At 39.7% G+C, this 922,746-nt stretch carries 844 protein-coding genes, 13 tRNA genes, 10 pseudogenes, 2 riboswitches and 2 other annotated features (2 of these 871 running past the window's edge); of the genes and pseudogenes, 476 read left to right on the plus strand and 391 right to left on the minus strand.

Translation table 11 applies throughout. The features are described from left to right. The 10 genes from M1E86_RS06760 to M1E86_RS06805 form a co-directional block, all read left to right on the plus strand. Positions 1 to 222: the 3' portion of a hypothetical protein gene (locus M1E86_RS06760; RefSeq protein ID WP_426099310.1), read on the plus strand. The gene continues 135 nt to the left of window position 1, outside the view; the window shows 222 of its 357 coding nt (coding positions 136–357); its start codon lies off the left edge, out of view; the stop codon is at positions 220 to 222. A gap of 178 nt (positions 223 to 400) precedes the next feature. Next, positions 401 to 2,695: a phage tail tape measure protein gene (locus tag M1E86_RS06765; RefSeq protein ID WP_426099311.1), complete on the plus strand. Its 2,295-nt coding sequence runs from the start codon at positions 401 to 403 to the stop codon at positions 2,693 to 2,695. Next, positions 2,692 to 4,116 (plus strand): DNA circularization protein, encoded by a 1,425-nt coding sequence (locus M1E86_RS06770; RefSeq protein WP_426099312.1) that lies wholly within the window; start codon positions 2,692 to 2,694, stop codon positions 4,114 to 4,116. The genes M1E86_RS06765 and M1E86_RS06770 overlap by 4 nt, the downstream gene beginning before the upstream one ends. Continuing rightward, on the plus strand, positions 4,100 to 5,341 hold the full coding sequence (locus tag M1E86_RS06775; protein WP_426099313.1) for a phage baseplate assembly protein: 1,242 nt from the start codon (positions 4,100 to 4,102) through the stop codon (positions 5,339 to 5,341). The genes M1E86_RS06770 and M1E86_RS06775 overlap by 17 nt, the downstream gene beginning before the upstream one ends. 3 nt (positions 5,342 to 5,344) lie before the next feature. Continuing rightward, a complete protein-coding gene (locus M1E86_RS06780) occupies positions 5,345 to 5,998 on the plus strand; it encodes a phage baseplate assembly protein V (RefSeq protein WP_426099443.1) in 654 nt (217 codons plus the stop codon). A 69-nt stretch (positions 5,999 to 6,067) separates the two neighbouring features. After that, positions 6,068 to 6,418, plus strand: a complete 351-nt coding sequence (locus tag M1E86_RS06785; protein ID WP_102140726.1) for a phage GP46 family protein — start codon at positions 6,068 to 6,070, stop codon at positions 6,416 to 6,418. Then, positions 6,415 to 7,479, plus strand: coding sequence for a baseplate J/gp47 family protein (locus M1E86_RS06790; RefSeq protein ID WP_426099445.1), 1,065 nt, complete (start codon positions 6,415 to 6,417; stop codon positions 7,477 to 7,479). The genes M1E86_RS06785 and M1E86_RS06790 overlap by 4 nt, the downstream gene beginning before the upstream one ends. Next, positions 7,476 to 8,039, plus strand: coding sequence for a YmfQ family protein (locus tag M1E86_RS06795; RefSeq protein WP_426099314.1), 564 nt, complete (start codon positions 7,476 to 7,478; stop codon positions 8,037 to 8,039). Before M1E86_RS06790 ends, M1E86_RS06795 begins: the two co-directional genes overlap by 4 nt. A gap of 1 nt (position 8,040) precedes the next feature. Continuing rightward, positions 8,041 to 9,399 (plus strand): hypothetical protein, encoded by a 1,359-nt coding sequence (locus tag M1E86_RS06800; RefSeq protein ID WP_426099315.1) that lies wholly within the window; start codon positions 8,041 to 8,043, stop codon positions 9,397 to 9,399. Positions 9,400 to 9,401: 2 nt separating this feature from the next. Continuing rightward, positions 9,402 to 9,848 carry a tail fiber assembly protein gene (locus M1E86_RS06805; protein WP_426099316.1) on the plus strand — a complete coding sequence of 149 codons (447 nt, stop codon included), beginning with the start codon at positions 9,402 to 9,404 and terminating at the stop codon, positions 9,846 to 9,848. A 141-nt stretch (positions 9,849 to 9,989) separates the two neighbouring features. Here M1E86_RS06805 and tssM read toward each other — a convergent pair whose 3' ends face one another. From tssM to tssB, 14 genes are read right to left on the minus strand one after another with little or no spacing between them, the layout of a single operon-like run. Then, positions 9,990 to 11,762, minus strand: a complete 1,773-nt coding sequence (gene tssM / locus M1E86_RS06810) for a type VI secretion system membrane subunit TssM (protein ID WP_426099317.1) — start codon at positions 11,760 to 11,762, stop codon at positions 9,990 to 9,992. Then, complete coding sequence (tssA, locus tag M1E86_RS06815) at positions 11,762 to 13,210, minus strand: type VI secretion system protein TssA (protein WP_213914122.1); 1,449 nt, start codon at positions 13,208 to 13,210, stop codon at positions 11,762 to 11,764. Before tssA ends, tssM begins: the two co-directional genes overlap by 1 nt. 5 nt (positions 13,211 to 13,215) lie before the next feature. Further along, positions 13,216 to 13,866, minus strand: coding sequence for a type VI secretion system-associated protein VasI (gene vasI, locus M1E86_RS06820; protein WP_213914121.1), 651 nt, complete (start codon positions 13,864 to 13,866; stop codon positions 13,216 to 13,218). A gap of 1 nt (position 13,867) precedes the next feature. Continuing rightward, complete coding sequence (locus M1E86_RS06825; protein ID WP_125890738.1) at positions 13,868 to 14,656, minus strand: helix-turn-helix domain-containing protein; 789 nt, start codon at positions 14,654 to 14,656, stop codon at positions 13,868 to 13,870. Beyond that, a complete protein-coding gene (gene tssH, locus M1E86_RS06830; RefSeq protein WP_426099318.1) occupies positions 14,653 to 17,274 on the minus strand; it encodes a type VI secretion system ATPase TssH in 2,622 nt (873 codons plus the stop codon). Before tssH ends, M1E86_RS06825 begins: the two co-directional genes overlap by 4 nt. A gap of 8 nt (positions 17,275 to 17,282) precedes the next feature. After that, a complete protein-coding gene (icmH, locus tag M1E86_RS06835) occupies positions 17,283 to 18,038 on the minus strand; it encodes a type IVB secretion system protein IcmH/DotU (RefSeq protein ID WP_125890740.1) in 756 nt (251 codons plus the stop codon). Beyond that, the gene (tssK, locus tag M1E86_RS06840) at positions 18,031 to 19,389 is read right to left on the minus strand and encodes a type VI secretion system baseplate subunit TssK (RefSeq protein WP_185746842.1); all 1,359 of its coding nucleotides are present in this window, start codon (positions 19,387 to 19,389) and stop codon (positions 18,031 to 18,033) included. The genes icmH and tssK overlap by 8 nt, the downstream gene beginning before the upstream one ends. Before the next feature lies 1 nt (position 19,390). Continuing rightward, positions 19,391 to 19,942, minus strand: a complete 552-nt coding sequence (tssJ, locus tag M1E86_RS06845) for a type VI secretion system lipoprotein TssJ (protein ID WP_125890742.1) — start codon at positions 19,940 to 19,942, stop codon at positions 19,391 to 19,393. A gap of 1 nt (position 19,943) precedes the next feature. After that, positions 19,944 to 21,209: a type VI secretion system-associated FHA domain protein TagH gene (gene tagH / locus M1E86_RS06850; RefSeq protein WP_213914120.1), complete on the minus strand. Its 1,266-nt coding sequence runs from the start codon at positions 21,207 to 21,209 to the stop codon at positions 19,944 to 19,946. 5 nt (positions 21,210 to 21,214) lie between these two features. Then, the gene (gene tssG, locus M1E86_RS06855; protein ID WP_213914119.1) at positions 21,215 to 22,252 is read right to left on the minus strand and encodes a type VI secretion system baseplate subunit TssG; all 1,038 of its coding nucleotides are present in this window, start codon (positions 22,250 to 22,252) and stop codon (positions 21,215 to 21,217) included. Beyond that, a complete protein-coding gene (tssF, locus tag M1E86_RS06860; protein ID WP_213914118.1) occupies positions 22,216 to 23,991 on the minus strand; it encodes a type VI secretion system baseplate subunit TssF in 1,776 nt (591 codons plus the stop codon). The genes tssG and tssF overlap by 37 nt, the downstream gene beginning before the upstream one ends. Before the next feature lie 7 nt (positions 23,992 to 23,998). Further along, positions 23,999 to 24,439, minus strand: coding sequence for a type VI secretion system baseplate subunit TssE (tssE, locus tag M1E86_RS06865; protein ID WP_426099447.1), 441 nt, complete (start codon positions 24,437 to 24,439; stop codon positions 23,999 to 24,001). After that, complete coding sequence (gene tssC / locus M1E86_RS06870) at positions 24,436 to 25,914, minus strand: type VI secretion system contractile sheath large subunit (protein ID WP_096864201.1); 1,479 nt, start codon at positions 25,912 to 25,914, stop codon at positions 24,436 to 24,438. Before tssC ends, tssE begins: the two co-directional genes overlap by 4 nt. A gap of 20 nt (positions 25,915 to 25,934) precedes the next feature. Further along, positions 25,935 to 26,435: a type VI secretion system contractile sheath small subunit gene (gene tssB, locus M1E86_RS06875; RefSeq protein WP_125890746.1), complete on the minus strand. Its 501-nt coding sequence runs from the start codon at positions 26,433 to 26,435 to the stop codon at positions 25,935 to 25,937. 1,106 nt (positions 26,436 to 27,541) lie between these two features. Here tssB and M1E86_RS06880 point away from each other — a divergent pair. From M1E86_RS06880 to M1E86_RS06900, 5 genes are all read left to right on the plus strand, one after another. Further along, positions 27,542 to 28,825, plus strand: a complete 1,284-nt coding sequence (locus M1E86_RS06880) for a hypothetical protein (protein ID WP_213914117.1) — start codon at positions 27,542 to 27,544, stop codon at positions 28,823 to 28,825. Positions 28,826 to 29,325: 500 nt separating this feature from the next. Continuing rightward, positions 29,326 to 30,009: a hypothetical protein gene (locus tag M1E86_RS06885; RefSeq protein ID WP_213914116.1), complete on the plus strand. Its 684-nt coding sequence runs from the start codon at positions 29,326 to 29,328 to the stop codon at positions 30,007 to 30,009. Positions 30,010 to 30,215: 206 nt separating this feature from the next. After that, entirely contained in the window at positions 30,216 to 30,491 is a 276-nt protein-coding gene (locus tag M1E86_RS06890) for a GNAT family N-acetyltransferase (protein ID WP_213914128.1), read from the plus strand. Positions 30,492 to 30,523: 32 nt separating this feature from the next. Further along, positions 30,524 to 31,417, plus strand: a complete 894-nt coding sequence (locus M1E86_RS06895) for a pirin family protein (protein ID WP_213914115.1) — start codon at positions 30,524 to 30,526, stop codon at positions 31,415 to 31,417. Between the two features lie 65 nt (positions 31,418 to 31,482). After that, positions 31,483 to 31,911, plus strand: a complete 429-nt coding sequence (locus M1E86_RS06900; RefSeq protein WP_213914114.1) for a TOBE domain-containing protein — start codon at positions 31,483 to 31,485, stop codon at positions 31,909 to 31,911. 50 nt (positions 31,912 to 31,961) lie between these two features. Here the strand turns inward: M1E86_RS06900 and M1E86_RS06905 are convergent, their stop codons facing one another. Continuing rightward, a complete protein-coding gene (locus tag M1E86_RS06905) occupies positions 31,962 to 32,237 on the minus strand; it encodes a helix-turn-helix domain-containing protein (protein WP_426099319.1) in 276 nt (91 codons plus the stop codon). Here M1E86_RS06905 and M1E86_RS06910 point away from each other — a divergent pair. From M1E86_RS06910 to fdnI, 4 genes are all read left to right on the plus strand, one after another. Then, positions 32,148 to 32,471: a YnfA family protein gene (locus M1E86_RS06910; RefSeq protein ID WP_213914112.1), complete on the plus strand. Its 324-nt coding sequence runs from the start codon at positions 32,148 to 32,150 to the stop codon at positions 32,469 to 32,471. The two genes, M1E86_RS06905 and M1E86_RS06910, sit on opposite strands and share 90 nt — an antisense overlap. Before the next feature lie 369 nt (positions 32,472 to 32,840). Continuing rightward, positions 32,841 to 35,888, plus strand: coding sequence for a formate dehydrogenase-N subunit alpha (gene fdnG / locus M1E86_RS06915; RefSeq protein ID WP_426099320.1), 3,048 nt, complete (start codon positions 32,841 to 32,843; stop codon positions 35,886 to 35,888). 10 nt (positions 35,889 to 35,898) lie between these two features. Further along, complete coding sequence (fdxH, locus tag M1E86_RS06920; RefSeq protein WP_213914110.1) at positions 35,899 to 36,786, plus strand: formate dehydrogenase subunit beta; 888 nt, start codon at positions 35,899 to 35,901, stop codon at positions 36,784 to 36,786. Next, the gene (gene fdnI, locus M1E86_RS06925) at positions 36,779 to 37,435 is read left to right on the plus strand and encodes a formate dehydrogenase-N subunit gamma (RefSeq protein WP_125890756.1); all 657 of its coding nucleotides are present in this window, start codon (positions 36,779 to 36,781) and stop codon (positions 37,433 to 37,435) included. The genes fdxH and fdnI overlap by 8 nt, the downstream gene beginning before the upstream one ends. Before the next feature lie 104 nt (positions 37,436 to 37,539). Here the strand turns inward: fdnI and M1E86_RS06930 are convergent, their stop codons facing one another. Both M1E86_RS06930 and M1E86_RS06935 read right to left on the minus strand, forming a co-directional pair. Then, positions 37,540 to 38,088 carry a GNAT family N-acetyltransferase gene (locus tag M1E86_RS06930; RefSeq protein WP_213914109.1) on the minus strand — a complete coding sequence of 183 codons (549 nt, stop codon included), beginning with the start codon at positions 38,086 to 38,088 and terminating at the stop codon, positions 37,540 to 37,542. A 2-nt stretch (positions 38,089 to 38,090) separates the two neighbouring features. Next, positions 38,091 to 38,531 carry a GNAT family N-acetyltransferase gene (locus M1E86_RS06935; RefSeq protein WP_213914108.1) on the minus strand — a complete coding sequence of 147 codons (441 nt, stop codon included), beginning with the start codon at positions 38,529 to 38,531 and terminating at the stop codon, positions 38,091 to 38,093. Positions 38,532 to 38,751: 220 nt separating this feature from the next. Here M1E86_RS06935 and agp point away from each other — a divergent pair, with 220 nt between their 5' ends. Together agp and M1E86_RS06945 are read left to right on the plus strand one after the other, a co-directional pair. Next, positions 38,752 to 40,005, plus strand: a complete 1,254-nt coding sequence (gene agp / locus M1E86_RS06940; RefSeq protein WP_125890759.1) for a bifunctional glucose-1-phosphatase/inositol phosphatase — start codon at positions 38,752 to 38,754, stop codon at positions 40,003 to 40,005. Between the two features lie 108 nt (positions 40,006 to 40,113). Then, a complete protein-coding gene (locus M1E86_RS06945) occupies positions 40,114 to 40,578 on the plus strand; it encodes a GNAT family N-acetyltransferase (RefSeq protein WP_125890760.1) in 465 nt (154 codons plus the stop codon). 206 nt (positions 40,579 to 40,784) lie between these two features. Here the strand turns inward: M1E86_RS06945 and M1E86_RS06950 are convergent, their stop codons facing one another. The 10 genes from M1E86_RS06950 to ttrS all read right to left on the minus strand — a co-directional run bounded on the left by M1E86_RS06950 (position 40,785) and on the right by ttrS (position 52,897). Beyond that, positions 40,785 to 41,222 (minus strand): universal stress protein, encoded by a 438-nt coding sequence (locus M1E86_RS06950; protein WP_125890761.1) that lies wholly within the window; start codon positions 41,220 to 41,222, stop codon positions 40,785 to 40,787. 199 nt (positions 41,223 to 41,421) lie between these two features. Beyond that, positions 41,422 to 41,991 carry a tetratricopeptide repeat protein gene (locus tag M1E86_RS06955; protein WP_125890762.1) on the minus strand — a complete coding sequence of 190 codons (570 nt, stop codon included), beginning with the start codon at positions 41,989 to 41,991 and terminating at the stop codon, positions 41,422 to 41,424. A gap of 549 nt (positions 41,992 to 42,540) precedes the next feature. Further along, a complete protein-coding gene (locus tag M1E86_RS06960; RefSeq protein WP_004255881.1) occupies positions 42,541 to 42,948 on the minus strand; it encodes an acyl-CoA thioesterase in 408 nt (135 codons plus the stop codon). A 484-nt stretch (positions 42,949 to 43,432) separates the two neighbouring features. After that, entirely contained in the window at positions 43,433 to 44,851 is a 1,419-nt protein-coding gene (locus M1E86_RS06965) for an NAD(P)/FAD-dependent oxidoreductase (RefSeq protein ID WP_125890763.1), read from the minus strand. A gap of 270 nt (positions 44,852 to 45,121) precedes the next feature. Continuing rightward, the gene (locus M1E86_RS06970) at positions 45,122 to 45,910 is read right to left on the minus strand and encodes a PhzF family phenazine biosynthesis protein (RefSeq protein ID WP_213914107.1); all 789 of its coding nucleotides are present in this window, start codon (positions 45,908 to 45,910) and stop codon (positions 45,122 to 45,124) included. Between the two features lie 155 nt (positions 45,911 to 46,065). Beyond that, positions 46,066 to 47,595 carry a peptide MFS transporter gene (locus M1E86_RS06975; protein ID WP_213914106.1) on the minus strand — a complete coding sequence of 510 codons (1,530 nt, stop codon included), beginning with the start codon at positions 47,593 to 47,595 and terminating at the stop codon, positions 46,066 to 46,068. Between the two features lie 383 nt (positions 47,596 to 47,978). Next, the gene (gene mdtG, locus M1E86_RS06980; RefSeq protein WP_125890766.1) at positions 47,979 to 49,205 is read right to left on the minus strand and encodes a multidrug efflux MFS transporter MdtG; all 1,227 of its coding nucleotides are present in this window, start codon (positions 49,203 to 49,205) and stop codon (positions 47,979 to 47,981) included. Between the two features lie 209 nt (positions 49,206 to 49,414). Further along, positions 49,415 to 50,359 carry a Kdo(2)-lipid IV(A) acyltransferase gene (locus M1E86_RS06985; RefSeq protein WP_125890767.1) on the minus strand — a complete coding sequence of 315 codons (945 nt, stop codon included), beginning with the start codon at positions 50,357 to 50,359 and terminating at the stop codon, positions 49,415 to 49,417. 57 nt (positions 50,360 to 50,416) lie between these two features. Next, on the minus strand, positions 50,417 to 51,013 hold the full coding sequence (gene ttrR, locus M1E86_RS06990) for a tetrathionate respiration response regulator TtrR (RefSeq protein ID WP_125890768.1): 597 nt from the start codon (positions 51,011 to 51,013) through the stop codon (positions 50,417 to 50,419). 126 nt (positions 51,014 to 51,139) lie between these two features. Next, positions 51,140 to 52,897: a tetrathionate respiration histidine kinase TtrS gene (gene ttrS / locus M1E86_RS06995; protein ID WP_213914105.1), complete on the minus strand. Its 1,758-nt coding sequence runs from the start codon at positions 52,895 to 52,897 to the stop codon at positions 51,140 to 51,142. Positions 52,898 to 53,151: 254 nt separating this feature from the next. On the opposite strand from ttrS, the gene ttrB reads away from it, so the two are divergent. Genes ttrB through ttrA form a run of 3 tightly spaced genes read left to right on the plus strand, consistent with a single transcriptional unit; the run spans position 53,152 to position 57,984 of the window. After that, positions 53,152 to 53,889: a tetrathionate reductase subunit TtrB gene (gene ttrB, locus M1E86_RS07000; RefSeq protein ID WP_036957869.1), complete on the plus strand. Its 738-nt coding sequence runs from the start codon at positions 53,152 to 53,154 to the stop codon at positions 53,887 to 53,889. Further along, positions 53,871 to 54,917 carry a tetrathionate reductase subunit TtrC gene (gene ttrC, locus M1E86_RS07005; protein WP_413776249.1) on the plus strand — a complete coding sequence of 349 codons (1,047 nt, stop codon included), beginning with the start codon at positions 53,871 to 53,873 and terminating at the stop codon, positions 54,915 to 54,917. Before ttrB ends, ttrC begins: the two co-directional genes overlap by 19 nt. Continuing rightward, the gene (ttrA, locus tag M1E86_RS07010; RefSeq protein ID WP_213914104.1) at positions 54,910 to 57,984 is read left to right on the plus strand and encodes a tetrathionate reductase subunit TtrA; all 3,075 of its coding nucleotides are present in this window, start codon (positions 54,910 to 54,912) and stop codon (positions 57,982 to 57,984) included. Before ttrC ends, ttrA begins: the two co-directional genes overlap by 8 nt. 186 nt (positions 57,985 to 58,170) lie before the next feature. Here ttrA and M1E86_RS07015 read toward each other — a convergent pair whose 3' ends face one another. From M1E86_RS07015 to M1E86_RS07025, 3 genes are read right to left on the minus strand one after another with little or no spacing between them, the layout of a single operon-like run. Continuing rightward, complete coding sequence (locus tag M1E86_RS07015) at positions 58,171 to 58,446, minus strand: hypothetical protein (RefSeq protein WP_426099321.1); 276 nt, start codon at positions 58,444 to 58,446, stop codon at positions 58,171 to 58,173. Next, positions 58,392 to 59,177, minus strand: coding sequence for a nickel/cobalt transporter (locus M1E86_RS07020; protein WP_426099322.1), 786 nt, complete (start codon positions 59,175 to 59,177; stop codon positions 58,392 to 58,394). Before M1E86_RS07020 ends, M1E86_RS07015 begins: the two co-directional genes overlap by 55 nt. Next, positions 59,168 to 59,803, minus strand: coding sequence for a DUF1007 family protein (locus tag M1E86_RS07025; RefSeq protein ID WP_213914103.1), 636 nt, complete (start codon positions 59,801 to 59,803; stop codon positions 59,168 to 59,170). The genes M1E86_RS07020 and M1E86_RS07025 overlap by 10 nt, the downstream gene beginning before the upstream one ends. A 261-nt stretch (positions 59,804 to 60,064) precedes the next feature. Here M1E86_RS07025 and M1E86_RS07030 point away from each other — a divergent pair, with 261 nt between their 5' ends. Together M1E86_RS07030 and M1E86_RS07035 are read left to right on the plus strand one after the other, a co-directional pair. Continuing rightward, entirely contained in the window at positions 60,065 to 61,111 is a 1,047-nt protein-coding gene (locus M1E86_RS07030; RefSeq protein ID WP_213914102.1) for a rhodanese-related sulfurtransferase, read from the plus strand. Positions 61,112 to 61,435: 324 nt separating this feature from the next. After that, on the plus strand, positions 61,436 to 61,894 hold the full coding sequence (locus M1E86_RS07035) for an Hsp20 family protein (protein WP_125890774.1): 459 nt from the start codon (positions 61,436 to 61,438) through the stop codon (positions 61,892 to 61,894). Between the two features lie 143 nt (positions 61,895 to 62,037). On the opposite strand, the gene M1E86_RS07040 is transcribed toward M1E86_RS07035, so the two are convergent. The 8 genes from M1E86_RS07040 to M1E86_RS07075 all read right to left on the minus strand — a co-directional run bounded on the left by M1E86_RS07040 (position 62,038) and on the right by M1E86_RS07075 (position 68,154). Beyond that, positions 62,038 to 62,631 (minus strand): LuxR C-terminal-related transcriptional regulator, encoded by a 594-nt coding sequence (locus M1E86_RS07040; RefSeq protein ID WP_213914100.1) that lies wholly within the window; start codon positions 62,629 to 62,631, stop codon positions 62,038 to 62,040. Positions 62,632 to 62,839: 208 nt separating this feature from the next. Next, positions 62,840 to 63,094 carry a biofilm formation regulator BssS gene (gene bssS / locus M1E86_RS07045; protein ID WP_004909784.1) on the minus strand — a complete coding sequence of 85 codons (255 nt, stop codon included), beginning with the start codon at positions 63,092 to 63,094 and terminating at the stop codon, positions 62,840 to 62,842. A 219-nt stretch (positions 63,095 to 63,313) separates the two neighbouring features. Continuing rightward, on the minus strand, positions 63,314 to 64,363 hold the full coding sequence (gene pyrC / locus M1E86_RS07050; RefSeq protein WP_213914099.1) for a dihydroorotase: 1,050 nt from the start codon (positions 64,361 to 64,363) through the stop codon (positions 63,314 to 63,316). Between the two features lie 211 nt (positions 64,364 to 64,574). Beyond that, positions 64,575 to 64,650 (minus strand) — tRNA-Asn (locus tag M1E86_RS07055). Between the two features lie 260 nt (positions 64,651 to 64,910). Beyond that, positions 64,911 to 65,354 (minus strand): universal stress protein, encoded by a 444-nt coding sequence (locus M1E86_RS07060; RefSeq protein WP_213914098.1) that lies wholly within the window; start codon positions 65,352 to 65,354, stop codon positions 64,911 to 64,913. Positions 65,355 to 65,375: 21 nt separating this feature from the next. Then, entirely contained in the window at positions 65,376 to 65,531 is a 156-nt protein-coding gene (locus tag M1E86_RS07065) for a siderophore-interacting protein (protein WP_248468136.1), read from the minus strand. Beyond that, complete coding sequence (locus M1E86_RS07070) at positions 65,531 to 66,589, minus strand: HlyD family secretion protein (protein WP_213914097.1); 1,059 nt, start codon at positions 66,587 to 66,589, stop codon at positions 65,531 to 65,533. The genes M1E86_RS07065 and M1E86_RS07070 overlap by 1 nt, the downstream gene beginning before the upstream one ends. Positions 66,590 to 66,612: 23 nt before the next feature. Beyond that, a complete protein-coding gene (locus M1E86_RS07075) occupies positions 66,613 to 68,154 on the minus strand; it encodes an MFS transporter (RefSeq protein WP_213914096.1) in 1,542 nt (513 codons plus the stop codon). A 153-nt stretch (positions 68,155 to 68,307) separates the two neighbouring features. Here M1E86_RS07075 and M1E86_RS07080 point away from each other — a divergent pair, with 153 nt between their 5' ends. Further along, positions 68,308 to 69,210 (plus strand): LysR family transcriptional regulator, encoded by a 903-nt coding sequence (locus M1E86_RS07080; protein WP_125890780.1) that lies wholly within the window; start codon positions 68,308 to 68,310, stop codon positions 69,208 to 69,210. A 111-nt stretch (positions 69,211 to 69,321) separates the two neighbouring features. Here M1E86_RS07080 and M1E86_RS07085 read toward each other — a convergent pair. The 3 genes from M1E86_RS07085 to M1E86_RS07095 form a co-directional block, all read right to left on the minus strand. Continuing rightward, positions 69,322 to 69,397, minus strand: a tRNA-Asn gene (locus M1E86_RS07085). 236 nt (positions 69,398 to 69,633) lie between these two features. After that, positions 69,634 to 69,709 (minus strand) — tRNA-Asn (locus M1E86_RS07090). A 135-nt stretch (positions 69,710 to 69,844) separates the two neighbouring features. Continuing rightward, entirely contained in the window at positions 69,845 to 70,348 is a 504-nt protein-coding gene (locus M1E86_RS07095) for a YlaC family protein (protein WP_213914095.1), read from the minus strand. A 478-nt stretch (positions 70,349 to 70,826) separates the two neighbouring features. Between M1E86_RS07095 and cspE (M1E86_RS07100) the strand changes: the two genes are divergently transcribed. The 4 genes from cspE (M1E86_RS07100) (at position 70,827) to mgtA (ending at position 75,272) form a co-directional block, all read left to right on the plus strand. Then, positions 70,827 to 71,039 carry a transcription antiterminator/RNA stability regulator CspE gene (cspE, locus tag M1E86_RS07100; RefSeq protein WP_004909801.1) on the plus strand — a complete coding sequence of 71 codons (213 nt, stop codon included), beginning with the start codon at positions 70,827 to 70,829 and terminating at the stop codon, positions 71,037 to 71,039. Positions 71,040 to 71,141: 102 nt separating this feature from the next. After that, the gene (dsrB, locus tag M1E86_RS07105) at positions 71,142 to 71,333 is read left to right on the plus strand and encodes a protein DsrB (RefSeq protein ID WP_004255792.1); all 192 of its coding nucleotides are present in this window, start codon (positions 71,142 to 71,144) and stop codon (positions 71,331 to 71,333) included. 393 nt (positions 71,334 to 71,726) lie between these two features. After that, the gene (locus M1E86_RS07110; RefSeq protein ID WP_042847948.1) at positions 71,727 to 72,425 is read left to right on the plus strand and encodes an MgtC family protein; all 699 of its coding nucleotides are present in this window, start codon (positions 71,727 to 71,729) and stop codon (positions 72,423 to 72,425) included. A 144-nt stretch (positions 72,426 to 72,569) separates the two neighbouring features. Then, on the plus strand, positions 72,570 to 75,272 hold the full coding sequence (gene mgtA, locus M1E86_RS07115; protein ID WP_426099323.1) for a magnesium-translocating P-type ATPase: 2,703 nt from the start codon (positions 72,570 to 72,572) through the stop codon (positions 75,270 to 75,272). A 162-nt stretch (positions 75,273 to 75,434) separates the two neighbouring features. Here mgtA and M1E86_RS07120 read toward each other — a convergent pair whose 3' ends face one another. Continuing rightward, positions 75,435 to 75,746 (minus strand): DUF5339 domain-containing protein, encoded by a 312-nt coding sequence (locus M1E86_RS07120; protein WP_125890783.1) that lies wholly within the window; start codon positions 75,744 to 75,746, stop codon positions 75,435 to 75,437. 1,057 nt (positions 75,747 to 76,803) lie between these two features. On the opposite strand from M1E86_RS07120, the gene fliZ reads away from it, so the two are divergent. After that, a complete protein-coding gene (gene fliZ, locus M1E86_RS07125) occupies positions 76,804 to 77,322 on the plus strand; it encodes a flagella biosynthesis regulatory protein FliZ (RefSeq protein WP_125890784.1) in 519 nt (172 codons plus the stop codon). A 169-nt stretch (positions 77,323 to 77,491) separates the two neighbouring features. Here fliZ and putA read toward each other — a convergent pair whose 3' ends face one another. Further along, a complete protein-coding gene (gene putA / locus M1E86_RS07130; protein ID WP_426099324.1) occupies positions 77,492 to 81,475 on the minus strand; it encodes a trifunctional transcriptional regulator/proline dehydrogenase/L-glutamate gamma-semialdehyde dehydrogenase in 3,984 nt (1,327 codons plus the stop codon). A 499-nt stretch (positions 81,476 to 81,974) separates the two neighbouring features. On the opposite strand from putA, the gene putP reads away from it, so the two are divergent. After that, positions 81,975 to 83,459 carry a sodium/proline symporter PutP gene (putP, locus tag M1E86_RS07135; protein ID WP_125890786.1) on the plus strand — a complete coding sequence of 495 codons (1,485 nt, stop codon included), beginning with the start codon at positions 81,975 to 81,977 and terminating at the stop codon, positions 83,457 to 83,459. 69 nt (positions 83,460 to 83,528) lie between these two features. On the opposite strand, the gene cycA is transcribed toward putP, so the two are convergent. Continuing rightward, a complete protein-coding gene (gene cycA / locus M1E86_RS07140) occupies positions 83,529 to 84,929 on the minus strand; it encodes a D-serine/D-alanine/glycine transporter (protein ID WP_125890787.1) in 1,401 nt (466 codons plus the stop codon). Positions 84,930 to 85,184: 255 nt separating this feature from the next. Between cycA and M1E86_RS07145 the strand changes: the two genes are divergently transcribed. Continuing rightward, a tRNA-Lys gene (locus M1E86_RS07145) sits at positions 85,185 to 85,260 on the plus strand. A 354-nt stretch (positions 85,261 to 85,614) separates the two neighbouring features. Here M1E86_RS07145 and M1E86_RS07150 read toward each other — a convergent pair. From M1E86_RS07150 to M1E86_RS07160, 3 genes are all read right to left on the minus strand, one after another. After that, positions 85,615 to 85,884, minus strand: coding sequence for a hypothetical protein (locus M1E86_RS07150; RefSeq protein ID WP_125890788.1), 270 nt, complete (start codon positions 85,882 to 85,884; stop codon positions 85,615 to 85,617). A 147-nt stretch (positions 85,885 to 86,031) separates the two neighbouring features. Continuing rightward, entirely contained in the window at positions 86,032 to 87,027 is a 996-nt protein-coding gene (locus M1E86_RS07155) for an acetyltransferase (RefSeq protein WP_213914093.1), read from the minus strand. A gap of 523 nt (positions 87,028 to 87,550) precedes the next feature. Then, on the minus strand, positions 87,551 to 87,997 hold the full coding sequence (locus tag M1E86_RS07160; protein ID WP_213914092.1) for a hypothetical protein: 447 nt from the start codon (positions 87,995 to 87,997) through the stop codon (positions 87,551 to 87,553). A 1,647-nt stretch (positions 87,998 to 89,644) separates the two neighbouring features. On the opposite strand from M1E86_RS07160, the gene flhD reads away from it, so the two are divergent. The 13 genes from flhD (at position 89,645) to M1E86_RS07225 (ending at position 102,194) form a co-directional block, all read left to right on the plus strand. Then, positions 89,645 to 89,995, plus strand: coding sequence for a flagellar transcriptional regulator FlhD (gene flhD / locus M1E86_RS07165; protein WP_004909823.1), 351 nt, complete (start codon positions 89,645 to 89,647; stop codon positions 89,993 to 89,995). Beyond that, positions 89,992 to 90,582: a flagellar transcriptional regulator FlhC gene (gene flhC, locus M1E86_RS07170; RefSeq protein WP_102139579.1), complete on the plus strand. Its 591-nt coding sequence runs from the start codon at positions 89,992 to 89,994 to the stop codon at positions 90,580 to 90,582. Before flhD ends, flhC begins: the two co-directional genes overlap by 4 nt. Before the next feature lie 96 nt (positions 90,583 to 90,678). Then, a complete protein-coding gene (motA, locus tag M1E86_RS07175; protein WP_213914091.1) occupies positions 90,679 to 91,566 on the plus strand; it encodes a flagellar motor stator protein MotA in 888 nt (295 codons plus the stop codon). A 7-nt stretch (positions 91,567 to 91,573) separates the two neighbouring features. After that, complete coding sequence (motB, locus tag M1E86_RS07180) at positions 91,574 to 92,491, plus strand: flagellar motor protein MotB (RefSeq protein WP_213914090.1); 918 nt, start codon at positions 91,574 to 91,576, stop codon at positions 92,489 to 92,491. Positions 92,492 to 92,594: 103 nt separating this feature from the next. Further along, positions 92,595 to 94,679 (plus strand): chemotaxis protein CheA, encoded by a 2,085-nt coding sequence (gene cheA / locus M1E86_RS07185; RefSeq protein ID WP_213914089.1) that lies wholly within the window; start codon positions 92,595 to 92,597, stop codon positions 94,677 to 94,679. A 16-nt stretch (positions 94,680 to 94,695) separates the two neighbouring features. Then, complete coding sequence (gene cheW / locus M1E86_RS07190) at positions 94,696 to 95,193, plus strand: chemotaxis protein CheW (protein ID WP_004909833.1); 498 nt, start codon at positions 94,696 to 94,698, stop codon at positions 95,191 to 95,193. A gap of 104 nt (positions 95,194 to 95,297) precedes the next feature. Continuing rightward, positions 95,298 to 96,983 carry a methyl-accepting chemotaxis protein gene (locus M1E86_RS07195; protein ID WP_125890794.1) on the plus strand — a complete coding sequence of 562 codons (1,686 nt, stop codon included), beginning with the start codon at positions 95,298 to 95,300 and terminating at the stop codon, positions 96,981 to 96,983. Positions 96,984 to 97,099: 116 nt separating this feature from the next. After that, positions 97,100 to 98,668 (plus strand): methyl-accepting chemotaxis protein, encoded by a 1,569-nt coding sequence (locus tag M1E86_RS07200; protein ID WP_125890795.1) that lies wholly within the window; start codon positions 97,100 to 97,102, stop codon positions 98,666 to 98,668. 132 nt (positions 98,669 to 98,800) lie between these two features. Beyond that, positions 98,801 to 99,637, plus strand: coding sequence for a CheR family methyltransferase (locus tag M1E86_RS07205; RefSeq protein WP_213914088.1), 837 nt, complete (start codon positions 98,801 to 98,803; stop codon positions 99,635 to 99,637). Further along, on the plus strand, positions 99,637 to 100,704 hold the full coding sequence (locus tag M1E86_RS07210; RefSeq protein WP_213914087.1) for a protein-glutamate methylesterase/protein-glutamine glutaminase: 1,068 nt from the start codon (positions 99,637 to 99,639) through the stop codon (positions 100,702 to 100,704). Before M1E86_RS07205 ends, M1E86_RS07210 begins: the two co-directional genes overlap by 1 nt. 41 nt (positions 100,705 to 100,745) lie before the next feature. Beyond that, entirely contained in the window at positions 100,746 to 101,138 is a 393-nt protein-coding gene (gene cheY, locus M1E86_RS07215; RefSeq protein ID WP_034782834.1) for a chemotaxis response regulator CheY, read from the plus strand. Positions 101,139 to 101,162: 24 nt separating this feature from the next. Then, positions 101,163 to 101,801: a protein phosphatase CheZ gene (locus M1E86_RS07220; protein ID WP_213914086.1), complete on the plus strand. Its 639-nt coding sequence runs from the start codon at positions 101,163 to 101,165 to the stop codon at positions 101,799 to 101,801. Between the two features lie 87 nt (positions 101,802 to 101,888). Further along, positions 101,889 to 102,194, plus strand: coding sequence for a helix-turn-helix transcriptional regulator (locus M1E86_RS07225; RefSeq protein WP_125890798.1), 306 nt, complete (start codon positions 101,889 to 101,891; stop codon positions 102,192 to 102,194). A 51-nt stretch (positions 102,195 to 102,245) separates the two neighbouring features. On the opposite strand, the gene M1E86_RS07230 is transcribed toward M1E86_RS07225, so the two are convergent. From M1E86_RS07230 to M1E86_RS07240, 3 genes are read right to left on the minus strand one after another with little or no spacing between them, the layout of a single operon-like run. Continuing rightward, on the minus strand, positions 102,246 to 102,803 hold the full coding sequence (locus M1E86_RS07230) for a hypothetical protein (protein ID WP_213914085.1): 558 nt from the start codon (positions 102,801 to 102,803) through the stop codon (positions 102,246 to 102,248). A 15-nt stretch (positions 102,804 to 102,818) separates the two neighbouring features. After that, positions 102,819 to 103,127: a CcdB family protein gene (locus M1E86_RS07235; protein ID WP_213914084.1), complete on the minus strand. Its 309-nt coding sequence runs from the start codon at positions 103,125 to 103,127 to the stop codon at positions 102,819 to 102,821. Further along, positions 103,127 to 103,366: a type II toxin-antitoxin system CcdA family antitoxin gene (locus tag M1E86_RS07240; protein ID WP_213914083.1), complete on the minus strand. Its 240-nt coding sequence runs from the start codon at positions 103,364 to 103,366 to the stop codon at positions 103,127 to 103,129. Before M1E86_RS07240 ends, M1E86_RS07235 begins: the two co-directional genes overlap by 1 nt. A 263-nt stretch (positions 103,367 to 103,629) precedes the next feature. Between M1E86_RS07240 and flhB the strand changes: the two genes are divergently transcribed. From flhB to M1E86_RS07255, 3 genes are all read left to right on the plus strand, one after another. After that, the gene (gene flhB, locus M1E86_RS07245) at positions 103,630 to 104,781 is read left to right on the plus strand and encodes a flagellar biosynthesis protein FlhB (RefSeq protein WP_213914082.1); all 1,152 of its coding nucleotides are present in this window, start codon (positions 103,630 to 103,632) and stop codon (positions 104,779 to 104,781) included. Beyond that, positions 104,774 to 106,873 (plus strand): flagellar biosynthesis protein FlhA, encoded by a 2,100-nt coding sequence (gene flhA, locus M1E86_RS07250; RefSeq protein WP_426099325.1) that lies wholly within the window; start codon positions 104,774 to 104,776, stop codon positions 106,871 to 106,873. Before flhB ends, flhA begins: the two co-directional genes overlap by 8 nt. A gap of 192 nt (positions 106,874 to 107,065) precedes the next feature. Beyond that, a complete protein-coding gene (locus M1E86_RS07255; protein ID WP_125890804.1) occupies positions 107,066 to 107,386 on the plus strand; it encodes a helix-turn-helix domain-containing protein in 321 nt (106 codons plus the stop codon). Between the two features lie 44 nt (positions 107,387 to 107,430). On the opposite strand, the gene M1E86_RS07260 is transcribed toward M1E86_RS07255, so the two are convergent. From M1E86_RS07260 to flgA, 3 genes are all read right to left on the minus strand, one after another. After that, complete coding sequence (locus M1E86_RS07260) at positions 107,431 to 107,871, minus strand: flagella synthesis protein FlgN (RefSeq protein WP_102139593.1); 441 nt, start codon at positions 107,869 to 107,871, stop codon at positions 107,431 to 107,433. 9 nt (positions 107,872 to 107,880) lie between these two features. Continuing rightward, complete coding sequence (gene flgM / locus M1E86_RS07265; protein WP_213914080.1) at positions 107,881 to 108,183, minus strand: flagellar biosynthesis anti-sigma factor FlgM; 303 nt, start codon at positions 108,181 to 108,183, stop codon at positions 107,881 to 107,883. 440 nt (positions 108,184 to 108,623) lie between these two features. Then, positions 108,624 to 109,262: a flagellar basal body P-ring formation chaperone FlgA gene (gene flgA, locus M1E86_RS07270; RefSeq protein WP_213914125.1), complete on the minus strand. Its 639-nt coding sequence runs from the start codon at positions 109,260 to 109,262 to the stop codon at positions 108,624 to 108,626. A gap of 238 nt (positions 109,263 to 109,500) precedes the next feature. On the opposite strand from flgA, the gene flgB reads away from it, so the two are divergent. The 12 genes from flgB (at position 109,501) to cui (ending at position 120,498) form a co-directional block, all read left to right on the plus strand. Next, a complete protein-coding gene (flgB, locus tag M1E86_RS07275) occupies positions 109,501 to 109,914 on the plus strand; it encodes a flagellar basal body rod protein FlgB (RefSeq protein ID WP_125890807.1) in 414 nt (137 codons plus the stop codon). Positions 109,915 to 109,919: 5 nt separating this feature from the next. Then, the gene (gene flgC / locus M1E86_RS07280) at positions 109,920 to 110,324 is read left to right on the plus strand and encodes a flagellar basal body rod protein FlgC (RefSeq protein ID WP_213914079.1); all 405 of its coding nucleotides are present in this window, start codon (positions 109,920 to 109,922) and stop codon (positions 110,322 to 110,324) included. A 12-nt stretch (positions 110,325 to 110,336) separates the two neighbouring features. After that, positions 110,337 to 111,194, plus strand: coding sequence for a flagellar hook assembly protein FlgD (locus M1E86_RS07285; RefSeq protein ID WP_125890808.1), 858 nt, complete (start codon positions 110,337 to 110,339; stop codon positions 111,192 to 111,194). A gap of 27 nt (positions 111,195 to 111,221) precedes the next feature. After that, positions 111,222 to 112,481, plus strand: a complete 1,260-nt coding sequence (gene flgE / locus M1E86_RS07290) for a flagellar hook protein FlgE (protein ID WP_102139597.1) — start codon at positions 111,222 to 111,224, stop codon at positions 112,479 to 112,481. Positions 112,482 to 112,496: 15 nt separating this feature from the next. Continuing rightward, positions 112,497 to 113,252, plus strand: coding sequence for a flagellar basal body rod protein FlgF (locus M1E86_RS07295; protein ID WP_125890809.1), 756 nt, complete (start codon positions 112,497 to 112,499; stop codon positions 113,250 to 113,252). 18 nt (positions 113,253 to 113,270) lie between these two features. Then, positions 113,271 to 114,053 (plus strand): flagellar basal-body rod protein FlgG, encoded by a 783-nt coding sequence (gene flgG / locus M1E86_RS07300; RefSeq protein ID WP_166266893.1) that lies wholly within the window; start codon positions 113,271 to 113,273, stop codon positions 114,051 to 114,053. A gap of 59 nt (positions 114,054 to 114,112) precedes the next feature. Next, positions 114,113 to 114,895, plus strand: a complete 783-nt coding sequence (locus M1E86_RS07305; protein ID WP_413776171.1) for a flagellar basal body L-ring protein FlgH — start codon at positions 114,113 to 114,115, stop codon at positions 114,893 to 114,895. 35 nt (positions 114,896 to 114,930) lie between these two features. Beyond that, positions 114,931 to 116,034 carry a flagellar basal body P-ring protein FlgI gene (locus M1E86_RS07310; RefSeq protein ID WP_102139600.1) on the plus strand — a complete coding sequence of 368 codons (1,104 nt, stop codon included), beginning with the start codon at positions 114,931 to 114,933 and terminating at the stop codon, positions 116,032 to 116,034. Further along, entirely contained in the window at positions 116,034 to 117,014 is a 981-nt protein-coding gene (flgJ, locus tag M1E86_RS07315) for a flagellar assembly peptidoglycan hydrolase FlgJ (protein WP_213914077.1), read from the plus strand. Before M1E86_RS07310 ends, flgJ begins: the two co-directional genes overlap by 1 nt. Positions 117,015 to 117,155: 141 nt before the next feature. Continuing rightward, complete coding sequence (gene flgK, locus M1E86_RS07320; RefSeq protein WP_213914076.1) at positions 117,156 to 118,799, plus strand: flagellar hook-associated protein FlgK; 1,644 nt, start codon at positions 117,156 to 117,158, stop codon at positions 118,797 to 118,799. A gap of 28 nt (positions 118,800 to 118,827) precedes the next feature. Beyond that, on the plus strand, positions 118,828 to 119,763 hold the full coding sequence (gene flgL, locus M1E86_RS07325; RefSeq protein WP_125890814.1) for a flagellar hook-associated protein FlgL: 936 nt from the start codon (positions 118,828 to 118,830) through the stop codon (positions 119,761 to 119,763). Positions 119,764 to 119,964: 201 nt separating this feature from the next. Beyond that, the gene (gene cui, locus M1E86_RS07330) at positions 119,965 to 120,498 is read left to right on the plus strand and encodes a colicin immunity protein Cui (protein WP_004255638.1); all 534 of its coding nucleotides are present in this window, start codon (positions 119,965 to 119,967) and stop codon (positions 120,496 to 120,498) included. Positions 120,499 to 120,524: 26 nt separating this feature from the next. Here cui and M1E86_RS07335 read toward each other — a convergent pair whose 3' ends face one another. The 14 genes from M1E86_RS07335 to fliF form a co-directional block, all read right to left on the minus strand. Then, on the minus strand, positions 120,525 to 121,850 hold the full coding sequence (locus M1E86_RS07335; protein ID WP_213914075.1) for a colicin-like pore-forming protein: 1,326 nt from the start codon (positions 121,848 to 121,850) through the stop codon (positions 120,525 to 120,527). 463 nt (positions 121,851 to 122,313) lie between these two features. Continuing rightward, positions 122,314 to 123,093, minus strand: coding sequence for a flagellar biosynthetic protein FliR (gene fliR / locus M1E86_RS07340; protein ID WP_125890816.1), 780 nt, complete (start codon positions 123,091 to 123,093; stop codon positions 122,314 to 122,316). A 2-nt stretch (positions 123,094 to 123,095) separates the two neighbouring features. Continuing rightward, positions 123,096 to 123,365 carry a flagellar biosynthesis protein FliQ gene (gene fliQ / locus M1E86_RS07345; protein ID WP_125890817.1) on the minus strand — a complete coding sequence of 90 codons (270 nt, stop codon included), beginning with the start codon at positions 123,363 to 123,365 and terminating at the stop codon, positions 123,096 to 123,098. Between the two features lie 22 nt (positions 123,366 to 123,387). Continuing rightward, entirely contained in the window at positions 123,388 to 124,131 is a 744-nt protein-coding gene (gene fliP / locus M1E86_RS07350; protein ID WP_213914074.1) for a flagellar type III secretion system pore protein FliP, read from the minus strand. Between the two features lie 12 nt (positions 124,132 to 124,143). Next, positions 124,144 to 124,602 carry a flagellar biosynthetic protein FliO gene (gene fliO / locus M1E86_RS07355; RefSeq protein WP_213914073.1) on the minus strand — a complete coding sequence of 153 codons (459 nt, stop codon included), beginning with the start codon at positions 124,600 to 124,602 and terminating at the stop codon, positions 124,144 to 124,146. Between the two features lie 22 nt (positions 124,603 to 124,624). After that, the gene (fliN, locus tag M1E86_RS07360) at positions 124,625 to 125,041 is read right to left on the minus strand and encodes a flagellar motor switch protein FliN (protein WP_213914072.1); all 417 of its coding nucleotides are present in this window, start codon (positions 125,039 to 125,041) and stop codon (positions 124,625 to 124,627) included. After that, the gene (gene fliM, locus M1E86_RS07365) at positions 125,034 to 126,041 is read right to left on the minus strand and encodes a flagellar motor switch protein FliM (RefSeq protein WP_195698506.1); all 1,008 of its coding nucleotides are present in this window, start codon (positions 126,039 to 126,041) and stop codon (positions 125,034 to 125,036) included. The genes fliN and fliM overlap by 8 nt, the downstream gene beginning before the upstream one ends. A gap of 5 nt (positions 126,042 to 126,046) precedes the next feature. Then, on the minus strand, positions 126,047 to 126,526 hold the full coding sequence (gene fliL / locus M1E86_RS07370) for a flagellar basal body-associated protein FliL (RefSeq protein WP_125890820.1): 480 nt from the start codon (positions 126,524 to 126,526) through the stop codon (positions 126,047 to 126,049). 162 nt (positions 126,527 to 126,688) lie between these two features. Beyond that, positions 126,689 to 128,056: a flagellar hook-length control protein FliK gene (locus M1E86_RS07375; RefSeq protein ID WP_213914071.1), complete on the minus strand. Its 1,368-nt coding sequence runs from the start codon at positions 128,054 to 128,056 to the stop codon at positions 126,689 to 126,691. After that, a complete protein-coding gene (fliJ, locus tag M1E86_RS07380; protein WP_102139621.1) occupies positions 128,057 to 128,500 on the minus strand; it encodes a flagellar export protein FliJ in 444 nt (147 codons plus the stop codon). It lies immediately after the preceding gene. Positions 128,501 to 128,511: 11 nt separating this feature from the next. Continuing rightward, entirely contained in the window at positions 128,512 to 129,876 is a 1,365-nt protein-coding gene (gene fliI, locus M1E86_RS07385; protein ID WP_213914070.1) for a flagellar protein export ATPase FliI, read from the minus strand. Further along, entirely contained in the window at positions 129,873 to 130,601 is a 729-nt protein-coding gene (fliH, locus tag M1E86_RS07390) for a flagellar assembly protein FliH (RefSeq protein WP_213914069.1), read from the minus strand. The genes fliI and fliH overlap by 4 nt, the downstream gene beginning before the upstream one ends. After that, the gene (fliG, locus tag M1E86_RS07395; protein WP_004255600.1) at positions 130,594 to 131,586 is read right to left on the minus strand and encodes a flagellar motor switch protein FliG; all 993 of its coding nucleotides are present in this window, start codon (positions 131,584 to 131,586) and stop codon (positions 130,594 to 130,596) included. The genes fliH and fliG overlap by 8 nt, the downstream gene beginning before the upstream one ends. Further along, positions 131,583 to 133,268 carry a flagellar basal-body MS-ring/collar protein FliF gene (fliF, locus tag M1E86_RS07400; RefSeq protein WP_213914068.1) on the minus strand — a complete coding sequence of 562 codons (1,686 nt, stop codon included), beginning with the start codon at positions 133,266 to 133,268 and terminating at the stop codon, positions 131,583 to 131,585. The genes fliG and fliF overlap by 4 nt, the downstream gene beginning before the upstream one ends. A 246-nt stretch (positions 133,269 to 133,514) precedes the next feature. On the opposite strand from fliF, the gene fliE reads away from it, so the two are divergent. The 3 genes from fliE (at position 133,515) to cspE (M1E86_RS07415) (ending at position 134,999) form a co-directional block, all read left to right on the plus strand. Next, on the plus strand, positions 133,515 to 133,826 hold the full coding sequence (gene fliE / locus M1E86_RS07405) for a flagellar hook-basal body complex protein FliE (protein ID WP_102139625.1): 312 nt from the start codon (positions 133,515 to 133,517) through the stop codon (positions 133,824 to 133,826). 455 nt (positions 133,827 to 134,281) lie between these two features. Beyond that, positions 134,282 to 134,494, plus strand: a complete 213-nt coding sequence (locus M1E86_RS07410; protein WP_125890825.1) for an AAA family ATPase — start codon at positions 134,282 to 134,284, stop codon at positions 134,492 to 134,494. A 292-nt stretch (positions 134,495 to 134,786) separates the two neighbouring features. After that, a complete protein-coding gene (gene cspE / locus M1E86_RS07415) occupies positions 134,787 to 134,999 on the plus strand; it encodes a transcription antiterminator/RNA stability regulator CspE (RefSeq protein ID WP_102139626.1) in 213 nt (70 codons plus the stop codon). A gap of 201 nt (positions 135,000 to 135,200) precedes the next feature. On the opposite strand, the gene M1E86_RS07420 is transcribed toward cspE (M1E86_RS07415), so the two are convergent. Then, complete coding sequence (locus M1E86_RS07420; RefSeq protein WP_125890826.1) at positions 135,201 to 135,332, minus strand: entericidin A/B family lipoprotein; 132 nt, start codon at positions 135,330 to 135,332, stop codon at positions 135,201 to 135,203. 554 nt (positions 135,333 to 135,886) lie between these two features. After that, a complete protein-coding gene (locus tag M1E86_RS07425) occupies positions 135,887 to 136,354 on the minus strand; it encodes a DUF1097 domain-containing protein (RefSeq protein ID WP_213913338.1) in 468 nt (155 codons plus the stop codon). Positions 136,355 to 136,840: 486 nt separating this feature from the next. On the opposite strand from M1E86_RS07425, the gene M1E86_RS07430 reads away from it, so the two are divergent. Continuing rightward, positions 136,841 to 137,341 carry a hypothetical protein gene (locus M1E86_RS07430; RefSeq protein WP_213913337.1) on the plus strand — a complete coding sequence of 167 codons (501 nt, stop codon included), beginning with the start codon at positions 136,841 to 136,843 and terminating at the stop codon, positions 137,339 to 137,341. A gap of 135 nt (positions 137,342 to 137,476) precedes the next feature. Here the strand turns inward: M1E86_RS07430 and M1E86_RS07435 are convergent, their stop codons facing one another. Beyond that, a complete protein-coding gene (locus M1E86_RS07435) occupies positions 137,477 to 138,382 on the minus strand; it encodes a YadA C-terminal domain-containing protein (RefSeq protein WP_426099326.1) in 906 nt (301 codons plus the stop codon). Between the two features lie 732 nt (positions 138,383 to 139,114). Between M1E86_RS07435 and def the strand changes: the two genes are divergently transcribed. Beyond that, on the plus strand, positions 139,115 to 139,624 hold the full coding sequence (gene def, locus M1E86_RS07440) for a peptide deformylase (RefSeq protein WP_102139319.1): 510 nt from the start codon (positions 139,115 to 139,117) through the stop codon (positions 139,622 to 139,624). A 53-nt stretch (positions 139,625 to 139,677) separates the two neighbouring features. Here the strand turns inward: def and fliT are convergent, their stop codons facing one another. The 3 genes from fliT to fliD are packed head-to-tail and all read right to left on the minus strand — an operon-like array spanning position 139,678 to position 141,916. Beyond that, positions 139,678 to 140,067: a flagellar protein FliT gene (fliT, locus tag M1E86_RS07445; protein ID WP_102139318.1), complete on the minus strand. Its 390-nt coding sequence runs from the start codon at positions 140,065 to 140,067 to the stop codon at positions 139,678 to 139,680. Beyond that, positions 140,057 to 140,455 carry a flagellar export chaperone FliS gene (gene fliS, locus M1E86_RS07450; RefSeq protein ID WP_004909969.1) on the minus strand — a complete coding sequence of 133 codons (399 nt, stop codon included), beginning with the start codon at positions 140,453 to 140,455 and terminating at the stop codon, positions 140,057 to 140,059. Before fliS ends, fliT begins: the two co-directional genes overlap by 11 nt. Positions 140,456 to 140,473: 18 nt before the next feature. Further along, complete coding sequence (gene fliD, locus M1E86_RS07455) at positions 140,474 to 141,916, minus strand: flagellar filament capping protein FliD (RefSeq protein WP_213913336.1); 1,443 nt, start codon at positions 141,914 to 141,916, stop codon at positions 140,474 to 140,476. Between the two features lie 505 nt (positions 141,917 to 142,421). Here fliD and M1E86_RS07460 point away from each other — a divergent pair. Next, positions 142,422 to 143,549, plus strand: coding sequence for a FliC/FljB family flagellin (locus tag M1E86_RS07460; protein ID WP_213913335.1), 1,128 nt, complete (start codon positions 142,422 to 142,424; stop codon positions 143,547 to 143,549). Positions 143,550 to 143,774: 225 nt separating this feature from the next. On the opposite strand, the gene M1E86_RS07465 is transcribed toward M1E86_RS07460, so the two are convergent. After that, complete coding sequence (locus M1E86_RS07465; RefSeq protein ID WP_213913334.1) at positions 143,775 to 144,107, minus strand: GNAT family N-acetyltransferase; 333 nt, start codon at positions 144,105 to 144,107, stop codon at positions 143,775 to 143,777. Positions 144,108 to 144,119: 12 nt separating this feature from the next. Here M1E86_RS07465 and M1E86_RS07470 point away from each other — a divergent pair, with 12 nt between their 5' ends. Next, positions 144,120 to 144,656 carry an ROK family protein gene (locus M1E86_RS07470; protein WP_426099327.1) on the plus strand — a complete coding sequence of 179 codons (537 nt, stop codon included), beginning with the start codon at positions 144,120 to 144,122 and terminating at the stop codon, positions 144,654 to 144,656. 77 nt (positions 144,657 to 144,733) lie between these two features. On the opposite strand, the gene M1E86_RS07475 is transcribed toward M1E86_RS07470, so the two are convergent. Together M1E86_RS07475 and M1E86_RS07480 are read right to left on the minus strand one after the other, a co-directional pair. Then, positions 144,734 to 145,468 carry an MFS transporter gene (locus M1E86_RS07475; RefSeq protein WP_426099328.1) on the minus strand — a complete coding sequence of 245 codons (735 nt, stop codon included), beginning with the start codon at positions 145,466 to 145,468 and terminating at the stop codon, positions 144,734 to 144,736. A gap of 94 nt (positions 145,469 to 145,562) precedes the next feature. Then, the gene (locus M1E86_RS07480; RefSeq protein ID WP_426099329.1) at positions 145,563 to 145,901 is read right to left on the minus strand and encodes a hypothetical protein; all 339 of its coding nucleotides are present in this window, start codon (positions 145,899 to 145,901) and stop codon (positions 145,563 to 145,565) included. A gap of 618 nt (positions 145,902 to 146,519) precedes the next feature. On the opposite strand from M1E86_RS07480, the gene M1E86_RS07485 reads away from it, so the two are divergent. Beyond that, positions 146,520 to 147,233 (plus strand): RNA polymerase sigma factor FliA, encoded by a 714-nt coding sequence (locus tag M1E86_RS07485; RefSeq protein WP_213913331.1) that lies wholly within the window; start codon positions 146,520 to 146,522, stop codon positions 147,231 to 147,233. 337 nt (positions 147,234 to 147,570) lie between these two features. On the opposite strand, the gene M1E86_RS07490 is transcribed toward M1E86_RS07485, so the two are convergent. Next, positions 147,571 to 148,020 (minus strand): GNAT family N-acetyltransferase, encoded by a 450-nt coding sequence (locus tag M1E86_RS07490; RefSeq protein WP_426099330.1) that lies wholly within the window; start codon positions 148,018 to 148,020, stop codon positions 147,571 to 147,573. Positions 148,021 to 148,228: 208 nt separating this feature from the next. On the opposite strand from M1E86_RS07490, the gene cbpA reads away from it, so the two are divergent. The 6 genes from cbpA (at position 148,229) to M1E86_RS07520 (ending at position 151,295) form a co-directional block, all read left to right on the plus strand. Beyond that, positions 148,229 to 149,167, plus strand: coding sequence for a curved DNA-binding protein (cbpA, locus tag M1E86_RS07495; RefSeq protein WP_125890840.1), 939 nt, complete (start codon positions 148,229 to 148,231; stop codon positions 149,165 to 149,167). Further along, a complete protein-coding gene (locus tag M1E86_RS07500) occupies positions 149,167 to 149,460 on the plus strand; it encodes a chaperone modulator CbpM (protein WP_213913329.1) in 294 nt (97 codons plus the stop codon). The genes cbpA and M1E86_RS07500 overlap by 1 nt, the downstream gene beginning before the upstream one ends. A gap of 90 nt (positions 149,461 to 149,550) precedes the next feature. Further along, positions 149,551 to 149,853 (plus strand): hypothetical protein, encoded by a 303-nt coding sequence (locus M1E86_RS07505; RefSeq protein ID WP_413776177.1) that lies wholly within the window; start codon positions 149,551 to 149,553, stop codon positions 149,851 to 149,853. Between the two features lie 10 nt (positions 149,854 to 149,863). Then, positions 149,864 to 150,370 (plus strand): contact-dependent growth inhibition system immunity protein, encoded by a 507-nt coding sequence (locus M1E86_RS07510; RefSeq protein WP_125890844.1) that lies wholly within the window; start codon positions 149,864 to 149,866, stop codon positions 150,368 to 150,370. Further along, entirely contained in the window at positions 150,349 to 150,783 is a 435-nt protein-coding gene (locus tag M1E86_RS07515; protein WP_213913328.1) for a hypothetical protein, read from the plus strand. The genes M1E86_RS07510 and M1E86_RS07515 overlap by 22 nt, the downstream gene beginning before the upstream one ends. 8 nt (positions 150,784 to 150,791) lie before the next feature. Then, entirely contained in the window at positions 150,792 to 151,295 is a 504-nt protein-coding gene (locus M1E86_RS07520; RefSeq protein WP_213913327.1) for a contact-dependent growth inhibition system immunity protein, read from the plus strand. 298 nt (positions 151,296 to 151,593) lie between these two features. Here M1E86_RS07520 and M1E86_RS07525 read toward each other — a convergent pair whose 3' ends face one another. Next, positions 151,594 to 152,211 carry a bifunctional 4-hydroxy-2-oxoglutarate aldolase/2-dehydro-3-deoxy-phosphogluconate aldolase gene (locus M1E86_RS07525; RefSeq protein WP_213913326.1) on the minus strand — a complete coding sequence of 206 codons (618 nt, stop codon included), beginning with the start codon at positions 152,209 to 152,211 and terminating at the stop codon, positions 151,594 to 151,596. 12 nt (positions 152,212 to 152,223) lie between these two features. Beyond that, the gene (locus M1E86_RS07530) at positions 152,224 to 153,183 is read right to left on the minus strand and encodes a sugar kinase (protein ID WP_213913325.1); all 960 of its coding nucleotides are present in this window, start codon (positions 153,181 to 153,183) and stop codon (positions 152,224 to 152,226) included. A 203-nt stretch (positions 153,184 to 153,386) separates the two neighbouring features. On the opposite strand from M1E86_RS07530, the gene kdgR reads away from it, so the two are divergent. After that, positions 153,387 to 154,169, plus strand: coding sequence for a DNA-binding transcriptional regulator KdgR (gene kdgR / locus M1E86_RS07535; RefSeq protein WP_125890849.1), 783 nt, complete (start codon positions 153,387 to 153,389; stop codon positions 154,167 to 154,169). A 174-nt stretch (positions 154,170 to 154,343) separates the two neighbouring features. Further along, positions 154,344 to 154,703, plus strand: a complete 360-nt coding sequence (locus M1E86_RS07540) for a hypothetical protein (RefSeq protein WP_248468223.1) — start codon at positions 154,344 to 154,346, stop codon at positions 154,701 to 154,703. Positions 154,704 to 154,755: 52 nt separating this feature from the next. Here the strand turns inward: M1E86_RS07540 and M1E86_RS07545 are convergent, their stop codons facing one another. Then, on the minus strand, positions 154,756 to 156,798 hold the full coding sequence (locus tag M1E86_RS07545; protein ID WP_004255510.1) for a choline transporter: 2,043 nt from the start codon (positions 156,796 to 156,798) through the stop codon (positions 154,756 to 154,758). 209 nt (positions 156,799 to 157,007) lie between these two features. Between M1E86_RS07545 and betI the strand changes: the two genes are divergently transcribed. The 3 genes from betI to betA are packed head-to-tail and all read left to right on the plus strand — an operon-like array spanning position 157,008 to position 160,830. Further along, the gene (gene betI, locus M1E86_RS07550; RefSeq protein WP_213913323.1) at positions 157,008 to 157,610 is read left to right on the plus strand and encodes a transcriptional regulator BetI; all 603 of its coding nucleotides are present in this window, start codon (positions 157,008 to 157,010) and stop codon (positions 157,608 to 157,610) included. A gap of 22 nt (positions 157,611 to 157,632) precedes the next feature. After that, on the plus strand, positions 157,633 to 159,111 hold the full coding sequence (gene betB / locus M1E86_RS07555) for a betaine-aldehyde dehydrogenase (protein ID WP_213913322.1): 1,479 nt from the start codon (positions 157,633 to 157,635) through the stop codon (positions 159,109 to 159,111). A gap of 39 nt (positions 159,112 to 159,150) precedes the next feature. Further along, complete coding sequence (gene betA / locus M1E86_RS07560) at positions 159,151 to 160,830, plus strand: choline dehydrogenase (RefSeq protein WP_213913321.1); 1,680 nt, start codon at positions 159,151 to 159,153, stop codon at positions 160,828 to 160,830. A 262-nt stretch (positions 160,831 to 161,092) separates the two neighbouring features. Here the strand turns inward: betA and cutA are convergent, their stop codons facing one another. After that, positions 161,093 to 161,440: a divalent-cation tolerance protein CutA gene (gene cutA / locus M1E86_RS07565; RefSeq protein ID WP_125890855.1), complete on the minus strand. Its 348-nt coding sequence runs from the start codon at positions 161,438 to 161,440 to the stop codon at positions 161,093 to 161,095. 639 nt (positions 161,441 to 162,079) lie between these two features. Between cutA and M1E86_RS07570 the strand changes: the two genes are divergently transcribed. The 3 genes from M1E86_RS07570 (at position 162,080) to M1E86_RS07580 (ending at position 165,614) form a co-directional block, all read left to right on the plus strand. Further along, positions 162,080 to 163,552 (plus strand): anion permease, encoded by a 1,473-nt coding sequence (locus M1E86_RS07570; protein ID WP_102139301.1) that lies wholly within the window; start codon positions 162,080 to 162,082, stop codon positions 163,550 to 163,552. 638 nt (positions 163,553 to 164,190) lie between these two features. Then, entirely contained in the window at positions 164,191 to 165,063 is an 873-nt protein-coding gene (locus tag M1E86_RS07575; RefSeq protein ID WP_125890857.1) for a DMT family transporter, read from the plus strand. A gap of 230 nt (positions 165,064 to 165,293) precedes the next feature. Beyond that, positions 165,294 to 165,614, plus strand: a complete 321-nt coding sequence (locus M1E86_RS07580) for a hypothetical protein (RefSeq protein WP_213913320.1) — start codon at positions 165,294 to 165,296, stop codon at positions 165,612 to 165,614. A gap of 53 nt (positions 165,615 to 165,667) precedes the next feature. Here M1E86_RS07580 and M1E86_RS07585 read toward each other — a convergent pair whose 3' ends face one another. After that, on the minus strand, positions 165,668 to 166,759 hold the full coding sequence (locus M1E86_RS07585) for an NADH:flavin oxidoreductase/NADH oxidase (RefSeq protein ID WP_125890859.1): 1,092 nt from the start codon (positions 166,757 to 166,759) through the stop codon (positions 165,668 to 165,670). A 541-nt stretch (positions 166,760 to 167,300) separates the two neighbouring features. Here M1E86_RS07585 and M1E86_RS07590 point away from each other — a divergent pair. The 3 genes and pseudogenes from M1E86_RS07590 to M1E86_RS07600 all read left to right on the plus strand — a co-directional run bounded on the left by M1E86_RS07590 (position 167,301) and on the right by M1E86_RS07600 (position 170,991). Continuing rightward, a pseudogene (locus M1E86_RS07590) lies at positions 167,301 to 168,625 on the plus strand (CitMHS family transporter). Between the two features lie 519 nt (positions 168,626 to 169,144). Further along, a complete protein-coding gene (locus M1E86_RS07595) occupies positions 169,145 to 169,855 on the plus strand; it encodes an RNA ligase family protein (RefSeq protein ID WP_125891097.1) in 711 nt (236 codons plus the stop codon). Further along, positions 169,852 to 170,991 carry an AAA family ATPase gene (locus tag M1E86_RS07600; protein WP_213913319.1) on the plus strand — a complete coding sequence of 380 codons (1,140 nt, stop codon included), beginning with the start codon at positions 169,852 to 169,854 and terminating at the stop codon, positions 170,989 to 170,991. Before M1E86_RS07595 ends, M1E86_RS07600 begins: the two co-directional genes overlap by 4 nt. A 38-nt stretch (positions 170,992 to 171,029) precedes the next feature. Here M1E86_RS07600 and M1E86_RS07605 read toward each other — a convergent pair whose 3' ends face one another. The 8 genes from M1E86_RS07605 to citC all read right to left on the minus strand — a co-directional run bounded on the left by M1E86_RS07605 (position 171,030) and on the right by citC (position 179,162). After that, positions 171,030 to 172,088, minus strand: coding sequence for a 4-oxalomesaconate tautomerase (locus tag M1E86_RS07605; RefSeq protein WP_213913318.1), 1,059 nt, complete (start codon positions 172,086 to 172,088; stop codon positions 171,030 to 171,032). Between the two features lie 168 nt (positions 172,089 to 172,256). Beyond that, positions 172,257 to 173,690 carry an anion permease gene (locus tag M1E86_RS07610; RefSeq protein WP_125890862.1) on the minus strand — a complete coding sequence of 478 codons (1,434 nt, stop codon included), beginning with the start codon at positions 173,688 to 173,690 and terminating at the stop codon, positions 172,257 to 172,259. 249 nt (positions 173,691 to 173,939) lie between these two features. Continuing rightward, positions 173,940 to 174,830, minus strand: coding sequence for a triphosphoribosyl-dephospho-CoA synthase CitG (citG, locus tag M1E86_RS07615; RefSeq protein ID WP_213913317.1), 891 nt, complete (start codon positions 174,828 to 174,830; stop codon positions 173,940 to 173,942). Continuing rightward, positions 174,817 to 175,356, minus strand: a complete 540-nt coding sequence (gene citX / locus M1E86_RS07620) for a citrate lyase holo-[acyl-carrier protein] synthase (RefSeq protein WP_125890864.1) — start codon at positions 175,354 to 175,356, stop codon at positions 174,817 to 174,819. The genes citG and citX overlap by 14 nt, the downstream gene beginning before the upstream one ends. A gap of 3 nt (positions 175,357 to 175,359) precedes the next feature. After that, entirely contained in the window at positions 175,360 to 176,886 is a 1,527-nt protein-coding gene (gene citF, locus M1E86_RS07625) for a citrate lyase subunit alpha (protein ID WP_213913316.1), read from the minus strand. A gap of 10 nt (positions 176,887 to 176,896) precedes the next feature. Then, complete coding sequence (citE, locus tag M1E86_RS07630; RefSeq protein ID WP_102139288.1) at positions 176,897 to 177,793, minus strand: citrate (pro-3S)-lyase subunit beta; 897 nt, start codon at positions 177,791 to 177,793, stop codon at positions 176,897 to 176,899. Further along, positions 177,793 to 178,089: a citrate lyase acyl carrier protein gene (gene citD, locus M1E86_RS07635; RefSeq protein ID WP_004255457.1), complete on the minus strand. Its 297-nt coding sequence runs from the start codon at positions 178,087 to 178,089 to the stop codon at positions 177,793 to 177,795. Before citD ends, citE begins: the two co-directional genes overlap by 1 nt. Then, positions 178,086 to 179,162, minus strand: coding sequence for a [citrate (pro-3S)-lyase] ligase (gene citC / locus M1E86_RS07640; protein ID WP_213913315.1), 1,077 nt, complete (start codon positions 179,160 to 179,162; stop codon positions 178,086 to 178,088). Before citC ends, citD begins: the two co-directional genes overlap by 4 nt. A 368-nt stretch (positions 179,163 to 179,530) precedes the next feature. On the opposite strand from citC, the gene dpiB reads away from it, so the two are divergent. Then, a complete protein-coding gene (gene dpiB / locus M1E86_RS07645) occupies positions 179,531 to 181,159 on the plus strand; it encodes a sensor histidine kinase DpiB (protein WP_213913314.1) in 1,629 nt (542 codons plus the stop codon). A 1-nt stretch (position 181,160) separates the two neighbouring features. Further along, positions 181,161 to 181,841, plus strand: a complete 681-nt coding sequence (gene dpiA / locus M1E86_RS07650; RefSeq protein WP_125890870.1) for a two-component response regulator DpiA — start codon at positions 181,161 to 181,163, stop codon at positions 181,839 to 181,841. Positions 181,842 to 181,954: 113 nt separating this feature from the next. Here the strand turns inward: dpiA and M1E86_RS07655 are convergent, their stop codons facing one another. Further along, the gene (locus M1E86_RS07655; protein ID WP_213913313.1) at positions 181,955 to 182,983 is read right to left on the minus strand and encodes an SEL1-like repeat protein; all 1,029 of its coding nucleotides are present in this window, start codon (positions 182,981 to 182,983) and stop codon (positions 181,955 to 181,957) included. A gap of 948 nt (positions 182,984 to 183,931) precedes the next feature. On the opposite strand from M1E86_RS07655, the gene dtpA reads away from it, so the two are divergent. Then, positions 183,932 to 185,398 (plus strand): dipeptide/tripeptide permease DtpA, encoded by a 1,467-nt coding sequence (gene dtpA / locus M1E86_RS07660; RefSeq protein WP_213913312.1) that lies wholly within the window; start codon positions 183,932 to 183,934, stop codon positions 185,396 to 185,398. A 74-nt stretch (positions 185,399 to 185,472) separates the two neighbouring features. Here the strand turns inward: dtpA and glpX are convergent, their stop codons facing one another. Continuing rightward, on the minus strand, positions 185,473 to 186,450 hold the full coding sequence (gene glpX, locus M1E86_RS07665; protein WP_185746858.1) for a class II fructose-bisphosphatase: 978 nt from the start codon (positions 186,448 to 186,450) through the stop codon (positions 185,473 to 185,475). A 161-nt stretch (positions 186,451 to 186,611) separates the two neighbouring features. Beyond that, positions 186,612 to 187,535, minus strand: a complete 924-nt coding sequence (locus M1E86_RS07670) for an AEC family transporter (RefSeq protein WP_213913311.1) — start codon at positions 187,533 to 187,535, stop codon at positions 186,612 to 186,614. Positions 187,536 to 188,128: 593 nt separating this feature from the next. Here M1E86_RS07670 and M1E86_RS07675 point away from each other — a divergent pair. The 17 genes from M1E86_RS07675 to fabV all read left to right on the plus strand — a co-directional run bounded on the left by M1E86_RS07675 (position 188,129) and on the right by fabV (position 203,648). Further along, positions 188,129 to 190,957, plus strand: coding sequence for a DUF2339 domain-containing protein (locus M1E86_RS07675; RefSeq protein WP_213913310.1), 2,829 nt, complete (start codon positions 188,129 to 188,131; stop codon positions 190,955 to 190,957). Further along, positions 190,954 to 192,438 (plus strand): DUF3999 family protein, encoded by a 1,485-nt coding sequence (locus M1E86_RS07680; protein WP_213913309.1) that lies wholly within the window; start codon positions 190,954 to 190,956, stop codon positions 192,436 to 192,438. Before M1E86_RS07675 ends, M1E86_RS07680 begins: the two co-directional genes overlap by 4 nt. A 167-nt stretch (positions 192,439 to 192,605) precedes the next feature. Continuing rightward, on the plus strand, positions 192,606 to 192,866 hold the full coding sequence (locus M1E86_RS07685) for a hypothetical protein (RefSeq protein ID WP_125890877.1): 261 nt from the start codon (positions 192,606 to 192,608) through the stop codon (positions 192,864 to 192,866). Positions 192,867 to 192,945: 79 nt separating this feature from the next. Continuing rightward, positions 192,946 to 193,359 carry a GFA family protein gene (locus tag M1E86_RS07690; RefSeq protein WP_213913308.1) on the plus strand — a complete coding sequence of 138 codons (414 nt, stop codon included), beginning with the start codon at positions 192,946 to 192,948 and terminating at the stop codon, positions 193,357 to 193,359. Positions 193,360 to 193,546: 187 nt separating this feature from the next. Then, positions 193,547 to 193,954 carry a phosphate-starvation-inducible protein PsiE gene (gene psiE / locus M1E86_RS07695; RefSeq protein ID WP_172412229.1) on the plus strand — a complete coding sequence of 136 codons (408 nt, stop codon included), beginning with the start codon at positions 193,547 to 193,549 and terminating at the stop codon, positions 193,952 to 193,954. A 294-nt stretch (positions 193,955 to 194,248) separates the two neighbouring features. Continuing rightward, entirely contained in the window at positions 194,249 to 195,802 is a 1,554-nt protein-coding gene (locus tag M1E86_RS07700; RefSeq protein ID WP_213913307.1) for an AbgT family transporter, read from the plus strand. 71 nt (positions 195,803 to 195,873) lie between these two features. Further along, positions 195,874 to 197,106 (plus strand): peptidase T, encoded by a 1,233-nt coding sequence (gene pepT / locus M1E86_RS07705; RefSeq protein WP_213913306.1) that lies wholly within the window; start codon positions 195,874 to 195,876, stop codon positions 197,104 to 197,106. 196 nt (positions 197,107 to 197,302) lie between these two features. Continuing rightward, positions 197,303 to 197,989 (plus strand): LuxR C-terminal-related transcriptional regulator, encoded by a 687-nt coding sequence (locus M1E86_RS07710; protein ID WP_140170668.1) that lies wholly within the window; start codon positions 197,303 to 197,305, stop codon positions 197,987 to 197,989. Further along, positions 197,956 to 199,788 (plus strand): excinuclease ABC subunit UvrC, encoded by a 1,833-nt coding sequence (gene uvrC / locus M1E86_RS07715; RefSeq protein ID WP_140170667.1) that lies wholly within the window; start codon positions 197,956 to 197,958, stop codon positions 199,786 to 199,788. The genes M1E86_RS07710 and uvrC overlap by 34 nt, the downstream gene beginning before the upstream one ends. 57 nt (positions 199,789 to 199,845) lie before the next feature. Beyond that, the gene (gene pgsA, locus M1E86_RS07720) at positions 199,846 to 200,394 is read left to right on the plus strand and encodes a CDP-diacylglycerol--glycerol-3-phosphate 3-phosphatidyltransferase (protein ID WP_125890883.1); all 549 of its coding nucleotides are present in this window, start codon (positions 199,846 to 199,848) and stop codon (positions 200,392 to 200,394) included. 165 nt (positions 200,395 to 200,559) lie between these two features. After that, positions 200,560 to 200,635, plus strand: a tRNA-Gly gene (locus M1E86_RS07725). Between the two features lie 23 nt (positions 200,636 to 200,658). Then, a tRNA-Cys gene (locus tag M1E86_RS07730) sits at positions 200,659 to 200,732 on the plus strand. A 6-nt stretch (positions 200,733 to 200,738) separates the two neighbouring features. Continuing rightward, positions 200,739 to 200,825, plus strand: a tRNA-Leu gene (locus M1E86_RS07735). 120 nt (positions 200,826 to 200,945) lie between these two features. Then, a tRNA-Leu gene (locus M1E86_RS07740) sits at positions 200,946 to 201,032 on the plus strand. A gap of 267 nt (positions 201,033 to 201,299) precedes the next feature. After that, positions 201,300 to 201,455: an MbeCy gene (locus M1E86_RS07745; RefSeq protein WP_125890884.1), complete on the plus strand. Its 156-nt coding sequence runs from the start codon at positions 201,300 to 201,302 to the stop codon at positions 201,453 to 201,455. A gap of 114 nt (positions 201,456 to 201,569) precedes the next feature. After that, a complete protein-coding gene (locus tag M1E86_RS07750) occupies positions 201,570 to 202,130 on the plus strand; it encodes a hypothetical protein (protein ID WP_140170666.1) in 561 nt (186 codons plus the stop codon). Positions 202,131 to 202,448: 318 nt separating this feature from the next. Next, positions 202,449 to 203,648: an enoyl-ACP reductase FabV gene (gene fabV / locus M1E86_RS07755; RefSeq protein WP_125890886.1), complete on the plus strand. Its 1,200-nt coding sequence runs from the start codon at positions 202,449 to 202,451 to the stop codon at positions 203,646 to 203,648. A gap of 101 nt (positions 203,649 to 203,749) precedes the next feature. Here fabV and M1E86_RS07760 read toward each other — a convergent pair whose 3' ends face one another. Next, the gene (locus M1E86_RS07760) at positions 203,750 to 204,307 is read right to left on the minus strand and encodes a toxin-antitoxin system YwqK family antitoxin (RefSeq protein WP_125890887.1); all 558 of its coding nucleotides are present in this window, start codon (positions 204,305 to 204,307) and stop codon (positions 203,750 to 203,752) included. A gap of 221 nt (positions 204,308 to 204,528) precedes the next feature. Here M1E86_RS07760 and M1E86_RS07765 point away from each other — a divergent pair, with 221 nt between their 5' ends. Together M1E86_RS07765 and M1E86_RS07770 are read left to right on the plus strand one after the other, a co-directional pair. Next, positions 204,529 to 205,734: a nicotinamide mononucleotide deamidase-related protein YfaY gene (locus M1E86_RS07765; RefSeq protein ID WP_213913305.1), complete on the plus strand. Its 1,206-nt coding sequence runs from the start codon at positions 204,529 to 204,531 to the stop codon at positions 205,732 to 205,734. Between the two features lie 6 nt (positions 205,735 to 205,740). After that, on the plus strand, positions 205,741 to 206,514 hold the full coding sequence (locus M1E86_RS07770) for a nucleotidyltransferase domain-containing protein (protein WP_319861800.1): 774 nt from the start codon (positions 205,741 to 205,743) through the stop codon (positions 206,512 to 206,514). A 5-nt stretch (positions 206,515 to 206,519) separates the two neighbouring features. On the opposite strand, the gene M1E86_RS07775 is transcribed toward M1E86_RS07770, so the two are convergent. Further along, complete coding sequence (locus tag M1E86_RS07775; protein ID WP_213913303.1) at positions 206,520 to 206,951, minus strand: hypothetical protein; 432 nt, start codon at positions 206,949 to 206,951, stop codon at positions 206,520 to 206,522. A gap of 137 nt (positions 206,952 to 207,088) precedes the next feature. Further along, complete coding sequence (locus M1E86_RS07780) at positions 207,089 to 207,514, minus strand: universal stress protein (protein WP_213913302.1); 426 nt, start codon at positions 207,512 to 207,514, stop codon at positions 207,089 to 207,091. A gap of 326 nt (positions 207,515 to 207,840) precedes the next feature. Between M1E86_RS07780 and M1E86_RS07785 the strand changes: the two genes are divergently transcribed. Next, positions 207,841 to 208,047 (plus strand): ParD-like family protein, encoded by a 207-nt coding sequence (locus tag M1E86_RS07785; protein WP_004910200.1) that lies wholly within the window; start codon positions 207,841 to 207,843, stop codon positions 208,045 to 208,047. Then, positions 208,040 to 208,810 (plus strand): type I methionyl aminopeptidase, encoded by a 771-nt coding sequence (gene map, locus M1E86_RS07790; RefSeq protein WP_213913301.1) that lies wholly within the window; start codon positions 208,040 to 208,042, stop codon positions 208,808 to 208,810. Before M1E86_RS07785 ends, map begins: the two co-directional genes overlap by 8 nt. A gap of 66 nt (positions 208,811 to 208,876) precedes the next feature. Here the strand turns inward: map and M1E86_RS07795 are convergent, their stop codons facing one another. Continuing rightward, on the minus strand, positions 208,877 to 209,266 hold the full coding sequence (locus tag M1E86_RS07795; protein ID WP_213913300.1) for a carboxymuconolactone decarboxylase family protein: 390 nt from the start codon (positions 209,264 to 209,266) through the stop codon (positions 208,877 to 208,879). Positions 209,267 to 209,313: 47 nt separating this feature from the next. On the opposite strand from M1E86_RS07795, the gene M1E86_RS07800 reads away from it, so the two are divergent. Together M1E86_RS07800 and M1E86_RS07805 are read left to right on the plus strand one after the other, a co-directional pair. Beyond that, entirely contained in the window at positions 209,314 to 209,958 is a 645-nt protein-coding gene (locus M1E86_RS07800; protein WP_336432236.1) for a PLP-dependent aminotransferase family protein, read from the plus strand. Between the two features lie 320 nt (positions 209,959 to 210,278). Next, positions 210,279 to 211,562, plus strand: coding sequence for a dicarboxylate/amino acid:cation symporter (locus tag M1E86_RS07805; protein WP_125890895.1), 1,284 nt, complete (start codon positions 210,279 to 210,281; stop codon positions 211,560 to 211,562). An 86-nt stretch (positions 211,563 to 211,648) separates the two neighbouring features. Here the strand turns inward: M1E86_RS07805 and M1E86_RS07810 are convergent, their stop codons facing one another. After that, positions 211,649 to 212,533, minus strand: coding sequence for a LysR substrate-binding domain-containing protein (locus M1E86_RS07810; protein ID WP_125890896.1), 885 nt, complete (start codon positions 212,531 to 212,533; stop codon positions 211,649 to 211,651). 121 nt (positions 212,534 to 212,654) lie between these two features. On the opposite strand from M1E86_RS07810, the gene M1E86_RS07815 reads away from it, so the two are divergent. Together M1E86_RS07815 and M1E86_RS07820 are read left to right on the plus strand one after the other, a co-directional pair. Continuing rightward, positions 212,655 to 213,383 (plus strand): aspartate/glutamate racemase family protein, encoded by a 729-nt coding sequence (locus M1E86_RS07815; RefSeq protein ID WP_125890897.1) that lies wholly within the window; start codon positions 212,655 to 212,657, stop codon positions 213,381 to 213,383. Between the two features lie 265 nt (positions 213,384 to 213,648). After that, the gene (locus tag M1E86_RS07820; RefSeq protein ID WP_004263460.1) at positions 213,649 to 214,593 is read left to right on the plus strand and encodes an SPFH domain-containing protein; all 945 of its coding nucleotides are present in this window, start codon (positions 213,649 to 213,651) and stop codon (positions 214,591 to 214,593) included. A 162-nt stretch (positions 214,594 to 214,755) separates the two neighbouring features. Here M1E86_RS07820 and M1E86_RS07825 read toward each other — a convergent pair whose 3' ends face one another. Next, positions 214,756 to 215,499 carry an ankyrin repeat domain-containing protein gene (locus tag M1E86_RS07825; RefSeq protein WP_213913297.1) on the minus strand — a complete coding sequence of 248 codons (744 nt, stop codon included), beginning with the start codon at positions 215,497 to 215,499 and terminating at the stop codon, positions 214,756 to 214,758. Between the two features lie 138 nt (positions 215,500 to 215,637). On the opposite strand from M1E86_RS07825, the pseudogene M1E86_RS07830 reads away from it, so the two are divergent. Next, positions 215,638 to 216,228, plus strand: a pseudogene (locus M1E86_RS07830) (hypothetical protein); the annotation flags it as partial. A gap of 52 nt (positions 216,229 to 216,280) precedes the next feature. On the opposite strand, the gene M1E86_RS07835 reads toward M1E86_RS07830, so the two are convergent. The 3 genes from M1E86_RS07835 to M1E86_RS07845 are packed head-to-tail and all read right to left on the minus strand — an operon-like array spanning position 216,281 to position 218,305. After that, a complete protein-coding gene (locus M1E86_RS07835; protein ID WP_036958647.1) occupies positions 216,281 to 217,537 on the minus strand; it encodes a PTS ascorbate transporter subunit IIC in 1,257 nt (418 codons plus the stop codon). An 11-nt stretch (positions 217,538 to 217,548) separates the two neighbouring features. Continuing rightward, entirely contained in the window at positions 217,549 to 217,836 is a 288-nt protein-coding gene (locus M1E86_RS07840; RefSeq protein WP_004910231.1) for a PTS sugar transporter subunit IIB, read from the minus strand. Positions 217,837 to 217,858: 22 nt separating this feature from the next. After that, positions 217,859 to 218,305, minus strand: coding sequence for a PTS sugar transporter subunit IIA (locus M1E86_RS07845; RefSeq protein ID WP_213913296.1), 447 nt, complete (start codon positions 218,303 to 218,305; stop codon positions 217,859 to 217,861). A 359-nt stretch (positions 218,306 to 218,664) separates the two neighbouring features. Here M1E86_RS07845 and M1E86_RS07850 point away from each other — a divergent pair, with 359 nt between their 5' ends. Then, on the plus strand, positions 218,665 to 219,699 hold the full coding sequence (locus tag M1E86_RS07850; protein WP_125890899.1) for a LacI family DNA-binding transcriptional regulator: 1,035 nt from the start codon (positions 218,665 to 218,667) through the stop codon (positions 219,697 to 219,699). Positions 219,700 to 219,954: 255 nt separating this feature from the next. After that, a complete protein-coding gene (locus tag M1E86_RS07855) occupies positions 219,955 to 220,791 on the plus strand; it encodes an endonuclease/exonuclease/phosphatase family protein (RefSeq protein WP_426099331.1) in 837 nt (278 codons plus the stop codon). 127 nt (positions 220,792 to 220,918) lie between these two features. Here the strand turns inward: M1E86_RS07855 and M1E86_RS07860 are convergent, their stop codons facing one another. Next, entirely contained in the window at positions 220,919 to 221,206 is a 288-nt protein-coding gene (locus tag M1E86_RS07860) for a hypothetical protein (RefSeq protein ID WP_125890901.1), read from the minus strand. A 1,054-nt stretch (positions 221,207 to 222,260) separates the two neighbouring features. Between M1E86_RS07860 and M1E86_RS07865 the strand changes: the two genes are divergently transcribed. Continuing rightward, on the plus strand, positions 222,261 to 222,650 hold the full coding sequence (locus M1E86_RS07865; RefSeq protein WP_213913294.1) for a hypothetical protein: 390 nt from the start codon (positions 222,261 to 222,263) through the stop codon (positions 222,648 to 222,650). Between the two features lie 124 nt (positions 222,651 to 222,774). On the opposite strand, the gene M1E86_RS07870 is transcribed toward M1E86_RS07865, so the two are convergent. Both M1E86_RS07870 and M1E86_RS07875 read right to left on the minus strand, forming a co-directional pair. After that, positions 222,775 to 224,382 (minus strand): FGGY-family carbohydrate kinase, encoded by a 1,608-nt coding sequence (locus tag M1E86_RS07870; protein WP_319861819.1) that lies wholly within the window; start codon positions 224,380 to 224,382, stop codon positions 222,775 to 222,777. Positions 224,383 to 224,447: 65 nt separating this feature from the next. Next, positions 224,448 to 225,176, minus strand: a complete 729-nt coding sequence (locus M1E86_RS07875; protein ID WP_213913292.1) for an SDR family oxidoreductase — start codon at positions 225,174 to 225,176, stop codon at positions 224,448 to 224,450. Positions 225,177 to 225,409: 233 nt separating this feature from the next. On the opposite strand from M1E86_RS07875, the gene M1E86_RS07880 reads away from it, so the two are divergent. Then, entirely contained in the window at positions 225,410 to 226,444 is a 1,035-nt protein-coding gene (locus M1E86_RS07880) for a LacI family DNA-binding transcriptional regulator (protein WP_213913291.1), read from the plus strand. A gap of 51 nt (positions 226,445 to 226,495) precedes the next feature. Here M1E86_RS07880 and fetB read toward each other — a convergent pair whose 3' ends face one another. Next, positions 226,496 to 227,272, minus strand: coding sequence for an iron efflux ABC transporter permease subunit FetB (fetB, locus tag M1E86_RS07885; RefSeq protein ID WP_125890906.1), 777 nt, complete (start codon positions 227,270 to 227,272; stop codon positions 226,496 to 226,498). A gap of 9 nt (positions 227,273 to 227,281) precedes the next feature. Continuing rightward, entirely contained in the window at positions 227,282 to 227,935 is a 654-nt protein-coding gene (fetA, locus tag M1E86_RS07890; RefSeq protein WP_125890907.1) for an iron efflux ABC transporter ATP-binding subunit FetA, read from the minus strand. Positions 227,936 to 228,404: 469 nt separating this feature from the next. Between fetA and M1E86_RS07895 the strand changes: the two genes are divergently transcribed. After that, positions 228,405 to 229,166, plus strand: coding sequence for an SDR family oxidoreductase (locus tag M1E86_RS07895; protein ID WP_213913290.1), 762 nt, complete (start codon positions 228,405 to 228,407; stop codon positions 229,164 to 229,166). Between the two features lie 152 nt (positions 229,167 to 229,318). Here the strand turns inward: M1E86_RS07895 and tkt are convergent, their stop codons facing one another. Continuing rightward, entirely contained in the window at positions 229,319 to 231,328 is a 2,010-nt protein-coding gene (gene tkt / locus M1E86_RS07900) for a transketolase (RefSeq protein WP_125890909.1), read from the minus strand. Positions 231,329 to 231,364: 36 nt separating this feature from the next. Continuing rightward, entirely contained in the window at positions 231,365 to 231,817 is a 453-nt protein-coding gene (gene rpiB, locus M1E86_RS07905) for a ribose 5-phosphate isomerase B (RefSeq protein ID WP_004263541.1), read from the minus strand. Between the two features lie 323 nt (positions 231,818 to 232,140). Here rpiB and M1E86_RS07910 point away from each other — a divergent pair, with 323 nt between their 5' ends. The 6 genes from M1E86_RS07910 to crcB all read left to right on the plus strand — a co-directional run bounded on the left by M1E86_RS07910 (position 232,141) and on the right by crcB (position 238,404). Beyond that, positions 232,141 to 233,253, plus strand: a complete 1,113-nt coding sequence (locus M1E86_RS07910) for an MDR/zinc-dependent alcohol dehydrogenase-like family protein (RefSeq protein WP_004910265.1) — start codon at positions 232,141 to 232,143, stop codon at positions 233,251 to 233,253. 129 nt (positions 233,254 to 233,382) lie between these two features. Beyond that, positions 233,383 to 234,654, plus strand: a complete 1,272-nt coding sequence (locus tag M1E86_RS07915) for an MFS transporter (RefSeq protein ID WP_125890910.1) — start codon at positions 233,383 to 233,385, stop codon at positions 234,652 to 234,654. Between the two features lie 11 nt (positions 234,655 to 234,665). After that, on the plus strand, positions 234,666 to 235,667 hold the full coding sequence (locus tag M1E86_RS07920; protein ID WP_213913289.1) for a dihydroxyacetone kinase subunit DhaK: 1,002 nt from the start codon (positions 234,666 to 234,668) through the stop codon (positions 235,665 to 235,667). Positions 235,668 to 235,677: 10 nt separating this feature from the next. Then, complete coding sequence (gene dhaL / locus M1E86_RS07925) at positions 235,678 to 236,331, plus strand: dihydroxyacetone kinase subunit DhaL (protein ID WP_213913288.1); 654 nt, start codon at positions 235,678 to 235,680, stop codon at positions 236,329 to 236,331. Between the two features lie 158 nt (positions 236,332 to 236,489). Beyond that, complete coding sequence (locus M1E86_RS07930) at positions 236,490 to 237,452, plus strand: sugar-binding transcriptional regulator (protein WP_125890912.1); 963 nt, start codon at positions 236,490 to 236,492, stop codon at positions 237,450 to 237,452. A 391-nt stretch (positions 237,453 to 237,843) separates the two neighbouring features. Next, positions 237,844 to 237,913: riboswitch (Fluoride riboswitch) on the plus strand. Between the two features lie 110 nt (positions 237,914 to 238,023). Then, positions 238,024 to 238,404 (plus strand): fluoride efflux transporter CrcB, encoded by a 381-nt coding sequence (crcB, locus tag M1E86_RS07935; RefSeq protein WP_213913287.1) that lies wholly within the window; start codon positions 238,024 to 238,026, stop codon positions 238,402 to 238,404. Here crcB and M1E86_RS07940 read toward each other — a convergent pair. Next, positions 238,390 to 239,352 (minus strand): sugar-binding transcriptional regulator, encoded by a 963-nt coding sequence (locus M1E86_RS07940; RefSeq protein ID WP_213913286.1) that lies wholly within the window; start codon positions 239,350 to 239,352, stop codon positions 238,390 to 238,392. The two genes, crcB and M1E86_RS07940, sit on opposite strands and share 15 nt — an antisense overlap. 177 nt (positions 239,353 to 239,529) lie before the next feature. Here M1E86_RS07940 and dalD point away from each other — a divergent pair, with 177 nt between their 5' ends. The 6 genes from dalD to M1E86_RS07970 all read left to right on the plus strand — a co-directional run bounded on the left by dalD (position 239,530) and on the right by M1E86_RS07970 (position 248,120). Next, positions 239,530 to 240,918, plus strand: a complete 1,389-nt coding sequence (gene dalD, locus M1E86_RS07945) for a D-arabinitol 4-dehydrogenase (RefSeq protein ID WP_213913285.1) — start codon at positions 239,530 to 239,532, stop codon at positions 240,916 to 240,918. 11 nt (positions 240,919 to 240,929) lie between these two features. After that, positions 240,930 to 242,399 (plus strand): xylulokinase, encoded by a 1,470-nt coding sequence (gene xylB / locus M1E86_RS07950; protein ID WP_213913284.1) that lies wholly within the window; start codon positions 240,930 to 240,932, stop codon positions 242,397 to 242,399. Between the two features lie 90 nt (positions 242,400 to 242,489). After that, positions 242,490 to 243,779 carry an MFS transporter gene (locus tag M1E86_RS07955; RefSeq protein ID WP_213913283.1) on the plus strand — a complete coding sequence of 430 codons (1,290 nt, stop codon included), beginning with the start codon at positions 242,490 to 242,492 and terminating at the stop codon, positions 243,777 to 243,779. 638 nt (positions 243,780 to 244,417) lie between these two features. Beyond that, the gene (locus M1E86_RS07960) at positions 244,418 to 245,641 is read left to right on the plus strand and encodes a hypothetical protein (RefSeq protein ID WP_125890919.1); all 1,224 of its coding nucleotides are present in this window, start codon (positions 244,418 to 244,420) and stop codon (positions 245,639 to 245,641) included. 6 nt (positions 245,642 to 245,647) lie between these two features. Then, a complete protein-coding gene (locus M1E86_RS07965; protein WP_213913282.1) occupies positions 245,648 to 246,883 on the plus strand; it encodes a Zn-dependent hydrolase in 1,236 nt (411 codons plus the stop codon). 52 nt (positions 246,884 to 246,935) lie between these two features. Then, a complete protein-coding gene (locus tag M1E86_RS07970) occupies positions 246,936 to 248,120 on the plus strand; it encodes an amidohydrolase (RefSeq protein ID WP_213913281.1) in 1,185 nt (394 codons plus the stop codon). A 130-nt stretch (positions 248,121 to 248,250) separates the two neighbouring features. On the opposite strand, the gene M1E86_RS07975 is transcribed toward M1E86_RS07970, so the two are convergent. Beyond that, positions 248,251 to 248,424 carry a DUF2526 family protein gene (locus M1E86_RS07975; protein ID WP_125890922.1) on the minus strand — a complete coding sequence of 58 codons (174 nt, stop codon included), beginning with the start codon at positions 248,422 to 248,424 and terminating at the stop codon, positions 248,251 to 248,253. A 67-nt stretch (positions 248,425 to 248,491) separates the two neighbouring features. Continuing rightward, positions 248,492 to 249,052 (minus strand): helix-turn-helix domain-containing protein, encoded by a 561-nt coding sequence (locus M1E86_RS07980; RefSeq protein ID WP_144140111.1) that lies wholly within the window; start codon positions 249,050 to 249,052, stop codon positions 248,492 to 248,494. Positions 249,053 to 249,133: 81 nt separating this feature from the next. Here M1E86_RS07980 and M1E86_RS07985 point away from each other — a divergent pair, with 81 nt between their 5' ends. Together M1E86_RS07985 and M1E86_RS07990 are read left to right on the plus strand one after the other, a co-directional pair. Further along, positions 249,134 to 249,799 (plus strand): AzlC family ABC transporter permease, encoded by a 666-nt coding sequence (locus M1E86_RS07985; RefSeq protein ID WP_125890924.1) that lies wholly within the window; start codon positions 249,134 to 249,136, stop codon positions 249,797 to 249,799. A 3-nt stretch (positions 249,800 to 249,802) separates the two neighbouring features. Further along, complete coding sequence (locus M1E86_RS07990) at positions 249,803 to 250,120, plus strand: AzlD domain-containing protein (RefSeq protein ID WP_410480058.1); 318 nt, start codon at positions 249,803 to 249,805, stop codon at positions 250,118 to 250,120. A gap of 176 nt (positions 250,121 to 250,296) precedes the next feature. Here M1E86_RS07990 and M1E86_RS07995 read toward each other — a convergent pair whose 3' ends face one another. After that, a complete protein-coding gene (locus tag M1E86_RS07995; protein ID WP_004263611.1) occupies positions 250,297 to 250,485 on the minus strand; it encodes a YegP family protein in 189 nt (62 codons plus the stop codon). Positions 250,486 to 250,787: 302 nt separating this feature from the next. Beyond that, the gene (locus tag M1E86_RS08000; RefSeq protein ID WP_426099332.1) at positions 250,788 to 251,183 is read right to left on the minus strand and encodes a hypothetical protein; all 396 of its coding nucleotides are present in this window, start codon (positions 251,181 to 251,183) and stop codon (positions 250,788 to 250,790) included. Between the two features lie 178 nt (positions 251,184 to 251,361). Between M1E86_RS08000 and M1E86_RS08005 the strand changes: the two genes are divergently transcribed. After that, on the plus strand, positions 251,362 to 252,366 hold the full coding sequence (locus M1E86_RS08005; RefSeq protein WP_125890926.1) for a luciferase-like monooxygenase: 1,005 nt from the start codon (positions 251,362 to 251,364) through the stop codon (positions 252,364 to 252,366). A gap of 93 nt (positions 252,367 to 252,459) precedes the next feature. On the opposite strand, the gene M1E86_RS08010 is transcribed toward M1E86_RS08005, so the two are convergent. From M1E86_RS08010 to hxpB, 4 genes are all read right to left on the minus strand, one after another. After that, on the minus strand, positions 252,460 to 252,849 hold the full coding sequence (locus M1E86_RS08010; RefSeq protein ID WP_102139226.1) for a YkgJ family cysteine cluster protein: 390 nt from the start codon (positions 252,847 to 252,849) through the stop codon (positions 252,460 to 252,462). 248 nt (positions 252,850 to 253,097) lie between these two features. Next, positions 253,098 to 254,489 (minus strand): cation:dicarboxylate symporter family transporter, encoded by a 1,392-nt coding sequence (locus tag M1E86_RS08015; RefSeq protein WP_213913280.1) that lies wholly within the window; start codon positions 254,487 to 254,489, stop codon positions 253,098 to 253,100. Between the two features lie 181 nt (positions 254,490 to 254,670). After that, positions 254,671 to 255,246, minus strand: coding sequence for a metal-dependent hydrolase (locus M1E86_RS08020; protein ID WP_125890928.1), 576 nt, complete (start codon positions 255,244 to 255,246; stop codon positions 254,671 to 254,673). Positions 255,247 to 255,438: 192 nt separating this feature from the next. Further along, positions 255,439 to 256,104: a hexitol phosphatase HxpB gene (gene hxpB / locus M1E86_RS08025; RefSeq protein WP_004263628.1), complete on the minus strand. Its 666-nt coding sequence runs from the start codon at positions 256,102 to 256,104 to the stop codon at positions 255,439 to 255,441. Between the two features lie 294 nt (positions 256,105 to 256,398). Between hxpB and M1E86_RS08030 the strand changes: the two genes are divergently transcribed. Continuing rightward, positions 256,399 to 256,938, plus strand: coding sequence for a YniB family protein (locus M1E86_RS08030; RefSeq protein ID WP_213913279.1), 540 nt, complete (start codon positions 256,399 to 256,401; stop codon positions 256,936 to 256,938). A 283-nt stretch (positions 256,939 to 257,221) separates the two neighbouring features. Here the strand turns inward: M1E86_RS08030 and M1E86_RS08035 are convergent, their stop codons facing one another. Further along, on the minus strand, positions 257,222 to 258,091 hold the full coding sequence (locus M1E86_RS08035; protein WP_213913278.1) for a fructosamine kinase family protein: 870 nt from the start codon (positions 258,089 to 258,091) through the stop codon (positions 257,222 to 257,224). 256 nt (positions 258,092 to 258,347) lie between these two features. Here M1E86_RS08035 and M1E86_RS08040 point away from each other — a divergent pair, with 256 nt between their 5' ends. From M1E86_RS08040 to M1E86_RS08055, 4 genes are read left to right on the plus strand one after another with little or no spacing between them, the layout of a single operon-like run. After that, positions 258,348 to 260,186, plus strand: coding sequence for an AAA family ATPase (locus M1E86_RS08040; protein WP_426099333.1), 1,839 nt, complete (start codon positions 258,348 to 258,350; stop codon positions 260,184 to 260,186). A gap of 4 nt (positions 260,187 to 260,190) precedes the next feature. Further along, entirely contained in the window at positions 260,191 to 260,820 is a 630-nt protein-coding gene (locus M1E86_RS08045) for a 4Fe-4S single cluster domain-containing protein (protein ID WP_285315466.1), read from the plus strand. A 16-nt stretch (positions 260,821 to 260,836) separates the two neighbouring features. After that, positions 260,837 to 267,145, plus strand: coding sequence for a protein kinase domain-containing protein (locus M1E86_RS08050; RefSeq protein ID WP_426099334.1), 6,309 nt, complete (start codon positions 260,837 to 260,839; stop codon positions 267,143 to 267,145). Then, positions 267,142 to 268,494 carry a hypothetical protein gene (locus M1E86_RS08055; RefSeq protein WP_319861811.1) on the plus strand — a complete coding sequence of 451 codons (1,353 nt, stop codon included), beginning with the start codon at positions 267,142 to 267,144 and terminating at the stop codon, positions 268,492 to 268,494. The genes M1E86_RS08050 and M1E86_RS08055 overlap by 4 nt, the downstream gene beginning before the upstream one ends. 101 nt (positions 268,495 to 268,595) lie before the next feature. Here the strand turns inward: M1E86_RS08055 and M1E86_RS08060 are convergent, their stop codons facing one another. The 4 genes from M1E86_RS08060 to M1E86_RS08075 are packed head-to-tail and all read right to left on the minus strand — an operon-like array spanning position 268,596 to position 272,145. Next, positions 268,596 to 269,462 carry a metal ABC transporter permease gene (locus M1E86_RS08060; RefSeq protein ID WP_125890935.1) on the minus strand — a complete coding sequence of 289 codons (867 nt, stop codon included), beginning with the start codon at positions 269,460 to 269,462 and terminating at the stop codon, positions 268,596 to 268,598. After that, positions 269,455 to 270,345: a metal ABC transporter permease gene (locus M1E86_RS08065; protein WP_125890936.1), complete on the minus strand. Its 891-nt coding sequence runs from the start codon at positions 270,343 to 270,345 to the stop codon at positions 269,455 to 269,457. The genes M1E86_RS08060 and M1E86_RS08065 overlap by 8 nt, the downstream gene beginning before the upstream one ends. Next, on the minus strand, positions 270,342 to 271,232 hold the full coding sequence (locus tag M1E86_RS08070; protein WP_102139218.1) for a manganese/iron ABC transporter ATP-binding protein: 891 nt from the start codon (positions 271,230 to 271,232) through the stop codon (positions 270,342 to 270,344). The genes M1E86_RS08065 and M1E86_RS08070 overlap by 4 nt, the downstream gene beginning before the upstream one ends. A 1-nt stretch (position 271,233) precedes the next feature. Further along, entirely contained in the window at positions 271,234 to 272,145 is a 912-nt protein-coding gene (locus tag M1E86_RS08075) for a metal ABC transporter substrate-binding protein (RefSeq protein ID WP_125890937.1), read from the minus strand. A gap of 283 nt (positions 272,146 to 272,428) precedes the next feature. On the opposite strand from M1E86_RS08075, the gene M1E86_RS08080 reads away from it, so the two are divergent. Beyond that, positions 272,429 to 273,082, plus strand: coding sequence for a transglycosylase SLT domain-containing protein (locus M1E86_RS08080; RefSeq protein ID WP_213913273.1), 654 nt, complete (start codon positions 272,429 to 272,431; stop codon positions 273,080 to 273,082). On the opposite strand, the gene M1E86_RS08085 is transcribed toward M1E86_RS08080, so the two are convergent. Beyond that, positions 273,076 to 273,780 carry a MarC family NAAT transporter gene (locus tag M1E86_RS08085; protein WP_125890939.1) on the minus strand — a complete coding sequence of 235 codons (705 nt, stop codon included), beginning with the start codon at positions 273,778 to 273,780 and terminating at the stop codon, positions 273,076 to 273,078. The two genes, M1E86_RS08080 and M1E86_RS08085, sit on opposite strands and share 7 nt — an antisense overlap. A 459-nt stretch (positions 273,781 to 274,239) precedes the next feature. Between M1E86_RS08085 and fos the strand changes: the two genes are divergently transcribed. The 12 genes from fos (at position 274,240) to ihfA (ending at position 284,230) form a co-directional block, all read left to right on the plus strand. Beyond that, positions 274,240 to 274,653: a fosfomycin resistance glutathione transferase gene (gene fos / locus M1E86_RS08090; protein ID WP_213913272.1), complete on the plus strand. Its 414-nt coding sequence runs from the start codon at positions 274,240 to 274,242 to the stop codon at positions 274,651 to 274,653. A 103-nt stretch (positions 274,654 to 274,756) separates the two neighbouring features. Continuing rightward, positions 274,757 to 275,155, plus strand: coding sequence for a hypothetical protein (locus M1E86_RS08095; RefSeq protein ID WP_125890941.1), 399 nt, complete (start codon positions 274,757 to 274,759; stop codon positions 275,153 to 275,155). Positions 275,156 to 275,258: 103 nt separating this feature from the next. Then, the gene (locus tag M1E86_RS08100; protein ID WP_213913271.1) at positions 275,259 to 275,708 is read left to right on the plus strand and encodes a methyltransferase family protein; all 450 of its coding nucleotides are present in this window, start codon (positions 275,259 to 275,261) and stop codon (positions 275,706 to 275,708) included. A 360-nt stretch (positions 275,709 to 276,068) separates the two neighbouring features. Further along, a complete protein-coding gene (thrS, locus tag M1E86_RS08105; RefSeq protein WP_125890943.1) occupies positions 276,069 to 277,997 on the plus strand; it encodes a threonine--tRNA ligase in 1,929 nt (642 codons plus the stop codon). 3 nt (positions 277,998 to 278,000) lie between these two features. Continuing rightward, positions 278,001 to 278,540 (plus strand): translation initiation factor IF-3, encoded by a 540-nt coding sequence (infC, locus tag M1E86_RS08110; protein ID WP_071524538.1) that lies wholly within the window; start codon positions 278,001 to 278,003, stop codon positions 278,538 to 278,540. A gap of 426 nt (positions 278,541 to 278,966) precedes the next feature. Next, positions 278,967 to 279,506 (plus strand): translation initiation factor IF-3, encoded by a 540-nt coding sequence (gene infC / locus M1E86_RS08115; protein WP_125890944.1) that lies wholly within the window; start codon positions 278,967 to 278,969, stop codon positions 279,504 to 279,506. Between the two features lie 95 nt (positions 279,507 to 279,601). Further along, entirely contained in the window at positions 279,602 to 279,799 is a 198-nt protein-coding gene (gene rpmI / locus M1E86_RS08120) for a 50S ribosomal protein L35 (protein WP_004263702.1), read from the plus strand. A 45-nt stretch (positions 279,800 to 279,844) separates the two neighbouring features. Beyond that, positions 279,845 to 280,201: a 50S ribosomal protein L20 gene (gene rplT / locus M1E86_RS08125; RefSeq protein ID WP_004263714.1), complete on the plus strand. Its 357-nt coding sequence runs from the start codon at positions 279,845 to 279,847 to the stop codon at positions 280,199 to 280,201. An 89-nt stretch (positions 280,202 to 280,290) separates the two neighbouring features. After that, positions 280,291 to 280,420, plus strand: a sequence feature (Phe leader region). Beyond that, complete coding sequence (pheM, locus tag M1E86_RS08130; protein ID WP_136134757.1) at positions 280,297 to 280,341, plus strand: pheST operon leader peptide PheM; 45 nt, start codon at positions 280,297 to 280,299, stop codon at positions 280,339 to 280,341. Its footprint overlaps the feature before it by 45 nt. A gap of 123 nt (positions 280,421 to 280,543) precedes the next feature. Then, positions 280,544 to 281,527 carry a phenylalanine--tRNA ligase subunit alpha gene (pheS, locus tag M1E86_RS08135; protein ID WP_102139209.1) on the plus strand — a complete coding sequence of 328 codons (984 nt, stop codon included), beginning with the start codon at positions 280,544 to 280,546 and terminating at the stop codon, positions 281,525 to 281,527. A gap of 14 nt (positions 281,528 to 281,541) precedes the next feature. After that, a complete protein-coding gene (gene pheT / locus M1E86_RS08140) occupies positions 281,542 to 283,929 on the plus strand; it encodes a phenylalanine--tRNA ligase subunit beta (protein ID WP_125890945.1) in 2,388 nt (795 codons plus the stop codon). 4 nt (positions 283,930 to 283,933) lie between these two features. Further along, positions 283,934 to 284,230 (plus strand): integration host factor subunit alpha, encoded by a 297-nt coding sequence (ihfA, locus tag M1E86_RS08145; RefSeq protein ID WP_004263721.1) that lies wholly within the window; start codon positions 283,934 to 283,936, stop codon positions 284,228 to 284,230. 77 nt (positions 284,231 to 284,307) lie between these two features. Here the strand turns inward: ihfA and M1E86_RS08150 are convergent, their stop codons facing one another. Further along, the gene (locus M1E86_RS08150; RefSeq protein ID WP_213913270.1) at positions 284,308 to 285,246 is read right to left on the minus strand and encodes a RhoGAP domain-containing protein; all 939 of its coding nucleotides are present in this window, start codon (positions 285,244 to 285,246) and stop codon (positions 284,308 to 284,310) included. Between the two features lie 115 nt (positions 285,247 to 285,361). Between M1E86_RS08150 and btuC the strand changes: the two genes are divergently transcribed. The 11 genes from btuC to M1E86_RS08205 all read left to right on the plus strand — a co-directional run bounded on the left by btuC (position 285,362) and on the right by M1E86_RS08205 (position 296,342). Further along, positions 285,362 to 286,363: a vitamin B12 ABC transporter permease BtuC gene (gene btuC, locus M1E86_RS08155; RefSeq protein WP_213913269.1), complete on the plus strand. Its 1,002-nt coding sequence runs from the start codon at positions 285,362 to 285,364 to the stop codon at positions 286,361 to 286,363. A 5-nt stretch (positions 286,364 to 286,368) separates the two neighbouring features. Continuing rightward, positions 286,369 to 287,142: an ATP-binding cassette domain-containing protein gene (locus M1E86_RS08160; RefSeq protein WP_213913268.1), complete on the plus strand. Its 774-nt coding sequence runs from the start codon at positions 286,369 to 286,371 to the stop codon at positions 287,140 to 287,142. A 119-nt stretch (positions 287,143 to 287,261) separates the two neighbouring features. After that, positions 287,262 to 288,407 (plus strand): UDP-4-amino-4-deoxy-L-arabinose aminotransferase, encoded by a 1,146-nt coding sequence (gene arnB, locus M1E86_RS08165; RefSeq protein WP_213913267.1) that lies wholly within the window; start codon positions 287,262 to 287,264, stop codon positions 288,405 to 288,407. Continuing rightward, positions 288,407 to 289,399 carry an undecaprenyl-phosphate 4-deoxy-4-formamido-L-arabinose transferase gene (arnC, locus tag M1E86_RS08170; RefSeq protein WP_125890950.1) on the plus strand — a complete coding sequence of 331 codons (993 nt, stop codon included), beginning with the start codon at positions 288,407 to 288,409 and terminating at the stop codon, positions 289,397 to 289,399. Before arnB ends, arnC begins: the two co-directional genes overlap by 1 nt. Next, complete coding sequence (arnA, locus tag M1E86_RS08175; RefSeq protein WP_213913266.1) at positions 289,399 to 291,384, plus strand: bifunctional UDP-4-amino-4-deoxy-L-arabinose formyltransferase/UDP-glucuronic acid oxidase ArnA; 1,986 nt, start codon at positions 289,399 to 289,401, stop codon at positions 291,382 to 291,384. The genes arnC and arnA overlap by 1 nt, the downstream gene beginning before the upstream one ends. Next, a complete protein-coding gene (gene arnD / locus M1E86_RS08180; RefSeq protein ID WP_125890952.1) occupies positions 291,384 to 292,277 on the plus strand; it encodes a 4-deoxy-4-formamido-L-arabinose-phosphoundecaprenol deformylase in 894 nt (297 codons plus the stop codon). Before arnA ends, arnD begins: the two co-directional genes overlap by 1 nt. Positions 292,278 to 292,284: 7 nt before the next feature. Continuing rightward, a complete protein-coding gene (gene arnT, locus M1E86_RS08185; RefSeq protein ID WP_213913265.1) occupies positions 292,285 to 293,943 on the plus strand; it encodes a lipid IV(A) 4-amino-4-deoxy-L-arabinosyltransferase in 1,659 nt (552 codons plus the stop codon). After that, complete coding sequence (gene arnE / locus M1E86_RS08190) at positions 293,940 to 294,287, plus strand: 4-amino-4-deoxy-L-arabinose-phosphoundecaprenol flippase subunit ArnE (protein WP_213913264.1); 348 nt, start codon at positions 293,940 to 293,942, stop codon at positions 294,285 to 294,287. Before arnT ends, arnE begins: the two co-directional genes overlap by 4 nt. Then, entirely contained in the window at positions 294,284 to 294,691 is a 408-nt protein-coding gene (arnF, locus tag M1E86_RS08195) for a 4-amino-4-deoxy-L-arabinose-phosphoundecaprenol flippase subunit ArnF (RefSeq protein WP_125890955.1), read from the plus strand. The genes arnE and arnF overlap by 4 nt, the downstream gene beginning before the upstream one ends. Before the next feature lie 82 nt (positions 294,692 to 294,773). Then, positions 294,774 to 295,262: a C40 family peptidase gene (locus M1E86_RS08200; RefSeq protein WP_125890956.1), complete on the plus strand. Its 489-nt coding sequence runs from the start codon at positions 294,774 to 294,776 to the stop codon at positions 295,260 to 295,262. Positions 295,263 to 295,325: 63 nt separating this feature from the next. Continuing rightward, entirely contained in the window at positions 295,326 to 296,342 is a 1,017-nt protein-coding gene (locus M1E86_RS08205; protein ID WP_426099335.1) for a lipoate--protein ligase A, read from the plus strand. Between the two features lie 78 nt (positions 296,343 to 296,420). On the opposite strand, the gene M1E86_RS08210 is transcribed toward M1E86_RS08205, so the two are convergent. From M1E86_RS08210 to ppsR, 5 genes are all read right to left on the minus strand, one after another. After that, complete coding sequence (locus tag M1E86_RS08210) at positions 296,421 to 296,792, minus strand: helix-turn-helix domain-containing protein (protein WP_125890958.1); 372 nt, start codon at positions 296,790 to 296,792, stop codon at positions 296,421 to 296,423. 545 nt (positions 296,793 to 297,337) lie between these two features. Next, positions 297,338 to 298,390: a hemin-degrading factor gene (locus tag M1E86_RS08215; protein ID WP_213913262.1), complete on the minus strand. Its 1,053-nt coding sequence runs from the start codon at positions 298,388 to 298,390 to the stop codon at positions 297,338 to 297,340. 121 nt (positions 298,391 to 298,511) lie between these two features. Further along, positions 298,512 to 300,668, minus strand: coding sequence for a TonB-dependent receptor domain-containing protein (locus M1E86_RS08220; protein WP_213913261.1), 2,157 nt, complete (start codon positions 300,666 to 300,668; stop codon positions 298,512 to 298,514). Between the two features lie 371 nt (positions 300,669 to 301,039). Further along, a complete protein-coding gene (locus M1E86_RS08225; protein ID WP_248468331.1) occupies positions 301,040 to 302,089 on the minus strand; it encodes a 3-deoxy-7-phosphoheptulonate synthase in 1,050 nt (349 codons plus the stop codon). A gap of 123 nt (positions 302,090 to 302,212) precedes the next feature. Continuing rightward, complete coding sequence (ppsR, locus tag M1E86_RS08230; RefSeq protein WP_413776180.1) at positions 302,213 to 303,073, minus strand: posphoenolpyruvate synthetase regulatory kinase/phosphorylase PpsR; 861 nt, start codon at positions 303,071 to 303,073, stop codon at positions 302,213 to 302,215. A 265-nt stretch (positions 303,074 to 303,338) separates the two neighbouring features. Between ppsR and ppsA the strand changes: the two genes are divergently transcribed. Then, positions 303,339 to 305,717 (plus strand): phosphoenolpyruvate synthase, encoded by a 2,379-nt coding sequence (ppsA, locus tag M1E86_RS08235; RefSeq protein WP_213913259.1) that lies wholly within the window; start codon positions 303,339 to 303,341, stop codon positions 305,715 to 305,717. Between the two features lie 710 nt (positions 305,718 to 306,427). Here ppsA and ydiK read toward each other — a convergent pair. Then, complete coding sequence (gene ydiK, locus M1E86_RS08240; RefSeq protein WP_125890964.1) at positions 306,428 to 307,543, minus strand: AI-2E family transporter YdiK; 1,116 nt, start codon at positions 307,541 to 307,543, stop codon at positions 306,428 to 306,430. A gap of 255 nt (positions 307,544 to 307,798) precedes the next feature. Here ydiK and ydiJ point away from each other — a divergent pair, with 255 nt between their 5' ends. From ydiJ to M1E86_RS08285, 9 genes are all read left to right on the plus strand, one after another. After that, positions 307,799 to 310,852, plus strand: coding sequence for a D-2-hydroxyglutarate dehydrogenase YdiJ (gene ydiJ, locus M1E86_RS08245; protein ID WP_213913258.1), 3,054 nt, complete (start codon positions 307,799 to 307,801; stop codon positions 310,850 to 310,852). Then, positions 310,852 to 311,268: a 1,4-dihydroxy-2-naphthoyl-CoA hydrolase gene (gene menI / locus M1E86_RS08250; protein ID WP_094961759.1), complete on the plus strand. Its 417-nt coding sequence runs from the start codon at positions 310,852 to 310,854 to the stop codon at positions 311,266 to 311,268. Before ydiJ ends, menI begins: the two co-directional genes overlap by 1 nt. 408 nt (positions 311,269 to 311,676) lie before the next feature. Beyond that, entirely contained in the window at positions 311,677 to 312,045 is a 369-nt protein-coding gene (gene sufA / locus M1E86_RS08255) for a Fe-S cluster assembly scaffold SufA (protein ID WP_102139709.1), read from the plus strand. Between the two features lie 16 nt (positions 312,046 to 312,061). Further along, on the plus strand, positions 312,062 to 313,561 hold the full coding sequence (gene sufB, locus M1E86_RS08260) for a Fe-S cluster assembly protein SufB (RefSeq protein ID WP_213913257.1): 1,500 nt from the start codon (positions 312,062 to 312,064) through the stop codon (positions 313,559 to 313,561). Between the two features lie 45 nt (positions 313,562 to 313,606). Further along, complete coding sequence (gene sufC / locus M1E86_RS08265; protein ID WP_004263776.1) at positions 313,607 to 314,353, plus strand: Fe-S cluster assembly ATPase SufC; 747 nt, start codon at positions 313,607 to 313,609, stop codon at positions 314,351 to 314,353. After that, the gene (gene sufD, locus M1E86_RS08270) at positions 314,328 to 315,635 is read left to right on the plus strand and encodes a Fe-S cluster assembly protein SufD (RefSeq protein WP_213913256.1); all 1,308 of its coding nucleotides are present in this window, start codon (positions 314,328 to 314,330) and stop codon (positions 315,633 to 315,635) included. The genes sufC and sufD overlap by 26 nt, the downstream gene beginning before the upstream one ends. 5 nt (positions 315,636 to 315,640) lie before the next feature. Continuing rightward, positions 315,641 to 316,879 carry a cysteine desulfurase SufS gene (gene sufS / locus M1E86_RS08275; RefSeq protein ID WP_213913255.1) on the plus strand — a complete coding sequence of 413 codons (1,239 nt, stop codon included), beginning with the start codon at positions 315,641 to 315,643 and terminating at the stop codon, positions 316,877 to 316,879. Between the two features lie 33 nt (positions 316,880 to 316,912). Then, a complete protein-coding gene (gene sufE, locus M1E86_RS08280; RefSeq protein ID WP_125890970.1) occupies positions 316,913 to 317,329 on the plus strand; it encodes a cysteine desulfuration protein SufE in 417 nt (138 codons plus the stop codon). Between the two features lie 254 nt (positions 317,330 to 317,583). Beyond that, a complete protein-coding gene (locus M1E86_RS08285; RefSeq protein WP_213913254.1) occupies positions 317,584 to 318,648 on the plus strand; it encodes a L,D-transpeptidase family protein in 1,065 nt (354 codons plus the stop codon). A gap of 96 nt (positions 318,649 to 318,744) precedes the next feature. On the opposite strand, the gene M1E86_RS08290 is transcribed toward M1E86_RS08285, so the two are convergent. The 6 genes from M1E86_RS08290 to M1E86_RS08315 form a co-directional block, all read right to left on the minus strand. Then, positions 318,745 to 318,981: a major outer membrane lipoprotein gene (locus M1E86_RS08290; protein WP_004263789.1), complete on the minus strand. Its 237-nt coding sequence runs from the start codon at positions 318,979 to 318,981 to the stop codon at positions 318,745 to 318,747. A gap of 412 nt (positions 318,982 to 319,393) precedes the next feature. Further along, a complete protein-coding gene (gene pykF / locus M1E86_RS08295; protein WP_125890972.1) occupies positions 319,394 to 320,806 on the minus strand; it encodes a pyruvate kinase PykF in 1,413 nt (470 codons plus the stop codon). Positions 320,807 to 321,225: 419 nt separating this feature from the next. Further along, positions 321,226 to 321,302, minus strand: a tRNA-Val gene (locus tag M1E86_RS08300). 31 nt (positions 321,303 to 321,333) lie between these two features. Further along, positions 321,334 to 321,410: transfer RNA gene (locus M1E86_RS08305), tRNA-Val, on the minus strand. Positions 321,411 to 321,440: 30 nt separating this feature from the next. After that, positions 321,441 to 321,517 (minus strand) — tRNA-Val (locus tag M1E86_RS08310). Between the two features lie 158 nt (positions 321,518 to 321,675). Further along, the gene (locus M1E86_RS08315) at positions 321,676 to 323,049 is read right to left on the minus strand and encodes an MATE family efflux transporter (RefSeq protein WP_213913253.1); all 1,374 of its coding nucleotides are present in this window, start codon (positions 323,047 to 323,049) and stop codon (positions 321,676 to 321,678) included. 275 nt (positions 323,050 to 323,324) lie between these two features. On the opposite strand from M1E86_RS08315, the gene M1E86_RS08320 reads away from it, so the two are divergent. After that, positions 323,325 to 323,990 (plus strand): riboflavin synthase subunit alpha, encoded by a 666-nt coding sequence (locus tag M1E86_RS08320; protein ID WP_125890974.1) that lies wholly within the window; start codon positions 323,325 to 323,327, stop codon positions 323,988 to 323,990. A gap of 213 nt (positions 323,991 to 324,203) precedes the next feature. On the opposite strand, the gene M1E86_RS08325 is transcribed toward M1E86_RS08320, so the two are convergent. The 3 genes from M1E86_RS08325 to punC form a co-directional block, all read right to left on the minus strand. Continuing rightward, a complete protein-coding gene (locus tag M1E86_RS08325) occupies positions 324,204 to 324,476 on the minus strand; it encodes a putative quinol monooxygenase (RefSeq protein ID WP_102139700.1) in 273 nt (90 codons plus the stop codon). A gap of 24 nt (positions 324,477 to 324,500) precedes the next feature. Then, entirely contained in the window at positions 324,501 to 325,259 is a 759-nt protein-coding gene (locus M1E86_RS08330; protein ID WP_349490923.1) for a helix-turn-helix transcriptional regulator, read from the minus strand. A gap of 308 nt (positions 325,260 to 325,567) precedes the next feature. Further along, entirely contained in the window at positions 325,568 to 326,794 is a 1,227-nt protein-coding gene (punC, locus tag M1E86_RS08335; RefSeq protein ID WP_213913251.1) for a purine nucleoside transporter PunC, read from the minus strand. 122 nt (positions 326,795 to 326,916) lie between these two features. Between punC and punR the strand changes: the two genes are divergently transcribed. After that, complete coding sequence (punR, locus tag M1E86_RS08340; protein ID WP_213913250.1) at positions 326,917 to 327,822, plus strand: DNA-binding transcriptional activator PunR; 906 nt, start codon at positions 326,917 to 326,919, stop codon at positions 327,820 to 327,822. A 9-nt stretch (positions 327,823 to 327,831) separates the two neighbouring features. On the opposite strand, the gene purR is transcribed toward punR, so the two are convergent. Together purR and sodB are read right to left on the minus strand one after the other, a co-directional pair. Next, positions 327,832 to 328,857, minus strand: a complete 1,026-nt coding sequence (gene purR / locus M1E86_RS08345; RefSeq protein ID WP_125890977.1) for an HTH-type transcriptional repressor PurR — start codon at positions 328,855 to 328,857, stop codon at positions 327,832 to 327,834. A 441-nt stretch (positions 328,858 to 329,298) separates the two neighbouring features. Beyond that, the gene (gene sodB, locus M1E86_RS08350; protein ID WP_213913249.1) at positions 329,299 to 329,877 is read right to left on the minus strand and encodes a superoxide dismutase [Fe]; all 579 of its coding nucleotides are present in this window, start codon (positions 329,875 to 329,877) and stop codon (positions 329,299 to 329,301) included. Positions 329,878 to 330,357: 480 nt separating this feature from the next. On the opposite strand from sodB, the gene M1E86_RS08355 reads away from it, so the two are divergent. Then, positions 330,358 to 330,705, plus strand: coding sequence for a Grx4 family monothiol glutaredoxin (locus M1E86_RS08355; RefSeq protein ID WP_102139695.1), 348 nt, complete (start codon positions 330,358 to 330,360; stop codon positions 330,703 to 330,705). A 100-nt stretch (positions 330,706 to 330,805) separates the two neighbouring features. Here the strand turns inward: M1E86_RS08355 and rnt are convergent, their stop codons facing one another. Together rnt and gloA are read right to left on the minus strand one after the other, a co-directional pair. Next, the gene (rnt, locus tag M1E86_RS08360) at positions 330,806 to 331,450 is read right to left on the minus strand and encodes a ribonuclease T (protein ID WP_125890978.1); all 645 of its coding nucleotides are present in this window, start codon (positions 331,448 to 331,450) and stop codon (positions 330,806 to 330,808) included. A 127-nt stretch (positions 331,451 to 331,577) separates the two neighbouring features. After that, positions 331,578 to 331,985 carry a lactoylglutathione lyase gene (gloA, locus tag M1E86_RS08365; protein ID WP_125890979.1) on the minus strand — a complete coding sequence of 136 codons (408 nt, stop codon included), beginning with the start codon at positions 331,983 to 331,985 and terminating at the stop codon, positions 331,578 to 331,580. Positions 331,986 to 332,152: 167 nt separating this feature from the next. On the opposite strand from gloA, the gene M1E86_RS08370 reads away from it, so the two are divergent. Both M1E86_RS08370 and slyA read left to right on the plus strand, forming a co-directional pair. After that, on the plus strand, positions 332,153 to 332,392 hold the full coding sequence (locus tag M1E86_RS08370) for a DUF1289 domain-containing protein (protein ID WP_125890980.1): 240 nt from the start codon (positions 332,153 to 332,155) through the stop codon (positions 332,390 to 332,392). 530 nt (positions 332,393 to 332,922) lie between these two features. Next, the gene (slyA, locus tag M1E86_RS08375; RefSeq protein WP_094961765.1) at positions 332,923 to 333,357 is read left to right on the plus strand and encodes a transcriptional regulator SlyA; all 435 of its coding nucleotides are present in this window, start codon (positions 332,923 to 332,925) and stop codon (positions 333,355 to 333,357) included. 455 nt (positions 333,358 to 333,812) lie between these two features. On the opposite strand, the gene M1E86_RS08380 is transcribed toward slyA, so the two are convergent. Further along, positions 333,813 to 334,280 (minus strand): glycine zipper 2TM domain-containing protein, encoded by a 468-nt coding sequence (locus M1E86_RS08380; protein WP_036958672.1) that lies wholly within the window; start codon positions 334,278 to 334,280, stop codon positions 333,813 to 333,815. A 532-nt stretch (positions 334,281 to 334,812) separates the two neighbouring features. Between M1E86_RS08380 and anmK the strand changes: the two genes are divergently transcribed. The 4 genes from anmK (at position 334,813) to pdxY (ending at position 339,145) form a co-directional block, all read left to right on the plus strand. Next, positions 334,813 to 335,934, plus strand: coding sequence for an anhydro-N-acetylmuramic acid kinase (gene anmK, locus M1E86_RS08385; RefSeq protein WP_185746849.1), 1,122 nt, complete (start codon positions 334,813 to 334,815; stop codon positions 335,932 to 335,934). A gap of 20 nt (positions 335,935 to 335,954) precedes the next feature. Further along, positions 335,955 to 336,608 (plus strand): pyridoxamine 5'-phosphate oxidase, encoded by a 654-nt coding sequence (gene pdxH, locus M1E86_RS08390; protein ID WP_125890981.1) that lies wholly within the window; start codon positions 335,955 to 335,957, stop codon positions 336,606 to 336,608. Positions 336,609 to 336,769: 161 nt separating this feature from the next. Next, complete coding sequence (tyrS, locus tag M1E86_RS08395; protein WP_102139691.1) at positions 336,770 to 338,044, plus strand: tyrosine--tRNA ligase; 1,275 nt, start codon at positions 336,770 to 336,772, stop codon at positions 338,042 to 338,044. 237 nt (positions 338,045 to 338,281) lie between these two features. Further along, positions 338,282 to 339,145 carry a pyridoxal kinase PdxY gene (gene pdxY / locus M1E86_RS08400; RefSeq protein WP_213913248.1) on the plus strand — a complete coding sequence of 288 codons (864 nt, stop codon included), beginning with the start codon at positions 338,282 to 338,284 and terminating at the stop codon, positions 339,143 to 339,145. A gap of 54 nt (positions 339,146 to 339,199) precedes the next feature. Here the strand turns inward: pdxY and gstA are convergent, their stop codons facing one another. After that, positions 339,200 to 339,805, minus strand: coding sequence for a glutathione transferase GstA (gene gstA / locus M1E86_RS08405; protein ID WP_125891104.1), 606 nt, complete (start codon positions 339,803 to 339,805; stop codon positions 339,200 to 339,202). A 304-nt stretch (positions 339,806 to 340,109) separates the two neighbouring features. Between gstA and M1E86_RS08410 the strand changes: the two genes are divergently transcribed. Next, a complete protein-coding gene (locus M1E86_RS08410; RefSeq protein WP_125890983.1) occupies positions 340,110 to 340,976 on the plus strand; it encodes a DUF817 domain-containing protein in 867 nt (288 codons plus the stop codon). Here the strand turns inward: M1E86_RS08410 and M1E86_RS08415 are convergent. After that, entirely contained in the window at positions 340,973 to 341,998 is a 1,026-nt protein-coding gene (locus M1E86_RS08415) for a LacI family DNA-binding transcriptional regulator (RefSeq protein WP_248468338.1), read from the minus strand. The two genes, M1E86_RS08410 and M1E86_RS08415, sit on opposite strands and share 4 nt — an antisense overlap. Positions 341,999 to 342,118: 120 nt before the next feature. On the opposite strand from M1E86_RS08415, the gene iolE reads away from it, so the two are divergent. From iolE to M1E86_RS08430, 3 genes and pseudogenes are all read left to right on the plus strand, one after another. Continuing rightward, positions 342,119 to 343,039, plus strand: a complete 921-nt coding sequence (gene iolE, locus M1E86_RS08420) for a myo-inosose-2 dehydratase (RefSeq protein WP_125890985.1) — start codon at positions 342,119 to 342,121, stop codon at positions 343,037 to 343,039. Between the two features lie 9 nt (positions 343,040 to 343,048). Beyond that, positions 343,049 to 344,218 (plus strand): Gfo/Idh/MocA family protein, encoded by a 1,170-nt coding sequence (locus M1E86_RS08425; protein WP_125890986.1) that lies wholly within the window; start codon positions 343,049 to 343,051, stop codon positions 344,216 to 344,218. Positions 344,219 to 344,320: 102 nt separating this feature from the next. Then, positions 344,321 to 344,503, plus strand: a pseudogene (locus M1E86_RS08430) (KR domain-containing protein); the annotation flags it as partial. Positions 344,504 to 344,662: 159 nt separating this feature from the next. On the opposite strand, the gene sapF reads toward M1E86_RS08430, so the two are convergent. From sapF to pspF, 7 genes are all read right to left on the minus strand, one after another. Next, positions 344,663 to 345,466, minus strand: a complete 804-nt coding sequence (gene sapF / locus M1E86_RS08435) for a putrescine export ABC transporter ATP-binding protein SapF (RefSeq protein ID WP_004263864.1) — start codon at positions 345,464 to 345,466, stop codon at positions 344,663 to 344,665. After that, positions 345,467 to 346,462 carry a putrescine export ABC transporter ATP-binding protein SapD gene (gene sapD / locus M1E86_RS08440; protein ID WP_125890987.1) on the minus strand — a complete coding sequence of 332 codons (996 nt, stop codon included), beginning with the start codon at positions 346,460 to 346,462 and terminating at the stop codon, positions 345,467 to 345,469. Beyond that, positions 346,462 to 347,352, minus strand: coding sequence for a putrescine export ABC transporter permease SapC (gene sapC / locus M1E86_RS08445; protein ID WP_213913246.1), 891 nt, complete (start codon positions 347,350 to 347,352; stop codon positions 346,462 to 346,464). The genes sapD and sapC overlap by 1 nt, the downstream gene beginning before the upstream one ends. Continuing rightward, positions 347,339 to 348,304 carry a putrescine export ABC transporter permease SapB gene (gene sapB / locus M1E86_RS08450; RefSeq protein WP_213913245.1) on the minus strand — a complete coding sequence of 322 codons (966 nt, stop codon included), beginning with the start codon at positions 348,302 to 348,304 and terminating at the stop codon, positions 347,339 to 347,341. The genes sapC and sapB overlap by 14 nt, the downstream gene beginning before the upstream one ends. After that, positions 348,301 to 349,986, minus strand: a complete 1,686-nt coding sequence (sapA, locus tag M1E86_RS08455; RefSeq protein ID WP_125890990.1) for an ABC transporter substrate-binding protein SapA — start codon at positions 349,984 to 349,986, stop codon at positions 348,301 to 348,303. Before sapA ends, sapB begins: the two co-directional genes overlap by 4 nt. Before the next feature lie 379 nt (positions 349,987 to 350,365). Next, complete coding sequence (locus tag M1E86_RS08460) at positions 350,366 to 350,971, minus strand: hypothetical protein (RefSeq protein ID WP_213913244.1); 606 nt, start codon at positions 350,969 to 350,971, stop codon at positions 350,366 to 350,368. Positions 350,972 to 351,461: 490 nt separating this feature from the next. After that, entirely contained in the window at positions 351,462 to 352,478 is a 1,017-nt protein-coding gene (gene pspF / locus M1E86_RS08465) for a phage shock protein operon transcriptional activator (RefSeq protein ID WP_125890992.1), read from the minus strand. Positions 352,479 to 352,756: 278 nt separating this feature from the next. On the opposite strand from pspF, the gene pspA reads away from it, so the two are divergent. From pspA to M1E86_RS08500, 7 genes are all read left to right on the plus strand, one after another. After that, the gene (gene pspA / locus M1E86_RS08470; RefSeq protein WP_004263893.1) at positions 352,757 to 353,422 is read left to right on the plus strand and encodes a phage shock protein PspA; all 666 of its coding nucleotides are present in this window, start codon (positions 352,757 to 352,759) and stop codon (positions 353,420 to 353,422) included. Between the two features lie 80 nt (positions 353,423 to 353,502). Further along, on the plus strand, positions 353,503 to 353,733 hold the full coding sequence (pspB, locus tag M1E86_RS08475; RefSeq protein ID WP_004263897.1) for an envelope stress response membrane protein PspB: 231 nt from the start codon (positions 353,503 to 353,505) through the stop codon (positions 353,731 to 353,733). Then, the gene (gene pspC, locus M1E86_RS08480) at positions 353,733 to 354,089 is read left to right on the plus strand and encodes an envelope stress response membrane protein PspC (protein ID WP_004263899.1); all 357 of its coding nucleotides are present in this window, start codon (positions 353,733 to 353,735) and stop codon (positions 354,087 to 354,089) included. The genes pspB and pspC overlap by 1 nt, the downstream gene beginning before the upstream one ends. Positions 354,090 to 354,433: 344 nt before the next feature. Continuing rightward, positions 354,434 to 355,831 (plus strand): YcjX family protein, encoded by a 1,398-nt coding sequence (locus M1E86_RS08485; RefSeq protein WP_213913243.1) that lies wholly within the window; start codon positions 354,434 to 354,436, stop codon positions 355,829 to 355,831. Then, positions 355,828 to 356,883 carry a YcjF family protein gene (locus tag M1E86_RS08490; protein WP_125890996.1) on the plus strand — a complete coding sequence of 352 codons (1,056 nt, stop codon included), beginning with the start codon at positions 355,828 to 355,830 and terminating at the stop codon, positions 356,881 to 356,883. Before M1E86_RS08485 ends, M1E86_RS08490 begins: the two co-directional genes overlap by 4 nt. Positions 356,884 to 357,122: 239 nt before the next feature. Continuing rightward, complete coding sequence (gene tyrR, locus M1E86_RS08495) at positions 357,123 to 358,682, plus strand: transcriptional regulator TyrR (RefSeq protein ID WP_125890997.1); 1,560 nt, start codon at positions 357,123 to 357,125, stop codon at positions 358,680 to 358,682. 323 nt (positions 358,683 to 359,005) lie between these two features. Beyond that, complete coding sequence (locus M1E86_RS08500; protein ID WP_102139676.1) at positions 359,006 to 359,380, plus strand: ATP-binding protein; 375 nt, start codon at positions 359,006 to 359,008, stop codon at positions 359,378 to 359,380. 78 nt (positions 359,381 to 359,458) lie between these two features. Here the strand turns inward: M1E86_RS08500 and tpx are convergent, their stop codons facing one another. Next, the gene (tpx, locus tag M1E86_RS08505; RefSeq protein ID WP_125890998.1) at positions 359,459 to 359,962 is read right to left on the minus strand and encodes a thiol peroxidase; all 504 of its coding nucleotides are present in this window, start codon (positions 359,960 to 359,962) and stop codon (positions 359,459 to 359,461) included. 722 nt (positions 359,963 to 360,684) lie between these two features. Here tpx and M1E86_RS08510 point away from each other — a divergent pair. Then, positions 360,685 to 362,307 carry an ABC transporter substrate-binding protein gene (locus M1E86_RS08510; RefSeq protein ID WP_213913242.1) on the plus strand — a complete coding sequence of 541 codons (1,623 nt, stop codon included), beginning with the start codon at positions 360,685 to 360,687 and terminating at the stop codon, positions 362,305 to 362,307. A gap of 340 nt (positions 362,308 to 362,647) precedes the next feature. Then, a complete protein-coding gene (zntB, locus tag M1E86_RS08515) occupies positions 362,648 to 363,631 on the plus strand; it encodes a zinc transporter ZntB (protein WP_102139674.1) in 984 nt (327 codons plus the stop codon). A 258-nt stretch (positions 363,632 to 363,889) separates the two neighbouring features. Here the strand turns inward: zntB and ttcA are convergent, their stop codons facing one another. Continuing rightward, positions 363,890 to 364,804, minus strand: coding sequence for a tRNA 2-thiocytidine(32) synthetase TtcA (ttcA, locus tag M1E86_RS08520; RefSeq protein ID WP_125891001.1), 915 nt, complete (start codon positions 364,802 to 364,804; stop codon positions 363,890 to 363,892). 1,427 nt (positions 364,805 to 366,231) lie between these two features. On the opposite strand from ttcA, the gene M1E86_RS08525 reads away from it, so the two are divergent. The 3 genes from M1E86_RS08525 (at position 366,232) to M1E86_RS08535 (ending at position 368,829) form a co-directional block, all read left to right on the plus strand. Beyond that, positions 366,232 to 367,419 carry a NupC/NupG family nucleoside CNT transporter gene (locus M1E86_RS08525; protein ID WP_248468342.1) on the plus strand — a complete coding sequence of 396 codons (1,188 nt, stop codon included), beginning with the start codon at positions 366,232 to 366,234 and terminating at the stop codon, positions 367,417 to 367,419. 21 nt (positions 367,420 to 367,440) lie between these two features. Continuing rightward, positions 367,441 to 368,364, plus strand: a complete 924-nt coding sequence (locus M1E86_RS08530) for a nucleoside hydrolase (protein ID WP_125891003.1) — start codon at positions 367,441 to 367,443, stop codon at positions 368,362 to 368,364. A gap of 324 nt (positions 368,365 to 368,688) precedes the next feature. Next, a complete protein-coding gene (locus M1E86_RS08535) occupies positions 368,689 to 368,829 on the plus strand; it encodes a hypothetical protein (protein WP_213913240.1) in 141 nt (46 codons plus the stop codon). A gap of 90 nt (positions 368,830 to 368,919) precedes the next feature. Here M1E86_RS08535 and M1E86_RS08540 read toward each other — a convergent pair whose 3' ends face one another. From M1E86_RS08540 to M1E86_RS08560, 5 genes are all read right to left on the minus strand, one after another. After that, positions 368,920 to 369,315 (minus strand): CatA-like O-acetyltransferase, encoded by a 396-nt coding sequence (locus M1E86_RS08540; RefSeq protein ID WP_213913239.1) that lies wholly within the window; start codon positions 369,313 to 369,315, stop codon positions 368,920 to 368,922. A gap of 36 nt (positions 369,316 to 369,351) precedes the next feature. Beyond that, positions 369,352 to 370,562, minus strand: a protein-coding gene (locus M1E86_RS08545; protein ID WP_423811116.1) for an IS3 family transposase whose coding sequence is annotated in 2 segments (ribosomal slippage) — positions 369,352 to 370,220 and positions 370,220 to 370,562 — 1,212 coding nt in all. Because the reading frame shifts where the segments join, the coding sequence is not laid out codon by codon here. A gap of 50 nt (positions 370,563 to 370,612) precedes the next feature. After that, the gene (locus M1E86_RS08550; protein ID WP_426099336.1) at positions 370,613 to 370,858 is read right to left on the minus strand and encodes a CatA-like O-acetyltransferase; all 246 of its coding nucleotides are present in this window, start codon (positions 370,856 to 370,858) and stop codon (positions 370,613 to 370,615) included. A 191-nt stretch (positions 370,859 to 371,049) separates the two neighbouring features. Further along, positions 371,050 to 371,292, minus strand: coding sequence for a helix-turn-helix domain-containing protein (locus M1E86_RS08555; RefSeq protein ID WP_125891005.1), 243 nt, complete (start codon positions 371,290 to 371,292; stop codon positions 371,050 to 371,052). A 333-nt stretch (positions 371,293 to 371,625) separates the two neighbouring features. Next, positions 371,626 to 372,321, minus strand: a complete 696-nt coding sequence (locus M1E86_RS08560) for an aspartate/glutamate racemase family protein (RefSeq protein WP_213912826.1) — start codon at positions 372,319 to 372,321, stop codon at positions 371,626 to 371,628. A gap of 354 nt (positions 372,322 to 372,675) precedes the next feature. On the opposite strand from M1E86_RS08560, the gene M1E86_RS08565 reads away from it, so the two are divergent. The 7 genes and pseudogenes from M1E86_RS08565 to M1E86_RS08595 all read left to right on the plus strand — a co-directional run bounded on the left by M1E86_RS08565 (position 372,676) and on the right by M1E86_RS08595 (position 376,799). After that, entirely contained in the window at positions 372,676 to 373,017 is a 342-nt protein-coding gene (locus M1E86_RS08565; protein ID WP_185746851.1) for a hypothetical protein, read from the plus strand. A gap of 239 nt (positions 373,018 to 373,256) precedes the next feature. Next, positions 373,257 to 373,445 carry a stationary-phase-induced ribosome-associated protein gene (sra, locus tag M1E86_RS08570; protein ID WP_125891007.1) on the plus strand — a complete coding sequence of 63 codons (189 nt, stop codon included), beginning with the start codon at positions 373,257 to 373,259 and terminating at the stop codon, positions 373,443 to 373,445. 220 nt (positions 373,446 to 373,665) lie between these two features. Further along, positions 373,666 to 374,445, plus strand: coding sequence for a YaeF family permuted papain-like enzyme (locus tag M1E86_RS08575; protein ID WP_213912825.1), 780 nt, complete (start codon positions 373,666 to 373,668; stop codon positions 374,443 to 374,445). 380 nt (positions 374,446 to 374,825) lie between these two features. Then, positions 374,826 to 375,188, plus strand: a pseudogene (locus tag M1E86_RS08580) (glyoxalase); the annotation flags it as partial. Between the two features lie 114 nt (positions 375,189 to 375,302). After that, the gene (locus tag M1E86_RS08585; protein WP_004910510.1) at positions 375,303 to 375,731 is read left to right on the plus strand and encodes a universal stress protein; all 429 of its coding nucleotides are present in this window, start codon (positions 375,303 to 375,305) and stop codon (positions 375,729 to 375,731) included. 125 nt (positions 375,732 to 375,856) lie between these two features. Then, positions 375,857 to 376,192, plus strand: a complete 336-nt coding sequence (locus M1E86_RS08590; RefSeq protein WP_125891009.1) for a hypothetical protein — start codon at positions 375,857 to 375,859, stop codon at positions 376,190 to 376,192. Between the two features lie 169 nt (positions 376,193 to 376,361). Then, a complete protein-coding gene (locus M1E86_RS08595; protein ID WP_102139662.1) occupies positions 376,362 to 376,799 on the plus strand; it encodes a universal stress protein in 438 nt (145 codons plus the stop codon). A 58-nt stretch (positions 376,800 to 376,857) separates the two neighbouring features. Here M1E86_RS08595 and M1E86_RS08600 read toward each other — a convergent pair whose 3' ends face one another. Beyond that, the gene (locus M1E86_RS08600) at positions 376,858 to 377,151 is read right to left on the minus strand and encodes a DUF5339 family protein (RefSeq protein WP_213912823.1); all 294 of its coding nucleotides are present in this window, start codon (positions 377,149 to 377,151) and stop codon (positions 376,858 to 376,860) included. 243 nt (positions 377,152 to 377,394) lie between these two features. Between M1E86_RS08600 and M1E86_RS08605 the strand changes: the two genes are divergently transcribed. After that, entirely contained in the window at positions 377,395 to 377,796 is a 402-nt protein-coding gene (locus M1E86_RS08605) for a hypothetical protein (protein ID WP_229597572.1), read from the plus strand. Here M1E86_RS08605 and M1E86_RS08610 read toward each other — a convergent pair. Then, on the minus strand, positions 377,793 to 378,434 hold the full coding sequence (locus M1E86_RS08610; RefSeq protein ID WP_125891011.1) for a TetR/AcrR family transcriptional regulator: 642 nt from the start codon (positions 378,432 to 378,434) through the stop codon (positions 377,793 to 377,795). The genes M1E86_RS08605 and M1E86_RS08610 overlap by 4 nt on opposite strands. A gap of 200 nt (positions 378,435 to 378,634) precedes the next feature. Between M1E86_RS08610 and M1E86_RS08615 the strand changes: the two genes are divergently transcribed. From M1E86_RS08615 to phoH, 4 genes are all read left to right on the plus strand, one after another. Continuing rightward, positions 378,635 to 379,447 carry a threonine/serine ThrE exporter family protein gene (locus M1E86_RS08615; protein WP_125891012.1) on the plus strand — a complete coding sequence of 271 codons (813 nt, stop codon included), beginning with the start codon at positions 378,635 to 378,637 and terminating at the stop codon, positions 379,445 to 379,447. Further along, entirely contained in the window at positions 379,438 to 379,908 is a 471-nt protein-coding gene (locus M1E86_RS08620) for a threonine/serine exporter (RefSeq protein ID WP_125891013.1), read from the plus strand. Before M1E86_RS08615 ends, M1E86_RS08620 begins: the two co-directional genes overlap by 10 nt. A gap of 305 nt (positions 379,909 to 380,213) precedes the next feature. Beyond that, on the plus strand, positions 380,214 to 381,158 hold the full coding sequence (locus tag M1E86_RS08625; protein ID WP_248468440.1) for an endonuclease: 945 nt from the start codon (positions 380,214 to 380,216) through the stop codon (positions 381,156 to 381,158). Between the two features lie 492 nt (positions 381,159 to 381,650). Then, positions 381,651 to 382,436 (plus strand): phosphate starvation-inducible protein PhoH, encoded by a 786-nt coding sequence (gene phoH, locus M1E86_RS08630; RefSeq protein ID WP_125891015.1) that lies wholly within the window; start codon positions 381,651 to 381,653, stop codon positions 382,434 to 382,436. 73 nt (positions 382,437 to 382,509) lie between these two features. Here the strand turns inward: phoH and zinT are convergent, their stop codons facing one another. The 5 genes from zinT to M1E86_RS08655 form a co-directional block, all read right to left on the minus strand. Further along, complete coding sequence (zinT, locus tag M1E86_RS08635; protein WP_213912850.1) at positions 382,510 to 383,154, minus strand: metal-binding protein ZinT; 645 nt, start codon at positions 383,152 to 383,154, stop codon at positions 382,510 to 382,512. 220 nt (positions 383,155 to 383,374) lie between these two features. Next, positions 383,375 to 384,214: a siderophore-interacting protein gene (locus tag M1E86_RS08640; RefSeq protein ID WP_213912821.1), complete on the minus strand. Its 840-nt coding sequence runs from the start codon at positions 384,212 to 384,214 to the stop codon at positions 383,375 to 383,377. A 213-nt stretch (positions 384,215 to 384,427) separates the two neighbouring features. Next, positions 384,428 to 384,559, minus strand: a complete 132-nt coding sequence (locus M1E86_RS08645) for a DUF2474 domain-containing protein (protein WP_248468350.1) — start codon at positions 384,557 to 384,559, stop codon at positions 384,428 to 384,430. A gap of 4 nt (positions 384,560 to 384,563) precedes the next feature. Next, on the minus strand, positions 384,564 to 385,574 hold the full coding sequence (cydB, locus tag M1E86_RS08650) for a cytochrome d ubiquinol oxidase subunit II (RefSeq protein ID WP_213912820.1): 1,011 nt from the start codon (positions 385,572 to 385,574) through the stop codon (positions 384,564 to 384,566). After that, complete coding sequence (locus M1E86_RS08655; RefSeq protein ID WP_213912819.1) at positions 385,564 to 386,901, minus strand: cytochrome ubiquinol oxidase subunit I; 1,338 nt, start codon at positions 386,899 to 386,901, stop codon at positions 385,564 to 385,566. The genes cydB and M1E86_RS08655 overlap by 11 nt, the downstream gene beginning before the upstream one ends. A gap of 248 nt (positions 386,902 to 387,149) precedes the next feature. Between M1E86_RS08655 and M1E86_RS08660 the strand changes: the two genes are divergently transcribed. After that, positions 387,150 to 388,574, plus strand: a complete 1,425-nt coding sequence (locus tag M1E86_RS08660; RefSeq protein WP_125891020.1) for a PLP-dependent aminotransferase family protein — start codon at positions 387,150 to 387,152, stop codon at positions 388,572 to 388,574. A 95-nt stretch (positions 388,575 to 388,669) separates the two neighbouring features. Continuing rightward, a complete protein-coding gene (locus M1E86_RS08665; protein WP_213912818.1) occupies positions 388,670 to 389,236 on the plus strand; it encodes a HutD/Ves family protein in 567 nt (188 codons plus the stop codon). Here M1E86_RS08665 and M1E86_RS08670 read toward each other — a convergent pair. Continuing rightward, positions 389,233 to 389,844 carry a LysE family translocator gene (locus M1E86_RS08670; RefSeq protein WP_213912817.1) on the minus strand — a complete coding sequence of 204 codons (612 nt, stop codon included), beginning with the start codon at positions 389,842 to 389,844 and terminating at the stop codon, positions 389,233 to 389,235. The two genes, M1E86_RS08665 and M1E86_RS08670, sit on opposite strands and share 4 nt — an antisense overlap. Positions 389,845 to 390,004: 160 nt before the next feature. On the opposite strand from M1E86_RS08670, the gene M1E86_RS08675 reads away from it, so the two are divergent. The 9 genes and pseudogenes from M1E86_RS08675 (at position 390,005) to M1E86_RS08715 (ending at position 401,716) form a co-directional block, all read left to right on the plus strand. Next, positions 390,005 to 390,478, plus strand: a complete 474-nt coding sequence (locus M1E86_RS08675; RefSeq protein WP_213912816.1) for an Lrp/AsnC family transcriptional regulator — start codon at positions 390,005 to 390,007, stop codon at positions 390,476 to 390,478. Between the two features lie 580 nt (positions 390,479 to 391,058). Further along, positions 391,059 to 392,423: a radical SAM protein gene (locus M1E86_RS08680; protein ID WP_213912815.1), complete on the plus strand. Its 1,365-nt coding sequence runs from the start codon at positions 391,059 to 391,061 to the stop codon at positions 392,421 to 392,423. Continuing rightward, entirely contained in the window at positions 392,413 to 393,102 is a 690-nt protein-coding gene (locus tag M1E86_RS08685; protein WP_125891025.1) for a TorD/DmsD family molecular chaperone, read from the plus strand. The genes M1E86_RS08680 and M1E86_RS08685 overlap by 11 nt, the downstream gene beginning before the upstream one ends. Positions 393,103 to 393,131: 29 nt before the next feature. Continuing rightward, a complete protein-coding gene (locus M1E86_RS08690) occupies positions 393,132 to 395,714 on the plus strand; it encodes a molybdopterin-dependent oxidoreductase (protein WP_125891026.1) in 2,583 nt (860 codons plus the stop codon). A gap of 13 nt (positions 395,715 to 395,727) precedes the next feature. After that, on the plus strand, positions 395,728 to 396,270 hold the full coding sequence (locus tag M1E86_RS08695; protein ID WP_125891027.1) for a DMSO/selenate family reductase complex B subunit: 543 nt from the start codon (positions 395,728 to 395,730) through the stop codon (positions 396,268 to 396,270). Between the two features lie 11 nt (positions 396,271 to 396,281). Next, positions 396,282 to 397,136 (plus strand): dimethyl sulfoxide reductase anchor subunit family protein, encoded by an 855-nt coding sequence (locus tag M1E86_RS08700; protein WP_125891028.1) that lies wholly within the window; start codon positions 396,282 to 396,284, stop codon positions 397,134 to 397,136. A gap of 234 nt (positions 397,137 to 397,370) precedes the next feature. Then, positions 397,371 to 399,494 carry a TonB-dependent receptor family protein gene (locus M1E86_RS08705; protein ID WP_213912814.1) on the plus strand — a complete coding sequence of 708 codons (2,124 nt, stop codon included), beginning with the start codon at positions 397,371 to 397,373 and terminating at the stop codon, positions 399,492 to 399,494. Positions 399,495 to 399,518: 24 nt separating this feature from the next. Next, a pseudogene (locus tag M1E86_RS08710) lies at positions 399,519 to 400,658 on the plus strand (ABC transporter substrate-binding protein). 77 nt (positions 400,659 to 400,735) lie between these two features. Further along, the gene (locus tag M1E86_RS08715) at positions 400,736 to 401,716 is read left to right on the plus strand and encodes a Gfo/Idh/MocA family protein (protein ID WP_213912813.1); all 981 of its coding nucleotides are present in this window, start codon (positions 400,736 to 400,738) and stop codon (positions 401,714 to 401,716) included. 38 nt (positions 401,717 to 401,754) lie between these two features. On the opposite strand, the gene M1E86_RS08720 is transcribed toward M1E86_RS08715, so the two are convergent. After that, entirely contained in the window at positions 401,755 to 403,404 is a 1,650-nt protein-coding gene (locus M1E86_RS08720; protein WP_213912848.1) for an alpha-keto acid decarboxylase family protein, read from the minus strand. 124 nt (positions 403,405 to 403,528) lie between these two features. Between M1E86_RS08720 and M1E86_RS08725 the strand changes: the two genes are divergently transcribed. After that, positions 403,529 to 404,422, plus strand: coding sequence for a LysR family transcriptional regulator (locus M1E86_RS08725; RefSeq protein ID WP_213912812.1), 894 nt, complete (start codon positions 403,529 to 403,531; stop codon positions 404,420 to 404,422). 69 nt (positions 404,423 to 404,491) lie between these two features. Here M1E86_RS08725 and M1E86_RS08730 read toward each other — a convergent pair whose 3' ends face one another. After that, positions 404,492 to 405,700, minus strand: coding sequence for a calcium:proton antiporter (locus M1E86_RS08730; protein ID WP_213912811.1), 1,209 nt, complete (start codon positions 405,698 to 405,700; stop codon positions 404,492 to 404,494). 363 nt (positions 405,701 to 406,063) lie between these two features. Between M1E86_RS08730 and M1E86_RS08735 the strand changes: the two genes are divergently transcribed. Continuing rightward, complete coding sequence (locus tag M1E86_RS08735; RefSeq protein WP_213912810.1) at positions 406,064 to 407,677, plus strand: GMC family oxidoreductase; 1,614 nt, start codon at positions 406,064 to 406,066, stop codon at positions 407,675 to 407,677. A 217-nt stretch (positions 407,678 to 407,894) separates the two neighbouring features. On the opposite strand, the gene M1E86_RS08740 is transcribed toward M1E86_RS08735, so the two are convergent. From M1E86_RS08740 to pth, 10 genes are all read right to left on the minus strand, one after another. Further along, a complete protein-coding gene (locus tag M1E86_RS08740; protein WP_248468358.1) occupies positions 407,895 to 408,332 on the minus strand; it encodes a fimbrial protein in 438 nt (145 codons plus the stop codon). Between the two features lie 155 nt (positions 408,333 to 408,487). Then, on the minus strand, positions 408,488 to 409,387 hold the full coding sequence (locus M1E86_RS08745) for a hypothetical protein (RefSeq protein WP_426099337.1): 900 nt from the start codon (positions 409,385 to 409,387) through the stop codon (positions 408,488 to 408,490). A gap of 50 nt (positions 409,388 to 409,437) precedes the next feature. Then, positions 409,438 to 410,061, minus strand: coding sequence for a fimbrial protein (locus tag M1E86_RS08750; RefSeq protein WP_213912808.1), 624 nt, complete (start codon positions 410,059 to 410,061; stop codon positions 409,438 to 409,440). A 45-nt stretch (positions 410,062 to 410,106) separates the two neighbouring features. Continuing rightward, positions 410,107 to 410,838: a fimbria/pilus periplasmic chaperone gene (locus M1E86_RS08755; protein WP_426099338.1), complete on the minus strand. Its 732-nt coding sequence runs from the start codon at positions 410,836 to 410,838 to the stop codon at positions 410,107 to 410,109. Positions 410,839 to 410,908: 70 nt separating this feature from the next. Then, positions 410,909 to 413,410: an outer membrane usher protein gene (locus M1E86_RS08760; protein ID WP_213912807.1), complete on the minus strand. Its 2,502-nt coding sequence runs from the start codon at positions 413,408 to 413,410 to the stop codon at positions 410,909 to 410,911. A gap of 38 nt (positions 413,411 to 413,448) precedes the next feature. Then, on the minus strand, positions 413,449 to 413,880 hold the full coding sequence (locus M1E86_RS08765) for a fimbrial protein (RefSeq protein ID WP_248468362.1): 432 nt from the start codon (positions 413,878 to 413,880) through the stop codon (positions 413,449 to 413,451). A gap of 171 nt (positions 413,881 to 414,051) precedes the next feature. Further along, the gene (locus M1E86_RS08770; RefSeq protein ID WP_125891041.1) at positions 414,052 to 414,585 is read right to left on the minus strand and encodes a fimbrial protein; all 534 of its coding nucleotides are present in this window, start codon (positions 414,583 to 414,585) and stop codon (positions 414,052 to 414,054) included. A 76-nt stretch (positions 414,586 to 414,661) separates the two neighbouring features. Then, positions 414,662 to 415,000: a helix-turn-helix domain-containing protein gene (locus M1E86_RS08775; protein ID WP_125891042.1), complete on the minus strand. Its 339-nt coding sequence runs from the start codon at positions 414,998 to 415,000 to the stop codon at positions 414,662 to 414,664. A gap of 930 nt (positions 415,001 to 415,930) precedes the next feature. After that, positions 415,931 to 417,022 carry a redox-regulated ATPase YchF gene (gene ychF / locus M1E86_RS08780; protein WP_213912806.1) on the minus strand — a complete coding sequence of 364 codons (1,092 nt, stop codon included), beginning with the start codon at positions 417,020 to 417,022 and terminating at the stop codon, positions 415,931 to 415,933. A 102-nt stretch (positions 417,023 to 417,124) separates the two neighbouring features. Further along, positions 417,125 to 417,715, minus strand: a complete 591-nt coding sequence (pth, locus tag M1E86_RS08785) for an aminoacyl-tRNA hydrolase (RefSeq protein WP_125891044.1) — start codon at positions 417,713 to 417,715, stop codon at positions 417,125 to 417,127. Between the two features lie 299 nt (positions 417,716 to 418,014). On the opposite strand from pth, the gene ychH reads away from it, so the two are divergent. Continuing rightward, positions 418,015 to 418,287 (plus strand): stress-induced protein YchH, encoded by a 273-nt coding sequence (gene ychH / locus M1E86_RS08790; protein WP_213912805.1) that lies wholly within the window; start codon positions 418,015 to 418,017, stop codon positions 418,285 to 418,287. Between the two features lie 291 nt (positions 418,288 to 418,578). Here the strand turns inward: ychH and prs are convergent, their stop codons facing one another. The 4 genes from prs to M1E86_RS08810 form a co-directional block, all read right to left on the minus strand. After that, the gene (prs, locus tag M1E86_RS08795) at positions 418,579 to 419,526 is read right to left on the minus strand and encodes a ribose-phosphate diphosphokinase (RefSeq protein ID WP_004910604.1); all 948 of its coding nucleotides are present in this window, start codon (positions 419,524 to 419,526) and stop codon (positions 418,579 to 418,581) included. A 56-nt stretch (positions 419,527 to 419,582) separates the two neighbouring features. Further along, the gene (ispE, locus tag M1E86_RS08800; RefSeq protein WP_213912804.1) at positions 419,583 to 420,458 is read right to left on the minus strand and encodes a 4-(cytidine 5'-diphospho)-2-C-methyl-D-erythritol kinase; all 876 of its coding nucleotides are present in this window, start codon (positions 420,456 to 420,458) and stop codon (positions 419,583 to 419,585) included. Then, a complete protein-coding gene (gene lolB / locus M1E86_RS08805) occupies positions 420,455 to 421,111 on the minus strand; it encodes a lipoprotein insertase outer membrane protein LolB (RefSeq protein ID WP_413776203.1) in 657 nt (218 codons plus the stop codon). Before lolB ends, ispE begins: the two co-directional genes overlap by 4 nt. 68 nt (positions 421,112 to 421,179) lie before the next feature. Next, on the minus strand, positions 421,180 to 421,533 hold the full coding sequence (locus tag M1E86_RS08810) for a hypothetical protein (RefSeq protein ID WP_319862340.1): 354 nt from the start codon (positions 421,531 to 421,533) through the stop codon (positions 421,180 to 421,182). Between the two features lie 202 nt (positions 421,534 to 421,735). Here M1E86_RS08810 and hemA point away from each other — a divergent pair, with 202 nt between their 5' ends. Genes hemA through M1E86_RS08845 form a run of 7 tightly spaced genes read left to right on the plus strand, consistent with a single transcriptional unit; the run spans position 421,736 to position 428,348 of the window. Then, the gene (hemA, locus tag M1E86_RS08815) at positions 421,736 to 422,998 is read left to right on the plus strand and encodes a glutamyl-tRNA reductase (protein WP_125891048.1); all 1,263 of its coding nucleotides are present in this window, start codon (positions 421,736 to 421,738) and stop codon (positions 422,996 to 422,998) included. Positions 422,999 to 423,029: 31 nt separating this feature from the next. Further along, complete coding sequence (gene prfA / locus M1E86_RS08820) at positions 423,030 to 424,112, plus strand: peptide chain release factor 1 (RefSeq protein ID WP_125891049.1); 1,083 nt, start codon at positions 423,030 to 423,032, stop codon at positions 424,110 to 424,112. Continuing rightward, positions 424,112 to 424,945 (plus strand): peptide chain release factor N(5)-glutamine methyltransferase, encoded by an 834-nt coding sequence (gene prmC / locus M1E86_RS08825; RefSeq protein WP_213912803.1) that lies wholly within the window; start codon positions 424,112 to 424,114, stop codon positions 424,943 to 424,945. Before prfA ends, prmC begins: the two co-directional genes overlap by 1 nt. 22 nt (positions 424,946 to 424,967) lie before the next feature. After that, the gene (sirB1, locus tag M1E86_RS08830) at positions 424,968 to 425,777 is read left to right on the plus strand and encodes an invasion regulator SirB1 (RefSeq protein WP_125891051.1); all 810 of its coding nucleotides are present in this window, start codon (positions 424,968 to 424,970) and stop codon (positions 425,775 to 425,777) included. Positions 425,778 to 425,823: 46 nt separating this feature from the next. Further along, entirely contained in the window at positions 425,824 to 426,678 is an 855-nt protein-coding gene (gene kdsA / locus M1E86_RS08835) for a 3-deoxy-8-phosphooctulonate synthase (RefSeq protein ID WP_004255137.1), read from the plus strand. 12 nt (positions 426,679 to 426,690) lie between these two features. Further along, positions 426,691 to 427,593 carry a TIGR01212 family radical SAM protein gene (locus tag M1E86_RS08840; protein WP_125891052.1) on the plus strand — a complete coding sequence of 301 codons (903 nt, stop codon included), beginning with the start codon at positions 426,691 to 426,693 and terminating at the stop codon, positions 427,591 to 427,593. Between the two features lie 20 nt (positions 427,594 to 427,613). Further along, positions 427,614 to 428,348, plus strand: coding sequence for a tetratricopeptide repeat protein (locus M1E86_RS08845; protein ID WP_125891053.1), 735 nt, complete (start codon positions 427,614 to 427,616; stop codon positions 428,346 to 428,348). Between the two features lie 50 nt (positions 428,349 to 428,398). Here M1E86_RS08845 and dauA read toward each other — a convergent pair whose 3' ends face one another. Together dauA and M1E86_RS08855 are read right to left on the minus strand one after the other, a co-directional pair. Beyond that, the gene (gene dauA / locus M1E86_RS08850) at positions 428,399 to 430,129 is read right to left on the minus strand and encodes a C4-dicarboxylic acid transporter DauA (RefSeq protein ID WP_213912802.1); all 1,731 of its coding nucleotides are present in this window, start codon (positions 430,127 to 430,129) and stop codon (positions 428,399 to 428,401) included. Positions 430,130 to 430,515: 386 nt separating this feature from the next. Continuing rightward, positions 430,516 to 431,319 (minus strand): helix-turn-helix domain-containing protein, encoded by an 804-nt coding sequence (locus M1E86_RS08855; protein ID WP_213912801.1) that lies wholly within the window; start codon positions 431,317 to 431,319, stop codon positions 430,516 to 430,518. A gap of 153 nt (positions 431,320 to 431,472) precedes the next feature. Here M1E86_RS08855 and M1E86_RS08860 point away from each other — a divergent pair, with 153 nt between their 5' ends. The 5 genes from M1E86_RS08860 (at position 431,473) to M1E86_RS08880 (ending at position 437,664) form a co-directional block, all read left to right on the plus strand. Beyond that, the gene (locus M1E86_RS08860) at positions 431,473 to 432,423 is read left to right on the plus strand and encodes a 4-hydroxyproline epimerase (protein ID WP_125891056.1); all 951 of its coding nucleotides are present in this window, start codon (positions 431,473 to 431,475) and stop codon (positions 432,421 to 432,423) included. Positions 432,424 to 432,432: 9 nt separating this feature from the next. Further along, positions 432,433 to 433,680 (plus strand): NAD(P)/FAD-dependent oxidoreductase, encoded by a 1,248-nt coding sequence (locus M1E86_RS08865; RefSeq protein WP_125891057.1) that lies wholly within the window; start codon positions 432,433 to 432,435, stop codon positions 433,678 to 433,680. A 17-nt stretch (positions 433,681 to 433,697) separates the two neighbouring features. Then, positions 433,698 to 434,564: a 4-hydroxy-tetrahydrodipicolinate synthase gene (dapA, locus tag M1E86_RS08870; RefSeq protein WP_213912800.1), complete on the plus strand. Its 867-nt coding sequence runs from the start codon at positions 433,698 to 433,700 to the stop codon at positions 434,562 to 434,564. An 8-nt stretch (positions 434,565 to 434,572) separates the two neighbouring features. After that, positions 434,573 to 436,057: an aldehyde dehydrogenase gene (locus M1E86_RS08875; protein ID WP_213912799.1), complete on the plus strand. Its 1,485-nt coding sequence runs from the start codon at positions 434,573 to 434,575 to the stop codon at positions 436,055 to 436,057. A gap of 86 nt (positions 436,058 to 436,143) precedes the next feature. Further along, a complete protein-coding gene (locus M1E86_RS08880; protein ID WP_426099339.1) occupies positions 436,144 to 437,664 on the plus strand; it encodes an alanine/glycine:cation symporter family protein in 1,521 nt (506 codons plus the stop codon). A gap of 8 nt (positions 437,665 to 437,672) precedes the next feature. Here M1E86_RS08880 and M1E86_RS08885 read toward each other — a convergent pair. After that, positions 437,673 to 437,760, minus strand: a tRNA-Ser gene (locus M1E86_RS08885). Between the two features lie 338 nt (positions 437,761 to 438,098). On the opposite strand from M1E86_RS08885, the gene ghrA reads away from it, so the two are divergent. Continuing rightward, positions 438,099 to 439,040 carry a glyoxylate/hydroxypyruvate reductase GhrA gene (ghrA, locus tag M1E86_RS08890; RefSeq protein WP_213912798.1) on the plus strand — a complete coding sequence of 314 codons (942 nt, stop codon included), beginning with the start codon at positions 438,099 to 438,101 and terminating at the stop codon, positions 439,038 to 439,040. Positions 439,041 to 439,176: 136 nt separating this feature from the next. Continuing rightward, the gene (locus M1E86_RS08895; protein ID WP_213912797.1) at positions 439,177 to 439,728 is read left to right on the plus strand and encodes a TorD/DmsD family molecular chaperone; all 552 of its coding nucleotides are present in this window, start codon (positions 439,177 to 439,179) and stop codon (positions 439,726 to 439,728) included. A gap of 153 nt (positions 439,729 to 439,881) precedes the next feature. On the opposite strand, the gene M1E86_RS08900 is transcribed toward M1E86_RS08895, so the two are convergent. Together M1E86_RS08900 and mdtH are read right to left on the minus strand one after the other, a co-directional pair. Continuing rightward, a complete protein-coding gene (locus M1E86_RS08900) occupies positions 439,882 to 440,442 on the minus strand; it encodes a lipoprotein (protein WP_213912796.1) in 561 nt (186 codons plus the stop codon). 38 nt (positions 440,443 to 440,480) lie between these two features. Further along, positions 440,481 to 441,686: a multidrug efflux MFS transporter MdtH gene (gene mdtH / locus M1E86_RS08905; protein ID WP_213912795.1), complete on the minus strand. Its 1,206-nt coding sequence runs from the start codon at positions 441,684 to 441,686 to the stop codon at positions 440,481 to 440,483. A gap of 323 nt (positions 441,687 to 442,009) precedes the next feature. Between mdtH and rimJ the strand changes: the two genes are divergently transcribed. From rimJ to M1E86_RS08920, 3 genes are all read left to right on the plus strand, one after another. Then, on the plus strand, positions 442,010 to 442,597 hold the full coding sequence (gene rimJ / locus M1E86_RS08910) for a ribosomal protein S5-alanine N-acetyltransferase (protein WP_213912794.1): 588 nt from the start codon (positions 442,010 to 442,012) through the stop codon (positions 442,595 to 442,597). 83 nt (positions 442,598 to 442,680) lie between these two features. Continuing rightward, positions 442,681 to 444,219, plus strand: a complete 1,539-nt coding sequence (gene murJ / locus M1E86_RS08915) for a murein biosynthesis integral membrane protein MurJ (RefSeq protein ID WP_195698639.1) — start codon at positions 442,681 to 442,683, stop codon at positions 444,217 to 444,219. A gap of 176 nt (positions 444,220 to 444,395) precedes the next feature. Continuing rightward, positions 444,396 to 444,881, plus strand: coding sequence for a hypothetical protein (locus M1E86_RS08920; protein ID WP_319862323.1), 486 nt, complete (start codon positions 444,396 to 444,398; stop codon positions 444,879 to 444,881). Positions 444,882 to 444,900: 19 nt separating this feature from the next. Here the strand turns inward: M1E86_RS08920 and argS are convergent, their stop codons facing one another. Then, positions 444,901 to 446,631: an arginine--tRNA ligase gene (gene argS, locus M1E86_RS08925; protein ID WP_125891067.1), complete on the minus strand. Its 1,731-nt coding sequence runs from the start codon at positions 446,629 to 446,631 to the stop codon at positions 444,901 to 444,903. A gap of 168 nt (positions 446,632 to 446,799) precedes the next feature. On the opposite strand from argS, the gene M1E86_RS08930 reads away from it, so the two are divergent. From M1E86_RS08930 to M1E86_RS08950, 5 genes are all read left to right on the plus strand, one after another. Further along, on the plus strand, positions 446,800 to 447,354 hold the full coding sequence (locus M1E86_RS08930; RefSeq protein WP_125891068.1) for a VOC family protein: 555 nt from the start codon (positions 446,800 to 446,802) through the stop codon (positions 447,352 to 447,354). A 181-nt stretch (positions 447,355 to 447,535) separates the two neighbouring features. Then, entirely contained in the window at positions 447,536 to 448,297 is a 762-nt protein-coding gene (cutC, locus tag M1E86_RS08935; RefSeq protein ID WP_125891069.1) for a copper homeostasis protein CutC, read from the plus strand. Positions 448,298 to 448,587: 290 nt separating this feature from the next. Beyond that, a complete protein-coding gene (locus M1E86_RS08940) occupies positions 448,588 to 451,011 on the plus strand; it encodes a DMSO/selenate family reductase complex A subunit (protein WP_426099340.1) in 2,424 nt (807 codons plus the stop codon). Between the two features lie 10 nt (positions 451,012 to 451,021). Further along, positions 451,022 to 451,639, plus strand: a complete 618-nt coding sequence (locus tag M1E86_RS08945; RefSeq protein ID WP_125891071.1) for a DMSO/selenate family reductase complex B subunit — start codon at positions 451,022 to 451,024, stop codon at positions 451,637 to 451,639. Between the two features lies 1 nt (position 451,640). Continuing rightward, the gene (locus M1E86_RS08950) at positions 451,641 to 452,417 is read left to right on the plus strand and encodes a dimethyl sulfoxide reductase anchor subunit family protein (RefSeq protein WP_213912792.1); all 777 of its coding nucleotides are present in this window, start codon (positions 451,641 to 451,643) and stop codon (positions 452,415 to 452,417) included. 61 nt (positions 452,418 to 452,478) lie between these two features. Here the strand turns inward: M1E86_RS08950 and cmoB are convergent, their stop codons facing one another. The 5 genes from cmoB to M1E86_RS08975 all read right to left on the minus strand — a co-directional run bounded on the left by cmoB (position 452,479) and on the right by M1E86_RS08975 (position 455,718). Further along, positions 452,479 to 453,450: a tRNA 5-methoxyuridine(34)/uridine 5-oxyacetic acid(34) synthase CmoB gene (cmoB, locus tag M1E86_RS08955; protein ID WP_213912791.1), complete on the minus strand. Its 972-nt coding sequence runs from the start codon at positions 453,448 to 453,450 to the stop codon at positions 452,479 to 452,481. 2 nt (positions 453,451 to 453,452) lie between these two features. Continuing rightward, on the minus strand, positions 453,453 to 454,202 hold the full coding sequence (cmoA, locus tag M1E86_RS08960; RefSeq protein ID WP_125891074.1) for a carboxy-S-adenosyl-L-methionine synthase CmoA: 750 nt from the start codon (positions 454,200 to 454,202) through the stop codon (positions 453,453 to 453,455). Positions 454,203 to 454,333: 131 nt separating this feature from the next. Next, positions 454,334 to 454,732: an MAPEG family protein gene (locus M1E86_RS08965; protein ID WP_125891075.1), complete on the minus strand. Its 399-nt coding sequence runs from the start codon at positions 454,730 to 454,732 to the stop codon at positions 454,334 to 454,336. Between the two features lie 149 nt (positions 454,733 to 454,881). Beyond that, positions 454,882 to 455,286 carry an NUDIX hydrolase gene (locus M1E86_RS08970; protein ID WP_213912790.1) on the minus strand — a complete coding sequence of 135 codons (405 nt, stop codon included), beginning with the start codon at positions 455,284 to 455,286 and terminating at the stop codon, positions 454,882 to 454,884. Positions 455,287 to 455,394: 108 nt separating this feature from the next. Then, a complete protein-coding gene (locus tag M1E86_RS08975; RefSeq protein WP_125891077.1) occupies positions 455,395 to 455,718 on the minus strand; it encodes a DUF4377 domain-containing protein in 324 nt (107 codons plus the stop codon). 509 nt (positions 455,719 to 456,227) lie between these two features. Between M1E86_RS08975 and aspS the strand changes: the two genes are divergently transcribed. The 6 genes from aspS (at position 456,228) to ruvB (ending at position 461,785) form a co-directional block, all read left to right on the plus strand. After that, a complete protein-coding gene (gene aspS / locus M1E86_RS08980; protein ID WP_213912789.1) occupies positions 456,228 to 457,997 on the plus strand; it encodes an aspartate--tRNA ligase in 1,770 nt (589 codons plus the stop codon). 5 nt (positions 457,998 to 458,002) lie between these two features. Continuing rightward, positions 458,003 to 458,434: a dihydroneopterin triphosphate diphosphatase gene (nudB, locus tag M1E86_RS08985; RefSeq protein WP_125891079.1), complete on the plus strand. Its 432-nt coding sequence runs from the start codon at positions 458,003 to 458,005 to the stop codon at positions 458,432 to 458,434. A gap of 30 nt (positions 458,435 to 458,464) precedes the next feature. Beyond that, positions 458,465 to 459,208 carry a YebC/PmpR family DNA-binding transcriptional regulator gene (locus M1E86_RS08990; RefSeq protein WP_213912788.1) on the plus strand — a complete coding sequence of 248 codons (744 nt, stop codon included), beginning with the start codon at positions 458,465 to 458,467 and terminating at the stop codon, positions 459,206 to 459,208. Positions 459,209 to 459,476: 268 nt separating this feature from the next. Then, a complete protein-coding gene (ruvC, locus tag M1E86_RS08995) occupies positions 459,477 to 459,998 on the plus strand; it encodes a crossover junction endodeoxyribonuclease RuvC (RefSeq protein WP_125891081.1) in 522 nt (173 codons plus the stop codon). A gap of 142 nt (positions 459,999 to 460,140) precedes the next feature. Continuing rightward, complete coding sequence (gene ruvA, locus M1E86_RS09000; protein ID WP_102140268.1) at positions 460,141 to 460,758, plus strand: Holliday junction branch migration protein RuvA; 618 nt, start codon at positions 460,141 to 460,143, stop codon at positions 460,756 to 460,758. A gap of 16 nt (positions 460,759 to 460,774) precedes the next feature. After that, complete coding sequence (ruvB, locus tag M1E86_RS09005; RefSeq protein WP_125891082.1) at positions 460,775 to 461,785, plus strand: Holliday junction branch migration DNA helicase RuvB; 1,011 nt, start codon at positions 460,775 to 460,777, stop codon at positions 461,783 to 461,785. Positions 461,786 to 461,886: 101 nt separating this feature from the next. Here ruvB and znuB read toward each other — a convergent pair whose 3' ends face one another. Then, a complete protein-coding gene (gene znuB, locus M1E86_RS09010; protein WP_213912787.1) occupies positions 461,887 to 462,672 on the minus strand; it encodes a zinc ABC transporter permease subunit ZnuB in 786 nt (261 codons plus the stop codon). Further along, a complete protein-coding gene (znuC, locus tag M1E86_RS09015; RefSeq protein WP_004910688.1) occupies positions 462,665 to 463,432 on the minus strand; it encodes a zinc ABC transporter ATP-binding protein ZnuC in 768 nt (255 codons plus the stop codon). Before znuC ends, znuB begins: the two co-directional genes overlap by 8 nt. Positions 463,433 to 463,508: 76 nt before the next feature. On the opposite strand from znuC, the gene znuA reads away from it, so the two are divergent. The 9 genes from znuA (at position 463,509) to M1E86_RS09060 (ending at position 473,743) form a co-directional block, all read left to right on the plus strand. Further along, a complete protein-coding gene (gene znuA / locus M1E86_RS09020; RefSeq protein ID WP_125891084.1) occupies positions 463,509 to 464,468 on the plus strand; it encodes a zinc ABC transporter substrate-binding protein ZnuA in 960 nt (319 codons plus the stop codon). A 20-nt stretch (positions 464,469 to 464,488) separates the two neighbouring features. Next, complete coding sequence (mepM, locus tag M1E86_RS09025; RefSeq protein ID WP_125891085.1) at positions 464,489 to 465,829, plus strand: murein DD-endopeptidase MepM; 1,341 nt, start codon at positions 464,489 to 464,491, stop codon at positions 465,827 to 465,829. 115 nt (positions 465,830 to 465,944) lie between these two features. Beyond that, positions 465,945 to 466,919 carry a lauroyl-Kdo(2)-lipid IV(A) myristoyltransferase gene (lpxM, locus tag M1E86_RS09030; protein WP_125891086.1) on the plus strand — a complete coding sequence of 325 codons (975 nt, stop codon included), beginning with the start codon at positions 465,945 to 465,947 and terminating at the stop codon, positions 466,917 to 466,919. A 441-nt stretch (positions 466,920 to 467,360) separates the two neighbouring features. Further along, complete coding sequence (locus M1E86_RS09035) at positions 467,361 to 468,218, plus strand: LysR family transcriptional regulator (RefSeq protein WP_213912786.1); 858 nt, start codon at positions 467,361 to 467,363, stop codon at positions 468,216 to 468,218. Between the two features lie 171 nt (positions 468,219 to 468,389). Continuing rightward, positions 468,390 to 468,911, plus strand: coding sequence for a fimbrial protein (locus tag M1E86_RS09040; RefSeq protein WP_125891088.1), 522 nt, complete (start codon positions 468,390 to 468,392; stop codon positions 468,909 to 468,911). A gap of 57 nt (positions 468,912 to 468,968) precedes the next feature. After that, positions 468,969 to 469,640, plus strand: coding sequence for a fimbrial biogenesis chaperone (locus tag M1E86_RS09045; RefSeq protein ID WP_213912785.1), 672 nt, complete (start codon positions 468,969 to 468,971; stop codon positions 469,638 to 469,640). Position 469,641: 1 nt separating this feature from the next. Further along, a complete protein-coding gene (locus M1E86_RS09050) occupies positions 469,642 to 472,128 on the plus strand; it encodes a fimbria/pilus outer membrane usher protein (RefSeq protein ID WP_213912784.1) in 2,487 nt (828 codons plus the stop codon). A gap of 8 nt (positions 472,129 to 472,136) precedes the next feature. Further along, entirely contained in the window at positions 472,137 to 473,159 is a 1,023-nt protein-coding gene (locus M1E86_RS09055; protein WP_213912783.1) for a fimbrial protein, read from the plus strand. Positions 473,160 to 473,314: 155 nt separating this feature from the next. After that, positions 473,315 to 473,743: a hypothetical protein gene (locus M1E86_RS09060; protein ID WP_125894853.1), complete on the plus strand. Its 429-nt coding sequence runs from the start codon at positions 473,315 to 473,317 to the stop codon at positions 473,741 to 473,743. Positions 473,744 to 473,795: 52 nt separating this feature from the next. Here the strand turns inward: M1E86_RS09060 and pyk are convergent, their stop codons facing one another. Both pyk and M1E86_RS09070 read right to left on the minus strand, forming a co-directional pair. Then, positions 473,796 to 475,238: a pyruvate kinase gene (pyk, locus tag M1E86_RS09065; protein ID WP_213912782.1), complete on the minus strand. Its 1,443-nt coding sequence runs from the start codon at positions 475,236 to 475,238 to the stop codon at positions 473,796 to 473,798. 199 nt (positions 475,239 to 475,437) lie between these two features. After that, entirely contained in the window at positions 475,438 to 476,283 is an 846-nt protein-coding gene (locus tag M1E86_RS09070) for a MurR/RpiR family transcriptional regulator (protein WP_213912781.1), read from the minus strand. A gap of 472 nt (positions 476,284 to 476,755) precedes the next feature. Here M1E86_RS09070 and zwf point away from each other — a divergent pair, with 472 nt between their 5' ends. Beyond that, positions 476,756 to 478,231: a glucose-6-phosphate dehydrogenase gene (gene zwf / locus M1E86_RS09075; RefSeq protein ID WP_125894847.1), complete on the plus strand. Its 1,476-nt coding sequence runs from the start codon at positions 476,756 to 476,758 to the stop codon at positions 478,229 to 478,231. A 103-nt stretch (positions 478,232 to 478,334) separates the two neighbouring features. Here the strand turns inward: zwf and pdxK are convergent, their stop codons facing one another. Continuing rightward, positions 478,335 to 479,183: a pyridoxine/pyridoxal/pyridoxamine kinase gene (pdxK, locus tag M1E86_RS09080; RefSeq protein WP_125894845.1), complete on the minus strand. Its 849-nt coding sequence runs from the start codon at positions 479,181 to 479,183 to the stop codon at positions 478,335 to 478,337. Between the two features lie 634 nt (positions 479,184 to 479,817). Here pdxK and mdtJ point away from each other — a divergent pair. Together mdtJ and mdtI are read left to right on the plus strand one after the other, a co-directional pair. After that, on the plus strand, positions 479,818 to 480,246 hold the full coding sequence (gene mdtJ, locus M1E86_RS09085) for a multidrug/spermidine efflux SMR transporter subunit MdtJ (protein ID WP_125894843.1): 429 nt from the start codon (positions 479,818 to 479,820) through the stop codon (positions 480,244 to 480,246). Between the two features lies 1 nt (position 480,247). After that, entirely contained in the window at positions 480,248 to 480,580 is a 333-nt protein-coding gene (mdtI, locus tag M1E86_RS09090) for a multidrug/spermidine efflux SMR transporter subunit MdtI (protein WP_125894841.1), read from the plus strand. A gap of 536 nt (positions 480,581 to 481,116) precedes the next feature. On the opposite strand, the gene M1E86_RS09095 is transcribed toward mdtI, so the two are convergent. Continuing rightward, the gene (locus tag M1E86_RS09095) at positions 481,117 to 481,464 is read right to left on the minus strand and encodes a RidA family protein (protein WP_110591678.1); all 348 of its coding nucleotides are present in this window, start codon (positions 481,462 to 481,464) and stop codon (positions 481,117 to 481,119) included. A gap of 151 nt (positions 481,465 to 481,615) precedes the next feature. On the opposite strand from M1E86_RS09095, the gene M1E86_RS09100 reads away from it, so the two are divergent. From M1E86_RS09100 to M1E86_RS09140, 9 genes are all read left to right on the plus strand, one after another. Continuing rightward, positions 481,616 to 483,541 carry an ATP-dependent DNA helicase gene (locus tag M1E86_RS09100; RefSeq protein WP_213912780.1) on the plus strand — a complete coding sequence of 642 codons (1,926 nt, stop codon included), beginning with the start codon at positions 481,616 to 481,618 and terminating at the stop codon, positions 483,539 to 483,541. Between the two features lie 94 nt (positions 483,542 to 483,635). Further along, positions 483,636 to 484,337: a tRNA (adenosine(37)-N6)-threonylcarbamoyltransferase complex dimerization subunit type 1 TsaB gene (gene tsaB / locus M1E86_RS09105; protein ID WP_213912779.1), complete on the plus strand. Its 702-nt coding sequence runs from the start codon at positions 483,636 to 483,638 to the stop codon at positions 484,335 to 484,337. Positions 484,338 to 484,571: 234 nt separating this feature from the next. After that, a complete protein-coding gene (locus M1E86_RS09110; protein ID WP_426099349.1) occupies positions 484,572 to 485,168 on the plus strand; it encodes a Slp family lipoprotein in 597 nt (198 codons plus the stop codon). A gap of 430 nt (positions 485,169 to 485,598) precedes the next feature. Further along, a complete protein-coding gene (gene fadD, locus M1E86_RS09115; protein ID WP_125894832.1) occupies positions 485,599 to 487,287 on the plus strand; it encodes a long-chain-fatty-acid--CoA ligase FadD in 1,689 nt (562 codons plus the stop codon). Positions 487,288 to 487,372: 85 nt separating this feature from the next. Further along, positions 487,373 to 488,494, plus strand: a complete 1,122-nt coding sequence (gene rnd, locus M1E86_RS09120) for a ribonuclease D (RefSeq protein ID WP_213912846.1) — start codon at positions 487,373 to 487,375, stop codon at positions 488,492 to 488,494. Positions 488,495 to 488,921: 427 nt separating this feature from the next. Then, positions 488,922 to 489,665, plus strand: a complete 744-nt coding sequence (locus M1E86_RS09125) for a Slam-dependent surface lipoprotein (protein WP_213912778.1) — start codon at positions 488,922 to 488,924, stop codon at positions 489,663 to 489,665. 87 nt (positions 489,666 to 489,752) lie between these two features. Next, positions 489,753 to 491,165, plus strand: coding sequence for a surface lipoprotein assembly modifier (locus M1E86_RS09130; protein WP_213912777.1), 1,413 nt, complete (start codon positions 489,753 to 489,755; stop codon positions 491,163 to 491,165). An 18-nt stretch (positions 491,166 to 491,183) separates the two neighbouring features. Next, positions 491,184 to 494,183: a TonB-dependent receptor domain-containing protein gene (locus M1E86_RS09135; RefSeq protein ID WP_213912776.1), complete on the plus strand. Its 3,000-nt coding sequence runs from the start codon at positions 491,184 to 491,186 to the stop codon at positions 494,181 to 494,183. A 65-nt stretch (positions 494,184 to 494,248) separates the two neighbouring features. Next, a complete protein-coding gene (locus M1E86_RS09140; protein WP_213912775.1) occupies positions 494,249 to 495,013 on the plus strand; it encodes a TonB family protein in 765 nt (254 codons plus the stop codon). Between the two features lie 87 nt (positions 495,014 to 495,100). Here the strand turns inward: M1E86_RS09140 and minE are convergent, their stop codons facing one another. Genes minE through minC form a run of 3 tightly spaced genes read right to left on the minus strand, consistent with a single transcriptional unit; the run spans position 495,101 to position 496,929 of the window. Then, positions 495,101 to 495,385: a cell division topological specificity factor MinE gene (gene minE, locus M1E86_RS09145; protein ID WP_125894820.1), complete on the minus strand. Its 285-nt coding sequence runs from the start codon at positions 495,383 to 495,385 to the stop codon at positions 495,101 to 495,103. Between the two features lie 3 nt (positions 495,386 to 495,388). After that, entirely contained in the window at positions 495,389 to 496,204 is an 816-nt protein-coding gene (gene minD / locus M1E86_RS09150) for a septum site-determining protein MinD (RefSeq protein WP_125894818.1), read from the minus strand. Positions 496,205 to 496,227: 23 nt separating this feature from the next. Further along, the gene (minC, locus tag M1E86_RS09155) at positions 496,228 to 496,929 is read right to left on the minus strand and encodes a septum site-determining protein MinC (RefSeq protein WP_125894816.1); all 702 of its coding nucleotides are present in this window, start codon (positions 496,927 to 496,929) and stop codon (positions 496,228 to 496,230) included. Positions 496,930 to 497,058: 129 nt separating this feature from the next. Here minC and M1E86_RS09160 point away from each other — a divergent pair, with 129 nt between their 5' ends. From M1E86_RS09160 to M1E86_RS09205, 10 genes are all read left to right on the plus strand, one after another. Next, complete coding sequence (locus M1E86_RS09160) at positions 497,059 to 497,328, plus strand: YcgL domain-containing protein (protein ID WP_102140656.1); 270 nt, start codon at positions 497,059 to 497,061, stop codon at positions 497,326 to 497,328. A gap of 48 nt (positions 497,329 to 497,376) precedes the next feature. Then, entirely contained in the window at positions 497,377 to 498,465 is a 1,089-nt protein-coding gene (locus M1E86_RS09165; RefSeq protein ID WP_248468382.1) for a lytic murein transglycosylase, read from the plus strand. A 19-nt stretch (positions 498,466 to 498,484) separates the two neighbouring features. Beyond that, on the plus strand, positions 498,485 to 499,141 hold the full coding sequence (locus tag M1E86_RS09170) for a fumarylacetoacetate hydrolase family protein (protein ID WP_213912773.1): 657 nt from the start codon (positions 498,485 to 498,487) through the stop codon (positions 499,139 to 499,141). Positions 499,142 to 499,161: 20 nt separating this feature from the next. After that, positions 499,162 to 499,605 carry a YcgN family cysteine cluster protein gene (locus M1E86_RS09175; RefSeq protein ID WP_102140653.1) on the plus strand — a complete coding sequence of 148 codons (444 nt, stop codon included), beginning with the start codon at positions 499,162 to 499,164 and terminating at the stop codon, positions 499,603 to 499,605. A gap of 473 nt (positions 499,606 to 500,078) precedes the next feature. Continuing rightward, positions 500,079 to 500,288, plus strand: a complete 210-nt coding sequence (locus M1E86_RS09180) for a hypothetical protein (protein WP_102140652.1) — start codon at positions 500,079 to 500,081, stop codon at positions 500,286 to 500,288. A gap of 190 nt (positions 500,289 to 500,478) precedes the next feature. After that, positions 500,479 to 500,712 carry a putative hemolysin gene (locus M1E86_RS09185; protein WP_213912772.1) on the plus strand — a complete coding sequence of 78 codons (234 nt, stop codon included), beginning with the start codon at positions 500,479 to 500,481 and terminating at the stop codon, positions 500,710 to 500,712. A gap of 1,600 nt (positions 500,713 to 502,312) precedes the next feature. Then, on the plus strand, positions 502,313 to 502,933 hold the full coding sequence (locus M1E86_RS09190) for a fimbrial protein (protein ID WP_213912771.1): 621 nt from the start codon (positions 502,313 to 502,315) through the stop codon (positions 502,931 to 502,933). Positions 502,934 to 503,052: 119 nt separating this feature from the next. Further along, positions 503,053 to 503,754 (plus strand): fimbrial biogenesis chaperone, encoded by a 702-nt coding sequence (locus tag M1E86_RS09195; RefSeq protein WP_213912770.1) that lies wholly within the window; start codon positions 503,053 to 503,055, stop codon positions 503,752 to 503,754. Positions 503,755 to 503,763: 9 nt separating this feature from the next. After that, positions 503,764 to 506,247: a fimbria/pilus outer membrane usher protein gene (locus M1E86_RS09200; protein ID WP_285315558.1), complete on the plus strand. Its 2,484-nt coding sequence runs from the start codon at positions 503,764 to 503,766 to the stop codon at positions 506,245 to 506,247. Then, entirely contained in the window at positions 506,238 to 507,233 is a 996-nt protein-coding gene (locus tag M1E86_RS09205; protein ID WP_213912769.1) for a fimbrial protein, read from the plus strand. Before M1E86_RS09200 ends, M1E86_RS09205 begins: the two co-directional genes overlap by 10 nt. A gap of 187 nt (positions 507,234 to 507,420) precedes the next feature. Here M1E86_RS09205 and M1E86_RS09210 read toward each other — a convergent pair whose 3' ends face one another. Continuing rightward, the gene (locus tag M1E86_RS09210; protein WP_213912768.1) at positions 507,421 to 507,732 is read right to left on the minus strand and encodes a helix-turn-helix domain-containing protein; all 312 of its coding nucleotides are present in this window, start codon (positions 507,730 to 507,732) and stop codon (positions 507,421 to 507,423) included. Positions 507,733 to 508,630: 898 nt separating this feature from the next. Between M1E86_RS09210 and grxB the strand changes: the two genes are divergently transcribed. Further along, the gene (grxB, locus tag M1E86_RS09215; protein WP_213912767.1) at positions 508,631 to 509,269 is read left to right on the plus strand and encodes a glutaredoxin 2; all 639 of its coding nucleotides are present in this window, start codon (positions 508,631 to 508,633) and stop codon (positions 509,267 to 509,269) included. Positions 509,270 to 509,339: 70 nt separating this feature from the next. On the opposite strand, the gene M1E86_RS09220 is transcribed toward grxB, so the two are convergent. Together M1E86_RS09220 and M1E86_RS09225 are read right to left on the minus strand one after the other, a co-directional pair. Further along, positions 509,340 to 509,777: an META domain-containing protein gene (locus M1E86_RS09220; RefSeq protein ID WP_213912766.1), complete on the minus strand. Its 438-nt coding sequence runs from the start codon at positions 509,775 to 509,777 to the stop codon at positions 509,340 to 509,342. 14 nt (positions 509,778 to 509,791) lie between these two features. Further along, on the minus strand, positions 509,792 to 510,790 hold the full coding sequence (locus tag M1E86_RS09225; protein ID WP_125894861.1) for a 2-hydroxyacid dehydrogenase: 999 nt from the start codon (positions 510,788 to 510,790) through the stop codon (positions 509,792 to 509,794). A 234-nt stretch (positions 510,791 to 511,024) separates the two neighbouring features. On the opposite strand from M1E86_RS09225, the gene M1E86_RS09230 reads away from it, so the two are divergent. Genes M1E86_RS09230 through M1E86_RS09240 form a run of 3 tightly spaced genes read left to right on the plus strand, consistent with a single transcriptional unit; the run spans position 511,025 to position 514,172 of the window. Next, positions 511,025 to 513,622: a YdbH family protein gene (locus tag M1E86_RS09230; RefSeq protein ID WP_426099358.1), complete on the plus strand. Its 2,598-nt coding sequence runs from the start codon at positions 511,025 to 511,027 to the stop codon at positions 513,620 to 513,622. Positions 513,623 to 513,633: 11 nt separating this feature from the next. Further along, positions 513,634 to 513,846, plus strand: a complete 213-nt coding sequence (locus M1E86_RS09235) for a YnbE family lipoprotein (protein WP_102140371.1) — start codon at positions 513,634 to 513,636, stop codon at positions 513,844 to 513,846. After that, a complete protein-coding gene (locus M1E86_RS09240; protein ID WP_426099360.1) occupies positions 513,843 to 514,172 on the plus strand; it encodes a YdbL family protein in 330 nt (109 codons plus the stop codon). Before M1E86_RS09235 ends, M1E86_RS09240 begins: the two co-directional genes overlap by 4 nt. 80 nt (positions 514,173 to 514,252) lie before the next feature. On the opposite strand, the gene M1E86_RS09245 is transcribed toward M1E86_RS09240, so the two are convergent. After that, positions 514,253 to 514,852 (minus strand): FMN-dependent NADH-azoreductase, encoded by a 600-nt coding sequence (locus M1E86_RS09245; protein ID WP_125894794.1) that lies wholly within the window; start codon positions 514,850 to 514,852, stop codon positions 514,253 to 514,255. A gap of 214 nt (positions 514,853 to 515,066) precedes the next feature. Here M1E86_RS09245 and hrpA point away from each other — a divergent pair, with 214 nt between their 5' ends. Further along, positions 515,067 to 518,966: an ATP-dependent RNA helicase HrpA gene (gene hrpA, locus M1E86_RS09250; protein WP_213912765.1), complete on the plus strand. Its 3,900-nt coding sequence runs from the start codon at positions 515,067 to 515,069 to the stop codon at positions 518,964 to 518,966. 277 nt (positions 518,967 to 519,243) lie between these two features. Here hrpA and M1E86_RS09255 read toward each other — a convergent pair whose 3' ends face one another. Both M1E86_RS09255 and ydgH read right to left on the minus strand, forming a co-directional pair. After that, complete coding sequence (locus M1E86_RS09255) at positions 519,244 to 520,584, minus strand: basic amino acid/polyamine antiporter (protein WP_413776210.1); 1,341 nt, start codon at positions 520,582 to 520,584, stop codon at positions 519,244 to 519,246. A gap of 352 nt (positions 520,585 to 520,936) precedes the next feature. Then, positions 520,937 to 521,887, minus strand: coding sequence for a DUF1471 family protein YdgH (ydgH, locus tag M1E86_RS09260; protein WP_125894788.1), 951 nt, complete (start codon positions 521,885 to 521,887; stop codon positions 520,937 to 520,939). 385 nt (positions 521,888 to 522,272) lie between these two features. Between ydgH and pntA the strand changes: the two genes are divergently transcribed. Both pntA and pntB read left to right on the plus strand, forming a co-directional pair. Then, a complete protein-coding gene (pntA, locus tag M1E86_RS09265; RefSeq protein ID WP_125894786.1) occupies positions 522,273 to 523,802 on the plus strand; it encodes a Re/Si-specific NAD(P)(+) transhydrogenase subunit alpha in 1,530 nt (509 codons plus the stop codon). A 13-nt stretch (positions 523,803 to 523,815) separates the two neighbouring features. Further along, a complete protein-coding gene (pntB, locus tag M1E86_RS09270) occupies positions 523,816 to 525,204 on the plus strand; it encodes a Re/Si-specific NAD(P)(+) transhydrogenase subunit beta (RefSeq protein WP_213912844.1) in 1,389 nt (462 codons plus the stop codon). Positions 525,205 to 525,335: 131 nt separating this feature from the next. On the opposite strand, the gene M1E86_RS09275 is transcribed toward pntB, so the two are convergent. Beyond that, the gene (locus tag M1E86_RS09275; protein WP_248468390.1) at positions 525,336 to 526,532 is read right to left on the minus strand and encodes an MFS transporter; all 1,197 of its coding nucleotides are present in this window, start codon (positions 526,530 to 526,532) and stop codon (positions 525,336 to 525,338) included. Positions 526,533 to 526,701: 169 nt separating this feature from the next. On the opposite strand from M1E86_RS09275, the gene M1E86_RS09280 reads away from it, so the two are divergent. Next, the gene (locus M1E86_RS09280) at positions 526,702 to 527,325 is read left to right on the plus strand and encodes a TetR/AcrR family transcriptional regulator (RefSeq protein WP_004254827.1); all 624 of its coding nucleotides are present in this window, start codon (positions 526,702 to 526,704) and stop codon (positions 527,323 to 527,325) included. Between the two features lie 70 nt (positions 527,326 to 527,395). On the opposite strand, the gene uspE is transcribed toward M1E86_RS09280, so the two are convergent. Next, positions 527,396 to 528,343 carry a universal stress protein UspE gene (gene uspE / locus M1E86_RS09285; protein WP_125894780.1) on the minus strand — a complete coding sequence of 316 codons (948 nt, stop codon included), beginning with the start codon at positions 528,341 to 528,343 and terminating at the stop codon, positions 527,396 to 527,398. Positions 528,344 to 528,468: 125 nt separating this feature from the next. Then, positions 528,469 to 529,224 carry an FNR family transcription factor gene (locus M1E86_RS09290; protein WP_068443675.1) on the minus strand — a complete coding sequence of 252 codons (756 nt, stop codon included), beginning with the start codon at positions 529,222 to 529,224 and terminating at the stop codon, positions 528,469 to 528,471. Between the two features lie 364 nt (positions 529,225 to 529,588). Between M1E86_RS09290 and M1E86_RS09295 the strand changes: the two genes are divergently transcribed. From M1E86_RS09295 to M1E86_RS09315, 5 genes are all read left to right on the plus strand, one after another. Next, positions 529,589 to 530,599, plus strand: coding sequence for an NAD(P)H-quinone oxidoreductase (locus tag M1E86_RS09295; RefSeq protein ID WP_213912762.1), 1,011 nt, complete (start codon positions 529,589 to 529,591; stop codon positions 530,597 to 530,599). 402 nt (positions 530,600 to 531,001) lie between these two features. Continuing rightward, positions 531,002 to 532,942 carry a pyridoxal phosphate-dependent decarboxylase family protein gene (locus tag M1E86_RS09300; protein ID WP_213912843.1) on the plus strand — a complete coding sequence of 647 codons (1,941 nt, stop codon included), beginning with the start codon at positions 531,002 to 531,004 and terminating at the stop codon, positions 532,940 to 532,942. A 20-nt stretch (positions 532,943 to 532,962) separates the two neighbouring features. Further along, entirely contained in the window at positions 532,963 to 534,171 is a 1,209-nt protein-coding gene (tyrP, locus tag M1E86_RS09305; protein WP_125894384.1) for a tyrosine transporter TyrP, read from the plus strand. Positions 534,172 to 534,441: 270 nt separating this feature from the next. Then, positions 534,442 to 534,984 (plus strand): PadR family transcriptional regulator, encoded by a 543-nt coding sequence (locus M1E86_RS09310; RefSeq protein ID WP_213912761.1) that lies wholly within the window; start codon positions 534,442 to 534,444, stop codon positions 534,982 to 534,984. 1 nt (position 534,985) lies between these two features. Next, on the plus strand, positions 534,986 to 535,189 hold the full coding sequence (locus tag M1E86_RS09315; RefSeq protein ID WP_125894388.1) for a DEAD/DEAH box helicase: 204 nt from the start codon (positions 534,986 to 534,988) through the stop codon (positions 535,187 to 535,189). Between the two features lie 225 nt (positions 535,190 to 535,414). Here M1E86_RS09315 and M1E86_RS09320 read toward each other — a convergent pair whose 3' ends face one another. Then, positions 535,415 to 537,160 (minus strand): ABC-F family ATP-binding cassette domain-containing protein, encoded by a 1,746-nt coding sequence (locus M1E86_RS09320; protein ID WP_213912760.1) that lies wholly within the window; start codon positions 537,158 to 537,160, stop codon positions 535,415 to 535,417. Between the two features lie 435 nt (positions 537,161 to 537,595). On the opposite strand from M1E86_RS09320, the gene M1E86_RS09325 reads away from it, so the two are divergent. After that, positions 537,596 to 538,072, plus strand: coding sequence for a GNAT family N-acetyltransferase (locus tag M1E86_RS09325; protein ID WP_213912759.1), 477 nt, complete (start codon positions 537,596 to 537,598; stop codon positions 538,070 to 538,072). Positions 538,073 to 538,119: 47 nt separating this feature from the next. Here M1E86_RS09325 and M1E86_RS09330 read toward each other — a convergent pair whose 3' ends face one another. After that, positions 538,120 to 538,818 (minus strand): mandelate racemase/muconate lactonizing enzyme family protein, encoded by a 699-nt coding sequence (locus M1E86_RS09330; protein WP_426099367.1) that lies wholly within the window; start codon positions 538,816 to 538,818, stop codon positions 538,120 to 538,122. A gap of 54 nt (positions 538,819 to 538,872) precedes the next feature. After that, positions 538,873 to 539,217, minus strand: coding sequence for a hypothetical protein (locus M1E86_RS09335; protein WP_426099369.1), 345 nt, complete (start codon positions 539,215 to 539,217; stop codon positions 538,873 to 538,875). A 638-nt stretch (positions 539,218 to 539,855) separates the two neighbouring features. Here M1E86_RS09335 and M1E86_RS09340 point away from each other — a divergent pair. From M1E86_RS09340 to yajD, 8 genes are all read left to right on the plus strand, one after another. Then, positions 539,856 to 540,926 (plus strand): HlyD family secretion protein, encoded by a 1,071-nt coding sequence (locus M1E86_RS09340; RefSeq protein WP_213912757.1) that lies wholly within the window; start codon positions 539,856 to 539,858, stop codon positions 540,924 to 540,926. Next, positions 540,923 to 543,679 (plus strand): ribosome-associated ATPase/putative transporter RbbA, encoded by a 2,757-nt coding sequence (gene rbbA, locus M1E86_RS09345; RefSeq protein WP_125894398.1) that lies wholly within the window; start codon positions 540,923 to 540,925, stop codon positions 543,677 to 543,679. The genes M1E86_RS09340 and rbbA overlap by 4 nt, the downstream gene beginning before the upstream one ends. A gap of 5 nt (positions 543,680 to 543,684) precedes the next feature. Continuing rightward, the gene (locus M1E86_RS09350; protein WP_185746949.1) at positions 543,685 to 544,809 is read left to right on the plus strand and encodes an ABC transporter permease; all 1,125 of its coding nucleotides are present in this window, start codon (positions 543,685 to 543,687) and stop codon (positions 544,807 to 544,809) included. Positions 544,810 to 545,010: 201 nt separating this feature from the next. After that, on the plus strand, positions 545,011 to 545,574 hold the full coding sequence (gene ahpC, locus M1E86_RS09355) for an alkyl hydroperoxide reductase subunit C (RefSeq protein WP_004910793.1): 564 nt from the start codon (positions 545,011 to 545,013) through the stop codon (positions 545,572 to 545,574). A gap of 118 nt (positions 545,575 to 545,692) precedes the next feature. After that, positions 545,693 to 547,267 carry an alkyl hydroperoxide reductase subunit F gene (ahpF, locus tag M1E86_RS09360; protein WP_213912756.1) on the plus strand — a complete coding sequence of 525 codons (1,575 nt, stop codon included), beginning with the start codon at positions 545,693 to 545,695 and terminating at the stop codon, positions 547,265 to 547,267. Positions 547,268 to 547,759: 492 nt separating this feature from the next. Continuing rightward, a complete protein-coding gene (locus M1E86_RS09365; RefSeq protein ID WP_213912755.1) occupies positions 547,760 to 548,737 on the plus strand; it encodes a DUF1852 domain-containing protein in 978 nt (325 codons plus the stop codon). Between the two features lie 29 nt (positions 548,738 to 548,766). After that, a complete protein-coding gene (locus M1E86_RS09370; protein ID WP_125894465.1) occupies positions 548,767 to 549,798 on the plus strand; it encodes a methionine synthase in 1,032 nt (343 codons plus the stop codon). Positions 549,799 to 549,970: 172 nt separating this feature from the next. Beyond that, complete coding sequence (yajD, locus tag M1E86_RS09375; protein WP_102140678.1) at positions 549,971 to 550,318, plus strand: HNH nuclease YajD; 348 nt, start codon at positions 549,971 to 549,973, stop codon at positions 550,316 to 550,318. An 82-nt stretch (positions 550,319 to 550,400) separates the two neighbouring features. On the opposite strand, the gene M1E86_RS09380 is transcribed toward yajD, so the two are convergent. Both M1E86_RS09380 and M1E86_RS09385 read right to left on the minus strand, forming a co-directional pair. Continuing rightward, a complete protein-coding gene (locus M1E86_RS09380; RefSeq protein ID WP_125894467.1) occupies positions 550,401 to 550,982 on the minus strand; it encodes a YebB family permuted papain-like enzyme in 582 nt (193 codons plus the stop codon). Positions 550,983 to 551,075: 93 nt separating this feature from the next. Beyond that, positions 551,076 to 552,563, minus strand: coding sequence for a PLP-dependent aminotransferase family protein (locus M1E86_RS09385; protein WP_426099374.1), 1,488 nt, complete (start codon positions 552,561 to 552,563; stop codon positions 551,076 to 551,078). A gap of 103 nt (positions 552,564 to 552,666) precedes the next feature. On the opposite strand from M1E86_RS09385, the gene M1E86_RS09390 reads away from it, so the two are divergent. Beyond that, positions 552,667 to 553,125: a GNAT family N-acetyltransferase gene (locus M1E86_RS09390; protein ID WP_125894471.1), complete on the plus strand. Its 459-nt coding sequence runs from the start codon at positions 552,667 to 552,669 to the stop codon at positions 553,123 to 553,125. Positions 553,126 to 553,223: 98 nt separating this feature from the next. On the opposite strand, the gene M1E86_RS09395 is transcribed toward M1E86_RS09390, so the two are convergent. From M1E86_RS09395 to M1E86_RS09410, 4 genes are all read right to left on the minus strand, one after another. Next, positions 553,224 to 553,772 carry an NADAR family protein gene (locus tag M1E86_RS09395; RefSeq protein WP_213912753.1) on the minus strand — a complete coding sequence of 183 codons (549 nt, stop codon included), beginning with the start codon at positions 553,770 to 553,772 and terminating at the stop codon, positions 553,224 to 553,226. A 99-nt stretch (positions 553,773 to 553,871) separates the two neighbouring features. Further along, the gene (locus tag M1E86_RS09400) at positions 553,872 to 554,594 is read right to left on the minus strand and encodes an amino acid ABC transporter ATP-binding protein (RefSeq protein ID WP_102140355.1); all 723 of its coding nucleotides are present in this window, start codon (positions 554,592 to 554,594) and stop codon (positions 553,872 to 553,874) included. Next, positions 554,581 to 555,345 (minus strand): amino acid ABC transporter permease, encoded by a 765-nt coding sequence (locus tag M1E86_RS09405; RefSeq protein WP_102140354.1) that lies wholly within the window; start codon positions 555,343 to 555,345, stop codon positions 554,581 to 554,583. Before M1E86_RS09405 ends, M1E86_RS09400 begins: the two co-directional genes overlap by 14 nt. Positions 555,346 to 555,410: 65 nt before the next feature. Then, a complete protein-coding gene (locus M1E86_RS09410; protein ID WP_125894476.1) occupies positions 555,411 to 556,178 on the minus strand; it encodes a basic amino acid ABC transporter substrate-binding protein in 768 nt (255 codons plus the stop codon). A gap of 286 nt (positions 556,179 to 556,464) precedes the next feature. On the opposite strand from M1E86_RS09410, the gene M1E86_RS09415 reads away from it, so the two are divergent. From M1E86_RS09415 to M1E86_RS09440, 6 genes are all read left to right on the plus strand, one after another. Further along, positions 556,465 to 557,373: an AEC family transporter gene (locus M1E86_RS09415; protein WP_213912752.1), complete on the plus strand. Its 909-nt coding sequence runs from the start codon at positions 556,465 to 556,467 to the stop codon at positions 557,371 to 557,373. Between the two features lie 125 nt (positions 557,374 to 557,498). Continuing rightward, positions 557,499 to 558,959 (plus strand): AMP nucleosidase, encoded by a 1,461-nt coding sequence (locus M1E86_RS09420; RefSeq protein ID WP_413776207.1) that lies wholly within the window; start codon positions 557,499 to 557,501, stop codon positions 558,957 to 558,959. Next, positions 558,940 to 559,503 carry a GNAT family N-acetyltransferase gene (locus tag M1E86_RS09425; RefSeq protein ID WP_213912750.1) on the plus strand — a complete coding sequence of 188 codons (564 nt, stop codon included), beginning with the start codon at positions 558,940 to 558,942 and terminating at the stop codon, positions 559,501 to 559,503. Before M1E86_RS09420 ends, M1E86_RS09425 begins: the two co-directional genes overlap by 20 nt. A gap of 30 nt (positions 559,504 to 559,533) precedes the next feature. Beyond that, positions 559,534 to 559,956 (plus strand): helix-turn-helix domain-containing protein, encoded by a 423-nt coding sequence (locus M1E86_RS09430; RefSeq protein ID WP_213912749.1) that lies wholly within the window; start codon positions 559,534 to 559,536, stop codon positions 559,954 to 559,956. Between the two features lie 104 nt (positions 559,957 to 560,060). Beyond that, complete coding sequence (gene accA / locus M1E86_RS09435) at positions 560,061 to 561,020, plus strand: acetyl-CoA carboxylase carboxyl transferase subunit alpha (RefSeq protein WP_213912748.1); 960 nt, start codon at positions 560,061 to 560,063, stop codon at positions 561,018 to 561,020. A gap of 41 nt (positions 561,021 to 561,061) precedes the next feature. Then, the gene (locus M1E86_RS09440) at positions 561,062 to 561,952 is read left to right on the plus strand and encodes a LysR family transcriptional regulator (RefSeq protein WP_213912747.1); all 891 of its coding nucleotides are present in this window, start codon (positions 561,062 to 561,064) and stop codon (positions 561,950 to 561,952) included. Here the strand turns inward: M1E86_RS09440 and M1E86_RS09445 are convergent, their stop codons facing one another. The 5 genes from M1E86_RS09445 to M1E86_RS09465 form a co-directional block, all read right to left on the minus strand. Continuing rightward, on the minus strand, positions 561,953 to 562,411 hold the full coding sequence (locus M1E86_RS09445) for an RES family NAD+ phosphorylase (RefSeq protein ID WP_213912746.1): 459 nt from the start codon (positions 562,409 to 562,411) through the stop codon (positions 561,953 to 561,955). It abuts the gene before it with no gap. Further along, positions 562,408 to 562,869: a type II RES/Xre toxin-antitoxin system antitoxin gene (parS, locus tag M1E86_RS09450; protein ID WP_213912745.1), complete on the minus strand. Its 462-nt coding sequence runs from the start codon at positions 562,867 to 562,869 to the stop codon at positions 562,408 to 562,410. Before parS ends, M1E86_RS09445 begins: the two co-directional genes overlap by 4 nt. Before the next feature lie 86 nt (positions 562,870 to 562,955). Then, positions 562,956 to 563,423, minus strand: coding sequence for a DUF1456 family protein (locus M1E86_RS09455; RefSeq protein ID WP_125894493.1), 468 nt, complete (start codon positions 563,421 to 563,423; stop codon positions 562,956 to 562,958). 187 nt (positions 563,424 to 563,610) lie between these two features. Continuing rightward, entirely contained in the window at positions 563,611 to 563,925 is a 315-nt protein-coding gene (locus M1E86_RS09460; RefSeq protein ID WP_125894496.1) for an AzlD domain-containing protein, read from the minus strand. After that, the gene (locus M1E86_RS09465) at positions 563,922 to 564,623 is read right to left on the minus strand and encodes an AzlC family ABC transporter permease (RefSeq protein WP_213912744.1); all 702 of its coding nucleotides are present in this window, start codon (positions 564,621 to 564,623) and stop codon (positions 563,922 to 563,924) included. Before M1E86_RS09465 ends, M1E86_RS09460 begins: the two co-directional genes overlap by 4 nt. 464 nt (positions 564,624 to 565,087) lie before the next feature. Between M1E86_RS09465 and leuE the strand changes: the two genes are divergently transcribed. Both leuE and M1E86_RS09475 read left to right on the plus strand, forming a co-directional pair. Then, positions 565,088 to 565,729 (plus strand): leucine efflux protein LeuE, encoded by a 642-nt coding sequence (gene leuE, locus M1E86_RS09470; RefSeq protein WP_213912743.1) that lies wholly within the window; start codon positions 565,088 to 565,090, stop codon positions 565,727 to 565,729. A gap of 278 nt (positions 565,730 to 566,007) precedes the next feature. Further along, entirely contained in the window at positions 566,008 to 566,481 is a 474-nt protein-coding gene (locus tag M1E86_RS09475; RefSeq protein WP_213912742.1) for an NUDIX hydrolase, read from the plus strand. Positions 566,482 to 566,504: 23 nt separating this feature from the next. Here M1E86_RS09475 and M1E86_RS09480 read toward each other — a convergent pair whose 3' ends face one another. Continuing rightward, positions 566,505 to 567,119: a LysE family translocator gene (locus M1E86_RS09480; RefSeq protein WP_213912741.1), complete on the minus strand. Its 615-nt coding sequence runs from the start codon at positions 567,117 to 567,119 to the stop codon at positions 566,505 to 566,507. 153 nt (positions 567,120 to 567,272) lie between these two features. Between M1E86_RS09480 and M1E86_RS09485 the strand changes: the two genes are divergently transcribed. Together M1E86_RS09485 and ddlA are read left to right on the plus strand one after the other, a co-directional pair. Then, positions 567,273 to 568,157 carry a LysR substrate-binding domain-containing protein gene (locus M1E86_RS09485; RefSeq protein WP_248466533.1) on the plus strand — a complete coding sequence of 295 codons (885 nt, stop codon included), beginning with the start codon at positions 567,273 to 567,275 and terminating at the stop codon, positions 568,155 to 568,157. A gap of 133 nt (positions 568,158 to 568,290) precedes the next feature. Next, positions 568,291 to 569,394: a D-alanine--D-alanine ligase gene (gene ddlA / locus M1E86_RS09490; protein ID WP_102140335.1), complete on the plus strand. Its 1,104-nt coding sequence runs from the start codon at positions 568,291 to 568,293 to the stop codon at positions 569,392 to 569,394. A gap of 52 nt (positions 569,395 to 569,446) precedes the next feature. On the opposite strand, the gene M1E86_RS09495 is transcribed toward ddlA, so the two are convergent. The 3 genes from M1E86_RS09495 to M1E86_RS09505 all read right to left on the minus strand — a co-directional run bounded on the left by M1E86_RS09495 (position 569,447) and on the right by M1E86_RS09505 (position 571,283). Continuing rightward, positions 569,447 to 569,995 (minus strand): adenylate kinase, encoded by a 549-nt coding sequence (locus M1E86_RS09495; RefSeq protein ID WP_213912739.1) that lies wholly within the window; start codon positions 569,993 to 569,995, stop codon positions 569,447 to 569,449. 118 nt (positions 569,996 to 570,113) lie between these two features. Then, the gene (locus M1E86_RS09500) at positions 570,114 to 570,887 is read right to left on the minus strand and encodes a GNAT family N-acetyltransferase (protein WP_125894699.1); all 774 of its coding nucleotides are present in this window, start codon (positions 570,885 to 570,887) and stop codon (positions 570,114 to 570,116) included. Between the two features lie 3 nt (positions 570,888 to 570,890). Continuing rightward, positions 570,891 to 571,283 (minus strand): hypothetical protein, encoded by a 393-nt coding sequence (locus tag M1E86_RS09505; protein ID WP_319862241.1) that lies wholly within the window; start codon positions 571,281 to 571,283, stop codon positions 570,891 to 570,893. 126 nt (positions 571,284 to 571,409) lie between these two features. Between M1E86_RS09505 and M1E86_RS09510 the strand changes: the two genes are divergently transcribed. Continuing rightward, complete coding sequence (locus M1E86_RS09510; protein WP_213912738.1) at positions 571,410 to 572,330, plus strand: alpha/beta hydrolase family protein; 921 nt, start codon at positions 571,410 to 571,412, stop codon at positions 572,328 to 572,330. An 85-nt stretch (positions 572,331 to 572,415) separates the two neighbouring features. On the opposite strand, the gene M1E86_RS09515 is transcribed toward M1E86_RS09510, so the two are convergent. Beyond that, a complete protein-coding gene (locus M1E86_RS09515) occupies positions 572,416 to 573,192 on the minus strand; it encodes a GNAT family N-acetyltransferase (RefSeq protein WP_213912737.1) in 777 nt (258 codons plus the stop codon). A 184-nt stretch (positions 573,193 to 573,376) separates the two neighbouring features. Here M1E86_RS09515 and yqfB point away from each other — a divergent pair, with 184 nt between their 5' ends. Continuing rightward, positions 573,377 to 573,706, plus strand: coding sequence for a N(4)-acetylcytidine aminohydrolase (gene yqfB, locus M1E86_RS09520; RefSeq protein ID WP_213912736.1), 330 nt, complete (start codon positions 573,377 to 573,379; stop codon positions 573,704 to 573,706). 190 nt (positions 573,707 to 573,896) lie between these two features. Here yqfB and M1E86_RS09525 read toward each other — a convergent pair whose 3' ends face one another. From M1E86_RS09525 to M1E86_RS09540, 4 genes are all read right to left on the minus strand, one after another. Further along, the gene (locus M1E86_RS09525) at positions 573,897 to 574,700 is read right to left on the minus strand and encodes an NmrA family NAD(P)-binding protein (RefSeq protein ID WP_213912735.1); all 804 of its coding nucleotides are present in this window, start codon (positions 574,698 to 574,700) and stop codon (positions 573,897 to 573,899) included. Between the two features lie 253 nt (positions 574,701 to 574,953). Further along, a complete protein-coding gene (locus M1E86_RS09530; RefSeq protein ID WP_213912734.1) occupies positions 574,954 to 575,943 on the minus strand; it encodes a D-cysteine desulfhydrase in 990 nt (329 codons plus the stop codon). Positions 575,944 to 575,958: 15 nt separating this feature from the next. Then, a complete protein-coding gene (locus tag M1E86_RS09535; RefSeq protein WP_213912733.1) occupies positions 575,959 to 577,386 on the minus strand; it encodes a Na+/H+ antiporter NhaC family protein in 1,428 nt (475 codons plus the stop codon). 175 nt (positions 577,387 to 577,561) lie between these two features. Beyond that, positions 577,562 to 578,104, minus strand: coding sequence for a GNAT family N-acetyltransferase (locus M1E86_RS09540; RefSeq protein ID WP_213912732.1), 543 nt, complete (start codon positions 578,102 to 578,104; stop codon positions 577,562 to 577,564). A 153-nt stretch (positions 578,105 to 578,257) separates the two neighbouring features. On the opposite strand from M1E86_RS09540, the gene M1E86_RS09545 reads away from it, so the two are divergent. Both M1E86_RS09545 and ada read left to right on the plus strand, forming a co-directional pair. Then, positions 578,258 to 579,118 carry a helix-turn-helix domain-containing protein gene (locus M1E86_RS09545; protein ID WP_213912731.1) on the plus strand — a complete coding sequence of 287 codons (861 nt, stop codon included), beginning with the start codon at positions 578,258 to 578,260 and terminating at the stop codon, positions 579,116 to 579,118. Between the two features lie 170 nt (positions 579,119 to 579,288). Further along, complete coding sequence (gene ada, locus M1E86_RS09550) at positions 579,289 to 580,365, plus strand: bifunctional DNA-binding transcriptional regulator/O6-methylguanine-DNA methyltransferase Ada (protein ID WP_248466542.1); 1,077 nt, start codon at positions 579,289 to 579,291, stop codon at positions 580,363 to 580,365. 121 nt (positions 580,366 to 580,486) lie between these two features. On the opposite strand, the gene M1E86_RS09555 is transcribed toward ada, so the two are convergent. Then, on the minus strand, positions 580,487 to 581,731 hold the full coding sequence (locus M1E86_RS09555) for an MFS transporter (protein ID WP_213912729.1): 1,245 nt from the start codon (positions 581,729 to 581,731) through the stop codon (positions 580,487 to 580,489). A 537-nt stretch (positions 581,732 to 582,268) separates the two neighbouring features. On the opposite strand from M1E86_RS09555, the gene M1E86_RS09560 reads away from it, so the two are divergent. Continuing rightward, positions 582,269 to 583,423, plus strand: a complete 1,155-nt coding sequence (locus M1E86_RS09560) for an MFS transporter (RefSeq protein ID WP_213912728.1) — start codon at positions 582,269 to 582,271, stop codon at positions 583,421 to 583,423. A 43-nt stretch (positions 583,424 to 583,466) separates the two neighbouring features. Here the strand turns inward: M1E86_RS09560 and ydeE are convergent, their stop codons facing one another. After that, complete coding sequence (gene ydeE / locus M1E86_RS09565) at positions 583,467 to 584,657, minus strand: efflux MFS transporter YdeE (protein ID WP_426099391.1); 1,191 nt, start codon at positions 584,655 to 584,657, stop codon at positions 583,467 to 583,469. Positions 584,658 to 584,942: 285 nt separating this feature from the next. Then, positions 584,943 to 586,100, minus strand: coding sequence for an iron-containing alcohol dehydrogenase (locus M1E86_RS09570; RefSeq protein ID WP_213912727.1), 1,158 nt, complete (start codon positions 586,098 to 586,100; stop codon positions 584,943 to 584,945). A 242-nt stretch (positions 586,101 to 586,342) separates the two neighbouring features. Here M1E86_RS09570 and M1E86_RS09575 point away from each other — a divergent pair, with 242 nt between their 5' ends. Together M1E86_RS09575 and M1E86_RS09580 are read left to right on the plus strand one after the other, a co-directional pair. Next, positions 586,343 to 593,662 carry a C80 family cysteine peptidase gene (locus M1E86_RS09575; protein ID WP_319862234.1) on the plus strand — a complete coding sequence of 2,440 codons (7,320 nt, stop codon included), beginning with the start codon at positions 586,343 to 586,345 and terminating at the stop codon, positions 593,660 to 593,662. A 195-nt stretch (positions 593,663 to 593,857) separates the two neighbouring features. Next, positions 593,858 to 594,742: a DUF362 domain-containing protein gene (locus M1E86_RS09580; protein WP_213912725.1), complete on the plus strand. Its 885-nt coding sequence runs from the start codon at positions 593,858 to 593,860 to the stop codon at positions 594,740 to 594,742. A gap of 41 nt (positions 594,743 to 594,783) precedes the next feature. Here M1E86_RS09580 and M1E86_RS09585 read toward each other — a convergent pair whose 3' ends face one another. Both M1E86_RS09585 and M1E86_RS09590 read right to left on the minus strand, forming a co-directional pair. Further along, on the minus strand, positions 594,784 to 595,188 hold the full coding sequence (locus tag M1E86_RS09585; protein WP_426099394.1) for an alpha/beta fold hydrolase: 405 nt from the start codon (positions 595,186 to 595,188) through the stop codon (positions 594,784 to 594,786). Continuing rightward, entirely contained in the window at positions 595,172 to 595,666 is a 495-nt protein-coding gene (locus M1E86_RS09590; protein ID WP_426099396.1) for an alpha/beta fold hydrolase, read from the minus strand. The genes M1E86_RS09585 and M1E86_RS09590 overlap by 17 nt, the downstream gene beginning before the upstream one ends. A 243-nt stretch (positions 595,667 to 595,909) precedes the next feature. On the opposite strand from M1E86_RS09590, the gene M1E86_RS09595 reads away from it, so the two are divergent. Beyond that, positions 595,910 to 596,446, plus strand: coding sequence for a metallophosphoesterase family protein (locus M1E86_RS09595; protein ID WP_102138544.1), 537 nt, complete (start codon positions 595,910 to 595,912; stop codon positions 596,444 to 596,446). Here M1E86_RS09595 and M1E86_RS09600 read toward each other — a convergent pair. The 3 genes from M1E86_RS09600 to M1E86_RS09610 form a co-directional block, all read right to left on the minus strand. Continuing rightward, positions 596,443 to 597,072, minus strand: coding sequence for a helix-turn-helix transcriptional regulator (locus tag M1E86_RS09600; RefSeq protein ID WP_102138545.1), 630 nt, complete (start codon positions 597,070 to 597,072; stop codon positions 596,443 to 596,445). The two genes, M1E86_RS09595 and M1E86_RS09600, sit on opposite strands and share 4 nt — an antisense overlap. Positions 597,073 to 597,202: 130 nt before the next feature. After that, positions 597,203 to 598,168, minus strand: coding sequence for a threo-3-hydroxy-L-aspartate ammonia-lyase (locus tag M1E86_RS09605; protein ID WP_125894729.1), 966 nt, complete (start codon positions 598,166 to 598,168; stop codon positions 597,203 to 597,205). 27 nt (positions 598,169 to 598,195) lie between these two features. Beyond that, positions 598,196 to 598,600: a Rid family hydrolase gene (locus M1E86_RS09610; protein ID WP_213912723.1), complete on the minus strand. Its 405-nt coding sequence runs from the start codon at positions 598,598 to 598,600 to the stop codon at positions 598,196 to 598,198. A 356-nt stretch (positions 598,601 to 598,956) separates the two neighbouring features. Here M1E86_RS09610 and M1E86_RS09615 point away from each other — a divergent pair, with 356 nt between their 5' ends. From M1E86_RS09615 to M1E86_RS09635, 5 genes are all read left to right on the plus strand, one after another. Beyond that, positions 598,957 to 602,691: a DUF4132 domain-containing protein gene (locus tag M1E86_RS09615; protein ID WP_426099400.1), complete on the plus strand. Its 3,735-nt coding sequence runs from the start codon at positions 598,957 to 598,959 to the stop codon at positions 602,689 to 602,691. 24 nt (positions 602,692 to 602,715) lie between these two features. Next, positions 602,716 to 603,825 (plus strand): ATP-binding protein, encoded by a 1,110-nt coding sequence (locus M1E86_RS09620; RefSeq protein ID WP_248466547.1) that lies wholly within the window; start codon positions 602,716 to 602,718, stop codon positions 603,823 to 603,825. 105 nt (positions 603,826 to 603,930) lie between these two features. After that, positions 603,931 to 606,477 (plus strand): DUF5682 family protein, encoded by a 2,547-nt coding sequence (locus tag M1E86_RS09625; RefSeq protein ID WP_213912720.1) that lies wholly within the window; start codon positions 603,931 to 603,933, stop codon positions 606,475 to 606,477. Then, positions 606,477 to 607,631 carry a VWA domain-containing protein gene (locus M1E86_RS09630; protein WP_213912719.1) on the plus strand — a complete coding sequence of 385 codons (1,155 nt, stop codon included), beginning with the start codon at positions 606,477 to 606,479 and terminating at the stop codon, positions 607,629 to 607,631. The genes M1E86_RS09625 and M1E86_RS09630 overlap by 1 nt, the downstream gene beginning before the upstream one ends. Continuing rightward, positions 607,628 to 609,676 carry an SWIM zinc finger domain-containing protein gene (locus tag M1E86_RS09635; protein ID WP_213912718.1) on the plus strand — a complete coding sequence of 683 codons (2,049 nt, stop codon included), beginning with the start codon at positions 607,628 to 607,630 and terminating at the stop codon, positions 609,674 to 609,676. Before M1E86_RS09630 ends, M1E86_RS09635 begins: the two co-directional genes overlap by 4 nt. Positions 609,677 to 609,722: 46 nt before the next feature. Here the strand turns inward: M1E86_RS09635 and M1E86_RS09640 are convergent, their stop codons facing one another. Continuing rightward, complete coding sequence (locus M1E86_RS09640) at positions 609,723 to 610,217, minus strand: MarR family winged helix-turn-helix transcriptional regulator (RefSeq protein ID WP_213912717.1); 495 nt, start codon at positions 610,215 to 610,217, stop codon at positions 609,723 to 609,725. A gap of 84 nt (positions 610,218 to 610,301) precedes the next feature. Here M1E86_RS09640 and M1E86_RS09645 point away from each other — a divergent pair, with 84 nt between their 5' ends. The 4 genes from M1E86_RS09645 (at position 610,302) to M1E86_RS09660 (ending at position 614,003) form a co-directional block, all read left to right on the plus strand. Then, entirely contained in the window at positions 610,302 to 611,174 is an 873-nt protein-coding gene (locus M1E86_RS09645; protein ID WP_213912716.1) for an EamA family transporter, read from the plus strand. A 116-nt stretch (positions 611,175 to 611,290) separates the two neighbouring features. Then, on the plus strand, positions 611,291 to 611,926 hold the full coding sequence (gene alkB / locus M1E86_RS09650) for a DNA oxidative demethylase AlkB (protein WP_213912715.1): 636 nt from the start codon (positions 611,291 to 611,293) through the stop codon (positions 611,924 to 611,926). Positions 611,927 to 612,119: 193 nt separating this feature from the next. Next, positions 612,120 to 613,145: a threonine aldolase family protein gene (locus M1E86_RS09655; protein WP_426099405.1), complete on the plus strand. Its 1,026-nt coding sequence runs from the start codon at positions 612,120 to 612,122 to the stop codon at positions 613,143 to 613,145. 102 nt (positions 613,146 to 613,247) lie between these two features. Then, entirely contained in the window at positions 613,248 to 614,003 is a 756-nt protein-coding gene (locus tag M1E86_RS09660) for a DUF4184 family protein (RefSeq protein WP_213912713.1), read from the plus strand. On the opposite strand, the gene M1E86_RS09665 is transcribed toward M1E86_RS09660, so the two are convergent. After that, positions 614,000 to 614,587: a TetR/AcrR family transcriptional regulator gene (locus M1E86_RS09665; protein ID WP_195698711.1), complete on the minus strand. Its 588-nt coding sequence runs from the start codon at positions 614,585 to 614,587 to the stop codon at positions 614,000 to 614,002. The genes M1E86_RS09660 and M1E86_RS09665 overlap by 4 nt on opposite strands. Positions 614,588 to 614,698: 111 nt before the next feature. Here M1E86_RS09665 and M1E86_RS09670 point away from each other — a divergent pair, with 111 nt between their 5' ends. From M1E86_RS09670 to M1E86_RS09685, 4 genes are all read left to right on the plus strand, one after another. Continuing rightward, complete coding sequence (locus M1E86_RS09670; RefSeq protein WP_213912712.1) at positions 614,699 to 615,916, plus strand: MFS transporter; 1,218 nt, start codon at positions 614,699 to 614,701, stop codon at positions 615,914 to 615,916. A gap of 64 nt (positions 615,917 to 615,980) precedes the next feature. Beyond that, a complete protein-coding gene (locus tag M1E86_RS09675; protein ID WP_213912711.1) occupies positions 615,981 to 616,472 on the plus strand; it encodes a GNAT family N-acetyltransferase in 492 nt (163 codons plus the stop codon). Positions 616,473 to 616,607: 135 nt separating this feature from the next. After that, entirely contained in the window at positions 616,608 to 617,072 is a 465-nt protein-coding gene (locus tag M1E86_RS09680) for a YaiI/YqxD family protein (protein WP_102138560.1), read from the plus strand. Between the two features lie 106 nt (positions 617,073 to 617,178). Beyond that, entirely contained in the window at positions 617,179 to 617,832 is a 654-nt protein-coding gene (locus M1E86_RS09685) for a LysE family transporter (RefSeq protein ID WP_213912841.1), read from the plus strand. An 84-nt stretch (positions 617,833 to 617,916) separates the two neighbouring features. Here the strand turns inward: M1E86_RS09685 and mnmH are convergent, their stop codons facing one another. Continuing rightward, positions 617,917 to 619,005 carry a tRNA 2-selenouridine(34) synthase MnmH gene (mnmH, locus tag M1E86_RS09690; RefSeq protein ID WP_213912710.1) on the minus strand — a complete coding sequence of 363 codons (1,089 nt, stop codon included), beginning with the start codon at positions 619,003 to 619,005 and terminating at the stop codon, positions 617,917 to 617,919. Positions 619,006 to 619,161: 156 nt separating this feature from the next. Between mnmH and M1E86_RS09695 the strand changes: the two genes are divergently transcribed. Beyond that, positions 619,162 to 619,425: a DUF3811 domain-containing protein gene (locus M1E86_RS09695; RefSeq protein ID WP_125894759.1), complete on the plus strand. Its 264-nt coding sequence runs from the start codon at positions 619,162 to 619,164 to the stop codon at positions 619,423 to 619,425. Positions 619,426 to 619,507: 82 nt separating this feature from the next. Then, a complete protein-coding gene (locus tag M1E86_RS09700) occupies positions 619,508 to 620,041 on the plus strand; it encodes a beta/gamma crystallin-related protein (protein WP_125894761.1) in 534 nt (177 codons plus the stop codon). Between the two features lie 24 nt (positions 620,042 to 620,065). Here the strand turns inward: M1E86_RS09700 and M1E86_RS09705 are convergent, their stop codons facing one another. After that, positions 620,066 to 620,794 carry a GntR family transcriptional regulator gene (locus tag M1E86_RS09705; protein WP_102138565.1) on the minus strand — a complete coding sequence of 243 codons (729 nt, stop codon included), beginning with the start codon at positions 620,792 to 620,794 and terminating at the stop codon, positions 620,066 to 620,068. A gap of 259 nt (positions 620,795 to 621,053) precedes the next feature. On the opposite strand from M1E86_RS09705, the gene M1E86_RS09710 reads away from it, so the two are divergent. The 3 genes from M1E86_RS09710 to M1E86_RS09720 all read left to right on the plus strand — a co-directional run bounded on the left by M1E86_RS09710 (position 621,054) and on the right by M1E86_RS09720 (position 623,945). Further along, entirely contained in the window at positions 621,054 to 622,214 is a 1,161-nt protein-coding gene (locus M1E86_RS09710; RefSeq protein ID WP_213912709.1) for a mandelate racemase/muconate lactonizing enzyme family protein, read from the plus strand. A gap of 64 nt (positions 622,215 to 622,278) precedes the next feature. Continuing rightward, entirely contained in the window at positions 622,279 to 623,577 is a 1,299-nt protein-coding gene (locus M1E86_RS09715) for an MFS transporter (RefSeq protein WP_213912708.1), read from the plus strand. A gap of 38 nt (positions 623,578 to 623,615) precedes the next feature. Next, positions 623,616 to 623,945: a cupin domain-containing protein gene (locus M1E86_RS09720; protein WP_213912707.1), complete on the plus strand. Its 330-nt coding sequence runs from the start codon at positions 623,616 to 623,618 to the stop codon at positions 623,943 to 623,945. 274 nt (positions 623,946 to 624,219) lie between these two features. On the opposite strand, the gene M1E86_RS09725 is transcribed toward M1E86_RS09720, so the two are convergent. Beyond that, the gene (locus M1E86_RS09725) at positions 624,220 to 624,450 is read right to left on the minus strand and encodes a hypothetical protein (RefSeq protein WP_319862449.1); all 231 of its coding nucleotides are present in this window, start codon (positions 624,448 to 624,450) and stop codon (positions 624,220 to 624,222) included. 323 nt (positions 624,451 to 624,773) lie between these two features. Here M1E86_RS09725 and M1E86_RS09730 point away from each other — a divergent pair, with 323 nt between their 5' ends. From M1E86_RS09730 to M1E86_RS09745, 4 genes are all read left to right on the plus strand, one after another. Further along, positions 624,774 to 626,396, plus strand: a complete 1,623-nt coding sequence (locus tag M1E86_RS09730; protein ID WP_213912706.1) for a mucoidy inhibitor MuiA family protein — start codon at positions 624,774 to 624,776, stop codon at positions 626,394 to 626,396. 75 nt (positions 626,397 to 626,471) lie between these two features. Beyond that, positions 626,472 to 627,221: a bifunctional NADP-dependent 3-hydroxy acid dehydrogenase/3-hydroxypropionate dehydrogenase YdfG gene (gene ydfG / locus M1E86_RS09735; RefSeq protein ID WP_213912705.1), complete on the plus strand. Its 750-nt coding sequence runs from the start codon at positions 626,472 to 626,474 to the stop codon at positions 627,219 to 627,221. Between the two features lie 81 nt (positions 627,222 to 627,302). Next, positions 627,303 to 627,674 (plus strand): DUF1283 family protein, encoded by a 372-nt coding sequence (locus M1E86_RS09740; RefSeq protein WP_125893208.1) that lies wholly within the window; start codon positions 627,303 to 627,305, stop codon positions 627,672 to 627,674. Between the two features lie 45 nt (positions 627,675 to 627,719). Beyond that, positions 627,720 to 627,953 carry a DUF1161 domain-containing protein gene (locus M1E86_RS09745; protein WP_125893206.1) on the plus strand — a complete coding sequence of 78 codons (234 nt, stop codon included), beginning with the start codon at positions 627,720 to 627,722 and terminating at the stop codon, positions 627,951 to 627,953. A 69-nt stretch (positions 627,954 to 628,022) separates the two neighbouring features. Here the strand turns inward: M1E86_RS09745 and bioD are convergent, their stop codons facing one another. From bioD to M1E86_RS09760, 3 genes are all read right to left on the minus strand, one after another. Further along, entirely contained in the window at positions 628,023 to 628,697 is a 675-nt protein-coding gene (gene bioD, locus M1E86_RS09750; protein ID WP_125893205.1) for a dethiobiotin synthase, read from the minus strand. Positions 628,698 to 628,839: 142 nt separating this feature from the next. Next, positions 628,840 to 630,051, minus strand: coding sequence for an ROK family protein (locus M1E86_RS09755; RefSeq protein ID WP_213912704.1), 1,212 nt, complete (start codon positions 630,049 to 630,051; stop codon positions 628,840 to 628,842). Between the two features lie 91 nt (positions 630,052 to 630,142). Then, a complete protein-coding gene (locus M1E86_RS09760) occupies positions 630,143 to 631,054 on the minus strand; it encodes a LysR family transcriptional regulator (protein ID WP_125893201.1) in 912 nt (303 codons plus the stop codon). A 124-nt stretch (positions 631,055 to 631,178) separates the two neighbouring features. Here M1E86_RS09760 and M1E86_RS09765 point away from each other — a divergent pair, with 124 nt between their 5' ends. The 3 genes from M1E86_RS09765 (at position 631,179) to tus (ending at position 634,153) form a co-directional block, all read left to right on the plus strand. Further along, positions 631,179 to 632,450, plus strand: a complete 1,272-nt coding sequence (locus M1E86_RS09765) for an MFS transporter (protein WP_213912703.1) — start codon at positions 631,179 to 631,181, stop codon at positions 632,448 to 632,450. 84 nt (positions 632,451 to 632,534) lie between these two features. Continuing rightward, a complete protein-coding gene (locus tag M1E86_RS09770; RefSeq protein ID WP_213912702.1) occupies positions 632,535 to 633,098 on the plus strand; it encodes a lytic polysaccharide monooxygenase in 564 nt (187 codons plus the stop codon). Positions 633,099 to 633,235: 137 nt separating this feature from the next. Further along, entirely contained in the window at positions 633,236 to 634,153 is a 918-nt protein-coding gene (gene tus / locus M1E86_RS09775) for a DNA replication terminus site-binding protein (protein ID WP_213912701.1), read from the plus strand. 55 nt (positions 634,154 to 634,208) lie between these two features. Here tus and fumC read toward each other — a convergent pair whose 3' ends face one another. Further along, positions 634,209 to 635,606, minus strand: a complete 1,398-nt coding sequence (fumC, locus tag M1E86_RS09780; RefSeq protein ID WP_125893193.1) for a class II fumarate hydratase — start codon at positions 635,604 to 635,606, stop codon at positions 634,209 to 634,211. A gap of 179 nt (positions 635,607 to 635,785) precedes the next feature. Here fumC and manA point away from each other — a divergent pair, with 179 nt between their 5' ends. The 3 genes from manA (at position 635,786) to add (ending at position 639,906) form a co-directional block, all read left to right on the plus strand. Next, on the plus strand, positions 635,786 to 636,961 hold the full coding sequence (manA, locus tag M1E86_RS09785; RefSeq protein ID WP_213912840.1) for a mannose-6-phosphate isomerase: 1,176 nt from the start codon (positions 635,786 to 635,788) through the stop codon (positions 636,959 to 636,961). A gap of 106 nt (positions 636,962 to 637,067) precedes the next feature. Then, on the plus strand, positions 637,068 to 638,711 hold the full coding sequence (locus M1E86_RS09790) for a YdgA family protein (RefSeq protein ID WP_213912700.1): 1,644 nt from the start codon (positions 637,068 to 637,070) through the stop codon (positions 638,709 to 638,711). A 193-nt stretch (positions 638,712 to 638,904) separates the two neighbouring features. Then, entirely contained in the window at positions 638,905 to 639,906 is a 1,002-nt protein-coding gene (gene add, locus M1E86_RS09795) for an adenosine deaminase (protein ID WP_213912699.1), read from the plus strand. Positions 639,907 to 640,151: 245 nt separating this feature from the next. On the opposite strand, the gene M1E86_RS09800 is transcribed toward add, so the two are convergent. Next, the gene (locus M1E86_RS09800; protein ID WP_213912698.1) at positions 640,152 to 641,129 is read right to left on the minus strand and encodes a bile acid:sodium symporter family protein; all 978 of its coding nucleotides are present in this window, start codon (positions 641,127 to 641,129) and stop codon (positions 640,152 to 640,154) included. A 59-nt stretch (positions 641,130 to 641,188) separates the two neighbouring features. Then, complete coding sequence (locus tag M1E86_RS09805) at positions 641,189 to 642,232, minus strand: oxidoreductase (RefSeq protein WP_213912697.1); 1,044 nt, start codon at positions 642,230 to 642,232, stop codon at positions 641,189 to 641,191. A 128-nt stretch (positions 642,233 to 642,360) separates the two neighbouring features. On the opposite strand from M1E86_RS09805, the gene M1E86_RS09810 reads away from it, so the two are divergent. The 12 genes from M1E86_RS09810 (at position 642,361) to nadS (ending at position 653,028) form a co-directional block, all read left to right on the plus strand. Then, on the plus strand, positions 642,361 to 642,801 hold the full coding sequence (locus M1E86_RS09810) for a DUF2569 domain-containing protein (RefSeq protein WP_125893183.1): 441 nt from the start codon (positions 642,361 to 642,363) through the stop codon (positions 642,799 to 642,801). A gap of 84 nt (positions 642,802 to 642,885) precedes the next feature. Continuing rightward, the gene (rsxA, locus tag M1E86_RS09815; protein WP_004910983.1) at positions 642,886 to 643,467 is read left to right on the plus strand and encodes an electron transport complex subunit RsxA; all 582 of its coding nucleotides are present in this window, start codon (positions 642,886 to 642,888) and stop codon (positions 643,465 to 643,467) included. Continuing rightward, positions 643,467 to 644,081: an electron transport complex subunit RsxB gene (rsxB, locus tag M1E86_RS09820; RefSeq protein ID WP_213912696.1), complete on the plus strand. Its 615-nt coding sequence runs from the start codon at positions 643,467 to 643,469 to the stop codon at positions 644,079 to 644,081. Before rsxA ends, rsxB begins: the two co-directional genes overlap by 1 nt. Further along, positions 644,074 to 646,647 (plus strand): electron transport complex subunit RsxC, encoded by a 2,574-nt coding sequence (gene rsxC, locus M1E86_RS09825; protein WP_426099075.1) that lies wholly within the window; start codon positions 644,074 to 644,076, stop codon positions 646,645 to 646,647. The genes rsxB and rsxC overlap by 8 nt, the downstream gene beginning before the upstream one ends. An 11-nt stretch (positions 646,648 to 646,658) precedes the next feature. Next, the gene (gene rsxD / locus M1E86_RS09830) at positions 646,659 to 647,744 is read left to right on the plus strand and encodes an electron transport complex subunit RsxD (protein WP_125893177.1); all 1,086 of its coding nucleotides are present in this window, start codon (positions 646,659 to 646,661) and stop codon (positions 647,742 to 647,744) included. 10 nt (positions 647,745 to 647,754) lie between these two features. Beyond that, positions 647,755 to 648,384, plus strand: a complete 630-nt coding sequence (rsxG, locus tag M1E86_RS09835) for an electron transport complex subunit RsxG (protein ID WP_125893175.1) — start codon at positions 647,755 to 647,757, stop codon at positions 648,382 to 648,384. After that, entirely contained in the window at positions 648,384 to 649,100 is a 717-nt protein-coding gene (locus M1E86_RS09840; RefSeq protein ID WP_125893173.1) for an electron transport complex subunit E, read from the plus strand. The genes rsxG and M1E86_RS09840 overlap by 1 nt, the downstream gene beginning before the upstream one ends. Before the next feature lie 19 nt (positions 649,101 to 649,119). Further along, on the plus strand, positions 649,120 to 649,761 hold the full coding sequence (nth, locus tag M1E86_RS09845; RefSeq protein ID WP_125893171.1) for an endonuclease III: 642 nt from the start codon (positions 649,120 to 649,122) through the stop codon (positions 649,759 to 649,761). A 138-nt stretch (positions 649,762 to 649,899) separates the two neighbouring features. After that, positions 649,900 to 651,843, plus strand: coding sequence for an exoribonuclease II (locus M1E86_RS09850; protein ID WP_213912694.1), 1,944 nt, complete (start codon positions 649,900 to 649,902; stop codon positions 651,841 to 651,843). A 202-nt stretch (positions 651,844 to 652,045) separates the two neighbouring features. After that, positions 652,046 to 652,264: an osmotically-inducible lipoprotein OsmB gene (osmB, locus tag M1E86_RS09855; RefSeq protein WP_213912693.1), complete on the plus strand. Its 219-nt coding sequence runs from the start codon at positions 652,046 to 652,048 to the stop codon at positions 652,262 to 652,264. 145 nt (positions 652,265 to 652,409) lie between these two features. Continuing rightward, on the plus strand, positions 652,410 to 652,742 hold the full coding sequence (locus M1E86_RS09860) for a type II toxin-antitoxin system RelE/ParE family toxin (protein ID WP_102138728.1): 333 nt from the start codon (positions 652,410 to 652,412) through the stop codon (positions 652,740 to 652,742). A gap of 1 nt (position 652,743) precedes the next feature. After that, positions 652,744 to 653,028: a NadS family protein gene (gene nadS / locus M1E86_RS09865; protein WP_125893165.1), complete on the plus strand. Its 285-nt coding sequence runs from the start codon at positions 652,744 to 652,746 to the stop codon at positions 653,026 to 653,028. A gap of 66 nt (positions 653,029 to 653,094) precedes the next feature. Here the strand turns inward: nadS and yciH are convergent, their stop codons facing one another. From yciH to M1E86_RS09890, 5 genes are all read right to left on the minus strand, one after another. Further along, positions 653,095 to 653,421, minus strand: coding sequence for a stress response translation initiation inhibitor YciH (gene yciH, locus M1E86_RS09870; RefSeq protein ID WP_213912692.1), 327 nt, complete (start codon positions 653,419 to 653,421; stop codon positions 653,095 to 653,097). Next, complete coding sequence (gene pyrF / locus M1E86_RS09875) at positions 653,418 to 654,143, minus strand: orotidine-5'-phosphate decarboxylase (protein WP_125893161.1); 726 nt, start codon at positions 654,141 to 654,143, stop codon at positions 653,418 to 653,420. The genes yciH and pyrF overlap by 4 nt, the downstream gene beginning before the upstream one ends. Positions 654,144 to 654,188: 45 nt before the next feature. After that, on the minus strand, positions 654,189 to 655,361 hold the full coding sequence (gene lapB, locus M1E86_RS09880) for a lipopolysaccharide assembly protein LapB (protein WP_125893159.1): 1,173 nt from the start codon (positions 655,359 to 655,361) through the stop codon (positions 654,189 to 654,191). A 6-nt stretch (positions 655,362 to 655,367) separates the two neighbouring features. Continuing rightward, complete coding sequence (locus M1E86_RS09885) at positions 655,368 to 655,685, minus strand: LapA family protein (RefSeq protein ID WP_125893157.1); 318 nt, start codon at positions 655,683 to 655,685, stop codon at positions 655,368 to 655,370. A gap of 145 nt (positions 655,686 to 655,830) precedes the next feature. Then, positions 655,831 to 656,553 (minus strand): phosphatase PAP2 family protein, encoded by a 723-nt coding sequence (locus tag M1E86_RS09890; protein WP_213912691.1) that lies wholly within the window; start codon positions 656,551 to 656,553, stop codon positions 655,831 to 655,833. 213 nt (positions 656,554 to 656,766) lie between these two features. Between M1E86_RS09890 and ribA the strand changes: the two genes are divergently transcribed. Together ribA and hemB are read left to right on the plus strand one after the other, a co-directional pair. Further along, positions 656,767 to 657,363, plus strand: coding sequence for a GTP cyclohydrolase II (ribA, locus tag M1E86_RS09895; protein WP_102138729.1), 597 nt, complete (start codon positions 656,767 to 656,769; stop codon positions 657,361 to 657,363). A 190-nt stretch (positions 657,364 to 657,553) separates the two neighbouring features. Beyond that, a complete protein-coding gene (hemB, locus tag M1E86_RS09900; RefSeq protein WP_213912690.1) occupies positions 657,554 to 658,531 on the plus strand; it encodes a porphobilinogen synthase in 978 nt (325 codons plus the stop codon). 110 nt (positions 658,532 to 658,641) lie between these two features. Here the strand turns inward: hemB and M1E86_RS09905 are convergent, their stop codons facing one another. The 3 genes and pseudogenes from M1E86_RS09905 to cysB form a co-directional block, all read right to left on the minus strand. Then, positions 658,642 to 659,085 (minus strand): hypothetical protein, encoded by a 444-nt coding sequence (locus M1E86_RS09905; RefSeq protein ID WP_213912689.1) that lies wholly within the window; start codon positions 659,083 to 659,085, stop codon positions 658,642 to 658,644. Between the two features lie 296 nt (positions 659,086 to 659,381). Next, positions 659,382 to 662,056, minus strand: a pseudogene (gene acnA, locus M1E86_RS09910) (aconitate hydratase AcnA). Between the two features lie 292 nt (positions 662,057 to 662,348). Continuing rightward, positions 662,349 to 663,323, minus strand: a complete 975-nt coding sequence (gene cysB, locus M1E86_RS09915; RefSeq protein ID WP_125893147.1) for an HTH-type transcriptional regulator CysB — start codon at positions 663,321 to 663,323, stop codon at positions 662,349 to 662,351. 316 nt (positions 663,324 to 663,639) lie between these two features. Between cysB and M1E86_RS09920 the strand changes: the two genes are divergently transcribed. Continuing rightward, positions 663,640 to 665,673: a M13 family metallopeptidase gene (locus M1E86_RS09920; protein ID WP_125893145.1), complete on the plus strand. Its 2,034-nt coding sequence runs from the start codon at positions 663,640 to 663,642 to the stop codon at positions 665,671 to 665,673. Between the two features lie 320 nt (positions 665,674 to 665,993). Here M1E86_RS09920 and sodC read toward each other — a convergent pair whose 3' ends face one another. From sodC to topA, 4 genes are all read right to left on the minus strand, one after another. Beyond that, positions 665,994 to 666,518 carry a superoxide dismutase family protein gene (gene sodC / locus M1E86_RS09925; protein WP_213912687.1) on the minus strand — a complete coding sequence of 175 codons (525 nt, stop codon included), beginning with the start codon at positions 666,516 to 666,518 and terminating at the stop codon, positions 665,994 to 665,996. A 220-nt stretch (positions 666,519 to 666,738) separates the two neighbouring features. Continuing rightward, entirely contained in the window at positions 666,739 to 667,221 is a 483-nt protein-coding gene (locus M1E86_RS09930; RefSeq protein WP_413776230.1) for a type II toxin-antitoxin system death-on-curing family toxin, read from the minus strand. Positions 667,222 to 667,226: 5 nt separating this feature from the next. Beyond that, a complete protein-coding gene (locus M1E86_RS09935) occupies positions 667,227 to 667,406 on the minus strand; it encodes a hypothetical protein (protein WP_198641116.1) in 180 nt (59 codons plus the stop codon). Between the two features lie 176 nt (positions 667,407 to 667,582). Then, positions 667,583 to 670,189, minus strand: a complete 2,607-nt coding sequence (gene topA, locus M1E86_RS09940) for a type I DNA topoisomerase (protein ID WP_125893141.1) — start codon at positions 670,187 to 670,189, stop codon at positions 667,583 to 667,585. Positions 670,190 to 670,479: 290 nt separating this feature from the next. Between topA and M1E86_RS09945 the strand changes: the two genes are divergently transcribed. Beyond that, positions 670,480 to 670,737 carry a DUF2498 family protein gene (locus M1E86_RS09945; protein ID WP_102138622.1) on the plus strand — a complete coding sequence of 86 codons (258 nt, stop codon included), beginning with the start codon at positions 670,480 to 670,482 and terminating at the stop codon, positions 670,735 to 670,737. Between the two features lie 96 nt (positions 670,738 to 670,833). On the opposite strand, the gene sohB is transcribed toward M1E86_RS09945, so the two are convergent. Further along, complete coding sequence (gene sohB / locus M1E86_RS09950; protein ID WP_125893139.1) at positions 670,834 to 671,880, minus strand: protease SohB; 1,047 nt, start codon at positions 671,878 to 671,880, stop codon at positions 670,834 to 670,836. Positions 671,881 to 672,058: 178 nt separating this feature from the next. Between sohB and M1E86_RS09955 the strand changes: the two genes are divergently transcribed. From M1E86_RS09955 to M1E86_RS09965, 3 genes are all read left to right on the plus strand, one after another. Next, on the plus strand, positions 672,059 to 672,823 hold the full coding sequence (locus tag M1E86_RS09955; RefSeq protein WP_125893137.1) for a YciK family oxidoreductase: 765 nt from the start codon (positions 672,059 to 672,061) through the stop codon (positions 672,821 to 672,823). A gap of 6 nt (positions 672,824 to 672,829) precedes the next feature. Beyond that, the gene (gene cobO, locus M1E86_RS09960) at positions 672,830 to 673,420 is read left to right on the plus strand and encodes a cob(I)yrinic acid a,c-diamide adenosyltransferase (protein WP_213912685.1); all 591 of its coding nucleotides are present in this window, start codon (positions 672,830 to 672,832) and stop codon (positions 673,418 to 673,420) included. A gap of 546 nt (positions 673,421 to 673,966) precedes the next feature. Next, on the plus strand, positions 673,967 to 676,114 hold the full coding sequence (locus M1E86_RS09965; protein ID WP_213912684.1) for a filamentous hemagglutinin N-terminal domain-containing protein: 2,148 nt from the start codon (positions 673,967 to 673,969) through the stop codon (positions 676,112 to 676,114). A 60-nt stretch (positions 676,115 to 676,174) separates the two neighbouring features. Here M1E86_RS09965 and aphA read toward each other — a convergent pair whose 3' ends face one another. The 4 genes from aphA to rnm all read right to left on the minus strand — a co-directional run bounded on the left by aphA (position 676,175) and on the right by rnm (position 680,048). Continuing rightward, a complete protein-coding gene (gene aphA, locus M1E86_RS09970) occupies positions 676,175 to 676,888 on the minus strand; it encodes an acid phosphatase AphA (protein ID WP_213912683.1) in 714 nt (237 codons plus the stop codon). Positions 676,889 to 677,287: 399 nt separating this feature from the next. Continuing rightward, positions 677,288 to 678,205, minus strand: a complete 918-nt coding sequence (gene rluB / locus M1E86_RS09975; protein WP_185746927.1) for a 23S rRNA pseudouridine(2605) synthase RluB — start codon at positions 678,203 to 678,205, stop codon at positions 677,288 to 677,290. Positions 678,206 to 678,405: 200 nt separating this feature from the next. Continuing rightward, complete coding sequence (locus M1E86_RS09980; RefSeq protein WP_125893127.1) at positions 678,406 to 679,026, minus strand: L-threonylcarbamoyladenylate synthase; 621 nt, start codon at positions 679,024 to 679,026, stop codon at positions 678,406 to 678,408. 149 nt (positions 679,027 to 679,175) lie between these two features. Continuing rightward, the gene (gene rnm / locus M1E86_RS09985) at positions 679,176 to 680,048 is read right to left on the minus strand and encodes an RNase RNM (RefSeq protein WP_213912838.1); all 873 of its coding nucleotides are present in this window, start codon (positions 680,046 to 680,048) and stop codon (positions 679,176 to 679,178) included. A gap of 162 nt (positions 680,049 to 680,210) precedes the next feature. Continuing rightward, positions 680,211 to 680,312, plus strand: a sequence feature (Trp leader region). A 26-nt stretch (positions 680,313 to 680,338) separates the two neighbouring features. Here rnm and M1E86_RS09990 point away from each other — a divergent pair. The 8 genes from M1E86_RS09990 (at position 680,339) to M1E86_RS10025 (ending at position 691,855) form a co-directional block, all read left to right on the plus strand. Further along, positions 680,339 to 681,913 (plus strand): anthranilate synthase component 1, encoded by a 1,575-nt coding sequence (locus M1E86_RS09990; protein WP_213912682.1) that lies wholly within the window; start codon positions 680,339 to 680,341, stop codon positions 681,911 to 681,913. Next, positions 681,913 to 682,524 carry a glutamine amidotransferase-related protein gene (locus M1E86_RS09995; protein ID WP_125893123.1) on the plus strand — a complete coding sequence of 204 codons (612 nt, stop codon included), beginning with the start codon at positions 681,913 to 681,915 and terminating at the stop codon, positions 682,522 to 682,524. The genes M1E86_RS09990 and M1E86_RS09995 overlap by 1 nt, the downstream gene beginning before the upstream one ends. 21 nt (positions 682,525 to 682,545) lie before the next feature. Next, entirely contained in the window at positions 682,546 to 683,547 is a 1,002-nt protein-coding gene (trpD, locus tag M1E86_RS10000) for an anthranilate phosphoribosyltransferase (RefSeq protein ID WP_125893121.1), read from the plus strand. Position 683,548: 1 nt separating this feature from the next. Next, positions 683,549 to 684,925 (plus strand): bifunctional indole-3-glycerol-phosphate synthase TrpC/phosphoribosylanthranilate isomerase TrpF, encoded by a 1,377-nt coding sequence (trpCF, locus tag M1E86_RS10005; RefSeq protein WP_213912681.1) that lies wholly within the window; start codon positions 683,549 to 683,551, stop codon positions 684,923 to 684,925. Positions 684,926 to 684,987: 62 nt separating this feature from the next. Continuing rightward, positions 684,988 to 686,178 (plus strand): tryptophan synthase subunit beta, encoded by a 1,191-nt coding sequence (trpB, locus tag M1E86_RS10010; RefSeq protein ID WP_213912680.1) that lies wholly within the window; start codon positions 684,988 to 684,990, stop codon positions 686,176 to 686,178. After that, entirely contained in the window at positions 686,178 to 686,984 is an 807-nt protein-coding gene (gene trpA, locus M1E86_RS10015) for a tryptophan synthase subunit alpha (RefSeq protein WP_125893115.1), read from the plus strand. Before trpB ends, trpA begins: the two co-directional genes overlap by 1 nt. Positions 686,985 to 687,482: 498 nt before the next feature. After that, positions 687,483 to 689,636: a filamentous hemagglutinin N-terminal domain-containing protein gene (locus tag M1E86_RS10020; RefSeq protein ID WP_213912679.1), complete on the plus strand. Its 2,154-nt coding sequence runs from the start codon at positions 687,483 to 687,485 to the stop codon at positions 689,634 to 689,636. A 536-nt stretch (positions 689,637 to 690,172) separates the two neighbouring features. Further along, complete coding sequence (locus M1E86_RS10025) at positions 690,173 to 691,855, plus strand: ShlB/FhaC/HecB family hemolysin secretion/activation protein (RefSeq protein ID WP_213912678.1); 1,683 nt, start codon at positions 690,173 to 690,175, stop codon at positions 691,853 to 691,855. Between the two features lie 346 nt (positions 691,856 to 692,201). Here the strand turns inward: M1E86_RS10025 and ompW are convergent, their stop codons facing one another. Next, positions 692,202 to 692,852 carry an outer membrane protein OmpW gene (ompW, locus tag M1E86_RS10030; protein ID WP_213912677.1) on the minus strand — a complete coding sequence of 217 codons (651 nt, stop codon included), beginning with the start codon at positions 692,850 to 692,852 and terminating at the stop codon, positions 692,202 to 692,204. 403 nt (positions 692,853 to 693,255) lie between these two features. Between ompW and M1E86_RS10035 the strand changes: the two genes are divergently transcribed. Beyond that, complete coding sequence (locus M1E86_RS10035) at positions 693,256 to 694,008, plus strand: YciC family protein (RefSeq protein ID WP_125893107.1); 753 nt, start codon at positions 693,256 to 693,258, stop codon at positions 694,006 to 694,008. 54 nt (positions 694,009 to 694,062) lie between these two features. On the opposite strand, the gene M1E86_RS10040 is transcribed toward M1E86_RS10035, so the two are convergent. Continuing rightward, a complete protein-coding gene (locus M1E86_RS10040) occupies positions 694,063 to 695,865 on the minus strand; it encodes a SulP family inorganic anion transporter (RefSeq protein ID WP_426099076.1) in 1,803 nt (600 codons plus the stop codon). Between the two features lie 225 nt (positions 695,866 to 696,090). Here M1E86_RS10040 and M1E86_RS10045 point away from each other — a divergent pair, with 225 nt between their 5' ends. Then, complete coding sequence (locus M1E86_RS10045) at positions 696,091 to 696,648, plus strand: septation protein A (RefSeq protein WP_125893103.1); 558 nt, start codon at positions 696,091 to 696,093, stop codon at positions 696,646 to 696,648. A gap of 57 nt (positions 696,649 to 696,705) precedes the next feature. On the opposite strand, the gene M1E86_RS10050 is transcribed toward M1E86_RS10045, so the two are convergent. Continuing rightward, positions 696,706 to 696,903, minus strand: a complete 198-nt coding sequence (locus tag M1E86_RS10050) for a YqaE/Pmp3 family membrane protein (RefSeq protein WP_004911118.1) — start codon at positions 696,901 to 696,903, stop codon at positions 696,706 to 696,708. Positions 696,904 to 697,196: 293 nt separating this feature from the next. On the opposite strand from M1E86_RS10050, the gene yciA reads away from it, so the two are divergent. Then, positions 697,197 to 697,631, plus strand: coding sequence for an acyl-CoA thioester hydrolase YciA (gene yciA, locus M1E86_RS10055; RefSeq protein ID WP_125893101.1), 435 nt, complete (start codon positions 697,197 to 697,199; stop codon positions 697,629 to 697,631). A gap of 82 nt (positions 697,632 to 697,713) precedes the next feature. Here yciA and M1E86_RS10060 read toward each other — a convergent pair whose 3' ends face one another. Continuing rightward, entirely contained in the window at positions 697,714 to 698,439 is a 726-nt protein-coding gene (locus tag M1E86_RS10060) for a TonB family protein (protein WP_125893099.1), read from the minus strand. Between the two features lie 126 nt (positions 698,440 to 698,565). After that, the gene (locus tag M1E86_RS10065; RefSeq protein ID WP_004254127.1) at positions 698,566 to 698,739 is read right to left on the minus strand and encodes a YciY family protein; all 174 of its coding nucleotides are present in this window, start codon (positions 698,737 to 698,739) and stop codon (positions 698,566 to 698,568) included. Positions 698,740 to 699,028: 289 nt separating this feature from the next. On the opposite strand from M1E86_RS10065, the gene cls reads away from it, so the two are divergent. Together cls and M1E86_RS10075 are read left to right on the plus strand one after the other, a co-directional pair. Continuing rightward, entirely contained in the window at positions 699,029 to 700,489 is a 1,461-nt protein-coding gene (cls, locus tag M1E86_RS10070; protein ID WP_213912675.1) for a cardiolipin synthase, read from the plus strand. Between the two features lie 22 nt (positions 700,490 to 700,511). Beyond that, on the plus strand, positions 700,512 to 700,844 hold the full coding sequence (locus tag M1E86_RS10075; protein ID WP_125893095.1) for an HI1450 family dsDNA-mimic protein: 333 nt from the start codon (positions 700,512 to 700,514) through the stop codon (positions 700,842 to 700,844). Between the two features lie 76 nt (positions 700,845 to 700,920). Here M1E86_RS10075 and oppF read toward each other — a convergent pair whose 3' ends face one another. The 7 genes from oppF to M1E86_RS10110 form a co-directional block, all read right to left on the minus strand. Next, positions 700,921 to 701,922: a murein tripeptide/oligopeptide ABC transporter ATP binding protein OppF gene (gene oppF / locus M1E86_RS10080; protein ID WP_004254119.1), complete on the minus strand. Its 1,002-nt coding sequence runs from the start codon at positions 701,920 to 701,922 to the stop codon at positions 700,921 to 700,923. Further along, complete coding sequence (locus tag M1E86_RS10085) at positions 701,919 to 702,908, minus strand: ABC transporter ATP-binding protein (RefSeq protein ID WP_125893092.1); 990 nt, start codon at positions 702,906 to 702,908, stop codon at positions 701,919 to 701,921. The genes oppF and M1E86_RS10085 overlap by 4 nt, the downstream gene beginning before the upstream one ends. A 10-nt stretch (positions 702,909 to 702,918) precedes the next feature. Beyond that, a complete protein-coding gene (gene oppC / locus M1E86_RS10090; RefSeq protein WP_426099077.1) occupies positions 702,919 to 703,827 on the minus strand; it encodes an oligopeptide ABC transporter permease OppC in 909 nt (302 codons plus the stop codon). A 14-nt stretch (positions 703,828 to 703,841) separates the two neighbouring features. Further along, positions 703,842 to 704,762 (minus strand): oligopeptide ABC transporter permease OppB, encoded by a 921-nt coding sequence (gene oppB / locus M1E86_RS10095; RefSeq protein WP_102138645.1) that lies wholly within the window; start codon positions 704,760 to 704,762, stop codon positions 703,842 to 703,844. Positions 704,763 to 704,834: 72 nt separating this feature from the next. Further along, positions 704,835 to 706,475 carry an oligopeptide ABC transporter substrate-binding protein OppA gene (oppA, locus tag M1E86_RS10100; protein WP_125893087.1) on the minus strand — a complete coding sequence of 547 codons (1,641 nt, stop codon included), beginning with the start codon at positions 706,473 to 706,475 and terminating at the stop codon, positions 704,835 to 704,837. A 93-nt stretch (positions 706,476 to 706,568) separates the two neighbouring features. Continuing rightward, a complete protein-coding gene (locus tag M1E86_RS10105; RefSeq protein ID WP_285315660.1) occupies positions 706,569 to 708,170 on the minus strand; it encodes an ABC transporter substrate-binding protein in 1,602 nt (533 codons plus the stop codon). 529 nt (positions 708,171 to 708,699) lie between these two features. After that, positions 708,700 to 709,344 (minus strand): YchE family NAAT transporter, encoded by a 645-nt coding sequence (locus M1E86_RS10110; protein WP_004254112.1) that lies wholly within the window; start codon positions 709,342 to 709,344, stop codon positions 708,700 to 708,702. A gap of 484 nt (positions 709,345 to 709,828) precedes the next feature. On the opposite strand from M1E86_RS10110, the gene adhE reads away from it, so the two are divergent. Next, positions 709,829 to 712,534: a bifunctional acetaldehyde-CoA/alcohol dehydrogenase gene (gene adhE / locus M1E86_RS10115; RefSeq protein ID WP_213912673.1), complete on the plus strand. Its 2,706-nt coding sequence runs from the start codon at positions 709,829 to 709,831 to the stop codon at positions 712,532 to 712,534. A 199-nt stretch (positions 712,535 to 712,733) separates the two neighbouring features. Here adhE and M1E86_RS10120 read toward each other — a convergent pair whose 3' ends face one another. Next, positions 712,734 to 713,363, minus strand: coding sequence for a thymidine kinase (locus M1E86_RS10120; RefSeq protein WP_213912672.1), 630 nt, complete (start codon positions 713,361 to 713,363; stop codon positions 712,734 to 712,736). A gap of 531 nt (positions 713,364 to 713,894) precedes the next feature. Here M1E86_RS10120 and hns point away from each other — a divergent pair. Next, a complete protein-coding gene (gene hns / locus M1E86_RS10125) occupies positions 713,895 to 714,305 on the plus strand; it encodes a histone-like nucleoid-structuring protein H-NS (protein ID WP_125893077.1) in 411 nt (136 codons plus the stop codon). A 461-nt stretch (positions 714,306 to 714,766) separates the two neighbouring features. Here the strand turns inward: hns and galU are convergent, their stop codons facing one another. Beyond that, a complete protein-coding gene (gene galU, locus M1E86_RS10130) occupies positions 714,767 to 715,687 on the minus strand; it encodes a UTP--glucose-1-phosphate uridylyltransferase GalU (protein WP_125893074.1) in 921 nt (306 codons plus the stop codon). Between the two features lie 159 nt (positions 715,688 to 715,846). Next, positions 715,847 to 716,857, minus strand: coding sequence for a two-component system response regulator RssB (rssB, locus tag M1E86_RS10135; RefSeq protein ID WP_125893072.1), 1,011 nt, complete (start codon positions 716,855 to 716,857; stop codon positions 715,847 to 715,849). A 125-nt stretch (positions 716,858 to 716,982) separates the two neighbouring features. Between rssB and M1E86_RS10140 the strand changes: the two genes are divergently transcribed. The 3 genes from M1E86_RS10140 (at position 716,983) to M1E86_RS10150 (ending at position 718,654) form a co-directional block, all read left to right on the plus strand. Then, entirely contained in the window at positions 716,983 to 717,462 is a 480-nt protein-coding gene (locus tag M1E86_RS10140) for a YchJ family protein (RefSeq protein WP_125893070.1), read from the plus strand. 99 nt (positions 717,463 to 717,561) lie between these two features. Beyond that, on the plus strand, positions 717,562 to 718,410 hold the full coding sequence (gene purU / locus M1E86_RS10145) for a formyltetrahydrofolate deformylase (protein ID WP_102138653.1): 849 nt from the start codon (positions 717,562 to 717,564) through the stop codon (positions 718,408 to 718,410). 159 nt (positions 718,411 to 718,569) lie between these two features. Continuing rightward, positions 718,570 to 718,654, plus strand: a tRNA-Tyr gene (locus tag M1E86_RS10150). On the opposite strand, the gene M1E86_RS10155 is transcribed toward M1E86_RS10150, so the two are convergent. Beyond that, positions 718,655 to 719,530, minus strand: a complete 876-nt coding sequence (locus M1E86_RS10155; RefSeq protein WP_426099078.1) for a LysR family transcriptional regulator — start codon at positions 719,528 to 719,530, stop codon at positions 718,655 to 718,657. A 558-nt stretch (positions 719,531 to 720,088) separates the two neighbouring features. On the opposite strand from M1E86_RS10155, the gene xthA reads away from it, so the two are divergent. Continuing rightward, on the plus strand, positions 720,089 to 720,901 hold the full coding sequence (gene xthA, locus M1E86_RS10160) for an exodeoxyribonuclease III (RefSeq protein ID WP_213912671.1): 813 nt from the start codon (positions 720,089 to 720,091) through the stop codon (positions 720,899 to 720,901). Between the two features lie 65 nt (positions 720,902 to 720,966). Here the strand turns inward: xthA and M1E86_RS10165 are convergent, their stop codons facing one another. The 3 genes from M1E86_RS10165 to M1E86_RS10175 are packed head-to-tail and all read right to left on the minus strand — an operon-like array spanning position 720,967 to position 724,502. Further along, on the minus strand, positions 720,967 to 722,892 hold the full coding sequence (locus M1E86_RS10165) for a DNA topoisomerase III (RefSeq protein WP_213912670.1): 1,926 nt from the start codon (positions 722,890 to 722,892) through the stop codon (positions 720,967 to 720,969). Positions 722,893 to 722,895: 3 nt separating this feature from the next. Beyond that, positions 722,896 to 723,939, minus strand: a complete 1,044-nt coding sequence (gene selD, locus M1E86_RS10170; protein ID WP_213912669.1) for a selenide, water dikinase SelD — start codon at positions 723,937 to 723,939, stop codon at positions 722,896 to 722,898. Positions 723,940 to 723,950: 11 nt separating this feature from the next. Beyond that, positions 723,951 to 724,502, minus strand: a complete 552-nt coding sequence (locus M1E86_RS10175; protein WP_213912668.1) for an NAD(P)H nitroreductase — start codon at positions 724,500 to 724,502, stop codon at positions 723,951 to 723,953. A gap of 470 nt (positions 724,503 to 724,972) precedes the next feature. On the opposite strand from M1E86_RS10175, the gene sppA reads away from it, so the two are divergent. The 3 genes from sppA (at position 724,973) to pncA (ending at position 728,665) form a co-directional block, all read left to right on the plus strand. Continuing rightward, positions 724,973 to 726,829 (plus strand): signal peptide peptidase SppA, encoded by a 1,857-nt coding sequence (sppA, locus tag M1E86_RS10180; RefSeq protein ID WP_213912667.1) that lies wholly within the window; start codon positions 724,973 to 724,975, stop codon positions 726,827 to 726,829. 167 nt (positions 726,830 to 726,996) lie between these two features. Continuing rightward, complete coding sequence (gene ansA, locus M1E86_RS10185) at positions 726,997 to 728,016, plus strand: asparaginase (RefSeq protein WP_125893055.1); 1,020 nt, start codon at positions 726,997 to 726,999, stop codon at positions 728,014 to 728,016. A gap of 22 nt (positions 728,017 to 728,038) precedes the next feature. Next, complete coding sequence (pncA, locus tag M1E86_RS10190) at positions 728,039 to 728,665, plus strand: bifunctional nicotinamidase/pyrazinamidase (protein ID WP_213912666.1); 627 nt, start codon at positions 728,039 to 728,041, stop codon at positions 728,663 to 728,665. 139 nt (positions 728,666 to 728,804) lie between these two features. On the opposite strand, the gene M1E86_RS10195 is transcribed toward pncA, so the two are convergent. Together M1E86_RS10195 and msrB are read right to left on the minus strand one after the other, a co-directional pair. Further along, positions 728,805 to 729,110, minus strand: coding sequence for a YeaC family protein (locus tag M1E86_RS10195; protein ID WP_125893051.1), 306 nt, complete (start codon positions 729,108 to 729,110; stop codon positions 728,805 to 728,807). A 114-nt stretch (positions 729,111 to 729,224) separates the two neighbouring features. Continuing rightward, positions 729,225 to 729,638 (minus strand): peptide-methionine (R)-S-oxide reductase MsrB, encoded by a 414-nt coding sequence (msrB, locus tag M1E86_RS10200; protein ID WP_125893049.1) that lies wholly within the window; start codon positions 729,636 to 729,638, stop codon positions 729,225 to 729,227. Between the two features lie 355 nt (positions 729,639 to 729,993). Between msrB and gapA the strand changes: the two genes are divergently transcribed. Together gapA and M1E86_RS10210 are read left to right on the plus strand one after the other, a co-directional pair. Continuing rightward, positions 729,994 to 730,989, plus strand: a complete 996-nt coding sequence (gapA, locus tag M1E86_RS10205; RefSeq protein WP_004911198.1) for a glyceraldehyde-3-phosphate dehydrogenase — start codon at positions 729,994 to 729,996, stop codon at positions 730,987 to 730,989. Positions 730,990 to 731,272: 283 nt separating this feature from the next. Then, complete coding sequence (locus M1E86_RS10210; protein WP_125893047.1) at positions 731,273 to 732,154, plus strand: D-hexose-6-phosphate mutarotase; 882 nt, start codon at positions 731,273 to 731,275, stop codon at positions 732,152 to 732,154. Between the two features lie 115 nt (positions 732,155 to 732,269). Here M1E86_RS10210 and M1E86_RS10215 read toward each other — a convergent pair whose 3' ends face one another. From M1E86_RS10215 to fadR, 4 genes are all read right to left on the minus strand, one after another. After that, positions 732,270 to 733,022, minus strand: coding sequence for a MipA/OmpV family protein (locus M1E86_RS10215; protein ID WP_125893045.1), 753 nt, complete (start codon positions 733,020 to 733,022; stop codon positions 732,270 to 732,272). Between the two features lie 136 nt (positions 733,023 to 733,158). Continuing rightward, positions 733,159 to 734,238, minus strand: a complete 1,080-nt coding sequence (gene alr / locus M1E86_RS10220; protein WP_213912665.1) for an alanine racemase — start codon at positions 734,236 to 734,238, stop codon at positions 733,159 to 733,161. A gap of 61 nt (positions 734,239 to 734,299) precedes the next feature. Further along, positions 734,300 to 735,601 carry a D-amino acid dehydrogenase gene (locus tag M1E86_RS10225; RefSeq protein WP_213912664.1) on the minus strand — a complete coding sequence of 434 codons (1,302 nt, stop codon included), beginning with the start codon at positions 735,599 to 735,601 and terminating at the stop codon, positions 734,300 to 734,302. Between the two features lie 460 nt (positions 735,602 to 736,061). After that, positions 736,062 to 736,778: a fatty acid metabolism transcriptional regulator FadR gene (gene fadR, locus M1E86_RS10230; protein ID WP_125893216.1), complete on the minus strand. Its 717-nt coding sequence runs from the start codon at positions 736,776 to 736,778 to the stop codon at positions 736,062 to 736,064. A 221-nt stretch (positions 736,779 to 736,999) separates the two neighbouring features. Here fadR and nhaB point away from each other — a divergent pair, with 221 nt between their 5' ends. Then, positions 737,000 to 738,550 (plus strand): sodium/proton antiporter NhaB, encoded by a 1,551-nt coding sequence (gene nhaB, locus M1E86_RS10235; RefSeq protein ID WP_125893038.1) that lies wholly within the window; start codon positions 737,000 to 737,002, stop codon positions 738,548 to 738,550. 152 nt (positions 738,551 to 738,702) lie between these two features. Beyond that, entirely contained in the window at positions 738,703 to 739,218 is a 516-nt protein-coding gene (gene dsbB, locus M1E86_RS10240; RefSeq protein ID WP_125893036.1) for a disulfide bond formation protein DsbB, read from the plus strand. Between the two features lie 58 nt (positions 739,219 to 739,276). On the opposite strand, the gene M1E86_RS10245 is transcribed toward dsbB, so the two are convergent. The 4 genes from M1E86_RS10245 to M1E86_RS10260 form a co-directional block, all read right to left on the minus strand. Further along, entirely contained in the window at positions 739,277 to 741,559 is a 2,283-nt protein-coding gene (locus M1E86_RS10245) for an FdhF/YdeP family oxidoreductase (protein ID WP_125893034.1), read from the minus strand. A gap of 285 nt (positions 741,560 to 741,844) precedes the next feature. Further along, positions 741,845 to 742,132 (minus strand): DUF333 domain-containing protein, encoded by a 288-nt coding sequence (locus M1E86_RS10250; RefSeq protein WP_319862399.1) that lies wholly within the window; start codon positions 742,130 to 742,132, stop codon positions 741,845 to 741,847. Positions 742,133 to 742,190: 58 nt separating this feature from the next. Continuing rightward, a complete protein-coding gene (locus tag M1E86_RS10255; protein ID WP_125893030.1) occupies positions 742,191 to 742,523 on the minus strand; it encodes a DMT family transporter in 333 nt (110 codons plus the stop codon). Positions 742,524 to 742,632: 109 nt separating this feature from the next. After that, complete coding sequence (locus M1E86_RS10260) at positions 742,633 to 743,832, minus strand: sugar transporter (protein ID WP_125893028.1); 1,200 nt, start codon at positions 743,830 to 743,832, stop codon at positions 742,633 to 742,635. 368 nt (positions 743,833 to 744,200) lie between these two features. Between M1E86_RS10260 and M1E86_RS10265 the strand changes: the two genes are divergently transcribed. Further along, positions 744,201 to 744,422, plus strand: a complete 222-nt coding sequence (locus M1E86_RS10265; RefSeq protein ID WP_125893026.1) for a DUF2594 family protein — start codon at positions 744,201 to 744,203, stop codon at positions 744,420 to 744,422. 176 nt (positions 744,423 to 744,598) lie between these two features. On the opposite strand, the gene M1E86_RS10270 is transcribed toward M1E86_RS10265, so the two are convergent. From M1E86_RS10270 to M1E86_RS10300, 7 genes are all read right to left on the minus strand, one after another. Next, a complete protein-coding gene (locus M1E86_RS10270) occupies positions 744,599 to 744,877 on the minus strand; it encodes a hypothetical protein (RefSeq protein ID WP_213912662.1) in 279 nt (92 codons plus the stop codon). Positions 744,878 to 745,076: 199 nt separating this feature from the next. Beyond that, positions 745,077 to 746,459, minus strand: a complete 1,383-nt coding sequence (locus tag M1E86_RS10275; RefSeq protein ID WP_125893022.1) for an alanine/glycine:cation symporter family protein — start codon at positions 746,457 to 746,459, stop codon at positions 745,077 to 745,079. Positions 746,460 to 746,804: 345 nt separating this feature from the next. Then, the gene (gene htpX / locus M1E86_RS10280) at positions 746,805 to 747,686 is read right to left on the minus strand and encodes a protease HtpX (RefSeq protein WP_125893020.1); all 882 of its coding nucleotides are present in this window, start codon (positions 747,684 to 747,686) and stop codon (positions 746,805 to 746,807) included. Positions 747,687 to 748,090: 404 nt separating this feature from the next. Continuing rightward, positions 748,091 to 748,786 (minus strand): cell envelope biogenesis protein TolA, encoded by a 696-nt coding sequence (locus M1E86_RS10285; protein ID WP_426099079.1) that lies wholly within the window; start codon positions 748,784 to 748,786, stop codon positions 748,091 to 748,093. A gap of 284 nt (positions 748,787 to 749,070) precedes the next feature. Then, positions 749,071 to 751,113, minus strand: coding sequence for a carboxy terminal-processing peptidase (prc, locus tag M1E86_RS10290; protein WP_125893016.1), 2,043 nt, complete (start codon positions 751,111 to 751,113; stop codon positions 749,071 to 749,073). Between the two features lie 19 nt (positions 751,114 to 751,132). Next, the gene (gene proQ / locus M1E86_RS10295) at positions 751,133 to 751,822 is read right to left on the minus strand and encodes an RNA chaperone ProQ (protein ID WP_125893014.1); all 690 of its coding nucleotides are present in this window, start codon (positions 751,820 to 751,822) and stop codon (positions 751,133 to 751,135) included. A 110-nt stretch (positions 751,823 to 751,932) separates the two neighbouring features. Next, positions 751,933 to 752,415 (minus strand): GAF domain-containing protein, encoded by a 483-nt coding sequence (locus M1E86_RS10300; RefSeq protein ID WP_213912660.1) that lies wholly within the window; start codon positions 752,413 to 752,415, stop codon positions 751,933 to 751,935. Positions 752,416 to 752,547: 132 nt separating this feature from the next. On the opposite strand from M1E86_RS10300, the gene yebS reads away from it, so the two are divergent. The 3 genes from yebS (at position 752,548) to M1E86_RS10315 (ending at position 756,470) form a co-directional block, all read left to right on the plus strand. Further along, positions 752,548 to 753,774: a PqiA/YebS family transporter subunit gene (yebS, locus tag M1E86_RS10305; RefSeq protein ID WP_213912659.1), complete on the plus strand. Its 1,227-nt coding sequence runs from the start codon at positions 752,548 to 752,550 to the stop codon at positions 753,772 to 753,774. Further along, the gene (locus M1E86_RS10310; protein WP_213912658.1) at positions 753,749 to 756,088 is read left to right on the plus strand and encodes an MlaD family protein; all 2,340 of its coding nucleotides are present in this window, start codon (positions 753,749 to 753,751) and stop codon (positions 756,086 to 756,088) included. Before yebS ends, M1E86_RS10310 begins: the two co-directional genes overlap by 26 nt. 148 nt (positions 756,089 to 756,236) lie before the next feature. Further along, on the plus strand, positions 756,237 to 756,470 hold the full coding sequence (locus tag M1E86_RS10315; RefSeq protein WP_102138682.1) for a DUF1480 family protein: 234 nt from the start codon (positions 756,237 to 756,239) through the stop codon (positions 756,468 to 756,470). Positions 756,471 to 756,891: 421 nt separating this feature from the next. On the opposite strand, the gene M1E86_RS10320 is transcribed toward M1E86_RS10315, so the two are convergent. The 4 genes from M1E86_RS10320 to ftnA form a co-directional block, all read right to left on the minus strand. Continuing rightward, complete coding sequence (locus tag M1E86_RS10320) at positions 756,892 to 757,239, minus strand: DUF2511 domain-containing protein (RefSeq protein ID WP_125893006.1); 348 nt, start codon at positions 757,237 to 757,239, stop codon at positions 756,892 to 756,894. Between the two features lie 64 nt (positions 757,240 to 757,303). Further along, positions 757,304 to 758,200 (minus strand): copper homeostasis membrane protein CopD, encoded by an 897-nt coding sequence (gene copD, locus M1E86_RS10325; protein WP_213912657.1) that lies wholly within the window; start codon positions 758,198 to 758,200, stop codon positions 757,304 to 757,306. Between the two features lies 1 nt (position 758,201). Further along, a complete protein-coding gene (copC, locus tag M1E86_RS10330) occupies positions 758,202 to 758,588 on the minus strand; it encodes a copper homeostasis periplasmic binding protein CopC (RefSeq protein ID WP_125893002.1) in 387 nt (128 codons plus the stop codon). 234 nt (positions 758,589 to 758,822) lie between these two features. After that, positions 758,823 to 759,326 (minus strand): non-heme ferritin, encoded by a 504-nt coding sequence (gene ftnA, locus M1E86_RS10335; RefSeq protein ID WP_102138686.1) that lies wholly within the window; start codon positions 759,324 to 759,326, stop codon positions 758,823 to 758,825. Positions 759,327 to 759,615: 289 nt separating this feature from the next. Here ftnA and M1E86_RS10340 point away from each other — a divergent pair, with 289 nt between their 5' ends. Further along, entirely contained in the window at positions 759,616 to 759,846 is a 231-nt protein-coding gene (locus M1E86_RS10340; RefSeq protein ID WP_004253885.1) for a DNA polymerase III subunit theta, read from the plus strand. A gap of 76 nt (positions 759,847 to 759,922) precedes the next feature. Here M1E86_RS10340 and yebF read toward each other — a convergent pair whose 3' ends face one another. Both yebF and M1E86_RS10350 read right to left on the minus strand, forming a co-directional pair. Then, positions 759,923 to 760,288, minus strand: a complete 366-nt coding sequence (gene yebF / locus M1E86_RS10345) for a protein YebF (protein WP_213912656.1) — start codon at positions 760,286 to 760,288, stop codon at positions 759,923 to 759,925. A 180-nt stretch (positions 760,289 to 760,468) separates the two neighbouring features. Further along, a complete protein-coding gene (locus M1E86_RS10350; protein WP_213912655.1) occupies positions 760,469 to 760,648 on the minus strand; it encodes a YoaH family protein in 180 nt (59 codons plus the stop codon). A 124-nt stretch (positions 760,649 to 760,772) separates the two neighbouring features. On the opposite strand from M1E86_RS10350, the gene pabB reads away from it, so the two are divergent. From pabB to mntP, 8 genes are all read left to right on the plus strand, one after another. Then, positions 760,773 to 762,143 carry an aminodeoxychorismate synthase component 1 gene (pabB, locus tag M1E86_RS10355; RefSeq protein WP_213912654.1) on the plus strand — a complete coding sequence of 457 codons (1,371 nt, stop codon included), beginning with the start codon at positions 760,773 to 760,775 and terminating at the stop codon, positions 762,141 to 762,143. After that, positions 762,136 to 762,696: a CoA pyrophosphatase gene (locus tag M1E86_RS10360; protein ID WP_213912653.1), complete on the plus strand. Its 561-nt coding sequence runs from the start codon at positions 762,136 to 762,138 to the stop codon at positions 762,694 to 762,696. The genes pabB and M1E86_RS10360 overlap by 8 nt, the downstream gene beginning before the upstream one ends. Positions 762,697 to 762,976: 280 nt before the next feature. Beyond that, on the plus strand, positions 762,977 to 764,341 hold the full coding sequence (locus M1E86_RS10365) for an L-serine ammonia-lyase (protein ID WP_125892995.1): 1,365 nt from the start codon (positions 762,977 to 762,979) through the stop codon (positions 764,339 to 764,341). A 681-nt stretch (positions 764,342 to 765,022) separates the two neighbouring features. Further along, positions 765,023 to 765,991 (plus strand): PTS mannose transporter subunit IIAB, encoded by a 969-nt coding sequence (manX, locus tag M1E86_RS10370; RefSeq protein WP_213912652.1) that lies wholly within the window; start codon positions 765,023 to 765,025, stop codon positions 765,989 to 765,991. 68 nt (positions 765,992 to 766,059) lie between these two features. Beyond that, positions 766,060 to 766,863 carry a PTS mannose/fructose/sorbose transporter subunit IIC gene (locus tag M1E86_RS10375; RefSeq protein WP_004253851.1) on the plus strand — a complete coding sequence of 268 codons (804 nt, stop codon included), beginning with the start codon at positions 766,060 to 766,062 and terminating at the stop codon, positions 766,861 to 766,863. 12 nt (positions 766,864 to 766,875) lie between these two features. Beyond that, on the plus strand, positions 766,876 to 767,727 hold the full coding sequence (locus tag M1E86_RS10380) for a PTS mannose transporter subunit IID (RefSeq protein WP_102138691.1): 852 nt from the start codon (positions 766,876 to 766,878) through the stop codon (positions 767,725 to 767,727). A gap of 89 nt (positions 767,728 to 767,816) precedes the next feature. Then, positions 767,817 to 768,275, plus strand: coding sequence for a DUF986 family protein (locus tag M1E86_RS10385; protein ID WP_125892993.1), 459 nt, complete (start codon positions 767,817 to 767,819; stop codon positions 768,273 to 768,275). A 151-nt stretch (positions 768,276 to 768,426) separates the two neighbouring features. Next, a riboswitch (yybP-ykoY riboswitch) is annotated at positions 768,427 to 768,569 on the plus strand. A 46-nt stretch (positions 768,570 to 768,615) separates the two neighbouring features. Continuing rightward, a complete protein-coding gene (gene mntP, locus M1E86_RS10390; RefSeq protein WP_125892992.1) occupies positions 768,616 to 769,197 on the plus strand; it encodes a manganese efflux pump MntP in 582 nt (193 codons plus the stop codon). A gap of 32 nt (positions 769,198 to 769,229) precedes the next feature. Here mntP and rlmA read toward each other — a convergent pair whose 3' ends face one another. Beyond that, entirely contained in the window at positions 769,230 to 770,054 is an 825-nt protein-coding gene (gene rlmA / locus M1E86_RS10395) for a 23S rRNA (guanine(745)-N(1))-methyltransferase (RefSeq protein ID WP_125892990.1), read from the minus strand. Between the two features lie 108 nt (positions 770,055 to 770,162). Then, complete coding sequence (locus M1E86_RS10400) at positions 770,163 to 770,363, minus strand: acid-shock protein (RefSeq protein ID WP_125892988.1); 201 nt, start codon at positions 770,361 to 770,363, stop codon at positions 770,163 to 770,165. A 363-nt stretch (positions 770,364 to 770,726) separates the two neighbouring features. Between M1E86_RS10400 and M1E86_RS10405 the strand changes: the two genes are divergently transcribed. Beyond that, a complete protein-coding gene (locus M1E86_RS10405) occupies positions 770,727 to 771,197 on the plus strand; it encodes a GNAT family N-acetyltransferase (protein WP_213912651.1) in 471 nt (156 codons plus the stop codon). Between the two features lie 112 nt (positions 771,198 to 771,309). Here M1E86_RS10405 and M1E86_RS10410 read toward each other — a convergent pair whose 3' ends face one another. Both M1E86_RS10410 and alr (M1E86_RS10415) read right to left on the minus strand, forming a co-directional pair. Beyond that, positions 771,310 to 772,047 carry a phosphatase gene (locus M1E86_RS10410; protein ID WP_004253839.1) on the minus strand — a complete coding sequence of 246 codons (738 nt, stop codon included), beginning with the start codon at positions 772,045 to 772,047 and terminating at the stop codon, positions 771,310 to 771,312. A gap of 218 nt (positions 772,048 to 772,265) precedes the next feature. Next, a complete protein-coding gene (gene alr / locus M1E86_RS10415) occupies positions 772,266 to 773,495 on the minus strand; it encodes an alanine racemase (protein ID WP_426099080.1) in 1,230 nt (409 codons plus the stop codon). Between the two features lie 376 nt (positions 773,496 to 773,871). On the opposite strand from alr (M1E86_RS10415), the gene M1E86_RS10420 reads away from it, so the two are divergent. Next, positions 773,872 to 774,966 carry a porin gene (locus M1E86_RS10420; protein ID WP_213912649.1) on the plus strand — a complete coding sequence of 365 codons (1,095 nt, stop codon included), beginning with the start codon at positions 773,872 to 773,874 and terminating at the stop codon, positions 774,964 to 774,966. A gap of 652 nt (positions 774,967 to 775,618) precedes the next feature. Then, a complete protein-coding gene (locus M1E86_RS10425) occupies positions 775,619 to 776,101 on the plus strand; it encodes a glutathione peroxidase (RefSeq protein WP_213912648.1) in 483 nt (160 codons plus the stop codon). A 791-nt stretch (positions 776,102 to 776,892) separates the two neighbouring features. Here the strand turns inward: M1E86_RS10425 and M1E86_RS10430 are convergent. Continuing rightward, the gene (locus M1E86_RS10430) at positions 776,893 to 777,213 is read right to left on the minus strand and encodes a hypothetical protein (protein WP_213912647.1); all 321 of its coding nucleotides are present in this window, start codon (positions 777,211 to 777,213) and stop codon (positions 776,893 to 776,895) included. A gap of 294 nt (positions 777,214 to 777,507) precedes the next feature. Between M1E86_RS10430 and M1E86_RS10435 the strand changes: the two genes are divergently transcribed. Continuing rightward, positions 777,508 to 778,671, plus strand: coding sequence for a hypothetical protein (locus tag M1E86_RS10435; protein WP_213912646.1), 1,164 nt, complete (start codon positions 777,508 to 777,510; stop codon positions 778,669 to 778,671). A 131-nt stretch (positions 778,672 to 778,802) separates the two neighbouring features. Here M1E86_RS10435 and M1E86_RS10440 read toward each other — a convergent pair whose 3' ends face one another. After that, positions 778,803 to 779,645: a hypothetical protein gene (locus M1E86_RS10440; RefSeq protein ID WP_213912645.1), complete on the minus strand. Its 843-nt coding sequence runs from the start codon at positions 779,643 to 779,645 to the stop codon at positions 778,803 to 778,805. A gap of 129 nt (positions 779,646 to 779,774) precedes the next feature. Further along, positions 779,775 to 780,281 carry a hypothetical protein gene (locus M1E86_RS10445; protein WP_213912644.1) on the minus strand — a complete coding sequence of 169 codons (507 nt, stop codon included), beginning with the start codon at positions 780,279 to 780,281 and terminating at the stop codon, positions 779,775 to 779,777. Between the two features lie 617 nt (positions 780,282 to 780,898). Here M1E86_RS10445 and M1E86_RS10450 point away from each other — a divergent pair. Next, complete coding sequence (locus M1E86_RS10450) at positions 780,899 to 781,642, plus strand: hypothetical protein (RefSeq protein ID WP_213912643.1); 744 nt, start codon at positions 780,899 to 780,901, stop codon at positions 781,640 to 781,642. A 289-nt stretch (positions 781,643 to 781,931) separates the two neighbouring features. Here M1E86_RS10450 and M1E86_RS10455 read toward each other — a convergent pair whose 3' ends face one another. The 9 genes from M1E86_RS10455 to M1E86_RS10495 all read right to left on the minus strand — a co-directional run bounded on the left by M1E86_RS10455 (position 781,932) and on the right by M1E86_RS10495 (position 787,804). Continuing rightward, positions 781,932 to 782,162 carry a type I toxin-antitoxin system ptaRNA1 family toxin gene (locus M1E86_RS10455; RefSeq protein WP_213912642.1) on the minus strand — a complete coding sequence of 77 codons (231 nt, stop codon included), beginning with the start codon at positions 782,160 to 782,162 and terminating at the stop codon, positions 781,932 to 781,934. A 75-nt stretch (positions 782,163 to 782,237) separates the two neighbouring features. Next, the gene (locus tag M1E86_RS10460) at positions 782,238 to 782,495 is read right to left on the minus strand and encodes a hypothetical protein (protein WP_213912641.1); all 258 of its coding nucleotides are present in this window, start codon (positions 782,493 to 782,495) and stop codon (positions 782,238 to 782,240) included. A gap of 12 nt (positions 782,496 to 782,507) precedes the next feature. Further along, positions 782,508 to 783,866 (minus strand): P-type conjugative transfer protein TrbL, encoded by a 1,359-nt coding sequence (gene trbL, locus M1E86_RS10465; RefSeq protein ID WP_213912640.1) that lies wholly within the window; start codon positions 783,864 to 783,866, stop codon positions 782,508 to 782,510. Positions 783,867 to 783,877: 11 nt separating this feature from the next. Then, positions 783,878 to 784,114, minus strand: coding sequence for an entry exclusion lipoprotein TrbK (gene trbK / locus M1E86_RS10470; RefSeq protein WP_213912639.1), 237 nt, complete (start codon positions 784,112 to 784,114; stop codon positions 783,878 to 783,880). Positions 784,115 to 784,124: 10 nt separating this feature from the next. Next, positions 784,125 to 784,904 carry a P-type conjugative transfer protein TrbJ gene (trbJ, locus tag M1E86_RS10475; RefSeq protein ID WP_213912638.1) on the minus strand — a complete coding sequence of 260 codons (780 nt, stop codon included), beginning with the start codon at positions 784,902 to 784,904 and terminating at the stop codon, positions 784,125 to 784,127. A gap of 105 nt (positions 784,905 to 785,009) precedes the next feature. Further along, complete coding sequence (traJ, locus tag M1E86_RS10480; RefSeq protein ID WP_213912637.1) at positions 785,010 to 785,372, minus strand: conjugal transfer transcriptional regulator TraJ; 363 nt, start codon at positions 785,370 to 785,372, stop codon at positions 785,010 to 785,012. A 575-nt stretch (positions 785,373 to 785,947) separates the two neighbouring features. Next, a complete protein-coding gene (locus tag M1E86_RS10485) occupies positions 785,948 to 786,736 on the minus strand; it encodes an ABC transporter ATPase (RefSeq protein ID WP_426099081.1) in 789 nt (262 codons plus the stop codon). After that, positions 786,717 to 787,568, minus strand: a complete 852-nt coding sequence (locus M1E86_RS10490; RefSeq protein WP_213912636.1) for a helicase RepA family protein — start codon at positions 787,566 to 787,568, stop codon at positions 786,717 to 786,719. Before M1E86_RS10490 ends, M1E86_RS10485 begins: the two co-directional genes overlap by 20 nt. Further along, on the minus strand, positions 787,553 to 787,804 hold the full coding sequence (locus tag M1E86_RS10495; RefSeq protein WP_195569291.1) for a helix-turn-helix transcriptional regulator: 252 nt from the start codon (positions 787,802 to 787,804) through the stop codon (positions 787,553 to 787,555). The genes M1E86_RS10490 and M1E86_RS10495 overlap by 16 nt, the downstream gene beginning before the upstream one ends. Before the next feature lie 93 nt (positions 787,805 to 787,897). Here M1E86_RS10495 and M1E86_RS10500 point away from each other — a divergent pair, with 93 nt between their 5' ends. Together M1E86_RS10500 and M1E86_RS10505 are read left to right on the plus strand one after the other, a co-directional pair. Further along, positions 787,898 to 789,070 (plus strand): hypothetical protein, encoded by a 1,173-nt coding sequence (locus tag M1E86_RS10500; RefSeq protein WP_213912635.1) that lies wholly within the window; start codon positions 787,898 to 787,900, stop codon positions 789,068 to 789,070. 29 nt (positions 789,071 to 789,099) lie between these two features. After that, positions 789,100 to 790,461: a hypothetical protein gene (locus M1E86_RS10505; RefSeq protein WP_213912634.1), complete on the plus strand. Its 1,362-nt coding sequence runs from the start codon at positions 789,100 to 789,102 to the stop codon at positions 790,459 to 790,461. Positions 790,462 to 790,548: 87 nt separating this feature from the next. Here the strand turns inward: M1E86_RS10505 and M1E86_RS10510 are convergent, their stop codons facing one another. From M1E86_RS10510 to guaB, 3 genes are all read right to left on the minus strand, one after another. Next, positions 790,549 to 791,736 carry a tyrosine-type recombinase/integrase gene (locus M1E86_RS10510; protein ID WP_213912633.1) on the minus strand — a complete coding sequence of 396 codons (1,188 nt, stop codon included), beginning with the start codon at positions 791,734 to 791,736 and terminating at the stop codon, positions 790,549 to 790,551. A 310-nt stretch (positions 791,737 to 792,046) separates the two neighbouring features. Further along, the gene (guaA, locus tag M1E86_RS10515) at positions 792,047 to 793,624 is read right to left on the minus strand and encodes a glutamine-hydrolyzing GMP synthase (RefSeq protein ID WP_125891117.1); all 1,578 of its coding nucleotides are present in this window, start codon (positions 793,622 to 793,624) and stop codon (positions 792,047 to 792,049) included. A gap of 85 nt (positions 793,625 to 793,709) precedes the next feature. After that, positions 793,710 to 795,176 carry an IMP dehydrogenase gene (guaB, locus tag M1E86_RS10520; protein WP_125891118.1) on the minus strand — a complete coding sequence of 489 codons (1,467 nt, stop codon included), beginning with the start codon at positions 795,174 to 795,176 and terminating at the stop codon, positions 793,710 to 793,712. Positions 795,177 to 795,347: 171 nt separating this feature from the next. Between guaB and xseA the strand changes: the two genes are divergently transcribed. Continuing rightward, positions 795,348 to 796,715 (plus strand): exodeoxyribonuclease VII large subunit, encoded by a 1,368-nt coding sequence (xseA, locus tag M1E86_RS10525; protein WP_213912632.1) that lies wholly within the window; start codon positions 795,348 to 795,350, stop codon positions 796,713 to 796,715. A 62-nt stretch (positions 796,716 to 796,777) separates the two neighbouring features. Here the strand turns inward: xseA and M1E86_RS10530 are convergent, their stop codons facing one another. The 5 genes and pseudogenes from M1E86_RS10530 to maeB form a co-directional block, all read right to left on the minus strand. Then, on the minus strand, positions 796,778 to 799,036 hold the full coding sequence (locus M1E86_RS10530) for a TonB-dependent receptor domain-containing protein (RefSeq protein ID WP_125891120.1): 2,259 nt from the start codon (positions 799,034 to 799,036) through the stop codon (positions 796,778 to 796,780). Positions 799,037 to 799,176: 140 nt separating this feature from the next. Beyond that, positions 799,177 to 801,305: pseudogene (locus M1E86_RS10535) on the minus strand (S9 family peptidase). Positions 801,306 to 801,317: 12 nt separating this feature from the next. Continuing rightward, entirely contained in the window at positions 801,318 to 802,121 is an 804-nt protein-coding gene (locus M1E86_RS10540) for an energy transducer TonB family protein (protein ID WP_213912630.1), read from the minus strand. Positions 802,122 to 802,266: 145 nt separating this feature from the next. Continuing rightward, positions 802,267 to 803,133 carry a ChaN family lipoprotein gene (locus M1E86_RS10545; RefSeq protein WP_213912629.1) on the minus strand — a complete coding sequence of 289 codons (867 nt, stop codon included), beginning with the start codon at positions 803,131 to 803,133 and terminating at the stop codon, positions 802,267 to 802,269. A 118-nt stretch (positions 803,134 to 803,251) separates the two neighbouring features. Continuing rightward, positions 803,252 to 805,531, minus strand: a complete 2,280-nt coding sequence (gene maeB, locus M1E86_RS10550; RefSeq protein ID WP_213912628.1) for an NADP-dependent malic enzyme — start codon at positions 805,529 to 805,531, stop codon at positions 803,252 to 803,254. A gap of 523 nt (positions 805,532 to 806,054) precedes the next feature. On the opposite strand from maeB, the gene M1E86_RS10555 reads away from it, so the two are divergent. From M1E86_RS10555 to M1E86_RS10570, 4 genes are all read left to right on the plus strand, one after another. Next, a complete protein-coding gene (locus tag M1E86_RS10555; protein WP_125891124.1) occupies positions 806,055 to 806,675 on the plus strand; it encodes a LuxR C-terminal-related transcriptional regulator in 621 nt (206 codons plus the stop codon). A 145-nt stretch (positions 806,676 to 806,820) separates the two neighbouring features. After that, positions 806,821 to 807,192, plus strand: coding sequence for an ArsC family reductase (locus M1E86_RS10560; protein ID WP_248466600.1), 372 nt, complete (start codon positions 806,821 to 806,823; stop codon positions 807,190 to 807,192). A 13-nt stretch (positions 807,193 to 807,205) separates the two neighbouring features. Beyond that, positions 807,206 to 808,336 (plus strand): succinyl-diaminopimelate desuccinylase, encoded by a 1,131-nt coding sequence (gene dapE / locus M1E86_RS10565; protein ID WP_213912835.1) that lies wholly within the window; start codon positions 807,206 to 807,208, stop codon positions 808,334 to 808,336. Then, a complete protein-coding gene (locus M1E86_RS10570) occupies positions 808,333 to 809,001 on the plus strand; it encodes a M15 family metallopeptidase (RefSeq protein ID WP_213912627.1) in 669 nt (222 codons plus the stop codon). The genes dapE and M1E86_RS10570 overlap by 4 nt, the downstream gene beginning before the upstream one ends. A 54-nt stretch (positions 809,002 to 809,055) precedes the next feature. On the opposite strand, the gene M1E86_RS10575 is transcribed toward M1E86_RS10570, so the two are convergent. After that, positions 809,056 to 809,448 (minus strand): DUF454 family protein, encoded by a 393-nt coding sequence (locus tag M1E86_RS10575; RefSeq protein ID WP_102139840.1) that lies wholly within the window; start codon positions 809,446 to 809,448, stop codon positions 809,056 to 809,058. A gap of 470 nt (positions 809,449 to 809,918) precedes the next feature. Between M1E86_RS10575 and M1E86_RS10580 the strand changes: the two genes are divergently transcribed. Continuing rightward, complete coding sequence (locus M1E86_RS10580) at positions 809,919 to 810,110, plus strand: YpfN family protein (RefSeq protein ID WP_125891127.1); 192 nt, start codon at positions 809,919 to 809,921, stop codon at positions 810,108 to 810,110. Here the strand turns inward: M1E86_RS10580 and M1E86_RS10585 are convergent. Continuing rightward, positions 810,091 to 812,115 (minus strand): tRNA(Met) cytidine acetyltransferase TmcA, encoded by a 2,025-nt coding sequence (locus tag M1E86_RS10585; protein WP_426099082.1) that lies wholly within the window; start codon positions 812,113 to 812,115, stop codon positions 810,091 to 810,093. The two genes, M1E86_RS10580 and M1E86_RS10585, sit on opposite strands and share 20 nt — an antisense overlap. A 4-nt stretch (positions 812,116 to 812,119) precedes the next feature. Beyond that, a complete protein-coding gene (locus tag M1E86_RS10590; protein ID WP_125891128.1) occupies positions 812,120 to 812,572 on the minus strand; it encodes a DUF441 domain-containing protein in 453 nt (150 codons plus the stop codon). A 577-nt stretch (positions 812,573 to 813,149) separates the two neighbouring features. On the opposite strand from M1E86_RS10590, the gene M1E86_RS10595 reads away from it, so the two are divergent. The 5 genes and pseudogenes from M1E86_RS10595 to M1E86_RS10615 form a co-directional block, all read left to right on the plus strand. Further along, positions 813,150 to 813,575 carry a PPC domain-containing DNA-binding protein gene (locus M1E86_RS10595; RefSeq protein ID WP_213912626.1) on the plus strand — a complete coding sequence of 142 codons (426 nt, stop codon included), beginning with the start codon at positions 813,150 to 813,152 and terminating at the stop codon, positions 813,573 to 813,575. A 36-nt stretch (positions 813,576 to 813,611) separates the two neighbouring features. Then, positions 813,612 to 814,193: an ECF transporter S component gene (locus M1E86_RS10600; RefSeq protein WP_213912625.1), complete on the plus strand. Its 582-nt coding sequence runs from the start codon at positions 813,612 to 813,614 to the stop codon at positions 814,191 to 814,193. Further along, on the plus strand, positions 814,194 to 814,898 hold the full coding sequence (locus tag M1E86_RS10605) for an energy-coupling factor transporter transmembrane component T (RefSeq protein WP_213912624.1): 705 nt from the start codon (positions 814,194 to 814,196) through the stop codon (positions 814,896 to 814,898). It begins immediately after the preceding gene. Then, the gene (locus tag M1E86_RS10610; RefSeq protein WP_213912623.1) at positions 814,889 to 815,752 is read left to right on the plus strand and encodes an ATP-binding cassette domain-containing protein; all 864 of its coding nucleotides are present in this window, start codon (positions 814,889 to 814,891) and stop codon (positions 815,750 to 815,752) included. Before M1E86_RS10605 ends, M1E86_RS10610 begins: the two co-directional genes overlap by 10 nt. Next, positions 815,739 to 816,419 (plus strand): annotated as a pseudogene (locus tag M1E86_RS10615) (energy-coupling factor ABC transporter ATP-binding protein); the annotation flags it as partial. The gene M1E86_RS10610 and the pseudogene M1E86_RS10615, both read left to right, overlap by 14 nt. 192 nt (positions 816,420 to 816,611) lie before the next feature. Here M1E86_RS10615 and purC read toward each other — a convergent pair. The 3 genes from purC to dapA (M1E86_RS10630) form a co-directional block, all read right to left on the minus strand. Next, positions 816,612 to 817,325 (minus strand): phosphoribosylaminoimidazolesuccinocarboxamide synthase, encoded by a 714-nt coding sequence (purC, locus tag M1E86_RS10620; RefSeq protein WP_102139833.1) that lies wholly within the window; start codon positions 817,323 to 817,325, stop codon positions 816,612 to 816,614. Between the two features lie 521 nt (positions 817,326 to 817,846). Then, positions 817,847 to 818,902, minus strand: coding sequence for an outer membrane protein assembly factor BamC (gene bamC, locus M1E86_RS10625; protein ID WP_125891133.1), 1,056 nt, complete (start codon positions 818,900 to 818,902; stop codon positions 817,847 to 817,849). 16 nt (positions 818,903 to 818,918) lie between these two features. Next, positions 818,919 to 819,827 (minus strand): 4-hydroxy-tetrahydrodipicolinate synthase, encoded by a 909-nt coding sequence (gene dapA / locus M1E86_RS10630; RefSeq protein WP_125891134.1) that lies wholly within the window; start codon positions 819,825 to 819,827, stop codon positions 818,919 to 818,921. Positions 819,828 to 820,113: 286 nt separating this feature from the next. Between dapA (M1E86_RS10630) and M1E86_RS10635 the strand changes: the two genes are divergently transcribed. Together M1E86_RS10635 and bcp are read left to right on the plus strand one after the other, a co-directional pair. Next, entirely contained in the window at positions 820,114 to 820,671 is a 558-nt protein-coding gene (locus M1E86_RS10635) for a glycine cleavage system transcriptional repressor (protein WP_102139830.1), read from the plus strand. Positions 820,672 to 820,685: 14 nt separating this feature from the next. Next, entirely contained in the window at positions 820,686 to 821,156 is a 471-nt protein-coding gene (bcp, locus tag M1E86_RS10640) for a thioredoxin-dependent thiol peroxidase (protein ID WP_004253548.1), read from the plus strand. A gap of 47 nt (positions 821,157 to 821,203) precedes the next feature. Here bcp and M1E86_RS10645 read toward each other — a convergent pair whose 3' ends face one another. Further along, on the minus strand, positions 821,204 to 822,268 hold the full coding sequence (locus M1E86_RS10645) for an AI-2E family transporter (protein WP_426099083.1): 1,065 nt from the start codon (positions 822,266 to 822,268) through the stop codon (positions 821,204 to 821,206). Positions 822,269 to 822,463: 195 nt separating this feature from the next. Between M1E86_RS10645 and M1E86_RS10650 the strand changes: the two genes are divergently transcribed. Both M1E86_RS10650 and arsC read left to right on the plus strand, forming a co-directional pair. After that, positions 822,464 to 823,927, plus strand: coding sequence for a beta-barrel assembly-enhancing protease (locus M1E86_RS10650; RefSeq protein WP_213912620.1), 1,464 nt, complete (start codon positions 822,464 to 822,466; stop codon positions 823,925 to 823,927). A gap of 11 nt (positions 823,928 to 823,938) precedes the next feature. Further along, positions 823,939 to 824,295, plus strand: coding sequence for an arsenate reductase (glutaredoxin) (arsC, locus tag M1E86_RS10655; RefSeq protein ID WP_125891137.1), 357 nt, complete (start codon positions 823,939 to 823,941; stop codon positions 824,293 to 824,295). Positions 824,296 to 824,338: 43 nt separating this feature from the next. Here the strand turns inward: arsC and hda are convergent, their stop codons facing one another. From hda to upp, 3 genes are all read right to left on the minus strand, one after another. Then, positions 824,339 to 825,040, minus strand: coding sequence for a DnaA inactivator Hda (gene hda / locus M1E86_RS10660; RefSeq protein WP_036957653.1), 702 nt, complete (start codon positions 825,038 to 825,040; stop codon positions 824,339 to 824,341). Between the two features lie 127 nt (positions 825,041 to 825,167). Further along, positions 825,168 to 826,463, minus strand: a complete 1,296-nt coding sequence (uraA, locus tag M1E86_RS10665) for a uracil permease (protein WP_004253542.1) — start codon at positions 826,461 to 826,463, stop codon at positions 825,168 to 825,170. 98 nt (positions 826,464 to 826,561) lie between these two features. Beyond that, positions 826,562 to 827,188 (minus strand): uracil phosphoribosyltransferase, encoded by a 627-nt coding sequence (gene upp / locus M1E86_RS10670; RefSeq protein ID WP_004253541.1) that lies wholly within the window; start codon positions 827,186 to 827,188, stop codon positions 826,562 to 826,564. 353 nt (positions 827,189 to 827,541) lie between these two features. Here upp and purM point away from each other — a divergent pair, with 353 nt between their 5' ends. The 14 genes and pseudogenes from purM (at position 827,542) to yegS (ending at position 849,968) form a co-directional block, all read left to right on the plus strand. Then, on the plus strand, positions 827,542 to 828,582 hold the full coding sequence (gene purM, locus M1E86_RS10675; RefSeq protein WP_426099084.1) for a phosphoribosylformylglycinamidine cyclo-ligase: 1,041 nt from the start codon (positions 827,542 to 827,544) through the stop codon (positions 828,580 to 828,582). Then, on the plus strand, positions 828,582 to 829,220 hold the full coding sequence (gene purN / locus M1E86_RS10680; protein WP_213912618.1) for a phosphoribosylglycinamide formyltransferase: 639 nt from the start codon (positions 828,582 to 828,584) through the stop codon (positions 829,218 to 829,220). The genes purM and purN overlap by 1 nt, the downstream gene beginning before the upstream one ends. 235 nt (positions 829,221 to 829,455) lie before the next feature. Continuing rightward, positions 829,456 to 830,043, plus strand: a complete 588-nt coding sequence (gene speG, locus M1E86_RS10685) for a spermidine N1-acetyltransferase (protein ID WP_125891140.1) — start codon at positions 829,456 to 829,458, stop codon at positions 830,041 to 830,043. Between the two features lie 54 nt (positions 830,044 to 830,097). After that, complete coding sequence (gene ppk1 / locus M1E86_RS10690; protein ID WP_125891141.1) at positions 830,098 to 832,167, plus strand: polyphosphate kinase 1; 2,070 nt, start codon at positions 830,098 to 830,100, stop codon at positions 832,165 to 832,167. A gap of 4 nt (positions 832,168 to 832,171) precedes the next feature. Further along, complete coding sequence (locus M1E86_RS10695) at positions 832,172 to 833,701, plus strand: exopolyphosphatase (protein ID WP_213912617.1); 1,530 nt, start codon at positions 832,172 to 832,174, stop codon at positions 833,699 to 833,701. A 360-nt stretch (positions 833,702 to 834,061) separates the two neighbouring features. Continuing rightward, positions 834,062 to 835,348: pseudogene (gene mgtE / locus M1E86_RS10700) on the plus strand (magnesium transporter); the annotation flags it as partial. A 585-nt stretch (positions 835,349 to 835,933) separates the two neighbouring features. Beyond that, positions 835,934 to 837,286, plus strand: coding sequence for an MFS transporter (locus M1E86_RS10705; protein ID WP_319863236.1), 1,353 nt, complete (start codon positions 835,934 to 835,936; stop codon positions 837,284 to 837,286). 250 nt (positions 837,287 to 837,536) lie between these two features. Continuing rightward, on the plus strand, positions 837,537 to 838,781 hold the full coding sequence (locus M1E86_RS10710; protein ID WP_213912615.1) for an MdtA/MuxA family multidrug efflux RND transporter periplasmic adaptor subunit: 1,245 nt from the start codon (positions 837,537 to 837,539) through the stop codon (positions 838,779 to 838,781). Then, a complete protein-coding gene (locus M1E86_RS10715; RefSeq protein WP_213912614.1) occupies positions 838,781 to 841,903 on the plus strand; it encodes an MdtB/MuxB family multidrug efflux RND transporter permease subunit in 3,123 nt (1,040 codons plus the stop codon). The genes M1E86_RS10710 and M1E86_RS10715 overlap by 1 nt, the downstream gene beginning before the upstream one ends. Then, a complete protein-coding gene (gene mdtC / locus M1E86_RS10720) occupies positions 841,903 to 845,004 on the plus strand; it encodes a multidrug efflux RND transporter permease subunit MdtC (RefSeq protein ID WP_213912613.1) in 3,102 nt (1,033 codons plus the stop codon). Before M1E86_RS10715 ends, mdtC begins: the two co-directional genes overlap by 1 nt. Then, positions 844,994 to 846,382, plus strand: coding sequence for a two-component system sensor histidine kinase BaeS (baeS, locus tag M1E86_RS10725; protein WP_213912612.1), 1,389 nt, complete (start codon positions 844,994 to 844,996; stop codon positions 846,380 to 846,382). The genes mdtC and baeS overlap by 11 nt, the downstream gene beginning before the upstream one ends. Continuing rightward, a complete protein-coding gene (gene baeR / locus M1E86_RS10730; protein WP_213912611.1) occupies positions 846,379 to 847,092 on the plus strand; it encodes a two-component system response regulator BaeR in 714 nt (237 codons plus the stop codon). The genes baeS and baeR overlap by 4 nt, the downstream gene beginning before the upstream one ends. A 128-nt stretch (positions 847,093 to 847,220) precedes the next feature. Then, on the plus strand, positions 847,221 to 848,606 hold the full coding sequence (gene yegQ / locus M1E86_RS10735; protein ID WP_426099085.1) for a tRNA 5-hydroxyuridine modification protein YegQ: 1,386 nt from the start codon (positions 847,221 to 847,223) through the stop codon (positions 848,604 to 848,606). Between the two features lie 462 nt (positions 848,607 to 849,068). Beyond that, positions 849,069 to 849,968, plus strand: a complete 900-nt coding sequence (gene yegS, locus M1E86_RS10740) for a lipid kinase YegS (RefSeq protein WP_213912609.1) — start codon at positions 849,069 to 849,071, stop codon at positions 849,966 to 849,968. 46 nt (positions 849,969 to 850,014) lie between these two features. Here yegS and thiD read toward each other — a convergent pair whose 3' ends face one another. The 3 genes from thiD to M1E86_RS10755 all read right to left on the minus strand — a co-directional run bounded on the left by thiD (position 850,015) and on the right by M1E86_RS10755 (position 853,398). Next, complete coding sequence (thiD, locus tag M1E86_RS10745; protein ID WP_213912608.1) at positions 850,015 to 850,812, minus strand: bifunctional hydroxymethylpyrimidine kinase/phosphomethylpyrimidine kinase; 798 nt, start codon at positions 850,810 to 850,812, stop codon at positions 850,015 to 850,017. Positions 850,813 to 851,003: 191 nt separating this feature from the next. Next, positions 851,004 to 851,870, minus strand: a complete 867-nt coding sequence (locus tag M1E86_RS10750; RefSeq protein ID WP_426099086.1) for a YjjW family glycine radical enzyme activase — start codon at positions 851,868 to 851,870, stop codon at positions 851,004 to 851,006. Continuing rightward, positions 851,842 to 853,398, minus strand: coding sequence for a YjjI family glycine radical enzyme (locus M1E86_RS10755; protein WP_213912606.1), 1,557 nt, complete (start codon positions 853,396 to 853,398; stop codon positions 851,842 to 851,844). The genes M1E86_RS10750 and M1E86_RS10755 overlap by 29 nt, the downstream gene beginning before the upstream one ends. A 663-nt stretch (positions 853,399 to 854,061) precedes the next feature. Between M1E86_RS10755 and pagP the strand changes: the two genes are divergently transcribed. After that, positions 854,062 to 854,637, plus strand: a complete 576-nt coding sequence (pagP, locus tag M1E86_RS10760) for a lipid IV(A) palmitoyltransferase PagP (RefSeq protein ID WP_125891155.1) — start codon at positions 854,062 to 854,064, stop codon at positions 854,635 to 854,637. 107 nt (positions 854,638 to 854,744) lie between these two features. On the opposite strand, the gene M1E86_RS10765 is transcribed toward pagP, so the two are convergent. Further along, positions 854,745 to 856,109, minus strand: a complete 1,365-nt coding sequence (locus M1E86_RS10765) for an amino acid permease (protein ID WP_213912605.1) — start codon at positions 856,107 to 856,109, stop codon at positions 854,745 to 854,747. A 227-nt stretch (positions 856,110 to 856,336) separates the two neighbouring features. Then, positions 856,337 to 856,483, minus strand: a complete 147-nt coding sequence (gene mgrB / locus M1E86_RS10770) for a PhoP/PhoQ regulator MgrB (RefSeq protein ID WP_248466613.1) — start codon at positions 856,481 to 856,483, stop codon at positions 856,337 to 856,339. 332 nt (positions 856,484 to 856,815) lie between these two features. On the opposite strand from mgrB, the gene M1E86_RS10775 reads away from it, so the two are divergent. Both M1E86_RS10775 and yidA read left to right on the plus strand, forming a co-directional pair. Further along, a complete protein-coding gene (locus M1E86_RS10775) occupies positions 856,816 to 857,199 on the plus strand; it encodes a helix-turn-helix domain-containing protein (protein WP_125891158.1) in 384 nt (127 codons plus the stop codon). A 225-nt stretch (positions 857,200 to 857,424) separates the two neighbouring features. After that, positions 857,425 to 858,237, plus strand: coding sequence for a sugar-phosphatase (gene yidA / locus M1E86_RS10780; RefSeq protein ID WP_426099087.1), 813 nt, complete (start codon positions 857,425 to 857,427; stop codon positions 858,235 to 858,237). 64 nt (positions 858,238 to 858,301) lie between these two features. Here the strand turns inward: yidA and yddG are convergent, their stop codons facing one another. Together yddG and M1E86_RS10790 are read right to left on the minus strand one after the other, a co-directional pair. Next, the gene (gene yddG / locus M1E86_RS10785) at positions 858,302 to 859,201 is read right to left on the minus strand and encodes an aromatic amino acid DMT transporter YddG (protein WP_282561351.1); all 900 of its coding nucleotides are present in this window, start codon (positions 859,199 to 859,201) and stop codon (positions 858,302 to 858,304) included. A gap of 186 nt (positions 859,202 to 859,387) precedes the next feature. Continuing rightward, complete coding sequence (locus tag M1E86_RS10790; protein WP_125891161.1) at positions 859,388 to 860,848, minus strand: alanine/glycine:cation symporter family protein; 1,461 nt, start codon at positions 860,846 to 860,848, stop codon at positions 859,388 to 859,390. A 573-nt stretch (positions 860,849 to 861,421) separates the two neighbouring features. On the opposite strand from M1E86_RS10790, the gene M1E86_RS10795 reads away from it, so the two are divergent. Both M1E86_RS10795 and M1E86_RS10800 read left to right on the plus strand, forming a co-directional pair. After that, the gene (locus M1E86_RS10795; RefSeq protein ID WP_125891162.1) at positions 861,422 to 861,670 is read left to right on the plus strand and encodes a DinI-like family protein; all 249 of its coding nucleotides are present in this window, start codon (positions 861,422 to 861,424) and stop codon (positions 861,668 to 861,670) included. 382 nt (positions 861,671 to 862,052) lie between these two features. Then, positions 862,053 to 862,424, plus strand: coding sequence for a hypothetical protein (locus M1E86_RS10800; RefSeq protein WP_125891163.1), 372 nt, complete (start codon positions 862,053 to 862,055; stop codon positions 862,422 to 862,424). A gap of 52 nt (positions 862,425 to 862,476) precedes the next feature. Here M1E86_RS10800 and M1E86_RS10805 read toward each other — a convergent pair whose 3' ends face one another. Further along, the gene (locus M1E86_RS10805; protein ID WP_125891164.1) at positions 862,477 to 862,854 is read right to left on the minus strand and encodes a hypothetical protein; all 378 of its coding nucleotides are present in this window, start codon (positions 862,852 to 862,854) and stop codon (positions 862,477 to 862,479) included. Positions 862,855 to 863,138: 284 nt separating this feature from the next. On the opposite strand from M1E86_RS10805, the gene M1E86_RS10810 reads away from it, so the two are divergent. From M1E86_RS10810 to M1E86_RS10820, 3 genes are all read left to right on the plus strand, one after another. Next, positions 863,139 to 863,360: a HEAT repeat domain-containing protein gene (locus tag M1E86_RS10810; protein ID WP_213912603.1), complete on the plus strand. Its 222-nt coding sequence runs from the start codon at positions 863,139 to 863,141 to the stop codon at positions 863,358 to 863,360. Positions 863,361 to 863,527: 167 nt separating this feature from the next. After that, complete coding sequence (locus M1E86_RS10815; RefSeq protein ID WP_125891166.1) at positions 863,528 to 863,866, plus strand: hypothetical protein; 339 nt, start codon at positions 863,528 to 863,530, stop codon at positions 863,864 to 863,866. Positions 863,867 to 864,120: 254 nt separating this feature from the next. Further along, positions 864,121 to 865,272 carry a pyridoxal phosphate-dependent aminotransferase gene (locus M1E86_RS10820; protein ID WP_248466615.1) on the plus strand — a complete coding sequence of 384 codons (1,152 nt, stop codon included), beginning with the start codon at positions 864,121 to 864,123 and terminating at the stop codon, positions 865,270 to 865,272. A gap of 42 nt (positions 865,273 to 865,314) precedes the next feature. Here the strand turns inward: M1E86_RS10820 and M1E86_RS10825 are convergent, their stop codons facing one another. Further along, positions 865,315 to 865,659: a DMT family protein gene (locus M1E86_RS10825; protein WP_125891168.1), complete on the minus strand. Its 345-nt coding sequence runs from the start codon at positions 865,657 to 865,659 to the stop codon at positions 865,315 to 865,317. Between the two features lie 135 nt (positions 865,660 to 865,794). Between M1E86_RS10825 and M1E86_RS10830 the strand changes: the two genes are divergently transcribed. After that, a complete protein-coding gene (locus tag M1E86_RS10830; RefSeq protein WP_213912601.1) occupies positions 865,795 to 866,286 on the plus strand; it encodes an N-acetyltransferase in 492 nt (163 codons plus the stop codon). Positions 866,287 to 866,370: 84 nt separating this feature from the next. Next, positions 866,371 to 867,153 carry a class I SAM-dependent methyltransferase gene (locus tag M1E86_RS10835; RefSeq protein ID WP_125891170.1) on the plus strand — a complete coding sequence of 261 codons (783 nt, stop codon included), beginning with the start codon at positions 866,371 to 866,373 and terminating at the stop codon, positions 867,151 to 867,153. Between the two features lie 47 nt (positions 867,154 to 867,200). Here the strand turns inward: M1E86_RS10835 and M1E86_RS10840 are convergent, their stop codons facing one another. Both M1E86_RS10840 and M1E86_RS10845 read right to left on the minus strand, forming a co-directional pair. Next, a complete protein-coding gene (locus M1E86_RS10840) occupies positions 867,201 to 867,539 on the minus strand; it encodes a hypothetical protein (protein ID WP_248466618.1) in 339 nt (112 codons plus the stop codon). Positions 867,540 to 867,751: 212 nt separating this feature from the next. Further along, positions 867,752 to 868,090 carry a GlpM family protein gene (locus tag M1E86_RS10845; RefSeq protein ID WP_125891172.1) on the minus strand — a complete coding sequence of 113 codons (339 nt, stop codon included), beginning with the start codon at positions 868,088 to 868,090 and terminating at the stop codon, positions 867,752 to 867,754. A 355-nt stretch (positions 868,091 to 868,445) separates the two neighbouring features. Here M1E86_RS10845 and M1E86_RS10850 point away from each other — a divergent pair, with 355 nt between their 5' ends. Together M1E86_RS10850 and M1E86_RS10855 are read left to right on the plus strand one after the other, a co-directional pair. Further along, positions 868,446 to 870,113 (plus strand): methyl-accepting chemotaxis protein, encoded by a 1,668-nt coding sequence (locus tag M1E86_RS10850; protein WP_213912600.1) that lies wholly within the window; start codon positions 868,446 to 868,448, stop codon positions 870,111 to 870,113. Positions 870,114 to 870,294: 181 nt separating this feature from the next. Next, positions 870,295 to 870,426: pseudogene (locus M1E86_RS10855) on the plus strand (MBL fold metallo-hydrolase); the annotation flags it as partial. Between the two features lie 72 nt (positions 870,427 to 870,498). Here M1E86_RS10855 and M1E86_RS10860 read toward each other — a convergent pair. Further along, entirely contained in the window at positions 870,499 to 870,903 is a 405-nt protein-coding gene (locus M1E86_RS10860) for a nuclear transport factor 2 family protein (protein ID WP_248466621.1), read from the minus strand. 740 nt (positions 870,904 to 871,643) lie between these two features. Here M1E86_RS10860 and M1E86_RS10865 point away from each other — a divergent pair. After that, the gene (locus M1E86_RS10865; RefSeq protein WP_213912599.1) at positions 871,644 to 872,531 is read left to right on the plus strand and encodes a PhzF family phenazine biosynthesis protein; all 888 of its coding nucleotides are present in this window, start codon (positions 871,644 to 871,646) and stop codon (positions 872,529 to 872,531) included. Between the two features lie 140 nt (positions 872,532 to 872,671). Here M1E86_RS10865 and M1E86_RS10870 read toward each other — a convergent pair whose 3' ends face one another. Continuing rightward, positions 872,672 to 873,028, minus strand: coding sequence for an MmcQ/YjbR family DNA-binding protein (locus tag M1E86_RS10870; RefSeq protein WP_213912598.1), 357 nt, complete (start codon positions 873,026 to 873,028; stop codon positions 872,672 to 872,674). A gap of 271 nt (positions 873,029 to 873,299) precedes the next feature. Continuing rightward, positions 873,300 to 874,553: an NADP-dependent isocitrate dehydrogenase gene (gene icd / locus M1E86_RS10875; RefSeq protein WP_004253371.1), complete on the minus strand. Its 1,254-nt coding sequence runs from the start codon at positions 874,551 to 874,553 to the stop codon at positions 873,300 to 873,302. A gap of 532 nt (positions 874,554 to 875,085) precedes the next feature. On the opposite strand from icd, the gene rluE reads away from it, so the two are divergent. The 9 genes from rluE to M1E86_RS10920 all read left to right on the plus strand — a co-directional run bounded on the left by rluE (position 875,086) and on the right by M1E86_RS10920 (position 884,123). After that, the gene (gene rluE / locus M1E86_RS10880; RefSeq protein ID WP_213912597.1) at positions 875,086 to 875,736 is read left to right on the plus strand and encodes a 23S rRNA pseudouridine(2457) synthase RluE; all 651 of its coding nucleotides are present in this window, start codon (positions 875,086 to 875,088) and stop codon (positions 875,734 to 875,736) included. Beyond that, a complete protein-coding gene (locus M1E86_RS10885; RefSeq protein ID WP_125891176.1) occupies positions 875,729 to 876,178 on the plus strand; it encodes an NUDIX hydrolase in 450 nt (149 codons plus the stop codon). Before rluE ends, M1E86_RS10885 begins: the two co-directional genes overlap by 8 nt. 139 nt (positions 876,179 to 876,317) lie before the next feature. Next, positions 876,318 to 877,421, plus strand: a complete 1,104-nt coding sequence (gene mnmA, locus M1E86_RS10890; protein ID WP_426099461.1) for a tRNA 2-thiouridine(34) synthase MnmA — start codon at positions 876,318 to 876,320, stop codon at positions 877,419 to 877,421. Positions 877,422 to 877,423: 2 nt separating this feature from the next. After that, positions 877,424 to 878,050 carry a high frequency lysogenization protein HflD gene (gene hflD / locus M1E86_RS10895; protein WP_125891177.1) on the plus strand — a complete coding sequence of 209 codons (627 nt, stop codon included), beginning with the start codon at positions 877,424 to 877,426 and terminating at the stop codon, positions 878,048 to 878,050. 17 nt (positions 878,051 to 878,067) lie between these two features. Next, positions 878,068 to 879,438, plus strand: a complete 1,371-nt coding sequence (purB, locus tag M1E86_RS10900; RefSeq protein ID WP_125891178.1) for an adenylosuccinate lyase — start codon at positions 878,068 to 878,070, stop codon at positions 879,436 to 879,438. A 250-nt stretch (positions 879,439 to 879,688) separates the two neighbouring features. Then, positions 879,689 to 880,363 carry a two-component system response regulator PhoP gene (gene phoP / locus M1E86_RS10905; RefSeq protein WP_213912596.1) on the plus strand — a complete coding sequence of 225 codons (675 nt, stop codon included), beginning with the start codon at positions 879,689 to 879,691 and terminating at the stop codon, positions 880,361 to 880,363. 1 nt (position 880,364) lies between these two features. Further along, entirely contained in the window at positions 880,365 to 881,822 is a 1,458-nt protein-coding gene (gene phoQ, locus M1E86_RS10910) for a two-component system sensor histidine kinase PhoQ (protein ID WP_185746866.1), read from the plus strand. A gap of 245 nt (positions 881,823 to 882,067) precedes the next feature. Continuing rightward, the gene (locus M1E86_RS10915; RefSeq protein ID WP_125891181.1) at positions 882,068 to 883,192 is read left to right on the plus strand and encodes a cupin domain-containing protein; all 1,125 of its coding nucleotides are present in this window, start codon (positions 882,068 to 882,070) and stop codon (positions 883,190 to 883,192) included. A gap of 331 nt (positions 883,193 to 883,523) precedes the next feature. Further along, positions 883,524 to 884,123, plus strand: a complete 600-nt coding sequence (locus tag M1E86_RS10920; protein ID WP_125891182.1) for a LysE family translocator — start codon at positions 883,524 to 883,526, stop codon at positions 884,121 to 884,123. A 48-nt stretch (positions 884,124 to 884,171) separates the two neighbouring features. On the opposite strand, the gene pepT (M1E86_RS10925) is transcribed toward M1E86_RS10920, so the two are convergent. Further along, entirely contained in the window at positions 884,172 to 885,407 is a 1,236-nt protein-coding gene (gene pepT / locus M1E86_RS10925; RefSeq protein ID WP_125891183.1) for a peptidase T, read from the minus strand. Between the two features lie 379 nt (positions 885,408 to 885,786). Between pepT (M1E86_RS10925) and M1E86_RS10930 the strand changes: the two genes are divergently transcribed. Continuing rightward, positions 885,787 to 886,497, plus strand: a complete 711-nt coding sequence (locus M1E86_RS10930; RefSeq protein WP_213912595.1) for an SDR family oxidoreductase — start codon at positions 885,787 to 885,789, stop codon at positions 886,495 to 886,497. Positions 886,498 to 886,547: 50 nt separating this feature from the next. On the opposite strand, the gene cobB is transcribed toward M1E86_RS10930, so the two are convergent. Next, on the minus strand, positions 886,548 to 887,381 hold the full coding sequence (gene cobB, locus M1E86_RS10935; RefSeq protein WP_213912832.1) for a Sir2 family NAD+-dependent deacetylase: 834 nt from the start codon (positions 887,379 to 887,381) through the stop codon (positions 886,548 to 886,550). 421 nt (positions 887,382 to 887,802) lie between these two features. On the opposite strand from cobB, the gene M1E86_RS10940 reads away from it, so the two are divergent. Then, positions 887,803 to 888,291 carry a TIGR00645 family protein gene (locus M1E86_RS10940; RefSeq protein ID WP_125891185.1) on the plus strand — a complete coding sequence of 163 codons (489 nt, stop codon included), beginning with the start codon at positions 887,803 to 887,805 and terminating at the stop codon, positions 888,289 to 888,291. Positions 888,292 to 888,431: 140 nt separating this feature from the next. Continuing rightward, on the plus strand, positions 888,432 to 889,004 hold the full coding sequence (locus tag M1E86_RS10945; RefSeq protein WP_213912594.1) for a CYTH domain-containing protein: 573 nt from the start codon (positions 888,432 to 888,434) through the stop codon (positions 889,002 to 889,004). A gap of 40 nt (positions 889,005 to 889,044) precedes the next feature. Here the strand turns inward: M1E86_RS10945 and lolE are convergent, their stop codons facing one another. The 3 genes from lolE to lolC are packed head-to-tail and all read right to left on the minus strand — an operon-like array spanning position 889,045 to position 892,188. Further along, positions 889,045 to 890,292 carry a lipoprotein-releasing ABC transporter permease subunit LolE gene (lolE, locus tag M1E86_RS10950; protein WP_213912593.1) on the minus strand — a complete coding sequence of 416 codons (1,248 nt, stop codon included), beginning with the start codon at positions 890,290 to 890,292 and terminating at the stop codon, positions 889,045 to 889,047. Next, entirely contained in the window at positions 890,292 to 890,993 is a 702-nt protein-coding gene (gene lolD, locus M1E86_RS10955) for a lipoprotein-releasing ABC transporter ATP-binding protein LolD (RefSeq protein ID WP_125891188.1), read from the minus strand. The genes lolE and lolD overlap by 1 nt, the downstream gene beginning before the upstream one ends. Further along, entirely contained in the window at positions 890,986 to 892,188 is a 1,203-nt protein-coding gene (gene lolC, locus M1E86_RS10960) for a lipoprotein-releasing ABC transporter permease subunit LolC (RefSeq protein WP_213912592.1), read from the minus strand. Before lolC ends, lolD begins: the two co-directional genes overlap by 8 nt. Before the next feature lie 276 nt (positions 892,189 to 892,464). Here lolC and mfd point away from each other — a divergent pair, with 276 nt between their 5' ends. Further along, positions 892,465 to 895,908, plus strand: coding sequence for a transcription-repair coupling factor (mfd, locus tag M1E86_RS10965; RefSeq protein WP_426099088.1), 3,444 nt, complete (start codon positions 892,465 to 892,467; stop codon positions 895,906 to 895,908). Between the two features lie 70 nt (positions 895,909 to 895,978). On the opposite strand, the gene umoD is transcribed toward mfd, so the two are convergent. The 22 genes from umoD to yceD form a co-directional block, all read right to left on the minus strand. Next, positions 895,979 to 896,575: a UmoD family flagellar biogenesis regulator gene (gene umoD / locus M1E86_RS10970; RefSeq protein ID WP_125891191.1), complete on the minus strand. Its 597-nt coding sequence runs from the start codon at positions 896,573 to 896,575 to the stop codon at positions 895,979 to 895,981. Positions 896,576 to 897,158: 583 nt separating this feature from the next. Further along, entirely contained in the window at positions 897,159 to 898,463 is a 1,305-nt protein-coding gene (locus tag M1E86_RS10975; RefSeq protein ID WP_125891192.1) for an NAD(P)/FAD-dependent oxidoreductase, read from the minus strand. A 410-nt stretch (positions 898,464 to 898,873) separates the two neighbouring features. Then, the gene (locus M1E86_RS10980) at positions 898,874 to 900,493 is read right to left on the minus strand and encodes a bifunctional metallophosphatase/5'-nucleotidase (RefSeq protein ID WP_213912590.1); all 1,620 of its coding nucleotides are present in this window, start codon (positions 900,491 to 900,493) and stop codon (positions 898,874 to 898,876) included. Positions 900,494 to 900,526: 33 nt separating this feature from the next. After that, positions 900,527 to 901,879 (minus strand): OprD family outer membrane porin, encoded by a 1,353-nt coding sequence (locus M1E86_RS10985; RefSeq protein WP_125891194.1) that lies wholly within the window; start codon positions 901,877 to 901,879, stop codon positions 900,527 to 900,529. 1,390 nt (positions 901,880 to 903,269) lie between these two features. Then, the gene (gene nagZ / locus M1E86_RS10990) at positions 903,270 to 904,289 is read right to left on the minus strand and encodes a beta-N-acetylhexosaminidase (RefSeq protein ID WP_213912589.1); all 1,020 of its coding nucleotides are present in this window, start codon (positions 904,287 to 904,289) and stop codon (positions 903,270 to 903,272) included. Positions 904,290 to 904,353: 64 nt separating this feature from the next. Continuing rightward, positions 904,354 to 905,226, minus strand: coding sequence for a phosphotransferase (locus M1E86_RS10995; RefSeq protein WP_213912588.1), 873 nt, complete (start codon positions 905,224 to 905,226; stop codon positions 904,354 to 904,356). Next, the gene (gene lpoB, locus M1E86_RS11000; protein ID WP_213912587.1) at positions 905,219 to 905,797 is read right to left on the minus strand and encodes a penicillin-binding protein activator LpoB; all 579 of its coding nucleotides are present in this window, start codon (positions 905,795 to 905,797) and stop codon (positions 905,219 to 905,221) included. Before lpoB ends, M1E86_RS10995 begins: the two co-directional genes overlap by 8 nt. 2 nt (positions 905,798 to 905,799) lie before the next feature. Further along, the gene (locus tag M1E86_RS11005; protein ID WP_125891198.1) at positions 905,800 to 906,192 is read right to left on the minus strand and encodes a YcfL family protein; all 393 of its coding nucleotides are present in this window, start codon (positions 906,190 to 906,192) and stop codon (positions 905,800 to 905,802) included. 27 nt (positions 906,193 to 906,219) lie between these two features. Continuing rightward, on the minus strand, positions 906,220 to 906,570 hold the full coding sequence (gene hinT / locus M1E86_RS11010; protein ID WP_004911802.1) for a purine nucleoside phosphoramidase: 351 nt from the start codon (positions 906,568 to 906,570) through the stop codon (positions 906,220 to 906,222). Between the two features lie 40 nt (positions 906,571 to 906,610). Then, positions 906,611 to 907,402, minus strand: a complete 792-nt coding sequence (locus M1E86_RS11015) for a metal-dependent hydrolase (protein ID WP_125891199.1) — start codon at positions 907,400 to 907,402, stop codon at positions 906,611 to 906,613. 12 nt (positions 907,403 to 907,414) lie between these two features. Next, a complete protein-coding gene (holB, locus tag M1E86_RS11020; protein ID WP_213912586.1) occupies positions 907,415 to 908,407 on the minus strand; it encodes a DNA polymerase III subunit delta' in 993 nt (330 codons plus the stop codon). Between the two features lie 21 nt (positions 908,408 to 908,428). Then, positions 908,429 to 909,061, minus strand: a complete 633-nt coding sequence (gene tmk, locus M1E86_RS11025) for a dTMP kinase (protein ID WP_125891201.1) — start codon at positions 909,059 to 909,061, stop codon at positions 908,429 to 908,431. Positions 909,062 to 909,066: 5 nt separating this feature from the next. Beyond that, positions 909,067 to 910,089, minus strand: coding sequence for an endolytic transglycosylase MltG (mltG, locus tag M1E86_RS11030; RefSeq protein WP_213912585.1), 1,023 nt, complete (start codon positions 910,087 to 910,089; stop codon positions 909,067 to 909,069). A 52-nt stretch (positions 910,090 to 910,141) separates the two neighbouring features. Then, positions 910,142 to 910,972 carry an aminodeoxychorismate lyase gene (gene pabC, locus M1E86_RS11035; RefSeq protein WP_125891203.1) on the minus strand — a complete coding sequence of 277 codons (831 nt, stop codon included), beginning with the start codon at positions 910,970 to 910,972 and terminating at the stop codon, positions 910,142 to 910,144. A gap of 151 nt (positions 910,973 to 911,123) precedes the next feature. Then, the gene (fabF, locus tag M1E86_RS11040; protein WP_213912584.1) at positions 911,124 to 912,374 is read right to left on the minus strand and encodes a beta-ketoacyl-ACP synthase II; all 1,251 of its coding nucleotides are present in this window, start codon (positions 912,372 to 912,374) and stop codon (positions 911,124 to 911,126) included. 78 nt (positions 912,375 to 912,452) lie between these two features. Continuing rightward, positions 912,453 to 912,689 carry an acyl carrier protein gene (gene acpP / locus M1E86_RS11045; RefSeq protein WP_004253236.1) on the minus strand — a complete coding sequence of 79 codons (237 nt, stop codon included), beginning with the start codon at positions 912,687 to 912,689 and terminating at the stop codon, positions 912,453 to 912,455. A gap of 155 nt (positions 912,690 to 912,844) precedes the next feature. Then, positions 912,845 to 913,579 (minus strand): 3-oxoacyl-ACP reductase FabG, encoded by a 735-nt coding sequence (gene fabG, locus M1E86_RS11050; protein ID WP_102137722.1) that lies wholly within the window; start codon positions 913,577 to 913,579, stop codon positions 912,845 to 912,847. A gap of 7 nt (positions 913,580 to 913,586) precedes the next feature. Then, positions 913,587 to 914,519 (minus strand): ACP S-malonyltransferase, encoded by a 933-nt coding sequence (fabD, locus tag M1E86_RS11055; RefSeq protein WP_125891205.1) that lies wholly within the window; start codon positions 914,517 to 914,519, stop codon positions 913,587 to 913,589. A gap of 18 nt (positions 914,520 to 914,537) precedes the next feature. Beyond that, entirely contained in the window at positions 914,538 to 915,488 is a 951-nt protein-coding gene (locus tag M1E86_RS11060; protein ID WP_125891392.1) for a beta-ketoacyl-ACP synthase III, read from the minus strand. Between the two features lie 9 nt (positions 915,489 to 915,497). Beyond that, a complete protein-coding gene (plsX, locus tag M1E86_RS11065) occupies positions 915,498 to 916,538 on the minus strand; it encodes a phosphate acyltransferase PlsX (protein ID WP_125891206.1) in 1,041 nt (346 codons plus the stop codon). Between the two features lie 12 nt (positions 916,539 to 916,550). After that, the gene (gene rpmF, locus M1E86_RS11070) at positions 916,551 to 916,721 is read right to left on the minus strand and encodes a 50S ribosomal protein L32 (protein ID WP_004253223.1); all 171 of its coding nucleotides are present in this window, start codon (positions 916,719 to 916,721) and stop codon (positions 916,551 to 916,553) included. 12 nt (positions 916,722 to 916,733) lie between these two features. After that, positions 916,734 to 917,258: a 23S rRNA accumulation protein YceD gene (gene yceD / locus M1E86_RS11075; protein WP_125891207.1), complete on the minus strand. Its 525-nt coding sequence runs from the start codon at positions 917,256 to 917,258 to the stop codon at positions 916,734 to 916,736. Positions 917,259 to 917,401: 143 nt separating this feature from the next. Here yceD and M1E86_RS11080 point away from each other — a divergent pair, with 143 nt between their 5' ends. Further along, positions 917,402 to 917,989, plus strand: coding sequence for a Maf family protein (locus tag M1E86_RS11080; protein WP_125891208.1), 588 nt, complete (start codon positions 917,402 to 917,404; stop codon positions 917,987 to 917,989). 55 nt (positions 917,990 to 918,044) lie between these two features. On the opposite strand, the gene rluC is transcribed toward M1E86_RS11080, so the two are convergent. After that, positions 918,045 to 919,004, minus strand: coding sequence for a 23S rRNA pseudouridine(955/2504/2580) synthase RluC (rluC, locus tag M1E86_RS11085; RefSeq protein WP_213912583.1), 960 nt, complete (start codon positions 919,002 to 919,004; stop codon positions 918,045 to 918,047). Positions 919,005 to 919,546: 542 nt separating this feature from the next. On the opposite strand from rluC, the gene rne reads away from it, so the two are divergent. Beyond that, positions 919,547 to 922,746 carry the 5' portion of a ribonuclease E gene (rne, locus tag M1E86_RS11090; RefSeq protein WP_426099089.1) on the plus strand. It continues 34 nt past the right edge of the window, so the window shows 3,200 of its 3,234 coding nt (coding positions 1–3,200); its start codon is at positions 919,547 to 919,549; the stop codon falls past the right edge of the window.

Raw genomic sequence — 922,746 nt, forward strand, 5'->3', positions numbered from 1 at the left:
TCAACAGAAACCAAAGGCGCTGACCTCTATTATCGCATGGCACTTACTAAACGTGCGCTCACCCAACTGGGTGATATCTCGTTGGAGGATATTACCACGGATTTCCTACTGGATAACCTCACTAGTATGGATTATGACGTGATTGACAGTGCGATTGATGACGCAAAAAAAAAGCGGCGAGCCGAGAACAACGACGAGACAGCTTCCGAACCGTCGTCTTAGCTCTAGGTAAGTACGGTTTCACTGAGCAACAATGCCTTTCTATGAGCCGTCCTGCCTTGGACGGCTATCTCAATGCCTTAAATCGCCTGCATGGCGGTAAGTCAACATCGACAAAATCGAAAACGACCCGTGTCAAGTCCCGCCGTCAACGTAAGCAAAAATCCAAACGAGGTTAATCATGGCGAAAGAATTTAAGTTATCAATGGTGCTGTCTGCGCGTGATGCGGCATCCAAAGTGATCACAAAATTGATGCGTGATAGCACCAAAGAGAGCCAGAACGCTGAAAAAGCGCAAGAAAAACTCGGTAAGCGCCAACGTACCACCGCCGAAGAAGGCATACGCCAAAATCGGGCATTAGGGGAAGAAGTCAGGCGTCAAAACCGTGCCCGTGAAACGTTAGGGATTAGAGCTGAACGCGCCATACAACGCGAAATTCAACAAACAGTCGCAGCTTATAACCGCCTAGCCCGTAGTGGCACACTCTCCATTGATGAGCAATCCCGTGCTTATTCACGTATGCGACAACGTGTAGGCGAGTTAAAAACTGAAATGCAAGGTATGAATAAACTGGCTCGCTTATCTGATATTGGTGGTAGCTTGACTCAAATCGGTGGAGCGATGATTGCGGGGGGTATGGCTTATGCTGAGCCAGTTAAACAGCAGATGAGTTATGAGCAACGATTAGCCTATATGAGTAATACTGCATTCAGTGATCGTGATGAATTCGGCAGGCTAGAGGGCATGAAAACACTTGATACACTTATAAGAAAATCCGTTGCAGAAGGCGGAGGTTCAATTGATGAAGCTGCTGAGGTATTAAGTAAATTACTATCAGAAGGGATTTTTACTGATAAAGAAATCAATGGCCTTCTCCCTTTAATTCAGAAATACAGCACTGCATCAGGTGTTCGAAGTTTAGATTTAGCCGCCGTTTCTGCCGCATTAAAAAAGAACTTTGGTATTAGTGACCCAAAAGATATTAAAACTGCTTTAGATATGGCGCTTAAAGGTGGCCAAGAAGGTGCTTTTGAATTACCTGATATGGCTAAATGGTTAGCACAGCAACTATCGGCTGCAAATAGTGTAGGTATGAATGGACTCGATGACTTTGCATCAATTGTCGCTGCTAACCAAGCCGTAGTTTCAACAGCTGGTACAAATGACCAAGCAGGTAATAACTTAATGAACTTTCTGCTCAAATTAAATAGTCGAGAATTAGGCACTGCGGCTGAGAGAATTAAAGTAGATGGTTATGGTATTGACCTGTCAGGAACACTTATTAATGCGAGAGAAAAAGGTATTGATCCAATTGATGCTTTTATTGGTCTTACTGACAAAATAGCTGCTAATAATCCCAAATATAAAGCACTGCAAGATAAATTAAATAAAACAGATCAGAATGACCCTGAGCACCAAAGGACATTAGCTGCAATGGCTAAAATAGCTGAAGGTTCCGCTATTGGTCAATTAATAGGAGATCAGGGCACACTGATGGCTGTTATCGGCTTAAAAGGCCAAAGTGAGTATAGAAATGAAGTAAAACAAAAAGTATTAGAACAAAAAAATAAAGGCGAAGGTCAAGGTGAAGGTGATATTCAATTTGCGGTAATCTCTGCGGGTAATCAATTTAAAACAGATCAAGCTGGCAATGCTAAACAATTTGCAGAAATGGATTCAGCCAAACCAATATCTGATGCACTTGGTACATTAGCGGATAAGTTTACTGATTTTAGCAAAGAATTTCCTACCTTAACGACCGCAGCTATGGGGGCTAAAACGGCTATTGAAGCCATGACGCAAGCCGCTGTTGCTTTTGCTGCATTGAAGTTTCTATTTGGTGGTGGGTCTGGATTAGGTAGCATTCTAGGTGGTAAAGGCGCACCTAAGCCGGGCATGTTCAACCCTATCGGTGGTGCGGGAACTGGTGGGCTTCCTGTGCATGTGACTAACTGGAAAGATAGCGGTTTTAACAATAATCTCTTTGATAAAAATTTACTGGGTAAGTTTGGCTTTTACTCTGAAATACTGAGTTACATGCTAAATGAAAATAACTCAAAAGATAACCTTGAATCGCTTGAGGCTAAGCGAAGAAAAGAATTCACTGATGAAGGTTTAGAGGGTTCTAAATATCCTTATTTGCCTGCGGGTATCGATATTTGGTTACAAAAACGTGACCAACGTTTAGAAGATAATCCTATCAAAGTTAGCCCATACTTAACGGGGGAATCCGCGTCACCTTTTATTAAGAATGAGCGAGCCATCGATAAAGATGTGATCACCTTTGACGCCCTTGAAAAATCTGGCGTGCTTCAACCTTTACTCGATTTAACACAAGCCCTCAAAAACCCACCGCCACCCCCCGTGATTGAAGTACGCAGCGTGGTTGAACTCGACGGCCAGCAAGTGGCTGAGTCGGTCAACCGTGTTAATGGTCAAGATGCAGGTCGCACCACGGGAGGCATGTTCCCATGAGTTGGCAAACCGATTTACAAAATGCCTCATTTCGTGGGGTGACCTTTGATGTGTACAACACCAAAGACAGCATATCCCGTGAGGTTGCAACCCATGAATACCCCTTTATTGATGGTGGCGATGTCATGGATTTGGGGCGCAAACCCCGTAATTTTCGCATCAGTGCCGTATTTTGGGGTGACAATTATAAACGTGATATGGATAACCTCATTGCGGTGCTCGATGAGCCAGGCAAAGGCGAGTTAATTCATCCTGTCCACGGCTCTATTCCGCAGGCTCAATGCATTGAGTACAGCATCGGTCATGAGGCTGAAAATGTGGATAGCTGTAGCTTAGAGTTGGTTTTCCTCGAAGGGAACACTGGCACACAACTCGCACAAGCGCACCCTGAGCAGCTTGGTGATGATATCTTTGACAAAATCAATCAGCTCTCAGAGCGCATGAGTGACCTGTTTGAACAGGTTATGGCTCCCGTGAATAAAGGTGTTCGGTATCTTGCAAAAGGTAAAGCGGCATTATCAGGCATGATGAATACATTAATTATCATGCGCGGTGATTTTAATGGCGCATTCAGTGACGGTGTGAATTATCTTAGTTATCCGCGTGCTTTTATCAATGATTTGCAATCAGTTTTAGATGTTCGCACCAGTGCCGTAGGCGATTTGCTTAATTTAAAATTCCCTGGTGTGATTAATACAACGCAATCCAATGGCTATAAAGGCTACAGTTCGCCGTTTATGACCTCAAATACTCCCCAAAATGGCTATCTTCCCAATGCTTCACAAACCGTCAACGTGGAGCAAGGGGTAAATGCGACCACGTTATTATCGGCGTGGAGTGATAGCGTTGCGGTAGTTGATGAGTTAGTCAGTTTACCTGTTGCATTAGTGCAAGAAGAACGCGCGGTCACCGTCCCCATGCCAAGCAATGCGCAGCCTGCTGATGTGCAGGATTTGGTAGTACTGTATCAAGTTATGGCTGTAGCTGAAATTGCGGCCATTACCACACAAGTGCTTGCAGACCCTGTCCAACCTAATCAAATGTCACCCGCCGATATTGAGCTGATGGTCAATGAAGTGAGGATGTTAGCATTGCAGGCTATCATCACATTACGCACGGATTACCAACCTCGTACACAATCGGTCAGCTCTGATGCCGAGCCTATCGGTTTATTATGGCAAGGCGTCGTATCATCCCTCAAAGAAGTCGCACTAGGCGTACAAACCTTGGGACTTCGTGTTATTGAAAAACGCCCACCATTGACCCGTAAGACCCTCACTGCGCCTGCTAACTTTCATTTACTCGCACACACCTGGTATGGCGATTATCGTCGCGCTACCGAACTGCACCGTTTAAATCCACAGGTTCGTAATCCAAACTTCCTACAAGTCGGAGATATCATCAATGCCTACGCCCGATAATACCGAGTTAAAAGATAAAATTACCCTGTTAATCGGGGGCACATCACACAGTGATTGGCAAACCTACCGCATTGACAGTGATTTTTTAAAAGCGGCCGATGCCTGGCAATTATCCCTTGGGTTACCCGAGGGGAATTTTCCTGCGGATGCGGTAAGAGGTGCACCCGTTAAAGTGAAAATTAATGATGATGTGGTGCTGTCGGGTCGTGTTGATGCTGTAGTGCGTGATGTTTCCCGTCGTGGTGTGACGTTAAGCCTATCGGGTCGTGATGATTCCGCGATTTTAGTCGATTGTGCAGCCCCTATTTTTAGTGCTCGTCAGTTAAGTCTTGATGAGGTGATTGCTAGCATTGTGCGGCCATTAGGAATTAAAAAAATCCGTATTCAAGCCGATGGTGTCACCCGTAATGACCGCGTGCATATTGAGCCTGGTGAGCGCGCGTGGGACTCACTCATGAAAGCAGCGGCAGGTCGAGGTTTACACCCGTGGTTCGATCCAGATGGAACGTTAGTCATAGGTGGGCCTGATTATAATCAACCACCTGTTGCAGACCTCATCATGCGCCGTGATGGACAAGGTAATAACCTGATATCACTGTCAGATAGCCGCAATATTCAAGGCTGTTTTTCAGAGTTAATGGTATTGGCTCAAAGCCACGCAACCACCACAAGCAATAAAAAATTACCGATTAGGCCTGTTGATGTGAGTCGGTCTGCTCCCCAAGCCTTTTCTGTCAATATTGATGATTCAGACGATACCGATGATACGGCGGCCGTTTCGAGTACATCGGGTCAACACAGTCTGAAAATAAAAGTGACCGACCCAACTGTACCGTATTATCGCCCGCAAATACTAACCTCGGGCGATGTTGATAACCAAGAGCAGCTCCAGTACCGTGCCAAAAAAGCCATGGCCGATGCTCGCTTATCGGGTCTTGATATTGTGGCGGAGGTGTATGGTCATCGAACTCCGAATGGTGAGTTATGGACACCAGGGCAACGCGTACACATTCAAAGTGAGTTACACGATATTGATGATATCTTTTTTTTAATGGGTCGCACGTTTATTGGGGGGCGTCCAGGCGGTGCAGTAACGCAGTTGCGATTTAAAGAAGATGCGGTTTGGATCCCCGACGCTTTCCCGAAACAGAAAAAAGGTAAAAAAGGCAGTAAAAAGAAAGGGAAAGACCAAATTAGACCTGTTGATGTTAGTGGAGGTCAATAAATGATGTGGATCCAAATTAATCAACGTATTAACCAAGCCTTAAACGGTATTCGAATGGCGTTTAGGGCGGTATTAAATGCCACGGATAGTGAAGGTAAAGTCCAAACCATGCAAGGTGAAGGTTTATCGGGTGAATCATTACAAGGTCAAGAAATCTTTCAACATTATGGTTTTACTTCTCGCCCTCTACCAGGCACAGAAGCCATTATACTGCCATTAGGTGGTCGTTCCTCTCATGGTATTGTCATTGCTACTGAACATGGCGCTTATCGCCTTGCGGGGCTGGAATCGGGCGAAGTGGCCTTGTATACCGACGAGGGGGCTAAAATTGTGTTAAAACGAGGACGCATTATTGATGTTGAATGTGACCTTTATCGGGTTAATTGCAAGCAGTATGAAGTCAATGCGGAAGATAAAGCCGATTTTAACACCCCCATGGTCACCACCAGTGAGCAGCTTACCGCTATGCAACAAATCACGGGCAATGGCGGTATGGCAATTAAAGGTGGCAAAGGGGCTAACTTTGAGGGTAATATCACGCAAACCTCAGGCAACTATCAAACCGATGGTGATGTTCAAGCAGGTGATATTTCTCTGACAGGCCATAGACATCCAAACGGCAATAATGGTGCCGATACGGGTAAATCAAAACCCTAGCTCCCCTCATATAAAGTGCTGAACCTCTTCACACACTAATCATTTACCCATGCTGCGATACTGCGCAGCATGGACAGAGCACTCGATACATCAACTGGCGATTACGCTGGAACCCGAACCAATACCCTCTCTAATGCCGTTTACTTGCGTCTAATGACCCCACTCGGCAGTTGGTGGGCTGACCGTTCTTTAGGTTCACGATTGCACGAATTAACGCGTGAAAAAGATGTTTCTCGCGTGTATGTGCTCGCTCGTCAATATGCCGAACAAGCATTGCAGCCCTTACTTGATGATGGCCGTGCGCTTTCGATTCAGGTGACCGTCCATCGTGATGGCCTAAAACGGGCAGTATTGTGGATTGAGATCATCGATGCGGGTAACCAAACACAAAACTTTAAACATACCGTGAGGATTGCCTGATGTTTATTACGCCTACATTTGAGCAAATCCGCGATACCTTACTCAATGACCTCAAAAATCAGCTCCCTGATGCGGATATCGGCACGGATAGCGATTATTTTGTGCGTGCCTCTTCCGTTGCCAGTGTTGCTGAGGGAATTTACCAGCACCAAAGCTGGATTGTGCGCCAAATCTTTCCTGATACGGCAGATAGCGACTATTTAGAGCTTCACGCACGGATACGTAATTTAACCCGTAAACCTGCAACAACCGCAAAAGGGATCGCCGTGGTCACAGGCTCAAAAGGCGCGGTATTGCCTGCGGGGAGTCAAATTCGAGGCGATAATGTTTCTTGTTTTACAACCGCAGAAGTCACTTTATCTGAAAATGCTCAGGCCACCGTCACTATCCAAGCCAGCCAATCAGGCACGATAAGCAATTTAACCAAGCCCACCACGGGCGAACTGGTCAATGCACCGATGGGCGTTAACAGTTTAGTGGCAATTAATCAGCTTTCAGGTGGTACAGATATTGAGTCTGACGCAAGTCTATTAGCGCGTTTACTTGATATTATTCGACGTCCACCCGCAGGAGGCAATAAATACGACTATCGCCGTTGGGCACTAGAGGTGACTGGTGTGACGAATGCGTTTGTTTATCCGTTGCGTCGTGGTTTGGGAACAGTGGATATTGCGATCACTTCTGCCGACGGTCTACCTTCTCGTGACATTATTGAAGCTGCTCAAGCGCATATTGATGATGTTCGACCCGTCACGGCCAAAAATTCTTATGTACTCGCACCGACACTACGAAACGTTGACTTTGAGGTTGAAGTCACCCTCGAAGGTATCAGCTTAGAAGCTGCAATTGCGCAAGTTGAAAACGAAATTCAAGCCGTAATGAGCCGTATTGCCCCAAGTCAGCGTTTAATTCGTAGTGAAGTCGAAACGGCTATTTCATTAATACCCGGCATTACTGACCGTGTCATTATCAAGCCTGCGGGTAATGTGATCGCCTTGGTCGATGAGACGCACCTTGAATGGCTACGACCAGGCAATATTGTGGTGAGGTTACCGCAATGAAATCGTTATTAAAGCAGCTCTTACCCCCTGTTAGTTATTCTCTGGATGCGCCTCGACTGGATGCCGAACTCAACGCTGAAGCAAAACGTTTTAATCTCTCTCTAGAAAGTGCTGACCGTGCCCGAAATGGTGTTACGCCATACTTTGCTGAAAGCCTGCTTCCTGATTGGGAGCGGGTTTTAGACTTAACGCCCGATGCAAAATTAAGCTATCAGCAGCGCCTTGAGTTGGTTCTCATCAAACTCGCTGAAACAGGCGGTCTATCCATCCCTTATTTTGTTCAACTGGCGAAAAAGCTCGGTTATGACATTACCATTGATGAGTTAGAACCCTTTCAGGCTGGTGTAAGCCGTGCAGGTGATAGGTTAACTCATCCTGGTATTTTATGGGTATGGGTCGTCAATATTTTCGGTTCAAAAGCGCAATTTTATCGCTTTCGCGCAGGTGGCTCCATTGCAGGTGAGCGCCTTTCATTTTGGGCGGATTCAGTCATTGAAACGGTATTTAATGACTTAAAACCCGCGCATACATTCTGTTATTTTACTTATCAGGAGTCTTGATATGCAGGACTTAATGCCACCCATTAATACCCCAGACAGTGCCTTTCATGATGGTGACCCTACCACGGGACAATTAGGTACGATTGTCACCGCACTCTGGCTCAATAATGTCCAGTCAGCCACGCGTGATGTTCAGTTAGAAATAAAAAACGTACTGGCTAAAGCAGGTATTCAACCCGATCCTAAAAAGACTAATCAGCTCGCAGAAGCAATCAGTCAAATTATTGGTAGTGGTAATTATGCCTCGACGGCTTATGTTGATAATGGCCTTAATAAAAAATTCGACAAGGCGAACATTTCAGGCCAGAAAGGCAACGATAACGACAAAGTCCCTAGCCTGAATTTGTTTACGACTGAGATTGGTAAACTTGCCGCACTTGGGTACAGCTATTCAAAAATTGAATCAGACGGCAGATATCAACCTAAAGGGAATTACGCCCCTGCGGGTGACTATGCAACAAATAAAGCATTAACCGAGGGGTTAAGTGGGAAATTTGATAAAAATGATGTTGCCCAAAACGCTGGCTCATCATTAACGAAAACGATGAGTCAAAATGAGATCACAAATGAATTAAGAAATCATGGCATCGGCGGAGTATTGAAAGAAATTGTTTCCGAGAACGAAAGTGGGAGTTATTTATCCCGCGCTGGAAGTAGCGATAATCCCGACAGCGCAAACGGATTTGCGATATTCAATCTTGCTGCGTCTGTTCACTACAAAACACAACTTGCTATTTCATATAACACGAGTGTTCCTACTGCATATATCAGAACGATTCATGGTGATAAAAAAAACAAATGGGAGCAAATAGCAGCAATAGAAGCAATAGAAGCACTTAAAGTTGAGATAGATAAAAAGCAGGATAAAGGAGATTTTTTATTAAAAAATAAGCCGACTGCCAATGAATCTATGCGCATTGATTCTATTGATTATCCAATGCTGACATTTAGACAAACAGAATCTGGTGATGATTTTGATATATTTACGACACCGACCAGAAATGCTGTCGTAATCAGATTTAGACCAAAAAGCGGGGGGGAAAAGCGCGTTACGTTTCCATTTTCTGAAATTGACAATTCAGTCGAAATTTCGAGCCATAAAACAAAAAAAATATACACAGGAGGAGAAGCGTCGGTAGGACAAGTCTTTAGTTTTGGTGAAAATGCGATCGGGAAAAAAGTCATTGTCTTTCATGATGGATTTGCAAAAGTACAAGCGCTTGTTACACATGAAACATATAAAGCATATGCAACGACAGGCGCTGGTTCATCAATAGCAGTAGAAGTGAGACAAAATAGTGTTGTGTATTCGCACAATACTGGTGGTGGTAAAGTAACAGAAATTTGGCTTGTGGGGTGAAAATGCACGCATATAACAAAAAAACACTATCAATTGATTTTGATATTGAAGAATTAGACAAAAGTTGTCACATCGTTGTAGATGATGAGATTATCGACGAATTATTAATACGTCAACAGAGCGGGGACGCCCTCGTTTTAGATAAAGATGACAATCTTATATTTGTACGTTGGACTACTGATAAGTATAAAACATGGAACCCCAAAAAGAATGCTTTTGTTTATGTGAAAAATTATCATGAGTTAGCGCTAATAGACGCAAATAGCGAAAAAGCTCAGAGATTAGGATCGGCAGAGCAAAATATCTTAATGCTTGAGCGCAAAGTGCGCTTAGGAATGGCAACAGATGAAGAAATTGAACTTCTTAGGCAGTGGGAAATTTACAGCGTCAAATTATCTGATATTGACACTTCATTCGCACCAGATATCGATTGGCCACAAAAACCATAATATCCACGGCAAGCCGTAAGGCTTGCCAAGTTTTTAATGTTGTTTATTTCTATCAATTCTGCACAGTGCAAAACCTAGCAATTATATATCTATCTTTTAATGCACAATTGCTCGCCAATTAGTGCAAATTATTTCGCCGCGCTACATTTCGAGTTTATCTTCACTGCCCTTATCTGCATTATTAAGCTCAATTAAAAGCCCTGACATAATTGCAGGTAAGAAACGCTCGGTCAGTAATTGCAGATAAACTTGCTCAACTTGTGGGCCGACTTTTTGGCCTTGATACAGTCCCATATCAGAAAATAGCACATTTTTATCGCGGTGGTTCCCATAGGCAAGCGTCGCTTCACGTAATGGGTTGAGGACAGGAAGTTGTAAGCTACCATCAGTATCTTTTTGGACGTTATTATCTATCGTTCTGAATGCTTTAACCTCATTAAGCACACTCTCACCGGCGCGGTAGTTTTTATCATAATAGTGGTTCCAACCACTCCAAAGTGCAATTAAACCAGCAAAACTGGCCAGTGTTGTGACTAAGAGGCGAGAACGGTGCTTTTTGACCCAATATTGATTTTCAGCGGCTAAATTCGGCTCACTGAAGAGGACTTGATCAAATAAATTATGTGTAAAATAAGGGTGGCTATCATTGATTGGCCAAGTTGTTAGAGGGGCTGTTGGTAAATGGTATTGCACGGATGCCGTTTGGCTAAAGACATCGTCTATTTGGCCAATCTGCAATGCAGAGGTGAGATAAACGCCCCTTAAACAAATGTTATGTTGCTCGTTATTAATCAACAGTGCATTAATTAATGTTATAACGTGGCTCTGTAACCCTTCTATTTGACGTACAAAGCTGAATAAATCACTACGTTGGTTACCTTCTGCTCGTTGTAGCATCATTTCTGGTAGTGCGCTATTCATTTGGCTAACCCACTGTAACCAGAAATGCGTTAAACCCGTCTTCCAATCTTTTTGAGATTTAAGATCGAAAGAAACCCCCAGTACTTGGTTACGTTGTTGCGCATCCAATGACTGGTACATTGAATCGAAACCACGTAATAAATCTAGCTTCGTTAATACGATATATAATGGTAGTTGACTATTAAAAGTCATTCTAATTTCTTCAATACGCATTTGCAGGTCAGCAATTAATTGGCTATTTTGTTCTTTCGTATTGGTGAGTAGAGATAAGGTATCTACCGTTAAAATAATCCCGTTCATGGGTTGTCTTGAACGATTAGTCTTTATCCAATTAAGTAACTCTTCCCACAACCGATGATAGAGCTGAGGTTTTTCATGATGTTCATTTGGTTGAGTCAATAGTTTGCCGTTAGGAACGAAAAGAATGGCATTATCCGTCAACAAGCACTCAATATTTAAAGGCAGCTTTTGTTCATTAACGATATTGTCACTTGGCGCGATATCCAATGGATTTAGCGCGTTTTTTAATAAGCTATGTTTTCCGCTTTGGTTTGCACCTAAAACAAAATACCAAGGGCGTAAATAAACGGCCTTAGTATGGCCATTTAGGTGGCGCGTAAATTGAGATTTCCAATAGTCTAAATAACGATTTTGGAAGTCTATATCCTGCCTAACGGGATCAACAACGGTTAACTCAACATCGAGTTTTAAGGCTTCAAGTTTTTTTACTCGACGCCATGTAACTAAACCTATCCAACTGACAACAAGCAAAATAATAATTAACGTAGCAAGCCAGCGTGAGGTGAGTGTACTAAATGGCTTTGAGTCTTGATAAGTGAATGTCGGCCCCCACCACCAAATCCACACAATGACGAGAGCAGGGAGTAACGCTAATAAAAATAGGAAAAAGGAGGCAATTTTTGGCCTATCAGCAAAAAACAGTTTTTTTACCGAATTGGTTATGTTTGAAATGGAGAAAAACGGTAATTTCATTATTGTAGATCCCTATCCATAGTCATTGTTGTTTCTTGTGTTTTGTCTGTTTTTTGAACGAGTTGTCTTACGAGGCTGGGTTCCCAATCCTCGAGTGAAATGTGTAAAGTAGCGGTATAAAGTTGCTGATATAAGTGGGCCGCCATATAGCCCATTCCTGAGAGCTCGAATAGTTGCGCTGACAATAATTGCCCATAAAATTTATCTCTAGGCTCTATTGCAGTGACAAGGCTTGACTCAATGAGTTTCAATGCGGCTTCAAGCCCTTGTTGTTCATAGCACAGTAAAACATCTTGCTGTAATAATGTGGTATTTGAATGAGATAATTGGCCACTCTCTGTTTGGCGACAATCTTCTAACCATTCTTTCACACTGTCGGGGACGAAAGGGCTCATATCAGAAAAATGCAAATTGACGAGATTTGGAAGGCGAGCTAAAAAAAGACGTAACTCTTCTGCGATACCATCCGCGACTTCTGAATAACCCAGTTTAGCTGCTGCTTGTGCTGCAAGCATGTGGCCTTCTAGCCAATAAGGCGATAGTGATAAGCTTTGCTCTATATTATTTAATAGGGAGTTTGATGGTTGAGAAAGTTGGGCTCTGTAATCCATTATGCGATCCATCGAAACCGGCGCTAATGGGGTTTTACCTTGACGATCGGCTTGAGGCAGCATTGTAATGGAATGCCAGATAGCATAGCGTCGTAAGCGATAACCAATTGAACTTTCAGGTATTTGCAAACAAATAATCTCTGAAATTTGGAGTAGCGTTTGCTTCCATTGTCTTTCGTCATGCTGATTTATATTGATTGCTGGCATGACAAGGCTATTTGCTGGTGGTTGTACAGCTTCTGTAATAGGTCTTGCGGCTTCTTTTGGCGCTGAAGCTAACACGATGGGCTGTTCGCTTTCTTCAATTCGTTGATAACCTCGACTCAATGCATCAACTTGTTCAGAAAGTTCGGGGCTCTGTTCATGCCAAAATTGAGCTAAATAGGCAAAAGATCCCAGAATATCATCACGCATTTTGCTATTAGCAGAACGGCAAAAAATATCGTTCACTGATTCGAAGCGTTTTAGAATTTGGTTAGCTAGACGTACCTTGAGCTTAATATTCGTTGGATAGCAGACATGCCAATACTGGCGCGTAAAATCAGAAAGGATCTGCGCTGCTAAAACTAACTCTTTAGGTTCACCAGCATGCTGTAAGGTACGTAATAAGTGAACGATTAAGCGGAAATCTTTTGTCTGTGTTTCAAGCAACCGCAAACACCGACGTTGAATTTCTTTAACATCTAATTGGCTGTGACTAAGAGAGCCGAATTTTATCATTTCACTATCGATATACTCCCAGTCGGGGTCACTATCGTTCACAGCACGACACACCAGCTGCTCATCAAGATGGGCAAGCAACTGTTCTTTCCAAGAATAAGGGGTATTGTTTGTCATTATTTTTACCAGTGGCAAGCGGCTCTTAATGGTTTAATTTCTTGGGACATCCCTGAAATATTGAACGTTAGTTTTTCGTTATTCGTTAATTTTAAGGTCAATTTTTCGCCATTTAATAAACGCTTGATTTCATCTATGCCAGGTAAACCACGGCTTGATTCCAATACATAGCCATTTTCACGTAAAAACCATTCTGCAGTGAATTGCGTTCTATCGGTTGAGACCATGACACTGCCTGCATCTTGTTTATTGGGTAAAATAATTTGCATACGGGTAATGTTGTCGATGCAACTCAACATGAGAACAGGACGAGGAGGCTGAAAACCAATGGCTGGAATGGTCATAATGACGGGGTAATCACCATCTTCAGGTATTGAGACTAAGAAACCCGCACTATTTTCGACACGTTTCATTTCGTGTTCATAAGCTTGGCGCCAAGTTTTTCCCATTTGAGCGATATTAGGTGAAGTATTGGCCGCAGGCGTAGAGGACAGCGCTATTTTGTCATAGCAATCTAAGCGAATAAGCTGAGAAGATTCTAGACGACACTGGGTGAGTTCTTCAGCGATCTTCTGGCTGACATTGCTTTCAGCCTTTCCAGACAAAGTGAAGAAAACTGGCATCAAAGAGCAAAAAAAGAGTTTCAGTATTTTCATTTTATACTCCGTACTTCTTCAATTTATATATCAGCGCACGCTTAGATATGTTGAGGTGTTCTGCCATTGCGTTGATATCTCCCTTTAGCTCTCGCCGCTTGTTTAATAAAATTTCTTTTTCATAGCCCTCTACGGCAGCTTCTAAGTCGTTAATATTATTTGGATTATTTGTTGTTGGTTCCATGCTTGTGATTGATGCCGTTAATATGTTTAAGGCCTCATTGAGGCTGACTTCCTTTTCCTTCTGCAACTGATTGAGATATTGCAAGTGAGAAATTTTTTGTTGCGTATTTGCCAATTCAAGAATGCGTTTTAATTGCTGATGAAAGAGCTCACAATAAATAGGGAAAATGCCCTGTTCGAAATTTTCCAACTCTTTTGCTTGCCCTAAAAGAATAATGGCGCCGCATGGTTTATGGTTCAGATCATGCAGTGGTAAGCTATACAGCCCAGTATTGACTGGAAGTTGCGAAATAAAATCACGTAATGACGCGTTATTAATGTAGCTACCTTGCTGTAAATTCTTCCAAAATGTGGGTTCCCCCTTTAATACAAGTTGTATTAAAGGGTGATCGGCATCAGTAATATCAGTGTCTAAAAAATGGCTTTGAACTTGGAGTGAGTGGTCAATGTTCCAGCTTTCTAATCTATTTTCGGTTTTATTGACCAATGAAATAATTAGCCCGCTGAATGCGCTGCGCGAAAAACTATATGTCAAAAATTGAACGGCTAGCGCTTCTATGTCATGGCACTCAAGAAGAGCAAGGGCATTTTTTAGTCTTGCTTTCATTTTTCTTTGTTAACCTCCGCAATAAATTCACCATTTTCCGTTGTTAAACGAATATGGGAGATGGTTTCATTACGGGCACTGAACTGAAGAAGTAACAAAGAAAGAGGCGGCAATAAAGCACCATCAATAATTGATTCTAAGATACGTGCGCCATTTTCCGCGCGAGAAGCTCGACGTAAAATTTCACTAGGGACGTTTTCTTCTAACTGAATTTTTGCATTAAAACGTTGTTTCAATAAGAGCATAAGACGCATCAGCTTACTATCAACAATTTGTCGTAAAATAGCAGTCGAAAGAGGTAAATAAGGGACAACTTCCATGCGGGCCAGTAGCGCGGGTTTAAAAAATGTGGTGAGCTCAGGATAAAGTGCATCTTGCAGCTCATCTGGCTTGTCCGCATAAGCGCTAATCACATGGTCACCTAAATTAGATGTTAGGAAGAATGCGATATTTTTGCAGTCAATAACTCGTCCTTCACCATCCGCTATCTCGCCTTTATCAAATGCTTGATAAAACAAGTTTAGAACGTCTGGATGCGCTTTCTCGACTTCATCAAGTAGAACAACAGAATAAGGTTTTTGACGAATAGCTTCTGTTAATATTCCGCCCTCACCATAGCCGACATAACCAGGAGGTGAACCGATGAGACGAGATACAGTGTGTTTCTCTTGAAACTCAGACATATTGATGGTCGTTAGGTATTGGGTCCCACCAAACATTAATTGGGCAATTTGGATCACGGTTTCTGTTTTACCGACACCACTTGGCCCCGCCAATAAAAATGCACCTAAAGGGCGACCTGGTCGGCGTAAATCAGCGCGTGCCGTTAACAAATGTTTGTGTAAGCACTGTATTGCTAATGATTGCCCTTTAATACTTTCTTCTAAGTAGGTGGGAAGATCGGTAACAATAGATAAAGCATCTTGTGATAATCGATTTAGTGGCACACCAGTCCATTCTGCGATGACAGCTGCAATTTGCTTTTTATCGACGTGTGGCGAAACGAGTAAGTGTGTTTCATGGAGTTGAGCAAGTTGCTGGTCTAATGTTTGCAATTCCTGTTTCAGTTCATCTGAATGACGAGCCTCTTCGGACTGGAGCTCGGTATTTTCATCGTCTAATAATGTCGAACGCAAAGTTATAATTTGTGAAACAAGCGCTTGTTGTTGTTCCCATGCTTGTTGTATATCGGAAGCTTTTTGCTCAATCGCATTTGCTTTTGATGCTAATTCCTCAAGGCGCTCTGAGTGATTATCCAAGCCAAGATGATGTTCTCTTTTTAATATCACTGTCTCCATCTCTATTTGCTGGAGATCTGTTTTTAATGAAGAGAGCATTTTTGGTGGTGAAGATAAATTGATCGCTGCTCTTGCACACGCGGTATCTAATACATCAATGGCTTTATCGGGTAATTGGCGTCCTGAAATATAACGTTCACTCAGTTCAGCACTGGCTCTAAGAGCCTCATCATCAATAAAAACATGATGTGCTTTTTCATAAATAGAACGTAAACCACGCATAATGATAATTGCGTCCGCAGATGTTGGCTCTTTGACTTGAACTAACTGAAAACGGCGAGCTAATGCAGCATCTTTTTCGAAATATTTTTTATATTCGCTCCAAGTGGTTGCGGCGATTGTTCTCAATTCACCACGCGCTAACGCTGGCTTTAATAAATTAGAAACATCGAGGCCACCTTGTTGGTTACCAGCCCCAATTAATGTGTGTGCTTCATCGATGAATAGAATTATGGGATGAGGAGATTGAGAGACTTCTTGCATGATGCCTTTAAAACGTTTCTCAAATTCGCCTTTAACCGCTGCACCGGCTTGTAATGCACCTAAATCTAAGGTTAGAAGTTCACACCCTATTAATTTTTCAGGGATTTCACCGGCGATAATACGTAATGCGAGGCCTTCAATAAGCGCGCTTTTTCCGACTCCAGGTTCCCCAACAACAACAGGGTTATTTTTTCGGCGACGGCAAAGGATATCAATCATAAGGTCGATTTCATGATCGCGACATAAAACAGGGTCAAGTTCATTATTTCGAGCTTGTTCGGTCATGTTTTGCGTAAATTTTGCTAACAATGAGTCCGACGCGATTTTGCCGTTATTTTGAGGTGCTTGTTCGTCAAAAGGTGATTCAGCAGACCCTTCTGTCCACTTATCAAAACTGAGTTTTAGTTGCTCCCGGTTTACTTGCGAAAGCATGTCTGCAACAGGCTTTGGGAGGTAACGCAATGGCATTTGTAATAATGTCAGAAAGAGAACGCCTGAGCGAAGTTCACTGTGGTTGAATTCCGTCGATGCAAGTAACCAACTGTCTTTCATCCACTCCACTAATAATGGGGAGAAACTCGGGTAGCTCTGTGTTATGGCTTGATGAGGTGGAATTTGAATATCTAATAATTCAGACAACTTATTAATATCCAAAGTACTCTTCTGGCTGATTAGGCGAATGTCAGTTAATGGTGTCTCAATGAGTTTCTGAAGAAACTGAGCAATCGTAATTTCAGGCTGTTGATGACTTACACAGTAGGCTGCTGCGCTTTCTAACGCATGCTTAGCAATCGGGTGTAATCGGTTTACAAGTGTTGAGAGATTAATTTGGATCATAGTGCGCCCTAGCCGAGTAAAGTATTAAGTTGTTCCACAATACTGAGTGTTTGGTAATTCAGTTGGGATGAATATATTTGATAAATAATGAACGCAAATATTGCAGTACCAATGATGATGTAACGCATACCTAACCGTTTACCTAAACGGTAGCGGCTCTGCTTGTTATCGCCTTTCTCAAAGAGAACAACTGGTTTCGGATCACCTTTAAGTTGTTGTATTTGTTTCTGTAAGCGTCTAAGTAAATGATTAAATTCATCATTCTGACCCGCAGATACTTTGTAACGACCGCGGTATCCAAGACAGAGACAAAGGTAGATAAACTCAATGAGGTCGAGGTAACGTTTGGGTTCACCTAGTAATCTTTCAATTAAAATAAAGACCTTTTCCCCCCCCCAAGACTCATTATGAAAGTGAACAAGTAGTGACTGTTTTACCCAGCCATTTTCTTGATCCCAGCCCAATCCAAGAGCTGTTTCATCAATGAAAGTGCACAAGACATAGCGGAACGAAACAATGGCCCCAGGCTCGTAACCTTGTATTTGTAATTGTTGTTCAATCGAAGTGATGTCCATGACCACTTGCTGGTAAAGTTTTTCTGAAAGTGGTGTTTCAGACATCGCTTTCATTCGTAAAACCATACCTAAAAGAGGTGTTGCAGCATCAATCATTGGATTAATGTTGTTACCCCGCAGTGGGATTTGGTAATTTTTTTGCGAAATACCACTATCAACATCATGATTAAGCAAAACATTATCAGTCATAGAGTGCTCCATCTCTTATTGCCCACAACTGAATATCTAAATCAGGGAAATTCCCAGAGACGTGGAATGCGATGTTGCCATCCTGTTGGATCCCTTTCCATTCATTACCTTGTTGATCAAAATGGAAGTAGTTATACCCGGAATGATAAGGTAATTGTCGTGGGGCGGTTGAAAGGGGAGATAAAGGAACCCCCGGTATTTGAACACTGACCAAGCTACGAATGTTATTTACCGTTGTTACTTTAGTTTGTTGTGGGAACTGTTTGCGTAATTGTTCCTGAGGCATCTGCGACTTAACTGCAATAATAAATTCAGCTTTTTGGAGCAGTTGTTTGTCATGAATAGTGGCCACTCGAATACCGTGTTCTTGGATCTGTAACGGAATAGGAATTGCTCGAGGCGTCAAGACAACACTCAATGCTTCACGGATATTTTTTATTAATGGGAGAAAGCTATTTGTTAAATCAAAGTGTTTATATTTTGCAATGGTATCGGGTAAGCGTGACGAATTCGTGAATGTTTGTAGCTCACCACAAAGTTCTAATAAGTCCCGAAAGAGTTTTTCAGGATGAATAACCGGTTCTTGCGCATAGTGCGAATAAAGAGGATAGCTACGGTTGAGTACTTGTAGCATCATAAATTCAGCGACATCCGCAACACCTTGCTGGCCAGGGGCGCCAATTCGGGAGGCAATTTGCTTACCCCGTTCATACAAAGTACCTTCAATCTCAGTGAGAAATTCATTTAGTAATAGCGATGCTCGAATATTCAAAAGGCTTGGAATATAATCGTCATCAAGCGTTATGCTTCCGTTGGCATTACGCTCTCTAATGCGGCATATAGGCAGTGCCACGTAGGCATCTAAGCCACTTTTACCTTGTTTAAGGATGGGGTTTAGTTGTGCAACATGGATAGTGCTTAAATCGCCATTTTCTGTATGTAAATCACGAACATTTTCTATACATTCGCTATAACGTGAAAGTAAACGACTCCCATTATGCTCGTTTGATATTTCGTTGACGTTTCCATTAGTCAAAGGAAAGGCGAGATAAATAATATTACTATCACTGTCGGTAATATTTTGTATATCAATTGGTTGAGGTGACAAGTCTTGGTTAGGAAAAGAAAAAATGGTACCGTCAGGCATAACACCAGATGCTTCCTTAATACCAATACGGCCTAAAGAATATAAATCGTTACTTAAAGATAAGTGACTGAATCCCCAAAAATGAGAAATAAAATTTTTGAGAATACTTTCTGTAACGTAATCTTGATGACGTTGTTGTTGCTGGAAATGCTGAGGTTTGATAAATAGCCCTTCACGCCAAATTACTCTATTTTTAGTCGACATATTAATCATCCTCTTCTTGTCTAAATTCGATTTCGTTTTCTCTAATGTGAGCTAAAATAAAGTAATGGCGTCCCTTACCTCGGGCTTTGACTATTTTTTTCCATTCGGCATTATCAGGGTCTGAATAATAGGCAATAATGCCGATATAACGATTAGATGCCTGCAGCGTCATCGTCGGGAAGGGCTTATATTGGCCAGGCAAGATAGTGTAATCTTGGTGATCAATATAATTTTTCTTCAGCACTTTCTCTAAGTCCCCATCTTTAGCTTCTATCTGGTCATGATCTAAAGAACCAAATAAAGAATCTTCATTAAGATAAACAATTTGGATATTTATCGGTGCAGCTTCACCTTCCTGATTAGGGTTAATATAGGGCTCGGCGAGGATGGTTAAAGCAACCGTGGATGGCTGATCTTTTGGATAGCCAACGGGAATAGACGGGTCTAATAGAATTTGCCCCACTTTTGACGCTGTCTGTAGCGATTTACTACACCCACTCAAAATGAAAAATGAGGCAAATAGCAATAACACTGAAAAAGTCCTAAGCTGCATTTTAAGCTTCCTCTATCCCTTTTCTTAATGCTCGGTCATAAGCATGGGAATAAACTTCATAGAATAATTTTTCAAAACCCTGTTGCCGAGATGAAGAAAGCTCTTTGTAGTAGTTGCTGTACATTTCCCATGCCCAGCCATCAGTCATTGGCGTATTATCTGAAGCACGTCGATATTGGGAAAAACGGTTTAATAAATGTTCTGGAGAAAAAGCCGCAAGCATTGTTGCTAAAGCAGTCGATATCGCTTCTTGATTTGCATGGTAATGCAACTGCATATTGTGCAAACTTTCAGTGACGGCGGAAGGTGCTGAAAGGTGAACAGGGCTACGTTCATCTGTAAACATCAATTTCATCGTATCTTCATAACTACTGTTTAGACGTAGCGGATTATCTTCAATAGGGCGGAGTTGCTTATCTTGTAAACTCTCCTGCTGTTGCTGCAAAGCGAGTAAACCTTCAACAGCAGCTTTCATTGTTTTACCGAGCTCGATGAGAAAGTCATTAGCTTGTTGAGAGCTAGCTAAATTAAGATGGACACCTAAACCATGCATGAGAGGGTTAACGGCCACATGATCAATATCGGTCATGTGTTCATCTTCGAAAGGTGTAATTTTGGGTAAATCAATAAATTCTTGTACCATGGTATTCTCTTGATTATCAGATATCGCAAGGGTAGGTGAATAAGAGAGTGGGCTACTCAATAAAGAAGGTTCAGAGACGACGGATTGACTCTTAGAAATTAAACTGAGATTTTCATTTTCTAGCGCTTGTAAGGGATCCGCCGTGAAAGCACCTTGAACAGTTGGAACAAATGGGGATTCTTTGTTTTCATTATTGACCGTATCAATATCAAATAATGAATCTAAAGGATTATGATCTTTTGCAACAATCGATTGAGGTGTTGCTACCATCATATTTTGTACTGGCTGCCCAGTTAAACTAATATTGGTTGTAATAACCAGTTTGCCCACTCTGATTTGGTCTCCTTGGGCAAGTTTCACGGCATCAAGATGTATAGGAATAATTGCGTGATTAATGTAAACAGAGTCTGAGTTTACTTTTAAGCAAAAATGCTGATCTTTCCAGAAAACAGTAAACTGACAGGCAGAGATAGCACCATCAGCATCTTGAATTTTCCAGTCACATTGATTGCCACTACCAATTAGGCCACCATGTTGAGTCAAGGTTGCGCTCGGAAGATAACCACTTTCTAGCTGTTCACTATTCGTTATACTAAATGAAATTATTGGCTGATGTTTATCCATGTCTTTTATTCCAATACCGTAATGGTGATATTTGGTTTTTTAGCGGGTTTACCTAAAAAGCTTTGCCAGCCTAATTGGTTGTGATTTTTTTTACCTAAACAGAAACCTTCAGCTTGATTCTCTGCGATACTAAGACGTAAATCCCAAGCTAATTGCTCATGAAAAATGTATGAAACGAAGGCAACGAGAGGAGCGAAATCACTACCATTAGGTAAAAAACGCATATAACGTTCTATAGTTAATCCACTGATTTCTATAGTGCATTTTCCATTGCAATCATCTATGTGAGACCCAAGACTAAAATTTTCACCTAATAACATTCGAGGTTGAGATTTTTGCCCAGGTTGATGAGAAATAATGCCTAACTTATTTTGCTGTGATTCCGGGATAGGGACACGACGGGTTTCCCACTCAATAACATCTACATTTTCTAAGTCAAAACAATGAGATATTAGGCTACTAATGACATCTGCTGAACGGCTGGGGCTCGCTAAAAGGCCAGCATAAGCGAGCATTTTGCTGTGATTGATTTTAATCCGTCCACGGTTAGCCCCATTCCCTAATCCTACGAGAGAAAACATATACTGGGAAAATGAATCTTGGCCTTCATTTTCAAAACAAATGTAATAGCGGTATTTTCGCCAGATACGATAGAGCAGAGAGAGCAATCGATGATTAAAGATATTTAAAAAATCAGAGATCCCTGGGATTTGCTGCGCATCTTCCCAAGCAAATTCATCAAGGTAATAGCCAGGAAGTGGCGACTGGCTTCCTTGCAGCCCGAGAAAAGCAACCTCCAGCTCATACTGATGAGTGGCATTCTTTTCAAAAGACACGATATCTCTCGTTGGAAATGCGACATTAGAGTGTGATTTAAAGTGAATAATATCGCTATTATCACGAGTGATATCCATGTCTTGATGAATCATTTTGTTTAATAATTCAACAAGTTGATAAAAATTATACTCTGTAACCGATGAGCCAGCTTGTTCCAGCCAGCGATCGATTATTTCAGTATGTGCTGGTTGATTTGTGCTGGCCACTGATAAATTTCCTTATTATCAAGGTTAAGAACTTCTAATTCATGAAACATATTAATGCTGGTATACAGCCTAAAAAATTGAGCAATAACAGTACAAAATAAGAATAAGCTTCCTTCAGAAAGAAACGCGTTCTGACGTACGACTAAGGTTGTTTTTAATCCACGAACTGGCAGTCCTTTGTAGATACGTTCGATATGCTCTGAATGTAAATCAACTAATGCATCCAAACGTTTTTGGGATTGCCTTGCGGTCTGCTTGTCATAAACTGAAGGTAAATCATAAAGTTGCAATATTTTTTTTAATGAATCTAGATTCAATAAAGATTGATAGTTTAGGGATAAATTCGTCAGCTCAGACCAATACAGCGTTTTATCAAGTAGGGGATATAAGGGAACTGTTGGCTTGAATAAGTTTTTAGCTGATAAAGCCCCATAAGGTATGAATGAATTATCTAAGTCAATTGATCGCGTGGATAATTGGGAGGCGATATAGCGATTAGTACAATTGAGTGAAATCGAAACCGTTTCGTCACATTGCTGTAATTGGTGTTCGTGTTGACGAACAAAAGAAAGCCGATGGGCATAGCCATAGGTACGCTCTTTTTGGGTTACCTTTAAACGATAATATCCATCATTTTGCTCGTGATGGTTCTGATGATAAAAGCTTTCAAATGGGGTATAGGTGACCGGGTAAGCTTTACCTTCAGATGGATAGCGTAATCCATAAACTTCATTAATGGAAAAAATATCAAAACAGTGGGCGTATTGGTAATTAGGACTTAATACATATTCCTCATCTTTTCCTGTGAGATTGATTGCTTCACTGTCAGCACGGAATAAATTCACGATGGGAGTACAATTCAGTTTAATACTATCGTTATGAAGAATAACCCCATCGGGGATTTCTTTATCAAAGTTAATAACAAGTTTGAATTGCTTGGTTTGGATAGCTAAGGGAATGTCATCCATTCCTTGAATATCCAAAAATAGAAAGGCTTCAGGAAAACAGAAAAACTCTTGTAAGATGCGGTAACCATCATAACTATTTTTTGGATAAGGGAGTAATGCATCCTGTTTTTGAAAACCAACAGGTTTCACTGCAAACTGGTTAAGTGGTAATACATGCTCATCTGTGATTAGTGAGGCATTCTGTATATGCTGGCTTAATAAAAAATAAAGCTGATTTGTTGTAAATGGAGAACCATTTAAATAAAAACATAATTTATTTAAACCAATGTTTGCGAGAGGTTGTATTTCATTCAACTCAAATGTTATTTCAATGGCGGTTGTTCTTTGTAAGGTTTGCGTAATTTTCGCTGGTATTAACCAGAGGTCACGACTTTGGCTAAATCGACATTGAAATAAAGTTTCTTGGTTGGTATTTTCATTTTGTACATAAATAGGTGTTGCATTAAAGAATTGGCCCGCTGAAATTTTTATCGCATGTTGGCATTCTGCATAATTAGGTTGGTATTCAACAATTGTCATGCTAGGTACAGGACGTGCGTAATTAGGCCATAGCATATTTGCTAAGCTATTCGTTAATTCAGGAAATTGCCTATCTATTTGTTGCCGTAAATTACCTGATAAATACGATAGCCCGTCGATAATACGGGCACTATCAGGATCTTGAATTTTATTAGATAACAAATTGACAAGTTGCGGCTTTTCTTGCGCAACTTCTTCTGCTAAATCATTTAAGTATTCTGATTCATTCGTAAAATAGTTTTTTGATGACATAAGAGTGCTACTTTAACTGGTATCTACGATTGCTATCCAAATACATATTGAATTCAATAAGCTGCTTTTGGTCATCTAAATCAATACAAGCATTAATACTGAATTGTAAAGATAAACTATCTGCATCATTTTCAATGAATTGCACATCAACACTTGTGATCCTAGGTTCATAAGTGAGGATGCAACTTGCAATGCTATTCTCTAATTCGGCCTTAAAATCAACCGCAGATTGAGTCGCATCATTTAAATCAGGTATCCCTAAACATGGTGAGCCTTGGCAACCATTCGGCCGACTATTCAGGACATAATTTAAATTTTGTTTAATTGATTCAATGAGTGTATTTGTACGTGAACGAGAGGAAAAACTCGCATTTTTCCTCTTAATTCGATCGAATAAGCTGGCTCCGCTGTTAGGGGACCAGCCGTGATTAAATGAGATCTCCGCTATTCTTTATCGAGGCGGCCAACAAGTGATAGTTCAAAGTTTGCACCCATATATTTAAAGTGAGGGCGAACTTGAATTGCGACTTGATACCAACCCGGATCACCTTCAACATCAAGCACTTTAATTTCAGCTGAACGAAGAGGGCGCTTACTACGAACATCTGCTGGTGGGTTTTCTTGGTCCGCTACATATTGTTTAAGCCAGATATTCAGTTCACGTTCAAGATCTTGTCGCTCTTTCCATGAGCCAATTTGCTCACGTTGTAGCACTTTAATGTAATGAGCTAATCGGTTGATAATAAACATGTATGGCAGCTGGGTTCCTAACTTATAGTTAGTTTCTGCCATTTTACCCTCAGGGGTATTTGGGAAGGTTTTGGCTTTTTGAACTGAGTTTGCAGAGAAGAAAGCCGCGTTATCACTTCCTTTACGCATTGTTAGGGTAATAAAACCTTCTTCTGCCAGTTCAAATTCTCGACGATCAGTAACTAAAACTTCAGTTGGTATTTTAGTTTGTAATTCACCCATCGCTTCAAAAATGTGTACAGGGAGGTCATTGACGGTACCGCCACTTTGTGGGCCAATAATATTTGGGCACCAACGGTATTGTGCGAAACTATCATTGATGCAGCTTGCGAGTAAGAATGCGGTATTACCCCATAAGTAGTGCTCATGGTCTTGTTTAACATTTTCGGAATAGTTAAACATTTTCACTGGGTTTTCTGTTGGGGAGTAAGGTAAGCGTAATAAGAAACGTGGTGCCGTCAATCCTAAGTAACGCGAATCCTCTGCTTCTCTCAGAGAACGCCACTTCGTATGAGCAGGGCCTTCGAAAACAGATTTAAGGTCTTTAATTGCCGGTAATTCAGCATAACTGTTAATGCCGAAGAAATTAGGGGAAACAGATGATAAGAATGGTGCATGTGCCATCGCTCCGACAGTGCTGACATATTGCATTAACTTCATATCAGGCGCGGTGTTGTTAAATGCATAGTTCCCAACAATTGCTGCGACGGGCTCACCACCAAATTGCCCATAACCAGAAGAATAAACGTGCTGATAAAAACCAGACTGAACGATTTCAGGAGAGAACTCAAAGTCTTCTAATAACTCTTCTTTTGTTGCATGAAGAATATTGATTTTGATGTTTTCTCTAAAATCAGTACGGTCAACAAGTAACTTCAGGGAGCGCCATGATGCTTCAATTTCTTGAAATTTAGGTGCGTGAATAATTTCATCAACTTGGGCGCTTAGTTTGTTATCAAGTTCAACCAGCATTTTATCAATTAATAATCTATTGATTTGTTGATCTTCTGATTCATTAGCGAAAAGATTACTGATGAAAGCGGCAACGCCTTGCTTTGCAATATCATACGCTTCAGTCTCAGGTGACATACGTGACTGAGCCATGATTTCATCTAGAAGAGAGCCGTTAGATGCTGGGGCTTGTTGGCCTAGAGCTTCAGTATTTAGTGACATGAAATAATCCTCTATAAACATTATTTTTGATTAGCGGCAATATCGAGTTCTTTTAGAAGTTGTTCGCGTGTTTCTTTGTTCTCAAGTAATTCTTGAAGACGCTTTCTAAAAGCAGGGACATTGCCTAGAGGACCTTTTAATGCAACTAAAGCTTCTCGTAATTCAAGAAGTTTATTTAATTCTGGCACTTGGCGAGCAATACTATCGGGTGAAAAATCTTGTAGTGATTTCACATCAAGATTGACATTAAGCTCAGAATCATTAGTATTTTCAAGGGTATTACGGACGTTGATATTTAAATTAATACCCGCACTTTCCATAACTGAATTGAAATTGTTTTGATTAATTGAAATTGCTTTTCGTTCTTCTATGGGGGTCTCTTCAGTTTTACCTGTCATATCTCCCACAATCAGCATATTTAAGGGAAGTTCAACTTCAGCCTGAGCTCCACCTGTATTAGGTGTATATTTGATATTAATTCTTTCTTTAGGGGCAACACTACCGAGATTTTTCTTACTCATTTAAGTGAATCTCCTTGTATGAGTATACGATAACTTCTTCATTCCATAAATTTAAATGCCTAAATTAATAATAAATTTAGGGCATACATTTCCCTACACAGAATGAATTCTGTGTTAAGATTTTTTTTCCCAGTAAGGTGTTTAAACTGCCAATTTGTATATTTTATTTTTTTTCAGCTTTTTATGATATACAAATTTAACTTAGGATCAACAAGTAAATTGTTATCTAAATATAATTTAGTGATGTTGATTTTATAAATTCACTCTATTTGTATTTATTTTTGGTATTTATTGCTGTCGCTAATCATTTAATGTGTGCCTGCAGTTTATATGACTATTATTTGTATTCTTACAGTATTGGCTATAAGTATTTTTAACATCACAATGTATGTGAATCAATGGAATAAGTATAAAAAGTCTGTGATGCGGAATTAATATGCTTACAATGTGTTACATATTTACACATTTGTGTTGAGTGATTTAATATTATTACCTATTTAATGTTACTCAATAAAAACTGGATTTATCTTATTGCAGGTTTATATGACATTCATTAGGTCTTTTATCTAAAAACTCCTACATTGATAGAGAGGGGAAATCTTATTTTTTTCTAAATAACTCGATTTGGTCCGATGGAGGAATAGTGGGTGAAATTGATTCTGCAAACTCAATTCTTTATTATAAGTGGGTCATTTATTACTTGCCATTCAACGAAAAGTGTTTCACCAACTTCCCAAGAGTCAGGAACAAATGAGTAACATTCTCTAGCATACCAAAAGCAATGAGGATATTTACAGTAAACCATTGCATATGAGTACCATTTACATTATTTACACCATAAAATCTACCTCGTTGGTGGAGTGGACAATGCCACGATTCTAGCTTTATGACAGAATTTAGCGATAAGGATTGTAATTTTTAGAGTTTATATTATCTTTAAAATATCTAAGCTTTCAGTGTCTAATTTTAAATTAACCCACATTGGGAGTAATACATTGTTACATTTATAGTGTGAGTTTAACACTCATATATAGAGTAATGAGGTATGATCCTAATTGAATTTACATAAGGTATAGATGGGCCACCATGTAAAATAATGATAATACTTGATAGAGAATGAGTGTCTTGTATTTTTAGAAAAACGTATTCTGGGCGTAAGCATCATTATGAAAATAGAACAACCAAATTTAATGTGTTACCAACGAGTAGCTAGACGGTTAACCGCTATCCTATTGTTTGGAATATCTTTATCAGCAGGGGCTGCAGATAAATTAACAGTAAGAGCCGGCCAAACTGGCTATTTAGGCGAAATATACCCATCAGTAAGGGTGTTTGATAATAATTCGCATCCGATAGAATCTACCGCTCCAACAGATCCAAATGTTAATTATCCTATGCTGCCGAAAGTGAATGACTATATAAAATTTATGACTACAAATGGTGGTTCTTTCGCTGAACATAATTCAGGGTATGGAATTAGATTAGTCAATGAGAACGATAGCTCTCGAATTATTGTATTGCTATTTAATGGCACAGTAACTGCAAGATTTAAAGGGTATTATGGTAGTGATGTAACAAAATCTGCAGTCTTAAAAGAATCGAAACAAGTATCAGGAAATCTTGTACCAACTGGTATTTTGACGTGGGCTCTTGAAAGTGGTGGTGTAGATAGACCAAACTATTTTTATCCAAACGCTAAACGAAATGATGGCCTTACCCAAGTGAGCATTTCAAGTCTCTCTGCTTATGCAAGTTCCGTTTCTGGCGGCAATGCCACGGTAGTTAAAGGTAGGTACTCTTTATTACCTGGTGAGTCTATTGCTTTTGGACATAAAGGTGAATTATATAGAAGTAATTCAGGATGGTTTTTTTTATACCCTTTCTTTTTAGATAACGAAAGTTTAAGTGTTGAGGCATTAGACTCTTGTACTGTAGCGCCTGTTACCACAACTAATATTATTTTTAGTAATCAAATGGCAGGCCGGAAACAGAACCAATTACTTGAAACTAGGCCTGCAAGTATAAATGTTAATTGTATAACGGCTGGTAAACTTTTGATGGTTGTTTCCGCTAATCAGCAACTACATGGGCAAAGTAGTGCTGGAAATACTTCAGATACAAATTTGGCTGGGATGGCTTTGGATTCACTTAGTGGAAATACGGCTGATTCAACAGAAAGACCATATATTGTAACCTCAAGAACTATATCCTCCTCAGATATTTGCAGAAATGGAAATAATGATGCTATTCCCTATTATGACCGTGTTAAGTTAGGGACTATGTCAAATAGTAGTGCTAAAGAAACATTATATTTCAACCTTTGTCATAATGGAAATATCAAAGCAGGAAGATATCAAGGAAGCATTGATGTTTCATTTTTCTTAGAGTAATCACTTTACTTTCAATTTAAATGGAAATATCCGCTTCGGCGGATTTTTTAAAATTATTTCCGAACTGTTATTTTAATAAGCCATGAATATATTTTATTGTTTTAAGGCTAATTATTAATCATCAAATTACGATGACTTCATGGGAAATTGTTCTAATTCGCGTAGCTCTTCTTCGAGTGGCTTTCTTTGATTAAAATGTTGATGTACATTAAAAACAATCGCTTATATCATCAATATATCATAAGGTGGGTTATTCATCTGTAAAGTAATTATTTTTTGTATTTATAACTATTAACGCTTCGTTTATAACATTTTATTAATTTAAATATGAATAAGACGGAATAGTTACAGTATTTTTTAGTATTCAATATAAGTAGAGAAAAATTCAAACGGAGTGATGAACCAAAGGTTTGATGTGTATCAGAGGATATAAATAGTAACTTGTTGTAACTGTTTTATAAATATATTATTTAGCATCTTAACTCCATGGATTTATCAAGATGAATAAATTATTAATTCCTGCTTTTTGTATTGCTTCTTTATCTGGATGTGCGGTAACTGAGTATAACTATGTTCCTGACTCACAAAAAATCAGTGAACCTAAAATAGGCCAGGTCAATCATATTACTGTAGGGCAACCCTTAGTAAGAGAAGGCAATATTAGTAAAATAGATGGAATTAAAGTACTAAACCCAGTACAGATAGATTTGGCTTACAAAATTATCCCCGGTGTATTCAAGAAAGTGGGTTCAAGTGATAAAGGCGATTTTTATATGCCAGACCAAATCGTTGATTCTGGCTCGGTCGTCGTTGAGGTTTTAGGGCAACCGTGGAATTCACTGTTAATTAAAAAAGGGTCTGGTCCTAATGAAATCTGTATCGTGACAGATGTGAATGTCGCTGTTTGTAGTGATAAAGCACAAGTCGAACAGGTAAAACTAAATAATTCGGATGGTAATTCATTTGAACAAGCCTTAATTTTCAATGGGATAAATGACAAGATTGTCGATGTGAGTTATCAGAAAATAGGTTCAAATATTGAGAATCAAGGGTTTGGAGATAACATTCAGTATAATCTTAAACATAGCGATATTATTTCCTATAGAAACGTGAAATTAAAAGTCATTGATAGTTCAGAAAATTCATTAACCTATACGGTGATAAGTAATTTTTCTGACAATTAATGTGTATTATATTAATGAGTTAGTTGAAAAAACAGCGTTAGACTAAATTAGCCTCTAGTTAAGCGCTGTCGCAGCATATTTTCTCACTTTATTCTTATTCTAACTTCAAAATATTTGGATCACATCGGCAATTGAAGAATATTGTCTTTTCAGCATACCTCACATACTCTAAATCAAATGGATTTAACATAGAGGCGTTATTTATGATGAATATCCAATCCGATCACAATAGCTTTTTTATTTTATCTGATGACAAGCAAACGCGCCTTGCCGAGATAACTTTTGTTTATACTGGTGATGACTTAGTGATTATTGATCATACAGTGGTTGATGAAAGCTTAAAAGGACAGGGAATTGCAAAGCGATTAGTTGCTAAGGTTGTTGAGCGAATGAGAGAAGAAGGGCGAAAAATTATCCCATTATGTCCTTTTGCAAAAGCAATATTCGATAGAACACCTGAATACAGTGATATCCGCCAATAATATTTGTTAGTTACTGATGAGATGAGGTAAGCATGAGTATTCAACATGATGATAAAATACCTGATTTACAGTTAATTACAGCACGTTCAAAAGATGTTGGGGGGCTTCCTGTTGCACGAGTTTTACCCACAAGAGAACGGAGATTAATCGGTGCTTGGTGTTTTCTTGACCATGCGGGGCCTACAGTTTTTAAAGGTGATTCAGAGGGGATGAAGGTATCACCTCACCCTCATACGGCTTTACAAACATTCACTTGGATGATTGAAGGTGAAGTATTACACCGGGACAGCCTTGGCTATGAACAGGTTATTCGACCAGGGCAGGTCAATTTAATGACTGCGGGTTATGGGATCAGCCATTCTGAAGATACCCATGGAGAAAGTCGCCAGTTACATGCGGTACAATTGTGGATTGCTTTACCTGAAGCAGTTAAAGATATTGCCCCCCGTTTTGACCACTATCCTACGTTGCCACGTTGGTCTGAAGGCGAAACACACTTCAATTTACTCGTTGGGGAATATGGAACTTATAAAGCACCAACCTTAACATTTTCTCCGTTGATTGGACTCGATATTCTTGCGAAGAAAACCGCGCGACAAATTTTGACGTTACGCTCTGAATTTGAACATGGTATTTTTGTGGTAAGTGGCGGTGTTGTTATTGAAGGGCAACAAGTTAATAGTAATGAATTAGTTTATTTAGGCAAAAATATAACTGAAATTTCTGTAGAACTCGCCACAGATAGCCATATTCTATTACTGGGTGGCGAGCCTTTAAATGAATCAGTGCTGATGTGGTGGAATTTTATTGGTCGAACTAAAGCTGATATTCAAGCCGCAGTTGAGGAATGGAACCAAGGAAGTTCTCGTTTTGGGGATGTTTTTAATGATAGGCGCGAGCCAACACCTGCTCCAATTATGCCATAATCAGTTTAAGTTACTAAAAAATAATCTTATTGAAGTCGTATTCTATTAGGTATAGGAGATGTTTAATGGCTATTTCTGCAAGAAACCAACTTTCAGGTGTTGTTGAGTCTATTGTCATGGGCTCAGTAAATGATGAAATTATACTCGATTTAGGTAATGGTGAAAGTATTGCGGCAGTGATTACTAAAAACAGTACCCAACAACTGGGTTTAGAAAAAGGTAAACTGGCAACGGCAGTAATAAAAGCACCTTGGGTTGTACTTGTTTCTAATGCTGAAGAGTATAATTTCTCAGCTCGTAATCAATTTGATGGCGTGATTGAGTCCATTGAAAAAGGTAGCGTTAATTCTGTGGTAAATTTAAAAACCAACGCAGGAACTTTATTATCTGCAGTGGTAACAAATAATAGTACCGTAGAGTTGGGATTAAATGTTAAAAGTAAAGTGACAGCCATTATTAAAGCTTCTAGTGTTATTTTGGCAACTAAGAAGTAGTCAAAATTGTTGAAAGGCTGTTATGGCAGCCTTTTGTAATTCACTTTCAGTCAGTTAATCTTTTCTAGGTTAATAATTTTAATTTTTTTACCTTTAAGCTCAATAAGCTTACCTTCAACTAGTTTTATTAATGTGCGGTTTAGTTGCCTGACAGACACACCAAGCATAGCGGCTATTAAATCGCGATTTTCCAATTTAAAGGTGAAATTTATGGGCTTTATCTTGAGTGGTTTTTTATGTCGATAAAAATTATTGGTTTGTTTTTTATCACAGCGTTGGCTGAAATCGCAGGTTGTTACTTTCCTTATCTTTGGATGAAAAAACAAGGTGGGTCTTGGTTATTAATTCCTGCAGCCTTAAGTTTAATGCTGTTTGTTTGGTTGCTGACATTACACCCAGAAGCGAGCGGACGAATTTATGCAACTTATGGCGGGATATATATTGTCACTGCATTAATTTGGCTGAAAGTGGTTGATGGTGTCTCTCTTACCGTGACTGACTGGGTTGGTGCACTTGTTGTACTTCTAGGGGCAGGGATCATTATTAACGGTTGGAAATAGAAGAAACGTTATATTGTCACCTTAAAGAATGGATTATTTATTTTAAGGTGACTTTAATATTATTCCGTTATATTAATTTTATTAAACAAAGGATAAATCCATATTTGTATTTCAAATTAAATTTGAGATTTGTTTTTTTGAAAAATGTTAATTAAAATGTAATTTAACTAAAATGTTTTCAAATGTAACATTTGATCCAAGTCAATTTAACAATAAATACTCTATTGGTAGTAATTTTAATTGATGTTTAACTACTCAGTTAATATTAATTAAACTTTTATTTTCACTTTCATTGATTTTAGGCAATATCTAATCATATTAGGCTGCTATTCTCTCATCGATTTATACAAAAAATATAAAGAGGTAGCAATGAACGTTAGTCGCAGAAAGTTTTTTAAAATCTGCGCTGGCGGGATGGCAGGTACAACTGTAGCTGCGTTAGGTTTTATGCCTGGAATGGCAATAGCTAATGTACGTGAATATAAATTACTTCGCTCTAAAGAGACGCGTAATACTTGTACTTACTGTTCTGTCGGTTGTGGATTACTAATATATAGCATGGGCGATGGCGCCATGAATGCTAAATCCGCGATATTCCATGTCGAAGGTGACTCAGACCACCCGGTAAACCGTGGTGCTTTATGCCCTAAAGGGGCCGGCCTACTCGACTATATCCAAAGCGAAAATCGTTTACGTTATCCAGAATATAGAGCGCCAGGCTCTGATAAATGGGAACGCATTAGTTGGAATGATGCTTTCACACGCATTGCACGCTTAATGAAAGATGACCGTGATGCGAATTTCGTTGAAAAGAATGCGGAAGGAACAACTGTAAACCGTTGGTTATCAACAGGGATGCTTTGTGCATCAGCTGCCAGTAATGAAACGGGAATGTTGACGCAAAAATTCGCCAGATCGCTAGGAATGCTAGCGGTTGATAACCAAGCGCGTGTCTGACACGGACCAACGGTAGCAAGTCTTGCTCCAACATTTGGTCGCGGTGCGATGACCAACCACTGGGTTGATATCAAAAATGCCGATGTTGTCGTCGTTATGGGCGGTAATGCTGCGGAAGCACACCCTGTTGGGTTCCGCTGGGCAATTGAAGCGAAAAATAACAATGATGCCACACTGATTGTCATAGACCCGCGTTTTACGCGTACTGCATCAGTTGCTGACCATTATGTACCGATCCGTTCAGGAACCGATATTACCTTCTTATCGGGTGTTTTACTGTATCTGATTGAAAACCAAAAAATCAATGCGGAATATGTTCAGAACTATACCAATGCCTCGTTGATTGTTAGAGATGATTTTGACTTTAACGATGGCTTATTCAGTGGTTATGACGCTGATAAGCGTAGTTACGACAAAACCAGCTGGAACTATAAGTTCGATGAAAATGGTCACGCATTACGTGATGACACATTACAAGACCCGCGTTGTGTGTGGAATTTGCTTCACAAACACGTATCACGCTATACGCCTGATATCGTTGAGCAAATTTGTGGAACGCCAAAAGCCGATTTCTTGAAAGTTTGTGAAATTTTAGCCACAACAAGTGCGGCAGATAAAGCTGGGACTTTCCTGTATGCATTAGGTTGGACACAACATACTGTTGGCGCACAAAATATTCGCACTATGGCCATGATCCAGTTACTGCTTGGTAACATGGGGGTTGCAGGTGGCGGTGTGAACGCATTGCGCGGGCACTCGAACATCCAAGGCTTAACCGATTTAGGGTTACTATCAACCAGTTTACCGGGTTACTTGACGCTGCCTTCTGAAAAGCATCAAGACATTGATAGTTACTTGACTGCGAATACACCAAAAGCGACATTGCCGAATCAGGTGAATTTCTGGAGTAATTACCCTAAATTCTTCGTGAGTTTGATGAAGTCTTTTTATGGTGATTCAGCGCAAGCAGAAAACCAATGGGGTTATGACTGGTTACCTAAATGGGACCAAGCTTATGATGTGATGAAGTATTTTGACATGATGAGCAAAAACCAAGTGACTGGCTATATCTGTCAAGGGTTTAACCCAGTGGCTTCATTCCCTGATAAGAATAAAGTGGTTAGCTGCCTCAGTAAACTGAAATACCTGATTGTTGTAGACCCATTAGTCACTGAAACGGCTAATTTCTGGCAAAATCACGGTGAGATGAATGACGTTGATACGGCTTCGATTCAAACCGAAGTGTTCCGTTTACCATCGACCTGTTTTGCGGAAGAAGATGGCTCGATAGCAAACTCAGGTCGTTGGTTACAATGGCACTGGCAAGCCGCGGATGCCCCAGGCGAAGCACGTAATGATGGCCAAATCTTGACCGGGATTCTGTATAAGATCCGTGAATTGTATGAGAAAGAAGGTGGTCAAGGTCAAGATCCTCTGATGCAAATGAAATGGAATTATAAACAACAATTCCATCCTGAATCAGAAGAAGTGGCGAAAGAAAACAATGGTGTTGCACTGGTTGATCTCTATGATGCCGACGGTAACTTACAAGCGAAAAAAGGTGAATTACTCAGCTCATTTGCTTTATTGCGTGCCGATGGTTCAACCGCCTCTTCTTGCTGGATTTATACCGGTAGCTGGACTGAGAAAGGCAACCAGATGGCAAATCGTGATAATAGCGACCCATCCGGTATCGGTAACACATTGGGCTGGGCATGGGCATGGCCTCTGAACCGCCGTGTGATTTATAACCGTGCGTCTTGTGATACCCAAGGTAAACCGTGGAATAAAGACCGCGTGCTTATCGAGTGGAATGGTAAAAAATGGGTCGGTAATGATATTCCTGACTTTAATGCGTCTGCTCCTGAAGTAGGAACAGGGCCATTCATCATGCAGCCAGAAGGTTTAGGTCGTTTATTTGCTATCGATAAGATGGCTGAAGGGCCATTCCCTGAGCATTATGAGCCATTTGAAACGCCACTTGGCACTAACCCGTTGCACCCGAATGTGGTTTCTAACCCAGCGGCGCGAATTTTTGATGAAGACAAGAAACGTCTTGGCGACCACAAAGATTTCCCTTATGTAGGAACCACGTACCGCTTAACAGAGCATTTCCACACATGGACGAAGCATGCTCGCTTGAACGCGATTGCTCAACCAGAGCAATTTGTTGAAATCAGCGAAACACTAGCGAAAGCCAAAGGAATTGCGTTAGGCGATAAGGTCAAAGTCAGCAGTAAACGAGGGTTTATCAAAGCAGTTGCGGTTGTCACTCCTCGATTACAAACGCTGATGGTGGATGGGAAACCAATTGAAACTGTTGGACTACCGATTCACTGGGCCTTTGAAGGCGCGACTCAAAAAGGGTTTATCACCAATACGTTAACGCCGTCTGTCGGCGATGCTAACTCTCAGACACCTGAGTATAAGGCATTCTTAGTTAACATTGAGAAGGCGTAAGGGAGGGAACATGTCCATGCAATCTCAAGACATTATTAAACGTTCCGCGACCAATAGTATTACGCCTCCGCCACAAGTGCGTGATGATAAACTTGAAGTCTGTAAGCTCATCGATGTGTCATCCTGTATCGGCTGTAAAGCTTGTCAGGTGGCATGTTCTGAGTGGAATGATATCCGTGACGAAGTTGGCCACTGCGTTGGGGTTTATGATAACCCTACGGATTTAAGTGCAAAATCGTGGACGGTGATGCGTTTTAGCGAAACAACTGAAATGGGCAAGCTAGAATGGCTGATCCGTAAAGATGGCTGTATGCACTGTACCGATCCTGGGTGCTTGAAATCTTGCCCATCAGCAGGAGCAATCATTCAGTACGCAAATGGTATTGTGGATTTCCAATCAGAGCACTGTATTGGTTGTGGCTATTGTATCGCAGGTTGTCCATTCAACATTCCTCGATTAAACCCGAAAGATAATCGAGTGTACAAGTGTACCTTGTGTGTTGATAGGGTGAGTGTTGGTCAAGAGCCGGCTTGTGTGAAAACCTGTCCAACGGGCGCTATCCGTTTTGGTACGAAAAAAGAGATGTTGGAATACGGTGCAGAGCGCGTAACAAAATTACAAAATCGGGGTTATGCGCAAGCGGGAATTTATGATCCTGAAGGTGTGGGTGGTACGCATGTTGTTTATGTGCTTCACCATGCTGACAAACCTGAACTGTATCATGGCCTGCCTAAAGACCCACAAATTGATACACCAATCAATCTGTGGCAGGGCATCTTGAAACCACTTTCTGTCGTTGGATTTATCGCGACCTTTGCAGGGTTGATTTTCCACTATGTGGGAATTGGTCCAAACAAAGAAGTGAGTGATGAAGAGGAGAAAGATGACCATGAGTAAGAAAAGCAAAATGATTGTGCGGACTAAGTTTATTGACCGCGCATGTCACTGGACAGTTGTCATCAGCTTCTTCTTGGTTGCTTTGTCGGGGATCGCGTTATTTTTCCCAACATTGAAATGGTTGACGGAAACCTTTGGTACGCCACAAATGGGACGGATTTTACATCCTTTCTTTGGTGTGTTGATTTTCGTCGTGCTGATGTTTATGTTTGTGCGCTTTGTAAAACACAATATTCCAGATAAGAAAGACTTACCTTGGATTAAAAATATTGTTGAAGTACTCAAAGGTAATGAACATGAAGTGGCAGATGTCGGTAAATATAACGCCGGTCAAAAAATGATGTTCTGGAGTATCATGAGCCTAATTTTTGTGCTCTTGGTCACGGGGATTATTATTTGGCGCCCTTATTTTGCGCATTTATTCCCAATGTGGATGGTGCGTTGGGGGCTGTTGATCCATGCTGTTGCTGCGATTGTCTTGATCCATGCCATTTTAATTCATATGTACATGGCATTTTGGGTTAAAGGCTCAATTAACGGAATGATCGAAGGGAAAGTTAGTCGCCGTTGGGCGAGAAAACATCACCCTCGTTGGTACCGTGATGTTGAAGCGAAAGAAGCCAAAGCCGAAGCTGAAAGTAAAAAATAATTTATTTTTAGGTTAACGAAACCGCTGTTGTGTGACTAAGCATGGCAGCGGTTTTTTTATTGGGGGAAATAAGCTTGAATTGTGAGCAATTTCATTGTGGCAAACTAACGGTTGTCAGCCGTTAATCGATATAGCACGTGTTCTTGCAACCAGTGGCCATCAGGGAGTGCTGGGTGATAAAAGTTATTGGGGAGTTTTATCATTCCAAGTCTTTTCATAACAGACTCTGATGGTGAATTGACCACCGCGGTGAACGCAACGATCTCTTCTAGTTTTAGTTGGTCAAATGCAAACTTAATTGCTGCATGGGCTCCTTCCGTCGCATAGCCTTGATGCCAATATTCCGGCAACAAGCGCCAACTTAATTCGACACAAGGGGAAAAAGGTAAATTAGCGGCGGGAATATTCAAACCGATAAACCCAATGAATTGTTGGTTGGATTTTAATTCTACAGCCCATAGTCCCCATCCCCCTTGTTGAGCGAATTTATCTATGATGGTTTCCATAAACTGTGCATTTTGCTGTTCGTTTAGCACTGAAGGAAAGTAGCGCATGACATCGGGGTGGCTATTCATTTGGTAAAGTGGCTGTTTATCTTCTTCTTGCCACCCACGTAGTCGTAAACGTTCTGTTTCTAATTTAATGATTTTCATAGTTATTGTTTATTAAGGCGCATGTGGAGAATAGGGAACGGATTACCTTCACCATCGAGTTCAGAACGTGCGTATTGTGTAAAACCCATGTGCTGATAGAAGCCGATGGCTTGAGGGTTTTGTTCATTAACGTCCAGTTCAGTAATGCCTAACATGTCAATGGCATATTGAAGGAGTTTTTTCCCAGTACCTTGGCCTCTATTTTCTTGAGAAATAAACAACATTTCGAGGCGGTGTTTATCACAGCCTAGAAAACCGGTCATGTTTCCTGTGTTATCGAATGCGACAAAAACAGCTAAATGTGGTAAATAAAGCTGTTTGATAGCAACTTTCAGCTCTGCAATTTTTTCTTCAGTTAAAAAATGGTGGGTTGCTCTAACTGAAGACTCCCAAACACGAATAATATCATCATCGTGTGCACGTGTAGCACTTTGGACTATCATTATATTATCTCCATGTATTAACTGGAAATCCTAGCTTTTGTTTTTTTTATGTCAATCGCTTATTTTAAATTTACGTTAAGGTTGTTTTTGAGATATTTATCGCAGAAAAAAAAGCTAACTACTTCATTATTAGACTAGCTACGGCGTAATTTTTTCGCCAATTATTGAATATAGCGATAAAAGTACTTTTCTTTGTTAATTTAATCGTAGGGGTATCTTAATGAAATATAAATTATTAACTCTTTGTTTATCTACGGCACTATTAACACCAATTGCACCTGTATTCGCGAATACAGGCAGCGGATCAGATATGATTTTGGACCAAGTTTTAGTCCTTAGCCGCCATAATTTACGTACTCCTATCGTAAATACCGGTATTCTTACTGAAGTGACTGATAAAAAATGGCCAGCTTGGGATGCACAAAGTGGCTATCTCACAACGAAAGGCGGCGCACTTGAAGTCTATATGGGGCATTATTTTAGAGAATGGATCGATCAAAATAAATTACTTGCAGATGAACTGTGCCCAACGAGTAATGAAGATGTGTACCTTTATACGAATAGTCTACAAAGAACGATAGCAACCGCCCAATTTTTTGCAGCAGGTGCATTTCCTGGGTGCAAGGTGAGTATTCATCATCAGCCTGAAATTGGCAAAATGGATCCTGTTTTTAACCCCATTATTACGAATGACTCCCCTGAATTTAAGCAAAAGGCACTCGCGGAGATGGAGCAATATTTTAACGGGTTATCGCTTACAGCGGGTTATGATGAATTGGATGCGGTTCTGAATATTAAAGACTCCCAAAAATGTAAAACAGATAAACTGTGTAATTTAAACAGCCAAAAAAATAGTTTTATTATTGAAGCAGAAAAAGAACCGGGCGTCAGTGGCCCATTAAAAATTGCAAATTCAGCTGTAGACGCTATTGATCTGCAATATTATGAAGGTTTTCCGGCTAATGATGTGGCTTGGGGACTGGTGAATACCCCTGAAAAATGGAAAAAACTGAATACGTTAAAAAATGCTTACCAAGAAACGTTGTTTACACCAAAAATTATTGCTAAGAATGTGGCTCATCCAATACTGAATTATATTGATAAAGGCTTTGTTTCTGTCGATAAAGGAGAAACTGCAAAATTTATATTCTTAGTCGGCCATGATTCGAATATTGCGTCATTGATGTCAGCAATGGATTTTAAGCCATATCAATTACCAGAGCAGTATGAGCATACCCCGATTGGGGGGAAATTAGTATTCCAACGCTGGACGGATAAGCAAGCTAATAAAGATTTCATGAAAGTAGAATATGTTTACCAAACCTCTGATCAGCTTAGGGATAACGCGTATTTATCATTACAAACACCTCCTAAGCATGTCACATTAGAACTAAAAGGGTGCCCAATAGATAAAAGTGGCTATTGTTCTTGGGAAGATTTCCAGAAAGTCATGGCGACAGCCTTAGAACAGTAATCACGCTATATTGATGCCCTACTCACTTGAGTGGGGCACCATTTTTTGGGAAGATAGCCACATTATATATTTGGTTTATTAACATCTTATGTGGACAAATTAGTCACTATGCCTATTCAATTTCTTCAACTAAAGCAAATTGCTATCGCAGATCTTATCGCATTAAATACGCATCCAGCTGTGCTTGAACATATGCCATTAGGTAGCTGTCTTTTTGATGAGCAAGCCTGTCATGAGTGGGTTGCAGGAAAAGAGCAGCATTGGGAGCAACATGGCTATGGCGTATGGGCCATTATGATTGATGGTCAGTTTGCAGGCTGGGGAGGGTTACAAAATGAAGCGGGTGACGCGGATTTAGCGTTAGTTTTACATCCCAAGTTTTGGGGAAAGGGAAAATACATTGTTGATAATATCATTCATAAAGCTTTTACATCACTGAAGGTTGAGTCCGTTACAATTCACTTACCGCTAACGCGTAAGAGAATATCAGCGATTTTGCGTTATGGTTTTATTGAAGAGGCTATTGTTGATTTTGACGGTATTCCTTTTAAGCGTTTTAGATTAAGCCATTGAACCCGTTTTGTTGCATAAAAAAACCCTGCTAAAAAACAGGGCGTGAAAATCACGAAAATGTTTATGAGCCTTTAATTTACCCTAAATCAGCGGGCAAATAGCCTTATAAAGTGTATGTCTTTGCTGTTTTTTGTAACAATCATTAAGACTAAACCTTTTATTTGTAAAATACGTTGGTTTAGCTGAAAATGTCGCTTTAATCCTGATTATCTAACCACTAATACGCTAGTTTTCGCATAGCGAACTACTGAAGCGGCATTCGAACCAAGTAAATAGGTTGACATACTTGGGCGGCGTGAACCGAGTAAAATAATATCAGCGTTAATATCTTCTGCTGTCGCGAGAATTTCGTCTCTAACTGAACCGACGGTTGCTTTTGCCTTGATCTTATCTGCAGGGATATCAAATAATTTAATTTTTTCTTTTAACTCGGCAAGAATAATTTCAGCTTGTTTTTCGTCATCAGGGAAGTCCCCTGGTAGGATAGTGCCACCGTAGCGTAAATAATTTGAAATTGGTGCGGTTACAGCAAGAAAGTGTACTGTTGCATCATTCAATTTTTGTAGCGAATTAACATGAGGCACTAATAAGTTAGTGAGAGCATCTTCGGTTACATCGATAGGAACTAAAATTGTCTTGTACATAATATCTCCCTTTTTCTTTTATATTATAAGTTTAGAACAATATCATACATTGTGAATTTGATTATTAATAGTAATGGATTTATTGCTCAAAGGGTGTGAGCAAGTAGCCGTAATAAGATTTTTCATCAAAAAAAGAGAGAGGCCTGATGCCATTACAATGAATAATATCAGGCAAAATGCAGGGAATATTAGGATAGGTTTATTTTTTCACGCAAGCTTCTTTTAAGCCAGCTTTGCAGGCTTGAGCTAAATATTCGGCCGCTGATTTCTCATTTATTTCAACGCCTTCACCACTTTCTAGCATCTTACCGACTTGGTATTGTGCTGGTGGGAATTTTTTATCGGCTGATTTTTTGAACCATTCAAACGCAATAATATAATTTTGTTTTACACCAATACCTTGATAGTAAAATTGCCCCATATAGTTTTGGGCTTCAACATTGCCTTTATTCGCTGATTTTTCGAATAAGTCCATGGCCGTTTCAAGGTTGGCTTCAACACCATTACCATTTAAATACATATCACCTAAAAACAACTGAGCATCAGAGTTGCCCTTATTCGACGCCATTGTTAGCCATTTTTTTGCTTTACCATAGTCCTGTTTAAGCTCATTTCCAAGATAATAGCCAATCCCTAACATGACTTGTGCTTTTATGTCCCCTTTTTGTGCCTCTTGCTCGATACGTTTGATAGCTTCTTTGGGAACTGCAGCGACACTTAGGTTAATTGAAAAGGCACATAAAATAATAAATGAGAGAATTCTAAGCATGATTTGATATCTTATATTAGCGTTATTTATTTCTGTTATTAATACGATGTCTCAATGAGATTTATTGTCAACAAAGTAAAGCATATTATATAAAGAAAATTCACATCAAAATGCGTAATATAAAACAAGCGATATACTATGTGTCTTTACGCATTTTTAGGGTAATTAGTAACTACCCATACTCTACGATTTTAATTGAAAAATATCAATATATAATAAAAAATACAATATATTTTAGTATGAAGTTTAATGTCTTTTAGTAATGTTATGTATCTGTTGTTACAAGATATTAATAAAAAATGATTGAAAGTCGTATGAGCAGACAAAAGTATAAGTGGATGAAATATTAATTGATAAGTTGGGTTTTAGACGATTATTTTTAAAAGCATTTAATATTAATAAATTATCGACATAAAACACATTTAAGGTGAAGAAAGTAAATAAAATAAGGCGTGACACATATTCTATTAGATAGGTGTGAATTGGAACTTACCGAATACACACCTTAACAAGATGATAAAAAACGACCTGTTGATGGTTTAAAAAAGCTTATGACTCAAATAATGGCGTCGGTTTACCGTTATCATCAATGGCGACAAAATTAAATTGGCCATGTATCACTTCTTCACGACCATCAGAATACATATCCTCTAAAAAAATGGATACATTAACCGTTAAACTGGTTCTTCCGACTCGAATGACTTTACCTACCAACTCAACAATCGTGCCTGAAGGGATTGGATGGGTGAAATTAATTTTTTCAGTTGATACGGTCACTAAACGCTTACGGCTAAAACGCGTTGCGGTAATAAATGAAACCTCATCCATCCAAGCTAGGGCTGTACCACCGAACAGGGTACTATGATGGTTAGTTGTCGTTGGAAATACGACTTTAGAGACGCGAGAAATGGATTGCTCTATTTTTTGTGCGATGACATCGTCAGCGATGGAACTCATGGTCTACCTTACAAGTGTTACTTAGTATGTTAGTAATTGTTAAAAGCAATAATGTTAGAGGCTAAGTGTAATACTCCTTTCAAATTAATTCAGCAATAAATGTGACGTGAATCGTTCCAGTTGGAAAAGTTTTTTAGATATCCGTATTTAGTCAAGTGGAGGGAGATTACAGCTTGAGAATTAGACTATGAATCTTTTATTTCCCAGCAATAGCAATAAAAGCAGAGTTAGTTATCTAAATATTCGGCACTTATGCGAATTGTTTTTGCATTGTTACCAGCAATCATGTCCTTTAATTGCTTTACGGTATAACTTTTTCAGCGGAAACCATAGTACTTAATAGTGAAATAGCAATTGCCAATAGTCATTTGCTCATAACTACTTAATTTGATTTAAGTTTCGAATGATGAAAAATAAAGCCACTATAAGTAATAAAAAACCCTTCAATATGAAGGGTTTTTGTGGGTAAATATTTCAAGCCAATTTAGCTGAATCTGTACAGGCTAAATGGTTTAACATTCAATGATGGCTCTTTACCCAGTAACAAGTCAGCGGTAAGTTCAGAAGAAACTGGGCTTTCAGTCATTCCCCAACCTGTCGCGGTATTAATGACAAGACCCGGATATTCATTAACTTGAGAAATAATTGGATGCTCATCTGGTGCGATGGCCATTGCACCACTCCATTGGTCTATGAGTTTAGAATCCTTAAATGCAGGGAATTCAGTTTTTAGTTTCTCAAATGATGCATTCAACTCAGGTAAATCAGGCAGTGCCGTCATATTTCGGTGTTTTTCGAATGGTGAAATTTCGTCCAATTTCCAGCTGGTTGGTTCAGTAAATGAATTAATTAACTGCTCATTTAATGAAATATGCACAGGGAAATCAGGCATAGACAGCAATGGAATGTATTTATAACCATAAACGAAGGAATCTTTAACAACAGGGGCAACAATTACACGTGGAGATGTTGCGTAGGTGCCGTCAGCTTGTTCACGGAAGAAAATATTGCCAGGTAAGGCAACGTTACCCCCCGGTGCAGTCGGTGACCCAGTGATCAGTTGTTGAGATTGATAAGCGGGTAGTGTTGGGACATCAACACCTAAGTTTTGCATAAACAGCCTTGACCATACGCCACCAGCGACAACAACACGCGAAGTCTTAATAGCCCCTTTCTCGGTGACGACATCAGAAATGACACCTGCTTGGGTTTCTAAGCCTCTAGCTGCACAATTAGTATAAATTTTTATACCTAATTTTTTCGCGTAATCAGCCATGACAAAGGTTGCAATTTCAGCATCTAAGCTACCAGAGTCTTCTTCAAAACCAGCGATAGTCCATTTAGATTGTGCACCATTCAAACGTTGATTGAGCTCAGCACCTTCGATAATACGTGTTTTGAACGGAATATCTGAACCGACGTTTTTACTGCGAGTATCAATCCACTCTCTAACATTGACAAGATCTTCTTCATCGAATGGCACTTCAACGCGGCCTTGAGTACGATAGCTGGTATCTGCACCGACTTTCGCGTTCATCTCTCTCCAACGCTGTTTCCCTAAGTGGTGTAGTAAGAAAGTTTCATCTGGCATTTTATACGTGATAACTTGGCCGTAGAAGCGGGATGATTGTTCGCCTGCGATATTACCTTTTTCAACAATAACAACATCTAAACCGCGTCCAACTAGTTCAATTGCGGTCATGATCCCCAAAATTCCAGCACCAATAACAACGACGTCAGCTTGTTGCGGTAGAGAACCTTCAGTTCCTTCCACAAAACCATGTCGCGGTTTGCCAGGCACGAAACGGCCTTCACGCGTTAACATTGGAGTTAAAATTCCGGCCCCTGCGGCAACGGCAACAACACCACCACCAATCAAAAATTTTCTTCTAGTAATAGCCATCTTATTAAGTTCCTTATATCGAATGAGTTTCTAACAATTGACCAAAGCTTCAATTAGAAATATTTATAATTGTAATTATATCTTTAATAATAATTATAATTGTAAACCAAATTGCTTTGAAATTAAAATATTTAATGAAATGTTAAATATTTTTTTGGGGATATAAAATAGGCGCCACTATTTTCAAGAAAAATAATAGCGCTAGTAGTATTTAGATAGAGGAGGAGGCAGAGAAAAAAATGATTTTTTATACTAATTTGATTCGTAAGGTTAAATGTGGATTTCACCTGTTAGAAATAAGACGGCTTTACCTGTTAACTTTATTCGTTCACCGGCCAGCTCACATTGAACTACCCCTCCGCGTGATGAAATTTGTTGGCCAACTAACTGCAATTTATTCAGCCGGTCTGCCCAAATTGGTGCGATAGCACAATGTGAGGTACCTGTTACAGGGTCTTCATCTACCCCTTTTGCAGGAGCAAAATAGCGAGAAACAAAGTCACAATCGCCATTAGCACTTTCTGCTGTAATTGCTAATCCAGGCAGAGAAAGCTGCGAAAGTTTTAACATGTCCGGCTGACAGTCTTGAACGTGCTGTGCACTTTCAAGAAAACACAGGTAACGGTCTTTCGCTATCCAAAGCTCTTTGATTTTAACGCCAAGGATGTCGGCGAGTTGCGGGTACTGGTTTGGGTCGCTTTGTACGGATCCTAGTATTGGGAAATCAAGAGTAAATCCTGGGCCATTTTGCGTCACAACCAGCTCACCAGATAGAGAGTTAAATATTAAAGGATGAATATCTTGTTGGCGCACATGATTTAACACAAAGGCTGCGGCAAGTGTTGCATGACCACACAGTTTTACTTCAACTTTAGGGGTGAACCATCGGATATGACGGCCGACTAAAAATGCGGTTTCTGATAAATTCACTTCTGCGGCAATGGCAATGAGCTGTTCATCTGGTAGCCAGTTATCGAGTAATACAACCGCTGCAGGATTACCGCGAAAAAGGGTATCAGTGAAGGCATCAACATAGTAAATAGGGGCGGATAGGCTCATTGAATGATTTCCTAAAGTTATTATGGGACGGTGAGAGAGCAGTATAGCGCCTATTCTATGAAATATAATAAGCAAATTATTAGGGGGATAATGATGCAGGGGAGGTCCGGTAGCGAGTGAACTGCTACCGGATAGAGGTCAATTAATGACCGTTATTAAGCACTTGCTTCATTTTTATCTGCATTTTTAAGCATTTTTCTAACAGGGATAATCAATGCTGCCAATACAATAGCGCAGATAACCAGCGCAATAGAGACGTGAGAGAAAAGCTCAGGCATGGAATCTAATTGGTCTTTACGGATGTTCCCACCCATGATGCCCGCTGCAAGGTTACCCAATGCGCTCGCACAGAACCATAAGCCCATCACTTGGCCGCGCATTTTTTGTGGCGCAAGTAAGGTCATTGTTGCTAACCCGATAGGGCTTAAGCACAGCTCCCCTAATGTCAGTAGCAAAATACTGCCCACTAGCCAAAACGGAGATACGCCACTTTGCGTTGCCAATACTTGATTTGCGGCAACCATCATGATGGCAAAGCCACCCGCAGCAAATAAAATACCGATGACGAACTTGGTCATACTGCTCGGGTTCATATTACGTTTAGCCAGCGAAGGCCAGAACCAGCTAAATACTGGCGCTAACAATATAATGAACAGCGCATTGATTGATTGGAACCAAATGGTTGGGATTTCAAAACTACCCATTTGACGGTCAGTATAGTCACGAGCAAAGATATTAAATGAAGTGGGCTTTTGCTCAAAGGCTGACCAGAAAAAGGCGGCTGCAACCAGTAAAATTAAGCAAGCTAGTAATCGAGAACGTTCACTGCTGGTTAAGCCACCAAGGAAGAACATAAATAAGAAATAGATGCCCACACAGGTCGAGATAACATAAGCAGAGCTTTTCGCGATTATTGAGGCATTAAATGGGATCGTACCATTATCAATCAAGACAACCAGTATGGCTAATAACACCATGGCAAAGGTCACCCATTTCCCCACGTTTTTGCGCTCAACTGTTGGACGGTTCCAAGTGGAATCAAGGCCAACTTCTTTATCATAGCGACGCATTTGAGGAATGGCGTAAAAACGGAAGATTAACAGCGCAATTAACATGCCTAAGCCACCAAGGCCAAAACCTAAATGCCAACCATATTTTTCATGAAGCGGACCAATAATTAACGGGGCAATAAATGACCCCATGTTAATTCCCATATAGAACAGAGAGAAACCGCCATCACGACGTGTATCTTCTTTCTTATACAGGGTTCCTACCATCACGGTAATACAGGTTTTAAATAGCCCTGTACCCAATACGATGAGTAATAATCCAACGAAAAAGAAAGTATTTGATAAAAACGCAGACATTGCGATAGACAAATGCCCAAAAGCAATGATTAATGAGCCATACCAAACAGCGCGACGTTGGCCTAACCAGTTATCGGCTAACCAACCGCCGGGTAATGAGGTGATATAAACCCCGCCCGCAAAAATACCAACAATAGCGGAAGCTTGCTCAATAGGTAATTCCATCCCGCCTTGTAATAATGCCGCACTCATAAATAGGATAAGTAACGGCCTAACTCCGTAAAAAGAGAAACGTTCCCACATTTCTGTGAGGAAAAGTGAACTCAATGGGTATGGATGCCCAAAAAAAGTTTTTGTTTTAGTCGCAGAATTATTCATCTGTGAACTCCCATAAATACTCTCTTGAGAGGTTGTGCATGATATAAAACACCAAGCCGTGCGCTCGAGTGTCAATTGTTATTGATATGTTAACATGAATATGTGAAACATATTTTTAACATACATTATTATAGAATCACCCATATACAGAATGAATTTATTGTAAAAGGTGTATTTTTAAGGTGAAAAGTCGATATCACTCTCATTTCTCACGATAAGCTAGGGGAAGATACAGGATTTTAGTTGACAATAAAAGAAAGAATTTTGAATCGATTAAGTTGTTTTAAATCAACTAATTATACTTATGATATTTGGATTTTAGGCAAGGTGAGACAATAAAGCCTATAAACCATCAGGTTTTTGTATAAAAAATAGCAAGACGTTTATTGGTCGGTAGGGGTGGCTCGCAATCCATCAGATTGACGCCGGATGACTAGCCACGAATAGATTAAGTTGAAGAGAACTAATGCTGCAGTGAAAAAGAATACGGCCCTAAAGCCATAAGTTGCGGCGACAAAAGAACCCATTAATGGTCCTGTCACGTTTCCAACGTCTCGTAATGCTTGGTTATAGCTGAAAATACGTCCGGTTACTTGGTGGGAAATATTATAGATAATTAACGTTTGCACTGCCGGTAATAAGGCCGCATTTAGGGCTCCAAGCATAAACCGGAGAAAGCCTAACTCCCAATAGCTACTGACTAGCCCCATTGGAAATAACACAAAAATAGACGCGCCGAGAACGGCAAGTAACACTTTTTCAGGGCCTATTCGGTCACTGAGTTTACCTAACATGGGCGCACTGATTAAAGCTGCCACACCAGGAATGGAGGCTATCACACCACTGATAAATGCTAAGTTTTCGAGGGAAACGGATAAGTCACGTACATAAAGCGTGATGACAGGGTTGATTGAGCCCATTGCAGCTTGAATAATCATGGTGGTAAAAAAGAGGCTGATGACTAAATTTTTATTACGTAAAGAGGCAAAAACTTGTTTGCTCGTTAATGCATCTTTGCGCGAAACCGGTGTAAAGCGTTCTCTGACATAAAAAAGTGTGACAAAAAAGCAGATAAACAGCACTGTTGCGGTAATAAAAAAGACGGGGCGTAAGCCATATTGGTCAGCAAGAAAACCGCCAATGAGTGGGCCAATAAGAGCGCCACTGACCGCACCAGTTGCAAGAACCCCCATAGCCCAACCACTTTTTTTCACGGGAACTTGAGTGGCAATCAGCGCGTTAGCATTAGGAACAAAACCACCCAATAAACCTAATATGGCTCTTAAGGCTAATAATTGCCAAATATTCTGCGCAAAGCCAATTAACACCATGACAATCGCCATACCTAGCGCGGATCTCAATAGCATTAATTTTCGACCCTTGCGATCGGATAATCGTCCCCAAAAAGGAGCGGCAATAGCAGAAAATAAGAAAGTGATACTAAAAACGGCGCCAGTCCATAAATTTAGAGAAGCATGGTCTTTGACGCCAAGTTCTTCAATATAGAGAGGGAGAAAAGGCATGATCAGGCTAAAGGCGGCGCCTGTTAAAAAACAGCCAAACCACACGACGTATAGGTTACGTTTCCAATACTCTGTTTTTCCCGTCATAATTTTCTCGTTATATTCAGTTCTACAGCAGTGTTGGCTTCATTCAGCTCTCCAAGTCCCATGTTTATGTATGCTTCTCGGGATATCTTCATTTTGCCGCCTAGCTGTAGACCCGATTATTTAGGGAAAACAGTATGAAAAACAGCAAGAAAAGCATCATAAAAAACAGTTGAAAAATCACGCCATAATTTATCTGATTACGTTAATAATTAATGATGGATTTTGTCTAAATCCCCGTATAGCGAAGGCTCGCCGTCAGGACGTGTTTTAAAACGACGATGTAGCCACATATATTGTTCTGGTGCTCTGAGGATCTCTTTTTCGATAATTTGGTTCATCATGGTTGCTGTAGCCACATTATCTTCAATTGGGAAATCATCAATGGCAGGTTGAATGATTAATTCATAACCTTTACCGTTAGGCAAGCGCCTTGGGGTAAAGGGCACCACTAAAGGAGAAGCAAGACGCAAAATAATTTGTGAACCATTGGTCGTAGCCGCATTTTCTACAGCAAATAACGGTGCAAATGTACTATTGCGAGGGCCGTAGTCATGATCTGGGGCATACCACAAAATTTCCCCATTTTTTAAGTCGCGCACCATGCCTTTCATGTCTTTGCGATCCAACATATATTTGTTGGAGCGTAACCGCCCACGGGTTTGTAGCCAATCAAGCAGGTCATTATCATTGGCGCGATATACACCGATCCCCGGGTTTAACATGCCAAAGGCACGCGCACCAATTTCCAAGGTCAAAAAGTGAACGCCGAGGGCAATAATGCCTCTACCTGTTTGTCGGGCAGCAGCCGCATTTTCTTCCCCAATGACGTTGACCCAACGACGAACGCGCCAATCAGGCCAAAACCAAGCCATGCCCGTTTCAAATAAGCCCATCCCAACAGATTCAAAGTTTTTGTCGACACAGCGTTGCCGCTCTTGCTCGCTCATGTCTGGAAAACATAATTGCAAATTGCGCTCTGCGACTTTCACTCGCTTTTTCAAAAAGCGCTTGGAAAATAACCCTAAACGCGTTCCCATCCAATAAATGACAGGATAAGGCAATAATACAAGAAGATATAATACGCCAATGCCTAGCCAAGTTAGCCAGTAACGAGGGTGGAGAAACCGTTTTTGAAATTTTGGAGCTAGTATCATTGTTATCCGAATATATTAGTCATAAATTAATAAAAGGCATGCTTAAACTATATCAAATTATTCGTTTAAAGCGTTAATTGCCTGCATGGTGCTCATTAACTCAGCTAAGTTACGAACTGCCATTTTTTCCATGACTCGGGACCGATGAACTTCAACAGTACGCACAGAAACACAGGCCGCCTCAGCAATTTCACGGTTAATTAAGCCTTGCAACACATAACCACAGATATCTTTTTCGCGAGGAGTGAGTGTTTCATAGCGCTGCTGAATTAAATACCTTTCAGTGGCTTTGGTGGTTTGTGATTGAGCTTGTTTTAATGTTTTGGCAAGCAGATGGCTATCTATAGGTTTTTGTAGAAAATCGACAGCACCGAGTTTCACTTGTTCCACCGCCATTGGGATATCGCCATGGCCAGACAAAAATATCACGGCTAATGTGCTTTGCTGCTCTCTAAGGTATTGGTGAACTTGCCGGCCATCTAACTTTGGCATTCGCATATCCAATAACACCACCCCCTCTTGGTGTAGTGCTGCATTTTGGATAAATATTTCACTATCATTCCAAACAGTGACGCTATAGCCCAATGTTTCAAGTAAGAATTGGCAGGCATCCGTTACATCGGGGTCATCATCCACGAGATGGATCACTGGCATACATATACCTCGTCGTGTAGAGGGTGACAAAATAGGGTGCTTTATATGATGAGCATTGATTATCGTAATGAAGCCATTGTCACATATAGTTAATATGAATGTTATCAATTACGTGGCAAAACATGCTTAATCCTCGATTTTATTGTGATAATTGAAAATAAGAGTCACCATTAAGCCACGCAACCCATCATCACTCAGGTTGTTTTCGATACGAATATCCCCACCTTGGCTTTGGATCAAACGCTGGCAGATCACCAAACCCAACCCTAAACCTTCTTTTTTAGTCGTAGCAAATGGCGTGATACCTTGCTCTAATTGCTCGGAAGGCATTCCTCCCGCATTATCCTGCAGAACAAGTAAAAAATGCTGCTGTGAAAAATGAAACTCAAAACGCAGTAGGGTTGCGCCTGCCTGTAAACTGTTACTGATTAAATTGGAAAGCAATTGCTCAAGTAATGTGTCTGGCAACATCAGGGTGATGTCAGGGGTTTCAGGTAAAATTAACCTCGAATTGGGGTAGTGCTGGTCTGCGCGCAATAATTGCCAAATATGGTTAATAGCCTGTTTAACTGATTGTGGGCTTAATGCGACTGCGGGGTCATGGCCCGGTTTACCCGCCCAGAGACGTAAGTTACGAATAATGTCGGCCCCACGTTGAGCTTGGTCGTCGATTTTAGTTAATGCGCTAATTAATGGATGGCTTTCAGACTCTTTAGTCAGGCGTAGAATACACCCTTGGGCATAATGGCGGATTGCAGACAGCGGTTGGTTCAATTCATGGGCAAATCCAGAAGCCATTTCCCCCAAAATATTTAACCGCTGCGCCTTTTGTAAATTAGCTTCTTGCTCTCGTAAGCGGTCATGTGCTTCTTCTAATTGGCGGCTGCGGCGCCTGACCAAAAAGGCAATCCAAACATGGTTAATACCCAGTAAAACGAAAAATAAGGCGACAAGGCTGATAGTGATTTGGTTTTGAATCGTCCAACTGACGATATCCTGCCAAATCTGGCGCTGTTGTGGATGTTGGTTAACGTCTCTGAGCAAGGTTTCGACTTGAGTCACCGATGCTGGAGCTCCCCAACGCATAGCAGCGTTATCTGTTGATAATAATGTTTTGGTCACTTTGTCGACCAAATTGTCTGGAACTTCGCTTAAGGCGGCAAAAGACCAATTTGGATACAGTTCTGTGCTAGTTAAACAAGAGAGAGAGCTTGGATGTTGAATTAATGGGCGAAATTGTGTTTTATCAATCAACCCTTCGCTATGCATGTTTTCTAATAAACAGACAGGAACTATAGCAGCGGATAATGAATCATCACGCAGAGCGTATAATAATGCATCTGCAGGGAAGCCTAAAAATTGCATTTTAAAGTCTTTGGCTGCGTCGTATCCCATATCCCTTAACACTTTGTAACCTAACAAATAGCCACCAAAAGCATCAGGTGAAATTGCTCCGACTTTTTTGCCTATTAGGTTTTTAACGTCTGAAATATCACTATCTTTACGAACTAATATTAAGCTGCCAATAACATTACGCGTTGTGCTGTTGGGCTCCACGTCTGAGCGAAGGGAGAGCAACCAACGTAAATGATAGCGGTTATCTAACTGAATAAATTGGGCAGGGTTCGTCAGCAAAAAATCAATCTTACGATTGGAAATTGCCTCTTTCATCTCATCTAAATTGAGGGGCTGTAATGTAAAACGCTCCCCAGGAATTGATTCATTGAGTGTATCAATCAAAGGCTGCCAATGAGATTGAGTAGAGCTTGGGCCGCGTAAGGCTAATACCCCAATAGTCCATTGGGCCGAAATTGCCGGCAAAGACCACGCCAGTAGCATGATTAACAGTATGTGATACAACGGCCTAGACGATTTTTTTAACATATTTGAGTTATTCGTTGCGTTAGATCAATTTAGCTACGGGTATGTGGTAAACCACAATAGGGCAGTGGCTCCACTCTTCTTACAATGGCACTACAAGTTCTATCAAGGTAACCCAACGGGTTTAAAGAGAAATAACAATTTCAATGGTTATCTTAACGAGACTGTACCCATTGTCAATAACGCATGTAATACAAATAACATATTGATTAATAACTTTTATTTTCGCATTAGCAATGTCAATACTGGAGCCAATTATGGATCTGAGTAAACGAAAATTTCTACAACAAATTGGAGCCGTAACTGCAGGGGCATCATTAATTCCCATTGCAGAAGCAGGGCTCAATTTTTCCCCAACACGCCGAGAAGGCAACCCAGAAAAACGTTATGGAATGTTGATTGATTTGCGCCGCTGTATCGGTTGTCAGTCATGCACAGTAAGCTGCTCGGTTGAAAACCAAACGCCACAAGGTCAATTTAGAACGACAGTGAATCAATATCAAGTCGCAGTGAAAGGCGAAGAAGGGTTCACTAATGTGTTGTTACCCCGTTTATGTAACCACTGTGATAACCCGCCTTGTGTTCCGGTGTGTCCAGTTCAAGCGACTTTCCAGCGGGAGGACGGCATTGTTGTCGTTGATAACGAACGCTGTGTTGGCTGTGCTTATTGTGTGCAAGCCTGTCCATACGATGCGCGTTTTATCAACCACTCTACCCAAACTGCGGATAAATGCACATTCTGCGCTCACCGCTTAGAAGTGGGCTTATTGCCAGCTTGTGTTGAATCCTGTGTGGGTGGCGCACGTATTATTGGGGATTTAAAAGACCCTAACAGTACAATTCGTAAAATGCTGACGGAGCACGAGGCTGAAATCAAAGTACTCAAACCGGAAAGTGGCACCTTACCACAAGTTTTCTATATTGGTTTAGATGATGCATTCGTTCAGCCGCTGCAAGGCAAAGGGCAGCCCGCATTATGGCAGGAGGTGTTCTGATGAATGGCCAAGTGACTTATATTTCAGAAATTATGGCTCAGCCACAAGAGTTCTTCTGGCTTCCTTGGGCGGTACAATATTTCTTCTTCATTGGAATTGCGTCTTGTGCGGTACTGTACGCTTGCTATCTTCATTGGAGAAACAGACCTGAAAACAGCCGCTTAGAGATGATTGCTGTATTTATTGCTATCACGATGGGTATCACTGCACCGTTAGCATTAACCGCAGATTTACATCAAACCGCAAGGGTATGGCATTTCTACGCACATCCAACAATATGGTCTTGGATGTGGTGGGGTTCTGTGTTGCTACCATTATTCACCACATTTATTGGTTTATATTTTGTTGCATTAGTGGTGAAACTGATTTGGAAAAAAGAATTCAAAGCAACGCGTTGGGTTGCCTTGCTAGCCGCACTTTCAGCCATCGGCCTATTGTTATATACCGGCCGTGAAGCTTCAGTGTTAAATGCCCGTCCAATTTGGTATAGCTGGTGGATCCCAGTATTGATGTTCCTGAGTGCTCTGCAAGTCTTACCTGCTTTGATTAGTCTAGGTGCACGCCGTGAACCTCAATATCAAAACCGCTTAGCTCGCTTCCAAGTGGTGACATTATTGCTATTCGCTGTGTGTTTTGCGCTATGGCTCTCAGGTGATACCACCTCAGGTATTGCTGTACGCCAACAGTTAGATACTGCAAGCCCTGGGTGGTGGATGCTGATGGGCGTTTGTGCATTGTGGGTAATCACTTTTGCGATGTCCGTCAGTAATTTAAAAGTGACTCGCTCCATCCCATATATCACTGTTTTAGCCTTAGTTTCAATGGCTTTTGCTTGGACGTTACGTTGGATTTTCCTGATGGAAGTTCAGGCGGTTCCAAAATATAACATTATCGCCAACCCATACCATTTCCCATTGGGAACTGACGGACTACTAGCTATCGTCGGTACATTCGGTTTATGGATTGCGTTAACAATTATTGTTCGTGAAGGTGTTCGCTGGTTTGCGAGGAGAGTGCAACATGGCTAAATTCTCAAGACGTCAATGGCTTAAAGGTGGTTTGGTTGTCGGTGGTATCGCATTATTTGGTGCAAGCTACCGTGATGTTGCCAAACGTGCAGTCGATGGTCTGGTTAATGGTACGTCAGGTAAAGTCACTCTTGATCGCATCAATGGTAACTCGTTACGCCCTGAAGGACAGGCACTGAAAGGTTGGCAAGAAAACCCAGAACAAGTGGTTGCGATGACCCAGTGTTTTGGTTGTTGGACTCAGTGTGGTATTCGTGCTCGCGTCGATACAGCAAAAAATGAAGTGTTGCGTATCGCGGGGAACCCTTATCACCCACTTTCTCATGAAGAGCACTTTCCTTATGGTATGCCGCTGAAAACCGCATTTAATAAAATGAGCGGGGAGTCAGGCCTTGAGCACCGCTCTACTGCCTGTGCTCGCGGTGCGACGTTAATGGAAGGCTTAACAAGCCCATTGCGTATTCTTGAGCCGATGAAACGTGTGGGTAAACGTGGAGAAGGTAAATGGGAGCGCATCAGCTTTGAACAATTAATTAAAGAAGTGGTTGAAGGGGGCGATTTATTTGGTGAGGGGCATGTGGATGGCTTACGGGCAATTCGTGACTTAGAAACGCCTTTAGACCCATCTCAACCTAAATTGGGGCCAAAAGCGAACCAATTATTAGTGACCAACGCAGGTGATGACGGCCGTGATGGTTTTATCCGCCGCTTTGCCCAAAATGCTTTCGGTAGTAAAAACTTCGGTGCCCACGGTTCTTATTGTGGACTGGCTTACCGTGCGGGTTCCGGTGCATTAATGGATGATTTAGACAAAAATGCCCACGTTAAACCCGATTGGGATAATGTTCGTTTCGCGCTATTCCTCGGCACATCGCCTGCGCAATCAGGTAACCCATTTAAGCGCCAAGGCCGACAGTTAGCGACAGCGCGTTTGCGCGATTCATTTAATTATGTGGTGGTTTCACCTGCATTACCATTAACAACGACTTTAGCGAATGACCACGGTCACTGGGTCCCCGTACAACCGGGCACTGATGCCGCGCTAGTGATGGGGATGATCCGTTGGATCATCGAAAACGAACGTTACAATGCAAAATACCTCAGCGTGCCAAGTGAAAAATCCATGGAAGCAGCGGGGGAGAAAAGCTGGACTAACTCAACCCATTTAGTGATTACGGATGATAACCATCCATTAGCTGGCAAATTGTTAATTTCTTCTTATATCACAGGGGAAGGTGACAATGAGAAAGCCTATTTAGTGCAAGATGCTGCGGGTGAGTTAAAACTGGCGGATGAAGCCCCTACAGCTGAGCTGTTTGTGACACGCCAAGTGACCTTGCACGATGGCAGTGAAGTGACCGTAAAATCCAGCTTCCAGTGTTTAAAAGAAGCGGCAAACCGTATGACGTTGGAAGAGTACAGCCAGCGTTGCCATGTTCCAGTAAAAACTATTGAATCACTCGGTAAAGCATTAACTTCTTACGATAGAAAAGCTGCGGTTATCTCCCATGGCGGTATGATGGGCGGTAATGGTTTCTACACCGCATGGTCAGTTATCATGCTTAACGCCTTGATTGGTAACTTAAACTTAAAAGGCGGTGTCTCTGTTGGTGGCGGTAAATTCAACGGGGAAAACGATGGACCACGTTATAAAATTGCCAGCTATAAAGGTAAAGTGAAACCTAAAGGTGTGGTGTTATCGCGCAGTAATGAAGTGTATGAAAAGTCCGATGAATTCAAAGCGCGCCAAGCAGCAGGAGAAAACCCATATCCAGCGAAAGCGCCTTGGTACCCGTTTGCTAAAGGTCAACTGACCGAGCAACTAGCATCTGCCTTGATGGGATACCCCTACGCACTGAAAGCGTGGATCACCAATATGACTAACCCTGTATACGGTATTGCTGGTATTCGTCAGGTGATGGAAGAAAAACTGAAAGACCCAAAACATTTACCGTTGATTATTGGTATTGATGCCTTTATGAATGAAACCACGGCATTAGCCGATTATATTGTGCCAGATACCCATAACTTCGAGAGTTGGGGGTTCAGCGCACCTTGGTCTGGTGTGCAGGTTAAAGCCAGTACGGCACGTTGGCCAATTGTGGAGTCACGTACAGCGAAAACTGCGGATGGCCAGCCAGTTTCGATGGAAAGTTTCTGTATCGCTGTAGCGAAAGAACTTAATTTACCCGGCTTTGGCGATAACGTGATTGAGGACATGGATGGCAACATGCATTCACTCAATACAGCGGAAGACTATTACTTAAGAGTGGCTGCCAATATGGCATGGTTAGGGGAAAAACCAGTCCCTGAAGCCGCAACAGAAGATATCCAAATCAGTGGCGTGGAGCGCATTTTACCGGCTATTACGCGGACTTTAAAACCGGAAGAAGTGCGTCGTGTTGCCTATATTTTCACACGCGGTGGCCGTTTTGCACCTTATGAAAAAGCATGGGATGGCGATGCAACAGGCCCTCAGTGGAAAAAAGGCCTACAAATATGGAACCCAACGGTGGCCGTTAATCGCCATGCCATAACCGGTGAACGTTATAGCGGTTGCCCGACGTATTACCCGCCTCGTATGGCGAATGGGGATGATGTGAATGCGGTATTCCCAGAAAAAGAGTGGCCGCTGAAACTGATGTCATTTAAATCCCACGTCATGAGCAGCTCAACGACTGTTATTGAACGTTTACGCCATGTGAAACCGACCAATCTAGTTGCTATCCACCCTGATGATGCAGCGAGAATGGGGGTAAAACATGGAGATTGGATCCGCATCACCACACCGGGTGGCCATGCTGAAGCCCAAGTGAGCGTGCTTGATGGCGTAATGCCGGGTGTGCTAGCAATTGAGCATGGCTATGGGCACACAGAGATGGGGGCGAAGCAGCATTACCTTGATGGCCAGCCAATGCCAATGAATGCGGCAAATGGCTCAGGAATTAACTTAAACGACCTTGGGTTCGCTGACCCGACACGTGAAGTTGCAAACACGTGGTTAGATTGGGTTTCGGGGGCATCGGTACGCCAAGGCTTACCAGCTCGTATTGAGTTAATTGGTTAAATGAAGTAGTAAGGATGGTGAGTGATGAGGACCTGCATAGCTTCATCATTAGCCATCTGGTAGTTGGCAATAAAATTGGACGTTGTAATAAGTAGTAAGCAGTTGACATTGCGCATAAAACGGTGTGTTACTGCACCGTTACTTCGGCAAATGCCTGGGAGGGGGAGCCCTCCCTTTTTTAATGGTTTACCGCAACAGTGGGGAAACCGATTGTTCTAAGCCAATACTTTGTAGCATCAGAACCCCCATCAAAACGAATAAAATACCCGCCAAAATTTTTAGTGTGATTGCCCAATAAGGGGAAAGAGACTTTCCTTTTAAGCGTGATACGCGAACCGCATTATCACGCATTAAATGAACAAAAAGAGCAATTAAACAAATAGTTAATGCTGTCCCCATTGCCATCGCTAAGGCTGCGATAACTCCCCATGCATATACTTCAATGACATAAGAAAACAGCAAAACAAGATTTCTCCAGAGCAAGGACGGATCCCCATCGATAGGATAATCAATAACTTGCTTTTAAAACTAGATTGTAATTGATGGGATTGGATAACGTGCTGATGACCACAGTCACAGTTGTGCGAGACATTATGGGGCTGAGTTTTAATTATTGCCTTACTTGCTGAATTCAATGGCTGAATGCTTTTTATTGTGAGTGATGCCAAATGATTTGATTTGCGTATTAGCCAGACACGACGTATAGCGGAGATGCATAAATAGCTACCCAGCAAAATGACAAATAGATAACTGGTTTGCTCTGCATATAAACTGGCTTGGTTGAGATGCTTAGTAGAGAGTTGGAATAGGATCAGGACTAAGGAAACTAAAGTGATCGCAACAAGTCCTTGTAAGAGCGAAGCTAATAAACTAATGATAACACTCTGTTTTAAATGAGTCGCTTGGGTGGCAATATAAGTAGTGATAATTAATTTGCCATGTCCCGGGCCAAGTGCATGTAAAAAACCATACGCAAAACTAGCAACCACCAGTAACCCGCCTGCATACCATGGGCGAGAGGTGGTTTCTTGTAATAGGTAAGATAGCCCTTGGTTTAACTGTTTTTGCCAAGCTAGGCTAAGTTGTAACCATGAGCCCCAGTGGGTGTATAGCTGCCAAGCGGCATAGGTAATAAGCCCCATAAACAGCGCAGTAATTATTAGTCTTTGCGTACGTAAAGGCATTATGGACATTGAATATCAACCCGTTGTGCAAATTGTTTGCCAAGTGCCAAATCTTCTTCTGGGCTATCATTTTTGTCTAAAGAGAAAGCGTAGGCGCGCATTGAGTCGGTGACATTTGCTTCTTGTAGTTCCATCTGGCAATTTGCGGCAATATCCAAAGGCAGGTGAATTTGCTGTTTATTTGGGTAAGTCATGCTGACGTAGAACGTTGGGTCGTAAGTTTGAATTTCTACATGGGAACCTGCAATAGGCAAGGGCTGCATAAAGGAAGCGCTAAAGAAAAAAACTAAAGAAAAGCCTTCTTTTTCTAAATGATAGCTATCAGGAATACGTTTAAAGCTGACTTTCTTTCCTTGATAATAAAAGTCAGTGAAATAATCCTGCATCAACACATTCGCCATAATAATAGCTTCTTGCTGTTTCCAACGCGGGTCATCCGGTTTGATGCCTTTTAATTCATATGCGATATCCGCTGATGTCATTGGGTCCATTTTCCAAACATAGCTAATCCCTGAATATTTATCTTGTTTACTTTCAAGGGAAATTTGCATCTCAATAAAACTATGAGGGTGTGCCGCTGCGTGTGGAGCAACGATAAACAGAAATAAAAAATAAAAAGGAAAAAATCGCATCATTCAGTCAGCTAAATTGTTTTATCAAAAAAATGTTATAACATAACGAAGTGAAAACTAAAAAGAAAAATATCCGCTAATGATTGAAAATGGTATCTAAACGATTGGTTAATATTTCCATCACAATAACCCTGCAAATAAAGGGTTTTTTATTAACAAAATAACAGCGATAATATTTAATAATGGCCAAGTGTGGACACTTCGTGGACACCATTCGATTTTTAGCTTTAGAAATTAACTCGTTACAAAGGAAAAGAGAACACCATGCCAGTGTTACACAACCAAGTTTCAAATAAAATTTTAAAAGAGCGTATGTTGGCTGAAACGGAGCCCCGTACCACAATCTCTTTTTATAAGTATTTTAATATTCAAGACCCAAACGCATTTCGTAATCAATGGTATCAACAATTTAAAGCATTAAGCGTTTTTGGACGTGTTTATATTGCGAAAGAGGGTATTAACGCGCAAATCAGTGTGCCTGAATCTAATGTGGACGCATTGCGCGAACTAATCTATGCAACAGATCCTGCATTAGAAAACCTACGTTTAAATATTGCCATTGATGATGACGGTAAATCGTTCTGGGTGCTGCGCATGAAGGTCCGTGAACGTGTGGTGGCTGACGGTATTGATGACGAAACATTTAACCCTGCAAATACGGGGCAATATCTAAAAGCTCATGAAGTGAATGAGATGATTGATGACCCAAATACTGTTTTCGTTGATATGCGAAATCATTATGAGTATGAAGTCGGGCGTTTTGATAATGCCATTGAAATACCGTCAGATACGTTTAGAGAGCAACTGCCAATGGCGGTTGAAATGCTGCAAGAACAAAAAGACAAAAACGTTGTAATGTATTGTACTGGTGGGATCCGTTGTGAAAAAGCCAGTGCCTATATGCTGCATAACGGCTTCAAAAATGTCTATCATGTCGAAGGTGGGATTATTGAATACGCACGTAAGGCGAAAGAACAAGGCCTACCTTTACGGTTCAAAGGGAAAAACTTTGTTTTTGACAACCGCATGGGGGAGCGCATTACAGAGGACACATTAGCACAATGTCACCAATGTGGGGCACCTTGTGATGCACATACAAATTGCCGTAACGATGGTTGCCATTTGCTGTTTATCCAATGTCCTAATTGCGCAGAAAAGTATGAAGGTTGCTGCAGTCTATCTTGCACAGAAGAAATGAAACTTCCAGAGCAAGAACAACGCGCACGTCGTGCAGGCCGCGAAGTCAGCAATAAAATCTTTAATAAATCACGGCACCGCTTATCTGATGGGTTATTAAATAAAGATAACTAATTATTAATATTCCCGATAATGAGACAACTCTGCAATTAAGGGCGGGGTAGATCAAGATAATGAATTGAAATAAACAGTTATTTTATTCGATGTCATCATGTTACTTATACCCCCATGTATTTCGTATGAAATTCATGGGTTTTTTTATGGTTTACAACAAATTACGCATTTTTGTAAAGAAGTGTAAAACAGGGCTTGAAATACGAATTATCGGCACTATATAAGAATTGCACCAAGAGAAAGCATTATCCCATACTAGGTTTATAATTAATGGTGCAGAGTCGTATATGTTTAGCTTGATATTAAAATACTGAAGGAGAAATTATGTCTAACATTAGATCTTTTTCATTATTCCCAACATTATCCGATAGCCTACTTTCTAACAGATTTGACCAAATGGATCGCTTGTTTAGCCAACTAACAGGTAACAGGCCGTTAACTTCAGAACATCCATACAATTTAAAACAAATAAATGAAACAAGCTATCAATTAACTGTAAGTGTTCCAGGTTATAAGGAAGAGGATTTAAATGTATCCTTAAAAGGTGGGAAATTGTATATTCAAGGTGAGCAATCAGCGGAATTAGTTGATGATTCTGAGAAATGGATCCATCAAGGAATAACGCAAAATAAGTTTTCACTTGAATTTAACCTTGGTAAAAATGTGAAGATTAAAAGCGCTGGATTAACTAGTGGATTACTAACTCTGGATATTGAATACGAAATTCCAGAAGAAGAGAAACCTCAAGTAATAGCTATTGAAAATAAAGATATAAAATCATAGTGTTATAAATTTAAACCATCAGCGATTGAAGTTAGTTCATAAAGTTGAATGCCGTTACTGAACGGTTAGTAAGGCCTGATTTCGCTTTTAAAGCGGAGTCAGGCCTTTTAACGTTTGTTTAGTCGATTTAAATTAGATTGTTTTTAATATAAATATTTAAATACATTATATATAAAAAATAACTCAATTCTATTTTTGACGAAAACTTTAGAAGCAATATGCCTTTTTTGTGAATAAACAGTACTGTTACTGATCCCTAACTTTCGAGAAATAATATGATTAGGGGTCTCATTCATCCAGTTATTAATAATTTTTTGTTCTTTAATTGTAAAAATGGATGATTCTATATTATTAGCAAGCTTGGTGATTTTTTCGATTTGCTCATGGTCTCGGATAACTTTATCAAGTGTTTGAGTAATAATGCTTTTTGATAGGATGAAATAATTATCCTTTAATAGTAATGGGTTGTTTGTTTGTGGGTAAGGGGCATTTATATAAATATAGAACCGTGTATTATTCGCATTGTTTAATAACTTCTGTAGGACAGGGCAGTAATTAGAGTAATTACAATAGTATGTTAGATTCACCAATATAATACTTGGTAATTGTGTATTTATAAAACCTATGGCTTCCTTTATACATCCTGTGCTAATAAATTCGAGCTTTTTATTTTTGGATAAGTATTCTGTAATGCCAAGACGTGTATAATAACATTCATCAATAACTAATATTCGCATTGGAACATCCTTGTTCGAGAAGATATCTTACAATAAATTGGAATTGATAGATAAGTCAACCAAGGATTAATAAAAATAATAAATAGTGTTCTTATTTGCAATTGCAAATTATTAATCAATTGATTAGGTAATTATATAAGGATATATAATTACCTTCATGAATATATAAATAAATGGATATTAGTAACACTAATATCCATTTATTTCCCTAGTGTGTTTTAAAACCAAGCTCGACATATTCTCCTGACTCGATTTTATCTACGCCAGCTTGCAGAATATGAATGAGTTGTTTCGCCACATCAGTTGTTAGCCACATGGTTTTATCCACAATAGCGTCGCCTGTGTGTTTATCTTGTTCAGGGAGGTAGTGCAAACGCAACATCATAGCGTCGTAATCATCGACAGTGCTGATGTCCCAGCCAACTACTGGGTGGGTTTGAATGACATCATTTTTTTTATTCATATAAACCTCCTAATCAAACATCGTGATAAATAATAAATATCTATAACTGACTAAGAGCAATGATCTCGTGATGAGTCCACTTTAGTATAAGGAGACTTCGCTAATAAGAAAGCAAATAAAACATTTTTTTTGCTTATATAGCAGAAAATGCATAAAACAGATAACAAGGGTTGAAAAAACAGAATGGGAAGCATCTTGAACTTCCCATTGGCGTGTTCACTACTGACCTAGAGAGATTGTCCAGCGAGCATCTTCCCCGGCTAAGAAAGGAACTAACTTATCATTACAGCAGTCAATAGATTCACAAATGATATTTTGTTCTTTAGTTAGCGTGATGGTGCCTTCATTCACAGGTAAATTATAGAATTTAGGACCATTTAATGAACAAAAAGCTTCGAAATGGGCCAAAGCCCCAAGCTCTTCAAAAACACTTGCGTAAGCCGCTAATGCCGTGGGGGCGTTAAAGACCCCTGCACAACCGCAGGAGGACTCTTTACGTGACTGTATGTGCGGTGCAGTATCGGTACCAAGAAAGAAACGGCCACACCCCGAAGCAACAGCTGTGCGTAGTGCTTCTTGGTGCACGTTACGTTTCAAAATAGGCAAACAAAATAAATGCGGTCTGATGCCACCAACTAACATGTGGTTACGATTAAACATTAAATGTTGAGGTGTTAAAGTTGCAGCTGTAAATTCATTGGCTTCTTGGACATATTGAGCCGCTTCTTTGGTTGTTATGTGTTCAAGAACAATTTTCAATTTTGGAAACTGTGCCCGTAGTGGCAACATAACTTGTTCAATAAACAATGCTTCTCGGTCAAAGATATCGATATGGCTTGCAGTGATTTCACCATGAATAAGCAGTGGCATTCCTGCCTCTTCCATTGCCGCTAATACCGGGTAAATTTTTTTAATATCGGATACGCCATGGCTAGAATTAGTTGTTGCATTAGCCGGGTAGAGCTTACAGGCGGTAAACACGCCTTCGTTAAAGCCACGAATGACTTCAGTAGGATTTGTGCTATCCGTAAGGTAGCAGGTCATTAAAGGGGTAAATTGGTGCCCCTTAGGAACCGCGTTTAGAATGCGCTCCCGGTATGCTTTTGCGGCTTCAATCGTTGTGATTGGCGGAACTAAATTCGGCATGACAATTGCACGGCCAAAAAATTCACTGGTATAGGGAACGACCGTTTTTAACATATCATCATCGCGAAAATGAACATGCCAATCATCAGGGCGGCGGATCGTTAGGGTAGTTACAGTTGTCATTAAACCGGCTCCATAAGGGAAGAGTGAATGATGAGCGAGTGCTCAAGCCGGAATAGAATGATAAAGGTAAAGTGAAAAAATAGCTATGAGAAATCGCGATTATAGCGTATTTGAGAGGCTGATCGCGCAAATGGCGTAAATAGGTTATTTATTCAGGTCGTTAATAGCAAAAAACCTGCTTAAGTTTCCTTAAGCAGGTTTCTCTAAATTTTGGCTCCTCCAGCTGGACTCGAACCAGCGACATACGGATTAACAGTCCGCCGTTCTACCGACTGAACTATGGAGGAACTCCTTGGTACGCAGAGGATATTAGCTTTCTCTTATTGTATTGTCAAAGGAGAATAACGAAAAAAACGTTTGTTTGCCTGTTATCTGCACGAACTGTCGTAAGTTTGATCGAAAATAGGCTGGTGGTGATAAATCAAAGCGATATATTAACGAAAAGCGTGCCATAAATCTGTGTTGATGGGCTGTATATTATTGTGATTTTAGTGGCTAACCGCAGCTAACCACTGGGTAATAGCTGGATATCATTTACCGGAAATATCTACAGTGGAATGACGAGAACGGGTTGGGTGATATCGTCGAGTAAACTACGAGTCACCGAGGTATTAAGCCAGCGTCCAAGTGAAGAAATATGACGATGAGAAATAATTAATAACTCGCAATTATACTTTTCCATTTTTTTTGGGATGGTATTGATCGGTGTACCCGCCGCGAGTAGCCCTTCGGCTTTAAACCCCATGTTGTTTAAGGCGGCTGTGACTTCTTTTACCTGTTTTTCTGCCAAAGCTTCTTCTTTTTGCGCGGCAGGGTATTCATTCCACTCATCACTCTCTTTAGTTAATCCAGTACGACTTAGTGCAAAGGAATTATCAATAACAGTTAATACAATGACATTGCTGACACAGCCAGCCATACGTTGCATAAAGCTAAGGGCATTACTGCTATTTTCAAAGCTGTCGACCGCTAACAATACATTATTAATCATGATTATTTCCTAATAAGCGACCTAAATAGCGCTCTTAAAGTTAGATTCCCCTTTCTTCCAATACCCTTTGGCAAACAGTGAGGTTTTGGGGATCATTCGTTCATTGATAAATTTAAAACAACCCACCATTCGGTGGGCAAAGTCGCTGAGTTTTGTGTGGAGCCCAGTTTTGTTCATCAGTGGCTCCCATCCCGTGTATTAATGGTGACATCTGCGGACATGCCCACTCGCAGCGCATTCATCATCGCAGCATGGTCGGTGTTGTTATCAAAAATAATCTTTACAGGTATGCGCTGTACAATTTTAGTAAAATTACCTGTCGCATTTTCCGGAGCTATGGGGGAGAAACTCACACCAGACGCCGGCGCAATACTATCGACATAACCTTTCAATATTTGCCCTGGGAAGGTATCGATACTGATATCAACGACTTGGCCGTGAGTAATATTTTCCAATTGAGTTTCTTGATAATTCGCGATGATGTAGAGCTTGTTTTGGGGAACAATGGCCATTAAAGCATCACCTGGCTTGACAAACTCACCGACACGCAAACTTTTTTTACCAATGACACCACTAATAGGTGCAGTAATACGGGTATAGGAGAGGTTAAGCTCGGCCATCGCTTTTTTAGCTTGGGCCAACGTCAACTCAGCATTGCTATCGGCCTGTTTTGCTTCTAAAATTTGTAACATATTTTGGGCGGCTTTTAATGATGCTTCGGCTTGTGCAACACTTGCCGTCATTGTTTGCACGCGTGTCGTTGCTTGTTGCGCAGCTTGTTGTGAACCAGCACCGGTATTGGCCATTTTGTGGTAGCGAATTTTTTCTTGGTGCGCAAATTGCAGTTCAGCTTTAGCAGATTGTAGTTGGGCTTCTGCGGCAGCGATCAAGGCTTGCTGACGAGTTAAATTGGCTTTTGCGTCATCTTGACGTGCGCGAGCAGATTGCTCTTGTGCAGCGGCTTGAGAAAGTGCAACAGTGAATTCTCTAGGGTCAATGACGGCTAATAATTCACCTTCTTTGACCCATTGGTTATCTTGTACAAGGACTTCGGTCACTACGCCTGAAATTTGTGGTGAAATACGTGAGATATCTGCACGGATATAAGCATCATTGGTATTTTGAGCGTTTTTTTTAATCGCGAACTTATTAATTAATAACCCTCCCATCAAAACAGCAATAGCGGTGATAGCCAGAGCGACATTTTTATTAATTTTTAATTTGATCTTACTCATTCTAATTTCCTGATAATCAATAACTAAACAGCGGCAACAGACCGCGGTGGGTAAATACGAGTTGGCATCACTAAAATCAGCCCGGTTAATAACAGTGCTAAACCAGAAACCAGCAAATACAGGTCAGAGCTAGCTAAAACATGTCCTTGGCTTGAGGCGAGTTTAGTGAGCTCGCCAATAGAGTTTGTAGCAGTATCGCGATAAGTACTGCCGTAGCTGTCAGCAATCACGCCCGAATGGAAATCGCCACGCTGGCGGCTAAACAGGGCGATTGCTCCCCCAGCAGCCGTTGCTGCAAACCCTTTAACGGCATTAAACCAAGCCGCAGCAAAGGGGCCATCAGTAGGTAATAATCCACCAGTTGCCATCATCAATAGCGGAATGACGGCCATGGGTTGGGCTACGGCTTGTAAGAGGGAAATCAATCTAAAATTATCGCCATTCCAATCAGGGGTTAGCTGCGATGCGAGAACACAAGCGGTCGCCATCAAAAGCAAACTCATGGCGAGCACCCAACGGCAATCAACTTTTGGGGTATTACAAATAATGGCAACGATAGGGAGCGTAATGAGCTGTGGGAGTGATACCCATAGCATCATGTCTGAGGTTTGTTCTAAGCGATACCCTTGAATAGCCGATAAATAGCCAGAGGTAATATTCACCAAAGAAACCATAATCAATAATACACCACCAAGGGTGATTAATGAGAATGACAAGTTTCGTTTGCCAAGTAATTGTAAATTGAAAAAGGGTAATGGGTGATACCACTCGTTTATCAAAAACAGGGCTAATAGGCCAAGGCCACCAATTAATAAAACATAAATTAATGATGAATTTAACCAATCAAGGCGCTCTCCTTGGGAAATCCCTACGGTGAGCATGGCAAGTGCACTTCCGCCCAGAAGTAAACCTCGCCAGTTAAACTGTTTGAGTCGTTCTAAACGTAAAGGGTCTTGTGGCAAACCAAAGCCAATACAGATGGTGGCTATCGCCATGAGTGGTAAATTCCAATAAAAATATCCACTCCACCCCCAGTGAAAGGCAAAAGCGGCTGCAGTGACACCAAAAGTCGCACTCCACGCAGAAACCCAACCATAAGCCCCTAAACCTAAAACTTTAATAAGTGGAGGCATAAAACGCAGCACTACCGTCATTAACATCGGGGGGAGAGCACCGCCAGCAAAGCCCTGTAAACTACGTATTGTCAATAGAAGGGCATAATGGTTTCCAAGCCATGGTGTAATTAACCCACCAATCAGATAAATAGAACACATAACAAGTGCGACACGACGTAGTGAGAACGTCGGCCAAAAGCAAGGTGTAAATCCCGAGCCAATTACAAAACCGGTTACATAACAAGTGATTAGCCAACTTCCAGTATCGATATTTAATGCCATTGCGCCCTGAATATCGCCTAGAGCGAATTTACTGGCGTTTTCTCCCACGCCACTCGCCATTACCGCTAAAAAAACACCAAATAGCCCCATCCATGTGCGACCACTGATCTCGTTCGCGCTGGCTATCCATTTGTTTTTTTTGGGTTGTGTGATAGACGCATCAACCATTTCAAACTCCTGCTATTTAAAAATTTGTTCTGTCATTTTTCAGCAGTAGTATCTAAACTTTATTTAATTGTTTAAAATGAAATGATGTAATTAAACTATTGCATAAAACGCAATCCACTAATAAGGAGGACTGCTAAGGGGCGAGGAGGGTAAATGCCACAAAAAATTGATTTCAATTTGATTTATGCGTTGAATTTATTGTTGGAAGAGGGAAGTGTAGGAGGAGCAGCCGAAAAAATGAACCTGAGCGCTCCTGCCATGAGCCGAATTTTAGGGAGAATTCGTGAGCAATTTAATGACCCGATCCTAGTCAGGGCGGGGCGTAAATTAGTACCCACGCCGAGAGCATTAGAACTAAAAGAACAACTTAGCCATATTATTGCTCAAGCGGAAGCGCTAATAGATCCTGACGAGTTATTCAATCCAAAAACATTAGAAAGAACATTTGTTATTCGTGCGAATGATATTTTCATTGGTGCTTTAGGTGGCGGGTTATTAGAAAAACTGAGGGAGCTGGCACCACAAAGCCGTTTAGTTTTTATTGCAGAAAGTGATACAGAAGATGATTCTTTGCGTAGTGGTAAGGTAGACTTGGTTATCGGTTCTTCTCGAGATTGGCACCCTGAAATTAAAGCTCAGAGCTTATTTACTAGCACTTTTCAGGCGTTAGTTCGCCCTGGGCATCCGATTATCGGGCAGGTGACGCCTGAAAGTTTAACCCATTACCCGCATATTAGCGTATCACGGAGAGGGCGAACGTTAGGGCCAATTGATGACGCATTACGGGATCTTCAATTACAGCGTAATGTTGTATTAACCTTACCTAGCTTTCATTCAGCCATGATGCTAACAATGAATTCTGATTATATTTTGCCGCTTCCTCGTCATGTGCTACAAGGGGTCAAGAGTGTGAATTTGCCATTAGTTGAAATTGAACTTCCTTTAGAGTTGGAATCGATATTTATTGTGCAGGCATGGCATCCAAGATTGGATCGGGACCCTGCGCATCAATGGTTACGCCAGACGATCAAACAGTTTTTTTTAGAGAAAGAATAGGCATTTATTTTATGGTGGGAACACTTGTATTTGCCGTAAATAAAGTAATGCTAAGAAGAGTAACTTTCAGCTAGAGAGCAAAAAGCCCGCATTAAGCGGGCTTTTAAAATTTGGCTCCTCCAGCTGGACTTGAACCAGCGACATACGGATTAACAGTCCGCCGTTCTACCGACTGAACTATGGAGGAATTGCTTTGTTCCTGAGAACGAGGCGCATATTACCCATCCTGTTCACTGTTGTAAAGTATAAAAATGAAAAAAATAGCCAAGTGAGTGTTAAGTAATCGATTTGGTGATTATCTATCCTAATGCATGACATATGGATTAGGGAGGGGGATTATTCACAGTAGAGATGAATGATACATTAGTGAGAGATATATCAAGCAGATAGCAAAAAGCCCGCATTAAGCGGGCTTTTAAAATTTGGCTCCTCCAGCTGGACTTGAACCAGCGACATACGGATTAACAGTCCGCCGTTCTACCGACTGAACTATGGAGGAATTACTTGTTCCTGAGAACGAGGCGAATATTAACGATATCATCTCAGGCTGTCAATCATAAAAACAGAAAAAACATCTAACTGCTCACTCACTGCACATTATGATGAAGTTTTGCTCTAGTTAATTGATATTGAATTAATTTTGAGCCGCAAGTGCGCCTGGTAATTGCGTAGAAACTTCAGGATAAGCGACGTGATAGATGTCATAAAATGAAATCATCCCCTTTAAAGCAATTAAACGCGATATTTCTTGTTTGATAGCTGGGCTTACATCTTGTGAATCAATAATTTTGCTTATTGCGTTATCAGAAACGGGCTCAGTGACAAACCATTCTCCGTTATAACAGACACGTAAATCTAAGACGCCAATATCTTCAAAGTGATAAACAGGTTTGATGTCAAAAAGTAGTACACTTGCTAATACAATAAAAAGAATGGTGATACCTAGAGCCCAATAAGGGCCAAAATAAGGGGCATACCAAAGAATTATGGCCAGGGGGACATAAGCCGCAACCATGCCAATACATAAATAAGGGTGGTTGGCGAGAAATTGGCTATTAAAATAAGGTTTCCCATCACGGTTTTCGCGTTTATTGATGGTAGCCAAATCTTCAACGAGTATTTGTTTGATAATATCCATGTGTATAACTCTCTGTCAGATATCTATACTAGGAGGGTATCACGAGCAATTAAGATTGTTATATATCAGTTAAAAAAAATATTTACACAGATTGTCATTGTATCAGATAGTTCTCACTGACATTTGGTGGCGGCTGCTTTTTTAGATTAAAGTTTTCTTTAAACTATCAACTAAATGCAACGATTTTGTTAACGTTATAGTCGATAAAAGTGATGTAATCGAAAAAACGGCATATTTTTCAGGTTTGCTCGTATAAAATAGTTGCTATTATCTTTAAGTCATGAGTTAATGAGTGTCGGCCTGTTTAGCAGTCCTATTTGATGTATGATTACTGAGTTAGTGTGTTCTAAAGAAGAAAGTTATCACAGATAGCCTTTGACCGTGACGCTGCATCTTGGTGTTTCCCTGATTAAATAGTTGACTCTGGCCCGTATATGCCAAAAGGCAAGTTTTTTTGATGTTATATAGGAAAAGTCAAATGTCCGACAAAATGAAAGGTCAAGTTAAGTGGTTCAACGAGTCTAAAGGCTTCGGTTTCATCACTCCAGCTGATGGTAGCAAAGACGTTTTCGTCCACTTCTCTGCCATTCAGGGCAATGGTTTCAAAACTCTGGCTGAAGGTCAGCAAGTTGAATTCACCATTGAAAACGGTGCAAAAGGCCCAGCAGCTGCTAACGTAACTGCTATCTAAGCTAATTGCTTAACTGATTTTCTAAAGCCCGTCATTTTTAATGACGGGCTTTTTCGTATGCGTTACATTTATGGTTAATATATTTTGTTGGAAAAGAATGTTATGAATATTAATGACCGTGTTTATGTAAAAACAGACGGAGAAGAGCGTCGAGAAGGAACTATTTTACTTATTGAACCCTTCAATGAAGGGGTAATGTATTTAATTGCATTACCTGATTACCCTGAAGGTATTTGGTTCTTTAATGAAAAAGAAGGCGATGAAGGGATTTTTGTTACGCCAATTGAAAGATAAGTTCAATTTAATGGGCACTTTGTCCTTTACTTAATAATTTTCCCCACTTATACTCCTTCCATCTTTTATTTAGGAGATTATTACTTGGACAGTCAGAGTTGGAATAAAAACTTAATTTAATGGCAAGCCAGTAATCGTCTTTTCTTTTCACTGCTTGCCACAACGGCGGGCGGTGTCTGATGTTTCCTCATCATACTACTCCCTTATAATTGTATTTCACTAGATAGCGTATTATAGCTGTATTGAGTGTGTATTATGTTGGTCTATATTTATTCTCTATTTCCTCCTGGCAATAGCTAATGGTTTTTGAGTAATTATTTTACTCAAAATATGGCTATATGCTTTTTATTAAGCATATAAATCATTATCCAAGTTATTTTTGGAGGGATTATCATGCTTTTTTCCCCTGATATTTTAAATTTACTGTCTGCTATGTGTTTTGGTGCATTAATTGGTGCTGAGCGCCAATGGCGTCAACGAATGGCGGGATTGAGAACGAATGCACTGGTTGCAACTGGAGCGGCGGTATTTATTTTAAGTTCTGTAACGACATCGCCAGATAGCCCCGGGCGTATTGCTGCTCAAGTGGTGTCTGGAATTGGCTTCCTTGGGGCGGGTGTGATTATGCGTGAAGGCATGAATATCCGAGGGTTAAACACTGCGGCGACGCTTTGGTGTTCTGCAGGGATCGGTGTTTTATGTGGATTAGGGCAATACTCTTTGGCATTGATGGCGACATTATTAATTTTATGCGCCAATATTTTGTTAAGAGAAGCGGCTTCACGAATTAATAAACAACCTCAACAGCAAGCGCTCGATGTCGAACAACGTTATAAAATTCGTGTCATGTGCCATCAAACGGATGAAATCTTAGTAAGAACACTTATTTTACAAGCAATTAACGGATTGCATATTCGATTGCGATCGTTAAGCAGCGCAGACACATTGAAACCTGAACAGCTGGAAGTGTGTGCTGAGTTTCTTGCGACACCTGCCGAACAGAAAGAAATTGAAGCATTGGTATGCAGAATAAGCCTTGAGCAAAGTGTTAGTGCTATCAATTGGAAAGTGGCATCAGAGCTACCGGCCTGATGACTTTAAATTAACACACTATAGGAGCTGAAATGGACGACCACCCTCCGTCATGGAGATGTAAATTGGAGCTATCCTACTGATAATAATTTTATTTCAGTTGGATAGCGTAAAAATCACGAGTGTTGTATTCGAGACAACGTTATGACTGAAATAAGAGAACCGCGCAAAAGCGTCAAAGCAGCTGTTCGCCAAAAATTTATTGTTGGCGAACAAGCGAGTAAAAATATTGAGCAAGTGCTCAACGAATATCAAACAAATTTATTAGGCTTACCAGAGAATGAGGTGATGGATCGCTTAGTGACTGAAGGCGAAAATGAAGTTGCTCATGAAAAAGCCCCTCCAGCATGGAAACAATTGATCTCTTCCTTTAAAAATCCATTCATATTCGTACTGATTATATTAGCCATTGTGAGCTTTTTTACGGATTATGTTATTCCCAAACGTCAAGATGAAGAAACAGATTTAACCGGGGTGATTATTATCGTCACGATGGTTTTACTGAGTGGATTTTTACGTTTTTGGCAAGAGTATCGTACCAATAAAGCCGCAGAAGCCTTGAAATCTTTAGTTCGTACGACAGCGACTGTATTTCGTCGCGACAATAAAACGGGGCGCTCAGTTCGAAAAGAGGTACCGATTAAATGCTTAGTACCTGGGGATATAGTGTTGTTATCCGCAGGGGATATGGTTCCTGCTGATTTAAAGTTAGTCGAATCAAGAGATTTATTTATTAGCCAAGCGATTCTAACGGGGGAGTCCATACCAGTTGAAAAATATGACACATTGGGTGATGTTTCAGCTAAAAGTTTAGAACCTGTATCGCCAACAGAAAATGAGTTGTTAGAAATTTCAAATATCTGCTTAATGGGAACTAATGTTACCAGTGGTACAGCCCGTGGAATTGTAGTCGCAACAGGCGGAAAAACCTATTTAGGCTCACTGGCCAAATCGATTGTGGGAAGCCGTGCGCAAACATCGTTTGATCGTGGTGTGAATAGTGTCAGTTGGTTATTGATCCGTTTTATGTTGGTCATGGTACCAATTGTCTTACTTATCAATGGGTTTACTAAAGGAGATTGGTTCGAAGCGACATTATTCTCACTGGCTGTTGCTGTGGGGTTAACGCCCGAAATGTTACCGATGATTGTAAGCTCAAACTTAGCCAAAGGGGCAATCGCCATGTCGAAACACAAGGTGATTGTCAAAAGATTAAATGCGATACAAAACTTTGGTGCAATGGATGTGCTGTGTACGGATAAAACGGGAACTTTAACGCAAGATCGTATTATTTTAGAACATTATTTAGACAGTAATGGGCTGAAAAATAGTAAAATTTTGCAACTGGCTTGGCTAAATAGCTTCCATCAAAGTGGCGCTAAAAACATGATGGATCAGGCAATTATTCGCCGTGGTAGAGGTAACAGTGAAGTTGAGCAGCTAAAAGGATTTCAAAAAATTGATGAATTACCCTTTGATTTTATTCGACGCAAATTGTCAGTAACTGTGAGAACACCGGAGGGTGAAGCCCTACTTATTTGTAAGGGAGCGGCTGAGGAAATGTTAGCTGTTTGCCAAAGTTACCAACAAGATGGTGAACTTCATTTACTGGATGACCAAGCAAGAACAAAAATTACCGAGCTAGTGAGTGACTATAACAGACAGGGATTTCGTGTATTGTTACTCGCTACTCGTTATTTGAATAAAGCGGAAGCCAGCTTACCGCTTTCGGCTCAAGCTGAGCATCAGTTAGAATTGCAAGGCATTTTAACTTTTCTTGACCCCGCAAAAGAAAGTGCAATTTCAGCTATTGCTGCACTACGTGAAAACGGTGTGACGGTTAAGGTGTTGACGGGGGATAATGCGATTATTACTGAAAAAATTTGTCATGATGTTGGTTTAAATATCAGTGAAATCATGACCGGCTTAGAGGTTGAAGAACTGACAGACGAAGAGTTGAGCCAAAAAGTTGAACAGGTTTCCGTTTTCTGTAAATTAACACCCTTGCAAAAGTCCCGTATTTTAAAACGGTTACAAGCTAATGGACATACGGTTGGTTTTCTTGGTGATGGGATCAATGATGCGCCTGCGTTACGTGATGCTGATGTGGGAATTTCAGTTGATACAGGGACGGATATTGCTAAGGAGTCTGCGGATATTATCTTACTTGAAAAAGATTTGATGGTATTAGAGCAGGGGGTGATTAAAGGACGAGAGACATTCGGTAATATTATTAAATACTTAAATATGACCGCGAGCTCTAACTTCGGTAACGTATTTTCTGTATTAATTGCGAGTGCATTTATTCCCTTCCTACCGATGCTAGCTATTCATTTGCTCGTTCAAAACTTGCTGTATGATATTTCCCAGCTTGCATTGCCATGGGATAAAATGGACAAAGAGTTTTTAAAACGCCCCCGCAAGTGGGATGCAAAGAATATCGGCCGTTTTATGATTTGGATTGGGCCAACATCATCTATCTTTGATATTACGACTTTTGCACTAATGTGGTACGTGTTCCAAGCGAATAGTGTTGCTCATGAAGCGTTGTTCCAATCGGGTTGGTTTGTTGAAGGGTTACTTTCACAGACGCTAGTTGTTCATATGTTAAGAACACAAAAAATACCGTTTATACAAAGTACTGCCGCACTACCTGTTATGCTAACAACGGGGTTAATTATGGCTCTTGGACTATATATTCCATTTTCTTCATTTGGTGAAATGATAGGATTACAACCGTTACCAATAGAATATTTCCCATGGTTAGCGCTCACATTAGTAAGCTATTGTGTTGTCGCTCAGTTGATGAAGCAATTTTATATCAAACGTTTTGGAACTTGGTTATAAAATAGCGTTAAAGGGGGGGAGGTCCAATAACCTCTTATCTGTTTTGTTAGGTATCTAGTGTGGGTTATTTATTATTTACTGTAACTCATTAATATTCAAAAGATAAAAAGAGCCATAATGACAATGGCTCTTTTTGATTTTACAGAATAAAAAGAATAGGGCTTATTGCAGGCCTAAAGCAGTTTTCATCTGTTTCATTGCATCAATACCTTGTTGGCAAGCTTTATCTTGCTGATCTTTAGGTAGTGCAGCAACTTGTTTTTTACCTTCTTCCAACTGGCCTTTCATTGCATCTAACTGCGTTTTTGCTTGCGGATTTTCCGAAGCTTTAGCAATTAAGCTATCAACTTCAGCAAAGTAAGCATTACAAGTTTCAGTTGCACCAGCAACTTCGCCTTTTTTCTCTTCTTCTGAACAAGCAGTGATCGTCAGTGCCAATAACCCCATACCACAAGCTAAAATCAACTTTTTCATAATCAACCTTATTAAAATTATTTATATAGCGAATTGAGTATATAAGAGATGTTTTTAATATCAAACGTGACAAATCCTAAAATAATATTTTAGCTAATCGATTAAATTTCAATTTAATAGGGCTATCATGTTTTATTTTTAGATGTTTTCATTACATAATTTCATTTCTTTATATTAAAACCTTTTTTATCATGTGGTTATGATGCAGTCTTGACGACTCTACCTATATTTAGAGTGATTACTGGATAATGTAATCGAGGTTAGAGAGAAGACAGTTAAAGGCTAGCTTGTAGAATGAGGACAAGTGGAGTTACGGTTTCTTAATTTAATAAACATATTTTTTGGCAATAATTATGTTTCAACTATCACGGTAGAATTATATTTAATGCGTGAAATTACTTAAGCAAGCTACCTATATAAATTCTTTTAATATCGATATAACATTTTCTTATATTAAATTAAATCCATTACAAAAACGTTTATTTGTAACAAAATGTTTACGGTCGAATGATGCGTTTTCACTATGAAATATTTACAGAATTAATAGCTGTTCATTTAAGATGCAATTATAGATGTGAAAGGTGAGCTACTTCACAAATTTAAGAATAAAACCTTTGTATTAGTATAAGTTTGATTTTTAAATCAAATTTTCTTTGTACGCAGATGAAATTATCAGGTAAAGTCTTTGTTTTTAAGCGAACTAACATATCAATAGCGCTTAAGTAATAGTTAATGATAGGTGTACAGAGTTAACGACAACTCAGTTAATTTTGTTGACGCTAACCCAAATTCGTACCAAAATTGACTCATCATAGAAATTCGCCAAAGAGCGAAAGACGGGTTAGAATGCGTTTAATAAAGGGCAATAACTTTTCTTACTATACATTTATAGGGTGATTAGTTCTCCAAAGGTAAAGTAAGAATATATGATATGGCTTAGCTATATCGCGATGCAACATAGCAGATATTATATTAATGCTATGGGCATACAATGTATGTAGCCTGATTTATCTGGTTACACTTTTATATTTAGACTTACACACAGGGCTTTACCATTATGTCTGCTTCTATTGTAAAGAAACGGCCTCTGAGTCGTTACATCAAAGATTTTAAACACAGCCAAACTCATTGTGCACATTGTCACAAGACTCTTGATCGCATCTCTTTAGTTTTCAACGATGACATCTTAAATAAAGAAGCTATCGCTGATATGACTGAATTGGTTGATGAGGGCACTTGGGGGGAGCTACAAGATAAATTTACTGCACTTTGTCGTTTTTGTAGTGAAATTTATTGCAATAGTAATACTGATTATTTTGATATTATGTCATTTAAACAGTATTTATTCTTACAGACTGAGATGAGCCATAGCACAGTTCGTGAATATGTTGTTCGCTTACGCCGTTTAGATGAGCTGTTATCCTCATCTAATTTTTCTATGAAAGAATTTACTGCGAGTAAAGTTCAAGATGAATTAAGTGAGAAAATGACAGATTCTGCGTTCAGTAATTACAATATTGCATTACGTAAATATGAGCAGTATTTATTCTGGGAATCAGAAAAACGCAATAATTAGAATAACATATTGAAAATAAGCGTCGCTATTTTCATTGTTATTTTTAAGTAATGGTGTCCTTATGGGCACCTTTTATGTTTTTAGCGCTTAGATAAGTGTATTTTTAAACAAATCGATTGTGATGTATGGCCTGACCATCGTAAATAACGAGGTCAGGCCATTTTGTTTATTATCCAATAGTCATTAAGCTAGCATTACCGCCAGCTGCAGCAGTATTGATACTCAATGAACGTTCATGGAGTAAGCGTTCGGTCAGCAAGTTAGTTTCACCGCGTTCAAAGCCTTGTACTGAAATAATTGGCCCTTTACGTTGTGCAACCACTGCGCAAACCTCTTTTAGCTGATCGCTGTCACCATGATAAATAACCCCTTCGATTGGTTCTTTAGTTTCTATCCAATTTTTAGTGAGCGATATGGTTTTTCTCACTTTTTCAGGCAGTGATTTAAATAGCTTTTGATGGAGTTCGCTATCTGGCCATAACACCTGGCAACCTGCAGAAAGTACAGCGGTTAGCTGGGTTAAGCAATCTTGTTCATTATCGCTAAGGCATAAAATCAAACCACGCGGGCGCAAGGTATAGGTATTTCTTTCTCCTGTTGGGCCCGGTAATACACGGGTGGTTCCTGTTTGACTATGGCGTGTAAATAGTTCAATCGCTGAAGGCGAAATAATCGAGTTTTGTTTTTCAGACCATTGTGTCAGTGCTTCAAATGGCTCAAGTAAAACAGTTCTAGCACTGGCATCCATGGGGAAATGGCTATCTTGTCGTTCTAGGGTATTTGAAACTGCGTTATCTGGGCGTTCGCTTAATAAACGATAGAGGTATAATGGCCCACCTGCTTTAGGGCCAGTTCCAGATAAACCTTCACCACCAAAAGGTTGTACGCCAACAACTGCACCAACCATATTGCGGTTTACGTAAAGATTGCCAACTTTCGCTTTTGAAACGACTTGGTTGATAGTTTCATCGATACGAGTGTGAACACCCAGTGTCAGTCCATAACCGGCTGCATTAATTTGTTCAACAAGTGCTTCTAGCTCATCTCGTTTAAAACGTACAACGTGGAGAACAGGGCCAAAGATCTCTTTTTTCAGCTCACTAACATCATCAAGTTCTATTAATGTCGGCTTAACATAGGTTCCTTCTTGTTGCTCTTGCTGATCATCATGATTCTCAAATGCAGCTTGGAAGACTGATTTCCCTTTACTGCGCATTTTTTGAATATGTTGATCGATATTCTCTTTTGCTTCACGGTCAATCACAGGGCCTATATCGGTTGATAAATGCTCTGGGTTCCCCATACGGCACTCTTCCATTGCGCCTTTTAACATGCGAATAGTTCTATCTGCGACATCTTCTTGGATACATAAAATACGCAGGGCTGAACAACGCTGGCCCGCACTATCAAACGCAGACGCCACAACATCAGTAACAACCTGTTCTGTTAGCGCGGACGAATCAACGATCATGGCATTTAATCCGCCTGTTTCTGCAATCAGCGGGGTAGGCCGGCCTTGTGCATCTAAGCGCCCAGCAATATTACGTTGAAGTAACCCTGCGACTTCTGTTGACCCTGTAAACATGACCCCGCGAACACGAGCGTCGCCAACGAGTTGGGCGCCAATGGTTTCTCCTTTACCTGGTAAAAATTGCAGTACATCGCGTGGAATACCCGCTTGATGCAAAATAGATACCGCGATAGCGCCGATTAATGGTGTTTGTTCAGCGGGTTTCGCGAGTACGGTGTTACCTGCTGCGAGAGCCGCCGCAATTTGGCCTGAAAATATTGCTAACGGGAAGTTCCATGGACTAATACAGACCACAGGCCCTAAAGGACGGTGAGTGTTATTATCAAAATCATTTTTGACTTGGGTTGCATAGTAGTTAAGAAAATCTACCGCTTCCCTAACCTCTGCAATCGCATTGTTGTAAGTTTTACCCGCCTCACGCACTAAAATATCTAACAGCGGTTGTAGCTGCTGTTCCATGAGATCAGCCGCTCGTAATAAGATAGCCGCTCGCTCAGAAGGCGGGGTTGCGAACCAGATAGTACCTGCATCGTTAGCGGTATTTAATGCGTGCTCAGCTTCTTGCTCTGTAGTTTCACGAACGTAGCCGACAATATCTTTGTGGCAGGCAGGGTTAATAATTGGTGTAGCTTCAGGTAACGTTTGCGAAGCTTGGAAATCACCCCCTAACAGTGGTTCTGCGGTTTTTTGCTGCATAGCCGCGCTCAGAAGGGCACTTGATAACGAAGCCAATCGATGTTCGTTTGATAGGTCAAGCCCCATTGAATTCACACGTTCTTGGCCGTACAGATCACGTGGTAATGGAATTTTTGGGTGTGGTAAGCCAATTTGCCCTTCAGTTTTAGACAGTTCTAAAACATCTTTAACTGGGTCGACAACTAATTCATCGAGAGGAATAGTAGCATCAGCGATACGGTTTACAAATGAAGTATTTGCGCCATTTTCTAATAATCGACGCACCAAATAGGCTAATAAAGTTTCGTGTGTACCAACAGGTGCATAAATACGACAAGGGCGGTTTAGTTTGCCATCGGCAACTTTACCAACAACTTGCTCATAAAGTGGCTCACCCATTCCATGTAGACATTGGAACTCGTACTGGCCAGGGTAGTAGTTTTTACCTGCAATTTGGTAGATGGCAGAGAGGGTGTGTGCGTTGTGTGTTGCAAATTGCGGGTAAATTAAATTGGGAACCGACAAGAGTTTTCGTGCGCAGGCAATATAAGATACGTCAGTATACACTTTACGCGTATAAACTGGGTAACCTTCTAGCCCATCCATTTGAGCGCGCTTGATTTCACTGTCCCAATAAGCACCTTTTACCAAGCGGATCATTAAGCGGCGTTGGCTTCGTTCAGCTAAATTTATAATTGAATCAATCACAAATGGGCAGCGTTTTTGGTAGGCTTGGATAACAAAGCCTATCCCATTCCAACCCGCAAGCTGTGGTTCGAAGCAGAGTTTTTCTAGCAAATCTAAAGAGATTTCTAAGCGGTCGGCTTCTTCTGCGTCAATGTTAATCCCTACATCGTATTGATGTGCTTGTAATACAAGGGATAACAGGCGTGGGTAAAGCTCTTCCATCACGCGAGAGTATTGTGCACGGCTATAACGTGGATGCAATGCAGATAACTTGATTGAAATCCCCGGGCCTTCATAAATACCGCGGCCATTTGATGCTTTGCCAATAGCATGGATAGCCTGCTGGTAAGACACCATGTAATCTTGCGCATCTTTTTCCGTTAATGCGGCTTCCCCTAGCATATCGTAAGAATATCGGAAGCCTTTATCTTCGAGTTTGCGTGCGTTAGCGAGTGCTTGGGAGATTGTTTCGCCAGTGACGAATTGCTCTCCCATAAGGCGCATCGCCATATCAACACCTTTGCGCACGAGGGGCTCACCACTTTTACTAATGATGCGATTAAGTGAGGTTGATAGCTTTGCTTCATTATGTGTAGAAACTAATTTGCCCGTAAACAGCAATCCCCAAGTTGCGGCATTGACAAACATTGAGCTGCTTTGGCCAAGGTGTGATTGCCAATTCCCATTGCTAATTTTGTCACGGATAAGTGCATCTCGCGTTGCCTTATCAGGAATGCGCAATAAGGCCTCTGCGAGACACATTAGTGCGACACCTTCTTGAGATGAAAGTGAAAATTCTTGGAGTAGCCCTTGAACTAAGCCTGAACGGCCGATGCCATTTTTTTGATTACGTAGTTTTTCAGCGATTGAATACGCTAATTTATGAGCGGCTTCAGCTTGTTCTGTCGGGAGTTGTGCTTGTTGCAATAACATTGGGACAGCTTGTGTTTCAGGAATTCGATAGGCAGAAGTAATTGCAGAGCGTTTTACAGATTGTGGTAAAATGTGCTCTGCGAAATCTAAGAATGGTTGATAGTTAGATTCAACGGTGGTGTCTTCATCAGAAGTTTGATTTTCTTTTACATCGATACCTGGTGCGAGCTCTGGAAAGGCTTGGCCATTATCGAGTTGTTCTAGGTAATTATAAATAGCTTGTTTGATAAGCCAGTGTGATGTGCGGTCAAGACGCTGAGCGGCATTTTTAATGCGTTCCCGAGTTGCTTCATCAAGTCTCACACCCATAGTTGTAGTGCTACTCATCTTAATTCCTCTAGGTCACGAGTCATTTTAATCAAAAAGTTACACCACATTATCTTAATGTTGCAACTTTGTGCAACATTGTTACGTGTGGTTTCTGAAGGAAATGTGAAACATATCGAGTTTTTTAAGTTTTATTATTTTTAATTAAATTGATATTTATTAATTTATCATATTTTACATGTGGTTATGCTTATTTTGTTTCAGGGGCGTAGTTAAACGCTCGATTGTTAATTTAAGTTTAAATTTTAACATTTGTGATATGGATTCTATTTATGCAATAAAAAATAGTTAATTTCTTGTTAATTTAATACGAGTCTGTCTAGGATGGGATAGCTAAGATGTTAAATTAGTGCAACACAAATAATCACAACCTATTTTGGTGTTTGCGTAGATAAATTAAATATGTGCAATAAAGTGCAACACCATGAAGTTACAAGTTATCAGCGGAAACTTATAAAGATAACTCACAATTTTAAAGCTACTCAATGGAGAAAACAGGATGACTGTAAGCACTCCGATGATCATTATGTTCGTCGTATATATTACTGGCATGTTATTAATTGGCTATATGGCCTATCGCTCAACGAAAAACTTTGACGATTACATTTTAGGTGGGCGAAGTTTAGGTAGCGTCGTAACCGCATTGTCCGCTGGAGCCTCGGATATGAGCGGTTGGTTGCTCATGGGGTTACCGGGTGCGATTTTTTTAGCCGGGATTTCTGAAAGTTGGATTGCTATCGGTTTGAGTCTCGGGGCATACCTTAACTGGTTATTTGTCGCAGGGCGTTTACGTGTCCAAACAGAAAAAAATAATAATGCACTAACATTGCCTGATTATTTTACGAGCCGTTTTGAAGATAATAGTAAGATTTTACGTATTATTTCTGCTGTTGTTATTCTAGTTTTCTTTACGATTTATTGTGCGTCAGGTGTGGTCGCAGGTGGCTTATTATTTGAAAGCACATTTAACATGAGTTATGAAAAGGCAATGTGGTTAGGGGCACTCGCGACTATTGCTTATACTTTTTTAGGTGGCTTTTTAGCGGTGAGTTGGACTGATACAGTGCAAGCTTCATTAATGATCTTTGCATTGATCCTAACACCTATTGTTGTGATCCTTTCTTTAGGGGGAATAGATACCTCTATTGAAGTGGTTAAAGCTAAAAACCCCGAATATCTTGATATGTTTAAAGACATGAATATCATCGCAATTCTGTCATTATTAGGTTGGGGATTAGGCTATTTTGGGCAACCTCACATTTTAGCGCGTTTTATGGCTGCGGACTCTGCTCGTACTATTCGTTCTGCTCGACGTATTAGTATGACATGGATGGTGTTATGCCTAGGTGGAACGATTGCGGTTGGTTTTTTTGGAATCGCTTATTTTGAAAATAATCCGGCTTTAGCGGGAGCGGTCATGCAAAATAATGAGCGCATATTCATGGAGTTAACAGGTATTTTGTTTAATCCATGGGTCGCTGGCATTTTATTATCAGCCATATTAGCCGCAGTAATGAGTACGTTAAGTTGTCAATTATTAGTTTGTGCAAGTGCGTTAACGGAAGATTTATACAAGCCCTTTATCCGTAAGAGTGCAAGCCAAAAAGAGTTAGTGTGGGTAGGGCGCTTTATGGTGTTGTTGGTTGCTGCAATTGCCATTTATATTGCGCGTGATCCAAATAACAAAGTTTTGGCCTTAGTAAGTAATGCGTGGGCGGGTTTCGGTGCAGCATTTGGCCCTGTTGTTTTAATTTCTGTAATGTGGAAACGCATGACCCGTACGGGGGCACTTGCAGGAATGCTAGTTGGCGCGGTGACAGTGCTAGTTTGGATGAAATACAAATGGTTTGACTTGTACGAAATCATCCCCGGTTTCTTATTAGCAACAATCGCTATTGTTGTTGTGAGTTTAATGACTAAAGCACCAAGTGCAGCCGCTCAAGCTCGTTTTGATGAAGCTGAGGCCGAATATAAAGCTAGTTAACCTAGTGGGTTTATAAAATTTTAAAGGCCGAGTAACAGCATTGTTATTCGGCCTTTTTACGCGGAGTCATTAATGGTTTTTTCTACGCTTGGCGAATTGATAACCAATAAATAGTAAAATAAACCAGACGGGAGTTGCAATTAAGGCTTGTCTTGTGTCGTGCTGAAACGCCAATAACACGACCATAAAAGCGAAAAAGGCGAGGCTAAACCATGACATCACAATTCCAGCAGGCATTTTGTAATGAGATGCTTTGTGCATTTCAGGGCGTTTTTTACGGAAATTTAAGTAGCTATATAAAATCATGCTCCAAATAAACATAAAGAGAATAGCAGACACGGTGGTGACTAGCGTGAATGCATGCATGATATCAGGAATAAAATAGATTAGGACAATACCAAAACTGAGGCAGATACAGGTAAAAATTAACCCAGTAGCAGGTACTGCTTTTTTCGATAATTGGCTGAATTGTTTTGGTGCATCACCTTCTTTTGAAAGCCCAAATAGCATTCTGCTGGTGGAAAACACACCACTATTTGCAGAAGATGCCGCAGAAGTTAGCACCACAAAGTTAACAATACTTGCCGCTGCCGGTAGGCTTATCAAGACAAACATTTCTACAAATGGGCTTTTATCGGCCAATATGGTTCGCCAAGGAGTGACAGCCATGATGACTATTAAAGATAAGACATAAAATGCAATAATCCGGATAGGGATCGCGTTGATAGCTTTTGGCAACGATTTTTCTGGATCGCGTGTTTCTGCTGCTGCCGTACCCACCAATTCAATTCCCACAAACGCAAAAATAGCAATTTGGAAGCCAGCAAAGAAACCACTGATCCCCATCGGGAACATTCCTCCATCGCTCCAAATGTTACTTAAAGATGCAGTATGGCCAGTAGGGGATTGGAAATTCATGGCGATTAATGTGCCGCCTACAGCAATGAGAGCCACAATGGCAACAATTTTTATCATGGCGAACCAAAATTCGAGCTCACCAAAAAGCCTAACAGAAACGAGGTTAAGCGTTAATAGAGTGACAACGCAGATAAACGAGGTTACCCATTCAGGAAAATCAGGGAACCAAAAGCTCACATAGGCTGTAATGGCAATGATATCGGCAATACCGGTGATAACCCAGCAGAACCAGTATGTCCAACCGACAAAAAAGCCTGCCCATGGGCCGATAAGGTCAGAAGAAAAATCACTGAATGATTTGTAGTTCAGATTAGAAAGTAGCAGTTCACCCATTGCGCGCATCACGAAAAATAGCACAAAGCCAATTATCATATATACAAAGATAATCGATGGGCCTGCGAGTGAAATGGTTTTGCCAGAACCCATAAATAAGCCAGTGCCGATTGCGCCACCAATCGCAATAAGTTGTATATGGCGGTTACTAAGGCTACGTTTTAGCTGATTACGATCAGTATTGGGTTGTGTTGATAGTGAATTCGCATTTTCTTCCATACTAAAGATGTCCGTAATGGTTTGTGATAATTAGCCACAGTCTTTTTTTTAATTTTGTGGTTATGTTTGCGTGAAATATTGTGACACAAATCTCAATTAGAGTAAGGAAAAGTTATCTTGTTAGAAACGAAGTGATGTTTATTCAAACGATATTTTTCTTAAAATTTACATTAATAACTTAAAATTAACTTAGGTAATAAAAATAGCAGAATCATATTGACTGTAGCAATTGTTAGGCGTTAAATAATTTGTATCGGGTTGTTAGCTCAGTTGGCAGAGTAGGTGACTCTTAATCACTCGGTCGTGGGTTCGATCCCCACACAACCCACCAGGTTTTCAAAGAGTTATGTGTTAGTTGAGTTACTTATCCGTACTATTTGGGACGTGACCATTAAATACTGCATCAATTTGTTTAGCATGTTCGCTAAGTAATCTGGTACTAAGAATGCATATCGCAGAACCATCTCAATACTTCTCTAATCGCCCCTTTCTTGCATAGCTGATAGAGGCAAGGGAAATTCTAGAATAAATAAGGGCACATAGAAGTGAAAATGGCAAATCCACAGATAAGTGGCTATGTGTTGCAACAAGGAATGAGTATAAAGAAGAATACGAAGTTGGAATAAAAAGATACTCTAGTGGGTTTTTTATTGCCTGAGCTGTCGTTGCCCAGGCAATAAGTTACTTATTCTATTTCCTTATTCTGTTCATATAATTTAGCGCCCTTTGCTCGCAGTTCCCCATCGACAATTTCGATAGAATCAGCTTCTACGATAATCTTTCCCTGTGACCCTTTGTCTGATTGTGTTCCGTTTAACTTAATAGTGACTTCAGGGGCACTAATAACACCATCTTTTACCTGTACAGATTCTGATGAGGTTTGTATAGAGTTGGCCATAGCGAACGTAGATAGTGTGATTGAGATTACCGCTAAAGGTGCAATATATTTGCGCATAAAACACTCCATTGTGATGAATTCAATGGGATACTATCAAATGAATATTAAATGGGTTACAAGTTTTGTAAAGGTTCTGTTCACATTATCTATGCCAATAATATATTTGACATTTAAGAGGATGTCATTACATCCTTCATGAATTTATTATTTCAATTTATTAGAGCGAAATACTGGTTCAATAAACCAATGAATAATTGAATTTGACGCTAATAAAAGTGCGAGAATAATTGTGACTAAAGTTGATATCACCATGAGAGTGAAGTTAAGCTCTATGCCTAAATGATTTAAAATTTGTAATATAACAAAGCAGATAATAGGGTGAATTAAATAAACACCTAAGGCATTATTTGATATTTTTTCATATCTACGAGTTGATAATGCAAAGTAAATAATACCCAACCCTAATATTAGACTTGCTGTGAAATTGAAAATATAGATAAAAAAGGAGTCGGCTAATAAGTGAGGGGTAATTGTGTTAAATATGGATTCAAAAAAAACATCTCGATAATTAAGGAACAAAACAGTTAAGATAGTTATGGTGAAAATAGATATAATAGGCGCCTTTCTTAACGAAGATATATTTTCATTATTAATAAAATAAGCTGTGACAAAAAAAGGAAAATATAAAAAAACCGAGAAAAACGCAGAGAGGGTCATGAGATAACTCTTTGTTATATAGGATATTAATAGGGATATCGCTAAAATTATTGATAACTTGAATTTGTTTGATTTAAAGCTCTCTGGTAATAATAAAAAAACAGCTTGCCATATAGGTGTTGCTAAAAAGAACCAAACTCCGTACTGAGGGGAAAGTAAGAATGCTTTTAACGTTAACTCACCAGTAAAGTAGAGTGGGAGCATATCGATTGTTTGAAACGTAAAATAAATGATAAAAGCTGGAAGAAGGTGAGATAGTAATTCTTTCCATGTTGTGTTTTTTGTTATAAATGCGACTATAAATACAAACATAGGAATTAATGTTAGGTCAAAAACATTAATAAGCAATGAATATTTGCTTTTATCAACTAAATTTAAATAAAAATTAAAAACAATTAATGAGCTTAACATTAATTTTAATGTAGGCCAGTATGGTTGGTCGTTGTTTTTTATATTTGAGATTAGGTGTTTTTCTTTTTTCATATATATACCCCATATAAAACGTATCGATTGTACCTCATTGAGGCTTTAAATTAAAACAAATTATTCTAGGGATTATAAAATAGTTAAAGGCCAATCAAATATTGATTAGTCTTTTTACGTTAATATTTAATTCATAGTAAGGAATTAGTTAGTTTAGGGGCAGTATAAAGTTATCTCTCAACTTTTTTGGGCTTAATAGCAGGATAAAATGACAGGCTATTAGAGCGCGGAAGTAAAGAAGTGAGTGGCTATTTGAAGGGAGAGTTGCTTTTGGTTGGGAACGTAAAATTTGATTAGGTTTTGAGCAGTTAAAAAGAGGCGGTTTGAAATAGGGGCTATTATTTTATAAGGAACTGAATATACAAGAATTATTTTAACTGCAGAGTTTGAGATGTTAGGAGCTAAATTTAACTCAAGCCTCTGCTATTACATTAGCACTTATTAGTATATCGAATAAATCAGTAAAGGGATCCTGGTTTTTTCCATGATATTTTCATTATATTGACCTTGAATTGTGGCTAACTTAGCTGTTATCAAGCAATTTTTGCGTCATAGTAATTGAAGCTTCGACGCCTAATAAGTATAAGGCTTGCTCTAAAAGGTCAATTTTAGATGCGTAATGAATATCCAGTAAACGTTCTATTTGTTGTGCATTGATATTCAACCTGCGAGCAAGATCGGCACGTTGTATTGCGGAGTTGAGAATGGCGTTATGCAAAGCAATTTTTAAGCAGCAGATTATCGGTAAATAAACAGTAAAGGTTGCATCACTTTTTGTTGGCGCAGCCAGTGGGATTGGTTTCCTGAGTTCAATATATTCTGCAAACGAGCCTAGTAAAATTTCTTGGGCCTCTAACTCAACATCTTCTTTACAATAGCTAACACCCTGTAAGTCAGGAAAATCGCTAAAATTGATTTCATATATATTTTCTTCCCCAATAAACTCAACGGATGCTTGATAAGTGAACATGTTTTTCCTTCAAATTATATTCCAGACTGTTAAGTGTTGCATTGGTGCATGAGGAAAACAAGTTTGTCACTTCACTTACCTAGTCATTCGTTCTTTTATTTTTGTATCTATTGGCTTGGATATTGCTCAGTAGTTGTCATTAGAATGATTAATGTGATCTCATTGTCATAAATATACGAATGTAACAATCGTTTTATTCGGAAATTATTAGGAAATAAAGAAAACAAGAGTGAGGGAGATCACATATTGGAAAGAATTTTCACCATGAAAATGGGGGATAAGATAGCTTCTTTTGTAAACAAGTTACTCACTGAATTATTTTAACGAAAAGTAATTTATTTTTTAATTCCTCATTATTCCACTAAGTGATTTCACTTAAGTTTTATTGCTATTTAGGGGCTTTTGTTAAAATAAAAGTATATAGTAATCAATAGTTACTATAACTTTAGTTAATTAATTTTAGGAGGGAGACGTGAAAACGGCTAAAAACGATAAAAATGAAGACAGGCAATAATACCTTTAGTACTTTTATTTTTAGTACCGTTCAAATATTTTAAAAGTGATATAAAAACCGAAAGAAAGCGGAATGTTCTTAATTGAAACCTTGATTTTTTGCTCTTGACATAAATGTGATAGATTGGCGTAGGTTGATCTTTTTATTAAAAAAAATGAAATTTCAGTTATTTTATATAAAAAAGAAAATATTAATTAATCAAAAAAATCACTTTAATGAACTAATAACAAAATAATTACTTAAGATACTAAATAAACAAAATACGCTAACAGAATTATTTCAACTAAATAGATTTTTATTATTGGTTAATGATGTAACTTTTATAAATTTTATTAATAATGCCATGTTGTGGTATTGAAATCATTGTTTAATGATTCTAATGAAAGTTGAGAGGGGATAATTCATATGTATGACAATATAATGAGTATTTTTATGATAACTACGATTGAATAATTTTGAATGATGGTAGAAGTATAGATTAAACTTATTGAAAATTAATGATTAAGTTTTATTCCAATAATGCCGATAACACCTTAATGCACTTATGTGCAACTTAGTTTCTTAATACTAAAAATTGATTTGGATCAATATTTTGTTTTTGATGTTGTGATTGGTTCTTTTTGCTTAGTTATCACATCTAAAGAGTTGTTAGTTTGATTAAAATCCTACCATTTTGCTTAGGGTGACTGAAAATGTTGTTGATATTTAGGATAAGGTGATAGAAGATAAAGAGATAATGAAGATTATTTAATGAATTAATGGGTAATCATCTCATTGGTACAAAAAGAAACATAAGTACCTTGAATAGTTAATTTAGTGGTGCATAATAATTGGCGACTAATAATGACATCAGCAATTTCTGATTCTTATGGAAATCGATAATTTTTTGGTCACCCCTTATTTTGTTGTAGGTATTCAGGAAATATATTTAATTTAGGTTTGGAAGTTAGTGTATCTATACTCCAATTTGGGTATTTTTGAATGGATGACATGGGAAAATAATGGAATTTCATTTACCCAATTTAATTACTTTTTAAATTTAATAATTTGATTACACAATACTTTCAAATTCATATTTGTTCTTTTTGCACACAGATCGCACAGATGTTGATAATATTCGGAAAGGAAAAAAAATGAGCTCGACGACAGATTTTCTGAAGCATATATACGATATTAACCTCTCATATTTGCTATTAGCCCAAAAACTCATCTCTCAAGAGAAAGCCTCTGCGATGTTTCGTCTCGGTATCTCTGATGCAATGGCAACGACTTTAGCAGATCTTACACTTCCTCAATTAGTCAAATTAGCAGAGACAAACCAGCTAATCTGCCAGTTTAGATTTGATAATAGTGACACAATTGAAAAGCTAACCCGTGATTCAAGAGTCGATGAATTACAACAAATTCATACAGGTATTTTACTTTCGACCCGATTATTGCAAACGCATAATGAGGGCGACACCGAAATAGCGAGAAAAAGATGAGTACCTCAGCTGAAAAAAGTATAGTCCAAGAAGCGAATGATATTCGCCTAGCTATGGAATTGATCTCTTTAGGCGCTCGCCTTCAAATGTTAGAAAGTGAAACTCAAATCAGTCGTGGTCGTTTAGTTCGTTTATATAAAGAGCTAAGAGGTTGCCCTCCACCAAAAGGGATGCTGCCTTTCTCCACAGATTGGTTTATGACGTGGGAACAGAATATTCATTCATCCATGTTCTATAATGCTTATCAATTTTTACTTAAAAGTGGCCAATGTCGCGGTGTTGATGCCATATTACGAGCATATAGATTATATCTTGAACAGTGTATTCCAGAACCCGGAGAAGAGCCTTTATTGGCGTTAACACGCGCTTGGACGTTGGTCCGCTTTGTGGAAAGCGGTATGTTACAAAGTTCGCAATGTAGTTGTTGCCATGGCTCGTTTATTACTTACGCACATATTCCCGAAAATAGCTTTACTTGCAGTTTATGCCAACCGCCATCACGAGCAATAAAAAAACGTAAACTTTCCGAACATCTAGCCGATATTACGGTATATCGACAGGATGGCATTACTAAAGCGGTAATGTAATTGGATTGATTTGGTTAACAGGCAAAGGTTTTGCCTGTCACTCCTAATATTCCCTTTGACTGCCATCTGTTAACCAACGGAGTGAAAGGGAATATTGTGTTAATACTCATCGGGTATATCATTGTTACAGTTGCGGTTATTGGCGGATACTTAATGGTCGGTGGCCATTTAGGTGCGCTTTATCAACCCGCTGAATTTGTCATTATTTTAGGTGCAGGATTAGGTGCCTTTGTTGTTGGTAACAGTGGCAAATCCATCGTCGCCTTGTGTAAAGTATTACCAAAACTCTTCCGTCGTTCCTCTTACAATAAAGCAATGTCAATGGACTTAATGGCGTTGTTATTTCAATTACTGAATAAGTCACGTCAACAAGGTCTGCTTGCTCTTGAAAAAGACATTGATAATCCAAGTGAAAGTGACATTTTTTCTCAATATCCCCGTATTTTAAAAGACGAATCCACCATGATGTTTATCGTGGATTACTTACGTCTGATGGTAAGTAGTAACTTACAAAGCCATGAAATTGAAGCCTTAATGGATGAAGAGTTAGAAACTTTTCGTCAAGAAAATGAAGTGCCTGCTTCAGGCTTAAATATGGTCGGTGACTCTATGCCTGCTTTTGGGATCGTTGCGGCTGTACTGGGGGTGGTTAATGCTTTGGGCTCAGCGGATCGCCCTGCGGGTGAGTTGGGGGCTTTAATTGCTCATGCAATGGTAGGGACATTTCTAGGTATTTTAGTGGCTTATGGTTTTATTTTACCTTTAGCTGCATTGATTAGGCTGCGCAGTAGTGAACAGTTGAAAATGATGGAATGCATTAAAGTCACTTTCCTCTCTGCATTGCAAGGCTACGCTCCTCAAATAGCGGTTGAATTTGGCCGTAAGGTGTTATTCAGCGCAGATAGGCCTTCATTTGTTGAACTCGAAGATAAAGTTCGGGAAGTGAAAGTAGGTGCTCGCTCACAAGAAACAACAGAGGAGTAACTAACGGATGGCAGCCAATACACCTCATGTTATTCGAGTTAAAAAGCGCAGTTCGCATCAGCAAAACGGGCATGGTGGTTCATGGAAAATCGCTTATGCCGATTTTATGACAGCGATGATGGCGTTTTTTTTAGTAATGTGGCTGATCTCAATTTCAAGTCCTCAAGAATTAACACAAATTGCTGAATATTTCCGCACCCCCTTAAGCACAGCTATCAACCCGGGAAGTAAAAGTGGGGATGCCACAAATCCGATCCCTGGTGGGGGTAAAGACCCTATTTTTCGTGATGGGGATGTGATGCCAGAGCCCAATAATATCATTGATGGTAATGCAAACTATCGTTTTGAAAAATTAAAAGAATCTCTTGAGCAGGCTATTTTAAAAGACCCGCGTTTGAACGAATTAAAGCCCCACTTACTGATTGATATGATTAATGATGGGCTACGTATACAAATTGTTGATAGTGAAAATCGACCGATGTTTAAAGTGGGTTCGGCAACGGTTGAACCCTATATGCGCGATATTTTGCGCGCAATAGCGCCACTTCTTAATGATGTACCAAACCGTATTAGTGTCTCAGGGCATACCGATGATTTGGCGTATGCCAATGGGGCTAATTATAGCAACTGGGAATTATCATCTGACCGGGCAAATGCTTCACGCCGCGAGTTGATCCGCGGTGGAATGGATGAAAACAAAGTCTTACGCGTGGTAGGAATGGCTTCAGCGATTCATTTAGATAAAGAAAATGGTTTTGCTCCGATTAACCGTCGGATAAGCATTATCGTGTTAAATGATGAAGAAACAAAACAGATCCTCCGTGAATACGATGGCGCGAAGCCGATCAATGATGTGCTCAATAAACCGCAAAAGCCCATGCCAGAAACGGCCGTGGGTGTTGTCGCTGCGGTGAAAATACCGTGATGAATGGCTGTTATTTGAATTTATTAGATAACTTGTTTAGTTGTCTGCCGGGTTGCTCGGCAGTCAGCGTTAAGTGAAACGTAAGCGAAATTGGATAAAAACCATGGATATTACCGAGTTTTATCAAACATTTTTCGATGAAGCTGATGAGTTGCTCAGGGATATGGAACAACATTTACTTGATCTTGATCCTTTTGACCCGGATAGCGAGCAACTCAATGCCATCTTCCGCAGTGCCCACTCAATAAAAGGAGGGGCTGCAACCTTTGGTTTCACTCAGTTGCAGAATACGACTCATACATTGGAAAACCTTTTAGATAAGGCGCGTCATGATGAGTTAACGCTCACTCCTGACATCATTGATGTTTTCCTCGATGCAAAAGATGTCATGGCGTCACAGTTAGATGCCTATAAAAATGATTCTTTACCAGATGAAGACACTTTCAAACGTATTTGTGAGGTACTTAGCCGAGTCGAAAATAGAGCAGAGGAGGTTGCTGATACAGGTACTGCGCTAGTTGAAACTAAAGTTGAAGATGCGGTTGTTGAAAACGCACCCGCGGAGCAAAGTGAATATTCACACTACTTTATGATCTCGTTAAATCAGCTCAAAGAAAATGAAGTTGATTTACTGGCGGATGAACTCAGTTTATTTGGGCATTTATATCATACTGAAAAAACAGCAAATAGTTTGCAAGCATGGGTAGGCACTAATACGGGTATTGATGATATTAGTGGAGTGTTATGTTTTGTGGTGGATGAATCGCAAATTAACCATGAAGCGGTTTCCTTTGCCGATTGCCGCGCTTTTTCGAAAGAAGAAACGTTATTCAATGGCGACAAAGTTGAAACAAGTGCAATTGAAACCGAGGTAAGTGATACCGCAGGATCGCAAGATACGCCGCAAACCTCGGTAAAACCTGTTATACCGGTGCCTGCTACCCCGGCTAAAAAAACGGCAATCGCTAAACCGAAAGGGGATTCGAGCAGTATTCGCGTGGCTGTAGAGAAAGTTGACCAGTTGATCAACTTAGTGGGTGAGTTGGTGATTATCCAGTCCATGCTGACCCAACATAGTCAACATGTCGATCAAAACGAATACAGTGATTTGTTAAGCTCAATCGTGCAGTTAGAGCGTAATTCACGGGCCTTGCAAGAATCCGTTATGTCAATTCGCATGATGCCAATGGACTACGTGTTTAGTCGTTTCCCGCGCATGGTACGCGATATTGCTTCCAAGTTAGGTAAAAAAATCGAACTGAAAGTCGAAGGAAGCTCAACTGAGTTAGATAAGAGTTTGATTGAGCGCATCGTCGACCCCCTGAATCACCTTGTTCGTAATAGCCTCGACCATGGGATTGAAAAGCCTGAAGTTCGTGTGGCAAATGGTAAGCCAGAGGCTGGCACATTGACCTTAGCGGCCGCACACCAAAGTGGCAATATTTGCATTGAAGTTCGTGATGACGGTGCAGGGTTAAATCGTGAACGTATTTTGGCGAAAGCGAAATCACAAGGCATGAATGTGCATGATGGTATGAGCAATGATGAAGTTGCGATGCTGATTATGGCTCCGGGTTTTTCAACCGCAGAGGTCGTAACGGATGTTTCGGGGCGTGGTGTTGGAATGGATGTGGTTAAACGAAATATCCAAGACATGGGCGGCCGTATTCAAATCGGTTTTACCGAAGGTAAAGGCACTATTATCCGCATCTTATTACCGCTCACTTTAGCCATTTTGGATGGTATGTCTGTGAAAGTCGCGGAGGACGTCTTCATCGTTCCATTGAGTGCCATTATTAGCACCTTGCAACCTCGCCAAGAGGATATTTATCGCTTAGCTGGCGAGGAAAAAATGCTGCTTGTGCGCGGTGAATATTTACCACTTGTTGAATTACACCAAGTATTTTCCATCGAAGAAGCCGAGCGAAATCTAGATAACAGTATTGTGCTGATTATTCAAAATGCAGGTCACCGTTTTGCGTTGTTAGTCGATAAATTAGTTGGGCAACAACAAGTCGTCGTAAAAAATATTGAAAGTAATTATCGCAAGATCCCGGGGATTTCAGCAGCAACGATTATGGGCGATGGTTCTGTTGCATTGATTTTAGATGTGGCTGAGCTACAAAAAATGAATAACAGCATTTTGATTAAAAAGAAACAGCAGGTTTCTCAACCTGTCGTGCACTAAATAGAGGCCATACACCATGTCTATGTTAGATGATGATTTAAATAAACACGAAGAAGAAAAAAACGGCGAAGGCTACCTCATTTTCACTTTAGGTGAAGAAGAGTACGGCATTGAAATCTTGAAAGTGCAGGAAATACGTGGTTACGAGCAAGTGACCCGTATTGCGAACACCCCTGATTTTATCAAAGGTGTAACTAATTTGCGTGGAGTCATCATCCCGATTATTGATTTACGGGTGAAGTTTTCCCATGAAAACGTGGTGTATAACGATAACACCGTGGTTATTGTGGTGAATTTAAAAGATCGTGTCGTCGGAATTGTCGTCGATGGCGTCTCAGATGTGCTGGTTTTGAATGAAGAACAAATTGCGCCACCGCCTGATTTTGCAGTGACATTATCGACTCAGTATTTGACAGGGCTCGGAACATTAAATGACCGTATGTTGATTTTAGTTGATATCGAAAAATTATTAACTAGCGATGAAATGGCGCTGATTGACAGCATGGCTGAGTAACGCTCAGCCCCAATAATTGTTCAAATAATAATAAGTCATTAACTAAAGTTTTTGGTTGGATGACCGATATCCAAAATACAACAAAATTATGTTAGTAAAACGTCATGTACAGTCGAATTAAAATCGTATCGGGACTTTTGTCCGTCATTTTTATCTTTATTTTGCTGCAACTGGTATCCAGTGGGTTGATGTTTACCAAACTGGGCGATAACAGCGACAGCATCAGTTACTTGAATTCATTACAACGCCAAAGACAAGTATTAACAGAAAGCTGGGTCAATTTGTTACAAGCTCGAGCTAACTTAAACCGCTCTATCAATGCCTATTTACTTGAAGGTCGTAAAATTCAAGATGATGCAACGACAGAAGAGTTGATTAAAGCCGCTAAACGTAACTTTAAAGCCGCTGATGATGCTTATGCCCGCTATAACAAGCTGATGCAAAGTTCAGATTATGATAAAGCCAAATTTGAAAAACTGTTTAGCACCTATGAAACCTATCGTGATGCGCTAATCAAGTTAAGTGAATTTGCGGAAAAAGGTGATCTTGAAGGTTTTTACGCACACAGAACGTCAGGCCACCAAGTAAAATTTGAAGAGCAATTTAATGCGTATTTTGCCGATATCTCTGCTGATTTCCAGGCCGAAGTCGTCAATGCAGATAATAACTATCGCCAATCATTATATATGTTGGTGACGTTATCTATCTTACTCGCCTTAATTGGTTTCTTCAGTTATCGCTATGTACGTAAAGGTATTATTGAGCCACTCAATATCTTAATTGAACGTATTACAGTTTTTGCGTCAGGCGATTTAACACCGAACGTAACCACAAATGCCAACAATGAAATCGGTGAGTTGGCCAATGGTGTTCAACATATGCAGCAGGAACTGATTAATACCGTTCGTGGTGTGCTAGATGGTAGCGAAACTATTTACCAAGGTACAACTGAAATTGCTGCAGGTAACAATGACTTGTCGGCACGAACTGAGCAACAAGTCGCTTGCTTAGAAGAAACCTCCGCCAGTATGAGTGAGTTGACTGCAACCGTAAAACAAAATACCGAATACGCTCATCAAGCCAGTGAATTTGCAAACCAAGCTTCAGTGATAGCGAAAGAAGGCGGCAAAGTGGTATCGAATGTCGTCAGTACCATGCTAAATATTGCGGATAGCTCACAGAAAATCTCTGATATCACCGCAGTTATCGATAGCATCGCTTTCCAAACTAATATCTTAGCGCTCAATGCGGCTGTCGAAGCGGCACGGGCTGGTGAGCATGGACGTGGCTTTGCTGTAGTGGCCGATGAAGTGCGTAATTTGGCGCAACGCAGTGCTGATGCCGCGAAAGAGATTAAAACGTTAATTGAAGATTCAGTGTCAAGAACAGGGACAGGTGCTCGCCAAGCAGAAGATGCAGGTGAAACGATGACCAAGATTGTCGAGTCTGTCACACGAGTGACTGACATTATGACGCACATTGCGACCGCATCTGATGAGCAAAGCAAAGGGATTGCACAAGTCAGTATCGCTGTTGCAGAAATGGACAAAGTGACACAGCAAAATGCGTCGTTGGTTGAACAATCTGCGGTGGCGGCCAATGTCTTGGAAGAACAAGTGGCGAAATTGTCGCAACTGATCTCTATCTTCCGTTTACCACCATTAAAACAAAGTGAAATACGCAATATTCAGCCGGCAGCAAGAACGGTTTCAAATATCGTGAAAACACCGGATCTGACAAAACTGTCATCGAAAGAACATAAAGATGATGACAATTGGGAAACTTTCTAAGGATTAAGCTCAGTTTTTCGCTGCAAAGCCTCGGTTTTGCAGCGTTTCTGTGCATTAGAAAACAAGGCAATGTTTCAGAGGTTCAGTTCTCTTAGCTGGCACAAGTGGGGATTTCTATGTTTGGTAAAAATATCCGAATTTCGGTGAGTTTGTATCTACTTCTCATTTTATTTTGTGGGATGCAGATTGTGTCTAGCGGGGTTTCTGTTGGGATTGTAGTAAGTGAATTAAAATCTTTAGAGCGTATTGATTTGGGGTCTGATAAGCGAGCAATGCTTGAGGAAACCAGTAAACACTTAATGCAAGCACGCAATAGCCTAACGCAAATTGCTTTGCTGCATAAAGTGGGTGGTAACGAACCATTAATTGAAGAAACGAGAGTAACTTTTGATAAGTTACTCGAAGAAGCTGAGAAAGATTACACTACGTTTAAAAATCAGCCTCTTTTGAGTGAGAAAGAAAATCTTGCGGCACTTGAGACTCGGTATCAAGCATTTGTATTGACACTCAAAGCCTTAAAAGCGCATTTAGATAACAATGACATTGCTGCCTATATTGAACTTCCTGCCCAAGAAAACCAGGACCAGTTAGAGCAAGTTGTTGAGGAATACCTTGAATTACTGAATGCGGAAAACGATGAATCTCTTGCAGCAGCCAGAATGTATAACACGTTTGCGTGGAGCTCATTCGCTTCAGTGATCGTCATCATCATCGCTGTTATTACATTTGCGCACTATTGGATGAAACGTAAAGTCATTAACCCACTGAAAAGTATGGGAGAGCACTTTGCATTAGTGGCTGACGGTAAACTCAATCAGAAAATTGAAGTAACGACTGGTGATGAAATCGGTGAGGTATTTGGCAAGCTAAAGGATATGCAGGAGTCTTTAGTGACTTCAGTAACAGCATTGCGCTCGAATACTGATCAAATGTATACAGGGATCCGTGAGATTGCTTTAGGAAATAATAACTTATCATCGCGTACTGAACAACAAGCTGCATCGCTCGAAGAAACTGCAGCCAGTATGGAAGAGCTGACAGCAACTGTTAAGCAGAATGCGGATAACGCACGCCAAGCGAGTGAACTGGCGGTGAGTGCATCAAAAACCGCAACGAAAGGTGGGGAGATCACGGAAGACGTGATTGACACCATGACCTCGATTTCCAATAGCTCACAAAAAATTAGCGCCATTATTAGTGTGATTGATGGCATCGCCTTCCAAACCAATATCTTAGCATTGAATGCTGCCGTTGAAGCCGCTCGAGCGGGTGAACAAGGGCGTGGTTTTTCTGTGGTTGCCGGTGAGGTCAGGGCATTGGCGCAGCGCAGCGCGGAAGCAGCAAAAGAAATTAAAACATTGATTGATGAATCTGTTGGCAGAGTGAGCCAAGGTTCCCAACTGGTTAATGAAGCAGGCGCGACCATGAGTGAATTGGTTGCAGCCGTTAACCAAGTTACGGAATTAATGGGGAATATTGCCTCTGCTTCCAATGAGCAAAGCCGTGGTATTGAGCAAGTCGCCACAGCAGTAAGCCAAATGGATTTAGTGACACAACAAAATGCGGCATTAGTGGAACAATCGACCAGCGCGACAGCGGCACTAGAAGACCAAGCGAACAACTTAGTCGACACCGTTGCATTCTTTGAATTACCCGAAAGCCATTTAAATCGCAATCGGCGTTAAGTGTAGTGAAAATTCGTTTTTGAATTTTCGGTGGATAAACGTAATTAATTGTTTTTTTTAGGTTATCTACCCTAAAAGGCAGCCAAATAACTGGCTGCCTCTGGGTTTTTATTGAATAGGACGACAAGTACGATGCTTTTTGTACCACAGGTAGAACCACTGACTGATGATGAGTTTGGTCGGGTTTGTCGATTTATTCATAAAAAATCAGGCATTGTCCTCACCATGAATAAAAAAAATATGGTCTATAACCGGCTATTGAAGCGGTTACGTGATTGTAATATCGACAATTTTTCAGATTATTTACGGATGTTAGAGCGAGAGCCTCACCATGCAGAATGGCAAGCTTTCGTGAATGCTTTGACGACAAATTTAACGGCATTTTTTCGTGAGCCTCATCATTTTGTGACGTTAGCCGAGTTTGTTCGTACACGTAAAAATAGCGCCATTAATATTTGGTGTGCCGCATCTTCAACAGGAGAAGAGCCATATTCGATAGCAATGACACTGAGCGATGTTCTTGGGCCAAATGCAATTAATGCCAAAGTGATTGCCAGTGACATTGACACGGAAGTGCTAGAAAAAGCGAAACAAGGTGTGTATCGCATAGAAGAGCTGAAGTCTTTAACGGCATTACAAAGACAACGTTATTTTATGAAAGGCGTTGGCGAGTTTGATGGCTATGCGCGAGTCAAGCCGGCATTGCGCCAAATGATTGAATTTCGTTATTTAAATTTGAGTGATCGTGATTGGCAAATGCAGCACCGATTTGACGTGATTTTTTGTCGTAATGTCATGATTTATTTTGATAAAGAAATGCAAATCAAAATGTTAGAGCGCTTTGCCACATTGCTTAAGCCAGATGGTTTGTTATTTATTGGGCACTCCGAAAATTTATCACAGCTATCGCAAAGTTTCGTTATTAAAGGGCAAACCGTCTACAGCTTACAAGCTGCGAGGAGGGGGTAATGAAAAAAATTAAAGTGCTATGTGTGGATGACTCAGCACTGATGCGCCAATTAATGCGTGAAATTATTAATAGTCATGAAGACATGGTGGTGGTCGATACTGCACCAGACCCTTATGTCGCACGTGACTTAATTAAACAGTATGAACCGGATGTGATCACGTTAGATGTGGAAATGCCACGAATGGATGGTATTGATTTCTTAGAAAAATTAATGCGTTTACATCCAATGCCAGTGGTAATGGTTTCAACATTAACGTCGAAGGGTTCAGAGGTGACGTTAAAAGCATTGGAATTAGGTGCTGTAGATTTTGTTACAAAACCCCAAATTGGTATTCGTGAAACCATGATGAGTTATCGCGATATTATTGGTGAAAAAATCCGTGCGGCAGCTATGTCTAAAATTACGCAACGGAGCCGTTTTGCTCGTCCAGAAAAAAAGATCAATGAGCCTGTTTCCCAAGCCAAAGCGCTCTCTCCCTATGTTTGCAATAGTCGCGTGATTGCGGTGGGGGCATCGACGGGCGGAACGGAGGCGATACGTCAATTTTTGGAAATGTTACCTCATGAATGCCCTCCAGTGGTGATTACTCAGCATATGCCTGCGGGTTTTACCCGTTCTTTTGCGGATCGCTTAAATAAACTCTGTGTACTGACTGTAAAAGAAGCCGAACACAACGAGTTATTACAAAAAGGCTATGCCTATATTGCACCAGGCGATTCGCATATGTTGATTGCCGATAAAGGCAAGGGATTTCAAGTTATTTTACAGCAAAGCGAACCTGTTAACCGGCATCGTCCTTCTGTTGATGTGTTGTTCGATTCAGTAGCTCAATGTGTTGGGCGAAAATGTATTGGCATCTTATTGACAGGGATGGGGATGGATGGTGCGAAAGGACTACTAAATTTACGTCAGCAAGGGGCAATCACTTACGCACAAAACGAAAGTAGCTGCGTGGTGTTTGGTATGCCTCGTGCGGCGATTGAAATGGGGGCTGCGGATGAAGTGCAAGATATCCTCAAAATTGCCCCAAGTGTTTTAGCAAGACTTTCTTCTGTCACGGTTTAAGCCGAGGCAGGAACTCACAATTGTATTTTGAAGGAGTGGTTATGGCCGCTAAAGATCTCAGTTTTTTGGTTGTCGATGATTTTTCTACAATGCGACGTATCGTCCGTAACTTATTAAAAGAGCTCGGATTTAACAAAATAGAAGAAGCGGAAGATGGTGTTGATGCATTAGAGAAAATCCGTACAGGCAACATTGATTTTGTTGTTGCTGACTGGAATATGCCAAACATGGATGGCCTTGAATTGCTTAAAACTATTCGTGGTGATGATGCTTTGAAGCATATCCCCGTACTCATGGTGACAGCGGAAGCGAAAAAAGAAAATATTATTGCTGCAGCGCAAGCGGGGGCAAGTGGTTATGTCGTTAAGCCCTTCACTGCCGCTATTCTAGAAGAAAAATTGAATAAAGTATTCGAAAAAATGGGTTTGCAATAACAGGGCGTGCCAAAGGAGAGTTTCATGACTGAACAAGTGGGTATGGAAGGTATTCGCAATGGTAATGATGATTTAAAACAAGTCATTACGCGCATTGGTACGCTAATGAGAACCCTGCGTGAGAGTATGCGCGAATTGGGCTTAGAAAAAAGCGTTCAACAAGCCGTGGCCAGTATTCCAGATGGAAAAGACAGACTGCGTTATATCGCACAAATGACAGCGCAAGCAGCAGAAAAAACCTTAAATGGCATTGATGTCATCAAACCACTGCAAGTGGACATGAATAAAAATGCGCAGGTGCTGCAGCAACAATGGCAAGAAACCGTTGGTGATACGGTTCCAGCGCAATTGCGTGAGTCAACAGAAGCCTTTTTAGGACAAGTGATCCAAGACAGCGAAACGACTAAAGCAGAGCTGTTGGAGATCATGATGGCGCAAGATTTCCAAGATTTAACAGGGCAAGTCATCAAAAAAATGATGGAAGTGGTTGAAGAAGCAGAGAAACAACTGCTTGCACTGTTAATGGAAAACACGCCACCTGAAATGCGTGCGAAAACGCAAAACGAAGGTTTGCTCAATGGTCCGCAAATCAATAAAGAAGGCGTTAATGTGATGGCATCACAGTCTCAGGTTGATGATTTACTTGATGAGCTGGGCTTCTAATTGCCAACAAGTTTTCTAATTAAACTACTCTAATTACATAGGGTTAGGGTAGTTTTCTTGTATTTGAGCGACAAGGAGAAAATTGCAATGATCAATAACGATTTAATTTCAACTTTGGTGATGAAAGAACAAGCTGAAATAGTTCAAGAAAATGATGGGGATAGCGATGAATGTTATTCTGAGTTACAAGTGAGGCAAGCGTTAATCAACCAGCTCAAAAAAGCGCGTTTAGCCAATAATTTAACTCAAATGCAAATCGCAGAAAGAATGCAAACGCAAAAGCAAAATGTGTCACGTTTGGAAAAAGCGCAGTTCGACCCGAAATTAGGCACGTTATTAAAATATGCAGAGGCGGTGGGGATGCGGATTACCTTAGATTTTCCACCCAAATAATCGACTCGTCATACTTCAACTTGCAGTGTTGTTGACCTGTGCTCATTCGCACTAATCATGTTGATAGACTGCGATGATCTTACTGCCAAGTATTTGTGCAAATAGCTCAATAAAATCATCGCGGATATCCCAGTGATGAAAACTAAAACCTAAATTGCCGAATGCCCATTGTGGATCAAATTGCCATGCATTAAGTGGACCATGAAAATCGCAACCAAAACAAGCGAGGTTTTCTGGTTTTCCTTCATACCAATCAGACACCGCATCGCTCCATGCATGACTCTGTTCGCTTTGTTCACTAGCACATTGTGGGCAGTAAATACCGAGACCATTTCCCCCTGCATGGAACACAGTGCGTTCGGTAACGATAGATAAATAGTTTTTCAAGGTATCTTCAGGTAACTGAGTCGGCACGATCTCATCATTAATGACATATAAAATGGGTTCTTTGTGAGCGGGGGTAGGACGATAAATGACTTCGCCATATTCAACGCCTTGGAAATGTGGGTCAATGATGCCTTGTTCTTTTAGCCAGTCAAGCATGCGCTGGGCATGTTTGGGGGCATCTTCTAAGGAAATATCTGGGGCAACAAGGTGGCAAATATCCATAATAACCCTTTATCGTTAAAAGCCATTAATAAGTAAGTCGATTGCGTGTTTAATGGTGTCTCGTTGGTGAGTCAAATCAACGACTTCTTTTCCTAATAATGAAAGAGGAACACAAGCCATTTGATGCGTCATTAAAATAAAAAACTGCCCGTTGATAACGAGTTGTGGGTTTAAGCGGGCGGGTAATGGTTTTTTAACTAGCCTGCTATCGAATAACGGGATGACTAAGCGAGTATTTAGTATATCAATAATATTACTTTGAATATCCAGTAAATATGGGTATTTGATAGCATCATCTCGATTTTGATAGAGGCAATATTGCATTAAAAATCCTTGTATTTATCTGAGAGTAATCCATATTCTTCATTGATCCTATTTAACTCATTAAAGCCGTCAATATTTTCATTTTTCCATTTTTGTGCTTCGAGGCGTTTTAATTCAGCTTGTAAAGCACAAGCTAGTACCGCAGAAAAATTGAGTTTGGCTTTCCTAGCTTGTTCATAGAGTTCAGGTGTTATAGTGACACTGACGGTTTTTTTCATTCTTTGAGCCGTTGTACCCATGGTATTTCCTTAATTACACGTGTTCGGGTATGTGTAATTTAGCATGCTTATTGCTCATATAGGGATTTTATTCTTTATTAATGCTAAATATAGGATTATCTTCAGTGGGAGTTCATATCTGCGAAACCCTTCGCAAAATTGCCGCTTTATTGCTCAATAGGCAAATAACCCCCTTGAACTGCGTCTATTTTCCACCATTGATTTTTTTACACTCTGTCATGCTATAGCGATAACTCGTATTTTCATTAAATTTTGGAACCGCGGTGTCCGACGAGAGTGATGTAGAAAAAACCGAAGAGCCCACCCCCCATAAAAAGCAAAAAGCCAAAGATGATGGGCAAATCGTTCGTTCAAAAGAATTAAGCTCGCTAATGATGATGTTAGCAGGCGTGAGCTTGCTGTGGCTCAGTGGGGGGCATCTGGCGGCTCAGTTACGTCAAATCGCACGACAAGGTTTTATATTTGATGGCCATTACTTGCAAAATACAGGTTTGATGCTCAGTTACTTAGGGCGCGTTGTGAGTGAGGCGCTATTTGCGTTATTACCCGTGATTGGCGGGTTAGCGTTAGTGGGTATTTCTGCGTCATCGTTAGTGGGAGGACTCGTTTTTAATAGCAAGTTGATTAAATTTGATTTGAAAAAATTAAATCCAATCAAAGGGTTAAAACGTATTTTTTCGATGAATGCGTTATCTGAGTTGTTTAAAGCGATTTTAAAATCGTTGTTTGTGGGGTTAGGGGCATTTATTTTTCTTTGGCAAAGTTGGCCCTCATTACTGCATTTAGTGATGGAATCACCTATTACCGCGCTGAGTAATGCGTTGCAGAAAGTGATTTTTGCTGGATATTTAATTGTGTTTTTGCTTATCCCTATGGTGGCTTTTGATGTTTTCTATCAGTTTCGCTCCCATTTGAAAAAATTGCGCATGAGTCGCCAAGAAATCAAAGATGAATTCAAGCAGCAAGAGGGTGATCCGCAGATTAAGGCCAAAATTCGCCAACAACAGCGTGCGATTGCGCGTAACCGAATGATGGCGGATGTCCCAAGTGCGGATGTCATCGTCACTAACCCAACGCACTATGCAGTAGCCCTTAAATATGATGACAAAAAAATGGGGGCACCAAAAGTATTAGCGAAAGGTGCAGGTGTATTAGCACTGCGCATCAAAGAAATTGGTGAAGAGCACCGAATATTACAGCTAGAAGCCCCACCGCTTGCTCGTGCGCTATATCGCCACGCGGAGATAGGGCAAAGCATTCCTGTTGCATTGTATGCAGCGGTTGCAGAAGTTTTAGCATGGGTTTACCAACTGCGTCGTTGGCGTCGCGAAGGTGGGCTCAGACCAAAAAAACCGAAAAATTTACCAGTGCCACCGACGCTGGACTTTGCTGGAGATAACAATCGCGATGGCTAATTTGGCTACCTTATTAAAATTGCCGAAAAACTTACAGGGAACGCAGTGGCAAATACTGGCCGGGCCGGTTCTTATTTTATTGATTTTGTCGATGATGGTATTGCCATTACCGGCATTTTTATTGGATTTACTGTTTACCTTTAATATTGCACTTTCCATTATGGTGTTATTAGTGGCGATGTTTACCAAGCGTACATTGGATTTTGCCGCTTTTCCAACCATATTACTATTTGCAACTTTATTGCGACTCTCTTTGAATATCGCCTCTACCCGGATCATCCTAATGGAAGGCCATACAGGCCCAGATGCTGCAGGGCGCGTGGTTGAAGCGTTCGGCCATTTTTTGGTCGGGGGAAATTTTGCCATTGGTATCGTGGTATTTATCATCTTAATATTGATTAACTTTATGGTTATCACAAAAGGGGCGGGACGTATTGCTGAAGTGGGCGCTCGCTTTGTGTTAGATGGTATGCCGGGTAAACAGATGGCCATCGATGCCGACTTGAACGCAGGTATCATTACGGATGATGAGGCGAAAAAACGCCGTGCGGAAGTGACTCAAGAAGCGGATTTTTATGGCTCAATGGACGGTGCGAGTAAGTTTGTCCGCGGGGATGCTATTGCGGGGATCATGATTATGGTGATCAACGTAGTGGGTGGGCTGATTGTTGGTGTTGCTCAACACAATATGTCTTTGGGGGATGCGACAAGCACGTACACCTTGCTGACTATTGGTGATGGGCTTGTGGCGCAAATACCTGCTTTGATTATCTCAACGGCGGCGGGTGTTATTGTTACGCGAGTGGCAACGGATGAAGATGTGGGTGAGCAGATGGTCACCCAGCTATTCAATAACCCTCGCGTGATGTGGTTGAGTGCGGGCGTTCTTGGTTTAATCGGTTTGATCCCGGGCATGCCTAACTTTGTCTTTTTACTGTTCACCGCAGCATTGGCTGCCCTTGGTTGGTATTTAGTGCGTAAATCGCAACAACCGGAAAGCAGCGCTGGGGATAATAGCCAATCGCAGCATTTCCAAGAAGCCAATAAAGTGGTTGAAGCCACGTGGGATGACGTGCAATTAGAAGACTTACTGGCGATGGAAGTGGGGTATCGATTGATCCCATTAGTGGATAATGACCAGCAAGGTGAATTATTAGGGCGACTACGTGGTTTACGTAAGAAATTTGCTCAAGAAGTGGGGTACTTACCACCGGTGGTGCATATCTGCGATAACTTAGCACTTTCCCCATGTGAATACCGAATTCTGATTAAGGGTGCGGAAGTTGGACGTGGTGAAGCACAACCAGGGCGCAGTCTGGCTATTGACCCTGGCAATGCCGCGGGGACGCTACAGGGGGATATCACTAAAGAGCCCGCGTTTGGTTTACCCGCTATTTGGATTGATGATGATTTACGTGAACAAGCACAAATCCAAGGGTATACGGTGGTATCAGCGAGTACTGCGGTGGCCACTCACTTTAATCAAATTTTACTGCAAAACTCCAGCACCTTATTTGGCCGCCAAGAAGCACAAATGCTGTATGACCGTGTGAAAAAAGAGATGCCAAAACTGGCAGATGACCTGATCCCAGATACGATTTCGTTAACGATTTTGCACCGTGTACTGCAAAATCTATTAATGGAAGATGTGGTGATCCGCGATATGCGCACCATCATTGAAACCTTGGCAGAAATGGCCGGGGAAAACGGCGAAAACAAAGATACCGATTATTTAACATCCCAAGTGCGCATTGCATTGGGCCGAGCAATCACACAGCAGTGGTTTGGTCATGCAGAAGAAATTCAAGTAATTGGTTTAGAGGCTAGCCTTGAGCAGATCTTATTGCAAGCCGCGAAGAACGGCGGTGGGTTAGAGCCGAATTTGGCACAGTTTATTCAAACTCAAGCGGAGCAAGCCGTGGCACATCAGGAGGCGATGGGGGCACCAACGGTATTATTAGTCAACCATGGTTTCCGTTTGATTTTATCGCGTTTCTTGCGTCGCAGCCTGCCGCAGCTGGTGGTCATGTCGAATTTAGAAATGACGGACCATCGTAAGATAAGAATGACTTCGATGATAAGCGGAAGCTAATTTTTATACTTATCGTGAGTGACTAAATATAATTTTTAGAAGAGGAAAGTTCTCGCTATTAAGTGACAACTTTTCTCTTTTTTTATTCCAAGACTTTGCTTAATTAGGGTATTCTTTTCCCTTAACTATGGTAATTTTTACCATAGTAAAAATTATGGTGGACTGATGCTAACCTGTTGGTGGGGATTCATTATGAGTAATAAAATAAATGAGTTACTGAAATTTGCTCAAGAAATGGAAGCAATTGGTGCTGCTGATGATACTGCGGCTCGCCGTATCGAAGCGCGGATAAAAGCACAAGAGCTCAAGAAAAAATTCACTAATCCTAAGCCTATGACAGGAGCGGATATTAAACGTATTCGTGAGCAAAATAATATTTCTCAGTCTTCTCTCGCTTTGATATTAAATATGACTAAGGAAAGTGTTTCCAAATGGGAAAGAGGGGAGATTAAACCAAATGGTGCAGCATTAAGGCTACTCACATTGATTGATGAAAAGGTGTTTATTATCTAGTAAATAAAAGGGCGGTTTTTAAGTTTACAAAGGCAATATCCACCTTAAATCGAAATTTTCTTACCTAATGCAGGGCTTTTTGACTCTAAACCATCCGCACCATAAGTGGATTGGTTATTATGTTTTTTCACAAAATTGAGGCGCTGAGCGTTGAGCTCAATATGCAACTGTAGCATTTGGTGATTACGATAATTCAGCTCTTTTAGCTCAGTTGTTAAGCTTTTAATGGCTTCCCATACACCTGCTAGTGCATCATTGCCTTCATAAGGTGCACTGATCTCAGATTGTGCTTCTAACGCTAGGCGGTTTGTTTCACCATGGCCGATCGCAGCAACTAAAAACCGCTTTTGTTCAGTGGTTTCTTGAAAAGGCGAAGGCGGCACACGGTGATAACCTAGTAATAGCTCTTCATTTTTCATCACTATTTGTAATGATTGCAAATGGGCGAGTTGTTGCTCAAGTAATATCAGTAATTCGTCAGTCATAGTGGTTATTTATTTCATTGATAACATGCATTCATGAGCATCGCGCAAAATGCCATCAGCAATTTTTTCAGCATCCATTGTTAGGGTGCCATCTTTGATTGCTTGTTTAATTTGTTCAACTTTAGCACTATTAATATCACTTGCCTGTGGTTGCAATAATTTTTTCTGTAGCTCACTAGGAGCAAAAGAACTTTCTTTAACGACTTCATTGGTGGACACTTTTTTGTCCCGTACCGGAGCTGCTGTGTCTTGTGGGTCGCGGTTTGTCACCTGAGTCAGCGCAGAAATTGCAGATGTTTGCTCAATAGCCATAATGTGTTTTCCTATTTCCGATTTTTTTCATATGTGAGTTATCGGCTTATATTGATGAATCTTTAGTGTCTATAGTGTTACAAAATATTGCATCATTCACCAGCTATACTCGTCATACTTCAATTTGCAGCGTTGTTGACTGCGTTCAGCTCGCCGAATCACATACTCATGTATGCTCATCGGTCTCTCTTCACTTGTCGCCTAGCTGCAACTCGAATTATTTAGAGTATATACTCGTTATACTTCAATTTGCGGCGTTGTTGACTGTATTCAGCTCGCCGAATCACATGCTCATGTATGCTCATCGGTCTCTCTTCACTTGTCGCCTAGCTGCAACTCGAATTATTTAGAGTATATACTCGTTATACTTCAATCTGCAGCGTTGTTGACTGTGTTCAGCTCGCCGAATCATAGACTTATGTATGTTCATCGGCCAATCTTTATTTTAATGCCACTTGAACACTGCCATTTTCGAGCGCTTCCCCATTCACCACTTGCCCATTTAATAAGCGCACTCGGGTATTTTGGCCAGCCGTGGCATTATTGATCGCACGACCCTCATATTTCACTGAAAAATTATCACCATTGGCGAACACAAATACCGTTTGTCCCGCTTTTATTGCCCATGGCTGCCGCGTCATTGATTTTGTGAATGTTTGTCCGGCAGGAATATTACGCAAGGCAATCGCTCCGCGAAGTGCGATTTTATCGGTGCTCGCACCTGCAGGTAGCTTATGTAATAAGCCCTTTTTGGTTCCGATATCAACAAACTGTATGGATTCCCCTCTAGTTATATTACGTGTGGCCACGTAATACTGGCCTGTCACATTCACCGTTAGCTGAATAAACTGTTTTTTCTTGCCACATTGTACGGGGAGGGAAACATTTCCCATATTGCGTCCACCAATCGGTGGGTTGATTTGAGGGTGCTCACAAGTCGGCCAACGCTCAATTGGGGTTTTAATTTCTATTGAAATGTGCGTTTTCTTGCCATGAATTTGGTGAAAATAATGGTTAATATCTTGGGGTAACGACGCTTGAGAAAGCGCTGGAGTAAGCCCTAACAAACTGATTGCCATATATAATGGCATTTTTTTAGCATAATACATCCCGTTGTATTCCCCCCAACAAACAAACTTTTTCACGATTGCAGTTTACGCAGCTCCGTAATAATGAATGAGCCAAATAGGTCAATTATTTTGCCTTTATCTCGCCATTAGATTTTTTAGTAGGCCGCTAAGATATGCGGGTCGAATTTTAATTTTTACTCGCGAACGCCCAAATCCAAGGATCGCGTTATTTCCAGTGAGGCCCACTATGATTGATAAATTAAATGCCACGTTTGCTTTCCAGCAACAGGCTTTGTCAATACGCGAAGCAAGGCAGACCGTATTAGCTTCAAACATTGCTAATGCCGACACTCCCGGCTACCAAGCACGTGATATTGACTTTAATCGTCAACTTCAACAAGCCATGGATAAAGGTGTGGTAGGGGGAAAAGGTGTGACGCTCGCGGTGACTTCAAAAGGGCATATTGAAGGGCGGGGGATCAAAACGCCCAATATTGACCTGAAATATCGCGTGCCTTACCAAACCTCAATGGATGGTAATACGGTAGATATGGATATTGAACGCAGCCAATTCGCAGATAACACCCTGAAATATCAGGCCGACCTTACATTCATCAATAGCCGCGTCAAAAGTATGCTGGCTGTCTTACAGCAAGGGTAACCTTCATGGCTTTACTGAGTATTTTTGATATCTCTGCATCGGCATTGACCGCGCAATCTCAACGCTTGAATGTCAGTGCGAGCAATATGGCAAACGCAGAAAGTATTGCAGGGCCAGATGGCCAGCCATATCGTGCAAAACAAGTTGTTTTTCAAATGGCACCGCAAGGGCGCCACGAAGTGGGGGGCGTGCGTGTGAGTGAACTGATCGAAGACCCAACGCCATCCCGAATGGAATATAAGCCGGGTCACCCGTCAGCGAATGAAAAAGGCTATGTGCAAATGCCAAATGTCGACATGGTTGGTGAAATGATCAATACCATTTCAGCCTCCCGTAGCTATCAAGCTAACTTAGAAGTGATGAATACAGCAAAAACCTTGCTGCAAAAGACACTCACAATAGGCCAGTAAGGGAGCGTTTTCATGGGAATTGCAGCCACAATGTACGACTCTTTGGATAATACGACAGCCGGTCCTGAGCCAGCTGCGAGCAATGTGCCAAAGAAAAGTCAAAGTGACGATATGCGCGACACTTTTTTAAAAATGATTGTCACGCAGATGCAAAACCAAGACCCAACAAAACCAATGGAAAACACGGATTTAACCAGTCAATTGGCACAAATTGCCACGCTTGAAAGCATGAATAAACTCAGCGATAGCGTGAGTGGCATTTCTCAACAAATTGGTTCAGGTCAGTCATTACAAGCCACTCAGCTTGTCGGAAAAGGAGTGCTTATTCCGCGCAATGAAATCATTTTAGCGCCTCTCAAGAAAGAGAGTACCGGCGAAGACAGCTCGGTCACTAAGCCATCAAACCCGCTTCCAGACGAAGGCATCAGCCCAAATAGTCCTTCAACGTTTGGGCTTAGCAACAAAGATGCGATTGACGGTGAAGAGGGCGCTGAAGCGCCGCAATCTGAATATATTTCCTCGCCGTTTGGTTTCTTTTTACCGAAATTGGCGGACAACGTTGAAATTACTATTCGCGATAAGAACCGAATGGTTGTGCGAACCATTACCTATGATACGGAAGTTAAACCCGATATCTATGATATGGCGTGGGATGGTCGTGATAACAACGGCAACTTGGTCACGGATACAACAGGAAAATATTACTTTGATGTGAAAGCCGTCAGTTCGGGGGCTGAAATCGAAGTGACCAAACTGGGGTATACCCGTGTTAACGGTGTGACCCCAGGCTCTGACGCACCATTACTTGATGTTGGCATTGGGCAAAGTGTCCCGCTGAGCAGCATTTTCAAGGTTTATCCATCTTCTTAATTTACCCCCAATACTCATGGAGAAAATATGTCTTTTTCACAAGCAGTCAGTGGCTTAAATGCAGCCTCAGCGGGGCTTGATTCAATTGGTAATAATATTGCCAACTCCGCAACAAATGGTTTTAAAGGCGCGACGACCTCATTTGCCGATATGTTTGCAGGTTCAGGCGTTGGCTTAGGTGTCAACGTGGCCGCAGTGACCCAAAATTTTAAAGATGGCCCAATCACGCGCACGGATAGAGCGACAGACGTTGCCATCTCAGGTAATGGTTTTTTCCGTGTGCAAGACCAAAACGGTGACACTTACTACAGTCGTGATGGCCAATTCTTACGCGATAAAAGCGGTAATTTAGTCAATAACCAAGGGATGGTAGTCACAGGTTACCCCGCGAGTGTTGATGAAAAAGGCAATGTTACCATTCAAAGTGGTGGTGTTCCTGCTGGTTTGAATATTCCAACGGATATGATGGATGCAAAAGCGTCGGAATTAGCGAAATTAACCATTAACCTGAACTCAGAAGATAAAATCAAAGATAAACCTTTCGATGTAAACAATCCCGATGATTCAGCAACTTACAATTTCAGCACGACTATGACGGCGTATGATAGCCAAGGTAACACGCATGAAATCTCCGTGTACTTTGTAAAAAGTGCGGATAATGAATGGAAAGTGTATGCCAAAGATGCGAATGACAAAGTTGCAACGCAATTAATCAATACTGAGGATGTAGACGATACCGTTGTTGTTCATAATAAATTAATTTTTGATGGTAACGGGCGTTTGTCAGCACCGACAGATGCCACTTTTGATTTTAATTATAAAGGGCTAAATGGCGCAAATGATGGTGTTCTTCGCGTTGACCTAAACAAAACTCGCCAACAAAAAGTCAGTGAATCTTCCGTTAGTGCCATTGATGTGAATGGCTATCCAGCCGGTGAATACACCACCTTTAAAATTGAAGATAACGGTTTAATTACCGCTAACTATTCTAACCAACAAAAACGCGTGGTTGGCCAAGTGGCATTATCCGCTTTCGCAAACCCAAATGGTCTGGTATCCCAAGGTGGCAACGTTTGGGCCTCTTCTAATGCGTCAGGTAACCCGATGGACGGCGTTCCGGGTGTCGGCCAGTTCGGTAAATTAACCAGCGGTGCGTTGGAGTCTTCTAACGTGGATATGAGCCAAGAGTTAATTAGCATGATTGTGATGCAGCGTAATTACCAATCAAACGCGCAAACCATCAAAACACAAGATCAGATGTTACAGACGCTGGTTAACTTACGATAAAACAAGAGGGTGGCCATGGATCACGTCATTTATACCGCGATGGGAGGAGCGCGTCATGCGCTGGAAAACCAAGCGATTGTTTCAAATAACATTGCCAATGTGTCAACTGCGGGCTTTAAAGCACAATTGTCCGCAATGCGTGCAGTCCCCGTGAATGGTGACAGTGAGCAAACCAGAACGCTGGTGGTCGCTACTACCCCCGGTGCGGATATGAGCCAAGGGCCACTCAATTATACGGGTAAGCAAACCGATGTTGCGTTAAATGATAAGCATTTTTTGGCTGTTGAGTTAGCCGATGGCACAGAAGCTTATACCCGTAACGGTAATATTCAAGTGTCTAGTGAAGGTGAACTTGTCATTGGCGAGCGTCGCTTACAAGGTGATGGCGGGCCAATTAACGTTCCGCCAAATGCAGAATTAACCATTGGTGCAGACGGGACAGTTACTGCGCTGTTAGCCACTGACCCGCCAACGATGTTAGGGCAAATCGGGCGTTTGAAAGTGGTTGAGGCACAGCCTCAAGACTTGATCCGAGGCGAGGACGGTTTGTTTCATTTATCACCACAAGGGCAAGCGGCAAATGGCAATGTTTTGCCGCAAAGTGAACGAGGAATTGTCACTGCGGGGGTGATTGAAGGCAGTAATGTCAACGCCGCAGAAGCGATGGTTTCCATGATTGCCAATGCAAGGCACTTTGAAATGCAAATGAAAGTTGTCCGAAGTGCTGATGAAAATGCACAACGGGCGAACCAACTGCTCGCTGTTAGCTAAATACAGTAAGGAATTATTATGATCCGCTCATTATGGATTGCTAAAACAGGGCTTGATGCTCAACAAACTAACCTTGATGTTATTTCGAATAACTTAGCCAACGTTAGTACCAATGGTTTCAAGCGCCAACGCGCTGTTTTTGAAGATTTAATGTACCAAAATATTCGCCAACCGGGTGCCATGAGTTCAGAACAAACTTCGTTACCATCGGGTTTGCAAATGGGAACGGGGTCACGCCCGGTTGCCACAATGCGTATTCATGCACAAGGCGCATTAAATAAAACCGGAACAACGACAGATATCGCGATTAAAGGCCAAGGTTTTATCCATGTGCAAATGCCGGATGGTACGGATGCCTATACGCGAGATGGGGCATTACAACGTAATCAAGATGGCCAATTAGTGACATCCAGTGGTTACCAAATTGTCCCAGCGATTATGATCCCCGATAACGCTAACAGTTTGACCATTGCGCGTGACGGCACGGTATCTGTCACTGTGTATGGAGATACTCAACCGCAGCAAGTTGGCCAAATTACATTAACCACCTTCATTAATGATGCTGGTTTAGAAAGTATGGGTGAAAACCTGTATATGGAAACCGCCAGTTCGGGTGCACCAAATGAAAGTGCACCGGGTACCAATGGCGCCGGTTTACTTTATCAACATATGTTAGAAACCTCTAACGTCAATGTGGCCGAAGAGTTGGTCAACATGATCCAAACTCAACGTGCTTATGAAATCAACAGTAAGGCGGTATCCGCTTCTGACCAAATGTTGCAGCGCTTAACGCAATTGTAATTGGTAAAAATAACTCATTGCGATAGTGATGAGTTATCTGTGAGAGGGATCTCTTCGTGATGATAAAACGTACACAGCAGCAAAAGAGTAACATGATGATTGAAAGCGGCACGATTTCTCAACAGCAAAAAGCAGCGTTGTTAACGCGTTTCATAACGCCTAAACAGGCAGGGTTACTTACCATTTTGGTCTTAGTTACCAGCGGTTGTGCACAAATCAAATCGCGTCCATTAGTGGACACCCAAACCACGGCAATTCCAACAGCACCAACAGCCCCTGCACCGAATGGCTCGATATTTCAAAGCGCTCAACCCGCTTACTATGGTTATCAACCATTGTTTGAAGACAGGCGCCCTCGTAATGTTGGCGATATTTTAACCATCAACTTACAAGAAAACGTGAGTGCGAGCAAAAACTCCTCTGCGAATGCGAATCGTAGTGGAAAAACAGGTTTCTTAGCCGCGATATTACCAGGTTTTATGCAAGGGTGGATTGGCGGTAAAAACACAGAATTAGATATTAAAGGTAACAGTGATTTTAGTGGCAAAGGCGGTGCCAATGCCAATAACACCTTTAAAGGGACGATCACTGTCACTGTAGACCAATTATTGGCGAACGGTAACTTACATGTGGTTGGTGAGAAACGTATTGCGATAAACCAAGGCACGGAGTCGATTCGTTTTTCAGGAGTGGTTAACCCCCGCACTATCGGTTCAGACAATCATGTGAGTTCGACACAAGTCGCAGATGCACGTATTGAATATGTGGGTGACGGCTATATTAACGAATCGCAAAACATGGGATGGCTACAACGCTTTTTCTTAAATGTTTCCCCTTATTAATTAAACATTAGCGAGAAAACAGCCGAGATAATTCAATGAAAAACAACGTATTAATTTTGCTATCACTATTTTTTTGCTTCGCTTTCTCAGCGCACAGTGAGCGTATTAAAGATTTAACTACCGTTCAAGGCGTGCGGGATAACGCCTTGATTGGCTATGGTTTAGTTGTGGGTTTAGATGGGACTGGTGACCAAACCATGCAAACGCCGTTTACGACACAAAGTTTGAATAACATGCTGTCGCAAATGGGGATCACCGTGCCACCGGGTACCAATATGCAATTGAAAAATGTGGCTGCCGTTATGGTCACTGCGAAATTGCCTCCGTTCGCACGTACAGGTCAATCCGTGGATATTGTTGTTTCCTCCATGGGTAACGCGAAAAGCTTACGTGGTGGCACGTTGTTGATGACACCGCTCAAAGGGGTTGATGGGCAAATTTATGCGATGGCTCAGGGGAACATTTTAGTGGGTGGTGCAGGTGCCAGTGGCGGCGGTAGCAGCATTAAAGTCAATCAACTCAATGGTGGCCGTATTACTGGTGGAGCCACTATCGAACGTGAATTACCGAGCAGTTTCGGGCAAAGTGGGGCAATTAACCTGCAATTAAACGAAGATAGCTTCACATTGGCACAAGATATTGCGGATGCAATTAACCGTATGGGCGGTATGGGAACCGCGTCTGCGTTAGATTCAAGAACGGTACAACTACTGGTGCCAGCTAATAACCGTGATCAGGTGCGTTTTTTAGCCCGGGTACAGGAACTGAATGTACGTGCGCCAGTGGCTGAAGCGAAAGTGATCCTCAATTCACGCACCGGCTCTGTGGTGATTAACCGCAGTGTCACACTAGATAGCTGTGCTGTTGCACACGGTAGTCTAGCCGTCACGGTAGAGAGACAAACTCAAGTGAGCCAGCCGGATACCCCATTTGCGGGTGGGCAAACCGTGGTGACTCGTAACACCAGTGTCGGAGTACAAGATAGGGGCGGAGCATTGCAAAAAGTCAACGCCAGCGTGCAACTTAACCAAGTCATTCAAGCGCTGAATACACTCGGTGCAACACCGAACGACCTGATGTCGATACTGCAAGCGATGGAAAGTGCAGGCTGTTTACGCGCGAAACTGGAGATCATCTAATGAGTAACATGCAGCTATTGCAAGGTGCCGCATTTGATTTACAGTCGCTGGGGCAGTTAAAAGGTGAACTGAATAAAAATTCGGCGCAAGGGCTGCGCCACGTCACGCAGCAACTTGAGGCAACATTCGTTCAATTGATGTTGAAAAGTATGCGTGACGCACTCCCACAAGATGGTTTATTTTCCAGCGACCAAACGCGCATGCTTACCAGTATGTATGACCAGCAAATCGCCCAAGATCTGTCGCAAAAAGGCTTAGGTTTTGGGGAAATGATGTACCAGCAGCTTACGCGAGACCAGCACTCCTCGAGTGAGCCAGCATCCAGCGGTCTTCTGCCTTTAGATGAGAAAACAGCGCAATCATTACCGCCATTTAATATGGAACAAATGATGCGCCACTTTGCCCCAATGGGCGATGCGCTATCGGCGCCATTCCAAAAAATCAAAGCCTTATCGCTAAATAGCAGTAATTTTATTAGCCGCTTAATTGAACCCGCAAAAGCGGCAAGCCAAAAAAGTGGTATTTCACATTTTCTGGTATTGGCACAAGCGGCATTAGAAAGTGGATGGGGGCAGCGCGAAATTCTGAAATCAGATGGAAAAACCAGCCATAACCTATTTGGGATAAAAGCGGGAAAAAACTGGCAAGGGCCTGTCACGAATATTATGACAACAGAAGTGATTAACGGCAAAACCATCAAAATGCGTGATGATTTTCGCGTTTATGGCTCTTATGAAGAGGCGATTGCCGATTATATCAACCTATTGACCGAAAACCCGCGTTATAAAGATGTCAAAAAAGCACCGACACCAGAGATTGCCGCGCGTCGTTTACATCAAGCTGGATATGCCACAGACCCCGGTTACTCGGACAAGCTTATCACCTTGATTAATCAAATACGCGGCCATCAACCGACAAGTAGCCTCTCGACGTCAAGGGCGGTTCAGGCTTACACCATCGATTTGAACGATATTTTCTAAAAATACGGAATTATTGCGAGTTTGGGCTAAATAAATACGCTGAATTTCCGATAACCAAATATGCTCTAAATACTTTGCGTTGCTATCGCTTTTATTGTGTCAGCCAATGGGGGCGATGAGCATCCAGAACAGGAAAAGCTTATGCTGAACAATGTAATGAATAATGCGCTCAGTGGTGTGAACGCTGCACAAGGCGGGTTAAGTGTGATTTCTAACAACTTAGCCAACGCAGGTGTGGGTTACTATCATCGCCAAAGTGCTGTTTTCGGGGAGAATCCCGGTACGATGACACCTAATGGCTATTTTGGTAACGGCACTTATTTCAGCCATGTTCGTCGTGAGTTTGATGAATTTGTCAATGCGCAGTACAGCCAATCCCGCGCGCGTAGCGGCGACTATGAGGCGTACGTTAAGAACTGTAATAAAGTTGATGATTTGCTTACTAATGATATTGAAGATATCTCGAGTAACATTGGCAGCTTTTTCACCGCGTTAGATGCGGCCAGCAGTGATGCCAGTGATAAGACGTTGGTTGATGTTTTTTTAGGCAACTCAAATGCATTATTGAGCCAGTTTAAAGAAGCAGATCGTCGTTTGCAGGAAATGGAACGGGATACAAATCATCAGATAGAAAATAAAGTAAAAGACATCAATATCTACGCTGAAAAAATTGCCGGCTTAAACCAGCAAATTTCACGGATCCGTTCAGTAAGTGGTTCAGAGCCAAACGATTTATTAGACGTGCGTGACCGTTTAGTCAATGAAATTAACTCATTAATTGGAGTGAAGGTTATTGAGCAAAACGGTAACTATAATGTGACCTTTGCCAATGGGTTACCACTAGTCACGGGGGAGAAAGCTAATCGTCTGGAAGCGGTTCCGTCTTCTAAAGATGATAGCCGTTTTAGTATTGGCTTTGTTGGAGCTAATGGCCAAGTCCGCGAAATTCCTGACGAATCATTTCGTGGTGGGGAACTCAGTGGTATTTTGCGTTCTCGCCAAGAAGTCATGGACCCGGCTTATCAAAAACTCAATAAGTTAGCATTAGTTTTCGCGACTAAATTCAATGAAGTACATAGCAAAGGTTATGATGCGAACGGCAACACGGGCAAAGACTTCTTTGAAATTGGTAAAGGAACTGTCGTTAGCAACACCCATAATAGTGGCAAAGCGGACTTTGATCTCAGTTATAGCGATGTGTCTAAAGTCACAGGCAATAACTACGAGATGCGTTTTGACGGCAGTGAGTGGAATGTCACACGTTTACCAGAAGGTACCAAAGTACCTGTGGATTCAAATACGGCAGGCACACTGAAATTTGATGGTTTAGAAATCAAAATCAGCAATAGCACTGGTATGTCAAAAGGTGATTCATTTCTGGTGAAGCCAGTGAGTGGTGTGATCAACGGTATGCAGGCTTTGGTGAGCAATGCATCCGATTTTGCAGCCGCGGGAAGTAAAGACAGCGGCCCTGGTGATAATGAAAACATTAAACAACTGGTGAAATTGCAAGATGAAAAACTCATTGATGGTAGCTCCACATTTTCTGATTTCTATGCAACGTTAGTTAATGATGTGGGCAGCAAAACCAAACAAGCGCAAATTGATTCTGAAACACAGAACAAAATGACAGAAAGCTTCTATGAACAAGAGCAAGCTATCTCTGGCGTGAATATGAATGAAGAAAGTATTCAGATGCAGAAAATCCAACAGTTTTTCAATGCCAATGCGCAAGTGTTAAAAACGGTGGATGATTTATTTAACGCATTGATGCGTGCATTCTAAATATTAGCGATAGAATAAGGATTTAGCGATGCGTTTAAGTACCAATATGATTTACCACCAACGCTTGCAAGACATGAATAGCGCGCAAGCGCGTTGGATGGACGCCGGAAGCCAATTAGCGTCTGGTAAACGTGTAAGCAAGCCTTCTGATGACCCGCAAGCCTCTTCGCAAGCGGTGCGGATTAACCAATCAGAGAACCGAAATCAACAGTATGTGGCGAGCCGTGGATTTGCTAAAACAGGAATGACCCTGCAGATGAGTATTTTGACTCAGATGACAGATGTGACCACGCAAATCGATACCACCATTATTCAGGCATCAAACCAAGGTAGTTTAAGCGATAAAGACCGTAATACCTTGGCAGAACAACTCACGGGTTTGAAAGAGCAGTTAGTGGCGTTGGGTAACTCGACAGATGGCAATGGCCGCTATATTTTCGCGGGTTTTAAATCAGATAAACCACCATTTGAAATCGATGCTAACGGCGAAGTGCTTTATCACGGTGGCGACAAAGCGATTATGCAGAATGTGGCGAGTGACCGTGAGATGACGACTTATTTCACTGGCGCGCAAGTGTTTGATACGGACAGTAAAGGTGTTGTGAATATTTTCAAATCACTGAATACGGGTATTGAGTCACTGAAAAAACCACTGCAAGGCGCACCACAAGCAGATTTAGACCAAGCGCAATCTGAGTTGGGTGAAGCGAACCGTGCCATTAAATCCGCATTAGATCAAATTTCCAACATTGAAGCTAAGCAAGGTTTACAATTACAAGAAATTGATAAATTGAATTTTTTAGCTGACACGCGCTCGATTCAAAACGCAGCCCGTAAAAGTGAGTTGTTAGAAACAAATTGGACTGGCACCACCACAGATTATTATAAAGAAAAAGCGATGTTTGAAGCTTCACAAAGTATTTTCAAAGACTTAAATAGCATGTCGCTTTTCGGCAGCCGTTAATTATTTAATATTATTTTTACTCACCGCGCTTTGGAGTCATTCAAGCGCGGTTTTTTTGAGCTTTAAAAATGCGATGTTAGACAATATGTTATAGATTTGATGTGAAAAATTTGAATTAATGTTTTATTACGCAATAAACTTTAATAATTAAATGATAATATGTATTATTCTCATTTGAGTGTTTTGTGATATAGGAGATTTATGCGAGTTTTTAAGGTAAATACTAAATGGGTTTTCACTATTATTGTTTTATTAGGAGCTATTCCTTTAGCTGCAATATGGCTAAATGTGTTCTCAAATTCTACTGTAACTAATATTAATAACTGGTTGGGTGAGTTACCTGTAATTTACTCAGATAAATTCCCAAATGAAAGCTACATGTCAGCATTATATTGTAAAATAACTCCTTTAATTTCTGTGTTATATTACATACTTATGTGGAACTCTATAGAAATAAAAAAAGAACACTTTAAGTTATACAATGATGGAATTCTCACGCTAATTTTTGGTTATTTAAGTTCTATTTTTATTATCGGTATAATGACATATATAAATTATTTCTTAGATTATAATATATCATCTGGAAATAGAAAATTAAGTTCAATCTCTGCATTCGAATTTACTTCTTTCATTTATTATTATGCGATTTTTATTTCTATATTCATTGTTACTTGTTTGGCCATAAATGCATTTATATTTTTACCTGTAAAATATAAATTAAAAAGATGGGGATAAAATTTCCCCTTTCTTTCTTCTAGAATTTAGTTAGCCAAGGGAATAAGCTCTTTGTTGACCGCATCAGCAAAGTTAGCATCAATAAAAGATGTAACCACACTTGTTAGTACAATAGTAGCTACAGAAATGGCTGTTGCTGAAAGAGTAAATGGTAATAATAAGCTTAAACTTCCAGCGGTAAATGCTAATACAATTGGTGTTGCTACTCCAGCTAAAGCCATAGCTTCAACTTCTAAAAGTAAAGGTTTCCAGTCACCAGTTTCAAAACCTTCTTCAACTTTGTTTTTTATTTTATCAAATTTTAAAAATTTATCAGCAATTTTAAAGGTAGTTCCTAATTTATATAAGTTTTCAGATAATTTTTTTCCGTCAACTGCCTTAATCGCTTGAGTTATGGCGGGGAGATCTTTTTTATGGATGTTAAGATAAGGATTGCTGAGTGATTTTCCTAGAATTCTTAATGCATCATTTGTGTTTTTTATTTTTTTACCTTTAAATGTATTTAATTCATTAAGGATTTTATTAGATGTAGACTTATATTTATCACCAAAAAACTTAGATGCTTTTTCACCTACATCTGTCATTATTTCTGATGCAGATTTAATTGCCTCATTTGTTTGTAATTTTTCAATCTCATTTTTAACTTTACTCTGAATTTTTTTTAAGTCATTATCAGCTTGACTTCTAGCTATAGCTTCATTAATAAGGGTATCTAATGCTGAATAACTTTCAAGATCTTGAGGCATCTTCTTGTAAAACTCTTTAGAAGCATCATTGAAGTTGCCTTTTTTAATTGCCTCTATCATTTTTGGGTAGTTTTTAATGTTTTTAGTGCCACCTAAAGTATTTAAGTACGTTAAAACCGTAGCCGTTTTAGGGTTTATTTTACTAAATATTGTACTTTTAATACCCCTGTCAATGTATTGAACCCTCCCATTCGCCACTCTTCTATGTAATAGATCAAATAGGTTCATATACTTTGAGAACATTTCATTTCTAATTTTTTTAGTAGGAATAATACCATTCTTATGAAGGGTATTAGCGAGTTGGTTTTCTACTTTATTACGGTATTCATCATAAACTCTAACGAATGGAACACCAACACTCATACTTTTTACCATTGCCTTCTTTACATCTTGCTCATTGGGGCTTTTTAATAATTCCTCGCATAGTTTTCTGAAATAAATACATTTCGGCTCACCACATACAGGGCAGATCATGTCAGGTTTCATGCAATATACATTAGCAGCATCACTTAACGAAATATTACCATGTGCTGTGGGAGCGATTCCATCGTATATCAAATTATCACGGAAACTACTATGTGGGGTAACTACCATTACATCATTCATCTGATTTCCTCTTTATGAAAATATAAATAAATTACAATATTTAAATACATTCATTAAAGGAATGAAACAATACACAAAATATAATGACATTTATTAAAAAATTATATTTTTAAATAAATAATTTTTTATTTTGTTTATTAAAATATTAATGAGAAGTCAATGATGTGAGAGAATGGCTATTGTGACATGTTCAGAGCGACACTGGCATATAAATTTACTTGCGAAAATAAATTAATTTTATACCTAAATTTTAGTTAGGTTTAGTATTGGGTATTTACTGAGACTGTCATTAGATAGTTTAGAAATGTATCAAATAATAGGTGATATTTACAACTATACTAGTTGCTTTTAATATAGACTACAAATAGGAAATTAAATCAGTTTTTCTTGGGCTACTTTAATTATCAAATTCGAAAAATTACTTTGATAATAAATTAATCATTAATTGATTAATTATCTATTCTCAAACAAACAAATTAAACATCAACGATAACTGTTCGAAAGCTTGGTGGATAAGTCGTTCGGTATAGCGGGGAAGGATCGAAATAATCACCCCTAACATACTGATACCAATGGTTAAGGTGAGGGGGAAACCCACTACAAACACCGACAATTGCGGTGTCATGCGGTTTAGAATACCTAGGGCAAGGTTAAGAATGAGAAATAGTGTAATGAACGGCAGTGCTAACATTAACCCATTAATAAATATAGTATTAGCGAATTGAACAAATACCCAAAAACCATCACGATTTAATGGGGCAGTTTGAATTGGGATAAGCTCAAATGAATTGACTACAATATAAATAAGCCACAAGTGCCCATCGAAAGCGAGAAATAATAAAATAGTGATGACGTTAAATATGCGGCCTAAAATCGGCATGTTGGGCCCACCTGTCGGGTCAAAAAAGGTGGCGAAGGATAACCCCATTTGTAAACCAATCACCTCCCCCGCATGGCGCACAGCAGCAAACGCCATTTGCATTGTTAAGCCCATCGCAATACCAATCACCATTTGCTGCACAATAACCCATAACCCCATGGCAGAAAATAAGGGAATATTCACAACAGGAAGTTGGGGGGAAACAATCAAGACGACAAAAAAGGCTAATGCGACGCGAACTTTGGTAATTGCCTGTTTTTCATTAAAAAAGGGCGCTGTACCAAGCAGCGCCAAAAGGCGTATGAAAGGGTAGAAACCTTGGCTTAGCCACAATGTGAGCGTTTCACTGGTAATGGTTAGCATTGTTAGCCAATAATAAACGGTAAGTTGCTCAACAACGAGCGCATATAGTCGATGAGCAAATTCAGCATCCAGGGCCCTGCAATAATGATCACAGAAATGACCGACAAAATTTTAGGAATAAAAGACAATGTCATTTCATTCACTTGCGTGGCGGCTTGCAGTAAGCTGATAATTAAACCCGCGGCTAAAGCGGCTAATAATAAAGGAGCCGCTAGCATCAGTGCGATTTTCATCGCCTCTGTTCCCATCGCCATCACTGATTCAGGTGTCATGACTACTCCAAGTAAAATAAACCTAATTAAAAAAGCTTTGCGATAATGAGCCAAGCAATAATTGCCAGCCATCGACTAATACAAACAGCATTAATTTGAATGGCAATGAAACTGTTGCAGGGGGAACCATCATCATCCCTAATGCCATTAAGACACTAGCCACCACTAAGTCGATGATTAAAAATGGAATAAAAATGGTAAAGCCAATTTGGAATGCGGTTTTGAGTTCGCTGGTAATAAAAGCTGGCACTAAAATACGTAAAGGAACATCTTTCGCTTCTTGAATCTCACCCACTTTCGCTATTCTTGCAAACAGGGCTAAGTCAGATTCCCGTGTTTGTCCTAACATGAAGGTTCTTAATGGTGCGGTTCCTTTCTCTAAAGCCGTTTCGAGGCTAATTTTGTCTTCGCTAAACGGTTGGTAGGCTTCGCGGTAAACTTGGTCAGCAACGGGGGACATCACAAAAAAGGTTAAAAATAGCGCCAAGCCTAGCAAGACTTGATTGGGCGGTGCGGAGGGCGTTCCGAGTGCGTTACGCAATAAACCTAAAACAATAATGATGCGGGTAAAACTGGTCATCATTAACAATAAGGCGGGAATAAAGCCTAATAAAGTTAAAAATAACAGTGTTTGAACAGGTAAAGACCAAGTTTGCCCTCCATCAGCAAGGGAATGGCTGATGATCGCTGGCAGCGCCGCAGAGGCGGAATTTGGCAATAAAAACAAGAGGGCAGTAATCGTAAATAGAGATTTAAAAGATAACATGAGCGTTTCCGATTACTTATGCATAGGTGTCACTGAAGCTGAGAATCTTGCAGCCTCTTGTTTTTTCTTTAATAAAGACTGAAATGTGAGCGGTTCAACTGGCAATACCGTTGTGTTCTCAGGTTCTGGTGAGTACTGGTGTAAGAGGCTGATATTGTGTGCGGTGACACCTAATACCAAACACGCATTGTTCACCTCGACAACCACAACTCGCTCTTTATTACCTAATGAGCAGCTACTTTTGACGTTTATGATTTGCGCTTTACCCATTTTCTTTGGCGAAAATCCTAATTTTTTCACCAACCAAGCACCGGCTAATATCAATAAAATGATCCCCCCCAAAGTGCCCGATATCTGCGTTAAGCTATTATTGTGGTCAATAGCCGGTGCATTAGGTTCACTGGGGGAAATGGTTGTTGATAAAAAAGGCACAGATGTTGGTGCCTGCTCAGCTTGATTGGATATTGCCATTATTAGCGACTCATGTTGTTATTTAACGACTTAAACGGCGCATACGTTCGGAAGGCGTAATGATGTCAGTAATACGAATACCGTAATTATCTGAAACCACGACCACTTCACCTTGTGCGATTAAATAGCCATTGATTAAAATATCCAATGGTTCACCCGCTAAGCCATCCAGAGACACCACAGAACCTTGGGATAAGCTCAGTAATTTTTTTATGGTCATTTTAGTGCGACCCAGCTCCACTGAAAGGCGCACTGGGATGTCCATGATCATATCGATATCGGACAATTGGTTTATTGGGTTTTGTCCATCAAAGTTATCAAAAGCCTGTGCACCAGCTGAGGCGGATTCCGCTTTTTTTTGCTGTTCCAGCGCTTCAGCCCATAGGTCTTCACTGTCGTGATTGGTTGATGCATCAGGAGAATTCTTCGCCTCACTCATTGGTACTTTCCTCATCTAGAGTGTTTAATACAGGGTTAATCAAATGTTCTACACGCAATGCATACTGGCCATTTTGAGTTCCGTATTGACTGGTTAATACGGGAACACCATCAACATTAACGATGAGACGGTCAGGCTTCTCAATTGGGAGCACATCCCCTTTTTGCAGTTGCAGTAAACGAGAAATTCGCATTGGAATGTCAACAAAGTTGGCGACCAATTCAAGTTCAGAGCGTTTCACTTGGGTAACAAGGTTGGTTACCCAAGTTTCGTTTTCTTGGTGACCTTGTTCCATTGGTGGGTTAATTAAGCGCTCACGCAATGGCTCAATCATGGCGATCGGAATACAAATACTGAATTCACCAACGGTATTGCCTATCTCTACTAAAAACGGTGTGGTGACCACGATGTCATTTGGGGACGTCGTGATATTGGTGAATTTGACTTGGATTTCAGAACGCACATATTCCACTTCAATATCGGCAATCGGTTTCCATGCATCGCGATAAGCCCCTAAGGCCAGTTTCAACATGCGATTGATAATGCGTTGCTCAGTATTGGTGAATTCTTTACCTTCTTGGCGCACCGGAAAACGGCCATCTCCACCAAACAGGTTGTCGACAGCGATATAAACTAACGCAGGCTCAAAGGTAAACAATGCTGTGCCCCGTAATGGCGGCATATGAATTAAGTTCAAGTTAGTCGGGACAGGTAAATTACGTGCAAATTCGTGATAAGGTTCGATTTTAATCCCACCCACCGTAATATCTGGGCTGCGACGTAACATATTGAACAAACCCATACGGAATTGGCGAGCAAAACGTTCATTAATGATTTCGAGAGACTGCATTCGTTCCCGAATAACTCGGCGTTGAGTATTCGGGTCGTAAGGGCGAACATTATCTTTCCCTTGCGTCTCTGGTACAGGCGTACTGCTTGATGGCGCATCGTCATTAAGCAGCGCATCAATTTCGGCCTGAGATAAAATATTATCGCTCATGAATATTACCGCAGAATAAAAGTAGTGAATAACACATCAGAAATATCCTGATCGGTATCCCCCGGGATCAGGGTAGGGGTGAGGGTTTGCTTAATATCTTTCATTAACTGCAACTTACCTTCATGTGTCTCGATATTTTTTGCTTTTTGCTCCGAAAGCAGCAGTAACAACCGGCTACGGACTTCAGGGAGATATTCATGAAGCTGTTTACGCGATTTTTCATTCGCGAGTCGTAAAGTCACATGGATATAGAGCACGCGATCAGGCGCATCAGCAGCACCAGTTAAATTGACGGTAAATGGCTCTAATTCCATAAAAATAGGTTGTGGCATATTCGGACGCTTTTCTTCCTCACTATCCGTTTGTGCACCTTGTTGTGTCGTCCACCAGGTATAACCCCCAAACCCTGCGCCAGCAAGGGCTAGAAGGGCAAATAGAATAATCAACCCTTTGTTGGAACTGTTTGATTTTTTGCTCGACGACATTTAGCTGAATTCCTGTTTCTTGGGTGCTAAACCCAGATGGGTTTTTACGTTATGATCTCTAGCATTATGGCTTGGTTGCCAAGAGTTAAAGGAGTGAAAAACGAAACAAAAAGGCGGTAACTCGGCGCTTTAGCTAGGAAATTACCGCAATTTGTTTGTTTTTTATGCAAAAGTATTAATGCCACCTTGTCGTAATGCTGTAGTTATTGGTGAAACAGTTGCATTTGCTTCGCTAATACCAACAGCTCCCATGGATGGATGTGTTGCTTGAATTTGTCCATCTGGTTGGTGGGTACCTTGTTGCGGATTATCTGACTGATGGTTCAAATTATCTTGACCGACAGAGCCCTGAGCAAGGTGGATGCCGCTTTCTTGTAGTGCGCTACGCAAAACTGGCATCATGGATTCCATAACGGCTCGCACATGACTGTGCGGGGAGACAAAATGCATCACGGCTTGGTTATCTTCGATACGTAAATGCACATTGAGTGAGCCTAATTCTTCTGGATGCAAACGAATTTGTGCCTGAGATACCCCTTGGCGAGAGAAAAACAGCATATGTTGGCTTAATTGCTGCTGCCACGCTTCGCTGCCTAATTGACTGGCTAAATGCATAGTTGGTGTTGCCGTGGGCGCATTCATTGCAGCGGCCTGTGTGGTCGTTGCCGTTGGCATCATACTAACTGGCATCGTTGTTGTGTGCTGTGAAGATGCGGTGGTAAACGCGCCCGTTTCAGTTTGTAGCGTAAATGCACCTTTTGCGGTCTGGTTTAGGGCATCGCTTGATACGTTTTGTAGGTTCAATATGGGCTCTTTATCACTCACTTTTTTATTCAATGGCATAAAATCCGCAGTTAAATTTTTGCCACGTATTTCGCGTTGGTTATCAAGGGGAAAATGAGATTGGTCACGACGCTCTTCTTTTTCATTCTTAATAAATACCCAAAGTTCCGGGCTGTCTTCTTCGCCTGCTAACTGTAGCTGTGAACCTTCAAGGTGTTTGCCATCATCGTCATTAATGATGCCATTGGTATTATCCGTTAAATGCTGCATTTTTTGAGTAAACGCGCCTAAAACTGGATGGGATTCAGTTTTGATTGCCGTATTCGCCACCGTTTGCACTTGGCCAGTTAATGACTGTTTTAAGTTATTTAGCCACGCTTGCTCGTTGGCATCTTTGCCTGTCAATAACTCAGTATTAAGTGCAGTTTGCACGCTATCGGCACGCAGGCTACGGCTAAAATTCAGTTGTTCAATTGTGTTTTCAGCATTTTTTTGCCCAACTTGGGTTTGTTCAACCGTTTCTTTACTCGCTATTGCCAGTTTGTTGTCAACAATGTCTTTGTTAAGCGCTTCTTCATTGACTGGTTGATTGGCGACATGTTGTTTTTCAATCGGTTGCTGGTTATCAAGCATGGCTTGGAAGGGAAGCGCAGGGGCTTGATTTTCATCAGCGCGCGATTCATTTTGTTGGGTATTACTGTTTTTAGTTGATGACGCAGTTGGCACATTCAGGGCATTGATATCCATTTATTGAGGTCTCCGTAAAGTCGCTCGCTGAGCAAACTCGTCCATTTGTTTTTGTTCTAAGCGGTTTTGACGTTGGTATTCAGTATGTTCAGCACGTTGAATTAATGTGTCGAACGCATTGACACGCTGTTGTTTTTCTTGCCAATGACGATTAGCTTCACTAACGCGTTGTTCCCATAAATTTAGCTGCTGTTGCTGTTGTTCGATGGTCAGCTCCAATGTGACCAAAAATTGTTGATAATTCTGCCACTTATCCGATTCCATACCCGTATGTAAAGTTTGGTTGAGCTTTTGACGATACTCGGATTGGTAGTTTTCCAACATATTCAGTTGCTGCGCCATTTGTGTATGGGTTTGGCGCACTTGGGCTAACACCTTAGCCGCTTCTTCTGAGGCTTCGACGGCTAAGGTGAGTAATGTTGTTAAGGCATTATTTTTGGCCATTTATCCCCTCGTTATTCGTTGGGAACCACTTGAGTGAGCTGATCACATGCGGTTTGATAGTCACATCGTTCATCAATATCCTGCTGCAAAAACGTCGACATCCGCGGATAATACTGAATTGCCGTATCTAACATAGGGTCACTGCCCATGGCATATGCGCCTACGTTAATTAAGTCTCGGTTACGTTGGTAACTGGAGGTTAACTGTTTGAAACGTTGTATTTTTCGGTAATGCTCTTTAGGAATGAGTTCAGTCATTGCTCGGCTGATGGATGCCTCGATATCAATCGCAGGGTAGTGCCCTGACTCTGCCAAGGAACGTGAAAGGACAATATGCCCATCCAAAATCGCCCGAGCTGAGTCGGCGATCGGGTCTTGTTGGTCATCTCCCTCAGTTAAAACGGTATAGAAGGCTGTAATTGACCCACCATTTTTCCCATTCCCCGCACGCTCAACTAAAGCAGGTAATTTGGCAAAAACAGAAGGTGGATAGCCTTTGGTTGCAGGGGGCTCGCCTACGGCTAACGCAATTTCACGTTGCGCCATGCTGTAGCGGGTGAGTGAGTCCATAATCAGCAACACACTTAAGCCTTTATCGCGAAAATACTCTGCGATACGCGTGGCATAAGAGGCGCCTTGCATGCGTAATAGAGGGGACACATCGGCGGGTGCCGCAACGACAACAGCACGTTTTAAGCCATCAGGTCCTAAAATATTTTCAATGAAATCTTTAACTTCACGACCACGTTCACCGATCAACCCAACGACGATAATATCGGCTTGCGTAAAGCGCGCCATCATGCCGAGTAATACACTTTTACCTACACCAGAGCCAGCGAATAGACCCATACGTTGGCCTCGGCCAACCGTCAATAACGCATTGATTGCCCGAACACCGACATCCAATACACTGCTAATAGGCGTTCGTTCCAATGGGTTTATGGGGGGGGTAATTAAAGGGGCGCGTGTTTTTACCTCTAATGGGCCTTTCCCGTCTAATGGGTTGCCTTGGGCATCAAGCACTCTGCCTAATAATTCATTACCAATGGGTAGTAAGCGGCTGGTTTGCCCGTCATCTCCGGTTGATTGCGCATAAACACGCGCACCAGGAGCGATCCCTTCGAGGTCAGCTAATGGCATCAGTAGCATTCTTGGGCCGTTAAAACCGACGACTTCACAGACCACCTCGTCTGAGCCGCCATTAATTGAGCGCTCAATAAAGCAAGTTGCCCCTAAAGGCATTTTAATGCCTTCGGCTTCCATCACTAAGCCGGTGATTTTTGTGAGGCGGCCATAACGGCGCACCATCGGGATCCCTTTCATCCGTGACTCTAAATCGTCCAACGAGGCAATCCAGCGTCCCAATCGTGCAGTCATGAAAAGCTCTCCGGTGCATATAAACGGCACAACTCTTGCCAGCGTGTCGCCACAGTCATATCGATTTCACCGTCTTCTGCGACGACTCGGCAACCACCGAGATGCAATTTAGGATCTGCCACTAAGCGCCAACCATTTAAGTTGAGCAGGGAACCGAGATGCTGTTCAATCAATTCAAAATGATTTGGGTTGACGTGCAGTTCAGGCTGCCCTGCAAAAATTGGTTTTTGCTGCAGTAAATGGCTGATTTCTTCCAGCAAAGCGGTGCCATCACAAACGGTAGATTGCCCTAAGACTTGCTTCGCTGCGGTTAAAGCTATCTGCAGCAGCTTTGTGGTCACCACCGTATCAAAGGTATCAAGTGAATAATTAAATTCAGACAGCAATTTTTGCCATGTTTCAATCACGGGTTGTTGCATAGCGAGCGCTTGCTCACGCCCTTGTTCTTCTCCAGCTCGCAAGCCTTGCTCAAAGCCTGCTTGGTAACCTTCTTGCTGGCCTTTTTCATGCCCTTGTTGGAAACCAGTGCGCTGAGCATCTTCTTTAATGTTATCGAGCAAGTTAATTTGCTCTAACACTTCTTTCGGCTCAAGGCACGGGACTTTTGGCGCATCAGGCTCAGGGACATCGCTTAGTACAGGGATACCTGAGTTGAGGTCCCATTGATTAAGCTCACGCAGTTGCCAAGGCTGCCATTGGTCATTTGGAATTGTTGACTTAGACATAGACATCGTCTCCACCACCTATAGCGATTTCGCCTTTTTCGACTAAACGGCGAACGATAAGCAAAATAGCTTTTTGTTCGTTTTCCACTTGGGACATACGCACAGGAGAGCGCGATTCCAAATCGTCGCGCACGATTTCTGCAGCACGAGCGGCCATATTGTTGAGGAAGTGGTCGCGCAGAGCTTGGTTGCTGCCTTTCAGGGCAATAACCAGTGAGTCTGTCGAAACATCCTGCAAAATACGTTGAATGCTGCGGTTGTCCACCTCGATAAGGTTTTCGAATAGGAACATTTCGTCAATAATGCGTTGAGCCAGTTCACCATCGTAATCACGCATTGCATCGATAACGCTTTCTTCTTGCTGGCTTTTCATCAAGTTGATGATTTCTGCCGCAGTTCTCACGCCACCCATTTTGCTGCGTTTGAGGTTTTGGCCATCCAGTAAGTTGTTCAATACCTCGGTTAATTCCGCTAATGCAGCAGGTTGAACCCCCCCAAAGGTGGCGATACGTAACATAATATCGTTGCGTTGGCGCTCTTCGAATAATTCGAGGACATCCGCTGCAAGGTTGCGTTTTAAGTGAACCAAAATGGTGGCGATAATTTGTGGATGTTCATCACGGATAATATCGGCAACGGTTTGGGGTTCCATATAGTTGAGGCTTTCGATACCTGACGTGGTTTCTTGTTTTTCAAAGATATCTTCCAGCAAGCTTGCGGCGCGTTCTTCACCGAGCGCTTTCACCAACACAGAACGCAGATAATCGTTGGTGTTGATATTCAATGCAGCAAACTGGATAGCGGACTCTTCGAATTCCGTTAACACTTCCGCCAGTTCGTTATTCGAGATTTGGCGCATGTTTGATACCGCCATACTCAATTGCTGAACTTCTTTTGGATTCAGGTGTTTAAATACTTCTGCGGCCTGATCTTCACCGAGTGTCATTAACATTACGGCGCTTTTTTCTGTTCCACTTAAACTCATTGGGATTTTCCTAACCACTGACGGATGACCATTGCCACGATTTGTGGGTCTTTTTCTGCCATTTCACGTATACGCTGGCTCTGAATTTCAGCACTAACACGTTGACGAGTGAGGCGGCGACGCGTCTGTTCATCCATATCTTCATCAATGACTTCATCAACCACTAGCGGAGTTTTCAGTTGATTTGCAACGAAAACTTCGGCTTCAGCTTGTGCTTGCTGTGTTTTACGATATTTAACCCATTGTGGTTTGATACCGAAACGCCACATAAACCAAGCAATAATGGCAATGAGCAGTATTTTTCCGTAATCCAAAAGCTGAGCAATAAATTGTGGGCTTTCAAGTAACGAAGGCATTTCTTCAACTGGGGTTTCATTGGTAAACAATGAATTCGTAATGTTGAGAGAATCCCCACGTGCAGTGGAAAAGCCCATTGCTTCGCGTGTTAATGCTTCAATTTGTTGCAGCATCTCTGGCGGCAATGGCTTCATTTCTGGACCATTTTCACCATCTTGGGAATGGTAATTGACAATAACTGCGACCGAGAGCCTATCGACGACACCAATTTGCCGTTGGGTATGACTAATTTTGCGATCGACTTCGTAATTTGTGGTTTCATCGCTTTGTGAGTTCGAAACGCTATTACGATTATTTGCCGTTTGAGCGCCATCTTTATTGTCTTTATTGGTTTCAATTGGTGCATTTGGCGCACTAACGGGTTGATTGGAAAGCGCACCGGGCACTCCACCTGTTCCGCCATTGTTATTTTGCATACTTTGGCTGTTTTGGCGGGAACGAATAGCGGCGCTGTCTGGTGTTTGGTTGGGCTTATATTCCTCTGAAGTTTGCTCAACTTTCGAGAAATCCATTTGTGCGGTGACTTGGGCATGAATATTGGCACGACCGACTAACGGAGACAGAATATCTTCGATGCGCTGTTTGAGATGGGATTCCATCTCTTTGGTCATTTTAATTTGTGCGCTGTTTGCCGATTGCTGGCTATTATCGTTATTGGTGAGTAAGCGACCCGCTTGGTCAACAATAATGACATTACTGGCGGTTAGGCCTGTTACGCTACTCGATACCATATGGACAATGGCGCTGATTTGTCCCTCATCAAGCATTCTTCCCGGTAATAAACCGACCGTCACCGAAGCGGTTGGTAGCTTTTGCTCTCGCACAAATAAGGTCGGTTTAGGAATGGCTAAATGCACCCGAGCACTTTGTACTGGGCTTAGTGATTCAATAGTTCGAGAGAGTTCACCCTCTAATGCGCGTTGGTAGTTGATTTGCTCACTAAATTGGCTGATACCAAATTGTTCTTTATCTAATAATTCAAAACCGGTATTGCCGCCTTTGGGTAAACCTGATTGAGCGAGTTTTAAACGTAATTCATGCACTTTATCTGCAGGAACTAAAATAGCGCTACCATTATCAGCAATTTGATAAGGCACATTCATCTGAGTTAACTGGCCAACAATATCGCCACCATCTTTAGCACTTAAATTGCTAAGAAGCACACGGTAGTCAGGGCTGCGTAACCAGAGGAGAAGGGCGACAATAATTGAAACAGCCGCAGCCGCCGCAATCATTAACGGTATTTTAGGATCAGCTTTAATCCTTTCAACTATAGAGGCAAAACCCTTTTTGGCCTCCCCCGTGTCTTTAGATGCGGCACTCATAAATATTCCCTGCTTGGCAGACTACTAGACGGATGAAAATACTTTTGGTGAAACAATGTTATTTCCCTCTTCGTAACGTCACTTTTTCACTTTGCTATTATTTCTTGTTTTTGAGGGTTCTAATGACGGAATCAGCCTATAAAATTGGTGTTATTTATCGGCTTCAAGTTAAAAAGGGTGTGATAGGGTAAACTGGCCAATATAGGTTAGTGAAAAATTCACAGTAATTAATGAGAAGAGAATCGAATGACAGTTCAAGCGATTGAAGGGGTTATTTCACAATTAAATGTCGTGGCAACCCAAGCCACTAACCCAATTAAACCAGCAATTGAGCCTGTTGGATTTGCGGATCACCTGGTTGCTTCGGTAAATCAAATTAATAAAACGCGTAATGATTCAGCGAAGCAAGTTGAAAACTTTACGTTAGGAAAGCAAGATATTTCCTTGAATGACGTGATGGTTGATATGCAAAAAGCGAGTTTAAGTCTGCAAATGGGAATTCAGGTGCGTAATAAGCTGGTGGCAGCGTATCAAGAAATTATGTCTATGCCAGTGTGATTTAGCTATCAGTTTGAATATGATAAATTGATTGCCTTACTATTACTCTTTTGGGGAAGTGGTGGGGCATTTTTATTGCCAATAATAATTGGTTCGCATATTGTAATTAGGTACTAAAGTATAGGAAGAACAGTATGAAACAAATTATTGATAAGTGTTTTGTTATGGTTTCATTCGTGATTGTTGGGTTATCATTTGTATTTGCTGGCGGAATTCCGTTTGATCCAACTGAGAAAAATAGTCAATCATAACTATAATGGATTACAAAATTTGCAAGCTGCGTGATGCGGCTTTTTTGTTATCTTAAATCCTACTTTATATATTGTTATGGGTCATTAGCACTCATTTTACCAACGAAATATCGAAATAATAATTTAGAAAGCTGGAAAGTGCTGGTATGATTGGTAGGTATTTATACCTATTATTTTATGCGAACAAAAACACAAGCAATCATTATGAAACTAATTACCGCACTATTTTCTCTTTTCTTAATTACAGGCTGTACATTCACACCTTCTTTTGAACCTAATAAATCAACATGGCCTAAACCGCATAAAGATATCCGCTCATCGGAACAAATAAAAGCCGATAGAGAAGCGGTTCATGAACAACAGCGAGCCGTAATGAGAGGTGAAAGACCGGACTATGGTGTTTTTGATAGGTACTAAACCTGAAAGTGTGCAATTTTCAAACTTTAAAAGGTTCAGATAAACAGCAAGTTATTTGTTTAGTGAACTGACGTTAAAATAAAATTTGCCATTTAATTATAAGTGTGGCTTAATGTGCTCACTGGTTTGGATGTACAGGCCTATTTATGTTAGTCAGTTTTAAGATGTTCACCATTAAGCGTTATCTCAGATACCTCTTCATTGCGAATTCCTTCTAATTAATTCCCATAAGTACCACAAGAACGAACCGCAACATGCCTTATGGCAATTTTAAAATATTAAAGGAAATTCTATGTCTAATACAATGACTGGTTCAGTTAAATGGTTTAACGATGATAAAGGTTTTGGCTTCATTACACCTGCAGATGGTAGCAAAGATGTATTTGTTCATTTCTCTGCAATCCAAAGCGAAAGCTTCAAAACTTTAGCAGAAGGCCAACAAGTTACATTCACCATTGAAAATGGTGCGAAAGGCCCTGCAGCAGCTAACGTTATCGTTAAATAACGATAAATTAAAAGCTAAGCATTCAAAACCTCGCCAAGTGCGGGGTTTTTTCGTTTTGTTGTGTGCACTTTTCAATAAGTATTAAATTAATATCACTTATAATGGATATCTATATATCAAACAGTGAAACTGTCACCGTTTGATATACATGTAATTTTTACTAGAGAGGTGTTCATGTTTAAGGATGTTGACTATTAAGGGTCATTCAGCTGCTTTTTGTATGGCTTCGCCACCCGCTTCTATGTCTTCACCAACCCCTTTAGTGGTATTACACGCACTTAAAGAGAATACAACCGCTAATGAACAGGCTAAAAAACAAATTTTTTTAATCATATCTTCTTCCTTTCGTTATGTTCAATTACAGGCCATAAGATATTTATTGTTCAAGTATAGCAGATGGATCAGAATGCAATTTTAACTTCACGTAATTTTATGATTTGATAATGCAAATTTTACCAGGCTATCATCCTATTTTATCTCAATTTCCAGTTTTATAATCCAGTGATTCAGTTATTAAAAGTGAATCACATTAATTTTTTTAAAAAATAGGGTTTGTCTATTTTTGATAACAGAAGGATGCAGAAAAATCCGAATTACACTTTGCAATTGTATTAATGAATGTTGATAAGGTCGATATTTGACCAGTTATATAAGCTTGGTTAATGTAAAATGAAGCTTAATCTCAGAGGATTATCATTTTATTAACAATATTATCATTATTATATTTGTAAATATAAGTAAAGGTACTTAAGGTCCCTATCTGGTTAATTATTAGTTAAATCAAAATGTTATATCTTGCTGTTGAAGAAATTTAATGTAATATCGAATTCGTTTGAAATTCCCTTGGTTTCATTGATTTATTTAAACCGCCATATTGGCGGTTTTTTTTAGCCTTTATTTGATGAGAATTTTTCAAATAACCAAAGTCCACTCCTCTTCATTGCAAAACCAAATAACACCCCGATAAGCAATGATTGAATGGTTACCAACCAAGCACCTTCAGCAGCAAAAATAGTACAGGTACCGACAAACGTACCGGGTATATAAGAAAGCCACTGTTTTTTCGCTTGTATGCACATCAAAAAGGCAACTATACCGGTAACAAAGTACCCTACAAAGTGAGGTAATTGTTGCAGGTAGCCACCGCTATGAAGGATCACTAACCCCCAGAATACGCCGCTACTGACAGTTAATGCGGTAATACCTAAGCCTTTAAGCCCATCTTTAGGGTAAGCAAAATACGCGGTACAGCCTAAAAAGCCGGCCCAGCCGATTAAGCCTAAGCTATCAGCAACCCAAGCCCATATTCCAGAGAGAATGGCGGTTGTTAAAGAAAGACAAAATAGTAATTTCACAATATATACTTTACGTTATGGTTATTTATTAATAATGCCGCTAATGAATGATTATCTGCAGTTCACTTATCAGTGACAAAAACCATCAGTGACAAAATCGAACAGCTACAAAATCAATTCATCATAGAGCGGAGTTGTAACGATTCAGCTATGTTATTATTCAAGGGCCATCTAGGGGTTTTAGGTATTACTAGAGGGGTAACTGATTAATAATATGGTGGTTATCTGTCATTGTCGTGACACTGGGGCTGTATAAAGCAGAGCATTGTATAGAGCCAGCGGAAATCTGGCAATGACTATACGCTGATTTATATGTTTTAACTTTATCTTATTGATAATGATTAATTATATGTGAATTTCGTGTTAAGCAAATCACTTGAAATTTAAAAATCATTTTGTGAGTGAGTTACTGGTTGATGGTTTTTTTACTTTAATTTAACCACGTCCCCCTGTAGCATAAAGTAAATTGGCGAGTGAGGTGAGAGTATGAAATGGATGATAGCTGGGGCTGCTGCGCTGTTGTTAGTCGGGTGTGATGATGCATCGACTGCGCCATTTGGCTTAAACTGGGGTCAAAGTATGGATAGCATCAGCTTTATTAAGGCGGGGGATTGCCAAGTCAGCGGTAGTAAAACGGTTTGCACTTTTGGGCAACAAAAGCCGTTTAATGATTGGAGCTATGAAAACCAACTCACTTTTGATGGCGGTGCACTCATTCAAGTCGCAACCACACTGGTTGGAGTCGAAGATTATGCTTCACCCAAACCCGATTTTGCTAACTTTCAACAAAAGCTAGAAAACGAAATGGGCTATTTGACAAAACTGGGCTTTAACTCGCAAATTGCCAGTGAAGTTCTCACCCAATGCCAGTCTGAAACCAGCTGTAATAAAGTGAGTGAGTCATCGAACACGCGTATTGGTATGTCTAACCTTTGGGTTACTATTAACTCAACACCAATCGCGATTGTGACTTATCAGCAAAATTAATTTTAACTCAGAGCGAGTTAATTTAGATATAGGCCAATTAGGGCGATTAAAAATAGTACCAATATATCATTGGTACTATAGGTTAATGTTATATAAATAATTTATAAGGTTATATGAAAAATAGGCGTTAGAGAGTTACCAACCGAAGGCCACACCCGCTCCGATAACGGCAGCATCTGAATTGTTCCAAGAAACATAACTGCGTAAGTTGATATTTTCTTTTAATTGATATTGAGCGCCAGCAGCAATTGCTGAGCCATTTTTGTAATTCCCCACGCCAACCCCAGCACTAAAGCGGGTATTTGTTGCGTAAGGGATATTGCTCATTGCAGCAACGGATGCAATACCCGCATTGGCTTCTTGGGCACGCTTATCTATTTTGCTCTCAAGCTGGCTGACCCCATGGTCAAATTTATTTTCTAACTTTGTGAATTTAACTTCGTTCACTTTTTGTGTTTTTGCTGCATCACTTTTTAGAGTCTTGATTGATGACGTATTTCCAATGACTTTTTTATCAAGATTCTGAATATTGGTATTCAATTGTTCAGTGACTTGGTCGGCTGCATTTACACCAATTAATGCGCCTTGCACATATAATTCGACCTCTTTTAATTTTGAGTCAAATACATGATGTTTTTTTTCTCGGTCTTTGTTTATTGATGTAACTTGGTCATTAATTAAAACCGTGTTGCTTTGTATTTTATCAGCGTTAATATTGTAATAATCAAATATAGAATCATCTATGGTGTCTCGTAATTTTGCTAACTCATTTCGTATATTCGCAGTTTCTGATTTAAGTCTGTTGTTATTATTTTTCTTTAAGTTATTAAATTTTGAATCCATCTGGTTTATTTGGCTATCAATATTATTGATTCTTTCATTAATATCAATAATGTTTATAGTGTTATTTTTGATGTTATAGGCATTGATATCACTTAATGTTGGTGCGGGCTTTGAAAATGAAGTGTTGGCTGCTGCATTATAAGACAAACCGCTTAGTAATATAGTCACTAAGTGACGAGCTAATGCTTTCTTTTCCATGTGTTAATTTCCGTATTATTTAAATTATTATCTAAAGAAGAGTGAAGAGGGGATTTGTTTTCTCAACTTATTTATAATAGGGGCATTTCTTTGGCAGGTAAAATCGATTTTTTAAATTATATTTATTCGGGATATTCGTGTTTGATTGGAATAAATACAGTGCTATCTATTTTTTATATGGAATATAGGATTATTTATTTGAATGAATTATAAAATGCAATACTTATTATTTTTTATATATTAATTTAATTGAAAATAATCTCAATGTGGCCTAAATATAATTCGATGATAAAACTGTAAAATACAAAAAAGTAAAATAGTAAAGCGAACAAGTAAAGAAATGCCATCAGAGGGGGGAGCCCAAAATGGCAGGAAGTCGACAAAAGAGCGCTCTTTTTTCTATTTTAGATGTTTTTTTCCAAATAACGTGTTATTTTTCTGTAAAATTTTATATGTCTGGTGTTGCATCAGCAGATAGGTTAAGTAGGCTGGCGCTAATCTATTGATATTTAAAATAAAATTATCTATCTGGTTAATAATGCCACTTTTTGCATGTTGTTGATGAAATAGAAAGACGATAATATTTTGTCTGTTCGCCATACTTCACTGGCAGGGCTGTGACGGCAGTTAACGGCGTTAAAACCGTGGTTATTGCATGTCGTCACTGTAGTTTAAAGTATTTTGAATTATTGATATTTGAATAAAAGCAATCGAATTTATAGGGTTTAAATTATGGCAGTAAGAGAAATTATTGAAATTCCAGATGAACGACTGCGCATTAAATGCAGCCCAGTGACAGATTTCGCTGCAGTACAAACCTTAATCGACGATTTGTTAGATACCATGTACAGCACCGATAACGGCATTGGCCTCGCTGCTACGCAAATTGCTGAAACTAAATCCATTATGGTGATTGATATTTCAGAAAACCGTGATGAGCCGATGGTATTTGTTAACCCTGAGATTGTCGAAAGTGAAGGGGAAACTAGCTACCAAGAAGGGTGCTTGTCAGTACCGGAGATCTACGCGGATGTAGAGCGTTTCCTGCGCGTTAAAGTGAAAGCGTTCGATAGACACGGTAAAGCGTTTGAAGTGGATAGCGACGAGTTCTTAGCGATTGTCATGCAACATGAAATCGACCACCTACACGGTAAAGTGTTCCTCGATCACTTATCACCGCTAAAACGTAATATGCTGTTGAAAAAACTGAAAAAGCAACAACGCTTAAAACAGCAACAGTAGGCTGTGATCCGAAAGGGAAGAGGGTGTCAGGTTTGTTGGCCTGACACTTAAATTCATTCCATGGGGCGAACGACTAACGGGGTGTCTGGCTCATCAAATTGGCCATAGCTATTATTGAGTACCCGTTTTTGGTCTAATTGCTTAATTTCTTTGCTTAAAAAGTTTAAATGCTGTTGTAAATATTCTTTAGTAACACGTTCATTTTCGATAATTTTATGCAGTAACTGAATAAACTCTTCAGTGATGGGCTGCTGTTGTTCGAACGCTTGCGTTAACTCGGTGAGGTTTTCCACCGCAAGGACATATTCTGTCTCTCGGGAGACCAACGTCTCCCATTCCCCGGATTGCGCTAAGGCAACTAAATTTTCACTTAATACTAAGACATTACGGTATATTTCTTGTAAATCGATAGGATTTTTATTGTCCACCTGATTATCTTTCATCCACATTTGCACCGATTTGTTGCCACGCAGAGGCGATATCGGAGAGTAACTGGTAAACTTCTTGGACATAAGCCACGTTGTTTTCGAGGTTGGCGCGAAGTAACTGCATTGTCATGTACTCATACAAACTTGCCAAGTTTTCTGCAAGTTCGCCGCCAGCTTCATAATTTAACGACTGCTTTAACCCTGTGTCAATGATGTCGATAGCTTTTGAGATTTCTTTACCTTTTTCCGCCACCTTACCCTGCTGCATAAAAATTTCCCCGCGTTTTAGGGCACTTAGCGCCCCTTTAAACAGGATTTGGATCAGTTGGTATGGGGTCGCGTTGGTGATTTCACTCTCCAAATCGACCTGCTGATAGGCTTGCTGTGCGTGTCGTTGATACATATTTTTAACCTAAAAGTATTAGCCTAATAATCGGCCTAATGAATTACTGGTGCTATTCAGTGACGTCATCATTTTATCGAGGTTTTGGAATTGACGACGGTACATGTCCATGGTGTTTTCGATTTGTTTATTGGTCTGCTCAATACGTTTGTCTAAGCTTTTCTTTTTCTTTTGGATGCCATCGGTGGCGTTGTGCAGCGTGCCTTCTTTGCTGTCCAAGGTGTCTTTCAAGTAGTTAAAGTTTTCAGTACCAAAACCGGTTTCTTTACCGTCACCAGCAAAAAACACTTTGACGCTCGATGGGTTTTCTTTGAGAACTTTATCCAGCACTTTATTATCAATTTCTAAGGTGCCATCCAGTTTTTGCTTAATCCCCATTTTACTCAGAGTGTCAATGTCCCCACTTGCTTGAGGAGCCCGAACTTGGGTACGTAAGGTGCTCTGGATCATGCGTAAAGTGGAATCACCAATCAGTGGACCATTGGTTTTATCTGGCGCGGTGCCTTTTTCCGTTGGCGTGTATTTGGTGAGTTCTTTGGCTAATGTTTGGAATTCGTTATAGGCATCCACCCACGCTTTAATTTTACCTTTGGCGGGTTCGATATCTTCAGAAACGATCAGGTGGTCAGCTTTACCGTCTTCGCTTTCTTTTTTCAGCGTTAAGGTTAAACCGGGAAACAGGTCTTTGGCTTCATTGGTTTGTGACTCTAATTTGAAACCATCGATTTCCAGTAAGGCGGTTTGTGGGGCTACTTTTTGCACCATACCATTATCTGCATCGGTATTTAAGGTAACCACACCTTTATCATCAATAACTGACTCAACATTTAGTATCTTAGCTAGCTCATCATCGCCTTCCACATTGATGCTAATACGGTTTTCACTACCTTCTTTTTTAGAAGTGACGACAAGGTGGTAAATATTGTCTTTGTCTTTAATGACCGATGCAGAAACGCCTTTATCGGTTTTATTGATGGCATCCGCAATTTCTATCAATGAAGTGTGCTCGTTATCCAATTTGATAACGATTTTATCTTTATCTTCTTTTTGTGATGGTTGCGTGATGGTAATCGTTCGCTCAGGTGCACCATTGCCCAGCAATTCTTTATTGCTATTGTTAGGTGTGCCTTTGGTGGCGATAGTTTGTGCTTTTGCTAACTGAGTGACTAACACATCATGTACACCCGCTACCGCTTTACCATCGGTTTTCACGTCAAAGGCTTTGTATTCGCCATTCACTTTGGTGGTACTGATATCGCCGTATTTTTTTAAGTCTTCAGCCGCTTTTTTGAGTTTTTCTAAGGACGACTGCATTTTGCCAAAGGCGCTAATTTGTGCGTCATAACTGGCTTTTTGGGTGGTTAATGGCTCTAAACGACGGCGCTCCATTGCTTCTAATTGGTCCATTTGTACGTTTAAATCTAAGTTTGACCCGATACCGAGTGTGGATATGCCTGCCATGTTTTCTCCTACGCTATTCTCGTCATCCTTCAAGCTGCAGGGGTGTTGACTTCGTTCAGCTAGCCGAATCACATACTTGTGTATGCTCATCGGTCTATCTTCACTTGTCGCCTACCTGCAACCCGAATGATTTAGAGTCTATGCCTGTGTTATTAACTCTGAAATAAAATTTATTTACAGTCTTATCGGCAAAACGGAGCAAAATTTTAGACTATTCTGAAAAAGAGTGATGGCGAGAGCTGATAAGAGAAAAGTAGGTAATTATCCCTATTGAAATTAAATAATAAGAAAATTAATAAAAATAAATGCGTGTGTTAAAAATGAAAGGGTTAAAAATAATGGTATTAAAAGCGGGCTGTAAAGCCTTTTCCAACCTGACAGATAAAAATTTTCATTAAAAAGCCTAAAGGGGACTTTTTTGTAGCCGATAACCTAGTTGCTGACGAAATTCATCAAGTTAAGCATTTTGGCTTAACGCATTAATTTGAATAATAAGGATCACATCATGGCACAAGTTATCAACACTAACATTTTGTCTCTGACCACTCAGAACAACTTAAACCGTTCACAAGGCGTATTAGGTTCTGCAATTGAGCGTTTATCTTCAGGTTCACGTATTAACAGTGCAAAGGACGACGCAGCGGGCCAAGCAATTGCTAACCGTTTCACTGCAAACGTGAAAGGTTTAACTCAAGCTTCACGTAATGCTAACGACGGTATCTCTATCGCGCAAACGGCTGAAGGTGCAGTTAACGAAATCAACGATAACTTACAACGCGTTCGTGAATTAACGGTTCAAGCTAAAAACAGCACTAACTCTAATAGCGATATCGCTTCTATCCAAGCTGAAGTGACTGACCGTTTAGCTGAAATTAAACGTATTTCTGAACAAACTCAATTTAATGGCATTAAAGTATTGGAAGAAGGCAAAGAAATGAGCTTTCAAGTTGGTGCTAATGATAATGAAACTATCTCATTAAAAATGGATAAAATGGGATTAAAAGAACTGGGAGTTGAAGATTTTAAAGTTCCAACACCAGCAACTGCTGACACTGTATTACAAACAGGTACTAAACTGGCTGACGACGCTGCTGCAAAAACAGCGCTGAACATTACAGATGCAAAAACAACCGTTAAAATTGGTAATGATAAAGCAGGAACACCAAAACCATTAGAAATTTATGAGACTAAAGACGGTTCTTTAGTTGCTAAAGACAGTAGCGGTAAATACTATAGTGTTAAACAAGATAAAGTAACAGGCCAAGGTGCAGGTAATGATGAAACAGTAATCACTCTGAACATGGATGAAGAAATTACCGGTAATGTTGGTACTCAAGCACAAATCGATGCATTGCCAAAAGATGAATCATTAAAAACTTTAGATGCTGCATTAACTAAAATTGATACTTACCGTTCTAAACTGGGTGCGTTCCAAAACCGCATGCAGTCTACCATCAACAACTTGAACAACTCTGTTAACAACCTGAGCGCAGCACGTAGCCGTATTGAAGATGCTGACTTCGCGACAGAAGTTTCTAACATGAGCCGTGGTCAAATCCTGCAACAAGCAGGTACTGCAGTGTTAGCACAAGCTAACCAAGTTCCACAAGGTGTTCTGAGCCTGTTACGTTAATTCGTGATTGGTGAGTTATAAAGGCCAACATCGCTGGCCTTAGACTACCGACAAAGCCCTAATTTATTCGTTAGGGTTTTGTTTTTAATAAGGTAAGTATAAATAATAAGCTAACCGGTAGGTTAAAAGAACCTTCTTGTGAATGATCATTTAAGGTGGTTTTTGTCATTTAGGGAATATACCAAGTTGGTCGTTAACTAAGTCAAACACTAAAGCTAATATCTGCTAATTAGTGCTAAATTTTTTCGTCATACCTTCCGATTTCGGCCCTACAGATTGGTACCCCATTTTTTGATAAAACTCAGGCTTATCCGCAATCATAGACACGTAAGAACCTTCTAAGACGGCCGAATTTAAATAATCTTCAATATGCTCCATAACTACTCGTCCTAGCCCTTTCCCTTGCCAATTAGGGTCAACCGCAATATCCACAATTTCGAAATTACAGGCTCCATCCCCAACGACTCGCCCCATCGCAATTAAAGTCTCACCATCTCGAATTGAAACCGCAAATAAACTATTTGGTAAACCGATTTTCGCCGCAGAGAGTGATTTCATCGATAACCCGGCTTGGGAACTGGATGTGGCGGTGGCTATGTCGTACATGGCAAACTACTCAATGGTATAAATGCATGTGCAAGTGAGTGGGGGCATAATCCTTTACCGAGTTACTCACTAGACGTTGATGGCGAAAGTACGACTTGCTACTGCGGTAGAATAAACTGTATTGAATCGTTTATTTCAGGAACCGGTCTTGAAAGACAGTATTTATCAAGAACAGGAGAACACTTAACATCACATGAGATAATAGAGTTAATGAGAGGGAATGATCCTGACTCGCTAATGACTTGGGATTTATATAAAAATCAATTACACCGATGCCTAGCATCCATTGTTAACATGTTAGACCCCGAAACTATTGTACTGGGAGGCGGTCTGTCAAACGTGCCTGAAATAATGTTGCACATTAACCAATGTGTTGGTCAATATGTATTCGGTGGTGTTTGCAATACCCATTTCGTTACTGCTAAGCACGGGGACTCAAGTGGAATTAGAGGCGCTGCATGGATGGGACGCCAACTATATAAGCAAAAAAGAGCACGTTAGATATTAAGAGTGCTAAAACTAATATTGCATCTGAAGACGTCACAGCCCAAAAGCAATTAAAGGGCTGTCATATAATCTCAGCTACACTCCATATGAGCTTTGGCACAGGCGTAAATTAATATATTTGATATCAGAATAAAAATAATAATAACCAGAGGGGTGTTAACCAGAAAACCAGACTCATAAGCATAGGGTAGGGCAATTCCACCAAAGATATCCCCTGTCAAAAATGCGGTTTGTATTAAACCAAAAATATGCTCGGCATTTCCTTTGCGTGCAATCTCCATCTCAACCAGATTAATTAATAGTGAGCAAACGGTTCTAAACATATACATGGCAATAGCCGAGATGGCGAAAACAATCGGGGAGCTAAATTTTATTGACCAAAACATACCATAGAGCATCAGCATGCATAAAACAGAAAAAACGAGTAATGAGATAGGTTTATCTTTGTCAGAAAAAATAAACATAAAAAGGTTCTTGAGTACTAGCCCGGTGATCACACCTAATGATAGCACTAGGCCAACATTTGTATCTGAAAAGTGCATGTTTTTTAAATACACCGGAATAATGGGTAAGATCAGTGCCCAACTGGCGCCACTGATAATAAATGCAATAAATAAAATTAAATCTGCTTTACTGAGAAAAGGGAAAAATGAAGTGTTTTTTTGGGAGCCTTTTTTTACTAATGGTTTCTCAGTTTTTGGTATTTTTAATGAAGGAATGGCTACAATGGCGATTAATACCATGACCCCGCTAATCAATAAGGCGGAACGATATGGGGTTTGATCGATAATTGATAAAATCGTCACTAGCCCTCCTGCAATAAAAGCCCCAAGGCTTTGTGCAATTGTGCTTAAATTATCGGTGTGTAGCAGGACTTTATTTTGTTCCTGTTTATCAATATTAAAAAATCAGTGATTTAAGTGCAATAGCGATAATACTTGCCCCCATTCCCGCTATCAAACCTGACGTGACAGCGATAGCCATGCCTGTGGGATAGGCTCTAAGAACAAGGCCGCCTCCATATAGAAAAAAGCCCACCATTAACCCATGCTTAGTGCCAATTTGGGACAGTCCTTTGGCATAAAGTAGTGAGCAGGCCCCCGCAATTGCCATCATTACGTACGAAATTGAAAATAACGTTAATTGCGCCTGCTGTTCCCAATAGATGGGCTGCAATGTTTTGGATATCCACATTGGGAAAAGATAGAAAAAATAAAAGAAATATATTTTGTATATCATTTTTCTTCTTAATTATTTAAGTTTAAATTAAAAGATAATAACCTCAAAATATCTATGTGCTATTTTACTTCTTAATTAAACTAATATGCTATTACATTAGTGAATGTAAAAATACATTATATAATTTAAATCTGTCAAATAATAAGTTGTTTACCTTGTTAGTTCGAATTAACTTAATGTTTAATTAATATTAATTGTATTTAATAATGATATTATTTATATATAATCCATTAATCTGATTATTTTCATTGCCATTATTTCCCATATCTAGTGCTATGTTTACTTTGGTTATCATGCTTAGTGTTAAGCTAGCTTGCTGCTTACCGATAACTTTACTTGCTTTAAGAAGGCTAATTTAGTCAATAACAAAGTCTAAAGCCCAAATCTGCAATTTAATGACAAAATCACATCTCAACAAAACAACTACTCCCACTTGTATCACCAGTAAAATTCCCTAAAAATTGTGTTAAAACAATCGTTAACATTGCAATCATTCAAATTTTACCTATTTAGGATAAGGCAAATAAAGCTATATTTAGTGCCTTACTCTACGGATTGAATTCAAAACCAACACAGATAATGAATACCTTTTATAGAGCTTGAAGGGTGATTCAGGTTGTGAGTGATTTGTATACTGCCGAAGGTGTGATTAATAAAAATAGCCTATGGGAGCGTTATTACCCTCTAATACGCCATGAAGCCCTGAAACTGCAAGTCAGACTACCCGCCAGTGTTGATATCGACGACTTAATTCAAGCGGGGGGCATCGGTTTACTGCATGCATTGGAACGTTTCGATGTCACCCAAGGGGCGTCATTTGCCACTTATGCAGTGCAAAGAATTCGGGGTTCGATGCTAGATGAACTGCGTAGCCGTGACTGGGTGCCGCGCAGTGTGCGTCGCCAAGCACGAGAAATGACTAAAGCCATTGGCGTGCTGGAGCAATCGTTAGGCCGCAGTGCCACTGAACCGGAAATTGCTAAAGCGCTGGATATCGACCTTGCGGAGTATCGCCAAGCATTACTGGACACCAACAATAGCCAACTGTTTTCTTATGATGAGTGGCATGAAATTCATGGGGAAAGCTGTGAGCCGCAAATGGATGAGGACGATGGTGGTAACCCGTTGAGTCTGTTGCTAGATTCCAGTTTGCGTGACCAAATTGCGGCGGCAATCAATCAGTTGCCAGAACGCGAAAAAATGGTGCTGACGCTGTATTACCAAGAAGAGCTAAATCTGAAGGAGATTGGGGCGGTGCTGGAGGTTGGGGAGTCGAGGGTGAGTCAGCTTCATAGTCAGGCTGTAAAACGCCTCCGCGGCAAATTGAAGTGATGCTCGTCATACTTCGCATTGTGGGGGTGTCGACTGCGCTCGGCTACTCGGGTCACATACTTATGTATGCTCCCCGAGATATCCTCTCTGGTCTTCTACCCACAATACGAATTATTTAGAGCATCAGCATCGAGGGATTTTTAATAAAACCTAAATTGAAACTGTTTTTTAGATATTTCCAGTGTTTTTCATACTGATGTATGCTATTAGGGCTAAACTAGCTTGCCGCCTAGCTGTAGCACGAATTATTTAGAGCATACGCATAGGGGTATTTTAAAGCTCATTTAAATTTTTTTTTTCTACTATATTTCTACGCTTTTAACGATGTTACTTTCTATTATTCATCCAGCTCTGCCGATCTAGCCAAATAATTCCCTGCCGTGGTGTGCCAAGCTCTTGGGGATTGGGTGAAGCCCAGTTTTAAATATTCGGTGAGGTTGCTGTCGGTGGCGAAAAATAAAATCTGGCAGTCGGCGGGGAGTTCTTCAGCGACGAGGCGCATTAATTGGCGGTCGATGCCGTGTTTTTGATACTGAGTATCAACGGCCAGTTCGCAGATATAACAACAAGAACTAAAATCCGTTACCGTGCGGACAAAACCGACCACCTGTTCCTCATCCCATGTACTAACCAATAAATCTGCGTTATTTAGCATTGCATCCAATTGAGTAAGATTATCGGTTGGCACCATTTCCTTAAATGGAGACTGGCGAATTAACCGAATAAAATCCTCGATAGAGATGGCAAAATTGACTTTATAGTTCAGGCGATTGGCGAGAGTATCCATAGAGTTCCCCTATTAATCAAACGACACTCTTATAGGTTTAGCTTGAAATAGCGTAATTTTCCTGTTTTTGTGTAACTTTATCATGGCCTAGCTATTCCAATTAATGCGTAAATGTCCTAAGTTAAATTCAAGGTAATCGTGATGTTTAGCCCAACTGGGTAAATACCATAAGAATTCTATTCAACAGATAAGTGAACGAGATATTACTATGGAACTAAAGGATTATTACAGCATTATGGGTGTCAAGCGCACCGATGATTTAAAAACCATTAAGACCGCGTATCGCCGTTTAGCGCGAAAATATCACCCCGATGTCAGTAAAGAGCCGAATGCTGAAGCGCGATTTAAAGAAATTGCAGAGGCGTGGGCGGTACTCAGCGACAAAGAAAAACGCGCAGAATACGATGAAATGTGGGAGCACAGAAATGACCCCTATTTTAACCAAGCCAATCAAAGCCAACAAAGCCACACATATTCTCAGCAAGGGTTTGATGCAGGTGGTTTTGATGACATTTTTTCATCGATGTTTTCCCAACGTGCACGGGGTGGCACAAGGCAGGCACGCAGCCGTCGCGGGCAGGATTTAGAGGTTGAACTAGCTGTTTTCCTTGAAGAAACCCAAGAACCCCATAAACGTACCATTAGTTATAACTTACCGGTCTATAACGCATTTGGTTTTATCGAAAATGAAATTCCCAAAACACTTAATGTGACTATCCCCGCAGGGGTGATTGATGGGCAACGTATTCGCTTAAAAGGGCAAGGCACTGCGGGGGAGAATGGCGGTGAAAATGGCGATCTATGGATAACCATCCGCATTGCACCGCATCCATTATTCGATATTAAGGGCCATGATCTTGAAGTGGTTGTACCATTAGCCCCTTGGGAAGCCGCTCTAGGGACAAAAGTCACCATTCCAACATTAAAAGACCCGATTGTGATCACCGTTCCTGCTAATAGCCAAGCTGGCCAAAAATTACGCCTTAAAGGTAAAGGGCTGAAACATAAAGGTACAGCAGGGGATCTGTACGCGATTATAAAAATCGTGATGCCGAATAGCAGTAATGCAGAAGCGGATGCACTGTGGCGGAAATTGGCGGAGACTCAACAGAGTTTTGACCCACGTAAAAATTGGGGAGGTAAATAATGGAACAGTTCACATCATTAACCGTTATTGATTTTTGCGTTCATACTGGCATTGCTGAAGATGAATTACAGGAAATCGTCGGCCTTGGGATAATTCAACCCATTGAAACGACTAATGAGTGGTTGTTTGATGACCAAGCGGTGGTCATTATGAGAAGAGCCGTGCGTCTTTACCATGAATTAGAAATTGACTGGCCGGGCATCGCAATGGCAATGAGCCTATTGGATCAAAATGAAATGCTCCGACGCGAAAATGAGATGTTGCGTTTACAGTTAAAACGTTTTATTGGTTAGTTAGCCAATAATTTAATTATTCATCACCACAAGCCTTAATAAGTAAATTAGGTTTGTGGTGGTTATTTATGAGAATGCTATTATTTTCTAATATTTGACTATCTTACAAAAAATAAAGAAGCGATAAGTGTAAAAACATTAGATACGGGAGCTAAAACATATCAAAACCCAGTTAAGATCAGTTCAAAAATCAACGGATATATAAATGATGTGGTTAATTTCAAAGGAATAAACAGCATTAAATTTAAGCTTGAAAAGTCAAGTGTAAAAAATAAAACGATAGAGTTAGCTATACCGTGTAAAACTACTCCAGCGCAATGGATTGAAATTAATAAATCAATAATTTACGCTAATGATAAAAACATAAAACTTAATATAACGGTTGTTAAGTAAGGAACAATATATGCTTGATTATGATTCTGGGGATAATGTATCAATCCGAGTTAACGAACGATTTTATTTTATATTTGTTCTTTCGGGATATCATTTTTTTGTTAGAGATAATGAGACGCCCGTTTATTGTTTGGAAAAAGATACTACTGAAGAAAAGTTAGGTGAAATGTTAAAGTTAGCATTAAGTCAGTGTCGAATTATAGATCCGTATGAAAATTCTGATTTTTTTGATAGAAAGAGGATTGATGAAGACTATAAAGAGTGGGTTGGTGATGTGTTAATTAAATGTAAGTTTAAAAGTATAAAATCACTTTTTTTAAATATGATGTCATGCAGTATTAAACGAATTAATGGTAACATTATATTGCAACCTAGTTTGCATAAAAAACTAAAAGATTGGACGAGAGATGGATATAGTGATGATGATGATATTATTTTACCGGATACAGTAACAAACGCAGAATTAGGTAAAGCCATAAAAGAAGTGCTTTCTCGTTGCCGAAGTATGGTCAAGTAAAATGTCTAGGCTGCAGTGAAGGCGTTTACAAGCAAGGCTATCCATTTGAAGATTATATTGGTAAATCTAGAAAACTAGCGGATAGTGAAAGGTTACCTGCGGGGACGGAAACATTTGACTATTTTATAAAAAATAAAGAAGCGATAAGTGTAAAAATATTAGATACGGGAGCTAAAATATATCAAAACCCAGTTAAGGTCAGTTCAAAAATCAACGGATATATAAATGATGTGGTTAATTTTAAAGGGATAGACCAATCAAGGCTCACACTGCTAAATTCAGATATCAAACTAAGGACTATAGAAATAGCAATCCCAAGTAAAACAACTTCAGATCAATGGGTGGAAATTAATAAATCCATAGCTTATTCTATAGAGAATAATATTAATATGAAAATTACAATAGTAAAATAGGGGGGGAGATGGAAAACTATGACTCTGGAAATAATATATCCATTCGAGTAAATGATTTGTTTTATTTTATTATGGTTTTGTCAGGGTATCATTTATTTGTAGTAGATGATACGGTTCCTATAGTATCAGTTAATAAAAAAGTCACAAATAGTGAGCTAGGTAAATTATCTAAAGTTGCTCTAAAAAAATGTAGAGTTATAGATCCTCATGTAGATAACTTTTTTTTTAATAGAGATCGCCTTGCAGAGTGTGAAAAAAAATGGCTCAGTGAAAACTTACCTTCTCTTGGTTTCAAAAATAAAAAAATTTTTTATCAATCAATGATGTTATGCAATATTAGAGAGAAAAATGGTTTTTTAACATTAAGGCCAACACTCCATAAAAAACTAGAAACATGGACGGGGAATGGGTTTACTGAGGATGACTATATTGTTTTGCCGGATAGTGTTTCTGATGAAGAACTCGGTGAAGCCATAAAGGAAGCTATATCTCGTTGCCGAAGTGTTATTTGAATTTTATCTTATTAGATAGTTAATAATATTTTTAATGTGGTATATAAGTAGTATTAATAAAATTAACTTTACTGGTTTTATTCTGTTAAAATAAAATGTATTCGGTTTAATTTAATTTTTATTTATTTGTAAATTATTTAAGTAAATTTATAATTTAAATTATTAGTAAATTGTATTATATTCTTTGACTAATTTGATAAAGCTAATAATTAAACAATATTTTAATGAACACGAACAACAAAAAAACCCTTACCATCCAGTAAGGGCGCAATAACAACAACGAGATTTTTATTATTAATTAAATAGCCGCTGCTTTGGCAATGAGTTTGCCGAGCTCTTGCCAGTTTTCACTGTCAATAAGGTCATTCGGCACCATCCATGAACCGCCGCACACTAATACAGAAGGTAATGCGGTGTATTCTTTAATGTTTTTCACACCGATCCCGCCAGTTGGCATAAATTTAACCGGGTAAACGGCGCTGAGTGCTTTGAGCATGGCAACTCCGCCAGAGGCTTCGGCTGGGAAGAATTTCAATGTGGTGAGGTTAAATTCAAGGGCTTGCTCCACTAAGCTTGGGTTATTCACCCCAGGAATGATAATTACGTTCTTTTGTTGGCAATAAGCCACAATTTTCGGGTTAAAGCCTGGGCTGACGATAAAATCCACACCCGCTTCAATGGCTTGGTCAACTTGCGCAGTGGTTAATACCGTACCTGCGGCAATCAGTAATTCAGGGTAGGCCGCGCGCATATTTTTAATCGCTTGTATCGCTGCAGGGGTGCGGAAGGTGACCTCTGCACATGGCAGGCCATTTTCCACTAAGGCTTTTGCCAATGGAGCACCATGTTCTGCATTATTAATGGTGATCACAGGAACAACATTGAGTTTCTTAATTCTTTCAACTAATTGATTCATGGTTAAAGCCTCTTAACATTTTACTAAAGCAGTGGTTGGCATGGCCTCGGATGGAATAATCGCTCCCCGGTGTTGGATGACGGTTCCAGCCAGTAAATGACCTGATTTTGCCGCTTCGCATGGGTTGCCACCTAAAATACGGCAAGCAAGGTAGCCGGCACTAAAGGAATCCCCTGCGGCAGTGGTATCAACAACATGGCTTATTTTATTCGCAGGGACTTCAATACGTTCGTTATCAATAACGACGAAGCAAGCCTTAGCACCGCGCTTGATCACGATTTCATTCACGCCATATTGTTGGGTACGTGCAATTGCATCATTTTCATGAATGTCGCCATAAAGTAACTGTTCGTCATCAAAGGTCAAAAAAGCGATGTCGGTTAAAGTGAGAATTTGCTGATAAGCCTGTTGAGCGGCTTGTTTGGAAGACCAAAGTGCGGGGCGATAGTTATTATCGAAGACAATTTTGGCACCATGCTGTTTAGCTTGCTGCAACATTTCAAATAACAACTGGCGTGAAGCATCAGGCAAAATGGCTAAGCTGATGCCACTTAAATAGATAAATTGTTGTGAATTAAGTACTTGCTGTGTGTGGGCTTTGCTATTGCTATCAAGACAGACGGCATCAAGCCAAAATTTTGCCGCGGCATTATCTCGCCAATAGAAAAAGCGACGTTCGCCATCAGCGGAGGTTTCGATTAAATACATCCCAGGCAAATGTTTATCCGAAATAAAGACTTCGTCAGTATTGATGCCTTCTTGTTGCCAACTGCTTAGCATTTGCTGGCTGAATGGGTCCTTTCCTAAACCGGTGATGTAACGGGTTGTCACGCCATGGTCTTTGGTCAAACGAGACAGGTATAGTGCGGTATTGAGTGTATCTCCACCAAAGGTTTGCTTATATAGCTCCCCTGACTTTTGCAATTCAACCATGCATTCGCCAATAACGGCAACTTGCGGATGTGTATTCATTTTCACCACCTGCGTGATTACGACTTAATAAACTATTGCGGACTTAATGATGCTATTAAAACCCATTTCAAATAGAACTTCAATAAAAATGAAACGCTGTTTTAAAAATATTAAATCACCGTTCTTGTTTTTATCATGATAGCCACTTATGCTATCCGCTAGGGTGTAATGTCGATATCAATTTATAGGATGATGGAAAAGTAATGGATAAAACGACTCAAACGGATGCCGTTTCAGCGGTAGTTAAGGTATTCAGCATTCTTAGTGCCCTTGGTGAGCAAAAAGAGATCGGCGTGTCTGAGCTTTCGCAGCGCTTATTAATGTCAAAAGCCACCACATTTCGTTTTCTGCAAACGATGAAACAGTTAGGTTATGTGGATCAAGAAGGTGAAGCGGATAAATATTCCCTAACATTGAAATTATTCGAGTTGGGAGCGAAGTCCCTTGAGTATGTGGATTTAATTGAAATTGCAGATACAGAAATGCGCCGTATTGGCCAATTGACCCATGAAGCCGTACATTTAGGGGCTTTAGATGAAGATGCTATTATTTATATCCATAAAATCGACTCGAGTTATAATTTACGCATGTATTCACGGGTTGGGCGTCGTAACCCATTGTATTGCACCGCAATCGGTAAGATTTTACTCGCTTGGCAAGATGAAGGATCCATTCGTTTAGCATTGAAAAACGAAACTTTTAGCCAAAAAACGGCAACAACGATTTTAACGTTAGAAGACCTGCTGGTGGAATTAGCCACCGTTCGTGAATGCCATTATGCGCAAGACCGAGAAGAGCAAGAACTAGGCCTGCGCTGTATTGCTGTGCCAGTATATGACCGGTTAGGTCATGTGGTTGCAGGGTTATCTATTTCGTTCCCAACCATTCGTTTTGATGAGCAGCGTATTGATGAATACGTCCAATTACTGAAAACAGCGGGGCGCAATATTTCAGAGAAAATGGGTTATCACCAATATCCATTATAGGGGGATATAACAGAATTAAGCCATTTTCAATAATGTATCAATCAATTGATTTAATAACCCAGGTAAATTATTTATTTGAATATTAAGATTTTATAAATTTCACCTATTATTATTCAACACCATGTGTTGCTGCTGACATATAATATTTGCTTATGGACACAGCAGGAAATAGATATGTTTAAAAAGGTTATTGTTGTTATTTTTCTTTGTTTCACTTCTTATGGCTTTGCCAACGATTTTACATTTAAAGAAAAGTCACCCGCTGATCGCGAGTTTAATCAAGACTACCAAGGAATTAAAAAATTACAGACACAACAAAAGTTTGTCTTTGATCCCAAAAAGAAACTTCCACAAGAAGAACAAAGTTATCAAGCTTTGTTAGAACAGCGAAATGCAGATGAAAATGCGTTTTCAAAACATTTTAATGTGTGTGATGTTAACCCGACGGGAGCGGGGTGCCCTCATTCAATGGCTTGGATGAATGACCGCCAGAAAATGAAGAAAATGCTAGAGCAAGCGGGCCGCCCTTATTGATAAGTTGTTCATTTGTTGACTCTAAGGGAGCATCGCTCCCTTAGAGTTCAAGCTAGACAGATTCAGGGAATGTTAAGGTTGCCCCGGGGGCTTCACGGCTTAAATGAATGAAATTCATATGTTTTTCATATTGGTCTAGAATATCGCTAATCACTTGTTCTTTGGTGTAATCCATTAAATCATTCCCTTGTGAGCCTTCCCATAAGAAGGTTTCTAAGCGGTAATAATGGGATTTCCCTGAACGTGCGCGATAGGTAAAACCGGGAACTGAATAGCGCTGTGGCCACACTTGGTAAATAAAGCTTTGTTCTTCGCCTAGGTCGACCGTTAATTCTAAATGGTCTAATCGCTCATCAGCAATGGGTGGCAAGGTGTTAAATTCCACTTTTGCTCCCCTTAAACTGAGCTCTTTTGCCACTTCTTGCATGGCAGGAATGCAGACCAAATCAAGCATCCGCTGGGTATAAGTCGTTCCCGGGAAATTCATCACTCGTCCCAAACGCTGTTTCCAATTGAGTGTTCCGTTGCCATATAGTGGTGCAGGGGCATTGGTATTTAGCGAACTAACGCGTCTAAAGTCCTCAACTTTTAATGACTTATATAGCCCAGCCATAATAAAGAAGATAACAAAACTAAAGGGCAAGCCCATGATCACCGTCGTATTTTGTAACGCAGCGACGCCATCCGTCATTAACATCCCTAAGGTAAGTAAGCCAATTGCGACAGACCAGAAAATTCGCAACCAATTAGGGGCGTCATTGTTAATATCACTGAGTTTTGAGGTGAAATTGCCTAATACTAATGAACCGGAGTCAGCAGAGGTGACATAGAACAACAGCCCAGTAATGGTTGCAACAGAAGCGGTTAGGCCAAAGCCGGGGTAAAGTTCAAGCAGTGAATAGAAGCCTTTTTCGGGGGCGTCGAGGACGGTTTTTGCAAGTTCACTATTGCCGTGAATGATTTCATATAATGCACTATTACCAAAAATAGATAGCCATAATAGTGTGAAAACAAATGGAATAATTAATGTGCCAATCACAAACTGTCGAATCGTTCGTCCGCGCGAAATACGAGCAAGGAATAACCCAACAAATGGTGACCATGCTACCCACCATGCCCAGAAAAACAGCGTCCAGCTATTCATCCAATCCGTTGGGCGGTCAAAGGCAAAGCTGTTGAGGGTCATACCCATAAAGCGGTTAATATAGTCCCCCACATTCAGCACTAAGGCATTGAGTAGGAACTCAGTATCGCCGACAAATAAGATAAATAAAATCAAACCAAATGCTAAAAGCACATTGAGCTCGGATAACACCCTAATACCTTTATTTACCCCAGATGTGGCGGAAATTACAGCCATAATCACCGATAGCAGGATCAACCCACTTTGCACGGGGAGCCCTTGAGGTAAGTCGAATAAGACTTTGAGACCATAATTCAGCTGAACAACCCCGATCCCCAATGTTGTTGCGATACCGAAAATCGTCCCTAATACCGCAGCAATATCCACAGTATGGCCAATTGGGCCGTCAATCCGCTTGCCAAATATTGGATAAAGTGCGGAGCGAATGGTCAGCGGCAAGTTATAACGATAACTGAAATAACCCAGTGCAATTCCCATTAAGGCATACATAGACCAGCCCGTTAGGCCATAGTGGAACAGTGTCCACACCATCGCCTGACGAGCTGCTTCTAAGGTTTCGCCTTCGCCCGTTGGCGGCAGCATATATTGGGTGACCGGCTCAGCGACGGAGAAAAACATTAAATCGATACCAATTCCTGCGGCAAATAGCATCGCAGACCAACTGAGCACGCTAAATTCAGGTTTAGATTGCTCTGGGCCGAGTTTGATATTACCAAAGCGTGAGGTTGCAACGAAAATGACAAAAACAATATAAAGCGTTGCTGCTAACAGATAATACCAACCAAAGGTTTTAGATACCCAGCCAAGGGCGGCAACGATCCACTGATTTGCTGTTTCGGTCATCAAGATGGTGAAAAAAGAAAACGCCAGAATAAGACCGGCGGAAGTAAAAAAAACCACAGAGTTCAGTTTATCCTTCTGCTTATTTTTTGGACTATTTTGAGTTGTCATTGGACATTCCACATTTTTATTTATTTAACAGGTTAAAATTACTTTCTAAGCTAATTTATTGATTTATCAGCAAAGATTTGGTTTTTGTTATCTTCTCTCTTATGTTAATTGTGAATGGATTGTTGTAAACAATAGTTAATATTGATTGAACATTCAATCAAAAAAACGTTTAATACAAGGGATCAATGTATTTTTTAGGTTCAAATACTATGCCGAAGATAGGAATGCAGTCGATACGTAAACAACAGTTAATTCAAGCCACATTGGCTGTGATTAATGAAGTTGGAATGCAGGATGCCAGTTTTGTGTTAATTGCCCGTAAAGCCGGGGTTTCTACAGGAATTATTAGTCATTATTTTCGTGATAAAAATGGCTTGCTTGAAGCCGCTATGCGCCATATTCAATACCAACTAGGGTTTGCGGTGGCAATACGTTTACGGATGTTGACCGGAGCGGAGCCAAAACGACGAATTCAGGCAATTGTTGAAGGCAACTTCGACCCAACGCAAACCAGTGAGGCCGCGATGAAAACGTGGCTAGCCTTTTGGGCTAGTAGTATGCATCAACCGAATTTAAATCGTTTACAGCAGGTTAATGACCGGCGCTTGTATTCAAATTTAAGCTATGAGTTTGGGCGGGTATTAAACAAAGCGGATGCGCGGATGGCCGCGAAGGGGCTGGCGGCGTTAATTGATGGCTTATGGTTACGTAGTGCTTTGAGTAATGAGCAATTTCCTGTTAAGGATGCACTCAAAATCACTAACGAATATATCGATATGCAACTACAACGTGCTGAGGTTTTAGAAACTTAATAACCAATTCAGAGGAGATAATATGCAACATCCACCGATACATAAGCTTTATATTCATGGTGGTTATGTCGACAGTTCACAACCTGAATGCGGGCAATTTCCTGCAATCAACCCTGCAAATGGCGAAACTATCGCAAATCTGCAATCTGCGACCCTTGAAGATATCCAATGGGCGGTAGAAAGTGCCAAACAAGGCCAAGAAGTCTGGGCGGCAATGACCGCGATAGAACGCTCACGTATTTTACGCCGTGCGGTGGATATTTTACGGGAACGTAACGACGAGCTGGCCTACCTCGAAACCCTTGATACGGGCAAACCACTTTCTGAAACGCGTTATGTAGATATCGTCACAGGGGCTGATGTCCTTGAATACTATGCAGGTTTAATCCCTATGCTGGAAGGACAACAGATCCCTCTGCGTGACAGCTCGTTTGCTTATACCCGTCGTGAACCGCTGGGGGTTGTCGCTGGAATTGGCGCATGGAATTACCCTATCCAAATCGCATTATGGAAGTCAGCACCTGCTCTGGCTGCAGGTAATGCGATGGTGTTCAAACCCAGTGAGGTCACGTCGTTAACTGCATTAAAGTTAGCTGAAATTTATACTGAAGCGGGGGTGCCTGCTGGGGTGTTTAACGTGGTGACAGGCCAAGGCGGTGAAGTGGGGCAATGGTTAACGGAGCACCCTGATATTGCCAAAGTTTCATTCACTGGGGGGATCGCAACGGGTAAAAAAGTGATGGCGAATGCGTCGGCCTCTTCTTTAAAAGAGGTGACGATGGAACTAGGCGGCAAATCACCTCTAATTATTTTTGATGATGCAGATTTAGATAAAGCTGCAGATATCGCCATGATGGCGAACTTTTATAGTTCCGGCCAAGTGTGTACCAATGGAACACGGGTTTTTGTGCCAGAATCGCTTAAATCACAGTTTGAAGACAAGATCACGGAACGTGTGGCGCGCATTAAAATAGGTTCTCCCATTGACGATAATACTAACTTTGGGCCATTAGTCAGTTTCGCACATATGGAAAATGTGTTGCGTTATATTGAGTTAGGCAAACAACAAGGTGCGAAATTATTGTGCGGAGGTGAACGTTTGATGGATGGCGATTTCGCTCAGGGAGCGTATGTTGCACCAACGGTATTCACTGATTGCCACGATGAGATGCAAATCACACAGGAAGAAATTTTTGGTCCTGTCATGAGTATTTTAAGTTACCAATCTGAAGATGAAGTGATTACCCGTGCAAACAATAGTGTATATGGGCTTGCTGCAGGGGTTGTGACACAGGATCTCACGCGTGCGCATCGTGTTATCCATCAATTAGAGGCTGGGATTTGCTGGATTAATACATGGGGTGAATCACCCGCTCAAATGCCAGTAGGGGGGTATAAGCATTCCGGCGTTGGTCGTGAAAATGGCGTAATAACACTGCAAAATTATACACAAGTGAAATCCATTCAAGTGGAACTGGGGGAATTTGCATCCGTTTTTTAATCACATCATTTTAATTTGACTGAAACAGAGGAGATAACAATGGTCTACGACTATATTATTATCGGTGCTGGTTCAGCCGGTAACGTTCTTGCTACCCGCCTGACAGAAGATCCAGATGTTACTGTGCTGCTCCTTGAAGCAGGAGGACCGGACTACCGGTTCGACTTTCGCACACAAATGCCAGCGGCATTAGCCTACCCATTACAGGGGCGACGTTATAATTGGGCTTATGAAACTGATCCTGAACCACATATGAATAACCGACGAATGGAATGTGGTAGAGGGAAGGGGCTCGGAGGCTCATCATTAATTAATGGGATGTGTTATATCCGAGGGAATGCTCTAGACTTTGACGGCTGGGCTGAGGCGCCTGGCTTAGAAGACTGGCGTTACCTCGATTGCTTACCTTATTTTAGAAAAGCAGAAACGCGTGATATTGGCCCGAATGATTACCATGGTGGAGATGGCCCAGTCAGTGTGACAACACCGAAGAATGGCAATAATGTGCTATTTCATGCGATGGTGGAAGCGGGTGTACAAGCTGGGTATCCACAAACTGATGATTTAAATGGGATCCAACAAGAGGGTTTTGGCCCGATGGATCGCACGGTCACTCCTCAAGGGCGACGAGCAAGTACAGCAAGAGGATATTTGGACCAAGCGAAAAAGCGCCATAACCTGACCATTCGTACCCATGCCACTACGGATACCATTGAGTTTGAAGGGAAAAAAGCGGCGGGTGTGAAGTATTATCAAGGTAATAGCACTACGCCAACGGTGGTAAAGGCGCGTAAAGAGGTTCTGTTATGCGCAGGTGCGATTGCATCTCCACAAATTTTGCAGCGCTCTGGGGTTGGGCCTGAAGATGTGCTGACAGAGTTTAATATTCCAGCCGTGCACGTTTTACCCGGTGTAGGGCAAAACTTGCAAGACCACCTTGAAATGTATTTGCAATATGAATGCAAACAACCAGTTTCATTATATCCAGCCTTAAAATGGATAAACCAACCCAAAATAGGCGCTGAATGGCTATTTAAAGGGACTGGAATTGGCGCAAGCAACCAATTTGAAGCGGGTGGGTTTATTCGTACCAGTGAAAAATTTGCTTGGCCAAATATTCAATTCCACTTTTTGCCTGTGGCGATTAACTATAACGGTAGTAATGCCGTTAATCAGCATGGTTTTCAAGCCCATGTAGGCTCAATGCGTTCGCCTAGCCGAGGGCGCGTTCGTTTGAAATCTTTAGACCCAAGGCAGCATCCGAGTATTTTATTTAACTACATGTCATCGGAACAGGATTGGGAAGAGTTTCGTGCTGCTATTCGTATTACCCGTGAAATTATGGCTCAGCCAGCACTTGACCCATATCGTGGGAAAGAAATTAGCCCTGGTAAACAGATTAGTACGGATGACGAGCTAGATGCATTTGTCCGCGAGAGAGCTGAAACTGCTTTTCATCCATGTGGTACATGCAAGATGGGGCACGATGAGATGGCAGTGGTTGATGGTGCAGGACGCGTTCATGGAATTGAAAATTTACGAGTTATCGACGCATCAATTATGCCGCTGATTATTACGGGTAATTTAAATGCAACGACTATCATGATCGCGGAGAAAATCGCCGATAAAATTCGAAACCGACCTCCGTTGCCCACAAGCGATGCTGAATATTATGTCGCTGGTGATAGGCCGGTAAGAAATCAGCCATTAAGAGGCTAACTTTATGCACTAAGGCTTTACGTACAAAGTGATTGATATTTATATCAGTCGCTTTTTTTGTTAGCTAGACAGAATATGTATTGGTGAATTTTAGGCAAAAAAAACCTCCAAATATAAAGGAGGGAAAATAAATATAAAGCGAGCTTATTTATATAGCATTAATTTTCGGTAAACCATAGCCGACCAGTTAAATTTATTTATACAAAACGATTCTAGCTCACAATTTATAACGTTATTGTTATTAAATTCAGATTAATACCTATTATTTAACGGAGCTAATCAGCCATCGTAAGTAATTATCTTCCACTTGACTTGGGTCTAAGCGAATGAGTTCTGGAGTTTCATATGGGTGTATTTCTTTTATTGCCTTAAACAAATTGAGTTGATTTCCTTGGGTCGTTTTGATCAAAAGCAAAATCTCCTTATCTTGCGTGATATTATCATGCCATAGATAAACTGATGTTATTTCAGGAAGTAGAGAAACGCATGCAGCTAAACGATTGGCTAGTAAATGTTGGGTAATTTTAATTGCGTTTTCATGGCTATTCGTCGTGCATAACACAATACATGGGCTTTTTGCATTTGTGGTATAAATTTCATTAGTGGACATTTCATTTCCTTCTTAGTCATATTTGGATGTGTTTTGTTGCTCATATTTAGATTAGGAATAAAAATTTTATTGAAAAAAGCATAATCACTATAAGTGTTTTTTAGCATGATTAGATTAGATAATAAGTAATGATAATTAAGGATGAAGCATCGTTCCAATGGTGGCCTGTGTGTTTTTTGCTCAGAAACTGCCATTGTTATAATTTTTTATATATTCAATATAATTTAGAGTATTTCTTGATTTTATTTTATTAATTCGATTCAGCAAGCATAAATTGAGGGCAAACTATAAAAATAATTGAAATTTTAGTATATTAAGAAACAAATTAGATTATGAGATAAATGTGAGTGCATGTGCTGCTAGCCGAGTAATAGAACAAATAATAAGCCCAACTTTATTTTTACCCTTATTCATTTAAGGGTAGGCTTACCTTTTTATGCAAAAAATATGAAAGATTAATTACTGAAATAATATATTACGTCCCGTTACAAAATAACGTGAATTTGTATTATAAAAGAATCTACGTACTGATAAATATCAAGGTTTTTTAGCTATATATTGTTAACCTAAAGATAAAATTAGAATATATAACTGAAATTACTCTGTATTTCCATCTTTAAACGTGTATGGATAAACCTTATGAATAAACTAACACCTTTAAAACCTGTTCCAACATTAATCGCAGTTGCAATAACATTAATTATTTGGTTTTTAATTCCTGTTCCTGAAGGTGTTAATCCAAATGCGTGGCATCTTTTAGCATTATTTGTAGGCACAATCGCTGCTATTATTGGTAAGGCTTTACCAATAGGCGGAGTTTCTATTGTCGCAATTTCATTAGTTGCAGTTACTGGAGTCACTAATCCTGAATCAACTAAAGGGGCAATTGCGGATGCATTAAGTGGTTTTTCTAATGACTTAATTTGGTTAATTGGTATTTCTATCATGGTTTCCATGAGCTTGAACAAAACAGGTTTAGGGGCAAGGATAGGGTATTATGTCATTTCTTTATTTGGTAAAAAAACATTGGGTATTGCTTATTCATTGGCAATAGCAGAAACAATATTGGCTCCTGTGACACCAAGTAATACCGCTCGAGGTGGGGGAATTATTCACCCAATTATGCGTTCTATCGCTGATAGTTTTGGGTCTAAGGCGGATGATGGTACTGCTGGGAAAATCGGTCGTTATTTGGCTTTGGTCAATTACAATATTAACCCGATTACGTCTGCAATGTTTATTACGGCAACAGCCCCAAACCCACTGATAGTCAGCCTGATTGTCAGTGAGTTAGGGCAAAAAGGGGAGCTAACTTGGGGAATGTGGGCTATTGCCGCATTTGTACCAGCCATTATCTCTTTGATTTTAATGCCATTGGTCATTTATTTGATGTACAAGCCTGAAATCACCTCTACGCCGGATGCGCCTAATTTTGCCAAAGAACGTTTACAACAATTAGGGCCAGTTTCATTACCTGAAAAATTAACATTAGCTGTTTTTGGGTTGCTATTACTGATGTGGGCAGGTGTACCAGCAATGATCTTTGGGCCTGCATACAGTGTGAATGCAACAACAGCAGCATTTATTGGTTTAAGTATTTTATTAGCAACAGGTGTCATCAATTGGGATGATGTCTTAAAAAATAAAGGGGCTTGGGATACGGTAGTTTGGTTCTCTGCTTTAGTGATGATGGCATCTTTCTTAGGAAAATTAGGCTTAATTAAATGGATGTCAGTTTCAGTCGAGGGAGCCATTGCGAGTATGGGAATTAGCTGGGTATGGGGGATGTTGATCCTTGTTCTTATCTATGTTTATTCCCACTATTTCTTTGCCAGTACAACAGCGCATATTACCGCAATGTACGCTGCATTTTTAGCCGCGGGATTATCTCTCGGTGCACCACCAATGTTGTTAGCATTAACGCTTGCTTTCTCATCATCATTAATGATGTCACTCACTCATTATGGAACAGGTACCGCACCAATTATCTTTGGTTCTGGCTATGCCACATTAGGCGAGTGGTGGAAAACCGGTTTTGTTATGAGTGTCGTTAACTTAGCCATCTGGTTCTTTATTGGTAGCGTTTGGTGGAAGTTCTTAGGTTACTGGTAATTAGCTAAATTAGTGATTAAAGATATTTAATAGAAATCGGGCTATTAGCTCGATTTCTTCGTTTAAAACCCCATGCTATAAATAAGTGGCTATTGTAACAACCAAACCACTAATTATCGAAATCAGCATCACTTTTCCCCAACTGAAGACTGACGACGATTTTAATGCGTGTTGCCATAACAAACTTATTTCATCCGCATGCGCATATTTTCTCTTATTGATCGCAATCTTAATTTTTTTGATTGTATCGTTATCTATCGGTAATGTTTTTTGAATAACCATACTATGACCTTCCCTTAAGCTGAAGATGTAAATTCAATCAGTAAGACTGGTAGTTGTTTGTTTACTTTAATTATCTCAGGTCATATAAAAAGAAAAATTGATGGGCTTGCATGCAAACTTCCTCATTTATCGTATTTGAAATGAGACTTAATCTATTTAGTAAGAAAAAAGCCAGCTTGGAAGAAAAATTACCGTTATTAAGAGGAAATAACGCTTAATTTAAGGTCATATTTATCATTTTTTAACGAGATATTATTATTTGGAACGTTCGGAGTTAAAGGCTATAAATGGGATTGGTTTACATGAAAAAGTAGGTATGATGTAGTAGAGGGTCATTTAATTCGTTCGAGGAACACATGTATTCACAAAGAAAGGCAGAGTTTTTCTTGGTGCTTACCACGATAATTGCGGCTTGGGGATGGGTGTTTTCCCGAGAAGCAGTGCAGGGAATGCCAATATTTGCCTTTCTTGGTAGCCGTTTTTTATTCGCTGCTATCATTTTAGCCCCTTTTTGTGGGGGCGAGAAAAATAGAATAGCGGTAAAGCAATTACCCAAAATATTAATGACTGGCGGTTGGATGTCATTAAATATGGTGCTTTGGATCCACGCAGTTGCGATAACAGACTCAATTGGCGAAGGGGCCTTTATCATGAGTCTGGCGATGTTATTTGTTCCTCTAGTTGCATGGGTAATTTTAAAAAATAAACCTGTGCGTTATTTCTGGGAGGCTCTCCCTGTCGCTGTTCTGGGGCTGGCATGTTTAACACTATTCAAGGCTCAACTTGAGTTTAAGGCAAGCCAACTATGGTTTCTTGGCGCTGCAATTGTTCAGGCTATCTATTTTTGTTATACCAGTTTATATACTCGAACAATTCCTCTGTTGCCGTTAACGACCATTCAACTTGCTTGTACTGGAGTGACAGGGTTAGTTTTGTCACTCTTTTTGGAAGAATGGCCAAGTAGCATCACAGTACCCACTATAATGTGGTTTATTGCTAGTGTGGTGATAGCAACGAGTTTGCGGTTTGTATTACAGCTGATTGGTCAAAAAAATACCACAGCAGGAAATGCGGCAATTATTATGATCCTTGAACCTGTTATGACTGTATTTGTAGCGGCTATTTGGTACAGTGAAAGAATGCCTTTTATCCAAATTGTTGGCTGTGTGCTAATTTTATCATCATTATTCTATTATCGATGGCGTTGTTCTAATTCATTGCCCAGGTGAAATACACATAATAAAATATGGGACAAGACAGATTTTTTATAAGAAAACAGCTATGATTAATATGAATAGTCAGTGATAGGGATGTTAATCTTAATAAGAGCGTCTTATTTGGTGAATTAAGATTAATGGTATTGAAAACATAAACAAGATATCCAAAATAGCGTGAACTAGGAATAATAGAGGTTTATTATTATCATCTTAGTTAAAGCTAAATAGGAAATGGGCATAAAATGAAAAAATTAGCATTAATATTAGGTATGGCAGGAGCAATGGTTGTGTTGTCTGCATGTTCTGATGAAAAGTCAGAAATTGCTGAATATAAAGAGAATTTTGTGAATACCTGTGTGGTTGCATCAGGAAACCCGCAAGGTGAAACGGCAAATGCAGTCAGTGCAATTTGTGGTTGCGCCTACGATAAAACAATTGAAAAATATGGTTTAGCTGAGTTTAAACGTATGGATGCGGAAATAGAAAAATCAGGTACTGCAGAGCCTGAATTCCAAAAAACCATGATTGAATTTGTGCAACAGTGTTCGACTAGCGCGCGTTAATAATTTATGACTCGCAGCTATTATCAATTAACAATAGCTGCGAGTTTATTACTTTACTTAAATAAGTGCTTAAATTGATGTGGGGCACAGCGCCGGTATTGTGGCGCAACGTCTATTTGTTCATTCAATTCACTCGCAGCTCGCCAAGGCCATCGCGGCTCAAATAAGATCCCCCTACCAATAGCGACAAAATCAGCTTGATGGGTTGCAAGTATCGCTTCGGCTTGCAACGGCTCTGTAATCAGACCTACAGCAATCACGGGCATCATACTTTGTTCATGGATCGCTTGTGCTAATGGTACTTGGTAATTCGGGCTTAATGGAATTTGTTGTTTCGATGAAAGCCCGCCGGAAGAAACATGAATATAATCGCAACCTAAATCTTCTAACCGTTCAGTAAGTTCGATAGATTCAGGAACATCCCAGCCATTATCAATCCAGTCAGTAGCAGAGATTCGCACACCCACAGCGATATTGGGATTAATCGCTTCTCGGATTTCATGGAATATATTGACCAGAAAACGGCTTCGATTCTCAAAATTACCGCCATATTCATCTTGTCGCAAGTTTGATATTGGTGATAAGAATTCATGCAGTAAATATCCGTGAGCAGCATGGATCTCAATAACGTCAAAACCGGCTTTTTCAGCACGAATGGCGGCGTCAATAAATTGCTGTTTGACCTGTAAAATTTCATCAATCGTTAATGCATGTGGGATTGCGTTCTCACCAAAAGCGATTGCTGATGGTGCAACAGTTTGCCAACCATTGGGTTGTGTAGGCTGGATACTGTTACCCCCTAACCAAGGTAACTCGGTTGATGCCTTTCTACCTGCGTGAGCGATTTGTACCCCGAAACGCGCATCTGAAAAATGTCTGATATCGTTGAGCATTTTCTGCATGGCGACCATTTGTTCGTCATTCCATAAGCCTAAGTCTTTGTAGGTAATACGCCCTTCAGGAACAACAGCACTGGCTTCTACAATCACTAAGGAGGCCCCTGATAAAGCAAGGTTCATATAGTGGGCGTTATGCCAAGCGGTTGGCATGCCATTTTCTGCGGAATATTGGCACATCGGGGGAACAATGATTCTATTTTTCAACGAAACTTGGCTTATTGATGCAGGTGAAAAAAGGCGACTCATTGGAACATTCCTTATTAGCAAACTTAAATTATTTTAATATTATACTGAGTTTGCCAAAGTTTTTTTGTGAGATGGTGTGGTATTACGGGGCAAATTTTATTTTTACAGCGGATTGGTAATAGAAAATCAAGCGAATTTTTGAATATTTGACCAAAATCATAAAAAGTATATTTCCCTAGTAACATGATGAAAAAGGAGGGAGAAAATATAAAAAAATAAGAGAAAAAATAAAATATTATAATAATCATTGATTTTTGATTGTTATAATTCTGTAACTTATAAATAAAATAATAACTCCCACGCCAGAGTGGTGTTAATGCTTGTTTATGGTTTTAATGGTTCTAATAGAGAATAAAACTATTTTTTTATTTTAAATGATAATTTAAATAATGATTAATACATTGTTTGTGAAGCAAAAATATAAAATATTCCTTGCGGTTATATTAAATGGTTTATATAAGAAATATGCTTATTAAGCTAATGCGAGCCAAGCTGAAATTTGTGTTCACCTGAAAAATATAATTCTAAGAAGGAAGTTGATGTGCTGACAATTATTGGTATTTTAATCATTATATCGATAGTAACATTATTGATGATGGGGAAAGTTAGCCCAATTATCGCAATGTCTTGTATTCCCTTTATTGGTGCTTTATTTGCTGGTTATTCGGTTGCTGAAATTTCAGTATTCTTTGAAAGTGGGATTAATAAAGTTTCAAAAGTCGCAGCGATGTTTTTATTTGCGATTTTATTTTTTAGCTTAATGAAAGACCTGCATATTTTTGATCCGTTGATCCGTTGATCCGTTTAATGGTTAAAATGACGCGTGGGAATATTATTGTTGTTTGTATTATGACAACGTTAATTGCAGGAGTTGTCCATTTAGATGGTTCAGGCGCTGCGACATTTTTAATTATCATTCCTGCATTATTACCTTTATACCGTCAACTGGGGATGAGCCCATATCTCATGTTGCTGCTGATGTGTGCCAGCATGGGGGTCATGAATATGGTGCCTTGGGGCGGGCCGTTAGGCCGTGCTTCGGCTGTCACTGGCATTGATGCTTCGACCTTATGGCAACATTTGATCCCAGTACAACTCATTGGTATGGGGGGAGCAGTGGTATTTGCTACGTTAATGGGATTTCGTGAGAAAAGACGTATTGCCGCAGCGAGTTTGAAAGGAACAACACCATATGAAATGGATTCTTTGTTACCTGTTAGTGATGACACTGCCGATATAACCGAAACGGTACAAAAACCTAAGAAACCACTTATCAATGGTGGGTTAATTGTCGCCTCTGTTGTCTGTTTAGCATTTGGTTTATTATCTGCACCTTATGTTTTTATGATCGCACTTTCCATTGCCTTGATGGTTAACTTCCCTAACCCTAGGGACCAAATGAAAATTTTGGCAGCCCATGCGCCACAAGCATTGGGAATGGTTGCCATTATCTTAGCGGCAGGAGCATTTTTAGGTATTTTATCTGAAGGTGGCATGCTTGAGTCAATTGCAACAGACTTAACCGCTATTTTACCAACAGAATGGGTTTCTAAAGTCCATATTTTTGTCGGTATTTTAGGCGTGCCGATGGATATTTTTACCAGTACCGATGCTTACTATTTTGCCTTACTACCAATAATTCAACAAATTGCCGCCACAGTTGGTGTTGACCCATCTTCCGTTGTTTATGCGATGGCGATAGGTAACAACGCAGGGACTTTCGTGAGCCCATTCTCTCCAGCAGCATGGTTAGCAATGGGATTAGCTGGAATTGATATGGGGCGCCACTTACGTTATTCGTTTGGTTGGATTTGGTTGTTTAGTTTCTTTTTGTTAGCAGTTGGTTCAGTTATCGGTCTTTACTAGGTTTTTTTGTTCTTAACTACTTGAGAACATTGAAAGATGTTCTCAAGTATTATCCAAAGATGATTATTATTTTTTCATCTTTATAACTATTTATGATAGATTAATATCCAACCTTAACGAAAGGTGTTCCGTAGCTCCTATCTCTATTGATTACCTTTCCTACATAAAGTTTACGCACTGAGTCTTCAGCTTTACGTCCGATAAATTCCCACCTATCACTATCACGTTTAATATTGTCTCGAGTAAAATTAGGCTTATTTGGGCTTCTAGATTAATAGGGAGTAGGTGATTTTTGTGTGTAGAGCTAAATTAGGAATAAATTGATAGTCTTCTTCTTGACAATTAGACTAAAATTCAACTGTTTTCCTTCAATTTCGCTAATTTTGACCCTTAGCTAAGTAAAAATGAGGCCGTTACTCGGAATAGATATGTAATACCTACACTTGATTTCTCAACAATTAAAGACGCAAATCTAGCAAAAAGATTTGTGGTTATTTCTATTTCTTTAGAGAAAGCATGATGAATATGCAATCAAGAAAGTATGGTAGAACGTATCACTATCCGTTCTCCCCAGGTACGACGAGTGATGATCGCATCAATAGCGATTGGTGGTCGCACATCCAAAATATAGACAAACTGGTTCATACAGAAAAACTGGATGGTGAAAATAATTGTTTAAACCGTCACGGGGTTTTTGCTCGCTCTCATGGAGCACCAACCCAATCAGCATGGAGCCAGCAAATTCGCCAACGTTGGCAGCTGATTAAAGATGATTTAGGGGATATTGAACTATTCGGTGAGAATCTTTACGCAATACATTCCATTGAATATCAACATATTGAAGATTACTTCTATGTATTTGCGGTGAGGCAGGGGGAGTATTGGCTCAGTTGGGAAGAGGTGCAATTTTATGCAGCTCTATTTGATTTTCCAACCGTCCCTCAATTAGATTTATCACTCAGTAAACACATGAACAAGCAAGAATATGCAAGTTCATTAATTACTGCTGCATCATTAGATAGCCAATTTATTGCGTGTGATACTCATACAGGGGAAGCCTGTAGCATGGAAGGTATTGTGAGCCGCGATAGCCAAGGTTTTCATGTGGATGATTTTATGGCGCATGTTTTCAAATATGTGCGTAAAAACCATGTTAAAACGGATATCCACTGGAAGCGGCATTGGCAGAGAGCCAAGCTGGCCTTTGAATTACAAGGAGAACAGCCATGAGTTGGCAATTAACCCAATGTCGTGACTGGACACAGCTTGAAAAACAGTTCGATTTTGTGCGTGATATGCAGTATGTGCCGCAAGACCGTTTGCACCATGCGGAAGGTAACGTGGCTATTCACACCCAAATGGTGTTAGCGGCTTTAGAAGGTTTGTCTGAATATCAACAGCTTCCTGAGCTTAAACAACAAATCGTTTGGGCGGCAGCCTTGCTGCATGACGTCGAAAAACGCAGTACGACAAAAGAAGATGAAGAGGGGCGGATCCATTCACCTGGACATGCCAAAAAAGGTGAGTTATCTGTACGAAATATATTATTTCGACAAATAGAAACGCCCTTTGCTATTCGTGAACAAATTGCGGCTTTAGTTCGATTCCATGGCTTACCGCTTTGGTTAATGGAAAAGCCAGATCCTGAGCGCACGTTATTTGCCGCATCTTTGCGGGTTGAAATGTCTTTATTATGTCTGTTAGCGAAAGCGGATGCGATGGGCCGTGCGTGTGAAGATAAAGCGGAACTTTTGGTCAGAATCGAGCTATTTGAACTATTCTGTCGTGAGCAGGGTTGTTGGGACCAACCTAAATCATTTGCGTCACCAGCTGGGCGCTTCCAGTATTTTCATCATCAAAAGGGCACTACGGATTACCAGCCTTTTGAAGAAAATGGAAGTGAAGTGATAATGTTATGTGGCTTGCCGGGGATGGGAAAAGACCATTTTATCAAACGGTTTTACCCACAAACGGCAGTTGTGTGTTTAGATGATATTCGCCGAGAACATAAAATCAACCCAGCAGATAAAAATGCACAAGGGTGGGTCGCTCAGCAAGCGAAAGAGCAAGCAAAACGATTGTTACGCACGAAAACCCACTTTATTTGGAATGCGACGTCATTGAGTGCCTCTTTACGGGGAACTATGATCAGCTTATTTGAACGCTATCAAGCCAAAATCCATTTAGTTTACTTGGAAGTGCCATTTAAACAGTGGCGGCAACAAAATCAACAACGTCAATATGCGGTACCGGAGCAAGTTATGGAGAAAATGGCAGGGAAGTTAGAATTGCCGACGCCAGATGAAGCTCATCAAGTTTCCTATTATATTGATGGTAATTTTGAGCCGTTACTTGCCGAAAAATAAAATTCATCACCTGCCTCTAGATAAGAGGCAGGCTAATATTAGTTTGAAGGAACGTATACGTTGCCTTCAAACAGTTTTCTTGCTGTTCGAATAATTGAAGCTTGAAGCCCTTCCGGTGAGTTGCCTTGTTGACTTAATGATACCTCAAATTTACCACTTAAATGCTCAATAGAAATGTTGCTCATATCAACAGACTGAATGTATTGCTGAGTAATACTGTCCGGGATCATAGTGCTTGTGGCAATGGCGATAGCACCAGTGACGGCAAGTGCGCCATGGCATTTATGCGGCATAAAATAGCGGACATTAATTGTTCCACCGTGAATGGCAGGTGAAATCAATATGGGTTTAGGAATGACTTTTTTACTTACATCACCAAGCCCCATCATTGCCCCTGCTTTTATACGAATAGCCTCTAGCTTTTGCATAAACTCGGCATCGGACTCCAGTTGTTCCGCAGTTTCATAACCTGTTTTGTTGAGTTGAGGGGCATCAATTAACACCACAGGCGTCGCCATATCAATGCAGCTGACATCAATATCTTCAATAGTATCAATTCCATGGCCTGTAGGGAGCAATTTCCCTGTTTTTGTTCCACAAGCATTTAAGAATGTCAGTGCTACAGGCGCTGCACGACCAGGTACGCTAGCAATTTCGGTATTTCCCTCATAAGTTACATGGCCATCAGGGGTTTGTACCCTAGAGTTGATGAAAGTATTCGTATTGACATTGCGGATCCTGACGGTGGTTGTCTCACCAGAGACCGGCACCAATCCTTTTTCAATAGCAAAAGAACCCACTGCACAAAGAATATTTCCGCAATTCGGTGCGGTATCAACAAGACGTTCAGTAATAGAAACCTGAGCAAATAGGTAATCAATATCGGCATCAGGGTGGGGGGAAGGGCTAATAATAGCGACTTTACTGGTCTGTGGGCTGCCTCCACCAATGCCATCAATTTGCAAAGCATGGCCAGAACCCATAATAGCGAGGATCAGTTCATCACGTTGTTGAATATCAGTTGGAAGGTCATCAGCTAATAGAAAAACGCCTTTTGAAGTTCCGCCACGCATTAGTGTGCAAGGGATTTTTTTCATCTGTTTACCCATCATATTTCGCGCTGTAGCTGTGTTTGCTACACTCAGCCCCTCAAGTCACATACTGAAGTATGCATCCTTGGGATGTCTTTGTTTTGCCGCCTTGTTTTGTTGTTAAATAGGGCACAATCATGATTGTGCCCATCGTGTCGGTTTATTGACGAAGAATTAAATTAATCCAGTACTGATTAAAATTTCCCACCAACCTAAACCGATAGTCATGTGAACGAATAAGCTAATGAAGGCAACTAACCCACCGATGATCCACCAAGAACGGATATCGTTATAACCTGCACCGAATACGATAGGTGCTGCCGCGCCGCCATAGTGAGTCACGCTGCCGCCGTAGGCATTCGAGAACAACAATCCCAGTGCGAGTAACATCGGAGGAGCCCCAGCAACCATACCCACAGTGGCAAATACTGGAACCATGGCTGCAACGTAGGCACCACCGGAGGCGAATAAGTAGCGAATGGCAACACTGATAAACATGATGACAAAGAACGCTAACATTGCTTGATCACCGAAGGAAAGGTATTGGCTCATGGTATCGGCGAGCCACTTGAAGAAACCGGCTTTTGTGAGTACGCCTGACATGCTGATAATACCACCGTACCAAATCAGGGTATTCCAACCGCCTTTATTCTTCAGCACGTCATCCCAAGTTACAACACCAAGGATCAGGGTCAATGCCATAACTGCAATCGCGACGCTAGAGGCGCTGACGCCGATAAGGTCAGAGAAAATCCAGCCGCACAGCGCGATAACAAAGACAATCCCCAGCAACTTTTCACGCATAGTCATTGGGCCTAAATCTTCAAGGCCTTTGGCTGCGATCTCTTTATTGTTCACCTTTTTCAACTCAGGTGGATACAGTTTGTAGATCATTAATGGCGTCAAAATCAGCATAATTAAACCTGGCACGGAGGCTGCAAGTGCCCATCCGCCCCAACTTAAATGGATGCCCATAATGTCACTCATCATGGCAAGGGCGAGTGCATTCGGCGCCATTGCAGTTAAGAACATATAGCTGGTGGTTTTGGTCACCATATAGACGTTGACGAGGAGGTAGTGGCCTGCTTTACGTGGGCTTTTTTCTGGATCAGATCCTAAAGCAACGGCCACACTATTGATGATTGGGAAAACAATTCCCCCAGCACGCGCGGTATTCGATGGGGTTGCAGGCGCGATAATTAAATCAAGGATTGCGGTCACATAACCGAGCCCTAATGTTGTACCGCCTAACTTGCCAATCAAAATATAAGAAAGACGTTTACCTAAACCAGTAATAACAAAGGCAGCACTCAGAGTAAATGCAGCAAATACAAGCCATGTCGTACCGGATGCATATCCGCTTAAAACTTCACTTGCTTTGACATCTTTAGTCCCTGTTACCCCAATAATTACCGCACTCGCAGCAATAGTGGCTAATAGAATAACAGGCTCTGAATAGGGTTTAAGTACCAATCCAACAATAGCGGCAAGGTAAAGACCAAATAGCAACCATGCAATATGTGGTAGCCCCGCAGGTGTTGGTATTAAAGCAATAATAATTGGAATGGCTATTAAAACTAATAGCTTCCATATTTTTTCTTTTTGCATAAGCCAATTTCCTTGATTAAATCAATATTAAATTTATTTAATATTAAATTGAATGAACTTTAATATTAGGAATTTGTTAAAGTGACAATGTTTTTAATATGGCTGTATCTTGAATGAATATAATGAATCTTATTTTCATTACTCATTCACTCTAAGGTATATAATTTATTTAAATAATTAATTGGTTTTTATTTGGTTAATTCGTTTTAATTTTTTAAATTATCCCTGTGTTAATTAATATTAAAATAGTTACTTTATGTTAATTAAAGACTGGTTGGGTAATCGGGCAAAAAACCAAGTCAAAATTAATAAATCCGCACTTCCTCCTGGACTCATGTTTAGTTGAATACATTCACTGTCGAATTGTTTAACCTTAACTAAATCATCATCGGTATTAATACCTGAGATTAATAGCTGTTTTGCGCGTAGCTTTACCCATGTTAATCCTTTGACGCCACCGCGATTGACAATGTTTGTATCGTCATTCAGGCTCATGAGGAGAATTAAAGTATCAAGCAGGGCGATATCCGCGAGTTTGCCCTTGGTGAGTTGCTGCAAATAATAGGGAAGTGAATGTTTGATTACTAACGAATAACCGCCTTCCGCTTCACCTCTTGCGCCTGTTAACCCATGTTCCTGATATAAGCGGCGGCCAGCGGTAGGGTTTTCGGTTTTTTGTTTAAGTTCATTGGTAATTCCCTTACACATACTGGCAACCAACAAGCTCACACTTTCAGGTGAAACAAATTGTTGTTGTGCAATCAAACGGCCTATTACGGTTAAAACTAAACCCAAGGAAAAGATACTGCCTTTATGGGTATTAACCCCTTTAGTCGCACGGAACATCGACTTTTCGCAATCTATGCCGATAGGGCGAATGAGGGGTAATAGTTGTTCGATAGGACAATCTTTATATTGGGCACCTGCCTGTAAAAACCGAGGAAAATGTATTGCGATGGCATTGGCACTTAAATGAAAGTCAGTAAGGGCCATATCTTTATGGGCACCAGTATTGTGTCTGTCGACTAACCCAGGCTTAGGAGTTAAATTCACTTCGGCTAACATCGCATGCCATGCTAATTGGCTGTAATAGCTAGCTAATTTCTCATTTATATGGCTGAGCTGTTTAGTAGGTTGCATTCGCTAGCGCCTCAATACGATTAAGTATCTCAACCAATGAATGTGTTCGCTGACGAGCACAAATTTTCGCTTCATTTTCACAAATTAAGCATTGCCTTGGTGGTAAATTTAACTGGGAGCGCGAATATTGCTGCCCATTCGCATCAAATACATCAAAATCCCATAATCGACCAGCAGGAGACGACTCTTCTAGGTAAATTAACGCTTTTTTAATCTCGATAGCATCGCCATCAACAGCGACCAAACACTCTGGTCCAGTTTTTAACGCCCACGATTGTTGTGATAAAAACACCCACTGCCCGCATGAAGCAATTTGTTTAAGCGCATTTAGGCCCTGATTAAACACATGTCTAACAAGAGAGTTGTCTTTGACAGCTCCAGGAAAAACGACAGTAAATGAAATCAAGGTTACCTGATGGAGACCAATCCATGCTTGTTGACGAGCCAGACGGGCATCTCGGCTATCCAACAGTTCAGGTAAAGAAATTTCAAATTGCTCTTGAGTATCAGGCAGTGGGCAAAACATAGTTTACTCCTTCACTTGATGAACAACATCAATGACTGAGCCATCACGATAACGCACAACAGCAACGACTTTATCTGTAAATTCAATTGGGTTAGGCGTTCCAGTGAGTAATTGTGCTCGTTCTCTTAACCAGCTCATTGAAACGGTTTTGATACCTTGGTTTTCAAGTTGCTGTTTTAATTCAGGACGAGCAGGGTTAACGGTGATCCCATGGTCAGTGACCAAAATATCTACACTTGACCCCGGCGTTACACAAGTGAGCACCTCGTCCACTAAAGTTGGAATGCGTCCACGCACCAGAGGAGCAACAATGATAGACAGTTTAGAGGCAACGGCAGTATCGCTATGGCCACCAGAAGCACCACGAATAACCCCATCAGAACCCGTTAACACATTGACATTAAAGCGTGTATCGATTTCTAGTGCACTCAGCACAACCACATCAAGCATATCAACAGAGGCACCTTTTGAGTCAAAACAAGCGTATTGATTTGCACTGATTTCAATGTGATTTGGGTTGCGAGCGAGCGACTCAGCCGCTGCTTTATCGAAGCTTTGAACGTCTAATAATTTGCGAATTAAGCCTTTTTCATGCAAGTCGACAATGGTTGATGTAATGCCACCTAAAGCAAATCCCGCAGTAATATTATGGCGTCTCATTTTATCTTCAAGGAAACGAGTCACGGCAAGAGAAGCACCACCCGTGCCGGTTTGTAGTGAAAAACCCTCTTTGAAGTAGCCCGACTTTTCGATCACATCAGCGGCAGTACGTGCGATCAGAAGTTCACGAGGGTTTGATGTCATGCGAGTCGCATCTGCCCCGATTTTATCTGCATCACCCACGCGTTTAACTTTGACGATATAATCGACTTCATCTTGTTTAATACTGGAAGGGTTATGAGGGTAATCTAATACTTCTTCAGTCAGCATCACCACTTTTTTTGCGGTTTCAGCATCAATTTTGGCGTAACCTAACGAACCACAGCAGGCTGTTCCTGTATATCCGTTTGCATTACCGTATTCATCACATGATGGGACGCCAATAAAGGCCACATCAATAACGAGTTCACCATTATGAATTAGATTGGCTCTTCCTCCATGTGAATGGATTTGTACAGGTTCTTCTAATTCACCCCGTGAAATAGCTTCAGCGAGTGGACCCCGGATACCTGAAGTATAAATTTTACGAATAACGCCATGACGAATATGATCAACAAGAGGTGAGTGGCAAGCACTTAATGAACTGGATGCAAGTGTTAAGTTGCGAAAGCCCATTTCTGCAATAACTTGCATCACCATGTTGACGGTAAGATCGCCGCCACGGAAGGCGTGATGGAAAGAAATTGTCATGCCGTCTTTAAGGCCAGAACGACGAATAGCGACTTGTAAATCATCACACAATTTGCGGTTTCTCGGTTTTTGCACTTGCTGCTGCACTTTACCGATATCTTTGAATTCACGTAGTACATCATCAGTACTTGGTTGTAAGTAGGCTGATACGCGAGCCTGGCGCTGAGTATTATTTGTCATTTTTATTGCCTCACTCTTCCCTAATTCCTGATAATGCTGCTCGTGATAACACGAGACGAGCTCTGTCAATAACTGGGCCATCGACCATTTTTCCGTTCAATGAAACTACGCCTTTACCTTCAAGGGCTGCGGCATCAGCGGCTTCTACAACACGCTGCGCATGGTCGACTTCTTTTTGAGTTGGTGCATATAAATTATGAAGTAACTCAATCTGTCTTGGGTTAATTAATGATTTGCCATCAAAGCCGAGTTGTTTAATGTGAGCGGCTTCGCGTAGGAAACCTTCTTCATTATTCGCATCAGAATAAACGGTATCAAATGCTTGAATACCGGCTGAACGAGCGGCTTGTAAAATGGCGCACCGAGCATAGAGGAGTTCTACGCCGTCTGGAGACCGCTCGGTGCGCAAATTGCGGACATAGTCCTCGGCACCTAATGCGATGCCTATAAGTCTTGGTGATGAATGAGCAATATTCACTGCTTGAGTGATACCCATTGGTGATTCGATAGCCGCTAACAACCCTGTACTACCTTCTTCACGGCCACAACTTTTTTCTATACGTAAGATTTCACTTTCAATATCAATCACATCTTGCGCAGTATCTGTTTTAGGAAGACGGACGACTTTCGCACCACCACGAACAACGGCTTCAAGGTCAGCAACACCAAAGGCGGAATCTAATGCATTGACCCGTACAATGGTTTCAATATCTTGATAAAGTGGATGCTGCAATGCATGGTAAACTAAGCGACGAGCAGTATCTTTTTCGCGCAGAGTGACTGAGTCTTCAAGGTCGAACATCAAAGCGTCGGCTTTATAAATAAAGGAATTACTCAACATCGCTGCATTGGAACCGGGAACAAACAGCATACTTCTGCGTGTACGTGATTTTTGTTCTGGAGTCATTATTTATCCTCCCAAGGCAGGTAATCGATATCACAGGCGCGAGCCAATAAAGCTTCTAAACGGGCTTTAAGTACACATTCCAGCGCACCTTTATCATCTACAATGATTTGTGCCCCTTGAATATCATGCTGCTGGATCACTTCTTGAACGATTTTTGCGATAGCATCTCCAAACTGTTTTTCAACGCTACTGGTAATTTGTATTGAGACCTCTTGAGTGTCTTCTAGCGGCTCTATGCGAACCATGACATCACTTGATTCAAGTGTGCCAGCTACTGCTGCGTGCTTTATCTTCATATTTCACCTATGGCTAATTCAGAACTTTCGGTGTGGCTTTGAGCTGATGCGATTTGGTTGGCAACCATTTCTTGCAAATATTGATAGGTTGCCTCAGGCACAATAGGCTTAATTGCCACAAGATCTTTTTTAGCGAGCAATCGTCTCACTTGTGAGGCAGAAACTGCCGTTCCATTGATGATTGTTCGCGGAAATTCAACGAGTTCTATAGGTGGAAAATTCATAGCATCGGTTTTTAACCAAAAGCGCATGTCTTGGTTATATTGGTTGGTGACTTGGCAAAAAGGTTCCGAGCCTACGAATCGATGGGTTATCCCCAGAGCAGGGGCGATATATTGGCGAAATATCTTAATGTCTATTTCGGTGTAACAGTTATTGGCAACCGTTTTGTCTTTAATAAAGTAGCAAGGAAACGTCGCTCGAGAAATAATATACTCGGAGCCTTTATGAATAGTGAGGTTTTCTATTCCTTTTGTCCCTGCTTCGATTAAATTTAATCTCACTTTATAAGGGAAACGCGATGTATCTTCTTTGACAACAAATAGGTGTAGCCAGTCACAGGCCTTCGCGGCTTGCTCGATTAAATAGCGATGACCAAGGGTGAAGGGATTGGCATTCATGACGATTGCACCGATCTTTTTGCCTTCTTTACGTTGTGCTTTTAAACTTTCGATATAACGCTTTAGATAACAACAACTGTTTTCCATCAACACCATAATATCAGGAACGGTGGCAATAGTATGAAAACCACATTGTTGAAATAAGCTTTCATTTTGGAATTTGGTATAAATAAACAAATGCGTTGTATTATTTTCGTAAGCAAGATTAACCAGTTCTGTTGCTAATTTTAATGCTAGGCCTTCACCTCGAGCATCATCGCTGATAGCAACGCATTTAATAACATTTTTTGCTAAGCCACCACACGCAATTAATTTTTCATTGCGAGAAATCGTAATGAAAACGTCAATGCTTGAATCAAGCTCTAAGTCGTTTTCCTTTAAAAACTGAGTTATTTCAGCAAGTTTCCTGTTCTCATGACGTTTTACTTGGTTAAACGTTATGTTTTCGAACATAATAGTATCCTGCATCTCTTTTAGAGATGTTTTTAAAATGTTGCTAATGTTAAAGTTAATTAAATAAATTCTCTTTTGTTATTCTTATAATAATAAATAGATTTTCTTATTTAATTACCCTCTTTGATATTTATATTAAAGGTACTGTGTTTAATATATTTGACCTATTTCATGTTTCTCAAATGAGATTGTATTTGTTTAATGGTTTTAAAGTTTTTAATTATTTGATAAGTTTTTTATTGCTTGGTTTTAATGTGTTTAATTATTAATATGTGTATTATACCTTTGGCTTGAATCCGATTTATCGGTTATCCTACTATTTCTGAGTTAACAAAATTTTTACTTTTCAGCCAGTAACGAGATATAACATGAAAAAAGAATATGCACTCTCTTCATTGAAAAAAGTAAATTCAGTTTCATTTTCAGTACGAGTATTTTTTCTGTTATTGATAGTTTCTGTTTTTTTAACTCTCGGGTTGGGTAAGTACTTTACAGATACAGCTGAAAATCGATTAATTGCGAACATTCAATCATTGGCGATGAGCCAAGCAAAGTTAATTGCTTCTATTGATGGTGTTGTGCAATCAGTAAAGAATAGAGATATTCCTAGGCTGAAAGTTATTGCCGATAAACTAAACCAAGATTCTAACTACGATTATGTGGTTATTGGTGATGAAAAATCAATTCGCCTATATCACCCAAATAGCCAAAAAATTGGTTTTCAAATGCAATGGAACAAGCCAGGAGCTTTAGAGAAAGGGGAAAGCTATTTCATTAATGGTGAAGGCTCAATGGGAAATGCGGTTAGAGCAAAGACACCTATTTTTGATGAGCAAGGCAAAGTGATTGGCGTTGTGTCCATTGGCTACCTATCCAACAAAATAGATACATCACTCAGTGAGTTGTTTGTACAGACAGGCGCTACTTTTTTGGGAATACTGGTTATATTGCTCTTCTTATCGTGGGCATTTTCACGTTTAATTCAAAAGCAAATGTTGGGTATGGAGCCTGAAGAAATAACCCAATTAGTTTTAGTGCAAAAAGGGATATTTGACGCTGTTTTTGAAGGTATTATTGCAGTAAATACTCAAGGGCAAATAATTAATATTAATTCTAACGCTCGGAAAATGTTATCTCTAAGTAAGCCATTGGGCCAGTTAACGGGAAGCTTTGTGTCGGAGCATATTTCGCCAACTGATTTTTTTATGACCGATATTGAAACGACCAAGCATGACGTAATCTGTGAGTTTAATGGCCTAAATGTGATTGCAAGCCGTGTGGCGATTCGTGATGAAGAACATCTTGTGGGAGCGGTTATTAGCTTCCGTAGCCAAAATGATATTGAATCGCTAAACTCACAGTTGACTCAAGTTCGTCAATATATAGAGAGTTTACGGACTTTACGACACGAACACCTTAATTGGATGTCAACACTTAGTGGATTATTGCAAATGAAAGAATATGACCAAGCATTGGCACTGATTAAAGGCGAATCAGAATCTCAGCAGCAATTAATTGATACACTTCGTGGGCAGTTTTTTGATAAGCAAGTTGCGGGTTTATTATTTGGTAAGTACCACCGAGCCAAAGAATTAGGGTTAAAATTAAAATTTACTGAGGGTAGTCAGTTACATGAACTGCCTGATTCCTTAAATGGTACTGAATTTTGTGCCATATTGGGTAATCTACTCGATAATGCGTTTGAAGCAAGCTTGAAAAATAATCAGGGTAATAAACAAGTGGAATTATACCTTTCTGACGAAGGAAAGGAGATTGTTATTGAAGTTGCGGATCAGGGGTGTGGTTTCCCGTCAGAAATTCAAAGTAAATGGTTCGAGCGCGGTGTGACAACCAAAACAGATGTAACTGATGACCATGGTATTGGGCTCTATCTTGTTGCGTCTTATGTTAAACGCTGTAATGGTGCGGTTCTTATTGAAGAAAATCAACCGCATGGTACAGTATTTTCAATATTTATTCCGAAAGTGAAGATATAAAATGATTAAGATAAAAATCCTCATTGTGGAAGATGAGTTGCTGCTTGCCGAAATGCACAGTGAATATATAAAAGCCTATCCTGCATGTGACAAAGTTTGGCTTGCAGGTAATCTTGCCGAAGCAAGAAAAATGGTTGAATACATGAAACCAGACCTGATCTTGCTAGATAATTATCTACCTGATGGAAAAGGCATTGATTTGGTTCACGAATTAATACAAGAAAGAAATAATGCAGACATCGTATTTACTACAGCTGCAAGTGATATGGATACCGTCTCTGAAGCGATCCGTTTAGGCGTTTTTGATTATTTGGTGAAGCCGATTGCCTACGAGCGCTTAGGACAAACATTAGATAGATATATTCAACGTAAATCTGTTGTACAGGAAAATAGCAAAACGAATCAAAGTAAAATTGATGATATGTTTAATACTTATGCACGTGGGGAATCTAAGGAAGAACTTCCAACAGGTATTGATATTATTACACTTGAAAAAATACTCGCGTTGTTTACTGAACCTGATGTGCAATATACGGCGGAAAGTATTGCTGAAACAATCAAACTTAGTCGCACTACAGCAAGACGTTATTTGGAATATTGTTTAGCGAAAGATAAAATTGAAGCCGAAATTGAGTATGGTAAAGTTGGCCGACCGCAACGGATTTACCGTGCCAAGTTGTGAGCGATTGAATTAATAGTATATGTCGACAGACACCCTGCATTGGTTATAAACAATGCAGATTTTCTTTATCTTACTTATATCAGTGCTACAACAGTAAGTTGGAAAAATAGCGTTTATTGTTGCTGATTTTCTAAAATTAACACTTTCTTTTCAGCTCTCTCATGGCCTTTGGCCGCTGCGAGCTGGTACCAACGTAGGGCTTTTTTATTGTCAGGTTCAACACCCATGCCATATTGATAGCAAGCCCCGGCGGCATATTGTGCATCGACACTGTTTTGCTGTGCGGCTTTTATAAACCAATGACAGGCTTTCGCTTGGTCAGCCCTGATACCATCGCCGCGCGCATAGATAAGCGCGACATTAAATTGAGCCGACACTTCACCTTGTTCAGCCGCTTGGGTTAGCCACTTTATGGCGGATTGGATATCTTTTTTAGTGCCCTGTCCAGTTAAGTACAACATACCTAAGCTATTCTGGGCGGGAGAAAACCCTAATTCTGCGGCGCGGGTAAAATATTGAAAGGCGAGAGGGTAGTTTATTTTATCATACATGCCTACTGCAGCTTGATAGCCTAATAGATAGAGTGCTTGAGGGTGGTTTTTCTCAGCGAGAGTAAGGTATATTGTTTGTGCCTTTTGCGAGTCTTTTGTGACGGCTTTTCCCTCTTCATACCAATAGGCTAGAGTGAGCATCGCAGGTTGGAAATGTTGTTCAGCCGCTTTTTTTAGCCATTGCTCAGCTTCTTCTGGGTTTTTCTCTAATAAATTATCAAGGCCGTGTAGGGTGTATTCGGCCATATTCATCTGGCCAATAGGGTCGCCATTTTCGGCAGCGGTTTTCATCCAATACAACATTTGTTTTTCATCGAGCGTAACACCAGTTCCTTGCTGGTACATCAAACCAAGGTTAATTTGAGCTTTTGTAAACCCTTGATCAGCAGAGAGAAGGTACCAGTGTAACGCTTGGTCAAATTGATGATGCGACTGATAAAACATGCCTAAGTTAAATTGAGCTTCAGCTTGCCCTTGTTCTGCAAGTGTGATTAACGCTTTTTCATTGATGAGTGGCGTGGCCTCTTCTGCGAAAGCCTGGGGGAGAAATACGTTAATAAAGATAAAAAATAATAAAAATATTTTTTTCACATGACATCCTTTCGACTGAGCGCTCAATGGCTAAGTTATCTTGTTAGGTAAGTTCCTGCAACGATAGATAGATATTTTATATTAATTCTACTAAATCAAATGGTTAATTATTGCTATTAGCACATTGGGCAAAAGACATAAAAATTTTTAAAAAAAAGAGGAACTTTTCCTGTTATAACCACTCTTATTAATATCTATATACTGTTTGCTTGCGTAAACATTCATATATTTACCCTCATCATTCATTTCTTTACACGAAGTAATGTAATAATGCACCTACGTAGTGATAGTTTGAATTTAGCAAAAGATCCTTGAGTAGAATGCATTATGCCCAGTTTGTTACTGGGCTTTTTTTTATCCAAAATTCCCGTTTGAATGCTTCTTCAGCGACATCTTCTAACGTCTTTCCTACCAATAAAAGTAAAAAATAGAATTACCTTGAAATGGATATTTTTAGCTTTCCATAACCTATACAGCAATAAATCATAGTGTGATGAATAGCGGCATTATAATTTCAATACAGTACAATATTCTTAACATTTAACGAACAAATGATTAATTAGTAATCGATGATAATTTGGTGGTTTTGTAAAAAATTGAAGTAAATCACGATTAAATTTAATTGATGTAGTAATTAATACTAGCTAATTCTTTAATTTTGGTGCATAAATAACGTATATGGCTTAATTGATTATTGGGTTCTTTGCGGGTTATCTGCCAGTTAATGTTGAATAAATAATCAAATATGCTTTAACTCATTGAATTTATGTTTGAGATCCATAAACAAGTCTACACACAGTTTTGTTTGTTTTGAGGTCAGGGAATGATACTCCTCCTACCAAAAGTGAATCTTTTCAACTTTGAATTCTTGAGACCATAACAATGCGAGAGCGCATAGAGCGTTCCGTGGTTTTTTTGCATATGTACAGGTTGTACTAGAGGTAACTTGTGTCCACAACAAATAACAAAGAGGAAGTTAGTCTTAACGCGTTTAAGCAACCTCGCTCATTCTATCTTATTTTTTCTATCGAACTCTGGGAGCGTTTTGGTTACTACGGTCTTCAAGGGATCCTTCCAATATACCTAAGCCAAGTGCTGGGTATGTCAGAAAAAGAATCAATTACACTTTTCTCAGCGTTCGCAGCATTAGTTTATGGCTTTGTTGCCGTAGGCGGCTGGTTAGGGGATAAAGTCCTCGGAACAAAACGAGTCATTGTTCTTGGAACAATCACTCTGATTGCAGGGTACGCATTTGTTGCTTTCTCAGGGCACGATGTGTCGATGGTCTATGTCGGCTTGGCAACCATTGCGGTGGGTAATGGTTTATTTAAAGCGAACCCATCATCACTTTTATCGACCTGTTATGAAAAAGATGACCCACGGTTAGATGGTGCATTTACTATGTACTACATGGCCGTGAATATTGGTTCATTTTTCTCAATGATTGCAACGCCATGGTTAGCGAAACATTATGGTTGGGATGTTGCGTTCTCTCTTAGTGTTGTGGGCCTGATTATCACATTGATTAACTTCTATATGTGTAAGAAATGGGTTTCTCAACATGGCTCAAAGCCTGACTTTGCTCCTGTCGTTATTTCAAGGTTAGTTGCTACCGTTGCGGGTGTTATTGCATTAATTGCGATTTCTACATGGTTATTGCATAACCTTGGCATCGCACGTGCAGCCTTAGCGATTATTTCTTTAGGTATTTTAGTTATCTTTATCAAAGAAACATTAGCGCTGAAAGGTACGGCTCGCCGTCGCATGATTGTTGCTTTGATTCTAATGCTTGAAGCGATAGTATTCTTCGTTCTTTATAGCCAAATGCCAACCTCACTAAACTTCTTTGCATTACATAACGTAGAGCATGAGGTTTTTGGCTTTTCTATTGAACCCGCACAATACCAAGCTCTGAACCCATTATGGATTATGATTGGAAGCCCAATTTTAGCTGCAATTTATAATAAAATGGGTGATAACTTACCAATGCCACATAAGTTTGCGATTGGTATGTTGCTATGTTCCGCTGCATTCTTAGTTTTACCTCTAGGCGCTAAATTTGCAAATGAAGCAGGGATTGTTTCCGTTGAATGGCTGGTTATTTGTTACGGTTTCCAAAGTATTGGTGAACTGATGATCTCTGGCCTTGGACTTGCGATGGTGGCTCAGTTAGTTCCGCAACGTTTAATGGGCTTCATTATGGGGGCATGGTTCCTAACCAACTCAGCAGCTGCATTTATTGCGGGATATGTCGCCTCAATGGCAGCGGCACCTGAAGGTGAACTGACCAGTAAAATCGAATCTTTGGCCGTGTACAGTGATGTATTCTTGAAGATTGGTGTAGTGACCGGTGTGATTGCAATTTTGATGGTTTTAACCGCGCCGATGTTAAATCGTATGACACTTGAGCGTTAATTTTTATCTTAAGTTGCAGTAATCAAAAGGGCTAATAAGCCCTTTTGATATCGGTGACATACAGTATTGGTGTATTAATTAAAATAGCGATTATTAATCAGTTTTAGCGAGCGGTCACGGCCGTTAACTAAAATGGTATTCGAAATACGGCTGTACGCATCTATTGATACGCCATCCATCAAGATGGTTGGTGTGATAGCGGTGGCGGCAAAGATGACATCAGAAGTACTGACCATCTGGTCTAAAGATAAAACCTCACCAATTTCTAACCCCATTTGCTGACAACGCAAAACTTCTTGTACCGCGAGTTGTTTGTTTTCTTCGCTATCTCCTTTTGCTTTATCTCGAGAAACGAGTCTTGCTTGCATGTCACCACCTAAAGCGCGCGCGATGGCTGCACTAATAATGCCTTCAGGGGCACCACCAGTTCCATACATCATATCAATTGGGTGCTCAGGGAGGATAGTGAGTAATGAGGCGAGTACATCGCCATCAGGGATGGTAATCACATTTGCACCGAAATTGCGGATAGTCTTAATAATATGTTGATGGCGAGGTTTATCAAGTACCGCGATTGACAGACTTGAGATTGGTTTATTCAATGCAGAGGAAAGAAATTCTAAATTTTTCTCTAGGGGATTAGCAAGGTGAACAGCCCCTTTCGCTGCGGCGCTAACAACAAGTTTTTCCATATACATATCAGGTGCTTGAAGTAGAGTTCCTGTTGGTGCTGCCGCAAGTACGGCAATAGCATTTTTTTCATTGCAAGCGACCATGCGAGTTCCATCGATAGGATCTACAGCAATATCTAGTCCAACAGAACCAGATTGTTTGCCAACTTGTTCACCAATATATAGCATGGGAGCATCGTCAATTTCACCTTCACCAATGACAATTTTACCATGGAAATCAATTTCATTTAGGCGATTTCTCATCGCTTCTACCGCGGCTTTATCTGCCGCATTTTTATCTTGTTTACCCACCCAATCGAAGGCAGCGACTGCAGCGACCTCGGTAACGGAAGCGATAGCAGAGGCTAACTCATCACTAATTTTCATTTTTTGTTTGTGTCCCAGATGTATAAAAGAAAAGTATTTATACTATGATACGTTTTTTGTGATCTATCTGGCAAATAATGGGTGATTAAATCGACAGGAAATTTGATGTTAGAATCGAATGGTAGCCTAAACATCGGCTACCATTAATTTGAAAATTAAAGCATTTCGACGATAGTAATACCGGCGATAATCGAAATTAAGGCAGCTAATGTACTTAATAACACGGTTCCTGCTGAGGTTTCAGTATAGGCTTGGTTGCTAATGGCCAATGCGGGAACTGCGGTTGCGGTGGGTAATACGCCAATAATAAATGCCGCTTTCAGTAAATCATCTTGTAAACCTAAAGCGAGTCCAGTTCCTAAAATTAGGGCTGCTTGAACAAAGTTTTTAATAAAAACGTTAAATATAATTTCCTTACTAATTGTCAGTTTGATCCCAGAAAGGAGCAATCCAAGGAAGAATAGGGCGACTCCACCTGCTGTTTTTCCTAATTCATTGACTGAATTTTGTAATATCTCCGGTAATTTAACGCCCAAAATAGCCAGTATTGCCCCTAGAATAGGAAGAAAAACTAAGGGTTGGGCAATGGCTTTACCAACAGATTTTAAGATACTGTTTCCTTGTTGTGACCCGCTGATCATTAAGAGAGTAAATGGAATAATAATAACGGTATAAATGAGGTTACCTAACACCATCGCTATTAAGCCTGATGAGCCTACAGTTGCGAGCAATACAGGTGGCCCACAGTAAGCCATATCAGGAAAAGAGACCGATAAGGCTTGCATGGCTGCATCTTTTTTATTATGGCGAAAAATAAATTTACCAAAAATAAAGCCAATCACGTATGTTGCGATTAATCCTACGGCCAATGCTAATAAATAGTCAATATTGAGCAATACGGAGGGTGGGGCTTGTGCTGCAGCAAGAAATAATGCAAACGGTAATGCTATTTTAACCACAAAGTCAGCAAAGGCTTGGGAATACTCTCGTTTGATGAACCCATATTTCCCTGATAGCCAACCAACGGCTAACCCAAGAACAATGGGCCCTAAAGCAGCAAGTATAATGTGAGTGAGCATTCAAAATTCTCCCGATAATATGCGGTAAGCCTTGTTTCATAAAAAAGTCAATGAAATGACAGTTAACATTTTCCCTTGTGGTTAATCTCATTCTAATTAAAACATTTATATTTTTATCAACGTGTAATAAAGAAAATAATTAATATTATTTTAAATGGATACAGTCATTAAAGGACTAATAAATATTAGTGTAATGTATTGAAGATAAAAGTATTATATAGATAGCATAATAAAAATAATTGTACTAATAAAATTTTCATTATTAATTCGTTGTGTGTCTGAAAATGAATATCGGAAAATAGACAATCAATCCATTATCTATTTTTTTGAATTAAACTATCATTAAATGATGATTAAGGGTTTTCTTAGTTACTAAAATACCGAATGGGAGTATTACTAAGTCATAAAAAAGAGGGAAAGGTGCCGCTTACTTTTTGTTCGTAGTATAGCTAATAGTAGAGTGTAATGAATTATTTTGTAACAGTTTATTACATTTAGTTGGCAAGGAGATCAATGCTATCTACACTAGCAGAAAGCGTGCTCTTTATTTTCCAGATTCTAAATTGTGAATTTTATTATGAGGAAACCTATTTGTGGATACTTGGATACTAGTAGGACTCGTATTCGTTTTTCTGCTAGTGCTAGCTCCGATACTTGCTATCATTGCCATCAATCGAACTGGTCGGTTGCAGTACCAAATTTCGCTGTTAAATCAGAAGGTTTCCTCATTAGAAACTCGACTTTCTAACTCTAAACCCTCACAAAGTGTATCTGTTGATGGTGTAACGGCTCCCCAACCAAGCTTCGATGATAAGCAAAGTGCCTCCTCGATGAGTCATATTGTTTATCAGAAGGCTGAAAAAGAGCCTGTTTTATCTGACCATGTTTTATCTAGTAATGTGAGCTCGGTTCCTATTACGGAACAAACTCTTCATAAAGACCCTCTCGATTGCTCCCTAACTAATGAAAACATCAATCCAAATAGGTTTGATAACTCGGCAGCATCGCAAGTAGATCCAAATCGGTTTAATCATAATAAACGTGAAGAAAATCAAAATAATCAAAACACGGCGAGTCATGATAAATCAATATTTAGCCATTTCTTTAGCTGGCTAATGAAAGGAAACCCTGTTGCGAAAATAGGTATTCTGCTGTTATTCCTAGGTGTAGCCTATTTACTGAATTACAGCGTGCAAAATGACATTGTTTCCCCGCAAATGCGTTTGATTTTTAGCGCAGTAGGGTGCTTAGGCTTACTTGGAGTAGGTTGGTGGTTACGGAATAAAAAGGCATTATTTGGGTTGATTTTACAAGGGGGGGCAATAGGCTGCTTGTATATCACTATTTTTGCTGCCTTTAAATTATATACGATGGTGCCATATGGAATGGCATTTGCCTTTATGTTGCTTATTTGTGCTGCAAGTATTGCTTTGGCATTATTGCAGCGAACAATTAGCTTAGCGGTTTTGGCATCAATAGGCGGGTATTTAGCACCTGTATTACTATCTACTGGTGGTGGAAGCCATGTTGTTTTATTTTCTTATTACTTGATGCTATCAATCGGTATTTTAGTTATTAGTGTGTGGCAGGCTTGGCGCCCTTTAAATTTAGTCGGTATGGTGATGACTTATGGCATTGCCGTTTTATGGGGGGTAGATAATTACCAGCCAGACTATTATTTATCCTGCCAACTCTTTATTATTGCTAATTTAGTCGTATTTAATGCTTTAACTCAACTATTTTCACTACGTTTTGAACATAGCAAGCAACTTATCGTTGATAATACGCTTTTGTTTGTTCCGCCTTTTATCAGTATTGCTCTTCAATTCTTTATTTCACAAGGGGAAGGTTTGCTGCCGGCCTTTATTTCTCTGATGATAGGCTTGCTATATCTGGTTACGGGTTTACAAGTGCATAAACGCTATAAATCTGCTGGCAAGAATATGGCATTAGCAAATATTATTATTGGTGCTGGATTTATCACGTTAGCTATTCCACTGGCATTAACATTTGAGTGGACCTCGATTATTTGGTCATTAGAAGGCCTGTTAATTCTTTGGTTTGGTTTACAGCAAAACCAGAAAAAAATGGCGACGATAGGCTCTTTATTGATAGTTATTAGCGCAATGACTTTATTAAGTGATTATCCTTATCTATATTGGAGTCGCAGTAGTACTTATATGGTTCCAGTACTATTAGTCGCATGCTTTATGGCGGGAGGGCTTTTCCATACACGTCGTAAAGAAGATGGTAACTTTACTTTATTTAGTTACGGTTTCTTAATTATTGGTTTGGTGACTTGGTTCTGCTGGCTACCTTTATTCACCGACATTTTGTCATGGAGTCGTGAATCTGAAGGCTTTATTATTTTAGTCTTGGTTGTTATTTCTGTTTGGCTTTGGCGTTTATACGCTATCCATATTAATTGGGTACCGTTATTACTATGCCAGTCTATCTTGTGGATTGCGGGGTATTATTATCTTAGCCTAGATTTCTTTAACGACCAAAACCCGATGGGGCGTGGTGAAGGTTCTCTTATATGGCCAGTTGTTTTGGGCAGTTCTGTTTTATTTGTTATTCATGCATATAAGCTTCGCGATCCCTGGATGCAAAGATGTCTCCATAGCGCTAATTTATGGTTAATTCTTGCGTTTATTGGTACTCAAGTAAATTGGTTCGTTTCTATTTTACCTTGGGGAATGCATGAAGTCGGGTATTTTATGTATATCATGGCCATAACGCTAACCATTATTGTTCTGTATTGGCTACAAAAAAATAGAATGCCACCGATGAAACGCAATGGACTGATTTATTGGTATTCGATGCTTCCTGTTGCTGTCGGACTAATTATATTGTCTGGCTATGCTAATTTAGAAGATGGCAAACTGACGTTTTGGAATTACATACCTTTAATCAATCCATTAGATGAAGCTGGGTTATTTAGCATTGCTGCTCTAGTTTTAATACGTAGAGGGTTCATACAAAAAATACGTAAAGTGACAGTCGTTAATTTCTGGGTTCTGCGTAGTTTATTCGTAGTCATAATTGCACTTTCTGCTTATTGGTTTAATGGCATTTTAATTCGTGCAACAGCAGATTTTGCCGCACTGAGCTGGAATTATGAAACCCTCTATGATTCGCGCTTAGTACAAACTGTACTTTCTATCAGTTGGGCACTGGCTGCATTAGCCTGCATTATTATTGCCACTATCAAGAAAAATCGTATTTGGTGGTTTATGGGGGCAGGTATTTTTGCGTGTGTTATTGCCAAGTTATTCTTAATTGATATTTATGGGCAAGGTGGTATTTCTCGTGCAATTTCCTTTATTGGTGTTGCATTGTTAATTTTAATTGTTGGGTATTTTTCGCCATTACCACCAAAAGAAGCAAAAGGGAAAGTCGAACAGGAGATACAACCATGAGTTTAATAAAAAATACAAGACTAGGTAAGTTTATTACTGTCCTCTCTTTATCATTGTTTTCTAGTTATATGAATGCAGAGACAGTGGAAGAGACGACACCTTATAGTTTTTATCAAGGCTCAGAAATAAATGTGCTTGATACATCGACCCCTTTTTATTGGTTAGAGCTTCCCGTCAATGCGTATATTAATTCAGCGTACCCTAAAACGTTGCAAGATGTTCGAGTTTTTAATGGCACTGGTAATGAAATGCCTTCCGTATTATTTTCTGATACTGAAAAATCCGTCTCTAATGAAAAAATAGTTTTTACACCACAACGTTTAGTGACCCAAGTTGACAGCGTTAATTCCGATGATGATGTGCGTAGAGAAAGGCAACATCTACTCGTCGAATCTATCCCTGGTAAAGTGAATAGAATTGAGTTGCCTAGTATGCAAGCGAAAGATAACGTTGCTTATCAGGCTTATTTATTAACGAAAAATCAAAACCAAACTAAAGATGCACCCGTTAAGAGCCTGACATTAAACTGGGCTAAAAGTGAGAAAGAGTGGCAGGCAAAGGTATCTATTTTTGCTAGCGATGATAAAGAAAATTGGTTAAATGTAGCATCGAACCAGCCAATTATGAATTTAAAATTAAATTCTGAAACTATTGCAAGTAACAATATTGAATTATTGAATGGTAATTCAAAAGCATTAAATGCGCCGTATCTTATGGCTGTAATTGTAAGTGCTCCAGATATTGTTATACCCGATTTATTAAAAGTAGATGCCAATTCTAGCATATTTAATTCAACTGACCGCCAAGAACTATTTCATTTTGAGATGACAAACGATGGCGTTTCAAAAGATCATATAATCTATCAGTTACCTAGAGCACTGCCGTTAAGTGAATTACAAATACAGTTGCAACAACCAAACCGCGTGATCCCCTTAAAAATCGAGTATTCATCTGATCGCGGTGAAAGTTGGAAATTACTCACTAATATTGTAGCCTATAATCAAACAATAAATGGTGATTTAGTCAGTAATCCAAGCACTGCACTTTATGGCGAAATGGTAGGGAAAGTAAAAATTTCTGCTCTCAAAGGCAGTTGGGAGGATCAACCGCCAAGGTTAACGGGAAAACGAGATGCTTATAACCTTATTTTTAATTTACAAGGTCCCGCGCCGTATTTACTTGTTTGGGGAAATAAACAAGCAAGTTTTGATAAATTAACTACAAGTCAGCTTGTAGGTAAACCAGATAACATTGATGAATTAATGACGAATTACCCCCAGTTATTTCTTGATAACACGATCATTGAGTTGGGAGGGGTAGATAGATTAACTTCAGTAGAAGAAGCTGATGATAATTTTAACTGGTTGACAATGACGTTATGGATACTGTTATTTATTGGTATCTTAGCATTAATCTATTTTTGCTGGTATTTACTAAAAGAAGTCAATTCTTCAGATAAAGCTAATCATGAAGAGTTATAACTAGACATTTTTATTAACCAAATAGGGAATTGTACTCTATTTGGTTCCAAATTACGTTTTTGACAATTCTGACATCTCTTTACTCAAGCATGAGCACACTTACCTTTAGTCTGTTTTTTCTGACAAGGATTTGCGCTAAAACAGTCATAACGAAATAGGAGATAATGATGGAAAGAACATTACTGGCTCGTATATTTATTATGATTGTTATTTTGACCGGCTTTTCAATAACAGCCCAAGCTGCAAGTAATACAGTATTAACAGAAATTGTAGCACATAATCAAGTGAGATATGAGTATGTATTACAAAATACAAACCAAAGTGAAGCAGACATAGAGTTTGAACGAGAAACAAAAGAACGTGATAGTTCCCAATTGCGTAGTATTATTAATGATAAACGTTTTACTGGTCGGCAGTTTAGAATATAGACAAATAAATAATAACTAAATTTTTACTATATACACTAATGTTGATTATTAAGTGAACGTTCTAAATAAAGGAAATTCTATGCATCAAGGCGAATGTTTATGTGGTTCAGTAAAAATCACAACAGCAAAAGATATTAGTCATGTCAGTGTATGCCATTGTGGAATGTGTCAAAAATGGAATGGCGGCCCAGGCTTTAGTGTTGATTGTGGTAACGATTTAATGGTAGAGGGACAAGACTCGGTGACAATCTTTGCATCATCCCAATGGGGCGAGCGTGCATTTTGTAATAATTGCGGTTCACACCTTTTTTACCATTTACTTTCACCTTCAACATACTATGCATCAGCAGCTTTATTTGAAGAGAATAAAGATGCGCAATTGAGTATGCAAATTTACATAGATAGTAAGCCCCAATATTATAATTTTGTAGAAAAAACGTCCATGCTGACAGAGAAAGACATTATGGAAATGATGTCCCCGTCATCGGATTAAAATTTCTAATTATTACTTTAATAGTAAGCGGTAAGGGGGGGGGGAGTAGTAGCCACCTAAACTGTATTTTTTTGGTGCTATTGGTTAAATTAATTTCTTGTTTGTCATGCGAGTAATTTAAATTTGTTTTACAATTAAGAAAATGACTAGGTTTAAACGTTGTTCAGAAGGATAACAAATGAATAGTATGAAAGGAATGCGTCATGCGAGTAATATTGCGTGGGTACTACAATGGATACTAAATATTGGCTTGATCTCACTCGCTGCTGTACTTGTATTCTTTTTAGCTAAAGAAACGGTAACAATGGCTTCATTAATGTTTGGTAGCTCAAAAGGGGCAACGGCCTATGAATTATTAGAAGGCATTGTCATTTATTTTCTGTATTTTGAGTTTATCGCCTTGATTATAAAGTATTTTATGTCAGGGTATCACTTCCCATTAAGATATTTCATCTATATAGGTATTACAGCAATAATTCGTTTAATTATTGTTGACCATAGTGATCCAATGACAACGCTTTTGCATGCAGGGGCAATTTTAGTATTAGTTGTTGCACTTTATATTGCAAACACTGAAAAATTAAAGCGTGAATAACATACATTAGTATAATTTACTAGCATACAAAAAATGTGTAATTATTATTCCTTTTTTTGTATGCGTAACCTCCTAGTAAAACACTTAAGTAATATATTCTGTATCTAAATCTATAAATTAATAAAATTTAAGATATGGTATATGTGGCAATTAAAATTAACATAAAAATTTCTAATATTTTATTTTGAAACTGGTTTATCCTGTTAAAACTAATCGCAAAAGTATTTTACTTTTATATATAGGTTATTTACTGTTATAACGTTTCTATTCTAATAACATAAGTAGCTTGTAAATATGACAACTAAAACACTCCCCAAGAAGAAAGGGTTCTTAAACCGTGTTGAGCGCATTGGTAATGTTATGCCTGATGTGACTATGCTGTTTGTTTATGCCCTGATTATATGTTGGTTTTTATCTTATCTACTTTCTTTTGTAGATTTTAGTTATTACCATCCTATTTCAAAAGATAAAATCGCTATAGTTAATATGTTTCAGTATGAGGAAATAATATTATTTATTACTGCGGCAGTTAAAAACTTCATTAATTTCCCTCCTCTTGGTATAACGATAGTGGCAACATTAGGTATTGGTATTGCTGAAAGCAGTGGTTTTATTAATACCGCATTGAAAAAAATGCTGTCGTTTATTTCACCTAGAATGCTAACGCCTACAGTGGTATTTGTGGGGATCGTTTCTCATATTGCTTCGGATTCTGCCTATGTCATTTTAATGCCAGTTGCAGCGATGATGTTTTATGCAAGTGGTCGTCACCCGTTAGCTGGAATTGCTGCTGCATTTGCAGGTTTAGCGGGGGGATTTACTGCAAGTTATACACCTTCAATTATTGACCCAATAATGCAAAGTTTTACGCAAGATGCTGCGCAAATGCTAGCACCAGGTTATAGCGTAAATGTTTTATGTAACTATTTCTTTAGTTTGGGCGGTACATTTGGCGTTATCTTCACTTGTTGGTTTATCACTGAAAAAATTGTTGAGCCATGGTTAAATAAAAACTGTCCGATCAGTGTAAACGACGTTGATACTGATTCTGAAAAAGATTTAGGTAAAATCACGGTTGCTGAAAATCGTGCATTTCGAATTGCAGGTTTAGTGCTAATTGCTTTAGGTATCGGATTATTTGCATTGTTATGGCCAGAAAATTCGCCATTACGTGGGCCTGACGGTAGCTTAACTAGCCCGAAAGCACCTATTATGCAAATCGTTGTGCCTTTACTATTTATTTTCTTTGCTTTACCAGGCATTGTTTATGGCTACATGACGAAATCTTTTACATCAACAAAAGATGTTGTTAAAGCAATGGAAAATATTACTAAATCACTTATCCCATTTATTGTTTTTGCTTTTTTTGCTGCCCAATTTTTATATTCATTTCAACATTCTAATTTAGGCACATTATTAGCGCTTTCAGGGGCTGAACTATTACGTACACTCGATATGCCATCTGGAATGACTGTTTTTGGCGTAATTATATTAACGGCTATTTTAAATATTATGATTACTTCAGCGACATCAAAATGGGCCATTATGGCACCTGTATTGGTACCGATGCTAATGGCTGTAGGAATTTCACCTGAATTAACCCAAGCGGCATTTCGTGTTAGTGATTCAGCAATGAACGTGAGCACACCGATGTTTCCGTTTTATCCGTTAATTCTAATGTATTGTCAAAAATATTATAAAAATGCAGGAATAGGAACATTGTGCTCAATGATGATCCCATTCACTATTGGGTTATTAATTATTTTGACTTCAACATTATATTTATTCTGGGCTTTTGATATCCCAATTGGTTTCGATAGCGGTTACACGTGGCATCCTGCACAATAAGTAGAGCCTATACCCTATCTATTTATTAAATTAATAGATAGGGTAAATATAGTCAATGCAAGGAATATAAAATGAACGAATTAGGTAAACAATTAGAGCAGCGTTTTTACCGCTATCTCGCTATTGAAAGCCAAAGTGACGCAGCAAGCACGATTGTTCCAAGTACAGAGGGACAACGTGAGCTAGCAAAATTACTAGCGCAAGAGCTTGAAAGCTATGGTCTTAAGGATGTTTATATTGATGACCATGCCATCTTATATGCAATGCGACCAGGAAATAAACCTTCCGCACCCAAAATAGGTTTTGTCACTCATCTAGATACGGTCGATGTTGGTTTATCTCCCATCATTAAGCCTCAAACCTTGAAGTACGAAGGTAATGATTTATGTTTAAATGAAAAAGAAAATATTTGGTTTAAGGCAGCAGAGCATCCAGAAGCCGCACCTTATGTGGGTGATGATATTATTTTTAGTGATGGTACTAGCGTACTGGGCGCTGATAATAAAGCCGCTGTAACGGTTGTGATGGAATTAATGAATAAGCTGCAACATGCCGATTTTGATTGTGGCGATATCTACGTTGCGTTTGTACCGGATGAAGAAATTGGCCTGCGCGGCTCTAAAATTATGGATTTATCCCGTTTTAACGTTGATTTTGCTTATACGATTGATTGCTGTGCACTTGGTGAAGTTGTGTATGAAACGTTTAATGCTGCTTCTATTGAAGTTTCAATTAAAGGTATTACCGCACATCCTATGTCAGCTAAGAATGTATTGTTGAATCCTATTCGTGTAGCTCATGATTTTATTGGTTGCTTTGATCGTTTTGATACCCCAGAACATACAGAGCATCGCGAAGGCTATTTTTATGTGACAGATTTAATCGCAAACCCAGATAACGCTAAAATTAAAATGGCGATCCGTGATTTTGACCGCCATAGTTTTGCAGCACGAAAACGTTTTATAGAACAATCGATTGATTTAATAAAAGCTCGTCATCCGCGAGCAAAAATTGAATGTAATATTGTTGATGTGTATAGCAATATTAGCGATTCATTAGGGGATGACCGTACAGCGATCGATTTAATTTTTGATGCATTGAAAATTCAAGAGGTTGAACCTAAAGTAATTCCGATGCGTGGCGGTACGGATGGTTCTGCTCTGTCGGCAAGAGGCGTTTTAACCCCCAATTATTTTACGGGTGCACTGAACTTCCACTCATGTTTTGAGTTTCTACCAATACGCTCTTTTGAGAAAAGTTATTTAGTCTCAGAAACTATTTGTCGTTTAGTTGGAAAAAAATAATCTATCATTTTATTTTTAATATAAAGACCACCCGATAAGGTGGTCTTTAATTATTAATAACAATGAATCATTCTTTTAAATTATAATTTAATGTTATTTTTAATGAAACAAAGATAAATAAAAAAGTGTATATAAATTTTTTATTTATTCATTTATTATTTTTGCAATTAATTTTAAAGTCCAATAGGTGAATTAATTGATTAATATAATAATAATTGATGATAATAAAATTGCAATTCGTGGTTTTGAGGCATTTTTTTCACGTCACATACGCTATAAAGTTGTTGCTTCTTTTCCATCAGTAGAGCATGTGGTTACATGGAATCGATGCCAAAAAGCAAATATGATTTTAATCAGTAGTGATAGTTTTCGTTATGACTCACTAAAAACCATACAAACACTTCGCCGAACTCAACCGGATGTCGGGATCATTATTTACAATGTCAGAAATAATCCTTCGTTTTTTTTAAAAGCGTTAGATATCGGTATTTTCGGTTTACTTAGCATCAATGTGACAGAAGAGGACATCATTGAAGCTATCCAAATAGTGAGTGCTAAGCGGCGGATAATATCTCCAGATATTGCCCAAGATCTTGCTCTTCAGCGGTTAACTTGTAGTAATCAACAAGATTTATATGATTTATTATCGGGACGTGAGTTAGAAATTATGTTGATGATCACTCAGGGAATGCCTATCAAACAGGTGGCAGAGTCACTTTCCTTAAGCCCTAAAACAGTCAATACCTATCGATATCGAATGTTTAGTAAACTTAATATCTGTAGTGATGTAGAATTAACTCATATAGCCATCAGTTATGGTTTAATTACAGCAAAACAGGGTTTATTCGCGTGTCAGAACAGTTCGAACCAAAAGCTTTCTTAAAAACAGTGACTAATCAACCTGGTGTATACCGCATGTATGACGCTGGGGAAACGGTTATTTATGTAGGAAAAGCAAAGGATCTCAAAAAGCGCTTATCAAGTTATTTTCGTGAAAATGTGGGGAGCCGCAAAACAGAGCAGTTGGTTAAGCAAATCGCCTCTATTGATGTGACGGTGACTCATACTGAAACAGAAGCGCTATTACTTGAACACAACTATATTAAGTTGTACCAACCACGTTATAACGTATTGTTACGCGACGATAAATCGTATCCTTATCTATTTTTAAGCAGTGAAGCACACCCTAGAATTTCGATGCATCGAGGGGCTAAACATGCGAAAGGTGAGTACTTTGGCCCCTTCCCAAGCTCTTATGCGGTGAGGGAAACATTAGCATTAATGCAGAAGTTATTTCCGATACGTCAATGTGAAGATAGCATGTATCGAAATCGCTCAAGGCCTTGTTTACAATATCAAATTGGCCGTTGCTTAGGCCCCTGTGTTAACGGTTTAGTTTCTGATGAAGACTATAATCAACAAGTTGAATATGTTCGTTTATTTTTAACTGGAAAAGACAAACAAGTTTTAGCTGGTTTAGTTGAACGTATGGAAAAGGCGAGTTTAGAGCTACGTTTTGAAGATGCAGCCCGCTTTAGAGATCAAATTCAAGCAGTCAGGGCAGTTACCGAGGAGCAATATGTATCGGGTGACAGCGATGATCTGGACGTTATTGGTGTTTCTTTTGAATCGGGCCTTGCTTGTGTGCATGTACTTTTCATTCGCCAAGGAAAAGTACTTGGAAGTCGCAGTTATTTCCCCAAAATTCCAACAGATACACAGCTTGAGGAAGTGGTTCAAACCTTTTTAGGTCAGTTTTATTTGCAAGGAAGTGAAAATAGAACGTTACCTGGCGAAATATTATTAGATTTTGCATTAACAGAAAAAGAATTATTAGCTGAGTCTCTTTCTGAGGTCGCTGGGCGTAAAATTAATATTCAAAGTCAGCCTCGTGGTGTGAGAGCTCGTTACTTAAAATTAGCGAGAACGAATGCATCAATTGCACTTTCAACTAAATTAGCACAACACTCGACAGTACAACAGCGCATGGAAGCACTTGCTAAAGTGGTTCATTTAGAAAATATCAACCGTATGGAGTGTTTTGATATTTCACATACGATGGGGGAGCAAACCGTCGCTTCTTGTGTTGTATTTGATAAATCGGGTCCAGTTAAATCTGAATATCGTCGTTATAACATTACTGGTATCACTCCTGGTGATGATTACGCAGCTATGCACCAAGTTTTAACGCGTCGATATGGTAAACATATTGATGAAAGCAAAGTTCCTGACATTATCTTTATCGATGGAGGAAAAGGCCAATTAGGGCAGGCAACGGATGTATTTAATTCACTTGACGTTGATTGGGATAAAAAACACCCATTGTTAATTGGTGTTGCTAAAGGTAGTGACCGGAAAGCGGGGCTTGAAACGTTATTTTTAAAGCCTGAAGGAGAAGGTTTTTCATTGCCCCCTGATTCGCCAGCTTTGCATGTAATACAGCACATCCGAGATGAGTCGCATAATCATGCGATTACGGGACATCGACAACGACGAGCAAAAGTCAAAAGTACGAGTGCATTAGAGTCAATTGAGGGGGTTGGCCCGAAACGTCGGCAGATGTTGCTAAAATATATGGGCGGGTTACAACCTTTACGTAATGCAAGTATAGAAGAAATCGCAAAGGTGCCCTCGATCTCATACGCCCTTGCAGAAAAGATTTATAATGCATTGAAACAGTGAGTGTCTTAGGGCAACATATTCATAATATCCAACTTGGTCAAAAAGTTAGTGAGCGTGATGAAATTAAACATACCAACGTGGTTGACATTATTTCGCGTCATCCTAATACCGTTTTTTGTATTAGCCTTTTATCTCCCTACCGCTTGGGGGCCGTTTGCATGTGCGCTTATTTTTGTTATTGCAGCGGTAACTGATTGGTTTGATGGGTTTTTAGCAAGGTTGTGGAAGCAAACTACAAAGTTTGGTGCTTTTTTAGATCCTGTTGCTGATAAAGTTATGGTCGCAACAGCGCTAGTGTTAGTCACAGAAAGTTATGATGTTTGGTATGTAACGTTACCTGCAGCAACTATGATTGCACGTGAAATCATTATTTCGTCTTTACGTGAATGGATGGCAGAGATAGGTAAACGCAGCAGTGTGGCGGTTTCTTGGATTGGTAAATTTAAAACAACGGCTCAAATGATGTCATTAGTCGGTTTATTGTGGCGTCCAACACCATTAATTGAAAACCTTTCAATTGCACTAATGTATGTTGCGGCTATCTTAACATTTTGGTCAATGTTCCAATATTTAAAGGCAGCATGGGGCGATTTGAGCGAAGCGTGATCGAAATGATTGAAAAAACAGCGAACGATCCAATTATTTCAATATTTGTATTGACTCGATAGGTGAAATCAGTAGAATGCAACGCATCGAACGGCAACATGGTTTACGAAAATAAATAAGTAAATCAGCCAGTTTGAAAGCATAAGCTGAAAAGTGAAGCTTAATGCGGGAATAGCTCAGTTGGTAGAGCACGACCTTGCCAAGGTCGGGGTCGCGAGTTCGAGTCTCGTTTCCCGCTCCAAATTTCGAAAGAAATTCGGACAAGGCGCGTTAGCAAAGCGGTTATGCACCGGATTGCAAATCCGTGTAGCTCGGTTCGACTCCGGGACGCGCCTCCAAATTTAGCCCAGGTGGTGAAATCGGTAGACACAAGGGATTTAAAATCCCTCGGCCTTTAGGCTGTGCGGGTTCAAGTCCCGCCCTGGGCACCAATTTGAAGTAATTAAACGCTATTAAGTGTTTAAGTTTGCTAATCAAAGTGTATTTTATAGAATGCATGGGTTAGCTGGGTAAGTTAATAATTTGCCCAAATTTTAGAGAAAGACAATTTAGCCCAGGTGGTGAAATCGGTAGACACAAGGGATTTAAAATCCCTCGGCCTTTAGGCTGTGCGGGTTCAAGTCCCGCCCTGGGCACCATCTAAATTTCCAATCAGCTATGATTTGAAATTAGCAATTAGCCACCTAAAGGTGGTTTTTTTGTGTCTAATTTCCTTAAAGTGTTTTGTATCCGCTCAATTAATGTCAATTCCTAGTAGTATTTCTTATTTTTATTCAATGGCTTATTAAAAAGCAAAACGTTTTTTTATTATGTCAATTAACGCGTAATTCGTGTAAAAAACCGTAAGTCAGACCGTTCCGTTAGTGTTTTATGTCACTATTCTGGTTCTTGAAGAGGAACGGGCTATGTCTAACATGAAAACTGAAGTTGTAGTTGTACGATTAACTAAACATGAACGAGCATTATTAGATACAGTAAAAACAAAACCTTTATTGGCTGACTGGTTGAAGGAAATTGCTATGGCAGAGGTTAAGCAACAGGAAAATAAAAAGAGTAGTTAATTATGCAGAAATCAATCGAGTCATTTAATGTGATGATAGAAAAGTTAATTTTTTGATTAATTATTCGTTTTTGATAGTATCAAATTAGATGACTTAATTGGAATTTGAGAAGTGATGATAAAAGGACTTTTGTTTACGTTAATACTCGTACTTGTGTCTGGTTGTACAACGAAAAAACTGGATGCCCCTTATGGTTTTAGGTGGGGGCAAACCCCCGAACAGATACGTAAATTGCATTTAAAAGAATTACAATGTACTGAATTCCAAGAGGGAGGTGCATTATGTTCATCAACGGACTCCCCTCAAATAGCAAATAAGCTGTTTTTATTGATGTTTTCCCGGGAAAAAAATACGTTAATGCTAGTTTCTTCCCAAGGAAAAGTGAGTCGAGACCAATCAGTCATTTTGGCTGAGTATGATGCAATTAACCAGAAAATGTTTGAAGTTTATGGTTTACCAAAGCAAACAATCGAACGCTATAAACGGGATGTTTATTTCTTAGATAAGATATCGGATGACGAAACAACGCCATTTAAGCGAGTCTATGAAAAAGATGGCATGCAGATTATGGTCGGTATTGTTAGTAATGCCCATTTTCGCAAAATTCACGATAGAAAAGACATTGTTTACTCAGTGATGGTTATCCATAATTTAATACCAACTAAGCCACAATAAGCAGCTATTAAGCTGCTTTACACTCGTTAATGCTATTTGTTCTTTCATTTGGCAATGCGTTTTCATCTATTGTTTTGTCTCTAGATGCGCTCTTGGCTTTGTTAGGCAATCAGCCCAGAGGAAAAATAATTAACTTGAATCGATAATTAGATTCATGACGACGTGTTATTGAAGCTATTAATGATTTTAAATGAGCAATTAATGGGAAAATCATCAATAAACTGGTCTGTTCTCCTTATTTATTGTCACACTGTCTTAAGTAAATGGATAATATCAGGTATATTAGAGCCTGATTGTTAGCTACCAAGAAAAAATACTATGATTATCAAACCTAAAATTCGTGGTTTTATCTGCACTACAGCTCACCCAGCAGGCTGTGAAGCCAATGTGCGTGAGCAAATTGCCTACGTGAAATCACGTGGCGAACTGAAAAATGGCCCTAAGAAAGTTTTAGTTATTGGTGCATCCACCGGTTACGGTCTTGCCTCTCGTATCAATGCTGCATTTGGCAGTGGTGCGGCTACCATCGGTGTATTTTTTGAAAAGCCAGGCAGTGAAGGTAAAACAGGCTCTGCGGGTTGGTACAATTCTGCAGGTTTTGACAAGGCAGCAAAAGAAGAAGGCCTGTATGCAAAAAGCATTAATGGTGATGCTTTTTCTGATGAATGTCGTCAAACCGTTATTGATTTAATTAAACAAGATTTAGGCCAAATTGATTTAGTTGTTTATTCACTGGCCTCTCCAGTGCGTAAAATGCCTGAAACTGGCGAAATTGTACGCTCGGCCTTGAAACCTATTGGCGAGCCGTATAAATCTGTTGCGTTGGATACCAACAAAGATGTGCTGATTGAAGCTGTTGTTGAACCCGCAAACGAACAAGAAATTGCAGATACAGTAAAAGTCATGGGCGGCCAAGACTGGGAGCTGTGGATGAACGCATTAGATGAAGCCGGTGTTTTAGCCGATAATGCACAATCTGTAGCTTATTCTTATATTGGTACGGACTTAACATGGCCAATTTATTGGCATGGTACATTAGGTAAAGCGAAAGAAGATTTGGACCGTGCGGCTTATGCAATCAACCAAAAATTGCAAGCTAAGGGTGGAGCCGCTTATGTTGCGGTATTAAAATCCGTCGTAACTCAAGCCTCTTCTGCAATTCCGGTGATGCCTTTATATATCTCTATTGTATTTAAAATTATGAAAGAGAAAGGGATCCATGAAGGTTGTATTGAACAAATTCAGCGCTTATTTGCCACTAAATTATTCAATGGCTCAGTACCAGATACTGATGAAAAACATCGTCTACGCTTAGATGATTGGGAATTGCGTGATGACGTACAAAATACGTGTCGTGAAATTTGGCAGCAGCTGAATGATAATAACATCAATGAGCTAACGGATTACCAAGGTTATAAAGCTGAGTTTCTCCGTTTGTTTGGCTTCGGCTTAAATGGTGTCGATTATGATGCAGATCTCAGCGGTGAAGTAAATTTTGAAGTGAAAGAGCTGATTTAGTCATATTAAGCACGATTTTAAATTTCTTAGAGACCCGCTATTTGCGGGTTTCTATTTTTAACTATCTTTGTAAATCACATGTTTTTGTCTTGTTAGCTGAATTATTGTAATACGATAATTTCACCATCACGGATCACGGCTTTAGAAATAACAGTTCCATTTTCATCAAATTCGGTGACTGTGCCAACGAGATCGCCATTTTTAAATGTACCAGTAATGTTTGGTTTATTACTCGGAGTGTCGTGATAAATTTTAAATGGTCCCGATAGTTTACCTTGTAGCGCAGTGAATTCGGTATCGATACGGCCACTTTCATGGTAGTTACGGATAGTTCCATTTACATTACAATTTTTAAGTTGAATTTGGGATTCAGGCTTGCCATTTTCATAGTAGGTCTTGATATATTTATCAAAGCATCCTTTAGATACCCATGTTTTAAATTTTGGCTGACCATTATCGAACTCAGTCTCAAATGCTCCTTCAGAAAGGCCTTTCGGAGCCTCTATGGTCGGAAACTCTATCTTTTTTAATTCACTTAACTCCCCAAATTTCGAATCTGAGTTTGAATTGGAATTTGTTAAGCTTCCAAGTTGACATCCAGAAACAAATAAAACTAAAGAAAGTAATGCAATAGATTTAATTGGTTTTAGCTTGAACATGTAGCACCTATTATTGCTGTAAAAAAAATAATGGATTCAATTGCATATAAAACTATAGCCTTTTTATGACTGTATATTGTGAGAATCATCCTAAACTACTTATTTTAATAAGCTATAAACGATTTTTAGGGCGTGGTAAGTGAATAAATATTGATGTTAGTCATCTTGATAATAAGGTAGTTTAGTAAGTTAATGCGATTTGTATAATCAGGGAGTCATGAATGTTAGTTGTTGAAATGTTGAGTACCGGTGATGAAGTTTTGCACGGACAAATAATTGATACAAATGCAGCTTGGTTGGCAGACTGTTTTTTTCAACAAGGTCTCTCTTTGAGTAAGCGAACCACTGTTGGCGATAATTTAGAAAGCTTAGTCGCTACTTTTCTTGAACGTAGTTTGTCTGCAGATGTTCTGATAGTAAATGGCGGACTTGGGCCAACGAGTGATGATTTAAGTGCTTTGGCTGCGGCTAAAGCTGCGGGAGTTCCATTAGTTGAGCATTTGCAGTGGATTGAAGTTATGGAGCGTTATTTTATTGCTAGAGGGCGAGTTATGCCTGAAACAAATCGCAAACAAGCACTACTTCCCGCCAATGCTGAATTAATTGATAACCCTGTAGGGACGGCTTGTGGCTTTTCCTTAGTTTTGAATGATTGTCTGATTTTTTTTACTCCAGGGGTTCCTTCTGAGTTCAAAGTCATGGTAAATGACCAAATTTTGCCTAGGTTACGTGCACGTTTTACTTTGCCAGAGCCGCCAATTTGTTTACGCCTAACGAGTTTTGGCCGCAGCGAAAGTAGTCTTGCGAAGCAATTTGATAGCTTACCTTTACCTGAAAATTGTGTTTTAGGTTACCGTTCTTCAATGCCTATTATTGAATTAAAATTAACAGGCCCTGCGTCACAAAAAGAGTTGATGGAGAGGGGGTGGCAACTCGTGAAGCAAGGAGTAGGGGATAATTTGATATTTGAAGGTACTGAAGGTTTAGCTCAAAAAATTGGAAAATCCCTAAAAGAAAAGAAATTACACGTAGTCGTTAGTGAACAATTTAGTGCAGGGTTGTTAAGTTGGACATTAAATTCTACAGGAATAGTCATGTCTTCCAGCCAAATCCTATCACTTGATGCGGGACAAACATTAGAAACCCTTGTGCAAAGAGCTCAAAAAATAGCGGCTAATCATCCGTTATCTATTGCTTTAGTCGTTGGTGAATATCATGAGCAATATTTAAACGTTGTATTATCAACACCAGATAAGTGTTATGCGCAAAGAATTCACTATTTACCAAACAACCATTCACAGAAAGAAAAGCAAGAAGTCAGTGTAATGTTAATATTAGATATGCTGTCTCGTTGGTTAAATGGTCGAGAGGTTATTGGCTATTACGAATGGTTAGTACAAACTGAAACACTTATCCTTGAGAGTTAGCAGGTTATGAAGTTAAACGATTATGAGTATATTCCTGTTCTTGAAGAGAAACCGTTTCAATCGGAATTTAAGTTAATAATAACAGAATCTATTAATTGGCTTAGGTGCATATTAAAAGAAAAACTCCATAGCGTTTATGTGTATGGCAGTGTGGCAAAAGGCTGTGCAAAGCCACAACAATCAGATTTAGACCTGTGTATTATACTGTGTGATGGTCTTACTCAATTAGAGGCTACCAAACTTAATGAATTACAAATTCAATTAATGATTAAGCACACCGAAGTCAGCAAAATTGATTTTGATATTGGTATCATTACGGATGTGATGAGTGAGGCTAATTTATATAGTTGGGGGTATTGGATTAAGCATCACTGCCGTTGCATTTATGGGGATGATTTAGCAACATGTTTTAACCAATTTACCCCTTCACGAGCAATAGCCGAAGCCGTTAATGGTGATTTTGTTGATGTGCTTAATGCTTATATCGACCAAATCAATAATTGTAATGATGATGCTGAGTTAAAGTTATTATATCGGGCGGCATCGAGAAAGCTCATTCGTTCGACTGATATTTTACGTTGGAAAAATGATAATGACTGGCCAGATACATTATCTGAATATGCACAAAAATTCGTTCAACGTTATCCAGAACGAAAAAATGAAATAAATTATTTTTTATGTCAAAGTTTACAGCCTTTTGTTGATGTGCAATTCTTGGAACATTTAGTCCAGTTTATCTGCTGGTTGGATGTTGAACATTCTAATATTATTAATAAATGAGCCAATTATGGCTCATCGGGTTGTAGTGTATCAATGATATAATTAATACTTGAAATTCCGCTCTTGCAAGCTTTGTCTTTTAAAACAGTCGGCGTTTTATCAATGGCCATTTTTACTGAAGATAACTGTTCGGTGTAGGTTTGCGCTCCAATAATCTCTGGATTATTATGTAAGTATTCAATAACTCCATCGACTTTTTGATAAAACTGGTCACATGAGTCGCCATCCATTTTTAAAGTTTTTAGCTCATTAAGAGAATTTGGAATAAGCTGTTTCGTTTGCTGCTGTATTTGCTCGACATACTTCCCTGACTTTACTTGCTCAACTATAGTCATTACCTGGTTTTTCATGTTAAAAAATGAGGTAATAGCGATAATTAAAGCGACAGCTAGAATAATATTGATGCTAATACTGATCCAAAGTAAGTATTTTTTCATTACATTCCTTGAGTGAAAAATAAATCTGTAATATCAATATATAGTCTAATTACGTGATTAACACTTATATATAAGATTAACACGAAAAAAAAGGTAACCGAACAATAGGCTACCTAGATTATCATAATTGATAACGCCTATCGCACAGTCAAAACAGAAATTTTTGAATTTTGAATAACCATTGATGCTGTCGAACCTAAAAAGTATGTGGACATGCCAGGGCGCTTTGAGCCAATAACGATTAAATCTGCAGAAATTTCTTCAGCAACACGTAAAATTTCATCTCTTGGTGTTCCCATTAAAACTTGTGCGCTGTACTTATCACTTGAAAGATTAAATTCTTTAATAATCTCCGCGAGTTGCCTTGTAACGTTATCTTGTTCACTATCCGCTTTTTCAGCAAAACCAAATCCCATTGTGGTATAGAAAGGGATAGTAGGGATAATTGCTAAAAAATGAATATGTGCTTTTTCATATTCTGCAAGGTATTGAATATGAGTCATAACTAAATGTGATAAGCTTTTTTCTGTTATATCAATAGGAACTAAAATTTTATTATACATGTTTTTCTCCAGCTTTTATTTATTGAGTTCATGTAGTAATCGGGTCGTTAGTTTATAAAGAGTAGGGTTGTTAAATCAGTAGATGGCTGAGTCAATCAAAATAATGTTAACTGACACATAGGAATTACACGCCTCGGGTTTCATCATAGCGGATCAACAACATAAATACTTTGACAGCGGATTTAACTTAAGAAACTTAATGGTGATATCTATAGGCTGCTTTTCATGCGCTTTGTGCTATGCAAAACTTGAGTGCTTTGAATCATCTTCTTCCTGTTATATGATCTATACATGGTTTGTATACATATCATATTGTTGAGGTTGCTTTGGGGATCGTAAAAATTTCAGATGAACTGCATGATTATCTACGCCATGCGAGCCAGGTTATGTCCCGTTCGATTAATTCACAGGCAGAATTTTGGATTAAAATTGGTATGCAAGCTGAACTAAACCCGAATAAGACATTTACTATGTTAATCAATGAAATGTTAGAGAAAGAGTCAATTGAATTAAAAGGAAAGGTTCATGAATAATATTACAATTAAAACAGCAGAAGAAATTGAACTAATGCGTGAGTCTGGACGACTTTTAGCTAGTGTTTTTAAGATGTTGGATTCATTTATTGTACCGGGTATTTCTACAATGGAGATTAATGATAAAGTTGAAAACTATATCATTAATGAATTACAAGCAAGGCCTGCGAGTAAAGGCCAATATGGCTACCAATATGTTTTGAATACATCGTTGAATGAAGTCGTTTGCCATGGTGTTCCAAAAACAGATGAAATTTTAAAAGTAAAAGACATCATTAATGTTGACATTACGCTAGAGAAAAATGGTTTTATTGCTGATTCAAGTAAAATGTATGTGATGCCTGAAGCTTCACCACTGGCACGTAAATTGGTCAAAGATACTTATGCTGCTATGTGGGAAGGCATAAAGCAAGTTAAACCAGGCGCAACGCTAGGTGATATTGGTTCTGCTATTCAACATTATGCGGAATCTAAAGGTTATAGTGTTGTGCGCGAATATTGTGGGCATGGTATTGGCCGTGAAATGCATGAAGATCCGCAAGTTCTTCATTATGGAGTACGAGGGAAAGGGGTTGAATTAAAAGAAGGGATGACATTTACGATAGAGCCAATGATTAACCAAGGTGGGATGAAAATAAAAACAAAGAAAGATGGCTGGACGGTCGTAACGAGAGATAAAAAATTATCAGCTCAATCCGAACATACGGTATTAGTCACTAAAGATGGATACGAAGTTTTAACATTACGTGATGAAGAAAAATAGCGTTAAAAATAGACTTTATAAGCTTGTTACCATAAAGGTAACAGGCTTTTTTTAGATTAATTTTTACTATTGTCTCAATGCTATTGCTATACGGTTAAAGGCACTCATTAAACCAATAGCGATAGTTAAATCAGAAATTTGTTCATCAGAAAAATGGTGTTTTAATTCATTAAAGAGAGCATCTGATGTACCACTGGTAGCTATATTAACGACAGCTTCGGTCCAAGCTAATGTAGCGCGCTCTAATGAATTAAAATGATGACTAACCTGCCAGCCAGCGAGAGTATCAATTTTTTTGTTACTGACACCATTTGAACGTAATGAGCTTGCATGCATATCTAGACAAAATGCACAGCCATTGATTTGTGAAACTCTTAAATAAACAAGCTCTATTAGTTCTTTGCCTAACCCGCTTTTATCCAATGCATTTTTGCAATCAATAAGCCCCCAGCGCAAATTTTGCGCTGGTTACACCGAGACATCAAAGCCCAACAAATGCTGTTTTGTCATTAGAAAGAAGGTTGTCATTACTTGAGTGGGCGCATAAACAAGGTAGCTGGATTATTGAAGATGACTATGATGGTGAATTTCATTATCAAGGAAGACCTTTGCCCGCATTAAAGAGCTTAGATAGCCAAGAACGTGTTGTTTATTGTGGCACATTTAGTAAAACATTATTTCCTGCCTTACGTCTCTCTTATATTGTGGTTCCACCATCTGCGATTGAGCGCTTTAAGTCTACTGCGAATATTTTAGGTAATCAATGCTCAGTATGGCAACAGCAAGCCACTAGCCAGTTTATTAATGATGGGCATTTTTTACGACATTTACGAAAGATGCGTAATTTATATCGTCAACGGAAATATTTTCTTATAGAAGCCATTTCGGAGGTACTGCCTAATATATTTGAAATTCAACCTCAAAGTGGAGGAATGCATATTTTAGTTAAGTTGGTCAATGGTAAATCTGCTGGAGACTATGTGAAGTTGGCAAACGAATATGGGCTAAAAATAGAGTCTTTGAATGAATGGTCGATAAAGAATAAGGTATCACCATTTTTATTATTGGGATTCACCAATATCAAAAGTAAATTAGAGGCCGTAAGCCTTTGTGATCAGTTAAGGATAATTGATAGTAAACTTTTCTAATTTAATTATAGTGCTAATTATTTTTTGTCAGTTGAATTTTATAAGTATTGATGATTTATAATTAAATAAATTAGAAGTTTAAAAAACATTGTAATTTATAAAAAATACACATGGACTAAAATCAGTTATATTTAAGATAAATAATGATATCTTATTGTATTTAAATGAAATCAATAGCTATGCATTTTTTGCATGGCTTTTCGCCCATTTGCATTTCTCTTTAAGTTAAAAAAATGTAACTATCGGCTTCAGGCTCAAGAGTCGCATCCAATAAAGGGTTATAGTTTATTTCTATAACGATAAATAAAATAGGGGTACGAATGAACAGACATAAACTTATGAAACAAATAATGATAGCTATAGTTTTAGGTATCATATTAGGTTGGGGTTGTCATAATTATGCTGCATCAGTAGAGGAAGCAAAAGATATTGCATCTTATATGAATATAATTACTGATGTTTTTTTACGTCTAATTAAGATGATCATAGCACCATTAGTATTTGCGACAATAGTTTCAGGAATTGTCTCCATGGGTGGTTCCTCATCTGTGGGTAGTATTACTATAAAAGCCATGGTTTGGTTTATTTCAGCAGCAGTAATTTCATTATTAATAGGGATGGTTTTTGTTAATGTATTCCAACTAGGCGTTGGGTTAAATTTAACTGTTCCAGCAGTTGCTGTGGATAGTGGTTTAAATACATCTGGATTTACATTAAAAGCATTTATTACACATATTTTCCCGAAAAGTTTTACAGAAGCGATGGCAAATAATGAGATTCTACAAATATTAGTTTTCTCGATTTTCTTTGGCTCAGCTCTCGCATATATTTGCAAAGATAAAAAAAGTCCGATCGTCACATTAATCGAAGATTTATCACGTATTATGTTCCGTATTACTGACTATGTGATGAGTTTCGCGCCAATTGCAGTATTCGCCGCAATAGCCTCAGCAGTCACCGTTGAAGGTTTAGGGTTGCTTTATGATTATGGCAAACTTATAGGGCTTTTTTATGTAGCATTAGCGGTATTATGGGCGGTGTTATTCTTTGCTGGTTATGTTTTCTTAGGAAAATCTGTATTCAATTTAGGGAAACTTATTCGAGAACCTGTTGCACTCGCATTTGCGACTGCAAGTAGTGAGTCTGCATATCCAAAAACAATGGAAGCTTTGAATCAGTATGGTGTACCTAAAAAGGTGACCAGTTTTGTATTACCTCTGGGATACTCATTTAACCTTGATGGCTCAATGATGTATCAGTCTTTTGCCGTGTTATTTATTGCGAATGCTTACGGAATTGACCTGAGTATTACAGAACAAATTCTTATTCTTTTAACCTTAATGGTAACGAGTAAAGGGATGGCGGGCGTGGCTCGTGCTTCGATTGTTGTTGTTGCGGCAACGTTACCGATGTTTAGTTTGCCTGAAGCAGGTATATTATTATTACTTGCAATTGACCAATTCCTAGATATGGGAAGAACGGCAACAAATGTCGTTGGAAATAGTATTTCTACGGCCGTAATCTCACGTTTAGAAGAAAGAAAAGGGCGGGTTAATTTAGAGTCAGAAGTTGAACTAAATGATAATGTATCATCTACACTATAGTCGCATATACTATAGTTATTAATGTTAAACATACCCCTTCTTATAAAAATAGTTATAGAAGGGGTTTTTATTCAATATGAAACGCACTAAGTTGTTTGATTACGCATAAATTGCCAAAAGCGTTCTGACGATATATTTAGTCGAGCTTCAGTACGGTAAATATAAACTCCCATATTTATTGATAATTTAGGGTCGAGTATGGCCAGTTCATTTTTTTTAATTTCATTTCTAATTGAGTAATCAGGCAACCAGCCAACACCACTGCCATTTAATACCATACGTTTTAATACATCACTCATTGATGAAACAAATGAGAGCTCAAAGGGGAGGTTAGCTGATTTATTCATTAACTGATTAACTTGCCTTCCCATATAACTTTCATCAGTGTATTTCATTAAGGGCAGTATTGAGCCATCAAGAGTATAAATTGGTTTCTTCTCTTTATCACATAGAGAGACTAAGTGTAATTGACTATCTAATATTTTTGCATGTAAGAATGGTGATGACATCAGCTCTTCATTATAAAATGATAAAATAAAATCGCTTTGGCCTTCTTTTAGCTTATGAACAGCCTCATCGACATTTATTGATTCAACAAAGAAAATTTTGTCGATATTTTTAGAGAACTGAGATATAAAATCAGGAAGTAAAAATACAGAAAGTGAATGAGCTGCCGAAATATTTACCCTCTGTTTGTCATTATCAACTCCTTTAATTCTATTTATTTGGAAGTAAATATCATCAAGTAAATTTCTTGCATAAACAATAAAGCTTTTTCCCTGCGGTGTGAGTTGTAGTGGGTTAGTATTTCTATCGAATATTTCAAAACCAACTGAAGACTCAATGGACTGAATTCTTCGACTAAAAGATGATTGAGATATATTTCTTTTTTCTGCCGCCAATGTAAAACTACGGCACTCTTCTAGTACAACAATATCGTGCAACCATTTAATTTCAAGATTACTGATCATTGCGTCCTCTAATGATTATAATTATTAATTTTGCTATGCAAATTTAGCATAACTTATAGAAACTCTGCAATTACGAAAGGAAAACATTATGTCATGATATCATCAATTTGAAGGAGGTATTATGAAAAAAATATTAGGTATGTTAGGGGGAATGGGGCCCAGCGCAACTGCAGATGCTTTTTCAAAACTCATTAGTCATACAGATGCAAAAAATGACCAAGAACATATACCTGTTATTATTGCGTCAATACCTGATATTCCAGATAGAACGGAAAATATTATTTATAACGGCCCATCGCCACTGCCTGCAATGATAGCATCCCTTAAAATACTGGAGAGTGCGGGAGTGTCTTGTATTATTATGCCCTGTAATACAGCACATTTTTGGTATGAAGATTTAATCAAAGAAACACAGGTTCATTTTATTAGTATTATAAATGCTGCATGTAATAAAATTTTTAAAGATAATGTGAAAGAAGTCGCTTTATTAGCGACGACAGCGACTATTCAGACAAGATTATATCAAAATAAACTGAGTTTACATGGAGTTGAATGTATTGAGCCTGATGAAATAAATCAATATAAAATAATGCAAAGTATTATTGCATATAAATCAGGTGATTTTAATAAATCAAAAGAGCTTATTTATCCATATATAAATAAATTAAGGTCAATAGGTGTTAATAAATTTGTTATGGGCTGTACGGAAATCCCGTTAATATTAGAAGAATTATCTAGAGATTACCCCGAGCAATTTATAGATGCAACAGAAGCATTAATAAATGAAGCCATTGATTGGTATAGTTATAGTGATGAGATTAAAGAGGCTGGGGCTAATCAGTTAAGTTAATTAGATGGTTTAATCGGGCCTGCACTAGGGAATTTAATAATTATTAAAACTAATACTCATTACATAATGAAAGTATAAGCATATGTAAAAATTACATGTGTATTTTTTACGTATGCATTAGGTAAGTGAAAAGCGATGCTAATTTGAACGTTTTCAGTTATTGAGCAGTTAAAATTTAGGAATATTAGACTTGTAGTTAGAAAATAAGTAGTGACAATAGACGGCTTATTATAATGACTAACTACTGTTTGATAGGGATTAACTCATGCAATTTAAATCAATGATTAAATTGGTTGTCGGTGCTGCATTACTTCTCGTTATTGGCCTCGTTGGTATTAACTCATACACCATTGTACAGGATGGCTCGGTTAAGGTGGGGACATTTTTAGGAAAAGTCGACCCAGTTGCTTATGATGCAGGTTTACATTTTCCAATTAATCCGTTTACAACATTTGATACGTATTCAACAAAAGATATTCGAGTATCTCTAAAAGAGTTAAGAGTACCTTCGCAAGATAAATTAAAATCTATTGTTGATATTACGGTAATGCTTCAGTTTGATGGTGCGAAAGCGCCTGTATTACGTATTAATGGGGGAACAGAAAGCGAAGCTTTGGATAAATATGTACGTCAAAAACTGATCTCAACGATTTTAGAATTTGGTAAAGATGTTGCTAATGCTCAAGATCTTTATACTGCGGATACACAGAGAAAATTACAAGAATCTATTCGTGATGCTATTCAAGGGTATGCTTCCCCTTATGGCTATACAATAAAAGAAATTATGATCCAAGATATTACTTTGCCTGAAGTTGTACAAGAGCAAGTAGTTAATACTAAAATGCGTCAAGAGCAAATTAACCAAGCAAAAGCTGAGGCTGAAAAAGAACGTGAATTAGCTCAGAAAAAGGTTGTTATTGCTGAAGCGGAAAGAGAGTCTGCTGAACAACAAGCCATCGCTAGAGAGCGTAACGCACAAGCAAGTTCATTTGCTATGCGCCAAGAAGCTGATGCAAAATTGTATGCTGCACAGAAGGAAGCTGAAGCGAATGCGATATTGCAACGTACTATTACCCGTGAAATGATCAATTGGAAACAGTTAGAAATTGAACAAATCAAAGCCCATAAATATAAAGGTGAGGTACCTAATATTGTTGTTGGTGCAGACTACGATGGTAAAATGATTATGGATATGCGTAATAGCCAGTAATTTTAATGAATAAGAATAACTGCATTTAAAATCAGTTTTATTAATCTTTAAGTGAAAATATAAAGTTTAGCACTTTTATTCGCTGTTTAAATAGCCTGATTTCGATATCGAACTGGGATCAGGCTATTTAATTTAAGAGGGTACAGCCAATGTTCACATAAATTAATTACAAGATGGTTTACCGGTACGATGATTTAGTGCGCCATTATCAATAAGTAATTTTTGCATTTCTGGAAGATTGTTCTTACATGCATAAGTTAATGCACTTTGGTCATAAGAAAACATGGTTACATCATCAGTCGTTGTGCTTCGGTTAATATCTGCTCCTTGCGATAATAAATATTTAACTGTTTCCATTCTATTATTACTTGCGGCTATCATGACTAATGTTTCACCATCACTTTCAATTTGTTGATTATTCAAATCTACTTCATCTTTCATCAGTTGATGGACTTTTTTTACAACATTGACATTATTACCAAGTACTGCTGATTTCAGCACGTTATATACGTCACCCGTATCGGTTGCCCAAAGATTCGCATTTTGCGAGATAAGATAATCAACCATTGCTTCATCGCCAATAAAGGCAGCCCATCCCAGAGCCGTTTGGTCTAAGCTACCGGTGTCTTTGGCTTCGATATCTTGCCCTTTAGCGACCATCTGTTTTACTTTATCTAAATCTCCCTGTTTTACGGCATCAAACCATTCGGCATTGGCACCTTCACTAGGGCTTTCATAGAAAACTCTCCAAGGTAAGCGTTCTTTATTCGCGAGTTCGAGCATAGTCGTGTAATCTGTTTTAAAATGCCTATATTCTGGAGGGTTATTATTATTAACGACTTGGGCTTGAGATACTGCCCCAAAAGTAATTAATGAAAAAGCAAATATAACTTTTTTAATATTCATATTGAAACCTTATTAATATTTAGTTATGTATCAGTATTGAAAAATAAATGGTATAAAGCAATAAAAATCATGTTTATTCTATTTTATATGGTTATTCTGATTTGTATTATGCTTATTGATAGAGGTTATGTTATCAATTTAATTAATGGTTATAACAACCGCCAGCAAACAGAAGAAAATGAAGCTATTGCTATTGGTACAGCATACCAGCGAGCACAGCTATTGAGTACAGATGATAGAAGTAAAGCCTCACAGCTTATTCAACAATATTGGAAGCTCGGATTGAGTTTTTTAAGTCGGGTATCAGTGACGAAAATAACCAATGGTTGATGACTTCTTTGGAGAAGCAAAGCCAGTTGTGGGGAAATAGCGGTAAAAGAAGCAAGTCAAACACCAAACCCAATTGTGGCTTCTGTATTAAGTGCATTTAGTGGCCTTTATCTTTCTCAGCAAAAGACGATGGCAAGTTGGCGACACCAAATTCCAAATGCCACTTGGTTTTTACTGATCTTTTTTGCTATCTGTTCAAATACTCTTAATGGCTACAATATACGCGGAACAAAAGGGAAAAATGGCTTGATACTCATATTGCCGTCATTAACCACGTTGGCGCTATTTATGATTGCTGAAATTGATGTTCCTGGTGAAGGTATGATCCACGTGACACCGGATGATTTGATTTTATTACAGGAATTCTTATTTAGGGATGGTGTTTGGTTGGGAAAGTAGTGTAGCTGTAAAAAAACTCCCCGCTAGCAAATTTGCCATGGGGAGTTCTGTTTTAGCGGACGATAATGCCTAATAAAATTCCGATTGCGCCAAAGTCAGCGTCACTGAATGTAGTATTAGCAATACCAATATCCCCAAGAACAGGTAACAGGAATACGGGTAGGAAGGTAATCAATAGTCCTTGAGCGAATGCACCCAAGATAGCGCCACGACGACCGCCTGTTGCGTTACCAAACACACCCGCAGCTGCACCTACGAAGAAATGGGGGACAACGCCTGGAATAATAACCGTCATATTTAATGCATATAGAACGAACATTCCCAAAACACCCGCAGCAAAACTACTTAAAAATCCGACTAATACTGCGTTTGGTGCATATGGGAAGACCACTGGGCAGTCTAAAGCAGGTTTTGCGTTAGGGACTAATTTGTCAGAAATACCTTTAAATGCAGGGACGATTTCTGCAATAACCATACGCACACCTTGCAGAATAATGTATACGCCCGCAGCAAATGTAATAGATTGCATTAATGAGAACATGAACCAATTCTTACCACCACTGACTTCACGAACGAAGTCACCGCCTGCAAACAAGCATGTGATGATAAAAATAATGAACATGGTGAAAGAGATAGCGACAGGTGTATCTCTTAGAAATAGCAGGCTCTTCGGGACATTCATGTCTTCTGTTGAATGTTCTTTATTACCGAATTTGCTGCCGATGAAGCCCGCTAGGACATACGAAATTGTTGAAAAATGGCCAATCGCAACATCATCTGAACCCGTCACTTTTTTCATGTAAGGGTGGGCAATGGCAGGGAAAAACACCATACAAAAACCAACAATCAGTGAGCCAACAGTCACTAACAGTGTACCTTCCATTCCTGCAGTAGCTAAGATAACCGCAATCATCATGGACATGAATAAAGTATGATGACCTGTGAGGAAAATAAATTTCCATGGGGTTAAACGAGCAATCAAAATATTGATTAGCATCGCAAAAAACATAATCATTGCCATTTCACGGCCGAAGCTTTTTTGTGCAATAGAAACAATAGCTTCGTTATTTGGTACCACACCATTAATACCAAAAGCATGTTGGAAAATAGCTGAAAAATCACCTAACGAGCTGACAACTAATCCCGCACCAGCACCTAAGATCACAAAACCCATGATGGTTTTGATGGTGCCTTTAATACATTCAGTTACTGGTTTTTTCTGCGCGATCAAACCAATAAGTGCGATTAAACCCACAAGAATGGCTGGCTCAGATAAAACATCCTGCATCAGAAAACGAAAAAATGACATAGTGCCTCCGCTTACATTGCACCAAGTTTTTGTAAAGCAACAGTCAGGCGTTCTTTCATTGCTACTTTATCAATCATATTTTCGAGAGCAACGATTTCGCCACCAACTTGTTGTGCAACTAATTGTTCTGCAATATCGCTTGTCCCAACAAAGATGTCACTCACAGTGCCTTTTGCTGATCCTAAATCGACATGGTCAACATCAGCGCTAACTTGTAAATCTTTCAAGATATTTTTGATGCTCATTTCCATCATCAGACTGGTACCTAAACCATTCCCACAAACAACAGTAATTTTCATAATGTTTACCTTAATATTGAGTTTATTCGTATTTAGCGATGATTTTTAGAATGTCATCGACGTTTTCTGATTGCATGATGTTATCTACATCTTCTTGGTTATCAAATAGTTCAGCTAATTTTGCGATAGCACCAATATGGCTATTGCTATCAGTTGCTGCCAATACAATTAACAACCGGATTGGGTCATTGCCTTCGGAACCAAATTCAACACCTTGCTTGATAACGGTTAGTCCAAGAGATAATTGGTTTACTCCGTCTTCTGGGCGCGCGTGAGGCATGGCAATACCGGGGCCTAATACATAATAAGGGCCGATTTTTTCGTGTGATTGAATTATTGCATCAATATATCTCGGTTCGATGAATTTATTATTAATTAATGGATTACAGGCGATTTTTATCGCTTCTTGCCAATCACTGGCACTGTCAACAACTTGAATGACGCTAGGGGCCAGTAATGTCGTTAGCATTGGGTTGCTCCTGGTAGAGTGAAATTATTATCTTTGTAATGGTTGAATGAATAGTAGTGCTCTATGGTAGCGCTATCTAGTTGAATCTTTCATTTTCGTGATAGCGCTATCATTTTGAGAAAATATAGCGAACAAATATGAAATGAGTACACTTGTCGGCTGATTAACAAATTCAACCTGTGGTAAGTTAATTGAGTTGGCGTTTTTTACTGTTTTTTAGATCTAATATAATGATATTGGCTATCTTTTAGTGTATTTAATTGAAAAAACGATAAAAAGTAAAAATACAGGGACAATGGTTACCAAAGATCCGCGTATCTTAGGGTTAATAATCAGCTTAGGCTAAGTAAAAGTATTACATGCAAAAATTACGAAAAAGAAAAAATACAGGGCGAGTCACATTGCAGGATGTCGCAAAATACGCAGGTGTTGGATCCATGACGGTATCTAGGGCTTTGCGTACACCTGAATTAGTATCTGATAAGCTACGAGAAAAAATTAATGCTGCAGTTGAAGAGCTTGGTTATATACCTAATTCTGCGGCAGGTATTTTAGCTTCAGGTCAAAGCCGTACAGTTGCTGTTTTAATTCCGTCTTTGCGTGATCATGCTAGTTCAGTTTTTCTGCAATCTTTACAGGAAGCTCTGAACAAAAATAGTTATCAAGTTGTTATTGGTAGTCATGATTACCAGCAGAAAAAAGAGTCTGAAGTCTTATCGACACTGTTGCAGAGCACCCCGGCTGCCTTGATCATTTTTGGGGCGATAAATTCAGAAAATGTGCTTAATTATCTAAAAAATTTAGATATTCCAGTTGTCAGTGTTGCAGGGGAGTCCAATCATCCAGTCACGTTGAACATCAAAAGCAATGTTGGAGATGCTGTCAGCTTTTTAACCAACTATATGTTACAAAAAGGATATAAGAAGATAGGCTATATTGGTGCTCAAATGGACAGCAAAATGCAAAGTCAGCAACTCAGTGGCTGGAACCGAGCGATGCTGACGTATAACCAAAGTGCAGACCAAAGTATTACAACTCCGTATGTGGCAACGATGGATTTTGGTCGTCAGGCAATTAGTGAGATGTTGACCCGTCAACCAGAACTCGAAGCTGTGATTTGTAGCCATGAAATGATTGCACTTGGTGTCATTTTTGAGTGCCAGAGGCGTTTAATTCAGATACCTAAAATGTTAGCGATTGCTTGCGTCGAAGGTTCTTCTAATTGTGATCATATCCATCCATCACTGACTTCAGTACGGATTGATTACAGTAAAATGGCTCGAGAGACAGCGAAAAGATTACAAAAATGGCTTGCTGATGCCGATTGTGATTTTATCGAACGTAAAGAAGGTGTTGTTTTCCCTTATAAATTTGAAGCAAGACAAAGTGCATAAAATTTAATTTTTATATTGGTCACATTTTTTTTGAATATTTTGCTTATCTTTAGCGCCTAATGGTGTGGTAACTCACTACTTTGATGGTTAAAAATGGTTTTTTTTTCTCTCAAAATAAGATTGTCGGTTTGGTCACTATATCTTTTTTATTCTCTGTTAATGTATGAAAACTGCAAGTTGATGAATTCAGGTTAGCTAGAATTTCATTTGATACTTGCATTATTTTGTCATATTGGACATTAACAGGGGAAAATAATGAAATTACTGAAAATAGCTATTTCTGGCGCAATTTTAGTTTCTTGTGGTGCAATGGCAACGATGACGGGTTCTGAAATTCTGAAGGTGCAGGACGGGGGAACACCGAATAAAGTTTATATTTCAGACAAACCTACCATTAAAGTAGCCACTTATAACATTGGTAAAAATGAGTTGGCATCAGATGTCAGTAATTTTGATGGACTGAATACAGCGATTGCAAAAATAGATGCAGATGTGATTGTTTTAACTGAAGTTGATAACAAAACAACCCGCAGTAAAAAAGTTCACCAGCTAGAAGAAATAGCTAAAGCCAATAAGATGGATTTTGTTTTTGGTAAGGCTTTGGATTTTGATGGGGGGCAATATGGTGTCGGAATTTTATCGAAATATAAAATCGATAAATCTAAAGTGATTAATTTACCCTCTGGTGATGCAGAGCAACGTGTTGTATTAATATCTCAGATATCAAAACCAGGCTTCGATACGCCAATTATTGTAATGGGTACACACCTTGATTGGCAGAAAGATCCAACCATTCGCATTGGGCAGGTTCGTCATATTTTAGATGCGAGTATTGGGGATACGGATACGGGATTTGATAATATTGCAGCCTCAATAAAAATATTAGCGGGAGATTTTAATTCAACAGCTAATGAACAGCCTATCCAAGAAATTCGTTATATGTGGAACCCAGTTGAGTTAAAAGGTGTTGATTATCGTAGTTGGCCAGCTGTGAACCCAGCCATTGATATTGACCATATTTTTACATTTAAAGGCCAAGTTTGGGATGTGAAAAAAATGGAAATTCCAACGGATAGTAAAGAGTTTCAATGATCTAATGTTAGTGACCACCTACCTATAATTGCGGAATTAGAGCTACAAGAGCAATAAACACTTAACAGAAAAATTTTTGATAAAAGGCCTCATTTAGTTTGAAGGCCTTTCCAACTGTAATGATAAGTTAATTGGCTAGTATTTTTTTCCTTTCAATATAGCGTTTTTCAGCTATGCCTAAATAATACTCAACTGTTGAATATATTTTTTGGTGCTGTTCAGTCAATTGTTGTGATGTATCTAATGTCGCACTCATTTGCTGTTTAAAAACGGTAAGAAAACTTTGTATGCTATCGAAATGACCGACGATATTAGTATAGTAAAATTGGTATACATAAGATTCCTGAGAGTGGCTTAACTCGGTGTTATTTTTGATGTTATTAGTTGCAAGTAATAGTAATTGAATATTTGTCATGGTTTACCCTTTTCTTTGGGAAGCAATGCTACATGAGATGGAAAAATTATTTTGTCAAATTTAGTCGGATAATTTTATATATTGGCTAAAAGAAGTAATTTTCCCTAGGAATAATCCGTAATTTGCATTGGTTGGATATATCGAAAATTGGATAAAAGTAGGTATATAGAGAAATCTAATGACAAATTACTATATAGATATTGTTAAATATTCTAATGTTTTTTGTGTTAGGTGACTGTCGTTAACCTTTTTTTATCAAAAAACAAACATTCTGTTAATTAAATTGGATTTAATTTTAATCTTATTAATCAAGTGATTGCGGTTTATTGTGCTTAAGTTAAAACTGTGATTTGGTTAATTTTCTCTAAAAAAAGAGACACAAGATAATCGCACGTTAAAAGGGAGAGGGGAGATATAATATAAATCAATGTTTTTTATATTGAATTGAATTTTAAGTATTTTCTTGTTTGGTTGAGTTGAAGTAGTCGAATGAGGAATTATTTTAAAATAAGGAATATATTATTAATTAATTTAAATTTACGCCTAAATTGAGTTAAAACGTGCATCAAATGAGTTAAATAATATTTAGACATGATTATTATTAAATTGAATTGTTTTATTACATGTTTTTGTTTTTTTTTGTTAAGTTATGATGAACAATTAAATCTTATTATTGTTTTCGGTTTTTAGTGGAAAAAAATTTTTTAGTTTAAAAATTAAAATTGAAACAGTTAATGTTTTAAGTACTATTTATATTCTTGGTTTAATATTGACATGTTTACTCACTCAGTGAGTGAAATGAAGGGTAAATAAGGATGACTATATAAATTTAATTGTATTTTTTCTCTGTTAGTGGTGGTTATTGGTTATGGTAATTAGAGATAAATAAGCTGTCTTATAAGGTATTCTTATATAGATAGGGCTAGCAATTATTAAAATAATTATTATTTACTTACAACCAACCAAGGGTAATTACTTAGGTCTATTTTTGGGCTGGACTATTAGGTCATTTTGGTCAATTGGTATGTTATTGAGTAAATGAGAGCTTAAGAATATGAATATCATAAAGTTGCTCACAATTTTGTTGTTAACCGGGGGTTCTTTTATTTTAGGCGTAACATTGAACTACGCCCCTACACCTGATCTTGTGAAATTGGCAAAGAGTAGTGTTGAAGACTATTTATCTTACCCAGAATCTGCTGCATTTAAAAATGTGAAATATAATTTTATTCGCCAAACTACGGATAAAGGGGATTTAGGTTATGTATGTGGCGAAGTGTTTCGAATTAAGAATGCAAGGTTAGAAGGCTATAAAAAATTTATAGTGAAAGCATACAGTGATAAACAAGGAAAGGTTTCCTTGTCTATTCCAATGGTTGAAGGTGATTACGATTTGGTACCAAAGGAAATGGTCGATTCGCTATGGACAAGATATTGTTTCTAAAAGTGAGTTATAACACAGGTTTTTCTATTAAATAAAACTCGATAAGCAAAACGAATTCTAATAAAGAAAGCCGATTTACGGCTTTCTTTAGTTTAAATATTACCTGAGTCTTGTATCAACGTGATTAACCTTTTAATTCTCTAGCACATTGCTGCAAATGCAAGAAAGAGGCGAATCTTGTATCATGGCGACTTTTATAAGCTTTATTGGCTTGGTAGGTTAAGTCAATCGCACTAAATTGGTCCATGGCTTGCGCGACATCCGCACAGGCTTTCCCTGCAACTGCACCAAGGATAGCAGAGCCAAGCAATACGGGCTCACTGGCTTGTGTTGAAATCACTGGGACGCCACACGCATCAGCAAGTAGCTGGCGGATTAATGGGTGTTGGCCTGCACCGCCACTGATAGCAATATTGTCAATCTCAGCGCCAGATTTTGCCTGTGCTTCAATGATTTGTCGTAATCCATAGCCGATCCCACACACACCAGCAACATAGAAAGAAAGTAAATTTTCTAGGCTGTTATCCATGGTTAAACCAGCGATGACGGCTCTGGCATGAGGGTCAGCAAAAGGTGCTCGATTCCCTAAAAACTCAGGAACCACGTGTATTTTTTCAGCTAGTTCAACAGACTGTGATGGTGAAGATGCTTTTTCTAATACTAAATCCGCTAACATAACAGGCAAAGGTTTACCTTGTTCTTTTGCCGTGAGTTCTGCTTGTGCTGAAGCGGGGTGCAAAGAAAGTAGCTGGTCAATTGCAGCGCCAGCCGCACTTTGTCCACCTTCATTTAGCCACATGCCGGGTACCATTGCACTAAAGTAAGGCCCCCATACCCCCGGTATAAAGATGGGCTCTTTGGTGGTTGTCATTGTGCATGAAGACGTACCAAATACATATGCTATATTGGCGGTTGCATCGCCATTAACGCCAACAGTACCAATACCACCAGCGTGAGCATCTATCATACCAGCGGCGACAGGAGTTCCTGCTAGTAAGCCCATTTGTTGGGCCGCGGCTTCAGTTAAGCCTTCACCACACGGCGTTCCAGGTTCCACAATAAGTTGACCAATACGTGCGAAATTTTCATCTGCTAATTCAGATAAGCCAATCTGTTGAAAGTAGCTCGCATCCCAACGTTTTTCATGGGCAAGATATGTCCACTTGCAGGTGACAGTGCAAGTTGAACGAGCTAAAGAATCAGTTGATTTCCATGTCAAAAAATCGGCTAAATCAAAAAATTGCCATGCATTATCATAGGATTGACGTAAATTTTCTTTTAGCCATAGAATTTTAGGCGTTTCCATTTCAGGCGAAATTTTACCGCCAACATAGTTTAAAACAGGGTGTTTTAATTGATTAATCCGTTCTGCTTGTTCAGTTGCACGGTGATCCATCCACACAATAATATTGCGTTCAGGATCATTTGATGGGCTAATCGTAATCGGCTGTTTATCTGCTCCAATGACAACCAGTGAGCAGGTTGCATCAAAGCCAATACCCGCCACTTGTTGTGGTTGTGCTTTTGATAATGCCATCGCTTGTTTGACACTATAACAAACCGCTTCCCAAATTTCGTTACTTGATTGCTCTGCAAAATTGGCGTTATCACGAAACAATGTAATATCACGCTTGGCAGACGCTAACATCTTGCCAGACATATCAAAGACACCTGCGCGAGCACTGCCTGTGCCGACATCGATACCAATAACGACTTTATCGTTATTTTTTATTTGTGCATGTGAATTATTCATTTTTCCTCCAAGGTGCTAACTGCAATGAATTGCGAGATGACAAGTTAGAGATCAACACTGTTCGGTACAATAACAAGGTCACGAATAGTGACATTGCGTGGGCGGGTTAACATAAATAATACCGCTTCAGCGACTTCAATCGGTTGCATTAAGCTACCATTTGCTAAGGCTTCTTCCATTTTTTCTTTCGGCCAATCATCAAGTAATGCAGTAACCACTGGGCCGGGTAATACTGCACCAACACGGACACCATGTTCCGAAACCTGACGGCGTGTGGAATGGACGAAGGCTTGGACAGCAAATTTTGATGCGGTGTAAATCGGTTCCCAGATCACAGGGACAACACCCGCAATTGAGCTGGTGAATAATACATCACCGGATTTTTGGGCAATAAAATGAGGTAACACCGTGCGAACACAGCGGAAAGCGGCATTAATGTTTAAATTTAAGACATTATCCCACACATCAGGGTCACCCTCAGCAACAGGGCCACCAATATAGGCACCGGCATTAGCATGGAAAATATCTAAACGGCCAGCTTTTTGTAAGATGGCATCTAACATGCCATCAACTTGTTCTGGTTTCATTAAGTCGACAACTAACGGGATCGCGTTTTCACCTAATTCTTCAACAAGCTGGTTTAATCGCTCTTCTGCACGGTCAATTAAAACGACTTTTGCACCTGCTTTGATGAGTGTGCGGGCACATTCAAGACCGATACCGGAAGCAGCTCCGGTAATTGCTGCGACTTTGTTCTCAATAGAAATGGCCATAATTTACTCCAATCGGATATTTTAGCGAAATGTAAGAATAAAAAGCGCCTGAAATTAATGAAACAGCAATGAGTCACAGGGATGGATAGGTGGCTACATGGGATGGTTGATAGTCTTTATTTTGCAGTATATCAACTCATGTGTCATCAATTTCAATGTTGCTCAATCGATGTAGCAGTATTGCGACTTTTCGACTTTGGTGTCAAGCTAGTAAAAAATGGAGATGAGAATCTGTGACAAAGATCAGACAAAATAAGAAAACAACGATCTATGACCTTGCTGAATTAGCCGGGGTTTCAGCGAGTGCAGTGAGTGCAATACTTAATGGTAATTGGCAAAAAAGGCGAATTAGCGCACAGCTTGCTGAAAAAGTGATCCGCATCGCCGAAGAACAAAATTATGCGGTCAATAAGCAAGCCAGCTTGTTGCGCAGTAATAAATCGAAAATAATCGGCATGTTAGTCCCGAAATATGACAACCGCTACTTTGGCTCTATTGTCGAACATTTTGAAGAAATGGCGCGTGAAAGAGGCTTGTTCCCAATCATTACCTGCACGCGACGTGACCCTGAGTTAGAAATAGAAGCGGCGCGCGCAATGATCTCTTATCAAGTGGATTGGTTGATTTCAACGGGTGCAACCAATCCAGATAAAATCACCGAACTTTGCCAAGCTTCGGGGGTTTCAACCTTGAATTTAGACTTACCAGGCTCGTTGGCGCCTTCGGTTATTTCAGACAACTATATTGGTGCAAAAAATTTAACTCAACGCATTTTAGACAAAAATACGTCTCAATTATCAACAAATGAAGCCTTAATTTTTATTGGTGGTCGTGAACATGACCATAACACGCGTGAACGTATTCGTGGGTTTATTGATGCGCATAATGAAAAAGGTATTACAGTTCCACAAGAAAATATTTTGGCCTGTGGTTATGCACCAGAAAAGGCGGAAAGAGCGCTTTCACGGTTTTTCGAACAGAATAATGATGACCCACAGAGAATAGTGAAATGCGGTTTATTTATTAATTCAACCATTTCATTAGAAGGGGTTATTAATTGGTTAGGTAAAAAAGGCTACATTGGCGCTCATCAACCACATTTAGGCTGTTTTGACTGGGATCCCTTTGTTGCACTTTTAGGTAATGATATCGAAATGGTCAAACAAGATGTGCCAACGATGCTAAACCATATTTTTAAGTTGATAGAGAATGAAAATAACCAAGCACAGTTAATCGAAGTATTACCTGTCGGCGTGGCTAAAGAGTGATATTGAGTGAGAGCCGCTTATCGTTGTTGACTGATAAGCGGCGAAAGGTCATTATTTATTCAGTGTTGTAACCAATAATTGGTGGCGTTGGTTATAGAATTTTGTATAGGTCATATAACCTGCTAATATGGTTGAAAGGCTTGCCGTGCCTAACAGCATAAAAGTCACCATAATCTGGTATTTAACGGCTTGTAATGGGTCGACTCCAGCAAAAATTAAGCCAGACATCATCCCCGGAAGGCTAACAATTCCCACTGTTTTTGCAGAATCCACCGTTGGGATCAACGATGCACGAATACTGTCACGGATAATAGCGGCGGAAGCAACTTTTGGGGTTGCCCCCAAACTTAACATTTCTTGAATCTGTTGTTGCTGGCTTGAAAACCGTTGACCGAGGTTATTAAAGCATAATCCTACTGCAATCATGGCATTACCTGCGATCATACCTGTAATAGGAATGACCTGCATAGGCGTAAACGCGATGGCATTGGTTAATATCAGAATTAACAATGTAAGAAATGTACCAGAGGTAATGGCAATTAATGCAGTAACATAAATTTTATCAATATATTTACTTCTTTTCTTAGCGTTCCACGCGGCATTGACGCAAATAAACATCACCAATGCAATCGTGAGCAATTCGTGATCCACTCTAAATATGTATGTTAGAATATAGCCTGCGATCAATAGTTGAATAATCGCGCGGCACGTACTCCAGATAATATCTTTTTCAAGGGACAGTTTTTCTTTATGGCTAATAAAAATAGCCACTAGGACTAACAGGATAGAAAAGGTTAATGATTCATTGGAAATAGTTGGTTGGTGCACAGTGATATCCTATGATTCGTTATGATGAACAGGAAGGGTAATAATTTCATTAGTATGAGCAATTTCATCTTGATCATGGGTTACCCATAACACGCCTATTTTTTTATCTATCGCTAAATGATGAATAAATTCATTCACGATAATTTTGTTTTCTTCATCTAGGGCACTGGTGATTTCATCTAATAGTAAGACTTGCGGAAGAAATTGTAAGTTCCTAATAAGAGAAACACGCTGTTTTTCTCCCCCAGAAAGTTCATTAATTCCTTTTTCTAAAATAGAAGCATGTAGAGAAAACTGCTGCAAATCACTGATAACTTTGTCTTTGTTAAATGACAATTTTCTGATTTTATACGGAAAAACGAGGTTGTCATACACAGTCTGCCCAAACAAAGCAGGCGTTTGGGTACAGTATGAAACCAGCTGACGATACGTTTCTGGGAGGATGGTATTGATATCTTTCCCTTGAAACTTGATGGTTCCTTGAGTTGGTGAAATTAACGAGGCGATTATTTTTAATAAGGTGCTTTTACCACAGCCGGAAGGCCCCGTAATCAGTTTAAAGTCGCCTGCTTGTAAGTTAATCTGCACATTATCAAGAATTAATTTTTGCTCAATGCGATAGCCAATGTTATTAAGTTGTAAGAGCAAGTTACTTTCTTCCATATTATCAATAACCTATAAATTAAGTGTGCAGTATTTAGTGCAAATGAGATTCATTTTAACATCTTACTCGATAACTCAGTGCTGATGTTGTTTAATATCAATTTAGATATAACTACTAATATTATGCGCCAATTAGTAGGAAAATTATAGGGGAAGAAAAATACACTTTTAACGAGATATTAGAACGTAAATGCGTTTTTAGACGAATTTTTACAGGTAAAATAAAATACAAATATTCATTCGAATTATTATTTTGAACATATGTACATTTAGAATTTAGTAAATTATTTAATTTGAGAGATATCTCTTTTTTTTTAGCTGAATAATATAGAATTTAACCAGTGATACTATTATATTAATAATACCAAATAATTTAATCTGCGCTTAATATTTTGTTGTCTCCCTAAGACAACCTTATATTTATTTCATCAGTATACCAAATATTACATCATGATATTAAGGAATTAAAATGAAAAAATTTAGTGGCTATAGCACCAACTTTTCACTTGATGGTAAGGTTGCATTAATTACAGGGGGGGCTGCTGGTATTGGCTTAGCGATTGCTCAACTGTATGTTGAAAAAGGGGCTAAAGTCGCCTTAATCGACAAGTCAGATAAAGTGATAGAAATTGCGGAAAAACTAAAGAATTCAATTGGTATTCAATGTGATATTACGAACTCTTCAGCCGTTTCTCAGATGGTGGAGAATGTGATTGAACATTATGGTGCGTTAGATATTGTCGTCAATAGTGCAGGGATAGTCGCGCTTGCTCCCGCTGAAAACTTAAGTGAATCAGATTGGGATTTAACGATGAATGTGAATTTAAAAGGGACTTTTTTAGTCTGTCAGGCCGCAGGTAATGCAATGATTAATAATGGAAAAGGGAAGATTATTAATATGGCTTCTCAAGCGGGGGTGATTGCCTTAGACCAACATGCCGCCTATTGTGCCAGTAAAGCAGCGATTATTGGTTTAACCCAAGTATTAGCACTTGAGTGGAGCCCAAAAGGTATACAAACCAACGCTATTTCACCAACGATTGTCATGACGGATCTGGGTAAAAAAGCGTGGGAAGGTAAAAAAGGTGATGAAATGAAAGGAAAAATTCCTGCTAGGCGTTTTGCGGAACCATCTGAAATTGCCGCCTGTGCGTTATTTTTGGCCAGTGACGCATCTGACATGATCACAGGGCATAATTTAGTGATTGATGGTGGTTATAGTATTCAATAAGGATATTAAATTAATAATAAATAAAGCGAATATGAGTGCTATTTGCTTTATTTTTATTTTAAATAAAAATAAGCCAAATAACATAGTCACTATTTGGCTTGTAATAGAAAATTACAAAGTAGGATAACAGATATTAATTATTGCTAGGTCAATTAACCATTAGGTTTTAATAATGAGTGTGACATAGTAATAAGCTTTTCTACGGTGAAACCAAAATGCTCAAATAATTCATTTGCAGGGGCTGACTCCCCAAAGCTATTCATTCCCATAACTAATCCATCAATTCCTACATATTTACGCCAGTAATCACTAATACTGGCTTCGATAGCAATACGATGGCGAATGTGATTTGGTAACACGCGCTGCTGGTACTCTAAAGGTTGTTGGTCAAAGGTATCTGTTGATGGCATCGAAATGACATTCACATGAAAACCTTGTTCAGTCAGTAGCTTCCATGCTTCAACCGCTAATGTGATTTCAGAGCCAGTGGCAATTAAGAGTAATTCAGGGGTTTCACTACTACTGCGCAAAATATATCCACCACGTGCGATATTGGCGAGCTGTTCCGGTGTTCGCGAATGCTGTACTAGGTTTTGACGGGATAACACAAGTGCGGTTGGGTTCTGTTGATGAATGATAGCCTGCTTCCAAGCCACGGCGGTTTCTACTTGGCAACAAGGGCGCCATACTGACAAATTAGGTGTTGCACGTAGTGACACAAGTTGCTCAACAGGTTGATGTGTTGGGCCATCTTCACCTAAGCCAATTGAATCATGGGTATAAATAAGCACTTGCGGTAATTTCATTAATGCGGCCATTCTCACGGCATTTTGTGCATATTCCGAGAACATCAAAAAGGTCGCTGTGTAAGGGCGAAAACCGCCATGTAATGCAATGCCATTGGCAATGGCGGTCATACCAAACTCTCTGACACCATAGTGAATATAGTTCCCTGTAGGTTGTTCATTAATCGGTAGTGACCCAGACCAGCAGGTCAGGTTGCTTGGGGCTAAGTCTGCGGAACCACCGATTAATTCAGGTAAAACAGGGCCAATAATATTTAACGTGTTTTGTGAGGCTTTACGTGTCGCTATCGTTGCAGGGTTATCATTTAATTGTTGAATAAAGTTATCAATGATATCCGTAAATTTTTCAGGAAGTTGATTAGATAGCCGCAGAGTTAGTTGCTCGGCGAGTTCAGGATATTGTTTGGCGTATTCTCGTAATGCTTGTTCCCAACGTAATTGCTGTTCAGCACCACGCTCTAAGGCATTCCAAGGTTGATATATTTCGTCAGGGATCACAAAAGGAGGGTATTCCCAACCGAGTTGTTGGCGAGTCAGTGCGATTTCATTTTGCCCGAGAGGAGCTCCATGAGAATCTGCCGTACCAGCTTTATTGGGGGATCCGTAACCAATCGTGGTTCTGCAGATAATAAGTGTGGGCTTCGCGGTTTGTTGGCGAGCTTGTTCAATAGCCGCTTTAATCGCAGGGCGCGAATGCCCATCAATGGATCTAATTACATGCCAGCCATAGGCTTCAAAACGCTTTGCGGTATTATCGGTAAACCAGCCTTCCACATCTCCATCAATAGAAATGCGGTTGTCATCATAAAACGCAATGAGCTTATTGAGTTTTAACGTTCCCGCTAATGAGCACACTTCATGGGAGATCCCTTCCATTAAACAGCCATCACCTAAAAAAGTGTAGGTATAGTGGTCGACGACAGGGAACCCCGAGCGGTTAAATGTAGAGGCTAGCGTCTTTTCTGCTATTGCCATGCCAACCGCATTGGCAATGCCTTGGCCTAGAGGGCCTGTCGTGGTTTCGACTCCGGGGGTATAGCCTAATTCGGGGTGCCCCGGTGTTTTGGAATGGAGCTGTCGGAACTGTTTTAAATCATCGATAGATAAATTATAGCCTGTTAAATGAAGCAAGCTATAGAGCAGCATTGACGCATGGCCGTTTGACAAGACAAAGCGGTCACGGTTAGGCCAGTGCGGATCTGCAGGGTTGTGCTGTAAATAATCTCGCCAAAGAACTTCAGCAATATCGGCCATTCCCATAGGGGCGCCTGGGTGGCCTGAATTGGCTTGTTGTACCGCATCTATTGAAAGAAATCGAATGGCATTGGCTAATTTATTTTGTGGTTGAGTGGACATTACAAAGCTCCCAAAGTAAAAGCGCCTAACGTAAAACTAACGTTCCCCATTTTCATACTCACTGATCCGAGCTACTTTTGGTGCCGAACGTCCTCCTTCATAATGGGAAGCCAGCCATGTGTCGACAATGGTTTTAGCCAGTTCAGGGCCAATCACACGAGCACCAAAGGTAATTATTTGCGCGTCATTACTTTTCTGAGCCCGCTCAGCGGAGTATGTGTCATGGCACAGTGCTGCTCGAATGCCTGTGACTTTATTGGCAACTATGGACATACCAATTCCGGTACCACAAATTAAAATACCGCGCTGGTGCTTGCCTTGTACGATAGCAGTTGCAACCGCATGGGCAACATCAGGGTACATTTCGTCTGCAACCCCAGTGTTTAAACAGTAATCAGTCACTTCAATGTTTAGTTCTGCTAAGTGAGCTTTAATCAAATCTTTCATTTCAAATGCAGCGTCATCCGCGCCAATAGCAATAGATAGCATGATAGAGATCCTTATTGTTGAACAAAAGTTCATAAACCAATCAAATGTACTATTTAGAAAATAGGATCTTATGAACAAATAATCAATAGTTGAACATATGTTTTTATTTTTATGATGATGAATTCTGTGATCTACAGCTTCAAATTTAATTTTTTTTGCAGAAAAGGTAAAAAATAGTCGTTTTAAGGCGATTTTATGAGAATTTTTGCACTGAATCACACTTTGACACTCTCACTATGGGCAAGGATGAAGAAAAGAAGGTATGGTTAATTTGTATCTTCATTGAACTTATGTTCATTTTACAAACCGCCGAGGATAGAACTATGTGTGAACACTGTGATTCAAAAGCAACGATGAGCGCGGGCATTCCAGAAAAAATGAAAGCCGTGGTTGCTTATGCACCAAAAGACTACCGTTTAGAAACAGTCGATGTCCCTAAAATTAGTGAAGAAGAGATTTTGGTTCGCGTAGAAGCTTGTGGTATCTGCGCGGGTGATGTGAAGGCTTTTGAAGGTGCCCCTAGTTTTTGGGGAGATGCGGAACAACCCGCTTATATTAAAGCACCAATGATCCCAGGTCATGAGTTTATTGGTCATGTTGTAGGTTTTGGCTCAAAAGTTGAAGGTTTCGCATTAGGTGACCGTGTTATTTCTGAGCAAATCGTACCTTGTTGGGAATGCCGCTTCTGTAAACGCGGTGAATACTGGATGTGTGAAAAACATGACTTGTATGGCTTCCAAAACAACGTTAATGGCGGCATGGCGCAATATATGAAATTTACCAAAGAAGCTATCAACTACCATGTGCCTGTTGAGATGCCAATCGAAGATGCCATTTTGATTGAACCTTACGCCTGCTCTTTACATGCCGTGCAGCGTGCGAATGTCAAATTGGGTGATGTTGTCGTGCTTTCGGGTGCGGGAACATTAGGCCTCGGTATGATTGGGGCTATTAAAAAATCCGGTGCTGGTAAGTTAGTCGTTCTGGATTTATTCGATAAACGCCTTGAATTAGCAAAAGAATTTGGTGCTGATATCGTATTAAACCCTAAACGTGATGATGTAGACAAAATTGTCAAAGAGATGACTGAAGGTTATGGCTGTGACATTTACATTGAAGCGACAGGGGCGCCTAAATCGGTAGAGCAAGGCCTTAAGATGATCCGTAAATTAGGTACTTTTGTTGAGTTTTCTGTATTTAAAGACCCAGTGACCGTGGACTGGAGCATCATCAGTGACCGTAAAGAACTGGATTTATTAGGTTCTCACCTTGGCCCATATTGCTACCCATTAGTGATTGAAGGCATTGGTAATGGCGATTTCCCAACCAAGGGGGTTGTGACGGATATTTTACCTTTAGATAAATTTGCGGAAGGTTTTTCGATGATGGCGAAAGGCGACCCGCACATTAAAGTGGTTCTCGACCCGAACCTGTAGAGCTGTCGTGGGTTGAAAAAAAGACGAATTTAAAAATATAACGATAAAAATTGGACCTGAATAAATGTCACCCTACCAAGGCTTGTTATTCAGGTCCTAACCCAGCGAACAAGCACTGAGGTCAACAATATGATAATCAATAAACTGTCTAAAGTAACGGGGTTTTCACCAAAGTTACTACTTGGCTATTTTGGCGTTCTGATCTTTATGATGGGAGAAGGCCTAGAACAAGGCTGGCTGTCACCTTTTATAATTAGCCGTGGAATGAGTATTGAAGAATCATCATTACTATTTAGTGTGTATGGTTTTTTTGCCGCTGTCGCCGCGTGGTTGTCCGGTGTGTTGGCTGAAATTTATACCGCCCGTCGTGTGATGATTTTTGGTTTTGTGATGTTTGTCATTGGCTCGATTATTTTCTTGTCTGTTGGCTTACCGAGTAACAGCCTGTCTATCATGATCCCAACCTATGCGCTGCGTGGTTTTGGTTATCCAATGTTTGCCTACGGCTTCTTAGTTTGGGTGGCCTATGAGGCGCCAATTAAAAAACTGGGCTCTGCAGTCGGGATCTTCTGGTTTGTTTATAGTGGCGGACTCGGTGTTTTAGGTGTGATGTATTCAAGTTATGCGTTGCCAGTTTTAGGTGAAATGGCAACGTTATGGAGTGGACTGATTTTTGTCACTATCGGGGCATTTATTGCTATCGCACTTAACCGCAACAAAGCGGGAGATACACAAGATGCACCGAAAGAAAAAGTCTCGCTCAGCTATGTATTTAAAGGGATCACCATCGCGTTTGAAAACCCAAAAATTGGTTTAGGCGGCATTGTTCGTACCATTAATACTTCAGCAGCGTATGGTTTTGTGATCTTCATGCCAATGTTTCTTGCTGACTTTGGATTTTCTCGTACAGAGTGGTTACATATCTACGCGGCACTTTGGACAGTGAACATCGCTTTTAATCTGATCTTTGGTGTAGTCAGCGACCGTATCGGTTGGCGCAACATTGTGATTTGGTTTGGTTGCGTAGGCTGTATGGTTTGTACCTTAATGTTTTACTATGTGCCTTATTATTTTGGGCACAGCTATACCCTGATGATGATAGCTGCTGGCTTATTTGGCGCATGCCTCGCAGGATACGTACCGCTTTCAGCCATCATGCCGAGTTTAGCGCCTGAAAATAAAGGCGCGGCGATGTCAGTTCTTAATTTAGGAGCCGGTTTAAGTACCTTTGTTGGCCCTGCATTAGTTGGGCTCTTTATTAGTAGCGTAGGTGCACTTGGCGTAATTTGGATCTTCTCGGGGCTCTATCTATTTAGTGCGATATTGATGAAATTTATTACTGTGCCGGAAGAATTACTTGAACAGTCGGCAAAGATGCAGCTAACACCAGAAAATAAGTAAATGAGGGAATTATGAATAGAATCATTAATGAACCTGATCTCGTTGTTGAAGATGCAATTCAAGGGTATTTGAAAGCGCACCCTGAATATTTTGCACAAACTGATAACGCGCGCGTTCTAAAATACCCAAAAGCACCAATACAAGGGAAAGTGGGCATTGTCACTGGTGGTGGTTCAGGTCATGAACCTGCGTTTTTAGGCTACGTGGGCGAGAATATGCTAGATGCGGTGGCCATTGGGGAAATTTTTTCCTCACCCACTGCGGGCGCTTTTTTAGACGCGTTTAAAGCAGCCGATAGCGGTGCGGGTGTTGCCTGTCTATATGGTAACTATGCGGGTGATAACATGAACGTCAAGATGGCGATGAAAAAGGCAGAAAAAGCGGGGATGCAAGTCAAAACCGTGGTTGCTACCGACGACGTTGCTTCAGCACCTGCGAGTGAAAAAGAAAAGCGCCGTGGTGTTGCGGGTGAAATTCTTATGTGGAAAGTGGGCTCTGCCGCAGCAAGCAAAGGCTATGATTTAGACGGTGTGATTAATGTAGCGCAAAAAGCGATTAATAACTGCCACTCTATTGGTGTTGGGTTAACGTCTTGCACTATTCCAGCTGTGGGTCATCCAAATTTCCATATTGAAGATGGGATGATGGAACTAGGCATTGGCCACCATGGCGAGCCAGGCATTGAAATCATGCCAATTCAATCTGCCGCGCAAATGGCACAAACCATGTTAGCGCCAATTTTAGATGATATGCAGGCAAAACAAGGTGATGAAGTGGTCGTCTTGGTTTCAGGGCTAGGTGCGACACCGGTTATGGAGCTATACATCTATTATGCAGAGGTTGAAAAACAACTCAGTGAGAAAGGTGTACGGATTGTTCGTAACTATGTTGGTAACTATTTTACCTCACTAGAAATGATGGGGGTCACGCTGACATTAATGAAAGTGGATGATGAATTGAAAACATTGATGGATGTCCCTGCATATTCATTGGGTTTAACACAGGTTAAATAAGGAGACAATTATGCAAGTTATTTCAACGGGCAACGGCAAGGAAATTACCCTTGATTTAGTGAACATTATTGTTTCTAACCGTGAATACCTCAGTGAAATTGATGGCGCAATAGGGGATGGAGACCACGGCATCAATATGGCAAAAGGTTTTAATTTATGTGCGAAAGCAATCGCAGACCGTGAATTATCTCTCAGTGAAGGCTTTGAAGAGATTTCTGATGCTTTGATGGAAGGTATTGGCGGCTCAATGGGACCACTTTATGGCAGTTTCTTTATGGGAATGTCAGACAGCATTTCAGGGAAAAATACGCTATCACAACAAGATTTCCTCGATATGCTGAAAAATGGTTTATCTGAGCTGCAAGACATCAGCAGTGCGACAGTGGGTGATAAGTGCTTGATGGATACATTGATCCCCGCAGTTAATGCTTTTGAAGAGGCGACAAAAGCAGGGGGAAACTTTAAACAAGCGCTTGATGCGATGCAGGCCGCTGCTATTGCAGGTCGTGATTCCACTGTAGATTTAGTGGCTAAAATTGGTCGTGCAAGCCGCCTTGGTGAACGTTCAAGAGGGGTATTAGATGCGGGGGCCACTTCTTGTTGTTTATTATTATGTCAATTAGCGCAGAGTATTGAAAAACAGGATGCATTAGCTAATGCATAATTGTTTTATATAATTCTTTCGTGGATATATAGTCAAATATCATTGCTATATATCCACTCTCTTTTATAACTCACTTATTAATTGCCACTAGAAACGCTATACTAAAACCTTATCACCCTTGTTGCGATTAACACCAATAAAGAGGAAATCACTATCTTATGGATAGATCACAAACATCTTCCGAAATCGAGCTACTGACTGAAATTGCGATAGCTTATTATCGTGATGAAATTACTCAGGAAGAGATCGCCAATAAGTTTGGTATATCGCGAATTAAGGTAGGGCGCTTACTCAAGCGGGCAAAGGAAGAAGGTATTGTAGAGATCAATGTTCGCTATCATCCTATTTTTAGCACTCAGTTAGAACAACAGTTACTTTCTCGCTTCCCGATTTCCCGTGCATTGATTGCCCTCGACCATCCCGACGAAGAAGAGCAACGTTACCAAGTCGGCACTCTCGTCGCTAACTATTTATCAACAACGTTACGAGACAATATGATAGTCACGGTCGGCCAAGGTCGCAATGTTGCGGTAGTAGCTGATAGCGGTGGGGCCGTCCCTGAAAAAGATTGCCGTTTTATTTGTGGGATAGGCGGAACCCATCGCCCAGGTGATTCCATTAATGCGGATCATATCAGTCGTCGTTTAGCTAAAAAGTTTGGCGGAACTAGCGAAACCCTATACGCCCCAGCTTATGTTGAAAATAACGAATTAAAGCAAGCGTTTATGAAAAATGGCACCATTAAGGAAACCTTAGATCGTGCCCGTAAAGCGGATATTGCTTTAATTGGTATTGGCGATATGAATGAAGATAGCTATATGGTCAAACTAGGCTGGTTTACACCACGTGAAATCGTTGATGCGAGCTTGAACCAAGGGGTGATTGGCGATATCGCGGGATATGATTTTTTCAATGCACAAGGGCAACATGTAGATACAGTGATGAATGACCGAGTGATTGGTCTAAGCATTGATGAACTCAGAAAAATCCCCTGTGTAATCGCAATTGCATCAGAGTCATCAAAAGCAATGGCGATTATGGGAGCGCTACGTACGGGGGCGATTGATATTATTGCGACGAGTGCGAGTAATGTGCGGACGATTTTAAAGATGTCCCAATAGCTCGTCATACTTCAAGCTGTCGCGTTGTTGACTACGCTCATTCGTATTAGTCACATACTTGTGTATGCTCCTAATGACTCATTCACTTGTCGCCTAGCGACAACTTGAATTATTTAGAGCTATTATTTTGTCATACTTCAAGCTGTCGCGTTGTTGACTACGCTCATTCGCATTAGTCACATACTTGTGTATGCTCCTAATGACTCATTCACTTGTCGCCTAGCGACAACTTGAATTATTTAGAGCTATTATTTTGTCATACTTCAAGCTGTCGCGTTGTTGACGACACTCACTTATTCGTTTTCTGCTTAGTTATGACTCCTAACTATTTAGGGTATCTATCATAAATTAGGTTTGCATCACCTAATTAGTTGCCTTATTATTTTTATGTAAACCTTTGGGAGATGGCATTCCTCCTCATATGAAACCGCCCGCAGAGGGCTGATGATGCCTACGTTAACCTTTTCATTGAATAGGGTACGTAGGTATTATGTGCCCTGGATTTTGGGCATAAATGCGGCAATAGGAAACTTTCCTTTCATTTATCCCACCAATATTAAAGGAAGTTTCTATGTACGCCTCTTTATTTGCAATCGCGATTGGTTCTGTTCTTGGTGGATGGCTAAGATGGTTTGTTAGCCTAAGACTTAATCATCTTTACTCAAATATTCCTCTAGGTACCGTCGCAGTCAATTTGGTTGGCGGCTTTGTCATTGGGTTTGCCATTTCGTATTTTGCCAATGCAAATATTAGCCCCGCTTATAAATTATTCATTGTAACTGGTTTTTGTGGCGCATTTACCACCTTTTCGACCTTTTCACTTGAAGTCTTGGTATTGATCCAAGAAGGTAAATTGGGTTTTGCCATTAGTACCATCGCCATCCATGTGATTGGCGCCCTGATCTTTACCTTGCTTGGAATGTTATGCCATCACTGGTTAGCACAGGGGTGATTTATTAGCTAATAAATGATGTGCAGTGGCTTCATCGGTCACTAAACCTGTTACCCAACCACCATTCATAACAGCTTGAATTGCTTTCGTTTTGTGCGTGCCACCCGCAAATGCGATCACCGGTTTATTCGGGGAACGGAAAAGTGGAACACTGGTGTGTGTGGCATCTAACGCGGTAGAAAGCCGTTCACCGTTAGCTTGGATAAAATGCCCCAGTAACTCCGCGGTCACCCCTTTTTCTAACAACATTTCCATTTGTTCATCCGTGACGAAACCTTCAGAATTGAGTGGGCATCCTTTACCGACTTCGCCAATGCCAATAAAAGTGATGTCCGCATTCAGTGCTTTTTCGGTAACTTCTTTATACACGCGATGTTGGCACCACATTGCTTTATCTTCTGGGCTATCGGCGTACAGTGGCGCAGGTAGAATATAGTGCCGGCACTGTAATTTTTCTGCAAAGCGCAATGGGATATCATAGCGAGTTGCTGAGCTATCACGAGCAATCGCACCAATTAGTGAAACACATTGGTGCTGGGCGGTTTCTAGGTAAGGAAGGGCATCAATAATACTGCGTAATGTTCTACCTGAACCAATACCTATAACTTGGGGTTTATCGGGTTCGATTAATTGTTCCATCAGTTCAGCACCGGCCACTGAAATCATGTCGAGCGTGGCTTCTGTATCAAGTTGACCTGACGGGACAACAAAGCAATGTGTTAGGTGATACTTTTGCTGGATTTGATTAGCGAGTCTTAAACACTCCGTAATCGGGTGTGTGATTTGCACCTGAACCATACCTTGCTCTTTTGCTAGTGAGATAAGGCGCTGGGCGACTTGTCTTGATAGCCCAAGTTCATGCGCAATTTCTTGTTGTGTTTTACCTGCCACAAAATATAGCCATGCCGCACGCGCAGCTTGTTCCATTTTTTTTAATTCTTTCTGCATGGACGTTCTCCTGCTGGTTTCGCTTATTGTAATTCTGGGCAATTGTTTATTAAAAGGGCAAAAGTCAATAGTGTGAGCGTTATCGCAGTAATTGTGATCAGATTGAAACTAAAATATAACAAACGGGCATATGCCCAATAAAATAGCAATTATTTAATTTTAGGTTAAGGAGTCACAATGTTAAAGCAGAAATCAGTGTGGATGCACATCGGTGCTGGGTCATTTCATCGTGCTCACCAAGCGTGGTATTTGCACCGCTTGATCCAACAAGGGGATGATAGTTGGTCAATTGCCTTAGGGAATATTCGCAATGATACGAATTCATTGCTTGATAACTTAACCAAGCAAAATGGGGAATATACCCTTGAAACTGTTTCACCTGAAGGTGAGCGCCATTATGAAAAAATCACTTCAGTGCGTAAAGTATTGCATTGGGATGAGAATTTAAGCCAGTTAGTCGAACAAGGCCGTGATAAAGCAACACGCGTGATAGCCTTCACGGTCACGGAGGCGGGCTATTATTTAACCCCACAGCATGAATTAGATGCAGAACAGCCAGATGTTAAAGCAGACTTAACGGGCAAAATGAGCACCATATATGGTGCGTTAACGCATATTTTACGTGCACGTTTAGCTGCGCATGGTGAACCCGTAACCTTATTAAACTGTGATAATTTACGCCATAACGGTGAGCGTTTCAGACATGGCTTTTTATCTTTCTTACAGCTAAAAGGTGAAAGTGAGTTATATCAGTGGGTGAAAGAACATACCCGTTCACCGAACACTATGGTGGATAGGATCACCCCTCGGCCAACATCAGATGTGGCTGAGCGTGTTAAACAACAAACGGGTTGGGATGATAAAGCTCCTGTTATGGGGGAAGCATTCATTCAGTGGGTGATTGAAGATGACTTTATTAATGGGCGCCCTGCATTAGAAAATGTCGATGTAGAAATGGTTGAATCCGTTTTACCGTGGGAAGAAGCAAAAATTCGTATTCTGAATGCGAGCCACAGTTGCATTGCTTGGGCTGGAACCTTAATTGGTTTGAGCTTTATTGATGAAAGTACCCGCCAATCCGCTATCAAACAAATGGCATGGAATTATGTCACATATGACGTGATACCGTCATTGTCACCGAGCCCTCTCGATTTAGAACAATACCGCGATGTGGTACTCGCACGCTTTAGTAACCCTTATATTCAGGATACTAACCAGCGTGTTGCCGCTGATGGTTTATCAAAAATTCCCGGTTTTATCACGCCAACACTGCAAGAATGTTATCAGCGCCAGCAGACTCCGGCTGCGACGGCTGTGCTGCCCGCTTTATTCTTCGTGTTTTTACAGCGCTGGGCTCGTGGTGAATTACCGTATGAATATCAGGATGGCGTGTTAGATGTGCCGCTATATCAAAAAATGATGAATAGCAGTGACGCATTGTCACAATTTGTCTCAAGTGACATGCTGTTCGGCCCACTGGCTCATTCATCGGGATTCCACAAATTGATGAGTAACACCGTTGAAAAAGTTGAAAACTGGCTCAAGTCACCTGAACAACCTCTGTAAGGAGAAAGGCGATGTACCTCGGAATAGACCTAGGCACTTCAGAACTGAAGGCCGTTTTAATTGATGCTCAGGGTGAAATTGTTGCCTCAAGCCATATGGCATTAACCGTACAAAGGCCACATTCTCAGTGGGCCGAGCAATCGCCAGATAGCTGGTGGGAAGCCACCAACGCAGTTGCGGCTACGTTGCGACAAAAAGCCCCAGAAGCATGGGCGGCGGTAAAAGCAATTGGCTTATCAGGCCAAATGCATGGTGCGGTACTGCTTGATGAGCAAAATCAAGTGCTGCGTGATTGTATCTTATGGAATGACACCCGCAGTGCGAAAGAATGCGAATGGCTGATGGAGAATTACCCCGAGTTTCTAACCATTGGCGCTAATTTGGTGATGCCAGGTTTCACAGCGCCCAAATTATTGTGGGTTGCACGTCATGAGCCTGAAATATTCAAGCAGGTTGCTAAGGTATTGCTTCCTAAAGATTATCTGCGTTGGAAAATGACGGGGTTATTTACCAGTGACATGTCCGATGCCTCAGGTACATTATGGCTAGATGTGGCTAAGCGTGATTGGTCTGATGAACTATTGGCTGCAACTAATCTAACTCGTGAACAAATGCCTTCTTTAGTTGAAGGTGCTGAAAAAAGCGGTGTGTTACGGGCGGATTTAGCTTCCCAATGGGGGCTTAGCGCCGATGTAATTATCGCGGGTGGAGGCGGTGATAATGCGGCTTCTGCTGTTGGTGTTGGTGCGGTTAATGACGGTGATGCTCTAATTTCCTTGGGCACCTCTGGCGTCATTTTTGTGGTTAATAATCAGCTACAAGCCGCACCACACCAAGGCGTCCATGCTTTTGCCCATGCATTGCCAAATCGTTGGCACCAAATGAGTGTGATGTTAAGTGCTGCCAACTGTTTGCGTTGGCTTTGCCAGCTTCTTTCCACAACGGAAAATCAGCTAATGGATGAAGTGGGGCAATTGACCGATGACCAGAAAAAGCAAGCTCCGGTATTTCTGCCTTACCTCTCAGGGGAACGAACGCCCCATAATGACCCTTATGCTATGGGCTCATTTTTTGCGTTGAGAAATGAAACAACTCGGGCCCAGCTTGGTTATGCAGTGATTGAAGGAGTAACCTTTGCTCTGGCAGATGGCATGCAAGTACTTAAACAAACGGGGACGCAAGTAAGCCGCTGTAGTTTAACAGGAGGCGGTGCGCGCAGCCCAGTTTGGGCGCAGCTGATTGCGGATGTTATCGATATACCGATTGTGACCCACCCAGCGAGTTCATCAGGGGCTTTAGGTGCGGCTCGTCTGGCATGGCTGGCGGATGGCGGCAATACAGAAATGGTGTGCCAAAAACCAGAAGTGTTGAATACCTATTTACCACAAAAACAGTACCAAACTTGGTTAAATCAACGGCTCGATGCTTTCCGCTTATTATATCAACAGCAAAAACAAGCAAGAGAATTATTGCCTCAGTAGGCAATTGTGGCGGTGTTTCCCTACACATCACCGCCACAGTTATCTCTTCGCGATTGATTAAAATAACAAAATTAGAATGAGGAAACTGCAATGGAACAGAAGCAGTATTGGCTTGGTCTACCTAAGCATTTGTTCTGGGGTTTTATTGCCATCGCTATTTTTATGAGTGGTGATGGCTTTGAAATGGCTTTTTTATCGAAACATATCACTGATTTAGGGTTTACACCGGCACAATCAGCGATGGTATTTACTGTCTATGGCTTAATGGCAGCCGTTGCCGCATGGGCATCTGGCGTCGTAGCTGAAATTATCACCCCCCTAAAAGCCATGATGATCGGGTTTATTCTCTGGATTGTCATGCATGCCTTATTTATGGCATTTGGCTTAGGCATGAAAAGCTACGGTATGATGTTGTTATTCTATGGGATCCGTGGGCTAGCTTATCCCTTGTTTATCTATTCATTTATGATGATGTTAGTGCAAGTCATCCCTCGAGCGCATCTTGCTGCTGCCACGGGGTGGTTCTGGGCGATGTATTCTGTCGGAATTGGCGTGATTGGGAGCTATTTACCCAGTTTTTCAATTCCAATGATAGGGGAGACAGGAACATTATGGATGGCCATTGGTTGGGTCGCTATTGGTGGTGCAATTGCATATTTTAGCCTACGCAATGTTCCAGTTGACCGCTCTAAAGTCAATTTACCGATGAAAGATAAAATGGCCGAATTATCGCGGGCTGCCACCATTTTATTTACCAACAAAAACATCTTTATGGCGAGTTTAATCCGTATTATCAATACAATCTCATTGTTTGGTTTTGCGATTATTATGCCATTACTGTTTGTTGACCGTTTAGGGTTTACCATTTCTGAATGGTTACAGATTTGGGCTGTTTTCTTCTTTGTGACTATTTTTACGAATATTTTTTGGGGAATTGTTGGTGAACATATTGGGTGGGTTCGTCAGGTCAGGTGGTTTGGTTGCCTAGGTATGGCAATATCTAGCCTGATGTTCTATTACTTACCGGTTTATTTTGGTCATAATTTTGCCATCGCATTAATACCCGCCATTTTATTAGGTATTTTTGTGGCTGCATTTGTTCCAATGACGGCGGTTTTCCCGAGTATTGAGCCACACCATAAAGGTGCTGCAGTCTCAATTTACAACCTTTCAGCAGGGTTAAGTAATTTTGCCGCACCCGCAATAGCCAGTTTAGTATTACCTTTCTTTGATATTGTGGGTGTTGTTTGGGCATATACAGGTTTGTATCTCTTTGCAGGAATACTGACATTTTTTATTAAAGTGCCACAACCTGGATTTGAAAATAATCGCAAAATAAAATCAGTGAAGTCGATGACAGAACAACAAACCAGTCATTAATTTACTTTATCTAATATTTATCAAGTCCTGTAGATAGTGAATATCTATGGGGCTTTTCTTTATTTAAAGAAACGCTATTGTCGTGACAAAGTAAATTGCAGATGAAGGGATATCGTCCTTTACAACAGCAATATAAAGAGAAACGGTTTAAAAAGAAAATAAAGTAGAATATTTCCTATAAATAGAAATATGATTCATATTTATAAGGTGATTTTTTATCTTGTTGCGATTTTTATTGAAAATACAGCCCTAGACAATAGAATATAATTTCATAGACTAAAAAATAATCTATAGTTGATTCGTTTATCAAAAGAAATTTAAATGACATAAAATATTAGATTACAAACCTGCATTTAGAGAATGTTAAGGCACTTACCCATTTCGATGTTATATCTGACTATTAAATTCACTGTATACCTTTATTCCAAGCAATTTAAATCCTGTTTGACTCTCTATACATCTGAATTTTCGGTGTTATGATGAATTTTGTTGCAATTTTGTATGTTTGCAGCGAAATACTCTCTACATTGGTGTTTTGTTGTGCCAAATAAAATTTATAATCTAATCCTAATTAAAATTAATAGTTTTCAATACCAAAAAATAATCTAATAAAAAAAGATAAGTGCGGGGAAAAAGTTATGTCACAGATGTTAGCTCTGTTTCTGATAGTGGGAATATTATATATCGGGGATGCTATAGCCGTTAGAACTAAGGCTTGGATCCCCTCCGTATTTGTATGCGCAGTGCTCTTTCTTTTAGGTTATTGGACTATTTTCCCGAAAGATATTGTAAGTATTGCCGGTATTCCTCAAGTAGTTGCGGTGACCTTGATGTATTTGTTAATTACAAATATGGGAACCTTATTATCGCTAAAAGAATTGTTGCGCCAATGGAAAACCATTCTTATCTCCTTAGCTGGGATTTTAGGTATCATTTTCTTAACCTTTATTATTGGGGTTGCCTTATTTGATTTAAACACGGTATTAGTTGCAGTTCCTCCGCTAGTTGGCGGTATTGTTTCTTCGTTAATTATGTCAAAAGGTGCAGCTGAGGCAGGTTTGGTTGACCTTTCGGTTTTCGCAATCTTAATTTACGTTATGCAGGGATTTGCTGGCTATCCATTAACAGCCATAATGTTAAAAAAAGAAGGACGCCGGGTTCTAGAGAAATATCGAAGTGGCCAATGGCAGGAAACTTTATCAGTTGATGGCGCCAAAGAGGTTGAAGTGAAAACGGTGGTATCTGAAGATGAAATGCCACGTATGTTTAAAAAAATTCCTAATCACTATAACACCAGCTATTTTAAATTCTTGCGCTTAGCGGCGGTAGGGTATTTGGCTTATTTGGCGTCGTCCTTTGCTGCTCCTTATGTGAGTATTAGCCCATTTGTATTGTGTTTATTATTTGGTGTTATTGCCTCTTCATTAGGTTTCTTAGAAAGACAGCCGCTACAAAAAGCCAATGGCTTTGGGTTCGCAATTATGGCTTTAATGTTGTTTATCTTTGATACATTAAACCATGCGACCCCGGATATGTTATTACGCCTAGTTTATCCGATGGTGGTGTTAATTTGTGCTGCGGTTATTGGGATGTACCTTGCATCATGGGTCGTTGGTAAAATATTAGGTGTTACCAAAGAAATGGCGTTTGCCGTTGCGCTAACGGCATTATATGGTTTCCCAGCAGATTACATTATTACGAATGAAGCAATAAATGCATTAACGAAAGACGAAAAAGAACGCCAGGTATTAACTAGCCATATGTTAGGGCCGATGCTAGTTGGTGGCTTTATTTCTGTGACCATGGTGTCTGTCGTGCTAGCCGGTATCATGGTGGCTTATATTGTTCCAATTGCAGGGTAAAAAATAATGGAAACAAGTACTTCAAGAATTCAGCGCCATTTAGAACAGTTGGCAGAATACACCGCAACTCCGGGTCAGGGTACTACGCGGATGAGCTACAGCGAACAAGATAAACAAGCTCGTGCTTATCTCAAACAAGAAATGGCTGCGCTAGGCTTGCAAGTCCGTGAAGATGCGATTGGCAATATCTATGGGCGTTTAGAAGGCCTGCAAGCTGATTTACCTGCGGTTATTGTGGGCTCTCATTTCGACTCAGTTCCTCATGGAGGGGCATTCGATGGCCCCGCGGGGATTGTTACGGGTTTGGATGTTGTCGCGCGCATTCGCGAGCAAAACTTAACACCAAAGTATCCCTTAGAAGTGATCGCATTAGTTGAAGAAGAAGGTACCAGTTTTGGCCGCGGTTTGATGGCGTCGAGTGTAATAACAGGGCTGATAGGCACAAAAGAATTATACCAATTGAAAGATAGTCAGGGCGTGAGTGCCGCGAAACGTATGGCTGATGCAGGGTTCAATGCAGACAATGCATCCCAAGCGGTGCTTGACCCTAAAAAGGTTAAAGCATTTTTAGAGCTACATATCGAACAAGGTCCAGTATTAGAACAGGTCAATGAAGATGTAGGGATCGTAGAAACCATCGTTGGTATCAGTCAGTTAGAAATTAAACTGACAGGTAAAGCTGGCCATGCAGGTACTACGCCAATGAATATGCGAGCCGATGCATTAGTGTGTGCGAGCCAAATTATCAGCCAAATTCCTAAACTCGCGAAAGCGGCGGGCGATAATACCGTTGCGACAGTGGGGCGTTTAGCGGTATTACCGAATGGGGCGAATGTTATCCCAAGCGAAGTCACCTTTAGCGTCGATATCCGTTCTAAAAATGATGTCGCGTTACGTAAAGTAATTGAGCAAGTAATTGAGTTAACAGAACAAATAAGTGATTCGTTAGCTATTTCAAGCGATATTGTTCAGCCGTTATATGTTCAGCCAACGGAGCTCAATAGCGATATTCATCAACTGATGCGACAGCATGCCAGCGACCAAAACTTACGTTTTCGTTCAATGGTCAGTGGTGCAGGGCATGACACAATGATTTTTGCGGGTATAACTCAAACAGGGTTGATATTTGTGCCAAGCCGTAATGGGTTAAGCCATCATCCTGATGAATGGACGGATTATGCACAAATTGCACGCGGGGCAGATGTGATGTTTGCTACTGTTAAATCATTAATAGAATGTTAATAAATTAGCTAGATAAAGTATCTGGCTGTGTAATAGGGTAAAAGGTAGAAAAATGATCAACAAAATAATTACAGCCGCAATCAAAAAACACACACCTGAAATGATTGCTTTTCGTCGTGATCTACACGCTCACCCTGAACTACCGTTTGAAGAAATACGCACGACAAAACGTATTGCTGAAGAATTAGACAAAATTGGAATAGAGTATCGATTAACTGAGCCTACAGGTGTCATTGCTGAAATTAAAGGCGGTAAGCCAGGTAAAACGGTTGCTCTACGTGCAGATATCGATGCTTTACCCGTTTTAGAGTTAAATGATTCATTAGAATATAAATCAACAATTGAAGGAAAAATGCATGCTTGTGGCCATGATGCTCACACCGCAATGCTATTAACCGCAGCCAAAGCGCTATATGAGGTGCGTGAAGAATTAGCGGGTAATGTACGTTTAATTTTCCAACCTGCTGAAGAGATTGCTCAAGGCGCATTAGCTATGATCAAGCAAGGTGCAATCGAAAATGTCGATAACGTTTTTGGCATGCATATTTGGACAACCACACCATCTGGAAAAGTGTCTTGCAATGTGGGTGGGTCTTTCGCATCCGCGGACTTACTGAAAGTCACTTTTAAAGGACGGGGTGGCCATGGTTCAATGCCAGAGGCCACCATTGACGCTGCGGTTGTTGCGTCTGCATTTGTTATGAATTTACAAGCGATAGTTTCCCGAGAAACGTCTTCTTTAGACTCAGCGGTGGTCACGATAGGTAAAATGGATGTCGGGACTCGCTTTAATGTCATCGCTGAAAATGCGGTGTTAGATGGCACGGTACGTTGTTTTGATATTGAAACTCGTAACCGCATCGAAGCGGCTATCCGTCGTTATGCGGAACACACGGCGGCTATTTATGGGGCGACGGCACACGTTGATTATATCTATGGGACATTACCAGTTATCAATGAAGAGCGGAGCGCGTTACTGGCTCAATCCGTGATTTCGCAAGCTTTTGGTGAGCAAGCGCTGATTAATGAAAGACCGACACCGGGCGGTGAAGATTTCAGCTTCTACATTGAAAATATCCCAGGATGCTTTGCTCTACTAGGCACAGGAAATGCCGAAAAGGACACTCAATGGGCACATCATCATGGCTGCTTTAATATTGATGAAGACACGATGGCGACAGGTGCTGAGCTTCATGCTCAGTATGCATGGAGCTATTTACAGCAACAGGAGTTTTAATTGAGCCTGTTAATGCTATTAGGGTTAGTTGTTTTACCAATACCAGGATTACCACTAACCCTACTGCCGATTTATTTTGGTTATTAAGATAAGTTAAGAGCGCGAATAGCGGCGAGTTGTGTAGCCGCTATTAATTATGATGAATAAAAATAGCGTCTCTTAAACGTTGTTGTTGTTCAAATCGTTGTTCTTGGTTGATTTGTGGATCATGGGATAGCTGCATTAGCATTTCATTCATATTATGAACTGAGTTTTCATCAATCAATCGATTTACTTTTTCAACAATTTCATCATAGTAGGACATCACACAGGCTCCAATTAATATTCACTACAGCTATCATAACGCAAAATCTATTGGGGTAGATAGGCGGTTAATTCTGTTTATCGATCACCATAACCGCCATCGTATTCGGTTCTAAGGCTCGCATTATATGGGGCTCATCCCCAGGGTAGTGAATATAGTCGCCAACCTGTAACTCAACAGGGTTATCCAGTGGGCCGACTAATGCTCTGCCGGACATAATAATGATGTGCTCGCTGACGCCATGCATATGAGGTTCTGAAATACGATCGCGGCCGGGCTGGGCCACCACAGTATAAATATCACGTCGCGAATCTGCGGGAGCTGATGAGAGCAAAAAGGCCAAATAATTTGCGTGCTCAGCACTAACAGGTATTGCCTCCCCATGGCGGATCACCGTGACAGCTTCTTGTTTTTCTTCAATTAATCGCGCGAAAGGAATATCCAACGCCACACAAAGTGCCCATAAGGTTTCAATACTTGGGTTACCACTACCCGATTCCAATTGAGAAAGTGTCGATTTAGCGATACCTGCTTTGCGAGATAGTTCTGATAGGGATAGCCCGCTTTTTTGTCTTTCACGAACAAGGGCTTTCGAAATCAACTCAATGGGAGGAGAAGGTAGATTCAATTTTCATTTCCTATTTAGATTGCACTTTACACTACATGTCGACATAATGAACGAATGCATTATATATCGAACGATCTAGGAATGCTAACGTCAATAAGCTCAACATTAAATCATAGCACAGTGAAAAACATAGCTCTTGTCTGTTTTGCTGACTTAATTGTCGGCATTTCTTATGGCGCATTGGCGCTTTCACAAGGATTTGACTGGTGGGTACCACTCACTTTATCTATTTTGGTGCTCGCAGGGGCGTCTGAGTTTTTGTTTATCGGTGTTATTTTTGCAGGAGGTAGCCCGCTTTCGGCTGCACTTGCAGGGTTATTAGTGAATTCACGACATATTCCTTTTAGTTTTGCGACCAGTGATTTAACGGGTAAGGGAGCAAAGTCATTACTGGGCTTTCACATCATGAATGATGAGAGCGTTGTATTTGGTTTAGCTCAAGAAACTGAATCAGAAAAACGTGCGGCTTTTTGGTTGTGTGGAATAGGTATTTTACTGTGTTGGCCAATAGGTGTCGTAATAGGTGAGGTATTGGGTAGCTTTATCAGTGATACACACATATATGGGATGGATGCGATGTTTCCTGCGATTATTTTAGCGCTTTCCTTGCCTGCACTCTCAGATAAACGCCTGCGGTTAACTGCAATAATTGGTGCGGTCATCGCGGTTGCAACTACACCGATATTGCCTGCAGGGATCCCTGTATTACTCGCACTATTGAGCTTGGTTATTTATATAAGGAAATAAATGATGACAAATAACCCATGGTTAATTATTAGCGGTATCTTACTGCTGGCGGTTGGTACTTATTTAATGCGAGCATCAGGGGCTTTGCTGCGCGGTCGAGTAGTCCTTTCGGAGAATAGCAAAGTATTATTTTCAGCAGCAGCTATTGTTATTTTATTCTCGGTTGCGGCCACATCTACGTTATTTTCCGGTGATGAAGTTTCTGATTGGCCTAAAATTGTAGGGGTGTTAGTGGCAGGGATACTGACATGGTTTAAAAAGCCATTTATTATCATTGTCTTGTCAGCTGCGATTGTGACTGCGTTACTTAGGTTAATTTGAGACTAACTTGAGGTTAATCAGAGCTATTTAACCTGAAGAAAGGTTACTATGAACAATGGACTGAACCGCCGCTAATTTGAATCGTGCTGATTTATGTAAGCTTTATAACTAACAGATAAAATAGCCAACAGATAAAAAAAGTAGCCCCGACTTGAAAGGAGTGGGGCCACTGAAATTTACTCAGTTAGATCTTTTATTGTTTCAGAAGAGCCATTTTTTTGGACAGAGGCAATCCCTTTAAGCGCAGATTGCTTCGATGCATACATTTCACTTTTAGCAATCACTTCGTGATTCGCTGCTTTTAAAACGAAATAGTAAGGCTGAGCAACGTCTTTAGTGGATTTTTTTAATTCAAAATACCCCATGATAAGCTCCTGATTTTCTATTGAAAGGATGTTAAACAAAGTGTTAATAAGTCGCAGTTATTAACAATCTGCTTGAATTAAGATTAGTCGCTATTAGGTGTTATTACTAGGGGAAAGGGTTCAATTCAGATAAACTTTTTTCTAAAAAAAAGCCCCTGTGATACAGAGGCAATCGTAGGATATATAGAACTCTTTATTATTTAACTAAAATATCGGTTTTTACTCTCTACAGCTATCTGGTTGTACTTATTGATATAAAAGGTTTTGCCGATAACTTAATTAATATTCATTAATATTAACTATTAATTTGCTGCTGGCGCGCTAATCGGTTTCGGTGTTGGCATCGTATTCATTGGTTTAAATTCAGGGACTTCCGTCACGGTAACTTTGACAATATAGCGTTTGCCATCTTCAATTTTTGGGGTATTATTGGCCAGTTTTTTTGCAGTTTCATTTGGTGTCGTCGTTTGTTCTGCAACGCTATATATTATGTTGTGGTGGTTACCCATGTGTTGACGAGGCATTTTCTGGTTAACGCCATTTGCTGCCGCGGTAAAACCCACGGTTAATAATGCTAATGCTAATAAACCGGTATTTAATTTTTTCATTTCAATTTCCTCTGTATTGTTGATGAGTAAATCATTCACCAATTCATTTTGCCCCGCAATCGCTTTTACCTCCCCTGACGGAAGCTCCATAATTACTGCACTTTTTATTCAAGCTTGTTCCATAATTTTTATAAAACAGTGGGTTAGTAGACGATAATTTACATTTTTAGACCACTTGTGCTAATGCAAATTTCAGTGCTGGAGACATCAAGGAGGATCGTCTAGGATGATAAGTTAGGTTCGTAAAACTCTTACAAAGTGAGTGTGTATGTCAGATAAAAAAATTCCCCTTTCTTTACTCGATCTTGCGCCAATTATTGAGGGTTCCACAGCGAAAGAGGCCTTTGCTCATTCCCTTGACATCGCCCAACTCGCAGAAAAACTGGGTTATCACCGCTATTGGTTAGCGGAACACCACAATATGACGGGGATCGCCAGCGCCGCTACGTCGGTATTGATTGGCTACCTTGCCGCGAATACGCAATCACTACGACTCGGTTCTGGTGGCGTGATGTTGCCGAACCATTCACCGTTGGTGATTGCAGAGCAATTTGGCACATTAAATACACTTTACCCTGAGCGTATCGATTTAGGCATAGGACGTGCACCAGGAAGTGATCAACGAACGATGCAAGCGTTACGCCGCCATATGAATACGGATATCGATAATTTTCCTCAAGATGTGGCTCAAATTGTCAATTGGTTTGATGCAACTAACCCAGATCCAGCCGTGCGTCCCGTTCCGGGATTTGGTGAAAAAATCCCCGTTTGGTTATTGGGTTCAAGCTTATACAGTGCAAGGCTAGCCGCGCAAATGGGACTGCCATTTGCCTTTGCTTCCCATTTTGCCCCTGATTTATTGTTGCAGGCGCTGGATGTTTATCGTGCTAATTTCCAGCCATCGCAGAGACTCTCTAAGCCGTATGCGATGGTGTGCATCAACATCATTGCCGCGGACACTCAACGTGAAGCGGAGTTTTTATTTACCTCGATGCAGCAAGCGTTTGTCATGTTACGTCGTGGCCAGCCTTCTCAATTGCCTGCACCAGTCGAGAGTATGGAAAATATCTGGTCGCCTGCCGAGGAATTTGGTGTTCAACAAGCACTAGGTATGTCATTGGTAGGGGATAAAACTAAAGTACGCCATGGGCTAGAAACGATATTGCGACAAACTCAAGCCGATGAAATTATGGTCAATGGCCAAATTTTTGATCATCAAGCTCGTTTACACTCTTTTGAGTTGGCAATGCAGGTCATGAACGAAATTATGTAATGTATATAGTGGAATGCTTAACACCAATGCAAGGACGCATTTTCAGGCTGGGTTTAAAAAAAGATAACCCAGAAAAATCTGGGTCATTGACGGCTAGCAAGCTATTTGTGGTTGATGAGGCTCTAAAGGAGGTAAACCATGAGCTGCACGTGCTCTATCGCAGGCCTCATTGTAAATACCATCCTGCCAAGATTGTTCGAACTCACGACACGGTGTGGGTCTTTGTGCATAAATCGAACAAGAGACACACTCACCAATAGTGCCTTCTAAGGCCTTACAGCGAGTATTTTGTTTTTGATTAGTCCCCTGCATACAACTCATAAAGGGGGTGACCTGCTCGGTTAAATGTTGGGGCACAATACCGCCTCCACTTTCAGCTTCAGCCCAATAAAAAGAGACGCGAAAATAGGCACAACACGCACCGCAGCTGACACAAGGGTTATCTGAAGGATCAGTTTTTAGGATATGGACATTATTAGTCATATTAAAAAACCATAAATGATTGTTGATAAATCCCCATAGGAAATGGGGGGACGCAACACAAGCAGGAAGCTCAAGAAAACGTTGCTCAAATTTTATTATCTTACGTAATCCCAGATTATTGCAATAGAATTCAGCACAAAAAACTGGGTTTTTTGATATTATCCAAGGTAAATAAAATCAAAATAGTTATAACAACGATAAAAAAACCTGCCGAAGCAGGTTTTCTGATATAGATAACAGTTTAATTATTAAACATGTTTTAAATCTGCATCATCATTTTGATTGAATATTGCTTTATCTGTTTCACCCATCAACTGGCTGGTCACTGTCCCTGCTGTCATTGAACCACTGACATTCAATGCAGTACGGCCCATATCAATTAACGGTTCAACTGAAATTAATAGGGCAACTAATGTGACAGGTAAACCCATCGCTGGAAGTACAATTAACGCTGCAAAAGTTGCACCGCCACCGACACCGGCAACACCCGCTGAACTGATAGTAACGATACCAACGAGTGTTGCTATCCAGAGTGGGTCGAATGGGTTAATGCCCATTGTTGGTGCGACCATCACGGCTAACATTGCAGGATAGATACCCGCACAACCATTTTGCCCAATTGTTGCACCAAAGGATGCAGAGAAACTAGCAATCGATTCAGGGATACCAAAACGACGTGTTTGTGTTTCAATATTCAGTGGAATACTTGCAGCACTTGAACGGCTAGTGAATGCAAAGGTTAAAACAGGGCCTGCTTTTTTAAAGAACTTAATCGGGTTCAAGCCTGTTGTCGCAACTAAAATGCCATGTACAACAAACATAATGCCTAACGCAACATAGGACGCAATAACAAAAGTTCCTAGGTTGATGATGTCATGTAAGTTTGAACTTGCTACGACTTTAATCATCAGCGCCATCACACCATACGGCGTTAAACGCATGACTAAACGAACTAATTTCATTGCCCAAGCCTGCATAACATCAATCGCTGCTAAGGCTTTTTCACCACGTTCTTTATCGTCTTTAAACAATTGTAGTGCGGCAACACCCAGGAAGGCGGCAAAAATAACGACACTAATAATTGATGTTGGGTTTGCACCCGTTAAATCCGCAAATGGATTTTTGGGAATAAACGATAAAATTAGTTGAGGTACGGTTAAGTCGGAAACTTTCCCAATATAGTTGCTTTCTATTGCAGATAAACGTGCTGTTTCGGATTGACCTTGAACTAAGCCTTCTGCAGTTAAACCGAATACATTGGCAATTAAAATACCTACTAACGCTGCAATAGCAGTGGTAAATAACAAGGTGCCAATTGTTAAAAAGCTTATTTTACCCAGCGAAGACGCTTTATGTAGTCTTGCCACTGCACTTAGTATTGAAGCAAACACCAATGGCATAATCACCATTTGTAATAGCTGCACATAACCATTTCCGACAATATTAAACCACAGAATGGAGTCTTTTACCGTTTGGTGGCCACTGCCATATACGAGGTGCAGTACTACCCCATAGGCAACACCGAAAACCAGGCCAACTAACACTTTCTTAGATAGGCTCCAGCCTTTAGCCTCTAGTTTTGCTAACAGTATTAGTAGTGCTACAAAACCGAGCACATTAATAATTAAAGGAATATTCATTCCGAACTCCAAATCATATTTTTATAAGGTATGTTACTTGCCCTTTAGTCCTTATTGGTTATAAGGATTTAGTTGCTTCAAACAACTGGTTATATGTTATCAGCTGATAAAACACATTTCTTATACCAAAAAGTAATAAGATAGTATTATTCATACTTACATTATATTACAAAACTATAATTTATGTGGGGAGATATATATCTATTTGATTATGAATATATTTTATAATCACATCAATATGACTATAAAAATCGAATTGATAACCTGCAGGTAACAGGCAGGCACAAACAGTCAAAACAATGGCAACAAAGCGTTCTCCACGTTGGCTATTTTTACCGCGGATCATGGGAAAACAAAAACGCTGGGGGAGTGGCCATAGTAATGGTACTCCAGAAGGAGTGAGCATATCGGCGACGAGATGACTGATATAGCCCAATAAAAAGGCTTGAATAATATCATTTGGGATTGCCCATTCAGCAGGTAGCCATTGATAACAAGAAATCATCAAGAGAAACCATGCAACTAGGCTATGAGTAAACCCTCGGTGCCCACACAACTTGGAAATGGGTAATGAAAAAATTCGCAGTAGTCGTCCAGGAATTGAAGAAGGGTGGTCAATATCGGGCAATAATGCGCCTAATAAGACGCCTGGAACCATGTGCAGCCAATCACCATGAGCAATCTCTGGGGTGATTTGAAGTTTATGAGCCATTATCAAAGAGGCGACGGAAAAAAGCAGATGCCCTTCAGCTGTCATGGTGGATAAAATACCATCTGTTTATCTATACAGTTGATTGGCAGTATAAAGTGTTTGAAAAGAATATGATAGTAGTAGAAAGGTAAAAAAACTCTTATTTATTAGCAGATAAGGGAAGAATTTTATAATTTTACATAATTCCCCTACCTAAGTTAGATAGGGGAGAACACTTATTAAGCACACAAAGTATTTTTAACGTAAATGTTCAGCTTTTAAGTCATTCAGTGAGGCCAATTTGATATCCGCTAAACCAAAGCGCGGGTCATTAAAATGTTTGCTATCAGGTACTACAATTGAACGCATTCTGGCGGCCTTTGCAGAAATCATACCGTTAAATGAATCTTCTAATGAAACGCAATTGACGGGTTTAGTCGATAACTCAGCTGCGGCTTTAAGATAAACTTCAGGATGAGGTTTACTCAAAGGTAAATCAGACGCAGAAATAACCGCAGAGAAATAGTCACGAATATCCAGAAGGTTTAATACTTTTTCCAACATATACAAAGGAGAGGCGGAAGCCAGCGCAATTTTTAAATCCATTGAACGGCAAAGTTCCATGGCATGCTGCACTCCGGGTAGAATAGGGCGAGTTTCTTCAACTAAGCCAACAACACGGTCAATGATACGTTGTGTGGCTTCTTCTTGGCTGCATCCTTGCCAAGGGGAGGCGTGGTACCAAAGCTCCACCACATGGTCAATACGTAAACCTAAAGTATCAGGCAGGGTATCTGCAATTGAAACGTCGACACCCAATTGTGAAAAAATCTCAAGTTCAGCCTGTGCCCAAAAAGGTTCCGAGTCGATCAGTAAACCATCCATATCAAAAATGACTGATTGGATGGGAAGATTATGGTACATGTCAAAACTCCATTCATGTCGTATCTATTAACGAAGGCGCAATGATATCAGTAAACTGACCTCAAGCGTATGACTTGAGTGAGTATTAAAACAATATTGAAGGATATTCGGACTGCATGAAGTAGAAATATCATGATAATGGATAACCACACTATTTTGATTAGTCTGAAAGTCTAAACATTGTTATCAATTATGAATTGAAATTTGGAGGCAATGAATATTTTCAGCTATGATTAGCCTTGAGAAATCATTGTAAAAACTTATCAAAAATAATAACGCTGAGGAAAAGCAGTAATGAATTACCATAATGCCAATTATGTCGCAGTCGGCAAACGTATTCTGGGTTGGGTTGTTTTTCTGTTAGCATTAATTTCGACATTGGTGTCTTTAATTAAATTGGCTGGCATGAAGGGGCTCGCAGGTGAAGGGGTCAATGCGGTCGCTAATGATTTTATTAAATTAATGGCGGAAATGACCCGTCAAACTACACCATTCCTAAATTTCTTTTGGAATAATTCACCAGTACCTCAAGTCGCTAATGGGTTTTCCGGTAGCAATATCAGCTTTATCATCATTTTTATTTTTATTTTTGTTGGGTTAGCATTAAGTGCATCAGGTTTGCGAATGTACCGACAAATTAAGTTTATTCGTGAAAGCTTAGAAGATCACGTGATTATAGAAAAAGCAAAAGGCATAGATATTTCGAAAGAAGAGCTTGAAGCAAAGGTGACTATTCCACGACACACGATTTTCACTCAATTTTTTCTTCTTTATTTTTGGCCAATTGTATTGGGGGTAGGGTTGTATTTTCTTTTGCGCTTCCTTAATTGGTAATTTTCGTCATACTTCGAACTGTAGCTGTGTTGGCTTCTTTCGGCTATTTGGGTCACATACTTGTGTATGCTCCCCAAACTATCCTCACTTGCCGCCTTGCCACAGCTCGAATTATTTAGAAAATTCATTATTTGTCGTACGCCATACTATGAGGGTGTTGGCTTCTTTCGGCTATTTGGGTCACATATTTGTGTATGCTCCCCAAACTATCCTCACTTGCCGCCTTGCCACAGCTCGAATTATTTAGAAAATTAATTATTCGTTATACATAACGCTAAAAAATTTATTTTTCACTCAGTAGGTTATCAATAATCGTGCGTGCTTGCTGGTAGCTTTGTTCGTTACCAAAGATATGGGCTTGGTTAAGTAAATAGTAAAGTTGGTATATTGGTTGTCTATTTAAAAAACCATTGGGCAGTGGCCAAACACTTTGGTAGCCATCAATAATTTGGATCGGAAGATCTTGATATAATGGCAACATCGCAATATCACACTCCCTATCACCCCAATAACATGCGGGGTCATACAGTACCCCTTCAAGATTTTGAGTGATAGCACAGTTAGCCGGCCATAAATCACCATGTAATAAAGAGGGCTGTGGTTGATGCCCAGCAAGTTTGTCTTTAACAATATCGACAATTTGCTGAATATCAGCAAATACCATTCCTTTTTCAGAGGCGAGTTGTAATTGTAAGCCAATACGCTTTTCTGCAAAAAATGAATTCCAACGCTTTTCCCAGCCATTAGGTTGTACAATTGTGCTTAGCATAGTATCAAAATCAAACCCATAACTAGGCTGTTCTTCCCATTGATGTAAACGCGCTAATTGTTGACCAAAATGCCATGCATTAGTGTTATCGAAAGGTTTGAGAGGGAAATATTCGAGCAGAAGAAAACTGTGGTGCTTATTGCTGCCAACGCCGTAAACCTTAGGAACGGTTATTGTTTGGCTTTTAGCGAGCATTTCAAGTTGTTCAGCCTCTTGTTTAAATAAAGGCAAAAACTCACGCCGGTTTTGTTTAATAAACACGGTGTGTTCGCCATAGTCAATTCTTAACGTATGGTGAATATCACCACCAGACAGAATGACTTTGTTACGTAGCTCCGCCTCTCCTAAGTGTTCACTTAATAAACGACACATTGCTTGCCACATGACTCACCTCGCTCTGCTTTGGTCTTCATTAATATAATACTATAGCGACAGTTTAGGAATTAACAGTGATAATTGTTTAAAAAGAAGAAGCTATCACGAAATTATAGAACAATTATTAGGTGAATAAATATTAATCTAGCCTATGTTCAGCCAAATGAGAATGTTCAGATAATTTAGCCTGAGCTCAAGATCTTGACGCCATTTGCGAGCGATTTCAGGTAAACTGCAAAAAATACTTTCATACTTAAGGAGTGCTATGAACACGGATTTTCAAAAACCGCGCTGGTTAAGAGACTTACTGCGATTTATTCCGCTGAAAAGCCAGTTTGTTCTATTTGGCAATGTTCGAGACCTACAAGCCAGCGAAATTGCACCCACTATAGTGACACCGCTGCCATTTAACCAAGCACTCTTTAATCACTTATTTCAGGCAGGATATGCCTATGTGATTACCTACACGCCACTTATTGGCTTCCAATGCGTGGCAAACCCCAAAGAAAATCCGCAAGCGAGTGCTACATTGATGCAAAACTTAGGTTTGCATATGGCTGATGATAAAGCCGCTGGTGGTATTGATATGCTAAATCATTTGCTGGAAAAATTTATTAACTACAAGCAGCAGCCAATTGCATTATGTATTGATTTCGCCTCTTGCTTGATTTCCCATCGCGATAACCTAACTCCAGCTGAGCACAGCTTATTTACACGGGCTCTGATGGTTTCTCATCAAGCTAAAACGCGACCTGCAGGGGAAAATAACCAACCGTTTTACAATTCTATTTTTTGGATTGTGGAGAAAGAGACTGACTTGCCGGATTGGTTTTTAGTCAATAACCCTCGAATAAGAGTCATTCCTGTGGCGAAGCCTGATAACCAAATTCGTCGGGTGCTCACGCCGATGCTGCTAGCTTCTTTGACTGATATTAATGGCATAGAGCAGGCAGATAAAGACAGCTTATTTAATGACTTTATTGATGAGACAGAAGGACTCTTATTACTGGACTTAACGGCGATAGTGCAGCTAGCGCGGATTGAAAATGTCCCTGTGACGCGAATTAGTGATGCAGTAAGACGTTATAAAGTGGGAATAACGGAAGATCCGTGGAAAAAAATCGATAAACAGAAAATACATGACGCGCCACAGATAATTTCTCGCCGAGTTAAAGGCCAACAACATGCCGTCACCCATTTATTGGATATCATTAAACGTGCCATGACGGGAGTGGGGGGGCATAAAGGAGGCCGACCTCGGGGCGTTTTATTTTTAGCGGGACCAACGGGGGTAGGAAAAACAGAACTGGCGAAAACAGTGACTCAATTGCTATTTGGTGATGAAAGTGCCTACATCCGTTTTGATATGTCTGAATTTAGCGCTGAACATGCAGACCAACGCTTAATTGGTGCTCCTCCTGGTTATGTCGGGTATGACTCTGGTGGTGAATTGACGAATGCCATTCGTGAGAAGCCATTTAGCGTGGTGCTGTTTGATGAGATAGAAAAAGCGCATCCGCATTTAATGGATAAATTTCTACAAATTATTGATGATGGCGTGTTGACATCAGGCCGTGGAGATCGTGTCTATTTCTCGGAATCTTTAATTATTTTCACGTCAAATCTCGGTATTTATCGTTTAGATGCGAATGGTGAGAGAGTAGCGAATGTGCAACCCAGTGAGCCTTTTGAAACGGTGACACGCAATGTGAAAAGTGAGATCGAACGTCATTTTAAATTAGTACTAAATAGGCCTGAGTTACTCAATCGAATTGGGGAAAATATTATTGTTTTTGATTTTATTCGCCCCGATGTGGCACAACAAATATTTGAGCAAATGGTGGACAATATTCTTTCTGGTTTGGAAAAACAATCGCTGACGGTCACCATTTCCCCACAAGCAAAAGAAACGCTAAAACAGCATTGTTTAGCCGATTTATCGAATGGGGGGCGAGGAATACGCAACCAATTGGAAAGCTACCTAATTAACCCGTTATCTCGTGCTATTTTTGACCAAGATTTACAACCTAATTCGGCCTATCAAATCGTCGAAATTACCACAGGTGAAACCACCCAAATCACTTTAGCTGTGATGGGTAATTGATGTGATGAATATTAGTATTTCACGAATTCATTTTCCAATTATGGCTCTAGGCCCCGGAAAACGTATTGGTATCTGGTTTCAAGGCTGCTCATTACGCTGTAAAGGCTGCCTTTCTCCTGATACATGGCAAGTGAAAGACAATAACATCACGGTAGAACAATTACTGGAACAAATCACTGAGTGGCTACCATTGGCGGATGGCATCACGATTTCAGGGGGAGAGCCGTTTGAGCAGCCGGAAGCGTTATTTTCATTAGTCAGAGGGCTCAAACAGCGAACGGATGCGGATATTTTGGTTTATAGCGGTTATCAATGGGAACACATCGAAGAGAGTGTTTCACAAATGTCGCCCTATATTGATGCGTTAATCAGTGAGCCCTTCAAAGTGGCGCTCCCGCAAACCCAAATGCTTAAAGGTAGTGATAATCAACAATTACATATGCTGACGCCATTAGGTAGGACGCGGTTTATAGCATATCAGCGTGCGACGACACCCGAGGATAAAGTATTGGATTTAGCGTTTGACGAAACTGGGCGGCTATTTTTGGCTGGTGTTCCTGAGCGTGACGATATGTTGCGCCTGCGTACTCTGATTGAACAGCAAGACCAGTCTTTGCAACAACTAAAAAAATAACTAATTGGATGAATGGATGACCATGATACGTTTTTGCCCTCACTGCCAAACAGAGCGACCGTTAACTGAGATTTTTTGTGCTGGGCAAATTAAAACACCGCAAGGAGATAATCAGCTTTGTGGCTGGGATTTAACCCTTGAACCCATTCATGAGTCTGGTTGGCGTCCTATTGATGTACCCAATAGCTCGGTTGAGCGTCCACAACTCCATATCGATGAAAACAATCAGAATAACCAAATTATTGAGCAAAGAGTTTGTGTGAACGGGCATCCAATGGGCGAGGGGGATTTCATCTGCCTCGAATGTGGGGAAGATGCCGCTGTCGAACTTAGAAATACTGAGGAACCATCTCAAACACGGATAGGCAATTGGCGACTTGAGCGACGTATTAACCAAACTGATAGTCCAAGGGAACGTTACTTAGTTACACATATTGAAAGTGAAAAAAGTGGCGTACTAACCTTATATCAAAAAGGTGAAGAACCTGATCCCACTATTTACCAAGTACTTCAACTGATCCCAACAGACCACGTGCCTGAGTTTTATGAAACGGGTCGCTGGGAAAACCGTGCTTGGCATGTGACAGAATTACTGGAAGGTGGCTCACTCAACCAATTTATTCAGCAAGGGGATTTTTGGCAACCTCATGAAATTCCAAAATTAGTTGAGGAAATGGGGCAAGCGATAGCGGCATTTACCGAGCATGGTTTGCGCCATCGTAATCTGTGTCCCGCTAATTTATTGATCCGCAGCCGTGAGCCTTTAGATATCGTGGTTATTGAATATGGCTCTGCGAGTTTGTCTGAATTTGACCTTGATATCGTAACACCTTTGGATATTTCCCGTTATAGCGCACCAGAAACTTTAGCTGGTGGTGTGAGTGCTGCATCAGACTGGTGGAGTCTCGGGGTTATTCTATTAGAGCAACTAACCCGAGGGCAGTGTTTCGCCCAAATTCATGATAATGCATTTTTAATCCAAGTCATGACCAATGGTGTTGATTTACCTGATGATTTAGATCCCAACTTACAACTATTATTACGTGGATTACTGTGTCGGGATCGTTTTTTACGTTGGCAATGGCCGCAGGTGTCTGCGTGGTTGGAGGGGAAAGCCGTCCAAGCCCCACAAACCGCGATAGCAGGCTCGCCAGCTCAATACCATCAAATCCAATTTGCAGGTCAGCAATTTTCTCAGCCAGATACTTTTGCCATGGCTGCTGGTGAACAAGCGCATTGGGATGATGCAGTCCAATTTTTGTTACGCGGGGAGTTAACATCATGGCTCGCAAAATTTGATAATAGTCAGGAGCAGCTCAAGCAACTTCAGGGCTTTTTAGACAGTGAAAAATCGCTAGATGAGTCTGAGCAGAGTGAAATAAATCAAGATATTAAGCTCACTCTAGCCTTAAAAATCCTCAACCCGAATATGCCATTTATTTATCGTGGTGAAATTATTACGCCTGCATGGTTATTAGAACAACCTGAACTTGCCTATGCACTCATCAGCGAGCCATTAAATCAACACATTCAGCATATCGACCCACAACATTGGCTCGTACAGCTCTACCATCGCCAATGTTTAGTACGCCAACGCGCTGAACAATTGAATATATTACTCAATGAAGAAAGCCTGAAACTGTATTTGTTGATCACGTCAATAAGCCAGCTCGCTGCGCGTTGGGAATTGCTGCATAGCCAGTTTCCTGACTCTCATAACGAAAGTCTACAAGCCTTATTAGATAGACAAAATCGACAAGAAATTGATTATATTTTATTGCTAAGTGCCGATCTTGGGCAGTTTATTGCTTTGAGCACGTTAGTCGAGCAAGCCTTTGAATTAGCGGAACAAAATGATATCCACAGTTTTGATAAAGCAATAGCCAAAAACCAACTTTTGTTACCAAGAGGGGAGCTATACCAGCTCATTAACCTCCGAGTCAGTGATTTTAAACGTATTGGGCTTCCTGAACTCGATAGTTGGGTGGATAACTTTTTATTAACGCGTCGCTTGCCGTTAGAAAAAATACTCGTTTTGCTCGCTATTCCATTCGAACATTGGCAAGTCCCCGAGTCACAAAAATATGTTCTTGAAGTTCTAAGGTTTTTTACACAAAAGCTCACGTCAGTGACACAACGTGGAAACCTAGTGCGCATGCGTTTAACGCAAAATACTGGGCGAGTCGATTTAATGGAATGCGATAGCCCGGTTCGCCGTGTGAATATGCTACTCGAACATTTATTGAACCGTAAAAAAAGTGCGGTTACCATTGATAGTGATTTGCTATTACAACATCAAGGTGTTAATAACCGGTTACGGATCCTACACTCAGATACGCAGTTATATCAACGGGATACAGGTATTGATGGCATGTATCTTGGTTTCCCATTCTTATTATTGCACACACAGCCGAACCAAATTAAGCCACGAATAGCGCCTTTGTTTTTATGGCCGGTTTCGTTGCGTACTTCTTTAGCTCAAAATAGCCCCATTCAGCTTAGTTTTGATCAGGAACGGGGGGCAATACGCTTAAATCCAGCACTAGCAAGCTTTGCGGGTATACCTTCAGTGACTGAATGGCAAACAGTATTAGATAATTTATTATCTAAAGCGGGTTTAACCATTGAAGATATGATGGAAACACTTTCGTCTTTATTGCCGATACAAGGTACGGAACTGACGCCACTACCGTCGATCACTGCTCCAATTGCAGAGAATAGTGCACAAATCTGTTGTTCAGCGGTACTCTTCCATACCTCGTTTATTGGCCAGGCGATGAGTAGCGATTTACAGCAAATTGCTGGGCTACCGATTTCTCAAACAGCCTTAGCGACAATGCTAAAAGTCACGCCGCTCGACAACATAAATGGAATACAGTCAGATAATTTACTTAACCAGTATGCGTTGTCATTGGCCGATCCATCACAAGAACAAGTTGTTCAAGCTGCACAAACTAACACGGGGCTGTTGATTGAAGGGCCGCCAGGAACAGGGAAAAGTCAAACGATCGTGAGTTTGATTGCGGATGCAATAGGACGTCAGCAAACCGTTTTAGTGGTATGTCAAAAACCTGCGGCACTAGAGGTAGTCTATAAGCGTTTGATTGCGAATGGATTAGGAGATAGAGCGCTATATATCAGCCAAAGTCAAAGAGGGCGTGACACTATTTTGGCAGTGAGGGAGCAAATTGAGCAACTTTGGGAACAAGGAAAAAGCCAGCTCAGTGAGCGTGATTGGCTAGGAGAAAGAACTCATCTTGTTAATCGCGTTCAACTTTTTGAACGAAAATTAGACAGTTATTTTCACTCACTGAATAATATCGACGAAAAGTTTCAAGTATCTTATAAACAAGTATTAATCCAATTGATTGAACTTGAAAAGCTTCCTCATTTTGATATTGATGAACAGAAAATTAAGCCATTATTAGCACAACTTGATAGTCATACGATTGAGCAACTAACGGATGACTTGAAGTTACATACATATACATGGTGGCAATTGGATTATGAAAATAATGCACTAAACGCCTTAGCGCAGTTTACGGCAGACGATCCTCAATATTTATTGTTTAATCAATCTATTACTACATTGATTGAGACTGAAAAGCAGCGTGATGAAACCTACCAAACAGAATATCAGCAAATTACGTTGACTCAATTATCGACTCATGAGCAATGGTTAACACAGTATGAAACACAATTTAACCAACTAACGACTGAACAATGGCAGGCACTCTCCCGTTGGCTACCACTCTTTAGTGGTGAAGCGGGAAATTCCATTATTCGCCAACTTCAGCAGTTGTATGAGCGTTTATTATCGATTAGTGAAGAGAATACAGACCCGTTATTATTCCCCGTACTTAGGGAGATTGATAATCAGCATCTTGCCCAATTATCTCGGGCATTGATGGAAACAATACAAGGGTCATGGTTGCGTTTCTTGAACCCGTATTACTACCGTCGGCAAAACCAATTAAAGTCATTTATGGCAAGCAGCGGCTTAGCATCTACGACTGAAAAACAGACGTCAGTGCATAACACCATCGCCGCTGAGCAACAATGGCGTTTGCTTGCACAGGAATTACAGCCGCTATATCAACAGCTTGGTCTTGAACTTCAGTTGGGTCACCAATGGCGTAGTACATTGCAACCGCTAGTCATGCAACTAAAACAAGTCGCGGACATGGCTGAGCGCCTTACTCAGTACCCTGAACCTATGCATTTTATAGACGCGATTATTCAGCAACAAAAAACAGGATTTACTCATCAATGCTATGAAGTCAGGGCGGCCATAGCAAAATTACGCGCAGGAACGGAAAGCTTAAACCAGCTGAGTGAGCTAGGTAGCGTATTTTCATCAGAAACAGTTGAACGGTTTAAAATGGCCATAGTAAACGGCGAGTCATATACCGCTGAACTGGTGAAAATCGAGGAACAAAAAGAAAATTTATTACGTTACCAAACATTTAGGTCGGATACTCAACACTTTTCGCCGCAGCATTGGGGACTCCTTGAGCTATTAAAACCGGTAATTAAGTCGCTTATTGCCAATGACAACTTCACAACGCAATGGCGAGAACAACTAGTCCAAACTGTTAACTATTACTTCTGTCTATTCACTAAAGCGCAGTTAGTGGCAACATTGCCTGCATTAAGCACCAACCACGACCAGCTGATGTCGGATCTGGCCGAATTAGAGAATGCCCAAAGACAATTACAACAATTCAATAAATTGGCATTGACGGCGAATATAGATATCAAAATGTTAGGAAACCGTCGTGAATGGGAAGAAATTACTCGTTTAGCAGGGCCAAGAGCTCGACGTTTGAGGGAGTTTATACAAGAAGGTCGAGAGATTGGATTAATGCAACTACGCCCCGTTTGGCTGATGACACCCGATGTGGCGAGCCAAGTACTTCCACTTGAAAGCGCTATGTTTGACAGTGTTATCTATGACGAAGCCTCACAGATGCCAATTGAATTTGCATTATCGACCTTATTTAGAGCTAAGCAGGCTATTGTTAGTGGCGATGAAAAGCAAATGCCGCCTTCAAAATTTTTCACAGGTAAGCTAATTGAAGACGACATTGATGACGAAGAGGATGACCAACAAGAATTGGCGGGAGAGCAATGGGATTATCGGCAAATCAGTGATTGTCCTGATTTATTGCATTTAGCGCGAACCGTATTACCTATTCATACACTGGATATTCATTACCGTTCTGCCTACCGAGAACTAATCAATTTCTCCAATTTCGCCTTTTATGAAAATAGGCTCAATATTCCAGCGCACTTTTCAGCCAAAATGGTTAGTGAAATTAAGCCATTACAGCTTATTCCAGTTAATGGTACTTATGTTAACCAAAGCAATGAAGCGGAAGCTATCGCCATCGTAGAACATTTGGCCTCAATGTGGCAGCGGCCTTTCGAGCAACGCCCTTCGGTGGGGGTAGTTACATTTAACCAAAAGCAAGCTACATTAATTAACCAAATAATTCAATTACGTGCAGCACAGGATGAAGACTTTCTTCAAGCCTATGCGAAGGAAACCAAACGCACTCATAATGACGAAGATATGTCATTTTTTGTGAAAAATGTGGAAAATGTGCAAGGTGATGAACGAGATGTGATTTTATTTTCTACCACATTTGGTCGCAATACACAGGGGACATTCAGACGTAACTTCGGGGTATTAGGGCAAACCGGTGGAGAACGGCGTTTAAATGTTGCTATTACTCGTGCTCGTCAGCAAGTCGTGATTATGTCATCGATGCCAATAGATGAAATTTCTGATTTATTAGCCACTTACCGCAAACCAGAAATCCCACGGGATTATTTACAAGGCTATCTGGCTTATGCATTAAATGCATGTAACCCATTAATGCAAAAAGAAAACGAAAAACTTCTCCACCGCATGTGCCATACGCGGTCTGCAGTTGATAGCGAAACGCTCCCGAAAAATGCGTTTGTCGATTCGGTCATGGACTTTATTCGACAAAGTGGCTGGCAGGTAACCACCGCAAGCCAAAATGGGGTATTCCATTTTGATGGTGTTGTTGAGGATCAAACCAGTGGTCGTTTGCTCATCGGTATTGAATGCGACATACCATCACATCCATTATTGAAAACAGCCCGTTCTAGGGAACTGTGGCGTAGCGCTGTTTTGACGCGAGTGGTACCCGCGCGTTTTCGAGTTTCTCTTATCGAGTGGTATCAAAATCGTGATTTGGCACAGCAACGGCTGCATGGCGCCATTTCTCAGGCTTTATTAACCTCAACCTCCTCTCAAATAGAGAGCTTAGACCAGCAAGAAGGTGCGTTATGAGTTCATCGGTTCATCGTATAACTGTTAGGGAAATGAATGAAATTCAGTGCCGGCGTCAGCTTGTGGTCGTTAAACGCCGATTTAAACAGTGGCAAATATTGGCAAACAATAGCCAATATCATCAGCCGCGTATTGCACAAATCACACAAGCTTATCAGCAGCTAATGGAAAATGCTGCTCAGCTTGCCACATTGTCATCACGCAATTTAAGCTTATTGAATAACCAATTGGTTGAGTTTACTGGGACACTGAATAACGAAGTACAGGAAGTTCGTGAGCAACAACTTGAAAAACAAGCGTTATTAGCCCGGACAAAAAAACACAGAGAACATAATTTGGCTGAGTTAATCACATTGGTTCGTGAAAAACTGCCAAATGAAGTTGAACTACTTGCACAATTAGTTTCGGCAAGTGAACAGGATGAAAATCAATCGAATAAACTGATTTTTAAAGCACTCGCTTTATTGAGTCCGCAATCAGCGGCATTAACGCCAACAGCTGTGACATTATTGAATCAACTAAAAGCACAATCTGAAGGCGTAAAACAATTCTGGCAATCAGGCTTACCTCAAACACCGTTTGCTAAGCAATGTGAACAGATCCTATTGATGATTGAAAAACTGAAATTGATGGCCTCAATTGATGATGCTCAACGTGCTGAACAACAACTGGCTGAGCTTCGGGAGCTTAAAGAAGGTACCCAGCGTCACTTACGAGCCGATTCATTGATCATGACATTGGCGGAGCAATTAAAGTTAAGTCAGCAACGTGTCGAACTTATCGATAAAATTGAACAACTTTGTGATGAGTTGGCTATTTTTGCGAGTGATGAAAATGAAGCCATGATTTCGAATGCGTTAACAAGTATGCAATCAAGCTCGCTAGAAACGTTAACTGCATGGATAGATAAGCTCGGTAGTGCCGTAAGTGTTGCAGAGCAACAAATTGTTGCCACTGCACAAAGGAAAACGGTATTAGATGGGTTAGGGAAACTCGGTTATCAAGTTCAAGATACGGATGTTAAAGCATGGCTGGAGGATGGCAAAGTGGTTGTCACACATCCTGCTACGCCGGGATATGGGCTTGAATTAGGCGGGAAACAAGCGCGTTTTCAAGCGCGTACAGTGGCTTTTTCTGCAGGGCGCGATAATTCACGTGATCAGGATGTTGATGCAATTTGGTGCAATCAACACCAACAATTACAAGATATTATTGCTCAAACAGATGCGGAACTTGTTGTTGAACAGGCACTACCTGCGGGAAGTGGGGAAATGAAAGTGTATGAAACTCAATCTGAAGAGCAACGTCGCAATATTGCTATAAACCAACCCAAAACACGCAGTAAGTAAATATGGCTAAAAAAGTTTAGTCACATTTTAGGAAATTATTTAAAATAAAAAGCTGAATTCGTTAGGCGCGAATTCAGCTTTTTTGTGATATCTGCCATTTATTAGGCGGTATGCATACTTTGTGGGTTAGTTTGTCCTTTTTTACGGGCTAATACGATTTTGCTATACAGTAATGCAATCACAAAATACACAGCCTGAGTAACAACGATAGTTGGCCCAGTTGTCGCATTGATGTGGAAACTCAAAATAGTGCCTATGACGCTGGATGTCACTGAAGCGATGATGGCGACTACCAGCATTTTACCGAAGCTCCGGCATAGGACAAATGCAATAATTCCCGGTGAGATCAGCATGGCAATAACTAAAATGATCCCAACCGCTTGCAGTGAAGCGACAATGGTTAATGCAAGTAAAGACAGTAAACCATAATGTATCAGCTTGACGGGTAGGCCAATCACTCGGGCTTGGTTAGGGTCAAAACAATACAGCATAAAATCTTTGCGTTTCAGTAAGATAATCGCAATGGTGACGCCTGCAAATAACAAGATTTGTTTAAATTCGCTATCCGTGATCCCTAAAATATCACCAAAAAGAATATGTGTTAGGTGCTGTTCTGTATCTATTTTAGCGAACATCACTAAACCGACAGCAAACATCCCGGAAAACACAATCCCCATGACGGTATCTTCTTTTATCCGACTATTTTCTTTTAAATATCCCGTTGCGACAGCGCAGAATAAGCCAGAGGCGAACGCACCAATAGCCAAGGGAATACCCAATAAAGAGGCAATGATGATCCCAGGTAACACGGCGTGGGAAATTGCATCCCCCATGAGTGACCAACCTTTTAATACTAAAAAGCACGATAAGATGGCACACACGGTTCCGCTAACAATTGCGGTTATCAATGCTTTTTGCATAAACGGAAATGCAAATGGAGCCATCAATAAGTCAATGAAATCACTCATGAGATGCTCCTTGTTGGTGTGATTGGTGTAGTTGAGCGACTTCCTTTTTGGCTTTACGTTTTGAGGCAAGAATACCGTGCTTAGGTGCAAAGAAAAATGCCAGCAGGAAAATAATAGTCTGTAGGGTGACAATTAACCCACCGGTAGCACCATTAAGGAAATAACTGATATAAGCGCCAACAGCACTGGTTACGGTACCAATCGTGACTGAAATAATGAGTAAGCGTTTAAATTGGTCGGTTAATAAATAAGCGGTTGCACCTGGTGTAACAACCATCGCAATAACAAGGATTGCCCCAACAGTTTGTAAGGCAGCGACGGTACAAGCACTTAATAAGGTAAAGAAAATAATTTTTAGGCGTAATGGATTCAAGCCAATGGACCGCGCGTGGCTTTCATCAAAAAAAACGGCTAATAAATCTTTCCATAAGCACAACAGAACAATAAATGAAACGCCGATAATAATTTCTACTTGTAACACGTCAGAATCCGCAATACCTAAAATATTACCAAAAATAATACTTTGCACATTGACGGATGTTGGGTTCAATGAAACGATCAACAAACCTGCCGCAAAAAAAGTAGAAAAGATAAAGCCAATAACAGCATCTTCACGTAAACGAGTTAGATGCTTTATTAATGTCATGGCAAGTGCTGCAAGGATCCCGGTAAAAAAGGCGCCTGCCGCATAGGGTAAACCTAAAGCATAAGCACCAGCCACTCCAGGGACAACGGAGTGGGAGAGCGCATCTCCCATTAATGACCAGCCTTTTAACATCAAATACGCTGATAAAAACGCACAGACAGCACCAACAATGGCGCTGACCCAAATGGCTTTTATCATAAAATCATATTCAAAGGGCTGTAATAACATCTCAATCATTCGGAACCCTTAGCTTGGTTTTTTCGAACAGGCGCATCATGGTCATGACCATAGAATACAGCTGCTCTTTCATCATCGGTAATGACGGTGACAGAGCGTGGGTCATCATCATCATGAAGCTCTTGACCTGACAGGTTAATATGACGCAGCACACCACCAAACGCATTTTGTAGATTACGCTGTGTAAACGTGGTTTCGGTTGGGCCACTGGCTAACACTGTGCGATTGATTAAAATTACGTGGTCGCAAAACTCAGGCACACTGCCCAAGTTATGTGTTGAAACGAGGATAAGGTGGCCTTCGTCACGCAAACTACGCAGCAGGTCAATAATGGCGTTTTCAGTTTTAACATCAACCCCCGTAAAGGGTTCATCAAGGAGTAAAACTTTGCCTTCTTGTGCAAGTGCTCGTGCTAAAAAAACCCGTTTTTTCTGACCGCCTGAGAGCTCGCCTATTTGGCGATGCTCAAGTCCTGCAAGATCAACCCGTTCTAATGCCATTTTGACAGCGTCTTTATCGGCTTGTTTAGGGATGCGAAAAAAACCCATCTTGCCATATCGGCCCATCATCACAACATCTGAAACGAGAACAGGAAAGTTCCAGTCTACTTCTTCTGTTTGTGGGACATACGCAATCACGTTTTCTTTCAGAGCCGTTTTTATCGGCTGGTCATTTAATGTCACACTGCCAGAAGATGGGGTGACAAGCCCCATAATGGTTTTAAATAGCGTGGACTTTCCACTTCCATTTACGCCAACTAAGGCACAAATAGAGCCACCAGAGATTGTAAAGCTTGCGTCATAGATGGCGGTGTGACCATTGTTATATGTCACTGTCGCATCATCGACGATAAGATTCGGGTGTTCGAATTGACTTGAGTGATTCATATTACTGTGAAAATCCTTTCGCTATCGTGTCTACAGTCGTATTTAAAAGGTCTATATAGGTTGGTACCGGGCCATCGGCCGCTGACAATGAGTCAACATATAATACGCCACCGTATTTTGCCCCTGTTTCTTTGCTGACTTGGCGAGCAGGCTTATCAGAGATTGTACTTTCACTAAATACAACAGGAATGTTGTATTTACGGACGGTATCAATCACCTTTTTTACTTGTTGAGGAGAGCCTTGCTCTTCCGCATTGATTGGCCATAAATAGACTTCTTTAAAGCCATAATCTTTTGTTAAATAGCTAAATGCGCCTTCACTTGAAACTAACCAACGTTCATTTTCTGGAATGCGGTTTAAGCGCTCACGTAAAGGGGCATCAAGCTCAGCAATTTGCTGCGCATATTTTTTCGCATTAGCATTATAGGTTTCTGCATTTTCAGGATCATATTTGACTAATGCTTGACGAATATTCTCAATATAAATCTTAGCATTGGCAGGTGACATCCATGCATGTGGGTTCGGGTTATCTTTATACTCACCTTCACGAATTGGCATTGGCTCAATACCTTCGGTGACTACGACAGCAGGGACATTTTTAAAGTTTTCAAAGAAACGTTTGAACCAAACTTCCAGGTTCATCCCATTCCATAAAATTAAATCAGCGTCATAGGCTTTCATAATATCTTTAGGCGTCGGTTGATAACCGTGAATCTCAGCCCCTGGTTTCGTTATAGACTCGACAATTGCCGCATCTCCAGCTACATTTTGAGCGATATCTTGGATAATAGTAAAAGTGGTGACGACCTTAAATTTTTTAGCAAAAGCTGGCTGGCTAAAAAAGATGACTGCTATCAAAGCAAACATACTGGTTAGTAAAGGTGCAGATAATCGAGATACGTTCTTCTTCATAAAAGTTGACCCTGACATTATTAGTTTAGCGTTTTTTAACATAGAGTTGTTAAGGTTTATAACAATTATATTTTATATCTCAATTGATAATGATAATCAATATCAATTGAGGAAAATAAACATAAAAATTGTGGAATAGCATTATTTATCATTATAGGCTTCTAAGTCCCATGGCTATTTGTATGACTAAAACACGTCCTGAAGTAAAAGTTAAGTAAAAATTATTTTATTTTTCTTGGGATTAGTTATTCTGCCATCGGCTTTCATCGCAGAGGATTCGACAGTGAAAAAAATAATTGGCGGTACTTTTGTGCTACTGCTACTTGCAGGTTGTTCAAGCGAGCCAGATAGGCCTGTAACAAAACAGCGGATGTTAGAGCCTACAGGGCCAATAACAGCACAAAATACGGCATTCCCAAGAACGCCTTTTGATGAGTTTATTCGTGAGTCTGCGGCTCGTTATAGTGTTGATGAAGCTTTAATTAGAGCGATTATTGAGGTCGAATCCAACTTTAGGCCTGAAGTTGTCAGTAAATCCAATGCAATAGGTTTGATGCAGATTAAAGCTTCGACAGCGGGGCGTGACGCATACCGTTATCAGGGGAAGTCGGGAGAGCCGAGTTCTCGTGACCTAAAAGATCCACAAAAAAATATTGATATTGGTACAACTTATATTCGTATTTTAAGGGAACAACACCTTGCTGGAATAAGCCACCCTCAGACATTATATTATGCAACGGTTGTCGCATATGTGAACGGGGCGGGGGCATTATTAAGAACATTTGATAACGATAAAGGCCGTGCAATTGCGATGATTAACAGCTTATCACCGGAAGAATTTTATCAGCATGTACAAACAAAGCACCCTGCACCGCAAGCCCCGCGCTATTTGTGGAAAGTTAAAAATGCTTACAATGCATTAGCGATGTCTTATTGATATTCTTTCATTAAATGTGGGAGCTGCGCGACAATTTCAACAATACCGTTGATAACAAATTGCACTCCCATACAGATTAATAAGAACCCCATTACCCGAGCGATCGCATCAATACCACTATTACCTAACCATCTCATAATTGAAGTTGCACCTTTTAAACCAATCCAAACGATAAGACTAGCAATAAAAAAGGTGATCACGGGGGCGATTTTTAAAACCCATGGAGCAAAGCTCACATTACCTTGTAATGATGCTGTGGAGCTGATGATCATGGCGATAGTACCAGGGCCGGCAGTACTTGGCATTGCGAGGGGAACAAAGGCAATACTAGGGGATTCTTGGCGCTTTTTGGGAACATTTGGGTCATCAAGGGTATTAGTCGTCGGGTCTTCCCCAACATCACTACTAGGAAACAGCATACCAAAGCCAATAAATGCCACAATTAATCCACCTGCAATTCTAAGCCCCGGTATTGATATTCCGAATGTATTCATGACTAATTGGCCCGCGTAAAAAGCGATAGTCATAATTGCGAATACATAAATAGAAGCGAGTAATGATTGATGGTCACGCTGTTCTTTTGTCATATTAGCAGAAATGCTTAACATGACCGCAATAGCAGTTAAAGGGTTGGCTAGAGGAAGTAGTAGCACAAGACCAATACCAACGGCTTGAAATAACTCAAAAAAATTTGTCATGGAAGTTCGATTCCAGCTCCTGATTAATGAAAATAAAGCGCCTTATCTCAAATGATAGCAAAATTTCTTATAGATCTGTAGGTTAGCATTTATATCTAGTGAGACACTTTATGGAGGTAGGTGGTTACGATACTGAAGAATAAGGATTGATATCATTTATTAGCTTATAGATAATTGAAGTTGTTCACATTAACTGTGGATAACAAGGGCTTTCATCTGTGAATAACTTATATTATCTATTAAATAACAATGGGATATGGTGTTGTGGTAAAAGTATTCAATTTTTACAGGCAAAAAAAAACCTTTTTATAGGGGATAAAAAGGTTAAGGGCATTTAGTAACAGGTTGTCTTTAAGTTGATATGGGATTTATTATATCTGCTGCAATGTTATTTACTGATAATTTATGTAAATTCATTAAAAGAATTCAATGTAACAGACGACCAAAGAGTAAAAAAATATGTTAAACGGAATCAACCATTTAACTTTAGCTGTAACTAATTTAGATAAAAGTATTGGTTTTTATCAATCACTACTTGGTATGACGTTACATGCGAGTTGGAAAAAGGGCGCCTATATCTCCTGTGGCGATTTATGGTTATGTTTATCATTAGATACAACTCGCCAATTTTCGTCCCCAGAAAAAACGGATTACACACACTATGCCTTTAACGTTGATGCGAAAGACTTTCTTATCGTTGTTGATAGGCTAATGCAAGCGAATGTTATTGTCTGGAAAGAAAATAAAAGTGAAGGAAATTCTTTTTATTTTCTTGATCCTGATGGCCACAAATTAGAATTACATGTAGGCGGTTTATTGCAACGCTTAAAGAGTTGCCAAGAAAAACCGTATGAGGAAATGAAATTTTATTAAAAAGAGTTATGGATTTCTTTACAAAGGATTTTTAGTTTTAAAAATAGCTTTACGCAGAGTTGTATATCCTATTTTCAGTTAATTTTGAATAATAGGAAAAAAAATGAAAAAACTCATAGCAACATTAGCTGGGGCGTTTATGCTATTAGTTTTGGCATTTGCCATGTTACTAATCATTTTTCCTCAGCAGTGGAAACAAAGTATTTATCCAAGTTTATCTCAAGTATTGCCTGCATCGCTCAGTACTGTCTTGCCGCAAGGTTTAGCAAGTAATAATATTTGTGATAGCTTGGAAGATAATTTGCAAAGTTTTGCTGACTACTTAAAAGTTAATCAAGACGTTGTAGATATTAAAGGCATGAATAGCTTAGATGAACAGTTAGCGAATATTCAAGCTCGAATCGATGCAATGCCAAGTGATGTGCGGAATTTAGTTTGCCAACAGGAATATAGTAAGTTAGAAGGCTTAAAAAGTGTCTTTTCATTAGGTCCCACTAACTAATTATTTTTGCTATTAATATTACTCCTCTACATATTCTTCCACTCAAATTTATCTATTCAATTATGATATGCTAATAGCAACATTTTGGCTTGCAGGTAACATAATGAATATATTTAAATTGCCATTATTGAATTGGTTAGTTGCTAATGGGATAGCGGTTTATTTTCTTTTTAGACAAGGGCTTTTAGACTGGACGTTTTCTGGTTGGATGGGAATTTTAGGTATCTTAGTGGCGCTTGAAAGTGTAAGTTGGGTTGTGGCGAGTCTTTATTATTTTTATAAACATAAAACATCACCAAATCCTACTGTAAAGGCAACGCATTTAGTGACTAATGGGCCCTATCGATTTTCACGTAATCCAATGTATTTAGCTTTTACATCAATGAGCTTAGCTTTAGCTTTTTTCTCGCACTCTCCTTATTTTTTGGTAGCAGGTTTGGTCTTTTGGTTAATTACCGATCTGTACACTATTCCCCAAGAAGAACGCTTTTTAGCGGAAAGATTCACTGAAGAGTGGGAGCGTTATCGCAAGCAGACACGATGTTGGCTATAATTACTGAAGAATTCATTGTATCCAGTGGATCGCATTGGTATTCACTTTCTTTCGCAAAAAAAGAGAAACTATTTCCTGTATTAGATAGCTTATTTGCCATTTAATCGGGAAGGTATTGATTTTTCATATGAAGAATAACAATTAGCGGCTTTACGCTATCGCCATAAAATAGGTCTGTGTTATCATTAGTAATTGAGTTACTCACGATGTGGGGAAATAGGGCGCTTAAGTTGTCTATATTTGTGTACATATCTCGCATAGTGAAGTGAGAAATCGTTAGTAACGTATTGATTTATAACTTTGGAATAATCAAGCAAGTGATCTGGCGTGTGGGTCACCACTGCTGATAAGGATTTTTTAATGCCTGTTATTACTCTTCCTGATGGAAGTCAGCGTCAGTTTGAGCATCCCGTTTCAGTGATGGATGTTGCTCGTGACATCGGAGCGGGTTTAGCTAAAGCCTGTATCGCGGGTCGAATTAATGGTGAACGTGTTGATGCATGTGAAATAATTGAACATGATGCAAACGTGTCCATTATTACGAGCAAGGATGAAGACGGACTCGAAATTATTCGTCACTCTTGTGCTCACCTGTTAGGCCATGCCATCAAGCAATTATGGCCAAATACGAAAATGGCGATTGGGCCTACTATCGACAATGGTTTTTACTATGATGTCGATTTAGACCACATGCTGACGCAGGAAGACTTGGAAAAGCTTGAAAAGCGTATGCTTGAGCTTGCCAAAACAGATTATGAAGTGGTGAAAAAACGTGTTTCTTGGAGTGAAGCTCGTGAAACTTTCGTTGCCCGTGGCGAAGACTATAAAGTTGAAATTTTAGATCAAAACATTAGTCAAGATGACCGCCCTGGTTTATATCATCACGAAGAGTATGTTGATATGTGTCGCGGTCCACACGTACCAAACATGCGTTTTTGCCACCATTTTAAATTACAGAAAGTGGCTGGCGCATACTGGCGTGGTAACAGCGATAACAAAATGCTGCAACGTATTTACGGCACCGCATGGGCTGATAAAAAACAATTAGCAGCCTATTTGTTGCGTTTAGAGGAAGCTGCTAAGCGTGACCACCGTAAAATTGGCAAACAATTAGATTTATACCATATGCAAGAAGAAGCGCCGGGTATGGCGTTCTGGCATAATGACGGTTGGACAATTTTCCGTGAACTGGAAACCTTTGTACGCACTAAACTGAAAGCCTATAATTATCAGGAAGTGAAAGGGCCATTTATGATGGACCGCGTCTTATGGGAAAAAACAGGTCACTGGGATAACTATAAAGATGCCATGTTCACGACGTCATCTGAAAACCGTGAATATTGTGTCAAACCAATGAACTGCCCAGGTCACGTACAGATTTTCAACCAAGGTTTGAAATCGTATCGTGACTTACCATTGCGCATGGCAGAATTTGGTAGCTGTCACCGTAATGAGCCATCAGGTGCGCTGCATGGTTTAATGCGTGTGCGTGGCTTTACTCAAGATGATGCACATATCTTCTGTACTGAAGAACAAATCTTAAGTGAAGTAACTAGTTGTATTGAAATGATTTATGATGTTTATGCAACTTTCGGTTTTGAAAAAATTGTTGTAAAACTATCAACCCGCCCTGAAAAACGTATCGGCACTGACGAAATGTGGGACAGAGCGGAAGAAGACTTAGCGAATGCCCTGAAATCAAAAGGTATTGAGTTTGAATACCAGCCAGGCGAAGGTGCATTTTATGGTCCGAAAATCGAGTTCACGCTGTATGACTGCCTTGACCGTGCATGGCAATGTGGTACTGTCCAGTTAGACTTCTTCTTGCCGGGCCGTTTAACAGCGTCTTATGTAGGTGAAAATAACGAACGCATCGTTCCTGTAATGATCCACCGTGCAGTGCTAGGTTCACTAGAACGCTTCATTGGTATCTTAACAGAAGAGTATGCAGGCTTTTTCCCAACATGGTTAGCACCACAACAAGTGGTCGTAATGAACATTACTGATGGTCAAGCAGACTATGTTCAAGAATTAGTTAGCAAGCTGCAAAGTGTTGGCATTCGTGCGAAAGCGGACTTACGTAACGAGAAAATCGGCTTTAAGATCCGTGAACACACGCTGCGTCGCGTCCCTTACATGTTAGTATGTGGTGATAAAGAAGTTGAATCAGGCAAAGTTGCTGTACGTACCCGTCGTGGTAAAGACTTAGGTAGCCTTGATGTCAACGAATTCATGACAAAACTGCTCGAAGAGATCCGCAGTCGTCAACTCAATCAGATGGAGGAATAAGGTATTAAAGGCGGAAAAAAACTCCCTACAGCGCGTCCAAATCGTATTAACGATGAAATTCGTGCAACAGAAATCCGTGTCACTGGTTTAGACGGTGAACAACTTGGCGTAATGAGTGTGCGTGAAGCCCTCTTTAAAGCAGAAGAAGCTGGTGTCGATTTAGTCGAAATCAGCCCAAATGCCGAGCCGCCAGTTTGTCGTATCATGGACTACGGTAAATATCTTTATGAGAAGAGTAAATCTCAAAAAGAACAAAAGAAAAAACAAAAAGTTGTTCAAGTGAAGGAAATTAAATTCCGTCCAGGAACAGACGAAGGAGACTACCAAGTTAAACTACGTAGTTTAATTCGCTTTTTGGAAGATGGTGACAAAGCTAAAGTAACACTGCGTTTTCGTGGTCGCGAAATGGCTCACCAACAGATTGGCTTAGAAGTGCTTAACCGCATCAAAACCGATCTGGATGAACTGGCATCAGTTGAATCATTCCCATCAAGGATTGAAGGACGCCAGATGATCATGGTATTGGCACCAAAGAAAAAATAATTAAGCCAGTCTGGTTATAGCGAAGTCTTGCTAGAGTCTAGCAGCGCTCATTTGGGCGCTGCTTCTCTGTTTTATTCGTAATGAAAAATATTATTATCGATGAAAACAATGCCATCTCAGCTAAGACAATCGGCATATTTGGCATCTTGTTATTTGTTTCATTAATGAATGGAAATAATCGTGCCAAAGTGATAGTTGGCTTCAAAAGCCAAGTTTTCAAATAGTTCAGTACGATTTATTGCAAGATTTACTTGAGTAATCCAGCAAGAAGCATTAAAATCCGCGGTCGAATCACTTTGTCAGCGCATAGCGCATAAAGACAAACAAAGAATATCGTACACGCGTCAAGTCAAGTAGTAACTATTGAGTGACGAGTGTATTTGCTTGAGAGAAGCAAATCTCTTTATCCAATTGGAGGAATGAAGTATTAAAGGCGGAAAAAGAATCCCAACAACACGTCCAAATCGTATCAATGATGAAATTCGTGTTCCAGAGGTCCGTTTAACAGGTTTAGACGGTGAACAGTTAGGCATCATGAGCGCACGCGAAGCGCTTGAAAAAGCTGAAGAAGCAGGTGTAGACCTAGTAGAAATCAGCCCAAATGCTGAACCGCCAGTTTGTCGTATCATGGATTACGGCAAATTCCTTTATGAGAAGAGCAAATCTCAAAAAGAGCAAAAAAAGAAACAAAAAGTTGTTCAGGTGAAGGAAATTAAATTCCGCCCTGGTACAGATGAAGGTGATTATCAGGTCAAACTACGCAACCTGATTCGCTTTCTGGAAGATGGTGATAAAGCTAAAGTTACACTGCGTTTTCGTGGTCGTGAAATGGCTCACCAGCAGATTGGTCTGGAAATGCTTAACCGCATCAAAGCTGATCTGGAAGAGCTGGCATCCGTGGAGTCTTTCCCTTCAAGAATTGAAGGGCGTCAGATGATCATGGTGCTGGCACCGAAGAAGAAATAGTTAGGCCTGCAAGTAATATTCGTTTATAGCAATATAGATGTTATTCGCCTAATTAATTCGTAGTTAATCACAATGCGAAGTTGGAAATAAAAGAAATGCCAAAGATTAAAACTGTACGTGGCGCAGCAAAGCGCTTTAAAAAAACTGCAGGCGGTGGCTTTAAGCGTAAGCATGCAAACCTTCGTCATATCCTGACTAAAAAGTCAACTAAGCGTAAACGCCATTTACGTCCGAAAGGAATGGTATCTAAGGGCGATCTGGGTCTGGTAGTAGCCTGCCTGCCTTACGCATAAGTAAACAATTTAGTTAATTAAGATAAAAGACGATAGGAGATAGCTATGGCTCGCGCAAAACGTGGTGTAATCGCACGTGCACGTCACAAAAAAATTCTGAAGCAGGCGAAAGGTTACTATGGTGCACGTTCACGTGTTTACCGCGTAGCGTTTCAGGCGGTAATCAAAGCTGGTCAATACGCTTACCGTGACCGCCGTCAACGTAAACGTCAGTTCCGTCAACTGTGGATCGCACGTATCAACGCTGCGGCTCGTCAGAATGGCCTGTCTTACAGCCGTTTCATCAATGGCTTGAAAAAAGCTTCAATTGAAATCGACCGTAAGATTTTAGCAGACATCGCAGTTTTCGATAAAGCAGCATTCACTGCTTTAGTAGAAAAAGCGAAAGGCGCTTTAGCTTAATTGTTTGCTTGAAAAGAGGAGGGTAACTTCCTCTTTTCATTTATAGTGATTTGTGTTAATACTTTAGATACAGTCAGTTATTGAGAGTTCGCTACATGCATTCTGTTATTTTTCGTTTCTTTTTTTACTTTAGCACCTGAATCTCGGGGGCTTGTGCGCGTAAATAGAAAGAAGAAATGAAAGATTACGCTAAAGCCTCCTTAGGGAGGCTTTTCTGTTTCTAGTTTTAGGTTAAGTACAGTAAAATCAGTTAAGTATTCATTCATTACCAAATGGAATGTGAAGCTTAATATATATAGTGAATAACTAGCAAAAAGACCAATTGGTCATAAAGGGGAAACAATGCCACATCTCGCTGAGTTGGTTGCACAGGCAAAAGCAGCCATTGAACAGGCCCAAGATGTTGCTACGTTGGAATCAGTGCGTGTTGAATATTTAGGCAAGAGCGGCCATTTCACACTACAGATGAAAACGTTGCGTGAACTGCCTGCTGAGGAACGTCCAGCAGCAGGGGCTGTGATAAATGAAGCTAAAGTACAGGTTCAAGATGCTCTGAACGCCCGTAAGGACGCGATGCAAGCTGAAATCCTTAATGCGCGTCTGGTATCAGAGAAAATTGACGTATCATTACCAGGGCGTCGTATGGAAAATGGTGGGTTACACCCGGTGACCCGTACAATTCAGCGAATTGAAGAGTTTTTTGGCGAATTAGGTTTCTCTGTTGAAACAGGCCCAGAAATCGAAGATGACTATCATAACTTTGATGCGCTAAATATCCCTGCTCACCACCCTGCGCGTGCAGACCACGATACTTTTTGGTTTGATGCAAAACGCTTACTGCGTACGCAAACATCAGGTGTGCAAATTCGTACAATGAATGGCCAACAGCCACCGATTCGTATCATTGCCCCCGGTCGTGTATATCGTAATGATTATGACCAAACGCATACACCTATGTTCCATCAAACAGAAGGCCTGATTGTTGATAAAGATATTAGCTTTACCAATCTAAAAGGCACACTGCATGATTTCTTGAATAACTTTTTTGAAGAGGAAGTTCAAGTACGCTTCCGTCCATCCTATTTCCCATTCACCGAACCTTCAGCGGAAGTTGATGTGATGGGTAAAAATGGCAAATGGCTGGAAGTATTAGGCTGCGGAATGGTGCATCCAAATGTATTACGCAATGTAGGTATTGACCCTGAAGTTTACTCTGGATTTGCATTTGGTATGGGAATGGAACGTCTAACAATGCTACGTTACGGTGTTTCTGACCTGCGTGCATTCTTCGAAAATGATCTTCGTTTCCTCAAACAGTTTAAATAAGGCGGGTCTATCTCATGAAATTCAGTGAACTATGGTTACGCGAATGGGTAAACCCGGCGATCAGTAGTGAAGCTTTATCCGACCAAATCACGATGGCGGGTTTGGAAGTTGACGGTGTAGATGCAGTTGCAGGCCAATTTCACGGCGTTGTTGTTGGTGAAGTGGTTGAGTGTGGCCAGCACCCAAATGCAGACAAACTGCGCGTTACAAAAGTTAACGTAGGCGGTGAGCGTTTATTAGATATCGTCTGTGGTGCACCAAACTGCCGTCAAGGCCTAAAAGTTGCTGTTGCAACCGTGGGTGCAGTATTACCGGGCGATTTTAAAATTAAAGCGGCAAAATTGCGTGGCGAACCTTCTGAAGGCATGCTGTGTTCTTATTCTGAGCTGGGTATTTCTGATGACCACAGCGGAATTATTGAATTGCCACTAGATGCCACTATCGGTACCGATATTCGTGAATATCTAAAGCTTGATGATAATGCAATTGAAATCAGCATTACACCGAACCGTGCAGATTGCTTGAGTATTCTTGGGGTTGCACGTGATGTCGCTGTTATTAACAAATTAGCGCTAAATGAGCCGGTTATTAACGCCGTGACCGCAACGACAAAAGATACATTCCCAATTCGAGTCGAAGCACCAAATGCCTGCCCACGTTTCTTAGGTCGAGTGATCAAAAATATTGATGTGTCAGCGCCAACGCCAATGTGGATGAAAGAAAAGTTGCGCCGTGGTGGCGTCCGTTCTATTGACGCGGTTGTGGATATCACCAACTACGTCTTATTGGAACTGGGTCAGCCTCAACACGCTTATGACTTAGACCGTTTAGATGGCGCTATTGTTGCTCGTATGGCAAAAGAAGGGGAGAAACTGGTTCTCCTTGATGGCAGTGAAGCAACGTTAAAATCAGACACATTAGTGATTGCTGATGAATCAAAAGCATTGGGGATTGCAGGTATTTTTGGCGGTGAACACTCAGGTGTTAATACGGAAACCAAAAATATTTTATTAGAGTGTGCATTCTTCGACCCATTATCAATCACTGGCCGCGCACGTAATTACGGTTTGCACACAGATGCATCTCACCGTTTTGAGCGTGGTGTTGACCCTCAATTACAGTTTAAAGCGATTGAACGTGCTACTGCGCTAATTGTTGAGATTTGTGGTGGTGAAGTCGGTGAAATTATTGATGTAACCAGTGAACAGCATTTACCAAAAGCCGCAAATATTAAACTGACCCGCAATAAATTAGACCGTTTGATTGGTCACTTTATTGATGATGAGTTAGTGACTGATATTTTGACGCGTTTGGGGTGCAAAGTCACAGCATCTGCAAACACATGGGATGTTGTTGCTCCAAGCTGGCGCTTCGATATGCAAATCGAAGAAGATTTAGTGGAAGAAGTCGCTCGTGTTTATGGTTATAACAGCATTCCTGATGTGCCATTACGTGCTGATTTGACCATGACTAATCACAAAGAAGCTAACTTACCTTTAAAACGTATTAAAGCAATGTTAGTTGACCGTGGCTATCAAGAAGTCATCACTTACAGTTTTGTAGACCCTAAAGTGCAAGCTTTACTGCACCCACAACAAGACGCGTTGATTTTACCTAACCCGATTTCGGTTGATATGTCAGCGATGCGTTTATCATTGTTGACTGGTTTATTAGGAACGGTTGTCTATAATCAGAATCGTCAACAAAATAGAATTCGTTTATTTGAGACGGGTCTGCGCTTTACTCCTGATAATCAAGCAGAATATGGGATCCGTCAGGAACCAATGCTTGCAGGGGTGATTACAGGCAATAGATTTGAAGAACATTGGTCATTAGATAAACAAGTTGTTGACTTCTTTGACTTAAAAGGTGATCTTGAAGCTGTTTTTGAATTGACTGGGAAACTAAATCAAATTACATTTAAATCTGAGGCACATCCTGCATTGCATCCAGGTCAAAGTGCTGGGATTTATCTGGAAAATGAACACATTGGCTTTATTGGTGTGGTTCACCCAGAATTAGAACGCAAACTCGATTTAAATGGTCGTACGGTGGTGTTTGAGGTTCGTAGTGATGCGATAGCACAACGTGTCATCCCTGAAGCTAAGGCGATTTCGCGCTATCCATCGAACCGCCGTGACATCGCTGTTGTCGTGCCAGAAGATGTGGCTGCTGCTGAAGTTTTAGCAGAGTGTAAAAAAGTTGGCATAAATCATATAGTTGGCATAAACTTATTTGATGTGTACTGTGGTGAAGGAATAGCAGACGGCTATAAGAGCCTTGCTATCAGTCTTGTCTTCCAAGATACCCAACGTACCATGGAAGAAGAAGAGATCACTGCTACCGTTGATCTGTGTATTGCTGCGTTAAAACAGCGATTCCAAGCCTCCTTGAGGGACTAAACCTATGGCGCTTACTAAAGCTGAAATGTCAGAAAATTTGTTTGAAAAACTGGGTGTTAGCAAACGTGATGCTAAAGACCTTGTCGAAACTTTCTTTGAAGAGGTTCGCCTTTCCTTAGAAAATGGTGAGCAAGTAAAATTATCTGGATTCGGTAACTTTGATTTACGTGATAAAAATCAACGTCCCGGACGTAACCCAAAAACTGGGGAAGATATTCCAATTACTGCACGCCGTGTTGTTACTTTCCGCCCAGGCCAAAAATTAAAAAGCCGTGTAGAAAAAGCAACACCGAAAGAGTAATTATATCGTTTGATATGAAAAAAGACCGCCTAGGCGGTCTTTTGTTTTTGGAAACTGTGATAGTGGTTGAGAGTTGATTAGACATCATAGGATTGCAATTTTAAATCGTGATTAATTAGAGCTTCTATGTAAATTTGTGCGTCACTATTTAATTTAATCTGAGAAGCAAAAGGTAGGCCTGAGCTAGTGACTAAACTTGGTGCAAAGCAAGTTGCTAAGTTGTAAGCATCCATTTTATTTGTTTGCTGATTTTTTGTGATTTCAGCGAATAGAGGAATGACTAATTGTAGTGTTAACGGTGTTTTTTCAAGAGATAAAAATGTATGTTGAGCATTTTTATCTAGTTCTTTCAGTAGCTCTCTTTTGTCTTGATTGATTGAGTTTTGAGCGAAAATTTCCTTTAATAACGCAGATTTTTGTTGTACTACATCGGCTAATTTATGAATGGATTTTGGAGAGGTTTCTAATGAATGAATATTTTTTTCTATTAGATTAGCAGCAATCTTTTTGTAAGCTGAAGTAAGAATTTTAATATCAACAATATCTTTGTTTAAAAGATATTCTTTAAGTGGCTTGCCTGCGAGTAGGTGTGAGACTAATTTATCACGCTCAAGCGCATTTGCTGATGTGCGAAAAAGACCAATTGTTTCCCTGTAATTTGGGTGAGTTAAAATGGCGCTACCCAGTTTATTAAGCTGAAGATAATTCATTTTTTCATCGCCAGTGAGTTCTTTACAGTAATCGATAGCCTTTATGTTTTCTTGCTCTATCTTTTTCGCAGCTAATTTGTCTTTTTCACAAATTGGTGAGGTTGGGGGCATTTCAGTAGAGAAGGTGGGATAGTGTTTGACCGTATTTGATTGAAACTTGCGTAAGATATAGTTTTTTATACTAGACAGAACATTAATTTTTCTAATTGAATTTATAAATCCTTTCTTCTTCTCACTAGAGGGGCGCATATTTTCGTGAGGATTTGTTATCAGTGATGATTTGAGTGCATTGTTTCTAGCTTTCATAGGTTTCCATAGAGATTATGTTAAAATTAAAAATTAATTTAAATCTATGGTGATAATATATCTTGCATAAAAAACGGTAATTTTCTAACTCAATAATAAATAAGTAAATATATATATGACTTATTCTTTGCTTGGATTACAAAAACAACAAAATAAATCAGACATACGTTTAATCGTATTTTTGTTTTTCTCCCTTTTTATCATTGCAATATTGTCGCTCAGTGCAGGGGAGATTTGGTATTGGCCTAGCCAATGGATGGATGATCCCGCGCAGTTGTTTGTCTGGCAAATTCGTTTTCCGCGCCTGTTAGCCGTGATAATCGTCGGTGCTTCACTGGCAGTCACAGGCGCTATCATGCAAGCCTTATTTGAGAACCCATTGGCAGAACCAGGACTCTTGGGAGTAAGCAATGGTGCGGGTGTAGCTGTGGTATTTACGGTATTGCTATCTTCAGGCGTGACGCATTATTGGTTAATAAGTGGTAGTGCGATTATAGGAGCCTTACTATTTACATCCATATTGCTCTATTTTGCTCGTCGTAAGAATTTGAATAACTCCAGTTTATTGCTTGTCGGTGTTGCACTCGGTGTGATTAGTGGTGCCTGTATGACATGGATGGTGTATATGAGCAGTAATCTTGATTTGCGGCAATTATTATATTGGATGATGGGAAGTTTTAGTGGGATTGGTTGGCGCCAAATTGGTCTGGTTATTGGTTGTTTACCGTTTTTAATTTGGGCGCTTTTTCAAGGGAATATACTAAATTATCTTTCATTGGGAACGGTACAAGCTTACCAATTAGGCATTTCAATTCATAAATGGCGCGTTATATTAATTATTATTAGTGGTGTATTAATTGGTCTGAGTGTAGCGATAGCGGGGGCAATAAGCTTTATTGGTTTGGTAATTCCTCATATATTGAGATTAAGCGGCTTAACAGATAATCGTGTATTATTGGTTGGTTCTGCGGTGGCAGGGGCGTTAGGGTTATTAACTGCAGATTTATTGTCTCGGTTATTAATCGCCAATGCTGAAGTTCCTATTGGTGTTATTACGGCAACGCTAGGGGCTCCGATATTTATTTTCTTATTAATTCGTCATCAACAGTGGCGGTAGATGTGATGGATAATAAACTGATTATTGATATTAAGAATATTACCATCGATACACGACTCGTTAATGTTTCCGCTCAAGTACTGGCTGGGCAACAAATTCATATATTGGGTGCTAATGGTGCGGGGAAAAGCACATTATTAAGTGCAATAAGTGGCTATTTACCCATGGATGGCGATATTTTAATAGATGGGAAAAGTATACGGCAGTATCGTATTGCTCAATTGAGCAAACAGCGAGCTTACCTTCCACAATGGGTTAACGAACCCCCTATACTTAAAGTTTTTCAATATATTGGCCTGTTTTCGCCTAAAACAATATTTTCTGCAGGTATCTTTGAGCACTTATGTACAGACTTTCAACTTACATCATTATTGGGTCAGTCTATTAGCCAACTTTCGGGTGGAGAATGGCAGAGAGTTCGAATTATAGCTGCATTTTTGCAAGTCTGGGACAATCAACAATGCGAAGGAAAGTTTATATTATTGGATGAGCCAACCAATAATTTAGATATTATTCAGCAAGCAATGCTTGATAAATGGATTAAATATTTTTGTGATTGCTTAGGAACCGTTATAATGAGTGGTCATGACCTTAGTCATTCGTATAAAAATGCATCTTGTATTTGGATGATGAAACAAGGGCAGTTAGTTGCAGTAGGGAAACCTGAGTGCATCATGACAGAAAAAAATTTATCTGACATATTTATGTCTGAAATTAAGTTAGCAAACAGCACATCCCACCGAGTATGGCAGGTGATAAATTCAGCCGATGTGCAATAAGTTGTTTGTATCACACATTTTTGCATGATAATACCGCAATGTTTGCAGGTGTTGAGGTTCGGTTAAAGTATAATTAACTAGAATATTCTATTCACAACGAAAACTAGGCTATAAACAATATGAGCAATTTCTTACCATTTTCAAAACCAGCAATTGGTGATGAAGAGGTCAAAGCAGTAGAAAACGTTCTGCGTTCAGGCTGGATAACAACAGGCCCACAGAATCATCAACTAGAAGACGATTTTTGTCAGCGCTATGGCTGCAAGCATGCAATTGCATTGTCATCAGCAACTGCAGGTATGCATGTTGTATTAATGGCATTGGGTATTGGTCCTGGTGATGAAGTTATTACGCCTTCTCAAACATGGGTGTCAACAATCAATATGATTGAGTTGCTTGGGGCAACCCCTGTCATGATTGACGTTGATCGTGACACACTGATGATCCAACCTAATGCCGTAGAAAAAGCGTTAACAGAAAAAACAAAGGCCATTATCCCAGTACATTATGCAGGGGCGCCTTGTGATTTAGACGCGTTACGCTTAATTGCTCAAAAAGCGGGTGTGGCTTTAATCGAAGACGCTGCGCATGCCGTTGGTACACGATATAAAAACGAGTGGATTGGTGAAAAGGGAACGTCTATTTTTTCTTTTCATGCCATCAAAAATGTGACCTGTGCGGAAGGTGGGCTAGTTGCCACAGACGACGATGAGCTCGCTCAGCGTGTACGCACGCTTAAATTTCACGGCTTAGGCGTTGATGCGTTTGATAGGCAAATGCAAGGCCGTAAGCCTCAAGCAGAGGTTGTTGAACCCGGTTTTAAATATAATTTATCGGATATTCATGCCGCAATAGCCGTGGTGCAGTTATCACGAGTAGAGCAATTGAATCAGCGTCGTGCAGAGCTTACAGCTCGTTATCGTGAGCTGCTAAAAAATTCCCCTTTACAAATGTTGAGTGTCCCTAGTTACTCACATTTACATGCGAATCACTTATTTATGGTGCGTGTTGATAAAGCCGAATGTGGTATTGATCGCGATACATTCATGGAAAAATTGAAAGAGCATGATATTGGAACAGGGTTGCACTTTCGCGCAGCACATACTCAAAAATATTATCGTGAAAAATACCCTGAATTAGTTTTACCTGAATCAACATGGAATAGCGCCACATTGTGTTCGTTACCTTTATTTCCCGATATGACTGATGCAGATGTTGAGCGGGTTGTTAAAGCTGTAGAAGCAGTTCTTTTGGAGTCAAAATAGTGTCACACGCAGATGAATTTGATGAGATTAAAAAAGTCTCAGTAGTAATCCCTGTCTATAATGAAGAGCAGAGCTTACCGCAATTGCTAGAACGTACTATCAAGTCATGTAAACAATTAACTCAATCCTACGAATTAATTCTAGTTGATGATGGTAGTAGCGATCGTTCAGCGAAAATGCTGACAGAAGCAGCGGAAAACCCCGATAACCACGTTATTGCAATTATTTTAAACCGTAACTATGGTCAACATTCTGCAATTATGGCTGGCTTTAACCAAGCTGATGGCGACTTAGTGATTACTTTGGATGCAGATTTACAAAACCCACCAGAGGAAATCCCTCGTTTAGTCCAAACTGCAATGCAAGGTTATGATGTCGTTGGTACGCGCCGTGCGAATCGCCAAGACTCTTGGTTTCGCAAAACAGCCTCTAAAATGATTAATGCGATGATCACGAAAGCAACAGGGCGTTCAATGGGCGATTACGGTTGTATGCTACGTGCATACCGCCGTCATATCATTCAAGCTATGTTGCAGTGCCATGAAAGAAGCACATTTATTCCTATTCTAGCGAATACATTTGCACGTAGAACCATTGAAATTGATGTAGCGCATGCAGAACGTGAGTTTGGTGATTCTAAATACAGCTTTATGAAGCTGATTAATTTAATGTATGACTTATTAACTTGCCTAACTACGGCACCACTGCGTTTATTGAGTGTTGTCGGAAGTATTATCGCGATTGGCGGTTTTTTATTAGCGGTATTGTTAATGGCGTTGCGTTTAATTTTGGGCGCAGAGTGGGCAGCAGATGGCGTATTCACTCTGTTTGCAGTACTCTTTATGTTTATTGGTGCGCAATTTGTTGCCATGGGGCTTCTGGGCGAATACATCGGTAGGATCTACAATGATGTGCGCGCGAGACCCCGTTATTTTATTCAAAAAGTCGTTGGAGCAGATGCGAAATCCGACAAAAATCAGGAAGAAGACTAATGAAAGCTATTGTTTTTGCCTATCATGATATTGGCTGCGTAGGGCTAAAAGCGCTTGAAAAAGCAGGTTTTGATATCCAAGCTGTGTTTACACACACTGATGACCCAAATGAAAACCACTTTTACTCCTCAGTTGCGCGTTTAAGTGCTGACATGGAACTTCCTGTTTTTGCGCCTGAAAACGTTAATCACCCATTGTGGATTGAGCGCATTCGCGAAATGAAACCGGATGTCATTTTCTCTTTCTACTATCGTGATATGTTAAGTGAAGAGTTGTTAGCAATCGCGCCTAAAGGTGCGTTTAATCTCCATGGCTCATTACTCCCTAAATATCGTGGTCGTGCACCTATCAATTGGGCATTATTAAAAGGTGAAAGCGAAACAGGTGTAACCTTACATAAAATGGTCGCTAAACCAGACGCTGGCGATATCATTGCTCAAGAAAAAGTGGCTATTACCGATACAGACACTAGCCTGACTTTACATGCAAAAGTCCGTGAAGCAGCGGAAGTTTTATTGGATAAAACACTGCCATTAATCGAAGCAGGTAGTTACAAAGCCGTTGCGCAAGATGAAAACCAAGCAACGTACTTTGGTCGTCGTACCGCTGAAGATGGCTTGATTAACTGGAACAACAGCGCAAAAGAAGTTAACTGCTTGATTCGTGCAGTGACTGAACCTTATCCAGGTGCGTTCACTTATTTAGGCGCACGTAAAATGGTTATCTGGCGCGCACGCATTTTAGATGATAACCAAGGTAAGCCCGCTGGTACGGTGTTGTCGAGTGACCCACTGCGTATCGCTTGTGGTCAAGGTGCTATCGAAGTCATTAGCGGCCAAAGTGAGACAGGTTTATATATGCAAGGCAGCCGTCTTGCTAACGAAATGGGTATCGTGACTGATGTCCGCGTTGGTGCAAAACCAACAGCACAAGTTAAGCGTCGCACACGTGTTCTTATTTTAGGTGTCAATGGCTTTATTGGTAACCATTTAACGGAACGCCTGTTAAAAGATGGCAACTACGATATCTATGGTATGGATATCGGCTCTTCTGCGATCGAGCGTTTTATTGGTAACCCTTGTTTTCACTTTATTGAAGGTGATGTTAGCATTCACACAGAATGGATTGAGTACCACATCAAAAAATGTGACGTTATTCTGCCTCTGGTTGCGATTGCGACGCCAATTGAATATACCCGTAATCCACTACGCGTTTTCGAATTAGACTTTGAAGAAAACTTGAAAGTTGTACGTTACTGCGTGAAATATAACAAACGCATTATCTTCCCATCGACCTCTGAAGTTTATGGTATGTGTGATGATAAAGAGTTTGATGAAGACGAGTCACGTTTAATTGTTGGTCCAATCAATAAACAACGTTGGATTTACTCAGTTTCTAAACAATTACTTGACCGAGTGATTTGGGCATACGGTGCGAAAGAAGGGTTGAAATTCACCTTATTCCGTCCATTCAACTGGATGGGACCTCGCTTAGATAGCTTGAATTCTGCACGTATTGGTAGCTCACGTGCTATTACTCAGTTAATTCTAAATTTAGTTGAAGGTTCGCCAATTAAACTGGTTGATGGCGGTGCACAAAAACGTTGTTTTACAGATATTAAAGACGGTATCGAAGCATTGTTCCGTATCATCGAAAATAAAGATGGTAAATGTGATGGCCAAATCATCAATATCGGTAACCCAACAAATGAAGCGAGTATTCGTGAATTAGCAGAAATGTTGTTGGAAAGCTTCGAAAAACACCCACAACGTGGAAAATTCCCTCCATTTGCGGGCTTCCGTGAAATCGAAAGCAGCAGCTATTATGGCCAAGGGTATCAAGATGTTGAACACCGTAAACCAAGTGTTGAAAATGCACGCCGTTTACTGGACTGGGTTCCAACTATCGATATGAAAGATACCATTGAAGAAACGTTAGACTTCTTCTTACAAGGTGCCGTTGAAGAGTTAGGTAATAAAGACTAATGAAAAAAGTTGGCTTGAGAATTGATGTGGATACCTACCAAGGTACTTTAAAAGGGGTTCCACAGTTACTCAAAGTGCTCAAAGAGCACAATATTCAGGCCAGCTTTTTCTTCAGTGTAGGGCCCGATAACATGGGGCGCCATTTATGGCGCCTTTTGCGTCCTAAATTTCTGTGGAAAATGCTTAGGTCTAATGCAGCATCCCTTTATGGGTTAGATATCTTATTAGCGGGCACAGCATGGCCGGGTAAAAAAATTGCTAAAGATTTAGGCTACTTGATGAAACAAACCTTGGATGCCGGCCATGAAGTTGGCTTACATGCATGGGATCACCAAGGTTGGCAGGCTAAGGTTGCTAAATGGACTAAACCACAACTGACCGAGCAAGTTAAGTTAGGGGTTGATGCTCTAGAGCAAGCCATTGGGCATCGTGTGACGTGTTCAGCTGTTGCGGGCTGGCGAGGTGATGAGCGCGTGCTAGAAGTTAAACAGATGTTTAACTTTGACTACAACAGTGATTGTCGTGGCAAATATCCATTTAGGCCAATTTTAGCCGATGGCTCACTTGGGACAGTGCAAATCCCTGTTACACTGCCAACTTACGATGAAGTTGTGGGAACAGTCGTAAGTGATGAAGCATTTAATGATTTTATTCTTCAAGCAATTAAAGAAGATCAAGGCGTTCCAGTTTATACTATTCACACAGAAGTGGAGGGAATGTCTAAATCGGAACAATTTTCACAATTATTGGAACGAATTACACAAGAAGAAATCCAATTCTGTACATTAAGTGAATTACTGCCAGACGATTTAAATTCATTGCCAAAAGGGCGTGTGGTGAGGGCACCATTCCCTGGACGTGAAGGCTGGTTAGGCTGCCAAGAAGAGGAATAAGCAACCTATGTTGAATAACCGAGCGAGCAAAGTAGGAGCCTCTCTGCTGGCTCTTTTTTTTATCTTAACCTATTTATTGCCGTTGAATAGCCGTTTACTTTGGCAACCGGATGAAACTCGATATGCGGAAATTAGCCGTGAAATGTTACAGCGTGGAGATTGGATTGTTCCTTACATGCTGGATGTGCGTTATTTTGAAAAGCCGGTAGCCGGTTACTGGATAAACAATATTAGCCAAATGATCTTTGGTGAAACTAACTTTGCTGTTCGTTTCGGTTCGGTTTTTTGTATTCTTCTTAGTGCATTACTTGTCTATCGTATGGCAAAAATGATGTGGCGTAATAACCACGTTGCTTATGTTGCAAGCCTCATTTATATCTCGATGTTCTTGGTGTTCTCCATCGGGACCTACAGTGTTCTCGACCCAATGTTGTCCTTATGGATAGCAGCAAGTATGTTTTGTTGCTTGTGGGCAATGAAGTCGAGGGAAGTCAAATCTAAATTAGCGGCATGGCTTTGCCTTGGGCTGGCATGTGGCATGGCCTTTATGACTAAAGGCTTCTTAGCCCTCGCTATTCCAGTGATTGTCATGCTTCCTGTCACAATTTACCAAAAGCGGTTCCTTGAATTACTTAAGTATGGGCCGCTCGCAATCGTTTCTGCGGTTATTATCAGTTTGCCATGGGCATTAGCCGTTGCAAAACAAGAGCCTGATTATTGGCATTATTTCTTTTGGATTGAACACATTAAGCGTTTCACGGCAGATGACGCTCAGCATATAGCACCGTTTTGGTATTATATTCCGATTATCATTCTTGGTGCTATTCCATGGGCTGGGTTGCTACCGGGTGCGCTAATGAAAGGCTGGAAAGAACGAAAGTCTAGCCCCGATATGTTTTTCTTACTGTGTTGGTTTGTTGTTCCGGTTATCTTTTTCAGTATTTCTCGTGGCAAGTTACCTACATATATGTTGCCGTTTATGGCGCCACTTGCATTGCTTATGGCGAAATACGGGGTTGATTGCGTTCGTAATGGCAAAATGAAGGCATTGAAAGCCAACGGGATTATTAATATTGTATTAGGGATCGCGGCAGTTATCGCGGTTATTGTCATTAGTACGGTGATCAAAAAGCCATTGTACGAACCAGATGAATGGTCAAAAATGGTGTTGGGCGTTGTTGCATTTTCTATCTGGGCGATTATTGGTTATCTATGTACGGTATTAAATGCAAAATACTGGTTATGGGCAGCCTCATGTTCTTTAGCCGTCAGCTTATGTATTGGTAGTGCTTTGCCAAACAACACCATCGATTCTAAATTGCCTCAAAACTTTATTCATCAAAATCATGACTTACTAATGAATAGTAAATACTTGATGGCAAGTAATGTTGGGGTTGCCGCCGGACTTGCGTGGGAGACGCAGAATTCCAATATCTATTTATACAATAGCAGCGGGGAGCTCAGTTATGGTTTGGAATACCCAGATAGCCAACATCGCTTAATTAAGCCAGATCAGTTTGCACAGTGGTTAGAAAAAGCACGCAAAGAAGGGCAGGTAACTGTTGTCTTTTTATTAGGCCGTAAAGAAGGCTTACCTGACATTCCTAAGCCAGATGAAGTTATTAAAAATTCACGTATGGCGATAGTGGTTTACCATCAACAATGATCGTACAACTACTGCTGCTATTGCTTGTGAGTGTTTTGACCTGTGTTGGGCAAGTTGCTCAAAAGCAAGCTGTCGTCAATTGGCAGAGTAAGAAAACCAATAAAACCGCATCAGCCCTTCGGTGGCTGGTGCTGGCGGTTTTCATGCTAGGGCTTGGCATGTTGTTTTGGCTGAAATTATTGGAAACCATGCCGCTGAGTATTGCTTATCCAATGCTAAGTATTAATTTTGTATTAATTACTCTTATTGGGCAGTTTGTGTATAAAGAGCAAACAGGGCTTAATCACTGGTTAGGGGTTGCGGCCATTATGTTTGGTATTTTGCTAATGAGTATCAGCGTATGAATAAGGGCTATTTATGGGTGATTGGCAGCGCGTTATTAGTCACAGTCGCTCAACTGAGCTTAAAAGCAGGGGTAGTTGAACTTCCTTCATTCACACTTGGCTGGCATTGGCTACAATTTGATTGGTTACTGGCTAACATTGCTAGTTTAAGCATTATTTTTTTAGGGTTAGTGTGCTATGCGTTATCGATGCTATGTTGGCTATTCGCATTAAAACACATAGCATTGAATAAAGCTTATCCGCTTATTAGTCTAAGCTATGTTTTCGTTTATTTATTAGCGGTTTTTTTACCTTGGTTTAATGAACCTGCGACAGGGCTAAAGGCCATTGGAATTGGTTTTATTTTATTAGGGGTATGGCTAATTAGTCGGCCCAATAAATCATCAAGTGATAGAACGGAATAATTTCTTAGTTGCTTATATTATCGTCTTCACGCACTATAATATAAGCAAGTTATCGCAATAAGATAGACGAAGAAGGTGCTTTATGGTTATAAAAATACAACACCTCCCACTATTATTGTGTTTGGTTTTAATTGGGTGTTCATCGACACCAGTTAAAAGAACGCCACCACCACCGTTAAAAACACAGTTGTCAGATCCCATCATGACAATAGCGCAATTAAAAGACCAGCTAGAGCAGTGGTATGGTACGCCTTATCATTATGGCGGAATGAATCAAAATGGTGTGGATTGTTCCGGTTTTGTCTATCGCACATTTAACGACCGTTTTGCCATTCAGTTACCTCGAACAACAGTAGATCAAACTCAATTAGGCACACGGATTGATAAATCTGATTTGATGCCAGGGGATTTGGTGTTTTTTAAAACAGGTTCAGGGGAGAATGGATTGCATGTGGGGATTTACGATACCGATAATACATTCATTCACGCATCAACGAGTAAAGGGGTGATCCGTTCATCAATGGATAACGTTTATTGGCGAAAAGTGTTTTGGCAAGCAAGACGTATCTAAATTCACTATTTTATTCAGTGATTATGCTATCTTAAGGGCAAGTTTTGTTTTAAGGATAGCTTAATGTCAACAGTACGTTTACTCATCTCTGGATCCTACGACCCTTGGTTTAACCTTGCGGTTGAAGAAACTATTTTTCGACAAATGCCAACTGACCAACGTGTTATGTTTCTCTGGCGAAATGCTGACACGGTGGTTATCGGGCGTGCGCAGAATCCGTGGAAAGAATGTAACACCCGAAGGATGGAAGAAGATAATGTTCGTTTAGCTCGGCGTAGTAGTGGTGGTGGCGCTGTTTTTCATGACTTAGGTAATACCTGTTTTACGTTTATGGCAGGAAAGCCGGAATATGATAAAACGGTGTCTACACAAATTATTGTTGATGGGCTGGCGCTTGTCGGTATTAACGCAGAAATATCAGGTCGTAATGATTTAGTCTTAGAGACTGAAAGTGGCCTGCGAAAAATTTCGGGGTCTGCATACCGAGAAACGAAAGATAGAGGTTTTCATCATGGAACCTTACTGATTAATGCAGATTTAGGTCGCTTAGCAAATTATCTGAATCCAGATCCTAAAAAATTACAGGCCAAAGGGATCACTTCTGTACGTTCTCGTGTGGCGAATTTATCTGAGCTTGTCCCTCATATTTCTCATGAAATTGTTTGCGAAGGAATAATTAAGAGCTTTTTTAATTACTTCGGTGAAACGGTCGAAGCAGAGTATATCTCCCCTGAAAAACTACCTGACTTACCAAATTTTGCAGAAACCTTTGCTAAACAAAGTAGTTGGGAGTGGAATTTTGGACAAGCACCCGCTTTCTCCCATTATTCAGATACCCGTTTTCCTTGGGGAGGAGTCGAGTTTCATTTCGATATCGAAAAAGGTGTGATAAATCGCTGTCAGTTTTTTACGGATAGCTTAGACCCATCTCCTTTGGAGTGGTTAAGTGAGCAATTGGCGGGTAAAGCATATCAAACAGAAACGATACGCGCTTTGAGCAAAGAGATGGCCGTGAAATGGCCGCAATTGCAAGGACAGTTGGCCGATTTAGAAAACTGGTTAGTCCATGAGTTAAGTTAAAAAAAGAGCCGATATAATCGGCTCAGACATAGACTATAAAATTGCAAATAATTAATAGGAAAGGACGTTCGAAAATAATTAGTTATGACAGTTACAGGTCATAAAGCTTTTGCATTCAGGTAACTCACCTGATTGGCGAAATTTTGCAGGGGTTGTATCAAAGTGTTTCTTAAAGATACGGGTAAATGTCGCCTGTGAACTGAAGCCATATTGCAATGCGATATCAAGAATTGGTAAGTTACCTTCACGTAATGATTTAGCTGCTTCTAATAAACGACGTTTACGGACGTATTCGCCAAGCGTGCAACCTTTCATTTCTTTGAAAACACGCTGTAAATGCCATTTTGAATAACCGCTTTTATCGGCAATTGTGTCGATTTTGATGCCTTCATTGCGCTGCAACTGGCTTTCAAGCCATTTAACAATATCGTTGACTACACTTTCTGACATATTTACCTCCTACTCAAGTAGGCTATTGTTCATTAATAACTAATAATAACTCACGAAATTAGGGTCTATTCTTCCTGTTTTTCCGATATATCGATAGGCTAAACGTGCGGTTTTTTAATGAGAATAGCTATCACTACAATAGATGTTGAAAAAATTAACATTTTAAACATACATCATTGTATGTTTAAAATTCTTTAAATTCAAGTGATTGTATTTTGTTTGTTCTTTTTTCAGGTAATGGGAAGGCACTGTGTTCATTATGTTCAAAATAATTGTCCAAGCTATTCGAAATTATTAACCAAGTAAACAATTGAAAAAATATTGTTTCTTTTATAATCGTTTTTTTATAACAATAGACAGGAAATCCCGAGGTAAATTATTCTGGTGGATAATCGCCATAACTGGCAATTTTTTAGGAGGGATCACTCATGTAAGTGAATTAAAGGGTTCTATGGTAAATTTCATCTCTAGCTTAATCCCCATTTGGGGTTGGAAGGTATTCAGAAAATTACCATTAGAAGCCCATTTATCTATTTATTATTCTTTTATTTTATGCGAGATATAGAAAGAATTTGTTTGCTCCATTCTATTTGTTCTGGTGTGCCTTCTATGCGCTGGCCATACATTTGAATAATTTGGTTACCTTGGGTATCAAAGACCTCAAGGCTTGTTACAAAGCCATCTTTAGTTGGCTTGCGTGTGACCCAGCACTCAGAAATGCCACTTTCAATGAGATGAAGTTTAAAGTTTGTACTTGAAATATTTAACCAATCAGTTTGAGAGCTTTCAACAGAGAGTGATGATAGTTCATTTATTTTTCCTGTAAATATTTGAACGCATCCACGATTTCCTACAAAGAGCATCACTTCATTTTGTGCTTGGTATGCAAGGGAAAGCAGATCAGATAAGGCCGTTGAAGGTACTTGCCATGCTAATTCTTGGCTAACAGCGCGAAAAACTTGCTGACGACTTAGATTGTGTTTCTTTAATATGCCAAAAAACTGATGAACATTTGTCATATCACGCCATTGCTGTTCTAATTGAGAGGCGAGTTCTTCGCTGATTTTCTGTTCTGAAAATGGTGAAATGGTTTTAGGTTCTATAGGCGGATTCTCTGATGTGCTGTAGCGTTCTATCAAGGCTTGCCAAGCCGCTATATCAGTGTTGTCGGTGGAAAAAACCTTGTGTAAAGAATCTCCATATTTATCGAAAAATTGAATGCTGTGGCGAGTTCCCTCTGACGTTTTTTCAGAGAGTGCAAAAATTGAACTCCATTGTGCAAAGAACATACGTAAGTCTAATGCTTTAGGGTTTAGAAATAGCCCACCGTGATTGCTAAATTTCGGGTTATTATATGCACCTGTTTGAATACTAACAGCGTACTGATTACGAGTGATCCCTATAGCTTTCCCTATTGTGGTTAAATCTTGTAGGATATCAACAGGTTTACTGACCAATCGTTGAACATTATCTTTGCCGACACGACAATGAATTAATTGGGCTTCTGATACGCCAAGTAAGGCCGCTATTTCTTGGGCGTGCTTATGAGTGTACGTTTTTTTAGCTTGTAGGTAATCATGATAGAGGTCTGAATTCACAAGTTTTTCCTTAATAAAATGACAAAACACAGTGATGAGTTATCAACTGACAACCGATTTATTTCTATACTGCCGATAAATTCAATAAAATCAGTTGATAACATGGTTTTTTACTACTTAACTACCAGTTGTAATTTATGTTGATATAAAAGTTTCGGCCTTCCTGAGGAACTCCCATAGAAGAGACATATTGCTTATCAAATGCATTTTTCATTGTAAGAGTCGAACTTAATCCTTTTATGAATTGATCTGCTTGGTAATTTACATAGAAATCATGAATGCTATAGCCTGCATGCTGAATGACTTCTTTATGATAACGATCTAAACCTTGGCTTGATTTGTGATGCCACTTTTTATATTTATCATTACCTTGAAGTTGAGTTTTTGCAGAGAATTCCCCAATCCAGCCTAGAGTAAAGCCAGTACTAGCAACCGGTATATTTAACCGAGTCGTTAGTGTTTCAGGGCGTATAGACGAAAGAGAATAATGAGAGCTGTCTTCTCTACCTGTGGTTTTATTGTGATTGATATTTAATTCAAACCATGGTGTTCTGTAGCTTATAAAGCTATCGATGCCATAAATGGATGCGCTGGGAATATTGATATAATAAAGTTCATCGGGGAACCATTGGCCATACCTTGGCGTATAGAGGCCTTCAAGGGCAATATGGTTTTTAGATTTGGTCTTAAAGTAGGTTGAACCAAATTGAAGGTCGCTATTATCAATAAGTACCCCATCAAAACTGAATTTTACGCCTGTTTCGAGGGTTTTATTCGTTTCTGGACGTAAATCAGGCGATGGGCGAAAGTTTGAGCGAGTGCCAAAAAAAGGTATAGTGAAATGGTTTGAATTATTATAAAGCTCAGACATACGTGGAGTACGGTATGCCTCAGCGTATGATGAAAAAATATTGAGCCAATGGGTTGGAGTAATACTAACAGCCATACGGGATGACAAGTTGGTATGTTTACTTTCAGGGAAATTATCCCTCGATGCGCGGTATTGTGTAAAGCGCGTTCCAATTGATAAAGTTAACGGTAATTGATGCAATGTCATGTCATTAACCAACCAGCCTGACATGTTGTCGAGTTCTGCTGGTGGATAACTTATTGCGTACTGATTTGACGTTTGCTTTTGCTGATAATATTCGAAACCACTTTGAATATGATGATTTACCCAGTTATGCATAGGTAAAGTGAAGCTATTAGTAAATTTAGTCCCATAGGTATATTGATTTCGCGCTTCAGAACCATACTCTTTTGGTTTTTTCTTGATCTTAACTGTATCAGTTTGATCTAAATATAAATCTGTATAATAAATATCCCACTGAGCTTGCCAATTTATCTCATTTTTGGGTGTAAAAAATTGGCTAATGGCAATATCTCGCTGATGGCTTTGCCTTTCATGCGGTGTATTTGGATATCTATTTTTTTCTGTGGGTTTAGCGGGTTGTTTTACCCCTAAACTATTGTTGCGATATTCTTTTAATTGTAACGTCAAATAATATGAAGGGTGGGCAAGCCAGCTGCTTTTGAGCATCCAGTTATTTAGCTGTTCAGTATTATCAACGTTTTCAAATTCGGGTGAGCCGAGTAGGTACTTTTTACGTTGACTGTAGCTGAATAGGGTATCCGTTGATTCAGTTCTGCCCAACAGTGTTGCACCTGCATAGTAACCGTGGTTATTACGGTTAATACCGCTGAATACCTGACCGCCGAATTTTTGCCCAGGTTTTAATATATCAGCTGCAGTTATTGTTTTGAATGAGACAACCCCAGCCAATGCACCGCCGCCATGATGTACAGATGATGCACCTTTATGGATAAATATTTTTTTTATTAAGGTGGGGTCAATAAATGTAGCTTCATATAGGCCTGAATAAAAGTCCTGAGTGATGTTATCAACAGTAACTTTCACGCCTCGTGAATCATAACCTCGCATTTGAATGCCTTGGCCATAAGTGCTATTGGAACCAGAAACAAAGACCCCAGCTTGGCCTTTTAGTAAATCTAAGGCGGATGTTGCAGATTGATATTCAGGTGATTTTGCATCAATGACATCGACTTGTTCTGCTACAGCGATATTTTCTAAACTAAGAGGGGAGCTAGAAACATGAATAATGTCCCGAGTATCCGTTTTTGACATTGTATTTGTAGGTGATGAATTTTCAGCCAAAACTGTGTTACTAAACCCAGTCATGACGACAGTAGCAGCAAGCGCGGAGAATGATATTTTGTGTTCTTGATGGGCTGATGTAGAGATCGATTTAAACAACATAGGAAATCCTTTCCTTTGGTTTCAGAATTTGCTGGCTGCCTGGATAAATTATCTGGGTGGCATGCAATAAGTATTTACGTAACGTATTTGTTTATTTGAACTATTTGGTTCTGTAATGTTGTAGCGAATAGCAGGGGCTAGGCTACTGGTGATCTAACGGATAAATTCGTTCGTAGTGAGAATTATTATCGTTAGTGAGTGGTGGGTCAAGATATTTCTGGATTAAAATATCGTTATCTTGTAATTAACTGAATTATTATATCGTATTGGTTATATTTGAATGATAATTATATTTTTTTGAATATAAAAAGCCCTTTAGTGTATATTTTACTAAAGGGCTTATCGTAAGAAATAAGTTGGAATTATGGGGGTTATTTAAAACGAGACTCAACAGCTTGAGCAAGAATTTCAATAAGTTGTTCGGTATCTTCCCAGCCAAGGCATGGATCGGTAATCGATTGACCATAAACTAGCGGTTGGTCAGAAACCACTTTTTGTGTACCTTCAATTAAGAAGCTTTCTGCCATCACTCCACTGATAGCGGTCGAGCCATCTTTTATTTGTTCCGCAATATCTCGTGCAACTTCGAGTTGGCGACGATGAATTTTTTGGCAATTACCATGACTGAAATCGACCACTAAATGCTCTGGCAATTCAAACTTACGTAGTTTGTCGCAAGCTGCGGCTAAGTCACCGGCAGTGTAATTCGGCTGTTTGCCGCCACGCATAATAATATGCCCATGCGGGTTACCACTGGTTTGGTAAATGGTCATTTGCCCGTTTTTATCCGGTGATAAAAACATATGCTGTGCTTTTGCCGCTCTTATCGCATCAATAGCAATATTTATATTACCGTCAGTCCCATTTTTGAATCCAACCGGGCAAGACAGTGCGGATGCCATTTCACGGTGGATTTGGCTCTCTGTTGTACGGGCTCCAATAGCTCCCCAACTAATGAGGTCTGCAATATATTGTCCAGTAACCATATCAAGAAATTCGGTTGCTGTAGCTAGCCCTAATTGATTAACTTCAATCAGTAACTTACGTGCTAAGCGGATGCCTGTATTGACTTGGCAAGAGTTGTCGAGGTTAGGATCAGAAATTAACCCTTTCCAACCAACCACAGTACGTGGTTTTTCAAAGTAAGTTCGCATGACAATTTCTAAACGGTCTTGATGGCGTTCTCTTAATACATTTAATTTTTTCGCGTATTCAATCGCGGCATCAATGTCATGAATCGAACAAGGGCCGACAATGACAAGTAGACGAGGATCTTTACCAGATAGAATTTGTTCAATTCTTTTACGTGACGTTGTCACGTTATCAGCCACTTTTTGGGAAATGGGAAACTCATCAGCGAGAGTTTGTGGGGTAATTAAGCTATCCACTCTCGCAGTACGTAATTCATCAGTTTTGTGCATTTTCTTTCTCAAAGAACTTTAATAGGCATATGCCCTATAAGTGATTAAGATCACAATAAACGAATGTGGCTTAATTTCAACCTCCAACTTAGCAGGAATGAATATTTTTTTTATTTGTATTCATTAAAATATTCGTCTTTGTAAGCCCATGGTATCAATCACTTTTGCAGAAATTTCTTCAACAGAATAGTTCGTCGTGTTTAAGTAATTGATTTTATTTTGTCGAAATAAAGCTTCAACTTCCGCTATCTCAATACGACATTGCCTGATGGAGGCATAACGGCTATTTTCACGGCGCTCTTCACGAATGGCTGCTAACCGTTCAGGGCTGATCGTTAAACCGAATAACTTATGAGTATATGGGCGCAACGCGGCAGGTAACTGTAAGTTATCCATATCATCAGCCGTAAACGGGTAATTTGCGGCTTGGATCCCAAATTGCATCGCTAAATAGAGGCTTGTCGGCGTTTTACCGCAACGTGAAACACCAATAAGTATCACTTGGGCTTGGTCTAAATTACGTAAAGAAATCCCATCGTCATGAGCTAGTGTGTATTCAATAGCAGCTATTCGTGCATCATATTGATTCATATTCTGCATAGACAAACCATGAGTTCGGTTGAGTTTTGGCTCAGGTTCTAGGCCAACTTCCTTTTGAATTGGCGCGACTAAACTTTGGACGATATCTTGGCAAAACCCAGCACTTTGGGTGATGATTTGCTTTACTTCAGGGGAGATAATCGAATAGAACACTAAAGGGCGTAGCTGGGTTTCTTGGAAAATAACATCAATTTTTTGTTTAATTTCCTGTGCGCGGGTTTCGCTCGTCACAAACGGCAGAGTATAAGAAATAAATGACAGAGGAAATTGAGAAAGTACGGCGTGCCCCAAAGTTTCAGCGGTGATCGCGGTTCCATCAGAAATAAAGAAAACAGTACGTTGAACTTGGCTTGCCATATTATTCATTGTTCCTAATTCGGTCATCATTATTTGTCTCTTATTGTATTTATCACTGGATATTGGGAGATATTATCTTTGTTTAAAGTTTAAAAATTAGTTTATAGGGGGAACTATAGCCATTTTTTGAACGATTTTTAGAACAAAAAAGTTTTCTTCAGTGATGGAACGATTCACCAGTCCATCTTCTCTTATCGTCTGTGCTAGTCTATTTCACGAGGCGAATTTTCGCCAACGAGATTTTTTACGATTTGTACTCTGTCACTAAATTGCTATAAAAGGATCGCTTTCAATGTCCACAAATGGCCTCACTCCGTGTAATGTACTTTGGTATAACCAATTAGGGATGAATGATGTTGACCGTGTCGGAGGCAAAAATGCTTCTCTCGGTGAAATGATCACTAACTTATCTGATCTGGGAGTATCCGTACCTAACGGTTTCGCGACAACCGCACAGGCGTTTAATGATTTTCTGGAGCAGAGCGGTGTAAATCAGCGCATTTATAACCTGCTAGATGAAACGGATATTGATGATGTGAACCAACTGGCTGTAGCAGGTGCTCAGATCCGTCAATGGGTGATTGATACTCCACTGACGAAGGAGTTGGAACAAGATATTCGTGATGCATTCGCGCAACTGTCAGAAGGTGAAGCGGAAGCCTCATTTGCAGTTCGCTCATCGGCAACCGCAGAGGATATGCCTGACGCTTCGTTTGCAGGGCAACAGGAAACATTCCTTAACGTTCAAGGGATAGACGCAGTATTAGTTGCGATTAAACACGTTTTTGCTTCACTGTTTAATGACCGTGCGATTTCATATCGTGTTCACCAAGGTTATGATCACCGTGGTGTCGCACTTTCCGCTGGTATTCAACGGATGGTACGTTCAGATCTAGCCTCATCTGGCGTTATGTTTACGATTGATACTGAATCGGGCTTCGACCAAGTGGTATTTATCACCTCTGCGTATGGTTTAGGTGAGATGGTGGTGCAAGGCGCTGTGAACCCAGATGAATTTTATGTCCATAAGCCAACACTAACAAATAGCCGTCCCGCGATTGTGCGTCGTACACTGGGCTCTAAAAAATTACAAATGGTGTATGCCAACAGTAAAGAGCACGGTAAACAAGTACAAATCGAAGATGTGCCAGAAGCGCTACGCAATCGTTTCTCTTTAGCTGATCATGAAGTTGAAGAACTGGCTCGCCAAGCTTTGCAGATTGAAAAACACTACGGTCGTCCAATGGATATCGAGTGGGCTAAAGATGGCCACAATGGGCGTTTATACATTGTGCAAGCAAGGCCAGAAACCGTTCGCTCTAATCAACAAGTGATGGAACGTTATCAATTAAAACAACAAGGACAAGTTTTAGTTGAAGGACGTGCAATTGGTCATCGCATTGGCTCTGGGGTTGTTAAAGTCATTCATAACTTGAGTGAGATGGATAGAATTCAGGCCGGTGATGTACTTGTTACCGATATGACTGACCCTGATTGGGAACCTATCATGAAAAAAGCGGCTGCGATTGTGACGAATCGTGGTGGACGTACTTGCCATGCTGCAATTATCGCTCGCGAATTAGGTATCCCAGCCGTTGTGGGATGTGGTGATGCGACTGACCGTTTGCATGAAGGCCAAGAGGTGACCGTTTCTTGTTCAGAAGGGGATACGGGCTTTGTGTATGAAGGTAAATTGGCATTTGAAATTCACAGTTCTGAAGTGAGTGATATGCCAAATCTGGATGTCAAAATCATGATGAACGTGGGTAACCCTGATCGTGCATTTGATTTTGCTTGCTTACCTAATGAAGGCGTGGGCTTAGCAAGACTTGAGTTTATCATCAATCGTATGATTGGTGTTCACCCAAGAGCACTGCTGGAGTTTGATAAACAATCTCCTGAGCTGCAAGCCGAAATTCGCCAAATGATGGCGGGTTATGATGATCCGATTGAGTTTTATATTGGTAAATTAACCGAAGGAATCTCGACTCTAGCCGCGGCTTTCTGGCCAAAACGCGTTATTGTCCGTTTATCTGACTTCAAGTCAAATGAATATGCCAATTTAGTCGGCGGGGATATTTATGAGCCTGAAGAAGAGAACCCAATGCTAGGTTTCCGTGGTGCTGGCCGTTATGTGTCTGACAGCTTCCGTGCCTGTTTTGCATTAGAGTGTGAAGCGGTGAAACGTGTTCGTAATACGATGGGCCTAACGAATGTTGAAGTCATGATCCCATTTGTGCGTACCGTTGCACAAGCGGAGTCAGTAATAGCAGAACTGGCGAAACATGATTTGAAACGCGGTGAAAACGGTCTAAAAGTTATTATGATGTGCGAAATACCATCAAATGCTTTACTGGCGGACCAATTCCTCGAACATTTTGACGGTTTCTCTATTGGTTCGAATGATATGACTCAGTTAACATTAGGCCTTGATAGGGACTCAGGTGTTGTTTCTGAATTATTCGATGAACGAAACGATGCAGTTAAAGCGATGTTATCCATGGCGATACAAGCTGCAAAACGCCAAAACAAATATGTAGGCATTTGTGGTCAAGGGCCATCCGACCATCAAGACTTCGCCCAGTGGCTGGTAGATGAAGGCATTGATAGTTTATCTTTAAACCCCGATACTGTCGTACAAACGTGGTTAACGATAGCTGAAAATCAATAGTTATCTCGTTTATTAATTATCAGGCTGAATGTGAATAACATTCAGCCTTTTCATTTACTTGATTAAATTGACCTATTGTAGAAATTGATAAATACGATTATCAGTAGATTAATATTAAACAGTTCTGGATAACTGTTCATATAATACTTCTTGGGTATAAGAAAAAAATAAATTAAATATAATTACCCGCATTATGTGTATTAAGTTTTACAAGAGAAACATATCCTAAATAGGCGTAACGAAACTTAATTAATTATATAACGCTAAAGGAGTAAGATTACTGATAATAATGACAGAAATTGATGTTAATCAATAATTATAAACTGATGTTCTGATTGTGACATGAATAGTATTCATATTAAATTAAGATAAAAAAAAAGCCTATCATGGGCTGACAGGCAAAGACTACACACAGCAATTTAGTTAATAAAACCACGCCTAGAAGGGGATGGCATAGTTTTTTAGATCTAGAGAATTGAATAATCGAATGTTAAACCATTCATATTATACTATCATTAAGAACACTCTCAATATTAATATTAATCATTGTTACTTAACGAGAATTAATTCAATAGATTTATGTTAACATAAATTAGGCTAAATACTAACGTTAGAATGTTAAATATTGTTTCTAAATATTAATGAGCGGCATTTATTAAGTTAGCAGGCATGCATAGCTTGAACATGCCTGCAACTAATTTAGTGATATACTACTTTTTAATCGAAAACTCTTCTTCTAGAAACTTTTCAGTTTCTGTTAAGTCTTCATTTGGAACCGCGACTTCATTCATCCAAGCTTTTAGTAAGCTATATGAAACAGCTAATACAACTGGGCCAATAAACAACCCAATCATACCAAATGATAGAATTCCACCAATAACACCAATAAGGATCAAAACCATTGGTAAGTCTGCACCCATTTTAATTAACCATGGGCGTAGAACGCCATCCATGGTAGCAACAACCGCGGCCCATATAGCAAGAATAATTCCCCAGGTTGTATCACCTGTCCAAAACAGCCAAATGACGGATGGCACCATAATGAGTAGAGGCCCCAATTGCGCCACACAGCATATAAACAACAAGACAGTCAAGATGGCGGCATAACCAATACCCGACAAGGCAAGTCCAATTCCTCCGACGATGGCTTGAATTAGCGCGGTGACGACCACACCAAGGGCAACAGCCCGAATCGATTGCGCTGCTAACACGACAGCTGCATCCCCACGGATCCCAGCAAGACGTACAGCAAAGTGGCGGATGCCAACCATCACTGATTCACCTTTAAGGTAAAGCAAACCACTAAACAACAGCATGAGCATCAAATGAAAAACAAATCGTCCCGCGCTAATAGCTTGAGTGGCAAACCACCCTGCAGCTTGGCCAAAGTAGGGTTGAATTTTAGCCAGTAAAGCATTACCACCACTGGCGACTAAGCTATGCCATGCATAGTAAATTTTCTCACCGACCATTGGGATGGTATTTAGCCATTCTAAATCAGGCAATGTTAGGCTAGATGGTGATTTGGCTAAATCAATAAGTGGGGTACTATTTTCAATAATGCTGCCGATGAGAATACCTAATGGGATAACGAATAGCAGTAATATAAGAAGAACCATCACTAATGTCGCTAACCAGCGCTTGTGCCATAAGCGAGCTTCTAGCTTTAATAATAGTGGCCAAGTAGCAATGACCATCATTCCAGCCCATACAAAGCCAAGAATAAATGGATTAAGTACCCAAAAGCAGGCTGCTATCATTAAAACGATGGATAATAGGCCGAAAATAAGTTTGGGAAGATCCAAGCGTTTTTGCGATTTTTCCATTAATGACTGATCCTTTACAAATGAAAATTCTGCGTGTGTGGCAAGTTTTTAGGTGAAAATAACGTAATTATTTTTCACGGTTAAAAAAAACAATATTGTGGTATGGTTCATGATGGCAATGTCATCAGCGGCTGTGCTCTCTTTACAGGCTGTGAGGGAATTCATCATAGACCTCAGACACTATTGTGCAACTTTAAATAAAGATAGTACATAACGAGTAATGCGAACACTAAACAACAAGAGTCATCGTTAATAATGATCCCGTGTATATCAGAAGCTCCTCATCTTAGTCATTTAGTCATCGAGTTCTTGCATGAGCTACAAGAACAGGGTTTTACTGGGGATAACGGCACCAGCTATGCTGAGCGTTTATCTATGGCGACGGACAACAGTATTTACCAACTATTACCTCAAGCGGTTCTGTTTCCACGTTCGAGTGCAGATGTACAAATTATCACTCGTCTTGCAGGGCAAGCAAAGTTTCGTGAGCTTAGCTTTACACCTCGGGGAGGAGGGACGGGAACTAATGGGCAATCCTTAACTGAAGGGATTGTTGTCGATATGTCCCGTTACATGAACCGTATTTTAGAAATAAACCCAGAGCAAGGTTGGGTTAAAGTTGAGGCAGGGGTCATCAAAGACCAATTAAATCAGTACCTCAAGCCTTACGGTTATTTCTTTTCACCTGAATTATCCACCAGTAATCGAGCAACGTTAGGTGGGATGATCAACACTGACGCATCAGGCCAAGGCTCATTAGTTTATGGAAAAACGTCTGATCACGTATTAGGTGTCAAAGCCATGGTGTTAGGTGGTGAATGCCTAGATACACGCGCTATGCCTATCGAACTCGCCCAAACGATTGCGTCAGAAGATTCTACGGTGGGGCGCATTTATAAAACGGTGTTAGAACGCTGTTTAGAGCAACGTCCATTAATTGAAGAAAAATTTCCTAAGTTAAACCGTTTCTTAACTGGTTATGATTTACGTCATGTATTTAATGATGCACTAACCGAATTTGACCTTACCCGTATTTTGACAGGGTCTGAAGGGTCTTTAGCCTTTATTACCGAGGCGACGCTTGATATCACACCTTTGCCAAAAGTACGGCGCTTAGTAAATGTAAAATATGACTCTTTTGAGTCCGCATTGCGTAATGCGCCTTTTATGGTTGAAGCGAAAGCACTGTCTGTTGAAACCGTGGATTCAAAAGTACTTAACTTGGCAAAAGAAGACATCGTTTGGCATTCCGTAAAAGCCTTAATTACAGATGTGCCAAATAAAGAAATGTTAGGGTTAAACATCGTCGAATTTAGTGGTGACGATGAAGATGAAATCAATCAATTGACTGAAAGCCTGTGCCAACGCTTAGACGAATTAATGGCAAGCAATCAAGCCGGAGTGATTGGCTATCAAACTTGTCATGATCTTGAAGATATTACGCGTATTTATAACATGCGTAAAAAAGCGGTTGGGTTGTTGGGTAATAGTAAAGGCGCAGCGAAGCCAATTCCATTTGTTGAGGATACCTGCGTTCCCCCTGAGCATCTCGCAGACTATATAGTAGAATTTCGTGCGTTATTAGACAGTCATAACTTGAATTATGGCATGTTTGGTCATGTAGATGCAGGGGTACTACACGTTCGTCCTGCACTTGATATGTGTGATCCGCAACAAGAAGTATTGATGAAACAAATTTCTGATGAAATTGTGGCATTAACCGCGAAATACGGTGGACTACTGTGGGGGGAGCATGGGAAAGGTTTCCGTGCACAATATAGCCCTGAATTTTTTGGTGATGTGTTATACGCTGAACTGCGTAACATCAAAGCCGCTTTTGACCCCGATAACCGTTTGAACCCGGGTAAAATCTGTCCGCCTGCAGGGCTAGATGCACCGATGAAGCAGGTTGATGATATCAAGCGAGGAACGTATGACCGGCAAATTCCAGTCCAAATGCGCCAAGAATTCCGTGGTGCAATGGAGTGTAATGGCAATGGGCTGTGTTTTAATTTTGATGTGAAAAGTCCGATGTGCCCGTCGATGAAGGTGAGCGGTCAACGAGTCCATTCCCCGAAAGGCCGCGCGACACTTGTTCGCGAATGGTTAAGGTTACTCGCGGAACAAGGCGTTACACCAGAACACCTTGAAAAAGGTATTACACAAAGCCAACCATCATTGCGTGGTCTCATAGAGAAAACCCGTAACACTTGGCGTGCGAAGCAAGGCGATTATGACTTCTCTCACGAGGTGAAAGCCTCAATGGCAGGGTGCCTTGCCTGTAAAGCCTGTTCAACTCAATGCCCGATCAAAATTGATGTGCCCTCATTTAGAGCGAAATTTTTAGCGTTGTACCATGGCCGCTATTTACGTCCTATTCGGGATCACATTGTTGCGAACGTTGAAGCAAGTGCCCCATTATTTTCCAAAGTGCCGGGGGTATTTAATTTCTTTTTGCGTCAACCAATGGTGCAAAAATTGAGCCAGCACACTATAGGTATGGTGGATTTACCGTTGTTTTCTCAACCCACGTTAAAACAAGAACTTTCAGGGCATGCCGCAGTTTCTGTCACGCTTGAACAACTTGAAAGTATGACGGGTTCACAGCGTGAAAAATATGTGCTGGTGGTTCAAGACCCTTTCACCAGTTATTACGATGCCAAAGTAGTGGCAGATTTTGTCCGCTTAATCGAAAAATTAGGCCTTAAACCTGTATTGTTACCGTTCTCACCGAATGGAAAAGCACAACACATCAAAGGTTTTTTAGCGAAGTTTGCGAAAACAGCACGTAAGACTGCGGACTTTTTAAATCGAGTGGCAAAGTTACAGCTGCCAATGGTTGGTGTTGACCCTGCGCTGGTACTTTGTTACCGCGATGAATATCATGAAATTTTAGGCAAAGAACAATGCCAATTTACGGTGATGTTGGCGCATGAGTGGTTAATGACATTGCCTGAACCACACAATATGCAAACGGCATCGGCTCAACCGTGGTATTTTTTCGGTCATTGTACGGAATCAACGGCTTTACCTAATAGTGCGAATCAATGGGCAGCGTTATTTGCTCGCTTTGGGCAAACATTAAATAATGTTAGTGTTGGATGTTGTGGCATGGCAGGGACTTATGGGCACGAAGTAGCGAATCTTGAAAATTCAAAAGGAATTTATAACTTATCGTGGAAAGGTGCAATGTCTCCTTTACCAAAAGATCGCTGTTTGAGTTCAGGTTACTCTTGCCGTAGCCAAGTTAAGCGAATGGAAAATGTAGCAATAAAACATCCTATTCAAGCCCTGTTGGAGATAGTTTAATGATTTGGAAACGTCAATTTAATTTGCAACAACTCGCTGAAATGTCAAAAACCTGCATGTTAGGGCATCTCGGTATTGAAATAACGGCAATTGGAGATGATTATTTAGAAGGAATAATGCCTGTTGATCATCGTACCAAACAGCCTTTTGGGTTATTGCATGGTGGTGCTTCCGTTGTATTAGCTGAATCCTTAGGTTCAATTGCGGGTTATATGTGCTCGGAAGGGGAACAAAAGGTGGTCGGGTTGGAAATCAATGCAAACCATGTTCGTGCTGCTCGTTCAGGGGTTGTGAAGGGGATTTGTAAACCTATTCATTTAGGGCGTCGCCAGCAAGTGTGGAATATTGAAATTTTCAATGAACAAGGAAAATTGTGTTGTACTTCTCGCCTGACAACTGCGGTATTATTTGAATAATAACCACTCTAAATATAGGGTTTTTAGCTAATCAAAGGCTGGATAACCCTATAAAACCCTTTCCATTGTGTGGCTTTATGGCCATTCTTTCTATAAATTCATTTTTATCAAGTTAATTAAGTTGTATAATAAATGCATCTTTATTAATTTGTGTCATTTAAGTGTATTATTTAGTACAAATTTAAATGAAAAACACAACTCTATTTACTTGTTATTTATCAATGAATTATGCTGGTTTCTCTAGGGTGCTGTTTGTTTTTTAATCTAAGGGTGAGCAAGAAAAGAGCTAAAATAGCTATAACCTCTTAAAACAAATGGTTGAAGTCAATTAGCTAATCATTACCATAGGGTAGGCAGAGTTAATCTCTTGATAACAGGCTGAAAAGCCATAAGAAATGTGGGGTCAATATGACTGACGGTGTAGAGACATTTTCATTTGATGAAAACAATTGGCAGGGAGTTAACCTGACACAAAGCGCTGCAAAACAAATCAAAAAATTGATGGTGCAAAACCCAAACACAAAAGGGCTTTCACTCGGCGTAAAACAGTCTGGTTGCGCAGGTTTCGGTTATGTGTTTGAGATGATCGAAAACCCAACAGACCAACACCTGTTATTTGAACTCGATGGCGCACACCTTTATGTGCCAAAAGAAGCAATGCCATTTATTGATGGCACAGTCGTTGATTTTGTCCAAGAAGGGCTGAATCAAATTTTCAAATTTAATAACCCGAAAGCCCAACATGCCTGTGGGTGTGGTGAAAGCTTCGGCGTTTAACATGTGAAGTCAGATTATGTCACAGAGCAATGTAGAAGTTGGCGATGATGTTCAAAGCTGGCTTGATGACCAGCGTTATAAAGAAGGCTTCTTTACTGAAGTCGCAACTGATGAAATGGCGAAAGGGATCAACGAAGATGTGATCCGTGCCATTTCAGCAAAACGTAATGAGCCTGAGTGGATGCTCCAATTCCGTCTTGATGCCTTTAATCACTGGAAAGGCATGGAAGAACCTCATTGGCTGAAAGCGAATTACCCAAATCTCGATTATCAGGACTACAGCTATTACTCAGCGCCATCTTGTGGCTCATGCGATGATACTTGTGGTTCGCAAACTGGTGCGACACAAGGCACTGGTGTGGCTGAAACCAATAATTATTTAACCGCTGAAGTTGAAGAAGCCTTTAACCAGTTGGGTGTTCCTGTCCGTGAAGGGAAGGCCGTTGCGGTAGATGCAATTTTTGACTCGGTCTCGGTATCAACAACGTACCGTGATGACCTCGCGAAACATGGGGTTATTTTTTGTTCGTTCAGTGAAGCTATTCAAGAGTACCCTGAACTGGTACAGAAATATCTCGGGTCAGTTGTTTCGAGCCATGATAACTTTTTTGCGGCATTAAATGCGGCGGTAGCTTCAGATGGTACGTTTGTGTATGTACCAAAAGGCGTACATTGCCCAATGGAGCTATCAACGTATTTTAGGATCAACGCAGCCAAAACAGGCCAGTTTGAGCGTACGATTTTAATTGCCGATGAAGGTAGTTATGTCAGCTATATCGAAGGGTGTTCTGCACCTGTTCGTGATAGTTATCAGCTTCATGCTGCGGTTGTTGAAGTGATTATTCATAAAGATGCTGAAGTGAAATATTCAACAGTCCAAAACTGGTTCTCTGGTGGAGATAGCGAAGCGGGTGGGATCCTGAACTTTGTGACTAAGCGCGCACTGTGTGAGGGTGAAAATTCTAAAATGTCATGGACGCAGTCAGAAACAGGCTCTGCCATCACATGGAAATACCCAAGCGTCATCCTAAAAGGGGACAACTCAGTCGGTGAATTTTACTCCGTTGCATTAACAAACGGCAATCAACAAGCGGATACCGGAACGAAAATGATCCATATCGGGAAAAACACCCGTTCCACGATCATTTCTAAAGGTATTTCTGCGGGTAAAAGCCAAAACAGTTACCGTGGTTTAGTAAAAATTTTACCGAGTGCACATAATGCACGTAACTTTACCCAATGTGACTCTATGTTAATTGGTACACAGTGTGGTGCACATACTTTCCCCTATGTGGAAGTGAAAAATAATACGGCACAGCTCGAACATGAAGCAACAACCTCACGCATTGGGGAAGACCAGTTATTTTACTGTTTACAACGTGGTATCAGCGAAGACGATGCAATTTCAATGATTGTAAATGGTTTCTGTAAGGATGTGTTCTCGGAGCTCCCATTAGAATTTGCCGTAGAAGCACAAAAATTACTGGCGATCAGCTTAGAGCACAGCGTGGGCTGATCCTAATCGAGTTTATTTGCGCTAAAGCGCTAAAGGCATGTAAATATGTTAAGTGTTAAAGATTTACACGTGAGTGTAGAAGGTAATGAGATTTTAAAAGGGTTATCTCTGGAAGTAAAACCAGGGGAAGTTCATGCCATCATGGGGCCAAATGGCTCAGGTAAAAGTACATTATCAGCCACACTTGCTGGCCGCGAAGAGTATGAAATTGATAGCGGTGAAGTAACGTTTAAAGGTAAAGACCTGTTTGAATTAGATCCCGAAGAGCGTGCAGGGGAAGGTGTTTTTCTCGCATTCCAATACCCAGTCGAAATTCCAGGGGTCAGTAACCAATTTTTCTTACAAACGGCAGTTAATGCGGTTAGAGAATATCGCCAGCAAGAAGCATTAGATCGTTTTGATTTTCAAGATTTTATTGAAGACAAAATCAAATTATTAGAAATGCCAGAAGATTTGCTTGCGCGTTCTGTCAACGTAGGTTTCTCCGGTGGTGAGAAAAAACGTAATGATATCTTGCAGATGGCAGCACTAGAACCTCAATTGTGTATCCTCGATGAAACTGACTCCGGTTTAGATATTGATGCACTGAAAATTGTGGCTAACGGGGTGAATTCATTACGCTCGCCAGAGCGTTCATTCATCATTGTCACTCACTATCAGCGTATTTTGGATTATGTGAAACCTGACTTTGTCCATGTGTTATATCAAGGGAAAATCATCAAATCAGGTGATTTCAGTTTAGCGAAAAAACTGGAGGAGCAGGGTTATGGCTGGCTTATTGACCAACAGTGAAAGAGCACAAAAACGTGCAGAAGTTGCGAAGCTGAATGAGCAAGCTATGTCACGTTTTTCTGAATTATTTGAGCAGCGACACGGTGCGAACTCCCAACATGCTAAAACGCATTGGGAAATGGCAAAACAAGTTGGCTTACCGGTGTTCCGCCATGAAGATTGGCACTATACACCACTAAATACGGTACTTGAGGCTCAGTATCGTTTTAGTGACGGTGATGTTGTAGCAAAAGAGTGTGAGGCATTGGCTCTGCCCATTGATGCATATCGCCTTGTTTTAATTGATGGGCGCTATAGTTCAACATTAAGCTCCATTGATATGGGGCCATTCCAAGTGGCTTTGCTTGATAACCAAGACTTGCTTCCTTCGCCTGTAAATAGCGAGATCTTCTTGCATTTAACTGAAAGCTTGGCGGTACAACCGTTAGTTATTCACCTTGCGGCAAATAAAGTAGCAGAAAAACCATTATATCTGCTGAATATTTCAACAGGGAGCGACGATAAACAAGCAACAAATATTAGCCAGTATCGCTACCATTTAACGTTAGATGCAAACAGTAAAGCCCAAGTCATTGAGCATTATGTCAGTTTGAATGACGAAATGCACATGACGGGCAGCCGCTTAACGGTTGAAGTTGGTGATAATGCAGACTTTAGTCACTTTAAGTTAAATGTTGAAAATGGTCAGTCTCAGCATTTTGCTCACAATGATATTGTTGTTGGTCGCGATAGCCGTGTGAAAAGTACGAGTTTTTTACTTGGCGCATTATTAACGCGTAACCATACCAGTGCTCGCCTTGATGGTGAAAATACTGAGTTAGAACTTAACAGTATATTGTTACCTAAAGGCAATGAAATTGCAGATACGCGCACGTATTTAGAGCACAATAATAGCTACTGTAATAGTCGCCAATTACACAAAGTCATTGCAATGGATAGCAGTAAAGCTGTCTTTAATGGCATGATTAAAGTGGCACCGAACGCATTAAAAACGGATGGTCAAATGACTAACAACACGTTGTTGTTAGGTGAGAAAGCAGAAATTGATACCAAGCCTCAGCTTGAAATTTATGCTGATGACGTAAAGTGTGGTCACGGTGCAACAGTCGGTCGTATTGATGACGAACAACTGTTTTATCTGCGTTCAAGGGGAATTGAGGGGAAAGCAGCAAAACATATGATTATTATTGCATTTGCTGCGGAACTTACAGAATCTATTGAATCGGAAGAATTAAAACACGCTGTGATGGCAAACATCCGCCAGCGCTTAGCGGAGGTTTAATATCCATGTCATTCAATGTCGCATCAGTCAGGCAGGATTTTCCTGCCTTATCTCAGTCAGTCAATAATCATCCGCTGGTTTATTTAGATAGCGCTGCAAGTGCGCAGAAGCCTTTGCAAGTTATTGAAAAAGAAAGCGAGTTTACACTGCACCAATATGCCGCGGTTCACCGCGGTATACATACTCTTAGTGCAAACGCGACGACAATGATGGAAGACGTTCGTCAAAAAGCAGCCGCTTTCATTCATGCCGCTTCAAATGAAGAAATCGTGTTTGTTAAAGGTACGACGGAAGGCATTAACCTTGTTGCAAACAGTTTTGGGCGGAAGTATTTCCATGAAGGGGACAATATTGTCATCACTGAAATGGAACACCATGCGAATATTGTACCTTGGTATATGTTAGCAGAGGAAATTGGCTTTGAAATCCGTATTATACCAATTTCAGATGATGGTAGGCTGCAATTAGATGTATTAAAGGATGTCATTGATTCACGCACGCGATTGCTGAGCTTTACACATATCTCTAATGTATTAGGAACAGTTAATCCCGTTCAGGATATCATCAAGCAAGCACGAGCCATTGCGGCTTCAAAAGGCGGTGAGATCGCGGTATTGGTCGATGGCGCGCAAGGTGCAATGCATCAGCAGGTTGATGTGCAAGCCTTAGACTGTGATTTCTATGTGTTTTCAGGTCACAAGCTATATGGCCCGACGGGTATTGGTATCCTTTACGGTAAAAAAGCTATTTTGGATATGATGCCTCCATGGGAAGGTGGTGGGGCGATGATCCGCCAAGTTAGCCTGACCAAAGGGATCACTTTTGCTGATGCACCATGGCGCTTTGAAGCAGGAACACCGAATGTAAGCGCAATTATTGGTTTAGGGGCGGCATTCGATTATTTAAATGCACTAAATTTATCTGATGTATTTACTCATGAAGCCGAAGTGATGGCTTATGCGTCTAAGAAATTACAAGAAATACCGTCCATTAGATTGTATGGTAATGACCAACGGGAAGGGGTACTCGCTTTTAATTTAGGGGAGCACCATGCCTATGATGTGGGGTCTTTTCTTGATAGATATGGTATTGCAATCCGTACTGGCCATCATTGTGCTTTACCGTTAATGGAACATTATCATGTTCCCGCTATGTGTCGTGCTTCAGTAGGAATTTATACCACTAAGGAAGAGGTTGATTTCTTATTCAATGCGTTACAGCGCATCAAAAAATTGTTAGGCTAAGCACATAAGAAACACAGAGTAAAGGAAATGAGCATGCCCGCATTACCCGATGAAAATAAGTTATTACGCAATTTCTCTCGCTGCCAAGATTGGGAAGAACGCTATCTCTACATGATAGAATTAGGGGGGCGTTTACCTGAACTCACCGCGGTGCAAAGATGCGATAATAATTTAATCGCCGGTTGCCAAAGTCAAGTGTGGATTGATATGCAAAAACAAGCTGACGGGACAATTACGTTTGCAGGTGACAGCGACGCTGCAATCGTTAAAGGGTTAGTTGCTATTGTGATCATTCTTTTTCAAGGTAAAACGGCCCAACAAATATTAGCACTCGATGTTAAGTCATTTTTTGAGCAATTAGCATTGGAGCAGCATTTAACACCTTCACGCACTCAAGGCTTAAATGCGATGATCCGTACAATTTTATCGCGCGCGGCACAATTCGAGTGATCCTACCGAGGGGAGCGTTATGCATGCTCCCTTACCTATATTTTACTTCTTAGGTGTTACTCTTTATCTGGGTAACACACTAAATTCACCGTGTTTAACGATATCTAACTATATTTTAACCATCATAAAAAGACAGCGCTCTTATTAATACTTAATAAAAATATTTATTTAGTATTAAAGATATGAAAGATAGTTGCTATTATGAACAATAATCATTGAATTATTGTAAGAATATTATTTTCCTTGGAGTAGATATGAAAAGAGTTTTGACGGTGGTAAGTTTGTTTGTCATGAGTGCCTTATTGGCTCCAGTTCAAGCAAAAGAATACCCATTACCTGATAGTAACACTCGCCTTATCGGGGAAAATTATACGTACATCGTCCCCAATGATGGGCGGCCGTTGGAAGCCATTGCCAGTGAGCACCAAATTGGCTTACTCGGTATGCTTGAAGCTAACCCAGGAACAGATCCATACCTTCCTGAAGCGGGTAAAGAACTTATCATTCCAGCACAAATGCTATTGCCGTCAACACCAAGAACAGGGATCGTGATTAATTTGGCAGAGCTGCGTTTATATTATTACCCAGCGAACAGTGAAGAAGTGATCGTATACCCTATTGGTATTGGTCAATTAGGTCGTGATACACCTGAAATGGTGACTTCAGTAAGCCAATCAATTAAAGACCCTACATGGACACCCACGGCAAATATTCGTAAAAATTATGCGAAAGAAGGTATAACGCTTCCTGCTGTCGTTCCTGCTGGCCCTGAAAACCCAATGGGCTTATATGCATTACGGCTAGCACATGGGCGTGGTGAATATCTGATCCATGGTACTAATGCGGATTTTGGGATTGGTATGCGAGTGAGCTCCGGTTGCATTCGTTTACGTCCTGATGATATTGAAGCATTATTCAAGACAGTACCAAGAGGAACACGTGTTCAAGTTATTGATCAGCCGGTAAAATATTCTAAAGAACCTGATGGTAGTTATTACATCGAGGTGCATCAGCCATTATCACGGACAAGTAATGATGACCCTCAAACCATGCCAATCAAGCTATCTGACGATTTTAAGCGTTTTCTTGAAAATGAAGGGGTTGATAAGGCTTTAGTAGAAAAAGAGCTAGCAAGGCGTTCTGGTATGCCTGTGCGTGTTAATAATGATCAGGGTAACAGTATTCCTGAAAGTGAAACACAACACGAAGGTTTAGTGCCTATTGAACCATTCTCTATTTCACAACCAGAACCTATCTATGATGGTAAAGTTGGTGCTTTGTTACCTGCGAAATACCGTTCTTCTGTTGTAAATCAATAATCCTGACAAATAATAAGGGCCTATTTTCATAGGCCCTCATAAATACTATTAGCTTCAAAGAAGCGTCGTATCAGCTAGATAACGACCAAATCGAACTTATTTTTTGTAAGTACGAACTTGGTTATCTAAACGCTGGTTAGCGCGTGCTGCTTCTTCTTGAGCTGTCTGTACGTCAGAACGCAGAGACTGAACGTCGTTGCTCAGTTGATCAACTTTACCATTCAGAGTTTGCACGTCTGAAGAGAGTTTTTGCACTTCAGTGCTGTTAGAACAACCCGCTAGTAATGCTGAAGCTAATACGATAGAGCCCAGTACAATTTTAGTACGAATCATTATTTTACCCTCTAGATTGATTTATCTTGAAAATATAAAAAAGCAAGTCACCAAACAATAGAGCTAAGCTTGTTATCTTAAAGCTTGCTATATCCCTTTAAAACAACCTAATGAAAATTAGGGTATGGCACTTACTATGTCTTATGCTAGTACTAAATATAAAGTTTTGCTAGAAATACTTTATATTTAGTACTAGGAAAAAGGAGAAAAATTTAAATTAAGAATAATAAAGGTTGTTATTTGACCAATCCGAGTGTGTTTTATGATATCACTCTTAAATTGCGGTAAGATATTTACTAAAGAAAAGGAAATAAAGGAATAGTTACATCAAGGAAGCACTTAATGTTAAATCTAAATAAAAAAGGCCGATAGCAAAAATAGTCACTATCAGCCTCTATAAGGAAATTAAAAATTAAAGTACATGAACTGAAGATGTGTTGGTTGTGCCACTTTGTACTAATGCTCCAGAAACCATTACAACAGCATCACCAGAAACCGCTAAGCCACTTTCAAGCGCTGCGCGTTTACCTTCACGATAAAAATCATCTGTGGATGTAAAACCACCTACAATCATTGGGATCACACCTTTGACTAACAGTAACTGGCGGGCAGTTTCTTCATTAGTCGTTAACGCGAGGATTGGCGCAGTAGGGAAATATTTACGAACAGATTTAGCAGACTTACCGCCGTAGGTTGCAACAACGATTAGTGGCACGTCTAATTTTTCAGACATTTCCACTGCACCACGACAGACAGCCTCAGTGACACGTAAGCGTTGGCTTGGTTTTTGGCTATCAATGCGAGTTTGCATGATACGGTCTGTACGCTCACAGATAGTTGCCATAATGGTAACAGCTTCTACTGGATATTTACCTTTAGCGCTTTCACCAGACAGCATAACTGCATCTGTGCCGTCTAAAATAGCGTTGGCCACGTCGCCTGCTTCTGCGCGGGTAGGGCGTGGGTTTTTGATCATTGAATCTAACATTTGCGTTGCAGTAATGACGACTTTACGTGCAGCGACACATTTTTCAATCATCATTTTTTGTGCAAAAATAACTTCTTCAACAGGGATTTCAACGCCTAAATCACCACGAGCAACCATGATGCCGTCAGAAGCTTCTAAAATTTCATCAAAGTTATTTAAACCTTCTTGGTTTTCAATCTTCGAAATAATTTGGATGTTCTCGCCACCATGTTTTTTCAGATGAGCACGAATTTCTTCAACATCAGAGCGCTTACGGATAAAAGAAGCTGCTACAAAATCAACACCTTGTTCGCATCCAAACACTAAGTCTTCTTTGTCTTTTTCAGCTAACGCTGGCAGGCCAATGGAAACGCCTGGTAGATTAACCCCTTTCTTCTCCCCGAGGTCACCGTTATTTAAAACCTCACAGACGACTTCAGTCGCAGTGACATTAGTCACTTTCATACCAATTAAGCCGTCATCAACTAATACGGTATTGCCGACTTTTAAATCTGAAGTTAAGCCTGAGTATGTCACAGCAACTTTATCTTTATTACCGATCACGGAAGTGTCGGTAGTGAATGTAAAGGTTTGGCCTGCAACGAGAGAAACGTCGTTACCACCTTCCAATTTCATGGTGCGGATTTCAGGGCCTTTAGTATCGAGTAAAATAGCAGCTTGTTTACCTGTTTTTGCACAAACAGAGCGAAGATTTTTAATACGTTGACCGTGTTCTTCATAGTCACCGTGAGAAAAATTTAGGCGCATGACATTCATGCCCGCATCAAGGAGTTGAGTCAGTTTTTCTTCTGATTCGGTTTTTGGACCGATAGTACAAACAATTTTAGTTTTTTTCATGGCAGTCTATCTAATGTTATAAAGGAAATCGGTATTGCCGCCGACGCTTAGTACATTTAATAAATCGTGCGCATATAAAATTTTGTTGCGCAACTCATTTACAAGAATAGGCGACAGTCTGGTGTTTAATGCATTTATACACTTAAATTTGTCACATTTTGATTCTTATTATAGTGTAGATGACAAATTCAATTAAAGCTAACGTATTGATTTGCTACTGTTGAAACCTTTCAGCCAGCGCGGGTATTATAGACAACAAAAAACTGTGAGACAAATCAAATTTTACTAAATTAGAAGAAGAGGCCATTTAGATCAAAAATTCAATTGATATTAAGTAACCTAATTTGTTGCGCAACAAATTAAGGGAATGATAGTAAACAATCAAGAAAAATTTTAAGGTGGGAGGCATGATAACAAAATGGTGCGTCCGAGTAGACTCGAACTACCGACCCCCACCATGTCAAGGTGGTGCTCTAACCAACTGAGCTACGGACGCACTGAAAAGTTTGGATTGTGTTTATTTGAAATGGTGCGTCCGAGTAGACTCGAACTACCGACCCCCACCATGTCAAGGTGGTGCTCTAACCAACTGAGCTACGGACGCACTGAAAATTAACATTGTGTTCACTAGAAATGGTGCGTCCGAGTAGACTCGAACTACCGACCCCCACCATGTCAAGGTGGTGCTCTAACCAACTGAGCTACGGACGCATTTAAAAGTTATCTAGGTGACAACGGGGATGAATATTAACGTTATGAGGTTCATCTGGCAAGGGGAAAATGTATTTTCGTGATAGTTTGCTCGTATTTAAAACTATCTGGTGCGAAATACACCTTCCCCCATAATAAAAAGCTTAAAAAACCGTCAATTAGCGTGCTGAGCGAAGTAGAATAACATCCTCTGTCTGCTTATGGATCCACATAATACGTGTTGCCATACCTATCGCAGCTGCGCTTAATCCAATGATAAAGCCAATCCAAAAGCCTTTAGGGCCCATAGCCGGTGCGATAATATCAGTTAATGCTAAGATATAACCGGAAGGTAAACCAAGTAACCAATATGCGGTGAAGGTAATAAAGAAAATAGAACGTGTATCTTTGTAGCCACGTAAAATTCCCGCACCAATAACTTGCACAGAGTCTGATAATTGATAAATAGCGGCATATAGCATCAAACTACTCGCTAAAACAACCACTTCAGGGTTTTTGTTATACATCATTGCAATCGGTTCACGGAAGACCGCAGTGAGAACGGCGGTAAAACAAGCGATCATTAAGCCAACAGCAATACCAGTATAAGATGAAACTTTAGCGGCTTCAGTCGATTTCTGTCCTAAGTTATAACCTACGCGAATGGTTGCAGCTATTCCTAATGATAATGGGAACATAAACATCACGGAGCTGAAATTCAATGCAACTTGATGGCCAGCGACTGCAACAACACCTAATGGGGCGACTAACAAGGCGACGACGGCAAATAAAGTGACCTCAAAGAAAAGTGCCAGACCAATAGGGGTACCTAATACGATAATTCGCTTTAAGATTAATGGATTTGGCGATGTGAAAGAGACTGTAGGGCGAATATCGCGCTGCGCAGTAGCACGTTTCACATACCATCTCATCATCAGACACATAGCCCAATACACTGATGCGGTCGCGACACCACAGCCCACACCACCTAAAGCTGGGGCACCAAAGTGACCATAGATAAAGATATAGTTAATGGGAATATTAATCATCAAGCCAAGAAAACCAATCACCATCCCCGGTTTGGTTTTTGAAAGCCCTTCACATTGACTACGATACACCTGATAAAATAAGTATCCTGGGGCTCCCCACATAATAGCATGTAAAAAACGGACAGACTTATCCGCCAATTCTTTATCAATATGGGGCATATTGCTGATAATAAGCTGGCTATTATAAAGAAGACACATAATACCTAAGGCTAAAAGCAGCGCTAACCACAGCCCTTGTTGAATTTGGTCTCCAATCAAGTTACGACGACCTGACCCATTCATTTGTGCAACGATTGGAGTTAAAGCCATCAAAATGCCCTGGCCAAAAAGAATAGCTGGCAGCCAGATGGAAAACCCAACTGCAACTGCGGACATCTCAATTTCACTAACACTTCCAGCCATAACGGTATCCACAAACCCCATTGCAGTTTGTGAAAATTGAGCCAAAACGATAGGAATACCAAGTGCCAACAAGTTACGCGCTTCTGTAAAATATTTCTGCACGCATACACCTTTGTAATAAAAGAAAATAAGAGGAAAAAATTAGAAAAATAAATGAGTTACTAAGTTCTCATTGATTATTAAAAACCGCTCATTCTATCCCTTTTCTAAATGGATTCCAATAATGATATGGTAACAAACTATAAAAGAGCATTTTAGAACCTAATATATGGACAAATACTCGATTTATTAACGTCTTGTTTATCACTCAAATAGGATAGATCTCTAAAAATTCTGATGTAAACTGAGCTTATTAATCCACTACACTGGGAATCATTATGTTTACAGGCATTGTCCAAGCGACCGCTCCTATTATTGAAATTACAGAAAGAGCCAACTTTCGAACTCATGTAATGAAATTTACCCCTGAATTACTTAGAGGTTTAGAAACAGGGGCTTCCGTTGCGCATAATGGTTGTTGTTTGACGGTAACGAAAATCGATGGTGAGAGAGTCAGTTTTGATCTAATTAAAGAAACTCTGAGATTGACTAACTTAGGGGAATTACAAGAAGGTGATGTTGTTAACATCGAACGCGCCGCAAAATATGGTGACGAAATTGGCGGCCATATCGTTTCTGGTCATATCATGACAACAGCTGAAATTAGTAAAATTTTCACATCCGAAGATAACCACCAAATTTGGTTGTCAATTCATGATAAAGCTTTGATGAAATATATTTTGCATAAAGGCTTTGTGGCGATTGATGGCATCAGTTTAACGGTGGGTGATGTAATCAATAATCGGTTTTGTGTACATTTAATCCCAGAAACATTAGAGAGAACAACACTAGGTAAAAAACGCTTGGGTGATAAAATAAATATAGAGATAGACCCACAAACGCAGGCAATTGTTGATACGGTTGAACGCGTTTTAAATCAAAAAGAACAAGAAAAGTTATTACAGCAAGCAGAAGAGTTGGCTAATGTAGCAAAAACAGAGTGAATAGGCATTAAAGCAAGCAATTGCGTTATTTATGTTAAAGATAAATAGCGATATAAGCAATCAGGTAGGCTATAGCAATAGTAGTTTATGCTATAGCCTGAATAAAGTATGGTTGGATTTTGTTTATTGAATATAGGTTACGGAGTTCTATTAAATAAAGAAGGTTAAAATTGCTTAAAAATACAATGCGCTCTAGTTTTCATTATTAATAGATCATTTTTCACTAAAATTGACAGAAAAGCTAGCGTTATCACGTTCAATTGCTTCAACTAATCGCTTGAAATGCGGACTGTTTTTATGCATCTCTAATGCCTGAGTGTCTTCCCATTCCTCGAAAACAATGTAACCATTTTCTTTAGCCATAAGATCATATTGAATGCATCCTTTCTCTCGGCGGCTTAGTTTTGCTAAGTCACGAACGATTTCTTTCGTTAAATACCCATCCGTCCTTTCTGTTGTAATTTGGGCATACACAACAATACTCATTCCGTTCTCCTTATGTATTAAGAACTATCTTAATGGGTACTTAGTTTTTGTATTGTAAAAAAGCGAATAACTTGATTTTAAAAATGCCGACGGCGTCATAGTAAAGTATCTTTTAAAATCACGGTAAAAGTGGGATTGGTCATAATAGCCTGTTTCAAACCAGCGGTAGGTATCTGGTTCTACTACCATACTTTTTAAAACGTGCTCTAAGCGACAATTGATCTGGTACCTTTTTGGTGTAATACCGTATTCTTTTAAAAACTCTTTTTGAATGACTCGGAGATGTAAACCTGTCTCTTCGGCAATTTCAGTGATTTTTTTAGTTGGGTTACGATATAGCAACTCTAAAATTTCATCTGTGAAATGAGACTTTTTCTTGGCTTTTGTCCTATTAAAGCAATCCAACAACTCTTTGAATGAAGAGTTAGCTAAAGCTTCAAACCAACGGTCTTTCCATATGTCATTTAGTGCGATGGGTTTATCAGTATAATTTAGTGTTCTTTGAGGCAGAAGAAAACGCAATGCATCATGACGAATACGTAATACCATAACTTTTGAAAAATTAGGGCTAGCAGTAAATGTGTTGACTCTAGGAATAATCAGCTGATAAGGGTCTGCGGCTGAGTTGCTTTCAGTTGTCATGTGAAATGTATCTGATGAAACCCAGATTTCAGCACCTGTTCCAGGAAAAATTTTAATTGCCTCTGTAAACTCTTTGATTATTAAAATAGAGCTAACAAAGGATTTTAATTCATCTGGTGGATAATACTGTTTTAACATCATTCTTGAGCACTCATTATTTAATGTCGCAATGATAACGTTTTTTAACAAGAAAATTAACCATGAAACATCTATATCTTAGTAGATAACAAAAAAAAAGCCTTATTTATTAGTGAAATCCGCTTAGATTAAGGGGTTTTGACAAGAAAGTTCAGGTTTTGTGAGCTAAGAATAATGGGTGATATAGAAAAATACTTAATAAATGTTACGGTATAACCATAAGAGTTATACATTGGAAGAAGTTTTTGGGAATTAGTTAAATATCAATCATGCCGATTATATACGGCATGATTGATTCGACAAGCTATACTTTAGGAGATCGTTTGGCAATCGACCTGCTCAAGATCTTGATTATTTTTATTGCCGCAGCGTTGCATAAAATAACCAATGGTCATTGGAATAATGGTAACCGCCATGACACCCGTTGTTGCTAACAATGGGTCTAAACTCAGGGCTGAAACAAGTAGGCTTGCTAAGAAACATAGACCTAATTGTAAGGCATTTTGCAATGCAGCTGCTTTACCACTCGCGCTAGGAAATGCATTTAGTGCTTTGGATACTGCAATAGGATAAGAGGCCCCGTTCATTGCCGCCATAAAGCAAAATGGGATCAATATCATGGTTAATGATGGTGTGGTATAGATGGCCATGATAAATAAAATAGACATGCTTACCGCGTAACCAATTAATAATAATGGAAATAGCGTTTCTGCGCGAACTTTTGCTAATAAAATGCGGCAGCCATATCCACCAACAATAAAGGCTAAAGTTTGTGGAATATAGCTCAAACCAATATCAGCAGGGTTGAAGCCCATGTCACGTAAGATAAAAGGTGACCCGGTTAACCAAGCGAAGAAACCCGCGCTACAGGATGCATAAACCAGCACGTTACCGCTGAAAACAGGGGAACTGAGCAAGTTTGAGAAAGAAATCTTAGTTTCTGGTTGGTTATCATCAGTTATTGTTTTAACTGAAACATTTTTCAAAAAGAGTGTCGGTAATAAAAGTAGTATGCCCACCGCCATTAGGATCAGGAAAATTGCTTCCCATGTTTGGTGCTCTAGAACCCATGCTCCTAATAATGGGGCTAAAGCCGGGGATAGCGCGACTAGTGGCATGATAGAAGCAAAGACTTTCTGGGTATTTGCCTCATCATAGCGGTCGATAACAAGGGCTTGCCATAAAACTGCCGCGGAGCAGACCCCAACAGCCTGTAAAAAACGTAGTGTTAATAGCTGTGTTGCGGTTTCGACCCAATAAATGGCTAAGCTACTGATAATGAAAATAGTTAAGCCCACAATTAGCACAGGCTTACGGCCAAGTTTGTCTGATAATGGCCCCCATAATAGCTGAGCAAAGGCAAAACCAGCTAAAAAAATACTGAGAGAAGCACTGATGGCGCCTTCAGAGGTATGCAAGGTGTTTTGCATAGCGCCAAATGCAGGTAAATACATATCAATGGCTAAAAAACCTAGCATACTAAGTCCTGCAAGGTAAACCATAAAACCCGGAGAATTTTTTTTCACAGTATTCGACATAATTATTACTTATCTGATATTTAAAAAATTGTTAATGATGATGTCATTGTATAGGCTATTTTTTTAGGTTGTGAAACGGTAATATTTGGATCTTGCCATCAAAATTTTTGAAAGGAGAGGTTATGTGGTCTGCGCATGCACTCGAAGTGATTGATGCAGTTGCTCGAACTGGAAGTTTTAGTGGTGCTGCTGATGAATTGCACCGTGTACCTTCTGCAATCAGTTATACCGTCAAGCAAGTTGAGGAATGGCTTGCTGTTCCTCTATTTGAACGCCGACATCGCGATGTTGTTCTGACAGAAGCAGGGGCGATATTTATTAAGGAAAGTCGTTCTGTTATCAAAAAAATGACAGATACAAGACATCAATGCCAGCAAGTTGCAAATGGCTGGCGCGGGCAATTTAGTATTGCTGTTGATTGTATTGTTAAACCCCAAAGGACAGAACAATTACTTATTGATTTTTATCGTCATTTTCCCGATATTGAACTTTTTATTCACCCTGAAGTGTTTAATGGAGTGTGGGATGCACTTGCTGACGGACGTGTAGATGTTGCGATTGGAGCGACTCGAGCGTCCCCGATAGGCGAAAGATACAGCTTCCGTGATATGGGTTTTATGCCGTGGATGTGTGTCGCAAGTCCAGAACACCCATTAGCCCAAATAGGTGAGAAACTGACTGATGACCAAATGAGAGAGTACCCGAGTTTGTGTCTCGAAGATACCTCTCGTAACCTTCCCAAACGTGATACTTGGGCACTTGATAACCAACGTCGGCTTGTCGTGCCTTACTGGGAAAATGGTTTAGCTTGTTTGGTTAATGGGCTATGTGTTGGAATGGTACCGGAGCATCGAGCAGCTCCGCTTTGTGAAAAAGGCCAATTAGTTGAACTAGCATTAGCACAGCCATTTCCACCCAGTCCTTGTTGTTTAACTTGGGTGGAAAATAGTACATCACCCGCGCTCCGTTGGTTATTGGATTACCTTGGTGATAATGAAACGCTCAACGCAGAGTGGCTTTCAACTTAACGATTTGTCTTATCGACGATAATCGATAAATGGCCCGTCAGCGACAGAGCGACGCTCTACAAGGCGAGGGTGAACTTCAATTGTTTGAGCATCTTCGCGCTTATTAATGATACGGTCGAGCAGCATGGTGAAGGCCATTTGGCCTAAACGCTCTTTGGGTTGGTGGATAGTGGTCAATGCTGGTGTGAAATAGCGCGCATTTCGCACATTATCATAACCAATAATTGAAATGTCTTGTGGAACGCGTAGCCCCATTTCATCAGCCGCACAAATGGCTCCCATCGCCATGATATCGCCACCACAAAATACCGCAGTAGGACGTTGTTTATGGCTTAAAATTTGCATCATTGCTTTATAGCCAGATTCAGGTTCGAAATCACCTTGTACTATCCACTGGTCTTTCAGTGTGATCTTTGCTTCTTCCATTGCTTTTTTGAAGCCTGTTAAGCGGCCGATACCGGTGTTTCTTTCAAGCGAGCCAGGGATCACACCAATATCACGGTGCCCACGGTCAATTAAATAGCGGCCTGCAAGATACCCACCATGGAATGAATTATCAATAATACTGTCTGTAAAATCACCTCGGGAGGTTCCCCAATCCATCACCACCATTGGGATATTACGATAGTCTTCAAGCATACTAATTAACGTATCTGGATATTCAGAACACATCACAAGTAGGCCATCAACGCGCTTTTGCGCTAACATTTGCAAATATGCTTTTTGTTTTCCCAAATTATTATGAGAATTACAAAGTATAAGTGTGTAACCTTTTTCATAACAACTATTTTCAACTGATTCAATTACTTCTGCGAAATAAGGGGCTTCGCTTGAGGTTGCGAGTAAGCCAATCGACTTTGTATGATTAACTTTTAAACTACGGGCAACCGCACTTGGCGAATAATTAAGCTCTTTAATTGCAGCCCAAACCGCAGCCTTGGTGTCATCAGCCACAAAGCGCGTTTTATTAATAACATGGGATACGGTTGTGGTGGATACGCCAGCGCGCTTCGCCACATCTTTAATCGTTGCCATGGGGGAAGAAAACTCCTGACCAATAACCGGTCTCTATAATAATTCTTGTTAAAAAATTACCTGCATATTGATGCATTGATCCTTTGCTGGCAATAACTTAGCGATTTGTTGTCGATTTTGTCTGATCTAGCGCAAAAACGAAAGAAATAATTGATGTTATAACATGTGATATAGACACTAGTTTTACTTTTTTAGATATGTATACTTAATAACCTTAATTAATGAGTGGTTATTTGTTAATTCAATGACATTAAAATGAGAGGAACTCATGGATACAGATTTTAAATATGGATTGCTTGCTGCATTGGGCTCATTAGCACTGATTATTTTTCTTGCTGCACATATTTTCTGATTTTATTCCAGCCTCGAGTAGGTGAAATAAAAGGGCGAGTACATCTCGCCCTTGTCAATTTAGTCTTTGTTTCGATACTTGCTAGAGGACTATGCTAAGTTTGCTTCCACAAATTTCCAATTAACCAGTGCCCAGAAGTTTTCTAAGTATTTAGGGCGGGCGTTGCGGTAATCGATATAGTATGCATGCTCCCAAATATCAACGGTTAACACAGGTTTGTCGTCACCAGAGATTGGGGTCGCAGCATTCGATGTATTGACGATTGCAAGGCTACCATCTGCTTTTTTTACTAACCAAGTCCATCCAGCACCGAAGTTTTTGGTTGCGGCATCAGTAAACTGAGCTTTAAATTCAGCAAAAGAACCGAATGCTTTATTAATCGCTTCCGCAACTTTGCCTGTCGGCTCGCCACCAGCGTTTGGCGCTAAGCAATTCCAATAGAAAGTGTGGTTCCAAACTTGTGCCGCGTTGTTAAAAACCCCAGCTTCAGAAGTTTTGATAATTTCTTCTAAAGATTTTCCTTCAAAGTTAGTACCTTTGATGAGGTTATTTAAGTTAACAACATAAGTGTTGTGGTGTTTACCATAGTGATATTCTAAGGTTTCTGCAGAGATATAAGGTTCTAAAGCATCTTTTGCATACGGTAAAGCGGGTAGTTCAAATGACATTGCGTACTCCTTGATTGCTTTTATATCAAAATACTCAGGGTGTTTGCTCTTAAAATGAGCAAAATAATATGTCACAGCTTATCATTAGAGTTTCGCCTATTGGCGATATGATACTTAATATATTAATAATAGCACGATCAACCTTACAAAGGTAAAGGTAATGATGCGGCTAAGATGCTAACAGATAAATAGAAAAATTACAGATAAAAATCATATAGATATTGTAGGTGGGGAACCTAAGTACATTAAATTTCAGTTCTTACCTAGAAATAGCTACTTGTTTGACTTAGGTAAAGAGAAGATAGAAAAGGTGCCTTTTTGTTTTTTGGAATGTTATAGTAATGCCCCTATAAAACTGGCATATTGTATGAAACAATTCAGTTTCTTATTATATCAGTCAATGTGTTCTGTTAAGTTGAGGTAGACTCTCAGTTACCGGCTGACTGCAAAACCTGCATCTTTGTTTTAAGGAAGTTAAAAATGACAACTATTGAAAGAATTGAGCGCCAAATTAAAGAAAACCCAATTTTATTATATATGAAAGGCTCTCCTAAACTTCCGAGCTGTGGTTTTTCTGCTCAGGCAGTACAAGCTCTGTCTTCTTGTGGTGAACGTTTTGCCTATGTTGATATCTTGCAAAACCCAGATATTCGTGCGGAACTGCCAAAATATGCAAATTGGCCAACTTTCCCTCAACTGTGGGTTGATGGTGAGCTAGTCGGTGGTTGCGATATTATCATGGAAATGTTCCAGCGTGGTGAGCTGCAATCTCTAATTAAAGAAACGGCTGATAAATACCGTTCAGCAGATGAAGCTAGCGCAGACTGATTTAAACAATAAATAAAAGACTAAAAAACCGTATTTGGTAAAAGCATTGATGACTTTCTACTAAATACGGTTTTTTTATATTATTGCTATTGATAAAAAGTTATTGAGAATCTTCAATAATTGGCCAGCCACCCAATTTTTTCCATTTATTAACAATTTCGCAAAATAGCAGAGCGGTGCGATTCGTATCATACAGGGCGCCGTGTGCTTGTTTGCCATCAAATGGGATACCTGCAGAAACACATGCTTTTGCTAAAATTGTTTGACCAAATGCTAAGCCACTTAATGCCGCGGTATCAAAGGTTGCAAATGGATGGAACGGGTTACGTTTTAAACCTGCTCGTTCGGCGGCATTCATGACAAAACTGTGATCAAAATTTGCGTTATGAGCAACAATAATTGCGCGATTACAATCAGTATTTTTCATGCCTTTGCGGATGACTTTAAATATTGCATGAAGAGCCTCATATTCGCTAACAGCACCGCGTAGAGGGTTAGTTGGATCAATTCCAGTAAAGGCAAGAGCGGATGGCTCAAGATTTGCGCCTTCAAAAGGTTCTACATGAAAATGTAATGTTTCATCCATGGAGAGCCAGCCGTCTTTATCCATTTTTAAGGTGATGGCTGCAATTTCTAACAGGCCGTCAGTTTTTGCATTAAACCCACCTGTTTCAACATCAATAACGACAGGATAGTATCCCCTGAATCGGTTCACTAGGGCATTTGGATTGTTTTTTTCAGACATTAGGACTTTCAGTTTTAGTTTTCTGGTTGGATGACATTATGCCAAAACCAGTAAAAATTTGCAGGTAAAGGGTGATAAAAGTTTAGGTGTTAGAATAGGCACCTAAACTTTTAGATTATATAGCTAATTAATGGCCTAAGCCTTTACTTGCGCTTTTGTTTTCGATCAGCTCAATTTTATAGCCATCTGGGTCTTCGACAAATGCAATTATAGTTGTTCCGCCCTTAACTGGGCCTGCTTCACGTGTTACGTTACCACCTGCACTGCGGATAGCATCGCAGGTTTTTGCAACATCATCGACACCTAAGGCGATATGACCATATGCGTTACCCATATCATATTGGTCAACCCCCCAGTTATAGGTTAGCTCTATCACAGCGCCTTCACTTTCATCGCTGTAACCAACAAATGCGAGAGAGTATTTATACTCTGTATTTTCACTGGTTCTTAATAAGCGCATACCTAACACTTTTGTGTAAAAGTCAATAGAACGCTGCATATCAGTAACACGTAACATAGTATGGAGTAAGCGCATTTTTAAACCTCTTGGAATCAGCCTGAATCGATTTATCTATTAATATAACGTGCTTAAATTAATAAATACAATGATTACAGTTTGTTTTTTGAACAAATAATGGTAATACTCATTTCTAGGAGTATATCATACATTTATGGTGATTTTTTCTTTTTAAGGGGAAAGTTATGGCTGAACAACTTGAATTTTTTGAGATCCCCAGCCCTTGCCGTGGTATATGTCAAAGTAATGAACAAGGCTATTGTCGAGGTTGCTATCGCACTCGTGATGAGCGCTTTAATTGGTTAAAGTTTTCGGATAGTGAAAAACGAAATGTACTTCGTTTATGTCGTCAACGCCATTTAAGAATATTAAATAAAAAAATAGCTCAAGAAAATACCATCGATACACAACAACAACTTTTCTAGTTTTCTGTTTGAAAATAATGATAAAAAATCAAATGTTTTATTTTCAATATAAATTAATCCTCAATAAATTATTAGCATGCTATTTATTTCTTAGTTTATATTTCAATGAAATTTTATTTATTAAAAATTAGTATAGGTTAAATTAAAATGACTGTAATTAACATGATTTTAAGATTAACTATATTTGTTTGTTTTTTAAAGGCTTATGAAGCATTGTTTTTTTTATTGTTATTCACGACTGCTATAAGAGCTAAAATAGATAGATCAAAAAGGAGAGTGCGGCTATTCTTATTAATAAGATAATTGATAGATTATCTCGTTAAACTCAGGTTGAAAAAATGTAGGAATCAACGACATATTAATTAGAGTTATATCGCATAATAAATCAGCTATTGTAACTAGATATAGGTATTTAATGGCTAATATATAAATAAAAAGTTGTAAATATAAAGGGAAATTAATATATAATCCAAAAATAATATGAAGATGGTATATTTTTTTGACATTATAATTATATAAAGGAGGGTAAATTGGAATCACAAATTGGGACAGAGTTATCACGTGTTGTTCGCATGTGGAGAGCATTAATCGACTATCGTTTGAAGCCTCTTAAACTAACACAAACACATTGGGTGACATTACATAATATAAGTCAACTACCGCCTGAACAATCTCAAATACAGTTAGCGAAAGCGATTGGTATTGAACAGCCTTCATTAGTAAGGACTCTAGACCAATTAGAGGAAAAAAAACTTATTTCTAGGCATACTTGTACAAATGATAGGAGAGCTAAAAGGATAAAGTTAACGGAAGAATCTGAACCCTTTATTAAAACGGTAGATCAAGTCATAAACAATACGCGTATAGAGATATTGAATAATATTAGTAAAGATGAACTTTATCAATTATCACAGTTACTTATGAAGCTTGAAAAAAACATTTTAAGATTACAAAATGATTCATGATGTGAAAATAATATACCTAACTAATAAATAGTGTGCTAATCATTAAACTAACAATTAAGTAATCGGCCTATGTGATTTGTATGATGGTGAAATAGAAATAGGCAATGGGAATAATAATTACACCCAGTTATGACTTTTTATAATTCATTGCCTTTAAATATAATTAAAGCTGTTAATTATATTTACCTACGGTTTTCTAATTGTTAGCTGGATAATTTATTAGTGCGTATTAATTAATAATAAAAAATTTATAAAAAAGGGGGGGGGAAGTAGCTTTTAGGCACGAAAGCAAGGGGGTTATTTGTAAGCAAGAAACTGTATTACCTAAAAGCGATACATGATGAATATAAAATATAATTATATAACATAAAGTAACTATATTATTCAGCAATATTATTTTTAAGGCATACTCACTGGCTAATGTCGGTGAGTATACCTAATTTAGTATCGTAAGATTACCGAGGAGACACAGTCACTGTATTTCCGCTATTTGCAATCATAACACGTTGGCCATTACGGAAGGTGCTAGGGTCTTGTTTTTGAACAACAACAATGTTTTTACCGCTATCGAGGCGGATCTCTAATTGAACACCTTGGCTTCTATTTAATGCGCCTTGAGCTTCCTGACCAGCTAAACCACCAGCAATAGCACCTGCAGCTGTTGCTAATGTGTTACCTGTACCACCACCGATGGTGTTACCTAATAACCCACCAAGTACAGCTCCACCAATTGCGCCAATTACGTTACCGTCTTCACCAGCTTGAATAGTCACAGGGCGAGCATTCAGAACAGTACCATAAGTCACAGTCTGTACCTGTTTCGCATCCTTGGCAGAAATAGTATCACCAGAAAGCGTACTGGTATTGACACAGCCTGATAAGGCTGCAACTGCTACAACACCTACAAAAACTTTCTTAAGCATAAGAACTCCTATGAGATTTGCTGTCTGTGGCACTAACATAGCATCGTATATTTGTTTTCACCATAAACACAACAAAGTATCAAAATAATGGTATTAAAAGCGATGGTTAGATTACCGATTCTGATTTAAATAGAGCGTAAACACTAGGTAAAATATCTCAAATTCGTGATTATTTCATTCAATAAGGCACTCTTTGTTAAATATTCACATAGGGTAGTCAGCTTATGAGCATCATTTCGCACAAGTTGCCAAACAGGATAATGTTTTAAACTTTAACTGAAGCGCGGAACAGTAATGCTGAGCTGATCGATATATTATGTACCATAATATTGAAAATGAAAATTTCAGATATTACAAAACGACTTTTTTATTTGGCTTGTCTAGCAATTTTTAGTTTTAAAGCACTTATTTATTATTCCTGCGAAGCGCGCCGAGAAATTGCATCGAATTGTTGACAAAATTTGTCATCAAAGCACAATCTTTTGTAGCTGAATATTGTAAAGTTAATGTGCACTCTGAAGGAACAAGAATAATGATGAAATCAGGTCGTTACATAGGAGTTATGTCAGGAACTAGCCTAGATGGTGTTGATGTCGTTCTTGCCGCAATCAGTGACAAATTTGTCGCAGAGCAATCCAGTTTGAGTGTTGCATTTCCCATCGAGTTAAAAAAACGAATTTTAGATATATGCCAAGGGCAGGCAACAACGCTATCAGAGATTGGTAAAATTGATAGAGAGCTAGGTTCTTTATATGCAGATGCGATAAACCAACTTCTGATTCAAACAGGACTAACTGCCGAGGACATCATTGCGATTGGTTGTCACGGCCAAACTGTTTGGCACGAGCCTGATGGCGAGCAGCCTTTTACTATGCAGTTAGGTGATAACAACCGTATCGCAGCTTTAACAGGGATCACAACGGTAGGGGACTTTCGCCGAAGAGATATGGCTTATGGGGGGCAAGGAGCGCCTTTAGTTCCTGCATTTCACTTAGCTGTTTTAGGGCATTCTACAGAAAAACGAATTGTACTGAATATTGGTGGAATTGCTAATGTGACAGCTTTATTACCTGGGGCCTACGTTAAAGGCTATGACACAGGACCGGGGAATATGTTAATGGATACCTGGAGCTGGCGTATTCAACAAAAAGCCTTCGATGAAGGTGGTGAGTGGGCTAGTCGTGGTCAAGTTGACCATGGATTACTAAAAGCCATGTTAAGCGACCCATATTTCAGACGTTCGTCGCCGAAAAGTACGGGACGTGAATACTTTAACACGCAATGGTTAGAACAGCATTTAGTTCATTTTCCATCAATTTCAGCGAATGATGTTCAAGCAACACTATGCGAATTGACAGCGGCCTCTATCGCAGAGCAAGTATTACTATGTGGTGGGTGTGAGCGCTTAATAGTTTGTGGTGGTGGAGCAAAGAATACTTTTTTAATGCAACGAATGGCCGCTTTGCTTCCGGGAATTGAAGTGGCGCCAAGTGATAAGTTTGGTCTCAGTGGGGATGATATGGAAGCCTTGGCGTTTGCATGGCTAGCAGCACGAACGATATCAGGTCTTCCAGGAAATTTGGCATCCGTTACTGGTGCAAGTAAAGAAACTGTGCTTGGGGCAATATACCCTAAAAATACCGATAAAAAATAACTGTGGTAAAGGATATAAAAATGAACGAGCTAGATGAAATAGATCTTGCATCGGTACGTCGCGAATACACTAAAGGCGGGTTGAGACGTAATGACTTAACAGCAAACCCACTGGCACTTTTTGAACTATGGATGAAGCAGGCATGCGAAGCTCGATTGAGTGATCCGACAGCCATGTGTGTTGCTACTGTAGATGAAACTGGGCAGCCTTACCAACGCATCGTATTATTAAAACATTTTGATGATAAAGGCCTTGTATTTTATACCAATTTAGGTAGTCGAAAAGCGAAGCATCTAGAGAAGAATAATAAAATAAGCCTGCATTTTCCATGGTATCCATTAGAGCGCCAAGTTAATTTCACAGGGGTTGCTGAGCGTTTGAACCCCATTGAGGTTGTTAAATATTTTCATAGTAGGCCGAAAGACAGCCAGATTGCAGCATGGGCATCAGCGCAATCTTCTAAAATATCAGCACGTGGTATTTTAGAAGGGAAATTTTTAGAGTTAAAACAAAAGTTTAAAAATGGAGATGTCCCATTGCCGAGTTTTTGGGGGGGATATCGAGTGGTATTTGATAGTGTTGAATTTTGGCAAGGTGGCGCACACCGTTTGCACGACCGTTTTTTATACCAACGAGAAGGTGATAGCTGGAAAATTGATAGATTAGCCCCTTAGGATCATGTTTTTTAGCTGGCACTTAATTGATATGCGCTTTATGCTATAGCTTCATTTAAGAAAATTGACAAATTACACTGGTGAGCTTTTGATAAACATCTCAAACTCACTGGTCATTCAAACTAAAATAGATAGACAAAATACAACTGATGGAGTCATTGATGTCTAGCAATAACCTGATTAAACAATTGCAAGAGCGGGGCCTCGTTGCCCAGGTAACGGATGAGGATGCGTTAGCAGAGAGACTGGCGCAAGGCCCTATCTCTCTCTATTGTGGCTTCGATCCTACCGCAGACAGCTTGCATTTGGGACATCTGGTGCCTTTGCTGTGTTTAAAACGATTCCAACTAGCCGGGCACAAGCCTGTGGCGTTGGTAGGTGGTGCAACGGGCCTTATTGGCGATCCGAGCTTTAAAGCTACTGAACGTAAATTAAATACCGCAGAAACCGTTCAAGAGTGGGTAGGAAAAATCCGTAACCAAGTTTCACCATTTTTAAGTTTTGATTGTGGTGATAACAGTGCACGCCTTGCTAACAACTATGATTGGTTTGGCAAAATGGACGTACTGACTTTCTTACGTGATATTGGTAAGCATTTTTCTGTTAACCAAATGATTAACCGTGAGTCTGTTAAGCAACGTCTAAATCGTGATGACGTTGGTATCTCTTTTACTGAGTTTGCCTATAACCTTTTACAAGGTTATGACTTCGCAAATATGAACAAAGAGATGGGCGTAGAACTGCAAATTGGTGGTTCTGACCAATGGGGTAACATCACTTCGGGTATTGATTTAACTCGTCGCCTACACCAAAACCAAGTATTTGGTATGACCGTTCCTCTAATTACTAAAGCAGACGGCACTAAATTTGGTAAAACAGAAGGTGGTGCAGTTTGGTTAGACTCCAAAAAAACCAGCCAATATAAATTCTACCAGTTCTGGATCAACACGGCAGATGCTGACGTTTATCGCTTCTTAAAATTCTTCACATTTATGGAAATAGATGAAATTAATGCATTGGAAGAAGAAGATAAAAATAGTGGTAAAGCGCCTCGAGCTCAATATGTATTAGCAGAATTAGTCACTAAATTGGTACATGGCGAAGAAGGCTTAGCAGCAGCGAAGCGTATTACCGAAAGTTTATTTTCTGGTGCAGTATCTGATTTAACTGAAGCTGATTTTGAGCAATTAGCTCAAGATGGTATGCCTTGCATTACATTAGAAGCAGGCGCTGATTTACAGCAAGCCTTAGTTGATTCAGAGTTGGTTCCTTCTCGTGGGCAAGCAAGAACGGCTATTAGCTCTAATGCGGTATCTATTAATGGCCAAAAACAAACAGAGCCAATGTATGTATTTTCTGATGCAGACCGTTTGTTTGGTCGCTATACATTGATCCGTCGTGGTAAGAAAAACGACTGCTTAATTAATTGGAAATAGCTCTGACTAACCTTTGTAATATCAGCCCGGAATTTTCCGGGCTATACTCGTCATATTTCAAGTTGCATAGGTGTTGATGGCAACGAGTGCTCCGTATTACATACGGCTGTATTCTTATCGTAAGCATTTTGCTATGTTACATGCACATGTAATTCGAATTATTTAGAGTATATCCATATTAGCAACGGGTAATCACTGATTTCTCTTCATTCGACATAACAATTCTTTGGGTTCTCAATGAAAAGCGTATTATCAATTCAATCCCATGTTGTTTTCGGCCATGCAGGAAACAGTGCTGCCGCATTTCCTATGTGCCGAATGGGCGTAGATGTGTGGCCACTCAATACCGTACAATTTTCGAATCACACACAGTATCCACAATGGACTGGAAGTGTTTTTTCGGCCCAGCATTTAACTGATATCGTTGATGGTTTAGCTAAAATCCATAAATTAGAGATTTGTGATGCTGTATTAAGTGGTTATATCGGCTCAGCTGAGCAAGGAGATGATATCCTTTCGATCGTGAAACAAGTGAAAGCAGCTAATCCGCAAGCTATCTATTTTTGTGACCCAGTTATGGGGCATCCTGAGAAAGGTTGTATTGTGGCACCCGGTGTTGCTGAGTTCTTGTGTGAACGTGCACTGGCTGCAAGCGACGCCATAGCACCAAATTTACTAGAGTTAGAAACATTAACGAACAGAACAATAAAAAATGTTGAAGAAGCAGTTCAAGCTGCTCGCGAATTGTGCCATAAAGGTCCTAAAATCGTTCTTGTTAAGCATTTAAGTCGTGCAGGGTATCGTGCTGATCGTTTTGAAATGATCCTCGTAACAGCAGAACATAGTTGGCATGTTAGCCGTCCTCTCGTTGATTTTGGTGAGAAACAACCTGTCGGTGTTGGTGATTTGACCAGTGGTTTGATGTTGGTTAACTTATTGAAAGGTGAGCCTTTAGATAAGGGATTAGAGCACGTTGCAGCCGCGGTATATGAAGTGATGATAAAAACCAAAGAAATGGGTAAGTATGAGTTACAGCTCGTCGCTGCTCAAGACAAAATGGTTAATCCTGAACATAATTTCTGTGCAACACAATTAGATTAAATTAATTTGTATGATTGAAAATAGCGCTCTATTAGAAGAGCGCTATTTTGTAGATTAGATTAAACCTTCCGCTTTTAAGGCATCTTGAACATTAGGGCGTTTAGCGATCTTAGCAATGTAATCTTGCAGGTGAGTCAGGCTAGTCAAATCAAGCCCAACGTGTTTTGCCCAATTACTAACCGTGAATAAGTAGGCATCTGCGACACTAAAAGTATCGCCAGCAAAGAAAGCATGTTTAGCAAGCACGCTATCGACATACTCAAATTTATTAAACAACACTTTGCGTACAGTATCTTTATACTCTTCCGGTGTTCCTGGTGTGAATAAAGGTGAGAAAGTTTTATGGAGTTCTGTCGAAATAAAATTCAAAGCTTCTAACTGGTGATAACGTTTCATCGAACCTGGAAGCGCAATGAGGTTACGATCCGGTTTTTGGTCTGCAATATATTGAACAATAATTGCACCTTCTGTGAGTTGTTCACCATTATCCAGCACTAAAGTGGGTACTTGTCCTTTCGGGTTTATTGCTAAAAAGTCTTCACCTTTCTCTGTTTTTTTCTCTTTTATATTCACTCGTTCAATGCTGAAATCTAAGCCAGTTTCACGCAGAATGATGTGGGGAGAAAGTGAACAAGCACCGGGAGCGTAATATAATTTCATCATAAAACTCCTAAATTGTTGGGTTGGCATTCATATGGCACATAAATACATATCACTTAAGTATATCATTACTTTTTGTTAACGAATTGCCATCAGGTGCGAGTTAAAAAATAAAACCCTAAATCGGACGGAAAGTATCGTTAATATGAATAGCAGTGTACAGCTAGTGTTTAAAACTATAAATGATAAAAATACATAAATCTAAGATAGTTACCTTATGTAGGGTCAGACTATTTTGCTAAACTCTTCGCCTTGTCTTATGAACGACAACAAACCGAATAATAAGCAACAGGTGAGCAAATAAATGACCAGTGTGTGTCAGAAATTGAATTTTTTAGGAAAACTAGACCAAATTTTAATGGCTCATCAGCCAAATAAGAGCCATGGGATTAAACGTTTTCTATTAGAGTTTTGGTTTTTCGGTTTAATTAATGCTCGTTCCTGTTTATTCGCTGGATTTTTCTTTTTAGCGCTATTCTTGGTACCTGCTAAAGGGCTAATTGGCATACCTCGCTATGATGTGTTACTAATTTTTGCGGTTATTTTTCAAGGATTGTTGGTTTGGTCAAAACTAGAAACTTGGGATGAGTTAAAAGCGATTTGTGTTTTTCATTTAGTCGGTTTTATGATGGAGCTGTTTAAAACATCAGCAACGATTGGTTCATGGCAATACCCAGATGAAGCCTACACGAAGCTTTGGGGAGTTCCTTTATTTACTGGCTTTATGTATGCGGCTGTAGGGAGTTATATCATTCAGTCTTGGAGGTTTTTTAAAGTAAGAATTGAACACTACCCACCTTACTGGATGGCAACAGTAGTCGCTCTAGCTATTTATATTAATTTTTTTAGCCACCATTATATTGATGATTATCGCTGGTATTTAGCGGCGTTTATTATGGGGTTGTATGCGCGTAGTATGGTTTTTTATACTCCACTTGATAAAGAACGGAAAATGCCATTATTGCTCGCATTTATGTTAATTGGTTTTTTTATTTGGCTGGCTGAAAATTTTGGGACATTTTTTGGTGTTTGGCAATATCCAAACCAAATTGGTGCTTGGTCAATGGTACATGCAGGTAAGTGGGGGGCCTGGTCACTGTTAGTGATTGTTACCTTTACAATTGTTGTACATCTTAAACATATTAAAGCCAATGTGACGATAGCACGTTAATATTGGGGGCAGTTTTCTCGAATATAAATATCAAAACGGGTAAAGCCATCGATAGGTATTTGTATTTTGTCGCGTTTAAAATGATCACTTAGGATATCCATTACGCGGCGAACTTCCAGTTGAGGGTTTTGATCTAAAATAGCGTCGATGACGCCTTCACGTAACATTTGTATGCGTCTATCTGATAACTCATGAGTGATCAATGTCACTGCATTATGTAATCCCATAATTTGTAATGCACTGGCAATTTGTGAATTTCCAGATGTGACATTATAAATCCCTCGAATAGAGGGTTCTTTTCGTAGCACATCGCGTACCATTTCACCCGCCTTAATACTGTTTTCTTCGCTTTCTAAGCAGCGAGTTACGGAGCATTGAGGGAAACGTTCACGTAATACGTTGCGAAAACCAATCTCTCGTTCGCCTTGGCCAATAAACTCATTTAGGCCTAACACAATCACAACGTCACCCCCTTGTGAACCCATGAAGCGCCCCATTAACTCCCCTGCGGTGCGTCCCATTTGGCGGTTATCAGGACCAATATAGGCTATTCGTCCACAATTTGGTATATCTGTTGCTAGCGTTAAAATAGGGATCAAATTGGCAATTTTACGTAAGACATGAACAAGCGCGTCATATTGTGGACTAATAACCACGAGCGCATCATAAGACTTGGGAATTTGCATCACCTGTTCAACGGTTTTAGCCGTATCGTTGACATCTAAATAATGCAAGAAAAAATGTATTCGCCTTTCAGGTAGCTGAGTGCTGGCATCGGTAAAAGCATCGCATAAACCTTTATAAAAAGGGTTTTTAGGCGATTGCATTAGCACCGCAACACGTAAAATCGGCATGTAGCTACGAAACAACGTTCGGTCAATATTGAGTCGATGTGCCCATTCTAATACTTTTGCTTGTTTTTTGGGATTAACGCCACCGCGTTGGTTTAATACACGGTCAACAGTACTTAAACTTACACCAGCTGCCTCCGCGACCTGTTGTAAAGTTGTTTTCCTACTCATCTATCTCTCCTGTTGATGTGAAAACTTCAAAATTTGAAGGAAAACCTTCAATTATCCATTCGATTAACAAAACACCATCAATTAACTTATTAAGCAATCATTGATGGGGAGGAATGGGTGATGAATCACAAACAATTTTACGCGACAGGTCAAGCTCAGCTACAGATAGGGGTAAGCCCATTATCGTGGGTTAATGAGGTTTTACCTGAGTTTGGCATGGGAGTATCTGCAGAACAATGTTTGTCACAAGCGAGGCAGGCAGGTTATCAGGGAGTTGAAATGAGCCGAATTTTTCCGCGTGGACCCGCTCAGTTAACGCAACTATTGCAGAGATATCAACTCAGTTTAATTTCTGGTTGGTTCGATGGCTTTTTGACTGAAAGGAGCGTTGAAGATGAATTGAATGCCGTGGAGGCACACGCAAAGCTGTTACAGGCGTGCGGTTGTCAGGTCATGGTTTATGGTGAGTGTGGCTGGATGGCAGATAATGCTCTCGATATTCCATTTTCTAATAGACGTCTGTTACCTGTTGAACAGCGTAAAAGCTATGCGCAGAAACTCACTTCATTTTCCCAGCAACTGTATCAACGCTATGGCTTATACCTTGCTTATCACCACCATTTAATGATGGTCGCCGAAAGTTTTGATGAGATCCACAGCATTATTAGCCAATGTGGCGAAGAGGTCGGCTTATTGTTAGATACGGGGCATGCTGCCGCTGCCGGTTTTAATTATCAATATCTTATCAATGAGTTTGCTTCTCGGATTTGCCATATCCACTTGAAAGATGTGCGCAAGGAAGTCTTACAGAAAGTACAAACTGACCAACAAGGTTTCAATGATGGTGTGCGTAGAGGCATGTTTACTATCCCGGGAGATGGTTGTATTGACTACCAGCCTTTAGCGACATTTTTACACGGATCCGGTTACCAAGGCTGGATTGTAGTTGAAGCAGAACAAAACCCACAAATGGCACCGCCTTATGAAACGGTAGCGCGTGCTTATCAATACGTGACTCAACACATTTTAACTCGAAATTAAGGAATGATTATGGCGACGAAAACACTCAATGTAGGGTTAATTGGTTCAGGGTTTATGGGGCAAGCACATGCAGATGCATGGCGCCGTGCAGGCTTGTTATATGCAGACTTACCCTTAAAACCTGTACTACATACTTTGGCTGACGCAACAGCATCGATAGCAGAACAAGCCGCAAAACGTTTTGGATTTGCTCATTGGACCGCAGATTGGCGTGAAATGGTGCACCATCCAGAGATTGATATTGTTGACATTACAACGCCAAATAACATGCACTTTGATATGGCTCTAGCTGCTATTCATGCAGGTAAACATGTGTACTGCGAAAAACCACTCACTGTTAGCCTTGAAGAAGCACATATTTTAGTAGAAGAAGCACGTAAGGCAAATGTGAAGACGATCATGGCCTTCAACAATATCAAAACACCAGCCGCGCAATTAGCAAAACAAATGATTGAACGCGGTGAGATTGGTGAGCTGACCCGATTTCGTGGTTGGTTTGACCAAGGTTTTTTCAATGATCCCAATTTACCTTGGAGCTGGCGTTGTTCACGAGAGTTGGCAGGTTCTGGTTCATTAGGTGATTTAGGCTCTCACGTGGTAAGTGTTGCCCAATATTTGATGGGGCCTGTCGCGAGTGTAATAGGGCAGGAGCAAACATTTATTAGCGAGCGGCCAGAAGCCGGGCAAGGCTCAGGTTATGGTGCCACCGCTAGCAGCCAGTCAGTGAAAAAACGGGTTGAAAATGATGACCAGTTTCAAGCATTAGTCCGTTTTACGAATCAAGCGGCGGGAGTGATTGAATCATCTCGTATCTCTGCGGGTAAAGTATTTGGTATTGCTTGGGAGGTATCTGGAACTGAAGGCACCATTATTATGGATGGTGAACGATTTAATGAGCTAAAAATTGCCCGTTATAGTGACTCTAATCATGATCGTGGTTTCAAAACTATTTATGCAGGTTCACAGGTTGATTCGTTCGCTGGGTTCTTTGGTTTTGACTTTGCGGGGGGGGGATTAGGCTATTTTGACATTAAAGTTATTGAAATTTATGACTTAATTAAAGGATTGGTGAGTAATCAGCCTTGTTTCCCTGATTTTACCTTTGGCTATGAAAATCAAAAAATCATTGATGCGATGATCCACTCATCGAACCGTGGGGGTGTGGTTTCGATTAAATAATCATCATGTTGATAGGATAAGGAGAATGATATGTCTGTATTATCATATAGACATAATGAAAGCGTGGCGTTGATAACCGGTGGGGCATAAGGTGTAGGGTTTTCCATTGCTAAACAGTTAGTTCATGAGGGCTGTCGGCGTATCATTCTCGCTGGTCGCGACGCGCAAAAGGGTGAGAAGGCGGTGGAAGAGTTACATGCTTTGGACTGTGAAACTTTGTTTATCTCAATTGACTTACAGTGTGCTGATGAATGTCTGGCATTAGTCGATATATATGTTAAGTGATGACGCGGGTGTGATGACGGGAAGTTTAGTGGATTACGATCAAAATATCGCGGGAGCTTATTCTGAATAAGTTTATTACCAGATAAAAAAATAAAGAGGGCAGATTAGTATGCTGTTCCTCTTTATCTTCTGAATAATATAACTAATGCCAGTAACGAATTACAAGTCTTGTCGCCAAGCATCAATCGACAAGGGTTCACCGAAGTGACTTTCAATTAACCGGCGGGTAACGTCGTGAAGAGGAGCGGCTAAAACCTCTGCGGTATTACCACGCTCAACGACTTCGCCTTTATCCATGACAAGCATTTTATCGCTGACGTGCTTCATCATCCCTAAGTGCTGGGTAACATAGATAAATGCAATATCTTGTTTTGCTTGTAAATCTAACATTAAATTGATGATTTGCGAGCGCATAGACATGTCTAACGACGCCAATGCTTCATCCGCAATAATAATCTCGGGTTGTAGGATAAGTGCTCTTGCCAGTGCAATACGCTGTTTTTGCCCTGATGCTAACATATGCGGATAGTATTCAGCATGGTCGGCAAGTAACCCGACTTGGCGAAGCGTTTGGATAATGCGCCTTTCTCGTTCTATACCCGTTAAGTCAGTGTTTAATTTTAAAGGGAGTTCAAGTGTTTGACCAATACGTTGCCTTGGGTTTAGGGACGTACTCGGATCTTGGAAAATCATACGAATACGCTGGCAACGGTAGCTATAATCGCCAAAGTTAAGCCGTTGTCCGCGAATAAAAATATCACCGCTGGTGGGTTCTACAACCCCTGATAACATCCGCGCAAGCGTTGATTTCCCTGAGCCATTGGCACCAATAATGGCTAATGTTTGGCCTGCCTGTAAGTTAAAGCTAACGGGTTTGACGGCTTGCAATTCGTGCCGATGAAATAACCCTTCACGAAAGCGGAAAGTTTTTGTGAGATTACGGACTTCAAGTAAGGTTTCCATTTAGGGTTGCTCCTCGGTGTTTAGCGGATAGTGGCAAGCAACGAGGTGGCCTTTAATATTGCGCAATTGTGGCGCGTTGATGCAAGTGCGTTGTGCGTAAGGGCAACGAGGGCCAAGGCGGCAACCAATGGGTAAATGTTCAAGAGAAGGAATTGCACCAGGTAACGTATTTAGCCGCCCTTTATGGGGAAGAGGGCTTTCAAAATCAGGGATTGAGCGGATTAACGCTTGGGTATAAGGGTGGCGTGGCCGTTGCAGAATATCTTCAGGTGTTGCACTCTCAACCGTTTGGCCACAATAGAGTACGTTGATGCGATCAACAAGTTTTGACATCATTTCCATATCATGGCTAATGAGCAAAATTCCCATGTTATTGTTTTGGTTTAGTTTATCCAATAAACGGAAAATTTGAGCCTGAGTGGTAGACTCCATCGCATTGGTCGGTTCGTCAGCGATCAATAAACGCGGCTGGTTAGCGATCGCAATCGCTATCATGACTTTCTGGCATTCGCCATCGGTGAGCTCATAAGGATAACTGCGCATAATATCTTTATGATCTTTAATACCCACTCGGTGTAATAGCTCTATAGCACGGCGTTTACGCCAATTAAAACGCTGCCACCAGCGGCCTTTATAAGTCCAACCTGGGATTGATTGGATAAGCTGTTTACCGATATCAGCGGCAGGATCGAGGCAAGATTGGGGTTCTTGAAATATCATCGAGATATTATGACCAATTAACCGGCGACGTTTACGTGGACTGAGTTTCAGTAAGTCAATATCTTGAAATCGAAAGCGGTCGGCTTTTACACGAATGTTATCTTTAGTTACGCCACAAATCGCTTTTGCAATCAGGCTTTTCCCAGAGCCTGATTCGCCAACTAAACCTCGGATTTCCCCTTCAGATAATGTCATGGATACGCGATCAACAGCTTTGACTGGGCCATTTGCCGTCATAAATTCGATAGTTAAATTGCGGATGTCTAGTAGCGGCATTATTCAACTCCCGCGTTGATGGCACGATGTAGCCCATCACCTAAAAGGTTAACGAAAAGCACGCTTATCATGATAGCAACACCGGGTAAGATAACCGTCCAAGGAGCGACGTAGATAAGCTCTAAAGTGTCGCCTAACATGGCCCCCCATTCAGAAGATGGAAGTTGTGCGCCTAAATCAAGAAAACCTAAAGCAGCAATATCTAAAATAGCGATTGAAAGCGCGCGAGTTAGTTCAGTTACCAGAATAGGAGTGATGTTTGGCAGTACGGTATACCATAAAATAAAAATGTTTGAAGCGCCATCAAGGCGTGCGGCAACAATGTACTCTTTATCTAACTCATCATGGACAGCGACGTAAATGGTTCTTACCATCCGTGGAATTAATGCAAGGCAAATGGCGAGCATCGCATTTTGTAGGCTAGCGCCCATAAATGCGACGACAATAATCGCCAGTAATAAGGATGGAATTGAAAGTAACGTATCAAGTATATGGTTAAAAATTGCAGATTTTAATCCACGAGTCATCCCTGCTAAGCAGCCGAGAACTAACCCTATCAGTGTCGCTACTAATGTGACTAGAATAGCCGCCCCAAACGTTGATTTAGTGCCAATTAATAGCCGACTCAGAATATCGCGCCCAAGGTCATCTGTCCCAAAGAAGAAAGCAACGTCGCCATAGTGTGACCACGATGGGGGGGTTAATTGGTAACCTAAAAATTGTTGATCTAGTGCATAAGGTGCTAGATAATCGCCAACAAAGCATAAAATTAATAAAACTAACACACCAACAAATCCCACCATAGAAACCACATCTGATGAGAAGATATTCCATACCACACGTGTTGGGGATGGCATTTTTTGTTCACGATAAAAATTATCTGAGGACATACCAATCCTTATGTTTTAATGGGTCCATCATGGCGCCTAAAATATCAGACAACACATTTACAGTAATCACTAATGCGCCAATTAGCATCACGCCAGCAGAAATTGCGGAGTAGTCTTCTTGGCGGATTGCTGTCACTAACCAACGGCCCAGCCCTGGCCAGTTAAAAACGAGTTCGGTTACCATCGTCAGTGTCAACATGGTGGAAAACTGTAACCCAAGTTTAGGAATGATTGGGGGGATGGCATTATGAAAAATATGGCGACGAATGATCTTAATCCGTGAGAGCCCTCGAATAGCGGCCGCTTTAATATAATTTTCACTGGCTATTTCTTCGGTGCTATTGCGTACTAACCGAATAACCTCTGTTGTTGGCGCCAGTGCCAATGTAAGAACAGGTAACACCATGTGTTCAAGTACATTGATAATCATATCGTTACGATAGAGCGAATCAGAAAGCCATGCATCAACCAAGGCAAAGCCAGTGACTGTTTTCAAATTGTATAATAGGTCAATTCGGCCAGATACAGGTAGCCACCCTAGATGTAATGAGAAAAAGAGGGTTAAGACTAGGGCGAGTACAAATACAGGGACAGAAAATCCTAATAAAGCAAAAACACTGATAGCAATATCCGCGGGTTTGTTACGCCAAAAAGCAGCAATGATGCCGAGGGGAATGCCTGTCGTTAAAGCAAAAATAAACGCTAAAATACACAATTCCATTGTTGCAGGGAATGTATCTCTTAACTGTTCACTGATGGGTTCCCCGTTGATACTTGAAACACCGAAATCAAAATGGAGTAAGCCTTCAAAATAAAAAATATAGGCATCGATAAGTGAAGCGCCACTCAATGGGGCATTGGGCGTAAAATAGCTTAAGCTAAAGCTGACTAGCGACAAGAAGAACACCGTGACTAATAAAAGTAAAAAACGACGCAGTGAATAGATAATCATGGTTGCTGCCTCTGTTTTTTCGGAGAAACTTTTTCAGTCTGTTCCATTTCCCGATACACACCCGCAAATGAGGTATTACCAAATGCGCTGATCATTAGCCCTTTTATATCATAGCGGTAGGCTTGTAAACGTAAAGAATAGGCAAGCGGTAAGACGGGTAAATCTTCCCCTAAAATTTGCTGTGCTTGGTGGTAGTAGTCTATACGTGCGGCTAATTGTTGCGTTAAGAGTGCCTTATGTAAGATTTCATCAAAAGCGGGATTACACCAATGGCTTAAATTGGTTTGTGAACCAATTGCCGCACAACTTAGTAGCGGGCGGAAAAAACTGTCTGGGTCATTGCTGTCAGTCGTCCAGCCTGCTAATGTCATATCATGGTTTCGATCCATTAACTGGTTTTCTTGGAAACGACCTTCGACAGAACGGATATTCATGACAATACCCACTTGCGCTAAGTCAGCCTGAATAAGCTCAGCCATTTTTAATGGGCTAGGGTTATATGATTGTGAGGCAATTGGTACCCATAAATCTAATTTTAGATTTTCTAGTCCCATCTCTTTGAGCATTTGTTTGGAAAGTTCGGGGTTATAATCGGTGATCTTTGCTTGGTTGTCATAAGCCCATGATGCTCTCGGTAAAATAGATGCGGCTGTTTCTGCTGTGCCATAGTAAATTGATTGCATAAGACGCTCATTATTAATTGCGTAAGCAATGGCTTGGCGTACTTTTAGTTTATCTAACGGGGGCTTACTCGTATTAAATGCGAGATAAGCAATATTCATTCCCGAGCGCATAGCGATCCGCAAGCGCGGGTCATCACGTAATACTTTAAGCTGACTTGCGGCTGGGTAAGCTAAAACATCACACTCCCCTGTGAGTAATTTCGAAATACGGCCAGTTCCTCCCGCTCCCATATCAACAACCACTTCCTCCATACGAGGTAACCCTTTCCAGTAATTGTCGTTTCTGAGAAGTCTAACAAATTGCCCGGCTTGGTAGTCATCTAGGTGAAATGGCCCCGTACCAACTGGCCGCCAATCGATCAGCTCTTGGCGATTTATACTTGAGAGGTAATCGGCATATTCGGATGAAAGTACAGGTGCATAGTGAGTCGCCAAGTGCCATAAAAAAGACGCATCAGGTGAATTCAAACGGAACTCCACTGTATGGTTATTTATTTTACGTATGCTTTGGACACTGTTGGCAAATTGTAAGCTATCGAAATAAGGATAACGGCCCCCATTAATATAGTGATAAGGGTGGTTTACCTCAAACATGCGGGAAAAGCTAAACACAACATCATCGGCATTCATATTACGCGTCGGTGTAAACCAAGCGGTATTTTGGAATTTAACATCTTTGCGCAGGTATAAACGATAAGTCGCGCCATTATCGAGAACTTCCCATTTCGCAGCCAGTTCTGGAACCAAACGATAGGTAAACGGGTCAACATCTAACAGGCGATCATAAATTTGGGCCCCCAGAGGGTCGACAATCAGCCCGCTACTGACTAGCTGCGGATTGAAAGTGGTCACGATCCCATTTACACAGTAAATAAACCCTTTTTGGCGTATGTCTGCAGGGACTTCGTTAGCCACAATATCGGTAAAGCGCTCTTGGTTATCAAGCGCTTGTGCGGATACCGAAATGATAAATAAAAACCAAAGAGTTAATAGGCGCATACCACTGACATCGTTAACGAGAATTCACCTATTGTAGCGTAAAAATGGGGATACAGGGTATAAGCAAAATTCAGTCTAAAAAAGATTAAAAATCAAGCTAAAAAGGAAGGTGTTAATATAATAATTAACCTAAATTATTATATTAATCATTGAAGTATGTCTTAATGAGAAAAAATCTCATTAAAAAGCTTTACAAATGGCACTGATAACGATTATCATTCGTTTTGTCACTTAAGCCAAGTGCTTATGTAGACAAGGCATGACATTGCTCACATTGCTTCCAGTGTTTTATTTAATAGCCAGCTTGGGTGCTGGCTTTTTTTTATGTGAAATTTTCTATGCAAAATAGTGGGAGCCTGTTTTACTTCATTTCTCGTTATTACTCTAAACCCACATAGTGTAGGTCTTCATCTGTCACTTTACCTTGGAGAGTACACAAGAAACGAACAACGCCTCTTTGCTCATCTTTTTCAATAACCAGCATTTTTTCAGCAGCATTCGGGTCTAAGTTGTAGTCTTGCGTTGCGTATTCGTTAAACACCCATTTGCTTTGCAAATTATGGCGGATCATCGGTGAATAGATGTAAGTATTTCCCACCTTTATAATAGCAATCTTTGATGAAGTATAACGGACAACCTCTTCAAGGCTTTGAGTGGTTTCAAATCCCCAAAAATAGTATTGGCCGCGTAATCCTAAATAAGTGAAGTCATCATATTTGTCAAAATTACTATGGCTAATAAAAAAACGGTTAAAAGTAACAAGACCTGTTGGTGAAAAATTGAGATTAATAGAAACTTGTTCGCTGTCACTTAACTGTCTATTTTTCAGTGTATTAGATACATCTTTTAAAACAGGGTAATCTTTTATTTTTTCGAAAAAAGCCGAGTCACAGTAAGAAAAAGTTCTCATTAATGATTCCGCGCTGACTGCAGGAGATAACCCTAGAAGAAAAAAAGTGATAGCGAGTATATTTATATTCTTCATAATCGGCTCCTCATATAATAAAAATCATATTAATAGAGATATCATATAAATATATTTCGCGCAGTAGTTAAATATGACAAGGTGTAAAAATAGTTTAATAAGATAACATTAGTATTAATTTAATATAGCTTAAGTATGGATATTTAATTAACTAAATGTGCTGAATATCAATGATGTTTATATGTAATGGTCAGTAAAAATTACTATCCACCATTATTTTACTATTTTTAACTCATTGGGTGTGTAAATTGAACTAGTGGTTATTTATTTTTTTAATTAAATTAAATCGTTGAAATAAATCAATTTATTTTATTTTTTCTATATTCCTTGTCGGGTTTAATTAGTTAGGGGTAATAAATAACTCTTGAAACTAAAATATGGAATTGGAAATATTTAGTAATAAAAAAGGAGATGTTTAATTTTATTTTTACGTATTAAGTATAATACAGTAGTCCAAACAATAAAATTTTATTTTTTGGACTACCAGTTATTAAATTTCAATATTTATTTGATGTTTTTTTATTAGCCCCCGAAGTTGATCATAACTTAATGATAACCGTTGTGCGGCTTTACGTTGATTAAAATGGCAATCTTTTAATGCTCTTTCTAATAGCGCTTTTTCAGACTGCTGTTGCCACTGACGTAAATCACAAGGTAATGAAGGCAATGTTGTTTTTTGTTGCTGGGTAGGTTGTGAGGACAGAGTATTTTGTAATTCATGTAACTCTGCGAGTTTTTCGCCAAATGGGTTAAAAATAATATTATCGACAGGTTCCGCACGGTTTCCATGTCGGTATATTGAGCGTTCAATAACATTTTTTAATTCGCGCACGTTACCTGGCCATGGGTAGTGTTGTAGGGCTTGCTGAGCATGCAAGGTAAAACCTGTAAAATGTGAACGCCTTAATTCACCACACATTAAAATGGCAAAATGTTCTGCGAGTAATAATATATCGGGCTGCCGTTCACGCAATGGGGGGAGGCGAATAACATCAAAAGCTAGTCTATCTAGGAGGTCAGCTCGAAAACGGCCTTGTTTGGCAAGCTCGGGCAAATTGGCATTTGTGGCACAGATTAGACGCACATCTACGTGTAAAGCTTGGCTTCCACCGACACGTTCAAGTTCGCCATATTCAATGACACGCAGGAGTTTTTCTTGAACTGACATAGGTGCAGTGGCTAGTTCGTCAAGAAAAAGAGAACCCTTGTCAGCCCGTTCAAAGCGCCCTTGATGGCGTTTTTGGGCTCCCGTAAAAGACCCCGCTTCATGTCCAAATAATTCAGAATCCAGCAAATTCTCATTGAGTCCGCTGCAATTGAGAGAGATAAAAGCTTCTTGCCAGCGTGGGGAAAGGTAATGGAGTCTATCTGCGATAAGCTCTTTACCCGTGCCGCGTTCACCGATAACTAGAACAGGTTTATTGAGCTGTGCGAGTTCAGAGGCTTGTTCGAGCACATCGAGAAAATTACTTGAAACGCCAAGAATAGGTTCATTGGATTCTTTCATGGTTATTTTCACCAATAGTTGGTTTAAAATGCCGATGCTTGAACTATAGACTAAAATGATTTCTAGGGAAAGCTTATAATTATTCTCTTTAAAATCATATTGATATAAGTTTATTTAAAAGTTGGCATGCAAATTGCTATTTTTAATATGTGAATAGCAATAGCTAAATACAGCAACATGCGAATTGTTGTTAGACTTACGGAGCGTCAGGTATGGGTTGGAAGCCAAATCAGTCGAGGCGCTACAGAATGATTAAATCCATCAAGGGGATATAAATAATGGGTATTTTTTCACGTTTTGCCGATATCATTAATGCAAACATCGCTTCTTTGTTAGACAAAGCAGAAGATCCGCAAAAAATGATCCGTCTGATGATCCAAGAAATGGAAGACATGTTAGTTGAAATCCGTTCAACATCAGCACGTACTTTAGCAGAAAAGAAAGGTTTAGAACGTCGCATTGAAATGGGCGAAAAACAAGTTGCTGATTGGCAAGAAAAAGCAGAATTAGCGCTGGTGAAAGATAAAGAAGATTTAGCGCGCGCAGCACTGATTGAAAAGCAAAAAGTGAGTGCGATGGTTGATACCTTAAAACACGAGCTGATTATTGTTGATGAAACCTTGACTCGCTTGAAAGGTGAAATCACAGAATTAGAGAACAAACTGCAAGAAACTCGTGCAAAGCAACAATCAATGGTTGTTCGTATGGAAGCTGCACAGTCTAGTCGTAATGTACGTCGCCAACTGGATAGCGGCAAACTAGATGAAGCAATGGCGCGTTTTGAACAGTTTGAACGCCGTATAGACCATATGGAAGGCGAAGCTCAAAGTTATGGTATTGGTAAACAAAAATCACTGGACCAACAGTTTGCAGAGTTAAAAGCAGACGATGAAATAAGCGCGCAATTAGCAGCGCTTAAAGCTAAAATCAATAAAGATCAGTAACAGTTATTTTGATGCACTGGTACGTTAGCCATATCGTATCAGTGCCATAGATAGGTTAACCATATGTATAAGGATATGTGATGGGCTACGTTTTTCTGTCTCTCGTATTAATTATTTTTCTCATTTTTATTCTGCCTATTTGGCTGTGGTTACACTACAGCAAAAAAAATAGTGGGCAGGGGAGTCAGCTAACTGAAAATGAAGTACAACGTTTAATGCAATTAGCAGAGCAAGCATCACAGATGCAGCAACGCATTAAAACGCTTGAAGATATTTTGGATGCAGAACACCCAAATTGGAGGCAAAAATAATGACTCAATTTCGCAACCGCAAACTTTATCGTTTAACGGATAGACGTGTGTTCGGTGGTGTGTGTTCAGGTATTGCTGAATACTTAGAACTTCCGGTTGCTTTGGTTAGAGCATTAGCCGTATTGGCCTTATTTGTAAGCTTTGGAATTACATTGATTTTATATATCGTGATGTGCTTTGTCGTAGAAACGGCGCCAAGTGGCTACCGTTCACAGCAAGATATTGGCCCTGAAGTTAGCAGTTTGATTAACCAAATCGATACACAATTAAAATCGGGTGAAATGAAGCTACGCCAGATTGAAAGATATGTCACATCAGATACTTATACAGTGAACAGTAAATTTCGAAATCTATAACAAATCGTATCGCCATCACATGATAAGGGATTAGGTTTTAAAACCAAATCCCTTTTGTTTTTTATCAAAAAGTGAGTGAATTATGGCAAATAACGTTCTTTATCGAATCAAAAAATTTGTAAAAAAACGTCTTCTGCAAAAAGGCATTCGACTTGCGGCCGTGTTGCTTATCTCTTATAGCCCTGCTGGGATTATAGGCAGAATAATTAAATTATTGGCAAGTAAATGGTTGCTTAATGTACTCATTAAACGGTTAACCTAATACAATTTGTTTTATGCTAAATTATAGAACTCAGTATGACGTAACATGAGTTTAAATTGAAAGGATAAGTCTTGGGAGGAGCATGAAACGACTGCACAGTGAGTTAACTGATTTGATGAATAGAAGTGTTGATCGTCATGTTAGGCTCGCAGTAACAGGGCTTAGCCGCAGTGGAAAAACCGCATTTATTACTTCACTAGTGAATCAATTATTGAATGTGAATGCGGGTGCGCGGCTGCCTTTATTTTCTGCCGCGCGTGATAAGCGGTTGTTAGGGGTGAAACGGATACCTCACCGTGATTTGTCAGTGCCACGCTTCGCGTATGATGATGGGATTGCATCACTCTATGGGGAACCGCCACAATGGCCAACACCAACACGAGGTGTTAGTGAAATACGCCTTAAATTACATTACCGCTCAGAAGACTCTTTTTTGCGTCACTTTGTTGATAATTCATCATTATATTTAGAGATTGTCGATTACCCCGGCGAATGGTTGCTGGATTTACCCATGCTAGATTTAAATTATTTAGCGTGGTCTGAACAAATGAACAGCTTAATCAAGGGGGAACGCGCACATTTAGCCCAATCGTGGCTGGCATTGTGTGAAAAATGTGACCCGTTAGCACCAGTTGATGAAAATTTGCTTGCTGAAATTGCAGCTGCCTACACTCAATATTTAGTGGAATGCAAGGCTCAAGGCCAACATTTTATTCAACCGGGACGTTTCGTTTTACCCGCTGAATTAGCAGGAGCGCCCGCTCTGCAATTTTTCCCATGGCCGAATGTGGCCAAGTATGGCGATAAAAAGCTCGCACAGGCAGGTAAAAACACCAATATTGGCGCATTACAGCAACGTTATCAATATTACTGTGAGCATGTTGTAAAGGGCTTTTATCGTGATTATTTCCAACGTTTCGACCGACAAATTGTGTTAGTTGATTGCTTACAACCGCTAAATAGCGGTGTTGACGCTTTTAATGATATGAGAATGGCATTAAGCCAATTAATGCGTAGCTTTCACTATGGAAAACGCACACTGTTGAGACGTTTATTTTCACCTTGTATTGATAAATTGCTCTTTGCAGCGAGCAAGTCAGACCATGTAACCCCAGACCAACATGCTAATTTAGTGGCTTTATTGCAACAGTTAGTGCAAGAGGCATGGCAGCATGCGGCATTTGAAGGGATCAGCATGGATTGTGTTGGTCTAGCATCAATACAAGCCACCGAAAGTGGTCTTGTGGATTATAAAGGTGAAAAACTCCCTGCGTTAAAAGGGAATCGGCTAAGTGATGGACAACCGTTAATGTTTTATCCAGGGGAAGTACCAAAACGCTTACCAAATGAGCAATTCTGGCAAACTCAAGGTTTTCAATTTGAAGATTTCAGACCAAGGCCAACGCCGATGGATCAACCATTGCCTCATATTCGAATGGACAGTGCGCTTGAATTTTTGTTGGGAGATAAACTGAAATGAATGAACCCTTAAAGCAGCGTTTAGATTTCGCTGAGAGTAGTGAAAATAATGCGAAAGAATCGCTAAAAAAAGCCCAAGTTTTTGATGAAGGAGAACTTGAGAAATTTACTCCAGTGTCTTTGGAAGCCGAACAAGACAGCCAAGAGGGTGATGTTGAAAGCCTGATTAACGAAGCGTTAAAACCAAAACGGAGTTTTTGGCGGAAATTAGTTGGCACGGCCGCGGGGATTTTTGGGGTTAGTGTTGTTGCTCAGCTCGGTGTTTGGATCCATCAATCTTGGGTAACGCAAGATTGGACTGCACTAGGTGTTGCAGCGGCGGGTGGCTTAATCGTTGTGGCAGGGGTTGGGTCGGTTATTGGCGAATGGCGGCGGTTGTATCGTTTAAGAGAACGCGCGGAGGAGCGGGACTTTGCTCGCGAATTATTGCATAGCCATGGTATGGGGCAAGGAAAGGCTTTTTGTGAAAAACTGGCTAAACAATCTGCGTTATCAATGCAGCATCCGGCGATTGTTAATTGGCAAACCACTCTTCATGACTCTCATAATGATAGGGAAGTTGTTGAATTGTATAGTCGAATGGTACAGCCTATCCTTGATGAACAAGCACGTAAAGAAATTAGTCGCTGTTCCGCTGAATCGGCCATTATGATTGCTGTGAGCCCGTTAGCGCTGGTGGATATGGCATTTATTGCTTGGCGAAATATTCGTTTAATTAATCGGATCGCGGCAATCTATGGCATTGAGCTCGGTTATTACAGCCGAATTCGGCTTTTTCGTATGGTGTTGATAAATATTGCCTTTGCTGGGGCATCTGAACTAATTCGTGAAGTGGGGATGGATTGGCTATCCCAAGACATTACCGCAAGGTTATCAACACGAGCAGCACAAGGTATTGGTGCAGGTTTGCTAACTGCGCGTTTAGGTATTAAGGCCATGGAGTTATGTCGACCGCTACCTTGGATTGAAAATAAGCCACGTTTAGCCGATTTTCGCCATCAGTTAATTGGCCAATTGAAGAATGTGATTCCGAGTAAAAAAGAAAAAGTATAGAGAAACCTTGTTGGCAGGGGGAGTTGACAGTTTTAACTCACCCTACAGCATCATTTGTTGATTAATGTTTTTATTCTCATTTCAAGTCACAAAAAATTGAGAAAAGCAGTGATTTTATATGTTGATAACTACAAAGCTTACAGGCTGTCAACAATTTGTGACACAAACACTGTATTCCCTTAATGTTTAAAGCTAAAATACCCTCATTCTCTCGGCTTTTTTGATAAAGGTTTCTATCCATGCGCCTCGAAGTGACCTGCCAAGACCGTATCGGTTTAACGCGTGAATTACTTGATTTGCTAGTCCTACAAAATATTGATTTGAAAGGTATTGAAATATCTCCCCAACGTAGGATTTACCTAAATTTTACTCCTGTGGATTTTCAGGTATTCAGCACATTGATGGCAGAAATCCGGCGTATTAATGGCGTTATCGATGTGCGACGGATTTATTTTATGCCATCAGAAAGAGAGCATAAAGCGGTTTGGGCGTTATTGAACTCATTTCCAGAACCTGTTTTGTCTATTGATAATAAGCTAAATATTGAGTTGGTTAATCCAATGACATTGCAATTATTTGGCTATGATGAGGCAAAAATTCGAGAAAAAACCTTTTCTCAATTAGTGGGTAACCAGGGGCTATCACGGTGGTTTGAACGAGAGTTACCAGAAGCTTATACAGAGAAAGTCGTCATTAAAGGCAAAGACTACCTGATGCAAGTGACGCCTATTATTTTGGCGGATGAAAATAGTAAATTCCATTGTACTGGAGCTGTATTATTATTGAAGTCAGCTGAAATTTTAGATAAGCAACGGCAACAAGTCGTTGAGGTGGATGGTAGTGGCTTTGAACAAATTATTGCAGTTAGTCCTGTTATGGCAAATGTGGTTGAACGCGCTAAACGCGTTGCTATGCTTGATGAACCATTGTTACTTGTCGGTGAAACGGGGACAGGGAAAGACATCCTAGCGAAAGCTTGTCATTTGCATAGTGCTCGAGGAAAAGAACCGTTTTTAGGTTTAAATTGTGCTTCGATGCCGGATGATGTTGTAGAAAGTGAATTATTTGGTTATGCAGCTGGAGCGTACCCAAATGCAGTAGAAGGCAAAAAAGGTTTTTTTGAACAGGCAAATGGCGGTACGGTGTTGCTCGACGAAATTGCTGAAATGTCACCACAAATGCAAATTAAGTTGTTACGTTTTTTAAATGATGGAACATTTAGGCGTGTTGGGGAAGAACGTGAAGTTAAGGTGAATGTCCGTGTAATTTGTGCGACCCAGAAAAATTTACCTGAATTAGTTGCAGAAAAAAAATTTAGAGAAGATCTTTATTATCGTTTAAATGTGCTCACATTAACCATCCCACCATTACGTGAACGCAAAGAAGATATTCTACCGCTAACCAAGACATTTGTAGCCAGTTTTTCCAAAGAGCTTCATATTGCAGAGCCTAAATTGGCGCCCTCACTAATCGAATTTTTAAGCGGTTATTATTGGCCGGGTAATGTAAGACAACTGAGAAATGCCCTTTATCAAGGGTTAACTCAGCTTAATGGCAATATATTGGATGCAGAGAATATCCAATTACCTGATGTAGTAAATCCTCCCGCGCTGGCTTTAGATTCGCTTAATGGTTCGCTAGATGAAATTACTAAACGCTATGAAGCGTCAGTATTAGCGCGTTTGTATCGTGATTATCCGAGTACTCGAAAATTAGCCAAACGCTTGGATATTTCTCATACGGCAATTGCCAATAAATTGAGAGAATATGGCCTTAATACGAAAAAAGAGCAAAACTAAGCTAAATGAACAAAAGCATAATTTGTGTATTAACAATAATAGGGTTGGTTTTTTAGTGGTTTTGACATAGCAATAACAATGCCTGAAGACGAGATGAATAAGTATTGCCAATATGTAGTGAGAACAATGGATGAAGCCTATGAAAATGGAACATTGGCTCAAAATTATTTTAAAGACGTATCTTTTTTATCTTGTGTTTAATATAGCAAAACCCTACTAATACTATTGCTAATTGGTGAATTTTCCTGCTATATAACAAAGACAGCTGCTGTTTTAGGGTACCGTAATCTCATCTGATGGGTTTTAGCCTACAAGGAGTTGCCATGGACCAATTCACGATTAATTTTGTTGTAAATCGTAAGCTACGCGAATACATGAGTCAGAGTCATTATAAAAATGATATGTTTGAGTCTGCTGCTTCTGCAGCCGAACTTTATCTAATGAATAAAGCTGCAGTAAAATACTTAACGAAAAAAAATCGGTTTACGTGGGAGGCATTGGTAAAAAATGGGCATAAGCCACGAGACCTTATTATTGATATTTTGACATCTTGTTGCCCTGTAACCCAGGATCAAGCCTTAAAAGTATTAAGCACGCTTTCTCATACTTTGATCTCTATAATGAGTGATAACAAGTTATTTGCGAATGTTGTTAATGCGAAAAACCACCAGCCGTTGTATTGGGCTCATGTGGATTAAGTATGTGCTGATATTGGAAGATGAAGCGGGAAATTCCCGCTTCATTCTTAATGGTAGTAAACTAAATGATTTAAAAGCTTATTTTAGACTATTTAATGCGCTATCGTAATCAGGTTCTTCAGTAATTTCAGGAACTAACTGGCTATAAATAACGTTATTGTTTTCATCTAAGACAATAACAGAGCGTGCATTCAGTCCTTTTAATGGGCCACTAGCAATAGCAACACCGTAGTCATTAGCAAATGAATCGCTACGGAAAGAAGATAGCATAACGACATTATCTAAACCTTCTGCACCACAAAAACGTGCTTGTGCGAAAGGTAAATCGGCTGAAATACACAATACTACAGTGTTATCCAAATCATTTACTAGCTGGTTAAATTTACGAACTGAGGCAGCGCAAACACCGGTGTCTACACTTGGAAAAATATTTAAAACTTTACGTTTGCCTTCATAAGTTTCCAGCGTCGCTTCGCTGAGGTCTTTGGTGACAAGGGTAAGGGGCTTAGCTTTAGAGCCTGCTTGTAAAAATACACCATCGATTGTGATGTCATTACCTTTTAATTTAACTGTCTGTGACATGAATTTTTCTCCCGTTCATAAAGTGAGCCACTGCTAACCTTAACCTAATCTATCTTCTAATAAAAAAACTTTGCGATTAAAGCTTTTTAATGGGTAGTTATACAGTGCTGAGTTTTACATTTTTACTAATGACCAAATTTTATACAAAAATCTTATCACTTACCTTGAGTTCTACAGCGCGGAGAGCCAGGCAATATTACATTCTTTTTATTAGAGTATGGTGCATCATCATATAACACCAAGCTTTATCAGTGCTTGCGTTTTTTGTTATGCATGTTTTTAAATCACCTAATGGAGTGTAACAAAAGAAATTCTGTCTGTATTGGTTTCTTGAGCCATTATTTAGCTACCGGAAAAGTGGTAAGGATATACTAGTTTATTATTCTATAATATAAGTGTTAGTTTATGTATATTTAGGCCAAAAAATCAACTAATTACAGGAGGAATGTAGATTTTTAAAATATGAAAGCCTATGATTAATTAAGATAAACTACAGAATAATTCAGTTGTATTGTTGTTTAATTCTCCCTAAGTTAAGGGTGTTTTTATCCTATAACTTTATGTTTTTTATCGCGATATGAGTATTTGGTTCAAATAATAATTTACCTAAATGAAATTTAATCAGTCAATGCAGTCATGTTGTTAATAATAGCATCTTCACGTGAAATCACTTAACTCAGCTTTTAGTTAACTTTATTTATATTAACAAGATAGAAAATACAATGCATAAACGTTCAGTTACACCTTTAACGGTTTTGATTTCTTCAATTTTATTTACTACACCCGCTATGAGTGCAGTGATACCGACGGGCACAGTTTTAGCTGAAAACCAAGAGGTTACACGTCATTTAAAGGATGAACCAGCGTCTTTGGATCCGGTAAAATCCGTGGGGTTAACGGAAGCGCAAGTCATGCGTGACTTATTTGAAGGGCTAGTTAACCAAGATGACCATGGCAAGCCAATTTCAGGGGTAGCCCAAAGTTGGACTACGGCAGATAATCGTATTTGGACATTTACACTGAGACCTGATGCTCGTTGGTCAAATGGTGACCCTGTCACGGCTCAAGACTTTGTGTATAGTTGGCAACGACTTGTTTCACCGGGAACATCATCACCCTTTGCATGGTTTGCGGCATTAGCTGGCATTAACAACGTACAAGAGATTATTGATGGAAAATTACCCGTTGAGCAGTTAGGTGTTGAAGCGGTAGATGCACGCACATTAAAGGTGACTTTAAATAAGCCAGTACCTTATTTCCCATCATTGGCGGCTAATTTTAGTTTATTTCCTGTGCATCAAGGAACGGTTGAAAAATTTGGCAATGACTGGATAAAAGTAGGAAATCTAGTCGGGAATGGCGCCTTTGTTTTATCTGACAGAGTGGTTAATGAGAAAATTGTTTTAGTTCCAAATAAATATTATTGGGACCATAAAAATACCACTATTACCAAAGTAACATTTATCCCAATTAACCAAGAATCTCATGCAACAAATCGTTATTTAGCAGGTGACTTGGATATTACCGAATCATTTCCAAAACAACGCTATCAAAAATTATTGAAAGATATTCCTAATGAAGTGTTTACACCAGACCAATTAGGGACTTATTACTATGCTTTTAATACCCAACGGGCACCAACAAATGATGTCCGTGTCAGAAAAGCGTTATCTATGGCAATTGACCGCCAATTAATCGCGAATAAGGTATTAGGCACAGGGGAAAAACCCGCAAATTATTTTACGCCCGATGTTACCGATGGCTTTAAGCCTGAAAAAGGGCTTTACAATAGCCATTCACAAAAAGAATTAGACCAGCAAGCAAAAGTATTATTGCAACAAGCCGGCTTTGGTCCAAATCAACCATTAGAGTTAACACTATTATACAATAGTTCAGAAAATCATCAGAAAATTGCGATTGCAATTGCTTCTATGTGGAAGAAAAAACTAGGGGCTGAGGTCAAATTAGTTAATCAAGAATGGAAAACCTATATAGATAGCCGTAATACAGGAAATTTTGATGTTATAAGAGCATCATGGATAGGTGATTTTAATGAACCTTCAACATTCCTATCTCTACTCACTTCTCAACATAGTGGCAATATAGCAAAATTTAATAACTCGATATACGATGATATTATCGCATCAGCGAGTATTGAGACAAATGCGCAATTACGCAACCGCTATTATAATCATGCGGAATCAATCATTGCAGAAGAAGCGCCAATTGCCCCAATTTACCAATATACGAATGCACGCTTAATTAAGCCTTGGTTGAAGGGGTATCCGATCAACAACCCTGAAGATGTCGCTTATAGCCACAGTTTTTATATTATTAAACATTAAAATAGGTGTTCAGCCTGTACAAAGTGCGGGCTGTTTTTTCTGAAGGGGATAAAAAAGCTCCTTCCTCTGGAGAATGGGAAGGAGGACCAAAAAGGAATAAACACTACCCTTTTATAATAAAAAAATCATCGAAAACTTTATTGTTCGTTTGTGTCAATTATGTGATTTTCTTTAGCAAATATGGCGATATTTTGTTATTTGTAAGACCACCTCAATTTTATGGTTGTTTATCTTTTTTTTTGTAGTTCAATCTAGTAATGACTAATGCGTCTTTTGAAAAAATTGCAAAATTTTAGCTGTTCGATTACAAATATCATATGTAAAAAAAGGGAGATATTGCATGGGGTTGATTTATGGTTCGTTATTCCAACACTCAAATCCAGTACATGCATTTCAGTTAAATGGAGATGGTGGGTTGCTTCCCATCGACGTGAATGCCAGCGCGAATCAGCAGTCTCCGTTCTGGCTTCATTATGATTATAAGGATCCGCAAAGTTTTAATTGGATCCAGCAATCAGATCTCTTCAATGAACAGGTGAAGTCTGCTTTATCCGGGCATTCAGGACGTTGGAGATTGATCCGTGTTGGTGATGGTATTTTATTAACATTGCAAACATTAAATACCAATGCGGGCCAACGGCCTGAGCAATTAATTGCATTTAGAGTATTTATTAATAACCGGATAATTATTTCTAGTCGTCATCGAAAAGTAAATTCTTTAGATCCTGTTATTGATGACTTAAATCAGGGAGTTGGTGCGCAAAGTACGGGTGATTGGTTAGTTGAGGTTGCTGATTCTATTACAGATGAAATAAGTGATTTTACTGATTCTTTGCATGAGCGTTTAATTGATATGGAAGACTCCATATTAAATGGCGAAATTCCTGATAGAGGGGAATTTGCCTTACTTCGTAAACAAATTATTGTGATCCGCCGTTATATGGCTCCGCAAAGAGATATGTTTTCCCGTTTGACAACGGAAAAATTACTTTGGTTAGATGAAACGGATCGCCGTCGAATTCAAGAAATTTCTGACCGATTAGGGCGTTGTATTGAAGATCTCGATGGTTTTATTGCCCGTACAGCGATTATTTCTGACGAGATAACGAATATGATGACTGAAATGATGAACCGGCGTATTTATACAATGTCATTAATGGCCATGATATTCTTACCAACAACGTTTTTAACGGGGTTATTTGGTGTGAATTTAGGGGGGATCCCCGGTAATGAATTTCGTTTTGCCTTTAGTGTATTTTGTGTTTTATTAGCCGCCTTGATTGGAACTGTATTGTGGTGGCTAAGAAAAAGCCGCTGGCTCTAATATTGACGACTTATTTGCTATAACCGGACCTAGTTTGAGATAAATCAATAAAACTACTGAGGTTTTAGTGCAGTATTAGTCCTGCAGGTGAATGCAACGTTGAGCGATGAACGTTGTGCTCCATAATTGTAGTTTTTCTCATATTGAGTTCTTATACAGAATAATTGACCACTGTAATGCCGATGTAATTTACATCGGCTTTTTTTTGCATCAAATCTGAGAAAAATAACCTCCAAATGAAGAGGTTATCAATAAACGTTATTTAACTTCAATAATATCAAGGCGTTCTGCTGTAAATTCGGGCTTATCATCTTCATCTATAAAAGGTTGAAGCGGTAGCTCCTCTTTGTCAAACGCAAGATCTCCGCCATTGATAATGTCATCTCCATGAGAAATGTTTTTGAAGTCAAATAATTCAGTATCACATAAATGAGACGGTACAATATTTTGAGTAGCACGGAACATGGTTTCGATTCGGCCTGGATAACGCTTATCCCAATCACGCAGCATCTCTTTAATAACCTGACGTTGTAGATTTGGTTGAGAGCCACATAGGTTACATGGAATAATCGGGAACTCCTTAGCCTGAGCGAAGCGCTCAATATCTTTTTCTCGGCAGTAAGCGAGCGGGCGAATGACAATATGCTTTCCGTCATCACTCATTAATTTAGGTGGCATACCTTTTAACTTACCGCCATAAAACATATTTAAGAACATTGTCTGTAAGATATCATCACGGTGATGACCAAGTGCAATTTTAGTTGCACCTAATTCAGTTGCTGTACGATATAAAATCCCACGACGTAAACGCGAGCACAATGAGCAGGTTGTTTTCCCTTCTGGAATTTTTTCTTTTACGATCCCATAGGTGTTTTCTTCAACAATTTTGTACTCTACACCAAGGTTATCAAGGTATGCAGGTAAAATATGTTCAGGGAAACCGGGTTGCTTTTGGTCCAAATTAACCGCAACTAATGAAAACTGGATAGGGGCACTTTTTTGCAAACTTTGCAGTATGGAAAGCAGCGTGTAACTATCTTTACCTCCAGACAAGCAAACCATTATCCGGTCACCGTCTTCTATCATGTTAAAGTCAGCGATTGCTTGGCCAACATCACGGCGAATTCTTTTTTGCAACTTGTTTAAGTTGTACTGTTCTTTATTTGTTGTCATTCTATACTGTTCTGTTACTGGGGGTTTATGTTGCTGATAGATAATTGTACATTCGGCTTTTAAATGATTATTCTTCTATGCTTAAAGCCTAATCAGCGAGATTTATAAAAAGAAGCTCATGATAGCAGAACCTAAGGGGAGAGTGATACCAGTTCGTTAAAAGAGGGGAAAATTGGAACTCACCTACCTTTAATAGAGCGACATAAATTGAGCATTTTCTAACCGGTGAGGATATGCCATCAGTAAAAGCTGATTTAAGCTTTATGTGTTCGGTTTTGGTTATAATTTTACTACTATAATTGCTCTAGTTTCCGTGGAAACGGGTCATTATCCTTTTTTATTTGGTTTATCAAGTTGATATGAGACAGAGTTATTTGGTTATTTTTACAATAATTTAGTATTTTGACTGAAATGAACCAGGGACTATTATTGACTCGATTTTGTTTAGGGAGCCTTCTTTGGGCTTTAAGCGTATTCTGATAACATGTTTTGCTGGTAATGCCTATCAATTTCAATCGCTAAATACTTATGCGGTCCTTCGTCAATAATATCGCGCATTTGAAAGTGCTAACTGTAATATAAATTGCCGTACATTGAAAATTAATACCGATTGGTATTCGAATTTTTTATGATGACCACTGAAAATTTTATGGTAGAGTTTTAATCACAGATATCTTGTTGTAGGAAAATTGAACGATATTTTATGCATTTATTCTAGATGCAGAATACTATATTTTTCAATCATGGCTTTCCTTTTTGATAAATTTCTAAAGTATATGTTTTTTTATGTTTAAACAATACAACTATATCAAGTTTTTCTTATTCTTATTTGGAATAAGTCGAATGAATAAGTAATAAGGTTTTTGCTATTGTTTTTTATATTACTATCAGTAGTTGGTAATTTTAGTAACTTATTAAATTGTTAATCACGGTAGGAATTATATTAGTATTATAAATCATAAACTCCTAAAATTTAGATAGAACATATCCTTTCATTTAAATTGGCGATTCTTCAATCCCTAGTGAAAATAAAAGGTTGCTTGAGTGTGTTATTATAGGTTTAGAAGGGTTTAATATTTTAATATCAATGGGATACTGGTGTTTTTTATAAAGAAAATAGCTCTGTCACTTGTTTATAAAAAGAGAAGTAGTAATTTAAATTACAGTTTGTAAGTGCGATGGGATTCACATTTTAAGGATTTTATGTTTAAAAATACATACTAATATTGTTTATTTGGATTATTATGTTTTTGCGCTTAAGTTCGAATCATCAATATAATTATAGATTAAATGCAAATGCTTAAAGTTATCTTTTTAAGCTAGATAATATTTTTAAAATAATATTTAATTTTTTGTTTTTAATTAGTAGGTTAAGGAGATATTAAACCAACCAATCATGATTGAAATCCATTAGGGTGGTGATATTAATGAAATACTTTATATTCTTTTTTAGTCTAACTTTTGTTTTTCTTATAGCATACCTTCTTAGTTTTAGTAAAAAAAATATAAAACATAAACTTCCATCTATATTAATATTGTTGATAATGGAGCTTATTGTGGCATCTATTATGCTAAACACCACAATTGGTCTTGCCACCCTTGATGGTATAGCATCGGGTATTCATTATATAATTAATTATGCTAATAAGGGGATTGATTTTGTTTTTGGCGACATAAGCAGTAAAACCTCTATGGTTTTTGTTGTTGTAGCTCTTCTACCTTTAGTTTTTATCTGTTCTATAATTGGAATATTTAAATATATCGGTGCGTTAGACTTAATTATTAATACTATAGGCTTTCTAATTAACAAAATATCTAAAGTTGGGAAGTTGGAGTCTTTCGCTGCTATTAGTGCTGTGATAGTCGGAATGATGCCTGCATATGTATCAATTAAAGATTACATTCCAAGGCTATCTAAAGCACAGATGTATACTATTGCTGCATGCACTGTCTCAACAGTAGATATTGCATTGCTAGGCGCATATACACAAATGGTTGAGCCACGTTATGTCTTTATAGGTGTTAGTCTCAATTTCTTTAGTACTTTTATTATTGTTTCTATTATTAACCCAAGTGAACCTACTAATATTGCAGTTTGTCCTATGGGGGAGAATAAAAGCGAAAGAGGTTCATTTTTCGAAGTGTTGACAGATCACATGCAGGATGCTTTTAAACTTATTCTTGCAATTGTCCCCATAATTATTGGTTTTGTTGCCTTAATTAGTATGTTGAATGATGTGTTTTTTAATATTTTAGGAATTAGTTTTCAGGGAATTTTGGGTTATATTTTTTCACCCTTAGCTTTCATTTTGGGTAGTTCATGGGATGAAAGTATTTCTTTTGGGACAATTATAGCGACTAAAATTTTATCAAATGAGTTTGTTGCTATGATTGATTATATGAAATTAACTAACTTAACACCACGAACGGATGCAATTATGTCTGTATTTTTAATATCATTTGCAAATTTTGGTTCTATCGGAATGATTATCGGTTGCGTTACAAGTATAAGCCGAGAACATGGAAAAATGATTGCATCAAATAGTTTTAGATTGATTGTTGGTTCAACTTTAGTCAGCTGTTTATCAGCGACGATTGTTGGTATTTTTGTATGAAAATAAATAAAGAGTAATAAAATGCACAAAATAATAATAGACTGTGATCCTGGGGTAGATGATGCCGTAGCTATTTTTTTAGCTCTTGCTTCTCCAGAAATAAAATTAATAGGGGTCACTACAGTTGCAGGAAATGTTGAATTAGAAAAGGTTCATAATAATGCAAAACAATTGCTTACATTAGCAAATAGGCAGGATATCCCCCTAGCAAAAGGTTGTGAACGTCCATTAATGTCAAAAAGTGGGAGTAAAACACATGTTCATGGGACTGATGGTTTAGCCGGAGTGCTCTTGCCATCATCAGATTATCAAAATTATTCTGGTCACGCGGTGGATTTTATTATTGATACGGTAATGTCAAATCCAGGTGAAATAACATTATGTACTATGGCTTCCCTCACTAATATCGCAGTCGCTATCATTAAAGAGCCAAAATTAGTTGATAATGTAAAAGATATTGTCGTTATGGGGGGAGCTGCATTTACACAGGGAAATATAACGCCAGCTGCTGAATTTAATTTTTATGTAGACCCTCATGCCGCTCATATCGTTTTTGATAGTGCGCGACACATTACTATGCTTGGTTTGGATGTAACAAGTAAAGCTGATATAAGGGCGGGTTTGTGCGGTCCTTTGGAAAAAGGTGGTCTCATCGCTCAGACTGTGGCTGAAATGTGCCGAAGATATGCTGAATTTGATCCATTTCTTCATGATCCTTGTGTTATTGCGTATCTCATTAAACCCGAAATTTTTTCAGGTGTTGACGGTTCAATAACTATCGAATATGAGTCGAATAAATTATTTGGTCATAGTTTTGCTTATACATCTACTTTCATTAACCATGCCTCAAAAGCTAGGTACAATGAAGCTAAATGCAAAATTATTACAGACGTTGATACATCGAAATTAATATCTTTAATTACAGAACGTATCATAACTCTCTAAGGTAAATTGTATCAATAATAACCTCGGGTGATTCTTGTTTAAAATACAGAAACTAAATATAGGTAATGACTCAGTGATTAATTAGAGAATTTTTTGGTCAATATCAGGGAGAAATTTTTACAGTTTGTTTAAGTTGCAACATTCTGTTGCTGATAGATAATCGCAAATTCTATTTTTAAATTATTATTGTCATAGAGTTAGAGTTTGGTCAGCGAAATTTATAAAAAGTGAAAAATCTGCTAGTAGTGCTGTCTTCTTTATAGTCTTTATCTTATTGCCTAAGAACCAATAAGTACTTAATATATAAGAAAACTCGGAGGGTATATGCCTGCAGCTGATCCTATTGAATTGGTTTCTTCTTTACTAGCTAATACTATTAAAATGGTGATTACGCCAACAGAATATATTTCCCAAAGTGGCGCTATTGGAGATATTATTTATATAAGTTTGTTATTTTTTAACTAAAAATGATGAAATTATCATCATAAAAAAGTTAGTTTGATACAAATGAAGGAAGTCAGGGCTTCCTTCATGCTAGAAAGTCATTCGTGGACATTAATGAGGTAATTCATCACATAATTTTTGCAAAGTAGTTAAAAATTTACCCACATGAAAACCATCACAAACAGCATGATGTACTTGTACTGATAGGGGAAGCCATATTTTATTACCTTCGCTATAATATTTCCCCATTGTGAATATTGGTGTGTAAATATTCCTACTATCTGCAATGTTTAGATTGAAACTGTCGAATGAGACCCAAGGTAGAGATGACACATAGAATACATTATCGATTTGCTGGGGTTGAGGATATAACTTGAAATTATCTTTATATAATGTTACCTGCTGGTGATAGCTATCCATAAATATCGTCATTTCTGAAGAGTACTCACACCACAACGAAGAAAAAGTTTCAGTTTCTTTATGGAAGATTGTAAAACTGGGATTCACTTTATCTGACTAGTCCTGATATAGGTTGACAACTTTTCAGGCATAAAACGCTCGGTGAACCTCATCGGGCGTTTTATAGTTTAATGATAAATGCGGGCGCCTTTCATTATAAATCTGGATTGATTCTTCAACCAACCTTCGTGCCTGCTCTAAATTTCTTGGTTTTACTAGAAGATACTCCATTTTTAATATTCCATTAATTCTTTCTGCTAAGGCATTTTGATAGCAATCATAGCCATCAGTCATAGAACATTGAATATTATGATTTCTATGTATTTCTTGATACTCCGACGAACAATACTGTAGCCCACGATCTGAATGATGGATCAGCGATGTTGTCGAACAGCGTTTTTTTAAAGCCTGAACCAGCGACTTCTTCACCGAACTTGTTTTCATATTGTCATCTAAATGATATCCCACGATTTTTCGCGAGTACGCATCCGTAATTAAACTTAAATAGGTATCACCCTCATGTGTCGATAAATAGGTAATATCCGCTACCCAGAGTTGCTCAGGCTGTGTGGGGATAAATCCTGACTTAATTAAATTTGGATGTCGATGAAAACGATGATGGCTTAAAGTTGTTCTATGATAAGCCCGCTTATTCGGCACAAGTAACCGATGTTCCTTCAATAAAGTAAATAGCCGGTCACGACCAATAATCATTTGTTTTTGCTTTAAAATAAAATGTAACTTACGCCCTCCCAGTCTGGGATGAAAGGCGCGTTCAGACTTAACAATATCAATAATGGCCGTATCGATTTTTTGTCGTTCTTCAGTCTTATCCTGTCGCTTGTAGTAGGCTTGCCGGCTAATATTCATAAAACGACAAGCTATTGTTACGGTGAGGTTTTTAACCGTTTTTTCTTTAATAACTCGGCCTTGCGCTTTTTTGACAAGCGAACTCCGAAGTCTCTATCCATAACTTTGACAACAGCTTCAAAGAAATCGGATTTAAGCCGAGCTTCTTCAAGTTCCCTTTCGAGTAGTTTGATGCGTTGTTCTGGGGTTTGTTGCTCAGGAGTTTGGGTCATAGCAGTACCTTTATAAAGAGTATTGGGCGTACCTTCAGACCAATCTAATCTACCATGTTTACGAAGCCATACCAAAACGGTAGAACATCCTTGTATCCCATATTGATATTGAGCTTGTTTATAGGTGAGTTCGCCTTTTTCTACTTGGTCAACAACCTGTAATTTAAAAGCGAGGGAATAATCGCGTTGAGTTCGTTTAGTGATTGCTTTCATTACACTCTCCAATTTTAGATTGGAAAAGTGTCAACCTTATTTAGGATGGGTCAATCCCATAAAATAAGCTCACCATTTTTGTTGGCGAATCTAAATTCTTTATAAGTATTAGCGACTCGTGATAATAAATAAATTATCGTAGGGTAAAACTTATATCCATTTGAATCTATATGCTTTTTAAGGTTAGTAATATCTATTTTACTTGTTAAACTAAACCCACAATTTATGGTTTTCTCGTAAGTGTTGTAATGCTGCTTACGTAACCATGTCTCTATATTAAATTTGGTATAATTCATAATTTTTACTTCTAATAAATTAATATGATTGTTATTAGAAAGGGAACTTCTCTGTTTTTGATTGATTCATAGTGAATTTTTATATCTTTTTGCAGTTATGCCTGCATTTTAGCTAGCCTATTTTTGCTTGTTGAGGTCTCAAGTTTAACGATTTCAATGCAAGGCACAATTTGCGTGATAGTAACGTACACTCATACACTTGGTTGTGCGTTGACGTAAGTATCAAAGAAGGTTTTGATATCTATATTGAGTATTTTAGAGAGTATCATAAGGTGCTCAATAAATATGGGAAGGCTCCCATCTTCATATTTTATATATGATTTTTCAGAGATAGATATTAGTTCTGCCATTTTTTTTGTCGTAATTTGTTGTTCTATACGCTTTTTTTTAATGAGTTCACCCAGTACTGCATTACCAACATTATTTTTATTCATAGTAACCTGTTATTAAGCTTGATTTTGACTTTTTTATTATCTTAGATGGAAGATTATATTCAATGGGTAATAATCTGTAAAATTAAGAGGAGGTATATCTAAGATGATAAAGTTGAAATTAAACCTTATAGTATAAGTATAGTAAATTATGATAAAAATAACACGGTTATATTTTATAATCTAGAGGTGAAAGATACTGAATATGAAACTCTATTAAATAGCATAAAATACTATTTTCTACTAGATGATATGTTAATTTTGATACTATTATTTAACATAGGTTATTTTTAGCTATAGTTATTTAAGATAAGATCTATTGTTAATTAAATCTGATTATACAGACAGTACTACCTCTACCACTTTTTGAGCATGAATAGCGGTGGTATCAAAGATTCTTGCTGTAGTATCATCTTGATTAATAAGTAATGTTATTTCAGTACATCCTAAAATGATACCTTCAGCACCATTTTCTATTAGTTTTGCCATTATACGCTGATATTCTTTTTTAGAATTGACATCGATTTTCCCTAAACACAATTCATTATAAATAATATCATGAACTATCTTTCTATCTTTCTCGTTAGGTATTAATACATCCAAATTAAACTTATCAATTAATCTTTGTTTATAGAAAGGTTGCTCCATAGTAAAAGCGGTACCTAAGAGTCCAATCTTTTTAATACCTGATTGCATAATTCGGTCACCAGTTGCATCTGCGATATGTAATAAAGGAAGACCCGTTTGTGATTCTATGTATGGTGCAACTTTATGCATAGTATTGGTGCAAAGGACAAGAAAATCGGCGCCTGCAAGTTTTAAGCGCTCCCCTGCATCAGCTAAACATTGTGCCGCTAAATCCCATTGCCCGTTAGATTGGTACTGTTCTAATTCTGCGAAATCAACACTATATAAAACAATTTTAGCAGAATGCAAGCCACCTAGCTGTTGTTTTATGCCTTCGTTAATTTGTTGATAGTATAGTAATGTTGATTCCCAACTCATACCGCCTATAAGGCCAACAGTTTTCATTTTTGAGCTCCTGCTATTGTATTGTTTTCTTACTATACTGATTGTTTACAAAGAAAAACAAGAGAAACCAGAAAGTTTTTTCGGAAGATGAAGGGAAGAAAACAGCTGTAATATTAAACACAAATTAACACTACATCTTAAATGGTTTTTATATTTGATATATTGAGGAAAAAAAAGGATAAATATAAAAATTTTACGTTTTAAAGATGGATTTAAATTGATATCTGGTTATCATCATAATGAATATTATCTCCACAAAACTGGACATATATGGTGAGAATGAAAATGAATTTCTTCAAAGTAATCATTGCGATACTGGTTTTTGGTGCTGCATTTTTGTTAGGAGCACTTTATATGAAGCCAACCCAATTAAGTTTAGTTGAGCAGGTGAAAAAGAATGTTTATGATGTTTTAGCGTATCCACAAGCGGCAAAATTTAGGAATATTGAATATCATTTTTCTCGCTACACTGCGGATAATGGTAAGGTAGGTTATGTTTGTGGGGAGGTCTATCGATATAAAAATGAAAAGCCTGACGGGTTTAAGCGCTTTATTGTTAAATCGTATACTAATGACGACGGCCGTATGGATATTTCAATTCCATTTATTGATGGAGGGCATGAAATATTATTGCCAGAACAAGTTAATCAAATTTGGAATGATAAATGCTCGAGTCCTGCTTCACCATTAGAGTAGGAAATAAATTTTCGAATATAGAATATATAAGAAAATACCATGGGCTGCATGGTAACGCAGTGAAATTAATAAGCAAAACTGGATTATATATTACTGGTTTAGTGTTATACTAAATACGTTACACTTTGTTTTGTTATTTTTATGAAACAAAAAAAAAAGCCTTTGTGGTCAACGATGACTATATTTTTTGATATTCATTTTTTAATGAATTTTTAATTTAGTAGTTTAAGGAGTCGATAATGGTTAGTAATAATAGTGCACGTCGTTTGTTAGGTATGCCTTATAAATTAAGTCGTTCTAAGAGGAATATACGTGTATCGTTAGGTTCAAAAGATAATGCGATAGTCGCGGTGCAAAAAAATAAAGCGACAGAAAAGAAAACATATCATTCAGTAACTGTGTTTTACCCAGAATATGTTATTAGTTAATTGAATGGATGTAACCCTCTAGATTCACTAGGGGGTTTAAGTTATTTTATCCGAACTAGAGTTTTCTTATTAAATTACATTAGCTCATTTCTATATACCCTCTTTATGAGTCATTTTATGAGTATTCTATTACAAAAAATAAACAGTAGTCATAAAATAGATTAAGCGATATTATCTGCATTAATTAAAAACTAAAAAAGATGACTGTCGGTGTTGTAGAATGAAATTTTATTGTTGCCTTCTACTTTTATTTTGTTTTTCTCTTTCAGGATGCTCTACTCAGTTTAAGTCTGATGAAGAAACTAATCGTTTGAAATTTAATATTCAACAAGCAAATACTGTTCCTATTGGGGATTCTGTAGAGACGTTGGCTGTTTCGGATATGTTACCAGGCGATATTCTTTTATCATCTGCTACAGGGTTAAATTCATGGGGAATTCGATTATTTAGTATTAGCGGGGTAAGCCATGCATCTATTTACTTAGGGCTGGGGGAAGTCGCAGAATCTGTAGGAAGTGGGGTTAGGATCATTACATTAGACCAAGCAGTGAAGGATTCTAATAACATGGTCGTATTGAGACAAGCCGGTTTAACATCATTACATGCAGAAAAATTACGTGAATTTTCGGTTCAAAATAATGGAAACAAGTATAACTACAAAGGTATTGTGATGATTGCTCCTTGGATGATCACAAAAAGAGTATGCGAACTTCCATTAATTGGTGAAACGATACGTAATTTTTGCTTAAGAACTTTAGCGACAGTTCAATTAGGCGATGATATAGACCAAGCTAATGGTTTCTTTTGTTCACAGTTTGTCTTAGATGCTTATAAATATGCGGGGATCCCATTGTTTGAAGGGAATTCATCATGGATAACACCTGCAGATATATTACATATGCGTACAGGCGATGTACCGACTTTTATGCCAACTCAACGTTTATCGTATGTTGGGCATTTAAAATCATGGAGCTTTAGTAGTGCAATAAGCAGAAAATAAATGGGTAATTTAAACCAAAAAAAAGGCCAACATATAAAGTTGGCCTGCTAAACTGGAAGCAATGTGAGCAATGTCGTTTGTGATAAACTTGAGTGATTTACTCAAGTATTCACAAGGTAAAAGATAACCATTCTCATTTAAGAAATCAACCCCTTTTTTTATGTAGTTACTTCTTTCATTTTCTCATCTTAATTCATTTTTTTGTTATAAAAAACAATGCATTGTAGATTTTGATCTAATAAAAATCACTTTTTTGACAAAAAAAATTTAAAAAAAAACGATTAATGAGATTATTCTTGCTGAGATTAATCATTAATAGGCGTGTTTATGATGCGAAAATTAAAGGTGGGTGTCGTCGGCTTAGGTGCTATTGCACAAAAAGCCATTCTTTTTATCTTGAGTTGTTAAAGCTACCTTTAAAACCAATAGAAGAGGGGAGCCAATAGTTAACTTGCGAACAAGAAGGGCTTGAAGGTGTTAAACATTTTGCACTTTGGCCTATAGAACAAGCAGCCCAATCGTGTTTTAGGCAAAGTGAATGGCCTGAAAAGATACCGATACCGCAAAGTTGGATGGAATTTGAGGTTGCCGACATTGAAAAAATTACGAACAGTTGCCTTAAGGAAGGTTATATCTTATTAGTTAATAATCGAATAGAGCCATGGGGACAAACAGTAACAAGGTTATTAAGCCCAGAAGGTATGTTAGTTGGTTTAACGGTGACGCCATGGCTAAGAGAATAGTCGGTTTTTATTTGTAGCTAGAGATCTCATTTATCTTTGTGGATAAGAGACATTTATTAGTAATTGTTTATAATTTTGTTGTAGAACTTCATTTTAACTATTTTAGGAGGGGTTATGTATAAAACGATTCTGGTCCCTATCGATTTAACCGAAGATGAATTAACCAGTAAAGCCGTTCGTCATGCCGTTAATCTAGCAAAACAATCGAGCGCTAAAATTCATCTTATTCATGTTTTACCCATTTCATCAGCAATTATTAATGCGTACGCTTTAGGTTACATGGAAATAAAAGACCGTGCGACAGTGAAAGCGGAAGAAGACATGAAAATGTTAATGGATTCAATTGATTTACCTCATGATGACGTGAGTTATACGATAACGTTTGGTTCTCCGCGAGATGAGGTGATTAATACAGCAAAAGACATTAATGCAGATATTATTGTCATCGGCTCTCGTCGTCCAAATATTACAACTCATCTTTTAGGGTCAACGGCTGCAGGTATAGTGCGTTACGCGGAAACATCCGTGTTGGTTGTACGTTAATAATTAGAGGAGAACCTGCTAATAGGGTAGGTTCTTTTTTATTTCATTATTGGTATTGCTAATTCTATTAGTTTTATCATTCAAGTTGATTTATCTTACTTATAACAAGGTGAGTTTGAGTCAGTATGGAAAAATTTTCGCAAGAATTACTGCGTATTGAACACTTTGTTCTGAGAGTTTTGCGTTTTTATTTACTCGGGCTGTTGATCTTTTTTCTTGGGTTATTACCCGGTATCATCGGCTTTTATTTTATTGAAGGCCACTCAGTTGTTGAGTCGATGCTTAATGCCTTGTCAATGTTGAGTGGGCAAGCTATTGAGCCTTCTCCGATTACTCGAGGAGGTCGTTTCTTTATCGCTATTTATGGTTTATTTTTACAAAGCGTTTTTATTATCAGTATTGGATTAATTGTAACGCCTTTCATTCATCGAATTTTGCATAAATGGCATTTAGAAGAATAATTTTTTGTTGTAATAGTAAGGGGCTTCACAGCTTTTTTAGTGTAGTAAGACTATACTTTGAAAGATGAAAAGGAAAATATTCACCCGCTACGCCTAATAACTAAGTTGTAAAAATACACAACAATACAACTTGAATAAAAATGTAAACACAATTAATAAGGGGCATCATATGTATCAAACAATTTTGGTTCCCGTGGATATATCTGAAGATGTATTAACAGATAACGCATTAAAACATGCTATTTATCTAGCAAAAATCTCAAATGCGAAAATTCACTTGTTTCACTCAGTGCCGGATGTTTCAAGGTTTTCAATGAGCTACAGTTATCATTATGATTTATTATCTTCATTTGCTAAAAAAGCCCTTGAGCGTTCAGAAGAACAGCTAAAAGAAATCATTGAAAAAATTGATTATCCATCAGATAAAATCTCTTATAAGGTTGAGTTTGGCTCACCAAGAGATAAGGTTTTATCGGAAGCTGAGGCAATTGATGCTGACCTTATTGTTATCGGCTCACGTAACCCAAGTATTTCAACGCATTTATTAGGTTCAAATGCTTCTGGGATTGTATCCTATGCGAAGATCTCGGTACTTGTCGTTCGATAAAATAAAAATAGCCTGCAAGGTAATGCAGGCTATTTTTGTCTATTAAAAGCAAATAAATCTAAGGGGTTTTAACCGCTTCTTTGGCTTGCTCAATGGCCTTAAGTGCTTGGCTACAGGCTTGCTCTTGTGCATCGTCAGGGTAGCTAGCAAGGGCCTTTTTTGCTTCTTCTAATTGTGACTTCATTAATGCAATTTGTTCACCTGCATTGGCTTCATCTTTATATTGTTCTTCGGCTTGCTTAACAAGGTCGTTCATTTCTTTGAAATAAGTGTCACAGGTTGCACTTGCATTTGCATTAAATGCAGTAAAAGCCATTAATAGACTAAATGCAATTGGAATCGTTTTTTTCATCGTATTTTCGCTTTCAAAATTCATAATATCGTCAGAATAACACCCCATATTCAAAAACGCACTATTCGAACACGTGAATGTTTTTAACTGATAAGTTTTTTCTACATATTGAGAATATTCCTGTTGGTCACTAACGACAATAGCATAATTTGCAAAACACAAATGATAATCATTCTTGACTGAGTACAGTGTAAAAGTGTACATTTAAGTACACTTTAAATAATGATAAAGAAAGAGATGATTATGATGAATAAAAATATGATAAAAACAGAAAATTGGCCGATCTGTGAGATGAATATATTTCCCTCTACTATGGATGAAACACGTTTGTGGTTAGAAGAGATGGATATGTTATTGGCGAGAAGAAATGAATTTGTCTTGATATACCCGCCAGTGGTTAAAAAAGAAAAACCATCATCAGAAGATATGCAAAGTATGAAATATGTACGTCGTTGGTTGAAAGACACAAAAGAAGCGATGGAACAACATTGCCGCGCTCTAGTTGTTACCCTGCAACCGGATGGACGAGATAAAGAGGAGATGGAACGCATGGCACCAATGCTATCTGCGTTATATGGCCCCCAAGTTTTAATCGCAGCGGATGGAACAACAGCAAAAGAGCAGGCCCAATCAGTTTTAGCTTAGTTGACTGTGTTTTTACTGATTTTACGGATATAACTGGCGATGATATCAACTGACATAGCAATTTGCTGTTGAATAAACTCATCGCTGGGCTTGAAATCAGCAATACAAAAAGTGGTGATAAAGACATCCGCTTTTAACATTTCTAGATAACGTGAAGAAATACTTAATAATGTTTTTTCATCTACCTTAACGTCAGGAAGCAAAGCCAATTTCTGTGTTAATAAGCGATAGCTTTTTACTGGGCCTTGTTCAAAAAACGCGTGCGTTATTTCAGGGAAACGGTTGTATTCACCTAAAATTAACCGGTATAACCCAATGGATTCAGGCTTAAGCACATTCAATAAAAATCGAGAGCCATAAAAAGAAAGTATGGACTCAATCGTATCTAGTGGGGGCGTTTTTTCATCAGGCTCCTGAAAAATATCATCAATCATAGATGCAATAACAGCGGCAAATAACCCTTCTTTATCACCAAAGTTTTTATATAAAGTTGTTCGAGAGCCCCCAGCTCGTTCAATAATCATATCCAGAGTTGCGCCTTCAAACCCATATTGCAGAAAAATTTCAGTTGCCGCAGAGATCAAAGCCTGTTGACGACGTCGGCCTTTTGGGGTTTTAGCTGTAAGAGGGTTATTCATTAATGGTTAATCCTGCTATTTGTCTTCAAATAAGAAAGTAACATAACAAATTTTACTGAAATAGTTTAAATCACGTCACCTCAATCATAGATTTACCTGAAAGAGATCATCATTTAAGCTGATATTTGTCTTTATGATATTGATAAAGATTACCATGTTTAGGGTAATATCTGAATGGTTGTCACAATGTTGGGGGCAAGATGGCAGAGTCTGCATTAAATGAACAAAAAATAGATCAAAATGATCCCGTTAATCAGCAACGTGAAATAACTCGGCTCTGTATTGAGTGTGGTTTATTGTTACTGCAACATGGCGCTGAAAGTATGCTTGTCGAACAATTGACGACCCGTGTGGGCATTGCGCTTGGAGCAAGCCAAGTTGATAGTGCTATTTCATCTAATTCATTAGTTTTAACCACTATAATTGATGGCCGTTGCTTAACATCAACGCGACGTATTATTGACCGCGGTATAAATATGCATGTTGTTACTGAAGTTCAGCATGCCGTGATTTTAGTTGAGCACCATTTACTAGACCGAAAACAACTACAAAAGAAATTATCATCGATTAAACCATTACGTTATCCTCGATGGTTAATGGTTTTGATGGTGGCTTTATCTTGCGCTTGTTTCAGCAAATTGAATGGCGGGGGATGGGAGAGTGCGGCTATTACATTTTTAGCCAGTGGTTGTGCAATGTATGTTCGGCAAGTGTTAACCTCCCACCAAATGAACCCGTTAATTAATTTTTGTATTACTGCGTTTGTTGCGACAACCGTTTCCGGATTATTACTAAAAATACCGTATTTGGCGGTCACAGAAACAATTTCGATGGCTGCCAGTGTATTACTTTTAGTTCCAGGCTTTCCATTAATTAATGCAGTCGCGGATATGTTTAAAGGGCATGTCAATACTGGATTAGCGCGCTGGACAATGGCGAGCCTCCTTACTTTGGCTACCTGCATTGGCGTTGTATTAGCAATGACAGTCTGGGGGTTAAAAGAATGGGCATAGAATTTTTATTCTCCTTATGTGAGAAAATGTTATTAGCGGCTATACCGGCGGTTGGATTTGCGATGGTATTTAATGTCCCTGTTAGAGCATTGAAATATTGCGCTTTATTAGGTGCGATTGGTTATGGTTTTAGAATGGTATTAATGGCTTTAGGGCTGCAAATTGAATGGGCAAGTTTTCTCGCAGCAATTTTAATCGGTATTATTGGTATTCAGTGGTCACGTTGGTGGTTAGCCCATCCTAAAGTCTTCACTGTCGCTGCAGTGATCCCGATGTTTCCAGGTATTAGTGCCTATATCGCAATGATTTCCGTAGTAAAAATATCGCAATATGGCTATGACCCAGAACTCGTTGAGGTCTTAGTCACAAATTTCTTAAAAGCGTCGTTTATTGTTGGAGCCTTGTCTATTGGTATTTCTTTACCTGGTTTATGGCTATATCGCAAAAGACCGAGCGTATAATTTTTACGGGTATGGTTTATTAGTATTTCTGTTATGTGTGTAAGCCAGACTTTACTTTTACTAATATGAGTTAGCTGCTCTATTAAAGCTGCATAAATTCTGATGTGGGTGTGACACATAAAATTGAGTCATCGCTGATATCATTAATGCTACTATTTGATTAGAATATGTGATGTTTCTTCTTGCACATTAATGTGTTAGAGGAAAAACTAACGTATTTACATTAATTCTTTGCATATATTCTTATTAGTGGTGTTATTTTGAAACAATTTAGCAGGTCCAAGTATTCTCAATTCGTTTTTTCGATTCTATTATTCATATTTTCCGCTTTTTCATTTTCCGCACCAAATTCGTTTACTGAAGCTAAAGTGTTAAGTAAAACACAGGTTTATGCAGACCAAAATCATCAAGGTGAGGGGACGATATACTGTGGATGCGAGTGGGAGTGGGTAGGAAAAAGCGGGGGAAAAGTTGATTTAGCCTCTTGCGGCTACCAAGTGCGTAAACAGCAGAACCGAGCTGAACGTATTGAATGGGAACATATTGTTCCAGCATGGGTATTTGGTCATCAACGGCAATGTTGGCAAAAAGGCGGGCGAAAAAACTGTGTATCTAGTGACCCTGTTTTTGGCCAAATGGAAGCTAATTTGCATAATTTAGCACCTTCTATTGGCGAGGTGAATGGTGATAGAAGCAATTTTAGTTTTGGCCAATTATCTGCTAATACACCGTACCCGTATGGAATGTGCCGTAGTCGAGTTGATTTCAAAGAAAGAGTCTTTGAGCCAAGAGATGAAGCTAAAGGGCAGGTGGCTAGAGTCTATTTCTATATGCATGACCGCTATAACTTGTCTATGTCACGTCAACAGCAACAGCTATTGATGGCATGGGATAGTCAATACCCACCAACCCCTTGGGAAATCATACGTGATAATCGAATCGCTAAAGTGATGGGACATCATAACCCCTTTGTGACAGGGGAAAAAAAGTGGCGTTTAAATCATAAAAATGGTGCGGAAGGCGTCAATATTTCCTCAGTTTCACTTTCAACTCAGCCTCAAACCATAAAAAATAAGCCGATAGTGTCAAATGTGGTTGAAATTAAAGGTAATCGTAATTCTAACAAATACCACTTTTCACATTGCCCTAGTTTCAATACCATCGCCGATAAAAATGCCGTTATTTTCATGGACGAACAAGCGGCTAAAGCTGCAGGCTTTCAGTTAGCGGGGAATTGTAAAACACGCTAATTATCTGATAAACCACAGTTGTTAATTCACTGATTACTGTGGTTTTATTTTTTATTTTTATTCGAGATAACCAAAGAGTTGAATAAATTTTCAGAATTTTGTTAGAAAAATGTTGCCTTATTAAAAAAAATGACGCTATATTTAAAGCAGATGAAAATTGCAATAAAAACATGGGCTCATTAAGGTACAAAAAATATTGCAGTTTGTCATATCACTGTCATATAGATTCATTAGTTTAGAAGTATCGCTGTTACAGGAGAAACTAATGGGAAATACGTGTCTATTCACACGAATTCGAAGCCGGTTATCACTCCATCATGAAATTTCCATGGTGAGATTGGTAACCGGTTTTTTTATTAGCCGACTTATGGCACCAAGTCACAGCCACAATCGATATTTGACCATTAACTTTGAGCTTGAAGGGAGCTCCTCTCTGTTTGGAATAGTCCGTCATTTGAATTGACATCACTGATACCGGGAAGGGTTAATACTATGAGTAGACAGAAAGCTGCTACAAAGGCACGTCGTGAAATGAAACGTTCATCTCGTAAAGATCGTTCAGGTCGTTTTGATATCAATAACGTCGCATCATTTGCTGAATATACAGGCATTGAAGCTATCGGTATGGCAAAAGAACGTCGTGATGAATCCCCTATATTGCCAAGAAATGAAGCTCAAAAACTCTATATTAATTCCATTAAACATAAGCAACTTATTTTTGCGAATGGTGAAGCGGGGTGCGGTAAAACCTATATCAGCACTGCACTGGCGGCTGATGCGTTAATCCATAAAGATATCAATAAAATTATTGTCACAAGGCCCGTTCTTCAAGCGGAGGAAGATCTCGGTTTTTTACCGGGTGATATGTCAGAAAAATTTGCACCTTACTTTCGCCCTGTTTATGACGTATTGGTGAAAAGGCTGGGAGCATCCTTTTTGCAATATTGTTTGCGCCCTGAAATTGCCAAAGTGGAAATTGCACCATTTGCCTATATGCGAGGTCGTACATTTGAAAACGCCGTCGTAATATTAGATGAAGCTCAGAATGTTACCGTCACTCAAATGAAAATGTTTTTAACTCGGCTTGGTGAAAATGTGACAGTGATTGTCAATGGCGACGTAACTCAATGTGATTTACCGGATGGTGTATCCTCAGGGTTGGCTGATGCATTACAACGCTTTAGCAGTGATGAAATGGTATCAATGGTGAATTTTACGATTGAGGATTGTGTGAGGTCACAATTGTGCCATAAAGCATTGCTGGCTTATAACGACTGATTATGACATTCATTAATCCTATGCCCTACGTTCGCTTGCAGGGCATAGGTTAAATCTTTATAGAGACAATTGATTAGTGGTAAAGCATTTCATGTACGATTTGCTCATCGGTGAGGGTGTATGGGTAATAGGTTGGCCAATTTTCTAGTTGGCTTAGTAATTTTTCCTGAGATTCGTTTCCCATATACAGGTGGAAATGCCCTGAAGTCTGAGGCTCAATAATATGGTCACTAAATTGGATAAATTTAGGTGCTTTTGAGTTTGTATCTTTGCATTCAAATAAGTAACGAACGCCTTTTTTCCCTGAAGTATAATGAAGAATTTTGTAACCCGCGTAGTCATATTTACAGCTGCTTACGTTCCCGTTTTGGGTAAATTCAATAACATCATTTTCAATGCCAATACTGTTAACATCGGTGGCATAGCCTTTTTTATAATATTCACGATACTCTTCAACCGTTTTGTCTTTATTTTTCTTGGCCTTACTTTCTAGAACCTCATCAAGTTTTCCATTTAATAGTAATGGATTAACAGATTCCCATACGCCTTGCCAATCGTTCAGAGACCTATCCTTGACGTCAGCATCGTCAAAAATCCCTTTTGAAGCTTGTAGCGCTTTCTCTGATTGTGGATGGGAGTGACTATGTGAACCATGAGCAACAGCGGTATAGCTAGTGAGCGCTAATGCAATATAAAGACTCGTTTTTAAAATTGCCATTTTGTACACAGTGGTTTTCCTATTTTTGTAGTGAATATAAAGATTATAAAAAAAACCATTATGTTATAACATAACAAATGGTGATGTGAAAAGTATTTTAGGGAGTTTATTGTTGGGGAAAATAATGGCTAATAACTTGATGAAGGCATGAGAAATCAGGAAATAAGTTCGCTTATTAGCATTTATAGACCAATAAGCGAACTAAATATTTAAATTGAAGTTAATCGTCAGGGTTATCCATTACAGCATGGCGCTCATGATGGTAACCTTCTTCATCATAGCCATATCGCCAATAGGGGATCGCATAGATATCATCACGGCCAAAACCTTTTTCACGACGAATATAACGACGTAAATCACGAATAATTTGGTCTTCACCCGCAATCCAGAAAGCGCAGTCGCTGTTTGGGATCTCCCAAGACTTAAACGTGCTAATTAACTCTGCTGTTTTGCTGATATCACCACAGATCCAAATTACGTCAACGTGTTCAGGTTTTCTCAGCTCACGCACATCTTTTGGGGTATCTAACCGTAGCACGACTTTACCTTGGGCAGTTGCTGGCATTTTTTCTAATAATGCAGCGATAGCGGGTAGCGAGCTTGAATCACCGGCCATGAAATAATGTTGTCTGGCAGGCAATAATGGGTCTGGGCCACCAGGGTTGGTAATACCCATCCAATTTCCGGGTTTTGCATCACGAGCAAATAGGTATGCAGGGCCAGTTGTTCCATCATGCATAGCAAATTCAATATCAATCTCGCTAACCTCTGGGCGGATGGCTCTGACCGTATAGGTACGAACAAATGGGCGAGGTTTGTCTTCTGGCCAGCTACGGCCTTCTTTACTTAGGATAGGGAGTGCGGGCTGGCTGCTTAAATCAGGGGCTAAAAATATTTTCAGGTGCCCACCTTCACAATCAGTTGGGTATGTATTGAGTTTTTCACCGGTGAAAGTAATGCTGCGAATAGATGGGCTGATATCGGTAATGGATTTGACTTGAATGAGCTGTGGTGGAGCCGGGCGGTAGATGTTTTTTTCAACAGGTTGTTCAGTGGCCACGGACGATCTCCTTTATTAATGATAATTTTATTATATGGTAATTATTATCATTATCATGAATAACTTTGTAAGTTGCAACAGCTAGTGAGCGATTGGAAGAGGATATTTATACAGAAAGGTTTTCAACAGTAGGGAGGCAATTTACAGTGATGAGTTGTTGATTTTAATAAAAATGCCGTATGACTTTTAGTCTACGGCATATCGAAAGGTAAATTACTTCACTTTCATTCCAGCGGCGGTCATCATCAATTTGAATACTGACGAAAATGCAAACAATGCAAGTACACTTCCGAACCAGATGATAGCCATCCAACCGAGTTTTTTCCACCAAGGAGAGGTACTCACGTTATCAGTGGTAGCCTTGCTCTGGGGTGATTTTTCCTCTGAATACATAGTAACTCCAATAGGTATAAACCAAAATAACAGGAATAATGAATAACGCACCAACTAACATAAAGCCTAAACTTTCGGGTGGGCCTGCGGCATCACGGAAACTGACAGCGGGTGGGATGAGTGTCGGCCAAATACTGATGCCTAAACCCGTAAACCCAAGGAAAATTAACATTAAAGCTGCTAAGAATGGCACGCTATCGAACCGTTGGCGCTTAGCACTTTTTAGGATCAACCAAGTGCAGCCTAATACCAGTAATGGAACGGGTAAGAAGAAGAACAGGTTTGGTAGTGAGAACCAACGCTCAAAGACTGCGTCATTTAACATTGGAGTCCAGAAACTGATCACCGCAATTACCGCTAACATCAGTAATGTTAATGGCCGTAGGACACGATACATCGTGCTACGTAAGTGTCCCTCCGTTTTCATGATCAGCCAACCACACGCTAATAGCGCATAAGCAACTACGAGGCCAAATCCGCAAAACAGTGGGAAAGGTGCGAACCAATCGAAATAACCACCCATGTAAACACGGTTTTCCACATGGAAACCTTGGATAAAGGCACCCACGACGACACCTTGAACAAAGGTGGCGAAAATCGAGCCCCAAATAAAGGCATGGTCCCAATGACGACGGTGTGATTCATCCGCTCTAAAGCGAAATTCAAAGGCGACCCCGCGGAAAATCAAGGCTAACAACATGAAAGTTAATGGGATTGATAATGCATCAAGAACAATTGCATAAGCGAGAGGGAAAGCACCAAATAGAGCTGCCCCACCTAAAACTAACCAAGTTTCATTGCCATCCCATACAGGGGCAACGCTGTTCATCATGAGATCACGGTCTTGGCTGTCCTTTAGCGCAGGGTAAAGGATCCCAATACCTAAATCGAACCCATCCATAACAATATACATCAACATACTAAATACGATGATGACAAACCAAATGAGAGGTAAATCAATGCCCATGAGCTGCGTCCTCCGCGATACCTTTACGAATTAATTTCATCATGTACATATAGCCAATCCCGAATACACCACCATATACGACAAAAAAGGCGATCAAGCTGATGCTCATGTGCATTTCACCATGTGCACTGACCGCATCAGAGGTTCTTTGTAGCCCGTAAACCACCCATGGTTGACGGCCTATTTCGGTGGTAAACCAACCTGCGAGGATGGCGATCAACCCAGAAGGTGCCATTAAAAACATAAAGCGTAAGAATGTTTTCGACTCATAAAGGTTTTTACGATAACGCAGCCATAAACCCCAGACTCCAGCTGCTATCATCAACAAACCGAGCCCAACCATCACACGGAATGACCAAAAGACCATAAACACGTTAGGCCTATCTTCTGGGGCATATTCTTTTAACGCAGGGACTTGTTTGTCGATGCTGTGGGTTAAAATCAGACTTGCTAAATAAGGAATTTCGATAGCGAATTCGGTTTTTTCTTTTTCTTGGTTTGGAATACCAAACAAGATAAGTGGAGTGGCTTCTCCGGGTTTGTTTTCCCAGTGTCCTTCCATTGCGGCGACTTTAACGGGTTGATGTTTAAGTGTATTTAGGCCATGAGCATCCCCAATTAAAGCTTGAACAGGGGCTAAGAGCAAAATCAACCACAAGGACATGGAAAACATTTTTTTCATGGCGCTGGACTTGTTGCCTTTGAGCAAGTGCCAAGCCGCAGATGCACCAATAAAAAATGCCGCTGCAAGGAATGCTGCGGTGGTCATATGCAATAAACGGTAAGGGAACGATGGGTTGAAAATGACGGCCAACCAATCAACGGGGACAATACGACCATCGATGATTTCGAAACCTTGCGGTGTTTGCATAAAACTGTTAGATGCCAAAATCCAGAAGGTGGAAATGATGGTACCTAATGCAACCATACAGGTGGCAAAAAAGTGTAGTTTTTCACCCACTCGGTTCATGCCAAACAGCATGACACCAAGGAAACCGGCTTCTAAGAAGAACGCGGTAAGCACTTCATAAGTGAGTAGCGGCCCTGTAATACCCCCGGCAAAGTCTGAGAAAAAGCTCCAGTTAGTGCCGAATTGGTATGCCATGACCAAACCAGAAACAACCCCCATTCCGAAGTTAACTGCAAAAACTTTTGACCAAAAATGGAACAGTTTTATATAGTCTTCATCACGAGTTTTAAGCCATAAACCTTGTAGCACCGCAAGGTAACTTGCTAGCCCAATAGTAATGGCGGGAAAAATAATATGAAACGAGACCGTAAACGCAAATTGTATACGGGCAAGTTCCAGCGCAGTTAGTCCAAACATATTGACCCCTGAGTGGATATGTTAATGGCACGCAATATTTAACGTTCTGATGAGAGCAATTGATGCGCTGATCCTTAGCAAAAGGAATTGCTCACAAATGGAGTGCAAAATAACCGCAATCCAACGAAAAATGTTTTGTGCTTATAGTTAAAAAAAAGTCAGGTGAATGTGTGGATAAGTAGAACATGAGACGATAAACTATAATAGTAACAATTATTGGGATATTAACTATAACAGTTGAGGCGGCTATGACGAGATACGAACAATTAGCAGCGCAAATTCGTCAGCAAATTGAAGACAATATCTGGCAAGTGGGCGACAGATTACCTTCATTGAGGGAAAGTGTTAAACAGTCAGGTTTAAGCTTAATGACTGTCGTGCAAGCATACCAGCTGCTTGAAAGCCAAGGATGGGTCGTTGCTCGACCGCAATCAGGGTATTACGTGGCAAACCGCAATAACGCATTTGCTGCCGCAAAAGGAGGAAAAGGACTACATTTGAATGAAAATGTAGAGATTAACGCCTCTATTTTTGGTGTCCTACAGGCTTGTAAGGACCCGAATATTATCCCATTTGGCTCCGCATTTCCAGAGCCAGCTTTGTTGGATGATCCAAAACTCGCGAAATCACTCGCATCTGTTGCTAGGCGTTTATCTAAATTTAATACACCGGCTAACTTGCCGCCCGGTAATGAGCAACTGCGTCGTAACATTGCTCAACGCTATGCAACTCAAGGGATCCATGTCGCGCCCGATGAAATCGTTATTACTGCTGGGGCAATGGAATCTTTGGTTCTGAGTTTACAATCAGTGACTCAGCCAGGGGATTGGGTGGTTATCGAATCACCTGCATTTTATGGTTCACTGCAAGCAATTGAACGGTTAAAACTTAAGGCGATAGCCATTAAAACAGACCCACTATTTGGGATTGACCTTGATGCATTAGAGGATATTGTGAACAAATATCCGATTAAAGCCTGTTGGCTAATGACGCATTATCAAAATCCATTAGGCGGAACGATGCCGCAAACGAATAAAAGGCGTCTGGTAGATATCCTTAATAAACATCAAATTGCTTTAATTGAAGACGACGTCTATGGGGAACTTTATTTTGGTAGCAAACAACCAATACCTGCCAAGGGGCTAGACACCAAAGGTAATTTCTTTCATTGCTCTTCATTTTCGAAATGTTTAGCGCCGGGGTACCGAGTTGGTTGGGTTGCAGCAGGCCAACATGCGACAAAAATTCAACATTTACAAATGATGAGCACCGTTTCTGCCAGCGTTCCCACGCAATTAGCTATTGCGGAATACTTGTCATTAGGGGGATATGACAGCCACCTGCGTAAACTGCGTTTAACGATGGAACAACGTCAGCATCAAATGTTGAGTGCAATAGCAAAATACATGCCTTCATCAGTAAAAGTGAATACACCAAAAGGTGGGTATTTTTTATGGTTGGAATTTGAGCCGCCATTTAATGCTATTCGTTTATATCAGCTCGCATTAAAAGAGGGGATCAGCATCGCGCCTGGGAGTATGTTTTCCACAAGCGACCAGTTTAATCATGCATTTCGCCTTAATGCATCGTTCACATGGAATGAGAGGGTGGAAGAAGCAATGAAAACGTTAGGCCGTTTATGTCACTTTTTAATCAATGAGAGGCGTGATTAGTCACATTATCGTTGCTAATTCATTGCCTAGAAAGATTAACTTTGCGAATCTAAGTATCAAATTAAATGAATTAGCAGCAACAGGTGGGAGGTAATGTGAAAATAAAATGTTTTGATATAAAGGAGTTACCTATCCTGAATTGGTATGATGGTGCGGGGGCAAGCCAAGAAGTATTCTGCTGGCCTGTTGCATCAGACTATTCATTACGCGCAAGTATTGCCACCATTGAGCAAGATAGCCATTTAAAGCGCTATGCAGAAGGTGAAAGGTTGGTGGTGTTATTGAATGATCAGCCGCTTCTTTTAACTGATACAAAAGCGTTTGAGTGCCGACTTGAACGCGTTGGTGATCATGTTCAATTCTCAGCTCAGCAATTTTGTGCAATAAAAGTCTTACAGCCATCGGTTAAGTTAATGAATTTTATTTTTAGAGATGACAGGTGGGTGGCTAAAAGTTATTTCATCACTGAAGATTATAAATTACCCGCCAACCAAGCGGGATTAGTCTACGTACTCAATGGCGAGTGGGATATTTCAGGTGCAAATTGCCACCTTTTGGCCCAAGGACAAGGTGCGTGGTGGCTACCTGATATCGGTGAAGGAGAGATTAAACCACTTAGTACCGATAGCAAGTTGATCTGGATTGAATTATTACCTCGCTAACTGGTTGCTAAACCAATCGCCGCTAATGTTAGCATGCCACCCGCAACACCTTCAGTTATACGGCGTTTTTTATCATTATAAGCACGCTTATTATGCATGGATGCAAATAATGCACCTATCACGCCGTAGATCACGACACACGAAAGTATAAAAGTGGCTGAAAGTATCAAGGATTGAACAGCGACACTTTCTGTCAGTTTAATGAAGTTTGGTAAAATAGCGAAATACACCAGTAACCCTTTAGGGTTAAGGAAGCTAGTTAGAAAGGCTTTACCTATTACCGCTGTTGTTGACACAGCTTGGATTCTTAGCTCACCGGCTTTCATCGCAGATAATATCATACGAACAGCAAGATAAGTGACATAAGCGACGCCAACCCATTTGATGGTGTAGAAAATCAGGGGGGAAGCTGCAACAATCGCCGCTAAACCAAGCGCAGCTAGGATCGCATGTGCGCCATAGCCCAGTATAATACCTAAATTAGCTTTCAAGGCCGCAGAGGTTCCTCCCGATAACCCTTGTGCAGAAATAAACAGAATATCTGGGCCTGGCGTGCATACCAAAGGAATGACGGTTGCGCTGAATAAGAGTAAGGTCTGTAACTCCATTTTAATTCCTCATTGTTGTTCATCATTATTTCACGCAACTGGCCAGTAGCGATAAAAGTATAGCGATAATCCAATGATATTGGGTTTTTTTATTGCTTTAAAATAAACAAAAATTGGTATTTAATATCATTAATTAATATAAAGTTGAGTTTGAATTTCAATGAAGAAAAGTGAACTAAAATTGGATGCTATTGATAGACGTATCTTACAAGCTTTACAAAGAGATGGAAAAATTCAGAATATTGAATTAGCGAAAGAGGTCGGCCTTTCTCCGTCTCCTTGCTTACGTCGCGTGAAATTGCTCGAAGAGGCTGGGGTTATCAAGAGTTATGTGGCCGTGTTGGATGGAAGTAAAATTGGAGCGGGTCTTTCTTTATTTGCACGTATTTGGTTTAAAACACAAGATGCTAAGACCATCAACCAGTTCGTTGAAGACATTAAACTGATGCCTGAAGTCGTAGAATGCCATTTAATGGCAGGGGAATGTGATGCATTGATCCGTATTGTGACACAAGACTTAGCTTCTTATCGCCGTTTTCATGCAGACCATTTGACACAGATTAGCAGTATTCAGAGTATTAAGACGGAGGTGCCAATGGAAACGGTGAAGGTCACTTATGCTTTGCCGCTCTGATGAGAAGAGAGACTCCGTTTTATTTATTAGAAATAATTTTTTTATAAGAGAAAAACAATTAAATAATACAAAAATGAATAGATAATAAATTTTTGAATTTCAATCTTACAAATTGAAATATTATTTCGTTATTTTTAATATTAATGGATTATTTTGACTCTCTTTTTTAGATTGTCACCCAATTTTTTATTTTATTTTTATATAACGCTTTGTTTATTTAATGAGATAATTCTCATCTGTTCACAGCACTGCAGTGTACCCGTTGGGGGGATGCTGGAAAGGTTAGCTAATTAGTTGATATGTAAATAATGAAAGGGAAGTTTTTTTGATCCTGCGCAACATCATTTCACGTTAATTACTTATACTGTTAATAATACAAAATTAAAATAAATAATGTGAATATTTCTTATTTAAAAAATATTTTCAATTTAATCAATAATAATGTACGCACTTATAAGCCTATTTCTAATTGTCATTGGTACTATCATACCCGTTTATTAGTTGATTATTTGCATCCTGAGCTTAATTGAAAATTCACCGAATAATAGGAACTATTTTCGTATAAATCGAAGGAAAATTTATGATTTATCCTATTACTGATAGAACAATATCTACAGTAAATAATCAAAAATTTAAGCGTTATGCTATCCGCTATTTAGATATTGAACAGCAAACACAGCAAGCAATCATAGAATATGGCCTCAATTTTGAAGCCCCTTTTGAACAGCAACGTGAGATTGACCAACTCAAACGAGATATAAAAAGTAAAGGCGCAATTTTTGCGAACAATGGAAAAAGTATACATTGTAATTGGTTATCAAGTGCTTGTGTGCAATGCCGCACAGGGGAAGGGAGCCACACCACATTTTTATCCTTGAAATGCCATCGTGATTGTTACTTTTGTTTTAACCCAAACCAAGAGAATTATCAGGAATTTCAACAGGAAATGCGTGATGCTGTTGGTGAAGTTGACACAATCGCAGAGCAAGGTTACCCACTCACCCATATCGCACTAACCGGGGGAGAGCCTCTACTTTTTCGCCAAGAAAGTATCGCATTTTTCCAAGCAGTCCAACAAAAATTACCTCAGGCTCATAGCCGGTTATATACAGCCGGTGACCCATTAGACCGTAATACCGCATTAGCTTTAGCGAAAGCAGGTCTACAAGAAATCCGCTTTAGTATCAAAATTGATGATCCTACAGAACGGATCACCAAAGTTTTACACCGTATCGCATTAGCGCGTGAAATTTTTCCCTCAGTCATGGTGGAGATGCCTGTTATCCCCGGAACAGAGCAGCAAATGTATCAGTTGCTTACTCAGCTTGATGATATTGGAATTGATGGTATCAATTTATTAGAGTTTTGTTTCCCGTTAACAAATAGTGAAGCCTATCAATCTCGAGGATTCAAACTTAAAAATCCACCTTATGAGGTGTATTACAACTATTGGTATGCAGGTGGATTAGCTGTTGCACAGAGTGAGTTAGCTTGCCTTCGAGTTCTCAAATTCGCACTAGAAAATCAATTGTCTCTCGGGGTGCATTACTGCTCTTTAGAAAATAAACATACTGGGCAGGTGTACCAAAGCAATGCTTTTTTTGAAAACAATGAACACATAATAGGAAAGCATTATTTTTTCTCTTCTCGGGATTATTTTTTTAAAAGTGCCAAAGTCTTTGGTGATGATTGTGAAAAGGTGGCAGTTTTACTGAAAAACGCTGGTGTTTCTTATCATCAAGAATTGCTACATGGATTTTTGCAGTTTAATCCTGAGGCAATAGGCTTATTAACCCCGCTAGGCAAACTACCTATCGCAGTGACCTCCCACATTATTGAACCCGATGAACAGGGAAATCCTTTAATTAAAGAAATCCGAATTGAGCTTACAACACCCACTGAATTTTTACTGACAGACCTGCAGGGAAATATTTATGACGAATGATGACCAAATTGTAGATTTTCTGTATGCACGTCAATTTGCTTATGACGTACTACGACGTTTGTTTATGGAAGAACCAACGCCTGAGCTATTAAATTATTTGAGAGACTCGGGGTTACTGTTATTTCCCTGTGATGATGCATTACCCGCGATGAAAAACGCGATAAATGACATGCATAAAGACTTAAATACGAGGCAGTTACAAGCTAACAACGATGATTTCGAAAATTTGCATTGGGACTTTACTCGCTTGTTTATAGGCCCAGAAGCCCCGCCAGCATCGCCATGGGAATCGACTTATGTGTCTCGTGACAAACTGCTATTTCAAGAAAGTACGTTAGCAGTAAAGTCTTTTTATGAACAGTATGACGTTTATTTGCCAGAAGGTGATATGGAAGCCGCTGACCATATTGGCTATGAGTTAGATTTTATGTGGCATTTAAGTCTGCGCATTACTGAGCTTATTGACAGCGAAACAGGCCCTGTTGATTGGCCCAAAGTGAACGCGTTATTACTCGGGTCTGCAACATTCTTGAATACCCATTTATTGGCTTTTATAACGCCATTTTGCCGTTCAATGCATAACCACGCAGAAACAGTATTTTATCGTCAATTAAGTTCATTACTTGAGCTTTTTTTACGTAATGATATTAAAAAAATCAATGAATTAGTCAATTTATAATAATAAAACAAAATGAAGAGGTAGAAGCAATGTCAGAAAGACAGAAAATAGCCTTAAGTCGCCGTTCATTTATAGCATGGACATCAGCGGCATCAGTGATGGCTACGTTACCGCTGAGTAAGCAATTACATGCGGCAACACCAGAGGAAGAAAAAGCGGTTGTGCAAGCCACTGACGCAGTCACCCAAGGAAAATGGAAACCCGTGGCCTGTTGGCACAACTGTGGTGGTCGCTGTGTTAATAAAGCATTGGTGGTTGATGGCGTCGTTGTTAGGCAAAAAACCGATGATGTGGTTGCAGACTCCCCTGATTTCCCACAACAACGAGGTTGTTTGCGTGGACGTTCACAACGTAAACAAGTCTTTGGCGCGGATCGGTTGAAATATCCAATGAAGCGTAAAGGCTGGGCTCCCGGTGGTGGGGATAAAAGCTTACGAGGACGAGACCAATGGGTGCGCATCAGTTGGGATGAAGCATTAGATATTGTGGCATCAGAATCGAAACGTATTAAAGAAAAATATGGTCAAGAATCTATTTGGATCACCGGCGGTAACGGTGTTGAAATCCAAAGCGTTTATGCAAAAGCAGGGGGATTTGTTGGCGATTGGGGAACAACCTCATGGGGCGCATGGTTTGAAACACCAGCTCATTTAGGATTACTTGAAGGGTTTTATACCTTTGGTACCAATGACCGTTTTGATATGCGTAACTCCCAGTTAATTGTGATGTGGGGAGCAAACCCTGCATGGAGTAGCCCAGGCAGCCCAACCTATAATTACTATCAAGCGAAAAAAGCGGGAGCGCGCTTTATTAGTATTGACCCAAGTTATACGACTACAGCGGAATTAATGGATGCAGATTGGTACCCTATCAACCCAGGTACTGACCATGCTTTAGCTCTGGGTATTATGTCTGCGTTATTAGAAATGGACAATCCTGACAACCCATTGATTGATTGGGATTTCCTGCGTCGTTGTACGGTTGGTTTTGATGAAAATAATATGCCAGCAGGTGCAGATCCAAAAGGGAACTTCAAAGATTATTTGTTAGGTACTTATACGGGAGAGCCAAAAACGCCAGAGTGGGCCTCTAATATTTGCGGCTTGTCAGCTAGCGACATTCGCACATTAGCGCGTGAAATCGGTGGTACCAATCGAGTTGCATTGCTTACTGGTTGGGCGCCTGCTCGAATTCATAATGGCGAAGGATGGGTACAAGCATTCTCAACATTAGGCTTTATGACTGGCCATATGGGGAGACCGGGCCGTATGACTGGCGTAAGCTGCCACTATGCTGCGGGGAACAATGGAACTCGTTTAGTCATGGCAGGAGCGAGTGGCTTACCTTCTGTGCCAAACCCAGTGAGTTTGAAAATTAACCATAACGAACTGAATCGTGCGTTGTTAGAGAAAAAATTCCGTCAACGTGGTGTTGGTGATGTGAATGCTAACATTCAAATGATCATTCATCCTTTTAATGCCACGTTACAGACACGAGCCAATATTTCGCAAAGCGTTGAAGCTTATCGTAAAGATATAGAGTTGGTTGTGACTGCGGCCTATGTTCCACATACTTGTGCGAAATATTCGGATATCGTCTTACCCGTAACTACGGAGTGGGAACGTGAAGGAACCATATTAAATCCAAGTAACCGCGAAGTTATTATAGCTGCGGTGAATGTAACACCACCACTTTATGAAGCAAAAAGTGACCAGTGGATCGCCAAAGAAATAGGTAAACGTCTTGGTATTAATGTCGATGAAGTTTTTCCTATTTCAGAAAAGCAACAATTCTTCAATAAACTTAATGGTGCAACAATTATTGGTGAAGATGGTAAGACAACTGAGCCACTAATAACAATTACCCAAGCGGATATTGATGAATGGCAAGTAACAGGTAAGCCGCAGCAAGGCAGGATCACCCTCAATGAATTCCTTACTGTTGGGAAATACCAAGTAGAGCGCTCCTCTGATGATAACTATGGTTATATTGCCTATGAAGATTTTATTCGTGACCCTCAGGCCAATCCACGACCAACACCAAGTGGAAAATTTGAAATTTACTGCCAAACATTAGTCGAAAAAGCGGATGAATGTGGCTGGACGAAATTACCACCAATTCCTGAATATATTCCGTCTGCAAGCGGTTATGAGGCAAGTTTTAGTGATTTCTCGAAGAAGGAAAAAGGGGATTATCCATTCCAAATCTATAATCCACACTACTTACGCCGCTCTCACAGTACGCTTGATAATGTGCCTTGGCTACGTGAACAATGGCCAAGCCCAATTTATATCAATGCCTCCGATGCAAAACGTTTAGGTATTAAGCACGGTGAAACTGTTCTGATCACGAGCCCACAAGGGAAGATTGTACGTCCTGCGTTGGTGACACAGACGATGAAACCTGGTGTTGTGGCGTTACCACACGGTAGTTGGACAAATGTTGATGAAAAAACAGGGATAGATATGGCGGGAGCCGACAATACGCTAACCATTCAAGTCCCGACAGGGCTGGGTACATCAGGGTGGAATACGATGCTATGTAATATCGAAAAATGGCATGGTGACCAGTTAGTTCCAGATGCTGCAATTCCACAGCGTATTATATTTTAGGGGGCAATGAGAAATGGATAAACAAGTCGGATTTTATATTAATGTTGCCACTTGCATTGGTTGTAAAACCTGTGTTGTTGCATGTAAAGACAAAAATGACCTTGAGGTCGGACGCAACTTTCGTCGTGTGTATGATATTGAAGTGGGGGAGTATCCACGTCCTCGGACTTGGCACTTGTCTATTGCCTGTAACCATTGTGATGACCCGCAATGTGTCAGCCATTGCCCTACTACTGCAATGCACAAGCGAGAAGAAGATGGGGTTGTATTAGTCGACCATGATAAATGTGTTGGTTGTCGTTATTGCACATGGGCTTGTCCATACGAGGCGCCTCAGTTCGATGCCAGTATTGGTATGATGACCAAGTGTGACACTTGCATTGACCTACGTGAAAAAGGCGGAAATCCAATGTGTGTTGATTCTTGCCCTATGCGTGCGATTGAGTTTGGCCTTATTAGCGAATTACGTAAAAAGTATGGCACAAATGCGGATATCGCAGGGTTACCTAGTTCAAGTATTACCAAACCGAACCTTGTTGTCGGTACAAAAGGATAAGGAGAATTATCATGCATGAATTTCCATTGGTGATTTTCACCTTATTTATGCAAGCTTCTGTGGGGTGCTTGCTCGTCTCATTAGTCTGCTATTTTCGTGTGCTTGAAGGCGGAAATAACCAACAAAGCGTCCAGTTTATCAAACTGCCTATTTTAGCAAGTTTTGTGTTGGGTTGTGTTGGGTTGCTAGGTTCATTATTTCATATGGGTAACCCGTTACACATGTTTTATACCATGCTGCATGTGTCTACTTCATGGATGAGCCGTGAAGTGTGGGCAACGGCAATTTACATGGGGCTACTATTTTTCAGTGTTGCTCTGTTATTGCTTAAGCAAAAAGCGAATGCGCTGCTACTGTTGCTTAGTGCGTTAGCCGGTATCATCTATATGTATGCAATGTCAGCCTTATATGCTAACACCTTGTTTAACCTATGGAATGGTTTATTTACCTACGCCAGTTTCTTTGGTGCAGTATTATTACTGGGTGGTGTGGTAGCCGCATTATTACTTGTAGGTTCTTTGCGCCGCGATGGTAAAGAAGAGCAATTAAAACGAGTGGTTAAAATTGCATTAGGTATCGGCGTTATTGGGATCTTACTGATGCTATTGGGCGCGTTATCTCTTCTAGGAAACATAGGAGAGCCTGTTTATATGGGAATGACGCCGCGTGAACTCCCAGATGGCTTAGTGAACTTAAGTATTGTTAGGGTCATACTTGTTGCACTAGGTATCGTATTTGCGGGCCGTTTACTGTGCCAAAAAAAGGGACACACTGTAAATGCAACATTCGTCATGTCACTTGCAACGCTCTGTATTTTTGCGGGTGAAGGTGTTGGCCGAGTGGTATTTTTCTCTCTAGGCGGTTAATTCCTTTAGAGACAAAATGATATTCGCCTCTAATTATATAATGTTTACCAATAATGTGAACCGAGGGATCTCCCTCGGTTTTTTAGTTCTCTACACTCTAAATAAATCAATAACCCTTTATATAATAAGGGATTAAGCGAATATAATTTCAAAATAAATAGTAAATTAAGTTGATTATTTGTAATGATTATAATTATCATTATCCCTCTTAATCTCTTTTACTGTTTATTTCTTATGAATTTAAAAACTAGCAAGCTACTCATTTCATTAGCAATTTCAGCGGCATTAGCGCCTTATCATGTATTTGCTGCAGAGAATTCAAAAAATGATCAGATTACAGTTACAGGCAACTGGCTTGAAAATACGGAAGATAGTGAGGTGGTATTTAATCACCCAGGTGCTCGGACAGTAAGAAATCAACAGCAAATCAAAGAATCTGGCAGTGAAACTATTGCCGACGCATTGAAAGGAATACCGGGTGTGCAGGTGCGCGAAAGTAACGGGACAGGCGGGTCCGATGTTTCCTTGAATGTTGGGGTTCGCGGGTTAACATCACGGCTGTCACCACGTTCAACGATTTTACTCGACGGTATGCCTTTAGCGGCTGCACCATATGGTCAACCTCAGTTATCTATGTCTCCATTATCACTAGGAAGTATTGAATCTATTGATGTGATCCGTGGAGGGGCTTCTGTACGTTATGGGCCTCAAAACGTGGGAGGTGTCATTAACTTTGTGACTAAGACTATCCCTAAAGACTTTTCTGGTGGTGTTTCATTGCAAACTCAAGGGGCTAAAACGGGTGGGTTAAAGACGCTGGTGGATGCGTCTGTAGGGGGCTCAAAAGCCGATGATTCAGCGGGAGCGCTATTGCTGTACTCAGGGTTACATGGACAAGGCTACCGTAAAAGCAATGATAATACAGATATTGATGACCTGATTTTAAAAACACGTTATGCCATAACAGATAACGACGAGTTACTGGCGAATTTTCATTATTATCATGCAATGTCAGGTATGCCTGGGGGGTTAACTCAAGCGCAATATAATGCTGACCCATTCCAATCAACGCGGCCTTATGACCGTTTTGAAGGAAATCGACAAGATATGTCATTGAAATATAAACATGAAGAAGATGATAAACAATTTGAGTTAATGACATGGTTTAGTAAAAGTTATCGGGGTAGTTACATAGAAAGTGACCATAAAGATAAAGCGAATGAAAGACGGCTAGTTTCTTACCCTCGTCACTATACAGCGTATGCAATTGAACCGAGTTATTCACAATTATTCCGTTTTAATGATATTTCACATGAAATAACAGTGGGATACCGTTATTTAAATGAAACCGCAGACGAAAAAGCTTACCGCTCAAATTGGTACCAAGCTGGCACTCAAAGTTCGCGGCCGAGTACTAATGATTATTACCAACACACATCGGGTGGAACAGAAGCCCATGCTATTTATCTTGATGATACCATTGATGTTGGTAACTGGACTGTGATCCCAGGGATCCGCTATGAGAACATTAATATTCATTTAAATGACAGTTTTAAAAACCAAAACAGAAGTAAGCGATATAGCGAACCCCTTCCTGCACTGGCAGTGATCTATCATATTGATGATGAATGGAAACTGTTTGCCAATGCCAGTACGTCGTTTGGCAGTTTGCAGTATTTTCAGTTGAACACTAAAGGGATAGGGAATTCACCCGCAAATGGGTTAAGTGCAGAAAAAGCACATAACTATGAAGTAGGGACTAAATACGATAATACTGCGCTATCTCTTGAAGCGACATTATTCTATATCGATTTCGATGACCAATTACTTTACGTTGAGAATACAACAGGTTGGACAAATCTAGGCGCCACAACTCATCAAGGTGTGGAGTTGGCAGCAAGATATAACTTGTCTGAGCTGAGCGATAAATTGGAGGGTGTTAGCGTGTACAGTACTTATACCTACACTAAAGCGGTAAGTAAAAAAGGTGATTTCGCTCATAAGGATTTACCGTTTTATTCACGGCAAGTCTTTACCGCAGGTAGCCGTTATGAAAATGGTAATTGGGTATGGAACTTAAATACTTATGCGCAATCTACCCAAGAATCGCCTGGAACATCAAGCCACTATGTTACAAAACCCAGTGCAGATGGTCGATATGGAACAATCCCTGGCTACATGGTGTGGGATGCACGAGGCGAGTACCATTTTGGCAAAAGTTTGTCTGATTTAACGCTATCTGCTGGCATTAAAAATCTTTTTGATCAAACCTATTTTACCCGTTCTACAGATAATAATTATGGTATCTACGTGGGGCAGCCAAGAACTTACTATGTTCAAGCATCCGTAAAATTTTAATCAATACAAGGCAGAACAATGATAATGAGAAGGTTTATCGAAAAATTCGTGCTTATTTTTAGTGCGGTGAGCCTACTATTTTCGACTAGTAGCTTATCTGCACCTATCACGGTGAAGGATATTGCGGATAGGGACGTAACCGTCAATGTGCCGGTATCTCGAGTGATGTTGGCAGATAGCCGTGTCTTGGTTGCGCTGAATATATTACATCCACAAGATCCACTAAAAGGGATTATTGCTTGGGATGATGCGCTAATAAAAAAAGCGCCTGACCTGAGTGTGGCTTATAGCAAAAAATTCCCAGAATTAAGTAAAATTCCTGTTTTCCCAAACCCGTATACAACGGACTTTAGCGTTGAGAAAGCGTTGGTTGCACAGCCAGATTTACTCATTTTTGATATTGGCTTAAAGAGTAAACTCACAGAAAGTGGCACTTTATCATTATTGGAAAAAAGTGGCTTACCCGTTGTTTTTATCGACTTTAGGCAATACCCACTGAAAAATACTATGCCGAGTATGACATTACTTGGCCAAGTATTTGGTGAGGAACAACAAGCGCAAGCATTTAATCAATTTTACCAACAAAAATTAGATTTAATCCGTTCAAGAGTGGCTAAACTTAGCAAAGAACAACGTCCAAGCGTCTTTATTGAACGTGCTGCAGGTATCCAAGGGGAAGATTATTGTTGTAAAACGTTCGGTAATGGTAATTTCGGTGAGTTTGTTGAAACTGCAGGGGGTAATAACCTTGGCTCACAATGGTTCAGTATTGGAATGGGTGGGGAAATCAGTGAAGAACAACTGATCCACAGCAATCCAGACTACTATTTAATGACGGCAGCAGATTAGGATAACACTCGCAAAGGTAGCGCATCTGTACCCTTAGGTTATACGGGGGATAAACAAAAGTCTTTAGCTCGTTTGAATAAGCTAATGGAACGTCCTAAATTTCGTTCATTATCTGCTTTCAAAAACAAGCAAGTATTGGCGCTCTATCAGCAATATTATGATACGCCATTCAATATTATTGCGGTGGAAGCGATTGCAAAGTTTATCCACCCAGAATTGTTTGCAGACCTTAACCCGCAAGCAGATAGCGATTATTTACACAAAACGTTTACGGCCTTAGACGGTGATGGCGTGTTTTGGGTTCAAGCGGAATAAGTGTTTTACCATTTAGCTCGCTTTAATAATGAGCCTTATGGCAGAATGAAATTCACTTTTCTTAATGGATAACAGAGATGAAACTCGCGCTGGTCGGTTCTGGGAAAATAATCATGTCTGCTCTTGATGCCTTAATACAGGTGCAGGGGATAGAACTAGTCGCATTGTGTGTTCGGGCGGAAAGTATTGAAAAGGGGCAGGTTATTTGCCAACAATTTGGTATAGCAAAGTTGTATACTGACTACCAAAAATTGTTACAAGACCCGGATGTGGAGGTGATATACATTGGTTTGCCAAATCATTTGCACTATCAGTATACCTTTGATGCACTAATGGCTGACAAACATGTGGTATGCGAAAAACCGTTTACACCGAATTGGCAACAGTTGCAGGCGCTAATTTCCATTTCACAGACTAGGGGGCTGTTTTTGTTCGAAGCTATTACGTCGATTCATACCCCTGAGTTTCATTTTATCAGACAACATATTGGTAAAATCGGTGACATCAAAGTGATCCACGGAAATTACTCACAATATTCGAGTCGATACAATGACTATTTACAAGGAAGAGTTCATGCTGCCTTTGACCCACAGCAAGCTGGTGGCGCACTCTATGACATTAATCTTTATAATATTTATTTGTTATCGGCCTTGATGGGAACACCCGATAGTAGCGACTATATCTGTAATAAAGGGTTTAATGGAATTGATACATCAGGTGTATTAACGGCCCATTTTGGGGGTTCCGTTGCATCGTGTGTGGGAGCGAAAGATTCCGCGAGCCCCGGTTACTTTATTATTCAAGGTACTAAAGGGCACATCCGTATCACGGGGGCACCAAGCCTTTGCCAATCAGTAGAAGTTTGTATTGATGGAGAAATATCCAACGTATCTCGGGATGCAGCTATCAACCATATGGTTTACGAGTTCGCATTCTTCCGTGAACAGATTGCCAGTAAAAGCCGTACTCAATGTGATGAATTGCTTGAATTAGCATTGGTTGTCTCAAAAATATTGCATCAATCACGAGACGATGTAGGGCTGGTATTTGGGTCATAAAAACAGTGGCAGCGTGATGGCTGCCATAAGTTGTCAATTTAGAATGAATATAATGATGCGACTGATTTTCCCAGTTTTTCAGCAAGCTCAGATGCCGCATATCTGTCCATAACAACCTCAATATAGGCCGCATGGCTCGATAGTTCTGCCTGTTTAATCGCATCGTCTAACTCATCGCAATGGGTAACACGCTGGCAATACCAATCTTTGCAACCTAATGCTGTAGGGAGTTGGGCATAATTCCATTGAGGTAAATCGTTATAATAGGCCTCAGGGTTTTTGCATAGAAGCCGTTCAATTAAATAGCCATCATTATTCAGGACAAAAATAATGGGTTTTAAGCCAAAGCGGGCAAACTGGCTAATCTCTTGGGCTGTGAGTTGGTGTGAGCCTTCCCCAGTCACTAAAATAATCCGTTTCTGTGGCGCTGCTATTGCCGCACCAAATGCCGCAGGAGTGGCCCAACCGATAGAACCCCACAATGTTTGGTTATAAAATTGTGCATTTTCAGGTAATAAAGCAAAACCTAACCCCATTGAGGCAGTCCCTGTTTCGGCGACAATAATATCGTCCTTACGGAACATTTTTTCGAGGCGAGGGTACAAATATGAGGCGGTAATTTGGCCATTTTCACCTTGTTGAGGGGCGCCTAATCCTTGAGCTTTGATCCCAAGATGGTTCAGTGAGGGGGCAAGTTCTTTTAATTTATGTAATATATCTTTCATCAATACATTTGGGTAGATAGCGGAATCCACTTTCACATGGTCAGAAAGAATGTTAATGCAGTTTTCAGGGTTAATTTCTGCGGTGAAGCTGCCGGAGTTGAAGTCTGTTAATACCGCACCAATACCCATGACGCAGTCACAGCTTTCGACATACTCCCTAACCTCTGGGTTCATCAGTTTTCCGTTATAGATCCCCATATATTGAGGATTAGATTCGCTTACTACCCCTTTATCCATAAACATGGTGGCATAGGGTAGGCCGGTTTTTTGAATAATAGTTTGAACATCAGTGGATAACCCCAAGCGTGCCGTTAAAATTCCAGGAATAATACAGGCTTTTTTACTTGATGTGAGCTTTTCGACAATAGCTGTAACGGCAGCTGATAATGACCCGCTATGACTTTTATTTATAGTGATGGTTTCATGTGTTTCATCTATTTTAATAGGCATAACCGCGTAGTCAGAAGGGAAACCTAAATAAACAGGTCGGGATTCTTGTAAAGCGGTCGTAATTAAACGTTCTATCTCCGCAATACAGTTTTCGGGGGTTAAAATAGCGTGTGCACAGCTTAAATGTTGGCTCATTTGGTAAAAAACATCGAAATCACCATTTCCTAGGGTGTGGTGAACTAAACGGTGTTTTTTTTGAACTCCGCTTGCTGGCATACCAACAAGATGAAAAATAGGGAGGTGTTCTGCATAAGCGCCTGCAATCCCATTTAAAGCACTGAGTTCGCCAACACCAAAAGTCGTTGATAATGCTGCGGCACCTTTCACGCGGGCATAACCATCTGCAGCATAAGACGCATTAAGTTCGTTACAGTTACCAATCCAGCGCATATTTTCACTTTCACACACGCTATCTTCGATAGGGAATGCGTAGTCACCAGCAACACCAAAAATATCGTGAATACCAATTTGATAAAGTTTATCTAATACGTATTCAATAACTGTCTTGTTCATCATGCTGATCTCCAATAATTACCTAGCTAATAATTCTAATTTGAATTATTTTTATCGTTTATTGTGTGTTAAGGGAAATCACTTAAACTCATTCTATCTATAACTAAAAATCATAGGGGGCAGAATGGATATTCGTTCATTACGTTATTTTGTTGAAGTCGTACAACTTAATGGATTTAGTCGTGCGGCAGAGAGTTTATTTGTAACGCAACCAGCGATTAGCCGTAGCATTAAAAAATTAGAAGATGAACTTGGCTATACGCTACTGACTAGAGAAGTTGATGGCGTTAAGTTAACAGAGGAGGGAGATGTTTTATTGATTCATGCGAAGCAAATCCTTTCTCAATTTGGGAATATGAAAAAAGCGTTACTGGAAAGGTCGGGTCCTATATCTGGCTTACTGCCCGTGGGGTTACCACCTGTCATCGCGTCGACTTATTTTGCTGACATTATTATGGCATTTAGCCAACGTTATCCGCAGGTAGAGTTGAAAATTCTTGAGCTAGGAACGCGAAAAATGCGCGAGGCGATGTTGAATGGTGAGGTTGAAACTGCCGCTGTTATGTTGCCCTTTGCTGATGACCGTTTTGAAGTACAGCCCTTTTCAACGGACCGATTAATGCTATTGGTTAGTAACCAACATCCACTATCAATACGTGAATTTGTTAAATTTAGTGAAATAGTCGATGAGCCTTTTATTTTCTTTTCTGATGATTTTCTAATTAATGAACTTGTTGTCAGTGCTTGTGGCATTTATGGTAAAAAACCCACTATTTCTGGGCGCAGTAGCCATTTAGATTTGGTGACCGCCATGGTAAGAGCGGGGGTTGGGGTAACGCTACTGCCAGATAGTATGTGGAAAAATACCAGTTCAATGGGCTTATCCGTGATCCCAGTTATTGAGCCAATATTGACTTACGACATTGCTTTAGCAACAGTAAAAAGCCATCAGCAAAGCCGTCGTGCACAAGCATGGCATGATTTGGCTTTAGAAATGTTAAGAATAAGGGATATGTGAGTGAGGCTTACATAAGATTTCATACTAATCGGGTATTTTCTTATGAAGCCTTCACTTTTTGATTTATCATCACGGATAAAATAGGATAAGCCCAAATATAGCAAAGGTAGCAAGGTGCATCCAACCTTGGATAGGTGATGTCTTCTGGCCATTAAATGAAAACAGAGTAAGCAGCATTGTAATTGCGAATAAAACAATTTCTGCGTTAGAAATACCCATAATGACTTGCTTACCAGTAATTATGCCGATAATTAATACTGCTGGCACAGTTAAACCTACCGTTGAGACAAAAGCGCCGTGGCAAAGGTTTATCGCTCGTTGCATTTCATTATTCATCGCTGCTTTTACCGCTGTGATTGATTCAGGTGTAAATACGATAATTGCGATCAGGACACCACCGACTGCAGAAGGTGCTCCTAAGGCTTCAATTCCGTAATCAGTGACGATAGCTAAGTAATGTGCAAGTAACACGATAGGGAGTATCAGCCCAACTAACACACAAGAGCGAATGATAATGGCTTTTTTGTTTGACTCAGAGTGGTTATTTTTCTTTTCGATATTATTGTCCGCTAACATATTGTCTACTAATACATTGCCTGCTGAAACATGGTTAACCGAAATGAATTGTTCTGGGATATTCATCAATCCTTTAGGAGGCTGAATAAAAAACCGGCGGTGGCCTCGCATCTGCATCCACAAAAAAGCACCATAGATGAGGATAGTTATCCCTGAAATACCAATGGCTTGCGTATAGGAATATTCCCCTTGGCTAGAGGTGTAATTGGGTAGTACTAACGCTAAACCTGTCAGTAAGACGATCATTGAAAGATAACTGTTCGCACCTTGCGCGTTATATTCTTGTTCGCCATTTCTAGCTGAGCCCGCGAGTAAGCAGATACCTACGACGAGATTCATGATAATCATCATCACGGCGAATATTGAATCACGCCCAATGGTTGGAAAATCCCCCGGCCCTAGTAGGACTGATGCAATAAGAATGACTTCAATCAAGACGATCGATAAAGTCAGGATCAGTGTTCCGTAGGGTTCACCCAATTGTTCAGCAAGATGGTCGGCTTCTTTAACGACACCGAAGGAGGCGGTTAGTATTGTGATGAACAGCAGTAGAAAAAACCAAGTTGCGCTCAATGTAGAAAGGCTGTCATCAAGAAATGTTTCGCCACTTAAGATAAAGAAAATGACGACTAACCAAGAACCAATTAACCGAGCCCAGGTCGTTAATGGGATGAGCGGATTATTGAAGCGGAAGTGCCCCATAATATTTTTCCTTAAGAAGAAAGGGCCGTCCCTGTTGCTGATACGTACTTGAGGTCGTCCTCAAGCCGATAGAGTGTAAATTAGCGGTTACTATAGCATTCATCTATTATCTTGCAACTCTCGCTTGCTTAAGAGTAATAAATATTCATTTGTTAATGAAGTGTGGGTGGGACTTTTATATTGGTTTTGATTGGAAATTTTCTTTAATAAACAGTATGAATTAAGATTATTAAAATAATTACATAAGAAATTATTTTTGATTTGAATCACATATGAAGAATATTATTCATACATTAATAAATTAAAAGCGCTATTGTTAAATAAATGAAAATAAATTGTTTGTTTTATTTGGCGGGGTGATAAATGAGCGCAGTAAAATATGATTATATTATTGTCGGTGCGGGTTCGGCTGGTTGTGTTCTAGCTGCTCGGTTGATTCAAGAAACGCAATCTAGCGTATTACTTATTGAAGCGGGTGGTAGCGATAACCATTTGTTTATTCGTATGCCTGCGGGCGTTGCTAAAATTATCGCCCAAAAAAGCTGGCCTTATGAAACTGAGCCAGAGCCTCACGCTAATAACCGTAAAATGCAAATTGCCCAAGGGAAAGTGCTGGGGGGAAGCAGCTCTGTCAATGGAATGATCTATATCCGAGGCCAAAAACAAGATTATGATAATTGGGCACTAAATTATGGTTGTGAAGGTTGGGGATATGCGGATGTATTGCCGTGGTTTAAGAAAGCAGAGAATAATGAAAGCCTAACAGGGGAATATCATGGGACTGAAGGCCCGCTTCCCGTTAGTGAAAACAGATACCGGCATCCATTATCAATGGCATTTATTCGAGCGGCACAAGAGCATGGTCTTTCTTATGTCAATGATCTTAACGGAGAAAGCCAGCAAGGAACAAGCTTTTACCAAACCACAACGCATAATGGAGAAAGAGCCAGTACGTCGAAAACCTATTTAAAATCAGTGGAAAAGAGTGACAGATTAACATTAAAACTCAGTACTCAGGTGAACCGTATAATCATTCGTGATGGCCGCGCGATTGGTGTTGCCTATCAAGGAAAAAATGGCCATGAAGTTGAGGCATTCGCCAGTTGCGAAGTATTGGTTTGTTCTGGTGCGATGGGCTCTGCAAAATTATTGATGTTGTCAGGGGTCGGGCCAGAAGAACACCTGTCTTCACTGGGGATCGAGACTCTTGCGAATTTACCTGTGGGTAAAAATTTTCATGACCACCTACATATGTCGATAAACGTCACCACTAAACAACCAATAAGTTTATTCGGCGCGGACCAAGGCTTAAATGCAATTAAACATGGGGTAGAGTGGATGGCATTTCGCAGTGGATTACTCGCATCTAACGTTCTAGAAGGTGCGGCATTTAAAGATAGCTGCAACCAAGGTCGCCCTGATGTACAAATTCACTTTTTACCTATTTTAGATAGTTGGGATGATGTTCCCGGTGAGCCCCTGCCGGCTGCCCATGGTTTTTCTTTAAAGGTCGGGTACTTACAACCTAAGTCTCGTGGTGAAATTTTATTACGTAGCACAGACCCACAAGCACCGCTAAAAATTCACGCTAATTATCTTGCATCAGCTGAAGATATGGAAGGCTGCAAGCGCGCAGTTAAATTTGGTTTGGAAATTTTGGATTGTCCTTCATTACAAGCGGTAAGCAAAGAGGTTCTAATGCCACCGGCTTCCGTCCGCTATGATGAAGCTCAACTTGAAGAGTTTGTCCGAAATTTTTGTAAAACGGTTTATCATCCTGTGGGAACTTGTCGTATGGGAATGGATACCACAACATCAGTGACTGATTTGCGGTTACGTGTACATGGTATTGAAAATTTACGTGTCGTGGACTGTTCTGTGATGCCTGAAATTCCAAGTGGAAACACCAATGCGCCAACGATCATGATTGCAGAACGCGCAGCAGCGATGATTATAGAAGATAGAAACGCAAATTAGCCTTGTGATGGGGCAACATAGGAAAAACAGCATAAAACCAAGACAAGCGCCTGAGTTTTATGCTGTTTCAATAATCTTACGGTACTTAGACCAAGCTAATGTTAAGTTGTGGTATGCACATTAAACCACTATTTTTATTTTATTAATTTATAATGTAGAACAGCCTTATTTTCACGATAAAAGTTCGATCGTACTAATTACTTGAAAATAAATAAAGCTACTGATATTCCACTTTCAATATTCCAGAAGCGGTAAATAAACCGAGTTCAATTTCTTTTCCTTCATGAAATACTGGGGTTGCAGTTAATACTGGTTGTGTTTGATAAGTGAAATTACGGTATTCATTAGGTAATAAAAGTGTATTATCTGCTTGAATTTTTAGACCTAAATTAGGGTTGGATGTTTCAACTAAATCAGTATTAAAGCCTGCACTAGAGCTTTCAAACTTTAATTTAAGATTTGGGTTGCTGGATGATTTACTTCCGCAATCTAAACGATAGTCAATATTTTTTGTATAGCGTTCACTGGTGAACTTATTTAGATTTATTTCACCAAATGAGACTTCAATAGGTTGCCCAGGGCCATTCTCACCATATACATCACAAGTGCTTTCAATAACATTTACTTTAATTGTTAATGTATAGGTTTCTGCCATGCAAAAGCTACTAAATAAAACAATTAGTATATTACTGGGAACTACAACGAGTAAAAGCAATCTTTTTTTTATTATTTTAGTTAAAAATATCATAATGATTTATACTCCAGTTGATAAATCAAATAAACTATCTTAAGTACTTAAATTTAATTTTATTAATTAATTATAACAGACAAAATAGCATTTCCTACCCTCGAACCAGGCTCAGGATTTCCTAATGAAGATAACGTTGAACTAACGGAAAAAGTTAAATTTATATTTTTTTTAATATCTGCTTGAACTAAATTATTTGACATACATTTTCCTGATACACATACATCTAATTGACTTTTTACACCATCTAATAAATCAATTTTATTTTCAGGTAAAAATTGGAATGTGGCACTCATATCACCAGTGCACGATATATTTCCGTCAATTTTTGCTATATTTCCATTTATATTATTTGAATTGACATTGCCATGAGATATCGTCAATGGCACAGATACATTGCAAGAAGGCAATACTGGGATTTCAGGGACATTAACTGAACAAGTTATTCCTACAGTTTTGTCATTCACAATTATTTGTATACAGATATCTGCATAACCTGTTGCAGATGCATGGTCATCAAACATGTTTATATATCTAACATTAAACTGTCCAAACTTAACGCCAAAGTCAGGGAGTACTTCGTTACAGTGTTTAGGTGTGTTTCGTGTAACTGAATAGTATTTAACTACACCTAAATTATATATACTACTAAATCCAGATAGTAGAGAAATATCTGGTGTTGACATCATGCGTATAGAGTCTGTTGATGAGCGACCGGTTGCAATAACTGTAATATTACACTCAGTATTTGTGCTGTTTTTGATCTCATCTGGAATATATAAAAAATAAGGGCCTAATGTTCTTGGTATAGTATAATATGCATCACTAATTAGAGGATGCTTTATACTTGTTGTATATATACTGTTAGGATTTAATGGGCTTGCATTAGCTTTACTATTAATTATGAATAGTAAAACTAGCATCAATATTTTTATAAGATAAATGTTTTTATTTTTTAGCATTACGCTATTACCTATCAATTTTTATAAATTATTATTGCGATGCTATGACGTTAATCATATAGCATTTCAAAAGCAATTAAAGCAGAAAAAGCACCAGGTATGAGTGGGCCGGACGTTCTTATCGCTGAGACATAATAAATTAGGCTATTTTGGCCCGATGCGATTAACGTAGGGTTGCTTTCTTTACCTATTGGTAATATTTTCCCTGTTGAATTTGCTATTTGCAACCCAAAGCCGTATGCCCCGTTGACTCGAATAATATTGGAATGCTCAGGTTCACTTACCGCTAAAAACTTTATTTTGACAGCAGGCTGTGTGCTACTCCATACCATTTTTCCAGTTTGGAAATTTTGAAGTTCGGTTTGAACTTGTAGGCAATTTAACAACTGAATTTGGAATGGAATAGGCTGCATCACTTGCTCAGAGGAATTTAATTCACTGAATGATATATTTCCTAGCGAAATTGATTGGTTACTAGATTTCATCGCTAATTCGCATGGGTTTTCAGTCAACGAGCCTGAAACATGGATGACCCCGTGCTGACCATCAACTTCCCAACCATCTGTAGGCCTAAACAGATTATTATTGCCAGCGGTTGCCGGCAATATTGTAGTTAAGCAAAGTGAAATAACTATATGTTTGGAACGTATCCAGTGGTATATCTTTGAACTCATAAATATGTCCTCATTTAGCTTTACATTCTTTTACTGTTAACTTAATTAATTTTTGTTAATAACAGTACAGATTGTATTTTTACAATCAAAGGTTAATTTTGGTCGACCACCATAATCATTAATATAAGTAATTACGGGGGTATTACCTAGTTGCTCTTTCGTCATTCCAATATTGTTTTCACTAAAAGGAGTAATCATAATTGGATTAAATTCTTTTGCATTTGTATTTTCGTGAGCCCCCGCATTAATTATTGTGACATAATAAGGTGTTGGGTTTTTAATAAAAACTAGGTTCCCTTTTTTTTCAAGTAGCAATTTTTCTTGCCAAGGTGCACTATTTTGCTGAGGTGCAATTGCTTCAGGGCGATAAAATAACTTTATTTTTGTTTGTAATGCAATCTGTAAAGTGTTTGGTTTATCACTCTTAGGTGGGATCTCACGCATATTAAAATAGAATAAAGACTCTCTGTCCTGAGGTAAGTTTTTTATATCAGGTAGAGCTTCAATTTTCATTTGACTGGATTTTCCTGGTTCTAATCGCTGAACGGGTGGTAATACAATTAATGGCGATGTTATTTTTTTACTTTCTTCATTTTCAATCCAGCCTTGAGCAAGATAAGGAAGTTGCTTATTGTTATTGTTAATATTTAAAGAGATAGATTTGTTCTCCCCATCAAAGATAATTCGTGTTCTATCTAATGATACCGCAGCCTCTGAAAAACCACTTAGGGTTAAAGATCCTAAAAAAAGACTCATTAATGTTTTTTTGATACTCATTTTGTTATTACCTTTTATATTACTTTTATCTATTTAAAATAAATAATTACTTGGCCATTGTTTTTGTTACCTAGTTACAAGGAAGTAATAAATTATCTTGAATTTCTCGATTCATTAATTCAGAAGGGAAAGTTATTTCACATGACATATTTTTACCCCATGTTACATTCATTGTTTCTGAAGGATGAACTCCACTTATATAAGTATTACCCAAATCACCTACAATCCCAACGTTTTGCTTTTTATTGTTTGTTACTTGAGCACCTAATGGAGGATGAGAACCATCAGTAAGTGCGATAACAGCCATAATTTTCTGACCTGAAATAACCGAAAATGAACGATATCCAACCGCACCTTCAGTTAGTGTTGCTTGAATAACGGATTGTTGGGCGTCAATATCATCAGGTAGTTTATTTAAATCAATTTGCGCCTTATTTCGATAGTAGCTACTGACATCCGAAATAACTGCTTTCCCAAATCGGTTTGATTCAACAGGAACGCCAATACCACGAATCGTAATATTTGGAACATCATCAGTATCAACTAATATACGAGCTCCCCCGAGATTATTTATTCTATGTGTAACCGTACCTTTACCTGTTAAAGTTAAGCCACCTGAAGTGGAAAGGCCAAAAGCACTATATTGGTTATTTATATGGTTTGCATTAACTGACCAGCGAGCGCTATCTCCTTGGTGCGAAATAAAAGCACTTGCAGTTCCACCTTTTCGATTTGCACCTGCACTGACCTGATAATTTGTTCTATCATCTAATCTGTCATAATAAGAAACACGATTAGTCGTATCATAGCGGCTTGTATTCATCGAATAACCCACATTCGCTCCGTTGCTTAGTGGGAAAGATAATGATACATAAGCGCTATCATCGGTTACACCATTATAAAAACTACGATTTGCAGATAAGCTAATACTCATATTTTTTATTGGGCCAATATCCATATATTTGGATAGCATTAAACTGTAATAATCATTATCTTTTTTATCCCAATACGTCTGATGGTTATAATTTAAATATAATGATAATCCTATATCCTGAAAATTTTTATTGACTGATATGGTGTATAGCTCTTTACTTCCATAATTACGTAGTCCTGTTTTTTGAGTATTTAAGAATTCACTCATACTCATATAACTTCGTTCTGAAAAGCGATAACCTGCGAATTGTATTTGGCTATCGAATTCTTCAAATCGTTTAGAATAGTTTATTCGGTATGAGCTGCCACTTAATGTTCCTTCACCGGGTAAACGGGCAATAGATTGAGTAACATCAAATGAAAGAGCACCGAGTGCGAGCAAATCTCGCCCAAATCCCATTGATAATGCATTATAATTTTGGCTATTTAAACTACCACCAATTAAAGACCAACCATTGCTTATGCCCCAAGAAAATTCACCTGTAATGAAATTTTCCCCTTCACTTTGGCGATCAATATTCGTTGGCTGGCCTAGTGCAAATTTATATTGAACTTGTCCAGGTCTTGTTAGATAAGGCAAATTTGCAGTATCAACTTGAAATTCTTGAATAGAACCATCTTGCTCTTTTATGGCAACATTGAGCGTTCCAGTTATGGCGTCACTTAAATTTTGGATACGAAAAGGACCCGGCGCAACTTGAGTTTCATACAATATCCGTCCTTGTTGCATAACAGTGACTGTAGCATTACTTTGTGCTATTCCTGTTATTTCTGGGGCATATCCACGTAAGTTCGGTGGTATCATGCTTAACTCAGATTGTAAGCTAGCGCCAATAAATCTAAAACCATCAAAAATATTTGAGGCCAAATAATCCTCACCCAGTACGAGTTTAGCCTTTAATTCAGATAGAGCTCGGTAGGCGTAAAAACGATTCCATGTGAAATCAGATTGGTGGCGGCCTTGACTTCCTGTCGTATGGTTATATTGACTTTGCCAATCAGCTCTAAATCGCCAAGCACCTAAATTGATACCGGCTACACCATTACTATTTACTGAAGATGAATTCGGTCCCCCATTATAGGAATTTGTGGAATTTGCATTCAGATTATAATCAATCAGTAAAGCTGATATTCCATTGTCCCAGCGAGAAGGGGGATCCCAGTTTTCTGATGTGTATTCTAAGTAGGCTTGAGGAATACTGACATATAAAGATGACGTAGCTAAATCACCACGTAGTAGTAATCCCGGCAAACTATTCTCATTAAGGCATTGCCCTTCATGCCACCATGTTAATTTTTTCTGTGACTCTGAAGTAAGCGCGAGCAGCTTAACGTGTTCTGGGGATAAACAAGGCTGACTTTCATCAGGATCGTTCTCACCAGAATAATAGGGGATGTTAATATCAGATATTTGTTCATTATTAACTTTTAAAGTGAAATTATAAACCCCAGGCATAATATAACCGGCGCGTGAGAATTGGTTTAAATCAATGTTATTTTTGTCTTCTAAATCTAAAACATCAGTATTGAATTCAATATAATTATTCGCATTGCTCGTTAAAGTCACACAACTGACTGTTAACCCAATAAGAATACTTAACAATTTTAATTTTGGTGTGTAAATAGGTAACGAAGACATAAAAACATTCCTAAAATATAGCAATAATTTATTTATTATTAGTAATAATCCAGTTTGAAACGGATCGATGTCTGATACTGTCCAGCACGTAACGGTGTGTCATTTGAAACAACTTTTAACTGATAATTCAGAATATATTTCCCGGGTTTTATACTTTTCGGTAATGTTTTTTTTCCTGGGTAAATATATTCTCCATTCGGTTCAGTTAATAATAATGCTATCCCTTGTGCAGAACCCGATACCGAAAAAAAATCCCCACTAACAGGCCCATCAAATGAAACTTCAAATGTTTTCCAAAGTTCGCCTGTATAAGATGTTAGTCTGCAACCAATTAATGTAATAAAAAAATCCTGTGCCTGTCCTTGTCCTTCTTGCTGTATTAATGACAGTGGTAATATACCCATATCAATGGATTGTTCATAAGAACCAGTATCAATACTACACGCTGTATCCATAATGCTACCTTGCATTATCAAATCCATTGAACTCTTTGCAAAAGCACATTTAAAAAAGGGTAATAGTAAGAAAAAACACAATGACAAAATAGTTTCTTTTTTCTTTGTTATCATATTATAACCATTAAAATATACACCACGAGATTTATTAACCTCGTGGTGAGATAGCATTTTATAAAAAATTATTTAATTATATGCTAATGTAAAGTTAGTGACTGCTTGGAATTTTCCTGGTGTTACTGGAATAACTTTGCTTTGTGCATCAACTAACTTAAGCCCAATTAAGGATGCTTGGAATTTTAATGTATTATTTCCTTCAACATAATTTTGCTTTGCACTAGAGTTAACTTTAATTTGAGCGCCTGATGAATTCATGATCTTCACTGCGGCACCTGTAGCATCACCTGTAATCTGTAAATAACCAGTATCTTTCCCTGCCTCAGTTCCCTTGAAGGTGACAGCAACTTGATTATCACCTTTCAGGTTACAACCTTCCAATTTAATCTGGAACGGTTGTGCAGAGGATTCACCACCATTATCTAAAGTTACATTAGATACTTGGCCTAATGGGACCTCTTGATTTTCTTCACCGGGTGCAATAGAGCATGGCGCGTCAATAATAGAACCAGAAAATGTTACCGTACCACTCCCTGCATCAACAGCTAAAACAGATGTACTCATTAAACCAGAAATCATGGTTGCTAAAATAATTTTTTTCATTTTTTCCTCAAACGATAAGTATAGATATACATATAAATATTTATATGCATTTTTAAATAAAATATATTTAAATGGACTAATAAAAATAAATTGTATCAGAGGCTGATATCTTATTTCTTAAAGAAATTACATCATCCGAAGGGGACTTTTGAACTTCAGCAATAATAAGTTTAATAATTCTTTCAAATGGACAATCGAGTGCTACGCTTAAATTAAATAGCATATCAATGCTAATTTTATTTATTCCGCGTTCATAACGTGACATCTGTTGCTGTGAAATATTTACTTTCTTTGCAAGTTCATAAGCTGTAATACCATTCTCTTTGCGTATTTTTCTTATAACTAATCCACAGTAAATAGAAAATAGATTATCTTGTGTTTCACATTTGGATATAACCCTATTAACTTTACTCATAATTAATGAAAAGGTCTCAGTTTAATAATTAAATAAATTACTTTGCTTTTATGCATTCCCTTTAAGTGCTTACAATTATAATGAGTAGTTTTTTTTAAATCAAACAACCCAAAAGAATGAAATCTAATTAGCTGTTTATATTTACACTTTTTACAATTCAATCATTTTTATTATTTAACAATAACTTATAAATATTCGATGTTTCTATCAATTTTTTTGAAATCAAAATTAGATGTTAGCTTACTAGCTTATTAAACTACAAGTGATGCTAAAAATAGTATTTTTAACTGAAATTAATAAATTTTAATAAATACTCTCAATTTGTAACGGTAATAATTGATTTTAATCAAAAAAACACACGTCGAGAGTGTAATTATAATTTTAAAAGTGGAATGGAATGAAAAATAAGCAGAAAAATCAAGTGATTAGTTAATACCTGTAATAGGAGTAATAATCTACAAAAAAATACAATTAAATCATGGTACTAGCTAGTGGAGATGATGTGTGGCTTCTTACCATTCCTTACGTATCTAAAAATTTATGCTTTTATAACAGGGAAACCATAGGGCTCTATTTACTTAAAGCTATTGTTATGGCCTCTTCTGACTTACTCTATACCTAGTAAGAGAGTTACTGAAAGTAGTAAACAAATACAGGTATGTGTTCTATTTCTACTATCATATTTTAAGATATGACTTGGTCTGGCCATTGGTCTGACATTTTTTAACTTTGCTTTGTTAGCACTGTTAATTTGAAATTATATAAAGGTAGGTTAAATTCTATTTATTTGGAATTAGAAAAAGAAGGAGAAGAAATGGTGAGTATTTTTGGTATAACAGAAGGTAAAACAGCATTATATTTATAAATCAAATATTATGCTGTTTTTTGATTAATGATATTTTTACTTGAGGGTAAACCTACAATATAAGTTTACACATTAAACAAGAAGTTGAGTACATCGCCGTCTTTTACAATATAGTCTTTACCTTCTGCGCGCATTTTACCGGCTTCTTTTGCGCCTTGCTCACCACGGTACTGGATAAAATCATCAAATGCGATAGTTTGAGCACGGATAAAGCCTTTTTCGAAGTCAGTATGGATTTTACCCGCAGCTTGTGGCGCAGTAGCACCAACAGGGATAGTCCATGCACGAACTTCTTTAACGCCCGCAGTAAAGTAGGTTTGTAGGTTTAATAGCTCATATCCAGCACGAATAACACGGTTTAAACCTGGTTCTTCGATACCTAAATCAGCCATAAACTCATCGCGCTCTTCGTCTTCAAGTTCTGCAATATCAGACTCAATCGCTGCACAGACGGGAACAACTACAGAGCCTTCGGCTTCTGCAATTTTATAAACCACATCTAAGAATGGGTTATTTTCAAAGCCATCTTCATTGACGTTAGCAATGTACATCGTTGGCTTTAATGTTAAGAAGCTCAAGTAGCGGATAGCCGCTTTATCTTCAGCAGATAAATCTAATGTGCGTAACATTCCTGCTTGCTCTAAGTGCGGCAAACATTTCTCTAAGGCTTCTAACTCTGCTTTTGCGTCTTTATCGCCGCCTTTTGCGCGTTTTTGGACACGATGAATAGCGCGTTCACAAGTATCAAGGTCAGCAAGTGCTAATTCAGTATTAATGACTTCAATATCTGCGGCAGGGTCAACTTGGCCTGCAACGTGAATGATATTGTCGTTTTCAAAACAACGGACAACATGACCAATGGCTTCGGTTTCACGGATATTCGTTAAAAATTGGTTACCCAGACCCTCACCTTTGGAGGCGCCTTTTACTAAGCCCGCGATATCCACGAACTCCATGGTCGTTGGTAAAATACGCTGTGGCTTCACAATCTCAGCTAATTGATCAAGACGTGGGTCTGGCATTGGCACAACACCCGTGTTTGGTTCAATCGTACAGAAAGGGAAGTTGGCTGCTTCGATGCCGGCTTTGGTCAATGCATTAAATAGGGTGGATTTACCCACGTTAGGCAGACCAACGATACCGCATTTAAAACCCATATGTTTCTCACCTTAATAGCAAGGGGCAGCCACGTGCTGCACCCAGTGTTTAGAAATTGGCGCTGATTATACACAAAAAGTTGATTCGGATGAAATGAACTCTTATGTGGTTGCTTTAAAACCATGTAAACGATTAATGGCCTTGTCCATACCCTCTTGTAGAAGAATATCTGTACACCTAGCGGCTTCATCAATCGCATCATCAATGAGTTTTTGTTCAGATAAAGGCGGTTTTCCCAAAACAAAGCCAACGACTTTGTTTTTATCACCAGGGTGGCCAATGCCAATGCGTAAACGATAAAAATTCGGGTTATTGGCGAATTTACTTTGAATATCTTTCAAACCATTATGGCCGCCATTACTGCCACCTAACTTCATTTTAGCCACACCAGGTGGTAAATCGAGCTCATCATGGGCGACTAAAATTTCATCGAGATTGATGCGATAAAAATTGGCGATAGCGGCGACAGATTTACCACTTAGGTTCATAAATGTGGTTGGAACCAACAGTCGAATGTCATTACCGCCCATATTAATGCGTGCGGTATAACCAAAAAATTTAGCTTCTTCTTTCAGCGGCTGATTATGGCGCTCAGCCAATAAATCAACATACCATGCACCGGCATTGTGGCGCGTTTGTGCATATTCAGCACCCGGGTTGGCAAGTCCAACAATTAACTTAATTTTGCTCACGGTGGTGATTTCACTATCAGTTATGAAAATAATGCCCTAGTTTACCTTGTGAAATGCAGGATGTACAAAATTGTAATAGATAAAATCACCATGATTATAATTGCCATAAAAACTATTCGGGTTTTCTGATTTTTTGATGAAAAGCACTTTTTGTGTAGATATTCTTGCTAACTTCCTTCCTTGTGATGCTCATCGCAAAAAATTTTACTTAATGCACTATAATCATTACATAAATATAAAGTACGACCGAATTTATTTACACATGCTTACTTATCAGTTTACTGGTACTGGAGGTATATATGAAACGGAAAAACGCATATATTCTTGGTAATATCTTTATGGGGATCGGAATGGTGTTGATGATCGGGAGTATCGGTGTCAACTTATTCTCTCATATTGTTAACTTAGGCCTTTCAGAACTTATCACTAATGGTTCCTTATTCGGCATTTTTATCGGTGCGATGGTATGGTTAGTGGGGGCTAGGATCGGCGGCCGTGAAAAAGTTGCAGACCGTTACTGGCAGTTAAAACAACATTATCATTCACGCAGAGATAATCACCGCTATCCATAAATAATCTAGAGCAATTAATTGCTGATAATGGTGGACGAGTTTGATAATTAGGCATTAAGAGGAGTAAAACTCATAAGAGTTTTGCTCTTCTGTCGAGAATGCTGTGAGTTTTTTAGATGGTTATTTTTATGCCATGATAAGCTGAAAATTATCGATTGGTTGGCTATAAAGTATAAAAATAGGTATTTATGTTATGCAATCATAAAGCCCCTGCAAATGTTATTGCAGGGGCTTATATTTTTATTGTGACTTTTTCATCACGATTGCACGCTAAAACTCAATACTAGAGAATTAGTGCTCAAACATTGCTGAAATTGACTCTTCATTGCTGATACGACGGATAGCTTCAGCTAACATACCTGAAAGCGTTAAGGTACGAACATTGCTCAGCGCCTTGATTTCAGGAGAAAGAGGGATAGTGTCACAAACAATGACTTCATCAATGACTGAATTTTTGATGTTGTCTACAGCATTACCTGAGAAAATCGGGTGTGTTGCGTATGCAAATACACGTTTTGCACCACGTTCTTTCAGCGCTTCAGCTGCTTTGCACAGAGTACCACCGGTATCAATCATATCGTCCACTAAGATGCAATCACGGCCTGAAACATCACCAATGATATGCATAACTTGAGAAACGTTCGCACGTGGGCGACGTTTGTCAATAATAGCCATATCAGTGTCGTTCAGGAGTTTTGCGATAGCTCTAGCACGTACCACGCCGCCGATGTCTGGAGATACAACAATTGGGTTTTCCAAATTCTTCTGCAACATATCTTCCAGAAGAATAGGGCTACCAAATACATTATCCACAGGAACATCAAAGAAGCCCTGGATCTGCTCTGCGTGTAAATCGACAGTGAGCACACGGTCTACACCTACACTTGACAGAAAATCGGCAACAACTTTAGCGGTGATTGGTACACGGGCAGAACGTACGCGACGATCCTGTCTTGCGTAACCGAAGTAAGGGATAACAGCGGTAATACGACCAGCAGATGCACGGCGTAGGGCATCGACCATAACAACCAGTTCCATCAGGTTATCATTGGTTGGTGCACAAGTTGACTGGATGATAAAAATATCACCACCGCGGACATTTTCATTAATTTGAACACTGACTTCGCCGTCGCTAAAACGACCAACAGCCGCGTCTCCAAGATTAGTGTAAAGGCGGTTAGCAACACGTTGTGCTAGTTCCGGTGTAGCGTTACCAGCAAAAAGCTTCATATCGGGCACGAGAAAAACCTCAGGCTTGCGTCCAGAGAGATATTGTTGACCAATAGCGACAAGGCTTATTGGTGCAATACACGGGTTATCCCAGCGCGGAACTTGTGCAGTGGGGAAACGTTAACGCCTTGAGCGACGAACCCTTGCACCCACGATGGGGCTTTATTTAACACCTGCAGGGCATCCGCTTGTGTTTCAAATTCAGAAAAAACACATGCGCCTGTTCCTGTAAGGCGAGACGGAGCATATTCTAACAGCCAAGAAACAAGCTGTTCAACCTCACGAAAACGTTTTCTTGCGATTGGTTCGCAGTCATTTGCGTACGGAGCCAGTAATAATGCGGCTAGGGAGCGTTTTGGAGAATTTCGATTTAATTGTGGATCTGTGAAGATCATCGGGGTTGATATTTCAATTCCGGGATGAGCGACCAGATACCATTTCTCTATAGGGGAAGCTTTGGTTAAAATATCGCCAACCCCTTCGGCGAAAGCAGCATGCCCGTGAACAAACACAGGGACATCTGCACCTAATGATGCGCCTAATTGTGCAAGGACTTCATCAGAAACCTGTGTGTTCCAATGTTCGTTAAGCGCAATTAAGGTGGTTGCTGCGTTTGATGAGCCCCCACCAATACCACCGCCCATGGGTAATATTTTATGGATATGGATATCAGCACCTAATGGGGCTCTGTGCTGTAAGGTCTCACGGCAATAGGACTGTAATAATTTAGCTGCGCGTAAAATTAGGTTTTTCTCGGGGGGAACCCCTTGCATATCGGTCAATAAATTTAAGTGGTTATCATCACGTGTTGTGATGGTGATTTCATCGCCATAATCAACAAATTGAAATAGAGTTTGTAACTCATGATAACCATCAGGGCGTTGGCCTGTGATGTATAAAAAAAGATTTAATTTTGCCGGAGAAGGCCATGTTAACGTCATTTTTTCAGTGTCCAACTATCCATTTTCAATTTGATAAGCCTGTCCCCTTGGCGTAACTCAAGGTAATTCGGCAGCATTGGTGTTGTTTTGCTGTCATAGGAAATATAGTTGAGTTGCCATGTTTCACTATTACTTTTAAATGTGACACTTTTTAGCAGGTGATTTTCATCTAAGGTGAAATCAGTAGCACGCCCAGGGGAGCCTGTTAACCATGCGGTTAGGTCATCAATTGGAATTTCCATACCAGTGAGCTGATAAATAAGTTCGCTTGGTACGTCACTCATATGAGTTTGGCCATCTTTAGTGGTGAGTCGAGCTAAATCAGGTTCAACGGTCAGTTCAAGTTCGCGGGAGCCTAACGGATTAGTTAACAATAAACGGTATTTTTCTGGCGTATATTGTTGCCAAAAAAACTTAGCGTACGTTTTTGTCTCCCCTCCATTATAGGCAAAGGAGCCACGTGTCTGGTAGTCACGTAACTGACTCAATTCTTGTTGATGTGCTTTCCACTTAGCATCGGATGCGGAGCTGGTTCCTTTAGTGGTTGTTTGTGACGTTGTCACGCAGGCGGTTAGCAAGACACATGAAAGTGGCAATAGGCGAAAAAAATGTTTATTTATGTGCATAAAGGGCAAAGTTTGAGTTAATTGCATATCAAATCTCAAAGTTGTATTGGGCGCTGATAGCAGTCTCTAATTGAGTTACTTGCATTTAAAGATGTTCAGTTTAGCGCATTAAGGCCATCAGAGTCATTTATTGCACCAGATGATATACCTTGCGGATAAAAACCTGTAAATGATTTACCGTTTGTATACAAATAACATAGTGTATTGACGGGGGGAATGGTTTCCAAAAAAATGTTATTAGGCCAATCCAGTTTGGTCTCATGTGACGTTAAGTTATCAGGATAGACTTCACCCGTCACCATTTGCTTTCTGTGCGAAATAATAGCATCCTCTATGCATCTTATCGCAGTTAATTTATTATAGTTAATAATGATATGGCTGATAATCAGTTTTATATAACATAGATAAACGATAAAATTATGTTCGGTTTTGATTGATAAAATCGCCATTACGTCTATTTTTTCGGTTTATTTTTTGGCGTGGGTCATCTTTCTGAAGGATAGGCTTATGCAAACCGTAGAAAGAGAGACGCGGATCATCTACAATAGAACAATATAAATAACAGTATTGCTAAATTGGTGGGGAAATACCCATCGAGCATTACTGAAAATAATTAGCACTGTAAGCAATGTGAGTAAGTCGTAAAGCACAATGACCTTATTAGCCTTAGGCATCAACCATAAAACAGCACCAGTAGCCCTGCGTGAGCGGGTAACATTTGGTCCTGAAAAAATTGACCATGCACTTGAGGAGCTTCTCAAACAGCCTCAAGTTAATGGTGGCGTTGTGCTGTCTACCTGTAATAGAACTGAGCTTTATTTGAGCCTTGAATCACAAGAGCGAGCTCAAGAACAGCTAGTAAAATGGTTGTGTGATTTTCATGGTATAACCCAAAAAGATTTACAGCCAAGTTTATATTGGCACCAAGACGACCGAGCGGTGAGTCACCTAATGCGTGTGGCGAGTGGTTTGGATTCCTTGGTTCTGGGTGAACCGCAAATATTAGGGCAAGTAAAAAAGGCATTTGCACTTTCGCAAGGTAACCATTCGTTATCGAGCGAACTTGAACGCCTTTTCCAAAAATCGTTTTCTGTTGCAAAGCGTGTACGTACAGAAACCGATATTGGTGCAAATGCCGTTTCCGTAGCATTTGCGGCTTGTACGCTTGCTCGTCAAATATTTGAATCACTTAAGCATTTAAATATTTTGTTAGTTGGCGCAGGGGAAACTATTGAACTTGTGGCGCGTCATTTGCGTGAACACGGCGTACAAAAAATGATGATAGCGAACCGAACACGTGAGCGAGCGGAGCTATTGGCCAATGAGGTCAATGCGCAAGTCATTTCGTTATCGGATATTGATAACCGTTTAGCTGAAGCGGATATTGTCATCAGTTCAACGGCGAGTCCTTTACCTATCATTGGGAAAGGGATGGTCGAGCGTGCAATGAAAGTACGCCGTAGCAAACCGATGTTATTAATCGATATTGCCGTTCCACGTGATATCGAACAAGATGTTGAAAAATTAAGAGATGTTTATCTCTATACTGTGGATGATTTAGAGTCTATCATCGCACAGAACCTTGCTCAGCGAAAAGCCGCAGCCGTTGAAGCTGAATACATTGTTGAGCAAGAAAGTAGCCACTTTATGGATTGGTTGCGCTCACAAGCGGCAGTGTCTACAATTCGCGATTACAGAGAACAAGCTGAGGCCATTCGGGCAAACATGGCTGAAAAGGCCTTGACGGCTATCCGTCAAGGTACAGATCCTGAGCAAGTGATCATGCAATTATCGCAACAATTAACCAACCGCCTTATTCACGCTCCAACTAAATCTTTGCAGCAAGCTGCAGGAAATGGCGATATTGAGCGTCTAAATCTACTTAGGGACAGCTTAGGGCTGGACCATCAATAACCACATTTTAATCATAGGTCTTATATAACGAATGAAGCCTTCTATTGTCGCAAAACTAGAAGCATTACAAGAACGCTACGAAGAAATTGAAGCGCACCTTGCTGATGCAGGGGTAATCTCCGATCAAGACCGTTTTCGTGCTTTATCAAAAGAATATGCTCAATTATCTGATGTTGCTAAATGTTTTAGCGCGTGGCGCACAGTACAGGATGACATCGAAACAGCTGAAATGTTGTTAGACGATCCTGAAATGAAAGAAATGGCTCAAGAAGAGCTAAAAGAAGCTAAAGCGCGCAATGAAGAGCTTGAACAGCAATTACAATTGTTGCTGTTGCCGAAAGATCCTGATGATGAATATAACTGTTTCGTTGAAATCCGTGCAGGAGCAGGGGGAGACGAAGCAGCAATTTTTGCGGGTGATTTATTCCGTATGTACAGCCGTTATGCGGAAAACAACCGTTGGCGTGTTGAACTCATGAGCACGAGTGATGGTGAACATGGCGGTTTTAAAGAAGTTATCGCGAAAATTTCGGGTGATAGCGTTTATGGACGCTTAAAATTTGAGTCGGGCGGCCATCGTGTTCAACGTGTTCCTGAAACTGAATCTCAAGGTCGTATTCATACATCTGCTTGTACTGTGGCGATTTTGCCTGAGCTACCGGAAGCTGAGTTGCCTGAAATCAGCCCTGCGGACTTACGTATTGATACCTTCCGTTCATCAGGCGCGGGTGGTCAGCACGTTAACACCACCGATTCTGCAATTCGTATTACCCATATACCAACCGGTATCGTTGTTGAGTGCCAAGATGAGCGTTCACAGCATAAAAATAAAGCAAAAGCGATGTCTGTATTAGGTGCACGTATTCGCCAAGCTGAAATGGATAAACGCCAAGCCGCAGAGGCTTCTGAGCGCCGTAATCTTTTAGGTTCTGGTGACCGTTCTGACCGTATTCGTACCTATAATTTCCCTCAAGGCCGAGTGACCGATCACCGTATTAACTTGACGTTATACCGTTTGGATGAAGTAATGGAAGGAAAACTGGATTCTCTTATCCAACCTATCATCAACGAATATCAGGCAGACCAACTTTCTGCGTTGTCTGAGCAGGAATAATGCAGTATACCGAATGGGTCAAGCAGGCAGCTAATCGGCTGTCTGCAAGTGACAGCGCGAAGCGAGATGCTGAAATTTTACTGGAACATGTCACAGGCCGTAGTCGTACCTATCTTTTTGCATTTGGGGAGACAGAGCTCAACGTCGAAGAATTCCAACGGGCTGAATTACTTTTGCAACGCCGTGAGAAAGGTGAGCCTATCGCCTATATTGTCGGTGAACGTGAGTTCTGGTCCCTTCCTCTTTATGTCTCTCCTGCAACATTAATACCTCGGCCAGATACTGAATGTATTGTTGAACAAGCCTTATCTCGGTTAACAGAGCAAAAAAATCACATTTTAGATTTAGGCACTGGGACAGGGGCGATTGCATTGGCCTTAGCATCGGAAATGCCGAAAAGTCAGGTTATTGGTGTGGATTTTAATCCTGATGCGGTTGCTTTAGCACAACGAAATCAACAGCGTTTGAATATTTCCAATGTCAATTTTATACAAAGTAATTGGTTTGCTTCACTATCAATTCAACAATTTGATATGATTATCAGTAATCCACCTTATATTGATGAAAATGATATTCACCTCAGTGAAGGTGATGTGCGATTTGAGCCGTTAACCGCTCTGGTGGCTAAGGATGAAGGCTTGGCCGATCTAATTTACATCATTAAAGAATCCAGAAAATATCTTAAAAATCAAGGGTGGTTGCTTCTTGAGCATGGCTGGACACAAGGTCTTGCGGTGCGTGATTTGTTTAAAGTACATGGGTACACCAAAATTGAGACCTGTCTTGATTATGGTGGAAGAGAGCGAATTTCACTCGGTCAATGGAATGGTTAAGTGGCATAGCACTGGGAATGTAATGAAAACCATAGCGAATATAGAATTTAATCAACTCCCTTTAAGTGAAGGGATCATGACTGTTTCACAATGTATCCGTCATGATTTCCCGCTGATGAAAGTGCAAGCTCAGTTAGACGGCTTAGTCTCATCAGCCAAGTCTTGTATCGATTTAACCGCTGATAACGAAACAAAAATTCAGCAGTTAACCTCACTTTTTTACCAAGAATGGTCATTTGGCCCAGCTGAAGGTATTTATCTGTTATCAGATATGCTATGGCTAGACAAAGTACTGTCATCTAAGCAAGGTACGCCAGTGACACTCGGAGCCATCTTTTTGTATGTTGCCGAGCGCCTTGATATTGCGATTTATCCCGCTATTTTTCCTACACAATTATTATTTATCAGTGAAAGAAATGATGGCAGCCAATGGGTAATTAACCCTGTAAATGGTGAGTCTTTGTCATTACACACATTAAATTTATGGCTCAAAGGAACCGTTGATCCTTTTTCTGAATTTTACCATGACCAATTGGATGTAGCAGAAAACAGCGTTGTCATCCGTAAAATTTTTGACACATTGAAAGCGTCATTAATGGAAGAGAAAAAGATGGAATTAGCGCTGCGAGTTTGTGAAACGCTTCTGACGCTTGACCCTGAAGACCCTTACGAAATTCGTGATCGAGGGTTAATTCTTGCACATTTAGACTGTAATCATGTGGCGTTAAGTGACCTCAATTACTTTATTGAGCACTGCCCAGAAGACCCGGTTTCTGAAATGATTAAAATACAAATTTATTCGTTGGATAATCATCCAATCGTATTACATTAATTAACATACAGGCCAATGTCCCTGTTTCAATATGAAAGGTAAGAGTATGCAGCAGAAAGTAGTCAATATTGGTGATATCAATGTCGCGAACGACTTGCCGTTTGTGTTATTTGGTGGAATGAATGTATTAGAATCTCGCGATATGGCGATGAAAGTGTGTGAGCATTATGTCACTGTGACCCAAAAGTTGGGGATCCCTTACGTTTTTAAAGCATCATTTGATAAAGCAAACCGCTCATCAATCCACTCTTACCGTGGCCCAGGTCTTGAAGAAGGAATGAAAATTTTTCAAGAGTTGAAACAAACATTTGGCGTAAAAATCATTACAGATGTTCATGAGCCAGCACAGGCGGCTCCTGTTGCCGAAGTTGTTGATGTTATTCAATTACCGGCTTTCTTGGCTCGCCAAACAGATTTAGTTGCAGCCATGGCTAAAACAGACGCAGTAATTAATATCAAAAAACCTCAGTTTATCAGCCCAGGACAAATGGGAAATATCGTTGAGAAATTTATCGAAGGTGGGAACGATAAAATTATTCTTTGCGATCGCGGTGCAAACTTTGGTTATGACAACCTCGTTGTAGATATGCTTGGTTTTAATGTCATGGTTCAAGCATCAAAAGGCTGTCCTGTCATTTTCGATGTGACCCATGCACTGCAATGCCGCGACCCGTTCGGCGCAGCATCTGGTGGTCGTCGTGGCCAAGTTGCTGAATTGGCAAGAGCTGGAATGGCGGTTGGAATTGCCGGGTTATTCCTTGAAGCGCATCCAGACCCAGACAACGCACGTTGCGATGGCCCATCAGCACTGCCATTAGATAAGCTGGAACCATTCTTAAAGCAAATGAAAGCAATCGACGAAGTTGTAAAAAGCTTCCCTGAGTTAGATACGAGTCGCTAAGTTAGGCGGCTTATGCAACTCACTGAAGTCGTTTCTATGTTCGGCGCTGATTTGCAGCGCCGATATGGTGAAAAGATTTATAAAATTACCTTACATGGTGGTTTTAATTGCCCAAACCGTGATGGCACCCTCGGGCGAGGAGGCTGCACTTTTTGTAATGTAGCTTCTTTTGCTGATGAAAGTCAGTCATCTCAAACTATTAGTGAACAAATTCACCAACAGATCACCCGAATTTCCCGCGCAAAACGTTATTTAGCTTATTTCCAAGCCTATACCAGCACGTATGCCGAAGTGAGCCTATTAAAACAACTTTATGAAGAAGCCTTACTGCAAGCCGATATTATTGGTTTATGTGTAGGTACTCGTCCTGACTGTGTTCCTGATTCAGTGTTATCTTTGCTAAGCCAATATCAACAGCAAGGCTATGAAATATGGCTTGAGCTAGGTTTACAAAGTGCTCATGATAAAACGCTACATCGTATTAATCGCGGTCATGGTTTTGATGCATACCAACAAACAACGCAAAAAGCCCGCAGCCTTGGGCTAAAAGTGTGTACACATTTGATTTGCGGGTTACCCGGTGAAAATGCCCAAATGAATATGCAAACACTTGATAAAGTCCTTGAGTGCGGAACGGATGGCATCAAACTTCACCCTTTACATATTGTCGAAGGTAGTGTGATGGCCAAAAGTTGGCGAGCAGGACGTTTGGCAACGCTTTCTCTGGATGAATATACTGAAATTGCGGGTGAAATGGTGCGCCATACTCCGACTGACATTGTCTACCACCGTATCAGTGCCAGTGCAAGAAAGCCAACTTTGCTCGCCCCGAACTGGTGTGAAAATCATTGGGTGGGAATGAATAATTTATATCAATATTTCTTAAAATGGGGCGGGCAAGGCTCCGCGCTTTGACTTCTTTAATGAGAACAACTATGAAATCAAATTATTATAAAGCTATTATCGTTTCATCTCTAATTACGTTTTCTTTTCAAGCCATAGCTCAACTTGATATTACTCCTGAAGATAAACAAAAATTTGTACAAACTCACCAAAAAGCAGTCAAGAAAGATGCCCTTGCTCAGTATCAACTTGCTCAAATGTATTTTTCCGGTTTAGGTGTCCTACAAAATCTTAACAGTGCGCGTTTATGGGCAAATGAAGCGGCAAAAAATGGTAATGGGGATGGTTATGCATTATTGGCAGATATCAATCTATTAAGTGATAGTTATTTTTCGCAGGAATTGGCTGATGCCCGTAAATACGCGACAAAAGCGGTTGAAATGGGCAGTACGCGTGGAAAAATCAGTTTAGCAGAGTCATTGATAAATCCAATTGCAGGCAAAACGGATTATCAACAATCGATAGAACTTCTTAATGAAGTTAATGCGTTAAATAACCCGGATTATTTCATTGCGCCTGTTTTGCTTGGTGTTATCTATTTAGATGGTAAAGGCGTTGCAAAAGACGAAAAGCAAGCACAGCAATGGTTTGATAAAGCAAATGAGATGACTTATCCGGGCTATGCAGAGTGGATGGCTGCATTTAAATTTTCTGAAGATAACACAGGAACAGTCACCATCGACCAAGCGAAAGCAAAAAAATTAAGAGAAATAGCCTGCGAAAAAGGAAAAAATGCAGGGAATGAGATGTTTTGTTTCAGTGAGTGATAGCTAAACCGCCATGCTATTTCACATGGCGGTTTGCTTTGACATCTAAGTTAAGGTGTTGTTGGCTTTTCTGTATTGATAGATCCCGCCTGTTCGATAGCTTTAACGGCTTCAAGTGCATGATCTATTGAGTTATAAAAACTTAGCACGCCTTCAATAGGTGTCACTTTCGCTCTTGCCAATGTTTTTAATGGCTGGAATGGGATGTCACAAATTAAGATATGGGTATCTTGGCGCACGGCATCTATGAATTTTTCGAAAGCTTCTAAGCCCCCCGCATCCAACACAGGCACTGCGTCCCATTGCATAATAATCGTTTTATAGCCTGCGCTTTTGACACGTAATTCATCAAAAATACGTTCTGCCGCTGCGAAAAATAACGGGCCGTTAATTCTTACAACTAAGCGGCTTTGTTCTTCATCTGTTTCTGGTAGTTGCGTTGAACGGGTCATATTGGCAATACGACGCATAAATAATAAAGATGCGAGAACAATACCGACAGTGATGGCAATAACCATATCAAATAGAACGGTTAAGGACATGCACAGCATTAATACAATAATGTCATCTTTTGGCGCACGTTTAATCAGGTAAACGACTTTGCCTGCTGCACTCATGTTCCAAGCCACAATCAATAGTAATGCAGACATAGCGGCTAATGGCAGATAAGATAGCATTGGTGCAAGAACTAATAATGTAAGTATCACCAGTATTGAGTGAATAATTGCAGAAATAGGGGATGTTGCACCTGCACGAACGTTAGCTGCAGAGCGGGCTATTGCAGCAGTTGCGGTGATCCCACCAAAAAAAGGCGCCGCAATATTCCCCACACCTTGGCCAATAAGTTCACTATTGGAATGGTGCTTGGTTCCTGTCATGTTGTCTAATACTACGGCACATAACAGTGACTCAATTGCACCAAGTACCGCCATAGAAAATGCTGCAGGCATTAATGCGGTGATCATCGCCCAGTTAATTGGTGCACTTCCGGGGAGTTCCCACGGCAAAATAAATTGCGGTAGGATAGGGGGAATACCATTACCTTCAGTACCATCAGGTAATAAATAGCTAAATTCAGAGCCGATTGTCGCGACTTCCATACCAAATAATGAAAGTACCCACATGACGAAAGTCCCGACAATAAGAGCGGGTAAATGACCGGGAAGTTTTAATTTTAATTTAGGCCAGAAAATAAGTACCAAAAGGGTTGAAAGACCAATTAGTGTGTCACTGTATTGAAACGTGGGGAAGGTATTGCCAATAGCAATGAGCTTATCAACATAGTTTTCTGGGACATGCGCCATTTGCAAGCCAAAGAAATCTTTAATCTGCATAGTGGCAATGGTGATAGCAATTCCCGACGTAAAGCCTAGAGTGACAGAAACGGGGATGTATTCAATAAACTTACCAAAGCGAGCAAACCCCATTGCAAGGAGTATGACACCGGACATCAGCGTGGCGACTAATAACCCACTCAACCCAAATTGTTGAGAGACTGGGTAGAGGATCACCACGAAAGCAGCGGTGGGGCCGGAAACGCTATAGCGAGAGCCACCGGTTACCGCAATGATGATCCCAGCAATAGCCGCAGTATATAGCCCATATTGTGGCGGAACACCGCTAGCGATAGCCAAAGCCATCGCGAGGGGGATAGCGATAATACCCACGGTAATACCCGCGATTAAATCCTTAATGAAGCGGGTAGCCGTATATTTTTCTTTCCAACAAGAATCTATTAGCGCACTAAAAGGGCGCAACCTATTAATTTTTTTTGTACTCATTATACCCTACCAAATAACAGGGTGAAAAATAAACGAAAAATGTACCTATAAGGATACGCTTAGCAACCTGAAAAAAATCTGTTATGTATCAATAAATCTACAATTATCATAACGTTTTCAGTAACAAAAGTAAAAAAACGTTATATTATAAAGAAAAATAGTTAGAATATATTTTATATGGCTACGTCCCTGTTTGAGATATGTATATAGATAATAGCCATTGTATTTTTTAATCGTAAATATAAAAATGGCAGATTATAAATATAATTATATTGGCGAATAAAATATATTTAGAGTCATTTGAACAATAAAAATATTTAATAGTAGTGAAATAGAAGGGACTTGTTCGCGTTAAGGGATAACAGATTAACTGATATGATACCCGATCACGCTAATATCTTTTGTTTATCGATTCGTGAACGCATTCGCTTGAATTGGCTAGGTGTCATTGTGGTCATTTCTTTGAACTTTCGACAAAAAGCGCTGTGATCAGCGTAAGCACATTTACTGGAAATTTCAGTAATTGAAAAATCATCTTCGAGCAGTGCAATAGCATGTTCCAGCCGCATCTTTTGAATATATTGTTGAGGGGTTATCAAAAAAATCGCTTTAAATTGGCGGTTTAATTGAGAAAGCGAAAGGCCAGATATTTCTGCAAGCGTTGTCATTTTTATCGCAATATCAAAATGTTCACTGATATAGCGCTCAACACGGCTAAGTTGGTTATTCAGTTTAGGGCTGACCGATTTGACATCTTGTAAATCCACTGAAATTCCTGCAACCCCAATAACTTGGTTACGTGTATTAAAAATAGGAACTTTAGTTGTTAAACACCATCCCAACAAACCTGCTTTATACAGGTGCAGTTCAAGCTTATTAATGACGCTAATTTTCTTTTCCATCACTAAATAATCTTGAGAACTATAGCTTTGGCCGAGTTCTGAATGAAAAATATCCTCAGCACCTTTACCTACGAGATGGTTAACACTGTCGATTTTACAGCGGGTGGCTAAATTATCATTGGCCAAAACATACTTTGCATTATGGTCTTTCACAAAAAAGGTCACATTTGGCAAGGTATTAATGAGTGGCATAATCAAACCTAAATGGTTTAATAAAATATCAATATTATCAACGGGAAATAGCATGTTTTCCTGACTAATCAACAGCAATTTATTTAGATTGATCATGCCGCGCTCCGAAATATTAAATTAATTTTATTAATTCTGTTAAATATTTTTAGATTGTGCAGAAAACCGCATAAGTTTGTTAGAAAGATATCAAGAGTTGTTAACAAAAATCAAGCATTCTATTAACAATAATAATAGATAGGATGCTAACCAATGCAATCTCAATATACCAAAATTGAAGTTATCGACTCTCATACCGCAGGTGAGCCAACTCGGCTTGTTATTGATGGATTCCCCGATTTAGGGCAACAAAGCATGGCTGTTCGCTTAGATATTTTGCGTAATAGCCATGATGTCTGGCGTCGTACAACGATTTTAGAACCTAGAGGCAATGACATTCTAGTGGGAGCCCTATTGTGTAAACCACAAAACCCAGCGGCAACAGCAGGCGTGATTTTTTTTAACAATCAAGGTTATTTAGGAATGTGCGGTCACGGCACTATCGGCTTAGTGGCCTCGTTGCACTTTCTGGGGCATATCACTTATGGCAACCATCTTATCGAAACGCCAGTAGGAGATGTCACAGCACAATTACATCAAGATGGTAGCGTGAGTATTCAAAATGTGTATTCGTATCGTTATCGCAAAGCGGTACGAGTTGATGTCCCCGATCTCGGCACGGTTATTGGGGATATCGCTTGGGGTGGAAATTGGTTTTTTCTTGTTGAACAGTCGCCAGTTGCCATTGATTTCCAAAACATTAAATTACTGACAGAAGTCAGTTTAAAAATCAAGCAAGCCTTAGTTGACCAAAGTATCTACGGTAAAGATGGCCAAGAAATTGACCATATCGAATTATTCGGTTCACACCCCAATGCCAATAGCCAAAGTTTTGTGTTATGCCCAGGTGGCGCATATGACCGCTCGCCTTGCGGAACAGGGACTAGCGCTAAACTTGCCTGCTTAGCAGCAGATAAAAAGCTGGCGGCGGGTGAAATCTGGCATCAAGCCAGCGTGATTGGCAGCCAGTTTCAGGCCAGTTTTCAACAGGCGGATGAAAACGGCATTATTCCGACTATTCGCGGGCATGCCTATATCAGCGGAAAAAATACCTTATTGATCGATGAACAAGATCCATTTCGTTTTGGAATTTCGGTGGCATAGGGGAATGAAATGGAACGCAAATATCCAGTGATTGTCGTGGGTGGTGGTATTATTGGCCTGAGTATTGCTCTGACAGTGCAAGCGAATGGGTCACAAGTGTTGCTGCTTGATAAACATGAAATTGGCCAAGGTGCCTCATTTGGTAACGCAGGGCACATTGCGACAGAACAGGTTTTTCCGATTGCGGATCCGAGTATTTTAACATCAATTCCGAAAATGCTCCTTGACCCATTGGGCCCTCTGCGTCTGGATTGGCGTTACTTATTACCGCTAGCACCTTGGTTAATCAAACTATTAGGTAACATGCGTCATAAGCCTTTTACCCATATTCACCATACATTGATGACATTAAACAGTGCCGCTTTCGATTCATGGCAAGTATTTATTCAGAAATGGCAACTAAGTGATCTGGTCAAAATGAAGGGCTCTCTGTTGGTGGCCGAGAAAAAAGAAACACTTGATAAGCTAAGCCAGCACAGTGAGTACTTGCGCAGTGTTGGTGTAGCTAATCAATTGATTGATCAGGATGCGTTACTAACACGCGAACCTGCTTTATCCGAAAGCCAAATCGGGGGTGTTTTTTATCCAGACACCGGCCATGTAGTGGATTTATGTGCGTTACACCAAAAGCTGACTGAGGCATTTTTACACGCAGGTGGACAGGTATTAACTCACTGTGAAGTAACCGAAATTACATCAACGTCGAATCAACAAGCGGTATTAACAACGACCCTAGGGCAGTTTACAGGGCAAAAAATAGTGATTGCGGGAGGGGCTTTTTCCAAATCATTAGTGCGAATGGTTAGCCGCATCAATGTGCCGTTAGAAACTGAGCGCGGTTATCATTTGATGTTGCCCCATGAATTGGGGCGGTTATCAATACCCGTATCAAGTATGGATAGGCGTTTTATTATGACGCCAATGTCTCATGGGTTACGCCTTGCGGGCACAGTGGAATATGCAGGACTAAAACGTCCAGCCAATATGCAGCGCGCTCAACATTTTCTACCGTTAGCGCAGCCGATGCTGAAAACGCCATTGAACAGCCAACAATCTACACCGTGGATGGGATTTCGCCCATCAACGTCTGACTCTTTACCGGTGATCGACCATAAAGGCCCTTATATTTTTGCTTTTGGTCACCAACACCTAGGGCTAACCCAAGCAGCGATCACCGCAGATATCGTTAATAGCTTTATTCATCAGCAACCGACAAGTATCGATTGCACCCCTTTTTCCATTGAGCGATTTCTTTAATATTGAGGAGAATTCAAATGAATTTCCATGGCATTCTTGTTCCTTTAGTCACGCCATTTCATGATGATTTAACATTAAATATCAGTGCACTTGCTGAGTTAACTGAAAAGCTTATTGAGCGCGGAGTTACCGGTTTAGTAGTCTGCGGGACCACGGGAGAGTATTACGCATTAAACGAAGATGAACGTAAAACCGTGCTGTCTACGGTTTGTAAAATTGCAAAAGGGCGAGTGACACTAATTGCGGGTATTAACGACCTATCAACCGAAGGGGCCATTGCACGAGCGAAACAAGCTCAAGAACTGGGTTATGAAGGCTTAATGTTATCACCACCACCGTATAGTTTACCGGACCAGCAAGGGGTCTATGCTCATTATGAAAAAGTCGCAAAATCAACACCACTGCCCATTATTATGTACAACTTCCCAGCTCGGATCGGCATTGAAATTGACATTGAAACGGTCATCAAGCTAGCTGAAATTGACAATATTGTCGCTATCAAAGAAAGCAGTGGAAGCTTTAGTCGAGCACTGCATCTATTACAAACACCATTCAAAGACTTTGAAGTCATTTGTGGTTGTGATGACCAACCGGTGGATTTCTTTTTTTGGGGGTCAAAAAGTTGGATAGCAGGAGCTGGGAATGTATTCCCAGCGGAGCAAGTTGCTATTTTTAATGCAGCGCAAGCAGGTGACTGGCAACTCGCTAAGCAGATTATGAATGAAATTTATCCTGCAATTTACTCAATGGAATCAGGAAACTATAACCAAAAAGCCAAAGCGGGCTGCTTGAATGGAACATTTTATGTAGGGCCGGTCCGTTTGCCGCTGTCAAATCTAGCGTCACAAGAACGCGATGAATTCATTAAATTGATTAAACGCTAGGGGGAAATATGACCATGACCCAACAGCAGGTATTTGAACATGCAAAACAAGGAAAACTGTGGGCTGGCAATTTAATTGCAGGGCATGCAGAACAGCAAAATAAATTAGAAAACCGGACTCCAATCGATAATAGCGTTATTGGTTTTATTGCTGATGGTGATGCGAACGATATTCATGCCGCGGTACAAGTAGCGCGTGACACCTTCAATCAAGGTGAGTGGCGTGGATTATCACCTCAAGAGCGTAAAGCTATCATGCTTAAGTGGGCCAATCTTATTGAACAGCACAGTGAAGAGCTGGCGGCACTCGATTGTATAGATGCGGGTAAGCCTATCACTGAATGCTTAAATACCGATTTACCCGCAACCATTGAAACCTTTTATTGGTATGCCGAAGCAATTGACAAACTGTTTGGCAAAATTGCACCGACAAGCCATCAAGAATTGGGGCTGATAGTGCACGAGCCTATTGGCGTGGTTGGGGCGGTGTTACCGTGGAATTTCCCTGCTCAAATGTTTGCATGGAAAGTAGCTCCGGCTCTTGCTGTAGGCAACTCGGTGATAGTGAAACCGGCCGAATTAACCTCATTAAGTGCCTATCGAATGGTGGAACTGGCCTATGAGGCGGGTGTCCCTAAAGGCGCATTAAGTCTAGTTTGTGGATTAGGTGAAAAGGTCGGTGAAGCACTTGGTCGACATCATGATGTTGATGTTGTGTCATTCACTGGTTCGACAGATGTGGGACGTTTATTCTTAAAATATTCAGCAGAAAGTAACTTAAAAGAAATTGTACTCGAATGTGGCGGTAAAAGCCCTCAAGTGGTGTTTGAAGATGCCAATATTGAGGCTGCAATTCCACATATTATGGCGGCTGCCTTTTGGAATATGAGTGAAAATTGCAGCTGTGGTTCTCGTTTAATTGTGCATGAAAGCATCAAAAAAACACTATTAGACAAGCTTGCTGTAGCGGTTAAAGAATGGAAAGTGGGTGACCCAAGGCAAGCGGATGTTTCTATTGGGCCAATGGTCGAACAGGCTCATTTTGAGAAAGTAAAATCCTTTTTAGATACCACGGTAAAAGAGGGAGGAAAATTAATTGCGGGTGGGAAAATTCATCATGAATTGGGTGCTGGCTGGTACATCGAGCCGACAATTTTTGATGAAGTTACGCCTGAAATGTCGCTATTTAAGCATGAAGTTTTTGGCCCTATTTTAGCCGTTACATCCTTTAAAACAGATGATGAAGCGGTCGCTTTGGCCAATGACACTCAATATGGTTTAGCCGCTTCATTTTATAGCCAAAACATTCACCGAGCCATGCAAATTGCGCAGCGCATTAATGCAGGCACGGTTTCAGTTAATGGCTTTAGTGAAGGCAATATCACAACACCGTTTGGTGGCTTTCGTCAATCAGGTTTTGGCGGTAAAGATAACGGCTTAGAGGCATTTGAACAATATACTCAAACCAAGGTTATCTGGTTTATCCATCAGTAAAAACGTTGACCTGAGTACCCAAGTGGACTCAGGTTTTTTTACCCTGCAAATACAAATAAACAATTACAATAACGAAGGAGTACAAAATGGAAGCCATCGTTAATACAATCGTTGGTTACATCTGGGGTAATGCATTAGTGGTATTATCACTAGGTGTTGGGCTCTATTTTACATTAGCGACTCGGGGTGTACAGTTTCGCTACCTTATTAAAATGGTGTGTTTGTTAAAGGAAAATAAAGCGTCAAAAGAAGGCATTTCCTCCTTCCAAGCATTCTGTTTAGCGTTGTCAGGACGTGTGGGGGTGGGGAATATCGCGGGGGTGGCGACAGCCATTGCCGCAGGTGGCCCCGGTGCGATTTTTTGGATGGTTGTCATGGGGTTATTAGGTGGAGCAAGTGCATTTATTGAATCCACACTCGCTCAAATATACAAACAGCGCTCTGATGACCAATACCGTGGAGGCTCCCCTTACTATATCGAAAAAGGGTTAAAATTGAAGCCATTTGCCATTATGGTGGCTGCTGTTATTTGCCTGTCTTATGGTGTGCTGGTTCCGGGTATTCAAGCCAATACCATAGCGGATTCCTTTCAATCCTCATTCAACTTACCCCCAATTGCCACTGGCGGCATTGTGACAGTGCTGATGGCATGGCTAATTTTTGGTGGTATAAAACGTATTGCGAGTGCAGCGGATAAGATTGTACCAATTATGGCATTGGCTTATATCGTCATGATGGTGATCATCTTGGGTAGCCATTACGAACAAGTGCCGGCTATGTTCAGTTTAATTTTCCGCAGTGCGATGGGAATGGACGCTGTATTCGGTGGTATTATTGGTACGGCTGTTTCATGGGGTGTGCGTCGTGCAGTTTTTTCCAATGTGGCCGGTGCGGGTGAAGCCACATTTAGTTCTGCGGCCGCTGAGGTAAGCCATCCTGTAAAACAAGGTTTGATCCAAGCATTTTCGATTTATATTGATACTGTCGTTGTGTGTACAGCATCGGGTCTGATGATCCTTGTCACGAATATGTATAACGTTTTTCCCGATGGCTCGGCAACGGCCTTAGTTGAATATGTCCCAGGGGTTGCAGCAGGAACTGCATGGACTCAGATGGCGGTATCAACCGTCTTTACTTCTGCAGGGTCAGGATTCGTCTCAATCGCTGTATTTTTATTCGCATTCACAACATTGATGGCTTATTACTATATTGCAGAAACCACAATTGTTTATCTTGATAGAAAATTGCGTTACCCCATTCTTAAATTGATACTGAAATTTGTATTTTTGATTATTGTTTTTATAGGAAGCGTGCAATCAGTCAGCTTAATGTGGAGTCTCGGTGATATCGGGTTCGGTAGCATGAGTTATCTTAATCTTATCGCCATGGTCTTCCTATCAAAACCTGCATTACGGGCACTGCGTGACTTTGAGCGGCAGGAAAAACTCGGTGTTGACCCAGTGTTTGACCCAAAAATAGCAGGAGTAGAAAATGCAGAACTTTGGGAAGATATAAGCCGCGAATATCACGAACAAGGAATTGGTATAGAACCGAAAGAGAAAAAAAATCAAGGGATAGCATATCAAGAAGAAGAGAGGAAAAACTAGAAGAAAAATGGCGGTGAGGGAGGGATTCGAACCCTCGATACGTTGCCGTATACACACTTTCCAGGCGTGCTCCTTCAGCCTCTCGGACACCTCACCGTTTTTCTAAAACTGTTGTGGAGTAGGGAATAAAAACCTGCTCTGCAACGTGGCGCTACTATAGGGAAAATAGCGTCTTACGTCAACTCCCTATTTCTCCTTTTTCCGACTTTTGTTGCTGTTTAGCTAAATAAAAAACAATTTGATTATTATCTAATCTTAAATGCAATCAACTAAGGTAAATAATACTTTTGATGTTAATTTTAAAACGGCAAGTCGTAGAGGTAAAAACCGTTAGCTAGTTAACAAAATTCTGATTGAGTAGCGTGTATAGGCTTGATTAACTTGAAAAGAAATGCCATTCGGCACACTCTGTTAGAAACCAAAGAGGAGTTGCCATGAATATTTTATTTTACCATCCATTTTTTGATTCAAAACAGTGGATTGACGGTATGAAAGCGCGATTACCACAGGTGAATATTCGCCAATGGGAAAAAGGGGATAACCAAAGTGCAGATTACGCTATGGTTTGGTTACCGCCTTATGAATGCCTTGCTGGCCGCAGTGATTTAAAAGGTATTTTCGCTTTAGGTGCGGGTGTGGATGCTATTTTAAAGCAAGAACAAGACAAACCTGGGACTTTACCGGCAGGCGTTCCTGTCATGCGTTTGGAAGACACTGGAATGGCGATCCAAATGGAAGAATACGCTTGTGCAAAAGTGTTAAGCTATTTTCGTCGTATGGATGAATACCGCCAGTTGCAATCACAGCGTCAATGGAAGCAATTACCAGCCTACCAACACGAAGATTTTGTTATCGGTGTGATGGGGGCTGGTGCATTAGGGCAAGCTGTTGCAAAGCGCTTAGTTAGCTTTGGTTTTCATGTAAGAACATGGAGCCGCTCTGAAAAGCAACTGGATAACGTGAAAAGTTATTTTGGTAATGACCAATTAGCCAGTTTTCTTTCTGGTACCCGCGTGGTTATTAACCTTCTGCCAAGTACGCCAGAGACCGTGGGTATATTAAACCAGCAACTGTTTAGCCAATTAGAGCAAGGGGCATATGTCATCAACCTTGCGCGTGGAGCCCATTTAGTTGAACAAGATTTGCTTGTCGCGCTTGAATCAGGGCAAGTGGCAGGTGCAGCACTTGATGTTTTTGCGAGTGAGCCACTATCGCAAATGCACCCGTTCTGGACACATCCACGCATCGCTATCACCCCCCATGTGGCAGCCTTTACAAAACCGAAAGAAGCCATGGATATGATTGTCAGTAATATCGAACGCATTGAAGCAGGCCAAGCCCCTGTTGGTGTGGTTGATATGCAACGCGGTTATTAGCCACTTTTTTGTTGTGAGTGGTCTTTGTGGCCACTTGCAATCATCTATCCTAATCTTTTTCCTATTTTTTCGATATACTAAAGCCATTGCTTCAGTCACGAGGTGTGACTACCGGATCTGTAAAATAGGATAATATATGAACGAATTTTCAATTGTCTGCCGCATTTTGGGGACACTATTTCAACGTAGTCCCTCTGATAGCCTCGTAAAGCCGCTTATTGATATGATTGCTCAAGATAAATTAAAAGCATCATGGCCATTGGAACAAGATGAGTTGTGGTCACGCATGGCGAAAGATCTCGATATCAATGTGCTTAATGCGGATTACCAAGCTCTGTTTGCCGGTGGATCCCCAGCAGTTTCAATGTTAGCGAATGATTACGATTCTGAAATTACAGAAGCAGAGGTTCGCGAATTTTTAACGGTGAGAGGAATGTCTTTGACGAATGCGCCTGCTGATGCCTTTGGTGCTTTACTACTCGCAGCGTCTTGGTTGGAAGACCAAGCGGCGGAAGATGAAACCGCAGCTCAAGAAGAGTTATTTGATAGCTATATTCTGAGCTGGTATGGCAGCTTTTTAGGGAAGGTTGAAGCACATGCAACAACCCCATTTTACCGTACTCTAGCCCAAATTACCCGTGATGCTGTAATCGCACTGCGTGATGAACTTGACTCAGATGTGGAATAATTGTGACGCTGTCACTTTTTGGTGTGGGTGTTACTCGATTTTAGCCGACGATGTTGATTAATAATTTTGATTGAATTTGGCCTAATAAAAAAGGCAACAGATTTTCTTGTTGCCTTTAATGCTTTTATCAATCGAAATAATTTATGGTTAAAATCAATCGACTAGTGGAATGACCAGTTTACCTGGTTTGATTTCCAGCCCTTTAGCGAGTTTCTTCGCGGTTGCTTCAGCAGCACCATTATCTGGATTTAACACATAAACAGGCTGGGTTTCAAAGAAAGTTTCAAGTGAACTGTTTAAGTACGGAATAACAGCTGACATAGCGGTATCCATATTTTCTGGCGTCACTTTGTAATTGCTAATATTCAATTCTTTTAAGTAAATTGAGCCTGTTTTAGCGTCAAAGTAAGGGCGAGCAGTGAGTGTCAGGTTAATTTGTGCTTCTGCTTTACCAATAAGCGAGTCTAATTTAACGGTTGCATCCCCCGTTAATGCGACTTTCCCTGGTTCACTGCGGCCAATTTCTGATTTTAAATTCGCGAGCTGAATATCCGCATCAGCAAAACCCGTAATGCCGACTTTATGGTCATATTTTACTTTATTAGCAAGGTAATTATTAATTTGTGACTCACTAATACTAAACTCAGATAATTGGCTACAGCCCGATAACAGAGTGACAAAGCCCACCATAGCAGCGATTAAAAACTTCTTCATAAAGACTCCTTTTGCAGTAACACAGCTAGTTTAGCGCATTACTGCCCACTCAACATGACTGTTTCAATTTTTTTACGGTTAAATTGCTGATGAAGAGCCCATAAAGTAATAAAACCGATGATCCCTAATAAGAACCAAGGTAATTGTGGCATATTCCATTGGTGGCCAATATCGTACATCCAGCCCCCACCGGTATAACCGACAGCTCCCCCTAAAGCAAGGCCTAAGCGGCTAAAGCCCATATAGCTCCCACGAGCTCTTGGGTCAGCAAGTGACGCACTTAATGTTTCTCTAGCGGGGTCAGCGGTGATTGTGCCGAGATAAAAGAGGCAAATAAGGGCAAATAGCGTATTGAGTGAGGTTGTCATGCCAATTGGAAACATACTCAGGCTCATTAAAAATAGCCCAGCCATGAGCCGGTGTTCAAGGCGAAAATATTTTTCACTCCAACGTGCAATGGGATAAAGCAACGTTAAGGATATCGCAGCTTCAATAGCATACATCCATTTGACTGCGGTTGGCGTACCGGCTAACTCATTGACAACAATAGGGAACATTAGCATTACTTGAACTGACAACATAAAATAGCCCGCTAAAGTGACAACGTAACTCACAAAGCGTTTGTCTTTTAGTACGCGGCCCATACCTTCTTTGATGGGAGTTCTGACGGTTGAGATCCGATAAGCAGGTAATAACCATGCATTACAGATGGCAGCAATGATAAAAACCGCAGCGCCAACCCAGCAAACATAATGGAAGTCATATTGTAGTAGCCAACTTCCAATCAACGCACCGATAACAGCGCCAGCACTGTCTTGCATTAAGAGTAAAGAATAAAAACGGCCGCGTTCATAAGGGCGGGTCAATTTAATCACTAAGGCTGTCCGTGGGGGATCAAATAAGGTGCCACCCAGAGCAGAAAGTACGCAAGACAACCATAAAACCCAAGGGTCATGGGCCACTGCCATCACCGCAAAACCACTGGCGCGCAATAACATTCCAATGACAATCATGGGTTTTGCGCCAAATCGGTCAGCAATAGCACCGCCAAAAATCCCCAAACCCTGTTGAACAAACTGACGAAGTCCTAAGGCAAAACCCACCACGACGGCAGCCCAACCCAGTTGATCAACAAATCGAATAGAAATTAGTGGAAAAACAACAAAAAAGCCGAGGACAACCAACATGTTGTCAAGCAAAAGGAAATACTTACCAAGGCTTCTTGCCCGTGACACCTGCGCCATGAGACACCATCAGAAAAATAGCAAAGAGGGAATGTTTTTTTAAATTACGTATCAATAATATCAGTATATTGCGGGGTAATAGATGATATATTTTTATCGATAAATATTCGTCATACTTCACTCTGTGACGGTGTTGACTGCGTTCGGCTACTTGGGTCACATAGTTATGTATGCTGCACAACGAAGAAATCTAGTGATGTATTGGTATTTTAATTTACGTAATATGTTTTTCGTCAACGCATTGTAAGCTACACTTTAGCGTTCTAAGTTATTGGCTTGGAAAGAGAGAAAATATCTGGCTTTTTATTAATTAAGGGTTAACGATGTTTGGTTATCGTTCAAATGTACCGAAAGTGCGACTTGTCACAGATAGAATGGTTATCCGTTTGACTTATGAACGTGATAACTATCGGCTAGCTGATTATTACAGCCTGAACAAAGACTTTTTAATTCCGTGGGAACCCATCAGGGACAAATCTCATTATCAGCCAGCAGGTTGGCAAAATCGGTTACAAGTCATGAATGAAATGCATCGAGAAGGGAGCGCTTTCCATTTCGTACTATTAGATAAAGAAGAAAACGAAGTGATGGGAGTCGCGAATTTTAGTAATGTATTGCGCGGCTCATTTTATGCATGTTATTTAGGTTATTCTCTCGGTGAAAAATGGCAAGGTCAAGGCCTAATGTATGAGGCACTAACCCAAACTATCCGTTACATGCAGCAGCACCAAAAAATGCATCGAATTATGGCAAATTATATGCCTCATAATATGCGTAGTGGTAATTTATTGACCAAGCTTGGCTTTGAACGGGAAGGCTATGCAAAGCAATACTTACAAATCAACGGTGAGTGGCGTGACCATGTATTGACGGCACTGACAGATAACACTTGGGCATTGAATAAAGCCTAAATTCCTAATTTACTTTTCAATCGTAGTCAGTTGCAGTGCACACTGTTAAACTGATGCGATTGTATTCTTTTAGTTTATCAATCATGAATTTATTAAAATCATTGGCGGCAGTAAGCTCCATGACCATGATGTCTCGTGTGCTTGGGTTTATTCGTGATGCCATTATCGCCCGAGTGTTTGGTGCAGGAGCCGCGGCTGACGCCTTTTTTGTCGCCTTTAAATTACCGAATCTTTTACGTCGAATTTTTGCTGAAGGTGCCTTTTCACAAGCCTTTGTTCCAATATTAGCGGAATATAAAAACCAGCAGGGAGAAGAGGCCACCCGTACATTCGTCGCTTATATTGCTGGGATGCTAACCCTCGCTTTAGCGATCGTAACTATCCTTGGTATGATTGCCGCCCCTTGGATCATTTATGTCACCGCACCTGGTTTTACCGATGATGCTGACAAATTTGCGCTGACGACAGATCTTTTACGAGTCACATTCCCTTATATCTTTCTGATCTCTCTGGCCTCTCTTGCAGGCGCAATCCTGAATACTTGGAACCGTTTTTCGGTCCCTGCATTTGCGCCAACGTTGCTCAATGTCAGTATGATCATTTTTGCTGCTTTCGCTGCTCCTTACTTTAACCCACCCATTATGTCATTGGCGTGGGCGGTGTTGGTTGGCGGTGTTTTGCAACTTGTCTACCAACTACCCCATCTTAAAAAGGTGGGTATGTTAGTGTTACCACGCCTGTCATTTCGTGATAGTGGGGTTTGGCGTGTAATGAAAATGATGGGGCCAGCAATTATCGGGGTTTCAGTCGCGCAAATTTCTTTAATTATCAACACAATATTTGCTTCTTTCTTACAATCTGGTTCAGTGTCATGGATGTATTACGCGGATAGACTAATGGAATTGCCATCTGGGGTACTTGGTGTGGCCCTTGGGACAATTTTATTACCATCATTAGCGAAAAGCTTCACGAGCGGCAACCAAAATGAGTATCGCCAATTAATGGACTGGGGATTACGCCTTTGTTTATTACTTGCTCTACCTTGTGCGTTAGGGTTGGCAATACTCGCTGAAGCATTAACGGTATCATTATTTCAATACGGTAATTTCACAGCACATGACTCATTAATGACGCAATACGCTTTAATTGCCTACTGTGTAGGGTTAACAGGCATGATTTTGGTGAAAATTTTGGCACCAGGTTTTTATTCGCGCCAAAATATTCGTACGCCAGTGAAGATTGCGATTGTCACTTTAATTTTAACCCAATTGATGAACTTAGCCTTTATTGGCCCTTTACAACATGCTGGTTTAGCCTTATCTATTGGGTTAGCGGCATGTTTTAATGCGGGCGTTCTCTATTGGCAGCTGCGTAAGCAAGATATTTTTCAGCCTTTAGCCGGCTGGAAAGGGTTCATATTTAAATTATTGATAGCGTTAATTGTAATGGGCGCTGTGCTGTTTGGTGTTTTACACTTCATGCCTTCTTGGCAAGACGGTAATATGTTGATGCGTATGCTACGTTTGATAGGCGTCGTGATTATTGGTGCAGGAAGTTATTTCGTAGCTTTATATGTACTGGGGTTCCGCCCTCGTGATTTTATGAAACGTAGTGTTGCCTAATTAATAAGCCGTCAATAACCTTTAAAGCCCAATTTTAATGAGAAAATTGGGCTTTTTTTATCTCTGTAATCTGCGTCGTTAAGGAAAAAATAACCATAGATCTGTTTCCTTCAATTTCTAGTGAGTTCTTAAATTAATGCCCATAGTAACTGAATTATTAATTTCAAAATTATTTTATGAAATTTCAATTAATTGTTTTTATTGATAAAAATAATAACCTACTCTATTTTTGGGGTACATTGACAGGGTTGTTGTTACAACAATCAAGTGACAGGGAGATATTCAATTCCTTGAATATAAAAGTGGAATCTATTGATTCCGCTTTAGTTGGGTTAAGTGATATTGCCGAATTGACAGGACTAACTCGTCAGGCAGTGGCTTTATTAAAAGATGGTGCTCGAGGGAAAGGCCATTTTCCAGCACCCGTACAACGCTTGAATGGCGCATCGCCGTTATGGGACTTGGCGAGCGTTGCTCATTGGTTACAACAGAATAACCGGTTGTCGCATAACCCTGAACTTTATGAACAAGCAAAAACACTTTGCAAATGGAACTTAGTACTCCGTAATTGCGCGAATGAATATATCGATGAATTGCAAAAACTAACATCAAAGTTAGCAAAGCAACGCAAACAAAAACGGCTCACCGAAGTGAACCGCTAATAGCTATTTATTGGTTTGATTACATTCTTTCAACGGTTTCAATACCTAGAGTGTCTAAGCCCGTTTTTAATGTTCTTTGGGTTAATGCAGCCAATTTCAAGCGGCTTTGGCGTTGGGCTTCGTCATCAGCTGACAAGATAGGGCAGTGCTCATAGAAACCAGAGAATAAACCGGCTAATTCATACAAATAAGCACACATAACATGAGGTGTGCCATCACGTGCAACAGTGAGAATGGTTTCTTCAAACTGTAATAAACGTGTTGCAAGCGCAATTTCACGCGGGTCTTGTAATGAAATAGGCAGAGTGAGGTCTGCGTGGGTTAAATTGGCTTTCTTGAAGATAGAGGCCACACGAGTATACGCATATTGCATATACGGCGCGGTATTTCCTTCGAAAGCTAACATGTTGTCCCAATCGAAAATATAGTCAGTCGTTCTGTTTTTGGACAAGTCAGCGTATTTAACGGCGCCAATACCGACAACATTTGCGACATTGAGCAATTCATCTTCAGGCATATCTGGGTTTTTCTCACGGATCAGCGCTTGAGCGCGTTCAACAGCTTCATCCAGCAAGTCTGATAAACGAACGGTACCACCGGTACGAGTCTTAAACGGTTTACCATCTTTCCCTAACATCATCCCGAACATATGGTGCTCAAGCGCCATCGATTCAGGGATGTAACCTGCTTTACGGACGATGGTCCATGCTTGCATCAAATGTTGATGTTGGCGTGAGTCAATATAGTAAAGAGAACGGTCAGCGTGCAGGGTTTCGTAACGGTATTTAGCACAGGCGATATCGGTTGTTGTATACAAGAAGCCACCATCTTTTTTCTGGACGATCACGCCCATAGGTTCGCCTTCTTTATTTTTGAATTCATCAAGGAAAACAACCGTTGCGCCTTCACTCTCAACAGCTAAACCTTTAGCTTTTAAATCTGCAACAATACCCGGTAGCATGCTGTTATATAAGCTTTCACCCATCACGTCATCTTCGGTCAATGTGACATTTAAGCGGCGATAGGTTTCTTGGTTTTGTTGCATGGTGATATCAACCAATTTGCGCCACATTTGGCGGCAATATTCATCACCGGATTGCAATTTTACAACGTAGCCACGAGCACGTACTGCGAACTCTTCATCTTCGTCGTAGTGTTTTTTAGCTTCGCGATAAAACTCTTCGAGGTCAGCAAGCGCCATATCGGTGGCATCTTCATTTTGCACTTTTTCAAGGTAGGCAATTAACATGCCAAATTGCGTACCCCAATCACCGACGTGGTTGGCACGAATAACTTTATGACCAATAAATTCTTGGGTACGAGCAGCTGCATCACCAATGATGGTTGAACGCAAATGACCCACGTGCATTTGTTTCGCAACATTAGGCGCTGAATAGTCAATGACAATTGTCTCAGGCTTGACTGGTGCGACGCCTAGGCGTTGTGATGCTAATGCCTCTTCAACGTGTTTTTCAACCCACGTTGGCTCAAGGAAAATATTAATAAAGCCTGGGCCGGCAATTTCAACTTTGCTGGCAATCCCTTCCAAATCTAAGTGATTAACAAGCTGTTCAGCCAGTTGTCGCGGAGCTATCCCCATTTTTTTAGCCGCGCCCATCACTCCATTCGCTTGGTAATCACCAAACTGAGCTTTAGCGGATTGACGCACAAGTGCATCACTGTCTTCTGGAGCACCCGCTGCTAACATCGCAGCACTAATTTTATCTGAAAGAATCGCCTGAATATTCACCGAATTACCTTAAATTGCGAACCATAGTTACCACATTGTGCCATCACATGCGTATAACTAAAAGGTTGAAGAGAAAAATCGGCAGGTTTTATACCATATTTTGGGGCTCTCATGCTACAGTCTGCGCCATTGTTTAGTAGATAAGTTTTTGTAAAGAGGGGGCTTTAGATGCCACAATTTAGCAAAATTTCGCAATTACAAGATTTATGGGATGACCTACCTGTGTTTATGGGTAAATTACAACAGTTAGCGCAGGAACTGAACTTATCATTGTCATCTTTTCCGATAGATCACATCTCGGTGCGTTGCCATCATATGGCAACCGCAGAACGTTGGCATCAAGGGCTAATGGAATGCGCTGAGCTTTTATCTGACAATGTTATCAATGGTAGGCCAATTCGTTTATATGAGTTAAGAGAGCCATTAAATGTCGCGGGTCAAGAGGTATTTATTATTGAGTTGCCTTTCCCAAAAGACAAAATTTACCCGAAAGAAAGCTGGGAACATATCGAAATGGTGATTGATATTGATCCGAGTCAACTAGAAACCACAGCATTTCAGTTATTACCAGATCCTCTACCCCAAGGGTATCGTATTAAGGTAAGCCAACCCAAAGGGCAGCAAGAAAGGTTGCCAAATCCAACATTAGCAGTGTCAAATGGCGAAATAACGGTTAAATACCATCCTTTTACGCTAAAAAAGATAATTGAAAGTGAAAAATAAGTGATGCAATTAACGTTATTGATTAATAGTACAGGTTAACTTTTAGTGATGTGATATCCATCCGATAACATTTTTTAATAAATGGCATTATTAAGCGAATTGTTAACGTTTTGGATTAAAGCGTTTCATTATTTTTGGGCACATAAAGCCAGTGTTTTATTGCTCTATTTCGGAGGTCGTAATGGCAAAACTGGAAATCTGTTGTTTCGGAATTGAATGTGCCCAAGTGGCTCAAGAATATGGTGCAGATCGTATCGAACTCTGCTCTGGCGCTGCAGACGGTGGCCTGACCCCCAGTTATGGTTACCTGAAATTAGCCAAAGAGAAACTACATATTCCAGTTCATCCTATTATTCGTCCTCGCGGTGGTGATTTTTGCTATAACATTAGCGAATTTGACGTGATCCGCGAAGATTTAATTATGATTAAGGAAATGGGTTTTTCAGGTGCCGTTATCGGTATATTAGATAGCGAAGGGCGTATTGATATCAACAGAATGCATACGTTGATGGAAATAGCACAAGGGATGAATATTACCTTCCACCGCGCATTTGATATGTGCATTAATCCATTGTTAGCTTTAGAACAATTAAAAGAGCTCGGTGTTGCGCGTATTTTAACTTCTGGGCAGCAACAAAGTGCAGAGTTAGGTTTACCACTTTTAAAAGAGCTACATGAAAAAAGCCAGCAAATTAATGGGCCACAAATTATGGCGGGTGCGGGAGTACGTTTAGCCAATTTAAGTAAATTCATGGAAATTGGCTTATCTGAGGTACACAGTTCTGCAGGGAAAACGGTGCCATCAACCATGAATTACCGCAAAGTAGGGGTCACAATGGCCTCTAATAGCGAAACGGATGAATTCTCCCATTATTGTGTGGATGGCCCTACGGTAGAAGCGATGAAGGACTTTATTTCTATTACAGAAAAAGTGTTGGTTTAATTGCCGCTAGCCACAATAGGCAGCTTGACGATAGAAATTTAAATAGATTGTTATTCTCTAAGGAAAATCAATTAGTTGGTTTTCCTTGTTATTTTTCAGTCAACCAATGGCTAGTTATCATTAAAATATCAACTAAGTAAATTTATAATATTGTTTATTTGTCATTAATAGCTCAATTATTGCTTGTATTGATACACATCAATTAACCCTTGTTTTTATAAGGTTACCATCTAATTACTATAAGAATACTCAGTAATTCAATTTATAATAATTAATGAGGTAGCAATGTAATGATCAATAAAATCAGGGAAAAAGCGCTGAGTCGGAGACAGTTTATTCAATCCTCTGCCTCTGTCGCCACGACAACGGCTATTGCCAGTTCCATCTCTCTACCTTTTTCCGCTCAAGCAACACCCACCATCACAATCCAACCAGATGAAGTCAGCGAAAAAATCAAATACAGTGCGTGCTTAGTCAATTGTGGTAGCCGCTGCCCACTCAAAGTGCATGTAAAAGATGACGTTATTACGCGCATATCGAATGAAACTATGTATGACGACACCCAATTTGGCTTACATCAAATACGTCCCTGTTTGAGAGGGCGCTCTGTTCGTTGGAAAACCTATAACCCAGACCGCTTGAAATACCCATTATTGCGTACCGGTAAACGGGGAGAAGGGAAATTTAAACGGATCAGCTGGGATGAAGCGACGACGATTGTGGCTCAAAAGCTGCGCTCAACTATTGATACTTATGGCAATGAAGCCATTTACTACCAGTATGGTTCAGGATCTACCGGTGCTAATTTGCAGGGACGTAATGCCTGCAAGCGTCTATTAAACCAACTAGGTGGGTTTCTTGATCAACATGGAACTTACTCAACAGCACAAATAAACGGTGTTATTCCATATGTCTATGGCAAGTTAGATGATTCATTACTGTCTGAAATAGCCAATAGCGATTTAGTCGTGATGTTTGGCCATAATATTGCGGAAACGCGGATGTCCGGTGGTGGTCAGTTCTACGAAACCTTAAAAGCATTAGAAAAAAGCCAAGCTAAAGTCATTATTATTGACCCGCGTCGTACTGATAGCGTAACAACGCTAGGCGCTGAATGGATCCCGATTTACCCGGGCACTGACGGAGCGCTTGTGGCTGCGATTATCCATACATTAATTAAAGAACAATTGACGGATGAGGCCTTTCTAGCGAAATACTGTGTAGGCTGGGATAGCCAGACACTTCCTGAGTCTGCGCCACAAAATGGCTCATATAAGGATTATATTTTAGGACTTGGTGATGATGGTATTGAAAAAACGCCGCAATGGGCAAGCCAAATTACAGGCGTTTCACCCACTCGTATTATTCAATTGGCTCGAGAGTTGGGTAATGCAAAAGCCGCGTGGATTTCTCAAGGCTGGGGATTGCAAAGAACCGCATCGGGAGAACAAGCGGCTCGAGCTGTGATGATGTTGCCGATTGTCACGGGGCATATTGGACGCCCAGGAACGAATGCGGGTGGATGGGGAGGCAACGTAGCGTACTCTGTGCCTGGTTTTGCTATCCCGAACCCAGTTAAAACGCAGATCCCGTGCTTTATGTGGACTGATGCGATTGCACGCGGAACCGAAATGACCGCGACAAATTCAACACTACTCGGTAAAGAGCGCCTTGAAACTAACGTGAAATTTTTATGGCACTATGCAAGTAATGTCACGGGTAATCAACATTCTGATTTGAACAAGACCCATAAAATTTTAACGGATGAGTCCCTATGTGAATTCATTTTAGTTTGGGATACGCATATGACGCCGTCGACTAAATATGCGGATTTGATCCTACCCGATGTGACCAGTGTTGAATCGAATGATTTAATTAATAATTCGTATGCAAGCGGTGCTTACCATTATGCTATTCGTCTACAAAATGCGATTACGCCATTATGGGAGTGTCGCCAATCCTATGATGTTTTAACCGATATTGCTGAAAAACTGGGGATTAAAGACCAATTTACCGAAGGTCGTACTCATGAGCAGTGGATAGAACATTGCTATAACTTGATGCGAGAAAAAAATCCCCATTTGCCAACGTTTGAAGAAACGAATGACATGGGAATTGTTGATAGAAAATTGGCGGATAGTGCTGATTATATTGCATTAAAACCATTTAGAGATTCGCCTGAAACTGCGCCATTACCAACCCCATCGGGTAAAATCGAAATCTATTCAGAAAGGCTCGCTAAGATAGCAAAAGAGTGGGAATATCCGACTGACCAACGAATTCCTGCTGTGCCTGAATATTGTGTAAATACGGAAGGTGTTGAAAATAAAGAAACTAAACAGAAATATCCGCTGCAAATGACGGGGTATCACGATAAAGGCCATGCGCATTCATCGTATTTTAATATTGCGATATTACGTGAAGCCGTGCCTCATCAATATTGGATTAACCCAATTGATGCATCGGCTCGAGGTATTCAGAGTGGCGATATGACTGAAATTTTCAATGATCGTGGACGTATGCATATTAAAGCGAAAGTGACTGAGCGTGTATTACCTGGTGTCATTGCGGTTCCGCAAGGTGCTTGGCGGGAAGTTAATGAGGAAGGGGTCGATATTGGTGGTTGTATCAATACGTTAACCACACAACAACCCTCAGCTCTTGTTAAAGGGAATCCACAACATACTAACTTAGTTGACGTGAAACGTGCATAAGGAGCGACAAATGAAACAGTATGGTTTTTATTTCGACTCAACAAAATGCACAGGATGTAAAACGTGTCAGGTGAGTTGTAAAGATGAGAAAGACCTTGATTTAGGGCCTAAATTTCGTCGGGTATATGAGTTTGGTGGTGGTAGTTGGCAGCAGCAAGAGGGGATATGGCAGCAGAATATTTATAACTACTATCTATCAATTTCCTGTAATCATTGTTCTAACCCAACATGTGTTGAAGGTTGCCCAACAGGGGCGATGCATAAACGTGAGCAAGATGGGTTAGTCGTGGTAGATCAAACCATTTGTGTTGGATGCCGTTACTGCGAGTTACGCTGTCCATACGGCGCACCGCAGTATGACGAAAAGAAAAAATTGATGAGTAAATGCGATGGATGCTATGAACGTGTCGAAAAAGGGATGAAACCGGTGTGTGTTGACTCCTGTCCACAACGTGCATTGGATTTTGACGATATCAATCTTCTACGTGAGCGTCATGGCAATATTAGCGGGGTCGCCCCCATGCCAAATCCGTCTCTTACTCATCCTAACATTGTGATTAAGCCGCATAAAGATGCTAAACCTTGTGGTGAAAAGAGCGGTAAATTACAAAATCCAGCAGAGGTATAATATGCACGAACTTCCACTCGTTTTTTTCACCGTATTGGGGCAGTCAGCGGCAGGTTTATATTTGTTGGCGTATGCAAGTCGAAAACTGGGCATGTTGAGCGAAACCCAATTGCGTCATTCCAATATAGCGGCATTTGTCATTATGATCATTGCGCTAGCCATCGGTGGGCTACACGTTGGGCAGCCTCTGCGCTTCTTTAATATGCTTTTAGGTGTAGGCCGTTCACCAATGAGTAATGAAGCTTTGCTTAGTGGTATTTTTGTTGCTTTTGGGGCAGCAACTTTATTATTCACCTTGTTTATTAAAAATAAAGCGCTGAGTGAACTGTGTAATGTTGCCACGGTTATTTTTGGTTTGGCATTCGTATGGTCAATTCCTCAAGTGTATAATATTGCCACGGTAGCGAACTGGTTTACTGTTTTCACGATATTACAAATGTGGATGACACTGTTAGTGGCTGGTGGCGCATTAGCGATTTTATTCGGCTCTCTGCGCTTGGGGGCGATGGCATTTTTGATTGGCTCAATTATGATTTTTGCCACTCGTGCAGCTTATGTCGCATTTTTAGGTGAGACAGGGCCTGAAATTAGTGCCGAACAAGCAGGTTTTTGGAGCTTCCAGTTAGTCGTATTAGCGGTGATGCTGTTTGTTTATCCGGCTCTGTTGTATCGCGGAAAAAATTCATCCGTCATATTAGGTCTCGGTGCGCTAGCGGTTATTTTAGCGGAGTTATCCGGTCGAATTGCCTTTTATAATTTGTGGCAAATAACAATGTAATCGCTTGTTAATTACTATGATAATAAATGCCTATGACTTGATTGCCATAGGCATTTTATCTTTATGGCTTACGAGCAACTAAAATTGCACGTAGTGGTGCGGGGTAACCTTCGATAGTTTTAGTTTTATCATTTGGGTCTAAAAATTCAGCCAGTGAATCTGTTTTCATCCACTGTGTGCGGCGTTGCTCTTCCAAAGAGGTGACTTCTTGGTCAACAATTCGCACATCAACAAAACCACATTTTTCTAACCAAACTTTGAGCATTTTAGCGGAAGGAATAAAATAGACATTACGCATTTGGGCGTAACGGTCACCGGGGATCAAACACTGAAATTCATCCCCCTCAATAACCAGGCTCTCTAATACCAATTCGCCTTCACTCACTAATTGGTTCTTAAGTTGCCATAAATGGTCGAGCGGTGAGCGGCGGTGGTAAAGGACACCCATTGAAAATACGGTGTCAAATGCCTTCAATTCGGGCAGTTGTTCGATACCTAAAGGCAATAAGTGAGCACGTTGGTCATCACCTAATAGTTTTCTGACGGCTTCAAATTGACATAAAAATAGTTCAGTTGGGTCGATACCAACAACAAATTTGGCATCTTGCCCTAACATACGCCACATATGGTAGCCACTGCCACAACCTACATCTAAGACATAACGGTCTTTGAGTGATGAAATATGAGGTAGTACGCGATCCCATTTCCAGTCTGAGCGCCACTCAGTATCAATATTCACGCCATAGAGAGAAAAAGGGCCTTTACGCCATGGCATTAATTGTTCAAGAATATTATTCAGACGTCGCGTTTCGCCAGCAGTGAGCTCGGGTTCACGCGTTGCTGTCACGCTATTGCGTAAATCCAAATGGGTAGGCGCCATAACAGGTAGGTTATCTAGCATTTTTTCCCATGAGGAAAATCCACCGTGTAACCCTCGTTTTTTCCATTCTGAAAGTTGTGCCGGAAGCGTTTCAAGCCAATGGCTTAGAGGGCCAACTGCAATTTGTTGGTAAAAACGACCAAAATCAATCATGTCTAGGCCTCTTTAACCGCTAACAGTGAACCAAAATTAAAGCACTGGAACCAAACTTCACAGTGAGTAAAACCGACACTTTTTAAACGCGCTTTATGGGCTTCAACAGAATCTGTGAGCATCACATTTTCTAACATACTGCGTTTTTGGCTAATTTCTAATTCACTATAGCCATTCGCCCGTTTGAAGTCGTGATGCATATTGAACAATAACTCACCGATTTCCTTGTCTTCGAAGTTGAATTTCTCCGAAAGCACTAAAATACCGCCGGGTTGTAGCCCTTGATAAATCTTACTGAGTAATAATTGGCGATCTTCTGGGTTGAGAAACTGCAAGGTGAAATTGAGCACAACCATGGAAGCGTTTTCAATATTTACATCGCGAATATCGCCTTCGATAACATCAACTGGTGTGTCGGCACGATACGCATCAATATGGCGGCGGCAACGTTCAACCATTGCAGGGGAGTTATCAACAGCAATAATTTTGCTTTTTTCTACTGTAATATTACGCCTTATCGATAAGGTTGCGGCACCTAAAGAACAGCCTAAATCGTAAACATGGCTGTTGGGTTTGACAAAACGACCCGCTAGCATGCCAATCATCGTAATAATATTAGAGTACCCTGGCACGGAGCGTTGGATCATATCAGGGAATACTTCAGCAACTTTTTCATCGAATTGCCAGTCACCAAGGTTAGCGATAGGCGCAGAGAAAAGGCGGTCTTTTGAGGTTGGATCCGAATTTGACATAAGTTCTGTATTAAGCAAAAACAAAAGTAGTGGAGGATTGTATCAGAAAGGCAGTCTACTGAAAATCAATCCATAAGCAATGAAATAATAAGCGGCACATTAATAACTCGTGCCGTTACAGAGAATAAAAACTAAAGATTAAATGAAACGATCTGCAGCCAAGGTAGGTAATAGGTATTGGCGATAACCATCAGTGTCATCGCGAGGTAAGTGGCTACCATGCCGGAGCGACGATATGAGTGGTCGTGATTTTTCAAGCCGTAAGAGTGCAGTAGTCGGCCTGCAATTAAGATCAAACCACAAATATGAATCATCCATACTTGGGCGCCATTCATTTCCATTAAGAGCAATAAAATTAAAGCAATGGGAATGTATTCGATGGCATTACCATGAACGCGGATGGCGGTTTGTAATTCATAAAAACCGCCATCGCCATAGCCTATACGGTATTGGTTACGCAGCTTCACAACATTTAAGGATAATCTAAGCAGCAGTAAGGCACCCAGTACAGCATACAAAGAGCTGACCATTTTTTACTCCACCATAAAACGAATCAAACTATGAAAACACCTAAAAATATAAGTTATAGTAATGGGTATTGACAATATTTTGTGAATTGTAAATCCTAAAAAGCGGTTAGACAAATGAAATCACAACTTTTTTGAGTCAGTCTTACACTCTATTTAATCAAACCTTCTTTTTTTAAGCGAGTTAAAATAGTCACCGCTGTGCTTGAGCAACGAGGTAAATCGTGAATGCTAAACCAGTCTAATTCTGCAATCTCAGCAGCGGGTTGTGGCTCCCCAGTATAGTCGGCAAAGTAACAACGAATACGGACGAGTGTTCCATCTGACTTACCGTCCGCTGGGCCAATAAATTCGCCATAAAACCGGATAGAGCCGACAATTAAGTCTAGTTTTAACTCTTCAGAAATCTCACGGCAGAGCGCTTGCTCATCACTTTCACCTTGCTCACGTTTTCCACCGGGTATATAAAATAAACTTTTGTTATGGGAACGCACCATTGCAATTTTGTATTCGGATAAGGTGATTAACCCAAGCTTATCGATGATTTTAACACTCATAATAGGGACACTCTGTTACTTATCGATGCTTAAAGAATTATGGTTATAAGAGAGTCATTAAGTAAATTGATAAAATTACTTAATGACTTAAACTATATTGTTTGAAATTTATTTTTTATCAACGATTTTTACCAGCTCGTAACGAATACTAGGTGCATCAGCGGGTGGGTTTGGTACATCGAATTGCTTCACTTGCAAGGTGTAAGTGTAGCCAGGTTGGTATTCGAAACCTTGAATTGAGCTATAAAAAAGTTGCCAATCATCATTTGGATTTTCTTTCACTTTCATACACTTCATTGGGGCGACACCCATGCAATCAGCAAGTGAAGAATCAACATAAAACGTTTTTGTATTATCAGTCTCTGCGGGGTTCATATTTTGGCATCCTGCAAGTAATACGAACATGGAAGTAGCGAGTAATAATTTTTTCATTGGCAATCCTTAAATAGCAGATGATGATGAATTCAGCGTGTATCTATAGATTGCGATTATAGCAAACTGAAAAAGGTAACGATTCCGAAATAGAAATATTCATGATTAAAGCGATATTTATTAACCAATAATTGAATTGGAATACATTAAGCGGTGATATTTCACTCAAAAAGGTATCGAACTAATAAAATAAACCTTTGCTGCAATATGTACATGGTGCAGATAGTCCCTTAAAATTGATAGGGTCATCGTGATAGACGTCTATCTCGTTATTCAATTTTATTGTTGTTGATTAGAAAAACAATAATTGATGAAAATATGATTAAAAACAAAATGGTTTACGCGTTATGTAGAATACGTAACTATTTGTCTAACAGAATTTCCTGTATAATGTCTGCCTTTTTGACATTCTGAATTTTCAGCCCGTGTTTCGCAGATAAATAGGGTTCAGCAAAATGCCAAAATCCCGCAGCAAGCAAAAGCACAACAGCTGAGTAAAAGGATATTGTATGCGTACTAATTATTGTGGGCAGTTAAACATCGCTCACGAAGGCCAAAAAGTCACTCTTAGTGGATGGGTAAACCGCCGTCGCGACTTAGGTGGTTTGATTTTTATCGATATGCGTGACCGTGAAGGGATCGTGCAAGTTTTCTTCGACCCCGATCGTAAAGACATATTTGAAAAAGCGTCAGAACTGCGCAATGAGTTCTGTATCCAAATCACAGGGACTGTACGCGCACGTCCAGATAGCCAAAAAAATAAAGATATGGCAACGGGCGAAATCGAAGTTTTTGCTGAAGAACTGAATATTTTCAATAAGTCAGAGCCGCTACCATTAGATAGCAACCAAACGAATACAGAAGAGCGTCGTTTAAAATATCGCTATTTAGATTTGCGCCGCCCAGAGATGTCTGAGCGTCTGCGCACACGTGCCAAAATCACCAGCTTTGTTCGTAACTTTATGGATAACGAAGGGTTTTTGGACGTTGAAACGCCAATGCTAACCAAAGCAACACCAGAAGGTGCTCGTGACTATTTAGTGCCAAGTCGTGTTCATAAAGGTAAATTCTACGCATTACCGCAATCACCACAACTGTTTAAACAATTGCTGATGATGTCAGGCTTTGATCGTTATTATCAAATCGTAAAATGCTTCCGCGATGAAGATTTACGTGCAGACCGCCAACCTGAATTTACTCAAATCGACGTTGAAACTTCATTCATGACCGCAGAACAAGTGCGTGAAATCATGGAACGCATGATCCGTAACTTATGGTTAGAGGTTAAAGGCGTTGATTTAGGCAATTTCCCCATCATGACCTTTGCGGAAGCTATGCGTCGTTATGGTTCAGATAAACCAGACCTGCGTAACCCGATGGAGCTGGTGGATGTTGCTGATATCGTTAAAGATGTTGAGTTCGCGGTGTTCTCAGGTCCAGCGAACGATCCGAAAGGCCGTGTCGCAGCGCTGAAAGTGCCCGGCGGCGCAGCAATGACCCGTAAGCAAATCGACGAATATGGTCAATTTGTTGGTATTTATGGCGCAAAAGGCTTAGCTTGGATGAAAGTCAATGATCGCGCTAAAGGCCTTGAAGGTATTCAAAGCCCGGTCGCAAAATTCTTGAATGAAAACGTGATTAACCAGTTACTAGACCGTACTGGCGCAGTTGATGGCGATATCTTGTTATTTGGTGCGGGTGCGAAAAATGTGGTGACCGACTCTATGGGCGCATTGCGCTTGAAAGTTGGCCGTGACTTTGAAATCACTAATTTGAATAGCTGGCAGCCACTATGGGTGATTGATTTCCCTATGTTCGAAGAAGATGGCGAAGGCGGCTTAACGGCGATGCACCATCCATTTACATCACCTAAAGACTTCACTCCAGAAGAGTTAGCAAGCAAGCCTGAAGAAGCCGTTGCTAATGCGTATGATATGGTTATCAATGGTTACGAAGTCGGTGGTGGTTCAGTCCGTATTCACCGCAACGAAATGCAACAAACCGTATTTAGCATTTTAGGTATTAATGAAGAAGATCAACGTGAGAAATTTGGCTTCTTATTAGATGCGTTGAAATATGGCACTCCACCACACGCAGGTTTAGCATTTGGTCTTGACCGTTTAGTCATGTTGTTAACAGGAACGGATAATATTCGTGATGTTATTGCCTTCCCGAAAACAACAGCGGCAGCTTGCTTAATGACGAATGCACCGAGCCATGCGAATCCAGATGCACTAACGGAACTCGCTATCGCGGTGGTTGCGAAAGACGAAGAGTAAGTTCAATGAAAAAATATAAGCGCCCGGAATCTGTATTAGTCATTATTGTGGCTCAAAGTAGTGGACGGGTGCTTATGTTACGACGTAAAGACGACCCAAACTTCTGGCAATCAGTGACTGGCAGTTTGGAGCCTGATGAAAAGCCGTATGAAACGGCGTGTCGTGAAATTAAAGAAGAAACCGGTTTTGAGGTTGAACAAAACCAGCTACAAGATTTGTCGCACAGTATCATCTTTGAAATTTTCCCGCATTTCAGGCATCGTTATGCACCTGATGTTACGCATTGCAAAGAACATTGGTTTAAAATGGTGCAAAGTGAAGAAAAAATGCCATTACTGACGGAACACAGTGAATTTCGTTGGCTAGCCCCCGATGAAGCAGCGAGCTTAACGAAATCCTGGAGCAACAGTCAGGCTATTTTAGAATTTGCTGTTTAATTATTTATTGACGTTTTTTGGAGATATTTCATGGCAGGTCATAGTAAATGGGCCAACACCAAACACCGTAAAGCGGCACAAGATGCTAAACGCGGTAAAATTTTCACTAAAATTATCCGTGAATTAGTGACTGCAGCTCGTTTAGGCGGTGGTGATCCCGCAACTAACCCGCGTTTACGTGCGGCTATAGATAAAGCATTATCTAACAACATGACCCGTGACACCTTAAACCGTGCTATCGCACGTGGTGTTGGTAATGATGAAAATGATAATATGGAAACCATCATTTATGAAGGTTATGGCCCAGGCGGAACGGCTGTTATGGTTGAATGCTTAAGTGATAACCGTAACCGTACTGTTTCTGAAGTGCGCCACGCATTCACTAAAACGGGTGGTAATTTAGGTACAGACGGTTCCGTTTCTTACTTATTCACTAAACGTGGCGTGATCACTTATGCACCAGGCGTTGATGAAGATGCCATAATGGAAGCGGCATTAGAAGCAGGCGCTGATGATGTTGAAACTTATGATGATGGTGCAATCGATGTTTACACAACGCCAGAAACGTTTGGTGAAGTGAAAGATGCATTAGATGCTGCGGGTTTCACCAGTGACGCTGCAGAAGTATCGATGATCCCATCGACTAAAGCGGAGTTAGATGCAGAAACGGCACCTAAATTATTACGCCTTATTGATATGTTAGAAGATTCAGATGACGTACAGGAAGTTTACCACAATGGTGACATTTCTGACGAAGTCGCTGCCACACTGTAAGTCGTGAGGCACTAAATGGCGGCATAGTCATTTAGTATAATCCGCGTAGAGAAAGCGGGCTGGCGCAGCCTGTTTTCTCTAACGCCTTCGATGCTTTCCTTCCTTTTATTCGCTATACTTGGCTAAGTATCAGTGCCATAACTCGCCTTTATTATCACTATTCTGAATGTTTGATTTGATATTCAAATAGCTATTTAATTGAAATTGATAGTATTATGAAGCTTATTAGAACAACATGGTTAATATAAAGAGGCATAAGTAAATTTATATGGCGATTATTTTAGGTATTGACCCTGGCTCTCGCGTTACGGGATACGGTGTTATTCGCCAACAAGGCCGGCAACTACTGTATTTAGGTAGTGGATGTATTCGTACCCAAGTTGATGATTTACCAAGTCGTCTGCAACGAATTTATGCGGGTGTCTCGGAAATTATCACCCAATATCAACCTGATGTGTTATCTATTGAACAAGTTTTCATGGCGAAGAATGCGGATTCTGCATTAAAACTCGGTCAAGCTCGAGGCGTTGCAATTGTTGCGGCTGCAAACATGAATATCCCCGTATTTGAATATGCAGCTCGTCAGGTCAAACAAACGGTGGTAGGCACAGGAGCCGCAGATAAAAGCCAAGTACAACATATGGTTAAATCGATTCTGAAGTTGTCAGCGAGTCCACAATCTGATGCGGCAGATGCTCTGGCAATTGCGATTACACATTGCCACTTCAATCAAAACCTTTTAAAAGTTGGCGATCCACGGTTAGTTTTAACGCGTGGTCGTTTAAGATAGCGAGTTTATCTTAAACAGAATCGCTTATTAATAAATAGCGTGCAACTGGATATGCATCCAGCATTTTTTGTGGTATAAACAACGGTATTAATGATAATAAACCAACCTGTTCAGGGTTTAGAGAGCAATAGAGGGCTTCAATGTGATAGGTCGTTTACGTGGTATTGTTTTAGAAAAGCAACCTCCAATCGTATTATTAGAGCTACAAGGTGTCGGTTATGAAGTCCATATGCCGATGACTTGTTTCTATGAATTACCCGAAATTGGTCAAGAAGCGATTGTTTTTACACATTTTGTTGTACGTGAAGATGCCCAATTATTATATGGCTTTAACGATAAGCAAGAAAGGGCGCTATTTAAAGAGCTGATCAAAGTTAATGGGGTTGGCCCAAAATTAGCCCTAGCAATATTATCTGGAATGTCTGCTCAACAATTTGTTTCTGCGATTGAGCAAGAAGCTATTGCATCACTGGTCAAATTACCTGGAATTGGTAAGAAAACGGCAGAACGTTTAGTGGTCGAAATGAAAGACCGCTTCAAAGGCCTAAATGGCGATTTATTTAATCAAAATAGCGACATTAACCTGCCAAGTGTTAACAGCAAAGTGCCAAGCATGGCAGATATTGAGGCGGAAGCCGCTGCTGCATTGATTGCTTTAGGCTATAAACCACAAGAAGCAAGCCGCATGGTGAGTAAAGTCGCAAAACCGGATAGTGACTCTGAAACATTGATCCGTGATGCCCTTCGTGCCGCACTTTGATTGAGAGACGTTGAATATGATTGAAGCTGATCGCCTAATAACGGCTGAAGTATTACAGTCAGATGAAGAAGCTATTGACCGTGCGATCAGGCCAAAGCTATTGAATGAATACATTGGTCAGCCTCAAGTTAAAGGCCAAATGGAAATCTTTATTCAGGCAGCTAAGATGCGAGGCGATGCACTTGATCATTTGCTAATCTTTGGCCCACCTGGGCTAGGTAAAACAACGTTGGCAGGGATCGTTGCGAATGAACTCGGTGTTAATCTACGCACAACTTCAGGGCCTGTATTAGAAAAAGCTGGCGATTTAGCGGCTATGTTAACTAATCTAGAACCCCATGATGTCTTATTTATTGATGAAATCCATCGATTATCTCCAGTTGTTGAGGAAATACTTTATCCCGCAATGGAAGATTACCAACTAGATATCATGATAGGTGAAGGGCCTGCTGCGCGCTCTATTAAAATTGATCTTCCCCCTTTCACATTAATTGGTGCAACGACCCGGGCAGGGTCACTCACATCGCCATTACGTGACCGCTTTGGTATTGTGCAACGCCTAGAATTTTATCAGGTCGATGATTTACAACATATTGTCAAACGTAGCGCCCAATATATGGGGCTAGATATCACCGAAGAAGGTGCGTTACAAGTTGCTATGCGATCGAGGGGGACACCACGTATTACCAACCGCTTGTTACGTCGTGTACGGGATTTCGCTCAAGTAAAAGGTGATGGCTCAATTGATGAGCTAATTGCTAATCAAGCATTAGACATGTTAAATGTTGATGCGGCAGGCTTTGATTATTTAGACCGTAAACTATTAGTGGCAATTATTGATAAATTTATGGGCGGTCCTGTTGGTGTTGATAACCTTGCAGCTGCCATCGGGGAAGAGCGTGAAACCATAGAAGATGTTTTAGAACCTTATCTTATCCAGCAAGGTTTTATTCAGCGTACCCCTAGAGGCCGAATGGCGACGGTTCATGCATATAACCACTTTGGTTTAACCCCTAAAGAAATTTAATTATATTAAATAAAAATGGCCCCAACATTGAAAGCAATGTTGGGGCCATTTGCATCAAAAATTGTATGTAACAACTGAAATTATGTAGCTCATGGCTTAAATTAATTTTTCACTTTTATTACTAAGCTAAATACGAACAGAATAGCGGATACCAACACCACAGACGGCCCTGCAGGAGTATCGTAAAAAGCCGAGAATGCTAACCCGCCAGTCACTGCGATCATACCAATTAAAACAGCGATAAAAGCCATTTGTTCAGGTGTGCGAGCAAAACGTCGCGCTGTTGCCGCTGGAATAATCAATAAAGACGTAATAATTAACGCCCCGACAAATTTCATTGCAATACCAATTGTTAGTGCGGTAACTAACATCAGTAATAAGCGTAGCCTTTGAATATTAATCCCATCAACAAAAGCCAGTTCAGGGCTAACCGTTATCGACAAAAGTGCCCGCCAACGATAAAAAAGCAACCCGCAAACGACAATAACGCCAATAAAAATCGTTATAATATCCTCATAGCTGACTGAAAGTAAGTCACCAAACAAATAAGCCATTAGGTCAACTCGGACATTAGCCATTAAGCTCACAACAACTAAGCCTAGAGAAAGTGAACTGTGCGCCATAATACCCAGTAGCGTATCAACGGCAAGTTGTGGCCGTTTTTCTAGCCAAACTAAAATTAAGGCCAATAACAATGTGACAGCAATAATGGCATAGAATGGGTTGATATTTAATAGAAGCCCAAAAGCGACACCTAGCAATGAAGCATGGGCGAGTGTATCGCCAAAGTAGGACATACGGCGCCACACAACAAAAGAGCCTAGAGGACCTGCCGCAATGGCAAGTAGCATACCTGCTATCCAGCCGGGTAATAGTAACTCAATCATGTTTGCAGTCCTTGCTGTGTTGGTGACCAACAATAATATTGCCTTCTAAATCGTGTTGATGATTATGTTGATGGCGGTATACACCGAGTTGTTGAGCACCGCGATAACCAAACATTGCCACAAACTCAGGGTGGTTTGAAACAACGTCTGGTGCGCCAGAACAGCATATATGGCCATTAATGCAAAGTACTTTATCTGTTTTTGCCATTACGAGATGTAAGTCATGGGAAACCATTAATACTGCACAATTTAGTTCTGTTCTTAACTGATTGATTAAGTCGTAGAGAGCAACTTGACCGGTGATATCAACCCCTTGAGCAGGTTCGTCAAGTACTAGCAGGTCAGGTTTATTGAGTAGGGCACGAGCGAGTAAAACGCGCTGAGTCTCACCGCCTGATAATTTTTGCATCGGTTGTTCGAGTAAATGCGTCGCCTTGACCCTCTCGAGGGCAGGCAACAAATGCTCTTTACGGACACCAAGCTTTAATAACATAAAGCGTTTAACCGTCAAAGGGAGCGTCGTATCTAAGTGAAGTTTTTGTGGAACATAACCAATAGCGAGAGAAGAAGGACGCGTAATGGTACCTGATGTAGGGGCAAGTAGCCCAAGTACAACACGTACAATTGTTGATTTTCCAGCGCCATTTGGGCCTAAAAGGGTGACGATATCACCTTTATTCAGTTCAAAGGTAACATCGTTAAGAACCTGTTTTTCGCCAAATGAAACAGAAATTTTATTTAAAGTCAGTAATGGTTGCATATGAAAAACATCTTGCAGAATTCATGTTGTGTTATATTATAACATTTCAAAGTTAAAATCACGGAAAAAGACTGCTATGATACATAAATCGAAAAACATTGCCTGCAAATTTCTTTTCGGGGCGGTGGCGAGCTCAGTATTAAGTGCAACTATGGTATCAACTGCTAATGCAGATGTTGTAACGTCAATTCGCCCACTGGCCTTTATTGCCGCGGGTATTGCTGACGGTGTCACTGAGACGCAAGTTTTATTACCAGATGGTGCTTCGCCTCACGATTATGCACTTAAACCTTCTGATTTGAAAAAAATTAAACAGGCTGATTTATTTGTGTGGGTAGGGCCTGATATGGAAATGTTTTTACAAAAGCCAATCAATACATTACCACAGAATAAACGCCTAGCATTGGCTGAGCAGAAAAACATTAAGCCACTACTTATGGCGGAGTCACATGAAGATGAACACGACCATGAACATGGAGATGAAGCTAACCATGACAGGGATCACGAACATCATCATCATGGTGAGTATAATATGCACGTTTGGTTATCACCAGAGATCGCAAATTTTGCTGCGCAAGACATTTATGGACGCTTAGTAGAGCTTTATCCTGACCAAAAAGATAAGCTAGACGTAAACCTTCGTAAATTCAAAGAAAATATGGCGCAAAATGATCAGAAAATTGCTAAGATTTTGCAGCCAGCTAGAAACAAGGGTTATTTCGTTTTTCACGATGCTTATGGCTACTTTGAAAAACACTATCAACTCGCTCCTTTAGGGCATTTTACGATAAACCCAGAAATACAGCCAGGCGCGCAAAAATTACATCAAATACGAACACAATTGGTTGAGCATAAAGCGCAATGTGTTTTTGCTGAGCCACAATTCAGGCCTGCTGTGATTGAAAGTGTAGCACGTAATACGGGGGTGAAAATGGGAACTCTCGACCCATTAGGGATTGGGCTGGCTATAGGGCCGGATAGCTACATGAAGTTTTTGACTCAATTATCAGAGCAATACGCCAGCTGCCTGGATTAAAAATAGAAGGAATTGTTTAAGTGCAGCAAATGGCCAAGAGTCTGGTTCAGGTATATGGTAGCCTGTCTAGAACACATAAGATTGTATTAAGTGCGCTCACTGTAGCGACTATGGCCGTCGCAGTTTGGCGGCCAGTTCATATACCAACGACGACTGAAAATGATGGAACACCAGATACCATCATTCCGCTTTCATTATTACCTGCAAGTGATGCAACCGACGATATAATTCAAGATAGTAGTGAGCAGCTGCCTGATGAAGGCCTCGCTGATACTGACGCTGAAGCCGCAGAGACAGGTGGGGCTGCAGCCCCTCTTGCTCATGAATATGTTGTTGCAAGTGGTGACAATTTAACGACTATCTTAACTCAATTCGGTATTGAAGCGGGTGATGTTGCAACGCTATCCAATCAACATAAGTCGCTGAGAAACCTGAAAATAGGCCAATCTTTAAATTGGTCGTTAACTGATCAAGGTGAATTAGAATCATTGACATGGGAAGTTTCTCGCCGTGAGACCCGTGTATTTACCCGTGTTGGAACGACTAACAAATTTGAAGAAGCCAAACAAATTCGCGAAGGTGAGTGGACTAACAGTGTTTTAAAGGGCACGGTTGACGGTTCATTTGCACAAAGTACAAATAAAGCTGGCTTAACACGCAGTGAAGGCCGTGAGGTAATTAAAGCCTTGCAATGGCAAGTTGATTTTAAAAAATTGAAAAAAGGCGATAAATTCAGTGTGTTAATGAGTAGGGAAATGCTGAATGGCCGTAGTGAACAGAGCCAACTCATTGGTGTTCGTTTACAAACAAATGGAAAAAGCTATTACGCTTTTCGCGCTGAAGATGGGCGATATTATGATAGCGAAGGGAATGGCTTAGAGCGTGGTTTCTTACGATTTCCAACCGCTAAACAATTTAGAGTTTCTTCACAATTCAACCCTCGACGAGTTAACCCAGTCACTGGGCGTGTAGCACCACATAAAGGTGTGGATTTCGCAATGCCAGTCGGCACGCCAGTACTTGCAGTAGGTGATGGTGAGGTCATTGTTTCAAAATACAGTGGTGCAGCAGGTAACTTTATTGCGATCCGCCATGGGCGTCAATATACCACGCGTTACATGCACTTACGCCAGTTATTGGTTAAGCCAGGTCAAAAGGTTAAGCGCGGTGATCGAATTGCACTATCGGGCAATACTGGGCGTTCGACTGGGCCTCATCTACATTTTGAAATGTGGGTCAATCAACAAGCGGTAAACCCACTCACTGCGAAATTACCTCGTTCTGGTGGTTTGACAGGGAAAGAGCGTAAGGAATACTTAGCGCTAGTAAAAGAAACGAAACCACAACTTAAACTACAGTAACTTAAGTTTCCATTTATATCGCTGGCAGGTACTTGTATCTGCCAGTTTTCTTTGTAATGCTCCCATAAACTATTATAAGCTATAGAAATATGGCTATTATTCACTTGAGTACAGCATGAATAAAGATCAAGACACTGATAGTAAAAAAGGCTATGTGCCAACGTTTCACCGCTCTTACCTTTTACCTAGATATTGGGGAGTGTGGTTAGGGGCTGGTATTTTAGCAGGATTAGCTTTCATTCCAGTTAAAGTCCGTGACCCTTTATTGGCTAAAATAGGGAAATGGGTGGGGCGACTCGCAAAAAGTGGTCGTCGTCGCGCTAAAATTAACTTACTTTACTGCTTTCCTGAATTGACAGAACATCAACGAGAAGAATTAGTTGATCGAATGTTTGAAACTGCACCACAGTCCTTTGTTATGTTGGCAGAGCTATGTCTTCGTGGAGCGAACAAAACGCTAGCTAGAACGCATTGGCATAATCAAGAAGTTATAGAACGTTTAAAGCAACAGCAAAGTAATGTTATTTTTATGGTACCACATGGGTGGGGCGTTGATATCCCTGCGATGTTATTAGCAGCCAAAGGCCAGCAAATGGCTGCCATGTTTCATCACCAAAAAAACCCCGTTGCAGATTATTTATGGAATAAAGCAAGATACCATTTTGGGGGGCGCTTACATTCAAGAGAGGCGGGGATTAAGCCTTTCATTGCTTCTGTTAGGCAAGGCTACTGGGGGTTTTACTTGCCTGACCAAGATCATGGTGAAGAGCATAGTGAATTTGTTGATTTTTTTGGCACATATAAAGCAACTTTACCTGCAATCGGTCGGCTAATGAAGGTATGTAAAGCGAAAATTGTGCCACTATTTCCTGTTTATGACCATAAAACGCATCAACTGCATATTTATATCCGTGAACCGATGGATGATATCGATGGAAAGGATGATAAATATATAGCACGAAGAATGAATGAGGAGCTGGAGTATCTGGTTGCTCCGAACTTAGAACAGTACACATGGATATTAAAATTATTGAAAACGCGAAAAGAGGGAGAAATAGAACCTTATCAGCGAAAAGATCTCTATCGTTAGTGCACTTAAATACAGAATCAATTTTAAACCATTACTTTTTAGTAATGGTTTTTTTATCTAAATGTGTACATTTATAGAAATACCTCTTTGAAAGTCAATGATTTTAAAAATGGTGTACGATTATCCGTAATAGAAATTTAGAGTAATATATTAATAATTGATAGTGATTTCATTCCTCTTTAGATATGTCACTAACTTTTTGTAAAGTAGTGATAAAAGTAAGTAGCGTATATTTTTTATTTATTTAGCAGTAATCATAAAAATAAAGCACTCATATTAAAAATAATTCTTTACCTATCAAAAAAAATAACGTAAACACGCTTAAAAATATGAACAAATACCAATCATTATGTATAATCACTTATTGGTGACGTATAAAATATGTTTCGATATTTTGATTACATAATAAAAGTAACTCCCAGATGAATACTTGGAGGCTTAATGGAAAAAACTCGAACTACGTTAGACCAATGGGTAACTTTACAGGCGGTAGTTGATTATGGTGGTTTTGCTCAAGCTGCTGAAATTTTGCATAGGACGCAATCATCAATTAGTTATACCATCAGTAAATTAGAGCAAACATTGGAAATTGAAATATTTTTTTTAGAAAAACGCCGTGCAGTATTAACTAAACAAGGAGAACAACTATTAGCGTTATCGAGAGAGGTAATAGATAAAGCTATTTCACTAGAAGAAGTTGCTAAGTCATTCAACCATGAACGAAATAATAAAATAAATATTGTTATAGATTCCCTATACCAAAGTGATGAAATACTCGAAAAAGTTGGCGTTCTAAGCCGCTACAGAAAAGACTATAATCTTGATTTTCATCAGCTTTCACTAGCCAAGTCAGATATATTTACACTTGAAAATTATGATTTACTAATTACTCATCATTACATTGAATCGTTAAACCCCATATTTCTTGAACAAGTTGAAGCTATATTTGTAACCCATCCAAATCATGAACTCCAACATTGCGTAGTTGATAATGTATTGGAATTAATGAAAAAAATGACGTTAATTTCGTTGGGGACTACAGATATAGATAGGGCAAGAAGCATTCAAACCATCCATGTTTCTAATGTGGCATTAGCTATTAAATTAACTGAAAACTCCCTCGGGTATTTATGGTTACCTAAAAATTTAATCCAGAAAGAATTGAATAATAACTCATTAAGAGAGCTAAAAACACCAAATAAAAAATCATTCTATAGTTTTTATATGTATGTTAATAAAAACTCGATGGCGAATGAAATTTTAAAATATTATCTAATTGATGATGAAAAAGGTAAATGAATGCTGGAGATAAATATAAATATTTTAGATGTAATTTAAAAAGATTCAATGTATCCATGTGTTAACTTAATTAAAAGTAAATGATATATTTTCCTCGCTCACCAGAGTGAGTAAGCTATTTATTCATAAAGCAATGATTAATTATTAAAGAACTATATTATAGGAACTATTATGAGTATTCTAAAAAAATCCCTAACAGTAATAGGGATTGCTTTAGCTGTTACATCTGCGCCAATTGTATTTGCTTCAGGTACAATTAACTTTACTGGGGAAATAACTGACATAGCTTGTACAGTTGATAGCAACTCCAAAAATTTAAATGTTGACCTTGGAAAGGTATCTGTAAAGAGTTTAGCCACGCAAGGTGAAGTGGCAGGTTTAAAAGATTTCACGATTAAACTTGTAGATTGTCCAGCAAATTCCAAAGTAACTGTACAATTTAGTGGTACACGTGATACTTCAGACCGTGATATTCTTGCCATTAACCAAGCTGCTGGTGTTGCAAATAATGTCGGTATAGCCTTATTTGAAAAAGATGCAACAACACAAATAAAATTATTTGAAAATTCAAAACAGGTTGAACTCAATGGTTCAACAGTAGATTTAGATTACGTTGCTCGCTATAAAGCGACAGGCGTAGCCACTGCGGGTCCTGTTAATAGCAGTGCAGTATATAGCATTCAATACCATTAATTAGTGGAGGGTGACAATGTTTGCCCTCCTTCTAGCATCAATATTATGGTTATTTTTATGAGAAAAATATTTTTTTCAATCTGTATATGTTTACTTTCTATTTCTAATATCTCTAAAGCATCAGGCATTAGTGTCGGTGGAACACGTTTTGTCTATGAAGAAAATAAACGTGAAATTGATATTCCGATTTTTAATAGCGATAAAGAGAAGCCTTTTTTAATTCAAAGCTGGGTTTCTCTCTTTGAAGGTGAGGGGAAAGCGCCATTTATTGCGACTCCACCATTATTTCGCATTGAACCAAATACACATGGTTCAGCTAGGATTTCATACATAGGTGAATCTATTGGCTCAAATATAGAGAAAATTTATTTACTGAATATTAAATCAATACCACCGAAAGATGATAGTATTGAAAATGAATTACAGATAATTATAAACTCACAATTTAAACTATTTTTAAGGTCGAAAGATATAGCGTCTTTTGATTTTGAGAAGGTTTTTTTAGTTGAGAAGCCAGATGGAATTATGATTGATAACCGAACCCCATACCATTTGTCAATAAAAAATATAATTGCTAATGGTGAGATTGTTGATGGCGCCAGATTAATATATCCATTTAAAAATGATTATATTCTTAAGAAAAAAATGAGTAAGGGTAATTCAATAGTTGTTGAGTTTATTAATGACTATGGGGCTCTCATAGAGAAAAAACTAATTAAAAGTATCTAAAATGTCAGCTTTCCATATCAAGAGTCGGCTTATCTATACTGAAGTTTTCACTGCGGTCAGTATTATATTATATGCGAGCAATATAATTGCTGAGGATATGTTTGATATTAATGCGATTAATACTGGAATTGAAAATCAAATTGCTGATGTAAATAGTTTAGGCTATCTATCTTCTGCAGGAGGACAATTACCTGGTGATTATTTTGTTGATATTTACATCAATGATAAACTGGTTGATAATAAAACAATTACATTTGTATTTGATAATAAAACTAAAAAATTACGTCCTAAGATAACAAAAAAAATGCTGTTAGAATGGGGCGTGAAGAATTCTGCGAGTGAAAGGTTTTCATCAAGTGTAGAAAATGAATATTTAAGAAATATCGAACAAGTTATTCCTAGTGCTAACTATCAATACAAATTTGAAATGAAAAAATTGCTAATAAGCATTCCACAAATTGGACTAAAAAAGACAAGTCGGGGTTACGTTGAAGTAAATGAATGGGACGATGGAATTAATGCAGTATTTGTTAATTACACAGCAAGGTTTAATCAGTATTGGTATCAAGATAGGGACAACAGAGATAACTTATTTTTAGGATTAAGAAGTGGTATCAATATAAATGCTTGGCGTTTACGTAACTATAGTACATATAAAAAAATAAAAAATGAAAAAAATTGGAATCATTTACAAACTTATATAGAACGTGATATTAGACGTTTAAATAGTCGATTAACCATAGGGGAAACATCTTCAGATAACGGTGTGATGGAAAGTAACCCTTATCGTGGGGTGAGATTAGCATCTGATGAAAGTATGCTACCTCAAAGTGAAAGGGGCTTTGCACCAACAGTGAAGGGTATTGCTCAATCAAATGCGATTGTCACGATCAGACAAAATAGTCATATAATTTATCAAACAACAGTACCGCCGGGCGAATTTTCGATTAATGATTTATATCCAACGTCATTCAGTGGTGACCTTGACGTCACTATAGAAGAAACTAATGGGATAGTCAGGTCGTTTATTCAGCCATTTTCAGCAGCACCGTTGATGCAAAGAGCAGGCGCGTTAAAATATAGTGTGGATATTGGTAAATATAATGTTGATAGTGCACGGCGTAAGCCTAATTTTACACAAGTATCAGCAGCTTATGGGTTACCATGCAATTTATCTGTTTATGGCGGTTTTTTAGTTTCTCAAGACTATCAAGCATACACAATAGGTACCGGAGTCAATTTGGGTAATATGGGGGCAATATCGACAGATATTACACAAGCATCGACAAAATTGATTGATAAAAATAAGGTAGAAGGGCAATCGTATCGGGTTCAATATTCGAAATATATTTCTGATACAGGAACTTCTTTTTCTTTAGCCGCATACCGTTATTCAACGAGGAATTATTATGATTTTTCTGATTCGAATAATTATTTTTATCATATAGGGCGAAAAAAACAACAGTTTCAGGCGTCAGTTTCTCAATCATTTAATGGAATAGGTTATTTATCGGTGAATGGTTATCAGCAATATTATTGGGATAAACATGGTTCTGATACAAATTTAACTGTGAGTTTTAGCTCTAATTATAATTCGATGAATTACAGTATTGCTTATTCTTATACTAAACAAGAATACTCAAAAACAAATGATCAAATGATGTCATTGAATTTAAATATTCCTTTTTATTTAGGAAGAAATAATAATTGGGCCAATTATAGCTATAACACCAGTAAAAATGGTGACTCTATTAGTTCATTAAGCTTTAATGGTACGCAGTTAGAAGATAACAATTTACAATATGACCTAACACAGCGTTATAACCATAATCGTGATGAATACAGCAACTCGGTCAGTACAAACTATATCGTTTCATCGGGGGAATACAGCGCAGGTTATAACAATGACCCTAAATATCACTCTATCGACCTTGGTGCTACAGGGGCGCTATTATTGCATTCTGGTGGAATAACGACCTCACGTACGATATATGATTCAGCAGTACTCATAAAGGCAGAAAATATTGATAATTTAAAAGTAAATAATGCACAGTCACTTTATACGAATTCGTCAGGTTTTGCAGTAATTCCTACTGTTACTCGCTATGAACGAAATAAAATTAGTGTCGATACTGCAACATTAAGTGGTCACAATGATATTGCTATCAATACAGCGACAGTTGTGCCTACCAAAGGCGCAATTGTATTAGCCAATTTTCAAGCAAAACGTGGCGCTAGAGTACTATTAAAACTGGAACATGCAAGCAAACCGATTGCATTTGGTACACAAGTTTCTGTTATAGAAAATGAAAAGCACGTGACAGGAGGTATTGTTGCAAATGGTGGCGAAGTTTATTTAAGTGGCGTCCCAGAGAAAAGTGTCATTATTGTGAAATGGGGGAATAACCATAATCAGCAGTGTAAAGTTCCACTTTTACTTTCATTAAAAAATGAAAAAATTCAGATTATAGAACGAACTTGTGAATAGGAGTCGTCATGAAGAGTTTAGGATTAAAAATCGGCATTTCGTTACTTTTATATTTATATTCACAATTCGGAATTGCAGAATTTAGAGCTGAATTTACCAATCAAACTGTTTATTCGAATAAAACACTTTATGTCTCACGGACATCACCTGTCGGTACATTCATTGGTTCTGTTGATTTAGGAACCCATTCATCATGGGTGTGGTGGAATGTGACAGGTAATACAGAAGTTGGAATATATTTATTAAGAGGATTAGGAAGCTCAAAGCATATTTCTGGTGTAGGTTCTGTCAGAGAAGTGGATAGCTCAGGTGTGGGTTATGCTTTACATGGTACAGTATTAAGCCCTTGTTCTGGTTCTGCGTATGTAGATGGAGTAAACACGAAAGATGGAAATATGAGTAATAGGATAATCTGTGGGTCTAATGCATCTTCAGCGTTGTATGCGGTAAAGCTAAGGGCGGATTTTTATAAACTGAGTAATTATGTTAAAAGCCAAACTTTACCAACAACTAATGCTGCAATGCTAATTTTATTTCATAATGGTTTTATTACTACAGATTTATATGGCAAAGGTGAACCAATAGTCAATATGGGGCCAATTAATATTATTTCGAGTGGTTGCGAGGTTAAAAATAAGTCAATAGATATATTCTTCGGTAAAGTCAGCAAATCGTCATTTACGGGTGTTGGCTCAACGAGTCCAGAGAGTAAGCAAAATATTCAAATTCAATTAGATTGTGACCCGATATCACCCATAAAAATGACGTTTATTGGAACTCAAGATACAAGCCAAACACCAGGGACAATCGCACTGAATAATTTAACTGATGAAAATACAGCGAAGGGTTATGGGATCCAAATAAAATACAACGGCCTACCAATAAAGCTTAATCAGTTAATGCCTATCGTTGAAAATAATAATGCAGGTCAATATAACATTCCTTTAGAAGCCGCTTATATTCAAACACACACAGCAACAAAGGCCGGAAAGGCAAACGGTACGTTGCAATTTAATTTACAATACCATTAAGTTCAACTCGCTCGACATGTCGCATCAGCGTAATGAAGAGCTTAACTTTTTTGCATAACTTTTTTTTTAACCATTATTTTGCGCTTTATCTTAACTCATCAATAACCTGAGGTAGGTTATAATTAGCTTTTTCAATAAGTAAGTTGGGGAAGACTATGGCATTTGATCGTATGGATTGGCACTACGGTGGTGATTATCCTGCAGAACTACCTACTGTGAATGGAGGCACCCATATTGGCTTTTATTTGACATGGATTATTCATAATAATTTAGTCGGAGAATTTCATGTTGAGGAATCAGCGGAAGAGCTGGAATTAGTTAAAACTCGAAAGCTCGATGGACGTGAATTTTTGATAACAATGTGTGATGAAAAATTTATAGATGAAGATTTAAGTGATGAGGGCAATGCTTTTACTCAGTTCTATTATGCAGCAGAAGAGAAAGGCTACTTTGAAGATTATGAACGTGTTCTTAAAGGTAATTTACCGACAACTTACCATATAGAAAACTCATGGGAAAATTACGATAAAATTGCACCCGTAATTAGCGAAGCATATATCAAATGGAAACAGGGTCAAGACTAGATAGAGTATTAATATAAAATAAAGCCCCCACCCATAGGCGAGGGCTAAACAATTATTCGACTTCTAGAATACGACAAGTATTCGTGCTACCGACCGTGCCCATTAAGTCACCTTGGGTGACAAGCACCACGTCACCACTCATTAAATAGCCGTTATCACGCAAACGCGTCACGGCCTCGTTGGCAGCCGCAATACCATCTGTGTGGGTACTACAGAAAACGGGAGTAACACCACGGTAGAGGGAACATTGATTAAGCGTTTTTTCATGACGAGACATTGCAAAAATCGGTAAGCCAGAGCTGATCCGAGACATCATACGAGCAGTACGACCAGACTCAGTCATTGCAATGATAGCTTTAACCCCTTTAAGGTGGTTAGCTGCATACATTGTTGACATAGCAATAGCTTCCTCTGGGCTGCTAAACTCTGCTTCTAAACGGTGTTTAGATATATTCAGACCAGGCATTTTTTCTGCGCCAAAACAAACTTGCGCCATCGCAGCGACAGTTTCTGCGGGGTACTGGCCTGCAGCTGTTTCAGCGGAAAGCATAACGGCATCAGTACCATCCAACACCGCGTTCGCAACGTCCATAACTTCGGCTCGCGTTGGCATTGGATTAGTGATCATTGATTCCATCATTTGTGTTGCGGTTATAACAACACGATTTAATTGGCGAGAACGGCGGATCAGTTTTTTCTGGACAGCGACTAATTCTGGGTCGCCAATTTCTACACCGAGGTCACCACGAGCAACCATAACAACATCAGAGGCAAGGATAACTTCATCCATGACTTGATCATTGGCTACGGCTTCTGCTCGTTCTACTTTAGCAACAATTTGACACTCACAACCGGCATCGCGAGCCAAACGGCGTGCATAATCTAAATCTTCACCTGAACGAGGGAATGAAACGGCTAAATAGTCAACATTAATTTTTGCTGCGGTTTTTATATCTTCTTTGTCTTTATCTGTTAATGCCTCAGCAGAAAGGCCACCACCGAGCTTATTAATACCTTTATTGTTAGATAATTGACCGCCAACAGTAACTTCGGTAAACACTTGTAACCCTTTGACTTCGAGGACTTTTAATTGAACTCGCCCATCATCAAGAAGTAAAATATCGCCTGGAACCACATCAGCAGGTAAACCTTTATAGTCGATACCCACTTTATCTTGGCAGCCTTCACCTTTGCCTAAGTTGGCATCAAGAATGAATTTATCACCAATATTTAGGAAAACTTTACCATCTTTAAACGTGGAAACTCGAATTTTAGGACCTTGTAAATCGCCGAGGATCGCAACATGACGACCTAAACGAGCGGCAATCTCACGTACCTTATTAGCACGTAATTGATGGTCTTCTGGAGTTCCGTGGGAGAAGTTAAGGCGAACAACGTTGGCACCAGCATTGATAATTTTTTCAAGATTATTATCGCGATCGGTTGCTGGACCAAGAGTTGTAACAATTTTAGTTCTTCTAAGCCGTCTAGACATGTATTACTCCGTTGACCTGTAATGGTGTTGATAAAAGAGTGAAACCATTTCACTCCATTTCGAAACCTGTTTACTGCAAATAGGGATGCTGACACGAGCACAGCTATTATATACAGCCAATTTCTTAATGCTATCAGGTCTGCAAAACTATTAAAGCCTGAAAGCAAAGAAAAGCATTAAACCTGCCAATTTATTGTCTTTAGATGCTATCAAACCGCGAATCACGTAATGCTTCTTTGACGCGCTTCAAGTTATCTCTAAATTTTTCGCCTCTTCTTAACGTAAAACCTGTAGTTAATACATCAATTACGGCGAGCTGGGCCATTCTTGATACCATTGGCATATAGATATCCGTATCCTCAGGAACATCAATAATAATAGATAAGGAAGCGGCTAGGGAGAGTGGTGAGTTTTCTGAGGTAATTGCGATGACAGTAGCGTCGTTTTCTCGAGCTAAACGTGCCATGTCAACTAATGCTTTGGTTCTTCCCGTATGGGAAATGAGCACAATAACGTCTCCTTCAGTACTATTGATGCAGCTCATACGCTGCATGACAATATCATCGAAGTATATGACAGGAATATTAAAACGAAAAAATTTATTCATTGCGTCGTGAGCGACGGCCGCGGAAGCACCAAAGCCAAAAAAACTGATTTTCCGAGCTTGAGTTAATAAATCGACAGCACGATTAATTACCCCAATATCCAGTGTGTGTTTTACATTATCTAACCCCGCCATAGCAGATTCAAAAATCTTGTAAGTATAGGTATTTACTGTATCGGTCTCTTCTATATGGCGGTTTATGTAAGGCGTACCAGTGGCTAAATTTTGTGCTAATCGTAATTTGAAATCAGGGAATCCTTTCGTATCCATTTTTCGACAAAATCGGTTTACTGTTGGTTCACTAACATCGGCTAGTTGCGCTAGAGTAGCGATGCTGAGATGAATGGCATTTTGTGGCATACTTAGAATGACTTCAGCCACCTTTTTTTCTGATTTACTTAAAAAATCGAGACTTGTTTTCATTTGTTCTAAAATATTCATATAGCAAAAGCGCCTATTTCATCGAAAGGAGAAATTTTTGAGTCATCACGTTATCCTGTTGTTGATTTTAAATTTCTTACTGTGATGCTGTAATAAAGAGTGAAAATATACTATGTATGGTAGGTAAGCTATCTGAATACAGGTGATAGATAGCAGCTTTTTGTGAAACTTTGACCCGTATCTAATTTTCAGATTAGTAAACATCCTACTTATTTTGTTATTTTTTTACGAAAGCTGTCTCCATTCAGTTAAATCGCATCTTTTTAATACACTAAAAATTATTCAGTGTGTAACATAAGATTAAATAGTCAGTGTGTTGTTTTTTTCATCATAAAAACTGTGATCAGTATCATGAACATTTACTGGGCACTAGCAACAGGGTACATTAGCGGAATTAGGGCTAATTTTAACAAAATTACAATAAGGCCTATCCTAGTTAGGTCTTACATTCCGCAAATTGAGGAGAACCAATATGGCGGTACATAATGCTGCTCAAGCTTGTGACTTAATTATTTTTGGCACCAAGGGAGACCTCGCTCGTCGTAAGCTGCTGCCATCGCTTTATCAATTAGAGAAAGCAGGTTACATTCACCCTGATACGCGTATTATTGGCGTTGGCCGTGCTGAATGGAGTCAAGATGATTATGTCCACTTTGTCAAAGAAGCGTTAGAGAAGTTCTTAAAAGAAGATCTCGATTCAGCCTTATGGGAAAAACTGAGCGCGCGCTTGGATTTTTGTAACTTAGACGTTAACGAGACTGAAAGTTTTGTGCGTTTAGCTGAAATGTTAAAACAAGATGCACAACCTGCCATCCATTACTTTGCAATGCCACCGAGTACTTTTGGTGCTATGTGTCAGGGCTTAGGCCATGCTAAATTAAATAAAAAGCCAAATCGTGTTGTCATGGAAAAACCATTGGGAACGGATTTAGCATCGTCACAAGAAATAAATAATGAAGTGGCCAAGTATTTTGATGAAAGCCAAGTCTATCGCATTGACCACTATCTGGGTAAAGAAACCGTTTTAAACTTACTCGCATTACGTTTTGCAAACTCGTTATTTATCAATAACTGGGATAACCGTACTATCGATCATGTCCAAATCACGGTTGCAGAAGAAGTGGGAATCGAAGGTCGTTGGGGGTATTTCGACCAAGCTGGCCAAATGCGTGATATGGTACAAAATCACTTGTTGCAGATCTTAACGATGATTGCCATGTCGCCACCGGCAGACTTAACCACTGACCGTATTCGTGATGAAAAAGTGAAAGTCTTGCGTTCTTTACGTCGTATTGATCATACCAATGTGCGTGAAAAAGCTGTGCGTGGGCAATATACCTCTGGTTTTGTTCAAGGCAAAAAAGTGCCTGGATATTTAGAAGAAGAGGGTGCAAATAAGCAAAGTATGACCGAGTCATTCGTTGCTTTGCGTGTTGATATTGATGATTGGCGTTGGGCCGGTGTACCTTTCTATTTGCGTACGGGGAAACGCCTACCTGCTAAATGTTCAGAAGTTGTGGTTTATTTTAAAAAACCTGCGCTGAATATTTTCTCTGAAAGTTATAAAGACCTGCCTCAGAATAAATTAACTATTCGTTTGCAGCCTGATGAAGGGATTGATATTGAAATTATGAATAAGGCACCAGGCCTTGATCATAAACACCGTTTACAAACTACTAAACTGGATTTAAGTTTCTCTGAAACTTTCAATCAAACTCACCTTGCTGATGCTTATGAGCGTTTATTACTTGAAGCCATGCGTGGCATTCAAGCATTGTTTGTTCGCCGTGATGAAGTAGAAGAAGCATGGAAATTTGTTGATTCTATTATCGATGCATGGGCAATGGACAATGAAGCGCCTAAGCCATATCAAGCAGGAACTTGGGGGCCGATTGCATCTGTCGCGATGATTGCACGTGATGGCCGCTCATGGAATGAGTTTGAATAATATTATCAATACATAAAATATTATTTAGCGTATCGATTTAAATGGCGGGATGACCCGCCATTTTTCTATGTTTACGATATTTTTATCTTTATTACATAGTGAACTAAAGGATCAGTTCACTACGTCCTGTCGCTGCCATATGAATAATTGCTTGTTCGATGCGTAAACATGCCATTTTAGCGGCATCAGGAACGGATAGCCCCGCTAATAACTGGGCGGTGAGTTCTGCACCAAATAAATCCCCCGTTCCTTTGGGAGTGACAGGGTAACGTTTATGGCGGATCACGGCCACGTTATCTTTGGTAACACAAACCACTTCAATATTATCGTCATCAGGCTGGAAAGCGCTCGTGATGATTACCCACTGTGTATTTCCCTGCAATAAGCTACGAGCTGCGGCGGTGGCATCATCCAAGTTGTTGACTTGTTTACCACTTAAAGTCATGAGTTCGAACTTGTTTGGAATAATCCCTGTGGCTAAAGGAATAACTTTATCACGGTAAACTTCGGCAATTTCGGGTGGAATATAAAAACCACTATCTTCATCACCCATGACAGGGTCAACAATAACCGGTAGTGCTGTTCGTTCTTTACGGACTAGAGTTAACCAGTTAGCTAAGTCCTGGGCTTTCTCTGGGGAGCCTAGATAGCCAGTCAAAATAGCTCTCACTGAATCTAAGCTACCACGTTCAACAAAGCCGTTTAAATAACCACGAAACCATTCTCCAGGTAACTCACCGCCATAGCAAGTTGCATAATGAGGCGTATTGCTAAGTACGACAGTCGGTACTGCAGCAACACGTAAACCTTGTTTTGTTAGCGCGGGGACGGCAATGCTATTTCCAACACTGCCATAAATAACTTGTGACTGAATGGATACAACATCATAAGGCAGTGGCGTGGCATCTGCGGCATTTTGGAAACTATTGGAGGTAAGGCTAAAGGTGTTCATGGCTCTCTCTTCGGCATGTTGCAATCATATAGCTACTATAAGAAGCTTGTTCAATCAGGTTGTCAATGTTAAAAATCGAATAGAATATCTAAGGCGTGATGAGAGTATAAAAAGTGGTAAAAAGCGTTTTTTTTATGAAATAATTCCACTGAAAAATTTATTATTGACGCTTGCTTATTCGTGTAATAGCAGATAAACCAAGGGTTAATTAGCATATTGATGAATAATTATGCATATTTCTATTCAATATAAAAAATGTTTATATTCATTGACTTAATAAAAATGGCATGCTAAAAATAAGCTGAAATTAACTATCTACATGAGGGTTCGGAGTAAATTGGGTAGATGTCTACCTGATGAAAAGAATAAGATATCATGCTTAGCTCAACTAGCGGCAAGATCAGCAAGTCCCAAAAAAGAACAACACACAGGCTTTTCCTTTCAGCTATCCTTTCCAGTGAACACTACTGGTGTGGTGCATTATAGCGTCTCTCTCGATTATTCATTTCGCTGAATAAACTCAGCAACACATTGTTATTTATTTGAATTTTTAACAACCGCTCGATAGTAATCTGTATTTGCTGTTTGTACAAAAAATAGGCTATTACGCGGCTGTACATAGAGAGATATTATAATGATTTACTGGATATTTTTAGTATTAGCTATCATAACCGAAGTTATCGGCACCCTATCAATGAAACATGCGAGTGTAAGTGGTGATTTCACTGGTATGGTGGTGATGTATGTCATGATAGCAACATCGTATATTTTACTTGCTATTGCAGTTAAAAAAGTGGCACTGGGTGTCGCCTATGCACTATGGGAAGGTATCGGTATCCTTTTTATCACGACATTTAGTGTCATGTGGTTTGGTGAAACGCTGTCGCCAATGAAAATCGGTGGATTAGTATTACTGATCACCGGTATTGGACTGATTAAATCAGGCACCAAAAAGGTCACTGTTCGTCAATCTGCACAGAAAGTAAAACAAGTTACACAAAACGCGGTCAATGCTGCCAAAACAAATGCTTTAGTTGGACGCGAAGCTAAGTCGGAGGCGTAATATGGCCAGTCATTTTGAATGGTGGCATGCTGCGTTTTTGATCCTAGCAGTCATATTAGAAATCGCCGCTAACATTTTGTTAAAAATGTCTAATGGGTTTAAACGATATTGGATTGGTATTCTTTCACTAGTTGCGGTACTCGGCGCCTTCAGTGCTCTAGCGCAAGCAGTAAAAGGGATCGAACTTTCAATTGCTTATGCATTATGGGGAGCATTCGGGATTATCGCGACAGTAGCAGCAGGTTGGATACTTTTTAATCAACGGTTAAATTATAAAGGTTGGGGGGGAATTGTGTTATTGCTACTAGGCATGGTTCTCATCAAGATGTCGTAATGCTCGTCATATTTTGCACTGTCGCGTTGTTGGCTGCATTCGTTAACCCTAGTCACATACTTATGTATGCTCCAAGGGATTAACTCACTTGCCGCCTAGCGACATTGCAAACTATTTAGAGCATGAATGGGAAACCTATTTTGCACTGTCGCGTTGTTGGCTGCATTTGTTAACCTTAGTCACATACTAGTGTATGCTCCAAGGGATTAACTCACTTGCCGCCTAGCGACATTGCAAACTATTTAGAGCATGAATGGGAAACCTATTTTGCACTGTCGCGTTGTTGGCTGCATTCGTTAACCCTAGTCACATACTTATGTATGCTCCAAGGGATTAACTCACTTGCCGCCTAGCGACATTGCAAACTATTTAGAGCATGAATGGGAAACCTATTTTGCACTGTCGCGTTGTTGGCTGCATTTGTTAACCCTAGTCAAATACTAGTGTAATTGGCTATATTCTCAAATTATAGCTATTCAAAATAAAATGGGCGCTCATAATTGGCGCCCATTTTCATTAAGTTAAAATGTGCCTAGTCAATCAATTGCAGCAACAACCTTAATTTCAACTTTATATTCAGGTTTCATCAGTAATGCTTGGACAGTACAACGGACAGGCGCACTTCCAGCAACAACCCATGCATCCCATGCTTGGTTCATACCTGCAAAATCGGCTTTATCAGCGAGAAAAATAGTCGCATCAAGGATTTTACTTTTGTCTGAGCCAACACGCTCAAGCATGACATCAATCGCTGCAAGCGTGTTTGCTGTTTGGGCAACAATGTCAGCATCAAGGTTTTCAGGAACACTGGTGTAGTAAATTACATTATTGTGAATAACAGCTTCAGACCAACGATTATCTGGGTCAATGCGTTTGATAGTCATAATTATTCCTTATTATACATGTAGCTCAAGAATAACAGCTTGTAGGCGGGATGAAAATCAGTTGTTCAACGAAACAATAATTACCTCAGCAGGGTTAATAAACTCATGGTAAAGTGTGTGCCCTCATTATCACTCACAAATAGGTCTTGTAGTGCACGACGATTTTTCTGCAGATGGCTTTTTAGCTAGAACAATTCCCGGTTTCCAGCCTCGAGAAGCACAAGTTACTATGTCAAACGCAGTAACTGAGTCGATTGAGCAGCAGCATGTGCTGGTGGCGGAAGCCGGTACTGGAACAGGAAAAACTTATGCATATTTAGTTCCTGCATTACGCAGTGGAAAAAAAGTTATTGTTTCAACGGGCTCAAAGGCCTTACAAGATCAGCTGTATCACCGGGACTTACCAACAATTATTGAGGCCATGAATTACACTGGGCGGGCAGCCTTGTTAAAGGGGCGCTCAAATTATTTATGTCTAGAGCGATTAGACCAACAATCCCTCGGTGGTGGTAGTCTTGAGCCGGAAATATTGTCTGCTGTTGTGAGGCTACGCAGTTGGTCCATTGAATCTGAGCTAGGTGATACAAGTACTTGCCATGATATCGCTGAAGATAGCCCGGTTTGGCCGTTGGTAACCAGCACGAATGATAATTGTCTTGGCAGTGATTGTCCGCGTTATCAAGATTGTTTTGTTTTAAAAGCACGACGCAAAGCATTAGAAGCGGATATTGTTGTTGTGAATCATCACTTATTTATGGCTGATCGAGTGGTAAAAGACACGGGGTTTGGCGAGTTAATCCCCCAAGCAGAAGTCATGATTTTTGATGAAGCGCACCAAATCCCGGATATAGCCAGCCAATATTTTGGCCAGCAACTGAGTAGTCGCCAATTGCTGGATCTAGCGCGCGATATGATTATGGCCTATCGAACAGAGCTAAAAGACCAAGTTCAGTTGCAAAAAAGTGCCGATAGACTCACGCAAAGCACGTTAGACTTTCGGCTCAATTTGGGTGAAAACAGTTTTCGTGGCAATCTACGTGACTTACTGAAACGTCCTGAAGTACAAAGGGCGTTGACGCTACTTGATGATTCCCTTGAACTTTGTTACGAAGTGATCAAAACCACGTTAGGTCGCTCACAGAGCTTAGACTCTATTTTTGAGCGCGTCACAATATACCGAAATCGTTTAAACCGTTTAAAAGATGTGACAATTGCGGGTTACAGCTATTGGTTTGAAAGTTATGGTCGCCATTTTTTATTGGCACTAACCCCCTTAACGGTTGCAGATAAATTCAGTGAAATGATTGCAAGTACGCCGGCCAGTTGGGTATTTACATCAGCGACGTTGTCAGTAAATGAGAAACTAAGCCATTTCACTGACCGTTTAGGTTTAGTTACTGCAAAAACGTTATTATTAGCCAGTCCATTTGATTATCAAAGCCAAACTTTATTATGCGTTCCCCGTTTTTTACCCGAACCCAATCAACGAGGTTTAGCACAAAAATTGGCAACAATGCTACGACCTATGATTGAAAAAAATCAGGGGCGCTGCTTCTTTTTATGTACCTCACATCTGATGATGCGCGAATTGGCGGAAGAATTTAAATCTTCATTGACATTGCCGGTCTTAATGCAGGGGGAAAGTAGTAAAAATAAACTATTGTCTCAGTTTATTTCAGCGGGGAATGCCGTGTTAGTCGCGACGAGTAGTTTCTGGGAAGGGGTTGATGTGCGAGGGGATGAACTCACTTGTGTCATTATCGATAAACTCCCATTTACGGCCCCAGATGACCCATTATTAAGAGCCCGCATCGAAGATTGTGAATTACGAGGTGGAGATCCTTTCTCTGATGTCCAATTACCCGATGCCGTTATTACTTTAAAGCAAGGTGTGGGGCGGTTAATTCGTGATACCAGTGACTATGGTGTCATCGTTATCTGTGATAACCGTTTAGTCACTCGTCCTTATGGTGAAGTTTTTTTACGTAGTCTTCCGCCATCACCGCGGACAAGAAGTATACAAAAAGCAATTGCATTCCTTGAAGAAAAAAGGAAGGAAGCCGATAAAGCAAGCTAAATCCCATCTTGTTTTTCTGCTATTCCTACAGTCGTTTGTGCTAATATAAACGGCATCTTTTAATCAAAAACTATTAATTTGCCGGAGTTTAGGCATGTCGAGTCGTATTCTTGCTGTTGATACAGCAACAGAAGCCTGTTCAGTCGCACTTTGGTGTGATGGTGATATTATTTCGCGTTTTGCTATTTCTCCTCGGGAGCACACACAAAAAGTTTTACCAATGGTTGAGGACGTTCTTGCAGAGGCAGGAATGGGGTTGAGCCAGTTAGATGCATTGGCTTTCGGGCGTGGTCCTGGCAGTTTCACGGGTGTTCGTATTGGTGTTGGGATCGCACAAGGGCTAGCATTAGGGGCTAATTTGCCCATGATTGGCGTCTCCTCTTTGATGACACTTGCTGAGGGCGCTTTTCGTATTGCGGGGCATAAACAGGTGTTAGTGGCTATTGATGCACGTATGTCAGAAATTTATTGTGCTCAATATCAGCGAACAGCTGAAGGTCAATGGTTAGGTGAAGACAGTGAGGCGGTTCTACTTCCCGATGATTTTACAAGTAAATTTACTAAACTTTCAGGGCTGTGGGGTTATGCAGGCACCGGATGGGAAGCTTATCCTTCATTGCTGGATAAAGCGCCAGTTACATTAACTAATAGTCATATTACGCTGCCGGATGCACAAGATATGTTACCTATTGCTGCCCAATTGTGGAAGCTGGGAAAAGTGGTTGCTGTTGAAAATGTCGAACCGACTTATTTACGTAATGAGGTGACATGGAAAAAATTGCCTGGCCGTGAATAAAACACAGAAAGTGAAGTTGAATTGGTTATATCACGCGATATAACCAATAATTCATATTAAACTCATCAAATATTGATTAATAAAAATACAAATCGAATCATTTAATAATTTCAGGTATTATTAGGTAGTAATAGAACTATTATGGCGATTTTTAACATATCGTGTTTTTGTTTGCTAAATGTTATTTAAATCTGTATTACCTGAATTTATAATATAGCTAATCGGAGGTGGTCTATGAATATTGAATTAAACTGCCGTAATGCACTTAAAGGCCTTTTTGTTGCAAGCGTATTAGCACTAACAGGGTGTGTTTCTATACCAGCTTCAATTCAAGGTTCGGTTCCAAACCCAACAGACAACTTAGCATCTGTACAAAATGCACCTGAAATGTATATAGGTCAGGAAGCGCGTTTTGGTGGGAAAGTCCTTGCCGTTGAAAATGAAACTACAAGAACACGTTTAGAAATTGCGGTGATGGCATTAAATAAATATGATGCAGCACCAGAACTTAATGCACCGTCTATTGGGCGCATTTACGCTTACCTAAATGGTTTCCGTGAACCAAGTGATTTTACTAACCGTTATATCACTGTCGTGGGGAAAATCACTGGAGAACAGCAAGGGAAAGTAGGGCAAGTTCCTTATAAATATGTCACGTTAGATGTCACTGGTTTCCAACGCTGGAATGTCGCACAAAGCGTCATGCTCCCTCCGTCTGGCCCTTGGGGTTATGGCTATTACGGTGACCCGTACTTTTATCATCACCCATGGGGTTATGGATATGGTTACCCTGGAGGGCCAGTCCCCGTACAAACTTATTTAACGGAATAACGCTTACCATATTTTCTCTAAAGGCCCTGCTTATAACAGGGTCTTTTTATTAGCACAAAAAGAATATCCAAATAAGCGTTAATAGATAAAAGTATGCAATAAAAACATTAAGTAAAATTTAATTCCAATAAAAGTGACTTCGGTTAACGTAATAGGCTAAATCCCTTCTTAAGTGGCTAGATAATCACTCCTAAAATCACGTAACATCATGTATAATTGCGCTATCTTGTACAGATTTACATCTGTTTAACTAATTTAAGACAAACTAGGCGGCTTAGTCCGCCTAGTTTTTTCTTGAAGGAACAAAATTTATTTAGTGATAGACCTCTCAACCTTGACATTGTCTGTTTTTCAAACTGGTACGCTGAGTTAATAATTTGTTAAAAGAGATGTTGAGTATAATAACTTCACTAAATTCAGGAGTAACATTTTGGAAAAAATCTGGCTAAAAAATTACCCTGCGGATGTGCCGGAAGAAATCAATCCTGATAGCTTCGCTTCTCTAGCAGAGTTACTTGAAAATGCGGTCTCTCAATTTGCCGATCAACCTGCATTCATTAACATGGGCGCGGTGATGACTTATCGGAAACTTGAAGAGAGAAGCCGTGCTTTTGCTGCCTACTTACAAAATGGACTTGGCCTTAAAAAAGGGGACCGTGTCGCGTTAATGATGCCAAACCTATTACAATATCCGATAGCCTTGTTTGGGATATTACGAGCAGGTATGGTTGTCGTAAACGTTAACCCACTCTATACCCCGAGAGAATTAGAGCATCAATTAAATGATAGCGGTGCAACCGCGATTGTGATTGTGTCGAATTTTGCGCATACACTGGAAAAAATTGTTTTCAATACCAAAGTGAAACACGTCATTTTAACTCGGATGGGTGACCAGCTTTCAAGGCCTAAAGCAACAATTGTTGATTTTGTTGTCAAATATGTAAAACGCTTAGTCCCTAAATATAACTTACCAGACGCCATCTCCTTTCGCCGTGCGATGCATTATGGCTATCGTATGCAATATATTAAACCGAATATCACTGGCGATGACTTGGCCTTTTTGCAATATACGGGTGGAACGACGGGTGTTGCTAAAGGGGCGATGTTAACTCATCGCAACATGTTAGCAAATATAGAGCAGGCAAGAGCCGCTTACGGGCCTGTATTGAAATTTGGCGCCGAATTTGTTGTCACGGCGTTACCGCTGTATCACGTTTTTGCATTGACAGTAAACTGCTTACTGTTTATCACGGTAGGGGGCGTCAATTTATTGATTACCAACCCTAGAGACGTCCCCGATACTGTAAAACAATTAGGACGTTATCCCGTTACTTCAATTACGGGGGTTAACACCTTATTTAATGCATGGCTACATAATGAAGAGTTCAAAAAATTGGATTTTTCACGTTTACGCCTTTCCGTTGGCGGCGGTATGCCTGTGCAAAAAGCCGTTGCAGAAAAATGGCAGAAGCTGACAGGGAAACATTTGCTCGAAGGGTATGGGCTAACAGAATGTGCACCACTAGTAACAGGTAATCCTTATACTTTAACCAGTTATAGTGGAAGCATTGGTTTACCTGTTCCGTCTACAGATGTTAAATTTCTTGATGATGAAGGCAATGAAGTTGCTAATGGTGAGCCCGGTGAAATGTGGGTCAAGGGCCCTCAAGTCATGAAAGGCTATTGGAACCGGCCTGACTCCACCGCTGATACGATAGTGGATGGCTGGTTAGCAACGGGGGATATCGCTGAAATAGATAGCGAAGGGTATATCCGCATTGTTGATCGTAAAAAAGATATGATTATCGTTTCGGGCTTTAACGTCTATCCCAATGAAATCGAAGATGTTATTTCTGCACATCCTGATGTTATAGAGTGTGCTGCAATTGGCGTACCAAGTGAAAGTACCGGCGAAGCTGTTAAAGTCTTTGTTGTAACGAAAAATGCGAATTTAACCGGTGATGAGTTAAAAACCTTTTGCCGTCGTTCATTAACCGCGTATAAAGTCCCTAAGATATTTGAATTCCGTGATGAATTACCGAAATCTAATGTGGGTAAAATTCTGCGTAAAGACCTACGTGATGAAGAAAAATTGCAAAGAGAAAAATCACAAGTATGATTGTGGTTTAGTTTTAAACTATGAATAGATGACGCCGGTTTTAGCCGGCGTCATTGTGATGAAAATAAAAAAAGAGAAACTTGTTTTGAATTATCGTTTAGTAACTACAGATAGCGAATTAGCCCAAGTATGCCAAGAGGCGAGTAATGCACCATGGCTCGCTTTGGATACCGAGTTTGTTCGTACCCGAACATATTACCCACAACTAGGGTTGCTACAGCTATATGATGGAAAGCAAGTTTCGTTAATTGACCCATTATTAATGACGGATTTTAGCCCGTTCAAAGCACTTCTAACTAATCCTGAGCAACTTAAATTTTTACATGCGGGGAGTGAAGACCTTGAAGTGTTCATGCATGATTTTGATTGTGTTCCTGAGCCGATGATCGACACGCAAGTTGTGGCGGCATTTTTGGGTTACCCCATTTCTTGTGGCTTTGCGTCATTGGTTGCTGAGCATTTAGGCATTGAACTAGATAAAAGTGAATCACGGACAGACTGGCTCGCGCGTCCACTGAGTGAAAAACAATGTGATTATGCCGCTGCTGATGTGCTGTATTTACTACCATTAGCTGAAGTTTTGATGGAAAAAGTGACTGAAGCGGGCTATTTGGAAGATGCTAAAGATGAGTGTCAACGTGTTGTGGCCCGTCGGCAAAAAGCGTTAAAGCCAGAAAAAGCGTACATGAATATTCATAATGCATGGCAGCTACGTGATGAACAGCTCGCTTGTTTGCAATTATTAGCCCAATGGCGTTTGAATCAAGCAAAAGCCCGCGATATGGCGGTTAATTTTGTGGTAAAAGAAGAGCACCTGTGGAAGGTGGCTCGTTATCTACCGAGCTCTCTCGGTGAACTCGATGCGCTTGGTTTAACGGGGCAAGAAATTCGTTGTCATGGTAAGCGCTTATTATCAATTGTTGAGCAAGCTAAACAATTGGATGAGAGCGAATACCCGGCTCCTGTAGCGAATATTACTGAACAGAGCCAATACAAAAGTGTATTTAAAGAAATTAAAGCGGTGGTCAAGGATATTGCTGAAAATGAAAAGTTTAATGCAGAACTATTGGCTTCTAGGCGGCAAATCAACCAGTTATTGTCTATTCATTGGGGGCTAAAATCGTCTACAACGCCACCTGAGCTATTGGCGGGCTGGAGAGGGCGGTTACTTGCAGAGCCCATCACAAAGTTATTAGCGAACATATAATGTATTCAGGTACAAGAAGAGTGCTTCTTGTACCTAATTTAAATACCTGAGTCTATTTTATTTATCTTTATCTCCATTATTCATTCAATAAGCTTATAAAAACATATATCTTATTTGTTTTTAAATATGTTTATTTGTTTTTAATTAAAAGCTGTAGTTAGTCTTAAAAATTAAACTAATTCTTAATATAAAAAGTAATAAATAAAATCACTTATTACAGGGTTTTTAATTAACCAATTAAAAAATAAAAGGTTATTTTATTTTTATGGTCTAATAATAAAAAATTGAATTATATTTCTCTCATTTGTAAATAAAAATCATTTGCATATACTCAATATCGAACATTAAAGGAAAGAATAATCTTTTATTTAATGTGTTTCTTTAATAAACCAACCTAATTCAAACTTCTATTTAAGAGGATGAATAAATGAAAAAATTATCACTAATTACAGTCGCGGTATCTTTGTCTATATTTTCTGTTGGTGTTATGGCAGAAACGGAATCAGCGCAAAGCTTAAGTTACGTAGATAATGAAACAAATATTATTGTTGATAAAACCCAATCAACCATGGGGCCACACGGTGGTAGTATTGGCGCACCGGGTATCGGTTCTCGCTTTATGAGAAATGGAAAGACAATTTCGTTCTCTGGTTTAAAAAACTTAGTCACGCAAAAACCTGACAACGTGTATGTTTTGGAAAGTGGTGGTAGCCCGCATGGTGGAATGGGTAAGTTCCAATTTAGCCAGGTTGCAGATGCCGAGGTATATTTCGGTGATTGGTCACAAACTGGGGAAGCCGATGACGCAATGCACACGGTTTATTTCTCCGGTGAGAATGCAACGACAGAAGTGCCAACCAGTGGCCAAGCGACTTATACTATAGCGGGTATTAACCAATTTGCAGGTGAAGCAAAACAGACGGGTTGGTTTAATGCTGATTTTACAGATAAATCATATACAGGTTCATTAGAAGGAACGAATAGCCACTCCATGGCGGGTGATATTAAAGAAGACGGTAAATTTAGCGGTACTGCCATTGCCAATGGAACACACCATGGTGACAGTATGGGGCAACTCTTTGGTGATAATGCTGAACACGTGGCGGGTATTCTCTCTTATGAGAATAACCGTGAGTTAGACACGGCATTTGGTGGCCAGAAAGACGAATAATTACTGAACATATAATTAGCTAAAAAAAGTAGGCAAAAGTGATTTTGTCTACTTTTTTATTTTTGTCATTAAAATGGTAGCCTAATCATGTTATTTTTTAATAAAAAAACACATTTAATATATTTGAGTTTATTATTAATTTTTCCTCTCCCTTCGGTATTGTCAGCTCAAGAGTTAAAAAGAGAGGTTATCGGTGATTTAAAGGATTTTAGTAACAAAAAATATCAATTGGGAATAAATAATGTTAAATATAGTGAAAAAAATATCGACGAACTTGGTTTTATTCTTTATGATCTCATTCAGAAGAAAGATTTCGATGAAATAAATGGAATTATTGATAATTACGTTAACCACAAAGACCACGATAAAGGATTGGTTAAATACATTCATTCTGAGAAGGCAATGTTAAATAAACAGTATGATTTAGCAATTAGCCTATATAATGAAATTTTGATTCACAAGCCTAATATGTTGTTGGTTGAGTTAAAACTTGCACAAGCACTGATTTATGTTAAGCATTATGAATCAGCATTGTCAATATATCAAAGTATAAAAACAAGATATAAAGGAAGAATATCAATTCGATTAACTGAATTTATTAAAAGTAAAATAATAGATTTAGAAAATAAAAATCGTTGGCAAGGTACGATTAAGTTAGGCTCAAGTTATGATTTTAATTTAAATGAAGCATCAAATAACCGTGAGATGTACTGTTTTCGAAGTAAATGTATGAATAGTAGTAACCAGTCTATCGCTGGTGGAAAGTGGCATTATTATACTAGCTTATCAAAGCGTTTTCCTCTAGTAGGAAACCACTCAGCAGTACTGTCGTTAGGTATGGTTGGGGTGGAGCCAATGAAAACAGTCACGGTCAGAAAAACAAATATATATGTTACTGGGGGGTATCAATTCGATAATGCGAATACAACGTTCCATATACAGCCCACCCTTGAGGCTAAATGGCACGATAACCAATACTATAATTTAAGCCTAGGAGGAAAAATAGCGACAGAATACACGTTAAATCATCGGGTAACCTTGTTAGGTAATATTGAATATAAAAATAAAACTTACCCTTATAAGTATAGTTTTAATAACGGCGATAAATGGGTTTATTCAGTTACTGGTACCTATTTAATAAACCCTCGATTAATGGTTTTTGGCAGTTTTTATGGAGCCAACAGGAAAAAACAATACGATAGTGATAGCTATGCACAGTATGGGGTTAGAGCTGGTTTTTTAAAAGTAACCGAACTGTGTGACCTACTTATTGCAATAGGTTATAAGCAAACAAACTTTAAACGGTTTGATGCATTTTTGAATGTAAAAAGAAAAGATCATAATGGGTATTTAAATAGCCAATTAACGTTTGATAAAAATAAAATATTAACTTTTACACCTTCTATTTATTTTAATAGCCAAGTGAATAAGAGTACGGCAGATATTATTTATTCTTTTAAGCAAAGTGAAGTCGGTGTCAATTTCACCAAGAAATTTTAATTTTCACCGGAACAGATAATGAAAATCAAAACAGTGATAGCCATTAATATCGCGACAGGGTTATCTATTGGTAGTATTGCAAATTTAGTCTATGGACAACAAAGTGCAAATATTGGCTCTATTGTAGTTAATGATAAAGCAACAACTATCAAAGAGCGTGATAGAAAAGGGGCGGATGACCAATATGATAAAGACGAATCAAATATTTATATTAGTAAAGAAGAAATTGATCGTTATAAAGGCACTAACCCCGCAGACACCATTAACCATGCAGTAGGGGTATATAGTGGTGACGCCCGTAATAGCGGGGCAATAGACCCCAATGTACGAGGGATTCAGGGGCAAGGGCGTGTCCCGGTGACTGTAGATGGTACAGAGCAAGCTATCACTGTTTGGCGTGGTTATAATGGCGCGAATAATCGTAACTATATCGACCCGAATATGATTAGTAGCATTAAGGTAATGAAAAGTGCAACACTAGACCGCAATGTGCGTACATCGACGGGGGGAGGAGTTGCTATAACAACGCTAGGCATTGATGACGTTGTGGATAAATATGAAAAATTTGGTTTTGATATTAAATTAGAAACATCGAGTAACTCGACAAAACCGAGGGTTAATCAATTAAGCCACGGTATAGATTACCGTGATGATAAGCGGCTATTGAATACGTTAGACATGCAGAAGTTTCGTGGGATTTATTTTAAAGATCACGAAATGCTTGTTGATCCTCGTAGTAAAGGTAATGCTAATTTTTTTAATCTGCAAGATAACGCAGCGCGTATTGCCGTTGGGACACGGCAAGAAAAGTTTGATTTGATGCTAGCATACAGCTATCGCAACCAAGGTAATTATTTTGCTGGGCGCCGAGGGGCGGGTAAATTTTATGACGACATCATTACTTATGACCCTAATAACCCAAATAAAGCGATAGACCCATATATGCCTTTCGTAGCTAGGATTTATGGGCCAAATAAAGAGGTGGCGAATACATCAAATGAAATGTCGACATGGTTAGCTAAATTAAATTTAATGCTACCTAATTCACAGGACTTATCCCTTGGTTATATGCATACATCAAGTCATTATGGCGAAATCATGCCATCGCAAATTCGTTATCATGATTTAGAGGGAAAAATTCCACAATGGCCTTTAGCTAACTTGGCGTTAAATACTTTTTACGCCAATTATTCGTTCAAACCTGAGTCCATTGGTTGGATTGACTTTCGATTAGGCTATTGGTTGACAAAAACTAATTTAAACTCAAATACCGCAGGTGGCCAACCTAGGGAACCAGTGGAAAGGGATTGGAATTATGAATTTGGTCGAGATAAAAATGTAGCTAAAAATCCTACTATCAATGGCACCTTAGTTGATGGGATTAAATTAAACCAACTAAACGATCGCTATGGTGTTTCATTATCCAATAAATTTCAAATTACACCTGAATTTAAAGTAACGTTAATGGGGAGCTTAATTGATGAAACTATTGGTAGCCGTGAAGATATCTTTAATTCGGATTCTAGCCCAAAGGGTAACATGTTCCGAGCTATCCCAAGGGAAGGTAAGCGTCGAGAATATAATGGGACTATTCGCTTTGATTGGCAGCCTACTGATTGGTTAAGTCTGAATGCGGGGGCTCAATATATTAGCTACTGGTCAAGGGATTTATTAAAAGAGAGACGCATTGCGGCTAAAGATATAAATTATGCACCATATAGCCATATAATAGCTAAAAAATATAGCTTGTCTCGTATATTAACTTCAGAAGAGTATCAATTAGTACAAAAATATGTGGATGATAAAGGGCGAACGTTTAATGATTTAAAAAATAATTTATATGCTCGGACTCGGTTAGTTGAAAAAGCACTGTCAATGCCTTCTTCTACTATAAGAATGGGGAAAATAGTAACTCCAGGAGGAAAAAAACGAGAGTATAGAATTTTTGAGCAGAACCACACAACAGAATGGAAAGTTGATGAAAATAATAGGTTTATACGTAAAAATAATCCATTCTATAATGGCGAAATTGACTTAAATGAAGAGGCTATAGACCCCGTAACAGGATTAATAGCAAAAAAAATAAGGGTAACAAATAGCACAAATGATGAATTGATGTTCACAAACGACCAAAAATTTAAAGCGCCAAAAAGAAATGAAGAATCAGCTTGGGCTCCGGCATTAGGGGCAACAATTTACTTAACAGAGAACGATCGAATATTTGGGCGTTATTTAGAAACCGTTAGGATGCCAAGTATCTTTGAAGACACTATTGGTTTTTCGGGGGGAAGAGAGCCGAATTACACACCACCGGTTTATTTGCCAGAACGCAGCCACACGATAGAACTGGGATATGTGCGTAATTTCCAAGATCTCGTTGCGGCAGAAAATCATGCTGACTTACGCATAAATTACTACAACACAGTAGTCACAAATGCCTTTGATAGGAACGATAGGTTAGTCTTTACGCAGGTTGATAAACATAACACGGCCGGTTTGGAACTATTGGCACGTTATGATAATGGCTGGGTATTTGGTGACTTAGGGGTAGATTACCGCTTAAAAAATGAAGTTTGTGATGAAGTGTCATTGATGGTAATGGATCCCTATAACAAATTTGGTGGCTCAGAGTGTACAACAGCAGGCTTCCCTGGCGGCTATTTGCGGACTCAATTGCAACCTAAGTACAGCATCCATGCCAACCTAGGTTTGCGCTTCTTAGATGAACGTTTAGAAGTGGGGAGTCGTTTGCGTTATCACAGCAAGGCAAAAAATGAAGATGAGGCGGAAATGATGGACAAATACCCGTACCAGTATGCACCATTAAACAATGACCCGATGAGTTGGAATGCCGTGTTTACCGGTGATGCTTATGTTAATTATCAGTTTAATAAAGACCTATCATTTGAATTATTAGCCACCAATTTATTTGATGAATATTATATAGACCCATTAACCCGCAGTATGATGCCTGCACCGGGTAGGACTATACGTTTCAATGTAACAAGTCGCTTCTAAAAGGGATCCCCTTCGCTGATGCCGCTGTATTTTGGTATTGGCGAAGGGTTGTTAGGGATATTAAAATGATTACTCTACGTTTTAATCTTGCTGTGATGGTTTCTTTATTATTTCATTTCGGCATCGTTTTTTATTGTTTAAATATAGAGAAAACACGTTCTGCACAAATTTACACACCAATATATGCGGATATCGTCTCTGTTGCATTGACACAAAATGTAATTGAAAAACAAACAAATGACGTCACATTAGATAATAAGCTAGCGGGAGGCTTACTTGCAGAGTCACAACAAAATGAAAATGCTGTAATTAAAGTTGCTAATAAAAAAAATACGCATAGTGATGAAAATAAAGTGTCAGAAAAACAAAAAAAAATTATCGAGAAAAAAGAACAAAAACAACCAAATAAAAAAGTGATTAAGCAGAAAGAACAGGAACAAAAAAGTGATGATGTAAAACAAGAACAGCGTGTAGGTAAAAACGATAGCCAATCTTATGCAGCAGGCCAAGCGGGAGCACAAAGAACGGCCTCGGTAGGAAACGCAACAGATTCAAACTACCAAAGTTATATTGACAAATTACGTAGTGAAATTGAACGACATAAACGTTACCCAAGAAAAGCGAGAAATACCAATGTTCAAGGAACGGTTCTGGTGAATTTTACGCTTACGCCATTGGGGGAGATCACAAAGGTGAGTATTGCAAAGTCTTCTATGCATGTTCAACTGGACGAAGCCGCGTTAGCTGCAACACTAAAGAGCCGCTCTGTGGGAGTGCCACCGGAAGGTCTAAGAAAACAGCACACGTTGGAAATTAAATTTGAGCTATAAAGAGATTAAAAACATAACTCTGATTAATCAGGGTAAATTACGTAGTAAAAAGCAAGCCGCCATAATGTATAGCGGCTTCTTTGCGAATTATTTTTCTGCTGTCGTGGTTTTAATTTCATCACCTTCAGGAAGTGTGACATTTAATTCCAAAACAGAAATATCATCGTCTTTTTGTTCAAATTGCAATGACAACATTTCAGGGTCAATTTGCACATATTTACAGATAACTTGCAAAATATCGCGTTTCATATCAGCAAGATATGGGGGCTCACTATCACCACGGCGACGTTCAGCGACGATGATTTGTAATCGCTCTTTTGCGATATTCGCTGTCGTTTTTTTTCTCGACAGAAAGAAATCCAATAAAGCCATTATTTACCCCCCAAATAGGCGTTTTAAGAAACCTTTTTTCTCTTCTTCAATGAAACGGATAGGGCGATCTTCACCTAAAATACGCGCAACACAATCATCATAGGCTTGGCCTGCATCAGATTCTGTATCCAAAATGACCGGCTCACCTTGGTTAGAGGAGCGCAGTACAGATTGGTCTTCAGGAATTACACCAATCAAAGGAATACATAGAATTTCCAGAACATCTTCCATGCTTAGCATATCGCCGCGCGTTACACGACCGGGGTTATAGCGTGTTAATAATAAGTGTTCTTTAATTGGCGTATCGCCTTTTTCTGCACGACGTGATTTTGACGCTAAAATACCTAAAATACGGTCAGAGTCACGAACGGAAGAAACTTCTGGATTGGTTGTAATAATGGCTTCATCAGCAAAATAGAGTGCCATTAAGGCACCACTTTCAATGCCGGCAGGGGAATCACAAACAATAAAATCAAAACCAAGGTCGTCACTCAATTCATCAAGAATTTTGCCAACGCCTTCACGCGTTAATGCGTCTTTATCGCGCGTTTGTGAAGCGGGTAAAATAAATAAATTCTCGGTGCGCTTATCTTTAATTAAAGCCTGATTAAGGGTTGCATCACCTTGAATAACGTTTACGAAGTCATAGACTACTCGACGTTCACACCCCATGATAAGGTCAAGGTTACGTAGGCCGATATCAAAATCGATCACTACCGTTTTGTTCCCTTTTTGTGCCAGGCCAGTAGCTATGGCCGCGCTTGAAGTGGTTTTACCAACGCCACCTTTACCTGAAGTCACTACAATTATGCGTGCCATGAATAATTCCTTGTAAATAAGGTCTAATTTAAATATTCGATGTTAAGTTTATTATCAACTAAACAAAGTTTAGCTGCTTTGGCGAGAAATTCAGCAGGGATTTGATCGCTCAGCCAATATTCACCTGCAATTGAGACCAGTTCAGCTTGCAAATGAGTACAATAAATCTGACTTTCAATATCACCAGAGGCTCCAGCTAATGCACGGCCTCGCATCACGCCATAAATATGAATATTACCATCTGCTAATAGTTCTGCACCTGCACTAACATTGCTTGTGACGATCAGATCACTATTTGGTGCATAAATACGTTGCCCAGAACGAACAGGGGTATTGATAATACGAGTTTTACGATATAAAGGTTCAGCCTGAACTGTCGCAGTCTGAGGTTCAGGCTGAATTTCAACAGGCTTTTGACTTTTACCTTCATTTAAAATCGGTAAACCCGCATCGTTTACTTTTTTCCGTATCTGTGGGTCAGTACATCCACTGACCCCAACAATACGCAATCCCGCAGAAATAACAGATTTATGAATACTCTGTAAATCGGCATTTGGGGATAATTCAGCAATGTTAATCACGACAGGGGCATTCTTAAAGAAATCAGGAGCCTGATTTACTTTATCTTGCAGCGCTTTTTTGATGAGTTTAGGCTCTTCACTGTATAAGTGAATTACTGAAAGAGTAAAACTGCTGCCTTTAAGTTCTATTGGCGATTGTGGCATCTATCCAGACTCAGCAAATTAAAATTTCCGAAACAATCCTCGGGTGAAGATATTCTGTAAAACAATAGCATGTTATAGTTACTATATACTTCAAGCAAGCTAATGAACTAAGAAAAAGAGTTAAATATAATGATTTGTGCAATTTATAGAAGCCCTAAGCGTGACCAAACTTATCTTTATATTGAGAAGAAAGATGATTTTTCACGTGTTCCTGATGAATTATTAGCTCAATTTGGAACACCTCAATTTGCCATGCTTATCTCATTAGATAAACGTGAAAGGCTCGCCAATGCTGACTTGGCAAAGGTTAAATTAGACCTCTTAGAAGTTGGTTATTACTTACAGTTCCCACCTCCGGTGGAGGATTTGCTTTCAGAACATAAAGAACTGAATAACTAGAGCAAATTAAGAAAATCCTGAAAAGCAAAGATAGTCTGGAGGAGACGAATGAAACCAACGTTATTATATACATTAGTCGCTGGCTTATTTTTAACAAGTTGTTCTGCAACACAGAATGAATCAGTTGTTACTTACCCGATTACCGCAGAACAAAATGCGGCTATAGCCCAAGAAGTCTCTGCTTTAGATAAAGCATTCCCTATTGAACAACGTGAACCATCACAATTTCCTGCTTATGTGGAATTATTGAAAGAACATGCTATTGCTCAGGGGATTAAACCTGCCACCATTGAGCGCGCTTTTGCTAATATTCATTTTATTGAGCGTGTTGTGAAAGCAGATAAAGGCCAACCAGAGAAAAGGGCGACGGTTACGTTAGCAAGCTATCTAAAAAATGTACTCCCACAATCGCGTATCAATGCTGGCTATAACAAATATTTAGAAAATAAACCCACTCTAGATGCTATCAGTGATAAATATGGCGTCCCACCTCAGTTTATAGTTTCGTTATGGGGATTAGAAAGTGGTTTTGGGCGCTCGCAAGGTAAAGAAGATGTTGTTTCAGCGCTTGCAACACTGTCATTTGAAGGCCGCAGAGAAGCGCTTTTTAGCAAGCAATTATTAGCTGCACTTGAGATAATGGACAAAGGTTATATTCCAGAAGATCAACAGCTCAAAGGTTCATGGGCTGGCGCCATGGGCCAAAGCCAATTTATGCCAACCTCTTATTTGTCCTACGCAGCAGATGGTGACGGTGATGGCAAAATGGATATTTGGAATAATAAATCTGATGTGTTTGCATCCATTGCTAATTATTTATCAACAGAAGGTTGGCAAGCTCAATTACCATGGGGTTACCAAGTTAATTTACCCATAGATTTTAATAAAACGTTGGAAGGCGTAAAAGCGGAACAAGGGAAATCTGTTCGTGAATGGCAAAAACTAGGCGTTACATTACCTGCATTTGCTCAATTATCTTCAGACGTAAAAACCTGGGTAGTTATCCCTGATGATCCTGAAGGCAGAGCATTTTTAGTGACTGAAAATTTCCGTACCATTATGCATTGGAACCGCTCATATTATTTTGCATTGAGTGTATGCATGATGGCAGATGGCATCGCTAATAAAATACAATAACGATAATAGGAGTACTATTATGTATCAACATCGTGACTGGCAAGGTGCGTTACTTGATTTCCCTGCAAATAAAGTTGTTTGTGTTGGTAGTAATTATGCAAAGCATATAAAAGAAATGGGATCTGCTACACCGGAAGAACCTGTTATTTTTATTAAGCCAGAAACTGCTTTGTGTGATATTACTCAATCCATTGTTATTCCAAAAGATTTTGGCGCTGTTCATCATGAAATTGAGATGGCAATTTTAATTGGTATGCCATTAAAAAATGCAGATGAAGACCGCGTATCACGTTCTATTGCAGGTTATGCGGTTGCATTAGATTTAACCTTACGTGACTTGCAAGCTAAGTTTAAAAAAGCAGGTCAGCCATGGGAAAAAAGCAAATCATTTGATGGTTCATGCCCAATTTCTGGTTTTATTCCTGTTAGTAGCCCGAATGACTTACAAAATATTCAGCTTTCACTGGAAATCAACGGTGAAGTTCGCCAAGAGGGTTCGACGCGTGATATGATCACACCAATTTTACCGCTGATTAGCTACATGTCCCGTTTTTTCACACTACGTGCAGGGGATGTCATCTTAACGGGAACACCTGAAGGTGTTGGCCCATTAGTTTCTGGTGATATGCTAAAATTATCAATTAATGATCACTCGCTGACTACTCGGGTTATTTAAATATAGGATTAATAAGTATTATGTCGCAGTTCTGGCAAGTTAAAACTTTAGATGAAATGACAGATGAAGAATGGGAATCTCTCTGTGATGGTTGCGGGCAATGCTGCTTGCACAAATTAATGGATGAAGATACCGATGAAATTTATTTTACTAATGTTGCCTGTAATCAGCTAAATTTAAAAACTTGCCAGTGTAAGCATTATGAAGACCGGTTCAGTTATGAAGCGGATTGTATAAAGCTTAATCGTTATAACTTAGAAACATTTGAATGGTTGCCAAGCACTTGTGCTTACCGGTTGTTATTAGAAGGAAAATCTCTTCCTGCTTGGCACCCATTAAAAACAGGCTCTAAAGCGGCAATGCATAATGAAGGTGTGTCTGTTCGCCATATTGCTGTCAGAGAAATTGATGTGGTGGATTGGGAGGAACACATAATGAATAGGCCCATGATAGGAAGAGGCTAGTAGTAATACCTCAAATATACAGTAAATCATTATGTAAATATCTTTGCCAGCAGTAGGCTTATTTGCCATTTTGAATATTGCCATTTTGCCTGCAATATTCTTTTTTTTTGAAAAATTTAGCCAAGCTACATTGATGATGGTCTATACATTTTAATCGCGGTATCATGCGGTTTTATATGAAAGAAAATAATAATCACATTCAGACTGGGTGTGATTATTTGCGTTATTAATAATAAGAATTATTTCTAATAAATACTCGATGTTAACCCTCTAATATTAAGTTTCCTGACTTAAAAGTTTGAGTATATGAAAATCCATCTTTAAAACTGTCTACCCACTAATTTTTACGCGTTGTAGGTTAAGCTGCAAAGTTTTCATTTAAGAAAATATTATATAATTTGTGACCTCTCATTTTGCTTTTCTCAAAATACTTGGCTAATCTATTTTGGTAAAAGCGACATAAGGGGATAGAAATGAAAACATTTGGGGTGGTGCTCACAATTATTGGTCTCGTTACTGCGATTATCTCTTACAATATGGATGTGAGCATTCCTATTGTATATGGGGAGAGTGTGAAAGATACAGGGCTGGCATTTGATAGACAGAATTATATCATTGGTAGCTTGCTGGTCGCATTTTTTGGCGTTTTAATTGTCCTATTTGACAATAAGCGACGCAAGTGAGTTTATTAATACAACCCAGATATTGATAGATATAAGCAGAGCATCAATAATTGCTTTTTTAGTGACCGTTACCGATACAATATTGAACACTTAATGCGATATTGTTTCATTTCTGAATGAAATTGAGTTTATATTGGTTTCGCTCAATTATTATAAATGATGTTTCAAATTAATCAGAAGAATATCTCTTATGAAGAAAATACTTGTGTTAGCTGGTTTGGTTGTTCTTTCTGGATGTGTTTCCAATAATACTGAAATGGAGCCAAAGAATGTAGGCATGGCAAATCCCGCATCAGTATATTGTAAGCAAATTGGGGGGGCACTAGAAATTTTGAATACAGAGGATGGGCAAGTAGGGTACTGTATTTTACCATCAGGCGAAAAAGTAGAGGAATGGTCTCTATACCGGCAGAACAAACACTAATCAATCTTTCACTTCTTAACAGCTATCAGCAGAAATATTTTGTGAGATTTTTGCTGTAGTTCCTCTCTAATAATTTTTCTATTCTATATTAATCAGTTCTTGAAATTAGCCGATATTACTATTTCCAGTATAACTTCTAGTGTTGGGTGTATTTTCATATGTTGATCAACAAGATAACGGTGTTAATGCACATGGAAAATACGCAATAAACACATTATAAGGGATCTTTACGACATTTTGATGGTTGCATATGGATTTAGTAAGGTGGTCAGGAGTTTTCTATGCCAAATTATTGATATAAAATATTTTTATCCACTAATGTCTCATAACCCGTAATTTGTTGTACTAAAATAGAAACAGCTACCTTATGTTATGTAATCGCCAGATAAACTGGGCTTATTAGAAGGATTGATTCACTAAAAAGACGCTAAACTATCCTGATAGTAGAAAATGGCAGAAGAGAAAAGCATCTTTTATCGATGACTTATTGTATTGGATCACACTTTAATGCACTAAAAGAGCTATTTAGGAATATTCTTAATGCCAAATTTTGTAATCCAGTTCGGTTTTTTACAAGATATCCGTTTTAACAAAATATGCATATTTTCATAAGGTTATAAAACAAGAAAATTGACATCTTGTAGATTATAGTTTGTACAGTTGATCCAGTTTTCTTATTCTATATCAAAAATAATGATAATTTTTTTTAACATGGGTATTGGCTAAATACTTTGATATTCCAATTTTTACGTCAACAGCATATTGAATGAATAAAGAATTATATTGCGATTTTATCACTATTCCTTCTATCTAATTTATTTCCCATATTCCATTTATTTTGAAATCTAGGTTAAAATAGATGTTTATATCGTAAGATATTTTTTTTTAAGTTTTAATTTTAACCAAAGTAGACTGTTAATATAAAAAAGTATATATACACTCATAATGTGTTAATTTGATATTCAAGCATAATAATGCGAAATTCAAGGTTTATCATTGTCAGATATGACATATATTCATAAGTCGCAAATCATTAATATAAATAATGTGTGATTCTTAAATGGACGATCAAGAAGTGATGTGTTTCGCGCTTACTTTGCAACAAAAAGTATCAATATATTAATGAAAATAGAAATCTAATCTAAATGTGGTGTTTTTTGCCGTTTTTAATAATCTAAATATTTATGATTTTTTGTTTTTTTTGTCGTGAATACGTATTTTGTTTGCGTTTAAATCTAAATGTTAATCCGTTTACGAGTAAATTAGTGAAAGCTAACTATCAGGTAATCCAATCAATAGATCATTTTTAATAGCCCTTGCCTATCAAAAAATAAATAAGTGATGAAAAAAACGATTTAATAAAACTTAAGTTATTATGTATCCTCTCATCGAAATCATATAGAGCATATGATTATAAATTCTAAATAGGACTAATTAAGAAATATATTTATTTGCATTAATACAAATGGTTCAAAGTGAAACGTAAACTGCAAATCATACTCTATGTATGAGCAGATTTTTATTTTTTACTTACCAATAACCAAAACTTAATCAGTTCTTTTTAATGTAAAAATAAATACCCTCATATTAGGAAATAAAAATGAAGAAAGTACTACTGACTGCGATTGCAACAACTATTATTGGTTTATCAACAGCTAACGCTGCAAGCACCAACGTTGGTGGCGGCCAAGTTAACTTTCACGGTAAAGTAACAGATGTTTCTTGTACTGTTTCTGTTGATGGTCAAGGCAGCGATGCCAGCGTTTACTTAGCACCTGTATCATTAGCAGAAGTACGTGATGGTGGTGCGGATACATTGTTAAAACCAAAGTCTTTTGTTATTGACGTAACGAACTGTGTTGCAGCAGATGTTAAAGATGTTACTAATGATTCCGCTATTGATAAAACATTATTAAATGTTAATTGGACTGGCGGTAACTTACTGCAGGGTGCATCAGGTAACTCAGAAGGTTATTTAGCAAATACTGAAACTACAGGTGCTAAAAATATTCAATTAGCACTTTCAACTGATGATAGTTCTGATTTATCGGGTAAAATCATTCCTGGTAACCCATCTCAGAAAAAAGTTAAAGGCGATTTGGATAAAGTTGAAAATGGAGCTCGCTTCCAATATTACGTTGGCTACGCAACTTCTACACCAAAAGATGTAACAACAGGTGAAGTTAAAAGTTATGCAACTTATGAAATTACTTATCAATAATAAACTAGTCAGTTAATTTCTTATTGGTTTTGGTTAAGTAGGTATTCTTTAGATATTAATTTAAATAGCTTTACTTTGATAAGCGGTAGGTATGCTGCCGCTTTTATTTTGAGGTTCAAATGAAAGCAATAGTATTTATCTTCTGTTTTATTTTTAGTATGCATTCATTTGCGAATAACATTATTGTTAACGGTACACGGTTTATTTATCCAGGAAATGAAAAAGAAATTACCGTGCAATTAAATAATACTGCCGAGCGTCCTGCAATCGCACAAGCGTGGCTTGATACAGGTGATGCGTCAGAAACACCAGATACGATAAAAACACCATTTCAGATCACACCTCCCATATCTCGTGTAGAAGCTAAAGGAGGGCAAACTTTACGAATCAAACTAATGGATAAAGAAAGTATCCCTCAAGATCGTGAAAGCTTGTGGTGGTTGAATATATTAGATATTCCCCCTATGGCTAAAGCTAAAGATGGGGATAATCAAAATGTATTACAATTAGCGATTCGTTCTAGATTTAAATTTTTTTATCGTCCAACAGGTTTGAGTAGCCGTGAATTAGCACCAGAGCAGCTTGTTATAAAAGCCAATGGTAAGAGTATTATTATAGATAATCCAACGCCTTACTATATTACTATTACAAAAATTTCAACGGATGGTAGATCTGGGTTGAATGAAAAAACAATTTTATTAGAACCAAAAAATCAAGAAATAGTTGAATTAAAACAAATCGTAAGGTCAGGAACTCATATCGTAATTAATAATATCAATGATTATGGTTCAGATATTGCGGTGAAAACCACCGTTAAATAGGAATATATAATGAAACAGCGAGAGTTAATAAATAAATATAGCAATACGCTCTCTGTGACTTGCTTTGTCACTGCATGCATAGTGCCTACGTTTTATGCTTGGGGTGAAGAAGATACAACCTATGAGTTTAATAGTGGTTTTATTATAGGTAGCAAAGAAGATGTTGATTTAACACGATTCAATTCTTCAGGGATTAGCCCCGGAAAATATTCAGTTGATGTATATACAAATAATAATTGGAAGGGACGCTACGATCTTAATTTTGAAGAACAAAAAAATGGCCAATTAGCTGTGTGTTATACACCAGAAATGCTTTCTAATTTTGGCATTAATATTGAAAAACTAAACCCTGCCATGAGTAAAGATAGCAATACTTGTTTACCTTTGAAGGACTGGAATGATCACAAAGATGTCGTTGATACATTTCATTCTTCTACATTGCGCTTAGATATTTCTGTTCCGCAAATATATGAACAGAGAGTTTCCCGTGGATATGTTTCCCCTCAATTTTGGGATACAGGTATTCCTGCATTAAATATAGGCTATATGGCTAACTATTATGATAACCATACTAGTGGTTCGAAAGGAACAAATAACGCTAGTGCGTATTTAGGGTTAAATGCGGGTTTAAGTTTTGATGGTTGGTTATTGAAACATATTGGAAACCTTAATTGGCAGCGCCATGGTGGGACGAATTGGAATAGTAATCAAACATATCTGCAAAAGCCAATTGCTGAACTAAAGTCAAAAGCGACAGCAGGGCAGTTTTATACGGATGGTGATCTCTTTGACAGCATTAGTTTACGTGGTGCAAAAATAGCAACAGATGACAATATGTATCCTGATGGAACGGCAACATATGCACCAGAAATCAGAGGAATAGCACAAAGTAATGCTTTAGTAACAGTAATGCAGAATAACGCTATTATTTATCAAACAACAGTTGCACCAGGGCCTTTTAGTTTAACGGACGTCTATCCATCCGGTTACGGAAATGATTTGGTTGTTACAGTAAAAGAAGCTGATGGAAGTGAAAGTAGCTTTAGCGTGCCATATTCATCTTTAGCACAATTATTACGCCCTGGATTTACACGTTATCAAGTTGCTGGTGGTAAAGCAGATTCTGATGGATTGAGAAATCGACCATTCATTATGCAAGGCAGTATCCAGCACGGCTTAAATAATACATTTACGCTCTATGGTGGTGTTACTGCATTTGACGATTATCAAGCTTATTTAGTGGGTACTGGTGTTAACACCGGCTATGGAGCTGTTGCTGTAGATTTAACTCAGTCGAGAACTGTATTCAAATATAGAACAGAAACAGGGCAAAGTTACCGTTTCACATTTAGTCGGTTATTTACCCAAACTGATACTAACTTAGTATTAGCTGCTTATCGGTATTCAACGAAGGATTACTATAACGTCAGTAATGCATTATATGCGATAGATAATGATAAGCGTGGTGTAGAGAATACCCTAGGGCGTGAGAAAAATGGTTTTAGCTATACAGTGAATCAAAATCTTCCTGATGGTTATGGTGGGATTTATTTTACGGGCCGTATTTCTAATTACTGGGATAAGTCGGGGACAGAAAAGCAATATCAACTAAGTTATAACAATAACTTTAACCGCCTTTCTTATGGTGTCGCCCTTATGAGAGTTTATGCAGATAATACAAATAATAAAAAAGATGATCGTATCAATATAAACTTTAGCTACCCACTGTATTTTGGTGAAAGTCAGAGTGCAACATTAACCTCAAATACGGTATTTAATAATGAAAAATTTGGGTCAAGCCAAATCGGTGCGAGTGGTTCATTTGATAGAGATAATAATTGGACTTATGGCATAAATACTTCAGTTGCAAATGGTGGGCAAAAAAATATTGGCCTGAATACTGGTTATCGAGCACCATTTGTTAATACGAATGCGAATTATAGTCAAGGCCAGGGATATCGCCAGTTTGGTCTCGGTGCAAATGGTTCAGTTATTGTGCACTCTGAAGGTGTAACATTAACACCAAATACATCAACAACATTAGCTCTGATTGAAGCGAAAGGGGCAGAAGGTGCGTCAATTATGGGGGCTCCTGGAACTCGAATTGATGGAAATGGTTATGCAGTTGCTCCTTATGTTAGAGCATATCGCATAAATAATGTTGAAATCGATCCAAAAGGAAGCCCCGAAGATATTGTTTTTGATAATACGTCTACACAAGTTGTTCCTTATGAAGGAAGTATCGTTAAAGTTAAATTTGGTACTAAAGTCGAAAAGAATATTGCATTTAATGTTATAAGACCCGGAAATAAACCATTGCCATTTGGGGCTAATGTAACTGATAGCGATGGTGAGTCCATAGGTATTGTTGGCCAAGGTGGAACCGTATTTATTAGTAGTGAAACCGCAAGAATTGCAATTATAAAGTGGGAAAATGGACAATGTGTATTTTCTTTAGAAGCTGGCGATAGTAAGGAAAGTTTATGTCAATAACGAAACAAATTCGCTTGTATATCGGAGTTGGTGTGCTTCTTACCGCTAGTTATGCTTCTGCGTATTGTAATAGAACCTCAACTCATACGTATGTATTAAATATGCAGATGGGGAGAGTCGTGGTAGACCCTAACTTAAATGTTGGTGATACCATTGCGGAGCAAACTTGGGATATGCGTGAAAACTCAAGTGCTATATATGCGTATTGTACTAGAAATACACCGATAACGGCTTCGGTGACTATGCCTAGTCTAGTTCCAGTGGGTAATAAAATTTACCAGACAAATGTTCCAGGAATTGGTATGAAATTCCACCGAGAAGGTGCGGTGAGGATGACGTATCCGGACACATTTTATGCACCAAGATCAAGTAATTATTATCTTGCGGGATCAAAGTTTATTTTAACATTGGTGAAAACAGCTCCTGTTACGGGATCTGGAACTATAGCTAGTGGTCTTTATACATCTTATGGCTATATTCCAAATAATGACCCATTTTTGATTACTAAATTAGATGCAGAAGCCATAACAATCGTTTCTCCTTCTTGCCAAGTTGAAGGGGGAACGGAAAAAAATGTTTATCTTGATCCAATTAAACGATCACAATTGAATGGTACTGGAACAACTGCGGGTGAAAAAGATTTTGATATTCGCTTAATATGCAGTGGAGGGGTTAGTATTTCAGGTTTTGCAAATGTTAATATGACTTTCAGCGGTGAGATTCCAAAAAATATGAATAACCGACAAGGGGTTTTGGTTAATCAAAATAAATCTTCCAGTGGAGCTGCGGGAGTTGGCATACAAGTTTTAGAGCGTAACCGTAATAAACCACTTATGTTTAATGAAAAATATAAAGTTGGAAATTTAGTTGACAAGCAAACCAAGTATCTTGACTTAAATTATAAGGCTCGTTATTACCAATATGAGCGAGCAATCTCTGCTGGAGAAGTTAACTCTAAAATGGTTTTCAATATTACCTATGATTAAATTTTTATATATTAAATTTATTAATAATACTGTTGGCTAATTTTATAAAATTTGAGAAGTGGCTAATCCTCATGTAGAGGATTAGCCATTTTTTATTTATATAAAAGTAAGTAAAGTGAAAGTAACATGGCATATAATAGCTATGTTACTTGTATCTTATTTATATGAAATTAATATCTCATATCGATTAATAATGATCTTTAGAAGGGACGATAACTGTTTCAGCTGTGTATCTTAGCTCTTGACTTATCTCTTTGGATAGTTCATTTTTATTTAATTTTGAATTACTTACGTAACCTTGAAAAAACCATTCAATTGGACAACTTAATGCTTCAGCGATATCAACTAAATGATTAATTGGAATTTTGTTAATGCCATTTTCATAACGTGATATTTGTTGTTGGCTTAAATTTAATTTTTCAGCTAAATTAGCGCCTGATAGACCGAGTTCTTTTCTCCGGTTTTTTATTTTAATACCAATTATAGTATGAATGTCCATATGACATCCTCAATTTTATAGGAAAATTATTATTTAATGCACTTAATTTAAATTACGCTCAATAGTATATTAAAAAACAAACGAATTTAAAAGTTTTAATGAACATAATTATGATGAGAATCTCTATTTATAATTTGAATATTTGCAATATAATGACATTATTTTTATTGTGGTTATTATCGGTGAATAAGTAAATGTATCTATATTTATTTCTCCATACAAAAGAGTGTTTAAATTTAATTTTTTAAAATTTTATTTGGTTTTTTTGACTGCAGATTTTATCTTTAATTTAAAATCAGTTGGTTATGATAGGCTGGCAATGTTACAGCTATAGGTTTAAGGTTAATTTATTGTTCTGTCATGTTAATTTTTTGGTTTTTAAAAATTTAATATAAATAATCGTGTATTAAAAGCAAAGAAAGAAATTAATAACATCTATTATATATCAATTAAATTGATATATAATAAACCTTTAAATCATCTCAAATGATTACTTAGAGAATAGGTTATGTTCAGTATTTTGATTTCATATGTATTCCATTTTAAGTGCAATACTATTTGCGATAGTTTGAAGTTGCCATAACAATTGATTATTAAGTTAAATTATTCGCGATAAAATTATCTGGTGCCTCAATAGGTTAGATGACATCAAAGGTTTCAATATTATCAAAAAGGATAATTGCCATAGATCTTCACAGCATATTCTACTCAGGTATTGTCATTGCTGAGTATATTGTGGCATGTCCTATATTCTTTTTTTGGGATTTTGTGCACTTAACATATTTATTTTCCTAGTGTTAGACAAAATTTCATAAGCGTGATAAAGCATAAATATGGGCACTGAAGTATACTGTATAAAACCTATTGGGCTTTTAATACCAAACTAGCGAGGTTAACAATGAAATTATATATTTATGATCACTGTCCATTTTGTGTCAGAGCAAGAATGATTTTTGGTTTAAAAAAGTTAGCGGTAGAGCAAATTGTGTTATTCGATGATGACATCGAAACACCGACAAAAATGATTGGTCGGAAAATGCTGCCTATTCTACAAAAAGATGATGGGAGTTATTTACCTGAAAGCTTAGATATTGTTCATTATGTGGATAGTATTAATGAACCTAAATATGCTGGTGGGAGTATCGCGCCAGAAATAGAGGCTTGGTCTAAAGCGGTTTCTGCTGTGGTATATAAGCTTGTGACACCACGTTTTACACAAACTGATTTCCCTGAAATTAGTACAGCAGAAGCCAGAGCTGCATATATCGCTAGAACATCAAAATCTTATGGTGATTTAAACGAGCTTAAAAAAGAAACGCATACGCTGTTAGTTGAATTAGAGCCCCAACTGTCGTTATTAGATGCGTGGCTAGAAACACGGGGTGAAGTCATTGATATTAATGATTTTATTATTTTTCCAACTTTACGTAGCTTGAGCATAGTTGAGCACTTAGCATTTAGCACAAACATTCGCAACTATATGGAACGAATTGCAGAATCCTCGAATATTAATTTGTTATTTGATAAGACTAAATAGTCTATCTAGCTGCCAGTTTAGTGTTTCTTGGCAAACGTTTACCGCCTCTAAAAGAGGCGGGTTGTATTCGTTAATTGACGTAGTCGCGTAGTGTATAAACTAACTTGTAATGGCCTTGAGTTAACACGAGCTTGTTGTTTTTCAATGAAATTATCGCACCTTCAGACAGTGCTCGATTTATCATTGAATCCCATTTGGATAAATCTTCATCAACGCATTCGAGTTCAGTCCTACTTAAGTTTTTTACGGTAATTTTTGCGTTTTTGATATCGCCAAACCCGTTGAAATCATTACACATTGATGCAGAAACAAACATTTTTTCGCCAAAAGCAAGGAAGGGGACTGTCTGTTTACTGTTAATCGTTTTACCATTTACTTCAGTTAAAATAAAACGGTGGTGCATCAATTTATTTTCAAGTGCTTGGTCATCATTACGCGCATTGACTTGATGAGTTTGGCATGCTGCTAGCAATAAACCCAAAATAGTAAGTGGAATTAGGCGTTTCATAATCCCAGATCCAACTATGCGTTAACAATATTAGGGCAAGCTTCCCCACAACTAATTTGACGGATATTATTTAGCGTAGTTTGACTGATACTTGTTAATGCTTCTTCTGTTAAAAACGCTTGATGCCCAGTAAATAATACATTATGACAAGAAGAAAGTCGGCGAAAAACATCATCTTGTATTACGTCATTAGATTTATCTTCGAAGAATAAATCACGTTCATTTTCATATACATCCATACCTAATGCGCCAATTTTTTGTGATTTTAGTGCATTGATGGCGGCAACAGAATCGACTAACGCACCTCGACTTGTATTGATGATCATGACCCCATTTTTCATCTTCTTGAATGCATTTTCATCGAGTAGGTGATGATTTTCAGGTGTTAATGGGCAATGAAGAGAAATAATATCTGATTGTTCATATAGAGTATCTAAGTCAACATATTCAGCACCCAAATCTAAAACAGCTTGGTTCGGGTATGGGTCATGTGCGAGTAAACGCATTCCAAAGCCCTTTAAAATACGTAGCGTCGCTTGGCCAATTTTCCCGGTACCGATAATGCCAGCGGTGCGGTTATGCATATTAAAACCGGTTAATCCCTCAAGAGAGAAATTTGCATCTCGCGTACGCTGGTACGCCCGGTGGATCCGGCGATTAAGGCATAGCATCATCCCAACTGCATGTTCTGCAACGGCTTCAGGAGAATAAGCAGGGACTCGAACAACTTGGATACCTAATTCTTTAGCTGCTTGTAAATCAACATTGTTAAAGCCGGCACAACGTAAAGCTAAAATTCGAATATTGAGTGCGGCAAGTTCTTCTAAAACAGCACGATTAGCTTCGTCGTTAACGAAAATACAGACAGCGTCGGCACCAACAGCATTTTTAGCTGTCTGAACCGTCAATGGAAAATCAAAATATTCAATACTAAAATTAAATCCAGAATTTTGATTAACTTGTTCCATGTGCTTGCGGTCATACTGTTTGGTACTATAAGAAACAATTTTCATCATAAAGACTCCAATTTTTAGGAACCAATTAGAAAAGAGTAGGTAAAAAGGTGTACCTACAAAATATAAACTCAGAATAAGACAATTAAGTTTGTAAATCACCTATAAATTAAGAAAATAGGTATCTGTTTACGATTGAATGTGGTTTATCTTTGTGAGTATCGCGTTTAATGAGACGATTTTGTTGAAATTTATCATTTGCGCTACAGAACAATTCAAACAAGGGACGTAGTAATGCAGTTAATGAAAAGAGCATTCAGAATATTACTCTGCTTTTTGGGTGGAAGCATTGCTCTCTTAATACTTTTATGGATAACGATATCCCATTGGGCTCCTGTTGTTGCATCATACTATCTTCCTAAGCCATTTAAACTGTCGTTTTCAGAACCAAGAATTAGTCATGGCCAATTAGGTATAGCAAATATCAGTATAACAGCAAATGATTGCACATTAGTTCAGTTGAATAGCACAAGGCTTTCAATCTTTCCCTTGCATGCTATTGTGGATAACCTTGATGTTAAAACTGAATGTTTGAGTGCTCTTGAGCCAACGAATGAAACAGATCATGATCCGATTAATATTGCGGACGTTATCGATAGTATCCCTGTTTTTTCATTAGTTATAAATAATGCCAACATACAGCCATGGAGTGATTACCAAGGCAGTATCTGGTTACGTAAAAATCAGGCTAACCCTCTAGAATTTGATTTTAGCGGCGACAATCTAAGGTTGTCATCTTTAATAAACAGGGAACACCAATTAGTCATTCAAAATTTTTTAGCATTTCTACCAGAACAAAAGCAAATAATAGAATTATTTGGTGATGTGCAACTCCCCTTAATGGCAAATCAGCTTCCAGAAAAAGGCGAGCTGAATGCTTATTTTAAGTTAATCAACCCAGAAAAATTCTTACAAGCTAAATTCAGTTGGTTGAATGACCAAGGCGTCTTTAGTGTCATGGATACAGACACAAAGGAAGAATTGCTTTATTTACCATGGTTACTATCGCCTTCTAGAATACAAATAGCGCAAGGGAAGTGGCAATGGAAAGAAGCAGATATTCCTTTACAAGGCGGTATCAGCCTTCAAGTTGATAACTGGAATAATACATTAAGTGAAATGGTATTTTCTGGGCGCATTAACATGCTCACACAAGCAAAGAAAGGGAAAGCCAATATTGTCTTAGCGGTGCCATCTACCCAGATAAATTTACTCGATGCTGATATTAACTTTAGGCTACATGGCCAAGTTAAATATGATGATATGGTGCTGGATATTAATTTACCAGCCAAGGTTTCAGGCCAGTTAGCCACACCAAAAGTCTCTTTTTTATCCAGTTCATTATTAAGAGCTTATGGTCGGCTTTCTGAAACACTTATTCTTAATGAAGTTAGATTGCCACTCGCAGGGACATCGTTAAGTGAAGAGGGTATTTCAGGGCGTTTGCAAGCTATCCTTAAGGTTAAAGAACAGTACTGGGGAGATTTCGATATTCATTTGGATGGTAAAGCCAATAAGTTTGCATTAGATAAGGGAAAATGGATTTGGAATTATTGGGGAAATGCCAACTTGCCGTCATTATCGGCTAATTGGGACATTAAGGGTAATGGGAGTTGGCAGGACACTTTAATCACATTAAATAACTTAAATACAGGTTTTGACCAAATACAATATGGGCTCTTATCGATGAGGGCTCCGCGTTTACAACTAAGTAAGCCATTAGTTTGGCAACGTGATCAGAATAAAGCCAATTTTAATGGACAATTACAGCTTACCAGTGAACGAATGCAATTTGGTACTGAAAGTTATCTACCTAAAGTTACATTAAATGCGGATCTTAGTGGAAAATCTCCCGCTGAATTTCAACTTAAAGGTGATTTAAGCACTAAAGATGTCGGGCCAATCGTCATATTTGGGCGCTGGGATGGTGAAAGATTAAGAGGGGAAGCTCGTTGGCCTGAGCAGTCAGTCACGGCTTTTCAAACATTAATTCCTGCTGACCTTGGAATTGAATTAAAACAAGGAAAATTATTTTCTCAAGCTGCTTTCTCAATAACACCAGAAGATGGTTTTATTGCAGGAGGACACTGGCGTGTAGAAAATACGAGTCTTTGGTTAAAAGATGGTGAGTTATCAGGATTAGATTTTGTTTTACCATGGCGTTTAAAACAAAGTACCTGGACTTTAGGGGGGAAGGCACCTGTTGAATTACGTATTAAACAGCTCAATAATTTATTTGAATTGACGGATATTAAAGCCGATCTTGCTGGTTCATATCCACCAACGGAAAACAGGCCATTAAAACTGACTAATGTGGGCTTTAAAACCTTAGGGGGTGAGGTATCGATGGATTTACTACGCTGGCCACAAACCCATGCCTCCTCGATAAAATTAAGACAGATTGAACTTAGTCAGTTATTTACCATATTAAAAGTGTCACAGTTTGCTGTTTCAGGTAAAGTTAATGGTGAGTTACCTTTTTATTTAAATAATCCAGAGTGGATAGTTAAAGATGGATGGTTAGAAAATAGTGGGCCATTAACGTTACGGTTAGATACTCAATTTGTTGATTCCATCCGAGAGGATAATATATCTGCGGGTTCCGCTATGGGGTGGCTACAATATTTGGAAATAAAACGCAGCCGTACAGACGTTAATGTTACAAACTTAGGGTTTTTAAATATGAAAACAATCCTTGAAGGGTATAACACGCAAGAAAAGAAAAAACGTGAAGTTCATTTGCATTATCAACATGAAGAAAATATCTTTCAATTATGGCGTAGTTTACGATTTGGTAGCTCTTTAGAAGAGTGGTTGGAAAAAAATTTATAATGAGTATAAGAATGAACGTGAAAATATTAAAATTTACTACAGCTATATCGATTGCGTTATTGTTATCAGCTTGCTTACGAGTTGAGGTCGCAACACCGGATAAGCCCATCAATATTAATATGAACGTAAAAATTGAACATGAAATCCAAATAAAAGCGGATAGACAAGTAGAAGAGTTATTAAAAGAAAATAGTGATTTATTCGGAGAGGTAAATCCCAAATGAGTCGAATTATCAAAGTACTAGCGCTATGTTCATTATTGACTACTTTTCAGGCTGTAGCAATTACAGTGGATGAAGCCAAAGAAACGGGTCTATTGGGGGAAACATTGTCAGGGTATTTAGCCCCAATTAATACAAATAATCAGGAGGCCACCAAGCTAGCAGCACAAATAAACCAAGAACGGGAAAAAAGATATAGTGAAATTGCGGCAAAAAATAACCTAAAAACTAATGACGTTGCAAGGATAGCAGGGCAGAAGCTCGTAGAAAGGACGAACTCTGGGGAATTTGTACGTGGAATTAATGGTCAATGGCTACAAAAGAAATAAAAAGCACACTCAGAAAGTGCGCAAAATATAACAATGGTAGTTTTGAGTCTTAATAATATATTACTTAGAAAGTCTAGATCTTAAGCAATAATCGTATTTATATGGCTTTGTGCTTGTTGATGCGCTCGTTCGACTGACTCTTGGCCTAACGACGTGCCTTCAGCAAAAATAAACTCAACGTCGGTAATACCAATGAAATTTAGAAATAGTGTTAAATAAGGCACCATGGTGTCTGTTGGTGTGTCTTTGTAGATACCGCCTCGGCTCGTTAATATATAGGCACGTTTGTCTTTTAATAAGCCGACAGAACCTTGTTCTGTATATTTAAACGTGTGGCCTGAGCGAGCGATAAAGTCGAAGTAATGTTTTAAATGGGAAGAAATCGTAAAGTTATACATTGGGGCTGCAATAACAATCACATCGTGAGCCTTAATTTCCTCAATCAACGCATTTGACAGGTCCAAATGTGCTTGTTGTTGTTCTGTTTTCGTGTCACTTGGGCCAAAAGCTGCTAAAATTTCACCGTCAATCGCTGGAATTGGTTCTTTGACTAAATCTCGTACAGTTACTGTATCTGCTGAGTGTTTTTCCTGCCATTGTTGAATAAAGTAATCTGCCATTTTATTGCTTTGTGAATAGTCAGCCAGAATGCTTGATTTCAATAGTAATACTTTACTCATGTGTTCCTCTATGTTTAGGTGAAATTTCATTGGTAATGATACGTGAGGTGTAACTGATTGATAGGAAAAAAATTAGATAGCCTTCTTCAAAAAAATTGATGGTATTTTTATGTGATAACAACAATTAAAAATAAAAACAAAATTTAGCCCTCACAAATTGCGAAGTGGATTGGCTAGCGTGCATTGAAATTTATTAAAGATAAGGATTTAACAGGTGAAATCCATACTGACAGCATTAACCGCTGATATTGGACAAACTTCATTACGTGACCAATGGTTACTGAAAAAAAGAGTGCAAGGTATTGCAAAGATCCAGAACGAAAAATCGCGCTCTGCGGTACTTGACGCTATTAAAATAGATATTGAGAAAGCCAAACAAAGAGTTGAACTTAAACGATTAAACTCACCTAAAATTGTATATCCAGATAATTTACCAGTTAGCCAGAAAAAAGACGTTATTTTAGATGCCATTAAAAAGCATCAAGTTGTTATTATTGCAGGTGAAACTGGATCAGGTAAAACAACGCAGATCCCAAAAATTTGCCTTGAACTTGGCAGAGGGGTTCTAGGGTTTATTGGGCATACTCAACCAAGACGGTTAGCTGCACGTTCAGTCGCAACACGCCTTGCTCAAGAGCTTGAATGTGAATTAGGTTCAAATGTTGGTTATAAAGTCCGTTTTAGTGACCAAGTGAGTGAAACGACTCAAGTCAAATTGATGACTGATGGTATCTTGCTTGCAGAATTACAAAATGACAAATTGCTGTTGCAATATGACACTATTATTATCGATGAGGCTCACGAAAGAAGCCTTAATATCGACTTTATTTTAGGTTACTTGCGTCAATTATTACCGAGACGCCCTGATTTAAAAGTGATTATTACATCGGCAACCATTGACCCTGAGCGTTTTTCGAAACACTTTAGTCACGCTCCGATTGTTGAAGTATCTGGGCGAACTTATCCCGTTGAAGTTCGTTATCGCCCTATTATTGGAGAGCAAAACGATAGTGACCGTGACCAAATTGATGGGATCATAGATGCGGTAAATGAACTGTCGGTTGAAGGTAATGGCGATATACTGATTTTTATGAGCGGTGAGCGGGAGATCCGTGATACTGCCGATGCGTTATCAAAACTTTCTTTACGCCACACTGAAATATTACCTCTCTTCGCAAGGCTTTCTAATAGTGAGCAAAATCGCATATTCCATCCTCATGGGGGGCGGCGGATCATTCTTGCAACAAACGTAGCAGAAACATCATTAACTGTACCGGGTATCAAATATGTTATTGATACTGGCTATGCGCGTATTAGTCGTTATAGCTACCGTACTAAAGTGCAACGCCTACCTGTTGAAGCTATTTCTCAGGCTTCAGCTAACCAACGTAAAGGGCGCTGTGGCCGTGTTTCTGATGGGATTTGTATTCGTTTATACTCAGAAGATGACTTTCTATCGCGTCCAGAGTTCACGGATCCAGAAATTTTACGGACGAATTTGGCATCAGTTATATTACAAATGACTTCTATTGGTCTTGGTGATATCTCTGCATTTCCATTTGTGGAGGCTCCAGATAAACGTAACATCCAAGATGGTGTGAAATTACTGGAAGAGCTAGGTGCAATTAAGTCCCATAAACAGGCAGATAAAGGCTATCAATTAACGGATACCGGTAGGCAGCTTGCCCAGCTTCCTGTAGATCCAAGGCTTGCTCGGATGGTGATTGAAGCACGTAAACATGGTGCAGTACGTGAGACAATGGTGATTGTTTCTGCATTATCAATTCAAGACCCGAGAGAGAGGCCATTAGAGAAACAGCAAGCTGCTGATGAAAAACATCGGCGTTTCCATGATAAACAATCAGATTTCTTAGCCTTTTTAAACCTTTGGGATTACTTAAAGGAACAACAAACACAGCTTTCTAACGCCCAATTTAGAAAAATGTGTCGCCAAGACTTTCTCAATTACTTACGTATTCGAGAATGGCAAGATTTGTATACCCAATTGCGGCAAGTGGTGAAAGAACAAGGTTTTGCCATTAATAGCTCTGAGGCTGATTTTCGGAGTATTCACGTTTCGTTATTGGCTGGCTTGCTTTCACATATTGGCCAAAAAGACGCGGATAAACACGAGTTCACTGGGGCTAGAAATGCACGTTTTACTATTTTTCCAGGGTCGGGTCTGTTTAAAAAACCACCAAAATGGGCAATGGTCGCGGAACTTGTTGAGACATCGAAATTATGGGGAAGAATTGCCGCATCCATCGATGTTGAGTGGGTTGAACCTTTAGCTGAACATTTAACTAAACATAGTTATAGTGAGCCTCATTGGTCAAAATCTGAAGGTGCGGTAATGGCATCAGAAAAAGTGACGCTATATGGGCTACCTATTGTTGCATCAAGGCAGGTTAATTATGGAAATATTGACCCATTACTGTGCCGTGAATTGTTTATTCGTCATGCATTAGTTGAAGGGGATTGGGTTACTCGTCACGCATTCTTTAAAGAAAATCTGAAGTTATTATCTGAAGTTGAAGATTTGGAGCATAAGTCACGTCGGCGAGACATTTTAGTTGATGATGAAACATTATTTGCATTTTATGACCAACGGATCCCGAATGATGTGATTTCCTCCCGTCATTTTGATAATTGGTGGAAAACGGCATCTAAGCAACAATCTGACTTGTTAAGCTTTGAAAAAAGCATGCTGATTAAAGATGACGCCAGTAATGTTTCAGCACTTGATTATCCTAACTATTGGCATCAAGGGGATTTAAAATTTCGCTTGAGTTACCAATTTGAACCTGGAACTGATGCTGATGGTGTGACAGTACATATACCTCTTGCTGTATTAAATCAGGTTCAGAATATTGGCTTTGAATGGCAAGTTCCTGGTTTGCGTCATGAGCTAATCGTTGCTTTAATTAAATCGTTACCTAAACCAATTAGACGAAATTTTGTCCCTGCACCTAATTATGCTTCTGCATTTTTAGAACGAGTGCCAGAGCTTGAAGGGAGTGTATTAGATAAACTTGAACGTGAATTACGTCGTATGACAGGTGTGACTGTTGAACGTGATTCATGGCAATTAGAGCAGCTCCCAGCTCACTTGAAAATGACGTATCGTGTTGTGGGCGACAAAAATAAAACTGTTGCGGAAGGGCAAAACCTTGATGAGTTAAAAAATAGCTTAAAAGAAAAAGTGCAAGAAACGTTGTCTGAAGTTGTGGATGATGGCATTGAGCAACACGGGTTACATATTTGGAGTTTTGGTGAATTACCTCAACGTTATGAGCAAAAAAGGGGGGGATATTCCGTTAAGGCTTACCCTGCATTAGTTGATGAAAGAAATAGCGTAGGTATCAAGGTATTTGAAACGGAACTGGAACAACAGCAAGCAATGTGGGCAGGAGTACGTCGATTGTTGCTGTTAAATATTCCATCGCCAATTAAGTATTTGCATGAAAAACTACCAAACAAATCAAAATTAGGTTTGTATTTTAACCCCTATGGCAAGGTATTAGAGTTAATTGATGACTGTATTGCTTGTGGTGTTGACCAATTAATTGCTAATTTTGGTGGTGCGGTTTGGAATGAAGTGCAGTTTGAAAAATTGAAAGAGTTTGCACGAGCAGAATTAAATGATGTGGTTGTTAATATTGCTAAGCAAGTTGAACAAATATTAACAGCGGTGTTTGCGATCAACAAACGTCTAAAAGGGCGGGTCGATTTTTCGATGGCAATAGCGTTATCGGATATAAAAACACAAATGTCGAATCTGGTGTTTAAAGGTTTTGTGACCACTCATGGTTGGAAACGCTTGCCTGATATTCTTCGTTATTTAAATGGGATAGAGCGGCGACTAGAAAAGCTGGCTATTGACCCTAACCGAGATCGTGCTCAAATGAGTAAAGTCGAGCATGTTCAGAATATGTGGCAACAATGGCTAGTAAAATTATTTCCGATTCAGAAAAATATGCCAGAAGTTCAAGAAATTCGCTGGATGATTGAAGAACTGCGAGTTAGCTTGTTTGCCCAACAGCTTGGAACGCCATATCCAATTTCGGATAAGCGAATTATGCAGGCGATGGAACAGTTGTCCCAACAATTGTAAGTATTATTTTGACTAATTGGCGCTTCACGTATTTTGTATGTGAAGCGTTTTTTATTTTTAGCTTAACTAGAGATTTTAGTTACAACATGCGAGCGAGGGGTAACCATATAAACATCGAAGATCGTACAACAGTAATTTTCACCAGTATAAGGGAAGAGAAATTGTAATAGGGGGTTAATACTAGAAGGTTATTGAGGTATTGAGTATGTGGAAAATAGGAAATTACAGTAAATAGGGCTTAAATTTACGCATCAAAATTAAGCCCTTTGGTACAAAGCTAAACAACCAAATAATAGAGTGCTGGAATAGCAGCGATAGCAATAGCATATGCCATGATTTTTTCAATCATCTTTAATGGTATTTGGTTGGTTTGCTGCTGGCGAGCATAGAAAAACACCAAAATACCGGGGGCATATAAAACGACAGATAATAGTAAATTAATTAACCCTGAAGCATAAATCAGCCATAGACCATAAAGGCTAGCAATAGATCCAACAGCAAGTAATGCCTTATTATGGCGTTCAAAAGCAACTTTGACTAAAAATGCACCGACTAGGAAATAGGGGACTAATATCATTTCAGAGGCGATAGTAAGTAATGTATTGTAATTACTTCCACTAAGCCAAATAAGAACCAAAGAGAGCTGTACTGCACCATTAGTGAGCCATAGAGACGAAGATGGCGCATCATTTTTATTTAGTTTGTTGAATATTTTAGGAAATGATTGATATTGTGCTGCGATATAAGGCACTTCAGCGGCCATAATAGTCCAACTTAAATAAGCACCACAAACAGAGATAATGAGGCCAGCCGCAATAATAATATCACCACTCGAACCAATTAAATCTATCATAAGAGGGGCCATGGATGGGTTTTTTATTTCTGCAAGCTCAGCTCTTGGCATGATCCCAAGAGAAAGTAAGGTAACGAGAATATAGATAATTAAAGCAGAACTCACAGCGAAAATTGTTGCTAAGCCAACATCTCGGCGGTTTTTTGCTCTAGCTGAAACAACAACGGCCCCTTCGATACCAATAAATACCCACAATGTAATCAACATAGTATCTTTGACTTGCTCCCAAACAGGAACGCCAAATTCGATACCGCTGAAATCTGCATTGAAAATATCAAGTCTAAAGGCCAAAAAAGCTAATATAATAAATAAGCCAAGAGGAACTAGTTTTGCCATTGTAGCGAGTTTATTAATTCCAGCGGCTGTTTGTACTCCACGAAGTACTAAATAGTGAACAAACCAGAGAAGTATTGATTCTCCGATCAGTGCTTGCCATGTATTTCCATCACCAAAAATGATGTTATCAGGTGTATCAGTAAAAAAACTGATCGCGGCAAATACGATAACGAGATAAGACACATTGGCCACGACTGCACATAGCCAATACCCCCACGCAGAGCAAAAACCAATTAATTCCCCGAAACCGACTTTTGCATAAGTAAATATTCCACCGTCAAGGTCAGGGCGTATCCGCGAAAGCAACAATAAGGCAAATGCCAAAAAGAGGATACCCACACCAGTAATGGACCAACCGATTATTAATGCGAGCGGGCTGGCGACTTCAGCCATATTTTGAGGGAGACTAAAAACACCGGCACCAACCATCGAGCTAAGAACTAGCGCCGTTAGAGCGGTAAGACTCAAAGTATTTTTCAAAGTAAATCCTGAACGTTCAGAAATCAAAAGTTAAAATGACGTTAAAATGCCATTACAATAATTAGTTTAACTAGAAGCCATAAAAAAAGTAGACAGAATGACTGCATGTTTTCAGTGTGTGGATTCTACGAACGAAATGACAGATATGCAATGGTAATGTATGCATTTTTTAAGGTGTTTTATGCACTTTGTTTGAAAAAAGAAGATGGATAGCGTGTAAAATGTGATTTAACGTAAATGAAGTGAATAAAAACAAAAAAACCAGCCGAGGAGGCTGGTTTTAGTATCACAGAATATTGGACTATTTAAACAAGTCTGCACTGATGGTGACACTTCCACCATTAGATTGCCATTCTCTTGTAATATGGAAATATTTAGCCCCTTTTGCTTCCGCACGTTTTGCTATTTGGTAACGTACTTCAGGCGTATTGGTGTAATATCCAGAGAATGTAATAGAATCAAATGGAACCATTTGAGCCGCGGCTGTTTTGTTGACTTCTTCGATAACATAACCACTTGGCAGGGTCACACTAGTACGACCCGGTTGACTACTAGAGGTTTCAAAGAAGCGTCCGACTGCGGTTGTTGGTTCTTCAGAAGATGCAACACCAGGAATGCGAACTTTTTTAGCCGCTTCACCGCCTTCAGCTAATAGAGCACGGCCAGCGTCTGAATCAGCAGGAACCACTGCGTCTTCATTCAGTACTTGTCGCTTCGGCGCATCTTTCTTATAGATATAAGCTGTCGCTAGTGTGTTTCCGCCATCATTCATTGCGATATTACGAACCACATAGAACGAAGCTGCATTTTTCTCAAGGGCTTTTTTAGCAATAGCCTCATACAAGTCCGGTTGGGAAGGATAAAAACCGCTTACCGTAACGGTATCAAAAGGCTCGTATTCGGTTGCATCCGTTTTTGACATTTCCTCAACACCACCGAATACACGACGCTTCGGTGAATCAACTTCTGGTGCATCTTTTGCGTACACGTCTGCAACAACACGCATGTTGCCGCTATCACCTACATCATCAAGGCTTTGAATGTAAAAGGCATATGCCCCCATTTTATCAGCCCTACGGGAGACTGCATCGGATGCTTCATAAATAGCATTAAAGCGCCCGGTAACTGTTATACGCTCATAAGGTTTTAATTCAGTAGCCTGTTTTGGCGTCAATTCAACAGCCGCCTGAGTAGCAGTTATACTAGTTAATGACAGCACCGCGGCTGCGATGACCGTAGTTTTCAGCTTCATACAAAATCCTTCCGCCTTGCGCAATTTATTATAAACATGCTGAATCTTAGTTGTATCACATGTACGTGATTATTACACGTAACAGAACCCGTTGTCTCATGATTTTCTTTTTATGAGAAATAAATATTTATTGACTAGTTAAATTTACCAGATTTTTTAAAGTATCCAGTATTTTATTGACCTAAAACTAAGATTTTCACAGCGAATTCCATTTACTGTCTAAGAATCGAGATCAATTATGGATCAGGACGCTTATTTTCAGTAGGTTATTAGAACATTAAAAATCTGTTTATGCACAAAATAAGACTTTTCTCTGTGATGATGGTCATTATTTTAGCAAACAGCCTATTAACAACATTACTTCAAGCATTAAAAAGGGAACATTATGCGTATTGGTATACCAAGAGAACGACTTGCCAATGAAGCGCGTGTTGCTGCTACGCCATCAACAGTGACTCAACTACTTAAGTTGGGTTTTTCTGTGTGTGTAGAGCAAAATGCGGGTCATTTAGCCAGTTTTGATGATGTAGCATATGAGCAAGTGGGTGCCGAAATCGTTGATCGTGACACTGCATTTGCTGCGGATATTGTTTTTAAAGTTAACGCACCTCTGGATGATGAAATTCCTTTGTTAAAAGAAGGAGCAACATTGGTGAGTTTCATTTGGCCGGCCCAGAATGCTGAGCTAATGGAAGCTTTAAAAGCTAGGAATATTAACGTGATGGCGATGGATGCGGTACCACGTATTTCACGAGCTCAGTCGCTTGATGCGCTGAGTTCAATGGCAAATATTGCAGGTTACCGTGCAATTGTTGAAGCTGCTCATGAATTTGGCCGTTTCTTTACGGGGCAAATCACTGCGGCAGGTAAGGTGCCACCAGCGAAAGTTATGGTTATTGGTGCTGGGGTTGCTGGCCTTGCTGCAATTGGTGCTGCGGGTAGCTTGGGCGCCATTGTACGAGCCTTTGATACTCGGCCTGAGGTAAAAGAGCAGGTTCAGAGTATGGGGGCTGAATTTCTTGAGCTCGATTTCAAGGAAGAGGCTGGCAGTGGCGATGGTTACGCCAAAGTGATGTCAGAAGCATTTATAAAAGCGGAGATGGAACTGTTCGCTGCACAGGCGAAAGAAGTCGACATTATTGTAACCACGGCACTGATTCCAGGCAAACCAGCGCCTAAATTGATTACCAAGGAAATGGTTGAATCAATGAAGCCGGGAAGTGTGGTTGTCGACTTAGCGGCTCAAACGGGTGGTAACTGCGAATTAACCCAAGCTGACAAATTAGTCGTGACCGACAATGGTGTGAAAATTATTGGTTACACAGATTTGCCAAGCCGTTTGCCAACACAATCATCCCAGTTATATGGCACCAACCTTGTTAACCTGATGAAACTACTGTGCAAAGAAAAAGATGGCGAAATTAATATTGATTTCGACGATTTGGTTATTCGCGGTGTTACGGTGATTAAACAAGGTGAAATCACGTGGCCAGCGCCCCCAATTCAGGTATCTGCTCAGCCGCAGGCGAAACCGCAAGCGGTGGAAAAAGTTAAAGCGCCTGAGAAAAAGATGTCACCGACGGTAAAATATGGCTTGATGGCATTAGCTATCATCTTGTTTGGTTGGTTCGCTAATTCAGCGCCAAAAGAGTTTTTATCGCACTTTACTGTATTTGCATTAGCTTGTGTGGTTGGTTATTACGTGGTGTGGAATGTGACTCATGCATTACATACACCGTTAATGTCAGTCACTAATGCTATTTCAGGGATCATCGTCGTGGGCGCCTTGCTTCAGATTGGAAGCGGTGGCTGGGTAAGCTTCTTATCCTTTATCGCCATATTGATCGCGAGTATCAATATTTTCGGTGGGTTTACTGTAACTCAACGCATGTTAAAAATGTTTCGTAAAGGATAAGGGGTAACTTATGTTGTCGAGTGGAATTGTGACAGCAGCTTACATCGTTGCTGCTATCCTGTTTATTTTCAGCCTTGCAGGGCTATCACGTCATGAAAGCTCCCAACGAGGGAATACTTACGGCATCATCGGGATGGCTATTGCATTGATAGCCACCATTTTAGGCCCTCACAGTGCAAATGTGGGCTGGATGATCGTTGCGATGGTTATTGGTGCGGTTATCGGTATTCGCTTAGCGAAAAAAGTTGAAATGACAGAAATGCCTGAACTGGTGGCTATTTTACATAGCTTCGTCGGTTTAGCTGCAGTTTTGGTTGGTTTTAACAGTTTTATTGCAAGTGAAGGGCACGCTGATGTTGTTATGGAAAACATTCATTTAACTGAAGTTTTCTTGGGGATTTTCATTGGTGCAGTTACCTTTACAGGTTCAGTGGTCGCTTATGGTAAATTATCAGGGAAAATGTCATCAAAACCGATGATGTTACCTAATCGCCATAAACTGAATTTAGCGGCGTTAGTTGTTTCATTTATTCTGTTAGTCATTTTCGTTAAAACAGAAAGTGTCGGCTTACAAGTCTTCTTGATGCTCATCATGACAGCGATTGCTTTAGCTTTTGGCTGGCATTTAGTGGCATCAATTGGTGGCGCGGACATGCCTGTGGTTGTTTCAATGCTGAACTCGTATTCAGGTTGGGCTGCTGCAGCGGCAGGTTTCATGTTAAGTAATGACTTGCTGATCGTCACAGGGGCATTGGTCGGTTCTTCAGGTGCGATTCTGTCTTATATTATGTGTAAGGCGATGAACCGTTCATTTATCAGTGTCATTGCAGGAGGCTTCGGTACAGATGGCTCTTCAACAGGCTCTGAGGAAGAAATGGGCGAATACCGTGAAATTACAGCAGAGGAAGTCGCTGAAATGTTGAAAAACTCAACATCAGTGATAATCACTCCGGGCTATGGTATGGCCGTGGCACAAGCACAATACCCTGTGGCAGATATTACGACTAAATTACGTGAGCGTGGTATCAATGTGCGTTTTGGTATTCACCCTGTTGCTGGGCGTTTACCAGGGCATATGAATGTCTTACTCGCAGAAGCTAAAGTGCCTTACGATGTCGTATTAGAAATGGATGAAATCAATGATGATTTCTCTGATACCGATACTGTACTTGTCATTGGTGCTAACGATACGGTTAACCCAGCGGCTCAAGATGACCCAAATAGCCCAATTGCAGGTATGCCAGTTCTTGAAGTTTGGAAAGCAAGCAATGTCATTGTATTTAAACGTTCAATGAATACGGGCTATGCTGGGGTACAAAACCCATTATTCTTCAAAGAAAATACACAGATGTTGTTTGGTGATGCGAAAGATAGCGTCGATGCAATCTTACGTGCATTGTAATTTAATGAGTCACTAATTCATTTAAAAATAATTAGTAAAGTAAATAAGAAGGGGGGATTGGTTAATTCCAATCCCCCCTTCTTGATATTTGAGAGCTAAATCAATTCATATGATGCAGTCTTATAAACGCATCATTTGAGGCAAAATCGTGCACAATTGGTTAGCCCTCGAGCAAAAGTAAACACTAATAAAAACGCAAATGCAGATATAGTCAGCATGCTCATCATGAGAACTCCGCCATTGAAATGGTCCATGACGTATCCTCCCACTAGACTACCAATGGTAATTAGAATTAAAAACATAAAGGTAATAAGGGCGGAACCTTTTTCGGTTAATTCTGGGACATGAACGTGCATCCACATATTGATTGTTGCAGGAACCATACCCGCAGCGATCCCCCATGAAGAAACGAATATGATACTGGTCGCCCAATTAAAATCTAAAACAGATAATGCGAGAAACGCTAAGGCTAATAAAAGTGCACTAATCGCGAAATTATAACGAACATTATATTTTCCGACATAACCCGCCAGTATATTGCCAACTACGCTGGCTACCCCAAAAAAGAGCAATAATGCTGAAATTTGTCCTTCGATAAAACCTGCGGTTTGTTTAAAGAACACCGTAAAATAATTATAGGCAGAGAAATGTGCTAAAAAAATCAGTGTGAATATAATTAACCCTTTACGTGCAATAGGGTGCGAAGGCATCAATAACAGTTCTTTCCATTGCATAGACGAAGAAGGTTTTAATGATGGTAAAGAGAAATATTGCATTAAAAATGCGACAGCACCTGCAATAACCAACGCAATATAAGGCATTCTCCAACCGTAGTTATCAGATAACCAAGCGCCTAGAGGTACTCCGAGCACGGTAACTAATGTGACGGCCGAAAAGAATATTGTTACGGATGTGGTAATTGACATATTTTTAGGTGCTAGACGTATTACTAAGCCTGCTGCAACTCCCCAAAAACCCCCTAGTGCAATTCCTAATGCGAATCTACCTAATAAAACTAAGCTAAAATTAGATGCGAAAGCCGTAATTGCATTAGCTAATATCATGAGAGCAACTAAGAAAAGTAAGACTTGGCGTCTATCAATATTTTTTGCATAGATGGGGACAAATAGAGAGGATGCCATACCTGCGATAGATGTGACAGTGACTGTAAGTCCTGCGGTACCTGTTGATATTTGAAAATCATAAGCGATGTTATTTAGCACACTAATGGCTAAAAACTCACCAGTAACAATAATGAAGCAAGCAAAAGTTGCAGATAATAGTGAAAGCCAGTTACCATTGTGCGAAGAAATATGAGTTGTTGTCATGCGCTTTCCATGAAAATTAAGTAGTTTACAAAAAAGAATGATTTTATAGTGATCGCTATAAAATCATGGCGCTATTGTTTATGTGAATTTAGGCGTTGTCAATTATTTTTATAATGATCACTATAAAATAGTTGTGGCATAGTGAATTGACTGCGAGTAAAGTGAGAATATGAATCAAATAAAACGCGGGCGGCCTAAAGGCTTTGACCAACAAGATGCACTAGCTAAAGCCATGCTATTGTTTTGGCGAAATGGCTATGTTGCAACCTCAATCAGCGATTTAACTCAAGAGCTAGGTATCACAGCGCCTAGCCTTTATTGTGCTTTTGGTGATAAAGCATCGTTGTTTAATCAATGTATTGATTATTATTTGATGAATGAAGCTTGTCCTATTTTGTCTATTGTAAAGCAAGCCAAAACAGCGAAAATTGCAATTGAATTGCTGATGTATGAAAGCGCTAAAAGGCTAATTCAGCCAAACAAGCCTGCAGGTTGTATGCTGATTACAGCGACAATGAATGGGTCAAAGCAAATCGAAGATGTGCAATTAAACGTCCAAGAAAAACGGAAAAGTTATCAGGAAATTTTACTGGCACGTATGCGTAAAGGTATTGATGATGGTGATGTTGCTCCAGATGCGCCGATTGAAGCTATCGTTGATTTTTATATAACGGTAATTGATGGTTTTACCATACAAGCTTGTGATGGAATTGATCTTGAAAGACTTAATCAAGTCATTTTTAATGCTATGCAAGCTTGGCCGATACTTAGTCAAAGTTCAGTTCAGCAATAACTTAACCATGATAAAATTAGGTCCCAATAACATAAATATTATTGGGACCTAATAAGTTTTAGATGATTAGCTAATCATCATCAGCAGGGTTAATAGGACAAACAAAACCGTCAGGTTTAATCGCTAATAAATCACATTTTAGCTTATCGATGACATGCTCCGCGGTATTCCCTAAGAAAGCCGCTGAAATGCCTGTACGGCCCAAAATACCCAGTACCACAACCCCAGCGTGCAATTCTTCACACATATCTGGAATAATTTTTTCAGGTAGGCCTTCACGGACATGGGTATATTTTTCATCAATCCCAAATTTTTGCCGTAACTCTTTCATGGCAATTAAATGTTGGCCGCGTAGTGCATTGTTATATAAGCTCGGATCGAAATCAGGTAACTCTATGGCAATATTCATAGGAGCAACAGGATACGCACTCACTAAATGGATTTCCTGTTCTTTAATAATACGCGTTGCTAAGTCTTTTGTTTTTTCGACCAGTTTGATATTGAGGTCATCGTGATAAGATTCCTCATTTGATAAGTTAACGGCGACAACCACGGAACCGTGATCAGGCCATACTTTGTCTTTTACCATCCAAACGGGAGCAGGGCATTTTCGGAGTAAATGCCAGTCTAGTGGGGTAAAAATAATCGACTCAAAATTATCGGTTTGATGTGCCATTTTCAGTAACAGGTCATGTTCACCATTTATTACTTCCTGAATAATGGCCTCATATGGCTTGTTATGCCAAATAACTTTAATTTCAATATCGATGCCCGCTTCAAGATAGAAATGAGCTTGCTGTTTGATCCAAGCCATTTTTTGGCTTATTACACCTTTACGCATGGCATTACGTTCTTCAGGCGAAAGTAATGTTGTCATATCATAGGAAAGGTCGTAAATAGGTAAAAACGCTTTTATCCGTCCACCATTACGCTGCACGATGTAGACAGCACGTCTTAATGCAGGTTGATCATCCTGATTTGGGTCAATTGCAACTAGCAGATTTTTATAGTTTGCCATATTGAAATCCTCTTGATACACGGATGTTTCCATATAGATAAACTATGATATTGAGATTAAATAGGCAAGAAATCTGGGAAAAAAAATGGAAACGGATCACTGATAACGTGATCCGTTTAGGGATATTAACATGTAATGGCTGAAACTTTACCTGCAATATCAGTCAGTTTTGTCATATCTTCGATAGTGATGTATTTACCTTTAACACTCAGCATGCCACTTTTTTGGAAACGACCTAAAAGGCGGCTAATGGTTTCAACGGTTAATCCAAGATAGTTACCGATATCCCCACGAGTCATGGTCAATCTAAATTCTCTTGGTGAAAAACCACGTTCTGCAAAGCGGTGGGACAAGTTAAGAATAAATGCAGCTAAACGTTCTTCTGCGTTCTTTTTGGATAATAAAAGGATCATTTCTTGATCGCCTTTAATTTCACCGCTCATTAAACGCATAATTTGCTGACGTAAATTAGGCATTTTGCCTGATAAATCGTCTAGAGTCTCAAATGGTATTTCACAAACCATTGAGGTTTCAAGTGCTTGTGCAAAACTTGGGTGCTGTGTATGAATGATAGCATCAAAACCAACAAGGTCTCCAGCCAAGTGAAAACCGGTAATCTGCTCATCGCCTTCTTCGGTTATTGTATAGCTTTTTATTGTACCTGAGCGGATGGCATATAATGAACGCAATTCATCACCAGCTTTAAATAAAGCTTGGCCTTTTTGAATGGGTTTTTTGCGCTCGATGATATTATCAAGTTGATCCAGTTCATGTTCATTCAGCGTAAAAGGAATGCAAAGTTGGCTAATACTGCAGTCCTGGCAATGAATAGCACAACCACCAGACTGGATGCGACGAACAACTCTTTTTTCTGGGATCATATTTAAGGCTCAATCAAGTTAAAATTATTGATATGAGTCAATTTTAACATAAGATGATGCAACTGGTAAGTAGTAAAGTATGACAGAATCGACTTAATAAACAAAAAAGCCTATCAGAGAAACTGCAAGAGATTCGTGAATTTAGATGTTAATGCTAATTTAAAGAAAATTGTTAAATATAAAGTTTGATGTAGATTAAATTTCAACCTTTAAACGATAAAAAAATGACATGTAGTGCTATTATGATTAATACTTAAATTAATGCTAATAAAGCACGAAACATTAAACGAATTAGCATTAATTTAACACGAAAATAAATTTATGAATATCAATTTTTCAAATTAACCTCAAAAAGGAGAATATAATGACACTTACTCAACAGTCTTTACCCACTTCAATGACGGTTGTTGACATTATAGAGCCTGGCGGGCCAGAAAAACTGCGATTAATTGATAAACCATTACCTAGAGTGTCTGCAGGATATTTGCTTGTTAAAGTGGAAGCTGCTGGAGTTAATCGCCCTGATATTTTTCAGCGTAAGGGATCTTACCCTCCACCGGCAGATGCATCACCGATTATGGGACTTGAAATCGCAGGAACGATTGTTGCCAAAGCGGATGATGTAGATGAATGGCAGTTAGGCGATAAGGTTTGTGGGCTGGTGGCTGGAGGAGGTTATGCAGAATATTGTTTAGTACATAAAAACATCGCATTACCATTAGGAAGTCTTTCTTTTATCGAAGGGGCTGCGATACCTGAAAATTTTTTTACTGTATGGGCAAATGTTTTTCAAATAGGAAAACTTAAGAGAGATGAAACTGTACTTATCCATGGTGGGACATCGGGTATTGGCAGTGTGGCGATCATGTTAGCGAAAGCTTTTGGTGCAAAAGTATTAACGACGGTTGGTTCTGAAGAAAAAGTGGATGCAGCAAAACGACTTGGTGCAGATTGTGTTATTAACTATAAAAAAGATGATTTTGTTGAGGCGACGCTTAATTACACTTCTTCTTTAGGTGTTGATATGGTTGTTGATATTATTGGTGGAGACTATGTCGCTAAAAATTATCAAGTTGCCGCGAAATGTGGGCGAATTATCCAAATTGGGATGATGAAAGGTAACCCTAAAGAGTTAAATATGATGCCTTTAATGGTAAAAAGACTAACTCATACAGGTTCAACTATGCGCTCTCGGACTATTGAAGAAAAAGCATTGATCGCCCAAGAACTGAGAAAACAAGTCTGGGGTTTGTTACAAAATAGTAAAATTAAACCTATCATTAACAAAACCTATGATTTATCACAGGTGAAAGATGCTCATAAGCATATGGAGTCTGGGGATCTTATTGGTAAGATAGTTTTACTAAACAGTTAGTTGGCTCTACTTTTTATGGTTTTTACTATTTAAAAATAACTAAAACAGAATAGTAAAAACCGCATCCTCTATAACAATCTTTTTACATATTCAAGCTTTTTTAGCGTAAAAATCTCTTTACAGTTGACTAAATTTTGATTTTTTGTGCTTGCCCACAAATCAGAACGAAATTAGAAGGAGTTTGTTAATAATTTAATAGAGATCGATTATACCTATGAATAAGTTGGCCATTAACGGTTTGTTTATCAATAAATAATGTTTAAATGATATTTTTAAATGCATATCATTAATATATTGATATATCTTATAAACATAGTCCGTTATGCACTTTCCAATGATATTAAGTTAACTAACTTAAGTGCAATTAGCACGCGTTAATTGTAGTTTGAAGGTGTAGTAATGATGAATAATTTTAAAAACTCAAAAATAAATGTTGATGCATTATTTTTAGGTCCTAAATCTGAAAATGCTGTCTTTTTCAAAGAAATGATGGAGTATTCAGTTAGTGAACATATGCATTGGCGCTCTAGCTACCATCCTGAAGATCCTGAACTTATCTCTACCGTTGACCGTTATGCTCCCGAATACCGAGATACGCTTTATCGTACTGAAGGCATTCTTAATCAACTCTCTTCAAAATTAAAAACAACATCGGTTCCGTGGTTTTCTCCCCGTTATATGGGACATATGAATGCAGACACGTTGATGATTTCTAATTTGGCTTATGTCATGGCAATGATGTATAACCCCAATAATTGTGCACAAGAATCGTCACCAACGACAACGGTTTTGGAAATAGAAGCAGGGTTAGATTTATGTGCCATGTTTGGTTATGACGTACAACATGCTTGGGGGCATATTACATCTGGCGGAACGGTAGCTAACTACGAAGGGCTATGGGTAGCTAGAAATATTAAAACCCTTCCATTGGCGATTATGCAACATCCGCAATCCCAAGATCTATTAAAGGATAAAACTGAAAAAGAGTTACTCAACCTCTCTGTTTCTGAGGTTTTAGATTTAATTGATGAATTAAAGAAACGGCACATTTTCGAAGAAATTCGTGATTTGACCTGCCGTGGTGTTGGAATAGAGCAAGGAAAACTCGGTAAGTTATTGGTACCGCAGTCTAAACACTATTCATGGATGAAAGCGATGGATATTCTTGGTTTAGGCCAACAGAATATTGTGCAACTACCCGTTGATGCAAGTTATCGAACGGATGTGCATAAAATGCGGGAAACCGTATTTGCATTGATTGAGCAAGGGGAGCCAATTTTAGCCGTAGTTGCCGTTGTTGGAACCACAGAGACTGGTGCAATAGACAATGTAAAAGAAGTCATTGAGCTACGACGTGAATGTGAACAACGTTTTGGGGTTTCCTTCTATGTGCATATTGATGCCGCTTATGCGGGATACGCTTGCGCGATGTTTCGTGATGAAGAAAATCAATTTATGGAGTATGAGAACGTAATCCAACGTTATCATAGTGAAGGAATTTTTCCTGAAAACATGGTGTGGCCAAAGCGCGATGTTTATGAAAGCTTTAAAGCATTAAGCCAAGCTGACTCTATTACTGTTGACCCTCACAAAGTGGGGTTTATTCCGTATGCCGCTGGTGCAATCTGTATGAAGGATAAGCGGATTGTGGATTTAGTGTCTTATCATGCCGCATATGTATTTGAAGAAGTACAAGAAAAACAGCGTAAAACAGAAAAAGCGCAGAATGTATTACTTGGCTCTTCTATTATGGAAGGGTCAAAAGCAGGGGCAACTGCAGCAGCGGTATGGGCTGCACATCGTTTAGTCCCGTTAAATATTTTAGGGTATGGAAAAGTAATTGCGGCAGGGATCACCACAGCCAATTGGATGATTGACAAGATAAATCAATGTGAGCCCTTTATTATTGAAGAGCGCCAGTTTTCAATTATTGCGATGCCCACACCGGACTTTCACATGATTAATTTTATGTTTCGTGAAATCGGTAACACATCTTTAGAAAAACAAAATCAATTAAATAAACGGTTATATGAATTATGTTCTTATGCCGCAGGTCGAAGTTATTCTAATGATTTTCTCACCTCATCAACCTCACTAACACATGAAGAGTATGGCGATAACCCACTGAGCTTATGCCGAGATGCACAGTTTTCTGATAATGAATGGTATAAAGTACGGTCAATTTATGTGCTACGGGCAGCGATAATGACGCATTGCTTGCGCGATAGGGCTCATTTTGAAACCTATTGGATGGAATTAAAAAATATTTTTGAAGACAAACTGCAACATCTCATTAATGAAGAAAATAAGTTAAATCATTCCAATTATAAAATTAAAATTTAATTACTTGTTAGGATCTCAATATGAAAAATCGCACACTTGGTAGTGTATTTATTGTTGCAGGTACTACGATTGGCGCAGGTATGTTAGCTATGCCTATCGCTGCCGCTGGTAATGGTTTTTTAGTGAGTTTGGCGATGTTATTAGTATTGTGGGCATTGATGTGTTACACGGCATTGCTTTTGGTTGAAGTTTACCAACATGAATCTCACGAAACTGGGATCGGTAGTGTTGCTCAACGGTACTTAGGGCCCAGCGGTAAATTTATTACAGGTTTCAGCATGATGTTCCTTATGTATGCATTGACAGCGGCTTATGTGAGTGGCGCAGGGGAAATTATTACTTCAAATTTAAAAAGTAGTTTTGCCATTGATATGGCTGATTGGATGGGAATTGTTGTATTTACCATTATTGGTGGGGGAGTTGTATGTTTTGGGACTTCATCAGTAGATTTTATCAACCGTATTTTATTTGCTGCGAAAATTGTTTTCTTAGTCATTATATTGGCGTTAATGATACCTCATGTTGAGCAACAGAATTTATTAGCAGCACCAACTGAAAAAGTCCTCATTTTATCGGCGATCCCCGTATTTTTTACCTCATTTGGTTTTCATGGCAGCGTTCCCAGTATCGTTAAATATATGGGGGGAGATGTCAAAAAACTCCGTGTTATCTTTATCATCGGCAGTGCTATCCCGTTAATCGCTTATATTTTATGGCAAATTGCAACATTAGGGAGTATTGGCACAACAACATTTGTTGGTATTCTGGCTGAAAACGCAGGGCTTAATGGGTTGCTCGATGCAATTAAGGATGTAGCTCAATCAGGAAAAACAGAATTAATCGCACAGATGTTCATGAGTTTGGCTTTAGCAACTTCTTTCCTTGGGGTCGCTTTGGGGTTATTTGACTTTTTAGCTGATTTATTTAAACGCCAAGATAACGCCTCTGGGCGCATACAAACGGGGTTACTCACCTTTGGACCACCGCTAGTTTTTGCTTTATTTTATCCGAAAGGGTTTGTGATGGCGTTAGGGTATGCTGCGATTGCACTTTCAATACTGGCCTTATTGTTGCCTAGCGCAATGGCATTCAAATCAAGATCATTAAATCAACGGAAATATCAAGTATTGGGGGGTGGGTTAGGCCTATCATTGGTATTTATTTGTGGAATTATCGTTATTGGTGTTCAGTTAGGGATTGTCTTCAACATATTACCAAATATTGGTTAATAGAATACATGTATACCAGCCAGCCATCTCTTGATGGCTGGCTCAATTCCTAAAAGCCTTTCCTAAATTTACTGCATAATTTACTCAGCTAGACAATTTACCGCACATTTTTACTGTTGTATCGACAGTTAGTCGGTATAATCCATATAAGAATGATTATCATTAGCACGTTATGCACAAAACAGATATATCTAAAGCTAGCATTTTCTGTAAAAGTAACTATTATATTAGATATATCGGTTTTAGTACGAATAACCACTGAGAATTTTAATGGCAAGTGAACAACAACTAGACCCGTGTTTGTGTAACGGTAAAAGTGTTAGCCGTATGTTTAACCCTAAACAGTTGAGGATTTATATCCTGCATCTACTGACAGGGGGAATTAATTACGGCTATGAGCTAATAAAAAAAATTGCAGAAGAGACAGCAGGTTTTTATTGCCCAAGCCCAGGGGTGATATATCCAACTCTGACGTTGCTAGAGGAGTTAGGGTTTATTTCAGCAGGTAAAGATAATGGAAAAGGGCGAAAGTGTTATGTCATTACACCTGAAGGCCGCTGTTTTTTATTACTCAAGGCTGAAATATTGGCAGAAGTTCAACTAAAATTAAAATATGCACAGGAATTAAAAGCAGGTAATCAATTTGCAAATGAAATTGAATGTGCTGTAGACAAATTTAAGTCATTGTTAAGGCACCAAATCGTGATACAACAGTTGACGAAAGAAGAGACAATAAGAGTCGTTGAGATCATTAACCGAGCAGTGGAACGAATAGAGCAAGTCAATGCCGTGTTAGTGGCAGAGGAAAAATAAAATGGCTAAAACGAATGATATTATACAAGCAAAAGAGCGTTTATATATGAAAGAAACAAGTAAAATACCACAAACTGACGTCCCGGTTTCATCTGAAAATGAACAGCCTGTAAATACGAATAAAGATGTTAAGTTTAAAGAGGTTGTATGTCCGAGTGTCCCAACTTCATATTTTAAGCGAGCTAAGAAACAAAAAATAAAATAACAATTTGGATAGTTTACAAAATCTTTATTCACATAAAATGCATAAAGAATAAACTTTGTTTATTCTCATTATTGGTAAATAACGGGATTTAAATTTCTGTAATGTCGTCAATAAGGTAAATTTCAGGGTGTATATAATTATTTTGTAAACTGTAACTATCATCCTATATTAATATACAACTTCTTCAGAAAATCCCCTGGTCACTAATGTGACCAGGGGTATTGGTTACAATCCCAATTTAGCGTGTATTTTGGCTATTTCGTTGCTCCATTGTTGTTGTAACTGTGGTTTTTGGTGGCTTAATTTGCGTTTTTGATCCGCAAGTAATTTTTGCTCCAATATTAGCAATGTCTCTAATAACGCATCCTCATGAGCAGTTTCTCCTCGAGAAATTTCAATCGTCGATTTAATTGGGGCATCTCCCCCAAGCGTAGCCGCTAATAATGGTTGTGCTTGCTGCTCGATTTTATGATAGATATCATCAAGATTAAGGTATTCCTCTAACCGATTATCATCGATAAACCAGAATCGTTGACAGCTATTTTCAATGAGCCACCTATCATGGCTTACAATTAATAGCGCCCCTGAAAATAAGCTAATTTGCTCGCAAAGTGCTTCCTTACCTTCTAAATCAAGGTGGTTGGTCGGTTCATCCAACAAAATCAACTCGTACTGGGCCAAACTTAACCCAATAAACAACAATCTAGCGCGTTCGCCACCGCTGAGTGTAGCGACTTTTTGTTGATGACGAGAGTAGGAAAAACCAGCGCCAATCAATGCCATTTTTCGTTGTTCATCGGTTAAAGGTGCAAAATGCCGTAATGCATCTAATAGGCTATCATTATCATTTAGCTGCTCTAATTGTTGGTCATAATACCCAACACTAATTGCCGGATGAAACTTCAATTGTGTGCTATAGCGTAAATCTTGCTGATAATTTTGCCAAAGTAGACGCAGTAGTGTTGATTTACCGCAGCCATTGCCCCCCATGATAGCGATGCGATCACCACTTTTTACTTGATGAAATGCCGTTTTAAATAACGGATTTCCTTTCGGTGTTGAGACAACGGCGCCTTCCAATTCCAAAACTCTATCTGCTGGAATGGCTTTGCCATTTAATGCAAGCCTCCATTGATAGCCTTCGGTTAATTCAGTTTGGGTGTCTTTAAGGCGGTCAATCTGTTTTTCCATTTGCTTAGCTTTACGTGATAAGGCTTCATTATCATAGACATGTCCCCAAATCGCTAAACGCTTGGCGCTTGATGCAATACGGTCAATCTCTTTTTGCTCAGCTTGATTACGGCGTGCATCTGTGATGTCTTTTTCACTCAATGCTTGCCGTGCTGCACTGCAAGGTAATCGATAAAAATGCAGTGATTTATCTCGTAAGATCCAAGTGCAGTTACTGACCTTATCTAATAACGATTGGTCATGGGAAACTAGCACAAAACTACCTTTCCATGATTGTAAGAAATTGCCTAACCAAATAAGTGTGGGTAAATCTAAATGATTACTTGGTTCATCGAGTAACAGTAAATCGGGTTGTTCAATTAAAGCACGCCCAAGAAGCAAACGTGTATGTTGCCCGCCACTGATTGCATTCGCTTTTTGTTCCCATTGCTCAGACGTAAAACCTAATTCTGATAATATAACTTCCGCCCGCCAACGGTCAGTGACTTTATCTTGTTCAGGTAATTTTTGAACAAGTGCATCAAGCAGTGTCAAACTGGCAACATCATCGGGTAAGTGTTGTTCAATATAAGCAGTTACACAATGATTCGAATAAGTGATACTGCCACTATTGGGGGAGAGTTGTTGGGTTATTAGCTTCAACAATGTACTTTTGCCACTTCCGTTATGGCCAATTAAACCAATACGGTCACCTTGTTGAACAGTAAAAGAGATGTCATTCAATAAGGTAGAGGTTGAGGTATCGTAATTTAATGATTTTACAGTTAATAAAGTGCTCATAGCTTACTCAAATTTTAGGCATAAAAATGCCAGGGTATAGTCGTTACGACAACCCAGTAAGCTGAGGGAAGGTTTTCTTTAGTGACTTCGCTCAGGCAGGGTTATCGCAGTATAAAACTGTGAAAGCCTGAGCTCTGGCGATTACCAAAGAAGTGTGAATATTCAATAAGATCACACAACAACATAAATTAGCCTCCTTAATATTCATCTAGTTAATCGATGAGGTAATTATAGCAAATATGTTATTTAATCAACAATGTCTAGAAATGCGTTGTTTAATGATTATTGTAAAAGCAGTATTGTTGTAGATGTAAGTATATTCGCAGGTATAAATGATACTTATATCATGCGGGAAGAGATGAATAATATTGCTGTGAATTGGGTTCTTGTTATGTAACGTTTAAAATCATGATTCAAATAACAAGAGAGCCCCAAATGAATGTAGAAATAAAAACCGCAACCCGTGATGACGCTGCTTTGATATTAGATATGATCATTGAATTGGCAGATTATGAAAAAGCACGTCATGAAGTTAAAGCCTCGGTGGCCGATATTGAAAACTCCCTATTTGGCGCTAATTCAAGCACAGAAGCTTTAATCTGTTATGTGGATGGGACGCCCGCAGGATATGCCGTATTCTTTACTAGCTATTCAACATGGTTAGGCAATAACGGTATTTATTTAGAGGATTTATATGTCTCCCCTGATTTTCGTGGTGCGGGAGCAGGAAAAAAATTATTAAAGCATATTGCAGTGCTAGCCGTAGAACGAAAGTGCCAACGGTTGGAATGGAGTGTGTTAGATTGGAATCAGCCTGCGATTGATTTTTATAAAAGTATTGGTGCAGAGCCTCAAGATGAATGGGTTCGCTACCGAATGGATGCGAAAACAATTGCGCAATTCGCTAATTAGCTTGCTCACCCCCCGATGTTCTCGGGGGAAGTTAACTAGTTTTAAAATTATTTATCACAACGGTAATAGGTTAGTTTATCTTCATCTACCATAATACCCGTCCCCGGTGCCGTTGAAGCCTCCGCGAAACCCTCTTTAATGACTAAAGGAACTGCGCTCAAATCATCTGCAATTTCAAGGAAATTTGTTAGTTCTGCTGCATGTTGGCAAGTATTTTTTCTTGCGCAGGCAAATTGGATATTAGCTAGCGTACCTAACTGAGTATCTCCTTGATTACCCACGTATACCGGCACTTGTAAACCTTCACATAATGCTGCAATTTTAGCGGATTCAGTAAAGCCTGTACGCGCTGTTTTGATACAAATAAATGAAACCATTCCGTCATTGATTTCTTGAGCAACATCATTAAGAGATGTGCAACTCTCATCACCGCAAATAGGTTGAGCCAGCACATTCGCCAATTTTTTGCGACCTATACGATCACTGGCTGGGGAGGGTTCTTCGAAAAATAAAAAATTTTCATCACGCAAAGATTGAGCTGCATAAATAGCATCATGAGCAGGCCAGCCATGATTAGAGTCAAGATATAAACAGGCTTCTGGCATAGCTTTGCGTAATGCTTTGCATGCAGTGATGTCCGCATGAACATTACGACCCGTTTTTACCTTAAATGTTGTCACTCCATATTTGTCTTTCATCATCAACGCGTGTTCAACCATTTTTTGTGGTTGGTCGTAACCTATCATATGGCTAACTGCGATTTTATTATCCCATCCACCCAAAAGTTGATAACAGGGGCGTTAGTATAACTGACCTAATGCATCCCAAATGGCCATATCTATTGCCGCCCGGGCGGTTTGATTTCCAGTAACCCACCGCATTGCATGATAGACACGTTCAATATTTCTAAGATCAATATTTGCCAGTGAAGGCCAAAACCAAGATTGGATAGCATAAATGATAGACGCTTGGGATTCGCCATAAATATAAGGTCGTGATGGGGCTTCTGCGCAGCCTATTATCCCTTCATCAGTATGAATACGGACTAATACATTTTCCACTTCAGTAATGCTACCTGTGGCAAACTCAAGTGGTGTTAAATAAGGAATTTTATAAGGAATAGTCTCTATTCGTATGATTTTCATTATATTTCACTCATGTTATAAAGAAAAAAAACAGCCATATTGGATTTACTATGAGTAAATTTAGCGCTAATTACCGGATTAAAAATGAGAGCTAAGTCAAATTATAGTCTTAAAACGATTGGTTAAAGATATGAGGAAGACGAAAAGCACAATGAGTGCAAAAAAGTGGCTAAAATGATGGGTCTTGAGCTATCTAATTTAGTTGATAAAATTTAACATGTATTTTCTTTACGGAATAAATGCAAAAGTATTTTGAAGTCATTAATTTATTATTTATGGTATTTACGCATAAAGTATTTGTTAAATTTAGATAATTTATTGTATCGAAAAGTTAAGCTATTTAGCATGATATAAAACATTTTTGGGCATTAAATGCGGTATCTGTACCATATTCGTTTATGCAATGATTTTTGTGATGAAAGACAGTATATGTTTGTTAGTTAACTGATAAAATTTTATAAAATATAAAAAAATATAATAATAAACCAGATCTGCTTTTTATCGGATCTAAGAATAGCATCACCTATTGAGATATACGTATTTCAGCTGTAAACAGTTATTCCATTTTATTAATTCACCTGGGTAATAATCATAAATAATTGTTGAATGTTGTTTTTCATATAAAGAAAAGGGATGGTATGAAAATAAATAAGCAAAAAATATCTTTTTACATCATTTTAATATTAATTATTGTTGCGGGTGGTCTTTATTACTGGAATGTTAATTCAGGCGGGCTACCTGCTGGGTTCGCGCAAAGTAATGGTCGCATTGAAGCAACGGAAATTGATATTGCTACTAAGACTGCCGGGCGCATTGAGACAATTAATGTTAAAGAAGGGGATTTTGTTAAAGAAGGGCAAGAACTTGCTCGTATGGATACGCGAGCACTCCAAGAACAACTCCATGAAGTACAGGCTCAGTTACGCCAAGCGGTTAGCGCGGTGACGACAGCCGAATCAGCATTAGCGCAACGTAAAAGCGAAAAAGTTGCAGCCCAAGCGGTTGTTCGTCAACGTGAAGCGGAATTAGATGCTGCACAGAAACGACTAAATCGCTCTAGAGCTTTAGTGAGAACAAATGCAGTTTCCCAACAACAAGTGGATGATGATACCGCACAGATGCAAGGTTCTCGCGCAGCACTGGAAGCGTCGAAAGCCCAAGTGGCTGCTGCGACATCAGCGATTGATTCTGCGAGCGCGGGTATTGTTCAAGCTAAAAACCGTGTTGACGCAGCGACAGCAACGGAACGTCGTATTATCGCGGACTTAGATGACAGTATTCTCAAAGCACCGAGAAACGGACGTATTCAATATCGTGTAGCAGAACCCGGTGAAGTCCTTGGTGCTGGTGGACGAGTTTTGAATATGGTCGATTTGAGTGATGTGTATATGACCTTTTTCTTACCAACAGAAGACGCAGGTAAAGTTGCTTTAGGGAGTGATGTCCACATTATACTCGATGCCGCACCAAATATCGTGATCCCAGCGAAAGCCACCTTTGTAGCAAGTGTCGCACAATTCACGCCGAAAACCGTAGAAACACAAAATGAACGCTTAAAATTAATGTTCAGAGTACGTGCGCGTATTTCTCCTGAATTATTAGAGCAACACCTCGAATATGTGAAAACTGGGCTACCTGGAAAAGCGTATGTGCGTTTAGATCCGAATGAATCTTGGCCTGCTGAACTTGAGGTGAGATTACCACAATGACCAATAAACTGATGGATGATGTGATTATCGATATACAGCATGTCAGCCAGCATTATGGTGATAATTGTGCGTTGGATGACATTGTGCTTTCCATCCCAGCCAGGAAAATGGTTGGGTTGATTGGTCCCGATGGCGTAGGGAAATCAAGCCTGATCTCCCTGATTGCAGGAGCAAGAGTGATTCAACAAGGCCAAATAACGGTACTTGATGGTGACATGAATGATATTGAACACCGTAGAGCAGTTTGCCCTCGTATCGCTTACATGCCTCAAGGGTTAGGAAAAAACCTTTACCATACGTTGTCAGTTTATGAAAACGTTGATTTTTTTGGCCGGTTATTTGGCCAATCAAAAGCTGAGCGTGAATATCGCATTCAAGACTTACTTGAAAGTACTGGCTTAGCACCCTTTAAAGATCGTCCTGCTGGCAAGTTATCAGGGGGAATGAAACAAAAGCTGGGGTTATGTTGCGCCTTGATTCATGACCCTGACTTATTGATTTTGGATGAACCTACCACTGGAGTTGACCCCTTATCTCGCGCACAATTTTGGGATTTGATTGATCGCATTCGTTTACGACAAACCAATATGAGTGTTTTGGTCGCAACCGCATATATGGAAGAAGCGGAGCGCTTTGATTGGCTAGTGGCAATGGATGATGGCAAAGTGCTCGCTACAGGCCATGCCTCTGAATTAAAAGCCCAAACGCAATGTGATGACCTTGAAGCTGCATTTATTGAATTACTGCCAGAAGAAAAACGCAGTGGGCACAAAAAGGTGGTGATCCCTGCACGTGATACCTCGAAAGACAATATTATTGCCATTGAAGCCCAAGACCTGACCATGCGTTTCGGTGACTTTGTGGCGGTTGACCATGTGAATTTTAAGATCCCAAAAGGGGAGATTTTTGGTTTCTTAGGCTCGAATGGTTGTGGCAAGTCAACCACGATGAAAATGTTGACGGGTTTGTTACAAGCCAGTGAAGGGCAGGCATGGCTATTTGGCCAAGAAATAGACCCGAAGGATATCGAAACACGCAAGCGTGTCGGCTATATGTCACAAGCATTCTCGTTATATAGTGAACTGAGTGTTGAGCAGAACCTCGTGCTTCATGCCAAGCTTTTTCATATATCTGAGGATAAAATCCCTCAGCGAGTTGACGAAATGTGCCAACGTTTTGAGCTTGAAGAAGTCAGGGATACCATGCCAGATGACCTGCCTCTGGGTATTCGCCAGCGCTTATCGTTGGCCGTAGCGGTGATCCACGAACCAGAGATGCTAATACTGGATGAGCCAACTTCAGGCGTAGACCCCGTTGCCAGAGATATGTTCTGGAATTTAATGGTTGATTTATCAAGACGTGACGGCGTCACAATTTTTATCTCCACCCACTTTATGAATGAAGCGGAGCGCTGTGATCGCATTTCACTCATGCATGCAGGTAAAGTCTTAGATTGTGATACTCCCGCTAACCTGACCAAGAAAAGAGGGCTTGGCACGCTTGAAGAAACCTTTATAGCCTATTTACAGGATGCCGTGGGGGATGCAGGACAAGGACAAGAGACCGCGCCAGAGTTCCATGTTGACCCTGAACTAAAAGAACAAGCGACCGAAGCGTTAAAAAAACGTTTTAGTTTACGTCGGTTATTTAGTTATTCCATTCGAGAAGGCATGGAGTTACGTCGTGATCCAGTACGTTCAACATTGGCGTTATTGGGAACGGTCATTCTTATGTTTATCATGGGTTACGGTATTAGCATGGATGTGGAAAACTTACGTTTTTCAGTGCTAGATCGTGACCAAACTGGGCTAAGTCAGGGATATACGTTGAACTTAGCAGGTTCACGTTATTTTATCGAACAACCACCAATCAAGGATTATGATGATTTAGAAGCGGGTATGCGTAGCGGTAATATTACTGTTGCGATAGAAATTCCACCTAATTTTGCAAGGGATGTGGCCCGAGGGAGTAACGTTAAAATTGGTGTATGGATTGATGGTGCCATGCCAAACCGTGCTGAAACTGTGCGTGGCTATGTACAAGCGATGCACTTAGCATGGCTGAGCACGATGGCTGCGCGCCAACCGATCGGCGTTGCTGGGATGCCGGCTATCGACATTGAAACTCGATATCGCTATAACCCAGATGTTCGTAGCTTGCCGGCAATTGTTCCCGCGGTTATTCCATTATTATTAATGATGATCCCTGCCATGCTGAGCGCGTTGAGTGTTGTTCGGGAAAAAGAGCTCGGTTCGATTATCAACCTTTATGTTACTCCGATCACCAAATTAGAGTTTTTGCTTGGAAAACAGCTCCCTTATATTTTATTGGGTATGTTTAACTTTGTGTTACTTTGCATATTATCGGTATATATATTTGGTGTTGAATTTAAAGGCAGTTTTCTGACGTTAACGTTGGCTGCCTTTTTGTATATCAGTATTGCAACAGGCATGGGGTTATTAATTTCATGTTTTATGAAAAGCCAAATTGCGGCAATTTTTGGGACTTCTATCATTACGTTGATACCCGCAACTCAATTTTCAGGAATGATTGACCCTGTCTCATCATTGGAAGGTATTGGCCGCTGGGTTGGGATGGTTTATCCAACATCACATTTTTTGACTATCACGCGAGGAACTTTCTCTAAGGGATTAAATTTATTCGATTTACAATCATCATTTATCCCATTACTGATCACCATACCTTTGGTTATTGGGCTAAGTGTTCTATTCCTGAAAAAGCAGGAGGCATAGGGATGATCCGTAAAATTCAGAATATTTTTAACCTAGGCGTCAAAGAATTACGCAGTTTAGGCCGCGATAAAGCGATGTTAGCTTTGATTGTTTTTGCTTTTACGGTGTCGATTTATTCGTCAGCAACCGTGACGCCTGGATCTTTACATAATGCGCCTATTGCGATTGCTGACCAAGATAAATCACAGTTATCAAACCGAATAATCAATAGTTTTTATGCGCCTTATTTCTTACCCCCTGTTGATATTACGCCAGACCAAATCGATGGTTTGTTAAACCGTGGTTCATATACATTTGCATTAGATATTCCACCTAACTTTCAACGTGATGTACTTGCAGGGCGGCACCCAGAAATTCAAGTCAATATTGATGCGACAAGGATGAGTCAAGCTTTCTTAGGAAATAGTTATATTCAAAATATTACTTTAGGGGAAGTGAATGAGTTTCTAGCAAAATACCGTAGTAATGCGAGTTTACCTGTCGATTTGGAAGTGCGCATGCGCTTTAACCCCAACTTGACGCAGTCGTGGTTTGGTTCTGTTATGGCAATTATTAATAATATCACCATGTTATCAATTGTTTTAACGGGAGCGGCGCTGATCCGCGAGCGGGAACACGGTACAGTCGAGCATTTGATGGTTATGCCACTCACGCCATTTGAAATTATGATGTCGAAAATATGGTCAATGGGACTAGTGGTACTGATTGCATCAGGCGTTTCCTTAATTTTGGTGGTAAAAACATTGCTACAAGTCCCCATCGAAGGGTCTATCTTATTATTTATGTGTGGGGTAGCCCTGAGTCTATTCGCGACAACGTCGATTGGTATCTTTATGGGGACGATTGCGCGGTCTATGCCTCAATTTGGTTTATTGATGATCTTAGTGCTATTACCATTAAATATGCTTTCTGGTGGGATGACAGCGCGAGAAAGTATGCCTCAGCTTGTTCAAGATATTATGTTAACCATGCCGACAACGCACTTTGTTAGCCTAGCTCAGGCTATTTTATATCGCGGTGCTGGCTTCCAAATTGTTTGGCCTCAATTTGCGGTGCTCGTGGTGATTGGCGCTGTTTTCTTTTCCCTCGCACTCATTCGTTTTCGTAAAACGATTGCCACCATGGCATAACGGACTGTACATAAAATAGCCTTTATAAATAGATCTTATAAATAAAACGCTTGCTGAATGGCTCAGCAAGCGTTTTAATGCTTCACCTATTAATTGTTATGACATAGTTAGGTTGTGCCTATCAAATCGATAGCGGGTAATGATTGGATAAAGCTGCTGTAAAACAGTAACTTAATAGGCAACCAAACAGGAGAACATCATATGTCATTAATTAATACTCAAATCAAACCATTTACTAATCAAGCATTTAAAAACGGTGAATTCATCGAAGTTTCTGAAAAAGATGTTGCAGGTAAATGGAGCGTTTTCTTCTTCTATCCAGCAGACTTTACTTTTGTTTGCCCAACTGAATTGGGTGACATTGCAGACCATTACGAAGAATTCCAAAAATTAGGTGTTGAAATTTTCTCTGTTTCTACCGACACACATTTTACCCATAAAGCATGGCACGCAAGCTCAGAAACTATCGGTAAAATCAAATATGCCATGATCGGTGACCCAACAGGTGCATTAACACGTAACTTCGAAAACATGCGTGAAGATGAAGGTTTAGCAGACCGTGGTACTTTCGTTGTTGACCCACAAGGTATTATTCAAGCGATTGAAGTTACTGCAGAAGGCATTGGCCGTGACGCTTCAGATTTACTGCGTAAAGTAAAAGCGGCGCAATATGTTGCTAGCCACCCAGGTGAAGTTTGCCCAGCTAAATGGAAAGAAGGTGATGCAACGCTGTCTCCATCTTTGGACTTAGTCGGCAAAATCTAATTAATCTAACTTGATTGATTAATTACTGAATAATTCAGGTTGCAGGTGTTTAGGCCTGCAACTTGGATCATGACGGGTATATGTACCCGATTTTACGATAAAAATTAAAGGGGATTACATGCTCGACAATAATTTACAGGCACAATTGAAAGCCTATTTAGAACGTTTAACTAAACCCGTTGAATTAGTTGCTAATATAGATGACAGCCAAAAATCAAATGAAATCAAACAGCTGTTAGAACAAATTGCATCACTGTCAGATAAAGTTACTGTACGTGAAGAACGCAACAGCGCATTAAGAACACCGTCTTTTTTAATTACTAACCCAGGTACAGATAGTGGTTTGCGTTTTGCAGGCTCACCTCTGGGACATGAATTTACTTCTCTTGTGCTGGCATTATTGCAGATTGGTGGTCATCCATCGAAAGAAGCGCAAGAGTTATTAGAGCAAGTTAAAGGGCTTGAAGGCGAGTTCCACTTTGAAACTTATTATTCTTTATCTTGCCATAACTGCCCAGATGTTGTTCAAGCACTGAACTTAATGGCGGTTTTAAATCCAAATGTTAGTCATACCGCTATTGATGGTGCACTTTTCCAAAATGAAATTGATGAACGCAATGTCATGGGCGTTCCTGCCGTTTTTCTGAATGGAAAAGAGTTTGGCCAAGGCCGTATGACACTCAGTGAAATTGTGAGCAAAGTTGACTCGAATGCCGATGCGCGTGCAGCGAAATCACTGACAGAGCGCGAGCCTTTTGAAGTCCTCGTAATCGGTAGTGGCCCAGCTGGGGCTTCAGCAGCAATCTATACCGCACGTAAAGGGATCCGCACAGGCGTGATAGGCGAGCGTTTTGGTGGGCAAGTGATGGATACGGTTGATATTGAAAACTATATTTCAGTTATCAAAACGGAAGGGGCTATTTTTGCAGGCGCATTGAAGAACCACGTGGACAGCTATGATGTTGATGTCATTGATGGCCAATCAGTTGCAAAACTGATCCCTGCGGCAGAAGAAGGTGGATTACACCAAATCGAAACTGCATCAGGTGGGATCTTAAAATCACGCAGTATTATTATTTCAACGGGGGCTCGCTGGAGAAATATGGGCGTTCCAGGGGAACAAGAATACCGCACGAAAGGCGTCACATTCTGCCCACACTGCGATGGCCCATTATTTAAAGGCAAGCGTGTTGCCGTGATTGGCGGTGGTAACTCAGGTATTGAAGCGGCTATTGACTTAGCGGGTGTCGTTGACCATGTGACTGTGCTGGAGTTTGCGCCAGAACTGAAAGCGGACTCCGTATTGCAGCAAAAAGCACGTAGCATGAAAAATGTGGATATTATCGTTAATGCGCAAACCTTAGAAGTAAAAGGTGATGGCAGTAAAATGACTGGCCTTGAGTATAAAGACCGTACTGATGATAGTGTACATTTATTAGAAGTGGCGGGAGCATTCGTACAAATCGGTTTATTGCCGAATACCAATTGGTTAGGTGACACCGTTGCCAGAAACCGTATGGGCGAAATTGAAATTGACGCACGCAATGAAACCAGTATTAAAGGTATCTTCGCTGCCGGCGACTGTACAACCGTTCCATATAAGCAAATTATTATTTCAGCCGGAGAAGGGGCCAAAGCCGCACTTAGCGCATTTGATTACCTAATCCGCACAAGTACCAGAACCGCTGAATAGGTATAATTTACTTTATATTCAGTGAGTTGTAGTCAAAAGGCACTCGGGGGCGAGTGCCTTTTTTTTGTGCATAATAATACGCCACCTTTTATTATTGTAGCGAATGGTTCTTACTGTATAACCCAAGTGTTTTCTTTATGTATCAAATAAATTTATTTCACTAACCAATGTTCAAACCTTCGCAACGATTATTCGCTTCTCTCAAAATTTAGGAAAGTAAATCTCTTAATACAATGATTTTTCAGAAAAAATAATATTTATTTGTTCTTTGTCACATAATTAAAATAAGTGAAAAAGATGATCATGAAAATCGTTCATGTTTGAAATGAAATTAAGTCGCTTTCACTCAGTCAGCAGCTCTGGCATAAATTAGATAACGCAAACGAATTAACGTATTTACAACATAAAGATTGATGAATGGGTAGCTAAAACTTCTAGTAAATCAAGAAGTCAATTGAGTTTCCATCTTGGAATTTAGGGTGTGACGAGACGATGAACAAAAATTTTACATTTACGATTAAAAGTAGTCTTTTTGATGAAAATTATAATCCTTCTGAAAATACACGTATTACAACTAACTTTGCTAATTTAGCCAGAGGGAAAAATCGCCAAGAAAATTTGCGTAATACGCTTGTCATGATGAACAACCGTTTCAATACCTTGGCCTATTGGGATAACCCTAAAAGTGACCGTTATTCAGTCGAGTTGGAAATTATTTCTGTCGAGATGAGTGTGGAAGGGAATGGTCGCACCTTTCCGGTGATTGAAATATTAAAAACCAATATTGTTGATCATAAAACGGGTGAACGTACTGAAGGTATTGTTGGAAATAATTTTTCATCTTATGTGCGTGATTATGATTTCAGTGTTTTATTGCTAGATCACAATAAAGACCAAGCCAACTTTAGTATCCCAGAAAACTTTGGTGACTTGCATGGGAATATCTTTAAATATTTTGTAAATTCGGACGAATACAAAGCACATTTTAGTAAAGCGCCAGTGATATGCTTAAGTGTATCAAATAAAGATATTTACCACCGAACTGGTAATACCCATCCTATATTGGGTATTGAATATCAGCAAAATGGAGCTTCATTAACGGATCAATATTTTAAAAAGATGGGATTACAGGTTCGTTATTTTATGCCTAAAAATAGTGTTGCACCGTTGGCATTTTATTTTACGGGAGACTTGCTGAGCGATTACAGCAATATTGAATTGATTAGTACAATCAGCACGATGGAAACATTCCAGAAGATTTATCGGCCAGAGATTTACAATGCGAACTCTGTGGCGGGGCCATGTTACCAACCGAGTTTGACAAACCAAGACTATTCATTAACAAAAATTGTTTATGACCGCGAAGAACGTAGCCGATTGGCTATTGAGCAGGGAAAATATACAGAAGAACACTTTATTGAACCCTATAAGCATATTCTAGAGCAATGGTCTGCTAACTACGCGCTTTGATTCATTATAAAAATTTAAGGTCAATTATTATGAAAACATTATTACCAACATCTACCGCAGGCAGCTTACCAAAGCCTTCTTGGCTTGCTCAGCCAGAGACTCTTTGGTCTCCTTGGAAGTTGGAAAACGAAGAACTTGTAGAGGGAAAACAAGATGCACTGCGCTTGTCCCTAGAAGATCAACTGCGCGCAGGAATTGATATTGTTAGCGATGGTGAACAAACGCGTCAGCACTTTGTGACGACATTTATTGAGCATCTCAATGGCGTTGATTTTGAAAAGCGAGAAGTGGTTAAAATTCGCGATCGCTATGATGCGAGCGTGCCGACGGTGGTTGGAGCGGTTGAACGCCAAAAACCTGTTTTTGTGGAAGATGCTAAATTTTTACGTAAGTTAACGAACCAGCCGATAAAATGGGCGCTTCCTGGCCCAATGACAATGATTGATACACTGTATGATAACCATTACAAAAGTCGTGAAAAACTGGCATGGGAATTTGCTAAGATTTTGAACCAAGAGGCAAAAGAGCTTGAAGCAGCGGGGGTTGATATTATTCAATTTGATGAGCCTGCTTTTAATGTATTTTTTGATGAAGTGAACGATTGGGGTGTAGCTGCATTAGAAAGAGCCATTGAAGGGCTAAAATGTGAAACCGCAGTTCATATTTGTTATGGATACGGCATCAAAGCCAATACTGATTGGAAGAAGACTCTGGGTTCTGAGTGGCGACAATATGAAGAGGCTTTCCCAAAACTGCAAACCTCGAATATCGATATTATCTCTTTGGAATGTCATAACTCTCATGTTCCCATGGACTTAATTGAACTTATTCGCGGCAAAAAAGTGATGGTGGGGGCGATTGACGTAGCGAGCAATATCATCGAAACACCAGAGGAAGTCGCTAATACATTACGTAAAGCGCTCCAATTTGTCGATGCAGACAAGCTTTATCCATCCACTAACTGTGGTATGGCACCGTTATCTCGTCGTGTTGCAACGGGTAAGCTTAATGCATTAAGCGCAGGGGCTGAGATTATCCGCAGAGAATTATTGAATAAGTAATCTAAGGATAAATTAACGAATAAAAGGACCCAGAGTTGATGACGAGCCCGATAAAATAGGCGTTGTCATCATATCTGGGTTTTTTGTTGTTTTGAGTTTCTTTTTTTGCTCTAAACTGAGGTATATTAGGCGTATTATCTCAAAATTACTATTTTCAACAGGAATATCGGCAATGGCTTTGATCCCTAAAAACTATGCGCGATTAGAAAGTGGCTATCGTGAAAAAGCACTTAAAATTTACCCATGGGTTTGTGGACGCTGCACCCGCGAGTTTGTGTATTCAAATTTGCGTGAATTAACCGTGCATCATATCGACCATGATCATACCAATAACCCAGAAGATGGCAGCAATTGGGAGCTATTATGCCTATTTTGTCATGATCATGAGCATTCGAAGTATACAGAAGCTGAAATGTATGGCACGAATGTCGTGGCAGGGGAAGATGCGCAAAATGACGTTGAGGCAGCAACTTATAACCCGTTTGCTGACTTGAAATCGATGTTAAATAAGAAAAAATAAGTCTCATTGTAAATTCAGTCGATTATATCAAAAAGCACTCTATTGAGTGCTTTCTTGTGTGAGTTTACATCCGTATTGGTTGTTAATGTATATCCTCATGACTGCGGTATATGAGCGATAATTCAGGGTGATGCCATAGACTTGCAGGAGTCACTGTTTTACGTTCCCATGGAATTTGTCCAATAAACCATAATTTCCAAAAAGTTAATTTTGCATTCGGGTTTTTAGTTAATAATTCTTTGAAGGTTTCTAATTCCCCTATTTGAACTGATAACGCAGATTGATAAATATCGAAAACAAACTTTGAACAAAACTGCCTAGAAGACTCATAATTAAATCCAGTGTGATAAAACTTATTTAAACGAGCAGGAACTTCGGAAACTAATGCAGATTTTTGTTCATTGGTTAATGTATGAGTAAATCGACGTACACTGTAACGTTTATCCGATGAACGGGCAATAAAGCGAGATAGGGTCGTGGTTGTTGAAAGCGGAACGCGACTTTCTGCAATCAAATAGTCTTCGCCATTATGGCCGACAATCATACCAACATGGTTACTCCAACATAAAGACGCCGAGGCTATTTGCCGAAATAACTCGGTTCCAATACTGGTAAAGACAACATCGCCAACTTCGTACTCATGGGGATAATTTATTTTTGTCATAAAAGTACCTCAATATAAACAATGCTATTAAGGTACAGTTATAAAGACTAGAAAAATTCTCGCTATCGGATAAACGCTGAAAATCATTCTTGTTTAACTAGGGTATATATTAGTCAATTGTTCACTAAGTAATTTTATATTGCTAATTATCTCGTCTTCACAATGAGCGGCATAGCCGAAAAGGAGCGCATTTTGGTGAGAACTTTGAATACAGTAGCGCGATAACGGTTGTGCTCCAAAGTCTAACAGACGGCATTGGTTAAGGATCACGTTAGTATCATAACCGTCTTTAACCCAACAGACAGTATGAATGCCTGAATCCGTCATTTGTACATTAAATAGGTGAGGGAGATAGTGATTAATGGCATTGATAAACGTATTTTGCCTATCGTAGCATATCTTCCGTATTTTTCTGACATGGCGTGCATAGTGGCCTTCTTGGATAAACTGGGCTAAAGCGGCCTGTTCTAAATAACCACAATGGCTATCGCTATAATATTTCATCATGGTGAATGCCTCACTCAGAACTTCTGGCACAATTAAGAAGCCTAAACGAAAGCCAGGATACATCATTTTAGAAAATGTCCCTGCATAAATAACACGTTGATGGTTATCTAAGCCTTGTAGCGCTTGAATTGGCTTTGATAAAAAGCGAAATTCACTGTTGTAGTCATCCTCAAAAACACATGCGTTGTTTTGCTGTGCCCAATCCAATAATGCTAAACGCCGCGGTAAGCTGAGGGTTGTGCCTAGCGGAAACTGGTGAGAAGGCGTGGTATAAATTAATTTTGCTGTTTCATGGTGTTTTGCACCGTAGGCAATATCCATCCCTTCTCTGTCAGATGGAATAGCAGCAATATCAGCACCTGCGGCGGTGAAAATAGCTCTGGCGCTATCATAGCCAGGGTCATCTAACCATACTTTGTCCCCTTGCTGTAATAAGATTTTTGCTACTAAATTAATGGCTTGTTGCGTCCCATTAACAATAATAATTTGTTGTGGTTTGCAGTGAACCCCGCGAGTCGAACGGACGTAATCTACCAATAAGTTTTTTAGCGGTGTATAGCCATCAGGATGATTAAAATGTGCAATCGTTTGTTTGGATTTACGCCAAACACGGCCTAATAGTCTTCCCCATAATTCATGTGGAAATTGGTCAACACAGCCAATACCAATATTAAACATTTGGTACTTGTTGGTGTTTGGGCGCGATTTTTCCCATAAGTTCGTTAAAGTAGAAACTTGGGGATTCAGATTTAATGCAGAATATCTAGATTGGTCACTTTGCTTAGTACTATCTATGGTGCCAACTAATTCATCAGGAATGTGGGGAGAAACATAAGTTCCCGAGCCTTTTTTGGAATAAATATATCCTTCATCAATTAATCGTTCAAACCCAGCAATGACCGAGTTTCGTGAGATCGACATCATTTCGTCTAATGCTCTAGAGGAGGGGAGTTTAATGCCGACAGCAATACGACCATCTAAAATAGCGTTACGTATTGTGTGATAAACATTTTCCTTAATATAGCCTTCTTCAAGTAAAAGTAATGGAAACTGTGCATGCTGTTGGCGGCGCATAAAGTGGATCCTAAATAAATAACAAAAGTGTCTCTTATACAGAGCCAGATTGCTATGTACTATAGCGCCATTATGTAATATGTCTATAAATGGAAGGGTTATTATGAATAAAACGGCATTACCAGTGACAGTAGAATTCGTTACTCCTGATCATTACTCAGCATGGTTAGTATATTGGTTGGAATACCAAAAATTTTATAAAGTCGATTTAAGTGAAGAGATTACCTTAAAAGCATGGGCGCGTTTTTTTGATGAGAATGAACCTATGTATTGTGCTGTTGCTCTTGAAAATGGCAAAGTTGTTGGCTTTGTGAATTATTTATTTCACCGGTCAACATGGGCTGAAAATGATTTTTGCTACCTTGAAGATTTATATGTGGCGCCAGAAATGAGAGGGCGGCATGTCGGGAAGCAATTAATTGAATTTGTACATGCACAAGCACAAGAAAAACAATGTGGCCGCTTATATTGGCATACACAAGAAACCAATCTACGTGGGCAAAAATTGTATAACTGGGTGGCAGAAAAACCTGGTGTGATTGAATATAGGATGCCTTTGTAATAAAGCTCAGTAGTATATCCTATATTTTGATAAAATATGGGCAGGCCCGCGGTTTAACAACAACGGGCTTTTCTGTCTTATCAGAAAATAAGCAAAAATTAGCGTGTTAAATTGGCTAGCTGACTTCTAACGTCCATTAATGCGAAACCGAGCAGATTTAACCCTTTCCATGTTAATGGGTTTTCAATATTTTCCGCATCCTCAGCGAGGCCTATTCCCCATATTTTATCGACAGGGCTAGCTTCAACGAGTACACGCTCATTTGTGGAGAGTAAAAATTGTCCCAATTCTTTATTCTGAGAAAATTTTGCCATATTAGCCGCAACGACAATAGCAAAACGGTTTTCATCCCAAACATATTGCTTAAACCCACGAACTTCACGGCCAAATGCTTTAGCCGCTCCAGGATTTGGTGCATAAATAATTTTATCCAGCGTTTCAAAATCGCCAAATAAGCGTGCTTTCTCGGCCATCATAAAATGTTCTGCACTGGCAAAGCGGTGGTTATTGACAATAAATGGGGAAGGGTACCATTGGCTGAAACAGCTTTTTGTTATTTGATTTTGTTTGGTTTGGTGGCCCCAGAAGAAAACATATTTAAATTTTTTCCCTGAGCGATATTGTTTGCAGAGGCTTGTGATATCCATAAATTAAACTTTATTAAGTAATAATATTCTTAGCATATCGATAATAAAAAGATTTGGATATCAGAAAAACCTGCTTAGCATGCTAAGCAGGTAATAAAACTAAAGTACTTTACTTAAAAATTCCGCAGTTCGTGGGTTTTTAGGTGCAGTAAAGAGTTGTTCTGGTGTGCCTTCTTCTTGAATGATACCTTGGTCAATGAACATGACTCGATCAGCAACTTCACGCGCAAATCCCATTTCATGGGTGACGATGACCATCGTCATACCTTCATTCGCAAGAGTTTTCATCACGGAAAGTACTTCACCAACTAATTCGGGGTCAAGTGCAGATGTCGGCTCATCAAATAACAAGATGGATGGCTGCATAGCTAACGCTCGGGCAATCGCAACTCGTTGCTGCTGCCCTCCAGATAAACTGGCTGGCCATGCATCAATTTTATCTAACAGTCCTACTTTGATCAGGAGTTGCTCAGCTTGCTTAAGCGCCACTTCTTTTTTTATCCCTTTCACTAAGGTAGGGGCCATCATCAAGTTTTCTAACACAGTCATGTGAGGGAATAGGTTAAAACGCTGAAACACCATCCCCACATTTTCCCTCATCTTATTTAAATCAGTTTTAGGATCATGAACGTCAAAGCCATTGACTTTAATCTCACCGCCATCTGGACGTTCTAGTGCATTTAAACAGCGTAGAAAGGTGCTTTTTCCTGAACCAGAAGGGCCAATGACACAAATCACTTCTTGAGGTTTAACTTCGCAAGAAATGCCTCTAAGTACATGGGCATCGCCAAATTTCTTTTGTAAATTATTAACGTAAATCACTTCTGCCCAACCTTCTTTCCATATATTGCACCAACTGAGCAAGTATAAATGTCAGCATCCAATAAATCACAGATATCGTTAAGTAGGGTTCCCAATATGTTGCATAAGCCCCGGACACGGTTCTCGCTGCATAAGCGAGATCTGCCAAGCCGATAGCGGAAGCGAGGGAGGAATCTTTGACAATCGCGATGGCATTATTTCCCAGTGGGGGAAGAATGCGACGGAAAGCTTGCGGAAGAATAACCTTCCGCATTGTTTTTGCCCAACTCATGCCAAGAGCACGAGAAGCCTCCATTTGTCCTTTATCAATAGATTGAATACCCGCACGGAAAATTTCAGAGACATAAGCCCCTGAGTTTAAAGTAATTGCAATGACACAAGATAGAAATGCGCCGTAATCGGAACGAAGCATTTTAGCGGTGTCAACGGACATTATCCCAGATGTAACAAATAACCCATCACGAGGGTTAATGAATAATGGCACTAAGGCAAAGTGAACAACCATTATTTGAACGAATAGCGGGGTACCACGAAAGGCACTGACATAGAAACGAACCGGCCACTGCACAAAATAATGCAAAATAGGTTTCCAAATTCCTTGTTCAGCTTTGGCCGTTCTTCCTAAGCCGAGGGTTAACCCCCATAGTGAGCCTAAAATAACGCAGATGATGGTCGCTTTTATCGTCATCATTGCGCCTTCAGCAAATAATGGAGCGTATTCTTCAATTATTTCCCAACGAAACGCAGACATCTTAATGTTCACCCTGATTTATAACGTGAAAAAGCCATCCAAGGATGGCCTTAAGTTAGATTAAATTATTGTTTTGGTAATTGAGGAACGTTTTCATCAAACCATTTTTGGTAAATTTTATTGTACGTACCATCTGCGATGATCTTATTTAAACCATTATTAATTTTTTGCTGTAATTCACTATTTCCTTTTGCGACAGCAATACCAAAATATTGTTTTTCGAAATGGTTATCGTAGATCAGTTTAAATTTTTTCTCAGGGTGAGTTTTTATGTAGTATTTAATGACACCGACATCACCAACAGCTGCATCAATGCCATCTTCAAACAGTTCTTGTAATAAAAGCGGGGTATTGTCGAAACGTTTAATTGCAGTGCTATTTTTGCCGATTACGTCAGAAACAACGATATCACCAGTGCTGGAGTTTACGACACCCACATTCAGGTTTTTTAAACTATTTAAGTCTTTTACATCAGAGGTTTCGCTGATGACGATCGCTTGTTCAGCAGGAAAATAAGGGTTAGAAAAATCAACCATATTTTTGCGTTTATCTGTAATCGTGATCCCTGAAATTAAAATGTCTCTATCACCAGACGACAAGGTTGCAAAGATCCCTTCCCAAGGTGTATTGACAAGTTTAACGTCAAAACCTTCTGCTTCTGCAACCGCTTTAATAATATCAATATCAAAGCCTTCAAGCTGTTTTTGGCTATTTTCATATTCGAATGGACGGTAAGTCCCACCAGCACCAACGGTATAGCTTTCTTTTGCGTAAACATTCCCGGCGAAGGCTGCCAATGACATACAGCCAGCAAAAACGAGTTTTTTAAACATACCAACCTCTTTAATTATGCATTTATAGTGAATAAAAATACATAATATTTCTGTTATAGGCAAATGATTTTTTATATAAGAAAGTGGATAATTTTAGGGTTTAATTTTTTATGGGTGGAAAAGTATTTATTTAAAGATAAATAAGTGAAAGTTGATTAAATCGAAAATAAATTGATAAAAGTAAAATATAGGAATAGCGCTTTTTTTACCTATCAGTTACAAAAATTTAACGATAGACTAATTAGCAAACTCACTCAATACTCGAATAAAAACAGATTACGCTCTCATGGATAAGATTCTATTAGTTTTGTGGCCATTATTTGCTCTCATTGCAATGGGGTTTGTATTACGACGCTCAACAATATTGACGACTGATTTTTGGCCGAGTGCGGAAAAATTAAACTACTTTATTTTGTTTCCCGCACTGTTAATTAACAGTTTAGCCACCGCGCCTTTGGATAATCCTAAGTTACCCTATCTAGCGAGTGCTATCCTTTGTGTTTTAGCGATTAGCTCTGCACTAACTCTAGGTTGTAAATATTTATTCAAAATACCTATCCCGAGGTTTGGTGCGTATATCCAAGGAATTACGCGGTTTAATACTTATTTAGGGTTGGCTACTGTTGCTGATTTATTTGGCAAAGAAGGGATCGCTATTGCTGCGGTAATTATGGCTGTTTTGGTGCCAAGCTGTAATGTCATTGCGGTACTTTCGTTATCTTCGGGGCAAAAGGTTTCAGTTAAGCAAATTTTATTACCGATCATAAAAAATCCATTAATCATTTCCTGTGTCGTTGGTGTGTTATTAAATATATCACCTATCGGATTGCCATTTGGCTCTGACCAATTTTTAAAATTACTCGCAGCCGCCAGCTTGCCACTGGGGTTAATATGTATTGGGGCCGCATTACAAACAGCAACGCTAAGAAATGAATTTAAACCTATTATGGCATCGACATTGTTACGTTTATTTCTTATGCCTATTTTAGCGGTAACAGTGGCGGGGCTATTTTCGTTGCCAAATCTTGAAACCGTCCTATTAGTACTATTTTTTGCTATCCCTACGGCGCCAACAGCCTATATTTTAACGCGTCAGTTAAATGGAGATAGCCAACTAATGGCAGGTATAATTACATTACAAACCGTGGCAGCGGTGTTTACATTACCAATTGTTCTATCCTTTGTAGTGCATTGATCATGATAATAAATGCATTGCTGAAGATATAAGTACATTAATCGCAATATATTTTGCAACTATCACATTGATACTCTATGTTATCGGAGATGATTTTATCTGATGATAAGGAGTTGTGTGTGTCTTTGGAAAAATGCCAGAAATATGAAAACTTATCTATTGACGATGTTTTAGATAAACTTTCGTTGTTATATAGCAATGCAATTGATTCATTAAGAGATGCTATCGCTATTTATGTAGAAGAAGGCCGCATACCAGATATTACTGAAAGGGATAATGGGTTATTTGCTTACCCTGAGCTGTGTGTTACATGGGAAGGGAAAGTCGATCACTGTGAAAAAACACGTGCTTATGCACGCTTTGTTAAACGCGGTAATTACACCATTACAGTGACTCAGCCAGAGCTATTTCGTGCTTATTTAGTTGAGCAACTGTCTATTTTGCAGCAAGATTATGATGTCACTTTTGCTGTTCGCCCTTCAAAAATTGAAATTCCTTATCCTTTTGTCATTGATGGTTCAGACTTAGTGTTGGATAGGAGTATAAGCAGTCATTTAGCTGCACATTTTCCGATAACCGATTTATCTCATATCAGCGATGATATTACAGATGGTTTGTACTCTGCTACGGATGCAATGCCGCTGTCTCATTTTGATGCATTGCGTGTGGATTTTTCATTAGCGCGTTTGAAACACTATACAGGAACCCCTCCTGAACATGTCCAACCGTACATTTTATTCACCAATTATAATCGCTATGTTGATGAATTTGTGAATTGGGCATGTGAACAAGTCCGTGATCCTGAAAGTCGTTATATTGCATTATCTTGTGTAGGACATAATTATTTAACTGATGAGAATGCAGACCCACAAATTGCCACTTCTGATTTAACCTGGAAAAAATTTCAAATGCCTGCATATCATCTAATCGCGAGAGATGGTGCAGGAATTACTTTAGTGAATATTGGTGTTGGGCCTTCAAATGCAAAGAATATTTGTGATCACTTAGCGGTTTTACGACCACATGCTTGGTTGATGATTGGCCATTGTGGCGGGTTAAGAGAAAGCCAAAAAATTGGCGATTATGTTTTGGCCCATGCCTATTTGCGTGATGACCATATTCTTGATGATGTATTACCGCCAGATATTCCTATTCCAAGTATAGCGGAAGTCCAACGCGCCTTATATGACGCAACAAAACAAGTTAGTAATATGCCTGGGGAATTGGTAAAACAACGTCTCAGAACAGGAACCGTTGTTACAACCGACGACCGAAATTGGGAATTACGTTTTTTTGCAACAGCTCGCCGTTTTAACTTAAGCCGCGCGGTCGCAGTGGATATGGAAAGTGCCACAATTGCAGCTCAGGGTTATCGTTTCAGGGTTCCCTATGGCACGCTGTTATGTGTTTCTGATAAACCATTGCATGGCGAGATTAAATTACCCGGTCAAGCCAACAGTTTTTATGAAGGTGCAATCTCAGAACACTTGCAAATAGGTATTCGTGCTATTGATTTATTAAGGCAAGAAGGGGATAAATTACACTCAAGGAAATTGAGAACATTTGATGAACCCCCATTTAGATAGCAAGGAGATGCAATCAATGGCTGTAATACCTGTGCTTGAAACAGAAAGATTGATATTAAATAAACACCAAGTGAGTGATTTTCCTGCACTTGCGAAATTATGGGCAACTGAGTCGATGGTTCGCTACATTGGTGGTATGCCATCTAGCGACCGCGAATCATGGATGCGCATGCTAGCTTATGGTGGTTTATGGCCGTTATTAGGATTTGGTTATTGGGCTGTCCGTGAAAAAGCAAGTGGCCAGTATATTGGTGATTTAGGGTTTGCTGATTTCCATCGCATGGTTGAACCCCAAGTTAAAGGTATTCCAGAAGCGGGTTGGGTCATTGCACCTGAATTTCAAGGAAAAGGTTACGCAACAGAAGCAATGAAGGCCGCATTGTCTTGGCTAGTAAAAGAAAATAAGTTCCGGCAATCTATTTGTTTTATTGAGCCGAGGAACTTAGCCTCTTTACGGGTGGCTGAAAAGTTGGGTTACGTAGTTGACCGTGAAATTTTTATGAATGGCGCAATCACGGTATTATTACGGCAACAATTAGCTTAAGTTGTGAATGTTAGAGCGGGTTATAATTTCATGCATGATGAACTGGATATTTCTCAAGTTAGCCAATTATCAGGTCTAGCGGCATCAACCTTACGTTATTATGAAGAAAAAGGGTTGATTAAACCGATTGGGCGCAAGGGGTTAAAACGGGTTTATCAAGGGAAAGATGTTATCACCCGCTTATCTTTAATTGCATTAGGGCAAGAAGCTAAATTTACACTCGACGAAATTGCTATCATGCTCAATCATAAGGATGGCCCTAATATTGAACGTGCGAGCTTACTTGAAAAAGCTGAAGAGATTGAGCAAACCATACAGGGGTTATTAGCCTTAAAAAAGGGTATTTTGCATATTGCGAACTGCCCTGAAGAAAATCACTTTTTATGCCCTAATTTTAAAAAAATTATGGAAAACAGCTTAAAATTAAACTCACTAAAGAAAAGTCAGCGTTAAATATTATCCCACTATTGATAATAATCAATCCTATTTTTAAGCATAGAATGGGATTGATTCTCTGATTAAACTCCTAAGATTACCGTCACCATTTTAGGAAAGTTATGACTAACCATTTTCTTGCATTTGAGAAACCCATCGTTGAACTCAATGACAAAATTGAGGCACTTATTGCTTTCAAACAAAAAGGGCATCCTTCAGAAATAAAGTTAGAAGAAGAGATCTTGCTCTTGAAAAAAAAGAGTCATTCGCTGACGAAAACGATATTTGCATCTCTTGGGGCATGGGAAATTGTCCAGTTAGCGAGACATCCACTAAGGCCTTATCCTCTTGATTATATTTCATTAATATTTACTGAATTTCAAGAATTAGCCGGTGACCGTGCTTTTGCTGATGATAAGGCGCTGGTGGGAGGGCTTGCTCGTTTGGATGGTAGGTCTGTTATGGTGCTGGGGCAACAAAAAGGGCGTACAACAAAAGAGAAAGTTATGCGTAATTTTGGTATGCCGTCGCCAGAAGGCTACCGTAAAGCACTCCGTTTAATGAAAATGGCAGAACGTTTCCATTTACCTGTTTTGGTATTTATTGATTCTGCTGGGGCTTACCCCGGTGTTGGCGCTGAAGAGCGCGGACAAGCAGAAGCCATTGCACGCAATATTATCGAAATGTCGCGCTTAAAAACGCCCATTATTTGTGTTATTACAGGTGAAGGTTGTTCTGGTGGTGCGTTAGGCATTGGTGTTGGCGATCGTATTAATATGTTGGAATACAGTACTTATGCAGCGATATCCCCGGAAGGTTGCGCTTCTATTTTGTGGAAAGATCCCCAAAAGGCACAAATTGCAGCGGAAGCAATGGGCATGACTGCGCCACGGTTAAAAGAACTTGGTATTATCGATACTATTATTTCTGAGCCCTTGGGGGGAGCGCACCGCGACTATCAATTAGCTGCACAACAATTAAAACAACAGTTACTGACTGATTTGAATGAACTAACTCAATTAGACATGGAAGTATTGTTGGCGGAACGGTATCAAAAAATAATGGATTTTGGTTACTGCTAATGCTATTAGTTCAGGTTAATAGAAAATTGTAGGGGTTAAATATGGCTGTTGACCTGAATTTATTGAAAGTGTTTATTGCTGTTGCGACACAAGGGAGTTTTGCCAATGCAGCAAAGTTACTTTCAATGCCGACATCGAATGTGAGTCGTTATATTAAACAGCTGGAGCAACAACTTAATAGTCAGTTAATTGAACGAACGACCCGGCAAATGCGGTTGACCGAGACGGGAAACATTTTATTTGAGCAAAGTCAAAAGCTAGTCAGTGAATTAGAACAGGTTGTGGTGCAAATTTGTCATCCACAACAACTTACCGGAACGCTACGGCTAACTATCCCCAGTGAATTTGGTAGCCTACTATTCGCGGATTTATTAGCGAAGTTTGCATTACTACACCCACAATTAAATATTCACTGTGATACACAATTAATGCCTCAAGATGTTATTAGTGATGATATTGATTTATTACTCACATTTCACCGTGGTCACCTTGAGGACAGTAGCTATCACTCACGTTTAATCAAATCATGGCAAAGTGTTGTAGTTGCCGCTCCCCAATTAATTGAACAAGTAGGAAAACCGCATTCATATACGGACTTAGCTAATATGCCATGTATTTCAAGCTTGAGTGCATTGCAGGGACAACCATGGATATTTATTGATTCAGAGGGATTACAGCAAAAAGTGATAGTTAACAGTAACTATCGCGTAAATAGTGGCATTCTAGCTCACGCTGCTGCAATGCACGGTGTTGGTTATGCCATCCTGGCATTAGAAGGGTGTGCCGAACAGATTACACAAAATAAATTAGTGCGAATAGAATTCGATGAGGTATCACCAGCCCCAATAGAACTGCGCGCGGTTTATGCGAGCCGTAGTGCATTATCACCGAAGATAGATGCTTTTTTACAATATTTGTTAGCAAACATTTAGTTATGCTAAGCGTGGGTCAACGTTAAAATCCAGTGGTTTAACCGTCTGTATGGCTTTTTGAAATTGCGGATGCAATGGGTTGAGTATTGCGTTGTATTCATAGGGAATAATACAAGAGGGAATTAACAATACCAAGCTATCTTGGTTATTAAGCCATGTAGTGCCAATATCCATAGTAGAGGTTGGCGCTGGGTCTTGCTGCCAATCCGTTGGAAGGTGGTCTAACGACAACTTCATAACGTACTTATCATTGATATCTATGGATAGTAAACTGAACTGGTTTAATAGTATGTCTTGATTGATGTGAACGAGTATTTCAAGGGTTGCTAATGAAATACTCGTCGATGTATAAACAGCAGGAGTCCCTTTATGATTCCACCGGCCACCGTACAACATAGCTCCTTGCCCCGACCATGCATCGTGAACAAAACTGGATTTCACCAATCGATATAAAATCATGAAAATACACCATGTTCAATGCGGCCAATTAAATCAATTACTTCAATAGCACCGCTTTCTGTCGCGATAAGCTCAATAGGGCGTAAGTGACCCAAGCCTTTCACTGGATGATTGAGCCAATCACTTGCTGCGTGTTTATCACCATTAAATAAACGCACTGCGGCATCAAATACCCGTACTAGACGTGCAATTCGTTCACTTTCATCTACATTTAGGGGCTGGCCAGCATTTTTACGACGAGCAATATTGCGTTCATTGATGCCAGATATCCGCAATAGTTCTGTTTTGCTCACCCCTGACCACTCTTGGATATTGTCTAAGACAGAGACAGATAGGCCTTGACGTAAATAGTGGGTCAATTCAATACCCCTTTCAGCGGGTAACCCGACATGGCGCCATAGTGGCTTAAAAGCAGAAGCTGCGGGTTGAATTGGCGTTGTGGGGATATAGTTTCTCATTTGAACCTCCTGACATTTGTCATTTTTATTATAGACAAATGTCAGGGGGATGTAAAATAAACGAATAAAAAACGAGCAGGATACGGTTACTTATTACCACGTAGGCGAATTGTCAGGCCTTTTAGGAAGTAACGCAGCAATTGGTCTCCACATTCGCGGTAGTTTTTATGACCTGGTTTGCGAAATACAGCGTTAAGTTCAGGCTTAGATACACGAAAGTCAACAAGCTGATAAATTTCAATCATATCTGTATCTTTTAATTCAAAAGCCACGCGTAATTTTTTGAGCATAATATTGTTATTAAGGCGGCTATCAACTTCAGGTGCGGGATGGTTTTCATCTTTTCCACGACGGTGATAAATTAAACCGTTTAGAAAATGCCCCATGACATTATCGTTACATTCAACATATTCAGGCTCATTATCTTTTTTTAACCAAGCCACCATTTCTTCTTTTGTAACATCCAAATCTGCAAGTTTTACGATTTTAACCATTTGGGCGTCGCTTAAGTCCAACATATAGCGAACGCTGCGTAAAACATAATTATTAAGCATGGTATTGTATTATCCATTATCTATAAAAGTTAATTGGCTATTTATTGAGTAAGGCCAATAAAGTATTCACTATGACAATCAATGACAGGGTGAAATTGAAAAGGAATGTATTTTGAGAGGGGCATATTATGAGGGATTAACCAAGATAAAGCAAAGTGCTAAACGATGCTTTATCCTGAATAATAAGTTAACCGATGAAATAAATAAGGGAATAGAAAAATACTAAGGTAAGACCGACAGTTAACAGCATATTTTTCAATACTAAGGCAACAACGACACAGAATAACGCCCCCCATAAATAAGGATTATCTGGGAAGGAACGTAGCTCATGGTTTTCCAATAAGATAACAGGGGCACAAATTGCGGTTAATAAGCAAGGTGCTGAGTACCCTAACGCTTGACGAACTACAAGTGGGAGGCGTATTGGCAACTGTGGTATTAGAAAAATATAACGTAGAGTAAAAACAACCGCTGTTAAGGTAATAATTAAAAGCCAAATCATTTTTCTTCCTTCAATATACGTGAAACAGTCACTGATACAAACATCCCACCCACACCTGCGATAACAATAGCACTGCTAAAGGAGTACATTGAAAGTACGATAGCGACAACGAGCGAAAAGATAACGCCACAAAGCGTACTAATTTTTCTGGTTAATGGAACGACGATCGCGAGCAAAGTTGCAACCACAGAAAAGTCGAGATGTAAGCGGCTCAAATCGCCCACAATATTGGCCATGGCAATACCACAAAGGCTAGTAATTAACCAAACAAGATAAAAACTAAACCCAGCACCAAAGAGATAGGGAAAACTTAAACCCTGGCGTTTAGCAGCGCTAATCGCAAATAGTTCGTCAGTCAGCAAAAAGCCGATGCTAAGGCGCTGAGGCGTTGTAAAGTCTTTAACTTGGGGGCGCAAAGTCAGCCCATAGAGTAAGTGCTGGGAAGTAATAAAAAAAACAGAAATAACAATTGTGATATAGCCAGCACCCGAGTTAAGCAACCCAAGAGTGACTAACTGTGCTGCGCCTGCAAATACCATTGCAGACATCGCTACGCTTTGCCAGAAATCGAGACCAGTTTCAACTGCCATTGAACCCGCTAAAACTCCCCAAGGAATAACAGCGAGATTGAGAGGAGCGGTATGAACCGCGCCTGCCATCATCGCTTTTTGCCATTGATTACTTTGTTGTGACGCCATTTAAGCTAACCTTATTGTAGTTATGAGCACTTATATAATTTGATTGATTTTAAAATTAGTGGTGGGATATTTTAGTTTCATACAGGCTTTATCCGATTTTACTTCTAAATAGCACCGACTTTTATGTTATAACGCGAAACCTTAATCAAATCACTACTGCTATTTTTATTTGCTCCGTGGCATTAAATGCCACCTAAACTTTGAATTTTGGTGTTTATTGCTATTTAACTAGCTGTTTATAGCTAGCTTCTGATTAAGATGGTTATATTGGATTATTGTTTCGATTTAACCCTCCAGTTCAATGGTGTTCATCTAGTATTTTGCATTTAATTGGTTTTATATCTTGTAATGTAATTATCAGGTAGTGATATCTTTTACAAGTCATATAAAGCCTGTATCATAATAACCATAAAGAAACAATGTGAATTTTTTGTTATAACTTTTATTGAGTTAGCGGGTTTCCTATGCTTGAAAATCTCGGTATTACAAATTTATGGACTTATCTTATCGGTGTTATTTTTATTACACTGGTACCAGGCCCTAATTCTTTATTTGTTTTAACTAGCAGTGCAAAATATGGTGTGAAAAATGGTTATAAAGCCGCATTAGGTGTCTTTACAGGAGATGCTATCCTCATTTTTCTCTCATTTTTAGGCGTTGCATCTTTAGTAAAAACATCACCTATCTTTTTTAGTGTTATAAAATACGCAGGGGCAGCTTATTTATTTTATTTAGGGATGAAAACCCTGTATAGCGTATTATATAAGAAAGAAAATACAGGTGATGTTGATTCAATTATCTTAGAAACCAAGGGTATCTATAAAAAAGCTGTTTTTTTAAGTTTACTAAATCCTAAGATGATCATTTTTTATGTTTCATTTTTTATCCAATTTATTGACCCAGCTTACCCAAGTGCAGGCGTGCCATTTTTTATCCTTGGCGTCATTTTAGAAGTCTGTAGCATGATTTATTTATCACTATTGATTTTTGGCGCGATTGCCGTAACGAATATGGTCAAACATAATAAAAAACTGTCTAAGTTCTCTAATAGCTGTATTGGTGCCGTATTCTTGATGTTTGGAGCAAAACTTGCACTAACCGCATAATGGTTTTATTAGAAATAGCTGGCCCATGGTTGGCTATTTTTTTACCTCTAACGTTTTATGACGGTTACTCCCTTAACATTCACCTATCTCTGCTCTGTGTCCTCCCAGTCCATTTGACGGTATAGTGCTTATATGCTTGGCGAGTATAAATAGCTAATGTAGCGATAACATTTAAAGTAACAAGATAATACGCTAACCCTTTAATCTTTAATGGTTATATAGAAAGTGACTATGTAGCTTCTGTATTAGAAGTAAAATGAAAAAAGGAATGTGATGGAATGAGTGGGGAAATTAAACATTTTACAGCAACAGCAATGATCCGTAATGAGCATGGTGAGTTTTTATTACACGAACATCAACAACTTGGTTTTTGGTTACCCCCAGGTGGCCACATTGAAGAGAATGAAGAACCACAACATGCGGTTTTTCGAGAAGTTCTTGAGGAAACAGGGCTAGAGTGCCAAGTGATTAGTTGCGGTTTTCCATTTGCCTCACAAGTGCATGATTCATCTCATACACAAGTACTACCGTTACCCATTGCTATTTTGAAAGAATTTATTGCAGATAAAAAGAGAGGAAATCATTGGCATATTGATATGATTTACTTATGTGAGCTATTACCCTCATCACAACTGCCTTTTGCTCCATTTGAATGGGTACCATTTGAGAAACTCGCCAAACTCAATATTCCTGAAGATGTCATTGAGCTGGCGAAAGTGGTTAATGAATACTATCGGTCGCAGGGTAAATAGCGATAATTTATGTGAATATAAGATTAATTTACATTAAAAAATAATAAAGATAATCCCAATAGAATGAGTAGCGCGCCAATTGTTCTATCCATAATAAATTGGTAGTTAAGAATTTTGTTACGTACTACTGGTGTTGCAAAGAAAATAGCAATTAGACTAAACCAAAGCCAATGAGCGAACGAAATAAATAGGCCATAACTCAAATTTAACCAAATTGAGTTCTGTGTACTGATCACTTGGCTATACACAGAAACGACAAAGAACATGGTTTTTGGATTTAATGCATTCGTTAAAAAACCATTTTTAAACGCATTTAAGGCAGATAATGGTTGTGAGGCGGTTTTGTCTGAGGATATTTTGACTTTATTGGTCAATGATTTAAACCCGATGTACACCAAATAAAATACACCAATAAGTTTAACGATTAAGAATAATGTTGGTGAACTCAAAATGACTAAAGTGATGCCGAAAACGGTATAAAACACATGAACTTGCACACCTATGGCGATACCTAGCGCACACAGTAAGCCTATTTTAATTCCATAGGTATAACTATTACGAGTTACCATAGCAAAGTCCGGTCCCGGACTAATGACAGCTAAAATGGTTATAGTCGCTACTGCAATAATTTCATTCATATTAATTTCCTAAAAGGTAATAAAAACAGACCAAAAATGTGTTTTTTTTGAAAATGTTTGTTTATTTATTGTTTTTATTATCAATAGATTGAATAAAACTAAAAAGCGATTTATCCTGACAAAAATCTGTCAGTTTTCGTTACCTATATATATATGAAACTACCACCATTAACGTCATTACGTTTTTTTGATACTGCGGCAAAAGCAGGCAGTTTTGTGCAAGCGGCACATGAGCTGAATGTGACTCACAGCGCAATTAGCCGACAAATTCGTTTATTAGAAGAATACCTTGGTGTTGAGTTATTCGAACGAAGGAACCGTGCTGTTTTTTTAACAGCGAACGGCCAGATATTGTTACAAACCACTAGTGCGATATTTGAGCAACTCAAAGAAGGGGTTGAAAAGATAAAAAACAGCGCATTTCCGGATGTTGTTAGCTTATCTTGTGAGCCAACCATTGCAATGAAATGGTTAATACCTCGACTTACGCATTTTTATCAGCAATATCCTCATATTACGGTACATTTAGTCGCGGCTGGTGGTGTCATTGATTTCACAAAAACGAATGTTGATTTAGCATTGAGGCGTAATGATTTTAAATGGAATGACAATCTTTTCGCGGTAAAAGTGTGTGCAGAACGAATGGGCGTTGTGGTTCGGCCTGAACTTGATTTTAAGAAAAACGTTAATCATATAGCACTGCTATCAACCACCTCTAGGCCTAATGCATGGGAAACTTGGCAAAGTATAAAAGAAATAGATCTTAAAAATAGTAAAACGATTACATATGAGCATTTTTACTTGTGTATTCAAGCGGCCTTAGCTGGGCAAGGGGCGGCTCTCGCGTCATTTTTGATGGTTGCCGACGAAATACAATCGAAACAATTAGCCGCGCCATATGGTTTTATTGAAGATAATTCAGCGTACTATTTATTGTCATCGAAACCTGTTGAGCAAGGTAGTGCAGCGGCTATTTTTACGCAGTGGCTAATTGAACAGGTGAATATCAGTATTGAAACTCTGATAGATAAAAGATAATTAGCTATCAAAAAAAGAAGGTTTGGTTATAAAGCCAGCGAGTCTTAATGAAAAATAAATAATTTATGCCATAACCTTTTCTTTGCATGCTATATTTCTCGGCTAGGTTTGGTGTTTTATGTCGGAGCAAATAATGAGCAAAATACGAGTCGGTGTTATTTTTGGTGGTCGATCAACAGAACATGAAGTTTCACTACAGTCCGCTAAAAATATTATCAATGGGTTAGATCGCAATAAATTTGATGTATGCCTTTTGGGGATTAATAAAGAAGGGCAATGGCATGAATATAACGAATCTGATTATTTATTGCATGGTGATGATCCCTCTCGTATTGCGTTAAATACGCCTAAGCGAGCCATCGCACTTGTTCCAGGTAAAACGAGCGAGCAATTTATTTCGTTAGAAGATGCCAAGCCATTGCCACAAATCGATGTTATTTTTCCTATTGTTCACGGTAACTTAGGCGAAGACGGCTCGCTGCAAGGGTTATTGCGCATGGCGAATTTGCCATTTGTAGGCCCAGGTGTTTTAGGCTCCTCTGCCTGCATGGATAAAGACGTTACCAAAAGACTACTTAGAGACGCAGGCTTAAATATTGCTCCATTTATAACAGTGCTCAAAAATGAACGTGCAACAACTGAATATGAAGCAACCGTGGCGCAATTAGGCTTACCGCTATTTATTAAACCGGCGAACCAAGGCTCGTCCGTTGGGATCAGTAAAGTCAGCACTGAATCGGAATTTAACGCGGCATTGGATTTTGCCTTCTTATTTGATATGAAAGTCCTTATTGAAAGCGCAGTAAAAGGGCGTGAAATTGAGTGCGCCGTATTGGGTAATGAAGAACCGCTTGCCAGCCCTTGTGGTGAAATCGTATTACACGACAGTTTCTATGCGTACCACACTAAATATATTGATGAAAATGGCGCTTCTGTCGTGGCTCCTGCGCAATTAGATGATGCAGTAAGTGATAAAATACGTGAGATTGCCTTATCTGCGTACCGTGCACTAAATTGCAGTGGCATGTCCCGTGTAGATGTTTTCTTAACGGAAAACAATGATGTAGTCATCAATGAAATCAACACATTGCCTGGCTTTACAAATATCAGTATGTATCCAAAATTGTGGCAGCAAGGTGGTATGACATACCCGCAATTAATCAGCCGATTGATTGAGTTAGGAATTGAAAAATTCCAACAAACTGCGATGTTAAAAACAGCATGTGATGAGCTTTAATCGCTGAGTAAAATACTGTCTCGGTGGTCTTTATGACTACCGAGATGTTTCTTTACCCTGAAACTTGAGCTTTCATCTGTTGCAAAAATAAATTTGTTTCTTTTGGAGAAGTGAGCCGAACAAACTGAATATGGCGTAAGTTGATATTAGCCATATGACCTAAGTTTCTTTTCTTATTTGGATAGTAAGTTTTTAGCAGCCACAAAATTATCGAATCACGGCTGAAAAAAGCATTTTTCCAACATTCTTTATTGCCTGTATGTTCCCATAACTCCTGTCCAGAATGAATGCGTGATAATGTGCGCGTAATTGACTGATAAAGGGTTCGAGGCAAGGAGTAATCCAACCAGACCACCATATCAACCTCTTTCCATTTAATAGGTTGAGTCCGTGTATAGTTGCCATCAAGGACCCAGCCAGATCCCGCTTTATTTAATGCAGAGGTGAGTTTCTGGTTAAGCTCATCATCCGAAGAACCTTGCCAATTTGCTAGCCAATATAAGCTATCTAACTCAATAGAAGGGACATTTAATAACAAAGAAAGTTGCTGGCAAAGGGTACTTTTACCGCTGCCACTCGTGCCAATAATATTAATTTTCATATGTAAACATCAGACGGATTTTGTTATTAGGGTTGATTTGGAATGACTGAAAGTGGAACCATTGCCTGAGCAATAGTTCCAGATTAGATGCATCTACAAGTAACGGAATCGCTGTAAATTACTTGCACCAAACATAATTGATGTAGCGAAACAGTGGCTCAAAGCCAAATTTTTTATATAGGTCAAAACCTGCTTCAGATGCATCTAGGAAGCAGTGCTCTACGCCTTGCTGGCGGCAAAATGCAAGTGCGTAATCAATGAGTTGTGAAGCGTAACCATTACCTTGGTGGCTTGGCTCAGTCCCAATATCATCAAAACGGGCTAACGTTCCTTCAATCGTCACAGTCATTGAGGTCGCAGGCTCGCCATTGACGAGTAACACAAGGTGAAACTGAGGAGCGCCTTGCTGTAGTGCATCTTCATGATAACGCACATATTCCTGAATAACCTGGTCGTGTTCTTCAGACAGATAAAATGCAGAAACCAGCGGTTTTGCCCATAATGACAAATCGTGATTCGCTAAGACGATATCGACTTGGTTATCAGGCAGTTCAACTTCATTTTGCTTCGCTAAGGTTAATGCCATCGCGGTGGTGACGCTGTCACGTTTATACCCTAAAGATTCGGCTTCATTAACCACCTGCGGGAGCATCTCTTCGGGGATCACTAAGGTATGATTTTTCTTTTGTGAAACAAACAGGTTGTGAGCCTGCATAAAGGCGTGACTGGTCGAGTCAGGCTGCAAATAAATGAAGTTAAACGCCGGCGAATTAAGGGGCGTTAAATAGCAAATTGTGTGTTGTGCAATCTGGATACTATGTTCACAAATAGATGTCCAAAACGTTTTTTCAATGGATTGGTAATGTCTTAAATAGTACAACGGAATATTCATTTGTCAGTTACCTGATGCAAAACGAGTTAATCGATATGGGCCAAGGGCAGCTTGTTCTATTCCATGCAAGATTTCATCTTGAGCCAATTGGCATATCAAAGGCGCTAGCGTGATCGCAGCGTGCATACTGATAATATATAAACCTTCGAAATCAGCAACTTTTCCGACAATTGGCATTTCATCTTTAGGCATAGGTCGCATTCCTATGAAAGCGTTTTCAAAATTTAACGTATGACTACCTATAAATGAATTTTTAATCGTTGTAAGGGCATTTTGTGCGATAGCCATCGCACAATGCTCGGGCTTTTCACTAATATAATCTTCAGCACAGAGTATTTTACCTGAACCTACCGTTCGTAGCTCCATTTGTGGTGTCGAAATGATATGTTGAACCAATGTTTGTTCGATAGAATCATTTATATGCACAATGATGGAGGGGGAGGGAATAACAGGTAATTATTTATTATAAAAAACGTAATATAATGTCGTCGAAAGGCTCTTGTAAAACATAATGAGTGTATGATGAAATTTAAAATTGCTGCTCTGTTATTTTCAACTTATTCGTTAAGTGTATTTGCTCAGGATTTACCTGTGAATATGCAAACTCTTCACCTAGCGGGCAAAGAAATAAACTATTACTTAATCCAAAAGCAAGCAGAAAAATCAAAGGATTTATTAGTTTTATTACAGGGTTCTGATTGTAAAAGTGTTATTAATAATCCCAATATGTTGAAAAATTTCGGTGCTGTATTCCCTGATAATGATATTTTATTAGTTGAAAAAACAGGGCTAAACAATTATGTGGGGACTAAAGATGAAGAAGCTTCGGAAGAAGAATGTCCTGTTGACTATATGTCGAAAGACTCGCCATTAGAACGCGCCAATAATTATATCGTGGTATTAAAACAATTGAAAAATGATTACCAACACATCGTGCTATTAGGCGGAAGTGAAGGTGCGTTGGTGACTAATTTAATTGTTGCTCAAGAAAACTTTATTACCGCATCCGTTGCATTGAATGTTGGTGGTCAATATTTTATCAATGACGTATTGTACAGTATTGAAAATAATACACCTAAAGAAGAGGTTGCAAACTCAAAAGAAGGTTTTAAACAATTTGCAGAGGCAGTAAAACAAAAACAATTAAATAACGACCAATTTGTCAGCGGCCATGGCTCAAGATGGTGGTATGAGATGCTCACCATTGACAATTTAGAACTTATCCAGTCAGTTAAAACACCACATTTGGTGATACAAACGATGACGGATACCAACGTGGATGCTCATGGTACAGATAATATGATGAAACAAATCCGTAATCCCCATGTCAGCTACCGAGCATATCAAGATTTAGACCATTTTTTTAAAGATAAAGATGGGCAGTTACATACTGAACACATTGTGGCGGATATTCAAGATTGGTACCAAATGGTGACAAAATAAAGTGGATATATTAGTGGGTGACTCCCAACTATGATATCACCCTGTACAATTATGTATCTTGGTTATTAAGATGCGTTCAATAAAATCACTCTGCAATATAGCTGTAGTAATTAAATATAGGTTCAAAACCCAGCTTTTTATAAATAGACAAACCATCACTGGATGACTCTAATACACACTGTTTAATCCCTTGCTGATGGCAAAGGGATAGCGCATGTTTAATAAGTAAAGTCGCGAGCCCTTTACCTTGGTATTGAATATCAGTGCCAATATCATCAAGTCGAGCTGTTTGATTATTAAATGTCATAGTTAAGGTTGAAACTGGTTGCTGATCTGCAAATAAGACTAAGTGCACCATATTAGTTTGCTTATCAAGGGCTCTTTGATGGTACCGAATATACTCGTCGGTAACCGTTGAATCATCTGTATCAGAATCGACAGGGAATGCCGTAATTAAAGGCTGAGCCCAATCTTTAAGTTGATTATTGCTCAACACTACCTGAAAACCAGAACTAAGCTGTGGTGGTGAATTGTATTGTGATAAAACCTCTTGCGGCAAAATCATCGCGGTTGATTCACCATCTGCGACTAATCCGCGTGTTGCTATTTCCGTCTCAAATACTGAAAGCACCTGGTCATGAACAACCAATACATAAGGTTTAGCTTGCTGTTTGAATAACGCTTCGGCCTTTTCGTAATCTGAAATGAGGGCGCCTTGGTGGAGATAAATATAATTAAATATAGGTAATGGTAGCTCAGAAAAATAAGCGCTAGTTTGGTTGCTGATTTTCACCGCATTCGCACATATTGCAGACCAAAAATAGTGCTCTTGTTGATAGAATAAATTTTCATTGTTATTCATTATGTGTACTCAATTTATTGTAGTAGATAATATTTTATAGTTTGATTGTATATAAGACTGATTGATCACTATAGTGTTCGTAAAATTAGAAGCACAAAAAGAACCATTTTATTGCAATTTATTAGGTTTATAAGAAAATAGGGGCTCCTAACAAAGGTATTGCATAAGAAATAAGAGAAATATTATGAATAACGCCCCTGACACGATAACCTTTTTTGAGCGTCTACTTCCACTGGTGGTTTCCGGTAAAAAAATTATCACTATCCGTGATAAAAGCGAAAGCCACTATATTCCTGGGACTATTGTGAAGGTATACGCGCTGGAAACAGGTGAATATTATACTGATATTAAAATATTGTCGGTAGAGCCAATTTCTTATGATGACATTTCTGAATACCATGCTAAGCAAGAAGCCATGAGTCTAGAGACGTTGAAAACGCTTATCAAAGAGATTTACCCAAACGAGCAATATTTATACGTAATCACTTACCAATTGCTGAATAGCACTGATTAATCACGATGTTTCGAAGATGAGCAAATCAGCACGGTGATCTTCATTGGCGGAATATTAATCATTTTGGGAATGCTGACTGTGAGTAAAAATTAATATAAAAATAGGCCAAGTAGAGGCCTATTTTACGTTTATTTAAATTGTTCTTGGTGCTTCAAAATAAATTCTTTAAGTGATGTCGGTGCTTTGCCTGTTATTTTTGAAAATTATCGAAAACCATTCCTGAGCGGTCTAATGTTCCATTAGTAAAATCTACATAATGGTCATAGATACTTTTCATATAGGCGAGCTCTAAATTATTTTTAAGGGCATGTTGCCAGAATTCATCGGGATTTTCTGCCTGATAGCTGAAAGGGATCCCCAACTCTTCTGTTAATAACTCAGCTATTTGTGTGTAATTTCTATTTTCATAACCAAGGCGATAAATTTGGCCTGCGTGCTGTTGCGGGTTAAGTAAGCAATAAGCCGCAAGTTCAGCAACATCAGCACAGTCTACCCAACTGAGTACCGCATTGCCAAAATAAGAGCGCAAGACACCTTTTTGCAAGTTCTCATCCCCTTGGTAACCCAATAAGTTTTGCATATAAGATTCGGGGCGAAGGTGAGTAAATTGTATTCCTGACCATTCAATATAGCGTTCAATAAGTTGGTGCCATGCCCAATGTGCCACTTGCGCGTCATCGTCCCCACATGCACCTAAATGCACGATATATTTCACGGCTGATTTTTTTGCGATATCAACAAAAACCTTGCTTTGTACAAGCATATCAATGGTATATCCTGTCATCATGAAAACAGAGTCGATACCTTGTAAAGCGGTTTCAATAGTATCTGGCTTATCATAATCCATTAACACAGTGCGATAAGATGTATTTTTTAATTTAGCGGCGTCTCTAACGGCTAAAACAACATCATGATAGCCTTTTTCCTGTAATGATTGAACGAGGTAGTGACCAACCTGACCTGTCGCACCAGTGATAAGAATTGTATTTTTCATGAATATCCTATAGTGACAATATATTCAGTTAAAGTGTTTTGCTCATAATATATTCAAGATATTATTGAGCAATAAAGCGTTATATTTTGTCGCTTTTCTTAATGTAAGAGGAACTTGGTTTATAAACATATTCTCCTGAGCTTTATCAGTGTATAGCAATCAATTGATAAATGTTATAGAAGAGGAAAAGTAGAGCATTCTTGGTACTAGGGGGAAGATAAAAGGGCAATCTAACCCTTTTATCTGAAAATGATTATTTAATTGTTTGGCTAATATCTGAGTAAGCAAATAACGCTTGGGCTCCACCTGTATGAATAAATAGAATGGGTGTTTTTTCTTCAGCGTTTTCTAAGTAATCAATTAGCCCAGCCATGGCTTTACCCGTATAAACGGGGTCTAATAAAATACCTTCTTGCTGCGCTAATAAGTTGATTGCGGCGAGGCCTTTTTGGTTTGGCATTCCATACATTGGAGCAAAAAAGTTATCCCATAGCTGTACCTTTGGGGTTTTATCTAGAGACAACCATTGAGCCAGTTCGGATTGCAATTTTTCAACTTTAGGGGCCTGGTCTTGTTGCTTTCTTGAAACGGTTACGCCAATTACTTGACTTTGCGGTAATAGTTCTTGTAAACCAATGGCAAGGCCTGCATGCGTTCCAGCACTCCCAGAGGCAACAATCACTTTGTCAAATTCAATATGTGCTGGTTTCTGTTGAGCTATTTCAATAGCGCACTGAATATAGCCTAAAGCACCTAATGTATTTGACCCACCCACAGGGACAATGTAGGCATCTTTTAGAGACAGTGTTTCAATTAGTGCTTCCATTTGAGATTGCGGGTCGGTTAATTCATCACACATGACACAGCGAGTGCCAAATAAGTCAGTTAATAGTTTATTACCATTATGTAGAAAGTTAGGGTTATCACTTTGAATTGGGTTTTCTAACAAAGCGACACACTCAAGCCCATACATGGCAGCAACAGCCGCAGTTTGGCGGACATGGTTTGATTGAATTGCTCCCGCAGTAACAATAATCTTTGCATTTTTGGCTAATGCATCGGCCATTAAAAATTCGAGTTTACGTAATTTATTTCCCCCCATAGCAAGAGGGGTCATATCATCACGCTTGATATAGATCTCACGGCCAAACTTATGCGATAAATTATTTAATCGATTAAGAGGAGTCGATGCGTTAAGTAAATCTATTTTTTTAAACTGTGCTAATTGTTGTTGAAGAGACATCTAAACTCCCAATAATTAATAAGAGAAACCAAGATAAAGGTAAATAGCAAGTACAACACTGGCCGTTACAAGAGCATAAGGCATTTGTGTTCGGATATGTTCAATATGTTCGCAGTCTGTCGCCATTGAAGCAACAATAGCATCCGCAGAGATTGGAGAGGTCATATCACCAAATATTGAGCCAGAAATTGCTGCACCTATCATATATTCTACAGGCATTCCTACTGACAGGCCTAATTGGACGCCGATAGGGATCATTATAGCGAAAGTTCCCCAAGAGGTACCTGTAGCTAAAGACATAATAGCGCTAATAATAAAGATAAAGCCAATAGAAAACCCTGGAGGCATAACCCCTTGAGTAACTTCAGCAATATAAGCACCAGTATTTAATTCTGCAGAAACATTACCCATTAAGAATGCTAAAATCATAATTGAGCTAATTTTTAGCATGTTGGCATAACCGATAAACAACTCTTTGAAAAATGCATCAATATTTAATAGACGTCGGCCGATAAACCAACAGAAAGAAACTACGGTACCAAACATGACACCCCAATATACGGATGTCGATCCACTTCCTTTGCTAAAGTCACCGTCGCCTGTAATATACAGAGCAATAGGTACCATTAACACCGTCGATAAAATAGGAATAAAAAAGTTTAATGAGGAATGAGCATTAGGATGGTCAATAATCTCTTCTTCGCTATCTTGGCTTTGTAATTGAGATATATTTCCAGCAATAAAATTCTGTTGATACTTTTCTTCCGCTTTTTTCATGGGACCCCATGAAACGTTAGTAAATACATAGAATAGGATAGTTAGAATGGATAGCCATGCCATTAAGTTGTATCCAATCGAAGTAATTAAAATATCAAAAGGCTCGCCTTGAATCAGTCCTTGGGATATTTGCACCCCAATTAACCCCATGATTACCGCTCCCCAACCATTGATGATGGCCGAGGAACAAACAGAAACACACGCTGTTTGGATAATATAGGACATTTTTTCAGGGGCAATACCATATTGCCGTGCTAGATTTTTAGTTGAGGCGCCGGCGACTAATTGGTTAATTGAGCTTTCAATAAAAATAAGAGAAGTAATGATGATGGCAAGCAACTGGGTAGATTTACGGTTTTTAATTAATTTTGTCTTATTGGTAAGTAACTGAACTAACGCACGAACACCACCGGTAACCACAACAAGCCTCATGATCCCACCGATCATAACCATAAAGACAATTGTTCGCGTATTCCCTGCAGATGAAAATGTATCAATAATACCATCAACGGTACCTTGAACACCTAATAATACGTTGTGGTCATGAATGACAGTAAAACCAACGAGTATTCCTAACATTAATGAAAGCATGACTTGGCGAGTTAATATCGCCAATATTATAGTCACAATGGGAGTGATAACGGTCCAAATACCATAGTCCTGCATGTGTTTACCTGTGATCTGAGAGAAAATATGAATTTTATAATTATTGAAAAATCATAGCATCAATAGGAACACGGTAGAATAATTTTATGTAGTTTGAAATGAGTTGTGACAATAAATTAATAAGAAAAAGGCCAAACAGATAAATGCTGGCCATATGTACAGATAGAATCAAATATTACTGTCGAGCTTGCCACTCTTTAGCCGTTATTTTACTAATATCTTCTGTTTTAGTTTCACCAATTAATTCAATAAATTTTGGTCCAAGAGTTGCATAGTATTTGAAACCACATTTCTCTTGAGCAATTTTAGATTGTTCGTTGCCTTGAAAGTAACCGCACCACAAATTATCTAATTTCAAATCAGTGAAAGCATGGTGCATGATGGCGTTAATTGATTCTGGAATAATACCTTTACCCCAGAACGGTACACCTATCCAATAGCTAACTTCTGCATCATTTTCACCAATAGAATAATTACTTTCATGGCTGAATGATAAACCAATCAAGCCAATAGCTTTGTTCTCATTTTTTAACGTTACAGCGTAAATTTCATCACGCATAAAAATATTCTTGATGATAGAAAGACTCTCTTCTTCGTTTTTGTGAGCAGGCCAACCTGCGATTGGGCCAATTCTTTCATCTTTTGCATAGAAATATAAATCAGCGGCATCTGTTTCTTGCCAAGGACGCAATACTAACCTATTTGTTGTAAGAACCATTTTATCAGCTCCTCATTATGGCATCTCCTAACTTGAAAGCTATTTTAGGTATTTATGGAAATAAAATAAGGGCATAATTTGTTCATTTTAGGTAATTATGGCAACTTATCTGTTATGGTAGTGCGATATGGCGCAAATTAAAGTACAACGATCATGCTACATTTTAAAAATTATCAAATTGATTTGCCTGAAGTCATTCGGATTGGTGAAAGCAATATGGATGAAATGCAATTTAAACCGATTAAAACATCTTATGTGGCGGTTTGTGTGTGCAAGCAAGGATATGCAGTATTCAATATTAATTTCAAACGGTATTCCGTACGAAAAAACGACATAATCGTTTTGTACGATGATTCCTTTGCTATGCTACAAGCCAAATCACGCAAATTTCGTTTGGAATATTGGTTGATTGATAAAAAGCTAGCAACAGAAATTGCTTATGCATTACCACGTCAACTGTTTGCTTTTTTGAATGACTTTCCTGTTATTTCAACACCATTAGGAAAAGTGGAACTGCTTGAAAACTGGAGATATATTCTGCTAGCGATAGTGCATAACTGGGGCGAACATGGGTTATTACAGTTAAAAAATCATTTGCAAAATTTATTTTTAGAAATTAATTATCATATTCAACACACATTTAGTAAACCAGAAAATAAAAGCCGCCAAGAGCAACTATGCTGGCGTTTTTGGGACTTAATTACAATTTACTGTAAACAATATAAAGAAGTAAAATTCTATGCTGAAAAATTGTCTATTACGCCATTTTACTTGTCTAAGATTAGTCAAAGTTTCTTTAATGACCCGCCAAAAGTATTAATTGATAGGCAAGTTATTCTAGAAATAAAAGCATTATTAGAAGTTGGTAATCTGTCCATTAAGCAAATTGCTGATGAATTAAATTTTGAAGATACATCCTATTTATGTCGCTATTTTAAACGGCATACAGGGATGACGTTAACGGGATTTAAAAAACGTATTGCACAAAGAGAGCTGGGAAATCAATACCAGTAGTATGGTTCATTTTTGTTGAATTCTTTTTATGAATTTAATTAATCAATATAATTCAATTGGTTATAACTAATCGCTTAACGGATAGAAAGTGAATTAAAAAGCAATGTTCGGAGTTTTTTGCAATTGTAGTTTGTCATAATTAATGCAATTAACTAAAGAAAGACGACATGATGACAACTAAAAATTTGTGGAATACGCCAGAACAGAGATGGCAAGCGGTGGTTGAAAGGAATAAAGCTGCAGATGGTCACTTTGTTTACGGTGTAAGAACCTCTGCTATTTATTGCCATCCGTCTGCTGCTGGGCGTTTACCAAATAGAAATAACGTTGAGTTTTTTGATAGTGAGCAGCAAGCGATTGAACAAGGCTATCGTGCTGGAAAACGCTTTCGTGCAGAGACCTCACGATTAAGCCAATTTTATCAAGAACAAATTGAAAAAGCTTGCCGTTATATTGAACAGCAGGAGCAAGCAGTGAGTTTGGCAAGTTTAGCTGATTATATCGGTATGAGTCGTTACCATTTACATCGTTTATTTAAAGCACAAACCGGGTTAACACCAAAAGCCTATGCAGATGCATTTCGCCATAAAACCTTGCAACAACGACTTCAAGAAAAAAAACGAATTACTGATGCTATTTATGATGCGGGTTATCAATCAAATAGTCGCTTTTATGAAGTTTCATCTAAACGATTAGGTATGACACCAAGTGAATGGAAATCAGGTGGCGGTGGTAATAAAATTTATTTTGCTCTTGCGGCTTGCTCATTGGGGACACTACTCGTTGCACAAAGTCCGATAGGTGTTTGTGCAATTTTATTAGGAGACGACCCTGAACAATTACTGAATAATTTACAAGACAAATTCCCAAAAGCAGAGCTGATAGGGGGAGATGGTGACTTTGAACTATTGGTAGCCCAAGTGGTTGGCTTTATCGAGGCACCTGAAATTGGTTTAAACTTGCCACTTGATATCCAAGGTACCGCATTTCAACAGCGTGTCTGGCAAACTTTACAAAAGATCCCTATTGGAGAAACAGTCAGTTACGCTGATATTGCAGAGAAGATAGGTCAGCCTAATGCCGTTAGAGCGGTAGCGAACGCCTGCGGTGCAAATATGTTAGCTGTCGCTATTCCCTGTCACAGAGTGGTTAAGAGTAATGGTGACCTTTCAGGCTATCGTTGGGGTATTGACCGGAAACAAGCGCTATTGCTAAAAGAAGCTAAGTATAAGGTAGATAATAATTAACTAAATAGTACTAGAAAATGAAGAGTAACCCGAATGTGACTATTTCAAACTCGCCTATTTGAGATAATAGGAATCCCCTTACTCGGTCAATATGCTACATGAATAAGGGGAGTAATAGCCATTAACTATTTGTATTCGAATGACTATTTTTAGAATAGAATAAGTAAATAACATAGAGAAGCGTAAAACTGGCAGTGTAACCTGTAAAAATCATCCAAAAGGTTTTCCAATCTACTATACCATTGACGGTATTAAGCTCGATAACCCAACCACATAATACAGCTCCTAAAAAAGTCCCAAAACCGTTAACTAATGTGGTGAATACACCTTGCGCTGTTGAACGGAATTCAGCAGCAATTTCCTTTTCCAAAAATAACGCGCCAGCGATATTAAAGAAATCAAATGCGCAGCCGTATACAACCATAGATAAGAATAAAGCGATGGTACCAATTGCTGTGAAATCACCATAAGCAAATAAACCAAGTCGTAAAATCCACGCAATCATACTCATGAATAAAATGGTTTCAATTTTGAATTTTTTGAGTAACAGAGGTAAAAGCAAAATGAAGATGATTTCAGAAAATTGCGATATTGATAAAAAGATAGTGGGATATTCAGAAAAAATAGAGCCTCTCGCTTCAGGCATTAATGCCATATCTTGTAAAAAGGGAACACCAAAGGTATTGGTAATTTGTAAGACGGATCCTAATAGCATGGCAAAAAATAAGAATACCGCCACTCTCCCTTTTTTAAACAGAAGAATAATATTTTGGCAACTAAAGCTGGATTTTTCTCTCTTTTTCTCAACTTTACAGCTCTGCGTGGAAATAAAGAACACAGAAAAAATACTGAGTATAACTGATGCAATTGCACCGACATATAATTGATAAAAACTCATTTCCAATTTTAATAAGCTAATTGTCCACATAGCGACAATAAAGCCTACGGTACCGTAAACGCGTATTTTTGGAAAATAGATATCAGAATCGAGTTTTTTTGCACTCAACATTTCAAAAACAATACTATTACAAACAGAAATCGTGGGCATATAAAACATTAGATGAACTAATGTCATAATAAATAGCAGGGTTATTGAATCACTATGAGCCATTGCAATCAAAAATACAGCAGAAATAATATGTGATGCAACGTAAACAAGCTTTCGGTTGTTAATTTTATCTGCAATAAATCCAATGATAATTGGTGAACATAAAGCTGAAATGCCTAATGTACTAAAAATTAGGCCAATTTCACCGCCTTTGAAATGCAATGTATTGAAGAGATAAGACGCGAACGTAACTAGCCATGATCCCCAGATAAAAAATTGCAGAAATGAAACAAATTTCAATCGAGTCGTGATATTCATGTTTATATACCTTCCGTTAGCTTAAACATGCTTTAATCTAATCATTAAATAAACTGTTCTTTTCAATTAATTTAATAACCAAGTCTGGAAGCATCTATCTTGTTATTGTTTGTGCATTATAAAATAGCTAATGAGAGTTTTTTTTGATATGGAGGCGGGTAATCATCGATTAATAGTAGGAATTAGCCTGTTTATATAGAGGGTATTACGTATTTATATACATAGGAATAATAAAATTGGTTAATATTTGGCTTTTCTGAGTTTAAAGTGCCTAAAGAGTAGATGCTGTAGATTCAACTTTTTTATAGGTTAGTTGAATTTAATTAAAATTTAAGGTTTAATGGCTGTCTCTTCACGCTTATCTTCTAATTTACTGCCTCAATCCATTATCTCAATATTTCCAGTGGTTAAATGCCACTTGCATCCTGCAACTCATTGCCAAAACATTCCCTCAATTTCTTTAAAAAAACAAATGACAATAACTCCAATCATAATAATGATTGGGAGATTTAATGTATGTGAAAAAACGAGAAAATTATGATTTCCACTCATTACTTGCTGCTTTTATCCGCAGTAGCGGTATACCTTGTTGGTACCGCAGAATTTATGTTGTCGGCTATTATATCGCCGTTAGCGACTGTGTTTAATGTTCGACCTGAACAAATTACTTGGTTGATATCAGCTTATGCTTTGTCCTATACCTTGGCTGCTCCTATTATTGGTTTTTTATCGGATAGAATCGATAGGCGTAAAATTGTGCTCATAGCTCTTTTGTTATTATCACTCGACAGTTTAGCTATCATTTTCTCACCTAATTTATTGATTGCTCTAGTTTTAAGGGGATTCGGTGGATTGGCATCAGCAGCGCTTGTCCCAGTTATTTTTGCCCTTATTGCTGATGCAGTTAGTGAAAGAAAGCAAGCTGCAGCAATGGGAAGCATTATGATGGGAATGACGGTAGGTATTATTACGGGGCCTATTGTTGCTGGAATATTAGTTCAATATTTTGCTTGGTATGCCTCATTTGTATATACCGCTGTAGGATGCTTATTGGTATTTATCATAGCGTTATTTACACTACCGCACTCTCAAAAAACGATCGGAAGAAAATTATCGTTTAAAGCGATTAAGCACGTAGGTATTGTCAGGTTCATATTAGCTAAAGGCATATGGAATGGCGTGTCAGTTTGCATGTTTTTGCTTGCTGGTGAAATATTAAGGCAACGATCTCACTTAGAAAGTGTAGAGGTTGGTAGCTTAATGGGACTATTTGGGATTGGACTATTATGTGGTAATGGTTTAGTTACAAAAATTGAAAAACTTAAAATATCAAATAATGCAAAACTCGTGGTTATTATTTTAATAATTATGGTAACGATTATCTTATTTCTCAGTGGGTGGCTTCCGTTAATTGGTCATGGATTATGTTTAGCTGTTTTAGGGGGGATGTTGGGTCTGGCATCACCGATAAGTACAGCAATGTTAGCAAGAAAAAGTGCAGAGAATAAAGGTTTTATTCTGTCTATATCCGAGAGTGTTAACAACTTGGTTCTACTATCTGCATTACCGATATTTTCTTTGTTTTTTTCAAAAGGTCTAATGGTTACTTCTGTAATCATAATTATTGTATTGTTAAGTACAGCTATTTATTTAGTTTTACCAACAAGAGAGAAAAAAGAGGCTGTAGATTGATTGCTTTTCTCCACTAAGATTATTTTTTAGTGGAGAAAAAGTGCTATTGAGCAATTAGTATTTGTTTTTTTCTTAAACGCATTCCATTTAACATGGATAGCCAGGCTAAAAACGTAACAAACATAAGAATAATGAAAATTAAATAGGGTGGAAGTTCCGTGAGTACAACACCTGTTAACATCGGATTAAATGCACCACCAAGTAGCCCTAGAGATTGAGCTGAAAAATAACTGGCCTTCATTCCGTCTGGGGCAATACTATCAATTAACATATATTCTCCAGGGGCATAGATTAACTCACCTAGAGTGAATATAAAGGCGCCAAGAGCCCAAAGGTATAAATTTTCATGGGAATACATAAAGGTTGCCAATCCTAAAATGAAAAATAGGCTACCTAATGTCATTAATTTTCTTAAATTATCTGGCGTGATCCGTTTGCCAACCGTATATTGCAAAGTTACTACGACAATCGCATTCACTGGTAAAATAACGCCAATAACCACTTGTGCAAAATCGCTGTTAGCAACGGTAATGGCATACTGCGATATCCAAGTCGTAAAAGTACCGAAAACTAATGAGCCTAAGAAAGTGGATAAAATAAACCATGCTAGGACTTGATCTCTTAGCATAGCGACAGGGTTCCATTTACGGTTCTGTCCTTCTTCTAAAGGTATTGGTTTTATGCTCTGCACAAACCTCTGTATAAAGAATATTGGGAAAGCGGCAGAAATTGCAGCTAAATAGAATGGTAGGTTAATGCTATACATTAATAACCAAGTACCAATAGGGGGCCCAACGGTCCAGCCAATATTAATGAATGTATAATTTAAGGAAAATATTTTTGCTTTTAATGCAACCGTAAGGGTATCGGCAAAGTACGCTTTTAGTACCGTTGAGAACACGGAATAAGAGCAATTTATTAGCGAAAAGAAAATAATGACGAGAATTGCATTATTAACGATAGGTATTGCAATAAACCCACAAATAAAAGCGATAACTGCAGATAACATGCAGCGTTTTTTGTCAACACGATCAGCTAGCATGCCAAAGCCCATGCTAAATAAAACACCGACCACCATAGCCATTGACATTGCAACACCGACAATATCAATAGCCATTTTATATTCACGGGTTAAGTAAATAGCCATAAAGGGTAATGTTGCACCACGGCCAATCGTTAAGAGCAGTGACGATGCAAGTAATGCACTGTTTGATATATTAAATTTAGATAACATGGCCCACTACCTAGCTTATTAATTGTTGTTATATATTTGTTTCGGATTATTTGTAAGCTATAAAATATCTAAAATTACAGTGGTGAGATATGGTGAATAATGCTCAAAACTGAAAACGATATTTTGCTAATGCTAATGTACCATTTTCAATTAAATATCTGGGGATATGAAATACAATCAGGCCAATAAAACGTTATATGCTATTGTAATTATCGATGAATTTAGGAGGTCAGATGAAAAACAGGAAAAAGGTGCAATTTTGCACCTTTTCGAAGAAGATAAAAATTATAAAGCAGCCGTATATACGCGACGGCTAACCTCCAAATTAATATCTTGGTGCTCGCCTAATTTTGTCATACTGTGAGCTTCTAAGCTTTTTACTAATGGTTCAACAACATCGTGAGTGAGCTGGTAGTCACTAAAGCGTGTGCCTACTTGCATTTTTTCAAAGAATGCTCGGGTTAACTCGATGGATTTTAATGCTTTCTCTTGTTCTGAACCTGTCGTAATCCCCCAAACTTGTTCGGCATATTGCACTAACTTGGCCTGTTTTTGTGGTAATTTTTCTGTCAGCATGGATGGAAGAACAATGGCAAGAGTTTGTGCATGATCCAAGCCATATAAGACCGTGATTTCGTGGCCTAACATATGTGTAGACCAGTCTTGTGGCACACCGACACCAATTAAACCATTTAAAGCTAATGTGGCAGTCCACATTAAATTGGCCCGAAGATCATAATCTTTTGGAGCCTCAAGCGCTTTAGGCCCAATTTCGATTAATGTTTTTAATAAGCCTTCCGCAAATGCATCTTGTACGTAAGCATTTACTGGATACGTTAAATATTGTTCAATAACATGAACGAAAGCGTCAACGACACCATTACTGATTTGGCGAGCGGGTAATGTATAGGTTTTTACTGGGTCAAGAATAGAAAATTGAGGGAACACGTGGTCACTCATAAACGCAAGTTTAGAATGTAATTCTTCACGAGTGATCACAGAACCTTTGTTCATTTCAGAACCGGTTGCAGGTAATGTTAATACAGTCCCAAAAGGCAGCGCATTTTTTATGGTCGCGCCTTTGTTTGTGACTACTTCCCATTTATCGCCCGGATAATTTACTGCAGCAGCGACAAATTTAACGCCATCAATGACGGAACCGCCACCAACAGCCAGCAAAAAATCAAAGCCTTCTTTTTCAACTTTATCGACGGCTTTGATCAAGGTTTCATAACGAGGATTAGCCTCAATCCCACCAAAATGGTCGAATGTCCGAGAGCCTAAAGCTTGTTCAACTTCGCTTAAGGTTCCTGTTTTTCTTGCACTTTCACCGCCGAATAAAATAAGAACCTTAGCATTTTTAGGGATAACTCGATCAAGTTCGCAGATTTTACCTTCACCAAAAATGATACGAGTAGGGTTATAAAATTCGAAATTGTTCATATGTAACCTTCGTCGAAAGTAGAAACGAACCTCATGATTACATGCATACAATTATAAGTAAACATAATATAACTTTAAATAATTAAGAGTTATATATATTTGATTGCTTATATTCCAATGGGAGAATTATATTAACAATATTTAATTGTAGTTAATCTTAATTATTATTTTTATATTTTATTGATACAGCAATCTTGTTAATTTGATGATGGATTTTAATTTAACATGGAAAGGAAAATTAGATGATAAATATAAATAATCAAAAAACGAATGATAACGTAATTGATAAAGATGAAGATTTAATGTTTTTGATGGAACACTTAGATGAAAACCCCTTAGTGGGGGAACAATCCTCTGAGCTTAAAAATATATCCAATTGGTTTAACCCTATAGATGAATACACAAGACTTAAAACTTCCAAGTATTTAATGAGTAAGCCAATAAATGACTCTATATATGATTATCACGTTTTAATCCAAATAGGCGGTGACGATACAACAGCTAAATCAACGGGGCGGTTATTAGCAAAATTCCCTGATAACTCACTTGTCATACAGTTTGATGTTGCAAACGAACAGTGGAAGATACTACATGGTGATTTAAAAACCAAAGTTAATGGGAAAATACGTTGGGCGGTTATTGGTCATGGACAGTACAAAGGGCGCAACCAACAAAGTTACTTTGAAGGGTACCAAGCAAATCAACTTATTGCAGGGCTGAAGTACCTTAAAAATCATGTATTAAAAGCATACCCACCAAATAAGATTGTCTTAGCTGGCTGCCAATTAGGCCGCGGGGGCGTAAATGAAAATTTTGTCTTCAGAGCAAGTGTCGAGTTAGCTAAACAGGGAATATACCTTCCTGTGGTGGGGTATAATCGGCTTATCGGTGTCACGAGTGACAGTAAAAAAATAACGTGGCCATATGATCTCGCAGGGGAAAAACAATCGACTAAAAATTGGCGGTTAGAAGTTAATATTAACCAAACTGACCAACAAGCCTATATTAATGGTAAGCATGCTAGTTTATATTTTATCGATGAATTAAGACGTGATGAGCTAGACGTATGGCAGTTAATAAAAGATGACCACTCTACTTCAATGGATATTTTTAGGGAACCCAATAATGAGTATAAAATCGACATTGATTTGATTAAGAAAGTGGCTTTTAATCATGATGCATACGCTATTTTTAAAAATAAATTAAACATGAAGAGCATTCTATTTAATAGTGATTTTAGACGTGAGTTACTTCATGAATATGAGAGTGTTGGAATATTAGAATCACCATTGTGGTTAATGATTAATAAAAACAATGTGTATATTAACTCGCAGAAAAATAACGATAATATCAAAATTATTATTCGCACAGGAAGGGGCGTTGTAGGGAAAAAATATGCGGAAGATCTCCTGAATAGCTCCCCTAATAGCACACTGTTGCTTCAATTAAACCCGAATACAATGGAGTTTTTCTTAGAACATGGGGACATAGAGCGGTTACTCAAAGTACCCAAACAACAGTGGATATTAATAGATAATCTTCATCCTGAACCTGGTTATATACAAAACTATGCTAACTCGCTACATGAATTAAAGTTAAGATATGATTTTAAAATCCCAGAAAGTATTTCACTGTATTTAACCGATACAAAATCATTATTAACTAAAGATGAGAAGGTGAGTTTTTTTGATGAGTTAACAAGTAAGCTAAAAATAAATGGAGTATATACAAAATTTTTTTTGGAGAGTAATTTTGAAATAAGGCATAGAATAAGGGCGTTACTTGAGGATATTAGCATAGGTAATTTATTAATAGAAAATATTGACATAAATGAAAATTCTTGTTTAAAAGGTTTTTTTACATTACAAGATGGAAGTATTGATAAAGATAAATTAAAAGTTGCAGTATATGATCCCATTATCAGTAAAAAAATTAATAAAATATGTGAGGCTGAGAATGAAAGTGATTTTGCTCAGATGTGGGATTCAATTTTTTCTGACGATAACTCCACGAGGGTTAAGCAGCAGGCTATTGAAGTAAAAGAAATTTTGGAATTTTTAAGTCATCAGCCTGAAAAAATACACTACCTAAGTAAGCCGTCTATAAGCCGTTTGTCTGAGTTATTCCCGAGCGGGCAAGGTTTTAATCATTCAGATGTTTTAAAATTGGTCCAAGATCCAATAAAGTTAAGGGAATATAACCAATATATTGATGATTTTTTAACTATCTATATAGATATTGAAATATCATTTGCAGATAAAAAATCATTAAGTGAAGAGTTTAAATTGATATTTGATTTAAACGAAAAAATAAAATCTAATCATGCAGCACTTTCTCAGTTATCATATAAAGACGGGCTTGATATTACACTCAACAAATTACCCGTTGAAATAAGTTCCTTTGAAGGGCTCTACTTTTTACATCTTTTTCAGCACAGTAATTTAACTGATGAACAACGTTTGCAACTTAAGGACAAGCTGGGGGTCTTAAAAAAGCTAACACGAAAAAATGGATTGGGTAATATTACAAGCAAAGAGCAGGAAGCACTCAATCGGTTTGATGAAATATATCAATGTAATTCTGATTTATTAGGCACCATTTCTAGTGAAATAAGCGAACAATCTCACATAGTATTATTTGAGAATATGGAGAATAACCAAATCATCACGTTTCAAAGTGATGAAGAGATATATACAATCACAAGCTACTCGCGCAATGATAAGTATATTTTGACCTTATCCGATTCGATAGGGATCGAGCTGATTATTAGTCATTCAGAATTTAACCAAGCAAAACAACAGTTATTTAATGTTTTTAATGAATATATTAACCAAGAAATAATCAAAGATGATGGTACTGTATCAACAAGAGGAAATATTGCAGGATTTAAGCATGGAGTAGGTGAAGCCCTGTTTGGTGAAGTGAAATCTATAAATACAAAGAGTGAAGCATATCAAAGTATGCAGAAAAACATGATGAGTGAACTGGATACCGTTTTCAGGGGATCTGCAATATCAGTGACTGATGGCCCTGAAGTTATTTTTGGCGAACAGGTCACATCACTGAAAACACTTAGAGATATCGGGGCTACGATAGATAACGAACCATTAGATTTTAAACATACTCAACTCCCTAATTGGGGGGATAATGTTAAATTTAATCCTGACAAATTAGTATTTCAGTTAACCTTTTTAACTGGGAATGAAAAGGATATTAATTTAATTAAAATGCTCAATAAGAGCTTGCAAGGGGATAAAATAGCAAGACGAATTGGTGCTAATTCAATGATCCAGCCAAGAGCGATACTACAAGAACAACTCCAGATTATTCAAAAATTACAATTTGGTCATCAGGATGGAGTAGAGAAAGTCGTGGAAGATTTACGGCGTGTCGGTGTTAAATTACCCGTCTATGCCAGAATGGCTAATTATTTCGGGCAAGGAATTGGTTCTACAGGAATATTTTTGACGGTCAATTCGGTTTATCAGTTGATAGATGAATTAGATAATCCTAATTTATCGGAGAAAGAGAGACGAGAAATACAGAAAAATCTTGATCTGGCCTGTGCAAATGCATTTTTTAATTATGGAGATATGGTTTTACAGCCTATTTTACTCAAGCTTGCTTATAAACAAGCTGGGTCATTTAATGTATCATCAAAAATTACAGCTCGTATTACAATCATATTTAATTTAATTGGAATGGGGTTAGATGTATATCAAGCGTGTGAAGCATTTGAACAGCTAGATAAAGTTACAAATGATAAAGATCGGCAAGATTTAATGGTGAATGGTTCCTTGTCAATTGCCAATATTGTTGTGGGTGGAGTAACCATGGTTGGCATAATCATTGGCTCATCCGCAATCCCCGTTGTTGGCTTAATTGTTGCGGGGTCCTTATTAATTGGAGGGATGGTATATACAGGTATTCGTGCAGTAGAAAAAATTGAAGAGGAACTCGGTGAGTCTCTAGACTGGGATGAAAAAGCCAGAGAAGGTATTCGTGCCGCACTGGGTTTTTCCCCTTCAGACAACATATTAAATCGGTTTAGTTATAAACAGCATTTAACTTACTTTCAAAATATAAATTGGCAACAAGATTTAGATACTTTCAAGTCATCATTTTTATATCAGGGGTTTGATGAACACTTACAATTAGTTGGAAAACCGATCCTTGTGGAACACGCAAAATATTATATTTATTATAGGGATAATTCAAAAGTAATTAATAGCACAGCATTTTCTGATTCGGATAACAGTGTATTCCTTCATCATATTGATAGTGATGAAATCGGGCCTTACTATACTATCGAGCAAATCAATTTTATTCGAGAAAATTATCATTTTGACTCTCAATATAATCTCTGGGTAAAAAACACACAACCTCAAAGCATTAATGAACTGAATTTTAATTATCGTTTTAGACTTGTGAATAAAACGGCACCTATCGCTTATAAAGACATTGGTGAGGAGGTTGCCAATGATATTATTGTCCTTAATCCTGAATATGATAGTTCATTATTAAAAGACTTTTTACATGAAAATAACTTGGATACGTCTTATCGCCTAAAAAAAAGGCAGTCAGTTGCGACACAATTAAGCTCTTTATCAGCATCAGAGTTACGGTTATTCCAAGCCAGGAACAATTACACCAATATTACTCACCCAGATATTAATAGCAATATCGCAGTTAATAGATTAGGTAATGAGTTTTTAAACCAGCCTATTGATATCGCTAGGGAATTATTAAGTAAGAACCCTAGGGTTATTTATGAAGGCATGCAAAATATTGGTTTTCGATATGAAAAAGAATCAAAGCAAAAAAACATCAGTTTTAACCCGGGAAATGGGACAGATATTATCGTTGGTAAAAAAGATTCACGGAATTTGTTTAATATCAATACAGGGTGTAAATTTTTAGTCGGAGGAGAAAAGGATGACATTACAAACTTATCCTTATTATTTAAATATGATGTTCAAGAAGATAACGACGTTTATTTTGATGGTAACGGCGGCAGTAATGGCATAATCATTAAAGATATTCCATCTAAATCTAAAGTTGAGATCAATTTGAACAATAAGGTATCAGAGGTTGCGTTAATAAATCAGAGTGTTAGGCGAGTCCATCTACGTAATGTACATGATGTGATGCTAATTGGAGATAGAACGACAAAAGCGGAACTATTAGGGAATAAAGGTTCTAATACATTGGATGCTGGAGCAGCGGTTGCCTTTATTCAAGGTATGGAGGGAGATGACCAGCTAATATTTGAATCTGGCATAGTTAATGGTGGTGAAGGGGATGATAGTTATTTTCTACGTCGTGTTGATTGGTACAATGAGCAAGAACAATTAAATAATAACCTATTAGAGTTATCTGCTGTCATTATTGAAAACACCCAAAGTCAAAGCCGAGTAAATTTAGGGTATACATTGAATGAAATCAAAGGGGCGAATATTTCTGGTAATGATCTCATCTTAACGGTTGAAATGAACTTAGCAGAGTCAGAAACTAAAAAATTAATATTGAATGTTACTTTAAAAAATATGTATAGACGCCATCGTCATGGTAGGGAAATTGTTCATCGATATCAATTGCATACACGGGATGGGTTTGTATTAAATACCAAATTAAATGACTTAGATTCAAGCGCTTTACACATTATCAGTGAAAATATTTTCAATATTACTTATCAAAAGGGCGTTGGTTCTACAATGAGCATTGATGAGAATGAAAAAACAATTACAGTTGATAATAGAATATACCATCAACCACGATGGGGGGATTTCAAATTTCATGGGCTAGCAAGCCATCTAGAATATAAGGGTAGCAGTAGTGATGACCACCTTTTAATGGTAAGTAGAAATAGTCACATTATGGTTACTAAAGGGAGAGATATTTATCAGGTTAGCCCAGAACAGATTTTTCAAGGTAAAATAACGTTTGATTTTATAAATATGAAATCCGAAATGAAAGATAATTTTGATATGCTAATTCTGTTACCTTTTGAGAACGGTTTTAATATTAAAACGTTGGGAACATCAATATTTTTGTGTGATAAGTTTAGTAATGAAAAACTTGAAATTAACCTTATTAATTTATCATTTCCAATGAGTGAAAAAATTTACATTAAAGATGGTCATGGAAATCTATTTAAAATAATAGTGGGGCAAGAGTTTCATGATGTAGAGGTCGTTGAATGTTTGGAGTTACCCACGGAAAGGGATGATTATATAAAAATCCCTAAGGGATATAATTCCCGCTATCCTATTTTAGATACAAACAATGGTGATGACCTCATTGAAGATAATAGCATGACAGGAAATATCATCAATTCAGGAGAGGGTAATGATATTGTGATTGCCAATGGAGGGGCGAATGTTTTGTATGGGGGGAACGGTGATGATTATATTTACGGTGGTGAGAAGAGTGATTTAATTTTATCTGATTTAGGTAATGACAAACTTGATGGACAAGGTGGTGGAGATCATTATTTGATCGATGGAAGCAAAGGCGTCGGTAATACCGAGATAGTAGACCAAATTGGACTTAATCGTATTCATTTAGTTAACTTTAAAACCGAGTATCAGGTCATAGAACAACGAGAAGAGACTTACCATCTTTATACCTCGGAATCTAATTTGCGGACAGTCAAAGTAAAAATTCCTCCAAATAATAAAAACAACAATAATCACGTTTATCACCACGAACGATTACCTTCCCATATGCCAATCCATATTCATAATGATGGTATGGCACATTTAATTCGCTATCTTGCTGAACAACAGCAATATAAAAAAGAATTATCGCCTGAGCAGGTTTGGCACCCTATGGATGAGTTTAAACATTTTTCTAACGATTTAAGTTTTTCATCCATTATTGATACAGAGGCAGAAAATATACATATTAGTGAAAACATGCCATTTAGGCGCTTGTTTATTCGGACAAGTGGCGCCGAGCAAAAAATTTGGGATAGAAGTGGCGTTGGGCGGGTATTTAAAGGGCAAGCGGCCACAGGCGCTATTTCAATACCCGATGGTATCGAAGGGAATAATGTTCTTTATGCGTCAACAAGTGATACCAATTTATATGGTGGTGAAGGGAATGATGTCTTCATCTCCAATGGTTCAAATGGGTTGTTAACAGATGCCAGTGGGAAAAATAGCTTTATTATCAATGGTGAAATTTCCGGTTGGAATTCGCTGTACAGCCTTGGCGGTGAAAACACGATTTACCTCATTAATTTCAATGAGGACGTTACTCGAGAAGACCCAGATCACCGAAGTAATGCAACTCGATATATTTATACTTCAGAGCAGGGACGTAGCGTGAAAATATTTCAGTATCCGAACACGATAGCGCCTACGGTTGTTCATGTGCAGTCTTTAGAGGGGCAAAATACGCATTCCACTCAACAAAAATTGGACAATTTAGTCGAGTCCCTAGCTACGCTGCGTTTACAAGATGAAGAAAGCGGCATTGGTATGCAGGATATTGAACATTTACAGGTGGATTGGGCCCCTGTTAACCTTGTGGATAATTACATGAAAAAAGCTAGTTAGCGAGACGAGGAAAACCACAAAACGTAAAAATACAGGAAGTTTTGTGGTTTTTAAATCATTATTTAGCCCAAATCATCTTTATCTACAACGTGTTGTACTAAAATAGTTTTAAAATTAATGCTAGAATTTAACGATTAAATGTAGCAAGTTATTTAAAATATTTTATTTTTTGTTGTAACGGGAGGGGATATAGCAATGAGACGTTTTATTAGTTTAGAGTTGCCTCCTGAACCTATAATTAATGGCCAGTGCGTAAGAAAACGCCTGAAAAATAGTATTTGTGATAATTGTGCCACCAGCTGTCCCGTCGGTGCGGTATCGTTTAGCCATATGAATGCAGAAATTAATAATGAATTATGTTTTCAATGTGGTAATTGTTTGTTTGCGTGCCCTGTAGATGCTATTGAAAATATCAGCCCCCATGAACGTAGTTATCAAGGGGAGTATCTGATAGTAAACCATGATGAGCCTATTGCGAATGAGGATGAATTGATTGTTTGGCATCGGCAATATGGGATCCGTGGCATGCAAATTGCTGAACCCTGGGTTGATAAATGGTTGCCAGCGATTGCAGCATTAAATTTAAAGCTCAAAGCGTTACAAGAACCTATTTGGCAATTACGTATTGTTCAGCCGGAACAAGTCGATAGTGGTCGCCGTATGATGCTATTTCGTCAAAAATTGGATTCGAAACCTTTGGACAAAGGGCAGGTGAAAACTGGGCTAAATGCGAGAAAGCAATTTTATCCAGAAGATAGTTGGTTTAAAGTCGAGTTAGACACGGAAAAGTGCATTCTCTGTGGTGCTTGTGCAAAAATGTGTGATGAGCATGCGATAGAAATTGAAAATAACCAATTTTTGATAGATGAAAAACGTTGTACGGGTTGTATGAGCTGCCAAGTCGTTTGTTTTCCTAAATCTATTCATGTACAAACCTATACAGCTAAAAACAACGTGCCGAAAATCTTCCATTATTATGATGGGAAGTGTAATACTTGCCATTTACCATTCTCTTCTTGGGAAGAAAATACCCATATTTGTCCAATTTGTGCTCAGCATAAGAAACAAGGGTGGTTATGATAGTAACTAAGGCTCATTTTAAGAGCCTTAGGGCGTCTAATTTATTGGTTTAAATGTTCAAGGATCAGCTTGGCTATTAATGGGTTAATCATTGGTGGCGTTTCGTGGCCCATACCTTCAACAACTTCCAATTTTGCGTTAGGAATATTGTCAGCAATATCTTGCCCTGCGGCTAAAGGGAAGAGCGGGTCGATTGAACCATGAATAACCAACGTTGGTACGTTAATTTGCTGAATATAAGGGCGCAAATCTCCGGTAACGGCAACCGCAACAATTTGGCGTTTAGTGCCTTCCGGTGAATGATTGCGCGCGAGTGATTGCAGTATATATTCACGATAATAATTTTCGTCAAATGGGCCGAATGTTGAGCTGATCCGACGATAAAATGCAAGTTGTCCTGATAAATACCCTTCTAAATCCTCTTTTGGGTTAGCACCTGGGCTCATCAGCATTTTGCATTACATCGGGAGCACTTTGTGGCAGCGCTGGGTTCCCTGTTGATGACATGATTGTGCAAAGAGAGAGTGTACGTTCAGGGAATTTCGCTGCGACTATTTGCGCTATCATTCCGCCCATAGAACGTCCAATAACGTGGGCTTTATCAATAGATAATGTATCCAATAGATGGATAATATCTTCAGCCATATCGAATAAAGTATAAGGAATAGTGAAAGGCTCACCTTTTTGCATTTTTTCAACCAATTCCCCTAAATTAATAGATGGAAACTCATTGATATGATGAGATAAACCCGCATCACGGTTATCTATACGTAAGAGATAAAAACCGGCATCTGCAATCTCCTGACAAAAATCGGAGGTCCAGCTAATGTTATGGCCACCTAAACCAGGAATAAGGACAATTGCAGGGTTATCTGGTGTTCCAAATGAGTCATAAAAAAGTGGAGATGAATTAGTTTTGATCATTTTTCTTCCGGGATCGTTTATTAATGAATAGTGCTATTTATATGCCGTAGTTTCGTTGTAATTGCGAGCCATAAAAATTGGCAATGATTACCTTTGATATAATTGAAATATACCATGCCAACGCAATATAAGTCTGTTTTTCAGTCAATTCCGTAAAGCAATTAAAAATCATTGAGATATGATAAGTAGTAAGCAAATCGTTTGCTTGAGTAGAATAATTATTAATATATTTTTAGGTTTTATATGATTTACTTTATTTCAGATACCCATTTTTGTCATTCGAACATTATTAACCTATGTGATCGCCCATTTAAAAGCACCAGTCACATGAATGATACATTAATTCATAACTGGAATGCGTATGTTACTGATCATGATGAGATTTACATACTCGGTGATTTTTTATACAAGGGTAATGGTGCGGATGCCAATAAAATATTACGCCGCTTAGCAGGGAAAAAATATTTGATCCGCGGCAACCATGATAAATTTTTAGATGACCCCGAATTTGACCAATCGTTATTTGAATGGGTTAAAAGCTATCATGAGTTGGAATATCAAAAACAAAAATTAGTGTTATTCCATTACCCAATACTAGAATGGCAAGGTTTCTTCCGTGACGCGATTCACTTATATGGACATGTTCATAATTCAGGTAAAGACCCCGAGCAGTTTAAGCGTTTAGCGGTATTAGGGCCCCGGGCTATTAATGTTGGTGTGGATGTGAATAATTTTTTCCCTATTAGTATTAAACAGATATTAAAAAAGGCAAATAGTTAACTTTCTTTTTTTGCATACAAATAAACTGAAGCTCTTGATACTCCTAAGTGTTGTGCCACTGTTTCCATAGATTTTTTGATATCTAACAGGCCTTCATTGCGCAGCACTTCAATTAAGTTTTTTCTTTCGTCTGCTTTCAATGTCCGAGGTGTCGCTGCTAAGGTTGCTGCATATTGGTCGATACGCATGCGAATGGCTTCCGCGCCATTAGGCTCAATATGCTCTTTTATTGGGCTATTTCCCACATCTATAAACTGCGACAGCATACTTTGCATGCCTCTAAACAACGTCATATCCAGATTTAAACACAATGCTGCGATATATTGCCCTGACTCATCTTTAATGCCAATCGACGTACTTTTTACAGGGCGCCCATCAGAAAATTGGTTGGTATAATTGGCGATGATGTTCGGAAAATCTGCAGATTCAATTCTTGCATGACCGAGTTCAGTAGTCGGTTCACCAACTTGGCGACCAGATAAGTTATTATGAATCGAAAGGATTGAGTGTTCTGGGTTTTTAAGGTCGTGTACAACGACTTCACAAAAAGGCGCAAATGTTTCACTAAGACCTTTAGCAATAATTTCGACTTGAGCCAGTAATGAATTATCTTTTTGATCTGACATGTTATTTCCCTTCATCTATCAAGCGGTAATAGTTAATTTTAACCTATTTTCAGTGTTGCTAATAGATGAAGGGCGGTGAACATTGTGAAACACATTTTTTATGAAACTAATTATTCATGAAATGCATTCTTTATGAAACCAATTGTGCAAAGTGCTGAATGTCGACATTACCACCACTGACAATGATCCCCACACGCTTACCTTGAAACAGCTCTTTGTGGGCAAGGGCGGCAGCATAGGACAAGCAACCAGTTGGTTCAACGATAATTTTCATTCGTTCAGCATAAAACTTCATACGGTCAATAAGTTGTTCATCGGTTACAGTGAAAATATCATCAACCTTATTTTTAATAACGGCAAAGGTGTAGTTACCGAGATGTTGGGTTTGCGCACCGTCGGCGATGGTCTTTGGTGTATCGATATGCACAATTTCCCCTCGACGAAATGATTGTTGTGCATCATTGCCCGCTAAAGGTTCTACCCCATAAATTTGGCAATTAGGGGATAACTCTCTGGTTGCAATGGCACACCCAGAAAGTAAGCCTCCGCCACCTAAGCATACAAACAGGGCATCTAATTCACCCACTTCTTCAATCAGCTCTTTTGCTGCTGTGCCTTGGCCAGCGATGATATCAGGGTGGTCATAAGGAGGAATAATCGTTAACCCTTGTTCCGTTGCGAGTTGTTGGCAAAGTACTTCTCTGTCTTCTTTGTAGCGATCAAAACGGATAACGGTGGCACCGTAACCTTGCGTAGCGGCAACTTTCACGGCAGGTGCATCATTAGGCATTAGAATGGTGGCTGGAATGTGTAGAAGTTGTGCTGCTAAAGCGATGCCTTGCGCATGGTTACCAGAAGAAAATGCAATAACACCGGCTTTTTTCTGTTCAGGGCTTAATAAGCTTAACGCATTAAAGGCACCACGAAATTTAAAAGCCCCCATACGTTGGAAGTTTTCGCATTTAAAAAACAGCTCACCACCAAATTCTTTATTTGCGGTTGTTGAAGTAAGAACAGGGGTTTTATGCGCAAAACCCGCAATACGTTGTGCTGCTGCTTTCACATCTTGATAAGTCGGTAGTATTAATTCTGACATGATATAACCCCAATAAATAATAAGTCGTTAAACAGACACTGCAATTGCTTCAATTTCTAAGGCTGCGCCAAAATGAAGTTCAGAAACGCCTGCAACAGCACGGGCTGGGCGGTGCTCTCCTATCCACTTAGCATATATCTGGTTGAATAGCGGCCAGTTTTCCATATTTGCTATATAAACTCGGACTTGAACCAAATGCGTTTTATCACAATTAACGGAATTTAAGCATGCTTGTAAATTAGCAAGGACAAGGGCGGTTTGTTCTTGGAATGACGCGTTCGTAATGGCATTACCGAGTTTATCAACGGGCAATTGCCCTGAGATAAAAGCCAGTCCATTTGCAGTAATGCAGTGTGAATAGTGCCCTTTTGGTGCAATGAGTGTTGGTGCATTGACACATTCAATATTCACACTCTCAATAAGTTGACTCATATCGACCTCTCGATAAAAAACCATTGACTAGATTTTTAGTCTAATCTTAGATTATATGTTTAGTCAATACTTTCTTAGAGAATAAATTTGGTGTAAATAGCAACAAATTGTTATTGGAGTGTCCATCAACATGGCAAAAAGAAAAATATAAATATAAGTGAGTTAATCACGTGATTTATTGGGGAAAAGGTAATTATTAAGCGTAAATTCATCACTATATTCCTATAGGCAGAATTTAAAGTGGCTAGGTAGGCTAGGTGATATATCCTAATTGAAAATGATTAAGAATAATCAAATTGTGACGATATCATTAAAATGGTAAGAAGTTGTTATATAAATACTTTTAGGGATATCAGATGGCAAAGTTTACATTTAATCTTCTTTCAATCTTTGGAAAAAAAGAATTACCCGTTGCAGAAAAATATTTACAAGAAGCGTTTTTGCCTTTGTCAGTACTAGATGAAGCATTGCCTAAAACTGTTTTAGAGTATGTGTTAGATGGAAAATCGCCAGAAGTATTGGTTCAATTAAGCCAATTGGATAACGAAAAAGCCGTTATTTTACTCGATAAACCCGGTACCGTAGATTGGTGGTGGGGGAGAAATGGCTTTAACTCGAGTCAATATAATAAATTAATTCGCCAAGGGGCAAACGCAAGGCATAAGTTATATTCAAAAGTGGGGGATGGGGTTACTTCGTCTCAAATCGCCCGTTTTGCAAAAGTTTTAGCTGCGGCATGTCAAGATATTAATATTAAAGTATTAACGCCTGAATTACCGTCATGGGTGAGCTATTTAATGGGCGATGCCTTTGCAACAACCTATGATAATTCGCGGGATACCAAATTAGAGCATCGAAAACATTGGCATTTTGACCTACTAACGGAAATTATCGAACAAGAGACCGATAAACCAGCTAATACCATTTTATATATCATTTTCGATCGCCATCATTTATCTGATTATCATTATGATAACTTAAATCGTTTTTTTGCGATCCCGGGTTTCAAGGCGTATTTAATCGCAGAGCAAGCGTTTATTAAGCAGACGCTAGTCAATCACTTATCCGCGGCAGGGCAAATTCAATTAATCAATACGTTGAAGAAAGACGTTGACCTTTATACGCTTTTTGCTGACGTATTAGTTTCTTTCGCCACCAGCTCGTTAAAAACAGTGCGTGCAGCTGCGGAACCGACAATGGCAATTTTACCTGCACAATCGGTCACGCAACATTTAACCCAAATTTTAACAGAAGGGACGCCTAAACAGCGCACTCAAGCTGCAGATTTATTTGCTCGTATAGGCGAACATCGAGAGATATTAGAAGCTGCATTAACAACAGAAACGAATAAAACCGTCCTGAAAAGTATTGAAAGTGCGATTTCGAGATTTTCAGTGATGGATACCGCTAGCCAGGTTGAAGAAGCTGAGTTACCTGAATTCGTTGAATTAGAAGATACGCCACTGCCTGAAAGTGCAAAAACTATTTTAGTTGATAATTTCAATGAAATGCTGCAAAAAGCAAAAGAAAATGCAGAAAATGAAATGGAAGAAAATAGAAAGCAGACGCACAGCTACAACTGGGCGCAGCGTCATTACAAAGAATTCAAAAAGCTCAACGCACAAGCGTGTTGCAAGGTGATTGATAAACTGAATTCAGGTAAAGAAATTATTACTGACCATGAATATAGTGTGGTGAAATTTAAAGAACGTATTACTAACTTACCTGAATTTACGTTATTCCATGCATTACGTCTGATTAGCCATAACCGAACAAATGAAGAGCATCTATCCCATTACCATCTTACTCGAGAAGTTCCACCAAGAATTCTTGGACAAATTGAATTACGTCAATTAGAAAAAACGTTAACACAGTGCCATTTTAAAAATGCAACACGGTTGATCGCAGACCTTTGCCTACGTTCATATGCCAATGGGTTAGCCATTTTTAACCAGCCAGCACAAGTTTGGCCGTTTTTTATTCAACACCAAGATTTTATTGCAGAAGCATTGGGTTTAATTCCTCAACAAGAAAAGCAACGCCATTACCAAGAATATGATGCGGCGAGTGCAATTGATGTACTTGCCATGCTACCGACCATTCCCGCGCGATTTATTCCGCGTATTATGGAGTTGGCCCTTGGGGAAAATAAAACCCATCGTCTGAGTGCGCAGAAACTACTAGAGACATTACCGAATATTCACATCAATGCGGCAGAAGGATTAGACTCAGGCAAACAAGAAATTCGTGTCACAGCAATTGAATGGCTGGCACGATTGAAAAGCCCTGATTCATTGAAACCACTTTATGCTTTGTTAAAGAAAGAAAAACGGGAAGTTGTGCGAGCTGCCTTATTAACCGCTCTGGAACAATTTGGGGAAGATATTTCCGGTTACCTTGCGCCTAAAGTGTTATTAACAGAAGCGCAAAAAGGGCTAAAAGCGAAAGCCCCTGCCAGTATGGCGTGGTTTAACTTAGATACGTTGCCCGCATTGACGTGGCAAAATAATAAACCCGTCGAAGCTGATATTATTCGCTGGTGGGTGATCTTGGCGGTTAAATTAAAAATGCCAGCAGGTAATGGGTTATTGCAACGTTATATTGGTTTACTTTCAGTCGATAGCCAAAAGAAACTCGGCAGTTTTATTTTAAATAGTTTTATCGGTCAGGACATTGCTGGGCCATCATTAGAAGCGGCAATGGCGGAAGCCGAACGCGACGCGCCAAAGCGCTTAGCGAATTATCAAGATTGGGTGAAACGTTGGCCTGAATATTATAGCCAATATGAAAACTATACATTAGAGCAGACGTTTAATGAGATAAAAAATGAAGTTCTGCGCCGTTATTTAGGTTCCGCTATTAGTGATAAAGGAATGTTAGCACTGATTTGTGGTATTGAAGGGCACCTTGCCGTGACTACACTGCGTAATTATATGCGTGACCACTACCAACGGCGTGCACAAATTGAAGCCATGATTGATGCGGTGGCGACAAGCAATGACCCGCTCATCATTCAATTATTATTGTCGCTTTCTCGCCGTTATCGTACCGCGTCAGTTCAAGAAAAAGCGCGTAACCTGGTTGCTCAGATTGCCGAGCGTAATGGTTGGAGCGCCGATGAGCTTGCGGATAGAACTATCCCGACAGCGGGAATGGATGAAACCGGTATTTTGTCACTTGAATACGGTGACCGCACGTTCACGGCGAAACTGGATGCACAGCAAAAATTAGTTTTGTTTAATCCAGAAGGTAAAGAAATCAAAGCATTACCTGCTGCACGCAAAACAGACAATGAAGAGCTGGCTAAAGAATCTAAAAAGTTATTCACTGCGAGTAAAAAAGAGCTCAAACAAGTGATTGAACTACAAACCGCACGTTTGTATGAAGCGATGTGTGCAGAGCGCCTTTGGACAACCGCAGATTGGCAGGAATATATTCAAGCACACCCGGTGATGCGTGGTCTTATTGAAAAATTAGTCTGGATAGAAACCAAAGACAACAATACCCTGAATGTATTTCGTCCATCGGACGATGGCAGTTTATTAAATTTGGATGATGATGAAGTGACGTTATCCTCTGATTCTTATATCAAATTAGCCCATGCGGCATTGGTCAGTGAAGATGAACGTAAAGCGTGGATAGCACACTTTAAAGATTACAAAGTGAAATTTTTATTTTCACAAATGGAGCATAAAATCCCTGATTTAGATCTGAAATTAACCGAAATTGAAGACCGCAAAGGGTGGTTAACCGACACCTACACCTTGCGTGGCGTCTTGACGAAAATGGGTTACCAACGCGGGCAGGCGGAAGACGGTGGGAGTTTCACCCATTACGCAAAACATTTCACCAGCTTAGGGTTTTATGTCTATATCGAATTTAGTGGCAGTTATGTGCCTGAAGAAAATATCCCAGCTGTCTTATATTCATTAAGCTTTGAAAAATCACAACAAAGCTCATGGAACCGCAGCTATATCGAGTTAAAAGATATCCCACCTATTTTGTTAGCTGAAAGCTATGCGGATTATTTAAAAGTTGCGGATGCGTGTGCAGGTTTTGATCCTGAGTGGGAAAAGAAAACACCTTGGTAAGCGGGATTAACGTAGGATTTTAGAATGACTGACAATAAAAAAACAGAAGGGAATGTTCTGCGTGAAAGCGCAGAAATTCGTTTTGCTGACGAATTGGCCCGTTTAACCGAAGCGGATAAACAGAACCCAAAACCGCAAGGGTGGTTGCGATCGCCTCGTGCGGTTAGGCAATTTATCTTAGGTGATGGAACACTCAATATTTCTGCGAAATTTTTCGGTGATGATGCTTTAGTTGACCGCGCAATTGTGACGTTATTAGGCAAACAAGGGTTAATGTTAGTGGGGGAACCCGGAACAGCAAAATCCATGTTATCGGAGTTATTAGCTGCTGCAATTAGTGGTGACTCAGGCCTAACCATCCAAGGAACAGCGGGTACAACTGAAGATCATATTAAATATTCATGGAACTATGCTTTGTTACTGGCAGAAGGCCCGACAGAAAAGGCACTGGTGAGTTCACCGTTATACCAAGGCATGCAAGAAGGTAAAATTGTTCGTTTTGAAGAGATAACCCGCTGCCCACCTGAAATTCAAGATGTGCTGGTCAGTTTAATGTCAGAAAAACAAATGATGATCCCAGAAATGAAAGACAATGCACGGATCAGCGCGAAGCAAGGTTTTAATTTGATTGGTACAGCAAACTTACGTGATCGTGGTGTTCATGAAATGTCATCAGCGTTAAAACGTCGCTTTAATTTTGAAACAGTACGGCCAATCCAAGATCCCGCCTTTGAAATTGAGCTGATTAATAAGCAATTAACCACTGAGTTAGCCGACCTCAACGGCCAAGTGACAATTCCTAACAACGTTATTGAACTGTTAGTGACCACCTTTCAAGAACTGCGTTCAGGAAGTACCAAAGATGGGGGCAATATTAAAACCCCAGATGCGGTGATGTCGACAGCTGAAGCCGTGAATATTGCTTACGCATGTGCGCTTGAAGCCCATTACTTAGGCGATGGCACTTTAAACGCAGGCGCAGTTGCACGCCAGCTTATTGGTGTGGTGTTAAAAGATAATGCAGATGATATCAAACGGATGCGCTATTACATTGATAATGTCGCGAGAGAAAGGGCAAAACACAGCCAAGAGTGGAAAGCCTTTTTTGATGCATCAAGGGCGTTTTGGCAATAAATTTTTTATTGCAATAGCAGAGCCGCGAAGGCTCTGCGAATTCATCTTGATGAAAATTAAATCAGCAAAGGCCATTTAAGGCGAATAACCCCTAGGGAAACAGCGGTGAGCTTGCTATCGATACCTTTACCAGAACGCATTGAAAAAGCATTACAAGATAGGCGACAACTTGAGTCAGTGGGTATTTATTTTGCGCCAATTCGCCATCATAGTCCTGCGTGTGCATACAGCACACTGTCTTTGATTGAGCACATAAAACCCGATTACGTTTTAATTGAAGGGCCTGATAGTTTTAATGGGCTACTGACAAGTTTGCTACATCATGATGCTCAGCCACCTGTCGCTATTATGGCGCAAACAGAGTTAAAACGCGCACAAGAGGACGATAAAAGTGACGCTGTCACTCGCTCTGCCTATTTTCCTTTTTGTGACTATTCCCCTGAATGGCAAGCTTTACAAATAGGCCAGCAATGCCAAGCTCAATTACGTTTTATTGATTTACCTTGGACAGCACAAGTCAATGAAGACGAAGCCAATGACCTGCAATCTCAAAGCTTGCAGAAAGAGCGCTACTTAGCACATAGCTTATTTATTAGTCAGCTTGCGAAAAAAAGTGGTTGCCGTGACCATGATGAATTATGGGAACAGATTTTTGAATTACGAGCGATTGAACAGCTTGCGGATTGGCCCGCTTTTTTTATGGATAGCTTCATTTGGTGTGCATTGGCACGACTTGATTATGAACCCCAAGTTCTTGAGTCAGAAGGTTCCATCCAACGTGAGCAATATATGCAATCGCATATCCAAACCATCAAATCACAACATCAGGACGCTAAAATTGTGGTGGTAACGGGGGGCTTTCATACCCTTGCGTTACTTGAAGGGTTGGAAGAGGCGTGCAAACAGCAGTTTAAGCTTTCTGCGGCACAACAAAAAGCGTTTATCCAACAGCAAAAACTGGGGGAACAAGACAAGGCTTGGTTTATTCGCTATAGCTATGACAAACTCGATGCATTGAATGGCTATGCATCAGGGATGCCTTCCCCCGCATTTTACCAGCAATCGTGGTTATCATTATTAGAGCAACGCCAAGCCCAGATGGCAGGCGACAATCAACCTACACAAGCTTATCGAAATCGTTTAGGTGTTGCCTATCTGTCTAAAGTTGCGCATGTCTTACGTGAAAAACAATTTGAAGCCGCTCCTGGCTTTCTATCGGTTAAACTGGCCGCAGAGCAAAGCATTCGCCTTGCTGCCTTTCGTGGGCATGCAGGTCCTGGGCGCTATGATCTGTTAGATGGGTTACAAAGTGTTTTTATCAAAGGTAGCTTAGATGAGAGCCAAATCGAGCTTTGGCAGGAAATAAAAACCTGTTTTTCGGGTTTTTTGCTCGGGAAAATCCCCAAAGGGACAGCAACGCCTCCGCTGGTCACTGAAACTTATGAAATCGCAAAAAGTTTTCGTTTCAAACTTGATGATACCTTAAGTAAGGTGAGTCGCTTAGATGTCTATCGTAATCAACAACATCGTGCGCGTAGCCGATTCCTGCATTTATTAGCATTTCTCGATATCCATTTTGCGAAACATCTGTCTGGGCCAAATTTTTTGTCGGGCAACCAAATGGATTTATTGTTTGAAGAGTGGCAATACGCGTGGACGCCCAATGTTGAAGGGGAATTGATTGCCTTATCAGAAAAAGGGACGCAACTCAAAGCGATAGCGCTAAATCGTTTGTTTGAAATGGAAAAAAATTTAGAGCAACAAGGTGTTAGCCGTTCAAGCCAAAGTGCGGTCGGGTTACTCATGCAAGCTGCATTGATTGGCTTGCATCAACGGATGCCGGCATTATTTTCCTTGTTAGATGGTTATATTCAACAGGATACAAAGTTTGCGTCATTGATCGCGTGTGGTCATAAACTTGTTCATCTGTGGCGGGGTCGCCAATTCTTTGATATTGGCGATGGTTTTGCTATCGAAGCACGTTTAGATGCTCTGTTGCAACAAGCATTTTATTGCTTTGCACAAATTACGCAGGGGGATGAACAGCAGCAAGAACCCCATTTTTCAGCTTTGCTCTCTTGCCGTGAATTAATCACTTTCATGCCTGAAATCAATAAAAATCATGATTATACCAATGATTTTTATCAGGAATTAGACCGTTGTGAAGGTCAATTAAATCATACGCCGCTTTTAAAAGGCGCGGTGGATGCATTGCGCTATCTCGGGGCAAAAATAGATGAATCCGTCCTGACAGAAGAAATTAAACGTGCGTTCAGTACGGGTAGTGATCCTGAAATGGCTATTGGCTATTTTATTGGTGTTATGCGAACGGCGCCAGAGTTGGTTCTACGGATACCATTACTTATTGATATGTTAAATCAGCTGCTTAATGGATGGGATGAGGGGCGTTTTATTCAAGTGTTGCCCGATTTACGGTTTGCATTTAGCCAATTAACACCTAAACAAAATGCACAAATGGCAGAATATGTGGCACAAGACTTAGCGATTGAGGCCAAAGAACTCACATTGCACCAAACCGAATTTAATGAGCAACAAATGATGCAAGCTATTCAACTCGAACAACAATTACAAAGCCAGCTCATTGAATTAGGGTTGCAAAATTGGTTTTCTAGCGCTCAGGAAGGTAAATAATGAGTCAAAAAAATGTCACATTAACCCCTGAACAACTTCTACTGGCTAAGCGCTGGCGTTTAATACTCGGGCAATATGCCGATAACGCACTGGGCCAAGCCACCTTCAGTGCTGAAGAGTTGAAAATAGAACGTTCTTTGGATTTTTTATATCGACGAGAATACCAACGCCGAGGCTTAAAGCAAGAAGCAGGACGCCATGGTTCTTTAGATGCATCTCAATTAACTGCAGTTAATTGGTTAAACCAAGCCCGTAAATTGTTTCCTAATAGTACCTTTGAGCGGATGCAATCTCAGGCTTTAGAACGCTATGAGATCAGTAGTTTGTTAAAGGATCCACAGGCGCTCAATGCCATGGAACCAACAAAGTCCCTCGCAAAAGCGTTGTTAAGCCTGCGCGGGAAGATGAATGAAGAAACCCGTGATGCCGTTAAAAATATCATCCGCAAAGTTGTGGATGATATTCTAAGTCAAATGCGTAACCAATTTCGCCAAGCACTAACAGGGCGACGTAACCGCTTTCAACGTTCACTGATCCCAAATAGCCGTAATTTTGATTGGCGAGGAACGATTGCCGCTAATTTGAAAAATTACGATAAGCAAAATCAACGGTTAGTGATAAAGACACCTCATTTCAACTCTCGTCAGCAACAACATTTACCCTGGGATGTGATCCTGTGTGTAGACCAAAGTGGCTCGATGGCGAGTTCTATTATGTATGCGGCCGTGTGCGCGAGTATCTTAGCGGCATTACCGACTGTACGCGTATCTTTGGTCGTTTTTGATACTCAAATTGTTGATTTAAGCCACCTTGCACACGACCCTGTTGAAGTGTTAATGACCGTGCAATTGGGTGGCGGAACGGATATCGCTAAAGCGATGCAATATTGTGAAAGTTTGATACGTAATCCAAAACGCACGGTGATTAGCTTAATCAGTGATTTTGAAGAGGGTGGCGCGCTGAATCATTTACTCAATTGCACACAACGTTTGCATAGCCAACAAGTTAAATTATTAGGTTTAGCAGCGCTAGATGATGAAGCACTTCCCGTTTATGATCCTGAAATTGCCCAAAAACTCGCAGATAGAGGGATGCATGTTGCTGCATTAACCCCGGAACATTTTGCCCAATGGTTAGCAGAGGTCATGCAATGAGTTGGAAAAACAGTTATTTACAGTATGACGACGATGCTTTAACTGTATTTGCGAATGTGGGGTTACTTAGACGTGCCCGCAAAGATGTTGAAAACCAAAAGGTTATTCCAACAGACTTAGGAGCTGGCACATTCACGAGTGATGGGCAGAGCGTTTCTTTAGATGCGCAAGGGATCCAAAAGGCCACTTGTAATTGCCCCGCAACAGGGTGTTGTAAACACATTTTGGCAGCAGTTTTGTGGGTGCAGTCGAATACAATCGAAGAAAGTGATCCCGAAGAGTCGATTGCCAGTGAAAGTGACACAGTACTAAGCGAATTATTGGCACTGCAACCAGAGAGCCTAATCACACAAGCCACTAAGCTTGAACTTCGTTTAGCGTTGAAATTTGTCGCACAATGGCAAGACAACGAACTGGTTTATGACGCGCAACCCAACCAGTTAAAAATAAGTCTGCCAGAATATGATGAGCCCATTATTTATATGCGTAATAGTGGCTTGCAGGGCATGATTTCATCTCTCCCCGAAAAACAAAAAAAGGCGATTCACCTCGCGATTATTGCAAAACTGAAGCTTCAGCATGGCCAAGATTGGCATTGGCCAGAAGAACTCACCGCAGGTCAAGTTCAGCAACAGGGACTTAGCCAAGACGATAAAGTGGTGATGGATTCAATCGAACAATTTATTCAGGATATGTTACGGCAAGGGCTGTCGCATATTAGCCAAAGTAGTGCTAGCCAGTTGCAATTACTGAATATGTCAGCGCGTGCTGAAGGGTTGCCTCGCTTAGCTAAGGATATGAAACGCCTTAGCCAGCAAGTTAAACGCTTAGCTGATAAACATTTTACGATGGATGAAGGGCAAGTTTTGCGGTTAATTGCAGAAATATCAGCTTATTTGTACCAATTATCAGCGGCAAATGAACAGCAGCTGATTGAGCTCAAAGGGTTACAAAGACGGCAGTATAGCGAGCAACCGACAGAATTTGATTTATTGCCTATTGATGCAAACTGGTGGAAAACCGAGAGTGGTGCGATTGGGGCTACATTGAGTTTCTGGGATCGACAAAATAAAAAAATCATTCAATGCACGCAAGGTCGTAGTAATAGCCTTGACCCAACATTTAATCGACAAAATGTTTGGCAAACATTGTCGTTATGGAAACATACTGCAGAACATTTGATGAAAACCCCCTTTAGATTGCATTCACCAAGGTTATCTGAAGAGGGTGAGTTATCAGCTAGTGGCGAAAGCTACGCCGTTAGCGGCAAAGAAAAAGGGTTAACAGCCGATGATTACCTTAATATTAAAGCTGAATTCGGTTATACCGATTGGCAGTTAGTGGCTAACGAGTTACCTACACTCACACAGGACAATCGGTTTTCTCCCGTTTTATTGCATATTACTAATTATGAGCCGCTCTATTGGGATGAAACAGAACAATGTGTCTTGTGGACGGTGACTGATGCACAACAAAATCGGGCATTTTTACGGTTAAACTGGCAAGGGAGTGATGACCATAAAATTGAAGAGTTGCGGTTTATGACGAAACAGCAATGGCCAATTTGTGCTGTGACGGTGCAGGTAAGTTATTCGCAAGAGGCGATCCAGTTGGTGCCCAAGACGCTATGGTTAAAAAAGGAACAGGGTATTGAGCTGTTCTACTTAGACTTTGAAAGTACACCACGTAAGAAACAACGTTCAGGCTTTTTTAATAAAATTATCGAATATATGGCGAAAAAGCAGCAAAAAAGCCAAGTTTTTGTGCCTGAATTAACGTTGGCGAGCCAACTTGTTCGGCCAATACTTTCAGTATTAGAAACGCAAGCGTGTACAGGAAGAGAGTGCTTATCCCAAAATCAACAAAATGAAATTGCATATGTCATTAAAACGCTTGAGGATTTGGGGGCTCTTTGGTTGGCTAAACAATTCAAACCATTGATTGCCTCCAGTGACTTACAACCCGAAGTACTATTACAGTTAGTCTATTTATGTGACCGTTTTGAAAGGTTACAAATGCCATTGCCTTTTCAATTTAATCAATAACATAAGAGGGAGTAAGATCACTCCCTCATTATGTATCAACAGTGTGTTACTTCTCATTAGACTCAAATGACGCTAAGAATGTCCGCAGTAACTGATCTAATGCTTGTTGTTCTTTTTGCGATAATTTAGCAACGAGGCGGGCTTGGTTTTGTGTATGTGCTTCAATAAGTTGGTTGATTAGCGTTAAGCCTTCGGTTGTTAGTGAAACCAAAAAACCGCGGCCGTCATCAGGGTTGGCATGGCGGCTGACTAACCCCGCTTTTTCTAATTGGTCTATTCGGTTGGTCATTGTCCCCGATGTGACCATCAACGTCGATAGCATTTCCCCCGGGCTCAGCGTATAAGGGGATCCTGCTCGGCGCAATGTCGCAAGCACATCAAAGCTTGAGCGGTTAAGGCCAAATTGTGTGAAGACCTTTTCCATTTCACGAGTTAAGTGAAACGCGACGTTACCCAACCGACCAATTAACCCCATTGGGCTAATATCGAGGTCAGGGCGTTCTCTTTCCCACTGTTGAGTGATTTTATCTATTCTATCCATAGGCAAATAATGGCGCTTATTTATCTTGACGTCAAGGTAAAACCCACATATCTTGATGTCAAGATAAATTGAGAGAGTAAAAATATGAATCGTATAACGGTTTTAGGGCTGACCGCATTAGCACCGATCGTGTGGGGGAGCACATACTTAGTGACAACAGAAATGTTACCCGCAGGGATACCATTAACATTGGCAGTGTTGCGCGCATTACCAGCAGGCTTGCTACTGATATTCATTTTACGAAAGCTTCCTGAAGGTATTTGGTGGTTACGTGTGATGATATTGGGAGTTTTAAATTTTTCGTTATTTTGGTGGTTATTGTTTATTGCTGCATATCGCTTACCCGGTGGTGTGGCTGCAACGGTTGGTGCTGTACAGCCATTAATTGTTTTATTTTTAAGTCGTTGGTTGTTAAATAGCCGTTTATCACCGGTATCCATTATGGCATCAATTGCTGGGGTCTTCGGGGTGGCGATATTACTCTTAACACCAAATGCCGCTTTAGATCCGCTAGGCATTATTGCGGGGTTAGCTGGTGCATTATCAATGGCTGCAGGAACCGTATTGAGTCGCAGGTGGCAGCCACCTGTCAGTGCATTAACCTTTACATCATGGCAATTAACTGCGGGTGGGTTAGTATTATTACCGTTTGCCATTATCTTTGAGCCAGCGTTACCAACATTGAGTTCATTGAATTTAATTGGGTTAGGGTATCTAACACTTATTGGTGGGGCATTAACTTATGCCTTATGGTTCCGTGGACTTGCCATATTAGGCCCAAGTTCCGTTGCTTCGCTTGGTTTTTTAAGCCCCGTCAGTGCGGTGGTTCTAGGGTGGTTTTATCTCAACCAACAACTGAGTATCTTGCAATTCGTTGGCATGGTCGTCATTTTGCTCAGTGTGTGGGCGAGTCAGCGAGCGGAAACAAGAAAAGTGACTTTAGCTTATCAACGTTAAAGTCAACTCTATAGGCTGCTCATTACTGGTAAGTTGTTCATTGAATGTAATGAACAACTTTTTCCTGTGTTAATATCCATTAGAACATTCGCGCGGCCTATAAATGAGTGTCTAATATGTTATTTCCTGATGAAGATAATATCGTACAAATTGCACCAGACGCTTTTTTACTCAAAGGTTTTTTACTGGGGCAAAGTGATGCATTATTGCAGCTATTAAGCAACGTTATTGCTGCTAACCCATTAAGGCATATGGCAACACCTAATGGTTATCAAATGTCGGCAGCAATGACTAACTGCGGTGAGTGGGGTTGGGTAAGCGATGAGAAGGGATATCGCTATAGTCAGCGTGACCCTGTCACTAATGAACTATGGCAACCTATGCCTATTCCCTTTATTCAATTGGCTATTTCCGCAGCGAGCGCCGCTGGCTTTGACCATTTTATCCCAGATGCCTGTTTGATTAACCGCTATGCAATTGGCGCTGCAATGTCATTGCACCAAGACAAAAACGAATCAGACTTCACTCAGCCAATTGTCTCTTTTTCTTTAGGATTACCAGCCATGTTTGATTTTGGTGGGGTAACGCGAGAAGCGCCAAAAGTTGCAGTTTATTTAGAACATGGGGATGTCTTGGTATGGGGCGGTCAGTCGCGGTTAAATTATCATGGAGTACGTCGTATTAAATCAGGTGTACACCCATTGTTAGGGCCTTACCGCTACAACTTGACGTTTAGGCGTTCTCAACCCTAAATTCGTTTTTTACAGTATGCCAATTTATCCATTAAATTAACCATGAATGACTTAATATTTCATTTCAGTAGATTAAATAATATTAATCGTTAAATTTGGTATTTGTATAGAAAAATATCATTGAATAATAAATTGGATACACCTATAAATGATGATTATAAATTAATATAACTAGGTATTGGTAGGTAAGTGAATGTATAGCTTTTTAAATGATTATAATGAGATAGCTCACCCTGCAGTTATGCAGACTTTAAATGATTTATCAGGGAAACGTTTTAAAGGTTATGGCACTGATGAGGTTTGTAGCAGGGTCGCGGCTCAAATTAGATTAAGAATTGGCCAACCTAGTGCGGATGTTCATTTCTTTAATGGCGGTACAATTACTAACCTGACAACGATTTCCCATGTATTGCGACCTCACCAAGCGGTGATCACCGTGGAGAGTGGCCATATCGCAGTCCACGAAACGGGGGCAATTGAAGCGACAGGCCATAAAGTCATTACCATTGATTCCCCATCAGGTAAATTAACCCCCGCACATATTACTAAAGTGTTATCTGAGCATGGTGATGAACATACTGTCCAGCCTAAGCTTGTTTATATCAGTAATTCAACCGAAATTGGCACTGTTTACCGTAAACAAGAGCTAGTTGCGCTACGTGAGATTTGTGATACCCATAACTTGTTATTATTTATGGATGGTGCTCGCTTGTCTTCTGGTTTAATGTCGAAATATAGTGATTTAACCATTGAAGATGTCGCGAAATTGACCGACATTTTTTATATCGGCGGAACGAAAATAGGCGCATTAACCGGGGAGATCTTAGTGATTGTAAACCCTGCATTGCAATCAGATTTTCGTTTTAGTATTAAGCAAAAAGGTGGGTTACAAGCAAAAGGTTGGCTACTCGCTGCCCAGTTCGAGCCACTGTTTAATGATGATTTGTATTTTAAATTGGGAAGTCATCTTAATAAGATGGCATCACAATTAGCTTCATTTTTTGCCGAAAAGGGATTTCAGTTTCTTGCGCCCGTAGAATCAAACCAAGTTTTTGTTATTTTCCCCAATGCATTGGCGAATAAATTATTAACGCACTACCAGTTAAGCTTAATTTGTCAGCCGACACCGGAAACCACCTGTATTCGCTTTTGTACCTCATGGTCAACAACTCAGCAAGATGTAGACAAATTAAAGCAGACTTTCCAAGCTTTACTTTAGGTAATTATCATCCCAATAAATATTTCCGATATTTCGCCTATATTTATTGGGTTTTATTTATCATGATGGCGGGATATTGATGACGTTAATGAGCAATTTGCCATGCCTTGGACTTTTTCCCATCCTGCGGTTGTTTTTCCGATTAAACAAAGTCGATTTGGGCGCTTTTTAAGCTTGCCTGCTTTAATTTTAGGCAGCTTAAGCCCAGATCTATTTTATTCAATGATGTGGTACTCGGCAGCGACTACGGCTCATGACTTGATAGGCTGGTTATATACTGGCTTACCATTATGTTTACTCATCACTATTTTTGTACAAAAAAGTGCTTTTTTTCTCCACTATGCTGTGCCATTTCCCCTAAAAAGCAGAAGTGTAAGCTCACTTCGACAATTCTGTATTGTCGTGCTTTCTTTTTATATTGGTGCCGCAAGCCATATTATCTGGGATGCTTTTACTCATCAGTCGGGGGCTTTTGTTCGGCACGCCGAATTCTTGCAGATTGTCGTATTTAACATGACAGATAGCCAAGAAATTGCTATTTATAAATTACTGCAACACCTTGGCTCTTTATTGGGGGCGTTGTACTTGTTGATAAAATACAAGCAGTTCTACCGCCGGCAATCTGCAGTTCAGCAGCTACGGTATGCGAAAAAGTTAATGGTATTGCTCAAGATTGCCATTATTTCAGCGTGTGTTTCCTTACCATTTGCTTATAATTTAGCCATGAAAGGGGATGCGCTTAGTTTTAATCGCTTTGTATATTTAGAACTGACACTGCTAGTGCCTGTTTTTTTTACAGCAAGTATATTGTTTGCACTGATAAAATATCAGCGCCAGCGAAAGGCAATGCAGAGTTAGCCTTTCGTGAGTAATAGCCCTGATAACATGATATCGATGGCAGCGATACTTTTCTTTAATCGCTGTTGGCTATCACCTTGTGAAATCCAATAGGCCGCTTCAGCGAGACCTCCATTAATCAAAAAAGCCAATGCGTGGGTATCAATATCTTTAATAATGTCTTTTTTGGCGAGCTCATAGAGTAAACGTTCAATCTGTTCGGTACATTGCAAGTTTGATTTAGCTAAGAAATCGCCTAATACGGCTTTCGCGTCACGCAAAATAATTTGTTGATATTCGGGCTCTAATGCCATTTCTAAGTAAGCATGACAGCGCTGACAAAAACTGTTCCATAGGTCTTCAGTATGGTGAGTAATTGCTTGTAAACGTGCATTCATTTGTGAGTCGATTTGTTCAACAACGGCAGTAAATAAGCCTTGTTTGTCGCCAAAGTGGTGGTAAAGGGCACCACGTGTGAGATTGACACTTGCTGCAACTTCATCCATTGAAGTTTCTGCATAACCAAGCCGGCTAAAGTGCTCTCGCGCTGTAGTTAGCAAATTCGCACGTGTTTCTGCCATTTGCGCTTGTGTTCTTCTTGCCATAAAAACTCTCTTACATACAGGGCGTATAATTATTTACATTCAATGTGTATGATTATATCATGATTATACATACGCAAAGTATGTATAATTAAATTTCATATTGGAGCTCATATGATAGGTCGCTATCAGCAGTTATTTCAGGCAAAAGAAAACCAACGCTTTGTGATAGCAGGGTTACTGGCGCGTTTATCGTTACCGATGATGGGGATCGGGATCATCACCTTGTTAGCCCAACTAAAAGGGAGTTACACCTTGGCAGGGCTTGTTTCTGCAACTTTTGTATTAACGTATGCGTTGTTATCGCCACAAATTTCCCGTTTAGTGGATAAATATGGCCAATTTCGCGTCTTGCCCGTGGTGACGGTCATCAGTGTGCTCGGTGTGTTTATTATTATCATAACAACGTGGTTATCGTTACCTGATATCGGTTTATTTATCGGGGCATTATTAACGGGCGCGATGCCCAGTATGTCAGCGATGGTCAGGGCAAGGTGGACGGCGCTGTATAAAAATCAACCCATATTACAAACGGCATATTCATTAGAAACTGTCTTTGATGATGCCACTTTTATCGTTGGCCCTCCGTTGTCTGTCGGGATCACCGTCGCTTTATTTCCCCAAGCAGGCTTGCTGGTGGCCGCAGTTTTATTAGCCGTGGGAATGGCTTTGTTTATTTCACAGCGCAGCACTGAACCTAAAGTCGTAGCATCTGATCATCTTGTAATGCCGAATAAATCAATTATCACAATGGTTGGACTGCAGTTATTGGTTGTATTGATGATTGCTTTAGGTGTGATTGTCGGGAGTGTGGATATTTTGAGTGTTACTTTGGCTCAATTACAACAGCAACCGGCGATGGCCAGTTTAGTGCTGTCGGCCTATGCAGTCGGTTCATGTGCAATGGGGATTGTTTTTGGGGGGTTAACCTTTAACACGCCTTTGCCTCGCTTACTATTCCTCAGCGGCTTAATGACGTTTCTTTCTATTGTGCCGATGTGGTGGGTCGTCGGGGTTTATTCTCTATCTGTGGTGGTGTTCATTTCCGGGTTGTTCTTTGCCCCGACGATGATCATTGCAATGACATTAGTTGAGAAAATTGTTCCGCAAAATAAATTGACAGAAGGAATGACCTGGTTACTCGCAGGGCTAAATATCGGTGTTGCTATTGGCGCGATGTTAACGGGTAAAATGGTGGATACTTATGGCCCTTATGCAGGTTACGCCGTTGCTATCTCTGGGGGGATTTTCGTTTTAATTTCAACATGGCTGAGTTACTTACGCGATAAAACCCAACAAAAAATAGCCGTTGAATGCGAAAATGGCCATTAAAAACAACGAAAAAATAAGCCATGTAGTGATAAAATCATCAAAAATAATTTAATGAGGTAATCCAATGCATTCTCCTGTCTTTCGTGCCGCCACACTTGATGATATCGACCGTTGTTATGCGATTGAAGTCGGATCCTATGAAGGGGATGAAGCCGCAACAAAAGAAAAGATAGCAACGCGGATCCAACAATATCCAGATGGTTTTTTATGCATGGAATTAGCCGGGGAAGTGATTGGCTTTATTAATGCGGGTTGTGCATGGGACGTTATGATGTCCGATGAAGAATTTAAAGAGCTTATTGGGCATGACCCACAGGCACCCAATGTCGTTATTATGTCAGTGGTGGTACATCCCAAATATCAAGGTAAAGGGTACTCATCTTTACTGATGAAAAAGTTTATTAATTCTATGAAAGAAATGCATAAAGAAACAATTCATCTGATGTGCAAAGAACGTCATATTGACCTATATAAGCATTTTGGCTACCAATATGTGAAACCATCAGAATCCGACCATGGTGGAATGACGTGGCATGAAATGGTGATGAAACTGTAAAGTCTTTTTTCTCAAGCTGACTATTTTAGGGCTGTATGGGGTCGTTTGGGGTATTTCAATACGAGGTATCTAACGTGCGGTTTTGTTGTCTGTTATGATACCTCATCATATGTAATCACTATTTGGAACGTAATGATGATAATTTGGGTTGATGCGGATGCATGTCCAAAAGTAATTAAAGAAGTTTTATACCGTGCGGCAGATAGAGAAAAAGTGCAAATAACATTTGTTGCAAACCAGCGTTTAACGGTACCACCATCACCTTTTTTAAAAACTTTGCAGGTGCCTGCGGGTTTTGATGTTGCGGATAATGAAATTGTATTGCGAGCTCAAAAAGATGACTTAGTGATCACCGCTGATATCCCTTTAGCTGCAGAGGTGATGGAAAAGGGCGCGAATGCATTAAATCCTCGCGGGGAACGCTATAGCGAAGCGACTATTCGTGAGCGTCTTAATATTCGTGACTTTATGGATACGATGAGAGCCAGTGGCATCCAAACAGGTGGGCCTGCAAGTTTAAACCAGAAAGACCGACAGCAATTTGCCAATGAATTAGATAAGTGGCTGTTACAACGTAAAAAAGCATTAGCGTCATCATAAGTCGGCACATTTTCTGATTTAAGCTCAGAAAATGTGCATAGCAAAACAGAATTACACCCTATACCGTGTCTATAATGGGTAACCTTAAATTTTTTGAAGAAAAATGATGGACCCATTACACAGCATTATCATCACACTTTTCTTATTTATACTGACCTTTTTTAATCCTGGGGCAAATTTGTTTATTGTGGTACAAACCACATTAAGCTCAGGTAAAAAAGCCGGGTTAACGTGTGGTTATGGCGTGGTGTTAGGCAATGCTATTTATTCAGGGCTCGGCTTATTTGGTCTGGTCACATTAATGGCGGAATTCGGCTCATTATTTTCAATCATTAAGATCCTTGGTGGCCTATATTTACTTTATTACGCAGTCAGTGTGTTTACTAATAAAACGCAACTTAATCTGTCCACCGAAAATACCATGGAACGTTTTCCTTCAGGTGTTTATTTTAGGCGGGGCTTGATTTCTGATTTATCAAATCCCCAAACCGTTTTGTTTTTTATGAGTATTTTTTCAACGACTATTTCGCCATCAACGCCATTATGGACTAAGTTAGTCATTTGGCTGGGAATTGTTATTGCGTCATTAATTTGGCGAATTATTTTATGCCAAACATTTTCTTTAACTTCTGTCCGTCGAACCTATTCACGAGTTCATAAAGTTGTCGGTAAAGGCGTTGGGTTAATTTTAGGGGCCTTGGCAACAAGGCTGATTTACCAAGGTGTCAGCGAACTGGTTATAAAAAAATCACCGTTCTAAATTAACTAACGATGAATCTATTGATAAATGAAAATAGCTTCAAACTCTATAAAATGAAGCTATTCACAGTCGTCACATGACGGATTATTGATGGGTTAGCCAATATTCAACTTCTTGATAATTACCACGGAAGATAATGCGATTTTGTTTTTTGCTTAACTGATAGCGATACATGGGGTCGTAATACTCATTCAACAATGGGACTAACCACGAAAAATGTGTTCGGGTATCGCCGGTTGTTTTTTGGTCGGCTAAAGCAAGGTCAAGTAAATGAGTCAATTCGATTGTACGTTGTGACCCTAAACGTTTACGAATGGCAGACAAACCATGGTGTAGGTAGCCGCTATATTCTTGCCAACCAAGTTCAAAACCAAAAGCGGCTAAAAAATCTTGAGTCATACGGTCAAAATATTCATATTTTAAACGCTCAAGACGCAGTTCAAAAGGGTCGTCAATAATAGCGATGGGCGCTTTTGCCATTTGTGTTCGTAGTTCAAGGGGCAGACTATTTGCCCCAATGGCACGTCCTTCGTCCTCCAGTACCCAGCGTTGGCAATGTTGAGCTTTTTTCAATAAGCTGACCGCTAAATAATTTTCAAACGTGGCCTGGGAATACTGCTGTTGTAATGTACGGCCAAACGAAGATCCCCGATGATGTGCAAGACCTTCTAAATCAATCCCATTCGCTAAGTGATGAACTAGAGTAGTTTTACCATTACCAGTACAGCCTCCCACTAAAATGATAGGGCGTTGCACCAATTCATTGACGGCATCAATTGCTGTTTGTCGTAATGTCTTATAACCACCGTTGATGAGTGGATATTCAATACCCACCTCTTTTAACCACGATTGCACGATATGTGAGCGCATTCCACCACGGGCACAGCAAATATAGCCGTGTGTATTTTGTTGGCAGGCCTCTTTCCACGCAGTGATCCGAGCCATTTTACTGCCACCACTGACAAGCTGGTGGCCTAATTCAATGGCTTTATCTGACCCTTGTTGTTTATAGCATGTACCGACTGCAGCCCGCTCATCATCATTCATCAAAGGCAGGTTAATGGCATTAGGCATTGACCCTTGTTGAAACTCGATAGGCGCTCTGACATCGATGAGAGGTGTGTCAGTGATTAAAATTTGGCGAATATTTTGTGAAGAAGAGGTTAATTCCATAATAACAGCGAGATTCTTTAAAGTTGCAATAGGATTACTATACTCTTAATCCTATTGCTTAGCATTAATGTTAGGTTTAAAACGATGGTTAGTATTTTACTGCTTAATGATGATATATTGCTGGTAGGTATTTTAATGTGAGTAAGGGGTAATACTATGAAGATGCTAACGATTCAAGAAATGACCGAAACTCAAAAAATCCAAGTGCGCACTAGGCTCGCACAAGAAAGGAAAAAGCTAGGCCGTGAATTAACGAATTCCGAGCAGAGCAAAGTAAGGAAACAAATCATTACCGAAATATCCCAAGAAGTTGAAAAACAAGCTAAAAAATTACGCTCAGAAAAGAAAAAAGACAAATTAGTTCCCAGCGATGCAAGTTACAGTTGGTCTGCTCAAAATCACAAAAGAGGGTATCGCTAATTTTTAATCAGAGTGTTCCGCTAGTGATTTGTATTAAGGAATTGTAATTTTATGCCATTCAAATCATTTAAAGACCTCAAAAATGAAAAAGATTGCGTTATTATTATTGTTATTCAGTAGCTTAACTGTCGCAAAATCCAATTATCATGGGAAACCCTCCCGTCATGATTCTGTTGTTGTGCATGTTTGCGCTTTATCTCCGTTTTCTAACTTCTATGCAGAAGCTGCAATGTCTGAACAAACTGCGCGACACAAAACCTCTCGGCGTTGTGAATTAGGACAAGGGCAAGGCAGTATTTTCTGTAAAGCTCAAGATGCAAAATGCAGTACCAGCAAATTATCGTTTGGTGATCAATATATTGAAGAAAGTCTGATTGTCTACGCTAAATCGTGGCAAAAGGGCGATTATATTGAAGTATTTGATGATATTCCGTATCTTTCCCGTCACCATTTCGCAGATAAAATCGCTTCTTATACTATCCCTGATGGCTGGATGGTACGCTTTTACGAAGGCGATAATTATACTGGCAAATACCATACCGAAATGGGTGGTTCGCACAATACATTGGGCTATAGCCAAAAAACCCGCTCAATTAAAATTATTAAACGGCAATAACGTCAAAGGCCAGAGTGTCTGGCCTTATTGCTCTCTTTTTTTATCAACGGCCTGATTGAAATTAACTTTTTTATTTTGATTGCGGATATGCTCTTTAATTTCTTTTTCTAAAAGTGGCAAATCACCCGTACAAATTTTATCCAGTAACACATGGTGTTCTTGGGTGATTTCTTCCATTGGTTTAGTGAATGTTGATATGCCAATAATAATAGTGAGCTGTTTTGCTACATTCTCCCATAACGACGTTAATGTTTTATTGCCGCTGAGTTCACACAATGTACGGTGAAAATGGACATCACTGAGGGAGAAAAGATAGTTATCTTCGAGTGTCGCTGCTTTGGTCATTTGGTTAATACATTCGGTTAGTTCATCAATGCATTGCTTATCTAAATGCTTTTTCTGAGAAATAAACCTTCTAATAGCATGTAATTCTAATAAGACCCGTACTTCGATAAGCTCATCAAGGCGTTCTTCCGAAACTGGCGCCATACGAATACCTTTAAAAGGCTCATTGATAACAATGCCTTGGCTTTCGAGAACGCGAAGAGCTTCCCTCACAGGAACACGACTTACGTTCATTTTTTCCGCAATTTCTTTTTCGACAATACGATCACCAGGCAAAATATAGCCACGTGTGGCGGCTTCAACTAACCTATCAACCACATCGTCAGTCAGTGTTCTTGCTTTAATAGGCTGCCAGTAATCATTTTTTGCCGTCCCACCTAAAAAAAGGTTTTTTTTACTATCAGTCATCGTAAATGCCTATAAAATTTTTATTAATCAAATAGTAATGATTTTAGTTATTCAAATTTTGTTCTAATAAAATTATCACATCATCAAATCATAGACCACAAAAAAACATAGAAATAACAGTCATACGTGATTTAGACCAAACTCGATGTAGATCACAATTAGAACAATTGAATATTGTATACAATCTTACAATCTTACAATCTAGTTTAATGCACCCAATTGATAAGCCGTTATTGAAAGAAAAGTGAAGGAAAAAATGATGGATAAACGATTGGAAGACATAAAAATTACTGAGATTGTTGCAGTTCCACTATTTGGAGAAAGCCCTAAGGGAGGCTGGTCAAATGAAATAAAACCAGAAGATCCTATTCATGCCATCATTGCAGTTCATACTGACGCAGGTATTACAGGCTATGGCAGTGTATTTACTGATGGCCGCTTAGTTGAGGCAGCTATCCCAGTGCTAGCTTCTTTATGCATTGGCGAAAGCGCGTTACAACCGGAGCGAGTATCTGAAAAGTTAAGGCAGAATACTTTTTGGATGGGGCGTGGAGGGACACTTACACACACAATTAGCGGGATCGACATTGCGCTGTGGGATATTTTAGGTAAAGCAACAGGGCTGCCCGTGAGTACGCTATTAGGTGGTAACTATAGGTCAAAAGTCCAACCTTATTGTTCGTTGCTGATGGAAAAACCAGATGTTATGCACAAGGTGATCCTAGAATATAAGTCATTAGGATTTAAAGCATTTAAAATTGGTTGGGGTCCTTTTGGACGCTGTAATGACCAACAATTAGACCGTGCAATTGTCGAGGCTGCAAGGGATGCTGCAGGGCAAGATTCCCAACTGTTTGTTGATGCAGGCGCGAGCGATGCGTACTGGCCGAATGGCTTAAAATGGGCAATCCAAACCTCACATATGTTAGCAGAATATCAGGTGGGTTGGTTTGAAGAAGCTTTACGACCTGATGATATTGATGATTTCAAAATACTACGTAAAGAGAGTCCTGTTGCTATTGCCGGTGGCGAAGTCTTAACTCGCCGTCAAGCTTTCTTACCTTGGTTGTCGCAAGGAGCATTTGATATTGTTCAGCCGGATGTGACTAAGGTAGGCGGAATTTCTGAACAACGCAGAATCGCGTGGCTAGCGGATGAGTTTGGTGTGAAATATGTCGGCCATGGCTGGAATACCGCGATGGGGCTTGCTGCTGATTTACAAATGGCGGCTGCTTTCCCTCAAGTGGATTATGTCGAGTTTATTGGTGGTAGCCAATACATTGATGGCATTGTTAAAACACCTTTCAAAGTTGACGAACAAGGGTACCTCACAATACCTAATACACCAGGTCTAGGTATTGAGTTGGATATCGAGAAGCTCGCTAAATTCACGATAAACCCTGAACGTTTATTTAAGTAACTAAAGTGATTAGCCGGAGAGAAACCGCTCTCTGGCCTCCATTTATATAAAAGGTCTGGTTACTATGAAATATAAAAATAAAGGTACAAAAGTCAGATTTTCGATAGCAATTTTAATGACACTCGCAATTGTTATTAATTATCTAGATAGAACGGTGATGTCAGCAGCAGCACCAACGATTTCTGCAGAATTACAGATATCACCAGAAATGATGGGGTGGATTATGTCTGCCTTTTTTCTTAGCTACGCACTTTGCCAGATACCAGCAGGATTTATTGCAGATAAATATGGACAAAGAAGAACATTGGCAGGGTCTGTATTATGGTGGTCATTAGCGACTGCAGCAACGGCATTAGCGAAAACACCATTGAGCTTTATCTCCACGCGTATCTTAATGGGAATGGGAGAGGCCGGTGCTTATCCGTGTAATAGCGGTATTGCAGCAAAATGGTTTCCAGATAGAGAACGCGGTAGGATCACTGCATTATTTGATAGTGGCTCTAAGTTTGGTACTGCTTTTGCTATGCCATTAGTGGTGTGGATTATTGCAAAATGGGGCTGGGAAGCAGCATTTATTATTTGTGGAGCACTAGGTGTTATTTGGGTTTTTGCATGGCTTAAAGTTTATCATGACCCTGAACAACATCCCAAAATTAGTGCCGAAGAACTTGCTTATATTCGAGAAGGGCAAATTAAAAAAGAGGGTATCGATAACATTCAACCGATGAAATGGTACCAATTAATTCGCTATCGCAATGTTCAAGCAATGTGTATTGGTTTTTTCATGTTGGATTATGCAATCTATTTCTTTATTACTTGGTTTCCTGCTTATTTAATGATGGAGCGCGGAATGAGTCTTGAAGAAATGGGATTTGCTGCAATGCTTCCGCCATTATGTGGTATTGCTGGCCAATGGCTGGGCGGCTGGGTCACCGACTATTTATTTATCAAATATAATAATGTTAGTCTCGCTCGTAAAATTCCTATTGTGGGAGGAATGTTAATTGCCACGAGTATCGCATTCTCAGGCTTAGTTGAATCAGTGACATTAATGATGACATTATTATGTTTATCTTACGCAGCACTTGCATTTGCCGCATCTGCCATTTGGTCTTTACCAGGCGATGTTGCACCACGCAATATGACTTCAGTGTTAGGTGGTATGCAAAGTGCTGTATCTAACTGCGGTGGAATATTAGGTCCGATAGTGACCGGGTATATTATTGCAGCAACCGGATCATTTATATGGGCATTAATTGTTTCAGGAATTGCATGTGCTATTGGCGCATTGGTTTATTTAATTATGTTAAGAGACATTAAGCCAATTGTTCCCAACGAACAAAATGAAGAACAAGTACATTAAAATAAATAACCGCAGAACAAAACGTTGGATTTTAAATAATGTTTATTTTCGATAAGACTATAAATGCGAAAAATATTTCGCCTGGAACATTACGAAAAATATTTTTTGGTAGTGAAAACATGATGATAGCAAAGGTATCATTAACTACAGGAACAATAGGTGAACTTCACGAACATCCACACGAACAGATGAGTTATATCGTATCTGGCTCATTTAATTACCGTGTTGGTTTAATAGAAAATAGAGTCAATAGTGGTGATGTTATTTATATTCCATCTAATGAAAAGCATCAGTGTGAGTGTTTAGAAAGTGGTGAGATATTAGATATATTTGTCCCAATGAGAAAGGATTTTCTCATCGATAACTAATCTATTTTTACATTATCAAGCGGCAACATTTGTTAGCCGCTTTTCTTTATTTATTGCCTAGGGTACTTCAACAAATAGAAGGAATTAATGATAGATGCCAAAGCACTGTTGGTAAAGGAAAGTGGCCAAGTGACGCATGTTTTCTTAACGTGAAGACGATTTAGTAAAGTGAGTCTTTGGCTAGCAAGGAAGATGAAGGGGGGATCATATGTACTTGGAATTAATTCATATGGTAGTGATATTGGCGTCTATACTCTATTTAACATAATATGCATTATGCGAATCTAAGTGTGAAATGAAGAAATCCAGCGATCTGATTGGTTAATCCGTGTTGGTTCTTTTGAGCCTCGTCATAGTCATTCATGAGTCTTGTTACTTCATGTAATTGTATGTGTGGGTTTTTGATTCCTTGTCCATGAAAACGTGTTTCAGGTAATCCAACGCCAAGAAGTTTATTATTGCTTAAACGCGCATTGTTATAATCAATCCAGATAATCTTAGCCATTTTCAAAAATGATTTCTCACTAATCTAAACAGCCTTCATTAATTTATTCCCTATACATTATCGCGGAAAGATCCTTTCGTCTTCGACTATTAAACTATTGAGTTGCTATTAGATCGAACAATTAAAATCTTGTCAATCAGTGGCGCAAGCGCGGTTTCGTGGAACTTAATAAGCCCCCATTGTATCGGCGAATTGGCATTTGATTTTCTTTGAAAAATTTTTAAAAGTGACTTTAAGCTTTATCTGTTATCAACAGATATAAAAATGCAATACCATGCACTTAACTCAATTTTATACCAATAACTGGTTCTTGGAGCTCAACGATGACGATACCGGTTCGATTAGCAAGTGGCCTGCTGGTTGCTTCACTATTTCATTCTCATTATGTTTTTGCTGAAACCCTATTAAATCAACCTGTCGAAATTAGCCATGCAACTGTATTCTTACGTGGCGCCGAATTAGATAATACCGTGACGCTGTCACTTAATAAAGGGGCGAACTCGGTCATCCTCACCAATATTGCAAGTAATATTGACCCACGTACGCTATCGATTAATCTTGAACAGGATGATGTGGTTATTCGTTCTATTAATATCCAAAATATAGCAACAGAAGCTAATTATCCAATGGCGATTGTTGAACTTTTGGAACAGAAAAAACAACTAAGTCAGCAGATAGAAACATTGAATATTGCAATTAATGTGGGTGAAGAACAATTAAGTTTATTGAAAGATCACCGCTTTTTTGGGGAAAATACAGCGCAAACACTCGAAGAATCAGCCCAGAAATTAAATTTTATTCGTCAGCAGATGTCTAATATTTTACAAGAGCAACAAAAACATCAGCTGGAACTAGTTGAGTTAGAAGAAAAGTCTGTGTTGTTGCAGGCGAAAATTGATGAAAATATGCCCTCTTCAATTGGCAAGCAAACTCAAATTGTCTTGTCTATTGATGCACAAAAACCGCTGACAACAGAGTTGCAAATTTCTTATTTAACACCCGATGCGGCTTGGTCTCCAAGTTACGATATCCGTAGTCTGAATTCGCAATCCCCTCTTGTTTTAACGTACAAAGCGGACATAGTACAAAATACAGGCATTGATTGGGATAAAGTTAACTTAACACTTTCAACGATTAATCCGTCTAAAAATATCACGCCTTCTGTTTTACAGCCTTGGCGCTTGTCCGTTTATGATAATAACGCTCAAATAGCGCGTCAGGTTCGAATGAAAATGCCTGCAGCGCCAATGGCAATGTATGAAGAAAGTAGCGTCAGTGAGAAGAAACAAACAATCAATTCAGGTATTTCAGACTTTGTCACAACATCTAGCAACGGTATCAATTTAAATTATCAAATCGCCCTGCCTTATTCATTAAAAAGTGCTATCAAGCCGAATACGCTCACCATCAAACAACAAGCACTTGATGTGAAATACAAATATACCGCCACGCCAAAATTGACTGAGGAAGTATTCTTACAAGCGGATATTGACAATTGGCAATCACTTAATCTATTGAATGGAAACGCTAATATTTATTATGGGAACACTTATATAGGCAATTTTATGATCAATGCGAATCAATTGGTTGACACATTGAGGGTCCCTTTTGGCGTTGATAAGAGTATTCAAATTTCTCGTGAACCAAATGAAAAAATAAAGAAAAAACCGAGTTTTATAGGGTCGACTATTCAACAAACAGAAAGTTACTTGGTCAAAGTAAAAAACACACATATGAAACCCATTGAATTAACTGTTTATGACCAGATCCCAGTGAGTGAGGATAGCGATATAAAAGTGTCTGCCATAGAGGATAAAAATGCGGTCACCAATAAAAGCACGGGTGAAATAACATGGGATATTGCCTTAGAGCCGAACGAAGAAAAGCAAATTTCATTTAGTTATACGTTGAGCTATCCAAAAGATAAACAGATATTAGGGTTGTAACAATTTTTGTAGTTCTTTTTCGATGGCGTTAGAATAACCCCACACTGATACGACAATTATAACTATGAGGTTTCCATGATTATTTTAGTAACAGGTGCTTCTTCCGGTTTTGGTGAATCAATTGCCCGTAGATTTATCAAACATAATTACACCGTTATTGGAACAGGACGTAGAACCGAGCGTTTAGAGGCTCTCCATCAAGAGTTAGGTGATAAATTTTACCCGTTAACATTGGATATCCAAGATAGAACAGCCATCCAAGATGCTATTGCAAATTTACCTGCGCACCTCAAAAATATTGATGTTTTAGTGAATAATGCCGGTTTGGCCTTAGGCTTAGAACCGGCATTTGATGCCAATCCTGACGATTGGGATGTGATGATTAATACAAATACCAAAGGTTTAGTTAATATGACCTACGAGGTATTGCAAGGTATGGTGGCGAATAATCACGGTCATATTATTAATATTGGTTCGACTGCGGCGAGCTGGCCTTACAAAGGCGGTAATGTTTATGGTGCAACCAAGGCCTTTGTAAAACAGTTTTCACTTGGCTTACGTGCTGATTTACAAGGAAAAAAAATTCGAGTTACCGATGTCGAGCCGGGCCTCGTTGGTGGAACAGAGTTTTCAAATATTCGCTTTAAAGGGGATGACGACAAAGCAGCTAGCACTTATCAGGGCGCAGATGCTCTGACCCCTGAAGATATTGCAGAAACAGTCTATTGGGTTGCCACTCTACCGGCTCACATGAATGTAAATACATTAGAATTGATGCCTGTTTGCCAAACTTTTGCGGGTTTAACCGTATATAAACAACTTTAATTTTTAGTACTATTCTATAAGACGTACTAACGTACTTTTAGCTATACTGAGATTATCGGTCCTATTCAGTAAGGAATTTACATGAGTTCACATAAAATGTTGAAAACTGGCTTAACGGCAATATGTTTCTGTCTCCCTTTACTTTGGGCTACATCATCTTCCGCTGCACAATCAACGACATCATGTACTGCAGGCAGTACGTGTGTTTCAGTAGGTCAAGGTGATGACTCTCTTAATAAAGAGCAAGCTCGTCAAGAAAAGGAACAATGGGATGATACCCGTATGTTGCGCAAGAAGGTTAATACTCGTACCGAAAAAGAGTTTGATAAAATAGATCAGGCTTTTGATGCAAAAGATAAATGCGAGAAAAGTCTCAATCTGAATGCTTACTGGGAACCGAGCACTAAACGTTGCCTTGATGTAAGTAATGGCCGTCCAATTAGTAATCCATAACCTTATAGTAGGTTGTTTTATGGAGCTGTTGATCAAGGAGAGAATATGAAAAAGAAATTATTATTACCCTTATTCGCACTAGCGCTAGCGCCAGCTTTGGCGCAGGCTTCATGTGAAAGCGTGATTGAGGAAATCAAACAAAAGATTATCAATAATGGTGTTCCTGCAGATAACTTTAGTTTGGTTGCAGTGCCTAATGATGAAGTCGATGCGTCTAAAGGCCAAGTTGTTGGTCACTGCCAAAATGATTCTTATAAAATCATTTATACCCGTCATTAATTATAAATTATAAGTAAAAAAACAGGGCGCTACTCATGATGGCGCCCTATTTCTTGATTTAAAACTCAATTAGTTAGGAATAGCAATAAGTTCTTGCAGCTTATCTGTATTAAGGTAATGACCTAACTCTTTTTCTTCTGGCCTTAATAAATACGGGATCTCCCCAATTAATGGAGCTTTAATATGGTGTTGTAACCGTTCAATGATTTGTGCGTAGTGCGCCAATCCTGGATTGATGCGGTTTGCCACCCAACCGATTAATGGTAGACCATCAGCTCGAATTGCATCCGCTGTTAGTAATGCGTGATTAACACAACCATGTTGAATGCCGACGACTAAGATCACACCGACAGGCTGACCTTTTAACCAGTCCGCATAAAAAGTATTATCATCAAGTAGATAGCGCCATCCCCCATTACCTTCGATAACAACCATGTCACATTGATGATGTAAATGGTCCAGGCCATGCTTTATTTTATTAAAATCAATACTATTTTCATGGCTGTAATTGTCTGTAATACGCACAGGGTTAACTTCATCATAAGAAACAAGGTCTTGAGACACACTGTGGATGAGTAATGCATCTTTATTTCTGATTCCTTCAGGGGTATCAATGCATTGATCTGCAATAGGCTTGTAGCCCACGGCTTTAATTCCTTGGTTATTTAGTGCTTGCAAGATGGCAAGCGTCGATACTGTCTTCCCGACATCTGTATCTGTCCCGGTAACAAATAGATTGATCATGGTCTTTTTCTATCCTGAAGTGACAGACTTATACAGCAATAAGCTGCAAAAATGATATGGATTCAGTTTATTGGAATGGGTAAGTGAGAAGTTTGCGTTAGCTCAATTTTGTGTACGATAGTATAAATATTATCGAATTGTTTTAACCTTGTAATAGTTGTAGTAGCAGTGAACCATCATATAATGCTCTCTGTATTAATGATGTTTCACTCTCTTTTACTGTAAATAGAGATTTTTCTATCGATAAATTTGATAAATACAGAGGAACTGCGTATTTATTTATATGGTCATGTAAACATTTTAAAAACAGCTCAGAACCTTGATTCAAAGGTGAATTGACTAAAATTAACTCACTACCAAATAAATTCACCATCAGTGCTAATGGTTTAGCTAATTGCTGGGCAACTTGATTAATAAGGTAAACACAAAATCTGTCGTTTAAGGTTGCTCCAGTGCAAATTTTTTCAATTGAAATACCGTGCTGATGCAAAAAAGAATCAGGGTAGTTTATTAGGAAATTATTAGCTTGCCGCAATATTGCAGGAATGGATGTTTGGGTTTCTAAACAGTCGTTGTTACCGCAATAGCAAAAGCTATGTTGGTCTGTCTCACATTGGGTATGGCCAAACAAAATAGGTCGACGGGTATTCGTATCTAAGGCTATTCCATGGTTTAACACCATAATATTAACAACATCTTGTAGCTGTATGTAAATGATGTTTTTTGCTTTTCTTTTCTCCTGATGAGAAAAGTGGTCCATTAACGCCAACGCATCCACTGGCGGATGTAAATAGGTGGGTAAACCCGTTTGCTTGGTAAGGTGCTCTGCAATGGCCAATTGATGGATTTTAAAAGAAGGATGCTGATAAATAACACCGGTATGGGGATCTAAAATACCATCAATAAGAATGCTAATGGCGGTGACTCTTTCTAATATGTTTTGATGATTAGCAAAAAATTGACTAATTAATTCAGAAAGTGAATCCATAAATTCGCTATTCCCTAGCGGTGTAAATGGATATTCTGTTTGCGCTAAGGTAACCGCATTAATTTCTTTCAGGGAAATAGTAAGTTTCTGCTCTTCAATACGGATCGCTAGAAATTGCCACCCTTCACTTTCAATCACTAACCCTATCGCTGGACGTCCACGTAAACCGAGTACGGGAAACTCTAATTCTTTGATTAAGTGGGCATCCATAAGCTCGCGTGTAATTTTAGTGATACTTGCAGGCGCAAGTTGTGCTTGTTTTGACAAGGCAATACGCGAAATTGGACCATGTTGATCAATGATACGATATACAATCCCCGTATTTAATTGTTTTATTTGGTCAATATGGCCTGTTTGATTCACCATGGTAATAATTCAATTCCTTTATAAAGCAATGAGTTATTATGCCTTAATCTGTGTATGAATGATTTCGTTTGCATTGAAAGTGTGAGCTTACTCACTTTTGTTGACCAACAATATTGGCCATCAAAAGATTTGTTAATTTTTTGGCGACAGCAGGTAATGCTCTACGCGTATTGTAGACTAACCAGACTTCAGATGAAGCATTAATATTTGTGAGTTTTAAGTATTTCACACCATCAATTTTCATACGTGTGAATGATTCTGTAATCACTGAGATCCCCATACCTGCGGCAACTAATCCCAAGATAGTCATTGCTTCCCCTGCTTCTTGAGAAATGGTCGGTACTACTCCCGCAGATGTTAACAATTGGTTTATTTCATCATATAACGCAGTACCGACATCACGTTCAAAGAAAATAAAGGGGTAATCAGCAAGCTGTTGAATATCGACACCAACATCAATAAATTCTAATAATGGGTGTCCTTCATAGACAGCGACCATAAATGGTTCTTTAAATAATAGCTGGTAATCCAATTGTTCTGGTAACACCGTATTTCTCATAATGCCGAAATCAATTCGTCCCGTAATTAAGGGCGCTATCTGTTGTTTCGTATTCATTTGGTGCATATGAATAGACACTTCAGGGTATGTTTCCCGATATTGCCGTAAACTCATTGTGACCTTGTGCATAAACGGCGTAGTTGACGTAAATCCAATGGACAACTCCCCAAGTTCGCCTTTTTCCATGCGAGCCGCTTTTGTCGCAGCCGCATCGACTTGCGCTAAAATTTGATATGCCTCTTTTAAAAACATCGTACCTGCAGGTGTTAAGGCAACATTTCGGTTATTCCTTTCTAACAATTTTGCATTAATTTTCTCTTCAAGTATTTGTATTTGCTGGCTTAATGGGGGCTGTGAAATATGTAAACGTTCAGCAGCCCTGCCAAAATGGAGTTCTTCAGCGACAGCAATAAAGTATCGCAAGTGCCTAAGTTCTATACTCATCGTTTTCTCAATATCATTGATATGTTTAAAATATCATTATTAATAATTAATATATTAGACAAAAAACTATAAAGTTTCTATTCTTTGATCGAAATCAAACGTGTTGGTATGACAAGGAAAATACATGGAACACTCACAGAATAGCCTTACATCTGAGCAACCTAATGAAGGAATAAGGACACCCCAACAGGGAAATACCACACCAAAAAAACATTACATACAAAGAGATGATGCGCTGTATTTACGTGTGACTTTATCTTTTTTTACGGTGGGTTTTGCCACATTCGCATTACTGTATTTTGTGCAGCCAATTTTGCCTATGTTGTCAGAGGATTTTAATATTTCTCCTGCAACGGCAAGCTTATCATTATCACTAAGTACTGGATTAATGGCATTAGGTTTATTGATTACCGGGCCAATTTCAGATGCAATAGGTCGAAAAAATGTGATGGTGATTGCATTGACCTGTGCTGCATTATTTACGTTACTTAGTTCCGTGATGCAGAGCTGGCAAGGGATCTTAATTGCGAGAGCATTAGTTGGTTTATCGTTAAGTGGTGTTGCTGCGGTTGCAATGACCTATTTAAGCGAAGAGATCCATCCAAGCTATGTTGCTCTATCCATGGGCTTGTATATTAGTGGTAACTCACTGGGCGGAATGAGCGGCCGTTTGGTAACGGGCGTGATTGCTGATTTTTATTCATGGCGTGTTGCTGTTATCATTCTAGGTTCATTAGCCTTGGTTGCCGCTATTGGTTTTTGGCGATTACTGCCCCCTTCTCAACATTTTCGTGCGAGTTCTTTAAAACCTAAAAATCTATGGGTTAATTTGCATCTACACTTTAGAGATAAAGGCTTGCCTTTTCTGTTTATTGAAGGCTTTGTTTTGATGGGTGGCTTTGTCACCATGTATAACTACATCGGGTATCGTTTACTTGAAGCCCCTTATTCGTTTTCTCAATCTACAGTTGGGTTATTATCTGTCATTTATTTAACAGGAACTTACAGTGCAACTAAAACAGGAAGCCTAATTCACAAATATGGACTTGGACAAGTACTCATAGCGTCTATTACCATGATGTTAGTTGGTATTTTAGTCACATTACATTCAAATGTTTATTTAATTCTGCTTGGAATGACCATGCTGACAACGGGCTTTTTTGCAGCGCACTCTGTAGCAAGTAGCTGGGTGGGACGTAGAGCTAAACGAGCGCGTGGACAAGCATCTTCCTTGTATTTATTTAGTTATTACGCAGGGTCCAGTATTGCAGGTACAGTGGGTGGCTTATTTTGGCAACACTTCGGCTGGAATGGAGTCGCTCTATTCATCGCTGGAATATTATTTATCGGTATTATCATTGCTTATCGTTTGAAATCTATTTGTTATAACCAATAGATTAGGAACTAATAAAGCTTAAACTACCACACCTTCTCGTTATTAGTGGATGATAAAAATGTCTATTAATAACGAGGAAACCCAATGAAATCATTTTTATTAGCACCGTTATTTTTTTGTTGTAGTTTTTTGGTTTGGTCCCATGGCTATGTCGAATCTCCTGAAAGTCGTTCATATTATTGTAAACAAGGTCTAAATACTCACTGCGGGCCTGTGCAATACGAGCCTCAATCGATTGAAGGCCAAAAAGGCTTCCCCCAATACGGTCCCGCTGATGGCAAAATTGCCAGTGCCGGTATTGCTGCATTTTCCCCTTTAGATACTCAAACCGACAACCGCTGGAAGCGAGTTATTTTAAATTCACCTAATGTTAAATTTAAGTGGCGTATTACCGCGAGACATAAAACGACAAAATGGGAATACTTCATAACTAAGCCAGACTGGCAGCCAAATGCCCTATTATCTCGCGATCAATTTACGCTAACGCCATTTTGTCAATTTGAACGAATAGAATTCCCAAAAGAGATAGTGGAGCACCATTGCGTATTGCCGAAAAGCCAAAAAGGTTATCATGTCATTTTAGCCATTTGGACGATAGATGATACGGTAAATGCGTTTTATCAAGTCATTGATACACAAATAAATTAGTGTAAAAAGACATCGTATATCAGAGAAGGATAAGTGCTAAACTACCCCATTTGTCCTTGTTAGCTTTAATTTATTATTGCTAAGCGCAAGAGTTAATGATAGATATAGTTTATCACACCATTGAATGTTGTAACTAAATGACACCAAAACAAGACTTAATTGATACGTTTAATGAATTGGAGTCACAAATAAACCAATTCAGCCTCTTACTATTGGAGCAATCAAAACAGGTTCCATTTACCGCCCATGTTTTTCAGTTACCTTCTGTTATTAAAGGCGAGGAAAACAATGAAATAGAACAAATTTCAGTACAAACACTCGTGAGTCATGATGCAATAAACGAAACAGTAAAGTTAATTAACTTGCTATTTTTACAGAATAAACCTGAAGAAATTAGCAATAAAGCCGCTATCCGCTTACCTGGCGCTATATGTATACAAACTGATTTGCAGACCTACCGTGACTTTAATTCGTTAATATTGAAGATCAATGAGTTAAAGATGCATATAAAGGCAATCGTTACACAAGTGAATGAACCTCATCGATTCGAATTTATCCGTGACAGTTTGCATGGACTGCTGACATTAAATACCTATCGCACCCTCACCTCATTAGTTGATGTCGATACGATTAATTTTGGCTGGGCAAATAAAAAAGTTATCAATAAAGTCACAAAAGAAGCAATGCTAGACCGCTTACAAGCAAGCTTAGAAAGTGGCCGCTGCCCTCTTCATTTACCAAAAGAGCACTGGCGCTTACAATTGGAAAATGAAATTCGCTTAATTGACTCCCTACCTTACAATGCGGTTTTAAAAACTCAACGGCCTGTCAAAGTTCAGCCAATCGCTCGTGTGTGGGATAAAGAACAACAGAAACAAACCCAGTTTGCTTGTGCGACGCCTTTATTTGTTTTTGCGCTCGAAAAAACAGTATCAGAAATTAAAGTCGGAGAACTGCCCGATTACCATGCAGGACAGATTGCTCTTCGTAATCGACCAAAAGCAAAACAGGTTGAATTATTAATTCCGCGATTAAATTTGTATATTGAACGCTAAAAAAACACCCATCTGTAAAACAGTATGGGTGTTATATGTCGCTAATTTAGCTAGCTTAAGATTTCATGCTGCCAACCATATCTTCTGGGCGAACCCAATCATTGAACTGTTCTTCCGTTAAATAGTTTAGTTTCAATGCAGATTCTTTCAATGTCAGCCCTTCTTTATGCGCTTTTTTAGCAATTTCTGCCGCTTTATCGTACCCAATATGGGTATTTAAAGCCGTTACTAACATTAATGATTCATGAAGTAATTTTTCAATGCGCTCACGATTTGGTTCAATTCCAATCGCACAGTGCTCATTAAAGCTACGCATACCATCCGCTAACAAGCGAACAGATTGCAGGAAGTTATCAATTAACATTGGGCGGAATACATTCAGCTCAAAATTACCTGATGCCCCACCAATGTTCACAGCAACATCGTTACCCATCACTTGAGCACATAACATTGTCAGTGCTTCACACTGTGTTGGGTTAACTTTACCTGGCATAATTGAACTGCCTGGCTCATTTTCTGGGATAGAGATTTCACCAATACCACAACGAGGACCAGATGCTAACCACCTAACATCATTCGCAATTTTCATTAGAGAAGCAGCTAAACCTTTTAAAGCACCGTGTGCGTGTACAAGGCTATCGCAGGTTGCTAATGCTTCAAATTTGTTCGGCGCTGTAATGAATGGCTGGCCGGTTAATTCTGCGATTTTTTTCGCAACACGTACAGCATACTCTGGATGCGTATTTAAACCGGTCCCCACTGCAGTACCACCTAACGCTAATTCACACACATGAGGGACTGAATTTTCAATGTGTTTTTCACTATTCGCTAACATTGCAGCCCAACCTGAAATTTCTTGGCCAAGCGTCAGCGGAGTTGCATCTTGTAAATGGGTACGACCGATTTTAACAATATCTTTAAATTCTTTCGCTTTTGCGTCTAATGTTTGATGCAATGTTTTCAGTTCAGGAAGAAGATGCTCGCGGATTGCGACGACCGCAGCAACGTGCATTGCCGTTGGGAAAACATCATTTGAACTTTGACTTTTATTCACATCATCATTAGGGTGAATAAGGCGATCATTACCACGTTGGCCACCGAGAATTTCGCTACCACGGTTAGCTAAAACCTCGTTCATGTTCATGTTACTTTGCGTACCAGAACCTGTTTGCCAAATAGCGAGAGGAAATTCCGTTGGATGTTTGCCCGCTAAGACTTCGTCAGCGGCAGCAATGATTGCATCACCGCGCTCTTTGGCTAATAATCCAAGATCCATATTGACACTAGCAGCGGCTTTTTTTGTGATAGCGAGTGCGTGAATTAACGCAACAGGCATTTTTTCTACAGATATACGGAAATGTTCTAAAGAACGCTGCGTTTGCGCGCCCCACAAGTGGTCAGCAGGTACTTCAATAGGTCCCATTGAGTCTTTTTCAATGCGAGTGGCTGCCATTACTATCTCCTTAGGTACATACACAGAATAATTGATTTTAGAATCATCTGCTTGCAGGTAAGCAAATAACCGAGCAGTATAATGCCACAAATTGGATTTCATTTATGAGACTTGGTCGTGCTTATTGTATTGTAGTGGAAATGAAATCAGTTGATTTTTATGAAAAAGAGAATTTTGCTATGCTGAAAATGATAAATAAAGTCCAAAACTATGACTGGGGCAGTAAAACGGCCCTGACTAAGTTATATGGGATTTCAAACCCCGATAACTTACCAATGGCTGAACTTTGGATGGGGGCTCATCCAAAAGCAAGCTCGGAAGTTCTCGATACGGAAAAAAATCAAAGTATTCCACTTAATGTCTTAATTGATAGCGATCCTGAAGCTTATTTAGGTCAACATGTTGCACAGACGTATCATCGTTTACCTTATTTATTCAAAGTGCTATGTGCAGCTCAACCGTTGTCTGTTCAGGTGCATCCAAACAAAACTTATGCTGAAGTTGGTTTCGCCAAAGAAAATTCAGCAGGGATCCCTTTAGATTCCCCAATACGTAATTATAAGGATGATAACCACAAACCTGAATTGATCTTCGCATTAACACCTTTTAAAGCGATGAATGCCTTTCGCCCACTCAATGAAATCGCTCAGCTTCTGGATTTTGTTTCTGCTGCCCATCCTGATATTCAGTTATTTGTTCAGGACCCCACTGAAGAAAAACTATCACGTTTATTTGCACAAATTCTTAACCTAACGGGTGAACAAAAAGATTTAGCGCTTGGTGTATTGAAAGCTGCATTGAACAGCCGACAAGGTGAACCATGGAACTCAATAAAGCAAATGGTTAGCTTGTATCCTGAAGATAACGGGTTATTTACCCCTCTTCTTCTTAATATCGTTGAACTAGAACCTGGTGAAGCGATGTTTTTATATGCTAGAACGCCACATGCTTATCTAGAAGGTGTCGGGTTAGAGGTTATGGCAAATTCAGATAATGTACTGCGTGCAGGGTTAACAAATAAGCATATAGATATTCCAGAGTTGATTGCGAATATTGACTTTAAGCCTACGTTTGCAAAGGATTTATTGAACACCCCCGAAAAATCTGGAAATATCTGGAAATATAATATTCCAGTAGAAGATTTCGCATTTAATATATATTCTATAGACCACTCGGAAGTTGCACTATCTAACAATAGCGCCTCGATTTTGTTCTGTATTGACGGCCAGTTAGTTTTGCATTCAGGTAATGATGAAATATGTATTAATTCAGGTGAATCTGTTTTTTTACCGGCTTATGAGAAAAGCATAACCATTAATGGCAGTGGTAAACTAGCCCGAGTATTTAACAAATAGTGTCATATTCTGTATTTAACCGTCTTCAATGTATGAAGATGGTTATTTAAAACTTTTATAAATTTATAAGTACGGCAATAACGTACTGAAAGGATGGATGTTTATAATGAAAAAGTCATTAGTCGCGGTTGGTGTTATTGTTGCTCTTGGTGCCGTGTGGACCGGAGCTTCATGGTATACAGGTTCTAAAGTAAAAGATGAACTTGATCGAGTAATCCTCAAAACCAACGATTTTTTTGCTGTAAATGTGCCTGAGTCAGGTTTGAACTTTAAAGTAGAAAATTATGAAAAAGGCGTATTTTCATCTACAGCAGATATTGTAATCACCTCTGCGGACTCAGTATCACCAGACGACTCTATTGTATTCAAAACGAATATTGATCATGGTCCATTCCCATTATCACAAGTTGCTAAGTTTAATTTATTACCTAAATTAGCAGCGACACAAATTGAATTAGCTAACAACGCAACAACAAAAGAGTTGTTTGAAGCGACTAAAGGCAAACCTTTTGTTCATGGTTCCGCTGTTATTGGCTATAGCAAAAGTATTGATACCAGTTTAGAGCTGATCCCTGTTGAATATCAGAAAGATGATGTTTCATTATCATTCAGTGGTTCTAAGTTTGATGTTTCAACAACTGCGGACCTTGCTGCTGTTGATGCTACTTTAGTGACGGATAATTTAGTTATTGGTAAAAAAGATAATTCTGAATCTATGACATTAAAAGGCTTGAAATTAGTCTCTAATGTTGAAAAATCACAATATGGCTTCTATACAGGTACCCAGTCATTTGTTATTGCAGACACAGATTTCAATATTCCTGAAACGAAATTCTCTTTTAAAGATTTCAAGATTTCCAGTGACACGTCTATTACCGGCGAAGATGCAAAAGGGAATATTTCATATAGTATCAATGACCTAAAAGCATTAGAACAGAATTTGGGTTCGGGTGAACTGACTGTTGCTATTGAGAAATTAGATGCTAAAGCGTTAGGTAAATTCGTTGAGCAATATAACGAAGCTCTAGCGCAAGGTTTAGCTAGCGGAGATCCTACTGAAGCAACAGAGCGTTTAGCGATGGAGATGATGTCTACAACATTGCCTGAGCTAATGAAAAGCAAGCCTGTATTTACGGTTAGCCCTTTCTACTGGAAAAATGAAGCGGGCCAAAGCTCAGTTGACTTAAATATTACATTCAATAAATGGAACCAAGATGAAATGACTGCGTTAGCAATGTCTAACAAAGTTGATGAAGCTATTAAACAACTCATTACGTCTTTTGATTTCAATTTAAAACTGAATAAACCAATGATGATCGAATCAATGACTCAAGCCATGATTTTAGATCAAGGTGTACCCGTTGATGCAGAAGCTAAAAAAGAAATGAAAGGCATGATCACCTCTGAGTTTGAAGGTGTTCAGCAAATGCTGACTTCAGATATGTTCTCTTCGCCATTTGAAGAAATGTTTATGACTGATGAAGAACGTGCTGAAAAAGCTAAGCAGAAAAAATCACCATGGATGATTGATAGTGAAAATGATTTAACTATGACTATCAAATTTGCAGGTAATGACCTGACATTCAATAATGACAAATATACCTTAGCTGAGTTCCTCACTAAGATGAAAATGATGTCTAGCCCAGAAGATGCATTAGAATATGAAGCTGTACCTGCTCCAGACGCAGAGCCAGCACCAGAAATGGAAGTTGAGCCTGAGTTAGCTCCACAAGAAGCACCAGCTAACTAATTTACTCAATACCATCTAGTGACGAAAGCCAGTTAATATTAGCTGGCTTTTTTATTACATCATGAAATTAACGTGATTCAAATCACAATATAAATGTAATAATTGATTTCGTTTCACATTTTTCGTGATTCAAGATTGCCTTTAATGAAATAAAAGTCAAAATAAGGATAGAAAATAGATAAAGGATCATTCCGTGATTAATACACATTTACCTTTAACCGATTTACACCGCCACCTCGATGGCAATATCCGTCCAGAAACAATTCTCTCCTTAGCGGAGCAACACCATATTCAATTACCTGCGACAGAGATTGAAGCATTGCGCCCTCATGTTCAAATTATAGGGCAAGAAGCTGACTTAGTGGGTTTCTTAGCAAAACTCGATTGGGGGGTTGCTGTTTTAGCAGATTTAGATGCCTGTCGCCGTGTGGCGTATGAAAATGTTGAAGATGCCTTTAATGCAGGTATCGATTACGCAGAGCTACGTTTCTCTCCATACTATATGGCCATGAAACACCAGCTACCTGTAGAAGGTGTCGTTGAAGCTATTATTGATGGCGTGCGTGCTGGATGCCAACAATTCGATATTAAAATTAATTTAATTGGTATTTTGAGCCGTACTTTTGGCCAACAAGCCTGTACCACTGAACTACAAGGTTTATTAGCACATCGGAACCATTTATGTGCCTTAGATTTAGCTGGAGATGAGCTCGGCTTCCCTGGGGAACTATTTGAGGCACATTTTATTAAGGCTAGGGATACTGGATTAAATATTACGGTGCACGCAGGTGAAGCAGCTGGAGCGAACAGTATTTGGCATGCTATCAATGTATTAGGTGCACAACGCATTGGTCATGGCGTTAAGGCAATAGAAGACCCTGCTTTAATTGAGTATTTAGTAAAGCACCAAATAGGTATGGAAAGCTGTTTAACCTCGAATATTCAAACGAGTACGGTACCTTCCCTTGCACAACACCCATTAAAAACCTTTTTACAACAAGGTGTAGTGGCCTCAATTAATACAGATGACCCGGCAGTTCAAGGAATTGAGTTGCGCCATGAATATGAAGTGGCTGCCCCACAAGCCGGTTTAACTGCTGCAGAGATAGAACAAGCGCAACGTAATGGTCTGAGTATGGCATTTTTATCCGATAGCGAGAAAAAAGCACTTTCACAGAAAGCCGCAACGCGTTAATTCAAATCTATTAAGGGCACTTGTATGAAGCGCCCTTTTAAATTTTCAAATGACTTTCTATATCCTACATTTTATATTTCTACACACACAGCTCTCTTGCGACTATTGAGCTTACTGAATCTCATGTATAGACACAGTAGTTAATTTAAGGATTATCAACCTCTTTAGTATGTTGTAACTAAAAGAGCGTGGCCAATAAATAACTCTCAGAATACGAGGGGAAAATCCCCCTCGACCTTAGATACTTATTTCGTCGATAACCGCTTGGCATAGCGCTGAGCAAGTACAGCACTGACCATCAGTTGTATTTGGTGGAAAATCATCAATGGCAATAAAATAACCCCCACTGTCGCAGCAGGAAACAACACGTTCGCCATTGGAACTCCATTAGCTAAACTCTTTTTCGAACCACAAAACACAATGGTAATTTCATCTTCTTTGCTAAAACCTAACAACCGTGCAGCCAACGTATTAAATACAATAATAATAAATAAGATAACGCAAGTGACAACCACAATCATAAATAGTGAAAATGCGTCTATTTTCTGCCAAATCCCCTCTACCACCGCTTCACTGAATGCCACATAAACCACTAACAATATTGAAGACCGGTCAGTCATATTAACTAATTTGCGATTACGGTTTATCCAATTGGCGATCAGCGGCCGAGATAAATGCCCCACAATAAATGGCAGCATCAATTGCATCAGAATGGAGCCTATCGCATTAAGCGTATCCATGGCTTGGCTGCCATCAGCATCCATCAATAAGCCCACTAAGATTGGTGAAAGAAAAACACCAAGAATACTCGATGCTGATGCACTACAAATAGCTGCAGCAATATTTCCCCCCGCTACCGATGTGAATGCAATGGCTGACTGTACAGTTGCAGGTAAAGCACATAGGTATAAAAAGCCCATATATACAGTGGGTGACATCCATTTCGGAACAATCACGGCAAGCCCTAGGCCTACGATAGGAAATACAATGAATGTACTCGCAAAAACCAAGAGATGTAGGCGCCAGTGCCCTATCCCCGCCATGATTGATTCACGAGATAATTTAGCCCCATGCATAAAGAACAATAATGCAATTGCAGCCGTCGTTAAATATTGAAACGCCGTTTTTATATCGCCTTCACAAGGAAAAAGACTGGCTAGAATGACAACGCCAATCATGATAAGTAAAAATGGGTCTATTCTCAATTTAGCTAGCAAATTCATTCGATTATCCATAATAAAAGCCAGTTATATTAACTGGCCTTATAGTGAGTATTTAGACATTAAAAGATTGCTTCAATTGTCCGTTTTTCTTTTGCCGAACGTATACCTGCTTCAATCAGCTTCATAATATCTATTGCTTCGCTCGGAGTGACTGGGTTTGGTTTACCATGGCGAATCGCATCATATATCCCTTGATAATAACCGCCATAATTACCCCGTTGGTTTGGCCACGGTTGTGTTATAAGCTCATCACCTTGTGACAGCGTCACATTACCCATGTTGGTATCAATTCCCCAATCAGCCCCTTCTGGCCGTTGGCCGCTCTTTAAGCAATCTTCTTGGGTATCTAACCCATATTTAACATAGCTACCATTCATTCCGTGAATAACATATATCGGCGTTGGTGCAGCGGCTAATGTTGTTGCATGCAATACCACTTTTTTATCGGCATACTGCAAAACAGCATGAAAGTAATCCACTGCCTGTGCATTAGGGCGGATCATGGCAAGATCAACGTTGATCCCTTCTGGCCGACCAAAATATTGCAAGACTTGGTCTAACAAATGTGGTCCTAAGTCGTACCAAATACCGGCTCCGGGTATATCGGCTTCACGCCAACGCTGTCTAACTATCGGCCGGTAACGGTCAAAATGGGATTCATAGTATTTAATATCCCCTAGCTTACCTTCTTCTAAGATTTTTTTAACAGTTAAAAAACCTGAATCCCATCGACGGTTATGATAAACCGACAGTAATTTTCCAGCTTGCTCCGCTTGTTGTTTTAATTGTTCAGCTTGTGAGACATCTAACGTAAAGGGTTTATCAACAACCACATGTTTTCCAGCTGCCAATGCCGCTTGTGCAAGGGGGAAGTGAGTATCATTAGGTGTAGGAATGACAACTAATTCGATATCTTTATCCGCAAAAACAGCTTCTGGAGATGCAGCAACATGAATATTTGGCCAATCAGCCTTAACCTTATTGGGGTCACTGCTAGAAATCGTTGTTAAATCATACCCTTCTAATATACCAAGGAAAGGTGCATGAAATGTTTTGCTTGCATAGCCATATCCGATGATCGCGACTTTAATTGGTTTAGACATTTAGACCTCATACAACGATAAACACAAGTGGAGATAAAAAGTACCATCAGAAGGAATGAAATGGCAAATAAATCTATGATAGGATTGTAAATTGTCCAGCGATTTTGCCAAAATGGGTTTTATTAATTATGACTTCAGTTTATGACGCTAACCGCATCACTGGCTGGCTATTAGTTCCAGCAATCTATTTGTTGTTAACCTTTTTAGCTGTTTGCAGTATGACGGTTATGTATTGCATTAAATTTTATGAAATTGTCACGACTGTTGACCATTGGACACGTTTTATTCCAGTCGCTTGGTATTTGTCATTCGCTATTGCTATTGGGATGACAATTTTCAGTATCCATGTGCTGCAATTAATGTTTTCTCGTTCAAAACATTTCCCTCGCCGTTTTATTATTTGGCTGCTTATTTTATTATTATTGGGTATAAAAACCTTTGCATTTTCACCTATTGACGATGAAACCGCTTTGCAAGTCCTGGCATGGCCTCTAATTGGCGCGGGTTTCTTTGTCCCTTATTTCAAACGTTCCCAACGTGTAAAAATGACTTTCACACAAGATCGATAAGCATCATATAAATTGCTTGATATCATAATGATAGTTTAACTGGCTACGGTCAGTTTTTGTTCTTTTTTCATTTCAGGCAATAGCATGACTGATTATTTATTACTCTTTGTTGGAACAGTGTTGGTTAACAACTTCGTCCTCGTTAAATTCCTTGGCTTATGCCCTTTTATGGGCGTCTCAAAAAAACTCGAACCGGCCATTGGGATGGGCTTAGCAACGACGTTTGTTATGACATTAGCGTCAATCAGTTCTTGGTTGATTGACACACTTATCCTCATTCCTCTTGACCTCATCTATTTGCGGACGCTAAGTTTTATTTTAGCGATTGCTGTCGTTGTACAGTTCACTGAAATGGTGGTCAGGAAAACGAGCCCAACGCTCTACCGTTTACTCGGTATTTTTCTGCCTTTAATTACCACCAACTGTGCAGTTCTTGGTGTTGCCTTATTAAATATTAATATGTCTCATACTTTTATGCAGTCTGCCGTATACGGTTTTGGCGCTGCTGTGGGTTTCTCATTAGTGATGGTGTTATTTGCCGCTATTCGCGAACGTTTAGCTGTTGCCAATGTTCCCGCCCCATTTAAGGGCTCGTCAATTGGCTTAATTACCGCTGGCTTGATGTCTCTCGCGTTTATGGGCTTTAGTGGTTTGGTGAAATTCTAATGATGTCTGTATGGATTGCTATCGGTATATTAGCCGTTTTTGGCCTTATTTTCGGGCTGATGTTAGGATATGCCTCATTACGCTTCAAAGTTGAAGCTGACCCGATTGTCGAACAAGTTGAAGCGATATTGCCTCAAAGCCAGTGCGGTCAATGCAGTTACCCTGGTTGCCGTCCTTACGCTGAAGCGGTTGCCAATAATGGGGAAATGATCAACAAATGCGCCCCAGGTGGCGAACAGGTCATGCTGAAAATCGCTGAATTGCTTAATGTCGACCCTCAACCCATTGATGGCGATGAAGCAGCGCAAAACCCCGTCCGTAAAGTGGCTATTATCGATGAAGAAAACTGCATTGGTTGTACTAAATGTATCCAAGCCTGCCCTGTTGATGCCATTGTGGGTGCAACCCGCGCCATGCACACTGTGATTGAAGACTTGTGCACCGGCTGTGACTTATGCGTCGCCCCTTGCCCTACCGATTGTATTGAGCTTGTTCCTGTGAAAACCACCACAGCCAATTGGAAATGGGATTTAAACACCATCCCTGTAAAAAATATTAGTGTTGAACCCAATGAACAGTTTGTGACTAAAGCAAGAGGTGAAACTCATGCTTAAGCTCTTTAATTGGTTGAAAAAAGATAATATCGGGGATTTCAAAGGTGGGATCCATCCGCCTGAAATGAAGCTACAATCTAGCCAGACACCGATGCGTATTGCATCAGTGCCCGATGAGTTGTTTATTCCATTACAACAACATTTGGGCCCTGAGGGAGAACTCATTGTTCAGGTTGGTGACTCAGTATTAAAAGGCCAGCCATTGACTAAAGGGCTTGGGCGTACTGTACCTGTTCATGCATCAACTTCAGGGGTGATCACTGCAATTGAACCTATGGTAACGGCACACCCTTCTGGCTTAAAAGAATTGTGTGTGCGTATTGCAGCCGATGGCCAAGATACATGGTGTACTTTGTCCCCAGAGCCTAATTACGTTCAACTAACCCGTGCTGAATTACTGCAAAAAATTGAACAAGCTGGGATAGCTGGCCTCGGTGGTGCAGGTTTCCCAACCGCATCAAAATTGGCCGGGGGTCAAGATGCGATTAAAACATTAATCATTAATGCAGCTGAATGTGAGCCTTATATCACAGCTGATGATAGGTTAATGCAAGAACATGCACAGGAAGTCATTGAAGGCTGTCGTGTTTTACAGCATTTATTGAACCCCGACCAAATATTAATTGGTATTGAAGATAATAAACCTGAGGCTATTCAGGCACTCAAAGATGCGATCACGCCACAAGATAAACAGGTATTCATCAGGGTTATACCAACTAAATATCCATCTGGTGGTGCTAAACAGCTGACAAAAATTTTAACCGGAAAAGAAGTGCCGTCTGGTGCGCGTTCTTCACAAATTGGTGTGTTGATGCAAAACGTCGGTACTGTGGTCGCCATTAAACGCGCGGTTGTTGATGGCCAGCCATTGATTGAGCGAGTGGTAACTGTCACCGGAGAAGCAATCAGCAAACCGGGTAATTTTTGGACTCGTTTAGGGACCCCAGTTAAACATCTATTACAGCAATCCGGTTTTAATCCAGAGCCAGAACAAATGGTGATTATGGGGGGGCCTTTAATGGGCTTTACCCTACCCGACCTGAATGTCCCTGTCGTAAAAATTTGTAACTGTTTACTGGTTCCCACAATGGAAGAAATGGGACCTAAAGCACTAGAAGAAGCGTGTATTCGTTGTGGGTTATGTGTCGATGCCTGCCCAGCCGCGTTACTTCCTCAGCAACTTTATTGGTTCAGTAAAGGGGATGAACACGAAAAAGCGCAAAAACATAATTTATTTGACTGCATAGAGTGCGGTGCATGTGCTTATGTATGCCCAAGTAATATTCCGTTAGTGCAATATTATCGCCAAGAAAAAGCGGAAATTCGTGAAATTGCTCAAGAAGAGCGCCGAGCTGCTGAAGCTAAATTACGTTTTGAAGCAAAACAGTTGCGTATGGAACGTGATAAACAAGCACGAGAAGAACGCCATAAAAAAGCCGCGGTACAAGTTGATAGCGCGGATAAAGATGCAGTTAATGCAGCCTTGGCTCGAGTTAAAACCAAACAAGCAGCCACCGCGGAGCCCATTAAGATTATTTCTGGTGAACTGCCAGACAATAGTGCGGTGATTGCTGCTCGCGAAGCCCGTAAAGCTCAAGCTCGTGCAAAACAAGCTGAAAAACTGGCTAATGCACAAACAAAACCCGTTGACACAGCGGCCTCGGGTGATCCTCGTAAAGATGCTGTCGCAGCCGCCATTGCACGTGCGAAAGCCAAAAAAGCCGCACAAGCGCAACCGGCAACTGAGTCAGTCGCCGAAGCAGTCACTGATGCAGAGGCTGATCCACGCAAAGCGGCTGTCGCAGCCGCCATTGCGCGTGCGAAAACTAAAAAAGCCGCACAAGCGCAATCAGCAAATGAGCCAGTCGCCGAAGTAGTCGCTGATGCAGAGGCTGATCCGCGCAAAGCCGCTGTTGCAGCCGCCATTGCACGTGCGAAAGCCAAAAAAGCGGCGCAAGCGCAACCAGCAACTGAGCCAGTCGCCGAAGCAGTCACTGATGCAGAGGCTGATCCACGCAAAGCCGCTGTCGCAGCCGCCATTGCACGTGCGAAAGCCAAAAAAGCCGCACAAGCGCAACCGGCAACTGAGCCAGTCGCCGAAGCAGTCACTGATGCAGACGTTGACCCGCGCAAAGCCGCTGTTGCAGCCGCCATTGCACGTGCGAAAGCCAAAAAAGCGGCGCAAACACAACCTGCAAATGAGCCAGTCGCCGAAGCAGTCACTGATGCAGAGGCTGACCCACGCAAAGCCGCTGTCGCAGCTGCCATTGCGCGTGCAAAAGCCAAAAAAGCGGCGCAAGCGCAACCAGCAACTGAGCCAGTCGCCGAAGCAGTCACTGATGCAGAGGCTGACCCACGCAAAGCCGCTGTCGCAGCCGCCATTGCACGTGCGAAAGCCAAAAAAGCCGCACAAGCGCAACAACTTGCACAAGAGGAGCTCACCCCAGCAGCTGAACAACCCATTGAAGAGGAAACCGATCCTCGAAAAATTGCCGTTGCCGCAGCGATCGCGCGAGTAAAAGCTAAGCAAGCACAAAAACAACATGAACAGACGACTACAGAGTAAGTGATAACGAGATGAAATTTAGGCCAATTGATGCGAAAAATCGCCGTTTAAAAATTGCTAGCGCGCCATTTACTCATAACAAACAAAGCACCAGTTTAGTCATGTTTTGGGTACTTTTAGCGGCAATACCGGGTATTGTTGCTCAAGTTTATTTTTTTGGCGTTGGCACCTTATACCAAATTATTTTAGCGGTGCTAACTGCCCTTATCACAGAAGCAGTTTCTATTCGTTTACGCCAACAACCTGTAGTTCCTGTACTAAAAGATAATTCCGCCATTGTGACCGCGCTATTATTAGCCATCAGCCTACCTCCGCTCTCACCTTGGTGGATGATCGTATTAGGGACATTTTTTGCCATAACAATTGCTAAGCAATGCTATGGCGGTTTGGGACAAAACCCGTTTAACCCTGCAATGGTGGGTTATGTTGTCTTGCTAATATCATTCCCTGTTCATATGACAAACTGGCTCCCCCCATATGAATTACAGAATATGTCGATTTCAGCACTTGATAGCCTATCCATTATTTTCAGTGGTCATACGCCAACAGGTATTACCCTCGAGCAATTACGTACAGGCATTGATGGTATGAGCCAAGCAACCCCGCTTGATAGTTTTAAAACGGGGTTACTGACTCACTCTATTTCTGAAGTTTTACAGCAACCTATTTTACAAGGTTCCTTAGCGGGTATTGGTTGGCAATGGGTAAATATTGGCTATTTAATCGGTGGTTTGTTCTTATTACAGCGCCGAATTATTAGCTGGCATATTCCGGTGTCATTCTTAGGCACATTGGCGGTCTTAACTGTTGTTAGTTACTTGATTGATGATAGCCAGCATGCCTCACCATGGGTTCATCTGTTGTCTGGCGCGACTATGCTAGGGGCATTTTTTATTGCTACAGACCCTGTCACTGCATCGACTACGCCTAAGGGCCGGATTATTTTTGGTGTGATTATCGGTTTCCTTGTTTGGGTGATCCGTGTATACGGTGGTTACCCTGACGCTGTTGCATTTGCCGTGTTGCTCGCCAATATTACCGTCCCATTAATTGATTACTATACGCAGCCTCGTGCGTACGGTCATGGACATAAGTAAGGATAACCGTATGTTGAACACGATGAGACGCCATGGGGTAACGTTAGCCATCTTTGCAGCAGGTACGACTGCGCTTAGTGCTACGGTGTACACGTTAACGAAAGGAACTATTGCTGAGCAAGCGGCTATTGTTCAAAAAAAACTACTCGACCAAGTGATACCAAATGATTTATATGACAACGACCTCGCAAAAGAGTGTTATTTAGTCTCTAATGAGGCCATACTTGGCAGCAAACAACCTAGGCGTTTATATCTCGCCCGTAAAAATGGTGAACCCGTTGCAGCTGCATTAGAAACAACCGCACTAGATGGCTACTCTGGGGCTATACATTTATTAGTTGGAGCTGATTTTCACGGCACCGTACTGGGTACTCGCGTAACAGAACATCATGAAACCCCTGGGCTTGGGGACAAAATTGAGACACGAATATCTGATTGGATCACCTATTTTAGTGGTAAAAAAATAACTTCTGAAAATGACCCTAAATGGGCCGTTAAAAAAGATGGAGGTGAATTTGATCAGTTTACTGGCGCAACAATTACACCTAGAGCGGTCGTCAATGCGACTAAACGTACAGCGGTATTTATGCAACAAATTCCACAACAATTATCGAATTATCCACTCTGTGGGGACGAATAATGAGCGATTCATCTAAAGACTTATTAATGCAAGGTTTGTGGAAAAATAACTCTGCATTAGTTCAATTATTGGGGCTTTGCCCTCTTCTTGCTGTTTCATCGACAGCAACAAACGCCTTAGGACTAGGTTTAGCGACAACATTAGTCTTAGTTTGTACTAATGTTACCGTTTCTGCTTTACGCAGATGGGTTCCTTCGGAAATTCGAATCCCTATTTATGTAATGATTATTGCGTCCGTTGTCAGCGCTGTACAAATGTTGATCAACGCATATGCATTTGGTTTATATGAATCTCTTGGGATCTTTATCCCACTCATCGTCACCAACTGTATTGTTATTGGGCGCGCAGAAGCCTATGCTTCTCGTAATCCTGTTGGGTTGTCCGCCCTTGATGGATTTGCTATGGGTTTAGGCGCTACGGCAACCTTGCTTGTCTTAGGTTCAATTCGTGAAATTTTAGGGAATGGGACCTTATTTGATGGTGCTGATTTGTTACTCGGTTCTTGGGCCACCTCCCTTCGTATTGAAGTGTTACACCTTGATTCGCCATTTTTACTCGCTATGCTACCACCAGGTGCCTTTATTGGCCTCGCGCTACTTTTAGCTGCGAAGTATTTAATTGATGAAAAAATGAAAAAAAGAGCCGCACGACAATCTGGTGTCCAACCAGAACGTGAATATGAAAAACAGCAAGGTTGCGGCAGCCATATTTCTTAACAGTGATATTTTGTGAGCAATGAATAAATCAAAACGCATTGAAATTCTAACTCGTCTACGGGATAACAACCCACACCCTACAACGGAGTTAGAATTTAACTCCCCCTTTGAGCTGTTAATCGCCGTTTTATTATCAGCTCAAGCGACTGATGTGAGCGTCAATAAGGCGACAGCAAAGCTCTACCCAGTTGCTAATACGCCTGAAACTATTATGGCGCTCGGTGTTGATGGGATAAAAGAATACATTAAAACCATTGGCTTATTTAATACCAAGGCTGAAAGTGTCTATAAAACCTGCCAAATTTTAATTGAAAAACACAACAGCCAAGTTCCTGAAAACCGAGAGGCCTTAGAGGCTTTGCCGGGTGTCGGTCGCAAGACGGCAAATGTGGTTCTTAATACCGCATTTGGTTGGCCGACTATCGCTGTTGACACGCACATTTTTCGTGTCTGTAACCGCACTAATTTTGCCCCAGGCAAGAATGTCGTTGAAGTTGAAGAAAAACTCCTTAAAGTTGTACCGCCAGAGTTTAAAGTCGATTGCCACCATTGGTTTATTTTGCATGGCCGTTATACTTGTATTGCCCGCAAACCCCGCTGTGGCTCTTGTATTATCGAAGATTTATGCGAATTTAAAGAAAAAATTTATCCAGAAGATTAACCACGATACTAATTTTATAGGTTACAGATAATCGATATTTTTAATGAAGAATCTAGTCAGTAACGCATTTTTTCCTTGCTCTAAGACTTTGTCTTACGTAACAATAGAGCCAAACTCAATATCAATAAAACGGTAAGTATGTTCCAAGACAACCCACTGCTCGCGCAACTTAAACAAACATTACATGCCCAGACTCCACGCGTCGAAGGGCTGGTGAAAAGCACAGAAAAAGGTTTTGGCTTTCTCGAAGTTGATGGCCAAAAAAGTTATTTTATTCCACCGCCTCAAATGAAAAAAGTCATGCACGGTGACCGTGTTATCGCCGCTGTTCATACAGATAAAGACCGTGAATTCGCAGAACCAGAAGAACTGGTGGAACCTTTCTTAGAAAGGTTTGTTGGGAAAATACAGAAAAAAGAAAATGATAACCGCTTATTTGTGATCCCTGACCATCCCTTACTTAAAGACATGATTTCTTGCCGTCCAGTCAATGGCATTACTCACGAATTTAAGCAAGATGATTGGGTGGTTGCACAAATGCGTCGCCACCCATTAAAAGGTGATAAAACCTTCTACGCTGAAATTACTGAATTTATCACCGATGGTGATGACCATTTTGCACCATGGTGGGTAACGTTACGCCGTCACCAATTAGACCGTGATGAACCTCAAATGGTTGATAGCGAGCGAGATGACCAAGGCATTGAACGCATTGATTTAACTCACTTACACTTTACGACGATTGACAGTGCTAGCACTGAAGATATGGATGACGCACTCTATGTCGAAAGAATCGATAACGGTGACTTAAAGCTATATATCGCTATTGCTGACCCAACAAGCTATATCCCTGAAGGAAGCGAGCTGGATAAACTGGCTTTAGCCCGTGGATATACCAACTATCTGCCCGGTTTTAATATTCCAATGTTACCGCGTAAGTTGTCAGATGACCTATGCTCTTTGCGCCCAAATGAGCGTCGCCCTGCTTTAGTCTGTATTGCGCTAATCAAAGAAGATGGACGTATTGATGATCACATTGAATTTTTCAGTGCTTGGGTTGAATCAAAATCTAAATTAGTTTATGACGAAGTCTCCGATTGGCTTGAAAATACAGGTAGTTGGCAGCCTGAGAATGATATTGATAAACAGCAAATTTTACTGCTTAAAGAAATGGCTGACAGGCGTTTGCAATGGCGTGAAAACAATGCACTCGTGTTCAAAGATCGCCCTGATTACCGCTTTATATTAGATGATAGCGGAAATGTGATAGATATCGTGACCGAGCGTCGCCGCAGTTCTAATCGCATCGTTGAAGAAGCGATGATTACTTCTAACCTTTGTGCCGCAGCAGTACTAAAAGAAAAGTTAGGATTTGGCGTATTTAATGTACATATGGGGTTTGAACCACTGCAAATTGACCAAGTTGTTCAAACACTAAAAGACAATGGCATTGAAACCACGGCAGAATCGCTATTAACACTAGAAGGTTTCCGTCAACTACGTCGTCAATTAGATGCTCAGCCGACACAATTCCTTGATAGCCGTATTCGTCGTTATCAAACTTTCGCAGAAGTCAAAGCGGATCCCGGACCACATTTTGGTTTAGGGTTTGCAGCTTATGCGACTTGGACTTCACCAATTCGTAAATACACCGATATCGTCAATCACCGCTTAATCAAATCTATTATTGCGGGTAAACCTTCAACAGATAAACCCTCTGAAGAATTATCAATCAAACTAGCGGAACGTCGCCGTGCAAACCGTATGGCTGAACGCGATGTTGGTGATTGGCTCTACTCTCGTTACTTAAAACCTTTTGAAGGTACAGATACAAAATTCCCGGCTGAAATTATTGATATTACCCGTGGTGGAGTACGAATCCGTTTAGTCGACAATGGTGCTGTCGCATTTGTTCCGGCTCCCTTTATTCATAGCGTTCGTGATGAAATTCAATGTAGCCAAGAAACAGGTAATGTTCTTGTGAAAGGTGAAGTTGCTTACCAGCTTAATGATATTATCAATGTCACCATTAGCGAAGTACGTATGGAAACACGCAATATCGTCGCTAGACCCGCCGAGTAACAACGTTTATGCTACACTTAAAAGACCATAGCTTTTGATTCCTATGGTCTTTTATTCCTCTATTTATTGTTTTTCAACCTCAAATTCGGTTAAACGTTAAACTGTATGCGTTTTCCGATATTTTTTCCTGATTATTCTTATTCGTAAATTTACCTATCGTGATATTTTATTAACTGTTAAATCTGCACTAAGGGTCAATAAAATGAACATAGTAAACAAACGTATTTTATCATTTGCGGTAATAGCCACTGTCGCTATCAGTGTCAGTGCCTGCTCAAATATGTCTAAACGCGATAAAAACACCGCGATCGGCGCTGGTGTAGGGGCTGTTGGTGGTGCTGTATTGACAGGTGGAAGCTCTATAGGAACTGTTGGTGGTGCGGCTATCGGTGGAATTATTGGCCACCAAGTTGGTAAATAAAGACCACTATCTCCTTTACGACCTCTCCTTAGTCTAAAATAGCGTTCATCATGAACGCTATTTTAATATCCGATAATTGATTAAACTATTGACGACAAAAAGTGTACAAAGTACACTTACAAATAACACAAAGGGAGGGAACCCTGTGAGCCACGCAATTGAATTTATTGAAACGAGCTTTTTTACTAAACAAATCCAATCTATAGCGACACAAGAAGAACTTAGGATATTACAAAATGAACTTATCGCATGGCCAGATAAAGGCGATATCATCCAAGGCACAGGTGGGCTACGTAAAATTAGGATGGCAACGGGTAATAAAGGGAAAAGTGCAAGTGTACGCGTTATTTATTTCCTAGCTACAGCAGAAATTATTTATTTTATAATGGCTTACCCAAAAAATGTCAAAGACACGCTAAGTGACTTAGAAAAAGCAGAATTAAAGAAACTAACGAAATTACTAAAAAATGAGGTGTAAAATGAGTATATTCAACGAATTAAAAGCCTCTTTAGAAGAAGCTGTTGAAATTAAAAAAGGCCAGCAAAAAGCTGCCAATATCACACGTTACGAAATAACTGACGTCAAAGCAATTCGAGAACAACTGAATGTATCACAAAGCGAATTAGCTCACGCACTAGGTACGAGTATCGATACCATTAAAAGTTGGGAGCTTAAACGACGAAACCCAACAGGGTTAGCGGCTAAAATACTCATCGCGATTAAGCGTAATCCAGCCCTGTTTACTGAATTAGCCGAAATCTAATCATTTCAATATTTATAAAATGAGTGGCTTTCTAATAGCCACTCACGATAAAAAACCTTACGTTAATCAGCCACCAGCTAACTTAACGTGAAACCCTTTCGCCTCAAGGTACTGTTTAATAACATCGCGTTTATCACCTTGAATTTCAACGTTACCATCTTTGACTGCACCGCCACAGCCACATTTCTTTTTAAGGTCAGCGGCCAATTTAGCCAATTCATTATCGTCAAGGTCAAGACCTGTAATAACGCAAACCCCTTTCCCTTTACGGCCTGAAGTCTCACGGCGAATTCGCGCAATACCATCGCCTTTAGGTCTTTCAACTTTGGGTTTATCTTCAGCAATACGCCCTGTTTCTGTACTGTAAACAAGACGACTATTAGAATCACTCATAGCAAACCTTCAATAGATTGATTGATTTGTTGCAATGTCCCTGTTGGGTTTTCACTACGTGTAATCGGGCGCCCAATCACCATATAATCGACACCCGCTTTCACTGCATCTTGTGGTGTCATGATACGACGTTGATCCCCAACCTCACTTCCCGTAGGCCGGATACCTGGGGTAACTAATTTGAAATCAGCACCACATAGCTGTTTTAAGCGTTGTGCTTCATGGGCTGAGCAAACAACACCGTCTAACCCACATTGCTTCGTTAATAAGGCCAAACGCTCTGCATGATCTGCTGGTGAAGCGTTAATCCCAACACCGATAAGATCAGACTCATCCATACTCGTTAATACGGTTACTGCGGTAAGTAATGGTGCATCTTTACCATAATGTTCAAGTGATTGACGCGCGGCTTCCATCATACGAGCGCCTCCACCAGCGTGAACATTAACCATCCAAACCCCCATTTCAGCCGCAGCCGCAACAGCACGAGCCACCGTATTTGGAATATCATGGAATTTCAAATCTAAGAAAATATCGAAACCACGTTCATGGAGTGACTTAACAAATTGAGGACCATTAAAAGTAAACATTTCTTTGCCTACTTTTAAGCGACAATCACGTGGGTCAATGCGATCCACAAAAGCCAAAGCCTCATTAGCATCTTCATAATCAAGTGCCACAATAATTGGCGAATGTGTGTGGTTCTCAGTTGAGGAAATCATTTCTTAGCCTTTAAAGAGTCGTTATTATTTAATAAGGTGACGCTGTCACTGCCCGTCTAGCCCGCGAATAGGCTTAATTGTGTCCCAAGAGCGACAAGATGGGCAATGCCAATATAATGCATGCGATGTAAACCCGCATTTATGACAACGATAATCGGGTTTTGTACGAATTTGTTCTCCTACCATTTTACGAAGCAAAATCAAACTTTCTTTTGCCCTTCCATCTTCCGCTTCTTCAAGATGGTAGTCCATTAAACGATAGAATAAACGCATGGTCGGGTGACGTTGAATTTGGTCGTTAATATAATTTGCAGCCGCTTCATGATTTTGTTTTTCAACAATAATATCAGCTAAATAAAGTTCTGCGATAGCCCCTGAATTACCTGCAACACACTGACGTAAATAATCTTCCCATTCATCCGCTTGGCTTATATGTTGATAACAATCAAACAGTAATGGTAAGGTTTCAGTAACTAGTTCTCTATCTTGTTCATAAACTTGTTTTAGAACATGAATCGCTTTATCGTAATTACCTTGTTCGATAAACAATCGCCCTTTCATAATTGAAACCCGAGCACAGTGGTTGTCGGCTTGCTCAGCTTTATTTAACAATGTCAGCGCATCTTCGAGATCATCACTCGCAAGTTGTTGGGTCGCTAATTCGCAATAAAAATGGGCAATTTGCTCTCGTAGCTCTGAGGCCCCTAATTTAACCAGCTTTCCAGCCGTTTCAATGGCTTTAGTCCAGTCACTGGTTAGTTGGTAAATATTTAATAGGGATTGCAAAGCACTTTGTTTGAAATCAACTTCATCCGTTAATTGCTGAAACATATTTTCTGCACGGTCATAAACCCCTGCAGCCATATAATCTCGGCCAAGTTGTTGGGTTGCTAATAAGCGTTGTTCAAATGATAAAGCGGCGCTTTCTACCAGCGATTGGTGAATACGAATGGCACGTTCAACTTCACCTCGAGAGCGAAATAAATTTCCCAAAGTGAGATGAGCCTCAAAAGCGGAACTGTCTTCATTTTTTAGCATGTCGAGGAACAAATCGACAGCTTTATCTTGTTGATTAGACAATAGGAAGTTAACGCCTGTCACATAATCACGTGACAAGCGATTCGCATGTTGTTGCTTATCTTGTTGAGCACTTCTGCGCCCCATGTACCAACCGTAAGCAGCAGCAACTGGTAGCAGCAGAAACAGCAACTCGAACATACAGGATTATTCCTTGTTCTGAGCCGTCACTAATGAGGTTGAATCGGAAATATTATTTTCTCCAGCACCTAATTGTGATTCTAAACGTCTAATTTTACGACGTGCGTTTTTTAGGCTAACAATGACTCGTAAATAAAACACAGCACAAATTAGCCACCCTAGCACAAAACCGACACCAAAAAGTGATGCAAGAAGGGTTGATAATGAGAAATCCCCTTTTGCAATCAGGTAGTTAAATGTAATAACCTGATCATTGCTTGAACCTAGCGTAATCGAAATAATAAAAAAAGCGACCGCTAGTAATAAAATCAGAAAATATTTCACATTTATTCCCGTTATCAGTTCTATTCATCCAATAATATCTACCTCTTAAGGTAGCATTTCCAACGCATTCAGACAAAGTAATTTATTTTATACAATAGGAAATTAAAGTTAAAAACCCCCTAATTAGGGGGAACTTGATGAAAGATTAATCGGCTTTACTCAATAGCCCCCATAAACGCAAAATATAATAACCAAATACCGTAAAACAAGCACTGATGACCACGGAAGTAATGATATCAATAGGCCAATGCATGCCCAACAACATACGGCTAAAGGCAATACCCTCAGCCCAAATAGCAAGCCCTATCGATAACGCATATAAACGTTGTTGCCAAAAAAGCGCAATTAAAAACAATGCCCAGCCCGCTGCAAATAGCATATGACCCGAGGGGAAAGAATAGCCTGTTTCTGCTTGCCAATGCTTACGCTGCCATTTAGGCACATTCTCATCTTGTTTAACGGTATCTTTAATTAGTTTCGCTCGTATACTGCGTTTTAACTCATAAAAATCTGATGTCGGAATTTGATATTCGCTTGCTAGCCATTCTACATAAGGACGCGGTTCTTTAAATGTGTTCTTTAATGCGCTTTTTAAGCCTTGTTGCAGTAATACAACACTAATAAGAATAAGCAAAATCTTCAGGCATTGTTTCTTTTTTGAACGGAAAACCAATACGACAGCGCCAAGGAATAGTAAAGACGTTAAAATACTATAAGGCGCTCCTGCCGTGTTCGTTAGCCAAAGCAGCCATTTTATTGAGTGAAACTGGTTTTCTGGTGACCAGTGCCAGCCTGTAATCATCATCAACGTGGGCGGTATTATTAATAACAATGCAAAAGCACAAACGACCAAAACAGTTTTTTTCATTCAATGTATTCCAAATAAAGTTCTATTAAATATACAAATATTCCATTCACGCATTATTAACTCTGTTATAGTAATACAGTGTTGGCAGTGTGCAAAGAATACCAACCTCTATATGCTAAACGTCATATAGCATCGATGTAATATAGTTAAGCTACTTTGTATCGATAAACGTTATTAATTAAGCAAGAGTTACTTTAACTAATGAAAGAAAATATGCAGCTAAAACGCGTTGCTGAAGCAAAGCTCCCGACACCTTTCGGTGAATTTTTAATGGTGGGTTTTGAAGAAATCGCAACAGGTCGTGATCATGTAGCGTTAATTTTTGGCGATATATCAGGAAATACACCAGTTCTCAGCCGGATCCACTCCGAATGTTTAACCGGAGATGCATTATTTAGTCTACGCTGCGATTGTGGTTTTCAATTAGAAGCCGCACTTTCCCAGATTAGTAAAGAAGGCCGAGGAGTATTACTTTATCATCGTCAAGAAGGCCGAAACATTGGCTTACTGAACAAAATTCGCGCTTATGCATTACAAGATCAAGGCCTCGATACAGTTGAAGCCAACATCAAACTCGGATTTAAAGCCGATGAACGTGATTTTACCTTATGCTCTGATATGTATAAATTATTGGGGATTAACGAAGTCCGTTTATTGACGAATAACCCGAAAAAAATCGACATCATGCGTGAAGCAGGAATCAACGTTGTAGAGCGTGTACCACTGATTGTCGGCCGTAATCCAAGTAACGAGCATTATCTTGACGTTAAAGCAGAAAAAATGGGACACATGCTATTTAAGCACCAGTGATCTCACCAAAGGAAGAGTGCTCTGCTCTTCCCTTTATTTTCCCCTATTGCATTATAACCTCTCGATGTGTGTCATTTATTGGCTACTATATTCACTTTCTTTCCATAAGGTTTATACTGTTAGCCATCTGATTACCCTGATGAATAAACTGGGTTCTTAAGGTTTATTCCGCATACTACCAGGAGATACTGTGAACAACCTGCATTCCATTCAACGCATGAGAAGATTGCGTAAAACTGAAAAACTCCGCTCTTTATTCCAAGAAACACATCTTTCCGTTAATGACCTTTGCTTGCCAATTTTTGTTGAAGAAGAACTCGACGACTATATGCCAATCAATAGCATGCCGGGTGTTATGCGTATTCCAGAGAAACGTCTTGCTTATGAAATTGAGCGAATTGCAAATGCAGGAATAAAATCAGTGATGACCTTTGGGGTTTCCCATCATCTTGATGATAATGGTAGTGATGCATGGCAAGAAAATGGTTTAGTGGCACGTATGTCACGTATCTGTAAAGAAACCGTCCCTGAAATGATAGTGATGTCTGACACCTGCTTCTGCGAATATACCTCTCACGGTCACTGTGGTGTCATGCATGGCCATGTCGTTGATAACGATGCAACTATCCATAACCTAGGTCTACAAGCTGTTGCTGCTGCACGCGCAGGTGCTGATTTTATCGCCCCTTCTGCCGCAATGGATGGCCAAGTTGCTGCAATTCGCCATGCACTTGATGAAGCTGGTTTTACAGACACCGCCATTATGTCTTACTCCACAAAATTTGCCTCAGCACTGTATGGCCCATTCCGAGATGCAGCGGGTTCATGCCTTAAAGGGGATAGAAAAACCTATCAGATGAACCCAATGAACCGCCGTGAAGCACTACATGAATCACTAATTGATGAACGTGAAGGTGCTGACGCGCTAATGATTAAACCTGCTGGGGCTTATTTGGATATTATTCGTGATTTACGTGAGCATACCCAATTACCTATCGGGGCTTATCAAGTCAGTGGCGAATATGCGCAAATTAAGTTTGCTGCTCAAGCAGGTGCAATTGATGAAACGCGTGTAGCTCTTGAAACACTCGGGTCTATCAAACGCGCAGGGGCTGATCTTATTTTCACTTATTTTGCTTTACAATTAGCCGAAGCCAACGCGTTATAATCGCTTTCCGTTAAAAAAAACCGCATCACTGTACACAATCACAGTAGTGCGGTTTTTTGCCATTTTTGGTGAATAATATCACTTAAACAGACTTATTTATAACCAAATAGCTATTTTGCTCTTTGCAATTCAAGTTGTTGAGTTAAAGTTTGGGCATAATGCTTTGCTTGTTCTGCTGTTGCTAGGCCAGCAATTAACAAATCTTGTTTACCCGCAGATGTCGTTGCAACTACTCCCCAGTAATCAACTTCAACCGTAATACTTTCAGGGTTTTGATCTGGCATTGGCAAAATATCAAAGTAGCCTTGTAATGGTGTAATCGTAATAGTGGTGTAATCTGCATTTAAGCCCAGTGGAAATTCTTTGTCTGCATATAGACGCAAATCATGAACTTCCGTTTCAGGTGTTCTCATCACAATAGAATATAAGTTAGGTATGTGCTCCAAAATGTCACGAACCTCTTCGTTCGCACCATCAAAATGGGATGTGGTTAATAAGATATCTGCTGCCCACAACGCCCCTTTATAGAAATCGGTTTCATTGATATCTGCCATACTCATTTCCTTTATAGTGTTTTCGATAAGCTCTGTCACATGGTGACCTGTACTAAAGCCATTACATTCAATCATTTTGCACAAAGAAACTTATTTATGGCGAAATTCACCCTATTTTCATCTAGCCGAGTAGCGACTATTTTCTCCTGTAATTTACCGTCTATTGCACACCATAACGTAGATTGCCATCAAAAATATTGAGAAAAAACAAGATTGATAAATAAGATTAAATATTAAAAAACAAAAACGCCCGTAGGATACAATCTTACAGGCGTTTAAGTGTGATGGTTTAATGACTAATGTAGCATCTGCCTTATCACATAATGCAAAATCCCCCCATGACGGTAATAATCCATCTCCGTTGCCGTATCAATACGACAGCGAGTGATAACTTCTTTTATATCACCATTGCCATAAGTAATTCTCACTGTGATATCCTGACCTGGGGTAATTGACTGTAACCCAATGACATCAATGCGTTCATCACCTTTTAAACCGAGTGTTTTGCGAGAGACCCCATCTTTAAACTCCAAAGGTATAACCCCCATACCAATCAAATTAGAACGGTGAATACGTTCATATGATTCAGTAATGACGACGCGTACACCCAATAAATTCGTCCCTTTCGCAGCCCAATCTCGGCTAGAACCAGAACCATATTCTTTACCTGCGATAATGGCTAATGGTCTATTTTCTTGTTGATACAACATTGCCGCATCATAAATCGCCATCTGTTTGCCTGTAGGGATATGCAAGGTATATCCCCCTTCAACACCTGGCACCATTTCATTACGAATACGAATGTTTGCAAATGTCCCTCGCATCATTACTTCATGGTTACCCCGACGCGAACCATAAGAGTTGAAATCTGCGACAGCAACACCGTGCTCTTGCAGATATCGTCCAGCTGGGCTCTCTTTTTTTTGATATTCCCCGCAGGCGAAATGTGGTCAGTAGTAACCGAGTCGCCGAGGATAGCTAAAATATTTGCGCCATGAATATCTTTGACCGGTGCTGGCTGCACTTGCATACCTTCAAAGAAAGGTGGATGGCGAATATAAGTCGAGTCTTCTTGCCAATGATAAGTTGAAGAGCTTTCAACTTGTAATGCTCTCCAAGCATCGTCACCTTCAAAGACTGCACTATATTCCTTACGGAACATGTCTGTTTTAACTTGCTGCACAGCTTGCGCAATTTCAGCACTGGATGGCCAAATATCTTTCAAGTAAACATCGTTACCGGATTTATCGACCCCAATAGGATCGGTTTTCAAGTTGATATTCATGTTCCCTGCCAGCGCATAGGCAACCACCAAAGGCGGTGATGCTAACCAGTTGGTTTTCACCAGTGGGTGAATTCGCCCTTCAAAGTTACGGTTACCCGACAGCACGGCACCAACGGTAAGATCTGCTTGTTTAATCGCCTCTTCTATTGGTTCTGGTAATGGGCCTGAGTTACCGATACAAGTTGTACATCCATACCCAACAAGGTTAAATCCAAGTTTATCTAAATACGGTGTTAAACCCGCAACCGCAAGATAATCAGTAACCACTTTAGAGCCCGGTGCCAATGATGATTTAACCCACGGCTGACGGACTAAGCCTTTTTCAACGGCTTTTTTTGCTAATAGCCCTGCTGCCATTAATACACTTGGGTTTGACGTATTTGTACAAGATGTAATTGCCGCAATAACGACAGCGCCATCAGTGAGCTCAAAGGTTTTATTTTGATATTTAACAGAAGGATAGCTTGATTGAATTTTCTTGTTAACTTCTAACTCTACCGCACCGCGAAATGCTTTTGGCACTTGACTAAGTTCCACTCTGTCTTGTGGGCGTTTAGGCCCTGCTAAGCTGGACTCCACCGTTGACATATCTAACTCAAGTGTACTGGTGAAAATAGGTTCGTCACCTGCATAACGCCATAACCCCTGCTCCTTACTATAAGCTTCCACCAGCGCAATTTCATCGTCACTGCGGCCTGTTAAACGCAAATAAGACAGTGTCACTTCATCAACCGGGAAAAACCCACAAGTTGCGCCATATTCAGGTGACATATTTGCAATCGTTGCACGGTCTGCTAATGGTAAATCAGCTAAGCCATCACCATAAAATTCTACAAATTTCCCCACCACGCCATGTTGACGTAACATTTGTGTTACGGTTAATACAAGGTCGGTTGCCGTTATCCCTTCAGATAATTTCCCGGTTAATTTAAAACCCACAACATCAGGGATCAGCATTGAAATCGGTTGGCCTAACATCGCGGCTTCAGCTTCAATACCACCAACTCCCCATCCTAGTACACCGAGCCCATTGATCATGGTTGTATGGGAGTCTGTCCCGACTAAGGTATCTGGATAAGCATATAATTTACCGTCAATTTCTTCATACCATACCGCCTTACCAAGGTATTCTAAATTAACTTGATGACAGATACCGGTACCCGGCGGCACCACTTGAAAACGGTTAAATGCTTTTTGCCCCCAACGAAGAAATAAATAACGTTCATGGTTACGCGCCATTTCAATTTCAACGTTATCATCAAAAGCAGATTGGGTAGCAAACTCATCCACCATCACCGAGTGGTCAATCACTAAATCAACAGGAGACAACGGGTTCACTTGCTCAACATTACCGCCGAGTGATTTAACCGCCTCACGCATCGCGGCAAGGTCAACAACAGCAGGAACACCCGTAAAATCTTGCATAAGAACACGGGCTGGGCGATACGCAATTTCCCTATCTGCATGCGCGTTTTTTTGCCAGTCAATGATAGCTTGTAAATCTTGTTCGACAACTGAGCTTCCATCAATATGGCGTAATAGGTTTTCGAGTAAGACTTTTAATGACTTAGGTAGCTTAGTTCCCGCACCGAGCTTTTTTTCAGCTAGTGCTAAACTGAAGTAATTATACTGCTTGTTTCCAACATTGAGTGTCGAGGCACTCGTTGTTTTTAGACTCAACGACATAACTCCTCCTTGGTTTTTATGGCTATGGCAATATGTGTATTTACCACCATTATTTTTTGTTAACCAATTGTAATCATAGTTGCTCTAGAGATTTGATTTATAGATTTTGTGCCAAATATTGAAATTTTCTCTATTAATAATAGGAAATTTGAGATAAGAAGGGAAATAAACCAGAAAATAAGTTTATTCAAATTACGCGATACCCGACTGGTGTGTTGACAATAAAAACCCCAGAAATACAGTCACTAGGGTTTTTATTGATACGTTCGGGCAAAACAGAAGTATAAAAAAATTATATGATAGGTAATTTCATATCTTTGAAGAATTCTTCAATTTCTTCATTGTTACGAATGGCAACGGCTTTATCAACGACATCTCGCGTTAAATGAGGTGCGAAGCGCCACATAAAATCATACATATAACTGCGTAAGAAACTGGTGCGTTTAAAACCAATCTTGGTTGTGCTGTAGCTGAATTTATCACGCATATCAATCACAACTAAATCGCTATCACTCACCGGGTCAACGGCCATACTCGCAATAATACCAATCCCTAGCCCTAATCTAACATAGGTTTTGATCACGTCGGCATCGGTTGCAGTAAAAATAATTTTGGGCTCAAGGCCAATCTTCTGAAATGCTACATCTAATTCTGAACGACCAGTAAACCCATGGGTATAGGTTACAATTTGATATTCAGCGATATCTTCAATAGTGACATTTTTTTTCTCCGCAAGTGGATGGCCTTTTTGCACAACCACACAGCGATTCCAATGGTAGCATGGCAACATAATCAAATCGTTATAAAGGTGTAATGCTTCGGTTGCTATCGCAAAATCACTGTTACCTTTGCAAACTTCTTCAGCGATTTGCGTTGGTGACCCCTGCTGCATGTGTAATGAAACCTGTGGGTAACGTTCAATAAAGCCTTTGATTGTCGGAGGTAAAGCATAGCGTGCTTGTGTATGTGTCGTGGCAATACTCAAGCTGCCTCTATCTGGATAAGTATGTTCCCCTGCAACCGAGCGGATCGCTTCTATTTTTGATAACACTTCGCGAGAGATCCGCACGACTTCTTCCCCTGCAGGGGTAACGTGCGTTAAGTGTTTACCACTGCGTGCAAAAATTTGGATCCCCAACTCATCTTCAAGCATCCGCACTTGTTTACTGATACCGGGCTGCGATGTAAAAAGCCCCTCAGCAGTTGAGGAGACATTCAAGTCATGGTTAACCACTTCAACAATATAACGTAATTGCTGCAATTTCATATTTCAGTCTACCTCATACATGAATAATGTGCTTTTGCTATCTATAGCTAAAGAATATTAAATATAACTAAAAGTTATGATGGGTTTGTTTGATATAACAAATATAACATCATTATCATAAGAATAAACAGTATGATGATAAAATTTCATCTAAATGCTATTCACAACGGTGAAAGGCGGTAAGATTCTGCAAAGACGGATTAACTTTATTTCATTATGTGGTTCAATAAGTGAAATGAATTTTGCAAGACCCTCACTGCAAGGTTTAACGTATTAGAAGTGGATATCGTAATTCTCAACGAAGAGAGGTGGTTACATGCGTTTGAATGTTTTGGCTTTGCTAATAGGTATGTCAACGATTTCTTTTGCCCCTACGCTATTGGCGAAAGAAGTCACTTATGGACAACAAAAAATTGTTTTATCTGATGTAATTGAACCCGGAAATGATTTTTATCGTTATGTTAATGACGATTGGATAAATAAAGCGCAAATTCCTACCGGTATGCCACGCATTAACTCTTTTGTGGAGTTATATTTAAACACAGAAAAACAAATTCAATCAATTGTTGACCAACTACAGCAGATCCCTGAAAACAAACTCACTCATAATCAACGAAATATTCGAAATTTATACCTCAGTTACCTGAATGAAAAAGCTATCGAGCAAGCGGGTATTGCCCCAATAAAATCTGATTTAGATGCCATTACTAACGCTAAAGACCATAATGATATTAGCAAGTTAATGACCCAACCAGACTATAAATCACTGATTTCTTATTGGGTTGACTTAGATGCCAAAGCACCTGATACCTATGTACTTTATATCGGCCAAGGTGGTCTAGGCCTGCCTAATCGTACTTATTACCTCGATAACACACCACAAATGGAAGATATTCGAAAAAGTTATATTGCTTATATCGCTACCATGTTAAAGCTGGCGGGTGAAAAAGATGTGACACAAAAAGCACAGAAAATTTTTGATTTAGAAAAAGCGATTGCAACTGTACACTGGAGCCCTGAGGCGCGCCGTGACACCATCAAAAATTACCATGCAATGACCTTAGCTGAAATGAAAAACCATACCCAAGGATTTGATTGGGATAATTTTATTACTAGCCGCAAGTTAACAGATAAACAACTTGCAAAAGTGGTCGTTGAAACCGACAGCGCAGTGGAACAAACTGCAAAAATTTTTGCAGAAACTCCCGTCTCAACACTAAAAGATTACTTAACCTTTCAATACATTAGTGAACACGCGCGTTATTTAAACCAAACTATAGCTGATGCGCAGTTTGATTTTTATTCGAAGAAACTTAATGGTATTGAAAAACAACGCACCCGCCAAGAACGCGCTTTGCAAACCGTTAACTCTCTCCAAGGTGAACCGTTAGGTCAAATTTACGTCGAACAATATTTCGACCCACAAGCGAAAGAAAAAATTAAAGATTTGGTGAGCTATGTGAGAGGAACATTTAATTCACGCTTAAAAGTTAATGACTGGATGGATGAGCCGACTCGCCAAGAAGCCCTTAAAAAATTGGAACAATTCACCGTTAAAGTGGGTTATCCAGATCAATGGAATGATTTCAGTGCAATTAACCTTAAGCCAGATTCATTATTAGATAATTATAAGCAAGTTTTAGCTTGGTCATATGATGATATGATTGGTAAAATTGGTCAGCCGGTTCGTCAATGGGAATGGGGTATGACACCACAGACAGTTAATGCCTATTTCAACCCTGTTCAAAACGAAATTGTGTTCCCCGCTGCGATTTTACAAGCCCCTTTCTTTGACCCTAATGTTGACCCAGCCTATAACTACGGCGCAATCGGTGCTGTAATCGGCCACGAAATGGGCCATGGTTTTGACGACCAAGGCAGTTTATATGACGGAACCGGGCAGTTACGTAATTGGTGGAGTGAAAGCGCTAAAACCCACTTTAAAGAGAAGACCGCTAAGCTTGTTGAGCAATATAACGGATTTACTGTTGATGGCTTAAAGGTGAACGGTGAACTTACATTAGGGGAGAATATTGGTGACCTTGGCGGGTTAAATATTGCCTTAAGCGCTTATAAACAATTCGCCAAAGAAAACTATCCAAATGGTGAGGCTCCAATTATTGACGGAACAACTGGGTTACAACGTTTCTTCATTGCTTGGGCTCGTACATGGCAAGAACTGTCAAATAAAGAATCTGAACGCAATAAGATTATGACGGACCCTCATAGCCCTAACCAATTCCGCGCAAATGGCGTAGTACGCAATATTGATGACTGGTACGAAACATTCGATGTTGATAAAAATAGCGATCTGTATTTGGCGCCAGAGCAACGTATTCGTATTTGGTAATTTATCAATGACATAAAGAAGGCTCGAAATTTAGCGTGAGCCTTCTTTTTATGACTAGGCATTAAGCGGCGCTGAGCCCTAGGAGCATACATCAGTATGTAATTAACATTAGTAAGTCCAGATAACAATTCTGCTGTTTAAATCATATTCTAATCAATGCAATACTGTCTTTTAAACTACTTTATAATCAATACAATACGCTAAATAGTTCAAGTTGTGGCTAGGCAGCAAGCGGCGCTAAGCCCTAGGAGCATACATAAGTATGTGACTAGGGTTAGCAAGCGCAGCTAACAACGCCACAGCTTGAAATATGACGCGTATTATTTGATGACGCCGCAGGCCATTCTTGCCCCACCGCCGCCTAACGCCTCTGGGGTATCAGAATAGTTATCTCCACCCACATGCACCATCAATGCGCGCTCTTGAACATCTTTGAGTGATTTTAAACGTGGCGCTAGTACCGCATAATTGGAATTACCTTGGCTATCAGCAACTAAGCCGGGTAAATCGCCTAAATGCCCTGTGTTATCATAAGGGCCTTTGTGGACACCTGTTTTAGCTGGGTCTAAATGGCCACCTGCTTTTAGTGCAGGTACCGATTTACCATCTTTCTCTGCGGGTTCGCAACTTGGGTTCTCATGAATATGAAACCCATGAATGCCTGCTTGTAGGCCCGTTAATTTTGGCGTAAATAGTAATCCATATTCTGTTTCTGAGATAACAACCTCACCTATTGCTTTACCATCACCTGTTGGGGTTGCTTCTTTTAATACAACAGTAGATTGAGCAGCGTATGCTGTCCCCGCTGTCAATAATGCAGCCAGTAAACACATTTTTAACTTCATTTTGCCTCCGGTGGATAACTTTTATCTATCATTCCATCGACTTACCTAAATATTTTATCAAGGTAAAGATTATTACTGCCAATTGATAACCACAATAACTCTATCTTAAGTTAACACAAATTAGTTATCACTTTGGTGCTACATTTGAGTTTAGTTAAAAATTGGCGGCTATATCACAGTGAGCGATAAGAAATAAAGGAAATGACAATATAACAGTAGGTTATTCACCGATAGGTATTGATATGAAATTGACAAGTCCGTTGGGTTGACACAGTTGCCTTGAATCAAACTCTCTCGACCAATAACATAGCCAATTTTCAAGATCTTCAAGTGAATAATCTTTTATCGCTAAACCCGAAGCCATGTTTACAATATCATCTTCTGGTGCGGTTAATTCATACCCATTTAATAATAAAAAAATATAACCTGCCATCATTGCTGTCCGTTTATTCGCATTTGCAAAAGAATGGTTTTGGATAAGACTTTCAATTAACACAGAAGATAAAACAAACATATCATCAGTCTGTTGATAGTACCTAACTTGGCTGGGTCTAGACTGGGAGGAATTGAGATTATTAAAATTGAGGATTTCTATAGGCTCATTAGGAGTTTGTCGTTCTATCAATACCCTATTAATATTTACCAAATCATCAACAGATAAATAATTAATACCTTCAACAAACTCCCCTTGGATGCGTATCACTCTCACTATACCTTAGCAAGTTTTTCCATTGCTTTTTCATAGCGAATGAAACCAAAATCAAAAGCATTTTTGACTTGGACTTCATGTGAACATTGCTCGCTAATTGCTGGTTTAGGCGCAGCAATTTTACTTTTGTCACGAGCAGGTATCAATAAGCGATTAGGCTTTTGTAATGCGTGACCCATTTTTATAACCTCTATTAAATCAATTCACTATAAAAACAAAGATAATACTATCAGAACATAATGTAAGGTAACTCATACTAAGTCAACTTATTTCATTACAGCGTATTTTACTAGTTAATAAAAAAGCCAATCAAATTAAGTGATTGGCTTTTTTTCTTGAAAACAAAAGAGAACTATTACTTCTCTTTTACTTCCCACTTACCGTCAACGTAGAATGCACTCCACCCCGTTGCTTTGCCGTTTTTCTCTGAAGAAACATATTGTTGCTTCGTTTTACGACTAAAACGGACGATAGTTGGGTTACCTTCGCCATCTTCAGCTGGTGCTTCAGCTAAATAAGCGAACTTTTTAGGTAAACGGTCTTTAAAGCGCTGTAATTCTGCCACTAATGGCGCACGTGTTTCTCGTGATTTAGGGAATGTATTCGCCGCAAGGAAAACGCCAGCAGCCCCATCACGTAACACAAAATACGCATCAGATTTTTCACATGGAAGTTCTGGCAATGGCACTGGATCTTCTTTCGGTGGTGCAACTTCACCACTTCGTAAGATTTTACGCGTATTTTTACACTCTTCGTTGGTGCAACCCATGTACTTACCAAAACGCCCCATTTTCAGGTGCATTTCTGAACCACACTTGTCACACTCAATGACCGGGCCGTCATACCCTTTAATACGGAACTCGCCTTCTTCGATTTCATAACCTTCACACGCAGGGTTATTACCACAAACATGTAATTTACGGCCATTATCAATCAAATAGCTGTCCATCGCTGTCCCGCATTTTGGACAGCGACGTTTGGCTCTTAATGCGTTAGTTTCCGCATCATCCCCTTCAAGAACATTAAGGACTTCGTCTTCAGGGATAAGGTTAATCGTTTTTTTACAACGCTCTTTGGGTGGTAATGCGTAACCAGAGCAACCTAAAAATACCCCGGTTGATGCGGTACGAATACCCATATGGCGCTCACAATCAGGGCAAGTGATTGAGGTAATTACCATTGGGTTGGTGCGCATTCCCCCTTCCTCTGGCTCTTTTTCAGCAATATCTAGCTGCTTACTAAAATCAGAGAAGAATTCATCTAATACAGCTTTCCACTCAGCATCATGATTAGCCACGTGGTCAAGCTGGTCTTCCATGCGCGCAGTAAAATCGTAGTTCATCAGGTCGTTAAAGTTTTCCTCTAAACGATCGGTGACGATTTCACCCATTTTTTCTGCATAGAAACGACGGTTTTCAACTTTGACATAACCTCTGTCTTGGATCGTCGAAATAATCGCTGCATATGTTGAAGGACGGCCAATACCACGCTTTTCTAACTCTTTAACTAAGGACGCTTCACTAAAACGTGCCGGCGGCTTAGTAAAGTGTTGGCTAGGCAATAGCTCAACCAGAGACAACTCCGCACCAACTTGTATTGGTGGCAGCGTTTTGTCTTCATCATTTTTACGCAGTGCAGGCATGACTTTCGTCCAACCATCGAAGCGCAGAGTACGCCCTTTGGCTTTTAGTTCAAAATCCCCTGCTTTGACTGTTAAGGTTGTTGAATCATATTTCGCAGGTGTCATTTGACAAGCCACAAACTGATTCCAAATTAATTGATACAACCTTTTCGCGTCGTTCTCCATGTCTTTTAGTGACTCAGGTAAAACATCGACACTAGATGGACGAATGGCTTCGTGCGCTTCTTGCGAATTGTCTTTACTACTATAAACATTGGCATCTTTTGGCAGGTATTTAGCGCCAAAATTATCATTAATATAACCACGAACCATGTCGAGTGCATCTTGACTCAAATTTGTTGAGTCAGTACGCATATAGGTGATGTAACCCGCCTCATAAAGACGCTGAGCCATCATCATGGTTTTTTTCACGCCGAAGCCTAAACGGGTACTGGCAGCTTGTTGTAGCGTTGACGTGATATACGGAGCGCTCGGTTTGCTGGATGTCGGTCTATCTTCACGGTCAACAACCGCAAAACGGGCATTTTCCAGTAATTTAACCGCCGCCTCTGTTTGCGCTTTATTGACTGGCTTAAATGCCTTACCACCTTGTGACGTGACTTCCATACGTAAGTTAGCGATATCTTTATCGGCTAAGTCGGCATGCAGTTCCCAATATTCTTCAGGAACGAAAGCTTTAATTTCCCGTTCACGTTCAACTATCAGTTTTACTGCAACTGATTGAACGCGACCAGCAGATAAGCCACGAGCCACTTTCTTCCACAACAGTGGAGAAACCATGTAACCCACAACTCGGTCCATAAAACGACGCGCTTGTTGTGCGTTAACTCTATCTATATTTAATTCCCCAGGGCTATCAAATGCCTGAGTGATCGCATTTTTAGTGATCTCATTAAATACAACACGACTAAAACGAGAATCGTCTCCACCTATCACTTCGCGTAAATGCCACGCAATGGCTTCCCCTTCGCGGTCCAAGTCCGTTGCGAGGTAGATGTGTTCTGCATCCTCCGCCAGTGATTTAAGTTCAGAAACTACTTTCTCTTTACCAGGTAGAATTTGATAATTCGCTTTCCAACCCTGATAAGGGTCAATCCCCATGCGCTTAACTAATGCATCACGCGGATCTTTTTTTACTTTCTTTGTTTTGTCGGTAGATGAGCCTGTACTCTTTTGTGAGCCGGTTTGTGAACCAGAGCCGCTTTTCGGCAGATCACGAATGTGGCCAACGCTGCTTTTTACAACGTAGCCACTGCCAAGATACTTATTAATCGTTTTGGCCTTTGCCGGGGACTCCACTATAACAAGAGCTTTACCCATATTTACCTTTACCTAAATATCAATAATGGCGCATTTCTACATTAAAATGCGCAAAATGAGGATCTCTTTTTTATATTGCGACACAATCACAATATATCAATATATTTTTAAACAATTATTTGTGTTGAAACAAAACTTATAAACTCAATCACGTTATTCTAAAAGGCACAAAGAGTCTTCTAGTTGACTGATTTTAACCATATAAAGATGTTTAACCACAATTGAAAACCACACACTCTACCTGATAAAATGCTAGAAGCAACCAATTATTTTTTCAAGGAAACCAACGTATGCAAGACAGTTTACCATTCATCACAAAGAAAGAGTTACTTGAAAAAGCTAATGATATCATAAAGAAACATGATGATTACATCCATGGTATGTTTGTTGATACCGTTGAGCAACATCGAGGTACACTGGTATTTAAAGGCGAGTTCTTCTTGGATGAGAACAATATTCCCACTTTAAAAAGTACAGCTGCTTTTAATATGTACAAACACCTTGCTCATGTACTATCAGAACAATACCAATTGAGTGATAATAACTAGTTAACACGTTTGCTCTTTATATAAAAATTACCGGCTAACAAGCCGGTAATTTAATAGTAGATTTAAAAACGCTTATTCGCTAGGCGAAACTCAAAGTTACAAGAGTGGTTTTTGTCCGCGTTGCCACCAGCGCAATAATAAGTTATCCACGCTCTTTGCCGCGCTTCCCATAAACTTATCCATCATTTTTTTACTTAATACATAACGAATGCTCACTATTTCCTTAGTATCAATCGCATTAATAATAAAATCATCACTCACACCAATATTATCCACAAGTCCTTTATCAAGCGCCTGTGAACCATACCAATACTCCCCTGTTGCCACTGCGGAAATGTCTAAGGATGGGCGGTTTTGATGAACAAATTGTTTAAATAATTCATGTGTTGAATTTAAATCTTCGACAAACTTCTTACGACCTTGCTCCGTATTCTCACCTAACATGGTCAATGTTCGTTTGTATTCACCCGCAGTATGAAGTTCAACATCAACATCATGTTTTTTTAATAACCGATGAATGTTCGGAATTTGAGCGACAACGCCGATCGAACCAATAATGGCAAATGGCGCTGCAATAATTTTATCTGCAATGCAAGCCATCATGTATCCGCCACTCGCCGCAACTTTATCGACAGCAATAGTCAGCGGGATATTTTTTTCTTTGATCCTTAATAATTGTGAAGCCGCTAAACCATACCCATGAACCATTCCTCCAGGGCTTTCAAGTCTTAGCAATACCTCATCTTGTTGGTCAGCAACTGCAAGAATGGCACTGATTTCCTCACGTAAAGACGTGACTTCACGGGCATCCATGCTACCTTTGAAGTCTAATACATATAAACAAGGCTTTTTAACCCCTGTCTGGCCTAATTTAGCCCCTGTTTTCTCACTTTTTGATTTTGCTTTCTGCTGTTTTTTAAATGCCTTCAACCACGCTTTATGTTCTGGTTCATTCATTTTAATTTGTTGCATTTGGCGTTGGCGCTCACGATAACTTTCACCTAAGTCTGTGATTTTCAAAGCACCTTTTGTCCCTTGTCGACGCATGCCTGCACCAAACACAAAAACAGCTAGCAAAACTATCGCCACCAAAATTGTGACGACTTTTGCTAAAAATAGCCCATATAATGAGAAATACTCCACAATCTGATCCTTTTGATGTTTATCTTAAATATAAAAATAATCTCACGATTACGCGCAAACAACCAGAAAAAAACAGAGTTAGCGCGACAAACTTCGTTAATAACTATGTTAGATTAGCCAATTATCACAATCAGTGCGATGATAACCTTACATACTAATCACAATAGTAGGAAAGAATATGCTCCAATATCAGCCTAGACAAGACCTATTGAAAGGTAAAACGATCCTCGTAACGGGTGCCGGTGATGGCATTGGCCGTGAAGCAGCCCTCACTTATGCGCGCTATGGTGCATCACTTATCCTTGTTGGTCGAACACAGCATAAATTACAATCCGTGAGTGATGAAATAACCGCTTTTGGTGGAAAAACTGCACCGTACTTTACGCTAGATTTATTAACTGCAACGATTGATGACTGCCACGCACTCGCCTCGCAAGTTACCTCTATTGCACCTTATCTGGATGGCGTTTTGCACAATGCTGGAATACTTGGTGTGGTTGCCCCTATCACTGAGCAGCCTAGTGACCTATGGCATGATGTTATGCAAATAAATGTTAATGCTACGTTTATGCTAACTCAAGCTTTACTCCCTCTATTGCTCAAAGCACCTAATGCCTCTTTAATCTTTACCAGTTCAAGCGTAGGTAAACAAGGTCGCGCGGGTTGGGGAGCCTATGCCGTCTCCAAATTTGCAACTGAAGGTTTAATGCAAGTATTATCCGAAGAATACAAGCAGAGCAATCTTCGAGTAAACTGTATTAATCCAGGCGGCACACGAACCTCAATGCGAGCAAGTGCATTCCCTGACGAAGATCCTCTTAAGTTAAAAACCCCTACTGATATCATGCCTATTTATATCTATTTAATGGGTGATGATAGCCTGCGTAAAACAGGGGGAAGCTATGATGCTCAACCAGGGCGAAAACCGGGTGCTGCGGAGTAAAAAACAATGTCTCAAAGCCGACACGAAGAACGCCAGCAACGTTTAAAAGAAAAAGTGGATGCCCGAATTGAAGCTGCACAAATTGAACGGGGTATCGTGATTGTCTTTACTGGAAATGGGAAAGGCAAAACAACCGCTGCTTTTGGCACAGTCTGCCGCGCGGTAGGTCATGGTAAAAAAACGGCCGTTGTTCAGTTTATTAAAGGTGGCTGGGATAATGGTGAACGTGAATTACTCGAACCTCAAGGGGTTCCCTTCTATGTTATGTCAACCGGGTTCACATGGGAAACTCAAAACAAAGAAACAGACACCCTTGCCTGTATGGAAACATGGCAGCACGCCAAGCAATTGTTAAGCGATCCTCAGTACGATTTAGTCATTTTAGATGAGCTAACCTACATGGTGAGTTATCATTACCTCGTTTTAGCAGAAGTGCTCCAAGCATTGCAAAGCCGCCCTGCCAATCAATCTGTCGTGATCACCGGCAGAGGTTGCCACCGAGACTTAATTGAGTTAGCCGATACAGTAACAGAAATGCGCCCTGTGAAACATGCGTTTGATATTGGAATTAAAGCTCAAAAAGGGATTGATTGGTAATAATCCGATAATAGAGTGCAATAGTAATATTTTTATTATTGCACTTATGAACTATTCGCTAATTATAAGTTAACTATACTATTAGTTAACTTATAAAATTATTATTTAGCATTTATCATTAACAACACTAATTTAGCGTCCCCCCCAGATTGAAAATATTTTTTGGATGAGTGAGCTTTTTGCTAACTTTTATATATTAATTATCGAAATTATTTTATAAGGATTAAGAATAAATATAAAAATAATTAATGCTATTTGTTCCCTCTCCCTCGCAAATTAAAATGATTACGTATTGCTACGTGAGTAAAATCCACCTAACAGACTAAATCTGAGTAAAGTTAATACATTGATTAAAAAACAAATTAACCTATAACAGTAGATATTATTCCGCTTTTATTCAGTTTTAGTTAATTAACAATCAATAACGATATATTTACCCATGTTAACATTATTAATTTTATTTAGTTTTCTATTTAAGCATAATTAAACTGCAATAATGGATTGTTAGTTATCTTAGATTTTTCTATTTTATTTTAAGGGATATATATGAAAAACGTTCCAAATTCTCATTTAAGTTTCACCAGGTTGAAATTTAACCCCCTCTTTTTATGTGTTTCAATAATTGTTGGAACCACGACTATTGCTCAAGCAGAAATTACACCAACTAATGGTGCTGGTATATTAAATCAAGGTAATGGACCCACTGTCGTTTATATTAATAAACCAAGCCAAGCAGGTGTTTCCCATAATACCTATAGCCAATTTGATGTTGACCAAAAAGGCGTTATTTTAAATAACAGTGCAAAAAATTCTAATACCCTCATTGGCGGCAAAATTGGTGGCAATACCAATGTTGCCGGCGGGCGAGCTAAAGTTATCTTAAACGAAGTAAATTCAAATGCGGCAACCACATTAAATGGCATGATTGAGGTTGCCGGTGGCAAAGCACAAGTAATCGTTGCTAATGCATCCGGTGTTACATGTAACAACTGTGGCTTTATCAACACCAATCGTACAACATTGACAACCGGTAAAGTAGAGCTAGCAAATGATGGTTCCATTGCTAACTATAATGTGCAGCAAGGTAAAGTTGCTATCAATGGCTCATTAGATACCAATTCTCCGACTGATTTAATTGCGCGTTCAGTGGCTATTAATGGCATTATTGATACGCAGCGCCTTAATGTGATAGCAGGAAACAATCACGTCAATTCAACTGGGAAAGTGACGGGCACTGCTACTGCGATTGGAACAAAACCCATTGTTGGGATTGATGTTTCATCGATTGGTGGTATGTATGCCAATAAAATTTCTTTAATAGCGACTGAAACCGGTGTCGGTGTCAGTAATTTAGGGGATATCGGTACCTATAATGGCGCGATTTCTATTGATACCGCAGGAACGGTGAATAATACCAATGGTAATATGAATGCAGGAGGTGATATAGATATTAAAGCAGCAAGCCTTACCAATAACGGCCGTATTGCAGGTAATAAAAACGTCAATATCACTGTTGCAGGAATGGGAACGATTAATAACGATAATGGCGATATCACATCCTATAACAATGATATTAATCTAAGTACATTAGGGGCGCTAAGTAATAATCGTGGTTCAATAATTGCTCAACAGAATGTCAATACGCTTTCCGATTCATTTGTAAATGATAATGGCATAGTTCAGTCTACTAAAGGTGACATGAACATTCACTCCATGAATATAATTTACAACAGGGATAATCTCGCCAATCCAAATGATCCAGTAAAAGGGTTCAATGCCGGACGTGATATCACGATCAATGCCGTTCGTATTGTAAATGAAAACTCCAATATTACTGCAGGACGAGATAGCAAGATCAGCGCACAATCCGCGATTGATAACACATCAAATAGCAAAATCATTGCACAACGCCATGCAGACATCAGTACGATGAACTTAACGCAAACTAATTCTGAAATAAATGCCATTAATGGCCAGATGAATTTAGATGCATCGGTATCACTCACTAATGGGGGAACATCGACCATTCATAGTGGGCGATTGATGAATATCAATGCAAATCAACTCACTAACTCAGGAGAAATTATCTCGAATAATGGTAAATCCGTCATTATTACTAATTCAATGAACAATCGTTCTGGATACATTAAAGGAAATAATCTTACAATCAAGGCGCATAATATTGATAACCAAGCAGGTTTAATTAATGCTGAAAATAATCTCGACATTGAAACTAGTTATTTGAATAACAATAACAGTAATGACTTTAAACTTGTTAATGCTAAATTTGGCCTAACAGACCAAAATGGTGGCCTACAAACCAATAATGGCACGATAAAAGTTAAAGGTGATACGTTATACAATACCAATGGCTCTATTGCTGCAAATGTAAATAACAATGCAGCTGCGCGTAACGATGTTGATATTAATCTCAAAGCAGCACTCAATAATAATTATGGCCAAATTACAGCCGCTAATAACCAAAAGCTTGATGTAGGTTCATTAGAAAACTACTCTGGTAAAGTGATAGCCGGTAAAAACCTAACTATTGACTCAAAAAACCGTATTAATAACCAATATGGGGTCTTAAGTTCTACTAATACCACGAAAATTACCAGTCCTATCGTCACTAATGGGACAACTGGAAGCATTTCAGGTAATCGAGTGATTATTGATTCTGCGATCACTAACTAAAATTGGTAACGATTAAAAAGGAGGTCGTTTGACCTCCTCTTCATTCGACTCATGACAGAATTAATATTCTGAATTAATCACAACTTCTTCACCAAAGCGCCCTGCTTTTGGTAATGGTTGGTAAGAAGAGTTTGCAGCGCGTAAAATACGGACACCGCGAATACCTAACTCATGTGCTGCTGCGATATCGGCATCAGCATCACCATAATAGATGGTAAGTTTGTGATCGCGCATCCAGCTTACTTTATTATTTTGGCCTGGCTCATCACCCGCAAAAATGACAGGTTGCATTTTATCTGCCGGTATTGCTAAACCTTCCTGAACGTATTTAGTGACTGTTTCAGTTTTGGTTTTCGTACGGCCAGTGATGAAATAGACAGTATCACCGCGGTCTAAGTGCATTTTGACTAAATCAATACCCACTTGTTTTGGCATACTGAATTTATCCCACTCATTATTCATTTTTTCCCAAAATTGTTGATTTTTGAGATAGCTAAAATCGTTAGGTGAGAACTCTAATTTACCACGGTAAAAGCCTGGACTCGAAAATAACACCGTATCATCGATATCAAATCCAACAGCCATCGGGGCTTTCCCTTCTAGGCTTTGTTTAATTTGTTCGATAGAAACCCAGTTAACAGGCTGCTGTTGAGCAAGTTCAACAACGGTAACGCCAGGGCTTACGGTTTCTGGCATCGGAATTTTAGCATGAGACGTCGCGGTAAAACTTAATGCCAATGCAATCGCACTCAAAGTCAGTGTTATTTTTTTCATGTTTTGTCCTTATTCAAGTTTATCCACTTAAACCATTCTTTATTTATCTGGATAAACTGGGTAAGTAATAGGTCTATCTGTAAATTTGTCTTTATTATCAGTTAGCAACCCAGTATTTTGTGAGTCACATCCCACAAGAAGGGTCATACTAAGACTTTTAATTACATTAAAATGAGATGAGCATCTCATATATATTATCTTTTATTGATAGGTTTCATCATAATGTGAACTAGACCATTAAATTTCTTATTATTAATAAGGCTATGTTCAACTCAATCATTACCCTAAGGTCATTTCTCTCATATAAAAGCGAATATATTTTAATAGACAATACATTAGATAAAAAAACGCTGAGGGAGATGGTCTCAGCGTGTTTAATATTAGAGAATTACAATCAGTCTAGATGCGAGTGCGACGTTTCGCTGTTGGTCTTGATGACTGACGTTTTGATGCAGGACGTGATGCGACTTGTGTATGGCGTTTTACCGCACGGCGAATTTGGTTCGCTTTAATACGACGTTGGTCACGCTCAACTGCAACCTTACTTTCCGTTTCTACCGGCAATTCCACCAGCTCACGAAGATAGTTAGTTTGCGCTAAACCAAGCTCCGTCCATCCTCCACGAGGTAAACCTTTTGGTAAATCAATATCGCCATAACGCACACGGATTAAACGGCTGACTTGGACACCAACGGATTCCCAAAGGCGACGAACTTCGCGGTTACGCCCTTCAGTTAAAGTGACGTTAAACCATTGGTTCATTCCTTCTCCACCACGGTAAGACACCGTTTTAAACGAAGCAGGGCCATCTTCCAGTTGTACGCCATTGATTAGCTGTCGAATTTTTGCATCATTAATTTCGCCAAACACGCGCACTGCATATTCACGTTCAACTTCACGACTAGGGTGCATTAAACGATTCGCTAGTTCACCATCTGTCGTGAATAATAATAAGCCACTTGTGTTAACATCTAAACGGCCAACAGCAATCCAGCGTGCTCCCGTTAACCGTGGTAAACGATTAAAAACAGTTGGGCGCCCCTCAGGATCATGACGTGTACATAATTCACCTTCAGGCTTGTAATAAGCCATGACACGGCAGATTTCCTTTTCAGCTTCTTTGATCGCTAATAAACGGCCATCCAAACGAATTTTTGTTGCGGGTGTAACTTCAACACGGTCTCCTAGTGTAGCAATTTTGCCATCAACACTAATGCGACCCGCTTGCAGGAATGTTTCGATTTCTCGACGAGAACCATGCCCAGAACGAGCAAGGATTTTTTGTAATTTTTCAGTTTTTTGCGGTTTTACGCTCATGTAACCCTCTGCTGTCGCCTTCACAGGCGTCAAATACCTTTTTGGTGCGTGATTTTTACCGCACCAAAAAGCAATGAATTTGAAAACCCGCGCATTATACACAGGTTTGTCCTGAACCCCTATTACTTATCTGTATATCGCACTTTCAATACAATATTATTTAATTCAGTACTGAACCTTAGACTTTCCAATAGTGATATTTACTCAAAAGGTGTTGGATCCCCAGTTCCGACTCGCGCCACAACCGGTGTATCATCAGTAAAGTCAATCACCGTTGTCGGCTTTTGCCCAATATAACCACCGTGGATCACTAAATCGACTTGTTTATCAAGTAAATCACGAATTTCTTCAGGGTCTGATTGCGTGAAGTCATCACCCGGCATAATCAAGCTGGTTGACATCAACGGTTCGCCAACCGCTTCGAGTAAATCCCGAGCAATCGGGTTCGACGGCACACGCAAACCTATGGTTTTCCGTTTTTCATTCATTAAGCGCCGGGGAACCTCTTTTGTTGCCCGTAAAATAAAGGTGTAATTACCTGGCGTATTATTTTTAATTAAACGAAAAACGGTGTTATCAACATGTGCGTAGTTCGATAATTCAGAGAGATCTCTACACATTAATGTGAAATTATGGTTAGCATCTAGCTGACGGATACGACAGATACGCTGCAGAGCATCTTTGTCTTCTAAACGGCATCCAATGGCATACCCTGAATCTGTAGGGTAAACAATCACACCGCCTTTATTCAGAATTTCAACACTCTGGCTAATAAGTCTTGCTTGAGGGTTATCCGGATGGACATAAAAAAACTGGCTCATACATACCTCTAATTTTTGGGTATCGACAGCATCATCCGGCAAAAATACCTATAAATGCTACTATCTCTTAATTCTATGAGATGACCTACTCAGAATAAATCATCACTTATAATAATTATTTTACACCGCATTATTAATACATCAATTGATTAGCTACTTTTTACCGCATTCCAAAGCGTCCAAACTGCATTATCATCGTTAGGCAGCCATAAGTTTCGGCCAAGTTCTATCCAAGAGCATGGTCGATGAAAATCTGAACCAACGGATGTATGTAAGCTAGCATTATTGGCTAATTCAGCTAAGTATTGTTTTTCATTTGGGGGTTGCTGGCAATGAGAAACTTCCATGGCATCACCTTCACACTGTTTAAAATACGCAACTAACCGTTTTAGCCATTTATTGGATAGTTGATACTTAGCAGGATGCGCCAATACCGCAACACCGCCTGCTGCATGGATTGCGTCAATGGAGGCTTGAATTGTGCACCACTTCGCAGGGACATATCCTGTTTTCCCTTTTGATAAATAGCGCTTAAACACGTTATTAATGGTTTTTTCTTTTCCTATTTGCACGATATATTGTGCAAAATGTGCCCGTGTTACCTGCCCGCCACCAGAAATGCACTGTGCGTTCTCCCACGCATCATCAATGCCTGCTTTTTGTAATCGCCTGCCCATCTCAATACCACGTTCGAAACGACGCTCAGATTGCTCTTTTAACAATCCAACCATAGCTGGATGCGAAGGAGAAAAATTTAATCCCACAATATGTATTTCAATATTTTCCCAAAGCGTCGAAATTTCAACACCATTGATGAGCTCAATTGGCCTTTCATTTTCAGTAAGATAGCGGCGGGCCTCAAGTACCCCCTCACAAGTATCGTGATCGGTAATTGCTAAAATATTAACCCCTTTTTCAATCGCGCGTTCGATTAACGCGGCAGGAGTGAGTTCACCATCCGAGGCAGTCGTATGGCTATGCAAATCATAACGAGTCACTAATGGCGTCGAGGTTGTCGACATATTGATATCTTCTCCAATTTCCATGAAAAACTATTTTCCTAATAAATTAACAAAGTCCTTGACATAAATATCATGATCCAGTTAACTAGTACGCAAGATAACTAAAACCGAAAATAATCAATTTATCCAGTGAGGCATACAATGACTTTATTTAACTTATCAAATCGTTGGTGGCGTGACTTCCCAAATTGGGCGGAAGCCGCACGCGCATAGTTATTGTATGTTTCAGTGCTAAACCCGCCCTTCCTCGGCGGGTTTTTTAATGTCAAAAATTAATGTAAGGCAACAAAATGAACGAACAAAGCACCACATTAGCACATTTTACGTATCTGGATAGCCCAATTAATTATCAGCCTGATCCAACATTATTATTTAATCATCTGTGTCATCAAGTTCCATCAACAATGCTGTTGGAATCTGCTGAAATTAATAATAAAGCTAACTTACAAAGCTTGCTTGTTGTCAACAGTGCGCTGCGTATTCGTGCTTTTGGTCAAAAAGTTGAAATCGAAGCGTTAACGCCAAATGGCCAGGCTTTACTGCCAAAACTGTTAGCGCAATTAATAGATTTAATCGCACATCATAACCTGCAAGAAAATAGCTTAACGGTAACCTTTAGCCCGCCAGCAACAGATTTAGACGAAGACAGTCGTCTAAAGGCGGCATCTTGTTTGGATGTTTTGCGTGCGCTACCCGCGCTCGCGCAAACTTATTCAACAAAACCTGAAAATATGTTTGTTAGTGGGCTATTTGCTTACGATTTAGTCGCCAGTTTTGAAGATTTACCCAGCGTTAATACCGTTAATCAGTGCCCTGACTATTGTTTTTTTGTTGCTGAACATTATTTAGTGATCGACCATCAAAATCAGGCTGCTCGGCTAAAAAGTGTCTTATTTACGCAAAATGAGCAAAATGTCGAAACTGTGAAGCAACGTCACTCACAAATTATTACTTCGTGCCGGCCTTTCTTACCGGCGCTTCCTTTAGCAACGGCGCCCGATTTTTCTGTATCGATAAACAAAAATGACCAAGAATATGGGGAGGTTGTTACCTCATTAAAAGAAGCCATATACCGCGGTGATATATTTCAGGTTGTCCCCTCTCGTAAATTTACGATGCCGTGCTCGCATCCTTTGATTGCGTACCAAAAACTCAAAGCACAAAACCCAAGTCCTTATATGTTCTACATGCAAGATGACGCATTCACACTTTTTGGCGCTTCGCCTGAAAGTGCTCTCAAATATGCGACAGAAAACCGCAAGGTGGAAATTTACCCAATCGCTGGAACTCGCCCTCGAGGCCGTAATGCACAAGGTGAATTAGACCTTGATTTAGATAGCCGAATTGAGCTTTCCATGCGCTCAGATGAAAAAGAGCTTGCTGAACACATTATGTTAGTTGACCTAGCACGCAACGATTTAGCCCGTATTTGTGAAGCGGGTAGCCGTTACGTTGCCAATCTAACTAAGGTTGATCGCTACTCTTTCGTGATGCATTTAGTTTCTCATGTCGTAGGAACATTACGCCAAGATTTAGATGTTTTTCATGCATATCAAGCCTGTATGAATATGGGGACTTTAACGGGGGCACCAAAGGTCAAAGCAATGCAGCTGATTGCGCAATATGAACAAGAGCGCCGCGGATCATACGGCGGAGCCGTAGGATATTTTCAAGGAAATGGTGATTTTGATACCTGCATCGTCATTCGTTCTGCTTACGTAGAAAATGGCATTGCCACTGTACAAGCGGGAGGTGGCGTCGTTCTAGACTCAGTCCCTCAAGCCGAAGCCGATGAGACCCGTAATAAAGCACGTGCAGTGATCCGCGCAATTGCCCAAGCACACCAAGTTAAGGAGTTATTCTAATGGCCAACATTTTACTGCTCGATAACGTTGACTCCTTTACTTATAACCTTGTAGACCAACTGCGTGCAGGTGGCCATAACGTGGTTATTTACCGCAACACCGTCAATGTAGAACACATTTTATCTGTATTAGAACAAATGGTTTCACCAATTTTAGTCTTATCGCCCGGTCCAGGAAAACCGAGCGAAGCAGGTTCAATGCCAGAAGTTTTAATGCGAGTAAAAGGCAAAATTCCTGTTATCGGTATTTGTTTAGGCCACCAAGCTATCGTAGAAGCCTATGGTGGAACCGTCTCTGCCGCTGGTGAAATTTTGCATGGTAAGTCATCAATCGCCACACATGATGGTTTAGCCATGTTTAACCATCTTGAAAACCCAATATCCGTGGCTCGTTACCACTCCCTAGTTGGTAGCCAAATTCCAGAAAGCTTGACCATTTGTGCCCAGTCAAATGGCATGGTCATGGCTGTTCGTAGTGATAGCGATAGAGTATGTGGATTCCAGTTTCATCCTGAATCCATTTTAACAACGCAAGGTAAACAGTTGTTAGAAAACACCGTGGCATGGGCTCTTTCTACTCCCAATGCAATCGAATCCTCTCATTCGCACTAACGGAAGACTAAAGAGCCAATTATGCAAAATATTTATGATAAATTATTTAAAGCGCAACCGCTGACTCAGCAAGAAAGCCAGTTCTTATTTAATGCCATCATTCAAGGTGAATTGACAGAGCCTCAGTTAGCAGCAGTATTAATCAGCATGAAAATGCGTGGTGAACAACCGCAAGAAATTGCGGGTGCTGCTCTAGCTTGTTTAGAAAATGCGCAACCCTTTCCTCGTCCTGACTACTCATTCAGTGATATTGTTGGCACGGGAGGTGATGGCGCAAATAGTATCAATATTTCAACAGCGAGCGCATTCGTTGCTGCGGAATGCGGTATTAAAGTCGCTAAACACGGTAATCGCAGTGTTTCGAGCCGTTCAGGATCTTCAGATTTACTTGCAGCTTTTGGTATCGCTCTAGATCTTAGCGCACAAAGTGCTCGTGACGCATTAGATGAACTTGGAGTTTGTTTCTTATTTGCACCGCAATATCACAGTGGGTTCCGCCATGCGGCCCCTGTACGTACTCAACTAAAAACTCGAACGTTATTTAATGTATTGGGGCCTTTAATTAATCCGGCTCGCCCTCCGATTGCCCTTATCGGTGTTTATCAAGCGTCATTGGTAAAACCCGTGTCTGAAACATTACAGATGCTTGGTTTTACCCGTGCTGCTGTGGTACACAGTGGGGGGATGGATGAAGTTTCATTACATGCAGTCACGCAAGTTGCTGAATTAAAAGATGGCAAAGTACAACATTACCAATTAACAGCAGATGATTTTGGGTTAGCACCATATCAATTACGTGACTTAGAAGGCGGTACACCAGATGAAAACCGCCTATTACTTAGCCATTTACTTCAAGGCCATGGGCAAGCCGCTCACGAAGCCGCGGTTGCGGCCAATGTTGCCATGTTGATGCGTATTAATGGCCATGAAGATTTAAAACAAAACAGCGAGCATGCACTCGCAATCATTCGTAGCGGTAAAGCATTTGACCGCGTTACAGCACTCGCGGCAAGGAACCAATAAAATGAAAGCGACTGTCTTACAAAAAATTGTTGATGATAAAGTTGACTATTTAATTGAACGCAAAACCAAGCAACCGTTAGAGAGCTTTATTGATGATATTCAGCCTAGTCAGCGTAGCTTCTATCACGCTCTAAGCGCAAAACGCCCTGTTTTCATTTTAGAGTGCAAAAAAGCATCTCCGTCAAAGGGCTTGCTGCGTGCAGACTTCGACCCTGCTATGATAGCCAAGGCATATGCACCTTATGCCAGCGCCATCTCAGTTCTCACAGATGAAAAATATTTTCAAGGCAAAATGGATTACCTGACGATTGTCAGTAATACCGTAACACAACCCGTGTTGTGCAAAGATTTTATTATTGACCCATACCAAATCTATCTCGCACGTTACTATCAAGCGGATGCTATCTTACTGATGTTATCTGTCTTAGATGATGATGAATATATAGCATTAGCTGAAGTTGCTCATCAACTGAGTATGGGAATTTTAACAGAAGTCAGTAATGAAGAAGAATTAGAGAGAGCGATTCAGTTAAAAGCCAAGGTTGTTGGCATCAATAACCGTGATTTACGTGACCTTTCTATTGATTTAAATCGAACTCGTGAACTCGCGCCTCGCTTAGCTGAAGATACCATCGTAATTAGTGAGTCGGGGATCAATTTACATCAGCATATCCAATCACTTAGAAAATTTGCAAATGGATTTTTAATTGGCAGTGCCCTAATGGAGCAAGCCAACCTAGATAAAGCTATTCATCGCCTATTAGTTGGAGAGCATAAAGTCTGTGGTTTGACCCGCGAACAAGATGCAAAAGCCGCATTTGAAGCAGGCGCATACTACGGCGGGTTAATTTTTGCTGAAACCTCCCCCCGAAAAGTGACGCTGTCACGGGCGAAAAATATCATTCATGCCGCGCCTTTAAAATATGTCGGTGTTTTCCGTAATCAGTCCGCTGACTTTGTTGCCCATATCGCTAAGCAGCTTGCGTTATCTGCTGTGCAATTACATGGCGATGAAGATATTTCTTATATCAATACGTTAAGAACATTTCTACCAAGCTACTGTGAAGTTTGGAAAGCACTCGATATGTCACGAACGACTTTAAATGACTACGACACACAAGGTATTGATGTGTTACTACTGGATAATGGCTCCGGTGGAACTGGCAAAACCTTCGATTGGTCAACTGCCCCCTCGTCCACAACACAGAAATTAATGATAGCTGGCGGGCTTACCCTTGATAACTGCCTAGACGCGGCAAAGTTACTGTGCAACGGATTAGACTTTAATTCAGGGGTTGAAATTGAACCGGGTATAAAAAGCGAACAAAAAATAAATTTGGTGTTATCAGCGTTGTTAGCCGAATCAACGGCTCACTAATACACAACGAAAGATAAAACTCCAACACCAATTAATGTAACTTAAAAAATGGACAATAAATAATGAGCAAATTAGATCCGTATTTTGGCGAGTTTGGTGGGCAATATGTCCCAGAAATTCTTATTCCTGCATTAAACCAATTAGAAGACGCGTTTATCGACGCACAGAATGATGATGAATTTATTCGTGAGTTTCACGACTTACTAAAAAACTATGCAGGTCGCCCGACTGCGCTAACGTTATGTAAAAATCTAACCGCAGGTACAAAAACAAAACTCTATTTAAAGCGGGAAGATTTACTGCACGGCGGTGCCCATAAGACTAACCAAGTATTAGGCCAAGCACTACTGGCTAAGCGAATGGGAAAAACTGAAATTATTGCAGAAACAGGCGCTGGGCAACATGGGGTTGCGACAGCACTGGCTTGTGCATTACTGAACATGAAATGCCGTATCTATATGGGTGCCAAAGATGTAGAACGCCAGTCTCCCAATGTATTTCGCATGAAATTGATGGGCGCTGAAGTTATTCCTGTTCATAGTGGCTCGGCAACATTAAAAGATGCCTGTAATGAAGCATTAAGGGACTGGTCTGGCAGCTATGATAAAGCCCACTATTTATTAGGAACAGCGGCAGGTCCTCACCCATATCCAACAATTGTACGTGAATTCCAACGCATGATTGGTGACGAAGCAAAACAACAGATCCTCGAAAAAGAAGGCCGTTTGCCTGATGCTGTAGTAGCCTGTATTGGCGGTGGTTCAAATGCCATAGGTTTGTTTGCCTCTTTTATTCCAGAAGAAAATGTGAAATTAATTGGGGTTGAACCTGCTGGGTTAGGCATTGATTCAGGGCAACACGGTGCACCGTTAAAACATGGCCGTGTCGGGATTTATTTCGGTATGAAATCACCGATGATGCAAACCAGTGAAGGTCAAATTGAAGAGTCGTATTCCATCTCTGCAGGATTGGACTTTCCCTCTGTAGGGCCACAACACGCGCATTTAAACAGTATTGGTCGCGCTGAATATGTTTCTATTACCGATGATGAAGCCTTGAATGCGTTTAAATTATTATCACGTAAAGAAGGGATTATTCCTGCACTAGAATCGTCTCATGCACTGGCACATGCATTGAAAATGGCAGAGCAAGAACCCAACAAAGAACAATTATTAATCGTTAATTTGTCTGGTCGCGGTGATAAAGATATTTTTACAGTGCATGATATTTTAGCCAGCAAAGGAGAAATCTAATGGAACGCTACACACAACTTTTTGAACGTTTAGCTCATAATAACCAAGGCGCATTTGTTCCATTTGTCACTTTAGGTGACCCAGATGCTGAATTATCATTAAAAATTGTCGATGCTTTGATTGCTGGTGGTGCTGATGCATTAGAGATCGGTATTCCATTTTCTGACCCTCTGGCAGATGGTCCAACCATCCAAAATGCTAATTTACGTGCATTTAAAAGTGAAATCACCCCGACAATTTGTTTCGAATTACTCCGTCGAATTAGAGAAAAGCACCCTACTGTTCCTATTGGTTTATTAGTGTATGCAAATTTAGTCTTCACCAATGGTATCGAAAATTTTTATATTCGCTGCGAAAATGCAGGCGTTGACTCTGTACTCGTTGCAGATGTTCCTATGTCTGAATCAAAACTTTTTCGTGAAGCTGCATTAAAACACAGTATCGCCCCTATTTTTATTTGCCCACCAAATGCTGATGAAAAGTTACTCCAGCAAATTGGCGAACACAGCCAAGGTTATACTTATTTGTTATCTCGTGCTGGTGTGACGGGTACAGAAAAACGCGCTGAAATGCCTTTGACTCATTTAATAAGTCAATTAAACCAATATAAAGCAGCTCCTGCCTTGCAAGGTTTTGGAATATCAGAACCGGAACAAGTCAGAGAAGCCATTAAAAATGGTGCCGCTGGTGCGATTTCAGGTTCCGCTGTAGTTAAAATTATCGAAAATAACCTCAATCGACCTGATGTTATGCTTAAATCATTAACGGAGTTTGTTGAAAATATGAAAGCCGCAACACAAAGGTAGATGGACGAATAAAGAGTAATCAAGTCATATTCAAATTTAATGACTTGATTACTAAAATAAGATAATTATTTTTAAAATAGTCTACTTTGACTATTTTAGTATTATTTTCATTTCGACAATAAAAATACGCTAAAATATACTCGACCTTATTCGAATAAAAAAATCTTACATCATCAAAAACCATAAATCATAATATTTATTAATGCAATACGCTAATGTCAAAATCAATAGCTACGTGTTATTACACTGGTGTTTTTTCGTATTAAATCCGTAGCGGAGTAATCATTACCAATTGATTTAAATAATTATTTTCAGGTTAAATATATAATATACCATTTATGTTATAATATAGATATTTTACTCTTCTTACATTCCCCAGTACCGACTTAAGTACAATTAAATTTTAATGAAAATTAATATCATGCATAATTCTTATGCTTTAATGGAATTTTTATTAGCTATTTTTAATTTTATCTATAGTCTATTTTAGGGATATTTATGAAACATACTTCTAACCATTCAATTACTCATCCTATGATGAAAATTAAACCACTCTTTTTAAATGTATCTATTATTTTAGGTTCAATATCTATTGCTCACGGCGCGGTTATTAATACCAATGGTGCTGGTGTTATAAATCAAAGCAATGGCCCTACTATTGTGCAGATTAAAGGAGCAAGTGACAAAGGTGTCTCACATAACATCTATAGCCAATTTGATGTTGACCAAAAAGGTGTTATTTTAAACAACAGTACGACCAACACAAATACCACTTTAGGCGGCCAAATTAATGGAAACCTAAATTTAGGCAATGGCAATGGCCCTGCGAAAGTTATTTTAAATGAAGTTAATTCAAATAAAGCAAGCACCTTAGGTGGTATGATTGAAGTCGCTGGTGATAAAGCACAAGTTATCGTTGCTAACGCATCTGGCATCACATGTAATAACTGTGGTTTTATCAATACCGATCGTGTGACACTCACAACGGGTAAACCAATTGTCGCTGGAGGTGAAGTTCTTGGCTACAACGTTTCAAATGGTCAAATCACGATTAACAACCGTCTACAGTCAGACTCACCAACAGATATCATCGCTCGTTCGGCAGTTATTCGTGGAAATATTACAGCTAAAGAGATTAATGTTATTACTGGTAATAACTTTGTTGATGCAGATGCAACTAACATCACTAAACTACCAGGCTCAAATTCAACACCTCGTGTTGGTATTGATGTTGCCGCTATGGGTGGTATGTACGCAGATAAAATTACTTTAGTTTCTACTGAGAGTGGAACTGGTGTCTCTAACCTAGGTATGTTATCAGCAGGTTCAGGCGGTATTAAAATAGATTCGACTGGACTAGTTTATAACCAAAATGCACTAATGAATTCGAATGGAGACATCGATATTAAATCTAACGGTTTATATAACAACTCATCCATCGTTGCTCAAGGTGATATAAGTATCAACAATCACAATACAGTTATTAGCAACAATGCGGGATTAATTAAATCTAACGGTGGTAATATCAAAATCGCCGCTGGTACTATCAATAACAACCAGAGGGGGGTTATTCATGCACAGCAAGATATAGAAATTAATACAAATCATTTAACTAACAACAACGGCTCAATTAAAACTAAACAAGGCAATATTGATATTACTTCTACAAACTCTATAGATAATTCATATTCTATCTATCATGGCGCTATCAATGAGCCTGAGCGTGGTATCAGAGCCGGTGGAAAATTAACCATCGATACTACCAAACTCCATAACAATAATTCAGTTCTTTCAGGACAGGACGTTGCATTAACAGGGCGTTATATTATTACTAATGATAGTAATGGCCAAATTATCGCAAAAAGAAGAATCGATATTGATGCTGAAACACTACAAAACCAGAATGCTTTGATAAAATCAACTAACGGCCAAACTAATATTACGCTATCAAGTAATTTATTAAATAACCGTTATGGTGTTATTGATAGTGGTAAGGCATTAAATATTAATGCAAATATCCTTTACAATGACGGTTCACTCATTTCAAATGCAGGTAAATCTAAATACAATGTAACTACTTTAAATAATCAAAATGGGTATATCAAAGGGAACAACCTTAATATCAAAGCAACTTATGTTGGAAATGATAAAGGCTTAATTACTGCAGACTCTAATGTTGTCATAAATTCGAGTCAGATAGATAACACTAATTCAGCACAATTCAATAATAGCGGAAATATCTTCGGTGCTGCCGGCTATACTGGTGGTATCTATGCCAAAAATGGTTCTGTAACTATCAAAGGAACTAATTTAAATAATAAATATGGAATTATCTCAGCTAATACGTTCCAAAATGCAGGAACTGATGGCGATGTTAAAATTAACTTAAAAAACAACCTTGAAAATAGCTACGGAAAAATCCTAGCGTCTAAAACCATTAACTTGGATATGAATAGGTTAAATAATACCTATTCTGGCTTTATCCGTGCTGGTAAAGATCTCTCCATTAACGCATTTAGCCGCGTAGAAAATAACAATGGGGTATTAAGTTCATATGGAAAAACTGAGATTACAAGCCCTGTAATTTACAATGGTCCTTATGGCCGCATCTTAGGCTCTACTGTCGTTTTAAACACATCTAATTATTACTAATTAGATGATTCAGGAGGCCTTTGGTCTCCTGAATCATAATATCTACCTTATATTCACTTAGCTAAAAAACCCGATAGTTATTATTTCTTATTTAAATATTTAATGGTTAAAACATACTAATGTTTATCTTATTTCCCCTTTCATTTTCGTGTTTATACATCTAAGTATAAAACCCTATTCACCCTATAACGGAGTAAATATTACCTTTTGATTTCATTAAAAAAATAATCGCATCTAAAAATATAAAACCATAACTAAATCAATATTAGCATTAACCTCCCATTTTGTTTTTCATTAGTTAGTTAATATAATTAATTTTTAATAAATTTAAATTTAAAGCATAATCTTAGTAATTTCAAATCAGCTAAAAATAAATATTTTCATAACGACAATTTTATTATAAGGGGATATATGAAAACCGTCTTAAAATGCTAACAATGCTATACATAGATAAGATAATTCTCATATAAGATAGAAATTATTTTCTACAAGCCTCTTCTAATTATATTTTAATCATAAGAATATATGTGGTAACCATGAATTTTCGATTTATTTTTTTATCTGCAACTTTATTATCTTTTCCATTATACGTATCAGGTAATACTGCACAAATTATTGACCAACAAATCAATAACCAAACCAGCCAAGATCGCTCTCGCCAACAACAGACTCAACTAGAAACTAAAGATGTCTTAGGTAAAACAAGAGAGCGGTCAAATAATATTTTAGTTTTCGATGATGAAAAAGATTGCTTTCAAATGAAGCAAGTCATTTTGCTCTCTGAACCTAAACTCCCTTCTATGCGTCCTCTTGAAACATATGCAAACCAAGTTGTTGGTGTATGTATTGGTATTAATGGTGTTGAAACCTTAGCAAAAGGCTTACAAGATAAAATAATTAAATCCGGTTACGTTACCACTAGAGTTAATATTCCAGAACAAAATATCAGTGAAGGGACTTTAACACTGCAAATTATTCCAGGCAAAGTGGCTAATGTTAAACTTGCTGAAGGTAGTGATACTTATATTACCTTGGGGGCAATTATGCCCGCTAAAGAAGGAGATATTCTGAATATCCGTGACATTGAACAAGGTTTAGAAAACCTTGAGCGGATCCCTGGTGCTAAAGTGAATATTGAATTAGCGCCAGGTAAAGAGTTTTCCACATCTGATATTTCCATACAAAGAGAAAAATCTTCTCACTTCAATGTAGGTGGATATTACAATAACTCTGGAAGCCGCCAAACAGGTAAAGATCAAGCTGGCGTAACCCTATATGCTAACAACTTAACCAGTTTAAACGATACTATATATGTCTCTGCAGGGAAAAATTTAAAAAACCAAGCACGCAATAGCACTAGTAATGCGTCTATTTATTATGCAGTTCCCTATAATTATTGGCTTTTCTCATTGTATGCAAGTAAAAGTGACTATAAGCAAACTATTAATGACTCTGTACTTAGTTATAAATATTATGGTGATAGTAAATATTATAACGCCACTGCCAGTAATGTCTTTTTACGGGGGCAAACATTTAAAGATACAGCATCAATTCAGTTAATTAAAAGAAAGTCAAAATATAAGTTGGAGGATGTAGCACTACTTTCTCAACAACGTGACCTTACCAGTCTTAAACTCGGCGTTAGCCACCGTCAAAATATCAATAATTCAACCGTCGATGCTTCAATATATTACCAACGCAATGTACCTTGGTTTGGCGCTGAAGAAAGCTGGGATATGAAGTATGGTGATGTTAGCACTATGGGCCGTGTTTATACTGCCGATATTTCCGGTATGTTTCCTTTTGTCTTTGACAATTTTATTATGAGTTATAACCCACAACTATTTGTACAATATTCACGAGATCGCTTAACCATTCAAGATCAATTCTCGTTAGGTAACCGTTGGACTGTACGTGGTTTCGATGAGGAGTTTTCATTAATCGGAGATAAGGGATTTTACTTACGAAATGAACTAAACTTTTATATTCCTAACTTTTCCTTTTACCCATACTACGCACTTGACTATGGTCGAATATTCGGAGGTGTATATCCACTTGGTCTCTATTCTGATGACCAATTATTAGGAACGGCTATAGGCATGAGGGGTAATATTAATATCTTCAGTTATGATTTGTTTTTAGGTGTACCACTTCATAAACCGGATGAATATGAAACTAGTAGCGTTAATGCAGGGTTAAACGTACAATGGTTTTGGTAATTTAATATTGCAAATTTGAATAATATCTTAAAGCTGAATATTCTCCTGTATTCAGCTTTTTTATTTCAAGGTAATTAGTCTCAATCTTTTATTATTTGTTATTATTTGCCCTAAATAGTGACAGCCAATAAGTACCTTTACTTTATTATCACTCTATAAAACCAATTATTATATTATAAACATCATTATCAATAATAATTGTTACTTTTATGATCGCTGACTATTAAATATATGTTTGACACTAATAAAAATTGAAAAATCCGAGAATACGAATATTCTCGGATTTCCTACTTCTCTCTAATCCTTCAGAATTCAGGTACTACCTGTATTGCGTCCTATCAAATTCTTAGAAACGGTAACCCGCACCGAACATAAATACAAATGGGTCTAAACGAGTATTCACTTTATACTGTTCACCACCTGCTTTAAATTTCACATCACTCTCAATATTCATCCACCAAAGAGAGGCGTTTAGCATCCAGTTATCAGTCAGCATGTAATCCATACCTGCTTGTGCTGCAAAGCCCCACGAGCTTGATAAATCTAGATCAGATAAGCCAGCTTCTTTCCCTGTTGAGTTAAATTTCTCATCAAAGAAGAAGGTATAGTTAACACCAGCACCTAAATAAGGGCGTAATTTATCTTCTTTACTACCAAAATAATACTGCGCCATTAATGTTGGTGGTAAATGTTTTACCGTTGCAATATTACCTGTAGGGCCTGTACCAACTTTATGTTCAAACGGAGTTGCTGCTAATAATTCAACACCAATATTATCAGTGATCATATACCCAAATGTTAAACCTAATTGAGTATTATTATTTGCATCAAAGGTACCTAAATTACCTAAGCCATTAATTTTAACATCATCTCCTCCAACATTAGGTCTGACTGTTGCAGTACCCGCGCGGAAAAGAAAGTCGCCAGCTTCATGAGCAATAGAAATTGCTGGAGCTAAAGTTGCAGCAGCTAATACAAGCGCAGTGAGTTTTTTCATTATCAATCCCATTCCTGTTTTTTATTTTAGTAAAATATACCGTATTATTTAAATTGATGTTCAAATCAAGATCACATCTTTTGATAATTTATAGGTAAACCAATAAATGTCGCTTTATTATTTCATCTCTTATTTTTTTATTTTTGATTTAAATCAATTTTTAGAAAATAACTAACAAAATAAAAACTTGATTTCAAAATATATATATTTCCCCAGAAACTTAAATATATATTTAAAATGCAACTTAGATACTTCCACTTATTTTGGTTAATTAAATTGAACTTTTATATCCAATATATTTCCTTAACCTCCCGGTTTTTATTATCTTTCTCTACCTCTAGGCGTGATACTCGGTTACAATTGGGCTAAAATTTTGATCCCGTTTGTAGATAGGAGCAGTGTCATGTCCATTTCGGCCAACTCACTCATTAGTGATAGTATCAATTTCTTTAAAAATCAATTGAGTGGCCTTTTCACTATTGTGCTCTTAGCCACCGTAGTGAGCCTTGTGATCTATGCAGTGATGATCCCTAGTGAGCAGATGATAGCTGTTCTAGCACAAGCACAAAGTAAGATGATTGAATCCGGTAATACGGGCTTACAAGACTGGATTTTAAGTCTATCCGAAGAAGATAAAAGTAGTATATTACGCGTTTCTTTCGGGTTGATCCTTTCCGTCACTCTTGGAAGTTTATTCCTTATTTGTGGTACGTTATCCTATATCTCTGGTATGTCTCGCGGTGAAGAGATGACCGGGCTTCAGGCAATAACATCGTCACTGAACAAAGCACCATCTATGTTTCTTCTATTGGTTGTTTGCTCACTGCTTATCCAATTAGGCATCACAATTATGGTTCTACCTGGTATTGTACTCGCCATTGGTTTCTCCTTAGCACCAGCAATTTTAATCTCAGAAAGTACCAATTCATTCAGTGCGATGGGAAAAAGCTGGAAATTGGCCTATGCAAACTGGCGTGTTGTCTTACCGATGATTTTAATTTGGATGGCAGCTCAAATGCTTATCAGTGTGCTATTGGGCAACCTTAATATGAATCATATCCTTATTAATGGCATCTCTTTTCTACTCAATAATGTTGTAGCTGCATTCGCTTTAATTTACTTTTATCGTTTATATATGTTAGTCACTAAAAATTAATCTAACCCATAAAACAGAAAGGTATCAAAAGGTACCTTTCTATTTATGTTATTTCTAAGAGTTATCTGAAAGAATTTCCGTTGGTGTAATTTGATTTTCACCGTCATGCTCTAATATATCTGAATCCCTTTGGTACTCTTGTGCTTTTCTTTCCTCAACACATTTCATTTGGATTTGTTGCTTACTTTGAATTAAACGAATAGCAAAATAAATATCCGGTACTACTAATAGGTCATCATCTGAACGATTGATTTTATTTTGTTCTAACCAGCGATTTAGCGAAGTTCTACGCCCTGCTAATACCAAAGTTACCCCTTTGGCTTTCAAAGACGTTACAATGTCATTCAATGTAGAAAAGACGCTCACATCATTATGCGTAAAACTGACGGCAGCATCCACAATCACCCAAGCAGGTCTTTTTCGTTGATTATCTATATGTTTATTCAATCGCTCTTTAAAGTAATTCACATTAAAATAAGTGAGGGGGGAATTGAATCGATAAATCAGGACGCCATCGACTTCCTGAATATTATTTTCGGATGTCATAGAATGAAGCATACCATGTTCATCAACACCTAATAATTGGTCTGTTGGCCTAAATATGACTCGGATAAACTGCAACAAACCCAGTAGAACAGCTAAGCCGACACCACTGATCAAACCAACCACCAGCACTGCACATAATGTAAAAATACATAAGAAAAAAGCTTCTCTATTGCGTTTGCGCATTGATAAAATGCTACGAAAACTCAGCAATGAATAAGTCGAAATAATTAAAACCATCCCTAAAGCAGCCATAGGGATATATTCCAATAAATTCACAGAAAAAAGTAAAACCGCTAAAATTGTTACCGCCGCAACGAGAGAAACCAATTGTGTTTTCCCTCCCATCATATCATTAACCGCTGTGCGGCTACTCGCAGCACTAACTGCGAATCCCTGGCCAAAAGCAGAAGCAATATTTGCCATCCCTAACGCTCTTAATTCTTGGTCTGCATCGACGGTATAACCATTTTTGCTTGCAAAACTGCGAGCCGTCATCATAAAACTGACAAAGCTAATCACGGCTAAGTTTAATGATGGAATAACGAGGTCTCGGAGTAAGCTCGGTGGAAAATCAGGCATTGGTATATGGGGTAGCCCTTCACCTAAATCCCCTACTGTGCTAATACCATATTGCTCAAGATTAAATAAAATACTTGCCGCTGTTGCCAAAACCATTGCAATTAATAAAGATGGCCACTTACTACGTACTCGCTTAATCACTAAGGTAATCACCAATGTCACAATAGCAAGGAATAATGTTGGAATATGTGTTTCTACTATCGCTAATGGAAAAGCTATTAATCGCTCAATAAACCCTGAAGGTAAGGTCGTAATACCAAATATTTTACTAATTTGACTAACGATGATCGTGAGAGCAACCCCATTTAATAAACCTTGCAATATTGGTCTAGATAAAAAATCGGCAAAAGTCCCTAAACGAAATCTTGCAGCAATCAAACACCAAATCCCAGTCATAAAACTCATGACAATAATCAGCTGCCAACGAACAGTTTCGTCTCCCATTGCGAGTGGAGCAACTGCAGCTGCAATCACCGCACATGTTGCGGCATCAGGCCCAATAATTAATTGCTTCGACGTGCCAAACAGCGCATAGAAAAACATAGGTAAAATACATGAATATAATCCAACAATTGCATTCACCCCCATTAATTCGGCATAGGCAATAGCAACAGGTAAAGCAACCGCAGCGACAGACAACCCTGCTTTAACATCAGAGACTAGGTCTGTACGTTGATAGTTAAACAGTGTTTTTAAACCTGGCATCCAGACAAATAGCCTTGCCTTTATCATGGGAGAAAAGCACCTATAAATTAGTAAGTTAAATTATTTTCCATACTATATATATCCGAACTAATAAAGTTTATCTAGAAGTAAGTCAAATAATCGTAAAATAGTGCAAATATGATTGGTAACAAAGCATGTTTATTGGTAAAAAGGTGCAAACTTTTAACAATTAAAGCCAAAATCGGTTAAACTAGTCTATTACCTTTACGTTGAGGCGCTGCATTCACTGTTATGAAACAACTTATTGATTTTATTCCTTTGATAATCTTTTTTATTGTCTATAAAAGATACGATATTTTCTATGCGAGTGGTGCTTTAATGGTTACCACTCCTTTGGCGTTATTAGCAACTTATCTTATCTATAAGAAAGTTGAAAAAGTTGCAAAAATTACCTGTGCAATCGTGATGGGCTTTGCTGCCTTAACGCTTATTTTCCATAGTGATGCATTTATTAAGTGGAAAGTCACTATTATCTATGGTGCATTCGCTGGTGCATTACTCTTTAGCCAATGGTTTACTGAAAAGCCTTTAATTCAGCGAATGTTAGGCAGTAACCAAGAAATAAAATTAGCCGATAGTTATTGGATAAAACTCAATAGTGCATGGGCTATTTTCTTTATTTTCTGCGCATTGCTGAATATTTACGTTGCTTTCTGGATGGCTCAAGATATCTGGGTCAATTTCAAAGTCTTTGGTCTGACAGCAGGAACATTAATATTTACAGTACTGAGTGTGGTCTATATTTTTAAAAATATGGTTAAAGAGCCCGCAGAAAAACACGAAGAATAATTAAGAATAACGTTAGAAACCTGCTAATACACATTGATTAGCAGGTTTTTTTATATCTTAATAACGTTTGTCACCAAATGCTTTTTCAATTTTTTTATCTGTATTGTACTGTGATAGCGCATATACCGACCAAATGGCAGCGGGTAACCAACCAATAAGGGTGATCTGTAAAATTAAGCAAATGATCCCAGCAAAAGGACGCCCTATCGTAAAAAATTGCAACCAAGGTAATAATATTGCCAATAACAATCTCATTTCATACCTCTAAGTAAATAAATAAATAAATTTCATACTATTGAGTATAGCCAATTCAATCAATTGACTAAATATAAAAAACACTTCTTGCTTTTTCTTTGCAAAAATTGATCTTATTGCCAAGTTTAAAACCCGTTTATCAGCAATGGCTACTCTATTTATCTTATTTTTGCAGCAATTCAATTAAATAGCTATTATCAATCAATAACTGAGTAGTTCCGGTTTACTATTGCATATGTAATTTGTTATAAATGCAAAATCAAAAGTAATAACCCTTTTAATAAGAGTCAGATATGCAATTGCCGAACGGTGAGTTAGTTTTACGTACATTAGCCATGCCTGCAGATACTAATGCAAATGGTGATATTTTTGGCGGCTGGTTGATGTCACAAATGGATATAGGTGGCGCTATCTTAGCAAAAGAGATTGCGCTAGGACGCGTGGTCACTGTGGCGGTAAACGGTATTAAATTTCAAAAGCCCGTTGCCGTAGGCGATGTTGTTTGTTGCTATGCACGCTGTTTAAAAACAGGGAAAAGCTCAATTACCATTAATATTGAGGTTTGGGTAAAAAAAGTCGCAACGGAGCCTGTTGGCCAACGTTACCGTGCTACTGATGCGATATTTACTTATGTCGCAGTTAATGATGATAGTACTTCACGTTCATTACCCAAAGAAAAACAACATTTTCAGTTAGCAAGTTCAGATCAAAAAACTAACGAAGCCTAAGTTTTTGCTCCATTCATTATGTAAAAAACAAAAAGCACCATCATCGCTGTGGTGCTTTTTTTGTACAGACTGATTATAACCATTAGACTTGGCTAACAGTGCCATCCAATTTGAAATAAATTTCAGTCACGTAGCCTTTTGCCGGTTGCTTTTCAAAAGTCCAACGGTTCATTGCGCGTTTCACGTCTCGCTCAAATAGCCCTTTAGGTGTAGCTTCAACAAATTCAATATTTGTCACTCGTCCACCATCATCAATATCATAACGAACTTTCACATATCCTTCTTTACCTAAGCGACGCGCGCGTTCAGGATAGGAAGGAGCTTGTTTATGCAGAGCCTTCGGGCCGCCTTTCTTAGTCGATTGACTATTACTTGCCCCTGTATTATTTGCAGTCTTGATAGGGCTATTATTCGTTTTAGGTGCAATGACGTCTGATTTCAGATTGTTCATGGCCAGCTGCTTCTCAACTGGCTTAACATCTTCTTTAATTTTTTTCTTTTCTTCCTGTTTTGGTTTTGGCTTAGGCTTTTTCTTCACCTCAGGCTTTTTCTTAGGCAGTGCAATGACCGGTTCAACTACCGGTTCGGGTTCTGGCTCAATAACAGGTTCAGGTTCTGGCTCTACCGGTGTTTCAACCTGCTCAACGGGCTCAGAAGCGGCTTCAGGGGCGGCAAAAGAAACCATAGCAATCGTCAATGGCTCCGGGTCTCTAACCAAGTTTGGTTGATTAAAAATCCATGCCATCGCAAGGCCCGCATGAATAGATAATGAAATGACGATTATTAAAGTCCAACGCATCCAACGCATATGCAATTTCTACCCTACACCTGTCTACCAAAAAGAATATGACTGATAGTTTAAATGCAAATAGCAATCATATTCAATAAGGTTTGTCATACAAAGTGAAAAATGTGAGTGTACGCTGTAATAACCTTACTCAATCCATTGAGTAAAAAGCAGGGAATGCCGACGATGGTAAATATCAATTTTACGCATTGCATAGATGCGCATGTTTCGCCTAGAATGCCCTTCTAACCAGCGTCTACGGCGACGTAGGGATTGTCTTAACATACGCCAACGCCCTACTTCATGCCTACTACGTCTCATTTAATCGTGTCCTTTTATTGTCTAAAAATTAGTGGAAAAAAATATTATATTCCTTTGAAAAAAAGAACCAAGAGGAAGTTTTTCTGTCGGCTTAGCACGCTTCCTTTGATTTCATCAAGGTAATATCAATTTAAGAAACTATTATTTCCTAACGAATTCCTCTATTTCACAAAGCTTTTACTGCAAAATTTTGCTAAATTCTATTAAGTTGATATTTTGCTAACAGTTTTTTTAGCTAAATTATCTTTTTCCGAACCTTTTTTCTTATTAGTGAGGCATCTGACCCGTTATGGCAACCGTCTATACACTTATGAGTTGGCTTTTGTTCTTCCTATATTGGCTAATTATTGCAGCAATTACCGTCCGCATTTTAGTCAAAAGAAGGCCTGTCACCTCAGCCATGACATGGCTCCTGATCATTTATATTCTGCCATTAGTCGGAATTATTGCATATATTGCCTTCGGTGAGCTTCACCTTGGTAAACGCCGGGTTGATAAAGCGCGTGACATGTGGCCTTCTGTCGCTACTTGGTTAGAAAATTTACGGAATTCAAAACATATCTTTGCCACTGATAACAGCCCTGTTGCTGAGCCATTATTTCAGTTAATTGAAAAGCGCCAAGGCATTGCTGGGGTTAAAGGTAATAGAATTCAACTTCTAACCACTTGTGAAGATTCATTAAAAGCGATTGTCAATGATATCAACAATGCTCAGCACTCGATTGAAATGGTGTTCTATATTTGGCAGCCTGGTGGTTTAGTCGATGGGGTTACCGAAGCATTACTCAACGCCGCTAAACGGGGGGTTAAGTGCCGAATTATGGTGGACTCCGCGGGAAGTTGGCATTTTTTCCGTAGCGATTACCCTGAAAAAATGCGCGCGGCAGGTATTGAATTTATAGAATCGCTAAAAGTTAATTTGATGCGTTTCTTCTTGCGTCGAATGGATTTACGTCAACACCGTAAAATAGTCGTTATCGATAACTATATTTCATATACAGGCAGTATGAATATGGTTGACCCGCGTTATTTTAAACAAGATGCAGGGGTTGGCGAATGGGTTGATATTTTAGTGCGTATGGAAGGCCCTGTGAGTACCACATTAGGCATTGTGTATGCTTTTGACTGGGAAATGGAAACTGGCCAACGCGTACTTCCACCACCGCCTGACAGTAATATTATGCCTTTTGAACAAGCGAATGGGCATACAACTCAAATTATCGCCTCAGGCCCAGGTTTCCCTGATGAGTTGATTCAACAGTCGCTGATGACTGCAATGTTCTCTGCACGCAAACAACTGATCATGACTACCCCTTATTTTGTGCCTAGCGATGACCTTTTGCATGCAATTTGTACAGCAGCAATGCGGGGTGTAGATGTCAACATTATTATGCCAAGACAGAATGACTCATTCCTTGTTCGCTGGGCAAGCCGCTCATTTTATAGTGAATTATTAGCTGCTGGCGTTAAAATTTACCAATTTGAAGATGGCTTATTGCACACCAAGAGCGTATTGGTTGATGGTGAGCTTAGCCTTGTCGGCTCAGTGAATCTTGATATGCGTAGCTTATGGCTCAATTTTGAAATCACCGTAGTCATTGATGATAAAAGTTTTGGTAGCGATCTCACGCTAGTTCAGTATGATTATATTGCACGTTCAACGCGTTTAGAAATCGAAGAGTGGGAACAACGCCCATTCTGGAATCGCGTTGTTGAGCGCATTTGCTACTTCTTTAGCCCATTGTTATAAATTAAGTTAATTAGGAAAGGTCATGACTGAAATACAAAACACACCTTTAATCGATGAAGATGACATCATTGAAATGGCTTATGACCTTTTTCTTGACGGAGCAATGGATAATTTAGAGCCCGCTGACCAATTAATTTTTGCTTTGCAGTTTGAAGAGTTAGGTGCCGCAGAAATTGTTCCTGTTACCCTTAATTGGCAAGAGATGATTACTGAAGAGCTTGATTTAAACCAATTAAGTGAGGTGGTTATTGGGTTAGCTCAAAGCCCTGACGCCGAATTAGACGATATTTTTGCTCGCGTATTAATTAGCCGCCACCCTTCAAAACCATTTCACCATATTTTTTGGAAGAAGTAGTTGATTAAAAGGGACGTTTCGTCCCTTTTAGATTAATTAAAGCAAAAGCTCCCTTTTGACCATCATGAGAAAACCATTACAGTGGGTCAATTTTCAAACAAGACACCGCATGTTTAAAGCTTCCTTCTAATAACGGCCTTGTTTTTGCACACTCTTCATCTGCTAATGGGCAACGAGTTCTAAATACACAACCTGAAGGTGGATTAATTGGCGATGGCAATTCACCTTCTAAAAGCTCTATTACCTTATTTTTTTCTTTATCAGGATCAGGAACAGGCACAGCTGACATCAATGCGCGTGTATAAGGGTGTAAGGGATTATTATATACCTCATCATAGGTACCAAGTTCCACGGCATGTCCCAAATACATCACTAATACACGGTCAGAAATATGCTTAACAACCGCCAAGTCGTGCGCAATAAAGATCAGCGACAATTTCATTTCACGTTGTAACTCTTGCAATAAATTAACAACTTGTGCTTGAATTGACACATCTAATGCAGAAACTGGCTCATCGCAAATCACGAGTTTAGGTTCTAAAATCAATGCTCTTGCGATACCGATACGCTGGCATTGCCCCCCCGAAAACTCATGGGGATAGCGGTTAATCAAATTAGGTAATAAGCCAACCCGCATCATCATTTTTTTCACTTTTTCTGTGATTTGTGATGGTGGCATTTTAGGATGATAGGTTTTTAATGGCTCTGCGATAATATCACCGATGGTCATTCGCGGATTAAGCGAAGCCAGTGGATCTTGGAAAATCATTTGGATATCGCTGCGAACGCTACGCCACTCTTTATCAGTTTTACCTAATAAATTCTGCCCAAGCCAACTTACCGTACCATCCGTTGCTTTCACTAATCCAATGAGTGCCCGAGCAAAAGTGGATTTACCACATCCTGATTCCCCGACGACACCTAATGTTTCACCTTCATATAAACGCAGTGTTACACCGTCTACTGCTTTAAGGCTTTTATTTGGTTGCCAAAACCACTGTTTTTTATCTCGGATCTCAAAGTGGACTTTAAGGTCATTCACTTCTAACAATACCGGTCGATTTTCATGAGTACTCATACCAACTCCTCCAGCGGCTTAAAGCAGGCACGTAACCGAGTTTGACCAAATGTGGTTAATGCAGGTTCTTGGTCAATACATTGCTGAACTGCATATTGGCAACGAGGTGAAAATGGACAGCCTTTGGGTAAACGTAGTAAATTAGGCGGGTTACCGGGAATGGTAGCTAAACTCTCATCATCACCATCAAGGCGCGGAACAGCAGCTAACAAACCAAGTGAATATGGATGAGATGGGTGATAAAAGATGTCTTTAGCGGTACCGTACTCCATCGTGCGTCCCGCATACATCACGAGGACTTTATCACATACCCCTGCGACGACCCCAAGGTCATGGGTGATCAAAATAATCGCCGTATCAAACTCATGTTTTAACTCATTGAGCAACGTCATGATTTGCGCTTGTACTGTCACATCAAGTGCAGTCGTGGGTTCATCAGCAATTAACAATTTTGGTTGGCATAACAATGCCATTGCTATCATGACTCGCTGCCTCATTCCTCCTGAAAATTCATGTGGATACATATTCATCCGCTTACGTGCTTCTGGCATTTTAACGGCATCTAACATCCGAACTGACTCTTCGAAAGCCGCTCTTTTACTCATGCCCTTATGTAACATGAGCACTTCCGACAGTTGAGTACCAATTTTCAAATACGGATTCAATGATGTCATTGGGTCTTGGAAAATCATTGAAATCTCTTCCGCGCGCATACGGTTTAATTCTTTTTCTCTTAAGTTCAAAATCTCACGGCCATTAAACATGGCTGAGCCATTAATCTTACCATTTTTGGCGAGTAAGCCCATGAGAGCAAACGCGGTTTGTGATTTTCCTGAACCTGATTCGCCAACAATGCCAAGCGTTTCCCCAGCACTTAGCTCAAAATTCAATTTATTCACTGCCGTCACATCACCATCTTGGGTCGCGAATGTCACACTGAGATCATTCACGGATAACAGAGGGCTTTTCATTGAGTTATTTAACATATTATTCCCTCTAGCGATCTTTCGGGTCGAGCGCATCACACAGCCCATCACCGATAAAGTTAAAACAAAATAGCGTGATGACTAAAAAACCAGCAGGGATCAATAACAACCACGGAGTGACTTCCATTGAGTTCGCCCCATCACTTAATAAAGCTCCCCAACTACTTAACGGTTCTTGTGTCCCTAAGCCTAAAAAGCTTAAGAATGATTCAAACAAAATCATACTTGGAACTAATAGTGAAGCGTATACCACGACCACCCCTAAAACGTTAGGGACAATATGTCGCAGAATAATCTGCCGCGTACTCACACCACAAACAAGCGCTGCTTCAATAAATTCTTTACGCTTTAATCCAAGTGTTTGCCCGCGAACAATACGCGCCATATCCAACCATGACACCATTCCTATCGCCACAAATATCAGTAAAATATTGGTACCAAACAATGTGACTAATAGGATCACAAAAAACATAAATGGGAAGGAGTTTAAAATTTCTAATATACGCATCATGATGGAATCCACTTTTCCACCTACATAGCCAGCTAATGAACCGTACAAAGTCCCTACTACCACAGCGACTAGTGCCGCAGCCACCCCAACCATTAAGGAAATTCGCCCACCGATGGCAACACGCACTAATAGATCTCGGCCTGATGCATCGGTACCAAAATAATGTCCACTGACCATATCAGGAGGCATTGACATCATTTCCCAATCGGTATCGTCGTACAAAAAAGGCGACAACATGGGCGCAAAAATGACAAACAACGTAATTAAAAACAAGACACATAAGCTGAAAATGGCCGCACGGTTGTGCATAAAACGGCGCCGGGCATCTTGCCATAAACTGCGCCCTTCAATATCGAGCTGCTCTGAAAAGTTCGCCAGAGCTTCACTATTTTTCTGGTTCGATAGCATCGTGTTTCTCCGACTTAGTAACGAATTTTAGGGTCAATAACGGCATACAAAACATCGACAATCGCATTAAATGCAATTGTCAGTACCCCAACTAAAATTGTTAAGCTCAATACCAGCGAATAATCACGATTAAGTGCTCCGTTAACAAAGAGTTGGCCGATCCCCGGTAACCCAAAAATGGTTTCAATGACCATTGACCCTGTAATTATCCCTACAAAGGCGGGGCCCATATAGGAAAGCACAGGAAGCAACGCAGGTTTAAGGGCATGGCGTAAAATGATAGTTCTTAGTGGTAACCCTTTTGCACGGGCAGTACGAATAAAATTAGAATGCATAATTTCGATCATCGAACCGCGTGTAATACGGGAAATACTCGCAATATACGCTAATGAAAGCGCAACCATGGGCAGAACCATATGTTTTAGGTTCCCGCCATCCCATCCACCACCAGGGAACCATTTCAAGTGAATGGCAAAAATCAGCACCAATAACGGTGCCACAACAAAGCTTGGGATAACAACCCCCGTCATGGCAAACCCCATGACTGTAAAGTCCCATTTGGTATTTTGGTTGAGTGCGGCTATCACCCCGGCAGATACCCCAAATAAAACAGCAACAATAAACGCGGTTGCCCCTAATTTTGCAGAAACAGGAAATGCTTTAGCCACTAAATCATTCACACTGTAGTCTTTGTACTTAAATGAGGGTCCGAAGTCACCTTTTGAAAGCTGAATTAAATAATTAAAGTACTGCTTATACATTGGGTCATTTAGATGATATTTAGCTTCAATATTTGCCATCACTTCCGGTGGCAATTTCCGCTCGCCAGTGAATGGGCTCCCCGGTGCTAATCGCATCATGAAAAACGAAATGGTAATCAGAACCAAAAGAGTCGGAATGGCTTCTAACAACCGACGAAAAATAAATTTCAACATCGCTCTTTCCTACTTCTATTGCCCAAATAGGCGAATATCTGGCTCCAATCAATGGAGCCAGAGCAACTTTTATTAGTGTTTAATAATATATAAATCTTTAGTATGCAGGTTATCTAATGGGTCTTTGCCACTATATCCCCCTACATAAGGTTTCACTAAACGCGTATTAACATAGTAGTAAAGAGGAACAACACCGGAGTCGTTATCAAGTAATTTTTCGGCTTGTTGATAGAGTTCTGCGCGTTCATCATCCGTTTTGACTTGCAATGTTTTTTTCATCACGGCATCAAAATCGGTATTTTTATAATGAACGGTATTATTACTGCTGTAGGAAAGTAACATATTGAGGAAGGATGAAGGCTCGTTATAGTCCGCACACCACCCCGCGCGTGCAACATCATAGTTGCCTTGATGCCGGCTATCTAGGAATGTTTTCCACTCTTGGTTTTCTAGTTTCACTTCCGCGCCAATATTTTTCTTCCACATAGAAGACGCTGCAATCGCGATACGCTTATGTAAGTCTGAGGTGTTATATAATAAATTGAATTTTAGCGGATTCCCTTTGTTATATCCCGCTTCTTCTAGCAACTGTTTCGCTTTTTCATTACGCTGCTCTTGTGTCATATTCGCGTACCAATCTGGTTTTTCTGATTTCATTCCGCTGGTAAATGGTGGAGTGAAACCATACGCAGGAATATCCCCTTGAGCTTTAACTTTGTACGTAATCGTATCTCTATCCATAGAAAGCTTTAACGCTTCACGTACACGTGGGTCGTTAAATGGTGGTTTTTCATTATTAATTTCATAATAGTAAGTACACAAGTATGGACTTACCCGTAACTCATTCGGCATGTTTTTTTGTAAGCTTTTAAACTGCTCGATAGGTAAGTTGCTGTATGTCATATCAATTTCACCACTACGATAGCGGTTAACATCTGTAACTTCTGAAGAAATAGGTAAAAAAGTCACTTGGTCAATAACCGTATTCGCATTGTCCCAATAGGTTGGGCTACGCTCTAAGACAATACGTTCATTGACCGTCCAATCCTTCAATTTATATGCTCCATTACCCACAAAGTTCTGGGGTTGCGTCCACTTCGCCCCATGTTGTTCAATGGTTTTTTTATTGACTGGGGACATAGATGAGTGTGCTAATAGTTTCGGAATATAAGGAACAGCTTCACTAAGAGTAATAACTAAGGTTTTGTCATCGAGAGCTTTAATACCAAGTTCTTCAGGTTTTTTCTTTCCAGAGATAACATCGTCAATATTATTGATATGGGCATATTGTAAATAACTGGCATAAGGTGATGCAGTATCAGGATCCGCTAATCGTCGCCAACTGTACACAAAATCTTCTGCGGTGACAGGGTCACCATTAGACCATTTGGCACCCTCGCGAATTTTAAATGTCCATTCCGTAAAATCTTTATTTTCCCAGCTTGTTGCTGAACCCGGTAAAATTTCACCATCAGGCCCTACAATCGTGATCCCTTCAAAAAGGTCCCTCGCTAAAGCAGATTCCGGCACCCCTTCGATTTTATGTGGATCCAATGATTGAGGCTCGGAACCATTATTACGAACCATTACCTGTTTTTCAGCCAGCTCAACACCTGCGGGAACCGTTGCTGCAAAACTTGTTGCTATAGAGCCTATTGCCAGCCCAGCCGTTACGCTAAGTGCAATAATCGATTTATTGATTAATTTACTCATCTTATCGGTTACTCCCATACATAATTATTATGATTGTGTGTTGATACATGTTCACCCAGTAGGTGAACACTTTTTATAATTATTTAGATATTATTAATTAGGTTCACTTATATATAACCGTTTAATATCCGTATAATCAAGGGGGTCATTGCCTTTAAATCCACGCACGCTCGGTTTTATCATTCGAGCACTCACGCGATAATAAACAGGAACAATAGCCGAATCCTTGTCTAGCAAGGCTTCGGCTTGTTGGTAAATTGCATGGCGAGATGAAGGATCTGGAGCTGTCAACGCTTGCTCAAGTAAGGCATCAAAGTCCGAATTATTATAAAAAGCGGTATTATTACTATTTTGAGACAACATCATATTCAAAAATGCAGTAGGCTCGTTGTAATCTGCACACCACGTTGCCCTAGCAACATCGTAATGTCCTTCATGACGACTTTGTAATGATGTTTTCCATTCTTGATTTTGCAACGTCACTTGCGCACCAATGTTTTTCTGCCACATCGATGCCGCAACAATCGCTTGCTGCTTGTTTTGATCTGAAGTGTTATACAATAAATCAAATTTCAATGGGTTTTCTTTGTTATAACCCGCTTGTGAAAGTAAATCTTTAGCACGCTGATAACGTTGCTCTGCTGATAAATTAGCCCATTCCGGCAATGTAAAGTCACCATTATTAATAAAGCTTGGCGTAAAACCATAAGCGACTTTTTGCCCTTGCGCGATAATTTTATGGGTAATTATTTCTCGATCTAATCCTAATTTTATTGCTTCGCGTACTCGTGGGTCATTAAACGGTGCTTTTTGATTATTTATTTCATAATAGAATGTGCACAAATAGGGTCGAACATATAATTCATTGGGCCTTTCTTGCTGCATTTTTTTATATAAAACAGGTGGGATTGCAGAATTTGAAATATCAATTTCACCACTACGGTAACGATTAATATCGCTCACTTCGGAGCTAATTGCTAAAAAGGTCGCTTGTTCAATACGGCTATTTTGATTATCCCAATAAAATGGATTTCGTTTGACCACAATACGTTCATTCACCACCCATTTATCCAATACGTATGCCCCATTCCCAATAAAATTTTGAGGCTGTGTCCACTTGTCCCCATACTGTTCAATTGCAGATTTTTTCACGGGTTTCATAGAAGTATGTGAAAGCATATCAACAAAATAAGGTACTGGGTGGCTTAAAGTAACCTGTAAATGTTGTGAGTCAAGCGCCTTCACACCCAGCGCTGTTGTAGGCATTTTCCCTGCTAAAATCGCATCTGCATTTAAAATATACGCATTTTGTAGATAACTTGAATAAGGAGAGCCTGTATTGGGGTCAGATAAACGCTGCCAACTATAGACAAAATCTTCAGCGGTTACCGGTGAGTCATCACTCCACTTTGCATCTTCCCGCAAAGTAAAAATCCAAGAAGTGTAGTTTTGATTGGTCCAACTTTTGGCAACGCCTGGCACTGCCTTTCCGTCTATATCGGTATACACTAGGCCTTCTAATAAGTTTAATATCACATTACTTTCTGGCACCCCTTCCACTTTATGGGGATCAAGAGATGTCACCTCTGAGCCATTATTAATTGTGATTACCTGTTTTACTTTTTCCGTGCCATTTGCTTGTAACGCAACAAATAATAACGAGAGCACACCATAACCAAGTGTTGATTTGAACATCCTATCCCTCACGATTCATTGATGGCGCTATAACCTCATTAGCAACCTTATTTACGCTGATATTTAAGCCCTAAGACTGTTACTTCCTTATAGGCAACCCACTTTACGCCTTAACACTAAAAACAATTTATTAACATTTCCCAGCTAAAATTTTGGAAATTTTAAAAAACACCAGTTGAAAAAATCAAATTACTATTAAATTACAACGCATTACAAAAAAACGATCATGTGACACAAAATAGACTTTAAACTCACACCCAAAACATATCATTAACAAACGCCAATTAGAATAGTGAATAAATTTACGTAGCTCACAATTCCTTACTTTTTATCCCTGTTTTAGTAAAAAATGCCACATATAATTACAGGGATCATTTTTTTAATGTGTGATTATTGATAACTAAAATTTTAATAAGCGAATTAAAACTATCTGAAAAGCAGAATTGATGTGTGTAATACGATAGGAACGAACAATAGATATGGCTGCAAATAGCTTTGGTTTGCAGCCACAAAAAGAGAAGAAATTAGATTACAATAAGCCTGGGAATATCGCTTTAACCCCGGTCACAATAAACTCTATCCCCAGCGACATCAGTAAGAGACCCATGATACGCGTCACCACGTTGATCCCTGTTTGACCTAAGTACCGAACCAATAAAGACGCTGAACGAAATAATAACCAACAACAAAAAGCAAAGGCGATACTCGTTAAGGCTAAACCTAAAAAGTTTTGCCAACCATGCCAACGAGATGACCAAACGATACAAGAACTTATTGCCCCGGGCCCTGCCATCAAAGGTAAGGCCAAAGGAACAACACCAATGCTATCCCTAACCGCAGTTTCTGTTTTTTCTTGCTTATTCTGTTTGTCTTCACCAATTTTACCGCTAATCATCGACATCGCAATGGTGACTATCAAAATTCCGCCAGCAATACGGAAAGAATCAATTGAAATACCAAACAATTGCAGGATTGAGTCACCAATTAATAATGATGTACATAAAATGATAGCAACTGATGTATTTGCAATCGTGTTAGTTTTATTTCTCCCGGCATTACTTTGGTAGTTTGTCATACTAATAAACACAGGCAAAATGCCAACTGGGTTCACAAGTGCAAACAAGCCAATAAAGAATTTTATATAACCCGATAAATCAAGTAATGCGCTACTCACCCATTTATTTCCTTAAGCAGTTCTCTTTAGAGATTCATTGATATCTTTTATAATTTTACCACTGATGTTATTAATTTCCTTGAGCAAAACAATATTTTCTTTAACTTGCTAAATTTGCTCAGCATTTAGTTAGGCATACATAAATTATCTTCGCATATTGTTTTGATAATATTAAATTAAGTAATAGATGAACAACATTTATTCAACTTGTGCAGATATACACATGCTGAAAGGAGTCAGCTTGATGTTTTCGTGATTTAGATCACTTTATTAAATTCCCGTTTTGTTAATCTACTCTTAACTGATAGGCAGAGATAATGAGGATATTAACTCAGCACTGAATAAGGTTTTTAAGCCAATAAGCGATCATGAGCAGCGTTATTATAGATAACATCTATACTTTCATCTCCAAGCATTCCCTAGCTCTATAGATGCATTTTGCTCATTGGCTTAAAAAGTTTAACATTTATCAGGAGTAATCTATATGTCCGTAACTAACGTTACCGAACTCAATGAACTCGTTGCTCGTGTCAAAAAAGCTCAACGCGAATTCGCAACTTTCTCCCAAGAGCAAGTTGATGAAATCTTTAGAGCCGCTGCCCTCGCTGCCGCTGACGCACGTATCCCCCTAGCAAAACTCGCTGTCGAAGAATCTGGAATGGGTATTATTGAAGATAAAGTGATCAAAAACCACTTTGCTTCTGAGTATATCTATAACGCATATAAAGATGAAAAAACCTGCGGCACGCTATCTGAAGACCCAACATTCGGAACAATTACTATCGCTGAGCCGATTGGTATTATCTGTGGTATTGTGCCAACAACAAACCCAACTTCAACCGCAATTTTTAAGTCACTGATTAGTTTAAAAACACGCAACGCGATTATCTTTTCTCCGCACCCTCGCGCTAAAAATGCAACTAACCGCGCGGCACAAATCGTGCTTGATGCCGCTATTGCAGCGGGTGCACCAAAAGACATTATTGGCTGGATTGATTCCCCTTCTGTTGAGCTATCTAACGCTTTAATGCACCATCCTGATATTAACCTGATCCTAGCGACAGGTGGACCAGGCATGGTCAAAGCAGCTTATAGCTCAGGTAAACCTGCAATCGGTGTTGGTGCTGGTAATACTCCTGTCGTTATTGATGAAACAGCGGATATTAAACGTGCCGTTGCGTCCATCTTGATGTCAAAAACATTCGACAACGGCGTTATTTGTGCATCTGAACAATCCGTTGTGGTCGTAGATGAAATCTATAATCAAGTTCGCGAACGTTTTTCAAGCCATGGAGGCTACCTGTTACAAGGAAAAGAGCTTAAGGCCGTTCAAGATATCATATTAAAAAATGGTAACCTAAACGCTGCGATTGTTGGTCAACCTGCCTATAAAATTGCAGAAATGGCTGGTATTACGGTTCCAAAGACAACTAAAATCTTAATCGGTGAAGTCAAAACCATCGATGAGTCAGAACCATTCGCACATGAAAAACTTTCACCATTATTAGCGATGTATCGTGGTAAGAATTTTGAAGATGCGGTTACAAAAGCAGAACAATTAGTTGAAATGGGGGGGATTGGACATACCTCTTGCTTATATACTGACCAAGATAACCAACATGATCGTGTTAACTATTTTGGCCAAAAAATGAAAACAGCGCGTATTTTAATCAATACACCCGCGTCACAAGGTGGTATCGGTGACCTGTACAACTTTAAATTAGCCCCTTCTCTGACCCTAGGTTGTGGTTCTTGGGGTGGTAACTCCATCTCTGAAAACGTAGGTCCAAAACACCTAATCAATACCAAAACTGTGGCGAAGAGAGCTGAAAATATGTTGTGGCATAAACTTCCGAACTCAATCTACTTCCGCCGTGGTTGCCTCCCTATCGCCCTTGAAGAGATCGCAACTGACGGTGCTAAACGCGCTTTTATCGTAACTGATGGTTATCTATTCAATAATGGTTATGTTGATGAAGTGGTTAGCGTTCTCAAAAAACATCACATTGAAACAGACGTTTTCTTTGAAGTTGAGGCAGACCCAACATTAACGGTTGTTCGTAAAGGTGCAGCCCAAATGCAAGCATTCCAGCCTGATGTGATCATTGCGTTAGGTGGTGGTTCACCGATGGATGCGGCTAAAATCATGTGGGTTATGTATGAACACCCAGAAACGCATTTTGAAGAATTAGCATTACGTTTTATGGACATACGTAAACGTATCCACCGCTTCCCTAAAATGGGCGTTAAGGCTAAATTAGTTGCTATCACAACGACTTCGGGGACTGGTTCTGAAGTCACGCCATTTGCGGTAGTGACTGATGATAAAACAGGCCAAAAATATCCATTAGCAGACTATGCCTTAACGCCAAATATGGCAATTGTTGATGCGAACTTAGTCATGAATATGCCTAAATCTTTAACCGCTTTTGGTGGTTTAGATGCGGTCACTCATGCGTTAGAAGCTTATGTTTCTGTTTTGGCTAACGAATTTACTGATGGCCAAGCACTTAAAGCACTAAGTCTATTAAAAGATTACTTACCAGCCAGTTACCATGAAGGGGCTAAAAACCCTGTAGCAAGAGAACGTGTCCATAACGGAGCAACACTTGCAGGTATTGCATTTGCAAACGCATTCCTTGGTGTATGTCACTCTATGGCGCATAAACTTGGTTCAGAGTTCCACATCCCTCATGGGCTTGCTAATGCATTGTTGATTTGTAACGTCATCCGTTTTAATGCGAATGATAACCCAACAAAACAAACTGCATTTAGCCAATACGACCGCCCTCATGCACGCCGCCAATACGCAGAAATTGCGGATCACTTAGGGCTCACTAAAGTCGGTGATCGTACAGGTGAGAAAATTGAAAAATTACTCGCATGGTTGGAGGAAATAAAAGCCGATTTAGGTATTCCTAAATCTATCCGTGAGACGGGGGTGACAGAGGCTGACTTCTTAGCTCGCGTGGATAAACTGTCTGAAGATGCATTTGATGACCAATGTACAGGTGCTAACCCGCGTTATCCTTTAATCTCTGAAATTAAACAATTATTACTGGATTCTTATTATGGTCGCGAGTTTGTTGAACATCAAGACGCACCCGTGATTGAAAAAGAGGAAAAAAAAGCGCCTCAGAAAAAAACAGCTGTAAAAAAAGAAGTTGAAAAGAAAAATACTAAGAAATAATGTTTCACACATTATTTAAAATAAAGGCACTGCAATAATTGCAGTGCCTTTTGTTTAGCTATTAAAAAATGAATTACTGCAAGGACACATAAAATTAATATTATATACAACGGTTCTACTCGCTGAGTCTAGCCCGTAGATGACCATAATAAGTTGATAACAGAGAGCTATTTAATTCCCTATACCGAGCTACTTCGATTTATCGAAAGTGAAGTGCCTGTTTAGGTATAACCCCCTCATTCATCAATTGGGCTTGTTTTATTGCTTCTGAATAGTGCTTACGACAAACAGAAATATACTTTTCATTGCCGCCTATATCCACTTGTAAGCCTTTATATACAGGTATCCCATCACTTCCTATACGTAATACCTTACTCGCCTTACGGCCACAATAACAGACCGTTTTTAGCTCGACTAACTTATCAGCCCAAGCAAGCAAGTATTGGCTACCTTCAAATAATTGCCCCGCAAAATCAGTACGCAATCCATAACATAAAACGGGAATATCCTCGTTATCGACTATGTCACATAATTCTTCAACTTGTTTTTTTGTTAGAAACTGACACTCATCAATAAGAACACAATGCACTTTTTGTACGTTATTTTCTTTTTTTATCAGCTCAGCCATATTTGTTGTCGCTGAGTAGAGTAACGCTTCTGCTGATAAACCGATACGTGATGAGACTTTGCCTTGTTCAAAGCGGTTATCTATCTCTGCAGTAAAAATAACCGTACGCATCCCTCTTTCATTATAGTTATACGATGATTGCAATAATGACGTTGATTTTCCCGCATTCATAGCTGAATAATAAAAATAAAGCTGAGCCATTTGGCTGTTCCCTCAAAATTAATATACAGAATAATTTTACCATAAAACAGACTTCAGGATTAACAATAATGGTGTGCATGTCCTTTACTTATTGAAAATTTAACTTTTTTTCCGACCATGCTCTTACCTTATTGCAAATATTGCTTAGCTTATATGCAATAAAAACCAATTTGATATTAACTATAAACAGTTTCAATTAAAGCACATTCTCCTAAAAAACATCATCAAAAAAAGAAATTTTAAGGAATCTATCCCTTCAGTTCATTCCGAGTAAAAGTAAAATGAGACCCCCCTCTTCTTTTTCGAATAATTTAATCGCTAAAATTTTTAGCTTATTGCTATTTTTCGTTTAGTTCAGTTATTGATAATAGCTATATATATATCTACGAAAAGTTTATTTTTCTTTTGTAAAAAAATTGCAATCGTTAAAGATTACTTTTAAACTAAGGAAGTAATTTAGCTATTGCAGAATTTAAAATAGCATTCTATTATTACTGTACACATGCCAACTAATAATTTGAGACCAGGAAAATGAGCGAATCATTAAAAGCGTTAAATAACATCCGTACTCTTCGTGCTCAAGCTCGCGAAGTAACTTTAGAATCTTTAGAAGAAATGCTGGAAAAGTTAACCGTCGTTGTTGAAGAACGTCGTGACGAAGAAAACCAAGCTCGCGCGGAATTAGAAGAACGTAACCGTAAATTGGAAAAAGTTCGTGAAATGATCCTTGAGCAAGGCGTAGATTTAAATGACCTTCTGCAAACAATGGACTCAGGTAAAAGCACTGGCACCCGTGCTAAACGTGCTGCACGTCCAGCTAAATATAAATATGTTGATGAAAATGGCGAAACCAAAACTTGGACAGGCCAAGGCCGTACTCCAGCTGTAATCAAAATTGCCATTGAAGAACAAGGCAAATCTTTAGATGATTTCTTAATCTAATCGCCTTAACATGTATTCTAAACACCCTTTTATAAGGGTGTTTTTATTTAAACCTATATATATTATTTTATATTAACCTGTAATAAGAAAAAGCGCTTAGCTATTATATCCCCCTTCACCACGAAAACCTCATAGCTACCACCTATGCTCAATAAACAGCGCTGTTTAAGCCACTACTGTGTATTACACAATCAACCAAATAATCATGATAAATAAAAATTAGCAGTAAAGATATGTAAGCTTAATTAGATAAACTTAAATATTATCAGTGATTTTATTTATGCAATCCCCTTATATGTTAATTTTTGCACGCCATACACTTATAGTGTGTGTAGATTAAACAGCCTAAAACAGAGTGTTCCCTCCTTAATACTGATGTTTATTGTTAATAATCTATTTTTTACGTATAAAAAAGGCTAACAAATTAAGTTAGCCTTTAATAAAAATTTATTGTGAAATTTTTATTTTTCTGAATTCAGAGAGACTGACAATTTTTTCAACCACTGAGTGAACTCATCTCCCAGTGCATCATGTTGCATTCCATATTCAACAAACGCTTTCATATAACCTAATTTATTTCCACAGTCATGACTTTTACCACATAAGTGGTAAGCTTCTACTGGCTCGTTATTTTCCATCATTAATGCAATGGCGTCAGTTAATTGAATTTCATCCCCTGCACCTGGCGCTGTTTTGGCTAATGCGTCCCAAATCTTTTCAGATAAAACATAACGGCCAACAATAGATAAATTAGATGGAGCTTCTTCACGTTTTGGTTTTTCAACCATACGAATAATTCTTTTACTATCCCCAGGCGCTAACATCTCGCCATTACAATCCACAATACCATAGCTAGATACGTCTTCCTCTGGGACTGGCTCAACTAAAATTTGACTTGCCCCTGTAGACTCATATTGTTCTAGCATTTCTCGCAAGTTAAATTTAGTTAAATCGGTACTGTAACGGTCTAAAATGACATCAGGCAAAATAACTGCAAAAGGCTCTTCACCGACTAACGGTTTAGCACACAAAATAGCATGCCCTAATCCTTTTGCTATTCCTTGTCGTGTTTGCATAATCGTTACGTGGCTTGGACAAATAGATTGAACTTCATCTAATAGCTGGCGTTTAACACGCGCCTCCAAAATAGCTTCTAATTCAAAGCTTGTGTCAAAGTGGTTTTCAATGGAATTTTTTGATGAATGGGTCACTAAAACGATTTCATTGATCCCCGCAGCAATACATTCATTAACAACATATTGAATCAGCGGCTTATCAACTATAGGCAACATTTCTTTTGGAATAGCTTTTGTTGCAGGAAGCATACGAGTTCCTAAACCCGCAACAGGAATTACCGCTTTACGCACCTTGCGCTGTGTCATATTTATCACTCCAGATATCATCTTAGCCTCTCAAAATTTACTAAAGTACCAAGAGGCATTTTAAGTGCGCAGAAGTATATCAGGAAATATTCATGAATAAATAGCGACGAGTCCGAATAGGGTTATTTAGATTACAGGAATACACATTTTAGGCATTAATTATGTTTCGGGATTAAACATAAGTTTTATTTTCTGACTATTATTACGAATTAAGCACTGCCAAGCATTTCCTTTTACCTCTAAATGATTAGATTGATAAAATTTTAGCGTACCTAAAGGCAGGTTTCTAGGTAACTTAACATGTGTATTTTCTGTCGTTATTTCCGCTTCTAAGCCCGCACTCGCCATAATAATCGATTTATTTTGTGTATTAAAATACCCTAATAATAATGGAAACTGCCCATTAAACCCTGAGTCTTCCAGTAGGTAATTTATTTGATTAATGATCCTATCAATATTGGGTAGTTTTTTGTCTGGATAACTTACCGCACTCTTTAAGAGGTCGTTGAACACCACACGAATCAAAAATGCAGCCATAATACCTTCTTGCGAAGAACGCTCAGTATCAATGCAGTAAAACCCTATTTGGCTGTCTGAAATAGCCGCTAAGTCTAATAATAAGCCAAAGCGATTAGCCTCATTAAGCTGACGATAGTTAATTCGATAACTATTTATAATTTGATGTACTGGCGGTTGTAACTGTTTCAATATTGCCAACATATCTTGCGTATGTTCTTGCATTAACACAGAAATTTGATTAGCGTCCTCCCCATTCAGCGCTGTGAAGCTATTTTGCTCAGGATACAGTGCCGAAAGGAGTGTCACTTTAACTTCATCTAAATTTTTGATTGGTTTTAACAAAGCATCTTTTGCACCTAAACGAAACATTCGGTCTAACTGCGTAAAATCTGTTGTTGCTGTGATCACAATGACTGGAATATCAATATTACGCGCAACTAGCTCGCGCATAAACGCTTCACCATCCATAACTGGCATATTTAGGTCGCATAGAATAATATCGGGATTGATGCGCTCTTCAGTTAACATCTCTATTGCTAATTGGCCATTATCTGCGGTATAGATCTCAAGACCCAGTGTTTCTAGGTAGTTTTTTAAAATTGTACAGAAGGTGATTTCGTCTTCTATTATGAGTACTTTTCTATTTTTCATAAGATACCTACTGCAAGAGCCTAGTTTAATTAACAATACAATTATTCATACGATAAAATCATTTATTCATCATCATTTAAGTATAGTGACTTTTCAATCTTATACTTATTTTTATAGGGAGTGTTATGAAATCACAAGCAGAAGATAAGTGTTGCTGTGGTAACGAAGCACAATTTGTACAATGTTGTGCCCCTTTTTTACAAGGAAAATCAATCCCACAGACGCCAGAGCAGCTTATGCGCTCAAGATATAGCGCTTATGTACAGCAAAATGCCGATTATCTAATTAAAACATGGCACCCTGATTGCCAGGCTCAAGAATGGTATCAGGAAATTACAAATAGTTTTTCGATGACACACTGGCTTGGTCTTCGTGTTATTAGTTCTTCTTATGCCAAAAAATCCAATGAAGCCTATGTCGAATTTTCGGCTTGCTTTATTGATGAAAAAGCTGATCATAAGCAGCTTATTCATGAACGTTCACGTTTTATTAAGATGGATTCGTGTTGGTATTATATAGACGGCATTACGCCCAAAGTTGGTCGCAATGATTTGTGCCCTTGTGGCTCTGGTCAAAAATATAAAAAGTGTGGACATCCAGACTAGTCACCCTTTATTTGATGTCTGTCTAAAAAGGCACACGTAATACTCAACCCGTCATTTTCTTTTTTATATCGCTTTGTTAGTTAAGGATTAGGCTGTTTCATGCAACACAAAATTGTACAGAAGAAAATTCTCAGGACAATTTGCCCTGACGCGAAAGGATTAATCGCGAAAATCACCAATATTTGTTATAAGCATCAACTCAATATCGTACAAAATAATGAGTTCGTTGATCACCACACTGGCCGCTTCTTCATGAGAACTGAGCTAGAAGGTATTTTCAACGATGAGACATTATTAGCTGACCTTGATGATGCATTACCAGTTGGGTCTCAACGCGAATTAAACACAGCGGGTCGACGCCGTATTGTCGTCATGGTAACAAAAGAAGCTCATTGTCTGGGCGACCTACTCATGAAAAGTGCTTATGATGGGTTGGATGTTGAAATTGCGGCGGTTATTGGGAACCACGATACACTAAAGAACTTAGTCGAACAATTTGATATCCCATTCCACCATATTAGTCATGAAGGCCTAACTCGCGAACAACATGACGAAAAAATGACAGCGCAGATTGACCAATATCAGCCTGACTATGTTGTATTGGCTAAATATATGCGCGTATTAACACCTGCATTTGTGCAACATTATCCAAACCAAATCATCAATATTCATCACTCATTTTTACCCGCATTTATTGGTGCCCGCCCCTACCACCAAGCTTATGAGCGTGGCGTAAAAATTATTGGAGCCACTGCGCACTTTGTTAATGACAACCTCGATGAAGGTCCAATCATTACACAGAATGTAATTAATATAGACCATACATTCACAGCGGATGATATGATGCGTGCAGGGCGTGATGTCGAAAAAAATGTCCTCAGCCATGCACTCTATTGGGTCTTAGCTCAACGTGTATTTGTATATGGTAATCGCACTATTATTTTATAAGCCAAAATAGTGGCTTATTTAACAACGATTTGTTGATTTAACAGGCATTAAGAATAAAAAAACAGCAACCAACCATTTTATTGAAAATTAATGCTTTACAGCGGCGCGTCATTTGATATGATGCCGCCCGCTGTCAACGATTACAGCAATTTAAAACCTGGTGGGATACCCAAGCGGCCAAAGGGAGCAGACTGTAAATCTGCCGTCACAGACTTCGAAGGTTCGAATCCTTCTCCCACCACCATCAATTAGTTTCACCTCCTAGTTTATCCACAACTCCCATAAAGCGATTTAACACACTTGAGTGTGATTTTGATTTATAGATATAACACACACTTTTTCCTAATATTTTGTTCAATGATATATAAATCAATGATTTACCAACCAACTCTTCCTCTGGATAATGATCTATAATACCAATGAAATCCCCCTCTTGAATGAAACTTTGGCAACAACCTATATTATCCATTTGTCTCACACTCGTTTTATTATCAACTGTTTCAATTTTTGCCAATAAGTCACTCATCAATGAACTTTTATAAAATGCAGGATCACATAACCATGTACTTTTTTGTAATAGTGTCACCAGGTCATAATTAAATTTTTCATACAGCTCTTTTCTGCAATAAATACCTAATGGTGAGTTTTCTATTATTTTTTGTAATGAAAATCGCTCACTAACCACCTGTTCTGAACTAAGTATAAGTGTATTCCCATCATAATCGACAATTTCATCTACTTCATCATAATTAAACCTTAATATATTTACTTGTACATTATTTTGATGTGCTGATTGATATAAATTAATTAAATGATTTTCCTTCCCCCAGTCATAATAAATATTAGCTTCATTGATTATATAACCCGAAAAATGTTTTTTCGTTATTTCCTTCTCCTGTAAATAAAGATCTCTTAGATCATTATAAAGTTCTTGGCCATCCTTAGTTAATGTCATTCCAAATTTTTCTCGTTTAAAAAGCCGTTTACCTAGGCTTGTCTCAAAGTCTTTGATTGACTTTGCGATGGGAGGTGTCGTACGGTTCATCACTCTTGCAGCCTTACTTAACGAGCCATTCTCAACAACCGCCATAAACGCCTCTAATTTTCTTGAAAAGAACATATCTATGACCCCATTCCGTTTATTAAAATGTTAATCAACATACTTAACTTTCTCATTAATAATTATATTGATTAGCCCATAAATTAATCTATAAAATAAAAAGTCAATCTTGATTTTTTATTGAATGATTAACAATATTTCATAAAAGTATTTTTATAATTTCCATCATTACAAAGCAATATATTATACTGTTTAGATTGATTATTTTTTATGACCCCACTATTAAATCACATTAAAATATAAATAACCAATTGACTTTAAATGAAAATAAAACTAGTTAATATTGAAATTATTAATTTAATTTCAATAGGAAATCAAACTCTAGTACATAGAATAAATTTGACTAACTATGATATTTTTTGATTATTTATATATATTATTATCTTTATATTATGTACTGAGTTTTGACTCTATATTAACAATAGGTCATCTCATGTCTATTGTTATCATAACCACTTATAAATAACCTAATCGTTGAAATATGCTTCGTGGGGTTACAGTATTGCTACCATCTGGTAGAATAAGCATAATAATCATAAAACTAGGTGATAAAAAACCATGAAATTCATATCGTTCAATATCAATGGCCTTCGAGCTCGCCCTCACCAACTCGCTGCAATCATAGAAAAACATCAACCTGAGGTTATTGGCTTACAAGAAACAAAAGTCCATGATGATATGTTTCCTTATGAAGAAGTTAGTCAGCTCGGCTATCATGTTTTTTATCACGGTCAAAAAGCGCATTATGGTGTTGCGCTTTTGACTAAAAATGAGCCTCTTGCTGTCCGTAAAGGCTTCCCTACTGACGATGATGACGCACAGCGTCGTATTATCATGGCTGACATTCAAACTGAACGAGGCCCATTGACTGTGGTAAATGGTTATTTCCCGCAAGGGGAAAGCCGTGACCACCCCACTAAATTTCCGGCAAAAGAAAAATTTTATCAAGATTTACAAAGTTATATTACATCAACGCAAACTGCAGAGTCACAGTTACTCATTATGGGTGATATGAATATCAGCCCAACGGATCTTGATATCGGTATTGGCGAGGTAAACCGCAAACGTTGGTTAAAAACCGGGAAATGTTCTTTTTTACCCGAGGAACGTGAGTGGTTAGCCAAATTATTAGGCTGGGGTTTAGTTGATACATACCGTGCAAAAAACCCTGATGTTTCTGATTGTTACTCATGGTTTGACTACCGTTCTAAAGGCTTTGATGATAACAGAGGCTTACGTATCGACTTACTGCTTGCATCAAATAAGCTAGCAGAACGCTGTATCGCTACGGGGATTGATTATGACATTAGAGGAATGGAAAAACCGTCAGACCACGCACCTGTATGGTCTGAATTTGACCTAACAAAATAATTTTCCTCACGAGGTATAATGCAAAAAGGCGCTTTACGTGCCTTTTATTGTTTTACCAGACTCAACTAATCTTCTTTCTTTTTCGTTTTTTTACCCGTTTTTGCTGGTTTTTTCCCTGTTTTTACTGATGGGGCCGGTAGCTCTCGAAATGCCCTCAAATTTGTAAACTGGCGCGCATGGTGAATTAATTGCATCAAGGTTTCGTTAAGCGGCTGCATAAAGTCATCGTAGCGGGATTGTTTTTCACTAATTTGGGTTAACACTGACTCCCAATGGGCCGTCATATCCGGCAACGTCGCCATATCAGGTAAGACATGGATCAGGGCTCTACCCGCTGGAGAGGAATGGATATAGCGCCCTTTTTTATATAAAAATTGACGTTTGAAAAGTAAATCGATGATCCCTGCACGCGTTGCTTCGGTGCCTAATCCATCCGTTTCTCGCAATACTTTTTTTAATGCTTTATCTTGCACAAAACGCGCAATTCCTGTCATCGCGGATAATAAGGTCGCATCCGTAAAAGGGCGTGGGGGCTGTGTTTGCCGCTCAACCACTTCCCCTTTTTCACACAAAAGCTCATCATTTTTACTCACAACGGGTAGCGGCATACCATCGTTTTCAGCATCACGCTCTTTATTGCCTAGAACAACTCGCCAGCCAGCTTCAGCAAGAAACCGCGCTTTTGCAATAAATTTACCCTTTTCAATTTCGAGATCAATCGTGCACTTACGGTAAACCGCATCAGGCATAAACTGGATAATATATTGACGTGCAATCAGTTGGTAAATTTTACTTTCATTTTCAGTTAGCTTTGTTGCTGCCGTTTTCGCTGTTGGAATGATTGCATGGTGGGCATCCACTTTTTTGTCGTCCCAACAACGGTTTTTTTTATCCAACTCTGTCAATTCAAATTCAGTGAGATCTGGTTGATGTACCGCAATTGCATTCAGTACACTGTGCCGCCCTGCAAAATGTTCATCAGGCAGATAGCGGCTATCTGAACGCGGGTACGTAATTAACTTGTGCGTTTCATACAAGCGTTGGCAAATATCCAACACTTCTTGCGCACTCAATGCATACTTTTTAGCGGCTTCAATCTGTAAAGATGATAAAGAAAAAGGCAACGGTGCAATATCAGATTCTCGCTTATCCTGATATTGCGTCACGATGGCAGGTTTGCCCTCGATACGTGATACTACATGCTCTGCGAGCGGCCGATGGAATAAACGCCCCTCTTCGTCTTGGTAATCAATACAGGAGTCGCTCGGCTGCCATATTGCGACAAAGCGCTCATCCTTTGGCGTAACAATGTGAGCTTTTACCTCGAAATAATCTTTAGGGACAAAGTTTTCGATATCTTCATCTCGCCTGACGACTAGCCCCAAAACTGGCGTTTGCACTCGCCCAACAGAAAGAACACCTTGATACCCCCCCCGTTGGCCTAATAGCGTATAAGCCCGAGTCATATTGATGCCATACAGCCAATCTGCTCGTGCTCTTGCTAAGGCAGAGACGCAAAGAGGAATAAACTCGCGATTTTCTCTTAAACGGTCAATTGCCCGCTCAACCGCTTGAGGATTAAGGTCATTAATTAAACAACGTTTTACTTCTTTGCGTTTTTCAGGATCGAGCTTTAAAAAATCAAGCACTTCGTCCACCAGCAATTGACCTTCTCTATCAGGGTCCCCTGCATGAACGACGGTTGAGGCTTGCTTCAGCAATGTTTCAATGGTTTTTAATTGTTTAGTTACTGCGGAACGGGGCTTCAACTGCCATTTATCAGGGATAATTGGCAGATCCTGAAGATTCCAACGTGCGTACCGAGGCTCATAGGCATCCGGCTCAGCCTGTTCTAAAAGGTGCCCAATACACCATGTTACGGTTTGGCCATCACCACATTGAATAAAACCATCACCTCGTTTATGAGGTTTGGGTAATACATCTGCAATGGCCCTTGCTAGGCTCGGTTTTTCCGCAATAAACAAACGCATAAATTAATCTATCACTTCAACTAAAGGAACATTATCCTGATGGGGTAATAATTTACCGATAGACTGTAACAAAACACCTTGCTGCTGTGCAATCTCTTTAATTTTAGACACTTCGGAAGGTTTTACTGCAATGAGTAGCCCCCCAGAGGTCTGCGGGTCACACAGTAGCTGGCGCTGCATATCATTCATAGGGCCAATAAGATGACCATAGCTGTCGAAGTTACGGGTTGTTCCGCCGGGAACACAGCCGGCTTCAATATATTTTTCGACATCCGCTAATTTAGGAACTTTATTGAAGGAAATTTCAGCACGAACGTTAGAGCCTTCACAAATCTCACTTAAATGACCTAATAACCCAAAACCGGTCACATCTGTCATCGCAGTAACCCCCTCTAAAGGTGCAATGACAGCGCCTATTTTATTCATTTGGCACATGGTTTCAGACGCAAGGTGCTGGTGTTCAGGTGCTAACACGCCTTTTTTCTCTGCGGTTGTTAACACACCGATCCCTAAAGGCTTAGTTAAAAACAGTTCACAACCTGCTGTCGCCGCACTATTTTTCTTCACATATTCAGTATTCACCACACCTGTTACCGCTAACCCAAAAATAGGTTCAGGCGCATCAATGGAATGCCCCCCAGCCAATGAAATACCGGCATCTGCACAGGCAGCTCGGCCACCTTCAATCACTTCTCGAGCCACTTCTGGCGGTAATTTAGCAATAGGCCAGCCTAAAATGGCGATTGCCATGATGGGTTTTCCGCCCATCGCAAAAATATCGCTTATCGCATTCGTTGCGGCGATACGGCCGAATTCAAACGGAGAGTCAACGATCGGCATGAAAAAGTCAGTTGTGCTGATGATGCCAATCCCATTACCTAAATCATAAACAGCGGCATCATCTTTCGTTTCATTACCGACTAACAAATGGGGGTCATGAAATTTTGCTTGTTCTGTGTGTAAGATTTGTTCTAATACTTTCGGTGCAATTTTACAGCCACAGCCTGCGCCATGACTATATTGCGTTAATCTAATTTTTTCAGCCATTATTATTCTCTTTAGAAGTGAGATACAAAACCGGTCATGTCGGGCGTTTGTACTTTTGTTGGTGCTTTAAGCTCTGGTGTTCCTAAATAAAGAAACCCAACAATACGGTCGTTATCTCCACAACCTAGTCCTGCACGAACCACGGCATCTTCTGTCCATGCCCCTGACCGCCATATACCGCCAAAACCCTGAGCTACCGCAGCCATTTGCATCGCCTGCACAGTACAACTCGCAGCAACTAATTGTTCCCATTGTGGTACTTTGGGGTGTTCTTTTAATTTTGCGATCACCGTAATAATTAATGGGGCACGAAAAGGTGCATTACGTGCTTTTTCTTCTACCTCAGCGCCTAACTGCCCTTCAATTGCTGCTTTTTCTAATAGCTGACTGAAGCGTTTAATCCCCTCATTTTGCATAACAACAAAATGCCACGGTTTTAACGCACCGTGATCGGGTGCTCTCATCCCTGCAGCAAGTATGTTATTAAGTTCTTCGCCTTGCGGTGCAGGTGTTGTGAGTCTAGAAGCTGAACGGCGGTTCAACAAAAGGGTTAGAGCATCCATTTTTGTCTCCGTTTAAGAGTAAACTGATATGATAATCATTAAATTAGATAATTATACCCATGCTATCTATTGTTTAAGCTTAAAGGAAAATCGCTTACACTAATACAACAATAACAATGATCCGCCAGGTAAAATTACGTTATAAATTCATTGAATTGTATCATTTGTTATACGTGAAAAATATCATTGAAACATTGTACCGTGCGTATCTTAATTTTGTTATGCATAAAGATAGCCCACAATTGCAACTAATTGTATTGATATAACTTAGATATCAAGCGTTCGATGTGATGATCGGGTAACGGATTTGCTTTTGAGTATATTGTTGTTAATTCGTGCTGCAGGTGGAAATAGTCCAACTGTAGAAAGATATATTTATGTAATATCCAAAAATAGTTTGTGCCATTAATCAACGGTAAACCAATGAAGCCAACACCCTTTGGTGCAAAATATGCAGGATAGGAGAAAACATGCGTCAACTATGGGACATCATCGCTACCATCTTTAGAATCAGCTGGCGAGCACTAAACTTTATTAGGGAATTCGTTTTCAACGCTATTTTCTTAGTATTATTTTTTGTCGTTATTGGGTCGATTACCCTTTACCAAACAGATACTCAACCCGAAAAAAATTATTTTGGTGCTTTATATGTAGATTTGCAGGGCGTTATTGTAGACCAAGTTTCTGCTCCCGACCCATTTGGTCGCATGAGTCGTGAACTGCTGGGGACTTCAAATAGCCGCATGCAAGAAAATTCACTATTCGACATCGTTGACACCATCCGCACCGCTGCAAATGATGACCGGATCACAGGGATGGTATTACGCCTAGATAATTTAGTTGGCGCTGATCAGCCCTCATTAGCTTATATCGGTAAGGCGATCAACGAATTTAAACATTCTGGAAAACAGGTTTACGCCATCGGTAACAGTTATAATCAGTCACAATACTACCTTGCTAGTTACGCTGATGATATCTACCTCACCCCACAAGGGGCTGTTGGCGTGTATGGTTTTGCAACTAATGGCCTATATTACAAGACACTATTAGAAAAACTTAAAGTCAGTAGCCATATATTCCGAGTAGGTACTTATAAATCTGCAGTTGAGCCGTTAATGCGTGATGATATGTCCCCTGAGGCACGTTTAGCCAATAAACAGTGGTTAGATGCCCTTTGGAATAATTACCTCGCAGAAATCGCCAAAAACCGTAATACAACCAGCGCACAAATTTTCCCTGGGGCTGATGCTATATTAGAACAATTACGATCAGTCAAAGGCGATAGCGCGCAGTATGCTTTAAAACAAAAGTTGGTTGATAAACTTTATACCAACGAACAAGTTGAAGACTTACTCAGTAAACACTTTGGTTGGAATAAAGAAGATAAACAATTCAATAATATTAGTATCTATGATTATTCCGCTAAAATAGCAGATACCAATACAAGTCAAGGTGGCAATATCGCTGTAATTGTTGTTCAAGGAGCCATCATGGATGGCCCGCAAACAGCAGGAATTGCCGGAGGCGATACCATCGCAGCACAAATCCGCGATGCTCGCCTTGATGATAATATTAAAGCGATTGTCTTACGTGTTAACAGCCCGGGTGGAAGCGTCAGTGCTTCTGATTTGATCCGCAGTGAACTGGCTTCTGCCCATGCAGCGGGCAAACCTGTTGTGGTTTCTATGGGGGGTATGGCGGCATCAGGTGGTTACTGGGTATCAACGCCTGCGGACTATATTATTGCCAGTCCAAACACATTGACTGGTTCAATTGGTATATTTGGCGTGATCAATACCTTTGAAAAATCCTTAGATTCTATTGGTGTATATACTGATGGTGTATCAACGTCACCATTAGCTGATGTTTCGTTGACGAAAGGGATCAGCCCACAATTTGCAGACATGATGCAAATCACCATTGAAAATGGCTATGAAACATTTATTGGCTTAGTCGCTAAAGCTCGCCATAAAACACCTGCGGAGATAGATAAAATTGCGCAAGGCCGTGTGTGGATCGGGCAAGATGCATTGAAAAATGGCCTTGTCGACCAGCTAGGTGATTTTGATAATGCGGTAGATAAAGCCGCTGAGCTCGCTAAACTCAGTGACGTTAAGTTAGATTGGATGAAGCCCGAACTGACCTTTATGGATCAATTGCTACTTGAATTAACCACAAACGTTCAAGCCGTAATGCCAGATGTGCTACACGTGTTTTTACCTCCTGCAGTCGCGACGGACATCCGCCAGCAAGCTCAATTTTTCTTAAAAATGAATGACCCGCAAAACCGTTATGCTTTTTGCTTAAATTGCGCAGAAATTAATTGATCGCAAAATCCCCTTCAGAACCAATGAAGGGGATTTCTCTCACAACCCCATCAATAACCTTATATCAATCTAATTATTCGTAAGTTAACGATAGTAATACGCTAACAAATACGTCAAAATCCTGATAATCACTCTCCTTCGATAAGTTGGATAAATTAGGTAATAAGATGCAGAAAAAATCCATTTATGTTGTCTATACTGGCGGAACAATTGGCATGCGCCATTCACCACAGGGATATGTGCCGGTTTCCGGTCATTTACAAGCTCAGTTAGCTCAAATGCCCGAGTTTCACCGCCCTGAAATGCCTGAGTTTACGATCCGTGAGCATCAGCCGTTGATTGATTCATCTGATATTACCCCTGAAGATTGGCAGCTTATCGCTGATGACATTTGTGAAAACTACCCACTTTATGATGGGTTTGTCATTTTACATGGCACTGATACCATGGCTTTTACTGCTTCCGCGTTATCTTTCATGTTTGAAAACTTGAAAAAACCGGTGATAGTGACAGGGTCACAAATTCCCTTGGAAGCATTGCGTTCTGATGGGCAGACGAATCTATTAAATGCATTATATTTAGCGGCAAACTACCCCGTTAATGAAGTCGGACTATTTTTTAATAATAAATTATATCGCGGTAACCGTACCGTTAAAGCCCATGCTGACGGCTTTGATGCGTTTAGTTCGCCTAACTGCTCACCACTAATGGAAGCGGGCATCAATATTCGCACATTTAATACATGCCCTGCTCCTATTGGTATCGGTGAATTTAAAAGCCACCAAATTACACCTCAACCTATCGGCGTGGTGACACTTTACCCTGGACTCTCCATTGAGATTGTTCGCAATATTCTTCAGCAACCCGTTAAGGCACTAATATTGCGCTCTTACGGTGTCGGTAATGCCCCTCAGCAACCCGAATTACTCCGTATACTTCGCGAGGCAACGAATCGGGGAATTATTGTGGTGAACCTGACACAATGCATTTCTGGTCGTGTTAATATGGAAGGCTATGCCACAGGTCACGCGCTTGCAGAAGCTGGAGTGATCAGTGGATACGACATGACATTTGAAGCCGCCTTAAGTAAGTTGCACTACTTACTTAGCCAAAATTATACCCCTGCGTTAATCCGTGAGCTAATGCAGAATAATTTACGCGGTGAGTTGAGCTATGCTGATGAATAATAGATAACATACTGAGGACACAATGAAAACAGCTTTACTGTTAGTCGATTTACAAAACGACTTTTGCACTGGCGGGACATTGGCAGTAAATGAAAGCGAACATGTCATTGATGTTGCGAATAAAGCAATCGCTATTTGCCAACAAAAACAGATAGACATCATTGCAAGTCAAGATTGGCATCCCGCGACACACCTTAGTTTCGCAGCTAATTCAAACACACAAATTGGCGAAGTCGGTGAATTAAACGGCATTACACAAGTTTGGTGGCCGATTCATTGCGTTCAAGGTGAACACGGTGCTGAGTTACACTCAAATTTAAATCAATCGCTTATTCGTGAAATTTTCACCAAAGGGAAAAACCCACAGGTTGATAGCTATAGTGCTTTTTTCGATAATGATAAAATTAGCCAAACTCGTCTTCATGCATGGCTACAAGAACACCACATTTCGCATTTAATTATTATGGGAATTGCGACGGATTATTGTGTCAAATTTACTGTACTAGATGCATTAAAACTAGGCTATACCGTGGATGTTCTCGTTGATGGGTGTAGGGGGGTTAATCTAGCGGCTAATGACAGCCAAGACGCCTTAGCCGAAATGCAAGAACAAGGTGCAAGGCTAATTACCTTAACCGACCTACATTAACGCATTTTTATGGACAAGTTTTCTCAATGATCTATTTCCAATGGATATATTCTCAATAACAATATGAGAAAACTTGTTCAGTGACACTGTCACTATGCCGCGCCACATTGAATAAACAAACTATTTTGTAGAATAACCGTTATTCATCATTATGTTGCGGTTTTAAGGTCGCCAGCATTTCACCTTGGAACAACATTTTTAGCTCTTGTTTGCTCTTCATCGTAATTTCACCATTAGTCCCTACCGTCATATGCTCTGGGTCATGGTTATGTCGTGACTGCCACAATAATACCATTTGTAAACTATGTTCTTTCTGTTCCGGTGTTAACATCACCCCATCCGGCCATTTACCGAGTTCAACGGCGGTTACTAGGCGTTCATAAATTTCCGGGGTCATCATTGCCAACAATTGTTCAAGTTGTTCTGGATTAACTTCAACGCTCACGGTAAGGCTCCTTCAAATACACAATTAGCACGTTATTTTGTTTTTCTCGATTTCAGCTAATAGCTGAATCGTTTTTGTTATTCTTATACAATAGCTTCAGCAACCTTCAGCTCTTTATCCACGCGTCTTTTCACCACTATCATCATCAATAAAGCTTAATGATGCTGAATTAATGCAGTAACGCTGACCAGTAGGCTGAGGGCCGTCTGGAAATACATGCCCTAAATGCGCATTACAGTGTTGACAGCGAACCTCAATACGATGCATTCCATGAGAGAAATCCTCAATGTATTTGATAGCCTCTTCATTAACCGGTTGATAAAAGCTTGGCCAACCACATCCTGCATCAAATTTGGTCTCAGACATAAATAAAGGTGTACCACAACATAAACATTCGTACACACCGTCTTTACGGTTATGCAATAATTGACCACTAAAGGGGGGCTCGGTACCGGCTTGCTGTGTAACGTAACGCTGCATCTCATTTAACTCTGAAATATCAATAGGTTGGTTATCTTTATTTGACATATCATACCTACATATTTAAATAACTAGACGGTTTAATGGTTATCATACATCAATTTCAATCAACAAAAAATTAACAACATTTTCTGTAAAACTATTCTAAACTAAGAAGCATCTTACTTTCCGTTTTGATTTGTGAACCGTATCACATATATCACTGATAGATGGTTTCATTATGCCGTACAATCCCGATAATACGTGCGGCTGTATTTGCCGCTGAAGTGGCTGACAAATAAGCAATTGGTGGTATCAGAATTGATTTTTTTCAATAATTGACACGATTCCGCTTGACGGCTGGCAAGGTTTTGGTAACTTTAACTACAACTTAATTCACGAATAAATAGCTGGTGGAAATACTATGACTATCAAAGTAGGTATTAATGGTTTTGGTCGTATTGGCCGTATCGTTTTCCGTGCTGCACAAGAGCGTTCTGACATCGAAATCGTTGCTATCAACGACCTCCTCGATGCAGAATATATGGCGTACATGCTGAAATACGACTCAACTCATGGTCGTTTCAACGGTACTGTTGAAGTTAAAGATGGTCACCTAGTTGTAAACGGCAAAAAAATCCGTGTAACAGCAGAAAAAGATCCTGCAAACCTGAAATGGAACGAAGTCGGTGTTGACGTCGTTGCTGAAGCAACAGGTATCTTCTTAACTGATGAAACTGCACGTAAACATATCCAAGCAGGCGCTAAGAAAGTTGTTCTCACTGGCCCTTCTAAAGATGATACTCCTATGTTCGTTATGGGTGTTAACCACAAAGCTTACGCAGGTCAAGAAATCGTTTCTAACGCATCTTGTACAACTAACTGCTTAGCTCCACTGGCTAAAGTTATCAACGACAAATTCGGTATCGTTGAAGGTCTGATGACGACTGTTCACGCAACAACTGCAACTCAAAAAACAGTTGATGGCCCTTCGCATAAAGACTGGCGTGGTGGTCGTGGTGCTGCTCAAAACATCATCCCATCATCAACAGGTGCAGCTAAAGCTGTAGGTAAAGTTATCCCTGAACTGAATGGCAAACTGACTGGTATGTCTTTCCGTGTACCTACGCCTAACGTTTCTGTTGTTGACTTAACTGTTCGTTTAGAAAAACCAGCAACTTATACTCAAATCTGTGATGCTATCAAAGAAGCAGCAGCAGGCGAGCTGAAAGGCGTTCTGGGTTACACTGAAGATGACGTTGTATCAACTGACTTCAACGGTGAAAAACTGACTTCAGTATTTGATGCTAAAGCTGGTATCGCACTGAACGACAACTTTGTTAAATTAGTTTCTTGGTATGACAACGAAACGGGTTACTCTAACAAAGTATTAGACCTGATCGCTCACATCTCTAAATAAGAGCTGTCGCGTAATCTGTCTAACTGAGCCGCCAATTGGCGGCTCTTTTGTACCGTATCCAATAACAATTAACACTTCATATTTTCTGCTATATCGCTTATGGTTGATCTCTCATTGGATACGCTATAAACACAACTTATTTTAGAATGAATACTATTCACTGCGGCTTTAAGTATGCTGGGCAGATACTCTAAATAATTCAAGTGAACGAACACCGTCAACAATGCTGCAGTTTAATGTATGACGAGTATTCACTCTGTTCCATTAACACAGGCCTAATACCATGCACGATAAACTTTTTGCATTACCGGTCATCAAACAAATCTCCGCTTATATCACTCAACGCCAACTTGATGAGCTTCCACTCATTGTTATCTCGCATCCCAAGGTGCGTGGGGCCGTCAGTTTACAAGGCGCCCAACTTATTGATTGGCAACCTGCAGGGCAAAAACCTTGCTTATGGCTAAGTTCTGAGAGCGCTTTTAAAGAAGGTGTTGCTATTCGTGGCGGTATTCCTATTTGTTGGCCTTGGTTCGGTCCTGTTGCCAGCCCTAGTCATGGTTTTGCTCGAATTCTACCTTGGCAATTTACTGCACATAATGAACATGAAGATGGTGTTATTTTAACCTTCACATTAACAGATACAGAATATACCCGTAAATTATGGCCCCATGAGTTCACTCTGATCCTGCGTATGAAACTAGGTGAAACGTGCGAGCTTGAACTAGAAAGTTATGGGGACTTCGAAACGACTGCCGCATTACACAGTTATTTTAATATCAGTGATATTCAAAAAGCCACTGTCTATGGGTTAGGTGGCCACTATTTCGATAAAGTTGCAGATAAAGAAGTTTATGAAAATGAGCCACTAAAGTTTAATAAACATACCGACCGTATTTATTCAGAGCCAGAAGAATATAGCCTCTTACGTGATGATGGATGGGCCCGTACAATAGAAATTCACCATTACCATAATAGTGATGTTGTTTGTTGGAACCCTTGGGCGGAATTATCATGCAGTATGGGCGATATGCCAAATAATGGCTACAAACAGATGGTTTGTGTAGAAACAGCAAGGATCAACGTCCCAATGAAAAGTGATGCGCAGCACCCTGCCCGCCTTTCATTAGTGATGGTCAGCCGCGATAATAAGCCGCAAGATTAATTATTCATTCTAAACATATAAAATCTAAGCTCATCAAATTTCTAGATAGATAAAATTAGCCCCTGACAATCATCATGATATCAGGGGCTATTTAATTTACTGTTCTATAACGAACTTAGAATGTGTAAGTGACGCCCGTCCACATAATGGCAGAAACATCTTTATTTACCATTGGGCTATCTTTCACTTCACTTGGCAGGCGGTCAACACGGCCCATTGCGAATACCGTCCAATTTTCATCAAAGCGGTAATTTCCTGTCACTTCAACGTATGGTGTCCAACTTGAACCTGGGTTATAGCGTTTTAAACCGCTATTACGTGATTCTTTTGAAGACACGCCATATTCATAACGATTTTGGTTCTTACTATCCCATTTAATACCAAGGCCCGGAGTGATTGACCATTTGTCACCTTCAAAGCCATATAGGTAGGCAAACTCACCACGAATACCATTACTGATACCTAAAATATCACCAGAAATATTCGTTCTCAGCGTACCCCAATCAGCTTTATGACGATAAGTCAGCCCCGTCATCACCGTATCACGGCGGCGGTCTAACTCGCGCATCGCTTTATCATCATTATCTTTAGGTTTAAAAAATTGTGGATAATAATAAGCATCTAATGAGAGTTGGTCTTGCTTATCGTTCCATAGGTAGTAACCCGCAGCTAATGTATGAAAATAGAAATTCTCGCTGTCATAATTAACAATAGGTACTGGCGTGACATAATCACGGCTCTTAATTCCTTTATAAGGTGTTGATTGCGCTAATACCGAGCCACCAACAGACCAAGTTCCAGCAAAAGCGGTCCCAGATAACACACTCAAAGCCACCGCAAATGTCGTTAATTTAATTGCTTTTGACATATTATATTTAACCTAAAAATAATGAGAAATAGATCACATACTATATGTATATTAATATAGTTACAATCCAAACATTCTTAACCAAAATCACACTTAAAGCCAAATTTTCACTATTTTTAGCGTGACTGATTAATATTTATTCTACTTTATTTTCATAAGAAACAGGAACTCTTTTCGCGAGTGCGCAAAGTAGCTCATAACCAATGGTGCCAGCTGCTTGTGCCACCTCATCAACAGGTAAATTTTGCCCCCATAATTCCACTCGCTCACCCAGTTTAACATCGTCACAATCACTGATATCAATGGTCAGCATATCCATCGAAACCGCCCCCAGTAGTGCACAACGCTTTCCTTTGCACCATACTGGTGTTCCATTTGCAGCATGCCGAGGGTAACCATCGGCATAACCACACGCCACTGTCGCAATACGCATCGGTTTAGTTGATGTAAACCGGCTGCCATAACCAATTGATTGACCTGCTGGAATTTCATGGATAGCAATCACTTCTGATTGTAATGTCATCGCTGCCTTCAAGCCCAACCCAGATATATCAGTAGATTTTCCACTTGGAGACGCACCATACAGTAAAATCCCCGTACGGATCCAATCATATTGCGTATGTTTATGCCACAGTGTTGCCCCTGAATTTGCGATACAGGTTTCTAAAGATAAGTGTTCAAATTGCTGGATTTGTTGAAAAGGCTCAGCAACGCCGGTTTTGGTATCTGAATTAGCAAAGTGACTCATTAACGTTAAACTACGTACATTCGGCATTTTAGATAACCGTCGTACGACATTTTCGTAATCGTTCGGTGGAAAACCTAACCGATTCATTCCACTGTTTAGCTTAATATAGACTGAAATCGGTGATGATAATTGAGCATTCTCAATGGCAAATAATTGCCACTCACTATGCACGCTTGTCGTTAAATTATATTGATCAATCAATTGCAAGTCTTGAGGCTGGAAAAAACCCTCTAACAATAGAATTGGCCCTTTCCACCCTTCTTTTCTCAATAAAATGGCCTCATCAAAATCTAATACCCCAAAGCCATCCGTTTCTTTTAGCGCAGGCCAAATCTGCTTGATGCCGTGACCATAACCGTCTGCTTTCATAACTGACCAAATTTTTGATTTTCCAACATGTTGCCGTACGACAGACAAATTATGTTGTAAATTTTGTAGATGAATAACAGCACTTATTGGACGCGGCATTTAAATTCCTTAATACATTTAATTAATTCTAAAATTACAATGATACAAAAACATCAAATACTTAGCGCGCTGGTGTTAAATCACCCTGCGTAACCAACTTGGTATTAAAACCATCAAGATATCTAAATACCGATAGATCATCAGACGCTATTTCTGGTGTATTCCCTGAAATGATATCTGCCAGCAACTTCCCTGCACCACAAGCCATTGTCCAACCCAGTGTCCCATGCCCAGTATTTAAATATAAATTACCGTATGCTGTCGGCCCCACTATTGGAGTACCATCTGGTGTCATTGGACGCAGGCCCGTCCAAAATTGTGCTTGTTCGATATCACCGCCGCCTTGATACAAATCTTGTACCACCATTTTCAATGTTTCGCAGCGTTTTTTCAGTATATTCAAATTAAAACCAACGACTTCAGCCATTCCACCGACGCGAATACGCTCATCAAATCGCGTTACTGCAATTTTGTATGTCTCATCCAAAATGGTGGAGGTTGGCGAACGCTGATCATCAATAATCGGCATGGTTAATGAATAGCCTTTAAGCGGGTAGACTGGGATTTTAACCAGACTTTGTAACATTGAGGTAGAATAAGAGCCCATTGCAACGACATAGCGGTCTGCTTGCAAAATTTCACCATCAATTTTGACGCCAGTCACCTTATTACCTTCAGTTAAAATCTGCTCAACATGGCCACCAAATTTGAATTTAACGCCTGAGTTTTGTGCCATTTTGGCTAGTTTTTTAGTAAATTGCTGACAATCCCCCGTTTCATCATTCGGTAACCGCAATCCACCGGTAAGCTTATGCTTAACAAATTCTAACGCAGGCTCGGCTTTAACGAGTTCATTTGATGTCAGTAATTCGTATGGAACCCCTTCTTGCTGTAAGACCGCAATGTCATTAGCCGCATTATCAAACTGCTCAGCAGTACGAAAAAGCTGTAAAGTCCCCCCTTGGCGGGCTTCATATTCGATACCCGTATCCGTTCTTAATTGACGAATACAATCACGGCTGTATTCTGCAATACGAACCATACGGCTTTTATTCATTGCATAATGTTGGATATCGCAATTTTTTAACATCTGCCACATCCAACGCAGCTGAAATAGCGTGCCATCTGGACGTATCGCTAAAGGGGCATGTTTTTCAAACATCCATTTCACTGCTTTAAGGGGGATCCCAGGTGCACCCCATGGGGTTGCATATCCAGGAGATATTTGCCCTGCATTAGCGGCGCTTGTTTCTTCTGCCACATCATGTTGTCTATCCACCACTAGCACTTCGTGCCCTTCTTGTGCTAAATACCACGCGGTTGTCACACCGATCACGCCTGCGCCTAACACTAGAATTTTCATCGCTTCCCCACAAAGTAAAAGTCTGCACCATTTCTTTTAGGATAATATTCTAGAAATTATTTGCCAATGTGGTGAATTAACACTTTTAACAATACAGTTAAAAAATTTAAATTTCGTCACATTTGATTTACATGCCGATATTAAATCCCAGTTCAAAATTCAAACAGAAAATTAATTGATTTAAATTCAATAAGATAAAAAAAATGCAGTTTTAATTATTTTTTAATTTAGAATTTTCTATCGATTCACGTGAGGTGCCCAATAAAACCGATTTATTTTATTAAACTAAGAAGAGGGAATTTGACGGTATTAAATACCAATAAATAAACAAAGATTGGTTTTTCACTTCATTCAAGTGAACAATGGCTATTTGGCCAAAATCTGTCAATGATTAATGATAAAAAACCAGCATACTGATATAACACAATATGCTGGCCTAACGGGATTAAACGTCCGTTAACTAGCGGCTTTGAGCTAAATCAGAAGGCATATTGCTTTGCATACTATGCCAAATTATTCCGCTTTCTTTACCATAGTTACGCACACAATCCATAATACGATCATAGGCTTGCTCACGACAAAGATGGCTTAATTGTTGATAAAAATTCAACGCTAAGCGCCTCGCTTCAGGGTTTGAAAAATAATAGCGGCCAACACGGGTATACAACCCTCTTAAACCGTTAATAATCAAACCATAAATTGGGTTACCGGATGCAAATGCAAGCCCACGGAAAATGTTATAATCCAAATCACTGAATGCATCTGAATTATCTTCCACTTTTTCCCGCCCAGCTAACACCTCTATTGATTTCTCTGGGTTATTTCGAAAGGCAGTGCGAATAAAAATTGCCGCAATATTGGTACGTACTGCCAATAAATTATCAATGAGTTGCGGTACTCTATCGTGATCAAGCCTAGCCAGTGTCTCTAAAATATTTAGGCCAGACGTTTCCCAATAGTTATTCACTTTCGTTGGTTTACCATGCTGAATGGTTAACCAACCGTCACGAGCCAAACGCTGTAACACTTCACGTAAGGTTGTTCTTGTTACACCAATTAACTCCGAAAGCTCACGCTCAGCGGGTAAAATTGAACCTGGTGGAAAGCGGTTGTTCCATATGCTCTCAATAATATACTCTTCCGCGAAACCGGCCGGACTTTGAGCTTTAATAACCATATTTTTATTATTCCAAACATTTAGACGGATATTGAGCAAATCATACCAGATTGTCATCACCTGATATAGTTAGACTAAAAATAAAGGGTGAAGCAAATCATATAATTTCCATATAATTCATACGCTCTCAATTAGCAAATAAGCTTAAAATCTGTCAGAGATAAGAGTAGTATGTATAACACAGTACACGACATCCGCATAAAAGAGGATAACGAACCATAATGGATTTTAGTTTAAAAACAGCTTTTTTGAAAAATTTTCTGGGAAATTCGCCTGATTGGTACAAATTAGCAATTATTATATTCCTAATAATTAACCCTATTGTCTTTTTCTTTATCAGCCCCTTCGTTGCAGGCTGGCTATTAGTTGCTGAATTTATATTCACACTCGCAATGGCACTTAAATGTTACCCATTGCAGCCTGGCGGTCTTTTGGCCATAGAGGCCGTTCTCATTGGTATGACTACACCAGCTCAAATTTCACATGAAATTAGCAATAACCTTGAAGTTATCTTGTTACTGATTTTTATGGTAGCGGGTATCTATTTCATGAAGCAATTGCTTTTGTTTGTTTTTACCAAACTGTTGATAAACGTGCGTTCTAAGCGCATTCTTTCCCTTGCCTTTTGTATCGCGAGTGCATTTTTATCTGCATTTTTAGATGCATTAACCGTTATTGCTGTGGTCATTAGCGTTTCAATTGGTTTTTATTCTATCTATCATCAGTATGCTTCTAACCAACCCAGCAGCACTGACCTACAAAATGATGGTTTCATTAACAGTGCAGAGCAGAAACAGACCCTTGAGCAGTTTAGGGCTTTTTTACGAAGCTTGATGATGCATGCAGGTATTGGTACCGCGCTTGGTGGTGTCATGACCATGGTGGGTGAACCACAGAACCTTATCATTGCAAAACATGTCAATTGGGACTTCATTACCTTCTATATCCGTATGGCTCCTGTAACCATACCGGTTTTTGTTTGTGGTTTAGTCGTCTGCTTTGTTGTTGAAAAATTTAAACTATTTGGCTACGGTGCTGAGCTTCCAGACTCTGTTCGCCAAATTTTGACTGAGCACGATAAAAAACAGACCGCTAAACGTACCAAAAGAGATCTTGCACAGTTAGTCGTTCAAGGATTAATTGGTATTTGGTTAATAGTCGCCCTTGCTTTCCATTTAGCTGAAGTTGGTCTGATTGGCTTATCCGTTATCGTACTTGCTACCGCATTTTGTGGGATCACAGAAGAGCATGCATTAGGTAAAGCCTTCGAAGAAGCGTTACCTTTTACCGCGTTATTAACGGTCTTCTTTAGCATTGTTGCTGTTATTATTGACCAGCAATTATTCACCCCATTTATTCAGTTTGTGTTGCAATCCTCTGAATCATCGCAACTCTCCTTATTTTATCTGTTTAATGGCTTACTCTCTGCTGTATCAGATAACGTTTTCGTAGGGACAGTTTATATTACTGAAGCTTTAAAAGCGGCAAATGACGGGTTGGTGTCAACGGAACAATACCAGTTTTTAGCCGTGGCAATTAATACAGGGACTAACTTGCCTTCTGTTGCGACACCTAATGGCCAAGCTGCCTTCTTGTTTTTATTAACATCCGCGTTATCACCGCTGATCCGTTTGTCTTATGGTCGCATGGTTTGGATGGCGCTGCCATATACCATCGTAATGACAATTGTTGGGCTATTAGGAGTCGAATTCTGGCTAGTACCAATCACACATTGGATGGAAAGTATTGGCTTGATAACATTCGCTCAGTAACTATACTTTAAAGCAATTAGCCGTCCCCCAATACGGCTAATTGTAATATTAGGTAAAGCCCTATCTAAAAATTGCATAATTTCACTTTAATTACTTTTTTTATCGGTGCGATAGAGGCAAAATGGGCGCATTACTCAATTAGGATACTAAGTATGTTCAGATTTTTTAACTACTGCTCACAAGGAAGAGGCGCTTGGCTACTCATGGCCTTTATTGCCTTTATGCTCGAGTGTGCGGCTTTATACTTTCAGCATGTTATGAAGCTACAACCATGCGTTATGTGTATCTATGAACGCGTTGCATTACTTGGCATTATGGTTGCTGGCATAGTTGGCGCAGTAGCACCGCGAAACATGGTGATACGCTGGGTTGCCATGCTTATTTGGGTTTACTCTGCTTGGCGCGGTTTAGATCTTGCATGGGAACATACCATGCTACAGCTTTATCCTTCCCCATTTGCCTCTTGCGATTTTTTTGTTAATTTCCCTGATTGGTTACCATTACAAGAATGGGTGCCTGCAGTGTTTGAAGCGACAGGTGACTGTGCCGTTAGGCAGTGGGCATTCTTAGGGCTAGATATGCCACAGTGGTTAATTGGTATCTTCGCGGCTTATCTCTTAGTAGCCATCATTGTTATCATCAGCCAATTTTTCCCAGCCAAAAAATAGTCATTAAGGCCCCAAATGTTACGTTCAACATTTGGGGTTCCTAAACAATAAATTCGACTTATTGAATAACGCGTTCTAATTTCACGGGAATGTTTTTATACGCAGGAATACCACATTGCGGATCGAAATTATCTAACGAAATTAAATTATTAGCTTCAGGAAAATAAGTAGCAACACTACGGTCTGCCATATCATAAATCACGACAGTGAGGTTATCTAAACGACGTTTTGTCGGTTTTTGCTCACGATCTAATGCAATGAGATTTACTTTATCCCCCGCCTCTAATTTCTGTTTTTGGGCTTCGGCACCACTAATGAAAACAACATCTCGCTGCCCAAACACACCACGGTATCGGTCATTTAAACCATAAATTGTGGTATTGTATTGATCATGGCTACGCAATGTTGCCAAAATTAATTCGCTGTTTACGGCTGAATTCGGGTCTTCAATAACGCCTTCTGTTGGTACAAAATTAGCTTTACCTGATTGCGTTAACCAACGACGTTCAGAAGCAGCGTTAGTCAGATGGAACCCTCCTGGTATTTTAATACGCGCATTATAATCATCGAAACCAGGTAATACTGCTTCCATCGCATCACGGATCAAGTCGTAATTACCGATAAAATCATCCCATTCAACTTTACTATTCGGTATTGCCGCTTTCGCTATTCCTGCGACAATCGCACACTCGGATTTAAGATAAGGGCTACAAGGTTTAAGTAGACCTTTTGATGCATGGACCATCGACATGGAATCTTCTACCGTAACACATTGCACGCCACTGCTTTGTCTGTCTATCTCGCTACGCCCTAATACCGGTAACAAGAATGTCTGCTTAGCGGTTAATAAATGAGAACGATTCAGTTTAGTGGCTGTATGGACAGCTAAATCAAGCTTTTTCATACCTGAAAAACAAGCGTCTTTGTCTGGCATTGCAACTGCTAAGTTTCCACCCATACAGATTAACGCATTGGCTTTGCCTTCAGAAATCGCTTGCATGCTCGCCACTGCAGCATGGCCAAATTCACTTGGTGGTTTAAAACCAAATCGTTGTTCAATTTTGTCTAAAAAGCTTTTTGATGGTTTTTCCGTAATACCGACGGTTCTGTCACCCTGAACATTCGAATGACCGCGTAATGGGCAAATACCTGCACCTTCCCGACCAATATTTCCTTTTAGTAGCAGTAAGTTAACAAGTTGCTGAACATTCTGTGTACCATGTTCGTGCTGAGTGATCCCCATGCCATAACAGATAATGGTACTTTTTGCCTCAATATAAAGGTCAGCAATCTCTTCAATAGACTCACGTGGTAAACCAGAAACCCTTAAGATATCTTTCCAGCTTGTTGTCTGTAAGTCATTTTTTAAAGCTTCATAACCCTGGGTATGAGTTGATATGAACTCAGTATCAAGAATAGGCTCGTTTCCTGCCTCTACAGCAGCTTGGTGCTTTTCAATCAACAACTTCATGACGCCTTTAAGTAGCGCGGTGTCTCCACCGACACGAACCTTATAATAGTGCCCTGCTAAAGGTGTAGACTCTAGTGTTAACATTTCTACTACGTCTTGCGGGTAGGTAAAGCGCTCAAGACCACGCTCTCTTAAGGGATTGATTGCAATGATTTTTGCACCGCGTTTAGAAACTTCACGCAATGAACTCAACATCCTCGGATGGTTAGTTCCTGGGTTATGGCCTATGCAAATCACTAAATCCGCTTTATCAAAATCATCTAACAATACTGTCGCCTTACCGACACCAATGGAATCAGCAAGACCAACACTCGTTGGTTCATGGCACATATTTGAACAATCAGGGAAATTATTTGTGCCATATTCACGAGCCAATAATTGATATAAGAATGCGGCTTCATTTGAAGTCCGCCCGGAGGTATAAAACTCAACGGTATTTGGATTGGAATAACTCTGTAAACGTGTCCCTATTTGCTGAAATGCATCTTCCCATTCGATTGGTTCATATTTATCTGTTTGTGAATTATATTTCATAGGATGCGTTAAACGTCCCTCATCCTCTAAATGAAAATCATCCCACTCAAGTAATTCTGTAACGGTGTATTTAGAAAAAAATTCTGGGGTTGTTTTTTTAGATGTTGCTTCCCAAGCAATGGCTTTTGCCCCATTCTCACAAATATCAAATGACGCTGTGTGTACCGGATCAGGCCACGCGCAACCAGGGCAGTCAAAGCCATCCACCTTATTCATTTCAAACATCGCAATGATATCGTGCCCGATTTTCATTTGGCCACGTAACGCTTCTGCAACGGCTTTAACAGCACCCCAACCAGCAGCTGGGCCATCATACTCTTCAATTTTCTTTTTCATTTGGCATTACTCTTTAATAAATGTAAACATCTTTATATGTGGTTTTATAATTATCGAAAATATTCTTTATTATTTAATATTAGTAATATCATCATTAAATATCAATAATTAAAATAAACACCTAAATAGATGCTCATATTTAGATAGCCCGTATATGAATAGTGAGAAATATAATTAAACAAAAATAATTCGGGGTATTAAAATAGATTACAACCAAAGGAATATAGAGAGTTAATTAATCTTATATTAATAATTAATAAAAGATTAATTAACTTTATAATAAAATTATATACAAGAACCCGATTGTATAATGTCAACAGCGCAACGCTTACCATTCGCAAATTGACATACTGCAGTTTGTGAGCCATTTAATTCTAATGTCAGTGCAGGCAAGCCTCCCGCTGACATGCAAGCTTCTTGCGCACCTGGCCCTAAATTGACTACTTGCTTGGCGTACTGACTCGCAGAATGTTCCACAGATTTATCTACGTTTGAGCTACCACACGCAGATAACATGACAGATATAAACCCAGTGAGTGATATTGCTATTACGGGTTTTAAAAATTGACTCATCCGATGCCTCATTCCTTGTTTCTCCAATCATGCTGCCTGAATATTCTGCACCAACGATTTAGTGCCCACCACTTTTTGAAAATAAATTGATGACTAACACACCAACAATAATTAATAGCATACCAATAATTGCAGGTAAATCGAGTTTTTGGTTGTAAATATAAATTGCAGCGATGGAAACCAGCACAATTCCCAAACCTGACCAAATTGCATAAGCAATCCCTAATGGCATGGTTTTTACTACCTGTGAAAGCCCCCAAAAAGAAACTGCATAACCAATAATAACAATCAAAGACGGCCAAAAACGACTAAAACCATCAGATGCTTTTAATGTGGTCGTTGCAATGACTTCAGCAATAATAGACATCAATAAAAAACCTAGACCCTTCATTGTCTTTCCTTATTATTAGAATGCGTTACTTAGATAACAACAAAAAAGCTCTGTTTATCATTAAAATAACACAGAGCTTTTTATCTTTACATCATAATGAAAATGCAAGTTACTGATTTACAGCGGTACCTGTTTTATCGCTGAGGGTAACACTATAACGCTTGAACAAATAGACACATAACGCGAAGGCGATAAGACCAATCACACCACCAATATAACCAATCTGGGTCATCCCCATATGGACAATAACTTGATTACCTAACAGTGCTCCAGCGCCAATACCAATGTTGAAAATTCCAGAAAAAATTGACATTGCCAAGTCGGTGGCATCTGGAGATAAATCAATCACCTTAACTTGCATTCCTAAACCAATGCACATCATTGCCATTCCCCAGAATACGGATAACATCACCAAAGACCAAACATCTCTACCTAATGGCATCAGCAATAATAAGCAAATCGTCATAAATGCGATTGCTGCGGGTAAAAAAGATAATGAAAATTTGCTGCTATAGCGGCTAAATATGACGCTACCAACAATACCGGCTCCACCAAAAATTAGCAGGAGTAAAGTGGCAAAGTTTTGGCTCTGTAATGCAACCTCTCGAACAAAAGGCTCAATATAACTGTAAGCCGTAAAGTGCGCCGTCACTGCTAACACTGTTAATGCAAACATGCCAACGAGTGCCGGTCGTTGAAATAACATAGGCAAACTTTTTAGCGAGCCAGAATGTTCACTTGGTAAACGAGGTAAAAAACGGATCAACACAACCATAGTGAACAATGCAATAACACCGATACCTAAAAATGTCGCTCGCCAACCCAAGAATTGCCCCACCACTCTGCCAAGGGGAAGACCCAATACTGTCGCTAATGCAGTCCCCGTCGCTAATAATCCAAGCGCTTGAGCTTTTTTACCTGCGGGAGCAACCCGAATAGCCAACGATGCCGTAATTGACCAAAATACCGCATGAGATAAAGCCACACCAATACGTCCTGCAATTAAAATATCAAAACTCCATGCAAAACCAGAAATAATATGGCTAATAATAAAGATAACAAATAAGAAGCCTAATAATTTACGACGCTCTATTTTACTGGTTAATAACATTAGAGGTAGCGACATCAAAGCCACAACCCACGCGTAGATTGTTATCATCAAACCAGTATGTGCGACCGTCATATCAAAGCTTTTTGCAATATCACTGAGTAATGCAACAGGCACAAACTCTGTTGTGTTAAAAACAAATGCAGCAACCGCTAATGCTATTACACGGATCCAAGCTGTTTTTCTAGAAACTTGCGTCATATTTCTTTTAGCCTTCACTTTCCCACAAATAATAGATACCAATCACCTAATTGGGTATAAAAATTGCTGCGAAAAGACATTGGTATTTAGTACAGGATTGAGACGTTACTGAGCAACTTTGGTTGCCAATAAATCTTTTTGTGAATTGTATCACAATTTTTCATTACTCATAAAGGCTCCTTTCCACTTACCGGTAAGAAAAACAGCGAGCCTAGAGGCGCTCTCCCTCCTACATGCTATTTAATTGTTCGTTCAAATTTAACTCATTAATCTGAATATTTATAACATTCAGTTATCTGAAAACACATAGTATTACTTTCTATGCTACAATCTTGCTATTATTTTTTTATGATTAAAGGACCTTTTTAATGAAAACCCATTTTCCTACTGAACCTAACGTTAATACTTTAGCGGATGAAGTTACTTGTCTAAAAAATTTGCTGACGCATATGCTAAAAGCTATTGGTCAGGCTGATGCAGGTAAAATTTTAATCAAGATGCAACGTGAAATTGCACAGATGGAAGACGAAAAACAGGCAGAAACCTATAAAAACACGTTAGAACAAATAAAAACAGGCTATCGCCAATAGATTATTTAGCGATAAATGCTATTTTAAGGATATATATACTATTGCGTGGTTTAAACTGCACAAATAACTAAGTTTTAATCATGAAAATCATCTATCTTTATTCATGAATTAAACCATTCTTTATTCATTTAGCTCCCCCTTCAGAATCCTATGAAGGGGGCTTTTTTTTCTACAACTTATGCATTATTCCGCTTATAAATATCTTGGCAATGCTGAATATATTCATCAACAGTCGTATCCGCGGTTTGTTTGTCCCAGCTTTTCTGCTCTTCGAAAGCCCACATTTGAAATGTTTGCCCTAAGTTAGCCCCTGATATGCCAACTTGCTTATATACCCGATGGTAAAAACCTTGCTCAGAATGATAAATCTCAAATTTAAATGGAACTAACCTAGCGGGGTTTGTCGTTGTCAAAAAATCATTACCAAACAATAACGTTTTCTCCAGAATATCCATTCTATCCCCTTGTTTAATTTATAAAATACGCATGGTTTACAACTTCTCTTCTAAGCATAGCGCATTTAACGCCATTCCGTAATTTTACTGATAAAAATAGATGATTTATATATTACCCATCGATAAGCTTTATGAATAAGAGGGGGATATTGAAGAAACAATAAGCTTCATCATTAAAATGAAGCTTATTGCCAATCAATTATGATTTATTGTCGTACAACTGTTTTGCCATATCAATGCTATCTGCGTTCACATCTTTTATATGGTCACGTGTTAACCGGTAAACAACAGGGCTTAAAAGTAACAGAGCAATCAAATTAGGGATCGCCATCATTGCATTTAGTGTATCCGCCAATAACCAAACAAAATCAAGCGATTGCGTTGCCCCAACTGGTAAAGCTATCAACCATAAAACTCGGTACGGCTTTATTGCTCGCAATCCAAATAAATATTGCACACATTTTTCACCATAGAAACTCCACCCTAAAATGGTAGTAAATGCAAATACGGCTAATGCAATAGCAACAATGTAATTTCCACCAGGAATGGCTGTTTGGAATGATGATGCAGTTAATGTCGCGCCAGTTTCACTGGTCAGCCAACCACCAGTAATAATGATGGTTAATCCCGTGACAGAACATACAATGATAGTGTCAATGAATGTCCCTAACATCGCAATAAGCCCTTGGCGAATAGGATTTTGTGTTTTTGCAGCAGCGTGGGCGATAGGTGCACTTCCCAAACCCGCTTCATTGGAAAACACGCCTCGCGCAACCCCAAAACGTATTGCAGCCCATACAGCCGCACCCGCAAACCCACCTTGAGCAGCAACAGGGTTAAAAGCCGAGGTAACAACCAAAGAAAGTGCCGCAGGGATCTCAGTAAAATAAATACCAAGCACAATGATGCCTGCGCCAAAATAGGCAACAGTCATAAATGGGACAAGTTTTCCTGCAACATCAGAAATACGTCGCAGCCCACCAATCAATACCGCACCAACTAATAAAACTAAAGCCCCTGCGGTCAACCATTTATGCACACCAAAGTTACTTTCTAGTACATCAGCCACTGAGTTCGCTTGTACCGTATTGCCGATACCAAAACTGGCACATGCACCGAAGAAGGCAAACAGTGTTCCCAGCCAAATCCATTTAGGGCCTAATCCATTTTTAATATAGTACATTGGGCCACCAATATACTGGCCATATTTATCGACTTCACGAAAACGGACAGCTAACACCGCCTCAGAGTATTTTGTTGCCATCCCCACCAATGCCGTCATCCACATCCAAAACAACGCGCCAGGTCCTCCCATGACAACCGCAGTTGCAACCCCGGCAATATTCCCCGTACCAATCGTTGCCGATAACGCAGTCATTAATGCATTAAAAGGTGATATTTGTCCCTCACCTCGTGATTCATTCTTTTGAAACAATAACTTAAAACCTGTTCCAATTTTCCTTATCGGTAGGAATGCAAGTCGAATTTGCATATAAATACCAACGCCTAAGATCCCAACAAGCATTGGTACTCCCCACACCACACCATTTAGTTCACTTAACCACGTCGTTATCAAATCCATCCTACCCCCAATCAACTCACATTAATTAACATACAAATAAAATTTATAACAATTCCTTATCAATCTAATAAAGATTAAAAGTAAAATAAAAGCGAACAAAATTTCAATAATTCATCATTTAAAATAAAAGATTGTGAGTAAGCTCACTTGTGATTTATCGATTGCAGTTATAAATACAATTAATTGCGAGCCGTCATTAAAATTGAGTTAGTTGAATATGAATGGGTATTTGGGAAGGGATATGTGTGCATCCTGCATCAATAAAAATGCCCAGTAATTAAACAATTACTGGGCAGATACTAAAACCATTGTCTACATAAGACGCACTTTAGATAATTATTTAGGCTACTTTAAATATTGACCTGAACGTAATGCTTCAATGCGCTTGTCTAATGGTGGGTGTGATAAAAATAATTCACTGAATGCTTTACCACGACCATTGATGCAAAACGCCATTAAACGGCCTTCTTCTTGTGGCTCATAGCTGGTTTTTAACCGTTGCAATGCCGCTATCATCTTTTCACGACCGACTAATTTTGCAGAACCTGCGTCCGCATGGAACTCACGGTAACGAGAGAACCACATCGTAATGATGCTTGCCAAAATACCGAAGACGATTTCAAGTACCATGGAAACCGCAAAATAGACCATTGGGTTACCATTGCTACTTTCACTTTCGTTATCACTGTTGGACATAAAACCTGCCGCAACCTGTGCAATAATACGAGAAATAAAAATAACGAACGTATTCACCACACCTTGCAATAAGGTCATCGTGACCATGTCACCATTTGCGATATGGCTAATTTCATGAGCGATGACCGCTTCCGCTTCATCGCGGCTCATATTTTCTAATAACCCAGTACTCACCGCAACAAGTGAAGCATCACGGCGTGCGCCCGTAGCAAACGCATTGATATCTGGGGCATGATAAATAGCCACTTGTGGCATCTGAATACCCACTTGTTGTGCTTGGCGCGCAACGGTTGATACTAACCACTGTTCGGTTTGGTTCCGTGGAGTTTCGATAACTTCACCGCCCACTGATTTCAGGGCCATCCATTTGGACATTAAGAGTGATATGAAAGCACCACCAAACCCAAACAGACCCGCCATAATCATAAGGCCTTGAACACTACTCCCTCTGATCCCAGTTAAACTTAGGATTATCCCAAACACAAACATAACAGCCAGGTTTGTGAGTAAGAATAAAGCAATTCTCATCATTTTTTATGTATTCCTTGGTAAAAACAAATATACGTAGAATTTACTTTATAAATAAGGTTTTTTCACACTATTTCAAGTGTATTAACGCGAAAACCCTAAAAAATAACATAACTTTACATAGCCACATGCAAAACTCATTCATATACGCTAAATAAATAATTACTTTTTATAGGAAAAATTTTAACCACTTGTTTTTACAGGCTCATTTTATAACCATTTAAATTTAAAGTTATTTTTTATTGAAACGATAAAGCTAACTCGTCAATTACCAAAAACAATTTGGTGTATTTATCTATCTTATCACTTACTTTGTTCACCAAACGAATGAATATTCAATTTTACTTTCATTTTATTAAAAAATAATGCCACATTAAGTGGCACTATTTTGCTGTTTTATTTTCGGACTAATTAGTTTTCTCTTTAGTTGATCTTGTTGTTTGTTCTTTTACTGTTTTAGCTGACCCTTTATCCGCAGCTTTAGATGCTTTCTCTTTCACCGCTTTTGCTGACTCTTTATCCGCAGCTTTAGACGCTTTCTCTTTCACCGCTTTTGCTGACTCTTTATCCGCAGCTTTAGACGCTTTCTCTTTCGCGGCTTTTGCTGACTCTTTATCTGCAGCTTTAGATGCTTTCTCTTTCACCGCTTTTGCGGAGCCTTTATCTGCCTCTTTGCTAACTTTATCTTTTACGTCTTTAACTTCTTTATCCGCAGCTTTGCTCGCCTTCTCTTTTACTGTCTTAGCTCTGCCAGATGCTTTGTCACTGGCCTTGTCTACTTTATCAGAAACGGTTTTACTGGCTTTGTCACTCGTATTTTTTATTGAATCAGAAACCGATGACTTACTCGATTGCTTGACTGCACCTGTGCCAATCACTGCCCCAGCCGCTTTTGCTTTACTGTTAATATCATTTTTTAATTCTCTCGTACACACTTGCTCTGAGCGGCTAGTTGCCCCGTCATTACAGATAAACTTCTCCCCGTCACAACGGTCAATTCCACCTTTACTTCCAGAACATGGGTAATTTCTTGCATTCGCTGTATTAATAGATGCAACCATCATTACACTAACAGCCATTAATCCTATAAATAATTTACGCATGATATTGCCTCGTTGATAAGGAAACTATACCAAAGTTTAGGATAAATTAAGTAAAGGTAAAGAAGCCTATAAATAATTATTAACTTGAGTTAGTTATTTTAAAAAATAAAATAACTAAAGTATAAAACCGCATAAATTTAGACATTACTTATTAAAAACACCAAATTCACAATAAGTTGATATTGCGTTTTTCGTTTAAGATATGTATTAAATCGGTACTGTAATGACTCAAAAAATTAAGCCAGCTTAGGCGCTGGCTTAATTCGAAAAATAATAAGAGAAAATTATTTATTATTTGATAATAACTTAGTGTGTTGGTTAGCCAAATCGACTGCCATTTTCACCGTTTCATCGAGGTATGGATCCGGCCCTTCGTAATCTTTAGGTAAATCATCAATTGATTTCAGTAATGGTTTACCTTCTCGAGTATTACGTTCATTTATACGTTTCAATTTTGTCGCTTCAATTTCTGAATCTTCTTTTTGTCGCTCAGCATAGTTGAGTGAAATAAGATTCTTACTCTCTTTGTTAACTTTATAGCGCGCAATATCTTCATCAATATAGTTGAATTCAGGATCTTTGCTAATACGCGCCAAATGTTGCGTTTTTATTGGTGATAAATCAGAAGCAACATCACCAACAGGCGTATATTTTGCCGGTGGGATGCTATCCCATGGCAATGCATTATCCTCAAAGCTTTCACCTGTTTCAGCTGGATCTTGGCCTGTAGGCATCACCACATCAGGGGTTACCCCTTCACGTTGTGTACTACCGCCATTAACCCGGTAAAACTTCTGAATGGTATACTGGACAGAACCTAATGAAGGCCATTCTGGTTTTAGCATTTGATCGTAAACACGGCTCAGACTACGGTGCTGCTGAACGGTACCTTTACCAAAAGTCGGCTCGCCCACAATCATCGCCCTACCGTAATCTTGCATTGCCGCTGCAAAAATTTCAGATGCAGATGCACTAAAACGATCGACTAAAACAACGAGAGGACCTTTATAGTAAATAACATCGTCATCATCGATATCTTGGCGAACTTGACCGTTATTATCACGAACTTGAACAATTGGTCCTTTCGGAATAAACAGGCCGGATAACGCAACGGCTTCAGTTAATGCACCACCACCATTACCACGTAAGTCAATAACCAATGCCGAAACATTATCTTTTGCCAAGTTTTGCAATTGTGTTTTAACATCATTCGTTAAACCGACATAAAAACCAGGAATATCTAAAACAGCGACTTTATCTTTACCTTGCTGCTTAATCGTCAACTTAACCGCTCGGTCTTCTAACCGGATCTGCTCCCGAACTATCGTGACAATATGTGGCTTCGCCCCTTTAGTATCAGAAACGACTTCTAACCGAACTTTGCTTCCTTTCGGCCCTTTGATTAAAGCAACCACATCATCAAGGCGCCAACCAACCACATCAACAATCGGCTTACCTGTTTGACCTACACCGATAATTTTATCACCGACTTTTAGCTCTTTACTTTTAGCTGCTGGGCCTCCAGCAACTAACGAGTTAATAACCGTATTTTCGTCATCTTGCTGTAATACCGCACCAATTCCTTCTAATGATAAACTCATTTCTGAATTGAATTGTTCAGTATTACGAGGTGATAAATAACTTGTGTGCGGATCGATTTCACGGGCGAAAGAGTTAACGATCAATTGAAACACATCTTCACTTTGCGCTTGCGTTAAACGCCTTAACGCAAAGTTATAACGTTTTGTCAGTTTCTCTTTGATTTCTTTATCATCTTTCCCTGAAAGTTTTAAATTCAACCAGTCATAACGCACTTTTTGGTCCCAAAGACGATCAAGTTCTTGCTTGTCTTTGGGCCACGGTGATTTAGAACGGTCAACTTCAATTGAATCAGTCGCATTTAAATCGATAGGTTGCTCTAAACGAGCCAATGCATATTTAAAACGCTCGAAACGCCTTTCCTGTGACAGGTTATACAGGTCATAAAACGTATCTAATTTGCCATCCTCAAGCCACTGACCGACTTTGCCTTTATCTTTGGCGTATTGCTCAATATCAGATTGGAGTAAAACATTATGACCAAAATCTAGCATATTAAGATAACGGTCAAATATCTTCCCAGAAAACGCATTGTCTAAATCAAATTGACGATAATGTGAGCGAGTGAACCGAGATGTGACTCTTTCACTCACAGTGCCGTGTTGTACACTCTGTTTTAAGACAGGTAACTGAGCCGCAGTGACCGGAGCCACTGCTTGAGTATTAGCGACCGCACTGCCGAAAGTTGCTAGACTTACCACCAGTGCAATTTTAAGAAGTTTGTTCATGACCTGATTGACCTCCGTATCAGAACTTTAAATGTTCCGCGCGTACAATCATTGCCAGCCCTGTTGGCAATTGAACCCTGACACCATCTTTTGCAATTTCCAGCACAGAAGCGTCCATCACACTAGTGCCCACTTTCACTTTCAAAGTTTGGCCAATCTGTAGTGCGTTGATGTCAGTCACTGATTTCAGGTTTTGCTCTGGAGCTGGTGTATTACGGCGAGGGTTTTTAGCTGATGTATTTTGCGGACGTTCTTTATTCTCTGTTGGACGGCGGCGAGGCGCTCTTTCTTTAGTTGCATTTTGAGTACGCGGTGTTTTTTCACCCGTTTTTTGTGCAACTGGGCGTTTTTGTGCTTTTTGTTCAGCACGTTGTGCTTGAACACGAGCTTTAGCCTCAGATAACTGTTGGCGCGCATGAGCAATATGTTCTGCGTCTAATTCACCACAATCTTCACCGTTTAGGTCAACGCGTTTGGCGCCCTCTTTAACACCGTAAAGATAACGCCAGCTAGAAGTATACATGCGTAATGCAGAACGCAATTGCGTTTTACTAATACCATCTTCTTCTTTTAAGCACCCTACGATATCTTGAAAAATTCCGACTTTTAACGGACGTGCTTCGCCTTCAGCGATAAAACAGCGAGGAAAACGCTCTGCTAGAAATGCGATAACTTCTTTACTACTATTCAACTTAGGTTGATTTTCCATGAAATTTCCTGATAACAACGATTTTGCCAACCTCACGGGCATGAACAAGCCGACATTATAATCGTGTTGCTGACAATTGCCACGTTACTATTAATTTAACTGACCATTATTTAATGATATTTAGGCATAGAACACATTGCCAAGTGTTGACACAACTGGCTTACAAGGTGCAGTAACCCTTTTTCATCCTCTTGGTCGAATTGGCTAATATTTGGGCTATCGATATCTAAAACCCCGATAGTTTGCCCATTAACGACCAAAGGAAAGACAATTTCTGCGTTACTAGCTGCATCACAGGCAATATGACCTGGGAATGCATGAACATCTTCTATACGCTGAACTTGGTTATTGGTAAAGGCTGTTCCACAAACGCCTTTACCAAAAGGGATCCGCACACACGCAACCTTACCTTGGAAAGGCCCCAGTACTAATTCTTGCCCATTACTGAGATAAAAACCAGCCCAGTTAACGCCTTCTAAACATTCATATAAAAACGCACTGGTATTTGCTAAGGTTGCAATTAAATCATACTCACCTGCAAGTAGAGCAGAGAGATTGTCTGAAAGTTCAAGATAATACTTCTTTTTATCCATAATTATTTCTTGTAATAATCAAGCAATTAATCAAATATTTGTAAGCGTAGTCCTAAGATTACCAATTTGTCACTTTGAGGTAAATTCTTTTACACTAGATTACATCTAGGTAACCACCTAAAATGAGTCAATATGAGCCACATTAATCACACTGATTTGCTTTTTCAACGCTGTAATCATTGCAATCAGAAACTACTAACTCCTCAATTCAGCAGACGGCAAGTCGTTATTTGCCCTCGCTGTCAGAGCCAACTTAATGATGGGCGGTCTTGGTCACTTAACCGTTTATCGATATTGGCTGTCACATTATTAATGCTTGCTCCTATTGCATTTTGGCAACCACTCATTTCTATTCATTTATTAGGAAGCCAAATCAACGCAAATGTCATTGAAGGTATTCACTTAATTAACCAACAGGGGGACCCATTTACAGCCAGTATAGTGGCTTTTTGTGCTATTGCCGCCCCCTTGTTATTACCAATTTTAATTTTATTGTTATCCATTGGTCAGCGCATCAATTTGAACCTCCGGCCTATCCTTTTAGTGCTAGGGCATATCAAAGAGTGGGTTATGTTAGATGTTTACCTGATAGCATTAGGTATTGCCGCCATTAAAATGCAAGATTACGCAAGTGTATTCATTGGACATGGTTTAGTCGCTTTTATTACCATGTCGATTCTCAGCTTATTAATTCTCATCCATATGAACCTAGATGAGCTATGGCATAAGTTTTATCCCACGAATAATAAAAAAGCTCAAGATAGCACATTAGCTTGTACTGCCTGTCATTACACTGGGCCTGCGAATTGGAATGGGAAATGCAGGCGATGCCATCGTCCTCTTCATTTTCGGGAACCTCATAGCTTACAAAAAACCTGGGCCGCACTAATTGCTGCCATGGTGTTATTATTTCCTGCTAATTTAATGCCAATCTCTATTTTTTATCTCAATGGACAGCGTTTAGAGGACACCATCTATTCTGGCGTCGTTTCTTTAATTGATACAGGTAACTGGCCAATCGCAATTATTGTATTCATCGCCAGTATATTAGTTCCATTTATTAAGATTATTATCATGATATTGCTACTATTTTCTATCCATTTGAAAAGCAATACTGATCCTATTCTACGTATGAAATTACTCAAGTTTGTTTCATGGATTGGTCGTTGGTCCATGTTGGATTTATTTGTCATTGCCTTAATGATGACACTTGTTAATCGAGATCAGCTGATGTCTTTTACTATGGGGCCTGCCGCTCTGTATTTTGGTTCAGCCGTTATTTTAACAATTTTGGCTGTTGAGTGGTTAGATAGCCGTTTAATTTGGGATTCTTATGGAAAATCAAAACCCGCAAAATGAACCCTCTGAGGAAATATCAGAAGCCATATTGCGTAAACGCAAACAAATTTCGCCTTTCTGGCTATTGCCTTTGGTCGCTATTTTTATCGCAGGCTGGCTTTTGTTTCAACATTGGACTGAACGAGGTACAGATATCACGATTGAATTTACATCTGCGCCTGGTGTTGTCGCCAACCGAACACCTATCCGATACCAAGGCGTAGAAGTTGGCTTAGTACAATCCGTTGCTATCAGCAAAAATATGAAAACCATTATTGTGACCGCTAGTGTGAATAAAGATATGCGGCCGGCCCTAAATTCAGGCACTAAATTTTGGTTAGTCACCCCCAAAGCATCATTGGCTGGCGTTTCTGGCCTTGATGCTCTGGTTGGTGGAAATTACATTGGCATGTTACCCAGCACGGGAACAGAGCAGTTCTCTTTTGTTGCACAAGATACGCCCCCACAACTCAATATTGATAAAGGTGAGTTACTTATTCACCTTACAGCCCCAGATCTAGGCTCATTGAATGAGAACTCCCCTATTTATTACCGGAAAGTGCCTGTTGGTTATATTTCGGACTACACTATTTTACCTGATAACAACGGCGTTTCCATTTCTGCGGTAGTAAAAAAACCTTATGTTCATTTGGTTCGTAAAGAGAGCCAGTTTTGGAATGTATCAGGGCTTCAAGGCAATTTTGACCTTAAGTCTGGCGCGAGCCTAAAAATGGAAAGCCTTTCTGCCGTTATAAATGGCGCCATTGCTTTTGACTCACCACAAAACAGCCCACAAGCGGAAGAAGGGCAAAAATTTGTTCTACAAAGTAGTAAAAAAATCGTTAAAACCGAAGAACAAGATGGCAAATCTCCCCTTATGCTAACACTTTGGGCACACGATACTTACGGTGTCGATAAAGAGCAACCTATTGTTTATAAAGGTATCCAGATTGGTGAAGTGTTACAGCGTCACCTAGAAGCTGAGAAAGTCAATTTTAGTATCTTAATATATGATGAATTCAAGCACCTTGTTCGTGAAGATAGTAAATTTATCGCAAATAGCCGAATGGATATCCAATTAGGCCTTAATGGACTGCAATTCCAAGGCGCCACCCCTCAAGAATGGCTAGATGGCGGCATTCATTTAATTGCAGGACAAAGCAAAGAAAAACTCCCTGAAACGTTTCCTTTATATCGTAGTGATGATAATGCAAAAGCGGGTATTTTGGGGGCTTTACCGCCCACCACTATCACCCTCAACACTACAACACTACCCGATATCCAAGCGGGCTCTGTTGTTCTTTATCGCCAATTTGCCGTCGGTAAAATCATTGCCATTAAACCAACTAAATCCGGGTTTGCGATCAATGTAAATATTTCAAATGAATATCTTCACTTACTCACTGAAAACAGTGTATTTTGGGCTGAAGGTGGCGCAAAAGTTCAGCTTAATAGTAACGGTTTAACCGTTCAAGCTGCACCACTGAGCCGAGCCATTAGCGGTGCGATTAGCTTTGATAACCTTGATGGTAGCGTCGCCAATACCGCTCGCCAACACACACTTTATCCAAATGAAACCTCAGCTAAAGCGATAGGAAGCATCATTACCTTAACAACATTTGATGCATCAAAACTCTCAGAAGGCATGCCTATCCGTTATTTGGGCATCAATATTGGCCAAGTTGAATCATTAAAATTGTCATCTGATAAACGTGAAGTGCAAGCAAAAGCGATCCTATACCCTGAATATGTCAGCACTTTTACCAAACTAGGAAGTCGTTTCGCTGTTGTAACCCCTGAATTATCGCCCGCGGGTTTAAATAATTTAGATAGTATATTACAACCCTATATTAGCGCAGAACCGGGACGTAATAATAAAAGCCGTTATCAATTTGAGTTACAAGCTGCAAATATTACAGACTCACGTTATCTAGACGGTTTAACTATTTACCTTGATGCGAGTGATGTCGGCTCCGTTCAAGTTGGCACGCCTATTTTATTTAGAGGCCTAGAGGTCGGTGTTGTTACCGGTCTATATTTGGGAGAGCTTTCCGATCGTGTATATGTTGCCACACGCATTGGCAAGGAGTACCAATATCTGATTCGCAGCAATACCGAGTTTTGGCAATCCTCCGGTTTTAATTTTTCATTTGGTTTAACGGGTGGCGTTGCTAAAAGCGGAACTTTCAAACAGTTTGTGCGTGGTGGTATCTCCTTCGCAACCCCGCCGTCAGTACCTTTAGCCCCACAAGCTAAGCCTGAACAGCATTTCATCCTAAAATTGGAACCCCCTAAAGATTACATGGCATGGGGAACGTCTATCCCTAAAAAATAACCACTATTAGGGTGCATATTAACCACATATTGCACCCTTTCCTAATACACACCATAAAAATTATTTTGGAAATTAATTCCATTTGTACTATGCTTAACTTCGTTGGGCTGATTATATATGGTTAAAATGGATAAAGTGAGGTGCAGTTATGTGTATTGTGAAATTGAAAATATCTTCCTATGAAATTAATGATGCGATTATGGCTTCCCACAAAAGCGATACCGTTAGTATTCCGTGTGATTCTGATACTGACTTCTGCATGCAACTTGATGGATGGGACGAACATACAAGTATCCCGGCAACTTTAGATGAGAAGCCAGTCTTACTCTACCGTGATCGTTATGACAAAGAAAATCATCATTGGGTGATGAAACTAGCTTAATCATTTTGTTTGTAAGCTTAGGCGAGTGGCTAAGTATATAAATAGACAAGAACTGATAAGCTGATATGAAATGAAAACGAATAAAATTATAGGCAAAAAAAGAGGCCTGGTAGATTCCGATTACCGGGCCTTGGGAAATGGCTCTGGCAGAGCCGTGCGCTAAAATTGCCATTGAGACGTAACAAAGTACACTCTAATACTAGCCTTCAATGCACGTTCTTACCATGTTTATTATCAATAATTTTACATATTATTAACACAATTTATTTCTTAATTTTCTAAAGTTGAACTATTTGTTTATTAGGTTGAACCTATACATGCAATAACTCAAACCTTTCAATCAATCAACGCATTGAATAATATTGATAATTTTCTAATTCTCCACATCCCTTATAGGCTGATAATTTAATTAGCAATACACTTAATTGCCTATACACAATTTTTTTGCCGCTTCTTTTATCGGCAATATTCTTTCCTCTACTGACTTGGCGCTATCAATAGGCTTAAGGAGTACATCAATTGGTTGCGCTTTGATCTCTTTCTTATTCATCAGCTCAGTCGCTATTTCATTGAGTGGATATTGCATTAATGTGGCAGGGTTAATGACGACCAAAGCCCCATTATGGCGGCACTCTAACATGACCTCCTCACGAGTAAATGGCCAATCAGCACCAAATTGTTTTTTACTCACAGATGTTAACGGTGCAGAAAAAGCCGTACTCACAGTTCCACCCAATAATAGAGAGCAAATAATGAGTTTAAGTTTCATGATAATGACCTTATTGAACATTAAATATATCGTTGCATATTATCAATTAAATATAAAAGTTTCGCTAGATTGGTTGGTAGCTTGCAAAAATCGCCACAGAAAGGATCGCCATAGTGCCTAGCAATAACTCAACCCAACTGTTAATGATTAGGTAATTCACCCGCCCTTTTTGCCTAATGTTCGGTACGATGTAATAGCGATTGATAATAGCTAACAAAAGCATTCCACCCACTAAAATGATCTTAAGCCAAAGTAGTGATTGGTATTCTGACCCCGAGTAGTTTAATGGCCAGCCAGGCAAAAGAATTACCGCACTGATGACACCCGTTATAATAACCAGTGCAACAGCGATATGGCCCAAACGTGAAAAACGCATCATGGTATTCACAATGTGTTTATCCATCCCTTCCGCCATCTCTTTTTTATTGCGTAAAAATTGAATGCAAATTAAAAATGGCCACAGACCACCAAACCAATAGGCCGAACTAATAAGATGAACAAACTGATTAATGCGATGAAGCACCCCGATTGCGCCATCATGCATCGCTGCGTGCCCAATAAAAGCATGCAGACCAAGTAAGATGACCGAAAAGATTAATATTAACGTTAATCGTAATTTGGTAGGCTTTACAAATAAAACCAAGAGTAATAATACCGATGACAAAAGCTCCCAACGCCATATTTGACCGAATGACGTCCCGAGTACCCCTTGCCATATCGCCCAGTCGATACTATCTTCCCAACCATCCCCCATCAAACCTGCTTGCGCAAGCATCCAGCTAAAGGTCGTTAATACAGTAACGATAGCGCAGAAGAAAATGCCTTTATTCAAATAGCGGCTTAGTAAATAATTAAATGACCCGCGGCTAAGTAACACTGCAAATATTGACATTCCGCACATCAATATTGCAGCGATAAAATGAACAAAGCGAATAAGTGTGTAAAAAGCTTCTAGTGACATATTATTTCACTGCAAAGCTATACGTTCCTTTTGTTTTATGTCCGTCGACAGAAACGACGCTCCAATTAACGTCATATTTTCCCGCAATGAGTTTGTCTTCCACAGGAACAATCACTTTAGTATCGTTAGTTGGATCTAACGTTGCTTTACCAGTTTTTACTATTTTATTTTCAGGCCCAATAATGCTGACTTTAGTAAAGTTAACTTCAATACCTTCAGAAAAGCTTAATGTGATGGACTCAGGTGCTTGTTCTACTGCTGTACCTTCAGCTGGAAGCTGGTCTTTTAAATGCGCATGTGCAAATGCTTGCTGGAAAGACATTCCTAAAAAAAGAACGGCAACTGCGCTGATTTTGCGCCATGAAGATTTAATAGGGTTAATTGGCATAGTAACCTCTTAATTTGCAGGTGAATTTAGAATAATTGCCAATCATTATACGGAAAACAAACCATTTTACCGCTTAAAAATGGGTTTTATCGCCCTATCCTGTGAGTTTTCACACAAAATGAAAAGAAAAAGACTTATGAACATTGAATTACCGTATTCGTGTCCATAAGTCTAGGGAGCTTATATATCAAGTTGAAATAAAAACGATGTTTCTATTTATCTGCGGTGTTTAGATTAAACATGCGTTGCCGCTGACAGGTTTTTCAAGTCTTTATCTAACAAGAAGAGTGCCTTACCAGACTCACCCACCATATCCAGTTTATCCAGTACTGATTTAAATAATTTTTCTTCTTCATGTTGCTCTGCAACATACCATTGTAAGAAGTTAAATGTAGAATAATCTTGTGTCGTCATTGCTAAATGAGCCAATTTATTAATTTCACGGGTGATTAATTGCTCATGTTCGTAAGTTTGGTTGAAGACATCGCTAATTGATTTGAAATCAACGGGTGGCGCAGCAATTTGCCCTAACAGTGGCAGTGCACCTGTGTCACTAAGATAATCAAATAAACGCTGCATATGTTCCATTTCTTCTTGCGAGTGTGCTTTTAAGAACGCCGCAGCGCCTTCATAGCCTTTGTCACTACACCAAGCACTCATTTGCAAATAAAGGTTTGCTGAGTAAAATTCAAGGTTTAATTGTTCGTTTAATTTTTTGACCATGTCTGTAGTTAACATATTTATGCCTTATCGGTTAATCATTGATGTGTATATTATGCACAGTATTACAATAATTAAAACCCTAAAACAATCTTAAAACAAAAAAACACAATTTACTGATAATTAATAACTTTTGTTAAAAACAATAATAATCAATCTCATTATCTTTTCTTGTTTTTCTTAATAACTAAATATATAAAAAGATAAATTTAATCCTTATATTTCATTATTCCAATTAATGTATTGAGATTTTTTCTCATTATCCAGTTACAATAATAAGGGATGAATTTAACCGTAGAGATCAAATATGAGTCATAATCTTGCTTTATTGCCTAAAGATGAAATGGATAAGGTCAATGTCGACCTTTTGGCTTCCGGTGTTGCATTTAAAGAACGCTATAACATTGCCATCATTGCTGAAGCTGTTGAGCGAGAACAACCTGAACACTTAAGGGAATACTTCAGGGAGCGACTAGTATACTACCGCCAACTATCACAGAATTTTGCACGTATGCCCTATGAGCCGCGAAATCGCTAGCCCCACAAACACACAAAAATGATGCAAAAAAGGGATAACCTGAATGGTTACCCCTTGATTATCAAGATCAAAAAATTTATTTCGACGTATTATATGTCACAGTATTATTTTGGCAGTCTACCGCAACTGAATAATGTAAGTCAGATTTTGCACCACGAACAACTAGCGGGACCCTATAACCTGTTTCGGTTTTAGTGACTTCGCTATCATTGACCCATGCAACCGCTTTCTTGCCTAAAGCCGCTTTTTCATCTGTCCAGCGAGGTAAACGATTATTCATAAAATCGCTTTTCACTTGTGCTGCAATTTGAGGCTCAGTTAACGTGCCACAACTGACGAAAGGTGCAGCTTTACCTTCTTCACTATTTGCGCTTAACGCAAAAGAGCTAAAAACCAGCGTACAAGCACCTAAAACCACAGCAATTTTTTGTTTCGCTTCCATACCATCCTCCGATACCTATTAATAGGTAAAGACTTTTGATTAGTTTAGCGGCTTATTTCAGCCTATCAGATACCCGTTATCTTCTGGTTATTATCTAGTCTTCATTGATAAATAGAATGACTTAACTAATATTAATCTATCAGATTTATGCATGGATGTTAATAGTATGTTTACAAATTATTAATTTTCATCATCAAAACGAACATGGATCTGCTCTTTATCTTGGTGCTTTTCTCTAATTTCTTGAGCGACTAATGCAATAGCCTCACCACTACTCATCCCTTCCGCCATCAATTGATGAATTTTTTCAACTGCTTCTTGCTGTTCTTGGTGATTAAGTGCTGGCATACCAGAAAACATGGTTTAAACCTCATGTATAAAAGACTAAAATCAATGATTAAGATTTTAACATCTCTTCGTCTATTAAGATAAGAATATATGTTAATCTGTATTGATTCACTTGCGGAAATTTAGACTCATCATTATGGTTATCAAAAAAATCCAATTACCTTATAGCCCAAGCACAGCCATTGATTATTTTACCCCACTGGCACACCTGCCATGGGCGATGTTACTGCATTCAGGTAATGCAAAACACCCCCATAATCGGTATGACATTATTGTTGCTGACCCCATTGCAACGCTGACGACTTATCAGTTTGAAACAACCATCTCAGAGCCAAATCAGGCTCCTATCGTTTCTGAATCAGATCCTTTTGAACTTCTTCAAGGATTGCTTGATAAATACCAACCGAAACATCAGGAAGAGACTGAATGTCCCTTCAACGGCGGTGCCCTCGGTCTTTGGAGTTACGATTTAGGTCGACGCATTGAAAAATTACCTGAAATTGCAACAACAGAATTGCAATTTCCAGATATGGCTATTGGGATCTACTTGTGGGCACTCATTGTTGATCACCATAATAAAACAACTACATTAATTAGTTATGATGATGTTGATGCCCGACTGGCTTGGCTGCAAACCCAAAAAAAACCGCGTAAAAACAAGTTTCAATTAACTACCTCATGGCAGTCAAATATGTCAGAAGAGGCATATCATCATAATATTGCCCGTATCCATGAGTATTTACATAATGGTGATTGTTATCAAATCAACTTAGCGCAAAGATTCAAAGCTAAATATAAGGGAGATGAATGGAATGCATTTTTAGCGCTACTTGAACGTAACGGCGCCCCTTTCTCTTCATTTATACGTCTCCCCGAAAACGCAGTTATCAGTATTTCGCCTGAGCGTTTTATCAGTTTACAAGATGGGAATATTCAAACCCGCCCAATAAAAGGGACGCTACCTCGCCTAGATAATGAACAAGATGACCTTGCACAAGCAGAAAAACTGGCGAACTCCGTCAAAGACCGCGCAGAAAACTTGATGATTGTCGACCTACTACGTAATGATATTGGCCGCGTTGCAAAACCTGGCACTGTCAGTGTTCCTGAATTATTCGCTGTTGAAGCGTTTCCTGCAGTGCATCACTTAGTCAGTACTATCACGGCAAAACTCGATAGCCCATACCGTGCAACTGACTTGTTACGTGCGTGCTTTCCTGGCGGTTCAATAACCGGAGCACCTAAAATTCGCGCAATGGAAATTATCGAAGAGTTAGAACCCCATCGCCGGCATGGCTATTGTGGCGCAATCGGCTATATTAGTTTCAGTGGTAATATGGATAGCAATATCACTATTCGTACTTTACTGACGTATAAAAAGCAGGTTTATTGTTGGGCTGGCGGCGGTATCGTTGCAGATAGCCAAGCAGACAAAGAGTACCAAGAAACTTTTGATAAATTAAGCCTGATCTTACCGTTATTAGGAGCGCTCAATACCGATGACTGAACTGAATAACTTTATCAGTCGTTTTCAGTTTACTTTACCGGCCACCCGCCAGCCTGAACGCAAGGCGGGTAAATCGGCGGCTGTTCTTTTGCCTATTATTAATAAACCAAATCCGACGCTACTTCTCACGCAACGCTCTCCATTTTTACGCTCCCATGCAGGCCAAGTCGCCTTTCCAGGTGGCGCAAGTGACCCAGAAGATGGTACGCTCGTCAATACCGCATTGCGTGAAGCTTATGAAGAAGTGGCCATCCCCCCGGAAAAAGTCACGGTATTGGGCCAATTAAGCCCCTTACAAAGTTACGGTGGCTATGAAGTTACGCCAATCGTTGGCTTGGTGCCAAATAACATTCAATACCAAGCCAACCCGAGTGAAGTCGCTGCTATCTTTGAAGTTCCCTTATTTGATGCGCTTTCATTACAGCGTCATAAGTATGTCGATATTAAGCGTTCAGGGCGACATAATCGCATCTTTTTTTATTGGTATAATGGCCATTTAGTGTGGGGACTAACCGCCTCTATTATTCACCAACTTGCTTTGCAATTGGATTAACGCTTAACACAACTTTTCACCATACGATGCCAGTATCGCAGTAAAATCTATTTAAGATAACAAGATATGACGTCATATATGACAAAATATACCTCTACTACCTGTTGCTTTTTTAGCCATATCACAGACATTTTGTGCTATTTACAATCAATTACCCTTCAGCAACTACCTTATTTCAAAAAATACTTTAAACTTACTGGTTAACACTACTAAATAACAGTAAAGTAGCGCCTTTTAAAATAATGCACTACATTTTCATATTTTTTTTAAGGAGTCCTGCGTGATAAGCGTTTTCGACATGTTTAAAGTGGGCATAGGCCCTTCAAGCTCTCATACCGTTGGTCCAATGAAAGCTGGGAAAGAATTTGTCGATGATTTAGTAAGCAAAAATTTATTACCTAACGTCACTCGTATTTCTGTGGATGTTTATGGGTCATTATCGCTTACTGGAAAAGGGCACCATACTGATATCGCCATTATTATGGGGCTAGCAGGTAATTTACCTGCCACTGTCGACATTGAATCCATCCCAACTTTTATCAAAAATGTAGAAGAAACAGAAAAGTTATCATTAGCAAATGGTCTTCAGGTCGTTGACTTCCCCAATGAAGGTGGCATGAATTTTCGTCAAGACAACCTGCCATTGCATGAAAATGGCATGACAATTCATGCTTTTGCAGGTAATGATGAAATTTACACCAAAACTTATTATTCCATTGGTGGTGGTTTTATTGTAGATGCCGAGCATTTTGGCGAATCTACTCTTGATAGCAAACCAGTTTCTTATCCGTTTAATTCCGCGGAAGAGCTATTACTCAATTGTAAAAAATCAGGCCTCTCTATTTCTAGCTTAATGATGAAAAATGAGTTAGATCTTCACACTAAAGAAGAGATTGAAGCCTATTTCGCTGATGTATGGCAGACGATGCAGGCCTGTATTGAACGTGGTTTAAACACCGAAGGTGTTTTACCAGGCCCATTGCGTGTTCCCCGTCGTGCGCCGGCACTTAATCGAATGGTCACTTCATCAAGCAAGTTATCTAATGACCCGATGAATGTGGTTGATCTGATCAATATGTATGCCTTAGCCGTGAATGAGGAAAATGCAGCTGGTGGCCGTGTCGTAACAGCCCCAACTAATGGTGCCTGCGGCATCGTACCTGCGGTATTAGCTTATTATAATCATTGCATTGAACCTGTAACGCCAGAGTTATATATGCGTTATTTCTTAGCTTCAGGCGCTATTGGTATATTATACAAAATGAATGCGTCAATTTCAGGTGCTGAAGTAGGCTGTCAAGGTGAAGTCGGTGTGGCATGTTCTATGGCCGCTGCGGGTCTGGCCGAATTATTTGGTGGCAGCCCTGAGCAAGTGTGTATTGCTGCAGAAATCGGTATGGAACACAATTTAGGTTTAACTTGTGATCCTGTCGCAGGCCAAGTTCAAGTTCCGTGTATTGAGCGTAATGCCATCGCATCCGTTAAAGCGGTTAATGCCACACGTATGGCACTGCGCAGAACAAGCGAACCTCGTGTTTCTCTCGATAAAGTCATTGAAACTATGTATGAAACTGGGAAAGACATGAATGCGAAATATCGTGAGACATCCCGAGGCGGGTTAGCCATCAAAGTACAATGTGACTAATTTTATTCTCAATTAATTTAAGTCTTAAGCACCCTTTTCTATTCTGTTATCGTTTTAAACAGTATTTTAAGGGTGCTTTTTTAATATGTATTAAAAAGTTTTTTGTTATTTTTAGTCACCTTTCTCTTCCTAAATGCTCCAATTCACCTAATCAATTACCCCTAATTTTTCCATTGAATTAACTCAGTTTTCTTATATTCAACAAGTTACATCAAAACGAAATTAATACTATTTTGTGCTAAAGATTGTTTTGAGCTGAATAAGAGATTTCTAATCGCCACTGAAAACTGATTATTTTTTACTCTAAAAATCAATATCGTACTATTTTATTTGCTTTTTTTGTTACCGATAACACAGCAATAAACCAACAAAAACAAAATACTCAGATTTTTAATTTTATTGAATCAAAATAAACAGCAATAAAATGCAATTCAATATCAATTTTTAGGTATATTCTTATTTTTCTGACGCGAAACAAGTTTTTAGGATAATACAAGATGATATGCTAATAATGTAATTGATACTAACAACACCATGAGCTACTTCATGAATATTATGAGATGTTTGTAATTATTCAGCTAAAATTATTATACAGGGGAAACTGATAAAAAGGCGCCTGACTTGAGTGTCCATTTTATCGACAGATAATGTTTTGTTTTATCTATCTATGAGGGAAAAATAGTGAGTATAGCTATTATGATTGGTACACACGGAGTCGCTGCAGAGCAGCTTCTTCGAACAACCGAAATGTTAATAGGCGAGCAAGATAATGTGTCGTTTATTGACTTTATCCCTGGGGAAAACGCAGACACCCTATTTGATAAGTACACCCAAAAGCTAACTGATTTAGATACATCAAAGGGTGTCTTATTCCTTGTTGATACATGGGGAGGCAGTCCATTTAACGCGGCTAGTCGTATTGTTAATGAGCATGATAATTATGACATTATCACTGGTGTAAATGTTCCAATGTTAGTTGAAACCTTCATGTGCCGTGATGATGACCCATCAATGAATGAACTTATCTCTGTTGCACTCGAAACGGGTCGCGGTGGTGTTCGTTCATTTAAATTCAAAGAAGCTGTAGCAGAAGTAGAACCGGCTACTGTCACATCAAACACCCCCACCCCTGCACCAGTGAAAGCCGGCCCCGGTGAACATATGGTGATCGCACTTGCTCGTATTGATGACAGATTAATTCACGGACAAGTTGCAACACGCTGGACGAAAGAAACCCAAGTTAAACGCATTATTGTGGTCAGTGATGACGTAGCAAAAGACCAAGTTCGCTCTACGTTGTTAAAACAAGTCGCACCACCGGGTGTCACTGCGCATGTTGTTGATGTGGCTAAATGTATTCGCGTTTACAATAACCCGAAATACGCTGGTGAGCGCGTTATGTTGCTTTTCACCAATCCAACTGATGTTAAACGTATCGTCGAAGAAGGTGTTGACGTCAAGTCCGTTAATATTGGTGGAATGGCATACCATGATGGCAAAACCATGGTCACAAATGCTGTTTCTATCAACCAAGAAGACATTGATGCATTTAATTATTTGAACGACAAAAAAATTGAACTTGAAGTTAGGAAGGTCTCATCAGATAGCAAAGTTTATATGATGGACTTGATCAATAAACTCAAAAAATAATTTTTATATTAATTTTAATCCATTACTCAAAACAGATTTTAAAACTTTTGGTTACAGGAGATTAAACAATGGAACTTACCGTTGTTCAAATAGTAATGGTCTTCATCGTCGCGTGTATCGCGGGGATGGGATCAATCCTTGATGAATTCCAATTTCACCGTCCTCTCATTGCTTGTACGCTTATAGGTATCGTTCTGGGAGATATGAAAACAGGTATCATCATTGGCGGTACATTAGAAATGATCGCACTGGGGTGGATGAATATCGGTGCTGCCGTTGCACCAGATGCCGCTTTAGCCTCTATTATTTCAACTATCCTCGTCATTGCCGGCGGTCAAAGTATTGGTGCAGGTATTGCCATTGCTATCCCACTCGCAGCTGCAGGACAGGTATTAACCATTATTGTTCGTACTGTGACAGTTGCATTCCAACATGCTGCTGATAAAGCCGCCCTAAATGGCAACCTAACTGCTATTGGCTTTATCCATATTTCAGCTTTATTACTGCAAGCGATGCGTATCGCAATACCTGCCTTAATTGTCGCCATTTCTGTTGGTACATCAGAAGTACAACAAATGTTGGATTCTATCCCACAAGTTGTTACTGACGGCCTGAATATTGCTGGTGGTATGATTGTTGTTGTCGGTTATGCGATGGTTATCAATATGATGCGTGCAGGATACTTAATGCCATTTTTCTACTTAGGCTTTGTTACCGCGGCATTTACTGACTTCAACCTGGTTGCTCTTGGGGTTATCGGTACTGTTATGGCTATTTTATATATCCAACTCAGTCCAAAATACAATAAATCGCAAACTGTTGTTACCCAAGGAAATAGTAGCAATAACAACCTTGATAATGAGCTAGACTAGGAGGAACGTATAATGGTAGATATCACTAAGCCAACGGCTAAAAAGCTTACACAAAGCGATATTCGCGGCGTATTCTTACGGTCTAACCTATTGCAAGGTTCTTGGAACTTTGAACGTATGCAAGCCCTAGGCTTCTGCTATTCAATGGTTCCCGTTATTCGTCGTCTTTATCCTGAAAATAATGATGATAGAAAACAAGCCATTAAGCGCCATCTTGAATTCTTCAATACTCACCCGTATGTTGCAGCGCCTGTTCTGGGTGTCACAATGGCAATGGAAGAGCAGCGTGCCAATGGTGCTGACATTGATGACGGTGCAATAAATGGTATCAAAGTCGGTCTAATGGGGCCATTAGCTGGTGTGGGTGACCCAATTTTCTGGGGAACGGTTCGCCCTGTATTTGCGGCTCTCGGTGCAGGTATCGCAATGACAGGTAGCTTACTTGGCCCTCTCCTGTTCTTTGTTTTATTTAACCTTGTACGTTTATTAACCCTTTACTATGGTGTGTCATATGGCTACAAAAAAGGGATTGATATTGTTCAAGACATTGGTGGTGGTTTCCTACAAAAGCTAACCGAAGGAGCATCAATCCTTGGTTTATTTGTTATGGGGGCCTTGGTAAACAAATGGACACATGTCAATATTCCACTGGAAGTGTCACGGATCAAAAACCCTACAACGGGTACTGAAGATATTACCACCGTTCAAATGATCCTTGATCAACTCATGCCAGGCTTAGTGCCTCTATTGCTGACTTTCGCCTGTATGTGGTTGTTACGTCGTAAAGTTAACGCGTTGTGGATTATTATCGGCTTCTTTGGCTTGGGTATCCTAGGTGCTTGGCTGAACTTCTTAGCGCCATAATTTTTCATCATTATTTGAATTGGGAGGTTGCAGCCTCCCTTTTTTAATTTTAAGCTCTGCATTATGTCTACTTATCCAAGGGCTCACAAATGACCTTCAATGATGCCATTCTTGTTATAATCATTTTGATCATGCTTGTTTATGCAATTTATGATGAATTCATTCAGCATTTGCTAAAGGGTAAAACCTTATTAAAAATTAATCTAAAACGAAAACATCGAGCTGATGCTATTATTTTTATTGTTCTAATTTGTATCGTTATTTATACAAATATTGTACGCCATGGTAATTCATTAACCACCTACTTATTATTGATTACTATTTTTATGTCAATCTATTTGGCGTTTATAAGAACACCTAAGCTATTCTTCAAACAAACTGGTTTTTATTTTGCTAATGCATTTATTTTGTATGACAGAATAAAAACAATGAATTTATCCGAAGACGGTGTATTAATAATAGGTTTAGAAAAAAAGAAAATTAACATTCAAGTATCACATCTTGATGATTTGCAACAAATTTATGAATTCCTCATTAATCATAAGTAAATAGTTTTTATATTGGCATTAAAAACAAGGTTAATTATAAATTTAATTAACCTTGTTTTTTTTAATAACCTTATTGATAATAATTCTCAATAAGATCTAATATCCACAATTAATTAAGTGTTGCCTTTAATATAAATTATGGTATCTTTCTTTCCACGTCATTGGGGAGTAGCCTGTTCTGGTTTGATATATTACCAGAAAGTCCGTATCAACATACTCGTTTGGTTTCAAACGTGGTGCGGACACCAAAGTTCGGTTGGCAAGACCATAGACACATAAATAAGCCTTTTGGTTGGGGGTAATTTATGTGTATATGGAATCACCCAACCGAGGTTCTATTATGAGTTTCTATGCTACCCTTATCTTAGCCCTTGCCCTGTCAATGGATGCCTTCGCTGTTGCTATTTGCAAAGGTGCCGTACTTCATAAACCCCGCTTTAGAGAAATCCTCCGTACAGGTTTTATTTTTGGTTTTATTGAAGCCATTACCCCCATTATTGGTTGGGGGATCGGGATCTTAGCTAGCCAATATGTTATCCGCTGGGATCACTGGATTGCATTTGCTTTATTATTTGTTTTAGGTGCTAGAATGATCTGGCAGAGCATTAAAACAAAAGATGAAGAATGTTGTTCTAAACCCTCTAGTCATAGTTCAACAAACCTTATTTTTTCCGCGATAGCCACCAGCCTTGATGCAATGGCTATTGGTCTCGGTTTAGCTTTCTTACAAGTGGATATTGTTCATACTGCAATGACTATCGGCTTAATGACGATGATTATGGCAACTATCGGTATGATGATTGGCCGCTATGTTGGCCCATTACTCGGAAAAAAAGCAGAAATTATTGGTGGGTTGGTACTAATAGGTATTGGTTTTAATATTTTATTTGAGCATCTTGAGTTATTTATGTACGCCCATTAGTTTTTGTGCCCCCTTATATGGGGGCAATAACCTTACTCTGCATCAGATTGATAAACACGAATTAAAAAATCAGCCGTATACTCTTTCACTTCAGCTTGTTGCAAATTCTCTTTGACCTGCTCTGATGCGCGCCAAGCAAATGGTGTCATCATCAACAATTCATAAGCTTCATACCCTGTCAGTGCCATTTTATAATTTAATCGGCAGCTATCTATTAGCGAAAGATTGGGTAAATCTTCCTCTTTAGTTGGATGTAACTTTACCTCATCGTAAATTAACGCTTTTAATTCTTGCAGATGTTCCGCTGCTGGCGTAACGGTAATTAACACGCCTTTAGAAACTAATATACGGCTTAATTCTTGTGCTTTGCAGGGTGCGTAAATTCGGACAACTCCACCCAAGCTGTTATTTGAGAATGGCAAGCGATGACTTGTACCGACGCAAAAACGAACGGATTTATAGCGTTTCGCTGCATAACGAATTGCTACTTTCGAAACATCTAGGCCTAAAACCGAATATTTTTCAAAATGTTTCGCAAGTTCTCGAGAGAAATAGTCTGTGTAATACCCTTCCCCACAACCAATATCTAACAAACTAGGATGAGATGATGGAATAAACTGAATGAGTTTTTCGGCTACCTTTTCACGCATTGGATGGTAATGGCCCGCATCAAGAAATTGCCTACGCGCTTGCATCATTTCAGCATTATCACCGGGGTCTTTAGACCGTTTATGTTGCACGGGCAACAAATTAACGTAGCCCTCTTTTGCACAATCGAATTGGTGGTTTTCTACACAGCGATAGCTGTTATTGATAAAATTTAGCGGTGTAAAACAAAGTGGGCATTGATAATTCATAGGGGTCACTGACTAAATAAATAATAATCAGTATACCATACCAACATTGATGCAGCGCCATGAAATTATTTTTCCATGGCACTGTGACGTTAAATAAAATTCCTTGAGTTATTTCGTAGATTTGCTTACCTGTGCAGATTTTCCTTTATTCGCCTTTTTCTCACTGTTTATTTTAACTTGATGAGATTTGGTTATTTGATGTGACTGTGCGACCGGAGATACAGGTTCAGATTTTACCGTTGTGTTTGCTAATGCAGCACCAGAAACAGCTAAAGACAATACGGTTGCAATTGCTAATAACTTTTTCATTTAATGTACCTTATTATATTTACAAGCAAGGATGTTCTTGCCATGCTAATAAATCATACTTTATTTATTATCCACAATAGGACAAATTTAAAGATTTATATATTTTTCATAGGTTATCTTAGTGGAGATATATTTTCAGTTCGTTGATATTACATTTACTTTTCAATATTAGATTTTTTATTTTAATAAAATTATAATTCAATAAAAACAGTCATATGGCAACATTCAGTTTTATTATCACTATTTATCAAGTTAAATCAAATTATTTGATAACTAATTTTCCAATAAGAATTTTATACTTGGCCTTGCCTTTTAATTTAATTTTTAGTTTTATAGAAGATAAAAGTAAATTAGGATGGAATAATGAAATTGAGATTAGCCACACCCAATGAAGCTGAATACCTTTGGTTTATACGCAACCAAGCCATTCGCCATGGCTGCACAACCAGTTTTGATGCAAAAACGATCAGCGCTTGGACACCTGATGAAATGCCAGTAAGTTATATATATATTGTGAAGAATACCCCATTCTTTGTTGTGACAAATGAAGATGATAAACCCGTTGCAACTGGCTATCTTAATCTAGAGGCTAACAGTGTTGATGCCATATTTACTTTACCACAGTACACTGGCTGCGGAGCTGCGGGCTTAATATTAGATGCTATTAAAGCTGAAGCCAAAAAGCGAAATATTAAAAAATTGGTATTAGATTCATCCCCGAATGCGGAACGTTTTTATCAGAAACATGGATTTACTTCGATTAAACATGGTAGTTACTACTCTTCTCTTGCGCAAGTCGAGTTAAATTGTGTTCAAATGGAAATTGAATTATAACTTTCAGTATAGCTGGAGTTAAAAGCCACTAACCTATTTAGTGGCTTTATTCTATTCAAGACGGACTATATTTGTGATCAACAGTACCTGTGACTACCGTTTTATATAACAGTTAAAAATCAGCAAATTCAGGGATAGGCTTACGTCCATGGGACTCTAAAAAATCCAATACACGACGTGGAGTAACATTTAAAATTTGTGATTGCGGAAAATCAATTGATTCCAACATTTCAACCACGCGATCAAAACGGCCGAGATACCCCGCAAAATGGGAGTCTGAACCTAATGCTACCCACCCGCCGGTCTCTTTAACAGCCTTAGCAATTTCTAAACAATTCTTTTGGCTACCCGCTCTTGAATGCAAGAATGAAGAGTTATTCATTTCCAAAGCCACATTACAATCTTTCGCAGCTTGTGCTACCGCTTTAATATCAATGGGATATTTGGGATTCCCCGGGTGGGTAATTATTTGCACTTTGCCGCTGCGGATCGTGGCAATCATGGCCTCTGTATTATCAGCTAAACTTTGAGGCTCAAGAACGGGTTCATGGAACCCCGCTAAAATAATATCTAAATGGCGAGCAATCTTTTCATTGCAGTCTGTCTCACCCAACTTGTTTTTTATATTCGCTTCAATACCGTACAATAAGCCAACGCCATCAACAATTCTCGGTAAGATAGGCATATTACCAAAGTGCCATTCATGTGGAGCATCTTGCATTTCAGGGCCGTGGTCGGTAATCGCAAAGAGTTTCACACCTCGACTTGCGGCTTCAGCAAAATATTCATTAACAGTGCTATATGCATGGGTGCTGGCAATGGTATGCGCATGTAAATCAACTTGATACATAAATGATATCCTTCTAATTCTTTTATTTTCCTTCCGAGTCAATCCGCTCAAAAAAGACTCTACCAAGCTAACATATCAGCTTATAAGTTTCGATAGCCATTCACCTAAACAGCATTTTATCAACATATTGCGATATCTTGGATAAAATCCGAAGAGGCTTTTAGGATAAAAAAACCCGCATTCATTACGGGTTAAAATACACTGAACTAAAAATCAGTTTAGTCAACTAAGATACGTTTATTGGTCGCTCCCCACAAGATCGACATCTCGGTAAATAACGCCCCGCTGATATCTTCAACTTCTTCGGCAGTAATTTCAGCATTACCTTGTTTACCAAAAAATACAACTTCATCTCCTGGGCTAACATTTTTTAAATCAGTAACATCAACCATAACCGTATTCATTGATGTTTTTCCTAGAACAGGAACTGTCTGACCATTAATCAATGCATGTCCCGCATTGCTAAATACGCGGCGATAACCATCTGCATAACCGACAGGGATATTGGCTAATACTGAGTCACGCTTTAAGGTATAGGTTCTGTCATAACCGACCGTATTGCCTTTTGGATAATGATTTACCGAGGCAATATTCGATTTCAGCGTCATCACACGCTTATAATCATTAGTCGCAACGGTATCACCATAGAAAATACCGCCTACACGTACCATATCCAGCCATGATTCTGGTACTGTAATGGTTGCATAAGTATTCGCCACATGTAATGTAATGTCTTCACGTTTTAACCCTGTCACATCCAATACTTGTTGAGACTCTTTTTGGAATTTCGCAAGGTCTTTACGGATTTGCGCTTCGTCCTCTTCTGGGTAATGGGACATAATGCCAACAATTTTTAACTGCGGTAATTGTGAAATCAGCTTGGCTTCATTAAGACCCGCAAGTGTACTCACCTCTAAACCGTTACGCGACATACCTGCTGAATTTAACGCAAGATGGATAGGGATCACTTTATTTTGCTTTTTCGCAATCGCATTCAAGCGCTGCGCCATAGCTAAATTACCGATTAACTCTTCCGTCTCATATTGTGTTGCTTGCGCCATTTCTTGCTCTGTCGCACTTCTCACTCGCATTAAGCGACCTTTGAAGCCTAAGTCTTTCACCGTTTTCAGCTCTTGGTTATTTGTCACACCAATACATTGCACGTTATTTTCAATCATTATTGGTGTAACTAAAGAAAGGTCATGCCCATATGCATCCCCTTTCAGAACAGCACATAAAGACGATTTATTTCCTAATAAGTTTTGTACTTTTTTGATATTAAAATCCAATGCCCCGCGAGATATTTCAATCCATGCGTTATTAACCACTGCAGGTTGGCTTTGTGTCGCATAGTTCTCTACTGGTGCTGTGATATGGTTTGGTTGCTGACATGCTGTCGCAGCAACAAATAAGGGAAGTAATGCCAAATATTTCAAACGAAAAGCCACGTGTTCTTCCTTATATCTAATGATTATCACCAAAATATTTTGATGTTTCTGAGTTATATAGACAAAATATGTATCGGTTTCAAATAATACCAACCTTAGCATTTCAAACAAGTAATGATTCATATTTTCTGCATAAAAAATCACTTAGATATAAACATAGCTCTTGCATCACATTGATTTTAATTTTCTAAAAATAAAACATTTGGTTGAAATCACCACAAATGAAATTATTTTTATTATTTAATAAGTTATCCATATTGTTTCACTAATATTTAATTTTGTTACATTTTTTATTTGGTTAATTGAAATGCTTAAATGATAATAACTATCAATTAGGACCGATTGCTAAATATCACTCAATCCATAAGGCTATATTATGAAGTACAAATTACTCGCACTCATTATTCCAACACTACTTACTACTAATGTTGCTAACTCCGCTGAAATGTACAATAAAGATGGTAATAAGCTTGATGTGTATGGGCAAATCGATGTTCGCCATCATATTGCTAAAAGCCGTAGTGGCGAAGATGGTGATGACTCACGTGTCAGATTGGGGCTAAAAGGTGACACACAAATCACCGACCAACTCATTGGCTTTGGGCGTTTTGAATGGGAAACTAAAACTAACCAATCAGAATCAACTGAAGAAAATAGCAATCGTTTAGCTTATGCAGGCTTAAAATTTGCAGATTACGGCTCTCTTGATTATGGCCGCAATTATGGTGTTATCTATGATACCAATGCTTGGACAGACGTATTACCTCTCTGGGGAGCGGATACGATGGATCAAGAAGATAACTACATGCTAAGCCGTAACCGCAATTTACTCACTTATCGCAATAATAATACCTTTGGTTACATTGATGGTTTAAGCTTTGCACTACAATATCAAGGTAAAAATGGCGAACAAAACCTATCATCCGGTGATGAATTAACCGATAACGGAGATGGTTTTGGTTTATCTACAGCTTATGAATTAGGTTATGGTATTTCCCTTGGCGGTGGTTACTCCTCATCTTCCCGTACACCAAAACAAAAAGATGCCACAACTAGCAGTGCGACTGGTAAACGCGCTGAAGCTTGGAACGTCGGGGGAAAATTTGAATACGAAGACCTGTATCTCGCAGTCATGTATGGCCAAACGCTTAATATGAGCCGTTTTGGTAATGATAATATGGAGTCAGTAGCAAATAAAACTCAGAACCTTGAAGTGGTTGCCTTATATTCTTTTGACTTCGGTTTAACCCCATCAATTGGCTATAACTATTCCAAAGGTAAAAACTTGGGCAGTTTTGGTGATAAAGAACTAGTAAATTATATCGCTGTCGGATCTGCATATGATTTCAATAAAAATCTAAGTGCTGTCATCGACTATAAAATCAATTTATTAAATGATAATGATTTTACCGACCACTACAAAGTCAATACCGATAATGTCCTTGGCTTAGGGTTAGTGTATCAGTTCTAATTTTAGAATTGAGTGAAAAGCAAAAGCGTCTGTAAATTACAGGCGCTTTTTTACGGGTAAGCTTTGACAATAAAAATATCTCTCATCATCTTCATGGCCTATTCCCTAAGAACGGGAAGTTCTGTTGCTTTCCCCTCGATAAAACAGTTGCAAGATACAAAAATATCTAACCCCATACATAGAGGCCCCTTTTCCTAAATAAATTCCTATAATGGTATATCTATTTTTTCTAACGTCTTTGGTACTAATAAAAAAAGGCACCAGTAAAAAACTGAAGGGCTTGCAAGCTCACTACCAGTACGATGTCAGCACAATTTAGCGCGATCCAAGCGGGTATTAGCATGGCTGTTTTGCCGCATTTCACTGCCCAAAAGATGGGACTGAGTTGGTTGCAAAGGAACATGAGAGGCTGTTGATGCCATAAGCTCCCTCCACATTGACACGGGCTGATACCATTATTTAGCCAGCGAATGTTTATAGCGGGATTAAAGCAAAGGGCTAATATCTAATATTTCAATCAATGGGAGAACAGCCAGTATGTTGTTTTTACCTTTAGAATTTGCCAATATAACTGGCTCAAGATTTCAGGCCTACTACACAATCAGCGGCTATATTGGTTTATGTCGATTAGCTCTATTCTAAGGATCCTACTATGGCCCCCTTTCATCAATTAGCAGCGACAAGTCTCGGCGGGCAACTTATCTCTATGAAAGACTACGCTGATAAGGTGGTTCTCGTCGTTAATACCGCCAGTCATTGTGGTTTTACACCACAATACAACGGCTTAGAATCACTCTACAAGAAATATGCTCCTCAGGGCTTTGTGGTACTGGGTTTCCCCTGTAATCAGTTTGGCAAACAAGAACCCGGTGGCGCTGAGGAAATCGCGCAGACCTGCTTTATTAATTACGGCGTGAGCTTTCCAATGTTCGAAAAAGTCGACGTTAATGGAAGCTCAGCTCACCCAATATTCCGTTACCTGAAAAACGAGCTACCAGGTCTAATGGGTGGGCGGATCAAGTGGAACTTTACTAAATTCTTGATCGGGCGTGATGGTAAACCGCTCAAACGCTTCGCGCCATTCACTACTCCTGAAAAAATGGAAGCAACAATCCTTTCGGCACTTAAAATTTAGGTGTTCGCTAATTTACTCAATTAAATCGAATACGACTAAAACAAAAAAGCCCATTTTTACATGGACTTAGATAGTTATTTTGCTAGTCAGTGCCAGCGAGTTCTTATTGGGGGATTATTCCCACTCTAATATCAATGATAAGGAAATAAATTTATATAACAGCTAGTTAGAATAGTAGTCGTTATCGATACCATCATTTATACCATGCTCAGATTTTTTTTGCTACTCGCCGTAGCTTTAGTTCGGCTTTAGCCCAGGCGGAGGATTCTTGCATATCACGATGAAGATCTTGTATCTCTTCAACACTAAGCCGTCGCGGACCCCGAGGTAATTCTATCCATCTTGTGCCTCAAACTTGTCGCTGTACATTTTAGATAGAGTATCAAAATATGAGTTACCAGCAAGAAATCTTGGGGATGTTTCTAGATTATTTTTTATACACATATTGAAAGCTATACGCAGTGCTCAAAGATTATACAGCGAGGAATAACCTCATTAAGAAAGGATTAAATCATGGGTTTGAAACCAGGACCAAAGCCAATAGCCAAGTCGACCGGCAAGCCAGATAAACGTCGATGGGACAATGAAAACACCCCAGGAAACACTCCGAGTCTAAAGCCAAGTAAATCCTCTATTAAGTAACGCTACCCAATTTAGAGTCAGATTAAGTCGCACTGACTCTTGTTCTAAAATCTACAACATATTCTGTTCTGCTTAAACTTAGCAAAAGTTGTCAATTTTCCGGATAAAAAATTTAAACAGGCTCATTACGTTGAGCCTGTTTAAACATATTATTGCGAGGCAAGAACTGCCGAACAAGGTGTGATCCCTCCTTGATCGTTAATTAGCGCACGCGTTTGTTTAGCTGTGAGCACAACCTTAGTTTTTGAATCTTCATATACTTTGCCTAGCGCGATGACATCTGATGATGTGTAAACCTTTTTATTTGGACTATTTTCCGTCATTTGAAGCGCTATTACGGATGGGCTGACACCTTCTTCTAACATACGTCCTGCACGTTCTGTAGTGTGACCAGCTCGTGCGCTAGGACTAGAAACTTTTTCTATTCCATCGTTTATCGAGTCAATAACGGTGTTGATCATATCAGTCATGGTTCATTCCTCATCTTTACCCCTAATCATGAAGCGTTCATTTACACGCCGGACTATAGAGTTTTGTTTACTATGAATTAGCAAGTTAAGCACAAGAGCACCCCTATAGTTCCCATTAGTGAAAAGAACAGCGTCAGTCAAAAATGTTATACTACGTGTGCAAAATAGTCCTAACTATCATTAAAATCACTCTATTGAGCTTGATAGTTATCCTACATTATAAAAGTAGACGAGCTATATACGCTCTAAGGGTATAGCTAAATATCCCTATATTTCCCTTATTAGGTGTCTAGAATGACGAAGAAAAAATTGCATGGTTCAGTGATAAACAATTGGTTTAGAGAGTTAGATGCCGTTATCCGGCACGAGATTTTAAGTTATATCGTGGATCGCAAGGCTATTGAAGAAGGAAACTTGATGTGGGATGGCATTGATTTCATCAATAACTTGATTGCTGGTATGGACTGCACCAAAGATTACATTGATGCATTGCTTGATGTCGAAAACGATGAAGAAATTCTAGAGTTCGAGAGCTTAGCGGGATCATTTTCAGGAGTGGATCAAGCTGAACGATTTCTCGAAGAAAAAGACTTTCTGATTCAAGTCATGGACAGCAATAACCTTGAGGAGCTTAGTTTTGATGCACAGTACCGACTGGCCGTCACTTATCCATTGGCAAAGGAGACTGTAAAGCATTACCTCAAAACGATGAATAGCCATGAAGTACCAAATTGCCTTCGCGCATCAAAACTGAATGAAGAGTTTCGTATTAATGACTTATGGTATACCAACGACCTCGCCGAAATAGTAAAATATCATATTTATGTGCTCGACAGAGTAACCCAAAAAAAAGACATCAAGCGGGACAAACCCTCATTAGTGACGTCCGTTAAAAGGAATCGCTACATAGATATTTACCCTATTAAAGGTCGCAATTCTTTCGAATTGAATACAAGCTATAAATGGGGTGTGATTAAAGAGCTTGGTGAGCCCCATCGTACAGAGGTATTAGCGTATTGCAGTGAGTTGGTTAACGTATATATGCACCACTTATCTTGTGATGGACTTACAAACGATAGTCTTAGTCCTGATCATAAATCCCTACCAATACCACCGCCAGAAAAACTATTAGTGACTCGTTACGATCGCTATTTGCCAATATTGATTGGCCTTTACTGTATCAAGAATGAGCATCGATACAAGGAAATTGAGGGGCGCGAGTGGGAGGTAGAATTCGAGAGTTTTCGAGATTTCGTCGAACACGATCTTTTGGTCAATTTTGAATGTCTATATGAGCGCTACGTTATATATGCAAATGATCCGATAAAGACAGAAGAAATCGACATAGCGTATTATGTAAACGCTGTTTTATCGAGAAGCGTAAAGGCAAGTATTGCGGCAGCAAGAAAAGAAGTCGACCAAATAGAGATGGAATATTTTAAGTCCATAAACTCGTAAAAATCATACAGTCAGAAATACATTCAAGAAAAAGTGTCCACACCCCATTAATTGAGACATGTTAAATTAGAGTTTTCTAACTACTTGCGTCGCCCAAACACCGGTGCAATATGTGTTATAAGGGTTAGGTTTTAAGCATCGATGTTGAAATGGGTGTTTCTACAACTTAAGGAACTGACATTGAACTCTTGTTTCAAGACTTCAATAACAGCTTCAATGTTTACACCCAGCAAACATTTTTTATCCGCATGATGTTCGATAGCTATTCCTGCTAAATACTTAGTAGTCTCCTCTCCAATAGCTGTTAACTTTTTATGCAACCATACCCCCCCTCCACTCAAACCATTAGGTTTAGGAAATGTAACTAGTTCCCCAGATTCGTTTTTACATTTCTTAGCATCGAATTTAACCAATATATGAGTATCAGGGGTTAATGACATATCTTCATACGCTGCTCCTTCACATGTCGTATTAAAATACTTGTACATTTTCGATTTGATGGTATTAGTCTTGCTACGATCAATCTTCGACTTGGTTGCAGGATAGCCAATAAAAGAATATATTTTTTGCTCTGCAAAAGTGCCACTCGGTGCTATCATTTCCAACGTAATACAGTCGGAACTATTAATTTTTTCAAAAGAATCTTCATTTAATTCCAATATAGCAATATCTATTTTATCTGTATTTGTTCCTGCGGTTTTTATAATAACACCACTAAACTCAACAAGCTTAGAATTATACCCTACAAGTACTGAGGAATTAGCACACTCACTTGCCACATGTCCAGCTGTAACAAAAAACTTTCGGCCATCGATAGTTAAAAATATGCACGAACCAATTAATTCTGGTTCAGAGCTATTATTTTCAATTAAAACAGGAAAGTTATATACCTTAACATTTTCTATCGCCTGTTGTATTTCTTTAAAAATATCTTGTTTCTTAGCCTCAACTAATGTTTTAACTTGATTATTCATTTCATATGTTCCACTAAAATCTAATGCTCTAGTCACTTACACGTAACGCTTAAACTAAAGCATATAAAAAGTACTAACCAGTACTCTCCTTGTTTAATACATCAATTGTACTGGCTTGTTATAGATTCATTATCCTAGAACCCAATTGACTATTTTTTTCTGATACTGCCCCTGTTTATAAGGTACTTGGTAATTATTTATGACTGATAATATTGTTGATATTACAAAATCACCATCAGCAATTCTATATATCAGATCAGATAGATAAGATTTAAATTTTTCTTTATCGACTTTACCGTCTAAACAACCTGTCAAACCTTTTCCAACACTATGAGCAATCTCATTTCTAGCTTTACGTGCTTCATGTAAGATCAATTTATGCGAATCATCGATATCTAACCCATTGATATTACCATTAAGTGAAGAGAAATTAGAGAATAGTTTATCAACGTATTCTTGGAACTCTTTTTTAGGTAAAAGTACAGATAACGATGACTTAAATTCCAAAAATTTTAATGTATGGTCACATAAGCTATCAAATCTAGTAGCAATAACCAGACTACGACCAAGAATAGAATGTAAATTATCTGTATTCTCTGTTATTTCAAAATCATCTAAAAATATATCAGGTTGCATATACCCTCTCTAAACGCATAACGACTAAATAGTTACACCAAATAGTAGGTCACTTACAGGTAACCCAGTCTGGGTTGTCCACTTCCCCTTATCTGAAACAGTCCTGATTAGAATTTTCCAGTTGCTTCCGGTAGAGCTCAGGCGGAAGGTTATTAGTGAATAACCACCAAATTTAGACACTACCCTAAGTGAGGTTTTGGTTTTCAAACTGTTCCGAGCTGTTCCCGCCATAAGTGGTCATGATCATTTGCTATTCCCGTGCCCTCAAGTATTTTTCTGATGAGAAAATACCCACCTAACACTGACGGCTTGTTCTAAAATCTATCACATATTCTGCACCAAAACCGTTTCTAACTCTACAACCTTGATGAGGCTCAGCTGTCAGCAGTTGACCTACTTTACGTAATGATTAAATATGTACTTGGTTTCGTATGATGCTCTAGGCAAAAATCGACTGTGTTTAGTTATCTTCCTGATCAAAAACCGACCTCTATGAAACTAAACTTATCCAAACTTAGTCGGAATAAACGAAGAATAGAAGGGATTATGCAAAGTTTTTTAAATGGGCAACTTCAGATAGGCATAGTCTGTCTAATAACTGTTATATGGAGTACAGAGTGAAAAAAGAAGAAATTTTAAAAAAATTAATAGCAGTTATATTCCCTGAGTTTACAAATAAAGTAACTTGGGCAGTAGTTCTTGCTGGAATTACACTCTTATCCTCAAGCTTTTTAGAGCAGATTTTAAAAAAGCTAATAGATGAAAGCTTCAACTGGAATTTAACTGATGGTAATGATGCAATTATTGGGGCTGCTGTTATCGCCTTTGGTTTATTGCATAATTATGGATTTATAAGAGAAAAAAGAAAAATACCATATGATCCTGTGGCGTACGATAAAATAAAAAGGGATTTAGAACATGACAAAATTACATTCAATAATTTTGATAAATGGATTCCTGAGTCATGTTTAAAGAACTACATTAATCATATTTTAACAAATCATAGCTATGTTTCCCGTGAAATTAATTCATTAGACTATTTTTACTATGAAGGGGCTAAAAGTAGTAACGATTACATCAATGTAGATTTAACAATGTTAAAAAATGAACTGCATGAAGCCTTTATGACGTTTGAAGACTTTACTGCTACACATTTTTTTTCTCACGGCCCAATTCGCAGTGATGATAGCATATATATGTGCATGCATCCTGAGTGGAATGTAGATAGAGGAGGTTATCCAACTCCAGAACAAGACAAAGAATACGATAAACTAGCTTGTCAGTTAAACGAGTTGGGTGAATCAGTAATTCAAAAATATGATACATATCGTCAAGCGATTAAACACATACTTTCCATATAATAAAACAGTTAAGTGTGATTCCAAACACTTGCCATTTGAGTTCAAGGCTAGATTTCGTGCTTACAGCTGTATGGTTAGGTTTTGTGGTAGTGTTAATTGCTCCTTAAAGTGACGTTATTTGGCTTGAACATAGAATAAAGGCAAAGTAAATCTTTACCCTAGAGTAGCTATCAATTATCGCAATCATATGAATTTTCAGTGAGCTCATAGTTTGTCTGGAAGAGATAAAATTTGGGTTGTTAAACCAATACATCCAAAGGCGGCTAATTGCCGCCTTTGGTTCAATATATCAGTAAGTTAACAACACTTCCTGAAGCTTATCCTTTGCTTCCTGAAAATCCTGTTTTGTTGCATCTCCGGTTTCTGCTTGGTAATAAAGCACCGTAAACATATTGGCAACCGCTTCGGCAACTTGTGAGATCTCGCGTGCAGCATCTTGATTTATAAACTCTAACGCTGCCAGTTCGCTCGCTACGTGATGAATTGTTTTTTGAACTTCTGTATTATATGGAGTTGTCATATATCACCTCATATCCAGGTGGTCTGTGAAAATGCAGGTCAGTGCACCACCACTGGCCTGCGTGCTTTAAAAACACTAGCTAGTAAGCCCCGCAGCTATTGAAAATAGACTATCTTCCGATTTTCCCTCAAACACATTACTGGCTAGTTCACTACAAAATCCCTCATTTTTAACTTCAATTTCACGCTTTTTCATGAAATTAGCTATTTCCTTTGTTGCATCTACTTTTTCTTCAGCGGGAACAACATCAACCGGCTCATAGACTGCTTTTGCATTTAAATCTACAGTCTGGTCGAGCAAATCGAATGCGACCAAGAAGCTATTGTGTTTCATGTTCAATGCCTCTTATTTATCTGATTTGTTTCGATTAACAAAGTCGTTAACCTCATCATTATCAGTAGTTGATTGATTCATGCTGTGCTTATCACTTCCTAACAAAGTATTATCGGAAAACTCAGTCCTATCAGCACTTACCTCTTCCATATCATCACGAATTGACGAATCTGCATCGTTAGTGTGGTTTTGAGTGCTTACAGGAGATCTATCCGTGCTATCAAAACCAGCGGCCTTGCTGAAAGGTGAATCGCCTGAATCAGTATTAGACTCCGTGCTTCTATTTTGTGTTGTCTCACTTCCTCCACTTGGCATTGCCCCATCAGCCATACTGCTTTGTGCTTGCTCAAAAGCCGCCTTTATCGCACTGATACCACTAGTTGCATTAGCAGCTCCGCTTGCTATCGCACTACCTGCAATTTTCATTCCTGTAGCTCCCATACTGGCAGCCGTCATCACTGTCCCCATCGCGGCTCCAGCACCGAATGAACCAATCCCCATCGTTCCGATATTACCGCCAGAAACTAAGCCTGAAATCATCGGTGGAACCTTGTTCACTAAAAACAGTAAGCAAAGAGAAATAACTAACATCACGGCTAATTCCTGGCTTGCCATGTTCTCACTGATTTTATTGTGATAATCCAGCAAGAATTGTTTACCAATAGCGACGATAAGTACCATAGACAATAGCTGTGCAGCTATACCAAGGATGGATTTGTAATAGTTAATTGCCATGTCAGAAGTCCATCTGGAGCCGCCAAAACCAAGGAAAAACACGCCTGCGTATAACAAAATCCAACTGGCAGCTAACAGTAATAATAAATTCACTGAGATAATGGCTAATACAACCAGTACTGCCAATGCCATTAGTTCCATCATTAAAGCTGTGGCAAACTCCTTCCAGCTTAATTCTGACGTTGCCTCAACAGTTCTGTCATATAATTCAAAGCCCATGTCAAGAATGCTGGAAGGGCCTAATTTACTACTGCCAAGCCCTCCCGCCTCAGCTCCCAACTGTTGCAATGAATCCACTATTGAACCTGCTATATTCATTCCGTGTGTTGCATTCGAGAGTAGCCACCAATAGAAACCAGTGAAAATAGTAAAACGAACCAGTTCAGCAAAGAACTCACCAATATCCGCTTTACGTAGCGCCATCATGCCAAACGTCCACACCATAGAAATGGTTACTAATGTCCAAAATAACCGACTGGCAGCGCCTTCTATTGTTGGAGCCCAGGTTGAAGCTGCACTATGAAAACGATTGAGAACATCATTCATCACACCGCTACTACTTAGTTCTTGTGCCAACGCGATATCAGGAAATAACCCTAATATAATTAAGAAACAACATGAGATAATGACTTTCATAATTTATTCCCTTAAAAGTTATCTTCTGGACTTGATTTAAATTTCCACTCTCTCATTTCCTTCGATTTTCTTATGGCGCTACATTCATCAATAAATATTTCCTGCAAATGCTTATTTTTAATTTCCGATAATGATTTTTCATAATTATCATCATGGCATGTTATTTTATTAGCCTCTATTATTGTCCTTTCACACCCAGTTAAAAAAACGCAAAATAAAGTCAACACGATAAAAAATAAATTATTCATATTTATTACCTTAATAATTATCGGTTGGGCTTGGTTGATAATTCCATGTCCGTAATTGTTTTTCTCTTGCCGCGCCGCGAGCCTCATCATCCAGTTCAGAAGATAGCCTAGCCGCAGCGGCATTCTGCTGAGTAATTAATAAACTACGAATTTGTAGTAGCTGGTTTGCCTGATTACTCGCCAATTGGTTTGCATAACCAATTGCCGCTAATTGTCCATTCGCTCCCTGGGCTGCTTGCTGTAAACGTTGTAATTGCCTTGCATCTGCTTGTATATTTTTTTGCTGCTGATCTAATCCACGAAATAGCGCATCATTCGCAGACTTCTGCGATTCAAAAGCCAATATGCGATTTTCTTCCATTGCTTTTTTTTCTGATGGCGTACATCCACCTGTCCCATTGAAACAAGGAGATCCCCGGTAATATGAAACATCCTGAAATTTGCTCAGGTATGTATCCAAGCTTCCTAATTGATTCTGATAGTGCTGAAGTGTATCCGTTGCCTGTAATAAATTATCAATCGTAGTTTGAGCCTGATCCCAGATATATGCCGCAGGTGCTAATGTGTTTTGTAATTGATTTTCATATTGTTGTAGTTGTGTTTGGTACTGTTCAATTTGCTTCGCTGTTTGGGCTACAGCCTCCATAGCTGACATAATGTTCTGGCTTAAATTCGTACCATCAAGTACGGGTATGCCTGCTGAAATAGCAATTGGAGAATGTATGTAAGTCACAGTTGTAATTGAAGCGACCAACATAATTTTAGCCGCTAAAATTTTTATTTTTTGCATAGGTATACCTCTTTATAAAAGATAATTAACATTAAGATGCTGTTTTTAATTGCTTGATATTTATTTTTTAGAACAGTAGTAAATTTTAGCCGCTAAAATTTACTACTATTTTCGCATTACAATATCTTTCATTATTCTTCCTATTTCATTTTGATTAGATTCTATTTTATTTAATACTGCTCTTATTGTTGTACTGCTAATATCTTTTGTTCTTATATCATTCGTTATCCATAATTTTAATAACCCTCCTAACCGACCTAAATCACTATTTATTTTTGCTAGCTCTCTAACACATTCATAATCAACTATTCCTGTTATTCGATAGCCTTGACCTACTTCCCGTAAATATTTAGCAACACTCATACCTGCTTTTCTAGCTTGAGATTCAATATTCTCTTTTTCACTTCGCAAACAATAAACTTTTATAGGCGTGCTATTCTTCCGTGTTTCGTTTAATTCTTTATTCATCATCACCTCATTAATAGCGGTAGCTTATAACCTCGTAGAGCAGGATTTATTGTTGAGCACCGAAGTGCGAATAAAATCGAGTGAAGAGCGACTAACAACTTGTTGGTAGTCCTACTTCACCTATCCTGCCCTAACTTCAGAGTTCATTACTTCATTTCATACTCATACAATAAATCGCTATTTTTTCGCTATACCTAAATTAACTGCTTTATATCGCCACATTCTTACTATCATTTAATAATTTAGTGATAAAACAGCGATTAAATAGTGTCGTTATAGTGCTCAAATAGCGTTTCAATAGCGTTTGAGTTGTGTTCTGGTAGTGTTAAAACATCATTTTATTGATTCGCCCTTTGGGCGAACCAAACGCCAGGAAAGAAGCTTTATTTCACAGACAAAACTTTGTTCCTTTCTTGGCGTTCAAACCATCGGCGTATGCCGATTGAATTTAGGTGTTATGTCCGCATAAAGCGGGCAATACACCTTTTGTATATCCTGAATAATTTTAAAGATCCTGCCAAAATCCCAAAATATCGGGCCTTTGTGAGTTCAACTCGGGCCTTTATAAGTTATACTCAGGCCCCAGTGAGTTTCAACTGGGCCCCTGTGAGGCGTTTAACTCGATTTACCGAGCTAATATCAACACCTATCTCACGTAATCTCTCAATATCATCTTTAATTCTGCTTCGATAATTACTCATTGTTTTCGCATTCACATCATTACCACTAACTGCAACTAGCAGCGTGTCAAGATACCAACCTCCAGGGGGATTATTTTTATGTGTCAGCACATGACGAGCCACCGCTTGGCTAATGCCATGTTTCAGTCGTGCAATTAATTCAGGTCGATAATATAAAGACAAATCACGCTCCAGTAACATAACCAGTGCGATGCCTAATCTAACTTTCCATAATCTACGAGCTCCTCTTGTAAGCGGGTTGTATCTAGTCATTGGTGATGAAATAACATGGTCAATTAAACCACCAATAATACTTTCTCCTATTTGCTCCAACTCAGGCGTCACAATTTCGATTGTTGCAGCCTTAAGCTCAAGAAGTAATTTATTTAATCTTCCCCCGCTATATTGATGGTCTGATAGCATTTTTCTAAGTTTTGCTGGATCGACCAATAACTCTATACCGCCATCGTTTATGTCTCGCCTACGTTCTGCCACAAAAAGCATACTTTCAACAATGTCAGCGTGACGTTGACCGAGTCTTCCTGTCACTCTGCACTTGCCAAACGAAGTCTCAATCCACTGTCCTTTACGCTCTAAAGGCTTTTTACTCGGCTGATAAATAACCACTCTCGCCTGTAAAACCGTGCTTGTTGGAACAACCACATTACCAGTTATCGTCATCATTCATCACCACGGCTTTGTTTCTGGTTACGTTCTGGCGTTTCTTTTTTGTCAGAGTAACTGGCAATAGCACACCGCCCTCATGACGTTGAAACCAGCGTTCAGTAAAAGGTTCACCATAATTTGCTTTACTGATACCAAAGCGAACAAAATAGTTTCTTTGGCTAAGCTCTATGCCCCACTCAGTCGCCTCTTCAGGCGTCATAGCTGATAGATATGATTGCCAACGGATATTATCGACTAATACAGAGGAACCTCGGCTGGCTTGTTGCTGGTCTCCTGTACGCATCATGGCAGCTCCTTTGCTTGAATGATGCAGGAAGATGATTGAGCAATTTGTCTCGGTTGATATCGCTTCCATTTTTGCAATTACTTGCGTCATTGGACCACTGGCATTTTCTTCCTCAATATGAAAGCGCCTTAAAGTATCCAAAATTAATAAACGCCTATTTTTTGCAATATTACGTAAATCATCAAACCATTCAGAAGACATAACATTTGGGGATTTGCCAATTAAAGATTCAATCATGAGTGCATTTGCCACGGATTGCTGTTGCTTATAAGTAAGACTTGCACCTAAAGCATATAGTCTGTGATATATCGCTATCGTTGGATCTTCAGCAGGTAAATACGCAACATGACCTGTCATTAGCTCCCCCATTCCTAATAAATCAGGCCCGCCTGCTATCTGAACAGCTAATTGCAAAGCCAGCATAGACTTACCTACACCCCCAGGAGCAACTATTGCCCCTACAGTCCCAGCGACCATATTGGGTAAAACATAGTCAAATAAAGGTGGTTCGTTTGTAAATGCAGACATTATTTCAATCGCCATGATAACTCCCTGCATAAATCTCCTGGTCTAGCCGCTTTTAACAATGATCTGCGTCTTTCTTCTATCCAGTTTTCAACTTCAGCCAAATCCCAGGCAACGCTCCGACTTGTCAGCACAATACGACGAGGAAACTCCCCTCGTTGCTCCAAGTTGTAGATGGTTCGGTCTGATAATGGGATCATTTTCAACAATGTCTTACGGTTGATCAGCGTTTTATTTTTCACTGATATGCTCATTACTTGCTCCTCCTAAACATTATTTGCTAGATAATGTCAGGCTTTGCTAGTACATTAATCATATCCATTGGACAAAAAAGTTGAATTTATTAAATGGAACTAGAATTTGATATCCAAAAACGATTAGGTAAGTTCTACATTCCAATATGGGCTGGCTGTGATAAATCCGTAGCGACTGCCATTACGATGTTTAGGGAACAATGGCATTCATATTCTCAAGTTTCCAAAAGCCATAATATAGTCAGATTAATCAAAGAATTAGTTGACCCAGCTGTATCTGAATACTTGAATAGTCTTCCTGACAACTATCTGCGATATAGTCCAATAGCGCCAGCTAAGCTAACTTACAGCGATTTAATCAAAATGAGAGGTTTTCGTTACTGCTCTGATTGTATTGGCGATTATCTTAAGCCTTTTATTGAACATTCTACGTATACAGAGTCAGATAAATTATTTATAGCTACTCAAGAAACATTAAAAAGCTTATTTTCCCACTGCAAAGGAAAACGTCCCAAAAGATCAAGACTTGCACCTGATATCTACTTTAATACGGAAAGAGGCAAAGGATTATGTCGTCTTTGTGGCAACCAAACTGAATTTTCTTCATTTATTACAAATTGGGATAATGATGGTTTTATTGAAGATGCCGAAGAAAAATATGGGCTAAAGAAAGGACCTGATTTTAGCCATAAATATTGTTCTCACCATAAACCACAATTACAAAATGGCTCTTGGAACCCTGCCTATAAACAAGCAAAGCGCTCCTCTAAACAGTTTGAATTGGAAGTTTTAAGATTATGTCGCCAAGTGGCCAAACCTGAGCGTTTAAATACTATGTCAGGTGATAATCTCATAGATGAGTATTTTTATTATTATCTTAGTGATAAAACAATAGATTACACTCAATCACTTACATGTTTTGAACATATCCAAAATACATTTTCTGAATCAATTACCGTTGATGAAAAAACATGTGAGGAAATAATTAATATTGTTGATAACATGACAAATGCAGGAGTTTCTTTAGGGCCTGATGACATAGATAAGATACGCAATATTGCCAGGGAAATGGTCAATTCACGTTTATCAGATAATAAAAAGCGCATGTTAGTTTTACGCAAGAAAGGTTTTAATCAACGAGAGATAGCAGAAATAATCAGCTCACTGAGCGGTAAAAAATTATCACACCAAGCGGTATCTAAGGCCATGCAGTCTGTGTGTAAGGATTTTTTGTTAGAAGGCTCTCTAGATATAGAGTCTGAATAAATTTTATACTCAATTTATTGGAGTAATTAATGAAAAATTGTCTTGTAGAATACAACGTCAATGTCCCAGTAAAAAATGTAGCGCAATTATCCTTTTCTATAGATAACTGCTCTGTTACAACTGAAAATGATGCTGAGTCTACTACATTTAAAATCTCTATACTATGTCAACTAAAAAACTATCAATCTATTACTGACTCAACTATTCTTGTACGAGCTAAATATTTAAGTATCCTAGGAATAATATCATTCTTAATTGATGAACCCCTAGATGTATTTGGTCACTCTTCTCATAAAAAAATAATTGATAGTCCTCCAAACCTGAATTTAGATGCTATTTATATTAAAGAAAACACAGATTACACTCAAACTTTAAGTGAGTTAATAAATAAAATCATAGACTCAACGACACATGAAAAAGAATTTATTTTTTCTTTGTTAGATCGTTGGCGTAAAGCTAGATATTTAGAAAAAGAAACAGAGGAAAATCTTATTTTTAATGATGAAGCTACATTATCATACTTTCATGTCCTTGAATTACTTGGAAACACATCATCTAGTGAAATAAAAAATGATTCTAAAATTTTAACTGAAGAGTTTCTTAGAAAATATAATGATATTATTCTTTCATTACCTTCCTCAACAATAGAGAATGAAGTCACCCTAAAAACAAAGTTGATCTCATCTATATTAGATAAGGATATTTCAGTATACTCTAAAATAACCTATTTTTTAAAAAAATACGAACTTTTTGATGACCGTACATCTTGCTGGGTTAAAAATTTAATTGAATCTAGAAATTCTGTAGCCCATGGAAGAAGAGTTTATTATAATAAAGCTATTTACCCAGTACAGCCATTTTTTCCATTAATATCTAATGACATTTACCCATTATATTTTTTACGTATTTTCATAGCCAAAGTAATTGCAAATTATCTAGGAATAAAATCATTTGAAAGTGATTGGATTCAAGTACATGCATTTCTAAATCCTGGTGAACATGCTACTAAAACTTTTCTTTCATCAAAACAATTCGAACAACCACATTCATTATCAGGCTTAAATTCATCTATTATATTTGGAGGGCTTAATGAGTTAGTGTTATCTAAAAAGATAAAAATATCTAACTGTATTGAATTTTACAAATTCTACCTAAAATCCAAGATTGACATGGAAAAATTTGTTTACTTAAATTCTCATGCATTAAGCTTATTATTAGATTTACCAATTGATGATAATGTGGCTCAATTTATCTTTACTACATTTAAATTGATTAACTCTAGTGGCCATAAATATCATATCAATTTCCGTGATTTATTTTATGACCTTGATTTTCATAACTTTAAAGCAAACAAGCTTGAAGATCTCATTAGCTCAAGAGATTTATGCTAATAAGTATACCGCTGATTATATACATATAAAACATGTATATAATCAAGATATGATAATTATAGGTCTAATTACACTATTAAACGTACTTTAGACCGTCCACTCATCTATCATATCAGCCCAATCCTGCAACATAGCGGTGCGCTGCTCACGGTACTCTGCCTTATTGTACACTGCCCTAACTCCTTTCTGTTCATGTGCCAGGCATTTCTCTATCCAATCCGAGTTATAGCCAGCTTCATGCAACAATGTACTCGCTGTTCTGCGTAAATCGTGAGGTCCAAATTTAGCAAGGTCGTGCCCGTCTTTTTGTGCTGCTTTATAGGTGAGATCCAGCACACGATTCATTGTTGCACTACTCATTGGCGCATCTGAATCATAGCGCGATGGTAGAATAAAATCAGAACCGCCTGCAAAAGTTTTTAAGGCAACTAAAATATCCATTACCTGACGCGATAAAAAAACCAAATGCGGATTGCGACGTTTCATTCGCTCTTTTGGGATTGTCCAAATTGCTTCACTGAAATTAATTTCACTCCAGGTGGCATTCGTTAACTCACTTTTACGTACCATTGTTAACAATAGCAGTTTTACAGCTACCCTAATTGAGGGCGTTGTCCCAACCTTCTCAAGATAGCGATACATCAAACCAATTTCACCTGGCGTTAACGAGCGATCTCTGGGTTCAAATTTAGCAATACTTGCAGGCCTCACTAAATCTGCTGGATTTTCTACCTTCTGACCCCGTTCAATCGCCCAGCGATAAACCTGAAGTACGATTTCTCGTGCATGAACCGCAGTCGCTGGTGCACCACGTTCAACAATAGTGTCAGTGATCGCCCGTAAGTCTTCGTGTGTGATTTCATTTAACTTTTGGTTGCCAAATTTGTCCTTGAGTTCCCTGGTATAAACTGATCGCCGCATATCCCGTGTAGAATCTGCCATTTGATAGCCACGAAGCCACTTTTCAGCCCATGCACCAAATGTTTCAGCACCTTTAATTCTCGCTTTATCTCTGGCTTTTTCTTTAGCCGGGGACTTACCATCTGCCACCATTCTTTTGGCTTCCCCTAGCCGCTCTCTGGCTTCAGCTAAAGTGATCCCGCCAATACCATAACGACCAAAAGTCACCGTTTCCTGTCTGCCATTAATGGCATAGTTATAGCGAAAAGAGACAGAGCCTGCAGTCGTTACAGCGACATATAGCCCATCTCTGTCATTCACTTTATAGAGCTTTTCTTTCGGTTTTAAATTTCTCAGTTTGGTATCAGTCAGCATTCATTTTTATCCTTTTTTAACGTTTTGATACCATGCAAAAACAACCGTAGGAAACTATGATTTAATTCCTTTAAAAACAGTGGATTACTTGTTTTTAATACCATAAGGAGATCAAAAACTATCGCATGGTATCAGTCGGTGTTCATGGCATCTGCTTGCGATAATACCAACTTTAATACCCCATTCAACTTGTGCTTGACGCTGCTAATCAGTGCCAGACACGGCAAACTATAAAAACAAAAAAGCCCATTTTTACATGGGCTTAAGTCGTTATTTTGCCAGTCAGTGCTAGCTAATTCTTATTGCAGGATTATTCCCACTCAATAGTCGCAGGCGGTTTGCCGCTGATATCATATACAACCCTAGAAATGCCTTCGACCTCATTAATGATGCGGTTTGAAACGCGGCCAAGGAAGTCATAAGGTAAATGAGCCCAATGCGCGGTCATAAAGTCGATGGTTTCTACTGCACGCAGTGAAACAACCCAGTCATATTTACGGCCATCGCCCATGACGCCAACAGAGCGAACAGGTAAGAATACGGTAAATGCTTGGCTAACTTTATGATATAAATCCGCTTTGTGCAGTTCTTCGATAAAGATAGCGTCTGCGCGACGTAATAAGTCACAGTACTCTTTCTTCACCTCGCCTAATACGCGAACCCCTAAGCCTGGGCCTGGGAATGGGTGACGATATAACATGTCATACGGCAGACCTAGTTCTAGACCAATCTTACGGACTTCATCTTTAAACAGCTCTTTTAATGGCTCAACTAAACCAAGCTTCATGTCATCCGGCAGACCACCTACGTTATGGTGAGACTTGATAACGTGTGCTTTACCGGTTGCTGATGCTGCTGATTCGATAACGTCTGGGTAAATTGTTCCTTGAGCCAACCATTTGATGTTAGGCAGCTTAGATGACTCTTCATCAAATACTTCGATAAAGACATGACCAATTTTTTTGCGTTTAGCTTCTGGATCGCTGATCCCTGCTAATGCATTTAAGAAGCGATCTTCCGCTTTTGCATGGATGATGTTCAGGTCAAATTTACCCGCGAACATTTCCATCACTTGGTCTGCTTCATTTAAACGTAATAAACCGTTATCAACGAATACACAGGTTAAACGTTTACCAATTGCGCGGTTTAATAACAGTGCGGTAACTGATGAATCAACACCGCCCGATAATGCGAGCAGTACATGGTCATCACCAATTTGTTCTTTTAAACGGGCGACTGTGTCTTCGATGATTGCAGCTGGTGTCCATAGGGCTTCACAGCGACAAATATCTTTAACGAAACGCGTTAAAATATTTAAGCCTTGGTGAGTGTGAGTGACTTCTGGGTGGAATTGCACACCGTAGAATTTTTTCTCTTCATTTGCCATGATGGCATATGGGCAGCTTGGTGTACTGGCAATGGTTTTAAAGTCTGCTGGAATTGCAGTCACTTTATCGCCATGGCTCATCCAGACATCTAGTACTGGTTTACCCGCTTCGTTCAGAGAGTCATGAATATCACGGAATAATTCACATTGCTCGGTGATTTCAACATTAGCATAACCGAACTCACGTTCACCAGAAACTTCAACTGCACCACCCAGTTGCATTGACATGGTTTGCATGCCATAACAAATACCTAATACAGGAACGCCCGCATTAAATACGTAATCAGGAGCACGTGGACTATCTGATTCAGTCGTACTTTCTGGCCCACCAGAAAGAATGATACCGTTTGGATTAAATTCTCGAATTTGTTCTTCTGTAACGTCCCACGCCCAGAGTTCACAGTAAACGCCAATTTCACGGATACGACGGGCGATCAGCTGTGTATATTGCGAGCCGAAATCAAGAATAAGAATGCGATGTTTATGGATATTTGTTGTCATTTGAGGAGAATTCCAAAAATTCAAGTCAAAAATAAGAATCGGTGACGCAATCGAACGAATGCGCCACCCTGAGAAATTTTATCGATTATTGCCCCAAACGATAGTTTGGAGATTCTTTCGTGATAGTAACATCATGGACGTGGCTTTCTTGGATACCGGCTCCACTGATACGAACAAACTCTGCTTTTGTCCTTAATGCATCAATAGTACCACAACCTGTCAGCCCCATACAGGAACGTAAACCACCCATTTGTTGATGAATGATTTCTTTTAAACGGCCTTTATACGCGACACGGCCTTCAATCCCTTCTGGCACTAATTTATCTGCCGCATTATCCGATTGGAAGTAGCGGTCTGACGAACCTTTAGACATCGCACCAAGTGAGCCCATACCACGATATGCTTTGTAAGTACGGCCTTGGAATAAAATAGTTTCTCCAGGAGACTCTTCTGTTCCTGCGAACATTGAGCCGACCATCACACAGGCTGCGCCTGCTGCGATAGCTTTAGAGATGTCGCCTGAGAAACGAATACCACCATCCGCAATAACAGGAATACCCGTACCTTCAAGTGCTTCTGCCGCTTCTGCAATCGCTGTGATTTGCGGTACACCTACACCTGTTACGATACGAGTGGTACAAATAGAACCCGGACCAATACCCACTTTAACTGCGCTAACACCTGCATCTGCTAAGGCTTTAGCCCCTTCAGCTGTTGCAACGTTACCGCCTATGATTTGTAATTCAGGGTATTTTTGGCGGGTTTCACGAATACGTTGTAATACGCCTTCTGAATGGCCATGTGATGAGTCAATTAATAAAACATCAACGCCAGCGGCCACCAGTGCATCAACACGCTCTTCATTTCCTGCACCAGCACCAACCGCAGCACCAACACGTAAACGGCCTTGCTCGTCTTTACACGCGTTTGGTTTACGTTCTGCTTTTTGGAAATCTTTTACGGTGATCATCCCTAACAAATGAAAGTTATCATCGATCACTAAGGCTTTTTCAACACGTTTTTCATGCATTTTTTGTAAAACAATTTCACGTGCTTCACCTTCTTTGACGGTCACTAAACGCTCTTTTGGCGTCATCACAGCAGTAACAGGTTGGTCTAAATCTGTCACAAAACGGACGTCACGGCCTGTAATGATACCGACTAACGAGTTGTCTTTAGCAACAACAGGATAACCCGCGAACCCATTACGCTCAGCCATTTCTTGCACTTCACGAATGGTCGTATCTGGCGTTACGGTGACAGGGTCAGTAACCACACCACTTTCATGCTTTTTCACACGGCGAACTTCTTCCGCTTGGCGCTCGATAGTCATGTTTTTATGGATGAAGCCAATGCCACCTTCTTGTGCCAATGCGATAGCAAGATCAGATTCAGTGACAGTATCCATGGCTGCAGAAAGCATAGGAATGTTCAGGCGGATGTTTGCAGTCAGTTGAGTTGATAAGTCTGCAGTATTTGGTAATACCGTTGAGTGTGCAGGAACGAGTAAAACGTCGTCGAAAGTTAGTGCTTCTTTTTTAATGCGTAACATAGGCAATATCCCACCAGGCAGCGTTATGGAAAGGTATAAAATATTGCCGCGGCATTATACACACCGAAAACGGTTGCTTCCAGCGTTTTTTTGAAAAAAAACTTGATAACTCTTATGGCTGCGTTAGTATCTATCGATTAAGTCATTGTTTTAAAATTTGATCTGGCTCACATGTCGACATCACAAAATAGCGCAATTTACTCTGTTAGCAAGCTTAACCAGACAGTTCGAGAACTTCTTGATAACCAAATGGGTCGTATTTGGCTAACCGCAGAAATTTCTAATTTTTCGCAGCCAAGTTCCGGTCATTGGTATCTCACCTTAAAAGATGATCGGGCTCAGGTTCGTGCAGCCATGTTCCGTGGGCAAAATGCGCGAGTCACTTTCCGTCCTCAGAATGGCCAACAGGTGTTAGTCAGAGCGACCGTCACCTTATATGAGCCGCGAGGCGACTATCAATTAATTCTTGAAAGCATGCAGCCAGCTGGTGAAGGCTTACTACAACAGCGTTTTGAGCTATTAAAACAAACGCTAAGCGCACAAGGCTTATTTGATATTATTCATAAAAAACCGCTCCCTAGCCCGGCTAAATCTGTCGGTATCATTACCTCAGCAACGGGTGCGGCACTGCATGACATTTTAAATATTTTGCGTCGTCGTGACCCTTCCCTGCCTATCATCATCTACCCAACGGCCGTTCAAGGTGAGATGGCGCCAGCACAAATTGCTCGAATGATTGAGCTAGCAAACCTACGTCAAGAGTGTGATGTGTTGATCGTCGGTCGCGGTGGCGGCTCACTTGAAGATTTATGGGCATTTAATGAAGAAATCGTTGCTAGAGCCATTTTTTCTAGTCAACTGCCTATAATTAGCGCTGTTGGCCATGAGACCGATGTGACCATTGCCGACTATGTCGCGGACGTAAGAGCGCCAACCCCATCGGCGGCCGCTGAGCTTGTTAGCCGTAATCAATTGGAAATGCTCCGCCAGCTAAAATCAGCGCAGCAACACCTTGAAATAGCGGTGGATTACTATATAGCAGGTCAACAACAAAGATTCGCACGCTTGCATCATCGCCTACAACAACAGCACCCGCAATTGCGGTTGGCGAGGCAACATAACCAACTCAATCTATTGCAGCAAAAGCTGACGCAGTCGATGACGCGGCAACTACAAAGTTCAACGGCTAAATTCGAGAAAATTAATCGTCGTTTACTGCAAAATGATTTGCGTCCTCAATTGCAAAAACAGCAGCGTCAGTTGCAGCAGACACAGTATCATTTGCAGAATATGGTCACGAGTTTGGTTAATAGTTACCGCCAACGTTTCGCAGTGGCTTGTTCGAAAATGGAAGCGGTTAGCCCATTAGCGACCCTAGCTCGCGGGTTTAGTATAAGTGAAACCTCTAAAGGCACCGTGTTGAAAAAAACCAGCCAAGTGAAAGTTGGTCAACCACTGAGAACTCGCCTTAATGATGGCTGGGTTGAAAGCCAAGTCACCCACATTGAGAAGGTTAAAGCCAAAAGAGTATCGAAATAATTATTTTATCCACTTATCTCGATAAAAATAACGAGATAAGTGGTGTTAAATTTATATGTTGATTAGAAACGCACCTGTCCACCTATCATATAGGTACGCCCTCTACCCGTTTCGTTATTTCGTCCTCGTTCTTCCATAATTGCACCCGAATTTGCACGATTTAATGCATCGGTATAGTTTTTATTTGTCACATTGTTAATGGTCATCATCAACTTAACGTTTTTATTGATTTCATAATCTGCATATACATCAATAATGGTTGGCTGTTTTTCGTATTTTTCCGTCATCGCATCACCATTTTGGTCGGCATCAAGAATTGGGCTAATCCGCTTAGACGGCCCTGTCCACGTTATCGTTGAACCCAGTGTCAGCTTTTCATCCAGCAAACGCACACCTGAGTCTAATGTTAGGTAATAGTCGGGTAATTGCGTAAAGTCTCCAGCACTAAATGCAGAGGTACTATTAATAGAAACCGGTTGTTTCCCTGACTCTTTGGTATAGGAAATCATTGAGTAAAATACTCCTGCATCATAGTTGGCTTGCAATTCATACCCTCGCAGATTCACATTTCGGTGGTCATTCACATACATTTCTGCTCGCTGAGACATGGTTGGATTCTCTTTATCCCATACATCATCATTGACTAAACACCAATCAAATTCATCCTGTGGATTGGAACGACAAAGAATGAAAGCCTTACTTGTGATGTAATCTTTAACCTGAGTATGAAACCACAATGCTTTTAGATTAAATTGGTCGCCCTCCACCACTAAATCAGGTTTTAAGCTATTAAAGCCAACCTGCCACGTTTTCGATTTTTCACCTTTAAGAAATGGATTCATGCTCTGACCACCATTTGAGGAGAAAAAAGCTTCTTGTGAATTTGGCGCTCGCATTGAATGAGCATAGCTAACAAAGGGTTGGAATTCAGGAATAGGTTGCGCGGATAACAAGATACCCGGGTTAATACCGCTATCTTTAATATTCAGATTACTGGCTTCTTGAGGAAAACATTTCTCTGTTGCATCACACTCAGGTTTATAGCCCTTCACATTATAATTGAGGTAATTAAGGTCAAATACCGCTGTATAAATATCATACTTTGCTTCAAATTGGGTATATAGGCTCGCGATATCTTGTTTTCCACTTGGCGCAAATGGATTGTTGATCTGAGTGTTTGGATCTTCAACTGGCTGAGCAACTTTACTGTATTTGGTTTTCATTAATTTCGAGCCAACTTGCCATTTATAATCCACATCTCCATAAGAAAAATGGCTTGTATTGGATAAATTAATACTATCGGATTTATTTTTAGAGATGGCATCTCTATATGCACCACCAATAGGATCACCTTGGAGTTTTTGCTCATTATTTCCATGGCTTGCCAATATTTCCACATCAATTAATTCATTTAATGGGGTGTATTTATATTTAAGATAATAATCATCACTGTTAATCTTTCTGCTGGTTAGTTTATTTTGCAAGAAACGACCACTGAATTCTAATTCATGGCTGTCATTCGGTTTATATTTTAACTTTGCCAATTGAGATTGTGGCTTTTGTTTGAATGAGGGATCTGTGGCAAATTCATCACTATCAAACCCATCGCCATTCTTATAACTACCAGGAATATTATGACCGCTAATTGCAATTAAACCACCAAAGTAGCCATCATCTTGTAATAATGTCTTCCCCGCAACCGCAACCATCCCGTTATAACCGAGGCCATTATCTCCCCAGCTAGCTTTACTACGCAGGCCATATAAATTGTTGTTGAAGATCACATCATCAATACCGATAGTGCGAAAATTAGCACTCCCCGCCAGTGCATTGACGCTGTTGCTGCCATTGAGCTGACCTTTCTCTACTTCCACAGCCACTATAAAGTTAGGATCTATTAATGAGCCAAAATCATTACTTGGCTGCATTCCGTGAGTGTACTTACTTGGGGAATTACCATAATAACTTTGCGTGACACCATCAACCATCATATTCACGCGACCAAAGCCACTTAACCCGCGAATATTGACATTTACCGTACCTTGACTGGCATCCATTTGAGTATAGGTACCGGGCATGGTACGGATAATTTTATCCATCGACTGCAATTTATTTTCCGTACCAACCGCGCTATAAGCACCCGGTTTTTCCAATGCTTTGACTAATGGCGTTTGTTTCTGCGCACCCGAAACTTTTAATTGGCTAAAATTAACCACACCCTCTTTCTGCTTATTTTGCTGCTGTGTATTTTCAGCCAAAGCAATCCCTTGGTAGCTAGTCGTAATAATACCAGCAACCATAATTATTGTTTTATTATTCATTAAACCATTCCTGTAAACGTACTGTGTGTCATACGCTCACACTGCTAACACAGAGCAAATAAAGCCTGTGAAAAGGCTCAACAACAATGTCATTAATATTGTTGTTGGCCTGAAATAACCTAGTTTTTATAGGTTAATTATTATTTTAAATAAGGGAAATATTTATCTTTATTTTCAAGCATAAGAATAAAGCTATATTCTTGGGCAATATCATCTAATGCATTAAAGCGGCCCGATTTACCACCATGCCCTGCATTCATATTCGTTTCTAATAATAATGAGTTGCCTTGCTTAATATCTCGCAATTTAGCCACCCATTTTGCAGGTTCCCAATATTGAACTTGTGAGTCATGTAGCCCTGTCGTCACTAAAATATGTGGGTAATGTTGTGCTTTGATATTATCATAAGGGCTATACGCTTTAATTCGCCAGTAATCTTCTTCATTTTCAGGGTTACCCCACTCATCGTATTCCCCGGTGGTCAGCGGAATTGATGGGTCTAACATTGTGGTCACTACATCCACAAATGGAACCGCGGAAACAACCCCTCGTATAAATTAGGTGCCATGTTCACTACTGCGCCCATTAATAAGCCACCCGCACTACCCCCCATGGCATACACATGTCCTGCTTTACCATAACCTTCTGATAATAACCCTTTGGTTGCATCAATAAAGTCAGTAAATGTATTCATCTTGTGGATTGTTTTGCCTTGTATGTACCAATTTTTACCTAAATCACCACCACCACGAATATGTGCAATCGCGTAAACAAAACCACGATCCAGTAAAGACAAACGAGATGAGCTAAATGAAGGATCAATGCCATACCCATAAGCGCCATAACCATAGACTAACAATGGATTTTGGCCATGTTTGAAGAGATCTTTACGATAAACCAAGGAAACCGGAACTTTTACTCCATCTTGTGCGGTAACCCAAATACGCTCACTTTGGTAGTTTTGCTTATTAAAATCTTTAACTTCTTCTTGTTTTAAAAGCTGTTCTTCTTGAGTCAGCATATTAATTTCATATACTGAAGACGGTGTGGTCATTGATGAGTAGCCGTAGCGTAGTGTGTCTGTATCAGGCTCAGGGTTATTACTAATCCATGCCATATACGTTGGGTCATCAAAGCTCACTTGGTTTTCTTTATGCGTTAACCAGCTGATTTGGCGAATATTTACTAAGCCATTTTGGCGCTCTTCTACAACTAACCAATTATTAAATAAAGCAAAACCTTCAAGATCAACCCCATCACGTGGGGCTATAAAGCTTGCCCACGGCGCTGAAATATTATCTACAATATATAAACCAAATAATGGGTGTTGGTGATTAGAACGAATGTAAAATTTACCATTGAAATGATCAGGATAGTACTCAACCCCAACTTGACGTGGTTTTAAGATTTTAGCGTCATTTTGTGGCTGATTTGCATCAATTAACCGATATTCAGAAGTTTCAGTACTCGTGATACCTATTAAAATAAAATCTTTTGACGTCGATTTCGCTAAACTAACGTAAAAAGTATCATCCTTTTCTTCATACACCAGTTTGTCTTGAGTTTGCTGTGTACCATATTGGTGCCTAACGACTTGATAAGGAAGCAATGTTTGCTTGTCCTTATTCACATAGAATAGCGTTTGGTTGTCATTGGCCCAAACAATATTACCTGATGTATTGGTTAACACATTTTCTTGCCACTCGCTCTCATCAATTTTGCGAAATGACACGACAAATTCATTACGCCCTTGGCGATCTTCAGCAATGGCAAGAGTGGTATTATCTGGCGAAATAGCTAATGCGCCCATACGATAATATTCAGTGCCTTCTGCACGTTCATTACCATCAACTAATACAACCCATTCACCCTGGCTATTTACCGGACGCCTTTCATAGATAGAGTAGTTTTTACCTGCAACCACTCGAGAGCGGTAAGTATAACCATTATAATTATAAGGAACTGATTCATCGTCCTGCTTCATACGTGAAAAAAGTTCATCGTAAATTTCTTTTTTTAACGGCTCACCTTTTTCAAGTTGTTGCTGCGTATAATTATTTTCTTGCGTTAAATATTCGATAACGTCTGGAGACTCACGCTGGTCATCTCTTAACCAATAGTAGTTATCAACACGGGCATCTCCGTGAGTGGTAATGGTATGAGGCTGTTTTTTGGCTATTGGCGCTGACATTCTTTCCTCCGCAGCACTCGTTGCTGCATATAAACCAAGTGATGTAATAAGACAAAACTCAGTGAGTTTATTACGCATAATTAATCCAATCTATTTTTCATTAAGAGTAAAATCAATAGGGATCCTGACTGTTACCCGCCCATTCATTAAAATTTCGGCCGGTGGTTCAGGCAACGGTGCTGCCCTTGATAGCACCTGCAACGCTTCTCTATCCAACGACCGCGTTCCAGATGAATTCACCAAGTCGCTAGCAAGCAAAAAGCCTTGTGGATCAACCGTAAATGTCACGGTTGATTGACCAACTCGCCCTCGCCTTACGGCCTCTTCAGGGAACCGCTTGTATTTATTTAATTTCCCCAATACTTGAGCTTCCCACAGCCGCTTCGCGTTATCTATCGATTGTGACTGGCTGTTAAACTCTGCGGCAACTTTCTGAGTCTGTCGTGGTGCTGCCGCATCACTGGTGACAGGAGCATCATTGGCCTTTGAATCAGTCGCTTGTTTTTGTTCAACCGTCTGTTTTTCACGCTTTTGTTTTTTAACTTCAACTGTTCGCTGTTTACTCACCGCCTTAGCCACTTGCACTTCTGCCTGCTCATTGACAGCCAATGGCGGTATAATCTTTTCCTCTGATGGCATTTCATGGGCCTGACTTGCCACCGATAACTCTTGTAACTGACCAATGTTAACTTCCGTTAGCTGCTCCGCTTGCGATTCAATCGAAATCTCCATAACCACGGATGGCGGTGGCAATAACTCTTCCCATTGTTGATTGTGAGTTACCCAGATATACACCCCAACAACCACAACATGAAGAGCGATTGCCAATGCGAACCACCCACTCATCTTTGTCGTTCGCTTTAAATATTCATTTTCAAATGTTGTTATGCTCATTTTTATCTTACATACTTACGTACTCTCACATAAACGCAAATGATAATTAATAACAAATGAAAATGGAAATCATTTCTTAATGAAAATAAAGATTACTTCACAAAATTAACTTTTTTGAAATCATTAGGTTGCTATTATTTAGTCATCATTTAGGTGTATACCACACAAAATCCGCATGTAAGTGGTCTATTTCTTCCCCTCTTTCCGAAATAATTAACACTTTCATTGGTTCATCAGGGGCGAGATCTTGCACATGCAAGGGGACACCAATAGCCCTTGTTGCATGGTAGCCACCGGCGAACAGAAGCGCTGGTGTAGGCGCATTTAATAACGACTCTGCCATACGGCGGTCACGCAGCTGCTGTATAAATGTCATTTTTTCGACTTGTTCAGGCGTCAGTTCTCCACCATGCGAACTTTCAATTGTTTTGCTGATAAGTTCTTGAACAATAGGTTGAGTAGAATACTGCCCCGTTATCGATGACGGGTTAGCATAGGCGAAAAGCACCTCTTCTTTATCTAAATTTGCAGACAGTAGTGGATAAGGTGAGCTCAGCAAATGGCGGATTAAAGCCCCATATTGTTCCCAAGGCCAGCCAGTATTCCAATTTAAGGCAGACTGTAACTTTTCGTCACGAATATAGGGATTACTTTGCATCTGTGCCTGCACACGGCTCACGCCTTTTTGCTGTGAAGGTGTCAACATCTCAAGTAGGATCGCACCTTGAGGCCGTATTTTAGGCATTTCTTGTGCAAGCCACTGCTCAATTTGGTGGTGATAATGGTTATCATGTTTTTCGCCCACAATCACGCGTGGAGATTGAGCAAGCTGCTCAATTAATTGCTGAGGTGTTAAAGACTTACCTGTTGCTAAGTCAATAATTTGGTTACTAACTGTTAGTTGGTTATCTAATTGTACGGTTGTCGGTTCAACTTTTTGTGTACAACCAATAAGAAAGAATAACCCAACCATCAAAGTGGCTATTCGAGAGGTCAATCTAATTGAAATCATTATGCTTTCCGTCTTGTGTAGTCAAACCCACAAGATACAGATAATGAGAATCATTTTCAATAAAAAAGGCCACTATGAAACCATAGAAGCCTTTAAAAGAGACTAACTAAATTACCCGTTAGAGAGGATTTGTTTGAGCCTCAACAACCGCTAAAGCAACCATATTCACGATACGGCGTACCGACGCAATTGGTGTCAAAATATGCACAGGTTTCGCAACACCCATCAACACTGGCCCGACAGTCACACCATCAGAGCTAGTCACACGAAGTAAGTTATAACTAATACGTGCGGCTTCCATATTTGGCATTATTAATAAATTTGCTGAACCTTTTAATGGGCTATCAGGCATCACATCTTTACGGATAGACTCAATTAATGCGGCATCCGCATGCATTTCACCATCAATTTCAAGATGTGGGTCACGGGCTTTGATCATCGACAGCGTATCACGCATTTTTTGTGCTGAAGCACAGTCTGAAGAACCAAAGCTAGAACGCGATAACAGAGCTACTTTTGGCTCAATACCAAAGCGACGTACTGTATCAGCAGCCATTAATGTGATTTCAGTTAGCTCTTCCGGTGAAGGGTCTTCATTGACATAAGTATCTGCAATGAATGTATTCCCCGTTGGCAGTAATAATGCGTTCATTGCACCAGCGGTGTGCACACCTTCGCGGAAACCAAACAGTTCTTTAACCACTTCGTAGTGTTCGCCATAACTGCCGACAGTACCACAAATCATCCCGTCAGCTTCACCACGTAACACCATGATCCCACCAATTAGGGTTGGGTTATTAATCACTGCACGGCGCGCCATTTCTTGGGAAACACCACGACGTTTCATGATTTGGTAATATTCTTGCCAATACTCTTTATAACGCGGGTCATTTTCATTATTGACCACTTCAAAATCTTTACCTAACTCAATATGTAGGCCAAGTTTTTGAATACGCATTTCAATCACACTTGGGCGCCCAACTAAGACTGGGAAAGCTAAACCTAAAGAAACCAGCTCTTGAGTGGCATGTAATACACGTTCCTCTTCCCCTTCGGCTAAAACAATGCGTTTTTTCGCAGTCTTCGCTTGGGAGAAAATTGGCTTCATAAATAAGTTTGTTTTATAAACAAATTGGTTTAATTTTTCGATATAAGCATCGAAATCTTCAATTGGACGTGTTGCTACCCCTGAGTCCATTGCCGCTTTAGCCACAGCAGGTGCGATTTTAACAATCAAACGTGGATCAAATGGTTTCGGAATAATATATTCAGGGCCAAAGAATAGATCTTGGTTGCCATACGCAGAGGCGACTTCTTCGCTTTGCTCTGCCAATGCCAGGTCTGCAATGGCATACACACAAGCCAGTTTCATCTCTTCATTAATCGTTGTTGCGCCAACGTCTAGCGCACCGCGGAAAATGAATGGGAAACATAACACGTTATTAACCTGATTTGGGTAATCAGAGCGACCGGTACAAATGATGGCATCAGGACGAACTTCTTTTGCTAACGGTGGCAAAATTTCGGGCTCAGGGTTAGCCAATGCTAAGATCAGTGGATCTTTTGCCATGGTTTTCACCATTTCTGGCGTTAAAAGACGAGGCCCCGAACAACCTAAGAAAATATCTGCATTAGGGATCGCATCAGCTAAAGTGCGCTGACCGTTATCGTCAATTGCATACGCGGCTTTAGTCACATCCATGCGCTCGTCACGGCCTTTATAAATCACCCCTTTTGAATCACAGACAGTGATATGTTCGCGTTTCAACCCTAATGCGACTAATAGATTCATACAAGCGATTGATGCTGCCCCTGCGCCAGAAACCACTAGGCGAACATCACCAATCTCTTTTTTGACAATCCGTAACCCATTAATGACAGCGGCAGTACAGATGATCGCCGTTCCGTGCTGGTCATCATGGAATACAGGGATTTTCATCCGCTCACGGAGTTTTTGTTCAATATAAAAGCATTCTGGTGCTTTGATATCTTCTAAGTTAATACCGCCAAACGTCGGCTCAAGAGATGCTATGATATCCACGAGCTTGTCTGGATCGGTTTCATCAACTTCAATATCAAAGACATCAACGCCAGAAAACTTTTTAAATAGTACACCTTTCCCTTCCATGACGGGCTTACCAGCCAATGCACCGATATTCCCTAACCCAAGGACAGCAGTACCATTAGACACCACCCCGACAAGGTTACCTTTAGCGGTGTAACGATAAGCTTTAAGTGGGTCATCTGCAATTTCAAGACATGGCACTGCAACACCTGGTGAATATGCTAATGCGAGGTCTCTCTGGGTTGTTAGGGGTTTAGTTGGGGTAACCGTAATTTTCCCAGGATGTGGAAACTCATGAAAATCAAGAGCACTTTGTTTTAATTTATCATCCATCGTCAAGTCCTTTCAATATAAGTAAGGTAAGAGCGATAACAGTATAAACACATCTCACTAGCAAATCATGATCATACCTGCAATTTCCAGAAAAATCTTTCAGTTACAGCCTTTCAGCGACAATAGAGTTAGCCCACTATTAGAGTAAAACGTAATCACTTTAATTATTTTTCATGCTATCGCTATATCTTTTTAATTTATCGTTAATTTCATGATGGTAATATATATAAATAATTAATTACCTAACAACACTGTGTAATTCCGTTTTAAAATCACCCCCCTTAATATTAATTTAAATATTAGATATGAATTTCCTTATTTTAATGTATTATCGACAAACGCCTTACTTTACCAATATGGCTATAGGAATTAATTAAATAAGTAATATTAATAATATAGCACACTAGTTTTATAATTATTAATATACCAATTAAACATAATGAATATATTGAAATCAAATTATCTATTTTATAGGAATACCTAAATAGGCTTTGGCGTTTGAGACATAAAAAAGGAACCCTCTATGTCTAAATATACAGTAATGATTATTGATGAGCACCCGATTATACGCTTGGGATTGCGTCAGCTCATAAATACTGATACACACTTTAGTATTACAGCTGAGTGCGCTTGTTGTTACGAAGCCCTCAGTATAGCAAGGCACCTACAACCTAATCTCATTATCATCGATACCAATATTCAAGGTATTAAAACATTTGAAACCATGCGATTACTTCGCAAACACTGCAATGATAGTTACTTACTAGTATTATCGGCTTCAACAATTAAAACAGATATATATGGTGCTATTGATGCTGGTGCACAAGGTTATTTATTGAAAAGCAGTGAACTTGACATGTTATTTTATAGCATGAAAAAGGCTTCTAGAGGGCAATTGGTTTTTAGTGAAAAAATATATCAACATCTTATTTCACGTCATAATTATAATGACCCGCTATCAGCACTGACGAAACGAGAATCTGAAATTTTACATGAAATGGCTGTGGGCTTAAAAAACCGTGAAATATCTAATTTACTTTTTATTTCAGAGGAAACCGTTAAAGTTCATATTCGAAATATTCTTAAAAAGTTACGCGTTCGCTCTCGTCTCGAAGCTAGCTTAATTTATATGCGGTCAAGATAATTTTGTCTAATATACTAATTGTCGAGGTTAAATCATATAGATTTTAATTATAAGGTTATTATATATTTCTCAAGTTTGGGCTAGATCCCAAGTGATTTTTGCCTCATTATGTAAGAGTTATCGCTAGTTTTTTGAGGAAAATCATATGCCCAACACACCTAATGCGCCTTATATTATGTACGGAATTAAAAACTGTGACACCATTAAAAAAGCACGCCGTTACTTAGAAGACAATGGCATTAACTATCAATTTCATGATTATCGCGTTGATGGTATTAGCGATGAATTACTTTCTACTTTTATGAAACATATTGATTGGGAAGTGTTAGTCAATAAGCGAGGAACAACGTGGCGTAAACTGACTGATGATGAAAAAAATGCAGTTGTTGACGCAGACAGTGCAAAAAAAGTACTACTTGCAGAGCCTGCCATGATCAAAAGGCCCGTACTTGTTTCGCCAGATAACCAATACTTAGTTGGGTTTAACGCTAATGACTACCAAAACTTCATTCGATGAACAGGTAAATATGATGGATTGCCCCGTTATTCAGCTTGCCAAAGAATTAATTACTCGCCCTTCTATCAGCCCTGATGACCAAGGCTGCCAAGCAATACTGACCGAGCGCTTAAACCAACTTGGTTTTACTGTTGAACCCATGCATTTTGGTGACACATTGAATTTTTGGGCACACCGAGGTACTCAGGGGCCAACCCTTGCATTCGCAGGTCATACCGATGTTGTGCCAGCAGGCAATAGCGAAAATTGGCAGACGCCACCGTTTACCCCAACAATTATTAATCAACATTTGTATGGCCGTGGTACTGCTGATATGAAAGGCTCAGTCGCAGCAATGGTTGTCGCAGCAGAGCGCTTTGTTAAGAAACACCCTCATCATCAGGGAAGATTGGCATTTTTAATCACATCTGATGAAGAAGCAGCTGCGTTGGATGGCACAGTTAAAGTTGTTGAAACATTAATGGCACGTAATGAGCGCGTTGATTACTGTTTAGTCGGTGAACCGTCAAGCCAATCGCAATTAGGCGACATCATAAAAAATGGACGAAGAGGCTCAATTACCGCAAATTTAACTATTTTGGGTACACAGGGACACGTTGCCTATCCACATTTAGCGGACAACCCGGTGCACCGCTCAACCGCTTTTTTGCAAGAGCTCACCTCAACTGTCTGGGATAACGGCAATGAGTTCTTCCCTGCCACCACCATGCAAATTGCCAATATCCATGCAGGTACTGGGGCAAGTAATGTGATCCCTGGTGAGTTATTTGTTCAATTTAATTTTCGTTTCAGCACAGAATTGACTGACACACAGATACGTGACAGGGTCACTAATATGTTAGACCGCCATGGCCTTACATACAAAGTTGAATGGTCATTATCTGGGCAGCCATTTTTGACTGAAAAACAAGAGCTTGTCACTGCAACTCTGCAAGCAATTCATGAACTGACAGGTCTTAATGCAGAGCTATCAACAAGTGGGGGAACTTCGGATGGCCGTTTTATCGCCCAAATGGGAACTCAAGTGATTGAGCTTGGCCCATTGAATGCCACCATTCATAAAGTTGATGAATGCGTTAGTGTCAAAGACTTGCAACAACTGGCTTTAATTTATGAACGGGTCATGGAGTTATTGTTATTATGATCACCATCGCAATGTTAACGGGCCGTTCAACTGACCACTTAGTGACGCTTGGCGGCTCTCACCGCCTACAGTTTAATGCCACCAAAGCATTTTTAGCCATGCAACAAGCGGCGGCAAAAGCGGGTTTCAAGTTACAATCAGCAAGTGCATTTCGTGATTTTTCACGTCAACAGTTAATTTGGAATGAAAAATTCACCGGCCTCCGCCCTGTTCTTGATGCACAGAGCCAACCTCTAGATATTACAGCCCTTTCTGAAGGTGAGCTTTGTGAGGCGATTTTGCATTGGTCTGCCTTACCCGGTGCAAGCCGTCATCATTGGGGAACCGAAATAGACGTGTATGATCCTTTACGTATCCCTGCAGGGCAAACATTGCAGTTAGAACCTTGGGAGTATGAAACTGGCGGCTACCTTGCTGAACTAAATCACTGGCTCACGGATAATATGGCAACATTTGATTTTTATCGCCCTTTTACTGCCAAAAATGCAGGGGTCGCCTATGAACCTTGGCATATTAGCTACTGGCCGTTATCCCATGAAGCGGAACAACTATTGACGCCAGAAGTGATTAAGCAAGTTCTAGAACAAGAGGATATTTGCGGGAAAAACTGGTTAAACAGTAATTTAGATTATGTATTCGAACGCTATATTAGAGTTCCTGAATAACCCCAAAGTTAGCAAAGCAACTTCTATCACGCCTCATAGACTACATGACATAATTTATGAGGCTTTTTTATTTTTAGTCGAAATTTGTTCATCAACAACGGGAAGTCGATACATAAAAATAAGCAGCCAACACAACAGTGCCAATAAGCCAATTTTTAACCATACATAACTAACAACCCAGATTGATAATGAAAAAGTGAGTATTATCAATATAATTGCTTTGGGTTTTGCCCCTTTAGGTAGCCCTCTGTGCTTTTGCCAATGACGGATATACCCCCCAAACCAAGAGCGGTATAATAACCAATGATGAAAGCGTGGAGATGAACGAGAAAAGCACCATGCCGCCAGCAATAAGAAAGGCGTAGTCGGCAAAACCGGCAGAACGACGCCGGCAAATGCCAGCGCAACAGCTAACCACCCAATAACAATGAGGAACAATTTTTTCAAAATTACTCCTCCTCTCTAATAGATAAATTAAATGGTAAAAACCGCATAAAATTTGTGGTAACTCATAATAATATCAATGGTATACTCTAATGGTAAACACGCTTAATGAAAAGTCGCTTTTGCCTGTTGGAATGATTATTACTAGCAATGACTAGGGTAACTAAGCGATATCAACGCACAGACAGCTCAAAGAATGGCTCTATCAACCCATTCTAAATTATTTGAGTTGTATGAAGGCGATGAGTGAGGGCATCCCTAGGAGCATACAAAAGTATGTGACTAGGGTAACTGAACGATATCAACGCACAAACAGCTCAAAGAATGGCTCTATCAACCCATTCTAAATTATTTGAGTTGTATGAAGGCGATGAGTGAGGGCATCCCTAGGAGCATACAAAAGTATGTGACTAGGGTAACTGAACGATATCAACGCACAGACAGCTCAAAGAATGACGAATGGAAGGTAATGTATGCAATGGTTAGCAGACTACTGGTGGATAATCATACTATTGTTAGTGGGGCTTATCTGGAATTCAGTCAAAGAAATGATGAAATTGGATCCCAAAAAGTTTTTAGATGACAAACCAGAGATCCCCCCACATCAAGATAATAACCACCTTTGGGATGATGAAGACGATTGGCCTAAAGACAAGAAGAAATAACTTTTTGCTTTATCTCCGCTAACAGCGTGGGTTGGTATTGTTTTACCTGTATACCAACCTCTTCTCTTACTCGTTGTAGCCATTGCTTTTGCCCTGTTATACCAACATCTGCGCAAATCTGTGCGATGGGTTCACATGACACAAAGTGCCGTCTGAGAAGCGAAAGCCCGTTTTTTTCTTCCTTCAATAAACGCAGGATCGCACTTTCACTCGCAGAAATGGGCCGTTTAAACTCACTAAACCCGATGAGTTCAACCCAATCATCTGCCGTTAATTGCTGTTGTGAGTCTGTTGTGAAAGCAAACTCTTGTAAATCACTGCGCCAATATAGGTCACGTTCTAGCCGTAACTCCCCCTGTTCACAAAGTTGGTATGCACGGTTTGAAATAGGTAAAATAGCCATCGCGGTAAAACAGCCACTACTGGCTTCTTTATGCGAACCTATTCGTATTAACCGAAAGCCCGCTTTTTGCCAAAATGCGACTAAGTCTGGTGTTAATCCAAAACTAACCGATAAAAAATCTAACCCTTGCTCTGTAGCAATTGCTTTCTGTTTTTCTAAAAGCGTTAAACCAATTTGGCGCCTACGGTAGTTCGCATCAACGGCAATACGCATCACTCGGCGAGATAGCCATTGTGCCGCAATGGGGAAATAACTATGAGCTGCTAAAGATTGGACAACTAAATTTCCTCTTGGTCGACGAAGCCCAGCCCATATTTGCCAGCTCAATGATTCGGTTAGTTGCCCTTCATCCACCATCCATAATGCACCTAAATAAGCACAATCATGAAGCTCCGTTTTTGCTACCATAAAATGTTGCTGCTGAGCATCCAATAGCCGTCGTAAATCTAATGGTGACGTTCGATAGTGTGCGCTCATCAATAGACCATAAAATGCGCTTAGTTTTTCATTATTTTCTACTAATGACGCCTGAGTTAACGCTTTATATTCAACAGTTTCAGTAATAACCGTTTGAGAGGTGGGCTCTTGCAGTAATAGAGCGCTATTAACCCATGATTCTAAGGCGTCATTAGCCGCATAACGCATAGGGCTATCAAGTTGCAATAACCTGAAATGCGTTAGGCTTGCGCAGAATTTCAACATAAAACCACGCCCTGTTCCCTCATAGCCATCGACTGTTGTGGTTAGTAAAACACGGGGAAAATACTCAACCAGCTCTCGTAATATATAATTAGGAATAGCGGAAGCTTCATCGATGATCAGCCAATCTGCTGTTATTTTTTCATTGCTGCGGCAATAGGCTAATAAGCTATCAGGGGACCAAAAGTTAATCGATTGGCCTGCATGTCGGCTTAAGACTTCCGTCGCCACTTTGGCGGGGGCACAGCACCAACACTCCCCCCCAAATTGTTGTATTAACATGCCTGCTATTGCCGATTTTCCCCGCCCTCTTGGCGCTATTAAGCCCCAAACTCCATGTTCTGCGCTTAATAATTGGCTAATTATTTGTTGTTGTTGTTTTGTTGGCTGGCCTGTAGGTGCTTGCCATAACGGTTTGTTTTTTAGTAATGAGAAGTTAGGATTATCCCCTTGTTTATAAAATAAAATGTCGGGGGATGCTTTGAAAGTTCGTTGTAGGTGATGAACAAAATTCGGGGTCGGGATCACTCCCGATTGTTCATTCCAGCGAAGGCTGTCGACATCATTATTTGTCGCCCACTCAGATTGAGGTGCGGTGCATAATATTAACAAACTCCCTGCTTTTAACGTGCCCGCCAGCATGGCGAGTGCTTCACTATGAAAACCTTTACGTACATCAAAGATGCCATGCAAAAATTCACGGCCCAATAATAAATGGGCATTTTCAGGAGAAACACCGTGAGGCAAGTCTGATGAAATCGTTAGCCAGTCGCCCTCAATACTAGCTTGCAGTTGGTTGAGTTGCTGTTCCACCCACGCATCGTCGCCAGAAAGAACCATAAGACGACGCATGCCAACCAAATGCAATTGTTCGATAATAGCAGGAAGTAATTTCAACATCATAACGCTATGATTTACCAATTAATAATGACAATATCCCCGCTGCGATTAAAGGCCCTACAGGCACACCACGGAATAAGGCAACGCCAATCACGGTTCCAACAAGTAAGCCTGCAACGGTAGACGGTTGATGGGTCATTAATGTGACGCCTCGGCTACCCAACCAGGAAACCGCGATGCCAATAACAATTGCCAAAATCGATTTCCAATTCAAAAATGAGCTCAATACCTCACCAGCGGTTATTTTGCCGCTCGCAATTGGTGTCATAACGCCGATAGTTAAGATAAGTATGCCAATGGTTAAACCATATTTTTCAATCCATGGAAAATAATTATTCAATGGTGTTATTCTGACTACCAATAAAAATAGCATCGCAAGGGTGACTGTCATATTATGACTGATAATACCTAACCCAGCTAATACCAAGAGAATGATTAGTGTTGGATCAACATGACTCATAGATTTGTCCCTGTAAAACGCACAATTATAATTTATTTGCAGTCAATCGACTGACTTAAAAACATGTTATTGGCTCATTATCAAAGAAGCAAATATTAACGCCAACTCTTTTTATTTTTATAACGATATTTTTAATTAATAATAAGCCACTATCTCTGCACAGTTAATTAACCAAAATGTGACATTTGAGCTATTTTTTATTCGCTATTTAATGCTTCTAGAAAAATAGTCTCTCAGAATATCTGACGGTGACACCCTTAATTGAATAAAAATTAACATGGTAATACGGATAATCCTGACCATCGACAAAACTTAAGCTAAATATTCGGAATATTCATCACTGTTTATTTTTTTACTTCTCCCTTTTTTTTATATTTATCATTATAAAAACCAACTTATGGTGCCTTTTGCTGAAGATAGGCCGAAATACCTTTACCGCCAGACAATCCATCTCAATTGCGTATAATAATTACGAACAATTAATACTGAAAAATCATAACTTCGCATTATTTATAATTTTAGTGATTTCAATGGTTGTGGGACGCTTAGCGCAAGCACAATTATTAGGATTAATAATATGAATCAACTTTTATCACCCTATTCAAACGCTCGTTTTATTGCCATCCGCTTAGTCCCTGGCGAAGATGTGATCTTAACATTAAGACAAAAAATTGAGCAGTATGGCCTACAAGCTGCATTTATTGTCAGTAGTGTCGGCAGCTTAACTGACGTTGCTCTGCGTTTTGCAGGCCAAGAGAATACCTTTCAAATAACTGGTAAATTTGAAATTGTTTCATTCATTGGCACGTTAGATGCCCAAGGTGAACACCTGCATTTGTCTGTCTCCGATGAACAAGGAAAAGTCCTCGGTGGCCATATGATGCCGGGTTGTACGGTTAGAACCACATTAGAGCTGGTTATTGGGGAACTTGAGAAAGTTAATTTCACTCGAGAGCCTTGCCCGTTGTCTGGTTATGAAGAGCTTATTATCACCTCTCGTTAATTTTATTATTTTATTACTGTAAGGAATGACTTTGTCATGGGTAAAACGTCGATTATATCTAGTCGCACTTTGACTTTAATTGTGTTTTCTATTGCCATTAATATGGTCATTGGCCAATTAAGTTCGATGCTAAAACTGCCAATATTTTTAGATTCGCTCGGAACATTAATTTGTGCATTATTGGCTGGCCCTTGGGTTGCGTTATTAAGTGGCTTACTCACGAATTTATTATGGGGCTTACTCAGTGGTCCAATTGCAGCTGCATTCGCGCCTGTTGCGATGATGATTGGCCTGAGTGCTGGCTTATTAGCTCGTGCAGGCGGTTTTCGTACCTTACCAAGAGTGATCTTATCCGGTGTTGTGATTACTTTTGCGTTAATGATCGTTGCCGTTCCTATTCGCACTTACTTATTTGCGGGGACAACCGGTAGCGGCGCTGATTTTTTTGTCGCATATTTCCATGCAGTTGGCGATAACTTATTAGAATCTGTGGCCATTACGGTATTAGGCGCCAATATTGCGGATAAAGTAGCCTCTGCCATTATTGCTTGGTTACTGGTTCGACAATTACCCGAACGTGTTCAACGTAATTATCCAAATATGGCGAAGGTCCGTTAAATGCACCCCTTCACCTCGCTGACAATTTGGTTTTGGCTCAGTGCAAGTTCGCTTTTCTTACCGCTGAGCTGGCCATTAATTGTACTAGGTTGCAGCACTTTCACTGCTTTATTGTTTTGGCGGCCTGCGCGCTACCGTTGGAAAATAGTTGCGTGGATTATGCTTCCCATGGCGGCAGGGCTTTGGTTAATTCATGGAGGCTGGCTAGCTCAGCTCTTAACCGGGGACACTTTAAAAAATAGCCGCCCTGAGTTTGCGCTGGCGCTATGGTTTAAGTTATTGATAATTATTAGTGCTTCTCAACTTTGGCTGCAATATGTACCGACTGAGCGCTTTATTCGTGCTTTGTTTGCTAGCCGTTTACCTGCGAGCTTCGCTTATCTACTCGCTGGCCCATTATTACTTGCCGAACAACTTCGTCAACAATTGAGCACCATCCGTGAAGCACAAATAGCCAGAGGCGTTCCTCTTGATGGTCGCTTTTGGCAGCGTATTACATCGTTACCAGCCCTATTGTTTCCACTTGCCAGTAATACCTTGAGTGAACTGAGTATTCGTGGCGCTGCATTAGATATGCGTGGCTTTCGCTATTGCACTAAACGCACGACATTGAACCCACCGGTGGATAGCCCCCACCAAGCCTTGCTTAGGTATGGGTTAGTTTTGTTAATTATTATTGAAGGTGGTCTCTCTCTGTGGTGGTGAATTTACAACAAATGCGCTTCATTCCGCAAGGTGCGGAGCAATCCTTATTAGGGCCGATTGACCTTCCGCTTAAAGCAGGCCAATGGCTATGTGTATTAGGTGGTAACGGCAGTGGAAAAAGCACGTTAGCACAAATACTTGCCGGTTGGCACAATGAGCTCATCCAGGGAAAAATTGAAGGAACCGCAGAGGTATTGCAAGCACCTTTAGCTGATAACGTGGTGGTTCAGGTGTCTATTTCACGCCAACTTGTTCAGCAATCCCCCCAATTACAACTCTCAGGCTGCGCGTTTACCGTTGAACAGGAAATTGCATTCGGCCCCGAGAACCTCGGTTTAACACCCGAAGAAATTAGTGAGCGAGTTGAACTAGCCATTGAACTCACATTTTGTGAGGCACTGCGAACGCGTCATCCTGCCACCTTATCCGGCGGTGAAGCACAGCGCGTTGTGTTAGCCAGTGCATTAGCGATGCAGCCTAAACTCCTTTTACTCGATGAAGCGTTTAGTCGGCTAACCCCAAGTGCAACACAACGCATTTTAGCCCAATTACAATGCTATACAGAACAAACGGGCTGCAGCATTATTTTTTTTGAACGTAACTTACTACCGGCCATCCGTTTCTGTGGCTCATTCCTTTTGCTAAGTACAGGCCAAGCCTTTCAAGAAGCTGGGAAAATGGTCGCAACAGGCAGTTTAAATGATATTTTTCTTGATGCTATTGAAACAATCAATATGCCAGATGCATGGCGGGTGGTAGGTGAGCTGGTCAAATTTGGGCATTGGCAAGGAAATATTCCCCACGATGAAGCGCAATTGCTACAGATGTTTAAGGAGCAATATGTTACTGCTTAACAATCTGAGTTATCGTTGGCCAAATTCAACTATTGATAATATACAATCTTTATCTCTGTCTATTCACCCTGGTGAATGGGTTGCATTGGTTGGGGATAATGGTGCAGGAAAATCAACATTGTTGCGCCTTTTAGCGGGGTTATTACACCCCACACAAGGCGACATTCGGCTTGATAGCCAGCCGCTTAACCTTCTCTCTTCACCACAAAGAGCCAACCATATCGGCATTTTATTCCAAGAAGCTGAGAAACAAATTTTTCATAGTCGTGTGCGTGATGAAATTGCGTTTGGCTTAAAACGCCAGAAATATCATAAACGTGATATTCAAGACCGAGTACATCAGGCACTTGAAATTTGTCATCTATCCGACGTAGCGGATAAACACCCTTTAGATTTGCATGCAGGCCAGCGAAGGATGGTTGCTGTTGCCTGTTTAGAGGCTGTTTCCCCTAAGCTATTGCTGCTTGATGAACCAAGCCGTGACTTTGATGCCTTTTGGATGCGAAAGTTTGAAGATTGGCTGACATTACAAAGAAAAAAAGGGGTAACTGTCGTTTCCATCAGCCACGACCTTGATTTTGTTGCCCGCCATTTTCAGCGTGTATTGCATCTATCAAAGGGTAATCTAATTGCTGATGGTCAACCACGGGAAGTATTAGGTCATCCTGAGTTACAAGTTGAAAGCCCACTTCCTGCACCGACATTGATGTCACTTAGTCAGCAACTACAAATAAGTGCCACGGATACCGCTCTCGCTTCATGGATCACTCATTTGATCCGCCAATAGCCGCCTTGAGTTTATAACTAAAAAATAGCCTGCAATGCAGGCTAAAATTTCATTCAAATTATAGGAAATCGATTAATCTAACTGTACGCCAATACGACGAGCGACTTCTTCGTAAGCCTCAATTAAGCCGCCAAGGCTCTGACGAAAACGGTCTTTATCCATTTTATTTAGCGTTTCTTTGTCCCATAAACGGCTACCGTCTGGGGAAAATTCATCGCCTAATACCACTTGGCCTTTATACAAGCCAAACTCCAGTTTAAAATCGACTAAGATTAACCCTGCATCAGCAAAAATTTTACTGAGCACTTCATTGGCTTTGTAGCTTAGCTCACGCATTTTTGCCAAGTTTTCTTTACTCACCCAGCCAAATGTCTCACAGTACGATTCATTCACCATCGGGTCATGTTTGGCATCGTCCTTTAAAAATAAGTCGAATAGTGGCGGATTTAATTCCATGCCCTCTTCAACACCTAAGCGTTTTACCAGTGAACCTGCTGCACGGTTACGGATCACACACTCAACCGGCACCATATCTAACTTTTTCACCAGAGCTTCTGTGTCAGACAACAATGCTTCCATTTGCGTTGGAATACCGGCGGCTTCTAATTTACTCATAATGAAATGATTAAATTTGTTATTTACCATACCTTTACGGTCAAACTGCTCGATACGTTCACCATCGAGTGCTGATGTATCATTACGGAACTCCAGAACCAGTAGATCAGGATCCTCTGTGGTATAGACTGTTTTTGCCTTACCACGATACAACTCAGCTTTCTTTTGCATCTTACACACTCCAGAGATGTGATTAAACTAAACAAAATCAACCTGCACAGCAGATTCAGATAAGTAACAGAAGAACAAAAACCAGCTAAATGGCCTATTCATTGTTAATTTTCTGCTCTGTTTCAGTCAGTTACTGAAAATCACCATGCGAAACGCTAACTCGCTGATATTCAATATTTTATAATTCACTGCTAATCATGATAATAAAATTCCCGAGCAGACGCAAACGATTACTTAACCATAAACACTGATTTTTTGTCCATTTGTTTTAGGTGGAAATATGAAAAATAAAATTAGCCTACCAGAGAAGGAAAATTCAAATTGATGAAATGCTATTTAATAACTAACTACGTATATAGATTACGAGTAGCATGAAATAAACAAAATACAGAGCTGATAACCACCAGCCTATGCGTATGAAACTTAATATCTTTACCCTAATACAACCCCATCCAATTTAAATAAAAAAACCGCAGCTTGTATTTAAGCTACGGTTTAATTAACAATCTCAAAATGTTGAATTATGACTTTTTAGCGGGTGCTTTACTAAATGCTGCTTTCAGCGCTGCAACCATTTCATCATTTTGTTTCTGTGTTAAAGGCACACCTTTAGTGGTGATAAATTGCAGTGTGCTACGGTTATTTAAATCACCGACCTGCACTTTATAGTCTGCTTCTGGCACAGTTGGGTCATCAATGCCCAAGGCCTGCCATTCTGAGCTGCTTAAACCTTTGTAAGTCACCATTACAGAACCACTTGAACGTGTACGATCACCCACTTTCATACCAACACTTTCTAAGGTGTGAGGTAAACGCTCCCATACTGCGTCAAATGGTGCACGAACGACAATTAAAGGTAAGCCAGTATCATCACTACCCGTTTGAACATCTATAATGCCATACGCGTTTTGAATGCTACCTTTGTTTGAAGTATCACGTAATGTATATAAGTTATCGGTTAATTCATTCAATAACAGTTTGTTATATCGTTGAGTTTCGACAACATCGGTAATTGTCTCTCCGCCTTGACGTAAACCTAAGCTTGTTACCGTCAATGCCATCATACCGTTTTCGGGTTGTACCGTGACTTTATGGCGGCTTTCAATTGGAACGTTTTCATCTGCACGATCCCATTTAACCCAATCGGTTTCAATTGAGCGAGAACCATCGTCTTTAGATGAAACTGGGATCCCTCTTTGCTCTAAGATCATCGTAACTTGTGACCAAAGTGCACTATTTTCAGGTGTATTTTCTAGCAACAAACGACTTGCTTCCGCGCTATCCTCTGTACGTGAGCCCGCTAATTGCGAAATTGTCAGTACTGGTGGACGAATATCTAACGCTTTTCCTATTGCCCCTGTTGATGTGGCTTTAGGGATGTCATACTCACCATTTTGTTCTGGTAATGTCAGCCCTTGTGGCACATTCAACACTTTCAATGGCGCAGCATTGAGATATTCCTCATCACCACTGACCTGACGTTTATAGCGCTGATCGCTGGAGCAGGCTGCCAGTAACACGACAAGTGACAGGCCAGCAACCTTCATAACCTTCGATTTTTGCAATAATGTTGCCATTAAAATTCCCTAAATTTTACAGTAACCCAGCGAGTCTCAAAGCTTCCTCAACTTTTTGCTGGCCTGAGGTGGTTAACGGTGTCATTGGCAACCGTAATGTACCATCTGAAATCAGACCTAAGCGATGACAGCCCCACTTCGCTGGAATTGGATTTGGTTCAACAAATAACTGAAGATGAAGCCCCATCAGTTTTTTATTTAATTCACGCGCCTCAGTATATTTGCCTGCAAGCGCTAAGTCACACATTTTTACCATCTGCGCTGCAGCAACGTTGGATGTGACCGAAATAACGCCTTTACCACCTAGTTGCATGAAATCAAGTGCTGTTGCGTCATCACCTGTTAGCAGTACAAAATCATCATCAACCAGTTCTTTGATTTGATGAACCCTAGCTAAGTTCCCTGTTGCCTCTTTAATTGCAACAATATTCGCCAGTTTTGCTAAACGCCCCACGGTTTCTGGCAACATATCACAGCCCGTCCGTGATGGTACATTATAAAGAATTTGTGGCAAGCTGGTGTTTTCTGATATTGCTTTAAAGTGCTGATATAACCCTTCCTGAGAAGGTCTATTATAATAAGGTGTTACTGTCAGGCAAGCAACTACGCCACTGTTTTCAAAATCATTTGTTAGAGAAATAGCTTCTGCTGTTGCGTTTGCGCCCGCTCCTGCAATAATAGGAATACGGCCATCCGCTAATTCGAGCGTCGCTTTCACGACATCGACATGTTCTTTATGTGTTAAGGTTGCTGACTCGCCAGTTGTACCAACAGAAACAATAGCCGTTGTTCCGCTTTCAACATGGTAATCCACCAATTTTTTTAGACTGGCTTTATCTAAACGCCCTGCCGAATCCATTGGTGTAATGACTGCAACAATGCTTCCTGTTAAAAAATCTTTATAATTTGCGTTTCCATTAGCCATAGCGATACCCCTCAATAATTGAACCCCCATGTTACTTTTTCATTTCAAAGAAGAAAACCACTCAATAGCAAGAATTTAATGAATTTTGTTAATGCCAAAGACATTAACTTAAATAGAAGTAATAATTCACTGACATTTCTCGCAAGAGTCTATTTCCCCTCTTGGCAGATTGCCTTTTTTATGGTTTCCTTACCTTTATAGTTAGCCAGTTTTTAGTGCTCGAATTATATAGCTATATTCTAATCAAATATTTAACTAACATAATTAAAATACTAAGGAATAGACTTTGCCTAAGACTGAACAGCAATTTCTTGTCATTACTGCGCTGGGAACAGATCGTCCGGGCATTGTGAATACCATTACACGCCTCGTCAGCGAGTGTGACTGTAATATTGAAGATAGTCGCTTAGCGATGTTTGGCAAGGAATTCACCTTTATTATGATGTTATCAGGCAGCTGGAATGCAATCACCCTTTTAGAGGCGACATTGCCACCTAAAGGTGCTGAGCTTGACTTGCTCATCGTAATGAAAAGAACCCAGAGTGTCCAAACAACCTATTATCCATCAACCGTAACAGTGAATATTGTTGTTGACGATGCACCCCGTATTGTCGAGCAATTCACAAATTTATTCACAACCTCTCAATGTAATATCGCGGAGCTTGTTTCTAAAACACAACCAGCCAATAATGATATGCCCGCTCAACTGGAAATTCAGATTACTGCACACGATCCGTTGGACGATAATGGCATAATCATAAAAAATAAATTTCAACAACTGTGTACAATGCTAAATGCCAAAGGCAACATAAGTATTGTTAACAACCCCAATATGCAAAGTTAACGGAGATATATGTAATGAACCCATTGAAAGCCGGTGATAAGGCGCCTCAATTTAGCCTTCCTGACCAAGATGGTGAGCTCATCAATCTTTCTGATTATCAGGGTCAACGCGTATTAGTTTACTTTTATCCTAAAGCGATGACACCTGGCTGTACTGTTCAAGCGTGTGGTCTACGTGATGAAATGGATACACTTAAAGCGAAAGGTGTCGAAGTATTAGGTATTAGCACAGACAAGCCAGAAAAACTGTCTCGTTTCGCTGAAAAAGAGATGTTGAACTTCACTTTATTATCAGATGAAGACCACCAAGTATGTGAGCAATTTGGAGTTTGGGGTGAAAAACAATTCATGGGGAAAACCTATGATGGAATTCATCGTATTAGCTTCCTCGTTGACCCTACTGGGAAAATAGAACACGTCTTTGACAATTTTAAAACCAGTAACCACCACGAAATCGTGCTTGATTACATTAATACACACGCTTAATCATCACGGCATAGTGCTGTATGCCCCCATACAGCACTATTCCTAACCTATTTGGTTGATTCTGTTGTTTCTTCCGGCCATACATGGATAACCGCTTTAATCAGCGTTGCTAATGGTATTGCAAAAAATACCCCCCAAAAGCCCCATAACCCACCAAAGATCACAACCGATAAAATAATCACAAGTGGATGTAAATTCACCGCTTCAGAAAACAATAAAGGCACAACAACGTTGCTATCCAAACCTTGGATCACTAAATATGCCAACATTAAGTACCAAAATTCGCTGCCAACACCAAACTGAAAGAGTGCAACAATCACCACAGGGATCGTAGCCGCTACCGCACCAATATAAGGGATTAATACCGCTACGCCGACTAGAACCGATAACAATACGGAATAACGCAAGTCAAAATAAGCTAAACATAAATAGGTCGCCACCCCAACAATCACCATTTCTGTAACTTTTCCTCGTAAGTAGTTGGTGATTTGTTCATTCATTTCAACCCAAACTTTTCCTACTAACAAACGGTTTTTGGGTAACAATTTAAGAAAACTTTTGCTAATACGTTCTTTATCTTTTAAAAGGAAGAATGTCATCAATGGCACGAGAACTAAGTAAACGGCTAAAGTAAAAATACCAATTAACGAAGCCACTGACGCTTTCACCACTGAATCTGCAATACCTGACATACGGCTACGGAGGTTATCGGCCATCATATCGATGATGCCAACATCCACTAATGCAGGGTATTGTTCTGGAAGTTTCTGTGCAAATTCATTGAACCTGTTAACCATATTTGGTAGATCGGCCATCAAATTAATTCCTTGCTGCCATGCTGTCGGCGCAATAATTAAAATAACCATGGCACTTATTCCTGCAAACAAGGTCAAAATGATACCGACAGAAACTGAGCGGGATAGCCCTATGCGCTGTAATAAGTTTGTTGGCCATTCAAGCAAATAAGCTAAAGCAATTGCCGCCAGCAATGGCGCCAGTATACTGCTGAAAAAGAAGATGATCACAAACCCCGATACGAGTAATGTAAAGAGGGCTATGGCTTGTGGGTCCGCAAAACGCCGACGATACCACTGTAAAAACAATTCCAGCATTTATTGCTCCTGGGGAATAACACAAAGGACAGTTCCTAAAGTAACGAAAATTATACCGAAGAACAGATTTTACGATAGCTTTTGCTATCATGTGTTTTAAACTTTTCGCATTTTTAAGTGCCTTACTTAAAGTACACCCGAAATAAAGTCGGTACTTACCCTAAATTAAAATGTTGTATGGGATACTCACGTTTCATGAAGAAAAATTTAAAATGTCCATTATTGGCTTTCATGATCGCTGCGCTAATGAACGGTGCAGTTTTACCTGCTTATAGTGCAATTGAAGATACCTTACCCGATATAGGAACGACGGCGGGAGGCACTCTTAGTATCAACCAAGAAATTATTATGGGAGATGCTATCACACGCCAAATACGTGCCAGCACCCCTCTTATTTATGACCCGCTGTTAACCCAATATGTTAACAAACTTGGCATGCGGTTAGTGAAAAATGCCGACTCAGTTAAAACACCGTTTAAGTTCTACTTAGTTAACAACCCCAATATTAACGCATACGCCTATTTTGGGGGAAATGTCGTGCTGCACTCCGCATTGTTCCGGTACAGCCAAAATGAAAGTCAGCTAGCCTCCGTCATGGCGCACGAAATATCTCACGTTACACAAAGGCACCTTGCGCGAATGATGGAAGACCAAAAGAGCACCACGCCTCTCGCGATTGCTGGGACTATTGGTTCTTTACTGTTAGTCATGGCAAACCCTCAAGCTGGTTTTGCAGCATTAACCAGCACGATGGCTGGGGTGCAGCAAGGCATGATAAGCTTTACCCAAGCCAATGAGCAAGAAGCTGACCGTATTGGCTTGCAAACATTACGACGCTCTGGCTTTGACCCACACGCCATGGCTGATTTTATGCAAACCATGTCAGACCAAACCCGCTATATGTCTAAGCCCCCTGAAATCCTGCTAACGCACCCCTTACCGGATAGCCGTTTAGCGGATGCCAGAAACCGCTCGAACCAATACCCTAAAGTGAGTGTGCCTTCATCACTGGATTTTATGTTAGCCAGAGTCCGTATTTTGGCCATGTATAGCACCGAGCAAAAACATGCTTTAGACCAAATCATTGAAAATTACGGGAAAGGTTCTGCACAAGAACAAATTGCGGCTCAATATGGGAAAGCTTTACTCCTTTCCCAAGACAAAAAATACGCAGAAGCAGGTAAAATCCTGACAGAGCTATTAGCGAAACAACCCGATAACCCTTGGTTTATCGACAGTATGACAGATGTCGATATTGAACAGCATCAAGTTGCTAGAGCGGTATCCCGCTTACAAAATGCATTGAAAAAAGCACCAAAAAACACCGTATTTATGGTCAACCTAGCTAATGCGCTAATTAACAATCATCAGTATAAAGAAGCGACAACTTTACTGAATAAATACACATTTGATTACCCTGATGACCCAATTGGTTGGGATTTACTGGCAGAGGCATCCGCAAAACAAGGTAAACGTACTGAAGAACTTGCTGCTTACGCAGAAGGGATGGCATTACGAGGTAATTACGACATTGCGATTAATTATCTCAGTGATGCGAGCCGCCAAAGCCGTTTAGGCAGTTACGAGCAACAGCGTTATGACGCTCGCATTGATGCACTTCGAAAACTACAATTACGCGATCAAAATGCAAAACCGTAAGGAATTAAATAATGACGGATTCAATTAAGATTTATCACAACCCACGTTGCTCTAAAAGCCGAGAAACGTTAGCGCTTTTAACAGATAAAGGCATTACGCCAACCGTGATCGAGTATTTAAATACGCCTCCAAGCGTGGCTGAAATCAAAAAACTGCTTGAAATGTTAGGGTTCAAAGATGCACGTCAATTAATGCGTACCAAAGACGAGTTATATAAAGAATTAAAATTAGCCGATGACTCTTTAACTCAAGCACAACTCATCAAAGCGATGCATGAGAACCCTAAATTGATTGAACGACCTATCGTTGTGAATGGGGATAAAGCGCGTTTAGGGCGTCCACCTGAGCAAGTGAGTGAAATTTTATAACCGCTATTTTGGCAGCTGTACAGCTGCCAACTCGCTTAGCCCGCTAAAGTTTTAGAATATCTTTTACGAAAGGGATCGTTAATTTGCGCTGAGCAACGATGGATGCGTGGTCAAGTTTGTTTAAGATATCAAACAAGGTTCCCATTTTTCTATCTAAGCGTTTTAATACGAAACGGCACACATCTTCCGGTAATTCGAAACCACGAATACGAGCGCGTAATTGAAGAGCCCAAATCTTATCTTCATCACTGAGTGGATGCAGTTTATAAATTTGCCCCCAATCAAGGCGAGAGGCTAAATCAGGTAATTTCAGTTCGATTTGCCGAGGTGGCCTATCCCCAGTGATTAATAAACAAGTTCGGCCAATTTCCAAAATACGATTATATAGATTGAAAATCGCCATTTCCCACTCTTCATCACCCGCAATACACTGAATGTTATCAATACAAACGAGTGATAAATGCTCCATCCCGTCTAGTACTTCAGGGACAAAATATGCACGTTTATCTAAAGGGACATAGCCTACTGCGATGCCTTGTTCAGACAGTTCAGCACAAGCCGCATGCAATAAATGGCTTTTTCCACCACCTTCTCGCGACCAATAATAGATATAACTACCGTGTGGTTGATTAATAGCAGACTGAATAGCAGACAGCAACGCCCCATTTTCCCCTGCATAAAAGCTTGCAAAGGTTTCATCATCTGGCAGATATAGTGGTAATGAAAGCTGTGATGGTGTGTTCAGAAGCGCCTCTGGCTGTACAAATCAATTTTCATCTCGCAGTTTACCATAAAAAATACGGATAGATGAATAAGAACGGTGACCAAATGCCGCTCGAACAACCGAACGGCAATAAGGAAAGTCACATGGCTTATTTTTTATTGCTATCAAGCTCTTGCACTTCAGATGTCACAAACTGCTTTTCAGGCCTAACAAACGTAATAAAGCGGAACAATAATGCCATAAAGATCCCGACTATCGTTGCCAACGCCATACCCTTGAGTTCAGCTTGACCTATATGGATAACCGCACCACTGACACCAATAATTAAAATCACTGAGGTTAAAATCAAATTCTGTGGCTTGTTATAATCGACTTTTGAATCAATCAATACGCGAATACCTGATGCACCAATCACCCCGTATAATAAGAGTGAAACCCCGCCCATTACAGGAACCGGCACTAATTGAATAGCCGCGGCTAACTTACCGACACAAGATAATAAAATGGCGATAATTGCAGCGCCACCAATCACCCAAGTACTGTATACCTTGGTAATTGCCATTACCCCAATGTTTTCACCATAAGTCGTATTCGGTGTTGAGCCAAAGAAACCTGAAATCACTGTAGAGAACCCATTGGCAAACATTGAGCGATGTAAACCTGGCGATTTCATTAAGTCACGTTCAACAATATTCGCAGTGACCACTAAGTGCCCTACGTGCTCAGCAATTACCACTAGAGCCGCAGGTAAAATAGTTAAAATGGCAAACCATTCGAAACGTGGTGTATAAAATGTCGGGATAGCAAACCATGGGGCTTCAATGACAGGGGTGAAATCCACAATACCCATAAAATAGGACAATGCATAACCCGCTAAAAAGCCAATCAAAATCGGGATTATAGATAAAAACCCACGGAAAACGACAGCGCAAAGAATAGTGACCGATAACGTCGTCAAGGAGATAATTAACGTATTTGAATCAACCACTGCACCATCTTTAGGTAAAAGCCCAGCCATACCTGCAGCGGTTTGAGCAAGCTCTAAACCGATCACAGCCACAATTGCTCCCATTGCCGCTGGGGGAAACATCACGTTGATCCACCCTCTTCCCGCAACTTTAACAATCAATGCAACGATACAGAACAACACACCACAAATAATAAAGCCGCCGAGCGCCAGCTCATAACCTAATGGTAATAAAATCAACACAGGGGAAATGAATGCAAAGCTTGAACCTAAATAAGCTGGGATCTGCCCTTTACAAATAAATAGATACAGCAGCGTCCCTATTCCATTAAACAGCAAAATTGTCGCGGGGTTTACACCAAACAGAATGGGTACGATAACGGTTGCGCCAAACATAGCAAACAGATGTTGAAGGCTCAGTGGGATAGTTTGTAATAATGGCGGTCTTTCTTCAACACTGATGGTGCGACGAGTCATGTGACTTTATCCTCTTTTAGCGAAGTGGCTAATCACTGAGTAAGCAGTGAGTCTCTACAATTAATCAAAAAAAAGCCGACTTCTCAGTCGGCTTATCATTATTTAGTACCAAATATCTTGTCGCCCGCGTCACCGAGACCCGGAACGATATACCCCTCTTCATTTAAATACTCATCAATTGAAGCGGTGTATAATTCAACATCTGGATGCGCAGCTTCTAACGCTTTTAAACCTTCTGGCGCTGCAACAAGGACTAAGATTTTAATCGAGGTACAACCCGCATTTTTTAACAAATCAATGGTAGCAATCATTGAGCCACCCGTTGCTAACATTGGGTCAACGACTAATGCCATACGTTCTTCAATGTTAGAGGCGAGTTTTTGGAAATAAGGAACAGGCTGAAGTGTTTCTTCATCACGATAAACACCTACCACACTAATACGTGCACTTGGAATACTATCTAATACACCATTCATCATACCAATCCCAGCACGGAGAATGGGTACTACAGTGATTTTCTTACCTTTAATTTGTTCTATTTCTACAGGACCACACCAACCATCGATAGTCACTTTTTCAGTTTCAAGGTCAGCAGTTGCTTCATAAGTCAGTAGGCTACCAACCTCTGAGGCCAGTTCACGAAAGCGTTTAGTGCTTATATCATGATCTCGCATCAGGCCGAGTTTATGTTTAACGAGAGGGTGTTTTACCTCAACGATCTTCATGGGTTTCTCCTACTATTTAAGACGGCGGCGGACAAAAAAATCGCCGGATTATACCTCTTTTAGCTTTGGTTGCCACTAGATAACACTTGATTTTGGTCAAAACAACAGCGATTAACACAATTTTTTCTAGGATCATACCTTATCTCAGTTAAGTTGAAATTGGCTAAACCGCAAATTTGATTTAAATAAAATCATTTATTATTTTGCTGTACGACGACTTAGCAATCCTCTTTTTTGATCGCGAGTACTAAAAAAATTTCCAACACAAAGCTATCGCAAACGTTTGCCTAGCCTGTTAGAATAATGTCAATGATGTTATTTTTCTCAAAAATGTAATTGCCTTGGGGGCCGTAGTGACTGATAAAACCTCTCTCAGCTATAAAGATGCCGGTGTTGATATTGATGCGGGTAACGCCTTGGTTGAACGTATTAAAGGTGTCGTAAAAGAAACCCGCCGCCCTGAAGTGATGGGCGGGCTTGGGGGATTCGGTGCATTATGTTCCCTGCCACAAAAATACCGTGAGCCTGTTTTAGTTTCAGGCACTGACGGTGTCGGTACAAAATTACGCTTAGCAATGGATTTAAAACGTCATGACTCCATTGGGATTGACCTTGTCGCTATGTGTGTCAATGATTTGATCGTTCAAGGTGCAGAGCCTCTGTTCTTTCTTGATTATTACGCAACAGGTAAACTGGATGTTGATACCGCTGCGAGTGTGATTACGGGTATCGCTGAAGGTTGTAAACAATCGGGTTGCGCGTTAGTTGGTGGTGAAACCGCTGAAATGCCGGGGATGTACCATGGAGAAGACTACGATGTTGCTGGTTTCTGTGTTGGCGTTGTCGAGCGCTCAGAAATCATCGATGGCAGCAAAGTGAGTGCTGGAGATGCTTTAATTGCTTTAGCGTCTAGCGGCCCGCATTCAAATGGTTATTCGCTGGTTCGCAAGATCCTCGAAGTCAGTCAAACCAACCCAGAAAAAACGCAATTAGATGGGAAACCTTTAGCTGACCATTTATTAGAACCAACACGTATTTACGTTAAAAATGTATTAGAGCTGATCGCAAACAGCGATATCCATGCCATTGCACACATTACGGGTGGCGGGTTCTGGGAGAATATTCCTCGCGTACTGCCTGACAACACACAAGCAATTATTGACGGTAGCAGCTGGCAATGGCCTGCTGTCTTTAACTGGTTACAGCAAGCTGGCGATGTGAGCACTCACGAAATGTACCGTACCTTCAACTGTGGAGTCGGTATTGTTATTGCGCTACCACAACAGGAAGTGGCAAATGCGCTTGCTCTGCTGAACAAACTTGGTGAAAACGCATGGCAAATCGGTACCATTGGCACATTACCCGCGGGTGAAGAGCAGGTTGTGATCCGCTAATGAAAAAAATTGTTGTCCTCATTTCTGGCAGTGGCAGTAATTTGCAATCATTGATTGATAACTGCCACTCAGGGGCAATCGGCGCTCAAATTGTTGCGGTCATTAGCAATCAAGAAAATGCTTATGGCCTTATTCGAGCACAACAGGCTGGGATCCCAGCCTGTTATTTAGATGCGAAACAGTATGCAGACCGCCAAGCCTATGATGCCGCCTTACTCGCATATGTTGACCAGTTTCAGCCCGATTTAGTCGTATTAGCCGGTTTTATGCGCATTTTATCAGCCCAATTCGTCAACCACTTTGCGGGGAAATTACTCAACATCCATCCTTCTTTGTTACCTAAATATCCTGGTTTACACACACACCGTAAAGCATTGGAAAATGGAGATAAAGAACATGGTACATCCGTTCATTTCGTTACTGAAGAACTCGATGGCGGGCCTGTGATTTTACAAGCTAGAGTGCCTATCTTTGAACAAGATAACGAAGACGATATTATCGAGCGGATAAAAACCCAAGAACATGCGATTTATCCATTAGTCGTTGAGTGGTTCATCAGTGGCCGATTAGTGATGGATAACGGTAAGGCTTTGTTAGATAATAATATTTTACCGCAACAAGGTTACGCTAACGAATAATATTCGTGATACGCGAAATCGCATTTTAAGGGTGGATCTCCACCCTTTTTTCGTCGTATTTCACATGGAATAACATAGAGCAGTATTGAGTTAAACCGCTTCCCCCTAAGTAAAATGAATTATTTTTCAACAAGGTGATAATCTCTCTGTGCTATGTCATTATTTTATCGTAAATAAATGTTATCCTTAGCTTCGAAGAACAAAACATTTTTCCTAACTAAATAGAGGTATTTTTATGACTACCGGGCAAGTTCATCCGTTTAGGTTGCGCCCACTTGAACGTGAAGATTTAGCTTTCATTCACCAGCTTGATAATAATGCCAGTGTTATGCGTTATTGGTTTGAAGAACCTTACGAAGCTTTTGTTGAGTTAAGCGATCTTTACGATAAACATATTCATGACCAGTCTGAGCGCCGCTTTATTGTCGAGAACGACAGCGAAAAAGTTGGCCTAGTCGAATTGGTCGAGATTGACTATATTCACCGACGCTCTGAATTTCAGATTATCATTGCACCAAGACATCAAGGTCATGGCTATGCGAGTCGCGCTGCAAAATTAGCAATGGACTACGCGTTTTCTGTATTAAACTTATATAAACTTTATCTTATTGTTGATAAAGAAAATGTCAAAGCTATCCATATTTATAATAAACTAGGCTTCCATACTGAAGGCGAACTGATCGACGAGTTTTTTGTCAATGGCCGTTATCACACCGCTATCCGTATGTGTATTTTTCAACAACAATATTTTACGATGAAGCAGCAATCTGCCAATCCAGAAAGTGTTATTAGCCAAGATAAAGCAATTAAACAACACATTTAGCTAACTGACTGGTATCATAGCCATAAAGTAATAAGAGTCTAATACGGAGTTAGAATGTCCCAAGAACGTCTCTATCATGAAAAAGAGTTAAGCTGGCTGTCTTTTAACGAGCGTGTTTTACAAGAAGCAGCCGACAAGCGTAACCCTCTTATTGAACGAATGCGTTTTTTGGGGATTTATTCCAATAATCTAGACGAATTTTATAAAGTCCGCTTCGCCGACGTCAAACGCCGTATTTTAATTAATGAAGAACGCGGTTCGGCAAGCGGTGCTCGCCATTTATTAAAAAAAATTCAATCAAGAGTTGCCAAACAAGAACAAGAATTCGATATTCTCTACAATGACTTACTATTGGAAATGGCGCGTAATCAAATATTCTTGATTAACGAACGGCAAATTTCTCCACGCCAACAGATTTGGTTACGTCAATATTTTCGGCAGAATCTGCGTCAGCATATTACGCCAATATTAATTAATCCTGATACCAATCTCGTTGAATTCCTAAAAGATGACTACACGTATCTTGCTGTTGAAATCATCAATGGTAACCAAATTCAATATGCACTGTTGGAAATTCCTTCCGATAAAGTGCCTCGGTTTGTTAACCTACCGCCTGAAATGCCAAAGCGTCGCAAGTCAATGATTTTAATTGACAATATCCTTCGCTATACACTGGATGAAATTTTCAAAGGCTTCTTTGATTACGATAAGCTCAATGCCTATTCGATGAAAATGACGCGTGATGCGGAGTACGACATCGCAACAGAGATGGAATCGAGCTTACTTGAGATAATGTCATCCACATTAAAACAGCGTTTAACCGCAGAGCCTGTACGTTTTGTCTATCAACGTGATATGCCTGACGAAATGGTTGCTCTTTTACGTGAAAAACTGGGGTTATCCAGTGATGACTCCGTGATTGCTGGCGGTCGCTACCACAATTTTAAAGATTTTATTAACTTCCCGAATGAGGGAAATAAAAATTTATTAAACAAGCCATTACCAAGGCTGCGTCATCGTTGGTTTGATAATTTCCGTAACGGTTTCGATGCCATTCGTGAACGTGATGTGCTGCTGTATTATCCCTACTATACCTTTGAGCATACTTTAGAGTTATTACGACAAGCGTCTTTTGACCCGAATGTCTTGTCGATTAAAATTAATATTTACCGTGTCGCGAAAGACTCTCGCATTATCGACTCTGTCATTCATGCCGCCCATAATGGAAAAAAAGTCACGGTGGTCGTTGAGTTACAAGCACGGTTTGATGAAGCCGCCAATATTCATTGGGCTAAACGGTTAACCGAAGCCGGCGTGCATGTTATTTTCTCCGCGCCAGGGCTTAAAATCCATGCAAAATTATTTATTATTTCACGTATGGAAGAAGGCCAAATCGTTCGCTATGCCCATATTGGTACGGGTAATTTTAACGAAAAAACCGCTCGGCTTTATACCGATTACTCCCTACTCACTGCAAATGAGCTGATCACCAACGAAGTTCGTCGGGTATTTAGCTTTATTGAAAACCCATACCGCCCAGTGACTTTTGATAATTTAATGGTGTCCCCACAAAATACACGGATCCGTTTGATGGCCTTAATTGACCAAGAAATCGAAAATGCGCTCGCTGAGCGGCCCAGTGGCATCACATTAAAAATCAATAATTTAGTCGATAAAGAGTTAATTGACAAACTGTATGATGCCTCCAATGCGGGTGTCAAAATTCGTTTGTTAGTCAGGGGGATGTGCTCTTTAGTGGCAGGTCAAGCTGGCTACAGTGAAAATATTCAAGTAACCAGTATTGTTGACCGCTTCCTTGAGCATGACCGTGTCTATGTTTTCACCAATGCAGGTGACGAAAAAGTCTTTATTTCCTCCGCTGACTGGATGACGCGCAATATTGACTACCGCATTGAAGTTGCCGTTAGCTTAGTCGACCCACATTTAAAACAACGGGTGTTGGATATTTTAGAGCTGCAATTTAGCGATACCGTAAAAGCACGTTATGTTGACAAAGATTTAAGTAATCATTATGTTCCCCGCGGAAATAAACGTAAAATTCAGGCCCAACTTGCTGTGTATGATTATTTAAAATCAATCGAAACACCTGATACAAGAGCTTAAAAATATGCCAATAACCAACGCATCAACACCGAGACCACAAGAAATTGCGGCTATAGATTTAGGCTCAAATAGTTTTCATATGGTCATTGCCCGTATTGTCAACGGTGCATTGCAAGTTCTCACTCGTTTAAAAAAGCGTGTTCACCTCGCTGATGGCCTGAGTGACACGAATGAACTAAGCGAAGAAGCCATGGAGCGTGGGCTTGCCTGCCTCGCGTTGTTTGCCGAACGGTTACAAGGTTTTTCCCCTGAGAACGTGTGTATTGTTGGGACTCACTCATTACGGGTGGCGACTAATGTAAAACAGTTTCTGCAACGCGCTAAAGAAATCATCCCTTACCCGATTGAAATCATTTCAGGCCAAGAAGAAGCTCGCTTGATTTTTATGGGGGTTGAACACACTCAACCCGAAAAAGGCCGTAAATTGGTTCTCGATATCGGTGGTGGTTCAACAGAATTAGTCATTGGTGAAAAATTTGAGCCTCTTTTGATTGAAAGTCGTCGAATGGGCTGTGTGAGTTTTGCCCGTACTTATTTTCCAAATGAAGAAATTACCCCTGAATTTTTTAGTCGCGCTTATCTAGGGGCTTGCTTAAAATTAGAAAGCACCGCAATTTTATTTAAAAAACAAACATGGGACGTCGCAATGGGCGCTTCTGGTACTATCAAAGCCGCCCATGGTGTGATACAAGAATTAGGCTATAAAGACGGCATTATCACTCGGGAACGCCTTATCGAAATCAAGCAAATGGCATTAAAATATAAGTCATTTAGCTCGTTGAATATATTAGGTCTATCTAACGAACGTAAACGCGTATTTGTTCCTGGTTTAGCCATTTTACTTGCTGTATTTGATTCCTTAGAAATTAAAGAGTTACGTTTATCTGACGGCGCATTACGTGAAGGCGTTTTATATGAAATGGAAGGCCGCTTTCGCCACCAAGATATCCGCCAGCGTACTGCATTAAGCCTTGCTGAACATTATAATATCGACAGAGAGCAAGCTAAACGCGTATTAAAAACGATGGAAGAGCTTTATTTCCAGTGGGGGCAACAAAACCCCAAGCAGCTCAATCCCCAGCTGGAATCCATTTTAATATGGGCAGTTATGCTCCATGAAGTTGGCTTAAGCATTAATCATAGCGGTATGCACCGCCATTCTGCTTATATATTGCAAAATACCAATTTACCGGGTTTCAACCAAGAACAGCAATTATTACTTGCAACATTGGTGCGTAACCATCGAAGGGCTATCAAGTATGACGATATCCCTAAATTTAACTTATTTAAAAGAAAACAATTTATGCCGCTTATTCAAATTTTGCGGCTAGCCATTTTGTTAAATAATCAACGCCAATCTACAACGATCCCCTCTTCATTACGAATAGAAACGGATGATGGGCACTGGACTCTCTATTTACCATCTGAATATCTCGCGCAAAATGCATTGATGTTATTAGATTTAGAAAAAGAGAGTGGCTATTGGGAAGATGTTCCCGGTTGGTCGTTGACTATTTGCGCAGAAAATGAGTGAGTTGCGGCCATTATTGTAGTGATTTATTCTTATTATTCATCATTGATGACTTTAAGATCACCGCTTATTTGACTCAACTATTTGATATATTATTTAAATAGGCGACAATAATGATAATAAATTTCGTCCGCTCGCAGACGAATTCATAAAAAGCGCTTTTGCGCTGCTATTGCTTTAAGGATTAAAATGTCACAATCTGCTTTCTCAACCGATGCGTTGCCAACAGTCAACCCGCATTCTCAAAAACTGGCGCATATTCGTCAGCAAATCCTGACGCTATTTTTAGATGACGAAGAGTTCGTCCATGCGCTTGTTGAAAATGACCAACACGTCAGTATTGATGACAAAGCAATTAGTGAAAAAATTAGTCTTGTAAAAGAATTGCTACTTGATTTACATACTGCAGATATCGCCGATATCTTAGAAATGCTTCCTTATGATGAGCGTTTAGCATTATGGCGCCTAGTTGATAATAACGAGCGTGGTGAAGTGTTAGTTGAAGCTTCTGTTTCTGTTTGGGATAGCCTAATTAAGGATATGTCTGACAGAGAGCTTCTTCGCGCAGTTGCTAACTTACATGTTGATGAACAAGCCTATATTGCTGAGCATTTACCTCGCGACACCATGCGGCGGCTCCTCACTTATTTAGAGCCTAGCCTACGTAGCCGCATTCGCGAAGTTTTACAATATGCGAAAGATAGCGTCGGCCAAATGATGGATTTTGAATTCGTCACGGTACGTCCAAATGTAACGCTCAAGACCGTTCAACGTTATTTACGTCAACGCGGCAAGATCCCAGAAGCAACCGATAAAATTTTCGTTGTCGATAACAATAATTATCTGCAAGGTGAATTACCACTAACCACTATTTTAACGCAATCCCCTGAAAAGATAGTCGCTGATGTGATGAAAACTGACACTGTCACCTTCTTACCGGATGAAAAAGGGGAAGATGCAGCGAGTGCGTTCGAACGTTATGACTTAATTTCTGCGGCTGTTGTTGATAACAGCGGCCTACTAATGGGCCGCTTAACGGTTGAAGATATCGTTGATAATATTAGTGAAGAAAATGATAACAGCATTCGTCGTATGGGGGGGTTAAGCCCTGAAGAAGACGTTTTCGCCCCTGTCGGCCAAGCCGTTAAAACCCGTTGGACATGGCTGGCCATTAACTTATGTACCGCTTTTGTCGCTTCTCGTGTGATTGGCGTTTTTGAAGATACCATTTCCCAATTAGTCGCTTTAGCCACATTAATGCCTATTGTTGCCGGAATTGGCGGTAATACGGGGAACCAAACCATTACCATGATTGTTCGTGCCATTGCCCTGCACCAAATACAAAACAACAGTTTCTCTTTCTTAATGTTAAGGGAGCTTGGCGTCGCCTTTATTAATGGGGTTGTTTGGGGAGGAATAATGGGGGTGGTCACCTATTTCCTATATGGTGATATTGCGATGGGCGCAGTCATGACATTAGCGATGATTTTAAACTTGTTAATGGCCGCGATTATGGGGGTGCTAATCCCTCTCATTATGCTGAAAATGGGCAAAGATCCTGCTATCGGTTCAAGTGTGATGATCACCGCTATCACAGACACAGGCGGTTTCTTTATTTTCCTTGGCTTAGCAACTCTCTTCCTCGTTTAAATTTGCTTTGCACGCGCCTTTTTTTTCAGTTGGGCGCGTGCGAATTATAAAACACTCCCGCCAATAACAAAACCCAGCTAAAAAACCAAAATTCCGCAAACAGCCATTTTATTTATCTATTAACTTAATAAATTCATAGTTATTTAGTTTATCTAGATTAATAAAACTAATAATAATAAAAAATAATTAGGTTATATTTGTTTACGGTAATTCAGTAAGAATTTATTAAATTAAATATAATTAACACTATAACTAGCTAATTTAAATATACGATATTCTGCAAAATTAATATTATTGACATCATATAAGGTTATTTATCATCGCGACAAACTAATAGACCAATAAAAACAAACTAATTGGAATGTTGAGCTTGTTTTTGGGGTTGAGGTTTACAGAATATAGAATTTCCTGCTATAAATATACACATGCAAAAAAGATACTGTGTATTAAACTAAGTTATACCCATCCAACGTTTTATACCTCTTATCTGTGCCAATATAAACATTAGCTCATTAATATGAGCCAATACTTGTTATTTTTAATTTATGTAAATTTAGTATTTCAGGTAGTTAGAAGGAAACTATAATGACACCGCAAACCGCCAGCCAGCCCTCTGCGAGGCCTTTGGGCAAAGAAGACTATAAAACATTAGGTTTATCCTCTTTAGGGGGAACTCTTGAGTTTTATGACTTCGTTATCTTTGTTTTTTACGCAAAAATTATTTCCCAACTATTTTTCCCAGGGGATAACGAATTTCTCGCGCTAATGGCAACACTGGGTCTATTTGCAGCAGGTTACCTTGCTCGCCCTCTTGGTGGCATTATCATGGCTCACTTCGGGGATAAAATTGGCCGCAAGAAAATGTTTACCCTCAGTATTTTCTTAATGGCATTCCCAACATTTGTCATTGGTTTTTTACCAACGTTTGAAACCATTGGTGCTGCAGCGCCATTATTACTGCTGTTAATGCGCATTATGCAAGGTGCCGCGATTGGTGGCGAAATGCCAGGTGCCTGGGTATTTATTGCAGAACATACACCAAAACAACGTTATGGCTTAGGTGTCGGTACACTCACTTCTGGGATCACCGGTGGTATTTTATTAGGCTCTATCGTTGCCATTATTATTGAGCGCTCTTATACCACAACTGAGATCCATGATTTTGCATGGCGTATTCCATTTATTCTTGGTGGTGTTTTTGGGTTTATCTCTGTGTATTTACGTCGTTTTTTACAAGAAACTCCGATATTCAAAGAGCTGGCAGCCAAAAAGGCCTTGTCACAAGAGTTGCCAGTCAAAACCGTCATTAAATCCCATAAACAAGCTTGTATGATCACCGCTGCGCTGACCTGGTCATTATCAACAGCCATCGTTGTCACTATTTTAATGACACCTGACGTCGTGTTAAAAGGGATCTATCACATTGACCGTAATATTGCATTGCAAGCCAACTGCGCAGCAACTTTAACCTTAACATTAGGCTGTATCTTCTGGGGTTGGTTAGGCGATAAAACCGGCACACGTACATCAATGACGTTATCGTGGGGCGGATTAGCCGTAACCGCAATTTATTTCTATTCGTCATTATCCTCTGATATCGCTGCAAGTATATTGATTTTTAACTATGCATTAATGGGCTTCTTTGTTGGTGCGATTGCAACCACACCGATTATCAGTACACGCGCATTCCCACCTGAAATTCGCTATTCTGGCCTGTCATTCGCTTACAATGTGGCTTATGCAATTTTTGGTGGTTTAACACCAATATTGACTGGTGCTTGGTTGCAGCAGTCTCACATGGCACCGGCTTATTATGTCGCTGGCGTCTCATTATTAGCCGTTGCCGTAGCCTTTATCCCATTATCTTGGAAGGGTTGGACAGTCAATTCTGAGTCTTCAAGCGAAAAATCTGCAGTCCTAAACGCTTCTAGTCTGTAAAATCTATTGCACCCTATTAATTAGGGTGCAAACCTTATTTCAGGAAAGCAGTTAATTTCCCCTCCCCCCGCTTTTACAAGCATAGAAGTCGATAAGTACAAAAATTGACACTTATTCATATTTCCTCCATTTTTCTTTGTACCTATCACGTTAAACTACTAATATGTCTAACTGACTCTTTTTTGTTAGTTTTTTATTATACTGTCTAATGGATCTCATCCACTTTTTTGAGTTAAGCGAATTACCCAAAATGAATAAACAAAAACAACGCAAACCTTTTATTCGCTCTGCCATTTTTATTGCCATTATTGCGGCAGCTGGCGCCTCTTGGTATTTTTATCATCAAGAAAAACAATCAGATACACAATCTACTAATGCTGTAGCAAAACCAAATTCACAACGAAGCGCGATGGGCCGCCCACCGCGTGTTTTAGCCCCTGTGCAGTTTGCCGTGGCTGAGCAAAAAGTGGTTCCACGCTTTTTATCGGGTTTAGGCACAGTACAAGCTGCAAATGTTGTCACCGTAACCAGCCGTGTTGAAGGCCAGTTAATGCAGTTGTATTTTACCGAAGGGCAACACGTTAATAAGGGCGATTTATTGGCACAGATTGACCCCCGCCCATTTGAAGTTCAGCTATCACAAGCGGAAGGCCAACTAGCTAAAGACAAAGCAACATTAGCGAATGCGCAATTAGATTTAGTTCGTTATCAAAAACTTGCTGGCACGAAAGTGATTTCGCAACAAGAGCTAGATAACCAAAAAGCGGCGGTCTTACAGGCACAAGGCAGTATTAAAGTCGACCAAGCAGCCGTCGACAACGCCAAACTGCAGCTAACCTACAGTAAAATTACCGCCCCCATTTCAGGGCGTGTTGGTTTAAAACAAGTGGATGTCGGAAACTTTATCTCTGCGGGGACCTCAACCCCTCTTGTTGTTATCACGCAAACTCAACCTGCAAATGTCCTTTTTGCGTTACCTGAAGGCGATATTCCCGCGATCCAGCAGGCCCAATCCTCTGGTGAGAAAGTGTTGATTGAAGCTTGGGACAGAAACAATATCGCACTTATCGCAAGTGGTGAGCTACTCAGTACGGATAATCAAATTGATGCGGCAACAGGCACGCTTAAAATAAAAGCGCGCTTTACTAACGAAGAAGAAAAACTTTTTCCAAATCAATTTGTTAACGTGAAGATGCAAGTTGAAACGCTGCAAAATGCCGTCGTGATCCCAACCGCTGCCCTGCAAATGGGCAATGAAGGCCATTATGTCTGGATATTGAGTGATGATAATAAAGTCAGCAAACACAATGTCACTGTGGGTATGCAAGACAGCCAACAAGTGGTTATTGAAAGCGGACTTGCTGCAAATACCAAAGTCATCACCGATGGTGTTGATAAACTCACGGATGGCACAACGGTTGAAGTCGTTACCCCTGAAAGCATTGCCAAAAAAGAGTCCCGCAAAGGTAAACCGAATAGCGCGGAGAAAGCGTAATGCAGCCTGAAATGTTAAAAGGCGGTGGGCCTTCTCGTTTATTTATTTTGCGCCCTGTTGCTACCACATTATTCATGGTGGCTATATTACTTGCAGGGATCATCGGCTATCGTTTCTTACCTGTTTCAGCCCTGCCCGAAGTCGATTACCCGACGATCCAAGTTGTTACCCTTTACCCGGGAGCCAGCCCCGATGTGATGACCTCTGCGGTGACTGCCCCATTGGAAACCCAGTTTGGGCAAATGTCAGGTCTTAAACAGATGTCATCGCAAAGCTCAGGAGGAGCATCAGTTATCACGTTAATGTTCCAATTAACGTTACCTTTAGAGGTCGCGGAACAGGAAGTCCAAGCTGCGATTAATTCCGCCAGTAGCTTACTGCCTTCTGACTTACCCTATCCTCCTATTTATAATAAGGTTAACCCTGCTGACCCGCCTGTACTCACCTTAGCGGTTACCTCTGATGCGATGCCGTTAACGCAAGTGCAGGATATTATTGAAACGCGAATTGCCCAAAAAATATCCCAAGTCAATGGGGTGGGCTTAGTCACCTTAGCGGGCGGCCAGCGCCCTGCTGTTCGCGTGAATATCAACCCGCAAGCCATGGCAGCCAAAGGATTAGATAGCGAAACGATCCGCCTTGCCATTAACAATGCGAACGTCAACTCCGCAAAAGGGAGTTTCGATGGCCCAACGCGGGCGGTAACGCTGTCTGCTAACGACCAAATGAAGTCACTTGACGACTATCGTCAACTTATTGTGGCCTTCCAAAATGGGGCACCAGTGCGTTTGGGCGATATTGCAACGATTGCACAAGGGGCTGAAAATGCCTATTTAGGGGCATGGGCTAATAATGAACAAGCGATCGTGATCAATGTTCAACGACAGCCCGGTGCTAACGTCATTGAAACCACTGATACCATTCGTTCCCTGCTGCCTGAACTGATTGAAAGTTTACCTAAATCGGTTAATGTCGATATTTTAACCGATAGAACCAGTACCATTCGTGCTTCCGTTAATGATGTACAATTTGAGTTAATGTTAGCTATCGCCCTCGTAGTGATGGTAATTTATTTGTTTTTACGCAATGGAATTGCCACTTTGATACCGGGCATTGCCGTACCACTGTCACTCGTTGGTACCTTTGCTGTGATGTATTTTTGCGGTTTTTCTGTCAATAACCTCACCCTAATGGCTTTAACCATCGCCACCGGTTTTGTGGTCGATGACGCGATAGTGGTGATTGAAAATATTTCCCGCTACTTAGAACAAGGCGATAAACCTCTGGTCGCTGCACTCAAAGGGGCGGGTGAAATCGGGTTTACCATTATCTCCCTTACCTTTTCCTTGGTTGCGGTGTTAATCCCGCTGTTATTTATGGGGGATATTGTCGGTCGGTTATTCCGTGAATTTGCCATTACCTTGGCTGTGGCGATTTTGATTTCCGCGGTCGTCTCTTTGACGTTAACGCCAATGATGTGCGCGCGTTTATTAAAACCGGAATCACAACATAAGCATAATCGTTTCGAGTTAGCGTGCGAGCGTTTCTTTGACCGTATGGTTGCTGGATACGCAATTTGGTTAAAACGTATTCTCAACCACCAATGGTTAACGCTTTCAGTGGCGCTAGGCACCATGGTACTGACTGTCTTGCTGTATATGTGGATCCCAAAAGGGTTTTTCCCATTACAAGATAGTGGAATTATTCAAGGCTCAATTGAAAGCCGTCAATCCATTTCTTTTGATGCAATGGCGCAAAAGCAGCAAGAAGTCGCATCAAAACTATTAGCCGATCCCGCGGTCGACAATGTCACCACCTATGTGGGAGTTGATGGCAGCAACCCAACATTAAACAATGTGCGCTTACAAATTACCTTAAAACCCCTTGATGAGCGTGAAGACAGGGTTGTGGCGATTATTGACCGTCTACAACAATCCGTGGATAACATTGCAGGGGTGAATTTATATCTGCAACCCATGCAAGATCTCACCATCGATACGCAAGTGGCACGAACGCAGTATCAATTCACTTTACAAGCCGGTTCATTAGAGGAATTAACCACTTGGGTTCCACGCTTGTTAGACGCCCTAGACCAACAACCTGAACTCACTGATGTCAGTAGTGATTGGCAAAATAAAGGGTTAGTTGCTTATGTGAATGTGAACCGCGATACAGCAAGCCGTTTTGGTATCACGATGTCAGCCATTGATAACGCTTTATATAATGCATTTGGGCAGCGAATGATTTCGACTATCTATACGCAGTCAAATCAATATCGAGTGATATTAGAACATGACACACAAACCCGTGATGGTATGGATGCGCTGAATGATATCCGCCTAAAAGGAACTGATGGTGCCATTGTCCCATTGAGCACCTTAGTGAACATTCGAGAAGGTAATGGGCCATTAGCCATTAATCACCTCGACCAATTTCCCGCAGTGACCTTTTCGTTTAATGTGGCGGATGGCGCTTCGCTTGAGTCTGCCGTCAATGCCGTGAAATTGGCCGAATCACAAATTGCTATGCCAAAATCCATTACCACGCAATTCCAAGGGGCGACTTTAGCCTTTGAAGCTGCGTTAAGCAGTACTATCTGGCTAATTGCAGCTGCAATTGTGGCAATGTATATCGTATTGGGCATTTTATATGAGAGTTTCATTCACCCGATTACTATTTTGTCTACCCTACCGACAGCCGGGGTTGGTGCACTACTCGCTTTAATGATGGCCGGGAAAGACCTTGATGTTATTGCGGTCATCGGCATCATCTTATTAATTGGTATCGTGAAAAAGAATGCCATTATGATGATTGACTTTGCCCTTGCTGCAGAGCGTGAACAGGGAATGTCCCCTTATGATGCCATCTACCAAGCATGCTTGCTGCGTTTTCGCCCAATTTTAATGACCACCATGGCGGCATTGCTGGGTGCCTTACCATTAATGTTAAGTACCGGTGTCGGTGCAGAATTACGTCAACCGTTAGGTATTTGTATGGTTGGCGGCTTAATTATGAGCCAAATCCTTACCCTATTTACCACACCAGTGATTTATTTATTGTTCGACCGCCTTTCTCATTACTTTAAAGACCGTCGCCAAGCGAAGAAGGCACAGGTGTCATAATGAAGCGCTTCTTTGCTCTATTTATTAGCCGCCCGGTAGCGACCACGCTTATCAGCGTTGCGATTACCTTGTGTGGTGCCTTGAGTTTTTTGTTTTTACCGGTTTCTCCGTTGCCTCAAGTAGATTATCCTGTGATCAACGTGACAGCGTCACTTCCTGGCGCATCACCCGAAACCATGGCGTCCTCGGTTGCGACGCCACTTGAACGCTCTTTAGGCAGTATTGCGGGGATCAGCGAAATGACCTCAAGCAGTGCGCTTGGGCGAACCACTATTACCCTTGAGTTTAATCTCGACAAAGACATTAATAACGCGGCACGTGAAGTGCAAGCCGCGATTAATGCTGCACAAAACTTATTGCCCAGCGGTATGCCAAGCCGTCCACGTTATTACAAGTCAAACCCGTCTGATGCGCCAATTATGATCTTAACCATGACCTCAGATACTATGGGTACTGGCGAAATTTATGATATAGCGTCGACGCGTTTAGCCCAGCGAATTGCGCAGATTGAGGGGGTTAGTGAAGTTTCAGTGGGGGGAGGTTCGCTCCCTGCAGTTCGGGTTGAACTCAACCCAACCGCCCTATTTAATCAAGGGGTTTCCCTTGATGCCGTGCGCTCAGCCATTAGTAGTGCAAACGTTCGCCAACCACAAGGCTACATCAATGATGATGAAAAACGTTATCAGGTACAGACCAATGATGAATTAAAAAAAGCCGCCGATTATCGGCCGATTATTGTTCATTATAGCCAAGGTAATGCTGTAAAGCTCAGCGATGTCGCCAATGTAAAAGATTCCATTGAAAACGTACGCGCTGCCGGTATGGCAGACGGTAAACCGGCTATTTTGATTGTTATTCGCCGCGAGGCGGGTGCCAATATCATTGAGACAGTGAATCGAATTCGTGATGAATTACCTGAATTCAATGACATGATCCCAGCCGCTATTGATTTAAAAGTGGCACAAGACAGAACACCGACCATCCGTGCGTCTTTAGCTGAAGTGGAACGCGCCTTGCTGATTGCCGTTGCTTTGGTGATCCTCGTTGTGCTGCTGTTCTTACGTTCAGGTCGCGCTACTTTGATCCCTGCAATTGCCGTCCCCGTTTCATTGATTGGAACTTTTACGGCCATGTATTTATGTGGCTTTAGTTTAAATAACTTGTCATTGATGGCATTAACGGTTGCGACGGGCTTTGTGGTCGATGATGCGATTGTCGTATTGGAAAATATCTCGCGTCATATCGAAAATGGTAAAAAACCGTTTATTGCGGCGGTTAAAGGCGTGCATGAAGTCGGCTTTACCGTCGTTTCCATGAGTATTTCCTTAGTGGCTGTTTTTATTCCGCTACTGCTTATGGATGGGCTCGTCGGTCGCTTATTTCGTGAGTTTGCCATTACCCTTGCAACCGCTATCGGTATTTCGTTGGTGATTTCGCTAACGCTCACCCCCATGATGTGTGCTTATTTACTGAAGAAACGCCCTCACAACGTCAAAGCCAAGCATCGCGGGTTTGGCCGTGTGTTATTGCGCTTGCAAGAAAGTTATGGCGTCGCTTTAAAATGGGTACTCGAACATCGCCGTAGTGTTCTCGCGGTGCTATTTGCCACAATCGGCTTAAACGTTTATCTGTATATTACCGTTCCAAAAACTTTCTTTCCTGAACAAGATACCGGCCGTGTGCTGGGCTTTGTTCGCGCAGACCAAAGTATTTCATTTCAGTCAATGAAAGAAAAAATGACCCGTTTTATGCAGCAAGTTAAAGCCGACCCAGCGACGGATAATGTCACCGGTTTTACTGGCGGTAGCCGAGTAAACAGCGGTTTTATGTATATCTCATTAAAACCACTGGGTGAACGTACTGAAAGTTCAGCTGAAGTCATTAATCGGTTACGCATGAAATTAGCCAATGAGCCTGGGGCTAACCTGTTTATGATGCCAGTACAAGATATTCGTGTGGGAGGTCGACAGGCCAATGCCAGTTACCAGTTTACCCTGCTTGCAGATGAACTTTCAGCATTGCGTGACTGGGAACCCGCCATTCGTAAAGCACTCGGTGAATTGCCACAGCTGACCGACGTGAACTCGGATAAGGAAGACAAAGGCGCAGAAATGGCTATCACCTACGATAGGGACTTAATGGCCCAGCTAGGTATCGATGTCCGTGAAGCCAACAGCTTGCTCAACAATGCATTTGGTCAGCGCCAAGTTTCCACTATTTATGAGGCAATGAACCAATATAAAGTAGTGATGGAAGTTGCCCCTGAATATACGCAAGATGTCAGTGCTCTCGATAAGATGTTTGTCATCAACAAAGATGGAGACGCTATCCCACTGTCGTATTTTGCGCGTTGGCAGCCGGCGAATGCCCCATTAAGCGTAAATCACCAAGGGTTATCTGCTTCATCCACTATCGCGTTTAATGTTGCGGACGGCTATACCTTAAATGATGCCATTGTCGAAATTGAAAAAACCATGACTGCACTTGGCGTACCATCGACGGTAAGAGGCACTTTTGCAGGAACGGCACAAATATTCCAAGAAACCTTACAGTCACAATTGTTTTTAATTTTAGCCGCCATTGTGACCGTTTATTTGGTTCTGGGTATATTATATGAAAGTTATATTCACCCACTGACAATTTTATCAACCCTTCCCTCTGCAGGTGTCGGTGCATTATTAGCCCTTGAGTTATTTGACACTCCATTTAGTTTAATCGCCTTAATTGGCATCATGCTATTAATTGGGATCGTCAAGAAGAACGCCATTATTATGGTGGACTTTGCTATTCAAGCACAAAGAACAGCGGGTTTAACCGCTCAAGAAGCCATTTTCCGCGCCAGTTTATTACGTTTTCGCCCTATTTTAATGACGACACTCGCCGCTATTTTTGGTGCGTTACCGTTAATGTTAGGTAGTGGTGATGGAGCAGAACTACGTCAACCTCTCGGGATCACCATTGTCGGTGGCTTAATAATGAGCCAATTGCTGACTTTATTTACCACGCCTGTTGTGTATTTAAGTTTTGATAGCTTAAGGCAACGTTGGCAGCGCAAAAAGTCACTAACGCAAAAAATCGCGGAGAATAACCATGAAGCTTAGGTTGAATAGTGTGAGTACTCGCCTCTTTCTGGCTATTTTTGCGACATGCTTATTGCTAGTGCTGATTATGCACCAAGGCGTACGCATGAGCTTTCAACACGGCTTTATTGATTATATAAAAGAAAATGACCAGCAGCGTGTAGAACTGGTTTCTTCCGCCCTTGCGGAACAATATGAAGAGATGGGCAATTGGGGTTTTCTGATTGGTAATGAACGCATTTTTTTTCGTATTTTGCGCTCGGTAGAGCATCAACAACACCGCGGTCCTATGCGCCAGCGTTGGCGAACAACTTTTTGGGTTTATGATACACAGAACAGGCTCATTTTCGGGCAAGACACACCTTTACCTAGTAAAGTCTTGCGTGAACCCATTATTACCAGCGGTGGTGATACCGTAGGCTGGCTTGTTGCCAGCTATGAAACGGGCATTAGCAGTGCCCTTGACCGCCGTTTTGATACCAAACAAATGTACACCAGCTGGATCATCGCTGGGCTGTCTTTATTTGTGGCCCTTATTGCCACATTATTTCTTGCTCGTAGCTTTTTAAGACCCATCAAGCGTTTGCTCGAAGGAACAAATCAGCTCGCTAATGGTGATTTCACTACACGGGTTCCTGAGTCTGGCCGCGATGAACTTGGGCAACTGGCTAAAGATTTTAACCATCTGGCCTCGACCCTCGAAAAAAACGAACAAATGCGGCGTGATTATATGGCGGATATATCCCATGAGCTCCGCACCCCATTGTCAGTTTTACGCGGTGAGTTAGAAGCGGTGCAAGATGGTGTTCGCCAAGCCACGCCCGAAACAATTAATTCCCTACTCAATGAAACCCAAACTTTAATTAAGCTGGTTAATGACCTCCACCAGCTCTCGTTATCGGATAGAGGCTCATTGGTCTATCGTATGCAACTTACCGATATCATTCCTTTAATTGAAATGGCAATAGGCCAAGCTCGCTGGCGGTTAGAAGACCAACAACTTTCGGTTGAACGAAAATTTATTGCACAAGGCAACGTGTTTGCAGACCCTGACCGCATCACCCAGTTGTTCTATAATTTGATGGAAAACAGCTTACGCTATACGGATCCACACGGTAAAATTGACGTTCAAGTCACACAAGACCAAAACCAGCTCAATATCATTTGGCAAGATAGCGCCCCAGGGCTTACTGCTGAACAATGCCAACATTTATTTGAACGTTTTTACCGCGCTGAAGGCTCTCGTAATCGCGCCAGTGGTGGTTCCGGTTTAGGCCTGGCCATTTGCTATAATATTGTTGAGGCTCACCATGGTACAATTTCTGCGGCACCGTCATCATTAGGTGGTGTCAAAATTACCATTAATTTACCGATTCAATTAAAAGATAAAGGGTTATGATCATGGCTGAACAGAGTAATACCCCTATTTTGGTTGTGGAAGATGAACCCAAATTAGGCCAACTGCTGTTTGACTATTTACACGCTGCAAACTATCAACCCGCATTAATTGCGCGTGGTGATGAAGTCATCGATTATGTTAAGCAGCATCAACCTGCACTTATTTTATTAGATTTAATGTTGCCCGGTATGGACGGCATATCCGTATGCCGTGAATTGCGAAAATTTAGTGATGTTCCCATTATTATGGTGACCGCAAAAACAGAAGAAATTGATCGTTTGCTAGGGTTAGAAATTGGGGCTGATGACTATATTTGTAAACCCTTTAGCCCGCGAGAAGTTGTGGCTCGTGTCAAAACCATTTTACGTCGTTGCCAGCCAAATATGGCGGCGTACAACAGCCAAACGAATAATGATAATCAAACCAAACTAATTATTGATGAAAATGCCTTTCAAGTACGCTATGGCTCACAGTTACTTGAACTGACACCCGCTGAATTTCGGTTACTCAAATTTATGTCTGATAATGCGGGTATGGTGTTTTCTCGTGATCAGCTACTGGATATCTTATATGACGACCACCGGGTAGTCACTGATCGTACCATTGATAGCCACGTCAAAAATTTACGCCGTAAATTGGAATCTCTCGATAACGAAAAAACCTTTATTCGCTCAATTTATGGCCTTGGCTACCGTTGGGATGAATATTAATCAACCAATAGACATACTGTTCTTGTGGGATATTTGGTTTTTTTATCAAATAGGAGTAAAATCCTCATCCTTTAAAAATACTCTCTCCTAAGAGTGAGTGCTGACTTGATATCAGATAGAGAATAACCATGTTTACACCAGAGCTTTTGTCCCCTGCCGGTTCTTTAAAGAATATGCGCTACGCCTTTGCGTATGGCGCAGATGCCGTTTATGCAGGCCAACCTCGTTACAGCCTACGCGTACGCAATAACGAATTTAATCACGAAAACTTAGCTAAAGGCATTCAAGAAGCCCATGAGCTGGGTAAAAAGTTTTATGTGGTCGTGAATATTGCGCCCCATAATGCGAAATTAAAAACCTTCATTCGTGATTTAACCCCTGTCATTGAAATGGGCCCAGATGCATTGATTATGTCAGATCCTGGCCTTATTATGATGGTTCGTGAAGCGTTTCCTGAGATGGATATTCATTTATCTGTGCAGGCGAATGCTGTTAACTGGGCGTCGGTGAAGTTCTGGAAACAGATGGGCTTAACACGGGTGATTTTATCCCGCGAATTATCCCTTGAAGAAATTGCTGAAATTCGCCAACACGTGCCTGAAATTGAGCTTGAAGTATTTGTTCACGGAGCGCTGTGCATGGCCTATTCTGGCCGCTGCTTGCTGTCAGGGTACATCAATAAACGTGACCCAAACCAAGGGACGTGCACCAATGCTTGCCGCTGGGAATACAACGTACAAGAAGGTAAAGAAGACGATGTAGGTAATATTGTCCATGTGCATGAACCTATCCCAGTCCAAAATGTAGCGCCAACCTTAGGTGCTGGTGCGCCAACAGATAAAGTCTTTATGATAGAAGAAGCCAAACGTCCAGGCGAATATATGACGGCCTTTGAAGATGAACACGGCACGTATATTATGAATTCGAAGGATTTGCGCGCAATTGAGCACGTTGAAAACCTAACAAAAATGGGCGTTCACTCATTAAAAATTGAAGGCCGTACAAAATCATTTTATTACTGTGCTCGTACAGCACAAGTCTATCGGCGTGCAATTGATGATGCAGTTGCAGGAAAACCCTTTGACCCAACGTTGCTATCCACCTTAGAAGGGTTAGCACACCGCGGTTATACTGAAGGCTTCTTACGTCGTCACACCCATGATGCCTACCAAACTTATGAATATGGTTATTCTGTTTCTGACACACAACAATTTGTGGGTGAATTTACAGGTAAACGTATTGATGGTATGGCTGAAGTTGATGTAAAAAATAAATTTAGTGTCGGTGATAGCCTAGAAATGATGACCCCTGCAGGGAATATCGTCTTTATCTTAGACGCTTTAGCAAACCGCAAAGGTGAAGCAATTGATGTTGCACCAGGTAACGGCCATGTGGTTTACCTCCCTATCCCTGAAGATGTCGATGTTAATTTTGGCTTGTTGATCCGTAACCTAGCAGGCACAACGACCCGAGCACCTCACCAAACTCAGGCAGAAAAGCAAATTGTAGGCTAACCGCCACTCCGTATTTTTTAAATAGTTTGTTCGCTAAAAGCCAAAATCTCATCGTTTAACGTTTTGATATTTTGGCTTTTTTTTATCTATAATATGATATTATTTTACTTTATATGCTTTTTCTTATATGAGAATCATTCGCGTTATTGACATTTACATTAAAAAGTGCGCTGAATATCCAATTTTATGCAACAGATCACATCAATTGGCTATTCAATATCGTATAGTCACTATCGAAAACGAAGAACTAGAAAGTCATAAAATAAGACTAGGAACCACCTCCTTGGCTGGCTCAATCTCCCTTGAGCTAGCCATTTCTTTTATCTGCGATTTTTATTTCATTTCTCTTGTTAACGCTATTACTGTAAAAAATCTAAAATAAGCTCATCAATATCTTATAAATCCATTTATACTCATTTTAACGAATATTTGACATATGTTAAACCGAATGGATGGGTATATATGAATCAATATCAGTCAGCCATGATTATCCTTAATGGTAAGCAAGCCAATCACGCTGAGCTGCGAAAGGCCATTACTCACTTACGTAATGAAGGCCATCAAATTCAAGTCCGTATTCCGTGGGAACTGAATGACACGTATTATTTTATTTCTCAGGCTATAAAACACGGTGTTGATACTATCATTGCCGCGGGCGGTGACGGCACAGTGAATGCGGTTGCCAGTACTCTGATGAAGTTCCCGAGTGACTCTCGCCCTATTTTAGGAATTCTTCCTATGGGTACAGCAAATGATTTTGCCACCAGCGCGAATATTCCTATGGATATTGAAGCCGCCTTAGCACTTTCATTAAAAGGTAAAGCCATCCCCATTGATATTGCGCAAGTCAATAAGCAATATTATTTTCTCAATATGGCAACGGGTGGCTTTGGGACGCGTATTACCACCGAAACGCCTGAAGCATTGAAATCAGCATTAGGCGGAGCTGCTTACGTGATAAATGGCTTACTGCGCCCTGATACGCTGAAAACGGATATTTGCCGCATTGAGGGTGAAAACTTTAGTTGGGAAGGTGAAACGTTGGTCATCGCAGTCGGAAACGGCCGTCAGGCGGGCGGAGGGCAGCAACTAACACCGCAAGCACTGATTAATGACGGCGCATTGAATTTACTGATCATTCCGTCAAGAGATGTCATACCCGCGTTTTTATCGAATTTGTTTTCAACCGATAAAAACGAACACTTAGTTGAAAAAAACTTGTCATGGGTAAAAATCTCATCCCCTCACGATATGATCTTAAACCTTGATGGTGAGCCATTATCGGGAGATACCTTTACGTTCGCAGTGCAGCCGAATGCTATTCAGTGTCGGTTACCACCTCAATGTAACTTATTAGCTTAAAATATAGCGAGAAAGCCCTAGTATTCGGGCTTTCAATCATTACAGACTACCACCATGCATGGAAGTGATGGACCGGGCCAATCCCCTTCCCGACTTCTAAACTGTCCGCTTGCTCTAACGCAGCTTGTAAATAGGCTTTAGCCTGCGTAACCGCTTCTTGCCAATCAGTGCAACGAGGACGCAATGCAGCCAGAGCCGCCGATAAAGTACATCCAGTACCATGGGTATTTTTAGTATTTACACGAATAGAGGTAAAGCGCCATTCACCTTCAGGTGTGATTAACCAATCAGGGCTTTCAGCATCACTTAGGTGCCCGCCTTTCATCAACACCGCTTGGCAACCTTTTTCCAGTAATTTATACCCCTGAGTCAACATTTGGCTTTCTGTTTGTGCAACTTTTTCGTCTAGCAATACCGCAGCTTCAGGGAGGTTCGGTGTAATAATCGAAACAAGAGGTAATAATTGTTGGCGTAGTGCATCAACGGCATCCGGTAATAATAACGGGTCGCCACTTTTAGCCACCATTACAGTATCCAATACCACATACGGAATTGGATATTGCTTCAGCGCATTCGCCACCACTACGATATTACTTTGATTAAATAACATGCCGATTTTTGCACTATCAATTCGCACATCACTGAGAACAGAATCTAATTGTGCCGCCACAAATTCAGGGGGTAAGTCTTGGACAGATTGTACGCCTTGAGTATTTTGAGCCACCAATGCCGTCATCACGCTCGTACCATAAGCCTCTAATGCAGAGAAAGTTTTTAAATCCGCCTGAATACCCGCCCCACCCGATGGGTCTGTTCCGGCGATGGTTAACGCATTGATCCTCATGAGTGACTCCCCTTTTCGGCTAAAACAATAGAATAGATTGATAAGCGAGGTTTACTGAAATCATTTTAAATCAAACAATAAAACCGCCTTGATTGTCTCATAACATTTAACAAATGCCAGCGGTTAGTGAATGAATTTTAATGACTTAGATAAAAAGAGGGAATATCTCACAAAGGAAAAATCAGCATGGCTTATAAGTACACATTAGGCAAATGAATGTTACCCACGCCTCGCGATTGTAACTGTTGAGCAAATGCCTCTACTTCCGTTTGGGTTGCCGCAGGCCAGTTAACCGCTTCATTTTTTACGCCATGTTGCTGAAATGCATTAACTTTTATTCGTGTATTTGCAGGTAGTTGATTTAAGAAATTAGCAAGTTTATCAATATGTTCTAGGTAGTCCGTTTGATGAGGAATATATAATAAACGCAATTCATACAATTTCCCCGCTTGAGCCAGAAATTGAATTGATTGAAATACACGTTGGTTATCTTTCCCAGTTAATCTTAAGGCACACTCATCACCCCATGATTTCAAGTCAATCATTACGCCATCAGTATACTCAATCACTTTATTCCACCCTGCAGAAGCAAGGTGCCCATTACTGTCAATAAAGCAGGCTAAATGCTTGAGTTCCGGTGCCGCTTTAATCGCTTTAAACAGTTCAATAATAAAGGGTAATTGTGTTGTTGCCTCTCCGCCACTGACGGTCACACCATTCAGAAAAGCAACATTTTTCTTCAAATCATTGACGGCATCATTAACACTTAATGATACGGTCATCGGGCTTGAATTCTTAGTGCACGTTTGTAAACAGGTATCGCAGAGCTGGCAAGCATCGCTATCCCATATCACCTTGCCGTCAACAAACGATAACCCATTGTGAGGACAGGTTAAAACACAGTCCCCACAATGGTCACAGAGCGCCATGGTATATGGATTATGGCAATTCAGACAACGTAAATTGCAACCTTGCAAAAAGATAACATGTCGATTACCCGGCCCATCTACGCAGGAAAAAGGAATAACCTTATTCAGTGTAGCGCATCGATTGCTCATTGCTGATGACTCGCTGCTGACGGGCTGTAATTTTACAGTTCTTAGTCGCCTCTTCACCTAACCAGGTAGTATTGCTTCTAGAACCTTGCTCTTTATATTTCTCTATATCTGATAAACGTACCATATAGCCAGTAACACGGACTAAATCATTACTTGCCACATTTGCGGTAAATTCACGCATTCCACAATTAAATGCGCCTTTACACAGTTGCATTAGGGCCTGCGGGTTCTGCTTAATCGTTTCGTCGATAGTTAAAATGTCACTGATCCCAGACAAATAGTGTTTATGATGCGGCGCTACTGCTTGAATGTGCGATACCGGATCGGGCTCTTCACCGTATGGAATACGAGCCCCCGGTGTCGTCCCGATATCCGAGCTGATCCCTGATTGAGCATGGAGCATCGCACGGCCTTTATAACCATATTTAACGGGGGTCGTTTCAACAAAATTAGCGAGTTGCTCGCTGATTTGATAAGACAATGGCAAGGCAGGCGAATTTGCCTGATACTGGCCTTTCACCCCGTCTTTTTCCATCAGGAGATTCACAGCTTCTGCTAAACCGTATATACCAAACATAGGCGCAAAACGTTCAGGCTCAATTAACCCTTCTTGTACTAAAAAACTGGTTTGGAAGAAATTAGACTCCTCAAATAAAAATGCGCTACGTGTTTCAATGAGTTCCATTTGTAACTCACAATATTTTTTCAATTGCACATTTAGAAAATCAGCTGAATTTTGACTGCGTAGCGCAACTTCACGTAAATTAATACGAACTAAAGTACTTCCCCCACCCGCAACAGGCAACGCATTATAACAACTGACAATACCGTAACCTTGTTCATCAAATGCCGCACTATGAATGATATCATTTGCAATATGCGGTTTACTGCATTCACAAATACTTTCAATCGCTTGTAAGAAAAGTGACTCCGGTGTGCGCTGTGGATGATAAACAAATGTCAGATTAGGTGCGACTTGTTTCAGTTCCGCATCAATGCGTAAAATCAAGCGGCAAATAACGTTGTCATCCGGCCCAATATTGGCATGCATAAAAGCATCCGGCAGTGTTCGGTCTAGCTGTATCCAAAACCTTTTTAGCTTTGGATACAGTTGTTCTTCTGTCAACTCCCCCACATATGGCATAAGGAGTCTATCTAAATACCCTAAAAATACGGGGAAATTGGTTACCGACGGCACATGATGATACAAAATCATCAGATGATTAAGGGCGTCATCAAAATCCTCTGCGGGGGCTAATTCTAAGTATGCCGAACCTTGTTTGAGGTATTTTACGTAGTCAGGCAATACATAACGCGGCTTATACGGCGCATTTCCTTCATACATATCACAAATAACACGTTCATTTAACGCATCCGCTAGGGATTGGCTCATCGCAAGATATGGAATATGACTATCTGCCTCCGCCGCTAGAAAATTGGCTTTTTGTTTTGGTGATAATATTTTGTCAGTGGCGATAGCCAAGCATTTAGCTTGGTATTCAGTCAGTGGTTCTTGGCGTTTCATCATAGGGACGTTCCTTTTTTAGTTAGAAGCCAAGGTTACACACAGCAATGTATATGCCATAAACCTTCGAAAACTCGCTCCTACCTGTATTGACATGCCGCAGCTCATACCTGCCGCCTATAGCATTTATTTCATCCCATTGAGGCGTGCCATTATTTGATGTGCATCATACTTTTTGGATTTGCTTGCACGTTATTTTTCATAAATGTCTGCTCTATCAACATGCCTAGTCACAATCACCTAGATAATGAAAAATATCTTTTTATTACATAATGTTAACTACAAAAATAATGAATGGCACTTTATTTTTCTTATCTTTTTAAAAATCCCTCTCGTTTTCTCTCATCAAAAAACTGTCTTATCCAACCTGAAAATGAAACACCTCGTCTGTTATCAGCTACTTTAGGAGTATTAGCCTATTCAACAACTAATTTGATACGTTATTATTTAATCAGATAATCGGTTATCCCACATAAAAACAGGCAAAATTAAACGGTTCTAATATGACCAGCCAGTTATTATCCTCAATTATGTAATAAATACTGTTATATTATATGTATCTTAATTAAAATAATTCCGCTCAAAATTATAATAATAATGCTAATCTGATAATTATTAGCGAGCTAATCATCATTTATATATCTGCGATACAAAACTGGATTTACAATGAGAGTTTATAAAAACATACAGTTGGCCGTAGGTGCATCGTTACTCATGAGCACCTCAATCTGCATATCATCGCCTGCCATTGCTCAAGAGCAATCGGAAAATTTATGGGATAAATTTAAAGGCAATGTCAGTACCACATGGGACTCAGACAAATATGAGCTATATATCCCCGCGGTGACTTGGCACAACCGTGCAATGTACGACAAGAAAAAAACAGATGAATATAACGAGCGCCCTTGGGGGCTGGGCTTTGGTAAATATCGTTATGATGAAGACAATGACTGGCATGCTATCTATGCAATGGCATTTAAAGATTCACATAATGATTGGGAGCCAATTGCGGGTTATGCATTCCAAAAAATGTGGATCCCAGGAGATATTGATGGTTTCCGTATGGGAGCAGGCTTCACTCTAGGCGTCACTGCCCGTAAGGATATGTATTATATTCCGATCCCAGCACCACTCCCTCTGGTATCAGTGGAATATGATAGACTTTCACTGCAAGCCACTTACATTCCGGGGACTTATAATAACGGCAACGTATTATTCGCGTGGTTACGTTGGCAATGGTGACCTAGCCATCTCATGGCTATATAAAATTTCATGGCTGTATAAAAAGGCCGGAGGGAATACCCTACCGGCCTTTTTATTATAAGAAAAAATTAAATTTAACTGAGTTGTTAGCTTTTAGATAAATCCTGCTTTTTAGCCCCTGAGAACTGGTACCCAATCCACAGAACCGCTACCCATAATGGCATAATTAATACGGAAATGCGCAAGCCGTCCATCGTCAGGATAATCCCCAAAATTAACAGTAAGAATGCTAAGCACAAATAGTTTCCAAATGGATACCAAATACTCTTAAATTTCGTTTCGACACCTTGCTTGTTCATTGCTGCTCTGAATTTCAAATTTGAAACACAAATCATAATCCAGTTCAAAACTAACGTTGTCACAACCAATGACATTAACAATTCGAAAGCTTTACCTTCCATCACAAAGTTAATTAAAATACCGCCAGACGTCGCAATACCTGAAACAAGTAATGCCATAACTGGAACGCCACCTTTATTCACTTTTGCAAGAAATTTAGGCGCATTATTTTGTTGTGCCAAGCCATACAACATACGACTTGTCGCATAAGCCCCGCTGTTATACACAGATAATGCAGCAATTAAAATGACAACGTTCAACGAATTAGCAACCAGTAAGTCCCCTAATTCATGGAAAATTAATACAAATGGGCTTGTTTCGCCATCAAGATCAACCCAAGGATATAAAGCTAACAGTACCGCTAATGAGCCAATATAAAAAATTAGGATACGATATACAACTTGGTTAATCGCTTTTGGAATGCTTTTATCTGGGTCTTCTGCCTCTGCCGCGGTAATACCGACCAGCTCTAACCCCCCAAATGAAAACATAATAATAGCTAACGCCATTATTAGCCCATTGAAGCCATTAGCAAAGAAACCGCCGTGCTCCCATAAGTTACTCACTTTCGCTTGTGGGCCGCCATGACCGCTGAGTAATAAGTAGCAGCCAAAAATAATCATCGCAACGACGGCAATAACTTTAATTAATGCAAACCAGAACTCAGTTTCTCCATAAGAGCGTACATTAATCAAGTTAACTGCATTTACCGCAACAAAAAACACCGCGGCAGACACCCATATAGGCAGCTCAGGCCACCAATGTTGCATATATTTACCTGCAGCGGTCAGCTCTGTCATCCCAACGAGAATAAACATAAACCAATAATTCCAGCCTGAAAGAAACCCGGCAAAACCACCCCAATACTTAAATGCAAAATGGCTAAACGAACCTGCGACAGGTTCCTGAACAATCATTTCGCCCAACTGACGCATAATCAGGAAAGCAATAAACCCACACAGCGCATAACCCAGTAAAACTGATGGCCCTGCCATTTGTATGGTTGTTGCTATTCCGAGGAATAACCCTGTACCAACAGCGCCTCCCAATGCAATCAATTGGATATGCCTGTTTTTTAATCCCCGCTTTAGCGTCTGTTGCTGTTGCGCCATAACTTTACCCTTTCGTCCCCTTACTTGTTTTTATCTTCCCAAACAATGATAATGACACAAGTTTATTTGAATTTTCTTATTAACACTACATTCTTCTGGTGCCGTTTTCAGTATATTTTACGCCCCAAAAGCAGATGCTATTCATTATTTTTTTATCACATAGCAAAATGATACCGCAGGATGGCTACCCTGACTCAATATCATGGATTGAGCATTAAAAAGCAAATTCAAAATGGTAACAAGGCAGTTACACGACAAATACCAAAAATAAAGTTTTCGCCTCCCTGATCACACAGGTTATCCATCGCTAAAAGATAGAAAAAGATACAAGCCAAAACTGTACTTATAGCAATAATTAATTTACGACCAAACACTGACAATTCCTTCATATTTCTATGATGATTTTATTTTTCAAATGATTACAATATTGAAGTGCTGCCATTTTATGTTTGGTACCATTTATGGCATTGCAGATAATGCGTTAATAAAATAGATAGTACTCTAATTTAGAGCATCAAATTTGAGGAAAATATGCGATTCACCTCTTTTTACAAAAATTTGCTCATTTTTGGTGCTATTGATTACTAACTTATTCTGATTGTGCTTTTTTTGCCCTAAAAATGAGAAATACCGCACAAGCAGCCTTTGTCATGATGAAATGAAGTTGTGTATACTTCTGCTACCGTAAAACTAGAAAACATTTGAGATGCCACAAGATAACCACTTAGCACTTGTTTATGCTTTGAGTAAATGGATAGAAGAACACTTAGGCCGCGTGATCCACTTAGAAGAGCTCGCGGCTTATTCAGGCTATTCACTTTGGCATATGCAGAAAATTTTTAAAGAAGTCACCGGGATTTCACTGGGTAAATACATCCGCCAACGCCGCCTTGCTGGCGCGGTCAATTTACTCCGTAATAGTAACCAGTCCATTTTCGATATTGCACTGGATTTTGGTTTTGGATCACAATCCCACTTTACCTATATGTTCCGCAAAGAATATGGCATCACACCATTTGATTTTAGGCAGAATGACCAAATCCAATTAGATGTTAAGCAACCGCTTCACCTAATTCATGATTATGAGTGAGAATATTTTAGCTGCATTAACCTTTTGATTTATATATTAATGCCATAAAACATTGTCATTTCGACCTTTAACTATTGAACAGAGTTCCTGCTTTATATTCTGTTCAATTTCACATCAAACACACATTATTCTATTGCAACTAAAATTATAACCATTTGTATAATTTACATTCTGAATAATTAGAGTAAGGTATTGACAGAAAGCACGAATTTTAGGAGGCATTGGATGTCAATAAAACTGGTCGCCATTGATTTAGATGGCACATTACTTAACTCTCAACACCAAATATCTCCCGTCGTAAAAGAGGCTATCACGCAAGCTAAGCAAAAAGGTATTCATATTATCTTAGCCTCAGGCCGGCCATTTTCTGGTATATCCCCCTACCTGCGTGAATTAGATTTAAATACAACTGATAATTATTGTATTAGTAATAATGGCAGTGTCATTCACCAAGCCAGTGATGGCAGCCATCTCGCAGAAAATTTGTTAGATTTCGCTGACTTCCAATATTTTGAAGAACTCGCAAGAAATGTTGGGGTTCATATGCATGCTCTTGCGGATAATTGCATGTTCACAGCTAACCGCCATATTAGCCACTATACGGTCGCAGATGCCTATTTAACGCACACTCCGCTTATTTATTGCCCCGTTAATGAAATGGACTCGTCTCTAGAATTTACTAAATTTATGATAATTGACCATCCAGAAAAATTAGATATTGGTATCAGCTATATTCCAGAGAATGTTTTCGACAATTACGCTTTAACCCGAACAAGCCCCTATTTCCTTGAGGTCTCAAATAAAACTGCGAATAAAGGGACTGCGTTGCAATATATCTGTGAAAAGTTGGGTATTACACCGGATAAAGTCATGAGTATTGGTGACCAAAATAATGATATCCAAATGCTGCAATATGCCAGTGTTTCTGTCGCAATGGGCAATGCGTTAGAACCCATTCGCCAAATGGTTAAATTTGTCACTACGACCAATGATGAAGATGGTGTTGCTGTGGCCATCAATAAATTTATTAATGTATAACCACAAAAGATTTACTATCAACATGATCCCATGGCAGCGCCTGCACTCATCTACGCTGCCACTTTTAGCCGCTTATTGTTTTTTGCCTAGTCGCTAAAAAGCAAATGACCGACCCCATGGTCACCATTAACACACCTTGCCAAAAACTTAATGTTAGTGTCGTGCTTAACAATATTGACGCGAATGCTGTCGAAATAACTGGGGTAAAATAAGAAAGCGTTCCTAAAAACGCCACATTGCCCTTAATAACCGCAAATGTCCACAATGCATTCGCGCCACCAGTCGCAATTGAAGCAACGAGTAATAATAACAGGCTTTGGCTAGTGATAATAAATGGTGTCGGTGTACTGAAAAAATACAGTATCCATAACCCGATAGAGGTCATGATAAAAAATAATACCATGCCATTATGACCACCAGAAATACGTTTGGTTACATTGCTGTAGAACGACCAAACAATGGCCCCGATAAAAGCTAAAAAATAGCTCAGTGGGTTACTTTGAATATTCACTAAAATAGTTTGTACCGATAATGGCTGATTTCCTGAAATTACCCAAATCAGCCCCATAAAAGCTAAAACCAGCCCTAAACCCAATAATAAAGTGAAACGTTGACGGTTAAAAAATACAGCCAGTGCGATAGTAAAACTTGGCCACAAATAATTCACCATACCCAGCTCAATCGCTTGTTGCCGGCTATTGGCTAAACCTAATGCAAGCACAAAACAAATTTCATAGCTAACAAACAGTATTGTTCCCCAAAGCAAATAGCGTTTAGGATATTTCGTTATTTTTGGCATTCCCATGGTAAGTACTAATACCAATGAACCGACCGTATAAACTAATGCTGCACCACCAACAGGCCCAAAATTTTCACTTACACTGCGGATCAGTCCTACCATTGTGCTCCACAATAAGATTGAAATAACTCCATACAGCGTTGCGGCGTACTGATTCAATTTCATAACTCTCTCGGCTATTTAAATTAGAAAATGATATATATGGTGATAATACATTTATTTCACCATCTTAAAAAACCTTATAGCTCAAAGAATTATAAAACAAGTGTTTATTCTTATTAAACCTTGATAATATTTCATAAAAAAATTCTCAGGCTTTCACCTAAGAATTTTATGATTTAAAATTTTGTATTAGCGAGATGTTTCTTTCTCAATCCATTTATCAACTTCTTCTTTTTCCCATATCCCCTCCTCAAACTGTTTCTTTAATTCAGGGTGCTGATTAATATCAAAAGTCGGTATTTTACCTGCAACTAATTGCTGGTTATAATCTTTAGCAAGTTTGAAAGCGATACCCGATAATAGAAGGATCGCAATTAGATTAGTTATCGCCATTAGACCCATCGATAAGTCTGCAAGTTTCCAAATGAATGGCATTTCAGCAAGAGCACCAAACATCACCATACCCAATGCAGCTAAACGGAAAATAAATAAACCAGCCGTATGATTGTTCTCTAAAAAAATCATATTGCTTTCAGCATATGCATAATTCGCAATAATTGATGTGAATGCAAAAAAGAAGATAGCTATCGCAATAAACGTACTTCCCCAACTACCGACAGCAGAAGAAAGTGCAAGTTGTGTTAATTCAATGCCATTAATATTTTCCATTCCACTTTCTAAAACACCAGAGGATAAAATAATAATTGCTGTCGCACTGCAAATAACGATGGTGTCCATAAAAACACCAAGCATCTGTACATACCCTTGTGATGCAGGATGTGGAGGATAAGGTGCTGCCGATGCCGCTGCATTTGGTGCGGACCCCATCCCTGCCTCATTAGAGAACAATCCTCGCTGAATTCCTTGTGTCATCGCCTGAGCAACACCATAACCAACAGCCCCGCCAGCCGCCTCTTGTAGACCAAACGCATTTCGGATTATCAGCATGAAAACTTCAGGTAATCGTTCAATATGGTGCCCAACAACCCAAAATGCCAATAGCAAATAGGCCAACGCCATAACAGGAACAACTAATTCAGCAACCTTCGCAATGGATTTCAATCCACCAAAAATAATGACCCCGCTTAATAAAACTAAGCCAATGCCAACATAAATTGGATTGAAATCAAAGGCGACCGCGGTTGCTTGAGCAATCGAATTCGCTTGTACTGCATTAAATACTAAACCAAAGGCAATAATTAGGAAAATTGAAAACAACACGCCCATCCAGCGCTGGTTTAAGCCTTTCTGCATATAATATGACGGCCCACCTCGATAATTTCCTTTATCATCTTTGGTTTTGTATAACTGTGCTAGAGTGCATTCAATAAAAGAGGTTGCCATTCCCAATAACGCAACCACCCACATCCAAAAAATAGCTCCAGGTCCGCCTGCTGTTAGGGCTATTGCTACACCGGTTAAATTTCCTGTACCAACCCTAGCCGCTAAACTTGTACATAATGCCTGAAAAGATGAAATACCTGCGCTATCAGATTGTTTACTGTTTTTTAAAACACGAAACATGTGGCCAAAATGCCTAATTTGAATAAAACCAGATCGAAGCGTAAAATATAGACCAGCTCCCAGTAATAAATAAATAAGTAAAGAACCCCAAATGAAATTAGTTATTGAGTTTATAAATTCTATCAAATTACACTCCTTTTTTATTAAAACGATTAATAAAAACCAATCGAAAATTAAATACTCACATTTACATCACAACTCCAGAAAAGGAGTTTAGCTAGCAAGAGCCAACTCATCTTAATATGATTATCAGAAATTATATTTTTTTATCTTTAATGTAAATTAATTTTCGATTCATTAATCATTAACTACATTCAATTTTAATAGAAATATGTTACATAATTACAAAAGAACACGTATAACCCTTTGAAAAAACTAACCATGGCAAATCTTCTCAACATTCCATGGGAAGTAAATCAAATGATTGATTTGTCGCGTTTATTTTAACCAATCAGTTAATTGAACAAATAAAAACTCATTATTCATTTCATATACCTACTTTTAATTAGCCTATCCTTTAACTAAAAACTTTATAATACTTCTTTTATTTAATTCATTATTTGGAAGTATTGCATCAATGCGTACATTAATGCACAACAACAAATTAATCCAATTACAATCGTCTTAATTAGATGATTGCTTATGCTTTCACTTAACAATAAACTGAACCTAATAAATTTATAGGCAAGAGGTTAACACATGGAAATTAATATCAAGTTATCTGATGAGGCACTTTCTCAGTTCTCTGAAAAATCATATGATGCTTTCACTGCTGAGCTGAAAGCACGTGTTTTGGAAGTCTATCCTGGCAGCTATCTATTGATCACTCATGATAATGGCCCAACGACTTTTCAAACTAAAGGCTTTCATGATGATAACGAAGTACATATTGTTTTACATGAACTTGTCGAAGATGTCTTAAAACATGGCCATTGGTTAAAACAGTAATTTCCTTATCAAATTACACTCATAAAACCAGCCGTGAGCCTGCATAGCTCTAGCTGGTTATTTGTAATATTCCTCTCGTATTTCAATAACGTTTCCACCTCAATATTTACTCAAAGTCTGATCAAGATCATACTTAAACTTAACTATCCTCAAAACAAGCCAAATTTGCTTTACCTTTAACCGTTATATGGTAATGTATATAACGTAATTTTCATTTACATTGCTTTTGCTAATTATAGCGGCCAGTATTTATACTGGCTCTTTTTTATGAAATCATGCTAAAAACCCATTCGATATCCCCGTTTTAGGCCTAATCTGCTATAGTATTTCTCTAATACTAGATAGAGTTATTATTCATTGAGTGCAAAATAGAGGTATGACTATGAAGCGTTTATTACTGGCTTTTTGCCTGACCCCAGCCCTTGTTATGGCTGATAATGCCCCATTAAATATTAGTGAGATAGCCAACGATTATTGCGAAATCACAGGTCAAGCACTAAGTGAAGCATACAGCACTGACAAAACTAGCAGTGAGTTAACCCAAGCAACCATTGCTAAACTGAAAAGTGAAAATGTCGACCTCAAGCAATTAGCGACTGTTGAGTCAGACTTACGCGAAAATCTAACTTCAGCGATTGATGCAGTACGCAGCAATAAATCTAAGTTTGCTAATGAAGCTGATTTCAATAAATCATTAAATGACTCTGTTTCAGCTTGTAAAATCCAAACTGAACTTCTTTTGAATAAATCTTAAGATTTAATTTTCGAGTAAAAAGCGCTCAAACTAAAATTTGAGCGCTTTTTTATCAATTAGTTTGTTTTTTAACACACAACTGTTCAATCGAAAATTGTAATTCAGGTGTTTCACTGATAATCAGTTGCCCATGTTCAGAAAGACGTCCATCTTTAATACTTACATTCGCAACAAATGGCAGCGAATTTTCTTGGGAAGGTAGACGATATAAACCACAAACCCGATAACTTTCCCCTTCCTTAAATTCACTTTTTTGTACTATTTCCACATCACTAAACTCAACCACAGATGCGTTGCTGAGTTTCTTTTCCACCATGCTTTGAGCTTCATTTTTGACATCTGAATCACCAATACTCGTATAAGAATGGTACGCAAATACGCCTAAAGCCAATAGCAATACTATCAATAATTTTGTTTTTATACGCTTCAACGCATCACCCTTCCTATATTATGATTAATTCACTTAGTATAAATGTATTATATCAATTTGAGTAAACAATTTGAGCTTTTGCCTCAACTGTTTAGTTTTCACCCTAACCAATTGATAATAGATTATAACGGTTATTTTTCAATCCTAATAATTGACTAAAAACACCTATCAATATTGATTTTATTTATATTTATTAACTTAGCATTAATAAAAAAAACATTTTTTATTTTCTTAGCTAGTTTTATAATAGCCTCTATACTATGAAACTGATTTAATATATTTTTATGAAAGAAAAAATCGTTAAAAATCTTGTTAACTTGACTCATGGAAACAACAATGATGTTAAAATAGCGGCGATAAATGCATTGGGCGATTATATTTGTTCAATTGAACAAGACGCCGCCATCGATAGGCTACTTGTTTTATGTGATGACTATAATAAAGACATTGCTGTTGCATCAATTATATCAATCAGCAAACTCGCTAAATTCTTCAATGAAAAATAATAACTTAACGTTAACCTCATTTTATTAACAAATTATTTTCATTGTGAGGAAATAATGAAATAAAAGTGGCTGAATTATGATTTGTTCATTTAGATAAGTAAATACAATTGAATTAATTAATTACAATGGCAGAATGATAATTAACAAATATCTAAAGGAGATATCTCATGAATATATTAAAGCCATTAATTCTTAGTGCGAGTTTAATCGCTATTAGCTTTTCGACGCTCGCTTACCCAGGGGATGGTAATGGTTCATGGCACCGTGGCGGATACCAAAACCAACACCAATATAATGATAGGCCTTGCGATAATTATCGCCACTCTAATTATGCAAATCGTCACCGTGGAATGATGCAATACTCGACATCAATTCAAACAGCTCAACCAGATGAAACACTGAAAAAAATTGCTGCAGATGTGCCTAAAGGAGAAAATGGTAAACAATATATGGTTAAAGTTGCAGTTGTAGAAATTACACCTAATGTCCCTGCACAAGGCCAGTAATCTTTACCAAGGGTAGAAAAACACTACCCTTTTTTTTATTTATATGTCCTCAATAATGCTATACCCCAATGAGTTGCCCTCCACCACCTTAGCATGACACGTTCTACCTTCATGTTTTCAATAAATAGATTTTCAACACATAAAGCCCACACCACCAATGCGAATAATTAGTCATAATAAGTAAATAATTATTTACTTTAGGTTGATTTTAAGTAATCTATTACTTTCAATAATAATAACTTTAGGGAATAACTATGGATCGCCGTTCGTTTCTTAAATCCACATCATTAGTTGCAGGTGGGCTTGCACTTAACTCATTGTTTAATCATGCAGTTGCACAAAATAATAACATTGTCTTGCCGAGTGAAAAACACCCATTACTATTGAATTTCAATGAAAATTCATTAGGGATGTCCGAAAATGCTAAAGAAGCTATCATCAAGGCATTACCTAATGCATTTCGCTACCCTGATGATGCTCGTGCTGAATTACAGCAGAATATTGGTGAGCTCTACAATTTGTCTGATAAGCACATCAGCATAGGTAATGGTTCATCTGAAACCATTCAAGCTGCTGTTGCCATGTTAGCTGCTAAAGCAAATAAACTCGGTAAAAAAATTCAATTAGTCACCCCTGATCCAACATTCAATTATGCAGAACTTTATTCTCTGCCATTGAATATAACGATAACGAAAGTGCCTTTAAAAACCGATCTATCATTTGATTTAGAAAAAATGGAACAAGCTGCTGATGATTTTAACGGTCTATCAATGGTTTATATTTGTAATCCAAATAATCCGACGGCAATGATCACACCTCACAGCCAGCTTGATAAGTGGATGAGTAAAAAATCTGACAACACATTTTTTATCGTTGATGAAGCTTATGCTGAATTTGTTGAAGACCCAGACTTTATCAGTGCCATTGAGTTAGTCAAAAAAGGCCAGAATAACTTGATCGTCACACGCACCTTCTCAAAAATTTTCGCCTTAGCAGGATTAAGAGTTGGCTATGGTGTTGCAACTCCCGACGTTATTGCTGCTGTAGACGAGTTTTTATCTATTGATAACACCAATACAGCAGGAGCTGTTGCTGCAATAGCATCGCTAAAGGACAAACCCTTTATTGAATACAGCCTGAAATCTAACAATACATCGAGAAAAATTGTGGAAAAGGCATTAAATGAAATTGGGCTAGAATACGCTCCATCACAGGCTAATTTTATTTTTCATAAAGTCAAAGGTGATGTAAAAACCTATCAGCAGCGTATGGCAGAGGCACATGTAATGGTTGGCCGTGAATTTCCACCAGCGATTGGCTGGAATAGATTAACGCTAGGCACCCCTGAGGAAATGCAGCAATTTGTTGTGATACTAAAACAATTCCATGAAAAAGGGTGGGTATAAATTAAGTCCCCCAGAAAGGGCAGCTCAAGCTGCTCTTTCTGTTTAAAATGGCCCTTTAAATATAAAAAAGGCGCCTGCAAAAATAAGAATAAAACCGATTAAATGGTTAATGGTAAAACTTTCACCTAAATACAATACCGAAAAAAGAACAAATACACAGAGCGTTATCACCTCCTGCATTGTTTTCAATTCAGCCGCACTGTAGTACTGGTGTCCTAACCGATTAGCCGGTACCGCAAAACAGTATTCAACCAAGGCGATTAACCAACTAAAGAAAATAACAACATACAACGGTTTTGTTGTGAATTTTAAATGCCCATACCAAGCAAACATCATAAATACATTTGAAATAATAAGTAAGAATACTGGGTAAAGTTTAATTAACATGCTGATTCAATAGACAAAGAATAGATAATCGATATTATGGGGTTAGAACTAATATATTGCCATAGACTCCCATAAATACCCCTGGTTCTTCATATCACAAATTTAAGCGTATTTAGCAATCATTACGAGGTAATAATGAATATTAAATATGAATTAATGACACAGGTTGATTGTCCCGCTGTCGCTCAATTATTGCAATCTAATTCTGAATCCCAACAAGGTGGGTTACTTGGTGAATATCCCCAAGCCAAAGTTAACGCAATGTTTGTAGGAAGTCTAACCACCATTATAGCTCGGGATGCAAATAAAATTATTGCGGTTGTGTTTAGCTTTGACTCTCACTCTTCATCCTTACCCCCTATAGCACATTTAATTATTAAACAGCATGCAGACATCATACGAGGCAACTGGTTTTATGGCCCTGTTTGTATTGATAATGATTATAGGGGGAAGAATATTCTCAAAAACCTTTTTGATGAAATTAGTTCGTACAATCAAGGAAAACCCGTTGCTTTTATCAATACAGATAATCTCAGGTCTCTTTTCGCACATAAAAAAATAGGTATGAGTAATATCACTGATTTTGAATTTGATGGCACAACATATCATTTAATGATCGGAAAATAAATGTACTGTTTAGTACACTTTTTGGTTTCAACTTACTTATTTTTTGCTACACTGTGACAAATTATTGTATACAGAGGTATATTTATGACCGATTACACGAGTGCAAATCAAAAAGCATGGGATAAACAAGCAGAATCACAACTTGCTTGGTCAAAACCTGTTGATTCCAAAACTATCCATGATGCCAAACAAGGTAAATGGCAGGTTCATTTAACGCCGACACCTGTTGATGCAGCTTGGTTAGGTGATATAAAAGATAAAAAAATTCTCTGCTTAGCCTCAGCGGGAGGACAACAAGCTCCAGTACTCGCCGCAGCGGGAGCAAATGTGACTGTATTTGACTTTTCTCAGAAACAACTTGAGCAAGACAAAATGGTGGCGGAAAGGGATAATTTAACATTAGAGATTGTTCAGGGTGACATGCGCTCATTACACATGTTTGCGGATGAAACCTTTGATATCATATTCCACCCTATTTCTAATTTATATATTCCAGATGTTAACCCTGTCTGGCAAGAATGCCACCGTGTATTAAAAACCAATGGGCGCCTATTATCTAGCTTTTATAACCCGATTCTTTTTATTGGCGAACGAGATAAACACTATGATGAGCAAGGCATAATAAAGCCAAGCTATACTATGCCGTACTCCGAGCTATCTACTTTATCAACAGAGCAAATAGCACAAAAACAGGCAAGACAAGAAGCGTTTGTATTCGGTCACTCACTGACAGATCTAATTGGTGGGCAAATAAAAGCGGGCTTTTCTATCACAGGTTTTAAAGAAGACTGGCAACCTAATCCACGGTTCGTTATCGATAATTATCTACCAACATTCCTAACGACAATGGCAATTAAGGCCAATTAATATTATTGACGCTCGTTGTGTTAGGCACTCAACGAGCAGTTATTAACTTAGCTTCTTTTACAGTACCTATCCCAGACCGCTTCAAATTGCTCTGCGGGGATAATATCATCAGTTTTTTCCACAAAAGGAATGGATATCATTACTTTACCAGCTCTATTTTTATGAAGTCTAACGATAAACCTTTTATAGCCATGAGGTAATTCATTTTCAAAGCCAAAGACTTCACCACAATAATAGCCCGTTTCATCCCCTTCCTCACTTTTCGTCAATACATAATATTGAACATTTTTATAACTCGCGGCTGATGGGTAGGCAAGAAAATCTTCGACAGAACTTTTAACTCGGCTCTCTGTATCTAATTCAGGATCAAGTGTAACTTCAGTCATAATTCCTGCAATATATGCACACCCAGCTACTAACAATAATACCAAGGCTCTTAATAACATTTTAATAATACAGCTCAATAGAAAACACTGGCTATCATTATAGTTAATAATTAAATTTTTGCGACTCTACCCAAGTGTGCTTAAGCCGTCAGCTTATCGTACTTCTTTAGTTTTTATTATCGCTTTCAGTTAATTATATCTCCCAATGTTATCTATTGAGTGAGTTGCCACATATAAACTAATATTGCCGCTGTTATTATCCAAATAACCGTTGCAATAGTTAAACTTCCCCAAGCTGTGATTTTTGTTGCTAATAAATATACCGTTAATAAATACATTGCATAAGGAATGAGAGACCACAAGCCAAACAGTGCAGTTTTTCTGAGAGCTTCCGCACCTTGTTCTTGAACAACGATAACATGTGCTATTAATGCAAATGTAGGGAAAAGAGGAACTAATCCGGCAATGTAGTAAATTTTACTACGCGAAAATAGCGCAATAACCAATACAGCTAAAGCACCTAAAAAGCATTTAAAGAGTAAAGAAAACATACCACACTCAATACTTAAATTTTAAACATTGACTATTATTATCACAAATAATTTGTAAGTTAACTGTATTGTCGCTATCAATGTACAACTATTGTGTCCTTTCACTTCCCTAATTGAGTAAAAACACTTAATTAACTTCAATTTTATGAGCTAAGTCAAATTGTTGGATATAAAGTATCCAGAACGAGTGCCGATACATTTATTTAGTCCCTGCGCTTGAGGCTTTCGCGTGACTACATATAACTTTTTAGCTATCGGACAGCTTCGATTTGCTCATGGTTAATCACGTTATGTTTAGACGTCGTATTTAGTATGTGTGAAACACACTACTCGATGGTATGAAAGGAAATAATCAATGATGTCTGGTAATTTAAAAAAAATTAATTTTAGTTCAACTAAGTTCTCTTTTTCTGGTTTTAAGACAACAACTCTAGTCTGGTTTATTTCAGGCCTGCTGATCGCCCTTCTTCTTTCAACTTGTTGGTTTTTCTTTAGTTCTTTAAAACAATATCAAGAGACATTAACCCAACTCGATACTATCTATAACGAACAAACTCAACTAAACAATACATGGCAATCTTTATTACAAGCACGAAATACATTAAATCGGGCTAGCTCTCGCCATTTATTAGTTATTAATAAGATGAAAACATCAAATACTGACATAGATAGCCTCATCGCGTTTTATCATAAAAAAATAGCTGAAACGGCTAATTATTGGGATACATTTACAACCGTTTCCATCTACAAAAATGGTGACCAATTTGCTGAATTAGAAAAATCCTATAACGCGTTATACGCTGCATTAAATGAGCTTTCCGTTTTTTTAGTTCAAGGAAAAACATATGACTTTTTAAACCAGCCGACTCAGGGATTTCAGGACACATTTGAGAAAAACTACGTAAAATATCATCAACAATTAAATAGTAGCTATCATGATATTGCTCTCACAAGTGAGCAGCTATATAAACAAAGTTTGATTGGCTTAATCGTTACTATCTCAATCGTTATCCTCGTAACTCTGTTTATTCGCTTTATTCTACAGCTTTTCTTTATTCGCCCACTAAACCAAGTTATTGATGGTATTGAAAAAGTTAGCCATGGCGTTTTATACCATCGCTTTGATAACAAAGGTTTATATGAAATCAAATTACTTAAACAGCATGTCTCTAATATGCAAAGCAAACTGATTGATATCGTCAAAAATATTTATGACAACACTCACCATATAAAAGTTGAACTTGGTGATATCACCCAGATGAATCATGACCTTTCTATTCGAGCAGATCAACAAGCCGCCGCCATTGTTGAAACAGCAGCCAGCGTCGAAGAACTCGATTCCTCTTTTAAATTAAACACCGCTCACACTAATCAATCGTGCAAATTAATGTCAGAGACGAGTGTAACAATTGATAAGAGTAATGAGCTTATCTCTGATGTTGTTGAAAATATGGATGATATTGTCGATTTTTCGAAAGAAATTAGTAAAATCACCTCAACCATTGATAACATTGCGTTTCAAACTAATTTATTAGCATTGAATGCCGCTGTAGAGGCAGCAAGAGTAGGCGAACATGGCAAAGGGTTTGCCGTCGTCGCAAATGAAGTCCGCGAATTATCCATTAGTTGCACTCAAGCATCCAAAGAAATCAAGCTATTAATTAATAATTCAAATGATAAAATTAATCACTGTTTCCAATTAGCTGCAGATGCAAATGACAATATTGTTTCAATTGCACAAGATACATCTAATATCAATGAGATGATCCAAAGTGTTGCGCTTGCCTCAAATGAACAAACCCATGGTGTTAGCCAAATACACCTAGCAATCAATGAATTAGATAATACCACACAAGCGAATGCAGCCATGACTCGTGAATTGCAGTCGTCCTTAAGAGCCTTAGAGTCCCAATCAGATTTATTAGAGGATATTATTTCTATTTTTCACATTGAACCCAAAAGTGAACATGAAATAGATAGTGATACTCTTGAAGAGGTTAAAAAAGTAAAACAGTTTGTCTAATAAGATATAGCATTTTATTTAGGGGGTTGACTTTCGATCGTCGCCTCCAACATTTTTATCGTTTTCTGCGTTACTTCCATCGTTTCCTCAATTTTTGTTACTGTATTTATAGCCATTTAATACTTTTTAGTGTTTATCTGATATAACGATTACAATTACTGCTATTAAACATGAGTTCATGATGACAATAAAAATTACTGTTCTTGTCGACAATAATACCCTAATTGATAGTTACTTTTGCGGTGAACCTGGTGTCTGCTACTATATCGAAGCCGGTAATAAAAAAATATTATTCGATACCGGCTATTCAGACAAGGTAAAATCTGGTTTTTTATTAGACTTTACCTAAATTAACAATATTAAACACCTGATAAATAATGAAGGTTTAAGTTCTTGAGCCTAAATCTTCATCCTTATTACTGCCTTTAACCATTCTTGTCATTTCTTCGCAACGGATAATTTTCCCATCTTCTATTTGAAAACAAGCAAATACCTCAAATTCACTTATTGAGCCATCTTTTTTAGTCGCTTTTGCCAGATGTTGAGTATGCACACACCCATCCCCCTCCGCGATAGATTTAATGGTAATAACGATCGACTCAGTGGCTTGCTTCAATACCTGCAAGTGTGTAATAAACTCATTAAAATCAATTTGTTTACCATCAACAACTTGAATGTATTTATCTGAAAAATATTGTTTCGCCACAGACAATGAACCAATGTCCTCACCCAATACTGCGTTCAGTGCCTGTATAACCCATTGTGCGTTAGTCATATGTGCATTAGTCATATTTTATCCCTTATTATAAAAATATTATTTATAATTGTTATGGGTGTATTATTTTTCATTTCAAGTCAAAATAGAATTTATTATCTTTAAATTCTCACCTTTACACTATCTTCTAATAATTTATCCGTGATTTAACCTGAACGATGGCACTTAATTTTATGCTTTTTGTCCCTTTTCTATATCACGATAATTTTTTGCGTAAACAATCAAAAATTTATTTCTTATTCATCAATTTTAGTTTGGTTTTATTGGTGTTTTCAATTAATTACTCATTAACCCACTTTATGCGTAATTGAATCCCCTATAAAGAACTTCACTTTTATGCTTACGCCGATTTGGATTAAGGCTTAAGAACTGGTATTATTTAGTGGTCTATCTAAGCAATAGACGCCTTATAACAATAACTATAAATATACATTTCCATTAGATACCCCTGCTTGCAGGGGCTTTTTTTGCTAAACAATGATATATAATGAAAAAAGTCATTGCCAACCTCATAGCCCAGTCCCATCTTTTTGAGCACACTGAGAATTCCTTAACTAAACGTCTAGTCAGCTTAAGCAGATTATCAATACTTTATTAGTTGGTTCATTAAACTATCAATAAAGGATAGCATCATATTTACGCTATTACACAATGGGTTATACTAATATAGCGTTTGCACTTCTCATTAAATTTGAACCGATGAGTAAAGTACACTCTGAAAATTTAAGATATCTATTTATAACTCGGGAAAATAAATGCCAACTAAAAATACCGGCTCAATTGAGCAAGATATTCTGGTGTATCTTGTCAATTCTTTCACACAAAATAACACTGGGGGTAACCCTGCGGGTGTCGTTCTAAATCCGCCAGCACTCAGCACTTCACAAAAAATTGCTATTGCACAACAAGTCGGTTTTTCAGAAACAGCGTTTGTCTATAATAGTGAAGACACTGATTTTGAAGTGGATTTTTATACCGCTGAAGGTGAAGTCGATTTTTGTGGTCATGCAACATTAGCGGTGTTTTTCACTTTAGCTTCACTTAAGCTAATTTCTTCTGGGTGTTACACCCAAAAAACCAAAGCCGGTGTTTTAAGTGTGTCTGTTAGCCCAAACAATATCGTTATGGATCAAGCGCTACCAACCTTACGAACTGGGCCTAATATCAATGAAGTTGCAGCAGCCCTTGGCATAACTCGTGAAATGATTACTGAAACAGGCCTACCTATCATGATAGTTTCAACTGGGTTACCTGACATCATTATTCCAGTTAATACCGGTTATTTAGATTTACTGCAGCCTAATTATGAAGCAATAACGAGAATCAGCAAAGAATCAAATGCTATCGGTTTTCATGTATTTGAGTTAAGTGAAGATCCTTCAATCACAGCACATTGTCGAAATTTTGCACCGCTCTATGGGATCAATGAAGAATCAGCAACTGGCAGCGCTAGTGGAGCACTTGGCTGCTATTTGGTCAATTATATCTTACCGAACAAAACGCAATTTCTATTTGAGCAAGGTCGTGCAATGGGATGCTCCTCCTTGATTCATGTCACTATTCATTCACAAGCAAAAAATATTACTCAAGTGAAAGTTGGCGGCCAAGCAGCCATGATCGATACGCAAATAATACATATTTAACAAAAAATAAGGCTCAAAAATGCAAGGCAGTGGCCATCTTTTAATGCCATTTATTCGGTTATTTATCATCACTAGAAAGCTTAGCTAGCTAATATAGAAACTTTTCCCATGGATGGGAAAATCTAGCATATAATAAATAATTATGCCGTTAACCTATAACTATCTTCAATTAACTCCTTAATTTCATCCTCTGTAAGGCTCCCTGGTAGCTTTATCGTAATCCAATGCTCTTTATTCATATGATAAGCCGGATAAATATCATCGTTTAATCTCAATGAACCAATGAGTTCCGGTGGAGCTTTAAGGTTAACAATATTAACTATCTCTTCATTCTTATTTGCATCTAATTTACGAGATGAAATACGCATAATAACTGCAAACCATTTTGCATTATTTTTTCGCCTAAAAACAAGATAATCAGGGTGCTTTGCCCACGGGCTCTCAGGATCAACACCATAATTATTCTGAATATAATCAATCATTTCACTGCGGTTCATTTGATCATCCCATTTCAATAATAAACTTCAGTAATATCACCTAACCTCATTATTATATGCCGTCTGATTGACTCTGTAACTCTTCTTTTACTAAAACTTTATTAGGAGCCAAGCGATGACCGATAAATATCATGATGACAGAGGGAAGAATTGGCAGGTTATAGTTATAAAATAACGATTGCGTTGTAGAAGAGTTTTGCAGAAGAATTTTTCTAGGCAATAAAAAACGGGAACTATTAAGTCCCCGCTGTTAATTACACCACGTAATAAATTACATGTGTTTAATGATTGCGTCACCGAATTCGCTACATTTCAGTAATTTAGCGCCTTCTAATTGACGTTCGAAGTCATAGGTTACAGTCTTAGCTTCGATTGCGCCTTCCATACCTTTAACGATTAGGTCAGCCGCTTCAGTCCAGCCCATATGGCGTAACATCATCTCAGCAGAAAGAATGATAGAGCCTGGGTTTACCTTGTCTTGGCCTGCATATTTTGGTGCAGTACCGTGCGTTGCTTCGAATAATGCACACTCAGAACCAATATTCGCACCTGGAGCAATACCGATACCACCAACTTGTGCTGCTAATGCATCAGAAATGTAGTCACCATTTAGGTTCATACACGCGATAACATCGTATTCAGCTGGGCGCAGCAGGATTTGTTGTAAGAAAGCATCTGCAATAACATCTTTAACAATGATATCTTTGCCCGTTTTAGGGTTTTTAATTTTAACCCATGGGCCGCCATCTAATAATTCACCGCCGAATTCCTCTTGTGCTAATTGGTATCCCCAATCTTTAAATGCACCTTCAGTGAATTTCATAATGTTACCTTTATGAACTAAAGTCACTGAATCACGGCCGTTATCAATAGCATATTCAATTGCTGCGCGAACTAAACGCTTTGTCCCTTCTTCTGAGCAAGGCTTAATACCAATACCACAATCTTGTGGGAAACGGATTTTAGTCACACCCATTTCATCTTTCAGGAATTTAATCACTTTATCAGCTTCTGCACTGCCGGCTTTCCACTCAATACCCGCATAGATATCTTCAGAGTTTTCACGGAAAATAACCATATCAGTCAGTTCAGGTTGTTTAACTGGGCTTGGAGTGCCTTTGTAGTAGCGAACAGGACGTAAACAGATATACAAGTCAAGTTGTTGACGCAGTGCAACGTTCAAAGAACGGATACCACCACCAACAGGCGTTGTTAAAGGGCCTTTAATTGAAACGCGGTAATCACGGATTAAATCGAGAGTTTCTTCTGGTAACCAAACATCTTTACCATAAATTTGTGTAGATTTTTCACCGGTGTAAACTTCCATCCATGAAATTTTGCGCTCACCGTTGTAGGCTTTTTTAACTGCCGCATCAACCACTTTTAACATTGCTGGTGTAACATCGATACCAATGCCGTCACCTTCGATATAAGGGATAATTGGGTTGTTCGGAACGTTTAGTTTGCCTTTTGCATCAATGGTAATTTTAGCGCCTTCTGCCGGAACTACTACTTTGCTTTCCATTAACCTCTCCTTTCACTTGCGTATTTTGCTTGTTAATTTTTTGTAAGAGACGTGTCAATACTACTTCAATCTGCGTCGAACGCCAATGATTACTCATCTAAGCTTCAATGCCGATCGCATTTAACGTACTGTTTTATCTTGTAAGTTAATCGACTAACTCTTTATAAACACTTTTAAATCAATAAATTAATTTAAGTATTCTATTATTGAAAATAAATCAAACCGCGATGAAAAGTTGTCAAAGGCTCATTTGAGCGAGTGACTTGATTTTGATTAAAGTACTTCCCTACAAAAAATAATACTAGCAAGTTAACTCAAATTAAAAATACGTTTTGCTCACACTATCGCCATCCAAACAAACTCATATGTACTTATTTTTAAATGGAAAATTATTTTTATTAATTTAAATGTTTTTAAAGTTGTTAATTAAATATTACATCGCCATAAAAAATACGTCCTAGGATCCAACCGTTAAATCTCCTACACTATATGCGGTAAATAACCACAAATTATAAATTCTTATTGAATGGCCATGAACAGACCGAACTCGAAATCCGTTTTGAAGAAAAACCGTTACTCACCGAACCCTACCGTTTTAAAACATAAAGCTAAACGGGTTTCGGTTAGTTCGCAAACATCAACTAAAATCATTTTATTTAACAAACCCTTTGATGTTTTACCTCAATTTACTGATGAACAAGGCCGCGATACATTAAAAAAATATATTCCAATCACCGATGTATACGCAGCGGGCCGTCTTGATAGGGACAGTGAAGGGCTGTTAATTTTAACCAATGATGGGAAGCTGCAGGCGCGTTTAACACAACCACAGAAAAAAACAGGGAAAATATACTATGCTCAAGTAGAAGGGATCCCTGATGAAAACGCGCTGCTTAAATTTCGGCAAGGGTTGGTGTTAAATGATGGTCCAACGCTCCCCGCAGGCATTGAGTTAGTTGGCGAACCAGAATGGTTATGGCCAAGAAACCCACCTATACGGGAACGCAAAAATATCCCGACCAGTTGGTTAAAAATCACCTTATATGAAGGACGTAATCGGCAAGTTCGTCGTATGACGGCAAATATAGGTTTTCCCACACTTAGGCTAATTCGCTATCAAATTGGTGAATTTAATTTGGGAAATCTTTCAGTTGGCGAATGGAAGGAGGTAACTGTTGTTTAAACCCAATGTGACTGTAGCAACTGTCGTACACGCTCAAGGCAAGTTTTTAGTGGTAGAAGAGTGGATAAATAACAAACCCACGTGGAATCAACCTGCTGGGCATTTAGAAGCGAATGAGACTATTTTACAGGCCGCTGAACGTGAGTTACTAGAAGAAACGGGAATAAAAGCCACACCAACGCAATTAATTAAAATTCACCAATGGATTGCCCCAGATAAAACCCAGTTTATCCGCTTTTTGTTCGCCGTAGAACTTGGCTCCCTTTGTGAAACACAGCCACAAGACAGTGATATTAGCAAATGTCACTGGCTAACAGCCGAAGAAATTTTACATAGCAACTGCTTGCGGTCGCCATTAGTAGCTGAAAGTTTGCGCTGTTTTCTCACAGGAAAGCATTATCCTTTAGATATCTTAACGGCTTACGGTGACCATTACCTTTAACCCCTTAACGTCTGCTTGGTGAAATCTTCACCAAGCAATAATATTCCCCTCTAACTCTGGTGTAATGCGGGAACAACATGCTAAAGTATGGGGCTTGATTTTTCCGCAGTGAGATATTTCCATGTCAAATAATAGTACCATGTCAGATAACAGCCAAAAAAAAGTCATCGTCGGGATGTCCGGTGGTGTTGACTCCTCTGTATCCGCTTACTTGCTACAGCAACAAGGGTATCAGGTTGCTGGTCTGTTTATGAAGAACTGGGAAGAAGATGACGACACAGAATATTGCTCGGCTGCGGCTGATCTTGCCGATGCGCAAGCCGTGTGTGACAAACTGGGTATTGAACTTCATACCATTAATTTCGCTGCTGAGTACTGGGACAATGTTTTCGAACATTTTTTAACTGAATATAAAGCAGGTCGCACACCAAACCCAGATATTCTCTGCAACAAAGAAATCAAGTTTAAAGCGTTCTTAGAATTTGCTGCTGAAGACTTAGGCGCAGATTACATCGCCACAGGTCACTATGTTCGCCGTTGCGATGTTGACGGGAAAAGCCAGTTATTGCGCGGTTTAGATGGCAATAAAGACCAAAGCTATTTTTTATATACATTAAGCCATGAACAGGTTGCTAAAAGTCTGTTCCCTGTTGGCGAACTGGAAAAACCTGAAGTTCGTCGCATCGCAGAGGAAATTGGCCTGATCACAGCGAAGAAAAAAGACTCAACTGGTATCTGTTTTATTGGCGAGCGTAAATTTCGCGACTTTTTAGGCCGCTACTTACCCGCTCAACCCGGCCCTATTGTGACTGTCGATGGCGAAACCATTGGCCAACACGAAGGCTTGATGTACCACACCTTAGGTCAACGTAAAGGTTTAGGTATCGGCGGTACAAAAGAGGGGTCAGAAGAACCTTGGTATGTTGTCGATAAAGACGTTGAAAACAACATTCTTATCGTTGCGCAAGGCCATGAACACCCTCGATTAATGTCTATTGGGTTAATTGCCCAGCAATTACATTGGGTTGACCGAAAAACAATGACTGAGCCGCTACGTTGCGTCGTAAAAACACGTTATCGCCAAGCGGATATTCCTTGTACGATTACCCCACTGAGTGATGAGCGCATTGAAGTCGCTTTTGATTATCCAGTTGCGGCTGTCACTCCAGGTCAATCTGCTGTATTTTATATCGATGAAGTTTGTCTCGGTGGCGGTATTATTGAAGCCCGTATTCAGGAGTAAATGTGGCAAAAAACTATTATGACATTACGCTTGCCTTAGCGGGTATCTGCCAAGCAAGCGCAATGGTTCAAAAACTTGCACATGAAGGTGTTTGTCTTGAGAAAGACACGGAAACCATGGTCAATTGCCTCACCAATATGAATCCAAAATCCACTTTGGATGTCTTTGGTAATGATACCGCAAATTTAAAAACGGGACTCAGTGCCCTGTTAGGCATGTTAACAGGCGGCAACAGTGGTTTATCCGCTGAAATGACACGCTATATGTTAAGTATTATGGCACTCGAGCGTCGTCTCAATAAAAACCAAGAAGCGATGAACCAACTCGGCCAACGTATTGAGCAATTCGAACGCCAAGCTGATTATTTTGAGCCTCTTTCTGAAGGTGTATTTAACGCGCTTGCGGGTATTTACGTAGACGTAGTTAGCCCTGCGGGACCTCGAATTCAAGTCACGGGCTCCCCTGATATTCTAAAGAATACGTTAGTTCAAGCAAAAGTTAGAGCCACTTTACTCGCAGGTATTCGCTGTGCGGTGCTTTGGCAACAAGTTGGCGGAAGTCGTATTCAACTCATGTTCTCTCGCAATCGTCTGGCTAATCAGGCGAAAGATATTTTGTCTCACCTTTAAATCTGGAGTTGCTACCAATGGAATTATCCTCACTGACCGCTGTATCCCCGATTGACGGCCGTTACGGTGATAAAGTCAGCGCTTTACGCACTATTTTTAGTGAGTTTGGTTTACTGAAATTTCGCGTGCAAGTTGAAGTCCGCTGGCTACAAAAACTGGCTGCAACCGCTCAAATCAAAGAAGTTCCTTCATTTGATGCTGACGCAATCGCTTACTTAGATGAAATTGTCGCGAACTTCGGTGAAAAAGATGCAATGCGCATCAAAGAAATTGAACGCACAACCAACCATGATGTGAAGGCCGTAGAATACTTCCTAAAAGAAAAAGTGGCAAACATCCCTGCTCTTCATGCCGTTTCTGAATTTATTCACTTCGCTTGTACTTCAGAAGATATCAATAACCTTTCTCATGCATTGATGCTGAAAACCGCTCGCGAAGAAGTTTTGCTACCACAATGGCGTCAAATTATTGATAAAATAAAAACAATGGCTCATGAGTACCGCAATTTGCCGTTACTATCACGTACTCATGGTCAACCTGCCACGCCTTCCACCATTGGTAAAGAGTTTGCCAACGTTGCTTATCGTTTGGAACGCCAATTCCGCCAGCTACAACAGATTGAAATTTTAGGTAAAATCAATGGTGCTGTTGGTAACTATAATGCACATATGGTCGCTTACCCTGAAGTGAATTGGCACGAATTTAGCGAAACCTTCGTTACGTCTTTAGGCATTCAATGGAACCCATTCACCACACAAATTGAACCTCATGACTATATTGCTGAGTTATTTGATTGTGTCGCTCGTTTTAACACTATCGTGTTAGATTTCGACCGTGATATTTGGGGCTATATCGCATTAAATCACTTCAAACAAAAAACAATCGCTGGTGAAATTGGCTCTTCCACTATGCCACACAAAGTGAACCCGATTGATTTTGAAAACTCTGAAGGTAACTTAGGGTTAGCAAATGCCGTCTTAGGCCATTTAGCAAGTAAACTTCCTGTTTCTCGCTGGCAGCGTGACTTAACAGACTCGACAGTATTACGTAATCTCGGTGTCGGCTTAGGTTATGCATTGATTGCTTATCAATCAACCATGAAAGGCTTAAATAAATTAGAAGTTAATGAACAGCATTTACTGGATGAATTAGACCAAAACTGGGAAGTTTTGGCTGAGCCAATTCAAACTGTAATGCGCCGTTATGGCATTGAAAAACCATACGAAAAACTCAAAGAATTGACCCGCGGCAAACGCGTTACCGCTGAAGGGATGAAACAATTCATTGATAGTTTAGATTTGCCTGAGCATGAAAAAGCCCGTTTGAAAGAGATGACGCCTGCCAACTACATCGGTTACGCTGTCACTTTTATTGATGAGCTAAAATAACCTCAAGCTTTTAACTTAATACATTCAAAGTGGGCGGGCTCTATGTCCCCCACTTTTTATTTACCCTATAGCCCCTGCTTGTTCCCCCCTAAACTGCCTGAAGATAAACAAAGATAAATTATATTTCCGCTTTGTTTGATTTATATTTACTTAATCCCTTGTCGTTATTCAGAACTCTTTTTACCATAGCGTATCTAGTGCTACTATTTGCAATAAGTGTAGCTATCTTTTTTCAATATGAGGGTTTCCGATGCGTATTCTTATTGTCGAAGACAATGCGTTACTTCGTCACCATTTAACCGTACAGCTTAAAGAGCTTGGTCATCAGGTTGACTCCGCTGAAGATGCAAAAGAAGCTGACTACTTTTTACACGAAAGTTGCCCAGATATCGCGGTAGTTGATTTGGGCTTACCTGATGAAGACGGGCTTTCCATGATAAAACGCTGGCGTGGTGAGCACGTCAATATTCCACTTTTAGTATTGACGGCTCGCGAAAGTTGGCAAGAAAAAGTACAAGCACTAAACAGTGGTGCAGATGACTACGTGACGAAACCTTTCCAGCTAGAAGAGCTGGTCGCCCGCATGCAAGCTTTAATGCGCAGAAATAGCGGTCTCGCTTCACAAGTACTCGAATTAGGCAATTTCGTTATTGACCTCTCACGTAAAGAATTTACAGTTAACAGTGAAACCGTCAAATTAACTGCTTTTGAGTACACCATTATTGAAACACTGCTTCGCAACAATGGGAAAGTGGTTAGCAAAGACTCGTTAATGCGCCAGCTTTATCCAGATGCCGAACTTAGAGAAAGTCATACTATCGATGTTTTAATGGGCCGATTACGCAAAAAAATTCAACAATTCCATAGTGATGATGTGATTGTCACTGTACGTGGCCAAGGCTATCGTTTTGATGTGAATGGCTAATATGACGCTACGTAAATTTAAGTTCAAGCCCCTTTCGCTACGAGCACGTTTTCTCTGTGCCACATCAGCCGTGATCTTGGCGCTTTCTTTGTCCTACGGTATCGTTGCAATTTTGGGGTATCTAATTAGTTTCGATAAAACAACTTACACTCTATTACGTAGCCAAAGTAACTTAATTTACAGCCTAGCCCAATGGCAAAATAATAAAATTGATATTCGTGTTCCACCAAATTTCACATTAAATAACCCTACTTTGGTTATTATTTATGATGAACAAGGTCTCGTATTATGGCGCCAACGGGATGTACCTAGCGTTGAACGACTGATCCGTAATGATTGGCTAAAAAAAGAGGGCTTATATGAAATTGATACGGACATTCGTGAAACTCGCCAACTCCTAGACGACAACCCCGAGTTCAACACAAAATTAGACGACATGGGTAATGATGACGAACCGTTGACTCACTCCGTGTCCGTGAACCAATATGCCGCAAGCGAAAACCTGCCTCCTCTCACCATCGTCGTTGTTGATACCCTACCACAAGACTTACAAAATACCGGTTTAGTTTGGGAATGGTTTGGTTACGTTTTACTAGCTAACTTAATTTTAGTCATCCCCTTATTATGGTTGGCCGCTTATTGGAGCCTACGGCCAATTAAATCATTAGTATCACAACTCAGTAGCCTAGAAAAAGGTGAACGGGATGCACTGGACGAGAACCCACCGTATGAGCTTCGCGGCCTAGTACGCAATCTTAATATTTTGTTAACGAATGAACGAAAGCGCTACAGTAAATATCGCACCACACTTTCGGATTTAACACACAGTTTAAAAACGCCTTTAGCCGTTTTACAGTCGACATTACGCCTGCTTCGCTCAGGCAAACAAATGAATATAGAACAAGCTGAGCCTATCATGCTTGAACAAATTGGCCGTATTTCTCAGCAGGTTGGCTATTATTTGCACCGTGCATCAACGCAAGGTGATGAAAACATGATGCTACGTGAAATTTCATCTGTTCCATCAATATTAGACAGCCTTGCAAGTGCCCTGCATAAAGTTTACCAACACAAAGGGGTTTCTATTACGGTTAACGTTTCTCCTGAAATAACTTGGCTAGGTCAACCTAATGACTTCATGGAAGTTATGGGCAATATCATGGAAAATGCGTGTAAATATTGTCTTGAATTCGTTGAGGTTAGTGCTGTTACGGGGGCTGATAGCTTAACATTAATTGTCGATGATGATGGTCCTGGCGTACCTGAAAGCAAACGCAGCTTAATTTTTGTTCGAGGGCAACGTGCAGATACCCTGCGTCCAGGCCAAGGCTTAGGCTTATCCATTGCCTTGGATATTATCGACCAGTATGACGGGGAAATCATAATTAGTGATAGCCCGCTTGGCGGTGCACGTTTATCCGTCACATTTAGGCAGCAATCTATGATTGAAGATAGTTAATCTGTGATATGAGTCCGTTTGTCCCCTATTTTACGAACCATTTCCGGTATACTATTTATGAAGTGTTTTATGAAAAGTAGTTTAAGGTGGCTGACTTGTTTACTCTCAAGATAAACCGCCCCCTATGTTTCTCATAAAGTTTATTTAGCATAATACTATTGTATATCGGCCATTTTTCGGTATTAAGACCGGGTATATTGCAATAAACTGATTAGCTATATTTAGCAGCTCCAAGGGACAATAAGATGGATTACAAACTAAATCTCGACTGGCAAAGTTTCCTCGACAGTCACTGGCAGAAGCGCCCACTGCTTATCAAAAAAGGGTTTGCAAATTTTATTGACCCTATCTCGCCTGACGAACTTGCAGGTCTGGCGATGGAAGATGAGGTTGATAGCCGTTTGGTTAGCCATAAAGAAGGAATTTGGCAAGTTGGCCATGGCCCATTTGAAAGCTATGAACACCTTGGCGAAGAGAATTGGTCTATTTTAGTTCAGGCTGTTGACCATTGGCATCACCCAAGCTCTGCGTTGATGAAACCATTCCGTGTACTTTCAGACTGGCGAATGGATGATTTAATGATCTCCTACTCGGTCCCCGGCGGTGGTGTAGGCCCTCACCTAGACCAATACGATGTGTTTATTATTCAAGGCGAAGGCCGTCGTCATTGGCGAGTGGGCGAAAAAATTCCAATGAAACAACACTGCCCACATCCTGACTTACTGCAAGTACAACCCTTTGATGCCATCATTGATGAAGAAATGGAACCCGGCGATATTTTGTACATTCCACCTGGGTTCCCACATGAAGGCTACGCCATTGAGCCTTCATTAAATTACTCGGTTGGCTTTCGTGCACCAAATACTCGTGAATTGGTCAGTAGCTTTGCCGATCACTTAATTTCTAACGATTTAGGCAGTTACCGTTATAGTGACCCTGATTTATCATTCCGTGATAACCCTGCGGAGATCTTGCAAGGTGAACAAATTAAGCTGCGTGAGATGATGATATCACTAATTAATGACCCCGAGCTCTTTCGCAAATGGTTAGGTGAGTTTATCTCTCAATCACGCCACGAATTAGACATTGCACCACCTGAACCACCTTATGAGCAAGAAGAAATCTATGATTTACTGAAAACTCAGCAAGAAACCTTGTACAAATTAAATGGTCTCAGGGCATTACGCGTTGGCGACCAATTTTTTGTAAATGGAGAATGCTTAGAAACTGAGTGTTATGAAGCTGCAGATAGTTTGTGTCGCTATGATGCCGTTAATAGCCAACTTTTAGCTGATGCTATTGATGACGTTAATTTTATCGCACTACTTACTGCACTCGTCAATAACGGCTACTGGTATTTTGACGATTAATCGATACCAATAATATTAAATGTGTATTTTATGAAAAGGCCCATTAATTATGGGCTTTTTCTTTAAACGAATTTTATTAGTATGATATAGCAACTCTCTCCTACCCCATTAATAAAAACCGCTGACTGTAATTAAAATACCTTCATTAATAACTAAGTTATTTATTTTAGTCTGTATTTTATTTTACGGTCACATACTCCCTTTATGAGCCTGATTTACTCATCAGCACGCAAAGATAACGTATTTTATTTGATTCAATTCTAAACTGTTTTTACTTCAACATCGCCAATCCTACACAGCGTTAATTACCCCTTTTAAAGATGATAACAACATGAACATAGAAACACTTTTGGCTTTATCATTGTTTTCCTTTGTGACATCCATAACGCCAGGACCCAATAATATTATGTTACTTGCTTCAGGCATTAATTTTGGATTTAGAAAAACATTGCCGCATTCATTGGGAGTATCAATCGGTTTTCTTATTATGCTCGTTGCAGTAGGGCTTGGAATCGGAGCCTTGATCCAATCATCCCCTATGATTTATTCGATATTAAAATATTTTGGAATTGTTTATTTGTTCTGGCTTGCATGGAAAACCACGATTAGCCATTCCATTGCACAGACAAATAACCAAGAGATTAAACCGCTAACTTTCTTAGAAGCGGCACTATTTCAATGGATAAACCCTAAAGCATGGATGATGGCTATTTCAGGAATGGCCATGTATACCAATACAAACGCCCCCTATTTATCGATGTTTCAGGTCGCCGTCATCTTCTCAGCCATCAACTGGCCGTGTGTTGCTATCTGGGCGATGTTTGGCAGTAAATTAAGAGAAAGACTAAAACAACCTAAAATATTAAAACGATTTAATTTAGTCATGGGCATTTTACTGGCGCTTAGTGGTATTTCTGTATTATTTCAATAGAAAAATTAGAGTGCTTATCGCAGTAAGCACTCTATTTATGGCAAGATATCAGGATTGCCGTGCGTGGATAGCCGTTAGCTCCGCAATACGCATAATCACACTAACAGCCTGTTCCATACCTTCTTGGGTTATAAACTCATGTTTACTGTGGAAATTATATCCACCTGTAAAAATATTTGGGCACGGTAAGCCGCGATGTGAAAGCTGAGCTCCGTCAGTACCGCCCCGGATAGGTTGAATAATGGGCTCAATGCCACAATCAAGCATCGCTTGCTTGGCTAGTTCAATCACGTGTGGGTACTTCATGACCTCTTTGTGCATGTTATAATAGGTATCATCAAGCGTTAGTTCGATATAACAACTTGGATGTAGCCCTTCGCCAACTTTTTCAGCAATTCGAATGATATTTTTCTTCCTAGCTTCAAATCCTGCTAAGTCAAAATCACGAATAATATAATTCAACTCGGCCTTCTCTACTGTACCTTTTAACGAGGTTAAATGATAAAACCCTTCATAACCATCTGTACTTTCAGGTGTTTCATCGGGAGGTAACATTGCATGAATACGATTTGCTAACCCTAATGCATTCACCATCACCCCTTTGGCTGTACCTGGATGGGTGTTATTGCCGACAATTTTAATCGAAACATTGGCCGCATTAAAATTTTCATACTCTAATTCACCAACACCACCACCATCGACGGTATAGGCCCACAATGCATCAAATTGTTTAAAGTCGATATGGCGAGCCCCACGTCCTATCTCTTCATCAGGGGTAAATGCAAGACAGACTTTCCCATGAGGAATATTTTTTTCCTTTAAACGGACGAATGCTGTAATAATTTCTGCAATTCCCGCTTTATCATCGGCACCAAGTAAGGTTTTACCATCAGTCATGATCAGGGTTTTGCCAATCATTTCATGGAGTACCGGAAACATTACTGGGGATAACACTTCATCACCAATACCTAACGCAATATCCCCACCTCGATAATTTTCAAGGACTTGTGGACTCACGTTTTTACCTGAAAAATCAGGCGCTGTGTCTAAGTGTGAAATAAAACCAATAGTGGGAACATCCCAATCAACGTTTGACGGCAAATAGGCCATCACACAACCTTGATCGCTTAGTGTTATTTTTTCAAAACCTAATTCGTTCAGTTCATTAACTAATGCGCGAGCAAACTTTAACTGCCCCGCACTGCTCGGTACGGTTTTTGCGTTTAGTTTTGACTGTGTATCGAAAGCGGTATATTCAAAAAACCGCTCTAAGAGTTTGTCCATACCCTTCCCCCTAAAATATCAATGTTTATATTATGGGAAAGATCACAGATTCAATTATTGTCTCAAATCAGCTTTCCTGTTAATGCGCACTATTTTTATAGTAAATCTTTAATAAAATTTATTTTTTAGCGTATTTTTTGGGTGATTAACTGTCATAGTCACAATCAGCACCTATAATTAATAGGGGTAATAATTAAATTACATTAATTAGTAAATTATTAGTTACCTAAAAACACGCCTCTTGGTTAACTTTCACTCTCCCACTACACAGATCATCAATTATTGAATTGAAATAGTATGTTATATATGACCTATTATTTTTTTATTTATTATCTAATTAATAAACAAAACGAAGTTTAACTCGTTAATAGGAATATCTATGTCAAAAACATGTTTAATTTATGGTGTGAGCAAAGGCTTAGGCAAGGCATTAGTCGAAGGATTCCCTGAAAAAGTAGACCATATTTATGGTGTTTCTCGCTCAAAACCTCCTTTTGAACAAACTAATTTTACGTGGATCCCTGCTGATTTAAATGACATTAATAGTGCAAATACCATTAAGCATGTTATTCAAAATCAACCTATTCATACTTTAATTTATAACGTTGGCATATGGGAAAAATTGGCATTTAATGAAGAGTACCAATTTGAATCGACTGATGACATAGAGTTACTCAATATGGTTCAAACCAATATAAGTGCCTGTTTATTAAATCTAAAAGCGCTCTTACCTAATTTGCGCCTAGCAAAAAACAGTAAGGTTATATTGATTGGCTCCACATGGGGTTTAGATAATCATAATGGCAAGGAAGTCACCTTTTCTGCCACCAAATATGCCCTCAGAGGAATAGCTCAGTCATTAAGAGAAACTCTACGGGAAGATAAAATAGCAATATCAGTCATAAACTTAGGTTATCTAGCAACTGAGTTCCCATTAACTGTTTCTGTCGATGAAGTCATTGAAAAAAGTGATGGGCAATTAATCCCATTACAAGATGTTGTCAACGCCGTGCGTTTTATCGCCAATACCAGCAATGCAACCTGTGTCAAAGAGATTACGATGCCAGCCATGATGGATACAAACGTCTAACATATAAGAGGAAACAATACGCTTCCCCTATAATGTTATGTATTAAAAGCTTATTGCGCGATATTTTTAACCTGTAACTCAGTAATAAGCTTATTAATATATTCAACAACGACTTTGCTGGCTAAACCATAGTGTTTTTCATCGAACTCACTTTCCACTTGGCTAGGCTCTAAATTCAGTTCGACGGTATGTGCCCCATGTAATTTCGCCTCATGCACAAAACCTGCCGCAGGATACACATGGCCAGACGTTCCAATAGAAATAAAAATAGTCGCTGATTCAATGGATTGATAAATATAATCCATTCCAATTGGCATTTCACCAAACCAAACAATATGGGGCCTCAGCGGTTGAGGAAATTGGCAACAATGACAGCGGTCATCGACCGATAAATCCCCTTTCCACTCCAATACTTGATTTGACCAATTACAGCGAACTTTTAATAGCTCTCCATGCATATGGATAACCCGCTGACTCCCCGCTCTTTCATGCAAATTATCTATATTTTGCGTAATTAACAAAAAGCGGTCACCAAAAAGTTCTTCAAGCTGTGCAAGTGCATAGTGAGCAGCATTAGGCTTAATATTTTCTTGCTGTAACTGCCGACGCCGCTCATTATAAAAACGTTGTACTAATTCAGGATCACGCTCGAAACCTTCGGGAGTAGCGACATCTTCAACGCGATGCTCCTCCCATAATCCATCCGCAGAACGGAATGTTTGGATCCCAGATTCAGCTGAAATTCCAGCCCCCGTCAAAACGACGATATTGACATTTTTCATGTTATCCAATCTATTATCTATATAAAAAGACCGGTTACGAAGTCGCTGGCGGCGTATACATTTATTCTTACGAGCTTTTTTCAACCTATAACGAAATCGCAACATCAAAACTTCCTTTCATCCATATCACCAATAAAATTTATACCGTATTAAATATTAATTGTTTTCTATCATGTCATTACGACATGAATTTATAAACCTTGATTGTTTGAAATTATTTAAAACAATCAAGCTCAAGTGTGTATTTTATTGGCATATTAACCATTTCCTTACCACAACTGATGACATTATCTAAATGTTAACATACTAAAACGCATCATCATGCTGAATGCAAATAAAAATATCGAAGGTATCGATTTTGTCACTTTTTATTCATGAAAATGACATCATATATTCATAAATACGCCATAAAATTGCCACAATGGGAAAACAATAAAAAAACCTTTCTCGTTCACTCTCAGTGCAGTTAAAATACGCCTCGCAGATTTTACTGTGTTATTAACTCACCACTACAAGGGATTTCATGGAAAAGTTTTTTGAAAGAGCGATGTATGCTTCACGTTGGATTTTAGCGCCTATCTATTTTGGGCTTTCACTGACACTATTGGCTTTAACCATTAAGTTCTTTCAAGAGCTATACCATATTTTGCCAAATATCTTTTCAATTCCGGAAGCAGACTTAATTTTAACGCTATTATCATTGATTGATATGGCATTAGTCGGTGGGTTATTGGTGATGGTGATGTTTTCAGGTTATGAGAACTTTGTTTCCCAAATGGATATTCCTGACAACAGCGAAAAACTTGGCTGGCTTGGAAAAATGGACGCTTCATCATTAAAAAATAAAGTCGCGGCTTCCATTGTTGCAATTTCCTCAATTCACTTGTTAAAAATCTTTATGGACTTAAAAAGTGTCTCAAATGACAAGCTAATGTGGTATGTCGTTATCCATTTAACCTTTGTATTATCTGCATTCGTTATGGGTTATCTCGACAAAATGACCAAAAAATAAACAGTTAAATTTATTTTTAAAGTGCCTAGCCTCGATGCATAGGCACTTATCCATTAGCTAATTTTATCTTTATCTCCCTCTTCATTTTCCGCGTTGTGTTACCATCACTGTTCTGAAGACCCGCCCCCAGGAGACTCGACATGAGCCAACATTTTGTCGGCAAATATGAAGCTGAGATTAAATTTCAATTACCAGACCCTGACACTTTTTTGTATAAAATAAGAGCCGACTTAGCTGAACCCTTTACGGAAAATAATACAGAAACAGATTATTTCTATGAAAACCCACATTTACCATTGGCCGACAATAACGTCAGCATGTGTGTCCGTGAAATGGTGCCATCAGGCATAAAATTATGGATAGTTAAAGGCCCCGGGGCTTCTGAATGCAAAGCCATTAATATTGATGACTGTCAGCATGTGCAAAACATGTTGACGACACTGGGTTACCATTGCTACTTAACCATGACAAAAGTAAGAAGCATTTATTTCCTGAATGACATACACATTACAATTGACCATCTTAGTGGGATCGGTTGGTTTGCTGAGTTTGCCATCATGACTGATGAGCAGGCTTTACTGGATAGTTTATATAAAAGGTTGATGGCGACGGCCAAACAGTATGGATTTACAGAAGAAATGGTCGAAACTCGTAGCTATAAACAGATGTTTTTAACTGCACAGCCATCATATAAAGAGCCAATAAATTTTTAGCGCCATTCCCTAAAAATAATTGGCTCTTTGCCCCTAATGACTATTGGCCACTGAGGATCCGAGCTGGGTCTAACTTACTCGCTCGGCGAGCCGGATACCAGCTGGCTAGCAGGCTCAGTATAATGGTTGTAATTAAAACATAAACCACATCCATCACATGCAATTCAGAAGGTAAAAAATCAATAAAATAGACATCACCAGATAAAATGGGATGGCCAACAATAGCCTCTATCACCTTGATCATTGACGTTAAATTTAAGGATATAGCGACCCCAAGTACCACGCCAATCAAAGAACCAACAAGGCCCCCCAACAAACCATACCATAAGAAAATAGCGCGGATTTGCCTATCTTTTGCTCCCAAGGTTCGCAATACAGCGATGTCACTACTTTTATCTTTAACGGCCATAACAAGCGTAGAAACAATATTAAAACAGGCAACACCAATGACTAATATCATAGCCAAGTACATGATACTTCTAACCATTTGGATATCATTGTACATATAGCCATAATCACCAATCCAGCTTTTTACGACAACGTGATGCATAGTTTTCAAACCTGCATCATAAACAACTTGATCGGCAATAAATGGGTCTGTGGCTTTGATTTCAAACCCTGTCACGCCATCACCATAGTCGAGATATTCTTGTGCATCTGCGAGAGGAACGAGTGCTAGTTGGTGATCTAGCAGGCCGCTCAGTTTAAAAACCCCTGTCACCTGCACGCGAATACGCTTAGGTTGTTGAATTTTTAAGCTAGCATCCGTATTTGGGATCATGATTGTCACCCAATCCCCAACCTTCACATTCAATGCATCAGCCACACCTTGGCCTAAAATAATTGATTGTTTACCCGCTTCAAAATGCTGCCAAGCGTCATTGAGAATAAACTGTGGTAATGCGCTGACTTGTGGCTGAGTTTCTCGTGAAACCCCCATCACTTGGATTGCTTTTAAATTTGCACCACGCTCAAGTAACCCCGTAAAGTTGATGTAAGGACTAACGCCTTCTACACCCGGCGTTTTTCGGATAACTTGTTCAGCAAATTCCAAATCTTTATAGGGCGGTTTAACTGCATATATTTGCCCATGGGGAACGACAGATAATACGCGGTTATTTAATTCTCGCTCAAAGCCGTTCATCGCGCTCAAACCGATAATGAGCACTGCAACCCCGAGAACAATACCCAACGTTGAAACTATCGAGACTAACGAGACCATCCCGGTTCGACGTCGACCGCGGCTGAAACGCAGCGCTGTGAGTAGTGAAAGAGGCAATTTAGACATTACCGAGCCCCCAAGGTAATTTCCTGCTGTAAATGCCCATCACGCATTTCCAATTGACGAGATAACCGGCGAGCTAGTGTCATATCATGAGTGACCACTAAAAATGCGGTCCGCTGTGTTCGGTTTAATTCCCCCAGCAATTCAAAAATGGCGTCTGCATTGCGTAAGTCCAGATTACCTGTCGGCTCATCGGCTAAAACCAATGCTGGCTCATTCACTAACGCCCTTGCAATAGCAACACGCTGACGCTCTCCCCCTGACAACTCAGAAGGACGATGCCCTGCCCGATGTGCTAGCCCGACCGCTTCTAGCATTTCGGTCGCTTTCGAAAATGCAGTTTCTTTCGCAACCTTGCCAATCAATAAAGGCATCGCCACATTCTCTAGGGCAGTAAAATCCGGTAAAAGATGGTGAAATTGGTAAATAAAACCTAAATCTTTATTACGAATAGCCGCACGTTCATCTGAAGATAATTGATTAATATGCTGCCCACGAAAAATGACATTCCCTTCTGATGGGGTATCTAGGCCCCCCAGTAAATGTAATAAGGTACTTTTACCCGAACCCGAGCTTCCCACAATAGCCATCATTTCCCCAAGCCCCATGGAAAAACTGACATTTTTCAACACTTGCGTCGACAATGTCCCTTCTTGATATGTTTTACTCAAATTTTCACAGACCAGAAGTGGTTGTTTATTCATAACGTAAAGCCTCAGCAGGTTGAACCGCTGCTGCACGCCAAGAAGGATAAAGCGTTGCCAGCAGAGAAATCAGCATTGCACTCAGTGCAATAATTAAAATACCAGAGTAATCAAGCACAATAGGCAGAGAGACACCTTTGGGTAATAAACCAATCAGCGGCATAATGACATTCAGTTGACTAGAAAGTATTGTGCCTAATATTGTGCCAATGAGTGAACCAATCACCCCCGCCCCTGCACCTTGGATCATAAATATCATTAAAATACGCCAACGTTTGAGACCAAGGGTTTTTAAAATAGCCACTTCACCTTGCTTTTCCATCACTAACAACGATAGCGAGGTAATAATGTTAAATGCCGCCACTGCGATAATTAAGCTGAGCAATAAGCCCATCATATTTTTTTCCATGCGAACCGCTTGGAAAAACTCCCCTTTACGCTCTCGCCAATCTTTCCACACCAAGCCTTCTGGTAACGTTTGCTGACTCAAAACGTCAACTTGTAAAGGTTCATCCAAATATAAACGCCACCCAGTAATGTGCCCTGTTGGATAACGTAGCATACGTGCGGCATCTTGCTGTGCGACGACCAACTCGCTCGTATCCGCTTCCCCATTCGTTTGGAAAATGCCTGCAACGGTAAATAAGCGCTGACTTGGAATGCGCCCCATCGGTGTTAACTGACTCACCCCAGGAATAATTAAGCGAACTTCATCACCACGTTTTACGCCAAGCGTTTCTGCCAGTTTGTTCCCCAGAAAAACATTGTAACTGCCTTCTTTAAGATCGCTGCGTTGCCCAACAACCAGTTTATCCAATAACAGCGAAGGTTCTTCAGGTTCAATCCCCCCCATGACACCAACGCCAACATTGGTTCGGCTTTGTAATACCACGTCAGATTGCACAATAGGTGCAATATGGCTAACACCGTTTAAATGTTGTAGGTCGGTTATTGGATATTTTGCTGGGTCTATGTTTCCAGAGGCAGAGGTTAAAATTGCCTGCGGCATATAAGCAAGTATGCTATCTTGTAAAGATCGCTCGAACCCATTCATCACTGAAGTGACGGTTATCAATGCCGTCACCCCCAGTGTGATACCAATGGCAGATAAACTGGAAACGAAACGCCCAAATTTATCTGCGGCGCGCCCACGTAAATAGCGTAGGCCTATAAATAATGAGACAGATTGGTGCATGAAATCTATGATGCCCCTGTTGCCAAAGCGAAGTGTTCAGCGATAATAAAGGGTACGATTGATGAATGGAACCACTCGATGGTTTTTTTTCTGCTTTGAGTGCCTTTTTGTCTGACTTTCAGACGAATTACGAGTTAAAACTGATTGTTTTGTTCCGAATTTTGTAGTTTAACTATCCATTGATTAACTTAACTATTTTTCGTGCAAAATTTGGCTATGTTTGTGCTAACTCTTGTTTAACTGCTTACTAATCGCTGTGAGATACCGAAGATTTCTATGTTGTCAAAATTTCGTTATGAACTCCCTAGTCGTAGTGGCGATGTTCGCCATTTAGGTTGCCTTATCGGGGCGGCTGGTGCACTTGAATGTGGAGAAATAATACAACGTCATCAAGGGCCTGTTATCATCGTGACACGTGACATGCAAAATGCATTACGTTTAAAAGATGAAATTCAACAGTTTACACAACACCCTATAGAGACACTTTCTGATTGGGAAACATTGCCATATGACAATTTCTCCCCCCATCAGGAAATTATTTCTCATCGTTTATCGACCCTGTACCGTTTGTCCAGTTTACAAAAAGGCGCATTAATTCTTCCCGTCAATACGCTGATGCAAAAAGTCTGCCCTGCTGACTTTTTAACCAGCCATGCTTTGTTGATGGCAAAAGGTGATAAACTTTCCCGTGATAACTTACGGAATGAGCTCGATAACGCGGGTTACCGCCATGTTGAACAAGTTTTAGAACATGGCGAATATGCAACACGCGGAGCGCTGCTCGATTTATTTCCAATGGGAAGTTCATTACCATTTCGTATTGATTTCTTTGATGATGAAATTGATAGCTTGCGAACTTTCGACGTAGACTCACAAAGAACACTCGAAGAAGTTGAGCAAATTAATTTACTCCCAGCGCATGAGTTCCCGACCGATAAAGACGCGATTGAACGTTTCCGCAGCCAATGGCGGGAGCGTTTTGAGGTTCGCCGTGACCCAGAGCATATTTACCAACAAGTCAGTAAAAATACCTTACCATCAGGTATTGAGTATTGGCAGCCTTTATTCTTTGCACAGCCACTGCCCTCTTTATTTGAGTATTTACCACCATCAAGCTTAATTGTTTCGCAGAACTTACAAGAAGCCGCTGAACGGTTTCAGGTTGATACTCGACAACGGTATGAAAGCCGCGGTGTCGACCCTATGCGCCCATTGCTCCCGCCATCTGAACTCTGGCTAACCGTTGAACAACTTAATCAATCATTAAAAAACTGGCCACGTATTCAATTATCACCTGAGTCTCTGCCCAAAAAAGCGGCAAATACCAATTTAGATTATCTGCCATTACCGGATATCAGCACACAAGGGCAAAGCAAAACGCCACTTGAAAAATTGCGGCAGTTTACTGAACAGTTCGATGGAACTATCGTTTTTTCTGTTGAAAGCGAAGGCCGACGTGAAACCGTTACCGAGCTATTAGCTCGTTTAAAAATTCGCCCTGAAATTATTCAAAGCTATACTAGCCCTGCTAATAACCGGTTTGCCATCACCATTGGTGCCGCTGAACATGGTTTTTTTCAATCTGATACCCATAAAGCATTAATTTGTGAAAGCGATTTGCTTGGGGAGCGTGTTGTTCGCCGCCGGTCAGATAACCGCCGTTCCATTAATACCGATACCCTCATTCGTAATTTAGCGGAATTACGCACGGGGCAACCAGTTGTCCATATTGAGCATGGTGTGGGCCGTTACCAAGGGCTAACTACCTTAGAAGCGGGTGGGATTAAAGCGGAATATTTAATTTTAACCTATGCTGGCAATGATAAACTGTATGTTCCTGTTTCTTCGCTTCATTTAATTAGTCGTTATGCAGGTGGCGCGGATGAAAATGCCCCATTGCATAAATTAGGCAGTGATAGCTGGGGGCGTGCACGCCAAAAAGCGGCTGAAAAAGTTCGCGATGTTGCGGCAGAACTTCTTGATATCTATGCACAACGAGCCGCTAAAGCTGGCTTTGCATTTAAGCATGATAAACAACAATACCAAGAGTTTTGTCAAGGTTTTCCATTCGAAACAACGCCTGACCAAGAAGCCGCCATCAATGCCGTTCTCAGTGATATGTGCCAGCCATTAGCGATGGATCGTCTGGTTTGTGGCGATGTGGGCTTTGGTAAAACCGAAGTGGCAATGCGAGCCGCATTCCTTGCGATTAATAATAACAAGCAAGTTGCCGTGTTAGTCCCCACGACACTACTTGCGCAACAGCACTACGATAACTTTAAAGATAGGTTTGCTAACTGGCCTGTCCGTATCGAAATGTTGTCACGCTTTAAAACAGCGAAAGAGCAACAACAAATTATTACCCAAGCTGCTGAAGGCAAAGTGGATATTCTAATTGGTACCCACAAATTACTACAAAGTGACTTAGTATGGAAAGATTTAGGCTTACTTGTCGTCGATGAAGAACACCGCTTTGGTGTCCGTCATAAAGAACGCATCAAAGCCATGCGTGCAGACGTTGATATCTTAACGCTGACTGCCACACCTATCCCTCGGACGCTCAATATGGCCATGAGTGGTATGCGTGATTTATCTATTATCGCCACACCACCAGCACGCCGTTTGGCTGTAAAAACCTTTGTGCGCCAATATGATGACTTAGTTGTCCGTGAAGCAATTTTACGCGAAACCTTACGTGGCGGCCAAGTTTATTACCTTTACAATGATGTTGAAAACATTGAAAAAGCCAAAGCACGCCTTGAAGAGTTAGTCCCTGAAGCCCGTTTTGTTGTTGGTCATGGCCAAATGCGTGAGCGCGAATTAGAACGCGTAATGACAGATTTCCATCATCAACGTTTTAATGTATTGATATGCACAACAATTATTGAAACTGGTATTGATATACCGACGGCAAATACCATTATCATTGAACGCGCTGACCATTTCGGGTTAGCACAACTCCATCAACTACGTGGCCGTGTGGGTCGTTCTCACCATCAAGCTTATGCATACTTGCTCACTCCGCATCCAAAAGCCATGACCTCCGATGCACATAAACGTCTTGAAGCCATTTCTTCACTGGAAGATTTAGGAGCTGGGTTTGCTTTAGCAACTCATGATTTGGAAATTCGTGGTGCGGGTGAATTACTCGGTGAAGATCAAAGTGGGCAAATGACCACGATTGGTTTTACCCTCTACATGGAACTGTTAGAAAGTGCGGTTGATGCGCTAAAAGAGGGCCGTGAGCCTTCATTAGAAGATTTAACTAACCAACAAACAGAAATTGAGTTGCGCATGCCTGTTCTATTGCCTGACGACTATATTCATGATGTGAATATCCGTTTATCTTTCTATAAGCGGATAGCCAGTGCAAAAGGAAGCCAAGAGCTCAACGATCTACGTACAGAGTTAATCGATCGTTTTGGTAGCCTACCGGATGCAGGTAAATTCTTACTAACGAATGCGGCTATTCGATTACAAGCTCAAGCCCTTGGTATTAAACGAATTGAAGCTCATGAAAAAGGCGGGTTCATTGAGTTTGGTGATAAAAATAAAGTCGACCCAAGCTACTTGATAAGCTTATTACAAAACCAGCCACAAACTTATCGATTAGATGGCCCAGTTCGACTAAAATTTTTCCATGATTTAACCGAAAGAGTCTATCGACTAGAGTTTATTAAGCAATTACTCACCGGGTTTGAAGAACATCAAATTCTCTAGATCCAATGCTGTAAAATGATAAAGGCGACAATGATGTCGCCTTTATCATTATAATATTTATATAAAAAGGTTATTCCATAAAACCAAATGTATTTTTGTTCGGCTGCAATTCTAAGACTACTGATGCGTTTTTTGTTATCGGTAATTCATTTTGCTGTAGACAATAAAAGGGTAATAACTCTTTTATATCACTGCGAATGGTTTCACATACTGAATTAGATGATGTTAATACTAGGCGCCCTTCATCATCTAATGGAATAAACATTGATGGTGCATAGGATGTTCTAACTTTTCCAATATTTTTACCTATTTGGTACACAACATCATACCCAATAACAACTAATTCCATTTTTTGTGTCTTCACACAGGTTTGATCTTGCATATCAAACAGCGATGGAAAGCCTTTCCCTTGCAGCGCTTCAATCATGAAAACCATTTTGCATTCACTTTGCGCAGGATGAAAGCGAGAAAGAGACTGTTGATTAAAAGAACCTAGAACCCCAGTCACTGTACAATTTTCATACTCCACAAGGCGATTGGATTGGATTGGTTCAACAGATAAAACCGTAGCCAACTTAATTTCAGGGGCTCGGTTGAATAAAGCCACGAGCAAGACAATAAGGAATACCACTACTGTTGCTAATAACAACTTAAATTTTAGCTTCATCGCGTTAACCCTTATTAAAATATGCCGTATCTATTGTAACCACTACTCAGAATAATTCGATAATTACGTACTAATCGTATTGTTTTTTAGAATTATCTTAAGTCATCATCAAAAAACGGTTTATTATAACTGTTTTGGAAAATAGAAACTTTACTATTAGTGTAATTTCACAACTCTATTAGAGGGGGATTGATATAACCATTAAAATCAATAAGATACACCAAGATCTCATTCATTTTTCAACTTTTCGTTATATAACCAAATTTACACCTTAATTATTTATACCCTAGGTATTTAATATACTAATCACTTATTTTATATTAACGCCTCGATTTAAATTTGATTTAGATAAAATATATGAATAAGCAATAATGGCAATATACTCGATATTTAATCTATTACTCTTGATCTAAATAGTTTTTCTATGCAATATTTAATACAGATAAATCTTGACAGATTTAGTTAATATATTTTATTAATGGCATATTTATCATTATAAATATAAGAAATAATGCACCTGTTATACGAATACACAGGTGCATACCGCTACTAAAACCTGATTAAACAACTAATTAGTAATAAATTAGTGCAATTTTAACTTCGGTCGAATAATTCGGTTAATACTACCAACAAGCATCATTAGTCCAGTTTTAATATAACCATGTAATGCAATTTGGTGCATACGATATAAAGAAATGTACACAAAGCGTGCAATGCGTCCCTCTACCATCATATCCCCACGCATTAAATTGCCCATCAAGCTACCAACGGTACTAAAGCGAGATAGTGATACTAATGAGCCATGGTCTTTATAAACATACTCTTTTAAAGGCTTATCTTTCATTAATGCGACGATATTATCATAACAAAGGCTAGCCATTTGATGGGCTGACTGCGCCCTTGGTGGTACAAAGCCCCCTTCTGGCTTAGCACATGATGCGCAATCGCCAATGGCAAAAATCATATCATCACGAGATGTTTGTAACGTTGGTTTTACCACCAATTGGTTAATGCGGTTGGTTTCTAACCCAGCGATATCTTTCATGAAGTCAGGTGCTTTGATCCCTGCAGCCCAAACCATGAGGTCCGCATAGATTTTACCATCTTCTTTCGTATTCAAACCATCTTCATCAGCACTGGTCACCATGGTTTTTGTCAAGACATTCACACCTAGCTTATTAAGTTCTTGGTGAGCTGCACTTGAAATTCGAGGAGGCAAGGCCGGTAAGATACGTTCGCCAGCTTCGACTAATGTCACATTCAATGCATCCGTATCTAACCCTTTGAAGCCATAACTGGTCAGTTGCTCAACTGCGTTATAAAGTTCTGCTGATAACTCAACGCCCGTTGCACCGCCACCAACAATAGCAATATTAACGCTCTCTTCTGCGTTATCACGCACTGAATAACGTAAAAAGAGATTTAACATTTCGTCATGAAAACGATGTGCTTGATGTGGATTATCTAAGAAAATACAGTGTTCTTTGACGCCAGGTGTACCGAAATCATTCGACGTACTACCTAGTGCCATCACTAAAATATCGTACTCTAATTCACGCAGAGGGACTAATAATTCGCCGTGCTTATCATAAAGCTCACCGAGAACCACTTTTTTATTTTCACGGTCAATATTGGTAAGCGAACCTAACTGGAAATTAAACGCATTATGGCGTGCATGAGCCAGATAGCTTATCGCATCGACACCATCATCTAACGAACCTGTTGCCACTTCATGTAATAGTGGTTTCCATAAATGACTTGGGTTGCGGTCAACCAAAGTAATTTGTGCGCGTTTTTTACGGCCTAACTTGCGGCCTAAACGTGTTGCCAGTTCTAATCCGCCAGCACCACCGCCGACAACGATGATTTTGGGTTGAGATAAGGTCATAAATCCCTCGAAACAAAATATATTAATGTTATTTAAGGTTTCTCACCTAGAAAAGTCTTATATAACAATAATTAGCCAAGCTATCTTCCATTCCCATTAGAATATCATGCGTGGTCTATTGGTAATACCAAATATTGATTCATATCAATTTAGTTGATTATTATGACTACTATCACATTCGTCAAATCATTTTTTCTTCCGAACGAATCGAGTCAGCTTTTTGGTATTTATATCAATCAATTGTTTAAATCCACATAAACCATAATGATAATGAGAACTATTATTCTATCATTTTTAAATTGGTGTGTACTATCAATTCCCTGCTGTTGAGCTAAACCTACACAAAGCACAAAAAAAAACTCCAAGGATGAAAAACACCCTCAGAGTTTTTAATTAAATATTAAATTTTATTATTTAATTTTCTTGATACGCACATCCGTAGGAACTGAAACGGGTGAGTTATCTTTAAAATATTGCATTAACGCTTCGTTATCTGGCAGGCTATAAACACGGTCTTTACCTTGGTTGAAGGCAGAGAAACGGCTGCCACCCGTTGCTAAGAATTCATTCGCAGCAACACGATAGCTTTTGTTCATGTCTAACGGCTTACCGTTTAATTTCATTGATTTTTGAATAACTTTGTCACCCACTGGGCGGCTGTCGTCCCACTCGTAATAAAAACCTTTAGAAACAGGCATGACTTGTGGACGAGCACGATCCCATTGCTGTTCAAGCGCTTGTTTAATTTGTGCACCTGTTAGCGACTGTGTGACAACCACGTTAGAGAATGGTTGGACTGTGAAAATATCACCATACGTCAATTCACCTGCTTTCATGTCAGCACGAATACCGCCACTATTCATAAATGCAATTTGAGCACCGCCCGCTTCTTTGCTGGAAGCTGCATATAATTGACCATCAGCAATAATCTTACCTAAGGTAGAATCCCCTGCTGGTAATAATTTTTTATCCACATTAGCCGTCAAAGACCCCATCACTTGTTGAGAAATAGGTAACGCAATTTTTTCGTATTTTTGTACGAACGTGGTTAACTCAGGGTTTTTCTCATAGCGACTCGTCTCAACAGGGATATTTTTTGCATTTATGCTAACAATATCTTTCGTGCTTCTATCAATCTCAATATTTAATTGAGACAATAAAGTCCCGTTAGATTGGGCAGAAATCACAGTCATCCCATTGATTTCACAATTGTAAGCTTGGTGTGTATGACCACTAACGACAAAGTCTACCGCGCTATCTAATTGTTTGACGATATCAACAATTGGGCCTTTGATATTATCGCAACGGTTAATATCTTTAACTTTTGTATCAACTTGTTGTGTAGCGCCTTCATGGATCAGAACACCGATACTGTTAATACCTTGTGATTTTAATAATTTCACTTGGTTATTAATAGTTTCAACTTCATTTTTGAATTCTAAACCTGCGGTTCCACTTGGTGTTACGATAGCCGGCGTACCTTCTAACGTTAAACCAATAAATGCCATTGGAACACCATCAAACTCTTTAATAAAGTAAGATGGGAACAGTGTTTCACCAGTTTCTTTAACAATAACGTTGGCTGCTAAGTAGTTAAAGTCAGCCCCTGAAAAGGAATCTTTACCCACACAACCGGCCGTTGGGTGACAACCACCATTTTGCTTTCTCAGCAGCTCTTCTTTACCTTTGTCAAACTCATGGTTACCCACTGCACTGGTTTCCATACCAATCGCACTTAGTGCTTCAATAGTGGGTTCGTCATAGAACATTGATGACAATAGTGGGCTTGCGCCGACTAAATCACCCGCGCCTACAACGATAGTTTTATCATTTTGCGCTCTTAATTGATTAACCAGTGTCGCAATTGACTCAATTCCACCTAACTTACCATCGCCCGGTGCTTGTAGAGCACCATGGAAGTCATTTATACCAATGACTTGTACTTTTACCGTATCCGTATTTTTGGAAGCACAACCCGCCAAAAGTGCACCGGAAATGAGCAGTGTGAGTAATCCAATTTTGTGTTTCATTTATCTTACCTTTTAATCCTTTTCAACTATCGGCTACATTTTGAAACGATAAGTCGTTGTCATTGAACCAGATAACGAGTGTGCGCGACGTGATTGACCATCATATAATTTTGGGGTCGTGTAGTCGTTTTCCTGACGATGGTGCCAGCCCAGACCACCACTTAACGAAACAGAAAGATTTTCAGTTGGTTTCCAATAACTAAACAGACCAAACTGACCTTGTTTTAATCTTTCACCTTCATATTTAAATTCTGAATAGTTAGTACGTGCGCCAACAGAAAGCTCTTTACTAATACGATACTCTGCGGCCATAGCGACCATGGTTTCACCATCACGTACGTAGTCGATATCTGCATAAGCTGGGGAGTTAAAACGGCCACGCGTGTTACCAATTGGGTTACGTGCAAATTGTCCGACGCCGTTCGCTTTTTTCGCTTGGGTGTAAGTTAAGCCTGTGCTTAGCGTCCAAGGCGATTCAGGGATACGCCATTCTGCCGTCCCTGCGTAGTGCCACGCACGTTTGTCAAAATTACGCTTCCCTTTTTGTTTATCGGTTTCAGTACGTTTACCGTCACTACCGTATTCATGGTTATAGATTTGTGTACCTAAAGTTACATCTGAAGTCAGTTTATATTTTGCTTCTAAACCTTGTTGACGGAATAAATCATCGGCTTGACCATAGAAATAATAAACTTTCAATGGCTTAGTATTGTAGTTAATCCCTCCCGTGATGACATGATTAACATTGTGTCGAACGCCGTTAGCATCAGTAAAATACATGGCATCAATATTTGGGCTATCACGACGCATAACTTTTTTATCGAGATATAATAAATCCAAACTCCAATCACTGATCGCCGTATTCGTGTAGTAACCGCTATAGCTGTTCAATGATAAGCGCTGTGAATTCGTGAAAATACCCGTATTTTTCAGTGTAAACCAACCAGCCTTGGCATTAAATTTTACAGGTTCAAGGTCAAGTTTTATTTTTGCATAACGTTGACCAATTTTGTTATACCCTTTCGCATGGCCATCATCGTTATATAAAATTGCACGGGAGGCGAAGTCTTTACTTGCACCCAACTTGATACCACCGTAATAAGATGCATCAAAACCAATGACATCTGCGAAATAACCTGATTTGAAATCTGCTTGGAAGTTTTGCCCCCAAGCATTTGCGACTTGTTTTCTATACCGGTTTTCGTTTTTATCAAAACGGTTTTCTGTTTTTAAGTATTTCCACATGTTGCGGGTTGACAGCTCGAGTTCCGAATCCGCAATGAATGAGTTTTCCTTGATAGAATTTTCCCAGTTGCTGGCATTTGCCATTGCTACCGCTAAATAGCAAGGAGAAAGCATTAATAACGCAATATTTTTAACTTTCATTGGAATAAACCTAGTTAATGATTATTTGAATTAATTTTATGCTGTGCCATGTTTCCATGAACAACAAAACACCATTTTTTATTTTTAGCTTAATAAAACAATTTCACTTAAAGACAAACAGACACATCCATTTCAAACACATAAGTCATTTTAAATATAAAATTCAATACAGTATTTCCCTGTATTTGTGTTTACTTATTACTATGAATAGAAATATTCCTTATAGGAATTCCAAAGTACATTATTGAATCAATAGTGATAAATACTCATATTTGGTGTTTGTTTGGCTTAAGCCTCACATTACGGTACTGTATTTACCGACACCGTATTAATTCATTAAGAAAAAATTTTCACTCTATTTTTTATGACAAAGTATTCCCCTGAGAAATAATCATCTCAAATAAATTTGAATATTTAACTTAAAGTGCAACCATTAAATTGCTGTTTTTTTAAACTGATTACTTATCGCTCTAAATTGTCATAAATCTTTCATAATATGAATGCTATCGTAATTTTATGTCAATTAAAACGATCGCTGTCACAACACGTTACATCAGTTGCATTAAACTACCTACCAACAGTGATCACAATCACACTTCATTTTAGGGGAATTTAAGGTATAAACCTTTATTTTGGATAGTGTTTCAGAATCAATTCATGTATAACCAGTTAAAACATAAATTTAAATGGATATCTGTAAACTGCTTTCTTTATAAATATAAAGAGTAATGAATAAAATATAACCTAATAAAAATTTTCACATGAATACATACTGTTTGTAGATATATATTCAATCCACAATTATTCTATATAGCACATCACAAGAGAAAGTACATTTCCCTACAGGCCAATTGCAATCAAGTAAATTTCGGATAAATGATAAGTATTATTTAGCTATCAAACGTTGTTTTACTTATCTTGCTTTTCATTTATTTAAATTTTCTTTAACTTTTGAAAGTAACCTATTTCATTATTAAATGGCTCAAAGTCATATTGAACGCTTTTAATCGCATGAAAAGCAAGTTGCAATGCAAATTATTAGTTAATTATTTCATATAAACTAAAAATACAAATACCAATAAGTCAAACTATCAACAATTTCACTTTTTTATTTCAAACAATGAACCTTAAAATGATTAAATCAATAAAATACTCTCTAATTATTTTAGAGAGCAAAATAAATATTGATTGATTTTTATCTAATACGATTAGATATATTATTGTGATTAACTGTGCAATTATTGATAACGTTACGGGTAACTTTTAATATGAGCAATGATATCACCATCTTCTTTATGCAAAATAGTACCCCTTTGTTATGCGTATTTATGCAAAAAAAGCCAGTAAATAAAATACTGGCTTTTAGATATACTAAATGTAATCAAAATTATTAGCGGTGTTCTTGCCAACGCTCATGCAAATCAACCAGTTGCCGATGACTTTCTTTCCAACGCTCAACGGCTTGTAATTCTGTCAAACTGTATTGTCGGCCACTATGATATAGCTTAGAAGCTTGGCTATCATATTGCTTCGGTAAGTTATCTAAAACACTGACGGCACCTTCACGATTATTACAGACTAAAATCATGTCGCATCCTGCATTCAACGATGCCTGTGCTCTCTCAGGGTAACTCCCCATCACTGCCGCGCCTTCCATAGATAAATCATCAGAAAAGATGACTCCTTGGAAACCAAGTTGTTCACGCAATACCGATTTTAACCAAAATGGTGAGCCGCTCGCAGGGCGGTCATCAGCTTGGGTATAGATAACATGGGCTGGCATAACTGCATCGAGTAGCTCTCGTTGAATAAAGTCTTTAAAAATCAGCATATCTTTACCGCGGATCTTCTCCAAAGCGCGATCATCCCGAGGTGTTTCTTTATGCGAATCGGCTTTCACTGCACCATGGCCAGGGAAGTGTTTACCTGTCGTTTTCATCCCTGCACTGCGCATACCTCTAATAAAACGCTCCGCCATAACCATCGCAATCTCTGGGTCTTCGTGGAATGAACGTTCACCTATCGCAATGCTTTGATGGCCAAGATCCAAAACAGGTGCAAAGCTAATATCAATATCCATGGCTATCATCTCTGATGCCATTAACCAGCCAGCTTCTTCCGCAAGCTTAGCGCCATCCATCTCACTATTGAGTGCAGCAAATGCCTGAGCTGAAGGCAATGCGGTGAAACCATCACGGAAACGTTGTACTCGACCGCCTTCTTGGTCAACGGCTATCAGCAACCGGTGTCTTGATGCATCACGAATTTGGCGAACAAGCTCTCGTAATTGTGCTGCGTCATGAAAGTTACGGGTAAACAGTATTAAGCCCCCCACGGATGGGTGAGCCAATATTTCGCGCTCTTCGTTGTCCAATTCATAACCCTGAACATCTAGCATTATAGGACCCATAACATGCCTCACTTATTAAACTAATTAACTTAATCCGATACTGTTTTCTGATAGCCTTCGGCCATCAACCTAATAAACCAAAATATTGTCGTAATGGTTGAGAGTGTAACAAAAAGTCCGATGACTGGCTTTCATGCCACTGCACTTCATACCACATTAATGTCATATATTTTACCCAAGGTGCCCATAATTGACAGCTTTCGGCCAATTGCTGTTTGTCTCGATAAGCACCGTGAATGTCACAATATTGCGTCAAGAAAAAATCTCGCTGAATACCACTCAGACCATTAAATTGAAAATAGGTTTCTAAAGAGAATGCGATATCTGTATTGGCCGCATATTCCCAATCCAATAGCATTAAACGCCCTGCTGATGTGCAAACAATATTTTTAGCATGGATATCCATATGGGCAGGGGCAAGTTTTAGCGTCTTAGGGAAGTCTGCAGAGGTAAAATGACGATGTAATTTTTTCCAACGAGGTGAAAAACGTTTTTTATCGATTAAATAGCCATAATGCGATATTTCATCGCAAAGTTGTAAGCGATACCCCAACAGTGGCGCCCGATGTAATTGTGCGACTATATTCGCAAGCTCACACTGAAAACCAGGCAGAAAAAAAGTATTATTATCAGGATGTTGCCCTTCACACCATCCGAGTAATAACCATTGTGAATTTCGGCCAATCACTTTCGGCGTAAAGGAAAAAGCGCGTAATTGCTGTAATATTCGCGCTTCTTTCTTTCGATTAACATACAACGCGGTTTGTGCAGTTCCATCCGCACGCGCGATAAGCTTGACTTCGCTGCCAGGCAAAAAACATTGCAGCAAATAACTTCCACCTGACAGCCCTGTGAGTGAGGATATTTTCCAATCTCGCACAGAGATTGTAGGAAAGCACGTCACTAACAGTCGATAAAGTGACTGCGAGTTACTCAATATTGTGTTTTCCAGTCCAAATAATTTCGCCTGTTTGCACTTCCATTAATTGCATTTCAAGGCTTCGTTCTTTGTTTGAACCTGACATCACACTGTAAATGACATAATCCGCTTGGACATAGCGGCCTAACCCAATGGCTTTGCTACGGGTTACCAAGCTGTCTTCTTGAGATAAACCGAGCGTCTTACGCGCAGACCCCACCACACTGGCAGGAACAACTTTAAAGCGATTTGTATTCTCAACCGCAGTTGTCATGGCTGATGTCACCGCTTGCACAGGTAGTGAACCGTTCGTATTATTTTTCACTGAATCAACTAACAGGACTTTGCCATTTTCAACACCATCCGCACTCACCATTTGATTAACTAAAGGCGTAATAGATGCAGACCAATCTATTGTTTGCTGTTTTGGTGGAGTTGGAACAACATCAATGGGTGGTGGCGTTACTTCAGGTTGTTTTTCCGGCTCTATTGGTACAATCGGTGGCTGAGTACCAGGTTGTTGAGGTGGATATGAAGGGCACCCAGCCAAAATTAATGTAGCGGCAGCAACCATTAAGATGCGTTTCATTATTACTCTCCGGCCTTTGGCGATAAAAATACATGAACACGTACATTTGTTGCACGTGGAGAGGAAGTCGCAGCATGAACTTTCGCAACGGAATTCGCTGCAATCTGCTGATACAAGGTATTTGAAGTCTCCACTTTTAACCCTTGCTTATCATACCAATATAAACGATAAGCAATATTCACCACTTCAGATTGAGTATTACTCATATTAATCGTGGCAATGGTTTGATGGTTTTCACTACCTATCACTGGGTTTTCGACAATGATACCTTGCGCGAGTACTGCTGGCTCCATAATGATGCGTTGTTGCTCATTAAAAACCAGCCCTTGTGTCTTTTTAAAGATGCAACCACTTAGCAACATTGTTACCAAAGCAAGTAATGCAATACGGTTCATTGTCGATCCCTTATCCCTTATTACTCATTACTTAGCCAATAATGGCCCTAATGGACGACCACCCACTAGATGCATGTGGATATGAAAGACTTCTTGCCCCGAATGTTCATTACAGTTCATGATTAAACGGTAACCATTCTCTGCAATACCTTCTTCTTTAGCAATTTTAGCTGCAACAGTAAACAAACGACCTAACGCAAGTTCGTCATCCGCAGTGACATCATTGACAGTTGGAATTAATTTATTAGGAATGATAAGAATGTGTGATGGTGCTTGTGGTGAAATGTCACGAAATGCGGTGACAAGCTCATCTTGGTAAACCACGTCTGCTGGGATCTCGCGACGGATAATTTTACTGAAAATCGTTTCTTCTGCCATTTCAATTTCCTTAGTCATTTAATCGTTCTTGTGAACTCATTTATACGTTACCTGTACCGACATTTAAATGAAACAAACGATTGAAGTTTTGCGTCGTAATTTCAGCGAGCTGTTCAACACTCACTCCCTTCAATACTGCCATATATTCAATGACATCCCGAACATACGCAGGTTGGTTTTCCCTACCACGATGAGGAACAGGAGCTAAATAAGGTGAGTCGGTTTCAACTAAAATGCGGTCTAAAGGAACAACTCGAGCGGCTTCTCTAATTTGTTCTGCGTTACGAAATGTGACGATCCCTGAAAATGAGATATACATGCCTAAATCGAGTAACTCCACCGCAGTATCTCTATCTTCGGTAAAGCAGTGCAATACTCCGCCACAATCCATCACCTTCTCTTCACGTAGAATGGATAACGTATCTTCTCGTGCTGCACGAGTATGCACAATCACCGGTTTATTAACTTCGCGACCAATGCGAATGTGCTGGCGAAAAGATTCTTGCTGCAGCAGCGCATTTTCTTGCTGGTAATAGTAATCCAGCCCGGTTTCCCCTAACGCAACAACCTCATTTCCTGCCGCTAATTGTGCTAATCGCGCGAAATCATATCCTTCGTCTAAATTAAGAGGATGGATACCACATGAAAAAGCGATATTGTCTCGCATACCAATCATTTTCTTCATGCTTTCAAAACCATGCAACGTCGTTGCAACGGCTAACATAAAGTGAACATCACGAGCCGAGGCCTTTGCGATAACATCGTCGACATTTGTGTGCAATTTTTCATAATCTAAACAGTCGAGATGACAGTGTGAATCAACAACAAACATATTTAACTCTTTTTAAAATGTAGGGACAGCCAGTGAAGCTTCCCATTGTAATAATTGATTTGTCAGGATCAGTTCCTGATTCAGTGCAGGAACTGTCATTAATTGATGACGGCAGTATAACCACTTATCATACATATTTATTAACTGGGTGCGATTCATAGCACCAGCTAATTGCATAACTTGAGCTTGCTGATCTTGGTTGATGCAAAAAGCCCCAGCGCCTTGTTGAATTTTAATTGCATCCGCAAATAGACTAAGTAGCCAATTTAAGGCATCTGTGACCTCGTCGATATTCAAACTAGGCAGCAAACTCAGCATATCACCCGTTTGCAATGCGTGACTTAAACTATGGCACAGTGCATTACGTTTTTGCCAACGCTGTTCGTCCAATAAGGCCAGTGCAGAAATTGGCGCACCTTGGCATATTTTTAATGCCGTTATAGCATTTTCAGTCGCAATACCCGGTTTTTGCTTTTGAAGCCAGTAAAGTGCTATTTGTAGATCGGGCGCGGATAAGAAATGACTTAGGCAACGGCTGCGAATGGTCGCTAGCAAATTCTCTTGTTTATCACTTCCAAGTAAAAAGTAAGTGTCCTTTGCAGGCTCTTCCAATGTTTTCAATAAGGCATTCGCTGCTGCATCTGTCAATGCTTCAACCTGTGGGATATATACCACTTTATTGCCACCTTGCTGAGCATGGCGACTTAAGGTTTCAATTAACTTCCTAACCGCATCAACGCTAACAGTAGACTTTCCTTTTTCTACTTCAATAATGTGATAATCAGGATGGTTACCTGCGAGCATCAAACGGCAACTATGGCATTGCCCACAGCTTTTTAACCCGTCTCTTTCTTGGCAAATAAGCCAACGACTCAAACCATAGCACAGCGCTTGCGCGCCATTTCCCGGTACCGAATGAAGCAGTAACGCGTGGTGGCCTCGACCGCTTTGGTACGCAGTTATGATTTGTCGGTAAGGTTCATTTAACCAAGGATACCAATTCATGAGATTAATACCTTATTTGGTTTATCTGGCACGCGCGAGCCATTCTGTCAGTGTTTGCCGAATATCTTGCTGTACTTGCTCAATATTTTGGCTTGCATCAATCGTGAGTATGGTTTTGTCGCCAGCAGCAAGTTCAAGATAACGGCTGCGTGTTCTTTCAAAAAAAGCTAACGATTCTTTTTCAATTCTATCTAATTCACCTCGTGACCTTGCACGCTGCAAACCTAATTCAGGTGGTAAGTCAAGGTATAAGGTTAATGAAGGTTTGAATTCACCTAGCACCAAATCACGTAATGATTTCATTAAATCGCGGTCAATCTCACGCCCGCCCCCCTGATACGCTTGGGAAGATAAATCATGACGATCGCCCACCACCCATTTGCCGGCCGCTAATGCAGGTTGGATCACTGTATCAACCAGTTGGACACGGGCAGCATATAGCATTAGCAACTCCGCCTTGTCAGTCACTTTATCACCGGCAATACCTTGCTTTATCAGCTCGCGTAATTTCTCGGCTAATGGCGTGCCTCCGGGTTCACGGGTGAAAACAATATCTGTGACCCCTGCTTGGTTTAACGTTTCTACAACCGTATTGATTGCAGTTGTTTTACCAGCGCCTTCAAGTCCTTCAATAACAATAAATTGGTTTTTCATTTTTATCAGTTTTGCTGTTCAAATTGGCGATAAACTTTAACGGCACGATTGTGGTCGTTTAAATTACGACTAAAAGTATGCCCACCTTTACCATCTGCGACAAAGAATATGTAATCCGTTTTAGCCGGATGCGCTGCTGCCTTAAGTGATGCAAGGCTTGGCATTGCAATCGGTGTTGGTGGTAAGCCATCAATCTTATAGGTATTGTACGGTGTGTAAGTATCTAAATCACTACGATAAATTTTACCACGATACTTTTCACCTAAGCCATAGATGACTGTTGGGTCGGTTTGCAAACGCATATTTTTCTTTAGGCGATTAACAAACACGGAGGCAACTTGAGACCTTTCACTATCAATACCGGTTTCTTTTTCAATAATCGAAGCCATAATAAGCATTTCATAGGCATTCTTATAGGGTAAATCCCTATCACGCCCTTTCCACTCTTCATCAAGGCTGTTTTGCATACGTTTATAGGCACGTTTCAAAATTTCAGCGTCAGTTGTTCCTGCTGTGTATAAATAAGTGTCAGGGTATAGCCACCCTTCTAACGTGCCTTCCCCGTTAAAACCAATCAGGGCATGCAGTTCTGTTGGGGTTAAATTGGTGGTTTTATGCTCTAAGTACGGTGCGTCGCGTAAAATATTACCCCAATCGCTTAAACGATTACCTTCAATAAAACGGATCGAAAACTGGGCTTCTTTTCCACTCACAATTAATTGTAATAGCTGTTCAACATTCATCCCCGGCTGCAAGCGGTAAGTGCCCGCTTTTAGCTGAGCCAGTTCAGGCCGTAATTTGAGTAACCATTGAAATTCATTCCCTTTGTCAAGAATGTTATCTTCAATAAGTAACCCTTCAAATGCAACACGCCCAGTCCCCGCAGGTACCGTAAAAATTTTTTCTTGTGTGATGTTGATTGGCGTTTTGGCATAGTCCAATACTTGACGATATTGCCAATAGACAGCGACTGCAACAATAGCAGCCAAGGTAACGGCGATTAGAATGATTTTTTTGGCTAATTTCATTTATTGACCATTTCAATGCGTGTGTTGGTAATAATTAATTCATTTATAAAAACTAAATTTTGCAACGCAAAAATAGATACTCAAACAGCTCACGAGACGCAAATTGTAATGGTGGAAGTTGTTTATCCATTTGAATACTTTGTACAGGTAAAACCGGCATCAGCGCATTACAAATAACCACTTCATCACAATGATTTAAAACGTTAGCAAAGCGTTCGACCTGTTGAAGATGGTACTGGCTATCCTCTAACAGTGATATGATCTTTTGTCTCATTAATCCATTGACACCACTATGAGATAAAATTGGGGTATACACTGTTTGCCCAATTCGCCAGAAAACATTCGCGCTACAGCATTCAACAATAATACCGTCGGTATCTAGCACAATCGCTTCATCTACACCTAGTTCATCAACCTCTTGCCTAATAAGAACTTGTTCTAGGCGGTTGAGATGCTTCATGCCAGCTAACAATGGGTTACGAGCTAATGGAATTTGGCTAAGAACTAAGCGCGCCCCTTTGCACTGCAGTTGAACATAGTTATTTGTAAAGGGAGAAACGCTCACTATTACCGTCGGTGTGGTAAAACCTTTAGTACTATATCCTCGGCCTCCAACACCACGGCTCAGGATCACTTTAATCACAAACTCGTCTTGAGTTTGTTCTGCACAAATCTGCTTTAAGTGCACTGCCAAGCTTTCCCAATCTGGCTGTGCAATTTTCAACCTTTGGCTATCATGTTTTAACCGAGCAATATGCGCATCTAACATTTTAGCTTGCTGATTAACGCCGTATATGGTCGTAAAGCAGCCGTCTCCAAAAGAGACCGCACGATCGGTAACACTTATTTGTTGGCAAAGCTGCCCATTAACCCAATATGACATTGATATTACTTATAATAAAAGCTGATAAATCAGACAGTAATCAAGTGAGATTATCATAAACTAAAGCGAGGAGCTGTGCAAAGTACTGCAAAAAATAAAGCCCCAGCCACAATTAAGCGACTAGGGCTAATTAATCACGGTAATTGATTAATTACTCGCCATTATAACGACGGAAAATTAATGAACCGTTGGTGCCACCAAAACCAAATGAATTACACAGAGCAAACTCCATGTTGTCCACTTTACGAGCCTCACTTGGAACAAAATCCAGTTTGCACGCTTCATCTGGGTTATCCAAATTAATGGTTGGTGGAACAATTTGGTCGCACAATGACAAAATGGTGAAAATTGATTCAATAGCGCCCGCTGCACCAAGGAGGTGCCCAGTCATTGATTTGGTTGAGCTGACTAATACGTCAGTACCTTCACCAAATACATTAACGACCGCTTGCGCTTCAGCCAAATCACCTGCAGGGGTTGAAGTACCGTGAGCATTGATATACCCCACGTCACTCGCTTTAATGCCTGCGTCATTCAGTGCGTTTTCCATTGCAAGTGCGGCACCCGCACCATTTTCAGGTGGTGATGTCATATGATAAGCATCACTGCTCATCCCAAAACCTGCAATTTCGGCATAAATTTTTGCACCACGCGCTTTCGCATGTTCATATTCTTCGAGAATGATGATACCTGCTCCGTCCCCCAGAACAAAACCATCACGGTCTTTATCCCATGGACGACTTGCCGCTTGTGGGTCATCGTTGCGAGTCGACAATGCACGTGCTGCACCGAAACCAGCTACACCAAGAGGTGTTGTCGCTTTTTCAGCACCGCCTGCAACCATCACATCCGCGTCACCGTAAGCAATCATACGTGCAGCATGACCAATATTATGCACACCAGATGTACAGGCGGTTGCAATTGAAATACTTGGACCACGGAAACCGTACATAATGCTTAAATGACCAGCCACCATATTAATGATGGTTGATGGTACGAAGAACGGGCTTACCTTACGGGGCCCACCGTGAAGTAATGACTCACAGTTGTCCTGAATTAAGCCTAACCCACCAATACCAGAACCAATCGCTGCACCAATTCGGGTAGCATTGGCTTCTGTTACTTCCAATCCAGCATCTTTGAAGGCTTGAAAGCCAGCCGCGATACCATATTGGATAAATGGATCCATTTTCTTTGCATCTTTACGGGAGATGCCAAATTCTTCGTAATTGAAATCTTTTACTAAGCCAGCAAATTTAGTTGCGTGGTTAGTAGTATCAAAATGATCGATTAGGCTGATACCACTCTGTCCGTCACAAACAGCTTTCCATGATGACTCAACTGTGTTGCCGACAGGAGATAACATGCCCAGTCCGGTTACGACTACACGACGCTTAGACACGTATTTCCTCCAAGGAGGGAAAAGTTACAAAAGAAACATAGGCGATCGAGTGATCGCCTAGATAAGTTTTTCGTACAATTATTTAGATGCGTTCTCGACGTAGTCAATCGCAGCCTGTACTGTTGTGATCTTTTCAGCTTCTTCGTCAGGGATTTCGCAATCGAACTCTTCTTCCAGAGCCATAACCAGCTCAACTGTGTCAAGAGAATCAGCGCCCAAGTCATCAACAAATGAAGCTGTATTTACAACTTCTTCCTCTTTAACACCCAGTTGTTCAACGATGATTTTCTTAACGCGTTCTTCGATAGTGCTCATACTATTAAAATTCCTATCAAAACTCGCTTTCGCGATGGTTTTCGTAGTTTATGAAATACAGGAAAAGATACAACCCAATCCCGGCTGTTGGAACTATTATTTTGCATTATTTAGCGTTGGATAACATTAAAAATGCAAATAGTTCCATCATTTCTTTAGATCATGTACATGCCACCATTGACATGCAATGTTTCACCTGTGATGTAAGCAGCCTCATCAGAAGCTAAAAACGCTACAGCACTGGCAATTTCTTGTGCATCACCCAGTCTATCCGCAGGAACCTGAGATAAAATGCCTGCACGCTGTTCATCTGTCAATGCTTTAGTCATATCTGTTTCGATAAAACCAGGTGCAACGACGTTGACAGTAATACCACGAGAAGCGACTTCACGAGCTAATGATTTGCTAAAACCAATTAACCCTGCTTTCGCTGCTGCATAGTTAGTTTGCCCCGCATTTCCCATTACACCAACAACGGATGCAATTGAAATAATACGTCCACAACGTTTTTTCATCATGGCACGCAAAACGGATTTAGACAAACGGTAAACGGATGAAAGATTGGTGTCAATAATATCTTGCCATTCATCTTCTTTCATACGCATCAATAGGTTATCACGAGTGATACCTGCATTATTAATCAAAATATCAATTTCACCAAATTCTTCGCGGATTTTGGTCAAAGTTTCTTCGATTGATGCTGTATCAGTCACGTTTAAGGCTAAACCTTTGCCTTTACCATCAAGATAAGCGGTAATGGCTTCTGCGCCTTTTTCGCTGGTTGCTGTTCCGATAACGGTAGCGCCACGAGCAATTAGTGTTAAAGCAATCGCTTTACCAATTCCACGACTCGCCCCTGTTACCAGTGCAATTTTTCCTTCAAAGCTCATGTCGTCCTCAGCTATTTTCTAAAGCAGTGCTTAATGATACAGGATCATTGACTGCAACGGCAGTTAATTTAGAGACAATTCGCTTGGTAAGACCAGTCAATACTTTTCCTGGGCCTACTTCAATTAGGTGTTCAACACCTTGATCTGCCATCAATTCTACAGTTTCTGTCCAGCGTACTGGATTATACAGTTGACGGACTAAAGCATCACGAATATTTTGTGCCGATTTCTCAATTTTAACATCAACATTGTTAATAACTGGATAGACTGGCTCACAAAAATCGATTTTTGCTAACGCTTCGGCTAATTTATCAGCAGCTGGCTTCATTAATGCACAATGTGAAGGTACGCTAACAGATAAAGGCAATGCTCGTTTTGCCCCCGCTTCTTTACAGGCGATACCTGCGCGTTCAACGGCCGCTTTTTCACCCGCGATCACAACTTGGCCCGGTGAGTTGAAGTTAACTGGTGAAACCACTTGGCCTTGAGAGGCTTCTTGGCAGGCTTTTTCAATTGATTCATTATCTAAGCCAATAATGGCATACATTGCACCCGTGCCTTCAGGAACCGCTTCCTGCATGAGTTTCCCCCGCAATTCGACCAGTTTAATCGCTTGTTTAAAGTCGATAACACCGGCACAAACTAAAGCTGAATACTCCCCAAGGCTGTGGCCTGCCATGATTGTAGGCATTACGCCATTTTTTTCTTGCCAAACACGGAAAATCGCCACAGACGCTGCTAATAAAGCAGGCTGTGTTTGCCATGTTTTATTTAATTCTTCTTCTGGCCCATTTTGTACTAACGCCCAGAGATCGTAACCCAATGCTTCCGATGCTTCAGCGAATGTTTGCTCAACAAGCTGATTTTCTTCAGCCAGTGCCGCTAACATACCTAAAGACTGAGAACCCTGTCCGGGAAATACCATAGCAAATTGTGTCATGTCTATTTTCTCAGTTAATTAAAAACGAACTAATGCAGAGCCCCAAGTGAAACCACCACCGAAAGCTTCTAAAAGCACAAGTTGACCACGCTGAATACGGCCATCGCGCACCGCTTCATCCAACGCTGTAGGAACTGATGCTGCAGACGTATTGCCGTGACGGTCTAATGTGACAACGACTTTATCCATTGTCATATCTAATTTTTTTGCCGTCGCAGAGATAATTCTTAAATTTGCTTGATGTGGGACGAGCCAATCAAGTTCTTCTTTCGCAATGCCGCTTTGTGCTAATGTCTCATCAACAATATGCGCTAATTCACGCACTGCAACTTTAAAGACTTCGTTACCTGTCATGGTTAAATATGCAGGGTCTTCAGAACAACGGCTACGGTTAGGTAATGTCAGTAAATCCCCATAACGGCCATCTGCATGTAAGTGAGTCGAAATAATACCCGGCTCTTCAGATTCACCAATAACAACAGCCCCTGCCGCATCACCAAATAAAATAATCGTGCCACGATCTGTTGGGTCTAATGTTTTAGATAATGCATCTGCGCCAATCACTAACGCTTTTTTGGTCATACCCGTTTTGACGAATTGATCAGCGATACTAATTGCATAGGTAAAGCCTGCACATGCGGCTGCAACATCAAATGCGGCGCAATCATGAATACCTAGCATCTGTTGAATTTGACAGGCTGCGCTAGGAAATGCGTGAGTTGCGGATGTGGTCGCGACGATAATTAAACCAATGTCTGTTGCATCGACTTGTGCCATGTCCAACGCATTTTTGGCTGCATGAAACCCCATCACTGACACACTTTCTTCTTCGTTAGCAATTCTTCTTTCATGTATGCCAGTGCGTGTCACAATCCATTCATCAGAAGTATCAACCATTTTTTCCAGATCAGCATTGGTACGTACTTGTGCTGGTAAGTAGCTGCCTGTTCCTAAGATTTTACTGTACATAGCCATAGGTTATTGATCACTCCTGGGTAAAACAATATTTAGTCGCGCTGTTATTCTTTCTGGGACTTGTTTTTCAACAGCTTGTACTGCGCGGTCAATAGCCGCTTTGAAAGCGCCTTCATTCGCTGCACCATGACTCTTGATGACAATACCTTTTAATCCTAACAGAGTCGCACCGTTATACTGGTCGGGGTTCATGTCCCCAAAACGTTTCATTAAACGTTTTTTTAACCATTTTTTCGCCAGTTGCATAAACCAACCGCTTTTTTTGTGTTGATCACCGGACGATTTTATCAATGAAAGGATGACACGTATTACGCCTTCCATCGTCTTCAACGAGACATTACCTGCGAAGCCGTCACACACTAACACATCGGTTTTACCTGTCAGTAACTCGTTACCTTCTACATAACCAATGTAGTTAATTGATGTCGTTTCTTTTAATACTGAGGCGGCTTCGCGGATATTATCCAACCCTTTACTCTCTTCTTCGCCAATATTCAGTAACGCAACTCTCGGTTTAGAAATGTTAACCACTTCTTCCGCCATCACGGAACCCATTACGGCAAATTGGACTAGCATATCACTACTGCAGTTAACATTAGCGCCTAAATCTAGCACTACTGTTTGACTTTTTTGCTGATTAGGTAAGATTGTCATTAGCGCTGGGCGCTCAATCCCCTCTATAGACTTTAGCATTAATTTGGCTAAGCCCATCAGCGCACCCGTATTTCCGGCACTCACGCACGCTTGTGCCTGCCCTGTCTTCACTAACTCCAAGGCCACTCGCATCGATGTTCCTTTGCTTTGCCTTATCGCGTTTGATGGTTTTGCATCGTTTGCGATAATGCCATCTGCAGGAATAATTTCGACGCGCGAAATTTGCTCAGCACTTTGATGTGCAAGCAAAGGTTGAATGGCTTCGGGTTGACCGACAAGCAGTAATTTGAGTGCTGGATTAGATGCCAGTGCCTGCAATGCAGCAGGCACCGTGACGCGGGGACCAACATCCCCGCCCATAGCATCTAACGCGATGGTTAGATTAGCCAAGGTAACAACAAATTACTTGTTGATAACCTTACGGCCACGGTAGTAACCATCTGCAGTCACATGGTGACGCAGGTGAGTTTCACCGGAAGTTTTATCTACAGAAACTAGGGTAGCAGTCAGTGCATCATGTGAACGACGCATACCGCGTTTTGAACGAGTTGGTTTATTCTGTTGTACGGCCATTGACCTTACTCCTTAAGTACTTTTCTTTAAACTGGCTAATACGGCAAATGGGTTTGGTTTTTCTGCCTCGGGAGGCAGTTCACCATACACCATGTCCGCTTCGGACACTTCACAGTGTTCAGAATCATGAACCGGAACCACTGGTAAGGATAGAATTATTTCATCTTCTATCATTCCCAGCAAATTTATTTCACCAAATTCATCTACATAAACTGGTTCATACTGTTCCGGTAATGCTTCGGCCTTTTCGTCATTGACGACAGGACTAAAACAATACGATACGTAGACATGATGCTTGAAATCATTTCTGCAACGTTGGCATTGTAGGGTGACATCAACTTCAGAATGTCCCTCTATGACCGTCAAACGCTGATTATCAATTTTAAATGATAATTCGTTTTCTACATCACTATCTACACTGACTACTGATTCGGCAATTCGTGTAACTTGCTCAGATGTATAACTCCCAACATAGTCGAGGTTTTTCTGAGCTGCACGCTGCGCATCGATAGTCAGGGGTAATTTTACCTTTTGCATAAGGCGCGCATATTAACTTTGTAATGAGCTATAGTCAAAGAAAAAGGCGGGGTAAACTCGCCTTTTCACCAAAAAACCGTCGGTTTTACGTTTTATAGTTTAAAATGAGTTAACCCTTTTGGCTACGAGTTTCGAGAAAAATCATGAAATCGATTATTTTGGCGTCAACTTCAACATATCGACAAGCCCTACTAAAAAAACTGGGTTTGCCTTTTTTAGCCGTGGCTCCCAATATTGATGAATCGCCCATATTGAATGAGTCCGCTCAGGCTTTGGTCATGCGTTTGTCTCATGAAAAGGCCAACGCACTCTCTGTTCAATACCCTCAGCATCTGGTTATTGGTTCTGACCAAGTCTGTGTAATTGGAAATAAAATTATGGGCAAACCGCATAATTTTGATAATGCCTTTCAACAGCTTAAATCCGCTTCCGGCAATAAGGTCACTTTTTATACTGGCTTATGTTTGCTAGATAGTGAAACAGGTAAGTTTAATGTCGAGTGCGAACTGTTTCATGTACATTTCAGGCAATTATCTGATGAGGAAATCACTAATTATTTACTTAAAGATGAACCTTATCAGTGTGCTGGGAGTTTTAAATCGGAGGGATTAGGGATCAGTTTATTTGAACGTTTAGAGGGGCGAGACCCTAATACATTAATAGGGCTTCCACTTATTTTATTACTCGAGATGTTACGTCAACACCAAGTCAACCCATTACTTAGTCGATAATTTAGTCGCTAAATATTTATACTGGCAGGAAAAACCTGCCAGTTAATTAAATGACTTACTTTTCTGCTTTACGGCTACGCAGTATTTTTAGGCAGTGGTTCAACTGGTTATCTAATGGCGCGTTCAATCGCATCTCTTCACCCGTTTTAGGGTGCGTAAATTTCAGTGCGCTCGCATGCAAAAATAAACGATTTAAACCTGTGCCTTTTAGCTGGCTATCAAATTGCTTGTCACCGTAACGGTCATCGAACGCAATTGGATGCCCTGCATAGAGGGTATGTACGCGAATTTGATGGGTACGTCCTGTGACGGGGCTCGCTTTTACTAAAGTTGCATTGTCAAAACGTTCTTCCACTTTAAAACGCGTCTCTGATGGTTTCCCTTCACTACTCACTTTAACGACACGTTCACCACTTTGTAGAATATTTTTGAGTAGAGGCGCTTGGACAACTTTCATGTGTGACTGCCAGTTGCCTCTTACTAATGCTAAATAATCTTTTTGCATTTGTTTCAAACGCAATTGTTCATGTAGCGCTCGAAGTGCTGATCGTTTTTTAGCCACCAATAAAATGCCAGAGGTGTCTCTATCAAGACGATGAACTAATTCGAGAAAACGTGCTTCTGGACGCAATGCTCTCAAGCCTTCAATCACACCAAAACTTAAACCACTTCCGCCATGAACGGCTGTACCAGAAGGTTTATTCAACACTAAGAGAACGTCATCTTCAAATAAGATGCAATTCGCTAACGCTGCGACCTTATCCAGTTTGGCTGAAACTGGGGCTGTTTCACGTTCAGCAACCCGAACAGGTGGAACGCGGACTTGGTCCCCTTCTGCCAATTTATATTCAGGCTTTGTCCGCCCTTTGTTAACACGCACTTCCCCTTTGCGGATAATGCGATAAATCATACTTTTTGGGACACCTTTAAGTTTAGCGAGCAAAAAGTTATCGATACGTTGCCCAGCTTCGTCATCACTGATGTCTATAAATTGAACTTGATTTTGTGTATTCATTCGGGAATGCGTTAACTCTAATTGATTAAAATATGCTCTTATTCGCTTTCTCTATCATACCGACTCCACAAAATTTTTTATCTTTTTTTTTAATTTGGTTATTTTCTGCATGATTAATCCTATTTCTAAATAAAATTTCCATATAACTTCCTTATCAACTTGCTATAATGCTTATGGCAATGGAATAATATGAAGTTGCTGAGATGTTTAAAAACGAAAGTTTACGTTTTATAGGATTTCTTATTTGATGGCGTAACAATGCAGCAATGGCGTAAGACATTTAGCAACATCAAATAAATTAGCGAGCAACGAATTTTGGCTTATTGGGTTAGGAACTTCCGTTTTCTTTAATAACTTACGGCATCCTGATTAAGAACGCTGAATTTTTAATCTAAAAATCAGGTTCACCGAATACTGCGCGTCTCTATACGAACGACTGCCGCGAGGCAGACGGTTTTGTAAAAATCACGAGGCCATCGGTTTACAGTAGCTCTTTCTTTCGCTGCTCTTTATTTAAAAGAAAATAATGAGTAAGTAATAACATGAAAAGAATGCTAATAAACGCAACTCAACAGGAAGAGTTGCGTGTTGCCCTTGTTGACGGGCAACGCCTCTATGATTTGGATATTGAAAGTCCCGGTCATGAGCAAAAAAAGGCCAATATTTACAAAGGTAAAATCACCCGTATTGAACCTAGTCTTGAAGCCGCTTTTGTTGATTATGGCGCTGAAAGACACGGTTTCCTTCCTATCAAAGAAATCGCTCGTGAATACTTTCCAAGCAACTATCACTCCCAAGGCCGTCCTAACATTAAAGATGTGTTAAAAGAAGGCCAAGAAGTTATCGTTCAAGTGGATAAAGAAGAGCGTGGTAATAAAGGGGCGGCGCTAACAACCTTTATTAGCTTAGCCGGAAGTTACCTCGTTTTAATGCCAAATAACCCACGTGCGGGTGGTATTTCACGCCGTATCGAAGGTGAAGACCGAACGGAGTTAAAAGAAGCGCTGTCTTCTTTAGAGATCCCCGACGGGATGGGGTTAATCGTTCGTACCGCGGGTGTGGGCAAATCTGCAGAATCTCTGCAACAAGATTTGCTCTACCGTTTACGTCACTGGGAAGCAATTCAAAAAGCCGCTGAAAACCGCCCTGCACCTTTCTTGATCCACCAAGAAAGTAACGTTATCGTTCGTGCATTCCGCGATTATCTACGCCCAGATATCGGCGAGATCCTAATCGATAACCCGAAAGTTGTTGAAATGGCACGTAACCATATCGAAGCTATCGGCCGTGGTGATTTTGCCAGTAAAATTAAGCATTACAGTGGCGATGTTCCACTCTTTAGCCATTACCAAATCGAGTCACAAATCGAATCTGCGTTCCAACGCGAAGTCCGTTTGCCATCAGGTGGTGCATTAGTTATTGATACCACTGAAGCGTTGACCGCTATCGATATCAACTCCTCACGTTCAACACGTGGTGGCGATATCGAAGAAACTGCGTTCAATACTAACTTAGAAGCAGCTGATGAAATTGCACGCCAATTACGTCTACGTGACCTAGGTGGTTTGATTGTTATCGATTTTATCGATATGACGCCAGTTAGGCATCAACGTGAAGTGGAAAACCGCTTACGTGAAGCTGTGCGCCAAGACCGTGCTCGCATTCAAATTGCACGTATCTCTCGTTTTGGTTTATTGGAAATGTCACGCCAGCGCTTGAGCCCTTCTTTGGGTGAATCCAGCCATCACGTATGCCCTCGCTGTTCAGGAACAGGAACCATTCGTGATAACGAATCACTTTCTCTGTCTGTTCTTCGCCTTATTGAAGAAGAAGCGCTGAAAGAAAATACCCATGAGGTACATGCGATTGTCCCCGTACAGATCGCCTCTTATCTACTTAACGAAAAACGCAAAGCAGTCAGTGATATTGAACAACGTCAAAGCCATGTTCGCGTTGTTATTGTCCCGAATGACCAAATGCAAACCCCTCACTTTCACGTGATCCGTATCCGTAAAGGTGAAGAGGTCAATACTTTAAGCTATAACTTAGCCCAATATCACGAAACAGAAACTTTAACGCAAAGTGATGAAACTGCTGCTGAGCGTAAAGTCCCTGAGCAACCTGCAATTTCTGCTTTTGCACTGCAAGAACCTGTTGAAGCCTCTACAACCGTTAAATCAAAAGAAGCCTCCACAAAAACACCTGTTAAACCAGCAACAGCACAACCTGCACAACCGGGTTTATTTAGCAAAATTGCTGCTTTCTTCAAGAAACTATTCGGTGAAGAAGAAAAAGTGGTGGAGAAACCTGCACCAAAAAATCGCCAGAATAATGATCGTCGTCGGAATAATGAACGTCGCAATAATAATCGCCGCAATAATAATCGTCGTGACCGCGATGATAATGAAACTCGCGATAATCGTGACAATCGTGATAACCGCGACAATCGCAATAACCGCAATACGTCATCGGATGATGCGAATAATCGTAACAAAGGCCGTAATAATAAAAATACGAGCCAACACGATGAACAAACAACTGAGACTAGCAATCGTGACAACCAGCAGCAACGTCGCGAACAACGTGCCGAGCGCCGCCGTCGCCAAGATGAAAAACGTCAACAGCAAGCGGCTAAAGCGCAGCAAGATTCTCAACAAAATAATGTCGAAGATGCGGTGGAAAAGGAAGAGGAACAGCGCCCTGTCACTCCTCGTCGTCAACGTCGTCAATTGACACAAAAAATCCGTGTTACTGATAGCGAGCAAGTTGTTGCTCCTGCTGAAACAACACCTGAAATAACGCCTACGCCAATTGCTGCATTGCCTGCCCCAATTGCACCTGTGAGCCAAACTGAAGGTGAAGTACAAACTGAAGAGCGTCAAGAATCCGTGGCTCAAGTTGATGGTGAAGAAAAACAAGATACCATCATCCCACGTCGTTCTCGTCGTTCACCTCGTCACTTGCGTGTCAGTGGTCAACGTCGTCGTCGCTACCGTGATGAGCGTCATTTAACTAAATCACCAATGCCATTAATCGCTGCCGTTGCCTCACCAGAGCTTGCGTCTGGCAAAGTATTTATTCATTACCCGATTGCTCAGCCTCAACAAGAAAGCATGGCAATCATCACCAATGAAGAAATGCTTGAACAACAAAGTGTTAATGACGCTTCTGTAGCTGAAACCTCAAATGTTACCGCGTCACAAAGTAGTCTTCTGCCTATCGTTACAGCGGCAGCGGTTGAAGTTGCTCAGCCAGAACCAGTTGTAGCACAAGCTGTGGAGCCTGAAGTCAAAGCTACTGTCATTGAGCAACCTGTCGAGGTAGCCCCTGTTGAAGTTGATGCTGTTGAAGCAACTCAACCTGAACCCCTGACTGAAGAAACGGTTGAAGAAGTCACTGCAGATGTCGTTGCTCCAGCTGAAACCGTTAAATTAGATACAGCAGAGCCTGTCGTAATTGAAGAAGCACCTGTTCATACTGAAATCGTCGAAGAAGCATCCGCTCCTGAGGTTATCGTTGAAACAGTAACAGAAGCTCCTGAAGTTAAAGCGATTGAACCTGTTAAAGTGAGCGAGCCAGCAGCAGTAACCAGCTTACATAAACGTCATGCTTATTCTCCAATGACAAAAGCGCCCGCACCTGCAAGTGCTGCTGCGCCATTTGAGATAACAGAGTATCAGCGTGAAGCCTCAACCTTTGAAGGTAAAGGCGGCGCAGGTGGTCATGTTGCTTCAACCGTCGC

Source organism: Providencia sp. PROV200, assembly GCF_049901995.1.
In the GTDB taxonomy this organism is placed as follows: domain Bacteria; phylum Pseudomonadota; class Gammaproteobacteria; order Enterobacterales; family Enterobacteriaceae; genus Providencia; species Providencia rettgeri_E.

Bases quoted from the DNA above. Each gene is read 5' to 3' on its own strand.
- M1E86_RS06765 (WP_426099311.1), top strand. From the start codon at position 401: ATGGCGAAAGAATTTAAGTTATCAATGGTGCTGTCTGCGCGTGATGCG.
- M1E86_RS06770 (WP_426099312.1), top strand. From the start codon at position 2,692: ATGAGTTGGCAAACCGATTTACAAAATGCCTCATTTCGTGGGGTGACC.
- M1E86_RS06775 (WP_426099313.1), top strand. From the start codon at position 4,100: ATGCCTACGCCCGATAATACCGAGTTAAAAGATAAAATTACCCTGTTA.
- M1E86_RS06780 (WP_426099443.1), top strand. From the start codon at position 5,345: ATGTGGATCCAAATTAATCAACGTATTAACCAAGCCTTAAACGGTATT.
- M1E86_RS06785 (WP_102140726.1), top strand. From the start codon at position 6,068: ATGGACAGAGCACTCGATACATCAACTGGCGATTACGCTGGAACCCGA.
- M1E86_RS06795 (WP_426099314.1), top strand. From the start codon at position 7,476: ATGAAATCGTTATTAAAGCAGCTCTTACCCCCTGTTAGTTATTCTCTG.
- M1E86_RS06800 (WP_426099315.1), top strand. From the start codon at position 8,041: ATGCAGGACTTAATGCCACCCATTAATACCCCAGACAGTGCCTTTCAT.
- M1E86_RS06805 (WP_426099316.1), top strand. From the start codon at position 9,402: ATGCACGCATATAACAAAAAAACACTATCAATTGATTTTGATATTGAA.
- tssM (WP_426099317.1), bottom strand. From the start codon at position 11,762: ATGAAATTACCGTTTTTCTCCATTTCAAACATAACCAATTCGGTAAAA.
- tssA (WP_213914122.1), bottom strand. From the start codon at position 13,210: ATGACAAACAATACCCCTTATTCTTGGAAAGAACAGTTGCTTGCCCAT.
- vasI (WP_213914121.1), bottom strand. From the start codon at position 13,866: ATGAAAATACTGAAACTCTTTTTTTGCTCTTTGATGCCAGTTTTCTTC.
- M1E86_RS06825 (WP_125890738.1), bottom strand. From the start codon at position 14,656: ATGAAAGCAAGACTAAAAAATGCCCTTGCTCTTCTTGAGTGCCATGAC.
- tssH (WP_426099318.1), bottom strand. From the start codon at position 17,274: ATGATCCAAATTAATCTCTCAACACTTGTAAACCGATTACACCCGATT.
- icmH (WP_125890740.1), bottom strand. From the start codon at position 18,038: ATGACTGATAATGTTTTGCTTAATCATGATGTTGATAGTGGTATTTCG.
- tssK (WP_185746842.1), bottom strand. From the start codon at position 19,389: ATGTCGACTAAAAATAGAGTAATTTGGCGTGAAGGGCTATTTATCAAA.
- tssJ (WP_125890742.1), bottom strand. From the start codon at position 19,942: ATGCAGCTTAGGACTTTTTCAGTGTTATTGCTATTTGCCTCATTTTTC.
- tagH (WP_213914120.1), bottom strand. From the start codon at position 21,209: ATGGATAAACATCAGCCAATAATTTCATTTAGTATAACGAATAGTGAA.
- tssF (WP_213914118.1), bottom strand. From the start codon at position 23,991: ATGTCATCAAAAAACTATTTTACGAATGAATCAGAATACTTAAATGAT.
- tssC (WP_096864201.1), bottom strand. From the start codon at position 25,914: ATGTCACTAAATACTGAAGCTCTAGGCCAACAAGCCCCAGCATCTAAC.
- tssB (WP_125890746.1), bottom strand. From the start codon at position 26,435: ATGAGTAAGAAAAATCTCGGTAGTGTTGCCCCTAAAGAAAGAATTAAT.
- M1E86_RS06885 (WP_213914116.1), top strand. From the start codon at position 29,326: ATGAATAAATTATTAATTCCTGCTTTTTGTATTGCTTCTTTATCTGGA.
- M1E86_RS06890 (WP_213914128.1), top strand. From the start codon at position 30,216: ATGAATATCCAATCCGATCACAATAGCTTTTTTATTTTATCTGATGAC.
- M1E86_RS06895 (WP_213914115.1), top strand. From the start codon at position 30,524: ATGAGTATTCAACATGATGATAAAATACCTGATTTACAGTTAATTACA.
- M1E86_RS06900 (WP_213914114.1), top strand. From the start codon at position 31,483: ATGGCTATTTCTGCAAGAAACCAACTTTCAGGTGTTGTTGAGTCTATT.
- M1E86_RS06910 (WP_213914112.1), top strand. From the start codon at position 32,148: ATGTCGATAAAAATTATTGGTTTGTTTTTTATCACAGCGTTGGCTGAA.
- fdxH (WP_213914110.1), top strand. From the start codon at position 35,899: ATGTCCATGCAATCTCAAGACATTATTAAACGTTCCGCGACCAATAGT.
- fdnI (WP_125890756.1), top strand. From the start codon at position 36,779: ATGAGTAAGAAAAGCAAAATGATTGTGCGGACTAAGTTTATTGACCGC.
- M1E86_RS06930 (WP_213914109.1), bottom strand. From the start codon at position 38,088: ATGAAAATCATTAAATTAGAAACAGAACGTTTACGACTACGTGGGTGG.
- M1E86_RS06935 (WP_213914108.1), bottom strand. From the start codon at position 38,531: ATGATAGTCCAAAGTGCTACACGTGCACACGATGATGATATTATTCGT.
- agp (WP_125890759.1), top strand. From the start codon at position 38,752: ATGAAATATAAATTATTAACTCTTTGTTTATCTACGGCACTATTAACA.
- M1E86_RS06945 (WP_125890760.1), top strand. From the start codon at position 40,114: ATGCCTATTCAATTTCTTCAACTAAAGCAAATTGCTATCGCAGATCTT.
- M1E86_RS06950 (WP_125890761.1), bottom strand. From the start codon at position 41,222: ATGTACAAGACAATTTTAGTTCCTATCGATGTAACCGAAGATGCTCTC.
- M1E86_RS06955 (WP_125890762.1), bottom strand. From the start codon at position 41,991: ATGCTTAGAATTCTCTCATTTATTATTTTATGTGCCTTTTCAATTAAC.
- M1E86_RS06960 (WP_004255881.1), bottom strand. From the start codon at position 42,948: ATGAGTTCCATCGCTGACGATGTCATCGCACAAAAAATAGAGCAATCC.
- M1E86_RS06965 (WP_125890763.1), bottom strand. From the start codon at position 44,851: ATGGCTATTACTAGAAGAAAATTTTTGATTGGTGGTGGTGTTGTTGCC.
- M1E86_RS06970 (WP_213914107.1), bottom strand. From the start codon at position 45,910: ATGAGCCTATCCGCCCCTATTTACTATGTTGATGCCTTCACTGATACC.
- M1E86_RS06975 (WP_213914106.1), bottom strand. From the start codon at position 47,595: ATGAATAATTCTGCGACTAAAACAAAAACTTTTTTTGGGCATCCATAC.
- mdtG (WP_125890766.1), bottom strand. From the start codon at position 49,205: ATGACGGGAAAAACAGAGTATTGGAAACGTAACCTATACGTCGTGTGG.
- M1E86_RS06985 (WP_125890767.1), bottom strand. From the start codon at position 50,359: ATGATACTAGCTCCAAAATTTCAAAAACGGTTTCTCCACCCTCGTTAC.
- ttrR (WP_125890768.1), bottom strand. From the start codon at position 51,013: ATGCCAGTGATCCATCTCGTGGATGATGACCCCGATGTAACGGATGCC.
- ttrS (WP_213914105.1), bottom strand. From the start codon at position 52,897: ATGTTAAAAAAATCGTCTAGGCCGTTGTATCACATACTGTTAATCATG.
- ttrB (WP_036957869.1), top strand. From the start codon at position 53,152: ATGGATCTGAGTAAACGAAAATTTCTACAACAAATTGGAGCCGTAACT.
- ttrC (WP_413776249.1), top strand. From the start codon at position 53,871: ATGGCAGGAGGTGTTCTGATGAATGGCCAAGTGACTTATATTTCAGAA.
- ttrA (WP_213914104.1), top strand. From the start codon at position 54,910: ATGGCTAAATTCTCAAGACGTCAATGGCTTAAAGGTGGTTTGGTTGTC.
- M1E86_RS07020 (WP_426099322.1), bottom strand. From the start codon at position 59,177: ATGTCCATAATGCCTTTACGTACGCAAAGACTAATAATTACTGCGCTG.
- M1E86_RS07025 (WP_213914103.1), bottom strand. From the start codon at position 59,803: ATGATGCGATTTTTTCCTTTTTATTTTTTATTTCTGTTTATCGTTGCT.
- M1E86_RS07030 (WP_213914102.1), top strand. From the start codon at position 60,065: ATGCCAGTGTTACACAACCAAGTTTCAAATAAAATTTTAAAAGAGCGT.
- M1E86_RS07035 (WP_125890774.1), top strand. From the start codon at position 61,436: ATGTCTAACATTAGATCTTTTTCATTATTCCCAACATTATCCGATAGC.
- M1E86_RS07040 (WP_213914100.1), bottom strand. From the start codon at position 62,631: ATGCGAATATTAGTTATTGATGAATGTTATTATACACGTCTTGGCATT.
- bssS (WP_004909784.1), bottom strand. From the start codon at position 63,094: ATGAATAAAAAAAATGATGTCATTCAAACCCACCCAGTAGTTGGCTGG.
- pyrC (WP_213914099.1), bottom strand. From the start codon at position 64,363: ATGACAACTGTAACTACCCTAACGATCCGCCGCCCTGATGATTGGCAT.
- M1E86_RS07060 (WP_213914098.1), bottom strand. From the start codon at position 65,354: ATGATTAATAATGTATTGTTAGCGGTCGACAGCTTTGAAAATAGCAGT.
- M1E86_RS07065 (WP_248468136.1), bottom strand. From the start codon at position 65,531: ATGAACAAAACTGGGCTCCACACAAAACTCAGCGACTTTGCCCACCGA.
- M1E86_RS07070 (WP_213914097.1), bottom strand. From the start codon at position 66,589: ATGAGTAAGATCAAATTAAAAATTAATAAAAATGTCGCTCTGGCTATC.
- M1E86_RS07075 (WP_213914096.1), bottom strand. From the start codon at position 68,154: ATGGTTGATGCGTCTATCACACAACCCAAAAAAAACAAATGGATAGCC.
- M1E86_RS07080 (WP_125890780.1), top strand. From the start codon at position 68,308: ATGCCACAAAAAATTGATTTCAATTTGATTTATGCGTTGAATTTATTG.
- M1E86_RS07095 (WP_213914095.1), bottom strand. From the start codon at position 70,348: ATGGATATTATCAAACAAATACTCGTTGAAGATTTGGCTACCATCAAT.
- cspE (WP_004909801.1), top strand. From the start codon at position 70,827: ATGTCCGACAAAATGAAAGGTCAAGTTAAGTGGTTCAACGAGTCTAAA.
- dsrB (WP_004255792.1), top strand. From the start codon at position 71,142: ATGAATATTAATGACCGTGTTTATGTAAAAACAGACGGAGAAGAGCGT.
- M1E86_RS07110 (WP_042847948.1), top strand. From the start codon at position 71,727: ATGCTTTTTTCCCCTGATATTTTAAATTTACTGTCTGCTATGTGTTTT.
- mgtA (WP_426099323.1), top strand. From the start codon at position 72,570: ATGACTGAAATAAGAGAACCGCGCAAAAGCGTCAAAGCAGCTGTTCGC.
- M1E86_RS07120 (WP_125890783.1), bottom strand. From the start codon at position 75,746: ATGAAAAAGTTGATTTTAGCTTGTGGTATGGGGTTATTGGCACTGACG.
- fliZ (WP_125890784.1), top strand. From the start codon at position 76,804: ATGTCTGCTTCTATTGTAAAGAAACGGCCTCTGAGTCGTTACATCAAA.
- putA (WP_426099324.1), bottom strand. From the start codon at position 81,475: ATGAGTAGCACTACAACTATGGGTGTGAGACTTGATGAAGCAACTCGG.
- putP (WP_125890786.1), top strand. From the start codon at position 81,975: ATGACTGTAAGCACTCCGATGATCATTATGTTCGTCGTATATATTACT.
- cycA (WP_125890787.1), bottom strand. From the start codon at position 84,929: ATGGAAGAAAATGCGAATTCACTATCAACACAACCCAATACTGATCGT.
- M1E86_RS07150 (WP_125890788.1), bottom strand. From the start codon at position 85,884: ATGCGCAAATATATTGCACCTTTAGCGGTAATCTCAATCACACTATCT.
- M1E86_RS07155 (WP_213914093.1), bottom strand. From the start codon at position 87,027: ATGAAAAAAGAAAAACACCTAATCTCAAATATAAAAAACAACGACCAA.
- M1E86_RS07160 (WP_213914092.1), bottom strand. From the start codon at position 87,997: ATGTTCACTTATCAAGCATCCGTTGAGTTTATTGGGGAAGAAAATATA.
- flhD (WP_004909823.1), top strand. From the start codon at position 89,645: ATGAGCTCGACGACAGATTTTCTGAAGCATATATACGATATTAACCTC.
- flhC (WP_102139579.1), top strand. From the start codon at position 89,992: ATGAGTACCTCAGCTGAAAAAAGTATAGTCCAAGAAGCGAATGATATT.
- motB (WP_213914090.1), top strand. From the start codon at position 91,574: ATGGCAGCCAATACACCTCATGTTATTCGAGTTAAAAAGCGCAGTTCG.
- cheA (WP_213914089.1), top strand. From the start codon at position 92,595: ATGGATATTACCGAGTTTTATCAAACATTTTTCGATGAAGCTGATGAG.
- cheW (WP_004909833.1), top strand. From the start codon at position 94,696: ATGTCTATGTTAGATGATGATTTAAATAAACACGAAGAAGAAAAAAAC.
- M1E86_RS07195 (WP_125890794.1), top strand. From the start codon at position 95,298: ATGTACAGTCGAATTAAAATCGTATCGGGACTTTTGTCCGTCATTTTT.
- M1E86_RS07200 (WP_125890795.1), top strand. From the start codon at position 97,100: ATGTTTGGTAAAAATATCCGAATTTCGGTGAGTTTGTATCTACTTCTC.
- M1E86_RS07205 (WP_213914088.1), top strand. From the start codon at position 98,801: ATGCTTTTTGTACCACAGGTAGAACCACTGACTGATGATGAGTTTGGT.
- M1E86_RS07210 (WP_213914087.1), top strand. From the start codon at position 99,637: ATGAAAAAAATTAAAGTGCTATGTGTGGATGACTCAGCACTGATGCGC.
- cheY (WP_034782834.1), top strand. From the start codon at position 100,746: ATGGCCGCTAAAGATCTCAGTTTTTTGGTTGTCGATGATTTTTCTACA.
- M1E86_RS07220 (WP_213914086.1), top strand. From the start codon at position 101,163: ATGACTGAACAAGTGGGTATGGAAGGTATTCGCAATGGTAATGATGAT.
- M1E86_RS07225 (WP_125890798.1), top strand. From the start codon at position 101,889: ATGATCAATAACGATTTAATTTCAACTTTGGTGATGAAAGAACAAGCT.
- M1E86_RS07230 (WP_213914085.1), bottom strand. From the start codon at position 102,803: ATGGATATTTGCCACCTTGTTGCCCCAGATATTTCCTTAGAAGATGCC.
- M1E86_RS07235 (WP_213914084.1), bottom strand. From the start codon at position 103,127: ATGCAATATTGCCTCTATCAAAATCGAGATGATGCTATCAAATACCCA.
- M1E86_RS07240 (WP_213914083.1), bottom strand. From the start codon at position 103,366: ATGGGTACAACGGCTCAAAGAATGAAAAAAACCGTCAGTGTCACTATA.
- flhA (WP_426099325.1), top strand. From the start codon at position 104,774: ATGGCTAATTTGGCTACCTTATTAAAATTGCCGAAAAACTTACAGGGA.
- M1E86_RS07255 (WP_125890804.1), top strand. From the start codon at position 107,066: ATGAGTAATAAAATAAATGAGTTACTGAAATTTGCTCAAGAAATGGAA.
- M1E86_RS07260 (WP_102139593.1), bottom strand. From the start codon at position 107,871: ATGACTGACGAATTACTGATATTACTTGAGCAACAACTCGCCCATTTG.
- flgM (WP_213914080.1), bottom strand. From the start codon at position 108,183: ATGGCTATTGAGCAAACATCTGCAATTTCTGCGCTGACTCAGGTGACA.
- flgA (WP_213914125.1), bottom strand. From the start codon at position 109,262: ATGGCAATCAGTTTGTTAGGGCTTACTCCAGCGCTTTCTCAAGCGTCG.
- flgB (WP_125890807.1), top strand. From the start codon at position 109,501: ATGATTGATAAATTAAATGCCACGTTTGCTTTCCAGCAACAGGCTTTG.
- flgC (WP_213914079.1), top strand. From the start codon at position 109,920: ATGGCTTTACTGAGTATTTTTGATATCTCTGCATCGGCATTGACCGCG.
- M1E86_RS07285 (WP_125890808.1), top strand. From the start codon at position 110,337: ATGGGAATTGCAGCCACAATGTACGACTCTTTGGATAATACGACAGCC.
- flgE (WP_102139597.1), top strand. From the start codon at position 111,222: ATGTCTTTTTCACAAGCAGTCAGTGGCTTAAATGCAGCCTCAGCGGGG.
- M1E86_RS07295 (WP_125890809.1), top strand. From the start codon at position 112,497: ATGGATCACGTCATTTATACCGCGATGGGAGGAGCGCGTCATGCGCTG.
- flgG (WP_166266893.1), top strand. From the start codon at position 113,271: ATGATCCGCTCATTATGGATTGCTAAAACAGGGCTTGATGCTCAACAA.
- M1E86_RS07305 (WP_413776171.1), top strand. From the start codon at position 114,113: ATGATAAAACGTACACAGCAGCAAAAGAGTAACATGATGATTGAAAGC.
- M1E86_RS07310 (WP_102139600.1), top strand. From the start codon at position 114,931: ATGAAAAACAACGTATTAATTTTGCTATCACTATTTTTTTGCTTCGCT.
- flgJ (WP_213914077.1), top strand. From the start codon at position 116,034: ATGAGTAACATGCAGCTATTGCAAGGTGCCGCATTTGATTTACAGTCG.
- flgK (WP_213914076.1), top strand. From the start codon at position 117,156: ATGCTGAACAATGTAATGAATAATGCGCTCAGTGGTGTGAACGCTGCA.
- flgL (WP_125890814.1), top strand. From the start codon at position 118,828: ATGCGTTTAAGTACCAATATGATTTACCACCAACGCTTGCAAGACATG.
- cui (WP_004255638.1), top strand. From the start codon at position 119,965: ATGCGAGTTTTTAAGGTAAATACTAAATGGGTTTTCACTATTATTGTT.
- M1E86_RS07335 (WP_213914075.1), bottom strand. From the start codon at position 121,850: ATGAATGATGTAATGGTAGTTACCCCACATAGTAGTTTCCGTGATAAT.
- fliR (WP_125890816.1), bottom strand. From the start codon at position 123,093: ATGCTAACCATTACCAGTGAAACGCTCACATTGTGGCTAAGCCAAGGT.
- fliQ (WP_125890817.1), bottom strand. From the start codon at position 123,365: ATGACACCTGAATCAGTGATGGCGATGGGAACAGAGGCGATGAAAATC.
- fliP (WP_213914074.1), bottom strand. From the start codon at position 124,131: ATGTTATCTTTTAAATCTCTATTTACGATTACTGCCCTCTTGTTTTTA.
- fliO (WP_213914073.1), bottom strand. From the start codon at position 124,602: ATGGCAATATCCAATCAAGCTGAGCAGGCACCAACATCTGTGCCTTTT.
- fliN (WP_213914072.1), bottom strand. From the start codon at position 125,041: ATGAGTGAGGCGAAGAATTCTCCTGATGCATCAACCAATCACGACAGT.
- fliM (WP_195698506.1), bottom strand. From the start codon at position 126,041: ATGAGCGATAATATTTTATCTCAGGCCGAAATTGATGCGCTGCTTAAT.
- fliL (WP_125890820.1), bottom strand. From the start codon at position 126,526: ATGTCGTCGAGCAAAAAATCAAACAGTTCCAACAAAGGGTTGATTATT.
- M1E86_RS07375 (WP_213914071.1), bottom strand. From the start codon at position 128,056: ATGGATATCAATGCCCTGAATGTGCCAACTGCGTCATCAACTAAAAAC.
- fliJ (WP_102139621.1), bottom strand. From the start codon at position 128,500: ATGGCCAAAAATAATGCCTTAACAACATTACTCACCTTAGCCGTCGAA.
- fliI (WP_213914070.1), bottom strand. From the start codon at position 129,876: ATGACTGCACGATTGGGACGCTGGATTGCCTCGTTGGACGATTTAGAG.
- fliH (WP_213914069.1), bottom strand. From the start codon at position 130,601: ATGTCTAAGTCAACAATTCCAAATGACCAATGGCAGCCTTGGCAACTG.
- fliG (WP_004255600.1), bottom strand. From the start codon at position 131,586: ATGAGTTTAAGTGGAACAGAAAAAAGCGCCGTAATGTTAATGACACTC.
- fliF (WP_213914068.1), bottom strand. From the start codon at position 133,268: ATGAGTGCCGCATCTAAAGACACGGGGGAGGCCAAAAAGGGTTTTGCC.
- fliE (WP_102139625.1), top strand. From the start codon at position 133,515: ATGACAGTTCAAGCGATTGAAGGGGTTATTTCACAATTAAATGTCGTG.
- M1E86_RS07410 (WP_125890825.1), top strand. From the start codon at position 134,282: ATGAAACTAATTACCGCACTATTTTCTCTTTTCTTAATTACAGGCTGT.
- cspE (WP_102139626.1), top strand. From the start codon at position 134,787: ATGTCTAATACAATGACTGGTTCAGTTAAATGGTTTAACGATGATAAA.
- M1E86_RS07420 (WP_125890826.1), bottom strand. From the start codon at position 135,332: ATGATTAAAAAAATTTGTTTTTTAGCCTGTTCATTAGCGGTTGTATTC.
- M1E86_RS07430 (WP_213913337.1), top strand. From the start codon at position 136,841: ATGAAATGGATGATAGCTGGGGCTGCTGCGCTGTTGTTAGTCGGGTGT.
- M1E86_RS07435 (WP_426099326.1), bottom strand. From the start codon at position 138,382: ATGGAAAAGAAAGCATTAGCTCGTCACTTAGTGACTATATTACTAAGC.
- def (WP_102139319.1), top strand. From the start codon at position 139,115: ATGGCAGTAAGAGAAATTATTGAAATTCCAGATGAACGACTGCGCATT.
- fliT (WP_102139318.1), bottom strand. From the start codon at position 140,067: ATGAAAGATAATCAGGTGGACAATAAAAATCCTATCGATTTACAAGAA.
- fliS (WP_004909969.1), bottom strand. From the start codon at position 140,455: ATGTATCAACGACACGCACAGCAAGCCTATCAGCAGGTCGATTTGGAG.
- fliD (WP_213913336.1), bottom strand. From the start codon at position 141,916: ATGGCAGGCATATCCACACTCGGTATCGGGTCAAACTTAGATTTAAAC.
- M1E86_RS07460 (WP_213913335.1), top strand. From the start codon at position 142,422: ATGGCACAAGTTATCAACACTAACATTTTGTCTCTGACCACTCAGAAC.
- M1E86_RS07465 (WP_213913334.1), bottom strand. From the start codon at position 144,107: ATGAAATCACTCTCTGCGGCGAAAATCGGTTTACCAAATAGTTTATTT.
- M1E86_RS07480 (WP_426099329.1), bottom strand. From the start codon at position 145,901: ATGATATACAAAATATATTTCTTTTATTTTTTCTATCTTTTCCCAATG.
- M1E86_RS07490 (WP_426099330.1), bottom strand. From the start codon at position 148,020: ATGGATACTCTCGCCAATCGCCTGAACTATAAAGTCAATTTTGCCATC.
- cbpA (WP_125890840.1), top strand. From the start codon at position 148,229: ATGGAACTAAAGGATTATTACAGCATTATGGGTGTCAAGCGCACCGAT.
- M1E86_RS07500 (WP_213913329.1), top strand. From the start codon at position 149,167: ATGGAACAGTTCACATCATTAACCGTTATTGATTTTTGCGTTCATACT.
- M1E86_RS07510 (WP_125890844.1), top strand. From the start codon at position 149,864: ATGCTTGATTATGATTCTGGGGATAATGTATCAATCCGAGTTAACGAA.
- M1E86_RS07520 (WP_213913327.1), top strand. From the start codon at position 150,792: ATGGAAAACTATGACTCTGGAAATAATATATCCATTCGAGTAAATGAT.
- M1E86_RS07525 (WP_213913326.1), bottom strand. From the start codon at position 152,211: ATGAATCAATTAGTTGAAAGAATTAAGAAACTCAATGTTGTTCCTGTG.
- M1E86_RS07530 (WP_213913325.1), bottom strand. From the start codon at position 153,183: ATGAATACACATCCGCAAGTTGCCGTTATTGGCGAATGCATGGTTGAA.
- kdgR (WP_125890849.1), top strand. From the start codon at position 153,387: ATGGATAAAACGACTCAAACGGATGCCGTTTCAGCGGTAGTTAAGGTA.
- M1E86_RS07540 (WP_248468223.1), top strand. From the start codon at position 154,344: ATGTTTAAAAAGGTTATTGTTGTTATTTTTCTTTGTTTCACTTCTTAT.
- M1E86_RS07545 (WP_004255510.1), bottom strand. From the start codon at position 156,798: ATGACAACTCAAAATAGTCCAAAAAATAAGCAGAAGGATAAACTGAAC.
- betI (WP_213913323.1), top strand. From the start codon at position 157,008: ATGCCGAAGATAGGAATGCAGTCGATACGTAAACAACAGTTAATTCAA.
- betB (WP_213913322.1), top strand. From the start codon at position 157,633: ATGCAACATCCACCGATACATAAGCTTTATATTCATGGTGGTTATGTC.
- betA (WP_213913321.1), top strand. From the start codon at position 159,151: ATGGTCTACGACTATATTATTATCGGTGCTGGTTCAGCCGGTAACGTT.
- cutA (WP_125890855.1), bottom strand. From the start codon at position 161,440: ATGTCCACTAATGAAATTTATACCACAAATGCAAAAAGCCCATGTATT.
- M1E86_RS07570 (WP_102139301.1), top strand. From the start codon at position 162,080: ATGAATAAACTAACACCTTTAAAACCTGTTCCAACATTAATCGCAGTT.
- M1E86_RS07575 (WP_125890857.1), top strand. From the start codon at position 164,191: ATGTATTCACAAAGAAAGGCAGAGTTTTTCTTGGTGCTTACCACGATA.
- M1E86_RS07580 (WP_213913320.1), top strand. From the start codon at position 165,294: ATGAAAAAATTAGCATTAATATTAGGTATGGCAGGAGCAATGGTTGTG.
- M1E86_RS07585 (WP_125890859.1), bottom strand. From the start codon at position 166,759: ATGAGTCGCCTTTTTTCACCTGCATCAATAAGCCAAGTTTCGTTGAAA.
- M1E86_RS07595 (WP_125891097.1), top strand. From the start codon at position 169,145: ATGAATATGCAATCAAGAAAGTATGGTAGAACGTATCACTATCCGTTC.
- M1E86_RS07600 (WP_213913319.1), top strand. From the start codon at position 169,852: ATGAGTTGGCAATTAACCCAATGTCGTGACTGGACACAGCTTGAAAAA.
- M1E86_RS07605 (WP_213913318.1), bottom strand. From the start codon at position 172,088: ATGAAAAAAATCCCTTGCACACTAATGCGTGGCGGAACTTCAAAAGGC.
- M1E86_RS07610 (WP_125890862.1), bottom strand. From the start codon at position 173,690: ATGCAAAAAGAAAAAATATGGAAGCTATTAGTTTTAATAGCCATTCCA.
- citG (WP_213913317.1), bottom strand. From the start codon at position 174,830: ATGCAACCTACTAAACAGCTCAGCCATATAAATGAGAAATTAGCTAGC.
- citX (WP_125890864.1), bottom strand. From the start codon at position 175,356: ATGTTTTGCCCACTGCCTGATACTCAAGAGCAATTTGAAATTTCTTTA.
- citF (WP_213913316.1), bottom strand. From the start codon at position 176,886: ATGACAAATAATACTCAGCGCCAGGCTCGCGTATCAGCCTACTTACAA.
- citE (WP_102139288.1), bottom strand. From the start codon at position 177,793: ATGACTCCAGAACAAAAATCACGTACACGCAGAAGTATGCTGTTTGTT.
- citD (WP_004255457.1), bottom strand. From the start codon at position 178,089: ATGAAGATAAAGCACGCAGCAGTAGCTGGCACACTTGAATCAAGTGAT.
- citC (WP_213913315.1), bottom strand. From the start codon at position 179,162: ATGTTCGAAAACATAACGTTTAACCAAGTAAAACGTCATGAGAACAGG.
- dpiB (WP_213913314.1), top strand. From the start codon at position 179,531: ATGAAAAAAGAATATGCACTCTCTTCATTGAAAAAAGTAAATTCAGTT.
- dpiA (WP_125890870.1), top strand. From the start codon at position 181,161: ATGATTAAGATAAAAATCCTCATTGTGGAAGATGAGTTGCTGCTTGCC.
- M1E86_RS07670 (WP_213913311.1), bottom strand. From the start codon at position 187,535: ATGCTCACTCACATTATACTTGCTGCTTTAGGGCCCATTGTTCTTGGG.
- M1E86_RS07680 (WP_213913309.1), top strand. From the start codon at position 190,954: ATGAGTTTAATAAAAAATACAAGACTAGGTAAGTTTATTACTGTCCTC.
- M1E86_RS07685 (WP_125890877.1), top strand. From the start codon at position 192,606: ATGGAAAGAACATTACTGGCTCGTATATTTATTATGATTGTTATTTTG.
- M1E86_RS07690 (WP_213913308.1), top strand. From the start codon at position 192,946: ATGCATCAAGGCGAATGTTTATGTGGTTCAGTAAAAATCACAACAGCA.
- psiE (WP_172412229.1), top strand. From the start codon at position 193,547: ATGAAAGGAATGCGTCATGCGAGTAATATTGCGTGGGTACTACAATGG.
- M1E86_RS07700 (WP_213913307.1), top strand. From the start codon at position 194,249: ATGACAACTAAAACACTCCCCAAGAAGAAAGGGTTCTTAAACCGTGTT.
- pepT (WP_213913306.1), top strand. From the start codon at position 195,874: ATGAACGAATTAGGTAAACAATTAGAGCAGCGTTTTTACCGCTATCTC.
- pgsA (WP_125890883.1), top strand. From the start codon at position 199,846: ATGAAATTAAACATACCAACGTGGTTGACATTATTTCGCGTCATCCTA.
- M1E86_RS07745 (WP_125890884.1), top strand. From the start codon at position 201,300: ATGTCTAACATGAAAACTGAAGTTGTAGTTGTACGATTAACTAAACAT.
- M1E86_RS07750 (WP_140170666.1), top strand. From the start codon at position 201,570: ATGATAAAAGGACTTTTGTTTACGTTAATACTCGTACTTGTGTCTGGT.
- fabV (WP_125890886.1), top strand. From the start codon at position 202,449: ATGATTATCAAACCTAAAATTCGTGGTTTTATCTGCACTACAGCTCAC.
- M1E86_RS07760 (WP_125890887.1), bottom strand. From the start codon at position 204,307: ATGTTCAAGCTAAAACCAATTAAATCTATTGCATTACTTTCTTTAGTT.
- M1E86_RS07765 (WP_213913305.1), top strand. From the start codon at position 204,529: ATGTTAGTTGTTGAAATGTTGAGTACCGGTGATGAAGTTTTGCACGGA.
- M1E86_RS07770 (WP_319861800.1), top strand. From the start codon at position 205,741: ATGAAGTTAAACGATTATGAGTATATTCCTGTTCTTGAAGAGAAACCG.
- M1E86_RS07775 (WP_213913303.1), bottom strand. From the start codon at position 206,951: ATGAAAAAATACTTACTTTGGATCAGTATTAGCATCAATATTATTCTA.
- M1E86_RS07780 (WP_213913302.1), bottom strand. From the start codon at position 207,514: ATGTATAATAAAATTTTAGTTCCTATTGATATAACAGAAAAAAGCTTA.
- map (WP_213913301.1), top strand. From the start codon at position 208,040: ATGAATAATATTACAATTAAAACAGCAGAAGAAATTGAACTAATGCGT.
- M1E86_RS07805 (WP_125890895.1), top strand. From the start codon at position 210,279: ATGAACAGACATAAACTTATGAAACAAATAATGATAGCTATAGTTTTA.
- M1E86_RS07810 (WP_125890896.1), bottom strand. From the start codon at position 212,533: ATGATCAGTAATCTTGAAATTAAATGGTTGCACGATATTGTTGTACTA.
- M1E86_RS07815 (WP_125890897.1), top strand. From the start codon at position 212,655: ATGAAAAAAATATTAGGTATGTTAGGGGGAATGGGGCCCAGCGCAACT.
- M1E86_RS07820 (WP_004263460.1), top strand. From the start codon at position 213,649: ATGCAATTTAAATCAATGATTAAATTGGTTGTCGGTGCTGCATTACTT.
- M1E86_RS07825 (WP_213913297.1), bottom strand. From the start codon at position 215,499: ATGAATATTAAAAAAGTTATATTTGCTTTTTCATTAATTACTTTTGGG.
- M1E86_RS07835 (WP_036958647.1), bottom strand. From the start codon at position 217,537: ATGTCATTTTTTCGTTTTCTGATGCAGGATGTTTTATCTGAGCCAGCC.
- M1E86_RS07840 (WP_004910231.1), bottom strand. From the start codon at position 217,836: ATGAAAATTACTGTTGTTTGTGGGAATGGTTTAGGTACCAGTCTGATG.
- M1E86_RS07845 (WP_213913296.1), bottom strand. From the start codon at position 218,305: ATGCTAACGACATTACTGGCCCCTAGCGTCATTCAAGTTGTTGACAGT.
- M1E86_RS07850 (WP_125890899.1), top strand. From the start codon at position 218,665: ATGCAAAAATTACGAAAAAGAAAAAATACAGGGCGAGTCACATTGCAG.
- M1E86_RS07855 (WP_426099331.1), top strand. From the start codon at position 219,955: ATGAAATTACTGAAAATAGCTATTTCTGGCGCAATTTTAGTTTCTTGT.
- M1E86_RS07860 (WP_125890901.1), bottom strand. From the start codon at position 221,206: ATGACAAATATTCAATTACTATTACTTGCAACTAATAACATCAAAAAT.
- M1E86_RS07865 (WP_213913294.1), top strand. From the start codon at position 222,261: ATGAATATCATAAAGTTGCTCACAATTTTGTTGTTAACCGGGGGTTCT.
- M1E86_RS07875 (WP_213913292.1), bottom strand. From the start codon at position 225,176: ATGGCCATTTCTATTGAGAACAAAGTCGCAGCAATTACCGGAGCTGCT.
- fetA (WP_125890907.1), bottom strand. From the start codon at position 227,935: ATGGAAGAAAGTAACTTGCTCTTACAACTTAATAACATTGGCTATCGC.
- M1E86_RS07895 (WP_213913290.1), top strand. From the start codon at position 228,405: ATGAAAAAATTTAGTGGCTATAGCACCAACTTTTCACTTGATGGTAAG.
- tkt (WP_125890909.1), bottom strand. From the start codon at position 231,328: ATGTCCACTCAACCACAAAATAAATTAGCCAATGCCATTCGATTTCTT.
- rpiB (WP_004263541.1), bottom strand. From the start codon at position 231,817: ATGCTATCTATTGCTATTGGCGCGGATGACGCTGCATTTGAAATGAAA.
- M1E86_RS07910 (WP_004910265.1), top strand. From the start codon at position 232,141: ATGTGTGAACACTGTGATTCAAAAGCAACGATGAGCGCGGGCATTCCA.
- M1E86_RS07915 (WP_125890910.1), top strand. From the start codon at position 233,383: ATGATAATCAATAAACTGTCTAAAGTAACGGGGTTTTCACCAAAGTTA.
- M1E86_RS07920 (WP_213913289.1), top strand. From the start codon at position 234,666: ATGAATAGAATCATTAATGAACCTGATCTCGTTGTTGAAGATGCAATT.
- dhaL (WP_213913288.1), top strand. From the start codon at position 235,678: ATGCAAGTTATTTCAACGGGCAACGGCAAGGAAATTACCCTTGATTTA.
- M1E86_RS07930 (WP_125890912.1), top strand. From the start codon at position 236,490: ATGGATAGATCACAAACATCTTCCGAAATCGAGCTACTGACTGAAATT.
- crcB (WP_213913287.1), top strand. From the start codon at position 238,024: ATGTACGCCTCTTTATTTGCAATCGCGATTGGTTCTGTTCTTGGTGGA.
- M1E86_RS07940 (WP_213913286.1), bottom strand. From the start codon at position 239,352: ATGCAGAAAGAATTAAAAAAAATGGAACAAGCTGCGCGTGCGGCATGG.
- dalD (WP_213913285.1), top strand. From the start codon at position 239,530: ATGTTAAAGCAGAAATCAGTGTGGATGCACATCGGTGCTGGGTCATTT.
- xylB (WP_213913284.1), top strand. From the start codon at position 240,930: ATGTACCTCGGAATAGACCTAGGCACTTCAGAACTGAAGGCCGTTTTA.
- M1E86_RS07955 (WP_213913283.1), top strand. From the start codon at position 242,490: ATGGAACAGAAGCAGTATTGGCTTGGTCTACCTAAGCATTTGTTCTGG.
- M1E86_RS07960 (WP_125890919.1), top strand. From the start codon at position 244,418: ATGTCACAGATGTTAGCTCTGTTTCTGATAGTGGGAATATTATATATC.
- M1E86_RS07965 (WP_213913282.1), top strand. From the start codon at position 245,648: ATGGAAACAAGTACTTCAAGAATTCAGCGCCATTTAGAACAGTTGGCA.
- M1E86_RS07970 (WP_213913281.1), top strand. From the start codon at position 246,936: ATGATCAACAAAATAATTACAGCCGCAATCAAAAAACACACACCTGAA.
- M1E86_RS07975 (WP_125890922.1), bottom strand. From the start codon at position 248,424: ATGTCCTACTATGATGAAATTGTTGAAAAAGTAAATCGATTGATTGAT.
- M1E86_RS07985 (WP_125890924.1), top strand. From the start codon at position 249,134: ATGCTAACGTCAATAAGCTCAACATTAAATCATAGCACAGTGAAAAAC.
- M1E86_RS07990 (WP_410480058.1), top strand. From the start codon at position 249,803: ATGACAAATAACCCATGGTTAATTATTAGCGGTATCTTACTGCTGGCG.
- M1E86_RS07995 (WP_004263611.1), bottom strand. From the start codon at position 250,485: ATGGGGTATTTTGAATTAAAAAAATCCACTAAAGACGTTGCTCAGCCT.
- M1E86_RS08000 (WP_426099332.1), bottom strand. From the start codon at position 251,183: ATGGAGCTTCCGTCAGGGGAGGTAAAAGCGATTGCGGGGCAAAATGAA.
- M1E86_RS08005 (WP_125890926.1), top strand. From the start codon at position 251,362: ATGTCAGATAAAAAAATTCCCCTTTCTTTACTCGATCTTGCGCCAATT.
- M1E86_RS08010 (WP_102139226.1), bottom strand. From the start codon at position 252,849: ATGACTAATAATGTCCATATCCTAAAAACTGATCCTTCAGATAACCCT.
- M1E86_RS08015 (WP_213913280.1), bottom strand. From the start codon at position 254,489: ATGAATATTCCTTTAATTATTAATGTGCTCGGTTTTGTAGCACTACTA.
- M1E86_RS08020 (WP_125890928.1), bottom strand. From the start codon at position 255,246: ATGACAGCTGAAGGGCATCTGCTTTTTTCCGTCGCCTCTTTGATAATG.
- hxpB (WP_004263628.1), bottom strand. From the start codon at position 256,104: ATGTACCATAATCTTCCCATCCAATCAGTCATTTTTGATATGGATGGT.
- M1E86_RS08030 (WP_213913279.1), top strand. From the start codon at position 256,399: ATGAATTACCATAATGCCAATTATGTCGCAGTCGGCAAACGTATTCTG.
- M1E86_RS08035 (WP_213913278.1), bottom strand. From the start codon at position 258,091: ATGTGGCAAGCAATGTGTCGTTTATTAAGTGAACACTTAGGAGAGGCG.
- M1E86_RS08040 (WP_426099333.1), top strand. From the start codon at position 258,348: ATGAACACGGATTTTCAAAAACCGCGCTGGTTAAGAGACTTACTGCGA.
- M1E86_RS08045 (WP_285315466.1), top strand. From the start codon at position 260,191: ATGAATATTAGTATTTCACGAATTCATTTTCCAATTATGGCTCTAGGC.
- M1E86_RS08050 (WP_426099334.1), top strand. From the start codon at position 260,837: ATGACCATGATACGTTTTTGCCCTCACTGCCAAACAGAGCGACCGTTA.
- M1E86_RS08055 (WP_319861811.1), top strand. From the start codon at position 267,142: ATGAGTTCATCGGTTCATCGTATAACTGTTAGGGAAATGAATGAAATT.
- M1E86_RS08060 (WP_125890935.1), bottom strand. From the start codon at position 269,462: ATGAGTGATTTCATTGACTTATTGATGGCTCCATTTGCATTTCCGTTT.
- M1E86_RS08065 (WP_125890936.1), bottom strand. From the start codon at position 270,345: ATGATTGAGATGTTATTACAGCCCTTTGAATATGATTTTATGATAAAA.
- M1E86_RS08070 (WP_102139218.1), bottom strand. From the start codon at position 271,232: ATGAATCACTCAAGTCAATTCGAACACCCGAATCTTATCGTCGATGAT.
- M1E86_RS08075 (WP_125890937.1), bottom strand. From the start codon at position 272,145: ATGAAGAAGAACGTATCTCGATTATCTGCACCTTTACTAACCAGTATG.
- M1E86_RS08085 (WP_125890939.1), bottom strand. From the start codon at position 273,780: ATGACAAATTTTTTTGAGTTATTTCAAGCCGTTGGTATTGGTCTTGTG.
- fos (WP_213913272.1), top strand. From the start codon at position 274,240: ATGTTAAACGGAATCAACCATTTAACTTTAGCTGTAACTAATTTAGAT.
- M1E86_RS08095 (WP_125890941.1), top strand. From the start codon at position 274,757: ATGAAAAAACTCATAGCAACATTAGCTGGGGCGTTTATGCTATTAGTT.
- M1E86_RS08100 (WP_213913271.1), top strand. From the start codon at position 275,259: ATGAATATATTTAAATTGCCATTATTGAATTGGTTAGTTGCTAATGGG.
- thrS (WP_125890943.1), top strand. From the start codon at position 276,069: ATGCCTGTTATTACTCTTCCTGATGGAAGTCAGCGTCAGTTTGAGCAT.
- rpmI (WP_004263702.1), top strand. From the start codon at position 279,602: ATGCCAAAGATTAAAACTGTACGTGGCGCAGCAAAGCGCTTTAAAAAA.
- rplT (WP_004263714.1), top strand. From the start codon at position 279,845: ATGGCTCGCGCAAAACGTGGTGTAATCGCACGTGCACGTCACAAAAAA.
- pheS (WP_102139209.1), top strand. From the start codon at position 280,544: ATGCCACATCTCGCTGAGTTGGTTGCACAGGCAAAAGCAGCCATTGAA.
- pheT (WP_125890945.1), top strand. From the start codon at position 281,542: ATGAAATTCAGTGAACTATGGTTACGCGAATGGGTAAACCCGGCGATC.
- ihfA (WP_004263721.1), top strand. From the start codon at position 283,934: ATGGCGCTTACTAAAGCTGAAATGTCAGAAAATTTGTTTGAAAAACTG.
- M1E86_RS08150 (WP_213913270.1), bottom strand. From the start codon at position 285,246: ATGAAAGCTAGAAACAATGCACTCAAATCATCACTGATAACAAATCCT.
- btuC (WP_213913269.1), top strand. From the start codon at position 285,362: ATGACTTATTCTTTGCTTGGATTACAAAAACAACAAAATAAATCAGAC.
- M1E86_RS08160 (WP_213913268.1), top strand. From the start codon at position 286,369: ATGGATAATAAACTGATTATTGATATTAAGAATATTACCATCGATACA.
- arnB (WP_213913267.1), top strand. From the start codon at position 287,262: ATGAGCAATTTCTTACCATTTTCAAAACCAGCAATTGGTGATGAAGAG.
- arnA (WP_213913266.1), top strand. From the start codon at position 289,399: ATGAAAGCTATTGTTTTTGCCTATCATGATATTGGCTGCGTAGGGCTA.
- arnD (WP_125890952.1), top strand. From the start codon at position 291,384: ATGAAAAAAGTTGGCTTGAGAATTGATGTGGATACCTACCAAGGTACT.
- arnT (WP_213913265.1), top strand. From the start codon at position 292,285: ATGTTGAATAACCGAGCGAGCAAAGTAGGAGCCTCTCTGCTGGCTCTT.
- arnE (WP_213913264.1), top strand. From the start codon at position 293,940: ATGATCGTACAACTACTGCTGCTATTGCTTGTGAGTGTTTTGACCTGT.
- arnF (WP_125890955.1), top strand. From the start codon at position 294,284: ATGAATAAGGGCTATTTATGGGTGATTGGCAGCGCGTTATTAGTCACA.
- M1E86_RS08200 (WP_125890956.1), top strand. From the start codon at position 294,774: ATGGTTATAAAAATACAACACCTCCCACTATTATTGTGTTTGGTTTTA.
- M1E86_RS08205 (WP_426099335.1), top strand. From the start codon at position 295,326: ATGTCAACAGTACGTTTACTCATCTCTGGATCCTACGACCCTTGGTTT.
- M1E86_RS08210 (WP_125890958.1), bottom strand. From the start codon at position 296,792: ATGTCAGAAAGTGTAGTCAACGATATTGTTAAATGGCTTGAAAGCCAG.
- M1E86_RS08220 (WP_213913261.1), bottom strand. From the start codon at position 300,668: ATGTTGTTTAAATCGATCTCTACATCAGCCCATCAAGAACACAAAATA.
- M1E86_RS08225 (WP_248468331.1), bottom strand. From the start codon at position 302,089: ATGCACAAAACTGATGAATTACGTACTGCGAGAGTGGATAGCTTAATT.
- ppsR (WP_413776180.1), bottom strand. From the start codon at position 303,073: ATGACCGAATTAGGAACAATGAATAATATGGCAAGCCAAGTTCAACGT.
- ppsA (WP_213913259.1), top strand. From the start codon at position 303,339: ATGTCCACAAATGGCCTCACTCCGTGTAATGTACTTTGGTATAACCAA.
- ydiK (WP_125890964.1), bottom strand. From the start codon at position 307,543: ATGGAAAAATCGCAAAAACGCTTGGATCTTCCCAAACTTATTTTCGGC.
- ydiJ (WP_213913258.1), top strand. From the start codon at position 307,799: ATGATCCCGTGTATATCAGAAGCTCCTCATCTTAGTCATTTAGTCATC.
- menI (WP_094961759.1), top strand. From the start codon at position 310,852: ATGATTTGGAAACGTCAATTTAATTTGCAACAACTCGCTGAAATGTCA.
- sufA (WP_102139709.1), top strand. From the start codon at position 311,677: ATGACTGACGGTGTAGAGACATTTTCATTTGATGAAAACAATTGGCAG.
- sufB (WP_213913257.1), top strand. From the start codon at position 312,062: ATGTCACAGAGCAATGTAGAAGTTGGCGATGATGTTCAAAGCTGGCTT.
- sufC (WP_004263776.1), top strand. From the start codon at position 313,607: ATGTTAAGTGTTAAAGATTTACACGTGAGTGTAGAAGGTAATGAGATT.
- sufD (WP_213913256.1), top strand. From the start codon at position 314,328: ATGGCTGGCTTATTGACCAACAGTGAAAGAGCACAAAAACGTGCAGAA.
- sufS (WP_213913255.1), top strand. From the start codon at position 315,641: ATGTCATTCAATGTCGCATCAGTCAGGCAGGATTTTCCTGCCTTATCT.
- sufE (WP_125890970.1), top strand. From the start codon at position 316,913: ATGCCCGCATTACCCGATGAAAATAAGTTATTACGCAATTTCTCTCGC.
- M1E86_RS08285 (WP_213913254.1), top strand. From the start codon at position 317,584: ATGAAAAGAGTTTTGACGGTGGTAAGTTTGTTTGTCATGAGTGCCTTA.
- M1E86_RS08290 (WP_004263789.1), bottom strand. From the start codon at position 318,981: ATGATTCGTACTAAAATTGTACTGGGCTCTATCGTATTAGCTTCAGCA.
- pykF (WP_125890972.1), bottom strand. From the start codon at position 320,806: ATGAAAAAAACTAAAATTGTTTGTACTATCGGTCCAAAAACCGAATCA.
- M1E86_RS08320 (WP_125890974.1), top strand. From the start codon at position 323,325: ATGTTTACAGGCATTGTCCAAGCGACCGCTCCTATTATTGAAATTACA.
- M1E86_RS08325 (WP_102139700.1), bottom strand. From the start codon at position 324,476: ATGAGTATTGTTGTGTATGCCCAAATTACAACAGAAAGGACGGATGGG.
- M1E86_RS08330 (WP_349490923.1), bottom strand. From the start codon at position 325,259: ATGATGTTAAAACAGTATTATCCACCAGATGAATTAAAATCCTTTGTT.
- punC (WP_213913251.1), bottom strand. From the start codon at position 326,794: ATGTCGAATACTGTGAAAAAAAATTCTCCGGGTTTTATGGTTTACCTT.
- punR (WP_213913250.1), top strand. From the start codon at position 326,917: ATGTGGTCTGCGCATGCACTCGAAGTGATTGATGCAGTTGCTCGAACT.
- purR (WP_125890977.1), bottom strand. From the start codon at position 328,857: ATGGCAACGATTAAAGATGTGGCGAAGCGCGCTGGCGTATCCACCACA.
- sodB (WP_213913249.1), bottom strand. From the start codon at position 329,877: ATGTCATTTGAACTACCCGCTTTACCGTATGCAAAAGATGCTTTAGAA.
- M1E86_RS08355 (WP_102139695.1), top strand. From the start codon at position 330,358: ATGACAACTATTGAAAGAATTGAGCGCCAAATTAAAGAAAACCCAATT.
- rnt (WP_125890978.1), bottom strand. From the start codon at position 331,450: ATGTCTGAAAAAAACAATCCAAATGCCCTAGTGAACCGATTCAGGGGA.
- gloA (WP_125890979.1), bottom strand. From the start codon at position 331,985: ATGCGCTTACTCCATACTATGTTACGTGTTACTGATATGCAGCGTTCT.
- M1E86_RS08370 (WP_125890980.1), top strand. From the start codon at position 332,153: ATGGCTGAACAACTTGAATTTTTTGAGATCCCCAGCCCTTGCCGTGGT.
- M1E86_RS08380 (WP_036958672.1), bottom strand. From the start codon at position 334,280: ATGCTTAAGAAAGTTTTTGTAGGTGTTGTAGCAGTTGCAGCCTTATCA.
- anmK (WP_185746849.1), top strand. From the start codon at position 334,813: ATGATGAAATCAGGTCGTTACATAGGAGTTATGTCAGGAACTAGCCTA.
- pdxH (WP_125890981.1), top strand. From the start codon at position 335,955: ATGAACGAGCTAGATGAAATAGATCTTGCATCGGTACGTCGCGAATAC.
- tyrS (WP_102139691.1), top strand. From the start codon at position 336,770: ATGTCTAGCAATAACCTGATTAAACAATTGCAAGAGCGGGGCCTCGTT.
- pdxY (WP_213913248.1), top strand. From the start codon at position 338,282: ATGAAAAGCGTATTATCAATTCAATCCCATGTTGTTTTCGGCCATGCA.
- gstA (WP_125891104.1), bottom strand. From the start codon at position 339,805: ATGAAATTATATTACGCTCCCGGTGCTTGTTCACTTTCTCCCCACATC.
- M1E86_RS08410 (WP_125890983.1), top strand. From the start codon at position 340,110: ATGACCAGTGTGTGTCAGAAATTGAATTTTTTAGGAAAACTAGACCAA.
- M1E86_RS08415 (WP_248468338.1), bottom strand. From the start codon at position 341,998: ATGAGTAGGAAAACAACTTTACAACAGGTCGCGGAGGCAGCTGGTGTA.
- iolE (WP_125890985.1), top strand. From the start codon at position 342,119: ATGAATCACAAACAATTTTACGCGACAGGTCAAGCTCAGCTACAGATA.
- M1E86_RS08425 (WP_125890986.1), top strand. From the start codon at position 343,049: ATGGCGACGAAAACACTCAATGTAGGGTTAATTGGTTCAGGGTTTATG.
- sapF (WP_004263864.1), bottom strand. From the start codon at position 345,466: ATGGAAACCTTACTTGAAGTCCGTAATCTCACAAAAACTTTCCGCTTT.
- sapD (WP_125890987.1), bottom strand. From the start codon at position 346,462: ATGCCGCTACTAGACATCCGCAATTTAACTATCGAATTTATGACGGCA.
- sapC (WP_213913246.1), bottom strand. From the start codon at position 347,352: ATGTCCTCAGATAATTTTTATCGTGAACAAAAAATGCCATCCCCAACA.
- sapB (WP_213913245.1), bottom strand. From the start codon at position 348,304: ATGATTATCTATTCACTGCGTCGTTTTTTACTTTTATTAGTCACGGTG.
- sapA (WP_125890990.1), bottom strand. From the start codon at position 349,986: ATGCGCCTATTAACTCTTTGGTTTTTATTTATCATTTCGGTATCCGCA.
- M1E86_RS08460 (WP_213913244.1), bottom strand. From the start codon at position 350,971: ATGAAGAATATAAATATACTCGCTATCACTTTTTTTCTTCTAGGGTTA.
- pspF (WP_125890992.1), bottom strand. From the start codon at position 352,478: ATGAAAGAATCCAATGAACCTATTCTTGGCGTTTCAAGTAATTTTCTC.
- pspA (WP_004263893.1), top strand. From the start codon at position 352,757: ATGGGTATTTTTTCACGTTTTGCCGATATCATTAATGCAAACATCGCT.
- pspB (WP_004263897.1), top strand. From the start codon at position 353,503: ATGGGCTACGTTTTTCTGTCTCTCGTATTAATTATTTTTCTCATTTTT.
- pspC (WP_004263899.1), top strand. From the start codon at position 353,733: ATGACTCAATTTCGCAACCGCAAACTTTATCGTTTAACGGATAGACGT.
- M1E86_RS08485 (WP_213913243.1), top strand. From the start codon at position 354,434: ATGAAACGACTGCACAGTGAGTTAACTGATTTGATGAATAGAAGTGTT.
- M1E86_RS08490 (WP_125890996.1), top strand. From the start codon at position 355,828: ATGAATGAACCCTTAAAGCAGCGTTTAGATTTCGCTGAGAGTAGTGAA.
- tyrR (WP_125890997.1), top strand. From the start codon at position 357,123: ATGCGCCTCGAAGTGACCTGCCAAGACCGTATCGGTTTAACGCGTGAA.
- M1E86_RS08500 (WP_102139676.1), top strand. From the start codon at position 359,006: ATGGACCAATTCACGATTAATTTTGTTGTAAATCGTAAGCTACGCGAA.
- tpx (WP_125890998.1), bottom strand. From the start codon at position 359,962: ATGTCACAGACAGTTAAATTAAAAGGTAATGACATCACAATCGATGGT.
- M1E86_RS08510 (WP_213913242.1), top strand. From the start codon at position 360,685: ATGCATAAACGTTCAGTTACACCTTTAACGGTTTTGATTTCTTCAATT.
- zntB (WP_102139674.1), top strand. From the start codon at position 362,648: ATGGGGTTGATTTATGGTTCGTTATTCCAACACTCAAATCCAGTACAT.
- ttcA (WP_125891001.1), bottom strand. From the start codon at position 364,804: ATGACAACAAATAAAGAACAGTACAACTTAAACAAGTTGCAAAAAAGA.
- M1E86_RS08525 (WP_248468342.1), top strand. From the start codon at position 366,232: ATGAAATACTTTATATTCTTTTTTAGTCTAACTTTTGTTTTTCTTATA.
- M1E86_RS08530 (WP_125891003.1), top strand. From the start codon at position 367,441: ATGCACAAAATAATAATAGACTGTGATCCTGGGGTAGATGATGCCGTA.
- M1E86_RS08535 (WP_213913240.1), top strand. From the start codon at position 368,689: ATGCCTGCAGCTGATCCTATTGAATTGGTTTCTTCTTTACTAGCTAAT.
- M1E86_RS08550 (WP_426099336.1), bottom strand. From the start codon at position 370,858: ATGAATTATACCAAATTTAATATAGAGACATGGTTACGTAAGCAGCAT.
- M1E86_RS08555 (WP_125891005.1), bottom strand. From the start codon at position 371,292: ATGAATAAAAATAATGTTGGTAATGCAGTACTGGGTGAACTCATTAAA.
- M1E86_RS08560 (WP_213912826.1), bottom strand. From the start codon at position 372,321: ATGAAAACTGTTGGCCTTATAGGCGGTATGAGTTGGGAATCAACATTA.
- M1E86_RS08565 (WP_185746851.1), top strand. From the start codon at position 372,676: ATGAAGCCAACCCAATTAAGTTTAGTTGAGCAGGTGAAAAAGAATGTT.
- sra (WP_125891007.1), top strand. From the start codon at position 373,257: ATGGTTAGTAATAATAGTGCACGTCGTTTGTTAGGTATGCCTTATAAA.
- M1E86_RS08575 (WP_213912825.1), top strand. From the start codon at position 373,666: ATGAAATTTTATTGTTGCCTTCTACTTTTATTTTGTTTTTCTCTTTCA.
- M1E86_RS08585 (WP_004910510.1), top strand. From the start codon at position 375,303: ATGTATAAAACGATTCTGGTCCCTATCGATTTAACCGAAGATGAATTA.
- M1E86_RS08590 (WP_125891009.1), top strand. From the start codon at position 375,857: ATGGAAAAATTTTCGCAAGAATTACTGCGTATTGAACACTTTGTTCTG.
- M1E86_RS08595 (WP_102139662.1), top strand. From the start codon at position 376,362: ATGTATCAAACAATTTTGGTTCCCGTGGATATATCTGAAGATGTATTA.
- M1E86_RS08600 (WP_213912823.1), bottom strand. From the start codon at position 377,151: ATGAAAAAAACGATTCCAATTGCATTTAGTCTATTAATGGCTTTTACT.
- M1E86_RS08605 (WP_229597572.1), top strand. From the start codon at position 377,395: ATGATGAATAAAAATATGATAAAAACAGAAAATTGGCCGATCTGTGAG.
- M1E86_RS08610 (WP_125891011.1), bottom strand. From the start codon at position 378,434: ATGAATAACCCTCTTACAGCTAAAACCCCAAAAGGCCGACGTCGTCAA.
- M1E86_RS08615 (WP_125891012.1), top strand. From the start codon at position 378,635: ATGGCAGAGTCTGCATTAAATGAACAAAAAATAGATCAAAATGATCCC.
- M1E86_RS08620 (WP_125891013.1), top strand. From the start codon at position 379,438: ATGGGCATAGAATTTTTATTCTCCTTATGTGAGAAAATGTTATTAGCG.
- phoH (WP_125891015.1), top strand. From the start codon at position 381,651: ATGAGTAGACAGAAAGCTGCTACAAAGGCACGTCGTGAAATGAAACGT.
- zinT (WP_213912850.1), bottom strand. From the start codon at position 383,154: ATGGCAATTTTAAAAACGAGTCTTTATATTGCATTAGCGCTCACTAGC.
- cydB (WP_213912820.1), bottom strand. From the start codon at position 385,574: ATGGGCATTGATTTACCTCTCATTTGGTTTGTCATCATCGTATTTAGT.
- M1E86_RS08655 (WP_213912819.1), bottom strand. From the start codon at position 386,901: ATGTTTGGACTAACTGCGCTGGAACTTGCCCGTATACAATTTGCGTTT.
- M1E86_RS08660 (WP_125891020.1), top strand. From the start codon at position 387,150: ATGACGAGATACGAACAATTAGCAGCGCAAATTCGTCAGCAAATTGAA.
- M1E86_RS08670 (WP_213912817.1), bottom strand. From the start codon at position 389,844: ATGGAGTTACAGACCTTACTCTTATTCAGCGCAACCGTCATTCCTTTG.
- M1E86_RS08675 (WP_213912816.1), top strand. From the start codon at position 390,005: ATGAAGAAAAGTGAACTAAAATTGGATGCTATTGATAGACGTATCTTA.
- M1E86_RS08680 (WP_213912815.1), top strand. From the start codon at position 391,059: ATGATTTATCCTATTACTGATAGAACAATATCTACAGTAAATAATCAA.
- M1E86_RS08685 (WP_125891025.1), top strand. From the start codon at position 392,413: ATGACGAATGATGACCAAATTGTAGATTTTCTGTATGCACGTCAATTT.
- M1E86_RS08690 (WP_125891026.1), top strand. From the start codon at position 393,132: ATGTCAGAAAGACAGAAAATAGCCTTAAGTCGCCGTTCATTTATAGCA.
- M1E86_RS08695 (WP_125891027.1), top strand. From the start codon at position 395,728: ATGGATAAACAAGTCGGATTTTATATTAATGTTGCCACTTGCATTGGT.
- M1E86_RS08700 (WP_125891028.1), top strand. From the start codon at position 396,282: ATGCATGAATTTCCATTGGTGATTTTCACCTTATTTATGCAAGCTTCT.
- M1E86_RS08705 (WP_213912814.1), top strand. From the start codon at position 397,371: ATGAATTTAAAAACTAGCAAGCTACTCATTTCATTAGCAATTTCAGCG.
- M1E86_RS08715 (WP_213912813.1), top strand. From the start codon at position 400,736: ATGAAACTCGCGCTGGTCGGTTCTGGGAAAATAATCATGTCTGCTCTT.
- M1E86_RS08720 (WP_213912848.1), bottom strand. From the start codon at position 403,404: ATGAACAAGACAGTTATTGAATACGTATTAGATAAACTTTATCAAATT.
- M1E86_RS08725 (WP_213912812.1), top strand. From the start codon at position 403,529: ATGGATATTCGTTCATTACGTTATTTTGTTGAAGTCGTACAACTTAAT.
- M1E86_RS08730 (WP_213912811.1), bottom strand. From the start codon at position 405,700: ATGGGGCACTTCCGCTTCAATAATCCGCTCATCCCATTAACGACCTGG.
- M1E86_RS08735 (WP_213912810.1), top strand. From the start codon at position 406,064: ATGAGCGCAGTAAAATATGATTATATTATTGTCGGTGCGGGTTCGGCT.
- M1E86_RS08740 (WP_248468358.1), bottom strand. From the start codon at position 408,332: ATGGCAGAAACCTATACATTAACAATTAAAGTAAATGTTATTGAAAGC.
- M1E86_RS08745 (WP_426099337.1), bottom strand. From the start codon at position 409,387: ATGCTAAAAAATAAAAACATTTATCTTATAAAAATATTGATGCTAGTT.
- M1E86_RS08750 (WP_213912808.1), bottom strand. From the start codon at position 410,061: ATGAGTTCAAAGATATACCACTGGATACGTTCCAAACATATAGTTATT.
- M1E86_RS08755 (WP_426099338.1), bottom strand. From the start codon at position 410,838: ATGAGTATCAAAAAAACATTAATGAGTCTTTTTTTAGGATCTTTAACC.
- M1E86_RS08760 (WP_213912807.1), bottom strand. From the start codon at position 413,410: ATGTCTTCGTTACCTATTTACACACCAAAATTAAAATTGTTAAGTATT.
- M1E86_RS08765 (WP_248468362.1), bottom strand. From the start codon at position 413,880: ATGCAAGGTAGCATTATGGATACAGCGTGTAGTATTGATACTGGTTCT.
- M1E86_RS08770 (WP_125891041.1), bottom strand. From the start codon at position 414,585: ATGAAAAAAATTATTTTAGCAACCATGATTTCTGGTTTAATGAGTACA.
- M1E86_RS08775 (WP_125891042.1), bottom strand. From the start codon at position 415,000: ATGAGTAAAGTTAATAGGGTTATATCCAAATGTGAAACACAAGATAAT.
- ychF (WP_213912806.1), bottom strand. From the start codon at position 417,022: ATGGGTTTTAAATGCGGTATCGTTGGTCTGCCTAACGTGGGTAAATCC.
- ychH (WP_213912805.1), top strand. From the start codon at position 418,015: ATGAAACGGAAAAACGCATATATTCTTGGTAATATCTTTATGGGGATC.
- ispE (WP_213912804.1), bottom strand. From the start codon at position 420,458: ATGACGTTAACATGGCCTTCTCCGGCAAAATTAAATCTTTTTTTATAC.
- lolB (WP_413776203.1), bottom strand. From the start codon at position 421,111: ATGCAATTAACTCAAACTTTGCCCTTTATGCACATAAATAAACATTTT.
- M1E86_RS08810 (WP_319862340.1), bottom strand. From the start codon at position 421,533: ATGGCGATTTTATCAATCAAAACCGAACATAATTTTATCGTTTATCTA.
- hemA (WP_125891048.1), top strand. From the start codon at position 421,736: ATGACCTTATTAGCCTTAGGCATCAACCATAAAACAGCACCAGTAGCC.
- prfA (WP_125891049.1), top strand. From the start codon at position 423,030: ATGAAGCCTTCTATTGTCGCAAAACTAGAAGCATTACAAGAACGCTAC.
- prmC (WP_213912803.1), top strand. From the start codon at position 424,112: ATGCAGTATACCGAATGGGTCAAGCAGGCAGCTAATCGGCTGTCTGCA.
- sirB1 (WP_125891051.1), top strand. From the start codon at position 424,968: ATGAAAACCATAGCGAATATAGAATTTAATCAACTCCCTTTAAGTGAA.
- kdsA (WP_004255137.1), top strand. From the start codon at position 425,824: ATGCAGCAGAAAGTAGTCAATATTGGTGATATCAATGTCGCGAACGAC.
- M1E86_RS08840 (WP_125891052.1), top strand. From the start codon at position 426,691: ATGCAACTCACTGAAGTCGTTTCTATGTTCGGCGCTGATTTGCAGCGC.
- M1E86_RS08845 (WP_125891053.1), top strand. From the start codon at position 427,614: ATGAAATCAAATTATTATAAAGCTATTATCGTTTCATCTCTAATTACG.
- dauA (WP_213912802.1), bottom strand. From the start codon at position 430,129: ATGAGTACAAAAAAAATTAATAGGTTGCGCCCTTTTAGTGCGCTAATA.
- M1E86_RS08855 (WP_213912801.1), bottom strand. From the start codon at position 431,319: ATGATCAATCTAAATAAATTGCTGTTGATTAGTCAGGAAAACATGCTA.
- M1E86_RS08860 (WP_125891056.1), top strand. From the start codon at position 431,473: ATGCAATCTCAATATACCAAAATTGAAGTTATCGACTCTCATACCGCA.
- M1E86_RS08865 (WP_125891057.1), top strand. From the start codon at position 432,433: ATGGAACGCAAATATCCAGTGATTGTCGTGGGTGGTGGTATTATTGGC.
- dapA (WP_213912800.1), top strand. From the start codon at position 433,698: ATGAATTTCCATGGCATTCTTGTTCCTTTAGTCACGCCATTTCATGAT.
- M1E86_RS08875 (WP_213912799.1), top strand. From the start codon at position 434,573: ATGACCATGACCCAACAGCAGGTATTTGAACATGCAAAACAAGGAAAA.
- M1E86_RS08880 (WP_426099339.1), top strand. From the start codon at position 436,144: ATGGAAGCCATCGTTAATACAATCGTTGGTTACATCTGGGGTAATGCA.
- ghrA (WP_213912798.1), top strand. From the start codon at position 438,099: ATGAATATTTTATTTTACCATCCATTTTTTGATTCAAAACAGTGGATT.
- M1E86_RS08895 (WP_213912797.1), top strand. From the start codon at position 439,177: ATGAACGAATTTTCAATTGTCTGCCGCATTTTGGGGACACTATTTCAA.
- M1E86_RS08900 (WP_213912796.1), bottom strand. From the start codon at position 440,442: ATGAAGAAGTTTTTAATCGCTGCTATGGTGGGCTTTGTCACTCTGTTA.
- mdtH (WP_213912795.1), bottom strand. From the start codon at position 441,686: ATGGCGCAGGTGTCACGGGCAAGAAGCCTTGGTAAGTATTTCCTTTTG.
- rimJ (WP_213912794.1), top strand. From the start codon at position 442,010: ATGTTTGGTTATCGTTCAAATGTACCGAAAGTGCGACTTGTCACAGAT.
- murJ (WP_195698639.1), top strand. From the start codon at position 442,681: ATGAATTTATTAAAATCATTGGCGGCAGTAAGCTCCATGACCATGATG.
- M1E86_RS08920 (WP_319862323.1), top strand. From the start codon at position 444,396: ATGAAATTTCAATTAATTGTTTTTATTGATAAAAATAATAACCTACTC.
- M1E86_RS08930 (WP_125891068.1), top strand. From the start codon at position 446,800: ATGCCACAATTTAGCAAAATTTCGCAATTACAAGATTTATGGGATGAC.
- cutC (WP_125891069.1), top strand. From the start codon at position 447,536: ATGGCAAAACTGGAAATCTGTTGTTTCGGAATTGAATGTGCCCAAGTG.
- M1E86_RS08940 (WP_426099340.1), top strand. From the start codon at position 448,588: ATGATCAATAAAATCAGGGAAAAAGCGCTGAGTCGGAGACAGTTTATT.
- M1E86_RS08945 (WP_125891071.1), top strand. From the start codon at position 451,022: ATGAAACAGTATGGTTTTTATTTCGACTCAACAAAATGCACAGGATGT.
- M1E86_RS08950 (WP_213912792.1), top strand. From the start codon at position 451,641: ATGCACGAACTTCCACTCGTTTTTTTCACCGTATTGGGGCAGTCAGCG.
- cmoB (WP_213912791.1), bottom strand. From the start codon at position 453,450: ATGATTGATTTTGGTCGTTTTTACCAACAAATTGCAGTTGGCCCTCTA.
- cmoA (WP_125891074.1), bottom strand. From the start codon at position 454,202: ATGTCAAATTCGGATCCAACCTCAAAAGACCGCCTTTTCTCTGCGCCT.
- M1E86_RS08965 (WP_125891075.1), bottom strand. From the start codon at position 454,732: ATGGTCAGCTCTTTGTATGCTGTACTGGGTGCCTTACTGCTGCTTAGA.
- M1E86_RS08970 (WP_213912790.1), bottom strand. From the start codon at position 455,286: ATGAGTGTTAAAATCATCGATAAGCTTGGGTTAATCACCTTATCCGAA.
- M1E86_RS08975 (WP_125891077.1), bottom strand. From the start codon at position 455,718: ATGAAAAAATTATTACTCGCTACTTCCATGTTCGTATTACTTGCAGGA.
- aspS (WP_213912789.1), top strand. From the start codon at position 456,228: ATGCGTACTAATTATTGTGGGCAGTTAAACATCGCTCACGAAGGCCAA.
- nudB (WP_125891079.1), top strand. From the start codon at position 458,003: ATGAAAAAATATAAGCGCCCGGAATCTGTATTAGTCATTATTGTGGCT.
- M1E86_RS08990 (WP_213912788.1), top strand. From the start codon at position 458,465: ATGGCAGGTCATAGTAAATGGGCCAACACCAAACACCGTAAAGCGGCA.
- ruvC (WP_125891081.1), top strand. From the start codon at position 459,477: ATGGCGATTATTTTAGGTATTGACCCTGGCTCTCGCGTTACGGGATAC.
- ruvB (WP_125891082.1), top strand. From the start codon at position 460,775: ATGATTGAAGCTGATCGCCTAATAACGGCTGAAGTATTACAGTCAGAT.
- znuB (WP_213912787.1), bottom strand. From the start codon at position 462,672: ATGATTGAGTTACTATTACCCGGCTGGATAGCAGGTATGCTACTTGCC.
- znuC (WP_004910688.1), bottom strand. From the start codon at position 463,432: ATGCAACCATTACTGACTTTAAATAAAATTTCTGTTTCATTTGGCGAA.
- znuA (WP_125891084.1), top strand. From the start codon at position 463,509: ATGATACATAAATCGAAAAACATTGCCTGCAAATTTCTTTTCGGGGCG.
- lpxM (WP_125891086.1), top strand. From the start codon at position 465,945: ATGAATAAAGATCAAGACACTGATAGTAAAAAAGGCTATGTGCCAACG.
- M1E86_RS09035 (WP_213912786.1), top strand. From the start codon at position 467,361: ATGGAAAAAACTCGAACTACGTTAGACCAATGGGTAACTTTACAGGCG.
- M1E86_RS09040 (WP_125891088.1), top strand. From the start codon at position 468,390: ATGAGTATTCTAAAAAAATCCCTAACAGTAATAGGGATTGCTTTAGCT.
- M1E86_RS09045 (WP_213912785.1), top strand. From the start codon at position 468,969: ATGAGAAAAATATTTTTTTCAATCTGTATATGTTTACTTTCTATTTCT.
- M1E86_RS09050 (WP_213912784.1), top strand. From the start codon at position 469,642: ATGTCAGCTTTCCATATCAAGAGTCGGCTTATCTATACTGAAGTTTTC.
- M1E86_RS09055 (WP_213912783.1), top strand. From the start codon at position 472,137: ATGAAGAGTTTAGGATTAAAAATCGGCATTTCGTTACTTTTATATTTA.
- M1E86_RS09060 (WP_125894853.1), top strand. From the start codon at position 473,315: ATGGCATTTGATCGTATGGATTGGCACTACGGTGGTGATTATCCTGCA.
- pyk (WP_213912782.1), bottom strand. From the start codon at position 475,238: ATGTCTAGACGGCTTAGAAGAACTAAAATTGTTACAACTCTTGGTCCA.
- M1E86_RS09070 (WP_213912781.1), bottom strand. From the start codon at position 476,283: ATGAATATTTTAGAACAAATGAAAACAAGTCTCGATTTTTTAAGTAAA.
- zwf (WP_125894847.1), top strand. From the start codon at position 476,756: ATGGCGGTACATAATGCTGCTCAAGCTTGTGACTTAATTATTTTTGGC.
- pdxK (WP_125894845.1), bottom strand. From the start codon at position 479,183: ATGAACACCTTTAGCCTTACCTCCAATAGTTTCCAAAATGCCGCAGAT.
- mdtJ (WP_125894843.1), top strand. From the start codon at position 479,818: ATGATTTACTGGATATTTTTAGTATTAGCTATCATAACCGAAGTTATC.
- mdtI (WP_125894841.1), top strand. From the start codon at position 480,248: ATGGCCAGTCATTTTGAATGGTGGCATGCTGCGTTTTTGATCCTAGCA.
- M1E86_RS09095 (WP_110591678.1), bottom strand. From the start codon at position 481,464: ATGACTATCAAACGCATTGACCCAGATAATCGTTGGTCTGAAGCTGTT.
- tsaB (WP_213912779.1), top strand. From the start codon at position 483,636: ATGTCGAGTCGTATTCTTGCTGTTGATACAGCAACAGAAGCCTGTTCA.
- M1E86_RS09110 (WP_426099349.1), top strand. From the start codon at position 484,572: ATGAATATTGAATTAAACTGCCGTAATGCACTTAAAGGCCTTTTTGTT.
- M1E86_RS09125 (WP_213912778.1), top strand. From the start codon at position 488,922: ATGAAAAAATTATCACTAATTACAGTCGCGGTATCTTTGTCTATATTT.
- M1E86_RS09130 (WP_213912777.1), top strand. From the start codon at position 489,753: ATGTTATTTTTTAATAAAAAAACACATTTAATATATTTGAGTTTATTA.
- M1E86_RS09135 (WP_213912776.1), top strand. From the start codon at position 491,184: ATGAAAATCAAAACAGTGATAGCCATTAATATCGCGACAGGGTTATCT.
- M1E86_RS09140 (WP_213912775.1), top strand. From the start codon at position 494,249: ATGATTACTCTACGTTTTAATCTTGCTGTGATGGTTTCTTTATTATTT.
- minE (WP_125894820.1), bottom strand. From the start codon at position 495,385: ATGGCTTTATTGGATTTCTTTCTGTCGAGAAAAAAAACGACAGCGAAT.
- minD (WP_125894818.1), bottom strand. From the start codon at position 496,204: ATGGCACGCATAATTGTAGTGACTTCAGGTAAAGGTGGCGTTGGTAAA.
- minC (WP_125894816.1), bottom strand. From the start codon at position 496,929: ATGCCACAATCGCCAATAGAACTTAAAGGCAGCAGTTTTACTCTTTCA.
- M1E86_RS09160 (WP_102140656.1), top strand. From the start codon at position 497,059: ATGATTTGTGCAATTTATAGAAGCCCTAAGCGTGACCAAACTTATCTT.
- M1E86_RS09165 (WP_248468382.1), top strand. From the start codon at position 497,377: ATGAAACCAACGTTATTATATACATTAGTCGCTGGCTTATTTTTAACA.
- M1E86_RS09170 (WP_213912773.1), top strand. From the start codon at position 498,485: ATGTATCAACATCGTGACTGGCAAGGTGCGTTACTTGATTTCCCTGCA.
- M1E86_RS09175 (WP_102140653.1), top strand. From the start codon at position 499,162: ATGTCGCAGTTCTGGCAAGTTAAAACTTTAGATGAAATGACAGATGAA.
- M1E86_RS09180 (WP_102140652.1), top strand. From the start codon at position 500,079: ATGAAAACATTTGGGGTGGTGCTCACAATTATTGGTCTCGTTACTGCG.
- M1E86_RS09185 (WP_213912772.1), top strand. From the start codon at position 500,479: ATGAAGAAAATACTTGTGTTAGCTGGTTTGGTTGTTCTTTCTGGATGT.
- M1E86_RS09190 (WP_213912771.1), top strand. From the start codon at position 502,313: ATGAAGAAAGTACTACTGACTGCGATTGCAACAACTATTATTGGTTTA.
- M1E86_RS09195 (WP_213912770.1), top strand. From the start codon at position 503,053: ATGAAAGCAATAGTATTTATCTTCTGTTTTATTTTTAGTATGCATTCA.
- M1E86_RS09200 (WP_285315558.1), top strand. From the start codon at position 503,764: ATGAAACAGCGAGAGTTAATAAATAAATATAGCAATACGCTCTCTGTG.
- M1E86_RS09205 (WP_213912769.1), top strand. From the start codon at position 506,238: ATGTCAATAACGAAACAAATTCGCTTGTATATCGGAGTTGGTGTGCTT.
- M1E86_RS09210 (WP_213912768.1), bottom strand. From the start codon at position 507,732: ATGGACATTCATACTATAATTGGTATTAAAATAAAAAACCGGAGAAAA.
- grxB (WP_213912767.1), top strand. From the start codon at position 508,631: ATGAAATTATATATTTATGATCACTGTCCATTTTGTGTCAGAGCAAGA.
- M1E86_RS09220 (WP_213912766.1), bottom strand. From the start codon at position 509,777: ATGAAACGCCTAATTCCACTTACTATTTTGGGTTTATTGCTAGCAGCA.
- M1E86_RS09225 (WP_125894861.1), bottom strand. From the start codon at position 510,790: ATGAAAATTGTTTCTTATAGTACCAAACAGTATGACCGCAAGCACATG.
- M1E86_RS09230 (WP_426099358.1), top strand. From the start codon at position 511,025: ATGCAGTTAATGAAAAGAGCATTCAGAATATTACTCTGCTTTTTGGGT.
- M1E86_RS09235 (WP_102140371.1), top strand. From the start codon at position 513,634: ATGAACGTGAAAATATTAAAATTTACTACAGCTATATCGATTGCGTTA.
- M1E86_RS09240 (WP_426099360.1), top strand. From the start codon at position 513,843: ATGAGTCGAATTATCAAAGTACTAGCGCTATGTTCATTATTGACTACT.
- M1E86_RS09245 (WP_125894794.1), bottom strand. From the start codon at position 514,852: ATGAGTAAAGTATTACTATTGAAATCAAGCATTCTGGCTGACTATTCA.
- M1E86_RS09255 (WP_413776210.1), bottom strand. From the start codon at position 520,584: ATGGTTGGTGCCGGTGTTTTTAGTCTCCCTCAAAATATGGCTGAAGTC.
- ydgH (WP_125894788.1), bottom strand. From the start codon at position 521,887: ATGAAGCTGAAAACTACGGTCATCGCAGCCGCGGTGCTGTCATTAACT.
- pntA (WP_125894786.1), top strand. From the start codon at position 522,273: ATGCGTATTGGTATACCAAGAGAACGACTTGCCAATGAAGCGCGTGTT.
- M1E86_RS09275 (WP_248468390.1), bottom strand. From the start codon at position 526,532: ATGACAACAACTCATATTTCTTCGCACAATGGTAACTGGCTTTCACTA.
- M1E86_RS09280 (WP_004254827.1), top strand. From the start codon at position 526,702: ATGAATCAAATAAAACGCGGGCGGCCTAAAGGCTTTGACCAACAAGAT.
- uspE (WP_125894780.1), bottom strand. From the start codon at position 528,343: ATGGCAAACTATAAAAATCTGCTAGTTGCAATTGACCCAAATCAGGAT.
- M1E86_RS09290 (WP_068443675.1), bottom strand. From the start codon at position 529,224: ATGATCCCAGAAAAAAGAGTTGTTCGTCGCATCCAGTCTGGTGGTTGT.
- M1E86_RS09295 (WP_213912762.1), top strand. From the start codon at position 529,589: ATGACACTTACTCAACAGTCTTTACCCACTTCAATGACGGTTGTTGAC.
- M1E86_RS09300 (WP_213912843.1), top strand. From the start codon at position 531,002: ATGAATAATTTTAAAAACTCAAAAATAAATGTTGATGCATTATTTTTA.
- tyrP (WP_125894384.1), top strand. From the start codon at position 532,963: ATGAAAAATCGCACACTTGGTAGTGTATTTATTGTTGCAGGTACTACG.
- M1E86_RS09310 (WP_213912761.1), top strand. From the start codon at position 534,442: ATGGCAAGTGAACAACAACTAGACCCGTGTTTGTGTAACGGTAAAAGT.
- M1E86_RS09315 (WP_125894388.1), top strand. From the start codon at position 534,986: ATGGCTAAAACGAATGATATTATACAAGCAAAAGAGCGTTTATATATG.
- M1E86_RS09320 (WP_213912760.1), bottom strand. From the start codon at position 537,160: ATGAGCACTTTATTAACTGTAAAATCATTAAATTACGATACCTCAACC.
- M1E86_RS09325 (WP_213912759.1), top strand. From the start codon at position 537,596: ATGAATGTAGAAATAAAAACCGCAACCCGTGATGACGCTGCTTTGATA.
- M1E86_RS09330 (WP_426099367.1), bottom strand. From the start codon at position 538,818: ATGATAGGTTACGACCAACCACAAAAAATGGTTGAACACGCGTTGATG.
- M1E86_RS09335 (WP_426099369.1), bottom strand. From the start codon at position 539,217: ATGAAAATCATACGAATAGAGACTATTCCTTATAAAATTCCTTATTTA.
- M1E86_RS09340 (WP_213912757.1), top strand. From the start codon at position 539,856: ATGAAAATAAATAAGCAAAAAATATCTTTTTACATCATTTTAATATTA.
- rbbA (WP_125894398.1), top strand. From the start codon at position 540,923: ATGACCAATAAACTGATGGATGATGTGATTATCGATATACAGCATGTC.
- ahpC (WP_004910793.1), top strand. From the start codon at position 545,011: ATGTCATTAATTAATACTCAAATCAAACCATTTACTAATCAAGCATTT.
- ahpF (WP_213912756.1), top strand. From the start codon at position 545,693: ATGCTCGACAATAATTTACAGGCACAATTGAAAGCCTATTTAGAACGT.
- M1E86_RS09365 (WP_213912755.1), top strand. From the start codon at position 547,760: ATGAACAAAAATTTTACATTTACGATTAAAAGTAGTCTTTTTGATGAA.
- M1E86_RS09370 (WP_125894465.1), top strand. From the start codon at position 548,767: ATGAAAACATTATTACCAACATCTACCGCAGGCAGCTTACCAAAGCCT.
- yajD (WP_102140678.1), top strand. From the start codon at position 549,971: ATGGCTTTGATCCCTAAAAACTATGCGCGATTAGAAAGTGGCTATCGT.
- M1E86_RS09380 (WP_125894467.1), bottom strand. From the start codon at position 550,982: ATGACAAAAATAAATTATCCCCATGAGTACGAAGTTGGCGATGTTGTC.
- M1E86_RS09385 (WP_426099374.1), bottom strand. From the start codon at position 552,563: ATGCGCCGCCAACAGCATGCACAGTTTCCATTACTTTTACTTGAAGAA.
- M1E86_RS09390 (WP_125894471.1), top strand. From the start codon at position 552,667: ATGAATAAAACGGCATTACCAGTGACAGTAGAATTCGTTACTCCTGAT.
- M1E86_RS09395 (WP_213912753.1), bottom strand. From the start codon at position 553,772: ATGGATATCACAAGCCTCTGCAAACAATATCGCTCAGGGAAAAAATTT.
- M1E86_RS09405 (WP_102140354.1), bottom strand. From the start codon at position 555,345: ATGTCTGCGTTTCGTTGGGAAATAATTGAAGAATACGCTCCATTATTT.
- M1E86_RS09410 (WP_125894476.1), bottom strand. From the start codon at position 556,178: ATGTTTAAAAAACTCGTTTTTGCTGGCTGTATGTCATTGGCAGCCTTC.
- M1E86_RS09415 (WP_213912752.1), top strand. From the start codon at position 556,465: ATGGATAAGATTCTATTAGTTTTGTGGCCATTATTTGCTCTCATTGCA.
- M1E86_RS09425 (WP_213912750.1), top strand. From the start codon at position 558,940: ATGAACCCCCATTTAGATAGCAAGGAGATGCAATCAATGGCTGTAATA.
- M1E86_RS09430 (WP_213912749.1), top strand. From the start codon at position 559,534: ATGCATGATGAACTGGATATTTCTCAAGTTAGCCAATTATCAGGTCTA.
- accA (WP_213912748.1), top strand. From the start codon at position 560,061: ATGACTAACCATTTTCTTGCATTTGAGAAACCCATCGTTGAACTCAAT.
- M1E86_RS09440 (WP_213912747.1), top strand. From the start codon at position 561,062: ATGGCTGTTGACCTGAATTTATTGAAAGTGTTTATTGCTGTTGCGACA.
- M1E86_RS09445 (WP_213912746.1), bottom strand. From the start codon at position 562,411: ATGATTTTATATCGATTGGTGAAATCCAGTTTTGTTCACGATGCATGG.
- parS (WP_213912745.1), bottom strand. From the start codon at position 562,869: ATGAGAAACTATATCCCCACAACGCCAATTCAACCCGCAGCTTCTGCT.
- M1E86_RS09455 (WP_125894493.1), bottom strand. From the start codon at position 563,423: ATGCTTAATAATTATGTTTTACGCAGCGTTCGCTATATGTTGGACTTA.
- M1E86_RS09460 (WP_125894496.1), bottom strand. From the start codon at position 563,925: ATGATTTGGCTTTTAATTATTACCTTAACAGCGGTTGTTTTTACTCTA.
- M1E86_RS09465 (WP_213912744.1), bottom strand. From the start codon at position 564,623: ATGGCGTCACAACAAAGTAATCAATGGCAAAAAGCGATGATGGCAGGC.
- leuE (WP_213912743.1), top strand. From the start codon at position 565,088: ATGCTTGAAAATCTCGGTATTACAAATTTATGGACTTATCTTATCGGT.
- M1E86_RS09475 (WP_213912742.1), top strand. From the start codon at position 566,008: ATGAGTGGGGAAATTAAACATTTTACAGCAACAGCAATGATCCGTAAT.
- M1E86_RS09480 (WP_213912741.1), bottom strand. From the start codon at position 567,119: ATGAATGAAATTATTGCAGTAGCGACTATAACCATTTTAGCTGTCATT.
- M1E86_RS09485 (WP_248466533.1), top strand. From the start codon at position 567,273: ATGAAACTACCACCATTAACGTCATTACGTTTTTTTGATACTGCGGCA.
- ddlA (WP_102140335.1), top strand. From the start codon at position 568,291: ATGAGCAAAATACGAGTCGGTGTTATTTTTGGTGGTCGATCAACAGAA.
- M1E86_RS09495 (WP_213912739.1), bottom strand. From the start codon at position 569,995: ATGAAAATTAATATTATTGGCACGAGTGGCAGCGGTAAAAGTACCCTT.
- M1E86_RS09500 (WP_125894699.1), bottom strand. From the start codon at position 570,887: ATGAATATTCCGTTGTACTATTTAAGACATTACCAATCCATTGAAAAA.
- M1E86_RS09510 (WP_213912738.1), top strand. From the start codon at position 571,410: ATGAAATTTAAAATTGCTGCTCTGTTATTTTCAACTTATTCGTTAAGT.
- M1E86_RS09515 (WP_213912737.1), bottom strand. From the start codon at position 573,192: ATGAATAACAATGAAAATTTATTCTATCAACAAGAGCACTATTTTTGG.
- yqfB (WP_213912736.1), top strand. From the start codon at position 573,377: ATGAATAACGCCCCTGACACGATAACCTTTTTTGAGCGTCTACTTCCA.
- M1E86_RS09525 (WP_213912735.1), bottom strand. From the start codon at position 574,700: ATGAAAAATACAATTCTTATCACTGGTGCGACAGGTCAGGTTGGTCAC.
- M1E86_RS09530 (WP_213912734.1), bottom strand. From the start codon at position 575,943: ATGTCTCTTCAACAACAATTAGCACAGTTTAAAAAAATAGATTTACTT.
- M1E86_RS09535 (WP_213912733.1), bottom strand. From the start codon at position 577,386: ATGCAGGACTATGGTATTTGGACCGTTATCACTCCCATTGTGACTATA.
- M1E86_RS09540 (WP_213912732.1), bottom strand. From the start codon at position 578,104: ATGGTTCTTACAACAAATAGGTTAGTATTGCGTCCTTGGCAAGAAACA.
- M1E86_RS09545 (WP_213912731.1), top strand. From the start codon at position 578,258: ATGCTACATTTTAAAAATTATCAAATTGATTTGCCTGAAGTCATTCGG.
- ada (WP_248466542.1), top strand. From the start codon at position 579,289: ATGACAACTAAAAATTTGTGGAATACGCCAGAACAGAGATGGCAAGCG.
- M1E86_RS09555 (WP_213912729.1), bottom strand. From the start codon at position 581,731: ATGAATATCACGACTCGATTGAAATTTGTTTCATTTCTGCAATTTTTT.
- M1E86_RS09560 (WP_213912728.1), top strand. From the start codon at position 582,269: ATGATTTCCACTCATTACTTGCTGCTTTTATCCGCAGTAGCGGTATAC.
- ydeE (WP_426099391.1), bottom strand. From the start codon at position 584,657: ATGTTATCTAAATTTAATATATCAAACAGTGCATTACTTGCATCGTCA.
- M1E86_RS09570 (WP_213912727.1), bottom strand. From the start codon at position 586,100: ATGAACAATTTCGAATTTTATAACCCTACTCGTATCATTTTTGGTGAA.
- M1E86_RS09575 (WP_319862234.1), top strand. From the start codon at position 586,343: ATGATAAATATAAATAATCAAAAAACGAATGATAACGTAATTGATAAA.
- M1E86_RS09580 (WP_213912725.1), top strand. From the start codon at position 593,858: ATGAGACGTTTTATTAGTTTAGAGTTGCCTCCTGAACCTATAATTAAT.
- M1E86_RS09585 (WP_426099394.1), bottom strand. From the start codon at position 595,188: ATGAGCCCAGGTGCTAACCCAAAAGAGGATTTAGAAGGGTATTTATCA.
- M1E86_RS09590 (WP_426099396.1), bottom strand. From the start codon at position 595,666: ATGATCAAAACTAATTCATCTCCACTTTTTTATGACTCATTTGGAACA.
- M1E86_RS09595 (WP_102138544.1), top strand. From the start codon at position 595,910: ATGATTTACTTTATTTCAGATACCCATTTTTGTCATTCGAACATTATT.
- M1E86_RS09600 (WP_102138545.1), bottom strand. From the start codon at position 597,072: ATGTCAGATCAAAAAGATAATTCATTACTGGCTCAAGTCGAAATTATT.
- M1E86_RS09605 (WP_125894729.1), bottom strand. From the start codon at position 598,168: ATGTCAGAATTAATACTACCGACTTATCAAGATGTGAAAGCAGCAGCA.
- M1E86_RS09610 (WP_213912723.1), bottom strand. From the start codon at position 598,600: ATGAGTCAACTTATTGAGAGTGTGAATATTGAATGTGTCAATGCACCA.
- M1E86_RS09615 (WP_426099400.1), top strand. From the start codon at position 598,957: ATGGCAAAGTTTACATTTAATCTTCTTTCAATCTTTGGAAAAAAAGAA.
- M1E86_RS09620 (WP_248466547.1), top strand. From the start codon at position 602,716: ATGACTGACAATAAAAAAACAGAAGGGAATGTTCTGCGTGAAAGCGCA.
- M1E86_RS09630 (WP_213912719.1), top strand. From the start codon at position 606,477: ATGAGTCAAAAAAATGTCACATTAACCCCTGAACAACTTCTACTGGCT.
- M1E86_RS09635 (WP_213912718.1), top strand. From the start codon at position 607,628: ATGAGTTGGAAAAACAGTTATTTACAGTATGACGACGATGCTTTAACT.
- M1E86_RS09640 (WP_213912717.1), bottom strand. From the start codon at position 610,217: ATGGATAGAATAGATAAAATCACTCAACAGTGGGAAAGAGAACGCCCT.
- M1E86_RS09645 (WP_213912716.1), top strand. From the start codon at position 610,302: ATGAATCGTATAACGGTTTTAGGGCTGACCGCATTAGCACCGATCGTG.
- alkB (WP_213912715.1), top strand. From the start codon at position 611,291: ATGTTATTTCCTGATGAAGATAATATCGTACAAATTGCACCAGACGCT.
- M1E86_RS09655 (WP_426099405.1), top strand. From the start codon at position 612,120: ATGTATAGCTTTTTAAATGATTATAATGAGATAGCTCACCCTGCAGTT.
- M1E86_RS09660 (WP_213912713.1), top strand. From the start codon at position 613,248: ATGCCTTGGACTTTTTCCCATCCTGCGGTTGTTTTTCCGATTAAACAA.
- M1E86_RS09665 (WP_195698711.1), bottom strand. From the start codon at position 614,587: ATGGCAAGAAGAACACAAGCGCAAATGGCAGAAACACGTGCGAATTTG.
- M1E86_RS09670 (WP_213912712.1), top strand. From the start codon at position 614,699: ATGATAGGTCGCTATCAGCAGTTATTTCAGGCAAAAGAAAACCAACGC.
- M1E86_RS09675 (WP_213912711.1), top strand. From the start codon at position 615,981: ATGCATTCTCCTGTCTTTCGTGCCGCCACACTTGATGATATCGACCGT.
- M1E86_RS09680 (WP_102138560.1), top strand. From the start codon at position 616,608: ATGATAATTTGGGTTGATGCGGATGCATGTCCAAAAGTAATTAAAGAA.
- M1E86_RS09685 (WP_213912841.1), top strand. From the start codon at position 617,179: ATGGACCCATTACACAGCATTATCATCACACTTTTCTTATTTATACTG.
- mnmH (WP_213912710.1), bottom strand. From the start codon at position 619,005: ATGGAATTAACCTCTTCTTCACAAAATATTCGCCAAATTTTAATCACT.
- M1E86_RS09695 (WP_125894759.1), top strand. From the start codon at position 619,162: ATGAAGATGCTAACGATTCAAGAAATGACCGAAACTCAAAAAATCCAA.
- M1E86_RS09700 (WP_125894761.1), top strand. From the start codon at position 619,508: ATGAAAAAGATTGCGTTATTATTATTGTTATTCAGTAGCTTAACTGTC.
- M1E86_RS09705 (WP_102138565.1), bottom strand. From the start codon at position 620,794: ATGACTGATAGTAAAAAAAACCTTTTTTTAGGTGGGACGGCAAAAAAT.
- M1E86_RS09710 (WP_213912709.1), top strand. From the start codon at position 621,054: ATGGATAAACGATTGGAAGACATAAAAATTACTGAGATTGTTGCAGTT.
- M1E86_RS09715 (WP_213912708.1), top strand. From the start codon at position 622,279: ATGAAATATAAAAATAAAGGTACAAAAGTCAGATTTTCGATAGCAATT.
- M1E86_RS09720 (WP_213912707.1), top strand. From the start codon at position 623,616: ATGTTTATTTTCGATAAGACTATAAATGCGAAAAATATTTCGCCTGGA.
- M1E86_RS09725 (WP_319862449.1), bottom strand. From the start codon at position 624,450: ATGGCTAAGATTATCTGGATTGATTATAACAATGCGCGTTTAAGCAAT.
- M1E86_RS09730 (WP_213912706.1), top strand. From the start codon at position 624,774: ATGACGATACCGGTTCGATTAGCAAGTGGCCTGCTGGTTGCTTCACTA.
- ydfG (WP_213912705.1), top strand. From the start codon at position 626,472: ATGATTATTTTAGTAACAGGTGCTTCTTCCGGTTTTGGTGAATCAATT.
- M1E86_RS09740 (WP_125893208.1), top strand. From the start codon at position 627,303: ATGAGTTCACATAAAATGTTGAAAACTGGCTTAACGGCAATATGTTTC.
- M1E86_RS09745 (WP_125893206.1), top strand. From the start codon at position 627,720: ATGAAAAAGAAATTATTATTACCCTTATTCGCACTAGCGCTAGCGCCA.
- bioD (WP_125893205.1), bottom strand. From the start codon at position 628,697: ATGATCAATCTATTTGTTACCGGGACAGATACAGATGTCGGGAAGACA.
- M1E86_RS09755 (WP_213912704.1), bottom strand. From the start codon at position 630,051: ATGGTGAATCAAACAGGCCATATTGACCAAATAAAACAATTAAATACG.
- M1E86_RS09760 (WP_125893201.1), bottom strand. From the start codon at position 631,054: ATGAGTATAGAACTTAGGCACTTGCGATACTTTATTGCTGTCGCTGAA.
- M1E86_RS09765 (WP_213912703.1), top strand. From the start codon at position 631,179: ATGGAACACTCACAGAATAGCCTTACATCTGAGCAACCTAATGAAGGA.
- M1E86_RS09770 (WP_213912702.1), top strand. From the start codon at position 632,535: ATGAAATCATTTTTATTAGCACCGTTATTTTTTTGTTGTAGTTTTTTG.
- tus (WP_213912701.1), top strand. From the start codon at position 633,236: ATGACACCAAAACAAGACTTAATTGATACGTTTAATGAATTGGAGTCA.
- fumC (WP_125893193.1), bottom strand. From the start codon at position 635,606: ATGGCAGCCACTCGCATTGAAAAAGACTCAATGGGACCTATTGAAGTA.
- manA (WP_213912840.1), top strand. From the start codon at position 635,786: ATGCTGAAAATGATAAATAAAGTCCAAAACTATGACTGGGGCAGTAAA.
- M1E86_RS09790 (WP_213912700.1), top strand. From the start codon at position 637,068: ATGAAAAAGTCATTAGTCGCGGTTGGTGTTATTGTTGCTCTTGGTGCC.
- M1E86_RS09800 (WP_213912698.1), bottom strand. From the start codon at position 641,129: ATGAATTTGCTAGCTAAATTGAGAATAGACCCATTTTTACTTATCATG.
- M1E86_RS09805 (WP_213912697.1), bottom strand. From the start codon at position 642,232: ATGTCTAAACCAATTAAAGTCGCGATCATCGGATATGGCTATGCAAGC.
- M1E86_RS09810 (WP_125893183.1), top strand. From the start codon at position 642,361: ATGACTTCAGTTTATGACGCTAACCGCATCACTGGCTGGCTATTAGTT.
- rsxA (WP_004910983.1), top strand. From the start codon at position 642,886: ATGACTGATTATTTATTACTCTTTGTTGGAACAGTGTTGGTTAACAAC.
- rsxB (WP_213912696.1), top strand. From the start codon at position 643,467: ATGATGTCTGTATGGATTGCTATCGGTATATTAGCCGTTTTTGGCCTT.
- rsxC (WP_426099075.1), top strand. From the start codon at position 644,074: ATGCTTAAGCTCTTTAATTGGTTGAAAAAAGATAATATCGGGGATTTC.
- rsxD (WP_125893177.1), top strand. From the start codon at position 646,659: ATGAAATTTAGGCCAATTGATGCGAAAAATCGCCGTTTAAAAATTGCT.
- rsxG (WP_125893175.1), top strand. From the start codon at position 647,755: ATGTTGAACACGATGAGACGCCATGGGGTAACGTTAGCCATCTTTGCA.
- M1E86_RS09840 (WP_125893173.1), top strand. From the start codon at position 648,384: ATGAGCGATTCATCTAAAGACTTATTAATGCAAGGTTTGTGGAAAAAT.
- nth (WP_125893171.1), top strand. From the start codon at position 649,120: ATGAATAAATCAAAACGCATTGAAATTCTAACTCGTCTACGGGATAAC.
- M1E86_RS09850 (WP_213912694.1), top strand. From the start codon at position 649,900: ATGTTCCAAGACAACCCACTGCTCGCGCAACTTAAACAAACATTACAT.
- osmB (WP_213912693.1), top strand. From the start codon at position 652,046: ATGAACATAGTAAACAAACGTATTTTATCATTTGCGGTAATAGCCACT.
- nadS (WP_125893165.1), top strand. From the start codon at position 652,744: ATGAGTATATTCAACGAATTAAAAGCCTCTTTAGAAGAAGCTGTTGAA.
- yciH (WP_213912692.1), bottom strand. From the start codon at position 653,421: ATGAGTGATTCTAATAGTCGTCTTGTTTACAGTACAGAAACAGGGCGT.
- pyrF (WP_125893161.1), bottom strand. From the start codon at position 654,143: ATGATTTCCTCAACTGAGAACCACACACATTCGCCAATTATTGTGGCA.
- lapB (WP_125893159.1), bottom strand. From the start codon at position 655,361: ATGTTCGAGTTGCTGTTTCTGCTGCTACCAGTTGCTGCTGCTTACGGT.
- M1E86_RS09890 (WP_213912691.1), bottom strand. From the start codon at position 656,553: ATGAAAAAAACTGTTTTGGTCGTTTGTGCTTTTGCATTGTTATTAATA.
- ribA (WP_102138729.1), top strand. From the start codon at position 656,767: ATGCAGCTAAAACGCGTTGCTGAAGCAAAGCTCCCGACACCTTTCGGT.
- M1E86_RS09905 (WP_213912689.1), bottom strand. From the start codon at position 659,085: ATGGCAGATATCAATGAAACCGATTTCTATAAAGGGGCGTTGTGGGCA.
- cysB (WP_125893147.1), bottom strand. From the start codon at position 663,323: ATGAAATTGCAGCAATTACGTTATATTGTTGAAGTGGTTAACCATGAC.
- M1E86_RS09920 (WP_125893145.1), top strand. From the start codon at position 663,640: ATGCGTTTGAATGTTTTGGCTTTGCTAATAGGTATGTCAACGATTTCT.
- sodC (WP_213912687.1), bottom strand. From the start codon at position 666,518: ATGAAGTTAAAAATGTGTTTACTGGCTGCATTATTGACAGCGGGGACA.
- M1E86_RS09935 (WP_198641116.1), bottom strand. From the start codon at position 667,406: ATGGGTCACGCATTACAAAAGCCTAATCGCTTATTGATACCTGCTCGT.
- topA (WP_125893141.1), bottom strand. From the start codon at position 670,189: ATGGGTAAAGCTCTTGTTATAGTGGAGTCCCCGGCAAAGGCCAAAACG.
- M1E86_RS09945 (WP_102138622.1), top strand. From the start codon at position 670,480: ATGCAAGACAGTTTACCATTCATCACAAAGAAAGAGTTACTTGAAAAA.
- M1E86_RS09955 (WP_125893137.1), top strand. From the start codon at position 672,059: ATGCTCCAATATCAGCCTAGACAAGACCTATTGAAAGGTAAAACGATC.
- cobO (WP_213912685.1), top strand. From the start codon at position 672,830: ATGTCTCAAAGCCGACACGAAGAACGCCAGCAACGTTTAAAAGAAAAA.
- M1E86_RS09965 (WP_213912684.1), top strand. From the start codon at position 673,967: ATGAAAAACGTTCCAAATTCTCATTTAAGTTTCACCAGGTTGAAATTT.
- aphA (WP_213912683.1), bottom strand. From the start codon at position 676,888: ATGAAAAAAATAACACTGACTTTGAGTGCGATTGCATTGGCATTAAGT.
- rluB (WP_185746927.1), bottom strand. From the start codon at position 678,205: ATGAGCGTAAAACCGCAAAAAACTGAAAAATTACAAAAAATCCTTGCT.
- M1E86_RS09980 (WP_125893127.1), bottom strand. From the start codon at position 679,026: ATGAGCCAGTTTTTTTATGTCCATCCGGATAACCCTCAAGCAAGACTT.
- rnm (WP_213912838.1), bottom strand. From the start codon at position 680,048: ATGTCGACAACCTCGACGCCATTAGTGACTCGTTATGATTTGCATAGC.
- M1E86_RS09990 (WP_213912682.1), top strand. From the start codon at position 680,339: ATGAACGAACAAAGCACCACATTAGCACATTTTACGTATCTGGATAGC.
- M1E86_RS09995 (WP_125893123.1), top strand. From the start codon at position 681,913: ATGGCCAACATTTTACTGCTCGATAACGTTGACTCCTTTACTTATAAC.
- trpD (WP_125893121.1), top strand. From the start codon at position 682,546: ATGCAAAATATTTATGATAAATTATTTAAAGCGCAACCGCTGACTCAG.
- trpCF (WP_213912681.1), top strand. From the start codon at position 683,549: ATGAAAGCGACTGTCTTACAAAAAATTGTTGATGATAAAGTTGACTAT.
- trpB (WP_213912680.1), top strand. From the start codon at position 684,988: ATGAGCAAATTAGATCCGTATTTTGGCGAGTTTGGTGGGCAATATGTC.
- trpA (WP_125893115.1), top strand. From the start codon at position 686,178: ATGGAACGCTACACACAACTTTTTGAACGTTTAGCTCATAATAACCAA.
- M1E86_RS10020 (WP_213912679.1), top strand. From the start codon at position 687,483: ATGAAACATACTTCTAACCATTCAATTACTCATCCTATGATGAAAATT.
- M1E86_RS10025 (WP_213912678.1), top strand. From the start codon at position 690,173: ATGAATTTTCGATTTATTTTTTTATCTGCAACTTTATTATCTTTTCCA.
- ompW (WP_213912677.1), bottom strand. From the start codon at position 692,852: ATGAAAAAACTCACTGCGCTTGTATTAGCTGCTGCAACTTTAGCTCCA.
- M1E86_RS10035 (WP_125893107.1), top strand. From the start codon at position 693,256: ATGTCCATTTCGGCCAACTCACTCATTAGTGATAGTATCAATTTCTTT.
- M1E86_RS10040 (WP_426099076.1), bottom strand. From the start codon at position 695,865: ATGATAAAGGCAAGGCTATTTGTCTGGATGCCAGGTTTAAAAACACTG.
- M1E86_RS10045 (WP_125893103.1), top strand. From the start codon at position 696,091: ATGAAACAACTTATTGATTTTATTCCTTTGATAATCTTTTTTATTGTC.
- M1E86_RS10050 (WP_004911118.1), bottom strand. From the start codon at position 696,903: ATGAGATTGTTATTGGCAATATTATTACCTTGGTTGCAATTTTTTACG.
- yciA (WP_125893101.1), top strand. From the start codon at position 697,197: ATGCAATTGCCGAACGGTGAGTTAGTTTTACGTACATTAGCCATGCCT.
- M1E86_RS10060 (WP_125893099.1), bottom strand. From the start codon at position 698,439: ATGCGTTGGATGCGTTGGACTTTAATAATCGTCATTTCATTATCTATT.
- M1E86_RS10065 (WP_004254127.1), bottom strand. From the start codon at position 698,739: ATGAGACGTAGTAGGCATGAAGTAGGGCGTTGGCGTATGTTAAGACAA.
- cls (WP_213912675.1), top strand. From the start codon at position 699,029: ATGGCAACCGTCTATACACTTATGAGTTGGCTTTTGTTCTTCCTATAT.
- M1E86_RS10075 (WP_125893095.1), top strand. From the start codon at position 700,512: ATGACTGAAATACAAAACACACCTTTAATCGATGAAGATGACATCATT.
- oppF (WP_004254119.1), bottom strand. From the start codon at position 701,922: ATGAGTACTCATGAAAATCGACCGGTATTGTTAGAAGTGAATGACCTT.
- M1E86_RS10085 (WP_125893092.1), bottom strand. From the start codon at position 702,908: ATGTTAAATAACTCAATGAAAAGCCCTCTGTTATCCGTGAATGATCTC.
- oppC (WP_426099077.1), bottom strand. From the start codon at position 703,827: ATGCTATCGAACCAGAAAAATAGTGAAGCTCTGGCGAACTTTTCAGAG.
- oppB (WP_102138645.1), bottom strand. From the start codon at position 704,762: ATGTTGAAATTTATTTTTCGTCGGTTGTTAGAAGCCATTCCGACTCTT.
- oppA (WP_125893087.1), bottom strand. From the start codon at position 706,475: ATGAGTAAATTAATCAATAAATCGATTATTGCACTTAGCGTAACGGCT.
- M1E86_RS10105 (WP_285315660.1), bottom strand. From the start codon at position 708,170: ATGTTCAAATCAACACTTGGTTATGGTGTGCTCTCGTTATTATTTGTT.
- adhE (WP_213912673.1), top strand. From the start codon at position 709,829: ATGTCCGTAACTAACGTTACCGAACTCAATGAACTCGTTGCTCGTGTC.
- M1E86_RS10120 (WP_213912672.1), bottom strand. From the start codon at position 713,363: ATGGCTCAGCTTTATTTTTATTATTCAGCTATGAATGCGGGAAAATCA.
- hns (WP_125893077.1), top strand. From the start codon at position 713,895: ATGAGCGAATCATTAAAAGCGTTAAATAACATCCGTACTCTTCGTGCT.
- galU (WP_125893074.1), bottom strand. From the start codon at position 715,687: ATGACACAGCGCAAGGTGCGTAAAGCGGTAATTCCTGTTGCGGGTTTA.
- rssB (WP_125893072.1), bottom strand. From the start codon at position 716,857: ATGAAAAATAGAAAAGTACTCATAATAGAAGACGAAATCACCTTCTGT.
- M1E86_RS10140 (WP_125893070.1), top strand. From the start codon at position 716,983: ATGAAATCACAAGCAGAAGATAAGTGTTGCTGTGGTAACGAAGCACAA.
- purU (WP_102138653.1), top strand. From the start codon at position 717,562: ATGCAACACAAAATTGTACAGAAGAAAATTCTCAGGACAATTTGCCCT.
- M1E86_RS10155 (WP_426099078.1), bottom strand. From the start codon at position 719,530: ATGTTCTTTTCAAGAAAATTAGAGGCGTTTATGGCGGTTGTTGAGAAT.
- xthA (WP_213912671.1), top strand. From the start codon at position 720,089: ATGAAATTCATATCGTTCAATATCAATGGCCTTCGAGCTCGCCCTCAC.
- M1E86_RS10165 (WP_213912670.1), bottom strand. From the start codon at position 722,892: ATGCGTTTGTTTATTGCGGAAAAACCGAGCCTAGCAAGGGCCATTGCA.
- selD (WP_213912669.1), bottom strand. From the start codon at position 723,939: ATGGCTGAAAAAATTAGATTAACGCAATATAGTCATGGCGCAGGCTGT.
- M1E86_RS10175 (WP_213912668.1), bottom strand. From the start codon at position 724,502: ATGGATGCTCTAACCCTTTTGTTGAACCGCCGTTCAGCTTCTAGACTC.
- sppA (WP_213912667.1), top strand. From the start codon at position 724,973: ATGCGTCAACTATGGGACATCATCGCTACCATCTTTAGAATCAGCTGG.
- ansA (WP_125893055.1), top strand. From the start codon at position 726,997: ATGCAGAAAAAATCCATTTATGTTGTCTATACTGGCGGAACAATTGGC.
- pncA (WP_213912666.1), top strand. From the start codon at position 728,039: ATGAAAACAGCTTTACTGTTAGTCGATTTACAAAACGACTTTTGCACT.
- msrB (WP_125893049.1), bottom strand. From the start codon at position 729,638: ATGTCAAATAAAGATAACCAACCTATTGATATTTCAGAGTTAAATGAG.
- gapA (WP_004911198.1), top strand. From the start codon at position 729,994: ATGACTATCAAAGTAGGTATTAATGGTTTTGGTCGTATTGGCCGTATC.
- M1E86_RS10210 (WP_125893047.1), top strand. From the start codon at position 731,273: ATGCACGATAAACTTTTTGCATTACCGGTCATCAAACAAATCTCCGCT.
- M1E86_RS10215 (WP_125893045.1), bottom strand. From the start codon at position 733,022: ATGTCAAAAGCAATTAAATTAACGACATTTGCGGTGGCTTTGAGTGTG.
- alr (WP_213912665.1), bottom strand. From the start codon at position 734,238: ATGCCGCGTCCAATAAGTGCTGTTATTCATCTACAAAATTTACAACAT.
- M1E86_RS10225 (WP_213912664.1), bottom strand. From the start codon at position 735,601: ATGAAAATTCTAGTGTTAGGCGCAGGCGTGATCGGTGTGACAACCGCG.
- fadR (WP_125893216.1), bottom strand. From the start codon at position 736,778: ATGGTTATTAAAGCTCAAAGTCCGGCCGGTTTCGCGGAAGAGTATATT.
- nhaB (WP_125893038.1), top strand. From the start codon at position 737,000: ATGGATTTTAGTTTAAAAACAGCTTTTTTGAAAAATTTTCTGGGAAAT.
- dsbB (WP_125893036.1), top strand. From the start codon at position 738,703: ATGTTCAGATTTTTTAACTACTGCTCACAAGGAAGAGGCGCTTGGCTA.
- M1E86_RS10245 (WP_125893034.1), bottom strand. From the start codon at position 741,559: ATGAAAAAGAAAATTGAAGAGTATGATGGCCCAGCTGCTGGTTGGGGT.
- M1E86_RS10250 (WP_319862399.1), bottom strand. From the start codon at position 742,132: ATGAGTCAATTTTTAAAACCCGTAATAGCAATATCACTCACTGGGTTT.
- M1E86_RS10255 (WP_125893030.1), bottom strand. From the start codon at position 742,523: ATGAAGGGTCTAGGTTTTTTATTGATGTCTATTATTGCTGAAGTCATT.
- M1E86_RS10260 (WP_125893028.1), bottom strand. From the start codon at position 743,832: ATGACGCAAGTTTCTAGAAAAACAGCTTGGATCCGTGTAATAGCATTA.
- M1E86_RS10265 (WP_125893026.1), top strand. From the start codon at position 744,201: ATGAAAACCCATTTTCCTACTGAACCTAACGTTAATACTTTAGCGGAT.
- M1E86_RS10270 (WP_213912662.1), bottom strand. From the start codon at position 744,877: ATGGATATTCTGGAGAAAACGTTATTGTTTGGTAATGATTTTTTGACA.
- M1E86_RS10275 (WP_125893022.1), bottom strand. From the start codon at position 746,459: ATGGATTTGATAACGACGTGGTTAAGTGAACTAAATGGTGTGGTGTGG.
- htpX (WP_125893020.1), bottom strand. From the start codon at position 747,686: ATGATGAGAATTGCTTTATTCTTACTCACAAACCTGGCTGTTATGTTT.
- M1E86_RS10285 (WP_426099079.1), bottom strand. From the start codon at position 748,786: ATGCGTAAATTATTTATAGGATTAATGGCTGTTAGTGTAATGATGGTT.
- prc (WP_125893016.1), bottom strand. From the start codon at position 751,113: ATGAACAAACTTCTTAAAATTGCACTGGTGGTAAGTCTAGCAACTTTC.
- proQ (WP_125893014.1), bottom strand. From the start codon at position 751,822: ATGGAAAATCAACCTAAGTTGAATAGTAGTAAAGAAGTTATCGCATTT.
- M1E86_RS10300 (WP_213912660.1), bottom strand. From the start codon at position 752,415: ATGGATAAAAAGAAGTATTATCTTGAACTTTCAGACAATCTCTCTGCT.
- yebS (WP_213912659.1), top strand. From the start codon at position 752,548: ATGAGCCACATTAATCACACTGATTTGCTTTTTCAACGCTGTAATCAT.
- M1E86_RS10310 (WP_213912658.1), top strand. From the start codon at position 753,749: ATGGAAAATCAAAACCCGCAAAATGAACCCTCTGAGGAAATATCAGAA.
- M1E86_RS10315 (WP_102138682.1), top strand. From the start codon at position 756,237: ATGTGTATTGTGAAATTGAAAATATCTTCCTATGAAATTAATGATGCG.
- M1E86_RS10320 (WP_125893006.1), bottom strand. From the start codon at position 757,239: ATGAAACTTAAACTCATTATTTGCTCTCTATTATTGGGTGGAACTGTG.
- copD (WP_213912657.1), bottom strand. From the start codon at position 758,200: ATGTCACTAGAAGCTTTTTACACACTTATTCGCTTTGTTCATTTTATC.
- copC (WP_125893002.1), bottom strand. From the start codon at position 758,588: ATGCCAATTAACCCTATTAAATCTTCATGGCGCAAAATCAGCGCAGTT.
- ftnA (WP_102138686.1), bottom strand. From the start codon at position 759,326: ATGTTAACTACAGACATGGTCAAAAAATTAAACGAACAATTAAACCTT.
- M1E86_RS10340 (WP_004253885.1), top strand. From the start codon at position 759,616: ATGAGTCATAATCTTGCTTTATTGCCTAAAGATGAAATGGATAAGGTC.
- yebF (WP_213912656.1), bottom strand. From the start codon at position 760,288: ATGGAAGCGAAACAAAAAATTGCTGTGGTTTTAGGTGCTTGTACGCTG.
- M1E86_RS10350 (WP_213912655.1), bottom strand. From the start codon at position 760,648: ATGTTTTCTGGTATGCCAGCACTTAATCACCAAGAACAGCAAGAAGCA.
- pabB (WP_213912654.1), top strand. From the start codon at position 760,773: ATGGTTATCAAAAAAATCCAATTACCTTATAGCCCAAGCACAGCCATT.
- M1E86_RS10360 (WP_213912653.1), top strand. From the start codon at position 762,136: ATGACTGAACTGAATAACTTTATCAGTCGTTTTCAGTTTACTTTACCG.
- M1E86_RS10375 (WP_004253851.1), top strand. From the start codon at position 766,060: ATGGAACTTACCGTTGTTCAAATAGTAATGGTCTTCATCGTCGCGTGT.
- M1E86_RS10380 (WP_102138691.1), top strand. From the start codon at position 766,876: ATGGTAGATATCACTAAGCCAACGGCTAAAAAGCTTACACAAAGCGAT.
- M1E86_RS10385 (WP_125892993.1), top strand. From the start codon at position 767,817: ATGACCTTCAATGATGCCATTCTTGTTATAATCATTTTGATCATGCTT.
- mntP (WP_125892992.1), top strand. From the start codon at position 768,616: ATGAGTTTCTATGCTACCCTTATCTTAGCCCTTGCCCTGTCAATGGAT.
- rlmA (WP_125892990.1), bottom strand. From the start codon at position 770,054: ATGAATTATCAATGCCCACTTTGTTTTACACCGCTAAATTTTATCAAT.
- M1E86_RS10400 (WP_125892988.1), bottom strand. From the start codon at position 770,363: ATGAAAAAGTTATTAGCAATTGCAACCGTATTGTCTTTAGCTGTTTCT.
- M1E86_RS10405 (WP_213912651.1), top strand. From the start codon at position 770,727: ATGAAATTGAGATTAGCCACACCCAATGAAGCTGAATACCTTTGGTTT.
- M1E86_RS10410 (WP_004253839.1), bottom strand. From the start codon at position 772,047: ATGTATCAAGTTGATTTACATGCGCATACCATTGCCAGCACCCATGCA.
- M1E86_RS10420 (WP_213912649.1), top strand. From the start codon at position 773,872: ATGAAGTACAAATTACTCGCACTCATTATTCCAACACTACTTACTACT.
- M1E86_RS10425 (WP_213912648.1), top strand. From the start codon at position 775,619: ATGGCCCCCTTTCATCAATTAGCAGCGACAAGTCTCGGCGGGCAACTT.
- M1E86_RS10430 (WP_213912647.1), bottom strand. From the start codon at position 777,213: ATGACTGATATGATCAACACCGTTATTGACTCGATAAACGATGGAATA.
- M1E86_RS10435 (WP_213912646.1), top strand. From the start codon at position 777,508: ATGACGAAGAAAAAATTGCATGGTTCAGTGATAAACAATTGGTTTAGA.
- M1E86_RS10440 (WP_213912645.1), bottom strand. From the start codon at position 779,645: ATGAATAATCAAGTTAAAACATTAGTTGAGGCTAAGAAACAAGATATT.
- M1E86_RS10445 (WP_213912644.1), bottom strand. From the start codon at position 780,281: ATGCAACCTGATATATTTTTAGATGATTTTGAAATAACAGAGAATACA.
- M1E86_RS10455 (WP_213912642.1), bottom strand. From the start codon at position 782,162: ATGACAACTCCATATAATACAGAAGTTCAAAAAACAATTCATCACGTA.
- M1E86_RS10460 (WP_213912641.1), bottom strand. From the start codon at position 782,495: ATGAAACACAATAGCTTCTTGGTCGCATTCGATTTGCTCGACCAGACT.
- trbL (WP_213912640.1), bottom strand. From the start codon at position 783,866: ATGAAAGTCATTATCTCATGTTGTTTCTTAATTATATTAGGGTTATTT.
- trbK (WP_213912639.1), bottom strand. From the start codon at position 784,114: ATGAATAATTTATTTTTTATCGTGTTGACTTTATTTTGCGTTTTTTTA.
- trbJ (WP_213912638.1), bottom strand. From the start codon at position 784,904: ATGCAAAAAATAAAAATTTTAGCGGCTAAAATTATGTTGGTCGCTTCA.
- traJ (WP_213912637.1), bottom strand. From the start codon at position 785,372: ATGAATAAAGAATTAAACGAAACACGGAAGAATAGCACGCCTATAAAA.
- M1E86_RS10485 (WP_426099081.1), bottom strand. From the start codon at position 786,736: ATGATGACGATAACTGGTAATGTGGTTGTTCCAACAAGCACGGTTTTA.
- M1E86_RS10490 (WP_213912636.1), bottom strand. From the start codon at position 787,568: ATGGCGATTGAAATAATGTCTGCATTTACAAACGAACCACCTTTATTT.
- M1E86_RS10495 (WP_195569291.1), bottom strand. From the start codon at position 787,804: ATGAGCATATCAGTGAAAAATAAAACGCTGATCAACCGTAAGACATTG.
- M1E86_RS10500 (WP_213912635.1), top strand. From the start codon at position 787,898: ATGGAACTAGAATTTGATATCCAAAAACGATTAGGTAAGTTCTACATT.
- M1E86_RS10505 (WP_213912634.1), top strand. From the start codon at position 789,100: ATGAAAAATTGTCTTGTAGAATACAACGTCAATGTCCCAGTAAAAAAT.
- M1E86_RS10510 (WP_213912633.1), bottom strand. From the start codon at position 791,736: ATGCTGACTGATACCAAACTGAGAAATTTAAAACCGAAAGAAAAGCTC.
- guaA (WP_125891117.1), bottom strand. From the start codon at position 793,624: ATGACAACAAATATCCATAAACATCGCATTCTTATTCTTGATTTCGGC.
- guaB (WP_125891118.1), bottom strand. From the start codon at position 795,176: ATGTTACGCATTAAAAAAGAAGCACTAACTTTCGACGACGTTTTACTC.
- xseA (WP_213912632.1), top strand. From the start codon at position 795,348: ATGTCGACATCACAAAATAGCGCAATTTACTCTGTTAGCAAGCTTAAC.
- M1E86_RS10530 (WP_125891120.1), bottom strand. From the start codon at position 799,036: ATGAATAATAAAACAATAATTATGGTTGCTGGTATTATTACGACTAGC.
- M1E86_RS10540 (WP_213912630.1), bottom strand. From the start codon at position 802,121: ATGAGCATAACAACATTTGAAAATGAATATTTAAAGCGAACGACAAAG.
- M1E86_RS10545 (WP_213912629.1), bottom strand. From the start codon at position 803,133: ATGATTTCAATTAGATTGACCTCTCGAATAGCCACTTTGATGGTTGGG.
- maeB (WP_213912628.1), bottom strand. From the start codon at position 805,531: ATGGATGATAAATTAAAACAAAGTGCTCTTGATTTTCATGAGTTTCCA.
- M1E86_RS10555 (WP_125891124.1), top strand. From the start codon at position 806,055: ATGTCTAAATATACAGTAATGATTATTGATGAGCACCCGATTATACGC.
- M1E86_RS10560 (WP_248466600.1), top strand. From the start codon at position 806,821: ATGCCCAACACACCTAATGCGCCTTATATTATGTACGGAATTAAAAAC.
- dapE (WP_213912835.1), top strand. From the start codon at position 807,206: ATGGATTGCCCCGTTATTCAGCTTGCCAAAGAATTAATTACTCGCCCT.
- M1E86_RS10570 (WP_213912627.1), top strand. From the start codon at position 808,333: ATGATCACCATCGCAATGTTAACGGGCCGTTCAACTGACCACTTAGTG.
- M1E86_RS10580 (WP_125891127.1), top strand. From the start codon at position 809,919: ATGCAATGGTTAGCAGACTACTGGTGGATAATCATACTATTGTTAGTG.
- M1E86_RS10585 (WP_426099082.1), bottom strand. From the start codon at position 812,115: ATGATGTTGAAATTACTTCCTGCTATTATCGAACAATTGCATTTGGTT.
- M1E86_RS10590 (WP_125891128.1), bottom strand. From the start codon at position 812,572: ATGAGTCATGTTGATCCAACACTAATCATTCTCTTGGTATTAGCTGGG.
- M1E86_RS10595 (WP_213912626.1), top strand. From the start codon at position 813,150: ATGAATCAACTTTTATCACCCTATTCAAACGCTCGTTTTATTGCCATC.
- M1E86_RS10600 (WP_213912625.1), top strand. From the start codon at position 813,612: ATGGGTAAAACGTCGATTATATCTAGTCGCACTTTGACTTTAATTGTG.
- M1E86_RS10605 (WP_213912624.1), top strand. From the start codon at position 814,194: ATGCACCCCTTCACCTCGCTGACAATTTGGTTTTGGCTCAGTGCAAGT.
- purC (WP_102139833.1), bottom strand. From the start codon at position 817,325: ATGCAAAAGAAAGCTGAGTTGTATCGTGGTAAGGCAAAAACAGTCTAT.
- bamC (WP_125891133.1), bottom strand. From the start codon at position 818,902: ATGGCAACATTATTGCAAAAATCGAAGGTTATGAAGGTTGCTGGCCTG.
- dapA (WP_125891134.1), bottom strand. From the start codon at position 819,827: ATGGCTAATGGAAACGCAAATTATAAAGATTTTTTAACAGGAAGCATT.
- bcp (WP_004253548.1), top strand. From the start codon at position 820,686: ATGAACCCATTGAAAGCCGGTGATAAGGCGCCTCAATTTAGCCTTCCT.
- M1E86_RS10645 (WP_426099083.1), bottom strand. From the start codon at position 822,268: ATGCTGGAATTGTTTTTACAGTGGTATCGTCGGCGTTTTGCGGACCCA.
- M1E86_RS10650 (WP_213912620.1), top strand. From the start codon at position 822,464: ATGAAGAAAAATTTAAAATGTCCATTATTGGCTTTCATGATCGCTGCG.
- arsC (WP_125891137.1), top strand. From the start codon at position 823,939: ATGACGGATTCAATTAAGATTTATCACAACCCACGTTGCTCTAAAAGC.
- uraA (WP_004253542.1), bottom strand. From the start codon at position 826,463: ATGACTCGTCGCACCATCAGTGTTGAAGAAAGACCGCCATTATTACAA.
- upp (WP_004253541.1), bottom strand. From the start codon at position 827,188: ATGAAGATCGTTGAGGTAAAACACCCTCTCGTTAAACATAAACTCGGC.
- purN (WP_213912618.1), top strand. From the start codon at position 828,582: ATGAAAAAAATTGTTGTCCTCATTTCTGGCAGTGGCAGTAATTTGCAA.
- speG (WP_125891140.1), top strand. From the start codon at position 829,456: ATGACTACCGGGCAAGTTCATCCGTTTAGGTTGCGCCCACTTGAACGT.
- ppk1 (WP_125891141.1), top strand. From the start codon at position 830,098: ATGTCCCAAGAACGTCTCTATCATGAAAAAGAGTTAAGCTGGCTGTCT.
- M1E86_RS10695 (WP_213912617.1), top strand. From the start codon at position 832,172: ATGCCAATAACCAACGCATCAACACCGAGACCACAAGAAATTGCGGCT.
- M1E86_RS10705 (WP_319863236.1), top strand. From the start codon at position 835,934: ATGACACCGCAAACCGCCAGCCAGCCCTCTGCGAGGCCTTTGGGCAAA.
- M1E86_RS10710 (WP_213912615.1), top strand. From the start codon at position 837,537: ATGAATAAACAAAAACAACGCAAACCTTTTATTCGCTCTGCCATTTTT.
- M1E86_RS10715 (WP_213912614.1), top strand. From the start codon at position 838,781: ATGCAGCCTGAAATGTTAAAAGGCGGTGGGCCTTCTCGTTTATTTATT.
- mdtC (WP_213912613.1), top strand. From the start codon at position 841,903: ATGAAGCGCTTCTTTGCTCTATTTATTAGCCGCCCGGTAGCGACCACG.
- baeS (WP_213912612.1), top strand. From the start codon at position 844,994: ATGAAGCTTAGGTTGAATAGTGTGAGTACTCGCCTCTTTCTGGCTATT.
- baeR (WP_213912611.1), top strand. From the start codon at position 846,379: ATGATCATGGCTGAACAGAGTAATACCCCTATTTTGGTTGTGGAAGAT.
- yegQ (WP_426099085.1), top strand. From the start codon at position 847,221: ATGTTTACACCAGAGCTTTTGTCCCCTGCCGGTTCTTTAAAGAATATG.
- yegS (WP_213912609.1), top strand. From the start codon at position 849,069: ATGAATCAATATCAGTCAGCCATGATTATCCTTAATGGTAAGCAAGCC.
- thiD (WP_213912608.1), bottom strand. From the start codon at position 850,812: ATGAGGATCAATGCGTTAACCATCGCCGGAACAGACCCATCGGGTGGG.
- M1E86_RS10750 (WP_426099086.1), bottom strand. From the start codon at position 851,870: ATGAGCAATCGATGCGCTACACTGAATAAGGTTATTCCTTTTTCCTGC.
- M1E86_RS10755 (WP_213912606.1), bottom strand. From the start codon at position 853,398: ATGATGAAACGCCAAGAACCACTGACTGAATACCAAGCTAAATGCTTG.
- pagP (WP_125891155.1), top strand. From the start codon at position 854,062: ATGAGAGTTTATAAAAACATACAGTTGGCCGTAGGTGCATCGTTACTC.
- M1E86_RS10765 (WP_213912605.1), bottom strand. From the start codon at position 856,109: ATGGCGCAACAGCAACAGACGCTAAAGCGGGGATTAAAAAACAGGCAT.
- M1E86_RS10775 (WP_125891158.1), top strand. From the start codon at position 856,816: ATGCCACAAGATAACCACTTAGCACTTGTTTATGCTTTGAGTAAATGG.
- yidA (WP_426099087.1), top strand. From the start codon at position 857,425: ATGTCAATAAAACTGGTCGCCATTGATTTAGATGGCACATTACTTAAC.
- yddG (WP_282561351.1), bottom strand. From the start codon at position 859,201: ATGAAATTGAATCAGTACGCCGCAACGCTGTATGGAGTTATTTCAATC.
- M1E86_RS10795 (WP_125891162.1), top strand. From the start codon at position 861,422: ATGGAAATTAATATCAAGTTATCTGATGAGGCACTTTCTCAGTTCTCT.
- M1E86_RS10800 (WP_125891163.1), top strand. From the start codon at position 862,053: ATGAAGCGTTTATTACTGGCTTTTTGCCTGACCCCAGCCCTTGTTATG.
- M1E86_RS10810 (WP_213912603.1), top strand. From the start codon at position 863,139: ATGAAAGAAAAAATCGTTAAAAATCTTGTTAACTTGACTCATGGAAAC.
- M1E86_RS10815 (WP_125891166.1), top strand. From the start codon at position 863,528: ATGAATATATTAAAGCCATTAATTCTTAGTGCGAGTTTAATCGCTATT.
- M1E86_RS10820 (WP_248466615.1), top strand. From the start codon at position 864,121: ATGGATCGCCGTTCGTTTCTTAAATCCACATCATTAGTTGCAGGTGGG.
- M1E86_RS10825 (WP_125891168.1), bottom strand. From the start codon at position 865,659: ATGTTAATTAAACTTTACCCAGTATTCTTACTTATTATTTCAAATGTA.
- M1E86_RS10830 (WP_213912601.1), top strand. From the start codon at position 865,795: ATGAATATTAAATATGAATTAATGACACAGGTTGATTGTCCCGCTGTC.
- M1E86_RS10835 (WP_125891170.1), top strand. From the start codon at position 866,371: ATGACCGATTACACGAGTGCAAATCAAAAAGCATGGGATAAACAAGCA.
- M1E86_RS10840 (WP_248466618.1), bottom strand. From the start codon at position 867,539: ATGACTGAAGTTACACTTGATCCTGAATTAGATACAGAGAGCCGAGTT.
- M1E86_RS10845 (WP_125891172.1), bottom strand. From the start codon at position 868,090: ATGTTTTCTTTACTCTTTAAATGCTTTTTAGGTGCTTTAGCTGTATTG.
- M1E86_RS10850 (WP_213912600.1), top strand. From the start codon at position 868,446: ATGATGTCTGGTAATTTAAAAAAAATTAATTTTAGTTCAACTAAGTTC.
- M1E86_RS10860 (WP_248466621.1), bottom strand. From the start codon at position 870,903: ATGACTAATGCACATATGACTAACGCACAATGGGTTATACAGGCACTG.
- M1E86_RS10865 (WP_213912599.1), top strand. From the start codon at position 871,644: ATGCCAACTAAAAATACCGGCTCAATTGAGCAAGATATTCTGGTGTAT.
- M1E86_RS10870 (WP_213912598.1), bottom strand. From the start codon at position 873,028: ATGAACCGCAGTGAAATGATTGATTATATTCAGAATAATTATGGTGTT.
- icd (WP_004253371.1), bottom strand. From the start codon at position 874,553: ATGGAAAGCAAAGTAGTAGTTCCGGCAGAAGGCGCTAAAATTACCATT.
- rluE (WP_213912597.1), top strand. From the start codon at position 875,086: ATGAACAGACCGAACTCGAAATCCGTTTTGAAGAAAAACCGTTACTCA.
- mnmA (WP_426099461.1), top strand. From the start codon at position 876,318: ATGTCAGATAACAGCCAAAAAAAAGTCATCGTCGGGATGTCCGGTGGT.
- purB (WP_125891178.1), top strand. From the start codon at position 878,068: ATGGAATTATCCTCACTGACCGCTGTATCCCCGATTGACGGCCGTTAC.
- phoP (WP_213912596.1), top strand. From the start codon at position 879,689: ATGCGTATTCTTATTGTCGAAGACAATGCGTTACTTCGTCACCATTTA.
- phoQ (WP_185746866.1), top strand. From the start codon at position 880,365: ATGACGCTACGTAAATTTAAGTTCAAGCCCCTTTCGCTACGAGCACGT.
- M1E86_RS10915 (WP_125891181.1), top strand. From the start codon at position 882,068: ATGGATTACAAACTAAATCTCGACTGGCAAAGTTTCCTCGACAGTCAC.
- M1E86_RS10920 (WP_125891182.1), top strand. From the start codon at position 883,524: ATGAACATAGAAACACTTTTGGCTTTATCATTGTTTTCCTTTGTGACA.
- pepT (WP_125891183.1), bottom strand. From the start codon at position 885,407: ATGGACAAACTCTTAGAGCGGTTTTTTGAATATACCGCTTTCGATACA.
- M1E86_RS10930 (WP_213912595.1), top strand. From the start codon at position 885,787: ATGTCAAAAACATGTTTAATTTATGGTGTGAGCAAAGGCTTAGGCAAG.
- M1E86_RS10940 (WP_125891185.1), top strand. From the start codon at position 887,803: ATGGAAAAGTTTTTTGAAAGAGCGATGTATGCTTCACGTTGGATTTTA.
- M1E86_RS10945 (WP_213912594.1), top strand. From the start codon at position 888,432: ATGAGCCAACATTTTGTCGGCAAATATGAAGCTGAGATTAAATTTCAA.
- lolE (WP_213912593.1), bottom strand. From the start codon at position 890,292: ATGTCTAAATTGCCTCTTTCACTACTCACAGCGCTGCGTTTCAGCCGC.
- lolD (WP_125891188.1), bottom strand. From the start codon at position 890,993: ATGAATAAACAACCACTTCTGGTCTGTGAAAATTTGAGTAAAACATAT.
- lolC (WP_213912592.1), bottom strand. From the start codon at position 892,188: ATGCACCAATCTGTCTCATTATTTATAGGCCTACGCTATTTACGTGGG.
- mfd (WP_426099088.1), top strand. From the start codon at position 892,465: ATGTTGTCAAAATTTCGTTATGAACTCCCTAGTCGTAGTGGCGATGTT.
- umoD (WP_125891191.1), bottom strand. From the start codon at position 896,575: ATGAAGCTAAAATTTAAGTTGTTATTAGCAACAGTAGTGGTATTCCTT.
- M1E86_RS10975 (WP_125891192.1), bottom strand. From the start codon at position 898,463: ATGACCTTATCTCAACCCAAAATCATCGTTGTCGGCGGTGGTGCTGGC.
- M1E86_RS10980 (WP_213912590.1), bottom strand. From the start codon at position 900,493: ATGAAACACAAAATTGGATTACTCACACTGCTCATTTCCGGTGCACTT.
- M1E86_RS10985 (WP_125891194.1), bottom strand. From the start codon at position 901,879: ATGAAAGTTAAAAATATTGCGTTATTAATGCTTTCTCCTTGCTATTTA.
- nagZ (WP_213912589.1), bottom strand. From the start codon at position 904,289: ATGGGTCCTATAATGCTAGATGTTCAGGGTTATGAATTGGACAACGAA.
- lpoB (WP_213912587.1), bottom strand. From the start codon at position 905,797: ATGAAACGCATCTTAATGGTTGCTGCCGCTACATTAATTTTGGCTGGG.
- M1E86_RS11005 (WP_125891198.1), bottom strand. From the start codon at position 906,192: ATGAACCGTATTGCATTACTTGCTTTGGTAACAATGTTGCTAAGTGGT.
- hinT (WP_004911802.1), bottom strand. From the start codon at position 906,570: ATGGCAGAAGAAACGATTTTCAGTAAAATTATCCGTCGCGAGATCCCA.
- M1E86_RS11015 (WP_125891199.1), bottom strand. From the start codon at position 907,402: ATGTTTGTTGTTGATTCACACTGTCATCTCGACTGTTTAGATTATGAA.
- holB (WP_213912586.1), bottom strand. From the start codon at position 908,407: ATGAATTGGTATCCTTGGTTAAATGAACCTTACCGACAAATCATAACT.
- tmk (WP_125891201.1), bottom strand. From the start codon at position 909,061: ATGAAAAACCAATTTATTGTTATTGAAGGACTTGAAGGCGCTGGTAAA.
- mltG (WP_213912585.1), bottom strand. From the start codon at position 910,089: ATGAAATTAGCCAAAAAAATCATTCTAATCGCCGTTACCTTGGCTGCT.
- pabC (WP_125891203.1), bottom strand. From the start codon at position 910,972: ATGTCATATTGGGTTAATGGGCAGCTTTGCCAACAAATAAGTGTTACC.
- acpP (WP_004253236.1), bottom strand. From the start codon at position 912,689: ATGAGCACTATCGAAGAACGCGTTAAGAAAATCATCGTTGAACAACTG.
- fabG (WP_102137722.1), bottom strand. From the start codon at position 913,579: ATGAGCTTTGAAGGAAAAATTGCACTGGTAACAGGGGCGAGTCGTGGA.
- fabD (WP_125891205.1), bottom strand. From the start codon at position 914,519: ATGACACAATTTGCTATGGTATTTCCCGGACAGGGTTCTCAGTCTTTA.
- M1E86_RS11060 (WP_125891392.1), bottom strand. From the start codon at position 915,488: ATGTACAGTAAAATCTTAGGAACAGGCAGCTACTTACCAGCACAAGTA.
- rpmF (WP_004253223.1), bottom strand. From the start codon at position 916,721: ATGGCCGTACAACAGAATAAACCAACTCGTTCAAAACGCGGTATGCGT.
- yceD (WP_125891207.1), bottom strand. From the start codon at position 917,258: ATGCAAAAGGTAAAATTACCCCTGACTATCGATGCGCAGCGTGCAGCT.
- M1E86_RS11080 (WP_125891208.1), top strand. From the start codon at position 917,402: ATGAAATCGATTATTTTGGCGTCAACTTCAACATATCGACAAGCCCTA.
- rluC (WP_213912583.1), bottom strand. From the start codon at position 919,004: ATGAATACACAAAATCAAGTTCAATTTATAGACATCAGTGATGACGAA.